The organism is Micromonospora sp. NBC_01392 (assembly GCF_045040125.1).
Taxonomy (GTDB): Bacteria; Actinomycetota; Actinomycetes; order Mycobacteriales; family Micromonosporaceae; genus Micromonospora.
The window spans coordinates 1,019,979-1,942,724 of record NZ_CP109549.1; the positions used below are offsets into that span (position 1 = coordinate 1,019,979).

Below are 922,746 nucleotides of genomic sequence, written 5' to 3' on the forward strand. Positions count from 1 at the left end.
CCAAGGGCGGCTGACCACCGGCGCGGCGCCCCGAACGGACGCCGGCCCCCGGGAGCGGACTCCCGGGGGCCGATGTCACCTCACCCCCCACCACAAGGGGTCGGCAGCCCAGCCGCCCGTCGGCGCGGAGCACAACGGACGACCAGGTCATTGGCGGGTTACCCGGCTCAGCGCCGTTCGAACCACGCAGCCGCGTCCACCGGCAGGACGTGCCCGTCGCCCCGCTCGGTGAGATCGGCGCTGGCGACGAGCGGCCGGCCGAAGCCGGCGACCGTCACGTCCGCGCCGCTGAGGTTGACCACGCAGGTCAGCTCCGTGTCCCCGGCGGCGCGACGGAACGCCAGCACGCCGGGTTCGGTCTCCAGCCAGGTGATGCCGCCGAGGCCGGCCAGCGCCGGGTGCGTGCCCCGGACCCGCAGCGCCGCCCGGTACAGCTCCAGCGTCGAGCCGGGCACCCCGGTCTGGGCGGCCACCGAGAGGGCCCGCCAGGTCGCCGGCGCCGGCAGCCAGCTCAGTTCGCTGCCGTCCGGCCCGAAGCCGTACGGGGCCAGCTCGCCGCTCCACGGGATCGGCACCCGGCAGCCGTCCCGGCTCTCGCCGGTGCGCAGGAACGACGGGTCCTGGCGCAGCTCGTCGGGGAGGTCCAGCACCTCCGGCAGGCCGAGTTCCTCGCCCTGGTAGACGTAGGCGCAGCCGGGCAGCGCGAACATCAGCAGCGCGGCGGCCCGGGCGCGGCGCAGGCCGACCTCGCCGTCGCCGTACCGGGTGACGTGGCGCTGCTTGTCGTGGTTGGAGAGCACCCAGGTGGTCGGCGCGCCGACGATTGTCGACTCGGCCAGCGCGGTGTCGATCACCTTGCGGAACGAGTCGGCCGACCAGGTGGCTTCCAGGAAGTCGAAGCTGAACGCCTGGTGCAGCTCGTCCGGGCCGATGTAGCGGGCCAGCCGCTGCGGTGTCTCGGCCCACGCCTCGGCGACCGCCATCCGGCCGCCCGGGTAGCTGTCCAGGATCGGCCGCCAGGCGCGGTAGATGTCGTGCACCTCGTCCTGGTCGAAGTAGGGCAGCCGGCCCTTGCCGAGCAGATCCGACTGACGCTGCCCGGTGGTCATCGTGCTGAAGCCGACGTCCGGCAGGCCCTCGGCCTTGATCATTCCGTGCGCCACGTCGATCCGGAAGCCGTCGACGCCGCGGTCCAGCCAGAAGCGCAGGACGTCCTCGAACTCGGCGCGCACCTCGGGGTGGCGCCAGTTCAGGTCGGGCTGGGCCGGGTCGAACAGGTGCAGGTACCACTGGCCGTCGACCACCCGGGTCCAGGCCGGGCCGCCGAAGATGCTCTCCCAGTCGTTCGGGGGCAGCTCGCCCTGCTCGCCCTTGCCGTCGGCGAACAGGTAGCGCTCGCGCTCCGGGGAACCCGGGCCGGCGGCGAGCGCCGCGGCGAACCAGGGGTGCGCGCTGGAGGTGTGGTTCGGCACCAGGTCGACGATGATCCGCAGGCCCAGCGCGTGCGCGTCGGTGATCATCTCGTCGAAGTCGGTGAGGTTGCCGAAGAGCGGGTCGACGTCGCGGTAGTCGGCCACGTCGTAGCCGGCGTCGACCTGCGGGGAGGTGTAGAACGGCGTCAGCCAGAGCGCGTCCACGCCCAGCTCGCGCAGGTAGGGCAGGCGCCCCCGGATGCCCTGGAGGTCACCGACGCCGTCGGAGTTCGCGTCCGCGAAGCTGCGGACGTAGACCTGGTAGACGACCGCGGACCGCCACCAGTCGTCGTCGGTGGCCGGTGGCGTGGGGGTGGGGGCGGAGGTCATCGGTGTCGATCCCGTTCTGTGGCGGCGCGGCGTGTCTGAGCAGAATGCCGCGTCGGCGCTGCAAGAGTCAAGCATTCCTTGCGCAAGAAATGACGCCGATCACCCACCCCACCAGCCCGGTCACCGTCCGCACCTCTCCCAGATCCCGAGACGCCCGCGCCGGGGTCGGGCGGGACGGGGTCAGGCGGGGACGGGAAGGGTGGGGGCGGGGCGTTGGCGCTTGGCGGTGGGGGCGGGTCGGGCGACCGCGGTGGAGCCGCGTACCACCAACTCCGGGCGGAACAGGTACTCGGAGTTCGGCGACGGGTGCCCGTTGATCTCGTCGACCAGGGCGCGTACGGCGGCCACCGCCATGGCCGCGACCGGCTGGCGCACGGTGGTCAGCGGCGGATCGGTGAAGGCCATCAGCGGAGAGTCGTCGTAGCCGACCACCGAGACGTCCTCGGGGACGGAGCGACCGCGTTGGCGGGCCGCCCGGATCGCGCCGAGCGCCATCAGGTCCGAGCCGCAGACCAGGCCGGTCACCCCGCGCCCGATGAGCCGGCCGGCGGCGGCCTCGCCACCCTCCACGCCGAACAGGGACAGCTCGGTCAGCTCGGCCAGGTCGTCCTCGGAGATGTCGGTGAGGCGCCGCATCGCGGCCTTGTAGCCGGCGACCTTGCGCTGCACCGGGACGAACCGGTCCGGGCCGGTGATCAGGCCGATCCGCCGGTGTCCGAGCGCGACCAGGTGGGCGACCGCGAGTTCGGCGGACTCCCGGTCGTCGCAGGAGACGAACGGCGCGGGGATGCCCGGCGCGTACCCGTTGATCATGACGATCGGCAGCGGCCGGGCGAGCAGCGTGCGGTACCGGTCGTGGTCGGCGGCGGTGTCGGCGTGCAGACCGGAGACGAAGACGATGCCGGAGACCTGCCGGTCCAGCAGCATCTCGACGTACTCGTCCTCGCGGACGCCGCCCGGGGTCTGGGTGCACAGCACCGGCGTGTAGCCGGTGGGCGCCAGCGCGGACTCGATGATCTGGGCGAACGCCGGGAAGATCGGGTTGTCCAGCTCGGGCACGACCAGGCCGACCAGCCCGGCGCTGCGCTTGCGCAGGCGGGCCGGGCGCTCGTAGCCGAGCACGTCGAGGGCGGTGAGGACGGCCTGCCGGGTCTCCGGGGCCACTCCGGGGCGGTCGTTGAGCACCCGCGACACCGTGGCCTCGCTGACTTCGGCCTGTTGGGCGATGTCGGACAGTCGAGCGCGCATGGCGGCACTTTAGCTCAACGGCAAAGTCTTGCGTACACTTCTGCAAGCCCTTCCATTCTCTGCAACCTCTTGCTAACGTCCCCGCAACATGCGAGAGCAGCGGCGCAGCACCCCCGCGCCGGTCAGCAAGAATTTTCAGAGGTTCCCACTGGCGGTCGCCCTTCCCCCGGCGTGCCGCCATGACGACAGGAGTACCGATGCGCATCCGTACCGCGGGTGTGGTCGCCGTCCTCGGCCTGGCGCTCGCCGCGTCCGGCTGTGGTGACAGCGGCAGCGACAAGCCGGCCGCCGAGCAGTCCGCCAGCAAGGCGACCGGCGGCAAGCTGGTCATCTGGGCCGACGACAAGCGCACCGCCGCCCTCAAGCCGTTCGCCGAGGAGTTCGGCAAGGAGAACGGCGTGACCGTCGAGGTGCAGGCCGTCTCCAAGGACCTGCAGACCAACTTCGTCACCGCCTCCCAGCAGGGCAGCGGCCCGGACGCCGTGGTCGGCGCGCACGACTGGATCGGCAACCTGGTCCAGAACGGCGCCATCGACCCGGTCCAGCTCACGGCCGAGCAGAAGGCCGGCTTCAACGAGACCGCGGTCAAGGCGGTCACCTTCAACGGCCAGCTCTACGGCGTGCCCTACGCCACCGAGAACCTGGCGCTGCTCCGCAACACCGAGCTGGCCCCCGAGGCGCCGAAGACGATCGAGGACCTGGTCACCGCCGGCAAGAAGCTCAAGGCGGAGAAGAAGGCCAGCGAGATCCTCTGCCTCCAGTCCGGCCAGAACGGCGACGCGTACCACATCTACCCGCTGTACTCCTCGGCCGGCGGCTACCTGTTCGGCACCGCCGCCAACGGCGACTACGACCCGAAGGACCTGGGCGTGGGCAAGCCGGAGTCGATCGCCGCGTTCCAGAAGATCGCGAAGCTCGGTGAGAAGGGCGAGGGCGCGCTGAAGCGGTCCATCACCCCGGAGAACTCGATCTCCACCTTCACCGGCAAGAAGTGCGCCTTCCTGGTCTCCGGTCCGTGGGCCGTGGCCGACGCCAAGAAGGCCGGCATCAAGTACGACATCTCCCCGGTCCCCGGCTTCGCCGGTGGCAAGGAGGCCCAGCCGTTCGTGGGCGTCCAGGCGTTCTACGTCGCCGCCAAGGGCAAGAACAAGGCCCTGGCCCAGGAGTTCGTCACCAACTACGTGACCAAGCCCGAGCTGGCCGTCGCGCTGTACAAGGCCGAGCCGCGCCCGCCGGCGCTGACCGCCGCCTTCGACCAGGTCAAGGGCGAGGACCCGGACCTGGCGAAGTTCTCCGAGGCCGGCAAGAACGGCCAGGTGCTCCCGGCGATCCCGGCCATGGCCGCGATCTGGGACCCGTTCGGCAAGGCCGAGGCCGCCGTCATCGGTGGCGCCGACCCGGCCAAGACGATCACGGCCGCTGGCAAGACCATCCAGGGTCAGATCAAGTAATGAGCGCGCCGCTGTCCGGCCCGGGGTCCGCCACGCGGACCCCGGGCCGGGAGCCCGCTCGTCCCGGGCTCCCGCGCACCTCGCGTACCGCGCGGAACCACGCGCCGATCACCGCGACCGGCCTCGTCGTCAAGGTGGTCCTGCTCGGCCTGGTGGCCGGGATCGCGCTCTGGGCGGCGTTCCCGCTCATCGAGGCCGGGCACTGGATCGGGCTCGGCGTCCTGGTGGCCACCACCGCCGCCCTGTTCTACCTCTACCTGGGTCGCCGGCACATCCCGGCCAAGTACCTGGTCCCCGGCACGCTCTTCCTGATCGCGTTCCAGGTGCTGCCGGTGCTCCTCACCGCGAGTACCGCGTTCACGAACTTCGGCGACGGCCACCGCGGCAGCAAGGACGACGCGGTCGTCGCCATCCAGACCTCCTCGGTGAAGCAGGTGCCCGGCTCGACCGAGTACTCGCTCACCATCGCCACCAAGGGCGACCCGGCGACCGGCCCGCTGACCTTCCTGCTCAGCGACCCGAAGACCAAGGAGGTCTTCGCGGGCGACGCGGGCGGGCTGCGCCAGCTCGACGCCGGCGCCGTCACCGTCAGCAGCCTCAGCGGCAAGATCACCGCCGCGGACGGCTACACCGTGCTGAACATCGGGCAGGCCAGCAGCCGCAGCGACGCGGTCACCGCGCTGATCGTGCCGACCGATGACGGCGCCATCCGCTCCAACGGCCTCACCCGGGCCTACGAGGGCAAGGCAGCCCGGGCGTACGACGCCGGCTGCGACTGCATCCGAGACAGCGAGAGCGGCAAGACCTGGACCGCCGACGAGAAGGTCGGCTCCTTCGTCGCCGCCGACGGCGAGCGGCTCAGCCAGGGCTGGAAGGTGAACGTCGGGCTGAAGAACGTCGGCGCGGTGCTCACCGACCCGAACATCTCCGGCCCGTTCTTCGGCACGCTGGCCTGGAACTTCGCGTTCGCGATCGGCTCCACCGGGTTCACCTTCCTGCTCGGCATGGCCATCGCGCTCGCGCTGCACTCGCCCCGGATGCGGGGCACCAACCTCTACCGGATGCTGCTGATCCTCCCGTACGCCATGCCGTCGTTCGCGATGCTGCTGGTCTGGCGGGACATGTTCAACACCGACTTCGGCCTGCTCAACAACCTGTTCGGGCTGGACGTCGACTGGTTCGGCGGCGCCTGGTCGGCCCGGGTCGCGGTGCTGCTGGTGCAGCTCTGGCTCGGCTACCCGTACATGTTCCTGGTGGCCACCGGCGCGCTCCAGGCCATCCCGCGGGAGCTGACGGAGGCCACCTCGGTCGACGGGGCCAGCCCGTGGCAGTCGTTCAAGGCGGTCACCCTGCCGCTGCTGCTGGTGGCGCTCTCGCCGCTGCTGATCGCGTCGTTCGCGTACAACTTCAACAACGTCAACGCGATCCTGTTCACCACCGAGGGCGGCCCGTTCGCGCCGGACAACCCGCGCAACGGCGCCACCGACCTGCTGATCACCTACACGTACCGGCTGGCGTTCGGCGCTCAGGGCGCCGAGTACGGCCTGGCCGCCACCGTCTCGATCTTCATCTTCGCGATCGTGGCGACCGTCTCGGCGATCAGCTTCCGGCGCACCCGTAAGCAGGAGGAGGTGTACTCGTGACCAGCATCGCGGAAACACCGGCGGCCCACCGCAGCCCGGTCGGCCGGTCGCGCAGCCGGTGGTTCGCCCAGGTGGGCTGGCGGCATCTGGTCGGGGTGCTGGCGGTGCTGTTCAGCCTCTTCCCGATCATGTTCGTGATCTCCGCGGCGCTCAACCCGCTCGGCACGCTCTCCTCGACCGAGCTGCTGCCGACCGGCGCGTCGCTGGAGAACTTCACCAACCTGTTCGACCGGACCGCGTTCGGCCACTGGTTCCTCAACTCGCTGCTGCTGGCGGGCGTGGCCAGCTTCGCGTCGATCTTCCTGTCGGCGCTGGCCGCGTACGCGTTCTCCCGGATGCGGTTCGCCGGGCGTCGGATCGGCCTGCTCACGCTGCTGCTGATCCAGATGTTCCCGCAGTTCCTGGCGATCGTGGCGATCTTCCTGATCTTCACCACGATCACCGACCTGTACCCGTCGATCGGCTTCAACACCCCGTGGGGCCTGTTCCTGCTCTACATGGGTGGCGCGCTGGGCGCGAACACCTGGCTGATGAAGGGCTTCTTCGACACGCTGCCGAAGGAGCTGGACGAGTCGGCGACCATGGACGGCGCGTCGCACGTGCAGGTCTTCTTCCGGATCATGCTGCCGCTGGTGGCGCCGATCCTGGCGGTGACCGGCCTGCTCGCGTTCATCGGGTCGATCAACGAGTTCATCATCGCCAACGTGTTCCTCACCAACACCGAGTCGAAGACGCTCGCGGTCGGCATGTTCGGCCTGGTCGCGGGCGAACGCAACAACAACTTCGGGATGTTCGCGGCGGGCACGCTGCTCACCGCGATCCCCACCGTGCTGGTGTTCCAACTGCTCCAGCGGTACATCGTCTCCGGCCTCACCTCCGGAGCGGTCAAAGGCTGAGCCTCCTCGGCTCACGCTGCGGCAAGGGCGTCGTGTCGGCGTACACCGGAGCGGTTTGGAGGGCGGACCGTCGCGGTCGGGTGACCGACCGCGACGGGTGCCCGCCCACTCCCTGTCGGTACGACGCGAAAGGCCGCAGCATGTCCCTTCCACCGCACCACGACGGCTCCGCCACCTACGTCCCGGAGCAGGAGCCCGCGCTCGGGCAGACCGTCCCCGTCTTCGTCCGGGTGCCGGCCGGCGCCGGCGTCGACCAGGTGCACGTGCGCACCACCGGCGACGGCGAGCCGCACTTCGCCGAGGCGGTGGTCGACCGCACCACGAACGGTGACGTGTGGTGGCGGGCCGACGTCGAGGTCCGCAACCCGGTCAGCAACTACCGTTTCCTGCTCGACGGCGAGGCCGGCGCCCGCTGGCTCAACGCGGCCGGCACCGCCGACCACGACGTGCCGGACCACGGCGACTTCAAGCTGGTCAGCTACGCGCCGCCGCCGGCCTGGGCCCGGGACGCGGTGATCTACCAGATCTTCCCGGACCGGTTCGCCCGCTCGGCCGCGGCGGCCGGGCGCACCGCCCCGGACTGGGCCATCCCGTGCGACTGGGACACGCCGGTGATCGGGCGCGGCCCGGAGACGCCCCGCCAGTTCTACGGCGGCGACCTGGACGGCATCACCGAGCGCCTGGACCACCTGGACCGGCTCGGCGTCAACACGGTCTACCTCACCCCGATCTTCCCGGCCCGCTCCAACCACCGGTACGACGCGTCCAGCTTCGACACCGTCGACCCGCTGCTCGGCGGCGACGCGGCGCTGGTCCGGCTCGCCGACGCGGTACGCGCCCGGGGCTGGCGGCTGCTCGGCGACATCACCAGCAACCACACCGGCGACGCGCACCGCTGGTTCACCGCCGCGGTGTCCGACGTCACCGCGTTGGAGCGGGACCTGTACTACTTCGACCTCCCGGGACAGGACTACGAGTCGTGGAACGGGGTGAAGTCGCTACCGAAGCTCAACTGGGGCAGCGCCGAGTTGCGCCGCCGGTTCGCCACCGCCGAGGACTCGCTGCTGCGCCGCTGGCTGCGTCCGCCGTACGGGCTGGACGGCTGGCGGGTGGACGTGGCGAACATGACCGGCCGGCGCGGCGCCGACGCGTACACCCACGAGGTGGCGCGACTGCTGCGCGAGGTGGTCGCCGAGACCCGACCGGACGCGTTGCTGCTCGCCGAGCACGGTCACGACCACACCGGCGACCTGGACCGCGACGGCTGGCACGGCACGATGAACTACGTCGGGTTCACCGACCCGGTGTGGTCCTGGCTGCGCGCGGGGGACGGCCCGGTGCCGAACTTCCTCGGCACGCCGGGCGGGGTCCGGCGGCGGGACGCGGACGCGGTGCTGGCCACCATGAACGCCTACCGGTCGTTGGTCTCGTGGCGGTCGTACACGCACTCGTGGCAGCTCCTCGGCTCGCACGACTCGGCCCGGATCCGCACCGTGGTGGGCGACGCGGCCCGGCAGGAGGTCGCGGCCGGGCTGCTCGCCACCATGCCGGGGACCCCTGTGGTCTTCGCCGGTGACGAGCTGGGCCTGACCGGCACGAACGGGGAGGGCTCGCGGACCCCGATGCCGTGGCACCGGCCGGAGAGCTGGGACCGGCGCACGTTCGACGCGTACCGGTCGCTGCTGGCGCTGCGCCGCGCCGAGCCGGCGCTGCGGCACGGCGGCCTGCGGTGGGTGCACGCCGACGCGGACACGCTGGTCTTCCTGCGCGAGGCCCCGACCGGGACGGTGCTGGTGCTGGCCCGCCGCGCCCCCGGCACCCCGCTGCGCCTGACCGGCCTGCCGGCCGCCGAGAACATCTACGGCGGCGCCCCGGCGCTGCCCCCCGGCACGGCCACCCTCCCCGCCGACGGCCCCACCTTCCAGCTCTGGAGGTGGTGAAAGGAGGGGCCCCCGGTTAACGCATTCTGCATAACAGGGGGCCCCTCCTCACACCTCAGCGGAGCAGGGCTCGGGCGCCGGCCAGGTAGGTGGCGCGGTCGGGGGAGCCGGTGAGGATGCGCTGGGTGAAGTAGCCCGGCACCAGGCCGAACAGGGCCGCGCCGACCGCGTCGGGGTCGGTGTCGGGGGGCAGCTCGCCGGCGTCGCGCGCCCGCCGGGCGGCGGTCACGAAATGGCCGCGCAACCGGGTGTACGTGGCGGCGACGAACTCGGCCAGCACCGGGTCCCGCTGTGCCTCGCTCCACACCTGCAACGCCAGGGGCAGCACGCCGTCCGGGCCGAGCTGGCCGTCGACGAAGGCCAGGGCACGCTCCAGCACCCCGGTCAGCGGCAGCGGCGGGTCGGCGGTGGACAGGTCGGCGAAGTTCTCGTCGGCGGTGCCGACGACCGCCTGGGCGATGGCCGTGATCAGGTCGTTCTTGCTGGGGAAGTAGCGGTAGACGGCACCGACCGAGAGCCCGGCCTCCCTGATCACGTCCTGCATCGAGGTCTGGTGGAACCCGTCGCGCAGGAAGCAGCGCCGGGCCGCGTCGAGGATCTGCTGGCGGCGGGCGGCGAGGTGCTGTTCGGAGACGCGTGGCACGACACACATTCTAAAGCGAACGTTCGTTCTTGACGAACGCGTCGACGATGGCGCACGCTCGGCTTCAAGAGAACGAACATTCGTTTTAAGGAGGCGACGATGCTCCGCTCCCGCTCGCCCTGGACCCTCACCGCGCTGCTGGTCGGCGTGGCGGTGGTGGTGCAGGCGCTGCTCGTACCGCTGTTCGCGGCCCCTGCCGCGCACCTCGCGCCGCGCGACCTGCCGGTGGCCGTGGCCGGGCCGCCGCCGGCCGTCGCCGAGCTGACCGCCCGGCTGACCGCCGCCCGCCCCGGCGGCTTCACGGTGACCGCGCTGCCGGACGCGGCGGCGGCCGACCGGGCGCTACGCGACCGGGTGGTCTACGCCGCGTTCGTGGCCGGCCCGGACGGCGTCGCCCTGCACACCGCGCCGGCCGCCAGCCCGACCGTGGCGGCCCTGCTCTCCGAGGCCGCCGGCCAGCTCTCCGCCGGCCGCCCGGTGCCGGTGACGACGGTCGTGCCGACCGACCCGGACGACCCGCGCGGGGCCGGGTTCGCCGCCGGGTTCCTGCCGTTGGCGCTCACCGGCATGCTGGTCGGCGCGCTGCTCACGCTGCTGGTCGCCGGTCGCCGCGCGCGGCTGGCCGGCCTGCTCGGGTACGCGGCGCTCGCCGGTACGGCCGGTGTCACGGTGCTGCACGGCTGGCTCGGTCTGCTCGACGGCGACCCGTGGCGGGAGGCGGCCGCGATCGGTCTCTTCTCGCTCGCCGCCGCCGCCACGGTGGCGGGTCTCGGCGCGCTGCTCGGCCGCGCCGGAATCGGCCTCGGGGCGCTGCTCGTCTTCCTGCTCGGCAACCCGCTCTCCGCAGTCGCCGCCGCGCCCGAACTGCTGCCGCAGCCGTGGGGGACGGTCGGGCAGTTCCTGCCGGTCGGCGCGGGCGGCACGCTGCTGCGCTCGGCGGCGTTCTTCGACGGCGCGGGCGCCGGCCGGCCGCTGGCGGTGCTGACCGGGTACGCGCTGGTGGGGCTGGTGCTGGTCCTGGCCGGTCGGCGGGCCGGGGCCGCCGGGGAGGTGACGGTGCCACCCGAGCCGGCCCAGGTCACGGTATGACGGCAGCTCGGCGGGGTGACTACTACGCAGTGTCGTTGATGGGGGAGGATGGCCGGCGTGGAAGCTCTTCGACTGATCCTTCTCTACGTCCATCTGATCGGCTTCGCGCTGCTGCTCGGCGGCGGGATCGCCCAGTACGTCAGCGGCCGGCTGCGGATCAACGCGGCCATGCTGTGGGGGGCGGTGATCCAGATCCTGACGGGTCTCGGGCTCTCCGCACCCCTGCGGGACGGCGACGAGCCGGCCCCGGCGAAGCTTGTTACCAAGTTGGTGCTCGCGCTGCTCATCTTCGTCATGGTCTTCTTCTCCCGTAAGCGGGAGTCCGTGAACCGGGGGCACTTCCTCGCGATCATCGGGTTGACGCTGGTCAACGCGGCTGTCGCGGTGTTCTGGCGGTAGTCCGCCGGGACCGGGGGCGGCCCCGGAAACGGACGTTCGGGACACGCCCGTGCACCCCTACCGGCCCCAGAAGTGATCTGCCCCACGCAAGGGTTACACCGGGGTAACGGACGCTCAACAGTCGTGCACGATTGTCGGCCGGTGGGTGGGCGCGGGCGTACGCTCCCGTCCGTAACGTGGGACGCCGGCCGCACACCGCAGGCCGGCGCAAGGGCATGCGTACCGCGCACGACGCGGGCGCAATGGGAAGGAGACGTCTTGCGCTCTGTGCGTGGGATGCGGATCGCCTCCGCCTTCGTGGCGGGTGGCCTCGTGCTGGGCGCCGCCGCGTGTGGTGAGGCTCCGGACGACAAGAACGACAACGCCGGCGGCAACGGCGGCAAGAAGTACAGCGCCTGCATGGTGACCGACGTCGGCGGCATCGATGACAAGTCCTTCAACACCTCCGCCTGGAAGGGCCTCCAGGAGGCGAAGAAGGAGAACGACAACATCGAGATCAAGAACGTCCAGTCGAAGGCCGAGGCGGACTACGAGGTCAACCTGACCGGGTTCGTCAACCAGAAGTGCGACTTCATCCTGGCCGTCGGTGGCCTGATGTCGGACGCCACCAAGAAGGCCGCCACCGCGAACCCGAACCAGCAGTTCGCGATCGTGGACGCCAACCCGGGTGTGGGCAACATCTACCCGATGCAGTTCGACACCGCGCAGGCCGCGTTCCAGGCCGGCTACCTGGCCGCCGGGATGAGCAAGAGCGGCAAGGTGGGCACCTACGGCGGCCTGCCGATCCCGCCGGTCACCATCTTCATGGACGGCTTCGCTGACGGCGTGGCGTACTACAACAAGGCCAAGAGCAAGAACGTCCAGGTGCTGGGCTGGGACAAGGCCACTCAGAAGGGCTCCTTCACCAACGACTTCGTCAAGCAGGACGAGGGCAAGAAGGTCTCCGACGCGCTGGTCGCCCAGGGCGCCGACATCATCATGCCGGTCGCCGGTGGCGCCGGCCTCGGCACCACCGCCGCGGCCAAGGCCTCGGGTGGCAAGTACTCGGTCGTCTGGGTGGACGTTGACGGCTGCGAGAGCACCCCGGACTGCTCGGCGATCGTGACCACGGTCGTCAAGAACATCCCGGAGGCCGTCAAGGAGGCCGTGGTGAAGGCCGCCGGTGGCGAGAAGCTCCAGGCGCAGCCGGGCTTCGTCGGCACGCTGGCCAACACCGGTGTCTCGATCGCGCCGTACCACGACTTCGACAGCAAGGTCCCGGCGGACCTCAAGGCCGAGGTCGAGAAGATCAAGGCGGACATCGCCGCCGGCACCGTCACGGTCACCTCGAAGGCCCAGCCGACCAAGTGACCGCTCCGCCGGCCGCCGCGGTGAGATCATCGGCAGCGGGGCCGGCGGGCACCAGGTAGCACGATCCGGCCGTCCCGGGCGTACGGGGTCCGAACCCCGCGCCTCCGGGGCGGCCGGTCACCTTCATCCCCCATCCCCCACCCGGCGCGGTGGCGGCGCGGCAAGTCGCTACGCTGCACCATCGCTCGCACTCCAGGAGGTTGCGCTGAGACTCGAACTGCGCGGCATCACCAAGCGGTTCGGTGATCTGGTCGCCAACGACCACATCGACCTCACGGTGGAGCCTGGAGAGATCCACGCCCTGCTCGGCGAGAACGGCGCCGGCAAGTCGACCCTGATGAACGTGCTCTACGGGCTCTACCAGCCGGACGAGGGCGAGATCCTGGTCGACGGCCGCCCGCTGAAGCTGAAGGGCCCGTCGGACGCGATCGCCGCCGGGATCGGCATGGTGCACCAGCACTTCATGCTGGTGCCGGTCTTCACCGTGGCCGAGAACGTGATGCTCGGCGCCGAGCAGGTCAAGGTGCCCTTCGCCGGGTTCCTCGACCGTCGGCGGGCCCGCCGCGAGGTGGCCGAGGTCTCCGAGCGGTACAACCTCCGGGTCGACCCGGACGCGGTGATCGAGGACCTGCCGGTCGGCATCCAGCAGCGGGTGGAGATCGTCAAGGCCCTGACCCGCGACGTCGACCTGCTGATCCTCGACGAGCCGACGGCCGTGCTCACCCCGCAGGAGACCGACGAGCTGCTGACCGTCATGCGGTCGCTCAAGGCCGCCGGCAAGTCGATCGTGTTCATCACCCACAAGCTGGGCGAGGTGAAGGCGATCGCGGACCGGATCACCGTGATCCGGCGCGGCCGGACGGTCGGCACCGCCGAGCCGACCGCTAGCCGGGACGAACTGGCCGCGTTGATGGTCGGCCGCAACGTCCGGCTGACCGTGGACAAGGAGCCGGCCCGGCCGGGCAAGCCGGTCCTGGAGGTCGCCGGCCTGGTCGTCGACGACGACCGGCAGGTACGCGCCGTCGACGGCGTCGACCTGACCGTGCACGCCGGTGAGGTGCTCGGCGTCGCGGGTGTGCAGGGCAACGGCCAGACCGAGCTGATCGAGGCGATCATGGGCCTGCGCCCGACGCTCGCCGGCACGGTCAGCCTGGACGGCGAGTCGACCCACGGCTGGTCGACGAAGAAGGTGCTCCGCGCCGGTGTCGGCTACGTGCCCGAGGACCGCAGCGTCGACGGCCTGGTCAAGGAGTTCTCCGTGGCGGAGAACCTGGTGCTGGACATCTACGACCGGCCGCCGTTCGGCAAGGGCCTGTCGCTGAAGCCGGACGCGATCGCAAAGTCGGCGAAGGAGCGGATCGCGCAGTTCGACGTCCGCACCTCGTCGGCCGACGCGGCGGTCGGCACGCTCTCCGGCGGCAACCAGCAGAAGGTGATCGTGGCCCGGGAGCTGTCCCGGCCGCTGAAGCTCCTCATCGCCGCCCAGCCCACCCGCGGCGTGGACGTCGGCTCGATCGAGTTCATCCACAGTCAGGTCATCCGCGAGCGCGACGTCGGCACCGCGGTCATGGTGGTCTCCAGCGAGCTGGACGAGGTGATCGGCCTCGCCGACCGGATCGCGGTGATGTACCGCGGCCGGGTCATCGGCATCGTCGGCCCGGACACGCCCCGCGAGGAGATCGGCCTGCTGATGGCCGGCATCACCCCGGACACCGCGGCCCCGACCGCGAACGAGGGCAGCGCCGCCGCGACCGCGGACGAGGGCAGCGCCGCCGCCCCGGCCCCCGAGGGCCCTGGCAACGAGGACGAGGCATGACGAACCCGAACCCGGCGTCGGGCTCCCCGGACAAGGAACCGGCGACCGAGGCGCAGGAAGCGCGCAGCGAGGCCCGCGCGACGCCGACCGCGCCGGCCGGCGACACCGAGCGGGCGGTCACCACCACCACCGCGCCGAAGCAGCCGTCGGCCGAGGGCCCCCGGCCCAGCCTGGGCCGGCTGTTCCTGGAGAACCTCTGGGCGGCCAACACGGTCACCGTGACCGTGCTCGCGGTGGTGCTGGCCATGCTGGTCGGCGCCGTGCTGATCATCGTCTCCGACCCGGACGTGCTGGCCACCTACGGCTACATCACCGCCCGCCCGGCCGACGCGCTGAACGCGAGCTGGACCGTGGTCAGCGAGGCGTACGCGAACCTGTTCAAGGGCGCGGTCTTCGACCCGGACGCGGTCGGCTTCACCGCCGCCATGGGCCCGATCTCGGAGACGCTCACCTACACCGCGCCGCTGGTCTTCACCGGCCTGTCGGTCGCGCTGGCCTTCCGGGGCGGCCTGTTCAACATCGGCGCCCAGGGCCAGGCGACCATCGGCGTAATCCTGGCCGCCGTGGCCGGCTTCGCGCTGCCGCTGCCGCCCGGCGTGCACCTGCTGGTGGCGTTGATCGCCGGTGCGCTCGGCGGTGCGCTCTGGGGCTTCATCCCGGGCATCCTCAAGGCGCGTACCGGCGCCCACGAGGTGATCAACACGATCATGCTCAACTACGTGGCGGTCTACTTCCTGTCCTGGATCATCGTCCAGAGCGGGGTGCAGAACCCGACCCGGTCGGACGCGATCAGCAAGCCGGTCGAGTCCTCCGCGCAACTGCCCCGGCTGCTCGGCGACGACCTGCGGGTGCACGCCGGCATCCTGCTCGCGGTGCTGGCCACCTGGTTCATCGCCTGGCTGCTCAACCGCTCCACGCTCGGCTTCGAGCTGCGCGCGGTGGGCGCGAACCCGGACGCTGCCCGGACCGCCGGCATCAGCGTCACCAAGACGTACGTGCTGGTGATGGTGATCGCGGGTCTGCTGGCCGGCCTCGGCGGCTCGAACATGGTGCTCGGCTCCACCGCCAACGCGCTGACCCCGCTGGTGATCGCCCAGATCGGCTTCGACGGCATCCTGGTCGCGCTGCTGGGCCGGGTCAAGCCGTGGGGCGTGCTGCTGGCCGCGCTGCTGTTCGGCGCGCTCCAGGCCGGCGGCAACCGGATGCAGTCGTACTCCGGGATCTCGCTGGAGCTGGTCACCGTGCTCCAGGCGCTCATCGTCATCTTCATCGCCGCGCCCGCCCTGGTGAAGGCGATCTTCCAGCTCCGGGCGGCCCGCGCCGCCCGGCTGCAGACGAGCCTCGCGAAGGGCTGGTGAGCATGTCCACCACCGCTGTCCCCGACGTCGCGGTCACCGCGGTCGACGAGGGTTTCTGGACGCGGGCCCGCAAGGCCGGCGCCGTCCTGCTGGCGCTGGGCGTGGTCGCGGCGGTGTTGTTCGGGGCGCTCGCCACCGACCAGCAGGCCCGCTTCACACTCAGCGAGACCGAGGGCGGCGCCGCCCTGGAGATCAACGGCACGGTCGGCGCGATCCTGTTCGGCGTCATCGCCGCCGCGGCCGGCGCCGCGCTGCTGGCCGGCGTGCCCAAGCGTTGGTTCACGCTGCTGCTCGGCGCCGGGCTGGTCGCCTTCGTGCTGAGTTTCCTGTGCTGGCAGGTCTCCGCCGCCCCCGAGGGGCGCAACTTCATGCCGCTGGTCAACGTGCTGCGGGGCACGTTCATCCTGGCGCTGCCGCTGATCTTCGGTGCGCTGGCCGGCGTGCTCTGCGAGCGCTCCGGCGTGGTCAACGTGGCGATCGAGGGACAGTTGCTGATGGGCGCGTTCTCCGGCGCGCTGTTCGGCAGCATCTCCGGCAGCGTCTGGGTGGGCCTGGTGGCCGCCGCGATCGGTGGCGCGTTCATCTCGCTGCTGCTGGCCGTGTTCGCCATCCGCTACCTGGTCGACCAGGTGGTCATGGGCATCGTGCTCAACCTGCTCGCGGTCGGCATCACCGGCTTCCTGTACGAGCGGTTGATGGCGACCGACGCGGCGAAGTACAACAGCGCGCCACGCTTCAGCAACTGGGAGATCCCGCTGCTGAAGGACATCCCGCTGATCGGTCCGGCGCTGTTCCGCGGCAACATCTTCCTCTACCTGGGCCTGCTGCTGGTGCTGGTCATCCACCTGGCGCTGTTCCGCACCCGGTGGGGCCTGCGGACCCGGTCGGTGGGTGAGCACCCGACCGCTGCCGACACGCTCGGCGTGAAGGTGCTGCGGCTGCGCTACCGCAACGTGATCATGGCCGGTCTGGTGGCCGGCGTGGGTGGGGCGTCGTACACGCTGGCGCTCTACTCGTTCACCAAGAACATGATCGGCGGTAAGGGCTTCATCGCCCTGGCCGCGCTGATCTTCGGCCGGTGGAGCCCGACCGGGGCGTTGCTCGCGGCGCTCTTCTTCGGCTTCGCCGACCAGCTCGCCACCTACCTGGGCGCGATCGGCAGCAGCATTCCGAGCCAGTTCCTGGCGATGCTGCCGTACCTGGCGACGATCCTGGCGGTGGCCGGGCTGGTCGGCAGGGTGCGGGCGCCGGCCGCCGACGGCAAGCCGTACGTCAAGGGCTGACCGGTCCGACGCATCGTGCCCGGCGGGTCACCCGCCGGGCACCGTCGTCTCCGGCCGCGCCCGCGACCGATCGGCGTGAATTGGGCAGAATGGGAGTCGTGATGGACATCGACTGGGAGCGGCTGCGGGCCGCCGCCACCGAGGTGATGCGGCACGCGTACGTGCCGTACTCGAAGTTCCCGGTCGGGGCCGCCGCCCTGGTCGACGACGGCCGGGTGGTGGTCGGCTGCAACGTGGAGAACGCCGCGTACGGCGTGGTGCTCTGCGCCGAGTGCGGCGTGGTCTCCTCGCTGCACGCCACCGGCGGCGGCCGGATCGTGGCGCTGTCCTGCGTCGACGCGACAGGCGAGCCGCTGATGCCGTGCGGCCGGTGTCGGCAGCTGCTCTGGGAGCAGGGCGGGCCGGAATGCCTGATCGAGGCGAAGGGCGGCCCGCTGCGGATGGCCGAGCTGCTGCCGCACGCGTTCGACGTGGCGGACATCGAGGCGGTGACCGGCGAACATCCGGTGCCGGTGGTGCCCGACCGGCTGGCCGCCTGGCGGGGGCGCGGCACGGTGTTCGTGCACCCGGACCTCTCGGCCGGGCAGCAGGTCTGGACGGCCTACTGGGAGCGGTCGGCCGGGGACACCGAGGGCGCCGAGACCGGTGTGCTGGAGGAGGGCCCGACCTGGGACGATCCGGCCGGGGCGATCGAGTGGGGGGCGGCGCGGACGCCGCGCGTGGTCGTGGTGGACGCGTCCGGCGCGATCTTCTGGGCCGGTGAGGGTGAGCCGCCGCTGGAGATTCCGGTTCGGTGGGGTTGAGCTGGGGGCCTGGGCCGACCGTGCCCGGCTCCGGGCGGTCAGGCTTGATCCCTGCGCCGGGCACGGTCGGCCCAGGCCCGACCCGGTCACGGTTCGCGGGTCGTTGCGGTCCGAGTGTTGATCTATTGATGGGAACTCAAAGGTGAGTGCTTTTACGGCGGTGGACGTCATCCGGGCGAAGCGGGACGGAGGCGTGCTCAGCGACGGCCAGATCGACTGGGTGGTGGACGCGTACACCAAGGGGTTGGTGGCCGACGAGCAGATGTCGGCGCTGGCGATGGCGATCCTGCTGCGCGGCATGACCGGCCCGGAGATCGCCCGGTGGACCGCCGCCATGATCGCCAGCGGCGAGCGGCTGGACCTGTCGCCGGTGGCCCGACCCACCGTGGACAAGCACTCCACCGGCGGCGTCGGTGACAAGATCACCCTGCCGCTGACCCCGCTGGTCGCGGCGTGCGGCGCGGCGGTGCCGCAGCTCTCCGGCCGGGGCCTCGGCCACACCGGCGGCACGCTCGACAAGCTGGAGTCGATCCCGGGCTGGCGGGCGGCGCTGAGCAACGACGAGTTCATCGCCCAGCTCCGGGACGTCGGCGCGGTCATCTGCGCGGCCGGGGACGGGCTCGCCCCGGCCGACCGCAAGCTGTACGCGCTGCGCGACGTCACCGGCACGGTCGAGGCGATCCCGCTGATCGCCAGCTCGATCATGAGCAAGAAGATCGCCGAGGGCACCGGCGCGCTGGTGCTCGACGTCAAGGTCGGCTCCGGCGCGTTCATGAAGAACGCCGACGACGCCCGCGAGCTGGCCCGCACCATGGTGGAGCTGGGCGGCGCGCACGGGGTGCGCACGGTCGCCCTGCTCACCGACATGTCCACCCCGCTCGGCCTGGCCGTCGGCAACGCGGTCGAGGTGACCGAGTCGGTGGAGGTGCTGGCCGGCGGTGGCCCGGCCGACGTGGTGGAGCTGACGCTGGCGCTGGCCCGGGAGATGCTCGACGCGGCCGGCCTGCCGGACGCCGACCCGGCCGCCGCGCTGCGCGACGGGCGGGCCATGGACGCGTGGCGCGCCATGATCCGGGCGCAGGGCGGCGACCCGGACGCCCCGATGCCGACCGCCAACGAGGTCGAGCTGGTCACCGCGGACGAGGACGGCTGGGTGGCGGAGGTGGACGCGTACGCGATCGGGGTGGCCGCCTGGCGGCTCGGCGCCGGCCGGGCCCGCAAGGAGGACCCGGTCAGCGTCCCGGCCGGTGTGGTGCTGCACAAGCGTCCCGGTGATCCGGTACGCGTCGGCGACCCGCTGTTCGAGCTGCGCGCCGAGCACGCCGAGCGGATTCCGGCCGCGCTGGCGCAGGCGCGCGGGGCGTTCCGGGTGGCGCCGGCGGCCCCGACCCCGACGCCGCTGGTCATCGAGCGCATCGGGTGACCGGCCGCCATGGTGCCGGGCCGGTCGGAGCCGCTATCCTCCCAGGCCAGGGGGACCGACCGGCGACGAGCCGGGGCGAGCAGACAGGGACTGAGGCGTTGCGCGTATCCGCTCCCGACCCCCGGGCCGTCCGTGAGGCGAGCCTCGACGAGCTGTCCCGGCTGGGTCTTCCGCTGCCCCCACCGCAGTTCCCGCTGGTCTGGGAGCCGGGTGACGAGATCGAGTTGCGGCCCACGCCGGAGATCGAGGCGCGCATCGCGGTGCTGCACCTGATCCTGGCCCGCTGTTTCGGGATGCCCCCGCAGGCCGCGATGAGCTGGCTGCTGGAGTCGCACCTGGTGGAGATGCTGACGCCACCGGAGTGGCAGTTCGTGATGGGCGGGCGGGGCGACCACCGGTCGTTCGTGCTGCACCACGACGCGCTCTTCTCGCTGGCCTGGGTGCTCGGCCTGAGCAAGCAGCTCGACCCGACCGTGCCGGTGGACGAGCGGCTGGTCGAGCGGATGCCGAACCTGGTCACCGGCGAGACGTTCGCGCAGTGGCGGGCCCGGATCCTGGCCGCCCCGCAGCACCCCGCCGACGCCGCCGCCCTGCTCGATCTGCACTACTGCCTGGACTGGGCGTACCTGGAGACCGAGCAGGCCGGCGGCGCGTTGCCGGGGCTGGTGGACGCGAACGCGATCGGCCAGCGCCGGTGGGCGCTGGAGTGGGCGGTGGTGCTGCGCGGGCCGTACCACGACGAGCCCCCCGGGTGGGAAGAGGTCGACCTCTCCACCTGAGCCGGCTCAGCGGGGGCGGTGCGTGCCGAGCCGGACGGCGAGCGTGACCGGCACCGGCTCGGGCAGCGCGGCGATCCGCGCGGCGAGCCGTTCCGGGTCGGCGTGCCAGGCGCTGGGGCCCATCCCGACGAGCGTGGTGACCTCGGCGCGGGTCAGCGCCAGCCGGGCCCGGTGCTCGCCGGCGGACTCCTCGACGAAGTGCGTGCCCAGGCTGCCGGCGACCCGGTCGGCCTTGGCCGGGTCCACCCGCAGCAGGTCGAGCGCGTCGACCAGCTCGGCGAGGTGGTCGGTGGCGGGGGTGACCACCAGCAGCGCGCCGGCCGGGTCGAGCACCCGGTGGAACTCCGGGCCGTTGCGCGGCGCGAACACGTTCAGCAGCACGGTCACGGACCGGTCGGCGAGCGGCAGCCGCTGCCAGGTGTCGGCCAGCGCGGCGGCGGCGCGCGGATGCGCCCGGGCGGCGCGGCGCAGCGCCGGCTTGGAGACGTCCAGGGCCAGGCCGGCGGCGTCCGGCAGCGCCGCCAGCACCGCCGCGAGGTAGTGCCCGGTCCCCGCGCCGGGCTCCACCACCAGGGGGTACGGCTCGTCGGGCGCGACCCGCGTCGCGGCGGCGGCCAGCGCGGCGGCGACGGTGTCGTAGTGGCCGGCGGCGAGGAAGTCGGCCCGGGCGGCGACCATCCCGGCGCTGTCCCCGCTGTGCGGGGCGCGGCCGGCGAGCAGGTTGACGTACCCCTGGCGGGCGGTGTCGAAGCTGTGCCCGCGCGGGCAGCGCAGCGCACGGGTGGTGCCGGCGGTGGTCTCGGTCAGCGGCTCGCCGCAGACCGGGCAGCGCAGCCGGGTCAGCACCGACGGGAGCAGAGCGGAACCGGCCACGCCGAAGATCCTATTCCGGCGGCCGAACCGCGGCTCTAGATTGGGTGTCATGTCAACAAGCGCGCGGTTGTGGGAGCTGTTCGGCGGGCACGGGCGCGGAGTGCTTGTCACGCTGCGCCGGGACGGCCGCCCGCAGCTGTCCAACCTCGACTACCTGGCCGAGCCGGGGCTCCTGCGCTGCTCCACCACGGGCGACCGGGCCAAGGTGCGCAACCTGCGCCGGGACCCGCGGGCCAGCTTCCACGTGACCACCGCCGACGGCGGGGCGTACGCGGTGGCCGAGGGCACGGTGACGCTCACCCCGCCGGCCGCCGCGACCGACGACGCGACGGTCGAGGAGCTGGTCGAGGTCTACCGGGGCATCCGCGGCGAGCACCCGGACTGGGCCGACTACCGGGCCGCGATGGTGGCCGACGGCCGGCTGGTCCTGCGCCTGGCGGTGGAGCGGGTCTACGGCTGGCGTCCCTGAGCCGGTCCGGTGCCGGGCCGGCACCGTCGGTGACTAGGGTCTGAGCATGGTCGCAATCTCGTACGAGGACATCATCAAGGCCCCGAAGGCGCTGCTGCACGATCACCTCGACGGCGGCCTGCGGCCCGCGACGATCGTGGAGCTGGCCGCCGAGGCCGACCACGAACTGCCCACCACGGACCCGGACGCGCTGGGCCGCTGGTTCGCCGAGTCGGCGAACTCCGGCTCGCTGGAGCGTTACCTGGAGACGTTCGCGCACACCGTGGCCGTGATGCAGACCGCGTCCGCGTTGCGTCGGGTCGCCCGGGAGTGCGCGCTCGACCTGGCCGCCGACGGCGTGGTCTACGCCGAGGTCCGGTTCGCGCCCGAGCAGCACCTGGAGCGGAACCTCACGCTGGACGAGGTGGTCGACGCGGTGGTCACCGGCTTCCGGGAGGGCAGCGCGCTGGCCGGCGAGGCGGGCACCCCGATCCGGGTCGGCACGCTGCTCACCGCGATGCGGCACGCCGCCCGCTCGCAGGAGATCGCCGAGCTGGCGGTGCGGCACCGGGACACCGGCGTGGTCGGCTTCGACATCGCCGGCGCGGAGGCCGGTTTCCCGCCCACCCGGCACCTGGACGCGTTCGAGTACCTCCAGCGGGAGAACTTCCACTTCACCATCCACGCCGGTGAGGCGTTCGGGCTGCCGTCGATCTGGCAGGCGATCCAGTGGTGTGGTGCGGACCGGCTCGGCCACGGCGTCCGCATCGTCGACGACATCACCCCGGGCAACCCGGCGGTGCTGGGCCGGCTGGCCGCGTACGTGCGGGACAAGCGCATCCCGCTGGAGCTGTGCCCGTCGTCGAACGTGCAGACCGGGGCGGCGGCGTCGATCGCCGACCACCCGATCGGGCTGCTGCGCGACCTGCGTTTCCGGGTGACGGTGAACACCGACAACCGGCTGATGAGCGGCACCTCGATGTCCCGGGAGATGGCGCTGCTGGTGGAGGCCTTCGGCTACGGCTGGAAGGAACTCCAGTGGTTCACCATCAACGCGATGAAGAGCGCGTTCATCCCGTTCGACGAACGGCTGCGGATCATCGACGAGGTGATCAAGCCGGCGTACGCCGAGCTGATCGGCTGATCACGGGCGGCGCGGGTGGCCGGCGAGCAGGGCGGCCACCCCGCGCAGCACCTCCCGGGCCCGGGCGGCCTCGGCGCCCAGCCCGGTCTGCCGGCGCAGCACGGCCGGCTCGGCGCGCAGCAACGCGATCCCGCGCCGGACCAGCACCCGCGGTGCCTTGCGCTGTTCGGCCAGGTCACGGGCGAGCCGGCGGAGGAAGGTCGCGCCCCGCGGGCGGCGCAGCGCGTACGCCCCGGCGAGCAGGCCCCGGCGCCGGCACTCGGCGACGATCTCGGCGGCGAAGATCCCTTCGGCCACGAAGAATGGCGATCCGTCGACGTCGAATGGCCGGGTGGCCACCCGCCGGTCCGCGCCGATCGCATAAACCGGCACTTCGGCCTTGCCCTCCCGGGCCAATCGGGCAATTGTTTCCACCGCCGTGTCCGCATCCCAGGAGAGCGGGGACTCCCAGTCGACCTGTCCGTTTCGGCGCGGACACGTAGGGTCATCGCCGTCCTTGTAGAAGTCGTCCAGACAGAGCACGGGAAGTCCGGTTCGATGCGCTATATACGACTTTCCAGAGCCGGAGGGTCCGGCGAGGAGGACGACGCGGTGCGGGTGATTCATTACCTTCAGTGACTCCGGCCAGACGGATTGCTATCAAATTGCATCAACATCTCATCACACCTCCGGTGAGGGACAACCTGGGCTTTCTCTTTGCGGGGCGGCGTGATGGAATCTCGGAGGTCCGACCCGCCGGGTCGGACGCTCGGCGTTGCCCGCAGGTGACGTCGGACGCGGTTTTGCGAGGGCGGTGACGTGAGCAAACGGCCAACGACGGCGGGCTCCTTCCTGTCGCGCCTGCGCCGGCCGGCGAGCCGGCTGCGCGACATGCCGATCTGGTCCAAGCTCGGTCTGATCATGATCGTGCCGACCATCGCCACGGTCGTGGTGGGCACCAGCGGTCTGGTCGACCACCTGGAGACGCTCAACAGTGCCAACCGGGCCGGTGACCTGGCCAGCCTGATCGGCTACTCGGGTGAACTGGCCGACACCATGCAGGACGAGCGGGTCGGCTCGGTGCTCTTCCTCGGTGCGAAGGAAGTCCAGACCCGGGCGCAGTACCAGGAGGCCTACAACCGGGCCAACCAGCGGGTGGACCAGGCCAAGGGTCCCTACCTGCGGCAGCGTGGCGAGATCGACGACCTGCCCCGCAACTTCCAGGTCCGGCTGAACGAGATCGACGACCAGCTCAAGGACCTGCCCGCGACCCGTAGCCAGGTGCTGAACGGCAAGCTCAAGATCGACGAGGCGGAGAAGGCGTACGAGCGCCTGATCAACGACCTGCTGTCGATCCGCGACTCGGGCACCCAGCTCGCCGGTGACAACGACCTCAGCGACCGGATGCGCGCCGCCGGCGCGGTGGCCCGGCAGAAGGAATACCTGGCCCAGCGCCGGGTGGTCGTGCATCAGGCGCTCACCCAGGGGCAGTACAGCCCCGCCCTGCGCGAGCAGTTCATCGCCAGCGGCACCGCCCAGGCCCAGGCGCTCGCCACCTTCCGCTCCGTCGCCACCCCGGCCGACTCCGAGTTCTTCGACCAGACCGTCGAGGGTCCCGACCTGCGCAAGGCGGACAACCTCACCGGCTTCATGTCGGCGAACAACAGCGGCTCGATGAAGAACGCGCCGTTCGGGCCGGACCAGTGGGACCAGGCCATGGTCGGCAACGCCAAGCTGCTCCGGACCGTCGAGTCCCGCCTCGACAGCAACGTGGTCGAGCAGGCCGACGAGCTGCGCTCGGACACCCAGCGTCAGGTGTTCCTGGAGACCGGCCTGCTGCTCACCATGCTGCTGCTGGCCATCCTCTTCGCCTACCTGGTCGCCCGCTCGATGGCCCGCTCGCTGCGCGACCTGCGCCAAGGCGCCCTCTCGGTGGCCCAGTACGGCCTGCCGCAGGCGGTGGCCCGGCTGCGTGACCCGCAGGTGACCGGCCAGCTCTCCCCGGTGCAGCTGGCCAACCAGATCGCCGAGCCGCTGCCGGTCCGCAGCAAGGACGAGTTCGGCCAGGTGACCGAGGCGTTCAACGCGGTCCACCTGGAGGCGGTCCGGACCGCGGCCGAGCAGGCCGCCCTGCGCGCGTCCGTCGCCACCATGTTCGTCAACCTGGCCCGCCGCTCGCAGATCCTGGTCGACCGGCTGATCGGCCACCTCGACCGGCTGGAGCGCGGCGAGGAGGACCCGGACCGGCTGGCCGAGCTGTTCCAGCTCGACCACCTGGCCACCCGGATGCGCCGCAACGACGAGAACCTGCTGGTGCTCGCCGGCGCGGACTCCACCCGTGTGCAGCGCGAGCCGGCTGCCCTGATCGACGTGCTCCGCGCCGCCCAGTCCGAGGTCGAGCACTACACCCGCATCGAGTTCGGCGTGATCGACCGGGACATCGAGGTCGCCGCGCACGCGGTCAACGACCTGGTGCACCTGGTCGCCGAGCTGTTCGACAACGCCACCGCGTTCTCGCCACCGGACTCGCACGTGATGGTGGAGGCCCGCCGGGTCGGCGACCGCGCCTCCCTCTACGTCGAGGACCGGGGCATCGGCATCAGCGCCGACCAGCTCCACGACCTGAACGAGCGGCTGGCCACGCCCCCGCAGGTGGACGTGGCCGTCTCCCGGATGATGGGCCTGGTCGTGGTGGCCCGGCTGGCCGCCCGGCACGGCGTCAAGGTCGAGCTGCGGCCCGCCAGCGACCGGGGCACCGTCGCCGACGTCACGCTGCCCACCACCGTCCTGGTGCCGCGCGCCCTCGCCGGCCGGGGCGGGCCGGCAGCCGCCCTTCCCGCCGCCGGTCCGCAGCAGCCCGGCCCGGCACCCGCCTTCGGCCAGTTCGGTCAGCCGAGCGGCCCGACGCCGGCCTTCGGGCAGTCGGGTGGTCCGGCGCCGGCCTTCGGCGCGCTGGCCGCGCTCGGCAACGGCCCGCACACCCCGCCGCCCGCGCCGCACCCCGGCACCTCCGGCAACCAGGTCACGCTCGGTGGACGGTCCTTCGACCCGGCGCACCGCAACGGTGCCGGCACGCCGGCCAACGGCGGCCGTGCCATGCCGGCCTGGTCCGACCTGACCGGCGCCAACGCGAACGCCGGCGACGGTTACCCGCCCCGGTCGTCCAACGGCCAGCCGATCGACCCGCTGCCCCAGCGCCGCAACCCGGGCGAGGGCGACCCGGCCACCAGCGGCCAGCAGCCGGTGATCCCACGGCAGTTGCCCAGCAGCCCCGAGGCGCGGCCGTACTCGCCGCCGCCGGTGTCCGCGCCGCCGGTCCCGCCGGTGTCCGCCCCGCCGCTGCCGCCGGTCTCCGGCGCCCCGGTCTCGGGCCACCCCTTCCCGGGCCGTCCGGTCTCGGCCGCGCCGGTCTCCGGCCACCCGGTCTCCGGTGACCCGTACTCGGGGCGTCCCGTGTCGGGTGACCCGTACTCGGGGCGTCCGGTCTCCGGTGACCCGTACTCGGGCCGTCCGGTCTCCGGTGACCCGTACTCCGGTCGTCCGGTGTCGGCGACGCCGGTCTCCGGCCACCCGCTCCCGACCCGGCCGGTGTCGGCCGTGCCGGTCTCCGGCCAGCCGGTCGGCGGAAACCCGGCCCCCACGTCGCCGGCCGACCAGGTGCCGGCGCGTCCGGCGCCCGCGTCGCACGTGGGCGCGCCGCCGGTCTGGCCGCCGGTCGCCCCGGCCACGCCCGCGCCGGCCCCCGCGGTGCCGGAACGGCTCTCCGCCGGGCTCGACATGACCACCGAGCTGCCGCGGGTGCCGCGCTCGGAGACACCGTCGGCCGCCACCCAGCAGCCGGCCACCCAGCAGCCGAAGGCCCAGCCGTCGGCACCCGCGCCGCGACCGGCCACGCCGCAGCAGGCCGGCAACCGTCAGCGGTACGCGGACGAGACGATGGAACTGCCGATCTTCCGGGAGCTGGAGTCCGCGTGGTTCCGCACCCGCCGGCCGGGGCCGAGCGACGAGGCGCCGGCCCAGGCCGCGCCGGCGAACGGCGCCACGACCCAGCAGTTCGCCAAGGTGGACACCGCCGGGCGGCCGGTGCCGCAGCCGACATCCGCGACGACAGGTAACACACCGATGGCACCGACCCCGACAGCCGGCGGAGCGCCCCGTGACGACCGGCCGGCGAACGGCAACGGCCGTCCCGCGTACGCCGGTGGGTTGCCCAGCCGGCAGCCGGCGGCGCCGCAGCCGTCGTCGCCCTGGCAGACCGCGGCCGACGACGGCTGGCGTGCCGCCTCGGCGGCCACCGAGGTGCCGGTGGCGGAGACCACCCGGAAGGGTCTGCCCAAGCGGACGCCGATGGCGCAGCTCGTGCCGGGCAGCATCGACAAGCCGGTGCCGGCGGCCCAGCGGCGGACGCCGGAGGCGGTCCGGGGTCTCCTCTCGGCCTACCATCGGGGCGTGCAGCGGGGGCGTAACCACCCGACCGACAGCAACACGACCGGCCCGGAGGGCACTCCGGGACGGCAGCAGTCCTCGCAGTCTGGCTCAGGCCCGGTGGCCGGGAGCGGGCAGAAGGAGCAACAAGGATGACTAGTACGCAGGATCTCGGATGGCTGCTCGCCAACTTCGCCGACCGGGTGCCCGGCGTGGCGCACGCGGTCGCGGTCTCGGCCGACGGCCTGCTTCTCGCCTCGTCCCGTGACCTCCCGCGGGACCGCGCCGACCAGCTCGCGGCGATCGCCTCCGGCCTGGTCAGCCTGACCCAGGGCGCGGCGCGGTGCTTCGAGGGCGGGGCGGTGCTGCAGACAGTGGTCGAGATGGACAACGGCTTCCTGTTCCTGATGTCCATCTCCGACGGCTCGTCGTTCGCGGTGCTCGCCGCGCGCAGCTGCGACGTGGGCCAGGTCGGGTACGAGATGGCACTGCTCGTCGACCGGGTGGGCGACGCCCTGACGCCACAGCCGCGTACGGCTGTGGGGATGATGGGCTGAATGACGCGCTGGCCGGTGGGTCAGGGGCGGAAAGAACAAGGAAAGCGACGGATGCCACCGGGGCGAGCCGGTGCCGGGTGCGAGGGAGGTGAGCGGCGACATGGCGGATCGTGACGAGCCGACCGGAGCGTTGGTCCGGCCGTACGCCGTAACCCGTGGTCGTACCCGTCCCCGGCTCGACATCGCCCTGGAGGCACTCGTCGAGACGACGGTGCGCGGCCGAGCGATGGCCACCGGCAACGGGGGCCAAGGCCGTGAACACCAGTACATAGCCGCGTTGTGTGACGGACGCGTGCAGTCGCTTGCCGAGATCGCGGCGCGTATGCAGCTTCCGCTCGGCGTGGCCCGGGTGCTCATCGCCGACATGGCGACGGATGGCCTGGTCGCAGTCCACGAGCCGACCATTCTGGACGACTCCGACGACGCGGTGGGCACTGAATTGCTGGAGAGGGTGCTGAGTGGACTTCGCAGGCTCTGACATGTCGCACCGGCCGCCGGCCCCGAGCGGGCGCGTGACGTCGGCGAAGATCGTTATCGCCGGTGGTTTCGGCGTCGGCAAGACGACGCTGGTCGGCTCGGTCTCGGAGATCACGCCGCTGACCACCGAGGCGATCATGACCTCTGCCGGCGTGGGCGTCGACGACACCCGGCAGGTGCCGGGCAAGACGACGACCACGGTGGCGATGGACTTCGGTCGTATCTCGATCGACCGTGACCTGATCCTGTACCTCTTCGGTACGCCGGGTCAGACGCGGTTCTGGTTCATGTGGGACGAATTGGTCCGGGGAGCGATCGGCGCGGTGGTGATGGTCGACACCCGTCGGCTCGCCGACTGCTTCGCCGCCATCGACTTCTTCGAGCACCGGCGGCTGCCGTACCTGGTGGCCATCAACTGCTTCGACGGCATGCAGTACCACGACCCGCAGGACGTACGGGACGCGCTGGCGATCTCTCGGGACGTGCCGGTGGTGCCCTGCGACGCCCGTAACCGGGAGTCGACGAAGCACGTGCTGATCTCGCTTGTCGAGTACGTGCTCACCATGCGGCGCTCCCGGGCCGTCGCGCCCGCCTGAGGCGATACGTGGAAGCGCCCGATGGCCCTGGGCCACCGGGCGCTTCCTGCCGTCCGGGGTCGAACGCGGTACGCGGTCGTCCGGTGACCGGGCCGTCCCGACGGCCACCGGACGACGGTCAGGCGTACCGGGTCCAGCTGCCCTGGGACACCCGGTAGACGCCGAGCGAGTCGACCTCCATGCCGCCGTGCCGGTCTGCAGTGAACGCGTACCCGCCGGCGATGCCCTCGGTCATCTGGGTCTGCAGGAACGCCCGCAGCCGGCCCCGGTCGAGGCTGGTCGCCTTCCGGGCCGCCGCCGCGAGGAGCTGGAGCGCGTCCGCGGCGTACGGGGCGAAGCCGACCGAGGTGCCGTGCCGCTGGGTGTAGCGGTAGTCGAAGTCGCGCCGGGCCACCTGGGCGCCGCTGGTGGCGGTCAACGCGGAACCACCCAGGCAGGCCGGGTGCACGGCGTACGCCCCCTCGACCGCCTTCGCGTTGGCCCCGCGCAGCGTGTCGTCCACCACCGCGCCGGCGTCGAAGAAGATCGCGCCGCGGTGACCGGCCCGACGCAGCTCCCGGGCCGCGTCACCGGAATCGGGCGCGGTGCCCCAGACGATGACGGCGTCCGGGTCGCCGGCGGTGGCGCGCTCGGCGACCGCCCGGAAGCTCCGCCCGGTCTCCGGCAGCCGCAGCGTGCGCGCCAGTTCCACGCCGCTGTTGCCGAGCGCCTCCCGCACCGCCCGTACGCCCGAGTCGCCGTGCGGCCCGTCCGCGGCCAGCAGGGCCACCCGCCGGACCCGCTGCGATTCGAGCAGGTCCACCATCCGCCGGGCCACGTCGATGCCATCCGGGGTGAGCTTGAAGCTGAACGTGCGCTCGGCGAGCGGCAGCACGATGCGGTCCCCCTGGCCGAGCGCCAGGAACGGCGTCTTGAGCTGCTGGGCGGCCGTCGCGAGCGCCGTCGCGGTCTCGCCGAGGACACCGCCGATCAGCGCGTGCGCCCCGGCCCGGGTCAGGTCGGCGGCGTGCCGCGCGGCGACCTGCGGGTCGCTGCCGTTGTCCCGGATCTCCAACCGGACCGACCGGAGCAGGTTCCCGACCGGGATCCCGGACCGGTTCAGCGACTCCGCGGTGATCTCCAGCGCCCGGCGCTGCACCACGCCGAGCGCCGCGCCGCGACCGCTCAGCTCCAGGCTGACGCCGACGACCAGGTTCTGGTCACCGGGGGCGCTGCTGCTCCCGCCCTCGTCCGGCCGTTGCCCCTGCGGCCCGCAACCAGCGAGCAGCAGGCTGCCGGCCGCGACCGCGAGGACGCCCCGACGGGTGAGCACGGTGGAGTCGAATGCCGGTGTCGCCAATGGAGTCGCCTTCCCACCCCGGCGAACAGGCGCCGCCGCTGGTCCGCCGGGTATGTTCCCGGCCGGCCGGACCCGACGTCAAATCATCCGGGTGTGGGTAGGAACACGCCGTCGGCGGCCCGGCTCAGGACCGGTAGCCCGCGGAACGGAACTCGTACTCCCGCTCGTCGTCGCGGTCGCCGGTGTCCCGGCTGAAGTCCCAGCCGCCGGCCGCCTCCCGGCCGGGGCGACCACCGACCGCGAAGCCGCCGATCTCCTGGCCGCGCCGCCATCCCCGGAAGTAGCCGGTGGTGTTCTCGGCGAGGCTGGCCGCGTTCCGGACGATCCGCAGTGGACGCTCCTCGCGCAGCGGGGAGCCCGGCACCAGGTTGGCCTGCGGGACCCGCTTGGGCAGGCCGGCCTTGGTCTCCGCGCCGATCGACGGGCGGGCCGCCTGCTCGGCGGCCTGCCAGCCGGTGTCGGCGGTGGACGCCCACTCCAGGTCGGCCTCGTCGCCGTGCCCGACGAACCAGGCGGACTTGGCCTGCGCGAAGATCAGCAGGTCGCCGTCACCCTCGTCGGACACCGGCGGCGGCCGGTGCTCCTTCGGCGCGGGACGCCGCTCCAGCGGGGCGGGCAGCTCGGCGCGGGGCGCCGGTCGACCAGCGTTGCCCCGGTCGACCAGCCGCAGCGGCGGCGTGTCCAACCCCGGGTCGGCCGGCCGCTCCGACTCGCCGCGCAGTGCCCGGTCGGCCAGCGGCGGTGGCTCCACCAGCCGCAGCATCGGCGGCTCCGGCGGCAGGTCGTCGGCGAGCCACGGCGGGGTGACGCGTCCCGGGTCGCTCGGCGCGTCCACGCTCCGCCCGTACGGGTAGGCGGGGGCCTCCCGCTCCCGGTCGGCCTGGTCGTCGCCGTTGTTGACGAGCGGCCAGTTGGCGCGGGAACCCGGCGGGGCGGGCGCCGGCGCCGGCGGACGCGGAGGCGGCACCGGAATGCTCAGGTCGGTGGCGCTGAACCCACCGGTCGGCGGCTCCGGGGCGGTGGTCTTGGGGCGCGGCGGGATGACGGTGCGCTGCCGCTCGGCCCGGGCCTTGTTGATCGCGGCGGTGGTCAGCGTCGGCCGGAACGGCTCGCCGGCCTCGGCCGGGGGCACCGAGCCACGCGAGGACGGGGGGATCGGCGTGATCCCGGGCGGCGGCGGGGGCGGCGCGGAGACCGGCCGGTTGGTCGGCCCGTCCACCCGCGACGGCAGGGGCGCGCCGGTGGGCTCGGGACGGCTCGGCGGCGCGGACGTCGGGCGGCCCAGCGACGCGGCCGGGGCGACGGGGGTGACCGGGGCGGGGGCGACCGGCGGCGGGGCGACCGGCGCGGGCGCCACCGGCGGCGGGCCGAGCGGGCGGGGCACGGTCGGGCCGGTCGGCCCGGAGACCGGTTCCGGGCGGCTGCGCCGGCCACCGGGGACCGGCTCGGGGCGGCTGCGGCGGCCCGCCGGCTCGGTGGCGTCGAGGTCCGGCTCGGGGCGGCTGCGCCGACCGGCCTGCTCGGCGAGCGGCTCGGGCTGCGCCGGCCGGACCGGGCGCAGCCCCGCGGGCTGCGTCACGGCGAGTTCGTCGACCTGCTCGCCGCGGCGGGCGGCGGCCCGACGACCGGTGGCCGGGGTCGGCGTGGTGCGCTCGGCCAGCGCGCCGACCAGCGCGTCGCAGCCGGCGTCGCAGGCGCGGACGGAGGCGACGGCCTGCCGCACCGTCTCGGCGACGGCGGCGGTGAGCGCCCGGTTGACGGTGGCCCGGCGGGGCGTCTCGGAGATGGCGACCCGGAGCGCGGTCACCGCCTCGGTGACGGTGTCGGCGTCGGCCAGGCCGTCGGCGGCCAGTTGCGCGGCGACCGCGTCGGCGGCGGCGCCGAGGTCACGGCCCCGGGCCGAGGTGCCGGTCAGCATGCTCGGCTCGGGCAGCGCGTCGAGGACCGCCAGCGCGACCGGCTCGGCGGGATCGGGGTACGCGCGCAGCGCGGCCGGGTAGAGCTCGCGGAGCACCTCGCGCAGCGTCACCGCGGCCGAGTGTCGCCCGCTGGCCAGTGCCGCGTGGGCGGAGAGGACCTGCTTGTAGCCGGCCAGGTCACGGGGCGCCGGGAGCGTCACCGCGGAGAGCGCGCCGGCCTGGAGCGCCCGGGCCAGCCCGACCGCCCGGCGCTCGGCCGGCGGGGACTGCATCTCCTCCAGCGAGTCGTCGTCGGCGAACCGCTCGGCGAAGTCGTCGACCGAGTCGTCGTCGGCGATCGCCAACGGCCGGCCGGCGGCGCTGAGCAGCGAGGTGACGGTGTGGTCGTCGCTGTCCGCGGCGATGGCCACGCCGCTCGGCCCACCGGACCGCTCCACCAGCAGCGTGACCAGCCGGGCGTAGCCGGCGGGCTCGTCACCGATCTCACAGACGTGCAGCAGACGGCCTGCGTCGTCGACCACAGCGGACGTCAGCGTCGTTCCGGCCGAAGCCGTTCGGTCGGCCGGATCTGCCGAGGCCAGACCGCAGTACACGCGCACGAGCGCCACAGCGTCGTCCTCCTCCCGGGACACAGGTCTTGCTCTGCCAGAGACTGATGCTCCCCGCTCCGGGTCAGTCGCGCCAGTCCACGACGGCAGAGATCTTGCCGACAATGGTGCGCCAACCCAAACTTGCGGTTTGTGCCCCGATTTTCTTCAGCCGGCGACGACCCAGGAAACCACCGATCCCGCCATTGACGGAAGCACGCAGCGCCTCGTCCAGATCGTCCAGGCTGGAGCCGGCGGAGAGCATGTCCAGAACGGCCGGTAGCCGCAGGGCGTACGCCAGGTCACGGGCGACCTCGCCGGCCTCGATCAGCAGCGCCGGATCCCACGCGTCGTGCCCGCCGCGCAGGTTCTCCACCACCAGGTCGAGCTCGTAGGTGTCCTCGTCCAGCGGGGCCACGTCGGCCGGTTCGAGCCGTTCGGACAGTTCATTCCAGCTGTCCAGTTGAGAGAGGTCGTTGGGCGCACCGGAACGGATGAAAGTGACAAGCGACTCCGGCGTCTTGAAGAGCAGCAGCCGCCCCTTGTGGGTGAGGAAGGCCGGCACCTCCTCGTCGCCCGCGGCGTCGTCGTCCTCGTCCGCCTCGTCGTCGGCACCGGCCTCGTCGTCGCCGGGGACCGCCTCGTCGTCGGCGTCGTCGGCGTCCGCGTCGGCCTTGCCGCGGCGGCGCTTCCCGTCGGACTTCTCGTCCTCGTCGTCCTCCTCGGCGGAGAGGGCGGCGAACTCCTCGTCGAGGATCACCACCTCCTCGTCGTCCTCCTCGGCCTCGACGACCTGGCGGCGGGCCAGGAAGGGGTCGTCCTGGTCGCGCTCGGCGACGTCGGTCGGGGTCAGCTCGCGCGCCGGCCGGTAGGCCCGCAGCGTGAAGCCGGTGCCGGCGGGCAGGGCGATCTCCACCGGGTCGATCCGCACCTCGTCCCAGAGTGCGCGGTCCGCCGCCGGGCGGTCGACCTCGACCTCGTCTGCTGCGGCCGAGGTGTCGGTGTCGTCGAGCTCGGGCTCGTCGGCGTCGGGCCGTTGGGGCGACTGGCGGGCCACGCTGACCTCCGTGTGCGTTCGGGTGCCCACCCGGCGGCGTCGCGCCGCCGAGTGACTCTGCGCACATACCCTAGTGGGCAACCCGTTCCGACCGGGAGCCGCACCCCGGTGGCGTCCCGATCGCCCGACAAGTAGGCTTTCTACGCATGAGGGCGCAGGCGCTGCACGGACACCTGGACGCACTGCTGCTGGCCGTGCTGGAACAGGGCGCGCAGCACGGCTACGCGATCATCGAGGCGTTGCGGGCCCGCAGCGGCGGCACGCTGGACCTGCCCACCGGCACCATCTATCCGGCGTTGCGCCGGCTGGAACGGGCCGGCCTGGTGGCCAGCACCTGGAGCACCGTCAACGGCCGGGAACGGCGCACCTACCAGCTCACCGACGCCGGCAGCCGGGCACTGGCCGGGGAACGGGCCGGCTGGCGCGAGTTCAGCGCCACCGTGGGCCGCTTCCTCGGCCCGGCCGAGCCGCCCGCGACGCCCGCCTGAGCCGCCCGCGCCGCCCGCCCGCCCGCGCCGCCCGCCCGCCCGCGCCGCCCGCCCGCCTGCGCCGCCCGCCTGCGACGCCCGCCTGCGACACCGGCCTGGGTCGCCTCACCGACGGGCGAACCGTGGGCCGCGCGCGCTGAGCAGCCACCAGCGGGCCGACCGGGCCAGCGAGAACCAGGCCGCCGACGCCACCACCGCTCCGATGATCATGGGTGGCCAGGTCAGCGCCGCATCCCACAGCCGCACCGACCAGCCGAACAGGGCGCCGCCGGCGAGCGCGCCGACCAGCAGCCCACCGGTCAGCCCGAAGCCGACCGCGCGGGCCGACCGGACGAGCCCCGGCGAGTCCCGTCGGGCGGCGAGCGCGCCGAGCGCCAGCCCGGCCAGCGCCAGCCCGGCGATCGTCCCCCAGATGCCGTGTATCGACGAGGCGAGCAGCAGGTAGCCCGCCGGAGGTCGCGGGCCGGCGCTCCAGCTCGACCCGTGCCAGGTGAGGTCCCCGGCGGAGATCAGCACCGCGGCGACCGCGAGCGTGCGCAGCGCCAGCCCGCGCAGCGCGCCGGCGGCCAGCTCGGCCTGGAAGCCCGGCGCGAGCTGGCCGACGGTGCCGAACTCGGCCACCGCACGCCGCTCCGCCTCCGCCCGCGACAGACCGCCCTCCCGGTACGCCTCGACGGCGTCCTCCAGCGCGTGCCGCGCCTCGGTCAGCAGGTCGGCCTTGAGCCGGGTCGGCCCGTGCAGCCGCCCGGACAGCTCACGCAGCCGGCCCTCGACCGGTAGCTCCCACATGGTCACCAGCCTGCCACCCGGGGCACGCCGGCGCGTCCGGGAGTTCCCCCATTGCGGGCTCAGGGGGCGAGCGCCAGATACCCGCGCTCGGCCGCCGCCTGGCGCAGCCACTGGTCGCGGTACCAGCCGGGGCGCGTCACCAGCTCCTCGTGCCGGCCGCGCTGCACCACGCCGCGGTCCTCCAGCACCACGATCTCGTCCAGCCCGGCCAGGCCGCTGAGCCGGTGGCTGATCAGCAGCACCGAGTGCCCGGCCGGAGTGGCGGCCAGGGTGGCGGCGAGCACCGCGTCCGCCGCCGCCGGGTCGAGACCCTCGGTCGGTTCGTCCAGCACCAGCACCGGCGGGGCGGCCAGCAGCGCCCGGGCCAGCGCCAACCGTTGCCGCTGCCCACCGGAGAGCTGCCCGCCCTGCTCACCGACCACGGTGTCCCAGCCCTCGGGCTGGTCGCGTACCCAGTCCAGCAGCCCGGCCGCCCGGGTGGCCTCGGCCAGGTCCGCGTCGCCGGCGTCCGGGCGGCCCAGCAGCAGGTTCTCCCGCACCGTGGCGTGGAAGACGTACGCCTCGGCGAGCAGGCCGCCGACCAACCGGGGGAGCTGACCGGCCGGGTGCTCCGCCACCGGTACGCCGCCGACGGTGACCCGGCCGGCGTCGGGGTGCACCGCGCCGGTGAGCACCGCGGCCAGCGTGCTCTTGCCGGCACCGCTCGGGCCGACCACGGCCACCCGACGGCCGGCCGGCAGGTCGAGGTCGAACCCGGCCAGCGCGGGCGCGGCACCGGCCCGGTAGCGGACCGTCACGCCCTCGAAGCGCACGTCGTGGCCGCTCGGCGCCGGCCCCGGGACGCCGGCCGGGGCCGGTGCCGCGGGCTCGGTGAGCAGGTCGGCGACCCGGGCCAGGCCGGCCCGGAGCTGGGTCCGTTGCCGGGCGGCGGCGACCAGGGCGAGCGCCACCTCGACAGCGGCCAGCGTGCCCACCGCGAGCACGCCGACCAGCACCCCGCGCACGTCGGCGCGCAGCGCCACGAGCACCACGGCGGCGGCGGTGAGGCCACCCACCAGCACGCCCGTCGCGTCCACCGCGAAGCCGACCGCGGCGAGCCGGCGTTCCAGCCGGGCCAGCCGGTCGGCCCGCCCGTTCGCGGCGGCCAGCGCGGCGCCGGTCGCCCCGAACGCGGCCAGGTCGGCGGCGCCGTGGGTGAGGTCGACCGCGTCCACCGCGAGCGCGCCTCGCAGCGGGGCCACCTCGTCGGCGGCCCGACGGGTGAGCCGGGTGGCCAGCGCGGGCAGCGCCACCCCGGCCACCAGCAGGCCGACCGCGAGCACGCCGGCGGCCGGCGGTGAGATCAGCGCGGCGCCGCCGACGGCGAGCAGGCTGACCAGCGCCGCCGCCGCACCCGGCACCAGCACCCGCAGGAGCAGGTCCTGGGCCGCCTCGACGTCGGAGACCAGCCGGCTGAGCGCGTCCCCGGTGCGCCGGTCGGCGGCGTCGCGCCGGGCCGCGAGCGTGGCGAAGACCCGGGCCCGGACGTCGGTGATCATGCGGAGCACGGCGTCGTGCCCGGCGAGCCGTTCGGTGTAGCGGAACACGCCCCGGCCGACCGCGAGCGCCCGGACCGCGACGATGGCCACGGTGAGCCGGTCCAGCGGCGGCCGGCCGGCGGCGCTCATCAGCAGCCAGGTGGCGGTGGCCATCAACGCCAGCCCGGCGAACTCGGTGGCCGCGGCGAGCAGGCCGGCACCCAGCAGCCGGCCCAGGTACGGCCGGGCCAGGCGCAGCACGACCCGCTCGGCGTCACGACGGGCCGGCGCCGGCGGTTCCGGCGCGCCGGACGGCTCCACCGGGACCCCGGTCGGCCCGGCGGGCACCCGGCCCACCGGCGTGACGCCGTCGCCGGCCGTCATCGGGTCACCGTCGTGCGGGCGTCGCGGCCGGCCACCGTCGTGCGGGCGCGGCCGGTCACCGGCCTGCCGATGCGGCCGGTCACCGGCCTGCCGACGCGGCCGGTCACCGGCCTGCCGACGCGGTCGGCGGGTGCCGGGCGGGCGGGCGGCGTCATCGGGCCACCGCCGGGCCGGTGGTCGTGGGGCGCAGTTCGGTGACCCGGCCGTCCTCGACGCGCAGGATCCGGTCGGCGTCGGCCAGCAGCGCGGGCCGGTGCGCGACGAGCAGCGCGGTCCGGCCGGCGACCAGCCGGCGGGTGGCGTCCAGCACCACCGCCTCACTGGCGCTGTCCAGCCGGGCGGTCGGCTCGTCGAGCAGCACCAGCGGGGCGTCCCGCAGGAACGCGCGGGCCAGCGCGACGCGCTGCCGCTGCCCGCTGGACAGGCCGTGACCGCGCTCGCCGAGCCGGGTGCCGAGCCCGTCGGGCAGCGCGGTGACCACCTCGTCCAGCGCGGCGTCGGCGACGGCGGCGGCCAGCGCGTCGTCCGGGGTGTCCGGCGCACCGAGGCGGATGTTGTCGGCCAGGGAACCGGCGAACAGGTGCGCCCGCTGCGGCACCCAGGCCACCTCGCGGCGCCAGGCGTCCGGGTCGGCCCCGGCCAGGTCGGTCCCGTCGACGGTGACCCGGCCGGCGGTCGGCGCGACGAAGCCGAGCAGCAGGTTGAGCAGCGTGCTCTTGCCCGCGCCGCTGGGACCGATGATCGCCACCCGGTCACCGGGCCGGATGGTCAGCGTGACGTCGCGCAGCGCGGTCGTCCGGTCGTACGCGACGGTCACGCCCTCGAAGCGGATCTCGCCGCGGCCGTCCGGCGCCGCGCCCCCGGTGGCGGCCGGTGCGGTCGGCGCGTCGGTCGCGGACAGCGTGAACGCCTCGTCCAGCGCGGCGAGCCCCTCCATGCTGGCGTGGAACCGGCTGCCGGCGGCCCGCAGCGGAAGGTACGCCTCCGGGGTGAGCAGCAGCACCAGCAGCGCGGTGGAGAGCGTGATCCCGCCGCCGAGCAGCCGGATGCCGACCGGCACCGCGACCAGCGCGACGGAGAGCGTGGCGACCAGCTCCAGCACCAGCGCGGAGAGGAACGCGATCCGCAGCGTCCGCATGGTGGCCTCGCGGTGGCCGTCGGCCATCCGGCGCACCACGTCGACCTGGGCCCGGGCCCGGCCGAACGCGCGCAGCGTGGGCAGCCCGGCGACCATGTCGAGGAAGTGGCCGCCGAGCAGCGACAGTCGCCGCCACTGTCGTTCGGTGGCGGCCTGCGCCTGCCAGCCGAGCAGCGCGCCGAAGATCGGGATGAGCGGGATGGTGAGCGCGATGATCAGCGCCGAACTCCAGTCGGCGAACACGATCCGGGCCAGCACCGCCGCCGGCACGGTCACGCTGAGCACGAGCTGGGGGAGGTACCCGGTGAAGTAGGGGTCGAGCGCGTCCAGGCCGCGCCCGGCCAGTGTGGCGAGCTGCCCGGCCCGCCGGCCGGCGACCCAGGTGGGACCGTGCCGGCCGACCGCGCGGAGCAGGTCGGCCCGGAGCGCCGCCTTGACCGTCGCGGCGGCCCGCGCCGCCACCGTGCCCTGCGCCCAGCTCACCAGCGCCCGGGCCGCGACCGCGGCCAGGAAACCGGCGAGCGCCGGCCGGTGCAGCCGCCCGTCGATCGCGGTGGCCAGCAGCGTGGCCAGCGCGGTGGCCTGGGCGACCACCAGCAGCGCGGTCAGGCCGCCCAGCGCCGCGAGCACGGCGAGGTCGCGCCGGGCCGCGGGGACCCGGCGCAGCAGACGCGGATCGAACGGGCGGCGGTTCACCAGTACACCGGTGCCCTGCCGTCGATCCGTCCTCGGAACACCCACCAGCACATCGCCTGAAAGCCTAGTAGGGCCGGCAGGAGCGGCAGCACGAGCCAGCCCAGCAGCGCCAGCGTCGGGCGGCTGGCGGCGGCCCCGGCGACCGTCAGCGAGGCCGCCGGGTCACCGGTGGCCACCAGGATCCGGGGCCAGAGCGCGGCCCCGACCAGCGGCGCCGGCAGCGCCAGCGCCGTCGCGGTCGCCGCGAACGCCACAGCGGCCCGGCCCCGACGCAGCGCCGCGCGGGCCACCAGCAGCGCCGCCACCAGCGCCAACGGCAGGAGTACGGCGAGCGCCGGTCGCGCCACGGCGGCGCGTACCCGGTCGGAGAGCAGGCCCAGGGCGGTGGTCGCGGCGACCGCGGTGAGCGCGGCGGGCACCAGGCCGCGGGCCAGCCGGGCGAGGGCCGGGGCGTCGGCGGGCGGCAGCCGGAGCGTGAGGAACGTCGCACCGTGCACCGCGACCAGCGCGAGCAGCGTCAACCCGGTGGCGGCCACGAACGGGGTCACCACGTGGCCGACGCCGGCCACGTGCCCGTCGGCGGTCAGCGGCACGCCCTGGAGCAGCCCGCCGAGCAGCGCGCCCCAGCCCAGCGCGGCCAGCACGCCGCCGACCACCACGATCCGGTCCCATCCGGCCCGGGTCGCCTCGCCGCCGGCCCGGCCGCGCAACTGCACGCCGGCGGTGACCAGCACCACCCCGGCCAGCGCGCCCAGCACCACCGGGTAGAAGCCGGCGAGCAGCTCACCCTCCAGCGTGGGGAACGCGCCGAACAGGATGCCGACGGTGGCCACCAGCCAGACCTCGTTGCCGAGGAAGAACGGCCCGACCGCGGTGAGCGCGGCCCGACCGGTGCCCGCTCCGGCGCGCCGGGCCAGCAGCAGGCCGACACCGTAGTCGTAGCCGCCGAGCACCAGGTAGGCGGCGAAGAAGAGGCCGAGCAGGGCGTACCAGGCGAGTTCCACGGCGGGCTCCCTCAGGCGAACACGGGCTGGTGGTGGGCGTCGGTGTCGGGTGCGGGCGGGCGGCCCAGCGCGGGGTCGAGCGCGCCCCGGGCCGCGTGCCGGGCCAGCAGCGTCCAGTTGGTGACCGCGAGCGCGCCGAGCAGCAGGCTGAACGCGATCAGCGAGGCGAGCATCAGCGCGGGCGACACCGGCGAGACGGCCCGCTCGGTGGGCAGCAGCCCGTACGCCACCCAGGGCTGGCGGCCCACCTCGCGGGCGATCCAGCCGAGCAGCACGGCCACGAACGGCAGCGGCAGGCCGAGCAGGAGCAGCCAGAGCGGGAACCGCAGCCGGATGATCCAGTCGCGCCAGAGCAGCGGCAGCAGCAGCCAGACGCAGCCCAGCGCGAAGCCGATCAGGATCATGAAGCCGAGCCCGACGTTGGACAGCACCGGCGGCTCCCAGTCGCCCGGGCCGAACCGGGCGGTCCAGTCGGCGACCATCGCGTCCCGGTCCGGGCCGCCGCCGAACTTGGTGGGCTGGAGCTGACCGACCGGGCCGAACTGGGCGAAGCCGAAGCCCTGCAACGCGCTCACCGCGAGCGCCGCGGTGACCAGGCCGAGCCGCAGCGAGGTGCGGAACAGCAGGAAGTCCGGGGTACGCCGGAGCAGGTGCCACGCGCTGACCGCGGCCATCAGCAGCCCACCGGTGACCAGGCTCGCGGACACCACGTGGCCGAACGCGAAGCCGAACGTGGGGTTGGTGACCAGCGCGCCGAAGTCGGTGAGGTGGGCCACGCCGTCGCGTACCTCGTAGCCGACCGGGTGCTGGAGCCAGGCGTTCGCCACCATGATCCAGAAAGCCGAGGCGTACGCGGTCAGCGCGACGCCCCAGAGCAGCGCCAGGTGCACGCCGCGCCGCAGCCGGTGCCACCCGAAGATCCACATCCCGAGGAACGTGGACTCCAGGAAGAACGCGACGAGCGTCTCGATGGCCAGCGGGGCGCCGAACACGTTGCCCACGTAGCGCGACAGGCCGCTCCAGTTCAGCCCGAACTGGAACTCCATCACGATCCCGGTGGCGATGCCGAGCACGTAGTTGATCACGTAGAGCTGGCCCCAGAACCGGGTCAGCCGCTCGTAGGCCGGCTTGCCGGTGAGGTAGCCGGCGGTCTGGAGCCCGACCAGCAGCGTGACCAGGCCGAGCGTGACCACCACGAACAGGAAGTGGATCGAGGTGGTGGTGGCGAACTGGAGGCGGGCGAGGAGCAGGGGGTCCATGGCGCGTTCTCCCACGGGTTGGCTCGCTTGTCATAGGCACCCTACACATAGACTTTCTACCTATGCGGACCCGTGAACCCGGAGCAACCCCGTAGGGGGCGGCTCAGCTCAGGAACAGGGAGACCGGCAGCGCGACGAGCGTGCCGGCGACGGCCAGCGCGGTGGCGCCGAGCACCCGGGGCGGGCGGTCCGCGACCAGCAGGCGCTGCACCCGTACGTCGAGGTCCCGGTCGCCGATGCCAAGCGTGCCGGCCGGCGTCACCCGGTGCCCGGCGGCGGCGAACCGGCGCAGCGCGCCGGCCAGCGGCTCGTCCGCGTGCAGCTCCCGGGCCTTGTCGTCGGCGCGCATCTCGACCAGCAACGCCACCCGGGCGTGCGCGTCGCGCACCCAGCGGAACCAGGGCAGCGCCCGGCACAACGCGGTGAACGGCAGCAGCACCAGGTCGTGCCGCTCCTGCGCGTGCGCCCGCTCGTGGGTGAGCACCGCCGCCAGCTCGGCCGGGTCCAACAGGTCGACGGTGCCGGCGCTCACCACCACCCGGGGACGCACCCCGGGCAGGCAGTACGCCGCCGCGCTCGGATGGTCGAGCACCAGCGCGCCGGGCACCGTCGGGTCGCGCCGCGCCACCAGGCTCAGCAGCTCCCGGTGCCGGCGCTGGGCGCGGACCGCGCCGTGCACGGCGCGCACCGTGGTGGTGACCAGCACCGCGCCGATGCCGAAACCGACCCCGACCAGGCTGAGGTGCACCGCGCCCACGCCGGCCGGCAGCGTGCCGTGGACCAGATCGTCACCGAGCGCCAGCAGCGCGCTCCCGGTCGGCCGGTCGTAGGCGGCGAGCCCGACCGCCATCGGCAGCCCCATGGCGGACAGCCCCAGCGCCAGCCCGACCGCCTGCCAGCAGACGATCGCCACCCGCGGCGCGCGCCACGTCCACCGCGCGGCGGCGAGGACCTGCGCGGTCAGCCAGCAGGCCAGGATGGTCGCGGCGAAGTGCACGGCGTACGCCACGGCAGCCGCCTACCGGTCCGTCGCCTCGTCGAGCGCCGGCCCGCCCGGTCGCGGGTCGGTCAGCCCGGCCTCGGCGCCGAGCGCGGCGCGGAGCACGTCCGCCTCCGTGCCGGTGACCGAGCGGGCGAAGCGCACCAGCGCGGCGTCCCGGCTGCCGCCGAGATCGAGCGCGTCGAGCATGAGCTGGGCGATGTGCGCCTCGCGGGTGGCCGCCGGCCGGTACCGCCAGGCCCGCCCCTCCCGCTCGCGCTGGACCATGCCCTTGCCGGCGAGCCGGTCCAGCACCGTCATCACGGTGGTGTAGGCCAGCTCGCGCCCGTCGAGGGCGTCGGCGACCTCGCGCACGGTCACCCCGTCCGACGTGGCGGGCACCGAGTCCCACAGCACGTCCATCACCGCACGCTCAAGGTCCCCCAGCCGAGTCACCCGCCAATCCTACCCCCCGTAGTAGACCCCACCCCACCCCGCCGCCGCCCCCACCCCACCCCCACCCCGCTCCCTCCCCTGATTCACGGAAAGAGTGGCCATCCGCGCCTGGATGGCCACTCTTTCCGTGAAAGTGCGGGGATCTTGTGAGGGGTGAGGGGTGAGGGGGTGAGGCGGGTCAGATGCCCTTGGGGTGCCAGACGGTCTTGGTCTCCAGGAGCGTGGTCATCCGGGTCAGGCCCGGGTCGGTGTGCCAGTCGTGGTCGGCCGGGGCCGGCCGGAGCACCCGCTTGAGGTTCTCCGCGGCCTTGACCTCCAGCTCCACCGCCAGCTCGGCGTCCGCCACACCGGTCAGGTCGATCGCGTTGACGTCCATGTGCGCGGCAAGCGTCGGCGCCGTCTCGGTGATCCGGCCGGTGAGGATGTTCACCACGCCACCGGGCAGGTCGGAGGTGGCCAGCACCTCGGCCAGCGTGACCGCCGCCAGCGGCGCGGCCGGGGAGGCGGCCACCACCACCGTGTTGCCGGTGACGATCGCCGGGGCGATCACGCTCACCAGGCCGAGCAGCGCCGGGGACTCCGGGGCCACCACGGCGACCACGCCGGTCGGCTCCGGCGCGGACAGGTTGAAGTACGGGCCGGCCACCGGGTTCGCCCCGCCGTAGACCTGGGGGAGCTTGTCGGACCAGCCGGCGTACCAGACCCAGCGGTCGATCGCGGCGTCCACCTCGTCGGCCGGGACGCCGAGCGCCACGAACTGCTCGCGCCGGCCCTCCAGCATCTCGGCGACCCGGTAGAGGATCTGACCCCGGTTGTACGCGGTCGCCCCGGCCCAGCCCTTCACCGCGGCCCGGGCGGCGACTACCGCGTCCCGCGCGTCCTTGCGGGAGGCCAGCGACACGTTGGAGTCCTGCACGAGATACGACCGTCCCGACTCGCTGCGCGGGAACTTCCCGCCGATGAAGAGCTTGTACGTCTTGCGTACCGCGACCCGCTCAGACATTGAGGTACGCCTCCAGCCCCTGCCGGCCGCCCTCGCGACCGTAGCCCGACTCCTTGTAGCCGCCGAACGGTGAGGTCGGGTCGAACTTGTTGAACGTGTTGGCCCACACCACCCCGGCGCGCAGCCGGTCGGCCACCCACAGGATCCGGGAACCCTTGTCGGTCCAGATCCCGGCCGACAGCCCGTACGGCGTGTTGTTGGCCTTCTCGACCGCCTCCGCCGGGGTGCGGAACGTCAGCACGGACAGCACCGGGCCGAAGATCTCCTCACGGGCGATCCGGTGCGCCTGGGTGACCCCGGTGAAGATGGTCGGCGCGAACCAGAACCCGCGGTCCGGCAGCTCGCACGGCGGCGACCAGCGCTCGGCCCCCTCGGCGGCGCCGACGTCGGACAGCTCGCGGATGCGCGCCAACTGCTCGGCCGAGTTGATCGCGCCGACGTCGGTGTTCTTGTCCAGCGGGTCACCGACCCGCAGCCGGGCCATCCGGCGCTTGAGCGACTCCAGCACCTGCTCGGCGACCGACTCCTGGACCAGCAGCCGGGACCCGGCGCAGCAGACGTGCCCCTGGTTGAAGAAGATGCCGTTGACGATCCCCTCGACCGCCTGGTCGACCGGGGCGTCGTCGAAGACGATGTTGGCGGCCTTGCCGCCCAACTCCAGGGTGAGCTTCTTCCGGGTGCCGGCGACCGCACGCGCGATGGCCTTGCCGACCTCGGTGGAGCCGGTGAACGCGACCTTGTCCACGCCCGGGTGCTCGACCAGCGCGCGGCCGGTGTCGCCGGCCCCGGTGACGATGTTGACCACACCGGCCGGCAGGTCGGCCTGCTGGCAGATCTCGGCGAACAGCAGCGCGGTCAGCGGCGTGGTCTCGGCCGGCTTCAGCACCACCGTGTTGCCGGCGGCGAGCGCCGGGGCGATCTTCCAGGCCAGCATGAGCAGCGGGAAGTTCCACGGGATGACCTGCGCGGCCACGCCCAGCGGCTTCGGGTCCGGGCCGAAGCCGGCGTGCTCCAGCTTGTCCGCCCAGCCGGCGTAGTAGAAGAAGTGCGCGGCGACCAGCGGCAGGTCGACGTCGCGGGACTCCTTGATCGGCTTGCCGTTGTCAAGCGACTCCAGCACGGCCAGCTCGCGCGAGCGCTCCTGGATGATCCGGGCGATCCGGAACAGGTACTTCGCCCGGTCCCGGCCCGGCATCGGACCCCAGACCTTCTCGTACGCCGTCCGGGCGGCCCGGACCGCGCGGTCCACGTCCGCGCTGCCGGCCTCGGCGATCTCGGCCAGGACCTCCTCGGAGGCCGGGTTGATCGACTTGAAGCTGCCACCGTCGGCCGGGTCGACGAACTTTCCGTCGACGAAGAGCCCGTACGAGGGCCTGAGGTCGACCACCGAGCGCGACTCGGGGGCGGGTGCGTATTCGAACATCGCGGTCAGTCCAGGGTGAAGTAGTCGGGGCCGGCGTAGACGCCGGTCGTCAGCTTGGTGCGCTGCATCAGCAGGTCGTTGAGCAGGCTGGACGCGCCGAACCGGAACCAGTCCGGGTCGAGCCAGTCGGCGCCGACCGTCTCGTTGACCATGACCAGGTACTTGATCGCGTCCTTGGTGTTCTTGATGCCGCCGGCCGGCTTCACGCCGACCTGACGCCCGGTGGCGGCGCGGAAGTCGCGGACCGCCTCCAGCATCACCAGCGTCACCGGCAGCGTGGCCGCGACCGGGACCTTGCCGGTGGAGGTCTTGATGAAGTCACCGCCGGCCAGCATGGCGAGCCAGGAGGCGCGCCGCACGTTGTCGTAGGTGGCCAGCTCGCCGGTCTCCAGGATCACCTTGAGGTGGGCGTCCCCGCAGGCATCCTTGGTGGCCACGATCTCGTCGTAGACCTCCTGGTAGCGGCCGGCCAGGAACGAGCCCCGGTTGATCACCATGTCGATCTCGTCGGCGCCGGCCTCGACGGCCGCCCGGACGTCGGCGAGCTTGATCTCCAGCGGGGCCTGCCCGGACGGGAACGAGGTCGCCACGCTGGCCAGGTGCACAGTGCCAACTCCGGCCGGCGCGGCGCCGTGCGCCTGTCCCGGTCCGCCGGATGGCCGCCCGGAGCCGGCGTCGCTGCCGCGCAGCACCTCGGCCACGTACGGGACCATCGCCGGGTAGACGCAGACCGCGCCGACGTGCGGGCAGGACGGGTCGGCCGGGTCGGGGCGTAGCGCCTTGGCCGCCAGCGCCCGCACCTTGCCCGGGGTGTCGGCCCCTTCGAGGGTGGTCAGGTCGACCATCCGGATGGCCAGGTCGATCGCCTCGGCCTTGGCCGTGGTCTTGATGGAGCGGGTGCCGAGCTGGGCCGCCCGCTGCTCCGCGCCGACCTGGTCCACGCCCGGCAGGCCGTGCAGGAAGGTCCGCAGAGCGGTCTCGGATCGTCCCAGCTCGGAGAGGTCCGACCGGGCCGACGTCGCTGTCGCCGTCATGCCCCGAATAGTACGCACCCGCGAGTCGAGTGATCTTGGTCACGGCCGAGTGGTTGCATCCGGCACACGTGAGCGGTGTCGCTGGTCGGGCTGCACCCGACGTGCCACCGGCCGGGGACCGGTAGGTTGAGCGATCGTGGACGTACACGTCATTGACCATCCGCTCGCCCAGACGCGGCTGACCGCCATGCGGGACGCCCGGACCGACTCCTCGTCGTTCCGGGCGGCGCTGCGCGAACTCACCACCATGCTGGTGTACGAGGCCGCACGCTCCTTCCCCGTCGAGAACTACTCGATCCAGACCCCGGTCACCGCCACCGAGGGCACCCGGCTGGCCAACCCGCCGCTGCTCGTGCCGGTGCTGCGGGCCGGGCTCGGCATGGCCGACGCCGCGCTCGCCCTGGTGCCCGAGTCGTCGATGGGCTTCGTGGGCCTGGCCCGCGACGAGGAGACGTACGAGCCGCGGGCGTACATGGAGTCGCTGCCCCGGGACCTCAGCGGCCTGCCGGTGCTGGTGCTCGACCCGATGCTGGCCACCGGCGGCTCGCTGGAGCACTGCTGCCGGCTGCTCGCCGACCGGGGCTGCACCGACATCACCGTGCTCTGCGTGCTGGCCGCCCCGGTCGGCATCGAGCGGCTGGAGCGGAGCGGCCTGCCGCTGCGCCTGGTCACCGCGTCGATCGACGAGGGCCTGAACGACAAGATGTTCATCGTCCCGGGCCTCGGCGACGCCGGCGACCGCCAGTTCGGCGGCATGCCCCGCTTCTGACGCCCCTGTCGCCGCTGATTCACGGAAAGAGGGCGCATTTCCCCTCGAAAAGGCCCGCTTTCCGTGAATCAGGCGACCCGGGGGACGCGACCCCGGCGAGTTGGTGCGCGGGGTGCGGGGAGGCGCTAGCGTTCCGGGCCATGACTGGTGTTGCGCTCGCCGAGGAGTTGCTCCTCCTCGCGTATGACGACGAATCCGGCAAGGCCGCCATGCCCCGGATCAGCCTGGACCTGGGCATGGCCGCGGCGGTGCTGGTCGAGCTGGCCCTGGCCGGCCGGATCGCGTACGCGGAGGGGAACCTCGCGGTGGTCCACCCGGCGCCGACCGGCGAGCCGATCGCGGACGCGGTGCTCGCCAAGATGGCCGCGGACACCCCGCACACGCCGTCGTCCTGGGTGCAGCGCCTGCGGCACGGGCTGCGTGACAAGATCCTCGGCGACCTCTGCGAACGCGGCGTGGTCCGCGACGTCGACGAGACCGAGCTGGGCTTCATCCACGTGCACCGCTACCCGGTGGCGGACGCCTCGGTCGAGGCGGACATCCGACGGCGGCTGGCCGACGCGCTGACCAGCGGGCAGCTCCCGGACGAGCGGACCGCCGCGCTCGCCACGCTGGTCGCGGTGCTGCGGATGGAACCGGCGCTCGGGCTCACCGGCGCCGACGCGGACGACGCCGGCAAGCGGCTGGAGGAGATCGCGGCCGGCGCCGGCTTCTCCGGCACGGTGAGCCTGGACGACAGCGTGGTACGCCCCTCGGTCAGCCTGGTGATCGTCGCGCTGGGCCAGGCGGTCGACGCCGCCCTCGGCAAGCGGCCCAGCGTGTAAGGCGGGGCCCCCTGTTAACGCATCCGGTATAGATGGGGCCCCTTCTCACCCTCAGGTGTTAAGAAGGGGCCCCTGCTTGCACCACGGTCAGAGGCCCAGCGCGGCGGCGATCTCGGTGCGCAGCTCGGTGACGGCCGCCCGGGCGCGGCTGCGGGCCGCCGGCACGTCGCCGTCGGTCACCGGCGCCACCACCTCCAGGTACGCCTTCAGCTTCGGCTCGGTGCCGGAGGGCCGGATGACCACCCGGGCGGCGTCGGTACGCAGGATCACCACGTCCGCCTCGGGGAGCAGGTCGGACGCCTCGGCGACCGGCTGCCCGAGCAGCGACGTCGGGGTGGCCGCCCGGATCCGCGCCATCGAGTCCGCGATCACCCGCAGGTCCTCCACCCGCACCGAGAGCTGGTCGGTGTGGTGCACCCCGAACTCGGCCGCCAGCTCGTCCAGCCGGTCGGTGAGCGTCCGACCCTGGGCCTTGAGGCCGGCGGCCAGCTCGGCGACGGTCAGCGCGGCGGTGATGCCGTCCTTGTCCCGCACGTGCCCCGGCGCGACGCAGTAGCCCAGCGCCTCCTCGTAGCCGTACACCAGCGGCTCCCGGCCGCCGCCGGCCCGGACGATCCACTTGAACCCGGTCAGCGTCTCGTCGTAGGGCAGCCCGCGCGCCTCGGCCATCGCCCGCAGCAGCGTCGACGAGACGATGGTGGTGGCGTACAGGCCGGTCACGCCGCGCCGCATCAGGTGGTCGGCGAGCAGCGCGCCCACCTCGTCGCCGCGCAGCATCCGCCAGGACCCGGCGTCGCGTACGGCCACCGCGCACCGGTCCGCGTCCGGGTCGTTGGCGATCGCCAGGTCCGCGCCGGTGCGGTCGGCGAGCGCGACCAGCAGGTCCACCGCGCCCGGCTCCTCCGGGTTGGGGAAGTTGACGGTCGGGAACGCCGGATCCGGTTCCGCCTGCTCGGGCACCACCCCGGGCACGCCGAAGCCGGCCCGCGCGAACGCGGCGGTCAGCACCGCCGCGCCCACCCCGTGCAGCGGCGTGTACGCCACCCTCAGGTCGCGTGGGCCGGCCGGGTCCACCACCGCGGCAGCCCGGTCCACGTACGCGGCGACCAGCTCGTCACCGAGCACCTGGCCGGCCGGGCCGAGCGGTACCTCGGCGAGCACCCCGACCGCCCGGATGGCGGCCTCGATGCCGGCGTCGGCCGGCGGCACGATCTGCGCCCCCGCGCCCAGCTCACCGCCGAGCTGCGCGCCCAGGTACACCTTGTAGCCGTTGTCCTGCGGCGGGTTGTGGCTGGCGGTGACCATCACGCCGGCGACGGCGCCGAGCTGCCGGACCGCGAACGCCAGCACCGGCGTGGGCAGCGGGCGGGGCAGCAGCAGCGCCGCCCGGCCCGCGCCGGTGGCCACCTGCGCGGTGCGCTCGGCGAACGCGCGGGAGCCGCGCCGGGCGTCGTACCCGATCACCAGCGGGCCCTCGCCGCCCTGGGCGGCAAGCCAGCCGACCAGCCCGGCGGCGGCCTGGGTGACCACGGCGAGGTTCATCCCGTTGGGCCCGGCGCGCAACGGACCGCGCAGGCCGGCGGTGCCGAACGTCAGCGGGCCGGCGAACCGGTCGGCCAGTTCGGCGGCCGTGCCGGGCAGCCCGTCGAGGACGGCGCGCAGCTCGTCCCGGTCGGCCGGGTCGGGGTCGTCGGCGAGCCAGCGCTCGGCTGAAACGCGAAGGTCGTCAAGGTCAGTGGTGTCCGCCGCCATGGCCTCTTGATAGCACGGCGACGGATCACCACCGGTCGTCGGCCTCGACTCAGTTGTCGGCCGTGAGCCGGAACGAACCGGCCATCGCGTCGAAGATCGGCTTACTCTCGGCGAACCGTGCGTCGGTGGAGGAGAGGTAGAACGAGTAGACCTTCCCGTCCTTGACCAGGCCCCGCCAGATGCCGTGCCGCATGGCGTCGCCCTCGCCGCAGGTGTATTCGACCTGGCCCGCACTCTGGCCGGCGAGCGGCTGCTCGGAGACCGACACCTCGGTGTAGGGGGCCGGGCAGTTCTTGCTCTTGGCGCTGTTCTTCTTCAGGTTGCGCGAGGCGAACTCGGCCCAGCTGATCGAGGTGCCGCCCCAGTCCTCCGCGATGACCCGCACCTTGCGACCCTCGTCGTTCGGGTCGACGTAGTCGACGAAGAGGCCACCGGTCTGCCGCTGCCAGCCCTTCGGCACCTGGATGGTGATGCCCTTGACGGTCTGCTCCTGCATCTCCGGCGCGGCGGCGGCCGAGTTCGACGGCAGCGTGCCCACGATCGGCGGCGGCGCGTCGTCACCGCCGCCGCTGGTCAGCGCGATCACGCTCACCAGCAGCACCACGGCCAGGCCGCCGGCGGCGGCGAGCTGGACCTTGCGGGGCCACGCCTTGACCTTGCCGAGCAGCCCCTTCGCCCCGCCGGGCGAGCCGGTGCCGGGCGCGGTGGCCGGCGTGGTCCACGGCTGGCCGGTGCCCGGCACCGACCACTGCGCGCCGCCGCCGTACACCGGCTGGGTGGCGTCGGCGTTGCCGCCGTAGGTGGCCGGTGTGGCGGTGGGGACGCGCTGGGTGGCGTCCGTACCCGCGCCCTGGTCGAACCGGACGGTGGCGGCCGGCGAGATGCGCTGGGTGGCCTCGGGCGCGTCCGGCCCGGACATCGCGCCGGTCGGCGTGTGCAGCGGGCCGGCGAGCGCGTCGGCGCTTGTCTCGTCGAGCGCCGCGGCGCCGGTCGCCGGCTTCGCGGCGGGGCGCTCCCCGCGCCGCAGCGCGGCGAGGCGGTCGGTGAGCGACTCGCTCGGGCCGATCATCGCCCGGCCGCCGATCTGCCCGCTGGGCTTCGGCTCCGGCGCGGCCGGCGGCGGCGTGGTCGGGCGCGGCACCGGCACCACCGCGTACGGGTCGGTGACCGAGTTGACCGCGGTGGCGGTGCTGGTCAGTGGGCCGGCGAGCAGCTCGCGCAGCATGGCCCGGGCCCGGTGCACGTCGAGGCGGCGGGCCGGGTCCTTCTCCAGCAGGCCCATCAGCACGCCGGTGAGCGGGCCGCTGCGCTGGGGTGTGGCGGGCGGGTCCTCGACCACGGCGTGCATGGTCTCGATCGGGTCGCCCTTGTCGAACGGGGGCCGGCCCTCGACCGCGGTGTAGAGCGTCACGCCGAGCGAGAACAGGTCGCTGGGCGGGCCGAACTCCTGGCCCATGGCCCGCTCGGGGGAGATGAAGTGCGGCGAGCCGAGCACCATGCCGGGCGTGGTGAGCTGCACGTCGGTGGGCATCCGGGCGACGCCGAAGTCGGTCAGCACGCAGCGCCCGTCGGAGCAGATCAGCACGTTCGCCGGCTTGACGTCGCGGTGCAGCACGCTGAGCGCGTGCGCCACCTCCAGCGCGCCGAGCAGCGCGATGCCGATCTTGGCGACCGCGCGTGGCGCGACCGGGCCGTCCTCGATCACCATGTCGGCCAGGCTGCGGGCGTCCAGCAGCTCCATCACGATCCACGGCCGGCCACCCTCGGTGACCACGTCGTAGACCTGCACCACGGCCGGGTGCTGGATCGCGGCGGCGGCGCGGGCCTCGCGCAGCGTCCGCTCGTAGAGCGCGTCGCGGTCGCTGGGGGCGAGCCCCGGCGGGAGGACGACCTCCTTGACCGCCACGTCGCGGCGCAGAAGTGTGTCTGTGGCCCGCCAGACCGTGCCCATGCCGCCGTTGCCCACCGGGGATCGCAGCGAGTAGCGACCACCGATGGTGGTGCCGGGCGCCGCGCGTCCAGTGGGGGGACTGGCCGGTCCGCCGCTCCACGTCGGAATCTGAGTCACAGAAAAGCCACCGGGGGATATCGAGGGGGCTGGGACACAACCCCTCTATCTTGCTGGTTCCGACGCCCGATGCGAAACCCGACGCGGCGGGCGTTTACCTACTCGACGGTATGTGGCCAGCTACTCACCTCCGGTGGGCCGCCGGTGCCGGTGTGCGGTATCCCTCACCCACCGGGCGGCGGCCGCGTCCTACCATCCGGTAATGAGTGATGCGCGGTCAAGCGAGTCGGGTTTCCCGATCAAGGGCGTCTACACGGCGGCCGACCTTCCGGCGGACCTGGACGCCCGACTCGGTGAGCCGGGCGAGTACCCGTACACCCGCGGGGTCTACCCGACGATGTACACGTCCCGGCCGTGGACCATGCGGCAGTACGCCGGCTTCGGCACCGCCACCGAGAGCAACGCGCGTTACCACCAGCTCCTGCGGGCCGGCACCATGGGCCTGTCGGTCGCGTTCGACCTGCCCACCCAGATGGGGTACGACTCGGACGACCCGATCGCACACGGCGAGGTGGGCAAGGTCGGCGTCGCCATCGACTCCATCGAGGACATGCGCACGCTCTTCGGCGGGATCCCGCTGGACAAGGTCTCCACCTCGATGACCATCAACGCCCCCGGCTCCGTGCTGCTGCTGCTCTACCAGCTCGTGGCGGAGGAGACCGGGGTGCCGGGCGGGGCGCTCAACGGCACCATCCAGAACGACATCCTCAAGGAGTACATCGCGCGGGGGACGTACATCTTCCCGCCGAAGCCCTCGCTGCGGCTGGTCGCCGACACCTTCGCCTACTGCCGGGCCGAGGTGCCGAAGTGGAACACCATTTCCATCTCCGGCTACCACATGGCCGAGGCCGGCGCGTCGCCCGCGCAGGAGATCGCGTTCACGCTGGCCAACGGCGTGGAGTACGTCCGGGCGGCGCTGGCGGCCGGGCTGGCCGTGGACGACTTCGCGCCCCGGCTGTCGTTCTTCTTCGTGGCCCGCACCACGTTGCTGGAGGAGGTCGCCAAGTTCCGGGCGGCCCGCCGCATCTGGGCCCGCCTGATGCGCGACGACTTCGGCGCGAAGAACCCGAAGTCGCTGATGCTGCGGTTCCACACCCAGACCGCCGGCGTGCAGCTCACCGCGCAGCAGCCGGAGGTCAACCTGGTCCGGGTCGCGGTGCAGGGCCTGGGCGCGGTGCTCGGCGGCACCCAGTCGCTGCACACGAACAGCTTCGACGAGGCGATCGCGCTGCCCACCGAGAAGGCGGCCCGGCTGGCGCTGCGGACCCAGCAGGTGCTGGCGTACGAGACGGATCTCACCGCCACCGTCGACCCGTTCGCCGGGTCGTACGTGATCGAGGCGATGACCGACGAGCTGGAGGCGGCGGCGGTCGAGCTGATGGACCGGGTGTTCGACCACGGCTCGGCGGTGGACGCCATCGAGGCCGGCTTCCAGAAGCGGGAGATCGAGCAGTCCGCGTACCGGATCGCCCAGGAGATCGACGCGGGCGAGCGGGTGGTGGTCGGGCTGAACCGGTTCCGGGTCGACGAGGAGGAGCCGTACGAGCCGCTGCGGGTGGACCCGTCGATCGAGGTGGCCCAGGCGGACCGGCTGGCCAGGCTGCGCGCCGAGCGGGACTCGGGAGCGGTCGAGCGGGCGCTGGCCGAGCTGCGCGCCGCGGCCGAGGGTGACGCCAACGTGCTCTATCCGATGAAGGAGGCGCTGCGGGCCCGGGCCACGGTGGGCGAGGTCTGCGGGACGCTGCGCGGCGTGTGGGGGGTCCACCGACCGAGTGACCGGTTCTGAGACGTCGGTGACGGCGGCCCCGTCGGCATCCCCTGGGTGCCCGGCGCGGGCCGCCTTTCGCATTCTGGCGGGTGTGCGATTTTGTCAGGCGGGTAACCCGTTCGGGTGAACGGGACGGACAGCATGTGCGGTCGGTGAGCGGACGGCCATGTCACCGTCGGGAGTCGCCCGGCAGCCGACGGTTGTCGGGCAATTGTCGGAGTGGCAGTTAATTGCCGCGACTAATGCGACAATTCGGAACGACGACTCGGCTTTTGGTAATCGATGAATCGGTTACGCGTTGTAGGAGGTGGGGGGCAGATGACCGCGTCCGACCACGATCTACCTGCTGTCCCGCAGATATTCGAGCGCTCCCACCAGGGCATTCGTGACGCTGCGCGGTCCGATCGCTACGCGAAAGATGTTGCGCAGCGTCACCGTCGGGGGTCTAGGCTGTCTGCTGTTCTGCCCGATGATCCATCCCTCTCAAGTGATCGAGAATTCGACGTGACGAGTGCGTTGACGCTGCCCTCGGGCGGCCCGCTGGCGTCGTCCCGGCCCGAGGCGCCGACCGGTTCCCAGCCCCTGCCCTTCGAGCTCGACCATCTGCTCGCGCTGCGGGCGCCCGGCCTCATCGCGACCCGCCGTCACATCCACTCCCACCCGGAACTGTCCGGCGAGGAGTTCGAGACGGCCGCCCTGGTGCACCGGGAACTCTCCCTCGCCGGGCTGAGCCCGCGACTGCTGCCGAAGGGCAACGGCGTCATCTGCGACATCGACGGCCGCCCCGACGGGCCGGTGGTCGCGCTCCGCGCCGACATCGACGCGCTGCCGCTCAGCGACCCGAAGGACGTGCCGTACCGCTCGACGGTGGACGGCGTCTGCCACGCCTGCGGCCACGACGTGCACACCGCCGTGCTGCTCGGCGTCGGCATGCTGCTCGCCCAACTCGCCGACCTCGGCGAGCTCGACGGCCGGGTGCGGCTCATCTTCCAGCCGGCCGAGGAGATCCTGCCCTGCGGCTCGCTGGAGGTGATCGAGGCCGGCGGCCTGGACGACGTGGTGCAGATCTTCGCGCTGCACTGCGACCCGAACCTGCCGGTCGGCAAGGTCGGCCTGCGGGTCGGCCCGATCACCGCCGCCGCCGACAACGTCACCGTCCGGCTCACCGGGCCGGGCGGGCACACCGCCCGGCCGCACCTGACCGTCGACCTGGTCGACGCGCTCGGCCGGCTGGTCACCGAGGTGCCGACGCTGATCAGTCGCCGGGTGCCGGCCAACAGCGGGCTGCTGCTGGTGTTCGGCCACGCCTCGGCCGGCACCCGCTACAACGTCATCCCCTCCGAGGCGTCCGCCGCCGGCACGCTGCGGGTGATGGACCGGGAGACCTGGGAGCAGGCCCCCAAGATCGTGGCCCAGGTGGTGCGGGACGTGCTCGCCCCCACCGGCGCCACCGTCGACCTGGAATACCTGCGCGGTCGCCCGCCGGTGACCAACGACGCCGGGGCCATCGGCGTGCTCACCGCCGCCACCGCGTCGGCGCTCGGGCCGGAGGGCATCGCCGAGACGCCGCAGAGCATGGGCGGCGAGGACTTCTCCTGGTACCTGGAGCACGTGCCCGGCGCGCTCGCCCGCCTCGGCGTCGGCCGGAACGGTCCCAACATGGACCTGCACCGGGCCTCCTTCGACGTGGACGAGCGCGCCATCGAGGCGGGCGTACGCCTCATGGTCCAGACCGCGCTGCGGGCACTGGCGGCGGCGCGCTGACCGGACCGCCACCCGGCCCGACCGGCGGCGGTCCCATCGGGTACGGGCCGGGCGGCGGCGTCCGCCGGGCCCGCGCCCGCCGCCGCCAGCGCAGCAGCAACCACAGCGGTACGCCGATCACCACCGCGAACGGCAGCACGGCGCCGAGCACGGTGAGCAGCACGCGTACCGAGGTGAGGAACACCGCCCAACCGCCGCCCAGCCCGGAGAGGAAGCCGAGGTCGGCACCCTCCTCGGCGGTGCTGGCGTCGCGACCCAGGAACGTGACGGTGATGGTGGAGAGCGCGGTCAGGTCGGCCAGCCGGCGCTTGCGTGCCTCCAGCGCGGCCAGGTCGGCCTGCCGGGTGCCCACCTCGTTCTCCAGCGTGACGAGCTGATCCACGGAACTCGCCTGGGCGAGCAGCTTGCGGGCGCTCTCCACCCGGGCCCGCTGGGTGGCGATCCGGGCGTCCAGGTCGACCACCTGCTCGGTGACGTCCTCGGTGCGGATCTCCCGGCGCTCCTGCCGGCCGTAGCCGGCGAGCTGGTCGATCACGCCGGCGAACTTGTCGGCCGGCACCCGCAGGGTCAGCACCGCCCGGGCGTCCGCCGACGAACTGGACCGCCGGTCCCCGCCGACGAAGCCGCCGGCCGCGGTGACCGCGGTGGTCGCCTCCCGCGCCGCGGCGTCCACGTCGTCCACCCGCACCTGCATCGTGCCGGTGTAGATGATGGACCGTTGGTCCACCCGCAGGTCGGCCCCGCCGGTCCCGCCCGGCGCCGCCTGGTCCCGGTCCTGCGCGGCGCCACCCTCGGCAGCCGGTGCTGCCGCGTCGCGGCCACCGCTGCTCCCATCGCTGTCCCCGCCGGCGCTGCACGCGCCCACGGCCAGCATCGCGACCAGGCCCACCGCCACCAGGGACCCGCCCCGGAGTCGTCGTCCACCCATTCCCCGCTCCGATCGTCGTCGGCCCCGCCAGCCGGGGCCGATACCTCGGACGCGACGCGTGGTCGCGCCGGTTCCGGCAGACTGCGCTGAGGACGTCACGATTCGATATTGGAGGAGTCACGATGCGGCTCACCAAGTACGCCCACTCCTGTCTCCGGCTGGAGCACGACGGGGGAGTGCTGGTCGTCGACCCCGGTGTCTTCAGCGACGCGGCCGGGGCGCTGGACGGGGCGGACGCGGTGCTTGTCACCCACGAGCACCCGGACCATGTGGACGTCGCCGCGCTGACCCGGGCGCTGGAGCGGCGGGCGGTGCCGGTGCACGGCCCCGCCTCGCTCGCCGGCGTGCTCGGCGACGCCGCCGAGGCGCTCGTCGTGGTCACGCCCGGTGAGTCGTTCACCGCCGCCGGCGTGCCGGTGCGCGCGTACGGGGGGCAGCACGCGGTCATCCACCCGGACATCCCGGTGATCCCGAACCTGGGCTACCTCTTCGCCGACACGGTCTACCACCCGGGCGACGCGTTGGTCGCCCCCGACGACGTCCGGGTGGACACGCTGTTCGCCCCGATCCACGCGCCCTGGTCGAAGTTCTCCGAGGTGCTCGACTTCATCCGCGCGGTCGCCCCACGCCGCGCGTACGCGCTGCACGACGGGCTGCTCAACGCCAACGGCCTCGGCGTGCTGGACCGGCAGTACACCGCGATGTCCGGCACCGACTACCGCCGTCTGGAGCCGGGCACCTGGATCGATGCCTGACGTTCCCGCCGACCTGGTCCGGCGGCTCTACGCCACGCCGCCGGAGAAGTTCGTCGCGGCCCGGGATGCCGCCGTCGCGCAGGCGCGGGAGGCCGGCGATCCGCGTACCGCCCGGGAGATCGGCCGGCTGCGACGGCCCACGGTCGCGGCCTGGCTGGTCAACCTGCTGGCGATCCGGCGACCCGAGTTGGTCGCCGACCTCGCCCAGCTCGCCGACTCGCTCCGCGCCGCCCAACGCGACCTGCGCGGCGGCAAGCTGCGGGAACTCTCCGCCCAGCGGCGCGCCGTGGTGGGCGCGCTGGTCGCCGAGGTACGCAAGCTGGCCGCCGCCGAACCCGCCGCGCCGCCGGCCGGGAAGCTGCCGCTGGGCGAGGTGGAGGCGACGCTCAACGCCGCGCTCTCCGACACCGAGGTGGCCGAGCAGGTGCGCGCCGGCCGGCTGCTGCGGGCCAGCCACTACGCCGGGTTCGGCGAGGTGCCCCGCCCGCAGTTGCGGCTGGTGACCGGCGGCGAGGACACGGCCGGCGTACCGGAGCGGGCGGGTGAGTCCGGCGGCCCGGACCGGACGGGTAGGTCCGGCGGGCCGGAGCGGGCGGGTGGGTCCGGCGGGCCGGACGGGGCGACCGCGCGGGCCGAGGCGCGGCGGGCCCGCGACCAGCGGGCGGCGCGGGCCGAACGGGCCGCCCGGCGGCGGGCGGCGACCCGCGAGCTGGCGAAGGCCCACACGGACCTGGAACGGGCCGAACAGGACCTGGCCGGGGCGGGCGCGGCCGAACGGGACGGCGTGGCGGCGCTGGACCGGATCGAGACCGAGCTGGCCGAGCTGGAACGCCGCCGGGCGGTGGCCGAACAGGAGCTGAGCCGGGCCCGGCTGGCCCGTCGGGGCGCGGAACGGACGGTCACCGCCGCCCGTCGGCGGGCCGGCGAGGTGGAGGCCGTGTTGGAGGCGCTCGACGCCGAAGAGGGGGATGCCGAAGACGGTGACGACCGGGCAGACTGAGCGTGATGAACGACCACGGTGGACGGACGGCGGGCCGGCCATGACTCCCGAGCAGGTCGTCGCCGCCAGCAAGCCACTGGTGCTGGAACTCGGGGAGGCGTTCTCCCGCTGCCCGTCCACGCTGCGCCGGGCCCGGCTGCTCGGCATCTCCGGGTGGGCCTTCTACATCACCGGGCGGGCCGGCGCGCTCGGCGACGTCCGGGCCGAGACGGTGGCCGCGACGCTCGGGTTCATCGCCCCGGAAGCGGTCGCGGACGGCTGGGACGCCTCGGCGCGGACGGTGCCGCCGCTGGAGGTGGCCGCCGCCAACCTGGCCGAGTGCTGCCGGTGGGGCGCGGCCCGGCTGGGCGACGCACCCGGGGTGTCCCGGCTCGCCGGGCTGCTCGGCCGGGCCGTCGACGCGGCGGACGGCAGCGCCATGCCGCTCTTCGCCGCCTGGCGGGCCATGCCGATGCCGGTGCCCGACCCGTCCGCCGGGGCCCGCGCGGCCGTCGGCCTGCTGCTGCTGCGTGAGCACTTCGCCGGGGCGTACCTGCTGGCGGTGCGGGCCGCCGGGCTGACCCCGCTGGAGGCGGTGCTGGCCGGCCCGGAAGGGGAGGCGGGCGCCGCCGCGTGCGGATGGGCGCCGCCGTACCCGCCGATCGGGCCGCTGGTACGCCGTCGGATCTGGGCCGAGGCGGTCACCGACCGCCTGGTGTCCCCGGCGTTCCACGTCCTCGGTCCGGCCGCCGGCACGGAGCTGGTCGAGCTGCTCACCGCCGCGCGGCGGCACGCCCGGCGCGGATAATTGGGAGGCGGAACGGTCGGGCCGGCTGCCAGGATCGGCCGCGTGACGCTCCCCGCCGGCTGGACGGCCCGCCGCCCCACCCTCGACGACGTCCCCGCGATCCTGGCAGTGGTGCACGCCGCCGACACGTTCGCGGTGGGTCACCCGGACTTCGACGCCGACGACGTGCGGGACGCGCTGACCGCGCCCTTCGTCGACCCGGCCCGGGACTCCTGGCTGGTCACCGACCCCGACGGGACGGCGGTGGCCTGGTCGATCCTGAGCAACCCGACCGGCGTGGGCCGGGAGTGGGTGGACGTGCTCGTCGACCCGGCCCGGGGCGTCGAGCTGCGTGCCCCGCTGCTGGCCCGGCTGCTCGACCGGGTCGCCGAACGGGCCGCCGAGCGCGGCGTGCCCGCGCTGACCGCGCGCACCGGCGCGTACGCGCCGGAGACCCGCTGGGCGGGCGAGCTGGTGGCGGCCGGGTTCACCCGGATCAAGCGGTACGTCCGGATGAGCCGCCCGCTGGCCGACCTGCCGGCCGAGCCGGCCCCGCCGGCCGGGGTGACGGTCCGGCCGCTGCGCCCCGACGACGAGGCCGACCTGCGGCTGTTCCACCGGCTCCACGACACCGCGTTCCGCGACACGCTCGACTACGAGCCGCTCGACTTCGCGCGTTGGCGGGAGCTGATCCCGGCGTACGGCAGGGTCTGGGACGAGTGGTTCCTGGCCGAGGTCGACGGCGAGCCGGCCGGTGCGTTGCAGTCCTCCGACCAGGCGGTGGAGCACGGCTCGGGCTGGGTCCGGACGCTGTCCGTGCTGCCCACCCACCGGCGGCGTGGGGTGGGCGCGGCGCTGCTGCGCCGGGCGTTCGCGGTCTACGCCGCCAAGGGGCGCGTCCGGGCCGGGCTGGGCGTGGACCTGACCAACCCGACCGCGCCGGTCACGCTCTACCGCTCGGTCGGGCTGGTCGAGGAGCGCTGGACCGACATGTACGAGCGGACCGTGCCCGCCCCGGGGGTGTGACCCGGAACCCCCGGGCCGGGGGTCCCGAGCGGGCGGCCGGTCGTCCGGCGCACACTGTCGGGGTGGGAGACGCGCTACGCGGACGCCGTGCCGGTGGGGCGGGACCGCAGCTCGGTGACGTAGTCGTCCGGCGCGCCCGCCTTCTCCGCCGCGTTCGCGATCTCCGACAGGTACCACGACGTCGGCAGGCCGCCCTCGTAGCCGTCGAAGACGTAGACCCACGCGGTCACGTCCCCGTCCAGCGTCGAGATGCGGACGGTCAGCTTGCGGTAGGTCCCGGCGGTCACGCCCTCGATCTCGTCGAGCTGGGCGGCGTCGTACGGGTGGATGTCGTAGAGCGCCACGAAGACCCGGTCACCCGGGGACTCGACCACGGTGCTGACCGAGCCCTCCCAGCCGATGACGTCCTCGCCCGCGAAGGTGAGTCGCCACCCCTCCAGCCAGCCGGTGCCCACCATCGGCGAATGCGGACAGTAGGCGCGCATGCGAGCGGGGTCCAGGTTTGAGCCGTAAGCGGCGTAGAGACGCACGGCGACGACGATAGCCCGGTCGGCGGGTGGGGGAGAATACGACGGTGCGTGTCGGGCACGACGGGGAAAAGAAAGTCACTGTGAGCACGGACGAGAGGATGGCTCAGTGAGCCAGATTGTGATCATCGGCGGTGGACCGGCCGGGTACGAGGCGGCGCTGGTCGCCGCCCAGCTGGACGCCGATGTCACCGTGGTCGAGGCGGAGGGCGCCGGCGGCGCCTGCGTGCTCTCCGACTGCGTGCCCTCCAAGACCTTCATCGCCAGCTCGGAAGTGGTCACCGGCTACCGGGACACCGAGGAGTTCGGGGTGCACTCCGACGGCCTGGAGGCGGTCACGGTCGACGCCCCGGCGGTGCACGAGCGGGTCAAGCGGCTCGCCCTCGCCCAGTCCGCCGACATCCACGCCAAGCTGGTCAAGGCCGGGGTGGAGTTCGTCGCCGGGACCGCACGGCTCGGCGAGGACAAGCTCGGCCACACCCACCAGGTGGTCGTCACCCCCGCCGACGGCGCGGCCCCGTACCCGATCGACGCCGCCACCGTGCTGGTCGCCACCGGCGCGACTCCGCGCCAGCTCCCCACCGCGCTCCCCGACGGGGAGCGCATCCTGACCTGGCGTCAGGTGTACGACCTGCCCGAGCTGCCCGAGCACCTGATCGTGGTGGGCTCCGGTGTCACCGGCGCCGAGTTCGCCAGCGCCTACCTGGCGATGGGCGTCCGGGTCACGCTGGTCTCCAGCCGGGACCGGGTGATGCCGCACGAGGACGCCGACGCCGCGATGGCGATCGAGCGGGTGTTCCGCAACCGGGGCATGAGCATCCTCAACAACTCCCGGGCCGAGGCGGTCCGCCGGGTCGGCGACGGCGTGGAGGTGATGCTCTCCGATGGCCGGCAGGTCACCGGCTCGCACGCGCTGATCGCGGTCGGCTCGATCCCGAACACCGCCGACCTGGGCCTGGCCGAGTACGGCGTCGAGCTGGCCCGGGGCGGCTACGTCACGGTCGACCGGGTCTCCCGCACCAACGTGCCGGGCGTCTACGCGGCCGGCGACTGCACCGGCGTGCTGCCGCTGGCGAGCGTCGCGGCCATGCAGGGCCGCATCGCGATGTGGCACGCGCTGGGCGAGGCGGTGCGACCGCTGCGCCTGCGTACCGTCGCGGCGAACGTCTTCACCGACCCGGAACTGGCCACCGTCGGCGTGTCGCAGGACGAGGTGGACGCCGGCCGGACCCCCGCCCGCCAGGTGATGCTGCCGCTGTCCGGCAACGCCCGGGCGAAGATGGACGACCTGGCCGACGGCTTCGTCAAGCTGTTCTGCCGGCCGGCCAGCGGCCAGGTGATCGGCGGCGTGGTGGTGGCGCCGAAGGCCAGCGAGCTGATCCTGCCGATCACCATGGCGGTGGAGAACAACCTCACCGTCAACGAGCTGGCCCAGACCATCACGATCTATCCGAGCCTGTCCGGCTCGATCACCGAGGCCGCCCGCCAGCTCATGCTGCACGAGCTGGAGTGACGCCTCAGAGGTGAAGTTCGCCGGTCGCGGCCAGGGCGCAGCGACCGGTGAGCCTGGTCCCCTCCGGCGCGACGTCGATGGTCAGGACCGACGGGCGGCCCATCGCGCTGCCCTGAAGGAACCGCACCCGGTCGCCGACGAGCCCACGCCGGTGCAGGTGGGCGGCGAGCGGACCGGCCGCGGTGCCGGTGGCTGGATCCTCGTCGATCCCGACGGTCGGGTTGAAGAACCGGCAGTAGGCGTCGTGCCCGGCACCTGCGTCGCTGGACCGGCTGTATACGTAGCAGCCCTCGGCCCCGAGGTCCGCCAGGACCCGGGCCAGGGCCGGCCCGTGAGGGTCGACCGCGTCGACGTCCCGGGGAGCGGCCAGGGCGACGAGCAGATGGGTGCTGCCGACGGACCCGGTGACCGGGGAAAGCGTCGGGTCCAGGCGTAGCGGGTCGCTCCCGGCGAGCGCCTCGCCGAGCGTCTGCGCCGTCACCGGTGCCTCGGCCAGGTCGACCGGCCCCTGGTCGAGACCGATGGTGAGCACCCCGTCGTCGGTGTCGATGTGCACCGGCAGCGCCCGGCCGCCGAGCTGCTGGACGGCTCCCGGTGCACGCGCGGCACCGATCGTGACGAGCCACCACCAGGCGCCGAGCGCGTTGTGGCCGGCCCCGCCCACCTCGTCGCCGCCGGGCGTGAAGGACCGCAGCGAGTGGTCGGCCCCCGGCAGGGTGGGGCGGGAGACGAACGTGGTCTCGGAAAGGTTGAACTCGACGGCGATGGCGGCCATCTGCGCGTCGGTGAGATCGTCGGCGTCGGTGACGACCGCGAGCGGGTTGCCGGCGAGCGGACGGTCGGCGAAGACGTCGACCACGGCGTACGGGTGGGTGTCCCGGTTGCGGCTCGCGTCCGGCGTCATCGATCGAGGAGTGTCCACGCGGTCACGCTAGCCATTTGCGTCAGGCCACGTCGAGCCGGAAAGGCCCGCCGCTTCCGCCAACTGGGCCTGTGTCATGCCCCACCGCATACGGATCTCCGCCAACTGTGCGCCGCTGACCGAGGCCAGCATCTGCTCCCTGAGTCGGCTGCGGCGTGCCACCCGGTCGGCGTCGTCCCAGGAGGGGTCGACCTCCCGAGCCTTCGCCTTGACGTCGCGCCAGTTCGCCCAATCGGTCATGTCCGGTCTTCCTTCGAGCTGATCAAGTGTTCCCGAGGGCCGGGACCTAGTCGATCGAAGCCTCGGTCCGGGACGGCGGCGGGTCCGGCTCCTCGCCGGCCCAATCGGGCCGTGCCCCGTCGACCGCGGCCAGCATCTGCTTCCTGAGCTGCCGGCGCCGGGCCACCCGCTCGGGGTCGTTCCAGGTGGGATCGAGTCGCCGGGCCTGCGTCCCGACGTCGCGCCAGTTCGTCCCGTCATTCATGATCGGTTCTCCTCCGCTGTGGTCACGTGCTCGTGGTGTCGCTCCGGCCGGCTGGGGCTGCCGGGTGCTGAACCAGGTCATCACCCAGCCGGCCGCCGCGAACCCGAGCGCGGCCAGGCCGCCGATCAGCAGCAGCCGCCAGCCCGACTGGGTGAGCGCCCGACCGCCCAGGTGACCGACGAGCGTGCCGTAGCCGGCCCAGCCGACGGCCGCCACCGCCTCGTAGCCCAGGAAGAGGCGGTACGGGTAGCGGCTGCGGCCGGCCGAGAAACAGGCCGCCATCCGGCCGCCGGGCACGAACCGGCAGAGCAGGATCACCAGCGGCCCGGGCTCGCGCAGCCGGCGGGTGGCCCGGGTGACGGCCCGGCGGGCCCGCCCCGGCGTCGCGTCCCGGGTCGCCCGTCGGGCCGGCGTGGTGCGGCCGAGCAGGTAGCAGGCCAGGTCGCCGACGAAGACGCCGGCCGCGCCGACCGCGATGGTGAGCGGCAGGCTGAGCCCGCCGTACACGGTCAGCGCGCCGGTGGTGATCATGACGATCTGGGTCGGTACCACCGGGACGAAGGCGTCGGCGACCAGCAGCGTCAACAGCAGCGCGTACGCCCACATGGGCGACGCGACGCCGGCGATGAGGTCAGCCATGACCGCCGCCGGGGATCGGGCGGGGCGGCGGATCCGAGCGCACCGGCGTACCGTTGACGGGACGCGGCACCGGTGCCGTCGGGTCCCCCGTTCCCGATGCCCGAGCCGCCGCGGGTCGCCGGCAGGTCCCGTGCCGGCGACCCGCACCCGGCCTCCGCTGTCGGGCCTGCGACAGCACGCCTCCCTGAGCGCCCTCCCTGGATACGATCTTGGGCCTCAGCGGCAGCAATCGCGCACAGGAGGCTCCATGGTTTCCACCCTGCTCCGGGGTGTGTTCGCCCTGACCCTGGCGATCGGCGGCGGCACGGCCGTCGCGGTCGCCCCGGCGGAGGCGGCGGCCAAGACATACAAGAACTGCACCGAGCTGAACAAGACCTACAAGCACGGCGTCGGCAAGAAGGGCGCGAAGGACAAGGTGCGCGGCACCACCAAGCCGGTCACCAACTTCACCGTGTCCAACACCGTCTACGCGAAGAACACCCACCTCGACCGGGACAAGGACAGCGTCGCCTGCGAGAAGCGCTGACCCGCCACCGGCGGCGCGGCCCGGAAAAGCGGTCGCGCCGTCCGGTCGGCCGGCCGTACGGTCACCGCATGCGCAGCGCGGTGAGGACCACGACGCCGGGAGTTCCCGGCGCGCCGCACTGACGTTTCCGTCGACGAGGCCCCGGGGCGATCCGCTCCGGGGCCTCGCGGCGTTCCGGGCCAGCTCGCCTCCGGGTCGTACCCGATCAAGGAGAGCGACATGATCGACCACCGTAGGCTCGGCCGGGACCTGGAGCTGTTCGTCTCCGACCCGCTCGCGGGCGCCGGACTGCCGATCTGGCTGCCGGCCGGCGCCGCCGCCCGGCACGCCGTCGAGGAGTACGTGCGGGAGCTGGAACGCCGGGCCGGCTACCGGCACGTCTACTCGCCGCCGCTGGGCCGGCGGGAGCTGTTCGAACGGTCCGGGCACCTGGGCTGGTTCGCCGACGACATGTTCCCGCCGATGCGGCTGAGCGCCGACGACGAGTTCGTGCTGCGCCCGGCGCTCTGCCCGCACCACGCGCTGGTGTTCCGCGCCCGCGGCCGGTCCTACCGGGAGCTGCCGCTGCGCGTCGCCGAGCTGGGCGGAATGTACCGCGCGGAGCGCTCCGGCGTGCTCGGCGGGCTGTCCCGGGTGCGCGCCATCTCGCTCAACGACGCGCACAACTTCTGCGCGTTGGAGCAGGTCGGCGACGAGATCCGGGAGATCCTGCGGCTGATCGGCGAGGCGCACGCCGCGCTCGGCGTCCGGCCGGCCGGGTTCCGCCTGTCGCTGCGCGGGCCGGGGCAGCGGTACGTCGGCGACGACGCCGGTTGGGCGCGGGCCGAGGAACTGCTCCGCGCCGCGCTCGACGGGGTGGACGCCGTCGAGGCCCCCGGCGAGGCCGCGTTCTACGGCCCGAAGATCGACATCCAGATCGTGGACGCGGCCGGCCGGGAGTCGACCATCTCCACCGTGCAGCTCGACTTCGACAAGCCGGAGCGGTTCGACCTGTCGTACACCGACTCGGACGGGCGGCGGAAGCGGCCGGTGATGGTGCACCGGAGCCTCGTCGGCAGCATGGAGCGGCTGTTCGCGTACCTGATCGAGGTGCACCAGGGCGCGTTCCCGGCCTGGTACGCCCCGGTGCAGTTGCTCCTGCTCCCGGTCGACGACGCGCAGGCCGACGCGGCCGGTCGGCTGGCCCGGGAGGCGGAGGCGGCCGGCCTGCGGGTCGAGGTCGACGCCGGCGGCTCGCTCGGCGCGCGCATCCGGGACGCGTCCCGCCGGCGCGTCCCGTACGTCGGGGTGGTCGGCGCCCGGGAGGCGGCCGACGGCGCGGTGTCGCTGCGCCTGCGCGACGGGCGCGGGTTGGCCCCGATGCCCGCCGCGGACGCGTTGGCCCTCATCGGCGCCGTGGTCGCGAGCCGGTCCGCCGGCCTGCTCCCGCCCGCCTGACCCGGCCGCGCCGCCCGGGTGACGGGCTGTCACCCGGGCGGCGCGCGGTGTCCGGGCTGTCGCCGGGTCCACGGTCAGTTCCCGGCCGGCGCGCCGGCCGGACGCATCCCGGCCGCCGGGCCGGCGGGCGCCGGCGCGGGCACCTCGTCGGAGATGACCGCGCCGGTGAACTGCGCCCGGTAGAGCCGGGCGTACGCGCCGTCGGCGGCCACGAGCTGGTCGTGGGTGCCCTGCTCGACGATCCGGCCCTGCTCCATCATCAGGATCAGGTCGGCGTCGCGGATGGTGGACAACCGGTGCGCGATGACGAAACTGGTCCGGTCGGAACGCAGCGCCGCCATGGCGCGTTGGAGCAGCACCTCGGTACGGGTGTCCACCGAGCTGGTCGCCTCGTCCAGGATCAGCAGCGACGGCTCGGCCAGGAACGCCCGCGCGATGGTGATGAGCTGCTTCTCGCCGGCGCTGACGTTGCTGCCCTCCTCGTCGATCACGGTGTCGTAGCCGTCCGGCAGGCTGCGCACGAACCGGTCCACGAACGTGGCCCGGGCCGCGGCCAGGATCTCCTCCTCGGTGGCGTCCGGCCGCCCGTAGGCGATGTTGTCCCGGATGGTCCCGCCGAAGAGCCAGGTGTCCTGGAGCACCATGCCGATCCGGCCACGCAGGTCGTCGCGGCGCATGGTGCTGATGTCCACGCCGTCCAGCGTGATCCGCCCGGCGTCCAGCTCGTAGAAGCGCATCACCAGGTTGACCAGGGTGGTCTTGCCGGCGCCGGTGGGCCCGACGATGGCGACCGTGTGCCCCGGCTCGGCGACCAGGGAGAGGTCGTCGATCAGCGGCTTCTCCGGGTCGTACCGGAACGAGACGTGCTCGAACTCGACCCGGCCGTGCGGGTCGGCGACCCGGGCCGGCTCGCCCGGGTCGCGGGTCTGCTCGTCGGCGTCCAGCACCGCGAAGACCCGCTCGGCCGAGGCCACCCCGGACTGGAGCAGGTTGGCCATCGACGCGACCTGGGTGAGCGGCTGGGTGAACTGCCGCGAGTACTGGATGAACGCCTGCACGTCGCCGAGGCTCATCGCGCCGGAGGCCACCCGCAGGCCGCCGACCACCGCGATCGCGACGTAGCTGAGGTTCCCGATGAAGAACATCGCCGGCATGATGATCCCGGAGACGAACTGCGCGCCGAAGCTGGCGGCGAACAGCTCGTCGTTCTTGGTCCGGAAGGCGGCCTCGACCTCCTTCTGCCGACCGAACACCTTGACCAGCTCGTGCCCGGTGTACGCCTCCTCGATCTGCGCGTTCAGCTCACCGGTGTGGGTCCACTGGGCGATGAACTTGCGCTGCGACCGCTTGGCGATCTGGCCGGTGACGATCACCGACAGCGGGATCGCGACCAGGGCCACCGACGCCAGCAGCGGCGAGATCCAGAACATCATCCCGAGTACGCCGACGACGGTGAGCAGCGAGGTGAGGAGCTGGCTCAGCGTCTGCTGGAGCGTCTGCGAGATGTTGTCGATGTCGTTGGTGACCCGGCTGAGCAGCTCGCCACGCGGCTGCTTGTCGAAGTAGGGCAGCGGCAGCCGGTTGAGCTTGTCCTCCACGTCGGCGCGCAGGCGCAGCACGGTGCGCTGCACCACCCCGTTGAGCACCCAGCCCTGCGCCCACATCAGGAGGCTGGCGACGACGTAGAGCGCGACCGCGAACGCCAGCACCCGGCCCAGCCGGGGAAAGTCGATGCCGGCGCCGGGCACCACGTTCATCCGGGCCAGCATGTCGGCGAAGTTGCCGTTGCCCGAGGCCCGGGCCGCGGCCACCGCCGCCTCGGTGCTGGTGCCGGGCGGCAGTTGCCGGCCGATCACCCCGTTGAAGATGATGTCGGTGGCGTGGCCGAGCACCTTCGGCCCGACCACGCTGAGCCCGACGCTGGCCAGCGCCAGGGCCAGCACCCCGGTGAGCGGGAGCCGGTGCGGCCGGAGCCGCCTCAGCAGCCGGCGCGCGGACGGGCCGAACTGCATCGCCTTCTCGGCCGGCATGCCCATGCTCATGTGCGGCGGGCCGCCGGGCCGCCGCCCGGCCGCCGGCAGCCGCTTCGGCTCGCTCCCCTGCTGCTGGGGTAGGGCGGTCGTGCTCTTCTCACGGCCCTCGCTGCGCTCGGTGCGTTCGCTCATGCCGGCACCCCCGCGGTCTGCTGCGACGCCACGATCTCGGCGTACGTCGGGCAGTTCTCCAGCAGTTCCTCGTGTCGTCCCATGCCGACGACACCCCCGTCCTCGAGCACGATGATCTGGTCGGCGTCGACGATCGTGGAGACCCGCTGGGCCACGATCACCACCGCCGCGTCCGCGGTGACCGGCTTGAGGGCGGCCCGTAGCCGGGCGTCCGTGCCGAGGTCGAGCGCGGAGAAGGAGTCGTCGAAGAGATAGATCTCCGGCTTGCGTACCAGTGCGCGGGCGATGGCCAGGCGTTGCCGCTGGCCGCCGGAGACGTTCGTGCCGCCCTGCGCGATCGGCGCGTCCAGCCCACCCGGCATGTCTTCGACGAAGTCGCGCGCCTGGGCGATCTCCAGCGCCGTCCACAGGTCGGCGTCGGTGGCCGCCGGGTTGCCGTAGCGCAGGTTGCTCGCCACCGTGCCGCTGAACAGGTACGGCCGTTGCGGCACCAGCCCGATCCGGCGCCACAGCTCGTCCGGGGCCAGCTCGCGGACGTCCACGCCGTCGACGAGCACCGCGCCGGCGGTGGGGTCGACCAGCCGGGGGATCAGCGTCAGCAGGGTGGTCTTGCCGGCGCCGGTGGACCCGATGATCGCCGTGGTCCGGCCCGGCCGGGCCCGGAACGAGATGTCGTGCAGCACCGGCGCGGTGGCGCCCGGGTACTGGAAGCCGGCGCCGCGCAGCTCCAGCTCACCGCGGCTGGAGACCTCGGTCACCGGGTCCGGCGACGGCACCACCGACGAGTCGGTGTCCAGCACCTCCTGGATGCGTTCGGCGCAGACCGCGGCGCGGGGCACCATCATCAGCATGAAGGTGGCCATCATGACCGCCATCAGGATCTGCATCAGGTATTGCAGGAACGCGGTCAGCGCGCCGACCTGGATCTCACCGGAGTCGACCCGGGCCGCGCCGAACCAGAGCACCGCGACGCTGGAGACGTTGAGCACCAGCATCACGATCGGGAAGATCAGCGCCTGGAGTCGGCCGATGCGCAGCGCGGTCGCGGTCAGTTCGGTGTTGGCCACCGCGAAGCGGTCGGTCTCGTACGGCTCGCGGACGAAGGCCCGGACCACCCGGATGCCGGTGATCTGCTCCCGCAGCACCCGGTTGACGGTGTCGATCCGGGTCTGCATGAGCCGGAAGCCGGGCACCATCCGGCGGATGATCAGGCCCAGCGCGACGGCCAGCACCGGCACGCAGACCAGCATCAGCCAGGACAGCCCGACGTCCTCGCGCAGCGCCATCACCACGCCGCCGACGCTCATGATCGGCGCGGCCACCAGCATGGTGCAGCTCAGCAGCACCAGCATCTGCACCTGCTGGACGTCGTTGGTGTTGCGGGTGATCAGCGACGGCGCGCCGAACCGGGCGACCTCGCGGGCGGAGAAGCGGTTGACGTGGCCGAAGATGGCGCCGCGGACGTCCCGCCCGAAGCCCATCGCGGTGCGGGCGCCGAGGTAGACGGCGGCGATCGAGCAGGCGATCTGGAGCAGGCTGACCACCAGCATCCACCCGCCGGTACGCAGGATCTGGTCGGTGTCGCCGCGCGCGACGCCCCGGTCGATGATGTCGGCGTTCAGGCTGGGCAGGTAGAGCGAGGCCATGGTGCCGACGAACTGGAGCGCCACCACGGCGGCCAGTGGTCGTCGGTACGGGCGTAGGTGCGTCTGGAGCAGGCGGATCAGCACGGATGTCTCCCCGTTGGCGACTCGGTGTCGGACTCGCTGTCGGACTCGCTGTCCCGGTTCAACCGACGGAGGTCCCCGTCGGACATGCCGGTGATGATTTCGGTCAGGAATTCGCGGATGATCGCGCGCTTGGCGGGGTCGGCGTCGACCGACGTCAGCGGGCGGTCGCTGTGGATCATGTCGATGATGGCGCGGGCGTGCTCGTGCCCCTTGTCGGTGAGCGTGAGCCGGACGGTCCGCCGGTCCTCGGGGCCGCGTTGCCGGCTGACGAAGCCGTCCCGCTCCAGCGTGTCGACGATGCCGGTGAGCGTCGCCGGTCGGACGAAGCACAACTCGGCCATCTCCCGGTGGGTGGCCTCGCCGGAGCGCAGCAGGATCATCAGCACGCGCATGCCGGCGGAGGTGAGGCCGTGGTGCTCGGCCAGGTAGCGCCCCCAGTGCTGCTCGACGACGTGGCCGGCGATGGAGATGAGCCGGCCGAGCGGCGCGTGCTGCAACGCGTCGGGGAAGCGGACGAGCGGTCCCATGTTCACGGCCGTCAGATTAGCGCCCGAATCATCAGGCCCCAAACTAATTACTGAGAATCGTCTCAGTCGCGTTCGTCACGGGGCGACCGGGCCGGCCCCGGCTCGTCCGGCGCGGTGGCGACGTAGTCGCGCATCACGTCCGCGACCTCGCGCAGGAACGCCGCGGTGGCCTCGGCCTGCTCCGGGGTGAGCCGGGCGACCGCCCGGTCCACGCCGACCAGCATCGGGCGCAGCGCCTCCAGCACCTCGCCGACCGCGTGTTCGGTCACCTGGAGGCTCAACCGCCGGCGATCGTACGGGTGCGGGGCGCGGGCGACGTGCCCGGCCCGGACCAGCCGGTCGACGAGCGTGGTGGCGGACGCGGACCGGATGCCGAGCCGGTTGCCCAGCTCGACCGGGCCCAGCGGCTCAGGGCTGGAGATCAGGTGGTCGATGGCCGCGGCGTCGGTCGCGCCGATGCCGAGGCGGCGGGCCAGCGCGGCCCGGGTGTCCCCGGCGACCCGCAGCATCTCGCGCAGGGCGCGGGCGGCCTCACTGCTCGGCGGCGGGCCGGTGGGCCCGACCGGTCCGGTCTCCCCGGTTGACGGCACCCCCTCCATGGGTTAAAGCTAGCATCTCGGGTAGCTAGAAAATCTAGCTAAAGGGGGAGGGGTGCCATGCGCACCGAGGGGCGCGGACGCTGGTTCGGACTGCTCGCCATCAGCCTCGGCGTGGCGATGATCATCGTGGACGCCACCATCGTGAACGTTGCGGTGCCGCAGATCATCCGGGACCTCGACATCACCTCCACCGACGCGCAGTGGGTCCAGGAGGCGTACACCCTGGTCTTCGCGTCGTTGCTGCTGGTCGCCGGCCGCTTCGCCGACCGCTCCGGACGGCGGCGGATGTTCGTCATCGGGGTCGGCGTCTTCGTGGTGGCCAGCGTGCTGGCCGCGTTCGCCGACTCCGGCGAGACGCTGATCGCCGCCCGGGTGCTCCAGGGCATCGGCGGCGCGATGATGCTGCCCACCTCGCTCTCCCTGCTCAACGCCAACTTCACCGGCCGCGAACGGGGCATCGCGTTCGCGGTCTGGGGTTCCACCATCGGCGGCGCGGCGGCGCTCGGGCCGTTGCTCGGCGGCTGGCTCACCACCACGTACTCCTGGCGGTGGGCGTTCGGCATCAACGTCCCGGTCAGCCTCGCCGTGATCGTGGGCACCCTGCTGCTGGTCGTCGAGTCCCGCGACGACCGCGCCGAACGCGGCGTCGACCTGCTCGGCGCGTTGCTCTCCGTGGTCGGCATGACCGGCGTGGTGTTCGCGCTCATCGAGGGCCGCACCTACGGCTGGTGGGAGCGGGAGCGCCCGTTCAGCCTGTTCGGCCTGGACTGGACCGCCTCGATCTCGCCGGTGCCGGTGGCCGCGCTCGCCGGGCTGGCCGCGCTCGGCGTCTTCCTGGCCCAGCAGGTCCGCCGCAACCGGGCCGGCCGGCCCGCGCTGCTCGACCTGTCGTTGTTCGGCATCGGGTCCTTCCGCAACGGCATCCTGGCCGCCGCGATCGTGAGCCTGGGCGAGTTCGGCCTGCTCTTCGCGCTGCCGCTGTGGTTCCAGAACGTGCTCGGCTACAGCGCCTTCCGCACCGGCCTGGCGCTGCTGCCGCTCGCCGTCGGCAGCTTCCTGGCCAGCGGCATCGGCGCGCCACTGACCCAGCGCTGGGGCGCGGCCCGGGTGGTCCAGCTCGGCGTCGCCGCCGAGCTGGTCGGCGTCGCCGGGCTCGGCCTCGTGGTCGCGCCGGACACCCGCTGGTGGGCCCCGGTGGCGTTCCTCTTCGTCTACGGCGTCGGCGTCGGCCTGGCCACCGCGCAACTCACCGGCGTCTCGCTGGCCGAGGTGCCGGTCCGGCGCAGCGGGCAGGGCTCCGGGTTGCAGAGCACCGCCCGGCAGGTCGGGTCGGCGCTCGGCATCGCGGTGCTCGGCACCGTGCTCTTCGCCGGCCTGGGCGGGCTGCTTAGCGACCGGCTGGCGGATCAGCCCGGCCTCGACCCGGCCGGCCGGGACCAGGTGGTGACCGCGGTGAAGGAGAGCGCCGGCGCGGCGATCAGCGGGCTGGCGGCGGATCCGCGTACCGCGCCGGTGGCCGAGGAGGCGAAGGCGGCCTTCTCCGACGCCACCCGGTACGCGGCCTTCACGGCGGCCGGGTTCCTGCTGGTCGGCCTGCTCGCCTGCCTGCGCCTGCCGAGCGTCCGTGCCGACGCCACCGGGGACGCCCCGTCGACCGGGGCGGAACCGGCCCGGGTCTGAGCCCGGGCGGCGGTCCGGAGCGATCGCCGGCGTGACGTGTCAGCCGCCCAGCGCGATCGCCAGCGCGGCGGCCACGAACACGACCTGGAGCGCCGTGCGGGCGGCGAGCGGGGTGACCGGCCGGCCGGCGAGCGTCAGCCGGCGGCGGGCGGCCGAGACGTTGGCCGAGAACATGGCCAGCATCAGCAGCGCCAGGCCGGCCGCCGCCCCGCGCGCGGTGGCCGGCACGAGCAGGGCGAGCGCGCCGACGAACTCCAGCACGCCGGTGAGCGTGACCAGCAGGCCGGGCCGGGGCAGCGCCGGCGGCACCATGGCGATCAGGTCCGCCCGGCGGGACGTGAAGTGGGCCGCGCCGGTCAGCAGGAACATCAACGCCAGCCCGACCCGCAGTGCGGGATGCCAGCCGTCGAGCGCGTGCACGCCGAGCAGGCCGGCGATCCGGGCCGTGGCGGTGCCGGCGAGAAGTGCGATCAGGGGTGCCACTGGTGATCCCTCCGACGAACCATCTTGTCAGCGACAAGATTGCCGCCGTCGCCGGCATCTTGTCAATGACAAGTTATGGTGGGGGCATGACGTCCTCCCGCGCCTACCACCACGGGGACCTGCGCCGCGCGCTGCTCGCCGCCGCGGTCGAGGCGATCACCGAATCCGGCCCGGCCGCGTTGAGCCTGCGCGACCTCGCCCGCCGGGCCGGCGTCTCGCACGCGGCGCCCACGCACCACTTCGGTGACAAGGCGGGGCTGCTCACCGCGCTCGCCACGCAGGGCTTCGACCTGCTCGGCGCCGCGCTGCGGGCTGCGGGCGACGACTTCCGGGAGAGCGGCGTCGCGTACGTCGTCTTCGCGGTCCGACACCGCGCGCACTTCGAGGTGATGTTCCGTCCGGACCTCTACCGGGCCGACGACCCGGACCTGCTGGCGGCCCGGCAGCGGACCGGGGAGCTGCTGCGCGGCGGGGTGTCCCGGCACACCGGCCGGGAGCCGGACACCGACGCGCTGGCCGCCTGGTCGATCGCGCACGGCTTCGCCGAGCTGTGGCTGGCCGGCGCCCTGCCCGACCGGGTCGGCGCCGACCCCGAGCCGGCCGCCCGTACGGTGGTCGGCCGGCTGTTCCGCTGAGCCGTCACCAGCTCGTCGGCAGCGGCATCCCCTCGGTGTAGCCGGCGGTGCTCTGCACCCCGACCAGCGCCCGCTCGTGGAACTCGTCAAGCGTGCGCGCACCGGCGTAGGTGAACGCGCTGCGTACCCCGGAGACGATCTCGTCGATCAGGTCCTCGACGCCCGGCCGGGTCGGGTCGAGGTACATCCGGGCCGAGGAGATGCCCTCCTCGAAGATCGCCTTCCGGGCCCGGTCGAACGTGCTGTCCTCGGCGGTCCGCGCGCTCACCGCCCGGGACGAGGCCATGCCGAAGCTCTCCTTGTAACGCCGGCCGTCCGCGTCGGTGTAGAGGTCGCCGGGGGACTCGTAGGTGCCGGCGAACCAGGAACCGATCATCACGTTCGAGGCGCCGGCGGCCAGCGCCAGCGCCACGTCGCGCGGGTGACGGACGCCGCCGTCGGCCCAGACGTGCCGGCCCAGCGCACGGGCCGCCGCCGCGCAGTCGAGCACCGCGGAGAACTGCGGTCGGCCCACCCCGGTCATCATCCGGGTGGTGCACATCGCACCCGGCCCGACGCCCACCTTCACGATGTCGGCGCCGGCCTCGACCAGGTCGCGTACCCCGTCGGCGGTGACCACGTTGCCGGCCGCCACCGGGACGGCCGGGTCGAGCTTGCGGACCGCCCGCAGCGCCTGCATCATCCGCTCCTGGTGGCCGTGCGCGGTGTCCACGACAAGCGTGTCCACCCCGGCCTCCAGCAGCGCGGCGGCCTTGCCGGTGACGTCGCCGTTGATGCCCACCGCCGCCGCGATGCGCAGCCGGCCCCGGTCGTCGACCGCCGGCCGGTACAGCGTCGCCCGGAGCGCGCCCGCCCGGGTCAGCACGCCGACCAGGCGGCCCTCGGCGTCCACCACCGGCGCGAGCCGCCGCCGGCCCGCCGAGAGCCGTTCGAATCCGGTACGCGGGTCCGCGTCCGCCGGCACGGTGTGCAGCTCGGTGGACATCACGTGCCGGAGCTGGGCGAAGCGGTCCACCCCCACGGTGTCCGCCTCGGTCACCACGCCCACCGGTCGGCCGTCGGTGTCGACCACGACCACCGCGCCGTGCGCGCGCTTGGGAAGCAGGTGGATGGCGTCGCCCACGGTGTCGGTCGGGCCGAGCGTGATCGCCGTGTCGTGCACCAGGTGCCGCTGCTTGACCCAGCCGACCACGTTGGCGACGACCTCGATCGGGATGTCCTGCGGGATCACCGCGACCGCGCCCCGTCGGGCGACGGTCTCGGCCATCCGCCGGCCGGCCACCGCGGTCATGTTCGACACCACGAGCGGGACGGTGGTGCCGGTGCCGTCGCCGGAGGACAGGTCGACGTCGAGCCGGGAGCCCACCTCCGAACGGTTGGGCGCCATGAAGACGTCGTTGTAGGTCAGATCGTGCGCGGGAACCGCGCCATGGAGGAACCTCACCCGAACATCATTCCCGCTCCCGGCGCGTCCCGCCGCCGGTGGTGGCCCAGACCACCCGGACCCGCGCGGTGAGAAGGGCCCCCTTCTCTACCGCAGGCGTTAAGAGGGGGCCCCTCCTTAACCCTCGATGGTGCAGATGGGGGCGCCGGCAGTGATCACGGCGCCCACCTCGGCCGCGAGGCCGCTCACCGTGCCGGCCTTGTGCGCGTGCAGCGGCTGCTCCATCTTCATCGCCTCGAGGACGACGACGAGGTCACCCTCGGCGACCGTGTCGCCGTCCGCGACGGCGATCTTGACGATGGTGCCCTGCATCGGGGAGGCGAGCGTGTCCCCGCCGACCGCGGCGCCCGCCTTGCCGCCGCCACCACGGCGGGCCGGCTTGCGGGCGGCGGGCGCGGCGGTCGCCGTACCCGCGCCGAGGCCGGCGGGGAGGACGACCTCCAGCCGCTTGCCGCCCACCTCGACCACGACGGTCTCGCGCTCGGCCGGAGCCTCGGCGGCGCCGGCGACGGCGGTGAACGCCGGGACGGTGTTGTCCCACCCGGTCTCGATCCACCGGGTGTGCACGGTGAACGGCTCGGCGGTGAACGCCTCGTCGCGGACCACCAGGCGGTGGAACGGCAGCGCGGTGGCCATGCCCTCGACCACCATCTCGTCGAGCGCCCGGCGGGCCCGCTCCAGCGCCTCGGTACGCGTCTCGCCGACGATGATCACCTTGGCCAGCAGCGAGTCGAAGTTGCCGCCGATCACGTCGCCGGCCGAGATGCCGGTGTCCACCCGCACGCCGGGACCGCTGGGCAGCCGCAGCGCGGTGACGGTGCCCGGCGCGGGCAGGAAGTTGCGGCCCGGGTCCTCGCCGTTGATGCGGAACTCGATGGCGTGCCCGCGCGGCGTCGGGTCCTCGGTGAGGCGCAGCTTCTCACCGTCGGCGATGCGGAACTGCTCGCGCACCAGGTCGATGCCGGCGGTCTCCTCGGTCACCGGGTGCTCGACCTGGAGCCGGGTGTTGACCTCCAGGAAGGAGATGGTGCCGTCCCCGCCGACCAGGTATTCCACCGTGCCGGCACCGTGGTAGCCGGCCTCCCGGCAGATCGCCTTGGCGCTGTCGTGGATCTGGGCGCGCTGCGCGTCGGTGAGGAACGGCGCGGGCGCCTCCTCGACCAGCTTCTGGTGCCGGCGCTGGAGGGAGCAGTCCCGGGTGCCGACGACGATCACGTTGCCGTGCTGGTCGGCGAGCACCTGCGCCTCGACGTGGCGGGGCTGGTCCAGGTAGCGCTCGACGAAGCACTCGCCCCGGCCGAACGCGGCGACCGCTTCGCGGGTGGCCGACTCGAACAGGTGCGGGATCTCCTCCAGCGTGCGGGCCACCTTGAGGCCCCGACCGCCACCGCCGAACGCCGCCTTGATCGCGACCGGCAGGCCGTGCTCGGCGGCGAACGCGGTCACCTCGTCGGCGCCGGCCACCGGGTCCGGCGTGCCGGGCACCAGCGGCGCGCCGGCGCGCTGCGCGATGTGCCGGGCGGTCACCTTGTCACCCAGGTCGCGGATCGCCTGCGGGGTGGGGCCGATCCAGGTCAGCCCGGCGTCGAGGACGGCCTGGGCGAAGTCGGCGTTCTCGGAGAGGAAGCCGTAGCCGGGGTGCACGGCGTCCGCGCCGGCCCGGGCGGCCACGTCGATCAGCTTGTCGATGCGCAGGTAGCTGTCCGCGGCGGTGTCACCGCCGAGGGCGTACGCCTCGTCGGCGAGCGTGGCGTGCAGGGCGTCCCGGTCGGAGTCCGCGTAGACGGCGACGCTTGCGAGCCCGGCGTCACGGCAGGCGCGGATGACGCGGACGGCGATCTCGCCGCGGTTGGCGATGAGAACCTTGCGCACCTTGGGGGCTCCTCCCGGGAGGTCGATGCCGGGAGTGTATCGGCCGAGGTGCCGGCCCTAACGATCGCTCAGTGTGGGATGCCGCACTGTAGTCAAACTTGGTTATTACGCTTGTCCGGTGTCGGCGACGCGGATGATGATTCTGGGCCTGGTCAGGTGGATGCAGCCGGTGCACGGCTACGACGTGCGCCGCGAACTGCTCAGTTGGAGTGCGGACAAATGGGCCAACGTGCAGCCCGGGTCGATCTACCACGCGTTGCGCAAGCTCACCGACGAGGGGTTGCTGCGGACCGTCTCGGTCGAGCAGGTGGGCGCGCGTCCGGCCCGTACCACGTACGAGGTGACGGCGAAGGGTGAGGACGAGTTCGAGACGTTGTTGCGGGCACAGTGGTGGCAGCTCCACGAGTCGCCGGACCCGTTCGCGGTGGCGTTCTCGTTCCTGCCGGCGATGCCGCGTGAGGAGGCGGCGGCGGCGCTGCGCAACCGGGCCAACCTGCTGCGCGCCGGGGTGGAGTCGATGCGGGCGTCGCTGGACTCGGACTGGGTACGGGCCCGCAAGCCGGTGCACGTGGGCTGGATGTTCGAGCTGTGGCTGGCCCGGGCAGAGGCGGAGATGGCCTGGTGCGAGCGGATCGCGGAGCGGATCGAGTCCGGGGTGTCGTACCTGCCGGAGGGGATGGAACGGGCCGAGGGCTGGTCCGGCTGGATGGACGGTGACACGAAATAATCAACGTTGACTACAAGAGCTATATCGCGTTAGCCTCGACGCGAACCGCTGACCGGTGGCCGGGTGCCCCCGGCCCGGACGACCAGGAGCAGAAATGATCGAGACCAGGGGGCTGCGGAAGTCGTTCCGCTCCCGCGCGGGTCGCGAGACGAAAACCGTGGACGCGGTCCGCGGCGTCAACCTCGACGTCGCCGAGGGGGAGATCTTCGGCTTCCTCGGGCCCAACGGCGCCGGCAAGACCACCACGCTGCGGATGCTCGCCACCCTCATCGAGCCGGACGGCGGCCAGGCCACCATCGCCGGCGCCGACCTGCGCAAGGACCCGTCCGGGGTGCGCCGCCGGATCGGCTACGTGCCCCAGGGCGGCAGCACCTGGGACGAGTCCAGCGCCCGCGAGGAGCTGGTGCTCCAGGCCCGCCTCTACGGCATCACCAAGGCCGACGCGCACCGACGCGCCGCCCGCGCGCTGGACGCGTTCCAGCTCAGCGAGTACGCCGACCGCAAGTGCAAGACCTACTCCGGCGGTCAACGTCGGCGCGTCGAGATCGCGCTCGGCATCATCCACGAACCGAAGATCGTCTTCCTGGACGAGCCGACCACCGGCCTCGACCCGCAGAGCCGCGCCCACATGTGGGACGAGATCCGCCGGCTGCGTACCGAGGGGATGACCGTCTTCATCACCACGCACTACCTGGACGAGGCCGACGCGCTCTGCGACCGGATCGCGATCATGGATCACGGCGAGATCGTCGCGGAGGGCACCCCGGCCGAGCTGAAGCGGGAGATCTCCGGCGAGGTGGTGATCGTCGGCCTGGACGCCGCCAGCACCCCGCAGGCCGCCGAGCTGCTCGACACCGAGGCGTACGTGACCAAGCTGGAGACCGTCGACGAGGGCGGCCTGCGCCTCTACGTCGACGAGGGCGCCGTCGCCATCCCGCAGGTGCTGCGCCGCCTCGACCACGCCGGGCTGGAGCTGCGCTCGATCGAGCTGCACCGACCCAGCCTCGACGACGTCTTCCTCACCAAGACCGGCCGCTCGCTGCGCGAGTCCTGACCCCCGGAGAAGCCTGTCATGAAACTCGCCCGCGACACCTGGTTGATCTTCCAGCGCCAGGCCCAACTGCTGCTCCGCAACCCGGTCTGGGTCTTCGTCGGCGTCTTCCAGCCGGTCATGTACCTGCTGCTCTTCGCCCCGCTGCTCAAGCCGGCCCTGAACGCGCCCACCCAGGCCGCCGCGTACAAGATCTTCGTGCCCGGCCTGCTGGTCCTGCTGGCCATCTTCGGCGGCCTGTTCCAGGGCTTCGGCCTGATCGCCGAGCTGCGCGCCGGCGTCATCGAACGCTCCCGGGTCACCCCGGTCAGCCGGCTCGCCCTGCTGCTCGGCCGCGCCCTGCGCGACGTGGTCTCGCTGATCGCGCAGGCCGTCATCATCACGCTGCTGGCGGTCCTGTTCGACCTGCGGGTCTTCATCGGCTACCTGCTCCTGGCGTACCTGATGCTCGCCCTCATCGCGCTGATGACCTCGGCCGTCTCCTACGGCGTCGCGCTCAAGGTCAAGAGCGAGGACGCGCTCGCCCCGCTGATGAACACCGTCGCGCAGCCGGTGCTGCTGCTCTCCGGAATCCTGCTGCCGCTCACCTTCGCCCCCGGCTGGTTGCAGGGCGTCGCCAAGTGGAACCCGTTCTCCTGGGCGGTCGACGGCACCCGCGCCCTGTTCGCCGGCGACCTGGGCAACGACAAGGTCTGGCAGGGGCTCAGCATCATCGCCGTGCTCGCGGTGGCCGGCGTCGTCTGGGCCGCCCGCCAGTTCGCCCGCAGCGTCCGGTGAAAGGCCGGGCCCCCTGTTAACGCTTCCGGTAGAGATGGGGCCCCTTCTCACACCGCAGCGAGAGCTGCCTCTCACTGCTGGCGGGGTGCCGGTCACGCGCGCGTAGCGTCGGGCCGGTGCCCCGCCTCACCCGTGACCGCACCACCTGGCTGGCCTACGCCCAGCTCGGCCTCTGGGGCTTCTTCCTCTACGGGTTCGGCCCCGTCGTACCGCTGCTCCGCGACGAGCAGAACACCAGCGCCGCGGTGGCCGGCCTGCACAGCACCGGCATCGCGGTCGGCGCGCTGGCCGGCGGCGCGCTCTTCGCCCCGGTCGCCCGCCGCTACGGCCGCGGCCCGGCCGTCTGGCTCGGCCTCGCCGGCGTGGCCGCCGGCGTCGCCGCGCTCGGCGTGCTCCACCCGCCGCCCGCCACCATCGCCGCCGTCGCGGTCGTCGCCACCTTCGGCATGATGGTGATCAGCGGCGTCAACGTGCTGCTCACCGCCCGGCACGGCCCGGCCGCCCCCGCCGCGCTCACCGAGGCCAACGCCGTCTGCGCCGGCATGGGCATCCTGGCCCCGCTGACCATCGGCGCCACCGTCGAGGCCGGCCTCGGCTGGCGACCCGTGACCGCCGTCGAGGTCGGGCTGATCACGCTGGTCGCGCTCACCGCCCTGACCTTCCGGGTACGCCTGCCGAAGCGCGCCCCCGCTACCGCGGCTGCCGCCGTCCCCGTCGGGGCGCCGGCCGTCGTCCCCGTCGCGGGGCCAGCCGTCGTCCCCGTCGCGGGGCCAGCCGTCGTTCCTGCCGCCACACCGGCCGTCGTCTCCGCTGCGGGGCCGGCCGTCGTCCCTGCCACGGGGCCGGCCGTCGTTCCCGCCGGAGGGCCGGCCGAGCTCGGATCGGGTGGCCGCCCCGCTCCTCCAGCCTCCCTCCGGGGTGCCGACGCCGACGGGCCGGCGACGTCGGGGCGGTTGCCGCGCGCGTACTGGATCGCCTGGGTGTTGATGGCGGTCACCGGCTCGATCGAGGTCTGCCTGTCGCTCTGGACCGCCGACGTGCTGCGTACCCACGCCGGGCTGAGCGCCGGCGGCGCGTCGGCGGCCGTCGCGGCGATCGTCTGCGGCATGTTCGCCGGGCGGGTCGCCGGGGGACGGGCGGCGCTGCGCTGGCCACCGGTGCCGCTGCTGCTCGGCGCGTTCACCGTGTCGCTCGCCGGGTTCGCGCTGTTCTGGGCCAGCCCGATCGGCTGGCTGGCGGTCACCGGCCTGGTCGTGCTCGGCCTGGGCAACGCCCTGCACTACCCGCTGGCGATCTCCATCGCGCTGGCGGTGGCCGGCCCGGCCGCCGACCGGGCGGCGGGCTGGTCGTCGTACTCGATGGCGGTGGGTTTCGGGATCGCGCCGGTCGCGCTCGGCTGGGTGGCCGACGGCGTCGGACCGCATCCGGCCTTCCTGATGCTCCCATGCTTCATCGCGGCGGCCGTGCTGCTGACCGTCCGCCTGGGCCGCGCCCTGCCCCCGCTCAGCGCACCCGGGCGAGGGTGACGCCGTCGGCGATCGGCAGCATGACCACCTCGACGCGGGTGTCCGCGACGACCTCGTCGTTGAAGGCGGCGACCGCCCGATCGTCCGCGTCACGCGGAGCGAGCACCCGGCCGGCGCGGAGCGTGCGGTCGACCGTGATCACCCCGCCGGGACACATCCGGCGCACCAGCTCGTCCCAGTGGACCGGGTGGTCCACCGCGTCCGCGCCGAGGTACGCGAAGTCGAGGTACCGCTCCCGGGGCAGCTCACGCAGCAGGTCCGCGACCGGCCCGGTGCGCCTGTCGATCCGGTCCTCGACGCCGGCCCGCGCCCAGTGGCGGCGGGCCACCCCGGTGTCCCCCTCGAAGGTGTCGAAACAGGCCAACCGGCCGCCGTCGGCCAACCCGCGGGCGATCGCCAGCGCGGGCAACCAGGTGCAGGCGCCCACCGCCACGGCCTGCCGCACGCCGACCAGCCGGGTCAGGAACGTCAGGAACGCCACGTGCTCCGGCGCGACCCGCATGCCCGCCTCGGCCGGCAGGACCACCTGGGTCTCCTCGGCCAGGTCCCGGGCGATCTCGTCGGGCGCGGACCCGTGGGCCACCAGGTAGGCGTGCAACTCCGTGGTCAGCGGCAACGGCTTCGTGCTCATCCCCGGACGTTAGCCGAGATGTTCGATCTCCTGGCCGCCCGGCGCGACCTTCGTCCACAGGTCGACGACGCTCAGCCCCAACTCGCCGAGAAGCCGGCGCAACAGCGGCAGGGACAGCCCCACCACCGTGCCGGGATCACCCTCGATGCCGGTCAGGAACGCGCCGCCCAGCCCGTCGATGGTGAACGCCCCGGCCACCGCCAGCGGCTCGCCCGTCGCCACGTACGCCACGATCTCCTCGTCGCTGATGTCGGCGAAGTGCACCGTGGTCGAGGCGACCGCCTCCGCGCGGGCCCCGGCCGCCACGTCGATCAGACAGTGCCCGGTGTGCAGCACGCCGCTGCGCCCGCGCATCCGCTGCCACCGCCCGGTGGCGTCGGCCGAGTCCGCCGGCTTGCCGAGGATCTCGCCGTCGAACGCGAGCACCGAGTCACAGCCGAGCACCAGCGTGCGCTCGCCCGGGACGGAACGCAGCCGGCCGAGCACGGCCTGCGCCTTCAGCCGGGCCAGTTCGAGGCACAACTCCTCGGCCCGGTCACTGACCACCTGCGACTCGTCGACGCCGCTGACCAGCACGTCGGGCTCGATCCCGGCGGCCTGGAGCAGCTTGCGGCGGGCAGGACTCTGCGAGGCGAGTACGAGGCGCAGCGGCGCGGAAGTCGACACCCCGCCGACGCTACCGGCTCTCCCTCGGTGGTGGGTCGTCGGCACGTCGACGACGCCGCCAGACCAGATAGCCGCCGCCGGCGGCCAGCAGCACCCCGAGGGTCGCGAGACCCCGGACCGTACCGTCGTCACCGCCGGCTCCGGGCGCGGCGGCCGTCGGTGCCGGGGCGGTCACCCCGGTGGACTCGAAACCGAGCGGGGGTACGTCGGCGGTGAGCGCCGCGACCAGGTCGATGACCCCGTACCCGTACTGGTCGTCGCGACCGGGCGGGCCCTTGTCGATGGCGGTCGCGGTAAGGCGGTGCGCGACCTCTGCGGCGGGGAGGTGGGGATATTTGGAGCGGATCAGAGCAGCAGCGCCGGCAACAATCGCGGTGGCATCCGAGGTGCCGCTGCCAACTCGGTAACCCCCGTTCAGCCCGGTGCTGTAGATGTCCACAGCCGGCGCGACCACGTCGATCTCCGGGCCGGCAACCGAGATAGGGGCATGGTTTCCGCTTCGATCAATTCCGCCGACCGCGACAACATCCGTCTCGCTTGCCGGATAGCCAACGAGGGAAGAATTGGTGTTATTGCCAGCCGCGGCAATAACAACGATGTCTGCCTGGATGGCGCTTCTGACCGCTCGTTGCAATCGAGGGTCCGGTGCGCCAGTAGCCGATATGCTGATTACCTTTGCATGATTTGATATTGCGTACTCAATGCCCTTGGCTAGGGCTGCTGAAGTTCCATCTCGGTGGGCTGGCGACGAATATATTGGCAGAATCTTGGCTTTAGGGGCGATGCCTGAAGCGCTGCTCGTCTTGCTGCCATGGGCGGCAATTAATCCAGCCATCCCAGTGCCATGGCCGTCCTCGTCGCTACGGCCGTCTCCCGACCCGCCAGGTATTACATCGGATCCTGCGAGTAAATTATTTGACAAGTCTGGATGGGGTTGAACTCCGCTGTCAGGAACCGCAACAACTACGCCTTCGCCTTGACTTAGGGCGCGAGCTTCGGCTGCATTAAGGTATCTGAGGTGCCACTGAGATGCTTCGCTCGCGGCGGCTGTTTCGGTTGGCAGGGCAAGGGTATAACTTGCTAGTGCGAGAAATGATAATGTGATAATTGAGCTGTAAAATTCTTTAACTCTCATCTGGGAAAGCCAATTGCCGGACCTGGGTCTATAGGCCCTTCATCCTCGGGCGCTTGAACGATGGGATCGACTCCCTCGGTTGTCCGCCACGGGTTTTCGGCGTCCCATTGACCGGTTTCCTTCTCTGGTCGCTTGGAACCTCGACCGGAGTTGCTGAAGGGGATCGAATTTGCTGAGGTGGGGCTGCCGCCAAGCGGGTGGATTCCCGGTAGGCTGCCCGGCTGGACCCGCCCGACACCCGGTCGCGAACCTGCTCCACCAGTGGGAGCTGTTCCGGCCGCTCCGCCCCCGATCACCCCACCAACGGGATTGACTCTGCGCGCAGCGCCTCCGCCAAGATGTTGCCCCAAGCTCCCGGGTGGAAGCCCACCTATCAGTCCTCCGACGGGCGTGGGGCGTGGAGGAGTGGGTGCGGGAGAAGAACTCGCTCCAGACCCTCTGCGAGGTGGCTCGCCGTTTCGAGCAGGCTTGGCTGTCAGTGGCGGGGTTGGTGGAATTGGTGTTGCGGGGAGAGTTGGGCTGGAACCGGCTGCTGGCGTTACGCCCGGGATGGTTGTTGGAGCCGCTGGTAAGGCCAGCCCTGGTGGTGTCGGCTTAAGAGCATTCCCTGCCCCGCCAAGAATCGGACCGACTCCGGGCGTCGGTTCGATTGATAGTTGACCGACCGTTGTTCGGGATGTTTTTGGCTTAGTTTCAGGAGCGCTGGATAGCGGGACAGGGATGACTGGGGGGATCATGGGCGCAGGGCTATCAGCTCCTGCTGGAATCTCATCGACCTTCGGAACCGGTCTCGGTGGAGGTTGGCGCAGCATGACCTGGGCCAGTTGGAGTTCTCCGCTCAACCCCGTCATCAACCCGCGTGCCCGTACGTTCAACTGCTCCAGGTCGTCGTCGGTCACCGGGGGCCGCTCCGGCAGTCGGCTTCCGGCTACCGCCTTCGGGTCGGCGATCGTCGCCTCGTACGCCTGCTTCTGCCGCAGTTTGGTGGCGAACTCGTCGTACAGCGGTTGCAGTTCGCTGCGGGCGCTGCCGATGGCGCGCGCGGCGGCGGCGAGCGCGTCGTAGTTCGCGGCGGCGGCGTCGTGGGTGCGCTGCACCCGGTCGATGAGCTGGTCGAGTTCGCCGACGTACGCCTGGGCGGCGGCGTTGGTCTCGGGTGGCCACGCCTCGGCGAGGCCGCGCCGGTATTCCCGGAGCCGGCCGAGGTGGGCCAGCGCCAGGTCGCACACCTTGCGCCAGCCGGCGACCTGTTTCCACTGACCGGCGGTGTCCTGGTCCTGGAGGCACGCCCACATGCTGAGCACGTCCATCAGTCGCCAGTCGGTGAGCCCGGAGGTGCGGCCGCCGCCCCGTTCGATCACGGCAGGACCACCCGCCCCTGATCGGGGCCGGTGGGGTCGGCGAGTGGCGGGGTGGGGCGCGCCACGGCGGTGGTGGTGGGGCCGGCGAGCGCCCGTTCGACGTCGGCGACCCGGGCGGAGGAGAAGGCGTCGGAGTCGTCGTAGCGGGCGGCGATCCGGCCGGCGGCCTCGGCGAGCCGGCCGGTGGCGGGCGCCAGGTCCCACACGGCGCTGACCGCGGCCTTCTGCGTCTCGTGGTGGGCCTGGAGGAACTGCACCAGCTCGACGAAGGCGTCGGCCGGGTTGGGCACGGGGGCCTTCATGTCGTCGGCGATGTAGGACAGGTGGGGCGAGTAGTTGCGCGTGACCTCGTCCTGTAGCCGGTCGGCGAACTCGCGCATCTGTCGGATATCGGCCTCGATGCCGCCGTAGCCGCGCAGCCAGCCGGCTGGCTGGTTGTCCTCCGGGATCATCGGACCTCCCTGCCCGTCACCGAACGGTCTCCCAGAGTGAGGTTAGTAGCTCCACGCTGATCCTGGCAGCCCCGGCACGGCTCGCGTACGCGGGGAAGGTTTCAGCGGGGAAGGCCGGAGCTGCGCCACGCGCCGGGGCCGGCGGCCGGCGTGGCGCCGGCCGGGCGGGCGCTGCGCGTCCAGTGCGAGACGGCAGCCGGCGCGGCGGCCGTGACCGGGCGGGTGCGCACCATGACCGCGCCGACCAGGGCGGCCAGTTCCTCGGCGGTGGGCACGCCGCGGACGACCCGGAACATCGGCTCTTCGGCAGACATGACCCAAGGGTACGCGTCGCGAACTCGACCTTCGTCGTAGAGTGGCGTGCCGGCGGTGTACGCGTCGGACCGGCCGGGTACCGTTTCTGCGATGTCGAACGCGCTTCCCCAACTCGTCGCTGACCGATACCGGCTCATCACGCCGCTCGGTCAGGGCGGCATGGGCCGCGTCTGGAAGGCGCGGGACGAGGTGCTGCACCGCGACGTCGCCATCAAGGAGCTGGTCCCGCCGCCGGGTCTCACCCCGGACGAGCGCCGTGAGATGCGGGAACGCTCGCTGCGTGAGGCGCGCGCGATCGCCCGGCTCAACAACGTCAACGTGGTCCGCATCTTCGACGTGCTGCGCACCGACGGCGACCCGTGGATCGTCATGGAGTACGTCGCCTCGAAGTCGTTGCAGGACACGATCGCCGAGGACGGCCCGGTCCCGGTGGCCAAGGCGGTCGAGATCGGTCTCGGCGTGCTGGGCGCGTTGAAGGCCGCGCACAAGGCCGGCATCATGCACCGCGACGTGAAGCCGGGCAACGTGCTGCTCGGCGAGGACGGTCGGGTGGTGCTCACCGACTTCGGCCTGGCCACCATTCCGGGCGATCCGAACGTGACCCGCACCGGCATGGTGCTGGGCTCCCCGGCGTACATCTCCCCGGAGCGGGCACGGGACGGCACCGCCGGTCCGGAGGCCGACCTGTGGTCGCTGGGCGCCACGCTCTACGCCGCCGTCGAGGGCAAGTCGCCGTACGCTCGCCCGTCGGCGATCGCCACGCTGGCCGCGCTCGCCACCGAGCCGATGCCGCCGCCGCGCAACGCCGGGCCGCTCAAGCCGGTGCTCCAGGGCCTGCTGCGCAAGGATCCGGACGAGCGGATCACCGCCGAGGTGGCGGAGCGCATGCTGCGCAAGGTCGGCGGCCGGCGGGTCAAGGGCATCTCGCTGCTGGACGGCGTACGCCGGCCGGGGCCGAACGGTCCGCGCGCGCCGCGACCGCCGCTGGTGCCCGCGCCGCGCCCCGCCGACGACCAGGTCGAACGCGCTTCCACCTCGGCGTCCGGGGTGGCCGCCGCCGCGAGTGGGGCGGTCGCCGAGCCGACCGCGAAGGTGCCGGCGTCCACCTCGGACGCCGGACCGACCGCGAAGGTGACGCCGCCGGTCGCCGATCCGACGACGAAGCTCGACGCCGATCCGCCGGTCGACGAGACCCGGGTGGACGACGCCGACCCGGCGCTCGACGAGACCCGGCTCGACGGTGAGCCGGTCGCCGCCGCGCCCGCGCAACGTCCGGCGCCGGTCAGCCCGGCTCCGGCCGGATCCGCGCCGGTCAGCCCGGCGGCGGGTGGCCCGGTGTCGTCGACCGGTCGGGCGACCGTCCTGCCGGGCGTCAAGGCCGCGCCGAATCGGCGCAACCTGCTGCTCGGCGCGCTGGTTCTGGTGCTGCTGGTCGGCCTGGCGGTGGCCGTGCCGCTGCTGAACAACGGCGACGACGACGGGGGTGACGGCGGCCAGCCGACCACCGGTTCCTCGGTGGCGTCGGCGGTCCCGCCCGCGCCGAGTGCCAGCGCCTCACCGAGTGCGAGCGCGCCGTCGGCCAGCCCGTCGACGAGCCCGAGCCCGTCGGCCAGCCCGTCGCCGACCGGGTTCGTGCTGCCGACCGGCTGGCGCTACTACACCGGCTCGAACGGCTTCAAGGTGCCGATCCCGAACGGCTGGCAGGCCCGGCCCGGCAACAACCAGGTCGTGCTCTACGAGGTGGGCGGCGCCCGCCGGGTGCTGTTCATGCAGTGGACGGACCGGCCGGAGAAGGACGCGCTCGCCGACTGGCGGGAGCAGGAGCCGTACCGGCGTTCGCGGGTCAACAACTACGAGCTTGTCGACATCGTCCCGTGCAAGGGTTACTACCGCACCTGCGCCGACTGGGACTGGCTGGAGACGCGCGACAACGGCACCCGTTTCCACGTGCGTAACCGGGGGGTGGCCACGGCCAGCAACCGGGGCTACGCGCTGCGCTGGGAGGTGCCGGCGAAGGACTGGCAGGCCAACCTGGCCGCCTTCGACGTGATCACCAAGGGTTTCGTGCCGGACCGGAAGAACTGACCCGGCGAATCCCGCGCCCGCGAAACTCGTTCGCATGACTTTCCGTAGTCGGGGGTATGAATACCCCGACGAAGGAGGTGCGACATGGGTTACCGACGCAGGGACACCGGCCCCCGGCTGGCACTGTGGATGCTGGTCGCGCTCGGCGACGCCGTCCTGCTCCTGATCACCGCCGGCCTGTCCGCGCCGGTCGCGGTCCTCGGGGTGCTCACCCTGACCGTCGCCGGAGTCGCGGCGTGGCGCTGGACCCGTCGGCCTGCCGCGGTGCCCGTGCCGGTCGCCTCGCGCCGCCGGGCCTGAGCTTCGATCAAGACGGTACGACGACAGCGGGACCGCCCCGGTTCGGGGCGGTCCCGCTTCCGTGCACGTCCGTCAGGTGTTGTTGGCCAGCGCGATCAGCCGGGTGCGGTCGCCGTTCCAGTAGTTGCGGTCGACGTTGCCGCTGATGCCGGAGACGCTTCCGGTGGCGGTGTACTGCCAGAAGCTCCAGACCGGGGCGCCGGCCGGGAGCGTGCCGGGCGTGCTCGACCAGCGGGCGAGCCACAGCGGGTGGTTGGCCCACGGCCCGGTCCAGCTGCCGGTGCACTGGTTCCACCAGCTCGTGGTGGTGTAGATGACCGCGTACCGGCCGGTGCGGGAGCGGTAGGTGTTGAGGAAGTCCTGGATCCAGTTGCGCATGCCGGTGGTGCTCAGGCCGTAGCAGTAGCCGCCGCTGTACGGGTTGGCCTCGATGTCCAGCGCGGCGGGCAGCGTCCGGCTGTCGGCGGACCAGGCGCCACCGTTGCTGGCCAGGTAGCCGGCCTGGGTGGAGCCGGCGGAGATGTTCGGCCGGGCGAAGTGGTACGCCCCGCGAATCACGCCGGCGTTGTAGGCGTTCACGTAGTTCGTGTTGAAGTTCGGGTCCTTGTAGCTGGTGCCCTCGGTGGCCTTGATGAAGGCGAACTGGATGCCCGAGTTCCGCACGCTGGTCCAGTTGATGGTGCCCTGGTAGCGGGAGACGTCAATGCCGGGCGTGGTCGCGGCGGCGGCCGGTCCGGCGGTCGCCACGAGGGCCGCGGCCGCGGTGGCGGCGACGGCCAGGCCGGCGGCGAGGAGTCGGCGTACGGAGAGTCTGGTACGGGCCATGGTTTGCCTCCAGAGGACGTCAACTGATTGACGCCCATCTTTGGAGGTTACTGCCCTAGATCACAATAGGGCGCAAAGAAATTTTCATCGCGCTCAGCGGAGCGTGCCCGGGTCCATGGCCCAGCGGAACGGCTCGATCACCGTCAGTGTCTCGCCGGCCTTGGCGATCGCGTCCTCGACGTAGTGCTCACCGTCGAGCCGGTGCAGCCGCAGCGAGTGGCTGTCGCCGTCCTGCTCGACCAGCAGGTACCACGGAATGCGGGCGATCGCGTAGAGCTGCATCTTCAGGACCCGGTCGGCGGCGGCGTTGCCGGGGGAGACGACTTCACATACCAGCCTGACCTCGCCGGCCTCGACCACGGTGCCTTCGTCGTCCGTGTCAGCGACGACCACGTCCGGGATGACCATGCGATTGACGCCGAGCCGTACGTTCACCGCCTCGAACACCAACAATCCGAGCGGGCGGGCAGCCCGGCGCAGGCTGCCCACCAGGTTCCAAGACACCAACTGGTGCCTCTTGCCCGGGGCAGGGGTCACGATCAGGCTCCCGTCGAGCAGCTCGATGCGGTCGAGGCTGTCCTCCAGCGCGAGGTAGTCGGCCTCGGTCCACGGACCCACGTGCGAGCTGTGGGGCTCCAAGGGGGCTGCGCTCACCGACCTCACCTCCGTTCCGGTGCCTCGTCCGATCAGTCTCACACTCTACGAGGCCGGGCCGGTCGATCGACACGACTCCGGCCGGTAGGCTCCCCGCCCATGCCCCTGATCGACGGTCTCACCACGCTCTGGGACACGCTGCTGAGCGCCCAGCCGGACCCGCCCCCGCTGCTGGTGGTGCTCACCGCCGTGGTCGCGCTCGCGGTGGTCGCCACCCGGTTGCCGTGGCGGATCGCCCGCAACGCGGTGACCATCGCCCACGAGGGCGGCCACGCGCTGGTGGCGCTGCTCACCGGTCGGCGGCTGCACGGCATCCGGCTGCACTCGGACACGTCCGGGCTGACGCTCTCCGCCGGCCGGCCCTCCGGACCGGGCATGATCCTCACGCTGCTCGCCGGCTACGTCGCCCCCTCGCTGCTCGGCCTGGCCGGCGCGTGGCTGCTGGCCGGAAACCGGATCACGCTGCTGCTCTGGGTCGCGGTGGCGCTGCTGCTGGCCATGCTGGTGCTGATCCGCAACCTGTTCGGCGCGCTGTCGCTGCTGGTCACCGGCGGTCTGGTGCTCGCCGTCTCCTGGTACACCTCGCCCCAGGTCCAGGCCGCGTTCGCCTGGACCTCGGTCTGGTTCCTGCTGTTCGGCGGCGTACGCCCGGTGTTCGAGCTGCGCCGCCAACGCAGCCGCGGCCGGATGCCGGAGTCGGACGCCGACCAGCTCGCCCGGCTCACGCCGTTCCCGCCGCTGTTCTGGGTGGCCGTGTTCCTGCTGGTCAGTGTCGGCGCGCTGGTCGCCGGCGCGCTGCTGCTGGCCGGCCCGATCCTCGCCGACACCGGCCTCACCGGCTGACCCGTCCCGCGCTCCGGCACCCGCCGCTCCGGTGCCCGCGACGCGACGCGACGCGGCACGCCTCGTCGCACGGCATCTGCGGGCGTACCGGTCGGCGGCGGATCCGGGACACGCCACCGTTCCGGGCGGTACCCGGCCCGGCGAGGCAGAATCGGACCGGTGCGATACGTGATCATCGGAGCGGGCGCGGTCGGCGGCACCATCGGCGTACTGCTGGCCGACGCCGGCCGCGACGTGACGCTGGTGGCCCGCGGCGCCCACCTGGACGCGCTGCGCGAGCGGGGGTTGACGCTGCGGACGCCGCGCGGCACGGTGTCCGGCCGGCTGCCGGCGGCGGCCGGGCCGGGCGGCCCACCGTTGCCGGCCGACACCGTGCTGGTCCTCACCGTGAAGTCGCAGGACACCGTCGCCGCGCTGACCACCTGGGCCGACGCGCCGGTGGCGGGCGGCGGCACGGCGGGCGAGCGGCTCCCGGTCGTGCTGGCTCAGAACGGGGTGGCGAACGAACCCGCCGCGCTGCGGCTCTTCGCCCGGGTGCACCCGGTCTGCGTGTGGCTGCCCGCCACCCACCTGGAACCGGGCGTCGTGGTCGCCAACGGGCACCCGCATCCGGGGATGCTGCACCTCGGGCGCTACCCGACCGGCGCCGACGACACCGGCCGGGCGGTCGCCGCCGACCTGACCGCCGCCGGGTTCGTCGCCCCGGTCCGCGACGACGTGATGCGCTGGAAGTACGGCAAGCTCCTGGCCAACCTCGGCAACGGCCTCCAGGCGCTGCTCGGCCGCGACGTGCCCGAGCCGCTGTCGGCCCGGGTCCGCGCCGAGGGCGAGGCGGCGCTGGCCGCCGCCGGCATCCCGCACACGACCCGCGAGGAGGAGGCCGCCGCGCGCGGTGACCTGGTGGCGCACCGACCGGTCGACGGCGAGACGCGGTCCGGCGGCTCCACCTGGCAGAGCCTCGCCCGGGGCGCCGGCTCCGCCGAGGCCGACCACCTCAACGGCGAGATCGTGCTGCTCGGCCGCCTGCACGGGGTGCCCACCCCGGTCAACGCCGCGGTCCAGACCGCCGTCCGGCGGGCGGTCCGCGAACGGATCCCGGCCGGCGGCTTCCCCCGCGGGGAACTGGAGAAATTGGTCGGCTGAGCGGGCAACCCGAGCCGCGCCGCCAGGCGTGTCCCTGGCGAACACGGGGAGGTGGCAGTGCCCGACAGCGACGGCTTCGACGAGTTCTACCGGGGCAGCCGACAACGGCTGCTCGGCTTCGTGTACGTGCTCACCGGTGACCTGGCAGAGGCGCAGGACGCGGTGCAGGAGGCGTACATCCGGGCCTGGCAGCGGTGGTCGACCGTGCGCGGGTACGACGACCCGGAGTCCTGGGTGCGGGTGGTGGCCAGTCGGATCGCGGTGAGCCGGTGGCGCAGCCTGCGCAGCCGGGCCCGTGCCTACCTGCGGCACGGGGCGGACGATCACGTGCCGGCGCCGAGCACCGAGACGATGGACGTGGTGGCCGCGCTGCGCCGGCTGCCCGAGGCGCAACGCACCGCCATCGCGATGCACTACCTGCTCGGCATGCCGGTCGCCGAGGTGGCCCGGGAGACCGAGGCGCCGGTCGGCACCGTCAAGGCCCGGCTGTCGAGGGGGCGGAGCGCGCTCGCCGGGCTGCTCGCCGTCGTGGATCTGGAAGAGGAGGCGGCAGATGCCTGACGACGTCACGCTCGTGGAGGTGCTGCACCGGGACCTGCGGACCGTCCGGTGGGCGGAGCCGGCGGAGATCCGGGCCACGGCCCGGCGGCGCACCCGGCGGACCGCGGCGTTGGCCGCCGTGTCGGTGGTGGTGGTCGCCGCGCTCGCCGCGACGATGGTGGACCGCACCGGCACCCCGCCGCCGCCCGCGGCCGACGCCATCGCCGGGTACGCGGAGATTCCGGCGGCGGCGATGCTGGCGCCGGAGGACGTGCCGGTCCCGACCGGTGAGCGTCTGGCCGACTCGAGTCTCGACGAGCCCGCCCGGGTCGACGACCTGCTCCAGGTCTGCGGCAAGGCCCAGGGTCTGCCGGCGGAGGAACCGCGCTCGCGTTACTCCCGTTCCCAGACGATGCTGGCCGCGGTCGTGGCCGGAAAGCCGCAGACCACGCCCGAAGTGGTGATCACCCAGGATCTCTACCGCATCGAGCCCGACGCGGCCCGCCGGTTCATCGGCGACCTGGAACACCGGGTGGGGGCCTGCGGTGCGTGGCAGGCGGCGGGTCAGGCCTACACCGATCGGGGGATGACCGACGCCCGGTTCGAGCACCGCTGGACGATCGCCGAGAGCGGGTTCGCCGGCGACCAGGCGGTGCTGCTCCGACACACCGCCACGGTGCTGCCCGACGCGACGACGGGTCAGCCGCCCGGCTACCCGCCGGTGTTCGAGAGCCGGGTGGTCGTCCGGGTGGGTGACCTGGTCAGCGTCCTCGTGCCGGCGGGGGCGCTGCGAACCGGCCTCCCCGACGCCCAGGCGCGCGAGGCGCAGCTGCGGGAGGTGGCCCGGGCCGCCGCCGCGCGGATGTGCGTCGCCGCCAACCCCGGCTGCTGACCCAGGCCCGTGCGAGAAGGGGCCCCTGCTCTACGCGAGGCGTTAACAGGGGGCCCCTCCTTACACCTACAGCGGGATGTTGCCGTGCTTCTTCGGCGGCAGCGTCTCGCGCTTGGTGCGCAGCACCCGCAGCGCCCGCACGATCTGGGTCCGCGTCTCGTGCGGCGGAATCACCCCGTCGACGTAGCCGCGCTCGGCGGCGATGTACGGGTTGGCCAGCGTGTCCTCGTACTCGGCGATCTTCTCGGCGCGGACGGCGGCCGGGTCCTCGGCGTTCGCCAGTTCGGCGCGGTAGAGGATGTTCACCGCGCCCTGGGCGCCCATCACCGCGATCTGCGCGGTCGGCCAGGCGAAGTTGAGGTCCGCGCCGAGGTGCTTGGAGCCCATCACGTCGTACGCGCCGCCGTACGCCTTGCGGGTGATCACGGTGACCTTCGGGACGGTGGCCTCGGCGTACGCGTAGATGAGCTTCGCGCCGCGCCGAATGATGCCGTCCCACTCCTGCCCGGTGCCGGGCAGGAAGCCGGGCACGTCCACGAACGTCAGCACCGGCACGTTGAACGCGTCGCAGGTGCGCACGAACCGGGCCGCTTTCTCCGACGCGGCGATGTCGAGCGTGCCGGCGAACTGCATCGGCTGGTTCGCCACCACGCCCACCGGGCGACCCTCGACGCGGCCGAAGCCGACCACCATGTTCTGCGCGTACAGCGGCTGCACCTCGAGGAACTCGCCGTCGTCGAGCACGTGCTCGATGACCCGGTGCATGTCGTACGGCTGGTTGGCCGAGTCCGGGATCAGCGTGTCCAGCTCCCGATCCTCGTCGGTGATCGCCAGCTCGGCCGGGGCGTCGAACACCACCGGCTCGTCCAGGTTGTTCGACGGCAGGTACGACAGCAGCGCCTTCACGTAGTCGATCGCGTCCTCCTCGTCGGTGCCGAGGTAGTGCGCGTTGCCGCTGCGGGCGTTGTGGGTGCGGGCGCCGCCCAGCTCCTCCATGCCGACGTCCTCGCCGGTGACCGTCTTGATCACGTCGGGGCCGGTGATGAACATGTGCGAGGTCTGGTCGACCATCACGGTGAAGTCGGTGACCGCCGGGGAGTAGACCGCGCCGCCCGCGCACGGGCCCATGATTAGGGAGATCTGCGGGATGACGCCGCTGGCCCGCACGTTGCGGAAGAAGATCTCGCCGTAGAGGCCGAGCGAGGCGACGCCCTCCTGGATCCGCGCGCCACCGGAGTCGTTGATGCCGACGACCGGGCAGCCGATCTTCATGGCCAGGTCCATCAGCTTGACGATCTTCTCCCCGAAGACCTCGCCGAGGGAGCCGCCGAAGACGGTGAAGTCCTGCGCGAACACGCAGACCTGCCGGCCGTCCACGGTGCCGTAGCCGGTCACCACGCCGTCGCCGTACGGGCGGGTGCGCTCCAGCCCGAAGTTCGTCGAGCGGTGCCGGGCGAACTCGTCCAGCTCGACGAACGAGCCCTCGTCGAGGAGCAGATCGATCCGCTCCCGGGCGGTCTTCTTGCCCCGCGCGTGCTGCTTCTCGACCGCGCGCGCCGACCCGGCGTGCACCGCCTCGTCGAGCCGTCGCTCCAGGTCCGCCAGCTTGCCGGCGGTCGTGTGGATGGTGGTCCCGGTCTCGGTAGTCACCCGTGGAATATAACGATGGTTCAGGTGGGTGAGGTTGTGCAGTGCGCCTCACCGCTTACCGGCGACCGGCGAACCCGGGGGGCCGTAGGCTGGCGGGATGCCCGGCTCGCCGTACACCGATCTGGACCGCCCGCCGCTGTCGGCGGCCCGGCTGCGGCGGGCGCTGGTCGCGCCGCACGGGCCCTGGCGCCGGTTGGAGCTGCTGGTGGAGACCGGCTCGACCAACGCGGACGTGGTGGCCGCCGCACGGGCCGGCGAACCGGAGGGCCTGGTGGTGGTCGCCGAGCGGCAGACCGCCGGCCGGGGGCGGCGGGGCCGGGTCTGGCAGTCGCCGCCGCGCGCCGGCATCGCGGCCAGCGTCCTGCTCCGGCCCGGGGAGGCGGACGCCGAACGCGGCTGGTCGCCGGTGCCGGCCACCGGGTACGGCTGGCTGCCGCTGCTGGCCGGCGTCGCGCTGGCCGAGTCGGTTCGCCTGCTGGCCGAGCTGGACGCCCGGCTGAAGTGGCCCAACGACCTGCTGGTCGACGGCGCGAAGTGCGCCGGTGTGCTCGCCGAGGCGGTGCCCGGCGACGGCGACCGGCCGCCCGCGATCGTGGTCGGCGTCGGCCTCAACGTGACGCTGCGCGCCACCGAGCTGCCGGAGAACCCGACCGGGCTGCCGGCCACCTCGCTCCAGCTCGCCGGCGCCACCGCCACCGACCGCGATCCGCTGCTGCGGGCGCTGCTGCGTTCGCTCGCCGACTGGTACGCGCGCTGGCGCGACGCCGGGGGTGACGCGGAGGCCAGCGGGCTGCGCGACGCGTACCTGGCCGGGTGCGCCACGATCGGCCGCCGGGTACGGGTGCTGCTGCCGGACGGGCGCGAGGCGCACGGCACCGCGACCGGCGTAGACCCCGACGGCCAACTCCTGGTCGACGCCGCCGGCGCCCCCCTCCGCCTGGCCGCCGGCGACGTGCTCCACCTGCGGTAGAAGGAGGGGCCCCTTCTTAACGCCTTCGGTATAGGTGGGGCCCCGTCTCACACCACCCGGCCTCCGGCCCGCGCGGCCGATGCCGCCGGGGGGGCCCGACCGGTTACGGTCAGCGCGTCCGGTTCCGCGAGGAGGTTCGAAGTGGCGTTCCCCGAAGACGTGCTCACCGAGGACGAGCACGTCGTGCTGCACCTGCACCCGCACTGGAAGGCCCTGATCCGGCCGATCCTGGTGCTGGCGCTCACCGTCGCGGCGGTGGTCGCCGGCTGGATCCTGCTGCCCGACGGCGACGGCGGCGCCATCGCGCTGTACGTCCTCGCCGGGCTCGGCCTGGCGCTGGTGCTCTGGCTGGGCCTGTGGCCGTTCCTGGTCTGGCGCACCACGCACTACCTGTTCACCAACGAGCGGGTGCTGCTCCAGGAGGGCGTGCTCTCCCGCAACCGGCGGGACCTGCCGCTGACCCGGATCAACGACCACGCCATGCACCAGCGTTTCGTGGAGCGGATGCTCGGCTGCGGCACGTTGACCATCGAGTCGGCCGGTGAGCGGGGCCAGTCGGTGCTGCACGACGTGCCACACGTGGACCGGGTGCAGACGAAGCTCTACGAGCTGGTCGAGGCCCACCACGACAAGCACAGCCTGGGCGACGGCGAGATGCGGGAGATGCTGGCCGACATGGCCGACGGGAAGCCGCTCCGCGACCCCTCGTGAGCCGCGCCAGGGCGGGCGCCCACGTTCAGCGGCGGGCGCGGCGGGACGGGAACTCGGCGGCCAGTTCGGCGTCCAGGTCGGCGCGGAGCGCCCCGCCCAGCGCGGCGTCGACCGGAGCCGTACGCCCCTGGGGCGGCGTGTAGTCGCTCCTCGGGCGGCTCGCGCCCGGGGGCGGCTCCTCCTCCTCCAGTTCGCTCACCGATTCGGCCAGCTCGGCGACCGGGTCCATCTCCGCGACGTTGTCCCACTCGTCGCGGGGCAGGGCGTGCCAGGTTTCCTCGGCGTGCTTCGGCACCGGCTGGAACACGAACGTGCGGTAGGACCAGAAGCGGAACAGGGTGGCCAGCAGGACGCCGACCGTCTTCGCCACGTTCAACGCCAGCAGGCCGTGTACGCCGAGGCCGTACTTCGCCAATGCCAGGACGCCGAGTTCGATGACCAGGCCGGCGCCGTTGAACAGGAAAAACAGGACGTATTCCCGCCGTAGGGCGGATTTCGGTCGATCCCGGTACGTCCAGTGCCGATTCATCAGATACGACGTGATCGTGGCGACGATGGTCGCGATCACGGTCGCCTTGAGTTGACCGTCCCGGAAAACCGTGAGTGCCAGCGCATTGAACACCGCGTAATTGATGACGGTGTTGATGCCGCCGACGATGCCGAACTTGGCCGCCTCGCGGATGAACTTCTGCCAGCGCTCGGGCAGCAGACGGACTCCAGGCATGCGGAACACCTTAGGGCAGTGGGCAGGGCCGGCTGGGCCCGGCGGGTCGGGATGGGCGGTGCGTCACGCCCCGGACTCTCGATCTCGGCTCGGTGCCGGAACGGGGGGAGTTCCCGCCTCGACGAAGACGAATCGTCGGTACGACCAGAAGCGGAACAGCGTCCCCAGGCCGGTGCCGACGATGAAGCTGGCGATGTTGTCGGCCAGGGGCGTCTGGAACACCGCCGGCCAGATCGCACCCAGGCCGTAGCGGCTGATCGCCAGGCAGGCCACCGCGATGCCGAGGCCCACCCCGTTGAAGAAGAAGAACAGCGCGTACTCGCGGGCGGGGTTGGAGCGTTGGCGGTGTCGCCAGGTCCAGAACCGGTTGCCGAGGAAGGCGACCGTCGCGGCGATCACGGTGGAGATGGTCTTCGCCGCCAGCGGCGGCATGCCGCGCCCGCTCGACAGGTAGTTGAACAGCGCGAAGTCGACGAGGAAGGCGAAGCCGCCGACGGTGGCGAACTTGCTCAGCTCGTGGATGAGGTGGCCGAAGCGGTGGAGCAGCGCTCCGATCGGACCCGAACGGGTCGGCGGAGCCCCCGGTTGGTCCCCGGTCATCGTCGCGGCCACCCGCCGAGAGTACCGGTTGGGGGGAAGGGGGACCGGCCGCAACGGCGAGTCGGCCGCGACAACTTCCCCGCCGTCCGCCGCGGCCGGGTCGCCGGGAGGCGGTCCGGTGGTCCGTTCCGAATGTCCGTGAGCAGAGCGTAACCGACCGTACGAATGCATGTGGCGCATCACGTAATCCCGCTTCCGCGGGTCGGGCGGTGGAAGGTTCGCCGAAGGATTTGCGTGAAACTGCGCGCGAAAGCGGGTATCAGATCGTGTAGCCGCAGCGTGGGCGTACCTTGTGCAGTTCTTCACAACCAGTCCCACTGACTGGGGAGGCAGCCCGGTTTACGCTGAGCCCAATCCCAGGTTTCCACGACGGCGGCGCCTCACCCGCCAGAACTCGTGCATCCCATAGATCGGTCAGCGTCGACCACAAGGAGATGTGACATGGTTGCTCCGGCTGTTGTTCGGGGTATCGATCAGGCCCCGACGTCCCACCCCAAACTGCTCGCCTGGGTCCGAGAGGTCGCGGAACTGACCACCCCGGAGCGGGTGGTGTGGGTGGACGGGTCCGACGAGGAGTGGCGTCGCCTCACCGACGAACTCGTCTCCAACGGCACCCTGATCCGGCTGAACCCCGAGAAGAAGCCCAACTCGTTCTACGCGCGGACGGACCCGACGGACGTCGCCCGGGTCGAGGAGCGCACCTTCATCTGCTCCGTCGACGAGGCGGACGCCGGCCCCACCAACAACTGGATGGCGCCGGCCGAGATGAAGCGGACGATGACGGAGCTGTACCGCGGCAGCATGCGCGGTCGCACCATGTACGTCATCCCGTTCTGCATGGGCCCGGTCGAGGCCGAGAACCCCATGTTCGGCGTCGAGATCACGGACAGCCCGTACGTGGTCGCCTCGATGCGGATCATGACCCGGATGGGGTCGTCGATCCTGGAGGCGATGGGCGACGACGCCGACTTCGTGCACGCGCTGCACTCGATCGGCGCGCCGCTGGCGCCCGGCCAGCAGGACGTGGCCTGGCCGTGCAACGAGACCAAGTACATCTCGCACTTCCCGGAGACCCGGGAGATCTGGTCCTTCGGTTCCGGCTACGGCGGCAACTCGCTGCTCGGCAAGAAGTGCTACTCGCTCCGGATCGCCAGCGTGATGGGGCGCGACGAGGGCTGGCTGGCCGAGCACATGCTGATCCTCAAGATCACCTCGCCGGAGGGCAAGGTCTACCACATCGCCGGCGCCTTCCCGTCGGCCTGCGGCAAGACCAACCTGGCCATGCTGGAGCCGACCATCCCGGGCTGGAAGGTCGAGACCATCGGTGACGACATCGCCTGGATGCGTTTCGGCCCGGACGGCCGCCTCTACGCGGTCAACCCGGAGTACGGCCTGTTCGGCGTCGCGCCCGGCACCGACTGGAAGACCAACGCCAACGCCATGCGGACGCTGGACCGCGGCAACTCGGTCTTCACCAACGTGGCGCTCACCGACGACGGCGACATCTGGTGGGAGGGCATGGGTGAGCCGCCGGCGCACCTGATCGACTGGAAGGGCAACGACTGGACGCCGGAGAGCGACCACCTTTCCTCGCACGCGAACAGCCGGTTCTGCACCCCGATCACGCAGTGCCCGATCCTGGCCGACGACTACTACGACCCGAACGGCGTGCCGATCGACGCGATCCTGTTCGGCGGCCGGCGGCGGGACACCGTCCCGCTGGTCACGGAGGCGCGGGACTGGGTGCACGGCGTCTACATGGGGGCCACGCTCTCCTCGGAGACCACCGCCGCCGCGTCCGGCGCGGTCGGCGTGGTGCGCCGCGACCCGATGGCCATGCTGCCGTTCATCGGCTACCACGCCGGTGACTACTTCCGGCACTGGATCGAGATGGGCAAGGGCACGGACGGCGACGAGGCCAAGCTGCCCAAGATCTACTACGTCAACTGGTTCCGCAAGGACGCCGAGGGCAGCTTCCTCTGGCCGGGCTTCGGCGAGAACTCCCGCGTCCTGAAGTGGGTCATCGAGCGCCTGGAGGGCACCGCCGACGCGGTGGAGACCCCGATCGGCATGGTCCCGGCGCAGGACGCGCTGGACGTCGACGGCCTCGACATGACCCCGGAGGACGTCCGGATCGCCCTGAAGGTCGACCCGGAGGAGTGGCGCAAGGAGCTGCCGCTGGTCACCGAGTGGTTCGAGAAGTTCGGTGACAAGCTCCCCGGCGTGCTCTGGGCCGAGCTGGACGCGCTGCGCGCCCGGCTGGACGTGGAGCCGCAGAAGTAACAGGTGTGCCGGTTGCCCGCGCCGGGCAACAACGGATGCCATGAGGACGGCCGCCGAACCTGTCGAGGTCCGGCGGCCGTCCGCCGTCCGGGCGCTGACCACGCTGCTCGCCGTGACCGCGGGGGCCACCGTCGTGGTCGAGCTGCTCAATTACTGGTACGCCCCGGAGCAGGAGTTCGGCCTCGCGGTGCGCACCGGTTGGGCGATGCTCCGCTCGCTGGGTTTCCTGATCCTGATCGGGCACGTCAACCGGGGACGGGTGGCGGCCCGCCCGTTCGGGTTGATCCTGGCCGTGACCACTGTCTTCGCGGTGGGCCGCCTGATCGTGCCCCGGCAGGGGGTGCCGGCGCTGCCCGGCCTGCTCGGTTTCGCGGCGCTCACCGCGCTCTGCGTCGCCGTGGTGGTGCTGCTCTACCGCTCCGACGCGGTCCGGGCGCACCTGGTCCGGCACCGCAAGGGCCTGGTCGTCGAGGGCGGGACGATCGCCTGGCGCGAGGTGACGCCGAAGCGCCCGCAGGCGAACGGGTGGCTGCTGACCGCCCGGGTCGCCGCGTTCACCTACAGCCCGTTGATGCTGGTGCCGGCGCTGGTGGCGACCGGGTCACTGCTGGACGGCGGGGTCGCCGCCGTACCCGCGGTGCTGTTCTGGATCGGCGCCGGCATCGCGGCCAGCTACGCGGTGCTGTTCTGCACTGCGTTCCTGCTGCGCGGCAAGGGCTGGGCCCGGCGGGCGCTGGTGGTGGTGACGTTCGGCGTGCTCGCGCTCGACCTCCCGCTCTGCTGGTGGCTGCTCGGCTCCGACGGCCTGATCCGCGACGGCGCCCCCCTCCTCACCGCCGCCACCCTCACCCTCTACTCCCTCCACCGCGCCACCCCCTGACCCCCCACCCCCTGACCCCCCACCCCCACCCCCACCCCGTGCGGGACCGGAGTCGATCATGAAGTTGGCGGCGGTTGGGGAGATCGAACTCGCCGCCAACTTCATGATCGACCAGGTGGGTGGGCGCGGTGGGGGGTTGGGGAAGGGTGGGCGGGGGAGGATTGGGGGGTGGGTGGTGACGCGGTGTGGGACGTCGTGGTGGTGGGGGCGGGTCCGGCCGGGGCAGCGGCGGCGCTCGCCGCGCGGCGGGCCGGGGCGGCGCGGGTGCTGCTGCTCGACCGGCACGACTTCCCACGGGACAAGGCATGCGGGGACGGGATCGCCGCGCACGCGCTGGACGTGCTCGCCGAGCTGGGCGTGACCGGCGCGGTCGACGGATATCCGCCGCTGCCGGCGCTGCGCCTGGTCGGCCCCGGCGGTGGCGCGGTGGCCCGGGCGCTGCCCCGGCCCGCGTACACCGTGCCCCGGCGGGTGTTCGACGCGCGGCTGGTCCGGGCGGCGGTCGGGGCGGGGGCGGAGCTGCGGCGGCACACCGTACGCCGGGTGGAGGTCGGCGTCGACCGGGTGGTGCTCGACGGGGAGTTGACCGCCCGCGCGGTGGTCGGCGCGGACGGCGCCGGCTCGGTGCTGCGCCGGGCGCTCGGGCACCCGGTGAACCCGGACCGGCACCTCGCGCTCGCCATCCGCGGCTACGCGCCGACGCCGCCCGGCCCACCCGAGCAGCTCATTGTGACCTCGGCGGCGCGCTGGCCCGCGTACGCGTGGGTGTTTCCGATCGGCGACGGTCGGGCGAACGTCGGGTACGGGGAGGTGCTGCGCGGCGAGCCGCTGACCCGCGCGCACCTGCTGGACCGGATGGCGGCGCTGCTGCCGGGCACCGACCCGGCCACGGTGACCGACCTGCGGGCGCACCACCTGCCGCTCTCCACCCACCGGCCGGCGCCGGGCCGGGGCCGGGTGGTGCTGGCCGGCGACGCGTTGTCGTTGATCAACCCGTTCACCGGCGAGGGCATCTTCTACGCGTTGCGCTCCGGCGCGCTGGCCGGGGCGGCGGCGGCCGGCGCGCCCGCCGAGGCGGCCCGGCGGTACGCGGCGGCGCTGCGCGCCCAGCTCGGCACCCATCTGCGGCACAGCTCGGCGGCGGCCTGGCTGGCCCGGCGGCAGTGGGTGGTGGACGCGGTGGTCGGCGCGGCCGGCCGGGACGAGCGGGTCTACCGGACGGTGGTGGAGCTGGGGCTCGGCGACGGCCGCCTGGACGCCCGCACACTGGGCGCGATCGCCGCCGCCGCGCCGCGCCAACGCCGGCCCCGGGGATGACGCGCCGCGGCGACGCCGGCCCCGGGGATGACGCGCGGCGGCGACGCCGGCCCGGGGGGTGACGCGCGGCGGCGACGCCGGCCCGGGGGGTGACGCGCCGCGCCGACGCCGGCCCCGGGGGTGACGCGCCGCGCCCGCGCCGGACCGGGGAGTGACCCGCCGGGGTCGGCATGCCGGGCCGGAGGCGACCCGCCGTCCCGCGATGCGCCACCGCGGCACTGATCTTTCCCGTGGGTCGCTACCCTGCAAGTGATGACTCTGCGGAAACTCCTCTACTCCGTGTACGAGCGCCGGCTGACCGCGAAGCTCGCGGGCAAGCCGGTGCCCGCCCACGTCGGCGTGATGTGCGACGGCAACCGCAGATGGGCCCGGGAGATGGGCTTCGTCGATCCGAACGACGGTCACCGGATGGGCGCCGAGCGGATCAAGGAGCTGCTCCGCTGGTGCGACGCGGCCGGCGTCGGGCACGTCACGCTCTGGCTGCTCTCCACCGACAACCTCTCCCGGCCGGCCGCCGAGCTGGACCCGCTGCTCCAGATCATCGAGGATCTCACCACCGAGCTGGCCGAGCAGGGCAATCCCTGGCGGCTGCGCATGGTGGGCGCGCTCGACGTGCTGCCGGCGCAGCACGCGGCCGCGTTGAAGGCCGCCGAGGAGCGCACCCGGGACCGCGACGGCGGCGCCCAGGTCAACATCGCCGTCGGGTACGGCGGCCGGCGCGAGATCGCCGACGCGGTCCGCTCGTTGCTGCTGGAGCACGCGTCGCGCGGCGGGACGATCGAGGAGTTGGCCACCACGCTCGACGTCGACCACATCTCCGAGCATCTCTACACCAAGGGCCTGCCGGACCCGGATCTGATCATCCGGACCAGCGGGGAGCAGCGGCTCTCCGGCTTCATGCTCTGGCAGAGCGCGCACTCGGAGTTCTACTTCTGCGAGCTGAACTGGCCCGACTTCCGCAAGGTCGACTTCCTCCGCGCCCTGCGCTCCTACGCCACCCGGCAACGCCGCTACGGCGCCTGACCCCGCCCCGCCCCTCACCACCCCCGCGTCCGCCGCCCCGCCTCGCTGATCTTGCACATTCGGCCCCGCATCTGGGGCTTTCGCCCGCCTTTGTCGGGGCGGCAAGTGCAAGATCGACGAAGCGGGCGGGGAGGGCGGGGAGAGGGAGGGGGGTCAGGGGGTCAGGTGGGGGAGGGCGGCGGTGAGGAAGTCGCCCAGGGCGGCGGGGGAGTCGAGCGTCAGGTCGGCGGCGTCGGCGACCTCGTGACCGGTCTCCGGGTTGGCGACCGCCACGCACACGCCGAGGAAGTCGGGATCGGTGGCGGCGCGGGCGCGCAGCGCGGCGAACGCCTTGATGTCGGAGACGTCGTCGCCGAAATACCACGCCCCGCCGACGTCGCGGACCGTCTCGCCGATCACCATGCCCTTGTCCCGGTCCACGGGCGGCTTCAGCTCCAGCACCATGCGGCCGGCCTGACACCGCAGGCCCAGCCGCTCGGCCTGGGCCCGGCCCCACTCCTGCACCAGGTCACCGAGCTGCGGCGCGGTGCGCCAGTGCAGCGCGACGGAGAGCCGCTTGAACTCGACGAGCGCGCCGGGCGGCAGCTCGGCCTGGGCCTGCTCGGCCAGCTCGGCCATGGTCGGCACCCAGGGCAGCGCGGCCGGCTCGGTGACCGTCTCGCCGCCCGAGTGGCTGTGCTCCAGGCCGTAGAGCCCGTACAGGTCGACGCCGGTGAGGCCGCCGAGATGGTCGCGGAGGAACTCCACCGGGCGCGCGGAGACGATCGCGATCCGGCGTACGCGCGGGGCGAGCGCCTCCAGCGCGGCGAGCACCTTCGGCGCGGGGCGGACCGCGGTGGGATCGTCGTCGACCGGCGCCAGTGTGCCGTCGAAGTCGAAGAAGAGCACCACGTCACCCGCACGCGCGGCGGTGGCCCGCCAGGCGTGCTCGGCGTCCAACGGGGTCTTCGGCTGCTGGTTGCCCAGATTCAACGGCGGCACGCGCGACAGCGTACCCCGCGCCGGGCGGCGTATTCGTGGCCGAGATGTGACGTCGGGACGACGCGGGAGTTCAGCGTTCGGCGGCTCCCCGTCCTCGGCGCCCGAACGGCACCACGGCCGCCTCCTGCCCGTGGCTGAGCAGGTACCCCTCCACGAAGCCGGTGTTCCGGTCGCCGGTGTGCGCCTCGATCTCGTTGAGTCGCGCCACCAGGAACTCGGTGAGCGCGCTGACCCGGTCGTTGAGCCGGTCGTGCAACTCGGCCACCACGGCGAGGATCACCGCCGTGCCGGTGGTGGTGAGCGCGAGGAGATTGACGACCAGGGGAAGCTGCCCGCCGTCCAGCACGCCGACCACCACGTTGCCGGTCACGCACGATGTCACCGACACCACCGCGACCACGACTGCCAACCATTTCAGGGTCATGGACAGACCCCTCCTTCTGTCCCGCAGGGCTGGGTTCGGCTGTGTCCCGTCCCCCCGCCGACGACGAGCCCTTAGCAGTACAAACGTGGACGCTAGCCGGTCCGATCCGGCCCCGAGGCGAAACGATCGGTACTGCCTTTCCGTTCTTTCGCCATCTGAGAACTAGCCGGCCTGTTTGCCCCTATTTCGGACATTGGCTGGCAGTGTCGGGCGATATGCGAGGTAACGAATGGTTTCCCGGATGTGGAACTTCTCCGCGTCGGAGACGTTCGGGTCGACCAGTCGGCGCAGCAGCGCCTCGACGTCCGGGTCCATCGGTGGGGGCGTGGGTGCGGTGCGGGGGCCGGTCGTCCGGTCCCAGCCGAGCGCGGTGAACGCGGTGGCCGGATCGAGCCCGAGCCCCTCGCAGAACGCGACCACCCGCTCGGCCTCGGGGTCGCTCGCCCAGTCGCCGCGTACCCAGCGGTTGATGGTCTGGCGGGAGACGCCGGTGCGCCGGGAGACCTCGGTGCCACTCCACGCGCGCATGGCGCGGGCGTCGTCCAACGCGCGGCGGACGAAGGTGGCAAAGGAGATCTTCCGTGCATTGGCCGTCTCGCTCACCCCGTGACGGTACGGCCAGTCGCTCGCGCCGGGGTTGCTCGGCGCGCTGGTGTCACGCCGACGTGACGCCGGTGGGTGGCTGCCGAGCGCCGCTCCAGAGCCGCTGTCGAGGGGTGTCACCCGGGCAGGATAGATAGACACCAGTACGGCGGCAAGCGGACGAAAAGCTGATACTGTCACGCCCATGAGACAACTTACGTTGTGTCACGTGCTTGAGACGACAAGTGCTCACATGCGTCACTCCGCCGGTGCGGAGGGGGTGTCGTGACCGAACTCGCGACCCGCGCCCAGGCCTTCGGACTGATCGCGGACGGCGTCTCCGCCGGGCTGAGCGCGCCCTGGCGCCTCTACCTCGCCCGGGGCTGCCGCTACCTCTCGCTCAACGTCGGCGACCGGGAGGAGTGGGACGCCTGGCGGACCCACCTCGGCTGCCCCGAGTTGAGCGTGCGGGTCTACGACTCCGGCGGCGAGATCCGCCGGGCCTCGGTGGCCGAGGTGATCCTCGACGGCTGCCGGATCAGTGTGGAGCTGGTCGAGGAGGTCAGCACCGCCGATCTGGAGCGGTTACTGGTGGTCGATCCGCTGCCCGGGGCGGACGAGCGATGAGCCGGGCGGCGGAGGTGGCCCGGTGAGCCCTTTTCTCGCCGTCGTCCTCGTCCTGGTGCTCGGCTCCACCTGCTACGCCGCCGGCCGGCTGCACGGCCAGCTCAGCTATCGGATCGGCTACCGGTTCGGCTACCGGCAGGGCTACTTCGACGGTGACCGGGGCGCCTGGAACCGTCGGCGTCGGGAGGCGCAGGCCGTCATCGCCTCGGCGCTGGCCACGCCCGCCCCGACGGTGGTGACCTCGGTCGGGCGTACCGGCCCGCCGTTCGCCGGCACCGCCGTGCCCGCCGCGGTCACCGCCCGCCCCGACGCGCCGGGCGTACGGACCGGGGCGCCGGCCGTACGGGTCACCGCGACCGCTCAGCTCGGCGGGGCCGTCGCCCGCGCCGGCACCACGTACACCGGGTCGTCGTTCGACGCGGCCGCCGCCGGCCCCCGAGCCGGGGCGCTGGTGCGGCGGCCGGGCTGAGGCCCGCGTCCGGTACGCGCCGTGCCCGCCCGCCGTCGTGGCGGCGCGAGGCCGGCGGCTCCGGCCCCGGCCGGGATGCGCGCAGGGGGCATGCATCCCGGCCGGTTCCGGCGTGTTCACCGGTGATCCACCCAGGGCTCTAGCCGAGCGGGCCCACGGCGATTAGCGTCTAGGCATGGCACGGGGTTTTCCCGGGCCAGCCGGACAGCCCGGACCTGCGACCTCGCGCACGGGGCCCGCATCCGACCCCGTGTCCGCCGGGCACCGGAAGAGGCGGAACTCGGGTGGCCGGGTGCCCATCCGCGGAGCAGGCCTGTGACCACTCGCCGTACCCCCGCCGGAGCCGAGCCGACCCCGGCCGCGACCGCCACGACCCGCCGGACCACGCGCAGCCGGCGGAGCGCCGCTGCCGCCACCGCCGGCACCGAGGAGCCCCGACCATCCGGCCCGGCCTTCGTCCTGGACACCTCGGTCCTCCTCTCCGACCCCGCGGCGTTCCACCGCTTCGCCGAGCACGAGGTGGTGCTGCCGCTGGTGGTCATCTCGGAGCTGGAGGGCAAGCGGCACCACCCCGAGCTGGGCTGGTTCGCCCGCCAGTCGCTGCGCATGCTGGACGAGCTGCGGGTGCGGCACGGCCGGCTGGACCGCCCGGTGCCCGCCAACGACTCCGGCGGCACGCTGCGGGTGGAGCTGAACCACACCGACGACGGCGTGCTGCCGCCCGGCTTCCGCAACGAGTCGAACGACGCCCGGATCCTCTCGGTGGCGCTCAACCTGGCCGCCGAGGGCCGCGACGTGACCCTGGTCAGCAAGGACATGCCGCTGCGGGTGAAGGCGGCCTCGGTCGGCCTGCGCGCGGACGAGTACCGGCACGGCCAGGCCAGCGACCCGACCTGGACCGGGATGGCCGAGCTGGAGCTTCCCGACGACGAGATCGGCCGGCTGTACGCGGGCGAGGCGCTCGACGTCGACGCCGCCGCGGGCCTGCCCTGCCACACCGGCCTGGTGCTGCACTCGTCGCGGGGCTCGGCGTTGGGCCGGGTGCTGCCCGACAAGACGGTTCGGCTGGTCCGCGGTGACCGGGAGGCGTTCGGCCTGCACGGGCGCTCGGCGGAGCAGCGGATCGCGCTCGACCTGCTGCTGGACGAGTCGATCGGCATCGTGTCGATGGGCGGCCGGGCCGGCACCGGCAAGTCGGCGCTGGCGCTCTGCGCCGGCCTGGAGGCGGTGATGGAGCGCCGCCGGCACAAGAAGGTGATCGTCTTCCGCCCGTTGTACGCGGTCGGCGGCCAGGAACTGGGCTACCTGCCCGGCTCGGAGTCGGAGAAGATGTCGCCCTGGGCGCAGGCCGTCTTCGACACGCTGGGCGCGGTGGTGCACGAGAACGTGCTGGAGGAGGTCACCTCGCGCGGCCTGCTGGAGGTGCTGCCGCTGACCCACATCCGGGGCCGGAGCCTGCACGACGCGTTCGTCATCGTCGACGAGGCGCAGTCGTTGGAGCGGGGGGTTCTGCTCACCGTGCTGTCCCGGATCGGTCAGGGTTCGCGGGTGGTGCTGACGCACGACGTGGCGCAGCGCGACAACCTGCGGGTGGGGCGGCACGACGGCGTGACCGCGGTGATCGAGGCGCTGAAGGGCCATCCTCTTTTCGCGCACGTCACCCTCAGCCGGTCGGAGCGTTCGCCGATCGCCGCGATGGTCACCGACCTGCTGGAGGACATCCCGAGCTGACTGGTCGTTATGTCCCACTTCGTCCCTATTCGAAGTGTGGCGCAGATCACTTTTGCCTCCCGCGGTTTCCCACCCGCCTCACCGTGCGCGATGGTGTCCATCGAGCGTCACCGACAACTCCAGTGCCTGGAGTCCCATTCGCACCCGGCACCTCGTCGAGCATCCCCCGCCACGACGGCGGGAGCCACGGGGGTCGGTGCGCCGGCGGAGACCGGTGGGTCGGGGCGCTCGCGGCACCCGGGCGCGGCCGTGCGGCCACGCGTGGTGCCGTGTCCCTGCCTCCGACGAAGGGAAACTTCGTGAGTCGGCTCTGGAGCCGGTTCGGCGCCCGTACGGCCGCTGTCGCGCTGCTCTCCGTGGGCGTCGCCGGTGGTTTCTACCTGGGCGAAGATCGTCAGACCCAGCAGCAGGGCCTGACCGCGCAGGTCGGCCGCGAGGTCGACCGGACCGAATACACCTACCAGCGCGAACGGCAGGCCGACCATCGCCTGCAGTCGTCCCGGCAGCGCGCCGCCGAGTACCAGGCCAAGCTGCGGGCCAAGGCGGCGGCGAAGGAGGCCGCCGAGCGGGCCAAGGCCGCCGAGCGCGCCGCCGCGAACCGCAAGAAGGAGCGCGCCGAGGCGGAGGCCAAGGCGGAGGCCGAGGCGAAGGCCAAGCCGTACGACGGGCCGATTCCGGCGTCCTGCGCGGAGTACAGCGGCAACCGGAAGGTCGGCTGCGCGGTCATGCTGGACAAGGGTTTCGGCATCGACCAGTTCCCCTGTCTGGACAAGCTCTGGACGAAGGAGAGCGGCTGGAACCCGAAGGCGTCCAACAGCAGCTCCGGCGCGTACGGGATCCCGCAGGCGGTGCCCGGCAGCAAGATGGGTTCGGTCGCCGACGACTGGCGGACCAACCCGGCCACCCAGATCACCTGGGGCCTCGGCTACATCAAGGGCCGGTACGACACCCCGTGCGGCGCCTGGCAGCAGTCGCAGAGCGAGGGCTGGTACTGATCGAGTCGAACGGCGGCGGGAGGCCCGGTGATCCGGGTGTCCCGCCGCCGTCGTCTGTCCGCCCGAGTGGCGGTCCGCCGCAATTGCTGATAGCTGTTGACAGGTGAACTGGCAGGACAGCCCGCGCGGCGGAGACCCCCACCGGTTCGGCACCGACGCGTTCTACGCGTCGCTCGGCCGGGCGTTCGTCGCCATGTGCGCGGTGGTGCCGGTGCTGTTCCTCATCGAGGCGCTCGACGTCGGGCTGCGGCTCAACCTCGACCTCACCGCCGGCATCATCCCGCACCGCATCCAGGGCCTGGACGGCGTCTTCTTCTCGCCGTTCCTGCACGCCGGTTGGAACCACCTCTACAGCAACAGCATCCCGCTGATCCTGCTCGGCACGTTCGTGCTGGCCGCCGGCACCCGCCGATTCCTCTGGTCCACCGCGGTGATCATCCTGGTCAGCGGGCTGGGCGTGTGGTTCACCGGCTCGCCCAGCTCGGTGGTGGTCGGCGCGAGCGGGGTGATCTTCGGCTACCTCGGCATCCTGCTCACCCGGGGCGTGGTGGAGCGGAGCTGGTGGAACTTCGCGGTGGTGCTGCTGGTCGGCCTGCTCTACGGCTGGCAGTTGCTGGGCATCCTCCCCACCGACGAGCGGATCTCCTGGCAGGGTCACCTGTTCGGGCTGCTCGGCGGCGTGGTCGCCGCGATCCTGTTCCGCCGTCGCGCGGACACCGGCACGCCGGACCCGCTCGGGTCGCCGCCGCTCAGGCTGCCCTGACGACGCGATCGATCGACCGGCGGGACATCCTTGCCCCAGGTCACCGGCCCGCCTACCGTCGGCAGCACGGGTTGATCCCTGGCCGAAAGTGACGGTACGCCATGCGCGAAGTCGATCTCGCCGTGATCGGGGCCGGCCCGGCCGGGCTCTTCGCCGCCTACTACGCCGGGTTCCGAGGGCTCTCCGTCGCCGTGATCGACGCGCTGCCCGAGCCGGGTGGTCAGGTCACCGCGATGTACCCGGAGAAGCTGATCCTCGACGTTGCCGGCTTCCCCGCCGTCAAGGGCCGGGAGCTGATCGCGAACCTGCTCGCCCAGGCCGCGCCGTACCACCCCGACTACCTGCTCGGCGTACGCGCGGAGAAGCTGTCCCACCTCGACGGCCGGCCGGTGCTCGGGCTGGCCGGCGGTGCGCAGCTCCGCTGCGGCGCGGTGGTGGTGACCGGAGGGCTGGGCAGCTTCACGCCCCGGCCGCTGCCGGTCGCGGAGAGCTTCACCGGCGCCGGGATCGTCTACTTCGTGCCGCAGCCGGTCGAGCTGACCGACCGGCACGTGCTCATCGTGGGCGGCGGTGACTCGGCGTTCGACTGGGCGGTCACACTCGCGCCGCTGGCCCGGTCGGTGACGCTGGCGCACCGGCGGGACCGCTTCCGCGCGCACGCCGCCACCGTCGAGCGGGTCCGGGCGCTGCCGGTGCGGGTGGTGGTCAACGCCGAGGTGAGCCGGCTGTACGGCGAGGAGCACGTCACCGGCGCCGAGCTGACCGTACGCGGCGGCGCGGTGGAGACGCTCCCGGTGGACACCGTGGTCGCCGCGCTCGGCTTCACCGCCGACCTGGGACCGCTTACCGAGTGGGGGCTGGCCCTGGACCGGCGGCACATCGTGGTCGACAGCGCCATGGCCACCAACCTGCCCCGGGTGTTCGCGGCCGGCGACATCACCGAGTACCCGGGCAAGGTCCGGCTCATCGCGACCGGCTTCGGCGAGGCGGCCACCGCCGTCAACAACGCCGCGGTCGCCATCGACCCAACGGCGCACCTCTTCCCCGGCCACTCCTCCGACGGCACGTAAGGAGGGGCCCCTTCTTAACGCCTGCGGTAGAGGTGGGGCCCCTTCTCAACCCCCTGCGGGTCGCCGTCAGGGCAGGCCGACCAGGTCGGCCGTCAGGGCGATCTGGTGGTCGAAGTACTCGTCCCGGTGCGGCAGCGCCCGGTTGATCCGGCCGAACAGCTCGAAGCTGATCAGCCCGAAGAGCTGGGTCCAGCCGGCCATCGCCCGGACCATCAGCGCGGGTGGCAGCGGCACCCCGGTCAGCGCGGTCAGTTCGGCCACGTCGTCGCGCAGCGGCTCGGGCAGCTCCTCGTCCGGCGGCGTGAGTCGGCCGGCGGCCATCCCGTCGCGCAGGATGCCGAGCAGCGTCATCGGGGGCCGTTGGGCGGGCGCGACCGTGTCGTCCGGGGCCGCGTAGCCGGGCACCGGGCTGCCGTAGAGCAGCGCGTACTCGGCGGGGTGGGCGAGCGCCCAGGCGCGCGCCGCGCGGCTGGCGGCGAGCCAGCGACCGCGCAGGTCGTCGTGGTCGGCGGCGGCGTCGGCCGTCTCCACCGCGTCGCCGAGCGCGTCGTACGCCTCCAGGATCAGCGCGGTGAGCAGGTCGTCACGGCTGGGGAAGTAGCGGTAGATCGCGGAGGAGGCCATGCCGAGGTCCCGGGCGACGGCGCGCAGCGAGAGGTCCGCGCCGTCGGTGGCCAGGTGACGGCGGGCGACCGCCTTGATCTCTTCGATCATCCCGGCGCGGACCCGGGCGCGGAGCGAGGGAGCGACCATGCGCCCACTGTGCCACGAGCGAGAGCGGCAATCAAAACAGAGAGCACTGCTCTTGACTGATGGTCGCTCTGTGAGTCATGCTCTTCTTCGAGAGCAGTGCTCTCGATTCGGACTACTGCTTCAGAGAAGGTGGACCTGTCATGGCCCTGCACGTGATCGTCGGCGCCGGACCCGTCGGCACCGCCACCGCCCGACTGCTGGCCGAGCGCGGCGAGCGGGTGCGCGTGGTGACCCGGCGCGGCACCGGCCCGGAACATCCGGCGGTCGAGCGGATCGCCGCCGACGCCGGTGACGCCGACCGGCTCACCGCGCTGACCGAGGGCGCCGTCGCGCTGCACAACTGCGCCAACCCGGCGTACCACAGGTGGGCCACGGACTGGCCGCCGCTGGCCGCCGCGCTGCTCACCGCCGCCGGGCGCAGCGGCGCCGTGCTCGCCACCGTCGGCAACCTCTACGGGTACGGCCCGGTCGACGCGCCGATGACCGAGGCGACCCCGCTCGCCGCCACCGGCACCAAGGGCCGGGTCCGCAACCGGATGTGGGCCGACGCCCTGGCCGCGCACCGCGCCGGTCACGCCCGGGTCACCGAGGTACGCGGCTCCGACTACATCGGCCTCGGCGGCACCTCGCTGGCCATGATGGTGCTGCCCCGGGTGCTCGCCGGGCAGCGGGTGTTCCTGCCTGTCGACTGGGACGCGCCGCACACCTGGACGTACGTCCCGGACGTCGCCCGTACCCTGGTCGCCGCCGCGACCGACGCGCGGGCCTGGGGCCGGGCCTGGCACGTGCCCAGCCCGCCGGCGGCCTCCATGCGGGAGCTGGCCCGGCGGACGGCGGCCCGGGCCGGCGCGCCCGCGCCGCGGCTGACCCGGATGCCGTACCCGGTGCTCTGGGCGGCCGGCGTGGTCAACCCGTTCACCCGGGAACTGCGCGAGACGGCACACCAGTTCGCCGGCCCGTTCGTGCTGGACTCGTCCGCGGCCACCGCCACGCTCGGCGTCGAGCCGACCCCGCTGGACCGGATCGTCGACGAGATGGTCGCCGGCCTGCGCGCCCCGGCTCCGCGTTAGGCCGGGCCCCCTGTTGACGCGCTGGTCAAGCGGGGGCCCCGCCTCTACCGGAGGCGTTAACAGGGGGCCCCGCCTTACCCCCGGCGGCGATGAGGACGGCGGCGAGGGTCAAGGCGGCGCCCAGGAGGGTGTTGAGGGCGGGGTGTGAGGCGGCGGTGGGCAGCACCACGTCCAGCAGCACCGCGCCGACGATCTGCCCGGCGATGGTGGCCAGGCCGAGCAGCAGCACCCCGGTGAACCGGACCAGCGCGGCGGCCAGCGCGATGAACACGATGCCGATCGGGCCGCCGACATAGAGCCACGGCTCGCTCGGGAAGCCGCCGGTCGGCCGACCCCGCACCGCCACCTCCACCGCGAACGTGGCGAGCAGCGCCACCGTGCCGACCGCGAAGTTGACGAGCGTGGCGGTCAGCGCGCTGTCCGCCGCCGCGCGGACCCGGCCGTTCACCGCCTGCTGCCAGGCGATGCCCACGCCGGCCGCCAGCGGCAGCAGGGCCAGCGCCAGCGCGCCCGGGTCGCCCAGCCGGTCGCCCACCGCCAGCAGCACGGCCAGCACGGTGAGCACCGCGCCGATCAGCCGGTTCGGGGTGACCGCCTGCCGGCCGGTCGGGCCGATGCCGGCGCGGTCCACCAGCAGGCTGCTGCCGGACTGCCCGGCCACCACCGCGACGGTGAAGACGGCCACGCCGAGCGCGCCGATGGTCAGCCCCTGCGTCGCCACCAGGAACGCGCCGCACACGCCGCCCAGGCACTGCCACGGCCGCAGCGCGCCGGTGCGCAGCGCGCCGCGCAGCGCGGCCAGCCCTCGTCGGCCCCCGGGGGTGGCGGGGACCAGCACCAACAGGATCAGCAGGCCCAGGCCGAACGAGACCACCGCGGCGGCGATCCCGTCGGCCAGCCGTACGCCCAACTCGCCGTTGATCCGGGACTGGAGCGCCACCAGGACGCCGGAGCCGGTGGCCAGCCCCACCCCGGCGATCCGCCGGCCGGTCGACAGCGTCGGCGCTGGCGTCGGCGTCCCGGTCGTGGTCACTCCTGCTCGGCCAACGGGCGCCCGTCGAAGTCGACAGCCGAGTAGAGAGCCAGCTTCTCCAGCCGGTGGTACGAGTCGATGACCCGGATCGTGCCGCTCTTGGAGCGCATCACGATCGACTGGGTGTACGCCCCACCGGCCCGGTAGCGCACGCCGCGCAGCAGGTCGCCGGAGGTGACACCGGTGGCCACGAAGAAGCAGTTGTCGCCGGTGACCAGATCGTCGGTGAACAGCACCCGGTCCAGGTCGTGCCCGGCGGCCAGCGCCTTCTCCCGCTCCTGGTCGTCCTTCGGCCAGAGCTTGGCCTGCATCATGCCGCCCATGCACTTCAGCGCGCAGGCCGCGGTGATGCCCTCGGGAGTGCCGCCGATGCCCATCAGCACGTCGACGTCCGACTCGCCGCGCGCCGCCGCGATGGCGCCGGCGATGTCGCCGTCGGAGATGAGCCGGATGCCGGCGCCGGAGCGCCGGATCTGCTTCACCAGGTCGTCGTGGCGCGACCGGTCCAGCACGCAGACCGTCACCTCACTGGTGTCGGTGCCCTTGACCTTCGCGATCCGGCGGATGTTCTCGGCGACCCCGGCGTTGATGTCGACCACGTCGGCGTACATCGGGCCGACCGCCAGCTTCTCCATGTAGAAGACCGCGCTCGGGTCGAACATCGCGCCGCGCTCGGCCACCGCCAGCACGGCGAGCGCGTTCGGCATGCCCTTGCTCATCAGTGTGGTGCCGTCGATCGGGTCGACCGCCACGTCGACCTCGGGACCGGTGCCGTCGCCGACCTCCTCGCCGTTGAAGAGCATCGGGGCGTTGTCCTTCTCGCCCTCGCCGATCACCACGACGCCCCGCATCGGGATCGAGTTGATCAGCTTGCGCATGGCGTCGACGGCGGCGCCGTCACCGCCCTCCTTGTCGCCCCGGCCGACCCAACGGCCGGCGGCCATGGCCGCGGCCTCGGTGACCCGGACCAGATCGAGGGCGAGATTGCGGTCGAGATCCTGGGGCGTCCGCGTACCGGTGGTTGTCATGGCGGCCTCCTCCTCGCGACGTTGCGGGGTGGACCGGCGGGGGTGCCGCCGGTTTTGTCGCTGATCCTCACACGATCTCAGGTTCGCCGCCCCGGCGGGGCGGAGGAGGCCAGGATCACCTTCCCCGTCGGGCTGCGACAATGGCCGGGTGGAACCCGCACAGCCTGCCGACCGCGTACCGTCCGACGCCACGCCGCCCGACGGCCAGCCGCCGGTGCGGCCCGGCGCCACCCCGCCGGACGGGACGCCCGCGCTCGTCGAGCCGTCGGCGTCCGCGCCGCTCGCCGACGCCGGTGAGCGTCCCGCCCCGCCTCCGGGGAAGGAGAAGGCCCGCTCCGAGCGGTCCCCGAAGGACATGGTGCTGTCGCTGCTGATCCTGCTGGTGCCGATCGCGCTGCTGATCGCGTTCTACCGGGGCTTTCTCGGCGGCGACTCGCCGGTCACCGTCGATCCGGCGCCCGCGCTGGAGCAGGCCCGCGCGGCCAACGCCTTCCCGGTCGCCACGCCGACCGGGCTGGGCGACGACTGGCGTACGGTGAACGCCCGCTTCCGGACCGAGACGGACGGCGCGACGCTGCGCATCGGGTACCTGACCCCGGAGGGCCGGGGCGCGCAGCTCGTGGAGAGCAACATCCCGGCGGAGAAGCTGCTGCCGGCCGAGCTGAGCGACGGCCAGCCGCAGGGCCCGGCCGACCTGCCGGACGGGCTGAGCTGGCAGCGGTACACCGCCCGCGGCAACGAGCAGGCGCTCGTCCTGCTGGAACCGAACCGCACGGTGATCGTGGTCGGTGACGCGGGGGAGACGGAGCTGCGCCGGCTGGCCACCTCGCTGCGCTGACATCCCCCGGTCGGGTGACCGGGATTGCCGAACGCCGCTTCAGGGAACAGAAGGGACACGATCCCGGACGACCCACCTGGAGAGGTTGACGTGAAGATACGACGCTTCAGCGCCACCGCGTTCGCCGCGGCGCTGCTCATTCCCGGCCTGGCGGCCTGCAACGGCAACGGCACGTCCGACGCCTCCGCGACCCCGAGCGCCGGCGCCTCCGGCAGCGTCGCCCCCAGCGCCACGGCGTCCGGCAGCGCGGCCAAGCAGGCGCTGCTCGACTCCACCAACGCGATCCGGGAGGGCAACTTCCGGTTCGCCATGACCGGTGCCGGCTCCACCGCCGAGGGGCAGGTGCACCAGCCCAGCCAGAGCGCCGAGATGCGGATGACGATCGGTGACCCGTCGTCGGACCTGATGATGAAGCTGGACCTCATCCACGCCAAGCCGGACAGCTGGGTCAAGCTGGAGCTGGGCGGCACCGCCGCCACCCAGATCCCCGGCGTGAAGAACCTCAACACCGGCAAGTACCAGCACCTCGACCAGAGCCGCATCAAGGGCAACCGGGCGCTGGGCTTCGACTTCGAGAAGATCGACCCGGCCGGCAGCGCCGTGCTCACCCAGGGCATCACCGACGTACGGCAGAGCGGCGACGGCGCGTACGAGGGCACCGTCGACGTGTCGAAGGCCGCCGAGGCGGGCTCGCTCGACCCGGCCGTGATCACCGCGCTCGGGGCGCAGGCCCAGTCGGTGCCGTTCACCGCCAAGGTCGACCCGCAGGGCCGGCTCAGTGAGCTGGTGCTCAAGATCCCGGCCGCCGGTCAGAGCGCCGCGCAGGACGTCAAGATCACCTACAGTGACTACGGCGCCGCTGCCGCGGCCCAGAAGCCCTCGGCCGACCAGGTCGTCGAGGCGCCGCCGGAGCTGTACAACCTGTTCAACTGACCGGAGGTCGTCCGGCTCGTCGCCGGTACGCCGCAGTGGCATCCCGACGCCGCTGCGGCGTACCGCCTCCGGGGCTCACTCCCCGGCGCGCTGCCGGGCGGCGTCGATGCGGGCCCGCGCGCCGTCCAGCCAGCGCTGGCAGACACCGGCGAGCTGCTCGCCGCGCTCCCACAGGGCCAGCGACTCCTCCAGCGAGGTGCCGCCCGCCTCCAGCCGTTCCACCACCGAGGCCAGCTCGGCGCGCGCCTGCTCGTAGCTGAGCTGCTCGTCCTTGGTCTTCTCAGTCATCGGTCCCATCTCATCAGCCGTCGACGGTGGCGGTCAGCTCGCCCTCGGCGAGGCGTACCCGCAGTGGATCGCCCTTGGCCACCTCGGACGCCGCGCGGACCACGTGGCCGTCGGCGCGCTGGACGATGGCGTAGCCACGGTCGAGCGTCGCCGCCGGGGAGAGCGCACGCAGCCGGGCCAGCGTGTGCCGCAGGTCGTCGTCGGCGGCGCCCAGCCGGTGCGTCAGGCACCGGCCGGCGCGGTCCCGCAGCGCGGTGACCTCGACGGCGCGCTGGTCGACCATCACCTGCGGTCGGGCCAGCACCGGGCGGGAGCGGAGCAGGTCGACCCGGTGCTGCTCACGGTCGACGAGATGGCGTACGGCCCGCTCCAGCCGGGACCGGGCCTGCCCGATGAGGCGGACCTCCTCGGTCAGGTCGGGCACGATCCGTTTCGCCGCGTCGGTGGGCGTGGAGGCCCGGACGTCGGCGACGTAGTCGAGCAGCGGCGCGTCGGTCTCGTGGCCGATCGCGCTGACCACCGGCGTGCGGCAGGCGAAGACCGCCCGGCACAGCGCCTCGTCGGAGAAGGGCAGCAGGTCCTCGATGCCACCGCCGCCCCGGGCGATGACGATCACGTCGACCGTCGGGTCGGCGTCGAGCACCTTGAGCGCGCCGACGATGTCGGGCACCGCGGCGGACCCCTGCACCGCCACGTTGACGGTGCGGAAGTCGACCGCCGGCCAGCGACGGCGGGCGTTGGTCAGCACGTCGCGCTCGGCCGCCGAGGCCCGCCCGGTGATCAGGCCGACCCGGCCCGGCAGGAACGGGAGCCGCCGCTTGCGGGACCTGTCGAACAGCCCCTCGGCCGCCAGCAGCTTCTTGAGCTTCTCCAGCCGGGCCAGCAGCTCGCCGAGGCCGACCTGGCGGATCTCGTCGGCGCGCAGGCTCAGCGTGCCCCGCGCGGCGTAGAACTCGGGCTTGGCGTGCAGCACCACCCGGGCGCCCTCGCGCAGCTCCGGCGCGCCCGCGTCGAGCACGTCGCGGTTGGTGGTGACGGTCAGGCTGAGATCGGCCGACGGGTCACGCAGGGTGAGGAACACGGTGGCGGCGCCGGGCCGGCGGCTGATCTGCGCCACCTGGCCGTCGACCCAGACCCAGCCGAGCCGGGCGATCCAGGCGCCGACCTTCTGGCTGACCACCCGGACCGGCCACGGCTCCTCGGAGGTGCTCCGCTCCGGGGGCGTGCTCCGCTCCGGGGGTGTGCCCCGACCCACCTCACCCGCGCTCACCCCGCCCACCCTACGGCCCGGGGCCGACAGGCCGGGCGAGGGCGCGGCGGGCGCACGTACCATGGTCGGGTGACTGACGCTGAGACGACTCCCCGGACCGGCAAGCGCGTGCTCCTGGCCAAGCCCCGCGGCTACTGCGCGGGCGTGGACCGGGCGGTGCAGACCGTCGAGGAGGCGCTGAAGCTCTACGGCGCGCCGATCTACGTCCGCAAGCAGATCGTGCACAACAAGCACGTGGTGCGCACGCTGGAGGCCCAGGGCGCGATCTTCGTGGAGGAGAACGAGGAGGTGCCGGAGGGCGCCACCGTCATCTTCTCCGCCCACGGTGTCGCCCCCGAGGTCTACGAGCAGGCCAAGGAGCGCTCGCTGAGGGCGATCGACGCCACCTGCCCGCTGGTCACCAAGGTGCACCACGAGGCCCGGCGGTTCGCCCAGCAGGACTACGACATCCTGCTCATCGGTCACGAGGGGCACGAGGAGGTCATCGGCACCGCCGGTGAGGCCCCCGCCCACATTCAGCTCGTCGACGGGCCGGACAGCGTCGACCAGGTCACCGTGCGCGACCCGGAGAAGGTGGTCTGGCTCTCCCAGACCACGCTCTCGGTCGACGAGACGCTGGAGACCGTGGCCCGGCTCAAGCAGCGCCTGCCGCTGCTCCAGTCACCGCCCAGCGACGACATCTGCTACGCCACCTCCAACCGCCAGCACGTGGTCAAGGAGATCGCCCCCGAGTGCGACGTGGTGATCGTGGTCGGCTCGCGCAACTCCTCGAACTCGGTCCGCCTGGTCGAGGTCGCGCTCGACGCCGGCGCCCGCGCCGGTCACCTGGTCGACTTCGCCCACGAGATCGACGACGCCTGGCTGGCCGGGGCCCGCACCGTGGGGCTGACCTCCGGCGCGAGCGTGCCGGACGACCTGGTCCAGGACGTGCTCGCGCACCTGGCCGAGCGTGGCTTCGCCGACGTCGAGGAGATCACCACCGCCGACGAGCGGCTGACCTTCTCGCTGCCGCAGGAGCTCAAGCGCGACATGAAGGCCGCCGCGGCGCGCGGCTGACCGGGAACGGATCCGGCGCCCGACGCGTCCAACCGACCATGAAGACTCCTCGGACGGTGCTCGTAGCCCTGATCGCCGGTGCCGCGCTGACCGCCTGCGCCGGCCCGGGCGACGAGCCCGCCAGCCCCAGCCCGAGTCCGACGGGAGCCGCCCCGGTGACCAGCCAGCCCGACCCCGCATCCAGCACCGGCCCGAGCCGCCCCGACCCCACCTGGAAGGGCGGCCCGTCCACGCCGCCGGGCGTCGGCGGCACCACGCTGAACGGCACCATCCGCGCCGGCGTCGAGCCGAACTGCCTGCTGCTCGACGACCACCTGCTGGTCGGCGGCCCGCGCGACCTGCTCAAGGCCGGCGCCAAGGTGGAGGTCACCGGCCGTCCCGAGCCGGGCATGATGACCACCTGCCAGCAGGGCACCCCGTTCGTCGTCGAGTCGGCCCGCCCCGCCTGACGCACCCCGGGCCCACGGCGACCCGTTCGCGGCCAGGCCACCGGACCGACCCGTTCGGGGCCACGCCACCGGACGCACGCAGGAGCCCCGCCCCCCGGACCGGGGGACGGGGCTCCCGTCGTACCAGCGGCTAGTTGACCGCGTGGATCTGCACCGAACCGCGGCCGACGACCGCGCCCTCGGTGGTGGTGACGGCCATGTCACCGAACAGTTCCCGGCCGGCGGCCGGGGTGGCGAGCGCGGTCACCGCACCGGTGAGGGTGGCGGTGGCGCCGTTGGCCAGGGACAGCGGCGTGGCCGGCGCGGAGAGCGAGCCCAGCGCCGGGGACGCGAACGAGTCACGGTAGTCGTACGCCGTGCCGCCCGCGGTGACCGCGTAGCCCTCGATGACCACCCGGTAGGTGGCGGCCACCGGGTTGGTCAGCGTGACGGCCTCCTCCGAGTCGCCGTCGGCCGACCGGCCCACCTCGGTGGTGCCCCGGAAGATGTACAGGTCCAGGTCGGCGCCGAGGTCGGCGGTGTTGCCGATCCGGGCGGAGAACGAGGTGGTCCCGGCCGGGATGTCCACCGTGTACTCCTGGGTCGCGCCCTCGGTGATGGTCGGCCGCTCGGCGCGCACGCTGGACAGCGGGCCGCCGACGCCGGTCACCTGGACCGGGCCGAACGTGTTGGTCAGGTTCCAGCTCACCGGGGCCGGCGTGCCGGCGGTCACCGACGGCAGCTCGACCACGGCGGGCTCCACCTGCACGCCCTGCACACGCGCCTGGAGCGTGAACGGGTTGTCCAGCGCCGGCGACGTACGCCGCGACTCCACCTCGATCTCCCAGACACCCGGGATCGGGTTCTGGTAGTCGCGCTCCTGCGGCTTGCAGGCGGCGGCGTCGGAGAAGTTGGTGTAGCAGGCGGTGCTCGCGGTGCTCTCGACCGGCACGCCGTACGGGTTGATGGCGATGAACCGGGTCTGCGAGCCGGTCGCGATGCCGGACAGGTTGACCTGGAGCGCGCCCGCGCCCTGCGGAACCGTCACGAAGTACGACGTGAAGCTGTTCCGCTCGACCGAGCCGTTGGCCGAGAACGAGTACGCCGGGCCGGTCACCGCGGTCGAGGCGACCACGACGGTGGCGACCTCGAAGTCGACGACCGAGGTGGCCGGGTCGTCGACGGTCATGATCGCGCCGTGCGCGCCGACGGTCATCGGCTTGGCCTTCACCTTGACGGTGACGGTCGAGTTCAGCGGCAGCCAGACCTCCTTGGGGGCGGTCCAGGTGCCGTCGTTGCCGCGGAAGTCGACCAGGTGCTTGACGCCCCGGTTCGGGCCGCTGGTGCGGGTCAACTTGACCTCGTAGTAGCGGCTCTCCTTGGCCTTCTGCCCGCCCCGGTCGGCGGCGCAGCGGTTGTAGACGCCGGTGCCCAGGTTCGGGCTCGGCACGAACGTGCCGGAGGCCCGGTCGTAGCGGGTCAGGTTCGGCGACAGCTCGGTGCAGACCGCGGCCTCGGAGGTGTAGGTGCGGGTCGGCACGCCCTGGGCGAGCAGGTTCCACGCGCCCGGCACGTCGACCATGCCGTAGCCCTGCGCGTACGTCGGGACGCCCGCGATCGGCTTGGCCGAGGTGTAGACGGCCCGGCGCAGCGCGGCCGGGGTGACGCCGGTGCCGGTCGCCTTCGCGGCCGACAGCAGCAGCGCGGCGGCGCCGGCGGTCTGCGGAGCGGCCATCGAGGTGCCGTTCAGCATCTGGTAGCCCGGGGGCAGCGGGTAGCCCGCCTCCGGCACCGGGTTGCCCGCCTGCCAGGTCGGCGCGGTGGAGATGGCCGAACCGGGAGCGGTGATGTTCGGCTTGAAGCCGCCGTCCTCACGCGGGCCGCGGGAGGAGAAGTTGAACAGCCAGTTGTCCTTGCGGACCACCGAGCCGTAGTTCGCCAGCCAGGTGTCCTTGCTGACGCTCGCCGCGACGCTGACCACGTCGGTGGCGACCGACGGGTCGCCGACCGTGTTCAGGCCCGGACCGGAGTTGCCGGCCGAGATGAACAACTGCACACCGTAGGTGTTGATCAGGTCGTTGTAGAGCACGGCGCGGGCGTTCGAGCCGTCGTTCAGCGCCGGCAGGCCGCCGATCGACATGTTCACCACGTCGACCCTGCGGTTGACCACCAGGTCGACCATGCCGGTGGTGAGTGCCGCGGCGGTGCAGCCGCCGCCCCACGAGCAGGCCCGGGCGGAGACCAGCTTGGCGCCCGGGGCGGCGCCGTCGAAGGCGCTGTTGCCCAGCATGTCGTTGGCGGCGGTGATGCCGGCGACGTGCGTGCCGTGGGTGCTCTCGACGATGCCGATGTTGACGTAGTCGACCAGGCCGGGGCCGCCGACCGGGGTGGTGTCGACGTTGCGCCGGTACTCGACCACGAACGGGATCTGCTCCCGCACGGCGGTGGCCGGGTCGTCGGTGCCGAACTGGCCGACCTGGAACTTCTCCTTGTACGGCCGCATCACCGCGTCGTCGGTGAAGTCGTTGTTCTGGTTCACGTCGACGCGGATGTCACCGTTGGCCGGGTTGTAGAGGATGCCCCAGGCGTCGGTGGTGTCCCCGTCCCGGTTGACGTCGCCCCGCGCGTCGCTGCCGGCGGTGATGTTCTCGCGGAACACGTTGAACTTGTAGGTGCCGGCCGGCGCCGTCCAGGTGCCCAGCGAGTTGCTGAACGTCGGGCCGGTGACCTCGGTGGTCATCGGGCGCCAGGACGCGTCCTCGAGCGGGTCGGTCGCGGTGACCCAGTCGACGATCTTGCGCTCGCCGGTGGTGGTCTGCTGGAGGGCCGGCTGGTTCAGGTCGACGCCCGAGTCCATGATGCCGATGGTGACGCCGCGGCCGTCCCACTCCGGGTGGGCGGCCTTGAACGCCTCCGCGCCGGTCTCGTTGGTCGGCATGTACGGGTTGACCGCGCCGGTGTCCCCGCCAGGCCCGGCCAGCGTCTCACCCTGCTCGGCGGCCTTGGCGCCGTTCGGCGCGGCCTCCGGCGTCGGGTCGGGGAGCGTGATGGTCTCGTCGAGGTCGGCGGCGGCGACGCCGGGCAGCGTGGCGGCCTTGAGCGCCTTGGCGGTGGGGACCTTGGCCAGCACGTAGCCGACCTGGTCGTACCGCTGGCTCACGGTGGCGCCGAGGCCGGTCAGCCCGTCGACGACCTTCTTGGCCGAGCCCTTCTTCGCCGCGATGATCATCGTGACGGTCGGCGCGTGCTTCGCCTCGGCCACGTCGAGCAGCTTGGCGTCGTGGGCGCCCAGGGCCTTCGCGGCGGTCGGCTGCGAGGGTCGGGGGGCGGCGGGGGCCGCGCTCGCGGTCGCGGCGCCACCCCCGACGGTCATGGCCCCGGCCGCGAGGACCGAGGCGAAGAGCGCGGCGGAGGGGCGCCGGCTCCGATTGCGGGGTTGACTCACGTTCTCTTCCTCCAGAGAACAGGGCCCTTCAGGGGACAGGGCGCGTGTGACGCAGATCCTTCGTGGCGTGTCGAGTCGTGTCACTACCGGGGTTGGCTTTGTGACCACTCCGTGACAAGGATCGGCCGTCATCGTCATGCCGACCGTGTTAGACGTCGATGCCTGCCGACCGTTCGGCCGATGTGGACGGCCCGTTCAGCAACTCCGGCGCCTGCGGCTGCCGGGGCGCCAGCTCGACCTGCGCCGGGGCGGCCAGCTCGTCGCCCGAGACGCCCAGCTCGGCCAGCTTGCGCGCGCTGACCAGCACCCGGGCCTCCAGCGAACCGACCGCCCTGTTGTACGCCGTCACCGCCCCGCTCAGCGAGCTGCCCAGCTTGCCGACGTGGTCGCCCAGCGTGGACAGCCGCCCGTACAGCTCACGGGCCAGCGAGTGGACGGTGGCCGCGTTGCGCGCCAACGCCTCCTGCCGCCAGGAGTAGGCGACCGTACGCAGCAGCGCCACCAGCGTGGCCGGCGTGGCCAGCACCACGTTGCGGGTGAACGCATGCTCCAACAGCGAGGGATCACGCTGCAACGCCACGTCCAGGAACGGGTCGGCCGGCACGAACAGCACCACGAACTCGGGCGTCTGGTCGAACGCCGTCCAGTAGGACTTGGCGGCCAGGCCGTCCACGTGTGCCCGCAGGTGCCGCGCGTGCGCGTCGAGCTGGGTGTCCCGCCCGCGTTCGTCGCGCGCCTCCATCGCGGTCAGGTAGGCGTCGAACGGCGCCTTGGCGTCGACCACCACCGTGCGCCCGCCGTGCAGCCGCACCACCAGGTCGGGACGGACCCCCTGGTGCTCGGTGGCGGCGGTGACCTGCTCGCTGAAGTCGCAGTGCTCCAGCATGCCGGCCGCCTCGACGATCCGCCGGAGCTGGTGCTCGCCCCAGCGTCCCCGCACCTGCGGCGCACGCAGCGCGGCGACGAGCTGCTTGGTCTCGGTGCGCAGCTCACCGGAGACCGTGCTCATCGCGCGCACCTGCTCGCGCAGCTCGGCGTAGGCGTCGACCCGGTCGTGCTCCAGCTCGGCGACGCGTTGCTCGTAGCGGCGCAGCGAGTCGTGCAGCGGCGCGACCGCCCGCGCCACCGCCTCCTGCGACTGCGCGGTCGCCTCGTAGCTGAGCGCGCGCATCGACTGCTCCAGCCGCCCCTCACCCTCCCGGGTGGCCGCCAGCGTCGCCTCCAGCCGGGCCACGTCGGCCGCCGACCGGGCCCGGGCCGCGAGCCAGCCCACCGCGCCGCCGGCGGCGAGGCAGAGCACCACCACGGCCAGCGTCGAGAAGCTCATGCCGGAGAGCTTGCCAAACGGGTACGACGTGCGCGAGCTGGGTACCTTCGAGGTCGTGGAAGGTGCCCTGTGGCTGTTCCTGGTCCTGATGCTCGGAGGTGCGTTCGTGTTCTGGCGGTGGGGGAGCAGGTCCCGGCGGGCCAACGAGATGGCGGACGCGCGGGCCGAGGCGCAGCGCTGGTACGAGCGGCTCGGCGGCCAGCTGATGAACCTGCACGGCGACGCGCCGGCAGTGCGCCAGGCGCTGGCCGACGCCGGTGAGCGCTACAACGCCGCCGGCTCACAGCTCGAGCAGGCGCGTACGCCGCACCAGTTCGCGTTGGCCCGGGAGACCGCGCTGGAGGGGCTGGCGTACATCCGGGCGGCGCGTACGGCGATGGGCATCGACCCGGGCCCGGAGCTGCCGCCGCTGGCCGCCGCCCGCGGGGTCGGCCAGCTCACCAAGGAGCGCGAGGTCAACGTGCAGGGCCAGACGTTCCGGGCCGGCCCGCAGCCGGGCAGCCACACGCCCTACTACTACCCGGGCGGTCACATGCAGGGCCGGCCGGTGCCGGCCGGCTGGTACTCCACGCCGTGGTGGAAGACCGCGCTGGGCGCGGGCGCCGGGGTGCTCGGCGGCATGCTGATCGCGGACGCGCTCTTCTCGCCCGCGTTCGCCGACCCGGGCTACGGCTACGAGGCCGGCTACCAGGAGGGCTTCCAGGACGGCTTCGGCGACGGCCAGGACTACGGCGACCCGGGCGGCAACGACGTCGGCGGTCAGGGTGACTACGCCGGCGGCGACGTCGGCGGCCAGGGCGACTTCGGTGGCGGCGGTGACTTCGGTGGGGACTTCGGCGGCGGCGATTTCGGCGGCGGCGATTTCGGTGGCGGCGACTGGTAGCCCGCGCCGCCGGCGTTAACAGGGGCCCCCGCCTATGCAGAATGCGTTAAGCGGGGGCCCCTCCTTACACCTCAGCCGGTGTTGCGCATGCCGGCGGCGATGCCGTTGACGGTGGTCAGCAGCGCCCGCTCCAGCGCCGTACCGTCGTTCGGGGCGCGCCGGCCGCCGGGCGCGGTCGCCACCGCCCGCCCGGCGGCGCCGGACTCGCGGTACTGCCGCAGCAGCGCCACCTGGAGGTGGTGCAGCGGTTCGAGGTAGGTGTCCCGCACGGCGAGCGTGCGCTGGAGCACCGGCGAGTTCTCCAGCAGGGCCGGCGAGCCGGTGATCGCCAGCACCTCCTGCTTGGTCAGCTCGTACTCCTCCTCGATCTTGGCGAAGATCGGGTGCAGCTTCTTCGGGACCAGCGTCTCCACGTAGCGGCGGGCGATGGTCAGGTCGGTCTTGGTCAGCATCATCTCGACGTTCGACAGGAACGTGCGGAAGAAGTGCCAGTTCCGGTTCATCTCGGCGAGCACGTCGGCCAGCCCGGCGGTGCGCGCGGCGGCCAGCCCGGAGCCGACGCCGAACCAGCCCGGCACGATCTGCCGGGTCTGCGTCCAGCCGAACACCCACGGAATGGCCCGCAGGCCGGACAGGCCCGCGCCGGTGTTCGGGCGCTTCGCCGGCCGGGAGCCGATGTTCAACGCGCCGAGCAGCTCGGTCGGGGTGGACGCCCAGAAGTAGGCCGGCAGGTCCGGGTCCTCGACCAGGGAGCGGTACGACCGGAACGCCGAGTCCGACACCACGTCCATCGCCGCGTCCCAGCGCTCCAGCATCTCGGCCGGCTGCCGGGGCGCGGTGTGCAGCAGCGTGGCCTGGAGCACGGCCGCCACGGTCAGTTCCAGGTTCTCCCGGGCCAGCGCCGGCAGCGTGTACTTGTCGGAGATGACCTCGCCCTGCTCGGTCACCTTGATCGCGCCGTCCAGCGTGCCGTACGGCTGCGCCAGGATCGCCTCGTGGGTGGGGCCGCCGCCCCGACCGACCGTGCCGCCCCGACCGTGGAACAACCGCAGGTGTACGCCGTGCCGGGCGGCCACGTCCCGCAGCGCGCGCTGGGCCCGGTGGATGGACCACTGGCTGGTGGTGATGCCCGCCTCCTTGTTGGAGTCGGAGTAGCCCAGCATCACCTCCTGCACGTCGCCCCGGGCCGCCACCAGCGCCCGGTAGGCCGGCAGCGACAGCAGCTCGTCGAGCAGCTCGCCGCCGGTGTTCAGCTCGGCCGGCGTCTCCAGCAGCGGCACGATGCCGATCCGGGCCCGCCCGCTCTGCACGTCGACCAGGCCGGCCTCGCGGGCCAGCACCACCGCGGCGAGCACGTCGTCCACGCCCAGCGTCATCGAGATGATGTACGACTCGATGACCTCGGGACCGAACCGGTCCTGCGCCTCGCGGATCGCGGAGAACACGTCGAACGTCTTGCGGGCCGACTCGGTGAGCGGGCTGTCCTGGGTGGAGAGCGGCCGGCGACCGGTCAGCTCGTCGGCGAGCAGCTTGGTGCGCTCCAACCGGGTCAGCGACGGGTAGTCGGAGACCTCGCCGACCGTCTCGTAGAGCTGCGCCAGCACCTCGTGGTGCTTCTCCGCGTGCTCCCGGATGTCCATGGTGGCCAGGTGCAGCCCGAACGCGGAGACCGTACGGATGGTGGAGGCCAGCCGCCCGACGGCGGTGAGCTGGCCGGAGTTGCGGGCCAGCGAGGCGCGCAGCAGCTCCAGGTCGGCGATCAGCTCGGTCGCGCCCCGGTAGTCGCGGCCCGGCACGTGGCTGGTGCCGGCGCGCAGCCGCTCCCGGGTGTTGGCCAGCTTCGCCTTCACGCAGCGGGCCTTGAGGCGGTAGGGCTCCTCGGCGTTGACCCGGCGGAACCGGGGCGCCACCTCGGGCAGCGCGTCCAGGTCCTTCGCCAGGCTGGCGGAGAGGTCGAGCGAGACCGCGCGCAGCCGGCGGGAGACGCTGACCTCGCTGATCAGCTCGTCCATCGCCTTCTCGGTGGCCTCGATGCCGTGCTCGTGCTGGATGCGCAGCACCTCGCGGGTGACCGTCGGGGTGACGAACGGGTTGCCGTCGCGGTCGCCGCCGATCCAGGTGCCGAACGTCAGCGGGCGGGCCGTCGGCGACGTCTCCACACCGAGCGTGCGCAGCGTGTCGGCGAGGTCGTCGAGAACCTGCGGGGCGGCCTCGGCGTGCAGGTCGCGCAGGTAGTAGATGGCGTTGCGGGCCTCGTCGGTCGGGTCCGGCCGGTCGAGTCGCAGCTCGTCGGTCTGCCACATCAGGTCGAGCAGCTCGGCGAGGCGGCGGTTGGCCGGGCCCTCGTCGCTGGCGCCGTAGAGGATGGCGTTGGCGGTCTCGGCGTCCAGCTCGTCGGCGACCGCGCGCAGCTTGGACAGGATGGACCGGCGGGCCGCCTCGGTCGGGTGCGCGGTGAACACCGGGCGGACGGCGAGCCGGCGGGCCGCGGCGGCGATCTCCTCGGCCGGCACGCCACGCTCGGCGATCATCTTGGCCGCCTGGTCCAGCCAGCCGCCGTGGGTGGCGCGGCGGCGACGCAGGTCGCGGGCGCGGTGCACCTGCTCGGTGATGTTCGCCAGGTGGAAGTAGGTGGAGAAGGCGCGGGCCAGCTTCGTGCCGGTGGTGACGTCGAGCCCGGCGAGGCGCTGCGCGGCGGCCGGCGCGTCGGAGCGGACCTGGGCGCGGATCTCCTCGACCAGGTCGAGCAGGGGGCGGCCCTCCTGGCGGGCCACGGTCTGCCCGAGCAGCGTGCCGAGGCGGCGGATGTCGGCCCGGAGAGCGGCGTCGGGGCCGTCGTGGTCGTGCTGGTCGGTCACGGGTGCGCTCCTTACGCGAGGACGAAGGACAGCGCTGTCCGACTCCCCTGGATGGTATCCGCGCGGGCCCCGGACGGAGGAGGGGGACGGCGTGATGATCTGCACTCTGGGACGTGCCGGCCGGTCACCTGTCGACGGCGGTGTGCCGTCCCGGGCCGGTCCGCGCGGCCCGCCGACGGGCCCGGAACACCGTGGCGGTGAGCAGCCCGACCAGCCCGACGACCACCCAGACCAGCAGCCCGGTCAACGCCCAGCCGCCACCGCGCCAGTCGAAGTAGACGGCCGACTTGAGCAGGTCGGTGGCGAGCCCGGGCACGTTCCAGCGGTGCATCCCGCGCAGGAACGCGGGCAGGAACTCGGGCGCGTAGATGCCGCCGGAGCCCGGGTTGCCGAGCACCACCAGCAGCAGGATCACCAGCCCGGTGCCGAGCAGCCCGAGCCACGCCTGCACGGCCGCCGCCACCATCCCGGCCGCGAACGCGGCGAGCGCGCCGACCACCGCGATGGTGCCCACGTCGTGGTCGAACACGTCCAGCACCGGCCCGACCAGCACCGCCCCGATGGTGCCGAGCAGGATGGAGTGCACCGCGAGCGTGGCGATCCGCAGGCCGGCCCGGCGCAGCCCGCGCGGGCTGGTGCCGAGCGAGATGCCCAGCGCGGTGGAGGCCAGGTAGCCGCCGAGCACCACGCCGACCGCCAGGTAGAACGGGACCAGGCCGCGCGGGTCGCCGTCGGACACCGGCACCTCGTCGGTGACCTGCAGCGGCACCCCGGCCTGCTGGGCGGCCTGGGTGAACACGTCGGTGACCAGCTCGGTGGCGGCCGGCGCGCCGGCGCTGGCGGTGGCCAGGGTCAGGCCGCCCGGGGCGGAGCTGAGCACCGCGTACACCGATCGGTCGTGGAGGCCGTCGACGGCGCGGGCCTGACTGTCGTACCCGACGGGTTTGATGGTGTTCGTGCGGGCGCGGACGGCGGTCATCACGGCCTGCGCCTGCTGGTCGGAGGTCACCACGGCGACCGGCAGGTCGCGTGGTTCCGGCTTGTGCAGCGCGCCGACGTAGGCCGCGATGAACGCGCTGGCCAGCGCCAGGGTGCCGAGCACCAGCGCCGCGGTGCGCGGCAGCCAGTCCCGGGTCCGCAGCTCCGGCTCGTCGTCCACGCGCCCAGCCTATTGCCGGCATGTGCCCCATTTTTGCGGTTTCGCCGGGCGGAAATCGCTGGTGCCTGCCGATAGCGTTCGGATCATGACGACGCCGCGTTACCCCACCAAGCCGCAGCCGGGCGACCGGGTCGCGGTCGTCTCACCCTCCGCCGGCCTGCCGGGTCTCTTTCCCCACGTGTACGAGCTGGGCCTGCGCCGGCTCCGTGAGGAGCTGCACCTGGTGCCGGTGGAGTACCCGACCACCCGGCAGGTGGGCGCCGACCCGCGCGACCGGGCGCGCGACCTGACCGCCGCGTTCGCCGACCCGACCATCACGGCGGTGCTGGCCACCGTCGGCGGCGACGACCTGATCACGGTCACCCCGTTCCTCGACGACGACGTGCTGCGCGCCAACCCGAAGCCGTACCTCGGCTACTCCGACAACACCAACGTGCTCAACCACCTGCACCGGCTGGGGATGGTGGCCTACCACGGCGGCTCGGTGCTGGTGCACCTCGGCCGGCCCGGCCGCCCGCACCCGCTGACGTTCGACTCGCTGCGCGCGGCGCTGTTCACCTCCGACTGGTACGACCTGACGCCGGCTCCCGAGTGGGGCGACGAGCCGCTCGACTGGCAGGACCCGACGACGCTGACCGAGGAGCCGTCGATGCTGCCCGGCGCGGGCTGGCGCTGGCACGGGCCGGCCCGGGTGGTGCGGGGCCGAACCTGGGGCGGCAACCTGGAGATCCTGCACTGGCTGGCGGCGGCCGACCGGGTGCCGTCCGCCGCCGAGCTGGCCGGCTCGGTGCTGCTGCTGGAGACCTCGCAGGAGATGCCGTCGGCGCAGGAGGTCTTCCGGATCGTGCGGAACCTGGGCGAGCGCGGCCTGCTGGCCGGCTTCCCGGCGATCGTGGTCGGCCGCCCCAAGGCGTGGGACTTCGGCCGGCCGCTGTCCGTCGCGGAGCGGGCCGCGTGGGGCGAGGCGCAGCGGGCGGCGGTCCTGCGGGCGATCGGCCCCTACGTCGACGACCCGGTGGTGGTCTTCGACGTCGACCTCGGCCACACCGACCCCCAGTTGATCATCCCGTACGGCGGCGAGATCCTGGTCGACGCCGTCGAGCGGCGGATCGCCGTGCGCTACTGACCCCGCACGAACACGCCGGCGCCGGGTGCGCCGTCGACCGGTCCTCGCGCCTCCACCTGTCGCATCGGTGCTCGGGAGGTGCGTGGTCCGGGTCAGGGTTTGGTGGTGGCGAAGGCGCGGACCGGGAACGTGCCCATGCCGGCCACTCTCGGTGGGGCGGCGGTGAACCGGAAACCGGTGGGCGGCAGCTCGGACAGGCCGGTCAGGTGTTCCACGATCGGAATGCCGGCGGCCAGCAGCGCGCTGTGCGCCGGGCGCTCGCCGGCCGCCGCCGGCGTCATGTCGTCGATGTTGATCGAGTCGATGCCGACGAGTGTCGCGCCGGCCTCGACCAGCCAGGAAGCGCCGTCGCCGGTCAGGTAGGGCGCGTCCTCGGCGGCGTACCGGTCGGTGCCGAAGTGCGTGTCCCAGCCGGTGTGCAGCAGCACCGCCCGCCCGGTCACCTCGTACGGGGCGAGCAGCAGGCGGTCCACGGCGCGGACCCCGGCGGGCACGCGGACCACCAGACCGGGCAGGTCGGCCAGTCGGTCCAGGGGCACCCCGGCCAGGTCGGGACCGTCCGCGAAGCGGTGCGACGGCGTGTCGACGTACGTGCCGGTGTTGGCGATCATGTCGATGCGCCCGACGTGGAACTCGACGCCCGGCGCGTACCGCTGGCGGGAGGTCTCCCGGGTGAGCCAGTCGGTGATCCGCGGCCCCGGCCAGCCGGGCAGCGTGACCAGACCGGCGGTGATCTCGTGACTCAGCTCGACCAGCCGCCGCCCGTCGGTGGCCGGGGCGGCGATGCCGCGCCCGCCCTTGTGCGGCTCCTCGACGACGGTCCGGTTGGTGATCCGCACCTCGCCGACCATCAGCAGCCCGAGGTGCCGGACCAGCAACGCGGCCAGCTCGTCGTCGGTGATCCCGGGGTCGGGCACGTCCAGCCGGAACCCGTCGGTGCGCAGTCCACCACCGTTGACGAAGACCACCTCGGCGTCGAAGACCGCCCGATACTCACCCATGCCCCACGCCACCACGCCCCCTCGACCCCCGTCAAGGAGCGCCCCCGTCAAGGTGCGCCCCCGTCAAGGTGCGCGGCAAATTCACGGAAAGAGTGCCTATGAGCGATCCGAAGGCCACTCTTTCCGTGAATCTGCGCGCGGCGGCGCGCGTCGTGCGGAGGGGGATAGGGTCGAACGGTGCACCCCCCGTCCGGCTGGACGCGGGGTCGTCGTCGTGTCAAGCGCTGGAAGTGATCACTGATGCTCACCGGACTCTTCGCCGCCGCCCTGGCCGACCCCGGGCTGGCCCGGGCGCGTGACCTGGCGCGCTCCGGTGCCGCCCAGGTCGATGGTCTCGACCTCACCGCACCCGCCGCGCTGCGCCCGTTCGCGGTCGCGGCAGTGGCCGCCGACGAGCAGGGGGCCGGCCGGCCGGTGCTCGCGGTCACCGCCACCACCCGGGAGGCCGACGACCTGGTCTCGGCGCTGGGCAGCCTGCTGCCGCCGGAGCAGGTGGCGGTCTTCCCGTCCTGGGAGACGCTGCCGCACGAGCGGCTCTCGCCCCGCTCCGACACGGTCGGCCGGCGTCTGGCCGTGCTGCGCCGGCTGGCCCACCCCGACTCGGCCGACGCGCACGGGCGTACCGGGCCGCTGCGGGTGGTCGTCGCGCCGGTCCGGTCGCTGCTCCAGCCGCAGCTCAAGGGCCTCGGCGACCTGGAGCCCGTGCAGCTCGCCGCCGGTGAGGAGGCCGACCTGGAGGAGGTCGCCCGCCGGCTCACCGACATGGCGTACGCGCGGGTCGACCTGGTCACCAAGCGCGGCGAGTTCGCCGTGCGCGGCGGCATCCTGGACGTCTTCCCGCCCACCGACGAGCACCCGTCCCGGGTCGAGTTCTGGGGCGACGAGGTGGAGGAGATCCGCACCTTCGCGGTCGCCGACCAGCGCACCATCGAGGGCGTGGCGCAGCTCTGGGCGCCGCCCTGCCGTGAGCTGCTGCTCACCCCGGAGGTCCGGCAGCGGGCCGCCGCGCTCGCCGCCGAGCACCCCGAGCTGGCCGAGATCCTCGACAAGCTGGCCGAGGGCATCCCGGTCGAGGGGATGGAGTCGCTCGCGCCGGCGCTGATCGGCGACGACGCGCTGGAACTGCTCGTCGACTGCATGCCGGCCGGCACCCACGTGCTGCTCTGCGACCCGGAGCGCATCCGCACCCGGGCGCACGACCTGGTCCGTACCTCGGAGGAGTTCCTCCAGGCGAGCTGGGCCGCGGCCGCCGTCGGCGGCCAGGCCCCGGTCGACCTCGGCGCCGCCGCCTTCAAGACCCTGGCCGAGGTACGCACGCAGGCCCGTGCCCTGCGCCAGCCCTGGTGGACGCTCGCCCCGTTCGGCCTGGTGGAGGCCGACCCTCATTCGGTCCGGAGCGCCGGCTACCGGCGCGGAGGCCGAATTATGGTCGAAGAGGCCGCGCCGGCCCGGCAGCCCTGGGAGGACGCACCGGCCGAGGTCGACGTCACGCCCGACGACGCCATCGCGGTGAGCCTGGCCGCCCAGCCGGCCCCGCTCTACCACGGCGAGACCGCCCGGGTGGTCGACGACCTGAAGCGCTGGGCCGGCGAGGGCTGGTCGATCGCGCTGGTGTTCGAGGGGCACGGTCCCGCCCAGCGGGCCGTCGAGGTGCTCCGCGACGCCGGCCTCGGCGCCCGGCTGGTGGAGGAGGTGCCGGCCGCGCCCGCCCCGGGTGAGGTGCTGGTCTCCTGCGGCTGCCTGACCGCCGGCTTCGTCGACGAGGCGTCCCGGTTCGTGCTGCTGACCGGCAACGACGTCACCGGCGGCCGGGGCACCTCCACCCGCGACATGCGCAAGATGCCCAGCCGGCGGCGCAACACCATCGACCCCCTCGAACTGCGGGCCGGCGACTTCGTGGTGCACGAGCAGCACGGCATCGGCCGCTACGTCGAGCTGGTGCAGCGCACCGTCAACGGCGCCAGCCGGGAATACCTGGTCATCGAGTACGCGGCGAGCAAGCGCGGCCAGCCCGGTGACCGCCTCTTCGTCCCCACCGACCAGCTCGACCAGCTCTCCCGCTACGTCGGCGGCGAGCAGCCGACGCTGCACAAGATGGGCGGCTCGGACTGGCAGAAGTCCAAGGCCCGGGCCCGCAAGGCGGTCCGCGAGATCGCCGCCCAGCTCATCCAGCTCTACGCGGCCCGGAAGGCGTCCAAGGGGCACAACTTCGGGCCGGACACCCCGTGGCAGCGGGAGCTGGAGGACGCGTTCCCCTGGCAGGAGACGCCGGACCAGATGGCCGCCATCGAGGAGGTCAAGCGGGACATGGAGCAGACCGTCCCGATGGACCGGCTGATCTGCGGCGACGTCGGCTACGGCAAGACCGAGATCGCGGTCCGCGCGGCGTTCAAGGCGGTGCAGGACGGCAAGCAGGTGGCCGTGCTGGTGCCCACCACGCTGCTCGTGCAGCAGCACTACAACACGTTCGCCGAGCGGATGAGCCAGTTCCCGGTGAACATCCGGCAACTCTCCCGGTTCCAGACCCCGAAGGAGTCCGAGCGGACGCTGGAGATGGTCGCCGAGGGCACCGTCGACATCGTCATCGGTACCCACCGGCTGCTCCAGGCGGCCACCCGGTTCAAGTCTCTCGGGCTGGTCATCATCGACGAGGAGCAGCGCTTCGGCGTCGAGCACAAGGAGCACCTGAAGACGCTGCGCGCCTCGGTCGACGTGCTCGCCATGTCGGCCACCCCGATCCCGCGGACGCTGGAGATGGCGATCACCGGCATCCGGGAGATGTCCACCATCGCCACCCCGCCGGAGGAGCGGCACCCGGTGCTCACGTTCGTCGGGGCGTACGACGACCGGCAGGTGGCCGCGTCGGTCCACCGCGAGCTGCTCCGCGACGGGCAGGTGTTCTACCTGCACAACCGCGTCGAGTCGATCGACAAGGCGGCCCGCCGGATCCGTGAGCTGGTGCCCGAGGCCCGGGTCGCGGTGGCGCACGGCCAGATGGGCGAGGAGGCGCTGGAGAAGGTGATGGTCGGCTTCTGGGAGAAGGAGTTCGACGTCCTGGTCTGCACCACGATCGTGGAGTCCGGCATCGACATCCCGAACGCCAACACGCTGATCGTCGAGCGTGCCGACCTGCTCGGCCTGGCCCAGCTCCACCAGATCCGCGGCCGGGTCGGCCGGGGCCGGGAGCGCGCGTACGCATACTTCCTCTACCCGCCGGAGAAGCCGCTCACCGAGAACGCGCACGAGCGGCTGGCCACCATCGCGCAGCACACCGAGCTGGGCGCCGGCATGTACGTGGCGATGAAGGACCTGGAGATCCGTGGCGCCGGCAACCTGCTCGGCGGCGAGCAGTCCGGCCACATCGAGGGCGTCGGCTTCGACCTGTACGTACGGATGGTCGGCGAGGCGGTGTCCGCGTTCAAGGGCGAGCACGCCGAGGAGGAGGTGGACGTCAAGATCGACCTGCCGATCGACGCGCACCTGCCGCACGACTACGTCGGCGTGGAACGGCTGCGGCTGGAGATGTACCGCAAGCTCGCCGAGGCCCGCGACGCCGAGCGGCTGCGCGAGGTGGTGGCCGAGATGACCGACCGGTACGGCGAGCCGCCCGCCCCGGTGCAGAACCTGGTCGCGGTGGCGAACTTCCGGCTGCTGGCCCGCCGCTACGGCCTGACCGACGTGTCGATGCAGGGCAAGCACATCCGGTTCGGCCCGCTGCCGCTGCCCGACTCGAAGCAGATGCGGCTCAAGCGCTACCACCCCGACTCGGTCTACAAGCAGGCGCTCGACCAGGTCAGCGTGCCCCGGCCGAGCACCAGACGGATCGGTGGCGAGCCGCTGCGCGACCAGGCGCTGTTGGAGTGGTGCGCGCAGCTCCTCTCCGACGTGTTGGGGGAACCGGCGGCGGCGCAGCCCACCGGGGCGGGGGCGCGGTGAGGTGGGCGGCGTCACAGCCGGATACGGGGCGTGAGAGAGTGACCGTCATGCGTGCTCGCCGTCTTGTCGCCGTCGCCAGCGTGGCGGTCGGCCTCGTCGCCCTCTCCGGTTGTCGTACCGAGCCCGGGGTCGCCGCCTACGTCGGCGACACCCGCGTCACCGAGGATCGGGTCACCTCGATCCTCGACGAGGTCCGGGACGGCCTGTCCAGCCAGCCGGCCACCGCCGGTCAGGCCGACGCGTTGCTGCCGGCCCGGGACCAGGTGGTCGCCACCCTCGTGCTGTCGGACGTGTGCCGGGAACTCTCCGCCGACAAGGGCTACCAGCCGCAGGGCCAGGTGACGCCGGAGCAGGTGGCGCAGCAGACCGGGCTGCCCGCCGACGCGACGTACGCGAAGAAGGTGGCCGAGTTCTACACCTGCATGTCCGGCCTGCCGGCCGGCGAGCCGGCCGCCCCCACGGCCGAGGACCTGGCCACCGTGATCGCGGCCGGCCGGGCCGCCGGCGCCATCCCGCCGGACGTGAAGGACGCCGACGCGGCCAGCCAGCTCGACGGGCAGCAGCTCCGGTCCGCGCTGGCCACCCGCAAGGTGCTCGCCGACGCCATCGGCGGGTACGACGTCTCGGTCAACCCGCGCTACCGCCCGCTGGCGTTCCCGCTGCTCAGCTTCAAGGGCGACGTGCCGGCGGTGGCCGTGCCGCTGGGCGAGCCGGGCTCGTCGGTCACCGACGTCTCCACCCCGGAGCCGGAGACCGGTGAGTCGGTGCCGGTGATCGACCCGTCGGCGGCGCCCGGCGCATGACCGCGCGCATCATCCTGCTGGTCACCTCGCCCCGGCTGCCGGCCGGTCTGCTGACGTCGGCCGCCTGGGACGCCGTACGCTCCGCGCCGGTCCTCACCGGCGCGGAGAGCGAGCTGACCCGGGCGGTCCGGACGGCCGGCGCCGAGGTGCGCGTGGTGACCGAGGGCGCGACGCAGGCGTTGCTGGATGCCGCCTCGACCCAGGGCGGCGCGGTCTGGCTGGCCGGCCCGGCCGGCGACGAGGCGCTCGCCCGCGAGCTGGGGCTGCGGCTGGCCCGGCAGCCCGGCCTGGCCGAGTTGGAGCTGATGTACGGCTCGTGGGATCCACCGGGTGCCCGGCTGCTGGACGCGGTCGAGGTGATGGACCGGCTGGCCTCCCCGGGCGGTGACCCGTGGAAGCGGGCGCAGACGCACCGCAGCCTGGCCCCGTTCCTGCTGGAGGAGTGCTACGAGGCGTACGACGCGATCGGGGCCGACGACACCGACGCGCTGCGCGAGGAGCTGGGTGACGTGCTGCTCCAGGTGCTGCTGCACGCCCGGCTCGCGGAGGACCTGCCGGAGGGGGAGAGCTGGACCGTCGACGACGTGGCCGGCGGCCTGGTCGACAAGATGGTGCGGCGCAACCCGCACGTGTTCGCCGGCGAGCAGGCCGGCTCGATCGAGGAGATCGAGGCGAACTGGGAGCGGATCAAACGGGCCGAGAAGACCCGTGACTCGGTGCTGGACGGCATCGCGCTGAGCCAGCCCGCGCTGGCCCTGGCCGCGAAGATTCTGGACCGTGCCGGCCGGGTGGGGCTGGCGGTGCCGCCGCCGCTGGCCGAGTCCCAGGTGGACGCGGAGGCGCGGCTCGGCGCGAGCCTGCTGGCCACCGTCGCGGCCGCCCGGCAGGCCGGCATCGACCCGGAGGCCGCGCTCCGCCGCGCCACCCTGGCGTACGCCGACGCGGTCCGCGCCGCCGAACGCCGGTGACCCTGCCGCCGATCTTGCACTTGCCGCCCCGACAAATCGGCTGAATCCGGCATCGGAGGGGCCGCAACTGCAAGATCGCGGGGGATGGGCGTCGGGGGTGATCGGTAGGGTTCGGGGATGGAAGCGTTTGGGGTGCTTGCGGAGCGGATCGTGGAGGCCGTGCTGGAGAGCCGGCCCGGGGTGGCGACCTCGGTCGGGGACCACCGCTACGACGACCGCCTGCCCGACCTCTCCGCCGACGCGCTCGCCGCCGACCGGGCGATGCTCCGGGACGCGGCCGACGCGCTCTCCGAGATCGATCCCGACGTGCTCGACACCGACGAGAGCGTCGACCACGCGCTGCTCAGCGCCCTGGTCGACCGCGGGCTGTTCGAGGATTCCGAGATCCGCAGCCACGAGTGGGACCCACTGCGGCACAACCCGGGCCCGCTGCTACACGCGTTGCTGGCCCGGCCGTACGCCCCGGTCGAGGAGCGGCTGACCCACCTGGCCGGGCGCCTCTCCGCCGTACCCGATGCGCTGGCGACCGCGCGCGCGACGCTGCGGGACATGCCGCGGGTCCACGCCGAGACGGCGGTCGGGCAGTTCACCGGCGCGGCGGCGCTGGTCCGCGACGAGGTGCCGGCGCTGCTCGCCCAGGCGCCGGCGCTGCGCGACCGGGTGGGGCCGGCCGCCACCGCGGCGATCACCGCGCTCGACGAGTTCGTGGCGTGGCTGCGGGCCGGGCTGGCGGCCGACGCCGGGCCGGGGCGCGACCCCCGGCTGGGCCGGCGGCGCTGGGAGGCACGGCTGTGGCACACGCTCGACACCGAGCTGGGCGCCGCCGAGGTGCAGCGCCGCGCGTGGGCCAACCTCGACCGGGTCACCGACGAGATCCGCGCGGCGGCCGTCGAGCTGGTCGGCGGTCCGGCCGACGACGAGACGGTACGCCGCGCGCTGGACCTGCTGGCCGCCGAGCACCCGGACGACGCCACCATCGTCGGCCTCGCCTCCGGCACGCTCGACGACGCCACCGACTTCGTCCGCCACCACGACCTGGTCAGCCTCGTCGACGACCCGTGCGTGATCCAGGAGATGCCGGAGTTCGCGCGCGGCGTCGCGGTGGCCTACTGCGACTCGCCGGGCCCGCTGGAGACGGCCGACGTGCCGACGTTCTACTGCATCGCGCCCACCCCGGCGGACTGGCCGGCGCACCGGGTCGAGTCGTTCTACCGGGAGTACAACGACCACATGATCCGCAACCTGACCGTGCACGAGGCGATGCCCGGTCACTTCCTCCAGCTCGCGCACGCCCGCCGGTACGCCGGCCCGACCCGGGTGCGCGCGCTCACCGAGTCCGGCGTGTTCATCGAGGGCTGGGCGGTCTACACCGAGGAGCTGATGGCCGGGCTCGGCTTCGGCGGGCTGCCGGTGCGGTTGCAGCAGCTCAAGATGCAGCTCCGGATGACCATCAACGCGCTGCTCGACCAGCTCGTGCACTGCGACGACCTGCCCGAGGCCGAGGCGATGGCGTTGATGACCGGGCGCGGTTTCCAGGAGGAGGGCGAGGCGGCCGGCAAGTGGCGGCGGGCGTTGCTGACCTCCACCCAGCTCTCCACCTACTTCGTCGGCTACAGCGAGATGGCGGACATCGCCGCCGCCCGGCCGGCCGGCGTGCCGGTGCGCGACTGGCACGACGCGATGCTGTCGCACGACTGCCCGCCGCCGCGTCACCTGCGCGCGCTGCTGGGGGTGTGAGGGTCAGGACGCCTTCGGGCGACGGTCCACCACACCGGCGCCGGCCGGCACCGCGAACGCGCCGGCCTCGACCGTCTCGGTGTAGCGGCTCATGGTGAGCTCGGCCGCTTTGCCGTCGAGCGTGCCGGTGAAGCTGCCGAGCACCCCCTCGGTGGTGACGCAGGCGGTGAAGCGCTCCCCGGCGTCGGTGACGTCGATGCAGGTGGCGTGGTGCCCGGCCAGCGTGGTGTCAGTCTGTTTGATGACCGCCTGAGGCTCCAGCGCGGCGGCGGTGAGCAGCCGGATCACCGCCGGCGGGGTGACCAGCCCCTGCTTGCGCGCCTCGTCGTAGACGATCACCGACGGCTTGCCGGCGGTCAGCACCGGCGGGGACATGGTGCAGGAGGTGCGGGCGGTGGTGCTCGCGCACCGGGTCACCGCCTCCTGGGTCACCGTGATCCTGCCGCCGGGCCAGGCGTAGGTGGAGCGGAGCGGCTTCGCGGTCTGCGCGATCGAGGCGGTCCCGCCGCCGGTGAGCTGGTATTCCGCGGCCCAGGTCCGCTCCAGCGCCCGGTCCATCCGCGCGGCGAGGTCGTTGACCAGGTCGGCCCGTCCGAGCGCGACGTCCGCGTCGTCCAGGGCCTGACAGCCGGTGACCGAGAGCGACGCGATGACCGAGGCGGCGAGCACGCGGAGGGTCGTCGAAGCGGCAGGCATGATGCCCAGCCTTGTCGATCGACGCAACCTCTCGCAAACCGGTTGCCGGTTGACGACCGGTAAACCGGGAATGTCCGTCTCATTCGCTGCCCCGGGGTACGCCCCGAGCGCCGTACCGGAGAGCGGGGACCGATACGCTGCGTTCAACACCTGCCTCAGCCGCACCGTCGCGGCCCACACCGGACCGGAACACACAAACGAGGAGCGACTCAGTGGCAACCATCGAGGGAATTGTCGCCCGGGAGATCCTGGACTCGCGGGGCAACCCGACGGTCGAGGTCGAGGTCGGGCTCGACGACGGCACGATCGCCCGCGCCGCGGTGCCGTCCGGCGCCTCCACCGGCGCCTTCGAGGCGGTCGAGCTGCGCGACGGCGACAAGGACCGCTACCTGGGCAAGGGTGTCGAGAAGGCGGTCGCGAACATCGAGGACCGGATCGTCGACCAGCTCATCGGCTACGAGGCCAGCGAGCAGCGGCTGATCGACCAGAAGATGATCGACATCGACGGCTCGGACAACAAGGGCGAGCTGGGCGCGAACGCCATCCTCGGCGTCTCCCTGGCCGTGGCGAAGGCCGCCGCCGGCAGCGCCGAGCTGAGCCTCTTCCGCTACCTGGGCGGCCCCAACGCGCACCTGCTCCCGGTGCCGATGATGAACATCCTCAACGGTGGCGCGCACGCCGACTCGAACGTCGACGTCCAGGAGTTCATGATCGCGCCGATCGGCGCGCCGACGTTCCGGGACGCGGTCCGCTCCGGCGCCGAGGTCTACCACGCGCTGAAGTCGGTGCTGAAGAAGAAGGGCCTGTCGACCGGCCTCGGCGACGAGGGCGGCTTCGCCCCGAACCTGCCCACCAACGCCGCCGCGCTGGACCTGATCGCCGAGGCGGTGGAGAAGGCCGGCTACCGGCTCGGCACCGACATCGTCTTCGCGCTCGACGTGGCCGCCACCGAGTTCTTCGACAACGGCTCCTACACGTTCGAGGGCAGCACCAAGAGCGCCGAGGAGATGAGCAACTACTACACCAAGCTCGCCGGCGACTACCCGATCGTCTCCATCGAGGACCCGCTCGCCGAGGACGACTGGAGCGGCTGGGCCACGCTCACCGCCGCGCTGGGCGACCGGATCCAGATCGTCGGTGACGACCTGTTCGTGACCAACCCGCAGCGCATCGCCCGGGGCATCGCCGAGCGGGCCGCCAACGCGGTGCTGGTCAAGGTCAACCAGATCGGCTCGCTCACCGAGACGCTGGACGCCGTGGACCTGGCCCACCGGGCCGGCTTCCGGTGCATGATGAGCCACCGCTCCGGCGAGACCGAGGACACCACCATCGCCGACCTGGCGGTCGCCACCGGCTGTGGTCAGATCAAGACCGGCGCGCCGGCCCGCTCCGACCGGGTCGCCAAGTACAACCAGCTCCTGCGGATCGAGGAGGAGCTGGCCGACGCGGCGCGGTACGCCGGCGCCGGCGCGTTCCCGCGTTACCGTTCGGCCTGAGGTCGACGCTCCGGGGGAGGGGTGTGACGATGCAGCAGCGCCGCACACCGGGTGGCCAGCGGCCCGCCCGTCGGCCGGGTCAGGCCGGCCGGGCGGGTGGGGGCCGGACCCGGTCCACGGCCCGCGACGGCGTCCGCGCGGAGGCGCGCACCGCCGGCCGGTCGCCCGGCGCGTCCCGCGTCACCGAGGGCGTACGCTCCGCGAACCGTCCGGGCGCGGCCCGGCGTACCGCGGCCGGCGGCACGGTCAAGCGGCTCACCGCACCCCAACCCCGGCGCTTCACCGGGCGCGCCACCGTGCTGTTCGCGGTGCTGATCGCGCTCGCCCTGGCGTACACCTATCCGGTCCGGGTCTACCTGGACCAGCAGACCGACATCGAGCGGATGGAGGCGTCCCAGGCGGCGCAGCGGGCGGAGATCGACCGGCTCACCGCCGAGGCGGCCAAGTGGAAGGACCCGGAGTACGTCAAGACGCAGGCCCGGGAACGCTTCTTCATGGGCAAGCCGGGGGAGACGCTGCTGGTGGTGCTCTCCGACCCGGACGGGGCCGCCAAGGACGCCGGCAAGGGCGCGAAGCCGGGGGCGCCGAGACCGCCCGACCCCTGGTACGACACGCTGTGGTCGAGCGTGCAGGCGGCGAACGCCGAGCGTCCCGACAAGTGAGCTACCTCGAAAGGCGCAACCCGTGAGCGTCGTACCACCGCAGGAGCCGGCGGCGGACTCCGTACCCCCGCCGGAACGCCGACCGGCCACCGAGGCCGACCTGGCCGTGGTGGCCGCGCAGCTCGGACGCCCGCCGCGCGGCACCCGGGCGGTGGCCCACCGGTGCCCGTGCGGCCTGCCCGACGTGGTGGAGACGACGCCCCGGCTGGCCGACGGCACGCCGTTCCCGACGCTGTTCTACCTGACCTGCCCGCGGGCCACCGCGGCGTGCAGCCGGCTGGAGTCGGCCGGGCTGATGAAGGAGATGGCCGACCGGCTCGCCGAGGACCCGGAGCTGGCGACCCGTTACCAGGCCGCGCACGCCGACTACCTGGCCCGCCGCGACGCGATCGGCGAGGTGCCGGAGATCGCCGGCATCTCGGCCGGCGGGATGCCCGGGCGGGTGAAGTGCCTGCACGTGCATCTCGGCCACGCGTTGGCCGCCGGCCCCGGGGTGAACCCGTTCGGCGACGAGACGCTGGCGCTGGTGGAGAAGTGGTGGGCCGCCGGCCCCTGCGTGGACGTGCCCGCCGGGGAGTGAGATGACCACCGTCGACCAGGTCACGGTCCGCCGGGCCCGCACCGCCGACGTGCGCGGCATCCGCCGGCTGGTGGACACGTACACCGACGACCGGCGGCTGCTCAGCAAGGCCACCGTGACGCTCTACGAGGACGTGCAGGAGTTCCGGGTGGCGGTGACGCCGGACGGCACGGTGGTCGGCTGCGGCGCGCTGCACGTCATGTGGGAGGACCTGGCCGAGATCCGTACGGTCGCGGTCGACCCGTCCTGCCGGGGGCACCGGATCGGCCACCGGATCGTCGGTGAGCTGATCGACGCGGCCCGCGAGCTGGGCATCGCCCGGATCTTCGTGCTCACGTTCGAGACCGGCTTCTTCGGCGGGTTCGGCTTCTACGAGATCGACGGCGCCCCGGTGCCGCAGCCGGTCTACGAGCAACTCCTGCGCTCCTACGACGAGGGTGTGGCCGAGTTCCTCGACCTGGAACGGGTCAAACCCAACACCCTGGGCAACACCCGCATGCTGCTGCGCCTGTAGAGCCGCGTCGGGCTGCCGTAGGGTGGGCGCCGTGAGCGTGCGCGTGGGGGCCATCGACTGCGGGACCAACTCGATCCGACTGCTGATCGCGGACCTGCCCGATCCCTCCGCCGGGGCGGCGGCGCCGCTGACCGACGTCAGCCGGCGGATGGAGATCGTGCGGCTGGGGCAGGGCGTCGACCGGACGGGCACGCTGGCGCCGGAGGCGATCGAGCGGACCCGGGTGGCGCTCGCCGACTACGCGGCGGAGATCGAGAAGACCGGCGTCGAGCGGGTGCGCATGTGCGCCACCTCGGCGTCGCGCGACGCCTCCAACGCCGACGACTTCCGCGCGATGGTCGAGCGGACGCTCGGCGTACCGCCGGAGGTGGTGACCGGCGACGAGGAGGCCCGGCTGTCGTTCACCGGCGCGGTGCGTGGGCTGCCCGCCGACGCCGAACCGCCGTACCTGGTGGTCGACATCGGCGGTGGCTCGACCGAGTTCGTGGTCGGCACCCGCGCCGACGGCGTGCGCGGGGCGATCTCGGTGGACATCGGCTGCGTCCGGATGACCGAGCGGCACCTGCACGGCGATCCGCCCACGCCGGCCGAGATCGCCGCCGCCGAGGCGGACATCGCGGCGGCGGTGGACCGGGCGCTGGCCGCCGTCCCCGGCCGGGAGGCCGCCACGCTGGTCGGGCTCGCCGGTTCGGTCACCACCGTGGTCGCCCTGGCCGAAGGGCTCCGGGGGTACGACCCGAGCCGCATCCACCACGCCCGGGTCCCGTACGCGCGGGTCGCCGAGGTGACCGCCTACCTGCTCGGCGCCACTCGGGAACAGCGGCTGGCCGAGCCGGTGATGCACCCGGGCCGGGCGGACGTGATCGGCGCCGGCGCGCTGGTGCTGCGCGTGATCATGGAGCGGACCGGCATGCCCTCGGTGGTCGCCTCGGAGCACGACATCCTCGACGGCATCGCCTGGAGCCTCGCCTAGCGCAGGGGCGGGTGCGCCCCTGTTCACGGCCGGTATGATTTTCATATGGTCACTACTGTCAATCTGCCCGACGGGCTGCACGAGCGGTTGAAGGATCTCGCCGAGCAGGAGCACCGGTCGATGAACGCCACCATCGTCGTCGCCGTGGAGGAGTACGTCTCGGCCCGGAGTCGCCGAGCTCGCGTCCGAGACCTCGCGCGTGAGGTGGCTGAGCGCGACGCCGAGCTGCTGCGAAGGCTGGCCGAGTGATCCACTATCTCGAGGTCGATGACCTCGTGGAGATCGCCTCGATCGTGCTGGGTGAGACGCCGCAGGTTCGTGACTTCGGTCTGCTGTCGTCGGCGGTGGTCCGCCCGGCCACCGTGGTTTTCGGTCAGGAGGCGTACCCGGATCTCTGGAGCAAGGCCGCCGCGTTGCTGCATTCGGTCTGCATGAATCACGCGTTGATCGACGGTAACAAGCGTCTCGCCTGGGCGGCGGCACGCGTCTTCCTCGCCCTCAACGAGGTGTCGATCCAGGATGTCGACGTCGATCAGGCGGAAGCTTTCGTGATGTCAGTCGCCGGCGGCACCATGACTGAGGTTTCCGACGTGGCTCGCGAACTCCGCAAGCTTTACGTCTGACGCACTCTGGGGTTCCTCGGCTGGACCGCCCGTGGGTCGTTGACGGTACTGTGTATTACACACTACTGTGCGGAGCGTGGATACGACGCAGCTTCTCAAGGGCGTGCTCGACCTGGCGGTGCTCGCCGTGCTCAAGGACTCCGACGGCTACGGCTACGACATCCTCCGCCGGCTGCGCGAGGCCGGCCTCACCGAGGTCGGCGACGCCTCGGTCTACGGCACGTTGCGCCGGCTCTTCGCGGGCGGCCTGTTGACCACCTACGTGGTGCCCAGCGAGTCCGGGCCGCACCGCAAGTACTACGCGCTGAACGCCGCCGGGCGGGACCAGCTCACCCGCTCCGGCAAGACCTGGCGCTCGTTCGCCACCACCATGGACGCACTGCTCGACGATCGGGGGATGGCGGCATGACCGTCACTGGGCAGGAGATCACGGACTACGTCGACCGGGTGCGGGCCGCGCTCGCCGACCTGCCGCCGACGCTCCGCGACGAGTTGACCGAGGACCTTCCGGAGCACCTCGCCGAGGTGGCCGCCGAGGGCGACGGCACGCTCGTCGACCGGCTCGGCGCACCGGAGGCGTACGCGCTGGAGTTGCGGACCGCGGCCGGCGCGGAGCCGGGCGGCCGATCGGCCCGCCTGCGTCGGCTGGCGTCCGCGCGCGACCGGGCCGCCACCCAGTTACGACTGCTCGACCGTCAACTCGGCCCGCTGCTCGGGCACACCCGGGTGGCGGACTTCCTGCGTTCGCTGCGCCCGGCCTGGTGGCTGGTGCGCGGCTATCTGGCCGCGCTGCTCATCGGCGAGATGACGAGAAGCGGTCGGGCCGGCCTGCTGCCCCGGCTCGACGACAGCCTGCTGGGCGGCCTGCTGCTGCTCACCGGCGCGGTCCTCGCGTCGCTGTGGCTCGGCCGTCGCTCCGGCGGCTTCACCGGGTGGCCGCGCCGGCTGCACCTGGTGGGCACCGCCGTGCTGGTGGTCTTCTCGTTCGCGGTGCTCGCCGACGTCGAACGCAACGCCGGCGAGGACGGTTACACCTCCTACCAGGAGGTTGCGGTCGACCGGCGGTACGACCGCATCGAGGACGTCTTCGTCTACGACCAGCAGGGGCGGCTCATCCGCGACGCCCAGCTCTTCGACCAGAACGGCGTGCCGATCCGGCTCGGCTGGCCGACCTGCCTCGACGCCTCCGGCGCCGTGCCGGCACCGCGCAACGCCTACCCGTACTGCCCGGAACTGGCCCCGTTCGGCCCGCCGGCCGTGACGCCGGTGCCCGCCGCCCCGCCGGCCGTGACGCCGGCACCCGCCGCCCCGCCGGCCGTGACGCCGGCACCCGCCGCCCCGCCCACGGCCACCGGCACGGCCTCGCCGTCCGGCCTCCCACCCGCGCCGGCGGCGACCGCCGCACCCGGCACACCAACGCCGACACCGACGCCCTGACTCCGGCCGCGTCCGGATGAACCGACAGGAGGTGAATGCCACTGTTCTTCCGTCTTCCCCGGGCCGGTGACGGCGTGGCACGCTACCGGCACGTAACAGCCAACTGTGCGACCAGCCAACGGTGACTGACCGCTAGGAGGACGGGCCCATGGGCGAGATGGTGAGCTTCACCGGCAACGGGGGGACGAGCGAGGGGTATCTCGCGATACCCTCCGGCGGTGCGGCCAGCCCGGCGGTCATCGTCATCCAGGACTGGTGGGGCCTGGTGCCCCACGTCCGGGCCGTGGTCGACCGCTTCGCCGAGGCCGGTTTCGTCGCCCTCGCGCCCGACTTCCGGCACGGTGGTCCCGCCGTCAAGCCGACCGAGCCCCGGCAGATGCTGAACAGCAGCCAGATGGACGAGGCGGCCAGCGACATCTCGGCCGCCGCCGAATACCTGGCGAGCCGCCCCGAGGTGGCCGGCAAGGTGGGCTGCGCCGGGTTCTGCGCGGGTGCCAGCCTCGCCCTGTGGGCCGGTACGACCTCCGAGCGGATCGTCGCCACCACCGCGTTCTACCCGCGCCTGCCCTGGGAGGGCATGGTCGCCGACTGGTCCGGCTACGCCGGCAAGGCCGCGCTCGTCCACTGTTCCGAAGCGGACGGTCTCTCCGCCGCCGACGGGGTGCAGGGCGTACGCCGGTCCATCGAGGCCGCCGGCGGCACCTGCCAGACGTTCGACTACCCGGGCACCGCGCACGCGTTCTTCAACGAGGACCGGCCGGAGCAGTTCGACCAGCGGGCCGCCGCCACCGCCTGGGCCCGCACCCTGGAACTGTTCCGGGCGAAGCTTGGCTGAGTCGCGTACCCCTGGGGAGGTGGTCGCCCGCGCGGCGCGGGCGACCGACCTCACCGACCTCGACGGCGCGGTCGGTGACTGCTTCGCCTGCCCGCGGCTGGTGGCGTGGCGCGAGGAGGTGGCCCGGGTCAAGCGGGCCGCGTTCCGCGACCAGGACTACTGGGGGCGGCCGGTGCCGGGCCTCGGGCCGCCGGACGCGCGGATCGCGATCCTCGGCCTGGCGCCCGCCGCGCACGGCGGCAACCGCACCGGCCGGATCTTCACCGGGGACCGCTCCGGTGACGTGCTCTTCGCCGCGCTGCACCGGGCCGGGCTGGCCAACCAGCCGACGAGCGTCGCCGCCGACGACGGCCTCACGCTCCGGGAGACCCGCATCTTCTCGGCCGTGCGCTGCGCCCCGCCGGACAACAAGCCCACCCCGGCCGAGCGGGACACCTGTGCGCCGTGGGTGCACCGCGAGGTCGAACTGATCCGCCCCACGCTGCGCGTGGTGGTCGCGCTGGGCGCTTTCGCCTGGGCCGCGTGGTGGCCGGTGCTCCGCCAGGTGTACGGACAGCGCCCGCCCACACCGCGACCCGTGTTCGGCCATGGGGCACACTGGTCCGGCGAGTCCGTGCCGGCGTTGCTCGGCTGCTATCACGTCAGCCAGCAGAACACGTTCACCGGCCGGCTCACGCCGGCGATGTTGGACGACGTGTTCACCCGGGCCAAGCAACTGTCCGGGGTGGACTGAGGAACACACCTGAGGCGGGGGAATGGACTTCGGCGTGCTGCGCAGGTGGTGGCCGGTCGCGGCGGTCGCGGTGCTGCTCGCGGTCGCCGCCGTCGCCGCCGGGCACTCCGCGATCGGGGCCAGCCGGATTCCGCCCGTGGACAACGTCCCGTACGTCCCGGACTATCCGTCCGAGGCGCCGCCGTCGATCCCGGTCGAACCCCGGGAGGCGGGCGTGCCCTCCGAGGGTGGGGTGCCCGACTGGCTGGGCACCGCCGCGGTGGCGCTGCTCTTCACGATCGTGCTCGCCGTCGTCGGCTACCTGCTCTGGAACGTGCTCCGCGGCGCGCTGCGCCGGACCACCCGCGCGGTGCCGGTGCGGCGCACCCGGCGTACCGCCGAGGGCACCGCCCGCGAGGTCGTGGCCGCCCTGGACGCCGGGCTGGAGGAGTTGGACGACCGCGCCACCGACCCGCGGACCGCGGTGATCGCCTGCTGGGTCCGGCTGGAGGAGGCCGCCGAGGACACCGGGGTGCCCCGGCGGACCGGTGACACGCCCACCGACCTGGTCAGCCGGCTGCTGCGCGGCGACCCCGAGGCCGGCATCCCGGCGATCGCCAGCGCCGACGTGCTGGACGGGTTCGCGCACGTCTACCGGGAGGCCCGCTACGCCACCCACCCGGTCGACGAACGCACCCGTGACCAGGCCCGGGCGGCGCTGCGCCGGCTGCGCGGCGAGCTGACCGGGGTGGCGGCGGGGGAGGTCGGCTCGGCATGAGCACCAGCATCGACGACCTGCTCGGCTCCGGCGAGGAGCCCACCGGCTCCGCAGTTGGACGACCGACCGGTGGCCGGGCCCGGTGGTTGCTGCGGATCGTGCTGGTCACCGCCGCCGCCGTCGTGGTGATCGTGGTCGGCCTCCGCGCGGTCGGCCTGCGGGTGCCGCTCTGGATCATCGTGGCGGGCGTGCTCGCGGTGCTCGCCGTGCGCCGGGTCACCGCCGCGCTCTCGCCCCCGCCGCCCCCACGCGCCGGCATGCGGTCCTCCGGTGGCGAGGAGTCCGGCACCTGGAACTGGTCCGCCCGGGACGCGCTGCGCACCGCCATCAACGGCTGGGAACGGCCGCTGGACTGGTGCGTCGACAACCGGGAGCGGTTCACCGAGCGGGTGCTGCCCCGCCTCGGCGAACTGGCCGACGAGCGGCTGCGCCAGCGGCACGGCGTGACCCGCGAGTCCGACCCGGCGCGCGCCCGCGCCCTGCTGGGCGAGCCGCTGTGGACGTTCCTCGGCACCCCCGCCCGCCGCCCCCCGACGCCGCGCGACCTCGCGGCGATCGTCGCCGAACTGGAGAAGATCTGATGAACGAGGACCGGAGCATGCCTCCCGCCGAGGTGGGCCGGCTCGCCCGGACCGTCCTGGACGCGGTCGGCACCGTCGTGGTCGGCAAGCGTGAGGCGCTGGAGCTGGTGCTGGCCGGCATCCTGGCCGGCGGCCACGTGCTGCTGGAGGACCTGCCCGGCCTGGGCAAGACGCTCACCGCGCGGTGCTTCGCGCAGGCGCTCGGGCTGGACTTCCGCCGGCTCCAGTTCACCCCGGACCTGCTCCCCGCCGACGTCACCGGCTCGTTCCTGTACGACCAGAGCAGCGGCGACTTCTCGTTCCGGGCCGGGCCGCTCTTCACCAACCTGCTGCTCGCCGACGAGATCAACCGGACGCCGCCGAAGACCCAGTCGGCGCTGCTGGAGGCGATGCAGGAGAAGCAGGTCTCGGTGGAGGGCGTGACCTACCGGCTGGACGAGCCGTTCCACGTGCTGGCCACCGCCAACCCGATCGAGTACGAGGGCACCTACCCGCTGCCCGAGGCGCAACTCGACCGGTTCCTGCTGCGCGTCTCGTTCGGCTACCCGAACCACGACGAGGAGTGGGACGTGCTGCGCCGGCGCATCGCCCGCCGCCGCGAGGAGGCCGAGATCACGCCGGTGGTGGACGCCGCCACGCTGCGCGCCATGCAGGCCGCGCTGGAGGACGTGGTGGTCGAGGACTCGATCGGCCGGTACATCGTGGCGCTCACCGCGGCCACCCGCGAGCACCCGTCCGTGCTGGTCGGCGCGTCGCCGCGCGGCTCGCTGGCGTTGTTGCTGCTGTCCCGGGTGCGGGCCGTGCTCGCCAACCGGGACTACGTGGTGCCGGAGGACGTCAAGGCGGTGGCGGCGCCCGCGCTGGCGCACCGCATCACGCTGCGTCCGGAGATGTGGTTGCGCCGGGTCGACCCGGCGTTCGTGGTCGGCGAGGTGCTCGAGTCGACGCCCGCCCCGGCCAGCGGCGCGCTGCCCAGCTACGCCGCCGGGCGCTGATGGACGAGCGGGCCGAGCCGGCGAACGGCTGGGCGCCCACCTGGGCGCTCGGCCGGGCCGTGCTGCTCACCGGCGTGCTGCTCGTCGCGGCCGTGCTGCTCGGCCGGATCGACCTGGTGGTGCTGGCCACGCCGTTCGCGCTGGGCACCGCGTACGGGTTGCGCCGCCGCCCGGCCACCCAGCCCGAGCTGGAGCTGAGCGTCGCGGACACGCACCTGGTCGAAGGGTCGCCGATGGCCACCACGGTGGCGGTGGCCAACCCGGACCTGATCGGCTACGACCTGGCGGTGGTCCGGACCCGGATGTCGCCCTGGCTGCGGGTGGAGAAGGTCGGCTTCGGCGGTGCCGAGCTGGACGTGAGCCGCTCCGGCGGCGCGGACCGGCCGTTCGTCACGTCGGTGCCCCGGGGCAGCGCCGTCGACCTGGAGCTGACCGGCACCGCGCTGCGGTGGGGCCGGCACCCGTTCGGCCCGGCCGGCGTCCGGGTCGCCGCCGCGGACGGGCTGCTGGTCTCCCGGGCGGTGATCACCGCCCCGATCCGCGCCCGGGTCTACCCGCGCACCGAGCCGTTCGACGCGGTCGAGGCGATGCCCCGGGCCGCCGGGCTGGTCGGCGCGCACCGGTCACGGCGGCCGGGGGAGGGCGGCGAGCTGGCCGGGGTACGCGTCTTCGCGCCCGGGGACCGGCTGCGCCGCATCGACTGGCGGGTGTCCCTGCGGGCCCGCCAACTGCACGTCGCGGCCACCCTCTCCGACCGGGACGCCGAGGTGGTGGTGCTGCTGGACGTGCTCGCCGAGGCGGGCCGCTCCGGCGGCGTACGCGGGCCGGCGTCGGTGCTCGACACCACGGTCCGGGCCGCCGCCGCGATCGCCGAGCACTACCTGCACCGGGGCGACCGGGTGGCGCTGCTGGAGTACGGTCCGGCCGCCCGGCGACTGCGCCCGGCCACCGGGCGCCGGCAGTACCTGACCGTGCTGGAGTGGCTGCTCGACGTGCAGGCCGAGTCGTCCCCGCACGAGCCGTACGACCAGGTGTTCGGCCCGCAGGTGCTCTCCTCGGACGCGCTCGTGGTGGTGCTCACCCCGCTGCTGGACGAGCGGTCGGCGCAGATGTTGGCCCGGCTGGCCCGGGGCGGGCGGTTCGTGGTGGCGGTGGACACGCTGCCGGCGGAGCTGCCGGTGCCGAAGGAGCGGGGCTGGGCCGAGGTGGCGTACCGGCTGTGGCGGCTGGACCGGGACACGATGATCGGGCAGCTCCGCGAGCACGGCGTGCCGGTGGTGCGCTGGGCCGGCGCGGGCAGCCTGGACGAGGTGCTGCGCGACGTGTCCCGCCTGGCCATGGCGCCGAGGGTGGGGCTGCGGTGAGTGACCTGGCGGGCGGGCTCGTGGAACGGGTGCGGGCGGTGCGGTACAAGGTGGCCCGGGTCAGCCCGCTGCCGCTGCTGGTGCGCGTCGGCATCTTCCTCGTCGTGTTCGCCGGCTTCCTGCTGGCGTACCCGGTGCAGATGCTGGCCCCGCGGTCGCTGCTGGCCCTGGCGGTGGCCGCGGTGCTGCCGGCGGTCGCGCCGCGCCGGCTCTGGCCGACGTTCGCCGCGCTGGTGACGGTCGGCGGCTGGCTGCTGGCCATGCTCGGCTACGACCGGCCGCCGGCGCTGTGGCGGCTGCTCGCCGTGGCCACGCTGCTCTACCTGGCGCACACGCTCTGCGCGCTGGCCGCGCTGCTGCCCTACGACGGGTTGATCGACCCGGACCTGGTGCTGCGGTGGCTGGCCCGGGCCGGCGGCGTGGTGCTGGGCAGCGCCGTGCTCGGCGTCGTGCTGGCCTGGCTCGGCGGGGTCGGCGGGACCGCCGGGACGCAGGCGGCGACAGTGGTGGGACTGCTGGTCGCGGTGGGGCTGAGCGCGTTGCTGGGGTGGCTGCTGCGTCGCAGATGACGGGACGCGGCGGGACGTTGCGCAGGTCACACCGGTTGTGCTCCGTCACAGAAGGGGGTCTCGCGCGGTATTACCGGAGCCCCCCGGGGAAAGATGGATGACGTGAATCCGAAGCGGATCCTTGTCGTGGGTGCCGGGCACGTTGGCCTGTACGCCGCTCTGCGCCTGTCCAAGAAGCTGAGCTCCCGTGAGGCCGAGGTGGTCGTCGTCGACCCCCAGCCGCACATGACGTACCAGCCGTTCCTCCCGGAGGCTTCGGCCGGCAACATCTCCCCGCGACACGCTGTGGTGCCGCTGCGGCGGGAGTTGCGCAAGTGCACGGTGGTGGCCGGCACGGTCACCCGGATCGACCACGACCGGAAGACCGCCGTGGTGCAGCCGATCAGCGGCCCGACCCGGGAGATCCCGTACGACCACGTGGTGGTCGCCCCCGGCTCGGTCTCCCGCACCCTGCCGATCCCGGGCCTGCACGAGAACGGCATCGGGTTCAAGACCATCGGCGAGGCCATCTTCCTGCGCAACCACGTGCTGGACCGGCTGGACGTGGCGGCCGCCACGACCGACCCGGAGGTCCGGCGCCGCGCGCTGACGTTCACGTTCGTGGGCGGCGGTTACGCCGGCATCGAGGCGCTCGCCGAGATGGAGGACATGGCCCGCGACGCGCTGCGCTACTACCCGGAGCTGAAGCCGGAGGAGATGCGCTGGGTGCTGGTCGAGGCGACCCAGCGGGTGCTGCCCGAGGTCGACCGGGACATGGGCGCCTACACGGTGCAGCAGCTCCTGAAGCGGAACATGGACATCCGGCTGGACACCCGACTGGAGTCCTGCGTCGACGGGGTGGTCAAGCTCTCCGACGGCGACAGTTTCCCGTCCGACACCATCGTGTGGACGGCCGGCGTGAAGCCGTCGCCGATGCTGGACGCCACCGACTTCCCGCGCGACGAGCGGCGCCGGGTGACCTGCCGGCCGACGCTCCAGATCGTGGACGGCGACCGGGTGGTCGAGGGCGCGTGGAGCGCCGGCGACTGCGCCGCCGTGCCGGACCTCACCAAGGAGCCGGGCAACTTCTGCTCGCCCAGCGCCCAGCACGCGGTGCGGCAGGCGGCCCGGATGGCCGACAACATCGTGAACGTGATCCGCGGGCGCGAACCGGTCGACTACAAGCACAAGCATGCCGGCAGCGTGGCCAGCCTCGGCCTGCACAAGGGCGTGGCGCAGGTCTACGGCGTGAAGATGACCGGCTGGCCGGCGTGGTTCATGCACCGGACGTACCACATGTCGCGGATCCCGTCGTTCAACCGCAAGGTCCGGGTGGTGGTGGACTGGTCGCTGGCGTTCTTCCTCAAGCGTGAGGTGGTCGCGCTGGGCCAGCTGCACGACCCGCGTGAGGAGTTCGCGGAGGCGTCCGCCCCGCCGCCCGCCGCGGCGCGCGTCTGACGCTCGCAGCGTTGGGCCCTTCCCGTACGGGAGGGGCCCTTCGCCGTACCCGGGGTCGGAGCAGGGCCGGGGTCAGAACCGCCAGGTCCAGGCGTCGGCGACGCGGGCACCCGGCCCGAAGAGCGCCTCCAGCGTCCGGCGCAGCAGCTCCGCGTGCGGGGCGTCGTCGGTGAGCGCCACGCAGGACGCGCCCCAGGCGTCGACGTCCCGGGCCGCCTGGCGGCGCTGCCGGTCACCGATCGCCGGCGCGACGCCCCGCCGGGCCACGTCGGCCAGCAGCGCCGAGGTGGGACGCTGCCAGGTGCCCATGGTGGCCGAGCCGCCGGGACCGTACGGGCCGATGAAGAACCCCTCCGGCATGCCGAACCCGACGCCGGTGGCGGTGGCCCACCGCATCGGCCCGGGGTGCTGCGGGGTGGCCGTGGGCACCGGCACCAGCACCCCGCCCGGGCGTACGCACTGTCGCCAGTGGCCGCCGGTGACGAACTCGGGCAGCGTCGGCCGGTCGATCGTGGGCAGCGGCGTCGGGAAGACGCTGAGCAGGGCCGCGCCGACCGCCAGCGGCACCAGCCGGCGCGCCGGACCCGGCTCGTGCAGCGCCCGGTGCACGGCGAGCGTGAGCACGGCGCCGACCAGCGGCAGCACCGCCAGCGCGAACCGGGTGGGCAGCGCGCCGTCCACCACCGGCAGGCCGGCCAGCAGCGCGTACGGGCCGGGCACGCCGGTCCGCTCGCCGCCGGCGACCACCTCGGGGCCGAGCGAGAACGCGGCCATCACCAGCGCCGCGGCGACCAGGGCGCGCACCAGCGCGCGCCGGCCCAGCCAGACCGCACACCCGGCCGCCACCGCCAGCAGCGGCCAGCCCAGGAACGTGGTGAACTCCGCCGGGCCGGTGGTCAGCCGGACCGCCTCCGGGCTGCCGAGCACGGTCAGCGCGGAGAGCCGGGCCCAACCGGTCAGGTCGGCGGAGAAGTAGGCGGGTGGGAAGATCCCGTCGGCGACGCCCTGCGGACCGGCGAACTGGAGTCGGAGCGGGTGCGCCAGCACCACCAGCGCGAGCCCGGCGGCGCCGAGCAGCCCGCCGGCGAAGCCGGGCAGTGCCCGACGCGACAGCTCCCGGTCGGCCAGCCCGTACGCGACGGCCAGCACCGCCAGCGTGAGCGCGGTGAGGAAGAGCACCTCCTCGCCCACGAAGACCTGGACGACGGCGGTGCCGGCCAGCGCGACCGCCGAGGAGATCATCCGGCGGCGGTCCGGGCCGTCCCGGCGACCGGCCGGGTCGGCGGCGCGCAGCAGCCGCACCACCAGCCAGACCAGCACCGGGACCAGCCACTGCGCGGTCATGTGCAGGTGACCGTTGCTCTGCGAGACCATGCCCGGCCCGAAGCCGCAGAGCGCCGCGCCGAGCCCGGCGGCGAGCCGGTGGGCCCGCAGCGTCCGGGTGAACAGCAGATACCAGGCGACCGCCGTGCCGGCCAGGTTGCCGGCGACGAGCAGGGCGAACGTGACCGGCGCGCCGAACGCCCACGTGACCGGCGCGAGCAGCACCCCGAGCGCGACGACCGAGGTGTTGGCCATCAGGTTGACCCCGTCCGGCGCGTTGAGCCGGTCGGTGACCAGGCTGAAGTCGCCGCCCAGGGCCCGCGCGTGGAGCGCCAGGAACCATTCGTAGAGCGTCTGGTCGGCCGGGTTGAGGGCGAGCATCCGGGTGCCCGGCGTCGGCCACAGGCCGTGGGTGAGGCCGCCGGCGAACGCCACGAACAGCAGCCCGACCAGCAGGTCCGCGCGGTGCCGGCGAGCGGCGGCCCGTACCCGGTCGACCCGCGCCGCGGCGGTCGCCGGTGCGGGTCGGACCGCCTGGTCGCGGTCGGGCCCGGGGGCCGCGCGGGCGGCGCTGGTCACGGCCCCGACCCTATCGGCCGCCCCCCACGGGGTACGCCGCGGCGCGGCGCAGCCGCTACGGTGAGATCTGCACCGCGCGTGTCGGCGCGGCGGTGTCACCCGCCCGGGTGGTGGAACGGCAGACACGGCCGCCTTAAAAGCGGCTGCCGAAAGGCGTGCGGGTTCGACCCCCGCCCCGGGCACCGAACTCTCAGCTTTCCCACAGCTTGACGCCGCGCACGGTCTTGTCGCCGCGTCTACGCTGGGAGGTGCACGTCTACGTGCGAACGACCCCCTGAGGGAGGCCTGAGAAGTGAAGACCTCGAACCCGGTGCTCGCCCGGCTCGGCCAGGCGGCCGAGCGTGAGCGGGCGACCGGGTACGCCCAGCCCGGGCCGTACGGTCAGCCCGGATACCCCCAGCAGTACCCGCAGCAGCAGTACCCGAGCGGCTACGGCCAGCCGGTGGCCCCGCCTGCGGTGACCCCGATGACCCTCGACGACGTGGTCGTCAAGACGGTCCTCATGCTCGCCATCCTGGGCGCCTCGGCCGCTGCGGCCTGGGTGCTCGTGCCGGACGCCCTGGTCGGCGTCGCCTGGATCGGCGCCGCCGTGGTCGGCCTGGTGCTCGGCCTGATCATCTCGTTCTCCCGGATGGCGAACCCGGCGCTCGTGGTGGCGTACTCGATCGTCGAGGGCGTCTTCGTCGGCATGGTCAGCAAGGCGTTCGACTCGCTCTACGACGGCATCGTGCTCCAGGCGGTGGCGGCCAGCTTCGGCGTCTTCTTCCTGATGGCGATGATCTACAAGGCGCGGATCATCCGGGCCACCCCGAAGTTCGCCCGGATCATGGTGGCGATCATCGCCGGCCTGTTCGGCGTGATGCTGGTCAACCTGGTGCTGTCGCTGTTCGGCGTCAACACGCACCTGCGGGACGGCAGCCCGCTCGCCATCGGCTTCAGCCTGGTCTGCATCGTGGTGGCGTCGCTGAGCTTCGTGCTCAACTTCGCCCAGATCGAGGAGGGGGTCCGGATGGGGCTCCCGCAGCGCTACGCCTGGACGGCCGCGTTCGGCATCGTGGTCGGGCTGGTCTGGCTCTACATCGAGATCCTGCGGCTGCTCAGCTACTTCCAGGGCGACGACTGACCGTCCCGCCCGCCCGTCGACGCCCGCCTGCCGCATCCCGCGGCGGCGGGCGTCGTCCGTAGACTCGGCGGTGATGAGCGCAGCGGAACTGGACCGGGCGGTGGCCCTGCTGGTCCGACAGGTCGGGCACTGGCAGCAGCCGCGCTGGTCGGCGCCGGCCGCGGGCGGCAACGTGTCCCGGGCCGACCTGGTGCACAAGCTGGTCCAGGAGCTCGCCAACCTGGCCGCCGACGCCGCCGGTGAGCCGCGTCGCGAGGTGCCCCGGCTGCCCAGCGACCTGGCCCTGCCCGACCAACTCCGGGTGGTCGCCGCCGACCTGGCCCTGGCCGCCCCACCGGCCCCGGTCCTGACCGGCGCCGTCAACGCGATAACCCACACCCGAGCCACCCTCTAACCCCACCCCACCCCCACCCCCACCCCCACCCCCGGCGATCTTGCACTTGTTGCCCCGGCGAATCGGGTACGACGGGCGGGCAGCGGGCCGGAAGTGCAAGATCGCGGACGAGGTGCAGCACGTTTCCGTTCCGGTGGCGCGACGGGTCGCGCCGTGGTCTCTCGCGACACGCTGTACCCGACCCGTTTGCGCCATCAAGTTCGTAGGCGCCGGGAAAGTCGGTGCGAGTGGCGACCGGAGCGTCTCCCTACCGGCGGTGGAGTCGGTGGCCGCCGGTCCGGTCGGGCTGGAGTGAGAGTCGGCGATCAGGGCTTCAGCCAGCGGCGCACCCCGGGTCGGCGGGCCCGGTCGAGTGCGCGCCGCACCGCCGGCAGGTCGTGCCCGGCGGCCTCGGCCTGCCGCGCGTGCAGCAGGCCGTAGGTGAACGTGTTCTCGCCCTCGGCGTACGCCCGCAGCGCGTGCCGGCGCAGCGCCTCCCGGGTCACCACCGAGTCCTGGTGCGTCCCGAGCAGGTTCTGGAGCGTCTTGAGCCGTTTCACCAGGCGGGCGGCCGGCTTGCCGGCGTCGGGCACCCGGACCTCCACCGCGTACCGGGCCGCCTTGTACTTCTTGCGCGCCTCGTGCAGGGTGGTGTCCCCGGCCGGTCCGCGGTCGGCCAGCGCCCGGTCCAGCCGCTCGTCGGCGCGGCGCACCGCGCGGCGCACCCGGCGGTCCACCCAACGGCGGTTCACCTCGCCGGTCGGGGCGTCGAGCAGCCGGTCCAGGCGGGACAGCAGGTCGGGATAACGGTCGTCGTCCAGCGCCGCGCGCAGGGCGGTGGCCGACCCGGCCAGGTCGGCGGCGAACCGCTCCCCGACCCGCGCGGCGACCGGGCCGAGCACCAGCTCGTCGGGCAACTCGTGCACCGCCGCGGCGAGTCGGGCGGTCAGCACCTGGACGTCGCGGACCGCGCCCAGGTCGCCGCCGAGCCGACGCAGGTCGCCCCGGACCGCCTCGCTCTCCCGCCGGTCCCACAGGCCACGGAACGTGCGCAGCGTGGCCCGCAGGCGGCGGATCGCGACGCGCATGTCGTGCACCGCGTCCGCGTCCCCCTGGTACGCCGCCGCGTGGTTGCCGACGATCGCGTCCCGCTGCTTCCGGGCGTACCCCACGACCGGTCCGGCCGGGCCGGTGGGCGCCCGGTCGTCGAACCGGGCGAGCCGCCCGGCGACCGCGCGGTGGGACTTGCTGACCGACACCTCCCGGGCGCCGGCCCCGGCCAGCCGGGCGGAAACCGCGTCGAGCAGCTCCTCGTCGCCGTCGACCAGCTCGACCTCGATCTCGTGCCAGGTCCGGGCGGTGCCGTCGACCAGGTCCTCGGACCGGACGTCGTCCTCGGCCACCTCGGCCAGCACACGACCGTCGGCGTCCAGCAGCCGTCGCTCCCGGCGGTGGTTGACGATCCGGGCCGCCGGGGCCACCGGCCGACCCCGGGACGCGCCCCGGATCAACGCGACCAGCTCGGCCGGTGGGCCGGCGTCGGCCGCCCCGGCCGGGAACTGGTGCTCGACCCGGGCTCCACCGACCGCGCCCACCTTGAGGTGCCAGCCCGCGTCGTGCCCGCCGGTACGCCGCCGCAGCGCGTGGGCGCTCCGCAGCAGCCGCAGGTCGTCGGTGTCCCAGTAGACGGCGTCCAGCTCCGACCCGGTGGCGTCGGACATCGTCACGACGCCACCGCACCCGGTCAGGTCGGGCAGCCGGAAACCCTCGTCGCCGGAGAATTTGCGCTCGCGTTCCACGACGGTCGCCATGCGGGTTCCGGTACCCGGCGCGTGCCGTGGTGAACCGGGTTCAGCTCAGTCGTTCGAGCACCATGGCCATGCCCTGGCCACCGCCGACGCACATGGTCTCCAGGCCGATGGTCTTGTCGTGCCACTCCAGCGCGTTGAGCAGGGTGCCGGTGATCCGGGCGCCGGTCATGCCGAACGGGTGACCGACCGCGATCGCGCCGCCGGCCACGTTCAGCTTCTCCTCAGGGATGCCGAGCTGCCGATACGACGGGATCACCTGGGCGGCGAACGCCTCGTTGATCTCCACCAGGTCGACGTCGTCGATGGTCATGCCGGCCCGCTTCAGCGCCTGCTTCGACGCCTCGACCGGGCCGAGGCCCATGATCTCCGGGGAGAGCGCGGTGACGCCGGTGGAGACGATCCGGGCCAGTGGGGTGAGCCCCAGCTCGGCCGCCCGCCCGGCGCTCATGATCACCAGGGCGGCGGCGCCGTCGTTCAGCGGGCAGCAGTTGCCCGCGGTGATCCGGCCGTCCGGGCGGAACACCGGCTTGAGGCCGGCCACGCCCTCCAGGGTCACCCCGGGACGCGGGCCGTCGTCGGCGTTGACCACGGTGCCGTTCGGCGTGGTGACCGGCGTGATCTCGCGGGCCCAGAAGCCGTCCGCGATCGCCTTCTCGGCCAGGTTCTGGCTGCGGACGCCGAACGCGTCCATGTCCGCGCGGGTGACGTCGTACACCTGGGCCAGGTTCTCCGCGGTCTGCCCCATGGTGAGGTAGATGTCCGGCAGCCGGCCGGCCTCCCGCGGATCGGTCCACACCTCGGCGCCGGCCTGCGTGCGGGCCTGTGAGCGCTCGCGTGCCTCGGCGAAGCGCGGGTTCTCCCAACCGCCGCCGACCAGCGCCTGCGCCTCCGGCGGCAGGGTGTCCGAGTTGCCCCGGGCGTAACGGGAGACCATCTCCACACCGGCGGAGACGAACACGTCGCCCTCACCGGCCCGGATCGCGTGCATCGCCATCCGGGTGGTCTGGAGCGAGGAGGCGCAGTAGCGGGTCAGCGTGGCGCCGGGCAGCCCGTCCAGGCCCAGCAGCGTGGCGACCACCCGGGCCATGTTGAAGCCCTGCTCACCGCCGGGCAGACCGCACCCGAGGTAGAGGTCGTCGATGGTGGTGGGATCGAGCGCCGGCACCTTGTCGAGGGCGGCCTGGACGATGGTGGCGGCGAGGTCGTCCGGGCGGACCTCGCGCAGGGAACCCTTGAACGCGCGGCCGATGGGGGACCGGGCGGTGGCGACGATGACGGCGTCGCGGGGCGACTCAATCGGCATGAACCAACGTTAACCCGCGGGTAACTTGCGGTGGAAGCCGCGCCCCGGGCGGGAAATGTCACCCCGCCGGCGGCCGACGGTGGTGCCGGAACGCGACCGTGGCGGCGGCCTCGACGGCCGGGAGCAGCGCGTGCGCCCAGACCCGGTAGCCGTCCGCGGAGGGGTGGAAGCCGTCGTGGCAGAGCGTGCCGGCGTCGGCCCGGAACACCGGGCCGGTCTCGGTGCCCAGGTCGACGACGGTGCCGCCGGCATCCAGCACGGCCGCCGTCTGGGCCCGCGCCATCCGCCGCCCGGACCAGCCGAGCACCTGGCGCAGCGGAGCGGCGACGGCGCGTACCGCGCCGAGGTCGGGGCAGGTGCCGACGACGACCTCGATGTGGGCCTCGCGCAGCCGGCGGACCGCCGAGCCGAGGTACGCCGCCGCGTCGGCCGGACGGCCCATGGCGGTGGCGTCGTTCGCCCCGATCAGCACCACCGCCACGTCGGGCCGCTCGCCGAGCAGCGCGCGGGCCACCTGCGTGGCCAGGTCGATGGCGCGGGACCCGGAGACCCCGACGCTGGACAGGTGCACCCGCCGGCCGGTCGGCCCCTCGGCGAGCAGGTGGGCGAGCTGGCCGCCGATGGTCTCCTCGAACCGGTCGACGCCCACCCCGATCGCCGACGAGTCGCCGAGCAGCACCAGCCGCAGCGGCGGGGCGTCGGCCCGGCCGACGGTGGCGCGCAGCACCAGACCCAGCTCGGGCTGGGCGTACTCCCGGGTGCGGGCGGCGATGGCCTGGCCGGCGAGGACCGCCGCGCCACCCACCGTGCCGGCCAGCAGCGACAGCGCCGCGGCCCGGCCCCACCGGGCCGCCGTCTCGTTCGATCCGCTCATGCCATTCCCTCCAGCGTGGCCGAGTCGGTGGCGGTGCCGCTGGGGGGCATCGCGCCGACGCCGAAGAACGCTCGCCGGCGGAGCTGTGCCCACCGACCGCCCGGCCCGCGGTCGCGGCCCCGGAGCTGGGCGCCGCTGACCTCCGTGCCGGCGTGCCGGGCCGCCTCGTGGGCCGCCTCCGGGAGCGACCGTACGCCTTCCAGCCCGATGCGCGAAGGACGGCGTTCCGGCACCGCGCCCAACGCGGAGAGCACGGTGGGCAGCAGCGCCGCCGCGGCCATCGCGTATCCCTCCGCCGAGGGGTGGAACCGGTCCCAGGCGAACATCCGGCCGGGCTCGGCGGCGAACCGCGGCCCCAGCAGGTCACCGAGGGAGACCGTCCGGCCGCCCGCCTCCACCACGGCCACCGTCTGGGCGGCCGCGAGCTGGCGGCTCCAGCGTCGGGCCAGCCAGCGCAGCGGCGGCTGGATCGGCCGGATCGTGCCCAGGTCGGGGCAGGTGCCGACGACCACCTCGCAACCGGCGGCGCGCAGCGTGCGGACCGCGTCGACCAGGTAGCGCACGGCCAACGCCGGCGGGGTGCGGTTGGTGACGTCGTTGCCGCCGACCAGCACCACGGCCACGTCCGGAGTGACCTCCAGGGCGGACTCGACCTGCGGCTTCAGCCCGGCCGACAGCGCGCCCACCACGGCGAACCGGTGCAGCCGGACCGGACGGTGCAGCCGGCGGGACAGGCCGGTGGCCAGCAGCGAGCCGGGCGTCTCCCGGCGCCGGTGCACGCCGTAGCCGGCCGCGGAGGAGTCGCCGAGGACGACCATGGTGACCGGCTGGCCGGGGAACCTCGCGCCGTAGACGCCGTCGCAGCGTGGTGGCGGCGCCTCGGCCATCGGGATGGTGCGGCGGGCCTGCCGGGCCTGGCCGAGCAGCACGCCACCGGTGGCGGCCGTGGCCGCCACCGTGGCACCCGTGCCGATCGCCGCGAGGCGGGCGATCTGCCGGGCGCGTCGCCGACGGGCCGGCGCGACGGAACCGACGTCCCCCATGAACCGACAGTATCGCGCCGGTACGACGACCGCTGTCCTTGATCCTGCGGCTGGGAGCCGGCCGTTCTGGGTACCGGTGGGGGTGGGCTTGCCACGGGGCCGCACCCTGGTCCGGCGAAGAGAGGCGGAATCATGGGGAAGACGTTGAAGCGCAGCGCCGCGTTCGCCGCGTTGGCCCGGGCGTTGGCGGCCGGGGCGCGGGGCGGGCCGTCGCTGGGTGCCCGGCTGGCGGCGCTGCCGCGCATGATCCGGGCCACCGGGCGGGGGGAGTACGACGGCGGGCTGCGCCTGGCGTTGATGGCCGGCGCGGCGGCGTACGTCGTCTCCCCGATCGACCTGCTGCCGGAGATTCCGCTGGCGATCTTCGGGCTGGCCGACGACGCCGTCATGGTCACCTGGCTGGCCGGCAGCGTGCTCGCCGAGACCGAACGGTTCCTGGAGTGGGAGGCACGCCGCAGCTCCGTCATCCCGGGGCAGGTGGCCCCCTGACGGCACGTACGCTGGGCGGCGAACCGGCTGACCGGCCGCCCTCCGACGGCGGCGCTACGAAGGGCACAACGAGGTGCGGTACTACGACAACGTCGTCGAGCTGATCGGCAACACCCCGCTGGTTCGCCTGCGCAACGTCACCGAGGGCATTCAGGCGACCGTGCTGGCGAAGGTGGAATACGTCAACCCGGGCGGTTCGGTCAAGGACCGGATCGCGCTGCGCATGGTGGAGGACGCCGAGAAGGCGGGCATCCTCGGGCCGGGCGGCACGATCGTGGAGCCGACCAGCGGCAACACCGGCGTCGGGCTGGCCCTGGTGGCCCAGCTCCGGGGCTACCGCTGCGTGTTCGTCTGCCCGGACAAGGTCAGCCAGGACAAGCAGGACGTGCTGCGGGCGTACGGCGCCGAGGTGGTGGTCTGCCCGACCGCCGTCGCGCCGGAGGACCCGCGCTCCTACTACAACGTCTCCGACCGGCTGGCCCGGGAGATCCCCGGCGCGTGGAAGCCCAACCAGTACAGCAACCCGGCCAACCCGCGCTCGCACTACGAGACGACCGGCCCGGAGCTGTGGCGGCAGACCGACGGGAAGATCACCCACTTCGTCGCCGGCGTCGGCACCGGCGGCACCATCTCCGGCATCGGCCGCTACCTCAAGGAGGCGTCCGAGGGCCGGGTGAAGGTGATCGGCGCGGACCCGGAGGGCTCGGTCTACTCCGGCGGCACCGGCCGGCCCTACCTGGTCGAGGGCGTCGGCGAGGACTTCTGGCCGGAGACGTACGACCGGTCCGTCGCCGACGAGATCGTCGAGGTGTCCGACAAGCAGTCCTTCGAGATGACCCGCCGGCTGGCCCGTGAGGAGGGGCTGCTGGTCGGCGGCTCCTGCGGCATGGCCGTGGTGGGCGCGCTGGAGGTGGCCCGCAAGGCCGGCCCGGACGACGTGGTGGTGGTGCTGCTGCCGGACGGCGGCCGGGGCTACCTCTCGAAGATCTTCAACGACCGCTGGATGGCCCGGTACGGCTTCCTGGACGACGCCGGCGCCGAGCCGACCGTGGCCGACGCGCTCGGCGGCAAGCCGGGTGGCCTGCCCGAGCTGGTGCACGTGCACCCGACCGAGACGGTCCGCGACGCCATCGACTACATGCGCGAGTACGGCGTCTCCCAGCTTCCGGTGCTCAAGGCCGAGCCGCCGGTGGTGACCGGCGAGGTGGCCGGCTCGATCGCGGAGCGGGACCTGCTCGACGCGCTCTTCACCGGCCAGGCCCACCTGCACGACACGATCGAGCGGCACATGGGCGAGCCGCTGCCGATGATCGGCGGCGGGCAGCCGGTCAGCGAGGCGGTGACGTTGCTGGAGAAGGCCGACGCGGCGCTCGTGCTGGTCGACGGCAAGCCCAAGGGTGTGCTGACCCGGCAGGACCTGCTGGCCCACCTCGGCGCGCGCTGAGCGGGGTGCGGGGCCCCGGCGACGGGGCCCCTCACACCTCCCGCGCGTAGCGGAGCCGGGCGACCCGCCGGGGGCCGATCCGGTCGGTGCCCCGGGTGCCGGTGGCATGCCAGCCGCCGCGCTCGTAGAAGCGGCGCGCGGACGCGTTGTCGGCCAGCACCCACAGCGCCGCCCGGGTCCACCCACGGGCGCGCGCCGCGTCCAGCGCGTCCAGCATCAGCGCCCGGCCGGTGCCCCGGCCCCGCTCGTCCGGGTCGAGGTGCAGGGCGTGGAGCAGCCCGGTCGCCGGGTCACCCTCGTCGTCCGGCCCGAGATAGTTGAAGCCCACCAGCCGTCCGTCCCGCTCGGCCACGGTCATCCGGTGGTCCGTGCCCTCCCAGGTCAACCGTTCCACCCAGTAGTGGCCCATCGCCTCGGCGGTGGGCTCGGCCAGCGCCTCGGCGGGCAGGAACGACGAGTACGCCGCCACCCGGGAACGCTGGTGCAGGGCGCCGACCACCAGCAGGTCGGTCTCGGTCGCGGGGCGTAGGGAGACGGTCACCCGGGCGACGGTACCCGCCGGGGCGGCACCGGGATCGTCTGGAGGTCCTCGGCGATCACCAGGTCGCCGGCGAAGTGCTCGCGGGCCTCGTCATGGAATCGGCGGGGGTCGGCGTACCGCTGGGAGAAGTGGGTGAGCACGAGCGTGCGTACCCCCGACTCGGTGGCCACCCGCGCGGCCTGGCCGGCGGTGAGGTGGCCGACCTCGGCGGCGAGCGCGGCCTCCGACGCCAGGAACGTCGACTCGATGACCAGCAGGTCGGCGTGCTCGGCCAGCGCGTACACGCCGTCGCAGAGCCCGGTGTCCATGACGAACGCGAACCGCTGCCCCGGTCGGGTGACGCTCACCTGGTCGGAGGTGACGCGGCGTCCGTCGACGTCCAGGTGGCCCTCGCGGAGCAGCTTGCCCACCGCCGGACCGACGATGCCGTACGCGGACAGCCGCTCCGGCAGCATCCGGCAGCCGTCCGGCTCGACGAGCCGGTAGCCGTACGTCTCGACGGGGTGGCGCAGCCGGCGGGCCTCCAGCGTGCCGACGCCCAGCGTGATCCGTTGCCCGTCGGCGTCGATCGGCTCGACGGCCAGCTCGGCGGTCTCGTGGAAGCTGGACGCGTGCCGCAGCCGGGCGAAGTAGTCGGCGCCGCCGGCCGGGAAGTGCACGGCCACCGGGTGCGGGACGCGGTCCAGGGAGAGTCGCTGGATCATGCCGGGCAGCCCGAGGCAGTGGTCGCCGTGGAAGTGGGTGACGCAGATCCGGGTCAGGTCGGTGGCGGTCACGCCGGTGTGCAGCATCTGGCGTTGGCTGCCCTCGCCCGGGTCGAAGAGGATCACCTCGTCGTCCCAGCGCAGCAGGTAACCGTTGTGGTTGCGTGCCCGGGTGGGGGCCTGACTGGCCGTGCCGAGCACCACCAGCTCCCGCATCGACACCGCATCCTCCGGCTGACATGGAACGACCCCCGGGGCTTCCGCGCTCGCGCGCGGGCCGGCTGGACTGGGCCGGCACCCCGGGGGTCGGGTGGCTGTCGTGGTTTCGCCGCACCGCTGCCACACGGTCTCGACGATCGTGCTGTGCCCGCCTCGCGGCGGACGATGTTCACTGTCGAGGACAGCGGCTAGCGGACAGCCACCTCACGAGTCCGATTGCTATACAAGTCTGGACCACCTCCTTTCCCGTGTACCGCCACGCTATCCACTTCCCGGCGGCCTCGGCAACGGATTTCGATCACAGACGTTCACTCCACGCCGATCGGGCCCTCGCGCGGGCCGTCCTCGTGTGCCGGCTGCACCGCCAGCGACGGGAAGTCGGCAAGGTCGCCCTCCGGCTCGGCGTCCCACTCCGGGAAGACCAGCGGGCTCTGGAGGTAGAGGCAGAGCAGTTGGGTGAGCTGGTGGAGGCCGTCGAGGTGGGTCCGCTCGTGGCCGTGGGTGGCGTCCACGCCGAAGCCGAGCAACGCCACCCGCGCGTGCGCGCCGGCCTCGACCGCGGACGCCGCGTCCGAGCGGTAGTAGTCGAAGACGTCGCGGACCAGGTCGACGCCGTGCTCCGTGGCGATGGCGGCCAGGTTGCGGGTCAGGTGGTAGTCGAACGGCCCGACCCCGTCGCCCATGGCCAGCGTGGCGGCGGTCTCCCGGGACTGCTGGCCGGGCGCGACCACCGCCGCGTCCACCGAGACGATCTCCGCCACGTCCGGGTCGAGCCCGTGGCTGGCGCCGTGGCCGATCTCCTCGGTGACGGTGACCAGCAGGTGCGCGGTGACCGCCGGGGTGACGCCGGCGTCGACCATCGCCTTGAACGCGGTCAGCACCGCGGCCACCCCGGCCTTGTCGTCCAGGTGCCGGGACTTGACGTACCCGGTGGGGGTGATGGTCGGGTTGGGCAGCAGCGCGACGAAGTCCCCGGCGTCGATGCCGAGCGCCCGCAGGCCGGCCTCGTCGTGCACCGGCTCGTCCACCCGGACCTCGACCAGTTCCCAGCCGACCCCCTGGAGGTCGACCGCCTCGTTGTAGCGGTGCCCGCTCGCCTTCAGCGGCAGCACCTGGCCGGTGACCACCCGGTCCAGGTCGTCGGTGAAGATCCGCACGTGGGCGCCCTCGGCGAAGCGGGCGCTGTGCGTGCCGATCGGGTTGATCTCCAGCCGCCCGTTCTCCTTGAGCCGCTTCACCATGCCGCCGATGGTGTCGGTGTGCACCACGACGGCCCGGTCCGCGCCGGTCGGCCGGGGCCCGGGCAGGCAGGCGCTCAGCGCCCCGCGCCGGGTCAGCGTGGAGCTGATCCCGAGCGCGGAGAGCCGCTCGCCGACGTACTGCTGGATGTGGTCGGTGCGCCCGGACGGGCTGGGGATCTCCAGCAGTTCCACCAGCACCTGGCGCAGGTATTCGAGGTCGAGGTCGAGCGGTTGGGGTTTGCGTGCGGTCATGCCCCTGAGCCTGCCGCACCGGCCGGCGACCAGAGTCGCTGCGGTGCCCGCGTGCCCGGGAAGAGGAGGTCGACGAAGCGTTCGGCGGTCGGCTGCGGCTCGTGGTTGGCCAGCCCCGGCCGCTCGTTGGCCTCGATGAACACGTGCTCCGGGGCGTCCGGCGCGGGCACCAGCAGGTCCAGCCCGGTGACCGGGATGTCCAGCGCCCGGCTGGCCGTCACGCACGCCTCGGCGATCGCCGGGTGCAGCTCGGCGGTCACGTCGTGGATGGTGCCGCCGGTGTGCAGGTTGGCCGTCCGGCGGACCGCCAGCACCTGACCCTCCGGCAGCACGTCGTGCATCTGGTGGCCGGCCTCGGCCACCACCTCGCGGGTCATGTCGTCGATCGGGATCCGGGACTCGCCACCGGTGGCGGCGGCCCGGCGGCGGCTCTGCCGCTCGATCAGCTCGGTGACGTCGTGCACGCCGTCGCCGGTGATCTGCGCCGGCCGGCGGACCGCGGCGGCCACCACCTCGTGGTCGATCACCACCACCCGCAGGTCCTCGCCCGCGCGCAGCTCCTCGATCAGCACGTCCGGGCAGAACCGCCGGGCCAGCTCGACGGCCGTGGTCAGCGCCTCCGGTGTCCGTACGCCGACGGTGATCCCGTTGCCCTGCTCGCCGCGCGCCGGCTTGACCACCACCGGGCCGACGTCGGCCAGGAACGCCAGGTCGTCGGGCTCGCCGGTGGCGGTGCGCCCCCGCGGCACGGACAGGCCCGCCTCGGTGAGGATCCGCCGGGTCACCCGCTTGTCGTCGCAGCGGCTCATCGCCACCGCCGAGGTCAGCTCCGACAGCGACTCACGGGTGTGGATGGTCCGGCCGCCGCTGGTCAGCTTCAGCTCACCCCAGTGCGGGTCGGTCACCTCCACCCGGATGCCGCGCCGCATCGCCTCGTCCGCGACGATCCTCGCGTACGGGTTCAGCCCGTCGTAACCCTCGGGCATGGCCGGCAGGAACAGCCGCTCGTTGATCGGGTTCTTCCGCTTCACGCAGAGCGTGCCGGTGCGGTGGAAGCCGAGCCGCTCGTAGAGCCGGATCGCGCCCGAGTTCTCCGCCAGCACGGACAGGTCCACGTACGCCCGGCCGCGCGCGTCGAGCTGGTCGGCGAGCGCGGTGAGCAGCGCCTGGCCGGTGCCGGGCGGCGCGGTGTTGAAGTCCACCGTCAGGCACCAGAGGCTGGCGCCCCGCTCCGGGTCGGCGAAGACCGCGACATGGTCCACGCCGGTGATGGTGCCGACCACCTCGCCGGCCGCGTTCTCGGCGACCAGGTGCAGGAACCGGTCGGTGGCGGCGTTGTCCACCAGCACCTCGACCGGGGCGGTGACCATGCCGTTGCGGGCGTAGATCCGGTTCACCGCGTCCGCGTCGTCGGCGTCGCGCAGCGGCCGGACGGTCAACCCGGGGATGTCCTCGCCCTCGGTGGCGGCCGGCCGGTGCTCGCCCAGCGGCAGCCGGTAGGTCAGCGACGGGTCGATGAACAGCTCGTCCGGCAGCCGGGAGACCAGCACGTGCGGGTCGCGCAGGTAGATGCAGATGTCCCGGGCGCCGTTGGCCTCGGAGCGCAGCACGTCGGCGACGTGCACCTGGTCGGTGAAGGTCTGGCCGAAGACCAGCCGGCCCCAGCCGCAGTCCAGCACCACGCCGGAGGCGTCGGTGGCCACGGCGGTGGACGGCAGCGCCGGCTCCGGCGGGCCGGGGGCGACCGGGTCGCCGCCCGGGCCGGTGCGTTCCCGACGCCGGCCGAGCACCCGTTCCCGGTCGGTGCGAGCCGTGCCGGTGGCGAGGGTGTCGGTCACGGTCAGTCGATTCCGTGGCTCTGGAGCCACATTTCCAGGAGTCCCAGTTGCCACAGCTTGTTTCCGTTCAACGGGGTCAGTTCGGCGTTCGGGTCGGCGAGCAGCGCGTCGACGTAGTCGGCGCGGAACAGGTCACGGCGGCGCGCCTCGGGGGCGCTGAGCGCGTCGCGTACCCGGTCGAGGAGCTTGCCCTCCAGGTGGGTGAGGCCCGGCACCGGGAAGTAGCCCTTCGGCCGGTCGATGACCTCGTGCGGCAGCACCCGGCGGCCGATCTCCTTGAGCACGCCCTTGCCGCCCTGGGCCAGCTTCAGCTCCGGCGGGCAGCTCGCGGCCAGCTCGACGAACTCGTGGTCGAGGAACGGCACCCGGGCCTCCAGCCCGTGCGCCATGGTCATGTTGTCGACCCGCTTCACCGGGTCGTCGGTCAGCATGACCTGCGTGTCGATCCGCAGGCCGGCGTCGACCGCGGTCTGCGCGCCCGGCCGGCCCAGGTGCGCGGCGACGAACTCGCGCGCCGGGTCGCCGTCGGCCAGCCAGTCCGGGTTGAGCACCCGGGCCAGTCCGGCCGCGTCGCGGTCGAAGAACGCCTTCGCGTACGTGTCGAGCGCCTGCTCGCGGTCCACCCCGGCCAGCGGCGGGTACCAGTGGTAGCCGCCCAGGATCTCGTCCGCGCCCTGGCCCGACTGGACCACCTTCACGTGCCGCGCGACCTCCTGGCTGAGCAGCCAGAACGCCACGCAGTCGTGGCTGACCATGGGTTCGCTCATGGCCGCCACGGCGGCCTCCAGCGGCGGCAGCAGGTCACCGGTGGGGACCCGGATCTGGTGGTGGTCGGTGCCGAACGTCTTCGCCACCAGGTCGGAGTAGACGAACTCGTCGCCCTCCCGGCCGCCCACCGCGTCGAAGCCGATGGAGAACGTGGCCAGGCCGGAGCGGGCCTGCCCCTCGCCGGCCAGCAGCGCGACCACCAGGCTGGAGTCGAGGCCGCCGGAGAGCAGCACACCCACCGGCACGTCGGCCACCATCCGGCGACGTACCGCGGTGGTGAGCGAGTCGAGCAGCGCGTCCTGCCAGTCCCGCTCGGACCAGCCGGCCCGCTCGGTGGCCCGGCCGAACGTCGGGTCCCAGTAGACCCGCTCGCGGGTGGTGCCGTCCGCCTCGTACACCTTGACGGTGGCCGGCGGCAGCTTGGTGACGCCGGCGAGGATGGTCCGCGGCGGCGGCACGATGCTGTGGAAGCTCAGGTAGTGGGCGAGCGCCACCCGGTCGATGGTGGTGTCGACGCCGCCCCCGGCCAGCAGCGCCGGCAGCGTGGAGGCGAAGCGCACCACGCCGGGGCTCTCGGCCAGGTACAACGGCTTGATGCCGAGGCGGTCCCGGGCCAGCACCAGGCGGCCGGTGTCCCGTTCGCTGATCGCCACCGCGAACATGCCGACCAGGTGGTCGACGAAGTCGAGCCCCCACTCGGCGTACGCCTTGACCACGACCTCGCTGTCCCCGGCGGAGAAGAAGCGGTGCCCCTTGGCCTGCAACTCGGCGCGCAGCTCGCGGTAGTTGTAGATGCAGCCGTTGAAGACCCCGGTGAGGCCCGCGGCGGCGTCCACGATGGGTTGGCCGCTGGCCGCGGACAAGTCGATGATCTTCAGGCGCCGGTGTCCCAGCGCGGTCGGGCCCTGCGACCAGATGCCGCTGTCGTCGGGCCCTCGGTCACTCATCGTGGCCGCCATCCGTTCCACGGCCGAGACATCGGCCCGTGAACCGTCACGACGGAACTCTCCCGCAAGTCCGCACATACGAGCCAATGCTGCCAGAGCTTGTTGCAGTTCGCCTGTTGAGACGATGACGAACGTGTGACAGCTTGCTACGATGCGCCGTCACCGACGGTGGTTACCTGTCACGGTTTCGGTTCCTGCCCGCCCGCGACGAATGCCGGAAACCCACCGACCCCGAGGTGTGACGAACCCCGCAGACCCGGTTCGGGCCGCCGCCGGCCGGCCGGTCGCCTGTCGGGAGGCCACAAACGGCCCCTGGACGGCAAGGCATTGAGACTCCTGTCTCCGCGGATTGGTTTCCTGGGCGATGCGGAGAATCCGCCCCTATGCTTGCCGCCGGAATGCGCCGCGGCTCGTCGGGGCCGCCGGAAAGCCTCAATACGGGGATTCGCGAATGCGCCAGAACTCTTCTTCGCACAACAGCACCGCTGGTGCCGCCGACGGTGTCGCGCGTCGATCCGCGATCGCTGAGGAACAGGCGTTTCTCGACCTGGCCACGGCCCGGCGCGACACGCTCGCCGACCATCTGCGGACCGAACTGTCGTCGGACCCCGCGGATGCGGTGGAACGGGCGCGGCAGCGCATGCTCCGCCGGCAGCACGAGGAACTGCGGCGAGCACGGGAAGGGCTGGTCTTCGGCCGTCTCGACGCTCGTGACGGCACCGTGCGACACGTAGGCCGCGTCGGTCTGCGCGACGACGGCGAGGACGGTGAGCCGCTGTTGCTGGATTGGCGGGCTCCCGCGGCTCGACCGTTCTACACCGCGACGGCGGTCGACCCGCAGGGTCAGGCACGGCGTCGTCACATCCGCACGACGGAATCGACAGTTGTCGGCGTGGACGACGAGCCGCTGGACGGGACGACAACCGCGGAACTCGTCGGTGAGGGCGCGCTGTTGGCCGCCCTGGACGAGCGACGTACGGGCCACATGTCGACGGCGGTCGCCACGCTGCAGCGCGAACAGGACGACATCATCCGGGCCGAGGCGACCGGCCCGTTGATCGTCCAAGGGGGTCCCGGCACCGGCAAGACCGTGGTCGCCCTGCACCGCGTCGCCTATCTGCTGTTCGCCCACCCGACAATGGCGGAGCAGGCGGTTCTGGTCCTCGGCCCCTCGCCGCGGTTCCTCCGCTACATCGCCCAGGTGCTGCCCGCGCTCGGTGAGACCGCCGTCGTCTCGGCGACCTGCGACACGCTGCTGCCCGGGATCCGCGTGGGCCGCGACGAGAGCCGGCCGCTCGCCGAGATCAAGGGGCGCGCCCTGTGGCAACCCGCGCTGGAGAACTACGTCACGTCGCTGCTTCCCCGGCCGCGTGAGCTGAAGCTGCGCTGGGAGGGCGAGTTCCACGTCATCCCCGCCGCGACCGTGGCACAGGCGCTCGTTTCGGCGGTGCAGGGCCGCCCGTACCACCGCGCCCGAACGGCGTTCGCCGAGCAACTGCACCACATCCTCGCCGACGCCGTCGTCGCGCAGCGCGAGGCGCTGATGGACGAGATGGAGGAGGGCTTCGAGGACATCCTCGCCCGCGTCGACCGGAGCATGCGGCACGACCACGTCGGCAGGAGAGCCACCGGCAGCGACGTGGACGGACTGCTCTCCGAGGAGGAAGTGGAGAGTCTGCCCGGTCGGATCGCCGCCAACGCCGCCATCGCCCGGTTCGTCCAGGCGTGGTGGCCCAGCCTCGACGCCGAGACCCTCCTGCGTGATCTCCTGGCCGACCGCGCCCTGCTGGCCCGGTTCGCCCCCCGGCTCACCACGGACGAGATCATCGCCGTCTCGGCCGAGCCGGCACCGTGGGCGTCGAGCGACATTCCCCTGCTCGACGCGCTCGCCGACCTGCTGGGCGAGGTCGAGACCCCGCAGCCCCAGGGCGAGTTCGTCGCCGACCACGCCCGCCGGCGACGCGACTGGGTGTACGGCCACGTCGTCGTCGACGAGGCGCAGGAGCTGTCCGAGATGCAGTGGCAGATGGTCCTTCGGCGCTGTCCCGGTCGCTCCGTCACCGCGGTCGGCGACATCGACCAGGCGGCGGCCGCGCACCGGCACACCAGCTGGGCCCAGGCGGTACAGGCGGTCTTCCGGGACCGCTGGACCGCCGCGGAACTGACCATCTGCTACCGGACCCCACGTGAGGTCATGAGCCTCACCGCACCCGTGCTGAGAGAAGCCGGCAGCCGCAACGCGCCGCCACGGGCGGTGCGCTCCTCCGGCCGCACCCCCTGGGTGCGCACGGCCACGCCCGCCGAGCTGGCCGGCGTCGCCGTCGAAGCGGTGCGAGAGCTGCGGCAACGGTGGCAAGGCGGGACGGTCGGCGTCATCGCTCCCGCCGGCCGCATCGCCGAACTCCGGGCCGTGCTGACTGATGTGCCGGTGCTCACCGCGACCCAGTCGAAGGGACTGGAATGGGACGCGACGCTACTCGTCGACCCCGAGGGCATCGCCGCCGAGCCGCGCGGCTGGAACGGCCTCTACGTCGCGCTCACCCGGTGCACCCAGGAACTCGGACAGGTGGCGCTCACGTAGCGGTCGCCTGTCGGGCACGACGACCGGTGTGGCGTACCCGCCGCGCCGCTCATCGTGCCCGCCGCGCCGCCGGCCTCAGCTCCCGGTGCGGGCCACGCCGACCGGGCAGCTCAGCCCGTTGGGCCCGTGGTTGCAGTAGCCGTTCGGGTTCTTCGTCGGCGCCAAATACTGCTGGTGGTAGTCCTCGGCGAAGAAGTAGTCGCCCAGCGGCGTGATCTCCGTGGTGATCTCACCCTTGCCGGCGCGCGCCACGATCGGCGCGAACGCGTCCCGCGACGCCTTGGCGGCGGCGAGCTGCTCGTCGGTGGTGGTGTAGATCGCGGAGCGGTACTGGGTGCCCACGTCGTTGCCCTGGCGCATGCCCTGGGTCGGGTCGTGGTTCTCCCAGAAGACCTTGAGCAGGTCCTCGTAGCTGATCGTCGACGGGTCGTAGACCACCTGGACCACCTCGGCGTGCCCGGTCATGCCCGAGCAGACCTCCTCGTACGTCGGGTTGGTGGTGTACCCGCCCGCGTAGCCGGCCGACGTGGTGAGCACGCCGGGCAGCGTCCAGAACAGGCGCTCGGCGCCCCAGAAGCAGCCCATGCCGAAGACGGCGACCTGCGCGCCCTCCGGGAACGGGCCCTTCAGCGAGGACGGCAGCACCTCGTGCCGGTCGGCGATCGGCATGGCGAGCGGGCGACCCGGCAGGGCCTGGTCGGGAGCGATCATCTCGGCCTTCATGCGGCGGAGGAACACGGTGGGACTCCTCTCGTGGCTTTCCCCAGCGTGTAACAGCGCCGGTCCCCGGTTCCTTACCCGCCCGCCCCGACGTCAGGCCAGCGCGGCCGAGATCCGCCCGGCGAAGCCGGTCGCCTCGGCGTCGTCGGCGTAGCGGGTCCGGGGCCAGAAGAAGCCACGCAGCCCGTCACCCTTGGTCCGGGGCACCACGTGGGTATGTAGGTGCGGGACGGACTGGGACACCTTGTTGTTCATCGCCACGAACGTCCCACCGGAGCCCAGACCGGTCTCCACCGCCGCCGCGATCCGCTGCACCAGCCGGAAGTAGCCGGGCAGCGCGTCGCCCGGCAGGTCGGTCAGCGCCACCAGGTGGGTGCGGGGCACCACCAGAACGTGTCCCTTGAACACCGGCCGGGTGTCGAGGAACGCCACCCCGTCCGGCTCGTCCGTCACCACGAAGCCCGGCACCTCGCCGGCCACGATCCCGCAGAACACGCACCCAGCCATCCGCTCAGGCTAGGCCCACCCCACCGGTCCCGCCGGGCGCGCCCTGCCCCCGACCGGGCGGGTTGGTCAGGGCCGGTCCAGGTAGGCGTCCCAGTCGTCGTCGGGGATGCCGGGTGGGCCGGTTTCGCCGTTGGCGAGGCGCGCCTGGATGTCGGCCTTCCACCGGTGGGCCCAGCGGCGCAGTTCTCCGATGTCGTCCTCACCGAGGCCGTAGGCCACGAACGTCTCCACGTCGAGTTCGTCGATCCCGCCGAGTCGGTCCGCGAGGTCATGCAGCGAGAATCCAGCGGTGTGCCGGGCGGCCAGGGACTCCATCTCCGCGCATGTCATCAACCTGTTGGCGGCCCGGACATCTATGTAGTCGCGATGGGCGGCGCGGTCGTGCAGCGCCCGGACCTTGAGCCCGACCGCGTCCTGGAGCGCCAACACCGGACCGACGTGCAGTTCGACCGGCGGACCGATCGCCTCTTTCAACAGGTCGACCTCGCAGTCCCCGGCTGGGCCACTGACCATCAGCCGGGCCATTCGAGGAGTCGCCTCGACCACACGACAGTCATGGCCCGCGGCCTGGTACGCCTCCGCCAGGCGATCAGCCACCGAGGCAAGCGGTAAGGCGGTGGCGGTGGCGAAGTCGATGTCGCGGGACGGACGACCGAGAAGTTCGTGCGCGGCGAGGGCGTAGCCGCCGGCGAGCACCAGGCCGAGATCGTCGCCGGCCTGGAATCCGATCCGCAGCAGATGGAGATGCAGCTCGTCCACGGCTATGCGGCGAGGCCGGGCATTCGGCTCTCCCAGAGCGCGATGACCCGCCGCGCGGTCAACCTACGTATGCGTGGCCAATCCGCGCGGAGCAGGATGGGATTGACGTACCGGACGATGTCCTCACGTTGCCCGCAGTCCATCAACGTGCGGTACAGCGTGAGCCGCTGCCCGGAATCATCGACGTCGAAGTCGGTGAGCCCGGACCAGGCGAGGCGGACCGGCAGGCTGAGGTGCCCGTGATCCGGCCCACGGAGATCGTCGAGCGACGTGGGGATCCGGTGTACGACGCCGTGCAGGCGCGAGGGCAGCGCTTCGGTCGAACTCACCGGCCCAGTATGGCCGACCGGGCGACGACCTCCCGGTTGTGACCCGCGCGCCGGGTTACCGGCGTCGGGGTGAACCGGCGGGACTAACGTCTCGGGCATGAGTCACGGCTTCGAGACGCTCGCCATCCACGCGGGCCAGGACCCGGAGGCCCGCACCGGCGCGGTGATCCCTCCGATCTACCAGACCAGCACGTACGCCCAGGACGCGGTCGGCGCGCCCCGCGAGGGCTACGAGTACAGCCGCTCCGGCAACCCCACCCGGGACGCGTTGCAGGAGTGCCTGGCCGCGCTGGAGGGCGGCCCGGTGGGGCTCGCCTTCGCCAGCGGCCTGGCCGCCGAGGACACGCTGCTGCGGACCGTCTGCAAGCCGGGCGACCACGTGGTGATCCCGGACGACGCGTACGGCGGCACCTACCGGCTGTTCGCGAAGGTGGCCGAGCGCTGGGGCCTCGACTACACCCCGGCGAAGGTCTCCGACCCGGCCGCGGTCCGGGCCGCGATCCGACCCGGTGCGACCCGGATCGTCTGGGTGGAGACGCCGACCAACCCGCTGCTCGGCATCGCCGACATCGCCGCCCTGGCTGCCGTGGCGCACGACGCCGACGCGCTGCTGGTGGTCGACAACACGTTCGCCTCGCCGTACCTGCAACAGCCGATCGCGTTCGGCGCGGACGTGGTGGTGCACTCCACCACGAAGTACGTCGGCGGGCACTCCGACGTGGTCGGCGGCGCGCTGGTCGCGGCGGACCGCGGGCTCGGCGAGGAGTTGCGCTACCACCAGAACGCGATGGGCGCGGTCAACGGCCCGTTCGACGCCTGGCTCACGCTGCGCGGCATCAAGACCCTCGGGGTACGGATGGACCGGCACTGCGACAACGCCGAGCGGATCGCCGCCTTCCTGGACGGCAACGCGAAGGTCGCCCAGGTGCTCTACCCGGGCCTGCCGTCGCACCCGGGTCACGAGGTGGCCGCCAAGCAGATGCGCCGGTTCGGTGGCATGATCTCGTTCCGCGCGGCGGGCGGTGAGGAGCACGCCGTGGAGATCTGCAACCGGGCCCGGCTGTTCGTGCTCGCCGAGTCGCTCGGCGGGGTGGAGTCCCTGATCGAGCACCCCGGCCGGATGACACACGCCAGCGCTGCCGGCTCGCCGCTTGAAGTTCCCGGCGATCTCGTGCGACTGTCTGTCGGCATCGAGACGGTCGACGACCTGCTCGCCGATCTGGAGCAGGCACTGGGCTGACCGCTGGACGGGAGGGTGGCAGTGCCGGACATCTTGCCGACGACCTGGGTCGGGGCGACCGCGAAGCAGATCGCCCGCGCGGTACGCCGCGGCGACGTCTCCGCCACCCAGGTGGTGGCCGACCACCTCGACCACGTGTCACGGGTCGACGCCGAACTGGCCGCGTTCCGCACGGTCCGTGGCGGCGAGGCGATCACCGAGGCGGAGAAGGTCGACGAGCAGGAGGAACTGGCCGACCTGCCGCTGGCCGGGGTGCCGGTGGCGGTCAAGGAGAACACGCCGGTGGCCGGCCTGCCCACCTGGAACGGGTCGGCCGCGATGCGTACCCCGGTGGCGGAGGCCGACCACGAGGTGGTCCGGCGGCTGCGCGGCGCGGGCGCGGTGATCCTCGGGGTGACCCGGATGCCGGAACTCGGCCTCTGGGCCCTCACCGACGACGACACCGGCGTGACCCGCAACCCCTGGGACCGGACGCGTACCCCCGGCGGCTCCTCCGGCGGCGCCGCCGCCGCGGTGGCCGCCGGGTTGGTGCCGATGGCCCACGGCAACGACGGCCTCGGCTCGATCCGCATCCCGGCGGCCTGCTGCGGTCTGGTCGGGCTCAAGCCCGGCCGGGGCGTGGTGCCCTGCCAGCTCGGCGCGGACGACTGGTTCGGTCTCACCGAGCACGGCATGCTGACCGGGACGGTGGCGGACGCGGTGGTCGGCTTCTCGGTGCTGGCCGGCCGCCGGCCGGACAAGCTGGTCCCGCCGCCGCGACTGCGGGTGGGCGTCTCGCTGCGCTCCCCGGTCCGGGGTGTCTCGCCGGACGCGCCGAACTCCGACGCGGTGGCCGCCGCCGGCCGGCTGCTGGCCGCCGCCGGGCACGACACCGTCCCGGCCGACCCGGTCTACCCGACCCGGCTGGGCCTCCAGGGCATCGCCACCTGGTTCGCGGCGGCCGCCGCCGACGTGCGGGCCGCCGGGGTGGCGCCGCGCCAGCTCCAGCGGCGCAGCCGCCGGCACGTCGCGCTCGGCGAGTGGGCGCAGCGCCGGGGGTACGTCAAGGAGGCCGACCGGACCGCCTGGCGCGAACGGTCGGTGCACTTCTTCGACGACCAGTCGGTCGACCTGCTGCTCACCCCGGCGCTGGCCGGGCCGCCGCCGGAGGCCGCCGGCTGGTCCGGCCGCTCCTGGCTGGCGAACATGTCGACGAACATCCGGTACGCCCCGTACGCCGCGCCGTGGAACATCGCCGGCCTGCCGTCGATCGTGGTGCCGGTCGGGCGTCGCCCGGACGGGCTGCCGGTCGGGGTGCAGTTCGTCGGCCCGCCCGGCTCCGAGCTGCTGCTGCTCGGGGTGGCCGGCCAGTTCGAGATGCAGGCGCCGTGGCAGCGGCACGCCCCGGGCTATCCCCGCGTCGGAACGGGGTCACCGGCCGTCGCATGATCGTCTAACGTGTGCGCGTACCTGTCGCGCGCACTCCTCCGGACGGTCCCCGATGCACTGCCAGACCTGCGGGGACGCCACCTCGCCCGCCTTCGACGAGTGCCAGCGCTGCGGCACCCGCCACGGCCAGCCTCCGGTGCTCCCCGGCGTGCCCACGTACCCGGTCCGGGGCCTGGGGACGGCCGTCTGCGTCGCGGTCGGCGCGACCGCCGCGCTGTTCACGCTCTCCGCGCTCTTCCCGCTGCTCGGCGTCCGCCTGGCCCGCTCGGCCGCCGAGCAGCTCGACCGGGACGTTCTGCTCGGCGCGGTGCTCGCCGAGGTCCTGCTCACCCTGCCGTTCATCCTGGCCGTGCTGGCGGCCGCCACGCTGGTGGTGATCTGGACCTGGCGGGTGCGCAAGAACCTGGACGCGTTCTCCGGCGCCGCGCCGACGCAGAGCCCCGCCTGGGCGATCGCCGGCTGGCTGGTGCCGTTCGCCAACTTCGTCGTGCCGGCCCGGGTGGTGGCCGAGGTGGCGCGGTTCAGCCTGTGGCGCCGCCGCACGCCTTGGCTGGTGCCGCTCTGGTGGGCGGCCTGGCTGGTCTTCTCCATCGGGGAGCGGGTGGTGGCGCAGCTGGAGGAGCAGCGGTACGAGCGGCTGACCGAGTGGCCGCGCAGCGAGGCCGAGTTCGCCACGTACGTCACGTTCTACCGGGCGGCGCTCGCGCCCCGCCTGGTGCCGGTGCTCGCCTGCCTGGTCGCCGCGATCTCTTTCGTCGTGCTGGTTCGCCGGATCTCCGTCGCCCAGCAGGACCGGATCGCGCGGGCCCGACCCGCGTTCCCGGGCTGGCCCGGTCACCCCGGCTGGCCGGGACATTCCGGCTGGTCAGGCCAGCCCGGTCAGGGCGGCGGGCCCGGTTGGCAGGCGGCCGGCGCGGCCCGCCCCGCGCCTGTCGTGGGGCCCCCGCCCGCCGGACCCGGGGAGACGTCGCCGCAGCTTCCGCCCGGTGCGGGTGGCACGATCGGGGCATGACGGAACTGGTCGGTCTCGCCGACGTACAGGCCGCGCGGGAGCTGCTCGCCGGCGTCACCCGGACCACCCCGCTGGAGCCGTTCCGGCCGCTCAGCGCCGCATTCGGTGGGCCGGTCATGCTCAAGTGCGAGAACATGCAGCGCGCCGGGTCGTACAAGGTGCGCGGCGCGTACGTGCGGATCTCCCGGCTCTCGGCGCAGGACCGGGCCCGGGGCGTGGTGGCGGCCAGCGCCGGCAACCACGCCCAGGGCGTGGCGCTCGCCGCCGGCCTGCTCGGCGCGGAGGCCACCGTCTTCATGCCGGTGAACGCGCCGCTGCCGAAGGTCTCCGCGACCAAGGGGTACGGCGCCCGCATCGAACTGGTCGGCACCACGGTCGACGAGGCGCTGGTCGCGGCGCAGACGTTCGCGGAGCAGACCGGTGCGGTGTTCATTCACCCGTTCGACCATCCGGACGTCATCGCCGGTCAGGGCACGGTGGCGTTGGAGATCCTCGAACAGTGCCCGGACGTGCGCACCATCGTGACCGGGGTGGGCGGCGGCGGCCTCGTCTCCGGGATCGCGGTGGTGGCCAAGGCGCTGCGCCCGGACATCCGGGTGATCGGGGTGCAGGCGGCGAGCGCCGCCGCCTTCCCGCCCTCACTGCGGGCCGGCGAACCGGTGCGGCTGCCCGCCTTCTCGACGATCGCCGACGGCATCGCCGTGGGTCGTCCCGGCGAACTGACGTTCACCCACGTCCAGCGGCTGGTCGACGACGTGGTCACGGTCTCCGAGGAGGACATCTCGCGGGCGTTGCTGACGCTGATGGAGCGCGGCAAGCAGGTGGTGGAGCCGGCCGGCGCGGTCGGCGTGGCGGCGCTGCTGGCGGCCGTCGTGGAGGTGGAGTCGCCGGTGGTGGCGGTGCTCTCCGGCGGCAACATCGACCCGTTGCTGATGCTCCGGATGATCGAACACGGGCTGGCGGCGACCGGGCGTTTCCTGCGCATCACGGTGCGCTGCACGGACCGGCCCGGGCAGCTCGCCTCGCTGCTCGGCGAGATCGCCGGGCACCGGGCCAACGTGGTGGACGTGGTGCACCAGCGGGCGAACCCGCACCTGCGGCTCGGCGAGGTGGAGGTGGCGCTCTCGGTGGAGACCCGCGGGGTGACGCACTCGGACAAGCTGATCAGCGCGTTGCGGGCCAGCGGCTACCAGGTGGATCTGGTCGGCGCCGTGTGAGATCGCGAACGCCCCGGCCGGATGATCCGGTCGGGGCGTTCGAGTGGTGTGGCTCGGGTCCGAGGAAGCCTGTCAGCCTCGGTCGGGTCGGACCCGAGCCGGCCGGCGCGGGTCCGCCAGCGGGATCAGCCGGTGTACGGCTCGAAGGACACCACGGTCACCTTGATGTCGGCGCCGCTCGGCGCCGTGTAGGTGCAGGTCTGGCCGGCCTTGCCACCGAGGATCGCCTTGCCGAGCGCGGACTCGGGGCTGTAGACGGTGAGCTCGGTGGTGGAGGCGATCTCGCGGGAGCCGAGCAGGAAGGTCTCGGTGTCGTCGGCGTCGTCGTCGAAGTAGATCGTCACGACCATGCCGGGCGACACCGCGTCGGCATCCGGCGCCCCACCGACCTTGGCGGTGCGGAGCAGCTCCTTGAGGTAGAGGATGCGTCCCTCGGCCTTGCCCTGCTCCTCGCGGGCGGCGTGGTAGCCACCGTTCTCCCGCAGGTCGCCCTCCTCGCGCCGGGCGTTGATCTCGGCGGCGATGACCGGCCGGTTGGCGATCAGCTCGTCGAGCTCGCCCTGCAGGCGGTCGTACGCGTCCTGGGACAGCCAGGTGGCGGGCGCCTCGTTTCCGTTGGTGGACACAGGCGATCTCCTCGGTTGGTGCGGACTGGCTGACAGGTGAACTACCAAGCTACCAGTGCCGTGCCCGTCCGGGTGTGCTCGATCACCCGGGGTGCCGGCGGCGGGACCACCCGGGGTGCGAGGTCCGGCGGCTCGCCGGCGCTCCGGCTCAGGCCGGTCGGCAGCGCAACACCTCACCGATGAACGGCCGGGCGCTGGTCGGCACCTCCTGGCTGGCCCGGACGTGCCGCTGGCCGGGCCCGGCGGTCACCGTGGCCTCGACGTGGCCCACCTCGGCGCCGTCGTGCGAGCGGGCCCGCAGCAGGCAGGTGGCCGAGCCGCCCGGCGGCACGGTGACCCGGAAGTCGACCACCACCCGGGAGTCGGTGATCCCGGTGTAACTGATCATCTCGCCCCGGTACTCCGGGTCGCCGTACTGGGTGTAGAGCTTCGCGGCACCCAGCCCGAGCACGGCCAGCACGACCGCCACGGTCAGCGCGAGCAGAAGCGGCCGGCGGCGACCCGGCTCCCGGCGGCGGCCGTAGCGGCCGGGCGGGAAGACCGGCGTACCCGGTACGACTGTGGCGTGCGTCTCGCTCACCGGCGGGTATCTCCTGGCGTTGTTGTCGGCGGCATCGGCAAGAATGGCAGGGTCCATCTTCCCAGCCCGGCGCTGAGCCAAGGATGGCAGGTCGGCCCCGACCGGCCCGAGTGGTCCCGGCCACTCCGACGGGGTGCCGGCCGGCCAGCACGGGGGCTTTCGCGGGCGCGGGGGGAGATTCCGGCAGGTCAGCCGGTCGGCCCGGGTGGGGTCGGCCGGTGGGCACAGACGAGGAGCGCCCAAGGTGGCAGAGCAACTGCGTCTCATGGCGGTGCACGCCCATCCCGACGACGAGTCGAGCAAGGGCGCCGCCACCATGGCGAAATACGTCGCCGAGGGGGTGGAGGTGCTGGTCGTCACGTGCACCGGCGGCGAGCGGGGCAGCGTGCTGAACCCCAAGATGGACCGGCCGGACGTGTGGGCCAACATCGGCGACATCCGCCGGGCCGAGATGGACGCCGCCCGCGCGGTCCTCGGCGTCGAGCAGGCGTGGCTCGGCTTCGTCGACTCCGGGCTGCCCGAGGGCGACCCGTTGCCGCCGCTGCCGGAGGGCTGCTTCGCCCTCCAGGAGGTGGAGGTCGCCGCCGCGCCACTGGTGCGGCTGATGCGGCAGTTCCGCCCGCACGTGGTCACCACGTACGACGAGGAGGGCGGCTACCCGCACCCGGACCACATCATGACCCACAAGGTCACCGTGGCCGCGTTCGAGGCGGCCGGCGACCCGGAGCGCCACCAGGAGCTGGGCGAGCCGTGGCAGCCGCTCAAGCTCTACTACGACGTGGGCTTCTCCCGGGCCAAGATCATGAGCCTGCACGAGGCGATGCTCGCCGCCGGCCGCGAGTCGCCGTACGGGGAGTGGATGAAGCGCTGGGAGGACCGCCCCGACAAGGGCGACCGGATCACCACCCGGGTCGACTGCGCCGCCTACTTCCCGGTCCGCGACGACGCGCTGCGCGCCCACGCCACCCAGATCGACCCGGACGGGTTCTGGTTCCAGGTGCCGATGGACCTCCAGCAGCGCGCCTGGCCCACGGAGGACTTCCAACTCGCCCGCTCACTGGTGGACAGCCCGCTCCCCGAGTCCGACCTCTTCGCCGGCGTGCGCGAGACGTGCCGTGCCCACTGACATCGGCGCGGGCTACCCTGGTCGTCAGCCGCACATCGGAGGAACACCATGCTGACCACCGCCCAGGTGCTCGCGGAGAACAACTTCGGTGACACCCGCACGGGTGGTCTGGCCGGTCCGATGGGCCTCTTCCTCATCGTCGCGCTGGGCACCGTCACCGTCCTGCTGATCCGCAACATGAACGCCCGGCTGCGCCGGCTGCCGGACCGGTTCCCGCACCAGGGCGAGCCGGGGCGGGTCGACGCGGCGGTCGTCGATCCGACAGAGGGGACTGTCGAGCAGGATTCACCGACGAATACTCCCAACGGCTCCCAGCAGCGCCGCAACAGCTGAACACCACGTGAATCACGCCCAAGTCGGTCGTCGACCCCTGTTGCGACCACCGGCTTTGGCTTAGCCTTCCGCCGGGGGGACCGTCAGGCCCCGGACCCTGCGCGGAAGGGGGGCGTCGATGTCGAGGACAGCCACGGGCCCCCACCGTGCCCCGATCGCGGGCCCTCCCGGGGCGGGGCCGTGACCTCCGAACCGGCCGACCGTCCCCCCGACCGGCTCGGCCTGCGCGGCACCCCGTTGAGCGTCGTGCTGCTGACCGCCGCGGTCGCGGTCACCGCGCTGCTGGCCGCGGTGCTCGGTCTCGCCGTACCGGCGCACCTGCCGGTCGACGACCCGCTGCCCGGGCCGGCGCGGTTCGGCCTCGCCGCTGTCACGTTCGCCGTCGCCCAGCTCGCCCGCCTGCGCTTCCGCACCGCGGCCGGCATGGTCAGCATCACCTGGGGCGAGGCCGCGCTCGTGGTCTGCCTCTGGTTGGTGCCCGCCGGCTGGCTCCCCGGCGCGGCGCTGCTCGGCGCCGGCGCCGCCTGGACCACCATGTCGCTGGTCGCCGACCGCCGTCCGGTGCTGGAACTGGTCCGCATCGCCGGCTCGCTCACCGCCGCCACGGCGCTGGCCGGGGCCGTCGCGAGCGCGCTCGGCCGGCCGCTGCTCGCCGCGCCGACCCCCGAGCTTGCCCTGGCGCTGGGCGCCGGCGCGGTCACCTACCTGCTCACCACCGCCTGGCTGGGCGCCGCCACGATCGCCCTGCGGCACGGCATCCCGATCGGGCCGCCGCTGCTGGCCGCGCTCCGCGGCAAGCTGCCCATGTTCGTCGGCAACGTCGCGGTCGGCCTGGTGGTGGTCGCGCTGCTCGAACTCGACGCACGCTGGCTGCTGCTCCTGCCGCCCCCGCTGTGGCTGCTGCAACAGACCTATCGGCACCGGCTCCGGGCCGACCAGGAACGGCGGACCTGGCGGGCGTTCGCCGAGGCCACCGCCGCGCTCAACCAGCTCGACGAACGCGGCGTCGCGAGCGCCGCGGTGACCGGCGCGCTCACCCTGTTCGGGGCCGAGCTGGTCGAGGTGGACGTGGCGCGCGGGGAGGGGCACTGGCGCCGCTACCGGGCCGACCTCGGCGGTCAGGTGCGGGACGTCGAGGTGGACCCGACCGCGGAAGCCGGCACCGGCGAGCACGAGCTGGTCCGGCGGCTCGCCGTCGGCACCGTCGAGGTGGGCCGGCTGCGGGTGCGCTTCGCCCGGTCCGCCCCACCCAGCCCCGCCGAACGTGACGGGGTGGCCGCGTTCTCCGACGCCCTGGCCGCCGCGCTGCACGACGCCGCGACCCACCGCGAGCTGCGGCTGGTCACCGCCCGGTCGTCGTACGAGGCGGTGCACGACCAGCTCACCGGGCTGCTCAACCGGGCGGCCCTGCTGGCCCGGGGCGACCAGGCGCTGCGGCAGCGTCCGCACGACCACCCGGTGGCCCTGCTCCTGCTGGACGTGAACCAGTTCAAGGAGGTCAACGACACGTTGGGGCACGCCGCCGGCGACGAGCTGCTGCGGCTGACCGCCAACCGGCTGGCCGTGCTGACCCGGCCCGGCGACCTGCTCGGGCGGCTCGGCGGCGACGAGTTCGCGCTGCTGCTGACCTCGGTCCCGGTGATCGACGACCGGACCGCCCCGCTGACGTACGCGCTGCGTCAGGCCCGGGAGGTCGCCGAGCGGCTCGCCGCCCCGACCGAGGTGGCCGGCGTGCGGATGTCGGTCGAGGTGGCGGTCGGCGTGGTGGCGGCCGACGCGGGCGCCGCCGACCTGACCGAGCTGCTGCGGCGTGCCGACATCGCGATGTACCAGGCCAAGGAGGGCGGCGGCAGTGTCGCCGCGTACGACAGCTCGCGGGACGCGGCGAGCACCGACCACCTGGCGTTGCTCGCGGAGCTGCGCGAGGCGCTGGCCGCCGACGACCAGTTGGTGCTCGCGTTGCAGCCGGCGGTCGACCTGGCCACCGGCGCGCCGACCGGGGTGGAGGCGTTGATCCGGTGGCGGCATCCGCGCCGGGGCTGGCTGGGACCGTCCGACTTCATCCGGCCGGTGGAGAACAGCGAGCAACTCGGCAGCTTCACCCGCTACGTGCTGGACAAGGCGCTGGCGGTGGCCGCCGGGTGGGCGCGGGAAGGACTGGACGTCCCGATCTCGGTGAACCTGTCGGCGCGCAGCCTGCTCGACCCGCGGTTGCCCACCGAGATCGAGGAGGCGCTGCGCCGGCACCAGGTTCCACCGCGCCGGCTGGTCCTGGAGATCACCGAGACGGTGGTGATGAGCGAGCTGGAGGTCATCGACGAGGTGCTGGCCACGCTGCGGGCGATGGGCGTGCAGCTCGCCGTGGACGACTTCGGCACCGGCTTCTCGTCGTTGACGTTCCTGACGCGGATCGCGGTCGACGAGTTGAAGGTGGACCGCTCCTTCGTGATCCGGATGGCCGACTCGCCGGAAGCGGCGGCGATCGTGCGTACCACCGTCGGGCTCGCCCACGAGCTGGGCCTGCGGGTGGTGGCCGAGGGCGTGGAGACCGCCGAGCAGCGCACCGCGCTGGCGGAGCTGGGCTGCACCGCCGCCCAGGGCTACCACTTCTTCAAGCCGATGCCGGCGGACAAGATCGGCGCGGTGCTCGGCTCGCTGCGCGACACGGCCCGCGGCAACGTCTTCCCCCTACGCGCCGACGGCGCCTCCTAACCCCCACCCCCACCCCACCCCACCCCCCTCTGCCGCAGATTCACGGAAAGCGTGGCCATCCGAGCCCGAACAGCCACGCTTTCCGTGAAACAGGGGCGTCACTCAGGGGTGGGTGGTCAGCCTCGGGGGAGGACGTCGTCGAGGACGGTGGGGAGACTGGACCAGTCGGCGGAGGCGATGGTGGCGTGCGCGCGGGCGAGCTGGGCGACCCGGGCCGCCGCCGCGTCGGCGTCACCGGCGCCGACGGCCGGCGGGACGTTCTGCGCGTCGGTCATCACCAGCAGGTAGTGGTTCGTGTCGTACCAGGCGGTGTCGATGCCGCCGGTGACGTACGCCGAGGCGTCGCCGTCGAAGACCACGAACCACTGGCGCAGGGCCGGGTCCGCGTACCGGACGCGGGGGTCGCCGGCCTGGGCGCGGTGCACGGCCGGGAACGCGCGGGCGGTGTCCAGTGTGCCGGCCGCCGCCAGTCCGGCCAGGTGGCGCGCGTACTCCACGTCGGTCCAGAGGGTGTCGGTCGGGTTGCCCTCCTCGACGGTGCCGGGGATCAGTTCCACGATCACCTTGCCGGCGAGCTGCCCCCGGGTGGGCCAGGCGTCGGCGCGGGCGGCGGCGTCCAGTCCGGGGTGGCCGCCGAGCAGGTCGGCGGGGCGGAACACCCGGTCGCCGAGGCGGGCGGCAAGCACCGCGTCGAGCTGGGCCGGCCCCTGCCCGGTACGGCTGCTGAAGCCGGTCTTGAGTTCCAGCTTGAGGATCACCGGGCCGGCGTCGGGGTGGGCGCCCAGCCAGAGCCGGATGTCGTCCAGGCAGTGTTCCAGGTCCTTGTTCCGGGTGCCGGTGTAGAGCTGGGCCGCGCTGGTGGCGGCCACGCAGTTGTTGTCGTTGCCGAGCGGGTTGCTGTGGCTGACCCGCCACTGCCGGGTGAGCACGTCCGGCCAGACGTCCAGTTCGATCAGCCCGGGTCGGGCGTCGAGCGCCTGGGCCAGGTAGGTGTAGGTGCCGCGCTCGTACGTGTTGTGGATCCCGACGGCGGTGGTGGCGGACCACCGGGTCTCCGGTGGCACCGCGGCGGACGCGGCGGCGGGGGTCAGCGCGGCGCCGGCGAGAGCGGCGAGGGCGAGCAGGGCGAGCAGGACGGGGGGTCTGCGCATGGACCGTCTCCTTCGGACGTGCCGGCGGTGGGCGACGCCGGCCATGCGCCGATTCAAATAGACCAGGATGAATAACGGAAGGACGTTCCGTGGCGGGCCGTCGGGCTGCCGACATCCCGCCGGCGCGGGGCAGCGCGGACCCGCTGGTCGGCCCTAGTCTGCTGGCACGGTGGACGCGACCGGCGTCCCCGTTGACGTCCACACGGGGGAGACGATGATGAGACGTTCCTGGCGACCGGTTCTGCTCGCCGCGACCATGGCGCTGACCGCCGGCGCCGCCGGCCTGGTCGGCGCCGCGCCGGCGCAGGCCCGGCCGGTGCAGTCCTGGTCGTTCAGCGTCACCGGCGAGCCCGGTGACCCGATCACCGCCGGCAACTCCTACTCCTACAGCTCCGCCTCGACGACCCCGGGCGACGAGATGAGCGCGTCCGGCTGGAACGCGCAGCAGTTCCACATGATTTCCTCGAACTACCCCGACGGCACCTGGGATCTCGCTCTCACGGCCCCGGCCGCGTTGAAGGCCGGCGACACCTACCAGAACGTCGGGCAGCCGGACTACGAGAACCACCAGGCGGGCATCCGGCTCTACAACGACGGCTGGGGCCGCTCCTGCGCGCAGAGCACCGGTTCGTTCACCGTCCTCGACGCCGCCTGGGGCCCGTTCGACTACGTCGAGCGCTTCGACGCCACCTTCGAGATCCGCTGCGAGGGGGCGACCGGCGGTCTGCGCGGGGAGATCCACATCTCGAACCCGCCGCCGCTGCCGGCGCTCGACGTCACGCTGACCGTCAACCCGGTGGCCGCCGTGGACAGCAAGGGCATCGCCACCGTCCGTGGCACGATCACCTGCACCCGGGCGGACGCCTTCGACATCGCCGGCGAGCTGGTCCAACAGCAGAAGAAGGCGGGCACCGTGCGGGCCTACTTCTCGCCGCACATCCCGTGCGTCCCGGGTCAGGAGGTGCCCTGGTCGGCGACCACCTACCCGGCCGACGTCACGTTCCAGCGCGGCACCGCGCAGGCGGTCAGCGAGATCACGGTCCGCGACTTCGAATACTGGAACGAGTTCACCGTGACGGACACCTCGACGCTCACGCTGACCCGCTGACCCGCTGACCCGCTGACCCGCTGACCCGGCGGCCGGGTCGGGGCCGTGGTCCCGATCCGGCCGGCCACTCGCGGCGCGCGGGCACCGCGCGCTCGCTATGGTCGGATGGTGAATCGACTCGCCGAGGCCACCTCGCCCTATCTGCTCCAGCACGCCGACAACCCGGTCGACTGGTGGCCCTGGTGTGACGAGGCGTTCGCCGAGGCGAAGCGGCGTGACGTGCCGGTGCTCATCTCGGTCGGCTACGCCGCCTGCCACTGGTGCCACGTGATGGCCCACGAGTCGTTCGAGAACGAGGCCGTGGCCCGGCTCATGAACGACGACTTCGTCTGCGTCAAGGTCGACCGCGAGGAGCGACCCGACGTCGACGCCGTCTACATGACCGCCACCCAGGCGATGACCGGCCAGGGCGGCTGGCCGATGACGGTCTTCGCCACCCCGGACGGCACCCCGTTCTTCTGCGGCACCTACTTCCCCCGGGCCAACTTCGTCCGGCTGCTCGGCTCGGTCGCCGCCGCCTGGCGGGACCAGCGCGAGGAGGTGCTGCGGCAGGGGGCCGCCGTGGTCGAGGCGATCGGCGGCGCCCAGGCCGTCGGCGGCGTGACCGCCCCGCTCACCGCGGAGCTGCTCGACGGCGCCGCCGCCCAGCTCGCGAAGGAGTACGACGAGACGAACGGCGGCTTCGGCGGTGCCCCGAAGTTCCCGCCGCACATGAACCTGCTCTTCCTGCTCCGGCACCACCGGCGGACCGGGTCGGCGCGCAGCCTGGAGATCGTCCGGCACACCGCCGAGGCGATGGCCCGCGGTGGCCTGAACGACCAGCTCGCCGGCGGCTTCGCCCGCTACTCGGTGGACGGCCACTGGACCGTGCCGCACTTCGAGAAGATGCTCTACGACAACGCGTTGCTGCTGCGCGTCTACACCCAGCTCTGGCGGGTCACCGGCGACAGGCTGGCCCGCCGGGTGGCCCGCGACACCGCCCGGTTCCTCGCCGACGAGCTGCACCGGGCCGGCGAGGGCTTCGCCTCGGCGCTGGACGCGGACACCGAGGGCGTCGAGGGGCTCACCTACGTCTGGACGCCGGACCAGCTCGTCGAGGTGCTGGGCGAGGAGGACGGCCGGTTCGCCGCCGACCTGTTCACCGTCACCGCCGACGGCACCTTCGAGGAGGGCGCCAGCGTGCTGCGGCTGGCCCGGGACGTGGACGACGCCGATCCGGCGGTCCGGGCCCGCTGGCGGGACGTGGCGGCCCGGCTGCTGCACGCCCGCGACACCCGCCCCCAACCGGCCCGCGACGACAAGGTGGTGGCCGCCTGGAACGGCTTGGCGATCACCGCCATCGCGGAGTTCCAGCAGGTCGCCGCGCTCTACGCGGCACCGGAGGACGAGGACGCGAACCTGATGGAGGGCGTGGTCATCGTCGCCGACGGGGCGATGCGCGACGCCGCCGAGCACCTGGCCGCCGTGCACCTGGTCGACGGCCGGCTGCGCCGGGTGTCCCGGGACGGGGTGGTGGGCGCGCCGGCCGGGGTGCTGGAGGACTACGGCTGCGTCGCGGAGGCGTTCTGCGCGCTGCACCAGCTCACCGGCGAGGGGCGGTGGCTGGCGCTGGCCGGTGAGCTGCTCGACGTGGCGCTGGCCCGGTTCGCGGCGCCGGACGGCGGCTTCTACGACACCGCCGACGACGCCGAACGCCTGGTCACCCGGCCGGCCGACCCGACCGACAACGCGACCCCGTCGGGCCGGTCGGCGATCGTCGCGGCGCTGGTGGCGTACGCGGCGTTGACCGGCGAGACCCGCTACCGGGAGGCCGCCGAGGCGACCCTGTCGACCGTCGCGCCGATCGTGGACCGGCACGCCCGGTTCACCGGCTACGCCGCCACGGTGGGCGAGGCGCTGCTCTCCGGGCCGTACGAGATCGCGGTGGCGACCGACGACCCGGCAGGTGACCCGCTGGTGGCAGCCGCGCACCGGCACGCCCCGCCCGGCGCGGTGGTGGTCGCCGGCGCCCCGGATCAGCCCGGCGTGCCGCTGCTGGCCGGCCGGCCCCTGGTCGACGGGCGGCCGACCGCGTACGTCTGCCGGGGGTTCGTCTGCCAGCGGCCGGTGACCTCGGTCGAGGAGCTGGTCGCCCAGCTCGGCTGAGTCCCCCGGCGGCGGGCCGCCCTCACGATCGGGCCCGCCGCCGGCCCGGTTAGGCTGGCGGCGCTATGGACTCCCGGACCGGACTCCCCGTTGTGGGCATGGTGGGTGGCGGCCAACTGGCCCGGATGACCCACCAGGCCGCCATCGCCCTCGGCCAGTCGCTGCGCGTGCTGGCACTCGCCCCGGACGACGGCGCGGCGCTCGTGGCCGCCGACGTCCAGTACGGCGACCACACCGACCTGACCGCGCTACGCACGTTCGCGAAGGGCTGCGACGTGGTCACGTTCGACCACGAGCACGTGCCGAACGATCACATCCGTGCGCTGGCCGCGGAGGGCGTCAAGATGTTCCCGCCGGCCGAGGCGCTGGTGCACGCGCAGGACAAGCGGGTGATGCGGGAGCGGCTCGCCGAGCTGGGCGCGCCGAACCCGGCCTGGCGTCCGGTGGAGTCGCCGGCCGACCTGGTCGGGTTCGGCGTGGAGACCGGCTGGCCGGTGGTGCTCAAGGCCGCCCGGGGCGGCTACGACGGCCGGGGCGTCTGGCTGGTGGACGACGCCGACCAGGCCGCCGAGCTGGCCGCCACGCTGCTCGACGGCGGCACGCCGCTGCTGGTCGAGGAGCGGGTGGCGCTGCGTCGGGAGTTGGCCGTGCAGGTCGCCCGGTCGCCGTTCGGGCAGGTGGCCGCGTACCCGGTGGTGGAGACCGTGCAGCGCGACGGCATCTGCGTCGAGGTGCTGGCGCCCGCGCCCGACCTGCCCGAGGAGCGGGCGGTGGCCGCGCAGCAGCTCGCCATCGACCTGGCCACCGCGCTCGGCGTGGTCGGGTTGCTCGCGGTGGAGCTGTTCGACACGCCCTCCGGGCTGGTGGTCAACGAGCTGGCCATGCGTCCGCACAACTCCGGCCACTGGACGATCGAGGGCGCGCGCACCTCCCAGTTCGAGCAGCACCTGCGCGCGGTGCTGGACTACCCGATGGGGGACACGTCGCTCGCCGCGCCGGTGGTGGTGATGGCGAACGTGCTGGGCGGGGAGCCGGGCGGCATCTCGATCGACGAGCGCCTGCACCACCTGTTCGCGGCCGAGCCGGGCGCCAAGGTCCACCTCTACGGCAAGCAGGTCCGACCGGGCCGCAAGATCGGGCACGTCACGGTGCTCGGCACGGACCTGGCCGACGTGCGGGCCCGGGCCGCCCGCGCGGCGCGGTGGCTCCAGGAGGGACAGGGGGGAACAGCATGAGTACGGTCGGGCTGATCATGGGCAGCGACTCGGACTGGCCGACCATGCGGGCCGCCGCCGAGGTGCTGGACGAGTTCGGCGTGCCGCACGAGGTCGGTGTGGTCTCCGCGCACCGCACCCCGCTCAAGATGATCGAGTACGGTCGGTCCGCCGCCGGCCGGGGCATCCGGGTGATCATCGCGGGTGCGGGTGGGGCCGCCCACCTGCCCGGCATGGTCGCCTCGGTCACCCCGCTGCCGGTGATCGGCGTGCCGGTGCCGTTGAAGTACCTGGACGGGATGGACTCGCTGCTGTCCATCGTGCAGATGCCGGCCGGCGTGCCGGTCGCCACGGTGTCGATCGGCAACGCCCGCAACGCCGGGCTGCTCGCGGTCCGCATCCTGGGCGCCGCCGATCCGGCGTTGCGCGACCGGATGGCCGCCTACCAGGCGAGCCTGGAGGACCTGGTCGCCGAGAAAGAGGCGGCGCTCCGCGCCTCGCTGGCCTGACCACTCCCGCAGGTCACTCACTCTGCGTGTTGGCGGCCTGCGGTCACCGAGTGTGGTCGACGGTGCCGGAGTGGTGGTTGCCCTTCGCCCCCTTTGCTCTGCAGCCATTGACGCAGCACTGCATCGACCTGCGGTGCCCGTTTCGTGCTCGCCATGTGGTTCGAGGATGCCTGGCTGCGCAGGGTGACTGCTGCGCCCGTGGCTGCAGAGCAAAGGGGTCTAGCGGTGGTCGGGCCGGCGGCCGGTCCGGTGCGGAGGGTGACCGCCGTCGGTGACCGGCCGGTGGGTCAGGCGGGACGAGCGGACCCCGTCACCGCATGCCGCGCAGCGCGGTCTGCAGGCGCTCCTGGGCCCGGCGGCGACGCTCGTTGCTGGCCCCGAGCACCAGCAGCACGATGCCGACCGGGATCAGCACCAGCCACGGGCCGAGACTGAACAACGCGTGCACCGCGGCGACGGCGGTCACCGTCGCGCCCACGATCACCGGCGCCTGCTGCCGGCTCATCGAGCCGAAGATCAGCACCGCCACGGCCCCGAGCAGCAGCAACACCTGGCGCAGCATGCTGGAGTCGGTGGCCACCACGATCGCCAGCGTGGGCAGGAACGCGGTCACCAACGCCGGCCCGTACGCCACCCAGCTCGACATGTCGGGCCGGTGCCGCAGTTGCAGCACGCCGACCAGCAGGGCCAACGCGGCGAACGGCAGAGTGTACGCCTCGGGCAGCGCCACGTCGGCCACCCACATCAGGATCCACCAGGCGGTGATCTCGCAGGCCACCACCGCCCAGAACAGCAGGTTCCGCTCGAACGGGCGACGCCCCGGCCGGCTGGCCGCCACCCCGAGCACCGCACCCCAGGCGGCCAGCAACGCGGCGATGTGCCGAGGCGAGTCGAACGCCAGGGCCAGCGCGATGAGCGCCGCAGCGTACCCGCTCCACTCGACGGTGGCCGCCTCCCGGTACGCCTCGGGCCGGCGCAGCCGGGGCAGCGTGGCGGCGAACACCTGCAACGCCGCGCCCACCGCCAGCACGCCGAACGCCGACCACACCGCGGCGAGCCCGGCCACCAACCCCAGCGTGAGCACGAAGAGCTGCGCCATCAGCGAGGCGAACAGCCAGCCGAGGATGCGGGCCCGTTGGGTGGTGCCGAAGAACGCGGCGACCGCGCCCACCCCGACCGCGCTCCCCAACGTGATCAGGGTGAGGTCGCGGGTGGCGAGCGCGCCGGCCAGCCCGGCGCCACCGGCGGCCAGCCCGATGGCGAAGACCAGCACCCGGGCGACCCGGATCGAGCGACCCGGCTCGGCCAACGCCGGCGGCGGGGTCAGCGCCAACCCCAGCATCGAGATGGTGAACACCACCAGCCCCGCCTCCGCGGTCACCGGCCACCCCTGGCCGAGCGCCACCGGCGCGATCAGCAGCGTGAGGGCCGCCCCGGGCAGGATCACCGGCACCGCCCGGGAGCGACGACCGCCGCTGAACCCGGTCGCGGCCAGCGCCGCGGTCGCGGTGAGCAGCAGCGCGGTGAGCACGTGGGTCGGGTCCACCGCGTCCGGCGGCGGGGTGAGCAGCTCCGGGGGCGGCCCCTGCCACACCCGGCCCAGCACCACGAACGTCGAGAACAGCGCCACCACCAGCGTGGGCGCCAGCGTGACGAGCGCCAGCGCGGTGGGCAGCGCCGCCGCGGCCAACGCGCCGGCCGCCGGGCTGACCCGCCACCGGAGCTCGGTGGGGCGGTCCGGGTCCCGGCGCAGCGCCCCGTTCAGCAGCACCGACCACCGGCGTACCGGCCGGGCCGAGCCGACCGGCGGGACGGTGGCCGCCCGGATCAGCTCGGCGAGCACACCGAGCAGCGCGGCGGCGGCGGCGAACACCCCGGCGGGCAGCTGGACGACGAGGGCGGTGGCCGCCGTGACGGTGCCCGCTCCCACCACGGCCACGCTGGCGTACGGCAGGTACTGCGGCACCTGCCGGCGGACCGCCGCGACCACCGCCAGGCCGAGGCTGGCGGCGGCCAGGGCGGCGGTGAGCACCACCTGCGCGGGACGGCCGAACTCGACAGACAGCGCGGCCACCGCGCCGGGCAGGGCGAGCAGGGCCGACCCGGCCGCCGCACCGCCCACCTGGACCAGGTGCGGCGGCATGCCCTCGGTGCGGACGTCCTCCACCAGCGCCGGCGCGAACGACCGGGCCAGGGCCGCCACCGTCACCCCGATCAACGCGATGCTGCTCAGCGCCAACGCGGTGGTCCAGGGCCGGACCAGCCCGGCGCCGGTGGCGTGCAACGCCACCACACCGGCCACGGTGGCCCGGGACAGCGCGGCCCTCGGGTCCGTCGCGGCCACCGCCGCCATCCCGAAGACCGCGGCCACCATGGTGCCGACCAGCACCGGTGACCACCAGGGCAGGTCGAACGCGGCCGGCGCGCCCACGGTGGCGAGCACCGCGCACACGCCCGATACGTCGTACTTCCAGGGCGGCGGCAGCAGGACGGCGGCGGTCGCCGCCAGCAACGCCAGCGCGACCGGCGCCTGCCAGGTCGTCCCGCCGGTCGGCGCGGCCGGCCAGCCGCTCAGGTCACCGGCCCAGATCGGGCCGGGGGTGGCCAGCACGCCGACGCCGCCGCGCAGCGCGCTCCAGGCGGCGACGAGACCGATCAGGGTGCCGCCGGCGGCGATGCCGAGGATCGGGCCGCGCCGCCACTCCTCCGGCAGCGCCCGGGCCGCGACGGCCACCACCAGCACCAGCGCGGCGGCCACCATGAGCTGGCCGCCCGGCGCGAGCACCGCGGCGATCCGCACCAGCGTGGCGACCAGCGCCACCGTGGTGGCGGCGAGCGCCAGGTCGGAGCCGTCGAGTGACATGTCGGCACGGCGTCGGGCGTCGATCCGGGGCGCCGCCGCCAGCAGCGCGGCGGCGATCAGCAGCAGCCCGCCCACCCAGCCGTCCGCCGAGGTGGCGCCGGGCGCGAAGAGCCCGGCGACGGCGACGGCCACCGCGCCGAGCACGGTGCCGAGCGCGTGCGGCATGCTCAGCTGCCGCTGCGCCACCTGCACCAGGGCGGCGTAGGCGAGCGTCACGCAGACGGCGAGGAAGCTCGCCGCGAGGATCGGCACGGTGATCTCGCGCAGGTTGGCCGGGGTGGGCGCCGGCGGGGTCGGCACGGTGGCGGCGACGAACGCGGCCACCGCGCCGGGCAGGGCGAACGCCGCGCCACCGGCCGCCCAGGCACAGACCGGGTCCGTCGCGGCGGCGGCGATCCGGACCCGGGGCGCGAGCGAGACCAAGGCCCCGGCCAGGAAGAGCAGGGTCAGCGCGGCGGCGGTGAGCGCGGGCCGGGCGAGCGCGGCGCCGGCGCCGGTCAGCCCCAGCCCGGCCGCGGTCACCGCGTGCACCACCGCAGCCCGTTCCGTGCCGGCGGTGAGCCCGAACACCCCGATGGCGACGGCGGTCACCAGCATCGGCCAGCAGGCCGCCGCCCAGCCCAGACCGAGCGAGGCCGGCACGGCGAGCGCGGTGAGCGCGGCACCGACCACCGCGAACTCGCGCCGGATCGAGGTGGGCAGCGCCACCACCGCGGCGACGGTGAGCAGCAGCGCGGCGGCGGCGAGCTGCCAGTCGGTCGGGCCGACCGCCCGGGCCAGCTCGGCGTGCCAGCCGCCCAGGTCGGCGGACCAGGCGGGCAGCGACGCCCGGACCGGGGCCAGCCCGGCGCGCAACGCGCCACCGGCGACCACCAGGCCGCTGACCGTCAACGCCGCCGCGGAGGCGAGCTGCGGGCCCCGGCGGGCCGTCTCCGGCATGGCCCGCACGGCGAGTCCGGTGAGCGCGATGACCGCGGCGATCAGCAGCAGGGCCCGGCCGGGCAGCGCCACCGAGGCGACCCGCCCGAGCGCGCCGATGACCGCGAGCGTGAGGATGCCGGCGCCCACGTCGGGCAGCGGCGGCCGGCGCAGCGCCAACGTGCCGGCCAGCGCCGTCAGCGCGGCGAGCAGCAGCACCGCGCCCGCGCCGGCGGCGACCGGCACGGTGGCGGCGCGCAGCAGGGCGGTGACCGCGTACGCCAGGGCGAGCGCCACCGCCGCGCCGTGCAGCAGCCAGGTCAGCTCGCGCAGCCACGGCACCGGCCGGGCCGGCGCGGCGGTGGCCGGGCCGGCCGGCGGCTCGCCGCCGAGCACCTCGCCGGACTCCTCCGGCGCCGACTCGGGCCGGTCGTCGTCGGCGCGCTGCCGGGACGCGGCGGGTGCCGGCGGGGCGGTGCGGGGCAGGTCCGCCCGGACCGGCCGTTCGCGCACCACCGGGGAGCGGACCAGCGCTAGGTCCAGCACGGCCACCAGGGTGAGCACCAGCGCCCAGCCGGCCGGGCCGGTCACCCGCTCGTACGCCAGCAGCGGCAGCACCGGCTGGGCGGCCAGCACGGTGGCGAAGCGGGGCGCGCGCAGCCCGGTGCCGTACGCGTACCCGACCGCGACCACGGTGGTGACCAGGAAGATCGCGCCGGCGAACGCGGCGCCCGAGGTGCCGCCGCCGATCCGGTCCACGGCCCAGACCGCGTACCCGGCCAACGGCACCAGCAGCAGGCCGACCGCGGCGATCGTCTCGGCGGTCGAGGTGAGCCCGCGGCGGGCCAGCACCGGCGGGGCGAGCAGCATCAGCACGGTCGCGACCAGCAGCACGCCGAGCCGGGCGAGCGCGTCCATCGAGCTGGTGGCGACCGCCGCGAACACCACCGCCGCGACGCCGAGCAGCAGCGCGCCCAGCCCCAGCGGGATGTTCTGCACCTCGCGCGAGGACGCCTCCGGCGGGTGCTCCGGGTCGTCCACGTCGAGCCACTGCGGCCGGCCGCGGGGCGGCGACGGGGGAAGGTCGTCCGGTCCGGGCGGCGGGGTGCCCTGCCGGGGCACCCGGGGTGGCGCGCCGGTGGCGGCGGTGGGCGGCCGGCGTCCCGGCCGTCGCCGCAGCACCCGGCGGGGTCGGGTGGCCTGCTTGACCCGTTCCTCACCGGCGTGCGCCAGGATGTCCCGCTGGAAGAGGGCGGCCTGCATCTTGGCGGCGATCTGCCGTTGCTCACGGGCGATCTCGGCGTCCCGGGCCTTCATCTCGGCGATCGACCGCTCGATGTCGGCCAGGTGCTCGGCCCACTGCGGCTGCTCCGCGCCGCAGTGCGGACAGATGGCGGCGGGCTTGATCTCCCGCCCGCACGAGGCGCACCTGAAGCTCTCCACGACCGTCTCCCGTCCGCCTGTGCCCTCGCACTGTGGACCTCCCAGAGGCAGCATGCCCTGAGCGGGCCGGGATTTCGACAGTTGCCGGCGCGTTCCGGACAACAAAAAGGACCGGCCGGCCGGGGAGGCTGCTCCCCGGCCGGCCGGCCCGGCGTCGATCGGTCAGGGACGGCCCAGGCCGCGGTACTCCCAGCCGGCCTGCGTCCACAGTGTCGAATCGAGGCAGTTGCGCCCGTCGACGACCCGCCGACCGTTGGCCAGCTCGCCCAGGGCCACCGGGTCGGCGTTGCGGAACTCGGCCCACTCGGTGAGCACGCAGACCAGGTCGGCGCCCTGGACGGCGTCGTTCATGGTCTCCTCGTAGGCCAGGCCGGGCACCGCGCGGCGCGCGTTCTCGATTCCCTGCGGGTCGAAGACGTGCACGTCGGCGCCGGCCTTGCCGAGCAGCGCGGCCACCGCGAGGGCGGGGGCGTCGCGTACGTCGTCGGTGTTGGGCTTGAAGGTCGCGCCGAGCACCGCGATCCGGGTGCCGGAGAGGTCCGGGCCGGCCGGGCCGGAGCGGCGGTTGAGCAGCTCGGCGGCGAGCTGCACCACCCGGGTACGCCGACGCAGGTTGATCAGGTCGACCTCGTGCAGGAAGCGGAGCGCCTCGCCGGCGCCGAGCTCCTGGGCGCGGGCCTGGAAGGCGCGGATGTCCTTGGGCAGGCACGCGCCGCCGAAGCCGAGGCCGGCCTGGAGGAAGCGGTTGCCGATCCGTGGGTCGTACCCGATGGAGCGGGCGAGCTGGGTGACGTCACCGCCGGCGGCCTCGCAGACCTCGGCCATCGCGTTGATGAAGGAGATCTTGGTGGCCAGGAACGCGTTGGCGGCGACCTTGACCAGCTCGGCGGTGGCGAAGTCGGTGACCACCAGCGGGACCTCGCGGTCCTCGGTGGCGGCCAGGTCGAAGACGCCCTTGTGGGCCGCGAAGAGCATGCCGTTGGCCCACTCGCTCTTGACGCCGACCACGATCCGGTTGGGGCGCAGCACGTCGTCGACGGCGAAGCCCTCCTGAAGGAACTCCGGGCTCCACGCCACCTCGACGCCCAGGTCGGCCGGCGTGTGCTTGCCGACGAGCTGCTCCACCCACTCGGCGGTGCCCACCGGCACGGTGGACTTGCCGACGATCAGCGCCTTACGGGTCAGGTGCTGGGCGAGGCTGGTCACCGACGCCTCGACGTACGACAGGTCGGCGCCCATGCCGTCGGCGCGCTGCGGGGTGCCGACGCAGATGAAGTGCACGTCGCCGAAGTCGGCGGTCTCCTGGATGTCGGTGCTGAAGCGCAGCCGGCCGGCGGCCAGGTTGCGCCGGAGCAGCTCGTCGAGGCCGGGCTCGTGGATCGGCACCTCACCGGCGTTCAGCTTGGCGATCTTGTCGGCGTCGACGTCGAAGCCGAGCACCTCGTAGCCCAGCTCGGCGTAGCAGATGGCGTACGTCGCACCGAGGTAACCGGTGCCGAGGAAGGTCACCCGGGGCCGGGCCGCGCCGGAGGGCGGGGTCACCGCGGCGATGGCGGGCATCGGCTGGGAGTTCGGGTACGGGATCGTCACGCCTGTCTTCTCCGCTCGCACTGGCGGCGCATCCTCGCGTCGCATTCGGCTGGGCGCCTAGGCCGGGCACCGAGGGAAACTTGATTCTCGTGTGAGGGTAGTGGGTCGGGTTGCCGCCGCCCGGGCGCGAGCCTACCCGCCGGTAAGGTCCGGTCGAGGCCCGGTGGCTATTCTTCAGTCTGCGGCAGTCGGCGGCTCCCGGGCGGTCCGGACTGCGCATGATAGCGGTGAAAGGGGAGGGCCGACATGGCCGCAGAGCAGTCGTTCGACGTCTACCGGTTGCCGGAGGAGCACGAGGCGATCCGGGAGGCGGTCCGTGAGGTCTGTGCGGCCAAGGTGGCGCCGCAGGCCGCTGAGGCGGACGAGACAGGTGAGTTCCCGAAGGCGTCCTACGACGCGCTGCGGGCGGCCGACTTCCACGCCCCGCACGTCCCGGTGGAATACGGCGGCGCCGGCGCGGACGCGCTGGCCACGGCCATCGTGATCGAGGAGGTGGCGCGGGCGTGCGCCTCGTCCTCGCTGATCCCGGCCGTCAACAAGCTGGGCACCATGCCGCTGCTGCTGGCCGGCTCCGAGGAGCTGAAGCGCCGGTACCTGACGCCGGTGGCCTCGGGTGACGCGATGTTCTCCTACTGCCTCTCCGAGCCGGAGGCGGGCAGTGACGCGGCGTCGATGACCACCCGGGCGGTGCGTGACGGTGACCACTGGGTGCTCAACGGCGTGAAGCGGTGGATCACCAACGCGGGCGTCTCCGAGTACTACACCGTCTTCGCGGTGACCGACGCCACGGCCCGGTCGCGGGGCATCTCGGCGTTCGTGGTGGAGAAGTCCGACCCGGGGGTGAGCTTCGGCGCCCCGGAGAAGAAGCTCGGCATCAAGGGCTCGCCCACCCGCGAGGTCTACTTCGACAACGTCCGGATCCCGGCCGACCGGATGATCGGCGCCGAGGGCACCGGCTTCGCCACCGCGATGAAGACGCTTGACCACACCCGGGTCACCATCGCCGCCCAGGCGATCGGCATCGCCCAGGGCGCGCTGGACTACGCCAAGGGCTACATCCAGGAGCGCAAGCAGTTCGGCAAGGCGATCGCCGAGTTCCAGGGCATCCAGTTCATGCTCGCCGACATGGGCATGAAGCTGGAGGCGGCCCGGCAGCTCACGTACGCCGCCGCCGGCAAGTCCGAGCGGGGGGACGCGGACCTGACCTACTTCGGCGCGGCCGCCAAGTGCTTCGCCTCGGACGCCGCGATGGAGATCACCACCGACGCGGTCCAGTTGCTCGGCGGCTACGGCTACACGCGGGACTACCCGCTCGAGCGGATGATGCGGGACGCCAAGATCACCCAGATCTACGAGGGCACCAACCAGGTGCAGCGCATCGTCATGGCGAGGCAGCTCCTGAAGGGCTGACGGTAGCTTTTCCCAGCTCAGGGGTCTGTCTGGGTCGCCGTGGCACTCCTCGATCAGGCTGACCCCGCGGCGGGGACCACCGGGACGCGTTGCTGAGCTTCCGCACGTGGATAGCACGATGGTCGGACCGAACGGTCCGACCATCGTGCTGTTCGGCCACGGGTGCCAGGCCCAGCTCTCGGCACCGGGGCAATCGCTGTGGTCGAGCGGTAGGGCTGGGGACTGGTCATGGCGCCCTTGAAGTTGTTGTACACCGCCTGGTGTGCCATGCCGTCGTAGTCGCGGACGAGTAGGCGGTCGCGTGGCCCGCCATTGGCGCGCAGATGGTCGAGGTACAGCCCGTGGCTGGTGAGGACGGCGGACAACTCGGTGGCGGTTGGGGCGCGTCTGTCTCGGGGTGTTCGCGGGGACAGTGCGGGCGAGGCGTGCGCCGCGTCGACGGGGCGCGTGTTCCTGACGCTTACCGGGACAGCCTTCTGCTCATGTGCCGATCTTTTGTTCTGAGCGCCGATTCGCACGAAACTGCCTACGATTGCACTACTTGAAAAATTGACAAATGCCATACCTCTTGACGACAACTAATTGTCGTTCGTCAGCTGCTATGATGACAGCACCGCGCCTGTCTGAGGTTCGGGCCAGGCGCCACGGGTCGACCGCAGCACTTACTTGATCATTTGCCAAGTAACCAACAAGTGGATCACCGAGCCCGGTTCGACGATCAAACACCCGGCGCACGCGGCACTCGAGGATGACTCCGTGACCGAACTACTTAGCGCCCTTCTCGGGGCGCTTGCGGCTACAGTTGGCGGATACTTCACCGTACGGGTAATAACCGAGTCGCAGACAAGAAAGACGATCTCGGCATCATTGGCTGCGGGGTACATGGCGCGGTTCTCTGACCCGGAGATGCTCGATGCGCGGGATAGGGTCGACCTGTTCCTGGCGAGTATCCGGAACCTCCCGCTCCGGCTTCAGGTTGAACGGTGCGCAGTAGTATGTCGCCGGGATACGGAAGAGTCCGTACGCCTTTACAATCGCCTGCACGCGCTTTCGATGCTGTTCGCAGAAATTGGCGTTGGATTTCAGCGCGGGCTGATCGACGCACAAGGCCTCGCCATCTTCGACAGGTTAATACCGTACTACTGGCGGGAGCTGAGCCCGTACGTTGCTGCCGCTCACCTCGAATTTGGGTTTCCGATCGACGTGTCGAAGCCCTTGGCGGATCAGAAGTTGACCTTATTCAGCAAGTTTGCCTTCGCGTACAACGAGATGGTGCTGCGAGGAATCGCCCGAGAATCCGAAATGCAGTACCCTCTGCAGGTTGACATCGAGCATGAGCGACTTTCAGTTGGGGTTGGAAACGTGAGAAAATCTGAGCGACGCTGGCTGATCGTGGGCACCGGTGGAATCGGCGGCTACTTCGGCGGCCTGCTGGCCCGCGCAGGGTATGACGTCACGTTCCTGGCCCGCGGCGAGAACTTGAAAGCCATGCAGGCTGACGGCTTGCGCGTCGAGGCAGTCGACCAGTCGTTCGCTCAGGCTGTGCGCGCGGTCGAGTCCGTCGAGAACGACAGCCCATACGATGTGGTTCTCTTCTGCGTCAAGACATATGACAACGAGACGGCGTCACGTGCTGTCCTGCCCGCTGTCGGAAGCGGCACCGTAGTCATTTCGATCCAGAACGGCCTAGGCAATGACAGGCAGCTTCAGGAAATATTTCCTGGCGCCGTCTATCCCGGACTGGCACATATCGTCTCGGCTCGTATATCGCCTGGAGTGGTCCGGCAATCAGGGGGGCCGCGAACTGTGTTCTTCGGCGAACCCGGCGCTCCCGCCAATGAGACATTGCAGTCCATTGCCTCTGAAATGCAGGCTGCTGGAATCGACGCCACGGCAGCGGACAACATTCTCGACCATCAGTGGAACAAGTTCGTCTTCATTGTGGCCTTTTCCGGCATGACCTCGTATTGTAGATGCCCAATTGGCCCCATTCTTCATGACCCTGTTGCAAAGGACGTCTTCCGCCGTTGCGCAGCCGAGGCTGTGGCTGTGGCGAAGGCATCCGGCGTGGATATGAATCCAGGCGCCGTAGCAACCGCGATGGAGCGAGCAGAGGCGTACCTAGGAAAGCAGGAAGGCGCCACGTCTTCGATGTTTCGCGACCTCGTCGCTGGGCGACCCACCGAGGTCGATTCACTGAATGGCGCAGTGGTCGCTCAGGCCGCGGCTCACGATGTAGATGTTCCGGTCAACTCAGCCATATATGCGGCGGTCAGATTGGCTGACGCGGCTCGACTGTCATAGAATGGAGCCCGACCGTGAGCCAGGTCGACTTTTCGAAAGAGTCCGTCGTTGTAATCGGCGCCGGCCTGGCCGGTTGCTTCGTAGCGTGCGAGTTGCGTCGGCGCGGATACGGTGAAGTCATACTGGTCGAACGGCTGAATGCCGTGTGCGGTGTCGGCCCTCGTGTAGTTTCCGAGATCCACGCTGGCGGCGAGTATCCGTTTGATCGGCAAAGTGCCATCGATTGCCTACATGGGCTCGCGGTCTTGATGCGCACACTGCCGGCAGGGGCTATTGCTAAGCCGCGTTCGCATCTCCTAATTGCCAAAGGAACCGCGTCGAACGAAATGGACGGGGTTCGTTACAGCCAATTCCTGAACGGACTCCGGTGCGAATACGAAAGCATGGTGCGGCAAGATCCCGGACTCGAACAGGTAATCTGTGCCGTGCGCGACTTCTGGCGCCGACTGGATCCCGATGAGTACGCCGATACAGTAAATGTCGAGAGCGGGTTTGAAACACCGCAGCGAGGCGTCCTGCCGAGTGATCTGGCCCTTGCCGTAAATAGTGCACTCGAAAGTAGTGGCGTTATTGTTCGCCTTGGGCACGAGGTGCTGAGCGCCGCTCGCCGGGGAGTGGGCGAATTCCGGGTTCAGGTGCAGACAGGCGCAAGGATTTCCGATATCGACTGCTCGCAGGTGGTATTCGCAAATCACGTGGCCGGATTCGGTATGGCAACGGCACTTGCAGATTCGGACTTTCGCCCACCAGAATCGATCTTTATCGCTCTTCGGATGATCGCCGAAGTGGACTACAACGTACCTCGACACTTCCCTTCGCCCACTCGCCTGATGCTTGAGGGGAACCATGGCGCAATGGATGCCCCAATGGGCACTGGGCGGGCGCTGGTCTATCACCCACCGCTGTCCCATGTCGAAATCCGCGAACTGCGAGCGCCTTTCGATATTCCGCAGCAATGGCTCGAGCGGCGAGCATCCCCAATGTTCGGAGATCTGGAGAGGGCTGACCGCATAGTGGCCCGTGCGGCCGAAATTGCATATCCTTACCTCCGATCGGCGTCGGTTCGCGAGCCGCGCCTGGCGATCGCGGTGAACAGCGTCAACAATTCTCGGGTAAGGCGCAACATGGGCTTGATGCGACCCACCAGGGACTGCGTGAGTCTCGCTTTTACGACGAAGGCCACCACGACTGCGCTGAACGCCGCCCGTGCCGCTGACGTACTCGTCTCGGATGCTCGGACCCGCGTCCGCCCGCAGCGAGCCCCTGTGTGCTGACAGGATGCGGTATTGTTTGGGGGTGTACACGCCACAGTCGGATCGACCCCCCGATCTACCTGATTTTGCGCTAACTGACGAGGACCTGCGCGGGTCGCGGGACATGAAGTGGCGAGACTGTCCACCTGACGTCATACCAGCATGGATCGCAGACCTCGATGTTCGACCCGCCGAGGCGGTGAGGAGGGCACTCCACCGAGCCGTCGATGCCGGCGATACGGGCTATCCATCACGTAGTAACCGTGACCTGCCCGAGGTGTTGGCCAGCTGGCTTGATGCGCGGTTCGGATGGCATCCGGACCCCAACAACATCGTTCTTGCCGCTGATGCTGTGGTGGGGGTGGCTCTGGCGATAGAAGCGCTCTGCACCTCAGATCCTGTCATCGTGCCCATACCTTCGTATCCGCCATTTCTGGATGCCGTCCCTCGAACCGGCCGTCAGTTGATTCCTGTCCCTTGCCAGCGGGATGAAGGCCGCGCTTCGCTAGACTTCGAAGCAATGGACAAGGGACTCGCAGCGGGCGCTCGAACCATTCTGTTGACGAATCCCCACAATCCACTCGGCCGTTGCTGGACTTCCTCCGAGTTGATGAACCTCAAGGAAGTCGCTGACGGACATGGCGCCAGGGTGATCAGCGATGAGATTCATGCACCACTCGTGCTGCCGGGTGCCAGGCACGTGCCATATGCCCAGATTGATCCTGAGCGGCACATCACCGTGATATCGGCATCGAAGGCTTGGAATCTGCCGGGCCTCAAGTGCGCCCAGATCATCGTAGGGGAAGCCGCCGACGCTCGGGCCCTTGGTGCCCTGCCCAGGGCGGCGAACCGCGGAGTTTCGTCGCTGGGCATTGCCGCATCGATAGCCGCCTATCGCGATGCCAGTGAATGGCTTGATGGGCTGGTCAGTCACATCGCGGCACGTCGAGAGCAGTTTGGGCGACTCATGACCGAGATGTTGCCCCACCTGACGTGGGAGCCGTTGGAAGCCACCTATCTGGCATGGGTCGATGCGCGTGCGACCGGACTGGCTGACCCATCGGCTACCGCGCTTGAAAGAGGGCGGGTGCTACTTGATCCAGGATCGACCTTCGGGCCGGCTGGTGTACCACTTGTGAGCGGGCGGACCGCGCCCCGCTACGACGGTTTTGCACGAGTCAATATTGGAACTAGCGCTGAGCGGCTGGGCCGCATCGTTGCGGGGCTTGCGCGTGCCTGGAGCCCGCAACGTTAGGTGACCCGGTTTGGTTCAGGTAGCGGAGTGGCGCCGTACGCCATTGCTGTGGCTCGCCGCTGTCCGGCCGGGACGCGGTCACTCCAACCCGAACGACAGGCTCAGTGGCCTGTTCAGCGCTGCGGAGGTCGTTGCCGCCGACTCGTCGCGCTCAAACCGCCGTTGTTGCGGTTCGACGACATCGACGACATCGACGACGAGGAGACACCGAGACGCCTGAGGTGCCGGCGTGACCAAGCTCGGCCGGCCGGTACCTAAACGGTTGCGCGGGTGGGTGGCGACCGCTTCGCGCGCTGTCGTCAGCGGTTGTCGGTGGGGCTGTCGGGCCGGGCACCGTACCGCGGCGGGGCCGGGCGGGGCCGTCGCCGTCCGGCCCGACGCGCGACTGTCGGCCCGACCGGCCGGCCGGACCAGCCGTCGACCACGTCGTCGAGCTGGTCGACCAGCAGCCGTCCGTACCCGGTCAGCCCGTCGGCGGTCCGGAGCAGGTCGGCCACCTCCCGGCAGGCCCCCCGGAGCCGGGCGAACTCGGCGTGCGCCAGGTGGCGGCCGGTGGTCGTACCGAAGCGCCGTTCCCGACGCCAGAACTCGCCGACCGCGACGTGGGCGTAGAGGCCCTGCACGAGCGCCGGCAGCGGACGGGCGCCGGCCCGCCACGGCGCCGGGTGACGGGCCGGCTCCGCCGCCTCGACGAGCGGGAAGAGATGGTCCAGGGCGGCCAGCTTGTTGTGCGCCAGCTCGTGCACGAGGGCCGCGGCGATCGGGCCGGCCGCCCCGGGGCCGTCGGACAGGGCGACGCACCCCACCGCGGCGGGGAACGTGCCGCTGATCAGCGGGGCGGTCAGCTCGTCGGGTGTGCCCCCGCTGGTCACCGCCGCCCACGGCCGGCCGGCCGCGTCCCGGGCCAGCGGCATCACCATGGAGATCGCCTCGGTCAGCTCGGTGGCGGCCCGCCGGTGCCGGGTGGCCAGCAGCCGCCAGCCCGGGGACAGCCGGGCCGCCCAGCGGGCGGCCCGGACCGCGTCGACAGGTGCGACGGCGGCCGGGCGGGCCAGCGACCGGAGATCGTCCAGGTGCAGCCGGGGGCCGTGCCCGTCGGCCCGGAGCCGGGGCACCGGGTGCCAGGCCGGCGCCGGGCCGCCGCCCGCCGTACCGGTCGTCCGGGGGCACAGCCCCGGGCCGGTCACCGGCACGCCGTCGAGCGTCAGCGTGCGGCGCGCCCCGTCCACGGTCAGCTCCGCCAGCCCGGCCCCGCCGCCGGGGCCGCGGTGGACCCGGCCCAGGCCGGGCAGCGCCACCGTCACCGCGCCGGAGGGGCTTGTCGGGAAGCTGACACGGGTCCGCCCGCCGGCCCGCATCGCCGCCGCGGCCACCACCGCGCCCAGCGTCGCCGGGTCGTTGGCGGACCCCCGGTCGCCGTGCCCCAGAGCCCGCAGCGTGCCCGCCGCCCAGACGCTCACGGTGGGGTAGCCGAGCACCACGCGGGTGGGCCCGGGAGCCGACCGCCGCAGCTCGCCGAGGAGCTGCCAGGCGTCGTTGACCAGCGGCGCGTGCGGGTGTCCGAGGTCCGTGGCGAGCACCACTGCCGAGCGCAGCGCGAGCAGGTTCCGACTCACCGGCACCGCGAGCAACCGCCGGACCACCTCCCCGCCGCCACCGCCGCGGGCGAGCGCCCGGAACGTGCCGACGGGCATCTCGTACCGGCCCGTCCGCACGCGCGGCCTCCCCAGACCAGTCGGCGGCCCACCGCGACGACGGTGGACATCGATGAAGGCTACGATATGTTACTGCCGGAACGCTGGCTGTGCCGTGCGGAGTGGGGTGTCGATGGATCGAAGGTTGGGCCGGAGATGTCGGAACGGGTGAGCGGTGGCGACCGGCCACTGATATCCCAACTGCTCGATGTGGCGGAACTCGACCCGGCCGACCTCGACGCCATCCCGCGCCGGCAGTTGCACCGGTCCCTGCGGCGGCTGATCGACGAGAGCGGCGACCCGACCGCCGAGTTCCTCTGGTTCGGCAACCAGGCCGACAATCCGGGCGCGCGGCGGCGGTGGACGACGTCCGACACCGGGTCCGACGGGGGGACGGCATGACGATCGACGGGTTTCCGGACGCCCCGGCGCGCGGCGCGTCCGCGCCCCGGCCCGAGCCGGGCGCGACCGAGACCAGGGTGACCGCCTTCGTCGCCGCGGAGAGCCTGACCGGGCGCACCAACGTGACAAGCAACGTGGCCTGGCTGCTGGCGCGCGCCGGCCGCCGGGTGCTCGTGGTGGACGCCGGCCGGGGGGCGGTCCGGGTGCACGAGCACCTCAGCCCCTTCCACAGCGGGGAGTCGCCCCTCACCGACCACCTGCCGCGCGGGCTGACCGACCTGATGTTCGCGCTGCCCGGGTTCACCACCGGGCAGCCCACCCTGCGGCGCTACGCCGCCCCCGCCGGTCACCTCGACGTGGTGTGGGTGCCCGAGTCGGCGACCTGGCCGCCGGTGACCGAGATCGGCGGTGGGCTGGGCGGCACGATCCGCAGCGAGCTGCGCCGGCAGTTGCGGTTCATCGAGTACGACGACGTCCTGCTCGACCCCGCCGACTTCTCCGAGACGGTCGCCCAGTGGCTGGCCGTCCTCTGCGACGCGCTCGTCGTCTGCTTCCCCTACCGGGCGCCCCGGCTCGCCGACGCCGCCGCCGTGGCCCGCCAGGTGCACCGCGGCGCTCCCGCCGGGATCCGGATCATCGCCGCCACCACGCAGTCGGCCCCCGCCGACGCGGTGGCCGCCCGCCGGCACGCCGACGAGGTGGCGTCGAGCTTCCGCGGCGCCCTGGACGAGCCGGCGGTGGGCGTCGACTTCTGGCAGGTCGCCATCCCCGGTGGCCCGGAGGGCCAGCCGCTCGCTCCGCTGCTGGAGGAGTCCCCGCACCGCGCGTCGGTGCTGGCGGCGTACGGCCAGTTGCTGAGCCTGCTGACGCAGGGTGAGCTGGACCGGGCCGAGCCGGAGGCGGAGCCGGTCCGGGCGCGCTACCGGTTCGGGCTCAGCCGGCCGCTCGCCGAGAACGGCGGTGAGCTGTTCGTGGCCACCCCGGAACGACAGCGGCCGTGGGCCGACTGGCTGAGCGCCGAGCTGACCGAACTCGACATCCGGGTCCGGCCCTGGCGCCCACGCGGTCCGGCCCCCGACGGGCCGGCCACCGTGCTGGCGGTCGCCCCGGACCCCAGCGCGCAGCGGGCGGGCGGGCCCGGCGTCGAGGACGACGACGAGGCGTGGCTCGACGCGCTGACCGGGGAGGTGGCGGCACGGCCCGGCACGGAGCTGCTGGTGCTGCGTACCGTCCCGGCCGGTCCACCCCCGGCCGGTCGACCGGTGGACCTCTTCGACTGCGACGAGCCGGAGGCACGCCGACGCCTGCGCGCCGCGCTGGGCCTGGCCGCGCTCAAACCCTCGCCGCTGGACCGGCCCTGGCGGGTGGGCTTCCCGGGCCGGGACGACCAGTCCCGGAAGACGTTCGGCCTGCCCGACCGGCCGCGGCTGTTCGTCGGCCGGGACCGGGAGCTGAGCGAGCTGCGCGACGCGCTGCTGGCGAACCCGGGCGGCCAACCGGTGTGGGTACGCGGCCCGCTGGCCGCCGGCAAGAGCACGCTGGCCCGCGAGTACGTGGCCCGGTTCCACCGCGACTACCGCCTGGTCGTCTGGATCCCGGCGGGCAGCCGGCACGCGGTGCGTACCGCGCTGGCGGCGCTCGCCGACGCGCTCGGGGTCGAGCCGAGCGGCAACGCCGTCCACGAGATGCTCGCCGAGCTGCGGAAGCGCGGCGACCAGTGGCTGCTGGTCTACGACGGGGTCGGTGACCCGGCGGACCTGGTCGGGCTGCTGCCCTCCGGCCGCGGGCACGTCGTGGTCACCGGCGGCACCGGGGACCAGCCGGTCTACGGCCCCTCGGTGGCCGTCGACGGGCTGCGCCGCGACGACGCGACCGGGCTGCTCATCCGGCAGGTGCCGGGGTTGTCCGCGGCCCCGGCCGCCGCGGTCGTCGACGCGGTGGGCACGTTCCCGCTGGACCTGCGGCTGGCGTCGGGGCTGCTGGGCCAGGCCGGCATCCTGCTCGACAAGCGGGAGGCGGTCACCGGGTCGCGTGGCCCGGACGCGGCGGTGCCGGCCTTCCTGGAGGCGATCCGGCCCACCGGCGACGGGGCGTCCCCCACCCGACGGATCGTCCGGGTGGCGTTGCGGCTGATGGACGAGGAGTTCAGCGGCCGGGTCGCGGTGATGCTGACGGAGATGTACGCCTTCGCCGCGCCGATCGGCATGTCGCTCGCGCTGGTCCAGTCCCGGCGGATGCGCGGGCAGGTCGCCGCCGACCTGGCCGACGAGGACGCGACCCTGCTGCGCGCCGACGGGTGGGAGATGGACCGGGCCCTGGCGCTGGGGATGCGGTTCCGGCTGTTCGACGTCGCCTGGGGTCGCGACGGGGCGGTCCGGATGCACCCCGCCGTGCAGGCCACCGTGCTGGCCGACATGACCGCCGGGAAGCACGCCGCGCGCCGCAGGCGGTTCCTGCTCGCCCTGGCCGGGGCGGCGCCCCGGACCATCGCGGCGGCCTCCGCGCTGCGGCACGAGCTGCACCAGCACCTGCTCAGCTCCGGCGCACTGGACGCGGACGGCCCGGACGACGTCCGCCGGCTGGTGGTCGAGCAGCTCGAACACCTCATCGCCCGGGGCGAGGACGAGGCCGCCGAGGCGTACCGGCTCTGGCGGCCGGTGCTGGACCGCTGGCTGGCCGCGTACGGCTGGCAGGACCGGATCACGCTGCGGTTGGCGACCCGCCTCGCCGACGTCACCCGGACCCTGGGCCACAGCGACGAGTCGTTGACGCTGAGCCGGCAGGTGCTGCGGGAGAGCACTGTCCTGCTCGGTCACGACCATCCGCGGGTCCTCGTCACCCGCCGGGGTCTCGCCGGTGACCTGCGCGGGCTCGGCCGGTTCCGGCCGGCGCTCATCGAGGACCAGGCCACCTGGCGGGGCTTCCGGGACCAGTTCGGCAACTCCCACCCGGAGACGCTGGTCGCGGCGCACAACCTGGCCCAGTCGTACTACCTGGCCGGGCGCACCGACGAGGCGGTCCGGGTCGCCCGGGAGACGCTGGCCCGCCGCCGGCGGCTCTTCGCCGACGACCATCCCGACACCCTGGAACTCGCCAGCGACCTCGGTCGCTACCTGGGCGACCTGGGCGACCTCACCAGCGCGCGGAAGCTGCTCCAGGAGGCGTACCAGGAGCGGTTGCCGGCCGGCCGCAACGGCGAGGAGGACACGCTGCTGCTGCGGATCATCCGCCACCTGGCGGTCATCGCCCGCAGGCAGGAGGAACTCACCCGGGCCAAGGAACTGAACAGCCGCGCCTACCTGGCGTTGCGACGGCTGCTCAGCGAGGACAATCCGCGTACCCAGTCCTGTCGGCTCAGTCTCGCCGTCGACTACCACCTGGGCGGGGAGAGTGAACACGCGGTGCGGCTGGCGGACGAGAGCCTGGCCGGCTACCGGCGCGACCTCCCGCCCGAGCATCCGTTCACCCAGGTCTGCCTGAGCCTGCGCGGGGTGCTGCTGCGCGGCGTCGGCGACCTCGAGGAGGCGGTGTCCGCCGGCCGTCAGGCCGCCACCGGACTTGCGGCCACCCTCGGCGAGTCGCACCCGTGGACGCTCGGCGGTCAGGTCAACCTGGCCGGCAGCCTGGCGGCGGCGCAGCGGACCACCGAGGCGGAGCGGTTGCTGCGCGGTGTCCTCGACGAGGGCCGCCACTTCCTCGGGCTCCAACACCCGTACCTGCGCGCCACCCGGCGGCTCCTGGCCGCGTTGGTGACCGACGGCGAGATCAGCGGTGGCATCCCGTACGGCCCCGCGAAGCTCGACTTCGTCGACATGGAGGTCCCGGCGACATGAGCGCCCCCATTCCCGCCGACGAGGCGGCCCAGCCGCCCGGCGTCGACGGGCGGATCGACGTGATGCTCGCCGACCATGTCCGGGAGCGGCCGGCCATGGTGGACGCGTGCGAGCGGCTGATGCGGAGCCTGCCCGGGATGCTCCACCTCGCCCGGTACCGCACCGGGGTCTGCGACTTCGCCCTGGACGCCCCGGCGCCGGTGGCCGGCGCCCACGAGCTGGACGCCGACGAGCGGCAGCTCGTCGACCGGGACGTGGTGCACGCGATGACCACCCTGGGCGGGGTGTTGCGCCCGGCGCGCAGCGGCGACCTGATCCGGGTGGTGCTGCACACCGCGCGGGGCGCGCTCTTCGCCCTGCAACTGAGCCGGGAACAGCACCTCGTCGGCGTGGTCCGGGTGGAGGATCCGGCGGACGGGCCGCCGCCCCGGCAGCCGACGATCCGGGCCGCCGACATCGGCCTGTCCCGGCTGGCCAACGCGGAGCACACGGCCGCCGGCCAGCAGCCCACCAACTACGGCGGCTGGCTCACCCCGGCCAGCACCGCGTCCGGGACGCCCGGCCCGTCCGGTCCGGCCGCCGCCGAGGCCCGGCCCCGGACCTGGGTACGCGACGAGTCGTACGCCGGGTTGGCGGCCCGCTGCGCCGGGCAGGTCCACGCCGAGGGCCTGCACTACGTGGCGGTGTGCCGGCCGGGCCGGCTGGAGGCCTCCGCGGACGTGCTCGACGACCCACGGCTGGACGACTTCTTCGTGGACGCGTCCCCGGCGCGGCGGCGGGCCTTCTACGGCCACCTCGCCCAGCGGGTGGACGAGCTGCTGCGCGCCGTGGTGCGGTCCGCGCACCCGGCGATCGGTTCCCGGGTGCGCCGGCTGGTGCTCGACGTCGAGCTGGGCGCGTTCTACTGCTATCCGGTGGGGCTGGACCGCTACCTGCTCGCCGTCACGCTGGACCAGGACCGGGTGGTGGAGGGGGACGAGACGACGGCGGTGTTCGGCGCCGAGCTGGCCGGGTGAGCGCGCCGCCGGGCGGGGCGGGGCCGGCCCCCGCCGACCGCCGGGCCCGGGTGGTCGAGGCGGTGCTGCCCTCGCTGCGCCGCAGCGCCCTGTTCGTGCTGGTCGCCGCCGCCGGTTGGGCGGTGGCGGCCGGGCGGGGCTGGACCGACGTCCACCGGTCCGCCGGTTACCTGACGGTGGCCACCGCGCTGCTGGCGGTCGGCCTGTTCGCCAGCACCCACGGCATCGACCTCGCGGCGGCCCGGCGGAACCTGCGGCTGGTGCTGCTGGCGGTCACCGTCGGCGTGCTGGTCAAGGCGGCGCTGATCTCGGCGGTGATGTACCTCGCGTTCGGTCGGCCGGCGTTCCTGGTCCTCGGGGTGGCGGTCGCCCAGATCGACCCGTTGTCGTTCGCGGCGACCCGGCTGCGCTCCCGGATGTCCGGGCAGGCGCAGTCGATCCTGTCCGCGTGGGCGTCGTTCGACGACCCGGTCACCGTGCTGCTGACCGTGTACGCCGCCGCCTGGGTGGTCCCCGCGCTGCCCGGCGATCCGGCCGGCCCGACGGCGGCGGACCTGGGCGGGTTCACGCTCTCCCTGGCGCGGAACGCGCTGCTCGCCGCCGTGGCCGCGGTGGCCTGGTGGGGTACCCGGGCCCTGCACCGGTGGGCGGCCACCCGCACCCGGTGGGTCGGCCGGGCGGTGACCGTCGGTCAGCTCGTGGCCCTGCTCGGGCTCGCGGCGCTGGCGGTCACCCAGTTCCTGCTGCTCGGGCTCGCCGTGGCCGGGCTGTTCTACCGCCCGCCGATCGGGCCGGTGCTCGACCTGCTGACCCGCTGGGCGTTCCTGGCCGCCACGTTCGCGCTCGGGCTGGTGCTGGTCGGTGGCGTGGACCCGGTGCCGGGCGTGGTGCTGGGGCTGGCCGCCGTGGCGGCGCACGTGGTGGTGGCGTCCGTGATCTGTGCCCGGCTCCCCGCCGCCGACCGCCTCGACGTGCTGCTCGGCCAGCAGAACGGCATCACCGCCGTCGTCCTGGCGCTGGTGCTGGAACGGCAGTTCGTCGGCACGGTCGCCGTGGTGGCGCCGGCGATCCTCGTCGTCAACCTGGTGCACGCGTTGACGAACGGCCTGCGTGAGGCGTCCGGCCGGGGTGGTCCGGGGCCGGCCCCGGCCGGGTCGGCGTCGGCGGTCAGGCCGCGTCGTCGGTCAGGGCGGTCACCAGCTCCCGACGTACCCGCGCACTGAAGTCGGTCAGCACGTCGCTCGCCGTCTCCGACCGGCGGACGTCGTCGTCCACGAGGTCGCGCGCGCCGCGGAGCTGCCGCACGGGCAGGTATTCGTGCACGGCGTCGAAGATCTGGCACATCTCGTTCAGCCGGTCCCACTGGAAGGGGGCGGGACCGCCGGGGCGCTGGCGGGCCGCACGGTACCACTCCGCCACGGCCAGCCCGAACGCCTCGACGAGCGCGTTCAGCAGCGCGGCTACGCCGACCGCCGACTGGACCTCCGGGGTCCGGACCCGGGCCCGGACCGCCTGCCGCGCGCCCCGGCCGCCCTCGTCCTCGACGAACGCCCGCCGGAACAGCACGCCGACCGGCGTCCGCAGGTCCACCACGGCGAAGGCGCGGTCGAACAGCTCGGTCACCGACGTCGGCAGGTCGGCGAGGTCGTCGCCGTTGCGTCGGTCGCCGGGCGGGACCGGCCAGCGTTGCAGCTCGCGCAGTTCCCGGCGGATCGCCGCCAGGTGCTCGTCGTTCTGGGCCCGCAGGTCGCTGAGCGAACCGTTGAGCAGGCCGAGCAGGTGCTGGGTGGCCGACTGGCGGCGGTCCAGCCGGGCCATGTGCGGCGCCAACGGCACCAGCGGCCCGTCGGCCGGGTAACGCTCCTCGATCCGCCCGGTCATCGACGTCACCTCGGCGGCGAGCTGGTCGGCGAACGACCGGGGGCGGTAGAGCAGCGGCTCCCGGCCGACGGCCTCGCGGATCCGGGGGAGGAAGCGCTCGGGCACCGGCTCCAGCACGACGAGCAGCAGTTCGCAGTCGCGGTACGCGTGGCTGATCCGGGCCCGGGTCTCCACCCGGGCGGCGTCGCTCTCCTCCAGCAGCGGACCGGAGACCAGGATGCCGCAGCCGGCGTCGTCCCGACCGGCCGGGATCCAGTAGTCGATGCGGCTGTCCGGGTCGTCGATGGGGAAGTAGTCCGGCTGGGAGTTCTCGTGGCCGGTGCTCACCAGCACCCGCCGGATCTCGGCCAGGATGTTCTGCGCGCCGACGCCCCCGTACAGCTCCCGGGCGGCCTCCCGGACCATGCCGGAGGTGACCTGGCCGCCCTGGTCGCGGGCCCGGCGCCAGAGCCGGTGACAGAGCGAGATGATGCCCCGGGGGACGCCGTTGGCCAGCTCGACGAGCTGCCCGACGGTCGCCTCGCTGAACGGCTCCAGCCGGCCCCGCTGCCGCCGCAGCACGTAGTCGAGCACGTCGGCCGCGCTGAGCGGGGTCATCGTGATCTGCTCGCCGCTGCGGTCCCGCACGTCGCGCCGCAGCGTGCTGAGCAGGTCGGGCAGCCCGGCGAGCAGGAGGAACGTGTTGGAGGCGGCGAAGACCCGCAGCATCTCCTTGAACGCGTCGAGGGCTTCGTCCTCCCGCCGGCCGGCGGCGGTGAGCAGTTGGTCCAACTCGTCGATGACCAGGACGAACGGGTTCGGGCCGTAGCCGATCAGCAGCGCGAAGACGCCCATCGCCTGGAGCGCGGTGGCCTCGCTGCCGGTGAGCGTGCCGGTGATCCCCCGCTCGCGGAGCACGTCGGCCGGCGGCCGACCGGCGATCCACTCCCAGACCGGGTCCTCGAACCCGCCGCGCAGCAGCAGCGTCAGCGCGCGGGCGAACTCGGCGTTCTCGGTGACCTTCCGCAGCCGGTCGCGCAACTGCCCGAGCAGTTGGCTCTCCATCATGTTGAACGTGTCCACCACGGCGACCGGGTCCAGGGCGCCGGCGAGCAGTTGCTCGGCCAGGGGTTCGGTGACCCGGGACCGGCGCAGCTCGACGGCGAGGATGTCGGCGTACAGGCCGCGGACGCGCCGGTGCACCACCTCCCGGCGGTCGGCGAGCTTGTCGGCGAAGGTGCGGTACAGCGAGACGAACGTGTCCGGCGGGGCGGTCAGGTAGATCGACTGGAGGTCGCCGTCGAGACGCTCGGTGGCGTGTCGGACCAGGTAGGACGCCAGGTGGGTCTTGCCGGTGCCGTAGTCGCCCACCACGGCGACCACCCGACCGGCCGGCGTCTGCGGAGCGTCGTGCAGCGCGTCGAGGTAGCCGTTCATCGCGTCGGTGGCCCGGCGGACCGCCGCGGTGGGAATGGTGTAGACGGTCGACCCGGTGTCGGCGACCTGCGCCACGGCGCTCGACGGATAGGGGTTCGCCTCGCCGATCGGGGCCGGGTCGTACGCGTCCATCAAGGCTGCTCCCTGAGGCGGCGGGCTTCTCTCATGAAGTGTCGGGCCAGATCCTGCCAGGTCACCTGGTTGGGTCGCTCATCTTGCACACGTAGTGTCTCGTAAACGCCGAAGAGTAACCATTGCATCTCGCGGATCGTTGCCAATCTGCCGTCGTCTATGTACTCCTCCAGTGCGGTATCCGCCAGCGGAGGCAGCAGCCCGGGTTTCAGCCGGCCGAGCCGGTCGGCGGCGAAACGGGCCGCGTGCCGGTGGTCGAAGCCGTCGACCTCCAGGTGGACGGTGTTGCGACCCAGCACGTCCCGGTCCCGGCGATCCAGTGCGCTGGTGGTCTCGGCGAAGAAGACCATCCGCCGGGGCGCCCGCGCGGCGTAGTAGTGCAGCTCCTCGATCAGCTCCACCGGCGGCAGCAGCACGATCAGCGCCTGGTCGGTGTCCAGGCAGCCGGGCAGGTTGCGGTACGCGTCGTCGGGCCGGTCGCGCATCTCGTACGCCAGGTTGTGGCGCAGCAGTTGCAGCTCGTTCAGCTTGTCGAGCAACGCCCGGCAGGTGTGCTCCCGCCGGGTGGGGATCGGGTCGTTCTCGTGGGCCTCCTGGCGCAGGTTGACCACCTCCGCCCGCAGCCCGTCCCGGCCGAGCCGATCGCGCAGCCAGTGCGCGCAGCGGTTCACCAGCGCGGTCTTCCCGCACCCCCGCTCGCCCCGGACCAGCACCAGCCGCCCCTCGTGGTGCAGGTGGGCGACGTCGGCGAACCGTCCCTGACACTGCTCGAAGGACCCCTCGGTGTTGTCCACCGGGACGTAGTAGTTGACGTGTTCGGCGTACCAGAGCGGGTTGAGCGGGTCGGTGCTGCCCAACCTGGGCACCGCGAACGGGTTCGGCGGATGACCCGGCGGCGGCGCGTCGGGCGGCTGGGGGTTCACCGTACGCCCGCCGGGGTGCGGCCCGGGACCAGCCCGGGATTCTCCACCGCCTGGGCCACCTGCTCCACCTGCGCCTCCAGCCGGCTCAGCTCCGTGCGTTGCCCGCGCACCCACTCGGCGCGCCGGGGATCGTCCGCCGTGCCACCGCGCGGCACGTCGTGCAGCGGGCCCGCGGACGCGTCGAGCGCGTCACCCAGCCGGCGGGCCAGCCGCCAACGCGGATGCGCGCCGGTCACCGTGTGCAGTCGGCTGGCCAGCTCCCGGCGCCGGGCCCGGAGGTCGTCCACCCCGGGGAACGGGCCCGGGGTGACCCGTTCCACGTGCGACAGCAGGGACTCGACGGCCAGCGCGTACTCCCGGGTCGCCGCGCGCAGCGCGTCCGCCTCCGTCCGCCGGGTGCCGGCGGTGGCCGACCGGCGGCTGAACCAGCCGGCCAGCGCGGCGCTGGCGGCGGCCAGCAGGATCGACGGGAGGAGGGTGGCCCAGGGCGACGGCGGCGGCGTGCCGGCGCCGGCCCGGTCCAACCGGGCGGCGGCCGTCAGCGCCCGGCAGGTGCGGTCGAAGTCGGCCCGCCGGTCGGCCTGCCACTGCTCCGGGCTGCCCTGGCGGCCGGACCAGCTCAGTTGCCCCTCGGTCGGGCCGGGGGTGGCGAGGCCGAGCGCGCGGGCGGCGTCCACCAGGCCCGGACGGTGGGCCGCCGACAGGCACCAGACCCGGGTGGCGTCGTCGACCGGGGGATCACCCCGGGTGGCCAGGCGGACGCCGAAGACCAGGAGCGCCGACGCCAGGACCACGGTGGCCACGCCGACGGCCCGTCGCGTCCTGACGGAAGGCATCGGCATAACGGCTGACTGTAGTGACAGTCACTCGTTCGTGGGTACCGCGGTCGGGGTCCGAGATCCGACTCGGCAGATGCGTCGCCGGCCCCCGGAGGGGGTGGGCCGACCGGGGACCGGCGGCCCACCCGGGGTGGTCAGCGGAGGTCGTCGGGGCTGTCCGGGCGGGTGCCGGCGCGCGGCGGCGCCGACCAGGGCGACTCGCCGCCGGTGCGGCGGGGCAGGGGTTCGGTGGGGGATTCGGGATAGGCCAGGGTGAGCGGGGCGGTGTCCGGGTCCTTCGCCGGGCCCGGCGTGGACCAGCCGGTGAGCGCGGGCTCGGGCTCGGCCGGAGCGCCGGCCGGGGTCAGCTCCGCCCCGGCTCCCTCCGGCGCGGGCCGGCGACGCCAGCGTCCACCGCTGAACACGGCCATCAGCAGCAGCAGGCCGATGAGGAACAGCGTGCCGTTGTCCAGCGGCTGGCGCAGCGGCAGCGGGTCGCCGAGCAGCTTCAGGTCGCCGGGGATCCGGTCCCGCACGGTGAAGGGCGCGACGAACAGCCCCACGTACGGGGCCGCGAGCAGCAGCCCCGCCACCAGCGGGCCGAGCGGCGAGAAACGCAGCGTGCCGAGCAGGCCGAGCAGGATGCCGGCGACGCCCAGGTAGACGGCCGGTTCGATCAGGTTGGGGGTGCTGTACGTACCGATCTCCACCCAGCGGTTGACGGTCCGCCCAGATCCGTCCTGACCGAGGGTGACGAGCACCCAGGTGACGGGTGCCACCACCAACCCGGCGAGGAAGCTCCAGAGATGTCGCATCCGCGCACCGTACCGTTTTCGGCATGACAGATCATCCTGCGGTCCCGTCGGGTAAGCCGACCTCGTACTCCCGCGTCACGCTGAGTCGCATCATGACCGCCGTCGATGTCAATCTGTACGGGACCGTGCACGGTGGGGTACTGATGAAGTTCGTCGACGACGTGGCCGGCGCGGCGGCGGCCCGGCACAGCGGCGGCACCGCGGTCACCGCCTCCATCGACGAGATCGTCTTCTCCGAGCCGGTCCGGGTGGGTGACCTCGTGCACGCCCACGCCCAGGTCAACTGGACCGGCAGCACCTCGATGGAGGTGGGGGTGCGGGTGGTCGCCGAGCGCTGGGACTCGGCCGAGGACGAGCCGGTCCGGGTCGCCACCGCGTACCTGGTCTTCGTGGGTGTGGACGTCGGCGGCGCGCCCCGCCCGGTCCGTCCCGTGCTGCCCGAGACGCCGGAGGACGAACGCCGCTTCCGGGAGGCGGAGATCCGGCGCGCCCACCGCCTGGCCCGCCGTCGCGCCATCCAAGCCCACCGCGCGGTGAAAGGAGGGGCCCCCTCTTAACGCTTCCGGTAGAGATACGCGCCCCGCTTGACAGCCGGGCTCGCGCTGACGTCGCCGCGCCGAGGAAAGGTGTTAAGAGGGGGCCCTTCCTATGCAGAATCCGTTAACAAGGGGCCCCTCCTTGCGCGGGGCCCACATGGGAGGGGGACGGGGGGTGTGGGGTGGGCACGCCCCGTAGCCGGCACCGGGTGCGGAGAATGGCGGTACGAGGTAGGGCAAGATGGCGCCACGGCCCATGCACAGTGTCGTGCCGGGCCCCAGGGGAGGGTGGAACGTGTCTGACGTGCTGTGGACGCCCCCGGCCGACGTGCGCGAGCGGTCCCGGATCGGTGACTACCTGCGCTGGCTGGCCGAGCACCGCGGGCTGGAGTTCGCCGACTACGACGCGCTGTGGCAGTGGTCGGTGACCGAGCTGACCGGGTTCTGGTCCTCGATCTGGGACTACTTCGGCGTCGTCGCGCACACCCCGCCGACCGCCACGCTCGCCGAGCGGGCCATGCCCGGCGCCCGTTGGTTCCCCGGCGCGACGCTCAACTACGCGGAGAACGTGCTGCGCATGCCGGGGCTCGGCGACGACGACCCGGCGGTCATCGCGCACGGGCAGACCCGCGCCCCGGAGACGCTCACCGCGGCGCAGTTGCGCGAGCGGGTCCGCCGGGTGGCCGCCGGCCTGCGCCGGCTCGGCGTCGGCCCCGGCGACCGGGTGGCCGCGTACGCGCCGAACATCCCGGAGACGTACGTCCTGCTGCTCGCCACGGCCAGCCTGGGCGCGATCTTCTCCTCCTGCGCGCCGGAGTTCGGCACCCGCAGCGTCACCGACCGCTGGCAGCAGATCGAGCCCACGGTGCTGGTCGCGGTGGACGGCTACCGGTACGGCGACAAGCCGATCGACAGGCGTGCCGAGGTGGCCGCGATCCGGGCCGCGCTGCCGTCGTTGCGGCACACCGTCGCCATCGGGTACCTCGATCCGGCCGGCCCGGCCCCGGACGGCGCGGTCACCTGGGCGGAGCTGGCGGCGGAGACCGACGAGCCGCTGTCCTTCACCCCGGTCGCCTTCGACCACCCGCTGTACGTGCTGTACTCCTCCGGCACCACCGGCCTGCCGAAGCCGATCGTGCACGGCCACGGCGGCATCCTGCTGGAACACCTGAAGATGCTGGCGCTGCACCACGACCTGGGCCCGGCCGACCGGTTCTTCTGGTTCACCACCACCGGCTGGATGATGTGGAACTTCCTGGTCTCTGGGCCGGCGGTGGGCGCGGCGATCGTGTTGTTCGACGGCAATCCGGGCCATCCGGACCTGGGCGCGCTGTGGCGGCTGGCGGCGGAGACCGGCACCACCTACTTCGGCACCTCGGCCCCGTTCCTGCTGGCCTCCCGCAAGGCCGGGCTGGTGCCGCGGGAGATCGCCGACCTGTCCGCGCTGCGCGGCCTCGGCTCGACCGGCGCGCCGCTGCCCGCCGAGGGCTTCACCTGGGTGTACGAGAACGTCAGCGACCGCCTCCAGCTCCAGTCGCTCTCCGGCGGCACGGACGTCTGCACCGGGTTCGTCGGCGGCGTGCCGCTGCTGCCGGTGCACGCCGGTGAGATCGCCTGCCGGGCGCTCGGCGCGAAGGTGGAGGCCCGCTCCGCCGACGGGTCGGCGGTGGTCGGCCAGCTCGGCGAGCTGGTGATCACCGAGCCGATGCCGAGCATGCCGGTCGGGTTCTGGAACGACCCGGACGGCGCCCGCTACCGGGAGGCGTACTTCGAGGTCTATCCGGGGGTGTGGCGGCACGGCGACTGGATCACGGTGAACGAGCGCGGCGGCTGCGTCATCACCGGCCGCTCGGACGCCACGCTGAACCGGGGCGGCGTGCGCCTGGGCACGGCCGAGTTCTACTCCGTGGTGGAGGGGCTCGACGAGGTGGTCGACTCGGTGGTGGTGCACCTGGAGGACGACGAGGGCGGCGCGGGGGAGCTGCTGCTGTTCGTGGTGCTCGCGGACGGCCTGGAGCTGGACGACGCGATGCGGAAGAAGATCTGCCGTGAGCTGCGGACCGCGCTGTCGCCCCGGCACGTGCCGGACGAGATCCACCAGGTCAAGGCCGTCCCGCGCACGTTGAGCGCGAAGAAGCTGGAGGTCCCGGTCAAGAAGATCCTCACCGGCACCCCGGTCGACGCGGCGGCGGCCAAGGGCGCCCTGGTCAACCCCGAGTCCCTCAACGCGTTCGCCGCCCTGGCCCAACGCCGCGCCACCCCCGCCTGACCCCCAACCCGGCGATCTTGCACTTGCTGCCCCGGTAAAAGGGGTGGATCGCCCGGAAAAGGGGCCGCAACTGCAAGATCGCGGGGAGGCGGGTGGGGTCAGGTGAGGGTGTGGGTGGTTCGTTCCGTCTCGGCGCGGGCGGGCAGGTGGGTCGGGGTGGGGTGGGCGCAGGCGACCACCGTGGCGCGGGCGGTCAGCGGGGCCAGCAGCCAGTCGACCGGGTCGGGATGCCGGGTCACGTCGACCAGCAGGCGGTCGCCGGGGGCGAGGCCCAGCTCCGTGGCGCGGGCCTCCGCGCGGGCCAGCAACGCCGCGTCCCCCGCCCCACCCGAGGGGTACGCGGTGAAGTGGTCGCCGTGCCCGCGTACCGCCGACACGAAGTCGGTGCAGCCGGCCGGCACCTGCCGCATCGGCAGCGCGAACGGGTCCAGCGCCAGCGCGTAACGCTCGCCGGCCGACCAGCGGGCCGCCTCGTCGACCCGGTCGACGGCGGTGAACAGCACCTCCACCGGGCCCGGCGCGTCGACCACGGTCAACGCCGCCGACCAGCAGCCGAGCAGCACCGCGGCGGTCTGCCAGTGCGGCGGCAGCAACACGCCGGCCATCTCGTCCGGTGCGGTGCCGACCTCGTCCACGAGCAGGTTGGCGGTCTTGGCCACCCAGTTCGCCAGCGTCGCGCCGGAAAGCTCGGTGCGCTCGCCGGTGGCATCGTCGTACCAGGTCAGCAGCGGTCGGGTGGGGTCGGATGCGATCGCGTCGGCGAAGACCCGGGCAATGTTGTCGGCCATCGGAGCGAACGATACGCGCCCGGACCGCGTACTCGATGACGACGACAAGTCGGCGTACCGTCGGGTCGCAGTCAGCGTCGGACGGCCCGCGCGGCGTAGGCTTGCCGACAGTGTTCTTCCCCACAACCGCGCCATCTGAGGAGTCGCCCCGTGACCGCCGGTCGCCCGCCCCGCGTTCTCATCGACGCCACGAGTGTCCCCGCCGATCGCGGCGGCGTCGGTCGATACGTCGACGGCCTGCTCGGCGCGCTCGGCCGGGTCTGCGGCGACGGCGTCGACCTGGCGGTGGTGAGTCTCCGCACCGACCTGGAGCGCTACACCCGGATGCTGCCCGGGGCCGAGATCGTCCCGGCGCCGGCGGCGGTGGCGCACCGGCCGGCGCGGCTCGCCTGGGAGCAGACCGGCCTGCCGCTGCTGGCCCAGCAGGTCGGCGCGGAGGTGCTGCACTCGCCGTTCTACACCTGTCCGCTTCGGGCCGGGTGTCCGGTGACGGTCACCGTGCACGACGCGACGTTCTTCACCGAGCCGGAGCACTACGACAAGTCGCGCCGGACGTTCTTCCGCAGCGCGATCAAGACCTCGCTGCGTCGCGCCGCCCGGGTGATCGTGCCGAGCAAGGCCACCCGGGACGAGCTGATCCGGCTGCTGGACGCCGACCCGACCCGCATCGACGTCGCCTACCACGGTGTCGACCAGGCCGCCTTCCACGCGCCGGGCGACGAGGAGAAGGCCCGGGTCCGGGCCCGGCTGGGGCTGGGGGACAACAGCTACATCGCGTTCCTCGGCGCCAAGGAGCCGCGCAAGAACGTGCCCAACCTGATCCGCGGTTGGGCCCGGGCGGTGGCCGACCGGCCGAACCCGCCGGTGCTGGTGGTGGCCGGCGGCCAGGGGCACGACGACGACATCGACCGCGCGGTCGCCGAGGTCCCGTCGCACCTGCGACTGCTGCGCCCCGGCTACCTGCGCTACGCCGACCTGCCGGGCTTCCTCGGCGGCGCGCTGGTCGCCGCCTACCCGTCCTACGGCGAGGGCTTCGGGCTGCCGATCCTGGAGGCGATGGCGTGCGCCGCGCCGGTGCTCACCACGCCGCGGCTCTCCCTGCCCGAGGTGGGCGGCGACGCGGTGGCCTACACCAGCGAGGACCCGGATCAGATCGCCGCCGACCTGGGCGCCCTGCTTGACGACGAGCAGCGGCGGCTGTCGCTGGCCAAGGCCGGCTTCGACCGGGCCAAGGAGTTCACCTGGGAGTCCAGCGCCGAGGTGCACATCGCCGCCTGGCGTCGGGCCCGCTCCTGACCGGCGGGCGGCGCGCCGCCTCATCCGCCGTGGCGGCTCGCCCGCTTCGGGCATGATGTGCTGATGTTCTACGCCGTCATCCCGGCGGGCGGCAGCGGCACAAGGTTGTGGCCGCTGTCCCGCGCCGGCCATCCCAAGTTCCTCCACCCGCTGACCGGCACCTCCGCCTCGCTGTTGCAGGCCACGGTGAACCGGTTGGGGCCGCTGACCACACCGGAACGCACACTGGTGGTCACCGGGGCCGCGCACGCCGCGGCGGTGGCCCGGCAACTGGCTGGCCTGCCGGAGGAGAACATCCTGGTCGAGCCGTCGCCACGGGACTCCTGCGCGGCCATCGCGCTGGCCGCCGCGGTGATCGCCGACCGCGCCCCGGACGCGGTGATGGGCGCGTTCGCCGCCGACCACCTGATCGCCGACCCGGCCGGCTGGGCCGAGGTGGTGCGACAGGCGATCCGCGGGGCCGAGCAGGGGCTGCTGATGACGGTGGGCATCACCCCGACCCGCCCGGAGACCGGCTACGGCTATCTGGAGACCGGTGATCCGGTCGGCGCCGGGCCGCTGCGGCCGGTGCACGAGTTCAAGGAGAAGCCTGCGGCCGAGGTGGCTGAGGGCTACCTCCGTTCCGGCCGGCACCTCTGGAACGCCGGCATGTTCGTCTGGCGGGTGGACGTCTTCCTGGCCGAGCTGGCCCGCCAGCAGCCGGCGCTGCACGCCGGGATCACCGCGATCGCGGCGGCCTGGGGCAGCCCCGAGCAGGACGACGTGCTCGGCACGGTCTGGCCGACGCTGCCGAAGATCTCGGTCGACTACGCGGTGATGGAGGGCGCGGCGACCGCCGGCCGGGTGGCGACCGTGCCCGGCGACTTCGGCTGGAACGACGTCGGCGACTTCCACACGCTCAGCGAGGTGCTGCCGACCGACGCCGCCGGCAACGTGGTGCTCGGCGGCGACGCGAAGCCGGGGGTGCTGCTGCACGACACCACCGGCACCGTGGTGGTGCCGCACTCCGGCCGCCTGGTCGCCACCGTCGGCGTGCGTGACCTGATCGTGGTGGACACCCCGGACGCGCTGCTGGTCTGCCCCCGGGACCGGGCACAGGACGTGAAGAAGATCGTCGACCAGCTCAAGGAGCGCGGCGAGGAGGGCCTGGTCTGAGCCGCCGCGCCGCCGGCCCGTCCCGTCACCCGGTGGCGCGACGGGCCAGCGCCGCGAGCGCCGGCGCCACCAGTTGGGCGGTCCCGCCGGCCAGCGGTTCCGGCAGCCGGTCCGGCGGGAACCAGCCCAACGCCTCGGACTCGTCGCTGACCCGTTCGACCGCGCCGGCCGGGGCGAACACCGCGTACCGGACGTCGTAGTGCAGGGAGCCGCCCTGGCAGGCGACCTGGTGGACGTCCACGTCGATCGGTTCCGGGGCCAGGGTCAGGCCGGCGATCCCGGACTCCTCGGTCGCCTCGCGCAGCGCCGCCGCCGCCAGCGTCCGGTCGCCGGGCTCGCAGTGCCCGCCGAGCTGCACCCACTTGCGGAACCTGCCGTGCAGGCAGAGCAGCACCCGACCGCCGGTCGGGTCGAGGACCAACGCGCTGGCGGTGACGTGCCCGGGCCGGTGCGCGCGGCTCATCGCCACCGGCCCGGCGGCCAGCAGCGCCAGCGTCCGGTCCCGGTTGGCGGCGGCGGCCGGGCTGGTCGCCGTCCAGCGGCTCAGCGTCGTCGTGGCGTCGGCGTGCAGATCGGCGTACGCGGTGTGATCGGTGTCGGGCACCCGGACACTGTACGAGCGCGGCCTCCGTACCCTGACCCGGTGACCCTTCGACTCGTCGAGTTCCTGGTGGCCGGCAACGAGGCCAGCGACCTGCTGCCGGTCCGTTCGCCGACGCTGCTGCGGGCGTACGGCGCGCGGCGCGGCTTCTGGACCGTGCTGGACGAGGGGCCGGTCGAGCAGTGCCTGGCGTTGCTGCTGGAACGCGACGACGGTGAGTGGGTGGCGCACCACGTGCCCGCCGACGCGGGCCCGGAGAACGGTCGCACCGAGGACGGCGAAGCGCTCGCCCACCACGACGGCTGGGTCTACGTCTTCGGCTCGCACTTCGGGTCGAAGGCCGGGCCGTTGCGGCCCCGGCGCGCGTTCGTGGCCCGGTTCCGGGAGGACGACGCGGTGCCCGGTCCGCTCGCCGTGCACGTGGTGCGCAACCGGTTCCGGCTGCACCGGGCGATCAACGACGCGCTCGTCGCCGCGCCGCTGGCCACGCTGCCGCCGGGCGAGCGGGTCCGGCAGCGGTTCGTGACGGAGACCGTCGCGCGCGGCACCGCCCGGGCCAAGGGCTGGGTGAGCCGGCTGGCCGAGGACGACCTGCCGCTGAACGTGGAGGCGGCGGCGTTCACGCCGGCCGGGACGGCGCTGCTCGGGCTGCGTTTCCCGGTGACCGCCGCCGGTGAGCCGATCTACGTGGAGCTGGCCGGGGTGGCGGGGATGTTCGACCGGGCCGCGCCGAGCTGGCCCCGGGCGCTCGGGGCGTACGCGCTGACCGGGGTGACGCCGGCCGGCGCGCTGGCCGGCTTCCGCGCGATCACGCCGACCGACGACGGCGGCTACGCGGCGGTGATCGGGTCGATCGACGCGCTGGGCAAGGGTTCGGTGCTGCTCGACGACCACCCGCACGGCGGGAAGGTGACGTCCCGCCACGTGCGGTTCCGCCACGCCGCCGCGGACGACGCCCGGGTGGGCGCGGAGCTGGTGGCGGAGCTGGCCCCGTTCCATCACGTGGAAGGGCTGGCGGAGGAGGCGGGGCGCTGCTATTACGTGACCGATGAGGACCACCGGGTGGCGCTCTGGATCGGATGAGCGAGGGCCGGACGGCACCCCTGCGGAACGAATCCGCAGACCCTCGTGGTGCCGTCCGGCCACGCCCCTCAGCCGGCGCCCGGGTCGACAGTGCGCCCCGGCGTCGGCGGGCAAGGAAGAGTCTGCCGAACCGGCCGCCCTACCGTCGAGGTCTTTCACGTCACGCTTAAAGATGGAGATTACTGCCGGCGGGTAAAGTGCCAGGGGTGGCGGGCACCTCCGCCGTCCACCCGGGAGCGCTCTCCATGCTGAAGATTATTTTCTCGAGTGAGGACATCTTGCGGACCCGGGTCGCCCCGGCCGCGGACCCGCTCTGGGAGTTGGTCCTCAGCCTGCACCTGCTCCAGGGGCGCGGCCGTGACCCCATGATGACCACCTGGCGGCGCGCCGTCGCGCAGGGGCTGCGGGGCGACAACAGCGCCGAGCGTTACCGGTTGCTCCTCGCGCTCAACCCACCGCGTGGCTACTTCCCCGACTTCCTCACGCCGTCCGCCAGCAAGGACGGCATCGAGGCGGGGTTGGAGGCGGTCCGCGGCACCCCGCGCGGCATGCTGCGCCGCGACCTGACCGTGCTCGCCGCGGAAACCCCGCTGCCGTCCTCGGCGACCGCGCTCGTCCGGGGCGAACCCGAGGTGTTGCAGAACCTCACCGACACCATGGCGCGCTACCAGTCCCTGGCCGTCACGCCCTACTGGGCCCGGGTCCAGGCCGCCGTCGAGGCGGACCGGGCCCGCCGTGCCCGAGCCATGCTCGACGGTGGCGCCGAGGGGTTGCTCGCCAGCCTGCGACCCGCCATGCGGTGGGGCGGCGGGGTGCTCGAGGTGCTCGACTACCCGGACAGCCGGGAGCTGCACCTGGACGGCCGAGGGCTGCTGCTCGTCCCGTCGTTCTTCTGTTCCCGCACCCCGGTGACGCTTGTCGATCCGACGTTGCCCCCGGTGCTGGTCTACCCGGTCGACCGGCTCGGCGGCCTCACGCCCGGCCTCGGCGCCGGGCAGAGCGAGGCGCTCGCCGCGCTGCTCGGCCGCACCCGCGCGGCGGTGCTCCAGGTCGCCGACGAGGGCTGCACCACCGGCGAGATGGCCCGGCGGCTGCGCATCTCCGCCGCCGCGGCCAGTCAGCACACCACCGTGCTGCGCAACGCCGGGTTGCTGGTCAGCCACCGGGACCGCAACACCGTGCTGCACACGCTGACCCCGCTGGGCCGTGCCGTCCTCGACGCCTGACCGCGCGCCGTCCACGGTGGCTCAAGCGTGCCGTCCACTGTGCCTGAGCGCGCCGTCCTCGCTACCTGAGCGCGCCGTCTTCGCTACCTGAGCGCGCCGTCCTCGGGGCCGGGCCGCGCCGTCCTCGGGGCCGGGCCGCACCGGGCTGGGCCGGGCCGCACCGGGCTGGGCCGGGCCGCACCGGGCTGGGCCGGGCCACGCCGGGCCGGGCCGGGCCGGACCGCGCCGGGGCGGTCAGAGTGCCAGCGTGGCGCTGGCGGTGCTGCCGGCCGGTGGTGGCAGCAGCACCGACCCGATGCCCTCGGCGGCCAGCGCGGTGCGCAGGCGTTGCAGGTCCGCGCCGAACCGGACCAGGTCCGGCCGGTCGACAGGCGTCGGCGCCGCGCCGAGCAGCAGACCGGTGGCGGTGGCCGGCCAGTCGGGCACCGTGGCGGCGAACCCGGCGCGTACCTCGTCATCGGTGACGTGGGTGAACACGGTGCCCGGGGCCACCAGGTCGGTGACCGCGGCGATCGCCCGGTCCACCGCGGCCGGGTCGGGGGGCGTCGGGCCGGTCCCGTCGGGGAGCGTGGCCGCCGCCCGGAGGCCGGCGGCGTGCGCCTCGGCGGTGCCCAGCGAGAAGAGGTCCAGCGAGGCGTCCCGCACCAGCGCGCGGGCGCCCTCGTCGTCGTCCCGGGTCGCGCCGAGGTAACCGCGGACCACGGCGACGGGCACCTGGTCGCACTTGCCCTTGATCAGCTCACCGGCGGCGGCCAGTTCGTCGACCACCGCCATCTGGGTGAGCTGGAGTTCGTTGCCGTACGGGTCGACCTCGCCCCGGTGGTCGCGGATCGCCGGCATGCCGGCCACGCCGAGCGCCACATCGGTCAGGCCGTTGCGCCACGGGCGGCCCATGGTGTCGCTGACGACGACCGCGACGTCCAGACCGTGCCGCTCGCGCAGCGCGGCCCGCAACGCCCGGGCGGACGCGTCCGGGTCCACCGGCAGCAGCACCAGGCGGGTCTTGTCCACGTTGGACGCGTCGATGCCGGCGGAGGCCATCACGAAGCCGTGGTGGGTCTGCACGATCCGGGTCGCGCCCCGGGTGGCGACCACCCGGGCGGTCTCGGCGGCCAGCACCCGGTCCCGCGCGGCGAGGCGCTCCGGACCGTCGGCGGGCACGTCGACCAGCCGGCCCTCCGCCTTCGACACGATCTTGCTGGTGACCACCAGCACGTCGCCGTCGCGCAGCCAGGGCGCCGCGCCGGCGATCAGCGCCGCCAGGTCGTCGCCCTCGGTCACGTGGCCGATGCCCGGCACCGGCAGGATCTCCAGCCTCACATCAACTCCAACGCGGCGCGCACCATCGCGGCGGTCGCCGCCTCGTCGGTCATCCGCAGCGGCGCCGCGCGGACGGTCACGCCCGGCACCACGGCGTCCTCGTCCTCCGGGGCGACCAGCCAGCCGTCGAGCAGCCCGCCGCCGGACCGGCTGCCGTAGAGGGCACCCACCCCGGCCGCGCTGCACTCCACGCCGAGCACGGCCAGGCAGCGGTCGGCCATGCCGCGTACCGGCGCGCCGCCGATGATCGGCGACACCCCGATCACCGGGGCCGGACCGCCGACCACCGCGTCGCGCAGGCCGGGCACGGCAAGCACCGGGGCGACGCTGACCACCGGGTTGCTCGGCGCGATCAGCACCACGTCCGCGGCGGCGATCGCCTCGACCACGCCGGGCGCGGGCTTCGCCGCCTCCGCGCCGACGAAGACGAACTGCTCGGTCGGCACCTCGGCCCGGTACCGCACCCACCACTCCTGGAAGTGGACCGCCCGTCGCCCCTGCTCGTCGGAGATGACCGCGTGCGTCTCCAGCCGCTCGTCGGTGGCCGGCAGCAGGCGTACGCCGGGCTGCCAGCGGGTGGCCAGCGCCTCGGTGACCTGGGACAGCGGGTAGCCGGCGTTGAGCATGGAGGTGCGTACCAGGTGGGTGGCGAGGTCCTTGTCGCCGAGGCCGAACCAGCTCGGCTCCGCCCCGTACGCGGCCAGCTCGGTCTTCACCGTCCAGGTCTCACCGACCCGCCCCCAGCCACGCTCCGGGTCGGCGCCGCCGCCCAGCGTGTAGAGCACGCTGTCCAGGTCGGGGCAGACCTTCAGCCCGTGCAGCAGCAGGTCGTCACCGACGTTGACCACGGCGGTCACGTCGGCGCCGGTCTCCCGGGCGTACGCCCGGACGCCGAGCAGGAACCGGGCGCCCCCGATGCCGCCGGTCAGTACCACGATGCGCATGCCGTCCATCCTTCCGCACGTGCCGCCGTGGATCGCCCGGTGGCCGGAGAGACTAGGCTCACGTCGCCAACTGTCCGCTTTCGTCCCCTGGGGGAGTCCGTGACCAGCCCCACCGAGCCCGCGTCCGGTGACGCCGCGCAGGCCAGCCAACTGACCAAGCCGCTGCGCGAACTGGCCGCGCTCGTCCTGCTCGGCGCGAACGCCGTGCTGCTCTTCGTCGGCCTGCTGCGCCTGCTGGTGCCGGTCGACGACTACAGCACGTTCGGCGGTCGGGCCGGCAGCACCTACTTCACCTTCGTCGGGCTGGAGTCGACGGTCCTGCCGCTGCTGGCCGTGCTGCTCGCCTCGCACATCCGTCCGGTGCTGCCGAAGGCGAAACTGATCACCCAGGTGGCGTTGATCGAGTTCGCCGTCTCCGCCGTCTTCGGTGCGCTGACGTTCCTGATCTGGCTGGTGAACCGGCTCGCCGACGGCGAGGTGCTTGATGCGTTCCTCGGGCTGCTCACCCGGGTGGCCTGGCTGGCCGTCTTCGCGATCGCCGGGTTCGTGGTGTTCAAGATCTGGCGCACGCTCTACTACGTGCCGAAGCCCAAGCCGCAGCCCGGCGTCTACGGTCAGGCCCAGCCGGGCTGGCCGCAGCAGCCCGGTCAGCCCGGCGGCTACCCCGCCCAGGGCGGTTACCCGCCGGCCGGGGTGCCGCCGCAGCCGGGCCAGGCCCCGGCGGGCTACCCGTCGGCGGGCGCGCCCCCGCAGCCCGGTTGGCCGCAGGCCGGTCCGTACGGCCAGCCGCAGTCGGCGCCGCCGTTCAACACCGCCCCGCCGCACGCCCCGCAGTCGGCCCCGCCGTTCGCCGGCCAGCAGCCGGGCCCGCAGTTCGGTGCCCCGCAGGCCGGCCCGCAGGCGGGGGGTCCGCAGTTCGGCGGCCCGCAGGCCGGCGCCCCGCAGTTCGGCCAGCCGCCGTCGGCGCCGCCGTTCGGCCAGCCGCCGTCGGCCGACCCGACCCAGGCGATCCCGCGTCAGAGCGCCGAGCCGGGCCAGCCGGCGTCCCCGGCCGACGACGAGCGCACCCAGCGCTTCGACCGCGAGGACCCGAACCAGCCCCGGTGAATCCGGTGGCGGGCGGCGGAGACACCTCCGCCGCCCGCGCCGGCGCTCCGCCTGGCAGCAGGTGTCAAGCGGGGCGCCCGCCTCTACCGGAAGCGTTAAGCGGGGGCCCCTCCTTACACTGGGGCGATGGGTGAGCGCAGCAAGACCGTCCCGACCGAGGCGAGCGTTCGGCGGGCGCTGGGCCGCGCCGCCACCGGTCGGGCGTTGGACGCGGACGAGGCGGCGGCCCTGCTCACCGCGCGCGGCGCGGCGCTCGACGAGCTGTTCCGCGTCGCCGGGGAGATCCGCGACGCCGGGCTGCGTGAGGCCGGCCGGCCGGGCGTGGTCACGTACTCCAAGAAGGTCTTCATCCCGCTGACCCGGCTCTGCCGGGACCGCTGCCACTACTGCACGTTCGCCACCGTGCCGCACCGGCTGCCCGCCGCCTACCTGGAGCGCGACGAGGTCCTCGCGATCGCCCGGGAGGGCGCGGCGCAGGGCTGCAAGGAGGCGCTGTTCACGCTCGGTGACCGGCCGGAGGAGCGCTGGCCGGCGGCCCGCGAGTGGTTGGACGAGCGGGGCTACGACTCCACGCTCGACTACCTGCGCGCCTGTGCGGTGGCGGTGCTGGAGGAGACCGGCCTGCTGCCGCACCTGAACCCGGGCGTGCTGTCCTGGTCGGAGTTGCAGCGGCTCAAGCCGGTCGCGCCGAGCATGGGCATGATGCTGGAGACCACCGCCACCCGGCTCTGGTCGGAGCCGGGCGGCCCGCACTTCGGCTCGCCGGACAAGGAACCCGCGGTGCGGCTGCGGGTGCTCGACGACGCCGGCCGGGTCGGCGTGCCGTTCACCACCGGCATCCTGATCGGCATCGGTGAGCACCGGGCCGAGCGGGTCGACGCGTTGTTCGCGATCCGTCGCGCGATGCGGGAGTACGGCCACCTCCAGGAGGTGATCGTGCAGAACTTCCGCGCCAAGCCGGACACCGCGATGCGCGGCATGCCGGACGCGGAGCTGCACGACCTGGCCGCGACCGTGGCGGTGGCCCGGGTGCTGCTCGGCCCGAAGGCGCGCATCCAGGCCCCGCCGAACCTGATCGCCGGCGAGTACGACCTGCTGCTGCGCGCCGGCATCGACGACTGGGGCGGCGTCTCCCCGGTGACGCCGGACCACGTCAACCCGGAGCGGCCCTGGCCGCAGCTCGACGAGCTGGCCGCGCGGACCGCGGCCGCCGGGTTCACGCTGCGCGAGCGGTTGACCGTCTACCCGGAGTACGTGCGGACCGGCGGGCCGTGGCTGGACCCGCGCCTGCTGCCGCACGTCACCGCGCTCGCCGACCCGGCGACCGGGCTGGCGGTCGAGGCGGCCCGCCCGGTGGGGCGGCCCTGGCAGGAGCCGGAGGAGGTCTTCGGCGGCCGGACCGACCTGCACGTCACCATCGACGTGACCGGCCGGACGGAGGACCGGCGCGGCGACTTCGACAGCGTCTACGGCGACTGGTCCGAGGTGGCGAACAAGGTCACCCGCCCGGTGCCCGGGACCGGCGGCGGGGACGCCGAGTTGCGCGCCGGCCTGCGGCTGGCGGCGGACGACCCGGCCGCGCTGCTGACGCCGGCGCACGAGGCGGCGGCGCTGGCGTTGTTCGGCGCGGACGGCCCGGCGCTGGACGAGCTGTGCCGGATCGCCGACGACGTGCGCCGGGACGCGGTCGGCGACGACGTGACCTACGTGGTCAACCGGAACATCAACTTCACGAACGTCTGCTACGTGGGTTGCCGGTTCTGCGCGTTTGCGCAGCGGGAGAGCGACGCGGACGCGTTCCGGCTCTCCCTCGACCAGGTGGCCGACCGGGCCGAGGAGGCGTGGACGGCCGGCGCCACCGAGGTCTGCCTCCAGGGTGGCATCGACCCGAAGATGCCGGTCACCGGCTACGCCGACATCGTCCGCGCGATCAAGGCGCGGGTGCCCGGGATGCACGTGCACGCGTTCTCCCCGATGGAGATCGTCACCGCCGCCGCGAAGGCCGGCGTGCCGGTGCGGGAGTGGCTGGGCCGGCTGCGCGAGGCCGGGCTGGACACCATCCCGGGCACCGCCGCCGAGATCCTCGACGACGACGTGCGCTGGGTGCTCACCAAGGGCAAACTGCCGGCCGCCGCCTGGGTCGAGGTGGTCAGCACGGCCCACGAGCTGGGCATCCGGTCCAGCTCCACGATGATGTACGGGCACGTCGACCACCCCGGCCAGTGGCTGGCCCATCTGCGGGTGCTGGCCGGCGTGCAGGACCGTACCGGCGGGTTCACCGAGTTCGTGGCGCTGCCGTTCGTGCACACCAACGCGCCGATCTACCTGGCCGGCATCGCCCGGCCGGGGCCGACCTGGCGGGAGAACCGGGTGGTGCACGCGATGGCCCGGCTGTTGCTGCACGGCCGGATCGACAACATCCAGTGCTCCTGGGTGAAGCTCGGCGACGCCGGCACGGTGGAGATGCTGCGCGGCGGCTGCAACGACCTCGGCGGCACGCTGATGGAGGAGACCATCTCCCGGATGGCCGGCTCGGGCAACGGTTCGGCCCGCACCGAGGAGCAGTTGCGGTCGATCGCCACGGCGGCCGGGCGGCCGTTCCGCAAGCGGACGACCGCGTACGGTCACGCCCGCGCCTGACGTCGAACCTTTCGCCGCGCCGCGCCGTACCTGTGGGTGCCGGCGGCGGTTGCGGCGAGGACCGCCGCCGGTGACCCCCAGCCCGGGGACCCGGCGGCGTCCGGGTGCCCGGCCCCCGCGGCGCTGCGGCGCCGGTTGCGGAAAGGTTGCCGATGAGCACTGACGAGACCACCGACGCGCCGAAGCGGCGGCCCTGGCCGCGGCTGACCCGCCGGCAGACGCTGACCGCCGCCGCGAGCGCCACGTTGGGCGCGGCGGCGCTCACCGTGCCGGGCCTGTCCGCCGCGCAGAACGCCCCCACCGCGGGCCGGCGCGACGAGCCGATCGTGGTCCACCTGCGCGACGCCGCCACCGGCACGATGGACGTCTTCGTCGGCACGACCCGGGTCCAGGTGCGCGACCGTGGGCTGGCCGACCGTCTGGTGCGCGCCGCCCGCCGCTGACCCCGCTCCTCCCGGCGCGGGCTTCCGGCGCCGGTCCGACAGACGTTTCCCCGACGAAGGTGTGGTCCGCCATGTCCTCTCACCGCGAGGCCCCGGAGATCGCCAAGGATCCGGTCGCCGACAGTTCCGACCTGTACGCGTTCGTCAGCCCGACCCGGCCGGACACGGTCACGTTGATCGCCAACTACGTGCCGGTGCAGCTCCCCTCCGGCGGCCCCAACTTCTTCGAGTTCGGTGACGACGTCCGGTACGAGATCCACGTCGACAACGACGGCGACGGTTACCCGGATGTCACCTATCGTTTCGAATTCACCACCGAGATCACGAATCAGAACAGTTTTCTCTACAACACCGGGCCGATCGAGTCGCTGGACAGCAAGAACTGGAACCGGCGGCAGTTCTACAAGCTGACCCGGATCGCGGACGGCCGGGAGCACGTGCTGGCGAACAAGCTGCCCTGCCCGCCGTGCAACGTCGGCCCGCTGTCCACGCCGAACTACCAGAACCTGGTGAAGCAGGCGACGTTCAAGCTGTCCACCGGCGAGAAGGTGTTCGCCGGCCAGCGCGCCGACGGGTTCTTCGTCGACCTGGGCGCGGTGTTCGACCTGGGTACGCTGCGGCCGTTCCAGCAGCTCCACGTGGCCGGCAAGAAGCTGTTCAAGACCGAGGGCGAGCCGGTCAACGCGTTGGACCGGCTGAACGTGCACAGCATCGCCCTCCAGGTGCCGTTGGGCAAGGTGCGCCGGAAGGCCGCCCGGTACGGCTACGCCGACCGCGCGTCGACGATCGGCGTCTGGACCACCGCGTCCCGGCAGCAGGTGCGGGTGCTCGGCGACCGGGTGTCCGCGGACACCGCCACCGGCCCCTTCGTTCAGGTGTCTCGACTCGGCAACCCGTTGTTCAACGAGGTGATCGTGCCGATGTCGAAGAAGGACCTGTGGAACACGCTGCCGCCGTCGGAGGACAAGCGGTTCGCCGGGTTCGTCGAGCGGCCCGAGCTGGCCGCGCTGCTGCCGGTGCTCTATCCGGGTGTCTTTCCCAACCTGGACGCGTTGAACAAGGCGAAGAAGCCGCGCGCCGACCTGGTGGCGCTGCTGCTCACCGGCGTACCGGCCGGGCTGGTGGACGGCTTCGCGAACACCACCGGCGACACCCAGGCCGACATGCTGCGGCTGAACACGGCGATCCGGCCCAGTGCCCGGCCGGACCGGTTCGGGGTGCTCGGCGGCGACCTGGCCGGCTTCCCCAACGGCCGGCGGGTCACCGACGACGTGGTGACCATCGCGCTGCGCGCGATCGCCGGGTTGACCGTCCCGCTGGTCGACAAGACGTTCAAGCCGGACGCCGCGGCGGCGGCCGTCACGCCGGGTCTGGACGCGACGGACGTGACCGCGCCGTTCCTCGGTGACTTCCCGTTCCTCGGCACCCCGTACGACGGGTTCGGCAACCCGACGGCGAAGCGGTCCTGAGGGGATGGGCGGCATGCACCGGCACCACGACCTCGGCCCGTCGTACCGCGGGACCGTGCTGCTCGACCTCGGCGGCGACACCGGCGCGCTGATCATCCACACCGGCCGGGACCTGCACGGACGGGAGATCGAGATCAGTCGCGCGGACCGGGACGGTCCGCGTACCCACTCGGCGGTACGGGAGCGGCACGTCCTGGACGGGGTGTTCCACAGTGCCGTCTACCCCGACCTGGAGGCGGGCCTTTATACCGTCTGGTGGGACGAGGACACATCGGCCGGCGCGATCTCCGTCACCGGCGGAGCGATCACCGAATTCGTCTGGCCGACCAGTTCACCACCGCGAACCGACTGACCGAACGTTCAGCGACCCACGCGCCCCGTCCACATGTTGGACGGGGCGCGGTCGGCGTTGGTGGATGGACGGGCGGTACCGCGCCGAGCGCGTTAACCTTTGCCCCACCATTAGTGATCTTGGGCGGCGGCCGACGGGGGCGTCCGGCCGGCCCGCCGGTGTTGCGCCACGGCAGAAAACTTGGCGCAACTCGCCGGGGAGGGCGTTACTCGCCCGGGGTCTGAATCGATAGGGCAGGTTGCGAGGCTACGGACGGCCGCAGCGGTCGCGCCGGACGTGTCGGGAGGGCGACTCCATTATCAAGTTTGGCTTGACGGCGCACGCATTACACGCGTGTAATTTGAATGGGGTTGTTCGCGCGGAACGCACCAATTGGGTCCGTACGGACAAGCACGCCTTTCGCGTGGGGGGTTGCAGCGGCGAATGACGCCGGTGCGCGACAAGGAGGCAATCGATGGACGGCCAGCTCGAGGTGGCCGACCTGCTCGGGAACGCGCCGGAGTGGCAGGAGCGGGCGCTCTGCTCGCAGACCGACCCGGAGGCGTTCTTTCCCGAGAAGGGCGGCTCGACCCGCGAGGCGAAGCGCATCTGCTCGCGGTGTGAAGTCAAGACGGAATGTCTGGAGTACGCGCTCGGCCACGACGAGCGGTTCGGGATCTGGGGCGGCCTCTCCGAACGGGAGCGGCGCAAGCTCAAGCGGCGGGTGGCTGCCTGACCCGACATGGACCGGGCGGTGGGGGCCGCCCGGGTCCGTGGGGTCGCGGTGTGCGGGGTGCGACGCGGCCGGCGGTCAGGCCAGCTCGTCGGGATCGACCCCGAGCAGGTTCGCCACCTGCTCGATGATCACGTCGTGCACGAGATCCGCGAGGTCCTCCCGGTCCATCGCGCGGAACTCCAACGGTCGCCGGTAGAGCACGATGCGCGGCGGCACCTCCTGCCGTCCGGGGCGACCCGGCAGCAGTCGGGCGAGCGGCACCTCGCCGTCCTCCAGCACGTCCGAGTCGTAGACGTTCAGATCCGGTGGGACGTCCTCGACGGCGAACTCCACCCCGGCCAACTCCTTGGCGAACCGGCGTTCGAGCGTCTCCACGGTGTCGAGCACCAGGTCGTCGAAGACCTCGGCCTTGGTCCGGGCCAGCGGCACGGTGGCCGGCACGAGCCGCCCGCGCAGCCCGCGACCGTGCCGGTCGCGGTGGGTGCGCCGGCCCGAGCCGGGGCGGCTGTTCTGCGGGCTCGTCATGACGCACAGGGTAGCCCGGTGACAGGGCCGTCCCGCCGTCGCGCGGCACGCCCGGCGCGCCGGTGCGCCGATCGGACGAATTGTGATCACCGTGACGGGCGTGTCGTAACGCGAAGCGGTGCGCCGGACCCGGTAATGGGGATACCCTGCCGCACGTGAGGTCACCACGGCGCTGCTCCCGTAACGGCTGCCCCCGGCAAGCGGTCGCCACATTGACCTATGTCTACAACGAGTCGACAGCGGTGGTGGGGCCGCTCGCGGCGTTCGCCGAACCGCACACGTACGACCTGTGTGAGCAGCACGCCCGCAGCCTGACCGCCCCGCGCGGCTGGGACGTGGTGCGGCACGAGGGCGAGTTCGAGCCGCCGCCGCCCACCACCGACGACCTGGTCGCGTTGGCCGAGGCGGTCCGCGAGGCCGCCCGCCCGGCGCCGCCGCGTCCCCCCGAGGACCCCCACCCCAAGCCGAACTCCCAGCCTCCGCACCAGCAGGGCCGTCGCGGCCACCTCCGGGTGATCCCGCCCAACCACTGACCGTCGGGTCAGTGGCCCAGGAAACGGTTGAAGAGGGTGGCGCGGCGGGCCGGACGGTGGGTGCGGGTCTCGGTGGCGTCGGCCGACGACATGATCTTCAAGCCGGCGTTCATGGCCAGCCACCGCAGCGGCTCCGGCTCCCAGCGCGGCGAGCGGTGCCCGACCCAGGGCAACGCGGTCAGCTCGCTCGCCTCGCCCCGGATCAGGCCGGCAAGCGTGCGACCGGCCAGGTTGCTGGTGCCCACCCCGTCGCCGACGTACCCGCCGGCCCAGGCCAGCCCGGTGCGGCGGTCCAGCCCCACCGAGGCGGCCCAGTCCCGGGCCACGCCGAGCGGGCCGCCCCAGGCGTGCGTCACCGGCACGTCCGGGCCGAGCGCGGGAAACAGCTCGCCGAGCGTGCGGCGCAACGCCGCGAACACGCGCGGCTCCCGGTCGAAGTCGGGGCGCACCCGGGAGCCGTAGTGGTAGGGGGCGCCCCGCCCGCCGAACGCCAGCCGACCGTCGGCGGTGCGCTGGCCGTACACGATGAGATGCCGGTAGTCGGCGAACGTCTCCCGGTCGGCCAGGCCGATCCGGGCCCAGGTCTCCGCCGGCAGCGGCGCGGTGGCCACCATCAGTGAGTAGACCGGCGCGACCGCCCGTCGGTGCCCGGGCAGCCCCGGCGTGAAGCCCTCGGTGGCGCGGACCACCACCGGCGCCCGGACCACGCCCGCCGGGGTCACCGCCGCGCCGGGCCGCAGCGCGGTGACAGGGGTGCGTTCGAAGACGCGTACGCCTCGGCGCTCCACCGCCCGGGCCAGGCCCCGGACCAGCTTCGCCGGTTGCACGGTGGCGCAGTGCGGCGTGTACGTGCCGCCGCGTACCCCGTCGGCGGCGCAGCGGGCGGTGGCCTCGGCGGCGTCGAGCAGCACCAGGTCGTCGTCGGTGAGACCGTGCGCGCGGGCCTGGGCGACCTCGGCGCGGGCCCGGTCGAGCTGCGCCCCGGTGCGGGCCAGCACCACGGTGCCGCCGGCCCGCCAGTCGCAGTCGATGCCCTCGGCGGCGGCCACCCGACCCACCTCGTGGACGGTGTCGTGCATGGCCTGCTGCATGGCCAGCGCCCGATCCGGCCCGTGGCGTCGGGCCAGCGCCGGCAGCGAGGTGGGGAACAGCGCCGAGCACCAGCCGCCGTTGCGGCCGGACGCGCCGTACCCGGCGATCTCCCGCTCCAGCACGACGACCCGCAGCGTCGGATCGGCCCGCGCCAGGTAGTACGCCGTCCACAGCCCGGTGTACCCGGCGCCCACGATCGCCACGTCGGCGTCCGTGTCGCCGGGCAACCCGGGCCGGGGGGTCAGCGGCTCGTCCAGGTCGGACAGCCAGTGGGACAACTCCTGGTAGCGCACCGTCTACAGCCGGGACCACGCCTCGGTCAACACCGCGCGCAGGATCTGCTCGATCTCGTCGAACTGCTGCTGCTCGGCGATCAGCGGCGGGGCGAGCTGCACCACCGGGTCGCCCCGGTCGTCGGCCCGGCAGTAGAGCCCGGCCTGGAACAGCGCGGTGGAGAGGAAGCCGCGCAGCAGCCGCTCGGACTCCGCCTCGTCGAACGTCTCCCGGGTCGTCTTGTCCTTGACCAGCTCGATGCCGTAGAAGTAGCCGTCGCCCCGGACGTCGCCGACGATCGGCAGGTCGGTCAGCTTCTCCAGGGTGGCGCGGAACGCGTCCTCGTTGGCCCGGACGTGCCCGACCAGGTCCTCCCGGGCGAACACCTCCAGGTTGGCCAGCGCCACCGCGCAGGAGACCGGGTGCCCGCCGAACGTCACGCCATGGGCGAACATGCCGGTCTCGGTGAGGAACGGCTCCATCAGCCGGTCGCTGGCGATCATCGCGCCGAGCGGGGCGTAGCCGGAGGTGATGCCCTTGGCGGTGGTGATGATGTCCGGCTGGTAGCCGTACCGGGTGGCGCCGAAGTACTCGCCGAGCCGGCCCCAGGAGCAGATCACCTCGTCGCTGACCAGCAGCACGTCGTACGCGTCGCAGATCTCCCGCACCCGGGCGAAGTAGCCGGGCGGCGGCGGGAAGCAGCCGCCGGAGTTCTGCACCGGCTCCAGGAAGACCGCGGCGACCGTGTCCGGCCCCTCCCGTTCGATCGCCCGGCCGATCTCGTCGGCGGCCCACCGGCCGAACGCCTCGGCGTCGTCGCCGTGCTCCGGGGCGCGGTAGAAGTTGGTGTTCGGCACCTTGATCCCGCCGGGCACCAGCGGCTCGAAGTCGCTCTTGATGCCGGGCAGGCCGGTGATCGACAGCGCGCCCATCGAGGTGCCGTGATAGGCGATGTAGCGGCTGACCACCTTGTGCTTGTTGGGCTGGCCGGTGCGCTTGAAGTAGGCGCGGGCCAGCTTCCAGGCCGCCTCGACGGCCTCGGAGCCGCCGGTGGTGAAGAAGATCCGGTTCAGGTCGCCGGGGGTCAGCGCGGCGATCTTCTCGGCCAGCTCCACGGCGGTCGGGTGGGCGTACGACCAGAGCGGGAAGTAGGCCAGCTCGCCGGCCTGCTTGGCGGCGGCCTCGGCCAGCTCGGTCCGGCCGTGGCCGGCGTTGACGACGAAGAGCCCGGCGAGCCCGTCGAGGTAGCGGCGGCCCTGTGCGTCCCAGACGTACGCGCCCTCGCCCCGCACGATGGTCGGAACCTCGCCGGCGGAGTAGCTGGCCATCCGGGTGAAGTGCATCCAGAGGTGGTCGGTGGCGTTGGCCATGTCAGCCCCATCGGGTCTCGGGCCGGTCAGGGGTGACACCGGCCGCTCTGCCCACGGTTATCCCACAGTCGATACGGCCAAGGCAAGTGTTATCGGTGGCGCAGGAGGGTGGATGCGACGAATTCGGCGCGCTGTGGGCTTCCACACAACGGAAACCGCACCCTCGTGATTCGCCGTCCCGGCGAACCCGGCGCGTCCGGACGGCGAGTGCGCTCACCGGCTACCAACTTGAGCGCGTGGACGGTTCACCGTCGTGAGCCGTCCACGCCATCAAGTTCGTAGCGGCCCGGCACGCCATGCCGCGGTGCCGCCCGACCGGGCTCGCGCAGTGGTCGAGGACGTTCGGGACGTCCGCCAACCCGTCCCGCCGCAACACGCCGGTGGGCCACAGACGTGCACACGCAGCGTGGCTATTGTGCGGCGCAGCGCATCGAGCGACGCGACGGTGAGCGGGTGTCCCGCCGCCGGCCGTCGAGTGACGAGGGCGGGAGGGGTCCGTTGGCGAACGAGGTGCTGCGGTTGGCGATGGCGGAGCGGGGCGAGACGGCCGAGTCGCTCGCCGCGAAGGTCCAGGTCGATCCGAAGACGGCGGCACGCTGGGTGACGGCCGACCGCATCCCCCATCCGCACAGCCGGGTCGCGGTCGCCGAGGTGCTGGGCCGCGAGGTCGCCGAGCTGTGGCCGGAGCCGTTCCGCCGCCGCGACCTGCCGTGGTTCCGCCCCTGGGCCGACCTGGAGCAGGAGGCCACCTCGTTGCGCTCGTACCAGCCGCTGCTCGTGCCGGGCCTGCTCCAGACCGAGGGGTACGCCCGCGCGGTGCTGGGCACAGGCGCACTGCTCGCGCCCGCCGAGGTGGACGAGATCGTGGCGAGCCGGATCGCGCGTCAGCGCGTCCTCGACCGGGACGACCCGCCGCAACTCGTCGTGGTGATCGACGAGGTGGTGCTGCGCCGGCCGGTCGGCGACGGGTCGGTGATGGCCGGTCAGCTCCGGCATCTCGCGGCGGTCGCCGGGCGGGAGCACGTCCAGGTCCGGGTGATCCCGGCCGACAACCCGTGGCACACCGGGCTGGCCGGCCCGTTCGTACTGGGCCGGCTGCCCGACGGGACGGAATTGGCGTATCTCGACAATCAGCTCCGCGGTCAGGTCGTGACCGATCCGGTCGACGTCGCTAGCCTGGGTCGGAGGTGGGAGAGCGTGACCGGCGAGGCGTTGCCCCGGCGGCGCTCGATCGAGCTGATCAGGGGAGTGGCGGAGACATGGACATGACCGGCGCCCGCTGGCGCACCGCGACCCGCAGCAGCAACAACGGCGGCGACTGCGTCGAGGTGGCCGACAACCTGCCCGGTCGAGTGCTGGTGCGCGACAGCAAGGACCGTGCCGGCGGCACGCTCAGCTTCACGCCCGCCGCCTGGCGGGCCTTCGTCGGCCACGCTCAGGCCGTGCCCCAGGTGTAGGTCTGCTTGCGCAGCTTGAGATAGACGAACGCCTCGGTCGACAGCACGCCGGGCACGCCGCGCAGCTTCTGGAGGATCTCCAGCAGGTGCGCGTCGTTGCGGCACACCACCTCGGCCAGCAGGTCGAACGAGCCGGCGGTGATCACCACGTAGTCGACCTCCTCGAACTCGGCGAGCCGGTCGGCCACCGGCTCCAGGTCACCGTCGGTACGCAGCCCGATCATGGCCTGCCGGGGGAAGCCGAGCTGGAGCGGATCGGTCACCGCCACGATCTGCATGACGCCGGCGTCGAGCAGGCGCTGCACCCGCTGGCGTACCGCCGCCTCGGAGAGGCCGACCGCCTTGCCGATGCTCGCGTACGGGCGGCGGCCGTCCTCCTGGAGCTGCTCGATGATCTGCTTGGCCACGTCGTCCAACAGAGCGTGGTTGGAACCTTCACGCACGGTGACGCGGCGGGTGCCCTTGCCGTTCTCCAGTTGCCGGTTGGCCATCGCCGCTCCCCATGTCCGATTCGCTGTGCAGAAGCGTAGTGCCCCGGCGCAGTCTGGCGTAATTCGTGGCCCTTAGCTATTCCCACAACGGAATCCCTTGTGAGAGAGGGTTCCTCATGTCAGGATCAGGCCTCCATCGCCACTGACCTCCCGCCGGCGAGCCACCCCCGTCCCGCCGCCGACGATGCCCCCCAAGGAGTCGTCACATGCGTAGTCCCCTCCGGACGCTCACCCGGCGTGGTCTGCTCACCGGAACGCTCGGCTCGGCCGCGCTGCTCGCCACCGCGGGCACGCTTGCCGGCTGCGGCACGAAGGGCGCCCAGCAGACCGAGGCCGGCTGCAAGAGCGACGACGTGTCCGCCACCGAGAAGAAGCTGGCGTTCTCGAACTGGCCGCAGTACATGGACACCGACGAGAAGGACGAGTCGAAGCGCCCCACGCTCGACGCGTTCATCGCCAGCACCGGCATCCAGGTGACCTACACCGAGGACGTCAACGACAACAACGAGTTCTTCGGCAAGGTGCAGAACCAGCTCGCCGGCTGTCAGAGCACCGGCCGGGACATCATGGTGCTCACCGACTGGATGGCCGCCCGGATGATCCGGCTCGGCTGGGTCCAGAAGCTGGACAAGGCGAAGATCGGAAACGTCGAGGCGAACCTGCTGCCGTCGCTGCGTGGCCGGTCCTTCGACAAGGACACCCAGCTCGCGATCCCGTGGCAGTCCGGCCTCGCCGGTCTGGCCTACAACGCCAAGGTGACCAAGGAGATCCGCACCGTCGACGAGCTGCTCACCCGCCCCGACCTCAAGGGCAAGGTGACCGCGCTGTCGGAGATGCGCGACACCATGGGCCTGCTGCTCCAGTCGAACGGTCACGACCCGGCCAACTTCACCCCGGCCCAGTTCGACGACGCGCTGAACAAGCTCAAGAAGGCCGTGGACAGCAAGCAGATCCGGCGCTTCACCGGCAACGACTACGCGCCCGACCTGGCCAAGGGTGACATCGCCGCGTGCATCGGCTGGTCCGGCGACGTGATCCAGCTCGGCTTCGAGGACCCCAAGGTCAAGTTTGTGGTGCCGGAGTCCGGCGTGATGCTCTGGTCGGACAACATGCTGGTGCCGAACAAGGCCACCCACAAGGCCAACGCCGAGGCGCTGATGAACTACTACTACGACCCGGCGGTGGCGGCGAAGCTGGCCGCGTACGTCAACTACATCTGCCCCGTGCAGGGCGCGCAGGCCGAGATGGAGAAGATCGACCCGGACCTGGCGGGAAACCCGCTGATCTTCCCGGACGACGCGATGCTCGCGAAGTCGAAGGTCTTCATGGCCCTCGACGAGCAACGCGAGAAGGAGTACGAGACCAAGTTCCAGCAGGTCATCGGGGCGTGAGGCAGATGGCGCAGGAAGCACCGGCCGGCGATCTGCGACTGGCCGACCTGACCAGGCGGTTCGGCGTCTTCACCGCCGTCGACGACCTCAGCCTGACCATTCCGCAGGGCTCGTTCTTCGCCCTGCTCGGCGCGTCCGGCTGCGGCAAGACCACCACACTGCGGATGATCGCCGGGCTGGAGACGCCGACCGGCGGGCAGGTGCTGCTCGGCGACCGGGACATCACCGGGCTGCGGCCGTACAAGCGGCCGGTCAACACCGTGTTCCAGAGCTACGCGCTCTTCCCGCACCTCGACATCCACGAGAACGTGGCGTTCGGGCTGCGCCGCCGGGGCATCCGCAAGGTGGGCGACCAGGTCGAGCGGATGCTCGCGCTGGTGCAGCTCCAGGGGTACGGCCGACGCCGGCCTGCCCAGCTCTCCGGCGGCCAGCAGCAGCGCGTCGCGCTGGCCCGGGCGCTCATCAACCACCCGCAGGTGCTGCTGCTCGACGAGCCGCTCGGCGCGCTCGACCTGAAACTGCGCCGCCAGATGCAGCTCGAGCTCAAGCGCATCCAGACCGAGGTCGGCATCACGTTCGTGCACGTCACCCACGACCAGGAGGAGGCCATGACCATGGCCGACACGGTCGCGGTGATGAACGCCGGCCGGATCGAGCAGCTCGGCGCGCCCGCCGACATCTACGAGTACCCGGCCACCGCGTTCGTGGCGAACTTCCTCGGCCAGTCCAACCTGCTCGCCGCCGACGCCGGCGGCCACGCCGGGGACGACGTGCTGGTCACCGCGCACGGCGCGCGCTTCTCGGTGCCCGCCGGCCGGGCCCGGCTCGTTGACGGGCCGGCCTTCCTCGGCGTACGCCCGGAGAAGCTGCACCTGGTCGACGGCCCCGACGAGGTGCCCGCCGGCCACCAGCACGTCGGCGGCGTGGTCACCGACGCCTCCTACGTCGGGGTGAGCACCCAGTACCTGGTGCGCACCGCGTGGGGCAGCGAGCTGTCCGTGTTCGCGGCGAACAGCGGGCTGGGCGGTCGGCTCGCCACCGGCACGCCGGTGACCGCGCACTGGGACCCCCGGCACGCGTTCCTGCTGCCCCGGGCCGGCGGCGCGGACGACCAGACCACGCCGCTGCTCGACGAGCCGCCGGTCGGGGCGTTGCCGTGACCGCGCTGGCCCACGTGCCCACCTCCGCCGGGTCACCCGCGCCGCCACCGGCGCGGCGCGGACGGAACCGGCTGCTGCCGTACCTGCTGTTGCTGCCCGGCGCGGCCTGGCTGCTGGTCTTCTTCGCGCTGCCGCTGCTGCAACTCGCCGCCGCCAGCCTCTACGACCCGGCCGGCTCGCTCTCCACCGGGTACGCGATGACCTGGGCGGTCGGCAACTACCCGGACGCGTTGCAGGCGTACTGGCCGCAGTTCCTGCGATCCTTCCTGTACTCGGCGATCGCGCTGGTGCTGGCGCTGCTGATGGGCTACCCGCTGGCGTACGCGATCGCGCAGAAGGCCGGCCGCTGGAAGAACCTGCTGCTGGTGGCCGTGGTCGCGCCGATGTTCACCAGCTTCCTGGTGCGCACGCTGGCCTGGAAGACCATCCTGTCGGACAACGGCGCGGTGGTCGGGCTGCTGCGCGACGTGCACCTGCTCGGGCCGGACGGCCGGCTGCTGGCCACCCCGATCGCGGTGGTGCTCGGCCTGACGTACAACTTCCTGCCGTTCCTGGTGCTGCCGCTGTACGCGAGCCTGGAGCGGCTCGATCCCCGGCTGCTGGAGGCGGCGAGCGACCTGTACGCGAGCCCGCTGCGCGCGTTCACCCGGGTCACGTTGCCGCTGTCGATGCCCGGCCTGATCGCCGGCACGCTGCTGTTCTTCATCCCGGCCACCGGCGACTACATCAACGCCGAGCTGCTCGGCACACCCAACGAGTACATGATCGGCAACGTCATCGACTCGGCGTTCCTGGTCCGGCTCGACTATCCGCAGGGCGCGGCGCTGTCGTTCCTGCTGATGGCCGCGATCCTGGTGATCGTCTTCGCCTACCTGCGCCGGGCCGGCACGGAGGAGGTGCTGTGAGCGGGTTCAGGCGCTGGCTGGCCGACCGGTGGGTGATGGGCGTGGCCCTGCTCGTGCTCGGCTACCTCACGCTGCCGATCCTGGTGGTCGCCGGGCTCTCCTTCAACCGCCCGTCCAGCCGGGTCTCCTACGACTTCAACGAGTTCACGTTGGACAACTGGGCCCGCCCCTGCGCCACCGCCGACATGTGCGACGCGGTGGTGCGCAGCATGGAGATCGGCCTGATCGCCACCGTGGTCTCCACCGTGCTCGGCACCCTGATGGCGTTCGCGCTGGTCCGCCACGGCTTCCGCGGCCGGTCCGGGATCAACGGCCTGATCTTCCTGCCGATGGCCACCCCGGAACTGGTGATGGGCACCTCGCTGCTCGCGCTCTTCGTCGCCGCCGGCGTGCCGCAGGGCTTCTGGACCATCGTCATCGCACACGTGATGTTCTGCGTGTCGTTCGTGGTGGTCACCGTGAAGGCCCGGCTCGCCGGCATGGACCGGCGGCTGGAGGAGGCCGCCATGGACCTGTACGCCAGCGAGTGGCAGACGTTCCGCCGGATCACGCTGCCGCTGGTGCTACCAGGCATCGTCGCCGCCGCGCTGCTGGCGTTCTCACTCAGCTTCGACGACTTCATCATCACCAACTTCAACGCCGGCACCACCGTCACGTTCCCGATGTACGTCTGGGGCGCCGCCCAGCGGGGCATCCCGCCGCAGGTCAACGTCATCGGCACGGCCATGTTCGGGATAGCGCTGCTGCTGGTCGGGGCCAGCTCGCTGCGCGGCCGGCGGGCCCGCAAGGCGGCGCTCGCGGTGATCGCCACCCCGGCGGGCCGGCCATGACGCTCCCGCATACCGGCCGGGCGCTGGCCGACGCCGCGCCCGTGCCGTACTGGCTGGACCGCCCGGCACGCCCCGACCCGCTGCCGCCGCTCACCGGCCCGGCCACCGCCGACCTGCTGGTGATCGGCGGCGGATACGCCGGGCTGTGGACCGCGCTGCTCGCCAAGGAGGCCGACCCGGACCGGGACGTGCTGCTTGTCGACGCCGGCACCTGCGGCTGGGCGGCGTCGGGGCGCAACGGCGGGTTCTGCGCCGCGTCGCTCACGCACGGGCTGGCCAACGGCGTCGAGCGGTTCCCCGACGAGATCGGCGAGCTGGAACGGCTCGGCCGGGAGAACCTGGACGCGATCGGCGCGACGATCGACAGGCACGGCATCGACTGCGACTTCGAACGCACCGGCGAACTGGCGGTGGCCGTCGCGCCGTACCAGCTCGACGGGCTCGCCGCCGACGCCGAGCTGGGCCGCCGGCACGGCCGCGACGTGCGGCTGCTCGACCGCGACGAGGTACGCGCCGAGGTGGCCTCGCCGACGTACCTCGGGGGGCTCTGGGACACCGACCGGACGGCGCTGCTCGACCCGGCGAAGCTCGCCTGGGGGCTGCGCCGGGCCGCGCTCGACCTTGGCGTCCGGATCCACGAGCACACCCGCGTCACCGGGCTGGCCGCCGACGGCCCGGCGATGCGCGCCACCACGGCCGGCGGCGCGGACGCCGCGCCCGGCGCGGTACGCGCGGCCCGGGTGGCGCTGGCCACCAACGCGTTCCCGCCGCTGCTGCGCCGGCTGCGCGCCTGGACCGTGCCGGTCTACGACTACGCGCTGATGACCGAGCCGCTGACCGCCGCCCAGCGGGACGCGATCGGCTGGCGCAACCGGCAGGGGCTGGCGGACACCGGCAACCAGTTCCACTACTACCGGCTCACCGCCGACAACCGGATCCTGTTCGGCGGCTACGACGCGGTCTACCACTACGGCAACCGGGTCGCCCCGGCGCTGGAACAACGCGAGACCACGTTCCGCGCCCTGGCCGCACACTTCTTCGACACCTTTCCGCAACTGGACGGGCTGCGGTTCAGCCACCGCTGGGGCGGTGTGATCGACACCTGCACCCGGTTCTGCGCGTTCTTCGGCACCGCCTATTCCGGCCGGCTGGCGTACGCGGCCGGGTACACCGGGCTCGGCGTCGGCGCGACCCGGTTCGGCGCGCGGGTGACACTCGACCTGCTCGCCGGCGCGGACACCCCGCTCACCCGACTCGACCTGGTCCGCCGCAAGCCGCTGCCGTTCCCGCCGGAGCCGATCCGGGCCGCCGGCATCAACCTCACCCGATGGTCGCTCGCCCACGCCGACGCGCGGGACGGGCGGCGCAACCTCTGGCTCCGTACTCTCGACCGCTTTGGACTGGGGTTCGACTCCTGATGCGTATCCTCCTCGTCGGCGCCGGTGGCGTCGGCTCCGCCGCCGTATCCATCGCCGCCCGCCGTGCCTTCTTCGAGACCATGGTGGTCGCCGACCACGACGCGGCGCGCGCCGCCCGGGCGGTCGCCGGCCACGGCGACCGGTTCGTGGCCGCCACCGTCGACGCCTCGGACGCCGACGCGGTCGCCGCGCTCTGCCGGGAACACCGGATCACCCACGTGTTCAACGCGGTCGACCCGCGCTTCGTCCTGCCGATCTTCGACGGGGCGTTCGCGGCCGGCGCCGACTACCTCGACATGGCCATGTCGCTGTCCCGGCCGCACCCCGACCGCCCCTACGTGGAGACCGGCGTCAAGCTCGGCGACGAGCAGTTCGCCGCCGCCGATCGCTGGGCCGCCGCCGGCCGGCTGGCGCTCTGCGGCATCGGCGTCGAACCGGGCCTGTCCGACGTGTTCGCCCGCTACGCCGCCGACGAGCTGTTCACCGAGATCGACGAGATCGGGGTACGCGACGGCGCGAACCTCACCGTCGCCGGCTACGACTTCGCGCCGTCGTTCTCCATCTGGACCACCATCGAGGAGTGCCTCAACCCGCCGGTGATCTGGGAGGCCGACCGCGGCTGGTTCACCACCGAACCGTTCAGCGAGCCGGAGGTGTTCGACTTCCCGGCCGGCATCGGCCCGGTCGAGTGCGTCAACGTGGAGCACGAGGAGGTGCTGCTCATCCCGCGCTGGGTGCCGGCGAAGCGGGTCACCTTCAAGTACGGCCTCGGCGCGGAGTTCATCGAGGTGCTGCGCACGCTGCACAAGCTCGGCCTGGACTCGACCGCCCCGGTGCGGGTGCGCGGCGTCGACGTGTCGCCGCGCGACGTGGTGGCCGCCGCGCTGCCTGACCCGGCCACGCTCGGCGACCGGATGAGCGGCAAGACCTGCGCCGGCACGTACGTCACCGGCACCGGGCCGGACGGCCGGCCCCGCCGGGTCTACCTCTACCACGTGGTCGACAACGAGTGGTCGATGGCCGAGTACGGGCACCAGGCGGTGGTCTGGCAGACCGCGGTCAACCCGGTCGTCGCGCTGGAGCTGCTGGCCACCGGCGTCTGGTCCGGCACGGGCGTGCTCGGGCCCGAGGCGTTGCCGCCGACGCCCTTCCTCGACCTGCTCACCGACTACGGTTCTCCCTGGGGGATGGAGGAACGATGACCCGCTACGGCCCGATGTACGGCCCCGACGTCACGTTCCTCGGCGTGCCGCCGTGCACGGTCGAGGAACCGGTCACCTACGCCGACGCCGACGTGGTGGTCATCGGCGCGCCGTTCGACGGCGGCACCTCGCACCGGCCGGGCACCCGGTTCGGACCGTCCGCCATCCGGCAGGCGTGCTACCTGCCGCACGACGGCTCCCGCCCGTCGCTGGCGCTGCGCGTGGACGCGCTCAAGGACCTGTGCGTCTACGACGCCGGGGACGTGGAGATGTTCGGTGGCGACATCGAACGCTCGCTGGCCGCGCTGGAGACCGCCGTGCACGCGGTCGCCGCCGCCGGGGCGATCCCGGTGGTGCTCGGCGGCGACCACTCCATCGCGTTGCCGGACGCGACCGGCGTGGCCCGGCACCACGGGCTCGGCCGTGTCTCGCTGGTGCACTTCGACGCGCACGCCGACACCGGCGACGTCGAGTTCGGCTCACTGCACGGGCACGGCCAGCCGATGCGCCGGCTCATCGAGTCCGGCGCGGTACGCGGCGACCGGTTCCTCCAGATCGGCCTGCGCGGCTACTGGCCCGGCCCGGACACGTTGGCCTGGATGGCGGAGCAGCGGATGCGCTCGTACGAGATGACCGAGATCGTGGCCCGGGGCCTGGACACCTGCCTCACCGAGGCGTTCGGCATCGCCACCGACGAGTGCGAGGGCGTGTTCCTCTCCGTCGACGTGGACGTGGTCGACCCCGGCATGGCCCCCGGCACCGGCACCCCCGAGCCCGGCGGGTTCACCTCCCGCGAGCTGCTCGACGCGGTCCGCCGGGTCTGCTACGAGCTGCCCGTGGTCGGCCTGGACGTGGTCGAGGTCGCCCCACCCTACGACCACGCCGACATCACCGCCTACCTCGGCAACCGTGTGGTCCTGGAGGCCCTGTCCGCGATCGCCCGCCGCCGCCGGGACGCCGAAACCGGAACCCCCTGGAACCCCACCCAACCCCTCCTCGACGCCCGCTGAACCCGCCCCCGCCCCCGCCCCCGCCCCCGCCCCCGCCCCCGCCCCCGCCCCCGCCCCCGCGCGTTGATCTTGCACTTTCGGCCCCGGAATTCTGCTCTTTTCGGGCATGCAGGGGACACAAACTGCAAGATCGTCGTGGGGACGGGACGGGGTTAGCACAAGGGGGGTGGGTGAGTGGGGATGCGCACAAGGGAGGGGTTGTCCACAAGGGAGTGTTGGCGGGGGCGGGGTGGCGCGGGGCGAGGCGGCATGGTGTGCTCGTGTCGACGGAGCTGTGGCGAACGCGGGAGCTGATGCGGACGCTCACCGTGAAGCGGGTGCGGACGCAGGTCAGGCGGGAAGAGTTGATCCGCGTTCGGCGGGGTGTCTACGCGCCGACGCCGTGCGATGACGAGGGCGAGCTGCGGGCGCTGCTGCTCCGTCTTCCCGGGGGCGCGATGCTGGCCATGCACACCGCGGCACGTCGTCATGGGTTCGGCGTGCTCCGGGAGTCCGCGGTGCACGTGCAGTTGCCGCCGAGCGTCGCCAAGCCTCGGCTGCCCGGTCTGGTCGTTCACCACTCCGTCCTTCCGGTCCGGCCGGTGCTCATTGGAGGGCTGCCCTGCGTGCCCGCCGCCCAGTGCGCGGTCGACCTGGCCCGCCGGGCCCGCCGGATGGACGCGCTGCCGGTGCTCGACGCCGCACTTCGCTCCGGTGCCGTGACGGTCGACGACCTCGCGGCGGAGTTGCCGCTGCATCGGGCCCTGCGCGGGATCCGGCAGGCTCGTGATCTCGTGCCGCGAGCTGACGGCCGGTCCGAGTGTCGACAGGAAAGCCAGTTGCGGCTATTGCTGCTCGATGGCGGGCTACCCGCTCCGGAGCCGCAGATGTGGATCTTCGACCAGTACGGCATTCCGCGCTTCCGAACGGACCTGGGCTACCGCGATCGACGGGTGGGGGTCGAGTACGACGGTCTGACCCACCTGGATCGGGACCGCATGCGGTACGACCGGGACCGGATCAACTGGTTGGACGCGAACGGATGGCGGATGCGCTACTTCACCGACCGCGACCTCTACCGCCGCCCATCCCACATTCTCACCACCCTCCGCGCCGCCCTAACCCGCTAACCCTCCCCCGTTACCCCCTCCCCGTTCCCCTCCCCGCTCTCGCTCTCGCTCTCGCGATCTTGCACTTACCTACCCGGCAGATAGGGCAAATCCGGCTTCTTGTGGGCGCAAACTGCAAGATCGCGGGAGCGGGAGCGGGAGCGGGGGTGGGGGTGGGGGTGGGTCAGGGGCGCGGGCAGTGGGGGAGCAGGCGTAGGCGCTCGGTGGTCTCGGTGAGCGAGTTGGGCTCGACGACCAGGCGGGCCGTGGTGGTGGCGGGGCCGGCGCGGAAGGTGCCCGCGTCGGCGGGGACGGTCGCCGTCCAGGTGCCGGCCGTACGCTCGTCGGTGCACGCGCCGATCACGCCGAACCCGAAGCCGGTGACGTCGATGCCCCGCACCCGCTGAGCCAGGTGCACCTCGATGTACGCCAGGCCGCGTTCGTCGCCGCAGTCGAACCGGCCCCGCACCGTGCCGGTGTGCGCGTGGACGTCGGCGACGCCGAACCAGTTGACGGAGATCGCCGGGGCCGAGGCGGCCGGGCTCGGGGCGGCGAGCGCGGCGCCCGGGGCGAGTCCGAGGGCGGCGGCGGTGGCCAGCGTGGTGAGGCCGGCGGCGAGCAGTGATGGTCGGACCTGGTGCATGCGCGGCTCCTGCCGAACGGAACTCCAATGTGGACGGCACCAGCATCCCACCCCCGCGAAGCCCACAAGCTGCAAAATCTTGGACAGGAAGGACGGGCCCCCGGTTAACGCCTCCGGCATAGCAGGGCGCCCCGCTTGACCGGCGGCCCGGCTGAACGGTCCGGGGCTGGCATCCGTATCAGGCGTCGAGGACACCGACGACAGGAGACAACGTGAGGGTGCAGCGCAAGCACGTGCTGGCGGCGACCGTGGCGGTGGTCGCCTCGGTGGGCCTCTCGGTCGGCACCGGGATGGGATTCGCGGAGACCACGCCGGCCGGGCGGTCCGCCTGCGTCGGGTCGGTGACGTTCTCGGCGGAAGGTGGGGCACCGGCCGCCACCAGCGACCGGTTCCCGGCAGGCACCCGACTGCGGGTGACGAACCTGGACAACGACAGGAGCGCCACCGTGACCGTGGTCGGGCCGTCGGGCAGTTGCGTGCTGCTCAACGCGGCGGCCATGGACCTGGTCCGCGAGCCGGGCAAGAACGTCATCCGCCGCAACGTGGTGGAACGCCTCGACGGCGCCGCTCCCGCCCCCGGCGGTGGGCAGCCGGTCGAGACGCGGCCCGGCAACGCGCAGCCGATCGGCGGCAGCGTCTGCACCGGGGCGATCACGTTCTCCGCCGAGGCCGGCGCGCCGGCCGCCACCAGCGGACAGTTCCCGGTCGGCACCCGGCTGCGGGTGACGAACCTGGACAACAACAGGAGCGCCACCGTGACCGTGGTCGGGCCGTCGGGCACTTGCGTGCTGCTCAACGCGGCGGCCATGGACCTGGTCCGCGAGCCGGGCAAGAACGTCATCCGCCGCAACACGGTGCAGTTGCTGCGCTGACCACGAGGGGAGTGGAACACCACGGGCGGGACCTGGGGGGATCAGGCCCGTGGTGCTCCACGATCAGGGGCGGCCGGGGTCAGCCGAACGCGGCATCGAGAATGTCGAGGCCCCGGCCCAACTCGCTGTCGGCGATCACCAGCGGGGGCAGGAAACGCAACACGTTGCCGTAGGTGCCGCAGGTCAGGGTGAGCAGCCCGGCCGCGTGGCAGGCCGCCGACAGCGCCGCCGTGGCCACCGGATCGGGGGTGGTCCCGCCCGGCTGCACGATCTCCATGGCGAGCATCGCGCCCCGGCCGCGTACCTCGGCGACCCGCGGGTCACGGGCGGCGATCGCGTGCAGCCGCTCGCCCATCACCGCGCCGATCCGGCGCGCGGCGGCCGACAGGTCCAGCTCCCGCATCGTCTCCATCGCCGCGAGCGCGGCGGCGCAGGCGACCGGGTTGCCGCCGTACGTGCCGCCGAGACCACCGACGTGCACCGCGTCCATCAGCTCCGCCCGCCCGGTCACCGCCGCCAGCGGCAGCCCGCCGGCCATGCCCTTGGCGAGCGTGACCAGGTCCGGCTCGACGCCCTCGTGCTGACAGGCGAACCAGTCACCGGTGCGGCAGAAACCGGTCTGGATCTCGTCGGCGACGAAGACCACCCCGGCCGCCGTCGCCCACTCGCGCAACGCCGGCAGGAACCCCGCTGCGGGTACGACGAAGCCGCCCTCGCCCTGGATCGGCTCGATCAGCAGCGCGGCCACGTTCTCCGCGCCCACCTGCTTCTCGATCATCTCGATCGACCGGGCCGCCGCGGTCGCCCCGTCGAGCCCGCCGTCGCGCAGCGGGTACGACATCGGCACCCGGTAGATCTCCCCGGCGAACGGCCCGAACCGGTGCTTGTACGGCATGTTCTTCGCGGTCAACGCCATGGTCAGGTTGGTCCGACCGTGGTAGGCGTGGTCGAACACCACCACCGCCGGCCGCCCGGTCGCGTGGCGGGCGATCTTCACCGCGTTCTCCACCGCCTCGGCGCCGGAGTTGAACAGCGCCGACCGCTTCTCGAAGCCGCCCGGCGTCACCGCGTTGAGCTGCTCGCACACCGCCACGTACGACTCGTACGGCGCGACCATGAAACAGGTGTGGGTGAACCGCTCGACCTGGGCGCGGACCGCCTCGACCACCTTCGGGGCGGAGTTGCCCACGTTGGTGACCGCGATGCCGGCCGCGAAGTCGATCCACTCCCGCCCGTCCACGTCGGTGAGCGTGCCGCCGCCCGCCCTGTCCACGTACGCGTCGACGACGCTGCCCACGCCCCGGGCCACCGCCGACGTGCGGCGCTTGCGCAGTTCCTCGCTGGATGCCATGGGGTCAGCCCTCGATGTGGTGCATGACGTGCTTGATCCGGGTGTAGTCCTCCAGGCTGTAGACCGACAGGTCCTTGCCGTGACCGGAGTGCTTGAAGCCGCCGTGCGGCATCTCCGACACGAACGGGATGTGCGTGTTCACCCAGACGCAGCCGAAGTCCAGCCGGCGGGTCATCCGCATGGCCCGACCGTGGTCGCGGGTCCAGACCGAGGCGGACAGGCCGTACTCGACGCCGTTGGCCCAGCGCACCGCCTCGTCCTCGTCGGAGAACCGCTGCACGGTGATCACCGGCCCGAACACCTCGTCCTGGATGATCTCGTCGGCCTGCCGGACGCCGGAGACCACGGTCGGGGCGTAGAAGAAGCCCTGCTCGCCGACCCGGCTGCCGCCGGTGGTGACGTCCGCGTGATCCGGCAGGCGGTCCACGAAGCCGCTGACCCGGGCGAGCTGGTTGGCGTTGTTCAGCGGGCCGTAGAGCACGTCCGCGTCGTCCGGCCCGCCGGTGCGGGTGTTGCGGGCCTGCTCGGTGAGCGCGGCCACGAAGTCGTCGTGGATGCCCGGGCCGGTCAGCACCCGGGTCGCGGCGGTGCAGTCCTGGCCGGCGTTGAAGTAGCCGCCCACCGCGATCGCCTCGGCCGCCGCCGCCACGTCCGCGTCGTCGAAGATCACCACCGGGGCCTTGCCGCCCAGCTCCAGGTGGGTCCGCTTCAGGTCCGGCGCCGCCGCGGCGGCGACCTCCATGCCCGCCCGGGTCGAGCCGGTGATCGACACGAGCTGCGGGGTCGGGTGGGAGACCAGCGTACGACCGGTGTCCCGGTCGCCGCAGACCACGTTGAACACACCCGGCGGCAGGTGCTCGGCGGCGATCTCGGCCAGCAGCAGCGTCGACACCGGCGTGGTGTCCGACGGCTTCAGCACCACCGCGTTGCCGGCCGCGAGGGCCGGGGCGATCTTCCAGACCGCCATCATCAGCGGGTAGTTCCAGGGCGTCACCTGCGCGCAGACGCCGATCGGCTCGCGCCGCACGTACGACGTGTGGCCGGCCAGGTACTCACCCGCCGAACGCCCCTCCAACAGGCGCGCCGCGCCGGCGAAGAACCGCAGCTCGTCCACGGCCGGCGGCAGCTCCTCGTCGGTGGTGAGCTGCCGGGGCTTGCCGGTGTTGCGCACCTCCGCGTCGACCAGGTCGGCGGCCCGGGCCTCCACCGCGTCGGCGAACTTCAGCATCGCCCGCTGCCGCTCCGCCGGGGTGGCGTCCCGCCAGCCCTCGAACGCGGTGGAGGCGGCCCGCATCGCCGCGTCCACGTCCGCCGGCCCGGACACCGGGGCGCGCGCGAACACCTCGCCGGTGCACGGGTCGACCAGATCGGCGTAGCCGCCGTCCACCGGGTCGACGTACTCGCCGTTGACGAAGTTGCGCAGCTGCTGCTGGTCGCTCATCTCAAGTCTCCGAGAGGGTGGCCGGAAGGAAGGTCAGCGGAGGTTCTCGCAATCTGACTGCCATCTTGGCTACTGAATTCGAGGCAGACAAGGGTTTGGGCAACTGTTTCCGCGCGAGCGTTCCTGGTCTACGCTGCCGGACGTGGAGCCGAGAGCCTTCTACGTCGCCGGCCGCCCCGCCCACGGCGAGGCAGAGCTGACCGTCACCCATCCGTACGACGGGCGGGCGGTGGGGCGTACCACGCTCGCCACGGCCGACCAGGTCGAAGCCGCCGTCGCGGGCGCCGCCCGGGTGGCCGCGGAGGCCGCGGCCCTGCCCGCGCACGTCCGCGCGGCCGCCCTGGACCACGTGTCCCGGCGGCTCGCCGAACGGGCCGACGAGGTCGCCGCGCTGATCACCGCCGAGAACGGCAAGCCGGTCAAGTGGGCGAAGGCCGAGGTGGGCCGCGCGATCTCCACGTTCCGCTGGGCCGCCGAGGAGGCCCGCCGCTTCTCCGGCGAGCTGCAACGCCTCGACACCGACCCGGCCGCCACCGGCCGGATCGCGCTGGTCCGGCGCGTGCCGCGCGGGCCGGTGCTCGGCATCACCCCGTTCAACTTCCCGCTCAACCTGGTCGCCCACAAGGTCGCCCCGGCGCTCGCCGTCGGTGCCCCGATCGTGGTCAAACCGGCCCCGGCCACCCCGCTCACCGCGCTGCTGCTCGGCGAGATCCTCGCCGAGACCGACCTGCCCGACGGCATCTTCTCGGTGCTGCCGCTGCCCAACGAACGCGCCGCCGAACTGGTCGCCGACCCGCGCCTGCCGGTGGTCTCGTTCACCGGCTCCGGCCCGGTCGGCGCGGCCATCCGCCGCGCCGCCCCGGACAAGCACGTCACGCTGGAGTTGGGCGGCAACGCGGCGGTGGTGATCTGCGCCGACTGGTCGGCCGACGAGGACCTGACGTTCGCCGCGCACCGCATCGCCACGTTCTCGAACTACCAGGCCGGGCAGTCGTGCATCGCGGTGCAGCGGGTCTACGTGCACGAACGGCTCCACGACGGCTTTCTGCCCCGGCTCGTCACCGCCGTCGAGGAACTGCGCACCGGCGACCCCCGCTCCGAGCTGACCGACGTCGGGCCGCTGGTGTCCGTCGAGGCGGCGCAGCGGGTGGAGGCGTGGGTGGACGAGGCGGTCGCCGCCGGGGCCACCATCGAGGTGGGCGGCCGGCGCGACGGCGCGACCTACCCGCCGACCGTGCTCAGCGGCGTGCCGGCCGACGCGAAGGTCTGCGCCGAGGAGGTGTTCGGGCCGGTGCTCGTGGTCGCCCCGGTCCCGGACGACCAGGCCGCGTTCGCCGCGGTCAACGACTCCGCGTACGGGTTGCAGGCCGGCGTCTTCACCCACCGGCTGGACGTGGCGTTCGCCGCCGCCCGGACGGTGGAGGTCGGCGGCGTGATCGTCGGCGACGTGCCGTCGTACCGGGCCGACCAGATGCCGTACGGCGGGGTGAAAGGCTCGGGCGTCGGGCGGGAGGGGCTGCGCAGCGCGATGGACGACTACACCGAGCCGCGCGTCCTGGTGCTCACCGGGGTGGCGTTGTAGGCGGTCACCAGGTGCCGTCATCGCGGACCCGGGGGGCGGCACGGCCGAGCAGCAGCGTGGTGAGAGCGGCATCGACGTCGGCGCCGAGGAACCACTCGCCGGCCTGGTCGAGCGCGAAGACCCGGCCGTGCTCGTCGACCGCGAGGATGCTCTCCTGACGTTCGCTGCCCAACGGGAAGAGGCGGACACCGAGGACCGCGCCGAAGTCCGCGAGGGTGTCGGCGGTGTGCGCGGCACGAAGCGGATTCGTCGTGAACCGACTGATCCACACCTGTTCCCCCGGCCCTCGGCGTCGGCTCAGGACGGCCGGGAACGCGGTGAGCGCCGCCTCGGCGGCCGGGAAGACCTCATGTCGGTGATGGTGGCCCGCCACCTCGGTGGTCTCGGCGATCGCGCCCATCGCGAGGGCCTCGTTGAACATGCTGAGCTGCCAACCACCGTCCGCCAGCGCATGAGCGACCTCGTCGGGAAACCTGCCCGGCTGGACGAGCTCGCGCGGCTCCGGACGCCACTCCTCGACGAAGGCGAGATCGGACCAGGGCAGGACCGCGAAACGCACCAGGAACCTGACGCACGAATCGCAGGGCAGCTCGGCCGCCCCGGCCGCCGGGTCGCCCGGCTCGCGGCTCCGGAAGGTCTCGATCCGCCCCGCGCCGAGCAGCTCGCGTGCCTCGTCGAGCGTCAGCGGCGGTAGCCCTTGGGCGGCGCGACGGTGGTCGTGCTCGTGCAACGCGTCGGAGACGACGATCATCTCCGCGTGCCGATCGCCGCCCCGCACCAGGTGAGCGGCGGGCAGCTCGTCGAGATAGGACCGGACGAGTGGATGGTGGTGCAGCTCGACGTCGCCCTTCGCGCCCTGCGCGACGTGCAGCCTGCCGTCCAGGGTGAGGTGCGCCGCCGCGCCGGGCGTGGGCAGCCGGGTCAGCTCGCGGAGCAACTGCCCGGCCGGGTCGACCGTACGGGGGGCGCGCGGCGCGGCCGGCCGGCGTTGCCGGTACATCTGCTCGACCGCCGACGCCGGCACCCGGGGCCAGGTGGAGACCTCGCCGGTCTCCTTGTCGATGACCGTGGTCGGCAGGTCGCCGGGCAGGGCCCGCGCCTCGGTGGACACGGTGGACAGCACCACGTAACCCAGGTCGAACTCCTCGACCACCGGCGTGCAGGGGAAACCGAGACGGTCGGAGTCCCGCCGGGCCCAGACGGAGGCGATCTGCTCGGCCTGCTGTCGCTCGATCACCACCTGAAATTACCGGACCCCACGGATTCCGTGGCACCCGGTATGGTCGGCCCTACCCACGGTGACGGAAGGGGAGCGGTGGTGGCCGAGAGTGCCGATCGGGATGCGAACCGTGCGCTGCGTGCGAGGTTCGACGAGGTGTACGGCCAGTACCAACGACTGCGGTCCGGCCTGGACGAGCTCCAGACCAGGCTGGCCGAGTTGCGGGTGACCGAACGCTCCGACGACGGCCAGATCACCGTCGTGGTCGGGGCGCGCGGCGAGCTGATCACCGTCGAGGTGAGTCCCGCCGTGTTCCACGATCGGGATGCCCAGGCGCTGAGCCGGAAGATCACCGAAACCGTGCTGCGTGCCTCCGCCGCCGCGTCCGGCGCCACCCGTGAACTGGTCTCCGGCTATCTGCCGCCCGGCTCGTCGTCGGTCGAGTTCCTGCGTACCCATGACTTCGGCGCGCTGCTCGGCCGGGCCGACGCCGTGGCGTCGCGCGGCGAGTGACCGTGGCCGGGGAAGGGATCTGGCTGGACGCGGACCGCGCCCGGCGCGGGGGCGGCGACCTGGCCGCGACCGGCAAGGCCGTCACGGCGGCCCGGCGCGAGACCGGCGATCCGATCGCCGCGGCGGGTGGCCGACGACCGTGGGGGCGCGACGACATCGGCGCCGCGTTCGACAAGCACTACCAGGGCTACGCCGAGACGCTGCTGCGGGCGTGGGAATTGCTCGGACGCTCGCTCGAAGGGCTCGGGTCGGACGTGGTCCGCTCGGTCACCGCGACCGTGGAGACCGATCTGAGCAACGCCCGTGACCTCGGGAAGATCCCGCACCAACGGCACAACCCGCATCGGCCCTGGCGCTGACCACCGGAGGATCCGCGCGTGAGCATGTTGCCCAGCCCGATCCCGCACCCGCTCGACTACTGCCCCTGGGACGTGCCCGGCTGGATCTACGAGGCGCTCGACTGGGTGGTCGGCGTGGAATGGCCGGAGGGCAACGAGCGCGCCGTCTGGGACCTGGCCGACCAGTGGTACTCCGTCGCCGGCGTCCTGGCCGGCCCGCGCGACGAGGCGACCACCGCCGCCGGCGAGGTGAAGAGCGGATACGGCGGCGTCGGCCTGGTGGCGCACGCGTTCGACACCGCCTGGGACAAGGTGGCGGGGGGCGAGGACGCGCCGCTGCACGCCCTCGTGGCGGCCACCGACGAGTTGGGGCGGCTCGTCGACTCCTGCGGCTGCGACATCGAGGGCGCGAAGCTGGAAGCCTGGATCGAGCTGGGCATCCTGGTCGTCGAACTGCTGTCCCTTGCGGTGGTCACCGTGCTCACGCTCGGTGCGGCGTCACCGGCGGCCGGCGCCGCGATCACCGCCACCCGGATCGCCGTGCAACAGATCTTCAAGCGGCTGGTGGCCCAGTTGGCCCGCAAAGCGGTCAAGGAAGGCCTGAAGGAGGCCGGCGAACGGGCCGCGAAGGAGGCCGTCAAGAGCGGTGCCCGGGGTCTCGCTCGCAAGGCCGTGCTCGCCGGCCTGGCGGAGGCCGGGCAGGAGGCGGGCACCAGCCTGGCCACCCAGGCGTACCAGAACTCCACCGGCCGCCGGAACGGCCTCGACCTGACCGACGTGGGCGCGTCGGGGCTCGGGGGCTTCGCCGGCGGCGCGGTCGCGCCGCTGGCCGGACTGGGTCGGCATGCGAGCGGGCGGTTCGCGCAGGTCGGGGAGCGCTTCGGGCGCGAGATGGCCGGCGAGAGCCTCGCCGAGACCGCGGCCGGGCTGGCCGCCGGTCAGGGCCCGTCACTGGAAGACCTGGCTCGCGCCGCGGCGTCCGGCGTGAGCGGTTCCGCCACCGGGCAGACCGAGGCGGCGCTGCACCACCGGCTCGACGGGAAGCTGGGCGCCCTCACGGCCCCGCCGGTCGGCCTGGACCTGCCGCCGGTCGGCCCGGAGGGGTCATCCGGGCCCGGTCCGGCCGGTTTCGTTCCGGACCAGCAGTCCGGCGGGCCGCCGTCCGCGCAGAGTGGTGAGCCGGTCGTGCACTCCCGGCCGGTTGCTGGCCCGCTTCCTTCGACCCCACTGGCCGATGCCGTGACGGCGGCTCCGCGCCTCGACCCGGTGGGCGTGGCACACCCGACGCCGGAACTGTCCACCCCGACGCTGCCCGCCCTGGAAGACGTCGATTCCACCGTCGTGACAACCACCTCGACCACCACTCCGATGCTGTCCTCGGTGGCCGTCGACACGCCGAACCCCGGCACCGCTCTTCCGGGGGCCGTCGACGCTTGGCACGGCCCGGGCCCGACGCCGGCGGTGACCGACACCCATGCTCCGGCACCCACCACACCCGTGCAGGCGGCGGCCCCGACGACACTCTCGCCGCCCGTCGACCATCCGTACCCGGCGATGCCGCCGTCACCGGATCGGATCACCGCCGGTGGGTTCGACGGGCATCTCGCCGCGCCGCCAGCTCCGCCGCCTCATCCCCAGGTTTCGCCGAACCCGGGAGCACCCGGCGTCGGCCCTGATCCCCGGCCGGTGCCGAACCCTCGCTTCCCGCTACTGGACTCGTTGGCCCCACCGCATCCCTCCGCCGGTCCCTCGTCCCCGATTCCCGGTCCGCCACAGCGCCGGCCCCCGCACCGCGAGACCTTCCAGCAGCGGGCCGCGCGACTGGCGGCCGACCGGGAGGCCCTGGACCGGCGGCGTTACCAGGGCCACCTGCAATCCCAGCGGACGCTGCACGAGGAGAATCGGCGGCAGGCGCAGGTCAAGGAGCTCCGCGACCTTGCCGATCAGCACTACGAGGCAGCGCGCTGGCTCCTCGCGCGAGGCTACGAGCTGCGCCAGGCCGGGCAGCACCAGCTCGCCGACCAGCACGTGCGCGAGGGACGGCTGCGGGAACGCCTGCATTACCGGGCGGTCGACGAGGCGGACGCGATACGTGCCGGCAAGCGCCTGCCGGAACGGGTGATGGTCGAGGACGACCTCGACTTCTACCGGATCAACGACGACGTGGCGGACCTGGCGCTCGGCGCGGTGGAGACGGCCGACCACTCCGCGCTCACCGGCCACGGTCACCCGCCGCCGGTCGACCGGTCCCGCCCCTACGGCCGGCGCGGAGGACTCCGGCCCCCGCTCGCGCTGCACCAGACCGACCTCGAACGACAGATGCCCCGCAACCCGGACGGCAGCGTGATCCGAACCGCCGACCCCCGGCGCGGCGACTGGTTCCGGCTGGCCAACGACGGTGGCCCGGCCGCCGACGCCACCCGGGGCATCAACTGCCTCGACTGCACGCTGTCCCTCTTCGAGACCTGGGTGCACGGTCGGCCACGGGTCGCCGCGCCGCGTACCTTCGACGGTTATCTCGCGGGCGACGTGCGCCGACCGGTCGGCGGCGAGATCGACGGCCCGCTGCGGGTCGAAGAGACGACGGGCGGCCGGTTCCAGAACCTGTGCGGGCCCGACCGCGCCGGGGTGACCGGCGGGGCCCGGCGGCGGCTGGTCGAGCGCGGCTACCGCGACCTGCACGCGCAACTGGCGTCGGGCGGTCACGGCAGCTACGCCTTCCTCATCACCAGTTTCGAGGGCGGCGGCTCGCACGCCTGGGTCGCGCTCAACCAGAACGGCACGGTGCTCTACCTCGACCCACAGAGCGGGATGGTGGCGGGGCAGCCGCTCTACCGGCACAGCGGCGTCCCGTTCGAGGGGAACGTGGTGGGGGTGGACGCCCTGGTCCTCGGCCCGGACGGCCGGCCGATGCCGCTCGCCGGCCGGCCGCCCGGCGACTTCACCGTGCTGCCCGAGCCACGGCACCGTCCGGCGCCGCCACGGCCGCCCGACCCGCTGCCGCAAGACCACGGGGGAACGCCCGACTTCAACCGCGTCCACCTGCTCGGCGAGTCCACCACCTTGCACCGCCCGCCGGGCACCCCGTTCCCGGGCGGCGCGCCCGAGGCCGAGCCGACGCCCGTCCGGATACGCGACACGCACCGTGCGGCCCACGCGGACCGCATCGCCGCCGGGCTCTACGTGCGCGACGCGCTGGCGGCCAGCGTCAGCCTGGCTGACGCCTACGCCGCCGGGGTGACCCCGGTCGAGTTGGCGCAGCACGCCGACGGGTCGACGTTGCGGCGGCTCGTGCCAGGGCTCGACGAGGCCGCGGCCGGTGACCTGAAACGGCTGTTCACCGACGTCCGCGTGCAGCGGATGCTGGACCAGAGCTGGGAGGCCCCGCCGCGGCGGGAGGAGCTGCTCGCCGAGACGTTGGTGCGGCAGCTCGCGGAGCGTCCCGACCTGGTGCGGATGATCCTGGCGACGCCGGAACTCGCCAACTCGCTGACCGCCAGGCCGGTGACCCTGCACCATCTCGCCAGCCATCAACAGGCCATCGACGTCCTCGGTGACGTCTTGGACGACATCGCCAACCACGGTGTCGAAGTGGTGATTGCGCAAGAGAAGCTGACTCCCCAACCCACACCCGTCACTGAGGCGCAGCGGCGAGTCACTGAACTGGTCGCAGCTCGTGGACAGCCGACGCCGCAGGCTGGATTCGATGAAGGACGACGCGATGACGAGGCCTATCGGCTGGCGTACCTAGAGAAACTCTACGCCGACGCGGCGATCGCGCAGCATGAGCTGAATCGACTTGCGGTGGCATTGGCTGATGAGCGTGGCACACCTGGCTGGCGAACGGAGCCGAAGAGCAGAGAACGCGTGTTCGACAAGCTGGTGGAGTACGAGGGCGCTGTGTCGCAGCTCAAAGACCTGGCTGGGGCCAAGGTTCAGTTCGACACGCTCGACGACGTCTACCGAGCACTCGAACGTCTCGCGGACGATCAGCAGGTGGTCATCGTCAATATCAAGGACCGGTTCCTTGCCCCACAGCCCAGCGGCTACCGGGACATCCTCCTGAACCTACGAATGTCGAACGGCCACGTGGCAGAGCTCCGCCTGCACCTGGCCGCACTCGACGATGTCGCGGGATGGGAGCATGGACTGTACGAAGTTCGCCGCGACTTGGAGGCACTGGCAGACAGCGACGGCAGGCTGCTGACCGATGATGAACGGGCCATCCGTGACGGTCTGCTCCGGCGAGCGCAAGACACCTACTGGCGCACGGTGCAGGGAAATCTGGGGAAGGTGCCACCGCAATGAGGCCACTGAGGGGCCTGAACCTGCCGAAGTTCTTCAACTATTACGAGTCGCCGGTGAAACTTGTCGGAACGGCCGAAGGTGCCGTCGCTGCTTGGAGGCTATCCAGGGAGTCCGGCGGCTGGCGGGAGGCCAGCAAGCTCATCGACAAGGTGCTCTTTCTGGGTGGCGATGAGATCAACGAGATTTCACGTGATGAGTTCGTTCAGCTCACTGAGCAAGGGCGGGGCCGCTACCTTCGCGGTGAGGGACCCGTCTTCGCGCTCTACGAAACCGTTCGAGGGCTTGAGGACACCATCCGAGAGGAACGTCGCTACCCGACGACGCGCGAGCAGGCACTCATCCGGGGCATCCGGCGGCGGACCTTCGTGATGTTCGAGGAGCAGCTCCAGCGGGCCGGGGATCCTGGCGCTGATCCCGGCATCGCGACCGATGCGTCCTGAGATCGCAGGTGAGCGGCGTTTGCCTGTCCACGCTGTTTCCGGCATCGTCCAGCCATGCCTGATACGAGCCCCGATGCAGGGGCCGGTCCACGCCGGTTCGGCTGGGAGGACATGTTCGTCGCGCCGGACGAGGATCCCCGCATCGACCCTCCGGGGGCGGACGAGCGGAGCGTCCTGGCCGGCGAGTTGAGGTACCACCGTTGCACGCTGGAACTGAAGTGCGCCGGGCTCGACGCGGAGCAACTCGCCCGGCGGTCGGTGCCACCGTCGACGCTGTCGTTGCTCGGGTTGCTCCGTCATGCCGCCGAGCGTGAGCGGCACTGGTTCCGCCGCGTCATGGCCGGGAAGGACGTGTCGCGGATCTGGCCGACAGGTGACGTGGACGAGCCCTTCACTGGCGCCGTCGCCGATCCGGCGCTGGTCGCGCAGGCGTGGACGGCGTGGCGCCGTGAGGTGACGTTCGCCGAGCGGTTAGTGGCGGAGGCGCCGAACCTGGAGGTCAGGGGTCACCGGGGTGACCGGATGGTCTCGCTGCGGGAGCTGCTGGTGCACGCGATCGGGGAGTACGCCCGGCACAACGGGCACGCCGATCTGCTGCGCGAGCGGATCGACGGTCGGGTGGGCCGGTGACGCGCGCTGACCCTGCGCGCCTCGGGAACCAGGCCTGGCCGCCGACGGCGGGGATTCCGTACCGGCCGCCGGCCGACGTGGCGGAGGCGCTGCGCGTACAGGAGGAGTTGCGGTCGCGGGTCGACCTGGTCGGGCCCGGTCCGAGCACGCCCGCGACGGTGGCCGGGCTGGACGTCGCGTACGCGGAGAGCGGTGACCGGCTCGCGGCGGCCGTCACGGTGCTGGACGCGGCCACCCTGGCCGTGGTGGACGAGGCGGTGTGCGTGGGGCGGCCGGCGTTCCCGTACGTGCCGGGGTTGTTCGCCTTCCGGGAGATGCCGGCGCTGCTCACCGCGTTGGAGCGGCTGACCGTCCGCCCGGAGCTGCTGGTGTGTGACGGGCACGGGGTGGCGCACCCGCGCCGGTTCGGGTTGGCCTGCCACCTGGGGCTGGTGACCGGGCTGCCGGCGATCGGGGTGGGCAAGACGCCGCTCGTCGGTTCGTGGACCGGGCCGGGCCCACGGCGCGGCGACCGGGCCGACCTGCGGGACGGCGGGGAGGTGGTCGGGCGGGTGCTGCGGACCCGGGACGGGGTCCGGCCGGTCTTCGTCAGCGTCGGGCACCGGATCGGGTTGGACGGGGCGGTGGAGCGGGTACTGGCTCTGACGCCCCGGTACCGGCTGCCGGAGACCACCCGGACGGCCGACCGGCTCTGCCGTCGGGCCCTCGCGGCGGGTGGCGACCGGAGCTGACCGGGGCACGTAACGCTGCACACATGTGGGGCGCTCGATGAGCGGGTGCCCGGGTGGCCCGGTAGTAACCTGACCGGCGGATCTCGTCCGGGACGGAAACGGTGAGGTGGGGATGTCGGTGAGGCGGCACGCGGCGCGTTGGGCCACGGCCGGTGCGGTGCTGGGTGGCCTGGTGGTCGCCGCGGCGTCCCCGGCGCTGGCTGACGGCGACCGGGTCGGGCTGCGCTCGGCGGGCAGCTTCACGGCCGGCGGCTCGGCGGGCGCGGTGACGGTCGAGGTGCGCAAGCGCACCGAGGGGTGTGTGTCGTTGCGCACCACGCTCGGCTTGCGGCTGGACGGTCTGCGGGCCGATCAGGTCCGGGTGCAGGTGGCGTCCGGTGGCCGCTGGGTGGGGGTGCCGGTCTCCGGTGGTGGCGGCGTGGTGACCACCTCCCAGGTGGCGTCGGTCGAGCGGCCGCTGTGCAAGGGCAAGGGCGCGGCGGTGCGCTACCGGGTGTCCTTCCTGTCCGGCGCCGTGGGCGGGCGGCTGGAGATCGCCGGTGAGGCGAGTGCCGCGAACGGCCAGGTGCTCGGCCGGGCCGGCCGGTCGGCCCGGCTGGTGGGCGCGGAGCCGACGCCGAGCCCGAGCCCGACGCCCTCCCGCAAGCCGTCGCCGACCCCCACGCCCAGCACGGTCGCCGCCACGCCGCCGGAGACGGCGGGCACGTCGGCGGTGGTCGCCGCCGTCGAGCCGGCCGCCGGTGCCGCGGCCGACGATTCGTCCTTCGGAGGTTCCATGATCATGTGGTTCGGCATCGCGCTGGTCCTGGTCGGCGTCGCGCTGATCGTCCTGCTGGTGCGCCGCAGCCGCGCGGACCGGACGGACGACGGCCCGGTGGTCGAGCATCCCCCGGTCCCGCTGCCCCGCAGCAGCACCACCTACCGTTCCGGGGCGCCCGGGCCGGCCCCGACGGTGTACGGCGGCGGCGCCACGCCACCGCGCCCGACCGGCAACGTGTACGGGACGCCGCCCGCCGGGTCCCCGCCGGCGCCCCCCGCGGACGGGGACGCCACCAGCCTGTTGCCCCGCATGCCGGACTGAGCCGGACCCGACGGCTCCCGGGTTTACCGTGACCATGGGTGGACCCGGCCGGCCGGGTGTCGAACGGGGCCGGGTGCCGGGGCCGGTTCGCCGTTAAGATCGCGTGCGCCGGACGGCACCGCCGACCGGTGAGACCACATACGTGGAAGGAGCCGCGCCGTGGCCCTGGACCCGCAGTTGCTCGAGATTCTCGCCTGCCCGGACACACACCACGCCCCGCTCGACTACGACCCGCAGGCGCAGACGTTGACCTGCACCGAGTGCGGTCGCGTCTTCGAGGTCCGGGACGACGTCCCGGTGCTGCTCCTGGACGAGGCGCGGGGCGGTCCGGCGGCTGACGACGCGCGGGGCGGGTCGTCGCGGTGATGGACGGTACGGCCGGGGTGAGCGGGCACCGGCACGCGGACGAGGCCCTGCTGGACGATCCGGCGCAGCTCGGCGAGCGGGATCCGGGCGGGATGCTGCGGTTCACCGCCTCCGCCGGCGCCCAGGTACGCGAGTCGGCGGCGTTGGCCGCCGAGGCGAACCTGTCCGTGCTGGCCGACGACGGGCGACCCCGGGCGGTGGTCATCGCCGGCATCGGCACCGCCGGGCGTACCGGGGACGTGCTGGCCACGGTCGCCGGGCCGCGCTGCCCGGTGCCGGTGATCCCGCACCGCAGCGCCGGCGTGCCCGGCTGGGTGGGCGCGGCGGACGTGGTCATCGCGGTGAGCGCCTCCGGCCGTAGCCCGGAGGCGTTGGGCGCGGCCGAGGCGGCGCACCGGCGCGGCGCCCGGCTGGTCGCGGTCGGCGCTCCGGATTCGCAACTCCAGTCGGTGGCGGAGCGGGCCCGCGCGCCGTTCATCCCGGTGCCGCGGCGGGCCCCGGCCCGGGCCAGCCTGTGGGCGCTCACCGTGCCGGTCCTGCTCGCCGCCCGTACGCTCGGCCTCGTGAAGGTCAACGAGGCGGATCTGGCCGAGACCGCGGCCCGGTTGGACGCCGACGCCGACCGGTGCCGGCCGACCGCCGAGTCGTTCGTCAATCCGGCGAAGTCCCTCGCGTTGGGGCTGGCCGGGTCGATCCCGATCGTGTGGGGTTCGTCCCCGCTGGCCACCGTGGCCGCTCGCCGGTTCGGTGACACGCTGTCCGCGAACTCCCGCTACCCGGTGGTGAGCGGTGCGCTGGGCGAGGCCGGCCGGGGCCGGGTGGGGCTGCTCGATGGCGTCTTCGGCGGGCTGGCCGAGGGCGAGCGGGACATCTTCGCCGACCCCGACGACTCCGACCCGGACGGCATCCGGCTGCGGCTGGTGCTGCTGCGCGACGGCGGCCTCAACGCCGACGACGACACCGACGAGCCGCTGGCGGTGGAGGAGCGCCGCGCGGACGCGGTGCAGACGCTCGCCGAGCGGCGCGGGGTGCGCTGCGACGTGGTGACCGCCGAGGGTGGTTCCGCGCTGGAGCGGCTCGCGTCGCTGGTGGCGGTGCCGGACTTCGCCTCGATCTACCTCGCCCTGGCACACGGGCTGGACCCGATGGCGGTTCCGGCCATCACGGAAATGAAGGAGCTGGCAAACCAGTGAGCATGTGCGGCATCGAGCGAGGCGGGGCATGAGCGCAAACGGGGGCACCAAGGCGATCGTCGCCGCCCTGGCGGCGAACCTCGGCATCGCCGTCACCAAGTTCATCGCGTTCCTGCTGACCGGCTCGTCGTCGATGCTGGCGGAGTCGATCCACTCGGTGGCCGACTCCGGGAACCAGGGTCTGCTGCTGATCGGTGGCCGGCGGGCCAAGCGGGAGGCCACGCCGCAGCACCCGTTCGGCTACGGCCGGGAGCGCTACATCTACGCGTTCATCGTGGCGATCGTGCTGTTCAGCCTCGGTGGGCTGTTCGCGCTCTACGAGGCGTACCACAAGGCGTCCGACCCGCACCCGATCACGGAGTGGCAGTGGGTGCCGGTGGTGGTGCTGCTCTCGGCGATCGTGATGGAGAGCTTCTCGTTCCGCACCGCGATCAAGGAGTCGAACCTGATCCGGGGCAAGCAGACCTGGGTCCGGTTCATTCGTCGGGCCAAGGCCCCGGAGCTGCCGGTGGTGCTGCTGGAGGACTTCGGCGCGCTGGTGGGTCTGGTCTTCGCGCTGTTCGGCGTCGGCATGACGCTGATCACCGGCAACGGCATGTGGGACGCGGCCGGCACCGCGATGATCGGTGTGTTGCTGGTGATCATCGCGATCACGCTGGCGATCGAGACCAAGAGCCTGCTGCTCGGTGAGGGTGCCGAGCGCAGCGAGCTGGCCAAGATCGAGCAGGCCGTCACCGGCGGCCCGGAGGTCGAGCGGATCATCCACATGAAGACGCTCTACCTCGGCCCGGAGGAGCTGCTGGTGGCCGCGAAGATCGCGGTGCCGGCGTGCGAGAGCGCGGAGGAGCTGGCCCGGGGCATCAACGCGGTCGAGGCGCGGATCCGCCGCGAGGTGCCGATCGCCCGGGTGATCTACCTGGAGCCGGACATCTGGAGCGCGGCGGCGGAGCGGGCGGGCACCGGTCAGGCGGCGGACACCGCCGTGCCCGAGGCGGCGACCGAGCGCGCCGGCGGGACCGAGGTGACGGCCGACGAGGTGGCCGGGCGGCCCGGGAGCTGACCGATGGAGTTGATGCAGGGCCGGATCCGGGACTACGCCTGGGGCTCGCGCACCGCGATCGCGCGGTTGCAGGGCCGGGCGGTGCCGAGCGACGGGCCGGAGGCCGAGCTGTGGCTGGGCGCCCACCCGGGCGCCCCGGCCACCGTCGACCGGGACGGCGGCCCGGTGAGTCTCACCGAGTTGTTGCTGGCCGAGCCGGGGCACTGGCTGGGTGAGCGCCTGGTCGGCCGGTTCGGAACCCGGCTGCCGTTCCTGCTGAAGGTGCTGGCCGCCGACGCGCCGCTGAGCCTTCAGGCGCATCCGGACGCCGAGCAGGCCCGCACCGGGCACGCGGCGGACACCGGGCGGGTCAACTACGTCGACCCGTACCACAAGCCGGAGCTGTTGGTGGCGCTCTCCGAGTTCGACGCGCTCTGCGGCTTCCGGGACCCGGCCGAGTCGGCGGCGGTGCTCGCCGGGTTCGGCGTACCCGCGTTGGCGCCGGTGGTGGCCGCGTTGCGTGGCGGTCCGGCGGGGCTGCGGGAGGCCGTACGCGCGCTGTTGAGCTGGCCGGAGTCGGAGCGTGCCGGGCTGGTGACGGCCGTGCTGGCGGCGGCGACCGCCGGGCCGGCGTCCCCGGACGCGGCGCTGGTCCGCACGCTCGCGGCCGGTTATCCGACCGACCCGGGTGTGGTGGTGGCGCTGCTGCTGAACCGGGTGCGGCTGGCGCCGGGCGAGGGGATCTGGATGCCGGCCGGCAACCTGCACGCCTACCTGCGCGGCACCGGCGTGGAGATCATGGCGGCGAGCGACAACGTGCTGCGCGGCGGGTTGACCTCGAAGCGGATCGACGTGGACGAGTTGCTGCGGGTGCTCCGGTTCGAGGTGCTGACCGATCCGGTGCTGCGGCCGGAACCGGTGGCACCCGGCGTGTCCACCTGGCCGGTGCCGGTGGAGGATTTCGCGTTGCACCGGGTGGTGGTGGGCGCCGGGTCGCCGGAGGTGCGGTTCACGCTGCCCGGCCCGCGGGTGGTGCTCTGCGGGGCCGGCAAGCTGACCGTGGACGACGGGGTCGGTGTGGTGACGTTGGCGGCGGGTCGGTCCGCGGTCGGCACCGCCGCCGGTGGCCCGCTGGTGCTCACCGGCGACGGCGAGGCGTTCGTGGCGACCTGCGGCCTGCCCTGAGCCCGCGGCGCCGATTTCCCGGAACCGCTTGACGGGTCGGTCGCTCAGTGTGACTCTTTGTGTACGCAGCGTTGTCGCGACGAACGTCCGGGAACGCGCGGGGATCCAAACCGGGGGGATGCACGGGGGTGGCCGGGCCGTGGACGGAAAGTCGTCCACGACCGTCCGCCCCCGTGCGCTGTTCGCCGCTCCTGCGCCAACCGGAGCCGGGTGAGCGGGCCCACGCGCGTAAGGTGGAAGGCTGCGCAGCCCTTCGTTCGACAGGAGCTTCCATGACCAGCACGCTTCCGGCGGCCCCCAGCGGCGCGCCGTCCGGCGCCCGGCCGAGCACCCTCGCCGAGGGCGACTACAAGGTGGCGGATCTGTCGCTCGCCGAGTTCGGGCGCAAGGAGATCCGGCTCGCCGAGCACGAGATGCCCGGCCTGATGGCGATCCGGCGCGAGTTCGCCGACGCCCAGCCGCTCGCCGGCGCCCGCATCACCGGGTCGCTGCACATGACCGTGCAGACCGCCGTCCTGATCGAGACCCTGGTCGCGCTCGGCGCGCAGGTCCGCTGGGCGTCCTGCAACATCTTCTCCACCCAGGACCACGCCGCCGCGGCCATCGTGGTCGGCGCCGAGGGCACCCCGGAGGCCCCGGCCGGCGTCCCGGTCTACGCCTGGAAGGGCGAGACGCTGGAGGAGTACTGGTGGTGCACCGAGCAGGTGCTCGCCTGGCCCGACGGGCAGGGCCCGAACATGATCCTCGACGACGGCGGCGACGCCACGCTGCTCGTGCACAAGGGCGCCGAGTTCGAGAAGGCCGGCGTCGTGCCGCCGGTCGAGTCCGCCGACTCCGAGGAGTACGCGGTCATCCTCCAGGTGCTGCACCGCTCGCTCGGCGAGGACAACCAGCGCTGGACCCGGATCGCCGCCGGCATCAAGGGCGTCACCGAGGAGACCACCACCGGTGTGCACCGGCTCTACGAGATGCACCGTGCCGGCACGCTGCTCTTCCCGGCCATCAACGTCAACGACTCGGTGACCAAGAGCAAGTTCGACAACAAGTACGGCTGCCGCCACTCGCTCATCGACGGCATCAACCGGGCCACCGACGTGCTGATCGGCGGCAAGATGGCCGTCGTGATGGGCTACGGCGACGTGGGCAAGGGCTGCGCCGAGTCGCTGCGTGGCCAGGGCGCCCGGGTCGTGGTGACCGAGGTCGACCCGATCTGCGCGCTCCAGGCCGCGATGGACGGCTACCAGGTCGCCACGCTGGACGACGTGGTCGAGCAGGCCGACATCTTCATCACCGCGACCGGCTGCTTCGACGTGATCACCAACGAGCACATGGCCCGGATGAAGCACCAGGCCATCGTGGGCAACATCGGCCACTTCGACAACGAGATCGACATGGCCGGCCTGGCCAAGCGCGGCGACGTGACCCGGGAGAACATCAAGCCGCAGGTCGACGTGTGGCGGTTCGACGACGGCCACGCCATCATCGTGCTCTCCGAGGGTCGCCTGCTGAACCTGGGCAACGCCACCGGGCACCCGAGCTTCGTGATGTCGAACTCGTTCGCCAACCAGACCATCGCCCAGATCGAGCTGTTCACCAAGACCGGGGAGTACCCGATCGGCGTCTACGTGCTCCCCAAGCACCTGGACGAGAAGGTCGCCCGGCTGCACCTGGACGCGCTCGGCGCCAAGCTGACCACGCTGACCAAGGAGCAGGCCTCCTACCTGGGCGTCTCCCAGGAGGGCCCGTTCAAGCCGGAGCACTACCGCTACTGAGTTCCACTCCCGGAAGGGACCGGGGTCGGCCGCCGCGCGGCCGTCCCGGTCCCTTCTCGCGTACGCGGGGACGAACGGGTCCTCCGGCCCTGTCCGATCCGGCCGGCCCGGGACGAGGCTGGGACGACGGTCGCGGCCGGCGGGGTGACGTTGCCGTGAACAACTTGACGCCGTGCCGGAACAGGAGCAAGGTATGGCTGCCCTAAGTTAACTGAGGCATGCCTGACCGACTACGGAGTTACGGATGTTCGCCACGTACCTGATCGGCCTGCGGGAGGGCCTGGAAGCGACCCTGGTGGTCAGCATCCTGGTCGCCTTCCTGGTGAAGTCGCAACGGCGTGACCGGCTGCCCCAGGTCTGGGCCGGCGTCGGCCTGGCCGTGGTGCTCTCCGTCGTCTTCGGCTCGCTGATCCAGTACACCTCGACCTCGCTGCTGCGGACCTCCGAGTCGCGCGAGTTCTTCGAGGCGGTGACCTCGGTCGCCGCCGTCGTGTTCGTGACCTGGATGATCTTCTGGATGCGCCGGGCGGCCCGTTCCATCGCGGGCGAGCTGCGCGGCAAGCTCACCGAGGCGCTCGCCGTCGGGTCGCTGGCGGTTGCCGGCATGGCCTTCCTCGCGGTGGTCCGGGAGGGCCTGGAGACCGCGCTGATCTTCTACGCCGCGGCCGAGAGCGTGGCCGGCGGCACCGGCGCGGGCTCGCTGCTCGCCCTGGTCGGCGGCATCGCCACCGCCGTGGTGATCGGCTTCCTGCTCTACCGCAGCGCCCTGAAGATCAACCTGAGTCGCTTCTTCACCTGGACCGGCGCGCTGCTGATCCTGGTCGCCGCCGGCATCCTCAAGTACGGCGTGCACGACTTCCAGGAGGCCGGCGTGCTGCCCGGCCTGAACAACCAGGCCTTCGACATCTCCGCCACGCTCGACCCGAACGCCTGGTACGGCGCGCTGCTCGCCGGCATGTTCAACATCACCGCCGCACCGACCGTGCTGGAACTGGTCGCCTGGGTCGCGTACGCGGTGCCGGTGTTGGTGCTCTTCCTGCGCAAGCCGGCCGCCCCGGCCAAGCCCTCCGCCGCGCCGGCCAAGCCCTCCGCCGCCCCGGCCGCCAACGCGCCGACCGCCGCCCCGGCCGGGAACGCGCCGGTCGAGACCACCGCGACCACCCCCGAGCCCGCGCCGGCAGCCGTCGACGCCGCCGCCGTCCCGTCCCCGCGCGCCTGACCGCCCGTTTCCGAGGAGATCCCGCACCGATGCGTACCACTCGATTCGTCGCGCCCGCCGCCGCCGGGTTGCTCGCCGTCGCCGGCCTGACCGGTTGCGGCGGTGGTGACGACGCCGACGCGACCGCCGGCGGTCCGATCGCCGTCAAGGCGACGGACAGCGCCTGCGAGGTCGGCAGCACCGAGATCGACGCCGGTCAGGTGACGTTCAAGGTGACCAACAACGGCTCCAAGGTCAACGAGTTCTACGTCTACGCCGCCGGCGACCGGGTGATGGGCGAGGTGGAGAACATCGCCCCCGGGCTGAGCCGGGAACTGCGCGTCGAGCTGCCCGCCGGGACGTACGAGACCGCCTGCAAGCCGGGGATGAGCGGCCGGGGCATCCGGGGCGCGCTGAAGGTCAGCGGCACCGCCGCGAGCGTCGCGCCGGACGCCGCGCTCACCGAGGCCACCGCCAGCTACCAGCGCTACGTACGCAGCCAGACCGCCGCGCTGCTGACCAGGACCGAGGAGTTCGTGGCCGCGGTCAAGGGCAACGACGTGGCCAAGGCCAAGGCGCTCTACCCGGTGGCCCGCACCTACTGGGAGCGGATCGAGCCGGTCGCGGAGAGCTTCGGCGACCTCGACCCGAAGATCGACGGTCGCGAGGAGGTGGTCGAGGAGGGCATGGAGTTCACCGGCTTCCACCGGATCGAGAAGGACCTCTGGACCACCGGCGACATCAGCAAGGACGGCCCGATCGCCGACCAGCTCCTGGTCGACGTCAAGGCGATCGTGGCCAAGGCCGACGCCGAGAAGCTCACCCCGCTCCAGCTCGCCAACGGCGCCAAGGCACTGCTCGACGAGGTTGCCAGCGGCAAGATCACCGGCGAGGAGGAGCGGTACTCGCACACCGACCTCTGGGACTTCAACGCCAACCTGGAGGGCTCGAAGGCCGCCGTCGGCGCGCTGCGCCCGGCCCTGGAACAGCGCGCGCCCGACCTGGTCAAGCAGCTCGACGCCGAGTTCGCCAACGTGGAGGCCGCGCTCGGCAAGCACCGGGCCGGGGACGGCTGGAAGCTGCACACCCAGCTCAGCAAGACCGAGCTGAAGGAGCTGTCGGACAGCATCAACGCGCTGGCCGAGCCGGTCAGCAAGATCGCGGCGGCCGTCGCGCGATGAGCACCCCGGCCGGCGGTGACGCGACGAGCGAGCCGAACAGCGAGCAGCCCGGTCGCGGGATCTCCCGCCGGCGGGCGATGACCCTGGCCGGTGTCGGCGCGGCTGGTGTCGGCGCGGTGGCGGCCGGCGCGGGCGCGCTGATCGCCGGTGGCGGCCAGGCGTCGGCCACCGAGACGGCCGCCGGGGCGGTGCCGTTCCTCGGCGAACACCAGGCCGGCATCACCACCGCGGCCCAGGACCGGCTGCACTTCGTCGCGTTCGACGTGGTCACCAAGGACCGGGACCGGCTGGTCGCGATGCTCCAGGAGTGGACCGCCGCCGCGGCCCGGATGACCGCCGGCAAGGACGCCGGGCTGATCGGTGCGGTCGGGGGCGTGCCGGAAGCCCCGCCGGACGACACCGGCGAGGCGCTCGGGCTGCCCCCGTCGCAGCTCACCGTCACGGTCGGCTTCGGCCCGTCGCTGTTCCGCGACGCCCAGGGCCGGGACCGGTTCGGCATCGCCGACCGCCGCCCCGCCGCGTTGGCCGACCTCCCGCACTTCGCCGGCGACGCGCTCAAGCCGGAGCTGTCCGGCGGCGACATCTGCGTCCAGGCCTGCGCCAACGACCCGCAGGTGGCGGTGCACGCCATCCGTAACCTGGCCCGGATCGGCATGGGCGTGGTCAGCGTCCGCTGGTCGCAGCTCGGGTTCGGGCGTACCTCGTCGACGTCGCGGGACCAGGCCACTCCGCGCAACCTGTTCGGCTTCAAGGACGGCACCGCCAACCTGAAGGCCGAGGACGCCGACCTGCTGCGCGAGCAGCTCTGGGTGCAGCCCGGCGACGGCCCGGACTGGATGGCCGGCGGCTCCTACCTGGTCACCCGCAAGATCCGGATGCTGATCGAGACCTGGGACCGCAGCCCGCTGGCCGAGCAGGAGATGATCACCGGCCGGACCAAGGGCAGCGGCGCCCCGCTCGGCCGGCGCGACGAGTTCGACGAGCCGGACTTCGCCGCCAAGGGCGACGACGGCGAGCCGGTCATCGCGCCGACCGCGCACGTGCGACTCGCCCACCCGGAGCAGAACAACGGCGCCCGCCTGCTGCGTCGCGGCTACAACTTCGTGGACGGCTCGGACGGGCTGGGCCGGCTCGACGCCGGGCTGTTCTTCATCGCCTACCAGCGGGACCCGCGCAAGCAGTTCGTGCCGATCCAGACGCGGCTGGCCCGCAACGACGCGATGAACGAGTACCTCCGCCACGTCTCCAGCGGCCTGTTCGCCTGCCCGCCGGGCGTCCGCGACGCCGCCGACTGGTGGGGCCGGACACTGTTCTCCTGAGCCGGCCCGGTCTCCCGAGCTGGCCCGGCCCCTGAGCCGGCCTGCCGCGCTCAGCGGCGTACCGGATCGGGACCGGCGGGTTCCGGCGCGGCCCGCCGCAGCGGAACGCCGGGCGACGCGGCCGGGGCCGGGGCCAGCTCCGGCCAGAGCGCGCCGCTGACCGCGCGGGCCCGGCCCAGCCGGTACCCGGCCCGTCGCCTGCGTTCGGCCAGCACGGCGGCCAGGTACGCCCACTCCGGCGCGGTCCACGGCGGCGGCGGTGACGTCACCGCGGCCACCTCCGCCCACAGCTCCCGGCCCAGCCGCACCCGGTCCGCGGCGGCGAGCTGGGGGAGCCGGTCCACGTACTGCCGGACGGCCAGGGCGAGCCCGTCGTCCACCCGGGTCAGGTCCAGCGTGCCCGCCCAGGCGAGCAGCGGCGGCACGGCCGGCGGCAACGGCCGCCACACCGACGCGCCCCGGGTGTGCACCACGAGCGTGCCGGCCACCAGGTCGCCCAACCGTCGGCCGCGCGGGTCGGTGAGCATCACTGTCACGGTCGCCGCCCAGCTCAGCAGCGGCAGCACCAGGCCGGGCCACTCCACCGCGACGCCCACCAGCGCCCGGGCCAGCGACTGCCCGACCCCGACCGGCCCGCCGTCGGCCCGTACCACCCGCAGTCCCACCGCCAGCTTGCCCACCGTCCGGCCGCCGGCGAACCGCTCCATCACCACCGGGTAGCCGACCAGCACCAGCACTAGCAGCACGACCTGGAGGCCGCCGGCCAGCGCGGCGTCCATCAGGTCCGGCGGCAGCGCGAGCACCAGCATGGACAGCGCCGCACCGAGCACCAGCGCCAAGCCGAGCTGGACGACCAGGTCGATCAGCAGCGCGAGCACCCGGGAACCCAGCCGGGCGGCCCGGACGTCCAGTTCCACCGCCTCGCCGCTGACCAGACCGGCGTCGGCCCAGCGGGAGGGCGGGGGAGGTTGCGCGCGCACCCCGACAGTGAACACCATGAACGAGTGGATCTCGACGCGTACGTGGCGGAGCACGGTGTGCAGTGGCGGCGGCTGGAGCAGTTGACCGGCCGGCGCCGGCTGGACGCGGCCGAGGTCGACGAGTTGGTCTCGCTCTACCAGCGCACCGCCACCCACCTGTCCGTGCTGCGCAGCCGCGCCCCCGAGCCCGCGCTCCTCGGTCACCTGTCCCACCTGGTCCTGGCCGCCCGCGCCCGGATCATCGGCCGGCCCCGGCCGTCCTGGGCGGCGGTACGCCGGTTCCTGCTGGCCGACCTGCCGGCCGCCCTCTACCGGGCCTGGCCGTGGTGGTGCGGCGTCGCCACCGGCTTCAGCGCGTTGAGCGTCTTCCTCATCTGGTTCGTCGCCGGCCACCCGGACACCGCCGCCGCGTTCATCGGCGCCGAGTCGGCCCGGCAACTCGTCGACTCCGGCTTCGCCGGCTACTACACCGAGTTCGCCGCGCCGACGTTCGCCTTCCACCTGTGGACGCACAACGCCTGGCTGGCGGCCCAGTGCCTGGCCGCCGGCGTGCTGGTGGTGCCGGTGTTCTGGCTGCTGTGGCAGAACGCGCTGAACATCGGCGTGGTGGGCGGCGTGATGGTCTCCTACGACCGGGCGGACGTCTTCTTCGGCCTGATCACGCCGCACGGCCTGCTGGAGCTGACCGGCATCTACGTCGCCGCCGGGGTCGGGCTGCGCACCGCCTGGGCGTGGATCGCCCCGCCCGCGCACCTCGGGCGCGGCCGGGCGGTCGCCGAGGCGGGGCGGTCGGCCATGGTGGTCGCGGTCGGCCTGGTCGGGCTGTTCGCCGTCTCCGCGCTGCTGGAGGCGTTCGTCACCCCGGCGCCGGTGCCGACGGCCGTGCGGGTGGCGGCCGGCGCCACCGTCTGGGCCGCCTTCCTGGCGTACGCGCTCATCCTGGGCCGCCGCGCCGCGTCCTCCGCTCCGCGCCCTCTCCGCCACTGACCGCAGATTCACGGAAACAGTGGCTGTGGAGCCCGCCAAGGCCACTGTTTCCGTGAATCAGGGGGAAGGAGCCGGGGGTGGGGGGTTAGAGCTGGCCTCGGGATTTCAGGTGTAGGTAGGTGTCGGCCACGGTGGGGGCCAGTCGGTCGGCGGGGACGTCCACCACTGTCACGCCGTGCCGGGACAGCGCGGCCCGCACCCGGTCCCGCTCGGCCAGCGCCCGCCACGCCGACGCGGCCGCGTACGGGTCGTCGGGGCCGACCGGGGTGGCGGTGGCGAGCCCGGCCAGCACCGGATCGTGGGTGGCCGCCAGCACCACCCGGTGCCGGGCGGCCAGCCGCGGCAGCACCGGCAGCAGCCCTTCCCGGAGCGCGCCCGCGTCCAGCGCGGTGAAGAGCACCAGCAGGCTGCGCTGCCGCTCCCGGCGCAGCAGCTCACCGGCGATCAGCTCGAAGTCCGTCTCGACAAGCGCCGGCTGGAGCGGCGCCATCGCCTCGACCAACCGGGTGAGCAGCGCCGGCCGGTTGCCGCCGGTCACCCGGGCCCGTACGGCGGTGTCCACGGCGAGCAGGTCCACCCGGTCCCCGGCGCGGGCGGCCAGCGCGGTGAGCAGCAACGCCGCGTCGATCGCGGTGTCCAGCCGGGGTTCGTCGCCGAGCCGGACCGCCGAGGTACGGCCGGTGTCCAGCACGCAGACGAGCCGCCGGTCCCGCTCCGGTCGCCAGGTGCGCACCAGCACGTCGGCGCGGCGCGCGCTGGCCCGCCAGTCGATCGACCGGACGTCGTCGCCGACGGCGTACTCGCGCAGGGTGTCGAACTCGGTGCCGTGGCCGCGCCCCCGGGTCACCTGGACGCCGTCGATGATCCGCAGCCGGGCCAGCTTCTCCGGCAGGTGCCGGCGGGAGTCGAAGCGGGGCAGCACGCGCAGCGTCCACGGTGGCGTGCCGGGCCGTTCGGCGCGCTGCCGGAAGCCCAGGCGCATCGGCCCCAGCGAGCGGACGGTCAGCGCCACCGCCGGCCGGTCGCCGCGCCGGGTCGGGGTGAGGTGGACCGGCAACGTGGCCGTGCCGCCGGGCGGGACCGTGAGCGTCTCCCGCGGCGACCGCCCGGGACGCGCCCCGGCGGACGGCACCCACGCGTCGCGGACCTGGGCGTGCAGCGTCCGGTCGGTGGGGTTGGCCAGGTGCAGGGTGACCGTGGCGGTGCCGCCGAGCCGGACGGTCCGGTCGCCGGCGCGGGTGGCGGTGAGCGCCTGCGGCGGGGCCGCGAGCGCCCGGTCCAGGGCGACCAGCAGCAGCACCGTCGCGGTCAGCACGGCGACGCCGAGAAACGGCGCCGGCCAGGCCGGCAGCGTTCCGGCGCCGGCCGCGAGCAGCAGGCCCGCCCGCCAGGTCATCGCGGCGTCGGCACGGTGGCCAGCACCGAGTCGAGCACGGCGTCGGCCGTCACGCCCTCCAGTTCCACCTCCGGTCGCGGCCGGAGCCGGTGCCGCAGCGTCGGGCGGGCCACCGCCTTCACGTCGTCCGGCGTGACGTGGTCGCGGCCGGCCAGCCAGGCCCACGCCTTGGCGGTGGCGAGCAGCGCGGTCGCGCCCCGGGGCGAGGCGCCCAGCTCCAGCGCGGGAGCGGCCCGGGTGGCCCGGCAGAGGTCCACGATGTAGCCGAGCACCGGCTCGGCCACGTGCACGGCGTGCGCCTGCGCGCGGGCGGCGGCCAGGTCGGCCGCGCCGGCCACCGGGCGTACGCCGGCGGCGCGCAGGTCACGTGGGTCGAACCCGGCGTGGTGCGCGCGGAGCACACCCAGTTCCTCGTCCCGCCCCGGCAGCGGCACGGTCAGCTTGAGCAGGAAGCGGTCGAGCTGCGCCTCGGGCAGCGGGTAGGTGCCCTCGTACTCGACCGGGTTCTGGGTGGCCGCGACGATGAACGGCTCGGGCAGCGGACGGCGCTCGCCCTCGACGGTGACCTGCCGTTCCTCCATCACCTCCAGCAGCGCGGACTGCGTCTTCGGCGGGGTGCGGTTGATCTCGTCGGCGAGGAGCAGGTTGGTGAAGACCGGCCCCTCGCGGAACGTGAACGCGGCGGTGTGCGGGTCGAAGATCAGCGAGCCGGTGACGTCGCCGGGCATCAGGTCGGGGGTGAACTGCACCCGTTTGGCGTCCAGGTCGAGCGCGGCGGCGAGCGTGCGCACCAGCAGCGTCTTGGCCACCCCCGGGACGCCCTCCAACAGCACGTGCCCCCGGCAGAGCAGCGCGATGACCAGGCCGGTGACCACCGCGTCCTGGCCGACCACGGCCTTGGCCACCTCGGCGCGCAGCCGGTTCAGGGCGGCGCGGGCGTCGGACGGGGCGGCGGGCGACTCGGCGGCGATGACGGGTCCGGTCACCGGGGTTCTCCTTCGCTCGGGGGCGGGGCCAGGGTACGGGTCAGCGTGTCCAGCGCCCGGGCCAGCTCCAGCAGCTCCCGGTCGTCGTCCGGGGCGGGGCCGTGCAGCAGCCCGGCCACCCGCTCCGGGTCGTCGCCGGTCGCCGCCGCGACCCGGGCCGCCACCTCGTCGTCCGGGGTGTCGGGCGGCAGGTTGAGCCGGGGCAGGACGCGGTCCCGGGCGGCGGCGCGCAGCGTCGCGGCGACGGTGTCCCGGGCGCCGGCCCGCCGGTAGAGGCGGGCCCGGCCGCGGACGGTCTCGGCGGCGCGGACGGTCACCGGCAGCGGCTCCGTCACCGGTGGCCCGAGGCGGCGGGCCCGCCAGAGCACCACCAGCAGCCCGGCCAGCGCGAGCTGCGCCAGGATCGCCCAGAACCAGGCCGGGAACGCGTCCCACAGCGGGTTGTCGGCGCGCCGCGGCGGGTCCGCCCGGTCGGGGCGCTCGGCGGTGCGGCGGGGCGTCGGCGGAGCCTCGCTCTCGGTGGTCCGCGACGCGCCGGTCCCGGTCGGGGCCGGGTCGGGCGCGGGCAGGTCCAGCCAGACCAGCGGACGACCGGTGGCGCCGAGCAGGCCGGTGGCGAGGTCCCGGTTGCCCCACTCGTCGATCCGGTCGTTGCGGAACGGGTCGCTGGCGCCCACCAGCACCACCTCGGTGCCGGCCGGGATCCGGAGCAGCGCGCCGCCGTAGCAGCGGTCGGCGCGCTCGGGCCCGGCGTACCGCTGGTGGTCGACCGCGGCGGTGCCGGCGCGGACCGCCTCGGGCAGCCGGCACTCCGCGCCCCCGGCGTCCGGCGGCAGCGCCCGGGTGGCCCACCGGCGACCGGCCGGCTCGACCGAGGTGCCCAGCTCGGCCAGCACCCGGCGGGACGGCTCGACGAGCACCAGCCGGCTGCCGGGCGGCAGCGCGGTCAGCCCGGTGAGCGTGTCCGGGTGCACCAGGTCGGGTGCGGGCACGAAGAGCGTGCTCGGCGCCGTACGGGCGGCCCGCAGCGCCCCGGCGGTGTCGGTCTCCCGGCGTAGCGGCACGCCCTGCGCGCGTAGCTCCTCGGCGAGCCGGCTGCCGCCGTCGTCGTCGCCGGCGACGGGGGAGAGGAAGCCGCGCTCGTCCGGGTCGGGCTGGTCCACCGCGTGCAGCACCACGGTGGCCCCGATCAGCAGCGCGGCCAGCCCGAGCGGGACGACGGTCCGGTGCCACCGGCGGCGGGACGCCGGCGGGGCCGCGGGCCGGGCCGGGGCGGGGGCGACGGTCACCACGGGTCCTCCTCGCCGGTCAGTTCCCGGCGCAGTTCGGCGGCGAGCGCGCGCATCCGCTGGTCGTGGCCGGCGGTGGCGGGTCGCTGGGCGTACCAGAGGTCGGAGAAGATCGTGCCGGCGGCGTGCAGGGTGGGCCGTACCGCCGGGCGGGTCCGGGCCGCCGCCTCGGTCAGTTCGGTGACGGTGAGCCCGGCCCGTGGCTCCACCACCTGCCGGGTGACCAGGAGCCGGACCATGTCCCGGAGCCGTTCCCGCACCGCCTCGGCGTAGCGGCCCTCGGCGGCCAACCGGTCGGCCGTCGCCGGGCCGCCGACGGGTGCCGGCGGCGCGGCCCGGGGCGCGGGGACGCGCACCGGCGGGTCGGGCCGCCGCCGGCGGGCGGGACGACGCAGGCGCAGGCGCATCCGCGGTCGCCGGAGCCGGGGCAGTCGGAAGCGGGGCAGTCGAACCCGGAGCCGGGGCAGCCTGATCCGGGGCAGCCGGCGCGGCACCCAGGCCGGGAAGGAGTGCCAGGCCAGCGCCGTCAGCAGCGCGGCGGCCAGCAGGAGCAGCGCGACCAGCGGCAGCGGCACCACGTCACCCAGCGCGGCGACCGTCTCGGTCCACCAGCGGCTCACCGCTCGACCGCCAGCAGCACCGGCTCCGGGACGCCGGCCGGCGCCCGGGAGAGCCGGATGTCCAGCCCCTCGGTGCGCATCCGGGTCTCCAGGTGCAGCACCGCGTCCAGGCAGGCCAACGCCGGGTACGCGAGCGCGTTCACCGCCGCCTGCGCGACGACGGCGACCGGCAGCGCCCAGGCCGACACGTCGAACAGGTCGAGCAGCCCGAGACCGTAGGGGACGCCCAGCCCGATGCCGACCCGGACCAGCCACCAGCCCAGATAGCCGAGCAGCCGGACGGCGGCGGCGCGCCCGCCCACCCGGCCGGCCAGCCGGATCGCCCGTCCCGGTGCCCGGTGCGCCGGCACCCCGTCCAGCACGAGCACCGGCACCACGAGGCCGAGCAGCCCGTACGCGACGAACCAGGCGGGCCCGGCCAGCCCGGCGAGCCCGACGGCGAGCCCGACCGCGCCCGCGGCCAGCAGCGTCGCGCCCGGACGGGCCTCGTGGAGCAACTCCGACGGCGCGCGGCGGTGGCCGAGCAGCGCCGCCGCGCCGCCCCGCGCGGCCGGGTTGCCCAGCAGCGCGATGATCGCCGCCTCGGTCCCGGCGCCGGCCGCGAGCAGCAGCCAGTACCAGCCGAACGACTCCCCGCCGGCGGGCCACCAGCCGGGCGGGTGCGCGCCGGCGAGCAGCCGCACCGGGTACAGCACGGCCTGCTCGGCGAGGGCCAGCGCGACGGCGAGTGGCAGCAGCACCCGGGCCTGGTCGCGGAGCAGCAGCACGGCGGCGTCGAGCAGCTCACCCACGGTCAGCGGACGGCGCGGGAGCACCGCGGTCGGGCCGACGTCGGACACGCGTACTCCTGGGCGGGCAGGGCAGCAGAGGTGGCGGGCGGCGGGGCACCCGGGGGATCATGGTTGCACGGCGGGTCCGCATCCGGTGGACCCGTCCGTCGCGGCGCGCCACGCTGGTGACCACGCCGTCAGCTGTGGTGCGGGGGCGCGCTCGGCGCTACCGTGCCGGGAAAGACTCCGACCCTCCAGATGAACGGGGATGGAACGATAAACCCCATGAGAGCCCGCGTACTCGTGGTCGACGACGACCCCGCCCTTGCCGAGATGCTCGGCATCGTGTTGCGCAGCGAGGGCTTCGTGCCGTCCTTCGTCGCCGACGGAGAACGGGCATTGGCCGCGTTCCGCGACAGCCGGCCCGACATCGTCCTGCTCGACCTGATGTTGCCGGGCATGAGCGGCATCGACGTGGCCCGTGCGATCCGCGCCGAGTCCGGGGTGCCGATCGTGATGCTGACCGCCAAGAGCGACACGGTCGACGTGGTGCTGGGGCTGGAGTCCGGCGCCGACGACTACGTGGTCAAGCCGTTCAAGCCCAAGGAGCTGGTGGCCCGGATGCGGGCCCGGCTGCGTCGCGGCGAGGACGTCGCGCCGGAGCTGCTCACCATCGGCCCGCCCGGCAACCAGATCACCATCGACGTGCCGGCGCACACGGTCAGCCGGGACGCCGAGGAGGTCAAGCTGACGCCGCTGGAGTTCGACCTGCTGGTCGCGCTCGCCCGCAAGCCCCGCCAGGTGTTCACCCGGGAGGTGCTGCTGGAGCAGGTGTGGGGGTACCGGCACGCCGCCGACACCCGGCTGGTCAACGTGCACGTGCAGCGGCTGCGGGCCAAGATCGAGCCGGATCCGGAGCGACCCGAAATCATCCTCACGGTCCGGGGCGTGGGCTACAAGGCAGGCACCGGATAACCTGGTCAGCACTGTGCTGACCGCCCCGCTGCCCGACCCGCCGACCGCCTCGCCCCGCCGGCTACGTGCCGCGCGGGCGCTCTGGCGCGCGCTGGCCGGCCGGTCGGCGCGGTTCGCCGCCGGTGTGCGCCAGGCCTGGCGGCGGTCGCTCCAGGTCCGCGTGGTCACCATCACACTTGTGGCGTCGAGTCTGCTGGTGGGCGGTTTCGCCTACCTGATCGCCGACAAGATCACCAACATCCTGCTGGAGAACGCCGAGACCGACGTGCGGATGCGGCTGAGCAACGGCAGCGAGTACGCGGCGAAGCAGTTCAACCTCTACAGCCAGCCGCAGGAGGCCCAGCTCCAGGACACCATCGACGGCACGGTCAACTACCTGGCCGGCGGGGATCCGGCGCAGACCAGCGGCGTGGTGGTGGCGATCACCGCCGACAACTTCGCCGAGTTCATCGAGCCCCGCGTCTCCCCGGACGTGCCGGTGCGCCCGGTGATCGGCGACGAGCTGCGGGCCACCGTGGCGTCCGGCAAGGTGGCCCACCAGATCCGCACCGGCACGCTCGGCGACGACCGCACGAAGTACCTGGTCTACGGCTCCCCGGTGCCCACCCGGTTCGGGCAGGTCGAGCTCTACTACCTCGTACCCCTGGCCCGGCAGGACGCCACCGCGGCGGACGCCCGGGCCACCGTGGTCGCCACCGGCGTCGCGCTGGTGCTCCTGCTCGGCCTGCTGGCCGCGCTGGTGACCCGGCTGGTGGTGACGCCGGTCCGGGTGGCCGCGCGCACCGCCCAGCGGCTCTCCGCCGGCCTGCTCGACCAGCGCATGGTGGTCTCCGGTGAGGACGACCTGGCCCTGCTCGCTGCCTCGTTCAACCAGATGGCGACCAACCTGCAACGGCAGATCCTCCGGCTGGAGGAGATGTCCCGGCTGCAACGCCGGTTCACCTCGGACGTCTCGCACGAGCTGCGGACGCCGCTGACCACGGTCCGGATGGCGGCCGACCTGATCTTCGCGGAACGGGACGAGTTCGATCCGGCGGTGGCGCGCAGCGCCGAGCTGCTCCAGGCCGAGCTGGACCGGTTCGAGGAGCTGCTCACCGACCTGCTGGAGATCAGCCGGTTCGACGCCGGTTTCGCCGTGCTGGACAGCGAGCCGACCGATCTGGTGCCGGTGGTGCACCGGGTGGTCGAGCGCCTGGCCGGGCTGGCCGAGCGGGTCGGGGTGACCATCGAGCTGGACCTGCCGGACGCTCCGGTGATCGCCGAGGTGGACCCGCGCCGGGTCGAGCGGGTGCTGCGCAACCTGGTCGGCAACGCGGTCGAGCACGGTGAGGCCAAGCCGGTGCGGGTCACGCTGGGCGTCGACCAGAGCGCGGTGGCGATCACCGTGCGGGACCACGGCGTCGGGCTCAAGCCGGGGGAGGAGAAGCTGGTCTTCAACCGGTTCTGGCGGGCCGACCCGTCCCGGGCCCGGCAGACCGGCGGCACCGGCCTGGGCCTGTCGATCAGCGTGGAGGACGCCCGGTTGCACGGCGGCTGGCTGGAGGCGTGGGGCGCACCCGGGCAGGGCGCGCAGTTCCGGCTCACGCTGCCGGCGCGGGCCGGCGACCGACTGACCACCTCGCCGTTGCGACTGGTGCCGGCCGACGCGGCCCTGCCGTTCGGCGGCCCCCGCGACGGTGGCCTGCTCGCCATCGGTCCGGGCAGCGGCGCCGGTGCGCTGGCCGTCGGCCCCGCCGACGACTCCGCGCGGATGGAGGTGGGGCCGTGAACGTGCCGCGGCGACTGCTGGCCGTGCTGCTGGCCGGCGTCCTGCTGCCGGCCGGGTGCGGCATTCCGGCCCAGACGGACGTCCAGGTCGACGGTTCGGTGCCGGCCGGCGAGGCCGGCTCGCTCAACGGCCCGCCGGCCTCGCCGCCCGCGCCGACCGACAGCGACGAGCCGGTGCCGTTCATTGAGAACTATCTGAGCGCGGCCGCTGCCGGGGAACGCGACCAGGCGTACACCCGGGCCCAGAAGTTCCTCGCCCCGGAGGCCCGGGAACTGCTGCCCGGCAAGCCGCAGACCAGCGAGGTCGAACTCACCGTGGTCCGACTGCGGGCGAAGGAGAGCACCCCGCCGAACAACCAGGGCACCAGCCGGGTCACGATCAAGGTGCAGCAGGTCGGGGTGCTGCGGGCCGACGGCACCCTCGGCCCGCCGGGGGCCACCGAGACCGAGTACGTCTTCCAGTTGCGGCGGGCCGAGCCGGCCGGGACCGGGCTGCTGATCACCAGCCTGCCGAACGTGCTGCTGACCAGCGACACGGCGCTGCGCCAGTACTACCGCACGCGCACCGTCTACTTCTGGAACTCCGACCTGACCCGGCTGGTGCCCGACCTGCGCTACCTGCCGTCGTCGGTGTCGGCCGAGCGGCGCGTCACCGAGGTGGTGAAGTGGCTGGCCGGTGGCCCGTCCGACTGGCTGGAGTCCGGGGTGACCGGGCTCCCGGACGGCACCCGCCCGATCAACAACGCCACCGGCGCGGACTCCCAGTGGGAGGTCAACCTGACCATGCCGGGCGCCAACGAGGGTCGGTTGGCTCGGCTCGGCACCCAGCTCGCCTGGTCGTTGCCGGAGTTGACCGGGCAACTCGAGCTGAAGATCCAGAACCAGAAGCGGCTCAGCGTCGACCTGGAGCGGGAGCGCGACACCCATCTCGCGTACCCGAGGGGCGCGAATCCCACCCGGTTCAGCGTCTACGACGGCGTCATCCATCCGCTCGCCATCGGCACCGAGCAGCGGGCCGTCGTCCCGTTGCCGGCCGCGGAGAACCGGAACGTGGTCTCGGCGACCCTCGCCCGCGCCGAGGACCAGGTGCTGGCCGCGCTGGTGGTGACCGGGGCGGACCGGCGGCTCCGGCTCAAGGTTGGCACCGGGCCGGAACCGGTGGCGGTGTTCAACACCAGCGACCCGAAGGCCGGGTTCCAGACGATGAGCCGGCCCACCTGGCTGCGCTCGCTGGCCACGGACCATCCGGCGGGTCTGGTGGCGGCCGACGGCAAGCTCTACCGGTTCGACGGGACGGCCACGCTGAGCCCCGTTCCGCTGAACGTCTCCGGAAGCGTCGTGGCGGTCGCCGCTTCCCTCGACGGCCACCGGATCGCGCTGGTCAGCGGCGGCGCGGTCTACGTGGCGCCGGTGAGCGTGGAGGGCGGCGTGGTCACCCTGGGCCAGCCCCGCCGGCTGCCCACGCTGCTCACCGGCGTGACGGCGGTCGACTGGATCGCGGAGGACCAACTGGTGATCGCCGGCAACGACCCGGACCGGCGTTCGGCCATCCACCAGCTCAGCATCGACGGCGGCCTGGGTTCCACGCTGAAGTCCGGGATCGGCGCCGCGGTGACCCAGTTGGCGGGATACCCGGGCGGCGGGGGTGGCGGGCTGCCCGCGCTCTCGTTCATGTTCGAGACCGCCGGCAGCGCCTGGCGGAACAACCCGTTCGACCTCGTCACGCCGGAGCAGGTGCTGGACCTGCCGGCGGGCGGCCGGCCGGCCAACCCGACCGCACCGTTCTTCTTCTACTGAGATGCCGGTGCCGGACCTGGGCGGCCTCTGGTCGGACCTGACCGATCTGGTGCTGCCCACCGGGTGCGCCGGGTGCGCGGTCCGCTCCCCGGCGCTGCGGCAGGGCTTCTGCCCGCGCTGCGTGGCCGAGCTTCAGGCGCTGCGGCCCGCGTCGACCCGGCCCGATCCGGCCCCATCCGGCCTGCCGCCCTGCGTCGCCCTCGGCCCGTACGGCGGGGCGTTGCGTGAGGGGCTGCTGGCGTACAAGGAACGGGGCCGACACGGGTTGGCCCGGCCGTTGGGCGCGTTGCTGGCCGAGGTGGTGGCGGTGGCGGTGGGCCGGCCCGGCCCGGTGACGCTGGTGGCGGTGCCGGACACCACCCGCGCGGCCCGGGCCCGGTACGGCGACCACCTGGAGCGGCTGGTCCGGCCCGCCGCGGCCCGGCTGCGCGCGGCCGGCTGGCCGGTTCGCGTGCTGCGACCGCTGCGGGCGCTGCCCCGGCCGGACTCGGTGGTGCTGGACAGCGCCGGCCGGGCCGCGGCGGCGGAGGCGGCGTTCCGGTTGCGCCGGCCGGGGACGGCGACGCCGGCGGGGACCGTGGTGCTGCTCGACGACATCGTCACCACCGGTGCCACGCTGGCGGCGGTGAGCCGGAAATTGCACCGCGCGGGAATGACGCCAAAGGTCGCGGCGGTGCTCGCCGCAACGCAAAAGCGGCGGCCTCGGTGACGCTTCGTGGTTCCGTTTCACCCCATGGTGTATGAGGTGTTAATTTTCCCGACCGCTCTCGACAACCGGGGGTGACTGGTGACCGAACAGGAGTTAGCGTTTCCGTGTCGGGGGTAGTGAGGATGCCAACCTTCCCCCGGCACTGGAAGGAGGCGTAGCCGTACATCACCGGTCGACGCCGAGCGGGGCCGTCCCAGGCGCGTCGACCGGAAGATCCGGACCGAACGACCGTCCGAACAAGGGAGGTCACGTGGACATCGTGGTCAAGGGCCGTAACGTCGAAGTGCCGGACCATTACCGGGTGCACGTAGCCGAAAAACTCGCGAAGATCGAACGCTACGACCACAAACTCATTCGCGTGGATGTCGAGTTGTTCCACGAGCGCAATCCGCGCCAGGCCGACCACTGCCAGCGGGTGGAGATCACCTGCGCGTCGCGGGGCCCGGTGATCCGGGCCGAGGCCTGCACGAGCGACTTCTACAGCGCGCTCGACGCCGCCATCGCCAAGCTGGACACCCGGTTCCGCCGCGCGGCCGACCGCCGCCGGGTGCACCGCGGGCGGCACGCGCCGCTCTCGGTGGCCGCCGCGACCGCCGGGCTGCCGGTGGCCGACCTCGACGGGCCCGGGCTGGCGTCGCTGAACGGGCACGCCACGGCCACCGCCGTGGCGGAACGCCCCGACGCCGACGGCTACTCCGAACCCGACGACCAGCCGTGGCACATCGCCCGGGAGAAGGTCCACCCCGCCGAACCGATGACCGTCGACGACGCGCTGTTCCAGATGGAGCTGGTCGGCCACGACTTCTACCTGTTCCTGGACAAGGAGTCCGGCCGTCCGAGCGTGGTCTACCGTCGACGCGCCTACGACTACGGGATCATCTCGCTCGACACCTGACCCTTGGCCGACGACCCGGAGCCCCCGCCCGCCCGCGGGGGCTCCGTCTCACTGCGCGTCCGAGGCCAGCCGACCGAAGATCACCGTGTCGGTGCGGGTGCCGGCCAGGCCGGGCAGCCGCCCGCGCAGCAGGCCCTCCCGCCGGAAGCCGGCCCGTTCCAGCACCCGCTGGGAGGCGACGTTCTCCGGTCGGGTGCCGGCCCAGAGGCGGGCCACCCCGACGCCGAAGGCCCAGTCGGCGACGAGCCGGACCGTCCCGCTGGCCAGGCCCCGGCCGCGGGCCTCGGGCAGCAGGCTGTAGCCCAGCATCGCCTGACCGGTGGCCGGCTCGTCGTACGCCAGCAGGCAACCGCCCACGGGCGTGCCGGTGGCGGCGTCGACGACGGTCAGGTCGGCGGCGTCGCCGGCCAGCCAGTGGCTCGCCGCGAGCCGGCACCGGCGGGCGATCGACGCCCGGTCCGGCGGCGCCGGCGGCACCCGGCTCGCCACCACCTCCGGCAGCGTGTGCAGCCGGTACATCATGTCCTCGTCCGCCGGTTCGACGCGGCGCAGCGTCACCATGCCGTCGGTGAGCCGGCCGTCGGGCAGGTCCGGCAGCGGCCGGGCGGTCGGCCCGGGCGGGTCGTCGGCCAGCCGCGCCCAGACGACCAGGTCGGGGCGGACGCCGTCGCGTGGCGTGCCGGCGCCCCGCCGTACTCCCTCGCGCCGGTAGCCGCAGGTCAGCGCCGTCCGCTGGCTCGGCACGTTCTCCTGGTGGGTGAGCAGTTCCAGCCGGGCCGCGCCGGCGGCGAAGGCCCGCTCGGTCAGCAGCCGGGTGGCGGCGGTCGCCACGCCCCGGCCGCGCGCCGACGGCCCCACCCAGTAGCCGATCTCGTAGGTCGCCCGCTCGGCGCTGAGCCGGGTCAGGCCGATGCTGCCCAGCAGCCGGTCGGTGGCCGGGTCGGCGATCGTGTACGCGGCCCCGCCCGCCGCCCGGGCGGCCGGCGCCCCTTCGGTGATCCACCACCGCGCGCTGTCCGCGTCGTACGGGTCGGGCAGCAGCGGGATGAACCGCCGGGTCTCCGGGTCGGCGCAGCCGGCCACCGTCCCGGGCACGTCCGCCGGGTCGCACGGGCGCAGCCGGACCCCGTACCCCTCGATCGTCTCCGGGGTCACACCAGGTCCTGGGGCAGCAGGCCGCCGATCCACATATCCTGCCGTTCGCCGCGGTGCTGGACGCCGCCGCGCAGCGTGCCCTCGACGGTGAAGCCGGCCTTCTCGGCCGCCCGCCGGGACGCGGTGTTGCCCACGTTGGCCCGCCACTCGACCCGGGCCAGGCCGAGCGTGGTGAACCCCCAGGCGCAGAGCGCGGTGAGCGCGGCCGGCAGGTAGCCCCGCCCCCGCGCGGCCGGGGCGGTCATGAAGCCGACGTCGGCGACCAGCGGGTCGGTGGGGAGGATGCGCAGGTCGATCGAGGCGACGTAGTGATCGTCCGGGTCGGCCACCGCGAACATCGCGGCGGTGCCCCGGGCCCAGGCCGGCCGCACCAGGTCCCGCAGGTAGCCCTCGGCGTCCTCCGGTCGGTAGGGGTGCGGCACCGTGGTCCAGCGCACCGTCTGCTCGTCCTGACAGGTGCGGGTGATGTCGGGGAGGTCGCGTTCCTCGAGCGGGCGCAGCCGCAGCTCGGTGCCGCCGGCGGTGGCGAACAGGACGGGCTGCGGCCGGCCGAAGACGGCCGCCCGGCGGGCCTGGAGCGTGGTCGGACCGTACGGGACCGGGTCGCCCGGCGCGGCCAGCCCGGCCGGGAGCAGCGAGCCGATCCACCCCTCCGGCCGGCCGCCGTCGGCCGGGTGGGCCAGCCGCAGCTCTCCCTCGACCCGGAAACCGGCCCGCAGCGCGACCAGCCGGGACGCGTGGTTGCCGATCTCGGCCTGCCAGGTCAGCCGGCGCAGGCCGAGCGCGTCGAACGCCCAGCGGGCGACCGCGCGGACGGCGCGGACCGCGACGCCCCGGCCCCGCGCCCAGGGCGCGGTCCAGTAGCCGATCTCGGCCGAGTCGAGCGCGCGGTCGACGGAGACCAGACCGCACGAGGCGAGCAGCTCGCCGCTGTCGGCGTCGCAGACCGCGAACGGCGCGCCGGCACCCGTCGCCCAGGCCGTCGCGGCGACCGTGGTCACGAACGCGAGGGCGTGTTCGGGCCGGTACGGGCGAGGTACGGTGGTCCAGCGCTGGATGTCCGGGTCCTGGCAGGCGCGGTGCACCGCGTCGGCGTCCGCCGCCCGCCAGGGGCGCAGCAACAGCCCGTCCTCGATGATCTCCACAGGCTCCATCCGAGCCATGGTGCCGGATCGTTCGCGGACGGCGTAACCCGATTAGCGGTTGCTGCCCGCGTGCCCGCGGCGTTATGTCGGGTTCCCGGGTCCGGACCGCCGCCACCAGTGACCATCGCCGCGTCGGAGCGCCTACGATGGTTCGAGACCGTCTAGGGGAGCGTTGATCCGTGTCGATTCTGGAAAAGGTCCTTCGCGCCGGCGAGGGCCGCATGGTGCGTCGGCTGAAGGCCATCGCGGCCGCCGTCAACTCGATCGAGGACGACTACGTCAACCTCGACGACGACGAGCTGCGCGGCATGACCGACCAGTTCAAGGAGCGACTCGCCGACGGCGAGACCCTCGACGACCTGTTGCCCGAGGCGTTCGCGGTGTGCCGTGAGGCCGCCTCGCGGGTGCTCGGTCAGCGCCCCTACGACGTCCAGGTGATGGGCGGCGCGGCGCTGCACTTCGGCAACATCGCCGAGATGAAGACCGGTGAGGGCAAGACGCTGACCTCGGTCATGCCGGTCTACCTGAACGCGCTCGCCGGCAAGGGCGTGCACGTGATCACCGTGAACGACTACCTGGCCGAGCGCGACGCCGCGTGGATGGGCCGGGTGCACGAGTTCCTCGGGCTCTCCGTCGGGGTGGTGCTGCCGAACCGGCCCTCCACCGAGCACCGCGCGGCCTACGAGTGCGACATCACCTACGGCACCAACAACGAGTTCGGCTTCGACTACCTGCGCGACAACATGGCCTGGTCGAAGGAGGAGCTGGTCCAGCGCGGCCACTTCTTCGCGGTGGTCGACGAGGTCGACTCGATCCTCATCGACGAGGCCCGCACCCCGCTGATCATCTCCGGGCCGGCCGAGCACTCCGCCCGGTGGTACCAGGAGTTCGCCGGGGTGGTGGCCCGGCTCCAGCCCGGCACCGACGGCGAGGGCGACTACGAGGTCGACCACGCCAAGCGCACCATCGCGGTCAGCGAGCGCGGGGTGGCCCGGGTCGAGGACCGACTCGGCATCGACAACCTCTACGAGTCGGTCAACACGCCCCTGGTGGGCTACCTGAACAATGCCATCAAGGCCAAGGAGCTCTACAAGCGCGACAAGGACTACATCGTCAGCGACGGCGAGGTCCTGATCGTCGACGAGTTCACCGGCCGCATCCTGCACGGCCGCCGCTACAACGAGGGCATGCACCAGGCGATCGAGGCCAAGGAGGGGGTGGAGATCAAGCAGGAGAACCAGACCCTGGCCACCATCACCCTCCAGAACTACTTCCGCCTCTACGAGAAGCTGTCCGGCATGACCGGCACCGCGCAGACCGAGGCTGGCGAGTTCAACAAGGTCTACAAGGTTGGCGTCGTGACCATCCCGACGCACCGGCCGATGGTCCGGATGGACAAGCCCGACGTCATCTACAAGACCGAGAAGGCCAAGTTCAACGCCGTGGTGGAGGACATCGCCGAGCGGCACGAGCAGGGCCAGCCGGTGCTGGTCGGCACCGTCTCGGTGGAGAACTCCGAGATCCTGTCGCACATGCTGCGCCGCCGCGGCATCCCGCACTCGGTGTTGAACGCGAAGTTCCACGCCAAGGAGGCGGAGATCGTCGCCCAGGCCGGGCGCAAGGGCGCGGTCACGGTCGCCACCAACATGGCCGGCCGGGGCACCGACATCCTGCTCGGCGGCAACCCCGAGTTCCTCGCCGCCAACGACCTCCGCCAGCGCGGCCTCGACCCGGTCGAGCAGCCGGAGGAGTACGCCAAGGCGATGGAGGAGATCCTCCCGACCTGGAAGCAGGCCTGCGAGGCCGAGGCGGAGGAGGTCGCCGCCGCCGGTGGGCTCTACGTGCTGGGCACCGAGCGGCACGAGTCCCGCCGGATCGACAACCAGCTCCGGGGCCGGGCCGGCCGGCAGGGCGACCCGGGCGAGTCCCGGTTCTACCTGTCGCTCCAGGACGAGCTGATGAAGCGGTTCCGCGCGGGCGCGGTCGAGGCGGTGATGGACCGCTTCAACATCCCGGAGGACGTGCCCATCGAGTCGAAGATGGTCACCCGCCAGATCAAGAGCGCCCAGGCCCAGATCGAGGGCCAGAACGCCGAGATCCGCAAGAACGTCCTGAAGTACGACGAGGTGCTCAACAAGCAGCGCCAGGTGGTCTACGCCGAGCGCCTCCGGGTGCTCAACGGCGAGGACCTCTCCGACCAGGTCCGCAACATGATCGACGACACGGTCGGCGCGTACGTGGTGGGCGCCACCAGCGACGGCTACGCGGAGGACTGGGATCTCGACCAGCTCTGGTCCAGCCTGAAGCAGCTCTACCCGGTCGGCGTCACGGTCGAGGAGCTGGAGGAGGAGGTGGGCTCCCGGGCCGGCCTCGACCAGGACTTCCTGCTCGCCCGCCTCAAGGAGGACGCGCACGCCGCGTACGACCGGCGCGAGGAGACCCTCGGCGAGGAGGCGGTCCGCCAGTTGGAGCGGATGGTCCTGCTCCAGGTGATCGACCGCAAGTGGCGCGAGCACCTCTACGAGATGGACTACCTCCAGGAGGGCATCAGCCTGCGGGCGTACGCCCAGCGCGACCCGGTCATCGAGTACCAGCGCGAGGGCTTCGACATGTTCGCCACCATGATGGACGGCATCAAGGAGGAGACGGTCGGCTTCCTCTACAACCTCGACGTGCAGGTCGAGGAGGCCGCGCCGGAGGCCGAGGAGGTGGAGCTGCTGGAGAAGCCGGTGGAGATCCGCGCCAAGGGTCTCAACCGCACGCCGCAGCAGCAGGGTCTGCAATACTCCGCGCCCGCCGTCGACGGCGAGGCCGGTCGCGGCGCCCCGGTGATCGAGCGGGTCGAGCAGCAGGCGCCGGCGCTGGGCATCGGCCAGCCCGCGCCGGAGCGCCCGGCCGCCTCGACGCCGCGTCGGACCCCGGCCGGGGCGAGCGGCCAGGCGGCTGCCGCGAGCAGTGCCGCCCGGCGCTCCGCGTCCCCCCAGGTCGACGGCGGTGAGGGCCCGTCCCGGAACGCGCCCTGCCCGTGCGGCTCCGGCCGCAAGTACAAGCGCTGCCACGGCTCGCCCAACGGCGGCAACTGACCCCAGCGCCACCCGACGGGCCCCGGCCACCGGCCGGGGCCCGTCGGCGTTCGGTGGGCCTGTCGGGGCTCCTGTCTGCGCTGGTGTGCGTAGGTCGACCTGTGAGTGGGGTCGTCAACGAGTCCGCGATGTCGAGGGCCCCGGGCGTGCCCCTCGGCGGGGCCACCTTGATGCTCGTCGGGCCGGCCGGGTGGAAGCGGCCGGTTGATCATGAGGTTGACGGCATCAATGGAGATCAACACTGCCGTCAACCTCATGATCACGGCCGCGGAGGCGGGGGTGCTGCCGATCGACGAGGAGGGCGGGTCAGAGCACGTCCAGGACGAGGCAGAGCCAGTTGCCGCGGCGGTGTTCCAGGCGCACGGCGATGGCCCAACCGGTGCCGCCCGCACCGGCGAACACGGCGGTGGCCTCCACCGCGCCGGCCCGGGGTTCACAGACGCGCAGCCGGCGCAGGAGCAGGGCCGGCCGGGCGCTGCGGCGGCGGCCCGGGGTGACCCGCCGGGCCGCCCGGGTCAGCTCGGCCGACACCTGGGCGGCAGCCTCGGGCAGGCAGAGCGGCCGGAGCTGCCCGGGCGGCCGGAAGCCGTTGACGATCTCCAGGAACGTGCGCACGAACCGGTGGGCCGCCCGCGCAGCCTCGGGCGTGGCGGTGGCGAGGGTGGACGGTGGTGGCCCGGCGGGCGGCCGCCCGTCGCCGTCCCCGCTCGCGCCGGCGTCGCAGAGCGCGCTGCCCTCGCCCGGGGCGGTGCGGGGCGCGCCGGAGACGGACCAGCGCGGCCAGTTGGGAGCGCGGTCCGGAGCCCGGTTGGCGGGCCGGTCGGACTCCCGGCGACGCCTGTCGACCAGGTCGAGCGCGAGCTGGCCGACGTGGCTCCAGACCGCGTCCTCGTCGGTGCAGGGCGGGTCGAGCGGCGGGGCGGGGCGGAGACGGACCGGTGGACGCGGTGCCCGGGGACGGCGGGTGTCAACCATGTCAGCCCTCGAATCCTACGTTTGCCTGTGTTTGCCTCCGACAAACCTCATCTTCGAGCATGAAAAGCGTACGCGTCAATGGCTCACGGTTCGTGGAAGGTCACTCCACGTCGCGCTCGCCCAACGGGTTGCCGCGTACCCACTCGGCGGTCTCGGCGTACTTGCGCTCGATGTACTCCTCCAGGCGCGCGCGTTCGACCCGCCACTGACCCCGGCCGCCGATCTTGATCGCGGGCAGCTCACCGCTCCGGACCATGTGGTAGACCTGCGAGTCCGAGACGTTCAGCTCGGCGGCGACGTCGGAGAGCAGCAGGAACCTCGACTCCACGGTGACTCCCGGGGTTGGCTTCGTTTGCCTCAGTTTGCCACCAGCGAGCGACACCGTTGACGCCCGCTTCGGTGGACACACCGGTGGGACGCTTCTCCCCGGCGGGTGCCGGGTGTATGACGGTGTCGGCGTACGGCATGATCGGCGCCCGGAGCCGGCGTCCGCCGGCGAGCGGCGGAGAGTGCGGGGAGAGTGCGGTGACCGACGAGCTTGTCCGGGTGTACCTGCCGGCGACCGTCCCGATGCTGGCCCGGCTGCGGGACGAGGGCCTGGCCGCCGAGGCGGCGCACGCGGTCACCCCGGAGCTGCGCGAGTGGTACGCCGAGGGCGACGAGGAGGAGCTGGAGTACGTGGCCTTCACCCGGGCCGCCCAGGACGCGTTGCTCCTGCTGCGGGCCGACCCCGGCGCTCCCCGGCGGCGGGTGGTGGTCTCGGCCGACCTGCCGGCCCGCGCGGTGGGTCGGGTCGCCGGCGAGCTGGGCTCCAGCGTGGTCCGGCCGGCCGGCCCGGTGCCGGTGAAGTCCGTCGCCGCGATCCACGTGGACGGCGCGGACGCGGCCGGGGACGTGGCCGCCGCCGCCGACGTGGTGGCGCAGGCGCAGGCCGGCGACCCCGACGCCCAGTTCACCGTCGACGGCGTCGAGGACCACGAACTGGAGTGGTACGACGTCACGGAGCTGGACCTGCTGCTGCGCGACGCCGGCTGAGGGCCGACGGGCGGCTCAGGCCGCCGGCTCGTCCTCCTCGTCGTCGACGGCGCGCGGCCCGAGCGTGCGCCCGAAGACGATGAGCGTGGTGAGCGCGCCCACGAAGAGCACCCAGATCGCGTTGTCCACCCGGGAGGTGCCGAGCGCGGTCTGCGCCACCTGGTCGGCCTCGCTGAGCGCGGCGGCCAGGTCGAGCAGCCCGCGCCCACCGATCCGGATGATCACCTCGGTGAGCAGCAGGAGCAGCCCGGCGCCGGCGCCGGCCACCAGGTACGCCGGCCAGCGCAGCGACGACGCCCCGCCGTCCCGGCGCTCCGCGCGCCGGCGCGACCAGGCGAGGTAGAGGTACGCCACCAGGCCGGCGATCAGCCCGGCGAGCAGCGACTCCGTCCGGGACACCCACTTGGCGGCGTCCAGCACCGACTGCTGCGTCTCCCCGGCGCCGAACAGGTCGGAGAGCGGGTCCCGGGCGCGGCTGAACAGCACCACGAAGACCTGCGCGGCGAGCGTGGCGGCGGCGAGACCGGCCACCACCCGCGCCTGGCGCGCGCCGGCCGTCGCCCCGCCGATGATCGCGGCGGCGGCCGTGGTGCCGGCGATGGTGTTGGTGGTGGCGTTGTCGGCGTACGTGAGGTTGACGCCCACCGCGGCGGCGAGCCCGACCAGCAGGCCGGCGCCGACGGTGGCCAGGAAGCGCAGCGAGGCGCGGCCCAGCCGGTTCGTGGCCGCCAGCGCGACGGTGGCGCCGGTGACCAGCGCCGCGGTGATCACGCCGGGGAGCGCGTACGCGGAGAGGCTGATCGCGGTGACCCCGGCCGCGGTCGAGGTGATCGCCTCCCGGGTCGACCAGAGCATGGCCACCAGCCAGGCGAGCGACAGCACGGCCAGCGGCAGCGCGCCCGGCGCGTACCCCGGCCGGCCGGCGGCGGTGCCGACCTGGCCGGCGACGGGCGGCGCGTCGGCCTCGGGCCGGTCCGGTTCCGCGGCCGTGGAGCTGCCGGGCTGGTTGCTCATCGTCTCCCTTTCGACGGCTGCCGGATCGCCCCGCGCGGGCCGGGCAGGTCACCGGCCATCCAGCGTACGCGTCCCGCGACGCCGCTCCGGCGGGCCCGCCGCGGTGGCCGACCGCCGGCGGGGACGGCGGGGCTGCCGCCGTTCGGCCCGACGAGGGCTCTGACGAATCGTCGACCCGACGCTCTCTGTTCTGACGTTTCGTCGGGTGGAGGCCACTCCTGCCGATGGTCCGGAGAGGGTGGGTGCGTCCGATCTCCCGGCCCGCACCCGGGGAGCCCGGGCCGACGGGAACGCCGCGTGACAGAATCGGCGCAGGTCCCGCCGCCGCGACCGGTCCGCCGCGTGGTGTCCGGCACCCGGCCGCCCGGCCGGTGCCCGCGGGTCCGGTTTCGCCATCGCCGTCGAGATCGCACAGGAGCCTGTGATGGACGCCGTGTTCTCCGTCCCCGAGCCGCGCAACGAGCCGGTCCACACCTACGAGCCCGGCAGCGCCGACCGGGAGCGGCTCCAGCGGCGGCTGGCCGAGCTGGCCGCCGAGCGGATCGAGCTGCCGATGACCATCGCCGGCGCGCAGCGGATGGCCGGCGGCGAGTCGATCGACGTGGTCCAGCCGCACAAGCACGCGCACGTGCTGGGCGTCACCGGGCACGCCACCCACGACGACGCCCGCGCCGCCGTCGAGGCGGCCAAGGACGCCGCCCCGATGTGGCGGGCACTGCCGTTCGAGGAGCGGGCCGCGATTTTCCTGCGCGCCGCCGACCTGCTGGCCGGCCCCTGGCGGGACACGCTCAACGCGGCCACCATGCTGGGCCAGTCCAAGACCGCCGTCCAGGCCGAGATCGACGCCGCGTGCGAGCTGATCGACTTCCTCCGGTTCAACGTCCACTTCGCCCGCCGGCTCCTGGCCGAGCAGCCGATGTCCTCGCCCGGCGTGTGGAACCGCTTCGACCACCGGCCGCTGGAGGGCTTCGTCTACGCGGTCACGCCGTTCAACTTCACCGCCATCGCCGGCAACCTGCCGTCCGCGCCGGCCATGCTCGGCAACACAGTGGTCTGGAAGCCGGGCCCGACCCAGCAGTTCGCCGCGCACTTCACCATGCGGCTGTTCGAGGCGGCCGGCCTGCCGCCCGGTGTGATCAACATGGTCACCGGGCGCGGCGAGGAGGTCTCCGACGTGGTGCTCGCCGACCCCGACCTGGCCGGCATCCACTTCACCGGCTCCACCAAGGTCTTCCAGCAGCTCTGGCGCACGGTCGGCGAGAACATCGCCCGCTACCGGGGCTACCCGCGACTGGTCGGCGAGACCGGCGGCAAGGACTTCGTGGTGGCGCACACCAGCGCCGACGTGGACGCGCTGCACACCGCGCTGCTCCGGGGCGCCTACGAGTACCAGGGCCAGAAGTGCTCGGCCGCCTCGCGGGCGTACGTGCCGCGCTCCATCTGGGAGGGCGGGCTGCGGGACCGGCTCGCCGCCTCCGCGGACGCGCTGACCTACGGCGACGTGACCGACTTCAGCAACTTCGGCGGCGCGGTCATCGACGACCGGGCGTTCGGCCGGCACACCGCCGCGCTGGAGCTGATCAAGGGCGACGACAGTTGCCGCGTGCTGGCCGGCGGCACCGCCGACGACTCGGTCGGCTGGTTCGTCCGGCCGACGCTCTTCGAGTGCTCGGACGCCGCGCACGAGACGTTCACCACCGAGTACTTCGGGCCGATCCTGGGCGTGCACGTCTTCGACGACGCCCGGTTCGACGACGTGGTCGCCCAGGCCGAGTCGATCGCGCCGTACGCGCTGACCGGGTCGATCTTCGCGACCGACCGCCGGGTGGTCGACCAGGTGGCGGAGAAGATGCGGTACGCGGCCGGCAACTTCTACATCAACGACAAGCCGACCGGCGCGGTGGTCGGGCAGCAGCCGTTCGGCGGCGCCCGGGCCAGCGGCACCAACGACAAGGCGGGCTCCTGGCACAACCTGCTCCGCTGGACGTCGCCCCGGACGATCAAGGAAACCTTCGTCCCCCCGACCGACCACACCTACCCGCACATGGGCTGAGGTGTAAGGAGGGGCCCCTTCTTAACGTCTTCGGTAGAGGCGGGGCCCCTTCTTACTGTCGTCGGTCGACGGTGCACTCTGGACCGCCTACGAGTGGCGAAAACGGCAAATCCTGGACGCCAGAGCCGACAAAGTGGCAGCTTAGAGGGCATGGCGGAATCCGGAGTCAACCCGACGGCGGCGGCCCTGCTCGGCCTGCTGCACGACGGCCCGATGACTGGCGGCCAGTTGATGGCCGCCGCCGAGCGCCGGCTGGCGCCGTACTGGTCGATGACCCGTAGCCAGGTCTACCGGGAGCTGCCGGTGCTGGCCGAGAAGGGTCTGGTGCGTCTCGGCAAGCCCGGGCCGCGGATGAGCCAGCCGTACGCGCTCACGGCGGCCGGGAAACGGACATTCTCCCGCTGGCTCGCGGAGAATCCCGGCAAGGACACCATCCGCAACCCGGTGGCGCTGCGGATCGCGTTCGGCAACCTGCACTCGGCGAGCCAGCTCAAGAACCTGTACGCCTCGGCCAACGAGTACCACACCGAGGCGCTGGCGGCGGTGCGCGAGCAGGTCAAGAACGCGAAGAAGGAGGGCGACGGCTACGATGCCAGCGCGCTGGAGTTCGCGGTCGCCTACCATCGGGCGGCGCTGTCCTGGCTGAAGACCGCGCCGGCCGGCTGACCACCTGCGGCGAACGCGCTGGACTAGGCAGTAGTCTTGTCTGTCGTGACCGCTGCCGATTATGCCGAACAGCTCAAGGAACTCGACGCCACGCTGCGCAACATCGAGGCCGTGCTCGACCTCGACAAGCTGCGCGAGCAGAAGGCCCGCCTGGAGCAGGAGGCCTCCGCGCCCGACCTGTGGGACGACCAGGCCAAGGCGCAGGCGGTGACGTCGCAGCTGTCGTACGTCAACGGCGAGATCACCAAGCTGGGGGACCTGCGCTCCCGGCTCGACGACGCCGGCGTGCTGCTGGAGCTGGCCCAGGCGGAGTCCGACCCGGCCGCGCTGACCGAGGTCGAGTCGGAGATCACCGGGCTGACCAAGGCCATCCAGGAGATGGAGGTCCGCACGCTGCTCTCCGGCGAGTACGACTCCCGGGAGGCGCTGGTCGCCATCCGGGCCGGCGCCGGTGGCGTGGACGCCGCGGACTTCGCCGAGATGCTGCTGCGGATGTACCTGCGCTGGGCGGAGCGCCACGGCTACCCGACCGAGGTCTACGAGACGTCCTACGCCGAGGAGGCCGGCCTGAAGTCGGCCACCTTCACGGTGAAGGTGCCCTACGCCTTCGGCACGCTCAGCGTGGAGTCCGGCACCCACCGGCTGGTGCGGATCAGCCCGTTCGACAACCAGGGCCGCCGGCAGACCAGCTTCGCCGGCGTCGAGGTGCTGCCGGTGGTGGAGCAGACCGACCACATCGACATCCCCGAGAACGAGATGCGGATCGACGTCTACCGGTCCTCCGGCCCGGGTGGGCAGAGCGTCAACACCACCGACTCGGCGGTCCGGATCACCCACATCCCGACCGGCATCGTGGTCACCTGCCAGAACGAGAAGTCCCAGCTCCAGAACAAGGCGTCCGCGCTGCGGGTGCTCCAGGCCCGGCTGCTGGAGCGCAAGCGGCAGGAGGAGCAGGCCAAGATGGCCGGCCTGAAGACCGACGCCGCCGGCTCGTGGGGCGACCAGATGCGGTCGTACGTCCTGCACCCGTATCAGATGGTGAAGGATCTGCGTACCGAGCAGGAGACGGGCAATCCGTCCGCGGTCTTCGACGGCGAGCTGGACAGCTTCATCGAAGCGGGTATCCGCTGGCGGAAGCAGCAGCAGCTCACCGCTGACAGTGTGTGATCACCCTCGAACGCAGCGCGTCATCGATCTCGGTCTGACCCGGCAAATCGATGACGCGCACCGCATCTGAGGGGCGTGGGGCTTGGCTCTGCGGTTACACCGCGTAGACTACCGACCCGTGATTCAGCTTGAGCAAGTGACGAAGACGTACCCGAAGGCGTCCCGGCCTTCGCTCGACAACGTGTCCGTCTCGATCGAGAAGGGCGAGTTCGTCTTCTTCATCGGTCCATCCGGCTCCGGCAAGTCCACCATCATCAAGTTGCTGCTGCACGAGGTCACGCCCAACAAGGGTCGCGTCGTCGTCAACGGCAAGGACGTCACGTCGATGCGTTCCTGGAAGCGACCCCACTTCCGGCGTTCCATCGGCTGCGTCTTCCAGGACTTCCGGCTGCTGCCGAACCGCACCGCGTACGAGAACGTGGCGTTCGCGCTGGAGGTGATCGGCAAGACGAAGGCGGTCGCCCGTCGGGTCGTACCGGAGGTGCTGGAGCTGGTTGGTCTCGGTGGCAAGGAGCACCGCTACCCGCACGAGCTCTCCGGTGGTGAGCAGCAGCGTGTGGCGGTGGCCCGGGCGTTCGTGAACCGGCCGCTGATCCTGCTGGCCGACGAGCCCACCGGAAACCTGGACCCGGACACCTCGATCGAGATCATGCGCCTGCTGGACCGGATCAACCGCACCGGCACGACCGTCGTGATGGTCACGCACGACTCCAACATCGTGAACCAGATGCGGCGCCGGGTGATCGAGATCGAGAGCGGCCGCATCGTGCGCGACCAGGCCCGCGGCGTCTACGGCTGAGCCGACAAGGCAGCCCGAAGACCCCGACGACGAACACCTCACGCCGGAGAGCCGGAGGAATATCCCGATGCGGATGAAGTACGTCCTGTCCGAGGTACTGGTCGGACTGTGGCGCAACGTCACCATGACGGTCGCCATGATCATCACCATGGCGGTGTCGCTGTTCATGCTGGGCGGCAGCGGCCTTCTGTACCAGAAGGTCGGCGACATGAAGGATCTCTACTACGAGAACGTCCAGGTGTCGATCTTCCTGAAGACCGACGTCCAGGAGCAGCAGCGGACCGACCTGGAGACCAAGCTCAACGCCGACCCGCTGGTCAAGGACGTCACGTACGTCAACAAGGACGAGGCGTACAAGCGCTTCCAGCAGATGTACGCCGACGCGCCCGACCTGGTGAACGCGGTCAAGCCGGACCAGCTGCCGGAGTCGTTCCGGCTCACGCTGAACGATCCGCAGCAGTACAAGCAGATCTACGACCAGTACAAGACCGCCGAGGGAATCGACACGATCGTCGACCAGTCCAAGCTGCTCGACAAGGTCTTCGGCGTGCTCACCGGCATCCAGAACGGCGCGTTGGCGCTGGCCATCGTGATGGCCGCCGCCGCCCTGCTGCTGGTCGCGAACACCATCCAGGTGGCCGCGTACAGCAAGCGCCGTGAGGTCGCGGTCATGAAGCTGGTCGGCGCCTCGAACTGGTTCATCCAGGCGCCGTTCGTGCTGGAGGCGGTGGTGGCCGGCCTGATCGGCTCCATCCTCGGCCTGCTCGCGCTGATCGGCGTGAAGACACTCGCGGCCGGCAGCTCGATGGCGGCGCTGGAGGGCTTGATCACCCCGATCTCCTGGTCCGAGATCTTCCTGACCTTCCCGCTGATGGCCGCCGTCGGTGGCCTGGTCAGCGCCATCACCGCCTGGGTCACGCTCCGCTTCTACCTGCGGGTCTAGTTACCCGTACGGCTCTGGCGAAGAGCCCTTCCGTGCCGGAATAAACGGCGCGGGAGGGCTCTTGTGGTTCCGGTAGCATGATCTTCGCTCGTCGGCCGCCGGCCGGGGAGCCGGCGGAAAGGGGGTGGCGCCGATGCCACGGGAAAAGGGTCGCAAGGTGGTCGCCTCCAACAAGAAGGCGCGGCACGACTACGCCATCCTCGACACGTACGAGGCGGGCATGGCGTTGACCGGCACCGAGGTGAAGTCGCTGCGGGCCGGTCGGGCGTCGCTCGTCGACGCGTTCGCGCAGGAGCGCGACGGCGAGCTGTACCTGCACGGCATGCACATCCCGGAGTACACGCAGGGCACCTGGACCAACCACGAGCCCCGGCGGACCCGCAAGCTGCTGCTCAACCGGTTGGAGATCGACCGGCTGATCGGCAAGACCCGCGAGGGCGGCCTCACCATGGTCCCGTTGCAGGTCTACTTCTCGGACGGCTGGGCCAAGGTGGAGATCGCCCTGGCCAAGGGCAAGAAGTCGTACGACAAGCGGCAGGATCTGGCCAAGCGGGATGCCGACCGGGAGATCCAGCGGGCGGCGGGCCGGCGCGGCAAGGGCATGGACGACTGATTCGTCATGTTCGTCCGGTTCGGCGCGTCCGGGCGGGGCTCGGGATGAAACCCGTTGCGGGAGGCGTTAGGCTTGTCAGTGCCACCACATGGGTGGCCTGTCGAGGGGGTGACTGGTTTCGACTTCGTACGCAGCGACAGGGGAAGCGAGCCGAGGAAGCCGACGTCGTCTCGAGAATCGGTCGTCGGAAACCAATAAGCGCCAAGAACAATCGCGCTGACTTCGCTCTCGCCGCCTGAGGCGAGTAGCAAGTCTGTCGGCCTGGGAGTGCCTTCGACCCAGTTAGCCGGCATCAGCTAGAAGGCTGGCCAATCGGACCCGGTCGCGGGGTCCGTGCGGCGAGATTAATCAGCGACTGGGCCCGTCACACCAACTTGCTCGCGTGAGCGGTGGGGCCGAGTAGAGGCACAGCGAGCTGCGCTCGGAGAAGCCCTGACAAACCGGCGAAGGACCCGGGTTCGATTCCCGGCACCTCCACCACCTTGACCTGTGCGCCCCGGTCCACCGGACCGGGGCGCACAGTCGTCCCCGCCCCCGAACGCGACGCCCCCGCACCCCGCCGGGGCGACGCTCCCGCACCCCGGGGCGCGACGCCCCGGCGCCCTGTTTCACGGAAATAGTGGCTAACTGGGCCCAGAAGGCCACTCTTTCCGTGAAACAGGCGCATAGGGCGGCGCGTGGCGGCGGGCGCGACGCGTGGGGCGCGGCGCGTGGTGGGTGGGGCACGGGTGGGGGGAGAGCGGGGGAGGGTGGGAACCGGAGGTGGGGGATCAGCGTCTGATCCGTATGCGCCGATCGATCGCCCTGCTCGGGCTGCCGCTGCTGGTCCTCTCCGGATGCGCCGCGCCCGGCGTCGGGTCGGGCGCGCCGCCGCCCGCCGCGCCGGACCAGCGCCCCGCGTTCACCCAGCGCGCCGACGAGGTGGCCGCGCGGTGGCGGCCCGGACCGCAGTGGCGCGACGGGTACGTGCCGCTCCAGGACGCCACCGTGCTCGGCGGCGATCCCGGCTTCACCGAGGAGACCAGGGCGGCGTTCGCCGCCGGCTGGTACCGGGATCAGATCGCGATGCCGACCGCCGTTCCGCCGCAGGGCTCGATCCGCTTCCCCGACGGCGTGCTGCGGGTGCCGCTGGTCAGCGCCGCCGACGCGTACGCCCAACTGGACCGGGGCGATCCGCCACCCTGCGACGGTCGCCCCCGTGGACCGGAGCCGGCCGACGCGACCGCCGCGCCGGGCCCGGACGACCCGGTGTCGACCACCGCGCCCACCCCGTGCATCCCGCTCACCGTCACCTCGGTGCGGCTGGGCAGCGCGCCGGTGTGGACCAGCCGGGGCCGGGCCGACGTGCCGGCCTGGCTGTTCACCGTGGCGGAACTGGCCGCGCCGGTGGCCCGGCTGGCGGTCGCGCCGCGCGCGGTCGGCACGGTGCCCGGCGGCGCGGCGGACACCGGCCCGCTGCCGGCCGGCCTGGTCGCCGCGCAGGAGTTGCGGACGGTGGCGGCCGACCGGCTCGACTACCTGGTCGGCGTCGGCGTCTGCGACGGCGCGCCGACCCCGCTGGTGCGGGAAGGACCGGACGTGGTGGTGGTCGGCGCCGCCGTGGTCCCCGCCACCGGCCCCTGCACCATGCAACTCGCGATGAAGCCGGTCAGCGTCCCGCTCACCGCCCCGCTGGGGGACCGTACGGTCCTGGACGTCGGCAGCGGCGCGCCGCTGATCGTCCGCACCGGCGGGTGAGGGTCACAGGATCCGGGGTACCTCGGTGCTGATCGGCACCGGCAGCACCGTGGGCCGGTCCGCGTTCAGCGCCCGGGCCAGCGCCGGGCCGAGCGCGTCCGGCGACGCCACCACCTCGGCCGCGCAGCCGTAGCCACGGGCCACCGCCGTGAGGTCCAGTCCGGGCAGGTCCAGCGCCGGTACGCCCGGGGTGTGCTTCAGCTCGGCGAACGCCTTCAGGATCGCGTACTGCTGGTTCACCGGGACCACGACGGGCAGCGCCAGGCCCAGCCGCGCCGCGGTCCACAACGCCTGCACCGAGTAGTGGATCGAGCCGTCCCCGATCACCGCGACCACCGGCCGGCCGCGCCGGGTGTCCCGCTCGGCCAGCGCCAGGCCCACCGCCGCCGGCAGCCCGAACCCGAGTCCGCCGCTGGCCATGGTGAAGTACGAGCGCGGTCGGTCGATCCGCAGCCGGCGGCGCAGTGCGGCCAGGTTGGACGGTGACTCCTGCACCAGCACCCCGTCCGCCGGCCAGGCGGCGGCCAGCGCCGCGAAGAGCGCGTCCGCGCTGGGCGGCTCGGCCGGCTCGGGCGGGGCGGGCGGATCCCGGGGCGGCGGCGCGGGCCGGTCGGTCGGCGGGAGCAGCTCCCGCAGCGCGGCCAGCACCAGCTTGGCGTTGCCGAGCAGGCTGTCCCCGACCGGGGCCCGGCCCGCCTCGTCCGGGTCGTCGGTGACGTGCAGCAGCCGGGCGTCGCCGGGCAGGTAGTCGCCCGGCACGTGCGGGTAGTAGCGGAACACCGGGGCGCCCACCACCAGCACCACGTCGTGGCCGCGCAGCGCCGCCGACAGCGGCCCGATCGCGTACGGCAGCACGCCCCGGAACTGCGGGTGGCGTTCGGGGAAGACGGCCCGTTCCGGTGCCGGGGCGGCCCAGACCGGGGTGGCCAGCCGTTCGGCCAGCGCGACCGCCTCCGGCCAGGCGTCGGCCCGGTCCACGGCCGCGCCCAGCACCAGCACCGGGGCGCGGGCGGTGGCCAGCGTGGTGGCGAAGTCGCGCAGCCGGTCCGGGTCCGGCCCGATCCGGGTGGCCACGGTCCGCACCGGCGGCGGCGGGTCGGCGGGCCGGTCCCAGTCGTCCATCGGCAGGGACAGGAAGACCGGCCCGGCGGGCGGCTGCGCCGCCGTGGCGTACGCCCGCATGAACGCCGCCGGGATGTCCTGCGCGCGGGCCGGCTCGTGCGCCCACTTGACGTACGGCTGGGGCAGCTCGACCGCCCGGGGGCTGGCCAGGCGCGGCTCGATCAGCAGCATCTCGCGGGTCTGCTGGCCGGCGCTGACGATCAGCGGGGTCCGGTTGTGCCAGGCGGTGACCAGGTTGCCCATGCCGTTGCCGGTGCCCGGCGCGGTGTGCAGGTTGACGTGCGCGGGCCGCCCGGTGCCCTGCGCGTAGCCGTCGGCCATGGCGACCGCGGACGCCTCCTGGAGCGCGTGCACGTAGTGGAAGTCGGCCGGGAAGCCGGCGAGGAACGGCTCCTCGGTGGAGCCGGGGTTGCCGAAGACGGTGGTCAGCCCGAGCCCGCGCAGCAGGTCGTAGGTCGCCTCGCGGACCGTCGCCATCGCCGGCTGCCTCCATCCCTGGCCGCGGTGCCGGGGACGGCGTGGCACCCGGTCCCCGACCCACCGAATCTAGCGGGCCGAGGCGGACTTTTCGGGCGCTTCGCCGGGGGTTCAGGGCAGCGGGAACGGCAGCGTGATGCCGTCCAGCGTGGTCCCGCAGGGGCAGTCCCGCGTGGTGGGCAGCGCGGCGACCGCGTCCAGCAGCAGCTCGCGCAGCCGGTCGGTGTTCTCCGCGAAGACCCGGAACACCTCCTCCTGGGTGACCGACTCGCCCGCCTCGACGCCCGCGTCCAGGTCGGTGACAAGCGCGATGGAGGAGTAGCAGAGGGCCAACTCGCGGGCCAGCACCGCCTCCGGGTGCCCGGTCATGTTGACCACCGCGCCGCCCATCGAGGTGAACCAGCGAGACTCCGCACGGGAGGAGAAACGCGGGCCCTCGACCACCACCACCGTCCCGCCGTCCACCGCCGGCACGTCCCGCCGGGCCGCCGCGTCCAGCAGCGTCCGCCGCCCGGCCGGGCAGTACGGATCGGCGAACGAGACGTGCACCGCCCCCTGGTCGTAGTAGGTCTGCGCCCGCCCGCTGGTGCGGTCGATGAGCTGGTCCGGCACCACGAACGTGCCCGGACCCAGCTCCGGCCGGAGCCCGCCGACCGCACAGGGCGCCAGCACCTGGCGTACGCCGAGGGAGCGCAACGCCCACAGGTTGGCGCGGTAGGGGATCAGGTGCGGGGGGTGCCGGTGGTCCCGACCGTGTCGCGGCAGGAACGCCACCCGCCGGCCGCCCACCTCGGCGACCGTGATCGGGTCCGACGGCGCGCCGTACGGGGTGTCCACCACGTGCTCCACGCCGTCGAGCAGGGCGTAGAGACCCGACCCGCCGATCACCGCCAGTTCCGCCTGCGCCGCCATCCGGTCCTCCCTCGATCCGTCGCGATCACCCGACGGTCAGACCTTAGCCAGCGGGCGGGACGCAAGCTATGGTGCGTGACATGGCGTTGACAGCGTGGACGGTCGACGACGGAGGGCCCGCGCGGGCGCACGGCTGACGGGTGTCGGACATGCAGGGTGAGGGGCAGGCGATCGGTGGCCGAGCCATGGAGTCGATGACCGGACGGCTGCTGGTCGCGACACCCGTGCTCAAGGACCCGAACTTCGACCGTACGGTCGTGCTGCTGGTCGCCCACGAGCCCGGCGGCGCGCTCGGCGTGGTGCTGAACCGGGCCACCGAGGTCCCGGTGGCCGACGTGCTCGGTGACTGGAGCGACCTGGCCCGCGAGCCGGCGGTGCTCTTCGAGGGCGGCCCGGTGCAGCCCGACTCGGCCATCTGCCTGGCCCGGATGCGCCACCCGGTCCAACCGGTCAAGGGCTTCCACCGGGTCTCCGGCGCGGTCGGCACCATCGACCTCTCGGTCGACCCGGAGAAGCTGCGCGACGCCGTCGGTGGGATCCGGGTCTTCGCCGGCTACTCCGGCTGGGGCGCCGGCCAGTTGGAGCGGGAGATCGAGGAGGGGTCCTGGTTCGTGCTGGACGCGCTGCCCGGTGACGCCTTCGTCGACCGGCCGGACGATCTCTGGCCGATGGTGCTGCGCCGGCAGGGCGGCATGATGGCGGCGGTGGCCCACTTCCCGCCGGACGTGGCGCTCAACTGACCCGCCCGGGGGGACCCCCGCGAGATGACCATGGCGGGCGGCGTGTGTATAGTTCTTCCCGTGCCCGGGCGACCGGGGACGACCGCAAGGGGCCGTGGCGCAGCTGGTAGCGCACCACACTGGCAGTGTGGGGGTCAGGGGTTCGAGTCCCCTCGGCTCCACCTTGTGTTTGCGCAGTTAAGGCGGCACTTCTCATCGAGAAGTGCCGCCTTTCTCGATCTTTTGGGTCACGGATTTCGTCACAGCTGCGCCCCGCACTCCACCCGGGCGACAAGATCGGCCACCGGTTCCAGGCCGCGCCCTACCGGTGCGGGCCTAGTCTTCTCTCGGTCACCCTTCGTGAGATCGACGATTGCGTCTGTCCGGTTCTGGGTGCGTCATCCTCACCATTTGTGTTCGGGTCTTGACGCCGAGAGATGGTGATCTTAGCGTCCTCGATCACTTGGCTCGTGGATGCGGGGGCGACGTGGTGAGTGGGATCGGTTCTTCGCGGTTGTTCGCGCGACTGAATTGGCTGGTGCGGCGTGGGGCGTTGCCAACCGCGGTGGCGGTGGGCTTGTCCTTGCTGCCGTTTGTGCCGGCTCAGGCAGCGCCGAAGCCGTCGGCGGATGGGGTGGCGCGGGATCGCTCGGTGCCGGTGTCTGCGCTGAGGCCGAAGAAGGCTGCGCTGCCCGCGATGGAGAAGTTCAGTCCGGCGCCGGTGTCGTGGCCGTCTGCGGCTGCGGCGGTGGTGGATCTACCGCTGTCGTCTGATGGGTCGCGGCGGCTACCTGCGCGAACGAAGGTCGGCGGACTGCCGGTCGCCATCGCTCCCGGTGCGGCGTCGGCGAAAGCGGCTCCGGGAGCGGTTGGCGATGCCGCTGTCCCGCCTCGGGTGGCTGTGCGGGTGTTGGATCGGGCTGCGGCGCGGCGGGCTGGTTTTCCGCTGGCGGTGAAGGTGGCGCGGGCGGATGGCCGAAGTGAGGCCGGCCGGGTCAAGTTTGAACTGGACTATTCGGCGTTCCGGCACGCCTACGGCGCCGACTGGGATTCCCGCCTCCAGTTGGTCTCCCTGCCGGCGTGCGCGTTGACGTCACCTGAGGTGGAGGCGTGTCGCCAAGCGCAGCCGCTGTCCACGGTCAACGACTACCGGGCGGGGGTGGTGCGTGCCGAGGTGGAGGTGACGCCTGACCTGCCGGCTTTGTCGGAGAAGGAAGCTGCCGCAGCCGGCTTGGACCGCCCGGCTGCTGTCGGTGCTACGGAGCAGACGGTTGTGGCGTTGAGTTCGGCGGGATCGTCGTCGGACACCGGTGACTACTCGAAGACGGATTTGAGCGCGTCGTCACAGTGGGTGGCTGGCGGGTCGTCGGCGGATTTCTCGTGGAGCTACGACATCTCCGGCCCGCCTGTGCCGGGGGAGCTGGAACCTGAGGTGTCGTTGGGCTACAGCTCAGGCTCGGTCGATGGTCGTACGGCGGGGGAGAACGTGCAGCCGTCGTGGCTGGGGGAGGGCTGGGACTACCAGCCGGGGTTCATCGAGCGGTCGTATCGGCCGTGCTGGGATGACCGGGAACCCGGCACCACGTACTGGACGGCTGCGAACGGTCTTCCGGATGCCTGCTGGCGGTTGAACAACGCCCGGATCGCCTGGCATGGCCGTGCCACGGAGATCGTCCTTGGCGACGACAAGGTGTGGCGGCTGGCCGACGATGACGGCTCGAAGGTGGAGCTGCTGTCGGACAACGCCGTCGATACGTTGAACTGGCACAACGAGCGGTGGCGCATCACCACCAGCGACGGAACCCAGTACTACTTCGGTCAGTCCGTTGTTCCGGGCACGACGACGCGGACCAATTCGGTGCAGGGTCAGCGGGTGGTGTCGAATGACAGCGGTGAGCCGTGCTTCTCGACGGTGTCGTTGGAGTTGTCGAGCTGTGCGATGGCGTACCGGTGGAACCTGGACTACGTCGTCGATGCCCACGGCAACTCGATGCTCTACTACTACAACAAGGAGTACAACCGGCAGCGGGTGGTCGGTAGCACGACAGCCACCGTCACCTATGACCGGGCCGCGCAGCTCGACCGGATCGAGTACGGCTTGCGCGCCGGTAACGAGGGCACGACGACGGCGCCGGCCAAGATTGTTTTCAACACCGCCGACCGATGCCTGACCACCTCGTGTGCCACGCACGACAAGGCGAACTGGCCGGACACCCCGTGGGATCTCGCATGTTCGGCGAGTCCGTGTGGTCCGGCGTCGTTCTGGTCGACGAGGCGGCTGACCTCGATCGCGTCGCAGACGTGGACCGGAACCGGCACCGCCTACGGCACGGTGGATCAGTGGGACCTGACGCACCAGTTCCCGGCCACGGGTAACGGCACATCCCCGGCGCTGTGGTTGGCCACGGTGACCCGGACGGGCAAGGCCAACGGTGGCAGCGCGGCGCTGCCGGCGGTCAGCTTCAACGGGGTGCGGTTCGACCAGCGGGCCGACTACGACCCGAACGGGACGATGGCCAAGCCGCGTAAGTGGCGCATCGCGCAGATCGACACCGAAACCGGTGGCCGGACCGAGGTGGCGTACGAGGCCACGGACCCGGGCTGCCAGTTCGGTACCGCGTTCCCGGACCCGGACAACAACACCAAGCGGTGCTTCCCGCAGTACTACTACCCGCAGCAGGCGCCTCAGGGATGGTCCTGGTGGCACAAGTACATCGTCAAGTCCGTCACGGACAAGGACCTCGTCGGTGGCTCCCCGGACGTCGTGACCAGCTACAGCTACTCCACGGCCGGCTCGTCGACGCCGGTGTTGTGGGGCCATGACGACGGCGCGGCCACCTGGGCGTCGTTCCTACCGAAGCGATCGTGGGCGGACTGGCGCGGATACTCCACCGTCACCGCCACGACAGGCCCGTCCGCCGGCCCGCAGACGCAGACGAAGTACCTGTACTACCGCGGCCTGTGGCTCGACTCGACCGACACCGGCGAGAACCGGGCGGCGTCGATCACCAACTCCCTGAACCAGGTGTCCAACGACGACTGGTCGCGTCGGGGCTTCCTGCACGAGAAGATCGAGTACGCCAGCCCGAACGGGCAGGCCCTGACCAAGACGATCTCCACACCGGTGGCGCACCAGACCGGACAGCGGGTCCTCACCGCCGACTGGGCCATCCCCACCAAGCACACCTCCTACATCACCCGCACCGCACAGGAAACGACCTACACCTGGCTGGCAGCGACCAACACGTGGCGCTCGACCCGCGTCAACAACACCTGGAACCGGTCCACCGGTCTGCTCACCGAGGTCGACGACGTCGGCGACACCGACACCGCCGCGCCCGCCGACGAAACCTGCACCACCTACACCTACGCCAGCAACACCACGCCGAACCTGCGCCGCTTCGACGGCACCGGCCCGTCCACGCTGAACCTGGTGCCCAAGGTGGTGGCCGCCGACTGGTCCGGCTACGACGTGACCTTTCCCGCCGGGGACTTCAACGCCGACGGCAAGACCGACCTCGTCGCCCGACGGCCCGCCGACGGGAGCCTGTGGCTCATCCCCGGCGACGGCACGGGCGGATACGGGACCGCGGTCAAGATCGGCAACGGCGGCTGGAACGCCTACCAGGACCTGTTCTCGCCAGGCGACTTCACTGGCGACGGCAAACCGGACGTCATCGGCTCCAAGCCCGACGGCACCCTGTGGCGGTGGAACAACGCCACCATACTGTCCAACCCGGCCCAGATCGGCACCAACAGCTGGCAGAACTACGACCTGTTCTCACCCGGAGACTTCACCGGCGACGGCAAGAGCGACGTCCTCGGACGCAGCACCAGCGGCGCGCTTTTCATCTGGACCGGCACCGGCATTGGCACTGTCGCCGCAGGTACGCAGATCGGCGCCTCCGGCTGGGACGCCTACACCCAAGCCTTCGGCTGGGGAGACATCACCGGCGACGGCAAGACCGACATCATGGCCGCCGACCAAGCCGGCATCTGGCTGTACGCCGGCAACGGCACCGGCGGCTACGCCGCCAGAATCCGCATGGCCACGGGCCTCATCGGTGTGGACACCGACTGGTTCATCTCCACCGGCGACATCACCGGCGACGGCAAAGCCGACCTACTCGCCCGCCAACAGCGCTACCTCACATCCCCCCAGGCCAGCCAACACACCGAAGCGGTGTCCTGCCCGGCGACCCCAAGCTTCCCCGCTGACGCACTCGGAGACACCCGCTACTACTTCGACCAGCCCGGCGCCAGCAGCCCCAGCTTGTCGGCGCTGCCGGTAGTCGGCGATGTGACTCGTACCGAGGAAGCCGACAAGTACATCGGATCGACTCCCAATTGGATCGTCAGAGGTGAGGCGATCCGGGACCCGTGGGGACGGCCAACCACCGTGAAGGACGCCCTCGGGCGGACCACGACCACCACATACACCCACGGCACCAACGGACTATTGGTCAGCTTCAAGATCGCTAATCCGATGTTGCAGGAAACGACGACTGCCCTCGACCCGGCGCGTGGCCTGTCGAGGACCACCACGGACGCCAACGATAAGACGACCACTGCCACCTATGACTCCCTGGGCCGGCTGACCAAGGTGTGGCTGCCGGGCCGTTCCACGAGTGATCCTGGTAATCAGGAGTACATCTACTCGATCACCAAGACAGCGCCAAGCTACGTACAGTCAAAGATCCTTGGCCCGAACAACAACCAGATCATCTCCTTTGAGATTTACGACGGGCTTACGCGGGTGCGTCAGAAGCAGACGACTGCCCCTGACGGTAAGCGATCGATTAATGACACTCAATATGACGGACGTGGTTTTGCAGCCAAGACCTCTGATTTCTATAACGGCACCGCAGGTCCTGCAGGCACTCTATTCGACTTCGCAGATGCGAGCGTCGCTGCCCAGCAGCGGGTGACCCACGACGGTCTTGGCCGGCAGACCGTCGATGCGCTCTGGTCGCTGAGTGCGCTCAAGTGGCAAACCGTTACCAGCTACGGCGGGGATCGTGTCACCGTTGATCCACCGGAGGGTGCCACCCCCACCACTGCCATCCTTGACGCCCGGGGTCGTAGGACCGCTCTTCGTCAGTACAGAGGCTCATCACCCAGCGGTGACTACGACGAAACCAGATACTCCTTCGACGCACTTGACCGGCTGACTGCCATGACCGACACCGACGGCAACACCTGGAGCAAGGAATACGACCTGCTAGGCCGGCAGGCCAGCCGCGTCGACCCGGATGCCGGTACCACCACCTCCGCCTACGACAATGTCGGCCAATTGATTACCACCACGGATGGGCGAGGTGAGGTCCTGGCACGCGTATATGACGACCTCGGTCGCCTTAAGGAACTCCACGACGGCTCAATCACCGGACCCCTGCGGGCCTCCTACATCTACGACACCGTGGCCAAAGGTCAGCTCACTTCATCCACCCGCCACGTTGGCGTCAATGCCTACACGACGACGGTCACCGGCTACACCGACCTCTATGCCCCAACCGGCACCACCGTCACCGTCCCTGCCGCAGAAGGAGCGCTCGCCGGAGCCTATACCACCGGCATGACGTACAACCCGGACGGCTCAGTCGCCACCACGGCCCCGCCGGCGGCAGGCGGTCTTCCCTCGGAAACGATTACCTATGGCTACAACGACATTGGCCTCCTCGGCACTATGTCCGGGGTGAATACCTATGTCAGCTCGACTGAATACAATTGGGACAATACCGTGGCCCGCCGCCTACTCGGTGCGGGGAACAGAAGAGTCCGTCTGACCGACACTCGTGACGAGGCCACCAGCCGCTTGATCACTCGGCAGGTCGACACCGAAAACCAGGTCATACCTGACACCTTCGACGATAAAGCGACCAGCGACTACACCTACGACGAGGCGGGCAACGTCACGACCATCGCAGGCAAAACAGGCGGGATCCGGGATCAGGTCGAGTGCTTCCGGTACGACTATCTGCGACGACTCACCGATGCCTGGTCCGAGGCGAGCCTGGACTGTCAAAACCCCCAGCGAACCGGGGTTGACCCCTACCGGTTCAGCTGGACCTACGACCGCATCGGCAATCGGCGCAGTCAAACCAGCTTCAGCGCGACTGGCAACACCACCGCAACCTACCGCTACCCGGCTGCCGAAAACCCTGGGCCCCACCAACTCAACCAGGTTGATTACACCGGCGAGACGATCCGCAGCGATACATACGAGTACGACGACGCTGGCAACACGACAAGCCGCACGGTCGATGGTAAGAGCCAAACCTTGACCTGGGATGCAGAAGGCCATCTCGCATCAAGCACCGAGAATGGCCAGATCGTCAACTATGTCTATGACCCGGCCGGTGGCAGGCTGATTCGGCGTGACGCTACTGGGACCACCCTCTACCTGGGCGACACGGAGTTACGCCTTACCGCCGGGGATCAGGTTGCCGGCACTCGCCACTATCAGCATGACGGTGCTACCGTCGCCGCCCGCACTGTCACCGGTCTCACATGGCTGGCTGCCGACCACCACAACACCAGCGAACTCGCTCTCGATCCCGCCAGCCTCACCGTCGCACGCCGTCGCACGCTGCCATTCGGCGGGTCCAGAGGCACCCAATCCGACGAATGGCCCAGTGAGCGGGGGTTTGTCGGCGGCACTCAAGACCCCACTGGACTGGTGCATCTGGGCGCAAGGGAATACGACCCCGCCGCCGGTCGGTTCCTGAGTGCTGACATACTGATCGATGAGGGCAACCCTCAGCAGTGGAATCCATACGCCTACGCGAGTAACGGCCCTGTTACCTTAAGCGATCCCTCTGGTCTTATCCCCTCAGACTGTCTCGAGTTCGACTGCCGCGGGTACGACCCACGACCCCTGAAGAAGGGTGACGGGCGCGGTGCCGGCGGTTGCCCAGGAGGTTGCGGCACCCAAAAGAACATCGACTGGGGAAATAAAAACAAGAAGAGCACCACGAAGGCGAAGAGGGGCAAGCGTCCTACTGTCGTGAATAAAAAGAAGTCCCCGACCGTGCCTAAAGCTGGTCCCGGTGTCAACGCCGAAGAGGAGGCGAGCACCGGAGGCATCCCCATCTACGAAGCTGCGTGGTGCGGGGTGATGGGGTTGTACAACTGCCTAATCGCCAACAATCTCGCGGTAAAAGCGAAGGCCCGCGCGGAGGCCTTGAAGAGAGACAATGGTTGGAAGTGGGGTGAGGGAAACTCATTTAGGCATTCGTACTGGATGGCGCTGATGACGGCTAACGGCTTCAGTGTCGAGGAGGCACTTTCCTTCGGTGCGGCACACGAGCGAGATGGCGACACGCCCGGACAAAAATGGGGATCTGAGGATTCCAAGACTGATCTGTATAACAACGTGGTAGGTGCGCGCCTCGGCGCAAAAGTTATGTCCAAATGGAACTATGTCGCCCCCGTCGGTGCATCTGGCTCTGCTGAGGCCAAGATCGAAGTGCGGTTGCTTGCTATGATTAAGGGGTATAATCCGAGCATGGGACCATATACGCGGTCAACACGTGATGGCAACCTGCGCGTGTTCAAAGCTGCTGGGTGAGCCGGTGAGAAGATTCCTTTCGAAGCTGGTAGTGTGCGCTTCTCTTGCGGTTGTGGGTGGTTGCGCCCCGTTAGCGTCGCAGCCTTCGGTGATCAATGTAGCCTGGGTGTCGCAGGACAAGATCTATTTGCTCCGCGAAATTGGCTCCGACAGTGTTGAGCTTTGGCTCCGTGAGGCAGGGCGCGAACGCAAGCTGGCATCAAATGCGGACGTGCTCGACCACTGCGGCCCGCTCGACTTCTTGTTCGCCGTTAAACCGGGCCAACTGGTGCTGGCGATGGCATGCGACGGCTTCACAAGGCTAGTTTTGTTCTCGGAAGCGACTGGTGCGTTCGCTGCTCTCCTGGATTTGCCGACTGCGGCTAGTGTCGCTTTGGCCGACGATGGTCGGGCCGGCTATATCGGCACGGGCAAGGACGGTTGCTGGGCAATTCAACCCTTTGGGAAGGCCCTCAGAAGCTACTTCACCGACTGGGAAGAATATTCCTGCCATTTGGGAAAGTCAGCCAAGTCCCCCGCGCTCGTTGGAGAAAATAGCGTCGTCTTCCTCGCCACCAACGAGCTTCCGCCTGAGCAGCCGGTGCGCGACGAGAGGCGCGGCTGGCGGTTGATGATTACTTCGCAGGCGGGGGGAGGTGTCGAACCGGTGGGGCCGGAAGTGCATGGACTTCCTGATTTGGCGCTGGTACCCGGAGAAAGCAAAGTGGTCGTCGCAACCTCTTTCGACGGCTCGGGGGAGGTCCTTGAGATTGATCTTCGAAGTGGCCAGTCTCGGCGGATATATCGGGCAGAAGGTATTGCGTTTTCGCCGAGCGTCTCGCCGGATGGCAAACGGGTAGCTTTCGTGGGCAGAGACCGGCAGCTCATTGTCAAGGAACTCTCCTCATGAATTAGTGCCCCGTCATGCAGCCTTAAACGGTAATCCAGATGGCGGATTTGGAGCCGCAGTAGCGAATCCGGTTTTGGGTTTGGCTCGTTGATTGCGCCATCGGATGTCAGTGCCGATGATGGCAGCTTGCTCGGCTGCGGTGGTCGGGTGCCGTTAAGGCGAAGTAGCATCGCAGCGAACTCGGCCTCAATCCAGTTCAGTCAGGATGTCTAGTTGTACTGCCCAGGGACGTTGGTTGAGGTTGTGTGACGACACGACGTAGATAGACGTGATGACGAAGGCCTCCGGTTGTGGAGTGGAGCTGTCTAGGAACCGCTCCGCCAACCAGGAGGCCTTCGTGTCCCACGCTAACGCCGCTTTGACCCCGCGTGCACGTCTTCGCCTGGCGCGTCTGATCGTGGACCAGGGGTGGCCGGTCGCCCGGGCCGCGGAACGCTATGACGTGTCCTGGCCAACGGCGAAACGGTGGGCGGCACGCTACGCCGAACTCGGCGCCGATGGCATGGCCGACCGGTCATCCCGGCCGAGTCACAGCCCGAACCGCACCTGCCAGCCGCTGGTGCGCAAAGTGGTGCACCTGCGGTGTAAGCAGCGGCTGGGGCCGGTGCAGATCGCCGGCCGTCTCGGCATGCCCGCCTCGACCGTGCACGCCGTCCTGACCCGTTGCCGGATCAACCGGCTGTCGCACCTCGACCGGCGCACCGGGGAGCCCGTGCGCCGCTACGAACACGACCACCCCGGCGCCATGCTGCACATCGACGTCAAGAAGCTCGGCCAGATCCCCGACGGCGGCGGGTGGCGCTATGTCGGCCGCGCCCAGGGCAAACACAACAGGCAGGCCACCGCCCGCCGCACCGGCGCCCGCAACCACCATCGGGATCCGCGGATCGGGACCGCGTTCGTGCACACCGTCGTCGATGACCACTCACGGGTCGCCTACGCCGAGATCCACCAGGACGAGAAAGCCGCCACCGCCACCGCCGTGCTCCACCGCGCGGTCGCCTGGTTCACCACCAGGGGCGTCACCGTCGAGCGAGTGTTGACCGACAACGGCTCCGCCTACAGGTCCCACGCCTGGCGCAACGCCTGCACGGAACTCGGCATCACCCCGAAGAAGACCCGTCCTTACCGGCCCCAGACCAACGGCAAGGTCGAGCGCTTCCACCGAACCCTGACCGACGGCTGGGCCTTCGGCCGGTGCTACACATCCGAAGCCGCCCGCCGCAAGGCCCTACCCGCCTGGCTCCATCACTACAATCACCACCGCCCCCACACCGCAACCGACGGCAAACCGCCCGTCACCAGGTTGACCAACCTCCCTGGGCAGTACATCTAGTACTACAAACATGGCGACGCTGCTGTCGCGGTTCGCACCATCACCGGCCTCACCTGGCTGAGTGCAGACGTAGCCAGCGTCGATCCTGTCGACGACGTCTCGACCCGGGCGGGCGTGCCCTTGCTCGCTGGAGTCGGGCAGCGGCGACACCTGCGCTCGTCTCACTGCCGGATTCGAGATCGGTGTCGCCACCGCTTGGCGATACGTGCCAGGTTAGAGGGCTCGAGTCCCCTCGGCTCCACACTTGGAACATCAGTCAGCGGCCCGGTCGAGTGATCATCGACTGGGCCGCTCATTTTGTGCCTGGACTGCCGCCGTCGCCGGGGTGGGTGTCCACTGCGCGACGAACGGATCGAGCCGGCAGGATCCGGGCATTAGCGTGATTCGGTGGGATCGATGGATGGCACCGGTGTACGCGTCAGGCTGCTCGGGCCGGTGGAGGTGGTCGTCGCCGACCGCCCGCAGGCGGTCAACGGCGTACGCCGCAGGACGGTGCTGGCGACGCTGGCGTTGCGAGTGGGCCGGGTGGTGAGCGTCGACCGGCTCATCGACGTGGCGTGGGGCGGCCATCCACCGGCCACCGCCGCGAACACGCTGCAACGCCACATCTCGTACCTGCGCGGGGTGCTCGGCGCACCCGGGTCGATCGTGGCACGGCAGCCGGGCTATCTGCTCGACACCGGGCCGGAGTCGACGGATGTCCAGCTCGTCGAGCGCCTGCTCGACCTGGCCCGGCGGTCGGTGGACCCGGCCGAACAGGTGGCCCGGTTGACCGCCGCGGTGACGCTGTGGCGTGGGACGCCACTGGCCGACCTGACCGGGGCCGGCTGGCTCGAGGAACAGGCGGAATACCTGGCCCGCCTGCGACTGGAGGCCGAGCGGGCGCTCGTCGACGCCCGGCTGGCCGTCGGCGAGCACACCCGGCTCGTCCCCGGGCTGGAACGGCTGGTCCGGCAGCACCCCTTCGACGAGCACCTGCACGCGCAGCTCATGCTCGCGCTCTACCGCGACGGCCGGCAGGGCGAGGCGGTCGCCACCTACCGCCGGCTGCGCGACACCCTCCGGGAGCACCTCGGCATCGACCCGAGCCCGGGGCTCCGGGACCTGGAGTGCGCGGTGCTGCGCCAGGACCCCGGCATCGCGGCGCCCGCCCCGGCGGCGGCGCAGACGGCGGTGGCGGCGCAGCTTCCGCGCTCGTTGCCGACGTTCACCGGGCGCGACGTGGAGATCGCCACCCTCGACGCGCTCACCGGGCGAGGCGGCGCCGTGGTGGTGTCCGGCACCGCCGGTGTCGGCAAGACCGCGCTCGCCGTGCACTGGGCGCACCGTGCGGCCGGGCGTTTCCCCGACGGGCAGCTCTACGCCAACCTGCGCGGCTTCGACCCGGCGGCCGCACCGACCGAACCGGCGAGAGTGCTGCACGGCTTCCTCGAGGCGCTCGGGGTTCCCCCGGCACGGATGCCCACCGAGCCGGATCTCATGGCGAGCCTGTACCGCACGTCGGTGGCGGGCAAGCGCCTACTCGTGGTGCTGGACAACGCACGCGACGCGGACCAGGTCCGTCCGCTGCTGCCCGGCTCGCCCGGCTGCCTCGCGGTCGTCACCAGCCGCGACCAGCTCGTCCCGCTGGTCGTCACCGAGAGCGCCCAACCGATGAACCTCGATCTCCTGAGCCCCGACGAGGCCCGTGACATGCTGGTCCGCCGACTCGGCGCCGGCCAGGTCGGCGCCGAACCCGCCGCGGCCGACGACATCGTCGCCCGCTGTGCGCGGCTACCCCTCGCCCTGGCCATCGTCGCGTCCAGGGCGGCGACCAACCGGCACTTCTCGTTGGCCGCGATCGCCGGCGAGTTGGGCGACCTGGGCGCCTTCCACGGCGGCGACGAGGTCACCGACGTCCGGGCTGTCTTCTCCTGGTCGTGCCGAACGCTCAGCCCCGCCGCGCTCCGGCTGTTCCGGCTGCTGAGCCTGCATCCCGGTCCGGACGTCTCCGCCGCGGCCGTGGCCAGCCTCGCCGGCGTCAACCGGTCGGCGAGCGCTCCGCTGCTCGCCGAGTTGACCCGGGCGAACCTCTTCACCGAGCACACTCACGGGCGGTTCGCGTTCCACGACCTGCTGCGCGCGTACGCCGCCGGTCTCGCCGACGCGGACGAACCGGCGGCCGACCGACGGGACGCCGTCCATCGGTTGCTGGACCACTACCTGCACGCCGCGCACGCCGCCGACCTGGCCCTGCATCCGCACTTCAGCGAGATCGGCCTCGCGCCACCGCGGACGGGCGTGACACCGGAGCGCCCCACGAGCAAGGTGGCCGCCACCGCGTGGCTCACCGCTGAACTCCCCGTCCTGCTCGCCGCGGTGCCGCTCGCGGCGCGGTCCGGCTTCGAGGGACACGCCTGGCGGCTCGCCTGGACCCTGGCCGGCTTCCTGCACCGGCAGGGGTACTGGCAGGACTGGCTCGGCACCCAGCAGATCGCCCTCGCCGCCGCGTCCCGGATCGGGGACCGGACCGGGCAGGGCCACGCACACCGCAGCCTCGGACTCGCCTGCTCCCGGCTTCGCCGGTACGACGAGGCCGCCGACCACCTGGGGCGTGCGCTGGACCTGTTCACCGAGGTCGGCGACGACGGCGGGCGGGCGCACACCTGCCTCAACCTGGGTCAACTGGCCGAGCGGCAGGGGCACCACCAGCAGGCGCTCGACCATTCCCGGCGGGCGTCGACCCTGTTCCGGGCGGCGGGCAACCGGGCGGGGCGGGGCTACACCCTCAACGCGGTCGGCTGGCAGGAAGCGCTGCTGGGCAACTACCACCGGGCCCTCGAATCGTGCGGTGAGGCGCTGCGGATCCTGCGGGAGGTGGACGACGTGCAGGGACAGGCCGACACCTGGGACAGTCTCGGTCACGCCCACCACCGGCTCGGGGACGACCGGCGGGCGATCGCCTGCTACGAACACGCCCTGGAACTCTTCACGCAGGTCCACGACCGCTACGCCGAAGCGAGCACGTACGTCAAGCTCGGCGGCAGCCATCGGGCGCTCGCCGACCTCGGCGCCGCCCGTGCCGCGTGGCGCCGTGCCCTGAGCATCCTCGACGAACTCGGCGACGCCGACGCGGAGTCGATCCGCGCCGACCTCGACCAGCTCGACGCCACGCCACGTCGCTGACGCCGATTTCCGTCTCCTTTCCGAGCCGTTTCAGCGCTGCCCGGCACGCTGCGGACACCAGTTTCCCTCGTCAGGAATGGAGTGTTCGATGAGTCGCTTGGCACACCGCCTCGCGGTGATCGGGGTGGTCGGCGGGACGGTGCTGGCCATGTCCTCCGCAGCCGTGGCCCGGACCGACGAGACACCGAACAACGACACCGACTGTCTGGTCCAGTACACCGACGACCGGGGCGCGGTCGTCCGCACCGGCGCCGAGCCCGAGGGCCGGGAGCAGGGCCAGTTCCGCTGCCTCGGCGGGCAGTGGACGTTCGCCTGGGCGCCGTTCGGCGTGGACGACATGATCACGTCGGACGAGATCTGGATCAGCCCGTCCGGCGCCGTCTCGGTGCGCCGCTTCACCGGCCCCGCGCTCGGCGGCGACCTCACGCTGGGCGAGATCGCCACCATCGAGCAGGCCGTCTCCGGCAGCGGGCGAGTGGCGATCGATCGCGCGATCGTGGCGGTCGACGACGGCAAGCAGCGGACCCCGGAGCAGATCGCGGCGTTGCTGGCCGGCAAGGACGACACCGGGGTACGGGTGCTGGGCACCGTCGAGAAGCCGGATCCCGCCATGTCGGTGAAGGACATCGTCGACGAGGCCGGTGGTACGCCCGAGTCGACAGTCGTCTACCTCAGCATCTGGGGGGCGATCAAGGCGGCGTTCGCGTGGATCGTGGACACGATCCACGACATCGGTGACTGGATCGACAGGCACTGCCGCTTGTGGCCCTCGACCAGTGGCGTGGGCACCGTGTTCGAGTGTCGCTGGTAGCCCGACAACCCCCGCCCGCAGTGATCGCATCGAGACAGCGAGATGAGGACAGGATGACAGCTCTACGCGACATCACCAGGCGCGCCACCGTCGTCGCCGCGGCCCTGATCGTCGGGCTGACGGCGTCGTACGCCCCGTCGCACGCCGCCGAGGGTGAGGCCCGGACGACGATCACCGACCAGCCCGGTGCTCCGGGGACGATGCTTCGACAGTTCGAGGACCTGACCGGTCGGCCCGTCGGCGACCTGGACAAGGTGCTGGCCGTCGACGCCGGCGGCCGGGCCCTCACCGCCGACCAGATGGAAGCGCTCGTCGCCGGCGAGGAGGTGGACGGCGTCAAGGTCGTGGGCACGATGCCGGGTGGCCGGGACATCCTCGGCACGACGATGGCCGACCTCGCCGACGGCTCCTACGACGGCACCGGTGACGGGGAGACGGCGACCACGTCGCTGATCTTCGCCTCGTCGGTGCCCGGCGGTCGGGAGTGGTGCCTGACCATGTGCGTCGCCAACGGCAAGTCCATCTGGGAATGCCTCCTGTCGCGCCGGGGAACCGACCAGATCCTCACCCTCGACCTCACCGGTGACACCACCGTGGGCGGGACGAAGGCCGCCTTCGAGAAGGCCAACGGCGTCGCGGTCGCCGGACCGCACAGCGTGGAGACGCTGATCGGCGACCGCGAGCCCTCGGCGGAGGAGATCAGGACGCTCCTTGACGGCAAGGACATCGAGTCGCTGCGTCGGGTGGCGACGGTGGACGGGCCGGATCCCGGGTGGGCGTTGGAGGACGTCGCCGCGAAGTCGGGCGTCCCGTACGCGAAGACCAGGGCGCACATTTTCACCTTCAGTCTTCCCGTCCTCGGGAAGTTCCTCGCGGTCTGCGTCTCGCAGGACGACGGGAAGACCTGGAAGTGCTCGGCCCGCCCGTGGAGCGGCTTCTAGCGGGTGCGTGTCGCCCCGCTCCCGAGCGCCCGATGACCACCAGGGCCCAGCGCAGCGCGCCGAAGCCGCCCGTGCTCGCCGGTGCCCGGACCAGGTTCCACGCCACCCAGGTGGTCTCGAACCGTTGTCGAGCGGCTTCGAGATCGGACGCGCCGGCCGCCGACAGCGCGGCGAGCACCGGCGTACCCAGGAAGGGGGCCCGACCGGCAGTTCGCCGGCCGGGCCCCTCCGGTCAGGACTCCTGTGTCCGGCGACGCCGGGCGAGGAAGAACAGGGTCCCGCCCGCGGCGACCAGGACACTTCCCGCACCCGCGAGGGCGGGCACCTGGTTGCTGCCGGTCACCGGCAGCATGCCGTGGTTGCCGGGACCGCCCGGCTTGCCGGGCCTACCGTGTCCACCCGGTGCGCCAGGGCTGCCGGGCGGGCCGGACGGCCCGGGCGCTCCCGGGCTGCCGGGTGCGCCGGGGCTGCCTGGGGCGCCAGGGCTGCCTGGGGCGCCAGGGCTGCCTGGGGCGCCAGGGCTGCCTGGGGCGCCAGGGCTGCCGGGTGCGCCGGGGCTGCCTGGGGCGCCAGGGCTGCCGGGTGCGCCGGGGCTGCCGGACGGGCCGGGCGGGCCCGAGGGCCCGGGTGGGCCGGTCGGACCGGCGCACACCGGGGCGGTGATGACGTTGGTGTCGAGCGTGACGGCCGCGGTTCGAGCCAGTGCGCGACCCTGAAGGTTCGCGCCCGTGGCCATCGTGACCGACGCCTGGGCCATGATGGTGCCCAGGAAGGTGGTGCCCGTACCGAGCGTCGCGGAGCTGCCGATCTTCCAGAACACGTTGCATGCCGAGGCGCCGTTGATCAGGACGACGCTGCTGTTCGACGCCGTCGTCAGCGCGGAGTCGACCTGGAAGATGAACACCGCCTGGGGGTCGCCCTGCCCGTTGAGCGTCAGGGTCCCGGTCAGTTGCGCCGCCCCGATCCGGTAGACCCCGGCGTTGAGGGTGTTGCCGCCGAGTTCCGCGGGCAGGTTGGTGAACGGGGTCCGGCCGGCGGCGTCGTTGAAGGCCGTGGTCAGGTCGCTCTGGGCCTGGAGGGCGACCGCGTCGCCGAGGTGGACCTCACCGCCGATGGTCGCCGTCCCGAAGCCCGAGGCGGTGTTCCCCGGGAACCTGCCGAGGCTCTGCGCGAGGAAGCTCGGGCCGGTGTTCGTGGGCTCGGCACCGGCCAGGACGGAGAAGTTGCCGGCGGTGCCGAGGTTGACCGGCGCGTCCGCCGCGCTGGCCGCGGTGGAGTTGAAGATCAGCATGGCGACGGCCACGGCGGCACTCGCGGAAGCAGCGAGTACTGACGGGGCCGCCCGCCTCAGGCGATGAACGGTTCGGACTTTCACAGAACACCCTCCGTGGGTACTACTCGCAGGGATGTCATGTGACCGGCCCTGCTCAGGTGACACGTGTGGCACAAGGTGTGCATTGACCACCAAATCACCCAGCAGTAAAAATAGTTGTACAAACGAGACAATTCGACTTTAGTGAGTCGACCTCAGGTGCTGGTGGACCTCAGTCGGTCGTGCGGCCGGCGACCACCAGCGCCCAGCAGAGCGCGCCGAACCCGGCCGAGTTCGCGAGCGCGCGGACGACGTTCCAGGCGACCCAGGTGCCCTCGAACCGCTGTCGAGCAGCGTCGAGGTCGGACGCCCCGGCCGCGGCGAGCGCGTCGTTCAGTGGGACGTTGACCGCCGCGGTGACGGCGACCATCACCAGATAGAGGGCGAGACCGACGAGGATCCACGGCAGCGCCGGGTGGCCGGCACCGCGCCAGGCCAGGATCGCCGACAACGCGGCGAGCACCGGTGTGCCCAGGAAGATCAGCAGGAACCAGCCGTTGACGATGGTCACGTTGATCCGCTGCATCGCGTCCACGAACGCGCGGTCGTCGGCCCCGCGCAGCGCCGGCATGACGGCGTAGGCGAACGCGGCGAAGAGCCCGGCCGTCAGCCCGGCCCCGACCGTGGCCCCGACCAACGACAGTTGCTGCACGAGTCGCATGCGCCCAGTCAACCGCCGTCCGGTGGGACGGCCCATGGCCAGGACGCGCGATCCTGTGTGTAATCGTCTCCGTGGACGCCGTTGCCGGCCTGCTCGACGGGCCCCGGGCCCGCGGCGCCTTCCTGCTCCGTTCGATCCTGACCCCGCCCTGGTCGATGCTGATCCGGGACGAGGCGCCGCTCACCCTGGTCGCGGTGGTGAGTGGGGACGCCGCGATCGTGTCCGAGGAGGGCGCGGCGGCACGGCTCGGCGCCGGGGACGTGGCGATCGTGCGCGGCCCGGGTCCGTACACCGTCGCGGACGATCCGGCCACGCCGCCGCAGGTGGTCGTCCACCCCGGGCAGCGCTGCACCACGCCGGACGGGCGCGAGCTGTACGAGATGAGCCGGCTGGGCGTCCGCACCTGGGGCAACGGTCCGGACGGCCGGACGGTGCTGCTCACCGGCACGTACCCGGTCCGGGGTGCGGTCGGCCGGCGGCTGCTGGACGCGTTGCCGCCGCTCGTGGTGGTCCCGCGCGCGTCCTGGGACTCGCCGCTGGTGCCGCTGCTGGCCATCGAGATCGTCAAGGACGACCCCGGCCAGGAGGCGGTGCTGGACCGCCTGCTCGACCTGCTGCTCATCGCCGCGTTGCGGGAGTGGTTCGACCGGCCGGGAGCGGCGGCGCCCGCCTGGTACCAGGCGTACGCCGATCCGGTGGTGGGGCAGGCCCTGCGGATGCTGCACCACGACCCGGCCCGGCCGTGGACCGTGGCGTCGCTGGCCGCCGGCGTCGGGATCTCCCGGGCGACGCTGGCCCGGCGCTTCACCGGGCTGGTCGGCGAGCCGCCGATGTCGTACCTCACCGGGTGGCGGCTGGCGCTCGCCGCCGACCTGCTGCGGGAACCCGGCGCCACGGTCGGCGCGGTGGCCCGGCGGGTCGGCTACGGCAGCTCCTTCGCGCTGAGCGCCGCGTTCAAACGCCGGTACGGCACCAGCCCGCGCCAACACCGTTCGTCGGCAGGTGGACCGGCTCCTCGGAAGCCGGAATGATATCCACGCCCGTCTAAGGATGGGTGCGGCGGGCCGGAGCCGAACCGGCCGCCCGGGTGTCGGAAGGGGTCGGGATGACGGAGAGCGGGCAGCGCGACTGCTGCGGGGTTGACCGGCGTACGTTCCTGCGTGTCGCCACGATCGGTGCGGGCGCGCTGGCGGTGGGCGGGGTGATGCCGCCGGGTGCCGCGTATGCCGCGCCGGTCATCTACCACCCGTTCAGCGCCTACCCGATCACCGACACCTGGGAGGGGCACCTCAGCCGGGGCTCGCGCGGCGGCATCGACTTCGGGATGGGGGTGGGGACGCCGCTGCCTGCCTGCGGCGCCGGCACCGTCCAGAACATCCCCTACAACGGTGACGGCGGGCACACCGTCACGATCCACCACGGGGACGGCTACCGCAGCCAGTACCTGCACCTGTCGCAGTTCCTGCTCGCCGACGGCGCCGGCGTGGGCGCGGGCACGATCGTGGGCCGGTCCGGCGGCGCGCAGGGCGCGCCCGGGTCGGGCAGTTCGACCGGCCCGCACCTGCACTGGCACATGATCGACCCGGCGGGGACGTACATCAATCCGCTCGACTACATCGCCCGGAATCCCGCCGCCCAGCCGCGTCAGGTGTTCGAGGCGGCCAGCAACGCCGGCTGGCGGGCGCTGCCGGTCTCCGGCAGCGGCGGCGCGGTGACCGGTTCCGCGGTGGCCTCCATCGGATCGGGCGACACGAAAATCATCTACTCGTTGAACGGCGGACGGGTCTTCGAGGCGGCCAGCAACGCGGGGTGGCGGAACCTGTGGACCGGGATCTCCGGCGCGCAGGGCACCGCGTTGGCGGCGCTGAGCCTCGGTGGCGAGAAGCTGATCTACAGCGTGGTGGGCGGCTACGTGCACGAGGCGAGCAGCTACAACGGCTGGCGCAACCTCAACAGCGGCATCGGCGGCGTCGCGTCCTCCGCCATCTCGGTGATCGCGCTGGCCGGCGTGAAGTACATCTACAGCATCGTCGGCGGCTACGTGCACGAGGCGAACAGCGCCAACGGCTGGCGCAACCTCAACACGGGCATCCCGGCGTCGGCGGTGGCGGCGATCACGCTCGGCGACACGAAGATCATCTACTCGTTGAACGGCGGACGGGTCTTCGAGGCGGCCAGCAACGCGGGGTGGCGGAACCTGTGGACCGGGATCTCCGGCGCGCAGGGCACCGCGTTGGCGGCGCTGAGCCTCGGCGGCGAGAAGCTGATCTACAGCGTCGTCGGTGGTTACGTGCACGAGGCGAGCAGCTACAACGGCTGGCGCAACCTGAACAGCGGGGTCCGCGGTGACACGGCGGCCGTGCTGGCGTTGGGCGGCGTCAAGCACATCTACGCCGCCTGACCCGCCGGGCGGACGGTCGGGCCGCCGTGTGGGCGGCCCGACCGCTGGCGTCAGCGGGAACGCCGGGTCTTCGGCAGGTCGAACTGGTCCGCCCGGCGGCAGTCCTTCGGGCCGCCGACCGCACCCGGACCGACCCGGTCGAGGGCCTGACGGGCCCGGTGCCGGCCCAGGTTCCAGGCGTACCAGGGGTCGGGCTGGTCGAGGTCGTCCGCGATCCAACTCAGCGTGCAGCGGCGGACCGGGTCGGGGAGCCTGGTGAGGGCGGGCGTGGCGTCGGCGGACAGCGCGCGCAGGTACCAGGCGTCGATCTTGCCGGTCTGCTCGTACCGGAGGGTGTTGCGCCGGGCCGCGTAGTCCTCCGGGTTGAGCACCGCGAGACCGAGCAGCATCGCCACCGCCAGCGCCACCGTGGTGCCGGGTATCCAGCTGCCCCGCCACCGCACACCGGCCGCCAGGATCATCAGGAAGACCGCGCCGAGCAGCAGTTCGAACGCCATCACGAAGATCCGCTCGCCGGTGAAGCTGTAGACCTTCTGGTAGGTCCACATCCGGGACAGCGCGGACACCACGATCACCACGCTCAGCGCGCTGAGCAGCCCGAGCAGGACGCGCAGCAGGATCCGCTCGACCGCCCGTTCCCGGCCGGCCCAGCGGCTCACCGCGCCGAGCACCGCCACGGTCAGCAGCGTGACGAAGAGCAACTGCCAGAAGCCGCTGCGGGCGTACTCCGCGTAGCTGAGCCCGGCGACCTTGCGCACGTGCCGCTCGCCACCGAAGAGCACGGTGAACTGCACCACCACGAAGCCCGCGAAGAGCAGCGTCAGCGCCGCGATGGCCGGCGCCCACTCCAGCAGGCCGAGTCGCCGCCCGCTCGGCCGGTCCACGCTCGACAACTCCGGCGGGGCGGCCAGCGTGTAGACGGCGGCGACCGCGATCAGCCCGCCCACCGCGGCCAGGAACAGCCCGCGGAACACCGTGCCGAGGTCGACCTCGGGCACGAGCGCGCCGAGCGCCTCGGAGAACGCCGCGTCGGCCGAGGCGAGCAGGCTGCCGAAGACCACAAGCACCACCACGGTCGCGACCACCGAGACGGTGACCTTGCGGACCGTCGCCGCCTCCGCCGAGACGGCGACGTGCCGGCGCACCCAGGGCAGGCCCCGTAGCGCCGCGAACGGCGTGGCGACCAGGCCGAACAGGATCGAGCGGACCAGCCGGCCGCCGACGATCGCCAGCGTGGCGCAGCCCAGCGCGCCGAGCACGCAGAACGTCACCAGCCACCAGGCGTTGCGGAACGCCGGCACGGCGAGCAGGGCCAGGGCCGCCGCCGCCCAGCCGGCCCGGATCAGCCGGTCGGTGCGGGGCAGCTCGGCGGCGCGGGTGCGGACCGCGAACAGCACCCCGAGCGTGAGCGTGAGCCAGCCGAGGAACCAGCCGATGCCGACCCGGCTCAGCGGGACGAAGATCGCGCTGCCGAGCGCGCCGGCGAGCACCGCGAGCGGCACCGCCCGGCCGGTGGCCGGTTTCGGGCCGGGCCAGCGCGCGCCCAGGAACGAGGTGCGGGGCGTCCGTGGCCGGGGCGCCCAACCCGGTGCCGGCGGGTAGGTGACCCACGGTCGCATGTCCTGGTGCCCCGGCCCGGGCGCCGCTCCACCGTGGACCGGTGGAAAGACATGCCCGGTGGGTGCCGTCGGGGTGCCCGGGCCGCCCGTCGGGGCGGCCGACACCGCCGGGGCGACCGGCGTGCCGGGGGCCGTCGGGGTGGCGATCGGCGTGCCCGGGGTCGACGGCGTGCCGGCCGGTGCGGCGGCGCCCGTCGGCGCCGGCGTGCCGGGCGCCGGGATCGGCCCGGTGCTGGTCGGCGTCGTGGCCGGGACGCTGCCCGGCGTCGGCGCGCCGCCGTCCGGGCGCGCGCCGACCGGTCGCGTCGGACCGGCCGTCGGCGGCGTGGCGTCCGGGGGCCCGGCCGGGGCGGTGGAGGTCGGGGTCTCGACGGCCGGCGGGGCGTCCTGGGCGGGCACGCTGGACGGGGTCTCGACGGCCGGCGGCGCGGCCTGGGCGGGTACGCCGGTCGGCGTCGGCTGGCCGGCGGCCGGGACCAGCGGCACGAACAGCGCGTAGCCGTGGGTGCCGGGCGGCACGACGACCGGGATCGCCCAGGCCGGTTGGCCCTTCCCGCCGGGCCACGGCACCGGCGGCGGCGCACCCTCCGCCGGGGGCAGCATCAGCAGGTACGGCTGTGCGGTGGGCGGCAGGTCGCCCGTCGGAGACCCGTCCGCGGGGGCGGGACGGGGCGGCTCGGAATGCTGTGCCGGCTCGGGCAAGACGCGCTCCTCGATCACAGGGTGTCGTCACTGTAGGGCCCGCCCCGACCGCTCCGCCGCCCCGGTTGTCCGTTCGGCCAGCCGAGCCTGACCGGTCGTGGCACCGGTGCGGATCGAACCTTTGCCGCTTCCGGCCCGTACCAGTGGGCGGGAGGTCGATCACATGGGCACACGTCGCGCGCTCGTCGCGTTCGCCGTCATCGGCACGACGCTGCTGCTCACCGCCGTCCCGGCGAGCGCCCACGGCGCGCCGACCAGCCCGCTGAGCCGCGCGGCGGCGTGCGGGCCGGAGGGTGGGCGGGCGGAGACACCGGCCTGCCGGGCCGCGATCGCGGCCGGCGCGGCGGTACGGGAGTGGGACAACATCCGGGTGGCCCGGATCGACGGGCGGGACCGGGAGCGCATTCCGGACGGTGAGCTGTGCAGCGGCGGGCTCTCCGCGTACCGCGGGTTGGACCTGCCCCGGACCGACTGGCCGGCCACCACGCTCACCGCCGGCGCCCGGCACACCTTCCGCTACCGCACCACGATCCCGCACCGGGGCACGTTCCGGTTCTACGTCACCACCGCCTCGTACGCCCCGGACGCGCGGCTGACCTGGGCCGACGTGGAACGCAAGCCGTTCCTGTCAGTGACCGACCCGCCGATCCGCGACGGCGCGTACGAGATGCCGGGACGACTGCCGGCCGGGCGCACGGGCCGGCACCTGATCTACGTGATCTGGCAGAACTCGAACACCCAGGACACCTACTACTCCTGCTCCGACGTGATCTTCCGCGCGGCCTCGCGCGCCACCCGGCCGGCCGCACCGGCGGCGAGCGCGGCGGTCCCGCGTACCCGCTCGGAGTCGGCGACCGCGGACGCGCCGGCAGTGCCGGTCGCGGCGGTGACCGGGACCGGGCCGTTCTCCCGGCCGCTGGTCGTCGGCGCGGCGGTGGCGGTGGTGGTCGCCGCGCTGCTGGCGGCCGTGGTCGGCCGGCGGATGCGGCGGGCCGGCGGCCCACCGCCCGGGCGGCCGTGCGGGGTCCGTAACCATCGCTCCGGGCGGCGCCGGATCTGGTGAGGCGACGGCCCCGGGGCGGCCCGGGCCGTCGCGCGCGCCGGTGACCGGCCGCGCAGTCACCCGACCGGTCGCTCCCGCGTTGCCCCGGTGTCGGACCCGCCAGGCAACGCAGAGGAGTGTCGATGTTCCTACGTCTCGCAGTGGTACTCACGGTGCTGGCCGCCGCCGTGCCGGTCGGCCCGTCCGCGTCGGCGGCGCCACCCGTCGCCGCCGACGACTTCTCGCTGACCGTCGCGCCCGCCGCCGTCACGGCGGTGGCCGGACATCCGGCCCGGGCGACCGTCGACACGGCCACCACCGGCGGGGCGCCGCAGCCGGTGGCGCTGCGGGTGACCAGCCTGCCCGCCGGCGTCTTCGCCACCGTCACGCCGGCCACGGTGACGAGCGGCGCCTCGGCCACGGTGTCGGTCCAGACCTCCGTCTCCGCCCGCGCCGGCACCTTCACGCTCGTCGTCGAGGGCGTCGGCGCGGCGGTGCGGCACCAGGCGGCGCTGCGGTTGGTGGTGCGGACGCCGACCACCGTCCGGGCCGCCTTCTACTACCCGTGGTTCCCGGAGGCGTGGCGTCAGGGCGGGCTGGACCCGTACACCAACTACCGGCCGGGCCGGGGAAGCTACACGGTGGACGCGACGGTGGTCCGGGAGCAGGTGGCGGACATGCGGTACGGCGGCATCACGGTCGGGCTGGCCTCCTGGTTCGGTCAGGGCACCACCACCGACCGGCACTGGCCGGCGCTGTTCCGGGGCGCCCGGGACACCGGGTTCGCCTGGGCGCCGTACTACGAGCCGGAGGGCGCCGGCCGGCCCACCCCCGACCAGATCGCCGCCGACCTGCACCACCTGCGGAGCACGTACGGCGGGGACCGTTCGGCGCTGGCCGTGCTGCCGGGCCGGGGCATGGTGGTCTTCGTCTACAACGCCCACGACCTGACCATGGCCGACGGCTGCGAGACCGTCGACCGGTGGGTCCGCGCCCGGTCGCTGCTCCAGCGGCTCTGGGGCGAGTCCATCTATCTCAGCCTGAAGGTGTTCTCCGGCTACCGCCACTGCGCCAACAGCGTCACCGTGGACGCCTGGCACCAGTACGCCCCGGCCCACGCCGAGGCCGACTTCAGCGGGGCGCCGGGCGGCGCGTACTCCGTCTCGCCGGGCTTCTGGAAGGCCGGGCTGCCGTACGGGCGCTCGCCGTTCCTGGCCCGGAGCCTGGACCGGTGGCGGGCCGGGGTGGCCCGGATGACCGCCTCCGGGGCGTTCTGGCAGCTCGTCACCACGTACAACGAGTGGGGCGAGGGCACGGCCGTCGAGAGTTCCGTGGGGTGCCGGGGCGTCGCGCCGGCGGGCACGCTCTGCGACTGGAGCGGTGGCGGCCGGTCCGACTTCGTCACCGTGCTGCACGACCACCCGCCGGTCGTGACGTCCGGCTGACGTAGGCGCGCGGCGTCGACCACCCGCCGCGTTCCGCTGTCCAATTAACGCATTGCCGCCCTGACCCGGGGCGTCCCCATTCATAACTGCGCCATTGTTGCGACGCGGCGCGTCGCAGCGGTGGCGCAGTTTTTTCGCGGTGCCCCGACGCGTGTCGCGCGGCAACGTGAAAACCCTGCGTCTACCGCTCCTGAGCTGGGAATGTGCCTCGTCTATCTATGAACCACTGCGGTCGGGTTCGTTTATTGCACGTGTCGTGGTGCTGACGTTTCAGGAACTGGAAGTCCGCTGTTAACCCTCCGTACTCTTTGCGTATCCGAGCCGCCACCCCGTGCTGCGGGTTCGTCCCTTACCGGGCTCCGGGAAACCGATTCATTTCTCCGGCGGACGGTTCTGCATCCAGTGCCCGTCATCAACGTGGCTCACGCCGCTCGTGCCGACCATGGGGGTTGACATGAACAGAGTCGGATCCGGAGTTCGCGACCGGCGAACCGAACCGGAGGCGCAGCTCCAGGCGCTGCACGAGGCGGACGAGGGCCGCCCGCCCCGACTGACCGTCATCGTGCCGACCCGGAACGAGGCGGAGAACGTCCCGATCCTGCTGGCGCGGCTCGGCCCGCTGCTGGCGCCGCTCGACGCCGAACTCCTCGTGGTCGACGACAGCGACGACGGCACGCCGGAGGTGCTCACCCGGGTGGCCGCGGCGGCGCCGATCACCGTACGGCTGCTGCACCGGCCGCCGCACGCCCGCGCCGGTGGACTGGGCGGCGCGGTCCTGCTCGGCACCGCGCACGCCCGCGGCGAGTGGGTGCTGGTGATGGACGCCGACCTCCAGCACCCGCCGGCCGCGGCGGCGACGCTCGCGCGGATCGCCATGCGGCACGACGTCGACGTCGTCATCGGCACCCGGTACGCCGGCAGCGGCTCCCCGGTCGGGCTCGACGGGGCCCTCCGGACGGCGACCTCGTCCTGGGCGACCCGACTGGTGAAGGGCATGTTCCCGCGCCGGCTGGCGACGGTGAGCGACCCGATGAGCGGGCTGTTCGCCTTCCGCCGGGCCGCGGTACGCCTGGACCGGATGAACCCGACCGGCTTCAAGGTGCTGCTGGAGCTGCTGGTGCGCCATCCCGGCGCCCGGGTCGCCGAGGTGGCGTACGACATGGCGCCCCGGCACGGCGGCCGGTCGAAGGCGTCCCTGCGGGAGGGCGCGACGTTCCTGCGGCACCTGGCCCGGCTGCGGGGCCGCCGCCTCGTCGGGCAGATCCGGCGGAGCCCGCGTACCCACGCCGAGCGGCTGCGCGAACTGGGCCGGATGATCGCGTTCGGCATGGTGGGGCTCTCCGGCATGGTGGTGAACACCGCCGTGCTCTGGTTCTGCTACGAACCCGCCCGGATGCACCACCTGATCGGTGCGGCGCTGGCCACCCAGGTCTCCACCACGTGGAACTTCCTGCTGATCGACAGCCTGATCTACCGGCGGAACCGGCACGGCTCGTTCGCCGCCCGGGCGGCCCGGTTCTTCCTGCTCAACAACGCGTTGCTGCTGCTGCGGCTGCCCGTGCTCCAAGCCCTGGTGTGGGCGGGGGTGGGCATCCTGGTGGCCAACGCGGTCACCCTGGTGGCGCTCTTCCTGGTCCGGTTCCTGGTCAACGACCGGGTCATCTACACCGCCGTCGACAAGGCCCGACGCGACCCGGTGCGGTTGCTCGTCGCCGGCGCCTCCGAGGCGCCCAGCACCCCGTCGCGCCGGCGCTACCAGTACCTCAAGTACCGCTACGACGTCGCCGGCGTGGTGACCATCGGCTCGCAGATCATGCTGCCGGAGCTGGAGTTCTTCCGGGCCCAGTGGGTGCCCGACTCCGAGGTGGACATCGCGGTGCGGGTCAGCGACATCGGCGGTCGCGGGCCGCAGCGCCGCGCGGCCATGACCCAGTACGCCGACCAGTCCGTGCTGCGCTACGAGGAGCAGCTCGGCCGGTGGGGCGCGAACTTCCGCATCCAGCTCGGACCGCCGATCGAGATCCAGGTCGGCCCGCTGCTGGCCCACTCGCCGCACGTGGTCTACACCAACATCATCGAGGCGCTGCTCCGGTTCGTCATGGTGGCCCGGGGGCACATGCTGCTGCACTCCGCGTGCGTCACGCTCGACGGGGTCGGGGTGATGCTCTCGGCGCTCACCGACACCGGTAAGACCGCCACCGTGCTGCGGCTGCTCCGCGACCACGGCGGTCTCTTCCTCTCCGACGACATGACGATCGTCCGGCCGGACGGGGTGGCGACCTGCTTCCCCAAGCCGCTCACCATCAGCGCGCACACGCTGCGGGCGGTGCAGGCACAGGACCTGACGCCCGCCGAGTGGCGGCGGCTGCAACTCCAGAGCCGCCTGCACTCCAAGGGCGGCCGGTCGCTGGCGCTGACGCTCAGCCGGTTCAACCTGCCGATCATGGGGATCAACGCGGTCACCCAGTTGCTGATCCCGCCGCCGAAGTACAGCGTCGACCGTCTGGTGCCGTGCCGGATCGGCACCACCACCCGGGTGGAGGAGCTGTTCGTCATCGAGCGCGGCAAACCCGACATCACCGAGCTGGGCGCCGCCGACACGCTCGACCGCATGATCGACAACACCGACGACGCGTACGGGTTCCCGCCGTTCCGGTACCTCGCGCCGTCCATCACCATCGACGGTCAGGGGTACGTCCAGCTCCGGGCGCGGGAGCGGGACATCCTCGCCAGCTTCCTGTCCCACGTCCGCAGTCGGGTCGTCGTCTCGGACAACTTCGGCTGGGCCGACGACATCCCCCGGCTGCTGCGGGAGGAACGCGCCGACCGGGGCGCCCCGGTGGTGCCCGCCCAGCCGTGGCCGAGCTGGAGCGGAGACCTGACCGTGGCGGGAGGGCCCGCGTGAGCGTGAGCCAATCGGCCACCACCGACACGCTGCCCGAGCAGCGGCGGGGCGAGGCGCAGCGACCGGCGAGGTCCGCGCCACCGTCCTGGCTGCCGGCGCTGCGGCGGCCACGGTGGAAGGTGGCCGGTGGGCTGACCGGGGTCGCCGTGCTGGCGCTGTTCGTCCGGACGTGGCAGATCGACGCGTTCGGCTTCAACAGCGACGAGGCGGTGTACGCCGGGCAGGCCGCCTCGCTCGCCGGCAACCCCCGCTACACCGAGTACTTCCCGGTCTTCCGGGCCCACCCGATGCTCGTCCAGGCGCTGCTCTCGCCGTTCTTCCGGGCCGGCGAGGTGGACGTGGCCGGCCGGCTGGTCATCGTGGCGCTCGGCGTGCTGACCGTGCTCGCGGTGTACCCGCTGGGCGCCCGGCTCTACACCCGGCGGGTCGGGCTCATCGCCGCGCTGTTGCTGGCCGTGATGCCGTACCACGTGGTGGTGACCCGGCAGGTGCTGCTGGACGGGCCGATGGTGCTGCTGGCCACGCTCACGCTCTACTGCATGGTCCGGTTCGTCCAACGGCAGGACGCGCTCTGGTACGTCGCCACCGCCGCCATGCTCGGCGTCACCATGCTGGCCAAGGAGACCAGCATCGTGCTGGCCGGCAGCGTCTACGCGTTCCTGGCGCTCACCCCCGGCGTACGCCGGCCGGTGCGGGCCACGCTGCTGGCGCTGCCGGTGCTGGCGCTGGTCTTCGCCACCCATCCGATCTCCCAGGCGCTGGCCGGCCGCACCGAGACCGGGCGCAACTACCTCGTCTGGCAGTTGTTCCGGCGCCCCAACCACCCGATGTCGTTCTATCTGGAGAACGTGCCCTCGTCGATCGGGCTGCTGGTGCTGCTCGCCGCGTTCGGGGGGCTGTGGTGGGCCCGCCGGCAGCGGAGCTGGCGGGAGACGCTGCTGCTGTCCTGGATCGCCGTGCCGGTGGTCTTCTTCCAACTCTGGCCGGTCAAGGGTTTCCAGTACCTGCTGCCGGTCGTCGTGCCGGTGGCGGTGCTCGCCGCGCGGGCGTTGGCCGTCCTGCCGGTGCCGGCCCGGCTCGCCGCCGTCCCCCGGCGGGTGATGCCCCGGGCCCGCGTGCACCTGGTGGTCCGGCTGGTGGCCGTCGCCATGGTCGCGCTGAGCCTCCTCGGACCGTGTTGGCGGGCGGTGAGCCAGCAGGGCGGGACGCACTTCCTGGCCGGCTCCGGCGGCGTGCCGGGCGGCCGGGAGGCCGGCCGCTGGTTGACCGACCACACACCGGACGGGTCGGTGATCCTCACCCTCGGGCCGTCCATGTCGAACATCATCCGCTACTACGGCCAGCGGCAGAGCTACGGGCTGTCGGTCAGCCCGAACCCGTTGCACCGCAACCCGTCCTATGTGGCGCTCAACAACCCGGACGGGTGGCTGCGCAACAACAACCTGCACTACATCGTCTGGGACTCGTTCTCCGCGCGTCGCTCGACGTTCTTCGCCGACCGGCTGGCGACCCTCGTCCGGCGCTATCACGGCCGGATCGTGCACACCGAGTACGTCGGCGGCGCCGACGCCTCCGGTCGCGCCGTTCCCGTCCCCGTGATCATCATCTATGAGGTGCGTCCATGACCCGTCGGATCGATTCCGTGCTCCGGCGTCGCGCCGGGCGGCTGTCGGCCGTCGCCGTACTGCTGGCCCTGTCCGTGGTGACGGCGACGCCGGCCGCCGCGTCGGCCGCCCCCGCGACACCGACCGCACCGACCACGCCGATCGAGAACCTGGTCTTCCTGATGCAGGAGAACCACACGTTCGACAACTACTTCGGCACCCGGCCCGGGGTGGACGGCATCCCGAAGGACGTCTGCATGCCGATGCGGGCCGACCTGCCGGAACCCTGCGTCAAGCCGTTCCACATCGGCAAGCTCGGCGCGATCGACCTCGACCACTCCGCCGACGCGTTCGCCCAGCAGTACAACGGCGGCCGGATGAACGGCTTCGTGGAGGGCGTGAGCAGGGCGGGCAAGGACGGCCGGATGGCGATGGCCTACTACGACGACCGCGACCTGCCGTACTACTGGAACCTGGCCGACGAGTACGTGCTCTTCGACCGCTTCTTCAGCTCGTCGCACTCCGGCAGCATCCGCAACCACATGTACCGGGTCACCGGTGGCCCGGGCGCGGCCGGCAGGTCGGAGACCATCCCGGCGACCGGCTGGGGGAACATCCCGACCATCTTCGACCGGCTGGAGGCGGCCGGGATCAGCTGGAAGTTCTACGTGCAGAACTACGACCCGACCATCACGTTCCGGTCCCGCGTCGAGGAGGAGGACATCGACCGGGGCGCGCAGGTCATCTGGGTGCCGCTGCTGGGGTACGCCCGCTACGTCGACGACCCGCGCCTGTTCTCCAAGATCGTGGACCTCGACGAGTACTACGCGGACGCGGCCAAGGGCGACCTGCCGGCGGTCTCCTTCATCGCGCCGGCCGGCAACAGCGAGCACCCGCCGGGCAACATCGGCGCCGGCCAGAACCTGGTCCGGGCGCTGCTGACGCAGCTCATGCGGTCCCCCGAGTGGTCCTCCTCGGCCTTCATCTGGTCGTACGACGACTGGGGCGGCTGGTACGACCACGTCACGCCGCCGAAGGTCGACCAGTACGGCTACGGGTTCCGGGTGCCGGCGCTGCTGGTCAGCCCGTACGCCCGGCGCGGACGGGTCGACTCCACCACGCTCGACTTCACCTCGGTGCTCAAGTTCATCGAAATCAACTGGCGGCTGAGACCGCTCGCCAGCCGGGACGCCAAGGCGAACACGTTCCTCGACGCGTTCGACTTCGACGCGCCGCCCCGTCCCGGCGTCCTGCTCAGCGCCGAACGCACCACTGTCGCGTTGAAGCGGCCCGACCCCCGGCCGGTCTACGGCTCGTACGCCACCGCGCTGCTGCTGGTCGGCGCGTTGGTCGGCGCCGCGGCCGTCCGTGGCCGGCGGCGGCCGCGGTGAGCGCCGCCCGCCGGCTGCTGCCGCCGCTGCTCCTGGTGCTCCTGGTCGTCCTGCTCACCCCGGCCGCCGCCACCGCGGCACCCCGCTCCGCGCTGCCCGGCACGCTGCACCTGCAGATGGTGCCGCCGATCCGGGGCGTGCCGGTCGCGGTGGACGGCAACACCGGCCGCTCGGACGCCAAGGGCCGGGTGAACATCCGGGTGAAGAACTTCCTCGGGCTCGACAACCGGCTCACGGTCGGGTCGGCGACCGTCGGCGCCGACCGGAAGGTGGTGCTCGACCGCATCCGGGGCAGCGTGGACCACGGCGTCCGGGACCGGATCGTCGAGGTGGGCCTGCGCACGATCCGGCGGGTGAGCTGGCGCTACACCGACCGGTTCGGGTCGCCGGTGCCGGCCCAGCGGGCGACCGCGATGCGGTTGCGCAGCAACACCGGCGAGGTCATCGAGCTGACCGGCGACCAGTTGACGAAGCCGCTCTGGGTCGCCGAGAGCCGGACCCAGCAGGGACCCCGGGGTCTCGCCTCGAAACGCCTCTACTACGTGGTGGACGCCGTGATGGTGGACGGCACCTCGGTGGTCAACCGGGCCGGCCAGAAGTTCGTGCCCTGGGACCGGCAGGCCTGGGTGGTGCAACTGCTCTTCTTCAAGGTGTCGTTCACCGCCTCGGACATGTTCTTCCCCCGGCGGGCCGGCAGCGGGATCCAGCTCACCCGGGCCGACGGGCGGGTACAGCGCCTGGGGTTCGGCCCGGACGGCACCGTGCTGGTCCCCGACCTGCCCCGGGGCACCTACACCCTGACCGTCCGCGGCGGCGGCCTCTCCTTTGGCCGGCCGGTGACCATCAGCCGGGACCAGGAGGTGACGCTCACCGTGATCAGCATCGTCGACCTGACCCTGGTGGCGGTGGGCGTGCTCGGGGTGGCCGTCGGGTTGGTCCTGCTGGGCCGCCCGCACCTGCGCCGCCCGATCCGGGCGCTCCGCCGCGTCGCGCGGCGGCCCGGTCGGCGTCGCTGGCGGCCCCGCGCCGCCGCCGGACTGGTGCTGGTGCTGCTGGCGGTCGCCGCGGCGAGCCTGCCGGCGGCCCGGGCCCAGGCCGAGCCCGCCCGGTCCGGGCCCGCGGCGACCCCGACGTCGTCGCCGGTTCCGGTGCTGGCCTACTACTACATCTGGTTCAACCCCAGCTCGTGGAACCGGGCGAAGAGCGACTACCCGGTGCTCGGCCGCTACTCCAGCGACGACCAGGAGATCATGCGGCGGCACGTCCGGATGGCCAAGGCGGCCGGGATCACCGGCTTCCTGGTCTCCTGGAAACACACCGAGCAGCTCGACGAACGACTCGCCGCGCTGGTCGAGGTGGCCCGGGCCGAGAGCTTCCGGCTCGGCATCGTCTACCAGGGCATCGACTTCAGCCGCAAGCCGTTGCCGCTGGCCACGGTCCGGACCGACCTGGCCCTCTTCGCCGAACGCTACGCCGCCGACCCGGTCTTCGGGATCTTCGACCAGCCGGTGGTGATCTGGAACGGCAGCGACCGGTACTCCGCCACCGAGGTCGCGGACACCGTCCGCCAGGCCCAGGAGAAGCTCCAGGTCCTCGGCACCGCCAAGAGCGTCTCGGTGGTGAACAGCCAGTCGACGCTGGACGGGCAGGCGTACTACTGGTCCTCCGCCGACCCGCTCGTCGACAAGAGCCGGGACAAGCTCACCGCGATGTCCCGGGCCGTCCATCTCCGGGGCGGGCTGTGGATCGCCCCGGTCTCGCCCGGCTTCGACGCCCGCCAGATCGGCGGGAGAAGGGAGGTGCCCCGCCGGGACGGCGAGACCCTGCGCGCGTCCTTCGCCGCCGCCCGGCTCTCCCAGCCCGACGCCCTCGGCGTCATCAGCTGGAACGAGTTCACCGAGAACACCTACGTGGAACCGAGCGAAGAGTGGGGCAGCAGGTACCTGGAGGTCCTGGCCGACCTGCTCGGCGTCGCCCCGCACCCGGACGCGCAACTGGACAGCAGCGCCGAGGGCGACGACTGGGGCCTGCCCGCCTGGGCCGCGCTGATCCTGGCGGTCGGCGCGGTGGTCCTGGTGCCGCTCTGGCTGTACCGCCGTCGACGGCGCGCGCGTGCCGCCGCCACACCGTCGACCCCATCCGGCGCCACGCGGTCCGAGGAGGCGCCGCTCCACCACTGACCGGGCGACCCACCACCGATGTCGCGGCCGGCCCGGACCACCCTCCACACCGTTCTGGAGGACCGATGACAACTCGATCCCGATCCCTGGTCCGTCTCCTCGCGCCGGCACCCGTCCTGCTCCTGGCCGTCGCCGCCGTCGCTCCGCCCGTCGCCGCGGCACCTGCCGGCACCGCGAAGCCGCACGCCACCACCGCGGCCCAGGTGGCCCGGGCCGCCGCGGCCGTGACGCTCAACCCGGTCGCCGACGCCTGGGTGGACGCCTCCCACCCGACGGTCAACGCGGGGCGGACCGCCTCGCTCCGCGTCGACGCCGTCCCCTGGCAGGTCGCCTACCTGCGCTTCGAGGTCACCGACGTGGCCACGGACCCGACCGCGGTGCTGCGTTTCTACGTGGAGACCGCCAGCAGCACCGGGGTGGACGTCCACCCCGTGGCCGACAACACCTGGGACGAGAACACCATCACCTACGGCAACGCCCCACCGATCGGCGCGGCGGTCGTCCGCAGCGGACCGGTGGGCGCGGACACCTGGGTGTCGGTGAATGTCTCGTCGCTGGTCACCGGCAACGGGCCGGTAACCGTGGCGCTCACCACCACCAACGACACCGGCCTGCGGGTGACCAGCCGGGAGGGCGTCAACAAGCCGCAACTGTTGACGCCGGCGCCACCCAACCCGTCGCCGTATGTGGTGACCAGGACCGGGTCGACGACCTACCGGGCGGCCTCCGACGTCACCGGGGAGACCTACACCGGCAGTCTCAAGACGGTGCTGGAGAGCGCCGCGGTCGAGCTGAACCGGCTGGGCGGCGGCACGGTCCGGTTCGGGGCCGGCACGTTCGACTTCGGCGCCGAGTACATGAAACTGGAGGGCATCCGCAAGGTGACCTTCGTCGGGGCCGGCATGTACGACACGCTGATCCGCAACGACAGCTCGATAGCGGGGGACACCGAGCCGTTCAACACCAAGGGGTGGGACGGCGTGATCGTCCGGGACCTCGCGGTCTCGGCCGGCGGCGCGTTCCGGAGCACCAGCGACGCGCTCGACTTCGACGACGGCAACAACATGGTCGTGGAGCGGGTGCGGGTGACCGCGTCCCGGGGGCGGGGCATCGTGTTCGACGGCAAGAACCAGACCTGGACGTCGATGGGCAACACGGTCCGGGACTGCGTCATCAGCGGCGCCCAGAGCGACGGCGTCGAGCTGCTGGCGACCAGCGGTGACACGGTCACCGGCTGCACCATCACCGACGTGGGCGGGCACGGCATCCAGGTCAACCGCGCCTCGTCCACGGCCGACCAGCCGAACAAGACGGCCGACCACAACCTGATCAGCGACAACGTCATCGACCAGGCCGGGCAGGACGGCATCAACATCAACAGCGGCACCGACAACCAGATCCTCGACAACCACATCACCAACAGCTCCGACGACACGCCGAACCGGGACGGCATCCGGGTCACCACCGCGACCGGGATCACCTGTGTCGACACCCTGGTCAGCGGGAACGTGGCCATCGACAACCAGATCGTCAAGACGGAGCGATACGGGCTCTACGTCACCGAGGGCTGCAACGCGACGGTGGTCGGGCCCGCCAACACGTTCACCCCGAACCGGGTGAGCGCGGTCCGGGACGCCGGCAACGGCACCATCTTCCGCTGACCGCCGGGCGTCACCGCGGGTCGGCGAGGATCTGGTCGATCTCGGCCAGGTCCTCGCCGGCCAGGTCCAGGTCGTCCAGCGCGGCGACGTTGCCGGCCAACTGCTCGACACTGCTCGCGCCGATGATCAGGCTGGTCATCCGCGGGTCGCGCAACGCCCAGACCAGGGCGAGCTGGGCCAGGCTCTGCCCCCGCCGCCGGGCCACCTCGGCGAGCGCGCGGACGGTGGCCATCCGCGACTCGTCCAGGTCGCTCTCGTTGAGGAAGACGCTGGTCCGCACGCGCGAGTCGGCCGGGATGCCGCCCAGGTAACGGTCGGTGAGCAGGCCCTGGGCCAGCGGGCTGAACGCGATGCACCCGGCGCCGACCTGGTCCAGCGTGTCCAGCAGGCCGTCGGACTCGGTCCAGCGGTTGAGCATCGAGTACGACGGCTGGTTGATCAGCAGCGGGGTGCCCAGGTCCCGGAGGATCTCGGCGGCCCGGGCGGTCTGCTCCGAGTCGTAGTTGGAGATGCCCACGTAGAGCGCCCTGCCCGAGCGGACGATCGCGTCCAACGCGCCCATCGTCTCCTCGAGCGGGGTGTCCGGGTCGAACCGGTGCGAGTAGAAGATGTCCACGTGATCCAGGCCCAGCCGGCGCAGCGACTGGTCCAGCGACGAGATCAGGTACTTCCGGGAGCCCCACTCGCCGTACGGGCCGGGCCACATCAGGTAGCCGGCCTTGCTGGACACCACCAGTTCGTCCCGGTACGGCTTCAGGTCGGTGGCGAGCAGCCGGCCGAACACCTCCTCCGCCGCGCCCGGCGGTGGGCCGTAGTTGTTGGCCAGGTCGAAGTGGGTGATGCCGAGGTCGAAGGCGCGGCGGACGATGTCGCGCTGCCGTTCGAAGGGCCGGTCCGGCCCGAAGTTGTGCCACAGGCCGAGGGAGAGGACGGGCAGCTTCAGCCCGCTGCGGCCGCTGCGCCGGTAGAGCATCGAGTCGTAACGGTCGTCGCTGGCGAGGTAGGTCACCCGATCATTCTGCGCCCACCGGCGAACCGGTGTGCGGGCACCGGGGCGCGGGTAGCGTCGGAGCCATGCGTTTCGTGCGGCTCGACACTCCCAAGCCCATTTCCAAGATCGGTCTCGGCACGTGGCAGTTCGGCTCCCGCGAGTGGGGCTACGGCGCCGACTACGAGCGGCGGGCGGCCGAGATCGTGCGGCGGGCGCTCGACCTCGGGGTCACCCTCTTCGACACCGCCGAGCTGTACGGCTTCGGCCGCAGCGAACGCATCCTCGGCGCAGCACTCGGCGACGACCGGGCGAAGGTGGTGGTGGCCAGCAAGATCTTCCCGCTGCTGCCGGTCGCGCCGGTGGTGCAGCAACGGGCGGTCGCCTCCGCCGCCCGGCTCGGCGTCGACCGCATCGACCTCTACCAGGTGCACCAGGCCAACCCGGTGGTCGCCGACACCACCACCATGCGCGGCATGCGCTCGTTGCAGGACGTCGGGCTGGTCGGCGAGGTCGGGGTCAGCAACTACGACCTGCGCCGGTGGCGGTTCGCCGAGGCCGCGCTGGGCCGACGGGTGCTGAGCAACCAGGTCCGCTACAGCATGATCGACCGCGGCCCGGAGAAGGACCTGATCCCGTACGCGGAGCAGGCCGGCCGGATCGTCATCGCGTACAGCCCGCTGGCGCAGGGGTTCCTCTCCGGCCGCTACGACGCCGCCAACCCGCCGTCCGGGGCGGTGCGCCGGGCCAACCCGTACTTCCTGCCGGAGAACCTGGCCCGCGGCACCGAACTGATCGCCACGCTGCGCGAGGTGGCCGACGCGCACGACGCCGCCCCGAGCCAGATCGCGCTCGCGTACGTGCTGCGGCACCCGAACGTGGTGGCCATCCCCGGCGCGTCCGGGGTGGAGCAGATGGAACGCAACGCGGCCGCCGCCGACATCGACCTGGCCGACGACGAGTACGCCGCGCTGGTCGCCGCCGCGCACGCGTTCCGGCCGGTCACCGGCCTGGCCGCGATGCCCCGGCTGATCCGCGCCCGACTGGGGAAGTGACCGCATGGACGACGTCACCGCACTGATCCTGGACGACCACGCCGCCTTCCGGCGCGGCTTCGCCCGACTCGACGACGCCCGCGACCCGGCCGAGATGCTGGCGATCTGGGAGGCGCTCGCGCTGCACCTGGACATCCACGCCGAGGCGGAGGAGGCCATCCTCTATCCGCACCTGGTGAAGCACGGCGACGACGGCGAGGACGAGACCGCCGACGCGATCGGCGACCACAACAAGATCCGCGACGCGATCGCCGAGGCCAAGCTGCACGAGGTCGGCTCGGACGCCTGGTGGGCGGCGGTCGGCACGGCCCGCCGGGAGAACAGCGAGCACCTGGCCGAGGAGGAGGACGAGGCGCTGCCCGACTTCCGCCGGCACGCGAGCGTGGAGCTGCGGGCCGAGCTGGGGGCGCGTTGGCTCACCTTCTACGGCGAGCACAAGAACGGCCGGGACCTGCCGTTCCGCGACAAGGACCCGCAGGGCTACGTGCGCGACCACCGCTGACGGGCCGATCTCCCCGGCGTGGGGGAGTCGCCCGGCGACCGGCGACGGGACAATGACCGGATGACGGTCCGGGGCGCGCTCGCGCCGCTGGTGCGCGGCAGCACCTGGCGGCGTGCCGTGTTCCTGCTGCTCGGTGGCGTGCTCGCGCTGCCGTACGCGCTGCTGGTGGTGGCGTTCGCGCAGCTCCTGACCAGCACGGAGGTGCCGCGCCCGCTCGGGTACGGGCTGCTGCTGGTCGGCGTCGGGCTGGCCGTGGTGCCGGTGTTCCTGGCCGGCAGCCGGGCGCTGGAGATCGCCGCCGCCCGGGCGCTGCTCGCGGTCGACCTGCCGGAGCCGCTGCCGGGCCACCGCGTCGACCGGGAGACCCGGTTGCGCGCCGCGCTCTGGATCGCCATGCACCTGGGCACCGGCGCGGCCGTGCTGTTCGCCGCGATCAGCGCGTTCCCGATGGCGCTGGTGTTCGTCGTCGGGTTGACCGGGATCGACACCGGGGCCGGGCCGGGTGAGCGTTTCGGGCCGTTCGACCCGGCCCGCCCGGTGCCGGCCGGGCTGGCCGGGGTGGCCCTGCTGGTCGTGCTCGGGTACGCGGTGGCCGGGCTGGGCGCGCTCGCCGCCTCGATGGCGCCGGTGCTGCTCGGCCCGGCCCAGGCCGAGCGGATCGCCGCGTTGGAGGCCCGGGCCGTGCGGCTCGCCGAACGCAACCGGCTGGCCCGGGAACTGCACGACTCGGTGGGACACGCGCTGACCGTGGCGACGCTCCAGGCTGGCGCCGCGCGGGAGCTGCTCGACACCGACCCGGAGTTCACCCGGCAGGCGCTGCGGGCCATCGAGGAGACCAGCCGCCGGGCCATGGACGACCTCGACCAGGTGCTCGGGCTGCTCCGCGAGACGGACGCCGGGCGGCCGGCCGCGTCCACCGCGCCGCAGCCCACCCTGGCCGGCCTCGCCGACCTGGTCGCCGCCGCCCGGGCCGCCGGGCTGGTCGTCGAGTCCCGGGTCGACGGCCCGCTGGACGCGCTGCCCGCGGTGGTGTCCCGCGAGGGCTACCGGATCGTGCAGGAAGGGCTGACCAACGCGGCCCGGCACGGCCGGGGACCGGTCACGCTGCGGGTCGGCGTACCCCCGGACGGGTTGGCGATCGAGCTGGTCAACACCGTGCGCGCCGGCACCGGCCCGACCGGCGGCGGACGCGGGCTGGACGGCATGCGGGAACGGGTGCTGCTGCTCGGCGGGCGGCTCGACGCCGGCCCGGTCGGGAACCGGTGGCGGGTCCGGGCCACCCTGCCCGCGCCGAGGAAGGAGCCCGGGTGACCATCGACGTGCTGATCGTGGACGACGACGAGCTGATCCGGGTCGGGCTGCGGGCCATCGTGGACGCCCAGCCGGACCTGCGCGTGGTCGGTGAGGCGGCGGACGGCGCGGCGGTGCCGCCGCTGGTGGCCAGGCTGCGGCCACGGGTGGTGCTGATGGACGTGCGGATGCCGGCCATCGACGGCATCCAGGCCACCCGCCGGCTGCTCGCCGCCTCCGCCGACCCGCCGCGCGTGCTGGTGGTCACCACGTTCGCCAACGACGAGTACGTCTACGAGGCGCTGCGCGCCGGCGCGAGCGGCTTCCTGCTCAAACGGGCCCGCCCCGCCGAGGTGGTGGAGGCGATCCGGGTGGTCGCGGCCGGCGAGTCGCTGCTCTTCCCGGCCGCGATCCGGCAGCTCGTCGGCGCGTACGGGCGACGCGGCGGGGACCGGCTGGCCGCCGCCCGGCTCACCGAGCGGGAGGCCGAGGTGCTGCGGCTGATGGCGGCCGGGCTGTCGAACCCGGAGATCGCCGCCCGGCTGGTGGTCGGCGGGGAGACGGTCAAGACGCACGTCGGGAACGTGCTGGCCAAGCTCGGGGTGCGGGATCGCACCCAGGCGGTGATCGCCGCGTACGAGTCGGGGTTCGTGGTGCCGACCGGCTGAGTCCCCCGGCCGGGGGAGGCGTCTCACTCCGCCACGGGAGGGTCTCGGGTCGCCGGGAGCCGAGGCTCGAACCATGACCGCCACGTCGCTCGCACCGACCCGTCACCGGTCCCGGACCGCGCCGCTCGCCGCCGGCTGGCTCGCGCTCTGGGGCGTGCTCGCCCTGATCTCCACCGTGACCCGCGCCGGCTACCCGTTCGGCGCGCACGACCGGGACCGCGAGGTCAACCTGCTCCGCCTGGTGCCGGTGTCGGTCGGACCGGCGCTGTTCGCGGCGCTGCTGCTCACCGCCGCGGTCGTCGCGCTGGCCATGGCCGGCCCGGTCGCCCACCCGTCCCGGCCGCTGCGCGCGCTGCTGCTCGGCCACGGCTGGACGGTCGCGTTCGGGCTGGCCGTGGTGGTGCCGGACACCCGGGTGCTGATCACGCTGGGCTACGCGCCGATCCTGCTCGTCGGCGCGCCGTTCGGCTGGCCACCGGTCGACTACGCCGACGTGTTCACCTGGACGCTGCTGTGCAAGACCGCCGCGATGGCGGGCGGGGTGCTGCTCGCCCTGGCGGTGCTCGGCTGGCAACGCCGTACCGCCGGGGCCTGTGCCGGCTGCGGCCGGGGCGACGCCGGGCGGGGCTGGACCACCCCGGCCGCCGCGGCCCGCTGGGGGCGCTGGGCGGCCTGGACCGCCGCGGTCATCCCCACCCTGTACGCGCTCACCCGGCTCGCCTGGGCCGCCGGCATCCCGCTCGGCATCTCCCGCGACTTCCTCGACGAGATGCACGACAGCGGGCTCGTCTGGGCGGGTGCCGGGCTGGGCGCCTTCGCGGTGGCCGGGGCGGTGCTCACGCTCGGGCTGGTCCGGCCCTGGGGCGAGCGGTTCCCCCGGTGGATGGTCGGCCTGGCCGGCCGCCGGGTGCCGGTGTCGCTCGCCGTGGCGCCCGCCACGCTCGTCGCGCTCGCGGTCACCGCCGGCTCACTCGGGCTGCTCACCGCCCCACGGTTCTGGGCGTTGACCGGCGGGTTCAGCCTCACCACGCTGCCGATGCTGCTCTGGCCGCTGTGGGGCGTGGCGCTCGGCGCCGCCGCGTACGCCTACCTGCTGCGCCGCCGCGGCGCCTGCCGCCGCTGCGGGCGCTGACCGCCCCCGGTGGTCGGTCCCGGTCACGGGGCGGGACCGACCACCGGGCGAAGCGGGAAAACTGAGCTAGCGTGGTGCGGGTGAGCGCTCACTCCCAGGTTTCCCCGGCTCCGCCGGCCGAGCTGCCCGCCACGCTCGGCGCGCTGCGCGCGACCGGCCACCACTACCGCACCGTCAAGCAGGAACTCCGCGACAACCTCCTCGCCCGGATGCGGTCCGGCGAGGAGCGCTTCCCCGGCATCGTCGGCTACCAGGACACGGTGCTGCCCGAGGTCGAGCGGGCGCTGCTCGCCGGCCACGACATGGTGCTGCTCGGCGAGCGTGGGCAGGGCAAGACCCGGCTGATCCGCGCGCTCGGCGGGCTGCTCGACGAGTGGACCCCGGTGATCCCCGGCTCGGTGCTCAACGAGCACCCGATGCACCCGCTCACCCCGGCCAGCCGGGCCCAGGTGGCCGAGGCCGGCGACGACCTGTCGATCGGCTGGCTGCACCGCTCGATGCGCTACGGCGAGAAGCTCGCCACGCCGGACACCAGCGTGGGCGACCTGATCGGCGACGTCGACCCGGTCCGGCTCGCCCAGGGGCGGACGCTCGGCGACCCGGAGACCATCCACTTCGGCCTCGTCCCGCGCACCAACCGGGGCGTGTTCGCCGTCAACGAGCTGCCCGACCTGGCCGAACGGATCCAGGTGGCGCTGCTCAACGTGCTGGAGGAGCGGGACATCCAGGTCCGCGGGTACCAGCTCCGGCTGCCGCTGGACCTGCTGCTGGTGGCCAGCGCCAACCCGGAGGACTACACCAACCGGGGCCGGATCATCACCCCGCTCAAGGACCGCTTCGGCGCCGAGATCCGCACCCACTACCCGCTCGACCTGGAGCTGGAGCTGGCGTTGATCCGGCAGGAGGCCGACCTGGTCGCAGGCGTGCCGGAGCACGTGCTGGAGGTGCTCGCCCGGTTCGCCCGCGGGGTGCGCGAGTCGCCGTCGGTGGACCCGCGCTCCGGGGTGTCCGCCCGGTTCGCCATCGCCGCCGCGGAGACCGTGGCCGCCGCCGCGCTGCGCCGCTCCGGCCTGCTCGCCGCCGGCGCCACCGACGACACCGGTTCCCGCCGCGCGCCGGAGGAGGCGGTGGCGCGCGTCGGTGACGCGGTCTCGGTGACGTCGACGCTGCGCGGGAAGGTCGAGTTCGAGAGCGGCGAGGAGGGGCGCGAGATCGAGGTGCTCGCGCACCTGCTGCGTACCGCCACGGCGGAGACGTTCCGGGCCCGGCTGTCCGGGCTGGACCTGTCCGGCTTCACCGCGCTGGTCGCCGAGGGCGGCGCCGTCGAGACCGGGGAGCTGGTCTCCGCCACGGAGCTGCTGCGCCAGGTCGGCACCGTGCCGGGGCTGGCGAAGGTGCTCGACCGGCTCGGTCTGGGGGACGCGCCCAGCCCGGCGGAGGCCGCCGCCGGCGTCGAGTTCGTCCTCGAAGGGCTGCACCTGACCCGCCGGCTCGGCAAGGACGTCACCGACTCCGGGCGCACCGTCTACGGCGGCCGGGGCTGACCGTGGCCGGCAACCGGTTCCGGTACGGGCAGTGGCGCGGCGGGCCCGACCCGCTCGCCCCGCCGTACGACGTGCGAGCCGCGGTGGACGCGGTCGGCGCGGAGGTGCTCGGCGGGGGCAGCCTCCGGGAGGCGCTGCGGGACCTGCTGCGGCGCGGCCCGGACGGTCGCGGCGGCCTCCAGGACCTGGCCGCCCGGGCGCGCCGGCTGCGCCGGGAGGCGTTGCGCCGGGGCGACCTGGACGGCGCGGTGACCCGGGCCCAGGCGCTGCTCGACCAGGCGCTCGCCGCCGAGCGGGACGAGCTGCGGGGCCGCGACGGCGACGACGCCCGGTTCGCCGAGGCGGTGCTGGACAACCTGCCCCGGTCCACCGCGCGCGCGGTCTCCGAGCTGTCCGAATACGACTGGGTCAGCGCCGAGGCGCGTCAGACCTACCAGCGGATCCTCGACGGGCTGCGGGGCGACGTGCTGGAGCAGCGCTTCGCCGGGCTGCGGGACGCGGCGCGGGCCGCCGGTGACCCGGACGCCCAGCGGCAGCTCGGTGACATGATGCGCGACCTCAACGAGCTGCTCGCCCGGCACGCCCGCTCGGAGGACACCACCGACGCGTTCGCCGAGTTCATGCGCCGGCACGGCGAGTTCTTCCCGGAACGGCCCCGCAACGTCGACGAGCTGATCGACGTGCTGGCCCGTCGGTCGGCGGCCGGGGAACGACTGATGCGGTCGCTGTCGGACCGGCAGCGCGAGGAGCTGGCCGGGCTGATGCGCCAGTCGCTCGGCGACCGGCTCGCCGGGGAGCTGTCCCAACTCGACGCGCACCTGCGCTCGCTGCGCCCCGACCTGAACTGGCAGCGCGGCGAACGCGTCCGCGGCGACCAGCCGCTCGGCTACGGCGAGGCGACCGGCGCGCTCGACGAGATCGCCGAACTCGACGAGCTGCTGGACTCGCTCGACCAGGACCAGGCCGGCGCCACGCTTGACGACGTCGACGTCGACGCGGTGGCCCGGACGCTGGGCCGGGACGCCGCCGACGACGTACGCCGCCTGCGCGACCTGGAGCGGGAGCTGCGCCGCCAGGGCTGGGTGACCCGGGACACGGAGGGGCTCACGCTCAGCCCGAAGGCGCTGCGCCGGCTCGCCGGCACCGCGCTGCGGCGGGTCTTCGCCGACCTGACGGCCGGTCCCCGGGGCCAGCACGACCTGCGCTCCGCCGGTGCGGCCGGCGAGGTCAGCGGCGCCTCCCGCCCCTGGGAGTACGGCGACGAGCAGCCGCTGGACGTGGTGCGCACGCTGACCCGGGCGGTCCGCCGGGCCGGCCCCGGCGTGCCGGTGCCGCTCGCGGTCGAGGACTTCGAGGTGATGGAGACCGAGCGTCGGGCGTCCGCGGCGGTGGTGCTCTGCGTCGACCTGTCGTACTCGATGATCTCGCAGGGGCGGTGGGGCCCGATGAAGCAGACGGCGCTGGCGCTGTCGCACCTGATGGCCACCCGGTTCCCGCAGGACGCGTTGCAGATCGTCGGCTTCGGGCGGGAGGCGATGCCGCTGACCCAGCAGGAGCTGGCGGCGGCGGAGCCGGACATGGAGCAGGGCACCAACCTCCAGCACGCGTTGCGGCTGGCGGGCCGGCACCTGCGCCGCCACCCGGGCGCCGAGCCGGTGGTGCTCGTGGTGACCGACGGCGAGCCCACCGCCCATCTGGATCCGGACGACGGCGAGGCGTGCTTCAACTGGCCCCCGCTGCCGGAGACGATCGAGGCGACCATCCGCGAGGTGGACAAGCTGACCCGGTACGGCGCCACGCTCAACCTGTTCATGCTCGGCGACGATCCGGGGCTGCGCCGGTTCGTCGACGCGGTGGCCCGCCGTTCCGGCGGCCGGATGTTCACCCCCGACCTGAACGACCTCGGCGAGTACGTCGTCTCCGACTACCTCCGCGCCCGCCACGGCCGCCGCTGACCCCCCGACCCCGCCGGCCTGTCCGCGCGGATTCACGGAAAGAGTGGCCATTCCGCGTGCCATGGCCACGCTTTCCGTGAATCCGCGCGGGGTGGGGGTGGGATGGGGTTGGATGCGGGCATGGACGAGGTGGATGCCGGGGCGCTGCGGCGGGCGTATGACGAGCTGCTCGCCGAGGTGGACGCGGGCGGGTTCGGGCCGCCGCCGGAGGGGGAGCTGAGCGCCGAGCAGATCGTCGCGCACCTCGCCGCCAACGACGAGCTGATGAGCGAGGCGACGGAGGCGGTGCTGGCCGGGTCGCCGTTCGCGTACTACGACCTGGACGCCGTGCACCGCCCGCAGCTCGACGCGCTGGTCTCCGAGTGCGGCGGGCTGGACGCGCTGGCCGCGCTGCTGCGGGCCACCAGCCTGAAGCTCTGCGCGCTGGCCGAGCGGCTCGGCCCGGCCGCCGAGACGCCCGTCGAGACCGTGCTGCGCGAGGGCTTCGACCTGGACGTGGACGACTCGCTGCCCTGGGGGCGCGCGCTCGACCTGCACATCCGGGTGCACCTGCCGCTGCACCTGACCCAGCTCCGCGCGCTACGCCGGCAGCCCCACCTGGCCTGACCCCAGGGGCGCGCGGAAGGCGCGGCGGTAGGCGGTGGGGGCCACGCCCACCCGGGCGTGGAAGTGCTGGCGCAGGGCGGCGGTGGTGCCGAAGCCGGCGTCCCGGGCGATCCGGTCGACGCTCAGGTCGGTGGTCTCCAGCAGCACCCGGGCGTGCTCGGTGCGTTGCCGCAGCAGCCACTGCGCCGGGCTGAGCCCGGTCTCGGAGCGGAAGTGCCGGGTGAACGTGCGGACGCTCATCCGCGCGTGCGCGGCCATCTCGCGCAACGCGACCGGTTCGTGCAGCCGTCGCCGGGCCCACTCGCGGGTGGCCGCGGTGCCGGTGGCCGTGGCCCGGGGCACCGGCCGCTCGATGTACTGGGCCTGGCCGCCGTCGCGCCACGGCGGCACCACGCAGCGGCGGGCCGCCCGGTTGGCCACCGCGCTGCCGTGGTCGGTGCGGATCACGTGCAGGCAGAGGTCGATGCCGGCGGCCACCCCGGCCGAGGTGAGCACCGGCCCGTCGTCGACGAAGAGCACCTCGGGGTCGAGCCGTACGCCCGGGTACAGCCGCCGGAAGCGGGCCGCGTACGCCCAGTGGGTGGTGGCCGGTCGGCCGTCGAGCAGGCCGGCGGCGGCGAGCACGAACGCGCCGGTGCAGATGGACATGATCCGGGCGCCCCGCTCGTGGGCGGCGCGCAGCGCGTCCGCCACGTCGGCGTCCACCGTGCCGGCGGTGAGCGGCGGGCCCTCGTGGATGCCGGGGACGATCACCGTGTCGGCGGTGTCCAGCGCGTCGAGGCCGTGGTCGGGGAGCACCCGGAAGCCGCCCGTGCTGCGTACCGGACGGGCCCCGGCGGTGCAGGTGGTGACCGCGTACAGCCGGGTCCGGTCCGTGACGCGGGCGGCGCCGAAGAGCTGGGCGGGGGTGCCGAGGTCGAGGGCGACCACGCCGTCCAGGGCGAGTACGACGACGCGGTGCGGCGGCAGGGCGGGCATGGCCCGATTATTGCGCACGATGGCTTTCCGGCCACTCGTCCCCGGGGCCCGCCGTGGCGAGACTCGGTGGGTGAGAAGACTGCACCCGGCCTGGCTGGTCGCCGGCGTCGCGTTCGTGGCGCTGGTCGGCGCCGCCGGCTTCCGGGCCACCCCGGGCGTCCTGCTGCATCCGTTGCACGCCGAGTTCGGCTGGCCGCTCGCCACCATCTCCGCCGCCGTCTCGGTCAACCTGCTGCTCTACGGCGTCACCGCCCCGTTCGCCGCGGCGCTGATGGACCGGTTCGGCATCCGCCGGGTGGTGGCCGTCGCGCTGCTGCTGGTGGCCGCCGGCAGCGGGCTGACCGTGGCGATGACCGAGAGCTGGCAGCTCATCCTCTGCTGGGGCGTGCTGGTCGGGCTGGGCACCGGCTCGATGGCGCTGGCGTTCGTGGCGACCGTCACCGGGCGCTGGTTCGTCCGCCGCCGGGGCCTGGTCACCGGCGTGCTCACCGCCGGCGGGGCGGCCGGGCAACTGGTGTTCCTCCCGCTGCTCGCGGTGCTGGTGCGCGACCACGGGTGGCGGACGGCGGCACTCGTCGTGGCCGGGGCCGCGCTCGCCGTCGTACCCCTGGTGGGGTGGTTGCTGCGCGAGCACCCGGCGGATCTCGGCCGGCCCGCCTACGGCGCCACCGCTGTCGTGCCGCCGGCCCGGCCGGCGGGCGGCGCGGCGGGCCGCGCGGTCGGCGCGCTGGCCGCCGCCGCGCGGACCCGGCCGTTCTGGTTGCTGGCCGGCGGCTTCGCGATCTGCGGCGCGACCACGAACGGGCTGGTCGGCACGCACTTCGTGCCGGCCGCGCACGACCACGGCATGCCGGAGACCACCGCCGCCGGCCTGCTCGCCCTGGTCGGGATCTTCGACATCGCCGGGTCGGTGGCGTCCGGCTGGCTCACCGACCGGGTCGACAGCCGGCTGCTGCTCGGCGCCTACTACACGCTGCGCGGCGGATCGCTGCTGGTGCTGCCGAGCCTGTTCGCCGGCCGGGCCGAGCCGAGCATGCTGGTCTTCATCGTCTTCTACGGGCTGGACTGGGTGGCCACCGTGCCGCCGACGGTGGCGCTGTGCCGGGAGTGGTTCGGCGCGTCCGGCGCGGTGGTGTTCGGCTGGGTGTTCGCCGCGCACCAGGTGGGCGCCGCGCTGGCCGCCACCGGCGCCGGCCTGGTCCGGGACCGCCTCGGCGACTACGCGATGGCCTGGTACGTGGCCGGTGCGCTCTCGATCGGCGCGGCCGGGCTCTCCCTGCTGCTGCGCCGACGGCCCGCGCTCGCGTTGCCCGTGGTCGCGGCCGGCCGGCGGGCCTGGAGCTACCGGGGCTGACCGGTCAGCCGAGCGCCCACTGTTGCTCGGCGGCGCCGCCGCACGGCGCCTGTTCCAGCTCCCGCCCGGCCTCGGTGCCCGCGTCGTCGACCTGCGCGCACCTGCCGCTGTGCACGGCGACCAGCAGCACCGGCCCGCCGCCCGTCGGCTGGAGCTTCCACTGCTGGTTGGCCTGCCCGTTGCAGGACCACTGCTGCACGTCGGCGCCGTCGTCGGTGCTCGCCTCGTTGACGTCGAGGCACTTGCCGCTGGCGGCGTTGACCAGCAGGTAGGTGTCGGGGGCGACAGGCGTGACCACCCACTGCTGCTCCGGCCCGCCGGTGCAGTCGGCGAGCGCGGCCTGCGCGCCCTCCGGGTCGTCGCCGGCGACCCCGACGCAGCGCCCGGACGGCACGCCCCGGATCACCCGGGGCGTGGCCACCGGCGCGGCCGGCGTCTCCGGCGTCGCGCTCGGCGTGGGCGACGGCGCGGCCCCGGTCGTCGGCGGGGCCGAACTCGGCTCGCTCTCCGCCGGGGTCGGCACGGCCGCCGCCGGCACCACCGGCCGGTCGGCCCCGCCCCCCAGCACGCCGGTCGCGAAGAACACCCCCAGGAGTACGCCGACCAGGCCGATGCCCAGCGCGGTCCGCATCAGCGGGTCCCGGGGCAGCCGGCTCCCGCCGCGGGCGGGGCGGGCACCGTAGACGGTGCCGGACGGGTCGGGACGCGGGTCGGCCATGGGGGCATCCTGACCCACCGGAGCCGCCGAGGGCCAGTCGCCCCGGCGGCCGGTGACTCAGTCGACGACCCGGACGTCCTTCCAGAACGCCACCCGGTCCCGCACCATCTCGGCCCCGGACTTCGGGTCGGGGTAGTACCAGACCGCGTCCGGGCTGGTGGCGCCCTCGTGTTCCAGCGTGTAGTAGGAGGCGGTGCCCTTCCACGGGCAGACCGTGTGCGTGTCGGAGGAGCGGATCAGGTCGTCGCGCAGGGCCGTACGCGGGAAGTAGTGGTTGCCCTCGACCAGCACGGTGTCGTCGCTCTCCGCGACGACCAGGTCGTTCCAGACGGCTTTCGGCATGGCCTCCACGCTATGCCGCGACCCGCCCGTCGGCCACCGTCGAGGGTGCCACGAATTGTCGGACCGGGGCGTAAGGTGATCTCATGCGAGCTGTCCGTGATCATGAACGGGCGGTGGACGCGCTGCGGCGCTCGTACGCCGCGGTGCCCGCCGGTGAGACGGTGCGACTGGCCAAGCAGACCTCGAACCTGTTCCGCCCCCGTTCCGCGCCCCGGGCGCCGGGGTTGGACGTACGCGGGCTGACCGGGGTGCTCGACGTGGACGCGGCGGCCCGCACCGCCGACGTGCAGGGCATGTGCACCTACGAGGACCTGGTCGACGCGACGCTGCCGCACGGGCTGATGCCGCTGGTCGTGCCGCAGTTGCGCACCATCACGCTCGGCGGCGCGGTGACCGGCCTGGGCATCGAGTCGACGTCGTTCCGCAACGGCCTGCCGCACGAGTCGGTGACCGAGATGGACGTGCTCACCGGCGCGGGGGAGCTGATCACCACCCGTCCCCGGGGCGAGCACGCCGAGCTGCACCGGGCGTTCCCCAACTCGCTGGGCAGCCTCGGTTACGCCACCCGGCTGCGCATCGAGCTGCAACCGGTCGGCCGGCACGTGGCGCTGCGCAACATCCGGTTCACCCGGCTGGAGGAACTGGTCGACGCGATCGGCGAGGTGGTCGACAAGGGCGCTTTCGGGGGCGAGCCGGTCGACGCCATGGACGGCGTGATGTTCAGCCCCGGCGAGTCCTACCTGGTGCTCGCCACGTTCACCGACCAGGCCGACGGCCGTCCGTCCGACTACACCGGCCAGGAGATCTACTACCGCTCCCTGCGTCGGCGCACCCGCGACGTGCTGACCGCGTACGACTATCTCTGGCGGTGGGACACCGACTGGTTCTGGTGCTCGTCCGCCTTCGGCGTGCAGCACCCGGTCCTCCGGCGGCTCTGGCCGCAGCGCTACCGGCGCAGCGACTTCTATCACAAGATCGTGCGCTTCGAGCACCGGCACCAGGTGGCCGCCCGGGTCGACAGGTGGCGGGGCCGGCCGGCGCGCGAGCGGGTGGTGCAGGACGTGGAGATCCCGCTGGCGCGTACGCCGGAGTTCCTGCGCTGGTTCGCGGCGAACGTGAAGATGGATCCGGTGTGGCTCTGTCCGCTGCGGTTGCGGGAGCCGGCCGGCCCGGGATCGGCCCGGGCGTGGCCGCTGTATCCGCTCCAACCGGGCGAGACCTATGTGAACATCGGCTTCTGGGGCAGCGTCCCGATCGCGCCGGGCGCCGCCGACGGCGACGTCAACCGGCGGATCGAACACATGGTGTCGGAGACGGGCGGCCACAAGTCGCTCTACTCCGACGCGTACTACGACCGGGCCGCGTTCGACCGGCTCTACGGCGGGGAGACCTGGCGCGCCGTGAAGGACCGCTACGACCCGGATCACCGACTCACCGGACTGTACGAGAAGGCGGTATCCCGAGCATGAGTCTGACCGACCGAACACCGGGGGCGGCGAGCGCCCCGGCCGGGCCGCCCACGGGCGGCCGGCGCACCGGACCGACCGTCGCGGACGTGATCCGCGCGGTGACCACCGGCGACCTGCCCGTCCGGGTCACCGGGTACGACGGCAGCGCGGTGGGCCCGGCCGACGCCGGGATCACCCTGGCGATCCGCACCGAGCGGGGTCTGTCGTACCTCCTCACCGCGCCGGGTGACCTGGGCATGGCCCGGGCCTACGTCAGCGGTGACCTGGGGCTCGACGGCGTGCACCCCGGCGACCCGTACGAGGCGTTGCGGGTGCTCAAGGACGAGATGCCGCTGCGGATGCCGCCGGTGGCCGACGCGCTGGCCCTGGCCAAGGGGCTGGGCTGGGAGCGGCTGCGGCCCCCGCCGGCCCCGCCGCAGGAGGCGGCGCCGCGCTGGAAGCGGGTGGTGAACGGGCTTCGTCACTCGCGGGCGCGGGACAGCACCGCGATCTCCCACCACTACGACGTGTCGAACGCCTTCTACGAGAAGGTGCTCGGCGAGTCCATGACGTACACCTGCGCGGTCTTCCGCACTCCCGGCGACACGCTGGAGGAGGCACAGCGGGCCAAGTACGACCTCGTCGCCGGCAAGCTGGCGCTCACGCCGGGGATGCGGCTGCTGGACGTCGGCTGCGGCTGGGGCGGCATGGTCCGGCACGCGGCCCGGGAGTACGGCGTCAAGGCGCTGGGCGTGACGCTGTCCAGGGCGCAGGCCGAGTGGGCGCAGGCCGCGATCGAGCGGGAGGGGCTGGGCGACCTGGCCGAGGTGCGGCACCTCGACTACCGGGACGCGCCGCGCGAGCAGTTCGACGCGATCTCCTCGATCGGGCTGACCGAGCACATCGGCGTGCGCAACTACCCGGCCTACTTCGGCGGGTTGCGGTCCCGTCTCAAGCGCGGCGGGCGGCTGCTGAACCACTGCATCACCCGGGCCGACAACCGGGCGCCGCACCGCTCCGGCGCGTTCATCGACAGGTACGTCTTCCCGGACGGTGAGCTGGCCGGCCCGGGACGGCTGATCAGCGAGATCCACGACGCCGGGTTCGAGGTGCACCACGAGGAGAACCTGCGCCAGCACTACGCGCTGACGCTGGCCGGTTGGTGCCGCAACCTGGTCGAGCACTGGGACTTCTGCGTCAACGAGGTCGGTCCGGGCACCGCCCGGGTGTGGGGCCTCTACATGGCCGGCTCCCGGATGGCGTTCGAACGCAACGGCATCCAGTTGCACCAGGTGCTCGCCACGCACAACGGCCCGCAGGGGGTGAACGGCTACCCGCTGCGTCCGGACTGGACGCCCTGACCCGTACCGACGAGAGGCCGCGCGGACCGCGCGGCCTCTCGTCGACGTCATTGACAAACAAATTTTGTACGTACAAACTTGTTTTTGCCATGAGAGACGTCCTGTACCTGGAAGCACGCGAGCAGGCGGAGACCCTGCTCAAGCCGCAGCGCATCGAGGTGCTGCGGCAGCTCGCCGAGCCGCGCACCTGCACCGAGGTCGCCGCCCGGCTGGACCAGACGCCGCAGCGCGTCTACTACCACGTCAAGCAACTGGTCGCGGCCGGCCTGGCCGAGCAGGTCGCGCAGCGGCAGGTGCGCGGCATCACCGAGGGCATCTACCAGGCCGTCGCCCGGTCCTACTGGCTCTCCCCACGGCTGGTCGGCCGCATCGGCGACGGGCGCCGGGTGCGCGACGAGCTGAGCCTCGGCTACCTGCTCGACCTGATGGAGGAGGTCCAGGCGGACATCGCCGCGCTGGACCGGGCCGCCCCCGAGCTGCCCTCGATCGGTGTGTCCGGCGAGATCCGGGTGCCCGCCGAGCGGCGCCAGGAGTTCCTGCACGACCTGCAGTCGACGCTGCGGGACCTGTTCACCCGATACGGCGGCGCCGAGGGAGACGCCTTCAAGCTCGCCGTGGCCTGCTACCCGAAAGGCGACAACACCGATGACTGAGCCGCTGACCGTCCGCGCCCGCCTCGCCGCCGACGTGGCGACCGTCCGCCGCGCGCTGACCGACCCGGCCGAGCTGCGCGTCTGGCTCGCCGAGCACGCCGAGGTCGAGCTGCCCCGGCGGTACGAGTTCTGGGGCCGCTTCACGCCCGAGGGCGACGCGCCGCACCAGCGGCTGCGGCACGTCGACGACACGTCACTGCGCTTCACGTGGACGCTCGACGGGGTGGAGACCACCACCGAGATCGAGCTGGCGCCCGACGGCGACGCCACGATCCTCACGCTGCGGCAGAGCCACTTCTCCTTCGAGGAGGCGATGAGCGGCAGCAGCATCCGGGGCGTGCTCCAGACGTACTGGGCGCTGTCGATCGCCAACCTCAACGCGCACCTGGAGGGACGGCCGCTGCTGCCGCGTACCGACTTCACCGCCGCCGACCTGCGCGGCGAGCTGCTGATCGACGCCCCGATCGACGCCGTGTGGACCTCACTGACCGACTCGGAGCAGGCCAGCGCCTGGTTCGGCTACCCGATCGGCATCGAACCCTGGGCGGGCGGTCGCTACGCGATGGGCGGCTTCGACACCGGCTACGTGGCCAAGGTGCTGGACGTGACGCCCGGCCGGGCCATCTCCGTCGACTGGGGGCCCACCGGCGTCAGCACCTGGGAGCTGGCCGAGTCCGCCGGCCGGACGAAGCTGACGTTCGTGCAGTCCGGCTTCGACGAGGGCAACCCCCCGTACGCCGCCTGGACCGGCACGGTGGCCGGCCTGACCGAGCTGCGCCGCTTCCACGAACTCCCCGCCTGGCGCCCCATCTGGCTCTGATGAAAGGAGGGGGCCCCGCTTAACGCCTCCGGTAGAGGCGGGGCCCCCGCTTAACACGTGCCGCGGCTGGGTAATGCCGGGCGATGTTCTTCATCTTCGGGCTGCGGACCAAGGTCACCCGCTCCGGTGTCGTCACCCGGGTCTGCCGTCACTGCGGCAACCAGGCCGCACAGGTGATCACCCGGCGGGCCACGAAGTTCAGCCTCTTCTTCGTCCCGCTGATCCCGGTGCGCACCCGGTACGCGCAGCAGTGCACGTTCTGCGGCGCCGAGTACGACATCTCCCGCGCCGAGGCCGAGCGCCTCCCGGTCGGCTGACCGTGACGCGCTTCCTCTGCTGGCTGATGGGGCGGCCGATGGTCACACCGCCCGCCGTACCGGTGCACACCGCCGCCCGTCCACCCTGCACGCCCGGCCGTCGGCACCGTCGCCGCAACCGGCCGGCGGCGGGCGCGCTGTCCCCGCGCTCTCCGTGGAACCGTTCCCCCGGCCGGTGACCCACCGGAGCGGGTGTCAACAGGGGAACCCTCCTCTACCGGAGGCGTTAACAGGGGGCCCGTCCTTACACTTCATCGGGTGGAAGATCGGCTGGGGGAGATTCGGGGTGGGGGGCCGCCGCGGCGGCACAACGCCCGCACCATCGCGGCGCTGACCGGCAACCCCGGGTGCACCCGGCGCGCCGTGCTGGACAGCGCCGGCGCGGACAAGCCGGCGCTGGCCGAGCGGCTGGGCTTCCCGGCCCGGTTCGGGCAGTCCCGGTTCGCCATCACCCGGGGCAACGCGTTCGAGGCGCAGGTGAAGGCGGACGGCGGGGTGGAGCTGCTGCGCCTGGTGGCGGAGCGGCTCGGCGTACCGGTGCCGGCGGGCGCGACCTGGACGGACCTGGGCGGCGACGAGGACCGGACGGAACGCTCCCGGGCGGCGTTGACGGCCGGCGGGGACGCTCCGGCGCTGTTCGACCATCCGCTGCTCGGTCTGGACGTGGCCGGCCGACGCGTGCACCTGGAGCCGGACCTGGTCGCCGCCCGGCTGGCCGGCCGGTTCCACGTCGTGGAGATCAAGTCGTTCCCGGTGATCGACGGGCAGGCCGACCCGGCGAAGGTGGCCGCCGCCGCGATCCAGTCCGCGGTCTACGTGCTGGCGTTGCGGGAGCTGCTCGCCGCCGGGGGACGCGATCCGGAGCTGGTCTCGCACGAGGTGGTGCTGATCTGCCCGCGCGACTTCGCCAACCGGCCGGTGGCCAGCCTGCTCGACGTCCGCCGGCAGCTCCTGGTGCTGAGCCGGCAGCTCGCCCGGATGGCCCGCGTCGATGACCTGCTGGCCACTCTGCCGGCCGGCTTCACCGCCGATCCGGCGGCCGATCCGGCCACGCTGGCCGCCGCGCTGCACGAGGTGCCGGCCCGCTACGCGCCGGACTGCCTGGCCGCCTGCGAGCTGGCCTTCTTCTGCCGGCACGAGGCGCGCGGCCAGACCGGGGCGCTGGGTCGGCCGGTCCGGGAGGCGCTCGGCGGTGTGCCGGCGGTGGCGGACGTGCTGGCGCTCGCCGCGGGCGTCAGTACCCCGGAGCCGGAGCAGGCGGAGGCCGCCGCGCTGCTGCGGGCCGCCGCGCGCCTGCGCGCCGACGCCCTCGCCGGAAACCCCGCATGAGTACGCCCCGGAGCGCGCGGGCGCGTCGCGCGGGGGAGCCGCGGTGAGTACGCTGCGCGCGCTGGCCCGGGCGCAGGCGGTCGCCGCCGGGCGGGCCCAGCCGGTGGCCACGGTCCGGCACCTGCACCTGTCGGACCGGCCGCTGGTGCTGGTGCCGCTGGCCCTCGCGGGTGAGGCGAACGCCCCGCTGGCCGTGCTGGTGGGCGCCGCGCCGGACGAGGCCCGGCTGCTGGTGGTGCCGCAGCCCCGCAACCGGGACCAGCGGTTCGCGTTCGCCGCCGAGCTGGCCGGCATCGTGCTGCCCTATCTGGACTCGTTCCGCGGCGTGACCGAGGCGGTGGCGGTGGACCGGGGCCGGGACGTCCGCCACCGGTACGTCGACGCGCCGCAACTGCTGGTGCCGAACCCGGCCGGGATCACGTTCCTGCGGCTGTTCGGCCGGTCCACCCGGTTCCGTCGCCCGGACGGCGACCATCCGGTGCACCCGTCGGTGCCGCTGCTCGGCCGCTGGTTGACGTTCTTCGCGGAGCGGGCCGAGCAGCCCGGCTCGGCGGCACTGCTGGCGATGACCGACGCGTTGACGCTGCACTGGGCGACCGGGCAGAGCGCGGTGGAGGACCTGCACCTGCCGGCGGTGCTCGGCTGGCTCGACCCGCCGCCGGGGTCGACCGGGGCCGAGGCGGCGCTCCGGGCCGAGGATCCGGCGCTCGTACCACCGGCCGGGCCGGCCACCGACCCGGACTTCGACAACCACCGGCTGGCCCCGGCGATCGAGGCGTACGCCGGGGGTGATCCGGCGGCGTACGACGAGCTTGCCGGGCTGCTGCGCGGCCAGCTCGCGCCCACCTGGGAGCTGATGTGGCGCGGTGTCGGGCTGGTGCGGGCGTTGCCGCCCGGCGCGCGGGTGGCGGGTCGGTGGGCGGGGGACCGGGACGCGTTCACCGGGTACGCCGAGCACGTCGACGCCGGCGGCGGTCCGCAGCCGCGCCGGGACGGCGCGGTGGCCGCGGCGCTGCGGTTGCAGCGGCTGGAGCGGGCGTTGACCGCGTGGACGGTGCAGCGGGCGTACGACGATCCGCTGGTGATGGCCGAGCACCGGCTGGCCGGGGAGGCGTTCGTGGGCGAGGTGACACTGGCCGACCCGAAGCGGGTGGACGACTCGGGGAAGCGGCCGGTGCTGCGGCCCCGGATCCAGGTGGTGACCGTCGAGCCGGTGCCGATGCCGGTGGGCGCGACGCTGTATTCGCCGGCCCGGCCGGGGCAGAAGGCGACTGTGGTGTTCGTGACCCCGGGCGGGGACGGCAAGACGGAGGTGGTGCTGGAGCTGTCCGGCGGGATGGGGCGCGGGCTGACCGCGCCGGCCGGCAGCGTGCCGGAGGTGGGGGAGCGGATCTGCCTGACGAGTCTCTCCGACGGCTACCTGCCGGGTGGCGTGTTCCCGACGCCGGAGGAGACGCCGTGGACGCACGGCGGACCGCCGGAGCATCACGACGGGTAGTCGTATCAATTCATTCATATGCTTGAAACTTAATCGGTTCAGTAGTGCACTGGGGGGCAGCCACACCACCTCCCGAACCGAAAAGGTGACCCATGGGAAGCACCAGGTTCCGTCTCGCGGCGACCGCCGCCGCCACCGTCCTGGCCGCCGCCACCGCGCTCTCCGTCGTCGCGCCGGCCGAGGCGCACACCGTCGCCCCGGCCAACGCCAACGCGTCCACCGCCACCCGCAACGTGCTCAACTGGCTCGCCCACCTGCCCAACCGCAGCAGCAACCGGATCGCCTCCGGCTTCTTCGGCGGCTACAGCAACAGCGGTTTCTCGCTCAGCCAGACCGAGGAGCTGCGCGCCGCCACCGGCCAGTACCCGGCGATCCTGAGCTGCGACTACGGCTCCGGCTGGGCGACCAACAACGACATCACCGCGCTCGTCGACTACTCCTGCAACTCGTCGCTGAAGTCCTGGTCGGCCAGCGGGGGCCTGGTCACCATCAGCGTGCACCTGCCCAGCCCGGCCAACGCCAACGGCGGCGGGCTGAACACCCCGATGGGCAACTTCGCCGACCTGCTCAACCCGTCGACCGCCGCCGGCGCCCGCTGGCGTCAGCTCCAGGACAAGATGGCCGCCGGCCTCCAGGACCTGGAGAACGCCGGGGTGCCGGTGCTGTTCCGACCGTTCCACGAGGTCAACGGCGACTGGTTCTGGTGGGGCAACCGCGACCCGAACACGTTCAAGCAGGTCTGGCAGCAGACGTACACCTACCTCACCGGCACCAAGGGGCTGGACAACCTGCTCTGGGTCTACTCGGCCGACTTCAGCCGGGGCAACCGCACCACCTACTACCCGGGCAACTCCTACGTGGACGTCGTCGGCATGGACGCGTACGACGACAACCCGCAGGTCTCCGGCATCCAGTCCGCGTACAGCGAGCTGGTCGGGCTGGGCAAGCCGTTCGCGTTCGCCGAGATCGGGCCGGACAGCCAGGGCTCGTTCGACTACGGGCGCTGGGTCACCGCGTTCCAGCAGAGCTACCCGAAGACGTCCTACTTCCTGGCCTGGAACGACGGCTGGGGCCCGGCCCGCAACGCCGGCGCGAGCACGCTGTTCACCAACTCCTGGATCGCCAACCGGGGCGAGGTCGACCTGGGTAACGTCACCGAGCCGGGTGGCGGCGGCACCACCCCGCCCCCGTCCGGCGGCACGCTGCTCAACGGGTTCGAGTCCGGCACCGAGGGCTGGACCGGCGCAGGAGTCACCGGCGGGCCCTGGCAGGTCACCGAGTGGGCGGCGGAGGGCACCCGCTCGCTGAAGTCCGACGTCAACCTGGGCGCCGGGGCCGCGTACCTGAAGAAGACCGCCACCACCAGCCTGAGCGGGCGCGGCACGCTGCGGGCCACCGCGCGCGTCGCGCCGTGGGGCAGTTTCGGCACCGGCAGCCAGGCGAAGCTCTACGTCAAGACCGGCGCCGGCTGGCAGTGGTTCGACGGCGGCTCGGTCGCGGTCACCTCGGCCGGGGTGAACCTGTCGCTGTCGCTGGCCGGCGTGGCCAACCTCGGTGACGTGCGGGAGATCGGCGTGCAGTTCGTGCCGGGCAGTGGCGCGGGCGGCACCTCGGCGATCTATGTGGACAACGTCACCGTCCAGTGACGACGGACCGGTCCGGTCCGGCTGGTTGTCGCCCTTGGGCGCTTATGTTCCGGCGCGCTACCTGACGCGTGTCCGCCGGATAACATCCAGCGGGACCGGACCGGACCCCGGTCCGCGCCGACTCGAACCACGGGGGATTCGTTGTCAGTTCACCATGCCCGCCGGTGGGGAGCCGCTCTCCTCGGCGTCGTCACCGTCTCGACACTGCTGGGTGGTGGGACCGCGTCGGCCGTCAGCGGTGCCACCCCGGTGCCCGACGGCACCTACGCCTTCACCGCCAAGATCATCTTCGGTGACCTGCGCGCCTGCACCGGCGCGTTGGTCGACCCGAACTTCGTGGTCACCGCGAAGACCTGCCTGACCGACGGCACCGGCCCCGTCACCGCCGGGGCCCCGGCCCGCCCCACCACCGTCGTCGTCGGGCGCACCGACCTGACCGGCACCGCCGGGCACCAGCGCGGCGCCGTCGCGGTCCTCCCGCACCCGGACCGGAACCTGGCGCTGCTCCGGCTCGCCAACCCGGTCACCGGCGTCACCCCGGTCGCGCTCGCCACCGCCGCGCCCGCCGCGGCCGAGACGCTGACCGTCGCCGGGTACGGCCGCACCGCCACCGAGTGGGTGCCGGACCGCCTGCACGCGGCCGACTTCACGGTGCAGGGCGTCGGCGCGGTGACCGCCGACATCACCGGCGCCTCGGCCGGGGCCACCATCTGCCGGGGCGACGCCGGCGGCCCGGCGTTCCGCGTCGTCGCCGGTACGCCGCAGCTCGTGGCGATCGGCGACACCTCCTGGCAGAAGGGCTGCCTCGGCGAGACCGAGACCCGCGACGGGGCCACCGTCACCCGGGTGGACGACCTGACCGCGTGGATCCGCGAGCGGACCGCCGACGTGCAGATCTTCGGCGTGACGGCCGCCGGGCAGCTCACCTACGGCGTCATCGACGCCGCCAGCGGCGAACTACGCGCGAACCGGGTGTCGACCGCGACGCTCGGCTTCACGCCCAAGGCGATGGCCACGCTGAACGAGAACACCATCCTGGTGACGGACACCGGCGGCAAGATGTACCGGCTGGACGTGACAGGCGTCGACCCGCTGACGTTCACCACCACCTGGGTGATGGACGGCTGGTCCTCCTACGATCGGCTGACCTACGACGGCTACGGCTCGCTCTACGGGCAGATCGGCTACGAACTGCGGCGCCGGACGCTCACCACCGAGAAGCCGACCTCGCAGAACGACCTCGGGTACCCGGTGACGGTCTCCACCGGCTTCAGCCAGAAGACGCTCACCTCCCCGGCGCCGGGCCGCATCCTCGGTAACCTCGCCGACGGCCGGCTGCTCTCCTACCGCATCAACGGAGGCGGGCCGGAGGGCTTCATCCTCAGCACGCTCGCCACGACCGGCTGGGCCGGCTACACCCACGTGCTCTCGCCCGGTGGCGGCTGGTACTTCGCCCGCACGGCCGGCGGCGGGCTGGACCGCTTCCGCGACGCGAACCCGGTCGACGGCAGCGGCGCCGACCTGACGAAGTCCACAGCGGTCAGCACCAGCGGCTGGAACCAGACCCTGCTGTCGGCCCGGCCGTGGCACGGCGTCATCTCGGTCTTCGGCGCCCGGCCCGACGGCCGGCTCACCTACACCGCTCTCGACCCGGTGACCGGCGCGATCGTGGTGCGGACGGTCTCCGAGCAGACGCTCGGCTTCACGCCCAAGGCGCTGGCCACCCTCAGCTCGGACACCCTGCTGGTGACCAACGGCGGTGACCTCCACCGGGTCGACGTCACGAGCGTCCAGCCGCTCACCTTCACCCGCACCACCGAACGCCTCGGCGGCGGCTGGACGCACGACCGGCTGGTCTACGACGGCAACGGCTCACTCTTCGGGCAGGCCGGCAGCGTCCTGCACAGGTACACGGTGGCCAAGGCCAAGCCGGCCGACGCGACCACCGACCTGCCCAACCACGTGGTGCCGATCGCCAGCGGCTTCGGGGTGCAGTCCCTCGGCGCCAACGGCAAGGGGCATCTGATCACCACGACCAGCACCGGGGCCCTGGCCACCTACGTCGTCACGCCGGCCGGCGCCTGGGACGGCCGGTTCGACCCGGCGACCAGCGGCTGGACCGGGGTCACGTCGCTCTTCTCGCCGGGCGGCGGCCAGTACTACCGGCGCGACGCCAACGGCGTGCTGACCGGCTACCTGGAAACCAGGCCGTTCGACACGAGCGGCGCCGACCTGGCGGCGTACGTGCCGACCGGCACGGCCAGCGCCGGCTGGGACGCGATCCTCTCCGCCCAGTCGTACGACTCCTGGCCGGACAGCACCCGCCGCTGGTGATCCGCATCGGGGTCCGATGAGGACGCGGGCCGTCTCCACCGGGGTGGGACGGCCCTCGTCACGTCCGGTGACCGACACCGGACCGAGTCTGGCGGCGGCCCCCGGCGCTGACTAGGCTTGCGCCGTTCGTCGTCCGCCGTCCGGTCCTCATCACCGAGGGCGCACGTCTGGAAGAGAGCCGGAGCGCATCGTTGTCCCCCCGCACGACGTGAGCCTCGCCGCCGCGGCGCCGGCCCGTCACCCGCTCGCCGGCCGTGTCGGACTCGTCGCGGCCGCCGTCGTCGTACTCGGGGAAATGATCTGGCTGGTCGCCGCCCTGCCCGGCGCGGCGCTGGTCAGCGACCTCGGGGCGATGGCGGTGTCGAGCTGGGCGGCGGTGCTCTGCGTCGGCGCGGCCCGCCGGCACCCGGTCCCGCTGCGGCGGTTCTGGTGGCTGCTCGCGACCACCATGGCCCTCGCCGCGCTCGGCCGTGCGGTGTGGATGGTCGAGCGGCTCAGCGGGCTCGACCTGCCGCACACGCCGCTGGTCGGCGGGCTCTTCACCGCCGGCATCGTCACCGGCACCGCCGCGCTGCTCTGCTCCCGGGCCGGCGGAAGCAGCCTCATCGGGCAGGCTCGCACGCTGCTCGACGGCGTGATCGTCGGGCTGGCCCTGATCCCGATCGGCTGGGTGGTGGTGTTCCGCGACCTCGCCGCCGCCGACCTGTCCGACCCGCTGCGCACGTTCGGGCTGCTCTACCCGATGTTCGACCTGATGCAGCTCACCATCCTGGTGGCGGTCGCCGGGCCGGGCCGGCCGATGTGGCGGGCGCTCACCCTGATCGGCGCGGGCCTGGCGATCCGGGCCGGCGCCGACGCGGTCTACGTCTCCCTCGTCGCGCACGGCAGCTACGCCCCCGGGCACCCGGTCGATGTCTGCTGGCCGCTGAGCTACCTGCTGGTCGGCCTGGCCACCCGCTATCCGGCGCCGGGTTGCGGTGACCGGGAGGACGACGCCGGCGAGTCGCCGCTGCCGCCGTGGTGGCGGGTCGCGCTGCCGTACCTGCCGGTGGGCGGCGCGATCGTCGCGGTGATGGTGTCCCGGCAGCCCACCGGGCAGACCCCGCACCTGGTCTTCGTCGGCATGATGGCGCTGCTCGGGGTGCTGGCGCTGCGGCAGGGGCTGGCCGCGAACGAGAACCTGCGGCTGGTCGCCCGGCTGCGCCGGCTGGCCTACTCCGACCAGCTCACCGGCCTGCCCAACCGGCTGACCTTCATCCGGCGGCTGCGCCGCGCGCTGCGGGCGGGTGGACCGGTCGCCGTGGTGCTGCTCGACCTGGACGGCTTCAAGCAGGTCAACGACCGGTTCGGGCACGCCGCCGGGGACCGCCTGCTCACCACCATCGCGGCGCGCATGCGGGACGCGACCGGCCCGGACGGGATGATCGCCCGGCTCGGCGGCGACGAGTTCGCGGTGCTGGTCGCCGGGGACCGCCCGGTGGCCCCCGAGCGGCTCGCCGTGCGGCTGCTCGCCGCGCTCGAACCGCTGCCCGGCGAGGAGGACCTCGGGGTCCACCCGTCGGCCAGCATCGGCATCGCCGAGTACGGCCCGCAGCACAGCTCGCACACCGACCTGCTGCGCGACGCCGACATCGCCATGTACGCGGCGAAGGCGGCCGGCAAGTCCGCCTGGCGCACGTGCACGCCGGAGCTGCGCGAGTCGGCGGTGAGCCGGGCCGAGCTGATCGCCGACCTGCGCCGCGCGGTCGACGAGGGTCAGTTGCTGATGGAGTTCCAGCCCATCGTCGACCTGGCCACCGGCACGGTGCGCAGCGCCGAGGCGCTGGTCCGCTGGCGGCATCCCCGGCTCGGCGTGCTCACCCCGGCGCGGTTCCTGCCGCTGGCCGAGGAGACCGGGCTGATCCTGGCCATCGACCGCTGGGTGATCCACGAGGCGTGCCGGGCCGCCGCGACCTGGCGGGAGCGGGCCCCCGAGGTGACCGTCGCGGTCAACATCGCCGCCGCACACCTGTGCCGGCCGGACCTGATCGCCACGGTCACCGGCGCGATGGGCGCGGCCGGGCTGCCGCCGCGCGCGCTCACCCTGGAACTCACCGAGTCGGCGCTGATCGAGGGCAGCGAGGCGGTGCTCGACCGGCTGGCCCAGCTCCGCGACCTCGGCATCCGCATCGCCATCGACGACTTCGGCACCGGCTACTCGTCGTTGAGCTACCTGCACCGGATCCCGGCCACCGAGCTGAAGATCGACCGATCCTTCGTGTCCCGGCTGGGCGCTGGCGACTCGCGCGCGTACGCCACCGTGGAGATGGTCAACCGGCTGGCCGGCGCGTTCGACCTGGCGGTGGTGGCGGAGGGGGTGGAGACCGGCGCCCAGCACGCGGCGGTCACCGCGATCGGCTGCCGGCAGGGCCAGGGCTGGCGGTACGGCCGTCCGAGCGCCCTGCCGGACCTGCTCCCCACGCTGGCGCACGAGAGAATCAGCGGGTGACTTGACCCTCACGCTGCGGGAGGCGGGAGCCTTGGTCGCGGAAGGGAGGGAACCCATGGCGTACACGGTGGGTCAGGTGGCGCGGGCGGCCCGGGTGACGGTCCGCACGCTGCACCACTACGACGAGATCGGGCTGCTGCGGCCGAGCGGGCGGACCCCGGCGGGCTACCGCCGCTACGACGACCGCGACCTGGACCGTCTCCAGCTCATCCGCTACTACCGCGAGCTGGGGTTCCCGCTTGACGAGATCGCCGCGATCCTGGACGACCCGGACGCCGACCCGGCGGCGCACCTGCGCCGGCAGCACGAGCTGCTCTCCGGGCGGATCGGCAAGCTCCAGGAGATGGTCGCGGCGATCGAGCGCGCGATGGAGGCGAGAAAGTTGGAGATCCGATTGACGCCGGAGGAGCGGTTCGAGGTGTTCGGGGACTTCGATCCGGACGAGCACGCCGAGGAGGTGGAGCAGCGCTGGGGTGACACCGAGGCGTACCGGCAGTCGCAGCAGCGGGCCAGCCGCTACTCGAAGGAGGACTGGCTGCGCAACAAGGCGGTGAACGAGGACTGGGGGCGGCGGTTCGCCGCGCTGATGGACTCGGGCGCGCCGGCCGACGGCCCGGAGGCGATGGCGCTGGCCGAGGAGCACCGCCAGCTCATCACCGAGTGGTGGTACGACTGCTCGTACGAGATCCACACCGGGCTGGCCGACATGTACGTGGCCGACCCGCGGTTCACCGCGTACTTCGAGACGATCCGGCCGGGGATGGCCGCCTACCTGAACGAGGCCATCCACGCCAACGCGATCAGCCGGGCCTGAGCCCGCCCCGCGGCCCAGGTGACGGCGATCCTCGGCGTCGAGGCGCCCTGAGCAGGGCTCGTGGCCCGGGCTGGCCTGGGTCAAACTGTGCCACGGGTCGCCTACGAACTTGATGGCAAGAATGGGTCAGCACGGCGGCTGCGGTTGGCCGCGCACTGGCCGACCCATTCACGCCATCAAGTTCGTAGGCGGTGCGAAGGCATCCTCGTTCGTCGCAGCCGGGCAGCCGGGCAGCCGGGGCTAGACGAAGACGTCGAGCAGGAGGACGCCGAGGAAGCCGACCACCGAGATGATGGTCTCCATCACCGACCAGCTCTTGATCGTCTGCCCGACGGTCAGCCCGAAGTACTCCTTCACCAGCCAGAAGCCGGCGTCGTTGACGTGCGAGAAGAACAGCGACCCGCAGCCGATCGCCAGCGCCAGCAGCGCCACCTCGGGGCCCTGGAGCGTGGCGGCCAGCGGCGCGACGATGCCGGCGGCGGTGATGGTGGCGACCGTGGCCGAGCCGGTGGCGACCCGGATGCCGACCGCGACCAGCCAGCCGAGCAGCAGCGGCGACAGGTTGGCGCCGGTGGCGGCGTCCGCGACCAGGTTGCCCACGCCGGCGTCCACCAGCACCTGCTTGAAGCCGCCACCGGCGGCGACGATCAGCAGGATGCCGGCGATCGCCGGCAGCGAGCCACCCAGGAAACCCGAGACCTGGGTACGGCTGAAGCCGTTCCGGTAGCCCAGGAAGACCATGGCGAAGATGACGCCGGCGAGCAGCGCGACGATCGGGGTGCCGGCGATGTCCAGCGCCTTGCGGCCGGCGGTGTCCTCGTCGAGGGTCAGCTCGCCGATGGCGCGCAGCAGCATGAGCGCCACCGGCAGCAGCACGGTGACCACGGCGGCCCAGAGCGCCGGCGCGCGGCGGGACCGCGGCCCGGCCGGCTCGTCGATCGACGCGCCGGGACGACCGGCGCCGGGGTTGACCAGGTCGTCCTCGGTGACCAGGTCGCCGTCGGCGTCGGCCCGCCCGTCGCCGGGGCGGGTGGGGCTGCGGTCCCCGGCGACCGCCAGGTCACGCCGGGTGGGCAGCAGCGCCTCCGGCGCGGTGGCCGTCACGTACCGGGAGATGAAGGTGCCGAACACCGGGCCGGCGATGATCACCGTGGGGATCGCCACCAGCAGGCCGAACGCGAGCGTCTGGCCGAGGTTGGCGCCGAGCGCGTCGATCGCGACCAGCGGGCCCGGGTGCGGCGGCACCAGACCGTGCAGCACCGACAGGCCGGCCAGCGCCGGGATGCCGATCTTCATCAGCGGCACGTCGACCCGGCGCGAGACCAGCAGCACGATCGGCACCAGCAGCACCACGCCGACCTCGAAGAACAGCGGCAGGCCGATCAGCGCGGCGACCCCGGCCATCGCCCAGGGCAGCGCGCCGCCGGAGACCCGGCTCACCACCCGTTCGACGATGCTGTCCGCCCCGCCCGACTCGGCCAGCATGCCGCCGATCATCGCGCCGAGCGCGATCAACAGGCCGACGCCGCCGACCGTGGAGCCGACGCCGCCGCTGAACGAGGTGACGATCTTGTCGGCGGAGACGCCGGCGACCACGCCCAGCACCGCCGCGCCGAGGATCAGCGCCAGGAACGGGTGCACCTTGCCCCAGGCGATGAGCAGCACCACCGCCGCGATGCCGAGCAGCGCGGCGACGACGAGTTGGGTGTTGCCGGCGTTCGTGAGTGGTTCCGCCGGTGCGACGAGCAGTGTGACCACGGCTATCACGACCTCTGTTCGGTCATTTGGGTGGGGCGGTGGGTGGTGGCTCCGGCGGCAGGCTCGGCGCCAGCCGTCGCAGCGACGCGAACGTCGGCACGAGCGCGTCGTACAGCTCGGAGAAGAGTGGGAGCAGCGCCGCGTACGTGGCGGCGGCGGCGGGATCGGGGCGGACCGTCTCCTCGATCCGGACCAGGTCGGCGGCGACCTCGACCGAGGGGATCAGGCCGAGCGCCTGCATGCCGAGCAGTGCGGCGCCGAACCCGGAACCCTCGTGCCCGGCCGGGAAGCGCACCGGCATGCCCAACGCGTCGGCCAGGATCTGCCGCCACAGCGGGCTGCGCGCGAAGCCGCCGCTGGCACGGACCTCGCGGACCTCGTTGCCGGCCGCCCGGACCGACGCCAGGACCAGCGCGAGCTGCTGGCAGACCCCCTCCAACGCGGCCCGTACCAGGTGGGCGCGGCCGTGGCCGTGGGTCAACCCGACGTACGCGCCGCGCGGCAGCGCGCTCCAGTGCGGCGCCCGCTCGCTGAGCAGGTACGGCAGCATGATCAGCCCGCCGGAGCCGACCGGCGCCTGGGCGGCCAGGCCGAGCAGTTCCTCCTCGGCGTGCTCGCCCAGCTCCGGGGCGAGCGCGTCGTGGGCCCACTGGAGCACGATCCCGCCGTTGTTGATCGCGCCGCCGACCACCCAGCGGTCCTCGGTCAGCGCGTAGCAGAAGACGCCGCCCAGCGGGTCCACGCCGGGGCGTTCCACCATCACCCGCATCGCGCCGCTGGTGCCGATCGAGCAGGCCACCACGCCGGGTCGGACCGCGCCGAGCCCGAGGTTGGCCAGCGGACCGTCGCCGGCGCCCACCACGAGTGGGGTGTCCGCCGGCAGGCCGGTGGCCCGGGCGGCCTCGGCGGTCATCCCGGGCAGCACGTGCGTGGTGGGGACGAGCTGGGGGAGCTGCTCCTCGGTGATGCCGGCGACGCGTAGCGCCTCGGTGTCCCAGGCCAGCCGGTGGATGTCCATCAGGCCGGTGGCGGAGGCGACCGAGTGGTCGGTGACCAGCGCCTCGGCGAGCCGCCGCAGGACGAGATCCTTGATGCCGGCCCAGTGCGACACCCGCTCGTGCAGCTTCGGCTCCTGCTCGGCGAACCAGACCAGCTTGGACAGCGGCGCCATCGGGTGCACCGGCGTGCCGGTGCGCCGGTGCAGGGCCAGCCCGGACGGTGCGGCCCGCAGCCGTTCGGCCTGCGCGCTGGCCCGGGAGTCGGCCCAGGTGATCGACGCGGTGAGCGGGTTGCCGTCGGCGTCCAGCCCGATCAGGCTGTGCATCGCGGTGCTGAACGACAGGCCGGCGACCGGCCGGCCCAGCTCGTCGACGACCGCGCGGATCACGCCGAGGACGGCCTGGTAGATGAGGTCCGGGTCCTGCTCGGCCCAGCCCGGGTGCGGCTCCTCCAGCGGGTAGCCGATCGAGTGGCTGGCCAACTGCCGGCCGTCGGTGTCGAACGCGACCGCCTTGCTGCTGGTGGTGCCGATGTCCACGCCCACCACGACGGCCGGGTCGCCCACCGGTGCACCTCCACTCGCCGCCGGGGGCCGCGGACGCCCCGCCCTGCGGCTGACGTTACCGACGTGTCCACCGGCCCGCATGGCGAAGCGGGGCCGCCGGAGGCGGACCCACACGAAACATGAATCGCCGCGGCGTTTTCCGCCGATTGCAGCCGTCAATCAGCCAATCGGTCTAATTGGTGACTTTGGCGTGTCTTCGTACCCCTGCTTCGCCGTTGATACGGATGACACCCCGAATGGTGGGCTCGCGCGGCGGAGGAGTCGGCGTGGCGATGACTGATTCGACGGGTTCCACATGGCGTTACCGGTGGGCACACCGGCAGAACGAGCGGCGACAGCGGGCCTTCCGCGCGGCCGACGAGGCGTGGCGACGCCGCGACGACGAACTGCGTCGCCTGCGTACGCTCGCGGTTTCCTTTCACGGCTCGGTGCGGGCCGGCGTGGGCCTGCCGATGGAGCTGGCCCCCGGCGAGGTGGTCTTCTGGACGCTGCCGGCCGCGCAACTGGTCGAGGTGCGGCACACCGCCGTGCTGCCGGCGCCCGAGCTGACCGTCGACCCCGACCCGTCGGTGCTGCGCCCGCGCCGCCCCGAGGGGGTGCGGGTGGTCGACGCCGGGCTGGCCGTGCTCACCAACCGGCGGCTGGTGCTGCTCGGCGGGCGCGGGCGGCGCGACTGGGTGTACGGCCGGATGACCGGGCTGTCCCACGACCCGGCCGCGCCGGTCACCCTGATCCAGGTGCTGGACCGGCGGCGTACCTCGGGACTGCTGCTGCCCACCGGCGCGGCGGCCGACTTCCGGTTCACGCTCACGCTGGCCTTCGCCGACGCGATCGAGCAGCGCGCCGCGGTCGTCGCCGAGCTGGACGAACTGCTCGACGAGCACGCGGAGTCCCGCCCGCAGCGCCCGGCCGTGCTCACCCCGGGCCAGGCCCGGCCCTCCGCGCTGGTGCCCGGCGGCCGGCGGACCGTCGCGGTGGGCGCGGCGCTCGCGTTGGCCGTGCCGGCGATGCTCGTCGAGTCCAACCCGCCCACCCGGGCCGGGTCGGAACGCGCCGCCGCCGCCACCCCGGCGGCCACCGGCACGCCCGCGCCGCCGGTCGTCGCCCCCGCCGTCCAGGTCCGGCCCAGCACCGACCCGGATCCGCGCCGCACCCGGCCCGCGTCGCCGCGCGACACCGTCCCGCAGCCGGCCACCGAACGGCGCTGCGGCGCGCCGGTGAACCCCTTCGGGTACGACTTCTGCGGCGGCGACCGGATCCGCAAGCCGGCCGCCGGCGTCTGCGACTGGTTCGAGTGCGTACCCGGGTTCTGGTCCGGGCGCGGCTGGCTGGTGCAGTGTCGGGACGGCGCGATCAGCCGGACCGGCGGCCAGCGCGACGCCTGCGCCAACCACCGCGGCCCGCGCCGCCCCCTCTTCAGCTGAGGTGTAAGGCCGGGCCCCCTGTTAACGCTTCCGGTATAGGCGGGGCCCCCGCTTAACGCCCCGGGCGCGCAGCGGTAGCAGGCCGGCCAGGACCAGCGCGGCGCCGACCGGCAGCAGGTCCAGGTTCACCGCGATCGCCACGAACCCGACCAGCACCAGCACCGGCGCCCACCCCGGCAGCAGCCGCGTCGCCGCCGCCCGGCACAGCAGCACCAGCAGGCCCAGCTCGAACAGCACCGGGCCGCCGAGCAGCACCACGCCGGGCGTGTCCACCGCGTCGGCGAAGCGCGGGAACAGGTCGCCCAGGATCACCCAGACGAAGGCGGCGGTGCCGACCAGGCCGGCCACCGCGGCCACGTCGTCGAGCGTCCGCAGCCGGCCCGACCGGGTACGCAGCAGGCCGTGCAACCCGACGATCAGCGCGCCGAACCCGAGCACGCCGAGCAGGAACAGGGTGTGCCCGGTGTTCCACGCCCAGGCGCCCTTGTCGCTGTGCCCGTCCAGGCGGTCGAGCAGGCGCAGCAGCCCGTAGCCGAGCAGCAGCAACGCGGAGGTCACCGCGACCGGCCGCAACCAGCGGTACGCGGGAGGAGTCCGGGAGTCGAGAAGGCTCATTGCCCCAGCGTGTCCGCCGCCCGTCGCCTGGACATCCGGGAGCCGCCCCGCACCGCGCCCGGATCAATCCGCTCGCATCCCGTAGGGGTGCTCGGTTAGCGTCCGGCCGTGTCCCGCACCGTGACAGTGGTCCTGGTCGACGCCGCCGGCCGGCCGCTCGGCGCGCTGCCTCCGTTCGACGTGCCGGACCCGTGGTGGCAGCAGGTCGCCTCCGTCGTCGACGGCGTCCGCCACCGGTACGGCGTCGGCGTGGCCGTGCTGCGGCTGCTCGACGCCGACCGTCCGCACCCACCCGGCGGCCACGTCCGCTACCTGGCCCAGCGCACCGAGGCTTCGGTCGCCGCCGCGGTGCCCGGCATGCCCCTGGAGCCGGTCGTGGTGGACCTCGCACCGCACCCACTGCGCCAGCCGTGGGCGGAGCCCGGCGGCCCGGCCCGCAGCGTGGCCTGGGCCACCGACGAGCTGCGCCGGCTCGGCCGCCCGGTGACCGCCGTGGCGCAGCAGCGCACCTGGAACCTCTCCGCGATCTGGCGCCTGGAAACCCCACCGGGCCCGGCCTGGCTGAAACAACTCCCCCCGTTCGCCCACCACGAACCCGCCGTCCTGACCTGGCTGACCACCCTCCCGCCCCCCACCTCCCTCGCCTCCCCGGTCGATCAAGGAGTTCGTGTCTCCGTCGATCTCTCCGGCGACGCGAACTCCTTGATCAACGACGCCGGGGCCGGGCCGGGGGTGCTGGCGGTGGGTGGGGAGGGACGGGTGCTGGTGGAGCACGTGCGGGGGGAGGACCGGTACGGGGCGGGGGAGGCGGAACTGGCCGGCATCTCGGTGGTGCACCACGCGGTGCAGGTGCGAGCCGTGGGGGCGGTGGGTCGGCTGGTCGCGGACGGCGTACCCGACCTTCGGGGGGTGCGGCTGGGTGGGTGGATCCGGAGGCGGCTGGCGGGGCACGACGTGTCGGTCGCCGCGGAGCTGCTCGACGGGCTCGACGAGCGGCTGCGGCGGGTCCGCGACTGCGGGCTGCCCGACACGCTCGTGCACGGCGACCTGCACCCCGGCAACGTCCGCGGCGACGGCACCCGGCGCGTCGTCATCGACTGGGCGGACGCGTTCGTCGGCCACCCCGCGTTCGACGTCCTGCGTCTGGCCGAGGGCCTGGCCGCGCCGGCCGCCGCCCGGCTGATCGACGCGTGGGCCGACCGGTGGCGGGCCGACGCGCCCGGTTGCGACCCGCACCGGGCGGTCGACCTGCTCCGACCGGTCGCGCCGCTGCGGCTGGCCGCCGGGTACGCGATGTTCCTCGCCGGCATCGAGCCGAGCGAGCACCCCTACCACGCACTCGACGTGCCGGCCGCGCTGGCGCGGGCCGCCGCCGAGGCGCGACGCTAGACCCGGCGCACCGGGATCCACAACTCCGCGTCGGCGGTGCCGCCGCCCTCGGCGATCCGCACCCGGGAGATCTCCGGCCCGGGGCGGATCTCGTACGGGTTGGACGGGAACCACTGGGTGAACACGTCCCGCCAGAGGTGCTGCAACGCCTGCGGGAACGCGCCGGAGCTGCGGAAGACCGCCCAGTCGCCGGCCGCCACCGGCAGGGTGTCCAGGTCCGCCGGCACCGGGGCGCCGGTCACCACCGCGTGCCAGTAGTCCAGCTCGGTGCCCTCCGCGCGGGAGCCGGCCAGGTCGTCGCTGACGTTGACGATGCCGTGCGGCTCCTGGTCGGACAGCGCCTCGATGCGGCGTACGGTGGTCGGGTCCACGCTCTTGACGAACGCCACGATGTGCGGGTTCATCCCCTCGTGGACCAGCGGCACCCGGGCCTTCCGGCCGGCGAGGTGGCAGGCGTCCTTGGCCACGATCCGGTAGTCCATGCTGCTGCTGCCCTCGACGACGAGCCGGAACGACATCCGGGGCTGGGACCGCAGCACCGCACCGGTGCGCCGTGCCTGCGCCGGGCCGACGCCGTGCACGGACCGGAACGCGCGGGCGAACGCCTCGTTCGACCCGTAGCCCCACCGGATCGCCACGTCGAGCAGCGACTCCCGGTCGGCGAGCACGTCGGCGCCGGCCAGCGTGAGCCGGCGACGGCGCACGTACTCCGACAGCGGCATCCCGGCCAGCGCCGAGAAGAGCCGCCGGAAGTGGTGCTCCGACGTGCAGGCGACGCGGGCCAGCGCGGCCACGTCGAGCGGCTGGTCGAGCCGTTTTTCGAGGTGGTCCATGGCCTGGTTGAGCCGATCCAGCACCGGATGCTCCTTCCTGGGTTCGCCCTCGACGCCATGGTTCCGGCTGCCCGTGGACCCGAACTCACCGGCCCCGTCCCCGGTCGGCTGAGCCGCGACTGGCGGGGGTGTCGCATCATGGCCTCGTGATCATGCGGAAGCGACACCACAAGAAGAAAAAGCACCGGGACTGGTGCGACTGCGACTGCGATCTGCTCGACTGTGACGGCCCGGGCTGCTGCGACCTGGGGCTCTTCTCGACGCTGCTCACGCTCGGCTCGGTGACCGCCGGCCTGGTGCGGACGCCGGCCGTGGACCGGGCCGGCCGGGCCGCCATCCTGGGCTATCGACGCTGGCTGTCGCACCGCTGGCCGGGGACCTGCCGTTACACGCCGACGTGCAGCGCGTACGGGCTGGCCGCGGTGGAACGGCACGGCCTCGCGGTGGGTGGCCGGATGGCCGCCGACCGGGTCCGCCGGTGCCGCCCCGACGTGCCGCGCGGCACCCACGACCCGCTGCGCTGACCGTCGGCCGGCACGCGGTCAGGGAACCGACGTGGGGCCGCCGAAGACGACCGGGACGCCGGGGGAGTGCAGCACGCTCACCGGCGGCCCGTCCGGCGCGGGCAGGCCGGCGGCGGTGACCAGCTCGTCGTCCAGGTGCAGCAGTTCGGCGCGGTGCAGCGGCCACCGCGGATGCCAGTTCGGCAGGTGTCGGGTGCGCCCGTACGCCCGGGTGTGCAGGCCCCACCGCGCGGTGAGGAAGTGCTCCAGCGGCGTCGGCTCGGGGATCGGCGCGCCGACCCGGACGGTCATCCGGCTGGCCGCGCCGGCCGGGCCGGGCCAGCGCCGCCGGCAGTGGTAGGTGAGCGTGTCGCCGGCCCGCTCCAGCCGCATCGCCGACCACTTGTAGGGCAGGCGCAGGCTGAGCTGGGCGACCAGCACCGGCACCAGCCGGGACGCGTCCAGCGAGCGGAACACCACCGCCCGCCGGCCGGCGCCGTCGACCGAGTAGAGCCGCACGTTGGTCTCGGCGAACGTGCCGAAGTAGGGCACCCCCGGCCCTCGGCCGAACCCCAGCCCGACCATCCGGAAGCCGATCAGCCCGACGTAGCTGAGCCCGTCGAGCGTGTCGGGACGGGTGCCGGCCGGCAGCAGCGGCGCGACCCGCTCCGGCGGCACCGCCCAGTGCAGGAACGTGAGATCGTGCCAGCGTTGCGCCAGCCAGGCCCGACGGATCGCGCGTGCGGGCGCGTGCTCGACCGGTTCGATCTCCACCCGTCCATCCTGCCTCCCGCCGGGCCGGCGGGTCACTCCGGCCGGTGGCAGACCGCCTCGACGTTGTTGCCGTCCGGGTCGCGGACGAACGCGCCGTAGTAGGCGGCGTGGTATTCCGGCCAGACCTTCGGCGCGTGCAGCACCTCGGCACCGGCCGCCACCGCCGCGTCGTGGAACGCCTGCACGGCCGCCCGGTCGGGCGCGGTGAACGCGATGTGCAGCGGCGCCGGGGCGGCGTCGGCCGGCGCGGGCTCGACCCAGAAGTCGGGCGTGTCGACGCCGTAGCCGATCGGCCCCGGCTCCATGATCCGCCGGCCGCCCAGCGGGGCGAGGACCGCGTCGTAGAAGGCGCCGCTGGCCTTCAGGTCGCGCACCGCTACGGAGAAGTGGTCGAGCACGTCGCCTCCCTGCGATCGTCGAGAACCCCGCCAGGCTACGAGCCCACTACGACACTTCCCGGGCGTTCGGGCGCCGCACTCCCGCCCGTACGCCGGGCGGCACGCCGTTGCCGGGCGGTGTCCGCGCCGACGAGCAGGCCGGGCAGCGCGCCGAGCAGCCAGATCACGCCCACCGGCCAGTGGATCATCGCGCCCACCGCGCCCCGGATCCGCGGCTCGTCGCCGACCACGTAGGACGCCTCCGGATCCGACGTGCGGCAGGTCAGCGTCCACGCCCCGGCCGCCGGCAGCCGGACCGAGGCGACCCAGGCGTAGCTGGCGGCGTCGCCGCCGTAGCCGCCGGGCGCCACCCGGACCGGTTCCGCCACCCGGACCGCCGCGCCCGCGCCGGTGAGCCGGCAGTCCGGGTCCGCCGGCGAGAAACCGACCCCGAAGATCGCGTACGCCCCGGGCGCCGGCACCGTGACCCGCCCCGCCGACGTCGCGTAGGGGCCCGTGCCGCCGTACTCCCTCGGGGGTTCCCCGACCGTGCTGCCCTCGGCGCCGAGCCGGACCGCGGACTGCGCCAGCAGCGCCCCGAACACGACGGCGAGCGCGCCGACCAGGTAGCCGCGCCGCGACGGCGGCCGGTCCCGGCGGGGCAGATGCGCGCCGGCGGCGTACCCGGTCAGCGCGCCGGCCACCGCGAGCGCCAGGCCGCCGAGCAGCGCCCGCCCCCAGCGGGCCTCGCCGGTCAGTGGCACCACCCAGCGGAAGAACGCCAGCGACGCGCCCAGCAGCACGGCCGTGACCGGCGTGGCGACGGCCACCGCGAGCGCGGGACCGGCGACGCCGCGGCGGCGGGGCTGACCGGCCGCGACCAGGGCGGCGAGCACCGGCGACGCCAGCACCGGCCACCACAGCGCGGCGGTGAGCGGCGGGTCCTCCTCCCACCGGTGGGTCCACTCGAAGAAGATCAGCGGGACCGGCACGGTCGCCAGCAGCCACGCCGCCAGGACACCCGGACCGGGCCACCGAACGCTCATCCACCGATCCTCGCACGCCGTTCATCGACGCAACGGCGTGTGCCGTCCGAAAAGGATTGGTCACTGACGGTAGGATGCTGGCGAGACAGTCGAACTCACGGGGGAAACAATGTTCGAGCGACTGGGCAGGTTCGTCGTCGGCAAGGCGTGGTGGGTGATCGGCGGCTGGGTCCTCGCCGCGATCGCCGTGGTGGTCACCAGCCCGTCGTTGAGCGACATCACCTCGGCCGACCAGGAGAGCTTCCTGCCGCGCTCCTACGAGTCGGTGCGGGCCACCGAGCTGGGCGCCAGGGCGTTCCCGCAGGCGGCCACCGCCACCGCCACCATCGTGGTCAAACGCGGCGACGGCACGCCGCTCAGCGCCGCCGACGAGGCGCGCATCGGGCAACTCGCCGCCGCGCTCAAGGGGCGGGACATCCCGCAGACCTCCGGCTACCTGACCGGCCCGCCGGCCGTCGCGCCGGACCGGTCCGTGCAGATCATCTCCGTCGGTCTCGACGCCGAGAACCCGGGCGACCCGAAACTGCTCGACGCCGTACGCGACCTGCGCGCCGCGCTCGGGCCGGACCTGGCCGGCAGCGGCCTGACCGCCGGGGTGGCCGGCGACGTGGCCAGCTTCGTCGACAACGAGGACACGTTCAATTCGGCGTTCGCGATCGTCGGCGTCGCCACCATCGTCCTGATCATCGGGCTGATTCTGATCATCTTCCGCAGCCCGATCGCCGCGCTGCTGCCGGTCGTGGTGATCAGCGTGGTCATGTCCGTCACCACCGGGTTGGTCGCCGCCGCCGGCAAGGCGTTCGACCTCAGCGTCAGTCAGGACCTCCAGACCATCCTGCTGATCGTGCTGTTCGGCATCGGCACCGACTACATCCTGTTCCTGCTGTTCCGCTACCGCGAACGGCTGCGCGCCGGCGACGACAAACGCACCGCGATGATCGTCTCGGTGCAGCGGGTCGGCGAGGTCATCACGTCCGCCGCCGGCGCGGTCATCGTCGCGTTCCTGGTGCTGCTGCTCGCCTCGCTCGGCTTCTTCGGCTCGCTCGGCCCGGCGCTCGCCATCGCCGTCGGCGTCATGCTGGTCACCTCGCTGACCCTGATCCCGGCGATCGTGTCGCTGCTCGGCCGCTGGGTGTTCTGGCCGTCGAAGGCGTGGCAGCGCCAACCGAAGGCGACGCTGTCCCGGCGGCTCGGCACGATCGTCGGCCGTCGACCCGCCGTGGTGGCCGCCGCGTCCGGCGCGCTGCTCGTCGCGCTCGCCGCCGGCGTGCTCAGCTACCAGGCCGACTACGACTTCAGCGCCGGCTTCCCGCAGGACACCGAGTCGGCACGCGCCGCCAAGGACCTTCAGCGCGGCTTCGCCGCCGGCGCGCTCGCGCCCACCGAGGTCTACCTGACCACCGGCAACGGCACCCCGCTCACCGACCAGCAGGTGAACGCGTTCGCCGCCGCGTCGGCCGACGCGCCCGGCGTGGCCCGGGTGCAGCCGGCCGAGCGCAGCACCACCGACCCGAGCGTCGCCCGGATCAACGTGCTGCTCGACGAGAACCCGGTCTCCAACGAGGCGATCAGCCTGGTCCGCGACGACCTGCGGGACGCGCTGCACGCCAGGGCCCCGCAGGGCACGAAGGCGCTGGTCGGCGGCCCGACCGCGCTCTTCGCCGACATCAACTCCGCCAACAACCGCGACCTGTCGGTGATCCTGCCGGTCGCCGCCGCCCTGATCGCGCTCATCCTCGGGCTGCTGCTGCGCAGTCTCGTCGCGCCGGTCTACCTGGTGATCGCCGTGCTGCTCAACTTCGCCGCCACGCTGGGCGCGACCGTCTACCTGTTCCAGGGCCTGGAGGGCAAACCCGGCGTCACGTTCCAGCTCCCGATCATCCTCTACCTGTTCGTGGTGGCGATCGGCACCGACTACAACATCCTCATGATCGCCCGGCTCCGCGAGGAGGCCCGCGAGGGCCACGAACCACACCGGGCCGCCGCCATCGGTGTGGAACACGCCGGCCCGACCATCGCCGCGGCCGGGCTGATCCTGGCCGGCACGTTCGGGGTGCTGATGCTCGCGCCGATCTCGTTCCTCCAGCAGATGGGCTTCGCGGTGGCGATCGGGATCGTGCTGTCCGCGTTCGTCATGTCGATGTTCTTCGTGCCGGCGTTGACCGGGCTGATCGGGCACAAGGCGTGGTGGCCGGGGCACGGCGACGAGCGGCGGAATGATGGGGGGCGGCACGCGGCACCGGAGCCGGCCACCGTCGACGCCAGCTAGCCGGCCGGGTCACGCCTCGCCGGGGCGTACCAGCCCACTCTCGTACGCGATCACCACGAGCTGGGCGCGGTCCCGGGCGGCCAGCTTCTGGAGCAGCCGGCTCACGTAGGTGCGCGCGGTGTCCGGGCTGAGGAACAACGCCGCCCCGATCTCCGCGTTCGACCGACCGGCGCCCACCTGCGCCAACACGTCCCGCTCCCGGGCGGTGAGCCCGGCCAGCCGCGCCGGGTCGGCAACCGGCGAGCGGGCCGCCGCGGCGAGCACCCGACGGGTGACGGCGGGGGAGAGCAACGCGTCCCCGCCGGCCACCACCCGCACCGCGTCGCGCAGCGCGTCCGGCGGGGTGTCCTTGAGCAGGAAACCGGCCGCCCCGGCGCGGATCGCCTCGAACAGGTACTCGTCGTCGTCGAACGTGGTCAGCACCACCACCTGCACGCCGGCCAGCGTCGGGTCGGCCAGGATCCGCCGGGTCGCCGCCAACCCGTCCCCGCCCGGCATCCGCACGTCCATCAGCACCAGGTCGGGCCGTTGCTCCCGCACCACGGCGACTCCGCCAACACCGTCGCCGGCCTCGCCCACCACCACGATGTCCGGGGCGCGTTCCAGCAGCGCCCGCAGCCCGGTCCGCACCAGATGCTGGTCGTCCACCACGACCACGCGTACCGGGTTCACGCGGCGACCCGCGCGAGGGGCAGGTCCGCGTACACCCGGAAGCCGCCGGCCACGACGGCGCCCGCCGCGACCGTGCCACCGAGCAGCGCGACCCGCTCCGCCATGCCCCGCAACCCCTGGCCGGCGCGGCCCGGCGACCCGCCGCGACCGTCGTCGACCACCTCCACCGTCAACCGGCCCGGCGTCGCCCGCACCGCGACCGTGACCCGGCCGGCCCCGGCGTGGCGCACCACGTTCGTCAACGCCTCCTGCACCACCCGGTAGACCGTGCTGCCCACCACCGCCGGCAGCGCCGCCACCGGCCCGTCGACGCGCAGCTCCACCACCAACCCACCCCGGCGGACGCCGTGGACGAGCGCCGGGAGCTGCGCGAACCCGGGTGCCGGCCGGTGCGGCCCCGGCTCGCGACGCAGCGTGCCCAGCGTCGCCCGCAGCTCGGCCATGGCGCTACCGCTCACCGCGTGGATCGCCGCCAGCGCGGTCTCCGCCTGCGCCGGCTCGTGATCGGCGAGCGCCTCCCGCGCCACCGCCGACTGCAACGTGATCACCGACATGGTGTGGCCCAACGTGTCGTGCACCTCCCGGGCGATGCGCAGCCGCTCCGCCTCCACCTGCCGGGCCGCCTCCCGGCGGCGGTCCTCGGCCGCGGTGGCGGCCTGCCGGTCCAGTGCCGCCCGCAGCGACCGCCGGTTCCGCACCGCGTCCCCGAGCGCGATCACCGCGAGCATCAGCGCCGCCTCCGACCCCAACGCCGCCCCCACCACCACCGCGACGTCGTCGCCCTCGGCCAGCCGGGCGGTCACCGACACCGCCAGCAGCCCGCCGGCCACCAGCGCGGCCGGCAGCACCCGCCCCCGCTCCGCGACCCGGTAGAGCACCGCGGCGGCCGGCGCGGCCACCCCGAGCGGCGGCAGGTCCACCGCGTAGTACCCGAGGATGCCGACCGCCGTGGCCAGCAGCGCCGGCAGCGGCCACCGCCGCGCGCACCACACCAGCGCGGCGAACCCGACCCCGAACGCGCCGGCCAGCGCCGCCGCACCCGGAGCGGTCGGCTCCGTCGCCACGGCCACCACAACCAGGCCGAGCGTGGCCGCCGCGAGCAACGCGTCGGCGCGGGTCAGCGAGAAGTCCGGCACGGCCCCGAGCCTAGGTCCGCGCGGCCCCTCGGCGCTGTCGCCCGCAGGCGTCAGGGACACCCCCGAGGTGTACGCCGAGAGGCGACCTTTGTGCACGCCGCCGCGCGGACGACGGCCGCCTGCCGCCGACCTAGCGTCGATGACGTCCCCTTCGCGTGAGGAGAAGCATCGTGTCCCGCACCAAACTGACGTGGCTCGCGCTGATCGTGATGGTCTGGGCGGCGATGCTGTCGTTCGGCGGCGTAGCCGCCGAGACCGTCATGCTCTACCCGAACATCTTCAACGACCCGCCCGCCTCGCTCGACCGCGCCCGCGCGTTCCTGATCGACGGTGGCCCGCACGACTACTTCCCGCCGCTCGGTGCTTCCGTCGTGCTGAGCAGTCTTGCCGCGACGCTGCTCACCTGGCGCGACCGCCGGCTGCGCTGGTGGGTGGCCGGCGCGACAGTGGTCTTCCTCGCCTGCGAGTTCCTGTTCTCCGCGGTGTTCTTCTGGCCGCGCAACGAGATCATGTTCGTGGACCCGCCGGGGACGCACTCGCCGGAATACCTGCGGCAGGTGGCGTCGGAGTTCGTCGCCGGGCACTGGGTGCGGTTCGCGGGTGGGGCGGTGACGGCCGGGTTGGCGTTCGTCGCGCTGCTGCGGTTCGTCCGGGCTACCGCGCCGGCGGGTGCTGAATCGGCTGCGGCGAAGCGCACGTAGTCTACCTTGGATGTACCAATACGGCCGCCTCGCCTGTCAGATTCGACGCTGCCGCAGCCGCCTGTTCATATCGGTACGACTTACAGCTTGGCTAGCCGTCGTAACGTCTTTCTGTAGGCCAGGATAAATTCCGAAGGCTCGCTAGCTCCGCCGTAGAAGATTTCCGAGTCGATCCCATGCTCGTCGTCTAGTTCTAGACTTCGTCGTATGTGACGAATCGTGTCCCTTTCCACCTCCTGGCCCTCATTCCTGTAAGCCACTTGCACATCTAGTTTTCGAGTTCGGGTGATCCCGAGAACTCTACGCCCACTGACGCTTCTTTCGATGTTCAAACGGTTTCCGACCTTCGCATGCTTGAGGATGCAGCCATAGGATCCAAGGATCTGGCGGAGACGGTACCATTTAATCAGTCGCTCGGCTTTATCGATTACTCGACTGTTTCGCTTGATCCACCACGCAATTTCCATGACCTCTCGGTCGGCTCGCTGATCCCAGCTCTTCGGTACTAATCGATGTTGAGCTATCCTCAGTACAAACCTAAACAGCTCATCCTCATGGCAGGTGACTGTTGCGTCGTTCTCGTCAAGGAAGACGAGAGTGGCGACTAGGCCGGTCCTCTTGTTTCCGTTGTGAAATGCATGGTTGTGTATGACGGAATGCAGTAGGGCGGCAGCAGCCATCTCGACCGATTCGTACTTCCTTACATCGCCTATCGCAGTCTGCGGTCGCATGACTGCCGATGCCACCAGTCCAGGGTCGCGCGGTCCAGGGGGATCAATCCGGTCATCGCTTTCGTTAAAATCATTGACCAAGGCATCATGAATTGCCAGTAGTTCTTGCTCGGTTAGGCAGCGAAATTGTCGAACCCGCCCGACTGTGCGCCACTCAAGCGGCGGCGCGGGCGGCGAAGGCTTAACTCGCTGGTGCGGAATCGGTACTGCTGCCGGTGCACTCCTCTCTTCAGCTGCGCGTCTAAGCTTCCCGATCGCACCTTTCGGGAGATTTCTTGCCATTCGAGGGCAGTTGACTCCTAGCTCCTTAAGGAGTACCTCGAATGCTTCCGGAGTCAGACCAAGGCGCTCTCTCCAGTACTCACACCTGGCTAGGTCGCGGCTCCTCGGGAGCCCTAAGGCTCGCCGGGCCTTCGAGAAATCTCCGCCCATGAGCATGTCGTTGGGGCCGTTAATAAAGTCGAGCCCGCTGTCCCACAGCGTTACTAGTGCTTCGTCGAGCTCTAGGTGGGCCTCCGAGGCCAGGTCGGCAAGCCGTCCAGCTCTTCTCGCCATGGATTCACCCTCTCAAGGAGCCGCCGCCCTTCAAGCGAACCGAGCTCTCTTCGTGTTGATCGAGACTGGCCGCTACGCGACCATACACAAGAGCCCCGACATCGCGTTGCCCCCTGTGGTCCACCCACTGAAGCCATCGCCTGCCTGCTGCCGTCCAGAGTCGAGCTGGTCCGCAGGTAGATCTGGTCGCTGCCAATGGTAGAAGTCGGGGGTGCAAGTTGATCAACCCTCGAATGGTGCTCGCAAGGCTGGAAAGCTTGTCGGCGGCGCTGTTGGGTGGTGTTTGACCTATTCCTTGCCTTCGGCGGCGGCACCTCTGCTGAGGACCTGCAGGTAAGACTGGGCCTAACGGCATTTCAGCGAGCCTGGCCTCATTCTATCGACGCTTGACCACGAGAGCGCCTCACCGGAGGCCCGCAAGTATCGGGCCAACGTCAGGGTGGAGCGGGCACATCCCACCGGAGCGCGGCTGGTCTGCTGGTACTCCCGCACGAGGCGAAGGCCGTGATCGGCGCCGCCTCGATGAAGCGGGACATGCCGGTGGAGAACAGCCGGGCGGGCATGCCGGCTTGGTGCAGCATTTCCCGGCCACCAGCCCGCCCGCCGCCCGGTTCCGCAGCGTGACCCGGCTGGCTGCGGCTGACTGGCCAGCCCGTGCCCGACCCGCAGGCCGCTGTCACCGCCCCCGTCGTCGCCGTGCCGGCCACAACCTAGGTGCCGAAACGCCAGGCGCTGGAGGAGGCGTTGCGGCGGGCCGTGGTCAGCGTCAGCGGCCACGTGGCGGAGGAGGGCGGGGTCGTCGGGCGAGGCGATGCCTGAGGCGGCTGATCGACGGGTGTTGGAGGCCGCGTTCCACGAGGCGATGGTGCGCACCTACGAGCGGGCCCAAGACGAGGCGCGCTACAACGCGACGCTGCTGCTGCGGATGGTGACGGAGAAGGGCGGCCTGGCGACGGCTCGGCAGCTGCTGCAACATCCCGTGGTGTCGGACGGGTTCACCGCGTGTGGGAGCGAGGGCGGGTGGACCTGACCACGGAGGCGGTGGTGATCCGGCCACCGTTCCGGGAGCTGTTCACCGAGGAGGAGCTGGCGGTGGCCAGCAGCCGAGTGGTGGGGGGCGTCCGCGCAACTCTCCTGAGGTCGAGGTTGTTGGTCGGCGAAGGGGACGACAAATACGGCCTGGGACGAGAGGACACCCAGGCCCTCGCTGAGGCCGGCTGCTGATCCCAGTTCGACAGCAGCAAGGCCTGATGAGACGGTCGCAATAATTGCTGATGCGGCTTCCGTTACTCCAGCAGGAGATCGTTCTAAGGCATCACCCAGCCGTGGAGCTCCGGCCGATCGAGGTCTAGGTCAACCGCATCAAGACGACCGAGCGACGGATGTAGTGGCTGCGCGAACCTCGACCTCTCCCGCAAGGGCGTCCTCTCCAGACATGAGCCAGCGTCCCGAAGATCAGACACGGCATGGGTGACAGAGCTAAAGTTCGACCGGCGTTGTCATGCTGTTGCTGCTGCCGGTCGGCCGGCAATGCTGACAGCACTAGCGATCAGTATCCTCATGCTGACCGTGACGTGCTGGGTATCGGATTAGTCGGGGGTTCACGTTCAGAGCTGGGGCTCCTATGCTGTCTCCGTGGTCGGCTCGCTCGCTGGGTCGGTCAAGCGTTGGCCCGCGGCGGCTCTGTGCCCCGTCGACGTAAAGGCGAGCTGCCTCCAGTGCAGCAGCTACGCCCGGTGGGAGGAGGATTCTTGAGCGGCCTCTTTGATGGCTTCGAGGGGTTCCGGGTTCTGGCCGATGAGGACATCGACCGCGCCCTGAAATCCGCTGTCGTCGCTGTCGACGCGAACGTGTTACTCAACCTGTACCGCTACAACACGCGTACGGCGAAGGACCTTCTAGCCGTGCTCGAGAGCTTTGAGGACCGACTTGTGGTACCTCACCAGGCCGTCAATGAATTCCATCGAAATCGGTTGACAGCGGTGGGTAATCCAGAGGGAGCTGCCGCAGAGGCACGGAGTGCCCTGGTCAAGAACCTTAAGTCGACCTCGGACACCCTGGGGCGCTGGGCGAAACAGGTCGCGCTGGACGACACCGAGCTCGTGAGGCTGCGGGCAGCGGTCGACAGGCTCTATGACGATCTCGTTGGGGCTATCGGCGGAGCAGAGCCGGATCGGATCCACGCTGCGACGCCCGCCGCTCATGACCAGATCCTGAGTCGGCTGACGGGGATGCTCGAGGGGAGAGTGATTCCCCGTCCCTCGGACGAGATCTGGGAGAGATGGATCAGGGAAGGTCAGCGACGGGTGGACGCTCAGTCGCCGCCGGGGTTCCTCGACGCCGACAAGGGTGACCGGCTGCCCGAAGGAGCTTCTGGCGACTACCTGGTCTGGGTGCAGGCGTGCGAGGCAGCACGTCAGCGAAGGCTTGACCTCGTCATCGTGACCGGTGACGAGAAGGACGACTGGTGGTGGCGGCACCGGAACGTCGTTGTCGGTCCGCGTCCGGAGTTGACACAGGAGTTCTTCGAAATCAGTGATGGCAGGCGTCTGTTTCTCATGCGGCCTCGAGACCTACTGCAGCGGTCCCAGACGCTGAACGTCGAGGTCAGTCCCGACTCGCTTGCAGACGCCGACCGGGCGCGCGAAGAGCTTGACCCGGCGGCCCACTGGACGGTGGACACCGTGCGAGAGCTTCTCCGCCGCCTCGACCAGGAGGGGCAGGTCCAGGCGGAGGTAATTCGGGTTGCGGCGGAAGCCGGTGGAGTGATCGGCCGAGACGAGGTGTACGAACTGTGCGGCTACGACGACGAACGTATGCTGCGCGGCTTCACTCGACCGACCAACCGGATCACGGCCGACCTCCAACGAGCTGCGCTGTTGCCGGACAATGTTGCCCCTATGCTCAAGCCGCTATACCCGGACGGGGTTCGTGCCTCAGCATTCCGCGTGCCGTCGGAGGTTGTCGAGATCCTCGCGTCCATGGCCGACCCCCTGGCTCGGTCCGAGGACCGCACTGAGGCAGGTACGAGCCCTTGAGCGGATCGAGGCTCGTATCGTGGTGATTCCGCAAACTCTCAGCTTCGTCGAGGCGCAGAGGCGATCGCTGCCAGGTCGGCCGGCGGCGACCAGGACACTGCCCGGACCCGGTTCCAACAGTCCTCCTTCTTGCACCACTCGGTGACATTGGCTGAACCAGGTGGACTAATAATCACGTCACGTACGAGCTTCGTCACGTGGGGCACGGTTGCCTCGATCTGCTCGGGGACCTGCTGTAGGCGCCATACCAGATCCAGGTCGACCTGCCCGCCGAGTCGCTCGACGATCAGCGCCATAACATAGGCAGCCGTCTGACCCGGATATCCGCCGAGGCGCAGCTTAAGCACCTGTGTCCTAATGCCTTGGAAGAGAATCCCCTTGGCCACGAGGTGTCGGAAGTAAGAGAGAGTGGGGGCATCCCTCTCGTCGAGCTTGCACTCCAGTGTCCACTCCTGAAAGCACTTCTCGGCGCCGAGACTGACTGTGTGCGGGCGCATCAGGTAGGTCATCTCGTACTTTGCCGCGTCGGTCTTGCTGAACCTCTGATTCGGCGGGCACTCGCCCTCGAATCGCTTCTTTCGCGCGGCGGTCTGCTGACGGCTTCGCTCGACCTGGTACTGACCTCTGACACGTTCGTAGTACCAGTGGGTCTCGCGCGTGGAGTCAGGTCGCGCCGGTGCCCAGGCCACTCTCGAAACATGCTCGAGGCCGATGTGGAATGGCCCGTTCGCCTCGAAGTCTGCGGGTCTAATCGCGTTCTGCGAGTTCGCATACCTGGAGATTCGCGGCACGAGTTCGTTGAGAGCAGCCTCCGGGACTACGGTTATCTTGGCCATGACGTGCACACCGTCGAGGGTGCGGTTTGTCGACGCATGGTGCAACGAAGCCGTTGTCTGACCACCGTTGACGATCTGGAGGTCGTGTAGGCGTTTGAGGAAGACCGCGCCCTCCCGCCTCTCAACTTCGACGTCGGTCGCGGTGGCGGATATGCCGTTGTTGTAGGCGAGGAAGCGGCCGGGCTGTTCACGGATTGTCGTGTGCATCTCCCTGTTCACCCTGCCGCGGGCTTGGAGGTACGCACGCACGTTGCGTTGCAGGATTCGGCTGTGGTGTTTCGCGTACAGGTCGGCAAGTAACTGACCAGGGATGACCGCCAGAAGGCACCGGTAGCCGTCCGACTGTTCGGGAGACTCGAGGACGGGGACAGCGTGTCCCATCTCCTCTAGGTCGATAACGATCTCCTCCTGTACGCGGCCGGAGGCGGCGAGCCTATGGAGTCTGGCAATGTCCCAAACCTGGTAGGTGACGGGCAGCCCCACGAGTGTGGACTCATCGATACGTTCCAGGGTGGCGCGACCGTCGGTCAGCAGAAAGACGCGGATCCTGCGTAGCTGGGCCCACTCCGCATGGATTCGCTGCGCCATGTCGTATACGGGCGCAGACTCCTCCTTGAGTTTGTGGAGTCCCTCATGGCAGGCCTGGGCAAACGCGGTGGCGCGGCGGAAGAGGGCGACGACCCGCGTTCTGGTGATGGTCTCTCCGGACTTCTCGGTCTCCCTGGTGACCAGGTCGAGAATCGTACCGTCAGAGCTGATGTTGTACCCGGATATCTCGAGTGCGGGCCGGCCCTGCTGGCGCAGGTAACAGACGTCGAGATCCTCGAGTGACCCATCGGCGATCAGTCTCTCTGCCACCACCCTGACGAACATGTCCCCGACCATCATCTCCGGCTCGGCTGAGAGCCGCTGGTTGACCTCGACACGAAGATCTTCGGCGAATGCAGCCAGGTCGGAAATGGTGGTCACTGCGTGGCTCCAAGGTCTGCCGAGGTGAGATGTTGGAGGACGTCGGTCTGTGGCACAAGATAGTTCCGGCACTCGTCAAGGTCGATAGAGTAGGCGACAGCGCTCACCCCCGCAGGCAGCTGCCGTCTTGTGATGCTGGGAAACCCGGTGCCCACGTGGTAGCAGCGTCGGACGGCGAGCTCGTAGCGTTCCCGCTCGTACTGGCTACGGTGCAGGTCGAGCCAACCGGCGTGCAAGAGTCGGTCCTCGAACATCGCGGCGTTCGCGGCGAGTGCAGGTTCGGCCCGTACAGCATCGACGATCTCGGGAAGACTGACGCCGGCCGTGTCGCTCGTCCGCACGCTCTGGTGTAGCAGGACGAGGTACCCGACGTTCTCTGCGTCGAGCTGCGCCTCGCTACTGATTCTGCATCTTCCCGCGTCGCGGTAGCTGGTGCACTTCACCTCGACAGCCATCCCCGGACGTCGGAAGTCTTGGTCCGCTCGCAGCGGGCCGACCCAGGCGGCAGCGGCGGCTGGCCCCCACGCTGGTATCGCCAACTCGCGCAGCGCCAACAATTCGCCGTACAGACCCAGCTGCGCCTTCGCGGACAACCCTGTTCGCAGGCCTGCCCCCAGCATGCGGTGCCAGGAGGCCATCCGTCGGACCAGCGCGACGCCCGGGCCACCGGGGGCGGCCGAGAGATGCTGCACTAGGTCCGCCACGAGAGTGTTGAACATCTCGGCCTCCACGAGATGCGTTGCGGCGACTCGAATCCTGTGGCTCTCGAAGGTGTATCGAAGTCCTGCCGTGTCAGCGAGTTTCGGAGCCAGCGGCACATCGTTTGCCGCGACGTTGAGGGCGCGGACACGGTCGGGGAAGTCGACCTCCAAGTGCACCTCTGCGCTCACGGCCTTCGTGCGCACACGGCGACGGCGGGTGCCGGGGCTGGCAGGGGGTGAAGCTTGCATCTCCTCGAACAGGCGCATGACGTCAGCTACGGTGGCGGTCACTCGGTGTCGTCCTCGGGGAGGCCGAGTTCCTGGGCTCTCAAACTCTTGGCAAGGTTCTCGATGAAAACGCTGTTCGCCTTGTATCGCAGCTTTTTGGCATTGTCGGTCTGCGGGAATGAGATTGCGAAGCCAATGACCAACTCCTCCTGTCTCCCGCTTCCCGGGTCCACACGGTAGAGCACCAACAGACCGTCCTGCGGTGATCTCTCCCGGCGGAGCGCCCGACCACTCGGACGCTTGACCGTCCTGCCACCGTCGGCCTCGGCGCGCGTTCTGAGGAGGGCACGTTCGAACTGGTCCGTCGTCAGCCCGATGGCCTCGTCGGCGGGGTTCACCAGCACACCCACCTCGTAGTCCTGGCCCGACACGTAAGGCGTGCTGCTCGTGTTGCGTCGTGTCACCCGTCGTACCGTGCTGCCGTCTATCACATCCGTGGTCGGCGCCTTGCCCGCCACCAAGGCGACAGTCCAGTTGACCAGCTCACCCTTTGCCTGCTGGGCGTCGATGTACTCGATCAGGAAGCGAGGTGCCGCTTGGACATTGCGAGGGGACGCCCTGAAGCCTGCGAGAAAGGCCTTCACCGGCTCTGGCGACACGTTGGTTCGTACATACCCGTTAGCGCTATTGACTGTCCCGTCGGGTAGCTGGTCACAGCCGGAGACGGCCTCGACGAGGTTGTCAAGGAGCTCGCGGTTCGTCTTCGAAGATGCCGTGTCGGTGAGCATTACCAGTGTCTCGGGACGCTCGCCAGAGAACGTGAAGGTGAGTGTCGTCGCGGCACGCCGTTTCACAGCTGCCGTGACCTGTAGCTGGCCGATGCCGTCCTCGATCTTCAGCCCGACGTCGCTTGGGGTTGCGTTGTTTTCGGCCACCGTGGTGACGACGTCCATGAGCTCCCGGTTCGCACGTGTGATGTGCACGTAGTAGTCGGTCAGCTCCTTAGTCGTGTACAGGCGTGTGACGTCGAGGTAGCCGCTACGGAACCCGAACCACCGGCCCATCTGGAGGAGCGTGTCGTACGCTCGGGAGGCCCGCAGATAGTAGGAGACCGTGAGCCCTTCAAGGGTTAGCCCGCGTGACAGTTTGTCTCCGCCTACGGCGACCACTGTGAGGGGAGCCGATCGGTAGTCAAGGACATCCTGGGCTGTCCCGTTGATTGCCTTGACGTTCTCCGCCGCCTCGGCGAGCACCTCCGGGATGACGCCGAGCGCCTCCGACATCACTACGGGATCTCCGACCGCGTCACCGAGATCGTCACGGGCGGCAAGTTCGCGGTGCACCGGGACGAAGTCGCGGCGCCAGAGCGAACTAAGTCGCTTCCGGACGGAACTACCGAGGCTGCCTCGTTCACCCCAGGTATCCCGCATTGTTGCCAGATGCTGTCGCACCTGACTGACTACGGCTGACTGGGTCTCGGTAAAACGGGTCACGTGAATCAGCATGGAGTTGTGGCCCGCACGGCCGCCTGCGCGCGCCGTGCGTACCTTACGCACTGCGGTTGCCAGCACGAAGGCGTCTAGCGCCTCGACCAACGAGGCCGGTATCGGTGTCACCGGCCGGTGTCCGTTTTTATGGCCATCCGGCATCCAGATCGAGTGGTCCTCAATCTGCTTGATGATGGGCAACGGCTGGCGCACCTCGTCCGAGGCAGGATCCTCAAAACCAAAGACTCGTTCCGGCCCGCAGTAGTTGGACGGTGGTTTGAGGGCGAGGACGAAATTGTTGGGAAACAGGTCTGGACCCAGCTCGGGATGATCCGTGGTGTGCGGGATAAAAATGTTTCCGAACGGGGTGGCGGTGTAGGCCACGTACGCCTTACGGTCGAACATCTTCAGGAGTTGCCGAATAGCCTTGTTGATCGCGGTGGGATCGTGCTCCGGGTCGCTGTGAGTCTTGTTGCTGGGCGCCTTCCTGGTGTCGATTGAGGCGTCGTCGGCCTCGTCGTCGACGAGTAGTAGCGGAAGCTCGGCGAGCGCCTGGTCCTTCGTGAAGTTCTCCAACCAGGCTGCGAGGTTCTCGAGAATGCTCTTGTACTTCTTTACCACGATGAGCACTCGGTTCTTGCGCAGGTCGACCGCTGTGGTCAGAGCCACGTTCCGTTTGAAGTCAGACTCGGTGGTCGTGAGCGGAAAGACCTGTACTGGCGGGTGCAGTCCCAGGAGACCCACACCGATGTCGCCGAGTCCGGCGCCGTCGGCGCGGTGACGGGTCACCCTGGTGTTGAAGCCCAGGAACTCCAGATCGAGGCGGGCCTGCGTCTGGTTACGCAGACTCTCGTTTCGGCCGGCGAGAACGATCACGAGATGGTAGCCGGCATCCACGGCCTTGCATATCACGCCCGTGTAGTTGGCCGTCTTTCCGGACTGGACCTGCCCGTAGACCAGCCCATAGGCCGACCACGACCCGGGGCGTCCGGGGTCCTCAAGCCTGTCCAGCACGAGGTCAGTGGCTTCGTGTAGCGCCTCGACAGGCTGAGGTTTCCAGCCCGCGCGAGTTGTCAGCCACTTGCGGTAGCGTTCCCAATAGTCGAAGGCAACCTTGTCACGGCGCGCCGCGTACCAGGGTTCGTGCTGGTCCGAGTTGAGAACTGCGACCGGACGGGGCACCCAGACGTCGAAGCGCTCCTCGAGCCGAATCACGAGCTCGTCAACGTTGACGAGCCCGACAGCGCTGGCAACCTCCGCGGAAAAGGTGGCAACCTGTCTGAGCTTGTCGGCCGTCCGTTCGGTGCGCGGCGTGTTGAGCAGAGCGTTCTCGCTGATGCCGAGCGCCATGTCAAAAGCGTCGATCACGAGGTAGGCGCTCCTTCGCTCTCTAGAACCTCGGCCAGCACCCCCGGGAACCGATTGAAGGGTTCCGTCGACTTGAGTGCCTGCAGAAAGGCCTCCCGGGCGGTCGTCTGGGTAGGCAGCTTCGCGATGGCCGCCCGCAGGAGTAGGGCCACCTCCTCACGCTCGGCAGCCTCTAGGGGGGCCTGCGGAGCGCGTTCAGGGGAGCTGCTCGTGTCCGCCGCTATGAGCCCGACTGGCACGGTCTCCTCGATCAGCCGCAGCAGCGGCCGTACCGCATCGGGAGCGTCGGCGAGTGCTGCGACGACAACAGGATGCTCTCTATTGATTCTGTAACCAGTACGACCGCGCCGCTCGTGCTGCTGCCACACGAAGACCAGCTGACCCCTTCCACCACGTCGGTCCCCGCCCGAGCCCCTGTGGCGAAACACCTGCTCCGACCGGGATCGGGCAAGCGCGGCGATTTCGAGGAGCCTGTCACGCAGGTGCGCAGGCGGAATGACCTTGGCCTTTCGTATGTCGACCTGCCAGGAGTGGTCGTCTTCGGTGCCGATGTCTACGGAGATTCGGGCTAGTTGGGCTAGATGGGTCTGGCGCAGACCAGGCAGCCCGAGCCAGCCGCCGAGAGTGATAAGCCGCTGCCGGCGGTAGACGTAGAAGCCTTGGCCTCGGATCCAGCCGGACGAGCCAGCCGCGTTCCTGCTCACACTCTCGAGAATGCGGGAGGGGTGCGGCAGGACGAACGGAGTGACGGTCACGAGCCCGCTTCCGCTGTGGATCGATTCGGTGCCCATGTCCTGGGTTGCCACGTTGTCACGCAGGAATGGGTCCCATGCCGTGACGGGCTGGCCGCCCACGTGCAGACTCAGTGCACGGCGGCTGAGGTGCCGGCCGAAGACGGCGCCGAGGTGAGCTCTCACCTTCGTCATTTGGTTGACCAGAACACTTCCGGTGCCGCAACGGTCCAAGCTCCTCCAGAGCACAATCGTGCCGGTATCCCGGAACTTCAACTGTCGGACAACCGACATGGCTTCCTCGTCAATGCTGTCGCGCAGGTACCACCCGTTGCGACGCCGAACATAGTCAATGTCCCATTCACGGCTCGCTAACTGGCCGTCGGACGACCGGCTGATGACGGTCAGACGGCGAGCCTGCGAGAAGGAGGCGGTCTTCAAACCGAGACCGAAACGTCCGAGATCAGCCGGATGGCGTTGCACCCAGGGCCCGTGCGTCCCGAGGTGCATCGCCTCGTGGAGCTGCGCCTCGGTCATACCCCTGCCGTTGTCGACAATCGCGACCCATCCTCCAGTCGCGTCGGCGTTGTACTCGATGCTGACCGTGACCGCCTCGTGTGTGACGCTGTTGTCCACCAGGTCGGCAATCGCGTCCGGCAGGTCGTAGCCAAGCGCCCTGAGCGACTCGATCAACGCTGCTGCCTGGGGCGGGGCGTGCTGGTCGCTTGATTCGGCGGTCATCAGCGCCCTTCCACTCGATAACGGTGAGACAGCATACGACTTCGCTGCGGATCCCGCGCTTAGGGCAGATCGACTGGGTGGCCCTCCGCGACCTGGCTGACATCGCCGAGCCTCCGTCGTTGTGGATCTCTTCCGAGAAGACCGCTAGGATGCCGGCACGGTCTCGAACTGAGGCGTGGCGGCTTCCACTTCTGGCAGGCTATGAAGTAGCGTTGCTGTGATCGAGTAGTACAGGTGTACAGAGGCCCTGCGTGTTGTGGGGCGTTCGCGAGGGGGGACGGCGGCCGAGTGTCCACCTACGGCGTAAAGCTGCAGCGTAGCGACGATCTACGGCTCGTTCCACATCACGACGGCTGCACCACTGAGACATTCGTTGACTGGTGCCGGGGTGAGACTGCCAGGGGTCGACCCCTCGCCGTAGACCTCTTCTCCGGCGCAGGCGGCCTAAGCCTTGGGCTTACCAATGCGGGATGGACGGTCGCTGCTGCAGTCGATCACGACGACAAGGCACTCGCAACCCACCGGGCGAACTTCCCCGGGCTCGCACTCGACGTCGACCTTGGGGATGCTGCCGCCCGACGCGGACTGATCCGGCTACTGAAGAGGGTTGACGTTGACCTGGTGGCCGGAGGGCCACCCTGCCAGCCATTCAGCCGTGCCGGGCGTAGCAAGATCCGCAGTCTGGTCGAAGCCGGCGTCCGGGACGAGGTCGACCACCGCAAGGAGCTATGGCGGTCCTTCGTGGAGGTTGTCCTTCGGGTCCGGCCTCGAGCGGTGTTGATGGAAAACGTTCCTGACATGGCGCTCGGAGACGAGCTGTTCGTCGTCCGCTCCATCGTGAACATGCTGGAGAAGGACGGATACCGTACGCAGGTGCGGTTGGTCGATGCGTGGCGCTTCGGTGTACCGCAACACCGCCAACGCCTCATCGTTCTGGCTCGTCGTGACGGCGGAGCGTTCACATGGCCGGAGGAGACCGACTCACCCACGAAGCTGCGCGAGGCAATTTCGGATCTGCCCGAATTAGGTCTGACCACCGGTGGCCGCGTTATGGTCTATGCGGGCGCCAACAGCGAGTACTCGATTGCCATGCGTGACGGCGCTCCGCCCGGAGTGGTGCACGACCATATGACCCGTCCGGTACGGGACGACGACCGAGCGGTGTTCGCACTCATGGACTCACGCACCCTGTACTCGGACATCGATCCCAAGCTACGCCGCTACAAGGCCGATACCTTCGACGACAAGTACAAGCGGCTCGGCTGGGGTGATCTCAGCCGATCGATCACAGCGCACATCGCCAAGGACGGATACTGGTACATCCACCCGAAGGAACACCGTACGCTCACTGTTCGGGAGGCAGCCCGCATCCAGACCTTCCCGGACCGGTTCCGGTTCGCGGGTACGCGTAGCGATGCTTTCCGTCAGATCGGCAACGCTGTGCCGCCGCTGCTTGGCAAGGCCGCCGCGTTGGCGGTCACACCACGTGAGGACCTGCCTCTTCCCAGCACTGACAGGGACCTGGGGCCCGTCCGGAAGCGGTTGGCCCAGTGGGCCGCACAGCAACGCAGGAGTCAACACTGGTACCTATTTCCGTCGGACCAGATGTCTCCGACACTCGCCGCGCTGGTTGCGATGTGCCGTGGCCAAACGGGCCTCGGCGCTGCACTTGAAGCAGTACGAGGCCTCGCCAGCCTAACGCCGGCTCATCTCGATGCGATATCCCGCCACCCGGACTCCACCTCACGGCTACGACGGGCCGCGGAGCGCCTGTCGCCCGCGATCAGCCAGCTCGACGGCTGCAACGATCCTGCGGAAATTGCCGAGAAGGCTCGTCTCCAAGCGGCGGAGGTTGAACTCTTCCGGCTTCTGCTCGGTGAGGACCGACTACTGCCGAACCAGACGACTGTCAGGGTCGCGGACCGCGTACTCAGCACCGGCTCCGGTGGGTCGAACCTTCGCACACGGGGCCGCCTTGACCTCGCCCTACTGGTTGGTTCCGGTAAGCATGCGCCTGGACGTATGGCCGCGGTCAGACTTGTTGGTGCCACCTTCTGTAAAACGGATCAGTCGTCGTCAGTCTGCGGCAGCTGCCCGTTGCGAGAACACTGCGAGGTGGGATCTCTACCTACGTCAGATGTTCGGCAGGCTCGCGCCACCCGTGCGGCAGCCGTCTCCGGGTCCTGACGTACCTCGCACTCACGAACTCTGACCACCGTCCATCCAGCAGTGGTCAGCGCTTCGTCGTTGCGACTGTCTCGCTCGACATTGGCCCGTAGTTTGGCTCGCCAACGATCAGCGTTCGGCCCCCTGAACTCTTTGGGTCCGTGTTGTGGACAGTTGTGCCAGAAACAGCCATCAACGAAGACGGCTACTCTGTGACGCGGCATGACGAAGTCTGGCCGGCATCCAGCTAGGCGACGTCTCAGCCGGAAACGGAAGCCGAGCGCGTGAACCGCTCGCCGGAGTATCAGTTCCGGAGCGGTGTCCTCCGTCCGGCGCCCTCTCAAATGCGCACCCGCAGACGTCGGTACCCAGCCACGCCGCTCAGTCTCAACTCCCGAGTCAGGCTTCGCGAAACCGCCAATGGGCAAGTTTTCGCTCTGCGACACTCGTCGACGCTCCTCAGGGGATTCAGTCCTCATCAGCATCGTACCGGCTCCTTGCGGGAGAGTTCGAACTCGACGGATCGGGAGAGTCGGGTAGGCCAGTTCGACGCCACCTCGGTCAGAATGCTGTCGCTAGGCCTCATTTTTCCTGTGATGGAGGGGGCAACTACGCAGAACAGATCAGGTCTTTCGTTGGCCCAGCCGCACCCGCAAGCTGCCGCCTGCACCAAGGGGTGCAGCCAGTCAGTTTTCGAACGGCCAATCACCGTCATGAAAATCGTATACGGCGACCAGGCCGAGAAGCTCAATTGGCCACGACAGCTCGCCGCCGAGTCTGTTCCGACCGAGGCCAGCGCCATGGCCGGTCTCGCTGCTCCCAGGTCAAAACTCTTGAGCTCACCTTCTTCGCCTACGTAGCAGCCGCGCGCCTCTGCCTCGGCGGCCGTCAACTCGGGCTCGACATTATCGGCATCCGGATGAAAGTACCCAATCGCGTAGGTGATCTCGTCGAAGCGCTCGGCCTCCGCCGCTAATCTGCCCGGGAGCGTCATGAGCCGATGCTCCACCAATGCCAGCGACAGGGCAAGCGTGTGAGAAACGTTTGTGATTGACCTGACATTGTGCAGGTATCCCAACCCATCAGTCAGCCGACGAGTATCCAGAATTCAGCCGTGTGCGGTATCGGTCGAGCCCCACGCGGCACCGCTCGAAGGTATCACCTTGCCTCGTTCCGTAGCCTAGGTCAGGTCAGCAAATGGCGTCCAGCGCCTAGTGGAATCCACTTGCTCTATGGAGCGCATCCGGACGGCGAACTCATCCGCTACTGCTGAGGAACTAGCGAGAAGAGGGGCCGCAGCTGCGATCATCTTAAGCTCGCGTGCCTCCCGCAGAACCGTCCAGTCGCTGTCGGAGGTGATGTCGCAGCCGTAGGCGTTAGTCAGCCTGCCACACGCCTCGACAGCCCCAAATCGTGCCGTGCCGACTGCGACCGCCGCCAAGTCGACCTGCCACGGTCCGATGCAGGTGGAGTCGAAGTCGCAGAAGACGACCCTTCCAGATGGCTCCCGAAGCAGGTTGCCGACATGGGCGTCTCCATGAATGAGCGTCCGCTCCGAACGCTGGCTGAGTGCGGCGATCTGAGGCTCCAAACGGTCGCACCACGCCATGAGATAGTCGTGGTCCTCGCTGCTCAGCCCGTCGGCATCAACCAGGCGTCGACGGGCATCTCCGATCGGATCCCAGGCAGCGACCGAGAACGGCGGCGAGTCGAGCGCGTGAAAGCACCGCAAGGTTGAACCCAGGTCTTCCACCGTCGGAGCCGACGCGTTTCCGGGGACGTAGGTCCACACCGATGCAGTGAGATCACCTACCTCGACGGGTTGCGCGACCTCGGGCGCTAGGCGGACCGACGGCGCGTCGATGTCGGCGAACCACCGTGCGAGCTGGACCACTTTCGTGACCCGCTCTCTCAGGCGATGTGTGCGGGCGATCCGGATGACGATCCCGGAACGTGGCAGTGCGAACACGGCATTGTTGGTCAGGCGCAGGAGCTGAGCATCATCGGTCGGGACGCCAAGACCGGTTGCGATCTCGCGCATCGCCCGGGTCATCGCCTCTTGGGAGAAGCGTCCGCTCATACCGTCGCCGCAGCCCGCGCCTTGAGCGCATGCTCGAACTCCGCGACCGCAGGAAGCCGGCGGTGCCGTTTGAGATCACGGCGCAGATTGACGACTCGGTCGGTCACACGGCGGGAGGTCAGCGCACCGGACTGCTCGACCACACGTGCACCGACGACGACGGCCCGCTCAGGCTCACCGGCGAGGAAGAGGGCGCTGCACAGTCCGACCTCGTTGAGCACCATGCTGCGGACGTTCGCCGGCCCGAGGGCGGCGATAGCGTCCTCCACGCTTTGCACAGCCCGGTCGGCGTGTGTGCCAGATTGCCGAGCGATGTCCCGGTAGACGCGACCGTACTGGGCGAGAAGCTCACCCCGGTCGTAGAACGCCATCTGTGGTGGTTCCCGCTCGGCATCGATGCGCTCGAAATGGTCGCTTGCCCGGCCGAGGATCCTCAACGCGCCCTGATGATTCCCGAGCGCAGCAGCCGACGCGGCTTCTGCTCCGCAGAGCAGAGCACTCATGGCCGGCGTGGCGCGCTGACCGAGGTGGGCGCGCGCCAGTTGCAGGGTCGCCAGGGCGTCCTGGTTGTGTCGCAGGTGCTGCAACTGCTTGGCCTGGGAGTAGCGGATCAGTGCGGCCAGTGGCGCGTCATCAACGGTGATTGCCGCCCGCTCGGCAGCGACGAAGTGCCGCTGGGCGTCCAAGTGTCGGCCCGCGTCGAGCGCGGTCCAACCGGCCAACTGACGGGCCGCCGCGACCGCCGCGACCAGGCGGGGCGCGAGCCCTGCCGGGTGCGGCCAGTCGAGCATGCGGTACACCGACTCGGCGAACCGGGCGATCTCTCGACAGAGCAAGCCGCCGCCGCTCTCGCGGTCCACCGATCGGTACAGGTCAAGTACGGCGTTCAGCCGTGCCACGTCCGCATTGCCGATGCTGCGGGGCTTGACATCTCCGACTACTCCGACCAGTCCGGCGCCCGTCGCCACAGCGGCGATGCCGGTCAGCAGTGCGCGCCTTCCCTGATCTGGCCCTGCGGGGTTGGGAGTGACGATGGTGTCTGCCGGAGAGTGCGTGCCAGTAGCGAACCAGAGCCGTGTAGGCGGAATCCGGAGCAACGACGCCCAGTGCGCCAGCCGGTCGAGGTGCACCAGCGCCGGCCCGGTCTCGATTCGGCTCAACTGCGCCTGCGTGATCCCCAGCCATCCCGCCACCACGCTCTGCGGCAGCGGGCTCCGCCCGTGGTACGGGTGATACCGGTAGGCCCGGATCACTCGCCCCAGGTGCCGCCCGGCCAGCGCCATCCGCACCGGCTCGTGGTCCCAGAACGACTCCGGCACCACCGGCGGCGCGCTATGCCGATCTCGCTCCGCGGCCTGGCAGGGCGCGCACCGGCCGCTGTCGTTGTCGCGGGCCAGGCGTCCGCCGCAGCGCGGACAGTTCGCGTGTGTCACCGGCAACCTCGCTTCGCGCGGGTGGCTGTGTCCGAAATCGAGCGTAACCATTCAAACCGTTTCGTGGCGTGCCGGTATGCATGTCACGCATACCGCCACCGCCACCGCCCAGCGCGAGCGTGACTGATCGCATACCGGGCGTGCATGCCGTCGACGATCACGAGGACATACGGCCATCGGACGTCAAGGTCGACAGTCGACGCATGGCCCGGGGCGGGTGCTGGGCTCCGGCGGTGCCGCGTCCCCCGATTCGTGGCTGCCCGCCGACCCCGCCCGCCCCGGCGCCCCGTCCACGACACCCGACCCCGGAGGCGTCCACCGATGTCCGTCGCACCCACCGACCGCCGCACCCCGACCACCGACGAGGAGTCGAAGTCGCACGAGACGGCCGCGCTGCTGCACGCCTCCCTGCTGCGGCTGCTGGACGGCCGCGACGACCGGGCCGCACGCCTGGCGTCGCTGCGGGTGCTCGGGTCCGCGTACCGCGGCTTGGGGTGGCGGCCCTGGCACGCGGCGCCGGTCGGCGCCGCGTTGCTGGCCGCGCCCGGCGTGTGCTGGCGGCGGGCCTGGCGTCTGGTGGAGCGGACCGCCGCGCGGATGAGCGACGGCCCGGCCTGGTGGCCGGCCGAGGTGGTCGGCCACGTCCGCGACGTCGACACGGTCGCCGCGCTGACGGTACGGCCCTCGCGGTGCCTGCCGTTCCGGGTCGGGCAGGCGGTGCCGGTGTGCACGCCCCGCCGGCCGGGCCGGTGGCGGTGGTTGTCGCCGGCGAACGCGCCGCGCGCGGACGGCACCGTCGAGTTCCATGTCCGCGCGGTGCCCGGCGGGTCCGTCTCCGGCAGCCTGGTCCACGAGGTACGCCCCGGCGAGCTGCTTCACCTCGGCGCGCCGGCCGATTCCGGGCTGGAGTTGGTCGACGGGGACGACGATTTGCTGCTGGTGGCCGGCGGCACCGGCCTGGCGCCGCTGCGCGCCCTGGTCGAGCAGGTCGCCGAAGCGCCCGCCGGCCGGCGGGTCACGCTGGTCGTCGGCGCGCGCACGTTCGCCGACCTGTACGACGCGATTGCGTTGGACAAGCTGCAACAGGCCCACGACTGGCTGACCGTCGTGCCGACGTTCTCCGACGACCCGGAGGCCGAGCCGGCCGAGCGGGGCACCGCCATCACCCTGGCCGGCTACCACCACCGTGCCGGCCAGCACGTGCACGTGTGCGGCCCGCCGGCCATGCTGGCCGCCGCCCGTCGCTGGCTCGCCATCGCCGGCGTGCCCGCCGACCGCCTGCACCTGCCCACGCTCGGGTGGCGCTGACGGCCGGGGCGTGGCCGCGAAAATGCATTCCGCAACTGCAGTAGGAAAGCGTCCGCGTTGGAAATTCCACCGCTTGGGTCCGCGCGGAAAATGTATCGGCATGGCGACAGGTTGCGCCCCGGCAGGGCCTGGTGATCAGGGAAGACGCCTTCATATCCTGACTTGAGAGAGGGCTTCATCTATTTCCTGCGGGGGTTGTGGAATGGCTTTTCTTTCCGCGCATCGAATGGTGTTGGCCGCCGTCCTCGGCGGCGTCCTGATCGCTCCCCTCGGTGGCTTGCCCACGCCGGGGATCGCCGCGGCGAACCGCGAGATGACCGACTATCTCGCGACCCACCCGGGCGGCGTGCCGGTCGGTGCCAACGAGATCAGCTACGGCGACGGCACGGTACTGGTCACGCTGCGCGCGCCCGCCGGCACCTACGCGGCGGCCGACTGCCCCCTGGGCTGGTACTGCTTCTACGACCGCCCGAACTTCGGCTACCCCCGGGGCAAGCTGTCCGACTGCGGCCGGCAGAACCTCGCCACCTGGCAGTGGCAGTTCCGGGTGGCGTCCGCGCACTACAACCTCGCCAGCGGGTCGGTCACGTTCTACTACAACCAGACCGCGCTGTTCAGCGTCGGCGCCGGCAACCGGGTGCGGGCCGACGCCGAGCCCTACCGGGACTGGGCCAACTACGTCAGCCGTCCCTGTTAGTCGCTGGTCGGATCGGCGCACGGCTTGTCGACGATGGTGTCGGTCCAACGGCTGTCCACGAACAGGTAGTAGGCGAGCGTCTCATCGCCAGCGCCGATCTTCTCGTGGCTGAGCAACCGGCCGGTCTTCTCCTCGAAGAGGAGCGTCTCCCGCTGGCCCTCACCGTTGTCGGCGCTGATCGCGTGCCCGTCCCGGCCGGCACGGTCGGGGTAGCTGCCACCGTCGATGATGCCCTCGGTCTCGGCGAGCAGCCGCCGCAGGGCTTCCCGCTGCGCCCGGGAGAGGGGCCAGAACTGGTGCATCTCGGCGACCAGTTCCAGCGTGCCGGCCGCGTTGCGCAGCTCCGGCGGTTTCCGCTCCAGCAGTTCGGCGACCTGCTCGCGCAGCCGGGTCACGTTCTCCGACGGTGCCGGCGGCACACCGGTCAGCTCGCTGCGGCCGAAGAGGGAGACCTTCGCCCGCGACCGACGGCCGTGGTCGACGGCCTGGACGGTACGCCGGCCGGCCCGATCCCGCGTCCACCAGAGCCGCTCCTCCCGAAACCGGTCCAGCCGTTCCGAGCGGGGCCCGAGGTCGTCCGGGGACCACACCCGCAGGCAGGTGAACGCGTACCGGCCCGGGCTCGCCGGCGCGAAGGGCGGTGGATCACGCTCGTCGCCACGGCTCGTCGGCGGCGTCTCGGTCCGGGTGGACGGGGACGCCGGCAGGGTGGCATTCCGGTCCGACGCGCCCTCCGCCGCCACGTACGACGCGAGGCCGCCGCCGAGCACGACCAGAGCGAGAGCGATGTAGACCATGATCCGGCGCCGGCGACCGATCATGGCCCGCTGCCGCCCCCGCCCACCCGGCGCGTGTCCCCGGCCCGGAGGCAGGTGGTAGTCGGGGCCGTCGACCCGCGGCCAGGCCACGTCCGGGGGTCGGGGCGCGTCGACCCCGGCGACCGGCGGCGTCAGCGTCGGCTCACGCTCCGCGCGGTGGGCGTCCAACGCGTACGCGGCCAGCCGCAGGCACCATGACGGGCCCGCCGGCCCCAGGTTGTCGTAGGTGGTGGCGACGAGCGCGTGGACGGCCAGCGACAGCCGGTACTGCGTGCGCCACTCCGCTCGCCAGCCGCTCCGCTCGGCGTACGCCGTCCCCGCCTCGTGGGTGAGCCGCACGAGATCGGCCAGTGCCCGTGGTAGTTGGCTCGGTGCGGACTGGTCCGGCCGGACCAGGTATCGCAGGAGAGCGTCCGCCTGCTTACGTGGCAGAGCGGACGGCCACTCTCCGTCCGGAGTGCGCCGGGGCGCCACCGAGGGAAGAAGCAGCGACAGGAGCAGGACGACCGGGTCGCGGGTCAGCGAGGCGCGGCTCTCGTACGACTCCAGGTCGACGAGGATGAATCGGCCCGGGTGGAGCCGGCCGTCGACGGTCTCCGGGATCAGCACGTTGCCGCCGTGCAGGTCGCCGTGGGTAAAACCCTGCAGGTAGCGAATGATCAGGTCACCGAAGAGCCCGCCCGGCTCGGCCAGCCGCAACGGATTCGGCAGCGTCTCGCCGTCGATCTCCAGCCAGTCCCGGTCCAGGTCGCCGAGCCCGTGCCGGTCGACGGCCGGCCGGATCGCCCCCAGCGCCTTCGCCGCCGTCAACTCCCGACGGGCGTACGCGCGCACGGTGGCGGTCCCGGTGGACGGTCCGTCATCTCCCTCGGGACGGTTCCAGTCCTCGTGCAGGGCGCTGATCACCTTGCCATAGGTCTCGACGAGGAGATCGTCGTCCTCGATCCGGTCCATCGGGACCGCCCGGTCACCGCCGTTGGCGACGTCCTGGAAGGAGAGGTGACGACCGTCGCCGACCGGGTGCCACCCGACGTGCCGCCCGACCATGTGGCGTTCGGCAAAGCCGCCGCCCTCCCTCTTCGCCAAGGCGTGCCGGTCTGATTCCGGCGAAGCGCACTTGTTGGCCGGGTGTACCTTGACCAGTTTCTTGTGGTCCCCGGTGCGCCCCTGGTCGGTGAGCCGCGCCAGGCTGACCGGGAAGAGGTACGCGTCGGTGTATCCGCGCAGGGGCTCCTCCTGCGGCAGATAGGCGGCGACGCGACCTTCGCCCGCTGCCCATCGCCGCAGCGCCGCCCGCACGCGTGGGTCCTGTCGCAACCGTGTCGGCGCGGCGTCGAGACCTTCGTCCATCGTGGTCGTTGAGCTTTCTGGAGGGGTTGAGTGTCGACTCAAAGTACACGACTATGGATCAAGCCGTTGTTAACTCGCGCATCAGCGTGAAAGAGTGCTTTTCGACAAGTTGGGAGGGCGGCGTGACGGCCCGGACGCGTTCCCTGCTCAGGCGTCAGGTCGACCCGGCCATGATGTCGCTGCTGCGGGCCATGTCGGTCTGCCACTCCCGCGCCCAACGCCTCGACGCGCTGCGCACCACGGTCTCCGTCGTGATCGCCGGCGCCGGCGCGACGGTCGCCTTCACCGGCGTGTCGGCCACCGCCGTCACCGCGCTCGGCGCGCTCTGGGCCGTGGTCAACGCGCTCGGGCTCGCCACCTGGTCGCGCGGGCAGCTCCGGCGGGCCGCCACCATCCAGGAGATGTTCGACGTCGACCTGTTCCGCCTACCGTGGAACGCGGTGGCGGCCGGCGACCGGGTCGCCGCGCACGAGATCAGCCGACTCGACCGCGCGTTCCGGGGCACCGAGCGCTACCTGCGCGACTACTACGAGATCCCGGAACTGCCCGCCCCGTACGACGTCCTCGCCTGCCAGCAGCAGAGCCTCGGCTGGGGCGCCAGGCTGCGCCGCCGCTACGCGTACACCGTGCTCGTCGCGGTGGCGACCTGGACGGCGGTCGGCGTCGGCTACGGCGTCTTCGCCGGGCTGACCGTGGCCCACCTGCTGCTCGCCTGGTTCGTGCCGTCGCTCGGCGCGCTGCTGCTCGGCGTCGAGATCTACCGGGGGCAGCGCGAGATCGCGGTCGAACGCGACCGGGCCATGACCATCGTCGAGGGCCACATCGCCTCGGCCGTCCGCGACCCGGCCGCTGACGCCGGTGACCTGCTCACCGTGGCCCGCCAGGTGCAGGACCTGCTCTTCCACAGCCGCTGCACCCAGCCCCGCGTGCCGAACTGGTTCTTCCGGCGGTTCCACGCCGCCGACCGGGTCGACTTCCAGTCCACGATGGTCGGTCTCGGCCAGGTGCTGCACGCGCCAGCCCCGGCGACCCGACTCGACGGCTGAGCACGGTGCCGCGCGGGGCCGCGCGGAGCGCCCGACGTCGGTACCCTCCTCCGGTGCCGCACACCGAAGACCCGCTGGCCGGGTTCACGCCGGCCCGGGCGTACACGAAGGATGTCGTCGCCGACGCGCCCGCCGCACCCGGCGTGCACCTGGTGCTCGACGGCGGCGTGGTCGCCTACGTCGGCCGCACCGGCAACCTGCGCGCCCGGCTGCGGCAGCACCTCACCGGCAACCGTGACTCGTCGGTGCTGCACGAGCAGGTCGGCCAGCTCCTCGACACACCGGGCCGCGTCGCGACCCGCGACGACATCGCCGGGTGGCTGGGGCGGTGCGAGGTCCGCTGGCATGAGACCGACAACCCCGAGGGTACGAAGGAAGCGCTGGTCCTGGCGCTGCGTCCCCGTTTCAACCGTCAGGTGCCCCGCCCCCGCTGATGTTGGAGATTCACTTCAGTTCGCGAAACTCGAAGGCGCCACCGATTTCACGCTGGCTATTCTGAGTGCTCGATTCGTGACTCTGAGGAGTTGATGATGGTTGGTCGATGGGAAGCGGAACCTGCTGCCACGTTCGCCCGTCGCCTCGGACGATCCGCCGCCGAACTGGGCGAGAGCGGCGGCACGACCACCTGCCCCGACATCTGGGAACTCTCCAACGGTGACGTGGCCGTCATCGGCCGCGACCTCACCACCGCGTACGACGGACGCCTGCCGGAGGGTGTCAGCGTCGGTCCCGACGAGCGGCTGGTCGTCATTCCGCGCAGCATGATCCGGGCCGCCAAGCCGGACATCCCGGATGCGTGACCTGCTGCGGACGGCGTCCGCCCGACAACTGAGTCTGACTGAGTACGAGGCCGACTTCTACGCCACGGTGGAGACCGTGGACGGGGTGATCCTCAAGACCGAGCGGGCCCAGACGTTCCGTGAGCCGGGCAGCCCCAGCTGGGAGGCGTTCGCGGCCGGTCGATGGAATGAAGCACTGCGGATCGCCGCTCAGCCCAATTCCGACCTGGCCCAGTTCTTCGCCCGCCTCGGCGAACAGGGCTCCGGTCTGCACCGCCTGCGGATCGTGGAGCTTCCGCTTACGCCGTACCTGATCTGGGAGCTGAACTTCCTCCGCTTCCGCGCCGAGGCGGGGGAGCAGATCCGCGTGCTCGACGCGGATGCCGTTACGGAATTGGAGCAGGAGCACGGCCGGGTGCCCGAGCTGATGGTGGCCGGCAGTCGGGCCGTCTACGACGTCCGGTACGACGAGACGGGGCTTCCGGTCGGCGCGGACAAGGTCGTCGAGCCCGAGGTCGTCGAGGGCTGCCGGTCCCAGATTCTGACGATGCTCGATCAGGCCGAGCCGTTCGAGTCGTTCTTCCGTCGGGAGGTCGACGGCCGGACGCCCTCCACCGCCCACCTGTAGTAGCCTGCCCGCACCAGCGACCCTGGAGGCAGGCGTGCCCCGACTGCGCGTGGTGACCAGCCTGGCCCGCCGGTCGGCGACGCCAACCGCGCTGCTACTCGCCGTGCTGGTCATTCTCGTCGCGGTGCTGCTCACGCCGATCGGGCTGCTCTGGATCGGTGACCGTCCCGGCTACGACTGGCCCCTGCTGGGCAACGTCGGACAGGCGTACGGGGCTGCCTCCGCCATTCTCGCCGCCCTTGCGCTGATTGGCGTGGTCGTCTCCCTGATCGTGCAGGCGCGGGAGGCCAAGGCAGCTCGGGAGCAGGCGCTCCGCGCGTTGCACACCGACCTGCTCAAGATGGCCATCGACGATCCCGGACTGCTGGAGTGCTGGGGCCCGATCGAGGAGTCGACGGACCTCGGCTGGTTCCGCAAGCACGTCTACAGCAATCTGATCGTGACCCACTGGCAGCTCATGTGGGAGGTGGACACGCTCAGCGAGCCGCACCTGGAAGTGCTTGCCGACCAGTTCTTCAGGGGCGCCGCCGGGCGACGTTTCTGGGCGGAGGCGAGGGGCCCACGCATGAAGGCCGAGACGTCACGTCGGGCCCGCCGCTTCACGCTGGTCATGGACCGGCGCTACCAGATGGCCGTCGCGTCGGGCCCGGCAGCCGACGCGGCGCGTGCCGTGCCGGAGCCGCGCGAGCCGGAGCCGCACCGTCCCGCTGTCTACCTCGTCAGAGGTGCCGTACTCGGTGGGGGAGCGGTATTCGCCGCTCACCACCTGCTGCGGCGGCTCACCGCTCGTCGGGGTTCGCGGTAGCGGGGCGGGCCGGGCGCAGCGCGTCGACCACCACCGCCCACCGGCTCGGCGTCATCTCGTCCGGTGACCGCAGCACGTCGCCGTCGTGCACCACCACCCCCGCCTCCCGCAGCAGCCGGAGATTCGGCGCGTACGCCGGATGCGCGGCCAGCGCGGCGTTGACCCGGGGGAAGACGTGGATCGGCAGCCCGGTGCCGAGCAGTTCGTTGAGGATGCCAAGCGCCAGCGTGTCGCTCGCGCCGGCCGCCCACTTGTTCAGCGTGTTGAAGGTGGCCGGCACGACCGCGGCGGCGTCGGCCGGCGGGTGCGGCTCGGGGTCGCCGGGGCGGCGCCACTGCACGCGTACCGGATGACCGGTCTGCGCGGCGAGCGCGTCGCGGTCGAGCCAGCTTCCCGCGATCGGGGTGGCGATGAGGCAGACCCGCCACCCGTCGGCGGCCAGCAGTTCGGCGAGTTCGCCGATCCGCTGGGCCGGGGGAGCGGCGCAGACGACGAGGTGGAGCACCGGCGCGTCACTCATGGTCGTCAGTCTTACCCGGAAACGGCCCCGCCCGAGCACCGGGTGCTCGGGCGGGGCGAGGTGTCAAGCGGGGACCGTTCCTATACCGGATCCGTTAAGAGGGGGCCCCGCCTTTCTGGGTCACGCCGTTGACCTTCAGGGTGTACGGGGCGTACTGCTGGACCTGCTCGGTGGGCTCGTCGTAGGCGACCACGGCGACCACCTTCGGGAAGAGCGCGAGCAGCGCGAGCTGCGCCCGGTTGAGCGTCAGGCTCGACTTGCCGTTGAACTCGAACTGCCAGGCCAGCGAGTGCTTCTCGTCCAGGCCGATGAGCCGCACGTTCCAGTTGTGCACCGCGATCGGCTTGATCTCGGTGGGCGAGTCGAACGCGGCGAGGCTGCTGCCGTCGCTGACCGTGGTGCCGCCGAGCGTGACGTCGTCGACGAGCAGGCCGCCCTCGTTGACGCCGCCGTCGCTGACGTAGCGGAAGCCGAGCAGGATGTTCTTGCCGGCGTACGCGGACAGGTCGAAGCTGTGCGGCTCGAAACCGTCGGTGGTGCCGTTGAGCGCCGGGCCGAGCGGACCGTCGGTGGTCTTGTCGCCGGCGACCGCGGTGTAGGTGGCGCCGCCGTCGGTGGAGACCACCACGTAGCCGTAGTCGAAGCCGACCTCCGCGCCGTACTTGGCGAGGAAGCGCAGCGTCGGGTCGGCGGTCGGCACGGTGACCGGGGTGACCGCGGCGGCGTCGGTGTTGTCGGCGTTGCCGGAGAACAGCACCGGGTTGCCGGCGCGGTCCGGGTCGTTCGTCACCACGGTCCAGGCCAGCGGCAGCGCCGGCAGCGTCTTCGCGCCCTGGAACGACAGCGACCGCAGGTCACGGCCGCGCAGCACGGTGCCGTCGGCCTTGGCCAGCGGGACGTAGTCGGCGCCGTTGGGCGCCGCGCCGGGCGTGGCGTACGCGGCCGGGTTGGCCAGGTTGACGGTGGAGCGCAGGCTCTTCGTGGTCACCCGGCTCTTCGGTACGCCGAGCATGATGCCCGTGCGCGACTCCCCGACGATCTTGTCGACCAGCGTCATGGTCTGGTAGTCGTGGATCACCTGGTACATGTTCTTCGCGCCCTCGGCCTTGAGCGCGGCGTCCAGGCTGGCCAGCCCCTGCAGGTCGGCGTCGTTGTGCAGCCGGTGCACGATGTCGTTGCCGTAGCGGTCGTACAGGAACTGGATGAACGCGTACGCGTTGCCGTAGTCGGCGAGCACCGCGTTCGGGTTCGGGCTCTCGCCCCACAGGTTCAGCGAGTTCTCCGGGCCGCCGCAGTCGCGCGGGTTCGCGTTGTACGGCGTCTGCACCGTGCCGAAGCCCTGCTGGCAGTAGAGGTGGCTGTCCGCGCCCCGGTCGAAGACGGTGGCCTTCGTGTCCACGTACCCGGTGAGCGTCTGGGCGAAGTCGGACAGGCCCTCGTTCATCCAGGTGGTCTCGAACGGGTCGCTGTAGTAGTGCGCCAGGTGCTGCCACTCGTGCGCGAACGTGCCCTCGTAGCTGAACGGGCGGGCCGGGCGGCTGGTGCACAGGTCGTCGGTCGGCTCGTCCGGCGGGTTCGCGCCGGTGCGGTGCAGCCAGTCGAACGCGTCGACGGTCATCACGTTCCGGTCGAACAGCTCGTTGAGCTGCGCCGAGAAGAAGCCGGCGATGTAGGTCGGCGCGGCCGGGAAGTCGTAGTAGTTGTCGTCCCGGACGTTGTCGATCAGGGTGACCGTCTTGTTGCCGCCGCCGGTGTAGTCGCCGCCGTTGCCCTGGGCGTCCGGCGGGATCTGGGCGTTGCTGCCGTCGCGGTCCGGCGGCCGGCTGAACGCCACCGTCTCCTTCGGGTACATGTTCGTGTCGAACTCGTGCACGAAGCTCTGCACCTGCGCGTCGGTGATCTGCGTCGACGTGGGGATCTGGTTGCGGCAGTCGTCGGCCGGGAACGCGATGTCGTTGGCGACCCACACCTCGACGTTGTCGCCGACGCCGCGCAGCGTGTAGTCCTTGCGGTAGTAGCTGCCCTGGAAGTCGTCCATGCCGAGCCACTGCCGGACGGTGCCGACCGGCGGGGTCGGCGCCGCGGCGGCCTTCGCGCGGGCCTGGGCGCGCTTCTGGTAGCGGGCCGGGGTCTTGACCGGCTTGCCGTCGAGCGTGAAGTCCTTGCGGGTCAGCTCACGGGTGTCGTCGACGACCGGCTTGGCCTTCGCCTTGGCCGGTGCGGCGGATGCGGCCGTCGCGGGCAGGACGCCGAGGAACGGTAGGACGAGTGCGATGGCTGCGGTACCGGCGATCCGGCTGCGTGCCATTGGCCCTCCTTGTCGGGTGTGCGGAATCCGGCCGACGGGGTCACCGTCGCGTGCGCCGGAGAGACATTCACGTCGTTCGTACGCCACACTGTTGCCTTTGGCAACCAGTCGAACGTGTTAAGAAGGGGCCCCGCCTCTACCGGATGCGTTAAGAAGGGGCCCCGCCTTGCAGGTCGTGGAGAGTGTGCTGCGTGACGTGCGCGAGGGCGCGCACCGGGGCGTCGTCGTCGACTCGCCGCCGGGGGCGGGCAAGAGCACGCTCGTGGTGCGCGCGGCCGCCGAGCTGGCCGTCACCGGGGACCCGCTGATGATCGTGGCGCAGACCAACGAGCAGGTCGACGACCTCATCGACCGGCTCGCCCGGCGGGCGCCCGAGCTGCGGATCGGCCGGCTCTCCGCGACCGACTACCGGCCCAGCGAGCGGGTCACCGGCCACGGGACGGTCCGGGTCGCGGCGAAGGTCGCCGACCTCGGCGGCCCGGCCGTCACCATCGGTACGGCGGCCAAGTGGGCCACCGTGCCCGAGGGTTCCTGGCCGTGGGCGATCGTGGACGAGGCGTACCAGATGCGGGCGGACGCGCTGCTGCGCGTGGCCGGCCGGTTCGAGCGGGCGCTGTTCGTCGGCGACCCCGGGCAGCTCGACCCGTTCTCCGCCGTCGAGACCGCCCGCTGGACCGGCCTGACCTGGGACCCGATGCAGTCGGCGGTGGCCACGCTGCTGCGGCACAACCCGGACCTGCCGGTGCACCGGCTGCCGGTGTCGTGGCGGCTGCCGGCCTCCGCCGCGCCCGTGGTGTCCGCCGCGTTCTACCCGTTCACCGGGTTCCGGGCCGGCACCGGCCCGGCCGACCGGGCGCTGACGTTCACCGGGGCCGGTCCGGGTGACGCCTACGACGCCTCGGTCGAGCTGGCCGCCGCGACCGGCTGGGCGTTGCACGAGCTGCCGGCGCGACACACCGTGCGTACCGACGCCGAGGCCGCCACGGCCTGCGCGGAGCTGGCGCTGCGGGTGCTGGCACGCGGCGCGGTCGCGATCAGCGAGGCGGCGCCGGGCGGCGCGCCGGTGACCGCGGACCGGATCGCCGTCGGCGCCGCGCACCGCGACCAGGTCGCGGCCATCCGGTCCCGGCTGGGTACGGCCGGCGCGGGCGTCACGGTGGACACCGCCAACCGGCTCCAGGGCCGGGAGTACGACGTGACGATCGTGCTGCACCCGCTCTCCGGCCGGCGCGACGCGACCGCGTTCCACCTGGAGTCGGGGCGGCTGTGCGTGCTGGCGTCCCGGCACCGGCACGCCTGCGTGGTGGTGGCCCGGGCCGGCATCGGCGAGCTGCTCGACGCGTATCCGTCGACCGAGCGGGTGCACCTGGACGTGCCGGTGAAGTTCCCGGACGGGTGGGAGGCCAACCAGACCGTGCTCACCCACCTCGACGCGCACCGGGCCTGAGTACGCGCACCTGGGTACGCGCACGGGTCGGAAGCGACGGGCGGGCCGGCCGGGCGGTCCGTTCGGATCTTCCGACAACCGTGGGTGGTGGGCAGGATGGCCGGGTGCATCCTCACGACCCTTATCAGCCGGATCCGTACCAGCCGTACTACCCGCCGCAGTACCCGCCGCAGCCGGAGGAGGACGGGATCAACTGGACGACGGTCCTCTGGGTCGCGGTGCCGGCGCTGCTGGTGATCCTCTGCTGTGCCGGGTGCGTGGTCTCCGGGTTCGCCGGGGCGTTCATGGAGGGCTTCCAGGAGGGCTACTCGTCGTCGTAGGCCGGCGGGTCGCACCTCGACGCGCGCGGCTGGCGGTGGTGCGTTAGACAGGGATCATGACCTTGAGCGTGCTGCCCTGGCTGGGCGGGGCCCTGGTGGCGGTGGCCGCCGGGTTCCTCGCCACGGTGCTGCCCCGGCGCCGCGAGCGCGACCGGGGCCGGCGGGTCGCCTGGTCGTCGGCGCGGGCGGCGATCCACGACGCCGCCGTCAGCCGGGACGCGGCCACCACGCCGGTGCCCGAGGCGGACCGGTTGCTGGCCCGCGCCGAACTGCTCGCCGCCGCGCGCGACGGCGGCGCGGACGCGGCCCGGGAGGCGACCGCGCACGCGCGTCGCGCCGACGAGCTGTGGCGGGCCGGCCGATGAGGGTACGCCGGGAGCTGCTGCGCTGGTCCCTGCTGGCCGTGGCGGCGGCGGTGCTGGCGGTGTTCCTGGTGGCGCAGCGGCAGAGCGTCGACGTCAGCTACGGGCGTTCGCCGTCGTCCGCCTCGCTGCCGGAGGAGGGTGCCGCCGGGGAGTTGAGCGACGCGACCGTTCCCTCGGTGGCGGAGATGACCGCGCTGGTCGCGGCCGATCCGGTGGTACGCCTGCCCGGCGCGACCGCGCGCTGGGACACCGCCCGCGTCCGGGCCGCCATCGGCGGTGACGACACCCGCATCCTGGTCGCCCCGCCGGGGCTGGACGAGGCGGAACGCCGGCGGGTCAAGGACGTCGAGAACGCCGCGATCCGGATCGTCGGCACCGAGGTCAGCGGCGGGTTCTACGTGGCCACGGCGGACGACCTGCCGGGCTGGCGGGCGCAGTTCGCCACCGGTGACGTCACCGGGCAGGTGCTCGCGCTGCTCGCCGGGCTCCGCAAGCAGCCGTCCCCGCCGGACCGCGACGACCTGCGCTGGCGGGAGCCGACCACCGCCGAGTTGGCCCCGGTGACCGCCGCGCTGCGGGCCACCGGCCGGTACGTCGGGTCCGGTGCCACGCTGCCCCGGCTGCCGGAACGGACCGCCGGGGACGCGTTCCCGGACGGGGCCTGGTTCGTGGTGCTGCCGGCCCAGCCGTACGGGGCGCCGCTGCCGGCGTACGGGCCGGCGTTGCACCGGCTCGCCCCGGACCGGCCGGTGGTGGTGATGTACGGCGGCTGGATCGAGTACCACGGTCCGGGCGCGGCGGACTTCGCCGAGGTGGCCGGCGCCAGCTTCTACGCGCAGTACGGGGGCCGGCTCAGCCGCTACGCCTATCCGCAGCTCAACGTGCTCGGCGCGTACCTGGCCCGGGTCACCGACGTGCGGTACGCGGGGCTGTTCGACAGGCCGCTGCCGTACCGGCCGTTCGACCCGCTGCGGGTGGCGTTGCCGGCGCTGCCGTGGCTCTTCGCCGGCTGCGTGGCCGGCTTCGTGGTGCTGTCGATCCGCACCGTGCGCGGCGCCGGCCGGGGCCGGCCGGACGACGTCGGGCCGGGCGGCACGCCGGCGCGGCTGGCCGGGCTCTCCGCGCTGGCCGTGGAGCTGTCCCTGCTCACCGACGCGCGCAGCGACCCGGCGCTGGTGCGGGGCGTCGGCCGGCTGCGCGCCGCCCGGTACGCGCTCGACGACGGGCTGCCGGACCGGCACGTACGCGGCCTGCTGGCGGACGCGGCGGCCGAGCTGGACGGCGTGGCCCGGGACGTGCGGATGCCCGGCTACCGGCCGGACGTCTACCTGCGCGGGAGGCTGTCGTGACCGGTACCGAGCATCGGCGGGCCGGCACCGCGCGTCGGCAGTCCGGGACCGAGCGCCGGCGGGCCGGGACCGCGCGTCGGCAGTCCGGGACCGCGCGTCGGCCGGTGGGCATCGTGCGTCGGCTGCTGGGCCGGCTGGTCGGGACCGCGTTCGGCCGGGCGGTGCTGGCCTGCCTGGTGCTGGCCGGCTGGGCGCTGTGGACCGGCGGCCTGTTCGACGGGCCGGCCGCCCGGCAGGTACGTGCCTCGTCGGTCTACGCGGCGCCCGGCGTGGAGCTGGACCGGGCCGCCGCCGAACGGGTCATCGGCAACCGCCGGCTGGTGGTGCTGATGATGCGGCCCGGCACCGACCTGGCCGGGGCGTGCGACGACACCGAACGGGCCACCCAGGGCACGCTGGTGCTGGCGATGAGCCGGGACGGCGACGACTGGGACACGTACGGCTGTTCCCGCCTCGGCGGTGACAGTCCGCGCGACGTCGGCCGGTCCGTGGTGGTGGAGACCGTGATCGGCCAGGGCGCGGACGCGTTCGTGGACCGGCCGGTCGAGGCGCTGAAGGTGATCGTGCTCAACTACGACCGGCTGGTCCGCACCGGCCTGGTGCCGGACGGCGCTCGGACCATCAGCCCGTCGCTGCCCCGCTACCTGCTGGCCGGCGGTGCGCTCGGCGGCGTGGTGGCCGGCGCGGCGGTGCTCTGGTTGGGTGGCCGGCGGGCCGGCCGGCTGGCCGACGCGCGGCGGGCCGGGCGGGACGCGCGCGCCGACGAGCGGGCCGCGTTGGGCGCGGCGACCGCCGTGCTCGCCCAGCAGATCATCGACCTGGACCGGGCCGGCGGGCCGGGCGGGTCGGCGTACCGGCGGCTGGCCGGCGACTACGTCGGGCTGCTCGACGAGGTGTCCGGATCGGACGCCGGGGATCCGGCGGTGGGCCGGCTGCGGGAGCGGGTGGACGAGCTGAGCCGGCGGGCGGCGGAGCTGGCGGACGACGCGGCGGTGTCCGCGCCGGAGTCGACGCGGACGCGCGGACGGGGCCGGCGGTGACCCGCCGACCCCGTCCCCGGAGCGTCGTCAGCGCCCGGCGGCGACCACCGTGGCGGCCGGCCAGCTGTCGCTGAAGATCTGGGCGGGCGTGGCGCTGCGGGCGGCGAAGCCGAACAGCGAGTCGACCCGGGCGGCCTCGGTGGAGCTGGGGTACGGGTTGGTGCAGCTGGTGCCGGCGCTGCCGCCGGACATCAGGATGGCGCAGTTGCCGTTGTAGTTGTCCGGCAGGCCGAGGATGTGGCCGATCTCGTGCGTCATGATGCGCAGCGGCGAGTACTGCTGGGCCTGGTAGTAGTCGATGACCACGCGACCGTTGCCGAGGCTGGTGCGCTGGGCGTACGACCCGCCGCCGTAGGTGTAGTAGATCATCAGGTTCGACCCGCACTGGGCCATGTTGATGTTGTTGGTGTAGTTGTTCCAGATCGACGCCGCCTGCACCGCCGTGCTGGCGAACGGGCCGGCCTGGCTGGTGTTGTAGCAGACGTTGCGGACCGCGGCGGAGGCCGGTGCCGGGTTGACGGCGACCGCGCCCAGCGCCGTCAGCGTCACGGCCGCGAGGGTGGCGAGGATCCGGGACAGCTTCGGCGTACGCATGGTTCACACTCCTGGGGATGGGGGGTGTGCGGACGCCGACAGCCTATAGATATTTATCGATCGATATCAAGGTCTGTCAGGTGGCGGCGTGCGGATCGGCCGCGTTCAGCTCGGCGACCACCCGGTCGTACTCGCCACGCGCCGCCGCGTGCCGGAGGAACTTCACGCGCTCGACCTGGATCTCCGTGGCGTCCTGTTGCGCCTCCAGCAACGTCACCACCTCGGCCACGAACTCGTCCAGCGGCATGGCGAACTCGCTGCTCTCCTGTCCGGGCAGCAGCCCGGTCCGCACCGCCGGCGGCACCAGCTCCACCACCCGTACGCCGGTCTCGGCGAGCTGGAGCCGGATCGACTCGCTGAGCATGTGGATCGCGGCCTTGGACGCGTTGTAGCTCGGGGTGACCCGCAGCGGCACGAACGCCAGGCCGGACGAGACGGTGACGATGGTGGCGTCCCCGCGCTGCCGCAGATGCTCGACGAACGCGCCGATCAGCCGGATCGGGCCGAGCACGTTGGTGGTGATCACCTCCTCGGCCGAGGCGAGGAACGTCTCGGGTGAGCGCCAGTCCTCGATCCGCATCACGCCGGCCATGGCCACCACGACGTTGAGCTCCGGGTGCCGGGCCAGCACCGTCTTCGCCGCCGCCGTGACGCTCGCCGGGTCGGTCGTGTCGATCGGCACGGTGTCCAGGCCCGGGTGGGTCGCGGCGATCTCGTCGAGCAGCTCGGTACGCCGGCCACCGACGATCACCGTGTTGCCCCGGTCCCGCAGGGCGAGCGCCAGCGCCAGGCCGATCCCGCTGGTGGCGCCCGGAATGAAGATGGTGTTCCCGGAGATGTCCATGCCGCCAGCATGGCCGGCCCGTGGTTGCCGGGGCAGAGTTCCGTGATCGGGGGATCCCGGATCCCTGGTTCGCGTCGCCCGGCGGCGGATACTCGGATCATGGACCGGATCGCCCTGGCCGACTTCCTCCGCCGCCGCCGCGAGGCGCTGCGCCCCGGTGACGTCGGGCTGCCGCCGGGTGCCCGGCGCCGGGCTCCCGGCCTGCGGCGGGAGGAGGTCGCCGCGCTCGCCGCCATGTCCACCGACTACTACACCCGGCTGGAGCAGCGGCGCGGCCCGCAGCCGAGCCCGAACCTGCTCGCCGGGCTGGCCCGGGCGCTGCGGTTGACCGCCGACGAACGCGACTACCTGTTCCGGGTGGCCGGGCACAGCCCGCCCGAGGCGGTCTCCACCGCCACCCACGTCGCGCCGGCACTGCTGCGGGTGCTGGACCGGCTGGCGGACACGCCGGCGCTGATCCTGTCGAACCTGGGGGAGACGCTGGAGCAGAACCGGTTGGCCGCCGCGCTGCTCGGCGAGCGGACCGGCCACACCGGGCCGGCCCGCAGCGGGATCTTCAGGTGGTTCACCGACCCGGCCGAGCGGGCCCGCTACCCGGTCGACGACCACGACCGGCAGAGCCGCGCGCAGGTCGCCAACCTGCGTGCCGCGTACGGGCAGATGGGTCCCCGCTCCCGCGCCGGTGAGCTGGTCCGGGTGCTGCGCGCGGCCAGCGACGAGTTCGCCGGGCTGTGGGAGCGGCACGAGGTGGCGCAGCGCTACGCCGACCACAAGACGCTGATCCACCCGGAACTCGGCCCGATCGAGCTGGACTGCCAGGTGCTGTTCACCGAGGACCAGTCCCAGGCGCTGCTCGTGCTCACCGCGCCGCCGCGCAGCGAGGGCGCGGAGAAGCTGCGACTGCTCGCCGTGCTCGGGCACGAGCACTTCCCGGCGTGAACCGGGCACAGGAACGGCTATTCACGCCGCCGGGAATCCCCGGTTTTGGTGTCAACCTCCCGTCACGCAGGGTGTTCTGCTGATCTCTTCCGGTCGATAGCGTCGGGCCACTGGCCGCCGACGAAGGGCCGAGAATGGACAACAACGGACACCCGCTCGACCGCAGGCGACTCCTCGCCGGCGCGGCGGCGGCCTCGACGCTCACCCTGACCGGCCTGGCCGTCGCGCCCGCCCCCGGCGCCGCCGCGGCCCCGGCCGGCGCCGGCACGCCGCTGGTGACCCGGGACCGGATCGCGACCGCCGCGTTGCGCGCGCCCGACGGCTCCGCGCCGGCGGTCCGGATCCGGGCCGACTTCCACGACCGGCTCGCCGCCTGGCTGGCGTTCTGGTCGGCGAACTCCCCCCGCGCCTGGAGCGCGCCGACGCAGGTGGTCGCCCGGGTCGCGCCGGCCGGCGACGCGCTGGACCTGCACGCGGTCCGCTACCGCCGCGACGACGAGCCGCGGGCCGGCTTCGCCGCCGTCCGGCGGGACGCCACGCACCTGGCCACGCTGGCCAGCCTGCACCACCACTTCCCGAGCGTGCGCGTCCGGCCGGACGGGACGATCCGGATCGGCGACGGGCCCACCGGCTTCACCGGCGCGCCGGAACAGGTCGCCTTCGCGGTCGCCGCCTGCCGTGGGCTGTGGGGCGACGCGGCGGCCACCGCCGACCGCTGGCGGGAGCACGCCGGCCGGGTCCTCGCCCGCGCCGGCCGGCCCGCCGACGCCGCCTCGCACGCCGGCTGGGCGGCCTTCACCCGGACCAGCCTGCGTCGCGGGCTGGGCACCGAATCGTACGAGTGACCGGAGGAAACAGATGGCCCGCAACGAGTTCCGCTTCGTGGTCGACGGCGTCGACCTGACACCCGACCAGCAGACCCTGATCGCCGGCGAGATCCAGAAGGCCGGCCTGGCCGCGCTGCGTACCGCCAACGCCAAGCTCGTCAACCCGCTCACCCTCGGTCACGGCAACATCCGGCTGCGGCCCGAGTGGTACGGGCTCTGGGTGCTCGACGGCGAGCTTGCGCAGGACCTCGGCCAGAAGATCAACGACATCGGGTTCTGGATCCAGCGGTGACCGACGCCGCCCGATCGGCCGGCCCGCCGGAGCGGATGTGCCCGAGCACGCCGGCGTCCAACGCCACCGTGTTCCTCGGCATGATCACACCGGCGGGCCGGGTGGCCTACGTGACGCCGGCCGTGCCGGCCGAGGTGGCGCTCGCCGGGGCCGACGACTCCGACGGGCCGATCGAGTCCCGGGTCCGGCTCGCCGGTCCCTGCGTCACCTCGTCCTGCGGCTTCTGGACCGGCTCGCACTGCGGCCTGGGCGCCCGGATGGCCGCCTCGTACGCCGAGACCGCCCCGCCGGCCGAGGAGACGCTGCCGAAGTGTGCGATCCGGCGTACCTGCCGGTGGTTCGCCGAGCAGGGACCGGCGGCGTGCCCGGCCTGCTCGCACGTGGTCACCGACGCGCGGTGAACCGGTCCCGCCGCCTTGACCCGGTGGCGCACCCTGGATCCGACGGGCGATGTGGAGGAGGAAACCATGCGCTGGCTCATCATCGTGCTCGCTCTCGTCGCGGTCCTGGTGGCCCTGGCCTCCTGGCGTCGGCTGCGGCGGCACCCGGACGGCGCGGACGGTCAGGTCCGCGACCTGGCGGCCTCGGCCGAGGCACGCCGCCGGCTCGACGACCATCGGAACCCGACGGACGGCAGCAACCTGCGCAGCAGCGGAGGCGGCAGCCTCTGACGCCTCCGGGCCGGTCGTCCGCCGCCGATGTCGGACCGGCCGACTGGCGTCGGGAGGTCATGGAGCCGCGGTTCGGCGAGGGGATCATCGGGCGGGAGCACCCGGCCGGGTTGCTGCGTGCCGAGGTGGCCCGCGTGGTCGACAGCCACGGCGGCCTCGTCCTGGACCGGGTGGCCTACGTGACGCGGGTGGCTGCTCGACCCGGCCACGCACAGCCGCTGATCCTCGCGGCCGTGTCGTTCGCCTCCGCTGCCGGAGCAGTCAGCCGGCGGACACCTGGTGTGACCCGTCGCGGACATGGCGGTAGCGCTCGTAGATCACGCCGGAGCTGAACGTCTTGGTCTCGACCAGGTTCAGCGGGATGTCGGCGGTGACCGGCGGCAGGTACGGCGTGCCGCCACCCACCACGACCGGACACCGGTACATGCGTAGCTCGTCGACGAGGCCGAGCTCGATCGCGGCCCCGGCCAGCACAGTGCCGCCGATCGAGACGGGCTTGTCGGTCGCGTCCAGCGCCATGGCGATCTCCTCGGCCACCGACGCCTTGGCGAGCCGGGCGTTGCCCTGGACGTCATCGAGCGTACGGCTGAAGACGACCTTCGGCAGGTCGCGCCAGGTGTCGGCGAACGCGGCCCCGATCTCGGTCTCGCGCATCGTCGGATCCGTCTCCCACGCCAGCATGTTCTCGTAGAGCCGGCGGCCCAGCAGGTAGCCGCCGAGCTGGCCCACCTCCGCGTGGTGGAACCGGATCAGCTCATCGTCGGGGCCCGCCCAGTCGAACGAGCCCGCGCGGTCGGCGACGAAGCCGTCCACCGAGACGCTCATCGAGTACATCAGCACAGATTCTCTCCTTCTCCGGTCGTATCTGGACCACAGCCTGACACGCCGGGACGACGTTCTGGCGCCTTGAGACCGCGGCGTCGCCGCCTGTCGGACCGGTCGACTAGCGTCGGGAGGTCATGGAGCCGCGGTTCGGCGAGGAGATCATCGGGCGGGAGCACCCGGCCGGGTTGCTGCGCGCCGAGGTGGCCCGCGTGGTCGACAGCCACGGCGGCCTCGTCCTGGTCACCGGCGAGCCGGGCATCGGCAAGACCACCCTGGTCTCGGCCGCCGCCGACGAGGCCCGCCGGCGCGGGGCGCTGGTGTTCGGCGCCGCCTGCTGGGATTCCGACACCGCCCCCGACTACTGGCCCTGGGTGCAGGTGCTGCGCCGGTTGACCCGGGCCACCGGCGACGCCGCGCCCGCCAGGGAGGCGGCCGACGCCGGGCTGGCGGCCCTGCTCGGCGAGCGCGCCGCCGACGACGACCCGGTCGAGCCGGGTGACGACGGCGGGCGGGACGAGTTCGCCCGGCACGACGCGGTGACCGGCGCGCTGGTCGCGGCCGCCCAGCACCGGCCGGTCGTGGTGGTCCTCGACGACCTGCACTGGGCCGACCCGGCGTCGTTGCGGCTGCTCCGGTTCGCCACCCAGCACACCTGGTTCGAGCGGCTGCTGGTGATCGGCACCTACCGCGACGCCGAGGTGGAGGCCGACGACCACCGGCTGCGCCCGCTGCTGCTGCCGTTGGCCGCGAAGGCCACCACCGTCACACTGACCGGCCTGGGCCGCGACGAGGTGGCCGCGCTGATCCGCCGCACCGCCGGCCGGGAACCGGGCGCGGCGCTCGTCGACGAGGTGCACCGCCGCACCGGCGGCAACCCGTTCTTCGTCGAGCAGACCGCCCGGCTCTGGCACACCGACGGCCTGGCCGACACCATCGCCCCCGGCGTACGCGAGGCGGTGCGGCGTCGGCTCGACCAACTACCCGCCCCGGTGGTCGAGGCGCTGACCGTGGCCGCCGTGCTGGGGCGCGAGTTCCACCGGATGACGCTGGCCGCCTGCGTGCCCGCTCCGGCCGCGCAGGTCGACCGGCTGCTCGACCGGGCCGCCGCCGCCCGGCTGGTGCTGTCCCGCGGTGGTGGCCGGTTCGCCTTCGTGCACGACCTGGTCCGGGAGACGCTCTACGACGGGCTGTCCGAGCATGAGCGGCACGCCCGGCACGCCGCCGTGGTCCGGGCCGTCGACCGCGCCGACGACGCGCTCGCCGGTCGGCTCATGGTCGCCGACCTGGCCCGTCACGCCTGGCTCGCGGGCCCCGAGCTGGACCCGGTACGCGCCGGTGACCTGCTGCTGGCCGCCGCGCGCGGCGCCAGCGGCCGGCTGGCCGTGGAGGAGTCGGTGCGGCACTTCCGGCGCGCGCTGAGCCGCACCGACGAGCCGGTCCGGCGGGTCCGGGTGCTGTTGGAGCTGGCCGGGCTGCTGCACCACGCCGGCACGTCGGGCGAGGCCGAGCAGTTTCTCGTCGACGCCGCCGCGCTGGCCCGGGGGCTCGACGAGCCGGCCGTGCTGGCCCGGGTGGCGCTCACCGTCCACAGCCAGCACTCGGCCACCCGGCGTCGGCTCGACGCCGCCGCGCTGGTGCGGGAGGCGTACCAGCGGTTGATCGGTCCGCCCGAGCCGGAGCGGTCGACACGTGCCCTGGTCACCGACCTGATCACCGCGACCGAGACGCTCGCCCGGCACGGCCGGGACGACGAGGCGCTCACGTTCAGCCTGTGGGCCCGCCACGACACCACCTGGGGGCTCGGCACGGCCGAGGAGCGGGCCGTGGTCACCGCCGAGATCCGCGAGGTGGCCCGCCGCGGCGGCGACCGGGACACCGAGCTGTGGGCCACGTCGCTGCGCTGGGTGGCGCTGCTGGAGCTGGGTGACCCGGCGTACCGGGACGAGCTGGCCGCGTTCGTCGTCGGCTGCCGGGCGGGCGACGTGGCCCGGCAACGGATGGCGGCGGCCGTGGACAGCGGCATCATCGCGGCCTTCCGGGGCGACTTCGCCGCCGCCGACGCGTGCTACGCCGAAATGGAGGGCTACGGCGAGTGGGAGCACTCCGACCACGCCTTCATGGCCCACCACCTGCGCTGGTCCCTGCTTCTGCTGCGCGGGCGGCTCGCCGAGGCCGAGGCCGTGCTCGACCGGCCCGGCGCGGCCAACCATCCGCAGGTGGAGCTGCTACGGGCGATCACCGCCGCCGAGCGCGGCGACGCCGACACCGTGCTCCGGCTGGTCGGCGGCATCGAGGCCGCCGGCACGGCGTACCCCCGGCCGGTGTCGGCGCTGTGGCTGCGGCTGCGGGCCCAGGCGGCGGCCGTGGACGGCGACCCCCGCCGTTGCGCCGAGGCCCGGGCGGCCCTGGCGCCGCACCGCGGACGGTGGATGGTCGCGCTGTTCGGCTGCGACATCGGCGGCCCGGTCGACCTCTGGCTGGCCACCGTGGACGCGGCGGAACGGCGGTGGGACGACGCGGTCGCCGGCTACGCGGCGGCCCGGGCCGCCGCCGACCGCCTGGGCGCCCGGCCCTGGTCGGTGCTCGGCCGGGCCGGGCTGGTCACCGCGCTCGTCGGGCGCGGCGGGCCGGGGGACGCGGCCGAGGCGGCCCGGCTGCGGGCCGGGACGGTGGCCGAGGCGCGGGAGCTGGGCATGGTCCAGGTGGTCGAGCGGCTCACCGCGGCCGACCGGCCGGCCGGCCCGCGGGCGGCCGACCTCGACGTGGACGTGTCGACGTCGCGGGCCGACCGGGCCGCGCCGGTCGGATCCACCACGGCGGCCAGGTCGGGTGTCGCCGGTCGGGGCGGCCTGGGAGGTGGGCCCGGCGTGAGCGGTTGGGCCGCCATGACGGTCGGTGCGGGCCCGAGCGGCCGACCCGGTTCCACGGCCGGCGACGACCCTGACGCGGAGGTGCACGGCGCGGACCCGGCCATGGCCGAGTTCCGCCTCGACGGTCCGGTGTGGCGGCTCGCCTACGCCGGCGTGGTGGTGCACCTGCCCGACGCCAAGGGCCTGCACGACCTGCGGCTGCTGCTGAGCCGGCCCGGTGTGGACGTGCGCGCGGTCGAGCTGCTCGACCCGGCGGCCGGTGCGGAACTGGTCGCCGCCCGCCGCCTCGGCGCCGACCCGGTGCTCGACGACGAAGCGAAAGCGCGCTACCGGCAGCACCTGCGGCGGCTCGACGACGAGATCGACCGGGCGGCGCTGCGCGACGACGCGCGGCGGCTGGCGGCCCTGGACGCCGAGCGCGCGGCGCTGCTCGACCAGTTGCGCGCCGCCGCCGGGCTGGCCGGGCGCAGCCGCCGCCTCGGCGACCAGGCCGAGCGGGCACGCAAGGCGGTGACCGGCCGGATCCGGGACACGCTGCGCCGGATCGAGCAGCGGCATCCGGCGCTCGCCGCGCACCTGCGCGAGTCGGTCACCACCGGCGGCACCTGCCGCTACCTGCCGGCCGAGCCGGTGCCCTGGCGACTCTGAACCCGGCCGGTGTTCCCACGCCGGGGCGGCGGGACCCGGAGCGTCCGGGCCCCGCCACCCCCCGGGTCAGCGCCGGTTGTAGCGGCGCATGGTCAGCGTGCCGAACACCACCACGAACCCGGCGCTCCACAGCAGCAGCCACATGGTGTTCGTGGCGTCCGTGGCGCCGGCCATCGCGGCCCGGACCGAGGCGACCAGGTGGGTCACCGGGTTGACCTTGACGAACGCCTGCAACCAGCCCGGCATGGTGGCGGGCTCGACGAACACGTTGCTCAGGAACGTCAACGGGAACAGCACCATCATGCTGACGCCCATCACCGACTTCTCGCTGCGCAGCACCAGGCCGAAGAACGTCCACACCCAGGAGAACGCGAACGAGAAGACCACCAGCAGGCCGATGCCGGCCAGCACGCCGAGCAGCCCGCCGTCGGGACGGAAACCGAGCACCAGCCCCACGGCCAGGATGACCACCGCGGCCAGGATGTACCGCAGCACGTCGCCGAAGATCATGCCGACCAGCGCCGCCGGCCGCCACACCGGCAGTGTCCGGATCCGGTCGAAGACGCCCTTCTCGATGTCGTTGTTCAACCCGACCCCGGTGTACATGGTGATCATCACGACGCTGGTGACCATGATGCCGGGCAGGAAGAACTGGAGGTACGCGCGCGGGCTGTCGGCGAGCGCGCCGCCGAACAGGTACGTGAACATCAGCACCATGATGATCGGGAACGCGGTCACGTCGAACAACTGCTCCGGCACGTGCTTGATCTTCAGCACGGCCCGCCAGCCGAACGTCAGCGACGCCGACAGCGGCCCCGGTGGCGCCGGTCGCTCCCCGGGGGCGAGCACGGTGGCCAACGCCTCGGTGGAGGGCACGTAGACGGACGGGGCCCGCCCGGTGGTGGTCGCGGTGTCGCTCATCGGGCCGCCTCCAGCTCGTCGTCCCGGTCGTCCGCCGCGACGGCCGGGTGGTCGGTCAGGGCCAGGAACACCTCGTCCAGGCTGGGCTGGCCGAGGGAGAAGTCGTCCACCACGATGCCGGCCCGGGCCAGCTCGCCGAGCGCCCGGGCGGCCTGCTCACCGGCCTCCAGGTCGGTGCCGTCCTCGCCGACCCGGGCGGTCAACGCCACCGGGTCGGCGGCGAGCTGCACCGGCACGTTCAACGTCGTCCGCAGCACCTGCTCGGCCCGGGGCCGCTGCCCGGCGTCGCGCAGTCGCACGTGGACGGTGCCCGACCCGACCGACGACTTCAGCTCGCCCGGGGTGCCCTCCGCGATCACCCGGCCGTGGTCGACCACCGCGATCCGGCCGGCGAGCTGGTCTGCCTCGTCCAGATATTGTGTGGTCAGCAGCACCGTGGTGCCGTGCGCCACCACCGCCCGGACGATCTCCCACACCTGGTTGCGGCTGCGCGGGTCCAGCCCGGTGGTCGGCTCGTCCAGGAACAGCAGGTCCGGCGTGTTCAGGATGCTCGCCGCGATGTCGATGCGCCGCCGCATCCCGCCGGAGTACTTCTTCACCTGCCGGCCGGCGGCCTCGGTCAGCCCGAACGCGGCGAGCAGCGCCTCGGCCCGCTCCCGCGCCGCCGGGCGGCCCAGCCCGAGCAGCCGGCCCAGCAGGACCAGGTTCTCCGCGCCGGTGAGGTCCTCGTCGAGCGAGGCGTACTGGCCGGTCAGGCTCATCCGGGCGCGGACCGCGTCGGCCTCGGTGACCACGTCGTGGCCGAAGACCCGGGCCGTACCGCCGTCCGGACGCAGCAGCGTCGCCAGCACGCGTACGGCGGTGGTCTTGCCGGCGCCGTTGGGCCCGAGCATCCCGTAGACGGCGCCGGCGGGGACCCGCAGGTCCAGACCGTCGAGCGCCCGGGTCGAGCCGAACGACCGGGTCAGGCCGTCGGCCTCGACGGCCAGCCCGGTGTTCCGGTTATTCATGATCACTACCTCTCTCCATGGATGGTTCCCCGCAGGCGTACGGGCGGGCCGCGCGACCCTCGCGCAACGCCAGACCCCACCAGCACAGCTCGTCGAGGAGCACCCGGACGTCCTGCCGGAGCTGTTCCTCGACGTGCCCGTCGGGCAGCCCGCCGTCGAGCAGGTCGACGCCGACGGTGTCCCGCACGGTGGTGGCGTGCAGCGCGGTGAAGACGGTCCGGAGCTGCTCGACCGCGTACCGGCCGACCGACCGGTAGCCGTACGAGACGAAGCCGACCGGCTTGGCCTGCCACTCGTCGTACGCGAAGTCGATCGCCTGTTTCAACGAGGCCGGGAAGCTGTGGTTGTACTCCGGGGTGACCACGACGAACGCCTCCGCGCGCGCCACCTGCGCGACGAACTCCCGGATCGCCGGCGTGGGCTCGGCGGGCAGGGCGGCCGGGAAGTCGTACCCGGCCAGGTCGATCTCCCGCACGACCAGCCCGGCGCGGTGGCGGGCCTGGTCGGCGAACCACCCGGCGATCCGGTCGCCGACCCGGCCCTCCCGGGTGCTGCCGATGAGCACGGCGAGCCGTAACGGTGTCATGCCGCCCCTCCCTCGCTGCCGGCCTCGACCGGTAGGCGCCAGACGGCCCGCCAGATCGGATCTGGCGGGCCGTCTCGTCGGGGGTGTCTGGTCGAATCGGCGGATGACCGAGGTACGGATTCTCCGCTGGAGCCCCGAAGACCTGGCGTTGCTACGGGCGCTGAACAGTCCCGAGGTGCGGGCGCACACCGGTGGCCCGGAGACCGACGAGCAGGTGCGTGCCCGCCACGAGCGCTACCTGCGCGGGCCGGGCCCGCGCAGCGGGACCATGTTCACGGTGGTCACGCCGGGCGGGACGAAAGTGGGCAGCGTCGGATTCTGGGCGCGTGACTGGCGCGACGAGCCGGTGTACGAGATGGGTTGGGCGGTGCTCCCGGCCCACCAGGGGCGAGGGCTGGCGACGGCGGCGGTGCGTGCGGTGGTGGCGGCCGCCTCGGCGGTGGGCGACCGGCGCTTCGCGCACGCGTACCCGTCGGTGGACAACCCGGCGTCGAACGCGGTGTGCCGCAAGGCCGGGTTCACGCTGCTCGGCCCGACGGAGTTCGAATACCCGCCGGGGCACCTGATGCGCTCGAACGACTGGCGCATCGGCCTGACGCGCTGACCCGGCCGGCCGGTCAGTGCGCCGCGTCCAGTCGCGTCCGCTGCTCGGCGGTCAGCTCCAGGTCCACCGCGGCCAGGGCCTCCTCCAACTGGGCCACCGAGGAGAAACCGACAAGCGGGATCGCCGGCACGTCGCCGCCCATCAGCCAGGCCAGCACCACCTGGTTGACGGTGGCGCCGGTCTCGGCGGCCACCGCGCGCAGCGCCGCCAGCCGGGCCGGCGTGCCGGGCAGCGCGTACGCCTCGCCGAGCCGCTCCGGCTTCGCGTACGCGCCCTTGAGCAGCGGGGAGTACGCGACCAGGGTGAGCCGCGGCTCGGCGCGCAGGTAGCTGACCAAATCGGGGCCGGCCCAGCCGATCTGGCCGTCCGGGTCCAGTTCGCTCGGCTGGTCCACCCGGGGCGGCAGGTAGCTGCGGTGGTACTGGAGCACGTCGTAGCCGGGCAGCCCGGCCGCCGCCGCGAGGGCCCGGGCCCGCTCGACCCGCCAGGCGCGGTGGTTGCTCGCGCCCAGCAGCCCGACCGTGCCCTCGGCGACCAGCTCCGCGAAGCCTTCCACCGTCTCGCGCAGCGGCACGGTCCGGTCCTCGATGTGGGCGTAGAGCAGGTCGATCCGGTCGACGCCGAGCCGTTCCCGGCTGCGTTCGGCGGACTCGCGGATCACCTTGGCGGACAGCCCCTCCCGGTTGTCCCGGTAGCTGGTGCCGGGCGCGAGCGGGCGGGCGCCGAGCTTGGTGGCGAACACGATCTCGGCGCCGATCCCGCGGCTGCGCCGCCAGCGGCCGAGGAGCGTCTCGCTCTCGCCGCCCTGGCCGCCGTTCTGCCAGAAGGCGTAGTTGTTCGAGGTGTCGACGAACGTTCCGCCGGCCTCGACGTACCGGTCGAGGATGGCGTAGGAGGTGTCCTCGTCGGTGGCGGTGCCGAACAGCATCGCGCCGAGGCTGAGCACGCTGACCTCGCGGCGGGTGGCCGGATCGGTGCCGATGGTGCGGTGACGCATGTCTGGGTCCTCCCCGTCGGAGCGTTTCCGTCACCCTGCCCCTTCGAGCGCGCGCGAAGTCAAACCCCGGCCAGGGCCGGCCGACGAGCCCGTCGGGGAGCGGGTCGGCGCGGCGACACCATTCGAGCACCGTCGAATCATTGGCGCGCACCGGCGGTGGTGGTCTGCAATGGCAGGGCAACGACGCCCGCCTCGGCGGGTGGCGCGGAACCAGGAGGCGGCGGGCCGGTCAAACGGGGGTCGGCCCGCCGCACGGGCGGAGGAGGGGCCGCGTCGGCCCCTCCTCCGGCCGGTTCAGTCCGGTACGTAGTCGAACGTGTCCGGGTTGGGGCCCTGCCGGCCGGCCTCGCCCTGGTCCAGGCTGCCGAGCCGGTCCATGGTGGCGTCGTCGAGTGTGAAGTCGAAGATGCCGAAGTTCTCCTCGATCCGCTTCGGCGTGGTCGACTTCGGGAAGACGATGTCGCCACGCTGCACGTGCCAGCGCAGCACCACCTGGGCCGGGGTCCGCCCGACCTGCTCGGCGACGTCGACCACGGTCGGGTCGTCGAGCACCTTGCCCTGCGCGATCGGCGACCACGCCTCGGTGCCGATCTGGTGCGCCCGGTCGTACGACCGCACCTCCTCGTTGCCGAAGTACGGGTGCGCCTCGACCTGGTTCACCGCCGGCACCACGTCCGCCTCGGCGGCCAGCCGCTCCAGGTGCGCCACCTGGAAGTTGGACACGCCGATCGACCGTACCCGGCCGTCACGCTGGAACTCCTCCAGCACCTTCCAGGTGGAGACGAAGTCGCCGTCGTAGAGCGTGGGCAGCGGCCAGTGGATCAGGAACAGGTCGAGGTAGTCGAACTTCATCGCCCGCAGCGACCGCTCGAACGCCTTGCGGGCGTCGTCCGGGCGGTGGAAGCCGTTGTTCAGCTTGCTGGTGACGAAGATGTCGCCCCGGTCCAGGCCGGAGGCGCGCACCGCCTGCCCGACCTCGGCCTCGTTGCCGTACATCTGGGCGGTGTCGATGTGCCGGTAGCCGATCTCCAACGCCGTGCCGACCGCCCGGGCGGTCTCCCCGGGGTCGATCTGGTAAACCCCGAAGCCGAGCTGCGGGATGGAGTTGCCGTCGTTGAGCGAGATGTCCGGAACGCTGTGGGCGGCCATGTCGTGTCTCATCTCCGATCGTCCGGGATGCCCGGAAGCGCTTCCACCCGGCTCCCGGGCCGTGCCACCCGGGGTTCCTACCCGCTCGGCGGGCGTCCTCACGGCCGTCGGCGGGTGATCTGGGACAAGCCGTCAGCCCCAGATGGACCGCGCCCACTCGGGGTGGTCGACGAACGGATTGCGGTTGCCCTGCCAGCGCTCGTAGATGCGTTGGTTGCGGCGCTGCTCGAACGCGTCCGGCGGGTCCTGTTCGTGCCAGGCGAGCAGTTTCGACAGCCGGCCGAGCCGGGGCGTGGTCCCGTTGGCCACCGAGTCGTTCGGCTCCAGGTCCGGCCAGCCGTCGTCGCCCTCGTACCGGATCGCCATGTAGAGGATCATCCGGGCGACGTCGCCCTTCACCGCGTTGCGCGGCTCGAACGAGTCGGCGTCGGTGTAGCAGCCGGGCGCCTCGGCCACCGCGCTGCCGCCGGCGTCGAAGTCCTTGTTGCCGCGCAGCGAGTTGACCGACACGTCCTCCGGTCGCAGGTGGTGCACGTCGGTGCCGGGTCCGGTGGCGGTGCCGAAGTCGCCGTGCGACTTGGCCCAGACGTGCTCGCGGTTCCAGTCGTCGACGCCGCCGCCGTTGCTGGTCTTGCTCTGCGAGCGCCCGCTGTAGAGCAGGATGACGTTGGCCGGGTTCGCCGGGTCCTGGTCGGTGTCCTTGAGCGCGTCCCACACCTGGTCGTACGTGAGCTTCGTCTGGGTCCTGATGATGGTGTGCAGGGCGGTGCGCAGCGCCGGCCCGGTCCTGCCGGTCGCGGCGGCGTAGTAGTCGGTGGGCGAGGCGGTGCCGGTCGGGCTCGGGGTCGGGCTCGGGGTCGGGCTCGGGGTGGTCCCGCCGCCGAGGCTCATCGCGGTCGGGTTCTTCAGGCCGCCGTGGCTGAAGTACGCGGTCAGGGTGCCGGTCGCGGTCACCTGCCGGCCCCGCAGGGACGGGTTGGCGAGCAACCCGAAGGTGCTCCGCCAGGCGGCGGTGACCTGCACGTACAGCATCCGACTGGTGCCGGTCTCGGTGGCCTGGTCGGCGATCGCGATCGCGGTGTCCGCGGTGAAGCCGGACGTGATCACCGTGTTCGTCGCGGTCGGTTGGCCGATGACGTAGCCGGTGACGGTGGCGGCGCGGCCGTCCTGGGCGGCCAACGCCTGCGCCACGGTCAGCGTGGTGGCCGCCGACGCGGCGTGGGTCACCGCGAGTGGGGTCGCGACGGTGACGGTCAGCACGACCGCCGCGATCAGCCGCCCGGATCGCGAGCGGGTGACGCTCCTCATATTCATGACCAGCGATGCTATTCGGTGTCGGGTGAACTCCGGGAGATCACGGCGACAACTTTCCGTCCCGACCGGCCTCGAACAGCACCGGCCAGGGCCGGGCCGACGGGGTGACGAACGCCGGCCCGGCCGGCGTCTCCGCCGCGGCCAGCACCTCGGCGGCGAGCCGGCCGAACATCGGCGCTGCCGGGTGCGCAGCCCGGTTCGGCCAGCCGGCGGAGATCCGCCGGGCCAGCGGCGCGCCGACGAGCGGTCGCCAGGCGATGCGCGGTTCCCGCCGCGCCAGGGCCGCCGGCTCGACGGCCACCGCCCCACCCGCCAGGAGCAACCCGAACAGGAACTCGGGGTTGCGCGCCGGGCGGACCCGGGACGGGACGAAACCGTGCTGTCGGCACACCGTCAGCAGGTGCTCATGCCAGCCGGGGGCGGTGGCCGGTGGCGCGGTGACCAGATCCAGGCCGGCCAGATCGGCAAGCGCGACCGCACGGGCCCGGGCCAACGGCGAGGTCCGGGGCAGCAACGCCCCGACCGGCACGTCCACCGGCTTCCCGAACCGCAGCCCGGCCTCCTCGACCGGATGGTGCAGCAGGCCGACGTCCAGCCGGCCCTCCGCCAGCATCCGCCGCTGCTCGGCGCTGGTCAGTTCGTGCAGGTCAAGATCGAGTCCGGGTGCGCGGGCGGCCAGCCCGTCGAGCAACGCGCGCACCGTCACCGCCGGGGTCTCCGGGGGTACGCCGACGCGCAGCACACCGAGCGTGCCCCGGCCTACCTGGTCGGCGAGGTGGCGCAGTCGGCGTTCGCCGGCGAGCAGGTCGTCCGCCTCGCCGAGCAGCAACTGGCCGGCGGTGGTGAGACGGACCTGCCGTTGCGACCGGTCGAAGAGTGCCGCGCCCAACTCCTGCTCCAGCCGCCGGATCGACTGGCTCAGCGGCGGCTGCGCCATGCCCAGCGTCTCGGCGGCCCGGCCGAAGTGCAGCTCCCGGGCGACCACCACGAAGTGCCGCAGATGTCGCAGCAGGTCCACCCGCGCACCCTAGCGTCCGCGCTGGTTACCGTGGCGGGGTGGATGCGACGCAACGGGTCGGGGAGATCTTCGGACGGGCCGGGCTGAGCGGGTGCCTGCACGTGGCCGACGTGGACGACCCGTCGCGCGAGGTGGCGCTGCGCGCCGACGAGCAGATCGTCATCGCGTCCGTCTTCAAGATCCTGCTGGTGCTGGAGTTCGCCCGGCAGGTCACCGCCGGCCAACTCGACCCGGGCGAGCGGGTGCTGGTCGGCGCCGCCGACCGGCTGGGCGGCTGGGGAGTCGCCGGCTGCGCCGACGACGTCGAGGTCTCCCTGCGCGACCTCGCGTACTTCGCCATGTCGGTGAGCGACAACACGGCCGCCGACCTGCTGCTGCGCCGGGTCGGCCCGGACGTGCTGCCGATGCTGGCCGCGGAGCTGGACCTGCCGCGGACCCGGATCGTGGGCGGACCCCGGCAACTGGTCGAGACGATGCTCGCCGACGTGGGCGCGCGTACCGAGGCGGACTTCGCGCGGATCTTCCCCACGCTGCCGCCGGAGCGGGTCCGGGCCATGCGGGTCTTCGACCCGGACCACACCACCTCCAGCACCGCCCGCGAGCTGACCCGGCTGCTCGGCCTGGTGTGGCGCGACGAGGCCGGCCCGGCGGAAGCCTGCGCGACGGTCCGGGAGCTGATGGCCCGGCAACTCTTCTGGACCCGGCTCGCCGCCGGCTTCCCGCCCGCGGTCCGGGTCGCCGGCAAGACCGGCACCCTGCCCGGCCTGCACCTGGAAGCCGGCGTCGCGGAGTACCCCGACGGCGGCCGGTACGCCGTCGCGGTCCTGGCACGCACCGAGCGGCTCAGCACCCGCCGGATCGACGCCGACCTGGCCATGGGGGAGGCCGCCCGGGCGGCGGTCGAGTCGTTGCGCTGATCTTTCGGACCGGCGACCCGGTGTGCACCCGCTCCGACCTGCGGTGATATCGGAACGGATATCGATCCTTCCGTCGCTCGATCTTGGACGCCGCGGCCGGTGCGGTGGTGGAGTGGGCCTACCGATCCACCGATCCCGCAACGGGGAGGACGACCTGTGCCCGAGAACCAACCGTCCCGCTACGCCCGCCGCCGCTTCCTGCGCGACACCGCCGTCGGCGCCGCCGCCGTCTCCACCGCCGGGCTCGTCGCCGGCACCCCGGCCCAGGCCGCTCCGCGCGCCCCGGCGGGCCGGCCCGCCGGCCGCGCCGGCGCGGTGAGCTTCCGCTGGTGGGGCACGGCCGGGTGGCGGATCGACATCGGCGACCGGACCGTGCTTGTCGACCCGTACCTCAGCCGTTTCGACACCGGCCTCTTCCGGGGGGCGTTCCAGCCGGACACCGCGCTGACCGTGGCCGCCGACGTGGTCGACCGGTTCGCCGACCGCGCCGAGAACATCCTGGTCACCCACACCCACTGGGACCACTTCAACGACGTGCCGCACATCGCCGCCCGGACCGGCGCCCGGGTCCTGGGCACGCTCACCGCCCACCACCTCGGGCTGGCGTACGGGCTGCCGGCCGGGCAACTCGCCCCGGTCAAGGGCGGCGAGGTGCTCGACTTCGACGGGTACACGATCGAGGTGGTCGGCTCGCTGCACAGCCGCAACGCGGCCTGGTCGATGGCCTTCCCAGGGGTCCGGGTCAGCCCGCCACCACGGCCGACGAAGATCTCCGACCTGCCCGAGGGGGACACGCTGGCCTACCAGATCCGGGTCGACGGCGGGCCGTCGGTGTTCTTCATGGGCGCCAGCGACCTCGACGAGCGCAACCTGGCCGGCCTGGCCCCGGACGTGGCGATGATCGCCTCCGCCGCCACCACGTCCGTGGCCGACTACGTGCCCCGGCTGATGGCCGCGCTGGACCACCCGAGGACCGTGGTGCCGGTGCACTGGGACAACTTCGAGACCCCGCTGACCAACCCGCCGACGGTCGCCACCACCGACCGGGCTCGCCTCGACGCCCTGATCGCCGACGTGCGTCGGGTCTCGCCGCGCAGCCGCGTGGTGGTGCCCGAGTACCACACCGCCTACCGGTTCTGACCGGTCGCGCTCAGCCGGCGGTCAGGTCGCGCAACGCCAGCACCGACTTCCAGTTGCGCGCCGTCGCCACCACACCCAACTTCTTCTCCAGGTACGCGGTGGTGAACTTCGTCCGCCCGTAGTTGCCGGCCGGGTAGTGCAGGTGCAGCTCCCGGCCGACCACCGCGTACGCCATCTCCTCGCCGGCCGGCACGGCCAGCTCGCGGACCCGGGCCGCGTCCGGCGCGGCGGACAGGAACACCACCAGCACCCGGGTCGGGTCGTTCTGACCCCCGGCGTACGGGCTCGCGCCGACCAGCGCGGCCAGCTCGCCGCCGTCGCGGACCAGCACCGGCACCCGCAGCCCCACCTCGTCGGCGAGCCGCCCGGCGATGCCCTCCGCGAGCACCTCGTCGCGGGTCGGGGGCGCGGTGAACACCACGTTGCCGCTCTGGAGGTACGTCCTGACGTCGGTGTGACCGAGGTCGGCGACGACGCGACGCAGGTCCGCCATCGCGAGCCGGGTGGCGCCGACGTTGACGCCCCGCAGCAGGGCGGCGTAGCGGGTCATGACCCGCAGCCTAGGTCAGGCGGACGCCAACCGGGCGTAGACGTCGCCGGAGCGACCCGCCGGCCGGTAAGTCTCCAGCAGCCGCACCAGGCCGGCCGCGTCGAGCCACTCGTCGGCGGCGAAGCGCATCGTCTCCACCGGGGAGTAGTTGTAGCGGTAGCCGCCCGCCGACGCGCCCAGCCGCTGCACCTGGTCGAGCACCGCGAGCGCCGCGTCGTGCGCCGGCGGGAGGTACTCGAAGGAGAGCGCGCGCACCGGCCGACTCAGCCCGGCCAGCACGTCACCCTCGAAGCCCTCCACGTCGACCTTGCAGAACTCCGGTACGCCGTGCTTGGCGACCAGGTCGTCGAGCGTCACCACCGGCACCTCGACCGAGCGGTCCCACCGCACCCCGGCGAAGCTCGGGTCCGCCGTCACCGAGTCGATCCAGGACGACGACATGGTGGACACCGTCGGCGTCGCGGACGACAGCTCCAACCGCGCCCGGCCGGCGCGGGCACCGACCGCGGTGGGTTCGATGGCCACGTCGTCGTCGCGCCCGAATGCCAGGCGCAGCACCCGCAGGCAGTCCGGCTGCGGCTCGACCGCGACCACCCGCGCGCCCAGCCGACGCCAGGTGCGGACCCGGCCACCGACGTGGGCGCCGATGTCGAAGCCGAGGTCGCCGGGGCCGAGGAACTGGCCGTAGAGCCGGCGGGCCCGGCGGTGCTTGGCCGGCTGGCCGTGGTAGATGGCCAGGGACCGGGTGATCCCCCAGGTCCGTGCGAGCATCGTCACGCCGTTCCTAACTGTGAGTCCTGGACTGCGGGCCGAACGCCCGCAGGAACCGGTCGCGGAACTCCTCCATCGGCCAGACGGGGGCGGTCGGGTCCGGGTTGAGACCGGCCCGCCAGCCCCACCCGGCGACCCGGTCGAGCACGGCCGGGTCCTTCGCCACGATGGTGATCGGCACGTCCCTGCCGGCCCCCTCGCCGGTGACCGCCCGGGCCGGCTGGTGGTCGCCGAGGAAGACCAGCACGAGGTTCTCGTCGCCGTAGCGTTCCACGTAGGAGACCAGGGTGCGCAGCGTGTAGACGATCGAGTTCCGGTAGGCCTTCCGGGTGCCCTCGTCCGCCCGGTCGGCGCGGTTGGTGCCGGCGAAGACCGATCCGTCGCCCAGGTCGTCCCAGTCGACCAGGGGCGGCACCGGCGACCACGGGAGATGGCTGGAGAGCAGCGGGATCTCGGCCATCACCGGGGCGTGCCCGGGGGCCCGCTCGGCGCGCTGGAAGGCCTCCAGGGTGAACTGGTCCGGCGGCGAGGAGAAACTGAACGTCGGCCCCCGGTAGCCGAGGTCACCGGCGCCGTAGACCTTGTCCGGGGCGAAGAAGTCGGCCTCCGGCCAGGCCCGGGTGAGGGCCGGCATGACGAGCGACGTCCGCCATCCGGCGCGCTTGAACGCGCCGTTGAGCGTCAGGCGGTCGCTGCGTACCAGGTTCGTGTAGCGGAGCTGGTTGTCGGCCCGGATGCCGGACATCAGCGTGGCGTGCGCCAGCCAGCTCCCGCCGCCTGTGGTGGACGAGGTGAGGAACGCGGTGCGGCTGCCGTAGCCGGCCGCGGTCAGCCGGCGCGTCCCCTCGTCGAGGACGGCGTCCACCTCCGGGGCCAGCTCCGGGTCCTCCACCGCCACCCGGCCGTAGCTCTCCACGAACGTGACCAGGACGTCCTTGCCGCGCAAACCGGTCAGCAACTGGTCGCCGGGGGTGTCCCGGAACGGGTCGCCGGCGAGCTGGGTGCGCAGCCGCTCCTGGTCGTGCAGGCCGGCGTTGACCTGCCGGGTGCGGTCGTACACGCCGCCCGCGACCGTGCCGGCGGCGATCGGCAGCCCGGGCACGAGCTGCGCGCCGAGCACCGCGCAGGTGACCCAGGCCGCGCCGAGCGCGGTGGCGACCCGGGCGCTGACCCCCCGGTGGCCGGCGACCAGCCGGGCCAGTCGCCGCACCGACAACGTCACCAGCACCGGTACGGCGACGACCGCGGCCACCGCGGCGACCACGGCCCCCACCTGGGCGGCCCGCCCGTACGACTCGGCGAGGAACTCCGCGCCGGCGGCCAGGAACGCCCAGTCCGCGATCAGGTCGAAGCGGCGGTCCAGCACGGTGGAGAAGCCGAGGTCGGCGATCTTCAGGACGAGCACCAGGCCGAGCAGCGCGCCGAGCACCGTGGCCACGATCCGGCGGGGTCTCGGCGGCAGCGCCAGCAGCAGGGCGACCGCGATCAGCCCCTCCACCGGGATGCGGAGGAACGCGGCCGGGGTGAGGTCGTTGACGTCGGTCGGCAGGATCAGGGCGACCAGCGCCAACGCGGCGGCCAGCACGGTGACGGCCTTGCGCCGGAGACCGTCCGTCGGGGTCGGGTCGGGACCGGCGGTCGGGGTCGGGTCGTCGTCGGTCACGGCCGCCGACCGCCGACCTCGGCGCGTCCGACGAGCACCGGAGCGGCGGGCTCCCAGCCGGCCCGGCGAGCCGCCGGCACGGGGGAACGCACCACCGCCGGACGGGCCGGCTCGGTGCGGACGGCCGGCGTGCGGTGCCGCCACCGCCAGCGCACGTCCCGGCCGAACGACTCGACGAGCAGCGCCAGCGCGCCGACGAGCACCGCGACGGCCAGCGCCGTCGGCAGCACCTCCGCCGCCACCACGGCCAGCGCGATGCCCTGGACCGCGGCGACCGTCTTGCGCCAGTAGCGCGGCGGCAACGGACCGTTCAGCCAGGGCAGCAGCCAACCGGCCGCGACGAACGCGTACCGCATCGCGCCGATCACCAGCACCCACGGGCCCACCTGGTCGGCGACGTGGAGGCAGAGCACCAGGACGAGGAAGGAGTCGACCTCCATGTCGAACCGGGCCCCGAGCGCGCTCACCGTGCCGGTGCGCCGGGCCACCTGCCCGTCCACCCAGTCGAGCGCGAGCGCCACCGCGGTGAGGCCGACCAGCACCGCGACCGGGGTGGGCCGGCTGAACGAGTCCACCACCAGCGCGGTCACGCCGCCGGCCAGCGTCGCCCGGGTCAGCGTCACCCAGTCGGCCGGCCCGAGCCGGCGCGCGCCCGCGCGGCTCAGCCCGTGCCCGAGCGCGGTGAGCAGCACCACTCCGTAGACGAGACCGGCCAGCCAGCCGGCCCGGCCCAGGCCGATGGTGCCGGCGATTCCCGCCAGCACACCGAGCTGGAGGATCGTCCCCGCGAATGGATCAGTCCGAACCACTGACACTGTGCCTCCGAATTGCGCGCGTACGACCCACCGGTGTGTACGCAGAACATGCCCGAACGGTTCGCTCTGATACCGAAAACGCACGATCAAGAGTGCACGTCACATCGGGGCGCCCGCTCGGCCGGGCGGGCCGAGGGCATTCGTGTCGGGACGGGTCAGCGGGTCAGCGGGGCGGGTCAGCGGGTCAGCGGGGCGGGTCAGCGGGTCAGCGGGTCAGCGGGTCAGCGGGGGCGGGTCAGCGGGGCGGAGCGTCGGCCGGGTCGCCGTCGCGGCGGGCCAGCGCCGAGCGGCGGTAGCCGTACAGCGCGTAGACGACGGCGCCGAGCAGGAACCAGACGCCGAAGCGCAGCCAGGTCACCGGGTCGAGGAACGTGATCAGCCAGATCGAGAACACCACGCCGACCGCCGGCACCACCGGCATACCGGGCAGCCGGAACGCCCGGGGCGCGTCCGGTCGGCGGTAGCGGAGCACGATCACCGCCACGCAGACCACCACGAACGCCAGCAGGATGCCGATGTTGGTCAGCTCGGCGGCCTGCCGGATCGGCAGGAAGCCGGCGATCAGCGCCGAGGCGACGCCGACGATCCAGGTGACCCGGCTGGGCACCCGGCGCACCGGGTGCACCTTGGCGAACCAGGCCGGCAGCAGCCCGTCCCGGCTCATCGAGAACCACACCCGGGTCACGCCGAGCATGAACGTGAACATCACCGTGAGGATGCCGATGATCGCCCCGACCGCGATCACGCTGGCCAGGCCGGAGAGCCCGACCGAGGCGAACGCCGAGGAGAAGCCGCTCTCCGGATCGATGTCCCGGTAGTTCTGCATGCCGGTGAGCACCAGCGTGGCCAACACGTAGAGCACCATGGAGATGGCCAGCGACCAGATGATCGCCTTCGGCATGTGCCGGCGGGCGTCCCGCGACTCCTCGGCGGCGGTGCTCATCGCGTCGTAGCCGAAGACCGCGAAGAACACGGTGGCCGCCCCGGTGATCGCGCCGCCCACCCCGAACGGGAAGAACGGCGAGTAGTTGCCGGTCTTGACGTGGAAGAAGCCGACCACGATCACCAGCAGCACCACGGCGACCTTCAACCCGACCACGAACGTCTCGAACCGCGCCGCGGCCTTGATGCCCCGGTTGAGCAGGTACGCGATGAGCAGGCAGAGCGCCGCCGCGAACAGGTCGACGCGGTGCCCGTCGCCGGTGCCCGGCGCGCCGAGCATCCAGGCCGGCAGCTCGGCGCCCAACTGGGTGACCAGGAAGCCGAAGTAGCCGGAGATGCCGATCGCCACCACCGCCACGATGGCGGTGTACTCCAGCAGCAGGTCCCAGCCGATGAACCAGCCGACCGCCTCACCCAGCACGGCGTAGCCGTAGGTGTAGGCCGAGCCGGCCTTCGGGATCATGCCGGCGAACTCCGCGTACGACAGCGCGGCGGCGGCGCTGGCCAGGCCCGCGATCAGGAACGACACCAGCACGGCCGGGCCGGCGGTCTCGTTGGCCACCGCGCCGGCGAGCGCGAAGATGCCGGCGCCGATGATGCCGCCGACCCCGATCGCGGTGAGCTGCCACAGGCCCAGCTCGCGGGCGAGCCCCTCCTCGGTCTCGTCGGCGATCTCCTCGACCGGCTTACGCCGGAAGATGCCCCGCCCAACGGTCATGGTGACCCCTCCCGCCGTGCCGCCACGCTCCCGAGTCGTGGTCACGCCGCGACACACCGCGGTCACGCCACGGCACGACGGTAAGCCCTCGCGCCGAAGATCGCAGCCCGTGGCGGTCAGGTGGCGCGCAGTGGCGGCAGGCCCAGCGCGGCGCGTACCCGGGTCGCCTGCCGGACGCCGTCGTGCGCGGCGGCGGCCCGGGTCGCCCGGCGCAGCTCGGCGGCGTCGGCGGCCCCGGCCGCGAGCCGCCACTGCCGCAGCGCCACCTCGTGTTCGGCGAGCAGCGCCGCCATCGGCGCCTGCGCGGCGGCCGGCCAGCGCACCGCGCGCAGCTCACCGGCACAGGCGAGGTTGGCGTCCACGACCGCCCCGGCCCGCTCCCGCAGCGTCCGCCACGGCCGGCCCGCCTTCTCGGCCTCGGCCAGCTCGTCCCGGGCGATGTCGTACGCCGCCACCGCGGCCAGGTAGCGCCCCTTCGCCTCCTTGACCGTCAGCGGCACCACCGGGCTCGGTGTGGGGCTCGCCGGCGGGGGAAGGGCGGCCTGTTTCGTCTCGCCGCCGCAACCGCCCAACAGCAGGACCACCACCAGAACCGACGCGAGCCGCCAACGCGCAGAACCTCCCATCGCCCGAGTGTAGAGCCCCTCCTCCCGCCCCCTGTTTCACGGAAAGAGTGGCTATTCCGCGTCCGATAGCCACTCTTTCCGTGAATCAGCGCGGGGGTGGGGTGGGGGGGGTGGGGTGGGGGGTGGGGGGAGGGACCAGCCGCCAGTACTGGCGGCTTTCCTTGTCCCGGACCACTACGCCGAGCCGGGCCAGCTCCCCGTGCAGCTCCCGGACCTCGGCGTCGCGGCTGTCCTTCAGCGCCCGCTCCCGGGCCCGCAGCAGCGCGTCCGCGCCGGCCGGCAGCCCGGGCAACTCGGGCACCCACCGCCGGTACGCGTCCCGGTGCGGGTCCTGGTCGACCCAGGGCCAGCCCTGGCCGGTGAACGCCTCCCGCAGCCGGCCGGCGTTCAGGTCGGACCGCTCCCGGGCCAGCTCGCCGCCGGCCCGGTCCAGCAGCACGAGCGCCTTGCCGTCGACGAACACGCCGGCCACCTCGGTCCGGGCGATGTCCCGGCCGTGCCCGTCCCGGTGCAGTCGCACCGACCGGCGCCCGACCGTGACCCGCAGCCGCTCCCGTACGCCCACCACGGCCAGGGCCAGGCCCGCCACCGCCGCCACGCCCGCGCCGAGCGGATACGACCGCTGGTCCGGCCACCTGTCGAGCAGCGCGAACACGTCCTGGAAGGGGAACCAGGCCAGCCCGGCGATCCAGCCGGACAGGGCGGTCAGCCCGGCGCCCAGTCCCGCGCCGAGCAGCGGGAACCCGGCCCACATCACCACCAGCTCGCCGACTCCGCCGTCGACCACGACGTCGCCGGGTTCCCGGTCGGCCACGGTCAGGACACCTCCCGCCGCATCGTGCGGATCAGGCCGGCGGCCAGCGGCACGACCATCCAGACGGCCAGCGAGACGCCGAGCCGACCCCACTGCCCCGCGGTCACGTCCGGGGTGAGCAGCGGTGCCATGGTGACCGAGGTGTCCAGCCAGCCGGCCGGCTCCCGCAGCGCCTTGATCATCGCCGACAGCACGCTCCACACGGTCGGCAGCAGCAGGTAGGTGACGATGGCCAGCGGCGTGTTCAGCAGCAGCAGGCCGAACCCGGCGCCCATCAGCACGTTCGCCACCTGGAACACCGCCGCGTACGGCAGCAGCTCCCAGTCGAACGTCCACGCGCCCACCCCGCCGGTGGCCTTGGCGGCGAGCGTGCCGGCGGCGGCGACGGCGAGGCTGACCAGCACCGAGGCGAGCGCGGCCAGCACCACCGCGGCCAGCTTGGCGACGATCACCCGCTCCCGGCGGGGCACCAGCGCGAACGTGGTCAACGCGGTGCGCTGCGACCACTCGCCGGTGATGGAGAGGATGCCCAGCACCGGCAGCAGCAGCCCGACCGGGAGCAGCGACGGCGCGAAGAACGCGGTGAACGTCTGCTCCGGGCCGTCGACGACGAAGAGCTGCACCACCACGATGGCGACCGCGATCAGCCCGATGCTGATCAGCAGCCAGCGGCCGGCCCGGGTGTCGGTGAGCTTGCGCAGCTCCACCCCGGTCAGCCGGGCCAGCGAGGGGCCGGCGGCCGGCTCGTGCCGCGTCGGGGCGGCGGTGGGAACGGGCGTGGTGGCGGTGGTCATCGGACGGCCTCCCTGGTCGACGCGCCGGCGGTGAGGGTGAGGAAGAGCTGCTCCAGGCCGCCGCTGCCGGCCGGACGCAGTTCGGTGAGGACCAGTCCGGCGTCGGCCGCGGCCTGACCGACGGCCTCCGGCTCGGCCCGGACCACGAAGCCGCCGTCGGTGCCGACGGTGGCCGGCAGCGCGGCGCGGTCCAGGGTGAGGCGCAGGGCGTGCTGGTCGCGGGCGCGGACCAGCGTGCCGGCGCCGGCCAGCAGCTCGTCCTTGCCGCCCTGGGCGACCACCCGGCCGCCGCCGATCACCACCAGCCGGTCGGCCACCGCCTCGACCTCGCGCAGCAGGTGCGAGGAGAGCAGCACGGTGCCGCCCCGGTCGGCGTAGTCGCGCAGCAGGCCGCGCATCCAGTAGATGCCCTCCGGGTCGAGGCCGTTGGCCGGCTCGTCGAGGATCAACACCCGGGGGTCGCCCAGCAGCGCCAGCGCCAGGCCGAGCCGCTGCCGCATGCCCAGGGAGTACGCGCCGAACCGGCGCCGTGCGGCGGTGTCGTTCAGCCCGACCAGGTCCAGCTTCGCGGCCACCTGCCTCCGCTCCACGCCCATGGTGCGGGCGGCCAGGGTGAGCGTCTCCCGCCCGGTGCGTCCGGCGTGCTGGGCCGAGGCGTCGAGCAGGACGCCGATCTCCCGGCCCGGGTTGGGCAGCGCCCGGTAGGGCCGGCCGGCGACCGTGGCCGCGCCGGAGCTGGGCGGCGTCATCCCGCAGATCATGCGCATCGTGGTGGACTTGCCGGCGCCGTTCGGGCCGAGGAATCCGGTCACCGTGCCCGGTTCGCACCGGAACGTCACGTCCTCGACGGCCGTGTGCGGGCCGTACCGCTTGGTCAGATGGTCGACTTCGATCATGCCGAGAAGCCTGCCGGGGCCACCCGGTGCCCCGCTGCGGCCGACGGTCGTCGCCGGCACCGACCGAGGTTCACCGCAGGCGTCGACTTTGGTAGCTGGCAGCCGGTCCGGACGGCTCCCTAGCATGGGGCGGGTGAGCAGCGCTGTCGTCCCCGATCATCCCTGGCTCCTGCCGGGCTCCCTGGTGCCCGCGCGGGCCGCCCGCCGGACCCCGCGGGACTGGTTCGTCGACAGCCTGCTGTTCCTGATCGCGCTGGGCTGGGTGCTCCTCGCGCACGACGACGCGGTGAGCGGGCGACCGGAGTTCGCGCTCAACGCCGGCCCGAGCTGGCTCGCCGAGATCGACCTGTTCGTCGGTCTGCTCGCCGCCGGCGCGCTCTGGCTGCGCCGCCGCTGGCCGGTGGGGCTGGCGGTGGCCACCGCGCCGCTGACGTTGTTCTCGGTCACCTCCGGGGCCGTGCTGCTGGTCGTCCTGTTCACCGTGCTGGTCCACCGACCGCTGGTGGTGGGGCTGACGCTGGTCGGCTGGCATCTGGCCACCGCGCTGCCGTTCATCGCGGTCCGCCCCGACCCGGCCATGCCGTTCTGGGCCGCCGTGGCGTGGACCGTGCTCTTCATCGGCATCGTGGTGGCCTGGGCGCTGTTCGTCCGGGCCCGCCGCCAGCTCGTGCTGTCGCTGCGCGACCGCGCCGAACGGGCCGAGGCCGAGCAGCAGCTCCGGCTGGACCAGGCCCGGAACCTCGAACGCGGCCGGATCGCCCGGGAGATGCACGACGTGCTCGCCCACCGGATCTCGCTGCTCAGCCTGCACGCCGGGGCGTTGGAGTTCCGTCCGGACGCGCCCCCGGAGGAGGTCGCCCGGGCCGCCGGGGTGATCCGGGCCAGCGCTCACGCCGCGTTGCAGGACCTGCGCGAGGTGATCGGCGTGCTGCGGGCCGAGACCGGCTCCGAGGCCACCCCGGAACGGCCGCAGCCGACGCTCGGCGACGTGCCGGCGCTGGTGGCCGAGAGCCGCGACGCCGGGGTACGCGTCAGCGTGATCGACGAGGTGACCGAGCCGGCCGGGGTGCCGGCGGCGATCGGGCGCAGCGCGTACCGGATCGTGCAGGAGGGGCTCACCAACGCGCGCAAGCACGCGCCCGGGGCGGTGGTGACCGTCCGGCTGGCCGGCGGCCCCGGCGAGGGGCTGGCGGTGGACATCCGCAACCCCTGGCCGGTGGGCGGGCCGGCCGCCGCGATCCCCGGCACCGGCACCGGCCTGGTGGGCGTCGCCGAGCGCGTCACGCTGGCCGGCGGACGCGTCGACCACGGGCGGGACGCCGACGGCGACTTCCGGCTGGCCGCCTGGCTGCCCTGGGAAATCCGATGAGTGGGCCGGTGCGGGTGCTGATCGTCGACGACGACCCGCTGGTCCGGGGCGCGCTGTCGATGATCCTCGGCGGCGTACCCGACCTGGCGGTGGTGGGCGAGGCGACCGACGGCGTCGAGGTGCCGGCCGCCGTCGCCGCGTACGCCCCGGACGTGGTGCTGATGGACATCCGGATGCCCCGGGTGGACGGGCTGGCCGCCACCGAGGCGCTGCGGGCGACGGCGGAGCCGCCCGAGGTGCTGGTGCTGACCACGTTCGACGCCGACGAACAGGTGCTGCGCGCGTTGCGGGCCGGGGCGAGCGGCTTCCTGCTGAAGGACACCCCGCCGGCTGAGATCGTGGCGGCGGTACGCCGGGTCGCGGCGGGGGAGGCGACACTGTCCCCGGCGGTGACCCGCAGGCTGATCGCGCACGTGACCGCCGCCGCGCCGGCGCCCGCCCGGGATCCCCGCCGCGAGCGGGCGGTACGGCTGCTCGGCGAGCTGTCCGAGCGGGAGCGGGAGGTCGCGCTGCTGCTCGGTCGGGGCCGGACCAACGCGGAGATCTCCGCCGAGCTGTTCATGAGCGTGGCGACCGTGAAGGCGTACGTGTCGCGGCTGCTCACCAAGCTCGACCTGAACAACCGGGTGCAGGTGGCGCTGCTGGTCCAGGACGCCGACCTGGTCTGACGCGGTGTCGGGCAGGCCCGGCCGGTGGGATTGAACTGTCGCCGGTGTCCGGCCGTACCAGTGGGCGAGGATGTGGTGCGGCCGGTCCGCCGCACCGCTGCCGAGCTGCGGGAGGCCTGCCGTGCGTGTTGGTGAGCAGTCGACGGATCCCATCGACAAGGTCCTGGGCGAGGTGCCGATGCCGGCGCCGTTGACACCCGAGGACGTCCGCATCGCGGTCCGGGCGGTGGTGGTGCACGCCGCCGAGGAGTGGCCCGCGGGGCCGAAGTGCCGCAACGACGGGGCGGCGTTCCCCTGCCGGTTGCACCGTTGGGGGCGCCGGGTGCTGGCGACACACGGCCTCAACGAGCGCCAGATCGACGCGCTGATCCGGCACGGCAACCCGTTCGTGCACGTGCCCTTCCCGTTCGTGCTGACCGGCCCGTCGGCGGCCCGACCGGCCGTCCAGGCGGCCCGCCCGGGCGCGACGCAGACTGCCCGGCCGGGCGCGGGTCAGGCGGCCCGGCCGGGCGCGGCCCCGGCCGCCCGTCCGGTCGCCGGCCAGGCGCGTGGCCCGGTCCCGCGGGTCGTCGCACCGCCGGTGCGGTCCGGCCTGCGGCCCGGCGCCGCGCGGCCGGCCCCCGCGGCCCGGCCGCGCTGGCCCCGGGCGAGCTGACCCCGGGTACGGGTCGCGGCCGGCGCGCCGTCGGCCGCGCCGCTCACCCGGGCGGCGGCCCGCCGCGGAGCACCCCCGGCCTCCGCGCGGCCCATCGGCCGGCGGCCCGACGCGGGGCGCCCCCACCCCCCGCGTCGGGCCGTCGTGCGTCCGGATCAGTTGATGCCGCAGTCCGGGGCCGACCAGTCGGTGGTGTTCGCCGACTTGTCCCGGGTGTTCTCCCGGCGGGAGTCCACGTGCGTGTGGTCGTCGTGGTCCGGGTAGCCGGGGCCGTAGATGCCACTGAAGCCCTGGTCCCGGGCCGACCGGGCGATCTCGCAGAGGGTCCGGTCCCGAGAGGTCAGGTCGGCCGCGTTGCCGTACAGGTGCTGGCTGTCGGCGGCGCCGCCGACCTGCCGGTTGCAGGCGATGCTGCGGAATCCGCTGGTGACCTGGAGCGGCTTGTCGCCGAGGCTGCGCCGCAGCGCCTCCAGCTTCCACATGGTGCGTACCGCGTTCTCGCGGGTGGCGGACGACGAGAGCGGGCCCCCGCCCCACCCGCCCTTGCCGCAGCCGTTGTCCAGCTCGGCGTAACTGAAGTGCTTCGGGGTGCAGTCGTTGTCCTGGAGGTCGTAGATCTTGGCGAAGGTCCGCGGCCCGGCGATGCCGTCGGCCCGTAGTCCGTACGCGGACTGGAAACGCTTGACCGCGGCGGTCGTCTCCGGGCCGTACCGGCCGTCGACCCGGACGATGCCGGCGTACCCGGCCCAGCCGGCCACCCGGATCTGGAGCTGCCGGACGTCCTCGCCCGAGCGCCCCTGGGACAGGGTGCGGGGCCAGGTGTAGCAGCCGTCGGCGTGGGCCGCCGGTGCGGCGACGACCGTGGCGACCGCGGCCCCGGGCAGGGCCAGCGCGAACGCGACGGCCGCCCGCTTCAGGGTGTTGACGCGCACAGGAGTCCTCCCGATCAGAGCGGAAATGGGGTCGGGACGGCACATCGACCACTGCGTCCCGTCCTTCTCACCGTGACATTCGGCGGGGCTCTTCGTGGCGATTAGCGGAAATTGTTCTCGCATTCGGTCCTGGTCGGAGGGGAGCGGTAACGTCTGCTCCCGGGCCCGGATCGACCCCCGGGCGAGCCTCGCGGGCAGGGGAGGTGGGCGATGGCGCGTGGCGGCGTGTTCTGCGTCGAGGGGCAGTGGCACCGCGACCTCAACGAGCGCGGCTCCGTCCTGCCCACGCTCGAACTGCTCGAACGACTGAACCGGATCCGCTACATCCACAAGGACGCCGCCACCCGGGACGAGCTGTTCTACTTCCTCGACCGCTGGCTGCTCAAGCAGTACGCGGACCACCGCGTCGGGTTCTTCGCCATGCACGGCGAGCCGAGCCGGCTCTGCCTCACCGACTGGGACTCGGTCGAGCTGTCCGACGTGGCGGAGCGGATGGCCGGCCGCGCCGACGGTCGTCGCCTCTACTTCGGCAGCTGCTCGGTGCTGCGTGCCTCCGACGCCACGCTGCGCGGCTTCCTCGAGGTCACCGGCGCGGCGCTGATCTGTGGCTTCACCCGCGACGTGGACTGGGTCGAGTCGGCCGCGTTCGAGACCGTGCTGCTCGACGTGCTGGCCAACGGGCAGCGGCACAACGCCGCCGAGCTGCGGATGGGCTCGGCGCACTGGGCGCCGCTCGCCGCGTACCTCGGTTTCCGGGTGATCTACGCCAACGGCCGCGCCTGGCGGCCCACCGCCCGCCCGCGCGTGCCCGAGCAGGTCGCCCCGCGCCGGGCCGCCGGCCGCCCGCGCTGAGATCCGGCCGCCGGCCTGGTAGAACCGAGGCATGCCACGCAGCATCGCGCGCAACACCCGGGTCGACCGGGACGCCCTGACCGAGTTCCTCCGCCCCCGGCACCGCGTCGTGCTGATGACCACCCGGGCCGACGGCCGCCCGCAGTCCTCCCCGGTCTCCTGCGGCGTCGACGCCGAGGGCCGGCTGGTCATCTCCACCTATCCGGAGCGCGCCAAGGTGACGAACATCCGCCGCGACCCGCGCGTCTCCGCCTGCGTGCTCTCCGACGACTGGAACGGCCCGTGGGTGCAGGTCGACGGCGTGGCCGAGGTGCTCGACCTGCCCGAGGCGCTGGAGCCGCTGGTGGACTACTTCCGCAGCATCTCCGGCGAGCACCCGGACTGGGACGAGTACCGGGCGGCCATGGTCGCGCAGGGCAAGTCGCTGATCCGCGTCACGATCGAGTCCTGGGGCCCGATCGCCACCGGCGGGTTCCCGGCCCGGCTCGCCGACTGATCAGTACGCGGCGGTGAACCGCGCGTTGCCGAACCTCGGGTTCTCGATCTCGTCGACGATCGCGACCGCGAGATCCTCGTAGGTGAGCACCGAGCGGCCCTGCGCGTCGGTCACCGGGTGGTCCGTGCCGGTGCGGTAGTGCCCGGTCCGCTCGCCGGGGTGGAACTCCAACGGCGGCGGGGAGACGTACGTCCAGGTCACCCCGTCGGCCGAGGAACGGTAGAACGCCAGCGCGTCCGCCTGCCCCTGCGCCGAGTCGCGGTACTCGGCGGGGAAGTCCGGCTCGTCCAGGAACCGGGTGCCGCTCGGGGTGAGCAGCGTCGCGCCGCCGCCGACATGGATCACGCGTGGTGGGTCGGGCATGCCCCGCAGCGTGTCCACGAGCGTCCGCGCGGCGTCCCGCCAGAGGTCACGCTCGCCTCCGCCGACGGCCACCACCAGCACGTCCGCGTCCTCGGCCAGCTCGCGTACGCTCCGCGCCGAGGTCGCGTCGCCGGTCACCGTGCGTACGCCCGGAGGCAGGTAGCCGACCGCCTCCGGCCGGCGTACCGCGGCGGTGACCCGGTGCCCCCGCTCGGCCGCCTCGGCGGCGATCCGGGAGCCCGCCGTCCCGCCGGCGCCGAACACGACGATGTCGCTCATGCCTCACAGGCTAGGCAGCCGGCCGCCGGGCGGGTGCCGTTCCGCCGAACCCGGTCAGTCGACCAGCGCGGAGTAGACGAGCTGGCGCAACTGGCTGCGCAGCGGGTACGTGCTCGACGGCATGAGCTGCGTGAACAGCAGCGCGGTGACCTCCTCCACCGGGTCCACCCAGAACGCCGTGCTGGCCATGCCGCCCCAGTAGAACTCGCCGACGCTGCTGGGCACCCGCGCCGGCACCGGGTCGAGCACCACGGCGAAGCCCAGTCCGAAGCCGATCCCGTCCAGCACCGTCTCGGAGAATCCCTCCGGGGAGAACGAGGCGAGGTCCCGGCCGCCGGGCAGGTGGTTGCGGGTCATGAAGCGGACCGTGCGGGGGCCGAGCAGGCGCACCCCGTCCAGTTCGCCGCCGCGCAGCAGGAACTGGGTGAAGCGGTGGTAGTCGGCGGCGGTGGAGACCAGCCCGCCGCCGCCGGAGTGCCAGCCCGGCGCCGCCAGCGCGGCCCGGCCGATGCCGTCGGCGCGTACCGCCTGACCGGTGGCCGGGTGCGGGGCGTAGAGCGCGGCCAGCCGCTTGGCGTCCGCCGCGTCCACCCACCAGCGGGTGTCGGTCATCCCGAGCGGGCGCAGGATCCGCTCGGCGAAGAACGCGTCCAGCGTCTGCCCGGAGACCACCTCGACCAGGCGGCCCAGCACGTCGGTGGAGACGCCGTAGTTCCAGCTCGTCCCGGGCTGGAACAGCAGCGGCAGCGTGGCCAGGCCGGCCGAGGCCGCGGCCAGGTCCGCGCCGGCCGGCACGCCCAGGTCGAAGCCGGCCGCCCGGTAGAGGCCGTCGACCACCGAGACCTGGGCGAAGCCGTACGTCAGGCCGGCGGTGTGGGTGAGCAGGTGCCAGATCCGGATCGGCTCGGCGGCCGGCACGGTGTACGGCTTGAGCACCGACCCCCGGTCGTAGACCCGGACGTCGGCGAACTCCGGCAGCCAGCGGCTGACCGGGTCGGTCAGCTCGAACCGGCCCTGCTCCCAGAGCATCATCGCGGCGACCGAGGTGATCGGCTTGGTCATCGAGTAGATGCGCCAGAGCGTGTCCGCCTCGACCGGCGTGCCGGCCTCCCGGTCGCGCAGCCCGTACGTCGACGAGTGGGCGATCTCGCCCCGGCGGGTGACGACGACCTGCCAGCCGGCGAGCCGGCCGTCGTCGACGTAGCGGGCGAAGTGCTCGTCGATCCGCGCCAGTCGGGCGGGATCGAAGCCGACACGGCCGGGATCGGTGCTGACTGCGACGCTCATCCCCGCGAACCTACCCGCCGGTACGGCGGGCCGGAAGTGTCGGCCGGCCACACTAGTGTCGGCGGCATGCCGGAGCCCGTCGAGGACGTCACCTACCGCCAGCAGGACTGGTACGCGGAAGAGCTGGTCGACCGGCACTTCGTGCGCTGCGAGTTCTTCGACGTCGACCTCACCGAGGCGGTCAGCCGGGGCGCGGTGTTCACGGAGTGCGTCTTCGGCACCGTGGCGTTCAACGCCTCCCGGCACGTCGACTCGGCGTTCACCCGCTGCACGTTCACCCGGTGCAACCTGTTCGAGGCGGAGTTCACCGGCTGCAAGCTGGTCGGCAGCAGCTTCGACCGGTGCGACCTGCGCCCGCTGCGGGTCGACCGCGGCGACTGGTCGTTCGTCGCGCTGCCCGGCGCCGACCTGCGTGGCGCCCGGATCACCGACGTACGCATGCGCGAGGCCGACCTGACCGGCGCCGACCTGACCGGCGCGGTGCTCACCGGCGTCGACCTGTCCGGGGCCCAGTTGCACGCCGCCAAGCTGACCCGCGCCGACCTGCGCGGCAGTGACCTGTCCGCGCTCGACCCGACCGCGGTGGAACGGGCCGGGGCGCGGGTCGACGTGGAGCAGGCCGTAACACTGGTCCAGGCGCTCGGCTTCCAGGTCGGCTGACCCGGCCGCTCCTCCCGCCTCCGTCGTCACCCCGCCCGTCCCGTCCCGTCCCGTCCCGCACCGCTCCGCCGGGCCGGTGCGGTGCCGTCGCGCTCTCGGCCGGCGTCACGCACTCGACCCGGCCTGCTGAGGTCCGGGCCCGGTCGTCACCGTGCGTTACACCTCGTCCAGGACGACTCCTTCGAAGCGATATACCGCTGTGTCATATTTATGACCCACGGGTATATCGCGTCTCACGGAATCCCTTCTCCCGGCCGACACGCCCGAGGTGGAGGCGCCGAAATTGGTTCGTGTCGACGGCTTCTCGGAGATCGAAGCATGTGTCATCCTGCCCTGCGGCGAGCCGCGGTGACGGTCGCCGACTCCGGCGGCCGAGGGAGGGGCGGTGGCTGAGGAGGAACTCACGCAGTCCGGAATGCGGGTCGGAGGTTGGCTGCCCGCTGCGCCGGTCGAGCCCGTGGCCACGCCGCAACCGCCGGCCGCCCCACGTCGCCTCGCCGGCGAGCCGGACGACGGCGCGTGGGAACCGGCCGTCCCGGACGTCTCCCCGATCGGCGATGCGGCACCGGCACCGGCACCCGCACCCGCACCCGCACCGGCGCCGACCGGGCCCGCGCTGCTCGGCCCCGCGTCCGGCGGGCCCGCGCCCGGGCCGGCCCCGCTGGTCGGGCATGCCCCGGCCGGGCACTGGCCGAGCGGGCCCCAGCCGGCTGGGCTCGGTCCGGTTGGGCCGGGACAAGGCGGGCCAGGACCGGGCGAGCTCGGCACGGGTGGACCGGGCTCGGGACCGGCTGGGCTCGGCCCGGTTGGACCGGGCTTGGGGCCAGGCGGGCTCGGCACGGGTGGACCGGGGCCGGGAGCAGGCGGGCTCGGGCCAGTTGGGCCAGGGCCGGCCGGTCCGCTGCCGGCTCTGTCGCCGGCTCGGCCGGACCGTGCCGCCCGGCGGGCGCGGGACGGCCTGCGGGCGGTGGACGGGGACCCGTTCGGGGACGGGACGCCGGCGCTGGCCGGCCGGCACACCGCGCCGGAGAGCCTCCGCACCCGGCTCGCCGGCCTGGCCGGCCCGCTCGCGATCCGGCTGCGCGGGGCGTCGGCTCGGCTGCGCGGGGCGTCGGTCCCACGGGAAGGGATGTCGGTCCGGCTGGGATCAACGTCGGCTCGGCTGCGCGGGGCGTCGGTCCGGCTGGGACCGGTGTCGGTTCGGGGCGTGTCCGCCCGGCTTCGGCAGGCTCTCCGCCCGGATACGGCGCGGCCCGCGAGCGAGGCCGGGGCCACCCGGGTCGCTGCCGCCCGGGCCCGCCGCCGGCGTCGGCGGGCCGTGCTGGCCACTGCCGCGCTGACCGCGTCGGTGGTGGCGCTGGCGTACTCCGCCCGGTCACCGGCGCCGCCCGAGCGTGGCGGGGCCGTGCCGGTCGCCGGGCCGACGACGCCGGCACCGGCACCGACGGCGGCGCCCCCGACGGTGGTGCCGGTGACAGGTGATCCTGCGCTGCCCGGCGACCCGCTGCTCGGGGTGGATCAGGAGCCGGTGCCGCCGGCGGTGTCGCTCACCCTGCTCGGCACGCGGGACTGGCGGCACTGGGGCGGCGCGGGCGCGGACAGCGTCCAGCGCAAGCAGCGCGGCACCGGCGAGATCGAGGACCCGGGCGGCGACCGGCTGGAGCACAACGCCGGGATGTCCGGCCTGAGCTGGACGGACGGCACGCCGACGGCGCGGCAGGAGGGCACCCGGACGGGCGTCTTCCAGCGCGGTGCCGGCAAGTCCTTCAGGCTCGGCGTGGCCGGCAGCGGGGACCTGCGGACCGTCCGGCTGTTCGTCGGTGCGTTCTCGGCCGGGGCCCGGCTCGACGTCTCGCTCTCCGGCGGCGGTGATCCGGCCGTCCGGGAGGTGGCCATGGCCCAGGGCGACCGCTTCTACCAGTACGTCGTCCACTTCCGGGTGCCTCGCGGCCAGCGGCTGCTGATCACCTGGCGGGCGCTCGCCGTGACCGGCGGGCAGAACGACGGGGTGTCGCTGGAAGCGATCACGGTAAGCTGACCCGCCGCTTGGCTGGACGGCGACGGGTCCGTTCTGCTACCTCTTGGTAACGAACGGGAAACGCCCGTCGGCCCACATATGGCGCAAACGGCCGGCCGGTGACACCGTGAAGCCCGTCACGCTCCGGCCGCTTCCGGCGGCGCCGCGTGAGACGAAGCGGAGGTGTGGTGGGCGAGGAGGACCGTTCGCGAACCGGCCCCGGCTCGCATCGGGAGGGCCGCCCGCGTACCCGGTCCGCGCTGCGCCGGCTGCGGCGCCGGCGGCGGATGGCGTTGGAGGGCCTGGCCGCGTTCCTCTGCCTGGCGGCGCTGGTGGCCTACCTCGGCACCGAGCGGCACGACGCGCCGCGCGAGGAGAGCGCGGCCCTGCCGGTGGCGCCGACCGGCCGGGTCGGGCTGCCGGGCGAAGCCGACGGCGCGGTCGCCACCCCCGGCCTGCGACCCCGGCAGCGCCCGCCGTCCCCGAGCCCCTCACCGTCCGCGAGTCCCTCACCGTCCACGGTGGCGCCACCGACGGTCGCGGTCAGTCGGGCCGAGGTGCCCGCCTCGGTCGACCTCACCGCCGTGGGCACCGTCGACTGGGTCCACTGGGGGCTGCTCGGCGGCGACCGGACGGTCCGCAAGCGGGGCGGTTCCGGCGCGATCCGGGACGAGGGCGGCCGGGGCCGGCGGGAGAGCTTCAGCAACAACCCGGAGGCGTACGCCTGGCGGGACGGCGCGCCGGTGGCCTCGGCCAGCGGCACCATGTCCGGGGTCTACACCTGCGACCGGGACAGCGGTTTCCGTCTCGCGGTGACCGCCGACGGGCAGTCGCGCACCGTGCACCTCTTCGCCGGGCTCTGGATGGCCCGTGGCCGGCTCGACGTGCGGATCGCCGGTGGGCCGGTCAGCACGCTCCGGATGGAGGACCCGCACACCGCGCTGACCACCGACTTCACCGTCCGGTTCCGCGCGCCGCGCGGTGCGAAGCTGCTGCTGAGCTGGACCGTGGAGGAGTCGCTCGGGCAGTGCGGCAACGTCAGCCTCCAGGCCGTCGCGCTGCGCTGATCCGCGTACGCCGCCCGGATGCGGGTCGTGCCCGGCCGAACTGTCGGGACAGTTTGTCCGTCGCGCGCCGGGTCGACCGACGTACCTTTCCGAGGTCCCCGTCCGTCCATCCTTTGTGGAGGTTCGACCGGTGAGCCGTCCCATGCCTCTCGCCCCTGCCCGCCAGTCCTCCGATCGCGGTGTGTTGCGGGACATCCCGTTGCCGCCGTACGTGACGGTGGAGGACGTCCAGTTCGCGGTGCGGGCGGTGGTGGTGCACGCGCCACGGTCCTGGTCGGGCGGGACCATCTGCCGCAACGACGCCAGCCCGCATCCGTGCCGGCTGCACCGCTGGGGCCGGCGGGTGCTCACGCTGCGCGGGCTGCCGCCGGCCGAGATCGACGCGCTGGTCGAGCGGGGCGACCCCGCCGCCGCCCCGCGCCCGTACCGGCCCGGCGCCTGAGCGCCGGGCGGCGCGGTTCGGTCAGCAGAACGCCGGCTTGACCCAGGAGCACTCCCGACCCTCCGGAACCCGTGGTGAGTCCGGTGCGGTCGGCACGGTCCGCCGGGCGGTCGCCGTCTCCTTCTCGGTGTACGTGGCCAGCGCGATCGCGATCTGGTCCTCCAGCCCCTTGACCGACGAGGTCAGGTAGTTGTTGAGCACGATCGAGAAGGCCAGCAGCCGGCCGTCGGCGTCGGTGACGTAGCCGGAGAGGCCGGACGCGCCGGTCAGGCTGCCGGTCTTGGCGTGCACGTTGTTCGCGGCGGCGGTGCCCGTCATCCGGCTGCGCAGCGTCCCGCCGACGAGCCGGTCGGCGTTGCCGGCCACCGGCAGCGCGGCGTACCAGGTGTCGAACCAGGGCTCGGCGCGCACCGCGGAGAGCAGCGTCACGAACTGGGCGGGCGGGATCAGGTTGCGCCGGGACAGACCGGAGCCGTCACGCTGGCGCAGTGTGCCGGTGTCCATTCCGGCGTCGCCGACGTACTCGCCGATCGCGGCCAGGCCGGCGGCCCAGGTGCCGGAGCCGGAGAGCATCCGGCCCAGCTCCTTGGTGAGCACCTCGGCGTGCCCGTTGTTCGAAAGCTTGAGGAACGGCACCATGAGGTCGGCCAGCGGCATCGAGTCGTGCCGCGCCAGCGGCCGGGCGGTGTCCGGGGTGGCCGTGCCGAGCACGGTCCGGCCGAGGACCCGTACGCCGTGCCGGCGCAACGCCGACCGGAAGACGTCGGCGGCGTACCCGGTCGGTTCCCAGACCGTCACCCAGTCGCTCTCGGCGGCCTGGCCGACCGCGATCTGGCCGGTCACCACGACGGTGTTGCTCCCGTGCTCCCGCTCGATGGAGACGGTGGTCTCGCCGCCGGTGACCGTCTCGGCCCGGTTGTCGATGTGCAGCCAGCCGTTGTCCGGGGTCATCGAGACCTTCGGCCGGACGCCGGCCCGCGCGCCCGGCGCGACGTCGACGATCACGGTGCCGGCGTCGTAGTCGGTGTCCGGCGCGACGGTCAGCGCGGACACCTGCGCGGCGTAGTAGTAGGGCTCGTCGTCCCAGGTCCAGTCCGGACCGAGCCGGGTGCGGTCGTAGCGGGTGTCGTCGGCGACCAGGTCACCGGCCACCACCCGTACGCCGGCGGCGGCGACCTGCGCGGCGAGCCGGTCATAGTCCGCCGCGAGCATGGTCGGGTCGCCGCCGCCGCGCAGGTAGAGGTCGCCGGAGAGCAGCCCGGCGCGGCGCGGCCCGGCGGCGCTGACGTCGGTGGTGAAGCGGTGCCCCGGGCCGAGCAGTTCCATCGCCGCCGTCGAGGTGAGCAGCTTGGTGTTGGAGGCGGGGACGAGCCGGCGGGTCCCGTTGCGGTCGTAGAGCGTGCGGCCGGTGGTGGTGTCGACCACGACCACGCCCGCCTGCGCACCGTCGAGCCGGCTGTCCGCGAGGATCGCGTCGATGGTCGCGTGCAGCCGGGTCTGCGCCGGGGTGGGCGCGTCGGCCGTGGCGGTGGTGGTGCCGGCGGTGGCCGCGGTGGCGACCAGCACCAGCGCCGCGAGCGCCCGGGGAAAGAGACGACGATGCATGTGCAGATGCTGCCATGGTGCTTTCCTGCGGGAAAGAGTCCGGGGCGAAAGGTTATTGCCGGACTCAGGTCCGCGGCGTCGCCACCCGCTCCGCCGGCCCGGGTCCGCCCGCTCCCGGGCGCAGGATCAGCGGTGCGACCAGGGCGGCGAGTGCGCCGCCCAGCAGCGGGAAGACGATGAAGACCCAGAGTTGGCGCAGCGCGGTGCCGCCCTGGAACAGGGCCGGACCGAACGACCGCGCCGGGTTGACCGAGGTGCCGTCCAGTGTGAGGCCGACCAGGTGCGCGGCGGCCAGGGCGAGACCGATCGGCACTCCGGCGAACGCGGCGTGCTCGCCCCGCCCGGTCACCACCAGCACCACCAGGACGAAGAGGAACGTCAGCACCGTCTCCAGCACGGCGGCGCCGCCCAGGTTGATGTGCGCGCCGTAGCCGTTGGTGCCGAGCGCGCCGGTCTGGTCGACCACGTCACCCCATCGGGTGAGCGCCCAGATCACGAACGCGGCGACAGTGGCGCCGGCGAACTGCGCGACCCAGTACAGGACCGCGCCCAGCGGGGAGATCTTCCCGGAGAGCAGCACGCCCAGGGTCACCGCCGGGTTGATGTGGCTGCCGGAGAGCGGCCCCATCGTGTACACCAGCGCCAGCATGGTGAAGCCGAAGGCCAGGGCGACCACCACCACGCCACCCTGGACCCGGGCGAAGACGGCGCTGCCCACGCCAAAGAAGATCAACAGCAGCGAGCCGAGGAACTCGGCGACGTACCTGCGTGGGTCGTTCATGCCCCGAGCATAGGGAGCGGCCGACGGTGTCGGAGGAGAAACCGCTGCTCACGCCCGATCACCCGGCTCTATTTGACGGATCCACCGGCAGCGGGCACGGTGGGTGGTGAGGGGCCGTCCGACCGCCCCCCTTATTGCGGCGAAACAGCGTTTCGTCCGCTTCCGGGTCGCGAGCCGACCGCGTGGGCCGAGTCGCCCGCGAATCCGAGAAACCAGCCATGAGGAGTTCCGCCATGCTGACCATGACCGACAACGCCGTCCTGGTGATCCGTGACCTCGCCGCCCAGCAGGACGTGGCCGACGCGGGTGGGCTGCGCATCGCCGCCGACACCGAGGCCGGCGCGCTCTCCATCGAGCTGGTCCCGGCGCCCGTGCAGGGCGACCAGGTGGTCGACGACCAGGGGGCGCGGATCTTCCTGGACCCGGACGCCGCCGAGCTGCTCGACGACACCTCGGTCGATGCGGTGGTGGACGAGGAGGGCGTGGTCCAGTTCGGTTTCACCGAGAAGGAGTGACTCAGCCGGCCCGGCGGGCCTCCCCGCCGCGCTGCGGCCGGCCGGCGCGCCCCCACTCCGGGGCGTCCTGGCCGGGCCGCCACGAACCGCCGCGCTGCTCCCGGTCCGGTCGGACCAGCGCGGCCAGCACGTGGGCCAGGTGGTGGGACGTGCTCCAGGCGATCCAGTTGGCCGGCGAACCCGCACCCGCGCCGCGCCGGGCCCGGCGCAAGACCTCGTGGTCGCCCCAGGAGAAACCCGACCCGGCCGCCGGCCAGTGCGGGGCGGCCACCAGCGTGCGGCACAGGTCGGCGAGGCGCTCGTCGCCCCGACCGCCCCGCCGGCACCAGCGGTAGATCCACCACGCGCCGTCGTCCGCCCACCGCAGCGTCGGCAGCCGGTCGCCGGGCGCGTCCGCGTCGCGCACCGCGCACCCCACCCCGTAGTCGGCGTAACCCAGTCGCAGGTCGGCCAGGCGTTGCCAGAGCAGCCAGTCGTAGCGGTCCAGGCGGACCGGCTCGTCGACCGGGAGCCGGGACAGCGCCGGCGGCATCCCGCCCGCCGCCACCGTCACCGTGCGCCAGGCGTGCCGCCGGGCCCACTGGGCCGCGCGTCGCACCCGTGGCTCGGCCAGCCGGACGTCGGCCAGGCAGCACACGTCGCCCGCGTCCAGCAGCAGGTCGCACTGCTCCGGCACCAGCCCGGTGGACCGCCACACCCGTTCCGCCGCGGCGGTGGCGGCGTCCGGGCCGACCCGGTCCGGCCCGATCCTCAGCCGGACCACCGCCCGGCCCGCCCCGGCCCGGGCCGCCGCGCCGTGCGCGCCCAGCCGCCGGTCACTCTCCGCGAGACCGATCACCGGCATCAGGGGTACGCCCCAGCGGACCGGGTCGTGTTCCGGGGTGTCCGGCAGCGCCGACACGTCGACGGCCGGCAGGAGCGTGGCGGGCAGCCGTCGCAGCGCCTCCACCGGGCCCGGCTCGTCCGCCGGCACGTCGACGATCGGGGCGAGCAGCGCGGCGGCGGTGTCGTCGAGGTGGGTCAGGGCCTCCCACTCGCCCCGTCGGCCGGCCAGCACGGGACGGTAGACCGGGTCCGGCGGCCAGCCGCCGGGTGCGGACACCATACTTCAATGTAGCGGCTCGATTGCTCTCCGTCACCGCCTCCTTTCGGGTGGTCAGCGTCCCCGTTGACACGACGGAGGCGCGGTGGTGGCATGGTCTCCGCGGGCACGGCCGGGCATGGACGGGCAACCATGACCACCCCTGAGCCGCCCCGTGCCCCGGGTCGGCCCGCCCGGAAGGCCACCCCCATGACCCCGCAGTCCCGCCTCCGGCTCGGCGCGGCCCTGACCGCCGCCGCGGCCGCGCTGCTCGTCGCCGGTCAACTGCCCGCGCTCGCGGTCGACGACCCGCCCGCGCCGGTGACCGGCAACGCCACCCACTTCGACGGCCTCGGCTCCCCGTACGGCGGCTGCGGCCTGCCCCAGTCCGAACTGGACTCGCCGGACTTCGTCGCGCTCAACGTCTACGACCTGCCCGGCGACTACACGTCCTATCCGGTCCGGCCGCTGCCACCGGACCAGGCGAACCGGATCGGGCTGTGGAACAACGGCCTCAACTGCGGCCGGTTCGTCCGGGTGACCATCGGGGACCGGTGTACCGGCACCAACGACGGCGCGCCGGGCCAGCCGTTCTGCCGCAACGGCTCCTGGGTCGCCGACGGCTACAACGGCGCCACCCTGACCATGGTGGTCGCCGACTCCTGCGGCGACGGCAACGCCTGGTGCCGGGACGACCGGAACCATCTGGACCTGTCCACCGCCTCGCTGAACCGCTTCGCGCGCGGCGGTGTCCCGGTCGGTGACCTCTATCCGAGCCACTGGAACAACCGGCAGGTCTCCTGGTCGTTCGTGCCGGCGCCCGACTACTCCGGTGACCTCCGGATCGCGTTCCTGCGCGGCGCCCAGCGGTACTGGCCGGCCATCGCGGTGTCCCACCTGCCCAACGGCATCCACGGGGTGGAGTACCTGGCCGACGGGGTGTGGCGGGCCGCCACCATGAACAGCGACATGGGCCAGTCGTACGTGCTCGGTGCCACCGCCGCCGGCGGCGTCGACTTCCAGATCCGGGTGCGGGACGTCACCGGCGCGCTGGTGGGCGGCGGCCGGGTGTACCGGTTCGCGCTGCCGGCCTCGTGCGGCGGCACCTGCTCCGCCGCGTACACGCCGGTCAGCTACACCACGTCGGACGGTCCGACGGCTCCGCCGACCGGGTCGCCGAGCCCGACCGCGTCACCGAGCCCGACGGCGTCACCGGGTCCGACCGCGTCACCGGGTCCATCCGGAGCGGGGTGCGCGGCGGCGTGGACGGTCACCGGCGCGTGGGCCGGCGGCTTCCAGGCCGAGGTGACGGTCCGCAACACCGGTACGTCCGCCGCCACCGGCTGGCGCAGCGAGGTCGCCTTCGCCGGTGGGCAGCGGCTGGTGAACGCCTGGAACGCCGGCGCGACGCAGTCCGGCGCGCGGGTGACCGCGACGAACGCGTCCTGGAACGGTGCGTTGCCGGCCGGCGGCACCACCAGTTGGGGCCTGGTCGTCTCCGGCGACAACCAGCCGCCGACCGAGCTGAGCTGCACGCTGCGGTGACCACGGCGGGGCCGGGCGCGGATCCGCTCCGCACCCGGCCCCGGCCGGCGTTCAGTCGTCGTCGCCGTGGCGACCGTGGTCGTCGTCCCGGTCGTGCGAACCGTGGTCGTCGCGCCCACTCCGGTCGTCCGTGCCGGCCCGCTGCCGCTCGGCCTCCAGCACGGCGCCGGTCGCCCGGTCGACCTTGACCTCGTGACGCCAACCGTCGCGGGTGACCTTGACGCTCCACGCCGGACGGCCGTGCTCGGTCTCCGCCTCGATCTCGGTGACCCGGCCGCCACCGGTGCGGGCCAACGCCACCTCGGCGGCGCGCTGCCGGCTCACCGTGCCGCCGGCCGCCCGTGCCGGACCCGCGTCGTCGTCCGTACCCCGGCGGGCCGGGTTGTCCTCCCGACCGGTGCCCGCCGGGGCACGGTCGTCGTCGGCCGTGCCCCGGCGGGCCCGGTCGTCCCCGCCGCCGGTCGCCGACCGGGCCGGGTTGTCCTCACCGCCGGTGCCGGTCCGGGCCGGGTTGTCCTCGCCGCCCGCGCCGGTCCGGGCCGGGTTGTCCTCGACGGTCACGGCGGCCGGGGCGGTGCGGCCGGTCGACCGGTCCGCCGCGGTCGTGCCGAGCGCCGCGCCGGTCACCGCCAGCACGGCGACTCCACCGGCCGCCGCCAGCATCAGGGAGGTACGTCGCATGGTTGCCACCTTTCCTCGGTTCGTGTCGTCGAGACTGCGCGCCGGACGGTCGGGGCCGCGCTAGCCGACAGACAACGCCGGGTTAAGGCGCGTGGTCGTCGTCGGCCGGGAAAATCGCTGTCCGTCGCCGGAGCCCGGTGGTAGACAGCCGGGGTGTCCGAGACGCTGGAGTTTCCCGAGTTGCTGCGGTTGATCGACGAACGGTCGACCGCGTTCCGGGCGGCGGTCGCCGCTGCGCCCGACCTGGACGTCCAGGTGCCGACCTGTCCGGAGTGGACACTGTTCGACCTGGCCCGGCACCTGGGCGAGGGGCGCCGCTCCTGGGCCGCCACGGTGGCCGCCGGGCCGGGCGCCCCGGCCAAGGTGGTGCCGGCCGGCCCGCCCGCGCCCCGGGACCGTGCCGCGCTGCTGGACTGGCTGGCCACGTCGACGCGGCAGCTCCTGGACGAGCTGCGGGCGGCCGGCCCGGAGCGCGGCTGCTGGACCTGGTGGGGGACGTCGCAGTCGCCGTCGACCTGTGGCGCGGTCGCCCGGCACCAGCTCCAGGAGGTCGCGGTGCACACCTACGACGCCCAGCTCACCGTGGGCGCCGCGCAGCCGCTGCCGGTCGAGGTGGCACTCGACGGGGTGGAGGAGTTCCTGTTCACCTGCTGCACCACCACGGCCGGGTGGCCGCACGGGCCCGCCGCCGTCGACTACCACAGCACCGAGGGCCGCTCCTGGCGTCAGTCGCTCTCCGCCGACGGGGTGACCGCCGCCCGACTGCCCGATCCGGCTGTCGGCGTAGGCCCGGCCGACGCCGCCGCCCACGGCACGGCCGGCGACCTGGTGCTGTCCTTCTACGGCCGCATTCCGCTGGACGCGCTGAAGATCGACGGTGACCGGGGCCTGTTCGACAAGCTCGTCGAGTGGGAGCCGGAGTAGGGCGCGGGGCCGTCAGGCAGACGGCGCGGCACCGAGCCGGAGCACCACCCGGGCCCCGCCACCGTCGGCGGCCGACAACTCCAGCCCACCGCCGCTCGCGCGGGCGGCCCGCTCGGCGATGTCCAGACCGAGCCCGGTCGACCCGGCCCGGCTGGCGCCGCGTCGCACCGGGCCGGGCGGCAGCCCCGGGCCGGCGTCGGCCACGGTGAGCGCCACCCGGTCCGGCTCCGCCGCGAGCCGCACCGTGAACGGGGTGCCGTCGGGCGTGTGGGCGAAGACGTTGCCCAGCAACGCGTCCACGGCGGCGGCCAGCTCGTCACCGCTCAGCCGCACCGGCAGCGGGCCGGGGGCGAGGTCGAGCGTCACGGTCCGGCCGGTGTCCTCCGCGAGCACCGACCAGAACGTCACCCGCTCGCCGACCACGGTGGCCGCGTCGCAGCCCCCGCCGGTGGCCGCCGTGCCGCTGCGCCACCGGGCCCGTTGGATCACCCCGGTCACCGCCCGCTCCAGCCCGTCCGCCGCCGCGGTCAGCCGGGCCGCGTCGTCCGGGTCGCGCAACGACTCGGCCTCCAGCCGCAGTGCCGTCAACGGGGTACGCAGCCGGTGGGACAGGTCGGCCACCTGTTCGCGCTCCTCGCGCAGCAGGATCTGGATCCGCTCGGCCAGGTGGTTCAACGCGCCCGCCACCTCGCGCAACTCGGCCGGCCCGGCCGGTTCGACACGCGCGTCCAGCTCCGCGTTGGCGAGCCGGTGCGAGACGGCGGACAGCGCCGTGATCGGCCGGACCAGCGTGCCGGCCAGCCGGTCGGCGACCACCAGGCCGACCAGCACGAGCAGCGCGCCGAGCAGCGCCAACACCAGCCAGGCGCGGGTCACCCCGGCGGTCAGCTCGGCGCGGGGAACCAGCGTACGGATCACTCCGGTCCCCTCCGGGCGGCCCTGCACCGCGACCACCACCTCCCGCCCGGCGGCGGACTCGACGGTCAGGCTCCGCCCCCGGGCGGCCAGCGTGACCGCCGGGGTACGCGGCGCCGGCGCGCCGAGCACCGTGCCGTCGGCGAGGAAGACGCTCACCTCACGGCCGGTGTCGACGGCGAGCTGGTCCACGGTCAGCCGGACGGTCTCCGGCGTGGCGGTGCCGACCACGGTGACCAGGAGCTGCACGTCGGCGGTGGCCCGGGCGGTCGCGCGGTCCGCGGCGACGGTGCGCACCAGCACGGCCAGCGGCACCAGGAACGCGACCATGACGAGCACCCCGACGGCCGCGACCAGCAGGGTCAGCCGGCGCCTCACCGGTCCTGCTCCGGCACGTCGAGCCGTACGCCCACGCCGCGCACCGTGTGCAGGTAGCGGGGCGCCTGGGCGCTCTCGCCGAGCTTGCGGCGCAGCCAGGACAGGTGCACGTCGACCGTCTTGTCGGCGCCGCCGTACGGGATCCGCCAGACCTCGGTCAGCAGCTCCCGTTTGGTGACGACCTGCCCGGGGCGGCCGGCGAGGTGGTGCAGCAGGTCGAACTCGCGGGGGGTCAGCTCCACCGGCGTGCCGTCCAGCGTGACCTGCCGGGACCGCCTGTCGATGCGGAGCCCGCCGAGCACCAGCGCTGCCTCCGTCGCGCCGCCGCCGGCCGAGCGGCGCAGCACCGCGCGGACCCGCGCGTCCAGTTGCGCGGCGGTGAACGGCTTCACCAGGTAGTCGTCCGCGCCGGCGTCGAGCAGGCGCACGATCTCCACCTCGTCGTCGCGGGCGGTCGCCACCACGACCGGCACCGTGCTGACCGCGCGCAGCATCCGCAGCAGCTCGGCGCCGTCCAGATCGGGCAGCCCGAGGTCGAGCACGACCAGGTCGGGCCGGTCGTCCAGGGCGTCACGCAGCCCGCCCAGGGCGGTCGACGCCGCGGCGACGGCGTGCCCGTACTCCCGGAGGGCGCGCAGCAGCGGAGTGCGGATGGTCAGGTCGTCCTCGATGAGCAGCAGGCGCGCCACGCAAGGGAGGGTAGCCGTTCGGCGGGCCGGCGACGGGGTCCGTTAACCGGACCTTAGCGTCGCCCTACGACCGCCCCGACCCGGCGCGGGGCAGACTCGGGGCATGGATCGCCGTACCCTCCTCGCCGTCACCGGCTGGCTGGCCACGACCGTGGCGGCCACGCTCGTCGGGCTGGCCGCCGTCGACCTGGCCGGCGCGGGCATCATCGGCACCGCGGGCGGGGTGCGGACCGAGCGGGACGTCGCCCGCGCGCTCGCCGTACCCGATCCGGGGGCGGGTGGCGCGACGAGCGTGAGCCCGGTCGCGACGCCGACCGGGACGCGGTCCGGCGCCGCGACGCCGACCGGCGCCCAGCGGGGCTTCGTGACGGACGGCGGCAGCGTGCTCGCCGAGTGCGGGCCGGGCGGCGTCCGCGTGGTGGCGTCGTCCCCGGCGCCCGGGTACCTGACGAAGGACGCCGACCGGGGGCCCGACGATCACGTCGAGGTCCGCTTCGTGGGCGGTGGTCGGGAGTACGAGGTGCGGCTGCGCTGCCGGGGTGGAGTGCCGACGCGGGACCCGGAAGACTGAGTATTCGCAGCTCAGAGCCGTCGACTGTCCAAGATCGGACAGTGCTGTCGCTGGTTGGTGGGCGGTGGGGCGGCATAGCTTCGAGAAGCAGGGGAGTGATCGTCGCGGATCGCTCGGCGCACCACGAACGCCTCCCGCCGGCGTACCGGCGGGAGAAGGGACCACCATGTCCAGCCCCAGATCGAGGAGGGGAGCGACCGGTCAGCCCACCCCGAGCGCGCGGGAGGCCGCGCACGTCGACGCGCAGATCGACTCGTGCTCGTCGGCCGGGCTGCCGCCGACCGCCCGGGTGTTGTTCGCCGTCGTCGACGCGAACGGCACGCTGGTTCGCGGCCTGGGCGCGACCTCGGCCACCCGGCTCGCCGCCGGGATGTACCAGGTGGCCTTCGACCAGGACGTCGCCGGAGCGGCCTACGTCGGGACCGTCGGCCCCGCCAACGGGGGCGGGCTCGCCCAGCAGGGCGTCATCACGGTGGCGCCCCGGGCCGGCATCGCCAACGCGGTCTTCGTCGAGACGCACGCCGCGAGCGGGCACGCGGACCGGCCGTTCCACCTGGCCGTGCTCGCCTGAGCGGGCCGGACACGAGCGCGCGGCGCCGCACGACCGTCCGGTCGTCACGTCGCCGCGCTCTGGCCGTCTCCCACCGGCGCAGCCGTACGGCGGTACGTCAGCGGGGACCTGGCTCGACCGGCCCAGCTCGCAACCGGTCTTGTGTCCTGCTGATGCCCGTCCGGCGGGGGTCCAAACCTGACCGGCGTGGGGAATTCCACCATCTGCCAGTCCCGGCGTGCTGGGCACGGGAACGGGGTATGAGCGGGCCATGGAGCATTTCACGATCGCGACCGTCGCCGAGAAGAGTCCCGACTTCCGCCGCGTGCTCTGGACCGGGGAGCACACCCAACTGGTCATCATGACCATCCCGCCGGGCGGCGAGATCGGCGAGGAGGTCCACGAGGGCATCGACCAGATCCTCACGTTCGTCAGCGGCACCGGCGAGGCGCGGGTGGCCGGCGAGAAGAAGGAGGTCGTCGCCGGCGACCTGGTGGTCGTGCCCTCGGGCACGAAGCACAACTTCCTCAACACCGGGCCCAACCCGTTGGTGCTCTACACCGTCTACGGCCCGCCGGAGCACGCCGACGGCGCGGTGCACAGGACGAAGGAGGAGGCGGACGCCGCCGAGGAGGCCGGCGAGGACGAGCCGCCCACGTCCTGACTGTTAAGAGGGGGCCCCTCCTATACCTGAAGCGTTAAGAAGGGGCCCCGCCTTGCACCAGGCCGGGGTATTTGAGGCCGGCGCCGGTGTTCAGGACGACGACGCGTTCACCGGGGCGGATCCAGCCGCCGGCGCGCAGGTGCCGGGCGGCGGTCAGGCAGGCCGCGCCCTCCGGGCAGAGCAGCAGCCCCTCCCGGGCGGCGAAGTCGCGCAGGTCGGCGACGATCTCCGCGTCGTCCACCGCGATCGCGGTGCCGGCGCTGTCCCGCAATGCGGTCAGCACCAGCTCGTCGCCGAGCGGGGCCGGCACGGTGATGCCGAACGCGAGCGTGTGCGCGTCCCGCCACGGGGTGGCGCGTGCCTCGCCGGCCGCGAACGCGCGCACGATCGGCGCGCAGCCGGTGGACTGCACGGCCACCAGCCGGGGCAGCTTGTCCTCCACCCAGCCCAGCTCGCGCAGCTCGTGCAACGCCTTGTGGATGCCGATCAGCCCGACGCCGCCGCCGGTGGGGTAGATGATGACGTCGGGCACCTGCCAGCCGAGCTGCTCGACGATCTCGTACCCCATGGTCTTCTTGCCCTCGAGCCGGTACGGCTCGCGCAGCGTGCCGGCGTCGAAGATCCGCCCGCCCGAACCGGCGACCAGCGCGGCGATCTCCCGGCCGGCGTCGTTGATCAGCCCGTCGACCAGCCGCAGGTCCGCGCCGGCGGCGAGGCACTCCTGCCGGCAGATGGTCGGCGCGGCCAGCGGCATGGCGATCGTCGCGCCCATCCCGGCCCGGGCCGCGTACGTCGCCCAGGCCGCGCCCGCGTTGCCGTTGGTCGGCATGGCGATCCGCTCGACGCCCAGCTCCCGGGCCCGGCTCACGCCGACCGCCGCGCCGCGCGCCTTGAACGAACCGGTCGGGGTGAGCCCCTCGTCCTTGACGATCAGCTCCGCCACGCCGATCTCGTGGCCGTACGCCCGGGCGTGCCACATCGGCGTCCAGCCCTCGCCCAGCGTGGTGACGAACCGCGGATCGGCCACCGGCAGCAGTTCCCGGTAACGCCAGAGGTCGGCCGGGCGGAGCCCGAACTGCTCCGGTGTCACGGTGGCGGCCACCGCGGCCAGGTCGTAGCGGGCCAGCAGCGGGGACCCGCAGTCGCACAGGTTCTGCAGCTTGTCGGCCGGGTGTTCCAGGCCGCAGCGCGGGCACTCCAGGTGCGTCAGGTGCACGGTGGTCCTCAGCTCGCGTCGATGCTCAGCCAGTGCCGGCTGCGCCGGCCCGGCTCGTACGGGGAGTCGAGGCGCTTCGCCACCACTCCGGGGAGCCGCTGCTCTCGGGCGGCCCGCAGGGCGTCCGCGCCGACCCCCGGGAACCACGGCGGAGTCTGCCAGTGCGGGCCGGTGAGCGCCAGACCGTCGAGCAGGTCGCGGCGTTGCGCGTACGGCACGTCGAGGCTGGACACGCCCTCCAGCCAGAGCAGGTCGACGGTGAGGAACTGACCGTCCCGCTTGGTGGGCGGCTTGACCCGCCCGGCCGGGTCGATGCGCACCAGCACCCCGTCCAGCACCACCTCGGTGGGGGCCAGCTCCTCGGCCATGGCCCGCAGCCAGGGGTGGTCGCCGGTGATCTCCGTGTCGTCGCCGTCGAGCAGCCGCAGCCGGCCGCCGGAGACGTACGCCATCGCCCGCACGCCCGCCCAGCGCGGCTCGTACCCCCAGGCGGCGGCGTCGCGCGGCAGCCGGCCGCCCTCGGTGGCGCGCATCGGGCGGACCAGCTCGGGCATCGGCGTCCAACCCGCCGGCGCCGGGTCGGTGCGGCGGACCATCCAGTCCCGACCCCGGCCGCCGGTGGCGAACAGGACGTACCGGCCCTTGGTGCGCGCGCCGTCGAGCACCACGATCACCTCGTCGTCGCGCCACTTCTCGGCGCGGTAGGTGCCGGTGTCGTGCACGGTCATCCGCCCGCCGCCGTACTCGCCGGCCGGGATCTCCCCGTGGAACGTCAGGTATTCCATCGGGTGGTCCTCGGTGTGCACGGCGAGGTGGTTGCGGCCCGGGTCGCGGGGCAGGCCGCGCGGCACCGCCCAGGAGGCCAGCACGCCGTCGTGCTCCAGCCGCAGGTCCCAGTGCAGGCTGCGGGCGTGGTGCTGCTGGATGACGAAGCGGGGCGCGCGCCGCGCGGCCCGCTTCCGCGCCGGGGGCCGCTCGGGCACCGGCTCCGGGGTACGCGCCGCGTCCCGCTTCCGCCGGTACTCCTCCAGCCGGTCCGCCACAGCCGTATTCTCCGGCATACCCGGCGCGCGCGCCGGCATGGCGACGGCGTTGCGGGGTAGAACGGTCGACATGGACCTCGACCAGCCCACCCTTCCGCTTCCCGGCGACGTCCGGATCCCGATCCTCGGCTTCGGCACCTGGCAGGCCACCGGCGAGGACGGCTACCAGGCTGTGCTCGCCGCGCTTGACGCCGGCTACCGGCACCTCGACACCGCCACGATGTACGGCAACGAGAAGGAGGTCGGGCGCGCGGTCGCCGAGAGCGGGCTGCGCCGCGAGGACCTGTTCATCACCACGAAGCTGCCGCCGGACCGGGTGGGCCGGGAACGGGAGACTCTCGAGGCGAGCCTGGCGGCGCTGGGCACCGAGTACGTCGACCTGTGGCTGGTGCACTGGCCGCCGTCCGCGCCCGGCGACAGCATCCCGGTCTGGCGGGAGATGCTGGCCGCCCGGGACGAGAACCTGGCCCGCGCCGTCGGGGTGAGCAACTACTCGACCGCGCAGCTCGACGAGCTGATCCAGGCCACCGAGGAGACGCCCGCGGTCAACCAGATCCGCTGGAGCCCGTCGTTGTACGACCGGCAGACGCACGCCGCCCACCGGGACCGGGGCGTGGTGCTGGAGGGCTACAGCCCGTTCAAGACCAGCGACCTGTCCGACCCGGTGCTGGTGCGCATCGCCCAGGCGCACGACGTCTCGCCGGCCCAGGTGGTGCTGCGCTGGCACATCGACCACGAGATCGTGGTCATCCCGAAGTCGGTCACGCCGGAGCGGATCCGGGCCAACGCCGACGTGTTCGGGTTCTCGCTGACCGCCGAGGAGATGCGCGACATCGACGCGCTCGGCGGCTGATCCGGCGTACGGGAAGGGGCGCGGTCCGCACGGACCGCGCCCCTCCTTGTCTCCGGTGGTCAGCCTCGGGCGCAGGCGGTTCCGTTGAGGGTGAAGCTGCTCGGCGCGGAGAAGCTGCCGTTCAGCGTCGCCTGGTAGCCGAAGTTGGTCGACGCGCCGGGGGCCAGCGTGCCGTTGTAGTCGACGTTGCGCGCGGTCACCGCCGAGCCGCTCTGCGACACGGTGGCGTTCCACGCGCTCGTCACGTTCTGCCCGGAGGGCAGGTTGTAGTTGAGCGTCCAGCCGTTGATGGTGCTGTTGCCGGTGTTCTTGACGGTCACCTCGGCGGTGAAGCCGTTGTTCCACACGTTCGTCGACCGGTAGGTCACGGTGCAGGCCGAGCTGCCCGAGGGCGGCGGCGTGGTGGTGGGCGGCGTCGAGGTGGGCGGCGGGTTGCTGCCGCCGGTGTTGACGCTCTGGGAGAACGAGTTCACGGCCAGGCCGACCCCGCCCTGCCACGGCTCGAAGCCGGCCTGGATGCTGGTGAGGTACCAGTCGTTGGTGATCGCGCCCCGGTTGCGGGTGTCGTTGATGAACGCCAGCGCGTCGAAGCTGAAGCTGGGGATGGCGGACGGCGCCACGTACGAGATGACGTTGTTGGAGCCGTTGCTGCCCCGCCAGACCTCCCAGGTCCGGCCCGCGATGTTCGTGTTGCCGACCGGGGAGCCGATGGGCTGGATCGAGCCCTGCCGGTTGAGCCAGATCATGATCTCCATCTGGTTCACGCCGTCCTTCTTGGGCGACGGGTCGAGCCAGATGTCGTACGCGGCGTCATAGATCGCGCCGCTGACGTAGTTGTAGCTGATGCTGGCCGGCGCGCTGCTGATGTTCTTCACCTGCACCGGCAGGTTCGTGCCGGGGGAGCAGTTGGTGTAGTGGCAGCCCACGAAGATCGACGGGTAGGAGACCGGCGCCCCGTTGGTCGGCGCGGAGCCGTCCGCCCGGGTGATCGAGAAGCCGGTCGAGGTCACGTTGATGCACTGCTGGGCGCTGGTGCCCCAGCGGTTGTTCTGCACCACGTACTTACCACCGATGGTGGTGGAGCCGTACTGGTCGCAGATCTGGGTGTCGGCGGAGGCGGTGCCGCCGAGCGCGACAGCGACGATGCTGCCGGCGGCCAGCAGGCCGGCGACGGCGATGGCCCTGAGTGAACGCTTCATGATGCTCCTTGGCTCGGCGCGGGGGCGCCGGTGGTGTCGAGGGATACGTGCGGGAGCGCTCCCATGTTCACCAGGACACATTTACATGTTTGAAATCGATGCGCAACTGAACCGGTTAAGAAGGGCAAGGAGGGGCCTTCGGGCACTTCCGTGGGCCCGGTCGCAGCGAGTAGTGTCTTGCCTCCAACGCGTTCCGACCCCCTCCCGGAGGCGTACCCCACGATGGGTGGTTCTCCCCTGCGCATCCTCGTCGTCGGCGCGGGCGTCGCCGGCCTCGCCGTGGCCCGGGCGCTGCGCCTGGCGGGGTTCCGGCCGGACGTCACCGACCGGCTGCCGCCCGGCGAGCGCACCGAGACCGGCCTCTACCTCCCCGGCAACGCGGCGCGGGCGATGCGCCGACTCGACCTGGACGGGCCGCTGCGACCACTCGGTGAGGTGATCCACCGACAGCGCTTCCTCGACGCCGCCGGCGCGCCGCTGTGCGAGGTCGACCTGGACACGCTCTGGGCCGGGGTGGGGGAGTGCCGGGCCCTGCCCCGCGCCGAGCTGCACCGGGTGCTGCTCACCGGCGCCGGCGGCGCGGTCCGCCACGGCGCCGAGGTGAGCACCGTCGACCCCCACCCCGCCGGCGTCACCGTCGGCTTCACCGACGGCACAGGCGGCGAGTACGACCTGGTCGTCGGCGCGGACGGACCCCGCTCCGCGGTCCGCACGCTGGCCGCCCTCGGTGGTCCGCCCCGCCCCGCCGGGCAGGTGGTCTACCGCGCCGTGGTGCGCGACGGCCCGCCGGTCACCGACTGGACCGCCCTGCTCGGCCAGCGGGCCGGCTTCCTGATGGTGCCGCTCGGCGCCGGCCGGCTCTACTGCTACGCCGACGAGGCCGGCACCGCGTTGCCCGCCGACCCGCTCGCCCGGCTGCACGAGCTGTTCGACGGCTACGGCGGCCCGGTGCCCGAGGTGCTCGCCGCGCTGGAGACGGTGCACGTCGAACGCACCGAGGAGGTCGAGCTGGGCCGCTGGTTCCACGGCCGGGTGCTGCTGGTCGGTGACGCCGCTCACGCCGTCGCGCCGACGCTCTCCCAGGGCACCGCCATGGCGTTGGAGGACGCGGTCGTGCTCGCCGAGTCGCTCCAGGCCGCCGGCAGCGTCGACGCCGCGTTGATCGCGTACGAGAGTCGGCGTCGGCCGCGTACCCGCTGGGTGCGGGACCGGACCCGGGACCGCAACCGCACCCGCGACGTGCCGCCGGCGCTGCGCGACCCGTTGCTGCGCGGACGCGGCGGTCGGATCTTCGGCGAGCACTACCGACTTCTCACCGGCCCGCCGTAGAAGCGCCGAAGATCGTAGCCGCCCACCCCACGCGGCGGGGCCACCTACCGGGGACTATCCTCCTTGCGGATGACGGCTGCGCCGATGACCAGCGCGCCGAGCGGGACAACCCAGAACCGGAGGCCACTCGTGACCACCGTCGCACCCAAGCCGGTCGTGACCCGGCCCTGGCCGGTCCGCGAGCCGGTCAAGGGGTCGGCCCTCGCGCGGCTGCTGCGCACCACGGACGCGAAGCAGATCGGGATCATGTACATGGTCACCGCGTTCGCGTTCTTCATGATCGGTGGCCTGATGGCCCTGATCATGCGCGCCGAGCTGGCGCGACCGGGGCTGCAGTTCCTGTCGCCCGAGCAGTACAACCAGCTCTTCACCATGCACGGCACGATCATGCTGCTGTTCTTCGCGACGCCGATCGTGTTCGCCTTCGCGAACTACGTGGTGCCGCTGCAGATCGGCGCGCCCGACGTGTCGTTCCCCCGGCTGAACGCGTTCGCGTACTGGCTCTACCTCTTCGGCGGCACGCTGGCCGTCGCCGGCTTCATCAGCCCCGGCGGCGCGGCCGACTTCGGCTGGACGGCCTACACGCCGCTGAGCAGCGTCGAGCACTCGCCGGGCGTCGGCGCCAACATGTGGGTGGTCGGCCTCGCCATCTCCGGTCTGGGCACCATCCTCGGCGCGGTCAACCTGATCACCACGATCCTGACCCTGCGCGCGCCCGGCATGACCATGTTCCGGATGCCGATCTTCACCTGGAACATGCTGGTCACCAGCCTGCTGGCCATCCTGGTCTTCCCGCTGCTGGCCGCCGCGCTGTTCGCGCTCGCCGCGGACCGCCTGCTCGGCGCCCACGTGTACGACCCGGCGACCGGTGGGCCGATGCTCTGGCAGCACCTGTTCTGGTTCTTCGGGCACCCCGAGGTCTACATCGTGGCGCTGCCGTTCTTCGGCATCATCACCGAGATCATCCCGGTCTTCTCCCGGAAGCCGATCTTCGGCTACAAGGGCCTGGTGGCCGCCACCGTCGCCATCGCCGCGCTGTCGATGAGCGTGTGGGCACACCACATGTTCGCCACCGGCCAGGTGCTGCTGCCGTTCTTCAGCTTCCTGAGCTACCTGATCGCGGTGCCCACCGGCATGAAGTTCTTCAACTGGATCGGCACCATGTGGCGGGGCCAGGTCACGTTCGAGACGCCGATGCTCTGGGCGATCGGCTTCCTGGTCACGTTCCTCTTCGGTGGCCTGACCGGGGTGCTGCTGGCCAGCCCGCCGATCGACTTCCACCTGCACGACTCGTACTTCGTGGTGGCGCACTTCCACTACGTGCTGTTCGGCACCATCGTGTTCGCGGTCTTCGCCGGCATCTACTTCTGGTTCCCGAAGATGTTCGGCCGGATGCTGGACGAGCGGCTCGGCAAGATCCACTTCTGGCTGACCATGATCGGCTTCCACACCACGTTCCTGGTGCAGCACTGGCTGGGCGCCGAGGGCATGCCCCGCCGGTACGCCGACTACCAGGCCGACGACGGCTTCACGACGCTGAACATGGTCTCCACCATCGGCGCGTTCATCACCGGCATCTCGACCCTGCCGTTCATCTGGAACTGCTGGAAGTCGTACAAGACCGGCCCGGTGGTCGAGGTCGACGACCCGTGGGGCCACGGCAACTCGCTGGAGTGGGCCACCACCTGCCCGCCGCCGCTGCGGAACTTCGACCGGATGCCGCGGATCCGCTCCGAGCGGCCCGCGTTCGACGCGAAGTTCCCCGAGCTGGCCGCCGGGCAGAGCGTCGCCGGCCCGCCGGAGGGTGGTGCCAAGCCGCTGACCAGCGAGGTCAACGGTGGCGCCAGCTACCAGGAGGACACCGCCGGGAACCTCGACCAGCGCTGACCCGATCAGCCCACGACGGGCGCCGCACCCCTCCCGGGGCGCGGCGCCCGTCGCCTTTCTCTCCCGTGTCCTTCCCCTCGTGTCGCCCCCGCCCTCGTCCTGCCCGGTGATCAAGGAGTTCGCGTCGGCGATCGGCCACCGCCCCGACGCAAACTCCTTGATCACCGGCGTGAGCCCGCCGGGCCCGGCACCGCACCAGCAGCCCGCACGACCAGACCGCCGGCCGCGCGCCCAGGCGCCCCGGCGATCATGAGGTTGGCGGTGTGACACGCCGGCCCGGAACCCGTCAACCTCATGATCGCCGGGGCGGAGCCAGGCCGTCGTCCCTGTTGGGTCGGGGCCGGGCCCGGCGCTGACGCGAACCCCTTGATCACCGGTAACGGGGGGTGGGGCGGGGGTGGGGGTGGTCAGGGGGTGGTGGGGGCCAGTTCGGGAGCGGGCTTGGCGGCGCCGGGGGCGGACGGCGGGGTGCGGCGGTGGCGCAGCTCGACCGGGAGCACGACCAGCGCCACCAGGACGCCGACCGCGCCGGTGACCGCGAAGCCCCAGGCCGGGGCGGAGGCGTCGATCACCGCGCCGGCCAGCGGCGCGCCCAGGGCGATGCCGACCGTGACGGCGGAGCCGTGCAGACCCATCGCCAGGCCGCGCACGTCGGGCGGGGCCAGCCGGCTGACCGCGTCCGCGGTGGCCGCGATGGTGGGCGCGCAGAGCGCGCCGGTCGGGATCAGCGCCAGGCCGAGCAGCCACCAGTGCGAGCCGCCCAGCCCGACCGGGATGGTCGTGAGGCTGAGCGCCGCCACCAGCGCCAGCGGGGAGAACGAGCGGCGTACCGCGCCGTAGGCGAAGCCGCCCACCAGCGAAGCCACCGCCCAGACGGCCAGCACCACGCCGGTCCAGCCGACCTCGCCGCCGGCCCGGAGCACCGCCACCACGGCGACGTCGGTGCCGCCCAGCACCAGCGTGGCGGCCAGGCTGACCGCCAGCACGGAGAGCAGGCGCGGGGTGAGCCACTCGCGCCTCGGCACCGCACGTCGTGGGCCGGCCGGCTCGTCGACGCCCCGGGTCGGCGGGTTCAGCAGCCAGAAACAGATGCCGGAGGCGACGATGCCGGCGCCGACCGCCCAGAGCGTGAGGCGCGGCGTGACGGTGGTCGCCAACGCCACCGCGGCCGCGGGGCCCACCATGAACGACAGCTCGACCGACATCGAGTCCAGCGCGTACGCCGGGCGGCGTTGCTCCGTCGGGACCAGCGCGGCGATGGACTGGCGGACCACCGAGAAGACCGGCAGCGCGAGCAGCCCGGCCAGGAACGCGGCGGGCAGCAGCACCGGGTAGGAGAGGGTGGGCGCGGCGGCCCAGAACACGCCCTCGACGATCGTGCAGAGCAGCAGCACCGGCCGCAGCCCGTGGCGGTCGACGAGCCGGCCGAGCAGCGGCGCGCCGATCGCCGTGCCGACGGTGGCCGCGGCGCCGACCAGGCCGGCGGCGCCGTAGCCCCGCCCCAGGTCGAGCACCACGTAGAAGGTGAGCGTCACCCCGACCGCGGTCAGCGGGATGCGGGCCAGCACGGACACCAGCAGCAGCGAGCGCAGGCCGGGCAGGGCGAGCGCCTCCCGGTAGGGCTTCAGGTTCACGACGGCCGCACCTCCGGCGCCATCCTGGGCCGGAGGTACGACAGTCGCAAGCGATTACCTGGTCAAGCGGCCTTGATCACAGGGGCACCGACCATGGCGACACCGGCGCCGTCGAGCGCGCGCAACGCCACGTCGAGCGTCTCCGGCGCGACGGCGGCGGTCAGCTCCAGCAGCACGGTGGTCCGGAAGCCCTCCCGGGCGGCGTCCAGCGCGGTCGCGCGGACGCAGTGGTCGGTGGCGATGCCGACCACGTCGACCCGGTCCACGTCGTGCCGGCGCAGCCAGTCGGCCAGGCACTCGCCGTCGGGCGCGTGCCCCTCGAAACCGGAGTACGCGGCCGCGTGCTCGCCCTTGTGGAAGATCGCCTCCACCCGGCCGGTCTCCAGCTCGGGGTGGAACTCGGAGCCGGACGTGCCGACCACGCAGTGCCGGGGCCAGGAGTCGACGAAGTCCGGCGGGTCACCGAAGTGCGCGCCCGGGTCGACGTGGTAGTCCTTGGTCGCGACCACGTGGTCCCAGCGGTCCGGCTCGGCGGCGAGCAGCCGGGAGATGCCGCCGGCCACCCCGGCACCGCCGCCGACCGCGAGGGAGCCGCCCTCGCAGAAGTCGTTCTGCACGTCCACGATGATCAACGCGTTCGCCATCTGGTCGGTCCCTTCTCAGGTCGCGGGTACGACGGTCACCGGCACCGCCGGGTCGCCGCCGGAGAGCTTGAGCCCCTCCCACGGGATGGAGATCAGGCACTCTCGCAGGTGTTCCCGGGACTCGTCCAGCGTCGGCAGCGTCACCGGCTCGCCGGACACCACGTACGAGTGCTGGAGCAGCCGGTCGTTGGGCTGCCGGTCCGGCACGCCCTGCGGCACGATGACCTCCTCGGTGGCGGTGCCGGTCGGCTTGTGCCGGCGGACGGCGACCTTCCGGCCGCCGATGGTGGACTTGTGCTCGGAGCGCTTGACCACCGGCCGCCCCTCCACCTCGACCAGCTTGTAGACCAGGCCGGCGGTGGGCGCGCCCGAGCCGGTCACCACCGCGGTGCCGGCGCCGTACATGTCGACCGGCTCGGCGGCGAGCGAGGCGATCGCGTACTCGTCCAGGTCGCCGGAGACGATGATCTTCGTTTCGGTGGCGCCGAGCGAGTCGAGCAGCTCACGGGACTGCTGGGCGATCACCGCCAGGTCACCCGAGTCGATCCGGACCGCCCGCAGTTCCGGCCCGGCCACCGCGATGGCGTTGCGGATGCCCTGCGCGATGTCGTACGTGTCGACCAGCAGCGTGGTGTCCTTGCCCAGCGTGGCGACCTGGGACGCGAACGCGGTCCGCTCGTCGTCGTGCAGCAGCGTGAACGCGTGCGCGGCGGTGCCGGCGGTCGGGATGCCGTACCGCTGCCCGGCGGCCAGGTTGGAGGTGAACCGGAACCCGGCCAGGTACGCCGACCGCGCGGCGGCCACCGCGGCCTCCTCGTGCGCCCGGCGGGAGCCCATCTCGATCAGCGCCCGGCCCCGGGCGGCGGTGACCATCCGGGCCGCCGCCGCGGCGATCGCGCAGTCGTGGTTGAGCACGGAGAGCACCAGCGTCTCCAGCACCACGCACTCGGCGAACGAGCCGGACACGGTGAGGATCGGTGAGCCGGGGAAGAACAGCTCGCCCTCGGCGTAGCCGTCGACGTCGCCGGTGAAGCGGTAGTCGGCCAGCCACTGCGCGGCCCGGTCGTCGACCACGCCCGTCCGGCGCAGGAAGTCGATCTCCGTCGGGTCGAACCGGAAGTCGCGGATCATCTCGATCAGCCGGCCGGTGCCGGCGACCACCCCGTAGCGGCGGCCGGCCGGCAGCCGCCGGCTGAACACCTCGAAGACGCAGCGTCGGTCGGCCGTGCCGTCCTGAAGCGCGGCGCTGACCATGGTCAGCTCGTAGTGGTCGGTCAGCAGTGCGGGGCGAAGGGTGCTCACCGCCCCAGCCTAGAGTTCAGGCCGGATCGGTGCCGTCGTGCCCCGGCATCGAACCCAGCGCGGCCCGCAGCTCGCTACGGCGGGTGACGCCGAGCTTGCTGTAGACGCGTTGCAGGTGGTTCTCCACCGTGCGGGTGGAGAGGAACAGCCGTTCCGCGATCACGCGGCTGGTCAGCCCGGTGGCGGCGAGGCGGGCGATCTCCCACTCGCGGTCGCTGAGCGCCGGCCGGAGCAGCCGCAACGCCGGGGTGGAGATCTCGTCGCAGCGGCGCAGCAGGTCGGCGAGGCGTTCCCGGGCCGCCCCCGGAACGCCGGCCCGGGCGTCCCGCATCCGGTGCAGCGCCATCGCGGTCGCCTCGGCGGCGTAGACGACCAGCTCCCGGTCGGCGAAGCCGTCGGCGACCGTGAGCAGGTCGTCCGGGGAGCCGTCGAGCGCGGCCCGCGCGAACCGGGCGACCAGCGGCGGCAGCACGCCGTCGATCTGTTCGGAGAGTTCCGCCAGGCGCTGCGCCACCGAGCGCCGGCCGCCGTCGGTGCAGGTGGGGCCGACCGGCGCGGCGGCCTGGTCGAGCCGGACCAGGTCGAGCAGGACGAGCAGCTCGTGGCCGGCGAGGCCGTCCTCGCGCAGCCGGTCGGCCAGCGCGCAGAGGTGCTTGACGGCGCCCGGCAGGTCACCGGCCACCGCCTGCGCGGCGCCCCGGGCCTGCTCCAGCCACGGGTAGAGGACCGCCATCCCGGGCGCGTGCGTGCGGTCCGCCTCGGCCATCGCCTCGGCGGCGTGCGCCGCGTCCCCGCGCAGCGCCGCGGCCTGGGCGCGCTCGGCGTGGGCCAGGCCGGCGTAGACCCGGCTGGTGGTGAGCACCGCGCAGGCGCCCAGGCTGGTCCGGAGCGCGTCGCCGCCGCGCCCGCGCAGCCGTGCCGCGTACGCCTGGAGGATGGCCAGGTAGCCGCTGCCGAGCCGGAAGTCGCCGGCGCCGGCGAGATCGGCGAACTCGTCGGCGACGATCGCGTCGATGCCGGCCAGGTCGCCGGCGAGCGCCAGCCGGGTGCCCCGGGCCAGTTCCATGGCGAGCTGGAGGTAGGGCATGTCGGAGCGCCAGCACGCCGCCTCGGCCTGCACCCGGGCGATCGCGGTGGCGCTGCGCCGGTACTTCCCCTGCGCGGCCTGGAGGTGGGCCAGCGTGCAGCGGGCCAGCTCCCGGGCCGCCATCGGCGCGGCGGGGCGGTCCAGCACCTCCTGGGCCAGCCGCACCGCGACGTCGACGTCCAGCCGGTGCAGCCGCATGATGGCCTCGAAGGCGCGGACCCGGGCCCGGTCGGCGGGATCGTCCAGCTCCGCGCCGCGGGCGGCGATCTCCTCCACGGTGGACTCCCGGTTGAGCCCCCAGTAGCTCACCATGCCCCGGACGGTCAGCCAGCGGCTGCGCCGCCGGTCGTCGTGGATCTCGCCGGCGACCTGGTCGAGCACCCGGATCGCCTCCTCCGGCCGGTCGCCGAACATGAGGATGGTGGCGAGCAGTTCCGCGGCGTCCGTGCCGCCGCCGGCCTCCAACGCGGCCCGGGCCAACCGGGTGGCCAGCGGCACGTCGTACCGGCCGAACGCCTGCATCGCGGCGTCGAGCAGCAGCGTCACGTTCTGCGCCGTACCCGAGTCGAGCCGCCACACCGCGACCCGCAGCAGATCGTCGCGACGGCGCTTGCCGACCTGTTCCAGCAGCTCGGCCAGGGTGGCCTGGAGTCGGCGGGTGCGGCTGACCGGGCAGTGCCGGCGCATCACCTCGCCGTAGAGCGGGTGGGCCAGCCGGACGTTGAGCCGCCGGTCGTCGCGGACCATCGCGATGAGCCCGCGTTCCTCGGCGGCCTCCACGTCCGCCGGCTCGACCGCCCGTTCCAGCAGGTGCAGGCCCAGCGGCTCGCCGAAGGCGACCAGCTCCACCACCGCCCGGACGCCCGGGGTCAGCCGGCCGATCCGGGTGTCGATCAGGTCGGTGAGGCTGGGCGCCAGCTCCAGCCGGCCGGTCCACCGCCAGATCCCGTACCTGCGGTCGAGCTCGTCGCCGGCGGCCAGCACCAGCTCGCGCAGCAGCAGCGGGTTGCCGGCGGAGAGCCGGAACAGCCGGTCGGAGGAGCCGGCGTCGACCGGGCCGCCGAGGATCGCGGCGAGCAGGCCGGTGGTCTCGCTGCGGCCGAGCGGGCCCAGCTCGACCAGGTCGACCAGGTCGTCGGTCCACAGCGCGCGGATCGGCAACGGGATCTGCTCGCCGTTGCGCAGCGTCCCGATCACGGTGGCGTTCTCCGAGCGGGCGACCAGGTGCACCAGCGCCGCCGAGGGCGGGTCGAGCAGGTGCGCGTCGTCGATGGCCAGCACGATGGGCCGGCCCGCGGCCTGTTCCTGGAGCAGATCCACCGCCCAGCGCAGGATGCCGGCGGGGGAGAGGCCCTGCGGTTGCGCGGCGGGGAGCACCTGGACCAGCCCGCCGAACGGCAGCGCGGCGGTGGTGGCGCTGGCCGCGACCGACCAGATCGCGAAGCGCTCGGGGGAGAGCGCGGCCACCCCCTCCCGCAGCAGGCGGCTCTTGCCCACCCCGGCGTCGCCGCTGAAGAGCAGGCCGCGCCCGTCCGGACCACCGATCGTGGATGACAGCCGGTGAAGTTCATCCGCTCGGCCGACGAACTCCCACCTGGTCATCGAGGCAGCATATCGATGGAATGCCCTCCGCGCGCACGCCGTCACGCAGTGAAGTTGAGTAATCTGGCAATTACTCGTGAGTACCGGATGTGTTCGGTGTCGGATGGCCGACACCCGTACTCTTCCGACATCCCCGCCGGGGACAGTTCCCGCGACCGGGCCGTGCCCGGCCGCCTCACCGGGAGGCCGTCTGATGAAGCCGGGTCCACTCCCTGCGGTCGACGTGCCGGATCCGGGCGACCGGGCCGAGCCGCCGCGATGCGCCGCGCTCCCGACCCGCCTCGGCGTGACCGCACCCGGCCCGGACGAGCCGCTCGCCGTGGTCGCGGCCGGCCCGGCCGGCGCCGGTCGGCGCGAGCTGGTCGCCGGTCTGCTCGGGGTGCCGGCCGGGACGCTGGCCGTGCCCGTCGGCAGCCACCTGCTCGTCAACCACGCCAAGGTCGCCACCCGGGCGGCCGGTGTCCCGGGCTACCGCCACCCGCTCGCGTACGGCGCCGACCCGCTCGCCACCGGTCCCGCGCTGGCCCGGCCGCCGCGCCGGGTCGAGCTCAGCCTGCCCGACCCGCTGCTGCGGCACTTCGCGGTGCTCGACACGCCGGACACCGCCGCGCTGGGGGTGGCCGGTGGCCGGGTGCTGCGGGACGCCGTGGGCCGGGCCGGCGCGCTGCTCTTCGTGATCGCCGCCGACCAGGCGTTCAGCGCCGCCGAGCTGCACCTGCTGACCGAGGTGGCGCGGGCGTCGGTCGAGGTGTTCTTCGTCGTCACTCCCGGCGGGACCGGCTGGGCGGTGCCGGCGGACGGCGCGACGGCGGAGGGCACGGGGGCGTCCGTGCCGTCGCCCGGCCCCGCCGGCCCGCCCGGCCCCGCCGGCCCGCTCGACCCGGTGGCGGTCTCCATCGCGGCCCACCGGGCGGTGCTGTTGGCCGCGGTGCCCGCGCTCGCCCGGGCCCGGTGGTTCCCGGCCCGCCGCACCGAGCTGCCGAACCTGCGCCGGGCGTTGGTCGGCTGGGCCGCCGGCGAGGGGCTGCGGCGGGCCAGCGCCCGCCCGCCGGAACCACCCGGCGCGCACGGCCGGGTGCCGGTACTGACCGGCGTCGAGCCGGCCGAGCTGGCCGACCGGCTCGACCGCCAGGCCCGCTCCTGCGCCCAGCGGATCCGCCAGCACCTCGCGCTGGAACTGGCCAACATCCACCTCCGGGTGGTCCAGGAGATCGTCTTCGGGGTCGGCTGCGCCGGCCTGCCGCCGTTGCTCGACCGTGAGCTGGAGGCGCTGTCCCTGCTCGCCACCGCGCAGTGCGACGAGGCGGTGCGCGGCATGGTCGACGACGCCGCCGCCCGGGTCTTCGGCGCGCCGCTCGCCGAAGGCGTACGCCGGCGGATCACCCGCGCCGTGCGCTGGGGCCTCGCCGACCATCCCGACGGCCGGGAGCTGGACCGGGTGCTCCTGGTCACCAGCACCGCCGGGGTCGCCTCGTTGGCCGGCGTCGGCGCCCTGGACGCGCTGGCCGGGCTGCCCGGCGCGGCACGCGACGAGGCGCTCCCGCCGGTCGGCGTGGCGCTCAACGGCGGCTGCTGGCAGCACTGGCGTGCACCGGGCAACAACGATCCGAACGCCGCCCGGTCCTGGGCCCAGCGCGCCCTGCGCGAGGTGGAACTCGAACTGTCCCGCGAGGTGTCCCGTCGCTTCGAGGTGATCCGTCTCTCGCTGGGTGGGGTGCTCGCCGATGCTGTCGACCACGGCATCCTGCTCGCCTGAGGCCGGGGTCGCCGGGCGCGCGCCCGTGGTCCGGGCGGGCGATCCCGACCGCCGCGCCGTTCCGGTTCATCGGTTCGGCGGATCCGGTGGCACGATGGGGGGCATGGCGGCTCCACAGGTTGCGCCGGTCGAGACGCCGGACACCACAGAGGTGCCGGTCTCCGACCGGCCATGGGTGACCATCGTCTGGGACGATCCGGTCAACCTGATGACGTACGTGACCTGGGTGTTCCAGAAGCTGTTCGGGTACAGCAGGGAGAAGGCGGAGCAGCTCATGCTGGACGTGCACCACAAGGGCAAGGCGGTGGTCTCCAGCGGGGCCCGGGAACGCATGGAGCACGACGCGGCGCAGCTGCACGCGTACGGGCTGTGGGCGACGGTGGACCGGTCGTGAGCGCGAGGAGTGAGCCGGTGTTGCGAGCCCCGCAGTCGCGACCGGGGACGGCGCGGTGAGCATGTTCCGTCGCCGGGGCGACAGCTACGTGGCCAGTTTCGCGGTGGACGAGGTGCGGGTGCTGCGCAAGGTCGCCTCCGAGGTGGTCGGGCTGCTCACCGACGGCTTCGACCACGGCGACCCGGTGGTCGGCCGGCTCTTCCCGGAGGTCTACCCGGACGACGACGCCGGCACCGCCGAGTTCCGCCGCTACACCGAGGGCGACCTGAAGACCGCGAAGATCGACCAGGCCGGCGCGATCCTCGCCGCGTTGCCCGACGGCGACGCGGGCGGCGAGGTGCGGCTGGACGCGGAGGCGGCCGAGGCGTGGCTGCGGGCGCTCAACGACGCCCGGCTGGCGATGGGCGTCCGGCTGGAGATCAAGGACGGCACCGACCTGGGTGAGGAGCTGGACGACGCGGTCGCCGCCGACCCGGCCTCGTCCCGGGTGTTCCAACTGTCGGTCTACGCCTATCTCGGATATCTCCAGGAGTCCCTGCTCAACGCGCTCATCGACTGAGTGGTGACGGCGGCCACCTCGCCGCCCGGGGTGGCCAGGCGCTAGGCTGGTCGACGTGCTGAGCATCGACCGGTCGATCATCGACGCGATCGTGGCCCACGCCCGCCGGGACCACCCGGACGAGGCGTGCGGCGTGGTCGCCGGTCCCGCCGGCAGCGACACCCCGACCCGGCACATCCCGATGGACAACGCCGCCCGTTCGATGACGTTCTACGAGTTCGACTCGATGGAGCAGTTGCGGGTCTGGCGGGAGATGGACGACCGCGACGAGGAGCCGGTCGTCATCTACCACTCGCACACCGCGACGGAGGCCTACCCGTCCCGCACGGACGTCTCCTTCGCCGGCGAGCCGGGTGCGCACTACCTGCTCGTCTCCACCCGTGAGCCCGACACCGAGGAGATCCGTTCCTTCCGGATCGTCGACGGGGTGGTCACCGAGGAGCCGGTCGAGATCGTGGACGCCGCCGTGGACCCGAACGCCGTCCAGTCCTACATGTTCGGGCAGAGCCCGGCGACGGTCGACTACGAGTGTTCCGGCCGCTGATCCCCAGCGCCGGCATGCCCTTTCCCGTCCGTCACCTGGCACGACCCTGAACGAGGAGCACGAGACACCATGGCCATCGAGGTTCGCATCCCCACCATCCTGCGCAGCTACACCGGCGGCGCGAAGGTCGTCGAGGGCAGTGGCGACACGCTCGCCGACCTGCTCACCGACCTGGACTCCCGGCACGCCGGCCTGCGGGGCCGGCTGGTCACCGACGCCGGCGCGTTGCACCGGTTCGTCAACGTCTACGTCAACGACGAGGACGTCCGTTTCCTCGGCGCGCTGGACGCGAAGCTCAACGACGGCGACAGCGTGACCATCCTGCCGGCCGTGGCCGGCGGCGCGTTCGGCTTCGCCGCCGCGGCGGCGCTCGCGTCGCACAGCGCCGCGGCGGCGGCGACCGCCTCGCACGGCGCCGCGGCAGCGACCGCGTCGCACGCGAGGTCCGCGCGCGCCGTCGCCGTCCGCTAGGCGGCCCGCCATGGCGCGGTACGACAGCCTGCTCGACGCCTCCGGGGGCACGCCGCTGGTCGGCCTGCCCCGGCTCTCCCCGACCGTGCCCGACGGGGCGCCGCCGGTGCGGCTCTGGGCCAAGCTGGAGGACCGGAACCCGACCGGCAGCATCAAGGACCGCGCGGCCCTGTTCATGGTCCGCGCGGCCGAGGAGGCCGGCCGGCTCCGTCCCGGCGACACCATCCTGGAGCCGACCAGCGGCAACACCGGCATCTCGCTGGCCATGGTGGCGAAGCTGCGCGGCTACCGGCTGGTCTGCGTGATGCCGGAGAACGTCTCCACCGAGCGGGTGCAGCTGCTCCGGATGTACGGCGCGGAGATCATCTTCTCGCCGGCCGCCGGCGGCTCGAACCAGGCCGTCGCCACCGCCAAGCAGATCGCGGCCGAGCACCCCGACTGGGTGATGCTCTACCAGTACGGCAACGAGGCGAACGCCCGGGCGCACTACGAGACGACCGGGCCGGAGCTGTTGCACGACCTGCCGGGCATCACCCACTTCGTGGCCGGGCTGGGCACCACCGGCACGCTCATGGGCACCGGCCGCTACCTGCGGGAGAAGGTCGACGGGATCCAGATCGTGGCGGCCGAGCCGCGCTACGGCGAGCTGGTCTACGGCCTGCGCAACATCGACGAGGGTTACGTGCCCGAGCTGTACGACGCCGGGGTGCTGTCCCGGCGCTTCTCGGTGGGCACCCGGGACGCGGTGCTGCGGACCCGGCAGCTCGTCGAGGTGGAGGGGATCTTCGCCGGCTTCTCCACCGGCGCGATCCTGCACGCAGCGCTCGCCGTGGCGCACGAGGCGGTGAAGGCGGGCCGCCGCGCCGACGTGGCGTTCGTGGTCTGTGACGGCGGCTGGAAGTACCTGTCCACCGGGGCGTACGGCGGCACGCTCGCGGACGCCGAGGACGCGCTGGACGGTCAACTCTGGGCCTGACGGCCCGGTGGCGGTCCGGTCGGTGGGGACACACCGGCCGGATCGCCGCGATCTCCCGGATCCTGGACGCGTATGGGTGTCACGTTGATGACAACTTCCGGTAGATGATTCTTGCCCGACCGGCCGCCGCGTAGGCTGCGCAGCGTGGCGAGCGCGTCGGTGGAGATCAACGACGGGGCGGCTGCCGACGCATCGACTACCCACGGTGAGATCGAGGCAACCGGATGCGACTGACCGTCCTCGGCTGTGCGGGCAGCTTTCCGGGCCCCGAATCGCCCTGCTCCGCCTACCTGATGGAGGCCGACGGGTTCCGGCTCCTGATCGACTTCGGCGCGGGTTCGCTCTCCACGCTCCAGCGTTACGTCGGGCTGCACGCCCCGGACGCCATCCTCCTCACCCACCTGCACTGCGACCACATGTTCGACGCGGTGAACTACGTGGTGGTGCGCCGGTACGCCCCGGACGGCCCCTACCCGCCCCTGCCGATGTACGCGCCCTCCGGCGCGCCCGACCGGCTGGCCAGCGCGTACGGGCAGGAGGAGGGCACGGTGGAGGACGTCTACCAGTTCTACAGCCTCCAGCCGGGCACGTTCCCGATCGGCCCGTTCACCGTCACCGTCGACCGGATGAACCACCCGGTCGAGACGTACGGGGTGCGGCTGGAGCACGGCGGCCGGGTGTTCTGCTACTCCGCCGACACGGCGCCCTGCGAGGCGCTGCTGCGCCTGGCCCAGGACGCCGACGTGTTCCTCTGCGAGGCCAGCTACCTGGACGGCATGGACAATCCGCCGGACCTGCACCTGACCGGCCGGGAGGCCGGTGAGGCGGCCACCAAGGCGGGGGTGGGCCGGCTGTTGCTCACCCACCTCGTTCCCGCATGGGGCAGCGAGTCGCACACCGTGGAGTCGGCGGCCGGGGCGTACGCCGGGCCGATCGAGGTGGTCCGGGCCGGCGCCGGCTACGACGTCTGAGCGCCGGCCGGCCCGCGCGTTGCCGTACTGTTCGCCGGCCGGTCAGCGTGTGGTCGCCTGCCGCATCCGTACGGCCCGCACGCTCGGGCCATGCGGATCGCCATCGTCACCGAGTCGTTCCCGCCGGATGTCAACGGCGTGGCGAACTCGGTCGTCCGGGCCGCCGAGCACCTCGTCGCCCGGGGGCACGAGCCGCTTGTCGTCGCGCCCGCCCCGGCCGGCGGCCGGCGTCGCCGGGCCGACCACCACGCCTATCCGGTGGTGCGCATCCCGAGCGTGCCCCTGCCCCGTTACCAGGGCTTCCGCCTCGGCGTGCCGCGCGTCGGGCTGACCGGCGCGCTGCTCGGGCACCGGCCCGACGTGGTCCATCTGGCCAGCCCTTTCGTGCTCGGCGCGGCCGGGGCGTCGGCGGCCGCCCGGCACGGCCTGCCCACGGTCGCGGTCTACCAGACGGACGTCGCGGCCTACGCCCGGGCGTACCGGGTGGGGTGGGGCGAGGCCGCCGCGTGGCGGCGGATCCGGGAGATCCACAACTCCGCGCAGCGCACCCTCGCGCCGTCCACCCGCGCCGCGGCGGACCTGATCACCCACGGGGTACGGCGGATCTGGCTGTGGCGGCGGGGCGTGGACGCGGTCCGGTTCCACCCGGCACGGCGCAGCGTTCGGCTCCGCGCGACGCTCGCCCCGGACGGCGAACTGCTGGTCGGCTACGTCGGCCGGCTCGCCCCGGAGAAGCGGGTGGAACTGCTGGCGCCGATCACCGCCCTGCCCGGCGTGCGGGTGGTGGTGGTCGGCGACGGACCGGTGCGCCGGCAACTCGAACGCGCGCTGCCGGCGGCACGGTTCCTCGGCGTGCGGCACGACGACGCGCTGGCCGAGCTGTACGCCAGCCTGGACGTGTTCGTCCACACCGGACCGCACGAGACGTTCGGGCAGACGCTCCAGGAGGCCGCGGCGAGCGGCGTACCCGTGGTGGCGCCGGCCAGCGGCGGTCCGGTGGACCTGGTCGAGTCGGGGGTGACCGGGCTGCTGGTGCCGCCGGACGACGGCGCGGCGCTGGCCGCCGCCGTGGCCGAGCTGGCCGCCGACCCGGCGCGGCGGGCCCGGTACGGCGCGGCGGCCCGCGTCGCGGTGGCCCGGCGCAGCTGGGACGCGGTCGGTGACGAGCTGATCGGGCACTACGAGGCCGTGCTGGCCGGGACGCCCGCCGGCCGGCTTCCGGCGTGACCGGGGCCGGTCCCCGCCCGGTCCGCATCGTCCGGCTCGCCAACTTCGTGACGGCGCGCTCCGGCGGGCTGCGGACGGCGATGCGGCAGTTGGGCGCCGGCTATCTGGCCGCCGGTCACGAACCCGTGCTGGTGATCCCCGGCGCGCGCCCCGCGGACCGCATGCGTCCGTGGGGGCGCGAGATCGCCCTGCCCGGACCGGAACTGCCGGGCACCGGCGGCTACCGGGTGCTGTCGGACCGGCGGGGGCTGGCCCGGCTCCTCACCGACCTGGCCCCGGACCGGATCGAGGTCTCCGACCGCAGCACGCTGCGCTGGACCGGCCGCTGGGCCCGGGAGCACGGGGTGCGCTCGACGATGGTCTCGCACGAGAGCCTGACCGGGCTGCTCGGTCAGTGGGGGATGCCGGCCGGGCTGGCCCGGCGGACCGCCGACCGGCTGAACCGCGAGACGGCCCGCCGGTACGACCGGATCGTCTGCACCACCGGCTGGGCCGCCGAGGAGTTCGTCCGGCTGGACGGGCCGCCGGTGGAGCGGGTGCCGCTCGGTGTCGACCTGGACACGTTCCACCCCCGTCGGGCCGATCCGGCGCTGCGGGAACGGTACGCGGACGACTCCGAGGTGCTGCTGGTGCACTGCGCCCGGCTCTCCGTGGAGAAGCGCCCCGCGCTGGCGGTGGCCGCGCTGGCCCGGCTGCGACGTGCCGGCGTACCGGCGGTCCTGGTGCTGGCCGGTGACGGGCCGCTGCGGCCGGCGCTGGCCCGGTCGGCGGCGGGCCTGCCGGTGCACTTCACCGGTTTCCTGCCGGACCGGCTGGCGGTGGCCGCGCTGCTGGCCAGCGCGGACGTGGCGCTCGCACCGGGGCCGGTGGAGACGTTCGGCCTGGCCGGGCTGGAGGCGCTCGCGTGCGGCACGCCGGTGGTGGCGAACGCGGCGAGCGCCCTGCCGGAGGTGGTCGGCGCGGGTGGGCTCGCCGCGTACGGCACCCCGGCGGCGTTCGCCGTCGCGGTCCGCCGGCTGCTGGACCGGCCGGCGGCGGAGCGCCGTGCCGCCGCCCGGGCCCGCGCCGAGGAGTTCGGCTGGCCGGCCGCGGTCGCGGGTTTCCTCCGCGCGCACGGCGTCGACCCGCCGGAGCGCTGACCGGCCGGCGGCACCCGTGGACGGCGCGATCGGCGCACCGCATAGGGTGCAGGCATGGCGCGACCTGACGGGCGGCGGCCCGACCAACTCCGACCGGTGACCCTGACCCGGGGCTGGAGCACCCACCCGGAGGGCTCGGTGCTCGTCGAGTTCGGCGCGACCCGGGTGCTCTGCACGGCCAGCGTCACCGAGGGGGTGCCCCGCTGGCGCAAGGGTTCCGGGCTGGGCTGGGTGACCGCCGAGTACGCGATGCTGCCGAGAGCCACCAACACCCGCTCGGACCGGGAGAGCGTCCGCGGCAAGGTCGGCGGTCGCACCCACGAGATCTCCCGGCTGATCGGTCGCAGCCTGCGCGCCTGCGTCGACCTCAAGGCGCTGGGCGAGAACTCCGTGGTGCTCGACTGCGACGTGCTCCAGGCCGACGGCGGCACCCGTACCGCCGCGATCACCGGCGCGTACGTCGCGCTGTACGACGCGGTGACCTGGTTGGCCGAGCGCAAGTCGCTGACCGGCAAGGTGGAGAAGGTGATGCACCGGTCGGTGTCCGCGGTCAGCGTCGGCGTGATCGGCGGCGAGCCGATGCTCGACCTCTGCTACGCCGAGGACGTGACCGCCGAGGTGGACATGAACGTGGTCTGCACCGGCGCCGGCGACTTCGTCGAGGTGCAGGGGACGGGCGAGGCCGGTGTCTTCGCCCGCGACCAGCTCGACGCGCTGCTCGACCTGGGCGTGGCGGGTTGTCTGGAACTGGCCGACGCACAGCGGAAGGCGCTGAACCTGTGACCGACAACAAGGTGCTGCTGGCCACCCGTAACCGCAAGAAGCTCGTCGAGTTGCAGCGGATCCTGGACGGCGCGCTCGGCGCCCACCGGGTCGCCCTGGTCGGCCTGGACAACGTGCCGGAATATCCGGAGCTGCCGGAGACCGGCCTGACGTTCGGCGAGAACGCGCTGATCAAGGCACGGGAGGGCTGCCGGCGCACCGGCCTGCCGACCATCGCCGACGATTCGGGCATCGCGGTGGACGCGCTCAACGGCATGCCCGGCGTGTTCAGCGCCCGCTGGTCCGGCCGGCACGGCGACGACCGGGCCAACCTCCAGCTCCTGCTGGACCAGGTGGGCGACGTGCCGGACGAGCACCGGGGCGCGGCCTTCGTCTGCACGGTGGCGCTGGTGCTGCCCGGCGGCAAGGAGCACCTGGTCGACGGCCGGCAGCCGGGCCGGCTGCTGCGCGCGCCGCGCGGCGAGGGCGGGTTCGGCTACGACCCGATCTTCCTCGGCGACGGGCAGGAGCGGACCAACGCGGAGCTGACGCCGGCGGAGAAGGACGCGGTCAGCCACCGTGGCAAGGCGCTGCGGGAGCTGGCCAAGCTGGTCGCCAAGGTGCTCCCCGCGGCCGGCTGACGGCGTACCCGTGACGGAGCGGACGACCGTGGACCTCGCCGGTCCGGCCGTGCTGTGGGGCCGGTGGGGGGTGCTCGGCGCGGCACTCGCCGCGCTCGGCCACGACGACGTCTGGTGGATCGACGCCGACGGGGCCCACCACGACGACCATGGGGGCAACTGGGGGCGGCTGGTCCTCGTCGCCGACGACCGGGCGGTGCTGTTCGGCTACGACCACGAGTACAGCGACACGGTGGACGCGAGTCCCCCGATCGACCTGCTCGCCGGCGCGCCCGCCTGGCTGCCCTGGGCGGAACTGGTCCGGCACGCCGACGACGACCAGCTCGGCTACGTCTACTGGCACGAGCACGGCGACTGGCACCGGGTCCGCTACCCGGACCGGGTCGCCGACGGCCTCCCGCAGACCGTCGGCGCCGTCCTCGACACCGACCGCGCCCGCCGGGAACTGGCGGAGGTGGTCTTCGAGTGGGCCGGGCACGACGTCGACGGCGAGTCGGAACGGGTGGACGTGGCGACCCACGCCGACCGACTGCTCGCCGCCGCGGCCGGCCACGCGGTCGACGCGGCTGCGCTCACCGGTCTGCTCGGGCGGGTCCGGTCCGTTCCGGTCGACCTGGACGCCGCCCTCGCCTCGGCAGCGCGGGCCGGTCTCACCCCCGGCACTGTCGTACCGGTCGTGCCGGGGAATGCCGAGGTGCCGCACCGACGGGTCCGGAAGCTCAGTGAGACGCAGCACGAACGGCTGGTCTGGGCGGCCATGGGTGAGGCGGACGAGCTGCCCCGCCCGGAGCCGGCCGGCACCGGGGCACTGGCGGCGTTGGTGGACTGGGCGCGCCTCCGGGCCCCGGGCGCGGACGGCCGGTCCTCGGTGGTCGTGGAGGCGCTGGACGGCGCGATGCGCCAGATTCCGGGCGAGTTCCGCCCGGTGGACCGGCCCGGGGACGGTTTCCGGGACCTCTTCACGCTGGTCGAGGAGCTCCGGGCGGCCGAGGCCGATGCCCGGCACGGGCGCTGGATCTTCCTGCGGTTGGCGACCACGCCTGACGGTTTCTCCGTCGAGCGCCGTTACGACTCCTGGCCGGACTGGATGGGGCCGTGGGACAGCGGCCCGTGGCTGTCCCACCTGCGCACCGAGATGCGGTCCCGGGCAGCCGAGTTCCGGCCCCCTTGGACCGCCCTGCTCGACCCGAACGTCGCCTACCTCCCCACCCCACCCGCGGACCCCGGCCGCTGATTCACGGAAAGCGTGGCCATTCGACGTCGAATGGCCACGCTTTCCGTGAATCAGCGCGAATCGAGGGCGGGCGTCAGGCGAGAGGGCCGGTGGCGCGTTCGATGGCGGCGCGTAGGTTGGGGCCGGCGACGACGGATCGGGCCGCCTCGATCAGCGGGGCGAGGAAGACGTCCGGGCCGGGGTCGCCGATCGTGTCGCCGAGCGCGTCCAACGCGGCCCGGCCGGCCGGGGACGGCTCCAGCGGCGCGCGGAGCTGGAGCCCGCGTACCGCCGCCAGCAGCTCCACCGCGAGCAGGCTGGTCAGGTTGTCCAGCACGGTGCGCAGCTTCTTGGTGGCCGCCCAGCCCATCGAGACGTGGTCCTCCTGCATGCCGCTGGTGGGCAGCGAGTCGACCGAGGCGGGGGCCGCCAGTCGGCGGTTCTCCGCGACGATGCCGGCGGCGGTGTACTGCGCGATCATCAGCCCGGAGTTCACCCCGGCGTCGGGGGAGAGGAACGCCGGCAGGTCCCGGTTACGGGCCACGTCGAGCAGCCGGTCCACCCGCCGTTCGGCGATCGCGCCCACCTCGGCGGCGGCGATGGCCAGGTAGTCGGCGGCGAAGCCGAGCGGCGCGCCGTGGAAGTTGCCCGTCGACTCGACCCGCCCGTCCGGCAGCACCACCGGGTTGTCCACCACGGACGCCAGCTCCCGGCCGGCGACCACCTCGACGAAGTCCAGCGTGTCCCGGGCCGCGCCGGCCACCTGCGGCGCGCAGCGCATCGAGTACGCGTCCTGCACCGCGTGGGCCAGGTCGTCGCGGTGCGAGTCCATCACCGCCGAGCCCTGGAGCAGCCGGTGGATGTTCGCGGCCGAGGCGGCCTGGCCGGGGTGCGGGCGGATGGCGTGCAGCTCGGGCAGGAACGGCCGCTCCGAACTGAGCATCGCCTCGATGGCCAGCGCGGCGGTCACGTCCGCCATGGCGAACAGGTGCCGGGCGTCGGAGACGGCCAGCAGCAGCATGCCGAGCATGCCGTCGGTGCCGTTGATCAGCGCCAGCCCCTCCTTGGCGGCCAGCTCGATCGGGGCCAGCCCGACCCGGCGCAGCGCCTCGGCGGCGTCGAGCCGTTCGCCGGCCGGGCCGAGCACCCAGCCCTCGCCGAGCAGCACCAGCGCACAGTGCGCCAGCGGCGCCAGGTCACCGGACGCGCCCAGCGAGCCGTGCTCCGGCACCCATGGGGTGATCTCGTGGTTGAGCAGGTCCACGAGCGCCTCGGCGACGAGCGGGCGGACGCCGGAGCGGCCGAGCGCGAGCGAGCGTACCCGCAGCAGCATCATGGCCCGCACCACCTCGCGGGGCATCGGCGCGCCCACCCCGGCCGCGTGCGAGCGGATCAGCGCGGCCTGCAACTCGGCCCGCCGCTCGGGGGCGACGAACGTGTTGGCCAGCGCCCCGAACCCGGTCGAGACGCCGTACACCGGGCGGCCGGCGGCCTCGATGCCGTCCACGATGGACCGGCTGGTCGCCATCGCCTCGACGGCGGCGGGGTCGAGCACGACCTTGGCGGTGCCGCGGGCGACCGCGAGCACGTCGGCGGGGGTGACCCCGGTGGACAGGATGGTGACGGTGGTCATCGTGGCACTCCGTTGTGCAGAACCTGACGGATCAGTGGCACCCCCGGCCGGTAGGCCAGGTGCAGGTGGGTCGGCGCGTCGAGGACGACCAGGTCGGCCCGGGCCCCGACGGTCAGCCGCCCGACGTCGGTGCGGCGCAGCGCCGCCGCCCCGCCGGCGGTCGCCGCCCACACCGCCTCCGCCGGGGTCATCCCCATCTCGCGTACGGCGAGCGCGACGCAGAACGGCATCGACGAGGTGTACGACGAGCCGGGGTTGCAGTCGGTGGCCAGCGCCACGGTGACCCCGGCGTCGAGCAGCCGGCGGGCGTCCGGGTAGGGCGACCGGGTGGAGAACTCGGCGCCGGGCAGCAGCGTGGCGACCGTCTCCGAGCCGGCGAGCGCGTCCACGTCGGCGTCGGTCAGGTGGGTGCAGTGGTCGACGCTGGCCGCGCCCAGTTCCACGCCGAGCCGGACGCCCGGCCCGGGGCCGAGCTGGTTGGCGTGCAGCCGGACACCCAACCCGACCGCCTGCCCGCAGGTGAGGATCGCCCGGGCGTGGTCGGCGTCGAACGCGCCCCGCTCGCAGAACACGTCGATCCAGCGGGCGTACGGCGCGGCGGCGGCCAGCATCGGCCCGCACACCAGCCCCACGTAGTCGTCGGGCCGGTCGGCGTACTCGGCGGGCACCACGTGCGCGCCGAGGAACGTGGTGTCCTCGGTGAACTCGGCGGCGATCCGCAGCGAGCGGGCCTCGTCGGCGACGCTCAGGCCGTACCCGCTCTTGATCTCGACGGTGGTGGTGCCCTGCCGCCGCATCTCCGCGCGCAGCCGGCCCACGGTGGCGCGCAGGTCGTCGTCGGAGGCCGCCCGGGTCGCGCCGACGGTGGTCCGGATGCCGCCGCCGGTGTACGGCTCGCCGGCCATCCGGGCGGCGAACTCGGCGGCCCGGTCACCGGCGAAGACCAGGTGGGCGTGGCTGTCCACGAAGCCGGGCAGCACCGCCGCGCCGGCGGCGTCGACGCGCCGGCCGGCGGCGGGCGCGTAGCGGGCCGGACCGACCCAGGCCACCCGCCCGTCCTCGACCAGCAGCGCGGCGTCGCGGCGGACCCCCAGCGGGTCACCGCCCCGGCCGTCGTTGGTGACCAGCTCACCGATGTTGTCCACGAGCAGGCTGCCGGTCATGACGTGACCGCCGCGATCGAGTCCCGCAACTCGGTGGGGACGTCCACCGTCAGGTGCCGGCCGTCGGCCACCACGGTCCGGCCGTCCACCACCACCTGCGTGACGTCGGCGGCGGTGGCCGCGAAGAACACACCGACCGGCGGCACCCCGGCGGTGCGGGCGCTGTCCAGCCGTACCGTCACCAGGTCGGCCCGGTCGCCGACGGCGAGCCGGCCGGCGTCGCCCCAGCCGAGCGCGGCGTGGCCGGTCACGGTGGCGGCGGCGAACAGTTCGGCGGCGGTGAAGTGCCCGCGTCTGCGGGTGCGCAGCCGTTCGTCCAGCTCCACCGCGCGGGCCTCCTCGAACAGGTCGACCACGGCGTGGCTGTCGCTGCCCAGGCTGAGCGGGCTGCCCGCCTCGGCGATGCGCCGGGCCGGGCCGATCCCGTCGGCCAGGTCCCGTTCCGTGGTGGGGCAGAGGCAGACGCCGGTGCCGCTGTCGCCGAGCAGCGTCACGTCGGCGGCGGTCGGGTGGGTGGCGTGCACGGCGGTGGTGTGCCGGCCGAGCACCCCGTGGTCGGCCAGCAGCCGGGTCGGCGTGCAGCCGTGCACGGCCCGGCAGGCGTCGTTCTCGGCCGGCTGCTCGGAGACGTGCGCGTGCAGCGGCAGCCCGTGCCGGTCCGCCCAGCCGGCCACGGTGGCGAGCTGCCCGGCCGGCACCGCGCGCACCGAGTGGATCGCCGCGCCGCGCCGCACGTGCCCGTCGGCCGGGCGGAACGCGTCGACCCGTTCCGCCCAGCGCAGCGCGTCGCCGTCGCCGAACCGGCGCTGTGGTCCGACCAGCTCCGCGCCGTCCACGCCCGCCGTCAGGTACGCGGCGTCCAGCAGCGTGAGCCGGATCCCGGCGTGCGCGGCGGCCTCCACCAGCGCGGCGGACATCACGTTCGGGTCGTCGTACCGGGTGCCGTCCGGGCCGTGGTGCAGGTAGTGGAACTCGCCGACGCAGGTGATCCCGGCGAGCGCCATCTCCGCGTACGCGGCCCGGGCCAGCGCCAGGTAGGAGTCGGGGTCGAGGCGGGCGGCGACCGCGTACATCGGGTTCCGCCAGGACCAGAAGTCGCCCCGGCCGGCGTGGGTGCGCCCGCGCAGCGCCCGGTGGAACGCGTGCGAGTGGGCGTTGGCCAGGCCGGGCAGCGTCAGGCCGGGCAGCCGGACGGCGTCCACCGCCACCCCGGCGGCCGGCGGACCGCCACCGGTCAGCGGCGTGACGGCGGTGAGCCGCCCGTCCGTCGCCTCGATCAGCACGTCCGGCGTGGGTTCGGCGTGGTCGGGCAGCCAGGCGTACTCGGCCAGCCAGCGGGTCAGCGGCATGCCAGCTCCTCCAGCACCCGGGCCAGGGCGGTCACCCCGGCCGCGCAGTCGGCGTCGGTGGCGGACTCGGCCGGGGAGTGCGACACCCCGGTCGGGTTCCGCACGAACAGCATCGCGGTCGGCAGGTGCGCGGCCAGCACGCCGGCGTCGTGCCCGGCGCCGGTCGGCAGCGTCGGCGCGTCGAGCAGCGCGACCAGCCGCTCCGCCAGCCCGCCGTCGAACGCGACGAGCGGCGTCGCCGACTCCCGCGTGCAGGTCAGCGCCGTGCCGTCCCGGCCGGCCCGCTCGGTGGCCTTGGCGCGTACCGCCTCGACCAGGCCGTCCAGCGTCGCCGCCTCGGCCGCCCGGGCGTCCAGCCAGCCGGTGACCCGGGACGGGATCGCGTTGGTGGCGTTCGGCTCGACCGACACCCGGCCCACGGTGGCGTGCGCGTCGCGCAGCCGGGCCTCCTTGTTCGCCGCGAGCACGGTGAACGCGTAGGTGAGCATCGGGTCGCGCCGGTCGGCCATCCGGGTCGTACCGGCGTGGTTGCCCTCGCCGGTGAAGTCGAACCGCCACCGGCCGTGCGGCCAGATGGCGGACGCCACCGCGACCGGCGCGTCCGTGTCGACGAGCGCGCGGCCCTGCTCGACGTGCAGCTCCACGAAGGCCGCGAAGCGGCCGAGCAGCGCCGGGTCGGCGCCCGCCGGCCGCCCGCCCAGCGCGTCGGCGAAGCTCACCCCGGCCTGGTCGCGCAGCCCGGCCGCGCGGTCGACGTCGATCTCGCCGGTGAGCAGCCGCGACCCCAGGCAGGGTACGCCGAACCGGGCGCCCTCCTCCTCCACGAACGCGGCCACCACGACGGGCCGGTCCGGGGTGGCCCCGGCGGCCCGCAGCTCGTCCACGGCGAGGAACGCGCTGACGATGCCGAGCGGCCCGTCGTACCCGCCGCCGTGCGGCACCGAGTCGAAGTGGCTGCCGGTGAGCACCGCGCCGCCGGTCGCCGGGTCGCCCCACCAGGCGAACAGGTTTCCGTTGCCGTCCTCGCTGACCGGCATCCCCCGCCGGTCGGCCTGCTCCCGGAACCAGCCGCGCAGCCTGCGCTCCGGCTCGGTCAGCGCGTACCGCAGGTAGCCGCCGCTGCCGGCGTCCCGCCCGACCGGCGCGATCTCGTCCCACAGCGCGCGGAACCTGTTGACAAGGGGCCCTTCCTCTACCGAATGCGTTAACAAGGGGCCCCTCCTTACGCCTCGGCCATGGGGATGCGGACGGCGGTGCGTTCCGCGACCTCGCGGGCGTCGTCGTAGCCGGCGTCGACGTGCCGGATCACGCCCATCGCCGGGTCGTTGGTGAGCACCCGCTCGATCTTCTGCCCGGCGAGGGCGGTGCCGTCGGCGACGCAGACCTGCCCGGCGTGGATGGACCGGCCGATGCCGACCCCGCCGCCGTGGTGGATGGACACCCAGGACGCGCCGCTTGCGGTGTTGACAAGCGCGTTGAGCAGCGGCCAGTCGGCGATCGCGTCGGAGCCGTCGGCCATCGCCTCGGTCTCCCGGTAGGGGCTGGCCACGCTGCCGCAGTCCAGGTGGTCCCGGCCGATCACCACCGGCGCGCTCAGCTCACCGGAGGCCACCATCTCGTTGAACCGCACCCCGGCGCGGTCCCGCTCGCCGTAGCCGAGCCAGCAGATCCGGGCCGGCAGGCCCTGGAACGCGACCCGCTCGCCGGCCATCCGCATCCACCGGGCGAGCGACTCGTTCTCCGGGAACAGGTCGAGGATGGCCCGGTCGGTGGCGGCGATGTCGCGCGGGTCGCCGGAGAGCGCCGCCCACCGGAACGGGCCCTTGCCCTCGCAGAACAGCGGCCGGATGTACGCCGGCACGAAGCCGGGGAAGTCGAACGCCCGCTCGTACCCGCCGAGCTTCGCCTCGCCCCGGATCGAGTTGCCGTAGTCGAACACCTCCGCGCCGGCGTCGAGGAAGCCCACCATCGCCTCGACGTGCTTCGCCATCGACGCCCGCGCCCGGTCGGTGAACTCGGTCGGCTTGGCCGCCGCGTAGTCCCGCGCGTCGCCCGGGTCCACCCCCTCCGGCAGGTACGACAGCGGGTCGTGCGCGCTGGTCTGGTCGGTCACGATGTCGATCTCGACGCCGTGCGCCAGCAGCTCGGGGAAGACGGTGGCCGCGTTGCCGACCACGCCGACGCTGAGCGCCCGCCGGTCCCGCTTCGCGGCCAGCGCCCGCTCCACCGCGTCGTCCAACGAGTCGGCGATCTCGTCCAGGTAGCGGTCGTGCGCCCGGCGCTCCAACCGGGTCCGGTCCACGTCGACGATCAGGCAGACGCCGCCGTTCATGGTGACCGCGAGCGGCTGCGCGCCGCCCATCCCGCCGCAGCCGGCGGTGAGTGTCAGCGTGCCGGCGAGCGATCCACCGAAGCGTTTGGCGGCGACCGCGGCGAACGTCTCGTAGGTGCCCTGGAGGATGCCCTGGGTGCCGATGTAGATCCACGACCCGGCGGTCATCTGCCCGTACATGGTCAGGCCGAGCGATTCGAGGCGGCGGAACTCCGGCCAGGTGGCCCAGTCGCCGACCAGGTTGGAGTTGGCCAGCAGCACGCGCGGCGCCCACTCGTGGGTGCGCAGCACGCCGACCGGCCGGCCGGACTGCACCAGCATGGTCTCGTCGTCGCGCAGCTCGGTGAGCGTCCGCACCAACGCGTGGTAGGACGGCCAGTCCCGGGCCGCCTTCCCGGTGCCGCCGTAGACCACCAGGTCGTCGGGGCGCTCGGCCACCTCCGGGTCGAGGTTGTTCATCAGCATCCGCAGCGCGGCCTCCTGCGGCCACCCCTTCGCGGTGCGTACGGTGCCGCGGGCGGCGCGGACGGGCTGGTGCATCTCGTACTCCTCTCAGCCGAGGAACAACTGGCGGCGGGCGGCGGACGACTCGAACGCCTCGAGCCGGGCCTGGGTCTCGGCCGGGGCGGCGTCGCAGATCGCCTGCAACACCACCATGGCCAGCGTCATCGGGGCGGTGTGCAGGTCGAAGACGAGGTCGGTGCCGACCGCGGCGGGCAGCACCACCTCGGCGTGGTCGGTGGCCGGGCTGACCGGGGAGTCGGTGATGGCCACCACCGTCAGCCCGGCGTCGCGGGCCTCGCGCAGCGCGTCCAGCGTCTCCCGGGGGTAGCGGGGCAGCACGAACGCGAGCAGCGCGGTGGCGCCGGCGGCGACGGCCTGGTCGAGACGGTCGGCGAGCAGGCTGCCGCCGTCGTCGAGGACCCGCACGTCCGGGTGCACCTTCGCGGCGAAGTACGCGAAGTACGCGGCCAGCGGCGCGGCGGCGCGCAACCCGAGCACCGGCAGGGGTCGGGTGGCCGCCAGCAGCTTGCCCACCTCGGCGATCCGGTCGGCGTCGGCGAGCTGCCCGGCGAGCCGGTCGAGGTTGTCCCGCTCGGCGTGCACCGCCCGTTGCAGCGGGTTCCCGGCCGCGGCCGGCTCGGTCGTCCCGGTGGCGGCCAGGTCCCGCAGCCGGCGGCGCAGCGCGGGGTAGCCGTCGTGCCCGAGCGTCATGGCGAACCGGGTCACCGACGGCTGGCTGACCCCGGCCAGTTCGGCCACCTCGGCCGCGGACAGGTACGCCGCCGCGCCGGCATGGCGCACCAGGCAGTGCGCGATGCGGCGCTGGGTCGGGGTGAGCCGCACGCCGTGGAAGAGGTCGAGCAGGCGGTCGGCGCTGGACGCACCGGTTTCATTCACCCGCTGACTCTATGCATGAAAACTTTCAGCAGGCAAGAGGGGCGGCTGCGGTGCCGCTCAGGCCGACGGGTGCGCGCCCAGCCCGGCGGTGAAGGACCGGCAGGCGTCGTAGCCGGGCAGCCGGCCCGCCGCCCGCGCCTCGGCCAGGCTCGGCGCAGCCGCGTCCCGCGCGGACAGCAGCGGCGCCGCGGTCGGCCAGGCGATGGCGAGAGCCGGGTCGAGCGGGTGCACGGTGTGCTCGGCCGCCGGCCGGTACGTGGCGGAGCAGAGATAGCTGAGCGTGGCGTCGTCGGTCAGCGCGCAGACGGCGTGCCCGAGCCCCTCGGCGAGGTAGACGGCCCGCCGCTCGGTGTCGTCCAGGCGTACCGCCTCCCACCGGCCGAAGGTCGGCGAGCCGACCCGCACGTCCACCACCACGTCCAGCACCGCCCCCCGGACACAGGTCAGGTACTTCGCCTGGCCGGGCGGGACGTCGGCGAAGTGGATGCCGCGCACCACGTCCCGCGCGGAGACCGAGAGATTGGCCTGGGCCAGCCGCAACGGATGCCCCACCGCCTCGGCGAGCCGGTCGTGGCGGTACCACTCCAGGAAACGCCCGCGCGGGTCGCCGTGCTGCTGCGGCGTGACCTCCCAGGCCCCCTCGATGCCCAGCGGCCGGATCCTCACGAGCCGCTCCGGACGCCGTCCGGCCGCTCGGCCAGCAGGCCCAGCAGGTAGTCGCCGTAACCGCTGCGGGTCAGCGGGTGGGCCAGCGCCCGCAGCCGCTCGTCGTCGATCAGCCCGGACCGCCAGACCACCTCCTCGACACAGCCGATCTTCATGCCCTGGCGCTCCTCGATCACCCGGACGAACTCGGCGGCCTGCATCAGCGAGGTGAACGTGCCGGTGTCCAGCCAGGCGGTGCCCCGGTCGAGCACCGTCACGGACAGTTCGCCCCACGCGCGGTAGGTCTCGTTCACCGCCGTGATCTCCAACTCGCCCCGGGCGCTGGGCGTCAGCTTGCGGGCGATGTCGACCACCCGGTTGTCGTAGAAGTAGAGGCCGGGCACCACGTACCGGGAGCGGGGCCGGGCCGGCTTCTCCTCGATCGACAGCACCCGGCCGGCCGCGTCGAACTCGACCACGCCGTACGCCTGCGGGTTGGCGACCGGATACGCGAAGACCCGCCCGCCGGCCGGGTCGCCGTGCTGCGCGAGCTGCCGGCCGAGACCGACGCCGTGGAAGATGTTGTCGCCCAGGACCAGCGCGACCGAGTCGTCGCCGATGAAGTCCGCGCCGATCAGGAACGCCTGCGCGATGCCCTCCGGCCGGGCCTGCTCGGCGTACGTCAGCCGCAGCCCCCACTGGCCGCCGTCGCCGAGCAGCCGCTCGAACTGCGGGCGGTCCTCCGGCGTCGTGATCACCAGGATCTCCCGCACCCCGGCCATCACCAGCGTGGAGAGCGGGTAGTAGACCATCGGCTTGTCGAACACCGGCATGAGCTGCTTGGAAACGGCCCGCGTGATCGGCCAGAGCCGGGATCCGGTGCCACCGGCGAGAAGGATTCCGCGCACCCGCGGAGCGTACCGTCGCGTAAACTCCACGATCCGTGAGGATCCTCGTCACCGGCGGCGCCGGCTTCATCGGCTCGGAGTACGCGCGGATGCTGCTCGGGCGGCCCGGCGGCGACGGGGCGTGGACGCCGGACCCGGTGCCCGCCGCGGTGACCGTGCTGGACAAGCTCACCTACTCCGGCAACCCGGCCAACCTCGACCCGGTACGCGACGATCGCCGCCTGCGCTTCGTGCCCGGCGACATCTGCGACGCGGCCCTCGTCGACGCCGTGGTCGGAGGCCACGACGTGATCGTCCACTTCGCCGCCGAGTCGCACGTGGACCGGTCCATCGCCGGCGCGGCCCCGTTCGTCACCACGAACGTGCTCGGCACCCAGACGCTGCTCGACGCCGCGCTGCGCCACGGCACCCGCCGCTTCGTGCACGTCTCCACCGACGAGGTGTACGGCTCGATCGACGTCGGCTCCTGGACCGAGGAGTGGCCGTTGGCGCCGAACTCCCCGTACTCGGCCTCGAAGGCCGGCGCCGACCTGCTGGCGTTGGCCTACCACCGCACCCACGGCCTCGACGTGGTGGTGACCCGCTGCGCCAACAACTACGGGCCGTACCAGTTCCCGGAGAAGATCGTCCCGCTCTTCGTCACCAACCTGCTCGACGGCGGCACCGTGCCGCTCTACGGCGACGGCGGCAACGTCCGGGACTGGCTGCACGTGCACGACCACTGCCGCGGCATCGCGCTGGTGCAGGAGAAGGGCCGCGCCGGCGAGGTCTACCACATCGGCGGCGGCACCGAACTGACCAACCGCGAGCTGACCGGCCGGCTGCTGGCGGCCTGCGACGCCGGCTGGGACCGGGTGGTGCCGGTCGGTGACCGCAAGGGCCACGACCGCCGCTACTCGCTCGACATCACCAAGATCCAGAACGAGCTGGGGTACGCCCCGCGCATCGACCTCGACCGGGGCCTGGCCGACACCGTGCGCTGGTACCGGGAGAACCGGGCCTGGTGGGAGCCGCTGAAGGCGGCGCACCGGTGACCCGGCTGCTGGTCACCGGCGCCGGCGGCATGCTCGGCCGCGACCTGGTGACCGTACTGCGCGCCCGCCCCGACCGGTCCGTCACCGCCGCCACCCGCGCCGACCTCGACATCACCGACCCGGACGCGGTACGGGACGCGGTCGCCGGGCACGACGTGGTGTTCAACGCCGCCGCGTGGACCGATGTGGACGGCGCCCAGACCCGGGAACGCGACGCCACCGCCGTCAACGGCGACGCGGTAGCGCACCTGGCCCGGGCCTGCGCCGCCACCGGCGCCCGACTCGTGCACGTCTCCACCGACTACGTGTTCGGCGGCGACGCCACCCGGCCGTACCCGGAGGACGCGCCGACCGGCCCGGTCAACGCGTACGGGCGGAGCAAGCTCGCCGGGGAGCGGGCAGTGGCCCGGCTGCTGCCCGAGCGCGGGTACGTGGTGCGGACCGCCTGGCTCTACAGTGGCCACGGGCGCAACTTCGTCACCACCGTGCTGCGGCTGGCCGCCGACCGCGACCAGCTCGACGTGGTGGCCGACCAGCACGGGCAACCGACCTGGTCGTACCGGCTCGCCGAGCGGCTCGTCGCGCTCGCCGACGCGGCGCTGGTCGGCAACGCCGCGCCGGGCGTCTACCACGGCACCGCGTCCGGCGAGACGACCTGGTACGGCCTCGCCCGCGCGGTGTTCGCACTGTCCGGCCTGGACCCGGCGCGGGTCCGCCCGACCGCCGGCGACCGCGTTCCGCGCCCGGCGCCCCGCCCCCGCTACAGCGTGCTGGCCCACGACCGGTGGGCCGCCGCGAAACTGCCACCGCCCGGAAACTGGCACACGGATCTGGCCGAGGCGCTGGCCGGCCACCGGGCAGGTTGGCGGCGGTGACGTGCGCCCCGATCACGGCCAGGTCGTCGCCCTGGAGCAACGGCGCGGCCGACCTCGACGGCCGGCCCGGACCACCTCCGCCAGGATGACCCTCGTCCGGACGGACGACGCCGTCCGCCGGTCGGCCCGCCCGCCCGCCCGGCGCGGGCCTTGCGGCAGAACCGCGCGGGATCGATGATGGCCGAAACGACCGGATCGGACCGAGGAGTCGAGATGCAGGTGATCCACCAGCCGCGGGTGGCGTGGGACACGGCCCGGGTGATCGGCGACGCGCTCCGGGACGACGCCCTGTTCGGCTGGCTCCACCAGGAGTTCGGCGGCCTGTTCGGGCCCGCCGCCGGGGACGCCCTCGTCGAGAGCCGCAACCGGGTCCGCTGGGCCGGCGACGCCCGCCTCCCGGTCGAGACCGGCCTCTGGCGGGTCCGCCTGGAGGACGCGCTGCGGCAGCGCCCGGAGCTCGCCGACGAGCTGGCCGGTCTCGCCTCGGTCGCCCGCGCGCACCGGCCTTAGCTTTCGCTTAGCCCGCTTGTCCGGTGACCACCCGGTCCGGCAGCATCGACCGGCGTGACCGACGGCAGCGCGCCCCACCCCTCCACGTCCACCGGCGACGGGCGCCCGCCCACCCGGACCGGTCGTCGCCGTACCCCGGCCCGGGCCCGCCGCCGGCTCGCCGCCGCCGGCCTGGCCACCCTCGCCGCCGTGGTCGCGGTGACCCTCGCGGTACGCGGCGGCGCGGCCCCCGCCTGCGCCGCCCCACCCCGCGCGGCCCTCCCGTTGGCCGCCGTCCCCGTTCGCGCGTCCCTTCCGTTGGCCGCCCCGCCGGCCGGTGGCGTCACGCACACCGGCATGGCCACGTTCTACGACTCGAAGGGCGCCGGCGGCAACTGCTCCCGGCCCGCCGCGCCCGCCAACCGGCTCTACGTCGCGCTCGGCCCGAGCGAGTACGCGGCCGGCGCGTCCTGCGGCGGCTTCCTCGACGTCACCGGCCCGCGCGGCACCGTCCGGGTGCTCGTCATGGACCAGTGCCCGGAGTGCGCCCCCGGCCACCTGGACCTCTCCGCCGAGGCGTTCGCCCGGATCGCCGACCCGGTGCAGGGCGTGGTGCAGGTCCGCTACCGGGCCGTGGTCGACCCGCCGCTGCCCGGCCCGCTCACGTTCCGCCTCAAGGAGGGCGCGTCACAGTGGTGGTTCGCCGTCCTGGTCGGCGACCACGGCAACCCGCTGCGCTCGGTGGAGGTCCGGCAGAACGGCTCGTGGCGCGCGGCGGCGCGCGAGGACTACAACTACTGGCTGATCACGTCCGGCGCCGGCCCCGGCCCGTACGCGATCCGGGTCACCGACGTGTCCGGCCACCGGGTCACCGCCACCGGCATCCGGATGCTCCCCGGTCAGGTGCAGCGCAGCACCACCCGGATGTACGGCGGCGGCACCGCGACCACCGCCCGTACCGCGAAGCCGTCCCGCTCGCCGTCGTCTCCCCGCCCGACCCCGACCCCCAGCCGTCCCGCCTCCCCACCCCCGCCCACGCCACCCTCGGCCACCCCGCTCCCGGCCTCCCCGTCCCCGCTGACGCCCCTCCGCGAGGCCGCCGCCCCCACCTGCACCTGACCCACCCCCACCCCCCTCACCCCACCCCGTGCCCGCTGATTCACGGAAAGCGTGGCCATCCGGGCCGGAATGGCCACGCTTTCCGTGAAACAGCGCCCTCCTCGGGGCGGGTGGGGTGGGCGGTCAGGGGAGGGGGAGGTCTTGCCACATGAGGATCTCGTCCCGGGAGTCGGTGGGGGACAGGCGTAGGGCGGCGGGGAGACGGCCGACCTCTCGGTAGCCGAGGCGGCGGTAGAAGCGGTCCAGGCCGAGCCCGTCGCGGACCGTCACGTGCAGCGCCGTCACACCCAGCGAGCGGGCCACCCGTTCGGCCTCGCGCATCAGCGCCGCCCCGTACCCGCGTCCCTGGGTGTCGGGGTGCACCATGACGCGCTTGAGCACCCGCCAGTGCGTCTTGAGGTGGAAACGGTTGTCGCTGATGACCAGGACGGCGACGAGCCGGTCACCCTGGTAGCCGGCGAGCAGCCGGTCCGGTCCGTCGGCGACGTCGGCGAGCGTCGACTCGGCGACCGGGCGCACCTCGGCGGCGCTCACCGGGGCGACGAAGCCGACCGCGCCGCCGGCGTTGGTCGCCTCCACCCAGAGGGCGACGAGCCGTTCGCGCAGCTCGGGGGTCAGGTCGGGGTCGAGCACGAAACGCAGGTCCACGCCGCCATCCTGCGGTGGCCGCCCCAATGACGGCGCGTGTTGGTGACGCGGTCGACATTGCTGATGGTGCGGGAGGGGGGTTTCGAACCCCCACGTCCTCTCGGACACAGGCTCCTAAGGCCTGCGCGTCTGCCGTTCCGCCACTCCCGCCGACCTGCTGAGTCTAAGGCGTGGGGCCGGAGTGGTGTGCAGCCCGGCCCGTGCCGGAACGACGGGCGTCGCCGGCCTTGTTGCGGCCCGCGAAGGTGTCGGTCTGGCTGTGACAGTTCGGGCAGAGGATCCGCAGGTTGGGCGGCCGGTTGTCGAGGAAGTCACCGTTGATGTGGTCGACGTGCAGGGTCAGTGGGCGGCCGAACCAGACCGGCCCGCAGCGGCACCGCTCACATTCCTGCGGCACACCGATGTCGCCCAGCGCCCACTTCAGCCGGGTGCCGGGAGTGCGCCGTGAGCCTGCCGGAAGTAGGAGGAGTAGTTGTGACGACGTCGTCCGGCGCGGGCTCGGCTGTCCCTTGTTGTGGGCCTGCCTGGTGAAGTGTGAGGTGTCGATGCCGAAGCGCTTGAGCTGCCGGCTGATGTGCGCGTGCGACCCGCCGCTGATCCGCACCCCGAGCAGCCGCATGACCTCGGTTACGCTGTGCGCCCGCGCGGCGGTCGCGGCCAGCAGCTCGGGGGAGTACCGGTAGCGGACCACCCGCAGACGGTAGCGGCGGCCTCCGACAGCGTCAGTCGAGACCGAGGTCGCGGCGCAGCTTGGCGACGTGCCCGGTGGCCTTGACGTTGTAGAGCGCCCGCTCGATCTTGCCGTCGGCGTCGATGACGAACGTGGAACGGATCACGCCGGTGACGGTGCGCCCGTACGACTGCTTCTCGCCGTACGCCCCGTACGCGGTCAGCACCGCCTTGTCCTCGTCGGCGACCAGTGGGAACGTGATCGCGTCCCGCTCGCGGAACTTCGCCAGCTTCGCCGGCTTGTCCGGGGAGATGCCGACCACCTGGTAGCCGGCGGACTGCAACGAGGCGAGCGAGTCGCGGAAGTCGCACGCCTGCTTCGTGCAGCCGGGCGTCATGGCGGCCGGGTACGCGTACAGGATGACCTTGCGACCACGCAGGTCGGCCAGGGAGAGCGTCCCGCCGTCGTCGGTGGGGAGCGCGAAGTCGGGGGCGGGGTCGCCGGGGTTCAGGCGGTCGGTCATGGCGGGAACGATACCGCCGCGCGCGGGCCGGATGCGGGTGGCGACGCGCGGCCGGACGGTGATCATCACCATGGCTTGTTGCAAGGGATTGGCAACAACGTCTCCCGGGAAATAGGCTCTGCCCGTGGAAACCCTGGCGATGCACATCTCCAACGGGATCATCGACGGTCCCGTCGCCGCGATCTTCGCGGCCTTCGCGCTCGCCGCGCTCACGTTCTGCGTGCTGCGCGGCCGGGCCGACCTCGACGACCGGCTGGCGCCGATGGCCGGCCTGGTGGCCGCGTTCATCTTCGCCGTGCAGATGCTCAACTTCCCGATCTTCACCGCCGGGGTGAGCGGTCACCTGCTCGGCGGCGCGCTCGCCGCGCTGCTGGTCGGCCCGTGGGTGGGCGCGCTCTGCGTCGCCGTGGTGCTGGTCGTGCAGGCCCTGGTGTTCGGAGACGGCGGGGTGGCCATGCTCGGCCTCAACATCACCAACATGGCGATCCTGGGCACCGCCGCCGCGTACCTGCTGATCGCGCTGCTGCTGCGGGTGCTGCCGCGCACCCCGGCCGGGCTGGCGGTCACCGCGTTCGTGTCCGCGCTGGTCAGCGTCGTGGTCGCGTCCCAGGGCTTCGTGCTCCAGTACTGGCTGGGCGGCACCACCGACCTCGGCGGCAACCTCGGCGGGCTGGCCGGCACGATGGCCGTCGCCCACCTGCTGATCGGCATCGGCGAGGGCCTGATCACCGCGACCACGGTGGTCACCGTCGCCAAGGTCCGCCCCGATCTGGTGTACGCGTTGCGCGCCCTGAAGAAGCCGGCCGTCCCGGTTCCCGCCGTCCCGGTCGCCGGAGGTGCCCGATGAGCAAGCGTTCCTGGCCGTTCCTCCTCGGCGGCCTGCTGGTCGCCCTGCTGCTGGCCGGCGTGGTCAGCAACTACGCCTCGTCGCACCCGGACGGGCTGGACTCGTCGCTGCTCAAGGGCTGCACGGTGAACGCCGACGACGAGATCACCGGCGGTGACTGCCCGGCCCAGCAGGCGAAGGACCACGAGTTGGCGGACAGCCCGCTGGCCGACTACGGCGTCCGGGGGATCGGCAACGACTTCCTCTCCACCGGCCTGTCCGGCGTGCTCGGCGTGCTGCTCACGTTCGCGCTCGGCGGCGGCCTGTTCTGGCTGGCCCGCCGCCGCAACCCGGCAACCGGCCCGACGAGCGGCCCGGCCACCGGCGACAGTGGGACCACCACGCAACCCGCCGGCACCCGCTGAGCCGGGGGAGCGACGAATGGGCGCCGGGCACGGGCACGTGCTCTACCGCGAGTCCGGCTCGCCGGTGCACCGCCTCCCGCCGGAGGTGAAGATCACCGCCATGGTGCTGTTCACGGTGGCGGTGGTGGCCACGCCCCGGGAGGCGTACTGGGCGTTCGGCGGGTACGCGCTGCTGGTCGTCGTCGTGGCGGCGCTGGCCCGGGTCGGTCCGCGCTGGCTGCTCGGCCGGGCGCTGATCGAGCTGCCGTTCGTGCTGTTCGCGTTCGCGCTGCCGTTCCTCGGCACCGGTGAGCGGGTCGGGGTGGCCGGGCTGAGCCTCTCCGTCGACGGGCTGCACGGCGCGTTCAACATCCTGGCCAAGGGCACGCTTGGCGTACTCGCGTCGCTCCTGCTGGCCGCGACCACCACGACCCGGGACCTGATCCTCGGCCTGGACCGGCTGCGCTGCCCGCAGATCCTCACCCAGATCGCCACGTTCATGCTGCGCTACCTGGAGGTGCTGGTCGGCGAGGCCCGGCGGATGCGGCTGGCCCGGGTGTCCCGGGGCGACGACCCGCGCTTCCTCTGGCAGTTGCGCGGCTTCGCGGCCGGTGTCGGCGCGCTGTTCCTGCGCGCGTTCGAGCGCGGCGAGCGGGTCTACCTGGCGATGGTCTCGCGCGGCTACACCGGCCGGATGCCGGCGGTGTGGCAGGGGGCCGGCGCGGCCACCGCCGGGCAGTGGGCGGTCGCCGCGACGGTCCCGGTGATCGCGGCCTCCATCGCCGCCGCCGCGCTCGTCCTGCAATGATCGGGTACGTGCAGCCGCCGCTCTCCCTGGACGTCCGTGGCGTCCGGTACGCGTACCCGGACGGTCACGTCGCCCTGCACGGGGTGGACCTGACCGTGCCGCGCGGCGACCGGGTGGCGCTGCTGGGGCCGAACGGCGCCGGCAAGACCACGCTGGTGCTGCACCTCAACGGCATCCTCACCCCGACGGAGGGCACGGTCGAGGTGGGCGGTCTGACCGTCTCCCGCGACCGGGGCACGCTGGCCGAGGTGCGCCGCCGGGTCGGCATCGTCTTCCAGGACCCGGACGACCAGCTCTTCCTGCCCACGGTGGCGGAGGACGTCGCGTTCGGCCCGGCCAACCTGGGGTTGCGCGGGGCCGAGCTGGCGGAACGGGTCGACGAGTCGCTGGCGGCGGTGGGCATGACCGAGCACCGGGACCGGGCGCCGCACCACCTGTCGTTCGGGCAGCGGCGGCGGGTGGCGGTGGCCACCGTGCTCGCGATGCGGCCGGAGATCCTGGTGCTGGACGAACCGTCGTCGAACCTCGACCCGGCGGCCCGCCGGGAGCTGGCGGAGATCCTGCTCGCCCTGCCGGTGACGCTGCTGATGGTCACGCACGACCTGCCGTACGCGGCCGAGCTGTGCCCCCGCGCGGTGATCCTGGACGGCGGCCGGATCGTGGCCGACGCCCCCACCCCGGACCTGCTCGCGGACGCCGCCCTACTCGCACAGCACCGCCTGGAACTCCCCTACGGCTTCACCCCGCCCCTCCCCCACCCCTGACCCGGCCCCCGAGCCCTCGGCGATCTTGCACTTTCCGCCCCGGCAAAAAGGGCAGAAGCCGCACCAGGCGGGCCGCAACTGCAAGATCGCTGGGGCGGGGCGGGGCGGGGCGGGGCGGGGTGGGGTGGGGCGGGGCGGGGTGGGTTAGGGGATCAGGGTTGCGTGGGGCGGGGCGGGGCGGGGGGTGGTGCGGGCGGTGGTGCGGAGGCGGAGCAGGCCGGCGGCTACCGCGCCGGCACCGGTGGCCAGCGCCACGGTGACCAGGACCCGGATGAGCGTGGGCGGGCCGGCGGCCGGGGGGACCGAGCGGGCCAGCACGGCGAGGTTGGACACGCCGGCGAACAGCGTGAGGCAGGCGCCGGCGAGCGCCAGCGTGAAGTCGGCGGCCGGCCGGCGGGCCAGCGCGTACCCGCCGGCGGCCAGCGCGCCGAGGCCGGTGAGCAGCGTCCACACCTGGCCGGTGACCAGTTCGGCGAGCAGACCGCCGGCCCCGGGCGCGCCGGTGTCGAGCGCCCGGCCGACGGTGAGCGCCACGGTGGCCGCGCCCCCCACGGCGAGCAGTCCGCCCACCGCGCGCAGCGCGCGGACGCCGGCAGCCGTGCCGCCGGGCACCAGCCCGGCCGCGCCGAGCGTCAGGAAACCGAGCGTGGCGGCCACCCACCACGGGTACGGGTCGGGTGGCGGCACCCAGTCCAGCGTGCCGCGTACCTCGGTCGGGGTGTCGCCGGCGCGCAGCGGCACCACCCAGTCGCGGACCCGCTGGACGCGGCCCGGGTCGGCGGCGACGGCGGCGGGCGGGCCGTCGGACCGCCAGAGCGTGCGCTGGTCGTGCCAGCGGTGGGTCGGCCCGTCGGCGATCCGCCGCCAGGCCGGCGCGGCGGCCGGGTCGGCCTCGGCGGGGAGCCGGGTCTCGCCGGCGATGGTGCGGTTCAGCCAGGTGGCCGGCGAGCGGCTGTTCTCGAAGACCCCGCCGGGGCCGATCCGCAGGTACGGCTCGCCGGAGTAGCCGAGCACGGTGATGTCGGCGCCGCCGCGGTTGGTCAGCTCCAGCCGCGCGCCGGCCTCCACCATCCGGGCGGTCAGCCCGGTCCGGTCCGGGCCGACGCCGGTGACGGTGGCCCGGTATTCGGTGCCGTCCGGCGCGTCCGCGCCGTGCGCGGCGGCCGGCGAGGCGGACGCGAGCAGGGCGGTGGTCGCGGCGGCGACCAGCAGCCCGGCCCGGCGCAGCGGTGCGGGGATCACTTGCCGGCCGCCGCCACGGCCGCCTTGATGCCGTCCGGGCTCTTGTCCGCCAGCTCGGTGCCGTTGACCTTGATGGTGGGGGTGCCGGTGACGCCGGACCGGCTGGCCTCGTCGGTGACGTGCCCGGTCCACGCCGTGTACGTGCCGTCGTTCACGCAGGAGCCGAAGTCGTCCCGGTTCAGCCCGACGCCCACGCCGATGTCGATCAGCTCGTCGTTGCTGAGCCCGGCGCTGCCCTCGGCCGGCTGCTTCGCGAAGAGTTGGTCGGTGAACTCGCGGAACTTGCCGCCCTTCGCGGCGCAACCGGAGGCGGCCGAGGAGCGGGTGGAGTACTCGGTGGTGGAGAAACGGTTCAGGAACGCGACCGGGTGGAAGACCACCTTGGCCTTGCCCGCGCTGACGAGCTGGTTCACCGTCTCACCGTTGACCTGCTGGAACTGTTTGCAGACCGGGCAGAGGTAGTCCTCGTAGAGGTCGATGGTGACCGGGCCGGAACCGTAGACGATGCCGGTGCCGCCGTCGTTCGCGCCGGGCGGGGCGGTGAAGTCGTCGGACTTCTGCGAGGAGTAGACGGCCCAGCCGATGCCGCCGGCGATGACCAGCACCAGCACCGCGGCGATGGTGGTGAAGAGCGTGCGCTTGCGGCGCTTCTCCCGGGCGATCTGCTCGCGTACCACGCGCGAGGCGTCCTTGCGGCCCTTGCGGCTACTCATCGTCGTCCTCCACGGTGTCGCCCGCGAGCCACCCGTCCACCGAGAACGGGGTGCGGGGCCAGATCAGCAGGAACCCGGCCAGTGCCAGGAACCCGAGGTCCCGGAGGATCTCCGGGAGGTAGCTCGGCGTCTCGCCGGCGCCGAGCTGGCCGCCGCTGCCGAAGCACCCGCAGTCGATGGCCAGGCCGCGGGCCCAGGCCGACGCGATGCCGGTGACGAAGACCACCAGCAGCGCCACGGAGACGCCGGCGCTCCCAGCCCGGCGAGCAGCAGCAGGCCCAGGGCCAGCTCCACGAACGGCAGCGCCGCCCCGATCACGGTGGCCACGTCGTACGGCATCACCTGGTAGGCGTTCACGGCCCGGCCGGAGGCGGCCAGGTCACCGACCTTGGCGCCGCCGGCGACCAGCCAGACGGCGGCCAGGCCGAGGCGGGCCGCGACGCCCAGCCAGGGGCGCAGCGCCGGCCAGCGCGCGGCGGCAGGGGAGGGGTGCACAGTCATTCGTCGTCCGGCGGTCATGAAAGGTTCCCGCTATCCGGCCCGCGTGTCGCCGACGGCGTCGACCAGTTCGTCGCGGGCCCGGGCGACCCGGGAACGGATGGTGCCCACCGGCACCCCCTCCACGTCGGCGGCCTCGGCGTAGGAGAGGCCGAGCAGTTGGGTGAGCACGAACGCGGAGCGCCGCTCGGCGGGCAGCCGGCGGACCAGGTCGGTGGCGCCGAGCTGGCCGGCCGGGTCCGGGTACGGCCGGTCGGTGGCCGCCTGGGCGGCGAGCCGCTCGTCGAGCCGGCGGCGGCGCACCAGGGTACGCAGGTGGTCGGCGCAGGCCCGTCGGGCGATGCCGAGCAGCCAGGTGCGGGCGGTGGACCGGCCCTCGAAGCCGGGCAGCGCGCGCAACGCCCGCAGGTAGGTCTCCTGGGTCAGGTCGTCCGCGCTGTCCGGGTCGACCAGGGCGGCGGTGAAACGCCAGACCTCGGCCTGGGTGGCCCGGACGAACGCGGCCCGTGCGTCCGGGTCGCCGTGCCGGGCCGCCAGCGCCCAGTCGGTGACCGTCTCCCGCGCAGCCCCGGGCCCCGCCGGGAGGCGGTCGGCGGCGGTGTCGCGCGGGGCGGGGATCACGTCAGACGAGGTTACGCGGCGTACCTGTGCCGGACAGGGTCCTTCGGCCCATTCCGTGGTCCGGCACACGCCGGAACTTTTCCCACCCACTCACCGACTACCCCCGCATGACCTCCGACCAGCGCGCGGACCGGGCGCCTCGGCGTGTCCGCCGGAGGTCGGCTCGCCGGAGGCCGCGCGGGTCGGGAACCATGGCGGTCATGAATGCTGCCGTACGCCGCCCGCCCGGGGCCGTCGCCGCCCGCTCCGGGGCCGCCGCCGGGCTGCTGCTCCTCCTGTTCGCCCTGCTCCTCGCCCCGGCCACCCCGGCCAGCGCCCACGCGGTGCTGGTGAGCAGCAGTCCCGCCGCCTCCGCGGTGGTGCCCGAGGCGCCCGCCCAGGTGGTGATCACGTTCAGTGAGGGGGTCCGCAAGGTCCCCGGGAAGGTGCGGGTGATCGCCCCGGACGGCTCGCGGGCCGACCGGGGCGAGCCGACGTTCCGGGGCGCCGAGGTCAGCATCCCGGTGGACCCGTCCGGCGGACGCGGTACCTACCTGGTGAGCTACCGGGTCATCTCGGCGGACAGCCACCCGGTCTCCGGCGCGTTCACCTACTCGGTCGGCGCCCCGTCCGAGCCGCCGACCGACACCGGCTCGGACAACCGGGCGAACCCGGTGACCGAGAACGCGGTCAAGGTGGCGAAGTACGCCGGCTACGTCGGTCTGCTGCTGCTGGTCGGCCCGGCGCTGGTGCTGGCCGCGCTCTGGCCGCGCCGGCTGTCCCGGCGGGGGCCGGCGCGGCTGGCCTGGGCCGGGCTCGGCGTGCTGGCGGTGGCCACGCTGGCGGAGCTGTGGCTCCAGGTGCCCTACACGAACGGCGGCGGCCTGTTCGACGTCACCTCGGCGGGCCTGGGCGACGTGCTGGGCAGCACCTACGGCGCCACCCACCTGGTCCGGCTGGGCCTGCTCGCGGCGGCGGCGTTCCTGCTCCGTCCGCTGTTCGCCGGGCCGGTCGGCCGCACCGACGGGATCATCCTGGCGGTCCTGGGCGGGGCGGCGTTGTTCACCTGGCCACTCGCCGGCCACGCCGCCGCCTCGCCCGCGCCGGCGGTCTCCGTGGTGGTCGACGCCGTGCACCTGGGCGGCATGGCGGTGTGGCTGGGCGGCCTGGTGATGCTGGCGGTCTTCCTGCTGCGCCGCGCGGACGAGCGCGAACTGGGCGCGATCCTGCCGATCTGGTCCCGCTGGGCCGCGCTCGCGGTGGCCGCGCTGCTGCTCGCCGGCACCGTGCAGGGGCTGATCGAGGTGGCCACCCCGAAGGCGCTCGTCGACACCACGTACGGCCGGCTGCTGCTCGCCAAGATCGCGCTGTTCGCGCTGGTGGTCGGCGTGGCCGCGTACTCCCGGGCGTTGGTGCGGCGGCGCGTCGCCGCCGGCCGGCCGGGCGCGATGCGGCGGGCCGTGGTGGCCGAGCTGGCGATCACCGCGGTGGTGCTCGGCCTGTCCGCCACCCTCGTGCAGACCACCCCGGCGCGGACCGTGGGCACCGGCGTGACCGGCGGCTCGGTCGACTACTTCTCGACCACGCTGAGCAGCCCGAAGTATTCCCTCCAGGTGGAGCTGGACCCGGCCGAGACCGGCAACAACTCGCTGCACCTCTACGCCTACACGACCGACAACCGGCCGCAGGCGGTGCAGGAGTGGAAGGTCACCGCGGCGCTGCCGTCGGCCGGGATCGAGCCGATCACGGTGCCGCTGCTGCCGCTGAGCGACAACCACGCCACCGGCGAGGTCAGCCTGCCGGCCCGGGGCGACTGGCAGCTCCGGATCACCGTCCGCACGTCCGACATCGACCAGGCCACGGTGACCGCCACCGTGCCGATCAAGTAACGGAAGGTTCCCTCTGATGATCCGTCTCCGGCGTTCCGCGACCGCCGCCGCGCTGACTCTCGCCGCCGTCTCCGCGACCGTGCTCGGCCTGGCCGGGTCGGCCTCGGCGCACGTCACGATCAACCCGAAGGAGGGGACGCAGGGCGGCTACGGCCGGTTCGCGTTCCGGGTGCCGAACGAGAGCGACACGGCGTCGACCGTCAAGGTCGAGGTGAACCTGCCGGCGAACGCGCCTGTCGGTTCCGTCTCCACCATGCCGGTGCCGGGCTGGACGGTGGCGGTGGAGAAGCGCAAGGTCGACCCGCCGGTCGAGGTGCACGGCAGCCAGCTCACCGAGGCGGTCTCCAAGCTCACGTTCACCGCGGCGCCCAACGGTGGCGTGAAGCCGGGCGAGTTCCAGGAGTTCCCGGTCTCGATGGGGCCGCTGCCACAGGTCGACACCATGGTGTTCAAGGTGCTCCAGACGTACTCCGACGGCAACGTCTCCCGCTGGATCGAGGAGCCCACGCCGGGCGCGGAGGAGCCGGAGAACCCGGCCCCGGTGCTCGCGCTGGCCGCCGGTGGGGCGTCCGCGTCCCCCGGCGCGAGCGCGCCGGCCGTCGCGGCGGACGACGACGATGACGACGACGCGGACTCCGGGGCGGCCACCGCGTTCGGGGTGGCCGGGCTGGTCGCCGGCCTGGCCGGCCTGGTCCTGGGCGGGCTGGCGTTCGCGCGTACCCGGCGGGAGCCCGCCGCGAAGTCCTGAGCACGGCACGGTCACCGGCCCGGCGGATCACGTCCGCCGGGCCGGTGCCCGTCGGTGGGCCGGGTGCGGTGGATATCCGGCGATCGGCGGAGCGTCGTCGGTAAGGTCGGCCGGGTAGTTGGCTACCGAGAGGGACGACGCGAATGCGTTTCGTACGCACGATCGCCGGCATGCTGCTGCTGGCCCTGGGAATTCCGGCGCTGCTGGCGGGTGCCGGGCTCTGGCTCACCGCCCGGCACGCCGATCCGGCCGGCGGCTTCACCGCCCGCTTCGAACCGGTCCGCACGCCCGCCCGCGCGGTCGTGGTGACCGACGTGGACGCGCTGCTGCGGGCCGACCTGCCGGCGGCCCGCACCGGGCAGGTCCGGCTGCGGCTGTCCGCGCGGGACGCCGGTGGCCCGGTGTTCCTCGGCCTTGCCCCGACCGACCAGGTGCGCCGCTGGCTGGCCGACGTCCCGCACAGCACCGTGCGGCGTGTCGCGGTCACCCGGGGCCCGCTGCCGGTCCGGCTCGACCCGGCCACCGTCGGCGTCGCCACCGCCGTCCCGGCCGGGCAGTCCTTCTGGGTACGCCAGGGCGTCGGCTCGCTCCAGTGGCGCCCCGCCGAGCTGGGCGACCGGTCGTTGAGCCTGGTGGTGATGCGCGCCGACGGCGCCGGCGGGCTCGACCTGAGCCTGCGGGGCGAGGTGCGGGCCGGCTGGTTCCCGGGCGCGGCGTGGGCGTCGCTGGCCGGCGGGACGCTGCTGGTGATCCTGGCCGTGCTGGTGCTGCTGCGCCCGCACCGGCCCCGGGAGGTGGTCTTCGTGGTCGAGCCGGACCAGGTCCCGGTGCTGGCCGGGCGGCTCGGCATCAGCTCACTGAGCGAGCTAAGCCGACAACCGGACCGGGCGTCCGGCCCGGACCGGCAACTGGTCGCCGTCGGCCCGGCCGCCGGTGGGCGGAGCCGCGCCGCGATCTCCTCCGCGCCGAGCCGGCGCCCGGCCAGCCTGGCCGACCTGCCGGCCGGCCGCGACTGGTCGTGGCCGCCGGTCTCCCGGCGGGACGACAGGTGATCCCGGCGCGACGGCAGGTGGCCCTCCACGCTGCCGACGCGGAGGGCCACCGTCACCGGGGGAATTCGGTGCTACCTGGGAGAAAACAGAGGTAGTTGGGACAAGATTAGCGCCGAACGCCACCGTTTGCGAGGTCTGTCCGTTCAACGACCGTCGCGGTCCGCCGGCGGACCGGCAGCACCGCCAGCAGCAGCAGGCTCAGCAGCACGTACGCGTTACGCGTGACGAAGTCGACCGGGTCGTCGGTACGCGCCGGACCGGCGCCCCAGTCCTGGAACGTCACCACCCCGTACACGATCACCACGCCGGTGCCCACGGCCAGCGCGAGCAGGCCACGACGCCGGCGGGTCCCGGCCGCCGTCGACCGGTCGGCGTCCAGCGCGGCGTCCACCAGCACCACCACCGCCGGAATGAACCAGTACAGGTGGTGGGTCCAGGTGATCGGGGAGATCAGGCCGCCGACCAGGCCGGTCAGCGTCAGGCCGGCCAGCGCGTCCCCGGCCCGCGCCGCGCGCGCCGCACGCCACAACCCGTAGCCGGCGACCAGCAGCGCGAGCACCAGCCACGGCAGCCGGCTCGGCTCCTCCGGCGCGGTGATCCGGCTGAGCAGCCCGAACAGGGACTGGTTGCCGGTGTAGTCGGTGCGGCCCACCCGGTCGGTGGCCCACAGCTCATGGGTCCAGAACCGCCACGAGTCGTTCGGCGCGACCGCCGCCGCCAGCAACGTGGCCGCCGTCGCGGTCGCCGCCGCCACCGCCGCGGCCCGCCACCGCCGGGCGGCCAGCAGATAGAGCACGAAGATCCCGGGGAACAGCTTGAGCGCCGCTGCCAGCCCCACGCCCACGCCTGCCCAGCGCCGCCCCTGGGGTACGGCGAACAGCAGGTCGGCCAGGATCAGCACCACCAGCAGCATGTTGATCTGCCCGAAGGTGATCGTCTCCCGGGTGCTCTCCACCGCCAGCACCATCAGCACGGCGACGGTCAGGCCGAACACGCGCGGCAGGCCGTGCCGCCGCAGCACCGGCGTCACCAGCCAGCGGGTGGTGACCACCACGCCGGCCACGGTCAGCACCGTGAACGCGGCGATGGTGACCCCCAGCGGCAGCAGCGCGAACGGGCGCAGCAGCAGCGCCGCGAACGGGGGATAGGTGAAGTAGAGCGCGCCCTGCACCCGGTCCGGCTGGACGTAGTCGTAGAGCGGGTGCCCGGCCGCCCACCAGTCCATCGCCCGCATGTAGATCTTCAGGTCGAAGTAGTCGTGCACGAAGCCGGGCAGGTAGAGCGCCGGCAGCATGGCCGCCAGCGCCAGCACGGTGACCACCCGCCGAGCCGTACGCCCGCCCGCGTCGTCCGGGGTGACGGCGGGTGGGGCGACGGGTTCGGCTGGCACGGGGAAACCCTAGCGGTCCACCTGGCCGACCGGGCCGAGGCGCGGGCGGGTCGGCGGCGCGTAGTCTGTCCCGGTGGCTGATCTTCTCGTCTGGATCGATTGTGAGATGACCGGGCTTGACCTCGGTCGGGACGCCCTGATCGAGGTCGCCGCGCTCGTCACCGACCCCGATCTCAACGTGCTCGGGGACGGCGTGGACGTGGTGATCCACGCCGACGACGCGGCGCTCGCGGGCATGCCGGAGATCGTGCGCACCATGCACGCCAAGTCCGGCCTCACCGAGGAGGTACGCCGGTCCACGGTCACCCTCGCCGAGGCCGAGGACCTGGTGCTCGACTACGTCACCAGCCACGTGAAGGACCCGAGGACCGCGCCGCTGTGCGGCAACTCGATCGCCACCGACCGGGGCTTCCTGGCCCGCGACATGACCCGGCTCGACGCCCACCTGCACTACCGCATGATCGACGTCTCCTCGATCAAGGAGCTGTGCCGACGCTGGTACCCGCGGGTGTACTTCGGCCAGCCGCAGAAGGGCCTGGCCCACCGCGCGCTGGCGGACATCCGAGAGAGCATCCGGGAGCTGGAGTACTACCGGCGGACCCTGTTCGTGCCGCTGCCCGGCCCGGACGTGGAGACCGCGAAGGCGATCGCCGCCCAGCTCTGACGTCCGGGTCGGAACCCGGTGGACGGGGCGGGGCCGGGTGTGGCTATTATTGGTCCGCGCACCGCCCGGGTGACCGGAGCGGCGAGCATGGTGGCTGTAGCTCAGTTGGCAGAGCACCGGGTTGTGGTCCCGGTTGTCGTGGGTTCAATTCCCATCAGTCACCCCAAGCGTTACCCCAGGTCAGGGCCGGTTTTCACCGGCCCTGACGCGTATCCGGGGAGTACGGCGGGGGCAGTCACAGGCGGCGCATCCTGCCGACGGCCACGCCGACGCGGAACGCCCCACGGTCTGCCGGCTGCGGGGGCAGCCGATGAGGTCGCAGGCCAGCAGGTAGAGGGCGGCGGTGCGGGCTGGCTGCCAGCGGTAGCGCACCTCATGCCGATGCCCCGTCTTCACCCTGAGCTGGCACTCCACCGGCACCCGAGGCGGCGACCGCCACCCCGGAGCGTTCGCAGCACCGGCACCTCGGTGGGGAACTCCAACGCCACACGAACAACACCCCGCTCACCTTCGGGTGGGCGGGGCGTTGCGTTGCGTTGGATGGTCAGACCGCGTGTAGCTCTCGGACGCTGCGGTCGGTCGCCACGTACTGCGGCCAGTCGTCCGTGTGGCACTCCGCGGCGTGCAGGGCGGCGCGTACCTGCGACAGAAGGATGTGGACGGCGCTCTCGAAGTCGTCGGCTTCGATGCTCGTGGCGAACTCCACGGTGCGATCGGCCAGGCTGGCAGCCATCTGCACCTCGCAGTCCAGGTTGTCGAGGTGTTCCTGCACGGCGTCGAGGAACTCCTCGTACTGCGCGTCGGTGCCGTGTGGCGTACTTTCGAGCGTCATCTGGATCGCGATGCGATGCTGCTGCATGATCATCCCTTCTCCCAGCATGTGGCTCGTTTGAGCTGCCCAATGAGATCTTTTAGGCAGTTCGCACCAGAGGGGGGGGGGGTGCACTTCCCGGTCTTCCAGTGCTTTTCAGGGCATGGGCAGTACAGCTTGAAGTACCTGTTGCCCCCGCCGTCAACTCTCCAGTTCTTGCGCTCAGCCTACGACGAAGCCCCCTCCTTCGGGAGGGGGCTTCGTCGTGTGCGGGGTCCGGTCAGGCGGTCGGCTCGGCGCTGGGCGTCCCGGCGTCCGGGCTGGCGTCGTCGCCCGGCGCGGCCGGCGGCTCGTACGGCAGGGCGCTGCCCTTGACGTACTCGTCCCAGCTCATGTTCCAGTCGGTCCACCCGTTGCCGTTCTGGAGCTTGCGCTCGGTGCCCTTGACCGTGATCGGGTCGCCCAGGCGGGTGTTGGCGAACAGCCAGTTGCCGTCCTTCATCGAGACGTTCACGCAGCCGTGCGAGACGTTCGAGCGTCCCTGCACGCCCTCGGACCAGGGGGCCGCGTGGATGAACTCGCCGCCCCAGGTGAGCCGCTGCGCGTAGTCGATCTCGGTGCGGTAGCCCTCCTCCGGGCCCAGCTCCTCCATGGTGTCGAAGACGGTGTGCCGGAGCTTCTCGATGACCACCATGGTGCCGCTGGACGAGGGGGTGCTCTTCTTGCCGAGGCTCACCAGGATCGTCTTGACGACCTTGCCGTCCTTGGTGACGGTCATCCGCTTGGTGCGGTTGTCCACCGTCATCACGAACGACGGGCCGATCTTCACGTCGACGGTCAGGTCGGAACGGCCGTACCAGCCGTCGCCCAGCGGCAGCCCGTTGGCCCGTACCTGGTAGGAGACCGTGCTGTTGGCCTTCCAGAACGTCTTGGGCCGGTAGTGCACCTCGGTCGGGCTGATCCAGCGCCAGATGCCCTCCTGGGCCGGCTGCGCGGTCACCGTCATCCGACGCTGCATGTCGTCGCGGTAGTCCTCCGGAATGGCCCGGCCGAACTTCACGATCAGCGGCATGCCCACGCCGACGACCTGGTTGTCGCCGAGGAAGCTGGTCACCCGGACCTGCTTGGCGGGCTTGGCCATCACGGTGAACGTGCTGGTGGCGGTCGCCGGCTTGCCGTCGTCGCCGGTCGCCGTCACGGTCGCGGTGTACGTCTGGGCGTAGTCAAGCGCGGTGGCGGGCTCCCAGCTCTTGCCGTCGGCGGCGAGGGTGCCCTCGACCGCCTTGCCGGTGGCGTCCTTCAGCTCGACGGCGGTCTCCTGCGCGTCCTTCGTGGTGAAGGTGATGGCGGTGGTGGCCGGGACGTCCTTGGCGTCGGCGGTCGGCTCGCTGATGGTGGCCGCCGCCTTCGGGGCCTTCTCGCCGCCGTCACCGCCGCCCTGCCAGCTCGACGGCTTGTCGCCGCCGCCGGTGCAGGCCGTCAACGCCATGGTGGCGACGAGCACCGCGGCGGCGAATGCGCGGCGCCCGCCGCGGCGGGCGCTCCCGCCCCGGATCGGTTCGTCCTGGCCAGCTCGCATGATTCCCTCACAAGTGTGCTGCGCGGTCCCGATCGTCTCTGGTCAGACGCGTCGGACCGGGTACTCGTTGCCGGAAGTGAACCGGAACACCCCGGTGACGGTGTAACGATCCTGTCGTCGTCCGGCGCTTCGTTGCTGGGGACGAGTCCCGGCGCCGCCGCAAGCGGCCGCGTCCGACAACGGTACGCCGCTTAGAACGGTGCGCCCTGCCCGCCCTTCGGCACCGGCAGGGCGCTGCCGGCGACGAACTCCGACCAGCTCAGGCTCCACGCCGTCCAGCCGTTGCCGGGCGCCAGCCGCCGTTCGGTGCCCTTCACCGTGATCGGGTCGCCGACAAGCGTCTTGCCGAACAGCCACCGACCGTCGGCCATCGACACGTTCACACAGCCGTGCGACACGTTCCGGCGGCCCTGCACCCCCTCCGACCAGGGCGCGGCGTGGATGTACTCACCGCCCCAGGTGAGCCGCTGGGCGAAGTCGATCTTCGTTACGTACTGGTTGTTCGGGTCCGGCTCGTCGCGGGTGTCGAAGACGGTGGACTCCTTCTTCTCCATCACCACCATGGTGCCGCTGGAGGACGGGGTGCTCTTCTTGCCCAGGCTCACCGGCAGCGTACGGATCACCGCGCCGTTCTCCGAGACCGTCATCTTCTTGGTGGCGTTGTCCACCGTCATCTCGAACGCGCGGCCGATCTTCGCGGTGGCGTTCCGGTCGACGTTGCCGTAGCGGCCGTTGCTCAGCGGGATGCCGGCCAGCGCCAGCCGGACGGTGAGCGTGGTCCCGGTCTTCCAGTACTCCGGGGCGCGGTAGTAGGCCTGGGTGCCGTTGGTCACCCAGTACCAGGCGCCGGGCTGCGGCGGATCGGTCTGCACGAACATGCGCTTCTGCACCGCGGCCCGGTCCTTCTTCGGGATGCCCGGCGAGAACTCGGCGACCACCGGCATGGCCACGCCGTACGTCTTGTCGCTGAACAGGTAGAGGCCGGAGCCGATGGTGGACTTCGGCTTGCCCATCGTGGTGAACGTGCTGGTGCCCTGGTGGGTCGCGCCGTCCGGGCCGGTCCCGGTGACCGTGGCGGTGTACTTCGTCGCGTACTTCAGCGGGGTGGACGGCACCCAGCTGGAGCCGTCACGCCGCATCCGCCCGTTGACCGCCGTGCCGTCGGCGGTGGTCAGGACGACCTTCGACACCGTGCCGCCGCCCGGGACCCGGGCGCTGATCTCGGTGCTGGCCGGCCGGCCGGTCGCGCCGTCGGCCGGGCTCACCGTCAGCGGCGACGCGGCGGGGGCCGCGTCGCTCGACGGGGTGCTCGTCGGGTCCGGCGCGGTGGACGAGACGCCACCGACCTCCTGCTGCTGGCCGGGCACGAAGGCCGGCTTCTCCTCGTCGCCGCCGCACCCGGTCAGTGCCAGCGACGCCGTGAGGACCAGGACGCCCACCATCGCCCCGGCCCGCGCGAACCTGCCCATGCCCACCCCTGTCGTAGCGTGCCTGGCGGACATCGTGCCCCATCGACGCCATGACGCCCGTCCCCGTAGGGGCTCGGCTGTCGGTTTTGGCCGGTTTCGCCGGTTAAGCTCGTCCGAAGGGTGGACCCCGGTATCGGATTGGAACCCCGCTCAGCGGGCATGCTAAGGTTCTTCCCGTTGTCAGCGAGCGCCGCTAGCTCAACTGGCAGAGCAGCGGACTCTTAATCCGCGGGTTCGGGGTTCGAGTCCCTGGCGGCGCACCACACGAGCAAGGCCCTGATTTCCGCTTTCGCGGATCGGGGCCTTCTTCGCGTACGCCGGTGGTGGCTCGGCCCGCCGGCTCGGCGGTGCGGGTGGTCTCCGGACGACCGGTGACCGGGCCGGCTGCCGCAAGGATGACCGGCGAGCGCCCTCCTGTCGGTCTCCGCCCAGAGGTCGGACGGCTGGGCCGGTTGCAATACGCATAGTCCCCGGACGATCGGATGGTTGCGTCGTAAACGTCTGACGTCTACGCTGCAAAGCAGCATTCTGTGACCATGGGCAAGCGGGTGTGAGCGGGCATCGGGCGTTACCGACGGCACGGTAGGTGCCGCCGGGCGGTACTTCTCGCTCGAAGCGCACGTGGCCTCGCGGCTGTTCTTGCCGCTCCTTGTCAAAGACCCGCCATGGTCGGAACCATCCCCGTGTTCTCCCCTCCGTCGGCCGTTATTCGTGCGGTGGTCCACCGTCGCGCCCCGAGGACGATTGTCCAGCGAACATGTCCTGTCGGCGGTAAGCGAAAGGAATGGTACGTGAAACCAGCCGTCTCTACCGTTCGACGGTCACTGCTGGCAGTTGTGCTGGCCGTCGCCTCCACAGTCCCGGCAGTGGTCGCGAATCAACTGCCGGCCTCGGCCGCCGTCCAACAGACCTACTATGTCGCCCCGGACGGAAACGACGCCAACCCGGGAACGCTCCAGTCGCCATTTCGGAGCGTGCAACGTGCGAGGGACGCCGTTCGTACGGTGAATTCCAGCATGACCGGCGACATCCAGGTCTACCTGCGCGGTGGAAGTTACCCGGTGAACAGCACGATCGAGTTCGGGGCCGGTGACTCCGGCACCAACGGATATCGGGTCAGCTATTCCGCCTACCCCAACGAGACCCCCGTTCTCGAAGGTGGGGTGCAGGTGACGGGGTGGACCCAGCACAGCGGCAACATCTGGAAGGCGCCGCTCGACCGCGCCAACAAACTGCGCGCGCTCTACGTCAACGACAAGCGGGCGTACATGGCATCGAAGACGATCGGCTCGGCGGGCTGCTACGGGACGTACACCATCACGGCCGGGCAGGCCGCGTGGGCCTGGGAGTCGGGGTCGCAGTGCGACGGCGCCAAGTACAACCTGAACGACTTCCCCGCCGTCGCCCGCAACTCCGACGACATCGAGATCGAGACGGGGACGACCTGGACCACGGCGATCGTGGGGGTCCGCCAGGTGACCACGAGTTCCGACGGTGCCAACCGGGTGGCGCTGTTCCAGCAGCCGGGTGCCGCCATCGCCCAGGGCGCGTTCAACGGCAACGCCCAGACCGGCGGCAGCCACAAGGTGATGAACGCCTACGAGTTCCTGGACGCGCCGGGTGAGTTCTACTTCGACAAGGGCAGCCGGACGCTCTACTACTACAAGAGCAGTTCCGAGAACATGGCTACCGCGTCGGTCTTCGCGCCGAACAACGTGACCACCCTGTTGCGGGTCGCCGGCACCTCGACGAGCAGTCACGCCCGCAACATCACGTTCTCCGGCCTCACCGTCCAGCACTCCGACTGGAACCTGTTCAACGTCGCCGGTTCGTCGTTCAAGCAGGCGCAGCAGGGCAACCTCGGTGCGCAGGCGTATGCGAAGCGGAACTTCCACGACTACTACTACCGCAACGTCGACGTCACCCCGGGCATCATCCAGGTGGAGAACGCCGACGGGATCCTCCTGCAACGCAACCGGATCCAGCACACCGGCGTCGACGGTATCAACATGGTCAACGACGTGCAGAACAGCCAACTGGTCGGCAACCACACCAACGACATCGCCGGCTCCGCCGTCACCGTCGGCCATCCCCAGCACGTCTACCTCGGCGACGGGACGTCGACCAACCGTGAGAAGTGGTCCCCGCAGGTCGAAGGGCTGCCGAAGAACATCACCATCAGGAACAACTACATCTACGACAGCGCGGTGCTGTTCAACGGGCACAGCCCCATCTCGGCGTACTTCGTCGACACCCTGACGGTGCAGCACAACCGGATCGAGAAGTCGCCGTGGGCGGGCATCACGCTCGGTTGGGGCTGGTGGAACTTCGACGGATCATCGGGCTCGATCGCGCCCAACCGCCCGACCACGACGGCGCGGAACAACACCATCAGCCACAACCACATCATCGACACGGTGCAGCGCCTCAGCGACACGGCGCCCATCTACACACTGGGCAGCCAACCGGGCACCACGATCACCAACAACTATCTCCAGGGCGTGCCGTCCGGGCACAAGTACGGCCTCCACCCCGACGAGGGATCGGCGTACCTCACCTTCCGCGACAACGTCCTGAGCGTGGACAAGAACGTCACCTGGCTGATCAACTCCGACGACTTCGGGCGCAAGCACGACCTGAGCATCACGCAGACCTACGGCCCCATCAACAAGGTCTCGAACAAGAACCTGCCCAACAGCACGATCAACGACATCATCGTCTCCGCCGACTACGTCTGGCCGGCACCGGCGTACGGCATCGCCGTCAACTCCGGCCTGGAGGACGCGTTCCGGGACATCGTCCCGGCGGCCAACCTCTCCCTGCCGAACCATGTCCTGCCGGCCAGCACCTTCGTCACGAGCGGGACGTCGTCGATCCCGATCCGCAGCACCGGCGACGCGACCAGGTCGGTCTGGCTGGCGCCCGCCGGCACCACCACCTTCACCGCCGGCCCGACGATGACCAGGGCCGGGGGCACCGACACGTCCATCGCCGTGCCCACGTCGCAGGGCGAGTACCGGCTCTACGTCCTCGACGCGCAGGGCAACCGGTCCGCCGAGTCCAGCTCGATCGTCCGGCAGCAGGGCACCGGCACCGGCCAGCCGGGCGGCCGGCTCGTGGGCGGCCAGTCCGGCCGGTGCGTCGAGGTGCCGAACTCCGCCACCACCAACGGCACGCAGGTCCAGCTGTGGGACTGCGCCGGCGGCACGAACCAGCAGTGGACCTACACCGCCGGCAAGCAACTGACCGTGTACGGGAACAAGTGCCTGGACGCGAACGGCGCGGGCACCAGCAACGGCACCACGGTCATCATCTGGGACTGCCACGGCGGCACCAACCAGCAGTGGAACGTCAACGCCAACGGCACCGTCACCAACGTCCAGTCCGGACTGTGTCTCGATGCCAACGGCGCCGCCACCGCCAACGGCACGAAGATCATCCTCTGGTCGTGCAACGGTGGCCCGAACCAGCAGTGGAGCCTTCGCAACTGACCGACGGCTCCGGGGCCGGGCCGACTCGGCTCGGCCCCGGGCCGGCGCACCGACGAGCAAGGCCCTGACATCCGCTTCCGCGGGTCGGGGCCTTCTCCGCGTCCCGCGGGCGGCAGGCGGTCGCTCGGTGCCGCTCGCCGAGGTGGGCCCGGTGTGCCGGTCCCACCTCGACGTCGGGCTACCAGCTCAGCGGCAGGGTGCCGATGAACCGGGTGAGCGCGCCGGCGATCAACTGGTCGTCGCGTCGCGACGGGTGCCAGTCGCAGCCCAACTTGTCCAGGCCGAGCGAGTTGTCGTCGTAGTAGAGCGAGCGGACCCGGGTGTCGCCCGCGTCCGTCCGGGTCCGGACGACCTGCTGCACGGAGCTGGCGAGCGGCGTGCCGGACAGGTCCGGGTAGGTGAGCACGATGAACGTGTCGGGGCCGTAGCGGGCCCGCAGCTTGTCGAGGAAGCCCAGGTACGCGGTCCGGAAGTCGGCGGCGAGCTGATCGGGGGTGCTCCACCGCTCACCGGCGTGCAGGGCGGTGGAGAAGTCGTTGATGCCCAGGCCGACCACGACCAGTTGCGGTTGCCAGGTGGCCGGCTTCTGCCACACGGTGCTGTTCCAGAGCGCCTGGAGGTCGGTCTCGTAGTAGGTGCGGAAGTTGTCGGTGCCCCCGCCGTTGTAGTTGCGCACCATGCCCAGGCCGGACCAGGCGATGAGCTGGAAGTCGGCGTCCAGGCTCTGTGCGGTGAGCGCGCCGAACGTGACGTCGGCGTTGGAGTTGCGGGTGACCCCGCCGTTGGCGGAGCAGTCCCGGGTCGTCGACATGTTGCCGTAGCCGGCGGTCCACGAGTCACCGATGAACTCGATCTGTCGGCTGCGGGTGGCGGGCCTGGCCAGGATCACGCCCCCGGGTGCGGCGACGAGCCCACCGAACTCGCCGGCGGCCCACGGGCTCTCGGTGCGTTTGACGAGCCGTACGGTGTGGATGGCGTCGGTGAGGTTCCGGACCCAGTAGGTGGTCTGCCCGGGGGTGACCAGGGTGGCGACGGTCGTGCCGTCGATCTGGACGGCGTAGTCGTTCTGGCTGTCGTTGAGCACGATCCCGACGCCGGTGCCCCGGAACCGCCCTTCGAAGTAGGTGCCGGGCCAGGTGTACTGGACGCTGCTCCCGACCGCCCGGACGCGCCCCACCGTGTTCGTCTGCGCGGCCGACGGCGGCGGCGGGCTGGTGGGCGGTGGGGTAGGCGTGGTGGTGGGTGGCCAGTTGGTCGGTGGCGGGGTGGTAGTTGGTGGCGGGGTGGTCGGCGGCGGGCTGGTGGTCGGCGCCGGCGTGGTGGGGGTCGGGCTTCCGGTGCACGGCACGCCGTTGAGCGCGAAGTCGGTCGGCGCCGGGTTCGCCGAGTTGTTCCACGAGCCGCTGAAGCCGAACTGCGCGCCGGCGCCGGTGCCGAGGTTGCCGTTCCAGCCGGTGTTGGTCACGGTGACCCGGCCGCCGGACTGGGCCACCGTGCCGTTCCACAGTTGCCCGACCACCTGCCCGGCGGTGAACGACCAGGTCAACCGCCAGGTGGTGAGCGGATCGCCGAGGTTGGTGAGGTCGACGTTCGCGCCGAAGCCGCCCGGCCACTGGCTGGTGACGGTGTAGGCGACCCGGCAGCCGGCGGCGGCCTGCGCGGAGACGGTGGTGGTGAGTGCGGCGGTGACGGCGACGGTGACGGCGGTGGACACCGCCACCGCCGACCGGAGCCGGGTACGGGTGGGTGGCATCTCTGCTCCTCCGGGGCGACGGGATGACGGGCGCGCTACGCGCCGGAGCAGGTGATTCCGCTCGGGGCGGGGGAACTGCTGCCGTTGGCGAGGAAGCCGAAACTCGTCGACCCGCCGGCGTTCAGGGACCCGTTGTAGGCGGCGTTGCGCACGCTGACCGGGCCACTGGCGCCGGTGGCCACGCCGTTCCACACGTTGCTGATGCTCTGTCCACCGGCCAGGGTCATCCGCACCGTCCAACCGCTGATGGCCGCCGTGCTGCTCACCGTCACCTCGCCCTGGAAGCCGCCGGTCCAACTGCTCACCAGGCGGTAGGTGGCGGTGCAGACACCCGAGGGGTCCGGCGGCGGCGTGGTCGGCGGCGCCGTGCTGGGCGGCGCGGTGGTGGGCGGCGGCGTGCTCGGCGGCGGGGTGCTGGGCGGCGGGGTGGCGCCGTCCGGGGCGACCGCTCGGCCGGTGGCCGGCGAGATCATGCCGGCGCACAGGCCGCGGTTGGCGAGATCGCTGACGATCCGCGGGATGGCCGCGATCGTGTTCGCCGGCCAGTCGTGCATCAGGATGGACCCGCCGGCCTGGAGCCGGCTGGCGTTCTGCACGATCTGGTCGGTGCTGGCGTTGTTCCAGTCCTGGGAGTCCACGTCGGCGTTGATCTCGGTCAGCCCGAACTGGGCCTCGACCGCCCGCAGCGCGGCGTTGGACTCCAGGTAGGGCGGCCGGAACAGCTTCGGGGCCGTGCCGGTGGCCTGCTGGATCGCCTGCTGCGTCTGGGAGATCTCCGAGGCCATCTGCGCCTGGCTGAGCTGGGTCATGTGCGGGTGCGTCCAGCTGTGGTTCCCGATCCACATGCCGGCGTCCCGCTGCGCCCGGACCAGCGCCGGGTTGCTCTGCGCGTTCTGGCCGACGTTGAAGAACGTCGCCCGTACGCCGGCCGCCCTGAGCGTGTTGATCAGTGTGGTGGTGTTGCCCGGGGTGGGTCCGTCGTCGAAGGTCAGGGCCACGTAGCCGGTGCAGGCGGCGGCCATCGAGGGCGCGGCGGTGACGGCCAGGCCGGACGTCACGGCGGCCAGCAGCGCGGCGGTGGCCGCCGCCACCAGCGCCGGGCGACGCGAGGATCGGGTGGGGGCAGCCGTCGGTCCGGCCGGGAAGGGTGTCATCGGTTTCTCCCGCTGGCGTTCGAGGTGCTGCTCGGCGCCGTCACGGATCGCTCCACCGGGGAGACGGTCCGCGACGTGGCTCAGCGGCCCGCAGGCAGCGACGTCGGGTGGGTGCCCACGGTTCGCCGGCATCGGCGCACCGTGAGGTTCGGCCTGTGGCCAGCCCGGCTCCGGTGGAGATTATCCCGCTATGCTTCGACGGACGTCAATTCCTGGAGGCCCCTCGAATGAAGATCGTTGCGTTGTCCTGCACCCAGAAGCGCCTGCCGTCGGTGACCGACGCGCTGCTGGAGGCAGCGATCAGCGGCGTCGTCCGGGAGGTCGACGGCGCGGAGATCCAGCGGATCCGGTTGATCGACCATTCCATCGCCATGTGCGAGGGCGAGGACACCTGTCTCGATCCCGAGGTGGGCCGGTGCCCGATCGACGACGACTTCGCGCACGTCGTCGAGCTGGCCGAGGGTGCGCAGGCGATGCTGCTCGCCATGCCGGTGTACGCGGGGAACGTCCCCGCGGTGCTGAAGATCTTCCAGGAGCGCCTGAAGAGCTTCATGAACGCCCGGCAGCGACCGTTCGGCAACCTGCTGGTCGGGACCATCGTGCATTCGCGCACCATGCTGACCGAACCGGCGCTGGGCGCGTTGTTCCCGTGGTACCTGCGGCTGCGGAACAGGAATGTGGCGTCGGCCTGCTTCACCCGTAACGACCATCAGGACCTGACCCGCACCGCGGCGGTCGACATGTGTGTGGCAGTGGGCCGGCAGCTCGGCATGACGCTCGTCGGCAGCGGGTCGCCGGCCGACGAGCGCACGCTGCTGCCGGTGGTTCAGCCGCCGGCTCGTCCGCGGTGCGGCGACCCGTCCGTCTCCTCGCCCGGGACGTGAGACTCCGCGCGCCAGGTGCACCCGTCGCCGGCCCGCACGCACGACACCCTGACGTCCGGTTCCAGGTAGCGGGCGGCGATGGTCTCGTGGAGGGGCTGACAGTACGTGCACGGTGAGGAGAGCGTCAGCACGACGCCGGCGCGGGCGGCCTTTCTGCGGTAACGCAGGATCCCGCAGTCGGTGTTGCGCAGGACGGTGCCCGAGGGCTGACGCTCGCTGGTCACCGCCGAGTCGTACAGCAGCAACTGCCGTTGCAGCCGGGTCATGAAGTGGTCGGTGGCGGACACCCCGGCGGGCCGCTGTGCCCGGAGCAGCGCCGCGGTGATGCGGGAGTTCGCCCGGATCCACGCCGTCAGGCCCGCTTCGCCGTGCTCGCCCAGGACGAACTCCTCGGCGGCGGCCTGGGCCTCGAAGAACCGCTGGCGCCACAGGTCGACCTTCTCGTCCGGGTCGAGCGGGGACGGCTGACCGGTCACGCGGCCCTCCCGGTGGCGTCGTCCAGTTCGGCGAAGACCTCCTGGGCCACGCGCAGCCCGTTGTTGGCGACCGGCCAGCCACCGTAGTACGCCAGCTGGATGATGACTTCGACGATCTTCTCCCGCGACATCCCGAGGTGCAGGGCGGCGCCGATGTGGCCGCGCAGCTCCCAGTCGGTCCGGGCCAGCGCGACAGCGGTCAGCGCGACCAGTTCGCGCTCCTCGACGCTCAGGTGCGGGCGTGTCCAGATCTCCCCGAACAGGTGGTCGACCGTGATCCGCAGGAACTCCGGGTAGGAGCCCGGGCGCGGCTCACGTCCGAAGACCTGCTGGAACATGGCCTCACCCCGCTCGTGGCGGTCAGCCGGCTGATCCATCGTCAACTCCTTCGGGTCGGACGAACGGTGGTCAACGTGCCCGACGCCACGAAGGCGACGGCCAGCAGCGCGGCGCCGCTGGCGAAGGCGGCCGGAACGTTCACCCGCTCGGCGACGAGCCCCACGACGACCGGTCCGGCCACGGCGCCGATGTCGGTGCACATCGAGAAGCCGGCGACGCCGCTGCCGGCCCGGCCGGCCACGACGTCACCGACCAGCGCGGCCGGCGCGGCGTTGAGCAGCGCCGATCCCGCGGCGTACACGCAGAGCAGCGCGACGAGCCAGGCGTACCGGTCGACGAACGCCAGGGCGGTGACGGAGGCCGCCGCCACACCGGTGCCGGTGATCATGGCGGCCCGGCGGCCGGCCCGATCGACCATCCGGCCGGCCGGCATGATCAGCAGCGCCTGGACGGCGGCGGACAGGGTGAACGCCCAGCCCACCCATGACACGTCGTGTCGCCACGCCACCACGACCAGCGTGGGGACCAGTGCGCTGCGCAGTCCGAACAGGACCCAGCCCTGCGCCAGCGCGGCGAGGCAGGCCACCACGTAGCGTCGGTCCCGCAGCAGCGCCGGTAGTCCGATCACCGGACGGCCGGGCTCCGCGCCGGCGGTCCGGCCGGTGCGCAGCAGCGCCGGCGTCAGCACGGCGGCGGCCAGCAACATCGTGGCGTACGCCAGGAACGGCGTGGCGAGGGTGACGAGCGCGAGGAGCCCGCCCAGGGCCGGTCCGCAGATTCCGCCGAGCAGGAAGCCCGCCTCGAACACGGCGCTGGCCCGCCCCCGCCGGTCGGCCGGCGCGACCGCCAGGAGCATCGCCAGCGCGGACACCGAGAACAGCACCGAGCCGACGCCGCCGAGGCCCCGGAACACGAGCAGTTGCCCGTAGGACCCGGCGAAGGCCGTCAGCGCTGAGGAGACCGCACAGAGCAGCAGGCCGGCGACGAGGACCCGCCGCTCCCCGAAACGCACGCCCAGCCGGCTGCAGAACGGGCTGGCGACCAGCCGCATCAACGCGAACAGGGCGACGAGCGCGCCGATCCGGGTCGGCCCGGCCCCGAACGTCGCCGCGTACACCGGGAGCACCGGGAGCACCAGCCCCAGGCCCAACATGACGCATCCGCCGACGACGCTGAGGACGTAGACCTCGCGCGGGAGAGCCGGTCGGACGGCGGCGACCGGTGGGACGCTGCCCGGAACGACTGTCTTCACTGCCCGGTCACAGGATGATGCTGAGCTTTCCGTGCTCGACCAGCGTCTCGTGGTCCAGCACCACGACCCGGCGCCGGGCCCGGAACGACCCGCCCTCGGCGACGAGCTCGAACCGGTACTTCCCGACGTAGGCGTCGGAGCGCCCGTGCCCGAATCGGTGTACGACGACATTCGCCGCCACGTCGAGGTGGGTGCCCCGGTCGGTCAGGATCTCCACGTTGCTGACCAGCCGGTTCGTCCGCGATCGTGGGTTCTCGCACCACACCTCGCCGGTGAGGAGCTGGTCGATGCGCTGGCGCAGGCGGGCCGCGTCGTCGTCGATGAGCCCGAGCACGTTGGCCCCCTCGTCGCGGACGTCGGTGGCCGGCACCCGGTAGCGGATGTCGTCGGTCAGCATCTCGTCGTACCACTCGCGCAGGCGCCACTCGTCGAGCAGTCGCGCCTCCCGGAAGAGGAACTGGTTCACCCGGTGCCACAACCGCACCTGGGCCGATTCGTCGACGGTCAGCTCGATGGTCATCGCGGTTCCGCCCCCTGCCGCTCCGCCGGCCGAGCGATCTCGTGGTGATCGTCGCCGCCGTGCATCAGCCGATCCCACCGGCGCCAGAACTCGCGGGCGGGAAGCTCGTCCGTCGTCTCCGGTACGGCCCTGTTCATGCCGCGTGACAGGTCCGAGTAGCGGACCGACCGGTTGAGGTAACCCCGCTGGCAGGACTCGATGATCTCGATGTCGTCGGGGGTGGCGAAGCCGGCGGGACCGAGGAACGTCAGGTAGTGGCTCTTGCGGAGTTCCCGGATGTCCGGATCCTCGTCCTTCGGGGCCAGCGCGACCGAGGTGATGGCCATCCGGTCGGGGGCGATCGGGTCGATCTTGCGGATCGTGATCGCGATCGCGTCGATGATCATCAGGTTGGGAAAGATCAGCAACGCGCGGTTGGTGCCGGTGATCCGCTCCGCGCGCTCGGCGCCGAACCGGTCGACGAACCGGGCGGCCGTCGCCTCGATCCGCGGCCGGACCTCCGGGCTGAACATCGGCGTCCAGTACGCGAGCGGACGGGCCGCCGCCGGTGGCAGCTCGTTGGCGCCGTGTCCCAGCCCGAGGGCGCAGCCGAAGCCGCCCCGCCGTCGTGGTGGCACCGACCCCAGCGACTCCATGTAGCCGACGTAACGCTTGTGCAGGGCCCGGAAGTGGTAGATGTCGACGCTGTTCTCCATCATGAGCTTCCAGTTGGCCCGTGCGCCGTGGAGCTGCGCGCCCTGGATCACCTCCATCCCGACCTCGGACTGGTCGTCGATCAGGTCGAGGTACTCCGTCGCGCCCGCCAGGTACTCGGTCAGGGTGCGCCGCTGTCCCGGGTCGAAGGTGACGAACACGAATCCGCGGTAGGCGTCACCACGGTGCTGCGTGAGGCCGTGGTCCGCCTTCCGGAAGCCCGGTCCGTACCCGTCCGGGATCGGGACCCCGACCAGGTCGCCCCGGTTGGAGAACGTCCAGTCGTGGTAGGGGCACCGGAACGACCTGGCCTGCCCGGCCGGCTCCGCGCAGATCAGCGCCCCGCGGTGCGGGCAGCTGTTCGCGAACACCCGGATCACCCCGTCGGATCCGCGCGCCATGACCACCGGCCGCCCGCCGACGTCACGTGCCACGTAGGAGCCCGGTCCGGGCACCTCCGACTCGTGTCCGACGTACAGCCAGCAGCGGTCGAAGATCCTGGTCATCTCCTGGGCGGCCAGCTCGCCGTCGGTGTACGCGCGGCGGTCCACCAGGAAGGAGCCGCGCTCCCGGTCGTCGATCACGATCGGGTCGCCCGCCGGTCGCCGCGGCTCGGCCGTCACCGCTTCTCCTCGCGCCGTGGCGTCCCGGCCGTGTCGAGGACCAGCTCCGCCGTCCGCGCGGCGGAGTCGCCGCACTCCGGCTGTGCGGCGCGCAGCCGGGCCCGGTGGTCCCGGGTGGGGTCGAGCAGGTCGGTGACGGCGTCGGTGACCGCCTGCGCGGTGACGTCGGCCGGCGCCAACGCGGTCCCGAAGCCCGCGCTGCCCACGAAGTGCGCCTGCACCGGCTGATCCACCGCCAGCGGGATCACCAGCATCGGTGTCGCCGCGCGGATCGACTCGGCCACGGAGTTGTACCCGCCGTGGGTGACGAACACGTCGGCGCGTTCGAGCACCTCACGTTGCGGCAGGTACGGGGCGGTGAGCACGTCGTCGGGCAACGCGAGGTCCTCGGCGAGGTCACCGACCGCGGCGATCACCTGGGCGCCGGTGGCCGCCGCGCCGGTGATGACCGTGCGCAGCAGGTCGGGTCGCCGGTAGAAGATCGTGCCGAAGGAGACGTACACCACCGGACGGCCCGGCTCGATCCGGTCGAGGCCGGCGAAGGCCACCTCGTCGCCGCGGGTCCCCGCCGCGCCCGGCAGCCCGATCAGCTGCCCGCCGTCGTCGGTCACGCCGTCGTTCCCGATGAGCGCGGGAATCGTCGGCATCAGATTGAGAATCGGCGATCGCGCCGAATGGGTCCGGGTCGACCACCGCACCCCGTGCCGGGTCAGATAGTCGCCGACCTGCTCGTCGTAGGCCCAGCGTCCCCGTCGGTGTTCGCGCGGGCAGACGCCACCCAGGTTGGCCCAGATCATCCCGTACGGAATGCCGGAGGCCTCGGTGCCGACCATGGCCGACGCGGTGACCGGCAGCGAGTCGACGAGCACGAAGTCCGGTGCCGTCGCGCGCAGCGCGTCGGTCGTCTGGTCCGCCACCGGGGACGCCTGGAGCATCGCGCCGATCTTCGCCGGATCGTCGCTCCACGGCGCCATCTCGACCTTCCCGATCAGGTGGACCGGCGTGGTGCCGAGGGCCTGGCGACGCTTGTCGTCGAGCATGCCGCCGTCCGCTGACAACAGCAGCAGCGTGACGTCGCCGCCGGCGGCGCGGAGCGCGTTGACCACCGGAACGTACGGGTTCAGATGACCGTGCTGCGTCGTGGTCAGGAGGGCGACGCGCATCAGATCTCCGATCCGTCGGGAAAACGGCATCAACTCGTCCTCAGGCACGCGGAAAAGGCGCGTCAGCGAAAGGGAAAGCTGAAATGCGGCCCGTTTTCCGGCGTTCCGCAAAGCCTGCCGGGGCAAGGGATCGATGTCAATGCCTGCTGTCTGCCACCCGTCGTCGGTCGACGGCGTACAAACGTCGTCGGGGCTTCGGATAATTGGCACTTGAGTGTTTCGGACGAGTCTGAGCAGTTGGACGCATTTGGTCGACAAAAGGCAATGCCGGGCGCGCACTCGCCGATGCCTTTGGCGACCCCGCCACCTCGCCGACCCGGAGGGCAATCTGATCGGCCTCGCCGCCCTGCCGTGACGCGTCCCCCGGGCGCTCGTCCGCCGCTGAGCGACCGGTCCCCGACAGAGCACGGGAATCGTGGCGTCGCGCCCCTACAGTCCCCTCCATGAAGTGGACGGTGCGTTTCACGACCGGGCTCGCCGTACTGGTGACGGCCCTGGTGGCCGGGGCGGTGAGCGCCGCCGCGGCGCCCGCCGACGGCGGCCTCGGCCTGGCCCTGCGCCCACCGACGGCGGACTACCGCGCCGGCGACCAGGTCCGCCTGGATCTCACCGTCACGAACACCACCGCAGCGGCCTGCGCGCTGCCCACCCAGGCCGCCGGCACCGTTCAGGTGACCGGGGTACGCCGGGACGGGCGCGACCTCACGCCGGTGCTCGCCCGCAGCTTCCACGACGACGGGATCGCCGCCGCCGCCACCGCCGGCCTGACCACGGTCGAGCCGGGCGCGACCGCGACCGTGACGCTTACCGGCGTCCGGGTGCACGACGGCGACGCGCCTGGCGACGTGGTGCTCCGGTCGGTGGCCGCCACTGCGGACGGCGGCGGCCTGGACTCGCTCTGGCCGGTCGGCGCAACCGGCCGGTACGAGGTCACGGCCGGCTACGTGACGCTGCCGGTCACCGGTGCGGCGAACCCCTGCCCGGGCGCGACGGAACTGCGGACCACCACGTTCACGATCGGCGACGGCGGCGCGCCCGTCCGCCGCTGGCTCTGGCCGGCCGCCGGGGCATTGCTGCTGGTGCTCCTCGTCGCCGCGCTGGTGGTCCTGCTGCGGGTACGCCGCCACCGTCGGCCAGCCGCCGCCGGCGTGGCACTGCTGCTCGTCGCGGTCGGCGCGCTGGTCGGCGGCGGGTCGCGGCCCGCCCGGGCCGACTACTCGGTCGACCCGACCGCCGGCGTGCCGGTCAGCGGCGTCGACTTCCAGGCCGCGGTCGACGGCTGCCTGGCCGGGTTCGCGCTGCCCGGCGGCGACCCGGCCGGCCTGCTGCCCCGGTTGAAGGACAAGAAGAGCCCCAAGGTGCGGATCATCCCCACCCCGGGCGGCTCGGGCGCGTTCGAGACGCCGGAGAGCGCCGACGGCAAGGGCTCGTCCACGGTCACCTGGAATCCGGCGTCCACCGACCCGTACGAAGACGGGGTGGCCCGGAACCCCTGCGCCGCGCTCTACCACGAGCTGAACCACGCCGACGACATCTCCCGCGACGCGGTCCCGGCGGGCCAGTGCGGGAGCACCGGGATCCCCACCGCGGAGGTGAAGGCGACGCTCGCGGAGAACCGCTACCGGGCGGCGAAGGGCCTGCCGCCGCGCACCCAGTACAAGGGAAACTCGCTGCCGAAGAGCCTCGACGAGTGCAAGAAGCCGGCGAAGAAGACGCCCCCGCCGAAGGGCCCGGTGAAGCTCTGCGAGGACGGGGCCGACTGCGGCGGCAGCAACGGCGACCCCCATCTGGTCACCTTCGACCGGGTCTACTACGACTTCCAGGCCGTCGGCGAGTTCACGCTGGTCGCCGCCGTCGGCGGTGACCCGCTGGAGGTGCAGGTCCGGCAGGCGCCGATGGCCGGCACCCGCACCGCCTCGGTCAACTCCGCGGTCGCGTTCCGGGTCGGCGCCCACCGGCTGGCGCTCACCCTCACCGACGGCGCCACCCGGGTCCACGTCGACGGCGCGCCGCTCGCCGCGCCGCCGGAGCGGACCGACCTGGCCGGCGGCGGCAGCCTCACCCGCCGTCCCTCCGACACCGGACCGACCGACGGGTACGACGTCACGTGGCCGGACGGCTCCGCCGCCGCGGTCGACCAGATCGGCCGGTACGGCTACCGCGTGCTGGTCCGGCTCGCCGACGGTCGGGCGGGAAAGGTGCGTGGACTGCTCGGCGACTTCGACGGCGACCCCGCCGACGACATCGCGCCCGCCTCCGGCCCCGCCCTCACCCAGCCGGCGCCGTTCGCGAAGCTCTACCCGGCGTACGCGGACAGTTGGCGGATCACCGCGGACCGGTCGCTGTTCACCTACGGCGACGGGGAGGACACCGGCACGTTCACCGACCGGAGCTTCCCCGAGCGGCAGGTGACCGCCGGTGACCTCGACCCGGCCCGCCGCGCCGCCGCCGAACAGGTCTGCCGGTGGGCCGGCGTCACCGCCCCCGGCCCGCTCGCCGAGTGCGTCTTCGACGTCGCGGTCAGCGGGCGCCCCGAGTTCGCCGTCGCCGTCGCCACCACCGAACGCGTCGCCCCGCCGGCCGCCGCGCCGATCACCGCCGTACCGGTGGCCACCGCCAGCCTGACGCCGGGCGGTGAGCCGCTGACGTTCGCCGGCCGGGCCGGGGACGCCGTCTTCGTCGACGCCACCGCCCCCGGCATCGACGACCGCTGCTCGCCGTACCTGCTCGTCGACCCCGGTGGGCGGGAGATCGCGAGCGGCTGCAACATCAACGGCGCTGGTTACGTCGACCGCGTCGACCTCCCCACCACCGGCACGTACGCGATCCGGGTCGCCGCCGTCCCCGGCGACGCCGGCCGTGCCGCCGTCCGGGTCTACCTGGCCCGGGACAGCGGCGGCACGCTTCAACCGAACGGCCCGGCCGTGACCGCGACCGTCGAACAGCCCGGCGCCCGGGCGCAGTACCGGTTCACCGGCCGCAAGGGGGAGCGGGTCTTCGTCGAGGTGCCCGAGAGCACGCTGCCCGACCAGTGCTCCCCGCTGGAGTTGCGGGACGCCGAAGGGCAGGTGCTGCGCAGCGGCTGTGTGATCAACGGCATCGGCGAGGTCGACGGCACGCTCCTGCCCGCCGACGGGACGTACACGGTGCTTGTCGACCCGGTCGAGCGCGGCACCGGCACGGCCACGCTGCGCCTGGTCACCGGCCGGGACCGGGACGCGACGATCATGGTCGGCGGGCCACCGGTCGTCGCCGGGATCGACCGGCCCGGGGCGGTCACCGGCTACCGGTTCACCGCCGCCGCCGGCACGTCGGTGACGGTCACCGCGACCGCCGCGACGCTGCCCGATCAGTGCGGCACGCTGGTCCTGAGCGCCCCGGACGGCAGCACGCTCGCCACCGGGTGCGTGATCAACGGGGCCGGCGGGATCGACTCGACCACGCTGCCGGCGGCCGGGGAGTACACGCTGTCGGTGGATCCCTCGGGGGCCGCGACCGGGGAGGTCACGCTGGCGGTGCGATGAGGTGGCCCTGCCGTCAAGGGCCGGCGCGGAGGCTGCTAACGTTCCGTCCCGTTGTCGGTGAGCGCCGCTAGCTCAACTGGCAGAGCAGCGGACTCTTAATCCGCGGGTTCGGGGTTCGAGTCCCTGGCGGCGCACCAACGAGCAAAGCCCTGACCTGGCAGTTCCACAGGTCAGGGCTTTCTTCGTACCCACCGCGGCAAGACCGCCGGGCTGACCGCGCCTCGGTCACTCCCCGGTGTTCTCCGGGGGTCCGTCGCGCCCGCGCCCGGAGGGCTCCTCGTAAACGACGTTGCTGGTCCTCGTGCCGACGAGCGACGGGTCCACGTCCTCGGGTTCGATGAGCCCGGCGACGTGGCCGGAGGCACGCACGACCTCTCCACCGGCGACGAAGCTCCGCATGCCCGTCTCGCCGGTGGTACGGAGCGGAACGGCGAGGGTGCCCGATCGGCGCCCGCTCCGCCAGTCGAGCTCCAGCCGCCACCGCACGTCGCTGTTCTCGGTCACCGCCCGCACCACAAGCGTCCTCGGCACAGTGACAGCTTCGAAGGCGGGCCATACCAGCGGCTGATCGAAGTCGAGGAGCAGATTGACCATCGGCCGCAGCCGGCCCCCGGCCTCCGCCGGGGCGGACGATTCGGGGCCGCACATGAGGGAATCGACGGAGCCGCGGTGATGAGGTTCTCGGGACTCCACGACCGCGCGGACTGCGGTGATCTCTCCGGCGGGTGCGGTGAGGTCGACCGAGACAACGTGCAGGTTGGTCGGCAGGAGGACCGGCTGGGCGCCGCGCCCAGACTCCGGCGGAAGCAGTAGCGCGGTGTCGATGTGGGTGAGCGCGTGGCCCTTGACGGGCTCGTGCCACGCGGCGGCGACGACGGAGAACGTCTCGTCAAGATAGATCTTGCCGGTGGGCGCTATCACGGTGGGGCTGATCCGGAACGGGTGCCGGCTTGCGAGGGCCGTCGCCGCTCCGGGCACGTGCCGCAGCATGGGTCCGGAACCCGGCGGCCAGCCCGACCAGGGCACGGGCCGGGACGGGACGCCTGGTCGTGCCGCCAGACACGCTCCGAGCGCGTTGAGCATGCCCGGCAGTTCGGCATGGCGGACGTCGGCCCGGAACTCCATCCGCCGGACGCACCAGATGGCGAACTCGGTCGCCTGCTCGCGTGCCGCGACATCGCCGTGCCGGTGGAAGCGGCGGAGCAGGGAGGCCACCACGTCCTGGGCGACCGGCGCGAGACCCGGCGGCATCCCGGCGGACGGCATGCGGGTGAAGGAGGACAGGAGCGTGCGGACCGCGTCCCGATCCGCATCCCGCCCCTCCGCCTCGTAGGCCAGCACCCGGGACAGGAGCAGCAGGATCATCCGATCCCCGGCGGACGGGTCGTCAGGTCGTTCGTGCATCGCCATCTCGCAGGCCCGTGCGGCCCGTCTCGCGAGCCCGGCGTCCCGCTCCATGCCCGCCAGGAAGGGCAGCACCCGGGCGGCGTGATCCCAGTGCCGGCCGGCGGCCGGCGAGCGGGACGGGGACAGCGTCGCGGCGCGCTCGGTGGCCTGTCCGAAGGAGCGCATCAATTCGACGCCGGTGTCGTCGTCCACATCGAGCAGGCCTCTCAACGCGAGAGCGAGGTTGCTCCAGATCATGAAGTGGTCGCCCGGTACCCGGTGGAGTAGTTGCCGGTGCAACTGCACGTACCACTGCATGTCCGCCGGTGAGGTGTGGTCGATCGTGCCCAGCAGGGACTGCGCGACGGAGATGAGCCGGTCGCCGACGTCGGCCTGGTCCGGATCGCGCACCGCCGCCTCCACCAGCAGCCCGTACGCCTCGCCGAGGGCTTCCCGGTCGCGGGTCCACCGGTAGCGGGCGACGTGCACATGCGACAGGTTGAACAGCAGGCCGGGCAGGGCCGGGAAGCCACCTGCGCGGGCCCGCGCGACTGCTCGCTCCGCCAGCGCGCGCGCCTCGTCGAAGTCGGCCTGGCGACCACTGTGCAGATAGCGCTTGTAGGGAACCGCGAACGAGTTGGCCAGGGCTGCTGTTTCCGGGTCCAGGGGTGCGGTCATCGGTCGTCCGCCAGACCGGCGGTGGAGAAGGGCTCACCGTCGAGGTCGATCGGCGCGACTCCGTGCCGACCGTCGCAGGTCCAGTGCAGGTCCAGCCGCCAACGCACGAGTTCGCCGGAGGCATGCGCGATCAGGGCGAAGACCTCCGGATCGTCAGCGGTCACCTTGAAGGGAAAACCGGATGGGCCCTCGGCGAGCAACCGCGGCGGATCCTCACTCAGCCACAGGTGGAAACGGCGAACCGGCAGCTGGCCCAGATGGTGCACCGGACGTGCCTCCGGAAGGGGGTGCCGGGACAGCACGACGGGTTCCATCCGACGCAGAATGACCGCCTGCGACCCGCTGGTCTCGACGGTGATGTCGACCGCATGGCCGCTACGCGGCACGATCAGCGAGCCGACGTCCTCGCGGATCCTGAGATAGTTCCCCACGTCCAGGCGGGCGCTGACGGTCAACGGCGGACCCTGCACCGTCCTGACCGGATCGTCGGCCACCGGTCCGGTTGCCGGTTCGGCCGCCGACCGTCGCCACAGCCACGCCAGCGCCGACACCACCACCGCAGCCGCGGCCGTCCCGCCGAAAATGGTGCTGGACCACTGGTCGGCCTTGTCCCGGCCCTCCCGGACCAGGAACCAGCTCAGCCCGACGGCCGCCACCAGGGTCACCGCGACGACGAGCGGAAACCAGACGCGACGACGCCTCCACACCGGCACGGTGCCATCATCCCTGTCCGGGAGAGCGTCCTCAACCGGCTACGGAGGTCACCCGCGCACCGACGGTAGCCACCTGCCTGTCCGGTAGCCGACGGAGCCGTACCCGTCGTGGTCTCGTCGGCTGCTTCCGGGTGACGGCCTGGAATGCTTCGGCCATGCCCTCCTTTCCGCCCACCTTCGCCGACCGGGTCGTCGCGCTGCCGGCCGGCGCCCAGTTCGAGGCGTTCCTCGACGAGCACCGCGACGCGCTCAACGGCTGCCTGGACGGGCTGACCGAGGCCCAGGCCCGCCGGTCGCTCGTGGCTTCCCGGACCACGTTGCTGGGTCTGGTGAAGCACGCGACCTTCGTGGAGAAGGTCTGGTTCGACGAGGCCGTCACCGGCCGGTCGCGCGCCGAGATCGGCATTTCGGAGCGGTCGGAGGAGTCGTTCGTCCTCGACGACGGCGACACGATCGCCACGGTGCGGCAGGCGCACCGCGACGCCTGTGCGGCGTCCCGCCGTGCCACGTCGTCCCTCGGCCTGGACGACGTCCTGCGTGGACATCGCCGGGGCCCGCTGCCGCTGCGTTGGGTGTACCTGCACGTGCTGCGTGAGCTCGCCCAGCACTGCGGGCACGCGGACATCCTCCGTGAGCAGCTCCTCGACGGCTGACCTCCCGCGCGGGCCCGGTCGCGCCGCGGCTCAGCCCTGACGGGTGGGCCGGATGGTCAGGTCGCCGATCTCGACGTCGTCGGGCTGGTCGATGGCGAAGGCGATCGCCCGCGCCACCGCCGCCGGGTCGATACCGAGGTCGGCCATGTGCTGCCGGGCCTGCTCGCGCGTGGCCGGGTCGTCCACCGCGTTGTCGATCAGCTCGGTACGCACGTAACCGGGGGAGATCGACGTGGTGCGCAGCGTGCCGTCGGTGCTCTCCTGGCGCAGCGCTTCCAGGAGGGTGCGGACCGCGTTCTTCGTGCCGGCGTAGACCGCCTGGGTGGGGACGATCTTGAGCCCCGAGGTCGACACGACGGTGACCAGGTGCCCGCTGCCCTGGCGGCGGAACGTCGGCAGGGCAGCGGCGATCCCGTGCAGGATGCCCTTGACGTTCACCTCGATCATGGCCGACCAGCCGGCCACGTCGAGGTCGGCCAGCGGGCCGATCCGGGTCATCCCGGCGTTGCCGACCAGGACGTCCAGCCGCCCGTACCGCTGCACGGCGGTGTCGACGAACGACGTGACGTCGTCGGCGTCGGTGACGTCGACGCGTACGGCGGTCGCGGTGCCACCGGCGGTGGTGATCTCGTCGACGAGCTGGTCCAGCCGGTCGGTACGGCGGGCGCCCAGCACGACGGTCGCGCCGAGCGACGCGAGGTGGCGAGCCGTCGCCGCCCCGATACCGCTGCTGGCGCCGGTGACGGCGACGACCTTGCCCTGGATGGCCATGATGCTTCCCCCTAGACTGGACACATGTCCGGTTACTCCGACCAGCCTAGCGGACACGTGTCCGCTTCTGCCACCGGCCAGCCGTCGCGGCGGGCCGACGCGCAGCTCAACCGTGAACGGATCCTCGCGGCGGCCCGCGAACTGGTGCGCCAACCGGGCGAGCTGAAGCTCAACGCGGTCGCCAAGGCGTGCGGCATCGGGCAGGGGACGTTGTACCGGCACTTCCCGACCCGGGAGGACCTGTTGGCCGAGGTCTACCGCCAGGAGGTCGACGAGCTGGTCGCGGCCGCCCCGCGACTGCTGGCCCGACACCAGCCGGTGGACGCGCTCGCGGCCTGGTTCGACCGGGTGGCCGCGTACGCCCGGGTCAAGCGCGACGTGTTCGCCGCGGTGGAGGCGGCCACCTGGCGCGGCCTGGCCGCGCACAGCCTGGGCCCGATCGGCGAGGCGGTCGAACTGCTGCTCGCCGCCGGCCGCGCGGCGGGCGCCATCCGTCCAGACGCGGACGCCCGCGACGTCATCGTGCTCATCAGCTGGCTGTCGCGCCTGGACGACGCCGAACTCGACGCCCGCGGGTCCCGGCTGCTCGCCATCCTGGTCGACGGGCTCCGGGCGGGCCCGGCCTGAGCCGGCGCCCCGCCGGGGTTTCCGTCCGGCGACCGCGCGGTGCGGGCCGGCCGGGCCGGACGCGTCGGCGGGTCAGGCCGGCTGCGGCGTGAAGAAGCGGACGAGGTCCTCGGCCGCGGTGGGCGACAGCATCATCGCGTGCACCCGGGCGGACATCTCGGCGATCGGCTGGATCCTGCGGAACATCGCCTCCTCGTAGACCCGGATCGCCGCGTCCGGGTCGGCGGGGGAGTCGACGAGCGCGGCGGCGAGTTCCGCCCCGTCGAGCATGGCCTGGTTGGCGCCCTCGCCGACCGGCGACATGAGGTGGGCGGCGTCGCCGACGAGGGTGACGCCGGGCCGGTGCGTCCAGCGGGTGCCGGCGGGCATGGCCTGGATCCGGCGGAGGGTCGGCGGCCCGTCGCCGGCTTCGACGAGTGCGGTCAGGCGGGGGCTCCAGCCGTCGAAGAGGGCCAGCAGGTCGTGCTTGGTACGGCAGGTGTCCGGGTGCCGGTCGTCCGCGGGCAGGGAGATCCCGACCCGGATGCTGCCGTCGCCGAGGCGTTGCGCGGACAGGATCTGGCGTACCCCGACGCCCCAGAGGTTGCCGGGGCCGACCAGCTCGGCGATCTCCGGGTGACGCCGGTCCGCGTCGTCGATGCGGAGCTCCACCGCGGTGGACACGGCGGCGAGGGGAACGTCGGTGAGCAGCGACCGGACGACCGAGCGGGCGCCGTCCGCGCCGACGAGGAGATCGCAGTCGTCGCGGTGGCCGCCGTCGAACGTCAGCCGGAAACCGCCGTCGGGCCGTGGCGCCGCCGCGACGAGCCGGTGCCGCCACCTGACCGTGCCGGCGGGCAGCGAGTCGAGCAGCAGGTCCCGCAGCGCGGCGCGGTCGATCTCGGGGCGACCGTCGAACGAGCCGGGCTGCGGCACGTGGTGCAGGAGGGTCCGGCCGGCCGGGTCGAGGATGCGGTGTTCCTCGCCCTCCGGCCGTGCCTCGGACCGGAACCGGCCGGTGAGGCCCGCCTCGCCCAGTGCCCGCTGGCCGGACTCGGGGTGCAGGTCCAGCATCCCGCCCGGGGAGCGCGTCGTGCGGTCGGCCTCGCGCTCGTGGACCACCGCGTCGATGCCGTGCCGGTGCAGGATCCGGGCCAGCGTCAGGCCGCCCAGGCCACCGCCGGCGATCGCGATTCGCATCGCCACCTCCTTTAACGTACGATGTATTTCATGGATACACCGTACGGTAACGTACCGTTGCCGGTCTGGGAACGCCCAGAGCCGCAGCCGCGGGCGGCGCCCGTGCCGTTGAGCCGGGCGAAGATCGCCGCCGTCGCGATCCGGATCGCCGACGCCGACGGCCTCGACGGGGTGTCGATCCGCAAGCTCGCCAAGGCGCTCGACGTCGGCCCGATGCGGCTCTACGACTACGTGCTCAACCGGTCCGAGCTGCTCGACCTGATGGTCGACGCGGTGTACGCCGAGATCGCCGAGGCCGACCGGCACGACGGGTGGCGCGACACGGTGCTGGCCGTCATGCACCGGACCCGCGAGGCCGCGCTCGCGCACGAGTGGTTCGTCGACCTGCTCGGCGCGCGTCCCCACCTGGGCCCGCACGCCCTCGCCGTGGGCGAGGCGACCGCGGCGGCGCTCAGCCGGGCCGCCGCCGTACGCGGGATCGACGATCTGCAACGGGCCCTGGGCGCGCTCAACGCGTTCGTCGTCGGGGCGCTCCGCCGGGAGATCACCGAGCGACGCACCGCCCGGTCGACCGGCACCGACGTGGCCGCCTGGCAGAGCGCCCTCGGGCCCTACCTGTCCCGCATGCTCGACACCGGTCGTTATCCGACAGTCGCCCGGCTCGTCGTCGAGGGCGCCCACCTCGATGCCGCGGAAACGTTCCACCACAACCTGGTCACCGTGCTGGACGGCATCACCGGCCGGCCGTGACGGCCTCGGCCGGGTCCGCGGCGACCGGTCAGGTGGACCGCTCCGGGGACGCTCCAGAGTCGACGGTCCGGGCGTAGCATGCCTTCATGATCGAGGACTTCGCCGGTCGGCTGGTGCGCGACCTGGCCCGCCTCGACCCGTGTGCCGCGGTGGTCGAGGTCGGCGAGCAGGAGGTCGACGGGCTCACCGACTACAGTCCCGAGGGCCACCAGGCGCGCGCCGACCTCGCCGCCTCCGCCCTGCGCGAGCTGGCGGCCCGGCCCGCGCAGGGCCCGTGGCACGCCCACCTCACCGAACGGCTGCGTACCCGGATCGCCTTCCACGAGGCCGGGGAGGACCTGCGCGAGCTGCACGCGGCCGCCACCGGCCCGCTCTCGCTCATCCGCCAAGCCGTCGAGGCGGGGGTCCCCGGCCGGGATGCCGAGGGCGCGACCTACGAGGAGGGCTGGGCGGGGGTGGGCGCGCGCCAGGCCGCGATCCCCGCGACCCTGAAGGGGTACGCCCGCAGCCTCCTGCTCGCCGCCGAGCGCGGCCACCTGCCCACCCGACGTCAGGTGGAGCTGGTGACACGGCGCTGCCATGCCTGGGCGGACGAAGACGCCGCCCTGGTGGAGCGGTACGGCGACGGCGTCCAACGGGCAACCTTGCACGCGGCGGCGCGGGGCGCGGGGGACGCGTACCGGGAACTGGCCGCCACGCTTGCCGCGGGCCTGGCGTCGCGGGCGCGCGACGACGAGGCGTTCGGGCCGGAGCGGTACGCCCTCTGGGTGCGGACCTTCCTGGCCGGCGAGCCGGATCCGTGCGAACTGCACGCCTGGGGTTGGGACGAGTTCCTCGCGACAGAGGCAGAGCTGGTCGCCGAGGCGAAGGCCCTGGGCGGGAGTGTGCCCGAGGTGATCGAGCGGCTCGACCGCCCCGACGGGCCGGGCGTCCGGCACGGCCGGGCCGCGTTCGGCGCGTGGTTACAGGAGCTGCTGGACGCCACCATCGGGCACCTGGACGGCGTGCACTTCGACATTCCCGCGCCGCTGCGGCGGATCGAGTCCCGGGTGACCGGCTCGGCCGGCACCTCCTACACCGGGCCGTCGCGGGACCTGACGCGGCCCGGCCGGGTCTGGTGGTTCCTTCCCGAGGGCCGGGAGAGCTTTCCCACCTGGATCGCCTACAGCACCGCGTACCACGAGGGTGTTCCCGGCCATCACCTCCAGCTCGGCCGCGAGGCGTGTCAGGGCGGGCTCGGGCAGCGGTTGAACCTGCTCGGTGGGCTCTCCGGCTGTCGGGAGGGGTGGGCCCTGTACGCCGAACGGTTCATGGACGAGATCGGTTTCTATCAGCAGCCGGGCGCCCGCCTGGGGCACCTGCTCATGCAGCTGCTGCGGGCCGCCCGGGTCGTGCTCGACACCGGCCTGCACCTGCGGCTGCCGATCCCGTCCGGTGGCGGCGAGCCGTGGACGCCGGAGGCCGCGCTGCGACTGCTGCGGGACCGCTGCCACCAGGGGCCGTACGCGGCGGGCGAGCTCGCGCGCTATCTGGGCCGGCCGGGGCAGGCGCTCACCTACAAGGTGGGGGAGCGGGTGTGGTTGGCGGGCCGCGCGTCCTTCCGCGGTGACCGGCGGGCCTTCCACCGGCGGGCGCTGGAGGTCGGCTCGCGAGGGCTGGACCAGTTGGCCGGGGCGCTGGCCGCATGACCGGGCCGACCGTGTCGTCCTTTCCGCCCATCGCCGCCGCACGGACGGGCGGGATCGAGGCGGTGGGCGTCCGCCGGGTGTGGCCCCGGCCCCGCTCCTGCGATCATCATGCGATGCGGGGAGCGGCATGAGCATCACGTCGGTGATCAACTACAAGGGCGGGGTCGGCAAGACCACCATCACCGCGAACCTCGGCGCCGAGCTGGCCGCCCGTGGCCGCCGGGTCCTGCTGATCGACCTCGACCCGCAGGCCAGCCTCACCTTCTCGTTCTATCCGGCGGACGAGTGGGAGAAGGACCTCGCGTACGAGAAGACGATCCTGCAGTGGTTCGGCTCGGTGCTGGCCGAGGAGCCCACCGGCCCGCTGCACCCGTACGTGATCACGCCGGAACCGGCCAACGCGCTGCTGCCCGACGAGGGCCGCCTCGACCTCGTCGCCTCCCACCTGGGCCTGGTCGACGTCGACCTGGACCTCGCCGCGGCGCTCGGCGGGTCGCGCTTCCAGCACGGCAGCCCGCACTTCCTGCCGCTGCACCGGGCGTTGGCCGACGCGCTCGCCGCCGAGGAGTTCGCCGGGTACGACGACATCCTCATCGACTGCGCGCCGAACTTCACCATGGTCACCCGGACCGGCATCGTGGCCAGCGAGCACATCCTCACCCCGGCGCGGCCCGACTACCTGTCCACGCTCGGCATCGACTACCTGCGCCGCAAGGTCTCCGAGCTGGTCCGCGACTTCAACCGGGTCGCCGCCGCCGGGCTCACCATCGATCCGCAGTGGCTGGGCGTGGTGTTCACTATGATCCAGTACGCCGCGGGCGGGCCGATCACCGCGTCCCGCAACTACATGCAGCTCACCGACAGCCTGGAGATCCCGGTGTTCCGCCAGACCGTCCGGGAGAACAAGACCCTGTTCGGCACCGCCGGTGAACGGCGGCTGCCCGCCGTGCTGGTGCCGAACGCCAACGACAAGGTGCAGTACGAACTCCAGCAGCTGGCCAGCGAGTTCCTGGCCCGCACCCGCCTGTAGAAGGAGAGTCCCCGGTGACCGACCCCGCCGACCTGGCCCACGCCGTCCTGCTGCGGGTGGCGGAGTTCGTCCGCGCGCTCCCCGCCGACCAGCTCACCGCGCTGGCCGACGGCACCGCGAAGCTGGCCGTGGTCGACCGGACGCGGGCCGCCGCCCGGCCGGCCACCACCGCGTCGGCCGGCGTGGACACCGACCGGGTCCGGGCCGACCTCGCGGCGATCGGGGACCGCGCGGCCGGCGTCCGTTACCTCGCCGACCTGAAGCTCACCGTGGCGAAGCTGCGGGCGCTCGCCGGCGAGTTGGGCATCGCGGTGCCCGGCAAGGCCCGGAAGGCCGACATCGAGCACGACATCGTGCAGTGGACGGTGGGGCGACGGCTGGACTCGGCCGCTGTCAGCCGTCCGCCGGCCGCCCGGGGCTGACCGCGCCCGCCGGCTGTTCGGGGCTGCCTCCGGCCTCCGGCCGTTCGGGGTTGCCTGCGGTCTCCGGCAGCAGCGTCCGCACCTCGGCGAGCACCTCGGCCCAGAACGCGGCCGGGGCGGCGCTGCGCACCTGCCCGGCCAGGTGTTCGGCGAGCCGCCGCGCCTCCCGCCTGCTGAACGGCGCGTCCGTCGGGCCGCCCACCCGCTGCCGGGGCCGGGCCGGCGCGTCCAGCGGCACCGGGTCGCCGGTGCAGACGATGTCGAGGTGCCCGGTGGTGCGCGTCAGCGCCACGTAGAGCAGCCGGTGACCGCGTTCGTCGCCGGCCACGATCTCCTCCGGCTCGACCACCACCACCGCGTCGAACTCCAGGCCCTTGGCCTCCTGCGGACTGACCAGGTTGACCGCTCCGCCCAGCTCGCCCCGGTCGGCGCTGCTCCAGGCCATGTCGTTCGCCGCCAGCGCCGCCTCGACCGGGCGTCGCTGCCGGGGCGGGCAGACGATGCCGACGAACCGGCCGGCCTCGGCGTGCTCCCGCGCCACCGCTACCGCCCGGGCGGCCAGCTCGGCCAGGCCGACCCGGTGCACGCCGGTGTCGGCCGGACCGTCCCGGACCACCTCCACCGGCGGCACGCCCGGCGCGGCCACCGGCAGCAGCGCCGCCGCCGTCGCGTACGCCTGGCGGGGTACGCGGTAGCCGTACCGCAGTGGGGCGATCCGGGCCGGATGCACGGCCGGCAGGTGCGCGAGCACCTCGTCCCACGAGTCGCGCGCCCACCTGCCGGTGGACTGGGCGAGGTCGCCGACCACCGTCAGCGACCCGGTGGCGCTGCGTCGGGCCACCGCGCGCAACTGCATCGGGGACAGGTCCTGTGCCTCGTCGACCACCACGTGCGCGTACCGTCGGCCCGGCCCGTCGATGAGGAACGCCAGTTCGTCCAGCAGCGGCAGGTCGGCCGCCGACCAGGTCTCCCGGGACAGCCGGTCGGCGCCGCGCCGGTGCAGCGCCGCCACCTCGGCCGGGGCGAACGCGTCCCCGGCGGCGGCCCGCAGCCGGGCGGTGGAGCCGAGCAGGTCGCGCAGCAGCCCGGTCGGCGTCTGCTGTGGCCAGAGCCGCTCGACGAGGTTGCCGACCGCGTCGGACCGTGACGGGTCGACGCCGGTGCGGGCCGCCACCAGGGCGGCGAGCCGGTCACCGAGCAGCCGGCGCCGGCCGGCGTACGGCAGGGCGGCGGCCCGGGCCACGGCGAGCGCCTCGGCCACCTCGGCGCCGGGCAGCGTGACGAACCGGCCGCCGACCAGCAGCCGCTCGGCCGGGTCGGGGACGCCGACCCGGGCGTCCAGCGCGCGGGCCAGCAGGTCGGCCATCCGGGCCTCGCCCTTGATCCGGGCGACCGCGTCGGACTCGGTCCGCCCGCGTGGCACGTCCGGGGCGAGCCGGTCGACGTCGCGCAACTCCACCCCGTCGTCGCCGAGGGCGGGCAGGAGCTGGCCGATGTAGCGCACGAAGGTCGGGTGCGGCCCGACCACCAGCACGTCCGCGGCGGAGAACTCGGCGCGGTGCTGGAACAGCAGCCAGGACACCCGGTGCAACGCCACGGCGCTCTTGCCGGTGCCGGGACCTCCCTCGATCACCAGCACCTGGTCACGCGGGGCGCGGATCAGCGCGAACTGGGCGGCCTGGATGGTGGCCACGATGTCCCGCATGGTGCCGGTGCGGCCCCGGGTCAGCTCGGCCAGCAGGTGCGCGTCCACCGCCTCGGCGATCTCGGCCAGGATGGTGTCGGTCAGGTCGTCGATGGTGTTGCCGGTGCAGGTGAAGGCGCGCTTGCGGCGGATCCCGGCGGGATTCTCCGGGGTGGCCTCGAACCAGCCGGCGGCGGCCGGGGCCTGCCAGTTGACCACCAGCACCTCGCCGTCGGCGTCCCGGATCAGGTGTCGCCCGACGTACCGGGTCCCGCCGGCCTCGTCGTCGATCCGGCCGAACGCCACCGCCTCGTCGGCCGCGCCGAGCGCCCGGCCGGCGGCGTCGGCGTAGCGGCGCAGGTGGGCCGCGGCGGTGGCGTGGGCGGCGGCGGACGGCAGCCGGGCGAGGTGGTCGCGGCGCTGGTCGCGGCGCTCGGCCGCGGTGTCGAAGTATTTCTGCTCGGCGGCGATGTCGGCTTCCCTGGACGCCACGCAGCCCTCCCTCACGCCGGTGTGGACCGGTCCGGCCGACGGGACTCGGTCGGGGCTCACCGTACCGGCTCGGTCCGACGTCACGGGCACCTCACCCGCCGGCAACAGCATTGACATACTTCACTGCTCGGCCTAGGGTCTGGTCGAATCGATTCGAGTCGCGCTGTGGCGTTCCAGCGGCGACGGCGGGCGGTTCGGGTCGCGATCGGGCACGTGCGGTGCGGGTGCCGCCGCCGCCGACGCGACGGCCGGCTGGTCGCGCACCGGGCATGCGGACCAGGGGCGAAGTCCGGGACAGCTACGCCGCGCACGGCGGACCCCGTCGTGCGCGTTCTCCCCGTGCCGGTCGGCGGAGTGGCGGTACGGGGGTCGTCGTCGATCCCCGTACCGGACAGGTTCCCATCAAGTGGCGAAGGAGCCGCGTCATGAGATTGCGCAGCACCGTCCTCGGGCCCCTCGCGGCCGTGGCGGTCCTGGTCGTGGTGGCCGCGACGGCAGTGGCGGGCGGCCCGGGCGGGTCCGCCTCGGCCGCGGCGTCCGGCACGCTCGCCGGGACCGCCGGTTGCGGCCGGGCGCCCACGCTGACGAGTGGTCCCCGGACCATCCAGAGCAGTGGTCAGAACCGGAGCTTCATCCTGCGGATCCCCGACAACTACGACCGGAACCACGCCTACCGGCTGATCTTCGGATTCCACTGGAACGGCGGCACCGCGAACGACGTCGACTCCGGTGGGGCGGACCGGGAGGCCTGGTCCTACTACGGTCTGCGACAGCAGGCGAACAACAGCACCATCTTCGTCGCGCCCCAGGGCAACGGCAACGGCTGGGCCAACCCCGGCGGTCAGGACGTCACCTTCGTCGACGACATGATCAGGCTGATCGAGGGGGACCTGTGCGTCGACACGACGCAACTCTTCGCGCTCGGCTTCAGCTACGGCGGCGGCATGAGCTATTCGCTGGCCTGTTCCCGGGCGGGCGTGTTCCGCGCCGTCGCGGTCTACTCCGGCGGCCAACTCAGCGGGTGCGCCGGCGGCACGCAGCCGATCGCGTACCTGGGGATCCACGGCATCGGTGACCCGGTGCTCAACATCTCCGCCGGACGCTCGCTGCGGGACACGTTCGTGCGCAACAACGGCTGCACCCCGCAGAGCCCGCCGGAGCCGAGGGCGGGCAGCCTGACGCACGTCACCACCACCTACGCCGGCTGCCGGGCCGGCTATCCGGTGGTGTGGGCCGCGTTCGACGGCGGGCACACCCCCGGCCCGGTGGACGGCGGCGGGGACAGCGGCGCCCGGACCTGGACGAAGACCGAGGTGTGGCGGTTCTTCACCCAGTTCGGCGGCACCGACCCGACGCCCACCCCGACGGTCAGCCCCACCACTCCGCCGCCGGGCGGCACGTCGATCGTCCGCAACGCCGCCGCCGGTCGGTGCCTGGACGTCAACGGCGGCTCGCAGGCCAACGGCGCGGCGGCGATCATCTGGGACTGCCACGGCCAGAGCAACCAGTCGTGGACCTCGACGGCGGCCCAGGAGCTGCGGGTCTTCGGCGGCAAGTGTCTCGACGTCAACGGCGCCGGCACCGCCAACGGCAGCTCCGTGATCATCTGGGACTGCAACGGCCAGTCCAACCAGCGGTGGCGGCTCAACGCCGACGGCACCATCACCGGGGTCGGATCGGGTCGGTGCCTGGACCTGGTCGGCGCCGGCACGGCCAACGGCACGCGGACCGAGATCCGGGACTGCACCGGCGCGGCCAGCCAGCGGTGGAGCCGCGCCTGAGCCGTTGACCGACGCTTGTGTGAACGCTAACATATGACGTCTTATAGATTGACATTGATCGATTAAGTGGGACCGGGAGGCGGATCGGATGTTCAGCACAGTGAGTCGTCCACGGAGATCGTGGCGGGCGGTGATGTCGGCGGCGGCGGCATCGGTCCTCGCGGCGGCGGCCGTCCTGACCGCGTCCGCCTCCCCGGCCCAGGCGGCCACCGCCATCACCATCAACGGGTCGTCCGGCGGGCGGACGCTCGACGGCGTCGGCGCGGTCAGCGGCGGCGGCGGAAACAGCAGACTGCTGATCGACTACCCCGAACCGCAGCGCAGCGACATCCTCGACTACCTGTTCAAGCCCGGCTACGGCGCCGCGATGCAACTGCTCAAGGCGGAGATCGGCGGCGACACCAACTCCACCTCCGGCGCCGAGCCCAGCCACGAGCACACCCGGGGCAGCGTGAACTGCAACCGGGGCTACGAGTGGTGGCTGATGGAGCAGGCCAGGCAACGCAATCCCAACATCGCGCTGGCCGGCCTGGCCTGGGGTGCGCCGGGCTGGATCGGCAACGGCAACTTCTGGTCCACCGACTCGATCAACTACCTGGTGGGTTGGCTGGACTGCGCGGCGACGCACGGGCTGACCATCAACTACCTGGGCGGATGGAACGAGAAGGGCTGGAACACCACCTGGTACAAGAACCTGCGGTCCACGCTTAACGCCCGCGGCTACGGCAGCGTGAAGATCGTCGCCTCGGACGACTGGGGGTGGGGCGCCGTTGACGACTCGCTGCGTGACCCGGCGTTCGCCGCCGCGGTGCAGGTCTTCGGCAGCCACTACGTCTGCGGCTACCGCGGCGCCCAGAGCAGTTGCCCCAGCTCCGCCAACGCCATCTCGACCGGCAAGCCGCTGTGGGCCAGCGAGAACGGCTCCGACGACTACAACGCCGGCGCGCCGGCGCTCGCCCGGGGCATCAACCGGGGCTACCTCGACGGCAAGATGACCGGCTACATCAACTGGCCGGTGATCGCCGCCATCACCCCGAACATCCCCTGGGCGACCACCGGCGTCGCGGTGGCCCAGCAGCCCTGGTCCGGGGCGTACTCCATCGGCAAGAGCACCTGGGTGATGGCACACACCACGCAGTTCGCCGCCCCGGGGTGGCGCTACCTCGACGCGTCGAGCGGCTATCTCGGCGGCAACCGCAACAACGGCAGCTACGTCTCGCTCAAGTCCACCAACAACAGCGACTACAGCACCATCATCGAGACGCAGGACGCCGGCGCGGCCCAGCAGCTCGACTTCACCGTCACCGGCGGGCTCTCCACCGGCACCGTGCGCGTCTGGGCGACGAACGTCAGGTCCAACAACAGCGCGGACCACTTCGTCCGGGGCAGCGACATCACCCCGAACGGCGGGCGCTTCTCGCTCACCGTCCAGCCCGGCTACGTCTACAGCATCACCACCACCTCCGGGCAGGGCAAGGGCACCGCGGTCAGCCCGGCGCAGGGCAACCTGAAGCTGCCGTACAGCGACAACTTCGACAGCTACGCCACCGGCCGCGAGGCCAAGTACCTGATGGACCAGCAGGGCTCGTTCGAGATCGCCGGGTGCGCCGCCGGGCGGACCGGCCAGTGCGTCCGCCAGATGTCCGAGCAGGCGCCGATCTACTGGACGACCGGCCAGGCCGAACCGTACGCCCTGCTGGGCGACCTGACCTGGCGCAACTACACGGTCTCCTCGGACGTGCTGCTGGAGAAGCCCGGTTACGTCCAGCTCATCGGGCGCGGCAACACCTACAACCACCAGGGCCCGCAGAACATGAACGGCTACTACTTCCGGGTCACCGACGGCGGCGCCTGGTCCATCCGGAGCAACAACACCAGCGGCAACTGGCGCACCCTGGCCAGCGGCAACACCTCGGCGCTGGGCACCGGACGCTGGCACAACCTGTCGTTGAAGCTCAACGGCAGCACCCTCACCGCGGCGGTCGACGGCACCACCGTCGGCACCGTGTCGGACTCCGCCTGGGTCGCCGGCCAGATCGGGTACGGCACCGGCCAGGGTGTCACCGCCCAGTTCGACAACCTCTCCATCACGCCGGGCGACGGTTCCAGCAGCCCGACCGGAGAGATCCGCAGCGCCAACGCCAACCGCTGCCTCGACGTCAACGGCGCCAGCCAGGCCGACGGCGCGGTGGTGCAGATCTGGGACTGCAACGGCGGCGCCAACCAGCAGTGGACGGTCGGCACGAACAACCAGCTCACCGTGTACGGCAACAAGTGCCTCGACGTGGCGGGCACCGCCTCCGGCAGCCGGGCGCGGATCATGACCTGCACCGGCGGCAGCAACCAGCAGTGGCGGCTCAACGCCGACGGCACCATCGTCGGCGTCGGCTCGGGGCTCTGCCTGGACGTCAACGGCGCGGGCACCGCCAACGGCACCGCGGTCCAGATCTGGACCTGCAACGGCGGCAGCAACCAGCAGTGGGTACGCGGCTGACCCCGCCACCCTCGCCGACCCGGCCGTCCCGTCACGGGGCGGCCGGGTTGGCGCGTCCCTCCTACGATGACGGTCATGGATGTCGCCGCGGTGACGAACGTGGTCGTGGCCGCGATCTCGGTGCTCACCGTCGTCGTCTCGGCGTTCTTCGCGCTCCGGCAGCTCCGGCTGGCGCAGGGCGCGAACCACACCCTGGTCGCGATCGAGCTGCTCACCCGCGACCGGATGAGCGACACGTTCCTGGACAGCCAGCAGTTCGTGCTCACCGAGCTGCGGACCGTCTGCCCGCGCGGCGTGCCGGTCAGCGAACTGCCCGCCGACGCCCGCAAGCACGTGAACCGGATCGCGCTCTACTACAACGGGCTGGGCCAGATGCTGGCCTTCAAGGTGGTCGAGCCGGCGTTGCTGCTCGGCACCGGTGGATACCGCGCCCGGGAGGCGTGGGCCGTGCTGGAGCCGTACATCCTCGCCGAGCGGGCGGAGCGCGGTGAGTCGTACCTGTCCAACTTCGAGCATCTCGCGGTGCTGGCGACCGAGACGCCGTGGCCGGTCGCGGTGCGCAAGCTGGGCCTGCGCCGGTTCGACCACTACCCGGCGGACGTGGGTCGGGTGCCCCGACACGTCGACGGACCGGAAACCTGAGCGTCTCCTCGCCCCGGGCCGACCACCATCCGCGCGGTGGCGAAATTCGTGCACATCACCCCTACCCCCACCCCCACCCCCACCCCCACCCACCCAGCGCCGTCGATCATGAAGTTGGCGGCCCGATCGGAGATCGAAAATGCCGCCAACCTCATGATCGACGTGATCGGGGGAAGGGGGATGAAGGGGGATGAAAGGGGAAGGGGGATGAAGGGGAGGCGTCAACCGGGGGTTGACGGGGGAGTGGGCGTCAACCTATGGTTGACGCATGGACGAGACCGAACCGCTCAAGATGAGCCACCCGGTGCGCCTCGACGACCTGATCGAGGGCATCAAGAAAGCCCGCCCGGACGCACTCGACCAACTGGCCGACGCGGTCCTCCTCGCCGACCACCTCGGCGACGTCGCCGACCACCTGATCGGGCACTTCGTCGACCAGGCGCGCCGCTCGGGCGCCTCGTGGACGGAGATCGGCCGCAGCATGGGGGTGAGCAAGCAGGCCGCCCAGAAGCGTTCCGCCGCCAAGGCCGAGACCGCCGCCGCGCTCGACCCGAACGCCGGGTTCGGCCGGTTCACGCCGCGCGCCCGCAACGTGGTGCTGGCCTCGCAGGAGGAGGCACGGGCCGCCGGCCACGCCGAGATCACCCCGGAGCACGTGGCGCTGGGGCTGCTCGCCGAACCGGACGGGCTGGCCGCCGCGTTGGTCAAGGCGAAGGGCGTACCCCTGGAGATGTTCCGGGAGGCCGTGGCCGCGACCCTGCCGGCGAAGGCCGACCAGGTCCCGGACCTGATCCCCTACGACGCACGCGCCAAGAAGGTCCTGGAGCTGACGTTCCGGGAGGCGCTGCGGATGGGGCACAACTACATCGGGACCGAGCACATCCTGCTCGCCCTGCTGGAGGAGGAGGGGGCCGACGGTGTGCTCGGTGGCCTCGGTCTGACGAAGGAGGCGATGGAGTCCGCGGTGGAGGGCGCGCTGGCGGAGTTGGCCCGTAAGCGGGCCTGAACCGCCTCGGGCACGCGCCACGGGGGCGCGTGCCCGACGTGCGGTTGTCAGTCGGCGGCGGGGAATCCGTAGCGGGCGGCGTGCTCCGGGTCGGCCGGGTCGACCTGGCGGATGCCGGCGTCGGCGAGAAGCTTGTTCACCTCGTCGAGCCGGTCCCGGACCAGCCGGGCCTCCTCCTCGGTGACCCGGCCGCGGTGCGGCCGGCCGGCGTGCTCGATGGTGCCGTAGTCGACCTTCTCGGCGGTACGCCGCGCCTTCGGCGGCCTGACCCGCTCGGCGGTCCGCAGCAACCGCGCCATCGGCACGTCGGTCGCCATCGCGTCGAACTCGCTGGCGGTCAGCACCACCCGGCGCGGCTCGCCGCCGCCGTGCCGGTCGTGGATCTCCACCACGGCCACGTCCAGCGCCGCGTCGTCGATGCTCTCCACGTCGACCGGGGTGGCGTCCAGTTGCACGGGCCCGGCGACCAGGTCCGGGTGCTCCAGCACGACGACCCGGACCACCTCGTCGTCGGGGGACAGCACCTGGCCGGTGAAGTCGGAGACGTGGATCGTCTTCTTGCCCATGCGCGGAGCTTCTCCTGTCGTAGGCCGGAAATCGGACCACAAGACGCTACCGCACAGGCGTACGAAGGCCGGTGCGACCGTCGCCCGGTGTGTCGCCGCCCGCGTCGCTCAGAGACTGCCCCGCGGCGCGACCCACTCGGTGGTTTGGCCGGTCAGCGCGGCGATCCTCGCGTAGTCGGCGTCGTAGTGCAGCACCACCGCGCCGTGGAGTTCGGCGGTGGCCGCGATGACGAGGTCGGGCAGGCGGAAGTGGCGGTGCTGGCTGTCGGCCGCCAGGAGACGATGGACCGACAGGGCGCGGTCCATCGCCTCCGTGGTGACGTCCAGCCAGCGGTGCCCGCGCAGTGCCTGCCAGAGGATCTCGTAGCCCTTGGGGCTGGGCGCGTTGTTCAGGTATTCCAGGGAGGTCATCTGGCACGCCGCCAGCCGTCCTTCCGCCAGCAGCGTCTCGAAGCGCTTCCGCACGGAGGGGTGGCGGCCCTGGAACACGTACACCGAGGTGTCGGCCAGATAGATCCGATCGACCATCAGGCCGCGGCCTCGCCCTCTCGCGCGTGTTCGGCCAGCCGGCTCAGATCACGCCCTCCGCCGTGCCGCCACGCCTGTTCCGACCTGGTGAAGTCCATCTCGACCTGGTCGAAGGCCGCGACAATCTCCTTGGCCTGTCGCCGGACCGCGAACGCGTGGAGCGCGGCGTTGATGGTGGCGACCTTGGTGTCCGTGCCCAGAGCCTCCCGGGCCGCCTCGAGTCACTCGTCGTTCACGTCCACGGTGATGCGCGTCATGACGCCGACCATGCACCGGAAAAGTCGCACGGGACGCACCAAGGAATCAGGTGTCGTGGTGCGTCACGTCGTCGTGAGGCCGCGCCAGGCGGGGGTGCCGGCCGGCTGCGCGTTCAGCTCGGCCCAGCAGGGCCCCCGGTGTCGGGCCTCGCGGTAGGCCGGCTGCGCCGGGAAGCGGCCGGGCGCGTCGGCGGCCCGCCAGCTCCGCGCCGGGTCCTGCTGGAATCGGTCATTCGGCTTCTGAGGCATGACCACTACCGTCCCAGAGAAACTTGTCCATGTATGAAAGTGAATATGACGCGGGGTCGAGGCGTTCGGTTCCGCCGAAGCGTCAGATTCCGGCGGCCGGCAGGCGGACCACGAATCGGCATCCGTCGCTGACGTTCTGGACCTCTACCCGCCCGCCGTGCGCCTCAACCAACCCGCGCACGATCGCCAGCCCGAGCCCGCCGGACCCGCTCGGCTCCACCGCCGCCGGCGTACGGGCCGGCTCGCCACGGAACGCCACGTCGAAGACGCGGGGCAGATCGTCCGCCGGAATGCCGCCGCAGGTGTCCGCGACCGCCAGCCAGGCGGTGTCGACGTCCCGCCCCGCGTCCACCGTCACCGTGCCGTCGGCCGGCGTGTAGCGGATCGCGTTGAGCAGCAGGTTGCCCACCACCCGCGCCAGCTCCCGCTCGCTGGCCGTCACCGCCGGCCAGCCCGACTCGGGGGTGACCAGGCGGATCCGGCGGGCGGCGGCCAGCGGCGCCGCGCCGGCCAACGCGTCGGAGACCACGTCGCCGAGCGCCACCGTGGACAGCGACAACCGGAGCGCGCCGGCGTTGATCCGGGACAGCTCGAACAGGTCGTCCACCAGCCGGGTCATCCGGTCGGTCTCGATCCGGATCCGGCGGTGGTACTCGGCCACCGTCACCGGCTCGTCGACCACCCCGTCCTCGAGCGCCTCGGCCATCGCCCGCAACCCGGCCAGCGGGGTCCGCAGATCGTGCGAGACCCAGGCGACCAGGTCGCGGCGTCCCTTCTCGATGAGGCGTTCCCGGGCCCGGGCCTGGTCCGCCCAGACCGCGGCGGCGGCCAGCCGGCGGCCGAACAGCCAGCCCACCGCCAGGCTCACCACCGCGGCGGCGGCGAGCGTGGTCAGCACCACCTGGAGGTCGTGCGGGGAGAGGAACATGGCCTGGGCGACCACCGCCACCCCGGCGGCCACCGCGCCGACGGTCGTGGCCAGCAGCACCGAGATGTGCACGGTGATCGACCGGCCGCGCAGCACCCGCAGCGCCACCGCGCCGCCCAGCCCGACCGCGAGCGCCGCGGCCAGCGACGCACCGAAGATCAGCGCGAGGTCACCCATCGGCCGGCTCGTACCGGTAGCCGACACCCCAGACGGTGACGATGCGTCGGGGACTGGCCGGGTCGGCCTCGATCTTCTCCCGCAGCCGCCGCACGTGCACGGTCACCGTCGACTGGTCGCCGAAGCTCCAGCCCCAGACCCGCTCCAGCAGCTCGGCCCGGCGGAACGCCCGCGCCGGATGCCGCATCAGGTGCGCCAGCAGGTCGAACTCGCGCAGCGTGAGGGCCAGCTCCCGGCCGTGCAGGCGGGCCACCCGGGGCCCGGTCTCCACCTCCAGGCCGCCGTCCGTGAGTAGCTCCGGCAGCACGCCGGCCGGCTCGCCGCCGGCCCGGCGCAGCACCGAGCGCACCCGCAGCACCAGCTCGCGCGGGGAGAACGGCTTGCCCAGGTAGTCGTCCGCGCCCAGTTGCAGGCCGAGGATCCGGTCCGCCTCGTCGCCGCGCGCGGTCAGCATGACGATGGGTACGCCGTCCGGCCGCTCCCGCAGCCGCCGGCACACCTCCAACCCGTCGAGCACGGGGAGCATCAGGTCCAGCACCACCAGGTGCGGCGGGCGGCGGGACACGGCGTCCAGGGCCGCCGCCCCGTCCCCGGCGTGCTCGACCTCGTAGCCGGCGTGCTCCAGGTAGCGGCAGACCACGTCGGCGACCGTCCGGTCGTCGTCGACCACCAGCACCCGCTGCCCCACGGTGCACCTCCTGCCGACCGGGAGGTCAGCGTAGCCACGGGCGGGCGCGTGATCCATTGCCAGGTTCTTACGGCCGGCGGCGACCGGGTGGGCCCGGTGGGCGTACCGTGATCATGTGCTCGACCGACGGCTCTTCCTGCACCTGGCGACCTGGTTGGGGCAGTGGCCGGCGGGGCCCGGGTTGCACGTGGTCCGGTCCTGGCGCCGCGCCCGCCCGGCCTGGGACGGGCGGCTGCGCCCGGCGATCGGGGTCGCGGCGGGCGGCAGCGCGATCCTGTCGGTGGCGCCGGCCCGCGTCGAGGCGGTCCGCTCGCTGGTCGCCGGGCGGCCGATCGAGGAGTGGCTGCCCGCGCTGCCGGCGGCGGTCGGCACCCCGGAACTCACCACGAACCGGGGCGTGTTCCGCTGGTGCACCGACCCGGCGCCGCTGCCCGACGTGGGGGAGTGGTTGCCGCCGACGGTGCCCGGCGCGCCGCCCTGGCTGGGCCTGTTCGACACCGACGTGCTGGTGGTCCGGGACGACGCCGGCGCGTACCTGGCCGGCGTGGGCATCAAGCGACACGACGCGTACGGGCACGAGCTGGCGGTGGGCACGGTGCCGGCGGCCCGGGGGCGTGGGCTGGCCCGGCGGCTGGTCGCGCAGGCGGCCCGGCGCGTGCTGGCCGAGGGCGCGATCCCCACCTACCTGCACGACCCGGGCAACCGGGCGTCCGCCCGGGTGGCCGAGGCGGCCGGGTTCCCGGACCGGGGCTTCACCTCGTTCGGCGTCTTCCCGCACTGACCGGCGACGTGGGCGCGGACCGTGGATCCCGGGCCGGATCCACGGTCCGCTGCCTCTCCCCCCGGCCCCGACACTGGTAACGCTAGGTGAACGAATGTGTCCGGACAAGACGCGGACCTTGTCCGGTTGTGGACTTGACCTGCGGAATCGTTGCCACCGTCCGGTGGTGGATCAGTGACGCAGTGTGTTGATGAGTGTGACTGCCTGGCGGGTGACCGGACGCAGCACCCGAAGGCGGGACAGCGCCACGAGCCGGTCGACCAGCGGGACCACGCCGTCGATGAGCTGCCGGGTCTTGGCCTGGCCGGGCGAGCGGTCGTGCACCCAGTAGAGCACCACGCCCAGGTAGCCGAGCCAGAGCAGCTCCGGCAGGGCCGCCCGCAGCTCCTCGTCCAGTTTCGCGGTGGAGCCCGCGAGCACCTCGCGGAAGAGCGCCACCGACGCCTCGCGGGGCGCCGACGACTCGGCCGAGAACGGGCTGAGCGGTGAGGTCGGCTCCGCCGCCGTCTTGAAGAACGAGCCGGCGAACGAGTGGTACGGGCTCAGCACGTCCACGCCGGCGTGCAGCACGCCGGCCAGCCGCGGCGCGAGGTCCTGCTCCCGGGCGAGCACCGGCGCGGCGGCGGTCCGGTGCTCGCGCTGGGTGTCCGCGTAGAACTCCTGGACCAGGTGTTCCTTCGAGCCGAAGTAGTAGTAGGCGTTGCCCACCGCCACGCCGGCCTCCTGGGCGACGGCCCGCATGGTGGTGCGCGCGTACCCCCGTTCGCGGAACAGCCGCAGCGCGGTGTCCAGGATCAGCCGGCGGGTCTGCTCACCCCGGGCGGTCGCCCCGCCGCTCGGGCCACCCGCACCGCTCGTCGGCGCACTCTGCTCGGTCATCGTCGTCACCGTATCCCGGTGCCCGGGACGCGTTCGCGGAGCACGGCGGGGCCACCGCCACCGTCGGGCCGGTGCCGGGCGCCGGCGGACAGCCGTCCGGTGCCGGCCCGGCGGTCGGTGGGCCGCGGGCCCGCGGGCCCGGTGGGTCAGTCGGTCAGGCCGAGCACCCGGGCGGCGGCCCGGCCGTTGGCGTGGCTCGCGCCGTAGGTGGCGACGAACCCGCGCGCCCCGGCCGGCCGCCAGGCCGCCGGCCAGCCCATCTCCACCACGGTCACCGGATGCGTGGCGGCCAGCGCCTCGACCAGCTCCCGCGCCCCGGGCAGCCGGTGCAGGTGCCGCCCGACCAGCACCACCGGCCGTTCGCCGGCGAGCCGGCCCAGCTCGCCCGGATCGGTCTCGCCGGCCACCGCGCGCGCCTGCTCGACGCCGGCGGCCAGATGCGGACCCAGCCCCCACGGCACCCGCCCCTCGGCGATCGTGGCGGCGGCGTGCACCTGCACCACCAGCGGGGCGCCCGGACCGGGCAGGTCACCCTCGACGCGCACCGCCCGCAGCGCGGCGGCGTAGCCGAGGCCGTCGGCGGCCGGGGCCGGGGCGTCGGCCGGCCCGGCCCAGCCGGCGAGCGCGGCGGTCCGGCCGGCGGCCTCCTCCACCCGGGCGCGGTCCAGCCGGCCGTCCCCGAGCGCGGCGACGATCTCGGCGGCGACGCGTTCCACCAGGGCGGCGTCGACCTGCGCGCCGATGCAGAGCAGGTCGGCGCCGGCGGCCAGCGCGCGGACCGCGGCCGGACCCACCCCGCCGGCGGCCAGCGCCGCGCCCTTCATCTCCAGCGCGTCGGTGATCACCGCGCCGGTGAAGCCGTACTCGCCGCGCAGCAGGTCGTGCAGGACCGCCCGGCTGAACGTGGCCGGGCCGTCGCCGGTCAACGCCGGCACCCGGATGTGCGCGGTCATCACCGCGCGGACGCCGGCGTCGACCACCGCGGCGAACGGCGGCAGGTCCCGCTCCCGCAGCACGGCCGGCGGCACGTCGACAGTGGGCAGCTCGTGGTGGGAGTCGGCGACCGTCGCGCCGTGTCCGGGGAAGTGCTTGGCGCAGGCGGCCACGCCGACCGACTGGAGGCCGGCGACCGCGGCGGCCGAGTGCACCGCCACCCGCTTCGGGTCCGCGCCGAACGAGCGGGTGCCGATCACCGGGTTCTCGTCGGCGGTGTTCACGTCGACCGTGGGGGCCAGGTCGAGCGTGAGGCCGAGCGCGGCCAGCTCCGCGCCGATCGCCGCGTACACCGCCCGGGTGAGGTCCGGGTCGTCGACCGCGCCGAGCGCGGCGTTGCCCGGGTACGGGCTGCCGGTGGCGTGGGCCAGCCGGGTGACGTCGCCGCCCTCCTCGTCGATCGCGACGATCACGTCCGGGCGGCCGGCGCGCAGCGCCGCCGTGGACGCCGCCACCTGGGCCGGGTCGTGCACGTTCGTGCCGAACAGGGTGTGCCCGGCGAGCCCGTCGGCGAGCAGGTCGACCGCCCAGCCCGGCGGCACCGGGCCCGGGTACGCGGCCAGCAACGTGCCCAGCGCGAGCCGACGGAGTCCTGGATCCAGCCCCACTGTCGTTCCCCTTTCCCTGCCGGGTCGTCCGACCTCCGTCGGACGGGGTGGCCGATACGCTAACGGGCACCCTTCGGCAGGCGTTTTATGGTTAGCAACCTTACGAAAAAAATTGAGGACGTTGGCATGAGTGCGACCCGGCTGCCCGGCACCCCCCGACTGTTGCGGGCGCTCAACGACCGTGCGGCGCTGGAGCTGCTGCTCGAACGTGGTCCGCTGACCCGGGCCCGGATCGGCGAGCTGACCGGGCTGTCCAAGGTGACCGCCTCCCAGCTGGTCGAGCGGCTGGAGGAGCGCGGCCTGGTCGCCCGGGTCGGTGAGCAGGCCGGCGGGCGGGGCCCGAACGCCCAGCTCTACGCGGTGCGTCCGGGCAGCGCGTACGTGGTCGGCGTGGACGTCGGCGCGGAGCGGGTGGTGGCGGCCTGCGCCGACATCACCGGCACCGTCGCCGGCCGGGTCGAGCAGTCCACCAAGGACACCGACGATCCGGTCGGGGTGGTGCACAACGCCGTGGTGCAGGCCGCCAGCAGCGCCGGCGCGGAGCTGTCCGCGGTCCGGCGCGTCGTGCTGGGCACCCCCGGCCTGGTCGATCCGCAGACCGGCGACATCACGTTCGCGTTCAACCTGCCGCGCTGGCACAGCGGCCTGCTCGCCGCGCTCCGGGAGGACCTGGACACCCCGGTCGTGTTCGAGAACGACGTGAACCTCGCCGCGGTGGCCGAGGCGCAGTCCGGCGCCGCCCGGGGCACCGCCGACTTCGTGCTGGTCTGGGTGGACGCGGGCGTCGGCCTGGCGATCATGCTGGGTGGCCGGCTGCACCACGGCAGCAGTGGCGCGGCCGGTGAGATCGGCTACCTGCCGGTGCCCGGGGTGCCCATCCCGCGCGACGTGTCGCGGCGGGCCAAGCCGGCGTTCCAGCAGCTCGCGGGCGCCGACGCGGTGCGCGCCGTGGCGGCCGAGCACGGCTTCGCCACGCCGGACGCGGCCGAGCAGGGCGTCGCGGCGGCGCGGGCGGCCGAGGCGGTGCAGGCCGCCATCGCCGCCGGTGAGGCCGGTGGCCCGGTGCTTGACGAGCTGGCCCGCCGGCTGGCGCTCGGCGTGGCGAGCACCTGCGTGGTGCTCGACCCGCCGTTGGTGGTGCTCGCCGGCGCGGTCGGTCGGGCGGGCGGGGCCGCGCTGGCCGAGCGGGTGCAGCAGGAGGTCGCGGCGATCACGCTGGTCCGCCCCCGGGTGGTGAGCACCGGGCTGACCGAGGAGCCGATCCTGCGCGGCGCGTTGCGTACCGCGCTCGACGCGGTCCGGGACGAGGTGTTCGGCTCGACGGTCGGCTGACCGCCGACCTGTCACCGCACCGGCCGCCATGTGAAGGAATTCTTCACGCTGTAGGCAAAGTCTGCAAGGAGTTGCCGGCGATGTCCGGTCGGCCCGCGTCGGCGCGGCCCGGTCCGGCCGGGCCGCGCCGACGTGCTCAGATCAGGTCACGGCGGCGGAACACCGCGAACGCGGCGGCCACCAGCGCGGCAGTGAGCCCGAGCAGGACCACCAGGCCCGCCGGCCAACCCAGCGTGTACGAGCCGTCGCAGAAGCCGGAGATCCCGGTGCTGCACGCGTTGTCGTCCCAGAACCGCACCTGGCCGGCGAGCCACGCCCCCAGGTAACTGGAGAGCATGAACCGGTCCGGGCGGCCGACCTGGAGGATCTGGAACACCAGCCGCGCGCCCAGCTCCCACACCACCACGTACGCGGCCACCGTGCCGAGCGCCGCCGAGGTGTGCCGGCCCAGCGTGGCGACGGCGAACCCGAGCGCCGCGGCGAGCAGCACCAGCACCACGCCGCGCGCCCAGACCGCGCCGAGCCCGGCCCAGAACTCGCCGCTCATCCGGCCGGTCAGCCCCGACGCCTGGCCGATCAGCCAGAACGCCCCGAGGTACGCCACCGACGCCAGCACGGAGAGCCCGAGCAGGCCACCCAGCAGCGTGCCGAGCTTCGCGGCGAACACGGTCGGCCGGCGGGGCCGCCACAGCAGCAGGTTGACCACGCCGCCGGAGTTCAGGTCCGCCCCGATGTAGGAGGCGCCGACCAGGAACCCGAACAGCGCCAGGAACGCGATCAGGAAGTAGAGCAGCGGCTTCGCCTCCTTGGCGAAGACGAACACGCCGCTGAGGTAGTCGGACGCGGTCGGCAACTGCTCGGACTGCGCCGGGTCGATCTGGGCGCAGTCACGCGGCAGGTAGTCGTTCTCGTCCGGGGCGAGCGTGCCCGCCTTGATCCGCAGGCACCGGTCGTGCGCCAACTCCAGCCGGCGCACCTCGTCCGCCGCCTGCGACTGGGCCCGGCTCAGCTCCACCTCGGTCGGCCGGTGCGAGCCGCCCAGCGTGGTCACCACCGTCACCGCGAACGCGACCGCCAGCAACACCACCATGAGCTGCACGAAGCGCCGGGCGGCGAGCCGCTCCAGCTCGGCACGGACCAGGTTCACGCGTCCACCTCCCGGCTGCCCCGGACGTCGAGATCGATCACACCGTCGTACGCCGGCGCGCCGTCCACCTGGCGCGGCACCGCCACGTGCTCGTCGCCGCCGGTCAACTCCAGGAAGACGCTCTCCAGGTCGGGGCGGAGCGGGACCAGCTCCCGCACCCACATGCCCTGCTCACCCAGCGTGCGGCTGATCACCTCGGGGTCCTCCACGCCGGTCACCACCAGATGGCCGGCGTGCCCGGCCACCGACAGGCCGGCCCGGCCCAGCAGCAGCGCGGCCGGCTCGGGCTCGGCCACCCGGACCCGCCACTGGTGCTTGTCGAAACCGGCAAGCACCTCGTCGACCCGGCCGGACGCGACCCGCCGCCCCCGGCTGACGATCGTCACGTGGTCACAGATCAACTGGATCTCGGCGAGGATGTGGCTGGACAGCAGCACGGTCACCCCGGACGCGGCGAGCGACCGGGTCAGGTCGCGCATCTCCCGGATGCCGGCCGGGTCGAGCCCGTTCGCCGGCTCGTCGAGGATCAGCAGCTCCGGGCGCTTGAGCAGGGCCGAGGCCACCGCCAGCCGCTGCTTCATGCCGAGCGAGTAGCCCTTGACCCGCTCCTCGCCCCGGTCCCGCAGGCCGACCTGCTCCAGCACCTCGTCCACCCGGGAGGTGGGCACGCCCCCGGCGAGCGCCAGCAGCCGCAGCGTGCGGTGCGCGGTGAAGTTGCCGAAGAACTGCGGACTCTCCACGATGGCGCCAACGCGCCCGGCCACGTCCGGCAGCCGCTCCGGGGAGCGGGCGCCCAACACGTGCATCTGGCCGGCATCCGGCCGGACCAACCCGAGCAGGGCCCGCAGCGTGGTCGTCTTGCCCGAGCCGTTCGGCCCGAGGAAGCCGTGCACCTGGCCCGCCTCGACCAGCATGTGGAAGTCGTCGACGGCGACCCGGCGCCCATGACGCAGCGTGCGGAACGTCTTGCGGAGACCGGCGATCTCGATGACCGCGCTCATCCGCCTGCCTCCCGGCAGCGGTCGGGCATGAGTCGTCCTTCCTCAGGCGGTGACCAACGACACGGCGCCCCACCCTATGGCGGCGGCGCCGCCCGTGGGGGGCGCCGGGCCGGGTGCGTGGTTGGATGGGGCGGTGACTGGTGACCTGATCCCCGGCGCCGTGGGCGCCCCCGCCCCCTCGACCGTGGACGCGGATCTGGTGGTCAGCCTCGACGGGGTCGGCGTCACGCGCTCCGGCACCGCGCTGGTGCGCGACGTCGACTGGCGGGTCGAGCTGGACGAACGGTGGGTGCTGCTCGGCCCGAACGGCGCCGGCAAGACCACCCTGCTCAACCTGGCCGCCGGCCGGCTGCACCCGAGCAGCGGCGTCGCGCACGTGCTCGGCGAGCGCATCGGCCGCACCGACGTCAACGAGCTGCGTACCCGGATCGGCCTCTCCACCGCCACCCTCGCCGAGCGGATCCCCGCCGACGAACGGGTCGTCGACGTGGTGGTGACCGCGGCCTGGTCCGTGGTCGGCCGCTGGCGGGAGAGCTACGACCGCACCGACGAGGCGCGGGCCGCCGCGCTGCTGAGCCAGCTCGGCGTCGGCCACCTCGCCGAGCGCGGCTACGGCACGCTCTCCGAGGGCGAGCGCAAGCGGGTGCAGATCGCCCGCGCCCTGATGACCGACCCGGAGCTGCTGCTGCTCGACGAGCCCGCCGCCGGGCTCGACCTGGGCGGTCGGGAGGACCTGGTGGCCCGGCTCGCCGAGCTGGCGTACGACCCGGACGCGCCGGCCATGGTGCTGGTCACCCACCACGTCGAGGAGATCCCGCCCGGCTTCACCCACGCGCTGCTGCTGCGCGAGGGCGGCGTGGTGGCGCAGGGCCTGCTCGCCGACGTGCTCACCGCCGACAACCTGTCCAAGACCTTCGGCCTGCCGTTGGTCGTCTCGCGGACCGGCGACCGCTGGACCGCCCGCGCCGCCTGACCGACGGGAACCCACCGTGCCACAGACCCGGATCGCCGTCGTCGGCAGCGCCAACATGGACCTGGTCGGCACCGCCGCCGCGCTGCCCCGGCCGGGGGAGACGGTGCTCGGCAGCGACTTCGTGATGCTGCCCGGCGGCAAGGGCGCCAACCAGGCGGTCGCCGCGGTCCGCGCCGGCGCGTCCTGCGTCTTCCTCGGCGCGATCGGCTCGGACGCGTTCGGCGTCACCCTCCGGGCCCGGATCACCGCGGCCGGCGTCGACACCGGCCACCTCCGGGTGACGTACGGGCCGTCCGGTGTCGCCCTGGTCATGGTCGGCGGCGCGGGGGAGAACGCGATCCTGGTCACCCCGGGCGCGAACGAGGCGTTCACCGGGCCGACCGAGGACGAGCTGGCCGCCGTACGCGAGGCGGACGTGCTTGTCGCGCAGCTTGAGGTGCCGGTCGAGACGGTGACCGAGGCGGCGCTGGCGGCCCGGTCCGCCGGCACCCGGGTGGTGCTCAACGCGGCGCCGGCCCGGCCCTTGCCGCCCGAGTTGCTGGCCGCGACCGACCTGCTGGTGGTCAACGAGCCCGAGGCGCAGGCGTTGACCGGCCGCGGTCGGGACGAGCCGGCGGCGCTGCTCGACCTGGTGCCCCGCGCGGTGCTCACGCTCGGCGGCGACGGCGCCTGGTACGTCGACCGGGACCGCCCGGCGCTGCACGTGCCGGCGCTACCGGTGGACGTGGTCGACTCCACCGCCGCCGGGGACGCCTTCACCGCCGCGCTGGCGGTGGCCTGGGGCGAGGGGCGCGACCTGGCCGAGGCGGTGCGCTGGGCGGCGGCGGCCGGGGCGGCCTGCGTCCGCAAGCTCGGCGCCTCGGTGGCCCTGCCCCACCGCGCCGAGATCGACGCGCTGTTCGGCGGGCGGTAAGGAGGGGCCCCCTGTTAACGCCTCCGGTACAGGCGGGGCCCCTTCTCAACCCTCGGCGCGCTCGCCGCGGCGGCGGAGCATGCCGAGGCCGGGGATGCCGGCCACCGCGAGTTTCAGGTCCCGGGTGACGTCCAGCAGGTCGTGCAGGTCCGGGCCGACCCGGTCCAGCGTGGCCAGGATCGGCAGCACGTCCGAGGTGAGGTGCTCCTTCAGCTTCGGCAGCTCGTCGACGAGCCGGATCGCGGCGGTCACCTCCTCCGGGCTGAGCTGCTCGACGAAGCGGGCCGCCATCGGCGCGGCCCGGCGCAGCGTCGCCTCGTACGCGGCCAGCAGCTCGGTCGCGGTGCCGGCGGCCTGCTCGGCGGTGGCCACCGTGCCGGCGGCCCGGGTCGCCACCGTGTCCGCCTCGGCCACCACGCCGGCCGCCGCCCGCGCCACCCGATCGGCCTCGCCGACCACCGTGGCGGCGGCAGCCGAGACGCGCTCGGCCTCGCCGACCACCACCGCCGCGGCGGCGGCCACCTCGGTCGCGGTGTCGATCGCGGTGGTGGCGGCGGCGCTGATCACGGCCACCTCGCGCACCGCCCCCTCGGCGTCGGTGAGCACCCGGTCGGTGCGGTCGAGCGTGCCCTCGATCCGGTCGACCACCCCGTTGATCCGCCGGACCAGCGCCTCCACCTCGTCGAGCACGGCGAAGGCGCGGGCGGGCACGGCGGCGAACGCGGCGGCCGAGCCGAGCGCCTGGTCCAGGGCGGAGCGGGTGAGGCCGACGACGGCGCCGGGCCGGGGAAGTGGGATCGCCATGCCGACAAGTGTGCGTCGCGCCGGCCAGCGACGCTCGCCGGCCGCCGGGCGGCGTACGTGTCAGGTGGCACGCGGGCAACGAGGCATCCGGGTGCGGAAACCCGGAGCAACGCCGGCTCTCCCGCAGCGCGGGCGTGCCGCGTAGGGTGCCGGCATGCCCGCCCCCGGCCCGGCCCCGCGGCGACTCCTCGTGCTCGGCGCGCTCGCCCTGCTCGCCGTCGTGCTCGGCACGCTGCTGCTGGTCCGCGCGGACGCCGGACTGAGCACGCGGCGGGCCACCGTCACCGGGGTGCCGCTCACCGAGGTTCGCCAGTCCGGAACGAGCGGCGACCGTCGACCGGGGGTGGTGATCGCGCACGGGTTCGCCGGCTCCGCCCGGCTGATGCGCCCGCTGGCCGACTCGGTGGCCCGGCACGGCGCGGTCGCGGTGCTGCTCGACTTCGCCGGGCACGGCGCCAACCCGGCCGGGCTGCCCGGTGCGGGTCGGGACGACGAGCGGGCCCGGGCGGTTCTGCGGCACGACCTGGACGTCGCGCTGGCCTGGCTGCGGAGCCGGCCGGACGTCGACCCGGACCGGATCGTCCTGGTCGGCCACTCGATGGGCGCCGGGGCGGTCACCCGATACGCGGTCGACCACCCGGAGATCACCCGGACCGTGGCGATCTCGCTGCCCGACGCGAACGACGTGCCGCCCGGCTGGGCGGGCCGCCTCACGGTGGTGGTGGGCGGGCTGGAGTTTCCCGACTTCCGCCGGGCGGCCGAGGCGGCGGTGGCCGGCGGGCCACCGGGGGCGCGGGCGCGGGTGGTGGCACCCGGCACCGAGCACATCTCGGTGCTCTTCGCGCCGCGTACCCACGCCGCGACGCTGGCCGCGATCCCGGGTCGCCCCGGCGGTCCGCCGCCGGCCCCGCTGACCCGCCTGGCCGGCGGCGGGCTGCTTCTGCTCGGCCTGGGCCTCGGCTTCGTACCGCTGGCCTCGCTGCTGCTGCGCGGCCCGTCGCCCGCCGCGTCGCCCGGCGGACCACGCTCCCGGCCGGGTCGGTGGCTCGCGGTGGCGGTGCCGGCGGCCGGGCTCGGCGCGGTCCTCGCCGCGCCGCTGCCGACCGACCGGCTGTCGCTCGCGGTCGGCGGGCACGTGGCCGTGTTCCTGCTGCTCACCGGCGTGCTGCTGGTCGCGGCGCACCTGAGGTTCCGGCCCCGTCGGCCGCCGGCCGGCCACGCCCGCCGGCCGACGCGCGCCGCCGGAGTGGCGGCGGTGCTTCTCGGGTACGCGGTGCTCGCCGTCGCGTTGCCGCTGCACCTGGGGTTCACGTCGACGGCACCGGTCGGCGCCCGCTGGTGGCTGCTGCCCCTGGTGACGCTCTGTTGCCTGGCCTTCCTGCTCGGCGCCGAGCTGGTCACCGAGGGTCGGGGCGTGGCCTACGCGGCGGTCGGCGGGCTCGCGGTGGTGGTCCTGGCCGCAGCGGCGGTGACCGGCCTGGCGCCCGGGTTCGTGCTGCTGGTGGTGCCGCTCTTCGCGGCGCTGGTGGCCTGGCAGGCGGCGTGGGCCGGGGTGCTGCGCCGGCGCGACGCGCCGTGGTGGCTGCCGGCGGCGGTCGGTGCGGTGGTGCTCGCCTGGCCGATCGCCACCACGCTGCCGCTGACCTGAGCCGGGACGGGGATCAGCGCGTCGGCCGGGCCACCCGCAGCGCCCACCAGATCAGCGGCGCCTGCATCGGCACCCGGCCGTAGGCGATCGCCCGCCTCACCGGCCGTCGCCGTCGCCAGTCCCAGGCCATCTGCGCGTTGGCCGGCAGCACCGCGACGAACAACGCCGCCGCGGCCAGCCCACCCCGTCGTCGGGTCGCCGGATGCGCCACCGCCGCCGCCACGGCCAGCTCCGCGACCCCCGAGGCGTACGTCCAGAAGCGGGCCGGCCCGGGCAGGACGCGCGGCACGATCGGGTCGTAGAAACCGGGGCGGGCGAAGTGGGTGACGCCCGCGGCGGCGAGCAGCCCGGCGAGCGCGACGGCCTCGCCACGACGGTGGGTCATCGTCGGTCTCCCTGCTGTTCGACGGCGCGCTGCACGGCCCGGTAGATCTGCCCGAACCGTAGCGCGTCGGGCGTACGGACCAGCATCGTCTCCCGCCCGTGCACCTGCACCCACAGCTCGTGCACCCGGTTGCCCCGCTCGTAGGAGCGGTCCAGCCAACCCAGCGGCACCTCCAGGAACGGGGTGAGCACGAGCCCCAGCACGACGAACGCGGCCAGGATGATCAGGGCGAGCTTCCAGTCGCCCCGGTCCTGCGCGCCCCAGGCCAGCGACAGCACGCAGACCAACGCCACCAGCGGCGGCAGCGACAGCAGCAGGACCAGCACGCCCCGGCCCAGGACCCGGCCCCGGACCGCCATCGTGGTGGTGCCGCGGGCGTGCCAGACGTACGTGATGTCGGCGAGCGCGACGACCTGCCCGCCGGCGTGGATGGTCTGCGAGGTGACCTGTACCGCGTCGTCCCGGTAATAGAGGGTCATAAATCAGCGTAACCACTGGCGGTGCGCGGGCGGAATCTGTGGGTAGCGTGGTCGGCATGGCGGACGGGGACGAGCGGGCGCGCAACGTCGAGGTGGTCCGGCGTTACCTGCGGACGTTCGTCACCAAGGACCTGGCCGAGCTGGCCGAGGTGGTCGACGAGGACGTGGCGGTCTACGGCTCCGGCGTGGCGGTACGCGGCCGGCGGTGGCCCGAGGCGGCTGTCTCCTCGCCCGGCCTGACCGTGCTCGACCAGGAGATCGTGGAGATCTTCGCGGCCGAGGACCGGGTGGTGGTGTCGATCGCGCAGACCTACCGGCGGGACGCGACCGGGGCGACCACGGTGCAGAGCGCCTGCAAGATGTACCGGTTGGCCGGCGGCCGGATCGTCGAGTTCTGGGGCGAGCAGGACACCTACGGCCTGCTGCGCGGGCTGGGCCTGGTGCCGGACGACCCGATCACGTTCTGAGCGGCGCCGGCACCGGGACCGGCACCGGGACCGGCACCGGGACCGGGACCGGGACCCGAGGGCACGCGCTCCATGGCCCGCTGCACCGCCCGGTAGATCTGGCCGAAGCGCAGCGCGTCGCCGGTGTGCAGCAGCCGCACCGGCCGGCCCCGCCAGGTGGCCCACATCTCCAGCTCGCGGCTGCCCCGCACGTACGAGCGGTCCAGGTGTTCGAAGAGCACGTCGGCGAGCGGCCCGACCGCGAGGCCGACCAGCACGGAGGCCCCGACGATGGCGATGGTGACGGTGAGCGAGCGGTGCAGCCAGACCGCCAGCGCGATGCCCAGCAGCGCGGCCACCAGCGGCCCGGCGAGCGCCGCGCCGATCGCGCCGCGCCCGGCCAGCACCCGCCAGGAGCGGCTGCCCCGGCGGTGCCACACCATGGTCAGCTCGGCCAGCGGGTAGCTGTGCTCGTCCACCCGCAGCGCGGTGGACGTGACCCGGACCGACCGGTCGTCGTAGTAGGTGGTCATGGCGTCACTCCCGGTGTCCGGCGGCTACCGCACTGTCTACCCCAACGACGTGGGTCGTAAGGTTGGCACGCTACTTCGACGAGGAAGTGAGGGCGGCGTGGGCGAGTTCGTCAGGCTGGAAGTGAAGGACGGCATCGGGACCATCCGGCTGGAGCGGCCGCCGATGAACGCGCTCAACACGCAGGTGCAGGAGGAGTTGCGCGCCGCCGCCACGGCGGCCACCGCCGACGCCGAGGTCCGCGCCGTCATCGTGTACGGCGGCGAGAAGGTCTTCGCGGCCGGCGCGGACATCAAGGAGATGGCCGACATGTCCTACGTGGACATGGCGGAGCGGGCGGCCGACCTGTCCAGCGCGCTGGGCGCGATCGCGCGCATCCCCAAGCCGGTGGTCGCCGCGATCACCGGGTACGCGCTCGGCGGCGGGTGCGAGCTGGCGCTGGCCTGCGACTGGCGGATCGTGGCCGCCGACGCCAAGCTCGGCCAGCCGGAGATCAAGCTCGGCATCATTCCGGGCGCCGGTGGCACCCAGCGGCTGGCCCGGTTGGTCGGCCCGGCCCGCGCCAAGGATCTGATCATGACGGGCCGGATGGTCGACGCCGACGAGGCGCTGCGCATCGGCCTGGCCGACCGGGTGGTGCCGGCCGCCGAGGTGTACGACGCCGCGGTGGCGTACGTGAAGCCGTTCCTGACCGGGCCGGTGCAGGCGCTGCGGGCGGCGAAGGCGGCGGTCGACGGCGGTCTGGACATGGACCTTACCTCCGGTCTGGCCTGGGAGAGCCAGCTCTTCGCGGCGCTGTTCGCCACCGACGACCGGCGCGAGGGCATGGCCGCGTTCGTGGAGAAGCGCAAGCCGGGCTTCACCGGCCGCTGACGCGAGGGTTGTTCACATTCGGTCTACCGGCCAGTAGCGTGTGACTCCGGTCGCGCGACGAAGGGGAGTGGCATGACGGAACGCCTCGAGGGGCACGGTGGCGAACTGGCGCTGGCGGCGCTGCGGGCGCACGGCGTACGGGAGATGTTCACGCTCTCCGGCGGACACGTCTTCCCGCTCTACGACGCCGCGCACAAGACCGGCTTCCCGCTCTACGACGTGCGGCACGAGCAGTCCGCCGTGTTCGCCGCCGAGGCGGTGGCCAAGCTCCAGCGCCGTCCCGGCCTGGCCGTGCTCACCGCCGGCCCCGGCGTCACCAACGGCGTCTCCGGCCTGACCAGCGCGTTCTTCAACGCCTCGCCGGTGCTGGTGCTGGGCGGGCGCGCGCCGCAGTTCCGCTGGGGCTCCGGCAGCCTCCAGGAGATGGACCACCTCCCGCTTGTCGCGCCGGTGACCAAGCACGCCGAGACGGTGTTCAGCGCCGACGACATCCCGCGCGCGGTGTCGGCGGCGCTGACCACCGCGCTCACCCCGCACCGGGGCCCGGTCTTCCTGGACTTCCCGCTGGAGGCGGTCTTCTCGGTCGGCGACGCCGACCTGCCGGCGGTCACCCCGCCCGCACCGATCGAGCCGGACCCGGACGAGGTGGCGAAGGCGGCCGGCCTGATCGCCGGCGCGTCCCGCCCGGTGATCATCGCCGGCTCCGACGTGTACGCCGGCGACGCGGTCGACGCGCTGCGCGCCGCCGCCGAGGCGTTGCGGGTGCCGGTGTTCACCAACGGGATGGGCCGGGGCGCGCTGCCGCCGTCCCACCCGCTGGCGTTCGCCAAGGCCCGCCGGGTCGCGCTGAAGGGCGCCGACGTGGTCGTGGTCATCGGCACGCCGCTGGACTTCCGGCTCTCCTTCGGCGACTTCGGCGACGCCACTGTGGTGCACGTGGTGGACGCGCCCAGCCAGCGCGCCGGGCACGTGCAGCCGGCCGCCGCGCCCGCCGGTGACCTGCGGCTGATCCTCGGCGGGTTCGCCGAGCACAGCGGCGACCGGGCCGACCACGCCGACTGGATCGCCGAGCTGCGTACCGCCGAGGACGCGGCGAAGGCCCGTGACGCCGAGGAGATGGGCGCCGAGACCGACCCGATCCGGCCGGCCCGGGTCTACGGCGAGCTGCGCAAGGTGCTCGCCCCGGACGCCATCACCATCGGCGACGGCGGCGACTTCGTCTCGTACGCCGGGAAGTACCTGGAACCCGCGCAGCCCGGCACCTGGCTCGACCCCGGCCCGTACGGCTGCCTCGGCACCGGCCTGGGCTACGCGATGGGCGCCCGGGTCAGCCACCCGGACCGGCAGATCTGCGTGCTGATGGGCGACGGCGCGGCCGGCTTCTCGCTGATGGACGTGGAGTCGCTGGCCCGGCAGAAGCTGCCGGTGGTGATCGTGGTCGGCAACAACGGCATCTGGGGGCTGGAGAAGCACCCGATGCGCGCCATGTACGGCTACGACGTCGCCGCCGACCTCCAGCCCGGCCTGCGCTACGACAAGGTGGTCGAGGCGCTCGGCGGCGCGGGCGAGACGGTGGAGAAGGCCGCCGACCTCGGCCCGGCGCTGGGTCGCGCGTTCGACGCCGGCGTGCCGTACCTGGTCAACGTGCTGACCGACCCGGCGGACGCGTACCCCCGCTCGTCGAACCTGGCCTGACCACGACCGTGACCGCCGCCGCCGGGTGACCGGCGGCGGCGCGTGGTGTGTCAGACCTCCGGGCGGTCCCGGTCGTCGGGGCGGTCCCGCAGCTCCGCCTCGCGGCGACGCAGGTCCTCCTCCCAGCGGCGGAGGCGTTCCTGGTCCTCGTCGCGGGAGCGCTTGTCGAGCGAGGCGAGGAAGTCGGGGTCGTCGTCCGGGGCGAGCGGCCCGCGGACCGGCGCGGCGGGTCCCCCGAACCCGGTGCCGCCGGCCGGGCCGGTCGGGCGCTCGCGACCGGCCACGAACCAGGCGATCGAGCCGACCACCGGGAAGAACAGGATGACCAGCACCCAGATCATCCGGGGCAGAGCCTTGACCTGGCCGTCCTCGGCGGAGAGGCAGCTGATCAGCGCGCAGACGGCGAGCACGACCTGGACCAGGAAGAGCAGTACGTAGAGGCGGGCCATGCCCCATGATGGCCCACCCGACGGGGTCAGTGCACCCGGCCCAGCACGTGCGCCACGCCGAGCAGGGCCAGCGCGGCGGCGCCGAGCGCGGTCAGCGGCATGGACAGGCGGCTGAGCCGGCGCGGGCCGGTGCCGGTGGCGCGCCGCCAGTCGACCACCAGCACGGCCAGCCAGACCGCGACCGCCGCCCCGGCCGGCACCGCGTCCCGGACGCGGCCGGTGAACGCCGGCCGGAGCTGGAGCAGCAGCACGACGGTCAGCGTGAGCAGCGTCCGCCGCCAGGCCAGCCGGGTGCGTTCGACAGGGAGACCGGCGTCGGTCATCGGGCTCCTCGGAGCAGTACGGCCCCCACCAGCAGCAGCGCGCCGACCGCGACGATCAGCGCCAGCACGGCGGGGAAGCGGGACGCCGGCAGTTCCTCACCCAGCCGGATGGCGCGTTCGGTGCGGGCCCAGTGGTCCACCGCCCGGATCGACACGGTGGCGCCGAGCAGCAGCAGCCCGACGGCGAGCACCTCGCGCAGGTGGGCCAGCGGGAGCGGCGGGAGGAACTGCGCGGCGGCCAGCCCGCCCGCGACCAGCGCCAGCCCGGTCCGCAGCCAGGCCAGGAACGTCCGTTCGTTGGCCAGCGAGAAGCGGTAGTCCGGCGTGCTGCCGACCGAACGCAGCTCCCGCGGGTCGAACCAGCGCTTGATCGACTCCCACACGGCACCGATTATCCGCTTTGCCACCGGCCTAGCCTGAGGGGATGACCGATCTTGACGCGCGCGCCCTGCGCGACGCCTACGACACGCAGGTCCGTCCGGAGCTGCCGGACCCGGTGCCCGCCGGGGTGACCATCGAGCGGGACGGTCCGCTGTTCCGCGTGCTCGGGCTGGACCAGCGTGGCTTCCTCACCTACCGGACGCTCGACGGCCTGGCCGGCGCCGAACTGGACGCGTTGATCGCCCGGCAGGTCGAGGTCTTCCGGGCCCGCGGCGAGGCGGTCGAGTGGAAGCTCGCCGGCCACGACGAGCCGGCCGACCTGGGCGACCGGTTGCGCGCCGCCGGCTTCGTCCCGGAGGACGAGGAGACCGTCGTGGTCGGCCCGGTGGCGCCGCTCGCCGCCGCCGTCCCGGTCCTCCCCGAGGGGGTACGCCTGCGCGAGGTCACCGGTCACGCCGACCTGGAGCGGATCGCCGCCATGGAGGAGGAGGTCTGGCACGACGACCGCGGTCACCTGGTGCACGGGCTGGCCCGGGAGATCGAGGCGGACCCGCAGTCGATCACGATCGTGGTGGCGGAGGCGGGGGAGACGGTGATCAGCGCCGGCTGGATCCGCTACCAGGCCGGTACCGGGTTCGCCAGTCTCTGGGGCGGCTCGACGCTGCCCCGGTGGCGTCGGAAGGGCGTGTACCGGGCGCTGGTGGCGTACCGGGCGCGGCTGGCGCAGCAGCGCGGCCGGACGTTGGTGCAGGTGGACTGCTCGCCGGACAGCCGGCCCATCCTGGAGCGGCTGGGGCTCGTTGCGGTCACCACCACCACGCCGTACGTCTACACTCCGTGATCATGGACCGGTTGACGGAGGACGAGCAGCTCACCCTGAAGACCGGCGCGTTCGGGGCGGTGTTCCTGGTCTCCAACGCGGTGCCCGGGGTGCTGGCCATGGTGCGCGAGAGCATCGCCGCCTCCGGTGCGCTGGCCGACGTCGGTGGCGTGGTCAAGGAGGCGCTCACCACCGGCCCGCTGCCGCAGTTGCCCCGCGACTCCGCGCTGGAGATCGAGTCGGTGGTGCTGCCCGCGCTGGGTCGGGCGGTGGAGATCCTGCGGGCCAAGTCGCCGGGCGACGTCGAGGCGTACCGGTCGGTGGTGCTGGCGGCGGCGGACCAGGTGGCGGCGGCGCACCGGGGCGTGGCGCCGGCCGAGGCGGCGGCCATCGACAAGATCCGGGTGGCGCTGACCGAGGTGGCGTGACCACCACAGGTTACGGTGAGTTGCGTCACTCCGGGCTCCCGGGGAGTCGATGCTACTTGCGGGTAACATTGCCCCGTGGGCAAGTGCACAGCGGCCTGCGGTTGACCGAGCGTTAAGTCACGCGGCAGGCTGCGCCCGTGACCGGGCGAGTGATCGCTACACCAAACAGGAGGGTCGTCGAAGCGCGATGAACATCGTCGTACTCGTCAAGCAGGTGCCCGATTCGGGCGCGGACCGCAACCTGCGTCCTGACGACAACACCGTCGACCGCGGCTCGGCGAACAACGTCATCAACGAGATGGACGAGTACGCCATCGAAGAGGCGTTGAAGATCAAGGAAGCGCACGGCGGTGAGGTCACCATCCTGACCATGGGTCCGGACCGGGCGACCGAGTCGATCCGCAAGGCGCTCTCCATGGGGCCGGACAAGGCCGTCCACGTCGTCGACGACGCGCTGCACGGCTCCTGCGCGGTGGCCACCTCGAAGGTGCTCGCCGCCGCCCTCGGGCAGCTCAACGCCGACCTGGTCATCTGCGGCGCCGAGTCCACCGACGGTCGGGTGCAGGTCATGCCGCACATGATCGCCGAGCGGCTGGGCGTGGCCGCCCTGACCGGCGCGCGCAAGCTCACCGTCGACGGCTCGACGCTGACCGCCGAGCGGCAGACCGAGGAGGGCTACGAGGTGGTCACCGCCTCGACGCCGGCCGTGGTCTCCGTCTGGGACACCATCAACGAGCCGCGCTACCCGTCCTTCAAGGGCATCATGGCCGCGAAGAAGAAGCCGGTGCAGACGCTCTCCCTGGGCGACCTGGGCGTGGCCCCGGCCGAGGTGGGCTTCGACGGCGCCACCAGCGCCGTGCTGGAGCACACCAAGCGCCCGCCGCGCTCCGGCGGCGAGAAGATCACCGACGAGGGCGAGGGCGGCGTCAAGCTGGTCGAGTTCCTCGCCACCGAGAAGTTCGTGTGAGAGGTCTGGACATGTCTGAGGTTCTCGTCGTCGTCGAAGCCACGAAGGAATTCGGCGTCAAGAAGGTCACCCTGGAGATGCTCACCCTCGCCCGCGAGCTGGGCACCCCGAGCGCGGTCGTGCTCGGTGGCGCCGGCGCCGCCGAGGCGCTGAGCGCCAAGCTGGGCGAGTACGGCGCGGAGAAGATCTACGCCGCCGAGGGCGAGGAGATCGACGGCTACCTGGTGGCCCCGAAGGCCACCGTGGTCGCCGAGCTGGTCAAGCGGGTGCAGCCGGTCGCCGTGCTGCTCGCCTCGTCGCAGGAGGGCAAGGAGATCGCCGCCCGCCTGGCGGTCAAGTTGGACAACGGCATCCTGACCGACGTGGTCGCCCTGGCCGCCGACGGCACCGCCACCCAGGTCGCGTTCGCCGGCTCCACCATCGTCAAGTCCAAGGTCACCAAGGGCCTGCCGCTGGTCACCGTCCGGCCGAACTCGCTCAACCCGACCCCGGCCGCGGCCACCCCGGCCGTCGAGCAGCTCACTGTGTCGGTCACCGACGCGGACAAGCTGGCCAAGGTCGTCGAGCGGGTCGCCGAGCAGAAGGGCTCCCGCCCCGAGCTGACCGAGGCGTCGATCGTCGTCTCCGGCGGTCGCGGGGTCGGCAACGCCGACAACTTCAAGCTGGTGGAGGAGTTGGCCGACCTGCTCGGCGGCGCGGTCGGCGCGTCCCGCGCGGCGGTCGACTCCGGCTTCTACCCGCACCAGTTCCAGGTCGGCCAGACCGGCAAGACGGTCTCCCCGCAGCTCTACGTCGCGCTCGGCATCTCCGGCGCGATCCAGCACCGGGCCGGCATGCAGACGTCGAAGACCATCGTCGCGGTGAACAAGGACGGCGAGGCGCCGATCTTCGAGCTGGCCGACTACGGCGTGGTCGGCGACCTGTTCAAGATCGTCCCGCAGGCCGCCGAGGAGATCCGCAAGCGCAAGTGACCCCACGGTCGTGAGCGAAGGCCGCCGCCCGGATCACCGGGCGGCGGCCTTTTCTCGTAGGGAGCTGATCGGCGGGCCGGGGAGCTGAGCCGGCCCGCCGATCAGCCCGTCAGGGTGCCCCTCAACAGGCTGTCGCCGGAGTGGCGGGTGTTGTTGTCGTACTGCTCGGCGCTGATGTCGACGACGGTGAAGGTGCTCAGGTCGACGTTGCGGGGGATCGGCAGCAACGCGTCCCCCGACCCGTTGCTCAACGTGCCCACCGAGAACATCTCCATCGTCTTCGGATCGATCAGCCAGACCTCGTAGTACCCCGGAACGCTCGGGAGATTCGCCACGTGCAGATGCAATTGATTGTCCCCGAGCACCCGGGCGTCGCCCGAGGCGTCCTTCGGCGTCGCGCCGAACGCGGCCAGCGGCGCACTGGCCAACACCGTCGGCTGCGGCGCCGGATCGTCACCGCCGGTGCCGAGCACCGCGACGGTGCCCGCGACACCGATCACCGCGGCGGCGGTGGCGGTGACCGCGGTGCTCGCCCACCTCGGCCAGCGGCGGCCACGGCGTGGGCGGACGACGGTCGTCGACCGGTCGCCGACGGCGGCCGGATCGCCGGTACGCGCCGGCCGGCGGCCGTTCAACGTGGGCAGTTCCTCGGCGGCCCGGATCTCGGCGACGATGCCCTGCCAGACGTGCTCCGGCGGATCGGGCAGCTCGGTCAGGCCCTGGGTGCCGGCGCCGAGCCCGGCGACGTGCCGGAGCGTCTCCAACTCGCCCCGGCAGTGCCCGCACGCGACGAGGTGGGTGGATTCTCCGTCGGCCGCCTCACTCTCACCGAGCGCCAGAAAGACCAGCCGGTCGTGGTCCAGGTGCTGCACCGTCCACCTCCCATCTGCGTTTCAGGCTCTGCATGCCGCGCCGGATGTGACTCTTGACCGTGCCGAGCGGCACTCCGGTCACGGTCGAGATCTGCTGGTGTGTCAGGTCGTCGTAGAACGCCAGCTCCAGCATCCGCCGTTGCTCGTCGGGGAGCCGGGCCAGCTCGTCGGCGACCACCAGCCGGTCGACCACCGTGTCCGGGTCGGGGCCGGTGTCCACCGGCTCGGGCAGTTGCTTCACCGTCTCGACCACCCGGGTCTCCCGGGCCGCGGCGCGGATCCGGTCGACCACCTTGCGTCGCCCGATGCCGAGCAGCCAGCCGATCAGTGATCCCTTCGCCGGGTCGAACGTCTCCCGGCCGAGCCAGGCGGCGACGAACGTCGCCTGCGTCACGTCCTCGGCGTCACTGCGGTTGACCAGCGTCGTGGTGGCCAGGTGCAGCACCGCTCGGCCGTATCTGTCGTACGCCTCGCGCAGGGCAGCCTCGTCGCCGTCGCGGAACCGCGTCGCGAGATCGTCCTCGACCGGCGGCTCGGGGCCCTGCCTAGCCGCCGTCACCGGGCGGCTCGCCATCCGTGGGGCATGCCGAACTGTAACTCCCACCGCCCCCGCCCCACTCTCCCGGTGTGTCCGACACGACGCTCATCACCTCCTCCTTCGTCGCCGAGGGCCCCGACGGATGCGCCCGCGGCCGGAAAAAGAAAACGGATCCGGCGCGCATCCGGGAACGGCGGTGCCGGCGTAACCCGTTCTGCAAGCCAGGCCTGACGAATCAGCACCAACCACCAGGAGGCACTCAAATGCAGCACGCCATGTTCCGTCGGGTCGCCGCGGGCGGCGCGGTGGCCGCCCTCACCTTCGCCGGCGTCGGCGCCGCCACCATGAGCCCGGCCTACGCCGCCTCGTCGAAGGTCTCCGTGGTCCACGGCATCCCGGACACCCCGGTCGACGTCTACGTCAACGGCAAGAAGACGCTCGACAACTTCAAGCCCGGCGACGTGGCCGGCCCGCTCACCCTGCCCGAGGGCGAGTACGACATCGCCCTGACCAAGCCCGGTGAGGCGGTCGACAAGGCCATCCTGAAGGTCGACGACGCCGAGGTGCCGGGCGGGGCGAACATCAGCCTCGCCGCCCACCTGAGCGCCGACGGCAAGCCGCAGATCACCCCGTTCGTCAACGACGTGTCCAAGGTGGGCGCCGGCAAGGCCCGGCTGATCGTCCGACACACCGCCGCCGCGCCGGCGGTGGACGTGCGGGCCGGCGGCAAGCCGGTCTTCGAGGGGCTGACCAACCCGAAGGAGGCCAAGGCGGACGTGGCCGCCGGCACCGTCAAGGCGGACGTGGTGCTCGCCGGCACCGACACCGTCGCCATCGGCCCGGCCGACCTGAACCTGAAGGAGGGCACCGCCACCATCGTCTACGCGATCGGCTCCGCCGAGGCCAAGAACCTCGACCTGGTCGCGCAGACCATCAGCGGCCTGCACTCCGCGCCGGGCGGCGTGCCCAGCGGCACCGGCGGCCAGGCCGGCACCGGCGTGGACACCTGGTGGTACGTGCTGGCCGGCGCCGGCGTGCTGCTCCTGGTCGGCGGCGGCGCGCGGGTGGCCACCGCCCGGGCCGGTCGCCGGTGACGGTGCGCAACCGCGGGGCGCTGGCGGCGATGGCCGCCGGCGTCGCCGCGCTCACCGTGGCGACGCTGGTGGCGTGCGGGTCGCAGCCCGCCGAGGACGTCGGCGCCGACGAGGCGGCGGCGCTGGCCAGCGCCACCCCCAGCGCGACGCCGGCGGCGACGCCGACCGGGGACGCGTCGGTGCCGGTGAACGCCGGCACGCTGCCGGCGGACGGCAAGGCCGTGCCACCGGTACGGCTGAGCATTCCGCCGATCAAGGTCACCGCCTCGGTCAACCCGGTCGGCATCAACGAGCGCACCAACGAGTTCGAGGTGCCGCCCAGCGTGGACCAGGTCGGCTGGTACCGCTACGGCCCGGGGCTGGAGGCCGACGCCGGCTCGGTGGTCATCGCCGGGCACGTGGACAGCGCCGAGCAGGGCAAGGGGGCGTTCTTCCGGCTCCGTGAGCTGGACCGGGGGGACACCTTCACCGCCACCGGCGCGGACGGGAAGGACCGTCGCTACCGGGTGGTGGCCCGGGAGGAGTACACCAAGACGAAGATCCCGCTGGAGCGGTACTTCGCCCGCGACGGCAGCCCGCGACTCACGCTGATCACCTGCGGCGGCCCGTTCGACCCGAAGACCCGGCACTACCGCGACAACATCGTCGTCACCGCGGTTCCCGCATGAGCGTCCGGACCGCCCGTCCCGCCTCCGCACGGGACGGGCGGTCCGGCCAGCGGTGGCCCGCCCACCGGCCGTTAGGCTGAACGGTGATGGCATACCTGGATCACGCGGCGACGACCCCGATGCTCGACGAAGCACTCGAGGCGTACGTCGCCACCGCCCGCGAGGTGGGCAACGCGTCGTCGCTGCACGCGTCCGGCCGCCGTGCCCGGCGGCGGGTGGAGGAGTCCCGCGAGCGGGTGGCCGCCGCGCTCGGCGCGCGCCCCTCCGAGGTGATCTTCACCGGCGGAGGCACGGAGAGTGACAACCTCGCCGTGAAGGGCATCTTCTGGGCCCGCCGCGACGCCCGGCCCGAGCGGCTCCGGGTGGTCTCCAGCGCGGTCGAGCACCACGCCGTGCTGGACGCGGTGGACTGGCTCGTCGGGCACGAGGGCGCGGAGGCCGGCTGGCTGCCGGTCGACGCGACCGGCCGGCTCGACCCGGAGCGGCTCCGCGCCGAGCTGGCCGAGCACGGCGACCGGGTGGCGATGGTCACCGCGATGTGGGCCAACAACGAGGTCGGCACCGTCCAGCCGGTGGCCGGGCTGGCCGCGGTCGCCGCCGAGCACGGGGTGCCGTTCCACACCGACGCGATCCAGGCGGTCGGTCAGGTGCCCGTCGACTTCGCCACGACCGGGGTGTCCGCGCTCACCGTGACCGGGCACAAGCTCGGCGGCCCGACCGGCGTCGGCGCGCTGCTGCTGGCCCGCGACGTCGCGGCCGTCCCGCTGCTGCACGGTGGTGGCCAGGAGCGCGACGTCCGCTCCGGGACGCTGGACACGGCCGGCATCGTCGCGTTCGCGGTCGCGGTCGAGGCCGCGGTGAAGGGCCAGCAGGAGTACGCGGCCCGGGTCGCCGCGCTCCGCGACGAGCTGGTCGAGCGGGTCCGTCGGGCGGTGCCCGAGGTGGTCTTCAACGGTGACCCGGCGGACCGCCTTCCCGGCAACGCGCACTTCTCCTTCCCCGGCTGCGAGGGGGACGCGCTGCTGCTGCTCCTCGACGCCCAGGGCATCGCCTGCTCGACCGGGTCGGCCTGCTCGGCCGGCGTGGCCCAGCCCTCGCACGTGCTGCTGGCCATGGGCGCCGACGACGACCGGGCCCGCTCCTCGTTGCGTTTCACGCTCGGTCACACCAGCAGCGGCGCGGACGTGGACACGCTCATCGCCGCGTTGCCGGCCGCCGTCGAGCGGGCCCGCCGCGCGGCCGCCCTCCGTACCCCCCGCTGACCCGGATACCCTCGGTACGGACGAGGGGAGTGGGCCGGTGAGGGTTCTGGCGGCGATGTCGGGCGGGGTGGACTCCGCCGTGGCGGCGGCGCGTGCGGTGGAGGCGGGGCACGACGTGACCGGCGTGCACCTGGCGCTGGCCCGTAACCCGCAGACCTACCGCACCGGTGCCCGGGGCTGCTGCACCCTGGAGGACTCCCGGGACGCCCGGCGGGCCGCCGACGTGCTGGGCATTCCGTTCTACGTGTGGGACATGGCGGACCGGTTCCACGACGACGTGGTCGACGACTTCGTCGCCGAGTACGCGGCCGGCCGTACCCCGAACCCGTGCCTGCGCTGCAACGAGAAGATCAAGTTCGCCGCGGTGCTGGACCGGGCCGTGGCCCTGGGCTTCGACGCCGTGGTGACCGGCCACCACGCCCGGCTCGGCCCGGACGGCCTGCTGCGGCGCAGCGTCGACGCGGCCAAGGACCAGTCGTACGTCCTCGCGGTGCTGACCCGCGCGCAGCTCGACCGGTCGGTCTTCCCGCTCGGTGACTCGACCAAGGCCGAGGTGCGCGCGGAGGCCGCCCGGCGTGGTCTCGCCGTGGCCGACAAGCCGGACTCGCACGACATCTGCTTCATCGCCGACGGCGACACCCGCGGCTTCCTGGCCGAGCGGCTCGGCGAGGCCCCGGGCCAGGTGGTGGACGCGCTCACCGGCGCGGTCGTCGGCAACCACAGCGGCGCCTACCAGTACACCGTCGGGCAGCGACGCGGGCTGCACCTGGACCGCCCCGCGCCGGACGGCCGGCCCCGCTACGTGCTCTCCATCACCCCGACTACCAACACGGTGACGGTCGGCCCGGCCGAGGCGCTGGAGGTCTCCGCGGTGCGCGCGGTCCGCCCGGTCTGGACCGGCGGCCCGCGCCCGGACGGGCCGGTCGAGTGCGAGGTTCAGCTCCGGGCGCACGGCGACGTGGTCCCGGCCGCCGTCTCGGTCGACGCCGACGGCCTGCACGCCGCGCTGCGCCGACCGCTGCGCGGGGTCGCCGCCGGCCAGGCGATCGTGGCCTACCGGCCGGACCCGGCCGGCGACGTGGTCCTCGGCTCCGCCACCATCGCCGGCTGACGGATCGCCACCCGGCTGGCCGTCCCGGCGGGTTGCCGTCCCGGCGGGCTGTCCTTGTGAGGGGCTGCCTTGCTGGCGCCTGTGCTTCCGGCGGTTGCCGTCCCGGGCGGATCGCTCCCGGCTGGGCCGTCTCGGACCGGCCCGGCGCGGCGCCTGACCGGCCCGGCCCGACCCCGACTCCGCCACGCGGTGTGTCGCGCGGCGGGCGGGTACTCCGCGGTCCGGAAGCCCTCCGGCAGCGCGATGCCGGTGACCTGGCGGATCGCCGAGGGGCTGGCGAAGCCCGGCGCGGAGCCTGCCGCCAGCCCCTGCGAACTTGATGGCGTCGATGAGTCGCCCCCGACCGGCCCTCGGTCCGGCCCTTTCGATGAGGCGGCGCGGTCGTCGTCCGGCGCGGTGACCCATCCGTGCCATCAAGTTGGTAGTCACTCCGTCACTCAGCGACCGCCGGATGCTCCGGTGGCCACCCGCGTCCGCCGGCGCCCTCGACTCGCCACCGGCCGTCAGCCACCGGCCGTCAGCCACCGGCCGTCAGCCACCGGCCGTCAGCCACCGGCCGTCCGGCCGCTGCCGCCGCCTGGACCCTGCCCGCGCCGCCCACCGCGGACGGCGTAGTCGATAGGCTTCGGCGGTGACTGATCAGCAGTGGCCCTGGCCGGCCGGGGCGGCGACCGGAATCGGTTCGCTGCCCGGCACCGACATCGCCGAGGCGCAGCGGATCGTGCTCGGCGAGCTGCCCGCGTTGCCGCATCTGCCGGAGCTGCCCGCCCGGGGCCCGGGCGCGGATCTCGTGGGCCGCACCGCCGGGCTGCTCGTCGAGCTTCCGGTCGAGCTGTACGCGGCCCGCTGGCGGATCGCCCTGCGCCCCGGCCGGGACCTGCGCCGTGCCCGTGACCTGATGGAACGCGACCTCGACCAGCTCGCCGAGCAGGCCGAGGAGTACGCCGGCCCGGTCAAGGTCCAGGCCGCCGGCCCGTTCACCCTGGCCGCCACGCTGGAGCTGCCGCTCGGCGGCCGGGTGCTGCGCGACCCCGGCGCGGTGCGGGACCTCGCCGGCTCGCTGGGCGAAGGGCTGCGCGGCCACCTGGCGGCGGTGAGTCGACGGCTGCCCCGCGCCACGGTGCTGCTCCAGCTCGACGAGCCGTCCCTGCCGGCGGTGCTGGCCGGGCGGGTGCCCACCGAGAGCGGCCTCGGCACCCACCGGCCGATGGAGGCCGAGGCCGCCCGCGCGCTGCTGCGCGGTGTGCTCGACGCGGCCGGCGTCCCCACGCTGGTGCACTGCTGCGCGCCGGACGTGCCGCTGGAGCTGATCCGTTCCGCCGGCGCGGTCGGCGTCGCCCTCGACCTGTCCCTGGTCAAAGACCTGGACCCGCTCGGCGAGGCGCTCGACGCCGGGTTCGGGCTGCTGGCCGGCGCCGCGCCGACGCTGCCGCCGTCGTCCGGCCGGACGCCCACGTCCGCCGAGGTCGCCGACCGGGTCCGCAGGCTCTGGGACCAGCTCGGCTTCCCCCGTCGGCGGCTGGCCGAACAGGTGGTGGTCACGCCCGCGTGCGGGCTGGCCGGTGCCACCCCGGCGTACGCGCGGGCCGTGCTGGCCGCCTGTCGCGACGCCGGCCGGCGGCTCGCCGAGGAGTGACGTTTCCTGTCGTACGCCGGGGGGCAGGATGGCCGGCATGATCGGACGACTGCGTTCCACCGTGATCGACTGTCCCGACCCGCGTGCGCTGGCCGGCTTCTACGCGGAGCTGCTCGGTCTCCCGCTGATCGAGGACAATTCCGACGGCGACGACTGGGTGGTCCTCGGCGGCGCGCCCGGGCACCAGCCGCGGCTCGCCTTCCAGAAGGCGCTCGACCTGCGGGCACCCGACTGGCCCGACCCGGAGCGTCCGCAGCAGTTCCACCTGGACGTGACGGTGGACGACATCGACGCGGCCGAGAAGGCGGCGCTGGCCCTCGGCGCGCGGCGGCTGCCCGGCGACGGGGAGGGCTTCCGGGTCTACGCCGACCCGGCCGGCCACCCGTTCTGCCTCTGCTGGGACTGACCGCACGGGGCTTGCGCGGTCGGTGCATGATCACCACCGTGACCGCCTCCACCGACCGACGCGCCGCCGGCTCGCTCTTCGGCCTGGCCTACGGCGACGCCCTCGGCAAGCCGACCGAGTTCCTCACCGTCACCGAGATCGTCCGGCGCTACGGCCCGGCCGGTCCCCGCGAGCTGGAAGGTGACCCCGCACTGGTCACCGATGACACCCAGATGGCGCTGGCCGTGGCGTGGGCGTTGCACGACGCGCCCGCGTACACGGCGGAGGCGGTGGAGCCGCTGCTGCGGCAGCGCTTCCTCGACTGGGCGGCCAGCCCGGAGAACAACCGCGCACCGGGCATGACCTGCCTGCGGGCCTGCGCCGAGCTGAGCCGGGGCACCCGCTGGCAACAGGCCACGGTCGCCGGTTCGAAGGGCTGCGGCGCGAACATGCGGGTCACCCCGGTCGGGTTGCTCGACGTCGACCTCGACACGCTGGCCGGGCTGGCCCAGCTCCAGGCCGGCCTCACCCACGGGCACCCGACCGGGCTGGCGGCCAGCGAGCTGACCGCGTACGCGGCCCGGCTGCTGCGCGACGGCGCGGCGCTGCCGGCGCTGCCCGGCCTGCTCACCGAGCGGGCCCGCGAGCAGCGCACGGTCTACCGGGGCGAGTGGCTCGGCGACCTGTGGCAGCGTCCGGGCGTCACCGACCCGGCGGAGTTCATCGCCCGCGGCTGGGACGACTGCCTGCGGGTGCTCGGCCGGCTGGAGGCGGCACTGGCCCGCCCCGACGACGGCGGCGACCCGTGCCGGCTCACCGGCGAGGGGTGGATCGCGGAGGAGGCGCTCGCGACCGCGCTGCTCTGCGCGCTGCGGCACCCGGACGATCCGGTCGCCGCGCTGGCCCGGGGCGCCACCACCGCCGGCGACTCGGACTCCATCGCCGCGCTGGCCGGGGCGTTCCTCGGGGCCGCGTACGGGATGGCCGCCTGGCCGGCCGGCTGGTCCGCCCGCATCGAGTACGCGGACCAGCTCACCGCCCTGGCCGACCCGCTGGACTGAGCGGCGTCCCGCGTTACGCGGTGAGGTGGGGCAGGCGGCGGACGCCGCGCCACACCTCGGGGTCGCAGTCGCCGGCGCGGTCCGCGAACGCGTCGAGCGGCACCCGGATCGGTTCGCTGACGTCGAGGAAGCTGTCGTGGTCCGCGCCCGGGTCCCAGGTGCGGGTCGGGATCCGCACATGGTCGTCCCGGTCCGACTTGTCCTGGCTGGTGATCTTCAGCACCCCGGCCGCCCGGCCGTCCACGCGCAGCACCAGGCAGGGGCGCACCTTCGAACCGGTGCCGTCGGCGTACGGCACGTCGGCCCACCAGATCTCCCCGGGCCGTGGCCGGTCCCCGGCCGGCCGGTCACCGCCACGCGGCTTCGGCGGGGCGGCCACCCGCCCACCACCGGGCCGGTTGTCCCGCCCACCACCGGGCCGGCTGCCCCGACCGCGTCCGGGTCGGTTGTCCCGTCCGCCACCGGGCCGGTTGCTCCGCCCGTCGGCGGCGCGGCGGCGCCACTCGCTCCACAGCCAGCCCGCCGCCACACAGGCCACGATCACCAGTGCCCAGATCAGCGCGTCGCGCATCCGTGCCCGCCTTCCGTCCGCTTCGGCCCAGCGATCGTCGCACGGTTGCGGCCCGTCCGCTCCGCGGCGCGGCACGCGTCGCCGGGGCGGCGGGTCGCCCTGCTCAGCGCGGGTGGGCGGACGGTTGTCACAGCCGACCGTTACGGTTCGGGGGTAGCACGAGCACGGGAGGTCGACAGCGTGTCCGATGGTGGCGGCGTGTCCGAAGAAGCGGTTCCCCCGACGGTCGACGCCGCCCAGGAGGCGGCGGCCGGCGTCGAGCCGACCCCCGAGGCCCGGGAGCGGCACGCCACGCTGAGCCAGGATCTCACCGAGCACCAGTACCGCTACTACGTGCTGGACGCGCCGACGATCACCGACGCCGAGTTCGACAGGCAACTGCGCGAGCTGGAGGCGCTGGAGGCGGAGTTCCCGGCGTTGCGCACCCCCGACTCGCCCACCCAGCGGGTCGGCGGCACGTTCTCCACCGACTTCACCCCGGTCACGCACGCCGAGCGGATGCTCTCGCTCGACAACGCGTTCGCCGACGAGGAGCTGGCCGCCTGGGCCGAGCGGGTCGAGCGCGACGCCGGCGGCCCGGTGCCCTACCTCTGCGAGCTGAAGGTCGACGGCCTGGCCATCAACCTGACCTATGAGAAGGGCCGGTTGGTCCGGGCGGCCACCCGCGGCGACGGCCGCACCGGTGAGGACGTCACCGCCAACGTCCGGAGCATCAAGGACGTGCCGGCCCGGCTGACCCCGTCCGACGACTTCCCCGACGTGCCCGAGCTGATCGAGGTGCGCGGCGAGATCTACTTCCCGGTGGCCGGGTTCGCCGACCTCAACGCGAGCCTGGTCGAGCAGGGCAAGGCGCCGTTCGCCAACCCGCGCAACGCCGCCGCCGGCAGCCTCCGGCAGAAGGACCCGCGGGTCACCGCCGGCCGGCCGCTGCGCCTGATCGTGCACGGCATCGGCGCCCGCAAGGGCTACCGGCCGTCCGCGCAGTCCGAGTCGTACGCCGCGCTCAAGGCGTGGGGGCTGCCCACCAGCGACCGCTGGAAGGTGGTGGCCGACCTGGCCGGCGTGGCGGAATACATCGCCTGGTACGGCAAGCACCGGCACGACGTCGAGCACGAGATCGACGGCGTGGTGGTCAAGGTCGACCCGGTCTCCATCCAGGGTCGCCTCGGCTCGACCAGCCGCGCGCCGCGCTGGGCGATCGCCTTCAAGTACCCGCCGGAGGAGGTCAACACCACGCTGCTCGACATCGACGTCAACGTCGGGCGCACCGGCCGGGTCACCCCGTTCGCCGTGCTCCAGCCGGTCCTGGTGGCCGGCTCCACGGTCGCGCTGGCCACCCTGCACAACGCTCGCGAGGTCGAACGCAAGGGCGTGCTCATCGGTGACACGGTGGTGCTGCGCAAGGCCGGCGACGTCATCCCCGAGATCCTCGGCCCGGTGGTCGACCTGCGGCCGGCCGACGCCCGCCCGTTCGTCATGCCGACCACCTGCCCGGCCTGCGGCACGCCGCTCGCGCCGGCCAAGGAGAGCGACGTCGACATCCGCTGCCCCAACGGGCGGACCTGTCCGGGGCAGATCCGCGAGCGGGTCTTCTACCTGGCCAGCCGCAAGGTGCTCGACATCGAGGTGCTCGGCGAGAAGGGCGCGGCGGCGCTGCTGGACGCGCAGATCATCACCAACGAGGGCGACCTGTTCCAGCTCGACCCCGAGCAGCTCGCCCGCTCGCCGTTCTTCGTGAACAAGGACGGCAGCCTCGGCAGCAACGCCACCAAGCTGCTGGAGAACCTGGCCGAGGCCAAGGAACGGGACCTGTGGCGGGTGCTGGTGGCGTTCTCCATCCGGCACGTCGGCCCGACCGCGGCGCAGGCGCTCGCCCGGCACTTCCGCTCCGTCACCGCGATCGAGGAGGCGTCCGAGGAGGAGTTGTCCTCGGTGGACGGCGTCGGCCCGACCATCGCCGCGAGCCTCAAGGAGTGGTTCGCCGTCGACTGGCACCGCGACGTGGTGCGCAAGTGGGCCGCGGCCGGCGTCCGCATGGCCGAGGAGTCCGCCGACGAGGGGCCGCGCCCGCTCGACGGGGTCACCGTGGTGGTCACCGGCACGCTTGCCGGGTTCAGCCGCGACGAGGCCGCCGAGGCGATCCAGAGCCGGGGCGGAAAGGTGACCGGCTCGGTCTCGAAGAAGACCGGCTTCGTGGTGGTCGGCGACAACCCCGGCACCAAGGCCGACAAGGCGGCCACGCTGAAGCTGCCGATCCTCGACGAGGACGGGTTCCGGGTGCTGCTGGAGTCCGGTCCGGAGGCGGCCCGGGCGGTGGCCCGGGTGGAGGAGTGACCGGCGCCCGGGTGACCGCCCGGCGGCGTATACCAACTTAATTACGACTAGCACCGATTCGTGACTGTCGTGTCGGGGAAAGCGGTCCGTAGGGCGTTTCATTGGCGTACGGCGCGTGACGGCGCGCGCCAGGACCGTGCCCGGGAGGTGCGATGGCGACCGACGACCCGCGCAACTCCGTCCCGCCGGGGCGGACCGGGCCGTTCTTCGGCTTCGTCGGTGCGGTAGGCGTCGTCGCCCTGCTCGTCTCGGTCGGGCCGCTTGCCGCGCTGCCCGGCCGGCTGACCGAGCTGCCGGTCGCGTTCTGGACGATGGCGGCGCTCGCCGTCGTCTGCGACGCCCGCCCGTTCGTCCCGCCCGGCCGACGGCAGACCTCGGCGGTTTTCCCGTCCACCTGCTTCACCTTCGCCATCCTGCTCGGCTGGGGGCTCGGCCCGGCGGTGGCGGTGCAGGCCGTGGCGGTGGCCGTCTCCGGCTGGCGTCTCGGGTACGCCGCCTGGCGCACCGGCTTCAACGCGGCCCAGTACGCGTGCGCGCTGGCCGCCGCGTACGCGGTCACCAGGTTCGGTCCGGGCGAGCTGTTCGGCGGCGGCCGGCTGCACTGGACGGACGTGGCAGCGGTGGGCGGCGCCACGGTGGCCTGGTTCGCGGTCAACTACGGGCTGGTCAACTCCGCCATCCGGCTGCGCTTCGGGGACCGGTGGTGGCCCAACGTCCGGCTCGGGCTGGCCTACGAGCTGCTCTCCACCGGCTCGCTGCTGCTGCTCGCGCCGGTGCTGGTGGCCGCCGCGCGGGCCAGCGCGGCGCTGATCCCGCTGGTGCTGGTGCCACTCTTCGCGGTCTACCGGATGGCCCGGCTCTCCGCCGAGCGGGAACAGCTCGCCGACGTCGACCCGCTGACCGGGCTGCCCAACCGCAAGGCGTTGCTCAGCGAGGTGGTCGAGCAGGTGCACCTGCACGCCGAGCGGGCCGCCCGGGGCGAGCCGGACGCCCACGTGGCCCTGCTGCTGCTCGACCTGGACCGGTTCAAGCACGTCAACGACGCGCTCGGCCACGCGGTCGGGGACCGGCTGCTGGTCGAGGTGAGCGCCCGGCTGATCGACGTGGTCGGCGAGCACGAGATGGTGGCGCGGCTCGGCGGCGACGAGTTCGCCATCGTCGTGCCGGGGCTGACCGGCGTCGAGGAGGCCCGGGAGCGGGCCGACCGGGTGGTCGCCGCGCTGGCCGAGCCGGTGCCGTTGGACGGGCTGCCGCTGGACGTGGGCGGCTCGATCGGCGTCGCGCTCTTCCCCGAGCACGGCGAGGACTTCGCCACCCTGATGCGGCACGCCGACGTGGCCATGTACGACGCCAAGCACCGCACCGACACGGTCGCGGTCTACGCGCCGGAGTCCGACCACAACTCGGCCGAGCGGTTGAGCCTCCTGGCGGACCTGCGCCGGGTGCTGGAGTCCTCGCCGTCGTCCTCCGGTGAGCCGGTGGGCGTACGCGGCGGGGACGGCGCGGCGCTGACGCCGGGGCTGCCCGCCGCCCGGCCGGCGCACCCGGGTCGGCCGGACGGCGGGCACCCGGTCCACGACGCGCGGCCGGCTCGTGAAGGCCGGTCGGGGCAGGAGGGCCGGCCGGTCCACGCGGACGGCCGGGGCGCGGAACGGCCCGGCGTCGTCCCGGCCCGCCGACGGCTCCGGTGGCGTCGGGAGCGTGTCGAGGCGCGCTCCGACGACGACCTGATCGAGCGGATCCTGACCGGCGCCGACCCGACCCGCCGCCGGGCCGACCGGGTCCCCGACCCGGTTCGTTCCGGCGCTGACCCGGCGTCGGCCGCGGCGGCCCCACCGGCGTCGGCGGAGGTGGCGCCGGCTGTGTCGACCGCGTCGGCCCCGGCCGGCGGACCCGCCGTGGAGGCCGCCCCGGCCGCCCCGGCCGCGCGGCTCGCGGAGACCACGGCCGCGTCGGCCGCGGAGGCCGGCGAGATCACCATGTACTACCAACCGCAGATCGCCATCGCCACCGGCGAGGTGGTCGGTGTCGAGGCGCTGCTGCGCTGGCGGCACCCGCGCCGGGGCATGGTCGACCCGGGGGAGCTGATCCAGGTCGCCGAGCAGAGCGCGGTCATGCGGCTGCTCACCCGCCGGGTGGTGGACGACGTGGTGGAGCAGCTCGCGAAGTGGTCCGCGGCCGGGCTCACGTTGCGGGCCGCGCTCAACGTCAGCGTCCGGGACCTGCACACCGGCGAGATCGCCGACCAGATCGCCGACCGGCTGACCCGGTACGGCGTCCCGCCCGAGCGGCTCCAGGTGGAGATCACCGAGGGTGCGCTGATGGCCGATCCCCGGCGGGTGCTGGCCAGCATCACCCACCTGCACCGGATCGGCGTCGGGATCGCGCTCGACGACTTCGGCACCGGGTACTCCTCCCTCCAACACCTGCGCCGGCTGCCACTGTCCGAGGTGAAGGTGGACCGGTCGTTCGTGCTGGGCATGGCCGACGACCCGGACGACGCGGCGATCGTCCGCTCGATGATCGAGCTGGCCGGCGCGCTCGGCCTGCGGGTGGTCGCCGAAGGCGTGGAGGACGAGCGCACCTGGCGGCTGCTGCACGCCGCGGGCTGCGACGTGGCGCAGGGCTGGTTCCACGCCCGGCCGATGCCGGCCGAGGACCTGATCGCCTGGCTGTCGCGTTACCGCCCGGTCCGCCCGACCGCGGTGGACGGCGACGGGCGGGGCGGGCCGGCGGCGGAGGGGGAGTCGAAGGCGTCGTCGTGACGGCGGGACAATAGACTCGCTCCGGTCACCGCGCGTCATCGTGCTCCGTCAGGCGCGCGGCCGGCACACGCAGACGTCTGAAGGACAGCCACGAAGGGGGCACCCGATGGCCGCCATCTCCCGCGAGGAGGTCGCGCACCTCGCGCGACTGTCGCGGCTCGCCGTCACCGAGGAGGAGCTGGACATGTTCGCCGGCCAGCTGGACGTGATCCTCCAGTCGGTCGCGCAGGTCGGCGAGGTCGCCGCGGCGGACATCCCGCCGACCTCCCACTCGGTGCCGCTGACCAACGTGCTCCGCGAGGACGTGGTGACGCCGAGCCTGACCCCGCAGGAGGTGCTGTCGGGTGCGCCCGACGCCGAGGAGCAGCGGTTCCGCGTTCCGCGGATCCTGGACGAGGATGTGGCATCGTGACCGACCTGACCAGGCTCAACGCCGTCGACCTCGCCGGCCTCGTCGCCAACGGTGACGCCTCGGCGGTCGAGGTCACCCGTGCCCACCTGGACCGGATCGGTGCCGTCGACGACCGGGTGCACGCGTTCCTGCACGTCGACAGCGACGGCGCGTTGGCCGCCGCGCGGGCCGTGGACGAGCGCCGCGCCGCCGGCGAGGAGCTGGGCCCGCTGGCCGGCGTCCCGGTCGCGGTCAAGGACGTGCTGACCACCAAGGGCGTGCCGACCACCGTCGGGTCGAAGATCCTGGAGGGCTGGCGTCCGCCGTACGACTCGACGATCGTCGAGCGGCTGCGCGCCGCCGGCACGGTGATGCTCGGCAAGACGAACATGGACGAGTTCGCCATGGGCTCGTCCACCGAATACTCCGCGTACGGGCCGACCCGGAACCCGTGGGACACCGAGCGCATCCCGGGCGGCTCCGGCGGCGGCAGCGCGGCGGCGCTGGCCGCGTACGAGGCGCCGCTGGCGATCGGCTCGGACACCGGCGGCTCGATCCGTCAGCCCGGCGCGGTCACCGGCACCGTCGGCGCGAAGCCCACCTACGGCGGCACCTCCCGGTACGGCCTGGTGGCGTTCTCCTCGTCGCTGGACACGCCCGGCCCGTGCGCGCGTACCGTGCTCGACGCCGCGCTGCTGCACCAGGTGATCGGCGGCCACGACCCGCGCGACTCCACCTCGATCCCGGCCCCGGTGCCGGACGTGGTGGGCGCGGCGAAGCTCGGCGCGAGCGGTGACCTGACCGGCGTCAAGCTGGGCGTGGTCACCGAGTTCACCGGCGAGGGCGCCGAGCCGGGCGTGATGGCGGCGTTCCGCGAGTCGGTCGAGGCGCTGGCCAAGCTGGGCGCCGAGATCGTCGAGATCTCCTGCCCGCACTTCAGGTACGCGCTGCCGGCCTACTACCTGATCGCGCCGAGCGAGTGCTCCTCCAACCTGGCCCGCTTCGACGGCGTCCGGTTCGGCCTGCGGGTCGGGGACGACGGCAACCGGTCGCTGGAGGAGGTCATGTCGCTGACCCGCGAGGCCGGCTTCGGTCCCGAGGTGAAGCGGCGCATCATGATCGGCACGTACGCCCTCTCGTCGGGCTACTACGACGCCTACTACGGCCAGGCGCAGAAGGTGCGTACGCTGATCACGCGCGACTTCACCAGCGCGTTCGAGCAGGTGGACGCGCTGATCTCGCCGACCACGCCGTTCGTGGCGTTCCCGATCGGCGCGCGCACCTCGGACCCGTACCAGATGTACCTGGCGGACCTGTTCACCATCCCGACGAACCTCTACGGCGGTCCGGCCATCTCGGTGCCGTGCGGGTTGTCCGACGGGCTCCCGGTGGGTCTGCAGATCATGGCCCCGACCATGGCCGACGACCGGATGTACCGGGTCGCCGCCGCGCTGGAGTCCAGCGTCGGCACGTTCACCCCACCGGCACTGTGAGGCAGGAGCAGATGACGACGACACTGCCCGCGTACGACGAGGTCGTCGCGCGCTACGAACCGGTGATCGGCCTGGAGACCCACGTCGAGCTGGGCACGAACACCAAGATGTGGTGCGGCTGCCCGACCGACTTCGGTGGCGAGCCGAACACCCGGGTCTGCCCGGTCTGCCTGGGCCTGCCCGGCTCGCTGCCGGTGGCCAACAAGGCGGCCATCGAGGCGACCATCCGGATCGGCCTGGCGCTGAACTGCTCGATCGCCGAGTGGTGCCGGTTCGCCCGGAAGAACTACTTCTACCCGGACATGCCGAAGAACTTCCAGATCAGCCAGTACGACGAGCCGCTCTGCTTCGACGGCCACCTGGACGTCGAGGTCGACGGCGAGCTGGTGCGCATCGGCATCGAGCGGGTGCACCTGGAGGAGGACACCGGCAAGACGCTGCACGTCGGTGGTGCCACCGGCCGCATCCACGGCGCCACCGAGTCGCTCGTCGACTACAACCGGGCCGGCATCCCGCTGGTCGAGATCGTCACCAAGCCGATCCCCGGCACCGGCGCGCTCGCCCCGGAGATCGCCCGCGCGTACGTCGCCGAGCTGCGCGACGTGATCCGCTCGCTTGGTGTCTCCGACGTGCGGATGGAGGAGGGCTCGCTGCGCTGCGACGTCAACACGTCGCTGAACCTGCCCGGCGCGGAGTGGGGCACGCGGACCGAGACCAAGAACGTCAACTCGCTGCGCTCGGTCGAGCGGGCGGTCCGGTCGGAGATGCTGCGCCAGGCGTCGGTGCTGGACGCGGGCGGCCGGATCGTCCAGGAGACGCGCCACTTCCACGAGGACACCGGCGACACCACGTCGGGCCGGTCCAAGGAGACCGCCACCGACTACCGGTACTTCCCGGAGCCGGACCTGGTGCCGCTCGCGCCGGACACCGCCTGGGTGGCCGAGCTGAAGGCCGCCCTGCCGGAGCTGCCGCGGCTGCGCCGCAAGCGGATCCAGCAGGACTGGGGCCTCTCCGACCTGGACATGCAGTCGGTGGTCAACGCCGGCGCGGTCGAGCTGATCGAGGCCACCGTGGCGGCCGGCGCCACCCCGGCGGCGGCCCGCAAGTGGTGGCTCGGTGAGCTGTCCCGACGCGCCAACGAGACCGGCGTGGAGCTGGCCGACATCGGGGCGACCCCGGCGCAGGTGGCCGAGCTTCAGGGCCTGGTCGACGCCGGCAAGCTCAACGACAAGCTGGCCCGCACCGTGCTGGAGGGCGTGGTGGCCGGCGAGGGCTCGCCGACCGAGATCATGACCACCCGCAACCTGGAGGTCGTCTCGGACACCGGCGCGCTCACCGCCGCCGTGGACGAGGCGATCGCCGCCAACCCGGCCATCGCCGACAAGATCCGCAGCGGCAAGGTGGCGGCGGCCGGCGCGTTGGTCGGCGCCGTCATGAAGACCACCCGCGGCCAAGCGGACGCCAAGACCGTCCGCGAGCTGATCCTGGAGCGTCTCGGCGCTGCCTGACACGTGTTAAAAGGGGCCCCCGCCTATGCAGAATGCGTTAAGCGGGGGCCCCTCCTTACCCCCCACCCCGGAGAGGGCGTCAACGGCGACGCCCGGATGGAGCAAGCGTGAACACCGACGTCCTCGACGAGATCCAGCGCCGGGTGCTCTGGCTCGCCACCCGCATCGTCGACGCGGCCAACCACGACCGGGACACCGGCGACGGGGTGAAGGTCGGCGGCCACCAGGCGTCGAGCGCGTCGCTGGTCACCGCGATGACCGCGCTCTGGTTCCAGCACCTGGACGCCGAGGACCGGGTCGCGGTGAAGCCGCACGCCTCCCCGGTGTTCCACGCCATCCAGTACCTGCTCGGCAACCTGGACCGGTCCTACCTGCCGAAGCTGCGTGCCCGGGGCGGGCTCCAGTCGTACCCGTCGCGGACCAAGGACCCGGACGAGGTGGACTTCTCCACCGGATCGGTCGGTCTGGGCGCCGCCGCGCCGCTGTTCGCCGCCGTCACCCGCCGCTACGTCGACGCGCACTTCGGCGCGCGCCCGCACTCCCGGTTCATCGCGCTGATCGGCGACGCCGAGCTGGACGAGGGCAACATCTGGGAGGCGGTCGCCGACCCGGCCACCACCGGCCTGGGCAACGTGATGTGGTTGGTCGACTTCAACCGCCAGTCGCTGGACCGGGTCGTCCCCGGCATCCGGATCAACCAGTGGCGCGGCCAGTTCGAGGCCGCCGGCTGGCACGTCGTCGAGGTCAAGTACGGCCGCCGGCTCGCCGAGGCGTACGCCCGGCCGGGCGGCGCGGCGCTGCGCGACTGGATCGACCGGATGCCGAACGAGCAGTACCAGTCGCTGTTCGGGCTGGCCGGGCCGGTCCTGCGCAAGCAGTTCCTGGACGGCGCGCCGGACGAGGTGACCGCGTTCGTCGCCGACGTCCCGGACGACGAGCTGGGCCCGCTCGTCACCGACCTGGGCGGGCACGACGCGCAGGCGCTGCTCGACGCGTACGCCCAGTGCGACGCGGTCACCGACCGGCCCAGCGTGGTGTTCGCGTACACGGTGAAGGGCTGGGGGTTGCCGATCGCCGGCAACCCGCGCAACCACTCGGCGCTGCTGAGCACCGAACAGGTGGCCGCGCTGCGGACGGCGCACGGCCTGACCGCGGAGACCGAGTGGGACCGCCTCGACCCGGCGTCCCCGGCCGGCATCTGGGCCGCCGAACGCCGGGAGGCGCTGTCCCGCGCGCCGCGCGAGCGGGCGCTGGGCGTCACCGTGCCGGAGTCGACCCGGGTACGCGCGAACAAGCCGGTCTCCACCCAGGAGGTGTTCGGCCGGGTGCTCGTCGACCTGGCCCGTGACCCGCAGGTGGCGCCCTACCTGGTGACCACCGCGCCGGACGTGGCCACCTCGACCAACCTGGCCGGTTTCATCAACAAGACAAGTGTGTTCGCCCCGACCGAGCAGCGTTCGTGGACCGAGGACCGGATGCTGCGCTGGACGGAGAGCCCCGCCGGGCAGCACATCGAGCTGGGCATCTCCGAGATGAACCTGTTCCTGCTGCTGGGCCAGCTCGGCCTGTCGTGGGACCTGTCCGGCCAGCCGCTGCTGCCGGTCGGCACGGTCTACGACCCGTTCGTGCTGCGCGGGCTCGACGCGTTCCTGTACGGCACCTACTCGGGTTCCCGGTTCGTGGTGGCCGGCACCCCGTCCGGCATCACGCTGGCGCCCGAGGGCGGCGCGCACCAGTCCACCATCACCGCGTCGGTGGGCCTGGAGCTGCCCGGGGTGACGTTCCTGGAACCCGCGTACGCCGGCAGCCTGGACTGGCTGCTCTGCGACGCGCTCGGGCAGATCGCCGGCGGTGCCGCGCCGGCCGTCACCGCCGCGCCGGCCGAGGACGGGGCGTACTACTTCCGGCTCAGCACCCGACCGATCGACCAGGCGCCGTTCGAGGCGGCGCGGGCCCGGCTCGGTGACGCGGTGCTGCGCCGGCAGGTGGTGGCCGGAGCGTACCGGCTCGTCGACGCGCACCAGGCGTACCCGGATCTCGCGGACGCCCCGGTCGTGCAGCTCGCCGCCTCCGGCGCGGTGCTGCCGGAGGTGCTGGCCGCCGCCGCGGAGCTGGCGGAGGAGGGCGTGGCGGCGCACGTGGTGGACGTGACCAGCCTGGACCGGCTCTACCGCGCGTGGCAGCGGACGCTGCGTCAGGGCGTGCGGACCGCCACCGTGCCGAGCGTGCCCGGCGCGCTGCGGTCGGCGTTCGCCGACCGGGTGCCGGTGGTGACCGTGCAGGACGCGGCCTCGCACGCCATGGCCTGGCTCGGTTCGGCGGTCGGTGCCCCGGCGGTGCCGCTCGGGGTGGACGAGTTCGGTCAGTCCGGCACCGTCCGGGAGCTGTACGAGCTGCACGACCTGCTGCCCGGCAGCATCGTCAACGCGGCGCTGGCCGCGCTCGCGTTGCGCTGACCCGGCCGGACGGTTGCGCGGCGCCGGCGGGACGCGGCCGGCGTGCGGTGTGAGCGGACGCGCGTCGTGGCGGTGTGAGCGGGCCGCGCGGTGGCGGAGTGTGAGCGGCACGCGTCGTCGCGCAGCGTGATGGCCGCGCGGAGCGGAATTGGCACCGCGCGCGGCCTTTGCTCTGCAGCCATATCCGCAGCACGGCCCCGACCTGCGTGCAGGTCGGGGCCGTCGCGCGGTGCCGGTCGCCGGCACGGTGACACTCGGTGCCTGCTGCGTCGATGGCTGCAGAGCAAAGGGGGCGCAGGCCGACACCCGTCCCGATGCCGCCGTCACGAAAAGTAACGGGTCGGTGCGGTCAGCTGGGGGTCGGTGCCGGGGTCGCGCTCGGCGACCCTGATTCCGGGGCGCCGCGGGTCGGCGTCGGGGTGACCGGCACCTCGTCCCCCTTGGCCGGATCCCGGATGACGTGCCGTTCCAGGTTGACCTGCGACTGCCCGGTGCCGCCCACGGTGATCTCGTCGTACGCCTGGAGCAGCTTCTGCTGGTCGAAGTAGAGCACCGTCATGGCCAGCGGTGTCGGCTTCTCGCCCTCCAGCCCGCGCAGCCCGGCCCCACCGGTCGAGCCCTCCACCATCAGCGTCGTCGGCTGCTCGCCCGGCACCTGCGGCAGCTTCGACACCTGGCGGGCGTGGGTGTGCCCGGAGAGCACCAGCGGGCAGGTGCCGGAGAGGGGCCCGGCCGACGCCGGGTCGTGCACCAGCGCCACGTCCACCTTCCGCGGTGACTTCTCCACCGTGGCGGCGAGCTGCTCGCCGGCGCCGATCACCTGGTCGGCCACCGCCGACGTGAGTCCGCTGCCGGCCGGCGAGGTCTCCTTGTCCGGGGTGAACCGCGGGTCGCCGATGCCGGCGATGGTCAGCCCGGCCACGGTCGTGGTCGAGTTGTTCAGCACCACGGCGTTCGGCTGCTGAGCCACCGCCGCGGCGGTCCGCGGCGAGTCGTGGTTGCCGCGGATGTAGACGTAGGGCTTCTTGAGCAGGCCGATCGAGCCGACGTAGGACGCCTCCGGCTCGCTGCCCCAGTCGGTGAGGTCGCCGGTGTCGATCACGACGTCGATGCCGAACTGCTCGACCACCGTGCGGATCAACTGCCAGCCGGTCGGGTTGAGGTGCATGTCCGAGACGTGCAGCACCCGGGTGGTGCCCGGGGACGGCTGCACCACCGGCAGCGACGAGACCGTGGTGTAGAGCTTGCTGACGTTGCCGACCAGCCGCTGGAGCTGCTCCGCGTACTTGGTGTAGTCGTTGGCGATCCGCCGCGCGTCACCCACGATCGCGGGCGCGTTGACCAGCAGCCCCTCGTACCGCGGTTCCTCGATCGCCTGCGGCCGGACGGTGGCCGCGCCCAGGCCGAGGCTGCCGGCGGTGATGACCAGCGCCAACCCGCCGGCCCAGGCGGTACGCCGCACGTCGCGGAAGACCAGCCCGGCCAGGAGCAGGGTGGCCAGCACCGCCGCGGCGAGCGTCCGCAGGCCGAGCCGCAGCACGCCGTCGCGGACGTCCTGCACCGCCGACTGGCTGGCCCGACTGATGCTCGCCGGATCGTCGATGAGTGCCTCGGTGCGCCGCTGGTCCAGGGAGCCCACCTCGACGGTCAGGTACGCCGGCCCGTCGTGGCTGTCCAGCAGCAACGCGCCCAACGGCGGGATGTCGACGGTGGTGCCGCCGGTCAGCGACGGGCTGAGCTTCAGCTCCGCCCGGAACGGGCCGATGTCGGTGCCGACGTGGCCGCCGGCGTACGTGCCGACCACGATGCCGCCGAGCGTGACCGCGAGCAGCGCCAGCGCCACGCCGACCCGGCGCAGCCGGTGGCCCGGCCGCCAGGCCGCGAGGCGGCGGGCGCGTCCGGTCGCCGGGGACGTCGGGTTCCCGGCGCGCTGCTCTTCGTTCTCCTGGCCGTCCATGCTGAAATCCTGACCTGCCCAGTGCGTGATCTTGGCAAACCTGTCCGAAGCGGCTCAGCTCCGGCCGGCGCCGCCGTCCGCGAGGACCAGCCGCAGGATCCGGTCGTCCTCGGCGGCCGGCCGGCCCCGGCCGTCCCGGTTCGAGGTGCTCACCCAGATCGAGCCGTCCGGTGCCACAGCGGCGGCACGCAGCCGACCGTACCTGCCGGTGAGCAGCTCGCGCGGCTGGCCCAGAACGGTCCCGTTGCCGGCCAGCTCGACCAGCCACAGCCGCTGCCCGCGCAGGCACGCGGCGACCAGCAGCCGCTCCACGGCGGCCAGCCCGGAGCAGGACGCGTCGCCGGTGCGCCACTGCACGACCGGGTCCACGTAGCGGTTGTCGTCGCCGCGCCCCTCGACCTGCGGCCAGCCGTAGTTGCCGCCCTGGTTGATCTGGTTGATCTCGTCCCAGGTGTTCTGGCCGAACTCCACCGCGTACATCCGCTTGTCCGGCATCCAGGCGAAGCCCTGCACGTTGCGGTGACCCGAGGACCACACCGGCGAACCGGCGGTCGGGTTGCCCGGGGCCGGCTTGCCGTCCGGGGTGATCCGGAGGATCTTGCCGCCGAGGCTCTTCGGGTCCTGCGCGTTCGCGGTGCGCCCGGCGTCCCCGGTGCTCACGTAGAGGAAGCCGTCCGGGCCGAAACCCAGGCCGCCGCCGTCGTGGTTGCCGGCCTTCGGGATGCCGGTGAGGATCGGCGTCGGCGTCTGACCCAGCCGCAGCTTCGCGACCCGGTTGTCGGCCTCGGCCGTGTAGTAGACGAAGATCATCCGGTCCTGCGCGTACTTCGGGGAGACGGCGATGCCGAGCAGGCCGCCCTCACCGCCGGCCGCCACGCCGGGCACCGTCTGCACCGGCCGGACGGCCAGCCCGTCCGGCCCCGACTCCGGGCCGACCTGGACGATCCGGCCGCTGTCCCGCTCGGTGACCAGCGCCGCGCCGTCGGGCAGGAACGCGATCGCCCACGGCACCGCCAGCCCCTTCGCCAGCACCGTGGCCACCACCTGCTGGCTCGCCCCGCCGGGGCTGGCCGTGCTCGACGGCGTCGGCAGGTTGGGCGGCTCGCCGGCCGGATCCGGCTCGGGCTCGCCGAGCGCGCAGCCGGCGGTGCCCAGCAGCAGCGCCGCGCAGGACGCCGCCAGCACCGTCCGGAGGCGGTGGGCGCGGGGGTACGGGAGTCGCGGGCTCACCCGGCCCAGCCTAGCCGCACGCGGCGGTGAACCGGGCCGACGACGCGGTGCGGGCCGGCCGCTCAGCCGGCGCGCAGGGCGAGCACGGCGACGTCGTCCTCGCGGCGGTGCGCGGCGGCCAGCAGCCGGTCGCAGAGCACGGCCAGCGGCACGTCGGGACCGTCGGCGGCGAGCCGGTCGAGCAGCTCCGCCTGCCCCTCGTCGATCGGCTGGTCCCGGCGTTCGATCAGGCCGTCGGTGTGCAGCAGCAGCGTGTCGCCCGGAGCGAGCGTCAGCGTCCGGCCGGTGCGCCGGGGCGGGCGGACCAGACCGAGCAGCGGACCGCGTCCCTGCGCCACCGACACCGTGCCGTCGGCGCGGATCAGCAGCGGCGGCGGGTGCCCGGCGTTGCACCAGCGGACCCGGAGCCCACCGTCGCCGGGGCGGACCCGGGCCAGCACGGCGGTGGCGACCGTCGGCACCCGGAGCCCACCGATGGCCCGGTCGAGGTTGGCCACCAGTTCCTCCACCGGATCGTCGCGCCCGTACGCGTTGCCCCGGACCAGGTTCCGCAACTGGCCCATGGTGGCGGCGGCCTCGATGTCGTGGCCGGCGACGTCACCGATGGCGGCGATCAGCTCGCCGTCGGGCTGGACGAACGCGTCGTACCAGTCGCCGCCGACCTCGACCCGGTCCGCCGCCGGCAGGTAGCCGGCGGCCAGCTCCATCCCGGACACGCTCGGCAGCACCGGCAGCATGCTGTGCTGGAGCACCTCGGCCACGTGCCGCTGCTCGCCGTAGAGCCGGCTGTTGCCGACCGCCTGGCCGGCGCGTACCCCGATGTCCTGCGCGGTCCGCAGGTCGCTCGCGTCGAACCCGCGCCGACCGGCGCGGTTGACAAGCGTGACGGTGCCGATCACCCGGTCGCCGACGGCGGTGATGGGCACCGTCAGGTGCGAGCCGATGCCGAGCCGTTCGGCCAGCGGCACCAGCTCCGGACGGGTGGTGCCGCGCGCCACGTCCCCGATGTCGGCGGCGCCGCGCATCACCGGCCGACCGGAGCGCAGCACCGAACGGATCAGCGACTCCGGGCCGAGCCCGGTGGTCAGCAGCGTGGCGAAGCGGGCCAGGTCGGCGCGACGTTCCCCGTCCCGGTGCACGCCGGAGACGCTGCGCGGCCGGCCCGCCGGGTCGACCAGCGTGATCAGGCACCAGTCGGCCAGCAGCGGCACCATGGCGTGCGCCAGGCGGTCGACCGCGGTGGCCACGTCGAGCGTGCCGCCGAGCATCTCGCTCATCCCGGCCAGCATCGCGAGCCGGTCGTGAGCCTCCTCCGCCCGGCGGCGGGCCTGTTCGGCGCTGCGGACCGCGATCCGCAGCCGCAATTCCGACGAGCAGGCGGCGGCCAGGTCGGCGAGCGTACGCAACTGCTCCCTGGTCCAGGCGCGGGGCTTGCTGTCGATGGCGCAGAGCGAGCCGAGCACCCGCCCCTCCAGGTCGGTCAGCGGCATGCCCGCGTACGCCACCACGCCGAGATCCTCGATGGCGAGGTTCAGCCGCACCCGTGGGTAGAGCCGGGCGTCGGGCAGCACCATCGGCACCTCGATGTCGACGACGTGCTGGCAGAACGAGTGGCTGAGCGGGGTCTCCCGGCGGTCCGCCCAGGGCTGCGGCAGCCCGGTCGCGCCGGGGAAGAACTGGCGGTCCGCGTCGACCAGGGAGACCAGCGCGACCGGCACGTCGAGCAGGTCGCCGACCAGCCGCGCGAACCGGTCGAACGCCTCGTCCGGCACCGCGTCGAGGCGCGTCTCGTCGAGGGACCGCAGCCGGTCGGGATTGGTCAGCGCCGGAATCGGCGCCGCCTTCCGCTCCGGGTCGTCCTCGCTCATCGCCCCCCTGTCCTGCGCGTCGCGGCGCCGGCCGGCGTCCCGCCCCCGATTAAACCCTGTCGCACGTGTGTCCGACCCCCGGCGGGGCGTTCGTCACGGCCGCCGCGGCGTCGACCTGCGGCTACGGATATCGTCGGCGGTCGTGAAGGCATGGATTCCGCACCCCGACGGTCGTCGACTGCTCGGCGAACTGCCGCCCGACGTCACCGTGGAGGTGCTGACCGATCCGGCCCGGCTCCCGTCGTCCCCGGCCGGGGTGCGGTTCTGGGTGCCGCCGTTCCTGGCCGGCCCGGACGCCGGCGCGCTCCTGGCCGACCTGCCGGACGTCGAGGTGGTGCAGTTGCTCTCCGCCGGCGCGGACGCGTGGGCGGGCCGGATGCCGGCCGGCGTGACGCTCTGCGACGCCCGCGGCGTGCACGACTCGGCCACCGCCGAGTGGGTGGTCGGCGCGATCCTGTCCGCGCTGCGCGGGTTCGCGCCGCTGGCCCGCGCCCAGGCCCGCCGGGAATGGGCGTACGACGAGGTCGCCCCGACCGACGAGCTGGCCGGCAAGCGGGTGTTGATCGTCGGCGCCGGCTCGATCGGCGCGGCGGTACGCGCCCGGCTGGCCCCGTTCGAGGTGAGCTTCACGCTTGTCGCCCGTACCGCCCGCCCGGACGAGGACGTGCACGGGGTGGCCGACCTGCCCGCCCTGCTGCCCGCCGCGGACGTGGTGGTGCTGCTGGTGCCGCTGACCGGGCAGACCCGGGGTCTGGTCGACGAGCGGTTCCTCGCCGCGATGCCGGACGGCGCGTTGCTGGTGAACGCCGCGCGGGGGCCGGTGGCCCGGACGCCGGCGCTGCTCGCCGAGCTGGCGTCGGGGCGGCTCCGGGCCGCGCTGGACGTCACCGATCCGGAGCCGCTGCCGGCCGACCACCCGCTGTGGGAGCTGCCGAACGTGCTGCTCACCCCGCACGTCGCCGGCTCGGTGCGCGGTCTGCTGCCGCGCGCGTACCGGCTGGTGGGGGCGCAGTTGCGCCGCTACGTGGCCGGGGAGGAGCTGACGAACCGGGTGGTGGACGGCTACTGACCGGCGTCGTCGTCGGGCTGCTCCCGACCGGTGCCGTCGTCGAGCCGTCCCCGACCTGTGGTGCCGTCGGGAAGGCGCTGCCCGGTGGCGGTGACCAGCCGGGGGAGGTCGGTGGCGCGTACCGCGGGCAGCACGAGCACCTGCCCGTCGTCGAGCCGGACGACGGCCCGGCCGCGGGCGTCGCCGGCCAGCTCGGCGACCCGGTCCCAGGGCACCCGTCGCTGCCCGACGAGCGCCCGCAGCCGTAGCTCCCGGGCGTCGGCGTCGGTGCCGGACCGCCACGCCCACAGCCCGATCCCGAGCGGCACCAGCAGCACCCAGAGCAGCCACCACCGGGCGGTGGCCAGCGGCAGCGCGCCGATGAAGGCGACGATCGCGGCCACCAGGATGGCCTGGTTGGGACGGAAACGGACGGTGTCGGCGCGACTCACGCTCCGATGATCGCATCCGACCAGCTCACCCCCCGCCCCTGCCCCCGCCCCCGCCCCCACCCCTGCCCCTCGCCCGTGATCATGAAGTTGGCGGCACCCTCCGTCCGTTTTGTCGCCGTCAACTTCATGATCGACCGAGCGGGCCGCTCGTCGGCCCGTTGGCTGGGGGGCGGCGTTTGTGGGGCGGGGCGGGGTGGGGCGGGGGGCTTGGTGGGAAATGCGCCTCTGGCGCTTGCGCGCCGAGATTGGTGGGCGTGTTGTATGTGACGCGCGTCACTATGAACGTGCCGTCACCGGCCACTTCCGGGATCGTTCTTAGGCATGGCCGCAGCGGTCCTCGCCGATGCGACCGCGCCCGCCCGACCCCGCACGCCGCACCGCAACAGCACCGCCCCGTGCCCCCTCACGAAGGCGACCGCCGTGCCCGTCATCCCCTCCGCCGGACCCCGCCGGCGGCCACCGCTGCCCGACCTGACCGTGTCGCTCATCGGAATGTCCTTCCTGCTGGCGGGCGTCGCTGGGCTCGTGCCCGGTCCGGCCGCCGCAGCGCTCGCCGTTGCCGGCGCCTCCGCCCTCGCCTGTGTCCGGCTCGCCTGGCTGGCGGGCGTCCCGCCCACACCGGCGCCGACTCGTCACGCCGTCCCGGCGCGCAGCCCGCTGCCCTCGGCCCGGACGCGTCGCCGTGCAGCGGGCGCCGACCCCCTGACGCCGGCGCGGCACGCCGCCCCGGGCTCCGCCGATCCGGCATGGGGGCAGCGCGCCGTTCCGCACGTTGACGGCCCGGCATCGGGGCAGCGCGCCGTTCCGCAGGTCGACGGCCCGGCGTCGGGGCAGCACGCCAGTCCGCGCGTCGACGGCCCGGCGCAGTTCGCCCTTCCGCATGTCGCCGATCCGGCGTCGGCCTGGCTGGTCCGGGGCGTGTCGGGCGCCGACCCGTCGGCGTCGGCACCTCACGCCGTGGCGGGCGCCGGCCATCCGACGTCGGCGCCGCGCGCCGTTCCGGGTCGGCCGAAGACCTGCCTCGGCGTACCGGGGGCGGGCGGCTCCGGGCCGCCGGAGCGGGCCGTCGCCCCGGGCCGGGCCGAGGCGACCGGCCGGGCGGGCCCACCCGTCCCGAGCGCCGCGACCGGGCGGCAGGCCCGCCGGGTGGCGCTGTCCCGGCGGGTCGCCGCGATTCTCGACGCGGCCGTCCTGGTCGCCGGGCTCACCGTCGCGGTGCTGCCGCTGAGCGACCCGGCGCACCGGCTGCCGGTGGCGCTGGTCGGGCTCGGCCTCACCGCGCCGCTGCACGCCGCCGCGCTGCTCCGCCTGCCGGGTCGGTCCCGGCTCCCCGCCCGGGAACGTCTGCGCCGCACCGTCGACGTGCTCGCGCTCGGCGTCAGCCTGGTCTTCGCCGGCTGGATGTTGCTGCCCGCCGGCCCGGTGCCGCCGGTCGCATGGGTCGCCACCGGTGGCGGGTCGGTGGCGTTGGCCGTGCTCGCCATGGCGGCGGTCTCCGAACGCCGGCGTCGGCCGGGCGCCGCGTGCTGCCACGCCGGTGCCGGGCTCACGCTGGGCGGGCTGGCGCTGCTGGTGGTGCTGCTCGCGTACGACGCCCCGGATCGCGCGCTGTCGGCAGTCGCGCCGCCGGTGCTGGCCGGTGCGCTGCTGATCGCCGCCGGCGCCCGGCGTACCTCGGCGGGGGAGCGACCGCACCACGGGGCCGCGCCGGCCGCGTGGCCCCGGCTCACCGCGCCGGCCGGCATCGCCGCGCTCGCGGCCGGCGTGCACCTGGGCACGGCGGGCGAGTTCACCCCGGCGGCGATGGCCCTGGGCCTGGCGGTCATCCCGCCGATCATGGTGGGTGAGCTGCTGGCCGCCGCCGACCAACGCCGCCGGGTGGAACGGCTCGCGGCCAGCGAGGCGTGGCTGCGGCGGCTGGTCGGCGTGGGCGACGACGGCGGTGAGCCGGCGTTGTTGAGCCGGGCCGAGCTGGTGCGGGCGCTCTCCCTGCGCAGCGGCGGCGCGCTGCTCCTGGTGGACGTGCACGGCGACGAGGCGGCCCCGCCGGACGGGCCGGCGCTGGCCGAGGTGGGGCGCCGGCTGCGCGCCGGCTGCGGTCCGCACGACCTGGTCGCCCACGTCGGCGACACCGGGTTCGCCGTGCTCACCGACCTCGGGCCGGTGCCCGCGTACGCGCTGGGCACGCGGCTGCTGACGGCGCTCGCCGAGCCGTACCCCCGGCCGGAGGGCGGCACCCCGCTCCGGGTCAGCGTCGGGCTGGCCGAGACCACCGGTGGCGACCCGGAGGACGTGCTGCGCCAGGCCGACCTGGCCCGGCGGCGGGCGGCGCAGCTCGGCCGGGAGCGGATCGAGTGGTACGACGCCTACCTGGAGGAGCAACTGGTCCGCCGGCTCGACCTGGAACGGGAGCTGCCCGGCGCGGTGGCCCGGGGCGAGCTGGACCTGGTCTACCAGCCGGTGGTGGCGCTGGCCGACCGGATGCCGGTCGGCACCGAGGCGCTGCTGCGCTGGCGCAGCCCGGCGCTGGGCACGGTGCTGCCGGCGGAGCTGCTGCCGGTGGCGGCCGACCTGGACCTGCTCGGTGAGGTCGGGTGGTGGGTGGTGGACCGGGCCTGCCGGCAGCTCGCCGCCTGGTCGGAGGGGGGCCGCGAGCTGTGGATGGCGGTCAACGTCACGCCCCGGGAGCTGGCCGCGACGGACTTCGTGGCGCGGACCGCGACCGCGTTGGCGGCGTACGACGTGCCGCCGGAACGGCTGGTGGTGGAGGTGGCCGAGCCGGCGGTGGGGGCGGAGTTGCCCACCGTGACGGCGCGGCTGGCCGGCCTGCGGTCGCTCGGGGTGCGCACCGCGCTCGACGACTTCCGCGCCGAGCACGCCTCGCTGGCCCAGCTCCGCCGGTTGCCGATCGACCTGCTCAAGGTGGGCCCGCACCTGGTGGCACCGGGCGGGGACGGGCAGCGTCCGCTGATCGACGTGGTGGCGAACCTCGGCGACCGGCTCGGCGTGGAGGTCGTGGTGGAGGGGCTGGAGTCGGACGGTCAGGTGGCCGGCGCCCGCCGGGCCGGCTGCCGGTACGGCCAGGGCTTCGCGCTGGCCCGGCCGGCGACCGCGGAGCGGGTGGAGGCGTGGTTCGAGGAGTTCCCCTCGGCGTCCCGGTGAGGAGCTGACTTAACCGGTTCAGCGCTGACGCGGCGGGGCGGTGCTGCCGCGCGGCGTCAGGTGGGCGGTCTCGTCCTGCAACTCGGTCACCGGCTCCCCGGCGATCACGGCGAGAAGCTGTCGGGCGGCGTGCGACCCGTACGCCGGGATGTCCCGGCCCAGCGCGGTCAGCGGCGGGTGCACGAGTTGGCAGAGCGGTGAGTCGTCCCAGGCGACGATGGAGAGGTCGCCGGGGACGGCCAGCCCCATCTCCTGCGCCACGGACAGCCCGGCGATGGCCATCACGTCGTTGTCGTAGATCACCGCGGTCGGGCGGTTGGCGGAGCTGAGCAGCCGGCGGGTGGCCCGCGCGCCCTCCTCGCCGGTGTAGTCGGACCAGACCGTGCTCGCCTCGTCCAGGCCGAGCCGCCGGCACACGTCGGTGAACGCGTCGGTGCGGATCTCGGTGTGCAGCAGCGAGGGGAGCCCGCCGACCCGGGCGATCCGCCGGTGCCCGAGCGCGACCAGGTACTCGACGGTCTCCACCAGGGCCGCCGCGTCGTCGGACCAGACGTTGGCCAGGGTGCCGGTGTGCCCGGGGCCGCCGATGACCACGGCGGGCAGTTGCAGCTCCTCCAGCGCGGGCACCCGCCGGTCGTCGGTGCGCAGGTCGCAGACGAAGACGCCGTCGACGCGGCGCTCGGCCCACCACCGGCGGTAGACCGCGATCTCCGCCTCCTGGTCGGTGACCACCTGGAGTGTGAGCGCGTACGAGCGGGCGGAGAGTTCCGCCTCGACGCCGCTGATCAGCTCCATGAAGAACGGCTCGATGCCCAGTATCCGGGCGGGCCGGCACAGCGCCAGCCCGACCGCCTTGGCGGTGGCGCCGGAGAGCGCCCGCGCGGCGCTGCTCGGGCTGAAGCCGATCTCGGCGGCGATGGCCAGGATGCGCTGGCGGGTCGCCTCGGAGACGCCGGGCTGCCCGTTCAGCGCGTACGAGACCGCGCCCTTGGAGACCCCGGCGCGCCGGGCGACGTCGGCGATGGTCGGCCGCTTCACCGCAGCGTTCCTCCACTGTGTCCAGCCCTCGCGGGCGCCTTCCGACCGCCGGGTGGCGGCGGGGAGTGACGCTACTGCACCGGGCCCGTCGGCCGGTCGGCGCGGCGGCCCGCCGGCGACTGAACCGCACAGTTGGTCACTTGTGCGGTTCAGCGTACGGGCATCCGGCCCGGTGTCCATCATCCCGGCGCTCCCGAAACTGCTCCGGAAAGCGCTCCACCACGCATGGTCGCGCTCCCATCCGGTCCGGAAGGTTACGGGACGGCCTCGCTGTTAACCGGCCGTTGACAGTGCAAAGAGCGAACCGTACGGTGGCCTCACTTATCCGGTTCAGTCAACGTCTCTCGATCTCGGGAGCGTTCCCATTTGGCGCGGAGGATGACATGAAACGGTCCTGGACGCACTGGGCGCGCACGGCCGCCGTCGGTGCCGTCAGCCTGGTCATGGTCGCCGCCTGTAGCGGCAAGAGCACCACCGGCGGCGCGGACGCTGCCGACGGTCAGGTCACGTTGAAGATCAATTTCTGGGGTGACTTCGGCCTCCAGGACCTCAAGACGAAGTACGAGGCCGACCACCCGAACGTCAAGATCCAGCTCAACTCGGGCGAGTACAACGCCCAGCACGAGGACCTGCAGAAGAAGCTCGTCGCCGGCAACGGCGCGCCGGACATCGCGGCGATCGACGAGGGCTTCATGGTCCAGTTCCGCAGCCAGTCCGACAAGTTCGTCAACCTGCTGGACAAGGGCGCCGGCTCGTACGAGAGCAAGTACCTGCCCTGGAAGTGGAAGCAGTCGCTGTCCGCCGACGGCAAGACGCAGATCGGTCTCGGCACCGACGTGGGCGGCCTGGCCATGTGCTACCGCACCGACCTGTTCAAGGCCGCCGGCCTGCCCACCGACCGCGACCAGGTCTCCGCGCTGTGGCCCACCTGGGACAAGTTCCTCGAGGTCGGCCAGCAGTACACCGGCAAGACCAAGAAGAAGTTCATCGACGCCGGCACGAACCTGTTCAACCCGATCCTCGGGCAGCAGCAGGTCGGCTTCTACAACGACCAGGAGCAGCTCCAGATGGAGCAGGGCCCGAAGGTCGCGTTCGACTACACGGTCAAGGCCGTCGACAAGGGGCTCTCCGCCAACCTGGTCAGCTTCCAGGCCGACTGGGACAAGGGCTTCACCAGCGGCGCGTTCGCGGTGCTCGCCTGCCCGGCGTGGATGCTCGGCCACATCAAGGACACCGCGCCCGGCACCCAGGGCAAGTGGGACATCGCCGCGGTGCCCGGCGGCGGTGGCAACTGGGGCGGCTCGTTCCTGACCATCCCCAAGCAGGGCAAGAATGTCGACGAGGCGTACAAGCTGCTGGAGTGGCTGGTCGCGCCGGAGCAGCAGATCGAGATCTTCAAGAAGGTCGGCAACCTGCCGTCGCAGCCGGCGCTCTACGCCGACCCGGCCATCGCCGACTTCAAGAACCCGTTCTTCAACGACGCCCCGGTCGGCCAGATCTTCCCGAAGATGGCGCAGGGCCTCACCCCGCAGTACCTGGGCAAGAAGAACGGCCCGACCCGGGTCGCGGTGGAGAACGTCATCCGCCGGGTGGAGAACAAGTCGCTGAAGCCCGACGCCGCCTGGACCGAGGCGGTCAAGGAGGCCGACAAGGCCGCCAAGTCCTGACGCACCACCGGTGCCGGAGCGGACCGACCCGCTCCGGCACCGCCGTACCCGTCCACCCCTCCTCGGCTCTGGAGTGATCCGATGTCCAGCACCCGTGCCGCGCCCGCGCCGCCGCGCCGCCGACCCGCGCCGGAGCGCGGCCGTCGCGGGGCCGACGACCGGCGGTTGACCTGGCGCAACCGGCTGTACCGCTTCGACATGCGCTACATGCCGTACCTGATGATCGCGCCGTTCTTCCTGCTCTTCATCGTGTTCGGGCTGTTCCCGCTGCTGTTCAACGCGGTGGTCTCGCTGCGCAACTACCGCCTGGACGACCCGACGCTGCCCTACTGGGCCGGCGTCGAGAACTTCAGCCGGCTCCTCGCCGACGAGGACTTCTGGAACGCGCTCTACAACACCTTCGGCATCTTCCTGCTCTCCACCGTCCCGCAGCTGCTGCTCGCGCTGCTGGTCGCCTCGCTGCTCAACCGGCAACTGCGGGCGCAGACCTGGTGGCGGGTCGGCGTGCTGCTGCCGTACGTGACGCCGATCGTGGCCTCGACCATGGTGTTCAGCGTCTTCTTCTCCCGCGACTTCGGCATGGCCAACTGGGCGCTCGGCCTGCTCGGCATCGGCGGCGCCGACGACCCGATCGACTGGCGGGCCGACAAGCTGCACGCCTGGATCGCCATCGCCACCATGGTCAACTGGAAGTGGATCGGCTACAACGCGCTGCTCTACCTGGCCGCCATGCAGTCCATCCCGCGTGACGTCTACGAGGCCGCCGCGATCGACGGCGCCGGCCAGTGGAAACAGCTCTGGCGCATCACCGTGCCGATGATCCAGCCGGTGGTCGTGTTCACCGTGATCCTCTCCACCATCGGCGGGCTCCAGCTCTTCACCGAGCCGATGCTGTTCGACCCGAACGCCCAGGCCGCCACCGGCGGGCCGAACGGCGAGTGGCAGACCATCGCCCAGCTCATCTACAAGGTCGGCTGGAAGGATCTCAACCTCGGCTACGCCGCGGCGATGTCCTGGGCACTGTTCCTGATCATCCTGGTCATCGCCGGCCTGAACTACCTGCTGACGAACCGACTCTCCGGAGGGCGTAAATGAGTGCCGTCGCCTCCCCGCCGGCCGCGCGCAAGCGGCGCCCGATGGGCCGGGCGCCGCAGGAGACGCCGGCCGGGTTCTGGACCTACCTGCTGCTCGCGGTCAGCATGCTGTTCGCCGCGTTCCCGCTCTACTGGATGTTCGTCATCGCCACCAGCAACGACGAGGCGCTGGCGAAGCTGCCACCGGCGATCGTGCCGAGCGACCGGTTCCTGACCAACGTCGACGAGGTCTTCTCCCTCCAGGACGTCTACTTCGCCGCCTCGCTCGTCAACAGCGTCATCGTCTCGACGGTGGTCACCGCCTCGGTGCTGTTCTTCTGCTCGCTGGCCGGGTTCGCGTTCGCCAAGCTGCGGTTCAAGGGCAGCGGCGCGCTGATGCTCTTCGTGGTGCTCACCCTGACCGTGCCGAACCAGCTCGGCATCGTCGCGCTCTACATCGTGATGGGCAAGCTCGGCTGGAACGGCACGCTGCTCGCGGTCATCGCTCCCGGCCTGGTCACCGCGTTCGGCGTGTTCTACATGCGGCAGTTCATCGTGAACACCGTCCCGGACGAGCTGATCGAGTCGGCCCGGGTCGACGGCGCCACGACCATGCGGGTGTACGCGACGATCGTGCTCCCCGCGATCCGCCCGGCCCTCGCGGTGCTCGGCCTGCTCACGTTCGTGGCCACCTGGAACGACTTCCAGTGGCCGCTGATCACGTTGAGCGGCACCGACTACCCGACCTCGATGGTGGCGATCTCCGACCTGGCCAGCGGCAACTACGTGATCTACCGGCGGGTGCTGGCCGGCGCGTTCATCGCCACCGTCCCCCTGCTGCTGATGCTGTTCATCGGTGGACGCCAGATCGTCCGCGGAATCATGGAAGGCGCGGTGAAGTCGTGAGCCGTTCCACGCTGCTGCACGAGGGTTGGACGCTGCGGGCCGAGCCCGGCGCGCAGGTGCCGCCGCAGATCGCCGGGGCCGAGGTGCCGGCCACGGTGCCCGGATGCGTGCACACCGACCTGCTCGCCGCCGGTCTCATCCCCGACCCGTACCTCGACGACAACGAGAACCGGCTGCTCTGGATCGGGCGCACCGACTGGGTCTACCGGACCACGTTCGCCTGGCAGCCGGGCGAGGACGACCGGGTCGACCTGGTCTGCGGCGGCCTGGACACGGTGGCCACCGTGACGCTCAACGGCGTCGAGGTCGGGCGCACCGAGAACCAGCACCGGTCCTACCGGTTCGACGTCCGCGCGCTGCTGCGCCCGGGCGACAACACCCTGGCCGTACGCTTCGACTCGCCGTACCGCTACGCCCAGGCGCACCGGGACCGGCTCGGCGACCGGCCCAACGCGTACCCGGAGCCGTTCCAGTTCATCCGCAAGACCGCCTGCAACTTCGGCTGGGACTGGGGACCGACGGTGGTCACCGCCGGCATCTGGCAGGAGATCGGCCTGCACGCCTGGTCCACCGCCCGGCTCGCGGCGGTCCGGCCGCTGGTCACCGTCTCCGACGGCGTCGGCCGGGTGGAGCTGCACGTCGACGTGGAGCGGGCCGGCGACGAGCCGCTGACCGTACGCGCCGACGTCGCCGGCGTCACCGCCGAGGTCACCGTGCCGGCCGGGGAACGCACCGCCGCGCTGGCGCTCACCGTGCCGAACCCGGCGCTGTGGTGGCCGGTCGGCTACGGCGACCAGCCGCTGCACGACCTCCACGTCACGCTGCACGCCGCCGACGGGCAGGACCTCGACGCCGCGTCCCGCCGGATCGGCTTCCGCTCGGTCCGCCTCGACACCACGCCCGACGCCCACGGCACCCCGTTCACGCTGCACGTCAACGACCTGCCGATCTTCGTCAAGGGGGTCAACTGGATTCCCGACGACGCGTTCCCCAACCGGGTCACCCGCGAGCGGCTGGCGCAGCGGTTCGACCAGGCGGTCGGGGCGAACGTCAACCTGCTGCGCATCTGGGGCGGCGGCCGGTACGAGTCGGACGACTTCTACGAGCTGGCCGACGAGCGGGGGCTGCTGGTGCAGCAGGACTTCCTGTTCGCCTGCGCGGCGTACCCGGAGGAGGAGCCGTTCCGCACCGAGGTCGAGGCTGAGGCGCGGGAACAGGTGGCCCGCCTCGCCGGCCACCCCTCGCTGGTGCTCTGGACCGGCAACAACGAGAACATCTGGGGCTGGCACGACTGGGACTGGCAGGAGCCGCTCGCCGGCCGCACCTGGGGGCGCGGCTACTACCTGGAGCTGCTGCCCGCGATCGTCGGCGAGCTGGACCCGACCGTCCCGTACTGGCCGGGCAGCCCCTGGTCCGGCACCGAGGACCGGCACCCCAACGACCCGGCGCACGGCACCATGCACATCTGGGACGTCTGGAACGACGACGACTACACCAAGTACCGCGAGTACGTGCCCCGCTTCGTCGCCGAGTTCGGCTACCAGGCCCCGCCCGCGTACGCGACGCTGCGCCGGTCCATCTCCGACGAGCCGCTCGCGCACGACTCGCCGGGCATGAGCCACCACCAGAAGGCGATCGACGGGGACCGGAAACTCCAGCGCGGACTGGACGCCCACCTGCCGCCCCCCACCGACTTCGACGACTGGCACTACTACACCCAGCTCAACCAGGCGCGCGCCATCCAGCTCGGCGTCGAGCACTTCCGGTCCCACCGGCCGGTCTGCACCGGCACCATCGTCTGGCAGCTCAACGACTGCTGGCCGGTCACCTCCTGGGCCGCCGTCGACGGCGACGGCCGACGCAAACCCCTGTGGTACGCGCTGCGCCGCGCCTACGCCGACCGGCTGCTCACCGTGCAACCGCGCGACGGCGGGCTGGCGCTGGTCGCGGTCAACGAGACCGGGCAGGCGTGGACCGGGCCGGCCACGGTCACCCGGCTCACCGTCACCGGGGAGCCGAGGGCGAAGACCTCGGTCGACCTCGACGTCCCGGCGTACTCCTCGGTGGTGCTGGCGCTGCCGGCGGAGCTGGCGCGGCCGGACGAGGCCCGCCGTGAGCTGCTCGTCGCGGACGCCGGCGACACCGCGGAGCGGGCGCTGTGGTTCTTCGCCGAGGACCGCGACATCACGTGGCCGGCGGCGGAGTGGGACGCCACCGTCGAGCCGGTGGACGGCGGCCAGCGGGTCCGGGTGACCGCCCGGACCGTGTTGCGCGACCTGACGCTCTTTCCCGACCGGCTGGACCCGTCCGCGCAGGTCGACACCGCGCTGGTCACGCTGCTGCCGGGGGAGAGCACCGTGTTCACGGTGCGCGCGCCGCGCCCGCTCGACCGGGCGGCGCTGACGCGCCGCCCGGTGCTGCGCTGCGTCAACGGCTGAAGGAGGGGCCCCCTGTTAACGCATTCCGCATAGCAGGGGGCCCCGCTTAACCAGACGGCGGTGGTCACTCCGCCGAGGGAGCATCGGCCCCGTGACCGGCGGACGTCCCCGACGGCGGGTCGAACTCCGGGCTGTCCTGGGAGGAGATGGCGGTCGAGACGAGACTCGCGGCGACCGGCTGCACCGGCGTGACGTCGTCCGGCGTACGCAGGCGCGGCGGGGCGGGCATCCACGGCTTCAGGTTCTGGATGATCTGTTCGTAGAAGTCGTCGATCGCGCGCAGCACGGAGTCGATGAAGGCGCCCCGCCCGCTGCCCCGCTTGGTGCCCGCCGCCGTGCTCTGCGCGACCCGGAACGCCCGCAGCTCACGGGCCGGGTCGGTGATCAGCATGCCGGGCTCGGCGCGGACCTGACGCAGCAGGTCCGTCGCGCCACCCCCGCGGGCGTGCAGGACGAACGCCTCGATCCGTACCGTCTCCGGCGCGTCCTTGAGTTGGCGGACCAGCCAGTTCACCCTGGTGGTCGGCCTGCCGGTACGCGGAGCGTCCACGTCGACGTGGCAGACGATCTGCCCGGCCCGCAGGTCGGCGGTGACGTGGAGGTGGCCGACCGCGCCCGGAATCCGGATGCTTCCGGTCAGGCTTCCGGTGGTGACGAGCTGGTTGACGAGCGACTGGGTGCGTGCGGCCGGGTCGGCGAGGTCACGGCGGCTCAGCGCGGGCGTGACGTCGGTGCCCAACTGCCGGCCGAGGCGCAGGCAGGCGTAGCGGATCAGGGCGTCGAAACGGCCGGCCACCTCCGCCGCGCCGCCGTCGCCGGCCCGCAGCGTCCCGGCCGACACCCCATCGCGTACGGGGACCCAGGCCGGTCCCATGTCGCTGAACTCCAGTGCGCCCGAACGTGGGTGTTCGAGGTACCTGATCAGCTCGCCCAGAATCCACGCCTGGTCCGGGTCGGCGATGCCGCGGTACTCCTTCTGGATCACCGCCTGGGTCAGGATCTCCGTCCAGGGCAGGTGGTAGAGCGCGACCTTGCGCAGCTTCCGGCGATCGATCGTGGTCGGATGCTGGCCCGGCACCGGGGCGATCTCGTTGGAGATCGTGATGAGAGCGTCGAAGCCCTGCTCGCGGGCGATGTCCAGGTACGCCTCCACCTGCTCGGTCCGCAACGTGTTGCTGCCGGTCTTCACCTCCACCAGCGCGGTCCACTGTCGCTGCCCCCGCGTGACGCGGATGAGGCCGTCCGGAAAGAGCTGCTGGTTGCCGAGCTTGAACGGCACCTCGATGAAGGTCTGCACCGTGCCGGCCGGTGCGCCGAGGGACTGGGTGAGCACCCGCCCGAACTCCCGTACCGCGCTCATCACCGCCAGCAGCGCGGATGTGGCCCGGCGTTCCTGCTCCTCCGCGCCGTTGATGCCGGACGTGGGGATCAGGCGGGCCGCGAGCCAGGTCTCCTCGGACATGCGGACACTCCTCGTGAAGGCGGTGGTACGAGAAGTTACCTGCGGGCCGGGCCGGAAAGCGGCGTGATCGTGGGCGCGTACGCATGGAAAGAGCTGTCCGGGTCGGGTGCCGGACGATCCGCCCGGCCCGGATCGGGCTGCCGGACGGAGGCGTCCGTGTCAACGGTTCGGCCCTTACCGGCTCTTCCGTCCGTTAGCTGACTGCGATTCCCGGCCGCCACCACGGCGTGGATCCGAGATCTGACCGCACCGGGCCGAGGAAACGACTGACAGCGACCACGGTGGCGACCTCCACTGGTGGTGGACCGAAGCGGTCCGTCGAAACGGTCCGCCCGGACCCTGTCGTCAGCCGAGGTCACCATGGCCACTCCCATCCCGCCGCCGTTCCACGTCCGCCTCGGCACGCCGGAGGACCCCGGGTCGGTCCACGGCCTCGTCCTGGCCGGGACGGTGCTGCTCGCCACCCACTACGGCGCGTCCGGTCGGGGGAAGCTGCACGTGCTCGACCCGCGCACGCTCGCCCCGGTCGCGGATCCGATGCCGGTCGGCCACTACCCGCGGGCGGTCGCCTGGCACCCCGGCCGGCGGACCGCGTACGTGATGAACTGGGGCAAGGAGAGCTACAGCGTCTCGGCCTGCGCGCTGGACACCGGCCGGGTCGAGGAGATCCCGATCGGGTTCGGGCTGATCGCGGTGGCCGTCGACCCGGCCGCCGACGTGCTCTACACCGCCGACTGGGCGCATCGGCGACTCTTCGCCATCGAGGCGGGGGACCCGGCCCGGCGCCGGATCATCGCCCTGCCGTCGCGGCCGGTGCGGCTCGCCGTCGCCCCGGACGGCCGCGTCCACGTCTCCCTCTCCGACCAGGCGGCCACCCCGCCGGTGGACGCGCTCGCCGTGGTCGAATCGGACGGTACGGTGCGGGCCGCGCCGGTCACGCCGTCGCGCCTCCAGCCGGGGCCGGTGGCGGTCGGCCAGGACGGCCTGATCTACCTGGCCTCCCTCGGCGGCGGCTCGGTGCACCCGCTGGCCGGCGTGCACGCCCCCGACACGGGGGAGCGGCTGGGGGCGGTGGGCACGGCGGCCGGGTCGCGGGACCTCGCCGCGCACCCGCACCTGTCGCAGGCCTGGGCCGCCACCGATCGGGGCGCCCAGTTCATCGACGCCACCGGCCCGTACCAGCCGCACACGCTCGAACCGGTGGTCACCGGCCCCAGCCCGTACGGCGTCGCGGTGGGCGCGGACGGCGGCGTCTACGTGGGCGACAACGTCGAGGGCACGGTCTCACTGATCCGGCCGGACCTCACCGAGCTGCCGCTGGCGGCGGTGTCCACACTGCTCACCGACGCCGGCTACCCGGTCGCGGGCGGGCTGGGCGGGGCGCTGCGGGCGTACCAGGAGTTCCACGAGCTGCCGGTGACCGGGCGTCCGGACGCCACCACCGTCGCGCACCTGACCGCTCCCGGCTGCGGCACCCCGGACCCGGTGGCGGCGGTGCCGAGCTTCCACGTGCTCAACCACTACCGGCACACCAACCTGACCTACCACCTGGGCGACATGCACATGCCGAACGCCCGGCCCGGCTTCACCGACGAGCTGAAGGAGGAACTCGTCCGGGTCGCGTTCGCCGAGTGGAACAAGGTGCTCGGCGCCGACTGGTACGGCCCGTTCGACTTCGAGCGGGTCGACGACCCGGCCCAGGCGGACATCCTCATCTCCGTCGGCGACGACCCGGTCTTCCACGAGTCGAACTGGTTCAGGTCGGTGTACGCGGTCACCAAGTGGTACGCCGGGCAGAACTGGCCGGCGGAACGGGCCCAGCTACCGATGATCTTCAATCGGGAGATCAACTGGGATGCCCCCGGCTACTTCGAGATCACCTGGTACAACCCCGACTTCCGGCACGTCGTCACGCACGAGCTGGGCCACGCGCTCGGCCTGCACCACGGCAAGAGCAAGAACGTCATGTACCGCAACGCCACCTGGTACCGCGTCCCGAAGTCCGACGACCGGGCCGGCATCCACCACGCGTACGGCCGGCTGCCGTTCCTCTCCGGCACCGGCATGCAGGTGCTGCCTGGCGTCGACCACATCGCCCTCCAGGACTGCGAGCAGCATCTCCTGGTGCACTACCCGGCCGACGCGGACACCTGGACGTACACCCGGCTCACCGCCGACCTCGGCGCGCCGCTGATGGCCCGCGGCCACGCCCCCAGCCTCTTCTTCGCCCACGACGGCGTGCCGTCGTACGTCTACCGGGGCGCCGGTGACCACCTGCACCAGCTCTGGTACGACGGCGGCGAGTGGTGGTGGAACGACCTGAACGTGGAGACCGGCGGCGCGCCCCCGATCGCCGGCTCGCCGTACGCCTACCGCAACGGCGACACCCAGCGGATCGTCTACGGCGACCCCGACGGCCGGATCATCCGCCTCTCCGAGACGCCCGGTGCGGGCTGGACCTGGCAGGACATCTCACAGTCGGGCGCGGGCACCCACAACGGCAGCATCATCGGGTACGTCGACCAGGCGACCGGCCTCGACGCGGTGGCGTACCGGGACAACGAGGACGGGCTGCGTCTGCTCCAGGAGCACGCCGACGGCTGGAGCCACATCTCGCTGACCTGGGCGACGCAGGCCGAGAACCCGACCCCGTTGGAGGCCATGCCGATCTTCGGGTCGGCCCGCGCCGGTGAGGCGCACCGTCTGTTCGCCGTGGACTACCGCCTGGACATCCGGATGTGGGAGCCGGGCGGCGACGGGGTGTGGCACACCCGGTCGCTCACCGCCGAGCTGGGGCTGCCGCCCACCCGCGCGATGACCGTGCAACGGCTGTTCAGCGTCGACGAGGTCGACCTCACCTGGGTGATCGTCTGCTCCGACCACCAGGGCGGCCTGCGGGAGATCGTCTCCGACGGCGACGCCTGGCAGGTGCGGGACATCCCGACCGGTGACCTCCCGCCCGGCCGGACCGGCATCTCGGCCTGGGTGGGCGACACCCGCCGTTACCTCACGTACACCGCCGTCAACGGCAACACGGCGCTGCTGTCCCGCCCCAGCAGCGACGTGGTCGCCGGCGAGTGGCAGGCCCACAACCTCACCCGCGAATCCGGCATCATCTGACCCCCGGTAAGGAGGGGCCCCCTGTTAACGCATTCGGTATAGGAGGGGGCCCCGCTTAACTCAGGTCGGCAGGGCGGCACTCAGTTCGGCAGGGCGGCGAGGCCGGCCAGCAACTCCCACCGCTCGGCGTCGGTGAGCACCGCGTACGCCGGCTCGTCGCGGCGGTCGGTGTCGGCCTCGATCGGCGCGCGGTCCGGCCCGTCCGGCAGCGCGCGGATCTCCTCGGCCGTCAGCCCGGCGGCCCGCCACGCGGCCCGGTGCGCGTCCGCCCGGTGGTGCCGCAGCGAGCCCAGCCGGGTGACGAGCAGCAGCGCCGGGGATGCGCCCGCCGGCTCGTACGGCGGGGACATGGCCCGGAACGCCGGCCCGCCGGTGGCCTGCGCGTGTGCCAGCACCCGGCCGACCAGGTCCGCGAGCCGGGGCACGATGCTCAGGCCGGGCAGCACCTCGGGCCGCGTCCCCCACAGCTCCTCGGCGGCCTCGCCGGTGGCGCGCTGACCGAACGACGCCAACTCCCGGCCGCGCTCGGTGAGGTGCCAGGCGCCCTCGTCGTCTTGGACGAAGACGCCCTGCGCCAGCTCCCGGCTCAGGTCGACGCCGGTGTAGATGAGGCCGTCGGCGAGCGCCTCGGCCGGCAGCGGCCGGGCCAGCACGCCGGAGAAGAGCGTGTTCTCCATGCCGAGTTCGTGGCCGCGTTCGGCGTAGAACGCCGCCATTCGGGGGCGCGCCTTCAGGCGGGCGCCCATGTAGACCCGGTCGATCGCCGGTCGGATCAGTCGCGCATAGCTCACCGTCGTCTCCACGTCGCCGGACGTTACCGGTGAAAGGTGTCAAGCGGGGCCCCCGCCTATGCACGAGGCGTTAAGCGGGGGCCCCTCCTTGCACCTACTCGGGGACTCGGCGGTACGCGCCGTCGCTGGCCGAGGTGGCCATCGAGGCGTACGCGCGCAGCGCCGCCGAGACCGGGCGCTGCCGGTCGGTCGGCGTGTACGGGCGGTCGCGCTTCTCCTCGGCCACCCGGCGCGCGGTCAGCTCGTCGGCGGGCACGTTCAGCTCGATGGAGCGGCCCGGGATGTCGATGACGACCTCGTCACCGTCGCGCACCAGCGCGATCAGCCCGCCGGAGGCCGCCTCCGGTGAGACGTGCCCGATGGACAGCCCGGAGGTGCCGCCGGAGAACCGGCCGTCGGTGAGCAGCGCGCAGGCGCGCCCGAGCCCCCGGCCCTTCAGGAACGAGGTGGGGTAGAGCATCTCCTGCATGCCGGGGCCGCCCTTCGGGCCCTCGTAGCGGATCACCACCACGTCGCCGGCGACGATCTGCTTGGCCAGGATGGCGGTCACCGCGTCGTCCTGCGACTCGAAGACCTTGGCCGGGCCGCGGAACGTCAGGCACTCCTCGGGCACCCCGGCGGTCTTCACCACGCAGCCGTCCGGCGCCAGGTTGCCGTGCAGGATGGCCAGCCCGCCGTCGGCGCTGTAGGCGTGCGCGAGGTCGCGGATGCAGCCGCCGGCCGCGTCGGTGTCCAGCGACGACCAGCGGTTGGTGGTGGAGAACGGCTCGGTGGTGCGCACCCCGCCGGGCGCGGCGTGGAACAGCTCGACCGCCTCGGGCGTGGCCGAGCCGCCGCGCACGTCCCAGTCGGCCAGCCACCGGTCGAGGCTGGGGGAGTGCACCGCGCGCACGTCGCGGTGGAGCAGGCCGGCGCGGTCCAGTTCGCCGAGGATGGCGGGGATGCCGCCGGCCCGGTGCACGTCCTCCATGTGGTAGTTCGGCGAGTTCGGGGCGACCTTGGCCAGGCACGGCACCCGCCGCGAGACGGCGTCGATGTCGGCCACGTCGAAGTCCAGCTCGGCTTCGCGGGCGGCGGCGAGCAGGTGCAGGATCGTGTTGGTGGAGCCGCCCATGGCCACGTCGAGCGCGACCGCGTTCTCGAACGCGGCCCGGCCGGCGATCGCCCGCGGCAGCACCGAGGCGTCGTCCTCGTCGTACCAGCGCTTGGCGATCTCCACGGCGGTGCGGCCGGCCTCGAGGAAGAGCGACCGGCGCGCGGCGTGGGTGGCCAGCGTCGAGCCGTTGCCGGGCAGCGCCAGGCCGATCGCCTCGGTCAGGCAGTTCATCGAGTTGGCGGTGAACATGCCGGAGCAGGAGCCGCAGGTCGGGCACGCGGAGCGCTCGATCTCGCCGAGCTGGTCGTCGGTGACCGCCTCGTTCGAGGAGGCGATCATGGCGTCGATCAGGTCGATCTTGGAGTGGACGACGCCCTCGATCGCCACCGTCTTGCCGGCCTCCATCGGGCCGCCGGAGACGAACACGGTCGGGATGTTCAGCCGCAGCGCGGCGAGCAGCATCCCGGGGGTGATCTTGTCGCAGTTGGAGATGCAGACGAGGGCGTCCGCGCAGTGCGCGTTGACCATGTATTCCACCGCGTCGGCGATCAGCTCGCGGCTGGGCAGCGAGTAGAGCATGCCGCCGTGGCCCATGGCGATGCCGTCGTCGACGGCGATGGTGTTGAACTCCCGACCCACGCCGCCGGCCTCGGCCACCGCGTCCGCGACCAGGCCGCCGAGGTCCTTGAGATGGACATGACCGGGTACGAACTGGGTGAAACTGTTGGCGATGGCGACGATCGGCTTGCCGAAGTCGTCGTCGGTCATCCCGGTGGCCCGCCAGAGGGCCCGGGCGCCGGCCATCGTCCGACCGTGGGTGGATGTCCTCGACCGCAGCTCAGGCATGTCCACCAGTCTGACACCGCCGGCCCGGCGACTTCCGGGCGTACACCCTGTGTCCCAACAGTTGCACACCCGGTCCCCCACGGAGGGCACGGATCCGGCAGAGTTGGACGCGTGCAGTCGTCCCCGGGGATGCTCGCCGTCGCGGCGCTGAGCGGTTGCGCCGCGGCCGGCGCCGTCGCGCTGCTCGCCGCGTCGGCCCGGCGCCGCACCGGCCCCCGTCGGCAGGCCCACCTGCTGCTGGCCGTGGCCGGCGGGACCGCCCTGCTCAGCCTGCTCCTCGGCCTGGGCGGCCTGCTGCTCGCCGGGGACCACTGGGCGCACCGGCAGGGCCAGCGCACCGGCTGGGCCACGCTCGTCGCGGCGTCCACCACCGTGGCCGCGGTGGGCCTCGGCGCCGCGCTGCTGCGGTTACCCGGCGCGGCGGCGACCCGGGCCGCCACCGCCCGGCTGCTGCTCGACGGCGTGATCATGGCGACCGCGCTGTGGTTCGTCGGCTGGGTGGCGTTCAGCGCGCCGACCCGGCTGCTCGGCGACGCCACCCCGGTCGCCTGCCTGCCCATCCTGCTGGCCACCGTCAGCGCCGCGCTCACCACCGGGCTGACGCTGATCCTGGTGCTGCGCGCCGCCCCGCCGCGCGGCTGGCTGACGCTGCTCGGTGGCGGCGCGATCGCGGTGACCGCCGGGGGCCTGGGCGTGGCGGCGGGCCTCTGCCAGGACGGCCCGGACATGCTGCTGGCCGGCGCCGTGCTGACCGCGGCCGGCCTGGTGGCCACCGCCGTCGCCGGGCGCCGGGCGGACGCGACGCGGTTCGACGTCGACCTCATCCGCCGCGACGGCGAGTACGCGTTCGTGCCGATGTTCGCCATGGCCGCCTCGGCGATGTACCACCTCACCCAGGGCGGCCGGTTCGACGGGTACGGCATCGTGACCGGCAGCGTCGAGGGGTTCGCGCTCGTCGCCCGGCAATATCTCGCCCTCAACGACGTGCGCGGCTACGCCGTCCGGCTGGCCGAGCGGGAGGCGCACTTCCGTGAGCTGGCGCACACCGATCCGCTCACCGACCTGGCCAACCGGCGCGGGCTGCTGCGGGCCCTGCACCGGTGCGCCGAGACGGGGGTGCCCTGCGTGCTGCTCGGGCTCGACCTGGACGGCTTCAAGAACGTCAACGACATGCGCGGGCACGACGTCGGCGACGCGGTGCTCGCCGAGGTGGGTCGGCGGTTGCGCGGCAACCTGCGGCCGGGCGATCTGGCCGCCCGCCTCGGCGGCGACGAGTTCGCGGTGCTGATGCACGGTTCGGCCGAGCCCGGGCCGGTCGCCGAGCGGCTGCTCGGGGTGCTCGGCCGCCCGTACGAGGAGGCGGACGGGCCGGTCTTCCTCTCGGTCAGCATCGGGGTGGCCGGCAGCCCCGGCGACCACGACGTCGAGCTGTTGCTGCGCAACGCCGACCTGGCGTTGCGCTACGCCAAGCAGCGCGGCAAGAACCGGATCGAGCGCTACGACGCCACGTACGACCAGTTGCTGAGCCGGCGCACCCGGCTGGAGCACGAGCTGCGCGGCGCGATCGAGCGCGACGAGCTGCGGCTGGTCTTCCAGCCGGTGGCCTCGCTGCCCTCGGTCCGGCCGGTCGGCGCCGAGGCGCTGCTCCGCTGGCGCCACCCGGAGCTGGGCAACGTCCGGCCGGACGAGTTCATCCCGCTGGCCGAGGAGTGCGGGATGATCTCCAAGCTCGGCGCGTGGGTGCTGCACCAGGCCTGCTACCAGCTCTCCCGTTGGCTGGCCGACGGGCACGACGTCTGGGTGTCGGTGAACGTCTCGCCGCGCGAGCTGCACGCCCCGCAGTACGTCGTCCAGGTGGCTGACGCGTTGCGCGCGCACCACGTGCCGCCGCAGCGGCTGGTGCTGGAGGTGACCGAGCACGCGGTCGCCACCGACCTGGACGAGCTGATCCGGCGGCTGACCGCGTTGCGGCTGACCGGCGTCCGGATCGCGCTCGACGACTTCGGCGCCGGCTACTCCTCGCTGGGGCAGCTTCGGCGGCTGCCGATCGACATCCTCAAGATCGACCACAGTCTGGTCGCCGAGCACGAGCCGGTGCGGCCGGTGGGCCGGGACGGGCCGGCGTTCGCCCCGATGGTCGACATCGTCATGCGCCTCGGCCACCAGCTCGGGCTGGAGGTGATCGCCGAGGGGGTCACCAACCCGACCGAGCTGGCCGCCGTGGTGGCCGCCGGCTGCCGGTTCGGCCAGGGCGCGCTCTTCGGCTGGGGGGTCCCGGCCGAGCACCTGGAGGCGATGCTGGAGGCGGCCACCGCGCCCGGCAACCGGCCCGCCGCGATCCCGCCCGCGCCGCCGTCCCCGCCGTCGCGTACGCCGTCGCCGTTGCTGCCCCGGCTGCGCAACAACCCGCCCGCCCAACGCCCCGCCGTGGAGGCGTCTCCGCAGGTGACGGCCGGCGTGGAGGGGGTGTCGACGACCGACACGCCCACGTCCGTGAACCAAAATGTGGGATCAGTTGACTCATCGCGTGAGATGCGTCAGGCTTAGCCGCATGTCGTCGAACCGGTCGCTGCGAGTACTTACCTGAGCGCACTCTCCTCCCGAGAGTGCGCTGGCCCCGTGCATCCTGCACGAGGGCTTTTTTGTTGCCGTCGGACCATCGCCGGGGCGCCCGCCGTCCCATCCTGACAACCGCGTCACCCACTCACAGCCGAAGGCCTGAACCGCCATGACGAGACCCACGCCAGAGACCCTCGCCCACTCCGCCCGACGAGCCCGCACGGGCACCGGCGCGGCCGGCGACGCCGACCACGCCCCCGCCGCTCGCACCGGCGCCGCCCCCGCCGCGAGCCGGGCCGTCCCGGCCGGCGCGGACCCGGCCGGCACACCGGTACGGCAGCCCACCACCGCGCAGGTCTCCGGCGCCGGCTCGCTCGTGCGCTCGCTGGAGGCGCTCGGCGTCGACGTGGTCTTCGGCATCCCGGGCGGCGCGATCCTGCCCGCGTACGACCCGCTCTACGACTCCACCGTCCGGCACATCCTGGTCCGCCACGAGCAGGGCGCCGGGCACGCGGCCACCGGCTACGCGCAGGCCACCGGCCGGGTCGGCGTCTGCATCGCCACCTCCGGCCCGGGCGCGACCAACCTGGTCACCCCGATCGCGGACGCCTACATGGACTCGGTGCCGATCGTGGCGATCACCGGCCAGGTGGCCCGGCCGTCGATCGGCACGGACGCCTTCCAGGAGGCCGACATCCAGGGCATCACGCTGCCGATCACCAAGCACAACTTCCTGGTGCAGACCGCCGACGAGATCCCCCGGGTGCTCGCCGAGGCGTTCCACCTGGCCGCCACCGGCCGGCCCGGCCCGGTGCTCGTCGACATCCCCAAGGACGTCCTCCAGGCGCCGGCCACGTTCTCCTGGCCGCCGACGCTGGACCTGCCCGGCTACCGGCCCACGCTGCACCCGCACGGCAAGCAGATCCGCGAGGCGGCCCGGCTGATGACCACGGCCCGCCGGCCGGTGCTCTACGTCGGCGGCGGCGTGCTCAAGGCCGGCGCGACCGAGGGGCTGCGCCGGCTGGCCGAGCTGACCGGGATCCCGGTGGTCACCACGCTGATGGCGCTCGGCGCGTTCCCCGACTCGCACCGGCAGCACCTCGGCATGCCCGGCATGCACGGCACCGTCGCCGCGGTCTACGGCCTCCAGAAGGCCGACCTGATCGTGGCGCTCGGCGCCCGCTTCGACGACCGGGTGACCGGCAAGCTGGACTCGTTCGCGCCGGACGCCGCGGTGGTGCACGCCGACGTCGACCCGGCCGAGATCGGCAAGAACCGGCACGCCGACGTCCCGATCGTGGGCGACGCGCGGCACGTGATCGACGAGCTGATCGCGGCGGTCACCGCCGAGCAGGCCACCCACCCGGCCGCCGACCTGGCGGACTGGTGGCACCAGCTCGACGACCTGCGCGAGCGGTACCCGCTCGGCTTCGAGGAGCCGGCCGACGGCACGCTCTCCCCGCAGTACGTGATCAAGCGGTTGGGCGAGATCGCCGGTCCGGACGCGATCTACGTGGCCGGTGTCGGCCAGCACCAGATGTGGGCCAGCCAGTTCATCTCGTACGAGAAGCCGAACACCTGGCTGAACTCCGGCGGGCTGGGCACCATGGGCTACGCCGTGCCGGCCGCGATGGGCGCCAAGGTGGGCCGGCCGGAGACCACGGTCTGGGCGGTGGACGGCGACGGCTGCTTCCAGATGACCAACCAGGAGTTGGCCACCTGCGCGCTGGAGGGCATCCCGGTCAAGGTCGCCGTGATCAACAACGGCAACCTCGGCATGGTCCGGCAGTGGCAGACGCTGTTCTACGGGGAGCGTTACTCCAACACCGAGCTGGGCACGCACAAGCACCGCATCCCGGATTTCGTCAAGCTCGCCGAGGCGCTCGGCTGCGTCGGGCTGCGCTGCGAGAACGCCGCCGACGTGGACAAGACCATCGAGGCGGCCATGGCGATCACCGACGCGCCGGTGGTCATCGACTTCGTGGTCGGCAAGGACGCGATGGTCTGGCCGATGGTGGCCGCCGGCACCAGCAACGACGAGATCATGTTCGCCCGGGGCGTCCGCCCCGCGTTCGACGAGGACGACATCTGATGACCTTGCACACGCTGTCCGTGCTGGTGGAGAACAAGCCGGGTGTCCTGGCCCGGGTCTCCGGGCTGTTCTCCCGGCGCGGGTTCAACATCGACAGTCTCGCCGTGGGCGAGACCGAGAACCCGGACGTCTCCCGGATCACCATCGTGGTCAACGCCGAGTCCTCGCCGCTGGAGCAGGTGACCAAGCAGCTCAACAAGCTGGTCAACGTACTCAAGATCGTTGAGCTGGATGCGCAGGTCTCGGTGGCCCGGGAGCTGCTGCTGGTCAAGGTCCGCGCGGACCGCAGCGCCCGCGCGCAGGTGCTGGAGACGGTCGGCCTGTTCCGGGCCCGGGTGGTCGACGTCGCGCCGGACACGTTGACCATCGAGGCCACCGGCACGCCGGACAAGCTCGACGCGCTGCTGCGCGACCTGGAGCCGTTCGGCATCAAGGAGATGGTCCAGTCCGGCACGGTGGCCATCGGGCGCGGTTCCCGCGCCATCACCGCCGGCCCGGCGCTGCGCGCCGCCTGATCCGTACCCACCAGTTTTTCGACGGGCCGACGGGCACCGCCGTACGAAAGGGAAGTCAATGAGCGTTGAGGTTTTCTACGACGACGACGCCGACCTGGGCCTGATCCAGGGTCGCAAGGTCGCCGTGATCGGGTACGGCAGCCAGGGCCACGCGCACGCGTTGTCGCTGCGTGACTCCGGCGTCGACGTGGTGATCGGCCTGCCCGCCGGGTCGAAGAGCCGCCCCAAGGCCGAGGAGCAGGGCCTGCGGGTGCTCAGCCCGGCGGAGGCGGCGGCCGAGGCCGACGTGATCATGATCCTGGCGCCGGACACCGCGCAGCGTGGCCTCTACGCCGACGCCATCGCGCCGAACCTGGCCCCCGGCAAGGCGCTCTTCTTCGGCCACGGCTTCAACATCCGGTACGGCCTGATCACGCCGCCGGCCGACGTGGACGTGGCGATGGTCGCCCCGAAGGGTCCCGGTCACCTGGTCCGCCGCCAGTACGTCGACGGCAAGGGCGTGCCCTGCCTGGTCGCCGTCGAGCAGGACCCCAGCGGCAGCGCGTTCGCCCTGGCGCTGGCGTACGCCAAGGCGATCGGCGGCACCCGGGCCGGCGCGATCCGGACCACCTTCACCGAGGAGACCGAGACCGACCTCTTCGGCGAGCAGGCGGTGCTCTGCGGCGGCGCGGCGGCGCTGGTGCAGACCGGTTTCGAGGTGCTCACCGAGGCCGGCTACGCGCCCGAGGTGGCCTACTTCGAGTGTCTGCACGAGCTGAAGCTGATCGTCGACCTGATGTACGAGGGCGGCATCGCCCGGATGCGCTACAGCATCTCCGACACCGCCGAGTACGGCGACCTGTCCCGTGGCCCCCGGGTCGTCGACTCGCGGGTCAAGGACGAGATGCGCAAGATCCTCGGTGAGATCCAGTCCGGCGAGTTCGCCCGCGAGTGGGTGGCCGAGGACGAGGCCGGCCGGCCGAACTTCGCCAAGTGGCGGGCCGAGGGCGCGGCCCACCCGATCGAGGAGACCGGGCAGAAGCTGCGCGCCATGATGAGCTGGGTCGACCGCCCGATCACCGAGACCGCCTGACCGGACACACCGCCCGACCGGGCCCACCGTGCGACCCGCGACCCGACGCTCTCCCCGGCGTCGGGCCGCGGGTCGTCGCCGTCGGCACGTGAACCGGTGATGTCCGGCGCGTGACGAGCGCGTGTGAGGGCCCTCACCCCGTGGTCCGGGACCCGGAGGGCGGGCCGACACCTACCATCCTTGGTGTGGTGCTCCACGCGGCACCCGACGGCCATGGCACGGATCGGCGCAGGGCGCAGCGCGGCGCCCCGACGCCCCAGGCCAACCGACACCGAGCGTCTACGAGGACCGATGAATCCTGTCGTACTGATCGCCGAAGAACTCGCCCCCGCCGCCATCGAGGTGCTCGCGCACGACTTCGACGTGCGCCACGTGGACGGCACCGACCGTCCGGCCCTGCTCTCCGCGCTCTCCGAGGCCGACGCGGTGATCGTACGCAGCGCCACCCAGATCGACGCCGAGGCGGTCGCGGCGGCGCCCCGGCTGAAGGTGGTCGCCCGGGCCGGTGTCGGCCTGGACAACGTCGAGGTGCCGGCCGCCACCGCGCGTGGCGTCATGGTGGTCAACGCTCCCACCTCCAACATCGTCTCCGCCGCCGAGCAGGCGGTCGCGCTGCTGCTCGCGGTGGCCCGCAACACCGCCAGCGCCAGCGCCGCGCTCAAGGCCGGCGAGTGGAAGCGGTCGAAGTACACCGGCGTGGAGATCCAGGGCAAGACCGTGGGCGTGGTCGGCCTCGGCCGCATCGGCGTGCTGTTCGCGCAGCGCATCGCCGCGTTCGGCACCCGGCTCATCGCGTACGACCCGTACATCCAGCCGGCCCGCGCCGCGCAGCTCGGGGTGCGTCTGGTCGGCCTGGAGGAGCTGCTGCGGGAGAGCGACTTCATCTCGATCCACCTGCCGAAGACCCCGGAGACGGTGGGCCTGATCGGCGAGAAGGAACTGGCGGTGGTCAAGCCGGGCGTCCGGATCGTCAACGCCGCCCGGGGCGGGCTGGTCGACGAGCAGGCGCTCGCCGACGCGATCGCGGAGGGCCGGGTCGCCGGCGCCGGCGTCGACGTGTACGCCAAGGAGCCCTGCACCTCGTCGCCGCTGTTCGCGTTCGACAACGTGGTGGCCACCCCGCACCTGGGCGCCTCCACGAACGAGGCGCAGGACAAGGCCGGTCTGGCGGTGGCGAAGAGCGTCAAGCTCGCGCTCCAGGGCGAGTTCGTGCCGGACGCGGTGAACGTGCAGGCCGGCGGCGTGGTCGCCGAGGACGTCCGGCCGCTGCTGCCGCTGGCCGAGAAGCTGGGCCGGGCGTTCACCGCGCTGGCCGGCGGCGTGGCCGCCAGCGTCACCGTCGAGGTGCGCGGCGAGATCGCCAGCCACGACGTGTCGGTGCTCAAGCTCGCCGCCACCAAGGGGCTGTTCAGCTCCGTGGTGGAGGAGCAGGTCACCTACGTCAACGCGCCGCACCTGGCCGCCGAGCGGGGCGTCGAGGTCACGCTGGCCACGCCGACCGAGACGGTGGACCACCCCAACCTGGTGACGGTGCGCGGCGCGCTGCCGGACGGGCGGACCGTCCGGGTCTCCGGCACGGCGGTGCACACCGGCGCCCGGGACGTGCTCAAGCTGACCGAGGTGGACGGCTTCGACGTGGAGATCGGCGCGGAGGGCATCCTGGTCTTCCTGCGTTACGTCGACCGGCCCGGTGTGGTCGGCACGGTCGGCACGCTGCTCGGCGAGGCCGGCGTCAACATCGCCGCCATGCAGGTGGCCCGGCGGGAGGCCGGCGGCGAGACGTTGATGACGCTCACCGTCGACCAGGCGCTCGGCGCCGACCTGCTCACCTCCGCGGCCGACTCGATCGGTGCGGTCGCGGCCAGCGCGGCCGACCTGCGCGACGAGTAGTCCGCACCGGACGGATCGGGGCCCGGCCGCTGCGGCCGGGCCCTTCGTCGTACGGCGGACGCCGGTCGCGTCGGTCAGGACCGGACGCGGGCGGGCGGCGGGTAGACCGAGCCGTCCTGCGCGTCGAAGAGCATCAGGTCGTGTTCGCCGGCCAGCCGCTCGATGTCCAGCAGGACCTGGTCCGGGCAGGCGGGGTGCAGGTTCATCTCGACGTGGTCGGCGGCCGCGTGCAGCGGTGCGACCTCCCACGGCGTGCCCGGTCGGGCCGGCCGGTCGGGGTAGCTCGCCGTGATCGCCCGGTAGAAGCCGACCACGCGCGGGTCGGGGTGCTGCTCGCCGTGCCATCCCTCGCGGCACTGCCGCACGGCCGCTCGCACCTGCTCCGGGGTGGCCCCGTTCGGCAGGGCCCACACGCTCAGATCGAAACTCACGGCGGACAGCGTGCCATCCCGGGCGGCCCGCGTCACTTCCGCCCCGCCCCGAGGGTTCACCTGCTGATTGTCGACACCGGTCTGGTGGCGTCCGCTGTGGAGACTCTTGCGTCGAGTTGCGTCGATTCGCTAGCGTACCGGTGCGGTTTCCGGCTGAGTCGATGTCCCGGCCCGTCTTCGGGTGGCGCGGTCGGGCGTCCGGCCCGTCGGCCCGCACCCCTCGATTGCGCGAGCCACGCGCATTCGTCGCTGACCGGCCCCCACGGTCGTTGCCGAGACCGCGGGGGCCGATCGCGGTTCCACGCCCCGGATGCGAGCGGGGCGCGACCGCGCGTCAGCGGCGCTGGTGCGCGAAGAGCGCGCGGTAGTCCGAGCCGTCGCGGAACCAGGCCAGGCCGGCCGGGCCGGCGGCGTACAGGGCGGTGGCGTAGGCGTCGGCGATCGCCAGGTCCGGGCCGACCACGGTGGCGGCGACCAGTCGTTCGGTCGGCTCCCCGGTGTGCGGGTCGACGACGTGCCCCCGCCGCCCGGTGACCCCGGAGGTGCCGACCGCGCCGGCGGTCATCTCCAGCACCAGCGGCGCCCGGCGGGCCTCGGTCGGGTGGTGCACCGCGACCCGCCACGGGCCGCCGTGCGCGGCGTGGCCGCGTACCGTCAGGTCGGCGCCGCTGAGCACGGCGTAGTCGTGGATGCCGGCGGCGCGCAACCGCGCCGCGGCCCGCTCCACCGCCCAGCCGCCGAGCAGGCCGCCCGGGTCGAAGCCGCCCGGCACCGCCCAGGCGTCGAACCATCCGTCGGTCGCCGCCCGCATGCCGGCGCAGCGGTCCACCAGGTCGGCCAGCGGAGGGTACGAGTCGGGGCTGATCTCGTCGCGCCGCAGCCGCGACACCAGGCTGTCCGGCTGGTTCGGGCCGAAGGTGAGGTCGACGGCGCGCAGTTCGGCGACGGCGTCGCGGAGCGCCTCGCCGACGCCCCGGTGACCGAACCAGTCCGGCGCGTTGAGCAGCAGCGTGTACTCCGCGGTGGAGGTGCTGACGGTGTGCCGGACGCTGATCCGGTCGTAGGGGGTGGTGCCGTCGCGCTCCACCCGGTGGCTGCGGGCGCCGAGGCGCAGGTCGGGGCGGGGCTGGCGGAAGCCGGTCTGGTCGACCCAGCGGGTCCGGGGTTGTTCGTCCGCCCAGTGTGCCCGCCGCTGGTCGATCCGCATGACACCCGCCCCCTCGCTGGCCGCCGCACCGTCGCGGCGATGCCGGTGCCGGGCTCCCGTCGACCCGGTCGACTCGACCCTAAGCAGTGGAGATGACCGCACCATGAATGCCGGCTGGGAGCCTCCTGTGCATCGGGCTTCCCGGATGGTGGAAGACTCGTACCGGGAGGCGGGACGGCGACGTACCGTTGCGCAGAACGACGAGGTGAGGAGCGCCAGGTGGCACGCATCGCGGTGGTGGCCGGTGACGGCATCGGTCCCGAGGTGGTCGGGCAGGCCCGCAAGGTCCTCGACGCCGTGCTGCCCGGCATCGAGGCCACCGAGTACGACCTCGGCGCGGCGCGCTGGCACCGCAGCGGCGAGGTGCTCCCCGACAGCGTCCTCGACGAGCTGGCCGGCCACGACGCCATCCTGCTCGGCGCCGTCGGCGACCCGACCGTGCCGCCCGGCGTGCTGGAGCGCGGCCTGCTGCTCAAGCTCCGCTTCGCCTTCGACCAGTACGTGAACCTCCGGCCGTCCCGGCTCTGGCCCGGCGTGACCGGCCCGCTGGCGGCCGTCAAGCCCGGCGAGGTGGACCTCGTGGTGGTCCGCGAGGGCACCGAGGGGCTCTACGCGGGCGCCGGCGGCAGCCTGCACCGGGGCACCCCGGCCGAGGTGGCCACCGAGGAGAGCCTGAACACCCGGCACGGCGTCGAGCGGGTGATCCGGGACGCGTTCGCCCGGGCCGGCCGCCGGGAGCGGCGCAAGGTCACGCTGGTGCACAAGACCAACGTGCTCACCCACGCCGGCTCGTTGTGGTCCCGCGCCTTCGCCGAGGTGGCCGCCGAGCACCCCGACGTGACCACGGAGTACCAGCACGTCGACGCCGCCGCGATGTTCCTGGTGACGAACCCGTCCCGGTACGACGTGGTGGTGACCGACAACCTCTTCGGTGACATCCTCACCGACATCGCCGCCGCGGTGACCGGCGGCATCGGGTTGGCCGCCAGCGGCTGCATCAACCCGGAGGGGCGGTACCCGTCGATGTTCGAGCCGGTGCACGGCTCCGCGCCGGACATCGCCGGCAAGGGCGTCGCCGACCCGGTGGCCGCCGTGCTCTCCGCCGCGCTGCTGCTCGACCAGCTCGGCCACGCCGACGCCGCCGCGCGGGTCACCGCCGCGGTCGCCGCCGAGCTGTCCGGGCGTACCCCCGGCACGCCGCTGCGCACCGACGAGGTCGGCGACCGGCTCGCCGCCCACGCGGTAGCCTGACCGGGCCGATCCTGCTGGCGGCCCGGTTCCGGGCCGCCAGACCCGTTTCCGGGCCAGCTCCCCCCGATTGGCATCGTCGATGTGCGGGGCCGGAGCTATCCGCTGAACGACCGTTCGGGGTAAGTTTCTGGCACCAGTGACGTCGGTGTGCGACCCCCGCATGCCGTGGAGCCGCAGGGAGGTCAGCGCGATGAGCGGTGGTGACAAGCTCGATTTCGAGATCCGTCCGAATCCCGCGCCGGTATCCGCCGCCGACCGGGCCGCCCTGCTGGCGAACCCGGGGTTCGGCCGGGTGTTCACCGACCACATGGTCACCATCCGCTACGCCGACGGCAAGGGCTGGTACGACGCCCGGGTCGAGGCGCGCGCCCCGATCCCGATGGACCCGGCCGCCGCGGTGCTGCACTACGCGCAGGAGATCTTCGAGGGCCTGAAGGCGTACCGCACCGGTGACGGGTCGGTGACCATGTTCCGGCCGGAGGCCAACGCGGCCCGCTTCGTGGCGTCCGCCCGCCGGCTGGCCATGCCGGAGCTGTCTCCGGAGACGTTCGTGGAGTCGCTGCGCCGGCTGGTCGAGATCGACCGGGAGTGGATTCCGGAGCACGAGGACGGCAGCCTCTACCTGCGGCCGTTCATGTTCGCCAGCGAGGTCTTCCTCGGCGTGCGCCCGGCCAACGAATACCTCTACTGCGTCATCGCGTCGCCGGCCGGCGCCTACTTCGCCGGCGGGGTGAAGCCGGTGACGGTCTGGGTCTCGCCGGACTACACCCGGGCCGCGCCCGGCGGCACCGGCGCGGCCAAGTGCGGCGGCAACTACGCCGCCTCGCTGGCGGCCCAGGCCGAGGCGATCGAGGCCGGCTGCGACCAGGTGGTCTTCCTGGACGCGGTCGAGCAGCGGTTCGTCGACGAGCTGGGCGGCATGAACGTCTTCTTCGTCTACGACGACGGCACGGTCGTCACCCCGCCGCTGAGCGGCACGATCCTGCCGGGCATCACCCGCGACGCGATCCTGACGCTGGCCGCCGAGGCCGGGCACACGGTTCGGGAGAGCCCGGTCAGCTTCGCCGACTGGCAGGCGGACGCGGCCAGCGGCCGGCTGCGCGAGGTCTTCGCGTGCGGCACCGCGGCCGTGATCACCCCGATCGGCGGCGTGCGCTTCCCGGACGGCGAGTTCCTCATCGGTGGCGGCGAGCCGGGCCGCACCACCATGGCGTTGCGGCAGAAGCTGGTCGACATCCAGCGCGGCCGCACCGCCGACCCCCACCACTGGGTCACCCAGGTCCTCTGACGACCCCGGAGGCGTGATCAGGGAGTTGGCGTCCGCCCGGTCCGGCGCCGGACGCCAACTCCCTGGTCGACAAGTCACTCCAGAAGGTGGGCGCGGAGCGCTTCGAGCTGAGCCTCGGTGACGCCGGCGTGGGTCAGGTATCCCTCGACCGAGCCGTAGCCGGCGCGCAGCTCGGCGAGGAACAGCGCCATCGCCTCGGCGGGGGAGCCCAGGAACGGCGGCGGCAGCTCCTCCGCGTCCGGCATGGTGGCCCGCACCCAGGCGCTGAACCGTTCGGACGCGGCGGTGCTGAGCGCGTAGTCCGCGACGATGTCGTCGTCGGCCACGCCGAGCACGGCCAGCGTGAGCGCGCAGACGATGCCGGTGCGGTCCTTGCCGGCGACGCAGTGCACCACCACCGGGGCGTTGGCGCTGTCGGCGATCAGGCCGACCGCCTCGGCCAGCCCCGCCGTGCCGGTGCGGGCCAGGTCCGCGTACCGGTCGGCGAGGTAGCGGGCCAGGTCGACGCCGGAGGACTCGAACTGCTGGGCGGCCCAGTCCGCGTGCTCGGGATGGATGTGCCGGTAGGCGAGCCCGTCGTAGTCGGGCACCCGGCCGTCGCGCGCCACCTCGGTCGGCCGGCGCAGGTCGATCACCGTGCGGATGCCGAGCGCGGTGAACGCGGCCCGGTCGGTCTCGTCGATGCGGTGCAGCGAGTCGGAGCGGTAGAGCCGACCACGTCGGACGGCGCGCCCGTCGCGGGCGGGGTAGCCGCCGACGTCGCGGAAGTTGAACAGGGCGGGGAAGGGGGTCTCCGGGGCATCCACCCCTGACACGGTAACGGCCGGCGGTGGCATCGGTGTGCCCCCGCCGGCCGTGGCCGGTGCTGTCTCAGATCCGGGCCGGGCCGTCCGGCGGCAGCGCGGAGTAGTTCTCGCCGTAGTAGCCGCCGAGCTTGTCCCGGTAGGCCGGGTCGGCGTGGTTGCTCTCGTCGTACTCCGGGGCCGCCTTGATCTGGTCCTTGTCCCGGTCGACGAAGACCTTCCGGTCGTCGTGGTCGACGCGGTTCACCGTGCCGGCCGGGAGCATGACCTTCTTGCCGAAGATCCACGGGCCGGTGTCGACCACCAGGTAGCTGTCGTCGACCTCGTGGCTCGCCTTGTCGATCTTGCCGATGCTGCCGTCGGTGGCCTCGACCTTGTAGCCGGTGAGGTCGGCGCTGGCCACGCCGGCCTCGTCGCGGTAACGCCAGGGGTCGAACGCACCGGCGGGCGCGCCGCCGGCGTAGGCGCCCTGGCCGCCGTCGGCGACCGGCTCGGTGGTGCCGTGCGTGGTGTGCGGGTCGAGCCTGTCCATAGGGGTGACTCCTGTCCCGGCCTGCCGGCCGTCATGGGAGTGAATGTGTCGTTGCTGAGCCGGTTCATACCCGTTGGCCGGCTTTTCAATCCTTGCCCGCATCCCGGAATGTGGATTACCCCTCCCAACACGCGGCGGAGGTGGCAGAGTACCGGTCGTGACCAGCTCCGTCCTGATCATTAGCAGCTAGCGCGCCGGCCTTCCCTCGCCGAGCGCGCCGACCTCCCGCATTTCGCGGGGGGTCTTTTTGTTGCTCGCCCCAGGCACGAGAAGAGGACTCCGATGACCTTCCAGGTGTACGACACGACGCTGCGCGACGGCGCCCAGCGTGAAGGGCTCAGCTACTCGGTGGTCGACAAGCTGGCGGTGGCCCGCCTGCTCGACGACCTCGGAGTCGGCTTCATCGAGGGCGGCTGGCCGGGCGCGGTGCCCAAGGACACCGAGTTCTTCCGCCGGGCCCGCACGGAGCTGGACCTGCGGCACGCCGTCCTGGTCGCGTTCGGCGCCACCCGCAAGGCCGGCCTGGCGGTCTCCGACGACCCGCAGGTGCGCGGGCTGCTCGACGCGGGGACCCCGGCCGTGGCGCTGGTCGCCAAGGCGGACCTGCGGCACGTCGAGCGCGCGCTGCGCACCACCGCCGAGGAGAACCTGGCGATGGTCCGGGACACCGTCACGTACCTGGTGGCGCAGGGGCGGCGGGTGTTCGTCGACGGGGAGCACACGTTCGACGGCTTCCGCCACGACCCCGGCTACACCGCCGCCGTGGTGGCGACCGCGATGGCCGCCGGCGCCGAGCGGTTCGTGCTCTGCGACACCAACGGTGGCATGCTGCCCTCCCAGGTCACCGCCGCGATCGAGGACCTGGTCGCGCGGACCGGCGTGGCACCGGAGCGGCTGGGCATGCACGCCCAGAACGACACCGCCTGCGCGGTGGCGAACACGATCGCCGCGGTCGAGGCCGGCGTCCGGCACGTGCAGGGCACCGCCAACGGGTACGGCGAGCGCCCCGGCAACGCGGACCTGTTCGCGATCGTCGCCAACCTCCAGCTCAAGCTCGGCATGCCCGTCCTACCGGAGGGCTGCCTGGAACAGATGGTGCGGGTCTCGCACGCCGTCGCCGAGATCGCCAACATCGCCCCCGACACCCACCAGGCCTACGTCGGGGCCGCCGCCTTCGCCCACAAGGCGGGGCTGCACGCGAGCGCGATCAAGGTCGACCCGTTGCTCTACAACCACGTGGACCCCGCCGTGGTGGGCAACGACATGCGGATCCTGGTGACCGAGATGGCCGGCCGGGCCAGCATCGAGCTCAAGAGCCGCGAGCTGGGTCTGGACCTGGCCGGCCATCCGGAGGCGCTCTCCCGGGTCACCGGCCGGGTCAAGGAGCTGGAGGCCGGCGGCTGGTCGTTCGAGGCCGCCGACGCCTCGTTCGAGCTGCTGGTCCGCTCCGAGCTGCCGGACGCCGCGCCGGCCCGGCCGTTCGCGCTGGAGTCGTACCGGGTGCTTGTCGAGCACCGCGAGGACGGCGCGGTGGTCTCCGAGGCGACCGTCAAGATCCGGGTACGCGGCGAGCGGGTCATCGCCACCGCGGAGGGCAACGGCCCGGTCAACGCGCTCGACGAGGCGCTGCGGTCCGGGCTGGCCCGGCACTACCCGGAGCTGCGGGAGTTCGAGCTGGCCGACTACAAGGTGCGCATCCTGGAGGGAAGCCACGGCACCGGCGCGGTGACCCGGGTGCTGGTGGAGACCGCCGGCGCGGGCCGGGACTGGACCACGGTCGGCGTGCACCCCAACGTGGTGGAGGCGAGCTGGCACGCGCTCGTCGACGCGCTCACCTACGGCCTGGACAAGGCGGGGGCCCGGCTGAACGCCTGAGGCGGGGGACCGCGCCCCGCTCACGCCGCCGGCAGGCGCAGCTCGGCCAGCACCGCCCGGTGGTCGCTGCCCGGCACCGGCCAGACGTCGACGGCGCGGACCGCGATGCGCCGGTCGACCAGCACGTGGTCGATGGTGACCGGCGGGATCGGGTCGCCGTCGTACGGGCCCCAGGTGCCGGCGAGCCCGGCCCCGACCGCGTCGGCGGCGTCGGTGTAGCCGGTCGCGATCAGGCGGCGCACGGTGGCGTGGTCAAGCGTGGCGTTGAAGTCGCCGGCCAGCACGCTGAGCCCGGCGGTCGGGGTGGCCGGTGGCTGGGCGCGCTGGTCGGTCCACCACTGCGGCACCGCGTCGAGGATGTACGGCGCGCCCGGGTGCGCCGACTCCACCCGCAGCGGCGGCGCGCCCGGCACCGTCAGCGTGGCGTACGCCTGGGTGAGGAAATATCGCCGATGGCGTCGGTAGCCGGGGTCGTGCAGCGGATGGCGGGCGTACAGGCCGGAGCCGGTGGAGCCCACCTCCGGGCTCAGCGACCGGTACGGCAGCAGCTCGGCCAGGCCGAGCCGGTCCAGGTCGGCGGCGAGCTGCGGGCTGAGCTCCTGCACGGTGAGCACGTCCACCCGGTGCGCGCGGACCAGGGCCACCAGCCGGGCCGGGTCGGCCGAACCCAGGCGCAGGTTGGCGGTGAGCAGCCGCAGCGTCGGTCCGTCGGCGGGCGGCTGGTCGTCGGCGACCGCCCGCGGCGCCACGGCGCCGACCAGCGCCAGCGTGGCGAGCGCCGCGACCACCGCGGGCGCGCGGCGCCGCAGCGCGAGCGCCAGCCCCGCGACCACCGGCGCCACCGCGGCGACGTACGGCGTGAAGGCGGTCGTCAGCACCAGCGGGCCGCGTTCCAGCCCGGCCAGCCGCAGCACCGCCCAGGCGGCCACCGACGCGACCGCCAGCCAGCACGCCACCGTCGCCCACCGGCTGCGTCGGGTGCCGTCGCGCGGGGGAGCGTCCATGGTGATCACGGCGGTGAGCGTACCGGCGGACGGGTCGGTCCGGTGTCCCGCGAAGCAATTTCGTGAATGGTCGAGCGTTGTCTTCTCACAATTTCCGGACGGCTTTCGAGGCGCGTCGGACACGCGATTAACGCTATTGACCGCCCCATTTTCCGGTGTTAGGTTCCACCTGGTTGAGACATCCCGATGCTCCGTAGTAAGCCCAGCTCAGCGGCCGTGCTCTCCACTGCGGGAACCCGATGTCCCGCAATTGCTCGCGCCGTTTCATCACCACGGTCAAAAGAGGGAGATCAGTCATGGCTACATTCTTCAAGCGAAAGGCGACGGTGGTGGCGCTCGCCGCGCTCGCCCTCACCGTGGCCGGTGGCGGGATCGCGGTCGCCGCCCAGCCGGAGCCGAAGGCCGGCCAGCCCACCCAATCCGCCGGGCAGCAGCCGGAGGTCAGCCCCGCCGAGCGGCAGGCCGCCCGGTCCGCCATGCGCGCCACGCTGGCCCCGCCGGCTCCCGGGCAGGTCGCCTGGGCGGTGGTGTCGTCCACCGGCGTGCTGCTCCAGCACTCCGGCAACGTGGTCTCCGCGTTCCGGTTCCCGCCCGGGCCGGGCGTGTCGCCGGGGCAGTTCCAGGTGCTGCTCGACTACGACGTGAGCCAGAAGGCGTACGTGGCGACCGTCGGCACCAACGACTCGGCGAACGTCCCGCCGGCCGGCGAGGTGTCCGTCGCGCCGCGGCTGCTGACGCCGAACGGGGTCTTCGTGCAGACCCGCAACTCCGTCGGCATCTTCTCGCCGCGGCCGTTCCACCTCGTGGTCACCAACTGACCCGCCCCGCCGGACATCGGCCCCCGCCACGGCGGGGGCCGATGTCGCGCTCTGTCCCGGTCCGGGGCTCCGGACGCCGCTTCGCGCCGTTCCCGCCCGGTCGGGGAGGTCCTCCCGGTCCGGCCCGGACCGGACCGGCCTGGGCCGGATAATCCGACGTTTGTCGGCCGTCCGGCCCGGGAAGCAAGCACCGTGACGGACATCTCGGACACCCTGGCCAGCGTGCCCAGCCCGGTCGATGCGGACGCGAGCGGCGTCGAGCTGGACCAGACCCTCTTCGAGGTCAAACGCGTGATCGTCGGGCAGGATCGGCTCGTCGACCGCCTGCTCACCGCGCTCGTCGCCGACGGTCACTGCCTGCTGGAGGGCGTGCCGGGAGTGGCCAAGACGCTGGCCGCGCAGACACTCGCCACAGTGGTCGGCGGCACGTTCTCCCGGATCCAGTTCACGCCCGACCTGGTCCCGTCGGACATCGTCGGCACCCGGATCTACCGGGCCTCCACCGAGGCGTTCGACGTGGAGCTGGGCCCGATCATGGCGAACCTGGTGCTCGCCGACGAGATCAACCGCGCCCCGGCCAAGGTGCAGTCCGCGTTGCTGGAGGCGATGGCCGAGCGGCAGGTCTCCATCGCCGGACGGAGCTGGCCGGTGCCCGACCCGTTCCTGGTGCTGGCCACGCAGAACCCGATCGAGTCGGAGGGCGTCTACCAACTGCCCGAGGCGCAGCGCGACCGGTTCCTCATGAAGGTCGTGGTCGACTACCCGAGCGACGCCGACGAGCTGGCCATCCTCTACCGGATGAGCACCGAGCGACCCACCGCGCGCCCGGTGCTGGACCCGGTCCGGCTGCGCGAGCTGCAACGCCGCGCCGCCGACGTCTTCGTCCACCACGCGCTCGCCGAGTACGTGGTCCGGCTCATCCTCGCCACCCGGGACCCGGGCCGCTTCGGCCTGCCCGACGTCGCGCCGCTGCTGGCGTACGGGGCCAGCCCCCGGGCCACGCTCGGCCTGGTCGCCGCCGCCCGCGCGCACGCGCTGATCCACCGCCGGGACTACGTGCTCCCCGAGGACATCCGGGACCTGGCGGTGGACGTGCTGGCGCACCGGCTGGTGCTCTCCTTCGACGCGGTGGCCGACGGGGTCACCGGCGAGGAGTTGGTGCGCCGGCTGGTCGAGGCGGTGCCCCCGCCCCGGCTGGTGACCGGACCCGCGCCGGCGGCGGCGGACCTGGCGGCGGCGTGACCCGCCGCACCGCTCCCGCGCCGGCCGGTCCCGGCCTCGCCGACCTCGCTCCCGACCAGCGGCTGCGCCGGTTGGAGCTGACCGTGACCCGGCGGCTCGACGGCCTGCTGCACGGCCGGTACCGGGGCCTGCTGCCCGGCCCCGGCAGCGAGGCGGCCGGCAGCCGCGAGTACCGCCCCGGCGAGGACGAGGTACGCCGGATGGACTGGGCGGTCACCGCCCGCACCACCGTCCCGCACGTGCGGGAGGTCGACGCCGACCGGGAGTTGACCACCTGGCTGCTCGTCGACGCCAGCCCCAGCATGGAGTACGGCACGTCCACACTTGACAAACGCGAACTGGCGGTGGCGGCGGTGGCCTGCGTCGGCTTCCTCACCGCCGGCGTCGGCAACCGGCTCGGCGCCCAGGTGCTCGCCCCGGACGGGCTGCGCCGGTTCCCGCCCCGCAGCGGTCGGACCCATCTGCTCGGGCTGCTCCGCGCGTTGCTCGACGCCCCGCGTACCGGTGAGCGGCCGGCCGCGCGCGCGGCCGGACGGGCCGACGGTGGCTCCGACGCCCCGACGCCGGGCCTGGCCGACGGTCTGGTCGGGGTGCAGCGCGTCGCCACCTCGCGCGGGTTGGTGGTGGTGGTCTCCGACTTCCTCGACGACCTGCCGGACGACCCGGACGCGACCCCGCCGTGGGCGACCGCGCTGCGCCGGCTGGCGGTCCGGCACCAGGTGCTCGCCGTGGAGGTGACCGACCCGCGCGAGCTGGAGCTGCCCGACGTCGGGCTGATCACCCTGGTCGACCCGGAGAGCGGGCGGCACCGCGAGGTGTGGACCGGCGACCCGGTGCTGCGCGAGCGGTACGCGCGCGCCGCCGCCGGGCAGCGCGACCAGGTGCGTCGGGCCCTGCGCCGGGCCGGCGCCACCCACCTGACGCTGCGCACCGACCGGGACTGGTGCGCGGACGTGGTCCGGCACGTGCACGAGCAGCGTCGGCTGGCCACCGCGCCGGCCGCCGCCCGGGGCGGTGCGGCATGAGTTGGCAGTCACCCGCGCGCCTCTGGCTGCTGCTCCTGGTCGCCGCGTTGGTCGCCGGCTACCTGGTGCGCCAGCGCCGGCAGAGCCGGTACGCGGTCCGCTTCACCAACCTGCGCCTGCTGGACCGGGTCGCGCCGCGCCGGCCGGCCTGGCGCCGGCACGTGCCGGCGGGGCTCTTCCTCGCCATGCTGGCGTTGCTGGTGGTCGGATTCGCCCGGCCCGAGGCGGAGGTGCGGGTGCCCCGGGAACGGGCCACCGTGATGGTCGCGGTGGACGTCTCCACCTCGATGCTCGCCGGTGACGTGGACCCGGACCGGCTCACCGCGGCCAAGGAAGCCGGCCGGAAGTTCGTCGACGGGCTGCCGGACGAGTTCAACGTCGGCCTGGTCGCGTTCGCCGGCAGCGCGGCGGTGCTGGTGCCGCCGAGCACCGACCGGGAGGCGCTGCACGAGGGGATCCAGCGGCTCGCCGAGGGGATCACCGGCGTGCAGGGCACCGCCATCGGCGAGGCGATCAGCACCTCGCTCGGCGCGGTGAAGAGCCTGGACGCCAGCGCCGCCAAGAACCCGCCGCCGGCCCGGATCATCATCCTCTCCGACGGCGCGAACACCTCCGGGACGGACCCGATGGAGGCCGCGGACCAGGCGGTGGCCGCCAAGGTGCCGGTGCACACCATCTCGTTCGGCACGCCCGGCGGGTCGGTGGACCGGGGCGGCCGGGCGATCCAGGTGCCGGTGGACGGGCAGACGCTCAAGGCGGTCGCCGAGGCGACCGGCGGCGGCTTCCACGAGGCGTCGACCAGCCGCGAGCTGAAGGACGTCTACGAGGACATCGGCACCTCGGTCGGCTACCGCACCCAACGGCAGGACATCTCGGCCCGCTTCATCGGGTTCGGGCTGGTCCTGGCCATGGGCGCCGCCGCCGGCTCGCTGCGGTGGTTCTCCCGGCTGCCCTGACCCGCACACATCCGGACCGGACGACGCACGACACGTGAGGAGCCAGGCATGGCAGTGCAGACCGGACTCGGCGAGCCGCGCGGCCCGTGGTTCGTCTCCCCGGAGCTGGACCCGGACGGACGCGGTCCCGACGGCGTACCCGGATCCGCCCGGCCGGCGGGGCGACGGAGCTGGTCGGGCCGGCTGTTGAGCGCGGCGGCGGTGGTGGCGCTCTCCACCGTCTCCGGCGCGGCGGCCGGCACCTGGGCGGCCGACCGGGGCGCACCCGGCCCGTCCGCGGCCTCCGCCGCGCCGGTGCCGGCCGAACTGGTCACCGCCGCCGGCAAGACGGTGCCCGGGGTGGTGTCGGTGATGGTCGGCGGGAAGTCCGGCGCGGGAGCGTCCGGCTCCGGCTTCGCCATCGACAACGAGCAGCACATCGTCACCAACGACCACATCCTGGCCCGGGGCGGCGCCGGCCCGGTGACGGTGGAGACCTCGGACGGGCGCCGGATCGCCGCCGAGGTGGTGGGCCGGGCGCCGGACAGCGACCTGGCCGTGCTCAAGGTGCCCGCGTCGGCCGGGTTGCCGCCGCTGCCGCTGGCGAAGCCGAACGGGACCCGGGTGGGCGAGCCGGTGCTCGCGGTCGGTTCGCCGCTCGGGCTCGCCGGCACGGTCACCGCCGGTATCGTCAGCGCGCTCAACCGGCAGGTCCGGATCGGCAACGGCCGGCACACCGCGGTGCAGACGGATGCCTCCATCAACCCGGGCAACTCCGGCGGGCCGCTGGTGAACGCGCGCGGGGAGGTGGTCGGCGTGAACACCGCCATCGCCACCATCGACGGGAACGGCTCGATCGGCATCGGCTTCGCCATCCCGATCGACCAGGTGCAGCAGACCGCCGACACGATCATCGGCCGGGGCGGCTGAGCTGCGCGGACAAGCCGGAACTGTCGGATATCCGGCGTGGGACCATCGGGCCATGGAAATATTACGCTGAGTATGGATACTGGCGGAGGTGGAGCAAGCTGTCATCGCGGCCCTCCTCCTGGTGGGCCTGGTCATCGGCGCCGGAGTCGGCGCGTCGTACGCCCGTGCCAAGCGCGGCTGGAAGGACTACCGGACGGTCCGTACCAGCGTGCCGGGCGCGCGGCGCAACGCCTGGGCGGCGATTCGCGGCGTGGCCGTCAAGCTGGCCGTGATCGCCCTGCTGCTGGTCGGCGCCGCCGCGTACGCGGCGTCCGGCGCCGGTCAGGAGCGGGCCGGTCCGGCCCCGACCGGCACCCCGACCCCGAGCCACCGTCCGGGGCGCTAGCCTCGGGGCGTGGACGACGGACTGCGGGTGACCGACCGGCTCGTGGTGCCCGCCGCCGAGCTGCGCGAGCGGTTCTCCCGGTCGTCCGGGCCGGGCGGGCAGGGCGTCAACACCACCGACTCCCGGGTGGAGTTGAGCTTCGACCTGGCCGGCTCGCCCAGCGTGCCGCCCGCGCTGCGGGAGCGGGCCCTGGGCCGGCTCGCCGGCCGACTGGTCGACGGCGTGCTGACGGTCACCGCCAGCGAGCACCGCGCCCAGTTGGCCAACCGGGAGGCGGCCCGGGAGCGGATGACCGCGCTGCTGCGCGAGGCGGTCGCCCCGCCGCCCAAGCCGCGCCGGCCGACCCGTCCGTCCCGGGGCGCGAAGGAACGCCGGCTGGCCGAGAAGAAGCGGCAGTCCCAGCGCAAGCGCGACCGCCGGGTGGACGGCGACTGACCGCCCGCCCTGTCCGGCCACCCCGGGGGTTGAAACGCAGGCGTCGAAGCGCTTCAATGCGTACGGGAGCGTCAGGGCCGTCACCGACCATCGTCACGTGACAGGAGTCCCGTACGCATGTCCCGAACCCGCCTGCGCGCCGCGCTGACCGCGGTCGCCGCGCTGCTGCCCGTCCTCGCCCTCGGCCTCACCCTCGTCTCCGTCACCCCACCGGCCGCCGCCGCGGCCGTCGCCCCGATCCGGGTCATGCCGCTCGGCGACTCGATCACCGGGTCGCCCGGCTGCTGGCGGGCCGTGCTCTGGAACCGCCTCCAGTCCACCGGCTACACCGACGTCGACTTCGTCGGCACGCTCGGCCCCCAGGGCTGCGGCGTGCCCTACGACGGCGACAACGAGGGGCACGGCGGCTACCTGGCGACCAACATCGCCAACCAGAACCTGCTGCCGGGCTGGCTCGCCGCCACCCACCCCGACGTGGTGCTCATGCACCTCGGCACCAACGACGTGTGGAGCAACATCGCGCCCAGCACCATCCTGGCCGCGTACTCGAAGCTGGTGGACCAGATGCGGGCCGCCAACCCGGCCACCAGGGTGCTGGTCGCGAAGATCATCCCGATGAACCCGGCGAGCTGCCCGGAGTGCGGGCAGCGGACCGTGGCGCTGAACGCCGCCATCGACGGCTGGGTGGCGGGGAAGACCACCGCCGCCTCGCCGATCGTGGTGGTCGACCAGTGGACCGGCTTCAACACCGCCACCGACACGTACGACGGGGTGCACCCCAACGCCGCCGGTGACCAGAAGATGTCCGACCGGTGGTACCCGGCGCTGACCGCCGCGCTGCGCGGGACCACCTCGCCGACCCCGACCCCGACCCCGACCAGCTCGCCGACGCCCAGCCAGACGCCGACCGGGCCCACGCACCCGACCGACAGCCCGTCGCCGACGCCCACGGTCGGCGGCTGCACGGCCACCTGGCGCATCGCCGGTCAGTGGCCGGGCGGCTTCCAGGCCGAGGTGACGGTCCGCAACACCGGCGCCGTGTCGATCCCCTCCTGGGTGGTCCGCTTCGCGCTCACCGGCGGCCAGCAGATCACCCAGGCGTGGAGCGCCCAGGTGGCGCAGGGCGGGACCGCGGTGACCGCCCGGAGCGCGACCTGGAACGGCGCGCTCGCCCCGGGCGCCGAGGCCACGTTCGGCCTGCTGGCCAACGGCGCCGTCCCGAACCCGCCGCCGCTGCCGGCCTGCACGCTGGGCTGACGGTCGTGGTTCGCCTCGCTGATCACCCGGAGTGACGGGGAGGAGAAGCGCATTGCGTGGCGTTCGTATACCTCCTGGGCATATTTATGACCAGGAGGTATACGGCTCGCAGCGGACCTGCCCCCGGCACGCGACACGCCCGGCGCCGGGTCTCAGGCCGGGACGACGTGGTCCAGCGCGGCCAGCAGCCGGGCCCGCAGGCCGGCGGCCCGCTCGGCGAACCCGCGCTGGGTGGCGGCGTACTCGGCCCGGCCCTCCGGCGTCTCCACCCGCACCGGCGGGTGGCCCAGGTCGGCCAGGTCGTACGGGCTGGCCCGCATGTCCAGCGTCCGGATCTCCCGCGCCAGCGCGAAGCAGTCGGCCACCAGTTCCGAGGCCACCAGCGGGGAGAGTTTGTACGCCCACTTGTAGAGGTCCATGTTGGCGTGCAGACAGCCCGGCTGCTCCAGCGCGTGCTGGCGTTCCCGGGTCGGCTGGAGCACGTTCAGCGGCCGGGCCGGCGCGGTGAAGAAGCGGAACGCGTCGAAGTGGCTGCACCGCACGCCGCGCTCCTCGACCACCGCCGCGGTCGCCGCCGGGCTCAGCCGCAGCGGCCAGGAGTTGTGTCGCACCTGCTCCTGGGTCTGCCGGTAGACCATCGCCCACTCGTGCATGCCGAAGCAGCCGAGGTGCGCCGGACGGGAGGCGGTCGCCGCCAGCAGCGTCCGGATCCAGGCGATGGACTCGGCGCGGCGGGCGCGTACCCGGTCGGTGTCGAGCGTGAGCCCGGCGGCGCCGGCGGTGTAGTCCGGGCCGAGATCGGCCGGGTCGGCGTCGCGCAGCACCACGCCCGCGCCCGGGTGCCAGCGGCGCAGCTGGGCCGGCCGGTGCGAGTAGTAGGTGAAGAGGAAGTCCTCCACCGGGTGCTTCACGCCGGTGCGGCGGCGGGCCAGGTGCGGCGTCAGCCAGGCGTCGACCCGATCCTCGTGGTCGCGCCGGCGGGCCCGCCAGTCGGCCGCGTCGAGCACGGCGGCGGGGGCGAGGGCGGCGGTCACGCCCCCAGGGTACGACCGCCGCCCGGCCCCCGGTCAGTCCACGTCCACCCGCACGCCGGCGGAGAACACGCCGCTGCGCAGCTCCAACTGCTTCGGCGGCTCGGCCCCGTGCACGGTGAACACCAGCGGCAGCAGCACCCGCCGGCCGGCGGCCACCGGTTGGGCGAACACGTCCCGGCCCAGGTTCGCCACCCGGGTGGCGTCCTCGTCCGCGGCCACCCAGTTGCCGCTCGGCAGGTACGCGCGCTGCAACTGCCCGTGCCAGGTCTGCTGCTCCGACGTGAGGTTGCGCACGCCGACCGTGGCCAGGCAGGGCCGCCCGCCGGCCGGCGCCGCCGGCACCACGCCCGCGCCGCAGCTCACCCGGTAGACGGTGAACTCGAACGCGGTCTCGCGCAGCGGTACGCCGAGCGCTCCGGTCACGCTGCTGCCCACCCAGGCGCCGCTGGTCGGCTGCTTGGTGGTGTCCATCGCGGCTACCCGCTGGGTGGCGGTCCAGGCCGCCGCGCCGACCACGCCGGCCAGTACCGCCGCCGCCACGCCGACCGTCAACCAGACCGGCGGTCGGCGACGCCGGACGGTGGGCGTCGGCAGCGCCGGGCGCGGGTAGACGGTCCCGCGGTCCGCCGCCGGGCCCGGGCCGCCGCCCGTGGGCACCCCGTCCCGGGTCGGCCGCGTCCCGGCCGTGGGCACGTCGTCGCCGGTCCGGGTCGTGCCGCCGCGCGTCCCGGCGGCCCGACGACGGCGCCACACCGCCCACCCGAGCACTCCGCCGACGACCACCAGCAGCGCGGCGAGCGCGGCCAGCAGCACCGGCGGGCGGCGCCAGGCCGGGGCGGCGGTCGCCGGCGCGGTCGGGGCCGTGGCCGCGCCCACCCAGGTCGCCGTGGCGCAGTCGTACGGGCGGGTGCCGTCGGTGCCGTAGACGCAGGCGGGAGCCGTCACCGAACGGTCCGGGCCGGTGACCGCGAGCGCGGTGTGCAGCGTGGTGGTGCTCCGCGCCGGCAGGCGCAGCCGCCAGGTCACCTCGCCGGTGGTCGCCCCGACCGGGCCGGTGCGTTGCCCGCCACCGGTGACCGTGGTGGCCCGGGACCCGGTCGGCAGCTCCTGCCGGACCATCGTCTCGACCGGCGCCGGGCCGGCGTTGCGGACCTCGATCCGGTACCCCGGCGCCGGGGTGCCGGCGGCGCCGACGGCCACGCTCACCGGTGGCATCGACGGCTGCACCGGCGCCGGGCCGGTGGTCGGCACCGCGGGGGGCACCGCCGGCACGCCGGTCGGGATCGGGGTGGCCGCCGCCACCGGGCCGACCGGCGCGGCGGCCAGGGCAGGTGGCGGGGCCGACCGGGCGGGCGCGGCGACCGCCCGGGGCGCCGCCGGGGGCAGCGCCGGCACGGCGGCGAGCACGCCGAGGCAGTTCACCAGCACGGCCAGGGTCCTGTGGTGTCGTCTCGATGCAGGCATACCAACGAACCTCCGGACCCGAAGCTATGGGCCGGGGCCCGCCGGGCGGGTACGAAGCCGGCATTTTCCTCCCGGTCGGCGGGACCCGGCGTATCCTGGCGCACCGGTCGAGGCGGGGATCACCTGCCGGTGTCCGGCGGCTGGCCGGCCGGCGCGGGATAGATTGGCCCGGTGCGTATCGCTCGTTTCGCTCATGCCAAGGGAATGTCGTTCGGGGTCGTCGAGGGCGAGCCGGAGGCCGGGCCGCAGGGCCTGACCATCGCCGAGATCGAGGGCCACCCGTTCGGGCAGATCCAGTTCTCCGGCGCCCGCTGGGCGCTCTCCGACGTCCGGCTGCTGTCGCCGATCCTGCCGAGCAAGGTGGTCTGCGTCGGTCGCAACTACGCCGAGCACGCCGCCGAGCACGGCAGCGAGGTGCCGAAGGAGCCGCTGCTCTTCCTCAAGCCGTCCACCTCGGTGATCGGCCCCCGGGACGCGATCCGGTTGCCGATCTTCTCCAAGCAGGTGGAGCACGAGGCGGAACTCGCCGTGGTGATCGGCGCCCCCGGCGCGCGGCGGGCCGACCGGGCCGCCGCCGAACGGGCCATCTTCGGCTACACCTGCGCCAACGACGTCACCGCTCGGGACCTCCAGCGGACCGACGGGCAGTGGACCCGGGCCAAGGGCTTCGACTCGTTCTGCCCGATCGGGCCGTGGATCACCACCGGGCTGGACGTCCGCGACCTGGAGGTCCGCTGCGAGGTGGGACGCGATCCGGAGGAGATGGAGGTGCGCCAGCTCGGCCGGACCAAGGACATGGTGTTCGACGTGCCGGGTCTGGTGTCGTACATCTCGCACGTGATGACGCTGCTGCCCGGCGACGTGGTGCTCACCGGTACTCCGGCGGGGGTTAGCCCGCTCACCGAGGGGGATACGGTCACCGTGCGGATCGAGGGGATCGGGGAACTCAGCAACCCGGTCGTTCCGGTCGCCTGATCAGCCCGATGCCTTGTTTCCGCAGCTCAGGTGCGGTTCGGGGGGTTGGATTTGGCCTGCTGGCGGCGGGAGGGTAAAGTTCATTCCCGGCGCCGCAAGGGGCCAATGGGGTATGGGGTAATTGGCAGCCCGACTGATTCTGGTTCAGTTAGTCTAGGTTCGAGTCCTGGTACCCCAGCGCAGCCGAGGGTTCGTGAGAATCCCGGTCGCTGGATTCCGGCAGTTGCCACTGTCGGAGTGCACGAAAAGTTCTGGCCCCGTCGTCTAGTGGCCCAGGACGCCGCCCTCTCAAGGCGGTAGCGCCGGTTCGAATCCGGTCGGGGCTACAGCACCGTCAGCCCGTCCCGTTCTCGGGGCGGGCTGTTCTGCTGTTCGGCCCCGGTGTGCTCGGCCGTCTCGCGGGGGCGACCCCCCGCAGCGGTGCCGGAAGCGGTGCCGCTAGACTACTCCCGCACCGCCCGCGAGGGCGGTGAAGCAGGAAAAAGTGCCTGGCCCCGTCGTCTAGTGGCCCAGGACGCCGCCCTCTCAAGGCGGTAGCGCCGGTTCGAATCCGGTCGGGGCTACAGCTCACCGAACGGCCCGTCTCGCTCTCGCGAGGCGGGCCGTTCGCCGTTTCGCCGGGATCCTCGCGCCCGGCGGGGGTCAGAGGCCGGAGAGGCGTTGGCCGGCCCGGACGACGGCCATGGCGTGGCGTTCGCCGGGGCGGCGGCCGAGGCGCTCGATCGGGCCGGAGATGCTGATCGCGGCGATCACCCGGCCGGTGCGGTCGCGGATCGGGGCCGAGACGCTCGCCACGCCCGCCTCCCGCTCGGCGACGCTCTGCGCCCAGCCGCGCCGGCGCACCTCGGCCAGCGTGCGGCCGGTGAACTTGGAGCGGGGCAGCAGCGGCATGACCGCCTCGGGTGGCTCCCAGGCGAGCAGGATCTGCGCCGCCGAGCCGGCGACCATCGGCAGCACCGAACCGACCGGGACGGTGTCCCGCAGGCCGCTGGCGCGTTCGGCGGCGGCCACGCAGATCCGCTCGTCGGCGCGGCGCAGGTAGAGCTGGGCGCTCTCGCCGGTGGCGTCGCGCAGCGCGGCGAGCAGCGGCTCGGCGGCGGTGAGCAGCACATCCGGCGCCGCGTTCGCCAGCTCGCCCAGGCGTGGCCCGGGGCGCCATCGGCCCTGGGTGTCCCGGACCAGCATCCGGTGGATCTCCAGCGCCTGCGCCAGCCGGTGCGCGGTGGCCCGGGGCAGCTTGGTGCGTTCAACGAGTTCGGCCAGGCTGGCGCCGTCGACACAGGCGGCCAGGATGACCACCGCCTTGTCGAGAACGCCGACACCGCTCATACTGTGTCCCACAAGCCGAAATTTACCTCCCAGAATTTAGGATGTCCAGATGGTGGGAGTCACTCAACCGAGGACCCTGGCCGAGAAGGTCTGGGACGCGCACGTGGTCCGCTCCGCCGCCGGCGAGCCGGACCTGCTCTTCATCGACCTGCACCTGCTGCACGAGGTGACCAGCCCGCAGGCGTTCGACGGCCTGCGCCTGGCCGGTCGCGGTGTCCGCCGGACCGATCTGACCATCGCGACCGAGGACCACAACACCCCTACCGGGTACGACGACCCGGCGTTCCGCTCCCGGCGCGGCGACCTGCTCACGATCGCGGACCCCACCTCCCGCACCCAGATCGAGACGCTGCGCCGCAACTGCGCCGAGTTCGGCGTGCGGCTGCACCCGCTCGGCGACGAGAACCAGGGCATCGTGCACGTCATCGGCCCGCAGCTCGGCCTCACCCAGCCGGGCATGACGATCGTCTGCGGCGACTCGCACACCGCCACCCACGGCGCGTTCGGCGCGCTCGCGTTCGGCATCGGCACCAGCGAGGTGGAGCACGTGCTGGCCACCCAGACGCTGCCCCAGGCCCGCCCGAGGACGATGGCCGTGAACGTCGTCGGCGAGCTGGCCCCCGGCGTCACCGCGAAGGACCTGGTGCTCGCGCTGATCGCGCAGGTGGGCACCGGCGGCGGGCGCGGCCACATCGTCGAGTACCGGGGCGAGGCGATCCGGGACCTCTCCATGGAGGGGCGGATGACGATCGCGAACATGTCCATCGAGTGGGGCGCCAAGGCGGGCATGATCGCGCCGGACGAGACCACGTTCGCGTACCTGAAGGGGCGGCCCCACGCGCCCCAGGGGGCCGACTGGGACGCGGCGCTGGAGTTCTGGCGGACGCTGCCCACCGACGACGGCGCGACGTTCGACACCGAGGTGACGCTGGACGCCGGCCGGATCACCCCGTTCGTCACCTGGGGCACCAACCCGGGTCAGGGCGTGCCGCTGGGCGCGGCCGTGCCGGACCCGGAGGAGTTCGGCACCGAGCCGGAGCGGGTGGCCGCCCGCCGGGCGTTGGAGTACATGGACCTCACCCCCGGCACGCCGCTGCGCGACCTCGCGGTGGACGTGGTCTTCGTCGGCTCCTGCACCAACGGCCGGCTGGAGGACCTGCGGGCCGCCGCCGAGGTGCTGCGCGGGCGCCGGGTCGCCGACGGCGTACGCATGCTCGTGGTCCCCGGCTCCGCCGCGGTCCGCGAGGCGGCCGAGATCGAGGGGCTGCACCAGGTCTTCACCGACGCCGGCGCCGAGTGGCGGTTCGCCGGCTGCTCCATGTGTCTCGGCATGAACCCCGACACGCTGAAGCCGGGGGAGCGCTCCGCCTCGACCTCCAACCGCAACTTCGAGGGCCGCCAGGGCCGGGGCGGACGTACCCATCTGGTGTCCCCGCCGGTCGCCGCCGCCACCGCCGTGGTCGGCCGGCTGGCCGCCCCCGCCGACCTGTAGAAGGGCAGCCGAGAGATGGACAAGTTCACCGCACACACCGGCACCGCCGTGCCGCTGCGTCGGTCCAACGTGGACACCGACCAGATCATCCCCGCCGTGTACCTCAAGCGGGTGACCCGGACGGGCTTCGCCGACGGCCTCTTCAGCGCGTGGCGGGAGGACCCGTCGTTCGTGCTCAACAACCCCGCCTACGAGGGGGCGTCGATTCTCGTCGCCGGCCCCGAGTTCGGCACCGGCTCGTCCCGCGAGCACGCCGTCTGGGCGCTGCGGGACTGGGGCTTCCGGGCGGTGATCTCGCCCCGCTTCGGTGACATCTTCCGGGGCAACGCCCTCAAGGAAGGTCTCCTTCCGGTGGAGTTGGAATTGAAGGCCGTCGAGGAACTGTGGGATCTGGTGGAGTCCGAGCCCACCACCGCGGTCACCGTCGACCTCACCGCCCGCCAGGTCCACGCCGGGCAGGCCACCTGGGCCTTCCCGCTGGACGACCACAGCCGGTGGCGGCTGATGGAGGGCTTGGACGACATTGGACTCACCCTCCGCCACGAGGCCGAGATCGGCGCGTACGAGGCCGCCCGGCCGGCGTTCCTGCCCTCGATCGCCTGACCCCGAGCCCCTTTTCGCCCCCACCGGCCCGGCCGGTGGGGGCGAATCCGTTGCGACACAAGGGCTTTTTTCCACCGAATGTTTGTGTCCAGGCAGCACAGGGCATACGGTGCGCGCAGAATGGCTCGCGTCGAGTCAGTTGCACAATCGGGAGGAAGTCGTGAACAAGGCCGAGCTCATCGAGGCCCTCGCCGTTCGCCTGGGGGACCGGAAAACGGCGACGGCCGCGCTCGACGCGGTTCTCGCTGAGGTCCAGGCGGCGGTCACCAAGGGCGAGAAGGTGGCGATCACCGGTTTCGGAGCGTTCGAGAAGCGCGTCCGTGGGGCCCGAACAGCGCGCAACCCGCGGACCGGCGAGGCGGTGAAGGTCAAGAAGACCTCCGTCCCGACCTTCCGGGCGGGTGCGGGCTTCAAGGAGATGGTCGCCAGCGGCAAGGTTCCGAAGGACACCACCGCCGCGAAGAAGACCACCGCCGCCACCAAGACCACGGCGGCGGCGAAGAAGACCACGGCGGCGAAGACCACCGGGGCCGCCAAGAAGACCACGGCGGCGAAGGCCACCAAGACCACCGCCGCGACCAAGAAGGCCGCGCCGGCGAAGAAGGCCACCGCGACCAAGACGGCCACCGCGACCAAGACGGCCACGGCGGCGAAGAAGACGACCGCGGCGAAGTCCGCCACGGCGAAGAAGGCGCCCGCCGCCAAGAAGACGACCGCGGCGAAGTCCGCCACGGCCAAGAAGACCACGGCGGCGAAGAAGGCGCCCGCGAAGAAGGCACCGGCCAAGAAGGCCGCCAGTCGGCGCTGACCGGACGGCCCGACCGAGGGCGCCCACCGTTCGCGGTGGGCGCCCTCGTTTCGTCGGTACGCGTTGACCGCCCGCCGCACCGGCCCGCAGAATCGCCGTGCCGAAACCCCCTCGGTCACGAGAAGAGGCGCCTGTGCGGCACCGTCACCTCTCCACCGTCGCGCTCGCCCTGGGCGTCGCGGTCTTCCTGGACATCCTGCGGGTCTGGCTGCCGTCGGTCATCACGCTCTTCGGCCGCGCCGCCGAGACACCCGCCGAACTGCTCGGCGCGTTCGCGCTCGGCTGGTTCCTGCTCGCGTTGGCCGCGCCCACCGTGGTCCGTCGGCTCGGCGCCCGCCCGGTCGGCCTCGCCGCGGCCGGCGTGCTCGCCGCCGCCCGGCTGGCGCTCACCGCCGCGCCCGGTGGCGACGCCCAGCTCTGGCTCGCGTGCGCCGGCCTGCTCGCCGGACTGACCTGGCTCGCCGCCACCGCCGCCCGCGTCGACCGGCCGGTGCCCGGGCTGGCGCTCGGCCTGGCCGGCGCCGCCGCCGGGCACGCGTTGCTCGGCACCGAGGACCTGGTCTGGCGTGGCGGCGCGCTCGGCTGGACGCTGAGCGTGGCGCTGGTGGCGGCGTTCCTGGCCGCGACCGTGCCCGCGCCGCCGCCCGACGCGGGGCCGGGGGAGCCGTCGGCGGCCGGCCGCCGGGCGTGGCTGCTCTGCGGCCCGGCACTGCTGCTGGCCAACCAGATCGCGCTCGCCCCGGCGGTGTGGGCGGCCGCCTCGGGTGTCGGCCCGGCCGGCTTCCCCGGTCTGTCCCGCGCCCCGGTCGGCGTCGCACCATGGGGCGCGTTGGCGGTCGCGCTGTTCCTGGTGACCGCGCTGTACCGGCCCCCGGCCCGGTTGGCCCGGCCGGCCCGGGTGCTCTGGCCGGTCGCGCTGCTCGCCGGGGCGGTGCTGTTCGCCGCCGGGCGGCTCGGGCCGGCGTACCTGCTCACCGCCGCCGGCCTCGGTGGCTGCCTGGCCCGCACCGACACCGCCGCGCCCGGCGGCGACGTGCCGGACCGGCGGGCCGCCGCGCGGCGCGGTCGGGCGGCGGTCGGCGGGACGGTGGTCTTCGCAGCGGCCACGATCGCCTACTACGCCGCCTACGACCTGGGGTACCCCAACGGGTGGGTGCCGGTCGCCACGGCGCTCCTGGTCGGCCTGGTGGCCGTTGCCGGGCCGTCCTGGTCACCGACGGAGCTGTCCGGGCGGGCCCGGCGGTGGAGTGTGGCCGCGCTGGTGCTGGCGACCGCGCTCGTGCCCGTGTTCCACCACACGCCGCTGTCCGCCCCGCGGCCCGGCGTCGCGCCGGCCACGGTCCGGGTGGCCGCCTACAACATCCGGATGGGGTTCGGCCTGGACGGCCGGCTGGACCTCGACGCGGTGGCCCGGGCGTTGCGCGGGGCGGACGTGGTGCTGCTCAGCGAGGTGGACCGCGGGTGGTGGCTCAACGGCGGCCACGACACGTTGGCGTTGCTGGCGGCGCGGCTGCGGATGCCGTACGTCTTCGCGCCCGCCGCGGACCCGGTCTGGGGCGACGCGGTGCTCAGCCGGTTTCCGGCGCGCTCCGGTCGGACCCGGCCGCTGCCCGCGCACGGCGCGCCGACCGGCGCGCAGGTCCTCGGCGTCACACTCGACCTCGGCGGGCGGGAGCTGGCCGTGGTCGCCACCCACCTGCAACCGCCGCCCGGCCGGGACCCGGTGGAGCAGGCCCGCGAGGCGGCCACGTTCGCCCGCGGGTACGCGGCCGGCCGGCCGCTGGTGCTCGGCGGCGACCTGAACACCGAGCCGGCCGACCCGGCGTTCGCCGAGTTCACCGGCGCCGGTCTGGTGGACGCGCTGGCCGCGGCCCGACCGTTGCGGACCAGCCCGGCCGACGACCCGCGGACCCAGATCGACCACGTCTTCGTCTCGTCGGGCGTGACCGCCGCCGAGGCGCGCGCCCCGCGCACCGAGGCCAGCGACCACCTCCCGGTGCGCGTCACCCTGACCCTCCCGTGAGCGCCCCGCCCCCCGCCCGCCACCGGCCCGCTCCCGCGCGGCGGTGGTGAGAAGGGGCCCCGGCTATACCGGAGGCGTTAACAAGGGGCCCGGCCTTACAAGCGGTCGGGGGGGAGGAGACGGTCGCCGGCGAACGGGAGCAGCCAGCCGCCGCCCTTGGCGGTGGTGAAGTCGTCGGCGCGGCCGGTGAGCCGTGCCAGCGCGCCCGGGATCACCTTGCCCTGGCTGCACACCGCGACCGGCTCCCCGTCAGCGGCCAGCGCGGCCAACCGCGCGGCGGCGGCCAACGCGCACTCCTCGGGCTGCTGGCCGGGCCCCGGCTCGTCCAGGTCGCCGCAGACCTCGATCGGCAGGTCCAGCCGGGCCGCCGCCGGGTCCAGCGTCTGCACGCACCGGCGGGCCGAGGCGGAGAGCAGGCGGGCCGGGCGGACCAGGGCCACCAGCGGCACCAGCGCCCGCGCCTGGTCCCGCCCCTCGGCGTCCAGCGGCCGGCCGGTGTCCGGACCGGACCAGGTGCCCCGCTTGCCGGCGTGCGCGTGCCGGACCAGCAGCACGGTCGTGGTGACCGGCGGCAGCGCCGCGAACGCGGCGATCACCTCCGCGTCGTGCGGGTAGCTGACCCGGCGGGCCGCCGCGTCGACCGGGAACCAGGCCACGTCGTCCACCTCGGTGCCGGGCTGGAAACCGCCGCTGCCGACCGCCCGCATCGACCACCAGTCGACCGCCTTGGCGCGACCCTCGCTGCGGTAGCGGACCGTGGGCAGGCGCACCTGCGGCACCGCCCGCACGTCGGTCTCCTCGGCCACCTCCCGGACGGCGGCCGCCAGCGGGTGCTCGCCGGCGTCCAGCTTGCCCTTCGGCAGCGACCAGTCGCCGTACCGGGGGCGGTGCACCAGGCAGACCTCGACGCCGGCCGCTCCCGGCCGCCAGACGACGCCGCCGGCCGCCCGGATGCGTATCGGCTCGTCGTCGCTCATCCGCTCACCGTATGCCCGCCCGCCGCGTGTCGCGCGCCGCTCAGTCCGCCCGGCCGCCGACCCGACGCAGCAACAGTTCCTGGAGATGGGTCGGCGGCCCGTCGCCGTCGCCGGTACGCCGGTGCCAGGTGCCGTCCGCGGCCAACTCGAACGCGTCCACCTCGGGATCGAACGCGGCGGCCAGCACGTGGTCCAGCTCGGCGCGGGCCACCGGGTCGCTCACCTGCACCAGCGCCTCCACCCGGCGGTCCAGGTTGCGGTGCATCAGGTCGGCCGAGCCCATCCAGAACTCGGCGTCGCCGTTGTTGCCGAACCGGAAGATGCGGGAGTGCTCCAGGAACCGGCCGAGGATCGACCGGACCCGGATGTTCTCCGACAGCCCCGGCACGCCCGGCCGCAGCGTGCACATGCCCCGGATCAGCAGGTCCACGTGCACGCCGGCCCGGGACGCCCGGTAGAGCGCGTCGGTGATCTCCTCGTCGACGAGCGCGTTCACCTTGAACTGCACCAGGCCCGGCATGCCCAGCCGGACGTGCTCGATCTCCCGCTCGATCCGTTCGATCAGGCCGCTGCGGATGCCCTGCGGCGCGACCAGCAACCGCCGGAAGGCCGTCTGCCGGCTGTAGCCGGTGAGCACGTTGAACAGGTCGGTCAGGTCGGCGCCGATCTCCGGGTCGGCGGTGAGCATGCCGAAGTCCTCGTAGAGCCGGGCGGTCTTCGGGTGGTAGTTGCCGGTGCCGATGTGGCAGTAGCGCCGGATCTGGTTGCCCTCCTGCCGCACCACCAGCGCGGTCTTGCAGTGCGTCTTCAGGCCGACCAGGCCGTAGACCACGTGGCAGCCGGCCCGCTCCAGCGTGCGCGCCCAGCCGATGTTGGCCACCTCGTCGAAGCGCGCCTTCACCTCGACCAGCACCACCACCTGCTTGCCGGCGGCGGCGGCGTCGACGAGCGCGTCGACGATCGGGGAGTCGCCGCTGGTGCGGTACAACGTCTGCTTGATGGCGAGCACGTTCGGGTCGGCCGCGGCCTGCTCGACGAAGCGCTGCACGCTTGTCGCGAACGAGTGGTACGGGTGGTGCACCAGCACGTCCCCGTCGCGCAGGGTGGCGAAGACGCTGCGCGGCACCTCGCCCTCGGTCAGCCGGGGATGGGTGGCCGGCACGAACGGCCGGTCCTTGAGGTCGGGGCGGTCGGCCTCGCCGTACACCTGCCAGAGCGCGGAGAGGTCGACCAGGCCGCGGACCCGCAGCACGTCGTGGTCGTCCATGTCCAGCTCGCGGACGAGCAGCTCCAGCATGTGGTCGGAGATGGAGGCGGCCACCTCCAGCCGCACCGGCGGGCCGAACCGGCGCCGGGCCAGTTCCCGTTCGAGCGCCTGGAGCAGGTCCTCGTCGCGGTCCTCGTCGACCTCCACCTCGGCGTTGCGGGTGACCCGGAACAGGTGGCACTCGACCACCTGCATGCCGGAGAAGAGCTGCCCCAGGTGGACGGCGATGAGGTCCTCCACCGGCAGGAAGCGGACGCCGGGCCGGTCCCGGGCGACCCGGACGAACCGGGGCACGTTGTTCGGCACCTTGACCCGGGCGAACAGCTCGGAGCCGCCGTCCGGGTCGCGCACCGAGACGGCCAGGTTCAGCGACCGGCCGGAGATGTAGGGGAACGGGTGCGCCGGGTCGACCGCCAGCGGGGTGAGCACCGGGAAGATGTGCTCCCGGAACCAGGTGCGCAGCCGCTCCCGCTCGGCGTCGTCCAGCTCGCTCCAGCGCAGGATGCGGACGTCTTCCTCGGCGAGCCGGGGGAGCACGTCGTCGACGAAGCAGGCGGCGTGCCGGGCGACCAGGTCGGCGGCCTTCTCGGTGATCAGGTCGAGCTGGGTGCGCAGCGGCAGCCGGTCGCCGCCGCGGACCGGCAGGCCGGCGGAGAGCCGGCGCTTCAACCCGGCCACCCGCACCATGTAGAACTCGTCCAGGTTCCCGGCGAAGATGGCCAGGAACTTCGCCCGTTCCAGCAGCGGCGTCCGGGGGTCCTCGGCGAGCGCGAGCACCCGGGTGTTGAAGTCGAGCCAGGAGAGCTCCCGGTTGAGGAAGCGGTCCTCCGGCAGCGGCTCCGCGGCCGGCGGCTCGTCCCGCGGGCCGGCGATCGGGCCGGGCCCCTCGACCGGGTCGAGCGGCTCGTCCAGCCCGGTGGCGCCGGCCGCGTCCGGGTCGGCCCCGAGGCGCTCCTCGGGCGGCCGGGACGGCCGGAACCGTCCGTCCGTGCCGCGCGTCGGGCGGCCGTTGCGGGGCGTGCCGGGGTCGAGGATGGGCGGCGGACCGTCGGAGTGCTCGCGAGGGGTGCTCACCACCCCATGATTCCCTGACGAGGGTGAACGGAAAATGAACTCGACCAGGTTGTTCAGGCCATCGTCGGCAACGTCACCCGGGTGACCTCGCCGGCCGCGTCCCGTTCCACGCGCACCCGCTGCCCGAGCCGCAGCAGCCGCAGCCCGGAGGCGTCGAAGGCGCGAGCCGGGAACGCCAGCTCGGTGCCGTCGTCGAGCAGCAGCACGCCGCTGCGCGTCGACGCGTCGTAGGTGGCCACCGTGCCCTGCATGCCAGCACCGTACCGGACCGGGTCGCCGGCGCGGTCCAGCAGCGCGCCGGTGCGCGGCCCCAGGCCCAACCCGGCGGCGGTGGCCAGGTCGGCCGCGGTGTCCACGTCCCGCCGCAGGCTGGGCCAGTCGCCGGCCAGCGGCAGCGCGCCGCTGGCCGCGTGCGCACCGGCCGAACCGGGCCCGAAGCGGGGCGCCAGCGGGACCCCGGGCGGCGTGGCCAGCAGCACCGTGCCGGTGCCCGGGGCGTCGGCGACGAATCCGCGTACCCCCTCGACCGCGCGCAGCGCCGCGGCCAGCTCGGCCGGGCGCAGCGCCGGCAGGTCGGCGGTGAGGGCGGCCACCGGGGCGCGCGGCCCGGCCACCGCGGCGCCGTGCCGGAAGGCGGCGTTGAGCCCGCCGGCGGGGTCGCCCGCGACCCGGGCGCCCGCCGCGGTCACGGTGGCGGTCACCCGCGGGTCGTCGGTGACCACCAGCACCCGCCCGACCGCCGGGCAGGCCAGCGCCGCGCGCACCGTGTCGGCCGCCAGGGCCAGCGCCAGCTCCTCATGGGGTACGCCGGGCAGCGCGCCACGCAGGCGGCTCTTCGCCACCCCGAGGTGCTTCACCGGCGTCACCACGGTCCAGCTGGGCTCAGGCACACCGACCATCCTGCCAGCGCGGCCGGCGGTACCCTCACTGGCCGGACCGGTGGCGAGCAGGCATGATTCTTCCCCGGGGCGCGTGGGGCGGAACGAGGAGGCACTGTGGCACCGCGGAGGCTGGGATTCTGGCAACGGTTCGCCGTGGTGCTGGTGAAGCCGGTGTTGACCGTCTGGACCCGGCGCACCTGGCGGGGCATGGAGCACCTGGGGGGCGACGGCGGCATCATCATCGTGCCCAACCACATCTCGCACGCCGACCCGCTGGTCTCCGCGCACTTCATCTACGACGCCGGGCGCTGGCCGCAGTTCCTCGGCAAGGCCAGCGTGTTCCGGGTGCCGGTGATCGGCTGGATCCTGCACCGGTGCAAGCAGATCCCGGTCGAGCGGGGCAGCGTCGAGGCGGTCAAGTCGCTGGACAAGCTGATCGCCGCGCTGGACGAGGGAGGCGCCGTGGTGATCTACCCGGAGGGGACCACCACCCGGGAGCCGGAGCTGTGGCCGATGAGGGGCAAGACCGGCGCGGCCCGGCTGGCGCTTGCCACCGGCGCCCCGGTGATCCCGGTGGCCATGATCGGCCCGGAGCGGATGTTCGACCCGCGCACGGCCCGGTTCGGGCTGCGCCCGCGTACGCCGGTGACGGTGGTCGCCGGGCCGCCGGTCGACCTGGGCCGGTGGGCGGGCGCCACGCCGACCCGGCCGATCCTGGAGGAGATGACGGACACCATCATGCTGCGGATCCGGGACCTGGTCGCCGAGATCCGGGGCGGCACACCGCCGCCGCTGTGGCAGCGCCCGGCCCGCACCGGCACCCCGGAGGTCTCCGAATGAGCGGGCACGTCGCGGTGCTGGGCGCCGGTTCCTGGGGGACCGCGTTCGCCAAGATCCTCGCCGACGCCGGGCGGGACGTGACGGTGCTGGCCCGCCGCGCCGCGGTGGCCGAGGCGATCCGTGACGGGCGGCGCAACCCGGAGTACCTGCCGGACGTGCGCCTGCCCGAGCGGGTCACCGCCACCGGCGACGCCGCCGAGGCGATCGAGGGGGCCGAGGTGGTGGTGCTCTCGGTGCCCTCGCAGACGCTGCGCGGCAACCTCGCCGAGTGGACGCCGTACCTGGCCCCCGACGCCACGCTGGTGTCCCTGATGAAGGGCATCGAGCTGGGCACCACCAAGCGGATGAGCCAGGTGATCATGGAGACGGCCGGGGTGCCGGCGGACCGGGTGGTCGTGGTCTCCGGGCCCAACCTGGCCCCGGAGATCGCCGCCGAGCAGCCCGCCGCCACCGTGGTCGCCGGCACCGACAGTCGGCGTACCGCGCTGGTGCAGGCGTCGATCCGGACGCCCTACTTCCGCCCCTACACCAACGACGACGTGATCGGCTGCGAGCTGGGCGGCGCGGTGAAGAATGTGATCGCGCTCTCCTACGGCATCGCCACCGCGATGGGCTTCGGTGACAACACCCGCGCCATGCTGATGACCCGGGGCCTGGCCGAGACCGCCCGGCTGGGCGTGGCGCTCGGCGCCGACCCGATCACCTTCGCCGGGCTGGCCGGCATGGGCGACCTGGTCGCCTCCTGTTCGTCGCCGCTGGCCCGCAACCGCACGTTCGGCGAGCACCTGGGCCGGGGCGAGACGCTGGAGCAGGCCCAGGCGGCCACCCGGCAGACCGCCGAGGGCGTGAAGAGCTGCCTGGCCATCCGGGACCTGGCCCGGGCGCACGGGGTGGAGATGCCGATCACCGAGCAGATCGAGCGGATCTGCCACGAGGGGATGGACCCCCGCCTGGCCGTGGACGCGCTGATGAGCCGCACCGCCAAGCCGGAGTCGTACGAGTGAGCGCGGGCTGGGGGGACGGCACCCGCAGCGTCCACGCCGGCCTGCCGGAGGCGGTGCCGGGCCAGCCGTTCCTGCCCGGCCCGGTGTTCGCGGCGCCGTACCACCTCGACCCGTGGCGCGGGCCGGCGGCGGCGCCCGACGGGTACGGGCGGCCGGACAATCCCACCCGCCGGCTGCTGGAGGCGGCGATCGGCGAGCTGGAGGGCGGGGAGTGCCGGGCCTTCGCCAGCGGCCAGGCGGCCATCACCGGGCTGCTGCTGGCCGTGCTGCGTCCCGGTGACACGGTGCTGCTGCCCGCCGACGGCTACTTCCCGGGGCGCGCGTTCGCCACCGACACGCTGGAGCGGATCGGGGTGCGCGTCGTCCTCGTGCCGACCGCCGGGCCGTACCCGTCGTTCGACGGCGTCCGGCTGGTGCTGCTGGAGACGCCGGCGAATCCCGGCCTCGACGTGGCCGACCTGCCGGCGCTGGCCGGGGCGGCGCACGCCGCGGGCGCGCTGCTGGCGGTGGACAACACCACCGCGACGCCGCTCGGGCAGCGCCCGCTGGACCTCGGCGCGGACGTGGTGGTGGCCTCCGGCACCAAGGCGCTCACCGGCCATTCGGACCTGCTGCTCGGTTACGTGGCGACGCGCGACGCCGCGCTGCGCGACGCGGTGACCGGGTGGCGGACCACCACCGGCGGGGTGCCCGGCGCGTTCGACTGCTGGCTGGCCCACCGCTCGCTGGCCACCGTCGACCTGCGGCTGGCGAGGCAGACCGCCAACGCCGGGGCGCTTGCCGACCTGCTCGCCGGCCGGCCGGACGTGACCGGCCTGCGCTGGCCGGGGCGGCCGGCGGACCCGGCGTACCGGGTGGCGTCGACGCAGATGCGGCGCATCCCCGGCGTGCTCTCGTTCGACCTGGGCGACGCCGACCGGGTGGCCCGGTTCCTCGACGCGTCCCGCCTGGTGGCGGCCGCCACCTCGTTCGGTGGGCTGCACACCACCGCCGACCGGCGGGCCCAGTGGGGCGACGACACCGCGCCCGGCTTCGTCCGGCTCTCCTGCGGCATCGAGGACGCCGCCGACCTGGTCGCCGACGTGACCGCGGCGTTGGACGCCGCCGCGCGCTGACGTGCCGGGCTGACGGCGGGTCGACCGCTGGGCTATCGTGACGGGCAGCCACGGCCCGTGCGGCCCCGACGCGAGGAGGTGAGTCCGATCCACCAGCAGAGGACCGGCGCTCCCTCCGAGTCCGTGTCGCCCCGGGGCTGAGGCGACGCCGGGGGCGCCGACGAGCGTTCCCCGAGAGGCTTGCCATGGCATCCACCGTGTTCACTCCCGACCGTCCCGCCCTCATCCGTCGGCTGCGTGCCGCCGGTTGCGTCTTCGCCGAGGACGAGGCGGATCTTCTGATCGCCGCCGCCGACTCGGCCGGCGCGCTGACCCGCCTGGCCGACCGGCGCGTCGCCGGCCTGCCGCTGGAGCACCTGCTCGGCTGGGCCGAGTTCTGCGGGCGGCGGATCATCGTCCAGCCCGGCGTGTTCGTGCCCCGGGGGCGTACCGCGCTGCTCGTCGACGCCGCCGTGGCGGTGACCGGGCCGGCGCCGGCGGTGCTGGACCTGTGCTGCGGCTCCGGCGCCGCGGCCGTGGTGCTGCACGACCGGCTGGCGCCGCGCTGGCTGGGCGCCGCCGACGTCGACCCGGTGGCGGTGGCCTGCGCCCGGCGCAACCTCGACCCGCTGGGCGTGCCGGTCTACCGGGGCGACCTGTTCGCGCCGGTGCCGGCGCGCTGGCGCGGCCGGCTGGACCTGGTGGTGGCGAACGCCCCGTACGTGCCGAGCGACGCGGTGGCGATGATGCCGGCCGAGGCCCGGTTGCACGAGGCGCCGGTGGCGCTGGACGGGGGCGCGGACGGGCTGGCGGTGCTGCGCCGGGTGGCCGCCGGCGCGGTCGAGTGGCTGGCCCCGGGCGGGCACCTCGCGGTCGAGGTGAGCGAGGAGCAGGCACCCGCGCTCTGCGCCGTGTTCACCGCCGCCGGGCTGGACCCGACGGTGGTGCGCGACGAGGAGTGGGAGGCCACCGCCGTGACCGCCCGCCGCCCCGGCTGACGTCGCCGTGGCGGGTGGGCCGGCCGGGAACTAACCTCGGCTCAGACTCGACGGCGAGGCGGTGGCGGTGGGCAGCACAGGAATACCCGTGGTGGTGGGGCTGGACAACGGCGGCACGAGCAACAACGCCACCGTGCTGACCGTCGACGGCCGGTTCCTGGTGGACGGGCTGCGGGAGATCCCGAGCGAGGTGGGCGACGGCCCGGAGGCGGCCGTCGAGGCGCTCGCGCGGGCGTTCGACGGGGTGCTCGCGGACACCGGCGTGCCCCGCGAGCTGGTCCGCGCGGTCGGGCTGGACACGCCCGGCCCGGCCAGCGCCACCGGGGTGATCTCGTCGCGCGGGTCGACCAACTTCGCGCAGCCCGCCTGGCGCGGCTACGACGTGCGCAGCGCGCTGGAGCGGCGGCTCGGCCTGCCGGTGGTGTACGCCAACGACGGCAACGCCGCCGCGCTCTACGCCCACCACGTGCACTTCGGCGCGGACGCGGCGGCCCGCTCGTCGGTGTCCGCGATCGTCGGCACCGGCCTCGGCGGGGGCGTGGTCGAGGCCGGCCGGGTGGTTGGTGGCGCGGCCGGCATGGCGGGCGAGTTCGGGCACGTGCACATCCCGCTGGACGGGCTGCTCGAACCGGGCCAGCCGGTGCCGGTCTGTGCCTGCGGCTTCGCCGGGGACGCGGAGAGCGTCGCCTCGCTCACCGCCATCCGGCGCAACCTGTTGCCGTACTGGCTGGCCCGGCATCCGGAGCATCCGCTGGCGGCGGAGGAGCCCGGCCGGGCGGCGAAGCTGCTCCGGGACCTCGGCGAGCGGGGCGACCCGTTGGCCCGTCAGGTGTTCGGTCAGCAGGCCCGGGCGCTGGGGCGGTTGTTCACCATCGCGGCGAACTTCACCGACCCGCACGCGTACTTCGTCGGTGGTGGCGTGGTGGAGGCCGCGCCGGAGTTCCGGGACTGGTTCCTCGCCACCGTCGCGGAGCACACGGTGCTCCGCGACGAGCAACGCGCGGTGGCGACGTTCGCGCTGGTGCCCGACCGCGACATGGCCGGCGCGCGGGGCGTCGCCATCGCCGCCCTCGATCGGGTGAAAGGCGGGGCCCCCGCTTAACGCCTCCGGTAGAGGTGGGGGCCCCGCCTGACATCCCGCGTTCAGGCGCGGGGCGGCGCGGCGGTGAAGGCGGCCCAGGCGGCGGGCGGGAACACGAGCACCGGGCCGGTCGGGTCCTTGGAGTCGCGGACCGCGACGGTCTCCGGCAGCGGCGCCATCTCCACGCAGGCGCCCTCGTCGCCGCTGTGGCTGCTCTTGCGCCACCGCGGCGTCGGGTGGCTGGGGGTCGTGCCGTTCATGCGGTCACCTCTCGTTGAGCAGACGGAGGAGCTGGTCCCGACTGGCCGCCGGGCTCAGCGCCACGGTCCGCAGGTGCTCCATGATCTTTGTACAGGTACGCAGGTCGCCCGGCCGGTCCAGGACCATCTGCCCGGCGACGGTCTCCACCGACGCGATGATCGGGTCCTCTGGGTCGGCGAACTCCAGGATGTGCAGGGAACCCCGGGTGCCCCGGTGGTAGCCGGCGGAGAGTGGGATCACCTGCACCGTGATGTTCGGCAACTCGGTCATCTTGAGCAGGTGCTGGAGCTGGCTGGCCATCACCGCCCGGCCGCCGACCGGGCGCAGCAGCGCGCCCTCGTCGATGATGGCGTCGAGGATCGGCGGCTCCGCCGCGGTGATCCGCTGCTGGCGGTCCAGCCGTAGGTGGACGCGCTGCTCCACCTGCTCGTCGCTGAGCGTGTGCGGGCCGCCGCGCATCACCGCGCGGATGTAGTCGGCGGTCTGCAGCAGGCCCGGCACCACCGACGGTTCGAAGTTCGCGATGCCGGTGGCCTCGGCCTCCAGCGCGATGAAGTCGATGGTGCGGCGGTCCAGCAGGTACGAGTAGGACACCCACCAGCCGGGCTTGCGGGCGTCCTTGGCCAGTTGGACCGCCGCGGCGATCTCGTCGGGTCCCACGCCGTAGCTGGTGAGCAGCGCGCGCACGGTGGCCGGGCTGATCAGCGTCTGGGCGTTCTCGTAGCGGGACAGCGTGCTGCGGGTGCTGTTGATCTCGTCGGCCGCGGTCTCCAGCGTGAGGCCGGCGGCCTCCCGGTGGGTTCGCAGGGCGATGCCGAGCCGTCGGGCTCGGGCGGTCTTCGGCGCCATGCATCGATGGTCGCACATCCGGTGGGAAAATGGGCATGAGAGAAAGCCGATGAGAGTTGCATTCACGCCCGTCCACCTGTCAACCTGTGATGGCGTCCTCACCACCGGTTGTCGTGGCGACGGTGGTGGTGAGCGACCGGAGGGGATGGGGTGCGCGGCGGTCGGGTCTACTCCCCCACGACCCGATCGCCGCGTGCCCCTACCCGGTCCGCCAGACGGGGAGGGAATCGCGATGACGGTGACGGCCTGCCGCCCCGGGGGCGGGGGTGGCCCGGAATGACCCGGTTCCTCGTGGTCCTCACCGACGTACGCCCCACCGACGGCCCCGGACGCGACGAACGGACCAGCCCGGAACGACGCCGGCAGGTGGTCGGCGCGAGCAGCCGGGAGGCGGCCGACCGGATCGCCGGCGCGTTCATGGCGCTGGGCATGGTGCGGGCCGGCCGGCAACGGGTCAAGGTCATCGCGGTCGGCCGCCGGCTCCGGCAGCCGGCCACCTGAACCACACCGGGCCCGACCCCGTGGAGGCGGCAACGGGGGTCGGGGAGCCGGGCGGCCGACGGCAGGTCCCGCCGTCGGCCGCCCGCGCCGTTACTCCCCGTATATGTCACCTTGACCGTTTGCCATGCGGTTGCGCTCTGCCCGGGTATCGGCCACCGGTCCCGACGACGCACAGTAAGGTCAACCGGGTGAGCGCCACCGGCGAGCACGGCCAGCCGCAGCCGCGAACGATGAGGTGACCATGACCACCCCAGGCAAGACCCGTGTGGCGATCGTCTTCGGCGGCCGGAGCCCCGAACACGGCATCTCCTGCGTCAGCGCCGGCAGCGTGCTTGCCGCCCTGGACCCGGACGAGTTCGAGGTCGTCCCGGTCGGCATCACCCGGCGGGGCCAGTGGGTGCTCGCCAGCGGCGACCCGGCCGGGCTCGCCATCGCCGACCGCAAGCTGCCCGAGATAACCGCCGGCTCCGGCGCCGAACTGCTGCTGCGCGCCGACCCGGCCGCCGGCGGCCTGATGGTGCTCGACCCGGCCCAGGGTCCGGTGGCGCTGGCCGACGTGGACGTGGTCTTCCCGGTGCTGCACGGCGCGTACGGCGAGGACGGCACGATCCAGGGCATGTTGGAGATGGCCGACCTCCCCTACGTCGGGGCGAACGTGTTCGCGTCCGCCGCCGCCATGGACAAGGAGTTCACCAAGAAGCTCTGCGTGGCCGAGGGCATCCCGGTCGGCCCGTACGCGGTGCTGCGCGCCGGGATGTCGCTGAGCGAGGAGGACAAGGAGCGCCTCGGCCTGCCGGTCTTCGTCAAGCCGTCCCGCGCCGGTTCCTCGTTCGGCATCACCAAGGTCGACGACTGGGCGCGGTTGGACGCCGCGCTCGCCACCGCCCGCGAGATCGACAGCAAGGTGCTGGTGGAGGCGGCCGTGGTGGGCCGCGAGATCGAGTGCGGCGTGCTGGAGGGCGAGGCCGGGGGCGCGCCCGAGGCGTCGGTGCTCGCCGAGGTGCGGATGATCGGCGACCGCGACTGGTACGACTTCGAGGCCAAGTACATCTTCGCCGACGAGGTGACCGAGTACGACGTCCCCGCGGAGCTGCCCGAGGCGGTGACCCGGCAGGTGCGCGACTACGCCACCCGGGCGTTCACCGCGCTGGACTGCTCGGGCCTGGCCCGGGTCGACTTCTTCGTCACCCCGGCGCAGGAGGTCTTCCTCAACGAGATCAACACGATGCCGGGCTTCACGCCGACCTCGATGTTCCCGCGCATGTGGGCGGCCAGCGGGCTGGAGTACCCGAAGCTGGTCAACCGCCTGATCCGTACCGCCCTGCACCGCCGCGCCGGCCGCTGACGGGCCGGCCCGGGCGTCACCCGGCGCAGCCCGAGGGGGCCTGCTTCGCCGAGGGGACCGCGCTGACGATCGCGTCGGAGATCTGCACCACCCACTGCAACGCGGGCTGGTACGTCTCCGGCGCCCGGACCTGGACGGGCACCTCCCGGTCGACGGTGGTCAGCACCGTGGCGCCGGCCCCGGTCACCGGGTGCCAGCAGACGCCGTTGACCCGGAACACCTCGTCGGTGTCCGGGAAACAACCGGCGGGCAGCGTGGCGCCGCCGGTGGGCGACGGGCAGGGCCGCACCGGCGGCGCCGCGCCGCAGGCCACGGTGAGCGCCGGGTCGCCGTACGCCGCGTTCTGCTCCGGACCCGCGGTGACCGGGCGCTGCCGCAGGTCACGCACGCTGTCGGGAAGCTGCGAGATCAGGGCGCGGCAGACGACCCCGGGGCGCTGGGCGAGCGCCGGCGCGGGCAGTTCGACCGGCGCGGTGGACTGCGCCCGGGGGCTCGCCGACGCGCTCGGCGCGGCGTCCGGGGACTCGGGCGCGAGCTTGGCGAACGTGAAGCCGGCCACCGCCAGGGTCACCGGCACCGCGATCACCGTGGCCCAGAGCGCGGCCCGTCGGGTGCCGGGGTCCCGGCGCTTGGTGGGTTCCGTCTCGTCCACTTACAGCCGCACCACCGAACACGTGAGCGTGCGGGTGATGCCGGGCACCATCTGCACCTTGCTGACGATGAGTTTGCCCAGCTCGTCGACCGTGTTCGCCTCGGTGAGCACGACCACGTCGTAGGGCCCGGTGACGGCGTCGACCCGTACCACGCCGGCAAGGTCCGCGATCAGACCGGCCACGTCACGCGCCCGGCCGACCTCGGTCTGGATGAGGATGTACGCCTGTACCACGACTCGACCTCCGTCCGTCGCCGCCTGGGGCGGCCCGAAGGGTGAAACTACCGTACCGACCGGGCGTGATCCCTATCGGTCGCCGGTGGGCGGGCAGGTCGAGGGCGGGGGACGGTGCGGAACGTGCGGAACGACGGAGCGGAACGAGGGGACGGCATGACGGTCGAGGGTGTCGGGGAGTTCGGACTGATCGACCGGGTGACCGCCCGGCTGTCGTACGGGGAGAGCTGCCTGCTCGGCCCCGGCGACGACGCGGCGCTGGTGGCGGCGCCGGACCGGCGGGTGGTCGCCTCCACCGACGTGCTCGTCGAGGGGCGGCACTTCCGGCGGGACTGGTCCTCGGCGCGGGACGTCGGGCACCGGGCCGCCGCGGCCAACCTCGCCGACGTCGCCGCCATGGGCGCGACGCCGACCGCGCTGCTGGTCGCGCTCTGCATGCCGGCCGACCTGGACCCGGCCTGGGCCGAGGAACTGGCGGACGGGCTGGGCGCGGAGGCGGCCGGCGTGGGCGCGAGCGTGGTCGGCGGGGACATGTCCGCCAGCCCGACGCTTACCGTCGCGGTCACCGCGCTCGGTGACCTGGCCGGCCGCGCGCCGGTGGTCCGCTCCGGGGCACGACCGGGCGACGTGGTGGCGCTCGCCGGGCGTACCGGCTGGGCGGCGGCCGGCTTCACCGTGCTGTCCCGCGGCTTCCGTACGCCCCGGCTGCTGGTCGAGGCGTTCCGCCGCCCCGAGGTGCCGTACGCCGCCGGGCCGGCCGCCGCCGCGGCCGGCGCCACCGCCATGATCGACGTCTCGGACGGGCTGCTCGCCGACCTGGGACACGTGGCCACGGCCAGCGGGGTGGCGGTCGACCTGAGCCGGGACGCGTTCGAGGTGCCCCGACAGATGCGCGACGCGGCGCAGGCGCTCGGCGTCGACCCGTACTCCTGGATCCTGGCCGGCGGCGACGACCACGCCCTGGCGGCCACGTTCCCCGCCGACGCGGCGCTGCCGGACGGCTGGCGTCCGGTCGGCCGGGTCACCGAGGGCGCCGGGGTCACCGTCGACGGTGGTGACTACGACGGCCCGCGTGGCTGGGACCACTTCCGCAGAGCGGACTAGCTGACCCGTCGCAGAGCGGACTAGCTGACCCGTCGTAGAGCGGACCAGCTGACCCGTCGTAGAGCGGACCAGCCGACCCGTCGCAGAGCGGACCAGCAGGCTCTTCCGCCGGGGCCCGCAGTGATCTGCGTCCGAGCGTGGCGACCGGCGCCGGCCGGGTGCCGGGGCCGGTCGTAGCCTGGCACGGTGAGCGAGATCGAGATCCTCCCGCGGCGCTTCGACGCGCCCGAGTCGCAGGAGCTGATCCGGGCGGCGCTGGCCGACCTGGGCCGGCGGTACGGCGGCAACGGCGACGAGACGCCCGTCGACGCCGCCGAGTTCGTCCCGCCGGCCGGCGCGTTCCTGGTCGCGTACCTGGACGGCCTGCCGGTGGGCTGCGGCGGCTGGCGCAGCCACGGCGCGGACGGCGAGGAGGCCGAGCTGAAGCGGATGTACACCGCGCCGGCCGCCCGGGGCCGGGGCGTGGCCCGTGCGGTGCTCGCCGCGATCGAGCGGTCCGCCCGCGACGCCGGCCGGAAGCGGATCGTGCTGGAGTGCGGCGACAAGCAGCCCGAGGCGCTCGCCATGTACGCCTCGGCCGGCTACGAGCGGATCCCGAACTTCGGCTACTACCGGGACGCGCCGGGCTGCCTGTCGTTCGGCCGGACGCTCTGACCGCCGCCGTCAGCCGACCGTGATCCGGATCTCCGCGGCGGCCCGTCGGGCGGCGACCGCCGCCTCGTCCGGCGTCGCGCCCCAGGTCATCAGGTGCCCGCTGCGGTGCGCCGAGGAGAGCAGCTCGGGCACGGTCTGCCCGACCTTCGTCTCGACCTGGACGTCGAGCACGCCCGGCACGCGCAGCGCCGCCCGCCGGCCGTCCACCGCGGTGACCCGGCCGGGCGGGGCGGTCAGGAACTCGATCGCCGCCGCGCCGGTCGGCCGCTGCGGGAGCGCCGGCCGTTCGCCGCACAGCACCCGCAGGTACGCCTCGATGACGTCCCGCTCGTAGGCGATCGAGATGAGCGCCGTGATCATGTCGCCGGGCATCCGGGCGGCGCACTCCACGAGCGTCGGCACGCCGTCCACCAGGATCCACTCGCTGTGCAGCATGCCGCTGCCGAAGCCGGCGGCCGCGGCGAGGCGGGTCGCCGCCGACCGCAGCGCGTCGTGCTCGGCCGGCGGTAGCGCGGACGGCACGGTGTGCCCGGTCTCCACCGGGTGCCGGCCTCCGGCGACCCGCTTGTCGGTGACGTTGGCGAAGATCACCTCGCCGGCGGCGACCAGCAGCTCCACGCTGTGCTCGGAGCCGACCAGCAACTCCTCGACCAGCACGCCGGTGGGCAGGCCCGCGGTGGCCTCGGCCGGCTCCGGCGGGGTGGCGCTGGCCGCCCAGCGGGCCGGCACCTCGGCCGGGTCGGTGATGAGCTGCACGCCGAGGCTGCCGGAGCGGCGGGTGGGCTTGAGCACGCACCGGCCGCCGTGCGCGCGGGCGAACTCCGCCGCCCGGCCCGCGTCGTCGACCAGCTCGTAGGCCGGGTTGGCCAGGCCGATCTCGTCGGCGAGCAGCCGCATCCGGTGCTTGTCGGAGAAGATGTCCGCGGCGACCGCCCCGGCGCCGGGCCGGCCGATCCGGTCGGCCAGCCGGGCGGTGGCGGCGACCGCGTACTCCAGGCCGGGCAGCACCAGTCGCGCGTCGGCCAGGCCGGGCTCGCGACCGAGCAGGGCGTCGACGTCCAGGCCGGTCTGGTACTCCGCGGCCACCAGGCGGCCGATCAGCGGCAGCTCCTCGGCGAACCGGGCCAGGTCGCGGCGGCGGATCACGTCCGGCTCCTCGACCAGCACCACACTGCCGGCCGGCAGCTCCTGGTCGAACCAGCGCAACGAGCCGAACGACCCGCCGACCACCACCAGTTGCTCGCGGCCCAGATCGAGGTCCACCGGTCGTCCTCCCCACGGTCCGCGCCGGAGCCGGACGGCCGGCGCAGCAGCACCCTAACCGGCGGGGACCAGCCGGTCGCCGTACGGTCGGTCAGCGGTCGCCGCGGACCGGCGGACACGACAGAAGCCGGCGGACCCGAGGGGGCCGCCGGCGACCGACGATGTTCCGGTGGTGCTCCGCGTCAGGCGCGGGTGACCTTGCCGGCCTTGATGCACGAGGTGCAGACCTGCAACTTCTTGGTGGTGCCGCCACCGGCCGGGGTACGCACCGACTGGATGTTCGGGTTCCAGCGGCGGTTGGTCCGCCGGTGCGAGTGGGACACGTTGTGGCCGAAGCCCGGTCCCTTGCCACAGACGTCGCACACGCTAGCCACGGGATACTCCTGGGATTGAAACGTTCATGAGGTCGCCGCCAGGCGCAGCCCGGGCAACCTGGCCAGGTTACCCGATGCCGGTCGGTACGCCCAATCGGCCCTTCGCCGAGCCCACCCAGCGTACCGGCCGGTCGGCGCGTGGTCGGCCCGGGACCGGGGCCGACCGGGCCGGCCCCGGCGGGCGGACACGCCGGACGACCCCGGCGCGTGTCGGTGCGCGCCAGTAGGCTTCCCGACGTGCTGGACACCCTCGACGCCGCCGCGGTGCGCCGCTGGTGCACGAGCGGGCTGGCCGCCCTCCAGCGGCACCAGGGCGAGATCGACGACCTCAACGTCTACCCGGTGCCGGACGGCGACACCGGCACCAACCTGGTGCTCACGCTCACCTCGGCCCAGCAGGCCCTGGCCATGGATCTCGGCACCCTCCCCGACGACGGGCACACCCCGCACGGGCACGCGCTGCGGCTGATGGCCCGCGGCGCGTTGCTCGGCGCGCGGGGCAACTCCGGGGTGATCCTCTCGCAGATCCTGCGCGGCCTCGCGGACGCGCTCGCCGCCGCGCCGGCGGTCCGGGGCCGGCAGCTCGCCGGTGCGCTCGCTGACGCCGCCACCGCCGCCTACGCCGCGGTCGCCCGGCCGGTCGAGGGCACGCTGCTGAGCGTGGTCGCCGCGGCGGCCCGCGCGGCCCAACGGGCGGACAGCGACGACCTGCGCACGGTGGCCGGGGCCGCCGCCGAGGCGGCCACGGACGCGCTGGCCCGCACCCCGGAGCAACTGCCCGAGCTGGCCCGTGCCGGCGTGGTCGACGCCGGCGGGCGCGGGCTGTGCCTGCTGCTCGACGCGCTGGTCGAGGTGATCACCGGGGAGAGCCCCGGCCGGCCGGCCCCCGCGCCGGCCGCGCCGCAACGGCCGGGGGCCGCCGTGCGGGAGACCGGCTCCGACGCGTACGCCTACGAGGTGCAGTACCTCCTCGACGCCACCGAGGAGGCGGTCACGCGGCTGCGCGGCGAGCTGGCCGGGCTCGGCGACTCCCTGGCCGTGGTCGGGGACGGCGACGGCACCTGGAACGTGCACGTGCACGTCAACGACGTCGGGGCCGCCGTGGAGGCGGGCGTGGTCGCCGGCCGGCCGCACCGGATCACGGTGACCCGCTTCGCCGACCACCCCGTTCCGGCGCCCGGCCCGCCGCCGACGCCGTCCGGTGGCCGGGCCGCCGTGGTGGTCGCCACCGGCGCCGGCATCGCCGAGCTGTTCGCCGCCGAGGGCGCGGTGGTGGTGCCGGCCAACCCGTCCACCGGCGAGCTGCTCGACGCGGTCCGGGCCACCGACGCGGCCCGGGTGGTGGTGCTGCCGAACGACCCGAACACGCAGTCGGTGGCGAGCGCGGCGGCCAGGGAGGCGCACCGCCTCGGCATCAAGGTCAGCGTGGTGCCCACCCGTTCCCCGGTGCAGGCGCTCGCCGCGCTCGCCGTCCGCGACCCGAAGCGCCGCTTCGAGGACGACGTGATCGCGATGGCCGAGGCCGCCGGCGCCTGCCGCTACGCCGAGGTCTGCCACGCCGGCCGGGAGGCGCTCACCGTCGCCGGCCCGTGCCGGCCGGGTGACGTGCTGGCCCTGGTGGAGGGCGAGGTGCACCTGATCGGGCAGGATCTGACCGACACCTGCACCGCCGTGGTCGACCGGATGCTCGGCGGCGGCGGCGAGCTGGTCACGCTGCTCTGCGGGGCGGACGCCCCGGCCGGGCTGGCCGACCGCGTCCGCGCGCACGTCGAGCGCGCCTGGCCGTTCGTCGAGGTGCAGGCGTACGAGGGCGGCCAGCCGCACTACCCGCTCCTGCTGGGGGTCGAATGACGAGCGAACCGTCGACGGTGGACACCCCGCTCACGAAGCTGGTCGGGGAGAAGACCGCGAAGGCGCTTGCCGGTCACCTCGACCTGCACACCGCCGGTGACCTGGTCTACCACTTCCCGCGCCGCTACGACGAGCGCGGCGAGCACACCGACATCCGCTCGCTCGACGTGGGGGAGCAGGTCACCGTGCTGGCTCAGGTGCAGCGCACCGCGGTCCGTCCGATGCGCCAGCGGCGCGGCAACCTGCTGGAGGTGACCGTCGGCGACGGTTCCGGCGGCGTGCTGACCTGCACCTTCTTCGGCAACCAGGCGTGGCGGGAGCGGGAGCTGCGACCGGGCCGCTGGGGGCTGTTCGCCGGCAAGGTGACCGAGTTCCGGGGCAAGCGGCAGCTCAACGGCCCGGAGTACGTCCTGCTCGGCGAGGGCGGTGACGGCGAGGCGGCGGCCAACGAGGAGGTCGAGGAGTTCGCCGGCGCGCTGATCCCGGTCTACCCGGCCGCGGCGGCGGTGCCGACCTGGGTGATCGCCCGCTGCGTCCGGGTGGTGCTGGACACGTTCACCCCGCCGGACGACCCGCTGCCGGCCACCCTGCGGGCCACCCGCAACCTGGTCGGCATCGGCGCCGCCCTGCGGGAGATCCACCGGCCGTCCAGCAAGGAGGCGCTCTACCGGGCCCGCCGCCGGCTCAAGTGGGACGAGGCGTTCGCGGTGCAGCTCACCCTGGCGCAGCGCAAGCACCGGGCGGCGGCGTGGCCGGCGCGGGCCCGACCGGCCCGGGCGGGTGGCCTGCTGGACGCGTTCGACGCCCGGCTGCCGTACGAGCTGACCCCCGGCCAGCAGGTGGTCGGGCGGGAGATCGCCGCCGACCTGGCCACCGCGCACCCGATGCACCGGCTGCTCCAGGGCGAGGTGGGCTCCGGCAAGACGGTGGTGGCGCTGCGCGCCATGCTTCAGGTGGTCGACGCCGGCGGTCAGGCCGCGCTGCTCGCCCCGACCGAGGTGCTCGCCGCCCAGCACCACCGCGGCATCCGGGAACTGCTCGGCCCGCTCGGCACGGCGGGTGAGCTGGGCGCCGCCGACGACGCCACCCGGGTGGAGCTGGTCACCGGCTCGCTGGGCGCGGCGGCCCGACGCCGTGCCCTGGCCGAGGTGGCCGAGGGCCGGGCCGGCATCGTGCTCGGCACGCACGCGCTGCTCTACGAGGGTGTCGACTTCGCCGACCTGGGCCTGGTGGTGGTGGACGAGCAGCACCGCTTCGGCGTGGAGCAGCGGGACGCGCTGCGCGCCAAGGCCGAGCAGCCGCCGCACGTGCTGGTGATGACCGCCACCCCGATCCCGCGCACGGTCGCCATGACCGTCTACGGCGACCTGGAGACCTCCACGCTGTCCCAGTTGCCGCAGGGCCGCTCGCCGATCGCCTCGCACGTGGTGCCGGCCGCCGAGAAGCCGGCCTTCCTGGACCGGGCCTGGCGTCGGCTGCGCGAGGAGGTCGGCAAGGGCCATCAGGCGTACGTGGTCTGCCCCCGGATCGGGGACGGCCCGGTCTCCGACGAGGAGGCGCCGCGGGAGGACGACAACGGCCGCCGGCCGCCGCTGGCGGTGACGGAGGTGGCCCCGCTGCTCGCCGACGGGCCGCTGCACGGGCTGCGGATCGGCGTGCTGCACGGGCGGCTGCCGGCCGACGAGAAGGACGCGGTGATGCGTGCGTACGCCGCCGGCGACCTGGACGTGCTGGTGGCGACCACGGTCGTCGAGGTGGGCGTGAACGTGCCCAACGCGACCGTGATGATCGTGCTGGACGCCGACCGGTTCGGTGTCTCCCAGCTGCACCAGTTGCGCGGCCGGGTGGGCCGGGGGTCGGCCGCGGGTCTCTGCCTGCTGGTCACCGAGGCGGCCGAGGGCTCGTCGGCCCGGGAGCGGCTGGACGCGGTGGCCTCCACCACCGACGGGTTCAAGTTGGCCGAGCTCGACCTGGAGCAGCGCCGGGAGGGCGACGTGCTCGGCGCGTCCCAGTCCGGCCGGCGCTCACACCTGCGGTTGCTGTCGCTCCTGCGCGACACCGAGCTGATCCGGGACGCCCGCGCCGAGGCGATCGAGCTGGTCGAGGAGGATCCGGAGCTGGCCCGGCACCCGGCGCTGGCCGCGTCCGTCGCCGCCCTGGTCGACGAGGAGCGTGCCGAATACCTGGAGAAGGGCTGACCCCGCCGGTCAACCCTGTGCGGAGTACGCGGGGGCGCGACGTCCCGGCCGCCCTGTTTCACGGAAATAGTGGCTAACTGGGCCCCGAAGGCCACTCTTTCCGTGAAACAGGCGCGTGAGGCCCGTGAGGTGCTGGGGATGCGAGGGCGCGCCGACCGGGTGGTCGACGCGCCCTCGCGGCGGTGTGGGCGGGTCAGGCGGTGAAGCGGATCCGGCGGCGGCGGGCCACCACGAACAGCACCGCGCCGGCAACCAGCAGCAGCGCGGCGCCACCGGCGATCGCGCCGGCGGCCGGGCCGGTCACCGGCAGGCCGCCGCCCTGGCCGGAGCAGTCCTCCGGCTGGGTGTACGGGACGGTCTCGGCGTCGGCGACCACGTCGTACTTCACGGTGACCTTGAGGCCCCGGTAGGCGTCGAACTCGACCGAGGTGGTCGTGCCCGGCGCGGAGGTGAGCTTCTTGGTGATGCCCTTCTCGGTGGTCAGCGTGGCGGTGAAGGGGATGCCCTTCGCCGGGTTCTCCACGATGAAGGTCATCGAGTCGCAGTCCTGGTCCAGCTTGAAGATCGGCTCCGCCGGCTCGGCCGGGGCGGACGGCGTCGCGGACGGGCTCGGCGGCGTGGAGACGGACGCGGACGGCGTCGGGGTGGGCTGCTCGGGCGACCGGGTCGGCTCCGGCGTGGCGCTCGGCGACGGCGAGCTGGGCGACGGCGACGGGCTCTCCACGACCTCGCAGTCGCGGCTGGGCCGGGCCACCACGGTGCGCTCACCGTCGTGCGACTGCCGGCCCCGCTCCCAGTGCGCCCCGACGGTCAGCTTCAGCTCAGGGACGGCGCCGGTGAACGTGTGGGTCTGGGTGCCGGTCAGCGGCCCCTCGCTCTGCTTCTTCAGCTCCGCGCCGATGCTCAGGCCGCCGGTGATGTCACCGGGCACGGTGGACTCGAGCTTGGTGATGCGGCCGGAGATGTCGGTCTCGCTGCTGGTCACCGACCAGGTGACGGTGACCGTGCCGTCCTTGGTGGCGCAGAAGCTGCCGGACGGTTCGGGGTGGTGGGCCGCGGCCGGGGCGGCCGTGGTGGCGACGCCCGCGAGGCCGATCAGCGCGCCGGCGGTGAGGACGGCGGCACGCCGGAGGTTGAGACGGTTCACGTCTTCTCCTGATGAGGGGAGGTGCGGAGAGAGGTGCGGCGGACGGACCGGAGTCACGCGTCCACGCGGCAACCGGGCAGACCCTAGCGAGATCGACACTGTGGGCGTTACCGCGATCTACGGGTCGTAAAGGGTCCGTTATGAATTCGAGATCATAGATGTACGGGGCGTCACGAGCCGTCGCTCCCGGTGGTCCGCCCGTCCCGTGTCCGCGGTCGCGTAGCGTCGGGGCATGCGGAGGGAACGACGGTGACCCGGATCGTGGCCGGCGCGTTCGGTGGGCGGCGGATCGCCGCGCCGCCCGGCGCCGGCACCCGACCGACCTCGGACCGGGTGCGGGAGGCGCTGTTCAGCGCCGTGCAGGCCGATCTCGACCTGGCCGGGGCGCGCTTCGCCGACCTGTTCGCCGGCTCCGGCGCGGTCGGGCTGGAGGCGCTGTCCCGGGGCGCGGCGCACGTGCTGCTGGTCGAGTCGGACGCCCGGGCCGCCCGGGTGATCCGGGAGAACATCGCCACGCTCCGGGCCGCGCCGGCCGCCCGCCTGGTCACCGGCAAGGTGGCCGGCGTGCTGGCGGCCGGGCCGGACGGCGGGCCGTACGACGTGGTCTTCGCCGACCCGCCGTACGCGGTGCCGGCCGCGGAGATCACCGCGATGCTGGCCGCGCTGGTCGACGGCGACTGGCTCGCCCCGGACGCCCTGGTGGTCGTCGAGCGGTCCCGCCGATCCGGACCGGTCGACTGGGTGGAGGGCGTCACGCCGGAACGCAGTCGCCGCTACGGCGAGACCACCCTTTGGTACGGTCGCCGATCATGAGACGTGCGGTCTGCCCGGGCTCGTTCGACCCGGTCACCAATGGTCACCTCGACATCGTCGGCCGGGCCAGCCGGCTCTTCGACGAGGTGATCGTCGGCGTGCTGGTCAACCAGTCGAAGCAGGGGTTGTTCACGGTCGAGGAGCGGATCAGGATGCTCCGCGAGGTGACCTCCTCGTACGACAACGTCCGGGTGGAGTCGTTCCGCGGCCTGCTCGTCGACTTCTGCCGGGACCAGCAGGCGAGCGTGTTGATCAAGGGCCTGCGGGCGGTCAGCGACTTCGACTACGAGTTGCAGATGGCCCAGATGAACATCGGCCTGGCCGGCGTGGAGACGCTCTTCATGCCGACCAACCCGCTCTACTCCTTCCTCTCCTCCAGCCTGGTCAAGGACGTGGCCAAGTGGGGCGGCGACATCTCCGCCCACGTCCCCGACCTGGTCCGCGAGCAACTCGTAGCCCGCCTCCGCCCCTGACCCGCCGATCTTGCACTTGCGGCCCGGCAGGTGTCCTTTTCGCGCCGGATGTCGGGGCGGAAAGTGCAAGATCAACGGCGGGGGCGTGGCAGGAGCGGAGCGTGGGCGGCGCGCCGGGTGGGCGGGGTGGGGCGGGAGTGGGCGGGGCGCGACATGATGGGGGCAGCGCCGGAACCGGGCGCAGGCCGCATCATGGAGGGCGGCCGACGAAGACAGGAGTGAGGCGCCGGTGGACCCGCTCGATCGCATCGACGAACTGATCGCCATGGTGGAGCAGGCCCGCTCCGTCCCGATGTCGCGCAACAACTGCATGGTCGACCGCGGTGAGATGATCGCCGTGCTCGACGAGCTGCGCGCCGAGCTCCCCGCCGACCTGCGCCGGGCCGCCGCGCTGCTGGAGGAACGGGACAAGATCATGGAGGCCGGCAAGCGCGAGGCCGACCGGATCATCAGCGAGGGTGAGGCGGAACACGCCCGCCTGGTCTCGGTGAACGAGATCACGGTCTCCGCCGAGCACGAGGGCGCCCGGATCATCGGCGAGGCGCGGGCCGAGGCGCAGCGCCTCCGCGAGGAGGTGGACGACTACGTCGACACCGCGCTGGCCAACTTCGAGCAGTTCCTCACCAGGGCGTTGGCCTCGATCGAGCGCGGCCGGGACAAGATGCACGCGCTGCGTGAGATCGGCACCTTCGCGGGGGACGAGGCCGACCGCCCGCTACCCTTCTGAGCGGCGCACGGGCCGGTCGCCGACAGCCGGCTGCCGCCGGACCGGGGCGGACACGCCCCCGGTTCGACGGTCCGCCCCCCTGCCAGGTAACCTTTTTTGTCGGCCTCTCACCGGCCGGAGTCTGACTATGCCCAAACATTCGCCACGCCAACTCGACCCCAGGGCGCCGCTGGTCCTCGACACGAGGGACCTGCCGCGTCGCCCTGGCGCGTTGCGTACGCACCGGCGGGTCGTGACGGCACCGGCGGACCTCGGCGTCGAGTTGATCGGCGTGCCGGCGGGCACGGACCTCGACCTCGACCTGAGGTTGCAGTCGGTGTCCGAGGGCGTGCTCGTCTCCGGGACCGTCACCGGCCCCGTCAAGGGCGAGTGCGGTCGCTGCCTCCGTGAGATCGACGACTCGGTGGTCGTGAACGTCCAGGAGCTGTACGCGTACGAGGACAGCACCACGGACGAGACGACCGACGAGGACGAGGTGGGCCGGATGCAGGGCGATCTGATCGACCTGGAGCCGGCGTTGCGGGACGCGGTGGTGCTCGCGCTGCCGACCAACCCGCTCTGCCGGGAGGACTGCCCAGGGCTGTGCCCCGAGTGTGGGGTGCACTGGGACGATCTGCCGGCCGACCACAGTCACCAGCAGGTCGACCCGCGTTGGGCGGGCCTGTCGCAACTGACCCGTACAGAGGAGTAGGAACCGTGGCCGTCCCCAAGCGCAAGATGTCGCGCAGCAACACCCGCGCCCGCCGGGCGAACTGGAAGGCCACGGCGGTGTCGACCGTTGCCTGCCCGCAGTGCAAGTCGCCGAAGCTGCCGCACGCCGCCTGCTCCGTCTGCGGCACGTACAACGGCCGCCAGGTTCTCGAGGTCTGACCTGGACGCCGAGTGACGCCCCCGACCACCGGTCGGGCGGCGCGCGCACCACGGCTCACGCCCGGTGCCCCGGCTCCCTCCGCCGCCGGCCGTTCCCCGGCCGGCGGGCCGACGGAGCCGGGCACCGCGCGGATCGCCGTCGACCTCCTCGGCGGGGACGATGCTCCCGCCGTCGTGGTTGACGGCGCTCTGCGGGCGGTGCGCGCCGACCCTGACCTGCGCCTGATGCTCGTCGGCCCGACCGAGGTGGCCGACGGGCTGATCGCTGCGCTCGACCCGGCGCACCGCGCCCGGGTCACGGTCCGCCCGGTGCGGGCCGCCGTCGGCATGGCCGACCATCCGACCGCCGCACGCGGCGAGAGCACGGTACGCACGGCCGTGCAGGCCGTCCACGACGGGCTCGCCGACGCCGTGGTCTCCGCCGGCTCGACCGGAGCCACCGTCACCGCCGCCGCGCTCGGCCTGGGCCGCTGGACCGGGGTACGCCGACCCGCGCTGGTCGCCACGCTGCCGGCGGTCGCCGGGCCGGTGGTCCTGCTGGACGTCGGCGGCACACTCGAACCCGGCCCCGCCACGCTGGTCCGGCACGCCGTCCTCGGCGCCGCCTACGCGGCGGTGGCGCACGGCGTCGTCGCGCCCCGGGTGGGCCTGCTCTCCGTCGGCCACGAGGCCGGCAAGGGGGACCGCCTGCGCCGGGCCGCCGATCCGGCGCTGGCCGCCGTGCCACTGCCCTGCGGCGCCCGCTACGTCGGCCTCGTCGAGGGCTACGACCTCTCGCTGGGCGGTCGCGCCGACGTGGTGGTGACCGACGGCTTCACCGGCAACGTCCTGCTGAAGGCCATCGAGGGCGCGTACGCCATGGCCGGTGGGCCGCCGGTCAGCGGCGGTGCGCCGCGCGCGGCGGCCCTGCTCGGGGTGGCCGGCACGGTGGTGGTGTGCCACGGCGCGGCCGGCCCCGACGACATCGCCTCGGGCATCGCGCTGGCCGCCCACCTCTGGCGTCGCGACGCCGCCGGCACGGTCCGTGCCCTGCTCGCCGAGATCCCGCACGATCCCGCACCTGACCGCAACGACACCGAGGTAGCACCATGACCAACGACAAGCGGCGGCGTGCTCCCGTCGGCCTCCTCGAGGCGGCCTTCGGGGTGTCGCTCGACCCGGAGCTGCTGGAACGCGCCCTGACCCACCGCTCGTACGCGTACGAGAACGGCGGGCTGCCCACCAACGAGCGGCTGGAGTTCCTCGGCGACTCGGTCCTCGGCGTGGTGATCACCACCGCGCTCTTCCACAACCACCCGGACCTGCCCGAGGGGCAGTTGGCGAAGCTGCGGGCCAGCGTGGTCAACATGCGCGCGCTGGCCGACGTGGCGCGTGGCCTGGGCCCGGACGGGCTGGGCGCGTACCTCCTGCTCGGCAAGGGCGAGGAGGCCACCGGCGGTCGGGACAAGGCGAGCATCCTGGCCGACACGCTGGAGGCGCTGCTCGGCGCCATCTACCTCCAGTACGGCCTGGACACCGCCGCCATCGTGATCCACCGCCTCTTCGACCCGCTGATGGCGGAGTCGGCCGGGCGGGGCGCGGCACTGGACTGGAAGACCAGCCTCCAGGAGTTGACCGCCGCGCTGGGGCTGGGCGTGCCGGAGTACCGGATCGAGGGCACCGGACCGGACCACCTGAAGACGTTCACCGCCTGGGTGGTGGTGGCCGGCAACCGGTACGGCGGCGCGGAGGGGCGCAGCAAGAAGGAGGCCGAGCAGCGGGCCGCCGAGTCGGCCTGGCGGATGCTCACCGAGCAGGCGGAGGCGACCGCGCGGGCGGAGGCCGAGGCGCGGGCCGAGGCCGAGGCGCGGGCGGCGGCCGAGGCCGGGGTGACCGAGGCCGGGGCGGCGGTCGACCCGGAGGACGCCGAGGCGGGCGCCGGCCGTGCCTGAGCTGCCCGAGGTCGAAACCGTCCGGCAGGGGCTGGCCGAGTGGGTGGTCGGCCGACGGATCAGCGCCGTCGAGGTGCGCCATCCCCGGGCGGTACGCCGGCACGCGCCGGGCGGCGCGCACTTCGCCGACGTGCTGGCCGGCCGGACGATCACCGACGTCCGCCGCCGGGGCAAGTATCTCTGGCTGCCGCTGGACAGCGGGGACGCGGTGATCGGCCACCTGGGCATGTCCGGGCAGTTGCTGCTGCAACCGGTCGGCGCGGCCGACGAGCTGCACCTGCGGGTCCGGTTCCGGTTCGCCGACGACGGCCCGGAGCTGCGCTTCGTCGACCAGCGCACGTTCGGCGGGCTGTCCGTCTCCGACGGCGGGGCGGAGCTGCCGGCCGAGATCGCGCACATCGCCCGGGACCCGATGGACCCGGAGTTCTCCGACGACGCGTTCGTGGCCGCGTTGCGCCGCCGGCGTACGGAGGTCAAGCGGGCGCTGCTCGACCAGACGCTGATCTCCGGCGTGGGCAACATCTACGCCGACGAGGCGCTGTGGCGGGCGAAGTTGCACGGCGCCCGGCCGACCGACGCGCTGACCCGGCCGGCGGCGCTGCGGCTGCTCGGCCACGTGCGGGACGTGCTCGGCGAGGCGATCAAGCAGGGCGGCACCAGCTTCGACGAGCTGTACGTGAACGTCAACGGCGAGAGCGGCTACTTCGACAGGTCGTTGAACGCGTACGGCCGGGAGGGCGAGCCCTGCCCGCGCTGTGGCGCGCCGATCCGGCGGGAGGCGTTCATGAACCGTTCCTCCTACAGTTGCCCGCGCTGCCAGCCGCGTCCCCGGGGCACCCTCCGGGGATGACCCCGAGCCGGTTCGGGGTTGCGCCGGTGTGCTGCGCCGGAGCGGGCCCGGGGGCCCGCCGCGACGTACCCTGAAATGTCCTTTTCCGCCCGACCGGCGCGGCCGGTTCCGGCCGCCTGGTAGGGCCAGCCCTATCGGGGAGGAGCCGGGGCCGTTCCCCGATGTCCGGGCTCCGTCGGCTGCCTAGCGTCTCCAGACGTCGGCACGGGGCCGACGGCTGGAGGGGGACCCGGATATGGGCAGGCGACCGGTGACCGTGCGGGTGGCACGGTGGAGTGCGGAGCATCCGTGGCGGGCCATCGCGCTGTGGGTGGTGTTCGTGGCGGTGTGCTTTCTCGGCGGCAACGCCGCCGGGCTGAACGAGGCCACCGACGCGGATCAGGCGATCGGCGAGTTCGGGCGGGCCGAGCTGATCGTCGACGACGGCGGCTTCCACCGGGCGGCCACCGAGAACGTGCTGATCACCGCGCGGTCGGGCCCGCTCGACCCGGCCGCGGCGAAGGCCGCCGCCCAGGCCGCCGCGGACCGGCTGCGGCAGGTCGAGGGCGTCGCGTCGGTGGGTACGCCGATGCCGTCCCGGGACGGGAGCGCGCTGCTGCTGCCGATCACCATGTCCGGCGACCCGGAGACCGCCGGGGACCGGGTGGGGCCGCTGCGGGACGCCACCGCCGGCGTGCAGGCGGCCCATCCGGGGTTGCGGGTGGAGGAGGTCGGCGGCCCGTCGATCGACAAGGCGCTCGACGACACGCTCGGCAAGGACTTCAAGCGGGCCGAGCTGCTCAGCCTGCCGGTGACGCTGGCCATCCTGATCATCGCGTTCGGCGCGTTGATCGCCGCCGGCGTGCCGGTGCTGCTCGCGCTCTCCTCGGTGGCCGCCGCGATGGGCCTCTCCACGCTCGCCTCGCACCTGGTGCCGGCCACCGACACCACGGCCAGCGTGATCCTGCTGATCGGCATGGCGGTGGGCGTCGACTACTCGCTGTTCTACGTGCGGCGTGAGCGCGAGGAACGGGCGAAGGGGCGGTCCGGCCTGGACGCGGTGGAGGTCGCGGCGGAGACCTCCGGGCACGCCGTGGTGGTCTCCGGCACGGCCGTGATCATCGCGATGGCCGGGCTGCTGCTCGCCCAGGACGCGATCTTCTCGTCGCTGGCGGTCGGCTCGATCCTGGTGGTCGCGGTGGCGGTGCTCGGCTCGCTGACCGTGCTGCCGGCGCTGCTGGCCAAGCTGGGCCGGTGGGTGGACCGGCCCCGGGTGCCGCTGCTCTGGCGGCTCACCACCCCGCGTCCCGGGCGGCGTCCCCGCTTCTGGCCGGCGGTGCTCCGGCCCGCGCTGCGCGCGCCGGTGGCCACCCTGCTGGTGTCGGTGGCGCTGCTGCTCGCCCTGGCCGCGCCCGCGTTGGGCATGAAGCTGAAGTTCCCCGGGACCGAGGACGTGCCGCGCACCACGGCGGCCATGCAGGCGTACGACCGGCTCGCGGCGGCCTTCCCGAGCAACGGCACCAGCCACACGGTGGCTGTGCGGGCGCCCGCCGACCAGGCCGACCGGGTGCGGGCCGCGCTCACCGGGCTGGCCGCCCGCACCGGCGCCGACCCGCTCTTCGCGCCGGCCGAGGGGGACGGCCCGGAGATCCGGGTGTCGACGGACCGGCGGGTGTCGGTGCTGGAGGTGGCCACCCCGTTCGCCAGCCGCTCGGACGAGGCGTCCCGCTCGCTGCACGAGCTGCGTGACGACCTGGTGCCGGCCGCCCTGGACGGCGTTCCCGGCGTGGAGTACGCGGTCGGCGGCGGGGTGGCCGCCAGCGAGGACTACGCCGACCACATCTGGGCGAAGCTGCCGGTGGTCGCGGCGTTCGTGCTGGCGCTGACGTTCCTGGTGATGGCCTGGACGTTCCGGTCGGTGGTGGTGGCGCTCACCTCGATCCTGCTGAACCTGCTCTCCGTCGCCGCCGCGTACGGGCTGCTGGTGCTGGTCTTCCAGAGCGACTGGGCGGAGGGGCTGCTCGGGTTCACCTCGATGGACGCGATCGTCACCTGGCTGCCGCTGTTCCTGTTCGTGGTGCTGTTCGGGCTCTCCATGGACTACCACGTCTTCGTGGTCAGCCGGATTCGCGAGGCGGTGGACCGGGGCATGCCCAACCGGGAGGCGGTGGCGTACGGGATCACGTCCTCGGCGCCGGTGGTGACCAGCGCGGCGATCGTGATGGTCGGGGTCTTCTCGATCTTCGCCACGCTCAGCATGATCGACTTCAAGCAGCTCGGCATCGGGCTGGCGGCGGCGATCCTGCTGGACGCCACGATCATCCGCGCGGTGGTGCTGCCGTCGGTGATGACGCTGCTGGGCGACGCGAACTGGTGGGCGCCGCGGTTCCTGCGCCGCCGGGTGGCCGCCCCGCCGGCCGAGCCGCCCGCGCCGGCGCCGGAGCTGGTCGGCGCCCGCTGACCGAAGGGGGCCGGATCGTCCGATCCGGCCCCCGTCCGGCCCTTCAGCGCGCTCCCACCCGGCACCCAGCCCACGCCCAGCCGGACACCGCTGGACAGGATTAACGCGCCGAACAGCGGGGCATCTGGGCGGCCATGGATGAACAGCTCTCGCCGGAGGCGCTTACTTCCGCCCCGGCTCCCGAATCCCTCCGGCGGGCGTCATGAGCACCGACGTGTCGACCGGCACCGTCCGGACCAACGTCCCGGCCCGCCTCGACCGGCTGCCGTGGTCCCGCTGGCACTGGATGATCGTGATCGGTCTCGGGACGGTGTGGATCCTCGACGGTCTCGAGGTGACCATCGTCGGCAACCTGTCCGGGAAGCTGGCCGAGCCGGGCAGCGGTCTGGACATCACCCAGAGCCAGGTCACCGGCCTGGCCGCCGCGCTCTACGTGGCCGGCGCGTGCACCGGCGCGCTCTTCTTCGGCTGGCTCACCGACCGGTTCGGCCGCAAGAAGCTGTTCCTGCTGACGCTGGGGCTCTACCTGGTGGCCACCGCGCTCACCGCGCTCTCGTTCGACACCTGGTGGTTCTTCCTGTTCCGGTTCCTCACCGGCATGGGCATCGGCGGTGAGTACGCGGCCATCAACTCGGCCATCGACGAGCTGATCCCGGCCCGCCATCGCGGCCGGATCGACATCATCATCAACGGCACGTTCTGGCTCGGCGCGGCGGTCGGCGCGCTGCTGACCGTACCGCTGCTCAACGGCCTGCCGACCAACCTCGGCTGGCGGGTGGCGTTCGGCCTGGGCGCGGTGCTCGGCGTGGTGATCCTGCTGGTCCGCCGGCACGTGCCGGAGAGCCCACGCTGGTTGTTCATCCACGGTCGGGCGGACGAGGCGAACCACCTCGTCGACTCGGTCGAGGCCGAGGTGGAACGGGAGACTGGCAAGGACCTTGTCGAGGCCGACAACTACATCGAGATCCGGCAGCGGAAGAGCACGAACTTCCTGGAGATCGCGAAGACGCTGTTCCGCCGCTACCCGAAGCGCGCCACGCTGGGCTTCTCGCTCTTCATCGGGCAGGCGTTCCTCTACAACGCGATCACGTTCGGCTTCGCCCAGATCCTGGAGACCTTCTTCGACGTCCCGCCCGGCAACAGCGGCTACTACTTCGCGGTCATCGCGGTCGGCAACCTGCTCGGCCCGCTGCTGCTCGGCAGGCTGTTCGACACGGTCGGCCGGGTGCCGATGATCGCCGGCTCGTACATCGGCTCCGGCGTGCTGCTGCTCGGCACCGCCTGGCTGTTCCACTCCGGCGTGCTCAGCGCGGTGACCATGACCGCCTGCTGGTGCGTGGTGCTCTTCTTCGCCTCGGCGGGGGCCAGCGCGGCGTACCTGACGGTCAGCGAGATCTTCCCGATGGAGACCCGGGCCATGGCGATCGCGTTCTTCTACGCGATCGGCACCGCCGCCGGTGGCATCACCGGCCCGCTGCTCTTCGCCAAGCTGGTCGGCAGCGGCCAGGTCGGCGACACCGTGATCGCGTTCGTCATCGGCGCCACCATCATGATCATCGGTGGTCTGGTGGAGCTGGCGCTCGGCGTCAAGGCGGAAGGCAAGTCCCTGGAGGACCTGGCCACCCCGCTCAGCGCCGAGCACCCCGACCTGCCGTCGCAGCGCGGCGCCGACAGCGCCCCGGCCAAGGTCTCCGGCGCCTCCGGCTGACGAACCGTCGCCTGGCACCGCCCCCGGCCGCAACCGGCCGGGGGCGGTGCCGTGGTGAGGCATCAGCCGAAGAGGGCGCCGGGGATGTCGGCGTAGAAGAGCGCGGGATCGCGGGAGAGCGACGCCTTGACATTGGCGGTGGGCCGGTCGGCGATCACTTCGAGCTGGCCCGCTTCCAGGCCGTCCAGCGCCAGCGCGACCACCTCGTGCGGCGGGAGTTTGGGGATGTCCACGCTGGCCATCATGTCGGTGTCGGCGATGGCCAGGGCCAGGGCGGTGACCTGGGTCTTCTGGCCGGCCAACTCCAGCCGGACACCGTTGGTGAGAGACCATTCCGCCGCCTTGGAGGCGGCGTAGCCGTTGCTGCTGGGGGCGAAGGCGTACCAGCTCAGCGCGGAGATGACGGTCAGGATCGCGCCACCGGCAAGTCTCGGGGCGAAGGCCCGGGTGACGTTGAGGGTGCCCCAGAAGTTGGTGTCGAACTCGCGGCGGATGTTGTCGGTGGACGGCCCGAGCAGTGGCGCGTCCGTGGAGATGCCGGCGTTGTTGATGAGAATGTCGAGGTCGCCCACCTCGGCCGCCGCGGCGTCGATGGACGCCGCGTCGGTGACGTCCAGCCGGAGGGGCACGGCGCCGGGAACGGTGATCTGGTCGGGGCGGCGCGCGGTCGCGTAGACGGTGTCGGCGCCGCGGGCGAGGAGAGCTTCGACGAAGGCCTTGCCGAGCCCGCGGTTCGCGCCCGTTACGAGGGCCTTTGTGCCGTTGATCTGCATGCCGCTACCCTAGAACCTCACGTTGACGTCAGAGGCAAGCATTGCGAGGTGGGTCACGTGCGGATCGGGGAGTTGGCGACCCGCACCCGGGTGAGCGTTCGCGCGCTGCGGTACTACGAGGAACAGGGGTTGCTCGCCTCGACGCGGAGCGAGAGCGGACAGCGGCGGTACGGGGACGCCGCCGTCAACCGGGTGCGGCTGATCCAGCAGTTGTACGGCGCGGGCCTGTCCAGCAGGACGATCGCGGAGCTCCTGCCGTGCGTCGACGCCAAGGTCAGTACGCCGGAGTCGCGCGCCCGGCTCGCGGCGGAGCGGGACCGGATCAACGCGCAGATCGCCGAGCTGACCATCGCCCGGGACCGGCTCGACGACATCATCGACCTGACGTCGAGGCCGAACCCGGAGTGCGACCACTGATGAGCCGGGGTCAGGGCGGCGCGCAGGGCTCACGCCAGGCGTCGAGGGCGCGGTCCTTGCGCATCGACGCGAAGCCGTAACCGACCGAGGTGACGCAGAACGTGGCCGGCTCGCCGACGTACTCGACGTGGAAGACCGGCTTGTGCGCGTCGACGAACGGCAGCAGCTTCGCGCACTCGCGTCGGCGGACGCACTCCTGGTTGACCGCGAAGTCGAAGTCGGGCGCCAGCGCCGCCACCTGCGTCACGTCGTCGACCAGGCCGGGGGAGAGGTCGAACCGTCGGGCCAGCCCGGCCAGCCGACGGTTGAACAGCACCTGCTCGTCGAAGCCGAGCGGAAAACCGGAGCGGTGCCGGAAGCCGTCCACGTCGGACAGCGCCACCGCGCCGAAGCCCTTGCCCCGGCAGAGCCGGAACCGGTCGGCCAGCACCGGCTCCAGCGAGTCCCAGCGCCGGACGTCCAGGAACCGGCTACCGGGCCGACCCGGCACCGCCGCGCCGCGCACCGCGGCCGGGAAGCGGGCGGCGTCCGGGTCGCCTGTCGCGTACGTGCCGACCCGGACCTGACAGACCAGCCGGCGCCCCCTGGCCCGCAGCGCGGCGGTCTCGGTCGAGGTGGTGACGACCGGGTCGAGGAGGAAGACGTCCGCCGCGACCGAGACGTCGACCGGGCCGGTGAGCTGCCACTGCCACGCCCAGCGACGGGCCAGCGCGGCCGGCCACGAGGTGGGGGCGCCGGGCGGCGGCGTGAGCTGGTCCCGGCAGCCCGGGAGCGGGGCGAGCAGCAGCGCGGTCAACGCCAGCGCCACGCCCCGGCGCGGTCCCCGTCGGCGGACGCGGACCGGCCGGGAGCGCGGCCCGGCGTACGCCGGCCGGATCCGCATCGACAGCTCCCCGGACGCGGGCGGCCCGACGCCGCCTCCGACCGGTCAACGAGCGCCGGCCCGGTCACGACGCGCCGGTCAGCGCGGGGTGCCGAAGTCCTGCGTCCAGTACGGCCCGTTGCTGCGTGCCACGCCCACCCCGATCTCGGTGAACGAGCAGTTCAGGATGTTGGCCCGGTGGCCGGGGGAGTTCATCCAGGCGTCCATGACCGCGGCCGGGCTCTGCTGGTTCCAGGCGACGTTCTCGCCGTACGCCCGCCAGGCGTAGCCGGCCCGGTCGAGCCGCTGCCCGACGTCGCTGCCGTCGCTGCCGTCGTGCGTCATGGTCTTGTGGTCGGCCTGGTCCTGGCTGTGCCGCTGGGCGGCGAGCGTCAACTTGGAGTCGACGCCGAGCGCCTTGCAGCCGGCCTTGGCCCGCTCCTGGTTGACCAGGTCGACGACCTGCTGCAACTCGGCGCTGAGCCCACCCGAGGAGGTGGTCCGGGCGGTGGTGCCGCTCGGCGCGCTGCTGCGCTCCTGCTGGCGCGACGGGGCGGTGGTCCGGCTCGGCTTCGGCGCGACCTTCCTCGTCGGGCTCGGCTTGGCGGTGGTCGGCGCGGTGGACGGGCTGGCGGACGCCGAGCCGGAGGCGGACGCGTCCGCGGCGGGCGTGGCGTCGGACTCCCCGGTCGGCGACCCGGCGGCGGCCACCGGCGCGTCCACGGCGGCCCGCTCGGCCGGCCCGTCGTCGCCGGGCAGCAGCACCGCGCCCACGCCCAGGCTCACCACGAGGGTGGCCGCGGCGGCGGCGCCACCGATCACGAACGGACGGGACAGTCGCCGCTTCGGCCGGCGCCGGTCGTCGTCGGCCGGGGTGTCGGTCACCGGCCGCCAGGCGGCGGTGGGCTGCTCCCACCCGCCGGCCGGCTCCTCGCCGTTCCAGCGGTCCCGGCCCGCCGGGTAGCTGTCGCCCGGCGCGTACGGCGCCCGGGAGTCGTACGCCGGCTGCGCCTGGGCGTGGCCGGGCCGGTCGTGGCCGGGCGCGGCGGCGGGCCCGTAGCCGGGCTGGTCGTAGCGGGACCGGTCGTAGCCGGCGGGCTGGTCGTAGCGGGACTGGTCGTAGCCGGCGGGCTGGTCGTGGCCGGGCGCGGCGGCGGGGCCGTGACCCGGGTGCGCGGCCGGGCCGTACCCCGGCTGGTCGCCGTGGCCGTAGCCGGCGGGCGAGCCGTGCCCCGGCTCGGCCGGGTGGCCCCAGCCCGGGTGCGCCTCGGTGGCGTCGGCCGGGCCGTGGCCGGGCCGGGCGGTGTCGCCGTAGCGGCCGGCGTCGAGGGTGGGCGGCAGGTGGCCGGCGGGCGGCTGCCCGGACTCGTCCCCGAAGAGGTACGACGACCGCGGCTCGGGCCGGTCGGTGAGCCACGCCGGACCCTGGTCGGTCGGCGGCTCCGGGCGCCGGGAGGCGTCGTCCGGGTCGATCGGGTCGGTCCAGCGGTACACGCCTGTCGCCTCCACGGGTCGGTTGCGGGCCGGGGTGACGCTACGGGCGCGGCCCGAGCAGCGGCAACGTGGCTAAGAAAGAGTTAAGGCGAACCGGGCGGGAAGGGGGAGGTGTTCCCAGACACCCGGGCGTACAGTGAAGGCGTCCGGACAGAGCGTGTCCGCGCCCTTTGTGGCAGCCCCCCGGTGAGTGGCCCGGCCGACGTGGAGATGATCTACGGCCTGCGGCAACTTGACGAAGGAGGGGGGTTCGGCTCAATATGTAGGTGTCGCCAGTCGCGCCCAGCCATGTCCCGATACACAGCGGGAATGGCAGCCGCGAACATCATGGGCGCGCGTTGGCCGGCCTTTCCGGCAGCGCATATCGAGGAGTTCAGCATGGCGAAGGCCCTCTACGGCCACGTAGGTGCAGCGTCCGACCGGCGTCTGCTCGACGAGGTCACCCGACTGCGAGCCAGGGTTCAGGCACTGGAATTCGAGATCACGCGTCTGCGCGCCGAGAACGATCGGCTCGCGGCGGCGGCAGCGGAGGCCGACGACCTCCTCCGTCTCGCCGAGCCCGCGCTGACCTGAGTTCCAGTTGTCAGAAAACTGAATCGCACCACACCGAAAAGCGCGCCGACACACTTCAGTGCCGGCGCGCAGCCATGTGCGTACCCTTTCCGCAATTATCGATCTTGCGAGGCGTTCCGGAATTGCGCCGGCGGAAACCGGGTGGGTCGCGTGCCGGCGGCGTCCCGGTCGCGGGTTAGTCTGCGGGTTCACCAGGTCCGCGGCTCCGGCGACGGTACGGCGGCCACCGGACGAGGATCGAGAAGGTGCATCTCAAGAGCCTGACGGTGAAGGGCTTCAAGTCCTTCGCCTCCGCCACGACGTTGAAGCTGGAGCCCGGGATCACCTGCGTGGTCGGTCCGAACGGCTCCGGCAAGTCCAACGTCGTCGACGCCATCGCCTGGGTGCTCGGCGAGCAGGGCGCCAAGGCGCTGCGCGGCGGCAAGATGGAGGACGTCATCTTCGCCGGCACCGCCGGACGGGCCCCGCTGGGCCGGGCCGAGGTCACCCTCACCATCGACAACACCGACGGCGCGCTGCCGATCGAGTACACCGAGGTCTCCATCACCCGCCGGATGTTCCGCTCCGGCGAGAGCGAGTACGAGATCAACGGCGACTCCTGCCGCCTGCTCGACATCCAGGAGCTGCTCTCCGACTCGGGCATCGGCCGGGAGATGCACATCATCGTCGGGCAGGGCCGGCTCGACGGCATGCTGCACGCCAAGCCGGAGGACCGGCGGTCGTTCATCGAGGAGGCGGCCGGCGTCCTCAAGCACCGCAAGCGCAAGGAGAAGGCGCTGCGGAAGCTCGACGCGATGCAGGTGAACCTCAACCGGCTCACCGACCTCACCGCCGAGCTGCGCCGCCAGCTCAAGCCGCTGGGCCGGCAGGCCGAGGTGGCCCGGCGGGCCGCCGCCATCCAGGCCAACCTGCGCGACGCCCGGCTCCGGCTGCTCGCCGACGACCTGCACACGCTGCGGACCACGCTGGACAAGGAGATCGCCGACGAGACCGCGCTGCGCGAGCGGCGCGAGCAGATCGAGGGCGAGCACGGCGAGGTGCAGGGCCGCCTCGGTGAGCTGGAGGCGGCGCTGGCCGAGGACGCCCCGCTGCTCGCGGCGGCCCAGGACACCTGGTACAAGCTCTCCGCGTTGCAGGAGCGGTTCCGGTCCATCGAACAGCTCGCCCGGGAGCGCCTGCGGCACCTCAGCGCCACCGGCGACGACGAGCGGCCCGGCCGCGACCCGGAGCAACTCGAGGCGGAGTCGCGGCGGGTCCGCGAGCAGGAGGAGGAACTGCGCGCCGCGCTCACCGACGACCAGATCCGGCTCGCCGAGGCGGTCGAGCACCGGCAGGAGCTGGAACGGCAGCTCGCCGCCGCCGAACGGGAGCTGGTGGCCGCCGCCAAGGCCATCGCCGACCGGCGCGAGGGGCTGGCCCGGCTGACCGGCCAGGTGAACTCCGCCCGGGCGCGGACCACGAGCGCCGGCGAGGAGATCGAACGGCTCGCCGCCGCGCACGCCGACGCGCTGGGCCGCGCCGAGAAGGCGCAGGCCGACCTGGACGCGGTCGCCGAGCAGTCCACCGAGGCGGACCGGGACAACGCCGACCTGGACGCCCGGCACGCCGAGGCGGTGGCCGCGCACGAGCGGGCCCAGGCGACCGTGCGCGGTCTCGTCGACGCCGAGCGGGCCGCCGAGAAGGACGCCGCCACCTGGAAGGCCCGCGAGGAGGCGCTCGCGCTCGGCCTGCGCCGCAAGGACGGCGCCGGGGCGCTGCTGGCCCGCGCCGATCAGGTGCCCGGCCTGCTCGGCAGCCTCGCCGGGCTGCTCACCGTGGCCCCCGGCGACGAGGCGGCGCTCGCCGCCGCGCTGGGTGGGCTCGCCGACGCGGTCGCGGTCACCGGCGTGGACGAGGCCGTCGAGGCGATGCGGCTGCTCAAGATCTCCGACGCCGGCCGGGCCGGGCTGCTGGTCGGCAGCCCCGCCGGGCCCGGCATGGACGGCTCGGCGGACGCGCTGCGCCCGAAGCTGCCCGAGGGCGCCCGCTGGGCGCCCGACCTGGTGGAGTGCGCGGCCGGGATCCGTCCGGCCGTGCACCGGGCGCTGCGGGACGTGGCGCTCGTCGACGACCTGGCCGCCGCCGCCGAGCTGGTCGCCGCGAACCCGGAGCTGCGCGCGGTCACCCCGGACGGCGACGTGGTCGGGGCGTACGCGGCGGCCGGCGGGTCGGCCAAGGCACCCAGCTTCATCGAGGTGCAGGCCGCGGTCGAGGAGGCCCGCACCAACCGGGCCACCGCCGAGCACACCGCGGCCGAGCTGCGGGAACAACTGGTCGAGGCGCGGGCCGAGGTGACCGCCGCGAAGGAGGCCGTGCAGCACGCCGCCGCCGCGAAGCGGGAGGCGGAAAGCCACCGCAACGCCGCCGCCCGACGCCTCGCCGAGCTGGGCGCGGCCGCCCGGTCGGCCAAGGCGGAGACGGACCGGCTCGGCGACTCCCGGGCCCGCGCCGAGGCGGCCCGGGAGCGGGACCTGACGGCCCTGGCCGAGCTGGCGGAGCGGCTGCGGCTGGCCGAGGTCACCCCGATCGACGCCGAACCGTCGACCGAGGAACGCGACCAGCTCGCCGCCATGGTGCCGCCGGCCCGGCAGAACGAGATGGAGGTCCGGCTCGCGGTGCGTACCGCCGAGGAGCGGGTCTCCTCGATCGCCGGCCGGGCCGACTCGCTGGCCCGGCAGGCGACCGCCGAACGCGCCGCGCGGGAGCGCGCGGCGGCCCGCCGCGCGGCCCGCACCCGCGGCGCGGAGATCGCCCGCGCCGTGGTCGGCGGCGCCCGCGAGGCGCTCACCCGGCTCACCGTCTCGCTCGCCCGGGCCGAGGAGCACCGGGACGCCGTCGCCCGCGAGCGCGCCGCCCGCGAGGCCGAGCTGTCCGAGGTACGCGGCGCGGCCAAGCGCCTCGCCGCCGAGCTGGAGCGGCTCACCAGCCAGGTGCACCGGGACGAGGTGGCCCGCGCCGAGCAGCGGATGCGCATCGAGCAGTTGGAGGCGAAGGCCGCCGAGGACTTCGGTCTGGACGTGCCCACGCTGGTCGCCGAGTACGGCCCGGCGCAGCTCGTGCCACCGACCGACGCGGACGTCGCGCAGGCCGAGAAGGACGGCCGGCCGGTGCCCGACCCGGTCCGCTACGAGCGGCCGGCGCAGGAGAAGCGGGCCGCCAAGGCGGAACGGGAACTGGCCCTGCTCGGCAAGGTGAACCCGCTCGCGCTGGAGGAGTTCGCCGCGCTGGAGGAGCGCTTCAAGTTCCTCTCCGAGCAGCTGGAGGACCTCAAGGCCACCCGGCGGGACCTGCTCACCGTGGTCAAGGACGTGGACGACCGGATCCTGGAGGTCTTCGCCAGCGCGTTCGAGGACACCGCCCGGGAGTTCGAGCAGGTCTTCACCGTGCTCTTCCCCGGTGGCGAGGGCCGGCTGGTGCTCACCGACCCGGAGGACCTGCTCACCACCGGCGTCGAGGTCGAGGCCCGGCCGCCGGGCAAGAAGATCAAGCGGCTCTCGCTGCTCTCCGGCGGCGAACGGTCGCTGACCGCGGTGGCCATGCTGGTGGCGATCTTCCGCGCCCGGCCCAGCCCGTTCTACATCATGGACGAGGTGGAGGCGGCGCTCGACGACGTCAACCTGGGCCGGCTGATCACGCTGATGGCACAGTTGCGGGAGAAGAGCCAGCTGATCGTCATCACCCACCAGAAGCGGACCATGGAGATCGCCGACGCGCTCTACGGCGTGACGATGCGCAGCGGCGTGACCCAGGTGATCAGCCAGCGGCTCAACCGAGCCGGGGACGACGGGCAGGAGACAGACGAGTGAGTCGGGAACGCGCCACGGCGCTCCTGGTGGATTTCGACGGCGTGCTGCGCCGCTGGGACCCGGCGGTGGCCGCCGGCGTCGAGCGGGAGTACGGGCTCACCGAGGGGGTCCTCGGCGAGATCGCGATGTCCTGGGGGCTGCTCCAACCGGTGCTCACCGGCCGGATGAGCCACGCCGCGTGGATGGCGAGCGTGGCGGACGCGCTGACCCCGTCGGTCGGTGACCCGGCCCGGGCCCGCGCGGCGGTCGAGGCGTGGCAGCGCTACCGCGGGGAGGTGGACCCCGACGTGCTCGCGTTCGTCCGCGAGGTGCGGGCGGCCGGCATCCGGGTCGGGTTGGGCACCAACGCCACCGACCTGCTCGACGCCGACCTGGCCGCGCTGGACCTGACCGACGAGCTGGACGTGGTGGTCAACTCCTCGGTGATCGGTGTGCACAAACCGGCGAAGGAGTACTTCCAGGCCGCCTGCGCGGCGCTGGACACGCCGCCGGGCCGGGTGCTCTTCGTCGACGACCAGGACCGCGCGGTGGCCGGCGCCCGGGTCGCCGGCCTCTCCGCGCACCGGTGGAGCGGGCCGGCCGACCTGCGCTACCTGCGCGCCGCGCTGGCGTACTGAGCCGGGGTCCGGATCAGCTCCCGGTGACGCCGTCGATGCGTTCCCGGATCAGGTCGGCGTGGCCGTTGTGCCGGGCGTACTCCTCGATCATGTGCACGTAGACCCAGCGGAGGCTGATCTCGTTGAACCCGTCGCCGTCGCGGCGGCGGTGCGAGAAGGTGTGCTCCAGCGGCAGGTCGGCCACCGCCCGGTCGGCCGCCTCGATCTCGGCGGCCAACGTGGCGAGCGCCTCGGCCGGGTCGGCGTCGGCGATGTCGTTGAGGTCGGCGTCCGGGTCCTTGTCGTAGTCGTACATGTCGGGCAGTTCCAGGCCGGCGGCGCGGACCCGGAACCACCAGCGCTCCACGTCGGCCATGTGCCGGACCAGGCCGAGCAGGGTCAGCCCGGAGGGCTCGACGCTGCGGGTGCGCAGTTGCTCGGCGGTCAGCCCGGCGCACTTGAGGCGCAGGGTGTCGCGGTGGTTGTCCAGCCAGCCCTGGAGCATGGCGCGTTCGTCGGCGACGAAGGGCTCGTGGCGGCGGTCGATCTCGGGTGCGGTCCAGGTTGTCATCCCGGCGATGTTAAGAGGGGGCCCGGGTACAACGCGAGGCGTTAAAAGGGGGCCCCTCCTTACCGGGTCAGAACGTCTCGTTGAACCGGTGCATCAGGCGGGCGAACGCGGCCACGTCCTCGGCCGGCCAGCTCTCCAGCGACCGCCGGATCTGCCCGAGCCGGGCCGCCCGCGCCGCGTCGAACCGCCGGGTGCCCTCCTCGGTGAGGCTGAGCTGGGCGGCCCGCCGGTCGGTCGGGTCCGGGTCGCGACGCACCAGGCCCAGCGTCTCCAGGCCGCCGATCTGCCGGCTCAGCGTGCCCTTGCCGATGCCCAGCTTCACCGCCAGGTCGGTGAGCCGGATCTGACCGGAGCGGCGCAGCCAGAGCAGCAACCCGTAGGCGTTCGGCTCCAGGTTCGGGTGGACCTCGCGGGCGATCTCCCAGGACAGCGCCCGGCCGCGGCGCAGCAGCGCGGTCAACTCGTGTTCCACGGCCCGCAGCGTCTCGTCCACGGTCAGAGGGTACTCATCCCTCGTCGCTGAGCTGCTGGCGCGCCACCGGCCGCAACTCGCCCGCACTGGTGGTGCCCTCGATCACCACGGCGGCCGACCGGCCCCGGTGGGTGAGCGTGGCCACCGCGTTGCCGAAGTACGGCCCGGCGAGCTTGCGCCACCGCACCGGCGGCCGGCGCACCCCGGCCGACCGGGCCAGCGCCCGGGTCGCCCCGGCCGGACCCGGGTTCCAGCCCAGCGTCATCAGCGGGCGCATCGCGGCCGGCACCTGGTTGTGGATCGGCGAGCAGGTGAGCTGGTGCACCGGCGTCCGCACGCCACGGTCGGCGAACCGGGCCCGGGCCACGTACGAGTGGTGCACGTCGCCGGAGAGCACGCTGATCGACGCCGGCCGCGGGTACGCCGGACCGGCACCCACCCGGGCGCCGGTGCGCGCCGCGGCGCCGCTGCCCAGCCGGGCGAACAGCTCGCCGAGCGCCTCGAACGAACGCCGGAACGCCGCCCAGTGCTCCAGGTCCCAGGCCCGGCGCATCTGCTCGGCCAGCCGCGCCACCCACTGCCGGTCGGAGTCGGCCAGGCGCTCGTTCCACGCCTCCACGTGGTGGATGCCCGGCGGCAGCAGCCACGGCAGCGAGGTGCCCACCACCAGGTGGTCGTAGGCGCCGTGCGCCTGGTCCAGGAACCACGACCACTCGCCCGGCGGCAGCATCGCCCGGCTGCCCGGCAGCAGCACCCGGCTGGAGCGGTTGTCCAGCATCACCAGGCGGGTGCGCCCCAGGTCCAGGGCGTAACTCCACTGGTACTGCACGGCCCGCCAGCGCTCGGTGTCGTGCGCCAGGTCGGCCTCGGTGTCCACCCGCGCGCCGAACTCGTGCAGCACGCTCGTGGCGTCCTCGGCGGCCACCACCTTCGCGTACACCGGGTCGGCGGCGATCTCGTCCGGGCTCAGGTTGCCCAGGTGCTGGTAGACCCAGTAGGAGGCGAGGCCGCTGCGGATCCGCTCGGCCCACCACGGCTGCTCCCGCATGTCCGCCCGCCAGGACTGCGAGGTGTTCCAGTCGTCGATGACCTCGTGGTCGTCGAAGATCATCACGCTCGGCACGGTGGAGAGCAGCCAGCGGATCTCCGGATCCCGCCAGGACTCCAGATACAGCTTCGTGTACTCGTCGAAGCTGACCACCTGCGTCGCCGGGGCGTCCTTCGGCCGCCGCCGACGCCGCTTGAGCAGCTTGCGCACGGTCGGTGAGGTCTCGTCCGCGTAGACCTGGTCACCGAGCAGCACCAGCAGGTCGGGCAGCGTGTTCTCCTCGGGCGCGGCCATCACCCGCCGGGCGTACGCGTCGAGCGCGTCCGGCGGCAGCTTGCGCGCGGTGGAGTGCTGGGTGGTCTCCCGGCAGGAGCCGAACACCAGGCGCACCGGCTGGTCGGCGTCGTCGGCCGCCCGGGTGCGGATCACGCTGGGCGGGAACGCGCTGTCCGGCAGTGGCCAGGCCGCCTCGTCGTCGATCAGCACCTGGTATTCGGTGGCGCTGTCCGGCGTGAGGCCGGTCACCACCACGATCGCGTAGTGGTGGTCGTACGCGGAGAAGGTGGGCGCGCTGCCGGTGGCGCCGTCGGCCGTGCGGACGGTGACCACGGCGGGCGCGCTGGTCTCCACCCAGACCGTCGCCCGCGTGTCGACGACCCGACGCAGCAGTGGGCCGATGAGCAGGCGGGAACCGGGCACGGCGTCTACCTCCGACAAGATCGTATGGGCGTTCCTACCCGGCCGGCGGTTGCGGTACGCCTTCCGATCGCGAGCGTACCCGCAGGTTGTTCGCGTGCCGAGGCGGTGAGTGGGACGCCGTCGCCGGCATCTGACAGGATTTCGGCATGAAGGAATACCTCCTCGTCGCTCTCGCCCTGCTCGGCGTGCTCATCATCGGCGGCCTGAGCCTCGTGGTGCCCCGGCTGCGCCGGCGCCCCGAGCCGCCGCTGCCGCGCACGGAGGTCGACACCCGCACCGAGGAGGACCTGGCCGGCCCGCCGGTGGAGGCGCCCGAGGCGGAACTGACCACCGGCGTGGTGGTCGAGGCGCCGCCGGTCGAGGCGCCCCCGATCGAGGTTCCCGAGCCCACCGCCGGCCGGCTGGTCCGGCTGCGCTCCCGGCTGTCCCGCTCGCAGAACGCGTTCGGCAAGGGCCTGCTCGGCCTGCTCAGCCGCGACCGGCTCGACGAGGACACCTGGGAGGAGATCGAGGACAGCCTGATCACCGCCGACGTCGGCGTGGACTCCACCCGGGAGATCGTCGACCGGCTGCGGGAGCGCACCCGGGTGCTCGGCACCCGCACCGGCGACGAGCTGCGCACGCTGCTCGCCACCGAACTGGTCAACGCGCTCGACCCCGGCCTGGACCGGTCGCTGCGGACCACCCCCACCGACGGCGTGCCGGCGGTGGTGCTGGTGGTCGGCGTGAACGGCGCCGGCAAGACCACCACCTGCGGCAAGATCGCCCGGGTGCTGGTCGCGGACGGCCGTACCGTGCTGCTCGGCGCGGCCGACACGTTCCGGGCCGCCGCCGCCGACCAGCTGGAGACCTGGGGCGGCCGGGTCGGCGCGGAGACGGTCCGCGGCCCGGAGGCCGCCGACCCGGCCAGCGTCGCGTTCGACGCGGTCCGGCGCGGCATCGAGACGGGCGTCGACACGGTGCTCATCGACACCGCCGGCCGGCTCCAGAACAAGATCGGCCTGATGGACGAGCTGGGCAAGGTCAAGCGGGTGGTGGAGAAACACGGCCCGATCGACGAGACGCTGCTGATCCTGGACGCCACCACCGGCCAGAACGGCCTGGAGCAGGCCCGGGTCTTCACCGAGGCGGTCAACGTCACCGGCGTGGTGCTGACCAAGCTCGACGGGACGGCCAAGGGCGGCATCGTGATCGCCGTGCAACGCAAGCTCGGCATCCCGGTCAAGCTGGTCGGGCTCGGCGAGGGCAAGGACGACCTGGCCCCGTTCGACCCGGCGCAGTTCGTCGACGCGCTGCTCGGCACCGAGCCGCTCGGCCGGGACGCGTAACCCCTGCCGTGAGCACCGACGATCGCGCCTACCCCGGGTGGCGCGACCCCCACCACCCCGCGCCGCGCCTCGGGAGACCGTACGTGACTTCGCAGGAGATCCCGCTGCACGGCGGGAACGTGAGCACCGTGGTCCGCGTGGGCGACACGGTCCGGCGCAACGCCGGCCCCTGGACCCCCTCGGTGCACGCGCTGCTGCGCCACCTGGAATACGTCGGCTTCACCGGCGCGCCGCGCGCGCTCGGCATGGACGAGCGCAACCGGGAGGTGCTGTCGTACCTGGAGGGGGAGTGCGGGGAGTACCCGCTGGCCCCGCACTGGGTGACCGACGAGGCGCTGGTCACGGTGGCCACCATGCTGCGGATGTTCCACGACGCCCAGTACGGTTTCACCCCGCCGCCCGGCGCGGTCTGGCGCTCGTTCGGCCCGCCCCCGCCGGACACCGAGGTCATCTGCCACCACGACGCCGCGCCGCACAACGTGATCTGGCGTCCCGACGGCACGCTCGGGCTGATCGACTTCGACCTCGCCTCGCCCGGCGCCCGCATCTACGACGTGGCGTACGCGGCCTGGACCTGGGTGCCGATCTTCGCCGACCGGGACTCCATCACGCTCGGCTGGAAGCGCCCCGACCGGCCACGCCGGCTGCGGCTGTTCGCCGACGCGTACGGGCTGATCCCCCGCGACCGGCACCGGCTCATCCGGACCATCCGCAAGCGCATCGTCGACCACGTCGAGGGCATCCGGCGGATGGCCGCCGCCGGTGAGCCGGCGTTCGTCCGGATCGTGCACAAGGGCCATCTCCGCCGCCCGATGCGGGACCTGCGCCTGCTCGACTACGAGCGGCACCACCTGGAGTACGCGCTGCGCTGAGCAAGATCGGCGTTCTTCACACGCCGGAAACAACCCGTCACGCGTCGGAAATCGAGCGGTGTCGGTACAGGAAACAGCGGCCGACCAAGCTTCCGCGCAACCGGCGTACGGGCGACGCTGCCCCGGAAGCCGCGAAGGAGGAAGTTCACCTTTAGGAGGCCAGCGTGCCTGAAGCACCGACGATCGACGGCGGCAACACCGTTTGGCTGCTGGTTTCGACCGCTCTCGTGCTGCTCATGACCCCCGGCCTGGCGCTGTTCTACGGCGGCCTCAACAGGTCCAAGGGCGTGCTCAACATGATGATGATGAGCTTCTCGGCCATCGGGCTCATCTCTGTTCTGTGGTGGTTCTACGGTTTCAGCGTCGCGTTCGGCAGCGACGTCAACGGGCTCTGGGGTGACCCGGGCGCCTACCTCGGCACCAAGACGTTCCTCGCCGAGACCGACCTCTGGGGCGCCACGGCGGAGAACCCCAGCGGCATCGGCATCCCGCTCTACGTGTTCATGGCGTTCCAGATGGTCTTCGCGGTGATCACCGTCGCGCTGATCAGCGGCGCCATCTCCGACCGGGCCAAGTTCTCCGGCTGGCTGCTCTTCGCGTTCGGCTGGGCCACCCTGGTCTACTTCCCGGTCGCGCACTGGGTGTGGGGCGGCGGCATCATCGGCGCCAAGCTGCACGCGCTGGACTTCGCCGGCGGCACCGCGGTGCACATCAACGCCGGTGCGGCGGCGCTCGGCGTGGCGCTGGTGCTCGGCAAGCGGGTCGGCTGGCCTCGCGAGGGCATGAAGCCGCACAACATCCCGCTCGTCGCGCTCGGCGCCGGTCTGCTCTGGTTCGGCTGGTTCGGCTTCAACGCCGGCTCCGAGCTGACCGTCGACTCGGTGGCCGGCCTGGCGTTCCTCAACACCCAGCTCGCCACCGCCGCGGCGGTGCTCGGCTGGCTGCTGATCGAGCGGATCAAGGACGGCCGTCCGACCATGGTCGGCGCGTCCTCCGGCGCGGTCGCCGGCCTGGTCGCGATCACCCCGGCCTGCGGTTTCATCGCCCCCTGGGCGGCGGTCCTGCTCGGGCTCGTCGCCGGTGCGGTCTGCGCGCTCGCCATCAGCCTGAAGTACAAGCTCGGCTACGACGACTCGCTCGACGTGGTCGGCGTGCACTTCGTCGGCGGCTGGATCGGCTCGCTCTGGCTCGGGTTCTTCGCCACCAACTCCGTCAACAGCGCGATCGGCGACGTGGTCGGCGCCTCCGACGGCCTGTTCTACGGCGGCGGCATCACCCAGCTCGGCCGGCAGGCGCTGGCCGGTCTGATCGTCACCGTCTGGTCGGGCGGGGTGGCCTGGCTGCTCGCCTTCGCCATTCAGAAGACGATCGGCTTCCGGGTGTCGGCCGAGGCCGAGGTCGACGGCATCGACGTCGCCGAGCACGCGGAGAGCGCGTACGACCTGTCGCCCACCACGGGCAGCAGCACCAGCGCGTTCGCCCTGGCCGGGATCGGTGGCGGCAAGCCGAGCCCGGAGCCCACCGACGAGGCGGACCCGTCCGCCGCGCCGGTCGGCGAGAAGGTCGCCGGTTAACGTTCCTGGGATGGAGGGATTGGACATGAAGCTGGTGACCGCGGTCATCAAGCCGTACCAGCTGGACGCGGTGAAGGAGGCCCTGCACGCCCTCGGCGTGGCCGGGCTGACCGTCAGCGAGGTCCAGGGCTACGGCCGGCAGAAGGGGCACACCGAGGTCTACCGGGGTGCGGAGTACACGGTCGAGTTCCTGCCCAAGATCCGGGTCGAGGTGCTCACCGACGAGATGGACGTCGACAAGATCGTGGACGCCATCGTCGGCGCCGCCCGGACCGGCAAGATCGGCGACGGCAAGGTCTGGGTGACCGGTGTCGAGGAGGTCGTCCGGGTGCGTACCGGCGAGCGCGGGCTCGACGCGCTCTGACCACGGAATCCGCCGACGTGACCTCGTTGACCACGGCCACCGCCCCGGGCGGGGACGGCGTACCCGTGGTCAACGAGGTCACCGGCCTGCCCGGGGGCGTCGGCGCGGCGGCCCGCGCCGCCCGCGCCGACGCGCTCGACGCCTGGCTGCGCCGGATCTTCCCGGCCCGGCCCGGCGTCGCGCTGGTCGCCGTGGGCGGGCTCGGCCGCCGCCAGTGCGCCCCCTACGGCGACCTCGACCTGGTGCTGCTGCACGCCGGGGTGCCCGGCGTCGACGAGCTGGCCGCCGCGCTCTGGTACCCCATCTGGGACGCCGGCCTGCGGCTCGACCACTCCGTACGCACCGTCGCCGAGGCGCTCTCGGTGGCCCAGGACGACGTCAAGGTCGCCCTCGGCCTGCTCGACGCGCGCCACGTGGCCGGCGACCCGGCCCTGACCGAGCAGCTCGCCCGCACCGCCACCGACCACTGGCGGCGCACCGCCATCCGGCAGCTCCCCGGGCTGCGCGAGATCACCGCCGCCCGCTGGGAGGCCCACGGCGAGCTGGCCTTCCTGCTCGAAGGCGACCTCAAGGAGGCCGCCGGTGGGCTGCGCGACGTCGGCATCCTGCGGGCCATCGCCACCGCCGGCGTCACCGACGCGCTCCGCCCCGCCGTGCACGCCGCGCACCGGCGGCTGCTGGACACCCGCGACGCCCTGCACCAGCAGGTCGGCCGCCGGGTCGACCGCCTGGTCGCGCAGGAACGCGACGGCGTGGCGAAGCTCCTCGGCGTCGACGGGGGCGACGCGCTGCTGCGCCTGACCGCCGGCGACGCGCGGACCGTCCGCCACGCCCTCGACGACGCCTGGCGGGCCGCCGACCGACTCCGTTCCGGCCGGCAGCGCGCCGCCTCGGGCCGGCCGGTGCGCCGCCCGGTCGCCCGGGACGTCGTCGAGCAGGACGGCGAACTGGTGCTCGCCCGGACCGCGATCGGGGCCCGCCCCGACCCCTGCCTGTCGCTGCGGGTGGCCGCCGCGGCGGCCACCACCCGGCTGCCCATCGCGCGCGCCACCTGCGAGTGGCTGGCCGCGTACTGCCCGCCGCTGCCCGCGCCCTGGCCGCCGGCCGCCCGCGCCGCGCTGATCACCCTGCTCGGCGCCGGCCCCGGCCTGGTGCCCGCCTGGGAGACCTGCGACCGGTACGGGCTGATCGACGGCTGGCTGCCCGAGTGGACCCGGATGCGCAGCCTGCCCCAGCACAACCCGGTGCACCGGTTCACGCTCGACCGGCACCTGGTGCAGACCGCGTACGAGGCCAGCCGGCACACCCGCGAGGTCGAGCGCCCCGACCTGCTGCTGCTCGGCGCGTTCCTGCACGACATCGGCAAGGGACTGCCTGGAGATCATTCGACGGTCGGGGCGCCGCTGGCCGAGGCGGTGGCCACCCGGATCGGGCTGCCCCCGGCCGAGGCGGCGCTGATCGGCACGCTGGTCCGGCTGCACCTGCTGCTGCCCGAGGTGGCCACCCGGCGGGACCTGTCCGACCCGAAGACCATCGCCGGGGTCGCCGGGCTGGTCGGCGACCCCGGCACGCTGGAACTGCTGCACGCGCTGGTCCGGGCGGACGCCGCCGCCACCGGCCCGGCCGCCTGGTCCGGCTGGAAGGGCCGGCTGATCGCCGACCTGGTCGCCCGGGTACGCACCACGCTGGACACCGGCGAGGTGCCCGCCCCGCCGGCCCCCGACCCGGCGCTGGTCGCCGGCCCGCTGCCGGTCGTACACCTGGGCGAGGACCGGGTGTCGGTGGCCGCGGCCGACCGGCGTGGGCTGCTCGCCACGGTGGCCGGGTGCCTGGCCCTGCACCGACTGGAAGTGATCTCCGCGGACGCCGCCACGGTGGACGGTCGCGCCCTGGTCGAGTGCCGGGTGCAGCCGCGCTACGGGCTCGCCCCCGACCCGATCGCGCTCAGCGCCGACCTGCGCCGGGCGGTGGCCGGCGACGTATCGGTCACCCAGCGGCTGCGCGGCCGGGCGCTCGCCGCCCGCAGCCGGGGTGCCGCGCCCCGCGTGGTCTGGCACCGGGAGGCGGCCACCGACGCGGTGCTGCTGGAGTTGCGCGCGGCGGACGCGGCCGGCCTGCTCTACCGGGTCACCTGTGCGCTCGACGAGGCCGGCGCCCAGGTGCGCGCCGCCCGGATCGCCACCCTCGGCGGCGACGTGGTGGACACGTTCTACCTGGTCGACACCGACCTACCGGACGAGCACCGAGCCGTCGTCGAGGCCGCCGTCCTCGCCGCCGTGTAAGGAGGGGCCCCCTATTAACGTTTTCGGTAGAGGCGGGGCCCCCGCTTAACACCTCGCGCTACGCCCACTGACGTACGCCGGGAGCCGCCGCCGGGCCGACGCGGCGCAGGGCCGCCGGCGGGACGCTCAACGGCATGAACCCGCCCGTGCAGACCGAAGCGCTCACCAAACGGTACGGCGGCCTGACCGCCGTGCGGCATCTCGACCTGACCGTCCGACCCGGCGAGGTGTACGGCTTCCTCGGCCCCAACGGCGCCGGCAAGACCACCACGCTGCGCATGCTGCTCGGCCTGGTCCGTCCCAGCGCCGGCACGGTGCGGCTGTTCGGCCGTACCCCCGGCGTCGGGCGGCTCAGCGGCGTCGGCGCGCTGATCGAGGGGCCGGCGTTCTACCCGTACCTGTCCGGCCGGGACAACCTGCGCGTGCTGGCCCGCTACGCCGGCGTCGGCGCGGACCGGGTCGCGGCGGTGCTCGACCAGGTCGACCTCGCCGACCGGGCCGGCGACCGGTACACCGGCTACTCGCTGGGCATGAAGCAGCGCCTCGGGGTGGCCGCCGCGCTGCTGAAGGACCCGCGCCTGCTGATCCTGGACGAGCCGACGAACGGTCTCGACCCGGCCGGCATGGCGGACATGCGGACGCTGATCCGGCGGCTCGGCGCGGCCGGACACACCGTGCTGGTCTCCAGTCACCTGCTCGGCGAGGTCGAGCAGATCTGCGACCGGGTGGGCGTGATCGCCCGGGGCGCGCTGGTCGCCGAGGGCAGCATCGACGAACTACGCGGCGCGGCCGGGCTGCGGGTGCTCGCCGACCCGCTGGACGCGGCGGCGGAGCGGGCCCGGGAACTCGTCGGCGCGGACCGGGTCCGCGTCGTCGACGGCGGGCTGGAACTGGCGGTCGAGCCGGCGCGGGCCGCCTGGCTGAACACCGCGCTTGTCGGTGCCGGGCTCGCCGTACGCGAGCTGCGGCCCCGGGAGCGGGACCTGGAGCAGATCTTCTTCGACCTGGTGGAACGGGGTACCGCCGATGTCGCGTAGTTTCCGTGCCGAGCTGGTCAAGCTGGTCCGGCGGCCGGCCGTCTGGTTGCTGCTGGCCATCACGCTGGCGTTGTCGCTGATCTTCACCTACCTCTTCCCGTACGCCGGGGTGGCCGGCGGCGCCGACGGCCCGAACACGGACCGGGCGCTGCCCGCCCTGCTCCCCGATCACCTGGTCGGCAACTCGCTCGGCGGCCTGCCGATCTTCCTCGGCGCGATCCTGCTGATCCTCGGCGTGCTCACGGTCGGCGGCGAGTACGGCTGGGGCACCTGGAAGACCGTGCTCACCCAGGGCCCGACCCGGCTCCAGGTGTACGCGGGCAAGCTGCTCGCGCTCGCGGTCGCCGCGCTGGGCGTGGTGCTGGCCGTGTTCGCGGTCGGCGCGGTGGCCGCCGCGCTGATCGCGTCCGCCGAGGCGCAGCCGGTGCGCTGGCCGTCGGCCGGTGATCTGGTGGTCGGCGTCGGCGCGGGGTGGCTCGTCGCGACGATGTGGGCCATGCTCGGTGCCGTGCTCGCGGTCGCGTTGCGTGCGGTGGCGCTCCCGGTCGGCTTGGGACTGGTGTGGATGCTCGCCGTGCAGAACCTGCTCGCCGCCATCGCCGCCCCGCTCGTCGACTGGGTGGCGACCGCCCAGCAGGGGCTGCCGGGCCCGAACGCCGGGGCGTTGGCCGCCGCGCTGGGCGCGCCCGGGGACACCCCGGGTGTCGCCGCCACCGTCGGCGGTGGACAGGCGGCGGTGGTGGTGGCCGCGTACCTGGTGGGCTTCGTGGCGGTCGGCGCGGCGCTGCTGCGCCGGCGGGACATCGGCTGAGCCGGGACGGGGGCAGACGTGGACCGCGAGCGTCGGGATCGGGCCCGGTGGCCGCTCGACGGCCTGCTCGCCCTGGCCCTGCTGGCGATCGGGCTGGCCGGCACCGCGCCCGCCGGGCTGAACCAGGGCGTGCACGCCGGCTCTGGCGCCTATCCGCTGGTCGTGGTGGCCGCGCTCGCCGTGGCGGGACGCCGTCGCTGGCCGTCGGCCACCCTGGCCGTGGTAACGGTCGCGGCCACGGCGTACCTGATGCTCGGCTACCCGTACGGACCGATTCTGCTGTCGTTCTTCGTCGCGGTCTACGCGGTCGCCGCGCACCGGCCGGTCCGGGACGCGGCGGTCATAGCCGCGGTGTCGCTGGCGGCGCTCATGGTCTACGTCTTCGTGGGCGTCGGCCCGCCCGGCCCGGCCGGGCTGATGCCGGTCGCGGCCTGGGTGGCGGTGCCGTTCGCGGTCGGCGTCACGGTGCGACTGAGCCGGGAGGGCGCGGCGCGGAGCCGGGCGGACGAGGCCCGCCGGCTGGCCGACGCGGAGCGGCTGCGGGTGGCCCGGGAGGTGCACGACGTGGTGGGCCACGGGCTCGCCGCGATCCACCTCCAGGCCGAGATCGCGTTGCATCTGCTGGCCCGCAGGCCCGAGCAGGCCGAGGCGGCGCTGACCGCGATCAGCCGGACCAGCCAGGAGGCGTTGGACGAGCTGCGGGTCACGCTCACCGTGGTCCGTCGCGAGGAGTCCGTCGACGAGCGCGCGCCGGCACCTGGGCTGGGCCAGCTCCCGCAGCTGCGGGACCGGCTGGCCGGCGCCGGCGTGCCGCTCACCGTCGAGGTGGCCGGCGTGCCGCGCGCGCTGCCGGCGGCGGTGGACCTGGCCGCGTACCGGGTGGTGCAGGAGGCGCTGACCAACGTGTTGCGGCACGCCGGGCCGGCCACCGCCGCGGTCCGTCTCGGGTACGCGCCGGGCCAGGTCACCGTGGAGGTCACCGACACCGGTCGGGGCCCCTCCGCCCGGCCCGCCCGGCCCACCGGCTCGGGTCTGGCCGGCATGCGCGAACGGGTCACCGCGCTCGGCGGTACGTTCAGCGCCGGGGCGGCCCCGGCCGGCGGGTTCCGGGTGCACGCCACGCTGCCCACGCGGGAGGTCACATGATCCGGGTGCTGCTCGCCGACGACCAGGACCTGGTCCGGATCGGACTGCGGGCCCTGGTGGAGAGCGAGGACGACCTGACGGTCGTGGGGGAGGCCGCCGACGGGCTCGCCGCCGTGACGGTGGCCCGCCGGGAACGCCCCGACGTGGTGCTGATGGACGTGCGGATGCCCGGCGTCGACGGCATCGAGGCCACCCGGCGCATCGTCGGCGACCCGACGCTGGCCGGCACCCGGGTGGTGGTGCTGACCACGTTCGAGCTGGACGAGTACGTCTTCGACGCGCTCCGGCACGGCGCCAGCGGCTTCCTCACCAAGGACACCCGCCCGGTCGACCTGCTGCGGGCGATCCGCCTGGTCGCCGACGGGGAGGCGCTGCTGTCCCCGTCGGTGACCCGGCGGGTGGTCCGGGAGTTCGCCACCCGGCCGGCCCGGGTGCCGCGTCCGCATCCCCGGCTCGGGTCGCTCACCGACCGGGAACGCGAGGTGGTGGGGCTGGTCGGGGAGGGGCTGAGCAACGCCGAGATCGCGGACCGGCTGGTGGTCAGCCCGGCCACGGCGCGTACCCACGTCAGCCGGGCGATGGTGAAGCTCGGCGCCCGCGACCGGGCGCAACTGGTGGTCTTCGCGTACCAGTCGGGCCTGGTCGTCTCCTGACCCGCGCGGACCCGGCCGGTGCGGTCGGGACCGGGCGGCGGACGGACCTCTGCGGGTCGGCGCCTGTCGAGCTGAGAGCAGGAACGACTCGGCGGCCCGGCCGGGTCGGAGCGGGGGTGTGGGCGGCGGGCTACCCTAACGGTGGGCTGGACAGCCGGCCCGGCCGCACTGTGCCCGCCGATGACGACAAACGGGATGTTCGCGTGTTTGACACCTTGAGTGACCGCCTGTCCGGGATCTTCACCAAGCTCCGCGGCAAGGGGCGGCTCACCGACGCCGACATCGACGCCACCGCACGCGAGATCCGGATGGCGCTGCTGGAGGCCGACGTCGCCCTGCCGGTGGTCAAGGGCTTCATCGCGAACGTCAAGGAGCGGGCCCGTGGGTCCGAGGTCTCCCAGGCGCTCAACCCGGCCCAGCAGATCGTCAAGATCGTCAACGAGGAGCTGATCAACGTCCTCGGCGGCGAGGGACGGCGGCTCCAGTTCGCCAAGAACCCGCCGACCGTGATCATGCTCGCCGGCCTCCAGGGCTCCGGCAAGACCACGCTCGCCGGCAAGCTGGCCCGCTGGCTCAAGGGCCAGGGCCACCAGCCGCTGCTGGTCGCCGCCGACCTCCAGCGCCCGAACGCCGTCGGGCAGCTCCAGGTGCTCGGCGGCCGGGCCGGCGTCGAGGTGTACGCCCCGGCGCCCGGCAACGGCGTCGGCGACCCGGTGCAGGTGGCCCGCGACTCGATCGAGCACGCCCGCCGCGCCGCCCGCGACATCGTCATCGTGGACACCGCCGGCCGGCTCGGCATCGACGCCGAGATGATGCGGCAGGCCGCGGACATCCGCGACGCGGTCCAGCCCGACGAGGTCATCTTCGTCATCGACGCCATGGTCGGCCAGGACGCGGTCCGCACCGCCGAGGCGTTCCGCGACGGCGTCGGCATCACCGGCGTGGTCCTCTCCAAGCTCGACGGTGACGCCCGCGGTGGTGCCGCGCTCTCCGTCCGGGAGGTCACCGGCCAGCCGATCCTGTTCGCCTCCACCGGCGAGAAGCTGGAGGACTTCGACGTCTTCCACCCCGACCGGATGGCCAGCCGGATCCTCGGCATGGGCGACGTCCTCACGCTGATCGAGCAGGCCGAGGCGGCCTTCGACTCCGATCAGAAGGAGAAGATGACCGCCAAGCTGATGGGCGGGGAGACCTTCACGCTGGAGGACTTCCTCGATCAGCTCATCGCGGTCCGGCGGATGGGTCCGATCGCCAACGTGCTGGCCATGATGCCCGGCATGGGCCAGATGAAGGACCAGATCGCCGAGCTGGACGACAAGCACTTCGACCGGGTCACCGCGATCATCCGGTCGATGACGCCGGGCGAGCGCACCAACCCGAAGATCATCAACGGTTCCCGCCGGGCCCGCATCGCAGGCGGTTCCGGCGTCACCGTGATGGACGTCAACCAGCTGCTCAACCGCTTCGCCGACGCGCAGAAGATGATGAAGCAGATGGGCGGCATGATGGGGCTGCCCGGCGGCGGCCGGCGCAAGGCGACCAAGTCGCCGAAGAACAAGCGCAAGGGCACCAAGGGCGGCGGCGGTCGGCCGCGTACCGGCGCCGGGATGCCGGGCGGCTTCCCCGGCGGCATGCCGCAGCTCCCGCCGGGCCTGGACCCGGGCGACCTGGCCGGTGGACAGGGCCTGCCGCCCGGCTTCAAGCTGCCGAAGATCGACTTCAACAAGCTCGGCAAGGGCGGGGACAAGGGCCCGCGCTGACGCGTGTCGGTGACGGTGGGCGACGCCATCATCTCCTAGGGTCATGTTGCCCCCTGGAAGGAGATGTCAATGACCGCGGCCCCGATCCTGCCGGAGCGGCACGAGTGGACGGTCGACGACCTGGGCGACCTGCCCAAGGACCTTCCGTACGAACTGATCAACGGAAGGTTGATCGTGCCGTCCCCCACTGCCGTACACCAGGAGCTGTGTGTCGAGCTGCTGCTCGCACTCCGCGTCAACTGCCCTCCCGAGTTCCTCGTCACCATCGACCTCTCGATGCAGGTCGACCGGCGCAACGAGCCGCGACCCGACGTGGTGGTCATCCGGCGCAAGCACGCCGGCCGGTCACCGGTGCCGGTCGAGGACGCGTTGCTCGCGGTGGAGGTGGTCCCGCCGACGTCGCACTTCCGCGACCTCTACGACAAGGCGAGGGTCTACGCCCGCGCCGGAGTCGGCTCCTACTGGGTGGTGGACCCGCAGCACGAGCGGATCGCGCTCACCGAGTACACGCTGGGTGGCGCTGCCCGCGAGTACGAGCAGTCGACCCACGCCGAGGACCTGTTCGTCACCGAGCGGCCCTGGAAGGTCTCGGTCGACCTGCCGGCGTTGACCGCACGACGCAACGGCCTGCTGGCCGGCGAGGACGACTGAGATCGGGTAGGACTGTGCGCATGGCTCTGCACGTGCGCGGTGTGTTCCTCCCCGACGACGAGGTCCGGGACGTCTGGCTGGTCGGCGACCGGGTCACCTTCGAACCGGTGCCGGGCGCCGAGACAGTGGCCGACGGCGGCTTCGTGCTTCCCGGCCTGACCGACGCGCACTGCCACCTCGGCATCGCCCGGGGCGGCGCGCCGATCACCGGGCTCGACCAGGCCCGCGAACTGGCCCGGATCGACCGGGACGCCGGCGTGCTGGCGATCCGCGACGCCGGCTCGCCGTACCCGTACCCGGAGTTGGAGGACGAGCCGGAACTGCCGCGCCTGGCCCGCGCCGGCCGGCACGTCGCGCCGCCGAAGCGGTACCTGCGCGACATCGGCGTGGAGGTCGACGCCGCCGAGGTGGCCGCGACCGTGACCGCGCAGGCCGCCGCCGGCAACGGCTGGGTGAAGCTGGTCGGTGACTGGATCGACCGGGGCGTGGGCGACCTGGCGCCGGCCTGGGACGCCGACACGATGACCGCGGCGGTCGCCGCCGCGCACGCCGCCGGGGTACGCGCCGCGGTGCACACGTTCTCCGAGTCGGCCGTGGAGATCATGGTGCGGGCCGGGGTGGACTCGGTGGAGCACGGCACCGGGCTGAGCCTCGACCTGATCGACCTGATGGCCCGGCAGGGCACCGCGCTGGTGCCCACGATGATCAACATTCGGACGTTCGGCCACATCGCGGAGCAGGCCCGAACCAAGTTCCCCGGGTACGCCGACCACATGCTCGCCCTGCGCGACCGCTTCCCCGACGTGGTCCGCGCCGCGCACGAGGCCGGCGTGCCGATCTACGTGGGCACCGACGCCGGCGGCGGCATCGACCACGGGCTCGCGGCCGAGGAGATGCTGCTGCTGCACGAGCAGGCCGGCATGCCCGCCGAGGACGTGCTGGCCGCCGCCTCCTGGCGGGCCCGGGAGTGGCTCGGCTTCCCCGGCCTGGTCGAGGGCGGCCTCGCCGACCTGGTGGTCTACGCCGCGGACCCGCGCCGCGACCTGCGGGTCGTCCGGACACCCAGCCGGATCGTGCTGCGCGGCCGCGTGATCCGCTGACGCCGCATCCGCCGGCGCGCCCGCCCGCGCGCCCGCCCGCCCCTCCGTCGGCGTGACTGCTGTTTCACGGAAAGAGTGCTTATTCCACGTCGAATGGCCACGCTTTCCGTGAATTAGGGCCCGGCGCGGGGGTGGGGGTGGGGTGGCGTGGCGCGGGGGTGGGTGGGGGTGGGGGTTGGGGTGGGGTGGGGTGGGTCAGCGCGGTGGGGCGGCGGCCAGGAAGAGGTGGACGGCCAGGTCGGCCAGCTTGCCGGCGGTCTCGTCGACCGGGGCCCGGGGCAGCACGATGTGGCTCACCACCAGGCGCACCACGCTGTCCGCCGCGAACGCCAGGGCCGCCGGGTCGGCGTCGGGCAGGTGGCACCCGGCCCACTCCAGCAGCGCCGCGGTCGACTCGGTGAGCACCAGCTCGGAGCGGGTGGTCAGGTAGGGCAGCAGCTCGTCCGAGCCGCCCCGGGCACTGGTCAGGATCGCCTTGACCAGCGGGTTGTCGGCGGCGGCGGCGAGCGTGCGGCGGATCGCCGCGTACGCGGCCGCGCGCACGTCGGCGCCGTGCTCGCCGAGCGCGGCCCGGACGTCGCCGACGAAGCGGTCCACCTCGCGTCGGGCCAGCGCCTCGGCCAGGCCGGCCTTGGTGCCGAACTCGTTGTAGACCGTCTGCCGGCTGACGCCGGCGGCGCGCGCGACCGCGCCCATCCGTACGCCGTCCCAGCCGCAGGCCACGGTCTGCGCCCGGGCGGCCTCCACGATCGCGTCCCGTGCCTCACCCATCGCCGTCGAAGTCTACGGGTCGTCGGGGCGACACGGCGCGGGCCGGCTCCCCGGCGCAGCGGCGGCCCACGCGGCGCATAGGATGTGCGGTCATGGCACGCGTGCTCACTCCCCGTGCGGAGGACTTTCCCCGCTGGTACCAGGACCTGATCGCCAAGGCGAAGCTGGCCGACAACGGCCCGGTTCGGGGCACCATGGTCATCCGACCGGCCGGCTACGCCATCTGGGAGCGGATGCAGGCCGAGATGGACGCCCGGATCAAGGCGGCCGGCGCGGAGAACGCGTACTTCCCGCTGTTCATCCCGGAGAGCTACCTCAAGCGCGAGGCCGAGCACGTCGAGGGCTTCTCGCCGGAGCTGGCGGTGGTCACCCACGGCGGCGGCAAGCAGCTCGCCGAGCCGGTGGTGGTGCGCCCCACCAGCGAGACGGTCATCGGCGAGTTCATGGCCAAGTGGATCGACTCGTACCGGGACCTGCCGCTGCTGCTCAACCAGTGGGCGAACGTGGTCCGGTGGGAGCTGCGCCCGCGGATCTTCCTGCGCACCAGCGAGTTCCTCTGGCAGGAGGGGCACACCGCGCACGCCACGCGGGAGGACGCCCGCGCCTACGCGCGGCGGATCCTGCACGAGGCGTACGAGGATCTGATGGTCAACGTGCTGGGCATCCCGGTGGTGGTCGGCCTGAAGACCGCCCGGGAGCGCTTCGCCGGGGCCACCGCCACGTACACGTGCGAGGGCATGATGGGCGACGGTAAGGCGCTCCAGCTCGGCACCAGCCACGAGCTGGGGCAGAACTTCGCCAAGGCGTTCGACATCAGCTACTCGTCGGCCGAGGGCGGCCGGGAGCACGCCTGGACGACCTCCTGGGGCACCTCGACCCGGATGCTCGGCGGGCTGATCATGGCGCACGGCGACGACAACGGGCTGCGGGTGCCGCCGAAGCTGGCGCCGGTCCAGGCGTACGTGATGGTCGTCAAGGACGGCGAGGGCGTGAGCGAGGCCGCGACCAAGCTGCGCGACGCGCTGCGCGACGCCGGTGTCCGGGTGGCGCTGGACGACCGCACCGACACCGCGTTCGGCCGCCGTGCCGTCGACGCCGAGCTGCGCGGTTACCCGGTCCGCGTCGAGGTCGGCCCGCGCGACCTGGCCGTCGGCAACGCGGTGGTGGTCCGGCGTACCGACGGCTCGAAGGCTCCCACGCCGGTGGCCGACGTGGTCGGCGCGGTGCTGGCCGCGCTGGAGGCCGACCAGCGGGCGCTGCACGACCAGGCGCTGGAGTTCCGCAGGTCCCGCACCGTCGAGGTGTCGACGCTGGCCGAGGCGATCGAGGCGTCCGCCACCGGTTGGGCCATGGTGCCCTGGTCGGCGGTGGGCGTGCCCGGTGAGGCCGAGGCGAACGCGCAGGGCGTCACCGTCCGCTGCCTGCTCCGCGCCGACGGCTCGGTGCCGGACAACGAGGACGAGCCCGACCTGGTCGCCATCCTCGCCCGCGCCTACTGAGGGTGTAAGGACGGGCCCCCTGTTAACGCCTCCGGTAGAGGAGGGGGCCCCTGTCAACCACTCGGGGAGGGTGAGCGTGCGATTCGCGCCAGGGCGGCTGGTCCTGCACCGCAACGTGCGGCACGGGCGGATCGGGTGGGTCCGGACGGCCCGCGTCGTCTCCGACGACGAGCGCGGGCTGCTGCTCTGGGTGCCCCGCGACGCGCCGGTGGCGCACGAGGTGACCGCGGCCGGGTCGGGCATGCGCGCGGTGCCGTTCGCCGAGTGGATCGTCTCCTCGTACGCCCTGGCGGTCGGCACCTGGAACGGGCCGTCGGTGCTCAAGTTCCTGCCCGCCGGCGCCGCCCACTCGGTGTGGTGGTTCTCCGACGAGCGGGGCCGGTTCAAGAACTGGTACGTGAACCTGGAGGAGCCCGGCGTCCGCTGGGACGACGGCGCGGTGGCCGGGGTCGACATGGTGGACCAGGACCTCGACGTGGTGATCCACCCGGATCTGACCTGGGAGTGGAAGGACGAGGACGAGTTCGCTGAGCGGCTCGCCTTCCCGGAGCACTACTGGGTGACCGACGAGAAGGCGGTGCGCGCCGAGGGGGAACGGGTGATCCGGATCGCCGAGTCGGGCGCGTTCCCGTTCGACGGGACGTGGTGCGACTTCACGCCGCCCGCAGAGTGGGACGTTCCGGACGAGCTGCCGCCCGGTTGGGACCGCCCACCGGCGCGCTGAAAGGTGTCCTTCGTCACGGACCGGCCGGTCCGGGGCGCGCGGTCCGGGTCCGGTGCGAGCGTTCCGGGTCGGATCTGGCAGAATGGTCCGCTGGTATCCGGCACGCGTCCGGCGCCCTCTAACCCGGGCGCGTCGCCAGTTCACCGAGCAGTCTCCGGCCCAAACCCCACTGTGCCGGTCGGCGCTCACCCGCCACACCGCCCAGACGGGCCGGTGAGATCGCAACAGGAGCGAAACAACTGTGGCCGTAAAGATCCGGCTCCTGCGGATGGGCAAGATCCGCAACCCGCAGTACCGCATCGTCGTCGCCGACTCGCGCACCAAGCGTGACGGTCGCGCGATCGAGTTCGTCGGTGTGTACCAGCCGAAGGAGGACCCTTCGGTGATCGAGGTCCGGTCGGAGCGGGTCCAGTACTGGCTGTCCGTCGGCGCTCAGCCGAGCGAGGCCGTGCAGCGTCTGCTGGAGCTGACCGGTGACTGGCAGAAGTTCAAGGGCCTGCCGGCCCCGCCGCCGCTGAAGGTCGCCCCGGAGCGGGCCGACCGCAAGGCGGCGTACGAGGCCGAGGCGAAGGCTGCCGCCGGTGTGGCGGACACCCCGGCCAAGCCGGCCAAGAAGGCCGCCAAGACGGAGGCCGCGAAGCCCGAGGCCGAGGCGCCGAAGGCGGAGGAGCCGAAGGCCGAGGCGCAGACCGGCGCCGAGTCCGGCGAGCAGGCCTGACATGGCGCTGCGTCCCGCCCTGGAGCACCTGGTCAAGGGGATCGTCGACCACCCGGACGACGTCCGGGTGCGGATGGTCGATTCCCGTCGGGGCAAGCGGCTCGAGGTCCGCGTGCACCCGGAGGATCTCGGCACGGTGATCGGGCGGTCCGGACGGACCGCCAAGGCGCTGCGCCAGGTGATCGGCTCCATCGGCGGACGTGGAGTACGCGTCGACATCGTCGACTCGTACTGATGCTTCTCGTCGTCGGCCGGATCGGCAAACCGCACGGCATCCGTGGTGAGGTCACCGTGGAGGTGCGGACCGATGAGCCCGAAGCACGCTTCGCCCCCGGTTCGGTGCTGGTCACCGAGCCGGGGGTGGTGCCGGCCGAGCCCGGCGCCTGGCGGGTGCCGCCGACGCTGACCGTGGAGTCGGCGCGCTGGCACCAGGGTCGCCTGCTGGTCGTGTTCGCCGGCGTGGTGGGTCGCGACGTCGCCGAGGCGTTGCGCAACACGCTTGTCGGCGTGGACAGCGCCGACGTCGCCGAGCCGGACGACCCGGAGGAGTTCCACGACCACCAGTTGGTCGGGCTCGCCGTGGTCACCCGGGACGGGGAGCGGCTCGGCGAGGTGGACCGCGTCGACCATGCCCCCGCCTCCGACCTGTTGGTGGTGCGGCGTCCGGCGGGGAGTCCCGTGCTCGTTCCGTTCGTCAAGGCGATCGTGCCCGAGGTGGATCTCGCCGGCGGTCGCGTCGTCGTCGACCTGCCCGGCGGTTTGCTCGACCTCTAGCTGGAGCCACCGCATGCGCGTCGACATCGTGTCGATCTTCCCGGAGTACTTCGCCCCGCTGGACCTCTCGTTGATCGGCAAGGCCCGGGCGAACGGGCTGCTGCGGCTGGCCGTACACGATCTGCGGACCTGGACCCACGACGTGCACCGCACGGTGGACGACACGCCCTACGGCGGCGGTCCCGGCATGGTGATGCGGCCGGAGCCGTGGGGTGAGGCGCTGGACGCGCTGGCCCCCGACGAGCTGAGCCCGGACGGCCACACGCTGCCCCGGCTGCTCGTCCCGTCGCCGGCCGGCGTCCCGTTCACCCAGGCGATGGCGCACGAGCTGGCCACCGAGTCGCACCTGCTCTTCGCCTGTGGGCGGTACGAGGGCATCGACCAACGGGTGCTCGACCACGCGGCGACCCGGATGCCGGTGACCGAGGTCTCGCTCGGCGACTACGTGCTGTTCGGCGGCGAGGTCGCCGTGCTGGTCATCCTGGAGGCGGTCACCCGGCTGCTGCCGGGGGTGCTCGGCAACGCCGGCTCGCTGGACGAGGAGTCGCACGCGCACGGGTTGCTGGAGGCGCCGCTCTTCACGAAGCCGGCGACCTGGCGTGACCTCGACGTGCCCGAGGTGCTTAGGTCCGGCGACCATGCCCGGATCGCGCGCTGGCGGCGCGACGAGGCGCTGCGGCGTACCGCGGCCCGTCGCCCCGACCTGGTCGGCGCGCTGCCCCCGGAGAGCCTGGACCAGCGGGATCGGGCGGTGCTGGACCGGGGTGGGTTTCAGTCCCCGCCGGGGCATGTGGCAAAGTAGAGGGGTTGCCGCATCCGTTCACGCCGTGGGCGGCTGCGAGGACCCTCGACCGGGGCCGGCATCGCCGGTCACCACCCGGGGGTCAGAATCACCCGTTCGCGCATCGACTGACGATGCGCCGTGAGCCTCACGAGGACGCAGCGATGAACATCCTGGACGCCCTTGACGCCCAGTCGAAGCGCGCCGACCTGCCCGACTTCCGTGCCGGTGACACCGTCAAGGTGCACGCGCGGGTCGTCGAGGGCAGCCGGTCCCGGGTCCAGATCTTCCAGGGCGTGGTCATCCGTCGCCAGGGCGACGGCCTGCGCGAGACCTTCTCGGTCCGCAAGATCAGCTTCGGTGTCGGCGTGGAGCGGACCTACCCGCTGAACAGCCCGGGCATCGACCGGATCGAGATCGTGACCCGCGGTGACGTGCGGCGCGCCAAGCTCTACTACCTGCGCGAGCTGCGCGGCAAGAAGGCCAAGATCAAGGAGCTGCGGGAGAAGCAGCCGGCGAACTGATCCACTTCCGCCACGCCGTCCAAGCTGCGCGGATGTCGTATCGACCGGATCGCATTACCCTGGTCGGTACGGGCGCAGCCGGACGGCGCGAAGCGGTCCACTGCCGCCCGTGGGGTCTTCGAGGAGACTCCCGGGCGGTAGTGTCGTTTTCGCGGCGATCCGGAGAGTGGCATGGTGCAGATGCTTGACGAGGACGGCACCGTTGACCCCTGGCGCCGGCGGTCCCGCCGTTCCCGACGGCAGATGCCCCTCTGGCAGGAGTTGCCGCTGCTGCTCGTCGTGGCGTTCTGCCTCGCGGTGCTGATCCGCACGTTCCTGCTCCAGGCCTTCTTCATCCCGTCCGGGTCGATGGAGAACACGCTGCTCATCGGCGACCGGGTGCTGGTCAACAAGGTCGTCTACGACATGCGCGACCCGGTCCGCGGCGAGGTCGTGGTGTTCCGGGGCACCGACCGCTGGGTCGCCCAGGAGGCGCCGGCCCCGCCGACCAACCTCGCCGGCAAGGTCGGCCGCACGCTCGGCGACCTGGTCGGGGTCAGCCGCCCCGGCGAGAAGGACTTCATCAAGCGCGTCATCGGGGTGCCCGGCGACAAGGTCTGGTGCTGTGACGACGGCCGCGTCGTGGTCAACGGCACGCCGCTGGAGGAGCAGGCGTACGTCTCCGAGGACTCCCCGGTCGACCTGCCGCCCAACCCGAAGGAGTGCCGCTCCCGGCAGTTCACCGAGGTGGTGGTGCCGCCGGGGCAGATCTTCGTGATGGGCGACCACCGGCTGGTGTCGCAGGACGCCCGCTGCCAGGGGCCGGTGCCGATCGACAACGTGGTCGGCCGGGCCTTCATGATCGTCTGGCCGTCCGAGCGGTGGACCAGCCTGCCCGTACCCAAGACGTTCGCGGACCTGCCCCGCGCGGACGCCGCGCCGGCCCGCCCGGTCCCGGTCGATCCCGACCCGCTGGGGGGTGTCGTCCTGATTCTTCCCGTCGCGGCCACGCTGGCCGTTCTCCCGGGTTCGGGGCGACTGCGCCGCACCGGTGGACGTAGGCTCCTCCCGTGATTGACGAGCAGACCGAAAAGCCGCGCAGCTCCTTCTGGAAGGAACTGCCCATCCTCCTGGGTGTGGCGATCCTGGTCGCAGTGCTGGTTCGTGCCTTCGTGCTGCAGACCTTCTTCATCCCGTCCCCGTCCATGGAGAACACCCTCGCGATCGACGATCGGGTGCTGGTCAACAAGCTGGTCTACGACTTCCGCTCGCCGCACCGCGGTGAGGTGATCGTCTTCAAGGCACCCACCGAGTGGAGCGGCAACCCCGACGGTGAGGACTTCATCAAGCGGGTGATCGGCGTCGGGGGCGACCACGTGGTCTGCTGCGACCGCACCGGTGGCCAGGAGCGGCTGGTCATCAACGGCAAACCGATCGACGAGCCGTTCGTCTTCCCCGGCAACAAGCCCGCCGACCAGGACTTCGACATCACCGTGCCGAAGGGGCGGCTGTGGGTGATGGGCGACCACCGGGAGGCCTCCGGCGACTCGCTGGAGCACTGGCAGCAGTCCGGTGAGGACATCACCGAGGCCACCATCCCGGAGGGCGAGGTCGTCGGCCGGGCCTTCACCATCTTCTGGCCGGTCGGCCGGGCCACCTGGCTCACCGTGCCCAAGCAGTTCGACGGCATCCCCAATCCCTGACCGGAGCGCGTGGTCGTTCGTCGGAGGCGTCTGGCAGGCTGGTGCGGTGACCGTCTACACCCCTCGTCGCGCGGCCCGGGTGCTGCTGATCGACGCCGCCGGCCGGGTGCTGCTGTTCGAGGGCAGCGATCCGGGCCGGCCGGGGCACCGCTACTGGTTCACCCCCGGCGGCGGGCTCGACCCGGGGGAGACCCCGGCGCAGGGCGCGGCGCGGGAGCTGGCCGAGGAGACCGGCCTCCGGCTGACGCCGGCCGAGCTGGGCGCGCCGGTCTGGTCGGAGACCGTCGAGTTCCCGTTCGACGGCGTCTGGTACCGCCAGGAGCAGGAGTTCTTTCTCGCCCGGGTGCCCGGGTGGGAGGTCGACACCGCCGGCTTCGACGAGATCGAGCGGGCCAGCGTGCACGGGCACCGCTGGTGGGTGGTGACCGAGCTGGCCGCCACCACCGAGCGCTACTACCCGCCGGACCTGCCCGACCGGCTCGGCCGGGTGCTGACCGGGGGTGGCACGTGCTGACCCCGCCGCGCACCGTGGTGCGCCGCGACGGCGGCCTCTACGCGTTGGAGCGGGCGCTGCAACGGCGCGGCTTCCGGCACGTGGCGGGCGCCGACGAGGCCGGCCGGGGCGCCTGTGCCGGGCCGCTGGTGGCCGCCGCCGCGGTGCTGCCCGATGGGCGACGCGGCGAGATCGACGAGCTGGCCGACTCGAAGCTGCTCACCCCGGCGGCCCGCGAGCGGGTCTACCACGAGGTGGTGGCCCGGGCCCTGGCGTACGCCGTGGTGATCATCCCGGCCGAGGAGGTCGACGCGCGCGGGCTGCACGTGTGCAACCTGGCCGCGATGCGCCGCGCGCTCGCCTCGCTCGACACCCGGCCGGACTACGTGCTGACCGACGGCTTCGGGGTGGACGGGCTCGACGTGCCCGGGCTGGCGGTCTGGAAGGGCGACCGGGTGGCGGCCTGCGTCGCGGCGGCGAGCGTGCTCGCCAAGGTCACCCGGGACCGCATCATGGTGGAGCTGGACGGGCGCTTCCCGGGCTACGGTTTCGCCGAGCACAAGGGCTACATCACCGCGGAGCACAGCGCGGCGTTGCGGGAGCGGGGGCCCTGCCGGGAACACCGGTTCTCGTACGTGAACGTGGCGGCCGTCTCCGGGCGGGACGGCCGGCCGCCGCGGGCCCGCCGCCCGGCCGGCGGGGAGCCGACGGCGCCGCTCACCGGTCGTGGGGCCGGGGGTCGGGACGAGCCGATGGAGCACTCCGGCCCGCCAGGGGGTACCGTCGGCGTGGCGTTGGGCGAGCAGCCTCGACCTCCGGTGTCGGTGGGGGAAGATGTGGTCATGGAAGGCGGAGTGCGATGAGCGCGGAAGATCTCGAGAAGTACGAGACCGAGATGGAGCTGCAGCTCTACCGGGAGTACCGCGACATTGTCCGTCAGTTCTCCTACGTGGTGGAGACCGAGCGCCGTTTCTACCTGGCGAATCAGGTGGACCTGCACGTCCGCAACTCCGACGGTGAGGTCTACTTCGAGGTCGAGATGCACGACGCCTGGGTGTGGGACATGTACCGTCCTGCCCGTTTCGTCAAGAACGTCCGAGTAATGACGTTCAAGGACGTCAATGTGGAAGAGCTCGAAAAGCCCGACATCTCGCTCCCCGCGGATTCGGGCTTCGGCGGCTGAGCCGGGCGGGCCGAACCGCCCGCCGCCGGCCGCCGATCACTCCGCCGGCACGACCACCTCGACGCGCTGCACCAGGTTGTTCGCGAACCCACCCCGGTTCCACGGCTGCTCGACCGGCTGGGTCCGCCCCGAGGCGTCCGTCGCCCGCGCCCCCAGCACGTACCGCCCCGGCGTCGCCGTCCACGCCACCGACCACCGGCGCCACGCCCACTCGCCTCCGGTGGGCTCGTCCAGACGCGCCGGCGTCCAGGTGTCGCCGCCGTCGAACGTCACCTCGACCGACGTCACCGGCGCGTGCCCCGACCAGGCGCGACCGTCCACCGTGCACGGCCCCGGCCGCAGCACCCGCGTCCGGGACATGAAATCCGGGAACCCGGGCGGACGCACCAGCGCGCGCGGCTCGATCCGGGTCACCGGCACGCCCGGGTCGACGGCGTCGGTCCGCAGCCGGTAGGCCACCGCGTTCTGGTAACCGTCGAACGGCTCCGTCGCCACCCGGATGTCGCGTAGCCACTTGACGTGCGCCATGCCGTACCAGCCCGGCACGATCAGCCGCAGCGGGGCGCCGTGCTGCGGCAGCAACGGAGCGCCGTTCATCTCGTACGCCAACAGCACCTCCTCGCGCAGCGCGTCGGCCACCGGCAGCGCGCGTTGGTAGTCCTGCTCGACGCCGCGCTCCACCCCGTGGTCGGCGCCGGTGAACACCACGTCGACCGCGTCGGCGGACAGGCCGGCCTCGCGCAGCAGCGGAGCCAGCGGGGTGCCCGTCCACTCGGCGTTGCCCACCGCCTCCACCAGCCAGGGCTGGCTGACCGGACGTGGATGCAGCAACGCCCGCCCGTTGCCGGCGCACTCCAGCGTGACCTGCCGGGTGACCCGGGGCCGGGCGCGCAACGTCGCCAGGTCCAGCCGGAGCGGACGCGCGACCGCCCCGGACACGGTCAGCGTGTGCCCGGCCGGGTCCACGTCGGGGATGTCGTAGTGGATGAGCAGGTAGTGCAGGCCCGCCGGCGTCACGTCGTACCGCAACGCCTCCAGCGGGATGCCGTGGTTGCGCGCGGCGAGCTGAAGCTCCTCGACGCTGATCGCCTCGTCCGGCCCGGCGACCCGCGAGGGGCGGCTGACGTCGTCCACAGAGGTCATCGCTGCTCCAACTCGTCGTACCCCACGAACTCGAACATCCGCACCCCCGGGGCGAGCGGCCGGGGCGGGCCGGTGAAGCGGTGCGCGCCGACCCCCACCCCGTCGGCCGGGCTGCTCACCGCCACCGGCACGAAGCCCTCCTCGGCGAACCAGTCGCAGATGACCGGCACCAGGTCCGGCTCCCGCCGGTGCCGGGTCCACAGCACCGTGCCGCCGGTGGCGCAGAGCGATGCACAGTGTCGCACCGTCGAGCGGATGTCGTCGTCGTCGATATTGCCGAAGATGCCGCAGGCCAGCACCAGGTCCGCCGGGGCCAGGTCGGCGTAGCGGTCGGTCAGGGCCGCGTCGCCGGTGACCACCTCCACGCCGGTCAGCCCCGCCTCGGCGGCGGCCCGGCGGGCCGGCTCGGTGTTGCGCGGATCCAGCTCGACCAGGCGGGCGGTCACGTCCCGGCCACGGGGATGGGTGGCGAGCACCGGGATCAGGTCGCGTCCCTGACCGGCGCAGAGGCTGATCGCGCGCAGCGGGCCGGGCGGCGCCGCGTCCAGCGCCTCGACGATCCGGTGCCGCACCTCGACGAGCCGCCGGGACAGCGCCGAGTCGGGCTGGTCGTAGTCGCGGTGCCAGGCGTGCCAGTCCTTCGTCACGCGGCCAGCATAGGCGGATCCGCCATAGCAGATCCGTCCCGAGTTCGGGCGTCGTCCACAAGCGGGTGTCCGTCCACAGCGTCGGCCGCGAGCGGTGGCCGGACGCCGGGCGGCGCGGGCAGAGTGCGCGGCATGGCTACCCCGATCGGTCGCGCCGGTGCGGCCGTGCTGCTGGTGCTGCTCCTCGTGCCGGGCCCGTCCGCCGAGCCGTCGCGCCGCCCGGCACCGGCCGGCGCCGTACGCCCGGCGGGTCCACCGCCGGCCGCGGCCGTACCTCCCGTCGGGGCCGCGCCACCGCCGCTCCGGGCTTCTCCGCGGGACGGCGCCGCACCGCCGGCCGGTCGACCGGTGTCGGCGGCCAAGGCGCCGACAACCGGTGCGGCGGCACGTTTCCGGTGGCCGCTGCCGGGCCCACCCCGGGTGGCCCGGCGGTTCGACCCGCCACCTGAGCCCTGGCTGCCCGGGCACCGGGGCGTGGACCTCGTCGCCGCACCGGGTGCCGAGGTGCGCGCCGCCGGAGCGGGAACGGTCCTCTTCGCCGGCGCGGTGGCCGGCCGGCCGGTGCTCACCGTCGGGCACGGTGACGGGCTGCGCACCACCTACGAGCCGGTCCGTTCCCGGCTCGCGGCCGGCACCCGGGTCGACGCCGGCACCCCGGTCGGCGAGCTGCTCGCCGGGCACCCCGGCTGTGCCGCCGAGGCCTGCCTGCACTGGGGACTGCGCCACGGTGACGACTACCTGGACCCGCTCGCCCTGCTCGGGCTGGGCCGGGTCCGACTCCTCCCCCTCGACCCGACGCCGGCCAACCCGGGCGATCAGCCCTGGGCGAGCAGCGCGGGCAGCCGCACCGCCAGCCGGTCGTACTCCTCCGGGGTGTTGTAGACCTGGCCGCACAGCCGCAGGTAACCCCGGCCGTTCCAGCCGGCCACCGACACCTCGGCGGCCAGCCGGTCCGCGATCCGGGCCCGCAGCGCCCGGGCCGCGTCCAGCGTCGTCGCGACGCCGGGCGGCAGCGGCACCAGACGCATGGCGACCGCCGGTCCGCCGGGCGCCGGCAGCCGCTCCGGCGCCACCCCGAGCGCGTCCCCGACCACCCGTTGCCCGTACGCGGCCAGCGCCGCGTTGTGCGCGCGCACCCGGTCCACGCCGAGGCTGCGCAGCGTGAACAGGCCGACCGGGGCGGCCAGCCAACCGGTGTAGTCCAGGGTGGCCTGCCACTCGACCCGGGTGGGAAACCCGCTGCCCTGCTCCCACGAGACGACGAGCGGCTGGATCCGCTCCCGCCACGGCTCCGCCACCACCAGCGCGGCGGCGCCGCGCGGCGCGTACGCCCACTTGTGCAGGTTGCCGACCCAGAAGTCGGCGCCGACCGACGCCACCGTGGCCGGCAGCATGCCCGGCGCGTGCGCCGCGTCCACCAGCACCTGCACGCCCCGTTCCCGGGCCACCGCGACGAGCGCCGCCGCCGGAAACAGCCGGGCGGTCGGCGAGGTGAGCTGGTCGACGATCAGCAACCGGGTCCGCCCGGGACGCAGCCCGGCCCGCACGATCTCGACGACCTCCTCGTCGGTGGCCGTCAACGGCACCGACAGGACCCGGGACGCCGCCCCGGTCCGCGCACACTCCCGGGCCACCGACAGGGCGACCGCGCCGTACCCGTGGTCGGTGGTCAGCACCTCGTCGCCGGGGCGCAGCCCGAGCGACTGCAACACCACGGCCGCGCCGGCGGTGGCGTTGCCGACCAGGGCGGTGCCGTCCGGGTCGGCGCCGAGGAAGGTGGCCAGGTGCCGCCGGGCGTGAGTGATCCGGTCGACCAGGCCCTGGGCGAAGAACCGCAGCGGGTTGGCCTCCATCTCGTCGCGCAGCCGCTGCTGGGCGCGCTGCACGGCGATCGGCACGGCACCGAACGAGCCGTGGTTGAGGTGGCTGACGGACGGGTCGAGGGAGAAGAGCAGCCGAGCCCCGGGAATCGGCTCGGGCGGCTGCGGCACCGTCATCCGTCGATGGTAGCCCGCCATGGATCACCGCCGGCCGGTTCCGTCAGGCCCGTGGGTGCGCCTGCCGGTAGGCCGCCCGCAGCCGCTCGATCGAGACGTGTGTGTAGATCTGCGTGCTGGCCAGCGACGAGTGCCCGAGCAGCTCCTGCACGGCGCGCAGGTCCGCGCCGCCTTCGAGCAGATGGGTGGCGGCCGAGTGGCGCAGCCCGTGCGGGGTCACCCGCGGCACGCCGGCCGCCGCGGTCCAGCCGGCCACGATCCGCCGGGCGGTGGTCGGGTTCAGCCGTCCGCCCCGGGCCCCGAGCAGCAGCGCGCGGCCCGAGCCGGGCACCACCAGGGCGGGCCGGCCGGCGTCGAGCCACGCGTCCAGCGCGCGCTGCGCCGGGACCCCGTACGGCACCGCCCGCTCCCGGCCGCCCTTGCCCAGCACGCGTACCACCCGGCGGGCCTGGTCGACGTCCGTGACGTCCAGGCCGCACGCCTCGCTGATCCGCACCCCGGTGCCGTAGAGCAGTTCGAGCAGCAGCCGGTCCCGCAGCAGCACCGCCTCCGGCGGACCGGCCCCGTCGCCCGCCCCAGCCCCGTCGCCCGCGTCGGCGTTGGCTTCGGCTTCGGTCTCGGCGGGCAGTCCCGGGTTCCGGTCGGTGGCCTCGGTGGCCTCGGCAGCCCGTGCCGGGGCGTCCATCAGGGCGGCGGCCTGATCGGCGCGCAGGACGGTGGGCAGGTCCCGGCGGGCCCGGGGGCTGGCCAGCGGCGCGGCGACGTCGTCGGGGAGCAGGCCGGCCCGGTGCGCCCAGGCGCTGAAGGTCCGGGCGGCGGCGGCCCGCCGGGCCAGCGTCGTCCGGGCGGTCCCCATGGTCCGCTGCCGGGCCAGCCAACTGCGCAGCACCGCGAGGTCCAACTCGGGCAGGTCGGCGCAACCCATCCGCGCCGCGTGGTCCAGCAGTGAGACCACGTCCGTGACGTACGCCCGGACGGTGTGCGCGGAGCGGTTCCGCACCTGGGACAGGTGGTCGGCGAAGTCGTCCACCGCCGCGCGCATGGCGGTGGGCAGCGCCGCGTGGAGGTCGCGGGTGCCGCCGCGTCGTCCGCTCATGCCCACCTCGTCGTCGATCCCGCGCCGGCGGGGGCCCCGTGGTCGGGATGAGCCTACGGGCACCGGGTGAGCCGGTCGGGTACCGACAGGCGGACGCGCGCTGCCCGCCGCTGTCCGTCGTACGGTTCGTCCACAGTGGCCTGCCGGACGCGATCCACAGTCTCGTCGCGGAGCTGGAGACCGGGGAGCGGAACGCGCTCACCCATCTTCGGTCCGGGCGTCCGTCCGCCTGACGATCGCCGGCGGGGGAGCCAACGCGTACCCGCCGTCACGGCGCACCACGAGGTGGAGCTCCTCCAGCAGCGACAGCTTCCGCATGGCCGCCCGGATGTCCACGCCGGCCCGGGCGGCCAGCGCCTCCAGCCCGATCACGCCGCGACGCGGAAACGTCTCCACCAGCAGCGTGGCCTCGTCGTCGAGCTGGTCGGTGGGCCGGCTCGGCCCGCGTACGGGCGGGGCGAGGTCCGCGCCGATCCGACCCACCTCCTCCAGCACGTGTGCCACGCCGGTGACCAGGCGGGCCCTCGGCTCCTCGCGGAGGATCTCGTGGGCGCCGACGGACATGGCCGACGTGACCGGACCCGGAACGACCATGGCCGGGCGGCTGAGGGCGAGCGCCCGTCTCGTCGTCTGGGTCGCCCCGCTGCGGGCGGACGCCTCCACCAGCACGGTGCCGAGGGTGCCGGCGGCGATCACGCGATTCCGGATGAGGAACCGGGGACGCAAGGGCTCCGCCCCGGGCAGCCATTCGCCGAGCAGCAACCCGGACTCGGCGATCCGGTCGAAGAGCGCGGCGTTACCCATCGGGTAGGGCCGGTCGATCCCGCACGCCAGCACGCTCACCGTCACCCCGCCGGCGTTCAGCGCGCCCCGATGCGCCGCCGCGTCGACGCCGAAGGCGCCCCCGGAGACCACGGTCCAGCCCCGGTCGGCGAGACCGTAGCCGAGTTCGGTCGCCACGTGCAGGCCGTACGCGGTCGCGGCCCGGGCGCCGACCACGGCCACGGAACGCTCCAGGGATTCGTCCAGTCGCCGGGCGCCGCGCAGCCACAGGCACAGCGGCGGGGCGGTTTCCAGGTCCACCCGCCGGCTGGTATTGGACAGCCGGAGACGGCGCAGGTCGGCGAGTCGAACCGGCCACTCGGCGTCCTCCGGGCAGATGACGCGGGCACCGAGCCGTTCCGCGCGGGCCAGCGCGTCGGCGGCGACGCCGCGTGCGTCACCGCTGGCGCGGCGGGCCGCCACGGTGGCGCGGAGCCGGTCCTCGGGTGCGCCGCCGTCGAGCAGCAGGTCCAGCGTGGCGATCGGGCCGATCGAGTCCACCAGCCGGTACACGGTCCAGGTGCCGGGCTCGGCGAGCCAGGTCAACGCCAGCCGGGCGAGCAGCCGCTCCTCCCCGGTGCTCATGCGCCTGCTCCCGTCCTGAGTTGGAGGGCCTCCAGCACGTCCTGCCGGTCCGGGCGGGCGCGCCCGTCCAGGTCGGCGACGGTCCAGGCCATTCGGATGACGCGATCGAAGCCGCGTGCGGAGATCGATCCGGAGTCCAGCCGGGCGCGTAGCTCAGCGGTGTCGTCGGCGGGGAGCCGCCACGGTGGACGGCGGAGGAGCGGCCCCGGTATCTCGGCGTTGAGCCGGTGCCCGGTGCCGGCCCACCGGTCGGCGGCGGCCCGTCGGGCCGCGGCGACGCGGGCGGCGACCGTCGACGAGGACTCACTCACGGTCACCGTCTCCATCAGCTCCGCTGCGGTCACCGGCAGCAGTTGCACCTGCACGTCGACCCGGTCGAGCAGTGGCCCGGAGAGCCGGCCGAGGTAGCGCCGCCGGGCCTGCGGGGCGCACTCGCAGTCGGCGTCGCCGGACGGCTTCGCGCAGGGGCAGGGGTTGGCGGCCAGCACCAGTTGGGAACGGGCCGGGTACTCAGTGGCGCCCCGGGTGCGGGCGACCCGGACCCGTCCGCTCTCCAGCGGCTGGCGCAACGCCTCCAGCGCGCCCTTGCTGAACTCCGGCGCCTCGTCGAGGAAGAGCACGCCCCGGTGGGCCAGCGACACGGCGCCGGGCCGGGCCAGCCCGGAGCCGCCGCCGACCAGCGCGGGCACCGTGGCGGTGTGGTGCGGCGCCTGGAACGGTGGGCGGCGCAGCAGCCCGCCGCCGGGCGGCAGCAGGCCGGCGATCGAGTGCAGCGCCGTCACCTCCAGGGCGGCCTCGTCGTCCAGCGCGGGCAGGATCGACGGCAGCCGTTCGGCGAGCATGGTCTTGCCGGCCCCGGGCGGGCCGAGCAGGGCGAGGTGGTGGCCGCCGGCGGCGGCGATCTCCAGGGCCCGCCGGCCGAGGGGCTGCCCGGCGACGTCGCTGAGGTCGGGACCGGTGGGCGCGCCGGCCGGCGGCGGCTCCGGTGAGGCGAGCAGTGGCACGCCGCCGCGGATGTGCGCGACGAGCCGGTGCAGCGTGTCGACCCCGTGCACCCGTACGCCGGGGATGACGGCGGCCTCCGCGGCGTTGCCGGCGGGCACCACGACGCGCGGGCAGCCGGCCCGGGCGGCGGCGGCGACCATGGGCAGGGCGCCCCGGACCGGGCGGACCGCGCCGTCGAGACCGAGTTCGCCGAGGACGACGGTGCCCTCCAGGGCGACCGGCGGTAGTTCGCCGGAACCAGCGAGCACGGCGACGGCGATGGCGAGGTCGAACGCGGAACCGTACTTGGGCAGGGTGGCGGGGAGCAGGTTGAGCGTGATCCGCCGGTTGGGCCACTTCTGGCCGGAGTTGACGATGGCGGCGCGAACCCGGTCGCGCGCCTCGTGCAGCGCGGTGTCCGGCAGGCCGGAGATGAGCACCGCCGGCAGGCCGGGCGCGAGGTCGGCCTCCACTTCGACCACCTGCCCGGACACGCCGGCCAGCCCGACGCTGAGGACCTTGGCGTAGCCCATGTCAGAACGCGCCCCGGAGGTGTTCCACGCGGGCGTGGCCGGCGGCCGGCAACCGGACCGAGAGCACGTCGAAACGGACCTCGTCGGCGGTGGTGCCGGTCTCGGCGAGCCAGCGGGCGGCCAGGCCGCGCAGCCGGCGTGCCTTGGCCCGGACCACGGCCTCGGCGGGGGAGCCGTACCGCTCGGTGCGCCGCGTCTTCACTTCGCAGAAGGCGAGGACCGGCCCCTCCCAGGCGATGATGTCGATCTCCCCGTCGGGGCAGCGCCAGTTGCGGGCGATCGGGCGTAGCCCGGTCTCGATCAGGTGCCGCAGCGCGCACCGTTCGCCGTAGGCGCCGACGGCCTGGTTCCGGTTCGTCATGCCGGTCAGGATGCGACCGACGGGCGTGGTCGTGCGGAGCTGCCGCCGCCGGCCTGTGGACGAGGGTGGGGTTGTGGACGGGCACCCGATCTCGCGCCCGATCTGCTAAAGGGACGATCCGCGAGGACACGCTCCGTGATCGCACGACGACCGGGCGGCGTGGGGATGAGCTGCGGTGACGCTCCGGCCGACCCGAATGGCGTGGCTGGTGCCGGTCGCATACCGTGCCCGTCGTGGACGGACGACGGAGCTATCCCGAGGATCAGCAGGAACCGCGGTGGGGCGACCGCGGGTACGAGTCGGACTGGCGTGCCGCGGGCGAGTCGCGCTACCGCGACGACGACTACCGCGCCCCGGAGCAGCGGGCGGGCGAGGGTCGGTACGCGGACCCGGGTCGGTACTCCGCCGCCGATCCGCTCGTCGACGACACGAGTGGTTGGCGGTCACAGCGACCGGACGACCCGGAGGTCTCCGGGGAGCTGCCGGGGCGGGCCGGCCGGCGCGCGGCCCGAGAGGCGGCGGCCGGGCAGGGGGACGACCGGCTCGGCGCGGTGTCGCGCAGCGGCGTCGACGCGCTCGGCACCGCGTCGCGTGGCGCGCCGGACCCGCTCGGGTCGCGCGGGACCGACGCCCTCGCCGGGGGCGCCGACCCGGCCCGACCCGCCTCGTTCGGGAGTTTCGGCGCGGACGCCCCGGCCGGAGGTGCCGTTTCGGCCGGTCCGGGCTCGTTCGGGGGGTTCGGCGCGGATGCCCCGGCCGGGAGTGGCGATCCGGCCCGCCCCGGCCCGCTCGGCGGCTACCCGATCGTGGAGACCGGTCGGTCGGCGGAGCCCGCCACGGCCGGCGGGACGCAGATCTCGGTGGGCGGCCGGCCGAGCCCGGGTGCGGCCACCTCGCTGACCATCGGCGAGCGCCCGACCGCCCCGGTCGAGCCGACGGCGCCGGTGAACCCGCTGGAGATGCCGACCGGCCCGATGCCGGCGGTCGTGCCCCGGCCGGACGGGCCGCCGCCCGGTGACGGCGTCTACCGGACCCGGCGCCCGGCGTTGGCGGTGCTGCTGGCGGCGCTCGTGCTGGTGCTGGAGGTGCCCGCGTTCCGGGTGCTGCTGCACGGGCTGGTGGGTGACCCGGTCTCCACCTCGCACGTCGTGGTGGGCACGTTCCTCGTGGTCGGGCTGCCGATCTTCGGTGCCGGGCTGTATGGCCTGCGCACCGGTGGGCTCGCGCTGGCCGACGGCAGCCGCGGCTGGCTCCGCCCGCCGACCGCGTACCTGACCGTGGGTCTGGTGCTCTTCGTCGCCGCCGCGCTCGCGGCCCGCTGACCGCCCCGTGACCGCGCACCCCGGGGCCGGGGGGCGGAGAAGGCGCGTACACTGGTCAACTGGCGACCGCCTCGCGCGGTCGACCTCGCGTGCCCTCTCCATGGTCATTCCGTGGAGCGACGGCCTCCCTGGTCCCGGTCCTTCGTCCGGGCCCACCCTGGCCGGCGACCGGGCGCCAGGCGTCCGGCCGCCGGCCGGACGGACAACCAGGGACAAAGTAGGAGTACCCACCATGGCCGTCGTGACCATGCGTCAGCTGCTGGAGAGCGGTGTGCACTTCGGGCACCAGACCCGGCGCTGGAACCCGAAGATGAAGCGCTTCATCTTCACCGAGCGCAACGGTATCTACATCATCGACCTGCGCCAGACCCTCGACTACATCGAGAAGGCGTACTCGTTCATCCGCACCACCGTCGCGGGCGGCGGCAGCATCCTGTTCGTCGGCACCAAGAAGCAGGCCCAGGAGGCCATCGCCGAGCAGGCGACCCGGGTCGGCCAGCCGTACGTCAACCACCGCTGGCTCGGTGGCATGCTGACCAACTTCCAGACCGTGTACAAGCGGCTCCAGCGGATGAAGGAGCTTGAGGCCCTGGGTGACCTGAGCGGCACCGCCGCCGGTTACACCAAGAAGGAGACCCTCCAGCTCTCCCGCGAGAAGATCAAGCTCACCAAGACCCTCGGTGGCCTGCGGGACATGCAGAAGCTCCCGGCTGCGGTCTGGATCGTCGACACCAAGAAGGAGCACATCGCCGTCGACGAGGCCCGCAAGCTGGGCATCCCGGTGATCGCCGTGCTGGACACCAACTGCGACCCGGACGAGGTCGACTTCCCGATCCCGGGTAACGACGACGCCATCCGCTCGGCCGAGCTGCTGACCAGGGTCGTCGCCGCGGCCGTCGCCGACGGTCTGATCGCGCGTTCCGGCCGTGGCCGGGGCGGCGACGAGAAGCCCGAGGCGGGCCAGGTCGGCGCCGACGAGCCGCTGGCCGAGTGGGAGCGCGAGCTGCTCGAGGAGCCGAAGAAGGCCGACGAGCAGCCCGCCGCCGCTGCCGAGCAGCCGGTGCCGGCCGCCGAGGAGTCGGCCCCGGCCGCCGCCGAGGAGCCGAAGAAGGCCGCCGAGCAGCCGGCGACCGCCGCCGCGGAGTGATCGCACCGCCGCGTCCCCGCCGGCCGGTTCTGCGCCGGCCGGCGGGGCGCGGCGGACACACCGGGCGACACCGGCCCGGTTCCGGGTAACCGGCAGTCAGACCATCCCACCGCAGTAGTCACAGACACTGAAGAGAGAGTCATGTCCAACTTCACCGCCGCGGACGTCAAGAAGCTCCGGGACCTCACCGGCGCCGGCATGATGGACTCCAAGAAGGCGCTGACCGAGGCCGAGGGCGACTTCGACAAGGCCGTCGAGATCCTGCGCGTCAAGGGCGCGAAGGACGTGGGCAAGCGGGCCGGTCGCACCGCCGCCAACGGTCTCATCGCCCACTCCGGCCAGGCGCTGCTCGAACTCAACTGCGAGACCGACTTCGTCGCCAAGAACGACGCCTTCATCGCGCTGGCCCAGCAGCTGGTCGAGCACGGCGTGACCAGTGACGCCACCAACGCCGAGGAGCTGCTCGCCAGCACCATCGACGGCAAGAGCGTGGCCGACCTGATCCAGGAGCAGTCCGCCAAGATCGGCGAGAAGCTGGTGCTGAACCGCTTCGCCAAGCTCGACGGCACCACCGCGGTCTACCTGCACCGCAAGAGCCAGGACCTGCCCCCGGCGGTCGGCGTGCTGGTGCAGTTCTCCGGCAAGACCGACGAGGCGGGCGACGCGGACGCCCGTGGCGTCGCGATGCAGATCGCCGCGATGCGGCCGAAGTACCTCACCCGGGACGAGGTGCCCGCCGAGACGGTCGAGTCCGAGCGGCGCATCGCCGAGCAGACCGCCCGCGAGGAGAACAAGCCCGAGGCGGCGCTCCCGAAGATCGTCGAGGGCCGGGTGAACGCCTTCTTCAAGGACTTCGTCCTGCTGGAGCAGGCCTCGGTCGCCGACAACAAGAAGACCGTCAAGCAGGTGCTGGCCGAGGCCGGCATCGAGGTGACCCGCTTCGTGCGGTTCGAGGTCGGCCAGGCCTGAGCCGCCACCCGGGCCGCGGGCCCGGGCAGCGAGAACGTGGACGAGGAGGCCGCCGGTGTACGCGACAGGCACCGCGGCCTCCTCGTCACATAGGGTCGGCAAGGGCAGGTACGCGACGCTCGCGCGGTGCGCGGGGAGAAGGGGCGGGGCGGATGACGCAGGTTGTGAGTGACCGGAGCCTGGCGGCGGATGACCCGACCGCCCCTCCGCCCGGCCGGTCCCGTCGGGTGGTGCTGAAGCTGTCCGGCGAGGTCTTCGGCGGCGGCGCGATCGGCGTCGACCCGGACGTGGTCCAGGGCATCGCCCGGCAGATCGCCACCGTGGTCCGCCGCGGCGTGCAGGTCTCCGTGGTGGTCGGCGGCGGCAACTTCTTCCGCGGCGCCGAGCTGCAGAAGCGCGGCATGGACCGCGCCCGCGCCGACTACATGGGCATGCTGGGCACGGTGATGAACTGCCTCGCGCTCCAGGACTTCCTGGAGAAGGAGGGCATCGAGACCCGGGTGCAGAGCGCGATCACCATGGCCCAGGTCGCCGAGCCGTACATTCCGCTGCGCGCGATCCGGCATCTGGAGAAGGGCCGGGTGGTGATCTTCGGCGCCGGCGCCGGGATGCCGTACTTCTCCACCGACACGGTGGCCGCCCAGCGCGCGCTGGAGATCCGCGCGGACGTGGTGCTGATGAGCAAGAACGGCGTGGACGCGGTCTACACCGCCGACCCCCGGATCGACCCGACGGCGAGCAAGCTCGACTCGATCACCTTCTCCGAGGTGCTGCGCCGCAACCTGCGGGTCGCCGACGCCGCCGCGTTCAGCCTCTGCATGGAGAACGGCCTGCCGATGCTGGTCTTCGGCGCCCAGGGTGACGACACGATCGTCCGCGCCGTCGGCGGTGAGAAGATCGGCACGCTGATCACCGCCTGACCGGCCCACCCGGACCGGCAGCGGTCCTCTGCCACAGCCCCAGCACAGCCCACGACGAGCGACAGAAGGAGGCGAGGAGACCGGTGATCGACGACACCCTCCTCGAGGCGGAGGAGAAGATGGAGCGTGCCATCGAGCACGCCAGGGAGGAATTCGGCGGGATCCGCACCGGTCGCGCCAACGCCGCCATGTTCTCCCGGATCGTCATCGACTACTACGGCAGCCCGACCCCGCTGCCGCAGATGGCGTCCATCGCGGTGCCCGAGCCGCGCATGGTGATCATCAAGCCGTACGACACCTCGCAGACCAATGCGATGGAGAAGGCGATCCGCGACTCGGATCTCGGGGTGAACCCGAACAACGAGGGCAACCAGCTGCGCATCGTGCTCCCGCAGATGACCGAGGAGCGGCGACGCGAGATGATCAAGGTCGCCCGGCAGAAGGGCGAGGAGGCGAAGGTCGCCGTCCGTAACATCCGCCGCAAGGGCAAGGAAGAGCTGGACCGCCTGGTCAAGGACGGCGAGGTCGGCGAGGACGAGGGCCGGCGCGCGGAGAAGGACCTGGACGACCTGACCCAGCGCTTCGTCGGCACCGTGGATGAAATGATCAAGCACAAGGAGAGCGAGCTGCTCGAGGTCTGAACGGCCCGCGCACTCCGTCACGGCACCGCGCCGCCGTCGCCCGGCACCCCGGGCGGCGGCCCGGTGCCGTCGTCGTGCCCGGCGGCGTCCACCCTCGACGCCGGCCGGTTGCAGTAGGCTCGGCACGATTCCCGACCACCACCGGGTGAACGGCGGGAATCGCCCGGCCGTCGGTCGGTCAACAGGAAGTCTCACGCCGGTAGGGGATGGTCTTGGTCTTGCGTCATGTGGTGGCTTTCGTACCGTCTGCCGGTGCGTGATGTCCCACCCCGACCCCTACGGCAGCACCGAGCCGCGCGGCTGGGACCGCTCGGCCCCCGCCCTGCCCTGGCCGGAGACCGGCCTGGAGCCCGGCCCGTGGCGGCGTCCCGCCCCCGGCCCGGACGCCTTTCCCGACGCGGAGGCGTACGCCGGGCCGGTCACCGACGCGTACCCGCTGGATCAGCGGCACCACGACGCGCCGTGGCCGCCCGACGGCGCCCCGGCCGCGCCGCCTGGCCGGCGGGACGAGCCCGGCGACCGCGGCCCGGCGGGCGACGACCGGCCGGACGACGACTACCCCACCGCGCAGATCGCCCCGGTCCGCGACGAGTTCACGGTCCGTGACGACCCCGCGGTACGCGCCGAGCCCGCGCCCGAACCGCCGGCCGGTCGCCGGTCGAAGGGGCGTCGACGGGCGAGCGCGGACCGTCCCCCGACCACCGCGCCGCCGGCGTCCCGGGCGGGCCGCAACCTGCCGGCGGCGATCGGCGTCGGGGCGGCCCTCGGCGCGGCGATCGTGGTGCCGCTCTTCTTCTTCCTGCCGGCGTTCCTGGCCGTGCTCGCCGCCGCGGTGGCGATCGGCATCTGGGAGATGGCGCGGGCGGTCCGCCGCAGCGGCGCCCACCCGCCGCTGGTGCCGCTGGTCGCCGGTGGCGTGATCATGGTCGGGCTGGCCTGGTTCGCCGGCCCGGACGCGCTCTGCCTCGGGCTGCTGGTCACCGTGCTGGGCACGATGATCTGGCGGCTCGGCGACGGTCCCGGCAACTACCAGCGTGACCTGACCGCGGCCACGCTGATCGCGGTCTACGTGCCCTTCCTCGCCGGCTTCGCGGCCCTGCTCGCCGCCGCGCCCGACGACGGTCACCTGCGGGTGCTGGTCACGCTGGTGGCGGTGGTGCTCTCCGACACCGGCGGGTACGCGGCCGGGGTGGCCTTCGGCAAGCGTCCGATGGCCCCGAAGATCAGCCCGAAGAAGTCGTGGGAGGGCTTCGCCGGCTCGGTCGCCGCCGCCGCGGCGGGCAGCGCGCTGCTGCTGTGGCTGCTGTTCGACGTGGCCCCGTGGTGGGGCGCGCTGTTCGGGATGGCGATGTCCTGCGCGGCGGTGCTCGGTGACCTCGCCGAGTCGATGATCAAGCGCGATCTGGGCGTCAAGGACATGAGCAACCTGCTGCCCGGCCACGGCGGCCTGATGGACCGGCTCGACTCGATCCTGTTCGCGGTGCCGACGGCGTACCTGCTGTTGGCGGTGTTCGTGCCGGTGGTGAGCTGAGGGATGGATCACGTCGTCGCCACGCCCCCGACCGGCCGGTCGGGGGCGATTCGGCGCCGGTGGACAGGTGCGTCCGGCTCGGCGCGTGTCAGACTGGACGCGCCATGACGAGCCTCCCGCTGATCTCCGTAGACCCCGACGCCCGCGGCCGCCGGCCCGCGATGCCTCCCCGCCACCTCGCCGACCTCGACCTGCCGGGCCGGCAGGCGCTCGTCACCGAGCTGGGCGAACCGGCGTTCCGCGCCAAGCAGGTGTCGAACCACTACTTCGGCCGCCTGGTCCGTGACCCGGAGCGGATGACCGACCTGCCGGCGGCGACCCGGGAGCGGCTGGCCGGCACGTTGCTGCCCACGCTGCTCACCCCGGTGCGCGAGCTGGCCTGTGACGACGGCGCCACCCGCAAGGCGCTCTGGCGGCTGCACGACGGCTCGCTGGTGGAGAGCGTGCTGATGGGTTACCCGGACCGGGTCACCGTCTGCATCTCCAGCCAGGCCGGCTGCGGCATGGCCTGCCCGTTCTGCGCCACCGGCCAGGCCGGGCTGACCCGCAACCTCTCCACCGCGGAGATCGTCGACCAGGCCGTCTACCTGGCCGGCGTGGCCGCCTCCGGTGCGGTGGCCGGCTCGCCGCCGCGGCTGTCGCACGTGGTGTTCATGGGCATGGGTGAGCCGCTGGCCAACTACGCGCGGGTGGTGGCGGCGATCCGCCGGCTGGTCGCGCCGGCCCCGGAAGGGCTCGGCCTGTCCCAGCGGCACATCACCGTCTCCACGGTCGGGCTGGTGCCGGCCATTCGGCGGTTGGCCAGCGAAGACCTCTCCGTGACCCTTGCGTTGTCGCTGCACGCCCCCGATGATGAGCTGCGCGACGAACTCGTCCCGGTCAACCAGCGCTGGAAGGTGTCCGAGGTGCTGGACGCGGCGTGGGACTACGCGGCCACGACGGGGCGTCGCGTGTCCATCGAATACGCGATGATCAAGGACGTGAACGACCAGCCGTGGCGGGCCGACCTGCTCGGGCGGCTGCTGGCGGGCAAGCTGACCCACGTGAACCTGATCCCGCTCAACCCGACTCCGGGCAGCCGCTGGGACGCCAGCCCGAAGCCGGTCGAGCGGGAGTTCGTCAGGCGGTTGCGCGACGCCGGCGTGTCCACCACGGTGCGGGACACCCGGGGGCGCGAGATCGACGGGGCGTGTGGGCAGCTCGCCGCCGCCGAGGACACCGACAGCGACCCCCGCGCGGCAACGGCGTAGCGGTACGAGACCAGGAGACATAGTGGCGAGTCAGGGTCAGCGTTTCCGGCGGAAGGCGCTCCGTCGGGGATACAAGGTCGACGAGGTGGACGCCTTCCTGGACCGGGTCGAGGCGACCCTCGACGGCCAGCCGGTCGGTGCGCCCGTCGCGTCCCAGGAGGTCCACGACGTCGTCTTCCGGGTCCGGTTCAACGGCTATGACGAGTGGCAGGTCGACCTGCACCTCGACCGGGTCGAGCGGCAGCTCGCCGAGCTGGAGGAGCGCGCCGGCGCCCCCGGCGGGCGCGGTGGCGATCCCCGGATGGCCGACCGGCTCGGCCCGCCGATGCGCGACGACCGTGGCCTGTCCCCGGTGCCGCAGCCGCCGATGCCGCCCCGGCAGATGCCGGCCCAGGCCGGCCCGCCCGTCGACCGCTACGGCAACCGCTACGACGAGCCGACCGGCGCGTTCGCCGGTGGGTACGACGGCCCGCGTGGCGGCTACGACGCGCCGCGCGGCCCGGCCGGTCCCGGCCCGATGGGCCCCGGGCCGGGTGCCCCGATCGGGCACGGCGGACCGCCGCCGCGCAGCCTGCCGCCCGGTCCGGGCGGCTACGGCCAGGACACCGGCCCCGGCGGCTACGGCCAGGACACCGGCCCGGGCGGGTACGGGCACGGCCAGGACACCGGTCCGGGCGGCTACGGCCAGGACAAGGGCCCGGGTGGGTACGGCGGCCCGAGCGACCGCTTCGACGGCTTCGAGGCCGGCCGGCACGGTCGGGCCGACATGACCGCGGAGATCCGGATGCCCGAGCGGGACCTGCGGGAGCTGCGTGGGCGCGGCCCGGCCGGCCCGCCGGCGCTGCCGCAGCAGAGCTACGGCCCGCCGGATCCGGGCTACGGCCCGCCGGACCAGGGCTACGGCGGCGGCCCCTCGATGACGGGCCCGCCGCTTGTCGGTCCGCCGGCCGCCGGCCCGCCGATGGTGGGCCCGCCGATGGCCGGCCCGCCCGGCAGCGACCTGCACCGGGTCGACCAGATCCGGCGCGGCTTCCAGGTCCGTCGGTTCGGCAGCGGGTACGACCCGGACCAGGTCGACCGCTTCTTCGACACGCTGCTCGGCGGCATGCAGGGGCGCAACCCGATGCCGGTGAACCCGAAGGAGCTGGACACGCTGCGCTTCGGCCTGGTGCCCGGCGGCTACTTCGAGGCGGAGGTCGACGCCGCGCTCAAGGACGTGCAGGACATCCTGCTCGGCCGCTGAGCCGCACCCGACGACGTACCGACGACGAAGGGCCCGCCCCCGAGGGGACGGGCCCTTCCGCGTACCGCTGGTGCCGGGTGTCAGGACCGCAGGCCGTTGCGGCGCAGCACGGCGTCGCCGATGACGATGGCGAGCAGCAGCGCGGCGATCCCGAACAGCCAGATGTGCTCCACCCGGCCCTCCTCGGTGCCGCAGAGCGCCATCAACACCAGGGCCACCGCCGACACCACCGCACCGATCCGTCCGGACCTGCGGTGCCCGGGCCTGTGCTGGTCTGGCGCGGTTACCGGCTCGTCTCCTGCCACTGTCGGTCCTTCCCTCGCGATCGGATCTCCGGTTAGTCTGGCACGCCGCGTGCCGGGCCCGGCGCAGGGTCCGACCCGACAGGGTCGGACGACCCGCACGGGCGACCGGCGGCCGGCGCGACGGCGGGCGGATCGGCCCGGGCCGTTGGACCTGTTCCGCGGGGGCCGGCCGGCACTGTGGGCGTCGCGGGACGGCGACCACACTGTCTCCGGTAGCGTCTTGTCGTACGCCTGATGCCTTTTTGAGGGGGACTACGGTGCGAGTGACCGGTACGGGCCACGCCAGCATGCGGATCGACACGCCCGCGGGCAGCATCCTGTGCGACCCGTGGGTCAATCCCGCCTACTTCGCCTCGTGGTTCCCCTTCCCCGACAACTCCCAGCTCGACTGGGCGACGCTGGGCCAGGTCGACTACCTGTACGTGTCGCACCTGCACCGGGACCACTTCGACGCGAAGCACCTGCGGGACTTCGTCTCGAAGGACGCCACCGTCCTGCTGCCCGAGTACCCGACCTCCGAGATGGAGGACGAGCTGCGGGAGCTGGGCTTCACGACGTTCCTGAAGGCCCCGAACGAGCAGGTGGTGGAGCTGCCCGGCGGCCTCAAGATCATGATCCAGGCGTTGACCAGCCCGACCGACGGCCCGATCGGCGACTCGTCGCTCTGGGTCGAGTACGACGGCGTCCGGCTGCTCAACCAGAACGACGCCCGCCCCACCGACCTGACCGTCTTCGCCGAGCTGGGCCACGTGCACGCGCACATGCTCCAGTTCTCCGGCGCGATCTGGTACCCGATGGTCTACGAGCTGCCGCAGTCGGCGAAGACCGCGTTCGGCAAGCAGAAGCGGGACCGGCAGTTCGACCGCACCTGGCGCTACATCGACGACCTGAAGGCCGACCACGTCTTCCCGATCGCCGGCCCGCCCTGCTTCCTCGACGACGAGCTGTGGCAGTTCAACGACATCTTCGGCGACGAGGGCAACATCTTCCCCGACCAGTCGGTCTTCCTGGCCGAGTACGCGAAGGTCGGCGGCCACAACGGCATCGTGCTGCTGCCGGGCAGCGTCACCGAGATCACCACCGAGGGCGCGACCACCACCCACCCGCAGCCGGTGGAGGAGTTCTTCGCGAACAAGGTCGCCCACCTGGAGGAGATGCGGGAGCGCAAGCGCGGTGTCATCGAGGCCGAGAAGGCGTCCTGGCGGCACCCGGAGATCGACGTGCTGGCCGAGATGAAGCGCCGGATCGAGCCGCTGCTCGACGAGTCGATCTACCTGGCCAAGGGCGTCGGCGGCCCGGTCCGCTTCGACCTGGTCAGCTACGACGGCGCCGACGTCGAGTCGATCGTGGTGGACTTCCCGGGCAAGGAGGTCCGGCCGTACGCGGACGAGAAGGTCCGCTACCGGTTCCGCACCGAGCGGGCGCTGATCGAGCACCTGTTCCACATCGGCGAGGTCGACTGGGTCAACTCGCTCTTCCTCTCCTGCCGGTTCTCGGCGGCCCGGATCGGTCAGTACAACGAGTTCGTCTACGCGTTCTTCAAGTGCCTCTCCGAGGAGCGGCTCCAGTACGCCGAGGGCTGGTACGACGAGCACGAGCGCGCGGTCGACGCCGAGGACATCACGGTCGACGGCTGGGTGGTGCAGCGGCGCTGCCCGCACCTGAAGGCGGACCTGAGCCGGTTCGGCATCGTCGACGGTGACCAGCTCACCTGCCAGCTCCACGGGTGGAAGTTCGACCTGCCCAGCGGTCGGTGCCTGACCAGCGTCGGGCACAAGATCCGCGCCCACCGGGCCGACGAGGAGACGCCGGCGCCGGCCGGGAACCCGGCCATCTGACGCTTTCGCCCCGCCCGCCGCCCTCGGCGCGCGACCATCTTCTGGTGTGGGGGGCGGCGTGACGGGGGCGGACCGGGAGCCGGCGTACCGGTTCGCGCGCAGCAGCGAGATGGCGCGGGACGCCTCCCGGGTGGAGGCGTTCAGCGACGCGGTGATCGCCATCGTGCTCACGCTGATGGCGGTCGAGCTGCTCCAGTTCGGCCCGGACGCCCCGGGCGACCGGGGGCTGCCGGCCGCGTTGGCGCACGAGTGGCGGGCCTACCTGGCGTACGTGATCACGTTCGCGGTCGTCGGTCAGGTCTGGCTGACGCACCACAACATGTGGCGCTACGTCTGCCGGGTCGACCAGATGCTGCTGGTGTTGAACCTGCTGCTGCTGATGTTCGTGGCGGCCATCCCGTTCACCGCGAACCTGCTGGCGGACAATCTGCGCGGCTCCGTCGGCGACCAGCGGCTGACCGCGGCGCTGTACGTCGGCACGGTGCTCGGCGAGGCGGTGTTCTTCAATTTGAGCTGGTGGTGGGCCCGCCGCCGGGGCCTGCTGCACCCGGATCTCGACCCGCGGCTGGCCCGGGCGGTGGCCCGCCGGTTCCGGCTCGGCCCGCTGCTGTACCTGGTCGCGTTCGCGGTCGTCTTCGTCGACCCGGTCCTCAGCCTGCTGGCGTACCTGCTGCTGATCGGGCTCTACGTGATCCGTGGCCCCGGTGACCTGCCGCGCGCCGGGCAGGAGGCGGCCTCGTCGTGAGGTGTTAAAAGGGGGCCCCTGCTCTACCGGAGGCGTTAACAGGGGGCCCCTCCTTACTTCAGATCGGCGAGGATGCGGCGGGCGGCGTTGTGGCCGGCGGCGCCGATCACGCTGCCCGCCGGGTGACAGCCGGCGCTGCCGGCGTAGACGCCGTCCACGCCGGTGGCGTACGGCATCCGGTCGGTGAACGACACCGTGTTGTCGACGTGGTGGATGTGCCCGCCGGTGATGCCGAAGTGGGCCTCGATGCCGGGCGGGGGCAGCGGCACCGCGTCCGCGATCAGGTCGGCGGTTCCCGGCGCGTACCGCTCGCAGATCGCGATCAGCCGCTCGACGTACCCGGGCAGCGCCGCGTCCCAGGTGGTGCCGGCCAGCTCGTAGGGGACCGACTGGACGAACAGCGCCGACGAGTGGTGCCCGGCGGCGTCCTGCAGCGACGGGTCGACGGTGGTGTGCACATACCACTCGATGGTCGGCTCGTCCGGCAGCCGCCCGGCCTGGACGTCGGCCCACATGCCGCGCAGCGCCGCCATCGGCGACTCACCGCCGCCGCCGACCAGCGAGTCGGAGCCGGGCAGCAGGTGGATGGTCGAGCCGAACGGGCTCGGCGCGTCGGCCGGCAGGCAGGAGAAGCGCGGCAGCCCGGTGAGCGCCAGGTTGAGCTTGAGCGTGGTGCCGGGCCGGCGGACCGCCGCCATCCGCGCGCCCAGCTCCGCCGGGAGCGCGCCGTCGGGCAACAGGTCGATCAGCCGGTACGGGTCACACGCGCCCAGCACCACTGACGCGCCGACCTCCCGGCCGTCGGCCAGCACCACGCCCGACGCGGCGCCGGCGTCCAGCGTGACGGCGGTGACCGGGGCACCGGTGACGATGCGGGCGCCCGCGCCCCGGGCCGCGTCGGCGAACGTGCGCGACACGGTGCCCATGCCGCCCTCGGCGATCATCCAGGTGCCGTCCGCGCCGGGCAGCCGGCACATGTTGTGCACCAGGAAGTTGTGCCCGGTGCCCGGGTCGTCCGGGCCGGCATTGAGGCCGGACAGCCCGTCGGTGACCGCGTACATGCTGACCAGCAGCTCGGAGCGGAAGTCGAAGCGGGCCAGGTGGTCGGCGACCGAGCCGCGGACCAGGTCGACGAAGACCTGCCGCAGCGCCGGCCGGACGTAGCGTTCGGCGGTCTCGTCGACCGGCAGCGGCTCGGCCAGCCAGGCCGGCGCGAGGTCCTCGCGGAGCTGCGCCAGCTCGGCCTGGAGCGCGTCGTCGGCCGCCACGTCCGTCGCCGAGAACATCTCGGTGAACTGCCGCCGGGTGGCCGCCGCGTCGCTGCCGAAGAGGAGGTACGGCGAGCCGAGGCCGCCGGGCGTGGGCAGGAAGTAGTGCGGGTCGCGGCGCAGCACCGGAATGGTCACGTCGAGCGTGGCGAGCAGTTCCGGCGGCATCAACCCGAGCAGGTACGACCCGGTGGAGTGACGCAGCCCGGGCACCAGCGGGAACGGGTTCTCGGTGCGGGTGGCGCCGCCGATCACCTCGGCCGCCTCCAGCACCAGCACGTCGAGGCCGGCGCGGGCCAGCAGGATCGCCGAGACCAGGCCGTTGTGCCCGGAGCCGACCACGACGACGTCGGCGCGTGCCGGCAGCTCAGTCCCGTCACTCATGGGAACGGAGCCTACTGCCGGGCCGACCCCGGCGGGAGGGTTCGCGGCCGGGCGCTACCGTGGCCGGCATGCCCGAGGCAGTCCAGTTCGCGCTCCCGGCCGTGCTCGTCGTCCTGCTCCTGCTCTGGTTCGTGCTCCGGCGGTCCGCCGGCCGTCCCCGGGATCTGGTCGCCCCGGACCCGGCCGCCAACGGTGGGCAGGGGGAGGTGCTCCGGCTGGCCCGGGCGGGGCACACGGTCGAGGCGGTCCGGCTGTTGCGCCAGCAGACCGGGCTGCCGCTGCTGGAGGCGAAGCAGGCGGTCGACGCGTTGCGGGCGGGCGGCCCGCTGCCGGCTCCACCCGGCGGCCCGGTCGACCCGGGCGGCGGCGTGCGCGCCGAGGCGACCCGGCTGGTGCACGCCGGGAAGAAGATCCACGCCGTCAAGCTGGTGCGGGAGCACACGAACTGGTCGCTGGCCGAGGCGAAGCGGTACGTCGACCGACTCTGACGTCATCCGGCGTTCACCGCGCAGCGGCAGCGGTCGATGCGACGACGGGTCTACCGTCGGCGGGGAGTCGTCGTCTCGGGGAGGTCATCCGATGGATCGTCGTACCGTCCTGCGTGCTGCCACCGTGGTGGGCGGCACCGCCTTCGCGGGCAGCCTCTGGGCCGCCGCCGCGCCGGCAGCGCCCGCCCAGCCCGGCCCCGGCCCCTACGGTGACCTGCTGGCCGCCGACGCCAACGGTCTCCGGTTGCCGGCCGGCTTCACCAGTCGGGTGATCGCCCGTTCCGGCCAGCGGGTCGCCGGCACCTCGTACGTCTGGCACCCGGCGCCGGACGGCGGCGCGTGCTTCCCGGCCGGCGACGGCTGGTACTACGTCTCCAACTCGGAGGTGCCGCTGGTGGGCGGCGCCTCGGCGGTGCGCTTCGCGGCCGACGGCACGATCGTCGCCGCGTACCGGATCCTCGGCGGCACCAACAACAACTGCGCCGGCGGTCCCACCCCGTGGGGCACGTGGCTCTCCTGCGAGGAGGTGCCGCTGGGCCGGGTGTTCGAGACCTGGCCGGACGGCGGCCGGGGCGGCGAGGAGCGGACCCGGATGGGTCGCTTCAAGCACGAGGCGGCGGCCTGCGACCCGGTCCGGCAGGTGGTCTACCTGACCGAGGACGAGCCGGACGGCTGCTTCTACCGCTTCGTCCCGGACACCTGGGGTGACCTGCGCACCGGTCGGGTGCAGGTGCTCTGCGCCCCGGAGGACCAGGTGGCCGGCCCGGTGACCTGGCGGGACCTGCCGGACCGGGACGGTTTCCCGGTGCCCACCCGCTTCCAGGTGGGCGCCGCGAAGTCGTTCGCCGGCGGCGAGGGCTGCTGGTACGCGGACGACACCTGCTGGTTCACCACCAAGGGCGACAACCGGGTGTGGGCGTACGACGCGGCGCGGGAGCGGCTCGACCTCGCGTACGACGACTCGCTGGTGGAGGCCGGCGCGGCGCCGCTGACCGGGGTGGACAACATCACCGGCATCGGAGGCGGCGACCTCTACGTGGCCGAGGACGGCGGCGACATGGAGATCAACATGATCACGCCGGCCGGCGTGGTGACGCCGTTCCTGCGGCTGCTCGGGCAGCCGGCGTCGGAACTCACCGGCCCGGCGTTCGCGCCGGACGGCAGCCGGCTCTACTTCTCGTCACAGCGCGGCACCAGCGGCGCGAAGGCCGGCACCGGCGGCATCACCTACGAGGTACGCGGCCCGTTTCGGCGCTGACCGGCTCAGGCGCGGGCCGCCTCCCGGGCGGCCCGCCACCGGCTCAACGCCAGCGTGGCCGAGTAGCCGGCCAGCACGATCACGTGGAACAGGTAGAGCCAGAGCAGCACCGCCACCCCGCCGCCGATCTCGTCGAACCCGCCGAACGGCACGCCCAGGTTCAGCGGCAGCGAGCAGAACAGCACGAAACCGTGCAGGAAGCCGGAGAGGTTCGCGGCGGTGAACGAGCCCATGCCGAGCGTGGACAACCAGTCCGGGGAGGCCGGGCCGACCACCCGGAACACCCACACCAGCACCGGCGTGAGCACCAGCCACACCGCCAGGAACGACAGCACCACACCGAGCGCGCCGATCCAGCCGCCCTGCCGGACCAGCCGGGTGGTCAGCGGCAGCGCCAGCAGGATCGACAGCAGCAGGGCCGGGGCGGGCGCGAGCAGCGGCAGCAGCAGCAGCCGGCCGCGCCAGCCGACCAGCGCGCCGGACTCGGCGCGCGGCTCGGCCACCGAGACGAACGCCCGGCGCAGCCCCTCGCCGTAGAGCGAGGCCGGCAGCAGCGAGGCGAGCGCCAGCAGCGGGGTCAGCCCCAACCCGGCCTCGACCAGCGCGGCCACCGCCCGGTGCGCGCCGATCTCGGTGGGCAGCGTGTCGATCGCGTACGAGGTCAGCCGGCGCACCCGGTCGGCGCCGGCGAGCAGCCCGGTGAGCCAGATCGCCAACAGCGCCACCGGTACCACGGCGATCGCGCCGTAGAACGTGATCGCGGCGGCGTGCAGCGAGAGGTCCCGGCCCCGGACCGGCCGGAACGCCGCCGAGGTGATCCGCTTGGTGCGTTGCCAGCCGTCGCCCATCGCCCCCTCGTTCCCCGCGCGGTCGCCGGCCACGCATTACGATCCGGCGTCATGATGATCGCCTCGACCGAGCGGCTGGTGGTCCGGGACTGGACCGAGTCACCCGACGACCTCGCCCGGGTCTACGACATCTACTCCCGCGAGGAGGTGATGCGCTGGCTGGGCGGCGGCAAGGGGCGGTTGACCGACCCGGCCGAGGCGCTGGACCGGGTGCGCTTGTGGCGTGAGCGCAACGCGCCGTACGCCGGTCGGTGGGGTCTGTGGGCGATCGAACCGCGCGTGGCCGGCTGCGCGGCCGGCAGCGTGCTGCTCAAGCCGCTGCCCGGCCGGGACGGCGTCACGCCGACCGACGACCTGGAGGTCGGCTGGCACCTGCACCCCGACGCGCAGGGCCACGGCTACGCCACCGAGGCGGCCCGGGCGGTGCTGGAGCGGGAGTTCGCCACCGGCACCGGCCGGGTGTACGCGGTGGTGATGGCCGGCAACGAGCCGTCGACGGCGGTGGCCCGGCGGCTCGGCATGACGCACCTGGGCGTGCGCACCGACTGGTACGGCGGCGCGGAGCTGGAGACGTTCGTCCTGGACCGTCCCGCCTAGCCGGAGTTCCTCGTCTCGTCCGGTGCCCGTACGTTGGCAGTTCGCCGTCGGACTCCTACGGTGGTGGGGACGCGGGGGAGGTGCGGTGGTCGACGGCGGCGAGGCAGCGCGTTGGCTGCAACTCCACGCGTCCCGGGGTGGGCCGGACGAGTTGTCGCTCCTGGTGAGCAGCGCCGCGCCGGCCATCGGCGCCAGCGAGATCGTGATCTACCTGGCCGACTACACGCAGTCGTCGCTCGTCCCCCTGCCCGGCGCCGGCCCGGCCCGGGGCGAGCTGACGATCGAGACGACGCTGGCCGGCCGGGCGTTCACCAGTCTCGAGGTGCAGCGCGCGCCCGCCCACCCGGACCGGCTCTGGGTGCCCCTGCTGCTCGGCTGCGAACGGCTGGGGGTGCTGGAGGTCGTGTCCCCGGCCGCCGGCGACCCGGCGCTGGAGCGGCCGGCCTGGGAGGTGGCGGTCAACGTCGCCCAGCTCCTGGTGAACCGCCGCCTCTACGGTGACGTCGTCGAACGGATCCGCCGCCGCCTGCCGATGCAGGTTGCCGCCGAGATCGTCTGGGGGCTGCTGCCGCCGCTGACGTTCGCCACCGACGACCTGGTGATCACCGCGATCCTCGAACCCTGCTACGACGTCGGCGGGGACATCTTCGACTACGCGCTCAACGACGACGTGCTCAGCGTCGGGCTCTTCGACACCTGCGGGCACGGCATCAAGGCGAGCGCGCTGGCCTCGCTCGTGGTCAGCGCGTACCGCAACGCCCGGCGTACCGGCCTCGATCTGGTCGACACGGCGATCAGCATCGACAGGTGGGTACGCGCCGAGCACCCCGGCACGTTCGCGACCGCGCTGCTCGCCGAACTCGACAGGCGCACCGGTCTGCTCCGGATCATCAACGCGGGCCACCCGGGCGCCATGCTGCTGCGGGACGGCCGGGCCGTCCGGGCGCTGCCCGGCCCGACCGCGCTGCCGCTCGGCCTGGGCAACCTGTCGGGCAAGCGCCCCCGGGTGCACGAGGAGGCGCTGCACCCGGGCGACCGCATCCTCGCCTACACCGATGGCATCACCGACGCGCGCGGCGACAACAGTGAGCGGTTCGGGCTGGACCGGCTGGTCGACTTCGTCGAGCGTGCCCTCAACGACCGGCTGCCCAGCCCGGAGACGATGCGTCGCCTGATCCGCGCCGTTCTCGCGTACCAGCAGGACGAGCTGGACGACGACGCCACCGCGCTGTTCCTGGAGTGGCAGCCGCCGCACCTGCCCATGCGCCACCTGGAGCACCTCACCGCGTCCGGTGGCCGCGACCGCCCCGGCCCGGTGGCCGCGCCCGAGGTCTGACCGTCCCAGCCCGGTGGCCGCGCCCGAGGTCTAGCCGTCCCGGGTCGGCCAGGGCCGCGTCCAGCCGACGAACCGGGCGAAGTACTCCGCCGGGTCGACCTCGCCCGCGCCCAGCCGCAGCGCGTCGGCGATCGCGTCGTGCATCAGCACGCAGAGGTAGACGGCCAGGCCGGGGCGGTCGTGTGCGTACTCGCGGCGCAGCCGCAGTCGGGCCGGCTGGCACGGCCACGGCGCGGCGCACGCCCGGCACCGCCAGGCGGGCCGGACCGCCACGTGTCGGGCCAGCGCAGCCGGACCGATGTCCTTGCTCATGGGCTCCTCCGTCGTGTCTGTTCACACTCTGGTGTGGACGCGACTACGGTCGGAAGGCGGCGGGCGCTCCCGGCCCGGCTGTGCCGATCGGCGGGTGAGATGTGGTGGAGGTGTGATGGCCGGCGAACCGGTGTCGACGCTGGAGTTCCTCGGGGCGGAGCTGCGCCGCGCCCGCCGGGATCGCGGGCTCAAGCAGGAGGACCTGGCCCTGCGGATCAACTATTCGGCGTCGCTGGTCGGCATGGTGGAGATCGGCCATCGCACGCCCTCGCAGGACTTCGTGACCCGGGCGGACGCGGCGCTGGAGATCGGCGGCCTCCTCGGGCGGCTACTCACGCTGGTGCGCGCCGACGCCGCGCCGCCGTGGTTCCGCGAGTGGATCAGCGTGGAGCGGGAGGCGACGTTGATCCGCTGGTTCGAGCCGTCGCTGGTGCCGGGCCTGGTGCAGACCGAGGCGTACGCCCGGGCGGTGCTGCGCGGCGGCCGGATGCTGCGGGAGAGCGAGGTCGAGCAGCGGATCACCTCGCGGATGGAGCGGCAGGCGATCCTGGGCCGGGAGACGCCGCCGGAGGTGGTGGCCGTGATCGACGAGGCGGTGCTGCGCCGGGCGGTGGCGGAGCCGGCGGTGATGGTGGAGCAGTTCGAGCACCTGCTGCGGGTGACCGAGCAGCCGAACGTCACCGTGCACGTCGTGCCCGCCGAGGCGGGGATGCACGCCGGCCTGGCCGGCCCGTTCATCCTGGCCCGCACGCCGGACGGCGGCGAGGTGGCGCACGTCGATACCCCGCTGCGGGCACACGTCACCGACCGGTCGGAGGACGTGGATAATCTTCGCCGCAGGTGGGAGAGCCTGCGGGGCGAGGCGTTGCCCCGGCGGGCCTCCCGGGAGCTGATCCGGGAGTTGGCGAAGTCATGGACCTGACCGGCGCGCGCTGGCGCACCTCCACCCGCAGCGACAACGGCGGTGCCACCTGCGTCGAGGTGGCCACCAACCTGCCGCACGTCGTCGGCGTACGGGACAGCACCGACCGCCACGGCCCGGCACTCCGTTTCCGCCCGACCGCCTGGACCGCCTTCCTCCACTCCGTCCCCGCCTGGCCCTGCTCTCGGTGATCATGAAGTTGGCGGCGGCAAATCGGACGGATGGTGCCGCCAAGTTCATGATCATTGGTGGTTTGGGCGCTCTCCTGGCGGGATTCGGCCCTGGACGTGACGCACCGGATGTGCGAGGGCGGACTGTCGGAGTGCGAGAGGGTGGCCCGCGAGTCGACCAGGTCGGCCGTCGTCAGGTGGAAGAATGAGGCATCCGGTGAGGTGGAGAAGGTGAGAGCCGTCATGTCGACCGATGCGGAGCGGAATCCGGAATGGCCGGGCGTGACTCACGTGCCGGCCGATGAACTCGCGCGACGCCAGGGTGTGGAGCCGGTTGCCAGTCTCGACCAACTGGCTCGTCCCGACCTGTTCGAGTCGGACGACGAGTTGGACCGCTTTCTCGCCGACCTCTACGCTTCGCGGCGCGAGGGCATCGCGTGAGCATTGTCGTCCTGGACACCGACGTGGCGTCGGCAATCCTGCGGGGCCGGTCGACGAACGGCTGCAAGGATTACGCCGATTTCGCCGAGCATGACCGCCTCCGGCTCCTTGATCTGGCCTGACCGAGCCCTCGGTGGGTCGCTGGACCTCCTGGCTTGTCGGGACTGGCCATGGACGGCCCGGGACGCGCTGGAACTGTTGCCGGCGAACAACGGGCCGAGGATCGAAGTGCTGCGTGGATGTGTGGTCGTCACGCCGGGCGGCGGCGTTGACCGACGCGTGGTGCAGCTCCAGCTCGCGTACCGGATGAGGGTGGCGGCACGCGCCGTCGGCCGGTGGGCGTACCGGTCGGTGAACCTGGTGTCCGGCGATGACTTGTTCATTCCGGACCTGGTCGTGTTGCGGAGTCCGGCGGGTGGTCTCCAGGCCGCTGATGTCACGGCCGCTCTGCTGCTCGGGGAGATCGCTCCGTTCGGTGTGATCGACCGGCCTCGGGAGTACGCCGCCGCTGGCGTGCCGTACTTCCTCCGGGTCGACCTGCGTGACCGCGTGCCGGCGCTCGCGCTCTACGAACTGGTCGACGACGACTACCGGCCGTTGGCCGCCGCGGCGGCCGGGACCACGTTCGTGATGCGGCAGCCGTTCGAGTTCACCGTCGACCCGGCCGACCTGCTCGACGAGGAGGCCCCGGAACGGCCCGGGTGAGGCGTGCGGCGGCGCTGGGGAACAATGGGCGCGTGACCACTCCCCGAGACCTCGTGCTGCTCGGCTCGACCGGCTCCATCGGCACCCAGGCCATCGACATCGTCAAGCGCAACCCGGACCGGTTCCGGGTGGTCGCGCTCGGCGCCGGCGGCGGCAACGTGGCGCTGCTGGCCGCGCAGGCGCTGGAGCTGGGCGTGGCGGCGGTCGGGGTGGCGCGGGCGTCCGCCGCGCAGGACCTCCAGCTCGCGTTCTACGCCGAGGCGAGCCGGCGCGGCTGGGCCTCCGGTGACTTCAAGCTTCCCAGGATCGTGGCCGGGCCGGACGCGATGACCGAGCTGGCGCAGTGGCCGTGCGACGTCGTGCTCAACGGCGTGGTCGGCTCGCTGGGCCTGCCGCCGACGCTGGCCGTGCTGCGCGCCGGGCGTACCCTCGCGCTGGCCAACAAGGAGTCGCTGGTGGCCGGCGGCCCGCTGGTCAAGGCCGCCGTCTCACGCCCGGGGCAGATCGTGCCGGTCGACAGCGAGCACTCGGCGCTGGCGCAGTGCCTGCGCGGCGGCGCCCGCGGCGAGGTGCGCCGGCTGGTGGTCACCGCCAGCGGCGGGCCGTTCCGGGGCCGGCGGCGCGACGAGTTGACCGACGTCACACCGGAGCAGGCGCTGGCGCACCCGACCTGGCAGATGGGCCCGGTCGTCACGATCAACTCCGCCACCATGGTCAACAAGGCGCTGGAGGTCATCGAGGCGCACGAGCTGTTCGACGTGCCGTACGCCGACATCGAGGTGATGGTCCACCCGCAGTCGGTGATCCACTCGATGGTCGAGTTCGTCGACGGATCCACGCTCGCCCAGGCCAGCCCGCCGGACATGCGGCTGCCCATCGCGCTGGGCATCGGCTGGCCGGACCGGGTGCCCGACGCCGCCGCCGCGGTCGACTGGACCACGGCGCACACCTGGGAGTTCGCCCCGCTCGACGACGCCGCGTTCCCGGCGGTGGCGCTGGCCAAGGCGGCCGGCGAGGCGGGGCGGTGCCGGCCGGCGATCTACAACGCGGCCAACGAGGAGTGCGTGGCCGCGTTCGTGGCGGGCCGGCTGCCGTTCCTCGGCATCGTCGACACCCTCGGGCGGGTGCTGGAGGACGCTCCCGATTTCGACGAACCAGGTACCGTCGAGGACGTGCTCGCCGCCGAGTCGTGGGCACGGGCGCACGCCCAGGAGATCATCGTCGGGTCGGTGGAAGGAGCTCGATGAGCTATCTGCTCGGGGTGGTGCTGTTCGCCCTGGCGATCCTCATCTCGGTGAGCCTGCACGAGGCGGGGCACATGTTGACCGCCAAGGCGTTCGGGATGAAGGTCACCCGCTACTTCGTCGGCTTCGGGCCGACGCTCTGGTCGTTCAAGCGGGGCGAGACGGAGTACGGCGTCAAGGGCATCCCGCTCGGCGGCTTCTGCAAGATCGTCGGAATGACCCCGCAGGACGACGACGTCGAGCCCGGGGACGAGAAACGCGCCATGTGGCGCTACCCGGTGTGGAAGCGGACGATCGTGATGTCCGCCGGCTCCGCGATGCACTTCGCCATCGCGCTGGTCGCGCTCTGGATCATCGCGGTCTCCGCCGGCCTGCCGAACCCGAAGTTCCCCACCACCGAGGCCGGCTTCCGGGCCGAGCCGGCGGTGATCGCGCTCGCCCCGTGCGTGGTGGTGGAGAACGCCCCCCGCGCCTGCCAGGCCGGCGACCCGGCCAGCCCGGCCGGTCAGGCCCAGCTCAAGGACGGCGACCGGATCACCGCGGTGAACGGCCGCCCGGTCTCCACCTGGGGCGACATGCTCGACGTGGTCCGCGGCACGCAGCCCGGCCCGGCCACCGTCGCCTACCTGCGCGACGGCACCCCGGCCACCGCCACCGTCGACCTGGCCTCGGTGCAGCGCCCGCCGCTGAACGACCCGAAGGGCGCCACCTCGGCGGTCTCCGCGCTGGGCGTGGCGCTGCGACCCAGCACGCCGACCCGGGTGGAGTACGGTCCGGTCGCCGCGTTCGGCGCCACCGCCGACTTCACCGGCAACATGGCGGTGCAGACCTTCCACGCCATGAAGCGCATCCCGCAGAAGGTGCCGGCGCTGTGGAACGCGATCACCGGCGCGGAGCGCGACGTGGACACCCCGATCAGCGTGGTCGGCGCCAGCCGGCTCGGCGGCGAGGCCGTGGAGAACAACGCCTGGCTGGTGTTCTTCATGCTCTTCGTGTCGCTGAACTTCTTCATCGGCGTGTTCAACCTGCTGCCGCTGCTCCCGCTGGACGGCGGCCACATCGCCATCGCCTGGTTCGAGCGCGCCCGCTCCTGGCTCTACGCCCGGATCGGCCGCACCGACCCGGGTCGCGTCGACTACCTCAAGCTCATGCCCCTCACGTACGCGGTGATCCTGGTGGGTGGCGTGTTCACGCTGCTGACCGTCACCGCGGACGTGGTCAACCCGATCACGCTCTTCTCAAGGTGAGTGCCTGAAGTGACCGCTGTCAGTCTCGGTATGCCCCCCGTACCGCCGCCGCCGCTCGCCCCGCGCCGGGCCAGCCGCCAGATCATGGTCGGCTCGGTACCGGTCGGTGGTGGCGCGCCGGTCTCGGTGCAGTCCATGACCACCACCCTGACCTCTGACGTCAACGCCACGCTCCAGCAGATCGCCGAGCTGACCGCGTCCGGCTGCCAGATCGTCCGGGTCGCGGTGCCGTCGCAGGACGACGTGGAGGCGCTGCCGGCGATCGCGCGCAAGTCGCAGATCCCGGTGATCGCCGACATCCACTTCCAGCCGAAGTACGTCTTCGCCGCGATCGACGCGGGCTGCGCCGCGGTGCGGGTGAACCCGGGCAACATCCGGCAGTTCGACGACAAGGTCAAGGAGATCGCCAAGGCGGCCGGCGACGCGGGCACGCCGATCCGGATCGGCGTGAACGCCGGCTCGCTGGACAAGCGGCTGCTGGCCAAGTACGGCAGGGCCACTGCCGAGGCGCTCGTCGAGTCGGCGCTCTGGGAGTGCTCGCTGTTCGAGGAGCACGGCTTCCGGGACATCAAGATCTCGGTCAAGCACAACGACCCGGTGGTGATGATCCGCGCCTACCGGCTGCTCGCCGAGAAGTGCGACTACCCGCTGCACCTGGGCGTCACCGAGGCCGGCCCGGCGTTCCAGGGCACCATCAAGTCGGCGGTGGCGTTCGGCGCGCTGCTGGCCGAGGGCATCGGCGACACGATCCGGGTCTCGCTCTCCGCCCCGCCGGTGGAGGAGATCAAGGTCGGCGCCGCGATCCTGGAGTCGCTGGGCCTGCGCGAGCGCGGCCTGGAGATCGTCTCCTGCCCGTCCTGCGGCCGGGCCCAGGTCGACGTCTACAAGCTGGCCGAGGAGGTCACCGCCGGCCTGGAAGGGCTGCCGGTGCCGCTGCGCGTCGCGGTCATGGGCTGCGTGGTGAACGGTCCGGGCGAGGCCCGCGAGGCCGACCTGGGCGTCGCCTCCGGCAACGGCAAGGGCCAGATCTTCGTCAAGGGCAAGGTCGTCAAGACCGTGCCGGAGGCGCAGATCGTGGAGACGCTGATCGAGGAGGCGCTGCGGATCGCCGACGAGATGGGCGCCGAGATCCCCGAGGAGCTGCGCGAGCTGGTGCCCGGCGGCGCCACGGTCACCGTGCACTGATCCGTTTCCGCCTCGCCGTGCGGCCGTCTCCTCACCGGGGCGGCCGCACGCGCCGTCTCAGGGGCGGGGGACCGCGGCGAACGGGGAGAGCGTGAACCATCGGGGCACCGCGCGCCGCAACGCCTCCGGCCCGGCCACCTCCACCGCCCCGCCGCGCAGCGCCGCCGGCCAGCCCAGGTCGCCGAGCCAGACCTGCACGAGAGCACGCAGGTCGGCGGTGACGGTCACGGTCACCTCGTGCCCGGGGTCGCTGTCGCAGACGTCGGCCTCGCCGGCGGCGATCACCAGCCACCAGTCGCGCCGCGCCGCCGGCACGTCGCGGAAGCGGAACCGCACGACGGTACGCCCCGGCGGGACCGCGTCGTGGTCGACCTGCCGGTGCATGTCCCACAGCAGCAGTTGCGGGTCCAGGTCGGCGTCGCCCAGCTCGCCGATCCAGCGCACGCCCCACGCCCCGAGCGCCTCGACGACCGGCCGCAGCTCGCGACCGGCGGCGGTCGGGACGTACCGCACGTCGGCGCCGTCCACCTGGCGCTCGATGACGCCGGCGCGGACGAGCTGGTGCAGCCGGCGGGAGAGCAGTGTGGGCGACATCCGGGGCAGGCCGCGGCGCAGCTCGTTGAAGCGTTCCGAGCCGCTGACGAGTTCCCGCACCACGAGCAGGGTCCACCGCTCGTCGAGCAGCTCCATGGCCTTCGCCACGGGACAGAACTGGTGGTAGGACGCTCCCACACCGGGCACGCTACGCCCACCACGCCCCCCGAACCAGCCCTCCCTCCCTCCCTCCCTCCCTCCCTCTCCCCCTCACCCGCTGTTTCACGGAAAGAGTGGCTATGGCAGGCGGCATAGCCACTCTTTCCGTGAAACAGGCGCGGCGCGAAGAGCGGGTGGGCGGGTGGGCGGGGGGCGGGGGCGGGGGCGGTACAGATCTCGTACTGGGGGACCGGCCGTCCGCTGCCTAACGTCCTGGTCAGGCGCGACGGGTGAAGGAGCCGAGGATGATCGACGAACGCGAGCAGGATGCGGCGGTGAAGGCGGGGCACCGCCGGATATGGGCGTCCGGCGACTACGCCGCGGTGGCCGCGCAGGTGATCCCGCAGTTGGGGGCGACACTGGTCCGGGCGGCGCGGGTGGGACCGGGCGACCGGGTGTTGGATGTCGCGGCCGGCACCGGCAACGCGGCCCTGCCGGCGGCCCGGGCCGGGGCGGAGGTGGTGGCCACCGACCTGACCCCGGAGCTGCTGGCGACCGGTCTGGCGCTGGCCGGGCGCGAGGGGCTGACGCTGACCTGGGAGCAGGCCGACGCCGAGGCGCTGCCGTACGCCGACGGCGAGTTCGACCGGGTGCTCTCCTGCGTGGGTGTGATGTTCGCGCCCCGGCACCGGGTCGCCGCCGACGAGTTGCTCCGGGTGTGCCGGCCGGGCGGGACGATCGGCCTGGTCAACTGGACCCCGCAGGGCTTCGTCGGTCAGTTGTTCGCGGCCATGCGGCCGTTCGTGCCGCCACCGCCGCCGGGCGCGCAGCCGCCCCCGCTGTGGGGCGACGAGGAGCACGTGCGGGCGCTCTTCGGCGACCGGATCGACGCGCTGACGCTGGGTCGGGACGCGGTGGTCGTGACCCGGTTCGCCACGCCGGCGGAGTTCCGCGACTTCTTCGCCGCGTACTACGGGCCGACGGTGGCGGTCTACCGGGCGAACGCCGACGATCCGGAGCGGACCGCCGCGCTGGACCGGACGCTGATCGACCTGGCGGCACAGCATCTGGACGACGGTGTGATGCGGTGGGAGTACCTGCTGGTCACCGCGCGCCGCGCCTGACCGCACGCCGGCCGGGAGCTGGCCGGCGTACGGTCGGCGGCGGTGCTCACTCCGGCTCGGCGAGGATGGCGTAGAGCTTGCGGCGGGTCTCGTCGAGCACCTGGGCGGCGCGGGCGCGTTGGTCGTCCGTGCCGGTGGTCATCACCTGCCGCAGCGCGTTCATGGCCTGGGTCCCCGCGTCGCGGATGTCGTGCCAGCTGTTGACGGTCTGCTCGGCGAACTCCGCCCAGGGCGGGGCCTGGGCCGCCTCGGCGGCCTCGGCCTGCCCCTGCTCGGTGAGGGCGAACCGCTTGCGCCCGCCGTCGGAGTCGGCGGCGGTGGCGATGACGCCCTCGTCCTCAAGCAGTTGCAGCGTCGGGTAGATCGACCCGGGGCTGGGCCGCCAGGCCCCGCCGGTGCGGGCGTCGATCTCCTGGATCATCTCGTAGCCGTGCATCGGCCGCTCGGTGAGCAGGGCCAGCACGGCGCCGCGCACGTTCGGTCGCCGGCCGCGACCCCGGCCGCCCCGGCCGCGCCCGTGGCCGTGCGGCCCGTGCGGCCCGGGTGGGAACGGCGGCGGACCGGGGGGTACGGGCGGGAAGCCGAAGCCGCCGTGACGGTGCATCTCGTCGTGCATGGTGTGGACGTGTCGACGGAAACCCATCGGACTCTCCTTCGCTGGGACTATCACTGATGCATCAACGATATATCGGCAACGCATCGCCGACAAGACGTGATGGGAGCGGCTGAGTGCCCGGTCGGCCCACCGGCTCCCGGCTGCGTCTGGCAGGCTGGTAACCGTGCTCACGATGCCGGTACGCCAACTGGGGGAGTCGGAGCGCCGTTCGGTCGAGCGGCTGCTCGACCTCGACCCCTACGCCGGCGCGCAGGTCGCCGAGCGGGTCGCGGTGCGGGGCCTGGCCTGGTGGCGGGCCGAGGCGCGGATCCTCGGCTACGGCTCCCGGCGCAACCTGGAGTCGATCTGCTGGCTGGGCGGCAACCTGACCCCGGTGCTCGCGTCCGAGTCGGCGGTGGCCGCGTTCGCCGAGCAGTTGGGCGAGGAGGAGCGGCTCTGCTCCTCGATCGTGGGTCGCGCCGACGCGGTGCTCGGTCTCTGGGACCGCCTCTCCGCGCACTGGGGGCCGGCCCGGGACGTACGCCCGAACCAGCCGTTGCTGGCCACGGACGCGCCGCCGCCGGTGGCGCCCGACCCGCACGTGCGTCGGGTGCGGGTCGGTGAGGTGGACCGGCTCTTCCCGGCGGCGGTGGCGATGTACACCGAGGAGGTCGGCGTCTCGCCGCTGGCCGAGGACGGCGGGCGCGGCTACCGGCGGCGGGTGACCGAGCTGGTGCGCGCCGGCCGGGCCTACGCCCGGTTCGTCGACGGTCGGGTGGTCTTCAAGGCCGAGCTGGCGGTGGTGACCCGGCGCACCGCGCAGGTGCAGGGGGTCTGGGTGGCGCCCGAGTGGCGTGGCCGGGGCATCGCGGTCGCCGCGATGGCCGCGGTGGTCCGCGACGCGCTGGCCCGGGTCGCGCCCACGGTCAGTCTCTACGTCAACGACTTCAACCAACCGGCCCGGCGCGTCTACGAGCGTTGCGGCTTCCGCCCGGTCGGCACGCTCGCCACCGTGCTGTTCTGAGGATCACCCCGCCTCGCCTTGCCCCGAACCGGACACCCGGCGCTATGCTGGTCATGTTTTTGTACTGACCAGTCAGTCTAGAAGGGCGCCATGGTAATCGTCGAGGCCAGCGGATTGGGCCTACGGACCCGTCGGGGCTGGGTCTACCGGGACGTCGACCTCACCGCGGCACGCGGTGAGCTGCACGCGGTCACCGGCCCGCCCGGCAGCGGTCGTACGTCGCTGCTGCTCGCGCTCGCCGGGCGCTTCCCGCACAGCCACGGCGAGCTGCGCCGCCGCGGCCCGGCCGCGCTCGGCCAGGTGGCCGGCGTGCACGAGCCCGACCCGACGCTCACCGTCGCCGAGCACATCACCGAACGGCTGCTGCTGCTCGGGCCGGTGCCGCGCCGCCGGCGGCGGCTCGTCCCGGTGGCGGCGTTGCGGGCCCGCCGCGCCTACCGCCGCGACGCCTACGCCACCGCCATCGCCGGCGCCGGCTTCACCGACGCCCCGCTCGATCCGGACCGGTACGGCCGCGACCTGACCCCGGTCGACCGGCAGGTGCTCGGGCTGGTGCTGGCCAGCCTCGGCGGCCCCAGCCTGATCGTCGCGGACGACGTGGACGCCGGCGCCGACCGGGGCGAACGGGAGTGGATCTGGGCCGCGCTGGAACGCCTCGCCGACCAGGGGTACGCGGTGGTCGCCAGCGCCCGGGCCGTCGAGCCCGGCGTCGCCGCCACCGTGCACCGCATCGGCGACCCCGCCCTGCCCACCCCCGCCCTGCCTGTTGAGGTGACCGCATGAGCAGCGTGCTGCGACTGGCCCTGTTCGAGCTGCGCCGGATGACCCGGGGCCGGCTGCCGCGCGCCGCGCTCGCCGTGCTCACCGTGGTCCCGCTGCTCTACGGCGCGCTCTACCTCTACGCGTTCTGGGACCCGTACGGGAACCTCGACCGGATCCCGGTCGCGCTGGTCAACGCCGACCGGCCGGCGAAGGCGGCCGACGGCAGCGAGGTGCACGCCGGCCGGGACCTCGCCGACGAACTGATCGACCGCAAGGTCTTCGGCTGGACCGTCACCGACCAGGCCGACGCCACGAAGGGCCTCCGCGACGGCCGCTACCACCTGGTCTTCTCCATCCCGGCCGAGTTCTCGGCCACGCTCGCGGCCAGCCCCGAGCCGGACCGGCCGGCCCGGCAGGGCGAGCTGAAGGTGGTCAACGACGACGCCACCAACTACCTCTCCGGGCTGCTCGCCCGCTCGGCGTTCAGCGAGATCCGGGCCGCCGCCGCGGAGAGCACCGCCGCCTCGTACTTCGACAAGATGCTGATCGGCTTCACCGACGCCAAGGCCGAGACCGGCCGCGCCGCCGACGGCGCCGGAAAGATCTCCGACGGGCTCGACGCCTCCCAGCGGGGCGCCGGGCAGCTCGCCGACGGGCTCGGTGACGCCGAGAACGGCGCCGGGCAGCTCGCCGGCGGGCTGAACACGTCCGTCCAGGGCGCCGACAAGCTGGCCAAGGGGCTCGACCAGTTGCAGACCGGCGCCGCCCAGCTCGCCGACGGCGCCGGCCGGGCCGCCACCGAGACGAAGGCCGCCGCCGCCACCGTCGACGCCGCCGCCGACAGGTACGAGCCGGTGCTGCGCCGCAACGCCGACAAGATCCAGCAGGCGGCCACCGCGGTCGCCACCGGCGCGCAGCAGCTCGCCGCCGGCCTGGACGCGCTGCCCGCCAAGGCCGACGAGGTGGTCAGGCTGGCGCAGGAGATCTCCGACCGGCTCGACGCGGTCGCGAAGGAACACCCCGAGCTGGCCGACGACCCGAACCTCGCCGCCGCCCGCACGGCCGCCGACCGGGCCGTCACCCAGGCCAAGGCACTGGCGTCCGCCGTGGACACGTCCGACCTGGCCGCGCTGAAGAAGCAGATGACCGAGGTCGCGAAGACCGCCCGGGAGGTGGCCGCCGCCGCGCCGCACCTGGCCGACGACGTCGCCGCCGCCCGGGCCAAGGTCGACAAGCTGGCCAGCGGGCTCGGCACGCTGGCCCAGGGCAGCGCCAAGCTCCGCGACGGGCTCGGCGACGCGTCCACCGGCGCCGACCAGTTGCGCGGCGGGCTCTACCAACTGTCCACCGGCGCCCGCGCGCTCGACGGCGGCCTGGCCCGGCTCGGCACCGGCAGCACCTCGCTCGTCGACGGGCTGACCAAGCTGGAGGGCGGCGCCGGGGACCTCGCCGACGGGCTCGCCGCCGGGGAGAAGAAACTGCCCGGGTACGACGACGCGGCCAGTCGCGCCGACGTGCTCGGCGACCCGGTCGGCCTGATCCGCGACTCCCAGCACCCGGCCGGCTCGTACGGCGTGGGCTTCGCCCCGTACTTCCTGGCGCTGGCGCTCTGGGTCGGCGCGATGATCACGTACATGCTGTTGCGGCCGGTCAACCGGCGCCACGTGATGTCCGGCGCGCCCGGCTGGCGGGTGGTGCTCGCCGGCTGGCTGCCCGCCGCCGCGATCGGCCTGGCCCAGGTCGCCGTGCTCTACACCGTGGTGACGCTGGCGCTCGGGCTGCACCCGACGCATGGCGCGGCGACGTTCGGGCTGCTCGCGCTCACCTCGCTGGCGTTCACCGCGATCATGCAACTGCTCGGGGTGGCGCTCGGCCCGGCCGGCCGGCTGGCCGCGCTGGCGCTGCTGATGCTCCAGCTCACCTCGTCCGGCGGCACCTACCCGGTGCAGACCTCGCCCGGCTTCTTCCAGGCCATCCACCCCTGGCTGCCGATGACGTACGTGGTGAGCGGCCTGCGGCACACCGTGAACGGCGGGCCGGCCGGCCCGGTGGTCACCGCCGCGTCGGTGCTGCTCGCGTTCGGGCTGGGCGCGCTGGCGCTCAGCGTCGGCGCGGCGCGCCGCTCCCGCCGGCTCACCCCGGCCAAGCTGCACCCCGAACTGACCATGTGAGGATGGGCCGGTGACGGACGGACGGACCCGCCGGCGGGAGGACACCCGCCAACGACTCTTCGTGGCCGCGGTGGACCTGATCGCCGAGCAGGGCTTCTCGGCGACCACGGTGGACGACATCGCGGCCCGCGCCGGGGTGGCGAAGGGGACCGTCTACTACAACTTCGAGTCCAAGACGGCCCTCTTCGAGGAGCTGCTGCGACACGGCATCGGCCTGCTCACCGCCGAGTTCCGGGCCGCCGTCGACGGGCTGCCGCCGCGCGAGGCGCTCGCCGCGCTGGTCCGCGCCGAGCTGGACTACATCCGCCGCTACCGGGCCTTCGCCCAACTGCTGCTCTCCGAGATGTGGCGCACCAACCGGGAGTGGCAGCAGACGCTGCGGTTGCTGCGCGGCGAGGCGATCGAGGTGATCGCCGAGACGGTCCGGGCCGGGGTGGACAGCGGCGACCTCCCGGCCGACCTGGACGTGCGGACCGCCAGCTCGGCGCTGTTCGGCGTCGGGCTGGTGGTGGCCGTGGACTGGCTGGTGTTCCAGCCCGAGCGGCCGATCGGCGACGTGCAGGAGGCGCTGCTCGGCATCGTCCGCCGGGTCGCCCGGACCTGACCGGAACGCGGTAATTCGGTTGAACCACGCCGGTCCGGCGGGAAGGCTGGGTGCACCGCCCCCACCCGCCCGAGTCCGGAGGACCGTCCTATGCGCCTGCTCCGAGACCTCTGGGCCACCGCACCCCGGCGGATGGCGGCCGTGCTGCTGCTGATCGTGCTGGGCGCCGGTGGCCAGGCCGCCGCCTCCGCGCTGGCCGGGCCGGTGCTGGTGCACCGCTCGTCCGGCTGGTTCGTCGCGCTGGCCGTGGCGCTGGTCGCCGCCGTCGTCACCGACCTGCTGATCGGGCTGATCATGGCTCGGCTCACCGCCGACTGGTCCGCCGACGTGCGTCGCCGGCTCTGCCGGGTCGCGCTCGGGCAGGAGCTGCCCGCCCTGGAGACCACGCCGGTCGGCGAGCTGCTCGACCGGATCGACAACGACGTCTACCAGGTCGCCGCCGAGATGCGGAACACCGGCGTACGGCTGGCGCAGGGCATCGCCGTCTGTGTGCTCGCCACCGTCAGCGCGCTCGTCGTCTGGTGGCCGGCCGGCGTGGGGATGGTGCTGCTCACCACGCTGCTCGCGGTCGTGCTGCGCCGGCCCACCGCCCGCATCGCCCCGGCCCGGATGGCCGAGGAGGAGGCCTGGTCCGACCTCGCGGCCGTGATGGAGGAGGCGGTGCACGGGCAGGACGACGTGCGCACCAGCCTGGCCCGGCCGTACGTGCTGCGGCTCTACGCCCGCCGCGCGGCCGAGGTGATCGCCCGCTGCGGCCGGGTGTTCCGGCTCTCCGCCCGGGTCACCTCGGTGGCCGCCGGTGGCGTCCGGGCCGGCATCGCCGGTGTGGTGCTGGCCGGCGCGTGGGCGCTGTCGACCGGGCGGGTCGACGCCGCCCGGCTCACCGCCGTCTGGCTGCTCGCCATCGCGTTCGGCGCCACCGTCGAGCACATCGCCCGTTGGGTGCCGCACCTGCAACAGGCGTTCGGCGCGTGGGCCCGGGTGCAGTTGCTGGCCGGCGCGCGGCAGGAGCCGGCCGGCGGGGCCGCCCCGACCGACGGCGACCTGAGCGTGCGCGGGCTCACCTTCCGCTACCCGGCCGTCGGGGAGGAGCGCGGCCCGGCGCTGCGCGACGTGCGGCTCGACTTCGTCCGCGGGCGCTCGTACGCGCTGGTCGGGCGCACCGGCTCGGGCAAGTCGACGCTGGCCAAGGTGCTCACCCGGGCGGTGGAGGTGCCCCGTGGCACCGTCTTCCTGGGGGACACCGACCTGGTCGACCTGGACGTCGAGGAGCTGCGTCGGTGGATCGCCGTGGTGCCCCAGCGCACCGAGATCCTCGCCGGCACGCTCGCCGAGAACGTCGCGCTGCACGACCCGGAGCTGCTCGACGCCGCCGAGCGGGCGCTGGCCGAGCTGGGCCTGGCCGGCTGGATAGCCGAGCTGCCCGACGGCGTGCACACCCGGCTCGGCGAGGGCGGGCACATGCTCTCCGCCGGCCAGGAGCAACTTGTCGCGTTCGCCCGCATCCTGGTCCGGGACCCGCACGTGGTGATCCTCGACGAGGCCACCGCGCGACTCGACCCGGTCACCGAGAGCCGGGTCCGCGAGGCTACCGAGCGGTTGCTCACCGACCGGATCGGCATCGTCATCGCGCACCGACTCTCCTCGGTGCGCCGCTGCGACGAGGTGGTGGTGATGGCCGACGGCGCGGTGCTGGAGGCCGGCCCGATGCGCGAGTCCGCCCGCTTCGCCGAGCTGCTCGCCACCAGCCACGCCGGGGCGTACGCGGGCACCGGCGCGCGGCGCGGCGGCGTGGAACTGCTCGACGCGCCCGGCTGGGCCGACGAGGCGGCCCCGGTCGTCGCGCCGGCCCCCGCGCCGCGTCGCGCCGGGATGCCGCGCGCCGAACCGCCGCCGGCGCCACCCGCGCCGCCCGCGCGGACCATGCGGGAGATCCTCCGGCTGGGCTTCAACGATCCCCGGTACGGCCTGGCCGCGATCGGCCTGTTCATCGTGCTGACGCTGCTCGGGCTGGACGGTTCGGTGCTGCCCTGGCTCTGGGCCGAGCTGGTCGCCGGCGGCGACCCGTGGCTGCCGGCGCTCGGCATCGCCGCCGCGCTGCTGCTGGTGCTGCCGCTGCCCTACCTCACCAACCTGTGGTTCCCGCAGTGGTGGATCCGGCAGATGCTGCGGATCAGCGCCCGGTTGGTGCACGGGCAGACCGGCGCGCGCCGGGTCAGCGGGCACACCCCGGCCGAGGTGGTCGCGCAGGGCGGCGACACCGACCGGGTGGTGCAGCTCGCCGACAACCTGATGGACCAGTTCATCTCGCTGGCCATCGTGCTCACCATGACGCTGGTGACCGGCAGTTTCGTGCCGGCGCTGTTCTTCGTCGGCACGATGGTGGTCTCCGGGCTGGCGGCGACGCTGTTCGGGCCCCGGCTGGAACGCACCGCCGCCGGCACCGTCGCCGCCCGCGCCGCGTTCGCCACCGCGCTGGTCTCCGCGCTCTCCGCCGCCCGCACGGTGAAGCTGGCCGGCGCCACCCGGCCGGTGCTGACCCACCTCGCCGGGCTGGACGCGGTGCGCAGCGAGCGGCAGCGCCGGGAGATCGCCATGCAGGTGTGGGCCCGCTCCACCCCGGCGGTCGTCAGCGGGCTGCTGCCGATCGGGGCCTGGGCGCTCTACCTGACCGGCGGGCTCTCCGCCGGCGCCACCCTGGTCGCGGTCTCCACGCTGGGCGCGGCCCGCTGGTTCGCGTGGACCACCGCGGCGCTGGTCTCGCAGTACCCGTCGGCGCGGGTGTGGACGCGGCGGACCGTGGCGATGACCGGGACGGCCAACTACTCCGAGCCGGTGCCCGGGCTGGACCTGGTCGCCGGCACCGCGCCCGCGCCGGAGCCGCCGCCCCGGCACCCGCTGCGCCGGCTGGAGCTGGCCGGCTTCGGCGCGCTGCACTCCGACGGCACGCTCGCCGTCCGCGACGTCGACCTGGTGGTCGAACGCGGGCAGTTGGTGCTGGTGGTCGGCCCGGTCGGCGCCGGCAAGTCGTCGCTGCTGCGCGCGCTCGCCGGGATCGTGCACCACGTCGGCGCGTTGCGCTGGAACGGCGAACCGGTCACCGAGCCGGAGCTGTTCCTGCGCCCCAACCAGGTCGGCTACGTGGGCCAGCTACCCCGGGTGCTGTCCGGCACGGTGGCCGAGAACATCGCGCTCGGCCACCCGGTCGACGCCGCGAGCGCGGTGTCGACCGCCCAGCTCGACCACGACCTGGCCGCCGCCGGAGGCGGGCTCGGGCTGCTCATCGGGCACAAGGGGACCCGGCTCTCCGGCGGTCAGCTCCAGCGGCTGGCGCTGGCCCGGGCGCTCGCCCCGCGTACCGAACTGCTCGTCGCCGACGACGTGTCGTCGGCGCTGGACGTGACCACGGAACTGGCGCTCTGGGCGGCGTTGCGCGAGCACGGGGTGACCGTGGTCGGCTCGACCGCCAAGCGGGCCGCGTTGGTCCGCGCGGACCACGTGGTGGTGCTCATCGACGGCGTGGTCGCCGACCAGGGCGCGTGGTCCGACCTGGAACCCCGCTGGAACCACCTGGCCGGCTGACCGCCGGGCCCCGATCCACCCGGGTCGGGGCCCGGCGCGGTCAGAACGCGCGGGCGTACTGGTCCGGCCAGCCCGGGGTGGCGCCCAGCTTGGCGGCGGCGCGGCGCGGCCAGTACGGGTCGCGCAGCAGTTCCCGGCCCAGCAGCACCAGGTCGGCCTCGCCGCCGGCCACGATCTGCTCGGCCTGCTCGGGCTCGACGATCAGGCCCACCGCGCCGGTCGGCACGCCCGCCTCGCGGCGGATCCGGGCGGCAAGCGGCACCTGGTAGCCGGGGCCGACCGGCACCGCCGCCTGCGCCGCCGCCCCGCCGGAGGAGGCGTCGACCAGGTCCACGCCGGCGGCGGCCAGCTCGCCGGCCAGCACCACGCTGTCCTCGATCGTCCAGCCGCCGTCGGTCCAGTCGGTGGCGGAGATCCGGGTCAGCACCGGCACCGCCTCGCCGACCGCGGCGCGGACCGCGCGCGCCACCTCCAGGGTGAGCCGCATCCGGCCGGCCCGGTCCCCGCCGTAGCCGTCGGTGCGCCGGTTGGTCAGCGGGGACAGGAACTCGTGCAGCAGGTAGCCGTGCGCCGCGTGGATCTCCACCGCGGCGAAGCCGGCGTCCACCGCCCGCCCGGCGGCGACCGCGAACGCGTCCACCACGGCCGCGACGCCGGCCTCGTCGAGCGCGACCGGGGTGCGGTAGTCGCTGACGAACGGGTCGACGCCCGGGCCGACCGGCGTCCAGCCGCCCTCGGTGTCCGGCACGCCGCCGCGCCGCTCCGCCCACGGCCGGTACGTCGACGCCTTGAACCCGGCGTGCGCGAGCTGCACGGCCGGCACCGCGCCCTGGCCGGCGACGAACGCGGTGACCGGCCGCCACGCGTCGACGTGCGCGCCGGACCAGAGCCCGACGTCCTGCGGGCTGATCCGCCCCTCCGGCACCACCGCGGTCGCCTCGGTGAGCACCAGCCCGGCCCCGCCGACCGCGCGGGAACCGAGGTGGACGCGGTGCCAGTCGGTGGGCAGCCCGTCGGGCCCGGCACTGTACTGGCACATCGGCGCCAGCGCGATCCGGTTGGGCAGCGTGACGCCGCGCAGGGCGAGCGGGGTGAACAGGGCGCTCATGCGGTTCTCCTCCGGTCAGGGCTTCGTGGTGCGTTTCCTACCGTGTGTCAGGCGGGTACGGGGGCGAGCCGCTCGTTCTCCCGCTCGGCGGGCTCGACCGGCTCGATCAGGTCGCGCTTGCCGGCCGAGTCGTACGCGGCCCGGTCGAGCGTGCCCTCGCGGGCGGCCACGATGGTCGGCACCACGGCCTGTCCGGCCACGTTCGTCGCGGTCCGCATCATGTCCAGGATCGGGTCGATGGCCAGCAGCAGACCGGCGCCGGCCAACGGCAGGCCCAGCGTGCTCAGGGTCAGCGTGAGCATCACGATCGCGCCGGTCAGGCCGGCGGTGGCGGCCGAGCCGACCACCGACACGAACGCGATCAGCAGGTAGTCGGTGACGCCCAGGTCCACGCCGAACACCTGCGCCACGAAGATCGCGGCGAGCGCCGGGTAGATCGCGGCGCAGCCGTCCATCTTCGTGGTGGCGCCGAACGGCACCGCGAAGGAGGCGTACTCGCGGGGAACGCCGAGGCGCTCCACCGAACGCTGGGTCACCGGCATGGTGCCCACCGAGGAACGGGACACGAAGGCCAGCTCGATGGCGGGCCAGGCGCCGGCGAAGAAGCGCAGCGGGTTGAGCCGGCCGGCGGCGACCAGCAGCACCGGGTAGACCACGAACATCACCAGCGCGCAGCCGACGTAGACGGCGGTGGTGAACTTGGCGAGCGGGGCGAGCAGGTCCCAGCCGTACGAGGCGACGGCGTTGCCGATCAGGCCCAGGGTGCCGATCGGGGCGAGCCGGATGACCCACCACAGCGCCTTCTGCACGATCGCCAGGACCGAGCGGTTGAGCTGCACGAACGGCTCGGCGGGCTCGCCGACCAGCAGCGCGGCGGCGCCCACCACCAGGGCGAGGAAGACGATCTGGAGCACGTTGCCCTCGACGAACGCGCCGACCGGGTTGGTGGGCACGATGCCGGTGAGGAAGTCGATCCAGGAGCCGGTGGTCTTCGGCGCGTTGGCGCCGGCCGGGTCCAGGTTCACGCCGCGACCGGGGTCGGTGAGCAGGCCCAGGCCGATGCCGATGCTCACCGCGATCAGCGCGGTGATGCCGAACCAGAGCAGCGTCTTGAGCGCCAGCCGGGCGGCGTTGGCGACGCCGCGCAGGCTGACCACGCTGACCACGATGGCGGTGAAGACCAGTGGCGGCACGGCCAGCTTGAGGAGCTGGACGAAGAGGCCGCCGACGGTGTCGAGCGTGCTGGTCAGCCAGGCGAGGTCGTTGGCGCGGGCGAGGAAGCCCAGCGCCACGCCGAGCACGAGGCCGAGCAGGATCTGCACGGAAAAGGGAATCTTGCGCAGGGCGGAAGCCATGAGGACGGGTCCAAGGTCTGGAGAGGGAAGAGCGGGCGTCGGGGGAGCGGAGCTACGCCGGACAGACGCCGCTGGCCTGCCGTCGGAGGTCGACGTACAGGCGCTCGGTGAGACACCAGACATTGGTCATCGCCGGCCCACGCTACTCCCGCACCCGCCCCGCCGGAAGGACCGTTCCCCGTGACGCCCCTTACAATCTGTCGTGGGTGAAGGAGGGGCCCCCTGTTAACACCCGTCGGTTAGAGGGGGCCCCTTCTATCGCCCAGGCGTTAACAGGGGGCCCCTCCTTACCAGCACCGCGGCGGTGGTTAGGGCCCAGGTGGCGGTTACTCCCAGCAGCACGCGTTCCAGCACGCCGACCAGCGCGCCCCGGCCGACCAGCAGCATGGCCAGCCCCACCGCGCCGGCCAGCGGCAGCGCCAGCGCCGCGCCGACCGCGGCGACCCGCCGCAGCGCCGCGCCCGCGGCGGGGCAGCACACCAGCGCCAGCATCGCGAAGACCACCGCCGCGGTGGCCGCGATGCTGGCCCCGCCGTGCACCAGGTCGGCCACCGTGGCGGCCTCGAACGGCGGCAGCGGGCAGCCGGCGCTGCACGTCACCGTGCCGGAGAGCACCGTGGCGACCGCGCCGACGCCGAGCAGCACGGACGCCGCCCGCGCCACCGCCGGCAGCGCGCCGGCGAGCAGCAGCAGCGCCGCCGCCAGCGTGAAGATCCCCATCCGGTACGCCCCGGCGTACCCGCTGTCGGCGACCCCGGCCTCGCTGACGTACCCGGTCGGTCCGGGGCCCGGACCGGCGACGACGGCGACCGTCACCGCGACCGCCCCGGCCAGCACGCAGGCGGCGGCCCCGGCGGCGGCGACCCGGCGCGACGCGCGCTCAGCCACGCCCGTGCGGCGTGGTCCAGCCGGCCAGGTCCGGACCGAGCGGCACGATCCGGGTCGGATTGATCATGTCGTGGGTAGCGTAGTAGTGCCGCTTGATGTGGTCGAAGTCCACCGTCTCGCCGAAGCCCGGCGTCTGGAACAGGTCCCGCGCGTACGCCCACAGCACCGGCATCTCGGTCAGCTTCTGCCGGTTGCACTTGAAGTGCCCGTGGTACGCCACGTCGAAGCGCACAAGCGTGGTGAACAGCCGCACGTCCGCCTCGGTGATCGCGTCCCCCATCAGGTAGCGCCGCCCGGCCAGCCGCTCGCCCAGCGCGTCCAGCCGGGCGAACAGCGCGGTGTACGCCTCGTCGTACGCCGCCTGCGAGGTGGCGAAGCCGCACCGGTAGACGCCGTTGTTGACGTCGGAGTGGATCTCCGCCATCAGCGCGTCCAGCTCCGGCCGCAACTCGACCGGGTAGAGGTCCGGCGCGTCCGGCGCGTGGAACCGCCGCCACTCGGTGGAGAAGTCGAGCGTGAGCTGCGGATAGTCGTTGGTGACCACGCGCCCGGTCAGCGTGTCGACGAGCGCCGGCACGGTCACCCGGCCGGTGTAGTCACCGTCGGTGGCCAGGTACGCCTCGGAGAGGAACCCGACGCCCAGCACCGGGTCGAAGCCGTCCGGGTCCAGCGCGAACCGCCAGCCCCGCTCGTCCCGGATCGGGTCCACGGTGCCCAGCGAGATCACCTCGTCCAGGCCGAGCAGGCCGCGCACGATCCGGGCCCGGTGCGCCCACGGGCAGGCCCGGCACCAGATCAGCCGGTACCGGCCCGGCTCCAGCGGCCAGCGGCCCTGCTCGTCCGGCCCGCCGCCGGCCGGCGAGGTGGAGTGCGGGGTGACCCGCCCGGTGAACCGGTTCGGTTGGCGGACGAACGAACCGCCGCCACTGGTCTCTGCGCTGAACTGGGCCCCGGCCATGCCGCCAACCTATCCGCTCCGGGCGCGGATATCCTGGCGCCGTGGCACCCCGGCGCGACCCGCCGGGCCGCCGCCGACCGACCCCTTCCCACCCCCGAAGGACGTGCGCGCGATGACCGTGGCCTACCTCGTTGCCGGAGTCCGCACCCCGATCGGCCGGTACGCCGGCGCCCTCGCCGGGGTCCGCCCCGACGACCTCGCCGCGCACGTGATCCGCGAGCTGGTGGCGCGGCACCCGTCGGTCGACTGGGCCCGCACCGACGACGTGATCCTCGGCTGCGCCAACCAGGCCGGCGAGGACAACCGCAACGTGGCCCGGATGGCCGCGCTGCTCGGTGGCCTGCCGGCGGAGGTGCCGGGCAGCACCGTCAACCGGCTCTGCGGCTCCGGCCTGGACGCGCTCGCCTCCGCCGCCCGCGCCATCGTCGCCGGGGACGCCGACCTGGTGGTGGCCGGCGGCGTGGAGAGCATGAGCCGCGCGCCGTTCGTGATGCCGAAGGCGACCACGCCGTTCGCCCGCACCGCCGAGGTCTACGACACCACCATCGGATGGCGGCTGGTCAACCCGCTGATGGAGCGCGGCTGGGGCATCGACTCGATGCCGGAGACGGCGGAGAACGTGGCCGCCGAGTTCGGCGTGGACCGCGCCGCGCAGGACGCGTTCGCGTACCGCTCGCAGCAGCGGGCCGCCAAGGCGCAGGCCGACGGCCGGCTGGCCGAGGAGATCGTCGGCGTGACCGTGCCGGCCGGCAAGCGGGAGACGAAGCTCGTCGAGGTCGACGAGCACCCGCGGGAGACCACGCCGGAGAAGCTGGCCGCGCTGCCCACCCCGTTCCGCGCCGGCGGCACGGTGACCGCCGGCAACTCCTCCGGCGTCAACGACGGCGCGGTGGCGCTGCTGGTCGCCTCCGCGGCCGCCGTCGAGCGCCACGGCCTCACCCCGCTGGCCCGGGTACGCGGCGCGGCGGCGGCCGGCGTCCCGCCACGGATCATGGGGATCGGGCCGGTCCCGGCGACCCGGAAGCTGCTCGACCGCCAGGGCCTCACGCTGGCCGACGTCGACGTGATCGAGCTGAACGAGGCGTTCGCCGCGCAGTCCGTGGCGGTGCTGCGGGAGCTGGGCCTGCCGGAGGACGCCGAGCACGTCAACCCGAACGGCGGGGCCATCGCGCTGGGCCACCCGCTCGGCGCCAGTGGCGCCCGGCTGGCGTTGACCGCCGCGCTGGAGCTGCGCCGCCGGGGTGGTCGGCGGGCGCTCGCCACCATGTGCGTCGGCGTCGGTCAGGGCATCTCGCTGCTGCTGGAGTCGGCCGGCTGAGCCCGGACGGCGGCATCGCGAGAAGTGGATCTCCCGTTGCCGGTCCGGCGCGCATAGAGTGGGCTGGACCACATGATCCGCCCCACCGGGCGGGTGACGACCGGGGAGATCGCACGATGCAGACGTCGGACGGACCTCCCGCCGGGATCGACCTGAGCCGGCCCAGCGCCGCCCGGGTCTACGACTACTTCCTCGGCGGGGCGCACAACTTCGAGATCGACCGGCAGCTCGCCGAGCAGATCGCGGCCATGACGCCGAACCTGGCGGCCACCATGCGTTCCGGGCGGGAGTTCCTGCGCCGGGCGGTGCGGGTGCTGCTCGACGCCGGCATCGACCAGTTCCTCGACATCGGCTCCGGCATCCCCACCGTCGGCAACGTGCACGAGGTCGCCCAGGCCGCGAACCCCGAGGCCCGGATCGTCTACGTCGACATCGACCCGGTGGCGGTGGCGCACAGCCACGAGCTGCTGGCCGGCAACGACCGGGCCACCGCGCTCCTGGCCGACCTGCGCGAGCCGAAGCTGATCCTGGACCAGGCCCGGGCCGGCGGCCTGATCGACTTCGACCGGCCGCTGGGCATCCTGCTCGCCGGCGTGGTGCACTTCGTGCCGGACGCCGACCGCCCGGCCGACATCCTGGCCACCCTGCGGGCCGCCGCCGCGCCGGGCAGTTTCCTGGTCGTCTCGCACTCCACGTTCGAGGACCAGCCGCAGGAGATGCTGGACGCGCAGCGGCTGTCGGCGCGTACCGCCACCGAGATCACGCTCCGCTCGCGGGCCGAGATCACCGGCTTCTTCGGTGACTGGACGATCCTCGAACCGGGCGTGGTGCACATGCCGCTCTGGCGGCCCGACTCCCCCTCGGACGTGGACGAGCACCCGGAACGATTCGGGGCGTTCGGCGGCGTCGCCCGGCACGACCGCGCTGCCGGGTGAGCCGACGTGCCCGCCCCGGAGCCCGTCGGGGATGACTTCAGCCGGCCCGGCGCCACGGCGTACGCCGCCGAGTGGGCCCGGGCGGTGCGGCGCATCGGTTTCGTGCCGCTGAGCGCGGCCGAGACCGAGCGCCTGCTGGTGTCGCTCACCGAGCGGCTGGCCCGCGCGTTGCGGGCGCCCACCTTCTCCGCCCGGCCGGCGGAGGAGGTGGGGCGGGCCCTGGTGGAGGCGCACCTGACCGAGCCCGGCGTGCTCGACTGGTCGGTGCAGGCGCTCGGCGACCGGTTCCTGCCCTGGGTGCTGCCGGCCCGCGAGGATCTGCCCGAGCTGCGGGAACGGATCGCCTCGTTGCAGGGCGCGGTCGCCGCCGGGTTCAGCCGGGCGCTGCGGGACCGGGTGTTCAGCCAGCAGGAACGGATCGCCCGCTCCGCCTGGCAGGCCCGGGACGCCGTCGAGCAGGCGTTGCGGGACAGCGAGGCGCGGTTCCGGGCGGTCTTCACCGGCGCCGCCATCGGCATCGGCATCGCCGGCGTGGACGGGCACATCATCGAGGTCAACCAGTCCTTCGCGGACATGCTCGGCTACACGGTCGCGGAGATGCGGCAGATGAACGTGTCCGCGCTGGCCCACGCCGACGACGCGGCCGGCATGTGGGAGCTCTACCAGGAGCTGGTCGAGGGCAAGCGGGACAGCGCCCGGGTGGAGAAGCGCTACTACCGCAAGGACGGCAGCGTGGTCTGGACCGACCTGGCCGTGTCGCTGATCCGGTACGACGACGGCCGGCCCCGGTTCACCGTCGCCATGATCGAGGACATCACCCAGCGGTACGAGTTGCAGCAGCGGCTGCGTTTCCAGGCGCTGCACGACCCGCTGACCGGCCTGCCCAACCGGACGCTGTTCTTCGAGACGCTCGGTGGTGTCTTCGCCGCGGCCGGGCCCGAGCAGCGCGTCGGGCTCTGCTTCATCGACCTGGACGGGTTCAAGGCGGTCAACGACAGCCTCGGCCACGACCTCGGTGACCGGCTGCTCCAGGTGATCGCCCGACGGCTCAGCGACTGCGTGGCCGGCCGTGGGCACCTGGTGGCCCGGATGGGCGGCGACGAGTTCGTCATCCTGGTCGACTCCGGCGGCGGTCTCGACGACGCGGTCGAGGTGGCCGAGCTGGCGCTGGCCGCGGTCTCCGCCCCGGTGCACGTCGCCGACCAGCAGCTCGCCGTCTCGGCCAGCATCGGCATCGTGGACTGCCCGGCGGCGGAGACCAGCGCCGGGGAGTTGATGAAGGCCGCCGACACCACGCTCTACTGGGCCAAGGCCGAGGGGCGGGGCCGCTGGGCGGTGTACGACCCGGAGCGCAGCGCCGCCGACATCGCCCGGTCGGCGCTGGCCGCCAACCTGCCCGCCGCCCTGGACCGGGGCGAGTTCGTGCTGCACTACCAGCCGATCGTGTCGCTGTTGGACGGCACCATGGTGGCGGTCGAGGCGCTGGTCCGCTGGCAGCACCCGGAGCTGGGGCTGCTCGGGCCGGACCGCTTCATCGGCCTGGCCGAGGAGACCGGCCTGATCGTCCGGCTCGGCGCCTGGGTGCTGCGCCAGGCCTGCCGGGACGCCGAGTCGTGGCGGCGCGCCTTCGGCGAGTCGACGCCGGTGGTCAGCGTCAACCTGGCCGCCCGGCAGGCCGACGACCCGGCCATCGTGGAGACCGTGGCGGAGGCGTTGCAGCACACCGGCCTCCCCGCCGAGCTGCTCCAGCTCGAACTGACCGAGAGCGCGGTGATGGGCAGCGCGGGTGAGCCGCTGCGGGCCCTGCACCAGCTCGCCGACCTCGGGTTGCGGTTGGCCATCGACGACTTCGGCACCGGCTACTCGAACCTGGCGTACCTGCGTCGCCTGCCGATCCACTGCGTGAAGCTGGCCGGCCCGTTCGTCGAGGGCATCCGCGGTGACGGCGCGGTCGCCGACCACCGCGACGAGCGGATCGTCGACGCGCTGGTCCGGTTGGCGCACGCGTTGGAGCTGTCGGTGACGGCCGAGGCGGTGGAGACCGAGGTGCAGGCCGAGCGGCTGCGGGCGTTGCGCTGCGACACCGGCCAGGGCCGCTGGTTCGGCGCCCCGATGCCCGCCGACGCCATCCGCGCCCGCCTGGCGGCTTAAGGAAGGGCCCCCGCTTAACGCCTCCGGTAGAGGAGGGGCCCCCGCTTAACATCTCGGTTTACGCACCGCCCGCGCAGAGAAGAGAGAACTCGTGAGTCTGACCGATTCGCAGGCCGTGGTGTCGGTGGTCGCCGCGCTGGCGATCCTGGCCGGGTTGGCCGGCGTGGTGGTGCCCGGCCTGCCGGCGCTGCCGCTGTGCTGGGGCGGTGTGCTGGTGTGGGCGCTGTTCGGCGACGCCGGCCCGGGCCGCTGGGCGGTGCTCGCCGCCGCGACCGTGGTCGCCGCCGGTGGCACCGTGGTCAAGTACCTCTGGCCGGGGCGGAACCTGAAGCGCACCGGTGTGCCCACCCGGTCGCTGCTGGCCGGCGCGCTGCTCGGCGTGGTCGGGTTCTTCGTCATCCCGGTGGTCGGGCTGCCGATCGGCTTCATCGCCGGGATCTGGGGCGCGGAGCTGCTGCGGCTGGGCAGCAACCGGCTGGCCTGGCCGGCCACCGTGCAGGCGCTCAAGGCGGCCGGCCTGTCCATGCTTGTCGAGTTCATGGCGGGCATGGTGATCGCCGCGCTCTGGGTGGCGGGCCTGCTGTTCGCCTGAGGCACGACACCCGCCACCGCGCGGCGGTCCTGGTCGGGGTCGGGGGCGAAGCGTTCGTCACCGGCGGGAAGCGGTGAGTGATCCTGCCCGGGGCCGGGCGGTGACCAGATCGGTGCGACGACTGTGCCTGCGGTAGAGCTGCCGGAACACGCCGTCCGGGAAGGTCGGATGCCAGGGCTTCACCGGGCCGGCGAAGTGGATGACGGACGCGTCCGTGATGCTCCCGCCGACGGTCGGGTCGAGCCGCCACGCCATCATGTGGTTCCAGCGCTTGGGGAGCCGGGTCCACCGGCCGTAGACCGCGTGGTTGAGCGCGTCCTGGTCCGGGAAACGCGCCTCGTGGGCGTGGCGGGCGATGTAGTCGAGCGCCGCGGCGGTGATCTCGAGTTCCCGCCACCGTGGCACGTCGATGAGCAGCACCCCGGAGTTCAGGTACGGAGCCTGGGCGTCGAGGTCACGGTAGCCGTAGATGCCGGGCAGGCCGCCGTTGTCGATGAGGCGGCGGGTGAACGCGTCCCGGACCGCGCCGACCGGCTTGTCGCCCAGGTCGACGTCGCGCAACGGCGCCAGGGAGCCGGTGCAGAGCACGTCGGAGTCGAGGTAGAGCAGCCGGTCGACGCCCGGGGGCAGGGCGTGCGGGATCAGCAGCCGCAGGTACATGGCGGCGGAGAGGTAGCTCAGGTGGGGCTCGCGGGATCCGGGCAGGCGGATCGGTGGGGGGTCCACGGTCAGGAAGGTGACGGTGGCGTGCCGGGCCGCCCGGGTCAGCGAGGCCCGGGCCGGCTCGGTGACGTCGTCGTCGGCGGCCAGCCAGAACCGCAGCGGTTCGGTCGGCATCTGGGCGGCGACGGTGGACATCACGACCGCCGCGTGCGGGGCGTAGGTGGCGTCGAAGGCCAGTGCGCAGTCCAGGATTACCTCCTCGGTCGGGGTGAACACCTGTCAATTTATAACGTTGTAGACGTGTTGACAACCACAGCCCCCCTGTCAAGGGGGAACAGGTACGGTCGGCTGGTGCGGATCACCGTCCTGGGCGGGTTGGGCGCCTTCCCCACCGCCCACCAGTCATGCTCGGGTTTCCTCGTCGAGCACGATGGCTTCCGGCTGCTGATCGACCCGGGTTACGCGACGCTACAACCATTGCTGGCGCGGGTGCGGGCCGAGCAGGTCGACGCCGTCTACGTCAGCCACGGTCACCCCGACCACTGTGCGGACCTGCAACCGTTGGCGCGGGCCCGGGTGCTCACCGACCGGTCCGGACCACCGCTCCCGGTGTACGCGCCCACGGGCAGCCTTGCCGACCTGCTCGCCATCGACGAGCCCGGCCTGCTGGAACCGGGGTACCACCTGACCGAGTTCACCCCGGGGGAGACGCTGCGCCTCGGGCCGTACGGGGTGCGGACGTTCCCGCTGCCCCACTGGGTGCCGAACGCCGGCGCACGATTCGAGGCGTCGGGCGTGGTGCTCGCCTACACCGGGGACACCGGACCCAGCCCGACCCTGGTGGACCTGGCCCGGGAGGCGGACGTGCTGATCGCGGAGGCGACCTACCCGGACGACATCCCACCGCGGCACGCGGGCAACCTGTCGAGCGCCGCGGAGGTCGGCCGGTACGCCACCGAGGCCGGGGCCCGGCGGGTGCTGCTCACCCATCTGTGGCCGGGGACCGAACCGGGGGACGCGGTGGCCGCCGTACGGCGCGGGTACGCCGGTCCGGTGGACGTGGCCGGCCCCGGGCTGACGGTGACCGTCGGTCGGTAGGAGCGGCGGCGCGGGCGTCCGGGGGTACGGCGAGACGCCGTACTTCAGTGAGAGAGAGGTGGACGCCGCGCGCCGCCGCGGACCGGGCGTTGCCGAGCGCCCGGTGCCGGCCCGTCGGGTCGGGCCTGGTCACAGCTCCAAGGATGCCCCGGGCCGGGAGCCGGGACAACGCATTTAACCGGTACGCGTATTGACCACCTTGATCGGCGGGAGCAGACTGCGAGCACTCGCCTCGAGGAGGTGTGCAGTGGCCACGACGCCCGCGCCGACCGCCGAGCAGCCGATGGACGACGACGCCCGACGACTCGCCGAACTCGGCTACAAACAGGAGCTGCGCCGCAAGTGGAGCGGCTTCTCCAACTTCGCCATCTCGTTCTCGATCATCTCGATCCTGGCCGGCTGCTTCACCACGTTCGGCCAGGCGTGGAACAACGGCGGCCCGGTGGCCGTGTCCTGGGGCTGGCCGCTGATCTCGATGTTCATCCTGGTCATCGGGTTCTGCATGGCCGAGCTGGTCTCCGCCTACCCGACCGCGGGCGGGATCTACTGGTGGGCGGCGACCATGGGTCGGCCGGTGCACGGCTGGTTCACCGGCTGGCTCAACCTGATCGGGCTGGTCGCGGTCACCGCCTCGGTCGACTACGGCTGCGCCACGTTCCTCAACCTGACGCTGTCGGCGCTCGTCGACGGCTGGGCCGGCACCGGGCAGCAGACCTTCGGGCTGTTCGTGGTGATCCTCGCGCTGCACGGCCTGATCAACATCTACGGGCACCGCATCATCGACGTACTCCAGAACGTCTCGGTCTGGTGGCACGTGGCCGGCGCGGCCGTGGTGGTGCTGATCCTGGTCCTGGTCCCGGACGACCACCAGAGCTTCCAGTTCGTGTTCACCGAGCGGTTCAACAACTCCGGCTTCGGCGACGGGGACACCGGCGGGCTGACGTTCTGGTTCTACGTGCTGCCGCTGGGCTTCCTGCTCACGCAGTACACGATCACCGGCTTCGACGCCTGCGCGCACGTCTCCGAGGAGACCCGGGGCGCGTCCAAGGCCGCCGCGCAGGGACTGTGGCGGTCGATCTTCTACTCCGCCGTCGGCGGCTGGATCCTGCTGCTCGCGTTCCTGTTCGCCGCCACCGACGTGGACGCGATCAACGACGCGGGCGGTTTCTCCGGGGCGATCTTCGAGACGGCGCTGACCCCGTTCTTCTTCAAGGTGGTCATCATCATCTCCACCATCGGGCAGTTCTTCTGCGGGATGAGCTGCGTGACCTCGATGTCGCGGATGGCGTACGCGTTCAGCCGGGACCGGGCGGTGCCGGGCTGGCGGCTCTGGTCGAAGGTCAACCGCAACGGCACGCCGGTCAACGCCATCATCGGCGCCACGCTGGCCGGGCTGGTGCTCACGCTGCCCGCGCTCTACCAGCGCGGCGGCATCCCGGTCGCGTTCTACGCGGTGGTGTCGGTGGCGGTGATCGGGCTCTACCTGTCGTTCATCATCCCGATCTTCCTGCGGCTGCGGATGGGGGACCGGTTCGTCCCGGGCCCGTGGACGCTCGGCCGCCGTCACCGGCTGCTCGGCTGGATCGCGGTGGTGGAGATCGCCGTCATCTCGGTCTACTTCGTGCTGCCGATCGTCCCGGCCGGCGTGCCGGGTCATCCCGACTTCTCCTGGACGGCGGTGAACTACGCACCGCTGGCGGTGGGCGGGGTGCTGCTCGGCGTCGCGATCTGGTGGTACGCCTCGGCCCGCACCTGGTTCACCGGCCCCCGCCGAACGGTCGAGGAACTGCCCGCCGACACCCCCACCCCACCCTCCTGACCAACGCCCCCCGAGATCTTGGAAGGAGATGGCCCCTGGAGGGGCAATTTCCTTCCAAGATCTCTTCGACTCCCGGCATGCGAGAGGGATTGTCCGCCACGTGGGAGCGGTGCGTCGGTCAGTCGACGTCGGTGGACCCGGCGGGCCGCCGCTTCCTGGCCTGGGCGCGGGCGCGTGGCTGACGCCGTGGGCGGCTGTCCGCGTACCGCTGGGGTCAGGGTGTGGGTTGGCGGTGGGTGAGCGGGAAGCGGAGGATGCGGTCGTCGTCGGCCGCCGGTGGGACGCCGCGCGGCTCGCGGTTGCTGGTGGTCACCCAGAGCGCGCCGTCCGGGGCGACCGCGACGGTACGCAGGCGGCCGAACGTCCCGACCAGCTCCGCCACCGGTACGCCGACCGTGCCGTCGTGGTCGACCGGCACCGCCCAGAGTCGGGTACCGCGCAGCGCGGCCACGTAGAGCGTGCCCCGGGTGAACGCCGCGCCGCTCGGCGACGCCTGCGCCGGTGGCCAGACCACGACCGGGTCCCGGAAGCGGGGGTCACCGGCGACGCCCTCCACGATCGGCCAGCCGTAGTTGCCGCCCGGCACGATCCGGTTCACCTCGTCCCAGGTGTTCTGCCCGAACTCGGTGGCGAACAGCCGGCCGTGCCGGTCCCAGGCCAGCCCCTGCACGTTGCGGTGGCCGTAGCTGTAGACCGGCGAGCCGGGGAACGGGTTGTCCGCCGGCACGCCGCCGTCCGGGCGGATCCGCAGGATCTTGCCGTTGCGGCTGGTCAGGTCCTGGGCGCGGGCCGGGACCCCGGCGTCACCGACGCCGGCGTAGAGCAGCCCGTCGGGGCCGAACGCGATCCGCCCGCCGTCGTGGAACGTGGCCCGGGGGATGCCGCTGAGCAGCACCTGCGGGATCGGCGTGGCGGCCAGCCGGAACCGGACCACGCGGAGGTCGGTGGCGGTGGTGTAGGCGGCGTACACCCAGCCGTCCCGCCGGTAGGTGGGGGAGACCGCGAGCCCGAGCAGGCCCGCCTCGCCGCCGGCGACCACGTCGGCGATCCGGGCCACCTGCTGCGGTGGTCGGCCGGGGCGGACCCGCAGGATGGTGCCCGCGTCCCGCTGGGCCACCAGGGCGCTGCCGTCGGGCAGGAAGTCCAGCCCCCAGGGCACCGCCAGTCCGGTGGCGACCACCTGCGGGTTCGTCAGGTCGTAGCCGACCGCCGGCCGCCTGTCGACGTGCCGCTCGAAGCCGGCCGGGCGCAGGTCGACCAGGTCCGGCTGCGGCGCCGTCTCGACGGCGGGCCGGTCCGGGGCGGCGGTGGGCTGCCGGTCGGCGCGGGCGTCGGTGGCGCCCAACCCGATCGCGACGACGGCCACGACGGCCGCGACGATCCGACGACGCATGTGCTCTCCCCGGTTTCGCACCCGGTCCCACCGGGGCATTGACGGTGATCCGGTTTGCCAGTAGACCTTGGTGATGGAGGCCCCCTGATGAGTAGAACGCCGTTCTCGCTGGAGCAGTTGCGGGTCGCCGTCGCCGAGGGCGAGATCGACACGGTGGTGCTCGCCCTCACCGACATGCAGGGCCGCCTCCAGGGCAAGCGGATCCACGCGCCGTTCTTCCTCGACAACGTGCTGGAGAACGGCAGCGAGGGCTGCAACTACCTGCTCGCCGTGGACGTCGACATGAACACCGTCGACGGGTACGCGATGTCGAGCTGGGAACGCGGCTACGGCGACTTCGCCATGAAGCCCGACCTGGACACGCTGCGCCGGACGCCGTGGCAGCCCGGCTCCGCGATGGTGCTGGCCGACCTGGAGTGGCTGGACGGCTCCGGCCCGGTGGTCGCCTCGCCCCGGCAGATCCTGCGCCGGCAGCTCGACCGGCTGGCCGCGCACGGGCTGACCGCGTACGCCGGCACCGAGCTGGAGTTCGTGCTCTACCGCGACTCGTACGAGGAGGCGTGGTCGCGCGGCTACCGCGACCTGACCCCGGCGAACCAGTACAACGTGGACTACTCGCTGCTCGGCACCGCCCGGGTGGAGCCGCTGCTGCGCCGCATCCGCACCGAGATGGCCGCCGCCGGGCTGACGCCGGAGAGCGCGAAGGGCGAGTGCAACCTCGGCCAGCACGAGATCGCCTTCCGGTACGACGAGGCGGTGGCCTGCGCCGACCACCACGTCGTCTACAAGAACGGGGCGAAGGAGATCGCCGCCCAGGAGGGCATGGCTATCACGTTCATGGCGAAGCCGAACGCGCGGGAGGGCAACTCCTGCCACATCCACTTCTCGCTGCGTGACGCGTCCGGCTCGTCGGCGATGCTGGGCGACGGGCCGGCGCACCTGAGCGTGACCGGGCAGCGGGTGCTGGCCGGGCTGCTCGCCACGATGCGCGAGTTCAGTCTGCTCTTCGCACCCAACATCAACTCCTACAAGCGGTACCAGCCGGGTTCGTTCGCGCCGACCGCGCTGCGCTGGGGCACCGACAACCGCACCTGCGCGCTGCGGCTGGTCGGGCACGGGCAGGGGATGCGGGTGGAGAACCGGGTGCCGGGGGCGGACGTCAACCCGTACCTGGCGATCGCCGCGCTGGTGGCCGGCGCGGTCCACGGCATCGAGCACGAGCTGGAGCTGGCCGAGGAGTGCACCGGCAACGCGTACGACGACCCGGCCGCCGAGCGGGTCCCCGGCACGCTGCGGGACGCGCTCGACCTCTGGCAGCGCTCGACTGTCGCCCCGGAGGTGTTCGGCGACGAGGTGGTGGCCCACTACACCAACTACGCGAAGGTCGAGCTGTCCGCCTTCGACGCCGCCGTCACGGACTGGGAGCTGACCCGTGGCTTCGAACGCCTCTGACCCCGCCAACGCCCTCGCTCCTCGCCGATCTTGCACGTGCGGCCCACCTTTCGCGTCATGAGAGGCTTTTGTCCGGGCAGCATCTGCAAGATCGACGAGGCGACGAGGCGACGAGGCGACGAGGCGAGGGGCGACGGATGGCGAGGGGTAGGGGGAGCGCGTGGGTGAGGTGATCTCGCCGGTCAGCGGGACGGCGATCGCGGAGGTGGCGTCCGCGTCCGTGGCGGAGGTGGACGCGGCGGTGGCGCGGGCGGCTGCCGCGTACGAGGGGTGGCGTCGGGTGGCGCCGGGGGACCGGGCGCGGCTGCTGCGGCGGTTCGCCGCCGAGGTGGACGCCCACCTGGAGGAGCTGGCCCAACTGGAGGTGCGCAACTCCGGCCACACCGTCGGCAACGCGCGCTGGGAGGCCGGCAACGTCCGGGACGTGCTCGACTACTACGCGGGCGCGCCGGAGCGGCTGACCGGCCGGCAGATCCCGGTGCCCGGCGGGCTCGACGTCACGTTCCACGAGCCGCTGGGCGTGGTCGGCGTGATCGTGCCGTGGAACTTCCCGATGCCGATCGCCGGCTGGGGGCTCGCCCCGGCGCTGGCCGCCGGCAACACGGTGGTGCTCAAACCGGCCGAGCTGACGCCGCTGACCGCGCTGCGCCTGGCCGAGCTGGCGCTCGACGCCGGGCTGCCGGAGGGCGTGTTCACCGTGCTGCCCGGCCAGGGCGGCGTGGTCGGCGAGCGGTTCGTCACCCACCCGGCGGTCCGCAAGATCTGCTTCACCGGCTCCACCGAGGTCGGCATCCGGATCATGGCCGGCGCCGCCGACCAGGTGAAACGGGTGACGCTGGAGCTGGGCGGCAAGTCGGCGAACATCGTCTTCGCCGACGCGGACCTGGCGAAGGCGGCGGCCACCGCGCCGTCCGCGGTCTTCGACAACGCCGGCCAGGACTGCTGCGCCCGCTCCCGGATCCTGGTCCAGCGTCAGGTGTACGACCGCTTCCTGGAGCTGCTCGAACCGGCCGTGCGGTCGTTCCGGGTGGAGGACCCGGCCCGCGAGACGGCCGAGATGGGCCCGCTGATCTCCGCCGCGCACCGGGACCGGGTCGCCGGGTACGTCGACGGCGCGACCGTGGCGTTCACCGGCTCCCGGCCGGACGGCCCCGGCTTCTGGTACGCCCCGACCGTGCTGCTCGCCGACTCCCCGGCGGACCGGCACTGGCGCGAGGAGATCTTCGGACCGGTCGTCTCGGTGCTCCCGTTCGACGACGAGGCGGACGCGGTCCGGCTCGCCAACGACACCGAGTACGGCCTCTCCGGCTCGATCTGGACCCGGGACGTGGGTCGGGCCGTGCGGGTCGCCCGGGGGGTCGAGGCCGGCAACCTGAGCGTCAACTCGCACTCCTCGGTGCGCTACTGGACCCCGTTCGGCGGGATGAAGCGTTCCGGCCTCGGCCGGGAGCTGGGTCCGGACGCGCTGCACGCCTTCACCGACGTCAAGAACGTGTTCATCGGCACCGAGGAGTGATCACAGTGCAGGGACGGCTTTCCGACCGGGTGGCGGTGGTGACCGGCGCGGGCAGTGGCATCGGGCTGGCCACCGTGCGGCGCTTCGCCGCCGAGGGCGCGCGGGTGGTCTGCGTGGACATCGACGCCGACGCCGGCACCCGGGCCGCCGACGAGGTGGGCGGCGAGTTCGTGGCCGCCGACGTGGCCGACGAGACGGCGGTCCGCGACCTGTTCGACGGCGTGGTGGACCGCCACGGCCGGGTGGACGTGTCGTTCCACAACGCCGGCATCTCGCCGCCGGACGACGACTCGATCCTGGAGACCGGGCTGGACGCCTGGGAGCGGGTGCTGCGGGTCAACACCACGAGCGTCTACCTGTGCTGCAAGCACGTCATCCCGCACATGCGGCGGCAGGGCAAGGGCTCGATCATCAACACCGCCTCGTTCGTGGCGCTGATGGGCGCGGCCACGTCGCAGATCGCGTACACGGCGAGCAAGGGCGGGGTGCTGGCGATGACCCGCGAGCTGGGCGTGCAGTTCGCCCGCGAGGGCATCCGGGTCAACGCGCTGTGCCCCGGCCCGGTCGCCACCCCGCTGCTGCTGGAGCTGTTCGCGAAGGACCCGGAGCGGGCCGCCCGCCGGCTGGTGCACGTGCCGATGGGACGGTTCGGCGACCCGACCGAGATCGCCGCCGCGGTGGCGTTCCTGGCCAGCGACGACGCCTCGTTCATGACCGCCGCGCAGTTCGTGGTCGACGGCGGCATCACCGGCGCGTACGTCACCCCGCTGTGAGGCTGATCAACCCGGGGGCGAGCCGGGGTCGCCGGGGCCCGCCGGTTACGACAGGATGAGGCGGAGGTAACCAGCGTCCAAGGCGACGGATGCGTTACGTTGCTCGTTCGCCGGGGTAGTAGGCGGGGACGGTCGGTGCAGCAGCGCCGGCCGTCGTGGAAAAGGCCGGAGCGGGAGGCTGCATGGGCTCGGCCCAGGGGGGCGGGGACGCCGGTCGATCGTCCCCGGCAGCCGGCCGGTCGTCGCTCCCACCGTTGCTGACCGCCGCGTTCGCCGCCGGCGGTGAGATGGGCGAGCGGCTGCGCGGCTTCGACTGGTCCACCACCCCGCTCGGCACCCCGGACGGCTGGCCCGCCGCGCTCTGCCACGCGGTGAGCACCATGCTCGCCTCCCGCGCCCAGATGGTGGTGTTCTGGGGCGCGGAGCACCTGGCCTTCTACAACGACGCCTACCGGCCCACCATCGGCGAGAAGCATCCGGCCGTGCTCGGGCAGTCGGCCCGGCTGCACTGGGCGGAGACCTGGGACGTGCTCGGCCCGCTGCTGGACGGCGTGCGCGGCACCGGCGTGCCCTACCGGGGTGAGGACCACCCCTTCGTGATCAACCGGCACGGCTTCCTGGAGGACGTCTACTTCGACGTCTCGTACGACCCGATCCGCGAGGCGGACGGCACCGTCAACGGCATCTTCTGCTTCGTCAACGAGACCACCGGCCGGGTGCTCGGCGAGCGCCGGCTGCGGGCCCTGGCCGAGCTGGGCAACGAGTTGGGCGACGTGCCGAACACGCTGGAGCTGGGTCGGGCCGTGGCGCGGGTGCTCGACGCGCACCGCGACGACGTGCCGTTCAGCGCGCTGTGGCTGCACGACGGCGACGGCACGGCGGCGCTGGCCGGCTGCGCCGGCGTGGATCCGGCCACGCTCGCCGGCTGGGCCGGCCTGCCCGTCGGCGAGCCGCTGACCGAACCGCGCTGGGTCGCCACCGCCGACCTGCCCGGCGCGGTGCCGCCGGACGCCGCCGACCAGGCGCTGCTGCTGCCGCTGACCGCGACGAACGAGCCGGCCGGCGCGCTGCTGCTGGGCGTGTCCCGCCGGCTGCCGTTCAGCGACGACTACCGTGACTTCGTCGACCTGGTCGCCGCACAGGTCTCCCGGGCCGTGGGCAAGCTGCGGGCGTACGAGCAGGAGCGCGCCCGCGCCGCCGAGCTGGCCGCGCTCGACCGCGCCAAGACCAACTTCTTCGCCAACGTCAGCCACGAGTTCCGGACCCCGCTGACGCTGGTGCTCGGGCCGCTGGAGGACATGCTCGCCGACCGGGAGCTGCCCGAGCGCTACCTCGACCGGCTGACCGTCATGCACCGCAACGGGCTGCGCCTGCTCAAGCTGGTCAACACCGTGCTCGACTTCTCCCGGCTGGAGTCCGGCCGGCTGGCCGCCCGCTACCAGCCGACCGACCTGCCCGACTACACGTCCCGGCTGGCCAGCACGTTCCGCTCGGCCACCGAGCGGGCCGGGCTGCGGCTGGTGGTCGACTGCCCGCCGCTGCCGGCGCCGGTCTACGTCGACCGGGACATGTGGGAGAAGATCGTCCTCAACCTGGTGTCGAACGCGGTGAAGTTCACCTTCGAGGGCGACATCGTGGTCCGGGTACGCCCCGGCGACGGGGCCGCCGTGCTGGAGGTGAGCGACACCGGCGTCGGCATCGCGCCGCAGGAGCTGCCACAGGTCTTCGCACGGTTCCACCGGGTGGCCGGCGCGCGCTCGCGTACCCACGAGGGCACCGGCATCGGGCTCGCGCTGGTCCGCGAGCTGGTCGAGATGCACGGCGGCACGGTCACCGCGCACAGCGTCGTGGAACGGGGCACCACGTTCACCGTCACCGTGCCATTCGGCTACGCGCACCTGCCCGCCGACCGGGTGTCCGCGCTCGCGCCGGTGCCGCTGACCGAGCCGGAGCAGGCCCGGCTGTACGTCGCCGAGACGGCGCTCTGGACCGACGAGGTGGCCCGGCCCGTCGGGCTGCCCGAGCCGTCCGGCACCCCGGGCGGCGCCGGCCGTGTCCTGGTCGCCGACGACAACCCCGACCTGCGGGAGCACGTCAGCCGGCTGCTCTCCCCGGCGTACGAGGTGGTGGCCGTGCCGGACGGCGTGGAGGCGTTGCGGCTGGCCGTGGACAGCCCGTTCGACCTGGTGCTGACCGACGTGATGATGCCCCGGCTGGACGGCTTCGGGCTGGTCGCCGCGCTGCGCGCCAATCCGGTCACCCGGGGCGTGCCGATCGTGCTGCTCTCGGCGCGGGCCGGCGCGGCGGAGGAGGTGGCCGGCCTGTCGGCCGGCGCGGACGACTACCTCACCAAGCCCTTCTCCAGCCAGGAGCTGGTCGCCCGGGTCCGGGCCAACGTCGAGTTGGGCCAGCTCCGCGGGCAGATCATCCGCCGGCTTCGGGCGCTCGCCGACGCCGCGGTGGCGATCAACACCGCCCGGTCCACCGCCGAGGTGGTGCGGGTGGCCGCGCAACACGCGATCGGCCTGGCCGAGGCGGGCCGGGTGCTGGTGGTCGCCACCGGCGTCCGCCACGAGGAGGACACCGGCGGGGACCTGCCGGCCGAACCGTCCGCGGTGCTGCCGCTCACCGGCACCACCGGCGAGCAGCTCGGCGAGCTGCGGGTGTGGCGTCGGGAGGACGGCGGCACGGAGCAGGCGGCGTTGACCGAGCTGGCCCGGCTGGTCGGCGTACGGCTGGAGAACGCCCAGCTCTACGAGGCCGAGCACCGGATCGCCACCACGCTCCAGCACAGCCTGTTGCCGCGTACGCTGCCGCAACTGCCCGGCGCGCTGGTGGCCAGCCGCTACCTGCCGGGCAGCGCCGACGTGGAGGTCGGCGGCGACTGGTACGACGTGGTGGGCACCCCCGACGACGAGCTGGTGCTGGTCATCGGCGACGTCGTCGGCAAGGGGGTGGGGGCCGCCGCCGCGATGGGTCAGCTCCGCAACGCGCTGCGGGCGTACGTGTTGGAGGGCTACGACCCGGGCGAGTCGCTGACCCGGCTCAACCGGCTGGTGCACTCCACCGGCAGCGGCTCCTTCGCCACCGTGGTCTGCCTCACCTTCTGCCCGCGCACCGGCCGCCTCCGGTACGCCAGCGCGGGTCATCCCTCGCCCCTGCTGATTCGCGGAGACGATGTGGCGTTCCTGCACGATCGGGCCCTCGGACCGCCGGTCGGGGCGATCCCCGGCACCACCTATCCGACCGCCGAGGGTGAACTCGCCCCCGGCGGCCGGCTGCTGCTCTACACCGACGGCCTGATCGAGGACCGGGAGGAGGGCATCGACGCCGGGCTCCGCCAGCTACGGGTCGACGCCGCCGCCGGCGGGGAGCACGTCGCCGACCTGGTGGACGCCGTCGTGGAGCGCGTCGCCGGGCGGCCCCGGCACGACGACGTGGCGGTGCTGGCGCTGGAGGCGGCCGAGCGGAACCGGTTCGCGCTGCGGCTGCCGGCCGACCCGACCCGGCTCAGCGTGCTGCGCAAGCGCCTGGAGGACTTCCTCGTCGCCCACCGGGTCGGCGAGACCGACCTGTTCGACCTGACGGTGGCGATCTCGGAGGCCGCCGCGAACGCGATCGAGCACCCGGTCGACCCGGTCGACCCGTCCATCGAGGTCGACGTCACCATCGCCGGTCGCATGGTGACCGCGACGGTCCGGGACAGCGGCCGGTGGCGCGAGTCCAGCGGGTCGGGGTTCCGGGGCCGCGGGCTGGGGCTGATCCAGGCGCTCGGGGAGATGAGCGTCACCCGGACCGGGGAGGGCACCGAGCTGACGCTGCGGCGCAGGCTGGCCGACTAAGTTGTTCTGCCCTGAGAGGTTGGGGACGCGGCTGGCTGGTGGGTGGCCGCCGAGTGCGGTGTGGGCGCGGTGGTGATTGTAGGCGTGGAGCCAGGCGGGTAGGGCTTTGCGGCGGGCGGTCTCGGAGGAGTACGGCCTGGCGTAGGCCCATTCGTCGGCGAGGGTGCGGTGGAACCGTTCGACTTTGCCGTTGGTTTGGGGTCGGAAGGGGCGGGTTTTCTTGACGCTGATGCCGGCGGTGTGGAGGGTGTCTCGCCAGAGGAACGACTTGTAGCAGGAGCCGTTGTCGGTGATCACGCGTCGGACGGTGATGCCGCAGGAGGCGAACCAGGCGTGTGCGCGTTGCCAGAACGCGGCGGCGGTCTCCTTTCGTTCGTCGTCGAGGATCTCGGTGTAGGCCAGCCGGGAGTGGTCGTCGATGGCGGTGTGCAGGTAGGCGTAGCCGAGGACCGGGTGAGAGTTTTTTCGCGCTTTCGTGGTGGCCCGGCTGTTGCGGTCGCCTCGGGCGCGGCCGTGGATGCGCCAGCCGCCGCCGTCGGGGATGTTGCCCAGTTTCTTGACGTCGACGTGGACCAGGTCGCCGGGTGTGGCGTGTTCGTAGCGGCGCACCGGCCGGCCGGTGGCCCGGTCCAGATGGGCGAGGCGGGCGACCCCGGCTCGGCGCAGCACCGCGTGACACGTCGATGCCGGCAGCCCGAGTCGGCCGCCGATGCGCGCGGGTCCCCACCGCCGCTTTGCCCGCAGGTGCAGTACCTTGCGCTCGACGGGCGCCGGCGTGCGTCGCGGTGACCGGTGCGGACGGCTCGACCGGTCGACCATTCCCGCCGGCCCGTCGGCGCGGTACCGGTCGGCCCACCTCTTCGCTGTGGTCGGGCTGACCTGGAATCGCTCGGCAGCCCGCCGAAGCGGCCAACCGTCATCGACCACACAGCGCGCCAGACGCAACCGGCCGCGTTCTGTCAGGGGTGCGTTAGCGTGGGGCACGAGGACCTCCCGGGTGAAACGGAACCTTCGACAAGCTCCACCTCACCCGGAGGTCCTCACCTATTTCAAGGTCCGAGCCGTGTCACCAACGTCCGTGGACAGAACAACTAGTCGGCCCGGGGCAGCCGGGCGGCGAGGTCGCGCACGGCCGCGCGGTAGGTGTCGTCGAAGCGGAACAGGTGGCGTTCGATCGGCGGTGGCACGGTGTCGCCGGGCGCCACGGTCAGCCCCGCGGGGTCGCGCACCAGACGATCGACGCCGGCGGCGGGATCGTCCGGTGACCCGCCGTCCGGCGGGAAGATCATCCCGCCGACCGGGTCGGTCCGGCGCCACAGGTTGATCCAGCGCCATCGGATGTCCCCGCCGATGCGGCGCAGCATCGCGTCGTCGACGTAGGCGGGAAACACGCGGGCGTAGAGCCGGTGCAGCGGGGACGCGAAGGTGAGCAACGCGACCCGGGAACGCGCGGACGCGGGCAGTTGCAGCGCGGTCACCGCCGCGAGCACGCTGCCGTGACTCTGGCCGGCCAGGACGACGGTGTGCCCGGCGGCGACGAGGTACCGGACCCGCCGGGTGAGGTCGGGCACCGCCCGTTCCGAGTAGCAGGGCGCGGCGAGCGGATGGGCGCCCCGGGGCCAGAAGGTCGCCAGTTCCCACAGGATGCCGATCAGGCGGATGCCTCTCGACCGGTAGGCGAACAGGCCGAAGACACCCAGCAGGAGAGCGAAGGCGCCGATCAGGTAGGCGCCGAGGTCGGTGACGAAGATGACGGGCCGGGCGAGTGACTCGCCGACGAGCAGGCGGGCCAGGTCGCCGGGACCGTCGTGCAGAATCGCCGATCCGGCGGCGCCGAGCGAGATCGTCGCCAGGGTGGCGTAGGCGGCCGGGGCCAGCGGCCCGAGCTTGTCGGCGAGTTGCGCCGACACGATCGCGTCGCGTGCCGCCTGTACCCGGACGGGGGGAGCCTGGTCCGCTTCGGCGTGCTCGGCCCGCACGAACCGCATGGCCGCGGCCCGGCGCGCCGACCGCCGCCACAGTCGGCGCGTCAGGACGACGGCCGCCGCGAGGATCACCGCCAGGAAGAACCCCAGGGCCGCCCAGCGGAAGGCCACCGGCGGGGTCAGGGGCGGCGCGCCCGGCGGCGTCGGACGCGCGGGCGTGGGGCTGGACCCTCGGTCGAGGTAGTCGGCGGAGAGGTAGACCACGCCCGAGGAGTAGGAGACCGCGAACCCGATCGCGACGAGGATGAGCACCGGCGCCGCGAGCCCGCGCAGGACGGTGGAGCCGGTGACGTGGTGCCGGCGGGTCACCACGACCAGCGCGACAAGCGCGGTGAGCAGCACCATCTGGCTCACGTAGACGGTGGCGACGAGCACGTCGTAGCCGGGCAGGTTGTCCGCGGCGGCCCAGGAGTTCCGGGGTACGAGTGAGTAGGCGAGAACGGCGGCGGTCAGGACTCCTGACGAGCGGGCCAGCGTTCGGGTCGCCATGTCGAAGCGGGGTGTGCTGGTGCGACGTTCGATGCCGGGCAGGCAGCAGGTGACCAACGAGGCAGCGGTCACGACCAGCACGGCGGCGAACAGGAGATAGCCGGTGGGCCGGCGGTCGTGCGGCACCAGCGCGCTGAGCACGGCGATGTCGAGTGTCCCCAGGGCCGCCGCCAGATGCACGGCGCGCAGATGCCGGACGAGGCTGCGGTTGTCCCAGAACGCCGGGTCGTCGAGGCTCTCGATCTCGGCGTCGCCGTCGTCGGGCGCCCCGGTCTCCGGAAGCTGCCACGTCCGGCGACCCAGGCGCCACAGTCCGGCGATCGCCGCCAGCGGGAGAAGGGCGAGGATGGCGAGTTCCCAGCCGGCGGGCAGACCGGCCAGCCAGGAGACGAAGCGGCGGTTCTCGTAGCAGCGCGGATAGCTCAGGCACTGCCAGGCGACCAGATCGAGCGCCACGCCGACCACTGCCAGCACGTACATCGTGGTCAGCGAGACGGACAGGAGTCGGACCAGGGCCCGCGCCGGCGCGCCCGCGCGGCCGGTCAACGGCAGGGCCCAGAGCGCGACGTTGCCGAGCATGAACGGCATCAGCAGCACCAGCGAGAACGTCCGTCCCGCCGTGCCGCCGGTCAGCCCGTTCCACCGGTACGCCTCCAGGCACGTGGTCCCGGCGGGCTCCGGGTCCTCCGGTCCCGCTCCGGGCCGGTAGAACCCCGCCTCGGCGTCGCCGGCGACGAGGTGGGCGGGGCGTTCCCCCAGGATCCGGTCGGAGCTGCGACCTCCCACCCCGTGCACCCGTAACTCGATCAACGCCACCCGGTCACCGCTCCCGTGTCGAGGACGCGGGTGCGTACCCGGTGCCGGCCGAGTCATGTCCGGTCGGAGGCCGCGGTCGATCCCGCTTTTCGCCGGGATCAGAGAAGCGCAGGCCGTAGCGTGTTCGATGATGAGAAGAGGATCCGGGTGAGTACGACCCGGCGTCGCACCCACGATCCGGTCGGCGCGACCTGGGCGCAGGTCCGGCGTACCGGCTCCGCCACCGCCCACGACCGGGTGGTACGACTTCGGCTGAGCCTGCTCGTGGCCGTCCAGTCGGGGGTGGCCGCGGCCGGCGCGTGGTGGATCGCCAACGACGTGCTGGACAACCCTCAGCCCCTGTTCGCGCCCGCCGTGGCGGTCGGCACCATCGCCAGCTCGGTGGGGCAGCGCTTCCGCCGGACGCTGTTCCTGGTCGCCGGCGTGGCGGTGGGCATCACGCTCGGCGATCTGCTCGTCTCCTGGGTCGGGCAGGGGCACCTGCAGATCGGCGCCATCGTCGCCGTGTCGATCCTGTTCGCCGTGCTGCTGAGCGGCGAGGGCTCGTTCGTGACCCAGGTGGGCGGCAGTGCCATGGTCATCGCCGTGCTCTCCCCGGCCAACACGAATCTCGCGCTGCCGCGCTTCATCGACGGCGTCGTCGGCGGTGTGGTGGGCATCCTGGTCGCCCTTGTCGTGCTACCCCTGCACCCGATCCACCGGATCAGGCGCGCCGGCCGACCACTGCTCGACCACATCGCCACCCAACTGAAACGGCTGGCGGAGGCTGCCCGCACGCGCGACGCCGAGGTGGCCAAACAGGCTCTCGACACCCTGCGCGGCGTCGACACCTCGGACCTGCAGACGGCGCTGTCGGCGGCCGTCGAGGTCGTCCGCATCTCGCCCTTGCGGTGGCACAACCACAACTCACTGGAGGGCTGGCGGCACGGCGCCGGGCTGATGATGCGGTCCCTGCTGCAGACCCGCGACCTCGCCCTCAATCTGGAGACCGCGCTCCGCCACGACGAGCCGGTCCCCGCGCCGCTCGCGGCGGCCGTCGACGACCTGGCCGAGGCCGTCCGGCACGTCGGCGTGGAGTGGTCGCCGCCATCCGGCGGGCCGTCCCGCTCGCAGCGCGCGGCGCTGACCGCGATCCGCCGAGCCCAGGAGGCACTCAGCGCCGGCCTGCTCATCGGCGGCGTCAACGTGGCGAACGACGTCATCATCATCGCCCTCAACACGATCCGGGCGAGCGGTGTGAGCAAGCAGGACGCCGAAGAGCTGCGGCGGAACCTCGCCCCCGACGCCACGAGGGACGCCGGTGGACCGGAGCCGCGTCACCCGCCGGCGGCGCCGGGGCCGCCGCCCGCGCACGGCGCGGGAGAGCAGCCCTGAGTCAGGCGTCGGCCAGCCATTCCTGCTCACCCAGCCCGGAGATCTCCAGCACGCGCCGGACCTGCCGCGACGGCAGCACGGTGAGCGCGGCCGGGAACCGCTGGGAGAGCCGGACCACCGCGTAGATGGCGGCCGAGTCGAAGAACGTGACCGCTCGCAGGTCGAGCAGGAGCCGGGTGGCGGGCTCGCGCAGCGCGGTCTGGAACATGGTGTCGGCGGTCGCCATGTCGACCTCGCCGGTGACCAACACATGACGGTGGTCGCCGTCACCCTGCGCCGTCACGGAGAAGACGGGCGGCGCACCCCCTTGATCCACGCAGCAACAATGGCACAGCGTTTGCGGCACGGCAACAACCTCCCGGCCGGGCCGTGGCGAGGTCGTCGTCGGGGGCGGCGATAGGCTGAGGACATGACCGTCCGTGCGCCGCTGACCCCCGGCACGCTCTCCCCGTGGCGAGCGGTCCCCGCCCACATCCCGCGACCGGAGTACGTGGGCAAGAAGCGCCCGCAGGAGTGGCGCGGGTCGCACGTGCAGACACCGGAGACCATCGAGAAGATGCGCGTGGCCGGCCGGCTCGCGGCCCGGGCCACCCAGCTCGCCGGCGAGCACTGCAAGCCGGGGGTGACCACCGACGAGATCGACCGGGTGGTGCACGAGTTCCTCTGCGACCACGGCGCCTACCCGTCGACGCTTGGCTACCGGGGCTTCCCCAAGTCCTGCTGCACCAGCCTCAACGAGGTGATCTGCCACGGCATCCCCGACACGACGGTGCTCCAGGACGGCGACATCATCAACGTCGACGTCACGGCGTACCTGAACGGCGTGCACGGCGACACCGACGCGACGTTCTGCGTGGGCGAGGTGAGCGAGGAGGCCCGGCTGCTGGTCGAGCGGACCCACACGGCCATGATGCGCGGCATCAAGGCGGTCGCGCCGGGCCGGCAGATCAACGTCGTCGGCCGGGTGATCGAGTCGTACGCCAAGCGGTTCGGCTACGGCGTGGTCCGCGACTTCACCGGTCACGGCATCGGCGAGGCCTTCCACAGCGGCCTCTACGTGCCGCACTACGACAGCCCACGCCCCACCGACCTGATGGAAACCGGCATGACGTTCACCATCGAGCCGATGATCACCATCGGCACCCACCAGTACGACGTGTGGGACGACGGCTGGACGGCCGTCACGAAGGACCGGAAGTGGACCGCGCAGTTCGAGCACACCATCGTCGTGACCGACGACGGCTACGAGATCCTGACGCTGCCGTGACCGAGACCCCGGCGGCGCTGCGCGAGGCGCACCACGCGGACGTGTCCGGCGGCTGGCTGCGGCCGGCCGTCTTCGGCGCGATGGACGGGCTGGTCACGAACATCGCGTTGATCGCCGGCGTCGGCGGTGGCGGGGTGTCGCCGCGCAGCGTCGTGCTGACCGGCGCGGCCGGCCTGGTCGCCGGCGCCATCTCGATGGGCCTGGGCGAGTACACGAGCGTCCGTTCCGCCAACGAGCAGGTCGCCGCCGAGGTGGCCAAGGAACGGCGTGAGCTGGAGCGACACCCGGAGGCGGAGGCGCGTGAGCTGGCCGACGCCTGGGTCGCCCGCGGGCTGCCCCGCGAGCTGGCCACCCAGGTCGCCGAGGCGGTCCGGCGCAACCCGGAGGAGGCGCTGCGCGTGCACGTCCGGGAGGAGTTGGGCGTCGACCCGGACGACCAGCCCAGCCCGTGGGCGGCGGCGATCTCGTCGTTCATCTGCTTCTCGATCGGCGCCCTGGTGCCGCTGCTGTCGTACCTGCTCGGGTTCACCAGCCTCTGGCTGGCGCTCGCCGTCGGCGGGGTGGGGCTCTTCGTCGCCGGCGCGATCGTGGCCCGGTTCACCTACCGCTCGTGGTGGACCAGCGGCCTGCGGCAGTTGCTGCTCGGCGCGCTCGCGGCCGGCGCCACCTACCTGATCGGCACCCTGATCGGCGTCGGCGGCGTCGGCTGACCCCCACCCCACCCCCACCCCCACCCCCATCTCCGCGCGCTGATTCACGGAAAGCGTGGTTATTTCGCGCCCGATACCCACGCTTTCCGTGAATCAGCGCGGATCGGGGGGAGGGGTTGGGGTGGGGTGGCGGGTCAGGCGGTGGGGACGAGGCGGAAGACCTTGATCTCGCGGCCGCCGGCCCGCTCGACGTACGTGCGGTAGGCCGGCCACTCCTGGGCCAGCCGGTCGAACAGCCGGTCCCGGTCGGCACCGGTGACCTGCTCGGCGCGCACCGGGATCCGGCGACCCTTGACGTCGACCTCGGCGGACGGCTGGGCCAGCAGGTTGAACGTCCACGACGGCTGGTGCTGCTGCCCCCAGTTGGAGCCGATCACCACGTAGGCGTCGCCGTCCGGCACGTAGAGCAGGGGGTTGCTGCGGGGCCGGCCGGAGCGGCGGCCGGTGGACGTCAGCACCAGCGTGGGCACCAACCCGAACGCGACCACCCGCCCCTTCGTCAGCCGGCCGACCAGCCGGTCGGCGGGGACGAGCACGCGCATGGTGGCGGCGAACCACCGCTGGTGACCGAGGTGGCGGGCGAGGGATCCCAGGGCGGACACCCGTCCAGTCTGCCGCCCCCGCCGCGCCCCGTCACCCCCTGAGCCACCCCGACGGCCGACCGGCGGTCAGTCGAGGCGGCGTTCGACGGGCAGGCGCGAGCGGGTGAGCAGGGCCGCGCCGAGCATCGCCACCAGCGGCACCACCACCAGCACCGCCATCGTGAGGCCGGGCACGGTCACCGGGTACGGCGGCTGCACCGGCCAGGACTGCGCGTACCGCTGGTTCAGCGAGGCCAGCACGACGGCGGCCGAGCCGAGCCCGGCCACGATGCCCAGCGCCGAGCCGAGCACCGCGATCACGCCGGCCTGGCAGAGCGACAGCACCCGGCGTACCCGCGGGTCGGCGCCGACCGCCGCGAGCGTGGACAGGTCCCGACGGCCCTCGGCGGCGGCCAGGCCGGTGGCGACCGCGGCGGCGCCCAGCGTGATCACCCCGGAGGCCGCCGCCAGCAGGAGCAGCAGGGGACGCTGGTCGGTCGGCGGGTCGGCGGTCGACACCTGGAGGGACGCCGGCGCCACCTCGGACAGCTCGTCGATCAGCCGTTCGCGCTGCCCGTCGGTGGGTGGGTCGGCGGCGTCCACCAGGTAGCCCAACGGCGCGGCCACCAGGCCGAGCGCCCGCGCGGCGGCGGGGGAGAGGACCAGCCGGTCCACCGGAAGGCCGCCGCGCAGCGGGTACCCGGGCAGCAGGCGGGCCGCCGACGGGGCACCGGAGCTGTGGCTCATCTCCACCCGGACCCGTCCGTCCGCCACCTGCCGAGGATCGGTGACCACCACGCCGCCCGCGGCGAGCGTCCGGCGCGCGGCGGCCACCTCGTCGGCCGGCGCGCCGGTGAGCGCGGCCAACACCTCGCCGTCGTCCACGATGGCCGGCAGCGAGATGTCGTTCGGTTCCCGGAACGGCTGTCGGCAGCGGGGATCGTCGCGGGCCGAGGCGGGAGCCACCTCGAACGGCTCGTACCGGCAGCGCTCCTCGGGCGGACGCACCGCCAGGGCGACGCAGTAGTCGTCCGGGGCGGCCGGACGGGCGCACTCGGGAATGGCGAGTCCCGCCACGCCGGCGTCGGGCAGCACGGCCCGGACCCGGTCGGTGACCGCGGCGAGCGTCGGCCGCGGGTTCCCCTCCTGGTCGGCGAACTGGACCAGCGCGTGTCCCGGCGGCAGGCCGGGTTGCCACCCCGCCCGCTGCCGGGCGTCGTCGCTGGCCACGTAGACGCCGAGCGCGACGCTGCCGGCGACCGCCGCCATCACGGCCGAGATGGCCGGCGCGGCCGACGACCGGTTGCGGCTGGCGTCGCGCAACGCGAGCCGGGGGGTCAGCGGCAGCAGCCGGCCGGCCCGGGCCAGCAGCCCGACCAGCGTCGGGGTGCAGAAGACCAGCCCCAGCTCACCGAGGGTGACACCGGCCAGCACCCCGGTCGGCGAGGTCCGGGTGGCGGCGAACGCGGCCAGGGCGGTGCCGACGACGGTGAGCAGCGCGCCGAGCAGCAACCAGCGCCGGCGCGGCCGGGGCGCCTCGCGCCGGCCGGCCAGGCCGGCCACCACGTCCTGCCGGGCCGCGGTCCACGCCGGCGCGAGCGCCGCCAGCACGCCGGCCAGCACCGCGACCGCGGCGATCGCGGCCAGCGCGCTCGGAAACACGCGGTACGCGCCGAGGCGCTCGTGGATCAGGTACTGCTCGACCAGCGGCCGGCCGGCGAACGCGGTCCCGACGCCGAGCAGCAGCCCGAGGGCGGCCCCGCCGGCGCCGAGCACCACCCCGTCGGCGAGCACGATCCGGCGCAGGTGGGCAGCATCCCCGCCGGCCACCGCGACCAGCGCGAGATCCCGCCGCCGGCGGCGTACGCCGACCGCGAAGGCCGGCCCGACCAGCAGCACCACCTCCAGCAGACCCAGGCCGCCGACCAGCACCGAGACGCCGGCCTCCTCGGCGTCCGGCAACGGCGTGCCGTTGTCGAACTCCTGCCGGCCGGGCAGCGGGGACCGGGTGGACACCTGGATGCCGCGGGCGTTCAGCCGGTCGGCCAGCGCCTCGTCCATCGCCCCGGGCAGGTCCACCAGCCAGCTCTCGTCGGTGGGCGGCCCGTCCGGAGCGACGCCGGAGAGCGTCACCACCTCGCCCAGGTTGTCCGGGAACTCGACCACCCCGACCACCCGGTACGGCGTGCCGTCGGTGGTGCGTACCGGCGCCCCGGGGCGGGTGTCCAGCCGGCGCTGCGCGGCCGGGCTGACCGCGATCTCGTCCGGGCGCACCGGCACCCGGCCCTCCCGCAGCGTGGCCAGCGGACGGGCGAGCGGGTCGGTCAGGTCGAGCGCGCGCGCCTCGAACGAGACCGTCCGGCGGCCGATCGGCGTCTCGAACGGCATCCACCGCCGGACCCGGACGACCCGGCTGCCGGCGGGCAGGAGCGCCCGCAGCTCGTCGGCGGTGACCGGGCGGGTCCGGGGCACCGGGTCGCCCTCGACCGGCCAGGAGTTGTCGCCCCACCTGTCCTGCGTAACCGGGGTCAGGCTGCTCCAGCGCAGCTCGGCGTCGGCCGCGCCGAGCCGGCGGTCGAGCTGTTCCGACCGGGTCAGCTCGGACATGTCGTAGCTCGCCGCGGCGAAGCTGAGTCCCAGCACCGGCAGCGCGATCATCACCAGCACCAGCAGGGTGCGGCGGCGGGAGCGGCGGGCCTCCCGGCGGGCGATCCGCAGCGCGGTGCGCCACGACCCCCGGGCCGCGGCGAGCCGGCCAGGGCTCACCGTTCGCTGCCGCTGAGCAGGTGCTCGATGCCGACCAGCGGCGCGGTCGAGTCGACGAGCACCCCGTCGCGGAGGAAGACCACCCGGTCCGCCCAGCCGGCGTGCCGGGCCTCGTGGGTGACCAGCACCCCGGCCGCGCCGTCGTCCACCCGGCGGCGCAGCAGGTGCAGCACCGCCTCGCCGGCCTGCGAGTCCAGCGCGCCGGTCGGCTCGTCGGCGAGGACCAGCCGGCGTTCGCCGACCAGGGCCCGGGCGATCGCCACCCGCTGCTGCTGACCACCGGACATCTGGTCGGGGAACCGGTCCGCCTGCCCCGCGACGTCGACCTCGCGCAGCGCGGCCAGGGCCAGCCGGCGGGCCGCCCGCACCCCGGTGCCGTCCAGCTCCAGGGGCAGCGCCACGTTCTCCACCGCGGTCAGGCTGCCCAGCAGGTTGAGGTCCTGGAAGACGTAACCGATCCGGCGGCGACGCAGGCGGGCCAGCTCGCGGGCCGGCAGGCCGCCGAGCGCCTCGCCCTCGACCAGCACCTCACCGCCGGTGGGCCGGTCCAGCCCACCGGCCAGCGCCAGCAGGGTGGACTTGCCGGACCCGGAGGGGCCCATCACCGCCACCAGCTCGCCGGCCGCCACGGTGAGGCTGACGCCGCGCAGCGCGTGCACGGCGGCCTCGCCCGCGCCGTGCGTCCGGTGCACGTCGCGTAGTTCGAGCACTCCGCTCATCGTCGCGGGCCTCCCGTGTCCCGTCACCGGCGGGCCTCGTCACCGGCCCGGTCCACCGCCTCGGGGTGGGCGACCGGCCGGCCCGCCGTCGGGCGGTGGCGGACCAGGCTGGTCTCGCAGTGGTCGAGCCACCGCACCTCGGCCTCGGCCTGGAAGATCATCGCGTCCAGCACCAGCCGCCAGGGCAGATCCTCCGGCTTGTCGCTGGTGTACTTCAACCGGGTGAACTCCTGCAACGCGCGCATGGTGGCGCTGCGCTGGGTCTGCACCACCGCCCGGACGTCCACCCCCGGTGTGGTCAGCGCCAGCGCCAGCTTGATCGACAGTTCGTCCCGGGGCCGGTCGGCCCGGCTGATCGGCGTGGCGAACCAGAGCGCCAGGTCCGCCCGCCCGGCGTCGGTGATCTCGTACGGCCGCTGCCCGCTCTCGTTCTCCGGCAGCGGGCGCACCAGGCCGTCGCGTTCCAGCCGGGCCAACGTGGTGTAGACCTGCCCGATGTTGAGCGGCCACGTCGAGCCGGTCGACTCCTCGAACGCGGCACGCAACTGGTAGCCGTACATCTGGCCACGTTCGAGGAGGGCGAGCAGGCCGTGGCGGATGGACATGGCCTGGAGTATGCATACCTGGTATGCGCGCCGCAACCGGAAGGCTCCGCCGGGTGACCACCGCCGCGCTCAGGCCGGCCGACCCGGGAACGGCACGGTGACCGGGTTCACCCCCGCCGTACGCCGCCAGCGGGTCGCCCGCAGCGCGCAGTCGGTGAGTGCGGCGAGCGCCGTGTTCCGGTCCGCGCCGCTGGTGTGCGGCAGCGCGGCCCGCCAGTGACCGGCGGTCCGCTCCTCGATCTCCACGGCCAGTTGGAGCGCGGTCGTCCGGTCGGTCACCGGATAGGGCAACGCGTAGCCGGCCCGGTCCGCCGGCACCTGCCCGGCCCCCTCGGCGAGCTGGAGCAGCAGCGCGTCCCGGCGGGACCGGTGCGCCGCCTCGGCGGCACGGGCGGCCGAGCGGGCCGCGTCGGTGAGGTGCACGCCGATCACCCCGTACGCCCAGACCGCCGCGTACTCGGCGGCGAGCGCGTCGCCGAGCGCCCGGGTCGCGCCGTTGCCCGGTCCGTTGCTCGGGTCCACGCGGTGCCCGACGGGCACGGCCACCCGGCCCTCGCGTTGCTCGGTGCGTTCGCTCATGCGGTGCTGGCTGGGCATGCGCTCACGGCCCTCGCTGCGCTCGGTGCGTTCGCTCATGCGGTGCTGGCTGGGCATGCGCTCACGGCCCTCGCTGCGCTCGGTGCGTTCGCTCATGCGGTGCTGGCTGGGCATGCGCTCACGGCCCTCGCTGCGCTCGGTGCGTTCGCTCATGCGGTGCTGGCCGGGCATGCGCTCACGGCCCTCGCTGCGCTCGGTGCGTTCGCTCATGCCAGCGCCTCCACGTGGGTGGCCCGGGCCGCGGCGATCGAGCCGAGCAGCGCCGCCCGGTCGGCGGGCGCGGTCGCGCCGGCCTTGGCGGCGTTCGCGTGGCCCTGCTGCTCGGCCCGGCGCAGCTCGGCGAGCACGGCGTCCGGAGCGTCGGCCGGTGCCCCGGACGCCGGGCCGGTCGGGCCGGTGGACGGGCCCGAGGGCGCCGGCCGGCCGATCACCCGGCGCAACTCGTCGGCGTGCGCCCGGTGCGCGTCGGCGATCGGGGTGAGCCGCGCGGCCAGCGTCGGCGCGGTCGCGGCGGCGGCCCGGTGCCGTGCCTCCAACGCGAGCGCCTCGGCCGCCAGCGGCTCCAGCGCGTCCGGCGGCGGTGGCTCGTCGTCGCGGTCGAAAGGATCACAACCAGTCAGCGGCGCGGTCGCGCCACCGAGCGCCACGAGCGCGCCGGCACGCAGCAGGCGACGCCGGGAATGCCCCGCTCCGCCCTGGTCGGATGGTGTTCTGCCGGTCCCCACCGGACAAGTCAACACCATCCCCGCCACCCCGTGGGGCACGGTCGTCGGTGCGCCGCCCGGTCCGCCACCCGGCCCAGGCGTTACGCTCTGCGCAGCCACCGGGCGCGAACGCCCCGGTGGCGTGCCGGCATTGCGGGTCGACCGCGCACGCCGGCCCGGACGAACCCGGCCCCGACGGGCCGTGGCAACAGCAGAGAGGTGCGCGGAATGACGCAGCGTGGCCGTGCCACCCGGTCGTCCGGGCCCGCCGGGCGGCCCCGCCGGTCCGACGGCCCCCGCGGTCCGGAGCGGAGCGGCGCACCCCGTGGCGACCTCGCCGCCCGCCGGGCCCGGCTGCGCGAGGTGATCGAGCCGGTGATCACCGCCGCCGGCTACGACCTGGAGGATCTCTCCGTCTCCCGGGCCGGGCGCCGGCACGTGGTCCGGGTGATCGTGGACGCCGACGGCGGGATCAACCTGGACGCCGTCGCGGACGTCTCCCGGGCCGTCTCCACCGCGCTGGACGCCGCCGAGGAGGCCGGTGGCGACATCGTCGCCGGCGAGTACCAGCTTGAGGTCAGCTCGCCGGGCGTGGACCGCCCGCTCACCCTGCCCCGACACTGGCGGCGCAACGTCGGCCGGCTGGTCAAGGTCACCGTCCGCGGCGACGCCGGGGACCGGCAGCTCACCGGCCGGGTCACGGCCGCCGACGACGAGCGCGTGACGCTGGAGACCGACGCCGGCTCCGCCGCCCATCCGTACGCCGAGCTCGGGCCCGGCCGGGTCCAGGTGGAGTTCTCCCGCCTGGACGACCTGGCCGACGCCGAGCTCGACGACGACACCGACACCGACACCGACGACGAAGATCTGGAGGACGAGGAGAGGTGAACATCGACCTCGCGGCGCTGCGCGCCCTGGAGCGCGAGCGGGAGATCCCGTTCGACACGATCCTCGCGGCGATCGAGACCGCGCTGCTGACCGCGTACCGGCACACCGATGGCGCCGAGCCGCACGCCCGGGTGGAGATCGACCGTAAGAGCGGGGCCGCCTCGGTCTACGCCCAGGAGATGGACGACGACGGCACGGTCACCCGGGAGTGGGACGACACCCCGCACGACTTCGGCCGGATCGCCGCCATGACCGCCAAGCAGGTGATTCTCCAGCGGTTGCGGGAGGCCACCGACGAGGTGCACTTCGGCGAGTACGCGGGTCGCGACGGCGACCTGGTCACCGGCGTGGTGCAGGCGCACGAGGCCCGCAAGGAGAAGGGCATCATCAGCGTCGACCTGGGCAAGCTGGAGGGCGTGCTGCCGCAGTCCGAGCAGGTGCCGGGCGAGGACCCGCAGCACGGCGAGCGGATCCGCTGCATCGTCGTGCACGTCGCCAAGGGCATGCGCGGGCCGCAGATCACGCTGTCCCGGTCGCACCCGGCGCTGGTGAAGAAGCTCTTCGCGCTGGAGGTGCCGGAGATCGCCGACGGCACGGTGGAGATCGGCGCGATCGCACGTGAGGCAGGTCACCGTACGAAGATCGCCGTACGCTCCACCACGCCCGGCGTGAACGCCAAGGGCGCCTGCATCGGCCCGATGGGACAGCGGGTCCGCGCGGTGATGAGCGAGCTGCACGGCGAGAAGATCGACATCATCGACTGGTCGGACGACCCGGCCACCTTCGTCGGCAACGCGCTGTCGCCGGCCAAGGCGCTGCGGGTCGAGGTGGTCGACCTGGCCAGCCGCGCCGCCCGGGTCACCGTGCCGGATTTCCAGCTCTCGCTCGCGATCGGCCGGGAAGGGCAGAACGCCCGCCTGGCGGCCCGGTTGACCGGTTGGCGCATCGACATTCGCTCCGACGCGGAGTCCTCCGGCGCCGCCGGCCGCAGCGGAGCCGATCACGTACCGGAGCCGGGCGGCGCGATCTCGAGCAGCTAGGGGTAGACTTTCTCAGTGGCACGACGCGAGCTGCCGGAGCGCACCTGTGTGGGCTGCCGGAAACGAGCGCCGGCCAGCGAGTTGTTGCGGGTCGTCGCGGTCGGTGACGAGGCTGGTCAGATCAGTCTCCGGCCCGATCCGGCCCGCAGACTGCCGGGTCGGGGAGCGAACATGCACCCCAATCCGGCCTGCTTCGCGCAGGCGGTGCGGCGCCGCGCCTTCGGGCGGGCACTGCGGGTCGCCGGGGTCCCCGACCACGGCGCGCTTGCCGAGCACGTCGACGCGCAACCCCCGACGAGCGGTCAAACCCGACCGGTCGCGGGTCGCTAGCAAGGTAGGACGACCGACATGAGCACACGATGAAGTCGCAGAAATGACCAGGCTTCAAGTGCACGAGTGAGGTTGCTGCGGGTGCTGCCCGCACGACCTCGGAGTGAGGAGTGCAGTGGCAGGAAAGGCCCGCGTACACGAGCTTGCCAAGGAGCTCGGGGTCGAAAGCAAGACCGTTCTCGCCAAGCTCAAGGAGATGGGCGAGTTCGTGAAGTCCGCCTCCAGCACCGTCGAGGCGCCTGTCGCCCGACGGCTGCGGAACGCGTTCGTGGCGTCCGCCGGTTCGCCGGCGCCCGCCGCCCCGCCGGCTGCCGCGTCCAGCGGCCCGGCACCGACCCCCACGCCCACCCCGACCCCGGGTGCCCCCCGGGTCTCGGCCCGTCCGATGCCGCCCCGTCGGCCGGCCGCGCCGAGCCCTGGACCGCGGCCCAAGGGCCCGGTCCCCGGCCCGCCGCAGCCGGCGACCCCGGTCGCCAAGCCGGCGAGCGCGCACGACATCGAAGTGGCGGCCGCGGAGGCACGCGCCGCCGCGCTGAAGGCTGAGCAGGAGGCCGCGGTCAAGGCCGCCCAGGCCGCCCGCCAGCAGCAGCGCGAGACCCCCCGCCGGGAGCCTCCGGCCGAGGGCGGTCCCCGTCCCGGCCCGCGTCCCGGCCCGAACGCCATGCCGCCGCGTCCGGGTTCCCCGGCCGCGCGTCCCGGCGGTCCGGGTCAGGGCCAGGGTCAGGGCCCCGGTGCCCGGCCGGGCGGTCGCCCGCCGGCGCGTGGCGCCGGCAACAACCCGTTCGGCATCCAGGGCGGCCAGCAGCGTCCCCCGGCCGCCGGCGCGGGCGGTCCCCGTCCCAGCCCGGCCGGCATGCCGCCGCGGCCCAGCCCGGCGTCCATGCCGCCGCGGCCGAGTCCGGCGTCCATGCCGAGCCAGCGTCCGACCACCGGTCGCCCCGGCGGTCCCGGTGGCGGTCGTGGCGGCCCCGGCGGCGGCGCGGGTCGTCCCGGCGGTGGCGGTGGCGGTGGCTTCCGCGGCGGTCCCGGTGGCGGTGGCGGTGGCGGTGGCTACCGCGGTGGTCCCGGTGGCGGCGGCGGTGGCGGTGGCTTCCGCGGCGGTCCCGGTGGCGGCGCGCCCGGCGGCGGCGGTGCGCCCGGCGGCGGTTTCCGTCCCGGTGGCGGCGGTGGCCGTCCGGGTGGCGGCGGTCGCGGCCGTGGCGGTGGCGCGGCGGGTGCCTTCGGGCGTCCCGGCGGTCGGCCGACCCGTGGTCGCAAGTCCAAGAAGCAGCGCAGACAGGAGTTCGACAACCTGTCGGCCCCGACCATGTCCTCGGGTGCGCCCCGCGGTCAGGGTCAGGTCGTCCGGTTGTCCCGTGGCGCCTCGCTGTCGGACTTCGCCGACAAGATCAACGCCAATCCGGGTTCGCTGGTCCAGGAGATGTTCAACCTGGGCGAGATGGTGACGGCGACCCAGTCCTGCTCCGACGAGACCCTGCTGCTGCTGGGTGAGCACCTCGGCTTCGACGTGCAGATCGTCAGCCCGGAGGACGAGGACCGCGAGCTGCTCGCGCAGTTCAACATCGACCTCGACGCCGAGGTCGCGGCGGACCGCCTGGTCAGCCGTGCGCCGGTGGTGACCGTCATGGGTCACGTCGACCACGGTAAGACCAAGCTGCTCGACGCGATCCGCAAGGCGAACGTCGTGGCCGGCGAGGCGGGCGGCATCACCCAGCACATCGGCGCCTACCAGGTCCACGTCCCGCACGAGGGCGAGGACCGTGCGGTGACCTTCATCGACACCCCGGGTCACGAGGCGTTCACCGCCATGCGTGCCCGTGGTGCCCAGGTGACGGACATCGTGATCCTGGTGGTGGCGGCCGACGACGGCGTGATGCCGCAGACCATCGAGGCGCTCAACCACGCCAAGGCGGCGGACGTGCCGATCGTGGTCGCGGTCAACAAGGTCGACAAGCCGGAGGCGAACCCGGACAAGGTCCGCCAGCAGCTGACCGAGTACGGCCTGGTCGCCGAGGAGTACGGCGGCGACACCATGTTCGTCAACGTGGCCGCCAAGCCCGGCATCGGCATCGAGGAACTGCTCGAGGCCGTCCTGTTGACCGCCGACGCGTCGCTGGAGCTGACCGCTCCGATCGACGGCCCGGCGCAGGGTGTGGCCATCGAGGCGCACCTGGACAAGGGCCGCGGCGCGGTGGCGACCGTGCTGGTGCAGAAGGGCACGCTGCGGGCGGGTGACTCCATCGTCGCCGGTGGGGCGCACGGCCGGGTGCGGGCCATGCTGGACGAGAACGGCAAGCCGGTCGACACGGCCGGGCCGGCGCGTCCGGTCATGGTGCTGGGTCTGACCACGGTGCCGGGTGCGGGTGACACCTTCCTGGCCGCCGAGGACGACCGCACCGTGCGGCAGATCGCCGAGCAGCGGCAGGCACGGCGGCGGGCGGCGTCGTTCGCCAACTCCCGTGGCCGGGCCACCCTCGAGACGCTCATGGAGCAGCTCAAGGAGGGCGAGAAGACCTCGCTCAACCTGGTGCTCAAGGGCGACGTCTCCGGTTCCGTGGAGGCGCTCGAGGACGCGCTGTTCAACCTCGACATCCCCGAGGAGGTCCAGCTTCGGATCATCCACCGGGGCGTGGGCGCGATCACCGAGAGCGACGTCATGCTCGCGAGCGCCTCGTCCGAGGCGGTCACGATCATCGGCTTCAACGTGCGGGCCGCCAACAAGGTCCGCGAGATCGCCGACCGCGAGGGCGTGGAGATCCGGTACTACACGGTCATCTACCAGGCCATCGAGGAGATCGACGCCGCGCTCAAGGGGCTGCTCAAGCCGGAGTACGAGGAGGTCGAGCTGGGCACCGCGGAGATCCGCGACGTCTTCCGCTCGTCCAAGATCGGCAACATCTCCGGCTGTATCGTCCGGTCCGGCCTCATCCGCCGCAACGCCAAGGCGCGGCTGCTGCGGGACGGGTCGGTCGTGGCGGACAACCTCACGATCAGCTCGCTGAAGCGGTTCAAGGACGACGCGACCGAGGTCCGCGAAGGCTTCGAGTGTGGTCTGACGCTGGGCGGTTACAACAACGTCCAGGTCGGCGACATCATCGAGACCTTCGAGATGCGGGAGAAGCCGCGCGCCTGAGTGGTGTGCACGACCGGTCGACGGCCGGGGCCTTCGGGCCCCGGCCGTCGCCGTTTCCGCAGGCTGAGACAATCTCCGGCGTGATCGGGTACGCACTGCTCCTCGCCCCCTCCGCCAACCGCGTCTACGCCGACGCGGCCGCCCGGCTGGCCCGCGCCGAACTGGCCGTGTTCGCCGGCTCGGGCGTGCTCGACGCGCCGCCGTCCGACGCGGAGGTCACCCGCATCGGCGGAGTGGAGTACCTGACGTTCACCGCGCCCGCACCCGGCCTCGGCGCGCGGGACCTGGCCCACCTGGCGAACCTGTCGGCGGCGTACGCGCTCTTCGAGCGGGTCGGCGACGACCTGCTCCGGCCGGTGCCGCTGCACCCGCTGGCCCGGTACGACTCGGACCTGATCACCATCCCCAAGTACGCCGGCAAGACCAACGAGCAGTTCACCCGGCTGCTGCTCAACGTCACGCTGCTCGCCTCCGCCGCCGCGCCCCGGATGCTCGACGGCGGGCTGGTGGTGCTGGACCCGCTCTGCGGCCGGGGCACCACGCTCAACCAGGCGCTCATGTACGGCCACGACGGCATCGGCGTCGAACGCGACAGCCAGGACGTGGAGGCGTACGCGACGTTCCTGCGTACCTGGCTGCGCCGCAAGCGGCTCAAGCACACGGCGGAGACCACCTCGGTGCGCCGGGACCGCAAGCTGGTCGCCCGCCGCTTCGAGGCGGTGCTCTCGCCGTCGAAGGACGCGCACCGGGCCGGCGCCACCCAGCGGATCGTCGTGCTGAACACCGACACCACCCGGGCCCGCGAGGTGCTCCGTCCCCGCTGCGCCGACGTGCTCGTCACCGACGCGCCGTACGGGGTGGCGCACGGCAGCCGCACCGGCCAGGGCCTGTCCCGCAGCCCGCTGGAGCTGCTCACCGCCGCCGTACCGGTGTGGCGGGAGCTGCTGCGGCCGGGCGGCGCGCTGGGGCTGTCCTGGAACACCCACGTGGCGCCGCGCGCGGCGGCCGAGGCGGTGCTGACCGACGCCGGCCTACGCGTCGTCGACGGGCCCGGCTGGCGGGACCTGGCCCACCGGGTCGACCAGGCCATCGAGCGGGACGTGCTGGTGGCGGTCGCGCCATAACCGGGTGACCGGCGGGGGTCACGTCTTATCCGGGTGACCGGCGGCGTCCCGGCGCGTACCGTTGCTCGCCGTGTATACCGGAACCGCGCTGTTCGACCTGTTGCTGCCGGGTGACTCCCGGTCCCTGAAGGCCAAGCGGTCCTACGTCCGGCCGATCGTCGCCGCGCTGCGCAAGTTCGAGGTCTCGGTCGCCGAGGTCGGCGCGCTCGACCTGCACGGCCGGGCCGAGATCGGGGTGGCCGTGGTGGCCGCCGAGCCGGCCCACGTCCGCGAGGTGCTCGACTCCTGCGAACGGATGGTCGCCGCACGCCCGGAGACCGAACTGCTGTCGGTGCGCCGCCGCCTGCACGGCGCGGACGACTGACCCGGCCGGCGTGGCGTACGGCGGCCGGGCCCGCGTGGCGTACGGCGGCCCGGCCGCGCCGCGCGTCGCCCGGCGGGGCGCGGGTAATGTTCTTCGACGTTGGGCGGTCGGACCCGGCGGCGCCCGGCGCCGTCCGTCTCCGGCCGGCGGCTCCCGGTCGCGACGCGATCCGGAGTCGGAGGTGACAGTGATCTGGAGGTGGGGGACATGTCGGATCCGGCCAAGGTACGCCGGCACGCGGAGCGCGTCCGCGAACTTGTCGCGTCGGTGGTGCGGAGCCAGATCAAGGATCCCCGGCTCGGCATGATCACGATCACCGACGCCCGGATCACCGCCGACCTGCGCGACGCCACCGTCTTCTACACCGTGCTCGGTGACGCGGCGGCCCAGGCGAGCACCGCCGCCGCGCTGGAGAGCGCCAAGGGCATGCTGCGCAGCACCGTCGGCAAGGCACTCGGCCTGCGGCACTCGCCGACGCTCACCTTCGTGCTCGACGACGTGCAGAACCAGGTCAAGCACATCGACGACCTGCTCACCGCCGCCCGCTCCGCCGACGCCGAGGTGCAGCGGCTGGCCGCCAAGGCCGCGTACGCGGGCGACGCCCAGCCGTACCGCGTCGAGGAGGACGACGCCGACGCGGAGGGTGACTCCCCGGCGGACGAGGCCGACGCCGAGGGTGGCTCCCCGGCGGACGACGCGCCGCGCGGCGACGACCGCCGGTGACCGAGGCCGTCCCGGGCGGTGGGCCGGTCACCGCCGTGAGTGGCGCGCCGGCCCCCGCCGGTCCCACCGACGCCGACTGGGCGGCCGCCGTCGCGGCGGTGCGGGGCCTCCATCCGGACGCGCGGGTGCTGCTGATCTGCCACGTCAACCCGGACGGGGACGCGCTCGGCAGCATGCTCGGCTTCGCGTTGGGCCTGCGCCGACTCGGGGTACGCCACCTCCAGGCGACGTTCCCCGGGCCGGCCGGCGTGCCGGAGCCGTTCCGCTGGCTGCCCGGCGTGGAGCTGCTGGTGCCGCAGGACGACGCGAATCCGGCACCGGACCTGGTGATCTGCTTCGACGCGGCGAGCGAGTCCCGGCTCGGCGACCTGGCCGACCGGCTGGGCGGGGCGGGCACGTCGCTGGTGCTGGACCACCACGCCTCGAACACCGGCTTCGGTGACGTCAACCTGGTGGACCCGCACGCGGCGGCCACCTCGGTGGTGGCGCTGGGGCTGCTGGACCGGCTCGGCGTTCCGCTGGACGCGGACACGGCGACCGGGCTCTACGTGGCACTGACCACCGACACCGGCTCGTTCCGGTTCGAGGCGACCACCCCGGCCGTGCACGAGATGGCCGCGCGCCTGCTGGCCACCGGCATCCGCCCCGGCGACATCTCCCGGCGGGTCTTCGACACCCGCCCGTTCGGTGCCGTCCGCCTCTTCGGCGAGGTGCTCGGCCGGGCCACGTTGGAACCCGCCGCCGCCGCCGGGCACGGCCTGGTCTGGACGTACGCGACCCGCGACGACCTGGTCCGCCACGACCAGCCGGCGTACGTGTTGGAGGCGCTCATCGACTCGGTCCGCTGCACCGCCGAGGCGGACGTGAGCTGCGTGGTGAAGCAGTCCGGGGACGCCGAGTGGGCGGTCTCGCTGCGCAGCAAGGGCGCGGTGGACGTGAGTCGGGTGGCGGTCGGCCTGGGCGGCGGCGGGCATCGCTTCGCGGCTGGTTTCACCGGTCGTGGCCCGCTAGACGACGTGATCGGCAGCATCCGCGCCGCACTCACCCCCGCGCTCCTGACCGCCCCACCCGCCTGACCGCCCCACCCCGGACCTCCCCTGCGCCGATCTTGCACTTGGTGCCCCCGGAACGTCGGGTTTCGCACCGAATGGGTGGTCCGTAACTGCAAGATCGGCGGTCGGGGGGTCGGGGGCGTTCCCGTGTGGGGTGGGGTGTCCGGTTTGGGGGTGGTGGGCGGCGCGCTGGCGGTGGAATGGGTCGGGGGGTCGCGGCGTTGTATCCCGGTGCACGGCCGAGGAAGGCAAGCGCCCGCCAGCCCTCTGGGAATGACGGTGGACGCCCGGTCGTTGCACAGTCTTCCGGCGCCCGCGTCGAGGCCCCCGCCCCCGCGAGCAGCCAGAACTTTTCTTGTGCGCCTGACGGTGCCCGCACCCCCCCGGTGCGTTGACCCCCGAATGGAGCCCTCTGATGAACACGATGCTGCGTAAGAGCGTGCTGGGTATTGCTGGTCTGGCTTTCACCGGTGGTGTGTTCGCCGGTCCGGTCGCCGGTCATGTCGAGTCCGCGCACGCCGCCACCGCCAGCAAGCCGGTTGCGGTGGCGAGTGTGCAGGGTGAGCAGTCGACGATCAGCCTGAATGATGAGCAGACGGCCAATGTGAAGGCGATCGTCGCGGCGACGAAGAAGGCTGGGCTGCCGGAGCGGGCTGCGGTGGTCTCGATCGCGACGGCGTTGCAGGAGTCGAAGCTGGAGAACCTGGGCCACCTCGGCGACAAGAATGATCACGACTCGTTGGGTCTGTTCCAGCAGCGTCCGTCCTCGGGTTGGGGCACCCCGGAGCAGATCACCGATCCGGAGTACTCGACCCTCGCCTTCCTGAAGGGGCTGAAGCAGGTCGACGGCTGGCAGGACATGCCGCTGACCAAGGCCGCCCAGACCGTGCAGGTGTCCGCCTACCCGGACGCGTACGCGCAGTGGGAGAAGCAGGCCACCGACCTGGTCAACCAGCACTGGACCAAGTAAGACCGAGCGCGAAGGCCGGCACCCCGCCGAGGGTGCCGGCCTTCGGCGTTTCCCCGCAGACACGAGGCGTGCCGGTCTTCCCGCACTACGTCACGCTGGGGACAATCGGATGATGGATCACCCCCGTGAGCTCACCGTCGAGGCGCCCCGGGTCTGGGACCGGCCGGTCGTCTCCGTACCGGTGTTGATCTGCCTCTCCCTGGTCGGTGGCCAACTTCCGTCGTTCTCGACGGTGGCGAACCTCTACATTCTCGGCACCGGCGGGGGGTTGATCTGGGTCGGTCTGAGCAACCGGGTGCCCCGACGCCCGGCGCCGCGCCGGCTGCCGTCGGCCGCGCTGTGGTGGCTGCTGCCGGTCACCGTCTTCGGGGTCTTCGAGGGGGCGACGTTCGTGCTGTCCGTGGGCGACGACTTCCCCACCTTCTCCCGGCTGGCCGATCCGCTGCTCGAGGACCACCTGGCCCGCTCGGGGGCCTGGTTCGCCTGGCTGGCCGCGTTCTGGGGACTGGTCCGCCGATGATGCGCGCGCTGGCCATCGGCGGCTTCCTGGCCGCCCTGCTGCTGTTCGCGGTCGTCGAGTGGGCCGCCCGCCGGGAGGGCTCGCGGGTCCCGTCCCTGGCGGACGTCTGCGCCTTCGTCATGCGGTACGAGGTCGGTCCGGTGCCGGTGGGCCGGATCGGTCTGTTCGGCTTCTGGTGGTGGCTGGGCTGGCACTTTCTCGCCCGCTGAGACGCCGCCGGAAACGGGGTTGCCTGTCCGCATCGCGGGAACAGTGGGCACTATCTGGAAAGTGAACGTTAATTTGGGTGCGGGACCGGCGCTTCGCGGCGCTGGTCACGGGGGGTGGTGCCGCACCCGGCACTGCCTCCCTCCAGGGTCAGACCGACCCGGGCTCACGCTGCCAGGCGAGCCGCTCCGGTGATCCCGGACCGCTGCCCGGCGCGCAGCAGGCCGACGACTCCGGTCGCGGCGCGACGGTCGTCGCGTCGTCGACGACGGGGCGTCGGGCGCCCGCAGGGCCGCCGTGCCTCGGTGGTCCGCACCCTGGAAGGACATGCCATGCCGAGCAAGCGCAAGCCGCAGACCGAGACCACCAACGACGAGGCGCGCGAGCAGATGCGTCGCGCGTTGCAGACCTCGATGGACACCCGTCAGTGACGCAGGCCGCCCGGCGGTGACGCCGGCCGGCTGGGGCCCGCGACACCGTGACCGGCCCCACCGCCAGCGTCACCGCCGCACCGGTCGCCTGACCCGGTGCGCCGCACTCTCGTCGTCGGCAGCTCGGGCGCCGGCAAGAGCACCCTCGCCGGTGAACTGGCCCGGCGCTCGACCTCCCGCTGATCCACCTCGACCGCCACTACTGGCGGCCCGGCTGGGTCGCCCCGACCGGCGACCAGTTCCGCGCCGTTCCCGCCCCCGCGTGTTGGCGGCCGTCGCCGCGTACGCCCCGAACCTGCCGGTGCGTCGGCTGCGCGGCCGGCGGGACGTGGCCGCTTCCTGGCCGGGATAGGTAAGTGGTCCGAGCGGGTTGCGTGCCTTACCGGCCGCGTGCCAGGATCGGCGGCGATGAGCACGACCGCCGCCCCCGCCTCCGCCGCCACGCCCCGACGGATCGCCGCGCTCGCCCTGCCCGCGCTGGTGGTGCTGGCCGCCGAGCCGCTCTACGTGCTCGTCGACACCGCGGTGGTCGGCCACCTCGGGCGGGTGCCGCTCGCCGCGCTCGCCGTCGGCGGCACGGTCATGACGCTGACCGCCTGGATCGGCACCGTCGTCGCGTATGGCACCACGGGGCGGTCGGCCCGCCGGTTCGGTGCGGGGGACCGGGCCGCCGCGGTGGCCGAGGGCGTCCAGGCGTCCTGGCTCGCGCTGACCGCCGGCGTGCTGGTGGCGGTCGCCATCGGCATCGGCGGGGGCGCGCTGGCGCGTACCCTCGTGGGCGGTCCCGGCGAGGTGGCCGACGCCGCCGCCGGCTGGCTGCGGGTCGCGGCGCTCGGCGCCCCCGGCCTGCTGCTCGCCGCCGCCGGCAACGGCTGGCTGCGCGGCATCCAGGACACCCGCCGGCCGCTGCTGTTCGTGCTCGCCCCCAACCTGCTCTCCGCGCTGCTCTGCCCGCTGCTGGTCTACCCGGCCGGGCTCGGCCTGGTCGGCTCCGCGGTGGCGAACGCGGTGGCGCAGACGCTCTCCGGCGCGCTCTTCGCGGCGGCGCTGGTCCGCGAGCGGGTCTCCCTGCGGCCCCGGCCCCGCACCATCGGGCAGCAGTTGGTGCTCAGCCGCGACCTGCTGGTCCGGGGCGTCGCGTTCCAGGCGAGCTTCCTGTCGGCGACCGCGGTCGCGGCCCGCTTCGGCGCCGCGGCGGTCGGCGCGCACCAGATCGCCGTACAACTGTGGTTCTTCACCGCGCTGGTGCTGGACGCCCTCGCGATCGCCGCGCAGGCCCTGATCGGCGCCGCGCTCGGCGCCGGCGACGCGGCCGGCGCGCGGTTCCTCGCCCGCCGCGTCGCCCTGCTCGGCGGCGTGTGCGGCGTGGCGTTCGCGGTGCTCATCGCCGCCGGCGCAGGCGGCGTGCCGTCGTTGTTCAGCTCCGATCCGCAGGTACGCGAGCAGGCCATGGTGGCCTGGCCGTGGCTGGTCGCGCTCCAGCCGATCGGTGGCGTGGTGTTCGCGCTCGACGGGGTGCTGATCGGCGCCGGCGACGTGCGCTACCTACGCAACCTCACCATCGTGGCCGCGCTGGGCGGGTTCCTGCCGGCGATCTGGCTGGCCTACGGCCTCGACCTCGGGCTGGGCGGGATCTGGGCCGGCCTGACGCTGTTCGTGGTGCTCCGGCTGATCGCGCTGCTGCTGCGACTGCGTTCCGGCGCCTGGGCGGTGGTCGGCGCGGTCCGCTGACCGCCGCACGGCAGGCGGGCGCCGGCCGGACCGACGTCAGCAGGTGTCGGGGAGGTCGAGGGTCTTGTCCGGGTCGAAGACCGCGTCCGGATCCGGGTCGACGGGCCCGCCGAACGAGGGCTTGCCGAGCGCGAGCAGGCCCTTGTCCCAGGCCGCGCAGTCGATGTTGGAGGCGTACGAGTCGGACTTCTCGATCCAGAGTCCGAGCGAGCCGCGGCGCACGTCGTCCGGGTGGGGCACGCTCCACACCACGGTGTCGTGCACCACCACGACACCGTCGCCCGGCTCGGTGCTCGCGGTCGGGAACGCGTACGCCCAGACGAAGTTCGTGGTGACCGCCAGGATCCGGATGCCGCGCGGATCCTTGGTGGCCCGGTAGCTGATCCGGCCCTTGACCCGGGGCTGGTCGGCGGTGAGCCGGGCGCCGGGGGCCAGCCGGGTGGCGTAGCTGCCCACCTCGCCGGAGGGGACGTCGCCGCGCAGGTCGGCCCGGGCGTCCGGCGCGAACTGGCGGACCAGCCGCTCCGGGTTTTTCGCGGTGAAGAACGCGCGGTCCAGCCGGGCGGTCACCAGCGCCTTGCGTACCTTGGCCAGCGTGTCGGCCACCTGTTTCTCGGTGAACGGGCCGGTCCGCTTGGCCCGGGGCAGCGCGATCCCGGCCGCGCCCTGCGGGAACGCGGCGGCCGGGGTGCCGTCGAACGGCCCGGTGGCCGGCGGCGGCGACGCCGAGGTGACGGCCTGCTCGCCGCTGGGCGGGCTGACCGTCGGGTAGGCCACCGGGGCCGCCTGCCAGCGTCGGTAACCCTGGTAGCCGACCGTGGTGACCACCCCGGCGCAGGCCAGCAGCAGCACCGCGACCGCACCGCCGAGCAGCTTGCCCGAGTGCCGGGCCAGGCCGATGCGCCAGCGTTCGAGGCGGGTGGGCTCGGCTTCTGGAGCGGCCTGGCGGAGCCACTCGGGAACCCGCCCCAGGGCGTCCGCGGACAGCGGGTCGGCGGGGTCGGGCTCGGGGGTGGCGCGGTGATCGGTCATCGGACTTCCGGGGGCGGCGGGACGAGGGCGCATGATCTTGGCACCTCGTCGACCCCGGCGGTATCCCCCGCGGGGTCGGTCGCCGCCGTCTGGCAGGCTTGGCGGTCGTGAGCGCAGACGGTCTGATCGTGGTCGACAAGCCCGGCGGCATGACGTCGCACGACGTGGTGGCCCGCATCCGGCGGCTGGCCCGGACCCGCCGGGTCGGGCACGGCGGCACGCTGGACCCGATGGCCACCGGTGTGCTCGTGATCGGGGTGGGACGGGCGACCCGGCTGCTCACCTACGTGATCGGCGCGGGCAAGAGCTACGCCGCGACGATCCGGCTCGGCCAGGCCACGGTCACCGACGACGCCGAGGGGGACGTGATCGCCACCACCGCCACGGCGGGGGTGACCGACGACGCGGTCCGGGCCGCGCTGGCGGCGCTGACCGGCGAGATCGACCAGGTGCCGAGCGCGGTGAGCGCTATCAAGATCAATGGAGAGCGGGCGTACAAGCGGGTCCGTGACGGGGAGAGCGTGGACCTGCCCGCCCGCCGGGTCACCGTCTCCCGCCTCGACGTGCTGGCCATTCGCCGGGACACCCCGGACGTGGTGGACGTGGACGTGGACGTGACCTGCTCGTCCGGGACGTACATCCGGGCCATCGCCCGGGACGCGGGCCTAGCGCTCGGGGTCGGCGGCCACCTCACCGCGCTGCGTCGTACCGCGGTCGGCGGCTTCGCGCTGGCCGAGGCGGCCACCCTGGCGCAGCTCGAACAGCGCGCGCCGGAGGTGGTGAACCTGCCGCTGGACGCCGCCGCCGCGCGGTTCTTCCCGCGCCGGGACGCCACCGCCGAGGAGGCCCGCACGCTGTCCCACGGCGGGCCACTGGCCCCGGCCGGGATCGCCGGTCCGTACGCGGTCTTCGATCCGGCGGGCGGGCTGATCGCTATCGTCAGCGAACGGGACGGGCGGGCCCGCGCGGAGATCGTGCTGGCCCCGGCCTGACGGCGCGTGGGCGGACAGGGGAGGAACGGCATGCAGCGGTGGCGGGGGTACGAGGCGGCGCCCGGCGGCTGGGGGCGTTCGGTGGTCACCATCGGCGTCTTCGACGGGGTGCACCAGGGGCACCAGGCCACCATCGGGCACGCCGTGGCGCGCGCCCGGGAACTGGGCGTCAAGTCGGTGGTGGTGACGTTCGACCCGCACCCGGCCGAGGTGGTCCGCCCCGGGTCGCACCCGGCGGTGCTCACCGAGCAGGCCCGCAAGGCGGAGCTGATCGAGGCGCTCGGCGTGGACGTGCTCTGCGTGGTGCCGTTCACCGCCGAGTTCTCCCGGCTGCCGGCCGAGGCGTTCGTGCACGACATCCTCACCGAGCACCTGCACGCCGCGCTGGTCGTGGTCGGCGACAACTTCCGGTTCGGGCACCGGGCGGCCGGCGACGTGGCGCTGCTGGAGCGGCTGGGCCGCACGTTCGGTTTCGGCGTGGAGGGCGCCCCGCTGGTCGCCGAGGCGGGCACCGTCTTCTCGTCCACGTACATCCGCTCCTGCGTCGACGCCGGTGACGTGCGCGCCGCGGCGGCGGCGCTGGGCCGCCCGCACCGGGTCGAGGGCGTGGTGGTCCGTGGCGACCAGCGCGGACGTGAGCTGGGTTACCCCACCGCCAACCTGCTGACCCACCGGTACGCGGCGGTGCCCGCCGACGGGGTGTACGCGGCCCGGCTGGTGCGTCGTGGCGGCGACCCGCTCGTGGCGGCGGTGTCGATCGGCACGAACCCGACGTTCTCCGGCCGGGAGCGCCGGGTGGAGGCGTATGCGCTGGACTTCTCCGGTGACCTGTACGGTGAGCGGCTGGCGCTGGACTTCGTGGCGCACCTGCGCGAGCAACGGACGTACGACGCGATCGAGCCGCTGGTCGCCCAGATCGCCGAGGACGTGGAGCGCACCCGACGGGCGGTGTCCTGACCCGCAGGGGAGACCTTGACCGGCCGGGCCGGTCCGGGGCTGGTAGGCTGACGGAGACGTCGGCTGACCGACGGGAGCCTCGCGTGCCTGCACGACGCCGCGGGCGCGAGGAATCCGGTCCGTCGCACCGGTCGCCACGACCGCTCCGACAGACCTCATCGAACCACCCACGAAACAGGGAGAACATGGCGCTCGACCAGGAAGCCAAGGCCAAGATCCGCCAGGAGTACGCGACCGCCGAGGGCGACACCGGTTCGCCGGAGGTGCAGGTCGCGGTCCTGACCAAGCGGATCGCGGAGCTGACCGAGCACCTGAAGGTGCACAAGCACGACCACCACAGCCGCCGTGGGCTGCTGCTGCTGGTCGGTCGGCGCCGTCGGCTGCTCAACTACGTCCAGAAGAAGGACATCAACCGCTACCGGTCGCTCATCGAGCGGCTCGGCCTGCGCCGATGACCTGACGGGGGAGTGGCCACTCGGCCGCTCCCCCGTTCCGGTACCACCAGAAAGAACCCCGGCCGCGCGACGACCCGAGAGGGAGCCGGTCAGCACCGGTCTCCGGTAGTGGCCCCCGGGAATCCCGGCATCATGCCGGCCCACCCGGGCGCTTCGATCGAAGACCGGCCGCCTGAGCAGTTCCCGTGTCGTCGGCCGACGACGCGAAGGAGCACCACAGCACATGACCGAGACCAACCTCGGCACCGAATCCCGCACCGCCGTGATCGACAACGGGTCCTTCGGCACCCGTGAGATCACCTTCTCCACCGGCCGGCTGGCCCGGCAGGCCGCCGGCTCCGTCGTCGCCCAGCTCGGCGAGACGGTCGTCCTCTCCGCCACCACCGCCGGCAAGCAGCCGCGTGAGTCGTTCGACTTCTTCCCGCTGACCGTCGACGTCGAGGAGCGGATGTACGCCGCGGGCCGGATCCCCGGCTCGTTCTTCCGCCGCGAGGGCCGGCCCAGCGAGGACGCCATCCTCACCTGCCGGCTGATCGACCGGCCGCTGCGCCCGTCGTTCGTCAAGGGCCTGCGCAACGAGGTCCAGGTCGTCGAGACCGTGCTGGCGCTCGACCCGCAGCACCCGTACGACGTGGTGGCCATCAACGCCGCCTCGATGTCGACCAAGCTCTCCGGCCTGCCGTTCTCCGGCCCGATCGGGGCGACCCGGGTCGCGCACGTGGACGGCCAGTGGGTCGCCTTCCCGACCCTGGAGGAGCTGGCCCGGGCCACCTTCGACATGGTCGTGGCCGGTCGTACCCTGGCCGACGGCGAGGTCGCGATCATGATGGTCGAGGCCGAGGCCACCCCGAACGCGGTGGCCCTGATCTCGGACGGCGCCACCGCGCCGACCGAGGAGATCGTGGCCAGCGGCCTGGAGGCCGCCAAGCCGGCCATCCGTGAGCTGTGCCGGGCGCAGAGCGAGCTGGCCGAGGTGGCCGCCAAGCCGGTCAGCGAGTTCCCGGTGTTCCTGGACTACTCCGACGACGCGTACGACGCGGTGGCCGACGTGGCCCGCGCCGACGTCACCGAGGCGCTCAAGATCGCCGGCAAGGCCGACCGCGAGGAGGCCCTGGACCGCATCAAGGCCAAGGTCGCCGAGGAGCTGTCCGGCCGCTTCGAGGGCCGCGAGAAGGAGCTGTCCGCCGCGTTCCGCTCGCTGACCAAGTCCGAGGTCCGCAACCGGGTGCTGCGCGAGCAGGTCCGCATCGACGGCCGCGGCCCGCGTGACATCCGTCCGCTGAGCGCCGAGGTCGGCGTGCTGCCGCGGGTGCACGGCTCGGCGCTGTTCGAGCGCGGCGAGACCCAGATCCTGGGCGTCACCACGCTGAACATGCTGCGCATGGAGCAGATGGTGGACACGCTGTCCCCGGAGAACCGCAAGCGCTACATGCACAACTACAACTTCCCGCCGTACTCCACCGGGGAGACCGGCCGCGTCGGCTCGCCGAAGCGGCGCGAGATCGGCCACGGCGCGCTGGCCGAGCGGGCGCTGATCCCGGTGCTGCCGTCGCGCGAGGAGTTCCCGTACGCCATCCGGCAGGTCTCCGAGGCGCTCGGCTCCAACGGCTCCACCTCGATGGGTTCGGTCTGCGCCTCGACGCTGGGCCTGCTCTCGGCAGGTGTGCCGCTGAAGGCCCCGGTCGCCGGCATCGCCATGGGCCTCATCTCCGACGAGGTCGACGGCAAGACCCAGTACGTGACGCTGACCGACATCCTCGGCGCCGAGGACGCGTTCGGCGACATGGACTTCAAGGTCGCCGGCACGCGTGACTTCGTCACCGCGCTCCAGCTCGACACCAAGCTCGACGGCATCCCGTCGGACGTGCTGGCCGCCGCGCTCCAGCAGGCGCACGAGGCCCGGCAGACCATCCTCGACGTGATGCAGCGGGCCATCGAGACGCCGGCCGAGATGTCCGACTACGCGCCGCGGGTCACCACCGTCAAGATCCCGGTCGACAAGATCGGCATGGTGATCGGCCCGAAGGGCCAGACCATCAACGCGATCCAGGACGAGACCGGCGCCGAGATCTCCATCGAGGACGACGGCACGATCTACGTCGGCGCGACCAACGGCCCGTCGGCCCAGGCCGCGGTGGACCGGATCAACGGCATCGCCAACCCGACCCTGCCGAAGGTGGGGGAGCGGTTCCTCGGCACCGTGGTGAAGACGGCCGCGTTCGGCGCGTTCATCTCGCTCCTGCCGGGCCGCGACGGCCTGCTGCACATCTCCAAGGTGGGCGACGGCAAGCGCGTCGACAAGGTGGAGGACTTCCTCAACGTCGGCGACAAGGTCGAGGTCGAGATCGCCGACATCGACGCCCGCGGCAAGATCTACCTGGACAAGATCCGTCCGGAGGGCGCCGAGGCGCCGGCCGCCGGTCAGGCTGCCGGTGGCGACCGTCCGGCCGGCCGGGACCGCGGTGGCGACCGTGGCCCGCGCGACCGGGGCGACCGGGGCGGCGACCGTGGCGACCGTGGCGGTGACCGCGAGGGCGGCGAGCGTCGCTCGGAGGGTGGCGGCGAGGGCGGCGACCGGCCGCGTCGCCGTACCCGGCACAGCTGATCGACCGACCGGCCCGGGTGACGTCCGCGTCACCCGGGCCGGCCCACGGCTCCAGGTCGCACGGCGGGCTGGAGCCGTCGTTCGTCCCCCCACCCCTCGTGGCACGGAGAGCAGGTTTGTCGTGAGTTCGTCCACCCCGGCGGCACGGGCGGTCACCCGCACCCTCAGCGACGACCCGCTCGGCGGCACCGTCCGGCGCACCGTGCTCCCCAGCGGACTGCGGGTGCTCACCGAGGCGATCCCGGCGATGCGCAGCGTCTCGTTCGGCATCTGGGTGGCGGTCGGCTCCCGGGACGAGACCGGGTCGCAGGCCGGCGCCGCGCACTTCCTGGAACACCTGCTCTTCAAGGGCACCAAGAAGCGCAGCGCGTTGGAGATCTCGTCCGAGATCGAGGCGGTGGGCGGCGAGACCAACGCGTTCACCACGAAGGAATACACCTGCTACTACGCGCGGGTGCTGGACGAGGACCTGCCGCTGGCCATCGACGTGATGTGCGACGCGGTCGCCGACTCGGTGCTGGCCGCCGCCGACGTGGAGACCGAACGCGGCGTCATCCTCGAAGAGATCGCCATGCACGACGACGAGCCCGGCGACGAGGTGCACGACCTGTTCGCCCGCGCCGTCTACGGCGACCACCCGCTCGGCCGGCTCATCTCCGGCACCGAGGAGACGGTCACGCCGATGACCCGGCGGCAGATCCAGAACTTCTACCGCAGCCGGTACACCGCGCCGCAGATCGTCATCGCCGCCGCCGGCAACCTCGACCACGCCGCCGTGGTCAAGCTGGTCCGGCAGGCGCTGCGGGGCACCCCGCTGGACACCGACCCGGCCGCGCCGGCGCCGCACCGCGCGACCACCCCGGCGGTACGCGTGAAGCCGGCCACCACACTTGTCGAGCCGAAGGAGACCGAGCAGGCGCACGTGCTGCTCGGCTGCCCCGCCATCGACCGCACCGACGAGCGGCGCTTCGCCCTGGGCGTGCTCAACAACGTGCTCGGCGGTGGCATGTCCAGCCGGCTGTTCCAGGAGATCCGCGAGCAGCGCGGCCTCGCGTACTCGGTCTACTCCTACGCCAGCCAGTACGCCGACAGCGGCGTGTTCGCCGTCTACGCCGGCTGCGCGCCCGGCAAGGTGGACGAGGTGCTGGCCCTGACCCGGGCCGAGCTGGCGCGGGTGGCCGCCGAGGGGGTCACCGAGGCCGAGCTGGTCCGGGGCAAGGGGATGAGCAAGGGCTCGTTCGTGCTCGGGCTGGAGGACACCGGCTCCCGGATGAGCCGGCTGGCCAAGGGCGAGCTGCTCTACGGCAACCTGATGCCGGTGGACGAGCTGCTGGCCCGGGTGGACGCGGTGACGCTGACGGACGTGAACGACCTCGCCGCCGAGCTGCTCGGCCGGCCGATGTCGCTGGCCGTGGTCGGCCCGTTCGACGAGGGCGCCTTCACCGTCCCCGGCTGACCGCCGGGCGGCGGCGTTGATCGTCGTCATCACCCTCCGATAGACTCCGGTCACTCAGGCGTGCGAGTGGCGGGGGCCCCGGTGGACGTGCGGATCGTGACGACCGGCGGCGACCGGCTGACCGAACTCGAATCGCTTCAGGAGTGGCTCGCCGACAGCCCGGAGCTGCGCGGGCGGGTCACCCCGGTCGAGTCGCCCCCACCGCCGGGAATGCTCGGCCCGGTGCTGGAGGCACTGCTCGTCGCGCTGGCGCCCGGCAGCGTGGCGACCGCCCTCGCCACCGCGCTCGTCACCTGGATCCGGCACCGGACCGGCGCGGTCCGGGTCGAGGTCGAGCGGCCTGACGGCACGCGCGTACGGCTGGAGGCCGACCGCGTCCGGGTCCTCACCGAGCCGCAACTGCGGGCCGAACTGGACCGGCTGCTGGCCGCCCTTCCGACGGGCGGCGCCACGGTCGTGCCGGCGGTCGGGAGCGCGCCCGACGACGCGCCGGATCCGGACCGCACGCGTGGGTGACCTGGCGGGGCGGGGCGTCCGCGTCCTGGTGATCGGCACGGCGACGCATCACGGCGACGGTCTGCCGTCGGTCCCGGCGGCGCGTTCCACCGCCGAGGCGTTGGCCGAGAGCCTGGCCGCGTGCTGCGATGTGCCGGCCGGCCAGTTGACGCTGGTGACCGACCCGCCGGATGTGCTCACCATCGCCCGCGCCGTGAGCAAGGCCGCGCAGGAAGCCGAAAGCGCGCTGCTGATCTGGTATGTCGGTCACGGGCTGCGCGGCCCGGGCGGCGAGCTGCATCTCGCCGCGTCCAGCACCGACCGCCTGGTGCCGGGGCTCGCCGCGCACCAGGCCTACGCGCTGGCCGACCTGAGGGAGGCGCTGAGCACCTGCCGGGCGCCGTCGGTGGTGGTCGTCCTCGATTGCTGCTATTCCGGCCGGGCCCGGCTGACCGCGCCACCACCCGACCCGCTCGGTGAGTTGTCCCCGGTGCACGGCGTCTACCTGCTCAGCTCGGCCGAGCAACTTGCCTCGGCCGCGCCGGGGCGGCAGCACACCGCCTTCACCGGGGAGTTCCTGCGCTTCCTCGACGAGGGCGACCCGGAAGCCGGCCCGATGCTGACCCTCGACGACTCCTACCATCATCTCTTCCGTGTGCTGCGGGCCCGGGGCGGGCCGTTGCCCCGTCGCCACGACGCCGGCAACGCCGGCCGCCTGGCTCTCGCGGACAATCCGGCCCGCCGACCCGGTCCGGTCACCGTCGACGAGTCGGAGCCGCCGTCGCCCGGGCCGAGCCCGTGGCGCAGCCTCCAGCCCTACCGGGAGGAGGACGAGCGAAACTTCTTCGGCCGGGACGAGATCTCCGCCAGGCTGGTGCGGCAGGCCGGCCGCCGGCTCGCCGACCCGGCGCCGATGCTGGTGCTCGGCCCGTCGGGCAGCGGCAAGACGTCCCTGCTGCACGCCGGGATGATCGCCACGATCCGGCGTGACGGCCTGCCGGTCGTCGGCGGCGGCCGGGTCTGGCCGGCGCTCCGGCCGGTGGTCACCCCGGGTCGCGATCCGTTGGCGGCGCTGTTCCGGGTCGTCGGCGCGCTGCCGGACGAGCCGCCGGAGAGTGTCGCCGAGCTGCTCGACCGGCTCGCCCCCGAGCAGCCGTCGCTGGTGGTGGTCGACCAGGTGGAGGAGCTGTTCACGCTGGGCGCCGACCGGGCCGCGCGGGCCGCGTTCCTGGACGGTCTCGCGGCCTTGGCCGGGCCCCGGCCCGACGGCACGCCTCGGGCCGTGGTGGTGGCCGCGCTGCGCGCCGACTTCTACGGGCCGGCGAGCGAGGAGCCGGCGTTCGGCAGGCTGCTCGCCGGTCCCCGGGTGGTGGTCGGGCCGATGAGCGGCACCGAGCTGCGCCAGACGATCGAGGGGCCCGCCGGCCGGGCCGGCCTCGAACTCGGCGACGGGCTGGCCGAGCTGCTCCTGCACGAGCTGGGCGCGGGAAGCCAGCGCGGGCCCGAGCCGGGGGCGCTGCCGCTGCTGTCGCACGTGCTCTTCGAGACATGGCGGCGGCGGGTGGGCAACCGGCTGAGCGTCAGCGGTTACCGCGGCAGCGGCGGTCTCACCGGCGCGGTGGCGAAGACCGCCGAGGAGACGTACGAGGGGCTCGACGACGCGGCGCGGGCCACCGCCCGTCGCCTTCTGCTCCAGTTGGTGCGGGTGGGCGCCGACGGGATCGACGCCGCCCGGCCGCTGCCCCGCGCCGAGCTGCTCACCGAGGACGCCGCCGCCGAGGTGGTGCTGGAACGGCTCGCCGCGCACCGGCTGGTCGGCATCGACCCGAGCGGTGTGGTGCGGATCAGCCACGAGATCCTGCTGACCGCCTGGCCGCGGCTGCGTACCTGGATCAACGAGGACCGCGGCCGGCTCGCCGCCCGGCAGCAGATCGTCGACTCGACGGCGGCCTGGGTGGCCGGCGGACGGGACCGTGGCGACCTGCTCTCCGGCGTGCGGCTGACGGTTGCCCGACGGGCGCTGCCCGATGGTGAGGTGGCCCGGCTGGGCGGGATGGAGCGCGAGTTCCTACGCCGCAGCCTCCACCTCCAACGCCTGCGGCGCGGCGGCGCCGCGTTGCTGGCCGTGCTGGTGCTGCTGGCCGGTGCCGGCGCGGTGGTGGCGGGGCAGCAGCGGGCCCGGGCGCAGCGGCTCGACGACCAGATCGCCTCGCGGCGGCTGGCGGCGCAGGCGAACGCGATGCGCTCCAACCGCCCCGAGGATGCCTTTTCGCTCAGCCTGGCGGCCTACCGCACCGCACCCACCGCGGAGGCACGCCAGGCGCTTTTCGCCGCGTACGCCGATCCGCGTCCACAGCCGGTCGCCGGTCACGACAAGCCGGTCTTCAACCTGGCGTACACGCCGGACGGGCGAACGCTTGTCAGCTCTGGCCACGACCGCCGAATCCGGCTGTGGGACGTCACCGAGCCGCGACGTCCGGTCGCCCGGGGCGTGATCGAGCGGGAGCAAAGCACCGTGGTGGCGGTGCGCCCGGTCGGGCACCTGCTGGCCGGCGCGTCGGCCGACACGTTCGGGCTCTGGGACATCGCCGACCCGGCGCACCCGCAGCCGGTGGCCATGCTCGGCACGCGCGCGTCACCGACCTACGCGGCCGCCTTCGCGCCGGACGGGCGGACGCTGGCCACCGGCGGGGCGCACGGCACGCTCCGGTTGTGGGACGTCCGGGAACCCGCTCATCCACGCCTGTCGGTCGAGCGGGCGATCGGTGCCAGCCAGCTGCAGGGAGTGGCGTTCAGCCCGGACGGCCGAACGCTCGCCGTCGCGCACGGGATCGAGGACGGCAGGACCGAGGGGACCCTGGTCACGATCTGGGACGTCCGCGATCCGCAGCGGCCGATCCGGCGGGCTGCCCTGCCGGTGCCCAGCGCCACCGCGGTGGCGTTCAGTCCGGTGGGGCCGGTGCTGGCCGCCGGCGGAGCCGGCGGTGTGATGAACGCCTGGGACGTCACCCGTCCGGAGCGGCCCCGTCCGATCCGGGCCGACGTCCTCGGCAGCCCGGCCACCGAGGGCGCGGTCTTCTCGCTCTCTTTCCGGGCCGACGGCGAGCAGTTCGCGACCGCCAGCACCACGGGCGGGGTGCGGCTGTGGCGGATCGACCGGAGCCTCACCGGCAGTGCGGAGTCGGTCAGACAGCTGGACAGCCTGCCCGGCCGGGTGCCCGGCCGGTCGGTTGCCTTCCGCCCCGACGGCAGAGGTCTGGCGGACGGCGACGACGAGGGCGCGATCCGGGTCTGGTCGTCAGCCGTCCCGGTCCTCGGTGGCCATCTCGACCCGGTGGTCGCCCCGGTTCCCGGTAACGCCGTCGGCTTCGCCGGCCGGTACGCGCTTGTCGACTCGGGGGCCGACGAGCGGGTCGGCGCGCGGCTCTGGGACCTCAGCGTGCGACCGCCGGCGCCGCTGGCCGAGTTGCCGGCGGACTCCCCCAACGCGGTGTTCCTCCCCGACGACCGGACCGCGAGCAGCCAGAACCGTGGGGGTGCCGGCTACCGGCTGTGGGACCTCACCGACCCGCGTCACCCCACGCCCGCCTCCGAGCTGCGCTGGCCCGGCACGCCCGGCGCCGACCTCACCGTGGCGGCCAGCCGGGACGAGCGTCACCTCGCCCTGGCCGACCAGCATGACCGTACGGTGCTGGTGCTGGACATCAGCGATCCCAGGGCGCCGGTGGAGAGCAGCCGGTTCGTCGCCGACGGCCCGGTACGCGGGCTGGTGTTCCTCGGCGAGGGGACGCTGAGCGTCTGGGGCCCGGAGGACATCCGCCTCTGGGACGTCACCGACCCGGTCCGGCCGGTGCCGGCGGGTGTCCTCCCCGGGGCGGCGGCCGGCGGCCGGTTGCTCTACCAGCACAGCCGGCACGTGGCGTTCACCGCGACGCGGGAGGTCGGCAACCGGGCGCTGACCCGGCTGTGGGACCTCACCGACCCCTACCGGCCGCGGCAGGGCGGCGACATTCCGATGGACGACACGCTCGGCGACGTGATGGTCACCGACCCGGAGACGCTGGCGGTCAGCGCGAGCGGTGGCGTGCAGACCTGGGACATCCGCGATATCTCGAATCCGCGGGTAGGCCCGGTGGTCGCGGCCGACTCCGTGGGCCGCGCCCTGGATATCAGCCGGGACGGCCGGACGCTGGTGGCAACAAACACCGTCACCAGCGCCAGCTTCGTGCTCTGGCGTCGCACCGAACCCGGTTCCGTCTTCACCGTGTTCGCCACGGTGCCGGGCGAATTCGCGGAGTTCACCCCGGACAGCCGCGCGGTGCTGGCGAATCTGCCGGTGAACGGGCGGTCGCGGATCCTCGCCCCCGGCGGCGGAGCCGCGGTGTGGGACCTCGACCCGGATCGGGTATACCGGCAGCTGTGCGAGGTGCCACCGGTCCAGCTCACCGACGCCGAATGGCGGCGCTACTTCGGCGCGCTGGACCGTCGCGCTCCTTGCCCTTGATCGGCTCGGCTGTCCGAACCGCCGCGAGGCCGGCGTCCCGATTGGGATAGGTTGTGCCCCGTGACTGACGTGCGGGAGAAGGGCCCGGCCGAGGCGGCGCGGGTCGGTGTGCTGGGGGCCCGGGGCCGGATGGGCCTGGAGGTCTGCAAGGCGGTCGACGCCGCCGCCGACCTGGAACTGGTGGCCGCCGTCGACCAGGGCGACGACCTGGCCGCGGTGGCCGACGCCGGGGCCGGCGTGGTCGTCGACTTCACCACCCCCGACGCCGTCATGGACAACCTGCGCTGGTGCGTCGAGCGCGGCGTCCACGCGGTGGTCGGCACCACCGGCTTCACCGAGCAGCGGCTCGCCCAGCTGCGGGAGTGGCTGGCCGACCGGCCCTCGGTGGGCGTGGTGATCGCGCCCAACTTCGGCATCGGCGCGGTGCTGATGATGCAGTTCGCGGCGCGCGCCGCCCGGCACTTCGAGTCGGTCGAGATCGTCGAGCAGCACCACCCGCGCAAGCTGGACGCGCCGAGCGGCACCGCCACCCACACCGCGCGGCTGATCGCGGCGGCCCGGGCCGAGGCCGGTCTCGGCCCCGCGCCGGACGCCACCCGCGACGAGGTGCCCGGCGCCCGGGGCGCCGACATCGACGGGGTACGCGTGCACGCGGTGCGCGCCACCGGCCTGGTCGCCCACCAGGAGGTGCTGTTCGGCACCACCGGTGAGACGCTGACCATCCGGCACGACTCGTACGACCGGGCCTCGTTCATGCCCGGCGTGCTGCTGGCGGTCCGCGAGGTGGGTCGCCGGCCGGGTCTGACCGTCGGCCTGGACGCCCTGCTCGACTGATTCCTCGCCGCGCCGGCCGGCCGGCGTGCGGCTGCGCAACGGCGATCAAGCGGCGCGGTCGTCGGCGGGTGCAGGCTGGGCACATGACCTCGACGGACGGACTCACCGGCCTCCTCGACGTGCTCCAGGCCGCGCTCGACGACCCGGAGGTCGCCCCGGTCGACCTGGCCGCGCGGGCCCACCTGTCCCGGTTCCACTTCGACCGGCTGGTCGCCGCGGCCACCGGCGAACCGCCCGGCGTGCTGCGTCGGCGACTGCTCCTGGAACGGGCGGCCCATCGGCTCGTCACCAGCGACCGGACCGTCCTCGACATCGCGGTCGAGGCCGGGTACGGCTCGCACGAGGCGTTCACCCGTGCCTTCCGTCGGTCGTACGGCTTCGCCCCGACCGCGGTCCGGCGGCGTCGGCCGCTGACCTTCCGTGAGCTGGAGCTGCCCTGCCCCAGCGGAGTCCACTTCCAACCGCCCGGTGGCCTGCGGCTGCCGGCAGCACGTCAGGAGACCCCGATGAACGTTCTCCAACATCTGGTCGACCACCACGTTCAGACGCTCACCGCGATCATCGACCGCGCCGCCGGTCTCGACGACCAGGTCCTCGACCGGCCCGTCACCGTGTCCGTGGAGACCATCGACGAGCAGCCGACGCTCCGCTCGCTGGTCAACGCCATGGTCACGCAGGAGGAGCACTGGCTCTCGGCGCTGCGCGGCGGCGAGTGGCCCGACGAGAGCGACCGGTCGATGACCGGCCTGGCCGCCCGGCACGCGGTCGCCGGCCGCGACTGGCAAACCTTCGTCGCCCGGACGCTTGCCGACGGCACCCTGGCGGACACGTTCGTCGACACCACCTGCACGCCCCCGACCACCCACACGTTGGGCGGCACCATCGGCCACGTGATCACCTTCGCCGCCGTGCGTCGGACCCTAGCGATCGGTGCCCTGCGCAGCGCCGGCGTCACCGACCTCGGCGCCGGCGACCCGCGCCCGTACCTCGACCGCGTCGCCCGCGCCACCACCGACTGACGTGATAGGAGGGGCCCCCTGTTATGCAGAATGCGTTAACAGGGGGCCCCTCCTATCGCCTTGCGCCTCGCGGCGGCCCGGGCGGTGGGTGCCGGCGGACCCGACCGGGCCGCCGTGACCTCGGCGAAATAGATGGTCGGTGGGCGTACCCGAGCCTAGGCTGGCCACCATGATCGACTCTGGAGAGCGTGACCGCCTCGGCCGCCGGGTGACCCTTCGGCCGGTGGACGACGACAACTGGCGGCCGGTGGCCGACGTGGCCCCGCGCGACGACCAGCGCGCCTTCGTCGCCGCGCTGGCCGCCCGCTACCTGCTGCTCTCCACGCACTCGGACGTCTGGAACTCGCTCGCCGTGTACGCCGACGACACCGTGGTGGGGCACGTGATGTGGGGCGTGGACGACGACGGCTCCCGCTGGATCGGCGGCATGGTCGTGGACGCCGCCGAGCAGGGCCGGGGGCTGGGCCGCGCCACGGTACGCACGCTGGCCGGTTGGCTGGCCGAGGCGGGCCGGCCGATCCGACTGAGCTACCACCCGGACAACACCGCGGCCGCCGCCCTCTACACCTCACTCGGCTTCCGCCCGACGGGCGCGATGGAGGACGACGAACTGGTAGCCGAACTCCACCCCACCTGACCCCGCCGCCCCAACCGACACGAACTCCTTGATCACCGCCGTCCAGCACCCGGACCCGCTCCGGTGATCATGAAGTTGGCGGCGGTTGTGGAGATCGAAAAGGCCGCCAACTTCATGATCAACGCCTGGGGGCGGTGGAAGGGGTGGAGGGTTGGCGGGGGGTGGGGATCAGGGTGGGGGGCAGGTTTGTCAGGGTGGGGTGGCCGGTGTGGGTGACGGTGGCCGTCACCGGAGTGCCGGCGATGCGCAGGTTGGTCGCGCTGAGCGCGCCCAGTTCCGGGCCGGCCAGCGGGCGCAGGTCGACCCGGCCGTTCGGCACGTCGGGGTAGACACCGAGACCGGCCTGGAGCAGCAGCACGGCCGCCGCCGCCGACCATGCCTGCGGGCGGCACGCCGCCGGGTAGGGCACGGGCCGGCCGAGCGCCGTCCGGTCGTCGCCGCCGTACAGCTCGGGCAGGCGGTAGTCGAACGCCTCGGCGGCGGCGAGCAGGCCGTCGGCGAGGCGTAGCGCCGCGTCCCGGTGCCCGTCGCGGGCCAGCCCCGCGAGCACGATCGCGGTGTCGTGCGCCCAGATCGAACCGCAGTGGTACGACAGCGGGCTGAACCCGGCGTCGTCGGTGGACATGGTGCGCAGCCCGAAGCCGCCGGCCATCGCCTCGGTGGAGAGCAGCGCCGCCACCTGGGCCGATTCGGCGTCCGACAGCAGCCCGGTGCCGAGCAGGTGGCCGATGTTGCTGGTCAGCGCGTCGACCGGGCGCTTGTCCCGGTCCAGTGCCAGCGCGGGTTGCGGGCCGTGGCGACCGTCCACCCAGAACGCCGCGCGGAACCTGGTGGCGAGCCGGTCAGCGTAGCCGCGCCAGCGGTCGGCGTCCGGACGACCGAACGCGTCCAGCAGGTCCGCCCCGTCGGTGGCCGCCCGGTACGCGTACCCCTGCACCTCGGCCAGCACGATCGGCGGCGCGGCCAGCCGGCCGTCGCGGAAGCGCACCGCGTCGCCGGAGTCCTTCCAGCCCTGGTTGGCCAGGCCGTGGCCGGTGGTGTCGATGTACTCGACGAAGCCGTCGCCGTCGGCGTCGGCGTGCTCGCCGAGCCAGCGCAGCGCCGCCTCCAGGTGCGGCAGCAGCGGCTCGATCTGGTCGGCGGGCAGGCCCCAGCGCCAGGCGTCGTGCAGCAGGCTGACCCAGAGCATGGTCGCGTCGACGGTGCCGTAGTACGCGGGCGGCAGCCGCAGCCCCTCGTTCGGGGCGAACTCGTGCCGGCGCAGCTCGTGCAGGATCTTGCCGGGCTGCTCGCCGGTGGCCGGGTCGACCCGGGTGCCCTGCCGACGGGCCAGCACCCGCAGCGTGCCGGCGGCCAGCTCGGTGCCGAGCGGCAGCATCATCCGGGCGGCCCAGAGGCTGTCCCGGCCGAACAGGGTGAGGAACCAGGGCACGCCGGCGCCGAGGAAGACGTCCTCCGGGTGGGCCGGCTCGGCCAGGCGCAGCGCGTGCAGGTCGGCCAGGGACCGGTCGAGCAGCCGGAGCAGTCGGCGGTCGTCGGCGGCGACCCGGGGTTCGGCCCAGCCGGGGCCGGGCGGCGCGGCGGTCACCACGGCCCGCGGGTCGGTGACGGCGAGCCGCCAGCGCAGCGTGACCGAGTCGCCCGGGTCGACGGCGACCGCCCAGCTCAGGCGCGGTGCGACGGCGCGCTCGCCGGTGGCGTCCACGGTGGCGCCCGCGCCGGTCACGGTCACGGTGAGGCCGTCGGCGGCCCACTGCACCCGGCCCGGCTCCCCGGCCTTGGCCTCCAGCGGCTGGCTGGCGTGGCCGGTCTTGACCTGCTCGATCGGGGCGAGATCGCAGGCCAGGTCCACGGTGACGGTGGTGCGGACCGGCTCGGTGGCGGTGGACGACACCACGATCTCCTCGGTGAGACCGGCCGGGCCGGCCCGTCGGGTGCGTTCGACGCGGACGGTCGGGTCGGGGGTGTCGTCGCCGAGCCAGCGGGCCAGGGCGACGAAGCGGGCGCCGTGCGGACCGGCGGCGCCGTTCGCGATCGGCTCCGGCGCCCGGTCGTCGAGGCGCAGCTCGGCGCGGGAGAGCACCCGGGCGTCGGCGTGGAAGACGCCCTGGACGCCGTGCGGCCGGAGCTGACCGGCCGCGTCGCCGAGCGCGCTCGTGGGGGCGTGCACCACCCCGACCAGGTCGTGCAGCAGTGGTTGGAGGTGGCGTTCGGTCACGGGGGAACTCCTGGTGCTGATCGGTGGCGCGGATGTCTTGACAACTGGCGGCGGCCGGGTGCAGAGTGCGAAACATTCCAGAAACTTTGAACGATCTAATCCTGCCGCATCGGTATTGGATCGTTCAAGGCGGCGAGAGGGATTTCGTGGGAGAAAAGGTAACCATCGCGACCGTGGCCCGGCATGCCCAGGTCAGCCGGCAGACCGTCTCCAACGTGCTCAACGCCCCGCACATCGTCCGCGAGGACACCCGTCGTCGGGTGCGGGAGGCCATCGCCGCGCTCGGCTACCGGGCCAACCAGGCCGCCCGCCAGATGCGGACCGGGCGGTCCCGGCTCATCGCCGTCCGCATCGAGCCCACCCGGGACGGCATCAACGGCTCCGTGCTCGACCGCTTCCTGCACGGCCTCACCGAGACCGCCGACGCCACCGGCTACCGGGTCATGCTCTACACCGCCCGACACGACGACGACGAGATCACCACCTACGACGACCTGCTCGGCGCGTACGAGCTGGACGCGTTCGTGCTCACCGGCACCAAGCACCGCGACCCGCGTACCGCGTGGCTGGCCGAGCGGAAGGTGCCGTTCGTGACGTTCGGCCGGCCCTGGGACACGCCGGAGGCGCACCCCTGGGTCGACGTGGACGGCGCCGCCGGCACCGCCCAGGCCACCCGGCACCTGCTCGCCGCCGGCCACCGTCGGATCGCGTTCCTCGGGTGGCCCGCCGGCTCCGGCGTCGGCGACGACAGGCGCGCCGGCTGGCGTACCACGATGGCGGAGGTCGGCCTCGACGGCGCCGCACCGGACCGCGCCACCGAGGACGGCATCGCCGAGGGGGAGCGCGAGGCCCGCGCGCTGCTCGCCCTCGACGCGCCGCCGACGGCGCTGGTCTGCGCCAGCGACTCGCTGGCCCTCGGCGCGTGGCAGGCCGCCCGCGACGCCGGGACCGACGTGGCGGTCGTCGGCTTCGACGACACCCCGGTGGCCGCCGCGGTCGGGCTGAGCAGCGTCAGCCAGCCGCTCGGCGAGGCCGCCGCCCGCTGCGTCGAGCTGCTCACCGGGCTGCTCGACGGGCAACAACGCGACCCCCAACTGCTGCTCGACCCCTCGCTGGTGCTCCGGCACTCGGCGTGATCCCATCCCCCACCAGGAGAAACAGATGACACCACGGATGCTCACCCGGGCCGCGGTGGCCGGCGTCGCCGCCGTCGCCCTGCTCGGCTCCGCCGCCTGCGGCAGCGGCTTCGACGACTCGGCCACCGACACCAAGCAGTCCAGCGGCCCGGCCAGCCTGCAGATCCTGATCGGCTCCTCCGGCGACGCCGAGACCAAGGCGGTGAAGGACGCCGCCGCCGCGTGGGCCGGCTCCTCCGGCAACTCCGCCACCGTCACCCCGGCGCAGGACCTCACCCAGCAGCTCGGCCAGGCGCTGGCCGGCGGCACCCCGCCGGACGTCTTCTACGTCGACGCGGCCCGCTTCGCCGACTTCGCCAGCGTCGGCGCGCTGGAGCCGTACGGGGACAAGGTCGCCAACTCCGACGACTTCTACGAGAGCCTGCGCACCGCGTTCACCTACGACGGCAAGCTCTACTGCGCGCCGAAGGACTTCTCCACCCTGGCGCTCCAGATCAACACCGACCTGTGGGCCAAGGCCGGCCTGACCGACGCCGACGTGCCGACCACCTGGGACCAGCTCACCGCCGTCAGCCAGAAGATCAAGGCGAAGGGACAGGTCGCGCTCGCGCTCGGCGACACCCGGGACCGCATCGGCGCGTTCATGGTGCAGAACGGCGGCTGGCTGATGAGCAAGGACGGCAAGCAGCCGACCGCGGACACCCCGGAGAACCTCCAGGCCCTCCAGTACGTCAAGTCGCTGCTCACCAACGGCTACGCGAAGTTCCCGAAGCAGCTCGACTCCGGCTGGTCCGGCGAGGCGTTCGGCAAGGGCAAGGCCGTGATGACCATCGAGGGCAACTGGATCAAGGGCGCCCTGCAGAACGACTTCCCGAACGTGAAGTACAAGGTGGTGCCGCTGCCGGCCGGTCCGAAGGGCCAGGGCACGCTCTCCTTCACCCAGTGCTGGGGCATCGCGGCCAAGTCGAAGTACAAGGAGCAGGCGATCAAGTTCGTCGAGGCGATGACCGCCGGCGAGCAGCAGATCGGCTTCGCGAAGGCGTTCGGCGTGATGCCGTCCCGCCAGTCGGTCCGCGACCAGTACACCGGCGCGTTCCCGGCGGACAAGCCGTTCATCGACGGCGTCGAGTACGCCCAGGGCCCGGTGAACGCGCCGAAGATGGACAGCGTGCTGCGGGACCTGGAGGCCGGCCTCCAGGGCCTGACCACCGGTGACCCGAAGACGATCCTGGCCAACTTCGACAAGAACGCCAAGGCGGCGCTCGGCGGCTGAGGTGCAAGGAGGGGCCCCCTGTTAACAGACGGGTGTTAACAAGGGGCCCCTCCTTCCACCTCCCCCGAGCGAAGGAGGAGGGAATGGCAACGGACACGCTCGCCGCGCCGGGCACCGCGTCGGCCGGCCCGCCGCGTCGCCGTACGGGCGGCATCCGCAGTAACGAGAACCTCGCCGGCTGGCTCTTCGTCGCGCCGGTGATCGTGATCCTCGGGCTCTTCCTGCTGCTGCCGATCCTGATGGCGCTCTGGGTGAGCCTCACCGACTGGAACGGTCAGGGCAGCCCGTTCACCGGCGACGTGCCGTTCGTCGGCGGCGACAACTACAGCCGGCTGTTCGCCGACGACGGGCTCGCCCGCCGCGACTTCATGACCGCCATCCGCAACAACATCTACTACGTCGGGATCGTGGTGCCGGTGCAGACCGCGCTCGCGCTCGGTCTCGCCCTGGTGGTCAACAACCGGCTGCTGAAGGGAAAGGGCTTCTTCCGCAGCGCGTTCTACTTCCCGTCCGTCACCAGCTCGGTCGCGGTCAGCGTGGTCTTCCTGTTCCTGTTCGCCAACTCCGGCGCGGTCAACCGGCTGCTCGGCCTGCTCGGCGTCGACGGGCCGGAGTGGTTCGCCGACGGTCGCGGCGTCCTGCACCTGGTCCTCGGCGCGTTCGGGCTGGACACCCCGCCGGCCGCGCTCACCTCCGGCGGCCCGTTCGGGCTGAGCTGGTGGGAGTGGCTCTCCGGGCCCAGCGTGGCCATGATGTCGATCATCTGCCTGGTCATCTGGACCACCTCGGGCACGTTCATGCTGATGTACCTGGCCGCGTTGCAGAACGTCCCGGTGGCGCTGGACGAGGCCGGCATGCTCGACGGGGCGTCCCGCTGGCAGCGCTTCCGGTACGTGACGCTGCCGCTGCTCAAGCCCACCACGTTCCTCGTGGTCACGCTGGGACTGATCGGCTCCTGGCAGGTCTTCGACCAGGTGTACGTGATGAGCCAGGGTGACCCGGCCAAGACCACGCTCACCCCGGCGTACCTGTCGTACCGGACCGCGTTCCGCGACTTCGACTACGGCTCCGGCGCGGCCATCTCGTTCGTGCTGTTCCTGATCATCATCCTGCTCACCCTGTTCCAGCGCCGGCTGATGGCCGACCGGGACGGCAACCGGCGCGGCCGGTGGTGGCGGCGACGCGTACCGGAGGGGTCCTGACATGGCCGTGCTGACCGACCGGCCGGCGCCGGTCGCGCGCCGTCGCGACCGCGAGCCGCGCGCCCGGGCCAACCGCTTCCTCGGGTACGCCGTCCTGATCTTCTTCGGACTGGTCTTCCTCTACCCGTTCGTGATCCAGCTCGGCAACTCGTTCAAGACCGAGCCGGACGCGGCGGCCAACCCGCTGTCGCCGATCCCGGACCCGCTCACGCTGGCCGGCTTCGAACGGATCTTCTCCGGCACCAACTTCCCGCTCTGGCTCGGCAACTCGCTGCTGGTCACCGTGCTGGTCACGCTCGGTCGGGTGTTCTTCGACTCGCTCGCCGGCTACGCGCTGGCCCGGCTGCGCTTCCGGGGCCGGGCCGGGCTGTTCGCCGCCGTCATCGCGGTGATGGCGGTGCCGGGCGTGGTGCTGCTGATCCCGAAGTTCCTGGTGCTCAAGCAGATCGGCCTGTACGACAGCTACGCCGGCCTGATCGTGCCGCTGCTCGCCGACGCGGCCGGCGTGTTCATCATGAAACAGTTCTTCGAGTCGATCCCGGTCAGCGTGGAGGAGGCGGCCCGGATCGACGGCGCCGGTGTCTTCCGCACGTTCTGGTCGGTGGTGCTGCCGATGGCCCGGCCGGCGCTGATCACGCTGACCATCCTGTCGTTCCAGGGCTCCTGGAACGAGTTCCCGCACAGCCTCGTCTCGGTGCAGGACCCGGGCCTGTTCACGCTGCCCCGAGGGCTGGCCGACCTGGTCGGCGGCTCGCTCGGCAAGGGCAACCAGTATCCGCTGAAGCTCGGCGCGGCGCTGCTGGCCACCATCCCGGTGGCGGTGCTCTTCGTGATCTTCCAGCGTTACTTCGTGCGCGGCGCCAACGAGGGCGCGGACAAGGGCTGACCGGTGGCCGGCGGTCCCGCCCCGTGCCGGGACCGCCGGCCACCCGTCGAGGGCAGACCGGCGGCCGGCCGGAAACTCATCGCTGCGCCGGCGCCGATTCCTCGGGGACGGCCACGTGCAGCCGGAGCTGGGGCACCAGCATGTCGTCCACGTCCAGCGCCCGGGTCGCGCCGTCCGGCTCCCAGCCGGTCGAGCCGAGGAACGCGCGGGTCGCCGCGTCCGCGTCGAACGCCCACGCCACCGCGCGGGTGAGCCCGTCCGCGCGCCAGTGCTCGACGGCGGCGGCGAGCAGCCGGCTGCCGTGCCCGCGCCGCCCCCACCGCGGCTCGACCAGCAGGTCGGTCACCGCGGCCACGCCCCCGTCGAACGCGTCGGCCGGTTCGCCCGGGGCGAGCGCCTCGGCGTCGGCCGGACCGGAGGCGGCGAACCCCACCAGATACGATTGCGCGGCCTGTTCGACGGCGACCAGCACCCGGTGCGCGCCCGAGGGCGGCTCCTGCACCGCCGCGCCCCACCGCCGGGCGAGGTACGCCTCGTCCAGGTTGTCGAGCACGTGCCGGGGCAGGATCCGGCGGTACGCGACCCGCCAGGTCGCGAGCTGGATGCGTGCGATCTCGGCGACGTCCTCGGGACGCGCGGGGCGGACGTAGCCTTCAGCCATGGCACGTGAGCCTACGCAGGGCGAGGAGGAGGACGGTGGCGCAGGGTGCCGGGCGGACGACCGCGCAGGTCGTGGCCGTGGCGGCGCTCGCCGCGGCGGTCACCCTGTTCCTCTCCGTGGCGGCGGTGCGGCACGGCTTCTTCGACCTGCGGGTCTACCACGGCGCGCTCACCTACTGGGCGCGTGACGGCGGCGAGATCTACGACTTCCTCAAGGCCGGCACCCAGTACGGCTTCACCTACCCGCCGTTCGCGGCGCTCGTCATGCTGCCCATGGCGTACCTGCCGTGGGGCGCGGCGATCGTGGTGAGCGTGGCGGCGACGGTGGTGGTCAGCGCCGTGGTGATCTGGTGGCTGCTGGACCCGGTGGCCCGTCGGGCCGGCTGGACCCGGTGGTTCACGCTCGCGGTCGCGCTCTGCCTGGCCGCCGCGTACGAGCCGATGCGCGAGACGGTCAATTTCGGTCAGGTCAACATGCTGCTGCTGTTCCTGGTGGCGGTGGACCTGCTCCGGCTGCTGCCGGCCGGCAGCCGCTGGGCCGGCGTGGGCATCGGCCTGGCCACCGCGATCAAGCTGACCCCCGGCATCTTCATCGTCTACCTGCTGGTCACCGGCCGCTGGCGGGCCGCCGCGACCGCGGTCGGCTCGGCCGCCGTCGCCACGCTCGTCGCCGCCGGCCTCTTCCCGGACGCGTCCCGCGAGTTCTGGACCGAGGCGCTGTGGAACACCGACCGCGTCGGTGAGCTGGCGTTTGTCTCCAACCAGTCGCTGCGCGGCGTGGTCGCCCGGCTCGACCCGGAACATCCGAGCACCGTGGCCTGGCTGCTGCTGGTCCTGGCCACGCTGGCGGTCTGGGGCTGGCGCTGCCGGGCCGCGGTGTCCGCCGGCGACGAGGCCACCGGCCTGGCCCTGACCGGTGCGGTGATGTGCCTGGTCAGCCCCGTGACCTGGGTGCACCACCTGGTCTGGCTGCTGCCGGGGCTGATCCTGCTGGTCGACAACGGCATGGCGGCGCCCGCCCGCAGCCGGCGGCGCCGTCTGCTGCTGGCCGCCGCGCTGATCGGGTACGCGCTGCTGTGCAGCCGGATCGTCTGGTCCTGGGAGAAGGACTTCACCGGGGTGGACGGCTTCCTCGGCAGCAACACCTACGTGTGGATCAGCCTGGCGCTGCTGCTCGGCCTGCCGATCCGCCGCTGGGCGGTCCCGGCCGGCGGCGCCGGGCCGGCGGGCGGCGCCGGGCCGGCCGGGTCAGCGGTCGAGCCGGGCGGTGTACCGCAGCTCGCGGAGCAGGACCGGATCGCGCCCACCGTGCAACGGCACCGGGTAGGCGGACTCCTCGCCGTCCGGTGAGTGCCCGGCCCGCTCGTAGAAGCGGCGGGCCCGGGCGTTGTCGGCGAGCACCCAGAGCCGGTACTCGGTCCAGCCCCGCCCGGCCAGCCCGGCGCGGGCGGCGGCGAGCAGCGCCGCGCCGGTGCCCGAACCCCAGTGCGCCGGCTCCAGATAGAGGGCCAGCAACTCGCCGCACGCCGGGTCGAGGTCGCCGCGGTCCTGGTTGTTCCGGTACGGCCCGAACGTGGTGAAGCCGGTGACCTCCCCGTCGGCCTCGGCGACAAGCGTGGTGAACGGGTGCTCCGGGTCGGCGGTGCCGAGGTCGCGGCGGCGCTGCGCCCAGGCGGCCGGGTTCAGCCGGCGCAGCACCTCGGCGGGCATGATGCCGGCGTACCCGGCCTGCCAGCCGTGGACGTGTACCCGGGCGATCGCCTCGGCGTCGTCCGGTTCCTCCCGGCGGATGGTGGGCACCCGTCCAGTTCTATGCCCCGGCGGTCGACCGGTCCAGCCGCCGCTCCGTCCGCGTCGTACCGGTGGATTAGGGTCGCGACGATGGCCGCACCGGAATCGCTCTCGCTCGCCCAGGCCCGCCGGGTCGCGCTGGCCGCCCAGGGCTTCGCCGACCCGACGCCCGCCGGCGTGCCCACCCGCCGGCACCTGCGCCGGGTGCTCGACCGGGTCGGGCTGATCCAGATGGATTCGGTGAACGTCCTGCAACGCGCGCACTACCTGCCGCTCTACAGCCGGCTCGGGCCCTACCCCACCGCGCTGCTCGACACCGCCGCCTACCGCCGCCCCCGCGAGCTGTTCGAATACTGGGCGCACGAGGCGTCGCTGGTCCCGGTGGGGCTGCACCCGGTGCTGCGCTGGCGGATGGCCAAGGCGCGCGACGAGGCGTGGGGCTGGATGCGCCGGATCGCGCAGGAGCAACCCGAGCTGGTCGCGTGGGTCCGCGACGAGGTGGCCGCCCGGGGCCCGCTCACCGCCGCCGAGATCGAGCACGACGCGCCCCGGGAGACCGGCAACTGGGGGTGGAACTGGTCGACCGTCAAGCGGGCGCTGGAGTTCCTGTTCTGGGCCGGTGAGGTCACCGCCGCCGACCGCACCAACTCGTTCGCCCGCCGCTACGACCTGCCCGAGCGGGTCCTGCCGGCGGCCGTGCTCGACGCGCCCACCCCGACCGTCGCCGAGGCGCACCGTGCCCTGGTGGCGCTCGCGGCCCGGTCGTTGGGCGTCGCCGCCGAGCCGGAGCTGCGGGACTACTTCCGCCTGCCGGTGGCCGGGGCCCGGCAGGCGATCGCCGAGCTGGTCGAGGCCGGCGAGCTGACCCCGGTCACCGTCCAGGGGTGGCGGCAGCCGGCCTTCCTGCACGCCGACGCCCGGCTGCCCCGCTGGGTGCGGGGCAACACGCTGGTCAGCCCGTTCGACCCGCTGGTGTGGGAGCGGGCCCGCACGGAGCGGCTCTTCGGCTTCACCTACCGCATCGAGATCTACGTGCCGGCGCCCCAGCGGGTGTACGGCTACTACGTGCTGCCGTTCCGGCAGGGCGAGCGGTTCACCGCCCGGGTCGACCTCAAGGCCGACCGGAAGGCGGGCGTCCTGTTGGTGCCGGCGGCCTGGCTGGAGCCGGGCGCCGACCCGGGGGAGACGGCCGTGGCGCTCGCCGCCGAGCTGTACCGGCTGGCCGGCTGGCTCGGCCTCGACGCGGTCGCCCCGCCGGCCGCCGGTGACCTGGCCGCGCCGTTGGCCGCCGCGCTGGTGGGCGTGGCCGGTGTACGGTGACCTCGTGACGAGCGTCGACCGGCCCGCTACCGCACCCGACCCGCAGACGGACGCGCCGCCCATGCCCGCCGCGCCGTCCGGGCACCCGCCGGCGCCCGGGCACGCCGGGCCCCACGGTCACGCCGAGCCCTACGGTCACGCCGAGCCCTACGGTCACGCCGAGCCCTACGGTCACGCGGCGTCGGACGGGCACGCCGGGCCGGTGGCGTGGCCGGTCGGGGTGGCCTACCAGCCGGTCGAGCCGGATCGCTTCACCCGGCTGGTGTTGCGCCTGCACGCCCGCGCGCCGCGCTGGGCGGTGCCGCTGGCCGCGCTGGGCTGTGTCGGCCTCGGCGTGACGTACGCGTTGATCAGCGATCCCACCCAGAGCGACCCGGACGCCCGGCCGACCTGCCTGCTCAAGCTCACCACCGGGCTCGACTGTCCGGGCTGCGGCGGCACCCGCGCTCTGTGGTTCGTGCTGCACGGCGACCTGCCGGCCGCCGCCCGGCACCACTTCCTCTTCGTCTTCGCGTTGCCGTTCCTGGCCTGGCTCTTCGTCGCCTGGGCGGGCAACCGGGCGTTCGGCTGGCGACTGCCCGAGCCGCAGTTCAGCCCGAAGGTGCTCGGCGGGTTCCTGGCCGCCTGGGCGGTCTTCTCGGTGGTCCGCAACCTGCCCTGGGCGCCGTTCCCCTCGCTCTACGTCTGACCGCCCGCCGACGCGGCCGGTGCTCGGCCGGAAGGTCTTCGGCTGGCGGCCCTGTCGAGCTGAGTCGCCAGCGCCATCGCGAGCCTCGTCGTCGCGCACCGCCGTCCGCCGGCCGGGCTCGGCTCGCGCCGTCGCCATCGCGCCCAGCGGTCGTCGGTACCGACGGGACTTCCGCAATCTGATAATGATGTTCCAATAAATGAGACCAGCGGAGATCTTGGTGGAAAAAGGCCCCTGGAAGGGCCATTCGCTTCCAAGATCTTGGAGCCGAGCCGAGCCGAGCCCTGGGACTGTGCCGCCGGGTCGGTGCTATCGCCAACGACTCAGCTCCAAAGGCGGGCCGGCGGGGAGCATGGGGCCGCGGGATCTCGAAGCCGGCGCGGCGATAGCGCCGCCCGGGCCGCGTGCCCGATTTCCACGCCGGACGACGGGCAACTACAGTCCTCGGCATGCCGGAGATGGTGCAGCCCCAGGTCAAGCTGATCGCGTGGACCCAGTTCCAGGCGCCGGACGAGGTGCCGTGGTCGACCGACGCCGACGGCGGGCAGGCGCTCGCCGAGTTCGCCGGCCGGGCCTGCTACCAGAGCTGGAAGAAGCCGAACCCGGTCACCGCGACGAACGCCGGCTACCTGGCGCACATCCTGGAGGTGGGTCACCTGTCCGTGCTGGAGCACGGCTCGGTGAGCTTCTACTTCAGCGGCGTCTCCCGGTCGTTCACGCACGAGCTGATCCGGCACCGGCACTTCTCCTACTCGCAGCTCTCCCAGCGCTACGTGCCCGAGCGGGACGCCGCCATGGTCGAGCCGGCGGTGATCGCCGAGGACCCGGAGCTGCACAAGAAGTTCGTCGAGGCGTCCGAGGCGGCGGTGCGCGCGTACACCGATCTGCTGGAGGGGCTGGAGGCCCGCTTCACCGACGAGCCCAACCCGACGCTGCGCCGCAAGCAGGCCCGGCAGGCGGCCCGGGCCGTGCTGCCGAACGCGACCGAGACCCGGATCGTGGTGACCGGAAACTACCGGGCGTGGCGGCACTTCGTGAAGATGCGCGCCACCGAGCACGCCGACGTGGAGATCCGCGAGCTGGCGATCGAGTGCCTGCGGCAGCTCCAGGGCGTCGCGCCGAACGTCTTCGCCGACTTCGTGATCACCACGCTGCCGGACGGCACCGAGGTGGCGGCGTCGCCGCACGCGGAGTGAGTCCTCTCCCTTCGCCGCCGGGGCACCGGTGGTCGTCCGCTAGGTTGTGAACATGACGCACGACCACTCCGCCGCCCCGGACCGCGGCGCGTCGCGCCCGTTCGGGCGGGTGATCACGGCCATGGTGACGCCGTTCACCCCCGACGGCGCGCTCGACCTCGACGGCGCCGCCCGGCTGGCCCGGCACCTCGTCGACGAGCAGGGCAACGACGCGCTGGTGCTCAACGGCACGACCGGTGAGTCGCCGACCACCACCGACGCGGAGAAGGAGACGCTGATCCGCGCCGTGGTCGAGGCGGTCGGCGACCGGGCCCGGATCGTCGCCGGGGTGGGCACCAACGACACCCGGCACACCGTCGAGCTGGCCGCGCAGGCCGAGAAGGCCGGCGCGCACGGCCTGCTCGTGGTCACGCCGTACTACAACAAGCCGCCGCAGGCCGGGCTGCTGCACCACTTCACCACCGTCGCGGACGCCACCGGGCTGCCGGTGATGCTCTACGACATCCCGCACCGCTCCGGCGTGGCGATCGCCACCGAGACGCTCGTCACGCTCGCCGAGCACGGGCGGATCGTCGCGGTCAAGGACGCCAAGGGCGACCTGATCGCGACCTCGGAGGTGCTGGCCCGCAGCGACCTCGCGTTCTACAGCGGTGAGGACGCGTTGACCCTGTCCTCCCTGGCGATCGGCGCGGTCGGCGTGGTCGGCACGTCCACGCACTTCACCGGCGTGGCGACGAAGCAGATGATCGAGGCGTTCGAGGCGGGCGACCACGCCGGCGCGCTCGCCCTGCACCGGCGGCTGCTGCCGCTCTACACCGGTATCTTCCGCACCCAGGGCACGATCCTGGTCAAGGCCGGCCTCACGGCCCAGGGCCTGCCGGCCGGCCCGGTGCGACCGCCGCTGGTGGAGGCCACCGGCGACGAACTGGCCCAGCTGCGTGCCGACTGCGCCGCGGCGGGCCTGCCCCTGCCCGAATGATCCAACGACACGACGGACGCCGCACGACGGCGTCGCAGAATGAGGTGACGCGTGACCGAGGCGCACATCGACGGTGAGCTGCCCCCGCCGCTGCCGGAGGGCGGCCTGCGGATCATGCCGCTCGGCGGACTCGGCGCGATCGGCCGGAACATGACCGTCTTCGAGTACGACGGCAAGCTGCTGATCGTCGACTGCGGGGTGCTCTTCCCCGACGTCGAGCAGCCGGGCGTGGATCTGATCCTGCCCGACTTCGGTCCGATCCTGGACCGACTGGCCGACGTGCAGGCGATCGTGCTCACCCACGGCCACGAGGACCACATCGGCGCGGTGCCGTACCTGCTCGCCCACAAGCCGGACATCCCGCTGGTCGGCTCCCAGTTCACGCTGGCGCTGGTCGAGGCGAAGCTGGCCGAGCGGCGGATCCAGCCGTACACGCTGACCGTGCGGGAGGGCGGCCGGGAGCGGCTGGGCCCGTTCGAGTGCGAGTTCTTCGCGGTGAACCACTCGATCCCGGACGCGCTGGCGGTGGCCATCCGCACCCCGGCCGGCCTGGTGCTGCACACCGGCGACTTCAAGATGGACCAGCTCCCGCTGGACGGGCGGATCACCGACCTGGCCGGCTTCGCCCGGCTCGGCGCCGAGGGCGTCGACCTGCTGCTCTCCGACTCGACCAACGCGGAGATCCCCGGCTTCGTCACGCCGGAGCGGGAGATCGGGCCGGTGCTCGACTCGATCTTCGCGAAGGCCAAGGGGCGGATCATCGTCGCCTCGTTCGCCTCGCACGTGCACCGAGTGCAGCAGGTCTTCGACTCGGCGGCCGAGCACGGCCGCAAGGTGGCGCTGATCGGCCGGTCCATGGTCCGCAACATGGGCATCGCCCGGGACCTGGGGCTGCTCAACATCCCGGCCGGTCTGGTGGTCAACATCGAGGAGGCCACCAACCTGCCGCCCGAGCAGATCGTGCTCATGTCCACCGGCTCGCAGGGCGAGCCGATGAGCGCGTTGGGCCGGATGGCCAGCGGCGACCACCGGCACATCACCATCGCGCCGGGCGACACCGTGGTGCTTGCCTCGTCGCTGGTGCCCGGCAACGAGACCTCGGTCTACCGGGTGATCAACCGGCTGGCCCGGGCCGGCGCCGTGGTGGTGCACAAGGACGTGGCGAAGGTGCACGTCTCCGGGCACGCGCCGGCCGGCGAGCTGCTCTACCTGCTCAACGTGGTGCGGCCGAGCAACCTGATGCCGGTGCACGGCGAGTGGCGGCACCTGCGCGCGCACGCCCGGCTCGGCATCGAGTCCGGCGTCGCGCCGGACCGGGTGGTGCTCTGCGAGGACGGCGACGTGGTCGACCTGGTCGAGGGCCGGGCCAGCCTGGTCGGGCGCGTGAAGAGCCGGTACGTCTACGTCGACGGCCTCGCCGTGGGCGACGTCAGCGAGTCGTTGCTGACCGAGCGCCGGATCCTCGGCGACGGCGGCTTCATCGCCACCACCGTGGTGGTCGACTCGGTCACCGGCAAGGTGGTCGCCGGGCCGACCGTCTCGGCGAAGGGCTTCTCCGAGGACCCGGCCGCGTTCAACCCGGTGATCCCGCTGGTCACCGAGGCGCTGAACCGGGCCGCCGCGGACGGCATCACCGACCCGCATCAGCTCCAGCAGATCGTCCGCCGGACGGTGGGCCGCTGGGTCAACGACGCGTACCGTCGACGCCCGATGATCGTCCCGACCGTCGTCGAGGTCTGATCCCGACCGGCCACGTTCGTAGCGGCCCCGCGGCACCGTCCGGTGTCGCGGGGCCGTTTTTCGTGCGGCTCGACCGTTACGTTTTCCCGGCAATTTCGTTGTGCGGCCAGCGTGTTCGCAAAATGACTATCCGCGTCGCTCAGATGTGCTCTGACCTGCGGAGATAGCGAAAGGTCGCTATCGCTCGACGGGTGAGCGTGGTAGAAGGATAGGGCACGCCAGATTTTCTGTCGTGAATGTTTGTCTCCTTCTTCCCACCTATTCGCCTCCGGCGCGCTCATGGGCGTGCCCGTCGATCCCGCAGAAAGGTAGGGTTCGATGTCCTCATTGTCCCGCCTGCGCGTCTGGGCCGCACCGGCCCTCGCCGGCGCGCTCGTCCTGTCGGTGCTGTCACCACCCGCACCCGTCTCGGCAAGACCCGCCGCCGCGGCGGAGAACCGGGCCGCCGCGGCGAAGCCGGCCACCTCGGCCGCGTCCACCACGTCGTCCCGGCCGACCGTCCGGACCGGACGGCTGGTCGAGCCCTCCGCGCCGGCCGCGCCGAAGAAGCCGCGCGCCGGCCACCGCGGCACCCTCGCGGTGGTCACCTGGCAGGCGCCCGCCGCCCACGGCAGCGCCATCACCGGGTACGTGGTGACGCCGCACCGCAACAAGAAGGCGGCCAAGCCGGTCTCGTTCGACGGCACGGCCACCACCCGCACCCTGCGGCTGGCCTCCGACAAGGGTTCGTGGACGTTCACCGTGGCCGCCCGCAACGCCGTCGGCACCAGCCCGGCCAGCCCGCTGTCGGCGCCCGCCAAGGTGCTCGCGCTCCCGGCCGCGCCGGCCATCATCGCGGTCAGCGTGGACAGCACCACCGCGCTGCTGAGCTGGACCCCCGGTTCCGACGGCGGCTCCCCGGTGACCAACTGGGTGATCACCCCGTATGTCGGTGGCGTGCGGCAGGCGAGCCAGACGGTCGGTCCCGCCACCACGGCGGAGATCACCGGCCTGATCGCCGGCACCACCTACCGGTTCACGGTGGCTGCCCGGACCGCGGCCGGCACCGGACCGGAGTCACCGCTGTCGTTCGCGGCGATCGCTAACGTGTCGCCGACGCTGACGTTCAACGCGCCGACTGTCGGCGCGGTCGGGGTCGCGTACGTGGCCAACCTCGGCGTCAGCCACGGTCTGCCGCCGTTCACCTGGTCGCTCTCCTCCGGGAGCCTGCCGCCGGGGCTCACGCTGAACACCACCACCGGCACCCTGAGCGGCGTGCCGACCACCGCCGGCCAGTACCCGTTCGTGGTGCGGGTGGTGGACGCGGCCGCGAACCAGGCCAGCCGCCTGGTGACGTTGGAGATCCGCCAGGCGCCGTCGCTGCAGAACGCGGAGCCGCCGCTCGCCGAGGTGGGCGCGATCTACTCCGACCAGCTCACCGTGGTCGGCGGCACCGCCCCGTTCAGTTGGTCGGTCACCGGCACGCTGCCGCCGGGGCTCACGCTCGACCCGAACACCGGGCTGCTCTCCGGGCGTCCCACCGCGGCCGGGGCCTACCCGTTCACGGTGCGGGTGACCGACGCGTTCGGGCTCAGCGACACCCAGCAGTTCCGGATGATCGTCCAGGCGGCCAGCGTGGTCACGCTGACCGCCGACGCGACGCTTGTCAACTTCGGCACCCCGGTCGGCTTCCACGTCCGCATCGGGCCGGGCGTCGCCGAGGGTAGCGTCACCGCGATCGACGTGCTGCCCAACGGCACCGACCGGCCGCTCGGCACGTTCCCGGTGACGTTGAACGCCGCGGACTTCGATATCATCCTGCCGGCGTTCGGACTGAACAATTTCCGGGTGGAGTACAACTCCAGCAACACCAACGCGGTGGTCGACTCCAACACCGTCACCCTGGACGTCCGGGCGCTGCCCGGTCAGGTGCTGATCGGCCAGTTCGCCCAGTCCGGCGTCGCGGGCGACAAGGACCAGTTCGTGTCGCTGCGCAGCACGCTGTCGATCGACGTGGTCATCGCCGGCTTCAAGATCCAGGCGCCGGGCGGGTTCAGCCTGACCATTCCGGCCAGCGCCCGGCCGCTGCCGGCCCGGCGTGGCTACCTGGTCGCCGGCTCCGACTACTCGTTGGCCAACATCCTGCCCGACCTGGTCGTGGACAACCTCGGGCCCACCGGCGGCGGATTCCGCCTGGTGGCGCCGGACGTGCCCGGCACGGTGACCGACTCGGCCGGGTCCGCCCCGGGCTTCTACGAGGGCACCGCGTTGCCGGCGTTCGGCAGCCCGCCGCACGTCGCGCACGCCTGGGGCCGGATCGAGCAGAACGGCCAGCCGTTGGACACCGGCAACTCCCGGAACGACTTCCGGCTGGTGGCCACCGTGCTCGGCCCGATCAACGGGGTGCCGTCCGCGCTGGGCGCCCCGAGCCCGCGCAACACACTCGGCACCTACCAGCAGAACGACGTCCTCCAGTCCACCCGGCTGGACCCGGACGTGTCCAACGCGGCCGTGCCGAACCGGGTGGTGAGCGGCAGCACCATCATCCTGCGGTTCCGGCTCACCAACCGGTCGTCCACCTCCGCCATCACCCAGGCACGGCTGCGGATCACCGCCCTCAGCCAGGTAAACGGCGCACCGAAGCCGAACGGCCCCACGCCGGTGCCGCAGGGCAACCTGCGGGTGATCAACCCGTCCACCACCACCAGCGATGTCACACTCACCAACGGTAATGTGGTCCGGGTCAACAACCTCCGGATGGACTTGCCGTCCACCGACCCGCCCGGTGGTGGCCTGTTCACCACGCTGACCGTTCCGCTGGACCTCGGCGGTCTCGGCCCGGGCGTGTCGACGAACGTGGCGCTCTGGCTGCGCATCGAGACCCCGGGACCGTTCTGGGTCGGCTGGGACGCCGACGCGCTCGGTGGTCCGGTGCCCACCGCCACGGCCATGTCCGCCAGCGGCAAGGGGCACCGGCTGAAGAAGGTCGGGAAGGCCAAGCTCACGCCGTCCCACGTGGTCAGCGGCACGGTCCGCTGACCGGAGAACACCTGGTGGTGCGGGTGACGCCTCGGCGTCACCCGCACCACCACGTGCGCCCATCGGAGCGACAGGAGGAGCAGATGACCGGACGATTCGCCTACGGGCTCCGGGTCTACGGGCTGGACGACGTCACCGACCTGATGCCGGCCGAGCCCGGGGACGACCTGCCCGAGGTGACGATCCGCCAGCACGACGGCCCGCGCCCCACCGAAGTGCCGCTGGACCGGTGGCGGCAGGTGCGCCTGCTCGCCGACGGACGGCACCTCACCGTCGACCGGCGGACCGGCACGGCCACGTTCCACGGGCCGCCGTTGACGCCGGACCTGCTCGCCCACCCCTACCTGGCGCCACCGGCCGTGGTGGTGAACCGGTGGGCGGGGCGGGAGACGTTCCACGCCGGCGCGTTCGTCCGGCACGGGCGCGCGTACGCGGTGCTCGGCCCGCGTACCGCCGGCAAGAGCAGCCTGCTCGCGGCGCTCGCCGCCCGGGACGTGCCGGTGCTGGCCGACGACGTGGCGGTGGTGCACGACGGCGCGGTCTTCGCCGGACCGCGCTGCATCGACCTGCGGCAGCCGGTCCCCGGCGCGGCCCTGGCCGGCCGGACCGCGCGGGAGGGCAGCCGGACCCGGGTGCCGCTGCCGCCGATCGCCGTCCGCGCGCCGCTGGCCGGCTGGTTCTTCCTGCGCTGGGGCGACGGGCCGGCGGCGACCCGGCTGGCCGCGATCGACGCGCTGGGCCGGCTCGCCGCCGAGCGGTCCTGGCCGCAGTTGCCGTCCGACCCGGCCGTGCTGCTCGGCCTGGCGGCGTTGCCCGCCTGGGAACTGACCCGCCCCCGGGACTGGACCGCGTTGGAGCGGACGTGGCGGCTGATCGCATCGGTGACCGAGTCCGCCGACCTCGCCACGGCGGGCCGGCCGGCCTGATCAGCGGTCGCCGGCCAACCCCTGCGGCGCGGGGTCGCGGGGCGACGGCGGATGCTGCCGCAACCACAGGTGCTGCACCAGCCCGGCGGTGCACTCCGGAATCGGCCACCGGCTCCAGGCCGCGCGCAACGCGGCCGGATCCACCACCGACTCGTCCACGCCGCCGCCGTCCCAGCTCCGCACGAACTCGCGCGTCGGCGTGCGCAGGAACACGTCCAGGAAGTGTGCCTTGCCCTGCCGCTGGAACAGCAGCGGCGGCAGGTGGCCGGCGGCCACCTCGGCGAGCAGGTCGCGGCGGGCCACGCCACGGCGGTGACCGGCGGTGACGGCGAGCGCCGCCACGAACCCCGGATCGAGGAACGGATGCCGGACCAGGACGGCGTGGTCCGCACCCATCCGGTCGAACGAGGCCACGGTGAGCCGCAGGTCACGGCGGCGCAGGTGCCAGGCCATCCGCCGGTCCAGCCGGGTCGGCTCGGCCCGCCGCTCGGCCCGGTGCCGGCGCAGCACCTCCTCGGCCGCCGCCGGCCGCAGCCAGGGGAACCGGTCGACGCCGGACGGCCCCCGTCGCCATCGGGCCCGCACGCGGGACGCCCGGTGGCGCAACCGACGGTACGGCGAGGCCGGCAGCGGTGGCCGCCAACCGGCGAGGATCTGATCGCCGCCGGCGCCGGTCAGCATCGACCCGCCGGCCGCCAGCTCGACGATCGGCAGGTGCAGGTGGGTGTTCAGGGGATGGCACACGCCGTAGCAGTGCAGGAACCGTTGCGCCACCGGGCCGACCAGATCGAGGTCGTCGTCCGCGCGCAGGATCTGCCAGCGGTCCCGCAGGCCCAGCGCGTCGATGACGCGGTCCTGCCAGCTCGACTCGTCGGCGGCCGGCGCGCCGGTGAAACGCCAGGTCACCGGCACCGGCGCGGGCAGGCCGTGCCGGGCGGCCACCCGGGCGGCCACGGCCAGCACCACTGACGAGTCGAGGCCACCGGAGAAGCTGACCAGGCAGGGCGCGCGACGAACAGCCGGCAGCACCGCCGCCTCCAGCGCCGCCAGCGGGGACCCGACGACCGGAGCCGGCGGACCGGTGCGGTCCGCCGGCTCGACGCCGGGCACCAACCCGGTGGCCAGCTCGTACGGTGACGGCCATGGTGCGGACACCCGGGCGTCGACTGTCGACTCGGTCATGTCGGCTCCTGGTGAGCGGGTCGCGGTGGTGCGCCCGGTCCTCAGAGGGACGCGCCGCTGCCGCCCGTCCCGTCGCCGACGGGAAGCTCGCCGCCCCGGGTCAGCTCGGCCAGCGTGCCGAGCCGGGTCAGCCGCGGCGGCCGGTAGCCGTCGACCACTGTGGGCTGCGCGTCGGTCGGGGTTGTCTGCGGTGTGGTCATGTGTCGGTCCTCCGTGCAGGTCGAAGTGGACGGTGCCGTTCCGTCCGCACTGTCTATCGACGGGGCGACCGGACGGACACGGGGTGGCCAGAAATACACCCGATCGCGTGACTCGTCGCACCCGGTGAACATGTCGACACGCTGGGTAGAAATGCCCCGCGCTCCTCAACCGATCGGCGGCCATCGCCGTACACCCGGTCGGTCGGCGTGCCCCCCGCGCCGGCCGAGAGGAGCGTGGCGGATGGACCGCAGACGGATGACAGCCATCGGCGTACTGGTGGCGGCGGCCGGACTGACGGCGGCGGTGACGCTGCCGTCGTTCGCCGGTGAGGAACCCCGGCGGGCGGCCCCGGCCGCCGACGGCATCGCCCCGGAGGTCCTGGACGCGCTGGGCCGCGACCTCTCGCTCACCCGTGACCAGGCGATCCGCCGGCTGAAGACCGAACGCTGGGCGGCCGGCACGGTCAGCAGGCTGCGCACCGAACTCGGCGCCGGCTACGGCGGGAGCTGGCTCGGCGACGACGGCACCACGCTCACCGTGGCGGTGACCGATGCGGCCGGGGCGGCGCGGGTAACCGCGGCCGGCGCGGTGCCGAAGCGGGTGCAGCGGGGCGTCGCCGAGTTGGACGCGGTGAAGACCCGGCTAGACGCGGCTGGCGCGGACGCCAGCCCGGACATCGCCGGCTGGTACGTCGACGTGGCCAGCAACTCCGTGGTGGTGGTCGCCCGGCCCGGCGCGGAGGCCACCGGCCGCCGCTTCGCCGCCGCCGGCGGGACCACCGGCCCGGTCCGGGTGCGGACCGCCGACGAGACCCCGCGCCCGCTGTTCGACGTGCGGGGCGGCGACGCGTTCCTCATCAACAACGCCGGCCGCTGCTCGGTCGGCTTCTCCGTGGTCGGGGGCTTCGTCACCGCCGGGCACTGCGGCCAGCCGGGGGACCGCACCACCGGCGGCAACCGGGTCGCCCAGGGCACGTTCGCGGCCTCGTCGTTCCCCGGTGACGACTGGGCCGTGGTCGAGACCAACGGCGACTGGACGCCGCAGGGCGTGGTGAACGACTTCAACGGCGGCACGGTGCCGGTGAACGGCTCCACCGAGGCCCCGGTCGGCGCGTCGATCTGCCGGTCCGGCTCCACCACCGGCACCCGCTGCGGCGTGGTGCAGGCCAAGAACGCCACCGTCAACTATCCGGAGGGAACGGTCACCGGGCTGACCCGGACCGACGTCTGCGCCGAGCCGGGCGACTCCGGCGGCGCGTGGCTCTCCGGTGACCAGGCGCAGGGTGTCACCTCGGGCGGTTCCGGCGACTGCACCCGGGGCGGCGTGACGTTCTTCCAGCCGGTCAACGAGATCCTCCAGCGCAACAACCTGACGCTGGTCACCGCCGGCGGCCAGCCGGCGCCCGCGGAGCCACCGTCCGGTGGCGACCAGACCGCCCCGCCGGCCGCCACGCCGCCCGCCGAGCCGCCGGCCGGCGACACCGAGTGCACCGGCCAGGTGAGCCGCACCGGCCGGATCGCCGCCGGGCGCGCGCAGGTGCAGCCGGACGGCCGCTTCTTCCGGGTGGCCGGCGGCGCGCAGGAGGCCTGCGTCGTCGCACCGGACGGTGCCCAGGTGGTGCTGGAGCTGCAACGCTTCACCGGCGGCGCGTTCCGCACCGTGGCCCGCGCGGCCACCGCCGACGGCACGGCCACGCTGACCGCCGACACCCCGGCCGGCGCCTACCGATACCGCGTGGTCGGGCTGTCCGGCGCCGGCGAGTACACCGTGGCGTTCTCCGCCCGCTGACCGCCGCCCGGCGGCCCACGGACCGCGGCCCCCGACCTCCACCGCCCGGTGGTCGGGGGCCGCGCCGCGTGCGGCTCAGCCCAGGGCGGCGACCGCGTCGGCGTACGCGGTGCCGGTGCGGACGGCGGCGGCCACCAGCACGGCCAGTTGGGTCGGCGCGACGCCGCAGGACAGGTCCGTGGTGACACCGGCGGCCAGCACCAGCGTCCCGTCGCCGGGCTCGTGCACGTAGGCGGCGGGCAGCAGGCGGTCGTGGTTCCAGGCGTTGCAGAACGCGTACGCCTCGGCGCGTCGGTCGGCCGGCAGCGTGCGCGCCGCGACCACCCGGGCGTGCAGCACCTCGCCGAGCACGCGGAACTGGATCGTCGCCTCGCCCCACCGGCCGACGAGCGTGCCGTCCGGCTCCACCGTGACCGCCTCGCGGCGCGCCGCCAGCGCGGCGGTGAGCAGCGCGGCGTCCAGCGGGACCGGCTCCTCCGGGCCGGGCGGACCCGGGTCGGCCGGGTCGGCCTCCGGCTCCTCGTCGAACTCGCTCTCCGCCGCCAGCGACACCGGCCCGGCGAGCGGCCGTTCGGCCAGCCAGGAGGCGATCCGGCCGGACTGGTGCCCGGTGCCGTTGCGGGCGTCGAAGCTGCCGGCCAGCGCGGTGGCCAGCGCCTGGAGCTGCGCGCCGAGCGTGGCCACGTCCACCTCGGCCGCCGGCCGGGAGCCGTGCCCGGGGCGGTGGATCCGCCGCCCCCCGAGACCGGCCTCCGCGGCCAGCCCGCAGAGCAGCGCGCCGGCCGCCGCGAACTCCATCGCGGACAGGTCGTCGGCCGGCCGGTCCAGCCGGGGCAACTGCTCGGTCAGCAGTTCCAGGCCGCGGTGCGGGTACCCGCCCAGCGCGCAGAACCGCAGGTGCGTGGCGAGCAGCGGGAACGCGGCCCGCTCCCGACGGTGCCGGCGGTACGCGCGGACGTGCGCCCGCGCCGCCTGGACCACCGCGCCGGTCCGCAGCCACGGCAGCAGCCCCGCCGTGAGTGACCGTTCGGGCTGGTCGGTGCAGTCCGGCGCGCCGGCCGCCGCATCGCGCTCGCCATCGTGCCGGCCGTGCTGGCCATCGTGCCGGCCGTGCTGGCCGTGGTGCCGGCCGTGCTCGCCCAGTGCCGCCACGGCCGCCTCCGGCTCACCCCAGCCGGTCAGCAGCTCGGCCCGCCGGGCCGGGGCGCAACCCGGGCAGCCGCCCACCGGGTCGGCCGCGTCCCCGGCCGTCCACCGCTGGTACGCGCGCCGGGCGGCCGGCTCGTCGCCGAGGTGGTCGGCGAGCCGGCAGCGCAGCTCGGCGACCGGCGTGGCGTCCGGCCCCAGCTCGTCGGCGAGCGTGTCGGTGAGCGACCGGATCTGGTCCAGCCCGACCCGGGGCGTGCCGAGCGCCGCCTCCACCGCCTGCCGCTGGTGCCGACGCAGCCGGACCAACTCGTCGGGGTGGGCGTCGAGCAGCCCCGGATGCCGGTCCAGCGTGGCCCGTAGGCGGCGTACCGGCTCCACGGTCCGCCACCGCTCGCCCCGGTGCAGGTACGCCTCGACCAGCGCGAACCGCGCCGACAGGGCGGTACGCGGGTCGTCGGCGGCGTCGGCGCGGGCCGCGATCCGGTCCAGCTCGGCGCAGCGTTCCTCGTCGTCCGGCCGGTCCCGGGCGTCGGCGAGCGCGGCGGCCAGTGACCGGTCGCGGGCCGCGGTCACCGGAGCGTCCCGCCGGGCAGGTCGGCGACGGCGGCGGCGAGCTGGCAGCCGGTGGTGACGCCGCAGTCGACCAGCCGGTCGAGCTGGTGCGGGGTGACGCCGCGCTCCAGGTCGGTGGTGACCTCGCCGCAGACCTGGGCGACGCCGTCGTCGTCGACGTGCACGTACGCCTTGGGCCAGAGCCGGTCGTGGTTCCACGTGTTGCAGAACGCGTGCAGCCCGGGCACCCGCTCGATGCCGAACCGGTGCGCGGCGACGGTGCGCACCTGGATCAGCTCGCCGGCCGCGCCCCGGCGGTGGAACCAGATCAGGCTGCGTTCCCAGCGGCCGACGAGCGCGCCGTCGGGTTCCTCGGCCACCGCGTACCCCCGGTGGGCCAGCACGGCGGCGATCAGCTCGCCGGTCAGTGGCCGCAGTGCCTGCGGGTGTCCGGTCAGGGGACCGTCCGGACCGTCCTCGATCTCCGGCGACGCCATCGGGCATCCCTTCTGAGGCGAATAACACAAACGACGGCCCGGCCCGCGCTGCGACACGCGCACCCGACCCGGAAAAGCGGCGTTCCGCCGGTTACCGCCGTTACCGTGACTCTATGGCGGGCCGTACCTCTCAGGCGAGCCGGCGGCGCGGCGCGTCGCCGCGCGGAACCACGAACAACCGTGCCCGTCAACCGGCGAAGAAGGCGGCGCGCAAGCCGGCCCGGCGGCGGCCGACCCGCGGGCCGAGCCCGGCCGCGTTCGTCGGCGGCGCGGTCAACGCACTGTGGATGGGGCTGGCGCACTCGGTCGGCTGGGCGTTCCGGGCCGCCGGCCGGCAGGCCGCGTCCACCCGGGAGCTGGACCCGGAGCACCGCCGCGACGGCGCCGGCCTGCTCCTGTTCGGGCTGGCCATCCTTGCCGCGGTGGGCATCTGGGGCGGCGGCGCGGGGCCGGTCGGCCGGCACCTGGCCGACACGGTGCGCCTCTTCTTCGGCGCGATCTCCATCGTGCTGCCGGTGCTGTTCATGATCGGCGCGTGGCGGTTGATGCGCACGCCGGTGGACCCGGAGCATCGCGGTCGCGGCCTGGTCGGCTGGGGTTCGATGCTGCTGGCCACCGCCGCGATGCTGCACATCGGCCAGAACCCGGTCGACGAGGTGCAGCGCGACTACGCCGGCGGCCTGATCGGCGCCGGCCTGGGCGACCTGCTGAAGTCGGCGGTGACCGCCTGGGTGGCCATGCCGCTGCTGTTCCTGCTGCTGGTGTTCGGCCTGCTGGTGGTGACCGCGACGCCGATCAACCGGATTCCGGAGCGGCTCGGGCTGCGCGCCGGCCTGATCCCGACCGACGACGTCGAGGCGGAGGAACCGGTCGAGGCCGTCGCGCCGCCGAAACCGGCGCGCAAGCGGCCGGCGAAGCGGCTCCCGCCGCCGCTGGACCCACCGGACCCGGACGACGAGCTGGCCGGCGTGGACCTCCAGGAAACCATCGTGCTGCCGCGCAAGCTGCCCAAGGTGCCGGCGAACCGCAAGCCGGCCGAGCCGCCGGAGCACTCGCCGCTGCCCACCCGCGCCGAGCAGCTCGCGCTCACCGGCCTGGCCGGCGACTACACGTTGCCGCCGGCCAACATGCTCGGCGCCGGCGCCGCGCCGAAGACCCGGAGCAAGGCCAACGATGAGGTGATCGCGGCGTTGACCGGCGTGTTCGACCAGTTCGGGGTGGACGCCGAGGTCACCGGCTTCACCCGGGGCCCGACCGTGACCCGCTACGAGGTCGAGCTGGGGCCGGGCGTCAAGGTCGAGCGGATCACCCAACTCTCCCGCAACATCGCGTACGCGGTGAAGTCGCCGGACGTGCGGATCCTCAGCCCGATCCCGGGCAAGAGCGCGGTCGGCGTGGAGATCCCGAACACCGACCCGGAGAACGTGTCGCTCGGCGACGTGCTGCGGTCGCGCAACGCGACAAGCGACCACCACCCGATGGTGGTGGCGCTCGGCAAGGACATCGAGGGCGGCTACGTGGTGGCCAACCTCGCGAAGATGCCGCACATCCTGATCGCGGGCGCCACCGGCGCCGGCAAGTCGTCCTGCCTGAACTCGCTGCTGGTGTCCATTCTGACCCGGGCCACGCCGGACGAGGTGCGGCTGCTGCTGATCGACCCGAAGCGCGTCGAGATGACCGGCTACGAGGGCATCCCGCACCTGGTCACGCCGATCGTCACCAACCCCAAGAAGGCGGCCGACTCGCTGGACTGGGTCGTGCGCGAGATGGACATGCGCTATGACGATCTCGCCGCCAACGGGGTCCGGCACATCGACGACTTCAACCGCAAGGTGCGCAACGGCGAGATCAAGGCCCCGCCCGGCAGCGAGCGGGAGATGCGCCCCTACCCGTACCTGCTGGTGATCGTGGACGAGCTGGCCGACCTGATGATGGTCGCGCCGCGTGACGTGGAGGACTCGGTCGTCCGGATCACCCAGCTCGCCCGGGCCGCCGGCATCCACCTGGTGCTGGCCACCCAGCGCCCCTCGGTGGACGTGGTCACCGGCCTGATCAAGGCGAACGTGCCGTCCCGGTTGGCGTTCGCCACCTCGTCGCTCGCCGACTCCCGGGTCATCCTCGACCAGCCCGGCGCGGAGAAGCTGCTCGGCCGCGGTGACGGCCTGTTCCTGCCGATGGGCGCGTCGAAGCCGGTACGCATCCAGGGCGCCTGGGTGACCGAGCGCGAGATCGCCGACGTGGTCAAGTTCTGCAAGGACCAGCGCGAGCCGGAGTTCCGCAAGGACGTGCTCGCCCCGGCGCAGGACAGCAAGAAGAAGATCGACGAGGACATTGGCGACGACCTCGACCTGCTGGTGCAGGCCGTCGAGCTGGTGGTCACCTCGCAGTTCGGCTCGACCTCGATGCTCCAGCGCAAGCTGCGGGTCGGTTTCGCCAAGGCGGGCCGGCTGATGGACCTGATGGAGACGCGGGGCGTGGTCGGCCCGTCCGAGGGCTCCAAGGCGCGCGACGTGCTGGTCAAGCCGGACGAGCTGGAGGAGGTCCTGGTCGGCCTGCGGGGCGGCGAGGAGTAGACCCGGTCACGACGAGGGCCCGCCGGAAAACGGCGGGCCCTCGTCGTGCTGGTGGTGCGATCAGGCGTTCAGGAGCGCGGCGGCGATGATGAAGCCGAGGACGGCGCCGGCGACGCTCGCGGCGGCGGCGTACCAGCCGAGGGGCTTGTCGCCGAGCACGGCGCCCACGATGCCGAGGATCACGCCGAGGACCCCGAAGATCAGCGGGGACAGGAAGAGCGCGAGCGCCGCGAAGACGAACGCGATGATGGTGCAGATCCGGGCGGCGTTGCTGCGCTGACGGGCGGTGGCGTGGACGTCGGCCATGGTGTCCTCCGTGAGTGATCTTCTCGATGAGCTGGGGATCACCTACCCCGGCGCGGCCGCTGTCCAAACCGGATGACGCATCGATCAGTGAAACACCTTGAGGCCGACGACGCCGGCGACCACCAGCAGCAGGCAGGCGATCCGGGGCAGGTTGGCCGGCTCGCCGAGCGCGACCATGCCGACCAGCGCGGTGCCCACCGCGCCGATGCCGACCCACACCGCGTAGCCGGTGCCGACCGGGATGTCGCGCAGCGCGTACGCCAGGCCGGCCATGCTGCCGACGAGCGTGACGGCGAAGACGGCGGAGGGGACGGGGCGGGTGAAGCCGGCGCTGCGGTCCAGGGCGATCGCCCACGCGGTCTCCAGCAGTCCGGAGAGCACCAACACGATCCAGGCCATGACGGATCACCTCTGACGGGCGGGCCCGGCGGTCGCACCGGGCAGCGGTCGATTCACGCGGGGCGTCGTGCCTGACCGGGTACGCCCACCACTCGTCCGGGGCGGCCCGGGGACCGCCACGTCCGACGCTAGCACCGGCGGGGCGGGTCGGCCGGCGTGGTGACGAAGCCCACCATCACTGGAGTTGACGTCAACTTCAGGTTGCACGATGGGCCCATGACGGTGCTCTTCTCCGACGAGGACGTGGCGGCGGTCGTGGACGCCCCGCTCACCGTCGCCGCCATGCGGGACGCGTTGCTGGCCTCGTACGCCGGGCGGCTGATCGCCCCGCCCCGGGCGTCCGCGTCGCTCGGCGGCGGCCGGATGGTGCTCACCGCCGGCCACCTGACCGGTGAGTGGTACGGCTTCCGCTCGTACGACACGTTCGGGCACCCGGAGAGCGGGCAGCTCGTCGTGCTGCACGACGCGCGTACCGGCGCGGTCCGGGCCATCGCGGTCGGCGACGAGCTGGGCTCGCGGCGCACCGGGGGACTGGGCGGCGTGGCGGTGGACGCGCTGGCCCGACCGGACGCCGCCACGCTCGGCGTGGTGGGTTCCGGACGCCAGGCGTGGACCCAGGTCTGGGCCGCCGCGGCGGTCCGGTCGCTGCGCGAGGTGACAGTGCACAGCCGCTCGGCCGCCCGGCGGGAGGCGTTCGCCGCCCGGGTCCGGGCCGAGCTGGGCGTGCCGGCCCGGGCCGTCGGCTCCGCCGCCGCCGCGGTACGTGACCGCGATCTCGTGGTGCTGGCCACCACCAGCACCACCCCGGTGCTGGCCGCCGCCGACCTGGCCCCGGGCACACACGTCAACACCGTGGGCTTCAAGCAGGTCGACCGGCACGAGTTCGGCACCGACCTGCTCGACGCCGCCGACCTGCTGGTCACCGACTCGCCGGGGCAGGCCGCCGCGTACGCCCCGCCGATGCTCGCCGCCGTCGAGCCGTACGCCGGGCGGCTGCGCGACCTGGGCGCGGTGCTGGCCGGCGCGGTCCCCGGCCGGACCCGCGCGGACCAGATCTCGGTCTTCTGCTCCACCGGCCTGGCCGGCACCGAGGTGTTCCTGCTGGACCGCCTGGCCCGCACCCTCGCGCCCGCGCGCCCGGCGCGGTGAGACGGGAACCCTTCTCTACCGCAGGCGTTAAGAAGGGGCCCTTCCTTGCACCTGTACCCTCGGATGGTGTCTGATTCTTTGTCTCCGCGGCGGGTTGCGCTGCTGACGCTGGGGTGCGCGCGCAATGAGGTCGACTCGGAGGAGCTGGCCGCCCGGCTGCACGCCGACGGCTGGCAGGTGACCACCGACGGCGAGGGCGCCGACGTGGTGGTGGTGAACACCTGCGGTTTCGTGGAGAAGGCGAAGCAGGACTCGATCCAGACGCTGCTGGCCGCCGCCGACACCGGCGCCAAGGTGGTCGCCGCCGGCTGCATGGCCGAGCGGTACGGCCGTGAGCTGGCCGACAGTCTCCCCGAGGCGCAGGCGGTGCTCAGCTTCGACGACTATCCGGACATCGCCGCCCGGCTCGACGCGGTGGTGGCCGGCGAGGCGATCTCCGCGCACACCCCGCGCGACCGGCGCGAGCTGCTGCCGCTGACGCCGGTGAAGCGCCGCGAGGCGGCGGTCTCGCTGCCCGGCCACGGCACGCCGACCCGGGTCGCGCCGGAGACCGACGCGCACACCCCGGCGCACCTGCGGCAGGTGCTGCGGCACCGGCTCGACACCGGCCCGGTGGCCTCGCTGAAGCTGGCCAGCGGCTGCGACCGGCGGTGCGCGTTCTGCGCCATTCCGGCGTTCCGTGGGGCGTTCGTCTCGCGTACCCCGGACGAGCTGCTCGCCGAGGCCGAATGGCTGGCCAAGACCGGCGTACGGGAGCTGGTGCTGGTCAGCGAGAACTCCACGTCGTACGGCAAGGACCTGGGCGACCCGCGCGCGCTGGAGAAGCTGCTGCCGCAGCTCGCCGCCATCGACGGGATCGTGCGGGTGCGGGCGAGTTACCTCCAGCCGGCCGAGACCCGGCCGGGCCTGGTCGAGGTGATCGCCACCACGCCCGGCGTGGCCGCGTACTTCGACCTGTCGTTCCAGCACTCGAGCGAGCCGGTGCTGCGCCGGATGCGCCGGTTCGGCTCCACCGACCGGTTCCTGGAGCTGCTCGCCTCCGCCCGCGCGCTGGCGCCGGAGGCGGGCGCGCGGAGCAACTTCATCGTCGGCTTCCCGGGCGAGACGAAGCAGGACGTGGCCGAGCTGGTCCGGTTCCTGACCGAGGCGCGGCTGGACGCGATCGGCATGTTCGACTACAGCGACGAGGACGGCACCGAGGCCGCCGGGCTGCCCGGCAAGGTCTCCGCCGCCACGGTCAAGCGGCGCTACGACAAGCTCAGCGCGCTCGCCGACGAGCTGTGCTCGCAGCGGGCCGAGGATCGGCTCGGCTCGACGGTGGAGGTGCTGGTGGACTCGGTCGCCGACGGCGTGGTCGAGGGCCGGGCCGCGCACCAGGCCCCCGAGGTCGACGGGTCGACCACGCTCGTCGCGCCGGACGGCGTCGGGGTGGACCTGGCCGCGCTGCGCCCGGGTGACCTGGTCCGGGCCCGGGTGACCGCGACCGAGGGGGTCGACCTGATCGCCGTACCGGATGAGATGATCTCGGCGGCGCCCGGCGCGGCACGGTGACGGCGGGCCCGGACGGAGCGGGGAAGCCACGTGGGGCGATGCCGGACATGACCGGGGCGGAGTCGACGGTGGCCGCTCCCGTGCCGCTGCTCAACGCGGCCAACCTGCTGACCGCGGCGCGGCTGGTGCTGGTGCCGGTCTTCGCGGTCACCGTGGTCGCGTCCGGGATGAGTCACGCCGGCTGGCGGATGGCGGCCTGCCTGATCTTCGTGGTGGCTTCGGCGACGGACCTGGTCGACGGCTGGATCGCCAGGCGGTTCGAGCTGGTCACCTCGCTGGGCAAGGTCGCCGACCCGATCGCCGACAAGGCGCTCACCGGCGCCGCGTTGGTGCTGCTCTCCGTCTACGACCGGCTGCCCTGGTGGGTGACCGTGGTGATCCTGGTCCGGGAGCTGGGCATCACCGCGTTGCGCTTCTGGGTGATCCGGCACGGGGTGATCGCGGCCAGCCGGGGCGGCAAGATCAAGACCGCGTTGCAGATCCTGGCCATCACCTGGTACCTCTGGCCGATGCCGGCGGCGCTGGCCCCGGTCGGTCCCTGGATCATGGGCGCCGCGGTGGCGGTCACGGTCGCCACCGGCTTCGACTACGTCGCCCAGGCGCTGCGGCTGCGTCGTCCCACGCGTTGATCCGGGCAGCCGGCGAGTAAGCCGGCGCGGCGCGGGAAGAAGGGGCGGTCATGGGAGACACCGACGCGCGACACCAGCGGCCCGCCGGCAGTCCGGCGGCCTCCGTGGTGCACCGCCTGCACGAGTGCGGCCAGACGCTGGCCACGGTCGAGTCGCTGACCGGTGGGCTGCTCGCCGCCGCGATCGTGGAGATCGCCGGTGTCAGCGCGATCTACCGGGGCGGGCTGGTGGTCTACGCCACCGAGCTGAAGGCGGTGCTGGCCGGTGTGCCGGAGGACCTGCTGGCGGCGCGCGGGCCGGTCGACCCGGACGTGGCCGTCGCGCTGGCCGAGGGCGGGCGGCGGCGCTGCGGCGCGGACTGGGGACTGGCCACCACCGGCGTGGCCGGGCCGGAGCCGCAGGACGACAAGCCGGTCGGCCTGGTCTACGTGGCGGTCGCCGGCCCGACCGGCAGCGACGTGCACCGGCTCGACCTCGACGGCGGCCGGGACCACATCCGCTCGGCCGCAGTGATCGAGGCGCTGCGCCTGCTCGCCGAGCACATCCCGGGCACCGACGACGCCGGGGTCGCCGACCCGGCGGGCGCCAGCCGGCGGTGAGCCGTCCGACCGCCGACGCGCCCGGCCGCGGGGTCGCCGGCACGGCGTGCTGCACAGGATTGGAGAGGCGGGGTGGGATGTCGTCGTGGCGGTCAACGGGTACGGTTGCGGGAAGGCTCCGGCGGGCGACGCCGGCGCCGGGGCGGACCGCCGTCCCCGGCGCGGTGCGGTCCGGCCGGACAGGTGTCCCGTCAGGGGAGGTGCGATGGTCCTGCTACGCCGGGTGATCGGTGACGCACTGCGGGCGCGCCGGCAGGGGCAGCACCGCACCCTCCGCGAGGTCTCGTCCGCGGCCAACGTCAGCCTCGGTTACCTGTCCGAGATCGAACGCGGCCAGAAGGAGCCCTCCAGCGAACTGCTCGCCGCGATCTGCGACGCGCTCGGCGCCCGCCTGTCCGAGCTGCTGCGCGAGGTGAGCGACACGGTCGCGTTGGCCGAGCAGATGCCCGGCGTGCTGGTGCCGGTGACCGACGAGCCGACGCCGGTGGCCCCGCCCGCCGTGCGCAAGGCCACCAACCGGGGTGTCCGGCAGGTCACCACCGACGGCGCGGTGGCCGTCCAGGTCCGGCAGGATTCGCCGCTCAAGGCGACGCTGCGCAGCACCCGCGTGCGCCCCGCCGAGCGGGACGTGGTCTGCGCCGCCTGACCGACCGGTCCGCGCGATGGTCGTCGGTGGCGCGTGCGTCGTACTGTTGATCAGGGTCGTACGGGTGCCGGAGTGGTGTCCGACTGGGACGATGTAGGCGCGACACTACTGAGGGGACGAGGCGGAGATGGCGAACCCGTTCGTCAAGGGTTGGAAATACCTGATGGCGCTCTTCGGCGCGAAGATCGACGAGCACGCCGATCCGAAGGTGCAGATCCAGCAGGCGGTCGAGGAGGCGCAGCGGCAGCACCAGGCGCTGGTCCAGCAGGCCGCGGCGGTGATCGGCAACCAGCGCCAGCTGGAGATGAAGCTGTCCCGGCAGATGACCGAGGTGGAGCAGCTCCAGGGCAACGCGCGGCAGGCGCTCGCGCTGGCCGACCAGGCCCGGGGCCGGGGCGACGAGACCGAGGCCGGGCGCTACGAGCAGTCCGCCCAGTTGCTCGCCACCCAGCTCGTCTCCGGTGAGCAGGCGCTGGAAGACCTCAAGACGCTGCACGACCAGGCGCTCGGCGCGGCCGCGCAGGCCCGCAAGGCGGTCGAGAACAACTCGATGATCCTCCAGCAGAAGCTCGCCGAGCGCACCAAGCTGCTCAGCCAGCTCGAGCAGGCCAAGATGCAGGAGAGCGTGGCGAAGTCGCTGGAGTCGATGTCGTCGCTCACCGCGCCGGCCAGCACCCCGTCCCTGGACGAGGTGCGGGACCGCATCGAGCGCCGCTACGCCACCGCCATGGGCCGGGCCGAGCTGGCCGGCAACTCGGTCGAGGGCCGGATGCTGGAGATCCAGAAGGCGACGCTCGACTCGGCCGGGTCCTCCAGGCTGGAGCAGATCCGGTCGAGCATGGCCGGCGAGCAGCTCGGCGGCCAGCAGCAGCGGCCCGCCGTGGGGCAGCCGACCGACCCGGCCGCCGCCGCCCGGCTGGACGAGATCCGGGCCAGCATGAGCCGGGACCGCGGCGCCGGGGAGAGCACCACCGGCTGACGGACGAGGGAGAGCGATGGCGGACGAGCGGACGCGACACTTCCGGCGGCTGGCCAAGCTGCGTCGTTCGGCGCGGCGGTGGAGCGTGCTGGCCGGTGGGCTGGGCGGCGCCGCCGCGGTGCTCACCCCGTACGCCGGCCTGGGGCTGCCGGACGCGGCCTGGGCCGGCGCCGCGGGCAGCGCGGTCGCGGTGGCCGCCTGGCGCTGGATCGACCACCGGGCGCTCGCCGCCGTGCCGGCCCCGCCGGCGCTCGACCCGGCCGAGGCCGCCGCCCGCTCCCGGGCCCGGCTGGTCGCCGCCGTCGAGCGGCTGCCCGTCGGCCCCGGCGTCCTCGCCGAGGTACGCCGCGTCCGGTCCCGCCTCGCGCTGCGCGGCACCTCCGCGGCCGAGCCGTGGGCCCGCCTGGACCGCGCCGCGCTCACCCTCGGCGGGCTGGCCGGTCGGCTGACCGGGCTGGCCGAGCCGGCGGTCCGGGAGGCCGCCGAGGCGGACCATTCCCTGCGCGAGCTGGCCGGACGGGTGGCCGGTGTGGAGCGCGCGTTGAAGCTGGCCCCGCGCGGGCCGCTCGCCGAGGTGCACGCCACGCTCGTCGCCCAGCTTGAGGAGGGCGTGGCCGCCTACGAGCGGCTGGTGGTGGCCGCCGCCGGCTACGTAGCCGAGGACGCCCGCCCCGACACCCACCACCCGGCCGCCGCCCGCCTCACCGAGGCCACCGACCTGCTCCACGGCGTCGCCTCCGCCCTGGCCGAACTCCGCACCCCCCTCAGAACCACCCCCTGACCCCGCCCTTTCACGGGCGATCATGAGGTTGGCGGCGATGTCGATCTCCGATCCGGCCGTCAACTTCATGATCGACAGGCTGGGTGTCGAGCGGGTCACTCGGGGGTGGTGATCTGGATCGGGGGGGTCCAGGGGGAGGTGCCGACGATGTTCGTCGCGCGGACCCGGTAGTAGTAGGTGACGCCTGGCGGGAGGGCGGTGTTGGTGAAGCCGCGGCCGGTGACGCGGAACGTGGTGGGGTCCCGGGTGAAGCCCGCGTCGGTGGCGCGTTCGACGAGGAAGCCGGCGCCCGGCCCGACCGGCGTCGACGCCGACCAGCTCAGCGTCACCGTGGTGGTGTCCTGGGCCGGCGCGCCGGCGGTGGCGGAGACCCGGGTGGGCGCGGCCGGCCGGGGCGGCGTGGTCACCGTGGCCACCGTCGACCAGGGGGACGCCGCGCCGAGGTACGTGGTGCGTACCCGGTAGTAGTACGTGGTGTCCGGGGCGACGACCGGGTCCAGGTGGGCCTCGCCGACGGTGATCGCCGTGGTGCCCGGTCCGCTGGTGAACGTCGGGTTGGTGGCCCGCTGCACGTCGACCCCGGTGGCGAAGGAGTGGTTCGCCCAGCGCAACGCCACCCGCAGCGGGGCGGCCGGCGGCACCGCCGCGGTCAGCCGGGACGGCGCGGTCAGCCGCACCGCCGCCGGCGCGTCGTTCGACCAGGCCGAGCAGCTCACCGCGTTCTCGGCGCGGATCCGGTAGTGGTAGGTGACGCCGGGAGTGACCGTCGCGTCCGTGTACCGGGTCGCGGTGGCGGCCACGGTGATCTCGGTGCGGCCGGTCGTGAAGGCACTGTCGGTGGCGCGTTGCAGCCGATGGCTGGTGGCCGGCGGGCGGCTGCCGTTGCCGGTCCAGGCCAGCGCGATGGCCGGCAGCACGGTGGCCGAACCGGGCACCGGCGTGGCGGTCAGGCCGGTGGGCGCCCGGGGCGACACCCGCAGCACCAGCGGCCGGCTCATGCCCTGGTCGCGCAGTCCCGCCGAGCGCGTCTGCCAGCGGTACTCCCAGCCCAGGTTGACCACCTGGTTGACCACCGTCGCGGGCCGCCCGTCGACCGGGCTGACCGGGCCGGCGTCCAGCCGCGCGCCGGCCGGGCGGCTCGGATCGAGCAGTCGTACGCTGTCGCCGACCGTGAACGGCAGGCTGGGCGCGACCGGGCGCAACGCCACCACCACGTCCTCCCGGGGGTTGACCCGGACGGTGTCCTTCCAGCCCAGCTCGCCCTGCTCCGGCGGGCGGAGCGTGCCGTCCCAGCCGACCCGGTTCACCACCTGCACGTCGACGCCCTCCACGTGCACCGGATGGGTCCGGTCCGTGTCGCCGACGATCCGCCAGAGCTGGGTGCCGTCCGCCGGCGCGCCCACCGGCACGGTCGGGTCGGTCACGAACAGCTCCTCGGTGACCGGGTCGGTCGGGCCGAGCGGCAGCACGGCCGGTGCGAGCGCGCCGGCGAGCGGGTGGCCGACCCCGAGTCGCCCCACCGCCCGGCCGTGCCGGGGCTCGAACACCTGCCCGACCGACTTCACCGCCAGCGGCAGCGTGACCGGGCCGGACCCGCCGGTCGGGGTGAACGTGACCGAGGTGGCGCGCGCCGGGACCAGCGTCGGGCCGGCGGTGCGGGTGCCGAACGCCGGGTCGTACGCCGGTTGCGGCACGATCGGCGGCGGCTGGCTCTGCGCGTACGCGGCGGGCAGCCGGGCGGCCAGTCGCCGCCTGTCGTAGCGGGGCGCGGGGCTGCCGACCACCCGGATCTGGAGCAGCGTGCGCGTGTTCGGGCCGTAGCCGGGGTGGGCCGGCGGCAGGCCGCCCGCGCCGGTGCGGTCGGCGGCGCCGGTGTGGTGGTCGTAGCGCGGATCGAAGCGGGGCAGCGGGGCCGGGCAGTCGTTGTAGAGGATCAGCGTGCGGCCCGGCGGCACGGTGGAGAAGTCCACCACCACGTCGGCGCGTTCGCCGGGCGCGAGCAGCAGCGTGTGCCCGTCCACGTTGAGCACGGTCGGGTCCTGCCGGTCGTAGCGGTAGCCGACCGGCCGGTTCGCCAGCACCACCGGCGCCGGCAGCAGGCCACCCTCGTTGCCGATCTGGATCAGCTCCGGCCCGGCGGCGGCCGGGTCGGGCACGCCGCCGTCGCGTCCGTCCACCGGCCAGTACGCCGGCCGGCCCGGCACGCGTACCGCCTCGACCATCGGCACCTCGCCGGCGCGCGGGTCGGCCGGGTCGCCGTCCGGCGTCCACATCGGCCCGTCCGAGGCGGCCCGGTAGAGCTGGAGGTTGAGCGAACGGTCCGCGCAGGCGTTCAGGATCCGGAACCGGTACGCCCGCGGCTCGACCTCCAGGTACGGGTACGCGACGCCGTTGACCAGCGGCGTGTCCCCGTACGCCGCGGGGACCGCCGACGGGTGCGGCACGCCCGGGACCAGCGGTGGCTCGTCGGGTTCGGTGACCGGGTCGTGGTGCGGGTTCGGCACCGGGGCGACCCAGGGGCTGGTCCCGCCGTCCGGGTCGTGCGCCCACGGCCCGTAGTCCCAACGCCCGGTCGGGTTCGTGCCGCTGATCCGGTACGGGTTCTGCCGGGGCTGGTAGACGTGCGGGTGCCAGAGGCTGCCCTTGGCGCCCCAGCGGTCCCGGTCCCAGGTCGGGTCCTGCGCGGCGAGTTGCGCGTCGTCGGGGACGAACGTCTTGTCCTCGATCACCAGCGGGAGCTGGTCGGCGGGGAGCACGCCGTCGGCGACGAGGCGGTCCTCGGCCGGGTCGGTGAGCAGGTAGAGCGCGAGCTGCCCGGAGTAGACGGTGAGCCGGGACAGGCCGAGCGTGTTGTCGTGCAGCCACATCAGCCGGCCGCTCTGGTCGTTCGGGAAGTAGAGCGTGGTGGCGCCCGCGCCGGGCGCCGGCATGTCCGGCACCGGCGTCACCCCCACCCCGACCGGGTACGGGGTGATCTCGCCGGCCGGGGTCACCCACTGCCACGGGTTGCCGGCGCTGATCCAGGCGGTCCGCGCGCCGGCCAGGTGCGGCACGGCCCGGTTCTGCGGGTACGGCGCGGGACCGTCAAGCGGCCCGGTCCCGGCCCCGTCGACCGTCTCGTCGACCGGCAGGAACAGCTCGCCGGCCCGGCCGGTGGGGAGCTGGTTGATGAACTTGACCCGGACCGGCCGGCCGCGCCGGGCCATGATCATCGGCCCGAGGTGCCAGGGCCGGTCGGGCGGGCTCACCGTGTTGTGGCCGGACGCGTCCGTGCCCAGGTTGAGCTGGCGGTAGCCGCGCAGCCGGGTGGCCGGCAGATCCCGGTGCAGGCGCTGCGCGTACTCCTGGAGGCCGATCTCGTAGTAGTCGCAGCCCGGCCAGGTGATGGTGTCCGGCACCGCGACCGGCAGTCGGGCGCCGAGCCCGGCGGTGGGCGGCCGGCCCGGCAGCGGCAGCGGGTCGACGAACTTGCGCAGGCCGGTGCCGGGGACCGGGCGGCCGTCCGGGTCGAGCGTGGGCAGCGGGCTGCCGGCGGTGTTCGGTACCGGACCGAACAGGCGCGGCACCCCGCCCGGGTCCAGGGGGGCCGGGCCGGTGGGTTCGGCCGGTCCGGCGGGCGTCTCGTCGGCGGCGCGGGCGGTCGGGACGGTGGGCGCGGTCTCCTCGGCGACCGTGACGGCCCGGTCCGGCCGGCCCGGCCGGAGTCTGCGGAACAGCACCATGGCTCTCCCCGGGATCGGGGCGCGCCGGCCGTCACCCCGGCGTGGCGGGCGTACGCGCTGCTGACGATCGGTGCGGTCCACCGCAGCATGCGACGCCGGACGGGCGGGAGGGAAGTACCCAATCGTCCGTATCTCGGGTGATCTTATCCGCTTCGTGGAAGTTGCATGTCACGTCCGCTCCGGCTGGCAGACCGGGCACCAGTAGGTGACCCGCTCGCCCAGCTCCTCCTTGCGGATCGCCGTCCCGCAGCGCCGGCACGGCTGGGCCCGGCGACCGTAGACGTAACTGGTCCCGCCCCGGCGCAGCACCCCGGTGGTGCTCTGGGTCCAGCGGCCCCGGTTCGCCGCCAACAGCCGCTGGGCCAGCGCGACGGTGCCGGCCAGGTCGGGCACGTCGCGCACCGGCGTCCACGGCGACACCCCGCGCAGGAACAGCACCTCGCACTTGTAGAGGTTGCCCACGCCGGCCAGGTTGCGCTGGTCGAGCAGCGCCTCGCCGATGCTCTGCTCCGGGTGCGCGGCCAGCCGGCGGACCGCCTCGGCCGGGTCCCAGTCCGGGCCGAGCAGGTCCGGACCGAGGTGACCGACGAGCGACTCCTCCTCGGCGGTCGGGATCAGCGCCAGCTCGTGCAGGTGGTAGCCGACCGCGACCGCGCCGGCGGAGCGGAGCACCACCCGGATCAGGTGCGCCGGTCGGGCCGACCACCGCTCGCCCGGGGCGTACGCCCGCCACGCGCCGTCCATCCGCAGGTGCGAGTGCAGCGTCCGGTCCTCGCCGGCCGGACCGGCGAGGCGCAGCAGCAGGTGCTTGCCGCGGCTGGCCGACTCGCGCACGGTCCAGCCGGTCAGGTCGGTGGTGGCGAGCTGCGGCACGCGGAAGTCCGACCCGGTGAGGCGGGCCCCGGCCAGCGCGCGGTGCAGGACGCGGGCGGTGTTCCAGACGGTGTCACCTTCGGGCACCCCGCCATTGTCGCCTACCGAACGGAATTCGCATGTTTCGCTATCTGCACCGATATTCTTTTTTATGGCGATAGCGGACAGGATCAGGGGGTTCTGAGGAGAAGCCCATGGCCCGAGCCCGTCGTACCGTCATCGCCCTGACCGCCCTGCTCACCGCCACCGCCGGCCTGCCCGCCGCCGCGTCCGCCGCGCCGGCCCGCGCCACCGGACCCGAACGCTGGTCCGCCGACCTCGCCGTCGCCGGTGGCGACGACGTCACCTGGCGCGCCGGCCGTCTGCGGCTGGCCGACCCGCGCCCCACCGCACGCACCCGCCCCGCCGCCGCGTCCGGCCCGGTCGCCGAGGGCATCCTGCTCGCCGCGCCGCGCGCGCTGGACCGGCCCGCCACCCGGGTACGCGCCCGGCTCGCCGCCCGCACCGGTGACGGCGGCACCGCGACGGCCGAGGTACGCGGCTGGCGGGCCAGTGGCTGGACCGAGTGGCGTGACGCCACCGAGGCGGTCTTCGACCAGCCGGTCACCCGGGTCCAGGCGCGCGTCGTGCTGACCGCGCCGGGCACCGCCGCCGAGGCCACCGTGACCGACCTGACGCTCGCCGCCGACCAGGCCGCCACCGCCGCGACCCAGCCCACCGCCGGACGCACCTACCGGGTGTACGCGACCCGGATCGGCCTGGTCGGCGGCGTCACCGCCAACGGGCACGTCGTCGGCGCGCGCGACCACTTCGCGGCGCTGCCCACCCGGCGTGGCCTCTCCCCGAGGGGTACCGGCGACTACACGGTCAAGGTCTGCACCACCAACGGCAACCGGTGCGAGTACGCGCCGGTCTGGGACGTCGGCCCGTGGAACACCCGGGACGACTGGTGGAACCCGCCGACGGTCCGGGAGAACTGGCGCGACCTGCCGCAGGGCCGGCCCGAGGCGCAGGCCGCCTACGAGGACGGCTACCACCGCGGGCGGGACCAGTTCGGGCGGGTCGTGCGCAACCCGGCCGGGCTGGACCTGGCCGACGGCACGTTCTGGGACGGGTTGCGGCTCACCGACAACGCGTGGGTGGACGTGACCCTGCTCTGGACCGGGGGCGGGGCGCGGGCAATCGTCGGCTCCGGGCCGCTGACCCTGCGCACCGGGGCGGGCACCTCGTACGCGAGCCGGGGCCTCGCCGCCACCCACGCGCAGGTGCCGGTGCAGTGCTACCTGACCGGCGAGCGCATCGCCGGCACCTACCGCACCACGACCCGGTGGTACCGCCTGGTCGGCGGCACCTACGTCAGCCACGCGTACCTGTCCTCAATCTCCGGCCCCCCCGTCCCCCGCTGCTGACCCTCCCTCCCTCCTCCCTCCCGGCGATCTTGCACTTGCGGCCCGTCCGGCGCGGCTTTCGGGTCATTTGTCGGGGCACGAACTGCACGATCGCGGGGAGTCAGGGGGTGGTGACGGTGACCAGGTCGCCGGGGGAGAGGGTGAGGACGTCGGCGGCGCGGCCGGTGTGCACGGCCACGGCCACCAGGCCGGCCGAGTCGACGTAGGCGACCAGTCCGCCGGGAGCGGCGTCGCCGAACGTGCGGCCGTGCACGGCCTCGCGCCCGTTCACCAGCACCCGGGACGGCAGGCCGGCGAGCAGCGGGCCCGGCGCGGCGAGCTGGACGTTGCCGAAGTGGTCGACGGTGAGCACCTCGGCGTCGAACCCGGCGGCCTCCGCCCGGACAACCGGCTCCGGCAGCCGGACCAGGGTGGCCGGGTCGACGGCCGGCCCGGCCCCGGCCGGCGGCGCGCCGAGCGCCAGCCGGGCGGCCACCGGCACGAACACGTCCCGCCCGTGGAAGGTGCGGGACACGGTGGGCGCCAGCCACGCCGGGTTGGTCAGCTCCACCGCGGCGGTCACCCCGCCGAGCGCCTCCGCCGCGGGCAGGAGCAGGCCGTTGTCCGGCCCGACCAGCAACCCGCCGGGCGTGGCCAGCGCGATGCCGCGCCGCTCGGTGCCGACCCCCGGATCGACCACCCCGACGTGCACCCCGACCGGCAGGTACGGCACCGTCTGCGCCAGCACCGCAGCGCCCCGGCGGACATCGCCCGGCGGCACCAGGTGCGTCACGTCGATCACCCGGGCGGTCGGCGCGAGCCGCGCGAGCACCCCGTGGCAGGCCGCGACGAAGCCGTCCGCCAGCCCGTAGTCGGTGGTCAGCGAGACGCACGGCCGGCGCGCCACCGGTGGAACGTCCGGATGACTCGCCATCGGCTCCTCCTCGTCGTCTCCGGCCACCCTAGCGAGACGTCGCCCCGCCCTCCCGCCGTCGCCGTGCGGTGCCGCCCGGTCCGGGCGGGGCCCGCCGATCCGAACGGAGCCGGCCGGTGCCGCCAGCCGTGCGGTGCCGGTCGGTCCGGGCTGAGCCAGCCGTGCGGTGCCGGTCGGTCCGGGCCGAGCCAGCCCTGCGGTGCCGGCCGGTCCGGGTGGGTCAGCCGCGCAGGCGCAGGCCCCGGGGGGTGGCCCGGAACCCGGCCGCGGTGAGCGCGTCGCGCAGCGGGGAGAAGTGCACCGCCTCGCCGTCGGCGCGCTCCACCGAGATCGCGCCGAGCGCGCCGGAGTGCACCGCGTCGGCGAGCGCCTTGCCGGCCGCCCCCAACGCGTCGGTGTCGTCGGTGAACGAGAGGATCGTCCGCCCGCCCCGCTCCACATAGAGCACCAGGTCACCGCCGACCAGCACCACCAGCGCGCCCGCCTTGCGCCCGGCCCGGTGACCGGTGGCGGGTGCCGCCCCGTCGCCCGAGTCGACGACGCGGTCCGGCCAGGGCAGCGCCGCGCCGTACGGGTTCGCCGGATCGGTGGCGGCCAGCACCACGGTCGGGCCGCCGCCCCGGTCCCGGCTGTCGTCGGCCAACGCGCGGATCCGGTCGACCGCGCCGGGCACCGCGAACTGGGCCGCGCCCAGGCCCTCGACGAAGTAGCCGCGACGGGCCGCCCCGCGCTCCTCCAACGCCGACAGCACCGGGTAGACGGCGGCGAAACCACCTGTCACCTGCTCCGCCACCACCGCGCCCCGGGTCACCACCCCGTGCCGTTCCAGCAGCAGGTCGGCCAGGGCGGCGGCCCGACGGGTCGGGTCCAGGTCACGTTCCGGCAGCCGGGACCAGCGGCCGGCCATGGTCGGCGGGCCGCCCCGGCTGGGCAGCGCCACCCGACCGGGGCGACGGTAGCGGGTGCGCGGCGCCGCCGGCCGGGACCGGTGTGCCCCACCCGCGCCCAGCGCGGCCCGCAGCGGCGCGAGCGTGTCGTTGGTCAGGTGGCCGGCCCAGACCAGGTCCCACACCACGGCCGACAACGCGGCGTCGTCGGTGGCGCCGACCCGATCGGAGAGCGAACGGAAGAACAGCGCCTGCCCGTCGCCGAGCGCGTCGAGCACGGCCTCGTGCAGCGGGGTGAGCGTCAACGCCTCGTCCGGTGGCGGCAGCAGCAGCGGCGCGACGTCGGCGTACGCCAGCGTCACCCACCCGTCGCCGCCGGAGATCGCGCCGGCGCCGGCCCAGACCACCTCGCCGCTGGCGCACAGCTCGTCGAGCTGGGCCGGCGAGTAGTCGGCGACCCGGGCCGGCAGCACCAGACGCTCCAGCGCGGACGCCGGCACGGTCGTGCCCTGCACCTGCTCCACGGCGGCGGCGACCGCCTCGACGCCCCGGGCCGACGAGCCGACCTGCTGCCAGCGGGGCAGGAACGCGGCCAGCGCCCGGGGCGGCACCGGCTCGATCTCCCGGCGCAGCGCCGCCAGGGAACGGCGGCGCAGCAGGCGCAGCACCTCCGCGTCGCACCACTGGGTGCCGACGCTGTCCGGCGCGAACTCGCCGGAGACCACCCGACCGGTCGCCGAGAGCCGGCGCAGCGCCTGCTCGACCACGAACACCCCGAGCCCGAACCGGGCGGCGCAGGTGGCCGCCGCGAACGGGCCGTGGGTGCGCGCGTACCGGGCGACCAGGTCGCCGAGCGGATCGGCCACCGGCGCGAGGTGGGCCTCGGCCACCCCCACCGGCAGCGCCACCCCGAGCGCGTCGCGCAGCCGGGCGGCGTCCTCGACGATCACCCAGCGGTCCTCGCCGGCGACCCGCACCCGCAGCACCCGGCGGGCCGCCGCCAGCTCCACCGGCCACGCCTCCGGCACCCCGCGTTCGGCCAGCTCGGCCGGGCTCAGGTCGCCGACCACCCGGAGCAGCTCGACCACGTCCTCGGCGTCGCGGGGCCGCCGCTGCTCGGTGCGCCACCGCAACTGCCGCTCGGTCTCGGCGAGCACCGCCGGGTCGAGCAGCTCCCGCAGGTCGACCCGACCGAGCAGCTCGCCGAGCAGCCCGGAGTCGAGCGCCAGCGCGGCGGCCCGCCGCTCGGCAAGCGGCGCGTCGCCCTCGTAGAGGAACGCCCCGACGTACCCGAACAGCAGCGACCTGGCGAACGGGGACGGGCGTTCGGACTCCACCTCGACCAGGCGTACCTTGCGGGCGGCCAGGTCGCGCATCAGCCCGCCCAGGGCCGGCTGGTCGAAGACGTCCTGGAGGCACTCCCGGGCGGCTTCCAGGGTGACCGGGAAGTCGGCGTACTCGCGGGCCACGTCGAGCAGTTGCGCGGCGCGCTGGCGTTGCGCCCAGAGCGGCTGCCGGCGGCGCGGGTCGCGGCGGGGCAGCAGCAACGACCGGGCCGCGCACTCGCGGAACCGGGCGGCGAACAACGCCGACGTGCCGACCGACTCCTCGACGAGCTGGGCGATCTCGTCCGGCTCGAAGACCACCACGTCCGCGCCGGGCGGCTCCTCGGCGGTGTCCGGCAGTCGCACCACGATGCCGTCGTCGGAGGGCATGACCTGGGCGTCCACGCCGTAGCGTTCGGCCAGCCGGCGGCCGATGGCGAGCGCCCACGGGCCGTTGACCCGGGCGCCGAGCACCGAGTGCACGGCGAGCCGCCAGTCGCCCAGCTCGTCGCGGAAGCGCTCGACCACCACCGTCCGGTCGTCGGGCAGCGACCGGGTGGCCGCCTTCTGCTCGCGCAGGTACGTCATCAGGTTGCCGGCGGCCCAGTCGTCCAGCCCGCCGGCGCGCAGCGCCGCCACTGCGTCGGCGTCGGACTGTCGCAGCAGCGCCCGGACCCGGGCGCCGATCGCGCGGCCCAGCTCGACCGGCCGGCCGAGCTGGTCGCCCTTCCAGAACGGCATCCGGGCGGCCTGCCCCGGCGCGGGGGAGACCAGCACCCGGTCGGGGGTGATCTCCTCGATGCGCCAGGACGACGAGCCGAGCAGGAACACGTCGCCGACGCGCGACTCGTAGACCATCTCCTCGTCCAGCTCGCCGACCCGCGCGGCCCGCTCGGCGCCGGCCAGGAAGACGCCGAACAGCCCCCGGTCGGGAATGGTGCCGCCGCTGGTCACCGCGAGCCGCTGCGCGCCGGGCCGGCCGGTCAGCACGTCGGTGGCGCGGTCCCAGACCAGCCGGGGGCGCAGCTCGGCGAAGGCGGTGGACGGGTAGCGACCGGAGAGCATGTCGAGCACCGCGTGCAGCGCCGAGTCGGGCAGCTCGGCGAAGGGCGCCGCGCGCCGCACCAGCACGGCCAGGTCGCCGAGCGGCCACGGCTCCAACGCCACCATCGCAACGATCTGCTGGGCCAGCACGTCGAGCGGGTTGCGCGGGTAGTGCAGCTCCTCGATCGCGCCCTGGCCCATCCGCTCGGCGACCACGGTGCAGGAGAGCAGGTCGCCGCGGTGCTTGGGGAAGACCACGCCCCGGGAGACGGCGCCGACCTGGTGCCCGGCCCGGCCCACCCGTTGCAGCCCGGCCGCGACGCTCGGCGGCGCCTCGATCTGCACCACCAGGTCGACCGCGCCCATGTCGATGCCCAGCTCCAGGCTGGAGGTGGCCACCACGGCGGGGAGCTGACCGGACTTGAGCGCCTCCTCGATGTGCTTGCGCTCCTCCCGGGAGACGCTGCCGTGGTGCGCCCGCGCGATCACCGACGGCGCGCCGGTCGCGGCCCCGGACTGCGCCATCACCTCGGCCGGCTGCCGGGGCGCGCGCACCGGCCCGACCGGCCCGCCGAACGCGTCCGACCCGGACCGGCCCGCCGGGCCCGGTGCGTCGGCGGGGCCGCCGTCGCCGCCCGGCGGGCCGCCGGGACCGGGCAAAAGATCGGATACGCGCACCGGCTCCCCGCCCCGGGCCACGCGGCTGCCCTCCGGGGCGGACGCCGCCTCCGCCTCCTCGGCGGCCAGCTCGTTGAGGCGGGCACAGAGCCGCTCCGCCCCCCGCCGGGAGTTGGTGAACACGATCGTGGACCGGTGCGCGCGGATCAACGCGAGCACCCGCTCCTCGACGGCCGGCCAGATCGAGGGCCGGCGCGGGCCGAGCCCGCCCAGCTCGTCCTCCGGGGGCTCCTGCTCGTCGAGGCGGGTCATGTCCTCCACCGGGACCTGGACGCTGACCTCGATGGTCTTGTCGGCCGGCGGTTGCACCACGTCGACCGGGCGGGCGCCGCCGAGGAAGCGGGCGCAGACGTCGATCGGGCGCACCGTGGCGGACAGCCCGATGCGTTGGGCGGGCCGCTCCAGCAGTGCGTCGAGGCGTTCCAGGGAGAGCGCCAGATGGGCGCCGCGCTTCGTGCCGGCCACCGCGTGCACCTCGTCGACGATCACCGTGTCCACCCCGCGCAGCGAGTCGCGGGCGGCGGAGGTGAGCAGCAGGAACAGCGACTCGGGCGTGGTGATGAGGACGTCCGGCGGGGTGCGGGCGAAGGCCCGCCGCTCGTCGGCCGGGGTGTCGCCGGTGCGCATGCCGACGGTGATGTCGGGCGGGGCGAGCGCGAGCCGGGTGGCGGCCTGCCGGATGCCGATGAGCGGGGTCCGCAGGTTGCGCTCCACGTCGACGGCGAGCGCCTTGAGCGGGCTGACGTAGAGCACCCGGCACCGCCGCCGGGGGTCGGCCGGCGGTGGCTCCTTGCCCAGCCGGTCGAGCGACCAGAGGAACGCCGCGAGCGTCTTGCCGGAGCCGGTCGGGGCGACCACGAGCGCGTGGTGACCGGCGGCGATCGAGCGCCAGGCGCCCGCCTGGGCCGGCGTGGGCGCGGCGAACGCCGCGGTGAACCACTCCCGGGTCGCCGCGCCGAACTCCGCCAGCACCCCGTCGGCCGGGGTCACCTCGTCCGCCACGGCACCATCCTGCCCCGCCGGTACGACATCCGGCCCGTCGCCGGGGTGGTTCCGTACCGGGCGGACAATTGACGCGACGAATAAGGGATTTGTTCCGTTAAGTCTCACTTAACTGCTTGCTTGCGGCATGCAACATAAAGTAACTTCACTCGCAACGTGGCGTGGGTGGAGGCGTGGATGACCGTTGAGGAGCGAGGCTCTCGACCCGGCACCGACGTGCTCATCCGCAAGGTCGACAGCCGGCTCGCCTCGCTCCGCGCCGGTCTGCACGGCCCCGAGCTGGAGCTGGCCGAGGAGCTGGCCGAGCGCCTGCGTCAGCTGGTCGTCGCCACCGCCCGGTCCAGCGCCGCCGACCGCGCGCTGGTCCGCGCCGCGGTGCACTACTTCGTGCTGCGCCGGGAGAGCCGCGACACCCGGCTCCCGGTCCGCTCCCTCGCCGCGGCCCAGCGCGTGGTGGACCGGGCCGCCCGCCAGCTCAACCACCCGACCCAGCCCGGCGACCCCCGCCGAAACCCGGCCCGCTTCCCCTGACGGGTTTCGGGGAAAACGGCGCGGCGGGTGGGGAAGTGGCGTGTGATCGGTCCTACCCGCAGCGTGCCCCCGCGCTGTACCTCGACCGGGAGTACGCGTGCTCGTCCTGCTGATCCTGCACCTGGTGGCGGCGCTGCTCGCCCCGCTGCTGGTCCGCAGGTGGGGCCCGCGCGCCTGCCTGCTGCTGGCGCTCGCCCCGGCGGCCACGGCCGGCTGGGCGGTGGCGCACACCGGGGCGGTACGCCACGGCGGCGCGGTGGTCGAGACGTACCCCTGGATCCCGCAGCTCCGGTTCGACCTGGCCCTGCGGGTCACCACGCTGTCCTGGCTGATGATGCTGCTGGTCGGCGGCGTCGGTGCGCTGGTGCTTGTCTACTCCGCCCGCTACTTCCCGCCCGGCTCGGTCGGCCTGGCCCGGTTCGCCGCCGTGCTGGTCGCGTTCGCCGGCGCGATGCTCGGCCTCGTCGTCGCCGACGACCTGCTGCTGCTCTACGTCTTCTGGGAGCTGACCACCGTCTTCTCCTACCTGCTGATCGGGCACAGCACCGAACGCCGGGCCAGCCGGTGGGCCGCCGCCCAGGCGCTCACCGTCACCACGCTGGGCGGCCTGGCCATGCTGGTCGGCTTCCTGCTGCTCGGCCACCACGCCGGCAGCTACCGCTGGTCGGCGGTGGCCGCCGCGCCGCTGCCCGGCGGCGGGTACCTGGCCACCGCCGTGCTGCTCGTCCTGGCCGGCGCGCTGGCCAAGTCCGCGGTGTTCCCGTTCAACGCCTGGCTGCCGGTGGCGATGGCGGCGCCGACACCGGTCAGCGCGTACCTGCACGCGGCGGCGATGGTGAAGGCCGGCATCTTCCTGATCGGGCTGCTCGGCCCGACGCTCGCCCCGGCCGGACCGTGGCGGCCGGTCACCGTGGTCGCCGGGCTGGTCACGCTGGTCGGCGGCGGCTGGGCGGCGCTGCGGCAGAGCGACCTGAAGCTGCTGCTGGCGTACGGCACGGTCAGCCAGCTCGGCCTGCTGGCGGTGGCGTTCGGGGCGGGCACCCCGGCCGCGGCGCTGGCCGGCGTCGCCCTGCTGACCGCGCACGCGCTGTTCAAGGCCGCGCTCTTCCTCGTCGTCGGCATCCTCGACCACGCCACGGGCAGCCGGGACCTGCGGGACCTGTCCGGCGTGGGCCGGGCCGCGCCGCTGCTGGCCACCGTCGCCGCGCTGGCCGCCGCGTCGATGGCCGGCGTCCCGCCGCTGCTCGGCTTCGTGGCCAAGGAAGGCGTGCTGGCCGCGTTCACCGACCGGCCGTGGGTGCTGGTGGTGCTGGTCGCCGGCAGCGCGTTGACGGTGGGCTACAGCATCCGTTTCCTGTGGGGCGCGTTCGGCACCCGGCCCGGGGTCCGGGACACCGTGCTGGACCGACCGCCGGCGGCGATGCTCGGGCCCCCGGCGCTGCTGGCCGTGGCCGGGCTCGCCGCCGGCCTGGCCGCCGGCTGGCTGGGCGGCCTGCTCCAGCCGTACGCCGAGCTGTTCGGCCCGGTCGAGGAGCATCTGGCGCTCTGGCACGGACCCACCGTGGCGCTCGGCCTCTCCGTGCTGGTGCTGGCCGGCGGCGTGCTGCTGCACCTGCTCCGCGGGCCGCTCGCCCCCGCGCTGGCCCGGCTGCGTTCGCCGGTGAGCGGCAACCAGGGCTACGAGTGGCTGACCCACCGGTTCGACCGGCTCGCCATCGAGGTCACCGGCGCCACCCAGCGTGGTTCACTGCCGCAGTACCTCGGCACCGTGCTGCTCGCCCTGGTGGTCGTGCCGGGCGGGGCGATGGTGGCCACCGCGCCGTGGCGGGTCGAGCTGGCGCCCTGGGACACCCCGACCCAACTGGTGGTCTGCGTGGTGATCGCGGTCGCGGCGGTGCTCGCGGTGGACGCGCGTCGCCGGCTCACCGCCATGCTGCTGGTCGGCGTGACCGGATACGGCACCGCGATGATGTTCGTCCTCTACGGCGCGCCGGACCTGGCGCTCACCCAGTTCCTGGTGGAGACCGCCACCATCGCCGTCTTCGTGCTGGTGCTGCGCCGGCTGCCGGAACGCTTCTCGGCCCGTCCGCTGCGCCGCAGCCGGTGGCTGCGGCGGGGCATCGGCGTCGCCGCCGGCCTGGTGATGGCCGGTCTGGCGCTGACCGCGGCCGGTGCCCGCCGGGCGCCGTCGATTTCCGCGGCGTTCCCCGACCTCGCGGTCGCGCAGGGGTACGGCCGCAACGTCGTCAACGTGACGCTCGTGGACATCCGGGCCTGGGACACCATGGGCGAGATCGCGGTGCTTGTGGTGACCGCGACCGGGGTGGCCAGCCTGATCTTCGAGCGCTCCCGCACCGGGCCGCGCCCGCGCCGTCCCCGCCCGGCGGTGCCGCGCCCCGGCCGCACGGTCTGGCTGCGCGGCGGGCAGACACTGCACGAGCGGCGGCGGTCGATCGTGTTCGAGGTGGTCACCCGGCTGATCTTCCACACCGTGCTGCTCTTCTCGCTGTTCCTGCTCTTCTCCGGGCACAACGCGCCGGGCGGCGGGTTCTCCGGCGGGCTGGTCGCCGGCCTCGCGCTGACCCTGCGCTACCTGGCCGGCGGGCGGTACGAGCTGGCCGAGGCCGCACCGGTCGGCGCCGGCATGGTGCTCGGCGCCGGCCTGGCGGTCTCGGTCGGCAGCGGCGTGCTCGGCCTGGTGCTCAGTGGCGAGGTGCTGCAGAGCGTCAAGGTGGACCTGTGGCTGCCGCTGATCGGCCACTTCTACCTGGTCACGTCGCTCTTCTTCGACATCGGTGTCTATCTGGTGGTGGTCGGGCTGGTGCTGGACATCCTGCGCAGCCTGGGCGCCGAGGTGGACCGGCACGTCGAGGCGGCCGGCGAGCCGGGCCGTGGCCTGACGGTCCGGCGTGAGGGGCCGGGCGCGTGACGGGGCCGACGCTGGTTCTGGTGCTGGCGGTCGGGGTGCTGGTCGCCACCGGCGTCACGCTGCTGCTGGAACGCAGCCTGACCCGGATCCTGCTCGGCGTCATCCTGCTCGGCAACGGGGTGAACCTGCTCATCCTGCTCGGCGGGCGGTCCGGCGCCGCCCCGCTGGTCGGCACCGCGCCGACCGACGACATGAGTGACGCCCTGCCGCAGGCCATGGTGCTCACCGCCGTGGTGATCACGTTCGGGCTGACCGCGTTCCTGCTCGCGGTCGCCTACCGGAGCTGGTACACCAGCGGCGACGACGAGGTGCAGGACGACCTGGAGGACCGGCAGACCGTCCGGCTGGCCGAACGCAACGAGGTGGCCACCGCGGACCTCGGCGGCGACGGCCCGGACGGCGACCCGGAACAGGTCGACCCGGAGCCGGCCCGCCGCCGGCTGCGCCGGAGCGAGGAATCGTGAGCGCGAGGAGTGAGCCGGGTTTGCGAGCCCCGCAGTCGCGAAGGAAGGCGGCGCGGTGAGCGCGAGGAGTGAGCCGGGTTTGCGAGCCCCGCAGTCGCGAAGGAAGGCGGCACCGTGAGTGGGCTGGTGCCGCTGCCGGTGGTGGTGCCGCTGCTCGGCGCGGCGCTCACCCTGATGCTGACCGGCCGGCCCCGGTTGCAGCGCTCGATCAGCGTGCTCTGCGTGGCCGGCGTGCTGCTGGTCGCGGTGGTGCTGCTGGTCCAGGCGTACCGGTACGGGCCGGTGGTGGTGCGCGTCGGCGGGTGGCCGGCGCCGGTCGGCATCGTGCTGGTCGCCGACCAGTTGGCGGCGCTCATGGTGGTGGTCTCGTCGGCGGTCACGCTCTGCGTGCTGCTCTACTCGATCGGCCAGGGTCGGGCGGAGACCGGCGAGACCGCGCCGGTGAGCATCTTCCACCCCACCTACCTGGTGCTCACCGCCGGCGTGACGAACGCGTTCCTGGCCGGGGACCTGTTCAACCTGTTCGTCGGCTTCGAGATCCTGCTGGCCGCGAGCTTCGTGCTGATCACGCTGGGCGGCACCGAGGTGCGGCTGCGCACCGGCTCGACGTACGTGGTGGTCAGCATCCTGTCGTCGCTGCTCTTCCTGTCCGCCGTCGGGCTGGTGTACGCGGCCACCGGCACGCTGAACATGGCGCAGCTCGCCGGCCGGTTGGACGCGCTGCCCGCCGGCGTACGCCTGGCGTTGCAGCTCATGCTGCTGCTCGCGTTCGGCATCAAGGCGGCGGTCTTCCCGGTCTCCGCCTGGCTGCCGGACAGCTATCCGACCGCGCCCGCGCCGGTGACCGCGGTCTTCGCCGGCCTGCTGACCAAGGTCGGCGTGTACGCGATCATCCGCACCGAGACGCTGCTCTTCCCCGGCAGCCAGGTCGACGGGCTGCTGATGGTGGTGGCCGGCCTGACCATGGTGGTGGGTGTCCTGGGCGCGGTGGCGCAGTCGGACATGAAGCGGCTCTTCTCCTTCACGCTGGTCAGCCACATCGGCTACATGATCTTCGGGGTGGCGTTGAGCAGCGTCGCCGGTCTGTCCGGCGCGATCTTCTACGTGGTGCACCACATCACCGTCCAGACCACGCTCTTCCTGGTCGCCGGCCTGGTCGAGGAGCGCGCCGGCAGCACCGATCTGCGGCGGCTCGGCGGGCTGGCGCGGGTCACCCCGGTGGTCGCGGTGCTCTTCTTCGTCCCGGCGATGAACCTGGCCGGCATCCCGCCGTTCTCCGGCTTCCTCGGCAAGCTCGGCCTGCTCCAGGCCGGCGTGGCGGCCGGCGGCGCGCTGCCCGCCGTGCTGGTCGGCGCCGGCACGCTGACCAGCCTGCTGACGCTCTACGTGGCGTCCCGGGTGTGGAACATCGCGTTCTGGCGGGCGCCGCGGCTGGCCACCACCACGCCGGACGCCCGGCTGCCCGGCCTGATGGTCGGCGCCACCGCCGCGCTCGTCGCGCTCGGCGTGCTGCTCACGCTGGTCGCCGGCCCGCTGTTCCAGGTCACCGCGGACGCCGCCGCCGACCTGCGCCAACGCACCCCGTACGTGCGGGCCGTGCTGCCCCGGGACGTGCCGTGACCGCCGACCCGGGCCCGGACCGGGGCGGCGCGGCGCCGGGCGGCGACCCGCCGACGGTGGGTCGCGGCGGCCGCCGGCGCGACCAGGCCGTCGCGCTCGGCTGGCTGGTCGTGGCCTGGCTGCTGCTCTGGGGCGACGTCTCCTGGGGCAATGTGCTCACCGGCCTGGCGATCGGCGCGGCGGTGCTGTTCTTCTTCCCGCTGCCGTCGGTCACCTTCGGCGGGCGGCTGCGCCCGGGGCCGCTGCTGGTGCTCGCCGGCACGTTCGTCGGGGAGCTGGTCAGCGCCAGCGTGCACGTCGCCGCCGTCGCGTTGCGCCCCGGCTACCGGCCGCGCGGCGCGATCATCGCGGTGCCGCTGCGGGTCCGCACCGACCTCAACCTGGCACTCACCGCCGAGGTGATCTCGCTGGTGCCGGGCACCCTGATCCTCGACATCGACCGCACGCGCGGGGTGCTCTACGTGCACGTGCTCGACGTGCGCGGCCCCGAGGACCTGACCGGCAGCCGCGACCGTGTGCTCGCCGTCGAACGGCGCATCGTCCGCGCCGTCGGCTCTCCCACCGAGGTACGCCAGCTCGACACCGAACCCGTCGAACGGAGGAACCACCCGTGACCGTCCTGCTCGCCGTCGCGCTGACCGTGCTGCTCTCGGCCACCGCGCTGCTCGCCCTGACCCGGATCTACCGTGGCCCGTCCCTGCTCGACCGCATCGTCGGCGCCGACCTGCTGCTCGCCGCCATGCTCGGCGCGGTGGGGGCGGAGGCGGCGGTGAACCGGCACGCCACCACGCTGCCCGTGCTGGTGGTGCTCTCACTGCTCGGCTTCGTGGGCTCGGTCTCCCTGGTCCGCTTCGCCGTCCGGGCCGAATCGTGACGGTCGTGACGGTCGTGGCGGACTGGGTGGGTGGGTTCCTGCTGCTGGGCGGCGCGCTGCTGAGCCTGGTCGCCGGCATCGGGCTGGTGCGCTTCCCGGACACGCTGGACCGGATGCACGCCGCCACGAAACCGCAGGTGCTCGGCGTGCTGCTGTTGCTGGGCGGGCTGGCGTTGCGGCTGCGTACCGGCTCGGACCTGGGCATGCTGGCGCTGGTGGCGATCTTCCAGCTCTCCACCGCGCCGGTCGCCGCGCAGATGATCGGACGGGCCGCCTACCGGTCCGGGCGGGTCGACCGGTCGCTGCTCGACGTCGACGAGCTGGCCGGACGCTGAGAACCGGACGCGGGGGAGGCTTTTCGGCACCTTCAGCGAGCATCCAGCGGGCACCGATAAAATGGGCCGCATGATCGACTCTCCTGCCCCGGAGGGCAGCAGTAGCCGGCCGGGTCGTACCCGGCATCTTCCCTCCCCGACGACCCCGGGAGCCCTGAACCTCCCGTGTTGATTCTCGTCGGTCTCCTTCTCATCACCGTGCTCACCGCCGCCACCGGTTACTTCGTGGCGCAGGAGTTCGGGTACGTCGCCGTGGACCGCGGCAAGCTCAAGCAACTCGCCGACGGTGGCGACCGGGCCGCCGCCCGCGCCCTGGAGGTGACCGGGCGACTCTCCTTCATGCTCTCCGGCGCCCAACTCGGCATCACCGTGACCGCCCTGCTGGTCGGTTACGTCGCCGAGCCGTACCTGGGCGCCGGGCTGGCCGACCTGCTCGGCGTGGCCGGCGTGTCCGGCGCGCTGGCGCTGCCGCTGTCGGTGGCGTTGGCCCTGGTCATCGCCACCGTGGTGCAGATGGTCCTGGGCGAGCTGGCCCCGAAGAACCTGGCCATCGCCCGGGCCGTGCCACTGGCCCGGGCGCTGTCCCGGTCCACCCTGATCTACCTGCGGGTCGCCGGTCCGCTGATCACGCTCTTCGACCGGGCCGCCGTGCGACTGCTCCGCCGGGTCGGCATCGAGCCGATCGAGGAGCTGCCCAGCGGCGCCACCCCGGCCGACCTGGAACAGATCATCGCCGAGTCCCGTGAGGAGGGGCACCTCGACGCGGAGATGTCCGACCTGCTGGACCGAGGGCTCGACTTCCGGGGGCTCACCGCCGGCGAGGCCATGGTGCCCCGGGTCGACGTGCACACCGTCCGGGCCGACGAGCCGGTCAGCCGGATCGTCGAGATGCTCGACACCGGCCACTCCCGGTTCCCGGTGCGCGGCGCCGAGGGCGTCGACGACCTGATCGGCGTGGTCGGCATCGCCGACGTGCTGGGCGTGCCGCCGGCCGAGCGGGCGCGTACCCGGATCGACTCGGTGGCCGTACCCCCGTTGCTGGTGCCGGAGACGCTGCCGCTGCCGACGGTGCTGGACCGGCTCCGGTCCGGGCACCGGCAGTTGGCCTGCGTGGTCGACGAGTACGGCGGGTTCGCCGGCGTGATCACGCTGGAGGACCTCGCCGAGGAACTGGTCGGGCCGATCCGCGACGAGGACGACCCGCCGGACCGCGCGCCGGCCCGGCAGGAGGACGGCTCCTGGGTGGTGCCGGCCCGCTGGCGGATCGACGAGGTCGCCGACAGCACCGGCATCGAACTGCCCGAGGCGCCGGAGTACGACACGCTCTCCGGCCTGGTGATGCGGGAGCTGGGTCGGGTCCCCGAGGTGGGGGACCGGCTGGAGATCGCGTCCGTCGGTGACGGCGACGAGCCGGGGCGCCGGGTGCTGGTCGAGGTGCTGGCCGTGGACCGGCACGTGGCCGACTCGGTCCGCCTCCGGACGACCGCCGGCGTGCCCGGGGAGGGTGCGGCATGAGCCCCGGTTTCGCGTTGATCTTCTCCGTGGTGCTGCTGGCGCTCAACGGGTTCTTCGTGGCGGCCGAGTTCGCGCTCGTCGCCGCCAAGCGGTACCGGCTGGAGCAGTCGGCGGCCGGTGGTGGCCGGGCGGCCCGCGCGGCGCTGGACGGCGTCCGCGAGCTGAGCCTGATGCTGGCCGGCGCGCAGCTCGGCATCACGCTGTGCACGCTGGGCCTCGGCGCGTTGGCCGAGCCGGCCATCGAGCACCTGCTCAGCCCGCTGCTGCACGCGGTCGGCCTGCCCGACGCGGCGAGCCACGTGGTGGCGCTGGTGTTCGCGCTGGGCCTGGTGACGTTCCTGCACCTGGTGGTCGGCGAGATGGCGCCGAAGTCGTGGGCGATCACCGACGCGGAGCGCTCGGCGATGCTGCTGGCGCTGCCGTTCCGGGCGTTCGCCCGGATCGCCCGCCCGGTGCTGTCGCTGCTGAACGGGCTGGCCAACGCGATGCTGCGGCTGGTCGGCGTGCAGCAGCAGGACCAGCTCGCCCAGGTGCACGGCCCGGACGAGCTGCGCATCCTGCTGGAGCAGTCCCGGGAGCACGGGCTGCTCGGCGCCGAGCAGCATCAGTTGCTGACCAGCATGCTGGAGTTGCAGGGCACCACGGTGGCCCAGGTGATGGAGCCGTTCGACAAGATCGTCACGGTCCGCCGGGACGACACCGCCGAACGGATCGAGCACGTCTCCCGGGACAGCGGCCGGTCCCGCCTCGCCGTGGTCGACAGCGGTGGCGAGGTCTGCGGCCTGGTGCACGTCCGGGAGGCGGTGCGCGCGGTGACCACCGGCCGGACGGCGACCGCCGAGGAGCTGATGACGAACGCGTTCACGCTGCCGGCCGAGTCGTCGGTGTCCGAGGCGGTGGCGGCGATGCGGGGCCGGCAGGCGCAGCTCGCGTTGGTCCGCAACGGTGGCGGCCCGACCCGGCCGATCGGCTTCGTCGCGCTGGAGGACCTCCTGGAGGAGGTCATCGGCGAGTTCGACGACGAGACCGACCCGGTCCCGAGGGGCCGCCGCCTCCGCTGACCCACCCCGCCACCCCACCCCCACCCCCACCCCGGGCGCAGATTCACGGAAAGAGTGGCTATCCGAGGCCGGATAGCCACTCTTTCCGTGAAACAGGGCAGCGAGGGGGGAGGGGAGGGGGAGGGAGGGCGGGGTGTGGGTGGGTGGGGAGGGGGAATGCCCCGGTATGCGGCTCACCGGGGTGTCGCGGGGGTCGGCCTGGACCGGGCTCTCGGTCACCACCACGCTGCCCAACCCGAGCACCCGGCCGGGCCTGCGCCTGCCGGGTCGGGTGACGTTGGCCGCCGACGGCGAGGACGTCCTGGTCCGGCACATCCGCCTCGGGCTGGTCACCCAGGTCGAGCCGGAGGACCCGGGGGCGCCGCGCCGGCTGGTGCAGTACCACCAGTGGCCGATCGCGGGCCGGTTCGTGGTGCCGGGCGGGCGGCGGCGGGCGGTGGACTTCGCCGTGCCGCTGCCCTGGGCGACGCCGGTGACGGTGTTCGGCGGGGTGCCGTTGATGACGTTACGCACCGGGCTGCGGACCGAGGTGTCCGTCGACCCGGACCTCGACCAGGGCGAGATGGTGCCGGTCCTGGTCCACCCGCTGCCCACCCAGCAGCACCTGCTCGCCGCGTTGGACACGCTCGGCTTCATGATGCGGCAGGCGGGACTCCAGCAGGGCCGGCTGCCCGGGGTGGCGCAGACGCTGCCGTTCCAGCAGCGGCTCGGCTTCTGGGCCGCCCCGCTCTACGCCGGCCCGATGACCGAGCTGGAAGTGATCATGCTGACCGACTCGGCCGGCATGGAGGTGTTGTTCTGGCTGGACCGGCGGCTGTCCCTGGCCGGGGTGACCCACCAGAGCATCAGCCGGTTCCGGGTCTGGCACACCGGAGCGGACCAGCGGGACTGGGTGGCCACCGTGGACGGCTGGCTGCGGCACGCCATCGACCGGCACGCCGCAGCCGCCGCGCACGCGGACTGGTCGGCCACGATCCGGGAGTCGGCGCACGTCAGCCGCCATCCCGACCAGCCGGTCGCCCCCGGCTACGGCCTCGGCGGCACGGCCGGCAGCGGGGGCGTCGGCGGCGGTGGTGGCGGCGACGGCACCTGAGGTGTCAGGCGGAAACGGCCGGACGGAGCCGGGCTCGTGCGTCCGGCCACTCCGGCGCGAGCATCGAGTACTGCACGGTGTCCCGCCAGGAGCCGTCGAGCCGCTGCCGGTGGTGCCGCAGCACACCCTCCCGGGTCGCGCCGAGCCGTTCGATGGCCCGCTGGGAGCGCTCGTTGCGGATGTCGGTGTGCCAGACCACACGAACCGCGTCCAGCTCCTCGAACGCCCGGGTGAGCAGCAGCAGCTTCGCCTCCGTGTTGACGCCGGTCCGCCACCACGGCCGGCCCAACCAGGTGTACCCGATCGCCAGCGACCGGCGGACCGGGTCGATCTCGTACCAGGAGGTGGTGCCGACGACGGCGCCGGTGCGGGCGCAGCGCTGCGCCCAGCACACCTGCTCGCCGTCCTGCTGGGCGTCGAGGTAGCCGGCGATGATCCGCCGCATCCCGGCGACGTCGGTCGGCTGCCGATCGCCCAGGTGTCGCCAGACGTCCGGGTCTCCGGTCGCGGCGTACAGCTCGTCGGCGTGCGCGAGGTCCAGCGGTTCCAGCACGACGTGCTCGCCGCGCAGCACCACCGGATCCCGCCAGGGCGAGCGGGCCGGCCGCAGGTACGCGGGCACCGGCGCGACGACGCCGGCGTCCGGTTCGGGCCGGCCCGGCGTCAGCCGCAGCGGCAGCACCCCGGCCCAGTACGGCAGCTCCGCGTCGGCCGGCTCGTCGTTGACGCCACCGGTGCGCATCCGCACCGACACCTCTCGCAGGGGCAGCGCCAGCACCGCGGTCTCGGCCAGCTCGCGCCGGTTCGGCGGCCGGCTCTCGGTGGACCGGCCGGCGGCCACCTTCTCCACCAGCGCGGTCAGCACCCGGGCCTTCTCGTCGGCGTCGTCGACGAGGCGGGCGGTGCCGTGCGCGACGACCGAGCGGTAGTTGGCGCTGTGGTGGAACTGGGAACGGGCATAGACCAGCCCGTCGAGGTGGGTGACCGCGACGCTGACCGGTAGCCCGTCCGCGCCCCGGGCGGCGAGCAGCGGCCGGCTGCCGGTGGAGCCGTGCAGGTAGAGCGTGTCGTCGAGGCGGACGTGCAGGGTCGGCAGGACGCGTGGCTCGCCGTCGGAGGTGAACGCCAGCGCGCAGTGGTACGCCTCGTCGAGCAGCGCGTGGGCGGTGGCCCGGTCGTAGTGCATCCGGTCGCGGGTGCGGGTGGCGGTGGTGCGTTCGGTCCGGGGGTACATGCGATCTCCCGATTTTGTTCTAGTACAATCTCCGAACTGTGTCAGCACGTTATCAGATCAGCGGTGCCACGTCGGCGGCCATTTCGGCCAGCGTGGAATCCGCCGTCCGCGCCGGCGCGCTCGCCCCGGGCGACCCGCTGCCCGCGGTCCGGGCGCTCGCCGGCGAGTTGGGCGTCAGCCCGGCCACCGTCGCCCGGGCGTACCAGGAACTGCGGCAGCGTGGCCTGGTCGTCACCGCCGGCCGGCACGGCACCCGGGTCCGACCCCGCCCGCCGGTGGCCGCCCGCCGCGCGGCGCTGCTGCCGCCACCGCGCCCCGACACCCGCGACCTCGCCAGCGGCCATCCCGACCGCCGGCTGCTACCACCGCTCGGGCCGCACCTGGCCGCGCTCGCCGCCGGATTCGGGCCCGCCGCCGGGTACGCGGACGCCGCCGTCCTGCCCGAACTGGCCGCCGCCGCCCGGGAACGGCTCGCCGCCGACGGGGTGCCGGCCGACGAGCTGACCGTGACCGGCGGCGCGCTGGACGGCATCGAGCGGCTGCTCGCCGCCCATCTACGGCCCGGCGACGCGGTCGCGGTGGAGGACCCCGGGTGGGCCAACCTGCTCGACCTGATCGCCGCGCTCGGGCTGCGTACCGTCGGGGTGCCGGTGGACGACGAGGGCCCGACCGTGGCCGGGGTGCGGGTCGCGCTGGCCGCCGGTGTCCGGGCGCTGGTGGTGACCAGCCGGGCCCAGAACCCGACCGGCGCGGCTGTCTCCGCCGACCGGGCCGAGGCGCTGCGCACGCTGCTCGCCGACCGGGCCGACCTGCTGCTGATCGAGGACGACCACGCCGCCGAGCTGGCCCGCGTACCCCTGCACCCGCTCGCCGGGGTGACCCCGGCGTGGGCCCTCGTCCGGTCGGTGAGCAAGCCCTACGGGCCCGACCTGCGGCTCGCCGTGCTGGCCGGCGACGAGGCCACGGTGGCCCGGGTGGCCGGCCGGGCGCAGGTCGGCGCCGGTTGGGTCTCCACCGTGCTGCAACACCTGGTCCTGGCGCTCTGGCGCGATCCGGCCACCGCCGCGCTGGTGCGGCGCGCGGCGGACGGCTACGACCGGCGGCGGGACGGACTGGTCGCCGCGCTCGCCGCGCGCGGGCTGGCCGCGCACGGGCGCACCGGGATCAACGTCTGGGTGCCGGTGCCGGACGAGACGGTCGCGGTCACCGCCCTGCGCGACGCCGGCTGGTCGGTGGCGCCCGGCAGCCTCTACCGGATCGCCGCCGCGCCCGCCGTCCGGATCACGGTGAGCACCCTCACCGACACCGACCTGCCGCCACTAGCCGACGCACTCGCCCACGCGCTGCGCCCCGTGAAAGGCGGGGCCCCCTATTAACGCCTTCGGTATAGCAGGGGCCCCCTCTTAACACGCGCGCTGGCAGATGCCGCGTGCCGGACGGCGGAAAGGGTAGAACGGTCCGCATGGCCGAGACCGAGAACGCGCCCGGCGCGCAGGAGTTCATCCCGCCGTCGGCGGACACCATCGACGCGCTGCGGACCGCGGCGGCCGGCTGCCGCGGCTGCGAGCTGTACCGGGACGCGTCGCAGACCGTCTTCGGTCGGGGCGACGAGAGCGCCCGGGTGGTCTTCGTCGGCGAGCAGCCGGGCGACGTGGAGGACCAGCAGGGCCTGCCGTTCGTCGGTCCGGCCGGCCGACTGCTGCGTAGGGCGGTGGACGACGCCGGCCTCGACCCCGGCCAGATCTACCTGACCAACGCCGTCAAGCACTTCCGCTTCGAGCTGCGCGGCAGGCGGCGCATCCACCAGACCCCGGACCGGGTGCACATCACCGCCTGCCGGCCTGGCTGGTCGCCGAGTTCGCCCGGCTGCGCCCGGAGCTCGTGGTGGTGCTCGGCGCCACCGCCGCCAAGGCGCTGCTCGGCCCGACGTTCCGGGTGACGAGACAACGCGGCGAGCTGCTGCCCTGGCCGGCCGCCGCCCAGCATCCGGAGGACTTCGCGCGGGTGCCGGTGGACCGGTCCGGCGCGGTCGCCGACGCGCCGGACACCCGGCTGCTCGCCACCATCCATCCGTCCGCCGTGCTGCGCGCCGACAACCAGGACATCGCGTACGAGGGCCTGGTCGCCGACCTCACAGTGGCGGCCGGCGTGCTGCGCTGAGGTGGGCCGCGTTCTTCCCGTTCCCGATCCGAATGGTGTCGCCGGCATGGACATGCCTACCGGCGCTTGTGGTTCCGGCGCGATCCGGCAGTCCGGCGGTCCGGTCGTGCCGGGAGACCTGTCACCTGAATGCGATATGCCGCTGCGTCATAATTATGACTCTGAGGTATACGACGTCGAGATGATGTCTTCCGGTCTCCCGACACGCTGACCGCACGAGCCGCGCCACATCGGCGTGTCGAATCCTGGAGAAGGCGCGTTCTGGTCAGGCCAGGTGCTGTTCCTTGAGCGCGGCGACGAACGTCTGGAAGGTCTCCGGGGCGAACACCAGCGCCGGCCCCTTTCGGTCCTTGCTGTCCCGGACCGCGACGACACCGGGGAGATCGGCAGCCACTTCCACGCAGTTGCCGCCGTTGTTGCCGCTCTTCGTGCTCTTGTGCCAATGCGCGCTGCTCAGGTCCATGATGCTGCCGCTTCTCTGATCAGGTTGGCCGATTGGGTTCGAGGGAGAGCCTCTCCTACTATGCGTGCCCAGCGTTGCTCCAGGATGCCGACATCCTCCCGGTCCTCAATGATCTGCGCCCTCACCTGGGAGTCGATGTGAGCGACCCGAGTGCCGTCGGGCATCTCGGCCATCGCAAACGGACCCCCCATTCCTGGGTACAGCGGCGAGCCGAGAGGGACAATGTGCACCCGCACAGAGGTCAGCTCGGTGCAGGCGAGGATGTGCAGGCACTGCTCGCGCATCACCGAACGGTCCGAGTTGGCCGGACGACGAAGGACCGCCTCGTCCATGACGGCGACAAAGAGCGGAGGCCGGGACCGGCGCAGGATCGACTGGCGCTCGATCCGGGCGGCGGTCAGCGCGTCGACCTCCTCCAGCGTCAGTGACTCCATCGCCAGTGTCGCCCTGGCGTACGCCTCGGTCTGCAACAGCCCGGGCACCCAGGCCAGTTCGAAGCCACGGAGGGCGAGGGCCTCCCGCTCGATGTCGGCCCACGGCCGGAACCATGACGGCTCACGTCTCTTGAGTACGTCCGGCCACAGGTCCTTGACGTCCCTGCCGAGGATGGCTGCGACCCGGGAGCGGGCCACCGGGCGCGGGATGCGCCCACGGCTGACCCACCGCTGTGCCGTCTTGGGGTCCACGCCGGTCTGCGCGGCAAGGCTCTCCGCAGTCTCCCCGGCCTCGGTCATGGCCGCGATGAGTCCGTGATTCACGGCATCTCCTCAGTGGACGTCCCCGACGTCTCTCGAACATACATCAACGCAGTGTGAGGGTCCTGTCACCATACGGCATCCTGCCGGAAGGCGGCGATGCGGAGGTGCGGAGATGCCCAGGTGGAAGTGGTTCCAACGCGAGAACGAGCCGGTCGACGTGGTGCAGCCGGCCACGGCCTGTCCCGACCGGGTCGACTTCCACCATCGGCAGCCCTGCTCGCGATGCCTGTCGGGCGGCGGCTGCGAGCGGCTCGCGCGAGCCGGGGAGACGCTGCGCGCGTGGCGGGACCGGAATGGGACCGATGACGCTGAACGGCGGTGATGTCCTGCTGGGCACCAGGGCGGCGAGCGTCCAGTTCACGAAACCGGTCCGGTTCCGCGTGATCAAGGACGTCACGGACGCCGCCACCTTCGACGGCTGGCGTTGGATCGACGCTACGAGTTGGACGCGAAGGGTGAGGCGGTCCGGCGGCGCATCTTCGTGCGGTCGAGCGGGCTCCGGGTGGCGCATCGAGCCGTGGGTGACGACCGGGTGCGGCTCCCCGCCCGCTGAGGAGCCGACGGGTCAGGCGCGTCCCTGCCAGGTGCACAGGCAGACCCGGTTGCCGTCCGGGTCGGCGAGCACCCAGAAGTTCGGGGCCTCCGCGTCGCTGACCAGCGTGCCACCGGCCGCGAGCGCCGCCTCGATGCGCGCCGCGACAGCGGCCGGGTCGACCCACACGTCCGGATGCCAGCGCTGCCGGGGCTCCTCGCCGCCGGACGCCTGGAACCAGATCGTGGGCAGCGCGCCGGCCGGGTCGCGTACCTCGTCGTCGGTGGCGTCCGCGCCGCCCGGTCGCTCCCACGCCAGGATCGCCCGCCAGAACGGCGCGACGGCGGCGTGCTCCGGGCTGTCCAGCGCGAACTCCAGGCGGGACAGCCCGGCCGGGGACGGCGACAGGCCGGCATCGGCGGCGAGCGCCGAGATCGTCCGGGCCAGGCGCACGTCCCGCCCGGTGACGCCGCCCGCGTCGTGCGACCACAGCCGCACGTCCACGAAGGTGTAGCGCAGGTCCAGGTCGGGATGATGGTCCACCCGCTCGGCCTCCGCGCCGACCGCGGCCACCAACGCCAGACCGGCCGCGAAGTCGGGGGTACGGATGCGGGTGTGCAACGCGCCCAGCAGGTACGTCCACCCGTCCAGCCCGGCGTCGGCGATCTGTGCTCCGGTCAGCGTGGCCACCGGGTCATCCTGACGCGCGTCCCGCCGACCCGCCAACCCGGGGGCGCATCGCCCCTGTCCAGGGTGGGTGAGCGGTGCCAGACTGGCCGCCATGGAGCAGCATCTCTACCAGCCCGTGCACGACGAGTTCCGGGACCTGTGCCGTCGGTTCCTCGCCCGGGAGGCGGTGCCGCACCACGAGCGGTGGGAGGCCGAGGGCGTCGTCGACCGCGCGGTGTGGCGCAAGGCGGGCGCGGCCGGGCTGCTCGGCCCGGACGTGGACCCGGCGTACGGCGGCGGCGGGCAGCGTGACTTCCGGTTCAACGCGGTGCTCGACGAGGAGATCATCGCGGCCGGCTGCACCGGTCTGGGTTTCGGCCTGCACAACGACGTGGTGGCGCCGTACCTGACCGAGCTGACCACCGCCGACCAGCGCAAGCGCTGGCTGCCGGGCTTCTGCTCGGGTGACCTGGTCACCGCGATCGCGATGAGCGAGCCGGGCGCGGGCAGCGACCTGGCCGGCATCCGCACCACCGCGGTCCGCGACGGTGATTCGCTGGTGCTCAACGGCCAGAAGACGTTCATCACCAACGGCGAGCTGGCCGACCTCGTGGTGGTGGTGGTGAAGACCGCCCCGGAGCAGGGCGCGCACGGGGTGAGCCTGGTGGTGGTGGAGCGCGACACGCCGGGCTTCGGCCGGGGGCGTCGGCTGGCCAAGGTCGGGCTGAAGGCCAACGACACCGCCGAGCTGTTCTTCGACGACTGCCGGGTGCCGGCGGAGAACCTGATCGGCGCCGAGAACCAGGGCTTCTACCACCTGATGGCCAACCTGCCCCGGGAGCGGCTGAGCATCGCGGTCGCCGCGGTGGCGGCCTGCGAGAAGCTGCTCGCGCTGACGCTGGAGTACGCCCGCTCGCGGGAGGCGTTCGGCCGCCCGATCGGCTCGTTCCAGCACAACCGGTTCCTCCTGGCCGAGCTGGACACCGAGGTCACCATCGCGCGGACGTTCGTGAACCACTGCGTCGCCGAGCACGACGCGGGCCGGCTCTCGGTGACCGACGCGGCGAAGGCGAAGTGGTGGACCACCGAGTTGCAGACCCGGGTCGCCGACCGGTGCGTGCAACTGCACGGCGGGTACGGCTTCATGGCGGAGTACCCGGTGGCGAAGGCGTGGCTGGACAGCCGGGTGCAGACCATCTATGGCGGCACCACCGAGATCATGAAGGAGATCATCGGCCGCGGCCTCGGCCTGTAGCGAAACCGGGTGCCGGCCGGTCGGTCCGGTGCGGAAGGATGGGGCACCCGTCCCCACCAGGAGCGCCATGGCCACCGACCTGACCGCGCCGGCCCCGCCCCGGCCCGATGTCGCCGCCATCCAGCGGCGTACCCTCCGGCTGCTCTTCCTCACCCAGATCGTCGGCGGCCTCGGCGTGGCCATCGGCATCTCGGTCGGCGCGCTGCTCGCCGCCCGGATCGCCGGCACCGCCCTGGCCGGGCTGGCGCAGAGCGCCGGGGTGGTCGGCGCGGCGCTGCTCGCCGTGCCGGTGACCCGGCTGATGGCGGCGCGCGGGCGGCGCCCCGGTCTGGTCCTGGCCTACCTGATCGGCGCGACCGGCGGCGTGCTGGTGGTGGCCGCCGCGGTGACCCGTCTGGTGCCGCTGCTCTTCGTCGGCATGCTGCTGTTCGGCGGCGGCACGGCGGCCAACCTCCAGGCCCGCTACTCGGCGGTGGACCTCGCCGAGCCGGCGCGTCGGGGCCGGCAGTTGTCGCTTGTGGTCTGGGCCACCACCATCGGCTCGGTGACCGCGCCGAACCTCGCCTCGTTCGCCGACGACGCCACCCGGGGCTGGGGCGTGCCGACGCTGGCCGGGCCGTTCGTCTTCAGCGCCGTCGCGTTCGTGCTGGCTGCCGTCGTACTCTTCGCGTTGCTCCGGCCGGACCCGCTGCGCACCGCGCGCCGGCTGGCGGCGGCCGAACCGGCCGCTCCCGCCGGCCCGGACCGGGCGGTCACCCGCCGCGGCGGCATGGTCGCCGCGTGGCGGACGGTACGCCGGCGGCCGGCCGCCCGCCTCGGCATCGCCGCGGTCGCGGTGGGGCACCTGGTGATGGTCGCGGTGATGTCGATGACCCCGGTGCATCTCGGCGAGTGGCACTCCGACGCGGACGTGCTGCGGGTGGTCGGCATCGTGCTCAGCCTGCACATCGCCGGCATGTACGCGTTCTCGCCGGTGGTGGGCTGGCTGACCGACCGGCTGGGGCGGCGGCCGGTGATCCTCGGCGGCGTGGCGCTGCTGCTGGCCGCGTGCGCGGTGGCCGGCACCGCCGGGCACCACACCCCGCCGCTCTCGGTGGGGCTGGCGCTGCTCGGGCTGGGCTGGTCGGGCACCATGGTGGCGGGCTCGACGCTGCTGTCGGAGTCGGTGCCCGCCGCCGACCGGCCCGGCGTGCAGGGCCTCTCCGACCTGCTGATGGGGCTGGCCGGGGCGGGCGCGGCGGCGGTGAGCGGGTTCGTCATGCGGGCCGTGGGGTACCCGACGCTCACCCTGCTGGCGGCGATCGCGGTGGTGCCGCTGGTGGCGCTGGCGGTGCGGCGTCCCGGCGCGGAACCACTCGACGAGGAGGGCTGAACAGGTGCGGCTGACCGACTTCTGGACGCGTCTGGAGGAGGCGTTCGGGCCGGGCTACGCGGCCAGCATCGCCAGCGACCAGGTGCTGTCGCAGCTCGGCGGGCGGACCGTCGAGCAGGCGCTCGCGGCCGGTGAGGAAACGCACGTGGTGTGGCGCGCGGTGGTCGCCGCGTATCCCGACCGCGTGCCCGCACGACTACGCTGAGCAGCCTTTTCTCTGGTTCCGCGTGTCGCTTGCCCAGTCGTACACCTGTTCGGCTATTGTCCACAGCGGGGTGCTCGTCCACAGCTCACGGCCCGTCGGCTGGTTTTCTGTCGGACCCAGCGCCTAGCGTGTCCCGCGTGACGCGAAGCTCAGGAAAGACGCCGGCGAAGGCAGGGGTGGCAACGATGGCGGCAGGTCCTGACCGGGAGAAGGCGCTAGACCTTGCTCTCGCTCAGATCGACAAGCAGTTCGGCAAGGGTTCGGTGATGCGGCTGGGGGAGCGGCCCGTCGTGCAGACGGCGGTCATCCCCACCAGCTCCATCGCGCTCGACGTGGCGCTCGGCGTGGGCGGTCTGCCCCGCGGCCGGGTCGTCGAGATCTACGGTCCGGAGTCCAGCGGTAAGACCACCGTCGCCCTGCACGCGGTGGCCAACGCCCAGCGGGCCGGCGGCATCGCCGCGTTCATCGACGCCGAGCACGCGCTCGACCCGGAGTACGCGAAGGCGCTCGGCGTCGACACCGACGCCCTGCTGGTCTCCCAGCCGGACACCGGCGAGCAGGCGCTGGAGATCACCGACATGCTGGTCCGCTCCGGCGCGATCGACATCATCGTGATCGACTCGGTCGCGGCCCTGGTGCCGCGCGCCGAGATCGAGGGTGAGATGGGCGACAGCCACGTCGGCCTCCAGGCCCGGCTGATGAGCCAGGCGCTCCGGAAGATCACCGGCATCCTCAACAACACCGGCACCACCGCGATCTTCATCAACCAGCTCCGCGAGAAGATCGGCGTGATGTTCGGCAGCCCGGAGACCACCACCGGTGGTCGGGCGCTGAAGTTCTACGCCTCGGTCCGGCTCGACGTGCGCCGCATCGAGAGCCTCAAGGACGGCACCGACGTGGTCGGTAACCGCACCCGGGTCAAGGTCGTGAAGAACAAGGTCGCCGCGCCGTTCAAGCAGGCCGAGTTCGACATCATGTACGGCAAGGGCATCTCCCGTGAGGGCTCCCTGATCGACGTCGGCGTGGAGCAGGCGATCATCCGCAAGTCCGGCGCCTGGTACACCTACGACGGCGACCAGCTCGGCCAGGGCAAGGAGAAGGCCCGCGAGTTCCTCCGCGAGAACCCGGACGTGGCGGCCGAGATCGAGAAGAAGATCCTGGAGAAGCTCGGCGTCGGCACCGGTGGTGCGGGCGACGCCGCCGGCGGCCCGGAGTTGCCGCCGGTCGACTTCTGATCCGCTGACCAGTGGCAGGACGACGCGCCCGTACGGGACGGGGCTGGGATGCCAGCCCATCCCGTACGGGTGACGCCACCGGCGCGCCCCAGCCCCGCCGTGGCCGCCGTGGTCGCGCGGCGGAGTCCGATCCGGGGGAGGCTCCGGCTCCGCCGCGCGACGAGGCCGAGCTGGCCCGGGAGATCTGCCTGCGGCAGCTCGCCACCCGACCGCGCACCCGGGCCGAGCTGGCCGGCGCGCTCGCCCGGCGCGGCATCTCCGAAGAGGTGGCCGAGCAGGTCCTCGACCGTTACGACGAGGTCGGCATCGTCGACGACGCGGCCTTCGCCCAGGCCTGGGTGAGCAGCCGGCACACCGGCCGTGGGCTGGCCCGCCGGGCGCTCGCCAACGAGCTGCGCCGCAAGGGCGTCGACGACGAGCTGGCCGGCGCGGCGCTGGACGGGATCGACGAGGAGGCCGAGGCGGAGACCGCCCGCGCCCTGGTGGACCGGAAGCTGCGCACCGCCCGGGGCGAGCCCGACGCGGTGTTCCGGCGTCTGGTCGGCATGCTGGCGCGTAAGGGCTACCCGGCCGGCGTGGCGATCCGCGCGGTGAAGGACGCGCTGGCCGCGCAGAGCGCCGAGGCGGCGGAGTTCGCCGAGCACATCGACGCCGACGCCCTGGCCGACGCGGAGAACGACCTCGACGCCCGCCGGCACGACTGACCGTCCGGGCCCGGACGCGACCCTCCGGCGCCGGTGGCCTCGCGGGCGCCATGGCAGAAGGGGTGCACACCGGTGCTGAAGGCGTGTCTGAACGGCGGGCGGCGACGGGACGAGCACCCCGCCGTCCCGCTCACCCCGGCCGAGTTGGCCGCCGACGCCGCCCGCTGCGCGGCCGCCGGGGTGGCCGCGGTGCACGTGCACCCGCGTGACGACAGCGGCGTCGAGTCCCTCGACCCGGCCGTGATCGCCGCGGCGGTCGACGCCGTCCGGGCCGCCTGCCCCGGCCTGCCGGTCGGGGTCAGCACCGGCGCCTGGATCGTGCCCGACCCGGCCGAGCGGGTGGCCGCGGTGCGCGCCTGGACGGTGCGGCCCGACTTCGCCTCGGTCAACGCCCACGAACCGGGCGCGGCGGCGGTCGCGGCGGCCCTGCACGAGCGCGGCGTCATGGTCGAGGCCGGCCTCTGGACGGTGGCGGCGGTCGACGCGTGGCGTCGCTGGCCGACTCCGACCGGCCGGGTCCTCGTGGAGTGCATGGCCGAACCGGCGGAGGCGGCGCTCGCCGATGCGGTGGCGATCCTCGCCGCGCTGCCGACCGGGTGCCCGCCGGTGCTGCTGCACGGCGAGGGTCCGGCCACCTGGCCGGTGTTCGCCGAGGCGGTCCGGCGGGGCCTGCACACCCGCATCGGCCTGGAGGACACGCTGCTGCTCCCGGACGGCAGCCGCGCGCCGGACAACACCGCCCTGGTCGTCGCCGCCCGGCAGCACGCCCCGGGGGATGGGGTCTGAGCAGCCGGGAAATGTCACGCTAGGATGACAGGCGGCGAGGTTTGTCCGGCCCTGTCCGGCATATTCTCAGCAATCCGTGACGGCTCAACTTCTCTCCGTCCGGGTGGTTTGATCATGACTCCTTGACCGAACGGGTCCTCGCGACCTAGCCTCGCCATACAGGCTCACTTTGCCCGACCAGCGCAGGCTAAGCGCACAACATAGATCGCGTAACAGAACAGCATCACTTTGGCCAGCTTCACCGGCCCTTGACGGCAGCTCCGGACCCGGTCCGGAGCGTCCGACAACTGCAACCGGCCGCCGGCGGTTCCCCCGAAGGGGCACCGCCGACGGAAAGCTGCCCACAGCCAGCCGCTCCGGTCGGGCGTCCAGAGTCGCAGGCGCGTGCCCGTCGGCGCGTGTCCTGCGGCGCCGACGTTCAGGGGAGGCGGCCATGGCGCGGCGGCACAGGTTCACCGGCGGTCTGCGATGAGCGCCTTCGACGTCGTCCTCCTCGTGGTGGTGCTGCTGCTGGTCGTGGTGGTGGTCGGCGCCGTGCTGTTCGGTGTGCGGGCGCTCCAGCGGCTCAGCCTGGCCCCGGCACCGGAGGACCCGGCCTTCATCGCGGAGAAGGACCGGCAGGAACAGTCCCTGGCCGCGTTGCGTACCGCCGCCGACGAGGTCAACAGCACCATCGACGTGGCGAAGTCGGCCGCCTCCGCGGCCCGGGCCGAGGCGGCTGGCGCGAAGGCCGAGGCGAAGGCAGCCCGGGCGGAGGCGCGACGGGTGCTCGACGATGCCCGCGCCGAGGCCGACACCGTGCTGGAGCGGGCGCACAAGCAGGCCGAGGCGGACGCCGAGCAACTGCGTACCACCGCCCGGCGCAGCGGCGAGCGGGAGGTCGCGGTGCTCGCCGCCACCACCCGCGAGCAGGCCGCCGAGGTGGAGCGCCGGGCGGCGAGGATGGACGAGCGGGAGCGGCTGCACACCGAGGAGGTGGAGCGGCTCGCCGAACGGGAGCGGCAACTCACCGCCGCGACCGCCGCGCTCGCCGCCCGGGAGGCCGCGCTGGCCGAGCGCGAGCGGGCGCTGACCGAGGTGGAGGAGCAGCGCCGCCGCGAACTGGAGCGGGTGGCCGGGCTGACCGCCGACGCCGCCCGGGCCGAGCTGGTCGAGTCGATCGAGGGGCAGGCGAAGCGGGAGGCCGCGCTGCTGGTCCGGGAGATCGAGTCGGACGCGCGGGGCACCGCCGAGCAGCGCGCCCGGCACATCGTGGTGGACGCCATCCAGCGGGTGGCCAGCGAGCAGACCGCGGAGAGCGTGGTGAGCGTGCTGCACCTGCCCGGCGACGAGATGAAGGGCCGGATCATCGGCCGGGAGGGGCGCAACATCCGCGCCTTCGAGTCGGTCACCGGCGTCAACCTGATCATCGACGACACGCCCGAGGCGGTGCTGCTCTCCTGCTTCGACCCGGTCCGCCGGGAGGTCGGCCGGCTGACGCTGGAGAAGCTGGTGCTGGACGGCCGGATCCATCCGCACCGGATCGAGGAGGTCTACGACCTGGCCCGCCACGAGGTGGAGGAGCTGTGTCACCGGGCCGCCGAGGACGCCCTGGTCGAGGTGGGCATCACCGAGATCCACCCGGAGCTGGTCACCCTGCTGGGCCGGCTGCGCTACCGGACGTCGTACGGGCAGAACGTGCTCAAGCACCTGGTGGAGACCGCGCACATCGCCGGCACCATGGCCGCGGAACTGCGCCTGGACGTGGCGACCATCAAGCGGTGCGCGTTCCTGCACGACATCGGCAAGGCGCTCACCCACGAGGTGGAGGGCAGCCACGCCATCATCGGCGCCGACCTGGCCCGCAAGTACGGCGAGGCCGAGGACGTGGTGCACGCCATCGAGGCGCACCACAACGAGGTGCCGCCGCAGACCATCGAGGCGGTGCTCACCCAGGCGTCGGACGCCTGCTCGGGCGGGCGGCCCGGGGCCCGGCGGGAGAGCCTGGAGGCGTACGTCAAGCGGCTGGAGCGGATCGAGGAGATCGCGGCCGGCAAGCTCGGCGTGGAGAAGGTCTTCGCCATGCAGGCGGGCCGGGAGATCCGGGTGATGGTCAAGCCGGACGACGTGGACGACATCGGCGCGGCCGTGCTGGCCCGCGACGTGGCCAAGCAGATCGAGGAGGAGCTGACCTATCCGGGGCAGATCCGGGTGACAGTGGTGCGCGAGTCCCGGGTCACCGAGATCGCCCGCTGACCGACGCGTGGGGATGGTGGCCGGTGCCGGCCGCCATCCCCACGCTGCTTTCGGTGCCTGTGGAAGCCGTCGCTCAACCCTGTGGTTCGGTCACCTGGGCGTCGTCCCGCGGTGCCGTCGCCTGCTTCGGGACCCGGAACCCGCGTCGCCGGGTACGCCGGTCGAGCCAGTTCGCCAGCGCGGTCACCAGCGAGTTGATGGCGATGTAGATGACGGCCACCACGATCGCGGCGGCGACCACGTTCCCGCGGTTCGCGGACAGGTCGTTGACGCCCCGCTGGAGCAGCTCGGGGAAGGCCACGATGTAGCCGAGCGCGGTGTCCTTGAGCAGCACCACGAGCTGACTGACGATCACGGGCAGCATGGCCCGGGCCGCCTGCGGCACCAGGATCAACTGCATCACCTGGCTCTTCCGCATGCCGACGGCGTACGCCGCCTCGGCCTGGCCCGCCGGGATCGAGCGGATGCCGGCGCGGAACGCCTCGGCGAGCACCGACCCGTTGTAGAGCGTGAGGCCGATGACCACGGACCAGAACGCCGACACCGGCCCCTGGATCAGGAACGGCACGCCGTAGAAGATGAAGAAGATCATGAGCAGCAGCGGGACGGCGCGGAAGAACTCCACGATCGCGCCGGCCGGAACCCGGACCCACCAGTGGTCGGAGAGCCGGCCGACCGCGAACAGGACGCCGAAGGCCAGCGACAGCACCATGCCGGTGGCGGCGGCGAGCAGGGTCTGCCGCAGGCCGGGCCAGATGAACTGGGTCCACGTGGACGCCTCGGTGAAGGGCTTCCAGAGGCTCCCCTCCCACTGCCCGGCCTGGTCGAACTTGGTGTAGACCCACCAGAGCAACGCCGCCAGGCCGACGCCGAAGACGACGCTGAGCACCGCGTTGCGGACGCGGGCCCGGGGCCCGGGGTGGTCGTAGAGGACAGAACTGGTGCTCATCAGCGCTTCACCGCCAGTCGGTTGGCCAGCCAGCCGAAGAAGTAGCCGGTGGGGACGAGGATCGCGGCGAAGGTGCCGGCGAACACCAGGAAGATCGGGATCACGGCGTCGCCGTTGTCGTTGATGAGCTGCTTCATCACGCTGGACGCCTCGATCAGGCCGATCGTGCCGACGATCGTGGCGTTCTTGCACAGCGCGATGAGCACACTGCCCAGCGGGGCGACCACGGCCCGCCCGGCCTGCGGCAGGATCACGATCCGCAGGGTCTGGAAGAAGGTCAGCCCGATCGCGCGGGCGGCCTCCGCCTGGCCGGCCGGGACGGTGTTGACGCCGGACCGGACCGCCTCGCAGACGAACGCGGCGGTGTAGACCGACAGGCCGACGACCCCGAGCCAGAAGTTGTTCAGGTCCAGGTCGTCGGAGAGGCCCACACCCAGCGTCGAGTAGAGGCCGAAGTAGCAGAAGAAGATGATCAGCGTCAGCGGTGTGTTGCGGAAGATGTTGACCCAGGCCGCGCCGAAGCCCCGCAGCACCGGCACGGGGGAGACTCGGAAGGCGGCGAGGAGCACACCGAGCACCAGCGCGAGGACCGCCGACGCGCCGGTCAGCTTGAGGATCCAGAGAAAACCCGACAGGTACGCGTCGAGGTTGGTCGGATCAGCGAATACGTGCATGCGTCGACTCCCGGGGCCCGTCGTCGGCGTCGTGACAGCCCAGGGCCGGCACCCCGTGGGATGCCGGCCCTGGAACAGGTCAGACGCTGCCGCAGTTGGTCAGCTTCGTGGTGTCCAGCTCGGGTGCGGCCTTGCCGCTCTTGCCCAGGGTCGCGTCCCAGGCGGCCTTGTACGTGCCGTCCGAGGCGGCGGTCTTGAGGATCTCGTTGACCTTCTCGCAGCCGTCCTTGTCGTCCTTCTTCAGGCCGATGCCGTAGGGCTCGGTGGAGAAGGTCTTGCCGACCACCTTGAACTTGCCGGCGTACTGGGACTGCGCGGCGTAGCCGGCGAGGATGATGTCGTCGGTGGTCACCGCGTCGACCTGGCCGCCCTCAAGCGCGGTGATGCACTTCGAGTACGCGTCGAACTGCTGGAGCTTGGCCTTCGGGTAGTCGGTCTGGATCCGCTTGGCCGGGGTGGAGCCCTGCGCCGAGCAGACCTTCTTGCCGTCCAGACCCTCCGGGCCGGCAATCGTGGAGTCGGCCTTGACCAGCAGGTCCTGGCCGGCGATGAAGTACGGGCCGGCGAAGTTGACCTTCTGCTTGCGCTCGTCGTTGATGGTGTAGGTGGCCACCACCAGGTCGACGGTGCCCTGCTGGATGAAGGGCTCACGGTTGGCCGAGACGGTGGTCTTCCACTCGATGTTGTTCGCGTCCACACCGAGGCCCTTGGCCACGATCTTGGCGATCTCGATGTCGAAGCCCTCGTACTGGCTGCCGGTCTGGATGCCGAGACCCGGCTGGTCGGCCTTCACGCCGATGACCAGCTTCTTCTGGTTCTGGGCCTTACCGATGATGCCCTTGGCCCCGCCGCTGCCGGACCCGCTGTCCCCGTCGCCGCCGCAGGCGCTCATGCCGAGCGCCAAGGTCGCCGCCGCGGCTACCGCCGCCACGCGCTTCATACGCATACACATCTCCTTCTTCGACGGAGCCGCCGGGACGACTCCACTACGGACGCTCAGTGCGTGAGGATCTTGGAGAGGAAGTCCTTGGCCCGCTCGCTGCGCGGGTTCGCGAAGAACTCGTTCGGCGGCGCGTCCTCGACCAGCTTGCCGTCGGCCATGAAGATGACCCGGTTGGCCGCGTGCCGGGCGAAGCCCATCTCGTGCGTGACCACCACCATGGTCATGCCGTCGCGCGCCAGCGAGGTCATCACGTCGAGCACCTCGCCGACCATCTCCGGGTCGAGCGCGCTGGTCGGCTCGTCGAAGAGCATCGCCTTGGGCTGCATGGCCAGCGCGCGGGCGATCGCCGCCCGCTGCTGCTGGCCGCCGGAGAGCTGGGCCGGGTACTTGTCCGCCTGGTTGGCGATGCCGACGCGGTCGAGCAGGGCCAGGCCGCGCTCGCGGGCGGCGGCCGGCTTCTCCTTGCGGACCTTGACCGGCCCGAGCGTGACGTTCTCCAGGATGCTCTTGTGCGCGAAGAGGTTGAACGACTGGAACACCATGCCGACCTCGCTGCGCAGCTTGGCCAGGGGCCTGCCCTCGGCCGGCAGCGGCTGCCCGTCGAACGTGATGGTGCCGTTGTCGATCGGCTCCAGCCGGTTGATGGCGCGGCACAGCGTCGACTTGCCGGAGCCGGACGGGCCGATGACCACGACCACCTCGCCCCGGCCGACGGAGAGGGACACGTCGTCGAGCACGTGCAGCGGCCCGAACCACTTGTTGACCCCGTCGAGCACGATCAGCGGGTCGCCCGTCGTCACGATCGTCCACCGTCCCTGTCGTCCGTGCCGGAACAGGGGGTCGGTCGACCCCCGGTTGGGCAACTGTAGGCGGGGTGATGTGGCGGAACGCAACTCAGTTGGTCACGGAGCGGTAACACCGGTCACCGGTGTGCCGGCGGGTCCCAATTCCGTCCCGGCCGGGGCGCCCGATTGGCGACGCCGCCATCTCGCGGAGATCATGGAGCGATGACGTTCCGGCTCACCGAGTACGCCCGTGGCGGTGGCTGCGCCTGCAAGATCCCGCCCGGTGAGCTGGAGGCGATGGTCGCCGGGCTGGGCCCGAGCGGCGGCGCGGCCGAGCTGCTGGTCGGCCTGGAGAACGGCGACGACGCCGCGGTGGTCCGGCTGGACGAGCGCACCGGCCTGGTGACCACCGCCGACTTCTTCACCCCGGTCGTCGACGACGCGTACGACTGGGGCCGCATCGCCGCCGTCAACGCGCTCTCCGACGTGTACGCCATGGGCGGCACCCCGCTCGTCGCGCTCAACCTGCTGTGCTGGCCGCGGGAGGTGCTGCCGCTGGAGTTGGCCCGGGAGGTGCTGCGCGGCGGGCAGGACGTGGCCCGCGAGGCGGGCTGCCACCTGGCCGGCGGGCACAGTGTGGACGACGACGGCCCGAAGTACGGCCTGGCGGTCACCGGGTTGGTCCGCCCGGACGAGTTGATCACGCTGGACGCCGGGCGGGCCGGGCTGCCGTTGTCGCTGACCAAGCCGCTCGGCGTCGGCGTGCTCAACACCCGGCACAAGCAGACCGGGGAGCGCTTCGCGGCGGCGGTCGACTCGATGACCCGGCTCAACCGGGACGCCGCCCGCGCCGCGGTGGCCGCCGGCATCCGCTGCGGCACCGACGTGACCGGCTTCGGGCTGCTCGGGCACGCCTCGAAGCTGGCCCGCGCCAGCCGGCTCACGGTGGCGATCGACACCGCCGCGGTGCCGTACCTGGAGGGCGCGCGGGAGGCGCTGCGCGACGGGTACGTCAGCGGCGGCACCCGGCGCAACCTGGAGTGGGTGACGCCGTGGACCGACTTCGGCGACGTCGACGAGGCCGAGCGGCTGCTGCTGGCCGACGCGCAGACGTCGGGCGGGCTGCTGGTGGCCGGCGAGGTGCCGGGCGGCACGGTGGTCGGCGAGCTGCTGCCCGCCTCCGACACGTTGATCCGGCTGCGCTGACCGGCGTGGCAGCGGTGCGGACGCGACACCGTACCCGATAAACTGTCATCTTCCCGCTACTCAGGGCAACGTCGCCCAGGGGAAATTTTGCCCGGAATGGTCACAGACCGGTAACTTGCCCCCGGTCGAGGTCAAATGCCCCCCACCATCGTCAGTAAGGCCCGATCCGGAGGCCGGTGGGACGAGCGCAGCGAGGAGGCGGCATGACCGAGCTGTGGAACTGGAGAATCGACGGCAGCGCGCCGGTGGAGGTCTACCCGGCGTTGGCCGAGGCACTCGGCCGGGTGGTGATGCCGCTCGCCGTCGCCGACCCGGTCCGGCTGCCCGCGTACGCGGTGGTCTGCGACGTGTGGGAGGCGCCCGGGGCGTACGGCACCGTGGTCGACTGTTACGGCGTGCCCGAACGCCTGCCCGAGCTGCCCGCCATCGCGGCCCTGGCCCGGGTGCTCGGCCGCAACTGCCTGATGCGCGACGACACGCTCGACGCCGGCCGGCACCTGCTGGTCGCCCCGGACGGCACGATCCGCCCGGTGCACCTCGACGTGGTCGAGACCGACGACGGCGAGGTGCTCAGCGACCAGCGGCTCTGCACGCTTGCCGACCCCGGCTGCCGGGGCTGGTCGCAGTGCCACCGCTCCCGGTGGGCCCCCGACTCGGTCGCCCCCGCGCTGGCCGCCGCCTGACCGGCCCCCACCCCCACCCGCCGGGCGGGACACGGGGGTGGGGCGGTCCGGGTGGCCCGGATACGCTGTCCGGGTCATGACTACCGCAGCCGCGGGCAGCCCGCGCACCTACCAGGTGCGCACGTACGGCTGCCAGATGAACGTGCACGACTCCGAGCGCATCTCCGGCCTGCTCGAAGACGCCGGCTACGTGCGCGCCGCCGAGTCCGCCGAACAGCCCGACGTGGTGGTGTTCAACACCTGCGCGGTCCGGGAGAACGCCGACAACCGGCTCTACGGCAACCTCGGCCACCTCCGCCCGGTCAAGACGAAGCACCCCGGGATGCAGATCGCGGTCGGCGGCTGCCTGGCCCAGAAGGACCGCGGCGAGATCGTCCGCAAGGCGCCCTGGGTGGACGTCGTCTTCGGCACGCACAACATCGGCTCGTTGCCGGCGCTGCTGGACCGGGCCCGGCACAACGCGGCGGCCGAGGTGGAGATCCTCGAGTCGCTGGAGGTCTTCCCGTCCACGCTGCCGACCCGGCGCGAGTCGACGTACGCGGGCTGGGTCTCCATCTCGGTCGGCTGCAACAACACCTGCACGTTCTGCATCGTGCCGTCGCTGCGCGGCAAGGAGAAGGACCGCCGCCCCGGCGACGTGCTCTCCGAGGTGCGCGCGCTGGTCGCCGAGGGCGTGCTGGAGGTGACGCTGCTCGGGCAGAACGTCAACTCCTACGGCGTGGAGTTCGGCGACCGGTACGCGTTCGGCAAGCTGCTGCGCGCCTGCGGCGACGTCGACCGGCTGGAGCGGGTCCGGTTCACCAGCCCGCACCCGAAGGACTTCACCGACGACGTGATCGCCGCGATGGCCGAGACGCCGAACGTCTGCCACTCGCTGCACATGCCGTTGCAGTCCGGCTCCGACGACGTGCTGCGGGCGATGCGCCGCTCGTACCGGTCGGAGAAGTACCTGGGGATCATTGCCAAGGTCCGGGCGGCGATGCCGGACGCGGCGATCACCACCGACATCATCGTCGGCTTCCCCGGCGAGACCGAGGCGGACTTCCAGCAGACCCTCGACGTGGTCCGGGAGGCCCGGTTCTCGTCGGCGTTCACGTTCCAGTACTCCAAGCGCCCCGGCACCCCGGCCGCCACCATGGCCGACCAGCTCCCCAAGCAGGTCGTCCAGGAGCGCTACGAGCGGTTGATCGCCTGTGTCGAGGAGATCACCTGGGCGGAGAACAAGAAGCTGGTCGGCGAGACCGTCGAGGTGCTGGTCGCCGTCGGCGAGGGGCGCAAGGACGAGCGCACCGGCCGGATGTCCGGCCGGGCCCGCGACGGCCGGCTCGTGCACTTCGCCACCGGTGACCTGGCCGGGCGGATCCGCCCCGGCGACATCGTGCACACCACTGTCACGTACGCCGCCCCGCACCACCTCAACGCGGACGGGGCACCGGTGGCGCACCGGCGTACCCGGGCCGGCGACGCGGCCGAGGCGGGACGCGCCCCGCGTACGCCCGGGGTGCTGCTCGGGCTGCCGACGGTCGGCGCGCCGGCCGAGTCGCCCGCCCCCACCGGCGGCTGCGCCGCCCACTGACTCACCCCCGCTCGCTCGGAAGGAGGGGCCCCTTCTTAACACCAGGTGTTGAGAAGGGGCCCCCTCTCTACCGAATGCGTTAAAAGGGGGCCCCTCCTTACACCATCAGCAGGCGGTGCCGTTGAGCTTGACGGTGGCGGGGGTGGCGGCGGTGCCGTTGGCGGTGAAGCCGACGGTCACCGAGGCACCCGGCGCCAGCGACGACGCCCAGTTCGGCGCGGCGGCCGTGACCGTGGTGCCGGACTGCGTGACGGTGGCGTTCCAGCCGCTGGCCAGCGTCACCCCGGACGGCCACGTCCAGGTGGCCGACCACGGGTTCAGCGCGGCGGTGCCGGTGTTCTTGACGGTCAGCTCGCCCTGGAACCCGCCGGCCCAGGCGTTGGTCTGCTTGTAGCTGGCGGTGCAGCCGCCGCTGGGCGCCGGCGTCGTCGGTGCCGGCGTGGTCGGTGCCGGCGAGGTGTTCGGGGTGCCGGTCGGGGACGGGCTGCTGGTGCTGCCGCCACCCGTCGGCGGGATCAGGTACGGCTGGAGGATGGCCTGCTTGGCCTGGTTGACGGTGGTCCAGTCGTCGTTGGCGATGCCGCCGGTGTCACCCGAGTTCGGGTTCCACGACCAGTAGGTGAACGACATGCCGTTGACCCCGGTGCCGGTGTAGGCCATCAGGTTCTCCAGCCAGACCTTGTCCTTCGGGTCCTGGAGTGTGGTGCCGAACTCGCCCATCATGATCGGCGCGATGTTCTGCTTGTAGAGGTAACCCCAGTACTTGTCCCAGATCGCCGGCATGTTCGCCGGGTAGCTCGGGTCGTCGAACCAGGCCTGCCGGTAGACCGAGGTGGCGTACTCGTGCGGCGAGTAGACCAGCCGGTTCGCCACGTTGAGCCGCACCGGGAACTGCCCGGCCTTGGACAGGTTGCCGCCCCACCAGCCGCAGTCCTCGTCGTTGCTGGGGTCGTTGTCCCAGACGTTCGACAGGCCGCCGCTCGGGCAGCTCACCCCCTCCACGAAGATCAGCCAGTTGGGCTGCACGCCGAGGATCGCGTTGCCGGCCCGCTCGGCGGCGAGCCGCCAGTCCCGGGCGGTGTCGCCGCAGCCCCAGCAGGCGCCGGTGGCGGCCGGGTTGGTGCCCTCGGCGTGCGGCTCGTTGTGCAGGTCCGCGCCGATCACCGTCGGGTTGTTCGCGTACCGCTGGGCCATCGTCTTCCAGTCGGCGATCCAGGTCGCCTCGGACACGCCCGAGGTGTACCAGAGCGGCGACTGCCCGGCCGAGGTCGGCCGGTGCCGGTCCAGGATGACCCGCATCCCCTTGCTGCCCGCGTAGTCGATGACCTTGTCCAGGATCTGCAACGGGGAGAGCCCGATCAGGTCCGGGTTGACGAAGTCGTTGATCCCGGTCGCCGTCGCGCCGGGCTTGATGGAGTCGTTCGAGAACGGGATGCGCAGCGTGTTGTAGCCCAACCGGGCCATGGTGTCGAGCTGGCCGCGCCACGGGTTGCTCGACCACAGGCCGTGGAACGTCTTGTTGTCGGTCTCCATGCCGAACCAGTTGATGCCGGTCAGCCGGACGGTCGCGCCCGTGCTGTCGACGATCTTGTTGCCGTTGGTGTGCAGGTAACCGGTGCCGGTGCCGCCGGCCGCGGCGACGGCCGGGGTGGTGCTGACGGCCGCGGCGACGAGGATGCCGGCCGCGGCGGTGGCGAGCGCCGTCAGGGCGCCGCCGAGGGCGGTGCGTCGGTGCATGGGAGCTCCACTTCGGATGCCCGCGCCGCTCGGGCGCCGCGGGCGGCAGGACCAGGAGGCCCGACCCGCTCGTCATCGAGTACGCGGACAGCGTCCGCCGGGCCGGTCACGTGGACGGCCAACCGCGGGGGAACACCGGCGACCCTCGACGGCGATGATCACCCGTCGACGCCCTGCGCCGGCATCACAACCTGACTCCGCCGCCCATTCTGATCAGCCCACCTCGATGCGTCAACACACCACCGCACCCCGCCCCCCTTTCCACGCTGATTCACGGAAAGAGTGCCTATCCGGCGTGGAATAGGCACTCTTTCCGTGAATGTGCGCGCGGGGGAGGGAGGGAGAGGGAGGGGGGAGGGTCAGCCGGCCTGCTCGGCCAGTTGGAGGAACTGGCGCTTGGACGCCAGCGCCTGCTCGGCCTCCTTGATGCGGCGGGTGTCGCCGGCCGCCTGGGCCCGGGCCAGCCGCTCCTCGGCCTCGGCCACCTGGGCGCGCATCTGCGCCAGCAGCGGATTGTCCTCCTTGGAGGTGCGCCGCCACGCCGAGTCCATCACCTGGCGGACCTTCTCGTCCACCGTCCGCAGCCGGCGCTCCAGGCCGGCGGCCGCCTCGCGGGGCACCCGGCCGGCCTCGTGCCACTGCGCCTGGATCTCCCGCAGCTTCGCCTGGGCGCCCTTCGGGTCGCCGTCGACGTCGAGCGCCTCGGCCTCGACCAGCAGCGCCTGCTTGCGCTCCAGGTTGACCTTCTGCTCGTTGTCCCGCGCCGAGAAGACCTCGCTGCGGCGGGTGAAGAACTCGTCCTGCGCGGCCCGGAACCGTTCCCAGAGCTTCTGCTCGGCCTCCTTGGCGGCGCGCGGCGCGGCCTTCCACTGGGCCATCAGGTCCTTGAGCTGGCCGGCGGTGACGCCCCAGTCGGTGGACTCCTTGAGCTTCTCGGCCTCGGCGACCAGTTCCTCCTTGACCGTCTGCGCCTGCTTGCGCTGCTGGTCGAGGGAGGCGAAGTGGGCGCCCCGGCGCCGGGTGAAGCCGTCCCGCGCGGCGGCGAACCGCTTCCACAGCTCACCGTCGGTCTTCTTGTCGACGCCGCGGATGGTCTTCCACTCGTCGAGGATCTCCTTGAGCCGGTCGCCCGCGGTCTTCCAGCCGGTCGACTCGGCGGCCAGCTTCTCGGCCTCCTCGACCAGGGCGGTCTTGCGGGTCAGCGCCTCGCCCCGGGCGGCCTCCCGGGCCGCCTTGGCCTCGCCGGCCTTCTCCTCGGCGACGGCGGCCAGCTTGTCCAGCCGGGCGGCCAGGGCGTCGATGTCCCCGACCACGTGCGCCTCGGGAAGTGACGCGCGGATCCGGCGGATCGTGGTCAGCGAGTGGCCGGCATCGGCCGCGCCCGAGTTGAGCCGGGCCTCGGTGAGGTCCACCTCGGTCACCAGGTCGGCGAAGCGCCGGGCGAAGTGGGCGAGCCCTTCCTCCGGGGCCCCCGCCTGCCAGGATCCGACCACCCGCTCGCCCTCGGCGGTCTTGACGTAGACGGTGCCGTCCTCGTCGACCCGTCCGAAGGCAGTCCAGTCGCTCATGTGCCCATCCTCGTTCTCCCGGCGCCGAGGGAACAGCCCTCGGTCGCCGCCACGGCGCAGCAAACTTTCTCCCGGCATTGTCACAGGTCCGCCCCCGTCCGTGTCGAGCGCCTGTCGTCGACCGTGACCATACGGTGTCGTACGCCCTCGATGACCGGATCGGCGCGGGACGCACCGGGGTGTCCCGCTAGGTTGGGGTCGTGCCCCTGGTCGCCGCCGCCGTCTGCCCCCATCCGCCGCTGCTCGTGCCCGAGCTGGCCGGCGCCGCCGCACCCGAGCTGGACGATCTGCGGGCCGCCGCCGACGCGGCGGTCGCCCGGCTGCTCGCCGCCGGGCCCGACGCGATTCTGCTCGTCGGCGGGGGACCGGAGACCGTCCGGTTCAACGCCGCCGACTCGGGCTCTCTGCGCGGCTTCGGGCTCGACCGGCCGGTGCGGCTGTGGAAGATCTCCTGCTCCGGCGGAGAGGTCCTGCCGCTGAGCCTGACCATCGGCGCCTGGCTGCTGAACCGCTCCGGCACCGGGCTGCCCCGCCTGGCCCGGTCGGTGGCCCACGACGCCGCACCGGCGGAGTGCGCGGCGTTCGGCGCGAGCCTGATCACCGACGACGATCCGCGGGTCGCGCTGCTCGTGCTCGGCGACGGGTCCGCCTGCCGGGGCGTCACCGCGCCGGGGTACGACGACCCGCGCGCGCCCGCGTACGACGATATGGTCGCCGCGGCCCTGGCCGGCGCGGACGCCGACGCCCTGCGCGGCCTGGACCCGGTGCTCTCCGCCGAGCTGCGGGTCGCCGGGCGGGCGCCCTGGCAGACGCTGGCCGGCGCGGTGGGCGCGGCGGGCGGCGACTGGCGCGGCGAGCTGAGCTACCACCGGGCGCCCTACGGCGTCGCCTACTTCGTGGCGAACTGGGAGCTGTCGTGACCGTCATCGCGGTGGTCGGGCCGACCGCGGCCGGCAAGTCGGCGCTGAGCATCGCGTTGGCGCACGCGCTCGACGGTGAGGTGGTCAACGCCGACTCGATGCAGCTCTACCGGGGCATGGACGTCGGCACCGCCAAGCTGACCCCGGCCGAGCGGGAGGGCGTGCCGCACCACCTGCTGGACATCTGGCCGGTGACGGAGCCGGCCAGCGTCGCCGAGTACCAGAAGCTGGCCCGCGCGGCGGTCGACGACATCCTCGCCCGGGGGCGGGTGCCGTTGCTGGTCGGCGGCTCCGGGCTCTACGTGCGGGCGGTGCTGGAGCAGTTCGAGTTCCCCGGCACCGACCCGGCGCTGCGGGAGCGGCTTGAGGCGGAGCTGGCCGAGGTCGGCGCGGCCCCGCTGCACGCCCGGCTCGCCGCCGCGGACCCGGTGGCGGCGGCCGGCATCCTGCCCGGCAACGGCCGGCGGATCGTCCGGGCGCTGGAGGTGATCGAGCTGACCGGCGCGCCGTTCACCGCGTCGCTGCCGGCGCCCACGCCGTACTACCCGTCCGTGCAGCTCGGCGTGGACCTGGACACCGCGACGCTGGACGAGCGGATCGCGCTGCGGGTGGACCGGATGTGGGCCGACGGCCTGGTCGACGAGGTGCGCACGCTGGTCGGCGCGGGGCTGCCGGCGGGCCGGACGGCCAGCCGGGCCCTCGGCTACCAGCAGGTGCTGCGGTTCCTGGCCGGTGAGCTGACCGAGACGCAGGCGTACGAGGAGACGATCCGGGCCACCCGCCGCTTCGTCCGCAGGCAACGCTCGTGGTTCCGGCGCGATCCGCGCGTGCACTGGCTCGACTCGGCAGCTCCCGGGTTCGTCGACGCGGCGCTGCGGATCGCCGTCGGGCATCGGGGATGATGGGACCGTGGAGTTCAGCAAGGGGCACGGCACCGGCAACGACTTCGTCATCCTGCCCGACCCGGACGGCACGCTCGACCTGACGCCCGGCCTGGTCGCCGCGCTCTGCGACCGACGGCGCGGGCTGGGCGGTGACGGCGTGCTGCGGGTGGTGCGCGCCGCGAAGCACCCCGACGGCGCCGCGCTGGCCGGCGAGGCCGAGTGGTTCATGGACTACTGGAACTCCGACGGCTCGTTCGCGGAGATGTGCGGCAACGGGGCCCGGGTCTTCGTGCGCTACCTGCTGGAGCGGTCACTTGTCGCCCCGTCGGGCGAGACGCTGCCGATCGCCACCCGGGCCGGTCTGGTCCGGGCCCGCGTCGAGGGCGCGGACGTGGCGGTCGAGATGCGCCGGCCCCGCCTGCACGACGCGGCCACCGCCACACTGGGCGGGCTGACCCTGACCGGCGCGGCGGTGGACGTCGGCAACCCGCACCTGGTGTGTGCGCTGCCGGCTGCGTTGGACCTGGCCGCCCTCGACCTCACCCGCGCCCCCGAGGTCGATGCCGCGACGTTCCCGGCCGGCGTCAACGTCGAGTTCACCACGCCCGGCGAGCCGGTCGACGGCACCGACGGGCACGTGCTGATGCGGGTCCACGAGCGGGGCTCCGCCGAGACGCTCTCCTGCGGCACCGGCGCGTGCGCGGTGGCGGCGGTGGCGTTGCGGGACATGGGCCGGGAGAACGGCGTCGTGGCCGTGGACGTCCCGGGCGGCCGCCTGACGGTCACCGTGACCGCCGACTCCTGCTGGCTGGCCGGCCCTGCCGTGCTGGTCGCCACCGGCGCCCTGACCCGCGCCGCCCTGCGCCCCTGACTCGTGCCTCCCCGGCCGGTGCCGGTCGTGCGGGGTGTTCGCCTTGCACGGGGGCGTCGCCCGAGCTGGGGGCGTTCGCCTTGCACGGGGGCGTCGCCCGAGCTGGGGCGTCGCCCGCACAGGGGCATTGGTGACGTTGGGTAACGGCCCGGGAGACGGATGGGCTCAGGAGCGATATACCGACTGGTCATATTTATGACGCAGCGGTATATCGCTGCACAGTCGCACCTCTACCGGCCGCGACACGCCGGCCCGCGACACGCCGGCGGCGGCGCCGGCGGCGGCAGCTTAGGACAAGCGGCCAGGCGGCGCGGCAGGCAGCCGAAGGCGGGCGGCCAGACGGCGCCGCATGCAGCGAAGGCGGGCGGCCAGACGGCGCCGCATGCAGCGAAGGCGGGCGGCCAGACGGCGCCGCATGCAGCGAAGGCGGGCGGCCAGACGGCGCCGCATGCAGCGAAGGCGGGCGGCCAGAGGGCGCGGCATGCAGCGAACGCGGGCGGCCGGGCCCCGGGGGGTGGCAGCCGAGGCGGGCGGTGGGGAAGGCGGGTGGCGGGGAAGCCGCGGCGGTCGGGGTGGCGCCGTCAGGGGGTGGCGCTGGCGTTGGCGGCGATCTCGGGAAGGTCGGCCGGGCCCGGGTCGGCGGCGGGCGGCGGCGTGACGGCCGGGTTCTGCGCGGCGGCGCGCACCGCGGCGGCCACCGCCGGGGCGACCCGCGAGTCGAACACGCTCGGCACGATCACGGTGGGGTTGATCTTGTCCTCGCCGACCACGTCGGCGATGGCGCGGGCCGCCGCGATCGCCATCTCCTCGGTGAACTCCTCGGCGTGCGCGTCGAGCATGCCGCGGAACACGCCCGGGAAGGCGAGCACGTTGTTGATCTGGTTCGGCTGGTCCGAGCGGCCGGTGGCGACCACGGCGGCGTGCTTGCGCGCCTCCCGCGGGTCCACCTCCGGGTCCGGGTTGGCCAGCGCGAAGACGATCGCGTCCTTCGCCATCGCGGCCACGTCGTCGCCGGTGAGCAGGTTGGGCGCGCTCACCCCGATGAACACGTCCGCGCCGCGCACCGCACCGGCCAGGTCACCGGTGTAGTTCTCCCGGTTGGTGTTCTCGGCCAGCCACTGCCAGGCCGGGTTCAGGTCGGGCAGCCCGCGGTGCAGCGCGCCCTGCCGGTCGTACGCGATGATGTCGCCCACGCCCTGACGCAGCAGCAGCTTCATGATCGCGGTGCCGGCCGCGCCGGCGCCGGAGACCACGACCCGGACGTCCGCGAGCTGCTTGCCCACCACGCGCAGCGCGTTGGTCAGCGCGGCCAGCACGCAGATCGCGGTGCCGTGCTGGTCGTCGTGGAAGACCGGGATGTCCAGCGCCTCGCGCAGCCGGGCCTCGATCTCGAAGCAGCGCGGCGCGGCGATGTCCTCCAGGTTGATGCCGCCGTACGCCGGCGCGATCGCCTTGACGATCGCCACGATCTCGTCGGTGTCCTGGGTGTCCAGCACCACCGGCCAGGCGTCCACGCCGCCGAAGCGCTTGAACAGTGCCGCCTTGCCCTCCATCACCGGCAGCGAGGCGGCCGGCCCGAGGTTGCCCAGGCCGAGCACGGCAGAGCCGTCGCTGACCACGGCGACCGTGTTGCGCTTGATGGTGAGCCGCCGGGCGTCGGCCGGGTTCTCCGCGATCGCCATGCAGACCCGGGCCACCCCCGGGGTGTACGCGCGGGACAGCTCGTCCCGGTTGCGCAGCGCGACCTTGGAGGTCACCTCGATCTTGCCGCCGAGGTGCAGCAGGAACGTGCGGTCGGAGACCTTGCGCACGTCCACCCCGTCGAGCGCGGTGAGCGCGTCGACGACCTGGTCGGCGTGGCCGGCGTCGGCGGTGTCGCAGGTCAGGTCGACGACCACGTTGGTCGGGTCGGAGTCGACCACGTCCAGCGCGGTGACGATGGCACCGGCCTCGCCCGCCGCGGTGGTCAGTCGACCGATGGAGGAGGCGTCGGCGGGCACCGCGATCCGGATCGTGATCGAGAATCCGGCACTCGGCAGTCGGGTGATGGCCACGAGAAAACAACTCCTCCGTCGACGCTGAGCGGCTCGACTGGCATTTCTACCCGCCCACCCGGGCCGACCGGCATCCGGCCCCACTACCGGTGGGTAGCGCCACGGGCATAACGCGGGTGCGCCCGGCGTTGACACGTGTCAGGATTGCTGTCACGCGCCGAAAATGCTCGGCGATGCACATAACGGACAGGAGACGCGGTTTGCGCGAGCAGGAGACCTTCCACCCCTACGAGGACGACGAGCTCGACACCACCACCGGTGAGTACGAGCTGTCGGAGCGGCAGGCACTGCGGCGGGTCCCTGGCCTCTCCACCGAGCTGACCGACGTCACCGAGGTCGAGTACCGCCAGCTCCGGCTGGAGCGGGTCGTCCTGGTGGGCGTCTGGACGGAGGGGAACCAGTCCGACGCGGAGAACAGCCTCACCGAGCTGGCGGCGCTGGCCGAGACGGCCGGCTCGCAGGTGCTCGAAGGGCTGATCCAGCGCCGCAACCGACCGGACCCGGCGACGTACATCGGTCGGGGCAAGGTCGACGACCTGGGCGCGGTGGTGCTCTCCACCGGCGCCGACACGGTGATCTGCGACGGTGAGCTCTCCCCGTCGCAGCTGCGCAACCTGGAGCAACGCACCAAGGTCAAGGTGGTCGACCGCACCGCGCTGATCCTCGACATCTTCGCCCAGCACGCCAAGAGCAAGGAGGGCAAGGCGCAGGTCGAGCTGGCCCAGCTCGAATACCTGCTGCCGCGCCTGCGCGGTTGGGGTGAGACGCTCTCCCGGCAGACCGGTGGTAGCGGTCGCGGTGGTGGCGCCGGCGGCGGCGTGGGCCTGCGTGGCCCGGGTGAGACCAAGCTGGAGACCGACCGCCGTCGGATCCGGCACCGCATCGCGCGGCTGCGCCGCGAGATCAAGGGCATGACCACGGTACGCCAGACGAAGCGCGCCCGGCGCTCCCGCAACGCGGTGCCCGCGGTGGCCATCGCCGGCTACACCAACGCCGGCAAGTCCAGCCTGCTCAACCGCCTGACCGGGGCGGGCGTGCTGGTGGAGAACGCGCTGTTCGCCACGCTGGACCCGACCACCCGCCGGGCCACCACCTCCGACGGGCGGCTCTACACGCTCTCCGACACGGTGGGCTTCGTCCGGCACCTGCCGCACCAGATCGTCGAGGCGTTCCGCTCGACGCTGGAGGAGGTCGGCGACGCCGACCTGGTGGTGCACGTGGTCGACGGCACCCACCCGGATCCGGAGGAGCAGGTCCGGGCGGTCCGCGAGGTGCTCGCCGAGGTGGGCGCCGACCGGCTGCCCGAGCTGCTGGTGGTCAACAAGACCGACGCCACGGACGAGGAGACGATGCTGCGGCTCAAGCGGCTCTGGCCGGACGCGGTCTTCGTCTCCGCGCACAGCGGGCGCGGGGTCGACGAGCTGCGCGAGGCGGTCGAGCGGCGGCTGCCCCGGCCGGCGGTCGAGGTCCGCGCGGTGCTCCCGTACGACCGGGGTGACCTGGTGGCCCGGGTGCACCGTCAGGGCGAGGTGCTCAGCACCGCGCACCTGCCCGAGGGCACGCTGCTGCACGTGCGGGTGGGTCAGGCGCTCGCCGCCGAGCTGGCGCCCTACCGCGCGGGTGACCGGCTCGCCAACGACGATCGGGTGGGCGCCGGGCGGTGACCGTCCGGCGTCACCCGCCCGAAACCCGGCTCGTGCGACACTGAGCGCCATGCGGCACGTTGTCTCCTCGGTCACGCTCGCGCTCGGCCTGGTCGGCGCGGTCGTGGCGCCGGCCGGGCCGGCCACGGCGGCCCCCGCCGCGGCCCCGGTGCTGGCCGCGGCTCCCAAGAAGAAGTGCACGGTCGCCGACGACCGGCTCCGCGAGCTGTCCGGCCTGGTCGCCACCGGCAACGGGTACGTCGTCATCAACGACGGCTCCGACGACCCGAGTCGCAAGCGCGTCTTCTACCTGGACGCCAAGTGCAAGGTCGACAAGGAGATCCGATACTCCGGGGACGGCCCGCTCGACACCGAGGATCTGGCGCTCGGGCCGGACCGCAAGACGCTCTGGGTCGCCGACACCGGCGACAACATCGAGAAGAAGACCCGGCGGGAACGCGTCGCGGTCTGGACGATGCCGGTGTCCGGGTCGAAGGATCCGGTGCTGCACCGGCTCGCCTACCCGGGCAAGGAGCCGCACGACGCCGAGGCGCTGCTGGTCGGCGACGACAACCTGCCGCTGGTGATCACGAAGGAGCTCTCCGGCAAGTCGGAGGTCTTCACGCCGACCGCGAAGCTGAAGGCCGGCGGCGACCCCGAGCCGATCCCGATGAAGAAGGTCGGCGAGGTCACGCTGCCGAAGACCAACACCGAGAACAAGCTCGGCTCGCCGGGGCGGGCGCTGGTCACCGGCGCCGCCCGCTCGCCGGACGGCGCCAGGGTCGTGCTGCGCACGTACGCCGACGCGTTCGAGTTCGACGTGGCCGGCGGCGACATCCTCAAGGCGTTGACCAGCGGTAAGCCGCGGGTCACGCCGTTGGTCGACCCGTTCGGCGAGGCGATCTCCTACACCTCCGACGGCAAGTCGTTCGTCACCGTCTCCGACGGCGGCTCGCTCGACCCGACCGACCCGATCGACATCCTCGGCTACACGCCGGCCACCACCGGTGTGGAGGCGTTGCCCAACGGCGGCAAGGTCGAGACCCGGCCGGCCGCCGAGAAGTCCTGGCTGGAAGGGCTGTCGCTCGACGAGATCACGTACCTGATCGCCGCGGTCGGGGTGCTCGGTGCGCTGCTGGTCGGCGCCGGCGTCTTCGGCATCCTGCGGGCCCGGCGCAAGCCGGCGCCCGTCGCGCCGGCCGACGAGTCCGAGCGCAGCGACGAGTTCCCGGTGAACGGCGGCTTCGCGCCCGGCAACCGGCCGGACGCACCACCACGCGGCGGGGTCTACGGCGGCGCACAGGGCGGTGGCGTCTACGGCGGCGCCGCGGCCGGGGAGCGCCCGGCCGGCGGAGTGTACGGCGGGGGCCGCCCCCAGGGCGGCGCCGTGTACGGCGGCGGTGCCCAGGGCAGCGGTCGGCCCCCGAGCGGCGGCGCTGCGCCGGGCGGCGGCCGTGGCCAGGTCGGCGTCCCCCAGGGCGGCGGCGGCCCGCAGGGCGGCGGCGTTCCCCAGGGCGGCGGTGCCTCCCCGGGCGGCGGCCGGCCGGGCGGTGGCGCTTCCCCGGGCGGCGGCGGCCGGTCGGGCGGGGGCCGTCCCCAGGGTGGCCGGCCGCAGGGCGGCGGCGGTGCCCAGGGCGGTGGCGTCTACGGCGGCGGCGGCGCGGGCGGTGGCGGTGGCACCGGCGAGCGGGGCGGTTCGGGCGGCGGCGTCTACGGCGGCGGGGGAGGCGGCCAGGGTGGTGCGCGTCCGGCCGGCCGGGGTGGCGGTCCGGGTGGCGCGGGTCACCGCGGGCAGCCCGGTGGTGGCCGGCGGGGTGACGGCGGCCGGGCCGAGCCGCCGCGGCGCGATCCCCGGGATCCGCGCGGCGGGCGCCGCGACGACGGTTACGGCGAGCGCGGTCAGTACGGGCCGGTCCCCGGTGGCCGGGAGCCCCGGGGCGACCGCTACTGAGCACGACCGCTACTGAGCACGACGCGAACGAGGGGTGACCGGCCACCGGTCACCCCTCGTGCGTCAGTCGGCCGGTCAGATCCGGCGCAGCACCGCCACCACGCGGCCCATGATGGTGGCGTCGTCGCCCGGGATCGGGTCGAAGGCCGGGTTCTGCGGCATCAGCCAGACGTGCCCGTCGCGGCGCCGGTAGGTCTTCACGGTCGCCTCGCCGTCGAGCATGGCCGCCACGATGTCGCCGGCCTCGGCGTTGGGCTGCTGCCGGACGACCACCCAGTCGCCGTCGCAGATCGCCGCGTCGAGCATCGAGTCGCCCTTGACCTGGAGCATGAAGACCTCGCCCTCACCGACCAGCTCGCGGGGCAGCGGGAAGATGTCCTCCACGGCCTGCTCGGCGAGGATCGGCCCACCGGCGGCGATCCGGCCCAGCATCGGCACGTACGCCGGGGCGGGACGCTGCGCGCGGGCGGCCTCGTCGTCGACGTCGCTCGGGGCCCGGACGTCGACCGCGCGTGGCCGGTTCGGGTCGCGGCGCAGGAAGCCCTTCTTCTCCAGCTCCTTGAGCTGGTAGGCGACGCTGGACGGGGAGACCAGGCCGACCGCCTCGCCGATCTCGCGGACGCTCGGCGGGTAGCCGTGGCGCTCGACCCAGGTGCGGATGAACTCCAGGATCCGGCGCTGCCGGGCGGTGAGGTCGACCGTGGCCGGGTCGGGGAAGGCGCTGACCACCGGTGTGACCGGACGCACGGCGGGCTGGGCGGCCCGACTGCGCGCGGCGCGGGGTCGGCGGGTCGCCGGCGGCCCCGCCCCGTCGATCGGCTGCGGGTTCTTCTGCCGGCTGGCCCGGTCCTCGGTCACGTCCGTCCTCCCTGGTCGGCGCTGGGTGCCTCGTCGGCTCGTGGTGCGTGTGGTCCGACCGTATAGGTGAGATCGGCCATTTTCAAACATCTGTACGACCTGCTGTCGGCGTGTCGCGCCGAAATCCTGGATTTCCGAACGCTTGTTCTGATAAATGGTACGCCGCACTCGAACGGGTGTTCCATCCCGACGCCCCGTGACCGGGGGTGCCGGGTCGGCGTTGGGCTCCTCGACGGGTGACGCGCCGGACACGCCGACCAACTTGACCTCACTGGGGGGACGGCATACGGTCAACCCCTAGATGTAGTAGTCACATGGGCGTAAGTTGCCTACAGGTTGGGTTTCCACTACCGAACGCACTCCCGCACCGCACATCCGGCGACGGCCATCCACGATGGCTCCGCCGGGTCGACGCGTGCCCGGGAGTCGGTAGGTGTGCCCGTGGTCGATGAAGGAGGTCGGGCGATGCGGTGTCCGTACTGCCGGCACGCCGACTCCCGGGTCGTCGACTCGCGGGAGGCCGACGACGGCCAGCTCATCCGGCGGCGGCGGTCCTGCCCGGAGTGCGGCAAGCGGTTCACCACCGTCGAGGAGGCGGTGCTCGCGGTGGTCAAGCGCAGCGGGGTGACCGAACCGTTCAGCCGCACCAAGATCATCGGTGGGGTGCGCAAGGCGTGCCAGGGCCGGCCGGTCGACGACGACTCGATCGCGCTGCTGGCACAGAAGGTCGAGGAGACCGTACGCGCCAAGGGGGCGGCGGAGATTCCCAGCCACGACGTGGGGCTGGCGATCCTCGGCCCGCTGCGTGACCTCGACGAGGTGGCCTACCTGCGGTTCGCCAGCGTCTACCGGTCGTTCGACTCGCTCGCCGACTTCGAGCGGGAGATCGAGACGCTGCGGGCCGCCGCGCGCGCCCGGGGGGGCGCGGACACGCCGGCGGGCGACACCGCCGGCGCGATCAACTGACATCTCTGATTCTGACAGGTTCGACCAGGCGCGGGTGACCGTGCCGACGAGGGGGCGAGGGCGTGACGACCAGCAAGTCACGGAACAAGGCCGGGGCGGGGCTGAAGACCGAGCGCGTCTGGACGACCGAGGGGGTGCATCCCTACGACGAGGTCGCCTGGGAGCGCCGCGACGTCGTCATGACGAACTGGCGGGACGGCTCGATCAACTTCGAGCAGCGCGGGGTGGAGTTCCCCGAGTCCTGGTCGGTCAACGCGGCCAACATCGTGACCACGAAGTACTTCCGGGGCGCGGTGGGGACCCCGGGGCGGGAGTGGTCGCTCAAGCAGCTGATCGACCGGGTGGTCGACACCTACCGCACCGCCGGTGAGGAGTACGGCTACTTCGCCTCCCCGGCCGACGCCGAGGTGTTCGCGCACGAGCTGACCTGGATGCTGCTGCACCAGGTGTTCAGCTTCAACTCGCCGGTCTGGTTCAACGTCGGCACGCCGTCGCCGCAGCAGGTCAGCGCCTGCTTCATCCTGGCCGTCGACGACTCGATGGACTCGATCCTCGACTGGTACAAGGAGGAGGGGCGGATCTTCCAGGGCGGCTCGGGCGCCGGGGTGAACCTCTCCCGCATCCGGTCCTCGAAGGAGCTGCTCTCCTCCGGCGGCACCGCCTCCGGTCCGGTCAGCTTCATGCGCGGCGCGGACGCCTCCGCCGGCACCATCAAGTCCGGTGGCGCCACCCGCCGGGCCGCCAAGATGGTCATCCTCGACGTGGACCACCCGGACATCGAGGAGTTCGTGGCGACCAAGGCGCGCGAGGAGGACAAGATCCGCGCGCTGCGGGACGCCGGGTTCGACATGGACCTGGGCGGCGCCGACATCGTCAGCGTGCAGTACCAGAACGCCAACAACTCGGTCCGCGTCTCCGACGAGTTCATGACCGCGGTGGAGAACGGCGGCGGCTTCGACCTGCGCGGCCGGCTCGACGGGCAGACCATCGAGACGATCGACGCCAAGAAGCTGTTCCACACCATCTCCCAGGCCGCCTGGGAGTGCGCCGACCCGGGCCTGCAGTACGACGACACCATCAACGACTGGCACACCTGCCCGGAGACCGGGCGGATCACCGCGTCGAACCCGTGCTCGGAGTACCTGCACCTGGACAACTCCTCGTGCAACCTGGCCTCGCTGAACCTGATGAAGTTCCTCCGCGCCGACGGCGGCTTCGAGGTGGAGAAGTTCGTCCGGTCGGTCGAGTTCGTCATCACCGCGATGGACATCTCGATCTGCTTCGCCGACTTCCCGACCGAGAAGATCGGCGAGACCACCCGCGCCTACCGGCAGCTCGGCATCGGGTACGCCAACCTGGGCGCCCTGCTGATGGCCTCCGGCCTGCCGTACGACTCGGAGCAGGGACGGGAGGTGTCCGCGGCGATCACCTCGTTGATGACCGGCACCGCCTACCGCCGCTCCGCCGAGCTGGCCGGCATCGTCGGCCCGTACGACGGCTACGCCCGCAACGCCGAGCCGCACAAGCGGGTCATGCGCAAGCACGCCGCCGCCAACGACAGCATCCGGCCGACCGGCACCGTGGGCACCGCCGTGCAGCGCGAGGCGACCAAGCAGTGGACGCTCGGCAACAAGCTCGGCGACCGGAACGGCTGGCGCAACTCGCAGGCCAGCGTGCTCGCCCCGACCGGCACCATCGGCCTGATGATGGACTGCGACACCACCGGCGTCGAGCCGGACCTGGCGCTTGTCAAGTTCAAGAAGCTGGTCGGCGGCGGCTCGATGCAGATCGTCAACCAGACCGTGCCGCGCGCCCTGCGCAGCCTCGGCTACCCCGAGGAGCAGGTCGAGGCGATCGTCGAGCACATCGCCGACCACGGTCACGTGGTGGACGCCCCCGGCCTGAAGCCGGAGCACTACCCGGTCTTCGACTGCGCCATGGGCGAGCGGTCCATCGCGCCGATGGGGCACGTGCGGATGATGGCGGCGGTCCAGCCGTTCATCTCCGGCGCCATCTCCAAGACGGTCAACATGCCGGAGCAGGCCACCGTCGCGGACGTCGAGAAGATCTACTTCGAGGGCTGGAAGCTCGGCCTGAAGGCACTGGCGATCTACCGGGACAACTGCAAGGTGGGCCAGCCGCTCTCGGTCGCCAAGCCGAACAAGGGCGCCGCCGAGACCCCGGCCCCGGTGGCCGAGGCCGAGAAGGTCGTGGAGAAGGTCGTCGAGTACCGCCCGGTGCGCAAGCGGCTGCCGAAGAAGCGCCCGTCGCAGACGGTCTCGTTCTCGGTCGGCGGCGCCGAGGGCTACCTCACCGCCTCGTCCTACCCGGACGACGGCCTCGGCGAGGTCTTCCTCAAGATGTCGAAGCAGGGCTCGACCCTGGCCGGCGTGATGGACGCCTTCTCGGTGGCCATCTCCATCGGTCTCCAGTACGGCGTCCCGCTGGAGACGTACGTCAGCAAGTTCACCAACATGCGCTTCGAGCCGGCCGGCATGACCGACGACCCGGACGTGCGGATGGCCGCCTCGGTGATGGACTACATCTTCCGTCGCCTGGCGCTGGACTTCCTGCCGTACGAGCGCCGCGCGGAGCTGGGCATCTTCACCGCCAAGGAGCGGGCCGCCCAGCTCCGGGCCGAGGCGGAGGCGGAGGCGAGCGGTGCGGACCTCACCGCGATGGCCGCCTCCGCCCCGGTCGAGGCGCCCGAGCCGAAGATCGGCCCGGTGGCCCAGCCGGCACAGGAGACGGCGAATGTCGCCGCCGCCAAGCCGGCGCCGGCGGTGGGCTCCAGCACCGAACTGCTGGAGGCCGTGATCGGCAAGGCCGCGGACGCGCCGCTCTGCTTCACCTGCGGCACCAAGATGCGCCCGGCCGGTAGCTGCTACGTCTGCGAGGGCTGCGGCTCCACCAGCGGTTGCAGCTGACAGTTCCACCGCACGTCCGGCGAGCGCGGCAGGGGGTTCCCTGCCGCGCTCGCGGCGTTCGTGCCCGCCCGCGCGGTCGGGGAGCACATGGCCGGGGACGCCTGTCGAGCTGAGAGCGGAAACGACTCACCGGCGCCCGACCCGATCCCACCAGGCAGTGGGGACCGTCACAGACCCCGGGCTCGCGGCGAACTGCGATGCTCGGGGGATGAGTACCGCCGACACCTACCGGATGTTCGCCGACCGCGAGGCGCGCGACGTGTCCCCGGCGTACGAACGGTTGTCGCGGGCCGTGGCGCGCGACCCGGAACTGCTCGCGATGCTCGACACGTTGCCGCCGGCGAAGCGCCAGCCGAACCTGCTCTTCGGTGTGGTCCGGTTGCGCGGCGGCCCGGTGGACGACCCGGCGGCGTTCCGCGGGCACGTGCTGGCGCACTGGCCGGAGATCGCGGCGCAGATGCGGGTCCGGGCCACGCAGACCAACGAGGCCGGCCGCTGCGCGGTGCTGCTGCCGGTGCTCGCCGCGTTGCCGCAGCCGCTGGCGCTGCTGGAGGTGGGCGCCTCCGCCGGCCTGTGCCTCTACCCGGACCGGTACGCCTACCGCTACGGCGACCGACGGATCGGCGACGGCGAGCCGGTGCTCGACTGCACGCTCACCGGCGACGCCCCGCCGGACCGGCGGCCGGAGGTGGTGTGGCGGGCCGGGCTCGACATGAACCCGCTCGACGTCACCGACCCGTCGGACCTGGCCTGGCTGGACGCGTTGATCTGGCCCGAACACACGCACCGGCGCCAACGGCTGCGCGCGGCGGCGGCGGTCGCCGGGGCCGACCCACCGCTGCTGGTCCGCGGTGACCTGGTCGACGACCTGCCGGCGCTGGCGGCCCGCGCCCCGGCCGGCGCGACGCTGGTGATCTTCCACAGTTCGGTGCTCTACCAGGTGCCGCCGGCCCGCCGGACGGCCTTCACCGAGCTGGTCCGGACGCTGCCCGGGCACTGGCTCGCCAACGAGGACCCGACCGTGCTGCCGCGGGCGGGCGTCCCCGACCCGCCGGACGGCGGCTTCCACAACCTGCTCGCGCTCGACGGCCGACCGCTGGCCTGGACGCGGGGCCACGGGCAGGCGGCCACCTGGTTCGGCCCGGTCCGGCCGTGATCGCGCGTCCGGCCGCCGTCGACGCGTTCGCGCGGGAGGTGGCGGCGCTCGGCTGGGTTTCCGACCTGCTGGTGGCCGGGTCGCTCGCGACCGGTGACCACCGACCCGGCGTCAGCGACCTGGACCTGGTCGCGGTCGCGGACGGACCGGTCGACGCGACCCGGCAGGACGAGCTGGCCGCCCTGCACCGCCGGTTCGACGCCGGCCCCGCCGCCGGGTTGAACCTGGGCTGCGTCTACGTCGAGGCCGCCGCCGTCCGCGACCTCGGGGCACGCCATCCCACCTGGACGCACGGGCAACTCGTCCAGCGGATCCTCTCCGGCATCACCCGGGCCGAACTGGTCCGGCACGGCCACGCCCTCCTCGGCCGGCCACCGGACGCGGTGCTGCCACCCATGACCGACGACGACGTGCGCGCCGCGGCCCGCGCCGAACTGACCGGCTACTGGGCCTGGGCGGCCCGCCGGCCCTGGTTGTGGCTGGACCCCGACCTCGCCGACCTCGGGCTCACCTCGATGGCCCGGGGACGGCACGCGCTGCGGCACGGCGACCTGATCGGCAAGAGCACGGCGATTCCCGCCGTCGCCGCGCCGTCCTGGCTGGTCGACCAGGTGGGGGCCCGCCGCCGGGGCGAGCGGGTCACCTCACCCCGGCTCCGTACCGCGCTCATCGCCTGGTCGGACGCTCGCCGGACCGTCGCCACGGCCCGACGGGAACCGGACCGGCCGGCCGACCCGAGCGACGGCTGACCGCCGACCCAGATTAGCTCGGCAGCGAGTCGACCCCGGCGGCGAGCACCCCGCGCAGGTCGGCCTCCGCGCCGGCCGGCAGCGTCTTCGGCTCGACCACCTGGTACGCGACGCGCACCTCGTACCTGTCACCCCGCCAGGCCCAGCCGTCGAACCGGGTCTCCCCGCCGTCCCACGGGCGCACCGCCACGCAGGAGTTGTCGCCCGGCCCGTCGCCGGTCAGGTCGCTCCCGATCCGGGCGCACCGGTCCCGCCGCCACCGGTCGTCGTACATGCCCTCGGCGTCGACGGCCACGGTGACGGCCAGGTCGCCGCGCATGGCGGTGCCACTGGTCAGGTCGACCGCGCACTCCCGGGAGCCGCTGCGGTCACCGAGGTTCGCCGAGGCGCTGGGCGATGCGCCCGGCGCGAGCCGGGTCAGCAGGTCGGCCGGGAGCAGCGCGCAGGGGTCGCGCAGTTCGTCAGGCGTCGCCGTCTCGTCGGTGCCGCAGCCGGCGACGGCCAGCAGCGCGCCGGTAACCACGATCGCCGCGGCCGATCTCGTCATCTGTCCTCCTTGGACGGTCGCGGCGACGGTAACAGCGCCACGCCACCCCCGGATCTCGCGGTCCACACCCGCCCACATCCCGACCACCCACCCACCACCCACCCACCCACCCCACCCACCCGTCCGCCCTGTTTCGCGGAAAGCGTGGTCATCCGGGCCCGAATGGCCACGCTTTCCGGGAAAGTGAGCGTGGGGGTGGAGGGATGGGGTGGGGCGGAGCGGGCCGGTAGGGTCGCGGGGTGGTCGAACCGCGTTGGCTCAGCGAGACCCGGGACGCCTACGACACCGTCGCCGAGGACTACGCGCGGCTGCTGCCGGACGTGGTGGAGCCGCCGCTGGACCGGGCCGTGCTGACCGCGTTCGCCGAGACGGTGGGGCCGGGTCGACCGGTGCTGGAGGTCGGCTGCGGCACCGGCCGGGTCACCGCCCACCTGCGCCGCCTCGGTCTCGACGTGGCCGGCGTCGACCTGTCGCCCGGCATGGTGGCGGTGGCCCGCCGCACCCACCCGGAGCTGCGCTTCGACGTCGGCTCGATGACGGAACCGGTGGCGACCGACGCGTCCCTGGCCGGGCTCGTCGCCTGGTACTCGATCATCCACCTTCCGCCGGAGCTGCTGCCCGAGGTCTTCGCCGGCTTCCACCGGGCGCTCGTCCCGGGCGGCCACCTGCTGCTCGCGGTGAAGGCCGGCGACCGGGTCGACCGGCGGGCCCAGGCCTACGGGCACGCGGTCGCGTACGACGTGCACTGGCTGCCGCCGGAACGCCTGGCCGCGCAGCTCACCGCCGCGGGGCTCGCGGTGACCGCCACGCTGCTCCGGGCGCCGGTCGGCGCGGAGCGCCAGCCCCAGGCGTTCCTGCTCGCGCGGCGGGCCGGCGGATGAGCGTCGCGCTGTTCACCCTCGGCGGGACCATCGCGATGGCCGGCGCCGGCGCCGGGGGAGTGGTCACCCGGCTCACCGGCGCCGACCTCACCGCCGCCGTACCCGGGCTCGCCGACATCCCGCTCGACGTGCGCGACGTCGAGGCGGTGCCCAGCGCCGCGCTCGCGTACCGGCAGATCCTCGACCTGGTGGACGCGGCGGCCGCGGCGGTCGACGGCGGGGCGACCGGCGTGGTGGTCACCCAGGGCACCGACACGCTGGAGGAGACCGCGTTCCTGGCCGACCTGGTCTGGTCGCGCGCCGCGCCGCTGGTGTTCACCGGCGCGATGCGCAACCCGACGCTGGCCGGCCCGGACGGGCCGGCGAACCTGCTCGCGGCGGTCCGGGCCGCCGCCGCGCCGGCCGCGCGGGACCTCGGCGTGCTGGTCGCGATGAACGACGAGATCCACGCCGCGCGGTTCGTCCGCAAGACCCACAGCACCGGTACGGCCACGTTCGCCTCGCCGGACGCCGGGCCGCTCGGGCACGTGATCGAGGGGCGGGTACGCGTGCTCACCCGGCCGCCCCGGCACGCGCCGCTGCCGGCGGTGGGCCGCGACCGGCTGGCCGCCGTCCGGGTGGCGCTGCACACGGTCACGCTGGACGACGACGTGGCGCTGCTCGACGCGCTCGCCGCCGGTCGGGACGGGCTGGTGGTGGCCGGGTTCGGGGTGGGGCACGTGCCGCCGGCGTTCGCCCCGGCGCTGGGCGCGCTGGCCGGACGGATGCCGGTGGTGCTGACCTCGCGCACCGGGGCCGGATCGGTGCTGCGGGACACCTACGGCGCGGTCGGCTCGGAGCGGGACCTGCGGCGGCGCGGGCTGGTCGACGGCGGGCTGCTCCACCCGTACAAGGCGAAGGTGCTGCTGCGGCTGCTGCTCGCCGCCGGCTCGGACTCCGGCGCCGTCGCCGAGGCGTTCGCGCTTCACGGCTGAGGGGTGTTAAGCGGGGGCCCCGCCTATGCGGAAAACGTTAACCGGGGGCCCCTCCTTACACTCCAGCGGTGAGTGACGAGCTGGCGGACCGTCCGTTGACCGAGCCGCACCCGTCGCGGCTGCCGCTCGCGCACCCGGGGCGGGCGCGGATCCTGACGGCGCACGCCGCCGCGCTGGCCGCCGGGGAGGCCGGCTACCCGGATCCGGAGACCGGCCTCTTCGTGCTCAGCGCCGGCTTCCTGGCCCGCCGGGGCACGTGCTGCGGGCGAGGATGCCGGCACTGCCCGTACGTGGCCGATTAGGGCCTTCCGTCCCTGTCGTCCGCGCCGTACGGTGTCCGACGGAACTCCGGCGGGCCGGCCCCGCCGCCGACCGCGGAGGTCTTCCCGTGCGCGCCCGTAGTACCTGGCTGGCCGCCTCGGCCGTCCTGCTCGCCGCCGGCTGCGCCGACGACAGGTCCCCGGTGGCCGTGCCGGCGCCCCCGCCACCGGCGGCCGAGGTCGCCGCCGCCTCCTCCGGCGGGGCGTGCCGGCTGCTCGACTTCGGGGTGATCGCCGAGCACACCGGCGGCACGTTCGACGTGGCCGCCGCCACCGACCAGGGCGACACGCACACCTGCGTGGTCCGTGCCCAGGGCGCGGTGCTGCCGGAGTTGACGCTCGCGGTGACGGACACGTCGATCGACGCGGCGACGTTCACCGCCGACGTGCAGCCCCGAGGGGCGACGAAGGTCACCAAGCTCGGCAAGATCGCTTACCGGCGGACGCTGCCGAGGACCGCGCACAGCGGCCCGGCCGCCGAGGTGGGCTGGCTGGCCACCGAGGACCGGCTCGCCAGCCTGCGCTGGACCAGCCCCGAGGGGACCGCCGCGGCGGAGGTGGCGCAGGCGACCGGAAAGCTGGTCGCGCTGGCCAAGGTGATCGACACCCGGCAGTTGTGAGCCCGCCGGGCCGGTCGGCGGGCCGTGGTCCGGCCGGTCAGCGGGCCGCGACGAAGACGCGGGAGGCCACCTCGCGGGGCAGCCGCACCCGGTCGCCGGAACGGTCGATGGAGACACCGTCACGCTCCTGCGCCACGGTGACGGTCGCGCCCGGGTCGACGCCCGCCGCGTGCAACTGCCGGAGCACGTCCGCGTCGGTCTGCACGCTCTCGCAGATCCGCCGCACCACCACCGAGCCGGACAGGCCCGGGAAGGCCAGGTTCCGCTCGCTCTCGACGGTCTCGGCCGGCGTCTGGCCGGGGTCGCCCAGCTCCTCCAGCCCCGGGATCGGGTTGCCGTACGGCGACCGGGTCGGGCGGTTGAGCAGGTCGTAGACCCGCTTCTCCACCGCGTCGCTCATCACGTGCTCCCAGCGGCAGGCCTCCTCGTGGGCCTCCTCGTAGGGCATCCCGATCACGTTGACCAGCAGCAGCTCGGCCAGCCGGTGCTTGCGCATCACCGAGACCGCGGTGCCGCGGCCCAGCGCGGTGAGGGTCAGGTGCCGGTCGCCCTCGACGGTGAGCAGGCCGTCGCGCTCCATCCGGGCGACGGTCTGGCTGACGGTCGGGCCGCTCTGCCGCAGCCGCTCGGCGATGCGGGCGCGCAGCGGCGGCACACCCTCTTCCTCCAGCTCGAGGATGGTGCGCAGGTACATTTCGGTCGTATCGACCAGTGAGTGAGCGTTTATCTTTATCACCCGTAAGCGAGGAACGAACCGGAATCTCCAGTGTCTCACGAGCCGCCCCTGAGCTGCCAACACCACGACCGGCCCCCCGCCAGGGGCGGGCGGTCCCGGTCGGATCGCCGCCGAATGGTGTTGACTGGGTCGCATGTCCGGAACCGCAGAGTTGCTGGTCGAGCCGGACCGGCTCGCCGCCGAACTCGACCGCGCCGACCCGCCCGTCCTGCTCGACGTCCGCTGGCGGCTGACCGGCCCGCCCGGCCGCGACGACCACGCCGCCGGCCACCTGCCCGGCGCCGTCTTCGTCGACCTGGACACCGAGCTGTGCGGGCGTCCGGGCGCCGCCGGGCGGCACCCGCTGCCCGACCCCGCCGCGTTGCAGGCCGCGCTGCGGGCGGCCGGCGTCCGCGCCGGTCACCCCGTGGTGGTGTACGACGGCGGCGACGGGATGTCCGCCGCCCGGGCCTGGTGGACGCTGCGCTGGGCGGGGCACCGGCCGGTGCGGGTGCTGCACGGCGGCTTCCCGGCCTGGGTCGCCGCCGGCCTGCCGGTGGACACCGCGACGCCCGAGCCCA

810 protein-coding genes, 9 tRNA genes, 1 other RNA gene and 10 pseudogenes (2 of these 830 running past the window's edge) are annotated in these 922,746 nt (G+C 73.3%); 520 read left to right on the forward strand and 310 right to left on the reverse strand.

Going from position 1 to position 922,746, the window contains the following annotated elements; genetic code table 11:
* On the forward strand, window positions 1–14 hold the 3' end of the coding sequence (locus tag OG767_RS04935; protein WP_405092345.1) for a hypothetical protein. 430 nt of this gene lie to the left of the window's left edge; only the last 14 of its 444 coding nucleotides appear in the window; its start codon lies beyond the left edge, outside the window; it ends in the stop codon at window positions 12–14.
* Window positions 15–167: 153 nt separating this feature from the next.
* Here OG767_RS04935 and OG767_RS04940 read toward each other — a convergent pair whose 3' ends face one another.
* Both OG767_RS04940 and OG767_RS04945 read right to left on the reverse strand, forming a co-directional pair.
* On the reverse strand, window positions 168–1,802 hold the full coding sequence (locus tag OG767_RS04940; protein WP_281942982.1) for a glycoside hydrolase family 13 protein: 1,635 nt from the start codon (window positions 1,800–1,802) through the stop codon (window positions 168–170).
* A gap of 180 nt (window positions 1,803–1,982) precedes the next feature.
* A complete protein-coding gene (locus tag OG767_RS04945) occupies window positions 1,983–3,050 on the reverse strand; it encodes a LacI family DNA-binding transcriptional regulator (RefSeq protein WP_405092346.1) in 1,068 nt (355 codons plus the stop codon).
* Window positions 3,051–3,247: 197 nt separating this feature from the next.
* Between OG767_RS04945 and OG767_RS04950 the strand changes: the two genes are divergently transcribed.
* The 4 genes from OG767_RS04950 to OG767_RS04965 all read left to right on the forward strand — a co-directional run bounded on the left by OG767_RS04950 (window position 3,248) and on the right by OG767_RS04965 (window position 8,980).
* Window positions 3,248–4,501 (forward strand): maltose ABC transporter substrate-binding protein, encoded by a 1,254-nt coding sequence (locus OG767_RS04950; protein ID WP_281942978.1) that lies wholly within the window; start codon window positions 3,248–3,250, stop codon window positions 4,499–4,501.
* Window positions 4,501–6,144 (forward strand): ABC transporter permease subunit, encoded by a 1,644-nt coding sequence (locus tag OG767_RS04955; RefSeq protein ID WP_405092347.1) that lies wholly within the window; start codon window positions 4,501–4,503, stop codon window positions 6,142–6,144. The genes OG767_RS04950 and OG767_RS04955 overlap by 1 nt, the downstream gene beginning before the upstream one ends.
* Window positions 6,141–7,040: a sugar ABC transporter permease gene (locus OG767_RS04960; protein ID WP_405092348.1), complete on the forward strand. Its 900-nt coding sequence runs from the start codon at window positions 6,141–6,143 to the stop codon at window positions 7,038–7,040. The genes OG767_RS04955 and OG767_RS04960 overlap by 4 nt, the downstream gene beginning before the upstream one ends.
* A gap of 140 nt (window positions 7,041–7,180) precedes the next feature.
* Entirely contained in the window at window positions 7,181–8,980 is a 1,800-nt protein-coding gene (locus tag OG767_RS04965; RefSeq protein WP_405092349.1) for an alpha-amylase family glycosyl hydrolase, read from the forward strand.
* 55 nt (window positions 8,981–9,035) lie between these two features.
* Here OG767_RS04965 and OG767_RS04970 read toward each other — a convergent pair whose 3' ends face one another.
* Window positions 9,036–9,623 (reverse strand): TetR/AcrR family transcriptional regulator, encoded by a 588-nt coding sequence (locus OG767_RS04970; protein ID WP_405092350.1) that lies wholly within the window; start codon window positions 9,621–9,623, stop codon window positions 9,036–9,038.
* Window positions 9,624–9,722: 99 nt separating this feature from the next.
* Here OG767_RS04970 and OG767_RS04975 point away from each other — a divergent pair, with 99 nt between their 5' ends.
* From OG767_RS04975 to OG767_RS05015, 9 genes are all read left to right on the forward strand, one after another.
* A complete protein-coding gene (locus OG767_RS04975; RefSeq protein WP_405092351.1) occupies window positions 9,723–10,712 on the forward strand; it encodes a hypothetical protein in 990 nt (329 codons plus the stop codon).
* A 57-nt stretch (window positions 10,713–10,769) separates the two neighbouring features.
* On the forward strand, window positions 10,770–11,111 hold the full coding sequence (locus tag OG767_RS04980; RefSeq protein ID WP_405092352.1) for a hypothetical protein: 342 nt from the start codon (window positions 10,770–10,772) through the stop codon (window positions 11,109–11,111).
* Between the two features lie 276 nt (window positions 11,112–11,387).
* Window positions 11,388–12,461, forward strand: a complete 1,074-nt coding sequence (locus OG767_RS04985) for a BMP family protein (protein WP_405094136.1) — start codon at window positions 11,388–11,390, stop codon at window positions 12,459–12,461.
* 265 nt (window positions 12,462–12,726) lie between these two features.
* On the forward strand, window positions 12,727–14,277 hold the full coding sequence (locus OG767_RS04990) for an ABC transporter ATP-binding protein (RefSeq protein ID WP_405094137.1): 1,551 nt from the start codon (window positions 12,727–12,729) through the stop codon (window positions 14,275–14,277).
* Window positions 14,274–15,635 carry an ABC transporter permease gene (locus tag OG767_RS04995; protein ID WP_405092353.1) on the forward strand — a complete coding sequence of 454 codons (1,362 nt, stop codon included), beginning with the start codon at window positions 14,274–14,276 and terminating at the stop codon, window positions 15,633–15,635. The genes OG767_RS04990 and OG767_RS04995 overlap by 4 nt, the downstream gene beginning before the upstream one ends.
* A gap of 2 nt (window positions 15,636–15,637) precedes the next feature.
* Window positions 15,638–16,918 (forward strand): ABC transporter permease, encoded by a 1,281-nt coding sequence (locus OG767_RS05000; RefSeq protein WP_405092354.1) that lies wholly within the window; start codon window positions 15,638–15,640, stop codon window positions 16,916–16,918.
* A gap of 89 nt (window positions 16,919–17,007) precedes the next feature.
* Complete coding sequence (locus tag OG767_RS05005; protein WP_405092355.1) at window positions 17,008–17,721, forward strand: cytidine deaminase; 714 nt, start codon at window positions 17,008–17,010, stop codon at window positions 17,719–17,721.
* A gap of 142 nt (window positions 17,722–17,863) precedes the next feature.
* Window positions 17,864–19,144, forward strand: coding sequence for a thymidine phosphorylase (locus tag OG767_RS05010; RefSeq protein ID WP_405092356.1), 1,281 nt, complete (start codon window positions 17,864–17,866; stop codon window positions 19,142–19,144).
* Between the two features lie 98 nt (window positions 19,145–19,242).
* Window positions 19,243–19,923 (forward strand): DUF4272 domain-containing protein, encoded by a 681-nt coding sequence (locus tag OG767_RS05015; protein ID WP_107157173.1) that lies wholly within the window; start codon window positions 19,243–19,245, stop codon window positions 19,921–19,923.
* Window positions 19,924–19,929: 6 nt separating this feature from the next.
* On the opposite strand, the gene OG767_RS05020 is transcribed toward OG767_RS05015, so the two are convergent.
* A complete protein-coding gene (locus tag OG767_RS05020; RefSeq protein WP_405094138.1) occupies window positions 19,930–20,781 on the reverse strand; it encodes a putative RNA methyltransferase in 852 nt (283 codons plus the stop codon).
* A gap of 64 nt (window positions 20,782–20,845) precedes the next feature.
* Here OG767_RS05020 and OG767_RS05025 point away from each other — a divergent pair, with 64 nt between their 5' ends.
* On the forward strand, window positions 20,846–21,265 hold the full coding sequence (locus OG767_RS05025) for a PPOX class F420-dependent oxidoreductase (RefSeq protein ID WP_396772936.1): 420 nt from the start codon (window positions 20,846–20,848) through the stop codon (window positions 21,263–21,265).
* A 46-nt stretch (window positions 21,266–21,311) separates the two neighbouring features.
* Window positions 21,312–22,388 (forward strand): adenosine deaminase, encoded by a 1,077-nt coding sequence (locus tag OG767_RS05030; protein WP_281942960.1) that lies wholly within the window; start codon window positions 21,312–21,314, stop codon window positions 22,386–22,388.
* On the opposite strand, the gene OG767_RS05035 is transcribed toward OG767_RS05030, so the two are convergent.
* On the reverse strand, window positions 22,389–22,685 hold the full coding sequence (locus OG767_RS05035) for a hypothetical protein (protein WP_281942959.1): 297 nt from the start codon (window positions 22,683–22,685) through the stop codon (window positions 22,389–22,391).
* A gap of 501 nt (window positions 22,686–23,186) precedes the next feature.
* Between OG767_RS05035 and OG767_RS05040 the strand changes: the two genes are divergently transcribed.
* The 4 genes from OG767_RS05040 to OG767_RS05055 all read left to right on the forward strand — a co-directional run bounded on the left by OG767_RS05040 (window position 23,187) and on the right by OG767_RS05055 (window position 28,422).
* The gene (locus OG767_RS05040) at window positions 23,187–26,948 is read left to right on the forward strand and encodes a nitrate- and nitrite sensing domain-containing protein (protein ID WP_405092357.1); all 3,762 of its coding nucleotides are present in this window, start codon (window positions 23,187–23,189) and stop codon (window positions 26,946–26,948) included.
* Window positions 26,945–27,349 carry a roadblock/LC7 domain-containing protein gene (locus tag OG767_RS05045; RefSeq protein WP_013731521.1) on the forward strand — a complete coding sequence of 135 codons (405 nt, stop codon included), beginning with the start codon at window positions 26,945–26,947 and terminating at the stop codon, window positions 27,347–27,349. Before OG767_RS05040 ends, OG767_RS05045 begins: the two co-directional genes overlap by 4 nt.
* A 100-nt stretch (window positions 27,350–27,449) precedes the next feature.
* Window positions 27,450–27,827, forward strand: coding sequence for a DUF742 domain-containing protein (locus tag OG767_RS05050; protein ID WP_107157253.1), 378 nt, complete (start codon window positions 27,450–27,452; stop codon window positions 27,825–27,827).
* Window position 27,828: 1 nt separating this feature from the next.
* Window positions 27,829–28,422 (forward strand): ATP/GTP-binding protein, encoded by a 594-nt coding sequence (locus OG767_RS05055; RefSeq protein ID WP_107157178.1) that lies wholly within the window; start codon window positions 27,829–27,831, stop codon window positions 28,420–28,422.
* A 118-nt stretch (window positions 28,423–28,540) separates the two neighbouring features.
* Here OG767_RS05055 and OG767_RS05060 read toward each other — a convergent pair whose 3' ends face one another.
* The 3 genes from OG767_RS05060 to OG767_RS05070 form a co-directional block, all read right to left on the reverse strand.
* On the reverse strand, window positions 28,541–29,761 hold the full coding sequence (locus OG767_RS05060; RefSeq protein ID WP_405092358.1) for an ABC transporter substrate-binding protein: 1,221 nt from the start codon (window positions 29,759–29,761) through the stop codon (window positions 28,541–28,543).
* A gap of 124 nt (window positions 29,762–29,885) precedes the next feature.
* Window positions 29,886–32,312, reverse strand: coding sequence for a transposase (locus OG767_RS05065; RefSeq protein ID WP_405092359.1), 2,427 nt, complete (start codon window positions 32,310–32,312; stop codon window positions 29,886–29,888).
* A gap of 40 nt (window positions 32,313–32,352) precedes the next feature.
* Window positions 32,353–33,354: a DNA primase gene (locus OG767_RS05070; protein WP_405092360.1), complete on the reverse strand. Its 1,002-nt coding sequence runs from the start codon at window positions 33,352–33,354 to the stop codon at window positions 32,353–32,355.
* Between the two features lie 116 nt (window positions 33,355–33,470).
* Here OG767_RS05070 and OG767_RS05075 point away from each other — a divergent pair, with 116 nt between their 5' ends.
* Complete coding sequence (locus OG767_RS05075; RefSeq protein WP_281942948.1) at window positions 33,471–33,812, forward strand: PadR family transcriptional regulator; 342 nt, start codon at window positions 33,471–33,473, stop codon at window positions 33,810–33,812.
* Window positions 33,813–33,917: 105 nt separating this feature from the next.
* Here OG767_RS05075 and OG767_RS05080 read toward each other — a convergent pair whose 3' ends face one another.
* The 10 genes from OG767_RS05080 to deoC all read right to left on the reverse strand — a co-directional run bounded on the left by OG767_RS05080 (window position 33,918) and on the right by deoC (window position 45,494).
* Complete coding sequence (locus OG767_RS05080; protein WP_405092361.1) at window positions 33,918–34,601, reverse strand: permease prefix domain 1-containing protein; 684 nt, start codon at window positions 34,599–34,601, stop codon at window positions 33,918–33,920.
* A 59-nt stretch (window positions 34,602–34,660) separates the two neighbouring features.
* Window positions 34,661–36,502, reverse strand: a complete 1,842-nt coding sequence (cydC, locus tag OG767_RS05085; RefSeq protein WP_405092362.1) for a thiol reductant ABC exporter subunit CydC — start codon at window positions 36,500–36,502, stop codon at window positions 34,661–34,663.
* A gap of 151 nt (window positions 36,503–36,653) precedes the next feature.
* Window positions 36,654–38,336, reverse strand: a complete 1,683-nt coding sequence (gene cydD / locus OG767_RS05090) for a thiol reductant ABC exporter subunit CydD (RefSeq protein ID WP_405092363.1) — start codon at window positions 38,334–38,336, stop codon at window positions 36,654–36,656.
* Entirely contained in the window at window positions 38,333–39,340 is a 1,008-nt protein-coding gene (locus tag OG767_RS05095) for a cytochrome d ubiquinol oxidase subunit II (RefSeq protein ID WP_405092364.1), read from the reverse strand. Before OG767_RS05095 ends, cydD begins: the two co-directional genes overlap by 4 nt.
* Window positions 39,341–39,351: 11 nt before the next feature.
* Complete coding sequence (locus OG767_RS05100; protein ID WP_405092365.1) at window positions 39,352–40,599, reverse strand: cytochrome ubiquinol oxidase subunit I; 1,248 nt, start codon at window positions 40,597–40,599, stop codon at window positions 39,352–39,354.
* 103 nt (window positions 40,600–40,702) lie between these two features.
* Window positions 40,703–41,608, reverse strand: a complete 906-nt coding sequence (locus OG767_RS05105; protein ID WP_405092366.1) for a M56 family metallopeptidase — start codon at window positions 41,606–41,608, stop codon at window positions 40,703–40,705.
* 9 nt (window positions 41,609–41,617) lie between these two features.
* Window positions 41,618–42,034 carry a BlaI/MecI/CopY family transcriptional regulator gene (locus OG767_RS05110; RefSeq protein WP_405092367.1) on the reverse strand — a complete coding sequence of 139 codons (417 nt, stop codon included), beginning with the start codon at window positions 42,032–42,034 and terminating at the stop codon, window positions 41,618–41,620.
* Window positions 42,035–42,212: 178 nt separating this feature from the next.
* Window positions 42,213–43,037 carry an aldehyde dehydrogenase family protein gene (locus OG767_RS05115; protein ID WP_405092368.1) on the reverse strand — a complete coding sequence of 275 codons (825 nt, stop codon included), beginning with the start codon at window positions 43,035–43,037 and terminating at the stop codon, window positions 42,213–42,215.
* Window positions 43,030–44,460, reverse strand: a complete 1,431-nt coding sequence (locus OG767_RS05120) for an aldehyde dehydrogenase family protein (protein ID WP_405092369.1) — start codon at window positions 44,458–44,460, stop codon at window positions 43,030–43,032. Before OG767_RS05120 ends, OG767_RS05115 begins: the two co-directional genes overlap by 8 nt.
* 5 nt (window positions 44,461–44,465) lie before the next feature.
* Window positions 44,466–45,494: a deoxyribose-phosphate aldolase gene (gene deoC / locus OG767_RS05125; RefSeq protein ID WP_405092370.1), complete on the reverse strand. Its 1,029-nt coding sequence runs from the start codon at window positions 45,492–45,494 to the stop codon at window positions 44,466–44,468.
* A gap of 136 nt (window positions 45,495–45,630) precedes the next feature.
* Between deoC and upp the strand changes: the two genes are divergently transcribed.
* Window positions 45,631–46,263 (forward strand): uracil phosphoribosyltransferase, encoded by a 633-nt coding sequence (gene upp / locus OG767_RS05130; RefSeq protein ID WP_405092371.1) that lies wholly within the window; start codon window positions 45,631–45,633, stop codon window positions 46,261–46,263.
* A gap of 140 nt (window positions 46,264–46,403) precedes the next feature.
* The gene (locus tag OG767_RS05135) at window positions 46,404–47,087 is read left to right on the forward strand and encodes a GPP34 family phosphoprotein (RefSeq protein WP_405092372.1); all 684 of its coding nucleotides are present in this window, start codon (window positions 46,404–46,406) and stop codon (window positions 47,085–47,087) included.
* Between the two features lie 87 nt (window positions 47,088–47,174).
* On the opposite strand, the gene OG767_RS05140 is transcribed toward OG767_RS05135, so the two are convergent.
* A complete protein-coding gene (locus OG767_RS05140) occupies window positions 47,175–48,839 on the reverse strand; it encodes a phospho-sugar mutase (RefSeq protein WP_405092373.1) in 1,665 nt (554 codons plus the stop codon).
* 49 nt (window positions 48,840–48,888) lie between these two features.
* A complete protein-coding gene (locus tag OG767_RS05145; RefSeq protein ID WP_405092374.1) occupies window positions 48,889–50,907 on the reverse strand; it encodes a serine/threonine-protein kinase in 2,019 nt (672 codons plus the stop codon).
* A gap of 202 nt (window positions 50,908–51,109) precedes the next feature.
* Between OG767_RS05145 and OG767_RS05150 the strand changes: the two genes are divergently transcribed.
* Complete coding sequence (locus tag OG767_RS05150) at window positions 51,110–52,693, forward strand: methylmalonyl-CoA mutase (RefSeq protein WP_405092375.1); 1,584 nt, start codon at window positions 51,110–51,112, stop codon at window positions 52,691–52,693.
* A gap of 486 nt (window positions 52,694–53,179) precedes the next feature.
* Window positions 53,180–54,439, forward strand: a complete 1,260-nt coding sequence (locus OG767_RS05155) for an amidohydrolase (RefSeq protein WP_405092376.1) — start codon at window positions 53,180–53,182, stop codon at window positions 54,437–54,439.
* Here the strand turns inward: OG767_RS05155 and OG767_RS05160 are convergent.
* A complete protein-coding gene (locus OG767_RS05160; RefSeq protein ID WP_405092377.1) occupies window positions 54,396–55,367 on the reverse strand; it encodes a DUF4349 domain-containing protein in 972 nt (323 codons plus the stop codon). The two genes, OG767_RS05155 and OG767_RS05160, sit on opposite strands and share 44 nt — an antisense overlap.
* Window positions 55,368–55,489: 122 nt before the next feature.
* On the opposite strand from OG767_RS05160, the gene OG767_RS05165 reads away from it, so the two are divergent.
* The 4 genes from OG767_RS05165 to OG767_RS05180 are packed head-to-tail and all read left to right on the forward strand — an operon-like array spanning window position 55,490 to window position 58,914.
* Complete coding sequence (locus OG767_RS05165; RefSeq protein WP_405092378.1) at window positions 55,490–56,122, forward strand: MBL fold metallo-hydrolase; 633 nt, start codon at window positions 55,490–55,492, stop codon at window positions 56,120–56,122.
* Window positions 56,115–57,122: a hypothetical protein gene (locus tag OG767_RS05170; RefSeq protein ID WP_405092379.1), complete on the forward strand. Its 1,008-nt coding sequence runs from the start codon at window positions 56,115–56,117 to the stop codon at window positions 57,120–57,122. The genes OG767_RS05165 and OG767_RS05170 overlap by 8 nt, the downstream gene beginning before the upstream one ends.
* A 40-nt stretch (window positions 57,123–57,162) precedes the next feature.
* Window positions 57,163–57,909, forward strand: a complete 747-nt coding sequence (locus OG767_RS05175; RefSeq protein WP_281942911.1) for an SCO6745 family protein — start codon at window positions 57,163–57,165, stop codon at window positions 57,907–57,909.
* A 42-nt stretch (window positions 57,910–57,951) separates the two neighbouring features.
* On the forward strand, window positions 57,952–58,914 hold the full coding sequence (locus OG767_RS05180) for a GNAT family N-acetyltransferase (protein ID WP_405092380.1): 963 nt from the start codon (window positions 57,952–57,954) through the stop codon (window positions 58,912–58,914).
* Between the two features lie 74 nt (window positions 58,915–58,988).
* Here the strand turns inward: OG767_RS05180 and OG767_RS05185 are convergent, their stop codons facing one another.
* The gene (locus OG767_RS05185) at window positions 58,989–59,444 is read right to left on the reverse strand and encodes a gamma-glutamylcyclotransferase (protein WP_281942908.1); all 456 of its coding nucleotides are present in this window, start codon (window positions 59,442–59,444) and stop codon (window positions 58,989–58,991) included.
* Window positions 59,445–59,550: 106 nt separating this feature from the next.
* On the opposite strand from OG767_RS05185, the gene OG767_RS05190 reads away from it, so the two are divergent.
* Complete coding sequence (locus OG767_RS05190) at window positions 59,551–60,954, forward strand: NAD(P)H-quinone dehydrogenase (protein ID WP_405092381.1); 1,404 nt, start codon at window positions 59,551–59,553, stop codon at window positions 60,952–60,954.
* 4 nt (window positions 60,955–60,958) lie between these two features.
* On the opposite strand, the gene OG767_RS05195 is transcribed toward OG767_RS05190, so the two are convergent.
* From OG767_RS05195 to OG767_RS05205, 3 genes are read right to left on the reverse strand one after another with little or no spacing between them, the layout of a single operon-like run.
* Window positions 60,959–61,876, reverse strand: coding sequence for a PhzF family phenazine biosynthesis protein (locus tag OG767_RS05195; RefSeq protein WP_405092382.1), 918 nt, complete (start codon window positions 61,874–61,876; stop codon window positions 60,959–60,961).
* A 9-nt stretch (window positions 61,877–61,885) separates the two neighbouring features.
* On the reverse strand, window positions 61,886–62,116 hold the full coding sequence (locus OG767_RS05200; RefSeq protein WP_405092383.1) for a hypothetical protein: 231 nt from the start codon (window positions 62,114–62,116) through the stop codon (window positions 61,886–61,888).
* A 46-nt stretch (window positions 62,117–62,162) separates the two neighbouring features.
* Window positions 62,163–62,999, reverse strand: a complete 837-nt coding sequence (locus OG767_RS05205; RefSeq protein WP_405092384.1) for a DedA family protein — start codon at window positions 62,997–62,999, stop codon at window positions 62,163–62,165.
* 247 nt (window positions 63,000–63,246) lie between these two features.
* Between OG767_RS05205 and OG767_RS05210 the strand changes: the two genes are divergently transcribed.
* Entirely contained in the window at window positions 63,247–63,525 is a 279-nt protein-coding gene (locus OG767_RS05210) for an excalibur calcium-binding domain-containing protein (protein WP_343443512.1), read from the forward strand.
* A gap of 204 nt (window positions 63,526–63,729) precedes the next feature.
* Window positions 63,730–64,962 carry a threonine--tRNA ligase gene (thrS, locus tag OG767_RS05215; protein WP_281943790.1) on the forward strand — a complete coding sequence of 411 codons (1,233 nt, stop codon included), beginning with the start codon at window positions 63,730–63,732 and terminating at the stop codon, window positions 64,960–64,962.
* A 74-nt stretch (window positions 64,963–65,036) separates the two neighbouring features.
* On the opposite strand, the gene OG767_RS05220 is transcribed toward thrS, so the two are convergent.
* From OG767_RS05220 to OG767_RS05235, 4 genes are all read right to left on the reverse strand, one after another.
* Entirely contained in the window at window positions 65,037–67,127 is a 2,091-nt protein-coding gene (locus tag OG767_RS05220; protein ID WP_405092385.1) for an ABC transporter ATP-binding protein, read from the reverse strand.
* The gene (locus OG767_RS05225) at window positions 67,124–68,857 is read right to left on the reverse strand and encodes an ABC transporter ATP-binding protein (protein WP_405092386.1); all 1,734 of its coding nucleotides are present in this window, start codon (window positions 68,855–68,857) and stop codon (window positions 67,124–67,126) included. Before OG767_RS05225 ends, OG767_RS05220 begins: the two co-directional genes overlap by 4 nt.
* Complete coding sequence (locus OG767_RS05230; RefSeq protein WP_281943787.1) at window positions 68,851–69,384, reverse strand: MarR family winged helix-turn-helix transcriptional regulator; 534 nt, start codon at window positions 69,382–69,384, stop codon at window positions 68,851–68,853. The genes OG767_RS05225 and OG767_RS05230 overlap by 7 nt, the downstream gene beginning before the upstream one ends.
* A gap of 62 nt (window positions 69,385–69,446) precedes the next feature.
* Complete coding sequence (locus tag OG767_RS05235; protein ID WP_405092387.1) at window positions 69,447–69,983, reverse strand: MarR family winged helix-turn-helix transcriptional regulator; 537 nt, start codon at window positions 69,981–69,983, stop codon at window positions 69,447–69,449.
* Window positions 69,984–70,040: 57 nt separating this feature from the next.
* Here OG767_RS05235 and OG767_RS05240 point away from each other — a divergent pair, with 57 nt between their 5' ends.
* Complete coding sequence (locus OG767_RS05240; RefSeq protein ID WP_405092388.1) at window positions 70,041–71,663, forward strand: MFS transporter; 1,623 nt, start codon at window positions 70,041–70,043, stop codon at window positions 71,661–71,663.
* A 39-nt stretch (window positions 71,664–71,702) separates the two neighbouring features.
* Here the strand turns inward: OG767_RS05240 and OG767_RS05245 are convergent, their stop codons facing one another.
* Entirely contained in the window at window positions 71,703–72,146 is a 444-nt protein-coding gene (locus OG767_RS05245; RefSeq protein ID WP_405092389.1) for a DoxX family membrane protein, read from the reverse strand.
* Window positions 72,147–72,232: 86 nt separating this feature from the next.
* Here OG767_RS05245 and OG767_RS05250 point away from each other — a divergent pair, with 86 nt between their 5' ends.
* On the forward strand, window positions 72,233–72,781 hold the full coding sequence (locus OG767_RS05250; protein WP_405092390.1) for a TetR/AcrR family transcriptional regulator: 549 nt from the start codon (window positions 72,233–72,235) through the stop codon (window positions 72,779–72,781).
* A 4-nt stretch (window positions 72,782–72,785) separates the two neighbouring features.
* Here OG767_RS05250 and OG767_RS05255 read toward each other — a convergent pair whose 3' ends face one another.
* On the reverse strand, window positions 72,786–74,225 hold the full coding sequence (locus tag OG767_RS05255; RefSeq protein ID WP_405092391.1) for a GuaB1 family IMP dehydrogenase-related protein: 1,440 nt from the start codon (window positions 74,223–74,225) through the stop codon (window positions 72,786–72,788).
* Between the two features lie 117 nt (window positions 74,226–74,342).
* Entirely contained in the window at window positions 74,343–76,097 is a 1,755-nt protein-coding gene (locus tag OG767_RS05260; RefSeq protein WP_405092392.1) for an acetyl/propionyl/methylcrotonyl-CoA carboxylase subunit alpha, read from the reverse strand.
* 133 nt (window positions 76,098–76,230) lie between these two features.
* Here OG767_RS05260 and OG767_RS05265 point away from each other — a divergent pair, with 133 nt between their 5' ends.
* The 4 genes from OG767_RS05265 to OG767_RS05280 all read left to right on the forward strand — a co-directional run bounded on the left by OG767_RS05265 (window position 76,231) and on the right by OG767_RS05280 (window position 80,178).
* Window positions 76,231–76,824, forward strand: a complete 594-nt coding sequence (locus tag OG767_RS05265; protein WP_405094139.1) for a PadR family transcriptional regulator — start codon at window positions 76,231–76,233, stop codon at window positions 76,822–76,824.
* Window positions 76,825–76,918: 94 nt separating this feature from the next.
* Window positions 76,919–77,878, forward strand: a complete 960-nt coding sequence (locus OG767_RS05270) for an ATP-binding cassette domain-containing protein (protein ID WP_396773009.1) — start codon at window positions 76,919–76,921, stop codon at window positions 77,876–77,878.
* A gap of 18 nt (window positions 77,879–77,896) precedes the next feature.
* Window positions 77,897–78,652 carry an ABC transporter permease gene (locus OG767_RS05275; RefSeq protein ID WP_107157220.1) on the forward strand — a complete coding sequence of 252 codons (756 nt, stop codon included), beginning with the start codon at window positions 77,897–77,899 and terminating at the stop codon, window positions 78,650–78,652.
* 116 nt (window positions 78,653–78,768) lie between these two features.
* Complete coding sequence (locus OG767_RS05280; protein WP_405092393.1) at window positions 78,769–80,178, forward strand: MFS transporter; 1,410 nt, start codon at window positions 78,769–78,771, stop codon at window positions 80,176–80,178.
* Here the strand turns inward: OG767_RS05280 and OG767_RS05285 are convergent.
* From OG767_RS05285 to OG767_RS05295, 3 genes are read right to left on the reverse strand one after another with little or no spacing between them, the layout of a single operon-like run.
* Window positions 80,156–80,809: an O-methyltransferase gene (locus OG767_RS05285; RefSeq protein WP_405092394.1), complete on the reverse strand. Its 654-nt coding sequence runs from the start codon at window positions 80,807–80,809 to the stop codon at window positions 80,156–80,158. The two genes, OG767_RS05280 and OG767_RS05285, sit on opposite strands and share 23 nt — an antisense overlap.
* Before the next feature lie 9 nt (window positions 80,810–80,818).
* Entirely contained in the window at window positions 80,819–81,475 is a 657-nt protein-coding gene (locus OG767_RS05290; protein WP_405092395.1) for a Maf family protein, read from the reverse strand.
* A gap of 10 nt (window positions 81,476–81,485) precedes the next feature.
* A complete protein-coding gene (locus OG767_RS05295) occupies window positions 81,486–82,610 on the reverse strand; it encodes a S8 family serine peptidase (protein ID WP_405092396.1) in 1,125 nt (374 codons plus the stop codon).
* 800 nt (window positions 82,611–83,410) lie between these two features.
* Between OG767_RS05295 and OG767_RS05300 the strand changes: the two genes are divergently transcribed.
* A complete protein-coding gene (locus OG767_RS05300; protein WP_405092397.1) occupies window positions 83,411–83,992 on the forward strand; it encodes a hypothetical protein in 582 nt (193 codons plus the stop codon).
* On the opposite strand, the gene OG767_RS05305 is transcribed toward OG767_RS05300, so the two are convergent.
* Window positions 83,968–84,423 carry a hypothetical protein gene (locus tag OG767_RS05305; protein WP_405092398.1) on the reverse strand — a complete coding sequence of 152 codons (456 nt, stop codon included), beginning with the start codon at window positions 84,421–84,423 and terminating at the stop codon, window positions 83,968–83,970. The two genes, OG767_RS05300 and OG767_RS05305, sit on opposite strands and share 25 nt — an antisense overlap.
* A 101-nt stretch (window positions 84,424–84,524) precedes the next feature.
* Window positions 84,525–84,737: an acyl-CoA carboxylase subunit epsilon gene (locus OG767_RS05310; RefSeq protein ID WP_405092399.1), complete on the reverse strand. Its 213-nt coding sequence runs from the start codon at window positions 84,735–84,737 to the stop codon at window positions 84,525–84,527.
* Between the two features lie 91 nt (window positions 84,738–84,828).
* On the opposite strand from OG767_RS05310, the gene OG767_RS05315 reads away from it, so the two are divergent.
* Both OG767_RS05315 and OG767_RS05320 read left to right on the forward strand, forming a co-directional pair.
* Window positions 84,829–86,823 (forward strand): protein kinase domain-containing protein, encoded by a 1,995-nt coding sequence (locus OG767_RS05315; RefSeq protein ID WP_405092400.1) that lies wholly within the window; start codon window positions 84,829–84,831, stop codon window positions 86,821–86,823.
* A gap of 84 nt (window positions 86,824–86,907) precedes the next feature.
* Window positions 86,908–87,123, forward strand: a complete 216-nt coding sequence (locus tag OG767_RS05320; RefSeq protein ID WP_107157229.1) for a hypothetical protein — start codon at window positions 86,908–86,910, stop codon at window positions 87,121–87,123.
* Between the two features lie 72 nt (window positions 87,124–87,195).
* Here OG767_RS05320 and OG767_RS05325 read toward each other — a convergent pair whose 3' ends face one another.
* Window positions 87,196–87,948: a GH25 family lysozyme gene (locus tag OG767_RS05325; RefSeq protein WP_405092401.1), complete on the reverse strand. Its 753-nt coding sequence runs from the start codon at window positions 87,946–87,948 to the stop codon at window positions 87,196–87,198.
* Between the two features lie 93 nt (window positions 87,949–88,041).
* A complete protein-coding gene (locus OG767_RS05330; RefSeq protein ID WP_405092402.1) occupies window positions 88,042–88,602 on the reverse strand; it encodes a Uma2 family endonuclease in 561 nt (186 codons plus the stop codon).
* 99 nt (window positions 88,603–88,701) lie between these two features.
* Between OG767_RS05330 and OG767_RS05335 the strand changes: the two genes are divergently transcribed.
* The 4 genes from OG767_RS05335 (at window position 88,702) to OG767_RS05350 (ending at window position 92,020) form a co-directional block, all read left to right on the forward strand.
* Window positions 88,702–89,445: a M50 family metallopeptidase gene (locus OG767_RS05335; RefSeq protein ID WP_405092403.1), complete on the forward strand. Its 744-nt coding sequence runs from the start codon at window positions 88,702–88,704 to the stop codon at window positions 89,443–89,445.
* A gap of 159 nt (window positions 89,446–89,604) precedes the next feature.
* A complete protein-coding gene (locus OG767_RS05340) occupies window positions 89,605–90,588 on the forward strand; it encodes a ketopantoate reductase family protein (RefSeq protein ID WP_405092404.1) in 984 nt (327 codons plus the stop codon).
* 57 nt (window positions 90,589–90,645) lie between these two features.
* Window positions 90,646–91,149, forward strand: coding sequence for a SigE family RNA polymerase sigma factor (locus OG767_RS05345; RefSeq protein WP_405092405.1), 504 nt, complete (start codon window positions 90,646–90,648; stop codon window positions 91,147–91,149).
* Complete coding sequence (locus tag OG767_RS05350; protein ID WP_405092406.1) at window positions 91,142–92,020, forward strand: hypothetical protein; 879 nt, start codon at window positions 91,142–91,144, stop codon at window positions 92,018–92,020. The genes OG767_RS05345 and OG767_RS05350 overlap by 8 nt, the downstream gene beginning before the upstream one ends.
* Before the next feature lie 66 nt (window positions 92,021–92,086).
* On the opposite strand, the gene OG767_RS05355 is transcribed toward OG767_RS05350, so the two are convergent.
* Window positions 92,087–93,670: an acyl-CoA carboxylase subunit beta gene (locus tag OG767_RS05355; protein ID WP_405092407.1), complete on the reverse strand. Its 1,584-nt coding sequence runs from the start codon at window positions 93,668–93,670 to the stop codon at window positions 92,087–92,089.
* A 97-nt stretch (window positions 93,671–93,767) separates the two neighbouring features.
* Here OG767_RS05355 and OG767_RS05360 point away from each other — a divergent pair, with 97 nt between their 5' ends.
* Together OG767_RS05360 and OG767_RS05365 are read left to right on the forward strand one after the other, a co-directional pair.
* Window positions 93,768–94,640, forward strand: coding sequence for a biotin--[acetyl-CoA-carboxylase] ligase (locus OG767_RS05360; RefSeq protein ID WP_405092408.1), 873 nt, complete (start codon window positions 93,768–93,770; stop codon window positions 94,638–94,640).
* Between the two features lie 141 nt (window positions 94,641–94,781).
* Window positions 94,782–95,351, forward strand: a complete 570-nt coding sequence (locus tag OG767_RS05365; protein ID WP_405092409.1) for a PH domain-containing protein — start codon at window positions 94,782–94,784, stop codon at window positions 95,349–95,351.
* Between the two features lie 25 nt (window positions 95,352–95,376).
* Here OG767_RS05365 and OG767_RS05370 read toward each other — a convergent pair whose 3' ends face one another.
* Both OG767_RS05370 and OG767_RS05375 read right to left on the reverse strand, forming a co-directional pair.
* On the reverse strand, window positions 95,377–96,075 hold the full coding sequence (locus OG767_RS05370; RefSeq protein ID WP_405092410.1) for a GtrA family protein: 699 nt from the start codon (window positions 96,073–96,075) through the stop codon (window positions 95,377–95,379).
* Window positions 96,076–96,138: 63 nt separating this feature from the next.
* Window positions 96,139–96,675, reverse strand: a complete 537-nt coding sequence (locus OG767_RS05375; protein ID WP_405094140.1) for a GtrA family protein — start codon at window positions 96,673–96,675, stop codon at window positions 96,139–96,141.
* A 441-nt stretch (window positions 96,676–97,116) separates the two neighbouring features.
* Between OG767_RS05375 and OG767_RS05380 the strand changes: the two genes are divergently transcribed.
* From OG767_RS05380 to OG767_RS05395, 4 genes are all read left to right on the forward strand, one after another.
* Window positions 97,117–98,958 carry a phosphoenolpyruvate carboxykinase (GTP) gene (locus tag OG767_RS05380; RefSeq protein ID WP_405092411.1) on the forward strand — a complete coding sequence of 614 codons (1,842 nt, stop codon included), beginning with the start codon at window positions 97,117–97,119 and terminating at the stop codon, window positions 98,956–98,958.
* 40 nt (window positions 98,959–98,998) lie between these two features.
* Entirely contained in the window at window positions 98,999–99,838 is an 840-nt protein-coding gene (locus OG767_RS05385; RefSeq protein ID WP_405092412.1) for a hypothetical protein, read from the forward strand.
* Window positions 99,839–100,006: 168 nt separating this feature from the next.
* Window positions 100,007–101,155 carry a geranylgeranyl reductase family protein gene (locus OG767_RS05390; protein WP_405092413.1) on the forward strand — a complete coding sequence of 383 codons (1,149 nt, stop codon included), beginning with the start codon at window positions 100,007–100,009 and terminating at the stop codon, window positions 101,153–101,155.
* A gap of 252 nt (window positions 101,156–101,407) precedes the next feature.
* Complete coding sequence (locus OG767_RS05395) at window positions 101,408–102,178, forward strand: isoprenyl transferase (RefSeq protein WP_281942819.1); 771 nt, start codon at window positions 101,408–101,410, stop codon at window positions 102,176–102,178.
* Between the two features lie 153 nt (window positions 102,179–102,331).
* Here the strand turns inward: OG767_RS05395 and otsB are convergent, their stop codons facing one another.
* The 3 genes from otsB to OG767_RS05410 form a co-directional block, all read right to left on the reverse strand.
* The gene (gene otsB / locus OG767_RS05400; protein WP_405092414.1) at window positions 102,332–103,159 is read right to left on the reverse strand and encodes a trehalose-phosphatase; all 828 of its coding nucleotides are present in this window, start codon (window positions 103,157–103,159) and stop codon (window positions 102,332–102,334) included.
* Window positions 103,160–103,229: 70 nt separating this feature from the next.
* Window positions 103,230–103,583, reverse strand: coding sequence for a hypothetical protein (locus OG767_RS05405; RefSeq protein WP_107162326.1), 354 nt, complete (start codon window positions 103,581–103,583; stop codon window positions 103,230–103,232).
* A 162-nt stretch (window positions 103,584–103,745) separates the two neighbouring features.
* Window positions 103,746–104,186, reverse strand: coding sequence for an XRE family transcriptional regulator (locus OG767_RS05410; protein WP_405092415.1), 441 nt, complete (start codon window positions 104,184–104,186; stop codon window positions 103,746–103,748).
* A gap of 264 nt (window positions 104,187–104,450) precedes the next feature.
* Between OG767_RS05410 and OG767_RS05415 the strand changes: the two genes are divergently transcribed.
* The 6 genes from OG767_RS05415 (at window position 104,451) to OG767_RS05440 (ending at window position 109,820) form a co-directional block, all read left to right on the forward strand.
* The gene (locus OG767_RS05415) at window positions 104,451–104,792 is read left to right on the forward strand and encodes a hypothetical protein (RefSeq protein WP_107162328.1); all 342 of its coding nucleotides are present in this window, start codon (window positions 104,451–104,453) and stop codon (window positions 104,790–104,792) included.
* 22 nt (window positions 104,793–104,814) lie between these two features.
* Window positions 104,815–105,261 carry a hypothetical protein gene (locus tag OG767_RS05420; RefSeq protein WP_405092416.1) on the forward strand — a complete coding sequence of 149 codons (447 nt, stop codon included), beginning with the start codon at window positions 104,815–104,817 and terminating at the stop codon, window positions 105,259–105,261.
* 315 nt (window positions 105,262–105,576) lie between these two features.
* Window positions 105,577–106,992, forward strand: a complete 1,416-nt coding sequence (locus OG767_RS05425; protein WP_396773058.1) for a PhoH family protein — start codon at window positions 105,577–105,579, stop codon at window positions 106,990–106,992.
* 299 nt (window positions 106,993–107,291) lie between these two features.
* A complete protein-coding gene (locus OG767_RS05430; protein ID WP_405092417.1) occupies window positions 107,292–107,987 on the forward strand; it encodes a transglycosylase SLT domain-containing protein in 696 nt (231 codons plus the stop codon).
* A 103-nt stretch (window positions 107,988–108,090) separates the two neighbouring features.
* The gene (locus OG767_RS05435; protein ID WP_405092418.1) at window positions 108,091–108,750 is read left to right on the forward strand and encodes a rhomboid family intramembrane serine protease; all 660 of its coding nucleotides are present in this window, start codon (window positions 108,091–108,093) and stop codon (window positions 108,748–108,750) included.
* A 101-nt stretch (window positions 108,751–108,851) separates the two neighbouring features.
* Window positions 108,852–109,820 (forward strand): NAD(P)/FAD-dependent oxidoreductase, encoded by a 969-nt coding sequence (locus OG767_RS05440; protein ID WP_405092419.1) that lies wholly within the window; start codon window positions 108,852–108,854, stop codon window positions 109,818–109,820.
* Between the two features lie 66 nt (window positions 109,821–109,886).
* Here the strand turns inward: OG767_RS05440 and OG767_RS05445 are convergent, their stop codons facing one another.
* Window positions 109,887–110,573, reverse strand: coding sequence for a TetR/AcrR family transcriptional regulator (locus OG767_RS05445; protein WP_405092420.1), 687 nt, complete (start codon window positions 110,571–110,573; stop codon window positions 109,887–109,889).
* A gap of 140 nt (window positions 110,574–110,713) precedes the next feature.
* Between OG767_RS05445 and OG767_RS05450 the strand changes: the two genes are divergently transcribed.
* On the forward strand, window positions 110,714–111,643 hold the full coding sequence (locus tag OG767_RS05450) for an NAD-dependent epimerase/dehydratase family protein (RefSeq protein ID WP_405092421.1): 930 nt from the start codon (window positions 110,714–110,716) through the stop codon (window positions 111,641–111,643).
* Window positions 111,644–111,668: 25 nt separating this feature from the next.
* Here the strand turns inward: OG767_RS05450 and OG767_RS05455 are convergent, their stop codons facing one another.
* Together OG767_RS05455 and glpX are read right to left on the reverse strand one after the other, a co-directional pair.
* The gene (locus OG767_RS05455; protein WP_405092422.1) at window positions 111,669–112,676 is read right to left on the reverse strand and encodes a DMT family transporter; all 1,008 of its coding nucleotides are present in this window, start codon (window positions 112,674–112,676) and stop codon (window positions 111,669–111,671) included.
* The gene (gene glpX / locus OG767_RS05460; protein WP_107162337.1) at window positions 112,673–113,704 is read right to left on the reverse strand and encodes a class II fructose-bisphosphatase; all 1,032 of its coding nucleotides are present in this window, start codon (window positions 113,702–113,704) and stop codon (window positions 112,673–112,675) included. Before glpX ends, OG767_RS05455 begins: the two co-directional genes overlap by 4 nt.
* A gap of 148 nt (window positions 113,705–113,852) precedes the next feature.
* Between glpX and OG767_RS05465 the strand changes: the two genes are divergently transcribed.
* Together OG767_RS05465 and OG767_RS05470 are read left to right on the forward strand one after the other, a co-directional pair.
* Window positions 113,853–114,542, forward strand: coding sequence for a DUF4245 family protein (locus OG767_RS05465; protein WP_405092423.1), 690 nt, complete (start codon window positions 113,853–113,855; stop codon window positions 114,540–114,542).
* A 90-nt stretch (window positions 114,543–114,632) separates the two neighbouring features.
* On the forward strand, window positions 114,633–115,475 hold the full coding sequence (locus OG767_RS05470) for a hypothetical protein (RefSeq protein ID WP_405092424.1): 843 nt from the start codon (window positions 114,633–114,635) through the stop codon (window positions 115,473–115,475).
* 75 nt (window positions 115,476–115,550) lie between these two features.
* On the opposite strand, the gene OG767_RS05475 is transcribed toward OG767_RS05470, so the two are convergent.
* Window positions 115,551–115,763: an exodeoxyribonuclease VII small subunit gene (locus OG767_RS05475; RefSeq protein WP_281942790.1), complete on the reverse strand. Its 213-nt coding sequence runs from the start codon at window positions 115,761–115,763 to the stop codon at window positions 115,551–115,553.
* 13 nt (window positions 115,764–115,776) lie between these two features.
* Entirely contained in the window at window positions 115,777–117,033 is a 1,257-nt protein-coding gene (gene xseA / locus OG767_RS05480; protein ID WP_374709263.1) for an exodeoxyribonuclease VII large subunit, read from the reverse strand.
* 69 nt (window positions 117,034–117,102) lie between these two features.
* Here xseA and OG767_RS05485 point away from each other — a divergent pair, with 69 nt between their 5' ends.
* Together OG767_RS05485 and OG767_RS05490 are read left to right on the forward strand one after the other, a co-directional pair.
* A complete protein-coding gene (locus OG767_RS05485; protein WP_405092425.1) occupies window positions 117,103–118,089 on the forward strand; it encodes a 4-hydroxy-3-methylbut-2-enyl diphosphate reductase in 987 nt (328 codons plus the stop codon).
* 38 nt (window positions 118,090–118,127) lie between these two features.
* Complete coding sequence (locus OG767_RS05490; protein ID WP_405092426.1) at window positions 118,128–118,538, forward strand: hypothetical protein; 411 nt, start codon at window positions 118,128–118,130, stop codon at window positions 118,536–118,538.
* A 130-nt stretch (window positions 118,539–118,668) separates the two neighbouring features.
* Here OG767_RS05490 and OG767_RS05495 read toward each other — a convergent pair whose 3' ends face one another.
* Window positions 118,669–121,962, reverse strand: coding sequence for a S8 family serine peptidase (locus OG767_RS05495; RefSeq protein WP_405092427.1), 3,294 nt, complete (start codon window positions 121,960–121,962; stop codon window positions 118,669–118,671).
* Window positions 121,963–122,110: 148 nt separating this feature from the next.
* On the reverse strand, window positions 122,111–123,289 hold the full coding sequence (locus OG767_RS05500) for a DNA recombination protein RmuC (RefSeq protein WP_405092428.1): 1,179 nt from the start codon (window positions 123,287–123,289) through the stop codon (window positions 122,111–122,113).
* Window positions 123,290–123,344: 55 nt separating this feature from the next.
* On the opposite strand from OG767_RS05500, the gene OG767_RS05505 reads away from it, so the two are divergent.
* Window positions 123,345–124,172 carry a hypothetical protein gene (locus OG767_RS05505; protein ID WP_405092429.1) on the forward strand — a complete coding sequence of 276 codons (828 nt, stop codon included), beginning with the start codon at window positions 123,345–123,347 and terminating at the stop codon, window positions 124,170–124,172.
* A gap of 71 nt (window positions 124,173–124,243) precedes the next feature.
* Here OG767_RS05505 and ppc read toward each other — a convergent pair whose 3' ends face one another.
* Both ppc and OG767_RS05515 read right to left on the reverse strand, forming a co-directional pair.
* Entirely contained in the window at window positions 124,244–127,030 is a 2,787-nt protein-coding gene (ppc, locus tag OG767_RS05510; protein ID WP_405092430.1) for a phosphoenolpyruvate carboxylase, read from the reverse strand.
* A 124-nt stretch (window positions 127,031–127,154) separates the two neighbouring features.
* A complete protein-coding gene (locus tag OG767_RS05515) occupies window positions 127,155–128,189 on the reverse strand; it encodes a hypothetical protein (protein WP_405092431.1) in 1,035 nt (344 codons plus the stop codon).
* A gap of 85 nt (window positions 128,190–128,274) precedes the next feature.
* Here OG767_RS05515 and OG767_RS05520 point away from each other — a divergent pair, with 85 nt between their 5' ends.
* Window positions 128,275–129,315 (forward strand): S66 peptidase family protein, encoded by a 1,041-nt coding sequence (locus OG767_RS05520; RefSeq protein ID WP_405092432.1) that lies wholly within the window; start codon window positions 128,275–128,277, stop codon window positions 129,313–129,315.
* 92 nt (window positions 129,316–129,407) lie between these two features.
* On the opposite strand, the gene OG767_RS05525 is transcribed toward OG767_RS05520, so the two are convergent.
* A complete protein-coding gene (locus OG767_RS05525) occupies window positions 129,408–130,316 on the reverse strand; it encodes a cyclase family protein (RefSeq protein WP_405092433.1) in 909 nt (302 codons plus the stop codon).
* Between the two features lie 240 nt (window positions 130,317–130,556).
* Between OG767_RS05525 and mfd the strand changes: the two genes are divergently transcribed.
* The 4 genes from mfd (at window position 130,557) to OG767_RS05545 (ending at window position 137,760) form a co-directional block, all read left to right on the forward strand.
* Window positions 130,557–134,252, forward strand: coding sequence for a transcription-repair coupling factor (gene mfd / locus OG767_RS05530; protein ID WP_405092434.1), 3,696 nt, complete (start codon window positions 130,557–130,559; stop codon window positions 134,250–134,252).
* A gap of 47 nt (window positions 134,253–134,299) precedes the next feature.
* The gene (locus OG767_RS05535; RefSeq protein WP_405092435.1) at window positions 134,300–135,055 is read left to right on the forward strand and encodes a hypothetical protein; all 756 of its coding nucleotides are present in this window, start codon (window positions 134,300–134,302) and stop codon (window positions 135,053–135,055) included.
* Complete coding sequence (locus OG767_RS05540; protein ID WP_405092436.1) at window positions 135,052–136,023, forward strand: nucleoside triphosphate pyrophosphohydrolase; 972 nt, start codon at window positions 135,052–135,054, stop codon at window positions 136,021–136,023. Before OG767_RS05535 ends, OG767_RS05540 begins: the two co-directional genes overlap by 4 nt.
* Window positions 136,024–136,140: 117 nt before the next feature.
* Window positions 136,141–137,760, forward strand: coding sequence for a DUF885 domain-containing protein (locus tag OG767_RS05545; RefSeq protein ID WP_405092437.1), 1,620 nt, complete (start codon window positions 136,141–136,143; stop codon window positions 137,758–137,760).
* 3 nt (window positions 137,761–137,763) lie between these two features.
* Here the strand turns inward: OG767_RS05545 and OG767_RS05550 are convergent, their stop codons facing one another.
* Window positions 137,764–138,456 (reverse strand): hypothetical protein, encoded by a 693-nt coding sequence (locus tag OG767_RS05550; protein WP_405092438.1) that lies wholly within the window; start codon window positions 138,454–138,456, stop codon window positions 137,764–137,766.
* A 212-nt stretch (window positions 138,457–138,668) separates the two neighbouring features.
* Between OG767_RS05550 and eno the strand changes: the two genes are divergently transcribed.
* From eno to OG767_RS05635, 17 genes are all read left to right on the forward strand, one after another.
* The gene (gene eno, locus OG767_RS05555; RefSeq protein WP_107162353.1) at window positions 138,669–139,952 is read left to right on the forward strand and encodes a phosphopyruvate hydratase; all 1,284 of its coding nucleotides are present in this window, start codon (window positions 138,669–138,671) and stop codon (window positions 139,950–139,952) included.
* Window positions 139,953–139,981: 29 nt separating this feature from the next.
* Window positions 139,982–140,614 (forward strand): septum formation initiator family protein, encoded by a 633-nt coding sequence (locus tag OG767_RS05560; protein WP_405092439.1) that lies wholly within the window; start codon window positions 139,982–139,984, stop codon window positions 140,612–140,614.
* Between the two features lie 22 nt (window positions 140,615–140,636).
* A complete protein-coding gene (locus OG767_RS05565) occupies window positions 140,637–141,194 on the forward strand; it encodes a DUF501 domain-containing protein (RefSeq protein ID WP_405092440.1) in 558 nt (185 codons plus the stop codon).
* Between the two features lies 1 nt (window position 141,195).
* A complete protein-coding gene (locus OG767_RS05570) occupies window positions 141,196–141,708 on the forward strand; it encodes an amino-acid N-acetyltransferase (RefSeq protein ID WP_405092441.1) in 513 nt (170 codons plus the stop codon).
* Between the two features lie 43 nt (window positions 141,709–141,751).
* Window positions 141,752–142,681, forward strand: coding sequence for an exopolyphosphatase (locus OG767_RS05575; RefSeq protein WP_405094141.1), 930 nt, complete (start codon window positions 141,752–141,754; stop codon window positions 142,679–142,681).
* Window positions 142,682–142,726: 45 nt separating this feature from the next.
* Window positions 142,727–142,930 (forward strand): Arc family DNA-binding protein, encoded by a 204-nt coding sequence (locus tag OG767_RS05580; protein WP_405092442.1) that lies wholly within the window; start codon window positions 142,727–142,729, stop codon window positions 142,928–142,930.
* Complete coding sequence (locus OG767_RS05585; RefSeq protein ID WP_405092443.1) at window positions 142,927–143,304, forward strand: type II toxin-antitoxin system death-on-curing family toxin; 378 nt, start codon at window positions 142,927–142,929, stop codon at window positions 143,302–143,304. Before OG767_RS05580 ends, OG767_RS05585 begins: the two co-directional genes overlap by 4 nt.
* Before the next feature lie 76 nt (window positions 143,305–143,380).
* A complete protein-coding gene (locus OG767_RS05590; RefSeq protein ID WP_396861218.1) occupies window positions 143,381–143,713 on the forward strand; it encodes a PadR family transcriptional regulator in 333 nt (110 codons plus the stop codon).
* Window positions 143,710–144,741, forward strand: coding sequence for an HAAS signaling domain-containing protein (locus OG767_RS05595; protein ID WP_405092444.1), 1,032 nt, complete (start codon window positions 143,710–143,712; stop codon window positions 144,739–144,741). The genes OG767_RS05590 and OG767_RS05595 overlap by 4 nt, the downstream gene beginning before the upstream one ends.
* A gap of 148 nt (window positions 144,742–144,889) precedes the next feature.
* Window positions 144,890–145,576 carry a dienelactone hydrolase family protein gene (locus tag OG767_RS05600; RefSeq protein WP_281944178.1) on the forward strand — a complete coding sequence of 229 codons (687 nt, stop codon included), beginning with the start codon at window positions 144,890–144,892 and terminating at the stop codon, window positions 145,574–145,576.
* Between the two features lie 19 nt (window positions 145,577–145,595).
* Window positions 145,596–146,309 carry a uracil-DNA glycosylase gene (locus tag OG767_RS05605; RefSeq protein WP_405092445.1) on the forward strand — a complete coding sequence of 238 codons (714 nt, stop codon included), beginning with the start codon at window positions 145,596–145,598 and terminating at the stop codon, window positions 146,307–146,309.
* A 22-nt stretch (window positions 146,310–146,331) separates the two neighbouring features.
* Entirely contained in the window at window positions 146,332–147,066 is a 735-nt protein-coding gene (locus tag OG767_RS05610; RefSeq protein WP_405092446.1) for a DUF4129 domain-containing protein, read from the forward strand.
* Window positions 147,063–147,647: a hypothetical protein gene (locus OG767_RS05615; RefSeq protein WP_405092447.1), complete on the forward strand. Its 585-nt coding sequence runs from the start codon at window positions 147,063–147,065 to the stop codon at window positions 147,645–147,647. The genes OG767_RS05610 and OG767_RS05615 overlap by 4 nt, the downstream gene beginning before the upstream one ends.
* Window positions 147,647–148,642, forward strand: a complete 996-nt coding sequence (locus tag OG767_RS05620) for an AAA family ATPase (RefSeq protein WP_405092448.1) — start codon at window positions 147,647–147,649, stop codon at window positions 148,640–148,642. Before OG767_RS05615 ends, OG767_RS05620 begins: the two co-directional genes overlap by 1 nt.
* Window positions 148,642–150,006: a DUF58 domain-containing protein gene (locus tag OG767_RS05625; RefSeq protein WP_405092449.1), complete on the forward strand. Its 1,365-nt coding sequence runs from the start codon at window positions 148,642–148,644 to the stop codon at window positions 150,004–150,006. Before OG767_RS05620 ends, OG767_RS05625 begins: the two co-directional genes overlap by 1 nt.
* 5 nt (window positions 150,007–150,011) lie before the next feature.
* Window positions 150,012–150,575: a hypothetical protein gene (locus OG767_RS05630; RefSeq protein WP_405094142.1), complete on the forward strand. Its 564-nt coding sequence runs from the start codon at window positions 150,012–150,014 to the stop codon at window positions 150,573–150,575.
* 102 nt (window positions 150,576–150,677) lie between these two features.
* The gene (locus OG767_RS05635) at window positions 150,678–152,012 is read left to right on the forward strand and encodes an NAD(P)/FAD-dependent oxidoreductase (protein ID WP_405092450.1); all 1,335 of its coding nucleotides are present in this window, start codon (window positions 150,678–150,680) and stop codon (window positions 152,010–152,012) included.
* A gap of 72 nt (window positions 152,013–152,084) precedes the next feature.
* Here OG767_RS05635 and OG767_RS05640 read toward each other — a convergent pair whose 3' ends face one another.
* Window positions 152,085–153,914 carry a hypothetical protein gene (locus tag OG767_RS05640; RefSeq protein WP_405092451.1) on the reverse strand — a complete coding sequence of 610 codons (1,830 nt, stop codon included), beginning with the start codon at window positions 153,912–153,914 and terminating at the stop codon, window positions 152,085–152,087.
* Window positions 153,915–154,015: 101 nt separating this feature from the next.
* On the opposite strand from OG767_RS05640, the gene OG767_RS05645 reads away from it, so the two are divergent.
* The 3 genes from OG767_RS05645 (at window position 154,016) to OG767_RS05655 (ending at window position 155,431) form a co-directional block, all read left to right on the forward strand.
* Window positions 154,016–154,096 (forward strand) — tRNA-Leu (locus OG767_RS05645).
* Window positions 154,097–154,206: 110 nt separating this feature from the next.
* On the forward strand, window positions 154,207–155,037 hold the full coding sequence (locus OG767_RS05650; protein WP_405092452.1) for a Bax inhibitor-1/YccA family protein: 831 nt from the start codon (window positions 154,207–154,209) through the stop codon (window positions 155,035–155,037).
* A gap of 73 nt (window positions 155,038–155,110) precedes the next feature.
* Window positions 155,111–155,431, forward strand: a complete 321-nt coding sequence (locus OG767_RS05655) for a hypothetical protein (RefSeq protein WP_405092453.1) — start codon at window positions 155,111–155,113, stop codon at window positions 155,429–155,431.
* Window positions 155,432–155,736: 305 nt separating this feature from the next.
* On the opposite strand, the gene OG767_RS05660 is transcribed toward OG767_RS05655, so the two are convergent.
* The 4 genes from OG767_RS05660 to OG767_RS05675 are packed head-to-tail and all read right to left on the reverse strand — an operon-like array spanning window position 155,737 to window position 160,441.
* The gene (locus OG767_RS05660; RefSeq protein WP_405092454.1) at window positions 155,737–157,221 is read right to left on the reverse strand and encodes a CHAD domain-containing protein; all 1,485 of its coding nucleotides are present in this window, start codon (window positions 157,219–157,221) and stop codon (window positions 155,737–155,739) included.
* A 40-nt stretch (window positions 157,222–157,261) separates the two neighbouring features.
* On the reverse strand, window positions 157,262–158,524 hold the full coding sequence (locus OG767_RS05665) for an acetyl-CoA C-acetyltransferase (RefSeq protein ID WP_405092455.1): 1,263 nt from the start codon (window positions 158,522–158,524) through the stop codon (window positions 157,262–157,264).
* A gap of 58 nt (window positions 158,525–158,582) precedes the next feature.
* A complete protein-coding gene (locus tag OG767_RS05670) occupies window positions 158,583–159,398 on the reverse strand; it encodes an SGNH/GDSL hydrolase family protein (RefSeq protein WP_405092456.1) in 816 nt (271 codons plus the stop codon).
* Window positions 159,395–160,441, reverse strand: coding sequence for an SGNH/GDSL hydrolase family protein (locus OG767_RS05675; protein WP_405092457.1), 1,047 nt, complete (start codon window positions 160,439–160,441; stop codon window positions 159,395–159,397). Before OG767_RS05675 ends, OG767_RS05670 begins: the two co-directional genes overlap by 4 nt.
* Before the next feature lie 132 nt (window positions 160,442–160,573).
* Between OG767_RS05675 and OG767_RS05680 the strand changes: the two genes are divergently transcribed.
* Both OG767_RS05680 and OG767_RS05685 read left to right on the forward strand, forming a co-directional pair.
* On the forward strand, window positions 160,574–160,930 hold the full coding sequence (locus tag OG767_RS05680) for a YkvA family protein (RefSeq protein WP_281944153.1): 357 nt from the start codon (window positions 160,574–160,576) through the stop codon (window positions 160,928–160,930).
* Window positions 160,931–161,003: 73 nt separating this feature from the next.
* Window positions 161,004–162,374 carry a cystathionine beta-synthase gene (locus OG767_RS05685; RefSeq protein ID WP_107162303.1) on the forward strand — a complete coding sequence of 457 codons (1,371 nt, stop codon included), beginning with the start codon at window positions 161,004–161,006 and terminating at the stop codon, window positions 162,372–162,374.
* Window positions 162,375–162,405: 31 nt separating this feature from the next.
* Here OG767_RS05685 and OG767_RS05690 read toward each other — a convergent pair whose 3' ends face one another.
* The 5 genes from OG767_RS05690 to OG767_RS05710 all read right to left on the reverse strand — a co-directional run bounded on the left by OG767_RS05690 (window position 162,406) and on the right by OG767_RS05710 (window position 168,962).
* On the reverse strand, window positions 162,406–162,915 hold the full coding sequence (locus OG767_RS05690; protein ID WP_405092458.1) for a GNAT family N-acetyltransferase: 510 nt from the start codon (window positions 162,913–162,915) through the stop codon (window positions 162,406–162,408).
* A complete protein-coding gene (locus OG767_RS05695) occupies window positions 162,912–163,841 on the reverse strand; it encodes a ribonuclease Z (RefSeq protein ID WP_405092459.1) in 930 nt (309 codons plus the stop codon). The genes OG767_RS05690 and OG767_RS05695 overlap by 4 nt, the downstream gene beginning before the upstream one ends.
* 305 nt (window positions 163,842–164,146) lie before the next feature.
* Window positions 164,147–165,331: an osmoprotectant NAGGN system M42 family peptidase gene (locus OG767_RS05700; RefSeq protein ID WP_405092460.1), complete on the reverse strand. Its 1,185-nt coding sequence runs from the start codon at window positions 165,329–165,331 to the stop codon at window positions 164,147–164,149.
* On the reverse strand, window positions 165,328–167,169 hold the full coding sequence (gene ngg, locus OG767_RS05705) for an N-acetylglutaminylglutamine synthetase (protein ID WP_405092461.1): 1,842 nt from the start codon (window positions 167,167–167,169) through the stop codon (window positions 165,328–165,330). The genes OG767_RS05700 and ngg overlap by 4 nt, the downstream gene beginning before the upstream one ends.
* A 2-nt stretch (window positions 167,170–167,171) precedes the next feature.
* A complete protein-coding gene (locus tag OG767_RS05710; RefSeq protein ID WP_405092462.1) occupies window positions 167,172–168,962 on the reverse strand; it encodes an N-acetylglutaminylglutamine amidotransferase in 1,791 nt (596 codons plus the stop codon).
* Window positions 168,963–169,335: 373 nt separating this feature from the next.
* Here OG767_RS05710 and OG767_RS05715 point away from each other — a divergent pair, with 373 nt between their 5' ends.
* Complete coding sequence (locus OG767_RS05715; RefSeq protein ID WP_405092463.1) at window positions 169,336–171,465, forward strand: HelD family protein; 2,130 nt, start codon at window positions 169,336–169,338, stop codon at window positions 171,463–171,465.
* Between the two features lie 75 nt (window positions 171,466–171,540).
* On the opposite strand, the gene msrA is transcribed toward OG767_RS05715, so the two are convergent.
* The 4 genes from msrA to OG767_RS05735 all read right to left on the reverse strand — a co-directional run bounded on the left by msrA (window position 171,541) and on the right by OG767_RS05735 (window position 173,780).
* A complete protein-coding gene (gene msrA / locus OG767_RS05720) occupies window positions 171,541–172,203 on the reverse strand; it encodes a peptide-methionine (S)-S-oxide reductase MsrA (RefSeq protein ID WP_405092464.1) in 663 nt (220 codons plus the stop codon).
* A 75-nt stretch (window positions 172,204–172,278) separates the two neighbouring features.
* Window positions 172,279–172,692, reverse strand: coding sequence for an HIT family protein (locus tag OG767_RS05725; RefSeq protein WP_405092465.1), 414 nt, complete (start codon window positions 172,690–172,692; stop codon window positions 172,279–172,281).
* A gap of 66 nt (window positions 172,693–172,758) precedes the next feature.
* On the reverse strand, window positions 172,759–173,451 hold the full coding sequence (locus OG767_RS05730) for a nucleotidyl transferase AbiEii/AbiGii toxin family protein (RefSeq protein WP_405092466.1): 693 nt from the start codon (window positions 173,449–173,451) through the stop codon (window positions 172,759–172,761).
* A 2-nt stretch (window positions 173,452–173,453) separates the two neighbouring features.
* Complete coding sequence (locus OG767_RS05735; protein ID WP_357291767.1) at window positions 173,454–173,780, reverse strand: hypothetical protein; 327 nt, start codon at window positions 173,778–173,780, stop codon at window positions 173,454–173,456.
* A gap of 97 nt (window positions 173,781–173,877) precedes the next feature.
* Here OG767_RS05735 and OG767_RS05740 point away from each other — a divergent pair, with 97 nt between their 5' ends.
* From OG767_RS05740 to ilvA, 4 genes are read left to right on the forward strand one after another with little or no spacing between them, the layout of a single operon-like run.
* Window positions 173,878–175,020, forward strand: a complete 1,143-nt coding sequence (locus tag OG767_RS05740; protein WP_405092467.1) for a cystathionine gamma-synthase — start codon at window positions 173,878–173,880, stop codon at window positions 175,018–175,020.
* Window positions 175,021–175,035: 15 nt separating this feature from the next.
* Complete coding sequence (locus OG767_RS05745; protein ID WP_405092468.1) at window positions 175,036–176,448, forward strand: amidase; 1,413 nt, start codon at window positions 175,036–175,038, stop codon at window positions 176,446–176,448.
* A gap of 52 nt (window positions 176,449–176,500) precedes the next feature.
* A complete protein-coding gene (locus OG767_RS05750; RefSeq protein WP_405092469.1) occupies window positions 176,501–177,460 on the forward strand; it encodes a DUF4328 domain-containing protein in 960 nt (319 codons plus the stop codon).
* Window positions 177,457–178,677 (forward strand): threonine ammonia-lyase, encoded by a 1,221-nt coding sequence (gene ilvA, locus OG767_RS05755; protein ID WP_405092470.1) that lies wholly within the window; start codon window positions 177,457–177,459, stop codon window positions 178,675–178,677. The genes OG767_RS05750 and ilvA overlap by 4 nt, the downstream gene beginning before the upstream one ends.
* Before the next feature lie 125 nt (window positions 178,678–178,802).
* On the opposite strand, the gene greA is transcribed toward ilvA, so the two are convergent.
* Both greA and OG767_RS05765 read right to left on the reverse strand, forming a co-directional pair.
* On the reverse strand, window positions 178,803–179,303 hold the full coding sequence (greA, locus tag OG767_RS05760; protein ID WP_405092471.1) for a transcription elongation factor GreA: 501 nt from the start codon (window positions 179,301–179,303) through the stop codon (window positions 178,803–178,805).
* 148 nt (window positions 179,304–179,451) lie between these two features.
* A complete protein-coding gene (locus OG767_RS05765) occupies window positions 179,452–179,883 on the reverse strand; it encodes a DUF4307 domain-containing protein (protein ID WP_405092472.1) in 432 nt (143 codons plus the stop codon).
* A 244-nt stretch (window positions 179,884–180,127) separates the two neighbouring features.
* Between OG767_RS05765 and mca the strand changes: the two genes are divergently transcribed.
* The 3 genes from mca (at window position 180,128) to OG767_RS05780 (ending at window position 184,054) form a co-directional block, all read left to right on the forward strand.
* On the forward strand, window positions 180,128–181,009 hold the full coding sequence (gene mca, locus OG767_RS05770) for a mycothiol conjugate amidase Mca (protein ID WP_405092473.1): 882 nt from the start codon (window positions 180,128–180,130) through the stop codon (window positions 181,007–181,009).
* 48 nt (window positions 181,010–181,057) lie between these two features.
* Window positions 181,058–181,342: a hypothetical protein gene (locus OG767_RS05775; protein WP_405092474.1), complete on the forward strand. Its 285-nt coding sequence runs from the start codon at window positions 181,058–181,060 to the stop codon at window positions 181,340–181,342.
* A gap of 222 nt (window positions 181,343–181,564) precedes the next feature.
* Window positions 181,565–184,054, forward strand: a complete 2,490-nt coding sequence (locus tag OG767_RS05780; protein WP_405094143.1) for a putative bifunctional diguanylate cyclase/phosphodiesterase — start codon at window positions 181,565–181,567, stop codon at window positions 184,052–184,054.
* Between the two features lie 116 nt (window positions 184,055–184,170).
* On the opposite strand, the gene OG767_RS05785 is transcribed toward OG767_RS05780, so the two are convergent.
* A complete protein-coding gene (locus OG767_RS05785) occupies window positions 184,171–185,205 on the reverse strand; it encodes a phosphatidylinositol-specific phospholipase C domain-containing protein (protein WP_405092475.1) in 1,035 nt (344 codons plus the stop codon).
* A 217-nt stretch (window positions 185,206–185,422) separates the two neighbouring features.
* On the opposite strand from OG767_RS05785, the gene OG767_RS05790 reads away from it, so the two are divergent.
* The 4 genes from OG767_RS05790 to purE all read left to right on the forward strand — a co-directional run bounded on the left by OG767_RS05790 (window position 185,423) and on the right by purE (window position 190,181).
* Entirely contained in the window at window positions 185,423–186,313 is an 891-nt protein-coding gene (locus tag OG767_RS05790) for a hypothetical protein (protein ID WP_405092476.1), read from the forward strand.
* A 108-nt stretch (window positions 186,314–186,421) separates the two neighbouring features.
* Window positions 186,422–188,458, forward strand: a complete 2,037-nt coding sequence (locus OG767_RS05795; protein ID WP_405092477.1) for a thioredoxin domain-containing protein — start codon at window positions 186,422–186,424, stop codon at window positions 188,456–188,458.
* A gap of 65 nt (window positions 188,459–188,523) precedes the next feature.
* Window positions 188,524–189,693: a 5-(carboxyamino)imidazole ribonucleotide synthase gene (locus OG767_RS05800; protein WP_405092478.1), complete on the forward strand. Its 1,170-nt coding sequence runs from the start codon at window positions 188,524–188,526 to the stop codon at window positions 189,691–189,693.
* Entirely contained in the window at window positions 189,690–190,181 is a 492-nt protein-coding gene (gene purE / locus OG767_RS05805; protein ID WP_405092479.1) for a 5-(carboxyamino)imidazole ribonucleotide mutase, read from the forward strand. Before OG767_RS05800 ends, purE begins: the two co-directional genes overlap by 4 nt.
* Before the next feature lie 310 nt (window positions 190,182–190,491).
* Here the strand turns inward: purE and OG767_RS05810 are convergent, their stop codons facing one another.
* Window positions 190,492–195,405, reverse strand: coding sequence for an SCO7613 C-terminal domain-containing membrane protein (locus tag OG767_RS05810; RefSeq protein ID WP_405092480.1), 4,914 nt, complete (start codon window positions 195,403–195,405; stop codon window positions 190,492–190,494).
* Between the two features lie 162 nt (window positions 195,406–195,567).
* Window positions 195,568–196,995, reverse strand: coding sequence for a UDP-glucose dehydrogenase family protein (locus OG767_RS05815; protein WP_405092481.1), 1,428 nt, complete (start codon window positions 196,993–196,995; stop codon window positions 195,568–195,570).
* 246 nt (window positions 196,996–197,241) lie between these two features.
* Here OG767_RS05815 and OG767_RS05820 point away from each other — a divergent pair, with 246 nt between their 5' ends.
* The 4 genes from OG767_RS05820 (at window position 197,242) to OG767_RS05835 (ending at window position 203,217) form a co-directional block, all read left to right on the forward strand.
* Entirely contained in the window at window positions 197,242–198,405 is a 1,164-nt protein-coding gene (locus OG767_RS05820) for an acyl-CoA dehydrogenase family protein (RefSeq protein WP_405092482.1), read from the forward strand.
* Between the two features lie 756 nt (window positions 198,406–199,161).
* Complete coding sequence (locus OG767_RS05825; protein ID WP_405092483.1) at window positions 199,162–200,709, forward strand: ketopantoate reductase family protein; 1,548 nt, start codon at window positions 199,162–199,164, stop codon at window positions 200,707–200,709.
* Window positions 200,710–200,723: 14 nt separating this feature from the next.
* The gene (locus OG767_RS05830; protein WP_405092484.1) at window positions 200,724–201,983 is read left to right on the forward strand and encodes an FAD-dependent oxidoreductase; all 1,260 of its coding nucleotides are present in this window, start codon (window positions 200,724–200,726) and stop codon (window positions 201,981–201,983) included.
* 22 nt (window positions 201,984–202,005) lie between these two features.
* A complete protein-coding gene (locus tag OG767_RS05835; protein ID WP_405092485.1) occupies window positions 202,006–203,217 on the forward strand; it encodes a MalY/PatB family protein in 1,212 nt (403 codons plus the stop codon).
* Between the two features lie 299 nt (window positions 203,218–203,516).
* Here the strand turns inward: OG767_RS05835 and OG767_RS05840 are convergent, their stop codons facing one another.
* Window positions 203,517–204,932, reverse strand: a complete 1,416-nt coding sequence (locus tag OG767_RS05840) for an aKG-HExxH-type peptide beta-hydroxylase (RefSeq protein ID WP_405092486.1) — start codon at window positions 204,930–204,932, stop codon at window positions 203,517–203,519.
* 42 nt (window positions 204,933–204,974) lie between these two features.
* Between OG767_RS05840 and OG767_RS05845 the strand changes: the two genes are divergently transcribed.
* The 4 genes from OG767_RS05845 to OG767_RS05860 are packed head-to-tail and all read left to right on the forward strand — an operon-like array spanning window position 204,975 to window position 211,385.
* Window positions 204,975–205,313, forward strand: a complete 339-nt coding sequence (locus OG767_RS05845) for a hypothetical protein (protein ID WP_405092487.1) — start codon at window positions 204,975–204,977, stop codon at window positions 205,311–205,313.
* Window positions 205,310–209,146, forward strand: a complete 3,837-nt coding sequence (gene fxsT, locus OG767_RS05850; protein WP_405092488.1) for an FxSxx-COOH system tetratricopeptide repeat protein — start codon at window positions 205,310–205,312, stop codon at window positions 209,144–209,146. The genes OG767_RS05845 and fxsT overlap by 4 nt, the downstream gene beginning before the upstream one ends.
* The gene (locus OG767_RS05855; protein WP_405092489.1) at window positions 209,143–210,162 is read left to right on the forward strand and encodes a hypothetical protein; all 1,020 of its coding nucleotides are present in this window, start codon (window positions 209,143–209,145) and stop codon (window positions 210,160–210,162) included. Before fxsT ends, OG767_RS05855 begins: the two co-directional genes overlap by 4 nt.
* Window positions 210,159–211,385, forward strand: coding sequence for a hypothetical protein (locus OG767_RS05860; RefSeq protein WP_405092490.1), 1,227 nt, complete (start codon window positions 210,159–210,161; stop codon window positions 211,383–211,385). The genes OG767_RS05855 and OG767_RS05860 overlap by 4 nt, the downstream gene beginning before the upstream one ends.
* Here the strand turns inward: OG767_RS05860 and OG767_RS05865 are convergent.
* The 4 genes from OG767_RS05865 to OG767_RS05880 form a co-directional block, all read right to left on the reverse strand.
* A complete protein-coding gene (locus tag OG767_RS05865; RefSeq protein ID WP_405092491.1) occupies window positions 211,330–213,591 on the reverse strand; it encodes an AAA family ATPase in 2,262 nt (753 codons plus the stop codon). The two genes, OG767_RS05860 and OG767_RS05865, sit on opposite strands and share 56 nt — an antisense overlap.
* On the reverse strand, window positions 213,591–214,514 hold the full coding sequence (locus tag OG767_RS05870) for a hypothetical protein (RefSeq protein WP_405092492.1): 924 nt from the start codon (window positions 214,512–214,514) through the stop codon (window positions 213,591–213,593). The genes OG767_RS05865 and OG767_RS05870 overlap by 1 nt, the downstream gene beginning before the upstream one ends.
* Complete coding sequence (locus OG767_RS05875; protein WP_405092493.1) at window positions 214,511–215,350, reverse strand: hypothetical protein; 840 nt, start codon at window positions 215,348–215,350, stop codon at window positions 214,511–214,513. Before OG767_RS05875 ends, OG767_RS05870 begins: the two co-directional genes overlap by 4 nt.
* Before the next feature lie 137 nt (window positions 215,351–215,487).
* Complete coding sequence (locus OG767_RS05880) at window positions 215,488–216,147, reverse strand: hypothetical protein (RefSeq protein ID WP_405092494.1); 660 nt, start codon at window positions 216,145–216,147, stop codon at window positions 215,488–215,490.
* Between the two features lie 23 nt (window positions 216,148–216,170).
* On the opposite strand from OG767_RS05880, the gene OG767_RS05885 reads away from it, so the two are divergent.
* Together OG767_RS05885 and OG767_RS05890 are read left to right on the forward strand one after the other, a co-directional pair.
* Window positions 216,171–216,704 (forward strand): acyl-CoA thioesterase, encoded by a 534-nt coding sequence (locus OG767_RS05885; protein ID WP_405092495.1) that lies wholly within the window; start codon window positions 216,171–216,173, stop codon window positions 216,702–216,704.
* Between the two features lie 274 nt (window positions 216,705–216,978).
* On the forward strand, window positions 216,979–218,952 hold the full coding sequence (locus tag OG767_RS05890) for an acetoacetate--CoA ligase (protein ID WP_405092496.1): 1,974 nt from the start codon (window positions 216,979–216,981) through the stop codon (window positions 218,950–218,952).
* A gap of 98 nt (window positions 218,953–219,050) precedes the next feature.
* Here the strand turns inward: OG767_RS05890 and OG767_RS05895 are convergent, their stop codons facing one another.
* Window positions 219,051–219,740: a TIGR03089 family protein gene (locus OG767_RS05895; protein ID WP_405092497.1), complete on the reverse strand. Its 690-nt coding sequence runs from the start codon at window positions 219,738–219,740 to the stop codon at window positions 219,051–219,053.
* A gap of 150 nt (window positions 219,741–219,890) precedes the next feature.
* Here OG767_RS05895 and OG767_RS05900 point away from each other — a divergent pair, with 150 nt between their 5' ends.
* Both OG767_RS05900 and OG767_RS05905 read left to right on the forward strand, forming a co-directional pair.
* The gene (locus OG767_RS05900; RefSeq protein WP_343443399.1) at window positions 219,891–221,036 is read left to right on the forward strand and encodes a glycosyltransferase family 1 protein; all 1,146 of its coding nucleotides are present in this window, start codon (window positions 219,891–219,893) and stop codon (window positions 221,034–221,036) included.
* A gap of 63 nt (window positions 221,037–221,099) precedes the next feature.
* Window positions 221,100–222,191, forward strand: a complete 1,092-nt coding sequence (locus tag OG767_RS05905; protein WP_405092498.1) for a mannose-1-phosphate guanylyltransferase — start codon at window positions 221,100–221,102, stop codon at window positions 222,189–222,191.
* Between the two features lie 25 nt (window positions 222,192–222,216).
* On the opposite strand, the gene OG767_RS05910 is transcribed toward OG767_RS05905, so the two are convergent.
* Window positions 222,217–222,795, reverse strand: coding sequence for an NUDIX hydrolase (locus tag OG767_RS05910; RefSeq protein ID WP_405092499.1), 579 nt, complete (start codon window positions 222,793–222,795; stop codon window positions 222,217–222,219).
* A 39-nt stretch (window positions 222,796–222,834) separates the two neighbouring features.
* Between OG767_RS05910 and OG767_RS05915 the strand changes: the two genes are divergently transcribed.
* Window positions 222,835–223,875 carry a hypothetical protein gene (locus OG767_RS05915; RefSeq protein ID WP_405092500.1) on the forward strand — a complete coding sequence of 347 codons (1,041 nt, stop codon included), beginning with the start codon at window positions 222,835–222,837 and terminating at the stop codon, window positions 223,873–223,875.
* A 278-nt stretch (window positions 223,876–224,153) separates the two neighbouring features.
* Window positions 224,154–225,101 (forward strand): ArsR/SmtB family transcription factor, encoded by a 948-nt coding sequence (locus OG767_RS05920; protein ID WP_405092501.1) that lies wholly within the window; start codon window positions 224,154–224,156, stop codon window positions 225,099–225,101.
* 234 nt (window positions 225,102–225,335) lie between these two features.
* Here OG767_RS05920 and OG767_RS05925 read toward each other — a convergent pair whose 3' ends face one another.
* Window positions 225,336–226,421: a coenzyme F420-0:L-glutamate ligase gene (locus tag OG767_RS05925; protein ID WP_405092502.1), complete on the reverse strand. Its 1,086-nt coding sequence runs from the start codon at window positions 226,419–226,421 to the stop codon at window positions 225,336–225,338.
* Window positions 226,418–227,365: a 2-phospho-L-lactate transferase gene (gene cofD / locus OG767_RS05930; protein WP_405092503.1), complete on the reverse strand. Its 948-nt coding sequence runs from the start codon at window positions 227,363–227,365 to the stop codon at window positions 226,418–226,420. The genes OG767_RS05925 and cofD overlap by 4 nt, the downstream gene beginning before the upstream one ends.
* Window positions 227,366–227,464: 99 nt before the next feature.
* Between cofD and OG767_RS05935 the strand changes: the two genes are divergently transcribed.
* From OG767_RS05935 to OG767_RS05960, 6 genes are all read left to right on the forward strand, one after another.
* Window positions 227,465–228,472 carry a hypothetical protein gene (locus OG767_RS05935; RefSeq protein WP_405092504.1) on the forward strand — a complete coding sequence of 336 codons (1,008 nt, stop codon included), beginning with the start codon at window positions 227,465–227,467 and terminating at the stop codon, window positions 228,470–228,472.
* A 126-nt stretch (window positions 228,473–228,598) separates the two neighbouring features.
* Window positions 228,599–231,112: a bifunctional FO biosynthesis protein CofGH gene (locus OG767_RS05940; RefSeq protein ID WP_405092505.1), complete on the forward strand. Its 2,514-nt coding sequence runs from the start codon at window positions 228,599–228,601 to the stop codon at window positions 231,110–231,112.
* Between the two features lie 152 nt (window positions 231,113–231,264).
* A complete protein-coding gene (locus tag OG767_RS05945) occupies window positions 231,265–231,555 on the forward strand; it encodes a hypothetical protein (protein ID WP_107157760.1) in 291 nt (96 codons plus the stop codon).
* A 71-nt stretch (window positions 231,556–231,626) separates the two neighbouring features.
* A complete protein-coding gene (locus tag OG767_RS05950) occupies window positions 231,627–233,024 on the forward strand; it encodes a DUF4331 domain-containing protein (RefSeq protein ID WP_405092506.1) in 1,398 nt (465 codons plus the stop codon).
* Window positions 233,025–233,037: 13 nt separating this feature from the next.
* Window positions 233,038–233,376 (forward strand): phospholipase, encoded by a 339-nt coding sequence (locus tag OG767_RS05955; RefSeq protein WP_405092507.1) that lies wholly within the window; start codon window positions 233,038–233,040, stop codon window positions 233,374–233,376.
* A 454-nt stretch (window positions 233,377–233,830) separates the two neighbouring features.
* Window positions 233,831–234,091: a WhiB family transcriptional regulator gene (locus OG767_RS05960; RefSeq protein ID WP_013284161.1), complete on the forward strand. Its 261-nt coding sequence runs from the start codon at window positions 233,831–233,833 to the stop codon at window positions 234,089–234,091.
* Between the two features lie 75 nt (window positions 234,092–234,166).
* Here the strand turns inward: OG767_RS05960 and OG767_RS05965 are convergent, their stop codons facing one another.
* Entirely contained in the window at window positions 234,167–234,616 is a 450-nt protein-coding gene (locus OG767_RS05965; RefSeq protein WP_107157758.1) for a metallopeptidase family protein, read from the reverse strand.
* A gap of 155 nt (window positions 234,617–234,771) precedes the next feature.
* Between OG767_RS05965 and OG767_RS05970 the strand changes: the two genes are divergently transcribed.
* The gene (locus tag OG767_RS05970; protein ID WP_107157757.1) at window positions 234,772–235,149 is read left to right on the forward strand and encodes a DUF3499 domain-containing protein; all 378 of its coding nucleotides are present in this window, start codon (window positions 234,772–234,774) and stop codon (window positions 235,147–235,149) included.
* A gap of 8 nt (window positions 235,150–235,157) precedes the next feature.
* On the opposite strand, the gene OG767_RS05975 is transcribed toward OG767_RS05970, so the two are convergent.
* Together OG767_RS05975 and OG767_RS05980 are read right to left on the reverse strand one after the other, a co-directional pair.
* Window positions 235,158–236,534, reverse strand: a complete 1,377-nt coding sequence (locus OG767_RS05975; RefSeq protein ID WP_405092508.1) for an NAD(P)/FAD-dependent oxidoreductase — start codon at window positions 236,532–236,534, stop codon at window positions 235,158–235,160.
* A gap of 3 nt (window positions 236,535–236,537) precedes the next feature.
* Window positions 236,538–237,884 (reverse strand): aspartate aminotransferase family protein, encoded by a 1,347-nt coding sequence (locus OG767_RS05980; protein WP_107157755.1) that lies wholly within the window; start codon window positions 237,882–237,884, stop codon window positions 236,538–236,540.
* Between the two features lie 525 nt (window positions 237,885–238,409).
* Between OG767_RS05980 and OG767_RS05985 the strand changes: the two genes are divergently transcribed.
* Window positions 238,410–239,153: a DUF5753 domain-containing protein gene (locus OG767_RS05985; RefSeq protein ID WP_405094144.1), complete on the forward strand. Its 744-nt coding sequence runs from the start codon at window positions 238,410–238,412 to the stop codon at window positions 239,151–239,153.
* Complete coding sequence (locus OG767_RS05990; RefSeq protein WP_405092509.1) at window positions 239,144–239,341, forward strand: DUF397 domain-containing protein; 198 nt, start codon at window positions 239,144–239,146, stop codon at window positions 239,339–239,341. The genes OG767_RS05985 and OG767_RS05990 overlap by 10 nt, the downstream gene beginning before the upstream one ends.
* On the opposite strand, the gene OG767_RS05995 is transcribed toward OG767_RS05990, so the two are convergent.
* Complete coding sequence (locus tag OG767_RS05995; RefSeq protein ID WP_405092510.1) at window positions 239,320–239,832, reverse strand: Lrp/AsnC family transcriptional regulator; 513 nt, start codon at window positions 239,830–239,832, stop codon at window positions 239,320–239,322. The genes OG767_RS05990 and OG767_RS05995 overlap by 22 nt on opposite strands.
* Before the next feature lie 206 nt (window positions 239,833–240,038).
* On the opposite strand from OG767_RS05995, the gene OG767_RS06000 reads away from it, so the two are divergent.
* The 8 genes from OG767_RS06000 to OG767_RS06035 all read left to right on the forward strand — a co-directional run bounded on the left by OG767_RS06000 (window position 240,039) and on the right by OG767_RS06035 (window position 248,857).
* A complete protein-coding gene (locus OG767_RS06000; RefSeq protein WP_405092511.1) occupies window positions 240,039–241,223 on the forward strand; it encodes an extracellular solute-binding protein in 1,185 nt (394 codons plus the stop codon).
* Window positions 241,224–241,228: 5 nt separating this feature from the next.
* Window positions 241,229–242,383: an ABC transporter ATP-binding protein gene (locus tag OG767_RS06005; protein ID WP_405092512.1), complete on the forward strand. Its 1,155-nt coding sequence runs from the start codon at window positions 241,229–241,231 to the stop codon at window positions 242,381–242,383.
* Window positions 242,380–243,288: an ABC transporter permease gene (locus tag OG767_RS06010; RefSeq protein WP_405092513.1), complete on the forward strand. Its 909-nt coding sequence runs from the start codon at window positions 242,380–242,382 to the stop codon at window positions 243,286–243,288. Before OG767_RS06005 ends, OG767_RS06010 begins: the two co-directional genes overlap by 4 nt.
* Window positions 243,285–244,118, forward strand: a complete 834-nt coding sequence (locus OG767_RS06015) for an ABC transporter permease (RefSeq protein WP_396777128.1) — start codon at window positions 243,285–243,287, stop codon at window positions 244,116–244,118. Before OG767_RS06010 ends, OG767_RS06015 begins: the two co-directional genes overlap by 4 nt.
* Window positions 244,115–245,536, forward strand: coding sequence for an NAD(P)/FAD-dependent oxidoreductase (locus tag OG767_RS06020; protein WP_405092514.1), 1,422 nt, complete (start codon window positions 244,115–244,117; stop codon window positions 245,534–245,536). Before OG767_RS06015 ends, OG767_RS06020 begins: the two co-directional genes overlap by 4 nt.
* On the forward strand, window positions 245,536–246,738 hold the full coding sequence (locus OG767_RS06025) for a saccharopine dehydrogenase family protein (protein ID WP_405092515.1): 1,203 nt from the start codon (window positions 245,536–245,538) through the stop codon (window positions 246,736–246,738). Before OG767_RS06020 ends, OG767_RS06025 begins: the two co-directional genes overlap by 1 nt.
* Entirely contained in the window at window positions 246,735–247,748 is a 1,014-nt protein-coding gene (speB, locus tag OG767_RS06030; protein WP_405092516.1) for an agmatinase, read from the forward strand. Before OG767_RS06025 ends, speB begins: the two co-directional genes overlap by 4 nt.
* 260 nt (window positions 247,749–248,008) lie before the next feature.
* Window positions 248,009–248,857 (forward strand): hypothetical protein, encoded by an 849-nt coding sequence (locus OG767_RS06035; RefSeq protein WP_405092517.1) that lies wholly within the window; start codon window positions 248,009–248,011, stop codon window positions 248,855–248,857.
* A gap of 163 nt (window positions 248,858–249,020) precedes the next feature.
* Here OG767_RS06035 and OG767_RS06040 read toward each other — a convergent pair whose 3' ends face one another.
* Complete coding sequence (locus OG767_RS06040) at window positions 249,021–249,479, reverse strand: hypothetical protein (protein WP_405092518.1); 459 nt, start codon at window positions 249,477–249,479, stop codon at window positions 249,021–249,023.
* Between the two features lie 212 nt (window positions 249,480–249,691).
* On the opposite strand from OG767_RS06040, the gene OG767_RS06045 reads away from it, so the two are divergent.
* Entirely contained in the window at window positions 249,692–250,351 is a 660-nt protein-coding gene (locus OG767_RS06045) for a hypothetical protein (protein ID WP_405092519.1), read from the forward strand.
* Between the two features lie 79 nt (window positions 250,352–250,430).
* On the opposite strand, the gene gabT is transcribed toward OG767_RS06045, so the two are convergent.
* Together gabT and OG767_RS06055 are read right to left on the reverse strand one after the other, a co-directional pair.
* Entirely contained in the window at window positions 250,431–251,702 is a 1,272-nt protein-coding gene (gabT, locus tag OG767_RS06050; protein ID WP_405092520.1) for a 4-aminobutyrate--2-oxoglutarate transaminase, read from the reverse strand.
* 4 nt (window positions 251,703–251,706) lie between these two features.
* A complete protein-coding gene (locus OG767_RS06055; RefSeq protein ID WP_405092521.1) occupies window positions 251,707–253,143 on the reverse strand; it encodes a gamma-aminobutyraldehyde dehydrogenase in 1,437 nt (478 codons plus the stop codon).
* A gap of 142 nt (window positions 253,144–253,285) precedes the next feature.
* Here OG767_RS06055 and OG767_RS06060 point away from each other — a divergent pair, with 142 nt between their 5' ends.
* Complete coding sequence (locus OG767_RS06060; protein ID WP_405092522.1) at window positions 253,286–254,725, forward strand: aldehyde dehydrogenase family protein; 1,440 nt, start codon at window positions 253,286–253,288, stop codon at window positions 254,723–254,725.
* A gap of 4 nt (window positions 254,726–254,729) precedes the next feature.
* Here the strand turns inward: OG767_RS06060 and OG767_RS06065 are convergent, their stop codons facing one another.
* Window positions 254,730–255,962: an SUKH-3 domain-containing protein gene (locus tag OG767_RS06065; protein WP_405092523.1), complete on the reverse strand. Its 1,233-nt coding sequence runs from the start codon at window positions 255,960–255,962 to the stop codon at window positions 254,730–254,732.
* An 81-nt stretch (window positions 255,963–256,043) separates the two neighbouring features.
* Between OG767_RS06065 and OG767_RS06070 the strand changes: the two genes are divergently transcribed.
* The 15 genes from OG767_RS06070 to efeB all read left to right on the forward strand — a co-directional run bounded on the left by OG767_RS06070 (window position 256,044) and on the right by efeB (window position 273,238).
* Complete coding sequence (locus OG767_RS06070) at window positions 256,044–256,457, forward strand: YbaB/EbfC family nucleoid-associated protein (RefSeq protein WP_405092524.1); 414 nt, start codon at window positions 256,044–256,046, stop codon at window positions 256,455–256,457.
* A gap of 2 nt (window positions 256,458–256,459) precedes the next feature.
* On the forward strand, window positions 256,460–256,816 hold the full coding sequence (locus tag OG767_RS06075; RefSeq protein WP_405092525.1) for a hypothetical protein: 357 nt from the start codon (window positions 256,460–256,462) through the stop codon (window positions 256,814–256,816).
* A gap of 258 nt (window positions 256,817–257,074) precedes the next feature.
* On the forward strand, window positions 257,075–261,103 hold the full coding sequence (locus tag OG767_RS06080) for a toxin glutamine deamidase domain-containing protein (RefSeq protein WP_405092526.1): 4,029 nt from the start codon (window positions 257,075–257,077) through the stop codon (window positions 261,101–261,103).
* Complete coding sequence (locus OG767_RS06085) at window positions 261,100–261,543, forward strand: hypothetical protein (protein ID WP_405092527.1); 444 nt, start codon at window positions 261,100–261,102, stop codon at window positions 261,541–261,543. Before OG767_RS06080 ends, OG767_RS06085 begins: the two co-directional genes overlap by 4 nt.
* Before the next feature lie 54 nt (window positions 261,544–261,597).
* Window positions 261,598–262,173 (forward strand): DinB family protein, encoded by a 576-nt coding sequence (locus OG767_RS06090; RefSeq protein WP_405092528.1) that lies wholly within the window; start codon window positions 261,598–261,600, stop codon window positions 262,171–262,173.
* 53 nt (window positions 262,174–262,226) lie between these two features.
* Window positions 262,227–262,904 carry a deoxyribonuclease V gene (gene nfi / locus OG767_RS06095; RefSeq protein ID WP_405094145.1) on the forward strand — a complete coding sequence of 226 codons (678 nt, stop codon included), beginning with the start codon at window positions 262,227–262,229 and terminating at the stop codon, window positions 262,902–262,904.
* 112 nt (window positions 262,905–263,016) lie between these two features.
* On the forward strand, window positions 263,017–263,985 hold the full coding sequence (locus OG767_RS06100; protein ID WP_405092529.1) for a hypothetical protein: 969 nt from the start codon (window positions 263,017–263,019) through the stop codon (window positions 263,983–263,985).
* A gap of 159 nt (window positions 263,986–264,144) precedes the next feature.
* Window positions 264,145–264,351: a Trm112 family protein gene (locus tag OG767_RS06105; protein ID WP_107157732.1), complete on the forward strand. Its 207-nt coding sequence runs from the start codon at window positions 264,145–264,147 to the stop codon at window positions 264,349–264,351.
* Window positions 264,348–265,544, forward strand: coding sequence for an SIS domain-containing protein (locus OG767_RS06110; protein WP_107157731.1), 1,197 nt, complete (start codon window positions 264,348–264,350; stop codon window positions 265,542–265,544). The genes OG767_RS06105 and OG767_RS06110 overlap by 4 nt, the downstream gene beginning before the upstream one ends.
* A gap of 28 nt (window positions 265,545–265,572) precedes the next feature.
* Window positions 265,573–266,604 (forward strand): cation diffusion facilitator family transporter, encoded by a 1,032-nt coding sequence (locus OG767_RS06115; protein WP_405092530.1) that lies wholly within the window; start codon window positions 265,573–265,575, stop codon window positions 266,602–266,604.
* A 3-nt stretch (window positions 266,605–266,607) separates the two neighbouring features.
* Entirely contained in the window at window positions 266,608–267,768 is a 1,161-nt protein-coding gene (gene manA, locus OG767_RS06120) for a mannose-6-phosphate isomerase, class I (protein WP_405092531.1), read from the forward strand.
* A 272-nt stretch (window positions 267,769–268,040) separates the two neighbouring features.
* Window positions 268,041–269,540: an adenosylhomocysteinase gene (gene ahcY / locus OG767_RS06125; RefSeq protein ID WP_405092532.1), complete on the forward strand. Its 1,500-nt coding sequence runs from the start codon at window positions 268,041–268,043 to the stop codon at window positions 269,538–269,540.
* A 244-nt stretch (window positions 269,541–269,784) separates the two neighbouring features.
* On the forward strand, window positions 269,785–270,759 hold the full coding sequence (gene efeU / locus OG767_RS06130) for an iron uptake transporter permease EfeU (protein ID WP_405092533.1): 975 nt from the start codon (window positions 269,785–269,787) through the stop codon (window positions 270,757–270,759).
* A gap of 29 nt (window positions 270,760–270,788) precedes the next feature.
* Window positions 270,789–271,919 (forward strand): iron uptake system protein EfeO, encoded by a 1,131-nt coding sequence (gene efeO / locus OG767_RS06135; RefSeq protein ID WP_405092534.1) that lies wholly within the window; start codon window positions 270,789–270,791, stop codon window positions 271,917–271,919.
* Window positions 271,916–273,238, forward strand: coding sequence for an iron uptake transporter deferrochelatase/peroxidase subunit (gene efeB / locus OG767_RS06140; RefSeq protein ID WP_405092535.1), 1,323 nt, complete (start codon window positions 271,916–271,918; stop codon window positions 273,236–273,238). Before efeO ends, efeB begins: the two co-directional genes overlap by 4 nt.
* Before the next feature lie 50 nt (window positions 273,239–273,288).
* On the opposite strand, the gene OG767_RS06145 is transcribed toward efeB, so the two are convergent.
* On the reverse strand, window positions 273,289–274,272 hold the full coding sequence (locus OG767_RS06145) for an RDD family protein (protein WP_405092536.1): 984 nt from the start codon (window positions 274,270–274,272) through the stop codon (window positions 273,289–273,291).
* Between OG767_RS06145 and OG767_RS06150 the strand changes: the two genes are divergently transcribed.
* Complete coding sequence (locus OG767_RS06150; RefSeq protein WP_405092537.1) at window positions 274,243–275,205, forward strand: stage II sporulation protein M; 963 nt, start codon at window positions 274,243–274,245, stop codon at window positions 275,203–275,205. The two genes, OG767_RS06145 and OG767_RS06150, sit on opposite strands and share 30 nt — an antisense overlap.
* Window positions 275,206–275,290: 85 nt before the next feature.
* Here the strand turns inward: OG767_RS06150 and OG767_RS06155 are convergent, their stop codons facing one another.
* From OG767_RS06155 to OG767_RS06175, 5 genes are read right to left on the reverse strand one after another with little or no spacing between them, the layout of a single operon-like run.
* Window positions 275,291–276,601, reverse strand: a complete 1,311-nt coding sequence (locus OG767_RS06155; protein WP_405092538.1) for a DUF58 domain-containing protein — start codon at window positions 276,599–276,601, stop codon at window positions 275,291–275,293.
* A complete protein-coding gene (locus OG767_RS06160; protein ID WP_405092539.1) occupies window positions 276,598–277,587 on the reverse strand; it encodes an AAA family ATPase in 990 nt (329 codons plus the stop codon). The genes OG767_RS06155 and OG767_RS06160 overlap by 4 nt, the downstream gene beginning before the upstream one ends.
* Window positions 277,584–278,879, reverse strand: a complete 1,296-nt coding sequence (locus OG767_RS06165) for a DUF4350 domain-containing protein (protein WP_405092540.1) — start codon at window positions 278,877–278,879, stop codon at window positions 277,584–277,586. The genes OG767_RS06160 and OG767_RS06165 overlap by 4 nt, the downstream gene beginning before the upstream one ends.
* Complete coding sequence (locus OG767_RS06170; RefSeq protein WP_405092541.1) at window positions 278,873–279,496, reverse strand: DUF4129 domain-containing protein; 624 nt, start codon at window positions 279,494–279,496, stop codon at window positions 278,873–278,875. Before OG767_RS06170 ends, OG767_RS06165 begins: the two co-directional genes overlap by 7 nt.
* The gene (locus tag OG767_RS06175) at window positions 279,493–280,335 is read right to left on the reverse strand and encodes a hypothetical protein (protein ID WP_405092542.1); all 843 of its coding nucleotides are present in this window, start codon (window positions 280,333–280,335) and stop codon (window positions 279,493–279,495) included. The genes OG767_RS06170 and OG767_RS06175 overlap by 4 nt, the downstream gene beginning before the upstream one ends.
* Before the next feature lie 216 nt (window positions 280,336–280,551).
* Here OG767_RS06175 and mtrA point away from each other — a divergent pair, with 216 nt between their 5' ends.
* The 5 genes from mtrA to hpf all read left to right on the forward strand — a co-directional run bounded on the left by mtrA (window position 280,552) and on the right by hpf (window position 286,409).
* Window positions 280,552–281,241, forward strand: a complete 690-nt coding sequence (gene mtrA / locus OG767_RS06180; protein ID WP_091060316.1) for an MtrAB system response regulator MtrA — start codon at window positions 280,552–280,554, stop codon at window positions 281,239–281,241.
* 13 nt (window positions 281,242–281,254) lie between these two features.
* Window positions 281,255–283,009 carry an MtrAB system histidine kinase MtrB gene (gene mtrB, locus OG767_RS06185; protein WP_405092543.1) on the forward strand — a complete coding sequence of 585 codons (1,755 nt, stop codon included), beginning with the start codon at window positions 281,255–281,257 and terminating at the stop codon, window positions 283,007–283,009.
* 2 nt (window positions 283,010–283,011) lie between these two features.
* Window positions 283,012–284,805, forward strand: a complete 1,794-nt coding sequence (locus OG767_RS06190) for an LpqB family beta-propeller domain-containing protein (RefSeq protein WP_405094146.1) — start codon at window positions 283,012–283,014, stop codon at window positions 284,803–284,805.
* Window position 284,806: 1 nt separating this feature from the next.
* A complete protein-coding gene (locus tag OG767_RS06195; protein ID WP_405092544.1) occupies window positions 284,807–285,514 on the forward strand; it encodes a ComF family protein in 708 nt (235 codons plus the stop codon).
* A 250-nt stretch (window positions 285,515–285,764) separates the two neighbouring features.
* A complete protein-coding gene (hpf, locus tag OG767_RS06200) occupies window positions 285,765–286,409 on the forward strand; it encodes a ribosome hibernation-promoting factor, HPF/YfiA family (RefSeq protein ID WP_405092545.1) in 645 nt (214 codons plus the stop codon).
* 48 nt (window positions 286,410–286,457) lie between these two features.
* Here hpf and OG767_RS06205 read toward each other — a convergent pair whose 3' ends face one another.
* Window positions 286,458–287,564 carry a GNAT family N-acetyltransferase gene (locus tag OG767_RS06205; RefSeq protein ID WP_405092546.1) on the reverse strand — a complete coding sequence of 369 codons (1,107 nt, stop codon included), beginning with the start codon at window positions 287,562–287,564 and terminating at the stop codon, window positions 286,458–286,460.
* Complete coding sequence (locus OG767_RS06210; RefSeq protein ID WP_405092547.1) at window positions 287,561–288,718, reverse strand: GNAT family N-acetyltransferase; 1,158 nt, start codon at window positions 288,716–288,718, stop codon at window positions 287,561–287,563. The genes OG767_RS06205 and OG767_RS06210 overlap by 4 nt, the downstream gene beginning before the upstream one ends.
* A gap of 170 nt (window positions 288,719–288,888) precedes the next feature.
* On the opposite strand from OG767_RS06210, the gene secA reads away from it, so the two are divergent.
* On the forward strand, window positions 288,889–291,792 hold the full coding sequence (secA, locus tag OG767_RS06215; protein WP_405092548.1) for a preprotein translocase subunit SecA: 2,904 nt from the start codon (window positions 288,889–288,891) through the stop codon (window positions 291,790–291,792).
* 306 nt (window positions 291,793–292,098) lie between these two features.
* Here the strand turns inward: secA and OG767_RS06220 are convergent, their stop codons facing one another.
* Together OG767_RS06220 and OG767_RS06225 are read right to left on the reverse strand one after the other, a co-directional pair.
* On the reverse strand, window positions 292,099–292,767 hold the full coding sequence (locus OG767_RS06220) for an Rv3235 family protein (RefSeq protein WP_405092549.1): 669 nt from the start codon (window positions 292,765–292,767) through the stop codon (window positions 292,099–292,101).
* Between the two features lie 100 nt (window positions 292,768–292,867).
* Window positions 292,868–293,095 carry a helix-turn-helix domain-containing protein gene (locus tag OG767_RS06225; protein ID WP_091060288.1) on the reverse strand — a complete coding sequence of 76 codons (228 nt, stop codon included), beginning with the start codon at window positions 293,093–293,095 and terminating at the stop codon, window positions 292,868–292,870.
* 197 nt (window positions 293,096–293,292) lie between these two features.
* On the opposite strand from OG767_RS06225, the gene OG767_RS06230 reads away from it, so the two are divergent.
* Complete coding sequence (locus OG767_RS06230) at window positions 293,293–293,802, forward strand: DUF6912 family protein (RefSeq protein WP_405092550.1); 510 nt, start codon at window positions 293,293–293,295, stop codon at window positions 293,800–293,802.
* A gap of 15 nt (window positions 293,803–293,817) precedes the next feature.
* Here the strand turns inward: OG767_RS06230 and OG767_RS06235 are convergent, their stop codons facing one another.
* On the reverse strand, window positions 293,818–294,816 hold the full coding sequence (locus OG767_RS06235; protein WP_405092551.1) for a hypothetical protein: 999 nt from the start codon (window positions 294,814–294,816) through the stop codon (window positions 293,818–293,820).
* 424 nt (window positions 294,817–295,240) lie between these two features.
* Between OG767_RS06235 and pruA the strand changes: the two genes are divergently transcribed.
* The 8 genes from pruA (at window position 295,241) to OG767_RS06275 (ending at window position 302,794) form a co-directional block, all read left to right on the forward strand.
* Window positions 295,241–296,869, forward strand: a complete 1,629-nt coding sequence (gene pruA / locus OG767_RS06240) for an L-glutamate gamma-semialdehyde dehydrogenase (protein ID WP_405092552.1) — start codon at window positions 295,241–295,243, stop codon at window positions 296,867–296,869.
* A gap of 150 nt (window positions 296,870–297,019) precedes the next feature.
* Window positions 297,020–297,535: a PadR family transcriptional regulator gene (locus OG767_RS06245; RefSeq protein WP_107157710.1), complete on the forward strand. Its 516-nt coding sequence runs from the start codon at window positions 297,020–297,022 to the stop codon at window positions 297,533–297,535.
* A 45-nt stretch (window positions 297,536–297,580) separates the two neighbouring features.
* The gene (gene prfB / locus OG767_RS06250; RefSeq protein WP_405092553.1) at window positions 297,581–298,702 is read left to right on the forward strand and encodes a peptide chain release factor 2; all 1,122 of its coding nucleotides are present in this window, start codon (window positions 297,581–297,583) and stop codon (window positions 298,700–298,702) included.
* Window positions 298,703–298,820: 118 nt separating this feature from the next.
* Window positions 298,821–299,501, forward strand: coding sequence for a cell division ATP-binding protein FtsE (ftsE, locus tag OG767_RS06255; RefSeq protein WP_013284225.1), 681 nt, complete (start codon window positions 298,821–298,823; stop codon window positions 299,499–299,501).
* Between the two features lie 67 nt (window positions 299,502–299,568).
* Complete coding sequence (gene ftsX, locus OG767_RS06260) at window positions 299,569–300,444, forward strand: permease-like cell division protein FtsX (RefSeq protein WP_107157708.1); 876 nt, start codon at window positions 299,569–299,571, stop codon at window positions 300,442–300,444.
* Between the two features lie 133 nt (window positions 300,445–300,577).
* Window positions 300,578–301,057, forward strand: coding sequence for an SsrA-binding protein SmpB (smpB, locus tag OG767_RS06265; protein ID WP_107157789.1), 480 nt, complete (start codon window positions 300,578–300,580; stop codon window positions 301,055–301,057).
* A 104-nt stretch (window positions 301,058–301,161) separates the two neighbouring features.
* Window positions 301,162–301,537, forward strand: a transfer-messenger RNA (tmRNA) gene (gene ssrA, locus OG767_RS06270).
* Window positions 301,538–301,843: 306 nt separating this feature from the next.
* Window positions 301,844–302,794, forward strand: a complete 951-nt coding sequence (locus OG767_RS06275; RefSeq protein WP_405092554.1) for a hypothetical protein — start codon at window positions 301,844–301,846, stop codon at window positions 302,792–302,794.
* Between the two features lie 3 nt (window positions 302,795–302,797).
* Here OG767_RS06275 and mdlC read toward each other — a convergent pair whose 3' ends face one another.
* Together mdlC and OG767_RS06285 are read right to left on the reverse strand one after the other, a co-directional pair.
* Entirely contained in the window at window positions 302,798–304,393 is a 1,596-nt protein-coding gene (gene mdlC, locus OG767_RS06280) for a benzoylformate decarboxylase (protein ID WP_405092555.1), read from the reverse strand.
* 111 nt (window positions 304,394–304,504) lie between these two features.
* Window positions 304,505–305,305 (reverse strand): S-methyl-5'-thioadenosine phosphorylase, encoded by an 801-nt coding sequence (locus tag OG767_RS06285; RefSeq protein WP_405092556.1) that lies wholly within the window; start codon window positions 305,303–305,305, stop codon window positions 304,505–304,507.
* A gap of 149 nt (window positions 305,306–305,454) precedes the next feature.
* Here OG767_RS06285 and OG767_RS06290 point away from each other — a divergent pair, with 149 nt between their 5' ends.
* The 9 genes and pseudogenes from OG767_RS06290 to OG767_RS06330 all read left to right on the forward strand — a co-directional run bounded on the left by OG767_RS06290 (window position 305,455) and on the right by OG767_RS06330 (window position 320,736).
* Window positions 305,455–306,045 (forward strand): YqgE/AlgH family protein, encoded by a 591-nt coding sequence (locus OG767_RS06290; RefSeq protein ID WP_107157788.1) that lies wholly within the window; start codon window positions 305,455–305,457, stop codon window positions 306,043–306,045.
* 88 nt (window positions 306,046–306,133) lie between these two features.
* A tRNA-Ala gene (locus OG767_RS06295) sits at window positions 306,134–306,206 on the forward strand.
* Between the two features lie 305 nt (window positions 306,207–306,511).
* Window positions 306,512–313,594, forward strand: a complete 7,083-nt coding sequence (locus OG767_RS06300; RefSeq protein ID WP_405092557.1) for an FG-GAP-like repeat-containing protein — start codon at window positions 306,512–306,514, stop codon at window positions 313,592–313,594.
* Between the two features lie 106 nt (window positions 313,595–313,700).
* Window positions 313,701–314,483 (forward strand): TolB family protein, encoded by a 783-nt coding sequence (locus tag OG767_RS06305; RefSeq protein WP_405092558.1) that lies wholly within the window; start codon window positions 313,701–313,703, stop codon window positions 314,481–314,483.
* A gap of 337 nt (window positions 314,484–314,820) precedes the next feature.
* Window positions 314,821–315,819, forward strand: a complete 999-nt coding sequence (locus OG767_RS06310) for an IS481 family transposase (RefSeq protein WP_405094147.1) — start codon at window positions 314,821–314,823, stop codon at window positions 315,817–315,819.
* 53 nt (window positions 315,820–315,872) lie between these two features.
* A pseudogene (locus OG767_RS06315) lies at window positions 315,873–316,027 on the forward strand (IS5/IS1182 family transposase); the annotation flags it as partial.
* 188 nt (window positions 316,028–316,215) lie between these two features.
* Entirely contained in the window at window positions 316,216–318,984 is a 2,769-nt protein-coding gene (locus OG767_RS06320) for a BTAD domain-containing putative transcriptional regulator (protein ID WP_405094148.1), read from the forward strand.
* An 88-nt stretch (window positions 318,985–319,072) separates the two neighbouring features.
* Entirely contained in the window at window positions 319,073–319,795 is a 723-nt protein-coding gene (locus OG767_RS06325) for a hypothetical protein (RefSeq protein WP_405092559.1), read from the forward strand.
* Window positions 319,796–319,848: 53 nt separating this feature from the next.
* Entirely contained in the window at window positions 319,849–320,736 is an 888-nt protein-coding gene (locus OG767_RS06330; RefSeq protein ID WP_405092560.1) for a hypothetical protein, read from the forward strand.
* 232 nt (window positions 320,737–320,968) lie between these two features.
* On the opposite strand, the gene OG767_RS06335 is transcribed toward OG767_RS06330, so the two are convergent.
* Both OG767_RS06335 and OG767_RS06340 read right to left on the reverse strand, forming a co-directional pair.
* The gene (locus tag OG767_RS06335) at window positions 320,969–322,039 is read right to left on the reverse strand and encodes an ice-binding family protein (RefSeq protein WP_405092561.1); all 1,071 of its coding nucleotides are present in this window, start codon (window positions 322,037–322,039) and stop codon (window positions 320,969–320,971) included.
* A gap of 241 nt (window positions 322,040–322,280) precedes the next feature.
* Window positions 322,281–322,769, reverse strand: coding sequence for a DUF1772 domain-containing protein (locus OG767_RS06340; RefSeq protein ID WP_405092562.1), 489 nt, complete (start codon window positions 322,767–322,769; stop codon window positions 322,281–322,283).
* A gap of 71 nt (window positions 322,770–322,840) precedes the next feature.
* Here OG767_RS06340 and OG767_RS06345 point away from each other — a divergent pair, with 71 nt between their 5' ends.
* Complete coding sequence (locus OG767_RS06345; protein WP_405092563.1) at window positions 322,841–323,800, forward strand: AraC family transcriptional regulator; 960 nt, start codon at window positions 322,841–322,843, stop codon at window positions 323,798–323,800.
* 74 nt (window positions 323,801–323,874) lie between these two features.
* Window positions 323,875–325,170: a M23 family metallopeptidase gene (locus OG767_RS06350; protein ID WP_405092564.1), complete on the forward strand. Its 1,296-nt coding sequence runs from the start codon at window positions 323,875–323,877 to the stop codon at window positions 325,168–325,170.
* A gap of 50 nt (window positions 325,171–325,220) precedes the next feature.
* Here OG767_RS06350 and OG767_RS06355 read toward each other — a convergent pair whose 3' ends face one another.
* A complete protein-coding gene (locus OG767_RS06355; RefSeq protein ID WP_405092565.1) occupies window positions 325,221–327,491 on the reverse strand; it encodes a DUF4153 domain-containing protein in 2,271 nt (756 codons plus the stop codon).
* A gap of 163 nt (window positions 327,492–327,654) precedes the next feature.
* Here OG767_RS06355 and OG767_RS06360 point away from each other — a divergent pair, with 163 nt between their 5' ends.
* The 7 genes from OG767_RS06360 (at window position 327,655) to OG767_RS06390 (ending at window position 339,719) form a co-directional block, all read left to right on the forward strand.
* Window positions 327,655–328,554, forward strand: a complete 900-nt coding sequence (locus OG767_RS06360) for a lytic polysaccharide monooxygenase (RefSeq protein WP_405092566.1) — start codon at window positions 327,655–327,657, stop codon at window positions 328,552–328,554.
* 122 nt (window positions 328,555–328,676) lie between these two features.
* Window positions 328,677–329,978 carry a hypothetical protein gene (locus tag OG767_RS06365; protein ID WP_405092567.1) on the forward strand — a complete coding sequence of 434 codons (1,302 nt, stop codon included), beginning with the start codon at window positions 328,677–328,679 and terminating at the stop codon, window positions 329,976–329,978.
* 454 nt (window positions 329,979–330,432) lie between these two features.
* Window positions 330,433–332,883, forward strand: a complete 2,451-nt coding sequence (locus tag OG767_RS06370) for a glycosyltransferase (protein WP_405092568.1) — start codon at window positions 330,433–330,435, stop codon at window positions 332,881–332,883.
* The gene (locus tag OG767_RS06375) at window positions 332,880–334,508 is read left to right on the forward strand and encodes a glycosyltransferase family 39 protein (RefSeq protein ID WP_405092569.1); all 1,629 of its coding nucleotides are present in this window, start codon (window positions 332,880–332,882) and stop codon (window positions 334,506–334,508) included. The genes OG767_RS06370 and OG767_RS06375 overlap by 4 nt, the downstream gene beginning before the upstream one ends.
* Window positions 334,505–335,878: an alkaline phosphatase family protein gene (locus tag OG767_RS06380; RefSeq protein ID WP_405092570.1), complete on the forward strand. Its 1,374-nt coding sequence runs from the start codon at window positions 334,505–334,507 to the stop codon at window positions 335,876–335,878. The genes OG767_RS06375 and OG767_RS06380 overlap by 4 nt, the downstream gene beginning before the upstream one ends.
* The gene (locus tag OG767_RS06385) at window positions 335,875–338,058 is read left to right on the forward strand and encodes a hypothetical protein (RefSeq protein ID WP_405092571.1); all 2,184 of its coding nucleotides are present in this window, start codon (window positions 335,875–335,877) and stop codon (window positions 338,056–338,058) included. The genes OG767_RS06380 and OG767_RS06385 overlap by 4 nt, the downstream gene beginning before the upstream one ends.
* Before the next feature lie 65 nt (window positions 338,059–338,123).
* Window positions 338,124–339,719 carry a DNRLRE domain-containing protein gene (locus OG767_RS06390; RefSeq protein WP_405092572.1) on the forward strand — a complete coding sequence of 532 codons (1,596 nt, stop codon included), beginning with the start codon at window positions 338,124–338,126 and terminating at the stop codon, window positions 339,717–339,719.
* 10 nt (window positions 339,720–339,729) lie between these two features.
* Here the strand turns inward: OG767_RS06390 and mgrA are convergent, their stop codons facing one another.
* Window positions 339,730–340,728 carry an L-glyceraldehyde 3-phosphate reductase gene (gene mgrA / locus OG767_RS06395; protein WP_405092573.1) on the reverse strand — a complete coding sequence of 333 codons (999 nt, stop codon included), beginning with the start codon at window positions 340,726–340,728 and terminating at the stop codon, window positions 339,730–339,732.
* Window positions 340,729–340,793: 65 nt separating this feature from the next.
* Between mgrA and OG767_RS06400 the strand changes: the two genes are divergently transcribed.
* The 8 genes from OG767_RS06400 (at window position 340,794) to OG767_RS06435 (ending at window position 349,459) form a co-directional block, all read left to right on the forward strand.
* Window positions 340,794–341,762: an aldo/keto reductase gene (locus OG767_RS06400; RefSeq protein WP_405092574.1), complete on the forward strand. Its 969-nt coding sequence runs from the start codon at window positions 340,794–340,796 to the stop codon at window positions 341,760–341,762.
* A 4-nt stretch (window positions 341,763–341,766) separates the two neighbouring features.
* Window positions 341,767–342,264 (forward strand): hemerythrin domain-containing protein, encoded by a 498-nt coding sequence (locus OG767_RS06405; protein ID WP_357302311.1) that lies wholly within the window; start codon window positions 341,767–341,769, stop codon window positions 342,262–342,264.
* A 60-nt stretch (window positions 342,265–342,324) separates the two neighbouring features.
* The gene (locus OG767_RS06410; RefSeq protein ID WP_405092575.1) at window positions 342,325–343,575 is read left to right on the forward strand and encodes a sensor histidine kinase; all 1,251 of its coding nucleotides are present in this window, start codon (window positions 342,325–342,327) and stop codon (window positions 343,573–343,575) included.
* Window positions 343,572–344,222, forward strand: coding sequence for a response regulator (locus OG767_RS06415; RefSeq protein ID WP_405092576.1), 651 nt, complete (start codon window positions 343,572–343,574; stop codon window positions 344,220–344,222). The genes OG767_RS06410 and OG767_RS06415 overlap by 4 nt, the downstream gene beginning before the upstream one ends.
* Before the next feature lie 73 nt (window positions 344,223–344,295).
* Window positions 344,296–345,354, forward strand: coding sequence for a hypothetical protein (locus OG767_RS06420; RefSeq protein ID WP_405092577.1), 1,059 nt, complete (start codon window positions 344,296–344,298; stop codon window positions 345,352–345,354).
* Window positions 345,355–345,425: 71 nt separating this feature from the next.
* Window positions 345,426–346,898, forward strand: coding sequence for a magnesium chelatase (locus OG767_RS06425; protein WP_405092578.1), 1,473 nt, complete (start codon window positions 345,426–345,428; stop codon window positions 346,896–346,898).
* Window positions 346,899–346,900: 2 nt separating this feature from the next.
* Window positions 346,901–348,853: a VWA domain-containing protein gene (locus tag OG767_RS06430; protein ID WP_405092579.1), complete on the forward strand. Its 1,953-nt coding sequence runs from the start codon at window positions 346,901–346,903 to the stop codon at window positions 348,851–348,853.
* A gap of 120 nt (window positions 348,854–348,973) precedes the next feature.
* Entirely contained in the window at window positions 348,974–349,459 is a 486-nt protein-coding gene (locus tag OG767_RS06435; protein ID WP_405092580.1) for a hypothetical protein, read from the forward strand.
* On the opposite strand, the gene OG767_RS06440 is transcribed toward OG767_RS06435, so the two are convergent.
* Window positions 349,433–350,437, reverse strand: coding sequence for a GlxA family transcriptional regulator (locus tag OG767_RS06440; RefSeq protein WP_405092581.1), 1,005 nt, complete (start codon window positions 350,435–350,437; stop codon window positions 349,433–349,435). The two genes, OG767_RS06435 and OG767_RS06440, sit on opposite strands and share 27 nt — an antisense overlap.
* A 19-nt stretch (window positions 350,438–350,456) precedes the next feature.
* On the opposite strand from OG767_RS06440, the gene OG767_RS06445 reads away from it, so the two are divergent.
* Window positions 350,457–351,791: an MFS transporter gene (locus OG767_RS06445; RefSeq protein ID WP_405092582.1), complete on the forward strand. Its 1,335-nt coding sequence runs from the start codon at window positions 350,457–350,459 to the stop codon at window positions 351,789–351,791.
* Window positions 351,792–351,795: 4 nt separating this feature from the next.
* Here OG767_RS06445 and OG767_RS06450 read toward each other — a convergent pair whose 3' ends face one another.
* Together OG767_RS06450 and OG767_RS06455 are read right to left on the reverse strand one after the other, a co-directional pair.
* Window positions 351,796–352,509: an RICIN domain-containing protein gene (locus OG767_RS06450; protein WP_405092583.1), complete on the reverse strand. Its 714-nt coding sequence runs from the start codon at window positions 352,507–352,509 to the stop codon at window positions 351,796–351,798.
* Between the two features lie 57 nt (window positions 352,510–352,566).
* Window positions 352,567–352,851: a DUF427 domain-containing protein gene (locus OG767_RS06455; RefSeq protein WP_405092584.1), complete on the reverse strand. Its 285-nt coding sequence runs from the start codon at window positions 352,849–352,851 to the stop codon at window positions 352,567–352,569.
* Between the two features lie 83 nt (window positions 352,852–352,934).
* Here OG767_RS06455 and OG767_RS06460 point away from each other — a divergent pair, with 83 nt between their 5' ends.
* From OG767_RS06460 to OG767_RS06510, 11 genes are all read left to right on the forward strand, one after another.
* Entirely contained in the window at window positions 352,935–354,320 is a 1,386-nt protein-coding gene (locus OG767_RS06460; RefSeq protein WP_405092585.1) for an FAD-binding oxidoreductase, read from the forward strand.
* Window positions 354,317–355,660 carry a class I SAM-dependent methyltransferase gene (locus tag OG767_RS06465; RefSeq protein ID WP_405092586.1) on the forward strand — a complete coding sequence of 448 codons (1,344 nt, stop codon included), beginning with the start codon at window positions 354,317–354,319 and terminating at the stop codon, window positions 355,658–355,660. Before OG767_RS06460 ends, OG767_RS06465 begins: the two co-directional genes overlap by 4 nt.
* 89 nt (window positions 355,661–355,749) lie before the next feature.
* Complete coding sequence (locus OG767_RS06470) at window positions 355,750–356,313, forward strand: helix-turn-helix domain-containing protein (RefSeq protein ID WP_281943911.1); 564 nt, start codon at window positions 355,750–355,752, stop codon at window positions 356,311–356,313.
* Entirely contained in the window at window positions 356,306–357,133 is an 828-nt protein-coding gene (locus OG767_RS06475; RefSeq protein ID WP_405092587.1) for an SRPBCC family protein, read from the forward strand. The genes OG767_RS06470 and OG767_RS06475 overlap by 8 nt, the downstream gene beginning before the upstream one ends.
* An 83-nt stretch (window positions 357,134–357,216) precedes the next feature.
* Entirely contained in the window at window positions 357,217–357,450 is a 234-nt protein-coding gene (locus OG767_RS06480; RefSeq protein ID WP_107158271.1) for a zinc-ribbon domain-containing protein, read from the forward strand.
* Window positions 357,451–357,708: 258 nt separating this feature from the next.
* Window positions 357,709–358,779 carry a hypothetical protein gene (locus OG767_RS06485; protein WP_405092588.1) on the forward strand — a complete coding sequence of 357 codons (1,071 nt, stop codon included), beginning with the start codon at window positions 357,709–357,711 and terminating at the stop codon, window positions 358,777–358,779.
* A 43-nt stretch (window positions 358,780–358,822) separates the two neighbouring features.
* Window positions 358,823–360,277 carry a hypothetical protein gene (locus OG767_RS06490; RefSeq protein ID WP_405092589.1) on the forward strand — a complete coding sequence of 485 codons (1,455 nt, stop codon included), beginning with the start codon at window positions 358,823–358,825 and terminating at the stop codon, window positions 360,275–360,277.
* Between the two features lie 92 nt (window positions 360,278–360,369).
* Window positions 360,370–361,923, forward strand: coding sequence for a glycosyl hydrolase (locus tag OG767_RS06495; RefSeq protein ID WP_405092590.1), 1,554 nt, complete (start codon window positions 360,370–360,372; stop codon window positions 361,921–361,923).
* Between the two features lie 141 nt (window positions 361,924–362,064).
* Window positions 362,065–364,257, forward strand: coding sequence for a S1 family peptidase (locus tag OG767_RS06500; RefSeq protein ID WP_405092591.1), 2,193 nt, complete (start codon window positions 362,065–362,067; stop codon window positions 364,255–364,257).
* Window positions 364,258–364,552: 295 nt separating this feature from the next.
* Window positions 364,553–366,745 carry a putative bifunctional diguanylate cyclase/phosphodiesterase gene (locus OG767_RS06505; protein WP_405092592.1) on the forward strand — a complete coding sequence of 731 codons (2,193 nt, stop codon included), beginning with the start codon at window positions 364,553–364,555 and terminating at the stop codon, window positions 366,743–366,745.
* A 55-nt stretch (window positions 366,746–366,800) separates the two neighbouring features.
* The gene (locus tag OG767_RS06510; protein WP_405092593.1) at window positions 366,801–367,559 is read left to right on the forward strand and encodes a MerR family transcriptional regulator; all 759 of its coding nucleotides are present in this window, start codon (window positions 366,801–366,803) and stop codon (window positions 367,557–367,559) included.
* Between the two features lie 240 nt (window positions 367,560–367,799).
* On the opposite strand, the gene OG767_RS06515 is transcribed toward OG767_RS06510, so the two are convergent.
* Window positions 367,800–369,317: a GntP family permease gene (locus tag OG767_RS06515; RefSeq protein ID WP_405092594.1), complete on the reverse strand. Its 1,518-nt coding sequence runs from the start codon at window positions 369,315–369,317 to the stop codon at window positions 367,800–367,802.
* Window positions 369,318–369,339: 22 nt separating this feature from the next.
* Window positions 369,340–370,881 carry a gluconokinase gene (locus OG767_RS06520; RefSeq protein WP_405092595.1) on the reverse strand — a complete coding sequence of 514 codons (1,542 nt, stop codon included), beginning with the start codon at window positions 370,879–370,881 and terminating at the stop codon, window positions 369,340–369,342.
* Between the two features lie 266 nt (window positions 370,882–371,147).
* Here OG767_RS06520 and OG767_RS06525 point away from each other — a divergent pair, with 266 nt between their 5' ends.
* The gene (locus tag OG767_RS06525; RefSeq protein ID WP_405092596.1) at window positions 371,148–372,305 is read left to right on the forward strand and encodes a hypothetical protein; all 1,158 of its coding nucleotides are present in this window, start codon (window positions 371,148–371,150) and stop codon (window positions 372,303–372,305) included.
* 21 nt (window positions 372,306–372,326) lie between these two features.
* Here OG767_RS06525 and OG767_RS06530 read toward each other — a convergent pair whose 3' ends face one another.
* Window positions 372,327–372,920 carry a hypothetical protein gene (locus tag OG767_RS06530; RefSeq protein ID WP_405092597.1) on the reverse strand — a complete coding sequence of 198 codons (594 nt, stop codon included), beginning with the start codon at window positions 372,918–372,920 and terminating at the stop codon, window positions 372,327–372,329.
* 108 nt (window positions 372,921–373,028) lie between these two features.
* Here OG767_RS06530 and OG767_RS06535 point away from each other — a divergent pair, with 108 nt between their 5' ends.
* The gene (locus OG767_RS06535; protein ID WP_405092598.1) at window positions 373,029–374,309 is read left to right on the forward strand and encodes a phosphotransferase family protein; all 1,281 of its coding nucleotides are present in this window, start codon (window positions 373,029–373,031) and stop codon (window positions 374,307–374,309) included.
* Here OG767_RS06535 and OG767_RS06540 read toward each other — a convergent pair.
* Window positions 374,306–375,166: a helix-turn-helix domain-containing protein gene (locus OG767_RS06540; RefSeq protein ID WP_405092599.1), complete on the reverse strand. Its 861-nt coding sequence runs from the start codon at window positions 375,164–375,166 to the stop codon at window positions 374,306–374,308. The genes OG767_RS06535 and OG767_RS06540 overlap by 4 nt on opposite strands.
* Before the next feature lie 128 nt (window positions 375,167–375,294).
* Between OG767_RS06540 and yidD the strand changes: the two genes are divergently transcribed.
* Entirely contained in the window at window positions 375,295–375,666 is a 372-nt protein-coding gene (gene yidD / locus OG767_RS06545) for a membrane protein insertion efficiency factor YidD (RefSeq protein ID WP_281944185.1), read from the forward strand.
* 18 nt (window positions 375,667–375,684) lie between these two features.
* Here yidD and OG767_RS06550 read toward each other — a convergent pair whose 3' ends face one another.
* Genes OG767_RS06550 through OG767_RS06560 form a run of 3 tightly spaced genes read right to left on the reverse strand, consistent with a single transcriptional unit; the run spans window position 375,685 to window position 377,842 of the window.
* Window positions 375,685–376,419 (reverse strand): DUF2071 domain-containing protein, encoded by a 735-nt coding sequence (locus tag OG767_RS06550; RefSeq protein WP_357302263.1) that lies wholly within the window; start codon window positions 376,417–376,419, stop codon window positions 375,685–375,687.
* A gap of 32 nt (window positions 376,420–376,451) precedes the next feature.
* Window positions 376,452–376,817: a VOC family protein gene (locus OG767_RS06555; protein WP_405092600.1), complete on the reverse strand. Its 366-nt coding sequence runs from the start codon at window positions 376,815–376,817 to the stop codon at window positions 376,452–376,454.
* Window positions 376,818–376,852: 35 nt separating this feature from the next.
* Entirely contained in the window at window positions 376,853–377,842 is a 990-nt protein-coding gene (locus OG767_RS06560) for a hypothetical protein (RefSeq protein WP_405092601.1), read from the reverse strand.
* Between the two features lie 109 nt (window positions 377,843–377,951).
* Between OG767_RS06560 and OG767_RS06565 the strand changes: the two genes are divergently transcribed.
* Window positions 377,952–380,111 carry an MMPL family transporter gene (locus OG767_RS06565; RefSeq protein ID WP_405092602.1) on the forward strand — a complete coding sequence of 720 codons (2,160 nt, stop codon included), beginning with the start codon at window positions 377,952–377,954 and terminating at the stop codon, window positions 380,109–380,111.
* 9 nt (window positions 380,112–380,120) lie between these two features.
* Here OG767_RS06565 and OG767_RS06570 read toward each other — a convergent pair whose 3' ends face one another.
* Both OG767_RS06570 and OG767_RS06575 read right to left on the reverse strand, forming a co-directional pair.
* Window positions 380,121–380,783 carry a response regulator gene (locus tag OG767_RS06570; RefSeq protein WP_405092603.1) on the reverse strand — a complete coding sequence of 221 codons (663 nt, stop codon included), beginning with the start codon at window positions 380,781–380,783 and terminating at the stop codon, window positions 380,121–380,123.
* Window positions 380,780–381,919 (reverse strand): sensor histidine kinase, encoded by a 1,140-nt coding sequence (locus OG767_RS06575; RefSeq protein ID WP_405092604.1) that lies wholly within the window; start codon window positions 381,917–381,919, stop codon window positions 380,780–380,782. Before OG767_RS06575 ends, OG767_RS06570 begins: the two co-directional genes overlap by 4 nt.
* A gap of 170 nt (window positions 381,920–382,089) precedes the next feature.
* On the opposite strand from OG767_RS06575, the gene OG767_RS06580 reads away from it, so the two are divergent.
* Window positions 382,090–382,620, forward strand: coding sequence for a DUF1772 domain-containing protein (locus tag OG767_RS06580; RefSeq protein WP_405092605.1), 531 nt, complete (start codon window positions 382,090–382,092; stop codon window positions 382,618–382,620).
* Window positions 382,621–382,700: 80 nt separating this feature from the next.
* Here the strand turns inward: OG767_RS06580 and OG767_RS06585 are convergent, their stop codons facing one another.
* Window positions 382,701–383,906: a type II toxin-antitoxin system death-on-curing family toxin gene (locus tag OG767_RS06585; protein WP_405092606.1), complete on the reverse strand. Its 1,206-nt coding sequence runs from the start codon at window positions 383,904–383,906 to the stop codon at window positions 382,701–382,703.
* 811 nt (window positions 383,907–384,717) lie between these two features.
* On the opposite strand from OG767_RS06585, the gene OG767_RS06590 reads away from it, so the two are divergent.
* The 3 genes from OG767_RS06590 to OG767_RS06600 all read left to right on the forward strand — a co-directional run bounded on the left by OG767_RS06590 (window position 384,718) and on the right by OG767_RS06600 (window position 386,944).
* The gene (locus OG767_RS06590; protein ID WP_405092607.1) at window positions 384,718–384,936 is read left to right on the forward strand and encodes a hypothetical protein; all 219 of its coding nucleotides are present in this window, start codon (window positions 384,718–384,720) and stop codon (window positions 384,934–384,936) included.
* Window positions 384,927–385,130 carry a hypothetical protein gene (locus OG767_RS06595; RefSeq protein WP_405092608.1) on the forward strand — a complete coding sequence of 68 codons (204 nt, stop codon included), beginning with the start codon at window positions 384,927–384,929 and terminating at the stop codon, window positions 385,128–385,130. The genes OG767_RS06590 and OG767_RS06595 overlap by 10 nt, the downstream gene beginning before the upstream one ends.
* 527 nt (window positions 385,131–385,657) lie before the next feature.
* Window positions 385,658–386,944, forward strand: coding sequence for a PIN-like domain-containing protein (locus OG767_RS06600; protein WP_405092609.1), 1,287 nt, complete (start codon window positions 385,658–385,660; stop codon window positions 386,942–386,944).
* A 38-nt stretch (window positions 386,945–386,982) separates the two neighbouring features.
* On the opposite strand, the gene OG767_RS06605 is transcribed toward OG767_RS06600, so the two are convergent.
* From OG767_RS06605 to OG767_RS06620, 4 genes are read right to left on the reverse strand one after another with little or no spacing between them, the layout of a single operon-like run.
* On the reverse strand, window positions 386,983–388,749 hold the full coding sequence (locus OG767_RS06605) for an AIPR family protein (RefSeq protein ID WP_405092610.1): 1,767 nt from the start codon (window positions 388,747–388,749) through the stop codon (window positions 386,983–386,985).
* Entirely contained in the window at window positions 388,746–389,741 is a 996-nt protein-coding gene (locus OG767_RS06610) for a PD-(D/E)XK motif protein (protein WP_405092611.1), read from the reverse strand. Before OG767_RS06610 ends, OG767_RS06605 begins: the two co-directional genes overlap by 4 nt.
* Window positions 389,738–392,515: a Z1 domain-containing protein gene (locus tag OG767_RS06615; protein ID WP_405092612.1), complete on the reverse strand. Its 2,778-nt coding sequence runs from the start codon at window positions 392,513–392,515 to the stop codon at window positions 389,738–389,740. Before OG767_RS06615 ends, OG767_RS06610 begins: the two co-directional genes overlap by 4 nt.
* Window positions 392,516–392,529: 14 nt before the next feature.
* Window positions 392,530–394,005 carry an ATP-binding protein gene (locus tag OG767_RS06620; RefSeq protein ID WP_405092613.1) on the reverse strand — a complete coding sequence of 492 codons (1,476 nt, stop codon included), beginning with the start codon at window positions 394,003–394,005 and terminating at the stop codon, window positions 392,530–392,532.
* Window positions 394,006–394,293: 288 nt separating this feature from the next.
* On the opposite strand from OG767_RS06620, the gene OG767_RS06625 reads away from it, so the two are divergent.
* Window positions 394,294–396,192 carry a DNA cytosine methyltransferase gene (locus tag OG767_RS06625; RefSeq protein WP_405092614.1) on the forward strand — a complete coding sequence of 633 codons (1,899 nt, stop codon included), beginning with the start codon at window positions 394,294–394,296 and terminating at the stop codon, window positions 396,190–396,192.
* A gap of 17 nt (window positions 396,193–396,209) precedes the next feature.
* On the opposite strand, the pseudogene vsr reads toward OG767_RS06625, so the two are convergent.
* The 4 genes and pseudogenes from vsr to OG767_RS06645 all read right to left on the reverse strand — a co-directional run.
* Window positions 396,210–396,656 (reverse strand): annotated as a pseudogene (gene vsr, locus OG767_RS06630) (DNA mismatch endonuclease Vsr); the annotation flags it as partial.
* Complete coding sequence (locus tag OG767_RS06635) at window positions 396,650–397,249, reverse strand: hypothetical protein (protein WP_405092615.1); 600 nt, start codon at window positions 397,247–397,249, stop codon at window positions 396,650–396,652. The pseudogene vsr and the gene OG767_RS06635, both read right to left, overlap by 7 nt.
* 102 nt (window positions 397,250–397,351) lie before the next feature.
* On the reverse strand, window positions 397,352–398,251 hold the full coding sequence (locus OG767_RS06640; RefSeq protein ID WP_405092616.1) for a phosphotransferase enzyme family protein: 900 nt from the start codon (window positions 398,249–398,251) through the stop codon (window positions 397,352–397,354).
* Complete coding sequence (locus tag OG767_RS06645; RefSeq protein WP_405092617.1) at window positions 398,248–399,573, reverse strand: helix-turn-helix domain-containing protein; 1,326 nt, start codon at window positions 399,571–399,573, stop codon at window positions 398,248–398,250. The genes OG767_RS06640 and OG767_RS06645 overlap by 4 nt, the downstream gene beginning before the upstream one ends.
* 432 nt (window positions 399,574–400,005) lie before the next feature.
* Between OG767_RS06645 and OG767_RS06650 the strand changes: the two genes are divergently transcribed.
* Together OG767_RS06650 and OG767_RS06655 are read left to right on the forward strand one after the other, a co-directional pair.
* Window positions 400,006–400,992: an FAD-binding oxidoreductase gene (locus OG767_RS06650; protein ID WP_405092618.1), complete on the forward strand. Its 987-nt coding sequence runs from the start codon at window positions 400,006–400,008 to the stop codon at window positions 400,990–400,992.
* Window positions 400,993–401,194: 202 nt separating this feature from the next.
* Window positions 401,195–401,689 carry a hypothetical protein gene (locus tag OG767_RS06655; RefSeq protein ID WP_405092619.1) on the forward strand — a complete coding sequence of 165 codons (495 nt, stop codon included), beginning with the start codon at window positions 401,195–401,197 and terminating at the stop codon, window positions 401,687–401,689.
* On the opposite strand, the gene OG767_RS06660 is transcribed toward OG767_RS06655, so the two are convergent.
* Complete coding sequence (locus OG767_RS06660; RefSeq protein ID WP_405092620.1) at window positions 401,686–403,806, reverse strand: hypothetical protein; 2,121 nt, start codon at window positions 403,804–403,806, stop codon at window positions 401,686–401,688. The genes OG767_RS06655 and OG767_RS06660 overlap by 4 nt on opposite strands.
* A 173-nt stretch (window positions 403,807–403,979) precedes the next feature.
* Between OG767_RS06660 and OG767_RS06665 the strand changes: the two genes are divergently transcribed.
* The 5 genes from OG767_RS06665 to OG767_RS06685 all read left to right on the forward strand — a co-directional run bounded on the left by OG767_RS06665 (window position 403,980) and on the right by OG767_RS06685 (window position 407,115).
* Window positions 403,980–404,903 (forward strand): S-4TM family putative pore-forming effector, encoded by a 924-nt coding sequence (locus tag OG767_RS06665; RefSeq protein ID WP_405092621.1) that lies wholly within the window; start codon window positions 403,980–403,982, stop codon window positions 404,901–404,903.
* A gap of 53 nt (window positions 404,904–404,956) precedes the next feature.
* Window positions 404,957–405,337, forward strand: coding sequence for a hypothetical protein (locus OG767_RS06670; protein WP_405092622.1), 381 nt, complete (start codon window positions 404,957–404,959; stop codon window positions 405,335–405,337).
* 96 nt (window positions 405,338–405,433) lie between these two features.
* A complete protein-coding gene (locus tag OG767_RS06675) occupies window positions 405,434–405,703 on the forward strand; it encodes a hypothetical protein (RefSeq protein WP_281943850.1) in 270 nt (89 codons plus the stop codon).
* The gene (locus OG767_RS06680; RefSeq protein WP_405092623.1) at window positions 405,696–406,310 is read left to right on the forward strand and encodes a DUF6879 family protein; all 615 of its coding nucleotides are present in this window, start codon (window positions 405,696–405,698) and stop codon (window positions 406,308–406,310) included. Before OG767_RS06675 ends, OG767_RS06680 begins: the two co-directional genes overlap by 8 nt.
* A gap of 34 nt (window positions 406,311–406,344) precedes the next feature.
* Complete coding sequence (locus OG767_RS06685) at window positions 406,345–407,115, forward strand: DUF6082 family protein (protein WP_405092624.1); 771 nt, start codon at window positions 406,345–406,347, stop codon at window positions 407,113–407,115.
* Here the strand turns inward: OG767_RS06685 and OG767_RS06690 are convergent.
* Complete coding sequence (locus OG767_RS06690; RefSeq protein ID WP_405092625.1) at window positions 407,090–407,635, reverse strand: flavoprotein; 546 nt, start codon at window positions 407,633–407,635, stop codon at window positions 407,090–407,092. The genes OG767_RS06685 and OG767_RS06690 overlap by 26 nt on opposite strands.
* Window positions 407,636–407,729: 94 nt before the next feature.
* Complete coding sequence (locus OG767_RS06695) at window positions 407,730–409,943, reverse strand: choice-of-anchor J domain-containing protein (protein WP_405092626.1); 2,214 nt, start codon at window positions 409,941–409,943, stop codon at window positions 407,730–407,732.
* A 166-nt stretch (window positions 409,944–410,109) separates the two neighbouring features.
* On the opposite strand from OG767_RS06695, the gene OG767_RS06700 reads away from it, so the two are divergent.
* The 5 genes from OG767_RS06700 (at window position 410,110) to OG767_RS06720 (ending at window position 414,464) form a co-directional block, all read left to right on the forward strand.
* On the forward strand, window positions 410,110–411,390 hold the full coding sequence (locus OG767_RS06700; protein ID WP_405092627.1) for an AAA family ATPase: 1,281 nt from the start codon (window positions 410,110–410,112) through the stop codon (window positions 411,388–411,390).
* Between the two features lie 104 nt (window positions 411,391–411,494).
* On the forward strand, window positions 411,495–411,710 hold the full coding sequence (locus OG767_RS06705; protein WP_281936221.1) for a hypothetical protein: 216 nt from the start codon (window positions 411,495–411,497) through the stop codon (window positions 411,708–411,710).
* Window positions 411,711–411,766: 56 nt separating this feature from the next.
* On the forward strand, window positions 411,767–412,075 hold the full coding sequence (locus tag OG767_RS06710; RefSeq protein WP_281936219.1) for a DUF6403 family protein: 309 nt from the start codon (window positions 411,767–411,769) through the stop codon (window positions 412,073–412,075).
* Window positions 412,072–413,424 (forward strand): hypothetical protein, encoded by a 1,353-nt coding sequence (locus OG767_RS06715; protein WP_405092628.1) that lies wholly within the window; start codon window positions 412,072–412,074, stop codon window positions 413,422–413,424. Before OG767_RS06710 ends, OG767_RS06715 begins: the two co-directional genes overlap by 4 nt.
* Window positions 413,421–414,464, forward strand: a complete 1,044-nt coding sequence (locus OG767_RS06720; protein WP_405092629.1) for a hypothetical protein — start codon at window positions 413,421–413,423, stop codon at window positions 414,462–414,464. The genes OG767_RS06715 and OG767_RS06720 overlap by 4 nt, the downstream gene beginning before the upstream one ends.
* Before the next feature lie 27 nt (window positions 414,465–414,491).
* On the opposite strand, the gene OG767_RS06725 is transcribed toward OG767_RS06720, so the two are convergent.
* Both OG767_RS06725 and OG767_RS06730 read right to left on the reverse strand, forming a co-directional pair.
* Window positions 414,492–415,058, reverse strand: coding sequence for a snapalysin family zinc-dependent metalloprotease (locus OG767_RS06725; protein WP_405092630.1), 567 nt, complete (start codon window positions 415,056–415,058; stop codon window positions 414,492–414,494).
* A gap of 76 nt (window positions 415,059–415,134) precedes the next feature.
* Entirely contained in the window at window positions 415,135–415,902 is a 768-nt protein-coding gene (locus OG767_RS06730; RefSeq protein ID WP_405092631.1) for an SDR family oxidoreductase, read from the reverse strand.
* A 99-nt stretch (window positions 415,903–416,001) separates the two neighbouring features.
* Between OG767_RS06730 and OG767_RS06735 the strand changes: the two genes are divergently transcribed.
* From OG767_RS06735 to OG767_RS06755, 5 genes are all read left to right on the forward strand, one after another.
* Window positions 416,002–416,841 carry a helix-turn-helix transcriptional regulator gene (locus tag OG767_RS06735; protein WP_405092632.1) on the forward strand — a complete coding sequence of 280 codons (840 nt, stop codon included), beginning with the start codon at window positions 416,002–416,004 and terminating at the stop codon, window positions 416,839–416,841.
* 134 nt (window positions 416,842–416,975) lie between these two features.
* A complete protein-coding gene (locus OG767_RS06740; RefSeq protein ID WP_405092633.1) occupies window positions 416,976–417,686 on the forward strand; it encodes a hypothetical protein in 711 nt (236 codons plus the stop codon).
* A 13-nt stretch (window positions 417,687–417,699) separates the two neighbouring features.
* The gene (locus tag OG767_RS06745; protein ID WP_405092634.1) at window positions 417,700–417,960 is read left to right on the forward strand and encodes a hypothetical protein; all 261 of its coding nucleotides are present in this window, start codon (window positions 417,700–417,702) and stop codon (window positions 417,958–417,960) included.
* A complete protein-coding gene (locus tag OG767_RS06750) occupies window positions 417,957–418,361 on the forward strand; it encodes a hypothetical protein (RefSeq protein WP_405092635.1) in 405 nt (134 codons plus the stop codon). The genes OG767_RS06745 and OG767_RS06750 overlap by 4 nt, the downstream gene beginning before the upstream one ends.
* 66 nt (window positions 418,362–418,427) lie before the next feature.
* Window positions 418,428–418,631 carry a hypothetical protein gene (locus OG767_RS06755; RefSeq protein WP_405092636.1) on the forward strand — a complete coding sequence of 68 codons (204 nt, stop codon included), beginning with the start codon at window positions 418,428–418,430 and terminating at the stop codon, window positions 418,629–418,631.
* Between the two features lie 261 nt (window positions 418,632–418,892).
* Here the strand turns inward: OG767_RS06755 and OG767_RS06760 are convergent, their stop codons facing one another.
* Window positions 418,893–419,465: a dihydrofolate reductase family protein gene (locus OG767_RS06760; RefSeq protein WP_405094149.1), complete on the reverse strand. Its 573-nt coding sequence runs from the start codon at window positions 419,463–419,465 to the stop codon at window positions 418,893–418,895.
* A gap of 125 nt (window positions 419,466–419,590) precedes the next feature.
* On the opposite strand from OG767_RS06760, the gene OG767_RS06765 reads away from it, so the two are divergent.
* Entirely contained in the window at window positions 419,591–422,974 is a 3,384-nt protein-coding gene (locus OG767_RS06765; RefSeq protein WP_405092637.1) for an AAA family ATPase, read from the forward strand.
* Window positions 422,975–423,040: 66 nt separating this feature from the next.
* On the opposite strand, the gene OG767_RS06770 is transcribed toward OG767_RS06765, so the two are convergent.
* Genes OG767_RS06770 through OG767_RS06780 form a run of 3 tightly spaced genes read right to left on the reverse strand, consistent with a single transcriptional unit; the run spans window position 423,041 to window position 425,491 of the window.
* Window positions 423,041–423,895: an ABC transporter permease gene (locus OG767_RS06770; RefSeq protein ID WP_405092638.1), complete on the reverse strand. Its 855-nt coding sequence runs from the start codon at window positions 423,893–423,895 to the stop codon at window positions 423,041–423,043.
* On the reverse strand, window positions 423,892–424,905 hold the full coding sequence (locus OG767_RS06775) for an ATP-binding cassette domain-containing protein (protein WP_405092639.1): 1,014 nt from the start codon (window positions 424,903–424,905) through the stop codon (window positions 423,892–423,894). Before OG767_RS06775 ends, OG767_RS06770 begins: the two co-directional genes overlap by 4 nt.
* Window positions 424,898–425,491, reverse strand: a complete 594-nt coding sequence (locus OG767_RS06780) for an NADPH-dependent FMN reductase (RefSeq protein WP_405092640.1) — start codon at window positions 425,489–425,491, stop codon at window positions 424,898–424,900. The genes OG767_RS06775 and OG767_RS06780 overlap by 8 nt, the downstream gene beginning before the upstream one ends.
* Window positions 425,492–425,594: 103 nt before the next feature.
* On the opposite strand from OG767_RS06780, the gene OG767_RS06785 reads away from it, so the two are divergent.
* Window positions 425,595–426,095, forward strand: a complete 501-nt coding sequence (locus OG767_RS06785; RefSeq protein ID WP_405092641.1) for a GNAT family N-acetyltransferase; N-acetyltransferase — start codon at window positions 425,595–425,597, stop codon at window positions 426,093–426,095.
* A gap of 13 nt (window positions 426,096–426,108) precedes the next feature.
* On the opposite strand, the gene OG767_RS06790 is transcribed toward OG767_RS06785, so the two are convergent.
* The 4 genes from OG767_RS06790 to OG767_RS06805 form a co-directional block, all read right to left on the reverse strand.
* Window positions 426,109–427,092: an aldo/keto reductase gene (locus OG767_RS06790; protein WP_405092642.1), complete on the reverse strand. Its 984-nt coding sequence runs from the start codon at window positions 427,090–427,092 to the stop codon at window positions 426,109–426,111.
* Between the two features lie 294 nt (window positions 427,093–427,386).
* Entirely contained in the window at window positions 427,387–428,241 is an 855-nt protein-coding gene (locus OG767_RS06795; RefSeq protein WP_405094150.1) for an aldo/keto reductase, read from the reverse strand.
* A gap of 132 nt (window positions 428,242–428,373) precedes the next feature.
* Window positions 428,374–429,555, reverse strand: coding sequence for an endonuclease (locus tag OG767_RS06800; protein WP_405092643.1), 1,182 nt, complete (start codon window positions 429,553–429,555; stop codon window positions 428,374–428,376).
* 40 nt (window positions 429,556–429,595) lie between these two features.
* The gene (locus tag OG767_RS06805) at window positions 429,596–430,573 is read right to left on the reverse strand and encodes a LysR family transcriptional regulator (protein ID WP_405092644.1); all 978 of its coding nucleotides are present in this window, start codon (window positions 430,571–430,573) and stop codon (window positions 429,596–429,598) included.
* Window positions 430,574–430,611: 38 nt separating this feature from the next.
* On the opposite strand from OG767_RS06805, the gene OG767_RS06810 reads away from it, so the two are divergent.
* Together OG767_RS06810 and OG767_RS06815 are read left to right on the forward strand one after the other, a co-directional pair.
* Window positions 430,612–431,490, forward strand: a complete 879-nt coding sequence (locus tag OG767_RS06810; protein ID WP_405092645.1) for a serine hydrolase — start codon at window positions 430,612–430,614, stop codon at window positions 431,488–431,490.
* 156 nt (window positions 431,491–431,646) lie between these two features.
* Window positions 431,647–432,630, forward strand: a complete 984-nt coding sequence (locus OG767_RS06815) for an MBL fold metallo-hydrolase (protein WP_405092646.1) — start codon at window positions 431,647–431,649, stop codon at window positions 432,628–432,630.
* 10 nt (window positions 432,631–432,640) lie between these two features.
* On the opposite strand, the gene OG767_RS06820 is transcribed toward OG767_RS06815, so the two are convergent.
* The 8 genes and pseudogenes from OG767_RS06820 to OG767_RS06855 form a co-directional block, all read right to left on the reverse strand.
* A complete protein-coding gene (locus tag OG767_RS06820; RefSeq protein ID WP_405092647.1) occupies window positions 432,641–433,180 on the reverse strand; it encodes a DUF1697 domain-containing protein in 540 nt (179 codons plus the stop codon).
* A 15-nt stretch (window positions 433,181–433,195) separates the two neighbouring features.
* Complete coding sequence (locus tag OG767_RS06825; RefSeq protein WP_405094151.1) at window positions 433,196–433,951, reverse strand: FkbM family methyltransferase; 756 nt, start codon at window positions 433,949–433,951, stop codon at window positions 433,196–433,198.
* Window positions 433,952–433,964: 13 nt separating this feature from the next.
* Window positions 433,965–436,429: pseudogene (locus tag OG767_RS06830) on the reverse strand (CDP-alcohol phosphatidyltransferase family protein).
* A 235-nt stretch (window positions 436,430–436,664) separates the two neighbouring features.
* Entirely contained in the window at window positions 436,665–438,089 is a 1,425-nt protein-coding gene (locus tag OG767_RS06835; protein WP_405092648.1) for an amino acid permease, read from the reverse strand.
* Between the two features lie 116 nt (window positions 438,090–438,205).
* Window positions 438,206–438,715 carry a hypothetical protein gene (locus OG767_RS06840; RefSeq protein WP_405092649.1) on the reverse strand — a complete coding sequence of 170 codons (510 nt, stop codon included), beginning with the start codon at window positions 438,713–438,715 and terminating at the stop codon, window positions 438,206–438,208.
* An 85-nt stretch (window positions 438,716–438,800) separates the two neighbouring features.
* Window positions 438,801–439,529 (reverse strand): hypothetical protein, encoded by a 729-nt coding sequence (locus OG767_RS06845; RefSeq protein WP_405092650.1) that lies wholly within the window; start codon window positions 439,527–439,529, stop codon window positions 438,801–438,803.
* 2 nt (window positions 439,530–439,531) lie between these two features.
* A complete protein-coding gene (locus OG767_RS06850) occupies window positions 439,532–440,323 on the reverse strand; it encodes an ABC transporter permease (protein WP_405092651.1) in 792 nt (263 codons plus the stop codon).
* Window positions 440,320–441,219 carry an ABC transporter ATP-binding protein gene (locus tag OG767_RS06855; RefSeq protein ID WP_405092652.1) on the reverse strand — a complete coding sequence of 300 codons (900 nt, stop codon included), beginning with the start codon at window positions 441,217–441,219 and terminating at the stop codon, window positions 440,320–440,322. Before OG767_RS06855 ends, OG767_RS06850 begins: the two co-directional genes overlap by 4 nt.
* Window positions 441,220–441,352: 133 nt before the next feature.
* On the opposite strand from OG767_RS06855, the gene OG767_RS06860 reads away from it, so the two are divergent.
* From OG767_RS06860 to OG767_RS06870, 3 genes are all read left to right on the forward strand, one after another.
* Window positions 441,353–442,588, forward strand: a complete 1,236-nt coding sequence (locus OG767_RS06860; protein ID WP_405092653.1) for a sensor histidine kinase — start codon at window positions 441,353–441,355, stop codon at window positions 442,586–442,588.
* Window positions 442,585–443,256 (forward strand): response regulator, encoded by a 672-nt coding sequence (locus OG767_RS06865; RefSeq protein ID WP_405092654.1) that lies wholly within the window; start codon window positions 442,585–442,587, stop codon window positions 443,254–443,256. Before OG767_RS06860 ends, OG767_RS06865 begins: the two co-directional genes overlap by 4 nt.
* A 121-nt stretch (window positions 443,257–443,377) precedes the next feature.
* Complete coding sequence (locus OG767_RS06870; protein ID WP_405092655.1) at window positions 443,378–443,911, forward strand: hypothetical protein; 534 nt, start codon at window positions 443,378–443,380, stop codon at window positions 443,909–443,911.
* A gap of 155 nt (window positions 443,912–444,066) precedes the next feature.
* Here the strand turns inward: OG767_RS06870 and OG767_RS06875 are convergent, their stop codons facing one another.
* Window positions 444,067–444,843 carry a D-Ala-D-Ala carboxypeptidase family metallohydrolase gene (locus OG767_RS06875; protein ID WP_405092656.1) on the reverse strand — a complete coding sequence of 259 codons (777 nt, stop codon included), beginning with the start codon at window positions 444,841–444,843 and terminating at the stop codon, window positions 444,067–444,069.
* Between the two features lie 210 nt (window positions 444,844–445,053).
* Here OG767_RS06875 and OG767_RS06880 point away from each other — a divergent pair, with 210 nt between their 5' ends.
* Window positions 445,054–445,695, forward strand: a complete 642-nt coding sequence (locus OG767_RS06880) for a DUF6642 family protein (protein ID WP_281936164.1) — start codon at window positions 445,054–445,056, stop codon at window positions 445,693–445,695.
* 31 nt (window positions 445,696–445,726) lie between these two features.
* Window positions 445,727–446,191, forward strand: coding sequence for a PPOX class F420-dependent oxidoreductase (locus OG767_RS06885; RefSeq protein ID WP_281936162.1), 465 nt, complete (start codon window positions 445,727–445,729; stop codon window positions 446,189–446,191).
* Here the strand turns inward: OG767_RS06885 and OG767_RS06890 are convergent, their stop codons facing one another.
* On the reverse strand, window positions 446,192–446,833 hold the full coding sequence (locus tag OG767_RS06890; protein WP_405092657.1) for an NAD(P)-dependent oxidoreductase: 642 nt from the start codon (window positions 446,831–446,833) through the stop codon (window positions 446,192–446,194). It abuts the gene before it with no gap.
* Between the two features lie 54 nt (window positions 446,834–446,887).
* Complete coding sequence (locus OG767_RS06895; protein WP_405092658.1) at window positions 446,888–448,120, reverse strand: serine hydrolase domain-containing protein; 1,233 nt, start codon at window positions 448,118–448,120, stop codon at window positions 446,888–446,890.
* 66 nt (window positions 448,121–448,186) lie between these two features.
* Between OG767_RS06895 and OG767_RS06900 the strand changes: the two genes are divergently transcribed.
* The 4 genes from OG767_RS06900 (at window position 448,187) to OG767_RS06915 (ending at window position 452,306) form a co-directional block, all read left to right on the forward strand.
* Window positions 448,187–448,780: a pentapeptide repeat-containing protein gene (locus OG767_RS06900; protein WP_107162367.1), complete on the forward strand. Its 594-nt coding sequence runs from the start codon at window positions 448,187–448,189 to the stop codon at window positions 448,778–448,780.
* A 967-nt stretch (window positions 448,781–449,747) separates the two neighbouring features.
* The gene (locus OG767_RS06905; RefSeq protein WP_405092659.1) at window positions 449,748–450,818 is read left to right on the forward strand and encodes a hypothetical protein; all 1,071 of its coding nucleotides are present in this window, start codon (window positions 449,748–449,750) and stop codon (window positions 450,816–450,818) included.
* A gap of 167 nt (window positions 450,819–450,985) precedes the next feature.
* A complete protein-coding gene (locus OG767_RS06910) occupies window positions 450,986–451,864 on the forward strand; it encodes a hypothetical protein (protein ID WP_405092660.1) in 879 nt (292 codons plus the stop codon).
* Window positions 451,865–452,006: 142 nt separating this feature from the next.
* Window positions 452,007–452,306, forward strand: a complete 300-nt coding sequence (locus OG767_RS06915) for a hypothetical protein (protein WP_405092661.1) — start codon at window positions 452,007–452,009, stop codon at window positions 452,304–452,306.
* A 21-nt stretch (window positions 452,307–452,327) separates the two neighbouring features.
* Here the strand turns inward: OG767_RS06915 and dacB are convergent, their stop codons facing one another.
* Together dacB and OG767_RS06925 are read right to left on the reverse strand one after the other, a co-directional pair.
* Window positions 452,328–453,911: a D-alanyl-D-alanine carboxypeptidase/D-alanyl-D-alanine-endopeptidase gene (gene dacB, locus OG767_RS06920; protein ID WP_405092662.1), complete on the reverse strand. Its 1,584-nt coding sequence runs from the start codon at window positions 453,909–453,911 to the stop codon at window positions 452,328–452,330.
* A gap of 64 nt (window positions 453,912–453,975) precedes the next feature.
* Window positions 453,976–454,692 (reverse strand): MIP/aquaporin family protein, encoded by a 717-nt coding sequence (locus OG767_RS06925; protein ID WP_405092663.1) that lies wholly within the window; start codon window positions 454,690–454,692, stop codon window positions 453,976–453,978.
* A 233-nt stretch (window positions 454,693–454,925) separates the two neighbouring features.
* Here OG767_RS06925 and OG767_RS06930 point away from each other — a divergent pair, with 233 nt between their 5' ends.
* A complete protein-coding gene (locus tag OG767_RS06930; protein ID WP_281936147.1) occupies window positions 454,926–455,207 on the forward strand; it encodes an iron-sulfur cluster biosynthesis family protein in 282 nt (93 codons plus the stop codon).
* Window position 455,208: 1 nt separating this feature from the next.
* Here OG767_RS06930 and OG767_RS06935 read toward each other — a convergent pair whose 3' ends face one another.
* On the reverse strand, window positions 455,209–456,312 hold the full coding sequence (locus tag OG767_RS06935; protein WP_405092664.1) for a beta family protein: 1,104 nt from the start codon (window positions 456,310–456,312) through the stop codon (window positions 455,209–455,211).
* A gap of 186 nt (window positions 456,313–456,498) precedes the next feature.
* Here OG767_RS06935 and OG767_RS06940 point away from each other — a divergent pair, with 186 nt between their 5' ends.
* Window positions 456,499–457,833, forward strand: a complete 1,335-nt coding sequence (locus tag OG767_RS06940) for a cellulose binding domain-containing protein (protein ID WP_405092665.1) — start codon at window positions 456,499–456,501, stop codon at window positions 457,831–457,833.
* A 51-nt stretch (window positions 457,834–457,884) separates the two neighbouring features.
* Here the strand turns inward: OG767_RS06940 and OG767_RS06945 are convergent, their stop codons facing one another.
* Window positions 457,885–458,514: a PepSY domain-containing protein gene (locus OG767_RS06945; protein WP_405092666.1), complete on the reverse strand. Its 630-nt coding sequence runs from the start codon at window positions 458,512–458,514 to the stop codon at window positions 457,885–457,887.
* A 153-nt stretch (window positions 458,515–458,667) separates the two neighbouring features.
* Between OG767_RS06945 and OG767_RS06950 the strand changes: the two genes are divergently transcribed.
* Complete coding sequence (locus OG767_RS06950) at window positions 458,668–459,438, forward strand: maleylpyruvate isomerase family mycothiol-dependent enzyme (RefSeq protein WP_405092667.1); 771 nt, start codon at window positions 458,668–458,670, stop codon at window positions 459,436–459,438.
* Window positions 459,439–459,450: 12 nt separating this feature from the next.
* On the opposite strand, the gene OG767_RS06955 is transcribed toward OG767_RS06950, so the two are convergent.
* Both OG767_RS06955 and OG767_RS06960 read right to left on the reverse strand, forming a co-directional pair.
* The gene (locus tag OG767_RS06955) at window positions 459,451–460,731 is read right to left on the reverse strand and encodes an ATP-binding protein (RefSeq protein ID WP_405092668.1); all 1,281 of its coding nucleotides are present in this window, start codon (window positions 460,729–460,731) and stop codon (window positions 459,451–459,453) included.
* Window positions 460,728–461,420 carry a response regulator transcription factor gene (locus tag OG767_RS06960; RefSeq protein ID WP_405092669.1) on the reverse strand — a complete coding sequence of 231 codons (693 nt, stop codon included), beginning with the start codon at window positions 461,418–461,420 and terminating at the stop codon, window positions 460,728–460,730. Before OG767_RS06960 ends, OG767_RS06955 begins: the two co-directional genes overlap by 4 nt.
* 103 nt (window positions 461,421–461,523) lie before the next feature.
* On the opposite strand from OG767_RS06960, the gene OG767_RS06965 reads away from it, so the two are divergent.
* The 3 genes from OG767_RS06965 to OG767_RS06975 all read left to right on the forward strand — a co-directional run bounded on the left by OG767_RS06965 (window position 461,524) and on the right by OG767_RS06975 (window position 463,205).
* On the forward strand, window positions 461,524–461,991 hold the full coding sequence (locus OG767_RS06965) for a septum formation initiator (RefSeq protein ID WP_405092670.1): 468 nt from the start codon (window positions 461,524–461,526) through the stop codon (window positions 461,989–461,991).
* A 166-nt stretch (window positions 461,992–462,157) separates the two neighbouring features.
* Window positions 462,158–462,562, forward strand: coding sequence for a hypothetical protein (locus tag OG767_RS06970; RefSeq protein WP_405092671.1), 405 nt, complete (start codon window positions 462,158–462,160; stop codon window positions 462,560–462,562).
* Between the two features lie 250 nt (window positions 462,563–462,812).
* Entirely contained in the window at window positions 462,813–463,205 is a 393-nt protein-coding gene (locus OG767_RS06975) for a cupin domain-containing protein (RefSeq protein ID WP_405092672.1), read from the forward strand.
* A gap of 34 nt (window positions 463,206–463,239) precedes the next feature.
* On the opposite strand, the gene OG767_RS06980 is transcribed toward OG767_RS06975, so the two are convergent.
* Window positions 463,240–464,421, reverse strand: coding sequence for a threonine synthase (locus OG767_RS06980; protein ID WP_405092673.1), 1,182 nt, complete (start codon window positions 464,419–464,421; stop codon window positions 463,240–463,242).
* An 8-nt stretch (window positions 464,422–464,429) separates the two neighbouring features.
* Entirely contained in the window at window positions 464,430–465,464 is a 1,035-nt protein-coding gene (locus OG767_RS06985) for a DNA polymerase ligase N-terminal domain-containing protein (RefSeq protein ID WP_405092674.1), read from the reverse strand.
* A 70-nt stretch (window positions 465,465–465,534) separates the two neighbouring features.
* Between OG767_RS06985 and OG767_RS06990 the strand changes: the two genes are divergently transcribed.
* The gene (locus tag OG767_RS06990) at window positions 465,535–466,317 is read left to right on the forward strand and encodes an aldo/keto reductase (RefSeq protein WP_405092675.1); all 783 of its coding nucleotides are present in this window, start codon (window positions 465,535–465,537) and stop codon (window positions 466,315–466,317) included.
* Window positions 466,318–466,376: 59 nt separating this feature from the next.
* Here the strand turns inward: OG767_RS06990 and OG767_RS06995 are convergent, their stop codons facing one another.
* Complete coding sequence (locus OG767_RS06995) at window positions 466,377–467,516, reverse strand: GH12 family glycosyl hydrolase domain-containing protein (protein WP_405092676.1); 1,140 nt, start codon at window positions 467,514–467,516, stop codon at window positions 466,377–466,379.
* A gap of 222 nt (window positions 467,517–467,738) precedes the next feature.
* Between OG767_RS06995 and OG767_RS07000 the strand changes: the two genes are divergently transcribed.
* A complete protein-coding gene (locus OG767_RS07000) occupies window positions 467,739–468,845 on the forward strand; it encodes an FAD-dependent monooxygenase (RefSeq protein WP_405092677.1) in 1,107 nt (368 codons plus the stop codon).
* A gap of 129 nt (window positions 468,846–468,974) precedes the next feature.
* Window positions 468,975–470,732 carry a cytochrome c oxidase subunit I gene (gene ctaD / locus OG767_RS07005; protein ID WP_405092678.1) on the forward strand — a complete coding sequence of 586 codons (1,758 nt, stop codon included), beginning with the start codon at window positions 468,975–468,977 and terminating at the stop codon, window positions 470,730–470,732.
* A 407-nt stretch (window positions 470,733–471,139) separates the two neighbouring features.
* Here the strand turns inward: ctaD and OG767_RS07010 are convergent, their stop codons facing one another.
* From OG767_RS07010 to OG767_RS07025, 4 genes are all read right to left on the reverse strand, one after another.
* The gene (locus OG767_RS07010) at window positions 471,140–472,366 is read right to left on the reverse strand and encodes an MFS transporter (protein ID WP_405092679.1); all 1,227 of its coding nucleotides are present in this window, start codon (window positions 472,364–472,366) and stop codon (window positions 471,140–471,142) included.
* Between the two features lie 62 nt (window positions 472,367–472,428).
* The gene (locus OG767_RS07015; RefSeq protein ID WP_405092680.1) at window positions 472,429–473,010 is read right to left on the reverse strand and encodes an isochorismatase family protein; all 582 of its coding nucleotides are present in this window, start codon (window positions 473,008–473,010) and stop codon (window positions 472,429–472,431) included.
* 15 nt (window positions 473,011–473,025) lie between these two features.
* A complete protein-coding gene (locus tag OG767_RS07020) occupies window positions 473,026–474,312 on the reverse strand; it encodes a nicotinate phosphoribosyltransferase (protein ID WP_396776320.1) in 1,287 nt (428 codons plus the stop codon).
* Between the two features lie 16 nt (window positions 474,313–474,328).
* Entirely contained in the window at window positions 474,329–477,001 is a 2,673-nt protein-coding gene (locus OG767_RS07025; protein WP_405092681.1) for a LuxR C-terminal-related transcriptional regulator, read from the reverse strand.
* 193 nt (window positions 477,002–477,194) lie between these two features.
* Between OG767_RS07025 and OG767_RS07030 the strand changes: the two genes are divergently transcribed.
* From OG767_RS07030 to OG767_RS07085, 12 genes are all read left to right on the forward strand, one after another.
* On the forward strand, window positions 477,195–478,757 hold the full coding sequence (locus OG767_RS07030) for a hypothetical protein (protein ID WP_405092682.1): 1,563 nt from the start codon (window positions 477,195–477,197) through the stop codon (window positions 478,755–478,757).
* Between the two features lie 103 nt (window positions 478,758–478,860).
* Window positions 478,861–479,151 (forward strand): ATP-dependent Clp protease adapter ClpS, encoded by a 291-nt coding sequence (gene clpS / locus OG767_RS07035; RefSeq protein ID WP_107162392.1) that lies wholly within the window; start codon window positions 478,861–478,863, stop codon window positions 479,149–479,151.
* Window positions 479,152–479,212: 61 nt separating this feature from the next.
* The gene (locus tag OG767_RS07040; protein WP_199199973.1) at window positions 479,213–479,710 is read left to right on the forward strand and encodes a DUF2017 domain-containing protein; all 498 of its coding nucleotides are present in this window, start codon (window positions 479,213–479,215) and stop codon (window positions 479,708–479,710) included.
* Window positions 479,711–479,765: 55 nt separating this feature from the next.
* Entirely contained in the window at window positions 479,766–480,254 is a 489-nt protein-coding gene (locus tag OG767_RS07045) for a Mov34/MPN/PAD-1 family protein (RefSeq protein ID WP_107162394.1), read from the forward strand.
* A gap of 69 nt (window positions 480,255–480,323) precedes the next feature.
* Window positions 480,324–480,725 carry a MoaD/ThiS family protein gene (locus OG767_RS07050; protein WP_405092683.1) on the forward strand — a complete coding sequence of 134 codons (402 nt, stop codon included), beginning with the start codon at window positions 480,324–480,326 and terminating at the stop codon, window positions 480,723–480,725.
* Between the two features lie 10 nt (window positions 480,726–480,735).
* Complete coding sequence (locus OG767_RS07055) at window positions 480,736–481,701, forward strand: PLP-dependent cysteine synthase family protein (RefSeq protein WP_281936097.1); 966 nt, start codon at window positions 480,736–480,738, stop codon at window positions 481,699–481,701.
* Window positions 481,702–481,925: 224 nt separating this feature from the next.
* The gene (locus OG767_RS07060; RefSeq protein WP_405092684.1) at window positions 481,926–482,672 is read left to right on the forward strand and encodes an MBL fold metallo-hydrolase; all 747 of its coding nucleotides are present in this window, start codon (window positions 481,926–481,928) and stop codon (window positions 482,670–482,672) included.
* A 90-nt stretch (window positions 482,673–482,762) separates the two neighbouring features.
* Window positions 482,763–483,899, forward strand: coding sequence for a glycosyltransferase family 4 protein (locus OG767_RS07065; RefSeq protein ID WP_405092685.1), 1,137 nt, complete (start codon window positions 482,763–482,765; stop codon window positions 483,897–483,899).
* Window positions 483,896–485,038: a glycosyltransferase gene (locus OG767_RS07070; protein ID WP_405092686.1), complete on the forward strand. Its 1,143-nt coding sequence runs from the start codon at window positions 483,896–483,898 to the stop codon at window positions 485,036–485,038. Before OG767_RS07065 ends, OG767_RS07070 begins: the two co-directional genes overlap by 4 nt.
* 54 nt (window positions 485,039–485,092) lie before the next feature.
* A complete protein-coding gene (gene rph, locus OG767_RS07075; RefSeq protein WP_107162398.1) occupies window positions 485,093–485,821 on the forward strand; it encodes a ribonuclease PH in 729 nt (242 codons plus the stop codon).
* The gene (rdgB, locus tag OG767_RS07080; RefSeq protein WP_405092687.1) at window positions 485,818–486,441 is read left to right on the forward strand and encodes an RdgB/HAM1 family non-canonical purine NTP pyrophosphatase; all 624 of its coding nucleotides are present in this window, start codon (window positions 485,818–485,820) and stop codon (window positions 486,439–486,441) included. The genes rph and rdgB overlap by 4 nt, the downstream gene beginning before the upstream one ends.
* A 10-nt stretch (window positions 486,442–486,451) precedes the next feature.
* Window positions 486,452–487,675: a hypothetical protein gene (locus OG767_RS07085; protein ID WP_405092688.1), complete on the forward strand. Its 1,224-nt coding sequence runs from the start codon at window positions 486,452–486,454 to the stop codon at window positions 487,673–487,675.
* 73 nt (window positions 487,676–487,748) lie between these two features.
* Here OG767_RS07085 and hutH read toward each other — a convergent pair whose 3' ends face one another.
* The 8 genes from hutH to rfbA are packed head-to-tail and all read right to left on the reverse strand — an operon-like array spanning window position 487,749 to window position 497,085.
* A complete protein-coding gene (hutH, locus tag OG767_RS07090; RefSeq protein WP_405092689.1) occupies window positions 487,749–489,287 on the reverse strand; it encodes a histidine ammonia-lyase in 1,539 nt (512 codons plus the stop codon).
* Entirely contained in the window at window positions 489,284–490,450 is a 1,167-nt protein-coding gene (hutI, locus tag OG767_RS07095) for an imidazolonepropionase (RefSeq protein ID WP_281936083.1), read from the reverse strand. The genes hutH and hutI overlap by 4 nt, the downstream gene beginning before the upstream one ends.
* Complete coding sequence (locus tag OG767_RS07100; RefSeq protein WP_405094152.1) at window positions 490,447–491,793, reverse strand: formimidoylglutamate deiminase; 1,347 nt, start codon at window positions 491,791–491,793, stop codon at window positions 490,447–490,449. The genes hutI and OG767_RS07100 overlap by 4 nt, the downstream gene beginning before the upstream one ends.
* Entirely contained in the window at window positions 491,790–493,010 is a 1,221-nt protein-coding gene (locus OG767_RS07105; protein ID WP_405092690.1) for an allantoate amidohydrolase, read from the reverse strand. The genes OG767_RS07100 and OG767_RS07105 overlap by 4 nt, the downstream gene beginning before the upstream one ends.
* Window positions 493,011–493,021: 11 nt before the next feature.
* The gene (hutU, locus tag OG767_RS07110) at window positions 493,022–494,671 is read right to left on the reverse strand and encodes a urocanate hydratase (RefSeq protein ID WP_405092691.1); all 1,650 of its coding nucleotides are present in this window, start codon (window positions 494,669–494,671) and stop codon (window positions 493,022–493,024) included.
* A 12-nt stretch (window positions 494,672–494,683) separates the two neighbouring features.
* A complete protein-coding gene (locus tag OG767_RS07115) occupies window positions 494,684–495,532 on the reverse strand; it encodes a MurR/RpiR family transcriptional regulator (protein ID WP_405092692.1) in 849 nt (282 codons plus the stop codon).
* A gap of 57 nt (window positions 495,533–495,589) precedes the next feature.
* Window positions 495,590–496,198, reverse strand: coding sequence for a dTDP-4-dehydrorhamnose 3,5-epimerase family protein (locus OG767_RS07120; RefSeq protein ID WP_405092693.1), 609 nt, complete (start codon window positions 496,196–496,198; stop codon window positions 495,590–495,592).
* A complete protein-coding gene (gene rfbA / locus OG767_RS07125; RefSeq protein ID WP_405092694.1) occupies window positions 496,195–497,085 on the reverse strand; it encodes a glucose-1-phosphate thymidylyltransferase RfbA in 891 nt (296 codons plus the stop codon). The genes OG767_RS07120 and rfbA overlap by 4 nt, the downstream gene beginning before the upstream one ends.
* Window positions 497,086–497,120: 35 nt before the next feature.
* Between rfbA and rfbB the strand changes: the two genes are divergently transcribed.
* The 4 genes from rfbB (at window position 497,121) to OG767_RS07145 (ending at window position 500,602) form a co-directional block, all read left to right on the forward strand.
* Window positions 497,121–498,119, forward strand: a complete 999-nt coding sequence (rfbB, locus tag OG767_RS07130; RefSeq protein WP_405092695.1) for a dTDP-glucose 4,6-dehydratase — start codon at window positions 497,121–497,123, stop codon at window positions 498,117–498,119.
* The gene (gene rfbD, locus OG767_RS07135) at window positions 498,116–498,994 is read left to right on the forward strand and encodes a dTDP-4-dehydrorhamnose reductase (RefSeq protein ID WP_405094153.1); all 879 of its coding nucleotides are present in this window, start codon (window positions 498,116–498,118) and stop codon (window positions 498,992–498,994) included. Before rfbB ends, rfbD begins: the two co-directional genes overlap by 4 nt.
* 213 nt (window positions 498,995–499,207) lie before the next feature.
* On the forward strand, window positions 499,208–499,504 hold the full coding sequence (locus OG767_RS07140) for a hypothetical protein (protein WP_405092696.1): 297 nt from the start codon (window positions 499,208–499,210) through the stop codon (window positions 499,502–499,504).
* A 54-nt stretch (window positions 499,505–499,558) separates the two neighbouring features.
* Window positions 499,559–500,602, forward strand: coding sequence for an expansin EXLX1 family cellulose-binding protein (locus OG767_RS07145; RefSeq protein WP_405092697.1), 1,044 nt, complete (start codon window positions 499,559–499,561; stop codon window positions 500,600–500,602).
* A 123-nt stretch (window positions 500,603–500,725) separates the two neighbouring features.
* Here OG767_RS07145 and OG767_RS07150 read toward each other — a convergent pair whose 3' ends face one another.
* The 4 genes from OG767_RS07150 to bcp all read right to left on the reverse strand — a co-directional run bounded on the left by OG767_RS07150 (window position 500,726) and on the right by bcp (window position 502,443).
* Window positions 500,726–501,250 (reverse strand): GNAT family N-acetyltransferase, encoded by a 525-nt coding sequence (locus tag OG767_RS07150; protein WP_405092698.1) that lies wholly within the window; start codon window positions 501,248–501,250, stop codon window positions 500,726–500,728.
* 64 nt (window positions 501,251–501,314) lie between these two features.
* A tRNA-Leu gene (locus tag OG767_RS07155) sits at window positions 501,315–501,400 on the reverse strand.
* Between the two features lie 13 nt (window positions 501,401–501,413).
* The gene (locus tag OG767_RS07160; protein WP_405092699.1) at window positions 501,414–501,941 is read right to left on the reverse strand and encodes an HNH endonuclease signature motif containing protein; all 528 of its coding nucleotides are present in this window, start codon (window positions 501,939–501,941) and stop codon (window positions 501,414–501,416) included.
* 31 nt (window positions 501,942–501,972) lie between these two features.
* Window positions 501,973–502,443, reverse strand: a complete 471-nt coding sequence (gene bcp, locus OG767_RS07165) for a thioredoxin-dependent thiol peroxidase (RefSeq protein WP_107162775.1) — start codon at window positions 502,441–502,443, stop codon at window positions 501,973–501,975.
* Between the two features lie 124 nt (window positions 502,444–502,567).
* On the opposite strand from bcp, the gene OG767_RS07170 reads away from it, so the two are divergent.
* Genes OG767_RS07170 through OG767_RS07185 form a run of 4 tightly spaced genes read left to right on the forward strand, consistent with a single transcriptional unit; the run spans window position 502,568 to window position 505,245 of the window.
* Window positions 502,568–503,290, forward strand: a complete 723-nt coding sequence (locus tag OG767_RS07170; protein WP_396858833.1) for an energy-coupling factor ABC transporter permease — start codon at window positions 502,568–502,570, stop codon at window positions 503,288–503,290.
* Entirely contained in the window at window positions 503,287–503,694 is a 408-nt protein-coding gene (locus tag OG767_RS07175; RefSeq protein WP_405092700.1) for a PDGLE domain-containing protein, read from the forward strand. The genes OG767_RS07170 and OG767_RS07175 overlap by 4 nt, the downstream gene beginning before the upstream one ends.
* A 16-nt stretch (window positions 503,695–503,710) precedes the next feature.
* Window positions 503,711–504,481, forward strand: coding sequence for a cobalt ECF transporter T component CbiQ (cbiQ, locus tag OG767_RS07180; protein WP_405092701.1), 771 nt, complete (start codon window positions 503,711–503,713; stop codon window positions 504,479–504,481).
* Complete coding sequence (locus OG767_RS07185) at window positions 504,478–505,245, forward strand: energy-coupling factor ABC transporter ATP-binding protein (RefSeq protein ID WP_405092702.1); 768 nt, start codon at window positions 504,478–504,480, stop codon at window positions 505,243–505,245. The genes cbiQ and OG767_RS07185 overlap by 4 nt, the downstream gene beginning before the upstream one ends.
* A 144-nt stretch (window positions 505,246–505,389) precedes the next feature.
* Here OG767_RS07185 and OG767_RS07190 read toward each other — a convergent pair whose 3' ends face one another.
* The 4 genes and pseudogenes from OG767_RS07190 to OG767_RS07205 all read right to left on the reverse strand — a co-directional run bounded on the left by OG767_RS07190 (window position 505,390) and on the right by OG767_RS07205 (window position 508,319).
* Complete coding sequence (locus OG767_RS07190; RefSeq protein WP_405092703.1) at window positions 505,390–506,487, reverse strand: hypothetical protein; 1,098 nt, start codon at window positions 506,485–506,487, stop codon at window positions 505,390–505,392.
* Complete coding sequence (locus tag OG767_RS07195) at window positions 506,484–507,200, reverse strand: DsbA family protein (protein ID WP_405092704.1); 717 nt, start codon at window positions 507,198–507,200, stop codon at window positions 506,484–506,486. The genes OG767_RS07190 and OG767_RS07195 overlap by 4 nt, the downstream gene beginning before the upstream one ends.
* Window positions 507,193–507,701, reverse strand: a pseudogene (locus tag OG767_RS07200) (MauE/DoxX family redox-associated membrane protein). The gene OG767_RS07195 and the pseudogene OG767_RS07200 overlap by 8 nt, the downstream one beginning before the upstream one ends.
* A 30-nt stretch (window positions 507,702–507,731) precedes the next feature.
* Window positions 507,732–508,319 carry a sigma-70 family RNA polymerase sigma factor gene (locus OG767_RS07205; RefSeq protein ID WP_405092705.1) on the reverse strand — a complete coding sequence of 196 codons (588 nt, stop codon included), beginning with the start codon at window positions 508,317–508,319 and terminating at the stop codon, window positions 507,732–507,734.
* 200 nt (window positions 508,320–508,519) lie between these two features.
* On the opposite strand from OG767_RS07205, the gene OG767_RS07210 reads away from it, so the two are divergent.
* The 3 genes from OG767_RS07210 (at window position 508,520) to OG767_RS07220 (ending at window position 511,987) form a co-directional block, all read left to right on the forward strand.
* On the forward strand, window positions 508,520–510,187 hold the full coding sequence (locus OG767_RS07210) for a copper resistance CopC/CopD family protein (protein ID WP_405092706.1): 1,668 nt from the start codon (window positions 508,520–508,522) through the stop codon (window positions 510,185–510,187).
* Window positions 510,188–510,203: 16 nt separating this feature from the next.
* On the forward strand, window positions 510,204–510,935 hold the full coding sequence (locus OG767_RS07215) for a YcnI family protein (protein WP_405092707.1): 732 nt from the start codon (window positions 510,204–510,206) through the stop codon (window positions 510,933–510,935).
* Between the two features lie 143 nt (window positions 510,936–511,078).
* Window positions 511,079–511,987, forward strand: a complete 909-nt coding sequence (locus tag OG767_RS07220; protein WP_405092708.1) for a hypothetical protein — start codon at window positions 511,079–511,081, stop codon at window positions 511,985–511,987.
* 106 nt (window positions 511,988–512,093) lie between these two features.
* Here the strand turns inward: OG767_RS07220 and OG767_RS07225 are convergent, their stop codons facing one another.
* Entirely contained in the window at window positions 512,094–513,377 is a 1,284-nt protein-coding gene (locus OG767_RS07225) for a glycosyltransferase 87 family protein (RefSeq protein ID WP_405092709.1), read from the reverse strand.
* A 73-nt stretch (window positions 513,378–513,450) separates the two neighbouring features.
* Between OG767_RS07225 and orn the strand changes: the two genes are divergently transcribed.
* Together orn and OG767_RS07235 are read left to right on the forward strand one after the other, a co-directional pair.
* Window positions 513,451–514,041: an oligoribonuclease gene (gene orn / locus OG767_RS07230; RefSeq protein ID WP_281936007.1), complete on the forward strand. Its 591-nt coding sequence runs from the start codon at window positions 513,451–513,453 to the stop codon at window positions 514,039–514,041.
* A gap of 90 nt (window positions 514,042–514,131) precedes the next feature.
* Window positions 514,132–514,207, forward strand: a tRNA-His gene (locus tag OG767_RS07235).
* 378 nt (window positions 514,208–514,585) lie between these two features.
* On the opposite strand, the gene OG767_RS07240 is transcribed toward OG767_RS07235, so the two are convergent.
* The 3 genes from OG767_RS07240 to OG767_RS07250 form a co-directional block, all read right to left on the reverse strand.
* A complete protein-coding gene (locus OG767_RS07240) occupies window positions 514,586–514,900 on the reverse strand; it encodes a hypothetical protein (protein WP_405092710.1) in 315 nt (104 codons plus the stop codon).
* 232 nt (window positions 514,901–515,132) lie between these two features.
* Entirely contained in the window at window positions 515,133–516,431 is a 1,299-nt protein-coding gene (locus OG767_RS07245) for an Ig-like domain-containing protein (RefSeq protein WP_405092711.1), read from the reverse strand.
* Between the two features lie 191 nt (window positions 516,432–516,622).
* Complete coding sequence (locus OG767_RS07250; protein WP_405092712.1) at window positions 516,623–517,900, reverse strand: Ig-like domain-containing protein; 1,278 nt, start codon at window positions 517,898–517,900, stop codon at window positions 516,623–516,625.
* Window positions 517,901–518,087: 187 nt separating this feature from the next.
* Between OG767_RS07250 and OG767_RS07255 the strand changes: the two genes are divergently transcribed.
* Both OG767_RS07255 and OG767_RS07260 read left to right on the forward strand, forming a co-directional pair.
* A tRNA-Lys gene (locus OG767_RS07255) sits at window positions 518,088–518,163 on the forward strand.
* Window positions 518,164–518,916: 753 nt separating this feature from the next.
* On the forward strand, window positions 518,917–521,391 hold the full coding sequence (locus OG767_RS07260; RefSeq protein WP_405092713.1) for an RICIN domain-containing protein: 2,475 nt from the start codon (window positions 518,917–518,919) through the stop codon (window positions 521,389–521,391).
* Between the two features lie 178 nt (window positions 521,392–521,569).
* On the opposite strand, the gene OG767_RS07265 is transcribed toward OG767_RS07260, so the two are convergent.
* Together OG767_RS07265 and OG767_RS07270 are read right to left on the reverse strand one after the other, a co-directional pair.
* A complete protein-coding gene (locus OG767_RS07265; RefSeq protein ID WP_405092714.1) occupies window positions 521,570–523,144 on the reverse strand; it encodes a cellulose binding domain-containing protein in 1,575 nt (524 codons plus the stop codon).
* Window positions 523,145–523,179: 35 nt separating this feature from the next.
* The gene (locus tag OG767_RS07270; RefSeq protein WP_405092715.1) at window positions 523,180–524,298 is read right to left on the reverse strand and encodes a polysaccharide deacetylase family protein; all 1,119 of its coding nucleotides are present in this window, start codon (window positions 524,296–524,298) and stop codon (window positions 523,180–523,182) included.
* 155 nt (window positions 524,299–524,453) lie between these two features.
* On the opposite strand from OG767_RS07270, the gene OG767_RS07275 reads away from it, so the two are divergent.
* On the forward strand, window positions 524,454–525,182 hold the full coding sequence (locus OG767_RS07275) for a flavodoxin family protein (protein ID WP_405092716.1): 729 nt from the start codon (window positions 524,454–524,456) through the stop codon (window positions 525,180–525,182).
* Here the strand turns inward: OG767_RS07275 and OG767_RS07280 are convergent.
* The 6 genes from OG767_RS07280 to OG767_RS07305 are packed head-to-tail and all read right to left on the reverse strand — an operon-like array spanning window position 525,125 to window position 530,248.
* A complete protein-coding gene (locus OG767_RS07280) occupies window positions 525,125–525,658 on the reverse strand; it encodes a hypothetical protein (protein WP_405092717.1) in 534 nt (177 codons plus the stop codon). The two genes, OG767_RS07275 and OG767_RS07280, sit on opposite strands and share 58 nt — an antisense overlap.
* The gene (locus tag OG767_RS07285; protein WP_107156245.1) at window positions 525,655–526,035 is read right to left on the reverse strand and encodes a carboxymuconolactone decarboxylase family protein; all 381 of its coding nucleotides are present in this window, start codon (window positions 526,033–526,035) and stop codon (window positions 525,655–525,657) included. Before OG767_RS07285 ends, OG767_RS07280 begins: the two co-directional genes overlap by 4 nt.
* Before the next feature lie 2 nt (window positions 526,036–526,037).
* The gene (locus tag OG767_RS07290; RefSeq protein WP_405092718.1) at window positions 526,038–527,249 is read right to left on the reverse strand and encodes an MFS transporter; all 1,212 of its coding nucleotides are present in this window, start codon (window positions 527,247–527,249) and stop codon (window positions 526,038–526,040) included.
* 7 nt (window positions 527,250–527,256) lie between these two features.
* Complete coding sequence (locus OG767_RS07295; RefSeq protein WP_281935983.1) at window positions 527,257–527,769, reverse strand: aromatic-ring-hydroxylating dioxygenase subunit beta; 513 nt, start codon at window positions 527,767–527,769, stop codon at window positions 527,257–527,259.
* Entirely contained in the window at window positions 527,766–529,085 is a 1,320-nt protein-coding gene (locus OG767_RS07300; protein WP_405092719.1) for an aromatic ring-hydroxylating dioxygenase subunit alpha, read from the reverse strand. The genes OG767_RS07295 and OG767_RS07300 overlap by 4 nt, the downstream gene beginning before the upstream one ends.
* On the reverse strand, window positions 529,082–530,248 hold the full coding sequence (locus OG767_RS07305; protein ID WP_405092720.1) for a glycosyltransferase: 1,167 nt from the start codon (window positions 530,246–530,248) through the stop codon (window positions 529,082–529,084). The genes OG767_RS07300 and OG767_RS07305 overlap by 4 nt, the downstream gene beginning before the upstream one ends.
* Window positions 530,249–530,691: 443 nt before the next feature.
* Between OG767_RS07305 and OG767_RS07310 the strand changes: the two genes are divergently transcribed.
* Together OG767_RS07310 and OG767_RS07315 are read left to right on the forward strand one after the other, a co-directional pair.
* Window positions 530,692–533,772 carry a VWD domain-containing protein gene (locus tag OG767_RS07310; RefSeq protein ID WP_405092721.1) on the forward strand — a complete coding sequence of 1,027 codons (3,081 nt, stop codon included), beginning with the start codon at window positions 530,692–530,694 and terminating at the stop codon, window positions 533,770–533,772.
* Between the two features lie 61 nt (window positions 533,773–533,833).
* A tRNA-Lys gene (locus OG767_RS07315) sits at window positions 533,834–533,909 on the forward strand.
* 88 nt (window positions 533,910–533,997) lie between these two features.
* On the opposite strand, the gene OG767_RS07320 is transcribed toward OG767_RS07315, so the two are convergent.
* Together OG767_RS07320 and OG767_RS07325 are read right to left on the reverse strand one after the other, a co-directional pair.
* Complete coding sequence (locus tag OG767_RS07320; RefSeq protein WP_405092722.1) at window positions 533,998–535,836, reverse strand: hypothetical protein; 1,839 nt, start codon at window positions 535,834–535,836, stop codon at window positions 533,998–534,000.
* Entirely contained in the window at window positions 535,833–536,492 is a 660-nt protein-coding gene (locus OG767_RS07325) for a hypothetical protein (RefSeq protein ID WP_405092723.1), read from the reverse strand. The genes OG767_RS07320 and OG767_RS07325 overlap by 4 nt, the downstream gene beginning before the upstream one ends.
* Window positions 536,493–536,704: 212 nt before the next feature.
* Between OG767_RS07325 and OG767_RS07330 the strand changes: the two genes are divergently transcribed.
* Window positions 536,705–537,202 carry a DinB family protein gene (locus OG767_RS07330; protein ID WP_405092724.1) on the forward strand — a complete coding sequence of 166 codons (498 nt, stop codon included), beginning with the start codon at window positions 536,705–536,707 and terminating at the stop codon, window positions 537,200–537,202.
* Between the two features lie 30 nt (window positions 537,203–537,232).
* On the opposite strand, the gene OG767_RS07335 is transcribed toward OG767_RS07330, so the two are convergent.
* Window positions 537,233–537,973 (reverse strand): SDR family oxidoreductase, encoded by a 741-nt coding sequence (locus OG767_RS07335; RefSeq protein ID WP_405092725.1) that lies wholly within the window; start codon window positions 537,971–537,973, stop codon window positions 537,233–537,235.
* A gap of 57 nt (window positions 537,974–538,030) precedes the next feature.
* Here OG767_RS07335 and OG767_RS07340 point away from each other — a divergent pair, with 57 nt between their 5' ends.
* Window positions 538,031–538,600, forward strand: a complete 570-nt coding sequence (locus OG767_RS07340) for a TetR/AcrR family transcriptional regulator (protein ID WP_405092726.1) — start codon at window positions 538,031–538,033, stop codon at window positions 538,598–538,600.
* 72 nt (window positions 538,601–538,672) lie between these two features.
* Here OG767_RS07340 and OG767_RS07345 read toward each other — a convergent pair whose 3' ends face one another.
* On the reverse strand, window positions 538,673–539,779 hold the full coding sequence (locus OG767_RS07345) for an FAD-dependent oxidoreductase (protein WP_405092727.1): 1,107 nt from the start codon (window positions 539,777–539,779) through the stop codon (window positions 538,673–538,675).
* Between the two features lie 30 nt (window positions 539,780–539,809).
* Here OG767_RS07345 and OG767_RS07350 point away from each other — a divergent pair, with 30 nt between their 5' ends.
* From OG767_RS07350 to OG767_RS07365, 4 genes are all read left to right on the forward strand, one after another.
* Window positions 539,810–540,529 (forward strand): TetR/AcrR family transcriptional regulator, encoded by a 720-nt coding sequence (locus OG767_RS07350; RefSeq protein WP_405092728.1) that lies wholly within the window; start codon window positions 539,810–539,812, stop codon window positions 540,527–540,529.
* Window positions 540,530–540,615: 86 nt separating this feature from the next.
* Window positions 540,616–542,217, forward strand: coding sequence for a DUF885 domain-containing protein (locus tag OG767_RS07355; protein WP_405092729.1), 1,602 nt, complete (start codon window positions 540,616–540,618; stop codon window positions 542,215–542,217).
* A 127-nt stretch (window positions 542,218–542,344) separates the two neighbouring features.
* Window positions 542,345–543,247 (forward strand): ParA family protein, encoded by a 903-nt coding sequence (locus OG767_RS07360; protein WP_405092730.1) that lies wholly within the window; start codon window positions 542,345–542,347, stop codon window positions 543,245–543,247.
* A gap of 14 nt (window positions 543,248–543,261) precedes the next feature.
* Window positions 543,262–543,669, forward strand: a complete 408-nt coding sequence (locus OG767_RS07365; RefSeq protein ID WP_405092731.1) for a hypothetical protein — start codon at window positions 543,262–543,264, stop codon at window positions 543,667–543,669.
* On the opposite strand, the gene OG767_RS07370 is transcribed toward OG767_RS07365, so the two are convergent.
* Window positions 543,641–545,845 (reverse strand): HelD family protein, encoded by a 2,205-nt coding sequence (locus OG767_RS07370; protein WP_405092732.1) that lies wholly within the window; start codon window positions 545,843–545,845, stop codon window positions 543,641–543,643. The two genes, OG767_RS07365 and OG767_RS07370, sit on opposite strands and share 29 nt — an antisense overlap.
* 425 nt (window positions 545,846–546,270) lie before the next feature.
* On the opposite strand from OG767_RS07370, the gene OG767_RS07375 reads away from it, so the two are divergent.
* The 4 genes from OG767_RS07375 to OG767_RS07390 all read left to right on the forward strand — a co-directional run bounded on the left by OG767_RS07375 (window position 546,271) and on the right by OG767_RS07390 (window position 551,768).
* Window positions 546,271–547,626 (forward strand): ricin-type beta-trefoil lectin domain protein, encoded by a 1,356-nt coding sequence (locus OG767_RS07375; protein ID WP_405092733.1) that lies wholly within the window; start codon window positions 546,271–546,273, stop codon window positions 547,624–547,626.
* Between the two features lie 88 nt (window positions 547,627–547,714).
* Window positions 547,715–550,120 (forward strand): ricin-type beta-trefoil lectin domain protein, encoded by a 2,406-nt coding sequence (locus tag OG767_RS07380; protein WP_405092734.1) that lies wholly within the window; start codon window positions 547,715–547,717, stop codon window positions 550,118–550,120.
* 75 nt (window positions 550,121–550,195) lie between these two features.
* A complete protein-coding gene (locus OG767_RS07385) occupies window positions 550,196–550,762 on the forward strand; it encodes a hypothetical protein (RefSeq protein ID WP_405092735.1) in 567 nt (188 codons plus the stop codon).
* Between the two features lie 268 nt (window positions 550,763–551,030).
* A complete protein-coding gene (locus OG767_RS07390; RefSeq protein WP_405092736.1) occupies window positions 551,031–551,768 on the forward strand; it encodes a Clp protease N-terminal domain-containing protein in 738 nt (245 codons plus the stop codon).
* A 47-nt stretch (window positions 551,769–551,815) separates the two neighbouring features.
* On the opposite strand, the gene OG767_RS07395 is transcribed toward OG767_RS07390, so the two are convergent.
* The 5 genes from OG767_RS07395 to OG767_RS07415 all read right to left on the reverse strand — a co-directional run bounded on the left by OG767_RS07395 (window position 551,816) and on the right by OG767_RS07415 (window position 555,161).
* Window positions 551,816–552,334 carry a hypothetical protein gene (locus OG767_RS07395; RefSeq protein WP_405092737.1) on the reverse strand — a complete coding sequence of 173 codons (519 nt, stop codon included), beginning with the start codon at window positions 552,332–552,334 and terminating at the stop codon, window positions 551,816–551,818.
* 108 nt (window positions 552,335–552,442) lie between these two features.
* On the reverse strand, window positions 552,443–552,862 hold the full coding sequence (locus OG767_RS07400) for a PIN domain nuclease (RefSeq protein ID WP_405092738.1): 420 nt from the start codon (window positions 552,860–552,862) through the stop codon (window positions 552,443–552,445).
* Window positions 552,863–553,182: 320 nt separating this feature from the next.
* Window positions 553,183–553,368: a DNA repair protein gene (locus OG767_RS07405; protein WP_405092739.1), complete on the reverse strand. Its 186-nt coding sequence runs from the start codon at window positions 553,366–553,368 to the stop codon at window positions 553,183–553,185.
* Window positions 553,369–553,450: 82 nt separating this feature from the next.
* Window positions 553,451–554,473 carry a sensor histidine kinase gene (locus tag OG767_RS07410; protein WP_405092740.1) on the reverse strand — a complete coding sequence of 341 codons (1,023 nt, stop codon included), beginning with the start codon at window positions 554,471–554,473 and terminating at the stop codon, window positions 553,451–553,453.
* Complete coding sequence (locus OG767_RS07415) at window positions 554,466–555,161, reverse strand: response regulator transcription factor (protein ID WP_357301409.1); 696 nt, start codon at window positions 555,159–555,161, stop codon at window positions 554,466–554,468. The genes OG767_RS07410 and OG767_RS07415 overlap by 8 nt, the downstream gene beginning before the upstream one ends.
* Before the next feature lie 115 nt (window positions 555,162–555,276).
* On the opposite strand from OG767_RS07415, the gene OG767_RS07420 reads away from it, so the two are divergent.
* A complete protein-coding gene (locus tag OG767_RS07420; protein WP_405092741.1) occupies window positions 555,277–555,942 on the forward strand; it encodes a GNAT family N-acetyltransferase in 666 nt (221 codons plus the stop codon).
* Between the two features lie 171 nt (window positions 555,943–556,113).
* Here OG767_RS07420 and OG767_RS07425 read toward each other — a convergent pair whose 3' ends face one another.
* Window positions 556,114–556,821: a TetR family transcriptional regulator gene (locus tag OG767_RS07425; protein ID WP_405092742.1), complete on the reverse strand. Its 708-nt coding sequence runs from the start codon at window positions 556,819–556,821 to the stop codon at window positions 556,114–556,116.
* A 146-nt stretch (window positions 556,822–556,967) separates the two neighbouring features.
* Entirely contained in the window at window positions 556,968–558,422 is a 1,455-nt protein-coding gene (locus OG767_RS07430; RefSeq protein WP_405092743.1) for a glycoside hydrolase family 3 protein, read from the reverse strand.
* Window positions 558,423–558,548: 126 nt separating this feature from the next.
* Between OG767_RS07430 and OG767_RS07435 the strand changes: the two genes are divergently transcribed.
* Window positions 558,549–559,754, forward strand: a complete 1,206-nt coding sequence (locus OG767_RS07435) for an ROK family transcriptional regulator (protein WP_281935934.1) — start codon at window positions 558,549–558,551, stop codon at window positions 559,752–559,754.
* A 136-nt stretch (window positions 559,755–559,890) separates the two neighbouring features.
* Here the strand turns inward: OG767_RS07435 and OG767_RS07440 are convergent, their stop codons facing one another.
* Together OG767_RS07440 and OG767_RS07445 are read right to left on the reverse strand one after the other, a co-directional pair.
* A complete protein-coding gene (locus OG767_RS07440; protein ID WP_405092744.1) occupies window positions 559,891–560,901 on the reverse strand; it encodes an ABC transporter permease subunit in 1,011 nt (336 codons plus the stop codon).
* Window positions 560,898–561,902, reverse strand: coding sequence for an ATP-binding cassette domain-containing protein (locus OG767_RS07445; protein WP_405092745.1), 1,005 nt, complete (start codon window positions 561,900–561,902; stop codon window positions 560,898–560,900). The genes OG767_RS07440 and OG767_RS07445 overlap by 4 nt, the downstream gene beginning before the upstream one ends.
* Before the next feature lie 76 nt (window positions 561,903–561,978).
* Here OG767_RS07445 and OG767_RS07450 point away from each other — a divergent pair, with 76 nt between their 5' ends.
* Complete coding sequence (locus OG767_RS07450) at window positions 561,979–562,875, forward strand: ABC transporter ATP-binding protein (RefSeq protein ID WP_357301531.1); 897 nt, start codon at window positions 561,979–561,981, stop codon at window positions 562,873–562,875.
* 16 nt (window positions 562,876–562,891) lie between these two features.
* On the forward strand, window positions 562,892–563,788 hold the full coding sequence (locus OG767_RS07455; protein WP_405092746.1) for a ribokinase: 897 nt from the start codon (window positions 562,892–562,894) through the stop codon (window positions 563,786–563,788).
* Between the two features lie 45 nt (window positions 563,789–563,833).
* Here OG767_RS07455 and OG767_RS07460 read toward each other — a convergent pair whose 3' ends face one another.
* Entirely contained in the window at window positions 563,834–564,592 is a 759-nt protein-coding gene (locus tag OG767_RS07460) for a hypothetical protein (protein WP_405092747.1), read from the reverse strand.
* 154 nt (window positions 564,593–564,746) lie between these two features.
* Here OG767_RS07460 and OG767_RS07465 point away from each other — a divergent pair, with 154 nt between their 5' ends.
* Entirely contained in the window at window positions 564,747–566,240 is a 1,494-nt protein-coding gene (locus tag OG767_RS07465) for a dienelactone hydrolase family protein (protein ID WP_405092748.1), read from the forward strand.
* Window positions 566,241–566,253: 13 nt separating this feature from the next.
* Here OG767_RS07465 and OG767_RS07470 read toward each other — a convergent pair whose 3' ends face one another.
* Entirely contained in the window at window positions 566,254–566,625 is a 372-nt protein-coding gene (locus tag OG767_RS07470) for a hypothetical protein (RefSeq protein ID WP_405092749.1), read from the reverse strand.
* The gene (locus OG767_RS07475) at window positions 566,622–567,104 is read right to left on the reverse strand and encodes a DUF6232 family protein (protein ID WP_405092750.1); all 483 of its coding nucleotides are present in this window, start codon (window positions 567,102–567,104) and stop codon (window positions 566,622–566,624) included. Before OG767_RS07475 ends, OG767_RS07470 begins: the two co-directional genes overlap by 4 nt.
* Window positions 567,105–567,160: 56 nt before the next feature.
* Between OG767_RS07475 and OG767_RS07480 the strand changes: the two genes are divergently transcribed.
* Window positions 567,161–567,571: a nuclear transport factor 2 family protein gene (locus OG767_RS07480; RefSeq protein WP_405092751.1), complete on the forward strand. Its 411-nt coding sequence runs from the start codon at window positions 567,161–567,163 to the stop codon at window positions 567,569–567,571.
* On the opposite strand, the gene OG767_RS07485 is transcribed toward OG767_RS07480, so the two are convergent.
* Entirely contained in the window at window positions 567,517–568,083 is a 567-nt protein-coding gene (locus tag OG767_RS07485; RefSeq protein WP_405092752.1) for a DUF6232 family protein, read from the reverse strand. The genes OG767_RS07480 and OG767_RS07485 overlap by 55 nt on opposite strands.
* Before the next feature lie 97 nt (window positions 568,084–568,180).
* Between OG767_RS07485 and OG767_RS07490 the strand changes: the two genes are divergently transcribed.
* Both OG767_RS07490 and OG767_RS07495 read left to right on the forward strand, forming a co-directional pair.
* The gene (locus OG767_RS07490; RefSeq protein WP_405092753.1) at window positions 568,181–568,954 is read left to right on the forward strand and encodes an enoyl-CoA hydratase/isomerase family protein; all 774 of its coding nucleotides are present in this window, start codon (window positions 568,181–568,183) and stop codon (window positions 568,952–568,954) included.
* Window positions 568,955–569,026: 72 nt separating this feature from the next.
* Entirely contained in the window at window positions 569,027–570,649 is a 1,623-nt protein-coding gene (locus OG767_RS07495) for an acetolactate synthase (RefSeq protein WP_405092754.1), read from the forward strand.
* A 50-nt stretch (window positions 570,650–570,699) separates the two neighbouring features.
* Here the strand turns inward: OG767_RS07495 and OG767_RS07500 are convergent, their stop codons facing one another.
* The 3 genes from OG767_RS07500 to OG767_RS07510 are packed head-to-tail and all read right to left on the reverse strand — an operon-like array spanning window position 570,700 to window position 571,804.
* Window positions 570,700–571,098, reverse strand: a complete 399-nt coding sequence (locus OG767_RS07500) for a PLD nuclease N-terminal domain-containing protein (RefSeq protein WP_405092755.1) — start codon at window positions 571,096–571,098, stop codon at window positions 570,700–570,702.
* A gap of 26 nt (window positions 571,099–571,124) precedes the next feature.
* Window positions 571,125–571,421 carry a DUF202 domain-containing protein gene (locus OG767_RS07505; protein ID WP_405092756.1) on the reverse strand — a complete coding sequence of 99 codons (297 nt, stop codon included), beginning with the start codon at window positions 571,419–571,421 and terminating at the stop codon, window positions 571,125–571,127.
* Window positions 571,418–571,804: a YidH family protein gene (locus tag OG767_RS07510; protein WP_405092757.1), complete on the reverse strand. Its 387-nt coding sequence runs from the start codon at window positions 571,802–571,804 to the stop codon at window positions 571,418–571,420. The genes OG767_RS07505 and OG767_RS07510 overlap by 4 nt, the downstream gene beginning before the upstream one ends.
* 41 nt (window positions 571,805–571,845) lie before the next feature.
* On the opposite strand from OG767_RS07510, the gene OG767_RS07515 reads away from it, so the two are divergent.
* From OG767_RS07515 to OG767_RS07530, 4 genes are all read left to right on the forward strand, one after another.
* Entirely contained in the window at window positions 571,846–572,643 is a 798-nt protein-coding gene (locus OG767_RS07515; RefSeq protein WP_405092758.1) for a GNAT family N-acetyltransferase, read from the forward strand.
* 2 nt (window positions 572,644–572,645) lie between these two features.
* The gene (locus OG767_RS07520) at window positions 572,646–573,050 is read left to right on the forward strand and encodes a hypothetical protein (protein WP_405092759.1); all 405 of its coding nucleotides are present in this window, start codon (window positions 572,646–572,648) and stop codon (window positions 573,048–573,050) included.
* A 187-nt stretch (window positions 573,051–573,237) separates the two neighbouring features.
* Window positions 573,238–574,017: an electron transfer flavoprotein subunit beta/FixA family protein gene (locus OG767_RS07525; protein WP_405092760.1), complete on the forward strand. Its 780-nt coding sequence runs from the start codon at window positions 573,238–573,240 to the stop codon at window positions 574,015–574,017.
* A gap of 11 nt (window positions 574,018–574,028) precedes the next feature.
* Entirely contained in the window at window positions 574,029–574,988 is a 960-nt protein-coding gene (locus OG767_RS07530) for an electron transfer flavoprotein subunit alpha/FixB family protein (RefSeq protein ID WP_405092762.1), read from the forward strand.
* A 101-nt stretch (window positions 574,989–575,089) separates the two neighbouring features.
* On the opposite strand, the gene OG767_RS07535 is transcribed toward OG767_RS07530, so the two are convergent.
* On the reverse strand, window positions 575,090–575,860 hold the full coding sequence (locus OG767_RS07535) for an anti-sigma factor (RefSeq protein WP_405092763.1): 771 nt from the start codon (window positions 575,858–575,860) through the stop codon (window positions 575,090–575,092).
* A complete protein-coding gene (locus OG767_RS07540) occupies window positions 575,814–576,419 on the reverse strand; it encodes an RNA polymerase sigma factor (RefSeq protein WP_281935901.1) in 606 nt (201 codons plus the stop codon). Before OG767_RS07540 ends, OG767_RS07535 begins: the two co-directional genes overlap by 47 nt.
* 242 nt (window positions 576,420–576,661) lie before the next feature.
* On the opposite strand from OG767_RS07540, the gene OG767_RS07545 reads away from it, so the two are divergent.
* The 7 genes from OG767_RS07545 (at window position 576,662) to OG767_RS07575 (ending at window position 583,615) form a co-directional block, all read left to right on the forward strand.
* The gene (locus OG767_RS07545; RefSeq protein WP_107156195.1) at window positions 576,662–577,492 is read left to right on the forward strand and encodes a DUF4397 domain-containing protein; all 831 of its coding nucleotides are present in this window, start codon (window positions 576,662–576,664) and stop codon (window positions 577,490–577,492) included.
* Window positions 577,489–578,160 (forward strand): class F sortase, encoded by a 672-nt coding sequence (locus tag OG767_RS07550; RefSeq protein ID WP_107156194.1) that lies wholly within the window; start codon window positions 577,489–577,491, stop codon window positions 578,158–578,160. Before OG767_RS07545 ends, OG767_RS07550 begins: the two co-directional genes overlap by 4 nt.
* Before the next feature lie 86 nt (window positions 578,161–578,246).
* Window positions 578,247–579,422 (forward strand): cysteine desulfurase family protein, encoded by a 1,176-nt coding sequence (locus tag OG767_RS07555; protein WP_405092764.1) that lies wholly within the window; start codon window positions 578,247–578,249, stop codon window positions 579,420–579,422.
* 37 nt (window positions 579,423–579,459) lie between these two features.
* The gene (gene mnmA / locus OG767_RS07560) at window positions 579,460–580,533 is read left to right on the forward strand and encodes a tRNA 2-thiouridine(34) synthase MnmA (protein WP_405092765.1); all 1,074 of its coding nucleotides are present in this window, start codon (window positions 579,460–579,462) and stop codon (window positions 580,531–580,533) included.
* 631 nt (window positions 580,534–581,164) lie between these two features.
* Entirely contained in the window at window positions 581,165–582,169 is a 1,005-nt protein-coding gene (locus OG767_RS07565; RefSeq protein WP_405092766.1) for a methionine synthase, read from the forward strand.
* 37 nt (window positions 582,170–582,206) lie between these two features.
* Window positions 582,207–582,575, forward strand: coding sequence for a VOC family protein (locus tag OG767_RS07570; RefSeq protein WP_405092767.1), 369 nt, complete (start codon window positions 582,207–582,209; stop codon window positions 582,573–582,575).
* Window positions 582,576–582,601: 26 nt separating this feature from the next.
* Entirely contained in the window at window positions 582,602–583,615 is a 1,014-nt protein-coding gene (locus tag OG767_RS07575; protein ID WP_405092768.1) for an ADP-ribosylglycohydrolase family protein, read from the forward strand.
* A gap of 13 nt (window positions 583,616–583,628) precedes the next feature.
* Here the strand turns inward: OG767_RS07575 and OG767_RS07580 are convergent, their stop codons facing one another.
* On the reverse strand, window positions 583,629–584,186 hold the full coding sequence (locus OG767_RS07580; RefSeq protein WP_405092769.1) for a type II toxin-antitoxin system PemK/MazF family toxin: 558 nt from the start codon (window positions 584,184–584,186) through the stop codon (window positions 583,629–583,631).
* 180 nt (window positions 584,187–584,366) lie between these two features.
* On the opposite strand from OG767_RS07580, the gene ligA reads away from it, so the two are divergent.
* From ligA to OG767_RS07610, 6 genes are all read left to right on the forward strand, one after another.
* Complete coding sequence (gene ligA, locus OG767_RS07585; protein ID WP_405092770.1) at window positions 584,367–586,520, forward strand: NAD-dependent DNA ligase LigA; 2,154 nt, start codon at window positions 584,367–584,369, stop codon at window positions 586,518–586,520.
* 152 nt (window positions 586,521–586,672) lie between these two features.
* The gene (locus tag OG767_RS07590) at window positions 586,673–589,285 is read left to right on the forward strand and encodes a putative bifunctional diguanylate cyclase/phosphodiesterase (protein WP_405092771.1); all 2,613 of its coding nucleotides are present in this window, start codon (window positions 586,673–586,675) and stop codon (window positions 589,283–589,285) included.
* Between the two features lie 106 nt (window positions 589,286–589,391).
* On the forward strand, window positions 589,392–589,697 hold the full coding sequence (gene gatC / locus OG767_RS07595) for an Asp-tRNA(Asn)/Glu-tRNA(Gln) amidotransferase subunit GatC (RefSeq protein ID WP_281935881.1): 306 nt from the start codon (window positions 589,392–589,394) through the stop codon (window positions 589,695–589,697).
* Window positions 589,694–591,169, forward strand: a complete 1,476-nt coding sequence (gene gatA, locus OG767_RS07600) for an Asp-tRNA(Asn)/Glu-tRNA(Gln) amidotransferase subunit GatA (RefSeq protein ID WP_405092772.1) — start codon at window positions 589,694–589,696, stop codon at window positions 591,167–591,169. Before gatC ends, gatA begins: the two co-directional genes overlap by 4 nt.
* 11 nt (window positions 591,170–591,180) lie before the next feature.
* Window positions 591,181–592,677, forward strand: a complete 1,497-nt coding sequence (gene gatB, locus OG767_RS07605) for an Asp-tRNA(Asn)/Glu-tRNA(Gln) amidotransferase subunit GatB (protein WP_405092773.1) — start codon at window positions 591,181–591,183, stop codon at window positions 592,675–592,677.
* A 107-nt stretch (window positions 592,678–592,784) separates the two neighbouring features.
* Window positions 592,785–595,133 carry a transketolase-like TK C-terminal-containing protein gene (locus OG767_RS07610; protein ID WP_405092774.1) on the forward strand — a complete coding sequence of 783 codons (2,349 nt, stop codon included), beginning with the start codon at window positions 592,785–592,787 and terminating at the stop codon, window positions 595,131–595,133.
* A 349-nt stretch (window positions 595,134–595,482) separates the two neighbouring features.
* Here OG767_RS07610 and OG767_RS07615 read toward each other — a convergent pair whose 3' ends face one another.
* The 3 genes from OG767_RS07615 to OG767_RS07625 form a co-directional block, all read right to left on the reverse strand.
* Window positions 595,483–597,090: a metallophosphoesterase gene (locus OG767_RS07615; protein ID WP_405092775.1), complete on the reverse strand. Its 1,608-nt coding sequence runs from the start codon at window positions 597,088–597,090 to the stop codon at window positions 595,483–595,485.
* A 54-nt stretch (window positions 597,091–597,144) separates the two neighbouring features.
* Complete coding sequence (locus OG767_RS07620) at window positions 597,145–598,320, reverse strand: PQQ-dependent sugar dehydrogenase (RefSeq protein ID WP_405092776.1); 1,176 nt, start codon at window positions 598,318–598,320, stop codon at window positions 597,145–597,147.
* A 62-nt stretch (window positions 598,321–598,382) separates the two neighbouring features.
* The gene (locus OG767_RS07625) at window positions 598,383–600,188 is read right to left on the reverse strand and encodes a SpoIIE family protein phosphatase (protein WP_405092777.1); all 1,806 of its coding nucleotides are present in this window, start codon (window positions 600,186–600,188) and stop codon (window positions 598,383–598,385) included.
* Between the two features lie 142 nt (window positions 600,189–600,330).
* Between OG767_RS07625 and OG767_RS07630 the strand changes: the two genes are divergently transcribed.
* Window positions 600,331–601,257: a 2-hydroxyacid dehydrogenase gene (locus OG767_RS07630; protein ID WP_405092778.1), complete on the forward strand. Its 927-nt coding sequence runs from the start codon at window positions 600,331–600,333 to the stop codon at window positions 601,255–601,257.
* Here OG767_RS07630 and OG767_RS07635 read toward each other — a convergent pair.
* Entirely contained in the window at window positions 601,251–601,688 is a 438-nt protein-coding gene (locus tag OG767_RS07635; protein ID WP_405092779.1) for a PH domain-containing protein, read from the reverse strand. The genes OG767_RS07630 and OG767_RS07635 overlap by 7 nt on opposite strands.
* Before the next feature lie 321 nt (window positions 601,689–602,009).
* On the opposite strand from OG767_RS07635, the gene OG767_RS07640 reads away from it, so the two are divergent.
* Window positions 602,010–604,850 (forward strand): EAL domain-containing protein, encoded by a 2,841-nt coding sequence (locus tag OG767_RS07640; protein ID WP_405092780.1) that lies wholly within the window; start codon window positions 602,010–602,012, stop codon window positions 604,848–604,850.
* An 18-nt stretch (window positions 604,851–604,868) separates the two neighbouring features.
* Here OG767_RS07640 and OG767_RS07645 read toward each other — a convergent pair whose 3' ends face one another.
* Complete coding sequence (locus OG767_RS07645) at window positions 604,869–605,888, reverse strand: LacI family DNA-binding transcriptional regulator (RefSeq protein ID WP_405092781.1); 1,020 nt, start codon at window positions 605,886–605,888, stop codon at window positions 604,869–604,871.
* 383 nt (window positions 605,889–606,271) lie between these two features.
* On the opposite strand from OG767_RS07645, the gene OG767_RS07650 reads away from it, so the two are divergent.
* The 4 genes from OG767_RS07650 to OG767_RS07665 all read left to right on the forward strand — a co-directional run bounded on the left by OG767_RS07650 (window position 606,272) and on the right by OG767_RS07665 (window position 611,972).
* Window positions 606,272–607,555, forward strand: coding sequence for an ABC transporter substrate-binding protein (locus OG767_RS07650; protein ID WP_405092783.1), 1,284 nt, complete (start codon window positions 606,272–606,274; stop codon window positions 607,553–607,555).
* 81 nt (window positions 607,556–607,636) lie between these two features.
* Window positions 607,637–608,650: a carbohydrate ABC transporter permease gene (locus OG767_RS07655; RefSeq protein WP_405092785.1), complete on the forward strand. Its 1,014-nt coding sequence runs from the start codon at window positions 607,637–607,639 to the stop codon at window positions 608,648–608,650.
* Between the two features lie 41 nt (window positions 608,651–608,691).
* On the forward strand, window positions 608,692–609,534 hold the full coding sequence (locus OG767_RS07660; protein ID WP_405094154.1) for a carbohydrate ABC transporter permease: 843 nt from the start codon (window positions 608,692–608,694) through the stop codon (window positions 609,532–609,534).
* Window positions 609,531–611,972: a glycoside hydrolase family 2 protein gene (locus OG767_RS07665; protein ID WP_405092786.1), complete on the forward strand. Its 2,442-nt coding sequence runs from the start codon at window positions 609,531–609,533 to the stop codon at window positions 611,970–611,972. The genes OG767_RS07660 and OG767_RS07665 overlap by 4 nt, the downstream gene beginning before the upstream one ends.
* Window positions 611,973–612,036: 64 nt before the next feature.
* Here OG767_RS07665 and OG767_RS07670 read toward each other — a convergent pair whose 3' ends face one another.
* Window positions 612,037–613,434, reverse strand: a complete 1,398-nt coding sequence (locus OG767_RS07670; protein WP_405092787.1) for a stress response protein — start codon at window positions 613,432–613,434, stop codon at window positions 612,037–612,039.
* Window positions 613,435–613,794: 360 nt separating this feature from the next.
* Between OG767_RS07670 and OG767_RS07675 the strand changes: the two genes are divergently transcribed.
* Window positions 613,795–616,554 carry a matrixin family metalloprotease gene (locus OG767_RS07675; protein ID WP_405092788.1) on the forward strand — a complete coding sequence of 920 codons (2,760 nt, stop codon included), beginning with the start codon at window positions 613,795–613,797 and terminating at the stop codon, window positions 616,552–616,554.
* Window positions 616,555–616,634: 80 nt separating this feature from the next.
* On the opposite strand, the gene OG767_RS07680 is transcribed toward OG767_RS07675, so the two are convergent.
* Window positions 616,635–617,357: a hypothetical protein gene (locus tag OG767_RS07680; RefSeq protein ID WP_405092789.1), complete on the reverse strand. Its 723-nt coding sequence runs from the start codon at window positions 617,355–617,357 to the stop codon at window positions 616,635–616,637.
* Between the two features lie 82 nt (window positions 617,358–617,439).
* Window positions 617,440–619,287 carry a dihydroxy-acid dehydratase gene (gene ilvD, locus OG767_RS07685; RefSeq protein WP_405092790.1) on the reverse strand — a complete coding sequence of 616 codons (1,848 nt, stop codon included), beginning with the start codon at window positions 619,285–619,287 and terminating at the stop codon, window positions 617,440–617,442.
* 111 nt (window positions 619,288–619,398) lie between these two features.
* Between ilvD and OG767_RS07690 the strand changes: the two genes are divergently transcribed.
* The 5 genes from OG767_RS07690 (at window position 619,399) to serA (ending at window position 627,415) form a co-directional block, all read left to right on the forward strand.
* Window positions 619,399–621,834 carry a putative bifunctional diguanylate cyclase/phosphodiesterase gene (locus OG767_RS07690; RefSeq protein WP_405092791.1) on the forward strand — a complete coding sequence of 812 codons (2,436 nt, stop codon included), beginning with the start codon at window positions 619,399–619,401 and terminating at the stop codon, window positions 621,832–621,834.
* Between the two features lie 181 nt (window positions 621,835–622,015).
* Complete coding sequence (locus OG767_RS07695; protein ID WP_405092792.1) at window positions 622,016–623,938, forward strand: acetolactate synthase large subunit; 1,923 nt, start codon at window positions 622,016–622,018, stop codon at window positions 623,936–623,938.
* Window positions 623,938–624,453 (forward strand): acetolactate synthase small subunit, encoded by a 516-nt coding sequence (gene ilvN, locus OG767_RS07700; protein ID WP_107156164.1) that lies wholly within the window; start codon window positions 623,938–623,940, stop codon window positions 624,451–624,453. The genes OG767_RS07695 and ilvN overlap by 1 nt, the downstream gene beginning before the upstream one ends.
* A 58-nt stretch (window positions 624,454–624,511) precedes the next feature.
* Window positions 624,512–625,525 carry a ketol-acid reductoisomerase gene (ilvC, locus tag OG767_RS07705; RefSeq protein ID WP_405092793.1) on the forward strand — a complete coding sequence of 338 codons (1,014 nt, stop codon included), beginning with the start codon at window positions 624,512–624,514 and terminating at the stop codon, window positions 625,523–625,525.
* 291 nt (window positions 625,526–625,816) lie between these two features.
* Window positions 625,817–627,415 (forward strand): phosphoglycerate dehydrogenase, encoded by a 1,599-nt coding sequence (gene serA / locus OG767_RS07710; RefSeq protein WP_107156162.1) that lies wholly within the window; start codon window positions 625,817–625,819, stop codon window positions 627,413–627,415.
* Window positions 627,416–627,489: 74 nt separating this feature from the next.
* Here the strand turns inward: serA and OG767_RS07715 are convergent, their stop codons facing one another.
* Both OG767_RS07715 and OG767_RS07720 read right to left on the reverse strand, forming a co-directional pair.
* Entirely contained in the window at window positions 627,490–627,846 is a 357-nt protein-coding gene (locus tag OG767_RS07715; RefSeq protein WP_199199609.1) for a hypothetical protein, read from the reverse strand.
* Window positions 627,847–628,180: 334 nt separating this feature from the next.
* Window positions 628,181–629,053 (reverse strand): FAD:protein FMN transferase, encoded by an 873-nt coding sequence (locus OG767_RS07720; protein WP_405092794.1) that lies wholly within the window; start codon window positions 629,051–629,053, stop codon window positions 628,181–628,183.
* A 219-nt stretch (window positions 629,054–629,272) separates the two neighbouring features.
* Here OG767_RS07720 and OG767_RS07725 point away from each other — a divergent pair, with 219 nt between their 5' ends.
* Complete coding sequence (locus OG767_RS07725; protein WP_405092795.1) at window positions 629,273–630,304, forward strand: 3-isopropylmalate dehydrogenase; 1,032 nt, start codon at window positions 629,273–629,275, stop codon at window positions 630,302–630,304.
* A gap of 190 nt (window positions 630,305–630,494) precedes the next feature.
* Window positions 630,495–631,592, forward strand: a complete 1,098-nt coding sequence (locus tag OG767_RS07730; protein WP_405092796.1) for a branched-chain amino acid aminotransferase — start codon at window positions 630,495–630,497, stop codon at window positions 631,590–631,592.
* Window positions 631,593–631,666: 74 nt separating this feature from the next.
* On the opposite strand, the gene OG767_RS07735 is transcribed toward OG767_RS07730, so the two are convergent.
* Window positions 631,667–632,398 carry a tyrosine-protein phosphatase gene (locus OG767_RS07735; protein WP_405092797.1) on the reverse strand — a complete coding sequence of 244 codons (732 nt, stop codon included), beginning with the start codon at window positions 632,396–632,398 and terminating at the stop codon, window positions 631,667–631,669.
* A 64-nt stretch (window positions 632,399–632,462) separates the two neighbouring features.
* Window positions 632,463–632,927: a PRC-barrel domain-containing protein gene (locus OG767_RS07740; protein ID WP_107156156.1), complete on the reverse strand. Its 465-nt coding sequence runs from the start codon at window positions 632,925–632,927 to the stop codon at window positions 632,463–632,465.
* A 282-nt stretch (window positions 632,928–633,209) separates the two neighbouring features.
* Here OG767_RS07740 and cimA point away from each other — a divergent pair, with 282 nt between their 5' ends.
* Entirely contained in the window at window positions 633,210–634,802 is a 1,593-nt protein-coding gene (cimA, locus tag OG767_RS07745; protein ID WP_405092798.1) for a citramalate synthase, read from the forward strand.
* 20 nt (window positions 634,803–634,822) lie between these two features.
* On the opposite strand, the gene OG767_RS07750 is transcribed toward cimA, so the two are convergent.
* Complete coding sequence (locus OG767_RS07750; protein ID WP_405094155.1) at window positions 634,823–635,806, reverse strand: endonuclease/exonuclease/phosphatase family protein; 984 nt, start codon at window positions 635,804–635,806, stop codon at window positions 634,823–634,825.
* Window positions 635,807–636,102: 296 nt separating this feature from the next.
* Between OG767_RS07750 and OG767_RS07755 the strand changes: the two genes are divergently transcribed.
* The 8 genes from OG767_RS07755 to OG767_RS07790 all read left to right on the forward strand — a co-directional run bounded on the left by OG767_RS07755 (window position 636,103) and on the right by OG767_RS07790 (window position 642,833).
* Entirely contained in the window at window positions 636,103–636,624 is a 522-nt protein-coding gene (locus tag OG767_RS07755; protein WP_405092799.1) for a hypothetical protein, read from the forward strand.
* A gap of 192 nt (window positions 636,625–636,816) precedes the next feature.
* Window positions 636,817–637,866, forward strand: coding sequence for an AAA family ATPase (locus tag OG767_RS07760; RefSeq protein WP_405092800.1), 1,050 nt, complete (start codon window positions 636,817–636,819; stop codon window positions 637,864–637,866).
* Complete coding sequence (locus OG767_RS07765; protein WP_405092801.1) at window positions 637,863–638,891, forward strand: DUF58 domain-containing protein; 1,029 nt, start codon at window positions 637,863–637,865, stop codon at window positions 638,889–638,891. The genes OG767_RS07760 and OG767_RS07765 overlap by 4 nt, the downstream gene beginning before the upstream one ends.
* Window positions 638,888–639,847, forward strand: coding sequence for a VWA domain-containing protein (locus OG767_RS07770; protein WP_405092802.1), 960 nt, complete (start codon window positions 638,888–638,890; stop codon window positions 639,845–639,847). Before OG767_RS07765 ends, OG767_RS07770 begins: the two co-directional genes overlap by 4 nt.
* A 48-nt stretch (window positions 639,848–639,895) precedes the next feature.
* A complete protein-coding gene (locus tag OG767_RS07775; RefSeq protein ID WP_405092803.1) occupies window positions 639,896–640,756 on the forward strand; it encodes a S1C family serine protease in 861 nt (286 codons plus the stop codon).
* An 88-nt stretch (window positions 640,757–640,844) separates the two neighbouring features.
* Window positions 640,845–641,141, forward strand: coding sequence for a hypothetical protein (locus OG767_RS07780; protein WP_405092804.1), 297 nt, complete (start codon window positions 640,845–640,847; stop codon window positions 641,139–641,141).
* A 9-nt stretch (window positions 641,142–641,150) separates the two neighbouring features.
* A complete protein-coding gene (gene arfB / locus OG767_RS07785) occupies window positions 641,151–641,576 on the forward strand; it encodes an alternative ribosome rescue aminoacyl-tRNA hydrolase ArfB (protein WP_107156148.1) in 426 nt (141 codons plus the stop codon).
* Between the two features lie 117 nt (window positions 641,577–641,693).
* Window positions 641,694–642,833, forward strand: a complete 1,140-nt coding sequence (locus tag OG767_RS07790; RefSeq protein WP_405092805.1) for a cellulose binding domain-containing protein — start codon at window positions 641,694–641,696, stop codon at window positions 642,831–642,833.
* Window positions 642,834–642,985: 152 nt separating this feature from the next.
* Here OG767_RS07790 and OG767_RS07795 read toward each other — a convergent pair whose 3' ends face one another.
* Together OG767_RS07795 and OG767_RS07800 are read right to left on the reverse strand one after the other, a co-directional pair.
* Window positions 642,986–643,867 carry a 3-methyladenine DNA glycosylase gene (locus OG767_RS07795; RefSeq protein WP_405092806.1) on the reverse strand — a complete coding sequence of 294 codons (882 nt, stop codon included), beginning with the start codon at window positions 643,865–643,867 and terminating at the stop codon, window positions 642,986–642,988.
* 33 nt (window positions 643,868–643,900) lie between these two features.
* Entirely contained in the window at window positions 643,901–645,331 is a 1,431-nt protein-coding gene (locus tag OG767_RS07800; RefSeq protein ID WP_405092807.1) for a hypothetical protein, read from the reverse strand.
* Between the two features lie 171 nt (window positions 645,332–645,502).
* On the opposite strand from OG767_RS07800, the gene OG767_RS07805 reads away from it, so the two are divergent.
* The 4 genes from OG767_RS07805 to OG767_RS07820 all read left to right on the forward strand — a co-directional run bounded on the left by OG767_RS07805 (window position 645,503) and on the right by OG767_RS07820 (window position 646,869).
* On the forward strand, window positions 645,503–646,306 hold the full coding sequence (locus tag OG767_RS07805) for a fumarylacetoacetate hydrolase family protein (protein ID WP_405092808.1): 804 nt from the start codon (window positions 645,503–645,505) through the stop codon (window positions 646,304–646,306).
* Window positions 646,307–646,412: 106 nt separating this feature from the next.
* Window positions 646,413–646,484 (forward strand) — tRNA-Gln (locus OG767_RS07810).
* A gap of 75 nt (window positions 646,485–646,559) precedes the next feature.
* Window positions 646,560–646,632, forward strand: a tRNA-Glu gene (locus tag OG767_RS07815).
* 164 nt (window positions 646,633–646,796) lie between these two features.
* Window positions 646,797–646,869 (forward strand) — tRNA-Glu (locus OG767_RS07820).
* 79 nt (window positions 646,870–646,948) lie between these two features.
* Here the strand turns inward: OG767_RS07820 and OG767_RS07825 are convergent.
* A complete protein-coding gene (locus OG767_RS07825) occupies window positions 646,949–647,635 on the reverse strand; it encodes an IclR family transcriptional regulator (RefSeq protein ID WP_091084913.1) in 687 nt (228 codons plus the stop codon).
* A 49-nt stretch (window positions 647,636–647,684) separates the two neighbouring features.
* Between OG767_RS07825 and leuC the strand changes: the two genes are divergently transcribed.
* From leuC to OG767_RS07845, 4 genes are all read left to right on the forward strand, one after another.
* Complete coding sequence (gene leuC / locus OG767_RS07830; protein WP_405092809.1) at window positions 647,685–649,127, forward strand: 3-isopropylmalate dehydratase large subunit; 1,443 nt, start codon at window positions 647,685–647,687, stop codon at window positions 649,125–649,127.
* Between the two features lie 15 nt (window positions 649,128–649,142).
* A complete protein-coding gene (leuD, locus tag OG767_RS07835) occupies window positions 649,143–649,730 on the forward strand; it encodes a 3-isopropylmalate dehydratase small subunit (protein WP_405092810.1) in 588 nt (195 codons plus the stop codon).
* Window positions 649,731–649,890: 160 nt separating this feature from the next.
* Entirely contained in the window at window positions 649,891–650,538 is a 648-nt protein-coding gene (locus tag OG767_RS07840) for an HU family DNA-binding protein (protein WP_405094156.1), read from the forward strand.
* Between the two features lie 133 nt (window positions 650,539–650,671).
* The gene (locus OG767_RS07845) at window positions 650,672–652,561 is read left to right on the forward strand and encodes an endonuclease/exonuclease/phosphatase family protein (RefSeq protein ID WP_405092811.1); all 1,890 of its coding nucleotides are present in this window, start codon (window positions 650,672–650,674) and stop codon (window positions 652,559–652,561) included.
* A gap of 95 nt (window positions 652,562–652,656) precedes the next feature.
* Here OG767_RS07845 and OG767_RS07850 read toward each other — a convergent pair whose 3' ends face one another.
* The 4 genes and pseudogenes from OG767_RS07850 to cofC all read right to left on the reverse strand — a co-directional run.
* Window positions 652,657–653,538 carry an NUDIX domain-containing protein gene (locus OG767_RS07850; RefSeq protein ID WP_405092812.1) on the reverse strand — a complete coding sequence of 294 codons (882 nt, stop codon included), beginning with the start codon at window positions 653,536–653,538 and terminating at the stop codon, window positions 652,657–652,659.
* 40 nt (window positions 653,539–653,578) lie between these two features.
* Window positions 653,579–655,879, reverse strand: coding sequence for an RNA degradosome polyphosphate kinase (locus OG767_RS07855; protein ID WP_405092813.1), 2,301 nt, complete (start codon window positions 655,877–655,879; stop codon window positions 653,579–653,581).
* A 53-nt stretch (window positions 655,880–655,932) separates the two neighbouring features.
* Entirely contained in the window at window positions 655,933–656,130 is a 198-nt protein-coding gene (locus OG767_RS07860; protein WP_281936282.1) for a cold-shock protein, read from the reverse strand.
* Between the two features lie 27 nt (window positions 656,131–656,157).
* Window positions 656,158–656,778, reverse strand: a pseudogene (gene cofC, locus OG767_RS07865) (2-phospho-L-lactate guanylyltransferase); the annotation flags it as partial.
* A 96-nt stretch (window positions 656,779–656,874) separates the two neighbouring features.
* On the opposite strand from cofC, the gene OG767_RS07870 reads away from it, so the two are divergent.
* The 5 genes from OG767_RS07870 to OG767_RS07890 all read left to right on the forward strand — a co-directional run bounded on the left by OG767_RS07870 (window position 656,875) and on the right by OG767_RS07890 (window position 661,798).
* On the forward strand, window positions 656,875–657,600 hold the full coding sequence (locus OG767_RS07870; RefSeq protein ID WP_405092814.1) for a lysophospholipid acyltransferase family protein: 726 nt from the start codon (window positions 656,875–656,877) through the stop codon (window positions 657,598–657,600).
* Window positions 657,597–658,604, forward strand: coding sequence for an NAD(P)H-dependent glycerol-3-phosphate dehydrogenase (locus OG767_RS07875; RefSeq protein WP_405092815.1), 1,008 nt, complete (start codon window positions 657,597–657,599; stop codon window positions 658,602–658,604). The genes OG767_RS07870 and OG767_RS07875 overlap by 4 nt, the downstream gene beginning before the upstream one ends.
* Window positions 658,601–659,719 (forward strand): cystathionine gamma-lyase, encoded by a 1,119-nt coding sequence (locus OG767_RS07880; RefSeq protein WP_405092816.1) that lies wholly within the window; start codon window positions 658,601–658,603, stop codon window positions 659,717–659,719. The genes OG767_RS07875 and OG767_RS07880 overlap by 4 nt, the downstream gene beginning before the upstream one ends.
* Window positions 659,720–659,904: 185 nt before the next feature.
* Window positions 659,905–660,696: a putative protein N(5)-glutamine methyltransferase gene (locus OG767_RS07885; protein WP_405092817.1), complete on the forward strand. Its 792-nt coding sequence runs from the start codon at window positions 659,905–659,907 to the stop codon at window positions 660,694–660,696.
* Between the two features lie 67 nt (window positions 660,697–660,763).
* Window positions 660,764–661,798 carry an ROK family protein gene (locus OG767_RS07890; protein WP_405092818.1) on the forward strand — a complete coding sequence of 345 codons (1,035 nt, stop codon included), beginning with the start codon at window positions 660,764–660,766 and terminating at the stop codon, window positions 661,796–661,798.
* Between the two features lie 41 nt (window positions 661,799–661,839).
* Here OG767_RS07890 and OG767_RS07895 read toward each other — a convergent pair whose 3' ends face one another.
* Both OG767_RS07895 and OG767_RS07900 read right to left on the reverse strand, forming a co-directional pair.
* Window positions 661,840–662,037, reverse strand: coding sequence for a DUF397 domain-containing protein (locus OG767_RS07895; protein ID WP_107156132.1), 198 nt, complete (start codon window positions 662,035–662,037; stop codon window positions 661,840–661,842).
* Window positions 662,038–662,041: 4 nt separating this feature from the next.
* Window positions 662,042–662,887: a helix-turn-helix transcriptional regulator gene (locus OG767_RS07900; protein ID WP_281935775.1), complete on the reverse strand. Its 846-nt coding sequence runs from the start codon at window positions 662,885–662,887 to the stop codon at window positions 662,042–662,044.
* A 276-nt stretch (window positions 662,888–663,163) separates the two neighbouring features.
* Here OG767_RS07900 and OG767_RS07905 point away from each other — a divergent pair, with 276 nt between their 5' ends.
* On the forward strand, window positions 663,164–663,388 hold the full coding sequence (locus OG767_RS07905; protein ID WP_405092819.1) for a hypothetical protein: 225 nt from the start codon (window positions 663,164–663,166) through the stop codon (window positions 663,386–663,388).
* 241 nt (window positions 663,389–663,629) lie between these two features.
* Window positions 663,630–664,733: a D-alanine--D-alanine ligase family protein gene (locus OG767_RS07910; protein ID WP_405092820.1), complete on the forward strand. Its 1,104-nt coding sequence runs from the start codon at window positions 663,630–663,632 to the stop codon at window positions 664,731–664,733.
* A gap of 16 nt (window positions 664,734–664,749) precedes the next feature.
* Here OG767_RS07910 and OG767_RS07915 read toward each other — a convergent pair whose 3' ends face one another.
* Window positions 664,750–665,385, reverse strand: coding sequence for a DUF3515 family protein (locus OG767_RS07915; RefSeq protein WP_405092821.1), 636 nt, complete (start codon window positions 665,383–665,385; stop codon window positions 664,750–664,752).
* Window positions 665,386–665,619 carry an Lrp/AsnC ligand binding domain-containing protein gene (locus OG767_RS07920; protein WP_013284547.1) on the reverse strand — a complete coding sequence of 78 codons (234 nt, stop codon included), beginning with the start codon at window positions 665,617–665,619 and terminating at the stop codon, window positions 665,386–665,388.
* Between the two features lie 156 nt (window positions 665,620–665,775).
* Between OG767_RS07920 and OG767_RS07925 the strand changes: the two genes are divergently transcribed.
* A complete protein-coding gene (locus tag OG767_RS07925) occupies window positions 665,776–666,723 on the forward strand; it encodes a thiamine-phosphate kinase (RefSeq protein WP_405092822.1) in 948 nt (315 codons plus the stop codon).
* A gap of 186 nt (window positions 666,724–666,909) precedes the next feature.
* The gene (locus OG767_RS07930) at window positions 666,910–667,377 is read left to right on the forward strand and encodes a GNAT family N-acetyltransferase (RefSeq protein ID WP_405092823.1); all 468 of its coding nucleotides are present in this window, start codon (window positions 666,910–666,912) and stop codon (window positions 667,375–667,377) included.
* Window positions 667,378–667,386: 9 nt separating this feature from the next.
* Here the strand turns inward: OG767_RS07930 and OG767_RS07935 are convergent, their stop codons facing one another.
* Together OG767_RS07935 and rpmB are read right to left on the reverse strand one after the other, a co-directional pair.
* Complete coding sequence (locus OG767_RS07935; protein WP_405092824.1) at window positions 667,387–668,640, reverse strand: ATP-grasp domain-containing protein; 1,254 nt, start codon at window positions 668,638–668,640, stop codon at window positions 667,387–667,389.
* 182 nt (window positions 668,641–668,822) lie between these two features.
* The gene (gene rpmB / locus OG767_RS07940) at window positions 668,823–669,014 is read right to left on the reverse strand and encodes a 50S ribosomal protein L28 (protein WP_013284551.1); all 192 of its coding nucleotides are present in this window, start codon (window positions 669,012–669,014) and stop codon (window positions 668,823–668,825) included.
* A gap of 237 nt (window positions 669,015–669,251) precedes the next feature.
* Between rpmB and OG767_RS07945 the strand changes: the two genes are divergently transcribed.
* Both OG767_RS07945 and recG read left to right on the forward strand, forming a co-directional pair.
* Entirely contained in the window at window positions 669,252–670,865 is a 1,614-nt protein-coding gene (locus OG767_RS07945) for a DAK2 domain-containing protein (protein ID WP_405092825.1), read from the forward strand.
* Window positions 670,862–673,063, forward strand: coding sequence for an ATP-dependent DNA helicase RecG (gene recG, locus OG767_RS07950; protein WP_405092826.1), 2,202 nt, complete (start codon window positions 670,862–670,864; stop codon window positions 673,061–673,063). Before OG767_RS07945 ends, recG begins: the two co-directional genes overlap by 4 nt.
* A 193-nt stretch (window positions 673,064–673,256) precedes the next feature.
* On the opposite strand, the gene OG767_RS07955 is transcribed toward recG, so the two are convergent.
* Window positions 673,257–674,210, reverse strand: a complete 954-nt coding sequence (locus OG767_RS07955; RefSeq protein WP_405092827.1) for a cell wall anchor protein — start codon at window positions 674,208–674,210, stop codon at window positions 673,257–673,259.
* Window positions 674,211–674,459: 249 nt separating this feature from the next.
* Between OG767_RS07955 and rsmD the strand changes: the two genes are divergently transcribed.
* The 10 genes from rsmD (at window position 674,460) to OG767_RS08005 (ending at window position 684,022) form a co-directional block, all read left to right on the forward strand.
* On the forward strand, window positions 674,460–675,023 hold the full coding sequence (gene rsmD / locus OG767_RS07960) for a 16S rRNA (guanine(966)-N(2))-methyltransferase RsmD (RefSeq protein WP_405092828.1): 564 nt from the start codon (window positions 674,460–674,462) through the stop codon (window positions 675,021–675,023).
* A complete protein-coding gene (coaD, locus tag OG767_RS07965) occupies window positions 675,020–675,496 on the forward strand; it encodes a pantetheine-phosphate adenylyltransferase (protein WP_405092829.1) in 477 nt (158 codons plus the stop codon). Before rsmD ends, coaD begins: the two co-directional genes overlap by 4 nt.
* Before the next feature lie 229 nt (window positions 675,497–675,725).
* Window positions 675,726–676,223: a hypothetical protein gene (locus OG767_RS07970; RefSeq protein ID WP_107156119.1), complete on the forward strand. Its 498-nt coding sequence runs from the start codon at window positions 675,726–675,728 to the stop codon at window positions 676,221–676,223.
* 127 nt (window positions 676,224–676,350) lie between these two features.
* Entirely contained in the window at window positions 676,351–676,914 is a 564-nt protein-coding gene (locus tag OG767_RS07975) for a YceD family protein (RefSeq protein WP_405092830.1), read from the forward strand.
* Between the two features lie 5 nt (window positions 676,915–676,919).
* A complete protein-coding gene (rpmF, locus tag OG767_RS07980; RefSeq protein WP_107156117.1) occupies window positions 676,920–677,093 on the forward strand; it encodes a 50S ribosomal protein L32 in 174 nt (57 codons plus the stop codon).
* A gap of 132 nt (window positions 677,094–677,225) precedes the next feature.
* On the forward strand, window positions 677,226–678,185 hold the full coding sequence (locus tag OG767_RS07985; protein ID WP_405094157.1) for a phosphate acyltransferase PlsX: 960 nt from the start codon (window positions 677,226–677,228) through the stop codon (window positions 678,183–678,185).
* The gene (gene rnc / locus OG767_RS07990) at window positions 678,182–679,024 is read left to right on the forward strand and encodes a ribonuclease III (RefSeq protein WP_405092831.1); all 843 of its coding nucleotides are present in this window, start codon (window positions 678,182–678,184) and stop codon (window positions 679,022–679,024) included. The genes OG767_RS07985 and rnc overlap by 4 nt, the downstream gene beginning before the upstream one ends.
* Window positions 679,017–679,874, forward strand: coding sequence for a bifunctional DNA-formamidopyrimidine glycosylase/DNA-(apurinic or apyrimidinic site) lyase (gene mutM / locus OG767_RS07995; RefSeq protein ID WP_405092832.1), 858 nt, complete (start codon window positions 679,017–679,019; stop codon window positions 679,872–679,874). The genes rnc and mutM overlap by 8 nt, the downstream gene beginning before the upstream one ends.
* Window positions 679,875–680,109: 235 nt before the next feature.
* Complete coding sequence (locus OG767_RS08000) at window positions 680,110–682,314, forward strand: MMPL family transporter (protein WP_405092833.1); 2,205 nt, start codon at window positions 680,110–680,112, stop codon at window positions 682,312–682,314.
* Between the two features lie 202 nt (window positions 682,315–682,516).
* Window positions 682,517–684,022 carry an MFS transporter gene (locus OG767_RS08005; protein ID WP_405092834.1) on the forward strand — a complete coding sequence of 502 codons (1,506 nt, stop codon included), beginning with the start codon at window positions 682,517–682,519 and terminating at the stop codon, window positions 684,020–684,022.
* Window positions 684,023–684,084: 62 nt separating this feature from the next.
* Here the strand turns inward: OG767_RS08005 and OG767_RS08010 are convergent, their stop codons facing one another.
* Complete coding sequence (locus tag OG767_RS08010) at window positions 684,085–684,795, reverse strand: SDR family oxidoreductase (RefSeq protein WP_405092835.1); 711 nt, start codon at window positions 684,793–684,795, stop codon at window positions 684,085–684,087.
* Between the two features lie 57 nt (window positions 684,796–684,852).
* Here OG767_RS08010 and OG767_RS08015 point away from each other — a divergent pair, with 57 nt between their 5' ends.
* Window positions 684,853–685,212, forward strand: coding sequence for a MerR family transcriptional regulator (locus OG767_RS08015; RefSeq protein ID WP_405094158.1), 360 nt, complete (start codon window positions 684,853–684,855; stop codon window positions 685,210–685,212).
* A gap of 10 nt (window positions 685,213–685,222) precedes the next feature.
* On the opposite strand, the gene OG767_RS08020 is transcribed toward OG767_RS08015, so the two are convergent.
* On the reverse strand, window positions 685,223–686,095 hold the full coding sequence (locus tag OG767_RS08020) for an endo alpha-1,4 polygalactosaminidase (protein ID WP_405092836.1): 873 nt from the start codon (window positions 686,093–686,095) through the stop codon (window positions 685,223–685,225).
* 78 nt (window positions 686,096–686,173) lie between these two features.
* Window positions 686,174–687,568, reverse strand: a complete 1,395-nt coding sequence (locus tag OG767_RS08025; protein WP_405092837.1) for a CAP domain-containing protein — start codon at window positions 687,566–687,568, stop codon at window positions 686,174–686,176.
* Between the two features lie 378 nt (window positions 687,569–687,946).
* Here OG767_RS08025 and OG767_RS08030 point away from each other — a divergent pair, with 378 nt between their 5' ends.
* The 3 genes from OG767_RS08030 to OG767_RS08040 all read left to right on the forward strand — a co-directional run bounded on the left by OG767_RS08030 (window position 687,947) and on the right by OG767_RS08040 (window position 692,603).
* Window positions 687,947–688,141 carry a hypothetical protein gene (locus OG767_RS08030; protein ID WP_107156252.1) on the forward strand — a complete coding sequence of 65 codons (195 nt, stop codon included), beginning with the start codon at window positions 687,947–687,949 and terminating at the stop codon, window positions 688,139–688,141.
* A 245-nt stretch (window positions 688,142–688,386) separates the two neighbouring features.
* Entirely contained in the window at window positions 688,387–691,986 is a 3,600-nt protein-coding gene (gene smc, locus OG767_RS08035; protein ID WP_405092838.1) for a chromosome segregation protein SMC, read from the forward strand.
* A complete protein-coding gene (locus OG767_RS08040; protein WP_281935730.1) occupies window positions 691,983–692,603 on the forward strand; it encodes an HAD-IA family hydrolase in 621 nt (206 codons plus the stop codon). Before smc ends, OG767_RS08040 begins: the two co-directional genes overlap by 4 nt.
* Before the next feature lie 13 nt (window positions 692,604–692,616).
* On the opposite strand, the gene OG767_RS08045 is transcribed toward OG767_RS08040, so the two are convergent.
* The 3 genes from OG767_RS08045 to OG767_RS08055 form a co-directional block, all read right to left on the reverse strand.
* Entirely contained in the window at window positions 692,617–693,153 is a 537-nt protein-coding gene (locus tag OG767_RS08045; protein WP_405092839.1) for a DinB family protein, read from the reverse strand.
* 67 nt (window positions 693,154–693,220) lie between these two features.
* Window positions 693,221–693,646 carry a MarR family winged helix-turn-helix transcriptional regulator gene (locus tag OG767_RS08050; RefSeq protein ID WP_107156104.1) on the reverse strand — a complete coding sequence of 142 codons (426 nt, stop codon included), beginning with the start codon at window positions 693,644–693,646 and terminating at the stop codon, window positions 693,221–693,223.
* A gap of 13 nt (window positions 693,647–693,659) precedes the next feature.
* Window positions 693,660–695,372: an alkaline phosphatase D family protein gene (locus OG767_RS08055; protein ID WP_405092840.1), complete on the reverse strand. Its 1,713-nt coding sequence runs from the start codon at window positions 695,370–695,372 to the stop codon at window positions 693,660–693,662.
* A 146-nt stretch (window positions 695,373–695,518) separates the two neighbouring features.
* Here OG767_RS08055 and ftsY point away from each other — a divergent pair, with 146 nt between their 5' ends.
* From ftsY to OG767_RS08115, 12 genes are all read left to right on the forward strand, one after another.
* Window positions 695,519–696,700, forward strand: coding sequence for a signal recognition particle-docking protein FtsY (gene ftsY / locus OG767_RS08060; protein WP_405092841.1), 1,182 nt, complete (start codon window positions 695,519–695,521; stop codon window positions 696,698–696,700).
* A gap of 8 nt (window positions 696,701–696,708) precedes the next feature.
* The gene (locus OG767_RS08065; protein WP_199199603.1) at window positions 696,709–697,572 is read left to right on the forward strand and encodes an aminoglycoside phosphotransferase family protein; all 864 of its coding nucleotides are present in this window, start codon (window positions 696,709–696,711) and stop codon (window positions 697,570–697,572) included.
* A gap of 164 nt (window positions 697,573–697,736) precedes the next feature.
* Window positions 697,737–699,146 (forward strand): ammonium transporter, encoded by a 1,410-nt coding sequence (locus OG767_RS08070; RefSeq protein WP_405092842.1) that lies wholly within the window; start codon window positions 697,737–697,739, stop codon window positions 699,144–699,146.
* Window positions 699,147–699,171: 25 nt separating this feature from the next.
* A complete protein-coding gene (locus OG767_RS08075; protein WP_013284578.1) occupies window positions 699,172–699,510 on the forward strand; it encodes a P-II family nitrogen regulator in 339 nt (112 codons plus the stop codon).
* Between the two features lie 17 nt (window positions 699,511–699,527).
* A complete protein-coding gene (locus OG767_RS08080) occupies window positions 699,528–701,792 on the forward strand; it encodes a [protein-PII] uridylyltransferase (protein ID WP_405092843.1) in 2,265 nt (754 codons plus the stop codon).
* A 134-nt stretch (window positions 701,793–701,926) separates the two neighbouring features.
* Entirely contained in the window at window positions 701,927–702,829 is a 903-nt protein-coding gene (locus tag OG767_RS08085; RefSeq protein WP_405092844.1) for an ABC transporter ATP-binding protein, read from the forward strand.
* Window positions 702,819–703,640 (forward strand): ABC transporter permease, encoded by an 822-nt coding sequence (locus tag OG767_RS08090; RefSeq protein ID WP_405092845.1) that lies wholly within the window; start codon window positions 702,819–702,821, stop codon window positions 703,638–703,640. The genes OG767_RS08085 and OG767_RS08090 overlap by 11 nt, the downstream gene beginning before the upstream one ends.
* An 18-nt stretch (window positions 703,641–703,658) precedes the next feature.
* Entirely contained in the window at window positions 703,659–704,786 is a 1,128-nt protein-coding gene (locus OG767_RS08095) for a sensor histidine kinase (protein ID WP_405092846.1), read from the forward strand.
* Window positions 704,783–705,439 carry a response regulator transcription factor gene (locus tag OG767_RS08100; RefSeq protein ID WP_107156095.1) on the forward strand — a complete coding sequence of 219 codons (657 nt, stop codon included), beginning with the start codon at window positions 704,783–704,785 and terminating at the stop codon, window positions 705,437–705,439. Before OG767_RS08095 ends, OG767_RS08100 begins: the two co-directional genes overlap by 4 nt.
* A gap of 203 nt (window positions 705,440–705,642) precedes the next feature.
* Entirely contained in the window at window positions 705,643–707,199 is a 1,557-nt protein-coding gene (gene ffh, locus OG767_RS08105; protein WP_405092847.1) for a signal recognition particle protein, read from the forward strand.
* Window positions 707,200–707,268: 69 nt separating this feature from the next.
* A complete protein-coding gene (locus tag OG767_RS08110) occupies window positions 707,269–707,850 on the forward strand; it encodes a Uma2 family endonuclease (RefSeq protein ID WP_405092848.1) in 582 nt (193 codons plus the stop codon).
* 20 nt (window positions 707,851–707,870) lie between these two features.
* Complete coding sequence (locus OG767_RS08115) at window positions 707,871–708,950, forward strand: amidohydrolase family protein (RefSeq protein WP_405092849.1); 1,080 nt, start codon at window positions 707,871–707,873, stop codon at window positions 708,948–708,950.
* A gap of 195 nt (window positions 708,951–709,145) precedes the next feature.
* Here OG767_RS08115 and OG767_RS08120 read toward each other — a convergent pair whose 3' ends face one another.
* Window positions 709,146–709,721: a TetR family transcriptional regulator gene (locus OG767_RS08120; RefSeq protein WP_405092850.1), complete on the reverse strand. Its 576-nt coding sequence runs from the start codon at window positions 709,719–709,721 to the stop codon at window positions 709,146–709,148.
* 92 nt (window positions 709,722–709,813) lie between these two features.
* On the opposite strand from OG767_RS08120, the gene proS reads away from it, so the two are divergent.
* The 12 genes from proS to OG767_RS08180 all read left to right on the forward strand — a co-directional run bounded on the left by proS (window position 709,814) and on the right by OG767_RS08180 (window position 718,099).
* Complete coding sequence (gene proS / locus OG767_RS08125; RefSeq protein ID WP_405092851.1) at window positions 709,814–711,220, forward strand: proline--tRNA ligase; 1,407 nt, start codon at window positions 709,814–709,816, stop codon at window positions 711,218–711,220.
* Between the two features lie 76 nt (window positions 711,221–711,296).
* Entirely contained in the window at window positions 711,297–711,944 is a 648-nt protein-coding gene (locus OG767_RS08130; RefSeq protein ID WP_405092852.1) for a DUF402 domain-containing protein, read from the forward strand.
* Between the two features lie 241 nt (window positions 711,945–712,185).
* The gene (gene rpsP, locus OG767_RS08135) at window positions 712,186–712,662 is read left to right on the forward strand and encodes a 30S ribosomal protein S16 (RefSeq protein WP_107155951.1); all 477 of its coding nucleotides are present in this window, start codon (window positions 712,186–712,188) and stop codon (window positions 712,660–712,662) included.
* 1 nt (window position 712,663) lies between these two features.
* The gene (locus OG767_RS08140) at window positions 712,664–712,897 is read left to right on the forward strand and encodes an RNA-binding protein (RefSeq protein WP_013732101.1); all 234 of its coding nucleotides are present in this window, start codon (window positions 712,664–712,666) and stop codon (window positions 712,895–712,897) included.
* Entirely contained in the window at window positions 712,897–713,436 is a 540-nt protein-coding gene (gene rimM, locus OG767_RS08145; protein WP_405092853.1) for a ribosome maturation factor RimM, read from the forward strand. The genes OG767_RS08140 and rimM overlap by 1 nt, the downstream gene beginning before the upstream one ends.
* A gap of 13 nt (window positions 713,437–713,449) precedes the next feature.
* Window positions 713,450–714,238: a tRNA (guanosine(37)-N1)-methyltransferase TrmD gene (gene trmD / locus OG767_RS08150; protein ID WP_405092854.1), complete on the forward strand. Its 789-nt coding sequence runs from the start codon at window positions 713,450–713,452 to the stop codon at window positions 714,236–714,238.
* Window positions 714,239–714,381: 143 nt separating this feature from the next.
* Entirely contained in the window at window positions 714,382–714,741 is a 360-nt protein-coding gene (gene rplS, locus OG767_RS08155; protein ID WP_091064199.1) for a 50S ribosomal protein L19, read from the forward strand.
* 171 nt (window positions 714,742–714,912) lie between these two features.
* Window positions 714,913–715,794 carry a signal peptidase I gene (gene lepB / locus OG767_RS08160; RefSeq protein ID WP_405092855.1) on the forward strand — a complete coding sequence of 294 codons (882 nt, stop codon included), beginning with the start codon at window positions 714,913–714,915 and terminating at the stop codon, window positions 715,792–715,794.
* On the forward strand, window positions 715,791–716,423 hold the full coding sequence (lepB, locus tag OG767_RS08165; RefSeq protein WP_405092856.1) for a signal peptidase I: 633 nt from the start codon (window positions 715,791–715,793) through the stop codon (window positions 716,421–716,423). Before lepB (OG767_RS08160) ends, lepB (OG767_RS08165) begins: the two co-directional genes overlap by 4 nt.
* Before the next feature lie 46 nt (window positions 716,424–716,469).
* Window positions 716,470–716,937: an NUDIX hydrolase gene (locus OG767_RS08170; RefSeq protein WP_405092857.1), complete on the forward strand. Its 468-nt coding sequence runs from the start codon at window positions 716,470–716,472 to the stop codon at window positions 716,935–716,937.
* Entirely contained in the window at window positions 716,931–717,779 is an 849-nt protein-coding gene (locus OG767_RS08175; protein ID WP_405092858.1) for a ribonuclease HII, read from the forward strand. The genes OG767_RS08170 and OG767_RS08175 overlap by 7 nt, the downstream gene beginning before the upstream one ends.
* Complete coding sequence (locus tag OG767_RS08180; protein ID WP_007075222.1) at window positions 717,776–718,099, forward strand: DUF2469 domain-containing protein; 324 nt, start codon at window positions 717,776–717,778, stop codon at window positions 718,097–718,099. Before OG767_RS08175 ends, OG767_RS08180 begins: the two co-directional genes overlap by 4 nt.
* Window positions 718,100–718,135: 36 nt before the next feature.
* On the opposite strand, the gene OG767_RS08185 is transcribed toward OG767_RS08180, so the two are convergent.
* Together OG767_RS08185 and OG767_RS08190 are read right to left on the reverse strand one after the other, a co-directional pair.
* The gene (locus OG767_RS08185; protein WP_405092859.1) at window positions 718,136–719,242 is read right to left on the reverse strand and encodes a sulfite oxidase; all 1,107 of its coding nucleotides are present in this window, start codon (window positions 719,240–719,242) and stop codon (window positions 718,136–718,138) included.
* A complete protein-coding gene (locus OG767_RS08190; RefSeq protein ID WP_405092860.1) occupies window positions 719,239–719,889 on the reverse strand; it encodes a methyltransferase domain-containing protein in 651 nt (216 codons plus the stop codon). Before OG767_RS08190 ends, OG767_RS08185 begins: the two co-directional genes overlap by 4 nt.
* A 132-nt stretch (window positions 719,890–720,021) precedes the next feature.
* Here OG767_RS08190 and OG767_RS08195 point away from each other — a divergent pair, with 132 nt between their 5' ends.
* Window positions 720,022–720,771: a murein hydrolase activator EnvC family protein gene (locus OG767_RS08195; protein ID WP_405092861.1), complete on the forward strand. Its 750-nt coding sequence runs from the start codon at window positions 720,022–720,024 to the stop codon at window positions 720,769–720,771.
* Here the strand turns inward: OG767_RS08195 and OG767_RS08200 are convergent.
* The 6 genes and pseudogenes from OG767_RS08200 to OG767_RS08225 all read right to left on the reverse strand — a co-directional run bounded on the left by OG767_RS08200 (window position 720,705) and on the right by OG767_RS08225 (window position 726,267).
* Window positions 720,705–721,886 (reverse strand): aminotransferase class V-fold PLP-dependent enzyme, encoded by a 1,182-nt coding sequence (locus OG767_RS08200; protein ID WP_405092862.1) that lies wholly within the window; start codon window positions 721,884–721,886, stop codon window positions 720,705–720,707. The genes OG767_RS08195 and OG767_RS08200 overlap by 67 nt on opposite strands.
* A gap of 43 nt (window positions 721,887–721,929) precedes the next feature.
* Window positions 721,930–722,430 (reverse strand): annotated as a pseudogene (locus tag OG767_RS08205) (tyrosine-type recombinase/integrase); the annotation flags it as partial.
* A 137-nt stretch (window positions 722,431–722,567) separates the two neighbouring features.
* Window positions 722,568–722,982 (reverse strand): annotated as a pseudogene (locus tag OG767_RS08210) (site-specific integrase); the annotation flags it as partial.
* A gap of 198 nt (window positions 722,983–723,180) precedes the next feature.
* Window positions 723,181–724,389 (reverse strand): DNA-processing protein DprA, encoded by a 1,209-nt coding sequence (locus OG767_RS08215; protein WP_405092863.1) that lies wholly within the window; start codon window positions 724,387–724,389, stop codon window positions 723,181–723,183.
* Window positions 724,386–725,906 (reverse strand): YifB family Mg chelatase-like AAA ATPase, encoded by a 1,521-nt coding sequence (locus tag OG767_RS08220; RefSeq protein WP_405092864.1) that lies wholly within the window; start codon window positions 725,904–725,906, stop codon window positions 724,386–724,388. The genes OG767_RS08215 and OG767_RS08220 overlap by 4 nt, the downstream gene beginning before the upstream one ends.
* A 1-nt stretch (window position 725,907) precedes the next feature.
* Complete coding sequence (locus OG767_RS08225) at window positions 725,908–726,267, reverse strand: YraN family protein (RefSeq protein ID WP_281935668.1); 360 nt, start codon at window positions 726,265–726,267, stop codon at window positions 725,908–725,910.
* A gap of 224 nt (window positions 726,268–726,491) precedes the next feature.
* Here OG767_RS08225 and OG767_RS08230 point away from each other — a divergent pair, with 224 nt between their 5' ends.
* From OG767_RS08230 to OG767_RS08265, 8 genes are all read left to right on the forward strand, one after another.
* Complete coding sequence (locus tag OG767_RS08230; RefSeq protein WP_405092865.1) at window positions 726,492–727,589, forward strand: hypothetical protein; 1,098 nt, start codon at window positions 726,492–726,494, stop codon at window positions 727,587–727,589.
* 232 nt (window positions 727,590–727,821) lie between these two features.
* Window positions 727,822–728,736 carry a 30S ribosomal protein S2 gene (gene rpsB, locus OG767_RS08235; RefSeq protein WP_405092866.1) on the forward strand — a complete coding sequence of 305 codons (915 nt, stop codon included), beginning with the start codon at window positions 727,822–727,824 and terminating at the stop codon, window positions 728,734–728,736.
* Between the two features lie 141 nt (window positions 728,737–728,877).
* A complete protein-coding gene (gene tsf, locus OG767_RS08240; RefSeq protein WP_405092867.1) occupies window positions 728,878–729,705 on the forward strand; it encodes a translation elongation factor Ts in 828 nt (275 codons plus the stop codon).
* A 152-nt stretch (window positions 729,706–729,857) separates the two neighbouring features.
* Window positions 729,858–730,625, forward strand: a complete 768-nt coding sequence (gene pyrH, locus OG767_RS08245) for a UMP kinase (protein WP_036345766.1) — start codon at window positions 729,858–729,860, stop codon at window positions 730,623–730,625.
* A gap of 83 nt (window positions 730,626–730,708) precedes the next feature.
* Window positions 730,709–731,266 carry a ribosome recycling factor gene (frr, locus tag OG767_RS08250; RefSeq protein ID WP_107155971.1) on the forward strand — a complete coding sequence of 186 codons (558 nt, stop codon included), beginning with the start codon at window positions 730,709–730,711 and terminating at the stop codon, window positions 731,264–731,266.
* A 259-nt stretch (window positions 731,267–731,525) separates the two neighbouring features.
* Window positions 731,526–732,797, forward strand: coding sequence for a phosphatidate cytidylyltransferase (locus tag OG767_RS08255; protein ID WP_405092868.1), 1,272 nt, complete (start codon window positions 731,526–731,528; stop codon window positions 732,795–732,797).
* A gap of 104 nt (window positions 732,798–732,901) precedes the next feature.
* Window positions 732,902–734,047 (forward strand): 23S rRNA (adenine(2503)-C(2))-methyltransferase RlmN, encoded by a 1,146-nt coding sequence (gene rlmN / locus OG767_RS08260; RefSeq protein ID WP_281935651.1) that lies wholly within the window; start codon window positions 732,902–732,904, stop codon window positions 734,045–734,047.
* Window positions 734,048–734,069: 22 nt separating this feature from the next.
* Complete coding sequence (locus OG767_RS08265) at window positions 734,070–735,290, forward strand: DivIVA domain-containing protein (RefSeq protein WP_405092869.1); 1,221 nt, start codon at window positions 734,070–734,072, stop codon at window positions 735,288–735,290.
* An 80-nt stretch (window positions 735,291–735,370) separates the two neighbouring features.
* On the opposite strand, the gene OG767_RS08270 is transcribed toward OG767_RS08265, so the two are convergent.
* Window positions 735,371–735,595, reverse strand: coding sequence for a DUF2631 domain-containing protein (locus OG767_RS08270; protein WP_107155975.1), 225 nt, complete (start codon window positions 735,593–735,595; stop codon window positions 735,371–735,373).
* Window positions 735,596–735,852: 257 nt separating this feature from the next.
* On the opposite strand from OG767_RS08270, the gene OG767_RS08275 reads away from it, so the two are divergent.
* Both OG767_RS08275 and OG767_RS08280 read left to right on the forward strand, forming a co-directional pair.
* Window positions 735,853–737,433, forward strand: coding sequence for a Rieske 2Fe-2S domain-containing protein (locus OG767_RS08275; protein ID WP_405092870.1), 1,581 nt, complete (start codon window positions 735,853–735,855; stop codon window positions 737,431–737,433).
* A gap of 109 nt (window positions 737,434–737,542) precedes the next feature.
* On the forward strand, window positions 737,543–738,178 hold the full coding sequence (locus OG767_RS08280; protein ID WP_405094159.1) for a TMEM175 family protein: 636 nt from the start codon (window positions 737,543–737,545) through the stop codon (window positions 738,176–738,178).
* A gap of 53 nt (window positions 738,179–738,231) precedes the next feature.
* On the opposite strand, the gene OG767_RS08285 is transcribed toward OG767_RS08280, so the two are convergent.
* On the reverse strand, window positions 738,232–739,830 hold the full coding sequence (locus OG767_RS08285; RefSeq protein ID WP_405092871.1) for a phytoene desaturase family protein: 1,599 nt from the start codon (window positions 739,828–739,830) through the stop codon (window positions 738,232–738,234).
* 68 nt (window positions 739,831–739,898) lie between these two features.
* Here OG767_RS08285 and OG767_RS08290 point away from each other — a divergent pair, with 68 nt between their 5' ends.
* Window positions 739,899–740,318, forward strand: a complete 420-nt coding sequence (locus OG767_RS08290) for a 50S ribosomal protein L7/L12 (RefSeq protein WP_405092872.1) — start codon at window positions 739,899–739,901, stop codon at window positions 740,316–740,318.
* Window positions 740,319–740,409: 91 nt separating this feature from the next.
* Window positions 740,410–741,576, forward strand: a complete 1,167-nt coding sequence (locus OG767_RS08295; protein WP_405092873.1) for an alkaline phosphatase PhoX — start codon at window positions 740,410–740,412, stop codon at window positions 741,574–741,576.
* Window positions 741,577–741,581: 5 nt separating this feature from the next.
* Here the strand turns inward: OG767_RS08295 and OG767_RS08300 are convergent, their stop codons facing one another.
* A complete protein-coding gene (locus OG767_RS08300; protein ID WP_405092874.1) occupies window positions 741,582–742,424 on the reverse strand; it encodes a YhjD/YihY/BrkB family envelope integrity protein in 843 nt (280 codons plus the stop codon).
* A 51-nt stretch (window positions 742,425–742,475) separates the two neighbouring features.
* Here OG767_RS08300 and OG767_RS08305 point away from each other — a divergent pair, with 51 nt between their 5' ends.
* Both OG767_RS08305 and OG767_RS08310 read left to right on the forward strand, forming a co-directional pair.
* Window positions 742,476–743,021 carry a GNAT family N-acetyltransferase gene (locus OG767_RS08305; protein ID WP_405092875.1) on the forward strand — a complete coding sequence of 182 codons (546 nt, stop codon included), beginning with the start codon at window positions 742,476–742,478 and terminating at the stop codon, window positions 743,019–743,021.
* An 85-nt stretch (window positions 743,022–743,106) separates the two neighbouring features.
* The gene (locus OG767_RS08310; protein WP_405092876.1) at window positions 743,107–744,357 is read left to right on the forward strand and encodes a PP2C family protein-serine/threonine phosphatase; all 1,251 of its coding nucleotides are present in this window, start codon (window positions 743,107–743,109) and stop codon (window positions 744,355–744,357) included.
* A 30-nt stretch (window positions 744,358–744,387) separates the two neighbouring features.
* On the opposite strand, the gene OG767_RS08315 is transcribed toward OG767_RS08310, so the two are convergent.
* On the reverse strand, window positions 744,388–744,669 hold the full coding sequence (locus OG767_RS08315) for a hypothetical protein (protein ID WP_405092877.1): 282 nt from the start codon (window positions 744,667–744,669) through the stop codon (window positions 744,388–744,390).
* A 115-nt stretch (window positions 744,670–744,784) separates the two neighbouring features.
* On the opposite strand from OG767_RS08315, the gene OG767_RS08320 reads away from it, so the two are divergent.
* The 8 genes from OG767_RS08320 to ispG all read left to right on the forward strand — a co-directional run bounded on the left by OG767_RS08320 (window position 744,785) and on the right by ispG (window position 750,583).
* The gene (locus OG767_RS08320; RefSeq protein ID WP_405092878.1) at window positions 744,785–745,591 is read left to right on the forward strand and encodes a Scr1 family TA system antitoxin-like transcriptional regulator; all 807 of its coding nucleotides are present in this window, start codon (window positions 744,785–744,787) and stop codon (window positions 745,589–745,591) included.
* Entirely contained in the window at window positions 745,582–745,782 is a 201-nt protein-coding gene (locus tag OG767_RS08325) for a DUF397 domain-containing protein (RefSeq protein ID WP_405092879.1), read from the forward strand. The genes OG767_RS08320 and OG767_RS08325 overlap by 10 nt, the downstream gene beginning before the upstream one ends.
* A 222-nt stretch (window positions 745,783–746,004) precedes the next feature.
* Complete coding sequence (locus OG767_RS08330) at window positions 746,005–746,202, forward strand: hypothetical protein (protein WP_405092880.1); 198 nt, start codon at window positions 746,005–746,007, stop codon at window positions 746,200–746,202.
* Window positions 746,199–746,324 (forward strand): hypothetical protein, encoded by a 126-nt coding sequence (locus tag OG767_RS08335; protein WP_405092881.1) that lies wholly within the window; start codon window positions 746,199–746,201, stop codon window positions 746,322–746,324. Before OG767_RS08330 ends, OG767_RS08335 begins: the two co-directional genes overlap by 4 nt.
* On the forward strand, window positions 746,293–746,907 hold the full coding sequence (locus OG767_RS08340) for a Uma2 family endonuclease (protein ID WP_405092882.1): 615 nt from the start codon (window positions 746,293–746,295) through the stop codon (window positions 746,905–746,907). Before OG767_RS08335 ends, OG767_RS08340 begins: the two co-directional genes overlap by 32 nt.
* Before the next feature lie 32 nt (window positions 746,908–746,939).
* Window positions 746,940–748,154 carry a 1-deoxy-D-xylulose-5-phosphate reductoisomerase gene (gene dxr, locus OG767_RS08345; RefSeq protein ID WP_405092883.1) on the forward strand — a complete coding sequence of 405 codons (1,215 nt, stop codon included), beginning with the start codon at window positions 746,940–746,942 and terminating at the stop codon, window positions 748,152–748,154.
* Entirely contained in the window at window positions 748,151–749,398 is a 1,248-nt protein-coding gene (locus tag OG767_RS08350) for a M50 family metallopeptidase (protein ID WP_405092884.1), read from the forward strand. The genes dxr and OG767_RS08350 overlap by 4 nt, the downstream gene beginning before the upstream one ends.
* 9 nt (window positions 749,399–749,407) lie before the next feature.
* On the forward strand, window positions 749,408–750,583 hold the full coding sequence (ispG, locus tag OG767_RS08355) for a flavodoxin-dependent (E)-4-hydroxy-3-methylbut-2-enyl-diphosphate synthase (protein ID WP_405092885.1): 1,176 nt from the start codon (window positions 749,408–749,410) through the stop codon (window positions 750,581–750,583).
* Window positions 750,584–750,640: 57 nt separating this feature from the next.
* Here the strand turns inward: ispG and OG767_RS08360 are convergent, their stop codons facing one another.
* Entirely contained in the window at window positions 750,641–751,315 is a 675-nt protein-coding gene (locus OG767_RS08360; protein ID WP_405092886.1) for a winged helix-turn-helix transcriptional regulator, read from the reverse strand.
* 266 nt (window positions 751,316–751,581) lie between these two features.
* Here OG767_RS08360 and OG767_RS08365 point away from each other — a divergent pair, with 266 nt between their 5' ends.
* Window positions 751,582–752,400, forward strand: coding sequence for a class I SAM-dependent methyltransferase (locus OG767_RS08365; protein WP_405092887.1), 819 nt, complete (start codon window positions 751,582–751,584; stop codon window positions 752,398–752,400).
* A gap of 46 nt (window positions 752,401–752,446) precedes the next feature.
* Here OG767_RS08365 and OG767_RS08370 read toward each other — a convergent pair whose 3' ends face one another.
* On the reverse strand, window positions 752,447–753,043 hold the full coding sequence (locus OG767_RS08370; protein ID WP_405092888.1) for a PadR family transcriptional regulator: 597 nt from the start codon (window positions 753,041–753,043) through the stop codon (window positions 752,447–752,449).
* 136 nt (window positions 753,044–753,179) lie between these two features.
* Here OG767_RS08370 and OG767_RS08375 point away from each other — a divergent pair, with 136 nt between their 5' ends.
* The 5 genes from OG767_RS08375 (at window position 753,180) to OG767_RS08395 (ending at window position 761,138) form a co-directional block, all read left to right on the forward strand.
* The gene (locus OG767_RS08375; protein ID WP_405092889.1) at window positions 753,180–754,019 is read left to right on the forward strand and encodes a GNAT family N-acetyltransferase; all 840 of its coding nucleotides are present in this window, start codon (window positions 753,180–753,182) and stop codon (window positions 754,017–754,019) included.
* 90 nt (window positions 754,020–754,109) lie between these two features.
* On the forward strand, window positions 754,110–754,802 hold the full coding sequence (locus tag OG767_RS08380) for an ATP-binding cassette domain-containing protein (RefSeq protein ID WP_405092890.1): 693 nt from the start codon (window positions 754,110–754,112) through the stop codon (window positions 754,800–754,802).
* Window positions 754,799–756,952: a YhgE/Pip family protein gene (locus OG767_RS08385; RefSeq protein ID WP_405092891.1), complete on the forward strand. Its 2,154-nt coding sequence runs from the start codon at window positions 754,799–754,801 to the stop codon at window positions 756,950–756,952. Before OG767_RS08380 ends, OG767_RS08385 begins: the two co-directional genes overlap by 4 nt.
* A gap of 10 nt (window positions 756,953–756,962) precedes the next feature.
* Window positions 756,963–757,556 (forward strand): TetR/AcrR family transcriptional regulator, encoded by a 594-nt coding sequence (locus OG767_RS08390; RefSeq protein WP_405092892.1) that lies wholly within the window; start codon window positions 756,963–756,965, stop codon window positions 757,554–757,556.
* 90 nt (window positions 757,557–757,646) lie between these two features.
* Window positions 757,647–761,138 (forward strand): ATP-binding cassette domain-containing protein, encoded by a 3,492-nt coding sequence (locus OG767_RS08395; protein ID WP_405092893.1) that lies wholly within the window; start codon window positions 757,647–757,649, stop codon window positions 761,136–761,138.
* Window positions 761,139–761,178: 40 nt separating this feature from the next.
* Here the strand turns inward: OG767_RS08395 and OG767_RS08400 are convergent, their stop codons facing one another.
* The 4 genes from OG767_RS08400 to OG767_RS08415 form a co-directional block, all read right to left on the reverse strand.
* On the reverse strand, window positions 761,179–762,246 hold the full coding sequence (locus OG767_RS08400) for an NADH:flavin oxidoreductase/NADH oxidase (RefSeq protein ID WP_405092894.1): 1,068 nt from the start codon (window positions 762,244–762,246) through the stop codon (window positions 761,179–761,181).
* Window positions 762,247–762,293: 47 nt separating this feature from the next.
* Window positions 762,294–763,589, reverse strand: a complete 1,296-nt coding sequence (locus OG767_RS08405) for a dicarboxylate/amino acid:cation symporter (protein ID WP_405094160.1) — start codon at window positions 763,587–763,589, stop codon at window positions 762,294–762,296.
* Between the two features lie 267 nt (window positions 763,590–763,856).
* Window positions 763,857–764,489, reverse strand: coding sequence for a DUF998 domain-containing protein (locus tag OG767_RS08410; protein ID WP_405092895.1), 633 nt, complete (start codon window positions 764,487–764,489; stop codon window positions 763,857–763,859).
* On the reverse strand, window positions 764,482–765,447 hold the full coding sequence (locus OG767_RS08415; RefSeq protein WP_405092896.1) for a glutathione S-transferase family protein: 966 nt from the start codon (window positions 765,445–765,447) through the stop codon (window positions 764,482–764,484). The genes OG767_RS08410 and OG767_RS08415 overlap by 8 nt, the downstream gene beginning before the upstream one ends.
* A 112-nt stretch (window positions 765,448–765,559) precedes the next feature.
* Here OG767_RS08415 and pcaF point away from each other — a divergent pair, with 112 nt between their 5' ends.
* The 4 genes from pcaF to OG767_RS08435 all read left to right on the forward strand — a co-directional run bounded on the left by pcaF (window position 765,560) and on the right by OG767_RS08435 (window position 770,443).
* Window positions 765,560–766,765 carry a 3-oxoadipyl-CoA thiolase gene (pcaF, locus tag OG767_RS08420; RefSeq protein WP_405092897.1) on the forward strand — a complete coding sequence of 402 codons (1,206 nt, stop codon included), beginning with the start codon at window positions 765,560–765,562 and terminating at the stop codon, window positions 766,763–766,765.
* 116 nt (window positions 766,766–766,881) lie between these two features.
* Window positions 766,882–767,700, forward strand: a complete 819-nt coding sequence (locus tag OG767_RS08425) for an SAM-dependent methyltransferase (RefSeq protein ID WP_107155998.1) — start codon at window positions 766,882–766,884, stop codon at window positions 767,698–767,700.
* A 6-nt stretch (window positions 767,701–767,706) separates the two neighbouring features.
* The gene (locus OG767_RS08430) at window positions 767,707–769,851 is read left to right on the forward strand and encodes a putative bifunctional diguanylate cyclase/phosphodiesterase (RefSeq protein ID WP_405092898.1); all 2,145 of its coding nucleotides are present in this window, start codon (window positions 767,707–767,709) and stop codon (window positions 769,849–769,851) included.
* 91 nt (window positions 769,852–769,942) lie between these two features.
* On the forward strand, window positions 769,943–770,443 hold the full coding sequence (locus tag OG767_RS08435) for a DUF456 domain-containing protein (RefSeq protein ID WP_107156000.1): 501 nt from the start codon (window positions 769,943–769,945) through the stop codon (window positions 770,441–770,443).
* A 57-nt stretch (window positions 770,444–770,500) separates the two neighbouring features.
* On the opposite strand, the gene OG767_RS08440 is transcribed toward OG767_RS08435, so the two are convergent.
* Window positions 770,501–771,382: a glycosyltransferase family 8 protein gene (locus tag OG767_RS08440; protein ID WP_405092899.1), complete on the reverse strand. Its 882-nt coding sequence runs from the start codon at window positions 771,380–771,382 to the stop codon at window positions 770,501–770,503.
* A gap of 75 nt (window positions 771,383–771,457) precedes the next feature.
* Here OG767_RS08440 and OG767_RS08445 point away from each other — a divergent pair, with 75 nt between their 5' ends.
* Window positions 771,458–772,204, forward strand: coding sequence for an MBL fold metallo-hydrolase (locus tag OG767_RS08445; RefSeq protein ID WP_405092900.1), 747 nt, complete (start codon window positions 771,458–771,460; stop codon window positions 772,202–772,204).
* Window positions 772,205–772,451: 247 nt separating this feature from the next.
* Window positions 772,452–774,023 (forward strand): amino acid permease, encoded by a 1,572-nt coding sequence (locus OG767_RS08450; RefSeq protein WP_405092901.1) that lies wholly within the window; start codon window positions 772,452–772,454, stop codon window positions 774,021–774,023.
* A gap of 214 nt (window positions 774,024–774,237) precedes the next feature.
* Here OG767_RS08450 and OG767_RS08455 read toward each other — a convergent pair whose 3' ends face one another.
* Entirely contained in the window at window positions 774,238–775,416 is a 1,179-nt protein-coding gene (locus tag OG767_RS08455) for a PQQ-dependent sugar dehydrogenase (protein WP_405092902.1), read from the reverse strand.
* Between the two features lie 87 nt (window positions 775,417–775,503).
* On the opposite strand from OG767_RS08455, the gene OG767_RS08460 reads away from it, so the two are divergent.
* The 4 genes from OG767_RS08460 (at window position 775,504) to OG767_RS08475 (ending at window position 782,999) form a co-directional block, all read left to right on the forward strand.
* The gene (locus OG767_RS08460; protein ID WP_405092903.1) at window positions 775,504–776,868 is read left to right on the forward strand and encodes a glutamine synthetase family protein; all 1,365 of its coding nucleotides are present in this window, start codon (window positions 775,504–775,506) and stop codon (window positions 776,866–776,868) included.
* 169 nt (window positions 776,869–777,037) lie between these two features.
* Window positions 777,038–778,384 carry an aldehyde dehydrogenase family protein gene (locus OG767_RS08465; RefSeq protein WP_405094161.1) on the forward strand — a complete coding sequence of 449 codons (1,347 nt, stop codon included), beginning with the start codon at window positions 777,038–777,040 and terminating at the stop codon, window positions 778,382–778,384.
* A 5-nt stretch (window positions 778,385–778,389) separates the two neighbouring features.
* The gene (locus tag OG767_RS08470; RefSeq protein WP_405092904.1) at window positions 778,390–779,157 is read left to right on the forward strand and encodes a 3-oxoacyl-ACP reductase; all 768 of its coding nucleotides are present in this window, start codon (window positions 778,390–778,392) and stop codon (window positions 779,155–779,157) included.
* Window positions 779,158–779,339: 182 nt separating this feature from the next.
* Window positions 779,340–782,999, forward strand: a complete 3,660-nt coding sequence (locus tag OG767_RS08475; RefSeq protein ID WP_405092905.1) for a SpoIIE family protein phosphatase — start codon at window positions 779,340–779,342, stop codon at window positions 782,997–782,999.
* Here the strand turns inward: OG767_RS08475 and OG767_RS08480 are convergent.
* Window positions 783,000–783,983: pseudogene (locus OG767_RS08480) on the reverse strand (IS481 family transposase); the annotation flags it as partial. It lies immediately after the preceding gene.
* A 107-nt stretch (window positions 783,984–784,090) separates the two neighbouring features.
* Complete coding sequence (locus OG767_RS08485) at window positions 784,091–786,259, reverse strand: hypothetical protein (RefSeq protein ID WP_405092906.1); 2,169 nt, start codon at window positions 786,257–786,259, stop codon at window positions 784,091–784,093.
* Between the two features lie 177 nt (window positions 786,260–786,436).
* On the opposite strand from OG767_RS08485, the gene OG767_RS08490 reads away from it, so the two are divergent.
* Window positions 786,437–787,663, forward strand: coding sequence for an FUSC family protein (locus OG767_RS08490; RefSeq protein ID WP_405092907.1), 1,227 nt, complete (start codon window positions 786,437–786,439; stop codon window positions 787,661–787,663).
* A gap of 1 nt (window position 787,664) precedes the next feature.
* On the opposite strand, the gene OG767_RS08495 is transcribed toward OG767_RS08490, so the two are convergent.
* On the reverse strand, window positions 787,665–787,979 hold the full coding sequence (locus OG767_RS08495) for an STAS domain-containing protein (protein WP_405092908.1): 315 nt from the start codon (window positions 787,977–787,979) through the stop codon (window positions 787,665–787,667).
* 93 nt (window positions 787,980–788,072) lie between these two features.
* Here OG767_RS08495 and map point away from each other — a divergent pair, with 93 nt between their 5' ends.
* Window positions 788,073–788,930, forward strand: coding sequence for a type I methionyl aminopeptidase (gene map / locus OG767_RS08500; protein ID WP_405092909.1), 858 nt, complete (start codon window positions 788,073–788,075; stop codon window positions 788,928–788,930).
* Window positions 788,927–789,640: a VIT1/CCC1 transporter family protein gene (locus OG767_RS08505; protein ID WP_405092910.1), complete on the forward strand. Its 714-nt coding sequence runs from the start codon at window positions 788,927–788,929 to the stop codon at window positions 789,638–789,640. The genes map and OG767_RS08505 overlap by 4 nt, the downstream gene beginning before the upstream one ends.
* Before the next feature lie 134 nt (window positions 789,641–789,774).
* Here the strand turns inward: OG767_RS08505 and OG767_RS08510 are convergent, their stop codons facing one another.
* The 6 genes from OG767_RS08510 to OG767_RS08535 all read right to left on the reverse strand — a co-directional run bounded on the left by OG767_RS08510 (window position 789,775) and on the right by OG767_RS08535 (window position 795,576).
* Entirely contained in the window at window positions 789,775–790,242 is a 468-nt protein-coding gene (locus tag OG767_RS08510) for a nitroreductase family deazaflavin-dependent oxidoreductase (RefSeq protein ID WP_281935573.1), read from the reverse strand.
* A gap of 66 nt (window positions 790,243–790,308) precedes the next feature.
* Window positions 790,309–792,987 (reverse strand): FtsX-like permease family protein, encoded by a 2,679-nt coding sequence (locus OG767_RS08515; RefSeq protein ID WP_405092911.1) that lies wholly within the window; start codon window positions 792,985–792,987, stop codon window positions 790,309–790,311.
* Entirely contained in the window at window positions 792,984–793,706 is a 723-nt protein-coding gene (locus tag OG767_RS08520; protein ID WP_107156012.1) for an ABC transporter ATP-binding protein, read from the reverse strand. Before OG767_RS08520 ends, OG767_RS08515 begins: the two co-directional genes overlap by 4 nt.
* 23 nt (window positions 793,707–793,729) lie before the next feature.
* Window positions 793,730–794,311, reverse strand: coding sequence for a PadR family transcriptional regulator (locus OG767_RS08525; protein ID WP_281935567.1), 582 nt, complete (start codon window positions 794,309–794,311; stop codon window positions 793,730–793,732).
* 69 nt (window positions 794,312–794,380) lie between these two features.
* A complete protein-coding gene (locus OG767_RS08530) occupies window positions 794,381–794,833 on the reverse strand; it encodes a ferritin-like domain-containing protein (protein ID WP_405094162.1) in 453 nt (150 codons plus the stop codon).
* 281 nt (window positions 794,834–795,114) lie between these two features.
* Window positions 795,115–795,576 carry a hypothetical protein gene (locus OG767_RS08535; RefSeq protein WP_405094163.1) on the reverse strand — a complete coding sequence of 154 codons (462 nt, stop codon included), beginning with the start codon at window positions 795,574–795,576 and terminating at the stop codon, window positions 795,115–795,117.
* Window positions 795,577–795,840: 264 nt separating this feature from the next.
* Here OG767_RS08535 and rimP point away from each other — a divergent pair, with 264 nt between their 5' ends.
* The 12 genes and pseudogenes from rimP (at window position 795,841) to OG767_RS08595 (ending at window position 808,125) form a co-directional block, all read left to right on the forward strand.
* Window positions 795,841–796,500 carry a ribosome maturation factor RimP gene (gene rimP / locus OG767_RS08540; RefSeq protein WP_405092912.1) on the forward strand — a complete coding sequence of 220 codons (660 nt, stop codon included), beginning with the start codon at window positions 795,841–795,843 and terminating at the stop codon, window positions 796,498–796,500.
* Window positions 796,497–797,540, forward strand: coding sequence for a transcription termination factor NusA (nusA, locus tag OG767_RS08545; protein WP_405092913.1), 1,044 nt, complete (start codon window positions 796,497–796,499; stop codon window positions 797,538–797,540). The genes rimP and nusA overlap by 4 nt, the downstream gene beginning before the upstream one ends.
* 15 nt (window positions 797,541–797,555) lie before the next feature.
* A pseudogene (locus tag OG767_RS08550) lies at window positions 797,556–797,892 on the forward strand (YlxR family protein).
* Between the two features lie 93 nt (window positions 797,893–797,985).
* Window positions 797,986–801,003, forward strand: coding sequence for a translation initiation factor IF-2 (gene infB / locus OG767_RS08555; protein ID WP_405092914.1), 3,018 nt, complete (start codon window positions 797,986–797,988; stop codon window positions 801,001–801,003).
* A gap of 80 nt (window positions 801,004–801,083) precedes the next feature.
* Window positions 801,084–802,127: a TRM11 family SAM-dependent methyltransferase gene (locus OG767_RS08560; RefSeq protein WP_405092915.1), complete on the forward strand. Its 1,044-nt coding sequence runs from the start codon at window positions 801,084–801,086 to the stop codon at window positions 802,125–802,127.
* Window positions 802,128–802,197: 70 nt separating this feature from the next.
* The gene (locus OG767_RS08565; protein ID WP_107156020.1) at window positions 802,198–802,491 is read left to right on the forward strand and encodes a DUF503 domain-containing protein; all 294 of its coding nucleotides are present in this window, start codon (window positions 802,198–802,200) and stop codon (window positions 802,489–802,491) included.
* 207 nt (window positions 802,492–802,698) lie between these two features.
* On the forward strand, window positions 802,699–803,214 hold the full coding sequence (gene rbfA, locus OG767_RS08570; protein ID WP_405092916.1) for a 30S ribosome-binding factor RbfA: 516 nt from the start codon (window positions 802,699–802,701) through the stop codon (window positions 803,212–803,214).
* 35 nt (window positions 803,215–803,249) lie between these two features.
* On the forward strand, window positions 803,250–804,290 hold the full coding sequence (locus OG767_RS08575; protein ID WP_405094164.1) for a bifunctional oligoribonuclease/PAP phosphatase NrnA: 1,041 nt from the start codon (window positions 803,250–803,252) through the stop codon (window positions 804,288–804,290).
* 391 nt (window positions 804,291–804,681) lie between these two features.
* Window positions 804,682–805,236 carry a hypothetical protein gene (locus OG767_RS08580; RefSeq protein WP_405092917.1) on the forward strand — a complete coding sequence of 185 codons (555 nt, stop codon included), beginning with the start codon at window positions 804,682–804,684 and terminating at the stop codon, window positions 805,234–805,236.
* Window positions 805,237–805,348: 112 nt separating this feature from the next.
* Window positions 805,349–805,756 (forward strand): hypothetical protein, encoded by a 408-nt coding sequence (locus OG767_RS08585; protein ID WP_107156085.1) that lies wholly within the window; start codon window positions 805,349–805,351, stop codon window positions 805,754–805,756.
* Window positions 805,756–805,965: a DUF6186 family protein gene (locus tag OG767_RS08590; RefSeq protein WP_405094165.1), complete on the forward strand. Its 210-nt coding sequence runs from the start codon at window positions 805,756–805,758 to the stop codon at window positions 805,963–805,965. The genes OG767_RS08585 and OG767_RS08590 overlap by 1 nt, the downstream gene beginning before the upstream one ends.
* Window positions 805,966–806,802: 837 nt before the next feature.
* Window positions 806,803–808,125 carry an MATE family efflux transporter gene (locus tag OG767_RS08595; protein ID WP_405092918.1) on the forward strand — a complete coding sequence of 441 codons (1,323 nt, stop codon included), beginning with the start codon at window positions 806,803–806,805 and terminating at the stop codon, window positions 808,123–808,125.
* A gap of 36 nt (window positions 808,126–808,161) precedes the next feature.
* Here the strand turns inward: OG767_RS08595 and OG767_RS08600 are convergent, their stop codons facing one another.
* The gene (locus OG767_RS08600; RefSeq protein WP_405092919.1) at window positions 808,162–809,157 is read right to left on the reverse strand and encodes a hypothetical protein; all 996 of its coding nucleotides are present in this window, start codon (window positions 809,155–809,157) and stop codon (window positions 808,162–808,164) included.
* Window positions 809,158–809,264: 107 nt separating this feature from the next.
* On the opposite strand from OG767_RS08600, the gene truB reads away from it, so the two are divergent.
* The 10 genes from truB (at window position 809,265) to OG767_RS08650 (ending at window position 823,111) form a co-directional block, all read left to right on the forward strand.
* Window positions 809,265–810,149 (forward strand): tRNA pseudouridine(55) synthase TruB, encoded by an 885-nt coding sequence (gene truB / locus OG767_RS08605; protein WP_405092920.1) that lies wholly within the window; start codon window positions 809,265–809,267, stop codon window positions 810,147–810,149.
* A 30-nt stretch (window positions 810,150–810,179) separates the two neighbouring features.
* A complete protein-coding gene (locus OG767_RS08610; RefSeq protein ID WP_405092921.1) occupies window positions 810,180–811,106 on the forward strand; it encodes a bifunctional riboflavin kinase/FAD synthetase in 927 nt (308 codons plus the stop codon).
* A gap of 185 nt (window positions 811,107–811,291) precedes the next feature.
* Window positions 811,292–811,561 (forward strand): 30S ribosomal protein S15, encoded by a 270-nt coding sequence (gene rpsO / locus OG767_RS08615; protein ID WP_013284678.1) that lies wholly within the window; start codon window positions 811,292–811,294, stop codon window positions 811,559–811,561.
* A gap of 223 nt (window positions 811,562–811,784) precedes the next feature.
* Window positions 811,785–814,166 carry a polyribonucleotide nucleotidyltransferase gene (locus OG767_RS08620; protein ID WP_405092922.1) on the forward strand — a complete coding sequence of 794 codons (2,382 nt, stop codon included), beginning with the start codon at window positions 811,785–811,787 and terminating at the stop codon, window positions 814,164–814,166.
* 121 nt (window positions 814,167–814,287) lie between these two features.
* Window positions 814,288–815,622, forward strand: a complete 1,335-nt coding sequence (locus OG767_RS08625) for a M16 family metallopeptidase (RefSeq protein ID WP_405092923.1) — start codon at window positions 814,288–814,290, stop codon at window positions 815,620–815,622.
* Between the two features lie 60 nt (window positions 815,623–815,682).
* Entirely contained in the window at window positions 815,683–816,138 is a 456-nt protein-coding gene (locus OG767_RS08630) for a hypothetical protein (protein ID WP_405092924.1), read from the forward strand.
* A complete protein-coding gene (locus OG767_RS08635) occupies window positions 816,131–820,621 on the forward strand; it encodes a hypothetical protein (RefSeq protein WP_405092925.1) in 4,491 nt (1,496 codons plus the stop codon). Before OG767_RS08630 ends, OG767_RS08635 begins: the two co-directional genes overlap by 8 nt.
* A gap of 60 nt (window positions 820,622–820,681) precedes the next feature.
* The gene (dapB, locus tag OG767_RS08640; RefSeq protein ID WP_405092926.1) at window positions 820,682–821,455 is read left to right on the forward strand and encodes a 4-hydroxy-tetrahydrodipicolinate reductase; all 774 of its coding nucleotides are present in this window, start codon (window positions 820,682–820,684) and stop codon (window positions 821,453–821,455) included.
* A gap of 83 nt (window positions 821,456–821,538) precedes the next feature.
* Window positions 821,539–822,474 carry a helix-turn-helix domain-containing protein gene (locus OG767_RS08645; RefSeq protein WP_405092927.1) on the forward strand — a complete coding sequence of 312 codons (936 nt, stop codon included), beginning with the start codon at window positions 821,539–821,541 and terminating at the stop codon, window positions 822,472–822,474.
* Window positions 822,475–822,643: 169 nt separating this feature from the next.
* Window positions 822,644–823,111 carry a GNAT family N-acetyltransferase gene (locus OG767_RS08650; RefSeq protein WP_405092928.1) on the forward strand — a complete coding sequence of 156 codons (468 nt, stop codon included), beginning with the start codon at window positions 822,644–822,646 and terminating at the stop codon, window positions 823,109–823,111.
* Between the two features lie 118 nt (window positions 823,112–823,229).
* Here the strand turns inward: OG767_RS08650 and OG767_RS08655 are convergent, their stop codons facing one another.
* Window positions 823,230–825,329 carry a glycogen debranching N-terminal domain-containing protein gene (locus OG767_RS08655; protein ID WP_405092929.1) on the reverse strand — a complete coding sequence of 700 codons (2,100 nt, stop codon included), beginning with the start codon at window positions 825,327–825,329 and terminating at the stop codon, window positions 823,230–823,232.
* A gap of 146 nt (window positions 825,330–825,475) precedes the next feature.
* Between OG767_RS08655 and OG767_RS08660 the strand changes: the two genes are divergently transcribed.
* From OG767_RS08660 to OG767_RS08675, 4 genes are all read left to right on the forward strand, one after another.
* On the forward strand, window positions 825,476–826,465 hold the full coding sequence (locus OG767_RS08660) for a LacI family DNA-binding transcriptional regulator (RefSeq protein ID WP_405092930.1): 990 nt from the start codon (window positions 825,476–825,478) through the stop codon (window positions 826,463–826,465).
* Window positions 826,466–826,490: 25 nt separating this feature from the next.
* A complete protein-coding gene (locus OG767_RS08665) occupies window positions 826,491–827,738 on the forward strand; it encodes an extracellular solute-binding protein (RefSeq protein WP_107156037.1) in 1,248 nt (415 codons plus the stop codon).
* 83 nt (window positions 827,739–827,821) lie between these two features.
* A complete protein-coding gene (locus OG767_RS08670; RefSeq protein ID WP_405092931.1) occupies window positions 827,822–828,940 on the forward strand; it encodes a carbohydrate ABC transporter permease in 1,119 nt (372 codons plus the stop codon).
* Window position 828,941: 1 nt separating this feature from the next.
* Entirely contained in the window at window positions 828,942–829,826 is an 885-nt protein-coding gene (locus OG767_RS08675; RefSeq protein WP_107156039.1) for a carbohydrate ABC transporter permease, read from the forward strand.
* Window positions 829,827–829,902: 76 nt separating this feature from the next.
* On the opposite strand, the gene OG767_RS08680 is transcribed toward OG767_RS08675, so the two are convergent.
* Entirely contained in the window at window positions 829,903–830,487 is a 585-nt protein-coding gene (locus OG767_RS08680) for a GNAT family N-acetyltransferase (RefSeq protein WP_405092932.1), read from the reverse strand.
* Between the two features lie 35 nt (window positions 830,488–830,522).
* Between OG767_RS08680 and OG767_RS08685 the strand changes: the two genes are divergently transcribed.
* Window positions 830,523–831,836 (forward strand): glycosyltransferase family 87 protein, encoded by a 1,314-nt coding sequence (locus OG767_RS08685; RefSeq protein WP_405092933.1) that lies wholly within the window; start codon window positions 830,523–830,525, stop codon window positions 831,834–831,836.
* Here OG767_RS08685 and OG767_RS08690 read toward each other — a convergent pair.
* On the reverse strand, window positions 831,735–832,286 hold the full coding sequence (locus tag OG767_RS08690; RefSeq protein ID WP_405092934.1) for a GNAT family N-acetyltransferase: 552 nt from the start codon (window positions 832,284–832,286) through the stop codon (window positions 831,735–831,737). The genes OG767_RS08685 and OG767_RS08690 overlap by 102 nt on opposite strands.
* An 81-nt stretch (window positions 832,287–832,367) precedes the next feature.
* On the opposite strand from OG767_RS08690, the gene OG767_RS08695 reads away from it, so the two are divergent.
* The 7 genes from OG767_RS08695 (at window position 832,368) to OG767_RS08725 (ending at window position 842,144) form a co-directional block, all read left to right on the forward strand.
* Complete coding sequence (locus OG767_RS08695) at window positions 832,368–833,597, forward strand: winged helix-turn-helix domain-containing protein (RefSeq protein ID WP_405092935.1); 1,230 nt, start codon at window positions 832,368–832,370, stop codon at window positions 833,595–833,597.
* Window positions 833,598–833,658: 61 nt separating this feature from the next.
* Window positions 833,659–834,285, forward strand: a complete 627-nt coding sequence (locus OG767_RS08700) for a DUF2752 domain-containing protein (protein ID WP_405094166.1) — start codon at window positions 833,659–833,661, stop codon at window positions 834,283–834,285.
* A gap of 458 nt (window positions 834,286–834,743) precedes the next feature.
* Window positions 834,744–835,481 carry an FAD-dependent thymidylate synthase gene (gene thyX, locus OG767_RS08705; protein WP_107156087.1) on the forward strand — a complete coding sequence of 246 codons (738 nt, stop codon included), beginning with the start codon at window positions 834,744–834,746 and terminating at the stop codon, window positions 835,479–835,481.
* A gap of 52 nt (window positions 835,482–835,533) precedes the next feature.
* Entirely contained in the window at window positions 835,534–836,460 is a 927-nt protein-coding gene (gene dapA, locus OG767_RS08710; RefSeq protein WP_405092936.1) for a 4-hydroxy-tetrahydrodipicolinate synthase, read from the forward strand.
* Window positions 836,461–836,511: 51 nt separating this feature from the next.
* Window positions 836,512–838,200, forward strand: a complete 1,689-nt coding sequence (locus tag OG767_RS08715) for a ribonuclease J (protein ID WP_405092937.1) — start codon at window positions 836,512–836,514, stop codon at window positions 838,198–838,200.
* A gap of 318 nt (window positions 838,201–838,518) precedes the next feature.
* On the forward strand, window positions 838,519–841,218 hold the full coding sequence (locus OG767_RS08720; RefSeq protein WP_405092938.1) for a putative Ig domain-containing protein: 2,700 nt from the start codon (window positions 838,519–838,521) through the stop codon (window positions 841,216–841,218).
* Window positions 841,219–841,301: 83 nt separating this feature from the next.
* Window positions 841,302–842,144, forward strand: coding sequence for a hypothetical protein (locus OG767_RS08725; protein ID WP_405092939.1), 843 nt, complete (start codon window positions 841,302–841,304; stop codon window positions 842,142–842,144).
* Here OG767_RS08725 and OG767_RS08730 read toward each other — a convergent pair whose 3' ends face one another.
* Window positions 842,145–843,326 carry an asparagine synthase-related protein gene (locus tag OG767_RS08730; RefSeq protein ID WP_405092940.1) on the reverse strand — a complete coding sequence of 394 codons (1,182 nt, stop codon included), beginning with the start codon at window positions 843,324–843,326 and terminating at the stop codon, window positions 842,145–842,147. It abuts the gene before it with no gap.
* Between the two features lie 41 nt (window positions 843,327–843,367).
* Complete coding sequence (locus OG767_RS08735; protein WP_405092941.1) at window positions 843,368–843,526, reverse strand: lasso RiPP family leader peptide-containing protein; 159 nt, start codon at window positions 843,524–843,526, stop codon at window positions 843,368–843,370.
* 241 nt (window positions 843,527–843,767) lie between these two features.
* Here OG767_RS08735 and OG767_RS08740 point away from each other — a divergent pair, with 241 nt between their 5' ends.
* Window positions 843,768–845,315: a S1 family peptidase gene (locus tag OG767_RS08740; RefSeq protein ID WP_405092942.1), complete on the forward strand. Its 1,548-nt coding sequence runs from the start codon at window positions 843,768–843,770 to the stop codon at window positions 845,313–845,315.
* Window positions 845,316–845,390: 75 nt separating this feature from the next.
* Here the strand turns inward: OG767_RS08740 and OG767_RS08745 are convergent, their stop codons facing one another.
* Together OG767_RS08745 and OG767_RS08750 are read right to left on the reverse strand one after the other, a co-directional pair.
* Window positions 845,391–847,037 carry a YbjN domain-containing protein gene (locus OG767_RS08745; RefSeq protein WP_405092943.1) on the reverse strand — a complete coding sequence of 549 codons (1,647 nt, stop codon included), beginning with the start codon at window positions 847,035–847,037 and terminating at the stop codon, window positions 845,391–845,393.
* Window positions 847,034–847,513, reverse strand: a complete 480-nt coding sequence (locus OG767_RS08750; RefSeq protein ID WP_405092944.1) for a YbjN domain-containing protein — start codon at window positions 847,511–847,513, stop codon at window positions 847,034–847,036. Before OG767_RS08750 ends, OG767_RS08745 begins: the two co-directional genes overlap by 4 nt.
* A gap of 113 nt (window positions 847,514–847,626) precedes the next feature.
* Between OG767_RS08750 and OG767_RS08755 the strand changes: the two genes are divergently transcribed.
* Window positions 847,627–850,086 (forward strand): DNA translocase FtsK, encoded by a 2,460-nt coding sequence (locus tag OG767_RS08755; RefSeq protein ID WP_405092945.1) that lies wholly within the window; start codon window positions 847,627–847,629, stop codon window positions 850,084–850,086.
* Between the two features lie 60 nt (window positions 850,087–850,146).
* On the opposite strand, the gene OG767_RS08760 is transcribed toward OG767_RS08755, so the two are convergent.
* The gene (locus OG767_RS08760; RefSeq protein ID WP_405092946.1) at window positions 850,147–850,392 is read right to left on the reverse strand and encodes a hypothetical protein; all 246 of its coding nucleotides are present in this window, start codon (window positions 850,390–850,392) and stop codon (window positions 850,147–850,149) included.
* Window positions 850,393–850,476: 84 nt separating this feature from the next.
* Complete coding sequence (locus OG767_RS08765) at window positions 850,477–850,791, reverse strand: multidrug efflux SMR transporter (RefSeq protein ID WP_107156050.1); 315 nt, start codon at window positions 850,789–850,791, stop codon at window positions 850,477–850,479.
* 216 nt (window positions 850,792–851,007) lie between these two features.
* Here OG767_RS08765 and OG767_RS08770 point away from each other — a divergent pair, with 216 nt between their 5' ends.
* The 7 genes from OG767_RS08770 to OG767_RS08800 all read left to right on the forward strand — a co-directional run bounded on the left by OG767_RS08770 (window position 851,008) and on the right by OG767_RS08800 (window position 857,125).
* Complete coding sequence (locus tag OG767_RS08770) at window positions 851,008–851,940, forward strand: ornithine cyclodeaminase family protein (protein WP_405092947.1); 933 nt, start codon at window positions 851,008–851,010, stop codon at window positions 851,938–851,940.
* 63 nt (window positions 851,941–852,003) lie between these two features.
* On the forward strand, window positions 852,004–853,491 hold the full coding sequence (rimO, locus tag OG767_RS08775) for a 30S ribosomal protein S12 methylthiotransferase RimO (RefSeq protein WP_405092948.1): 1,488 nt from the start codon (window positions 852,004–852,006) through the stop codon (window positions 853,489–853,491).
* Window positions 853,492–853,538: 47 nt separating this feature from the next.
* Window positions 853,539–854,120 (forward strand): CDP-diacylglycerol--glycerol-3-phosphate 3-phosphatidyltransferase, encoded by a 582-nt coding sequence (gene pgsA / locus OG767_RS08780; RefSeq protein ID WP_405094167.1) that lies wholly within the window; start codon window positions 853,539–853,541, stop codon window positions 854,118–854,120.
* A 50-nt stretch (window positions 854,121–854,170) separates the two neighbouring features.
* Window positions 854,171–854,719, forward strand: coding sequence for a CinA family protein (locus OG767_RS08785; protein WP_405092949.1), 549 nt, complete (start codon window positions 854,171–854,173; stop codon window positions 854,717–854,719).
* A gap of 205 nt (window positions 854,720–854,924) precedes the next feature.
* Window positions 854,925–855,365, forward strand: a complete 441-nt coding sequence (locus tag OG767_RS08790) for a helix-turn-helix domain-containing protein (protein ID WP_107156055.1) — start codon at window positions 854,925–854,927, stop codon at window positions 855,363–855,365.
* A 127-nt stretch (window positions 855,366–855,492) separates the two neighbouring features.
* A complete protein-coding gene (locus OG767_RS08795) occupies window positions 855,493–856,344 on the forward strand; it encodes a PspA/IM30 family protein (RefSeq protein WP_396775966.1) in 852 nt (283 codons plus the stop codon).
* Between the two features lie 16 nt (window positions 856,345–856,360).
* Window positions 856,361–857,125 (forward strand): hypothetical protein, encoded by a 765-nt coding sequence (locus OG767_RS08800; RefSeq protein ID WP_405092950.1) that lies wholly within the window; start codon window positions 856,361–856,363, stop codon window positions 857,123–857,125.
* Window positions 857,126–857,220: 95 nt separating this feature from the next.
* Here the strand turns inward: OG767_RS08800 and OG767_RS08805 are convergent, their stop codons facing one another.
* Entirely contained in the window at window positions 857,221–860,847 is a 3,627-nt protein-coding gene (locus tag OG767_RS08805; RefSeq protein WP_405092951.1) for a fibronectin type III domain-containing protein, read from the reverse strand.
* 168 nt (window positions 860,848–861,015) lie between these two features.
* Window positions 861,016–861,807, reverse strand: a complete 792-nt coding sequence (locus OG767_RS08810) for a DNA-formamidopyrimidine glycosylase family protein (protein WP_281935479.1) — start codon at window positions 861,805–861,807, stop codon at window positions 861,016–861,018.
* 107 nt (window positions 861,808–861,914) lie between these two features.
* On the opposite strand from OG767_RS08810, the gene OG767_RS08815 reads away from it, so the two are divergent.
* On the forward strand, window positions 861,915–863,129 hold the full coding sequence (locus OG767_RS08815) for a hypothetical protein (protein WP_405092952.1): 1,215 nt from the start codon (window positions 861,915–861,917) through the stop codon (window positions 863,127–863,129).
* A 100-nt stretch (window positions 863,130–863,229) separates the two neighbouring features.
* Here the strand turns inward: OG767_RS08815 and OG767_RS08820 are convergent, their stop codons facing one another.
* Together OG767_RS08820 and OG767_RS08825 are read right to left on the reverse strand one after the other, a co-directional pair.
* A complete protein-coding gene (locus OG767_RS08820) occupies window positions 863,230–864,042 on the reverse strand; it encodes an S-adenosyl-l-methionine hydroxide adenosyltransferase family protein (protein ID WP_405092953.1) in 813 nt (270 codons plus the stop codon).
* A 220-nt stretch (window positions 864,043–864,262) separates the two neighbouring features.
* Window positions 864,263–868,978, reverse strand: a complete 4,716-nt coding sequence (locus OG767_RS08825) for a DEAD/DEAH box helicase (RefSeq protein ID WP_405092954.1) — start codon at window positions 868,976–868,978, stop codon at window positions 864,263–864,265.
* Between the two features lie 177 nt (window positions 868,979–869,155).
* Between OG767_RS08825 and OG767_RS08830 the strand changes: the two genes are divergently transcribed.
* The 10 genes from OG767_RS08830 to OG767_RS08875 all read left to right on the forward strand — a co-directional run bounded on the left by OG767_RS08830 (window position 869,156) and on the right by OG767_RS08875 (window position 879,400).
* The gene (locus tag OG767_RS08830) at window positions 869,156–869,509 is read left to right on the forward strand and encodes a hypothetical protein (protein ID WP_107156090.1); all 354 of its coding nucleotides are present in this window, start codon (window positions 869,156–869,158) and stop codon (window positions 869,507–869,509) included.
* Window positions 869,510–869,606: 97 nt separating this feature from the next.
* Window positions 869,607–872,438 carry a Na+/H+ antiporter subunit A gene (locus OG767_RS08835; protein ID WP_405092955.1) on the forward strand — a complete coding sequence of 944 codons (2,832 nt, stop codon included), beginning with the start codon at window positions 869,607–869,609 and terminating at the stop codon, window positions 872,436–872,438.
* Window positions 872,435–872,902, forward strand: a complete 468-nt coding sequence (locus OG767_RS08840; RefSeq protein WP_405092956.1) for a Na(+)/H(+) antiporter subunit C — start codon at window positions 872,435–872,437, stop codon at window positions 872,900–872,902. The genes OG767_RS08835 and OG767_RS08840 overlap by 4 nt, the downstream gene beginning before the upstream one ends.
* A gap of 114 nt (window positions 872,903–873,016) precedes the next feature.
* Complete coding sequence (locus OG767_RS08845) at window positions 873,017–874,522, forward strand: Na+/H+ antiporter subunit D (RefSeq protein WP_405092957.1); 1,506 nt, start codon at window positions 873,017–873,019, stop codon at window positions 874,520–874,522.
* Window positions 874,519–875,136, forward strand: coding sequence for a Na+/H+ antiporter subunit E (locus OG767_RS08850; RefSeq protein ID WP_405092958.1), 618 nt, complete (start codon window positions 874,519–874,521; stop codon window positions 875,134–875,136). Before OG767_RS08845 ends, OG767_RS08850 begins: the two co-directional genes overlap by 4 nt.
* On the forward strand, window positions 875,133–875,396 hold the full coding sequence (locus OG767_RS08855; RefSeq protein ID WP_107156066.1) for a monovalent cation/H+ antiporter complex subunit F: 264 nt from the start codon (window positions 875,133–875,135) through the stop codon (window positions 875,394–875,396). Before OG767_RS08850 ends, OG767_RS08855 begins: the two co-directional genes overlap by 4 nt.
* Window positions 875,397–875,401: 5 nt before the next feature.
* Window positions 875,402–875,731 carry a monovalent cation/H(+) antiporter subunit G gene (gene mnhG, locus OG767_RS08860; RefSeq protein ID WP_405092959.1) on the forward strand — a complete coding sequence of 110 codons (330 nt, stop codon included), beginning with the start codon at window positions 875,402–875,404 and terminating at the stop codon, window positions 875,729–875,731.
* 165 nt (window positions 875,732–875,896) lie between these two features.
* Complete coding sequence (locus OG767_RS08865; protein WP_405092960.1) at window positions 875,897–877,246, forward strand: hemolysin family protein; 1,350 nt, start codon at window positions 875,897–875,899, stop codon at window positions 877,244–877,246.
* The gene (locus OG767_RS08870; RefSeq protein WP_405092961.1) at window positions 877,243–878,307 is read left to right on the forward strand and encodes a hemolysin family protein; all 1,065 of its coding nucleotides are present in this window, start codon (window positions 877,243–877,245) and stop codon (window positions 878,305–878,307) included. Before OG767_RS08865 ends, OG767_RS08870 begins: the two co-directional genes overlap by 4 nt.
* A gap of 166 nt (window positions 878,308–878,473) precedes the next feature.
* A complete protein-coding gene (locus OG767_RS08875; RefSeq protein ID WP_405092962.1) occupies window positions 878,474–879,400 on the forward strand; it encodes a sporulation protein in 927 nt (308 codons plus the stop codon).
* Window positions 879,401–879,404: 4 nt separating this feature from the next.
* On the opposite strand, the gene OG767_RS08880 is transcribed toward OG767_RS08875, so the two are convergent.
* Window positions 879,405–880,634 carry a bifunctional pyridoxamine 5'-phosphate oxidase family protein/GNAT family N-acetyltransferase gene (locus tag OG767_RS08880; protein ID WP_405092963.1) on the reverse strand — a complete coding sequence of 410 codons (1,230 nt, stop codon included), beginning with the start codon at window positions 880,632–880,634 and terminating at the stop codon, window positions 879,405–879,407.
* A 38-nt stretch (window positions 880,635–880,672) separates the two neighbouring features.
* Between OG767_RS08880 and OG767_RS08885 the strand changes: the two genes are divergently transcribed.
* Together OG767_RS08885 and OG767_RS08890 are read left to right on the forward strand one after the other, a co-directional pair.
* Window positions 880,673–882,010, forward strand: coding sequence for an aminotransferase class I/II-fold pyridoxal phosphate-dependent enzyme (locus OG767_RS08885; RefSeq protein ID WP_405092964.1), 1,338 nt, complete (start codon window positions 880,673–880,675; stop codon window positions 882,008–882,010).
* 86 nt (window positions 882,011–882,096) lie between these two features.
* Window positions 882,097–882,794, forward strand: a pseudogene (locus OG767_RS08890) (UdgX family uracil-DNA binding protein).
* A gap of 265 nt (window positions 882,795–883,059) precedes the next feature.
* Here OG767_RS08890 and OG767_RS08895 read toward each other — a convergent pair.
* Window positions 883,060–883,257, reverse strand: coding sequence for a DUF397 domain-containing protein (locus tag OG767_RS08895; RefSeq protein ID WP_405092965.1), 198 nt, complete (start codon window positions 883,255–883,257; stop codon window positions 883,060–883,062).
* Entirely contained in the window at window positions 883,248–884,015 is a 768-nt protein-coding gene (locus tag OG767_RS08900) for a DUF5753 domain-containing protein (protein WP_405092966.1), read from the reverse strand. Before OG767_RS08900 ends, OG767_RS08895 begins: the two co-directional genes overlap by 10 nt.
* Window positions 884,016–884,127: 112 nt before the next feature.
* On the opposite strand from OG767_RS08900, the gene OG767_RS08905 reads away from it, so the two are divergent.
* The gene (locus OG767_RS08905; protein WP_405092967.1) at window positions 884,128–884,337 is read left to right on the forward strand and encodes a hypothetical protein; all 210 of its coding nucleotides are present in this window, start codon (window positions 884,128–884,130) and stop codon (window positions 884,335–884,337) included.
* Window positions 884,338–884,580: 243 nt separating this feature from the next.
* On the opposite strand, the gene OG767_RS08910 is transcribed toward OG767_RS08905, so the two are convergent.
* A complete protein-coding gene (locus OG767_RS08910; RefSeq protein ID WP_405092968.1) occupies window positions 884,581–885,237 on the reverse strand; it encodes a 4a-hydroxytetrahydrobiopterin dehydratase in 657 nt (218 codons plus the stop codon).
* A gap of 91 nt (window positions 885,238–885,328) precedes the next feature.
* On the opposite strand from OG767_RS08910, the gene OG767_RS08915 reads away from it, so the two are divergent.
* The 7 genes from OG767_RS08915 to rny all read left to right on the forward strand — a co-directional run bounded on the left by OG767_RS08915 (window position 885,329) and on the right by rny (window position 893,008).
* Entirely contained in the window at window positions 885,329–886,471 is a 1,143-nt protein-coding gene (locus tag OG767_RS08915) for an acyl-CoA dehydrogenase family protein (RefSeq protein WP_405092969.1), read from the forward strand.
* A gap of 67 nt (window positions 886,472–886,538) precedes the next feature.
* Window positions 886,539–887,843: an MFS transporter gene (locus OG767_RS08920; protein WP_405092970.1), complete on the forward strand. Its 1,305-nt coding sequence runs from the start codon at window positions 886,539–886,541 to the stop codon at window positions 887,841–887,843.
* Between the two features lie 4 nt (window positions 887,844–887,847).
* A complete protein-coding gene (locus OG767_RS08925; RefSeq protein WP_018785963.1) occupies window positions 887,848–888,048 on the forward strand; it encodes a DUF3046 domain-containing protein in 201 nt (66 codons plus the stop codon).
* Between the two features lie 185 nt (window positions 888,049–888,233).
* Window positions 888,234–889,283 carry a recombinase RecA gene (gene recA, locus OG767_RS08930; RefSeq protein ID WP_107159085.1) on the forward strand — a complete coding sequence of 350 codons (1,050 nt, stop codon included), beginning with the start codon at window positions 888,234–888,236 and terminating at the stop codon, window positions 889,281–889,283.
* An 11-nt stretch (window positions 889,284–889,294) separates the two neighbouring features.
* Window positions 889,295–889,987 (forward strand): regulatory protein RecX, encoded by a 693-nt coding sequence (locus OG767_RS08935; protein WP_405092971.1) that lies wholly within the window; start codon window positions 889,295–889,297, stop codon window positions 889,985–889,987.
* Between the two features lie 72 nt (window positions 889,988–890,059).
* Window positions 890,060–890,773, forward strand: coding sequence for a 3-keto-5-aminohexanoate cleavage protein (locus OG767_RS08940; protein WP_405092972.1), 714 nt, complete (start codon window positions 890,060–890,062; stop codon window positions 890,771–890,773).
* Window positions 890,774–891,241: 468 nt separating this feature from the next.
* On the forward strand, window positions 891,242–893,008 hold the full coding sequence (gene rny / locus OG767_RS08945) for a ribonuclease Y (protein ID WP_405092973.1): 1,767 nt from the start codon (window positions 891,242–891,244) through the stop codon (window positions 893,006–893,008).
* Between the two features lie 73 nt (window positions 893,009–893,081).
* Here the strand turns inward: rny and OG767_RS08950 are convergent, their stop codons facing one another.
* The 4 genes from OG767_RS08950 to OG767_RS08965 all read right to left on the reverse strand — a co-directional run bounded on the left by OG767_RS08950 (window position 893,082) and on the right by OG767_RS08965 (window position 896,374).
* Entirely contained in the window at window positions 893,082–893,957 is an 876-nt protein-coding gene (locus OG767_RS08950; protein WP_405092974.1) for an amino acid ABC transporter permease, read from the reverse strand.
* Window positions 893,957–894,631 carry an amino acid ABC transporter permease gene (locus OG767_RS08955; RefSeq protein ID WP_343442816.1) on the reverse strand — a complete coding sequence of 225 codons (675 nt, stop codon included), beginning with the start codon at window positions 894,629–894,631 and terminating at the stop codon, window positions 893,957–893,959. The genes OG767_RS08950 and OG767_RS08955 overlap by 1 nt, the downstream gene beginning before the upstream one ends.
* Window positions 894,632–894,710: 79 nt before the next feature.
* Window positions 894,711–895,577, reverse strand: a complete 867-nt coding sequence (locus OG767_RS08960; RefSeq protein WP_405092975.1) for a glutamate ABC transporter substrate-binding protein — start codon at window positions 895,575–895,577, stop codon at window positions 894,711–894,713.
* 50 nt (window positions 895,578–895,627) lie between these two features.
* Window positions 895,628–896,374, reverse strand: coding sequence for an amino acid ABC transporter ATP-binding protein (locus tag OG767_RS08965; protein WP_405092976.1), 747 nt, complete (start codon window positions 896,372–896,374; stop codon window positions 895,628–895,630).
* 207 nt (window positions 896,375–896,581) lie between these two features.
* Between OG767_RS08965 and selD the strand changes: the two genes are divergently transcribed.
* The 3 genes from selD to miaB all read left to right on the forward strand — a co-directional run bounded on the left by selD (window position 896,582) and on the right by miaB (window position 899,824).
* Window positions 896,582–897,565, forward strand: coding sequence for a selenide, water dikinase SelD (gene selD, locus OG767_RS08970; protein ID WP_405092977.1), 984 nt, complete (start codon window positions 896,582–896,584; stop codon window positions 897,563–897,565).
* Between the two features lie 203 nt (window positions 897,566–897,768).
* Window positions 897,769–898,248 (forward strand): hypothetical protein, encoded by a 480-nt coding sequence (locus OG767_RS08975; protein WP_405092978.1) that lies wholly within the window; start codon window positions 897,769–897,771, stop codon window positions 898,246–898,248.
* A gap of 76 nt (window positions 898,249–898,324) precedes the next feature.
* The gene (gene miaB / locus OG767_RS08980; protein WP_405092979.1) at window positions 898,325–899,824 is read left to right on the forward strand and encodes a tRNA (N6-isopentenyl adenosine(37)-C2)-methylthiotransferase MiaB; all 1,500 of its coding nucleotides are present in this window, start codon (window positions 898,325–898,327) and stop codon (window positions 899,822–899,824) included.
* A gap of 105 nt (window positions 899,825–899,929) precedes the next feature.
* On the opposite strand, the gene OG767_RS08985 is transcribed toward miaB, so the two are convergent.
* Both OG767_RS08985 and OG767_RS08990 read right to left on the reverse strand, forming a co-directional pair.
* Window positions 899,930–901,561 (reverse strand): cellulase family glycosylhydrolase, encoded by a 1,632-nt coding sequence (locus OG767_RS08985; protein ID WP_405092980.1) that lies wholly within the window; start codon window positions 901,559–901,561, stop codon window positions 899,930–899,932.
* Window positions 901,562–901,920: 359 nt separating this feature from the next.
* A complete protein-coding gene (locus tag OG767_RS08990; RefSeq protein WP_405092981.1) occupies window positions 901,921–903,129 on the reverse strand; it encodes a DUF349 domain-containing protein in 1,209 nt (402 codons plus the stop codon).
* 200 nt (window positions 903,130–903,329) lie between these two features.
* On the opposite strand from OG767_RS08990, the gene OG767_RS08995 reads away from it, so the two are divergent.
* Genes OG767_RS08995 through dapF form a run of 3 tightly spaced genes read left to right on the forward strand, consistent with a single transcriptional unit; the run spans window position 903,330 to window position 905,804 of the window.
* Window positions 903,330–904,049, forward strand: a complete 720-nt coding sequence (locus OG767_RS08995; RefSeq protein ID WP_405092982.1) for a hypothetical protein — start codon at window positions 903,330–903,332, stop codon at window positions 904,047–904,049.
* Complete coding sequence (gene miaA, locus OG767_RS09000; RefSeq protein ID WP_405094168.1) at window positions 904,034–904,951, forward strand: tRNA (adenosine(37)-N6)-dimethylallyltransferase MiaA; 918 nt, start codon at window positions 904,034–904,036, stop codon at window positions 904,949–904,951. The genes OG767_RS08995 and miaA overlap by 16 nt, the downstream gene beginning before the upstream one ends.
* A gap of 7 nt (window positions 904,952–904,958) precedes the next feature.
* Window positions 904,959–905,804, forward strand: coding sequence for a diaminopimelate epimerase (dapF, locus tag OG767_RS09005; RefSeq protein ID WP_405092983.1), 846 nt, complete (start codon window positions 904,959–904,961; stop codon window positions 905,802–905,804).
* Window positions 905,805–906,385: 581 nt separating this feature from the next.
* Here dapF and OG767_RS09010 read toward each other — a convergent pair.
* Entirely contained in the window at window positions 906,386–907,858 is a 1,473-nt protein-coding gene (locus tag OG767_RS09010; RefSeq protein WP_405092984.1) for an NAD-dependent malic enzyme, read from the reverse strand.
* A 200-nt stretch (window positions 907,859–908,058) separates the two neighbouring features.
* Here OG767_RS09010 and hflX point away from each other — a divergent pair, with 200 nt between their 5' ends.
* Both hflX and OG767_RS09020 read left to right on the forward strand, forming a co-directional pair.
* Window positions 908,059–909,522, forward strand: coding sequence for a GTPase HflX (hflX, locus tag OG767_RS09015; RefSeq protein WP_405092985.1), 1,464 nt, complete (start codon window positions 908,059–908,061; stop codon window positions 909,520–909,522).
* A gap of 49 nt (window positions 909,523–909,571) precedes the next feature.
* Window positions 909,572–911,452 carry a hypothetical protein gene (locus tag OG767_RS09020; RefSeq protein ID WP_405092986.1) on the forward strand — a complete coding sequence of 627 codons (1,881 nt, stop codon included), beginning with the start codon at window positions 909,572–909,574 and terminating at the stop codon, window positions 911,450–911,452.
* Window positions 911,453–911,527: 75 nt separating this feature from the next.
* Here OG767_RS09020 and lexA read toward each other — a convergent pair whose 3' ends face one another.
* The gene (lexA, locus tag OG767_RS09025) at window positions 911,528–912,310 is read right to left on the reverse strand and encodes a transcriptional repressor LexA (protein ID WP_405092987.1); all 783 of its coding nucleotides are present in this window, start codon (window positions 912,308–912,310) and stop codon (window positions 911,528–911,530) included.
* Window positions 912,311–912,775: 465 nt separating this feature from the next.
* Here lexA and nrdR point away from each other — a divergent pair, with 465 nt between their 5' ends.
* The 4 genes from nrdR (at window position 912,776) to OG767_RS09045 (ending at window position 918,108) form a co-directional block, all read left to right on the forward strand.
* The gene (gene nrdR, locus OG767_RS09030) at window positions 912,776–913,276 is read left to right on the forward strand and encodes a transcriptional regulator NrdR (protein WP_107159129.1); all 501 of its coding nucleotides are present in this window, start codon (window positions 912,776–912,778) and stop codon (window positions 913,274–913,276) included.
* A 62-nt stretch (window positions 913,277–913,338) separates the two neighbouring features.
* Window positions 913,339–916,203 carry a vitamin B12-dependent ribonucleotide reductase gene (locus OG767_RS09035; RefSeq protein WP_405092988.1) on the forward strand — a complete coding sequence of 955 codons (2,865 nt, stop codon included), beginning with the start codon at window positions 913,339–913,341 and terminating at the stop codon, window positions 916,201–916,203.
* A gap of 208 nt (window positions 916,204–916,411) precedes the next feature.
* Window positions 916,412–917,359, forward strand: a complete 948-nt coding sequence (locus tag OG767_RS09040; protein ID WP_405092989.1) for a DUF2332 domain-containing protein — start codon at window positions 916,412–916,414, stop codon at window positions 917,357–917,359.
* On the forward strand, window positions 917,356–918,108 hold the full coding sequence (locus OG767_RS09045) for a nucleotidyltransferase domain-containing protein (RefSeq protein WP_405092990.1): 753 nt from the start codon (window positions 917,356–917,358) through the stop codon (window positions 918,106–918,108). The genes OG767_RS09040 and OG767_RS09045 overlap by 4 nt, the downstream gene beginning before the upstream one ends.
* A 13-nt stretch (window positions 918,109–918,121) precedes the next feature.
* Here OG767_RS09045 and OG767_RS09050 read toward each other — a convergent pair whose 3' ends face one another.
* Window positions 918,122–918,655 (reverse strand): hypothetical protein, encoded by a 534-nt coding sequence (locus OG767_RS09050; RefSeq protein ID WP_405092991.1) that lies wholly within the window; start codon window positions 918,653–918,655, stop codon window positions 918,122–918,124.
* Window positions 918,656–918,894: 239 nt separating this feature from the next.
* Here OG767_RS09050 and OG767_RS09055 point away from each other — a divergent pair, with 239 nt between their 5' ends.
* The 4 genes from OG767_RS09055 (at window position 918,895) to OG767_RS09070 (ending at window position 921,450) form a co-directional block, all read left to right on the forward strand.
* The gene (locus tag OG767_RS09055; RefSeq protein WP_405092992.1) at window positions 918,895–919,536 is read left to right on the forward strand and encodes a class I SAM-dependent DNA methyltransferase; all 642 of its coding nucleotides are present in this window, start codon (window positions 918,895–918,897) and stop codon (window positions 919,534–919,536) included.
* Window positions 919,533–920,510, forward strand: a complete 978-nt coding sequence (locus OG767_RS09060) for an asparaginase (RefSeq protein WP_405092993.1) — start codon at window positions 919,533–919,535, stop codon at window positions 920,508–920,510. Before OG767_RS09055 ends, OG767_RS09060 begins: the two co-directional genes overlap by 4 nt.
* Before the next feature lie 68 nt (window positions 920,511–920,578).
* Complete coding sequence (locus tag OG767_RS09065) at window positions 920,579–920,812, forward strand: DUF5522 domain-containing protein (RefSeq protein WP_405092994.1); 234 nt, start codon at window positions 920,579–920,581, stop codon at window positions 920,810–920,812.
* An 86-nt stretch (window positions 920,813–920,898) separates the two neighbouring features.
* The gene (locus tag OG767_RS09070; protein ID WP_405092995.1) at window positions 920,899–921,450 is read left to right on the forward strand and encodes a hypothetical protein; all 552 of its coding nucleotides are present in this window, start codon (window positions 920,899–920,901) and stop codon (window positions 921,448–921,450) included.
* Between the two features lie 37 nt (window positions 921,451–921,487).
* Here the strand turns inward: OG767_RS09070 and OG767_RS09075 are convergent, their stop codons facing one another.
* Window positions 921,488–922,186, reverse strand: a complete 699-nt coding sequence (locus tag OG767_RS09075; protein ID WP_405092996.1) for a metal-dependent transcriptional regulator — start codon at window positions 922,184–922,186, stop codon at window positions 921,488–921,490.
* Window positions 922,187–922,319: 133 nt separating this feature from the next.
* On the opposite strand from OG767_RS09075, the gene OG767_RS09080 reads away from it, so the two are divergent.
* Window positions 922,320–922,746 carry the 5' portion of a sulfurtransferase gene (locus tag OG767_RS09080; RefSeq protein WP_405092997.1) on the forward strand. The gene runs 431 nt beyond the window's last position, so the window shows 427 of its 858 coding nt (coding positions 1–427); its start codon is at window positions 922,320–922,322; its stop codon lies off the right edge, out of view.

Excerpts from the sequence above, each read along its gene's own strand:
- OG767_RS04940 (WP_281942982.1), bottom strand. The coding sequence starts at position 1,802 with ATGACCTCCGCCCCCACCCCCACGCCACCGGCCACCGACGACGACTGG.
- OG767_RS04945 (WP_405092346.1), bottom strand. The coding sequence starts at position 3,050 with ATGCGCGCTCGACTGTCCGACATCGCCCAACAGGCCGAAGTCAGCGAG.
- OG767_RS04950 (WP_281942978.1), top strand. The coding sequence starts at position 3,248 with ATGCGCATCCGTACCGCGGGTGTGGTCGCCGTCCTCGGCCTGGCGCTC.
- OG767_RS04955 (WP_405092347.1), top strand. The coding sequence starts at position 4,501 with ATGAGCGCGCCGCTGTCCGGCCCGGGGTCCGCCACGCGGACCCCGGGC.
- OG767_RS04965 (WP_405092349.1), top strand. The coding sequence starts at position 7,181 with ATGTCCCTTCCACCGCACCACGACGGCTCCGCCACCTACGTCCCGGAG.
- OG767_RS04975 (WP_405092351.1), top strand. The coding sequence starts at position 9,723 with ATGCTCCGCTCCCGCTCGCCCTGGACCCTCACCGCGCTGCTGGTCGGC.
- OG767_RS04985 (WP_405094136.1), top strand. The coding sequence starts at position 11,388 with ATGCGGATCGCCTCCGCCTTCGTGGCGGGTGGCCTCGTGCTGGGCGCC.
- OG767_RS04995 (WP_405092353.1), top strand. The coding sequence starts at position 14,274 with ATGACGAACCCGAACCCGGCGTCGGGCTCCCCGGACAAGGAACCGGCG.
- OG767_RS05000 (WP_405092354.1), top strand. The coding sequence starts at position 15,638 with ATGTCCACCACCGCTGTCCCCGACGTCGCGGTCACCGCGGTCGACGAG.
- OG767_RS05005 (WP_405092355.1), top strand. The coding sequence starts at position 17,008 with ATGGGAGTCGTGATGGACATCGACTGGGAGCGGCTGCGGGCCGCCGCC.
- OG767_RS05025 (WP_396772936.1), top strand. The coding sequence starts at position 20,846 with ATGTCAACAAGCGCGCGGTTGTGGGAGCTGTTCGGCGGGCACGGGCGC.
- OG767_RS05030 (WP_281942960.1), top strand. The coding sequence starts at position 21,312 with ATGGTCGCAATCTCGTACGAGGACATCATCAAGGCCCCGAAGGCGCTG.
- OG767_RS05045 (WP_013731521.1), top strand. The coding sequence starts at position 26,945 with ATGACTAGTACGCAGGATCTCGGATGGCTGCTCGCCAACTTCGCCGAC.
- OG767_RS05050 (WP_107157253.1), top strand. The coding sequence starts at position 27,450 with ATGGCGGATCGTGACGAGCCGACCGGAGCGTTGGTCCGGCCGTACGCC.
- OG767_RS05055 (WP_107157178.1), top strand. The coding sequence starts at position 27,829 with ATGTCGCACCGGCCGCCGGCCCCGAGCGGGCGCGTGACGTCGGCGAAG.
- OG767_RS05075 (WP_281942948.1), top strand. The coding sequence starts at position 33,471 with ATGAGGGCGCAGGCGCTGCACGGACACCTGGACGCACTGCTGCTGGCC.
- OG767_RS05080 (WP_405092361.1), bottom strand. The coding sequence starts at position 34,601 with ATGTGGGAGCTACCGGTCGAGGGCCGGCTGCGTGAGCTGTCCGGGCGG.
- cydC (WP_405092362.1), bottom strand. The coding sequence starts at position 36,502 with ATGACGGCCGGCGACGGCGTCACGCCGGTGGGCCGGGTGCCCGCCGGG.
- OG767_RS05100 (WP_405092365.1), bottom strand. The coding sequence starts at position 40,599 with ATGGACCCCCTGCTCCTCGCCCGCCTCCAGTTCGCCACCACCACCTCG.
- OG767_RS05115 (WP_405092368.1), bottom strand. The coding sequence starts at position 43,037 with ATGTCTGAGCGGGTCGCGGTACGCAAGACGTACAAGCTCTTCATCGGC.
- OG767_RS05120 (WP_405092369.1), bottom strand. The coding sequence starts at position 44,460 with ATGTTCGAATACGCACCCGCCCCCGAGTCGCGCTCGGTGGTCGACCTC.
- deoC (WP_405092370.1), bottom strand. The coding sequence starts at position 45,494 with ATGACGGCGACAGCGACGTCGGCCCGGTCGGACCTCTCCGAGCTGGGA.
- OG767_RS05135 (WP_405092372.1), top strand. The coding sequence starts at position 46,404 with ATGACTGGTGTTGCGCTCGCCGAGGAGTTGCTCCTCCTCGCGTATGAC.
- OG767_RS05140 (WP_405092373.1), bottom strand. The coding sequence starts at position 48,839 with ATGGCGGCGGACACCACTGACCTTGACGACCTTCGCGTTTCAGCCGAG.
- OG767_RS05150 (WP_405092375.1), top strand. The coding sequence starts at position 51,110 with ATGAGTGATGCGCGGTCAAGCGAGTCGGGTTTCCCGATCAAGGGCGTC.
- OG767_RS05160 (WP_405092377.1), bottom strand. The coding sequence starts at position 55,367 with ATGGGTGGACGACGACTCCGGGGCGGGTCCCTGGTGGCGGTGGGCCTG.
- OG767_RS05165 (WP_405092378.1), top strand. The coding sequence starts at position 55,490 with ATGCGGCTCACCAAGTACGCCCACTCCTGTCTCCGGCTGGAGCACGAC.
- OG767_RS05170 (WP_405092379.1), top strand. The coding sequence starts at position 56,115 with ATGCCTGACGTTCCCGCCGACCTGGTCCGGCGGCTCTACGCCACGCCG.
- OG767_RS05175 (WP_281942911.1), top strand. The coding sequence starts at position 57,163 with ATGACTCCCGAGCAGGTCGTCGCCGCCAGCAAGCCACTGGTGCTGGAA.
- OG767_RS05200 (WP_405092383.1), bottom strand. The coding sequence starts at position 62,116 with ATGACCGATTGGGCGAACTGGCGCGACGTCAAGGCGAAGGCTCGGGAG.
- OG767_RS05205 (WP_405092384.1), bottom strand. The coding sequence starts at position 62,999 with ATGGCTGACCTCATCGCCGGCGTCGCGTCGCCCATGTGGGCGTACGCG.
- OG767_RS05210 (WP_343443512.1), top strand. The coding sequence starts at position 63,247 with ATGGTTTCCACCCTGCTCCGGGGTGTGTTCGCCCTGACCCTGGCGATC.
- OG767_RS05220 (WP_405092385.1), bottom strand. The coding sequence starts at position 67,127 with ATGAGCGAACGCACCGAGCGCAGCGAGGGCCGTGAGAAGAGCACGACC.
- OG767_RS05230 (WP_281943787.1), bottom strand. The coding sequence starts at position 69,384 with ATGGGACCGCTCGTCCGCTTCCCCGACGCGTTGCAGCACGCGCCGCTC.
- OG767_RS05235 (WP_405092387.1), bottom strand. The coding sequence starts at position 69,983 with ATGGAGGGGGTGCCGTCAACCGGGGAGACCGGACCGGTCGGGCCCACC.
- OG767_RS05240 (WP_405092388.1), top strand. The coding sequence starts at position 70,041 with ATGCGCACCGAGGGGCGCGGACGCTGGTTCGGACTGCTCGCCATCAGC.
- OG767_RS05250 (WP_405092390.1), top strand. The coding sequence starts at position 72,233 with ATGACGTCCTCCCGCGCCTACCACCACGGGGACCTGCGCCGCGCGCTG.
- OG767_RS05265 (WP_405094139.1), top strand. The coding sequence starts at position 76,231 with ATGATGATTCTGGGCCTGGTCAGGTGGATGCAGCCGGTGCACGGCTAC.
- OG767_RS05270 (WP_396773009.1), top strand. The coding sequence starts at position 76,919 with ATGATCGAGACCAGGGGGCTGCGGAAGTCGTTCCGCTCCCGCGCGGGT.
- OG767_RS05275 (WP_107157220.1), top strand. The coding sequence starts at position 77,897 with ATGAAACTCGCCCGCGACACCTGGTTGATCTTCCAGCGCCAGGCCCAA.
- OG767_RS05285 (WP_405092394.1), bottom strand. The coding sequence starts at position 80,809 with ATGAGCACGAAGCCGTTGCCGCTGACCACGGAGTTGCACGCCTACCTG.
- OG767_RS05295 (WP_405092396.1), bottom strand. The coding sequence starts at position 82,610 with ATGAGAGTTAAAGAATTTTACAGCTCAATTATCACATTATCATTTCTC.
- OG767_RS05305 (WP_405092398.1), bottom strand. The coding sequence starts at position 84,423 with ATGATCCCGGAGGACAACCAGCCAGCCGGCTGGCTGCGCGGCTACGGC.
- OG767_RS05310 (WP_405092399.1), bottom strand. The coding sequence starts at position 84,737 with ATGTCTGCCGAAGAGCCGATGTTCCGGGTCGTCCGCGGCGTGCCCACC.
- OG767_RS05315 (WP_405092400.1), top strand. The coding sequence starts at position 84,829 with ATGTCGAACGCGCTTCCCCAACTCGTCGCTGACCGATACCGGCTCATC.
- OG767_RS05320 (WP_107157229.1), top strand. The coding sequence starts at position 86,908 with ATGGGTTACCGACGCAGGGACACCGGCCCCCGGCTGGCACTGTGGATG.
- OG767_RS05325 (WP_405092401.1), bottom strand. The coding sequence starts at position 87,948 with ATGGCCCGTACCAGACTCTCCGTACGCCGACTCCTCGCCGCCGGCCTG.
- OG767_RS05335 (WP_405092403.1), top strand. The coding sequence starts at position 88,702 with ATGCCCCTGATCGACGGTCTCACCACGCTCTGGGACACGCTGCTGAGC.
- OG767_RS05350 (WP_405092406.1), top strand. The coding sequence starts at position 91,142 with ATGCCTGACGACGTCACGCTCGTGGAGGTGCTGCACCGGGACCTGCGG.
- OG767_RS05360 (WP_405092408.1), top strand. The coding sequence starts at position 93,768 with ATGCCCGGCTCGCCGTACACCGATCTGGACCGCCCGCCGCTGTCGGCG.
- OG767_RS05370 (WP_405092410.1), bottom strand. The coding sequence starts at position 96,075 with ATGCCTGGAGTCCGTCTGCTGCCCGAGCGCTGGCAGAAGTTCATCCGC.
- OG767_RS05375 (WP_405094140.1), bottom strand. The coding sequence starts at position 96,675 with ATGACCGGGGACCAACCGGGGGCTCCGCCGACCCGTTCGGGTCCGATC.
- OG767_RS05380 (WP_405092411.1), top strand. The coding sequence starts at position 97,117 with ATGGTTGCTCCGGCTGTTGTTCGGGGTATCGATCAGGCCCCGACGTCC.
- OG767_RS05385 (WP_405092412.1), top strand. The coding sequence starts at position 98,999 with ATGAGGACGGCCGCCGAACCTGTCGAGGTCCGGCGGCCGTCCGCCGTC.
- OG767_RS05395 (WP_281942819.1), top strand. The coding sequence starts at position 101,408 with ATGACTCTGCGGAAACTCCTCTACTCCGTGTACGAGCGCCGGCTGACC.
- OG767_RS05405 (WP_107162326.1), bottom strand. The coding sequence starts at position 103,583 with ATGACCCTGAAATGGTTGGCAGTCGTGGTCGCGGTGGTGTCGGTGACA.
- OG767_RS05440 (WP_405092419.1), top strand. The coding sequence starts at position 108,852 with ATGCGCGAAGTCGATCTCGCCGTGATCGGGGCCGGCCCGGCCGGGCTC.
- OG767_RS05445 (WP_405092420.1), bottom strand. The coding sequence starts at position 110,573 with ATGGTCGCTCCCTCGCTCCGCGCCCGGGTCCGCGCCGGGATGATCGAA.
- OG767_RS05450 (WP_405092421.1), top strand. The coding sequence starts at position 110,714 with ATGGCCCTGCACGTGATCGTCGGCGCCGGACCCGTCGGCACCGCCACC.
- glpX (WP_107162337.1), bottom strand. The coding sequence starts at position 113,704 with ATGACAACCACCGGTACGCGGACGCCCCAGGATCTCGACCGCAATCTC.
- OG767_RS05475 (WP_281942790.1), bottom strand. The coding sequence starts at position 115,763 with ATGACTGAGAAGACCAAGGACGAGCAGCTCAGCTACGAGCAGGCGCGC.
- OG767_RS05490 (WP_405092426.1), top strand. The coding sequence starts at position 118,128 with ATGAAGACTCCTCGGACGGTGCTCGTAGCCCTGATCGCCGGTGCCGCG.
- OG767_RS05500 (WP_405092428.1), bottom strand. The coding sequence starts at position 123,289 with ATGAGCTTCTCGACGCTGGCCGTGGTGGTGCTCTGCCTCGCCGCCGGC.
- OG767_RS05520 (WP_405092432.1), top strand. The coding sequence starts at position 128,275 with ATGACGACGCCGCGTTACCCCACCAAGCCGCAGCCGGGCGACCGGGTC.
- OG767_RS05525 (WP_405092433.1), bottom strand. The coding sequence starts at position 130,316 with ATGGGTGAGTATCGGGCGGTCTTCGACGCCGAGGTGGTCTTCGTCAAC.
- mfd (WP_405092434.1), top strand. The coding sequence starts at position 130,557 with ATGCTCACCGGACTCTTCGCCGCCGCCCTGGCCGACCCCGGGCTGGCC.
- OG767_RS05535 (WP_405092435.1), top strand. The coding sequence starts at position 134,300 with ATGCGTGCTCGCCGTCTTGTCGCCGTCGCCAGCGTGGCGGTCGGCCTC.
- OG767_RS05540 (WP_405092436.1), top strand. The coding sequence starts at position 135,052 with ATGACCGCGCGCATCATCCTGCTGGTCACCTCGCCCCGGCTGCCGGCC.
- OG767_RS05545 (WP_405092437.1), top strand. The coding sequence starts at position 136,141 with ATGGAAGCGTTTGGGGTGCTTGCGGAGCGGATCGTGGAGGCCGTGCTG.
- OG767_RS05550 (WP_405092438.1), bottom strand. The coding sequence starts at position 138,456 with ATGCCTGCCGCTTCGACGACCCTCCGCGTGCTCGCCGCCTCGGTCATC.
- OG767_RS05560 (WP_405092439.1), top strand. The coding sequence starts at position 139,982 with ATGCAGCAGCGCCGCACACCGGGTGGCCAGCGGCCCGCCCGTCGGCCG.
- OG767_RS05570 (WP_405092441.1), top strand. The coding sequence starts at position 141,196 with ATGACCACCGTCGACCAGGTCACGGTCCGCCGGGCCCGCACCGCCGAC.
- OG767_RS05580 (WP_405092442.1), top strand. The coding sequence starts at position 142,727 with ATGGTCACTACTGTCAATCTGCCCGACGGGCTGCACGAGCGGTTGAAG.
- OG767_RS05595 (WP_405092444.1), top strand. The coding sequence starts at position 143,710 with ATGACCGTCACTGGGCAGGAGATCACGGACTACGTCGACCGGGTGCGG.
- OG767_RS05600 (WP_281944178.1), top strand. The coding sequence starts at position 144,890 with ATGGGCGAGATGGTGAGCTTCACCGGCAACGGGGGGACGAGCGAGGGG.
- OG767_RS05610 (WP_405092446.1), top strand. The coding sequence starts at position 146,332 with ATGGACTTCGGCGTGCTGCGCAGGTGGTGGCCGGTCGCGGCGGTCGCG.
- OG767_RS05615 (WP_405092447.1), top strand. The coding sequence starts at position 147,063 with ATGAGCACCAGCATCGACGACCTGCTCGGCTCCGGCGAGGAGCCCACC.
- OG767_RS05620 (WP_405092448.1), top strand. The coding sequence starts at position 147,647 with ATGAACGAGGACCGGAGCATGCCTCCCGCCGAGGTGGGCCGGCTCGCC.
- OG767_RS05625 (WP_405092449.1), top strand. The coding sequence starts at position 148,642 with ATGGACGAGCGGGCCGAGCCGGCGAACGGCTGGGCGCCCACCTGGGCG.
- OG767_RS05655 (WP_405092453.1), top strand. The coding sequence starts at position 155,111 with ATGAGCGCAGCGGAACTGGACCGGGCGGTGGCCCTGCTGGTCCGACAG.
- OG767_RS05660 (WP_405092454.1), bottom strand. The coding sequence starts at position 157,221 with ATGGCGACCGTCGTGGAACGCGAGCGCAAATTCTCCGGCGACGAGGGT.
- OG767_RS05665 (WP_405092455.1), bottom strand. The coding sequence starts at position 158,524 with ATGCCGATTGAGTCGCCCCGCGACGCCGTCATCGTCGCCACCGCCCGG.
- OG767_RS05670 (WP_405092456.1), bottom strand. The coding sequence starts at position 159,398 with ATGAGCGGATCGAACGAGACGGCGGCCCGGTGGGGCCGGGCCGCGGCG.
- OG767_RS05675 (WP_405092457.1), bottom strand. The coding sequence starts at position 160,441 with ATGGGGGACGTCGGTTCCGTCGCGCCGGCCCGTCGGCGACGCGCCCGG.
- OG767_RS05680 (WP_281944153.1), top strand. The coding sequence starts at position 160,574 with ATGGGGAAGACGTTGAAGCGCAGCGCCGCGTTCGCCGCGTTGGCCCGG.
- OG767_RS05700 (WP_405092460.1), bottom strand. The coding sequence starts at position 165,331 with ATGACCGCACGCAAACCCCAACCGCTCGACCTCGACCTCGAATACCTG.
- OG767_RS05710 (WP_405092462.1), bottom strand. The coding sequence starts at position 168,962 with ATGTGCGGACTTGCGGGAGAGTTCCGTCGTGACGGTTCACGGGCCGAT.
- OG767_RS05715 (WP_405092463.1), top strand. The coding sequence starts at position 169,336 with ATGCGCCAGAACTCTTCTTCGCACAACAGCACCGCTGGTGCCGCCGAC.
- OG767_RS05725 (WP_405092465.1), bottom strand. The coding sequence starts at position 172,692 with ATGGCTGGGTGCGTGTTCTGCGGGATCGTGGCCGGCGAGGTGCCGGGC.
- OG767_RS05740 (WP_405092467.1), top strand. The coding sequence starts at position 173,878 with ATGAGTCACGGCTTCGAGACGCTCGCCATCCACGCGGGCCAGGACCCG.
- OG767_RS05750 (WP_405092469.1), top strand. The coding sequence starts at position 176,501 with ATGCACTGCCAGACCTGCGGGGACGCCACCTCGCCCGCCTTCGACGAG.
- ilvA (WP_405092470.1), top strand. The coding sequence starts at position 177,457 with ATGACGGAACTGGTCGGTCTCGCCGACGTACAGGCCGCGCGGGAGCTG.
- OG767_RS05775 (WP_405092474.1), top strand. The coding sequence starts at position 181,058 with ATGCTGACCACCGCCCAGGTGCTCGCGGAGAACAACTTCGGTGACACC.
- OG767_RS05785 (WP_405092475.1), bottom strand. The coding sequence starts at position 185,205 with ATGCGCAGACCCCCCGTCCTGCTCGCCCTGCTCGCCCTCGCCGCTCTC.
- OG767_RS05790 (WP_405092476.1), top strand. The coding sequence starts at position 185,423 with ATGAGACGTTCCTGGCGACCGGTTCTGCTCGCCGCGACCATGGCGCTG.
- OG767_RS05800 (WP_405092478.1), top strand. The coding sequence starts at position 188,524 with ATGGACTCCCGGACCGGACTCCCCGTTGTGGGCATGGTGGGTGGCGGC.
- purE (WP_405092479.1), top strand. The coding sequence starts at position 189,690 with ATGAGTACGGTCGGGCTGATCATGGGCAGCGACTCGGACTGGCCGACC.
- OG767_RS05820 (WP_405092482.1), top strand. The coding sequence starts at position 197,242 with ATGGCCGCAGAGCAGTCGTTCGACGTCTACCGGTTGCCGGAGGAGCAC.
- fxsT (WP_405092488.1), top strand. The coding sequence starts at position 205,310 with ATGACGATCGACGGGTTTCCGGACGCCCCGGCGCGCGGCGCGTCCGCG.
- OG767_RS05855 (WP_405092489.1), top strand. The coding sequence starts at position 209,143 with ATGAGCGCCCCCATTCCCGCCGACGAGGCGGCCCAGCCGCCCGGCGTC.
- OG767_RS05865 (WP_405092491.1), bottom strand. The coding sequence starts at position 213,591 with ATGGACGCGTACGACCCGGCCCCGATCGGCGAGGCGAACCCCTATCCG.
- OG767_RS05875 (WP_405092493.1), bottom strand. The coding sequence starts at position 215,350 with ATGCCTTCCGTCAGGACGCGACGGGCCGTCGGCGTGGCCACCGTGGTC.
- OG767_RS05880 (WP_405092494.1), bottom strand. The coding sequence starts at position 216,147 with ATGCGACATCTCTGGAGCTTCCTCGCCGGGTTGGTGGTGGCACCCGTC.
- OG767_RS05885 (WP_405092495.1), top strand. The coding sequence starts at position 216,171 with ATGACAGATCATCCTGCGGTCCCGTCGGGTAAGCCGACCTCGTACTCC.
- OG767_RS05895 (WP_405092497.1), bottom strand. The coding sequence starts at position 219,740 with ATGGCCGACAACATTGCCCGGGTCTTCGCCGACGCGATCGCATCCGAC.
- OG767_RS05905 (WP_405092498.1), top strand. The coding sequence starts at position 221,100 with ATGTTCTACGCCGTCATCCCGGCGGGCGGCAGCGGCACAAGGTTGTGG.
- cofD (WP_405092503.1), bottom strand. The coding sequence starts at position 227,365 with ATGCGCATCGTGGTACTGACCGGCGGCATCGGGGGCGCCCGGTTCCTG.
- OG767_RS05940 (WP_405092505.1), top strand. The coding sequence starts at position 228,599 with ATGGGTGAGCGCAGCAAGACCGTCCCGACCGAGGCGAGCGTTCGGCGG.
- OG767_RS05945 (WP_107157760.1), top strand. The coding sequence starts at position 231,265 with ATGAGCACTGACGAGACCACCGACGCGCCGAAGCGGCGGCCCTGGCCG.
- OG767_RS05950 (WP_405092506.1), top strand. The coding sequence starts at position 231,627 with ATGTCCTCTCACCGCGAGGCCCCGGAGATCGCCAAGGATCCGGTCGCC.
- OG767_RS05955 (WP_405092507.1), top strand. The coding sequence starts at position 233,038 with ATGCACCGGCACCACGACCTCGGCCCGTCGTACCGCGGGACCGTGCTG.
- OG767_RS05960 (WP_013284161.1), top strand. The coding sequence starts at position 233,831 with ATGGACGGCCAGCTCGAGGTGGCCGACCTGCTCGGGAACGCGCCGGAG.
- OG767_RS05965 (WP_107157758.1), bottom strand. The coding sequence starts at position 234,616 with ATGACGAGCCCGCAGAACAGCCGCCCCGGCTCGGGCCGGCGCACCCAC.
- OG767_RS05980 (WP_107157755.1), bottom strand. The coding sequence starts at position 237,884 with ATGGCCAACGCCACCGACCACCTCTGGATGCACTTCACCCGGATGGCC.
- OG767_RS05985 (WP_405094144.1), top strand. The coding sequence starts at position 238,410 with ATGGCGGAGCGGGGCGAGACGGCCGAGTCGCTCGCCGCGAAGGTCCAG.
- OG767_RS05990 (WP_405092509.1), top strand. The coding sequence starts at position 239,144 with ATGGACATGACCGGCGCCCGCTGGCGCACCGCGACCCGCAGCAGCAAC.
- OG767_RS05995 (WP_405092510.1), bottom strand. The coding sequence starts at position 239,832 with ATGGCCAACCGGCAACTGGAGAACGGCAAGGGCACCCGCCGCGTCACC.
- OG767_RS06000 (WP_405092511.1), top strand. The coding sequence starts at position 240,039 with ATGCGTAGTCCCCTCCGGACGCTCACCCGGCGTGGTCTGCTCACCGGA.
- OG767_RS06005 (WP_405092512.1), top strand. The coding sequence starts at position 241,229 with ATGGCGCAGGAAGCACCGGCCGGCGATCTGCGACTGGCCGACCTGACC.
- OG767_RS06020 (WP_405092514.1), top strand. The coding sequence starts at position 244,115 with ATGACGCTCCCGCATACCGGCCGGGCGCTGGCCGACGCCGCGCCCGTG.
- OG767_RS06025 (WP_405092515.1), top strand. The coding sequence starts at position 245,536 with ATGCGTATCCTCCTCGTCGGCGCCGGTGGCGTCGGCTCCGCCGCCGTA.
- speB (WP_405092516.1), top strand. The coding sequence starts at position 246,735 with ATGACCCGCTACGGCCCGATGTACGGCCCCGACGTCACGTTCCTCGGC.
- OG767_RS06040 (WP_405092518.1), bottom strand. The coding sequence starts at position 249,479 with ATGCACCAGGTCCGACCATCACTGCTCGCCGCCGGCCTCACCACGCTG.
- gabT (WP_405092520.1), bottom strand. The coding sequence starts at position 251,702 with ATGGCATCCAGCGAGGAACTGCGCAAGCGCCGCACGTCGGCGGTGGCC.
- OG767_RS06055 (WP_405092521.1), bottom strand. The coding sequence starts at position 253,143 with ATGAGCGACCAGCAGCAGCTGCGCAACTTCGTCAACGGCGAGTACGTC.
- OG767_RS06085 (WP_405092527.1), top strand. The coding sequence starts at position 261,100 with ATGAGGCCACTGAGGGGCCTGAACCTGCCGAAGTTCTTCAACTATTAC.
- OG767_RS06090 (WP_405092528.1), top strand. The coding sequence starts at position 261,598 with ATGCCTGATACGAGCCCCGATGCAGGGGCCGGTCCACGCCGGTTCGGC.
- OG767_RS06100 (WP_405092529.1), top strand. The coding sequence starts at position 263,017 with ATGTCGGTGAGGCGGCACGCGGCGCGTTGGGCCACGGCCGGTGCGGTG.
- OG767_RS06115 (WP_405092530.1), top strand. The coding sequence starts at position 265,573 with ATGAGCGCAAACGGGGGCACCAAGGCGATCGTCGCCGCCCTGGCGGCG.
- manA (WP_405092531.1), top strand. The coding sequence starts at position 266,608 with ATGGAGTTGATGCAGGGCCGGATCCGGGACTACGCCTGGGGCTCGCGC.
- ahcY (WP_405092532.1), top strand. The coding sequence starts at position 268,041 with ATGACCAGCACGCTTCCGGCGGCCCCCAGCGGCGCGCCGTCCGGCGCC.
- efeU (WP_405092533.1), top strand. The coding sequence starts at position 269,785 with ATGTTCGCCACGTACCTGATCGGCCTGCGGGAGGGCCTGGAAGCGACC.
- efeO (WP_405092534.1), top strand. The coding sequence starts at position 270,789 with ATGCGTACCACTCGATTCGTCGCGCCCGCCGCCGCCGGGTTGCTCGCC.
- efeB (WP_405092535.1), top strand. The coding sequence starts at position 271,916 with ATGAGCACCCCGGCCGGCGGTGACGCGACGAGCGAGCCGAACAGCGAG.
- OG767_RS06155 (WP_405092538.1), bottom strand. The coding sequence starts at position 276,601 with ATGACCTGGCGGGCGGGCCTGCTGCTCGCGGCCGGCGCCGGAACGCTG.
- mtrA (WP_091060316.1), top strand. The coding sequence starts at position 280,552 with ATGAGAGCCCGCGTACTCGTGGTCGACGACGACCCCGCCCTTGCCGAG.
- OG767_RS06195 (WP_405092544.1), top strand. The coding sequence starts at position 284,807 with ATGCCGGTGCCGGACCTGGGCGGCCTCTGGTCGGACCTGACCGATCTG.
- OG767_RS06210 (WP_405092547.1), bottom strand. The coding sequence starts at position 288,718 with ATGGAGCCTGTGGAGATCATCGAGGACGGGCTGTTGCTGCGCCCCTGG.
- OG767_RS06220 (WP_405092549.1), bottom strand. The coding sequence starts at position 292,767 with ATGGTTGACACCCGCCGTCCCCGGGCACCGCGTCCACCGGTCCGTCTC.
- OG767_RS06235 (WP_405092551.1), bottom strand. The coding sequence starts at position 294,816 with ATGAGCAACCAGCCCGGCAGCTCCACGGCCGCGGAACCGGACCGGCCC.
- pruA (WP_405092552.1), top strand. The coding sequence starts at position 295,241 with ATGGACGCCGTGTTCTCCGTCCCCGAGCCGCGCAACGAGCCGGTCCAC.
- OG767_RS06245 (WP_107157710.1), top strand. The coding sequence starts at position 297,020 with ATGGCGGAATCCGGAGTCAACCCGACGGCGGCGGCCCTGCTCGGCCTG.
- ftsX (WP_107157708.1), top strand. The coding sequence starts at position 299,569 with ATGCGGATGAAGTACGTCCTGTCCGAGGTACTGGTCGGACTGTGGCGC.
- smpB (WP_107157789.1), top strand. The coding sequence starts at position 300,578 with ATGCCACGGGAAAAGGGTCGCAAGGTGGTCGCCTCCAACAAGAAGGCG.
- OG767_RS06275 (WP_405092554.1), top strand. The coding sequence starts at position 301,844 with ATGCGCCGATCGATCGCCCTGCTCGGGCTGCCGCTGCTGGTCCTCTCC.
- mdlC (WP_405092555.1), bottom strand. The coding sequence starts at position 304,393 with ATGGCGACGGTCCGCGAGGCGACCTACGACCTGCTGCGCGGGCTCGGG.
- OG767_RS06285 (WP_405092556.1), bottom strand. The coding sequence starts at position 305,305 with ATGGCGGCGCAGGCGGAACTGGCGGTGATCGGCGGGTCGGGTCTCTAC.
- OG767_RS06290 (WP_107157788.1), top strand. The coding sequence starts at position 305,455 with ATGCAGGGTGAGGGGCAGGCGATCGGTGGCCGAGCCATGGAGTCGATG.
- OG767_RS06320 (WP_405094148.1), top strand. The coding sequence starts at position 316,216 with ATGGATGGCACCGGTGTACGCGTCAGGCTGCTCGGGCCGGTGGAGGTG.
- OG767_RS06325 (WP_405092559.1), top strand. The coding sequence starts at position 319,073 with ATGAGTCGCTTGGCACACCGCCTCGCGGTGATCGGGGTGGTCGGCGGG.
- OG767_RS06330 (WP_405092560.1), top strand. The coding sequence starts at position 319,849 with ATGACAGCTCTACGCGACATCACCAGGCGCGCCACCGTCGTCGCCGCG.
- OG767_RS06340 (WP_405092562.1), bottom strand. The coding sequence starts at position 322,769 with ATGCGACTCGTGCAGCAACTGTCGTTGGTCGGGGCCACGGTCGGGGCC.
- OG767_RS06350 (WP_405092564.1), top strand. The coding sequence starts at position 323,875 with ATGACGGAGAGCGGGCAGCGCGACTGCTGCGGGGTTGACCGGCGTACG.
- OG767_RS06360 (WP_405092566.1), top strand. The coding sequence starts at position 327,655 with ATGGGCACACGTCGCGCGCTCGTCGCGTTCGCCGTCATCGGCACGACG.
- OG767_RS06365 (WP_405092567.1), top strand. The coding sequence starts at position 328,677 with ATGTTCCTACGTCTCGCAGTGGTACTCACGGTGCTGGCCGCCGCCGTG.
- OG767_RS06370 (WP_405092568.1), top strand. The coding sequence starts at position 330,433 with ATGAACAGAGTCGGATCCGGAGTTCGCGACCGGCGAACCGAACCGGAG.
- OG767_RS06380 (WP_405092570.1), top strand. The coding sequence starts at position 334,505 with ATGACCCGTCGGATCGATTCCGTGCTCCGGCGTCGCGCCGGGCGGCTG.
- OG767_RS06390 (WP_405092572.1), top strand. The coding sequence starts at position 338,124 with ATGACAACTCGATCCCGATCCCTGGTCCGTCTCCTCGCGCCGGCACCC.
- OG767_RS06400 (WP_405092574.1), top strand. The coding sequence starts at position 340,794 with ATGCGTTTCGTGCGGCTCGACACTCCCAAGCCCATTTCCAAGATCGGT.
- OG767_RS06405 (WP_357302311.1), top strand. The coding sequence starts at position 341,767 with ATGGACGACGTCACCGCACTGATCCTGGACGACCACGCCGCCTTCCGG.
- OG767_RS06410 (WP_405092575.1), top strand. The coding sequence starts at position 342,325 with ATGACGGTCCGGGGCGCGCTCGCGCCGCTGGTGCGCGGCAGCACCTGG.
- OG767_RS06420 (WP_405092577.1), top strand. The coding sequence starts at position 344,296 with ATGACCGCCACGTCGCTCGCACCGACCCGTCACCGGTCCCGGACCGCG.
- OG767_RS06435 (WP_405092580.1), top strand. The coding sequence starts at position 348,974 with ATGGACGAGGTGGATGCCGGGGCGCTGCGGCGGGCGTATGACGAGCTG.
- OG767_RS06440 (WP_405092581.1), bottom strand. The coding sequence starts at position 350,437 with ATGCCCGCCCTGCCGCCGCACCGCGTCGTCGTACTCGCCCTGGACGGC.
- OG767_RS06445 (WP_405092582.1), top strand. The coding sequence starts at position 350,457 with ATGGCTTTCCGGCCACTCGTCCCCGGGGCCCGCCGTGGCGAGACTCGG.
- OG767_RS06450 (WP_405092583.1), bottom strand. The coding sequence starts at position 352,509 with ATGGCCGACCCGCGTCCCGACCCGTCCGGCACCGTCTACGGTGCCCGC.
- OG767_RS06455 (WP_405092584.1), bottom strand. The coding sequence starts at position 352,851 with ATGCCGAAAGCCGTCTGGAACGACCTGGTCGTCGCGGAGAGCGACGAC.
- OG767_RS06460 (WP_405092585.1), top strand. The coding sequence starts at position 352,935 with ATGCGAGCTGTCCGTGATCATGAACGGGCGGTGGACGCGCTGCGGCGC.
- OG767_RS06465 (WP_405092586.1), top strand. The coding sequence starts at position 354,317 with ATGAGTCTGACCGACCGAACACCGGGGGCGGCGAGCGCCCCGGCCGGG.
- OG767_RS06470 (WP_281943911.1), top strand. The coding sequence starts at position 355,750 with ATGAGAGACGTCCTGTACCTGGAAGCACGCGAGCAGGCGGAGACCCTG.
- OG767_RS06475 (WP_405092587.1), top strand. The coding sequence starts at position 356,306 with ATGACTGAGCCGCTGACCGTCCGCGCCCGCCTCGCCGCCGACGTGGCG.
- OG767_RS06480 (WP_107158271.1), top strand. The coding sequence starts at position 357,217 with ATGTTCTTCATCTTCGGGCTGCGGACCAAGGTCACCCGCTCCGGTGTC.
- OG767_RS06495 (WP_405092590.1), top strand. The coding sequence starts at position 360,370 with ATGGGAAGCACCAGGTTCCGTCTCGCGGCGACCGCCGCCGCCACCGTC.
- OG767_RS06505 (WP_405092592.1), top strand. The coding sequence starts at position 364,553 with ATGATCTGGCTGGTCGCCGCCCTGCCCGGCGCGGCGCTGGTCAGCGAC.
- OG767_RS06510 (WP_405092593.1), top strand. The coding sequence starts at position 366,801 with ATGGCGTACACGGTGGGTCAGGTGGCGCGGGCGGCCCGGGTGACGGTC.
- OG767_RS06530 (WP_405092597.1), bottom strand. The coding sequence starts at position 372,920 with ATGAGCCTTCTCGACTCCCGGACTCCTCCCGCGTACCGCTGGTTGCGG.
- yidD (WP_281944185.1), top strand. The coding sequence starts at position 375,295 with ATGCGGAAGCGACACCACAAGAAGAAAAAGCACCGGGACTGGTGCGAC.
- OG767_RS06560 (WP_405092601.1), bottom strand. The coding sequence starts at position 377,842 with ATGAGCGTTCGGTGGCCCGGTCCGGGTGTCCTGGCGGCGTGGCTGCTG.
- OG767_RS06565 (WP_405092602.1), top strand. The coding sequence starts at position 377,952 with ATGTTCGAGCGACTGGGCAGGTTCGTCGTCGGCAAGGCGTGGTGGGTG.
- OG767_RS06585 (WP_405092606.1), bottom strand. The coding sequence starts at position 383,906 with ATGGCGAGAAGAGCTGGACGGCTTGCCGACCTGGCCTCGGAGGCCCAC.
- OG767_RS06590 (WP_405092607.1), top strand. The coding sequence starts at position 384,718 with ATGCCTGAGGCGGCTGATCGACGGGTGTTGGAGGCCGCGTTCCACGAG.
- OG767_RS06615 (WP_405092612.1), bottom strand. The coding sequence starts at position 392,515 with ATGGCGCTCGGCATCAGCGAGAACGCTCTGCTCAACACGCCGCGCACC.
- OG767_RS06620 (WP_405092613.1), bottom strand. The coding sequence starts at position 394,005 with ATGACCGCCGAATCAAGCGACCAGCACGCCCCGCCCCAGGCAGCAGCG.
- OG767_RS06640 (WP_405092616.1), bottom strand. The coding sequence starts at position 398,251 with ATGAGCGGACGCTTCTCCCAAGAGGCGATGACCCGGGCGATGCGCGAG.
- OG767_RS06650 (WP_405092618.1), top strand. The coding sequence starts at position 400,006 with ATGTCCGTCGCACCCACCGACCGCCGCACCCCGACCACCGACGAGGAG.
- OG767_RS06655 (WP_405092619.1), top strand. The coding sequence starts at position 401,195 with ATGGCTTTTCTTTCCGCGCATCGAATGGTGTTGGCCGCCGTCCTCGGC.
- OG767_RS06675 (WP_281943850.1), top strand. The coding sequence starts at position 405,434 with ATGGTTGGTCGATGGGAAGCGGAACCTGCTGCCACGTTCGCCCGTCGC.
- OG767_RS06680 (WP_405092623.1), top strand. The coding sequence starts at position 405,696 with ATGCGTGACCTGCTGCGGACGGCGTCCGCCCGACAACTGAGTCTGACT.
- OG767_RS06690 (WP_405092625.1), bottom strand. The coding sequence starts at position 407,635 with ATGAGTGACGCGCCGGTGCTCCACCTCGTCGTCTGCGCCGCTCCCCCG.
- OG767_RS06695 (WP_405092626.1), bottom strand. The coding sequence starts at position 409,943 with ATGGCACGCAGCCGGATCGCCGGTACCGCAGCCATCGCACTCGTCCTA.
- OG767_RS06710 (WP_281936219.1), top strand. The coding sequence starts at position 411,767 with ATGACCTTGAGCGTGCTGCCCTGGCTGGGCGGGGCCCTGGTGGCGGTG.
- OG767_RS06715 (WP_405092628.1), top strand. The coding sequence starts at position 412,072 with ATGAGGGTACGCCGGGAGCTGCTGCGCTGGTCCCTGCTGGCCGTGGCG.
- OG767_RS06725 (WP_405092630.1), bottom strand. The coding sequence starts at position 415,058 with ATGCGTACGCCGAAGCTGTCCCGGATCCTCGCCACCCTCGCGGCCGTG.
- OG767_RS06730 (WP_405092631.1), bottom strand. The coding sequence starts at position 415,902 with ATGGACATCTCCGGGAACACCATCTTCATTCCGGGCGCCACCAGCGGG.
- OG767_RS06735 (WP_405092632.1), top strand. The coding sequence starts at position 416,002 with ATGGACCGGATCGCCCTGGCCGACTTCCTCCGCCGCCGCCGCGAGGCG.
- OG767_RS06740 (WP_405092633.1), top strand. The coding sequence starts at position 416,976 with ATGGACAACAACGGACACCCGCTCGACCGCAGGCGACTCCTCGCCGGC.
- OG767_RS06745 (WP_405092634.1), top strand. The coding sequence starts at position 417,700 with ATGGCCCGCAACGAGTTCCGCTTCGTGGTCGACGGCGTCGACCTGACA.
- OG767_RS06755 (WP_405092636.1), top strand. The coding sequence starts at position 418,428 with ATGCGCTGGCTCATCATCGTGCTCGCTCTCGTCGCGGTCCTGGTGGCC.
- OG767_RS06760 (WP_405094149.1), bottom strand. The coding sequence starts at position 419,465 with ATGTACTCGATGAGCGTCTCGGTGGACGGCTTCGTCGCCGACCGCGCG.
- OG767_RS06765 (WP_405092637.1), top strand. The coding sequence starts at position 419,591 with ATGGAGCCGCGGTTCGGCGAGGAGATCATCGGGCGGGAGCACCCGGCC.
- OG767_RS06770 (WP_405092638.1), bottom strand. The coding sequence starts at position 423,895 with ATGAGCGACACCGCGACCACCACCGGGCGGGCCCCGTCCGTCTACGTG.
- OG767_RS06775 (WP_405092639.1), bottom strand. The coding sequence starts at position 424,905 with ATGAATAACCGGAACACCGGGCTGGCCGTCGAGGCCGACGGCCTGACC.
- OG767_RS06780 (WP_405092640.1), bottom strand. The coding sequence starts at position 425,491 with ATGACACCGTTACGGCTCGCCGTGCTCATCGGCAGCACCCGGGAGGGC.
- OG767_RS06785 (WP_405092641.1), top strand. The coding sequence starts at position 425,595 with ATGACCGAGGTACGGATTCTCCGCTGGAGCCCCGAAGACCTGGCGTTG.
- OG767_RS06790 (WP_405092642.1), bottom strand. The coding sequence starts at position 427,092 with ATGCGTCACCGCACCATCGGCACCGATCCGGCCACCCGCCGCGAGGTC.
- OG767_RS06795 (WP_405094150.1), bottom strand. The coding sequence starts at position 428,241 with ATGGCCGCCCACAGCGTTCCGGACATCTCGCTCAACGACGGCAACTCC.
- OG767_RS06800 (WP_405092643.1), bottom strand. The coding sequence starts at position 429,555 with ATGAATATGAGGAGCGTCACCCGCTCGCGATCCGGGCGGCTGATCGCG.
- OG767_RS06820 (WP_405092647.1), bottom strand. The coding sequence starts at position 433,180 with ATGACCCGCTACGCCGCCCTGCTGCGGGGCGTCAACGTCGGCGCCACC.
- OG767_RS06825 (WP_405094151.1), bottom strand. The coding sequence starts at position 433,951 with ATGCTCGCACGGACCTGGGGGATCACCCGGTCCCTGGCCATCTACCAC.
- OG767_RS06835 (WP_405092648.1), bottom strand. The coding sequence starts at position 438,089 with ATGACCGTTGGGCGGGGCATCTTCCGGCGTAAGCCGGTCGAGGAGATC.
- OG767_RS06840 (WP_405092649.1), bottom strand. The coding sequence starts at position 438,715 with ATGGGAGGTTCTGCGCGTTGGCGGCTCGCGTCGGTTCTGGTGGTGGTC.
- OG767_RS06850 (WP_405092651.1), bottom strand. The coding sequence starts at position 440,323 with ATGACCACCGCCACCACGCCCGTTCCCACCGCCGCCCCGACGCGGCAC.
- OG767_RS06855 (WP_405092652.1), bottom strand. The coding sequence starts at position 441,219 with ATGATCGAAGTCGACCATCTGACCAAGCGGTACGGCCCGCACACGGCC.
- OG767_RS06865 (WP_405092654.1), top strand. The coding sequence starts at position 442,585 with ATGAGTGGGCCGGTGCGGGTGCTGATCGTCGACGACGACCCGCTGGTC.
- OG767_RS06880 (WP_281936164.1), top strand. The coding sequence starts at position 445,054 with ATGGCGCGTGGCGGCGTGTTCTGCGTCGAGGGGCAGTGGCACCGCGAC.
- OG767_RS06885 (WP_281936162.1), top strand. The coding sequence starts at position 445,727 with ATGCCACGCAGCATCGCGCGCAACACCCGGGTCGACCGGGACGCCCTG.
- OG767_RS06890 (WP_405092657.1), bottom strand. The coding sequence starts at position 446,833 with ATGAGCGACATCGTCGTGTTCGGCGCCGGCGGGACGGCGGGCTCCCGG.
- OG767_RS06895 (WP_405092658.1), bottom strand. The coding sequence starts at position 448,120 with ATGAGCGTCGCAGTCAGCACCGATCCCGGCCGTGTCGGCTTCGATCCC.
- OG767_RS06900 (WP_107162367.1), top strand. The coding sequence starts at position 448,187 with ATGCCGGAGCCCGTCGAGGACGTCACCTACCGCCAGCAGGACTGGTAC.
- OG767_RS06915 (WP_405092661.1), top strand. The coding sequence starts at position 452,007 with ATGCCTCTCGCCCCTGCCCGCCAGTCCTCCGATCGCGGTGTGTTGCGG.
- dacB (WP_405092662.1), bottom strand. The coding sequence starts at position 453,911 with ATGCATCGTCGTCTCTTTCCCCGGGCGCTCGCGGCGCTGGTGCTGGTC.
- OG767_RS06925 (WP_405092663.1), bottom strand. The coding sequence starts at position 454,692 with ATGAACGACCCACGCAGGTACGTCGCCGAGTTCCTCGGCTCGCTGCTG.
- OG767_RS06930 (WP_281936147.1), top strand. The coding sequence starts at position 454,926 with ATGCTGACCATGACCGACAACGCCGTCCTGGTGATCCGTGACCTCGCC.
- OG767_RS06935 (WP_405092664.1), bottom strand. The coding sequence starts at position 456,312 with ATGGTGTCCGCACCCGGCGGCTGGCCGCCGGACCCGGTCTACCGTCCC.
- OG767_RS06940 (WP_405092665.1), top strand. The coding sequence starts at position 456,499 with ATGACCCCGCAGTCCCGCCTCCGGCTCGGCGCGGCCCTGACCGCCGCC.
- OG767_RS06945 (WP_405092666.1), bottom strand. The coding sequence starts at position 458,514 with ATGCGACGTACCTCCCTGATGCTGGCGGCGGCCGGTGGAGTCGCCGTG.
- OG767_RS06965 (WP_405092670.1), top strand. The coding sequence starts at position 461,524 with ATGGATCGCCGTACCCTCCTCGCCGTCACCGGCTGGCTGGCCACGACC.
- OG767_RS06970 (WP_405092671.1), top strand. The coding sequence starts at position 462,158 with ATGTCCAGCCCCAGATCGAGGAGGGGAGCGACCGGTCAGCCCACCCCG.
- OG767_RS06975 (WP_405092672.1), top strand. The coding sequence starts at position 462,813 with ATGGAGCATTTCACGATCGCGACCGTCGCCGAGAAGAGTCCCGACTTC.
- OG767_RS06990 (WP_405092675.1), top strand. The coding sequence starts at position 465,535 with ATGGACCTCGACCAGCCCACCCTTCCGCTTCCCGGCGACGTCCGGATC.
- OG767_RS06995 (WP_405092676.1), bottom strand. The coding sequence starts at position 467,516 with ATGAAGCGTTCACTCAGGGCCATCGCCGTCGCCGGCCTGCTGGCCGCC.
- OG767_RS07000 (WP_405092677.1), top strand. The coding sequence starts at position 467,739 with ATGGGTGGTTCTCCCCTGCGCATCCTCGTCGTCGGCGCGGGCGTCGCC.
- OG767_RS07015 (WP_405092680.1), bottom strand. The coding sequence starts at position 473,010 with ATGGCGAACGCGTTGATCATCGTGGACGTGCAGAACGACTTCTGCGAG.
- OG767_RS07025 (WP_405092681.1), bottom strand. The coding sequence starts at position 477,001 with ATGACCAGGTGGGAGTTCGTCGGCCGAGCGGATGAACTTCACCGGCTG.
- OG767_RS07030 (WP_405092682.1), top strand. The coding sequence starts at position 477,195 with ATGAAGCCGGGTCCACTCCCTGCGGTCGACGTGCCGGATCCGGGCGAC.
- clpS (WP_107162392.1), top strand. The coding sequence starts at position 478,861 with ATGGCGGCTCCACAGGTTGCGCCGGTCGAGACGCCGGACACCACAGAG.
- OG767_RS07040 (WP_199199973.1), top strand. The coding sequence starts at position 479,213 with ATGTTCCGTCGCCGGGGCGACAGCTACGTGGCCAGTTTCGCGGTGGAC.
- OG767_RS07050 (WP_405092683.1), top strand. The coding sequence starts at position 480,324 with ATGGCCATCGAGGTTCGCATCCCCACCATCCTGCGCAGCTACACCGGC.
- OG767_RS07055 (WP_281936097.1), top strand. The coding sequence starts at position 480,736 with ATGGCGCGGTACGACAGCCTGCTCGACGCCTCCGGGGGCACGCCGCTG.
- OG767_RS07060 (WP_405092684.1), top strand. The coding sequence starts at position 481,926 with ATGCGACTGACCGTCCTCGGCTGTGCGGGCAGCTTTCCGGGCCCCGAA.
- OG767_RS07065 (WP_405092685.1), top strand. The coding sequence starts at position 482,763 with ATGCGGATCGCCATCGTCACCGAGTCGTTCCCGCCGGATGTCAACGGC.
- rph (WP_107162398.1), top strand. The coding sequence starts at position 485,093 with ATGGCGCGACCTGACGGGCGGCGGCCCGACCAACTCCGACCGGTGACC.
- hutH (WP_405092689.1), bottom strand. The coding sequence starts at position 489,287 with ATGACCACCGTCACCATCCTGTCCACCGGGGTCACCCCCGCCGACGTG.
- hutI (WP_281936083.1), bottom strand. The coding sequence starts at position 490,450 with ATGACCGGCAGCCTGCTCGTGGACAACATCGGTGAGCTGGTCACCAAC.
- hutU (WP_405092691.1), bottom strand. The coding sequence starts at position 494,671 with ATGCACCAGCCCGTCCGCGCCGCCCGCGGCACCGTACGCACCGCGAAG.
- OG767_RS07140 (WP_405092696.1), top strand. The coding sequence starts at position 499,208 with ATGCAGGTGATCCACCAGCCGCGGGTGGCGTGGGACACGGCCCGGGTG.
- bcp (WP_107162775.1), bottom strand. The coding sequence starts at position 502,443 with ATGACCGACCGCCTGAACCCCGGCGACCCCGCCCCCGACTTCGCGCTC.
- OG767_RS07175 (WP_405092700.1), top strand. The coding sequence starts at position 503,287 with ATGAGCAAGCGTTCCTGGCCGTTCCTCCTCGGCGGCCTGCTGGTCGCC.
- cbiQ (WP_405092701.1), top strand. The coding sequence starts at position 503,711 with ATGGGCGCCGGGCACGGGCACGTGCTCTACCGCGAGTCCGGCTCGCCG.
- OG767_RS07185 (WP_405092702.1), top strand. The coding sequence starts at position 504,478 with ATGATCGGGTACGTGCAGCCGCCGCTCTCCCTGGACGTCCGTGGCGTC.
- OG767_RS07195 (WP_405092704.1), bottom strand. The coding sequence starts at position 507,200 with ATGAGTAGCCGCAAGGGCCGCAAGGACGCCTCGCGCGTGGTACGCGAG.
- OG767_RS07210 (WP_405092706.1), top strand. The coding sequence starts at position 508,520 with ATGAATGCTGCCGTACGCCGCCCGCCCGGGGCCGTCGCCGCCCGCTCC.
- OG767_RS07215 (WP_405092707.1), top strand. The coding sequence starts at position 510,204 with ATGATCCGTCTCCGGCGTTCCGCGACCGCCGCCGCGCTGACTCTCGCC.
- OG767_RS07220 (WP_405092708.1), top strand. The coding sequence starts at position 511,079 with ATGCGTTTCGTACGCACGATCGCCGGCATGCTGCTGCTGGCCCTGGGA.
- OG767_RS07240 (WP_405092710.1), bottom strand. The coding sequence starts at position 514,900 with ATGCAGCAGCATCGCATCGCGATCCAGATGACGCTCGAAAGTACGCCA.
- OG767_RS07245 (WP_405092711.1), bottom strand. The coding sequence starts at position 516,431 with ATGCGAGCTGGCCAGGACGAACCGATCCGGGGCGGGAGCGCCCGCCGC.
- OG767_RS07250 (WP_405092712.1), bottom strand. The coding sequence starts at position 517,900 with ATGGGCAGGTTCGCGCGGGCCGGGGCGATGGTGGGCGTCCTGGTCCTC.
- OG767_RS07260 (WP_405092713.1), top strand. The coding sequence starts at position 518,917 with ATGACCGGCGACATCCAGGTCTACCTGCGCGGTGGAAGTTACCCGGTG.
- OG767_RS07265 (WP_405092714.1), bottom strand. The coding sequence starts at position 523,144 with ATGCCACCCACCCGTACCCGGCTCCGGTCGGCGGTGGCGGTGTCCACC.
- OG767_RS07270 (WP_405092715.1), bottom strand. The coding sequence starts at position 524,298 with ATGACACCCTTCCCGGCCGGACCGACGGCTGCCCCCACCCGATCCTCG.
- OG767_RS07285 (WP_107156245.1), bottom strand. The coding sequence starts at position 526,035 with ATGGATCAGCCGGCTGACCGCCACGAGCGGGGTGAGGCCATGTTCCAG.
- OG767_RS07295 (WP_281935983.1), bottom strand. The coding sequence starts at position 527,769 with ATGACCATCGAGCTGACCGTCGACGAATCGGCCCAGGTGCGGTTGTGG.
- OG767_RS07305 (WP_405092720.1), bottom strand. The coding sequence starts at position 530,248 with ATGCGCGTCGCCCTCCTGACCACGACGCAGCACGGTCATCTGAACCCG.
- OG767_RS07310 (WP_405092721.1), top strand. The coding sequence starts at position 530,692 with ATGAAGTGGACGGTGCGTTTCACGACCGGGCTCGCCGTACTGGTGACG.
- OG767_RS07320 (WP_405092722.1), bottom strand. The coding sequence starts at position 535,836 with ATGACCGCACCCCTGGACCCGGAAACAGCAGCCCTGGCCAACTCGTTC.
- OG767_RS07330 (WP_405092724.1), top strand. The coding sequence starts at position 536,705 with ATGCCCTCCTTTCCGCCCACCTTCGCCGACCGGGTCGTCGCGCTGCCG.
- OG767_RS07335 (WP_405092725.1), bottom strand. The coding sequence starts at position 537,973 with ATGGCCATCCAGGGCAAGGTCGTCGCCGTCACCGGCGCCAGCAGCGGT.
- OG767_RS07345 (WP_405092727.1), bottom strand. The coding sequence starts at position 539,779 with ATGCGAATCGCGATCGCCGGCGGTGGCCTGGGCGGCCTGACGCTGGCC.
- OG767_RS07350 (WP_405092728.1), top strand. The coding sequence starts at position 539,810 with ATGGATACACCGTACGGTAACGTACCGTTGCCGGTCTGGGAACGCCCA.
- OG767_RS07355 (WP_405092729.1), top strand. The coding sequence starts at position 540,616 with ATGATCGAGGACTTCGCCGGTCGGCTGGTGCGCGACCTGGCCCGCCTC.
- OG767_RS07360 (WP_405092730.1), top strand. The coding sequence starts at position 542,345 with ATGAGCATCACGTCGGTGATCAACTACAAGGGCGGGGTCGGCAAGACC.
- OG767_RS07375 (WP_405092733.1), top strand. The coding sequence starts at position 546,271 with ATGAGATTGCGCAGCACCGTCCTCGGGCCCCTCGCGGCCGTGGCGGTC.
- OG767_RS07380 (WP_405092734.1), top strand. The coding sequence starts at position 547,715 with ATGTTCAGCACAGTGAGTCGTCCACGGAGATCGTGGCGGGCGGTGATG.
- OG767_RS07385 (WP_405092735.1), top strand. The coding sequence starts at position 550,196 with ATGGATGTCGCCGCGGTGACGAACGTGGTCGTGGCCGCGATCTCGGTG.
- OG767_RS07390 (WP_405092736.1), top strand. The coding sequence starts at position 551,031 with ATGGACGAGACCGAACCGCTCAAGATGAGCCACCCGGTGCGCCTCGAC.
- OG767_RS07395 (WP_405092737.1), bottom strand. The coding sequence starts at position 552,334 with ATGGGCAAGAAGACGATCCACGTCTCCGACTTCACCGGCCAGGTGCTG.
- OG767_RS07400 (WP_405092738.1), bottom strand. The coding sequence starts at position 552,862 with ATGGTCGATCGGATCTATCTGGCCGACACCTCGGTGTACGTGTTCCAG.
- OG767_RS07405 (WP_405092739.1), bottom strand. The coding sequence starts at position 553,368 with ATGCCTCAGAAGCCGAATGACCGATTCCAGCAGGACCCGGCGCGGAGC.
- OG767_RS07410 (WP_405092740.1), bottom strand. The coding sequence starts at position 554,473 with ATGGGTGACCTCGCGCTGATCTTCGGTGCGTCGCTGGCCGCGGCGCTC.
- OG767_RS07425 (WP_405092742.1), bottom strand. The coding sequence starts at position 556,821 with ATGACCGAGCAGAGTGCGCCGACGAGCGGTGCGGGTGGCCCGAGCGGC.
- OG767_RS07435 (WP_281935934.1), top strand. The coding sequence starts at position 558,549 with ATGAGTGCGACCCGGCTGCCCGGCACCCCCCGACTGTTGCGGGCGCTC.
- OG767_RS07445 (WP_405092745.1), bottom strand. The coding sequence starts at position 561,902 with ATGAGCGCGGTCATCGAGATCGCCGGTCTCCGCAAGACGTTCCGCACG.
- OG767_RS07450 (WP_357301531.1), top strand. The coding sequence starts at position 561,979 with ATGGCGGCGGCGCCGCCCGTGGGGGGCGCCGGGCCGGGTGCGTGGTTG.
- OG767_RS07460 (WP_405092747.1), bottom strand. The coding sequence starts at position 564,592 with ATGGCGATCCCACTTCCCCGGCCCGGCGCCGTCGTCGGCCTCACCCGC.
- OG767_RS07465 (WP_405092748.1), top strand. The coding sequence starts at position 564,747 with ATGCCCGCCCCCGGCCCGGCCCCGCGGCGACTCCTCGTGCTCGGCGCG.
- OG767_RS07470 (WP_405092749.1), bottom strand. The coding sequence starts at position 566,625 with ATGACCCACCGTCGTGGCGAGGCCGTCGCGCTCGCCGGGCTGCTCGCC.
- OG767_RS07475 (WP_405092750.1), bottom strand. The coding sequence starts at position 567,104 with ATGACCCTCTATTACCGGGACGACGCGGTACAGGTCACCTCGCAGACC.
- OG767_RS07480 (WP_405092751.1), top strand. The coding sequence starts at position 567,161 with ATGGCGGACGGGGACGAGCGGGCGCGCAACGTCGAGGTGGTCCGGCGT.
- OG767_RS07485 (WP_405092752.1), bottom strand. The coding sequence starts at position 568,083 with ATGACCACCTACTACGACGACCGGTCGGTCCGGGTCACGTCCACCGCG.
- OG767_RS07495 (WP_405092754.1), top strand. The coding sequence starts at position 569,027 with ATGACGGAACGCCTCGAGGGGCACGGTGGCGAACTGGCGCTGGCGGCG.
- OG767_RS07500 (WP_405092755.1), bottom strand. The coding sequence starts at position 571,098 with ATGGCCCGCCTCTACGTACTGCTCTTCCTGGTCCAGGTCGTGCTCGCC.
- OG767_RS07505 (WP_405092756.1), bottom strand. The coding sequence starts at position 571,421 with ATGACCGACGCCGGTCTCCCTGTCGAACGCACCCGGCTGGCCTGGCGG.
- OG767_RS07515 (WP_405092758.1), top strand. The coding sequence starts at position 571,846 with ATGACCGATCTTGACGCGCGCGCCCTGCGCGACGCCTACGACACGCAG.
- OG767_RS07520 (WP_405092759.1), top strand. The coding sequence starts at position 572,646 with ATGGACCGGTTGACGGAGGACGAGCAGCTCACCCTGAAGACCGGCGCG.
- OG767_RS07525 (WP_405092760.1), top strand. The coding sequence starts at position 573,238 with ATGAACATCGTCGTACTCGTCAAGCAGGTGCCCGATTCGGGCGCGGAC.
- OG767_RS07530 (WP_405092762.1), top strand. The coding sequence starts at position 574,029 with ATGTCTGAGGTTCTCGTCGTCGTCGAAGCCACGAAGGAATTCGGCGTC.
- OG767_RS07545 (WP_107156195.1), top strand. The coding sequence starts at position 576,662 with ATGCAGCACGCCATGTTCCGTCGGGTCGCCGCGGGCGGCGCGGTGGCC.
- OG767_RS07555 (WP_405092764.1), top strand. The coding sequence starts at position 578,247 with ATGGCATACCTGGATCACGCGGCGACGACCCCGATGCTCGACGAAGCA.
- OG767_RS07570 (WP_405092767.1), top strand. The coding sequence starts at position 582,207 with ATGATCGGACGACTGCGTTCCACCGTGATCGACTGTCCCGACCCGCGT.
- OG767_RS07575 (WP_405092768.1), top strand. The coding sequence starts at position 582,602 with ATGATCACCACCGTGACCGCCTCCACCGACCGACGCGCCGCCGGCTCG.
- OG767_RS07580 (WP_405092769.1), bottom strand. The coding sequence starts at position 584,186 with ATGCGCGACGCGCTGATCTGGGCACTGGTGATCGTGGCCTGTGTGGCG.
- OG767_RS07590 (WP_405092771.1), top strand. The coding sequence starts at position 586,673 with ATGGCGACCGACGACCCGCGCAACTCCGTCCCGCCGGGGCGGACCGGG.
- gatC (WP_281935881.1), top strand. The coding sequence starts at position 589,392 with ATGGCCGCCATCTCCCGCGAGGAGGTCGCGCACCTCGCGCGACTGTCG.
- gatB (WP_405092773.1), top strand. The coding sequence starts at position 591,181 with ATGACGACGACACTGCCCGCGTACGACGAGGTCGTCGCGCGCTACGAA.
- OG767_RS07615 (WP_405092775.1), bottom strand. The coding sequence starts at position 597,090 with ATGGACGGCCAGGAGAACGAAGAGCAGCGCGCCGGGAACCCGACGTCC.
- OG767_RS07625 (WP_405092777.1), bottom strand. The coding sequence starts at position 600,188 with ATGAGCGAGGACGACCCGGAGCGGAAGGCGGCGCCGATTCCGGCGCTG.
- OG767_RS07640 (WP_405092780.1), top strand. The coding sequence starts at position 602,010 with ATGGCCGCAGCGGTCCTCGCCGATGCGACCGCGCCCGCCCGACCCCGC.
- OG767_RS07650 (WP_405092783.1), top strand. The coding sequence starts at position 606,272 with ATGAAACGGTCCTGGACGCACTGGGCGCGCACGGCCGCCGTCGGTGCC.
- OG767_RS07655 (WP_405092785.1), top strand. The coding sequence starts at position 607,637 with ATGTCCAGCACCCGTGCCGCGCCCGCGCCGCCGCGCCGCCGACCCGCG.
- OG767_RS07660 (WP_405094154.1), top strand. The coding sequence starts at position 608,692 with ATGGGCCGGGCGCCGCAGGAGACGCCGGCCGGGTTCTGGACCTACCTG.
- OG767_RS07670 (WP_405092787.1), bottom strand. The coding sequence starts at position 613,434 with ATGTCCGAGGAGACCTGGCTCGCGGCCCGCCTGATCCCCACGTCCGGC.
- OG767_RS07675 (WP_405092788.1), top strand. The coding sequence starts at position 613,795 with ATGGCCACTCCCATCCCGCCGCCGTTCCACGTCCGCCTCGGCACGCCG.
- ilvD (WP_405092790.1), bottom strand. The coding sequence starts at position 619,287 with ATGCCTGAGCTGCGGTCGAGGACATCCACCCACGGTCGGACGATGGCC.
- OG767_RS07695 (WP_405092792.1), top strand. The coding sequence starts at position 622,016 with ATGACGAGACCCACGCCAGAGACCCTCGCCCACTCCGCCCGACGAGCC.
- ilvN (WP_107156164.1), top strand. The coding sequence starts at position 623,938 with ATGACCTTGCACACGCTGTCCGTGCTGGTGGAGAACAAGCCGGGTGTC.
- ilvC (WP_405092793.1), top strand. The coding sequence starts at position 624,512 with ATGAGCGTTGAGGTTTTCTACGACGACGACGCCGACCTGGGCCTGATC.
- serA (WP_107156162.1), top strand. The coding sequence starts at position 625,817 with ATGAATCCTGTCGTACTGATCGCCGAAGAACTCGCCCCCGCCGCCATC.
- OG767_RS07720 (WP_405092794.1), bottom strand. The coding sequence starts at position 629,053 with ATGCGGATCGACCAGCGGCGGGCACACTGGGCGGACGAACAACCCCGG.
- OG767_RS07730 (WP_405092796.1), top strand. The coding sequence starts at position 630,495 with ATGAGCGGTGGTGACAAGCTCGATTTCGAGATCCGTCCGAATCCCGCG.
- OG767_RS07740 (WP_107156156.1), bottom strand. The coding sequence starts at position 632,927 with ATGGACAGGCTCGACCCGCACACCACGCACGGCACCACCGAGCCGGTC.
- cimA (WP_405092798.1), top strand. The coding sequence starts at position 633,210 with ATGACCTTCCAGGTGTACGACACGACGCTGCGCGACGGCGCCCAGCGT.
- OG767_RS07750 (WP_405094155.1), bottom strand. The coding sequence starts at position 635,806 with ATGGACGCTCCCCCGCGCGACGGCACCCGACGCAGCCGGTGGGCGACG.
- OG767_RS07755 (WP_405092799.1), top strand. The coding sequence starts at position 636,103 with ATGGCTACATTCTTCAAGCGAAAGGCGACGGTGGTGGCGCTCGCCGCG.
- OG767_RS07770 (WP_405092802.1), top strand. The coding sequence starts at position 638,888 with ATGAGTTGGCAGTCACCCGCGCGCCTCTGGCTGCTGCTCCTGGTCGCC.
- OG767_RS07775 (WP_405092803.1), top strand. The coding sequence starts at position 639,896 with ATGGCAGTGCAGACCGGACTCGGCGAGCCGCGCGGCCCGTGGTTCGTC.
- OG767_RS07790 (WP_405092805.1), top strand. The coding sequence starts at position 641,694 with ATGTCCCGAACCCGCCTGCGCGCCGCGCTGACCGCGGTCGCCGCGCTG.
- OG767_RS07800 (WP_405092807.1), bottom strand. The coding sequence starts at position 645,331 with ATGCCTGCATCGAGACGACACCACAGGACCCTGGCCGTGCTGGTGAAC.
- OG767_RS07825 (WP_091084913.1), bottom strand. The coding sequence starts at position 647,635 with ATGAGCGGTGTCGGCGTTCTCGACAAGGCGGTGGTCATCCTGGCCGCC.
- leuC (WP_405092809.1), top strand. The coding sequence starts at position 647,685 with ATGGTGGGAGTCACTCAACCGAGGACCCTGGCCGAGAAGGTCTGGGAC.
- leuD (WP_405092810.1), top strand. The coding sequence starts at position 649,143 with ATGGACAAGTTCACCGCACACACCGGCACCGCCGTGCCGCTGCGTCGG.
- OG767_RS07850 (WP_405092812.1), bottom strand. The coding sequence starts at position 653,538 with ATGAGCGACGACGAGCCGATACGCATCCGGGCGGCCGGCGGCGTCGTC.
- OG767_RS07860 (WP_281936282.1), bottom strand. The coding sequence starts at position 656,130 with ATGCAGGGCACGGTGGCCACCTACGACGCGTCGACGCGCAGCGGCGTG.
- OG767_RS07875 (WP_405092815.1), top strand. The coding sequence starts at position 657,597 with ATGAGCGGGCACGTCGCGGTGCTGGGCGCCGGTTCCTGGGGGACCGCG.
- OG767_RS07885 (WP_405092817.1), top strand. The coding sequence starts at position 659,905 with ATGGCATCCACCGTGTTCACTCCCGACCGTCCCGCCCTCATCCGTCGG.
- OG767_RS07895 (WP_107156132.1), bottom strand. The coding sequence starts at position 662,037 with ATGAACGGCACGACCCCCAGCCACCCGACGCCGCGGTGGCGCAAGAGC.
- OG767_RS07900 (WP_281935775.1), bottom strand. The coding sequence starts at position 662,887 with ATGGCGCCGAAGACCGCCCGAGCCCGACGGCTCGGCATCGCCCTGCGA.
- OG767_RS07905 (WP_405092819.1), top strand. The coding sequence starts at position 663,164 with ATGACCCGGTTCCTCGTGGTCCTCACCGACGTACGCCCCACCGACGGC.
- OG767_RS07910 (WP_405092820.1), top strand. The coding sequence starts at position 663,630 with ATGACCACCCCAGGCAAGACCCGTGTGGCGATCGTCTTCGGCGGCCGG.
- OG767_RS07925 (WP_405092822.1), top strand. The coding sequence starts at position 665,776 with ATGACGGTCGAGGGTGTCGGGGAGTTCGGACTGATCGACCGGGTGACC.
- recG (WP_405092826.1), top strand. The coding sequence starts at position 670,862 with ATGACGAGCGAACCGTCGACGGTGGACACCCCGCTCACGAAGCTGGTC.
- coaD (WP_405092829.1), top strand. The coding sequence starts at position 675,020 with ATGAGACGTGCGGTCTGCCCGGGCTCGTTCGACCCGGTCACCAATGGT.
- OG767_RS07975 (WP_405092830.1), top strand. The coding sequence starts at position 676,351 with ATGCCCAAACATTCGCCACGCCAACTCGACCCCAGGGCGCCGCTGGTC.
- rnc (WP_405092831.1), top strand. The coding sequence starts at position 678,182 with ATGACCAACGACAAGCGGCGGCGTGCTCCCGTCGGCCTCCTCGAGGCG.
- OG767_RS08000 (WP_405092833.1), top strand. The coding sequence starts at position 680,110 with ATGGGCAGGCGACCGGTGACCGTGCGGGTGGCACGGTGGAGTGCGGAG.
- OG767_RS08005 (WP_405092834.1), top strand. The coding sequence starts at position 682,517 with ATGAGCACCGACGTGTCGACCGGCACCGTCCGGACCAACGTCCCGGCC.
- OG767_RS08010 (WP_405092835.1), bottom strand. The coding sequence starts at position 684,795 with ATGCAGATCAACGGCACAAAGGCCCTCGTAACGGGCGCGAACCGCGGG.
- OG767_RS08020 (WP_405092836.1), bottom strand. The coding sequence starts at position 686,095 with ATGCGGATCCGGCCGGCGTACGCCGGGCCGCGCTCCCGGCCGGTCCGC.
- OG767_RS08030 (WP_107156252.1), top strand. The coding sequence starts at position 687,947 with ATGGCGAAGGCCCTCTACGGCCACGTAGGTGCAGCGTCCGACCGGCGT.
- OG767_RS08045 (WP_405092839.1), bottom strand. The coding sequence starts at position 693,153 with ATGACAACCTGGACCGCACCCGAGATCGACCGCCGCCACGAGCCCTTC.
- ftsY (WP_405092841.1), top strand. The coding sequence starts at position 695,519 with ATGAAGGAATACCTCCTCGTCGCTCTCGCCCTGCTCGGCGTGCTCATC.
- OG767_RS08075 (WP_013284578.1), top strand. The coding sequence starts at position 699,172 with ATGAAGCTGGTGACCGCGGTCATCAAGCCGTACCAGCTGGACGCGGTG.
- OG767_RS08085 (WP_405092844.1), top strand. The coding sequence starts at position 701,927 with ATGAACCCGCCCGTGCAGACCGAAGCGCTCACCAAACGGTACGGCGGC.
- OG767_RS08090 (WP_405092845.1), top strand. The coding sequence starts at position 702,819 with ATGTCGCGTAGTTTCCGTGCCGAGCTGGTCAAGCTGGTCCGGCGGCCG.
- OG767_RS08100 (WP_107156095.1), top strand. The coding sequence starts at position 704,783 with ATGATCCGGGTGCTGCTCGCCGACGACCAGGACCTGGTCCGGATCGGA.
- OG767_RS08110 (WP_405092848.1), top strand. The coding sequence starts at position 707,269 with ATGACCGCGGCCCCGATCCTGCCGGAGCGGCACGAGTGGACGGTCGAC.
- OG767_RS08115 (WP_405092849.1), top strand. The coding sequence starts at position 707,871 with ATGGCTCTGCACGTGCGCGGTGTGTTCCTCCCCGACGACGAGGTCCGG.
- OG767_RS08120 (WP_405092850.1), bottom strand. The coding sequence starts at position 709,721 with ATGGGTGAGGCACGGGACGCGATCGTGGAGGCCGCCCGGGCGCAGACC.
- proS (WP_405092851.1), top strand. The coding sequence starts at position 709,814 with ATGGCACGCGTGCTCACTCCCCGTGCGGAGGACTTTCCCCGCTGGTAC.
- OG767_RS08140 (WP_013732101.1), top strand. The coding sequence starts at position 712,664 with ATGGCGCTGCGTCCCGCCCTGGAGCACCTGGTCAAGGGGATCGTCGAC.
- rimM (WP_405092853.1), top strand. The coding sequence starts at position 712,897 with ATGCTTCTCGTCGTCGGCCGGATCGGCAAACCGCACGGCATCCGTGGT.
- trmD (WP_405092854.1), top strand. The coding sequence starts at position 713,450 with ATGCGCGTCGACATCGTGTCGATCTTCCCGGAGTACTTCGCCCCGCTG.
- rplS (WP_091064199.1), top strand. The coding sequence starts at position 714,382 with ATGAACATCCTGGACGCCCTTGACGCCCAGTCGAAGCGCGCCGACCTG.
- lepB (WP_405092855.1), top strand. The coding sequence starts at position 714,913 with ATGGTGCAGATGCTTGACGAGGACGGCACCGTTGACCCCTGGCGCCGG.
- OG767_RS08180 (WP_007075222.1), top strand. The coding sequence starts at position 717,776 with ATGAGCGCGGAAGATCTCGAGAAGTACGAGACCGAGATGGAGCTGCAG.
- OG767_RS08185 (WP_405092859.1), bottom strand. The coding sequence starts at position 719,242 with ATGACCTCTGTGGACGACGTCAGCCGCCCCTCGCGGGTCGCCGGGCCG.
- OG767_RS08195 (WP_405092861.1), top strand. The coding sequence starts at position 720,022 with ATGGCTACCCCGATCGGTCGCGCCGGTGCGGCCGTGCTGCTGGTGCTG.
- OG767_RS08200 (WP_405092862.1), bottom strand. The coding sequence starts at position 721,886 with ATGACGGTGCCGCAGCCGCCCGAGCCGATTCCCGGGGCTCGGCTGCTC.
- OG767_RS08215 (WP_405092863.1), bottom strand. The coding sequence starts at position 724,389 with ATGAGCACCGGGGAGGAGCGGCTGCTCGCCCGGCTGGCGTTGACCTGG.
- OG767_RS08220 (WP_405092864.1), bottom strand. The coding sequence starts at position 725,906 with ATGGGCTACGCCAAGGTCCTCAGCGTCGGGCTGGCCGGCGTGTCCGGG.
- OG767_RS08225 (WP_281935668.1), bottom strand. The coding sequence starts at position 726,267 with ATGACGAACCGGAACCAGGCCGTCGGCGCCTACGGCGAACGGTGCGCG.
- rpsB (WP_405092866.1), top strand. The coding sequence starts at position 727,822 with ATGGCCGTCGTGACCATGCGTCAGCTGCTGGAGAGCGGTGTGCACTTC.
- tsf (WP_405092867.1), top strand. The coding sequence starts at position 728,878 with ATGTCCAACTTCACCGCCGCGGACGTCAAGAAGCTCCGGGACCTCACC.
- pyrH (WP_036345766.1), top strand. The coding sequence starts at position 729,858 with ATGACGCAGGTTGTGAGTGACCGGAGCCTGGCGGCGGATGACCCGACC.
- OG767_RS08255 (WP_405092868.1), top strand. The coding sequence starts at position 731,526 with ATGTCCCACCCCGACCCCTACGGCAGCACCGAGCCGCGCGGCTGGGAC.
- rlmN (WP_281935651.1), top strand. The coding sequence starts at position 732,902 with ATGACGAGCCTCCCGCTGATCTCCGTAGACCCCGACGCCCGCGGCCGC.
- OG767_RS08280 (WP_405094159.1), top strand. The coding sequence starts at position 737,543 with ATGGCGCGGGACGCCTCCCGGGTGGAGGCGTTCAGCGACGCGGTGATC.
- OG767_RS08285 (WP_405092871.1), bottom strand. The coding sequence starts at position 739,830 with ATGAGTGACGGGACTGAGCTGCCGGCACGCGCCGACGTCGTCGTGGTC.
- OG767_RS08290 (WP_405092872.1), top strand. The coding sequence starts at position 739,899 with ATGCCCGAGGCAGTCCAGTTCGCGCTCCCGGCCGTGCTCGTCGTCCTG.
- OG767_RS08295 (WP_405092873.1), top strand. The coding sequence starts at position 740,410 with ATGGATCGTCGTACCGTCCTGCGTGCTGCCACCGTGGTGGGCGGCACC.
- OG767_RS08300 (WP_405092874.1), bottom strand. The coding sequence starts at position 742,424 with ATGGGCGACGGCTGGCAACGCACCAAGCGGATCACCTCGGCGGCGTTC.
- OG767_RS08305 (WP_405092875.1), top strand. The coding sequence starts at position 742,476 with ATGATGATCGCCTCGACCGAGCGGCTGGTGGTCCGGGACTGGACCGAG.
- OG767_RS08315 (WP_405092877.1), bottom strand. The coding sequence starts at position 744,669 with ATGAGCAAGGACATCGGTCCGGCTGCGCTGGCCCGACACGTGGCGGTC.
- OG767_RS08320 (WP_405092878.1), top strand. The coding sequence starts at position 744,785 with ATGGCCGGCGAACCGGTGTCGACGCTGGAGTTCCTCGGGGCGGAGCTG.
- OG767_RS08325 (WP_405092879.1), top strand. The coding sequence starts at position 745,582 with ATGGACCTGACCGGCGCGCGCTGGCGCACCTCCACCCGCAGCGACAAC.
- OG767_RS08330 (WP_405092880.1), top strand. The coding sequence starts at position 746,005 with ATGTCGACCGATGCGGAGCGGAATCCGGAATGGCCGGGCGTGACTCAC.
- OG767_RS08340 (WP_405092882.1), top strand. The coding sequence starts at position 746,293 with ATGACCGCCTCCGGCTCCTTGATCTGGCCTGACCGAGCCCTCGGTGGG.
- OG767_RS08350 (WP_405092884.1), top strand. The coding sequence starts at position 748,151 with ATGAGCTATCTGCTCGGGGTGGTGCTGTTCGCCCTGGCGATCCTCATC.
- OG767_RS08365 (WP_405092887.1), top strand. The coding sequence starts at position 751,582 with ATGATCGACGAACGCGAGCAGGATGCGGCGGTGAAGGCGGGGCACCGC.
- OG767_RS08370 (WP_405092888.1), bottom strand. The coding sequence starts at position 753,043 with ATGGGTTTCCGTCGACACGTCCACACCATGCACGACGAGATGCACCGT.
- OG767_RS08380 (WP_405092890.1), top strand. The coding sequence starts at position 754,110 with ATGGTAATCGTCGAGGCCAGCGGATTGGGCCTACGGACCCGTCGGGGC.
- OG767_RS08385 (WP_405092891.1), top strand. The coding sequence starts at position 754,799 with ATGAGCAGCGTGCTGCGACTGGCCCTGTTCGAGCTGCGCCGGATGACC.
- OG767_RS08395 (WP_405092893.1), top strand. The coding sequence starts at position 757,647 with ATGCGCCTGCTCCGAGACCTCTGGGCCACCGCACCCCGGCGGATGGCG.
- OG767_RS08400 (WP_405092894.1), bottom strand. The coding sequence starts at position 762,246 with ATGAGCGCCCTGTTCACCCCGCTCGCCCTGCGCGGCGTCACGCTGCCC.
- OG767_RS08415 (WP_405092896.1), bottom strand. The coding sequence starts at position 765,447 with ATGGCCGGGGCCCAGTTCAGCGCAGAGACCAGTGGCGGCGGTTCGTTC.
- pcaF (WP_405092897.1), top strand. The coding sequence starts at position 765,560 with ATGACCGTGGCCTACCTCGTTGCCGGAGTCCGCACCCCGATCGGCCGG.
- OG767_RS08425 (WP_107155998.1), top strand. The coding sequence starts at position 766,882 with ATGCAGACGTCGGACGGACCTCCCGCCGGGATCGACCTGAGCCGGCCC.
- OG767_RS08455 (WP_405092902.1), bottom strand. The coding sequence starts at position 775,416 with ATGCGTCGTCGGATCGTCGCGGCCGTCGTGGCCGTCGTCGCGATCGGG.
- OG767_RS08460 (WP_405092903.1), top strand. The coding sequence starts at position 775,504 with ATGAGTAGAACGCCGTTCTCGCTGGAGCAGTTGCGGGTCGCCGTCGCC.
- OG767_RS08475 (WP_405092905.1), top strand. The coding sequence starts at position 779,340 with ATGGGCTCGGCCCAGGGGGGCGGGGACGCCGGTCGATCGTCCCCGGCA.
- map (WP_405092909.1), top strand. The coding sequence starts at position 788,073 with ATGACCGTCCGTGCGCCGCTGACCCCCGGCACGCTCTCCCCGTGGCGA.
- OG767_RS08520 (WP_107156012.1), bottom strand. The coding sequence starts at position 793,706 with ATGAGCGGAGTGCTCGAACTACGCGACGTGCACCGGACGCACGGCGCG.
- OG767_RS08525 (WP_281935567.1), bottom strand. The coding sequence starts at position 794,311 with ATGTCCATCCGCCACGGCCTGCTCGCCCTCCTCGAACGTGGCCAGATG.
- rimP (WP_405092912.1), top strand. The coding sequence starts at position 795,841 with ATGACGCAGCGTGGCCGTGCCACCCGGTCGTCCGGGCCCGCCGGGCGG.
- rbfA (WP_405092916.1), top strand. The coding sequence starts at position 802,699 with ATGTCGGATCCGGCCAAGGTACGCCGGCACGCGGAGCGCGTCCGCGAA.
- OG767_RS08580 (WP_405092917.1), top strand. The coding sequence starts at position 804,682 with ATGAACACGATGCTGCGTAAGAGCGTGCTGGGTATTGCTGGTCTGGCT.
- OG767_RS08585 (WP_107156085.1), top strand. The coding sequence starts at position 805,349 with ATGGATCACCCCCGTGAGCTCACCGTCGAGGCGCCCCGGGTCTGGGAC.
- OG767_RS08590 (WP_405094165.1), top strand. The coding sequence starts at position 805,756 with ATGCGCGCGCTGGCCATCGGCGGCTTCCTGGCCGCCCTGCTGCTGTTC.
- OG767_RS08595 (WP_405092918.1), top strand. The coding sequence starts at position 806,803 with ATGAGCACGACCGCCGCCCCCGCCTCCGCCGCCACGCCCCGACGGATC.
- OG767_RS08600 (WP_405092919.1), bottom strand. The coding sequence starts at position 809,157 with ATGACCGATCACCGCGCCACCCCCGAGCCCGACCCCGCCGACCCGCTG.
- OG767_RS08610 (WP_405092921.1), top strand. The coding sequence starts at position 810,180 with ATGCAGCGGTGGCGGGGGTACGAGGCGGCGCCCGGCGGCTGGGGGCGT.
- rpsO (WP_013284678.1), top strand. The coding sequence starts at position 811,292 with ATGGCGCTCGACCAGGAAGCCAAGGCCAAGATCCGCCAGGAGTACGCG.
- OG767_RS08620 (WP_405092922.1), top strand. The coding sequence starts at position 811,785 with ATGACCGAGACCAACCTCGGCACCGAATCCCGCACCGCCGTGATCGAC.
- OG767_RS08645 (WP_405092927.1), top strand. The coding sequence starts at position 821,539 with ATGACCTCGACGGACGGACTCACCGGCCTCCTCGACGTGCTCCAGGCC.
- OG767_RS08650 (WP_405092928.1), top strand. The coding sequence starts at position 822,644 with ATGATCGACTCTGGAGAGCGTGACCGCCTCGGCCGCCGGGTGACCCTT.
- OG767_RS08665 (WP_107156037.1), top strand. The coding sequence starts at position 826,491 with ATGACACCACGGATGCTCACCCGGGCCGCGGTGGCCGGCGTCGCCGCC.
- OG767_RS08670 (WP_405092931.1), top strand. The coding sequence starts at position 827,822 with ATGGCAACGGACACGCTCGCCGCGCCGGGCACCGCGTCGGCCGGCCCG.
- OG767_RS08675 (WP_107156039.1), top strand. The coding sequence starts at position 828,942 with ATGGCCGTGCTGACCGACCGGCCGGCGCCGGTCGCGCGCCGTCGCGAC.
- OG767_RS08680 (WP_405092932.1), bottom strand. The coding sequence starts at position 830,487 with ATGGCTGAAGGCTACGTCCGCCCCGCGCGTCCCGAGGACGTCGCCGAG.
- OG767_RS08695 (WP_405092935.1), top strand. The coding sequence starts at position 832,368 with ATGGCCGCACCGGAATCGCTCTCGCTCGCCCAGGCCCGCCGGGTCGCG.
- OG767_RS08700 (WP_405094166.1), top strand. The coding sequence starts at position 833,659 with ATGCCCGCCGCGCCGTCCGGGCACCCGCCGGCGCCCGGGCACGCCGGG.
- thyX (WP_107156087.1), top strand. The coding sequence starts at position 834,744 with ATGGTGCAGCCCCAGGTCAAGCTGATCGCGTGGACCCAGTTCCAGGCG.
- dapA (WP_405092936.1), top strand. The coding sequence starts at position 835,534 with ATGACGCACGACCACTCCGCCGCCCCGGACCGCGGCGCGTCGCGCCCG.
- OG767_RS08720 (WP_405092938.1), top strand. The coding sequence starts at position 838,519 with ATGTCCTCATTGTCCCGCCTGCGCGTCTGGGCCGCACCGGCCCTCGCC.
- OG767_RS08725 (WP_405092939.1), top strand. The coding sequence starts at position 841,302 with ATGACCGGACGATTCGCCTACGGGCTCCGGGTCTACGGGCTGGACGAC.
- OG767_RS08730 (WP_405092940.1), bottom strand. The coding sequence starts at position 843,326 with ATGACCGAGTCGACAGTCGACGCCCGGGTGTCCGCACCATGGCCGTCA.
- OG767_RS08735 (WP_405092941.1), bottom strand. The coding sequence starts at position 843,526 with ATGACCACACCGCAGACAACCCCGACCGACGCGCAGCCCACAGTGGTC.
- OG767_RS08740 (WP_405092942.1), top strand. The coding sequence starts at position 843,768 with ATGGACCGCAGACGGATGACAGCCATCGGCGTACTGGTGGCGGCGGCC.
- OG767_RS08750 (WP_405092944.1), bottom strand. The coding sequence starts at position 847,513 with ATGGCGTCGCCGGAGATCGAGGACGGTCCGGACGGTCCCCTGACCGGA.
- OG767_RS08755 (WP_405092945.1), top strand. The coding sequence starts at position 847,627 with ATGGCGGGCCGTACCTCTCAGGCGAGCCGGCGGCGCGGCGCGTCGCCG.
- OG767_RS08760 (WP_405092946.1), bottom strand. The coding sequence starts at position 850,392 with ATGGCCGACGTCCACGCCACCGCCCGTCAGCGCAGCAACGCCGCCCGG.
- OG767_RS08765 (WP_107156050.1), bottom strand. The coding sequence starts at position 850,791 with ATGGCCTGGATCGTGTTGGTGCTCTCCGGACTGCTGGAGACCGCGTGG.
- OG767_RS08770 (WP_405092947.1), top strand. The coding sequence starts at position 851,008 with ATGACGGTGCTCTTCTCCGACGAGGACGTGGCGGCGGTCGTGGACGCC.
- rimO (WP_405092948.1), top strand. The coding sequence starts at position 852,004 with ATGGTGTCTGATTCTTTGTCTCCGCGGCGGGTTGCGCTGCTGACGCTG.
- pgsA (WP_405094167.1), top strand. The coding sequence starts at position 853,539 with ATGACCGGGGCGGAGTCGACGGTGGCCGCTCCCGTGCCGCTGCTCAAC.
- OG767_RS08785 (WP_405092949.1), top strand. The coding sequence starts at position 854,171 with ATGGGAGACACCGACGCGCGACACCAGCGGCCCGCCGGCAGTCCGGCG.
- OG767_RS08790 (WP_107156055.1), top strand. The coding sequence starts at position 854,925 with ATGGTCCTGCTACGCCGGGTGATCGGTGACGCACTGCGGGCGCGCCGG.
- OG767_RS08795 (WP_396775966.1), top strand. The coding sequence starts at position 855,493 with ATGGCGAACCCGTTCGTCAAGGGTTGGAAATACCTGATGGCGCTCTTC.
- OG767_RS08800 (WP_405092950.1), top strand. The coding sequence starts at position 856,361 with ATGGCGGACGAGCGGACGCGACACTTCCGGCGGCTGGCCAAGCTGCGT.
- OG767_RS08805 (WP_405092951.1), bottom strand. The coding sequence starts at position 860,847 with ATGGTGCTGTTCCGCAGACTCCGGCCGGGCCGGCCGGACCGGGCCGTC.
- OG767_RS08815 (WP_405092952.1), top strand. The coding sequence starts at position 861,915 with ATGGCCCGAGCCCGTCGTACCGTCATCGCCCTGACCGCCCTGCTCACC.
- OG767_RS08820 (WP_405092953.1), bottom strand. The coding sequence starts at position 864,042 with ATGGCGAGTCATCCGGACGTTCCACCGGTGGCGCGCCGGCCGTGCGTC.
- OG767_RS08830 (WP_107156090.1), top strand. The coding sequence starts at position 869,156 with ATGACCGTTGAGGAGCGAGGCTCTCGACCCGGCACCGACGTGCTCATC.
- OG767_RS08870 (WP_405092961.1), top strand. The coding sequence starts at position 877,243 with ATGAGCCCCGGTTTCGCGTTGATCTTCTCCGTGGTGCTGCTGGCGCTC.
- OG767_RS08875 (WP_405092962.1), top strand. The coding sequence starts at position 878,474 with ATGCGGCTCACCGGGGTGTCGCGGGGGTCGGCCTGGACCGGGCTCTCG.
- OG767_RS08880 (WP_405092963.1), bottom strand. The coding sequence starts at position 880,634 with ATGTACCCCCGGACCGAACGCACCACCGCCACCCGCACCCGCGACCGG.
- OG767_RS08895 (WP_405092965.1), bottom strand. The coding sequence starts at position 883,257 with ATGGACCTGAGCAGCGCGCATTGGCACAAGAGCACGAAGAGCGGCAAC.
- OG767_RS08905 (WP_405092967.1), top strand. The coding sequence starts at position 884,128 with ATGCCCAGGTGGAAGTGGTTCCAACGCGAGAACGAGCCGGTCGACGTG.
- OG767_RS08915 (WP_405092969.1), top strand. The coding sequence starts at position 885,329 with ATGGAGCAGCATCTCTACCAGCCCGTGCACGACGAGTTCCGGGACCTG.
- OG767_RS08920 (WP_405092970.1), top strand. The coding sequence starts at position 886,539 with ATGGCCACCGACCTGACCGCGCCGGCCCCGCCCCGGCCCGATGTCGCC.
- recA (WP_107159085.1), top strand. The coding sequence starts at position 888,234 with ATGGCGGCAGGTCCTGACCGGGAGAAGGCGCTAGACCTTGCTCTCGCT.
- rny (WP_405092973.1), top strand. The coding sequence starts at position 891,242 with ATGAGCGCCTTCGACGTCGTCCTCCTCGTGGTGGTGCTGCTGCTGGTC.
- OG767_RS08950 (WP_405092974.1), bottom strand. The coding sequence starts at position 893,957 with ATGAGCACCAGTTCTGTCCTCTACGACCACCCCGGGCCCCGGGCCCGC.
- OG767_RS08955 (WP_343442816.1), bottom strand. The coding sequence starts at position 894,631 with ATGCACGTATTCGCTGATCCGACCAACCTCGACGCGTACCTGTCGGGT.
- OG767_RS08960 (WP_405092975.1), bottom strand. The coding sequence starts at position 895,577 with ATGCGTATGAAGCGCGTGGCGGCGGTAGCCGCGGCGGCGACCTTGGCG.
- selD (WP_405092977.1), top strand. The coding sequence starts at position 896,582 with ATGACGTTCCGGCTCACCGAGTACGCCCGTGGCGGTGGCTGCGCCTGC.
- OG767_RS08975 (WP_405092978.1), top strand. The coding sequence starts at position 897,769 with ATGACCGAGCTGTGGAACTGGAGAATCGACGGCAGCGCGCCGGTGGAG.
- miaB (WP_405092979.1), top strand. The coding sequence starts at position 898,325 with ATGACTACCGCAGCCGCGGGCAGCCCGCGCACCTACCAGGTGCGCACG.
- OG767_RS08985 (WP_405092980.1), bottom strand. The coding sequence starts at position 901,561 with ATGCACCGACGCACCGCCCTCGGCGGCGCCCTGACGGCGCTCGCCACC.
- OG767_RS08990 (WP_405092981.1), bottom strand. The coding sequence starts at position 903,129 with ATGAGCGACTGGACTGCCTTCGGACGGGTCGACGAGGACGGCACCGTC.
- OG767_RS09020 (WP_405092986.1), top strand. The coding sequence starts at position 909,572 with ATGCGGCACGTTGTCTCCTCGGTCACGCTCGCGCTCGGCCTGGTCGGC.
- nrdR (WP_107159129.1), top strand. The coding sequence starts at position 912,776 with ATGCGGTGTCCGTACTGCCGGCACGCCGACTCCCGGGTCGTCGACTCG.
- OG767_RS09040 (WP_405092989.1), top strand. The coding sequence starts at position 916,412 with ATGAGTACCGCCGACACCTACCGGATGTTCGCCGACCGCGAGGCGCGC.
- OG767_RS09050 (WP_405092991.1), bottom strand. The coding sequence starts at position 918,655 with ATGACGAGATCGGCCGCGGCGATCGTGGTTACCGGCGCGCTGCTGGCC.
- OG767_RS09060 (WP_405092993.1), top strand. The coding sequence starts at position 919,533 with ATGAGCGTCGCGCTGTTCACCCTCGGCGGGACCATCGCGATGGCCGGC.